The following is a 919,988-nucleotide window of genomic DNA, read 5'->3' on the forward strand; positions in this document are numbered from 1 at the left end:
TGCCAGCACCTCGAGCACCCGGCTATCGCGGATCCCCTCCGCCGCCAGACGTCTCACCATGCGGTCCCGGGTACGCTGGGAGGTCATCCCGATCCCCCTGACGTCCTGGCGACTGAACCGAGAGCTAGGACAGTGCATCCAGCCAGCCTTGCACGTCATCAAGTGCCGCATGCCGGGTCAGATCGGTCTGCAGCGGCGTGATCGAGACGTACCCCGCCTCGACGGCCGCGAAGTCGGTATCCGGGCCATCATCGGCGTTCTCGCCCGCCGCGGCAATCCAGTAGCGATCGCGCCCGCGCGGGTCCTGAATGCGAATCGGCCGGCTCGCCGGCCCACGATAGCCCATGCGTGTGACACGAAATCCCTTGAGCTGCTCCCAGGGCAGGTCCGGCACGTTGACGTTGAGCAGGCTGCGCGGCGGCAGTGACAGCGTATCGGCAGCGCCGATCAGGCTCGCCGCCACCCGCCCGGCCGTCTCGAAATGATGCGAGCCGCACAACGACATGGCGATGGCCGCCATCCCCAGGTTGCGCCCTTCCATCGCCGCGGCTACCGTGCCCGAATAGAGAACGTCGTCGCCCAGATTGCCGCCGTGGTTGATGCCCGAGATCACCAAGTCGGGTTTCTCATCCCACACCCCGTTGACACCGAGATAGACGCAATCGGCCGGCGTGCCGTCCACGCTGTAGAAGCCGTTGTCCAGCGCCGACAGCGCCAGTGGCCGTGTCAACGTCAGGGAATTGCTGGCTCCGCTCATGTCACGATCCGGCGCCACCACACGCAGGCGGGCGTGGCTGGTCAGGGCGTCATACAGGGCGCGCAGTCCCGGAGCATGAACACCGTCATCGTTGGACAACAACAGCTTGTGCATGCGCTCTCCTTACTATCGAACTCCGGCTCACAGGCTCGGATGCGTTATCAGTTCACGCAGCACCGAAGTGGCAAAGCCGCCCCTCGGCAACTGAAAAGAAAGATGCACTTCGCGGGTGCCCCGCTGCATGTCCGGCTCTCCCAGGCGCAGACGCAGCGCCCGACGCTCCATGCGCACGCCGGCACGCTCGAGCCCCTCGGCGAGCGCTGCATAGCGCCCGGCGACGTCACGCTCCATCTCGGCGACATCCGCCTCGCTTTCCAGCCGACCGGCCCCCCACAAGACACCGGTGGGATGGACATCGAGACGGAGCGCCCGTTCACGCAGCGTCGCATCGACCTCGGGTGCGACGAAGCGGCTCGCGCTGCCCTCGAGATTGAGCACCTCGCCGGGCAGCGGCGATGCCCAGGTGGTGTTGGCCACCCGGCAGGCCAGGAGTTCGTTGAACAGGAAGCTGCGTGCACTGGACAGCATCATGCCCTGCGGATCGTCGCGCTTGCGCCAGCCCTTGGCCAGGATGGCCGCTGCCCGCACGAGGTTGCGCCCCTGCGATCCGAAGCGCTGCGGACCGAAGTAGTTGGGCACGCCAGCCTCGCATAGATACTGCCAGTGCGCAGCGAATCGCGCGTCTTCGACGGCTTCGCCGGTGATACGCAGCCGGAAGCGGTTGGCGCGATGCACGCCGCGCTTGAGCTTGCGTGGATGACGCAACTGCTCGAGCACCCGCACCGGCGTATCCCCCAGCCGGGCGAGCAGATCTTCCGGCGCTTCGCGTCCCGGCAGATGAATCGACAGCCACTGGCGCGTCACCGCGCTGCGATCCTTGAGGCCCGAGTATCCCACGTCGCGGGAGGACACACCGCAGGCGCGCGCCAGGCGCTTGGCCAGTTCCATCGTGGTCAGGTCGCGCTTTTCCACCCACAGCCACAGATGCTCGCCCTGTCCTTCGGGCGTGAAATCCAGCACTTCCTCGACGACGAAGTCCTCGGGAGCGGCGCGATAATTCCCCGTCCCCAGCGGTCCGCCACCGGCCCGGGGCCACATCGGCGGCCAGCTCTCGGTGTTTGGCGCGCTCACCGTGATGAGTCCTGCTGCAGCACCACCACCGCCTCGGCGGCGATGCCCTCTCTGCGTCCGGTGAACCCCAGCGTCTCGGTGGTCGTGGCTTTGATATTGACCTGGCTTTCGTCGGCTTCGAGGTCCGCCGCGATACGTTCGCGCATCAGCGCGATATGCGGTGCCATCTTCGGCGCCTGGGCGATCAGCGTGGCATCGAGATTGCCCAGGCGGTATCCAGCCGCTTTCACCAGTTCATGGACATGGCGCAGCAGGTGGCGGCTATCGGCACCGGCCCAGGCGGCATCGGTATCCGGAAAGTGACGGCCGATGTCGCCCAGCCCGCAGGCCCCCAACAGGGCATCGCAGATGGCATGCAGCAACACATCGCCGTCGGAATGGGCGATGAAACCCTGCTCGAAGGCGATCCTGACGCCGCCGATCATGAGATGGTCGCCCTCACCGAAACGGTGAACGTCGAAGCCGTGGCCAATTCTCAGGGACATAAGTCGGACTCTTCGGTGGAACGGGAAAGATCGCCAGGCGTGCGCTGCGCGGCAAGGATACGCGCCGCCAGGGCCAGGTCTTCCGGATGGGTGATCTTGAGGTTGTCGCGACGCCCGGGCACCAGGCGCGGTGCCATGCCCAGCGCCTCGACGGCGGAAGCTTCATCGGTTATTTCGAGCCCCTGCCGGCGCGCCGCCTTCAGCGCATCGCGCAGCAGGCCGAAGCGGAACCCCTGAGGTGTCAGGGCATGCCACAGTCCGGCACGCGGTTCGGTGCACGCCACGCGCCCGTCAGCATCGGCACGTTTCATGGTGTCGGCCGCCGGCGCCGCCAGCAGCCCACCGACCGGGTCGGCCAGCAGCACGTCATGCAGGCGCAGCAGATCCTCGACATGGACGCAGGGGCGGGCCACGTCGTGAACCAGCACCAGATCTTCATCTGCCGCGACCGCCCCCAACGCTGCCAGTGCGTTGGCCACGGAATCGACGCGCTCGTCACCTCCGGCAACCCGCTGCCATTCGGCGAAGGGCACCCAGGCCGGATCGAAGTGACCGTCGTCAGGATCCAGACACAGATAGAGCGTGGCATGCGGAAAGGCGGCATAAAGCCGCGCCAGCGTATGCGCCAGTATCGGCTGCGCCTCGATGGGCAGGTACTGCTTGGGAAGCGAGGCGCCCATGCGCCGTCCCTGCCCCGCCGCCGGCACGATCAGCCAGAGGCCGCTCATGGCGCATCCCTCCCGGCCTTTCCGGCCGGGCCCTCGACCCCCGGCACCCAGAAGAACTGTTCGTCGCCACGCACCATGCCGATATCGCTGCGCGCGCGCTCCTCGATGGCGTCCAGTCCGTTCTTGAGGTCGACCACTTCCGCAGCCAGACGCTCGTTGCGTGCCCGCTGCTGGGCATTCTTTTCTTCCAGCGTGTCGGCCCGGGCCTGGATATGGCTGAGCTCGCCCAGCCCGCCTTCGCCGAACCACAGCCGGTACTGCAAGAGGCCGATGAGCACGATCAAGGCAACGAAAACCCACTTCAGCATCGAAGCATCCTGTCCGAGGGGTGGTTAATGACGGGCATTATGCCATCATCACTGCGCTTGCGCAGGCAACCCACGACCGCAACAAGAGGAGAAAAGCATGTTCAAACTGGCCTTTTTCGTTCCCCTCGCCGATGCCGAAACCGTCAAGGAAGCCGTCTTCGCCACCGGTGCAGGACGCATCGGCGCTTATGAGGCATGCTGCTTTCAGGTTCGCGGGCTCGGCCAGTTCCGCCCCCTGGCAGGCGCCGACCCGCACATCGGCCAGGTCGGAACTCTGGAACGCGTCCAGGAACTCAAGGTGGAACTGGTCTGCGACGAGGCACTGATTCACGAGGCCGTTGCCGCTCTCAAGCGGGCTCACCCCTACGAGGAACCCGCCTACGAGGTGTGGCGACTCGAGGATTTCTGAAGGCTTCCCTGGCGCCGGCCGGTCAGCCGAAGTAGCGGCGACGCTCCTCGAGGCCGATGTCGCTGACATGCAACGGGAACGTGGCGCTCGGCCGGTCGGCGAAGTAGTGGCGCAGGGTGCGCTCGATGGTGGGAAAGGCCAGCTCGTCCCAGGGGATCTCGCGCTCTTCGAAGAGCGCCACTTCGAGGCTCTCCGGGCCGGCCCCGAACTCGCCGTGCAGATCGGCGAGAAAGATCATGTAGACCTGATTGATATGCGGCAGGTTGATCAGCGTGTAGAGGCCCTGAACGTCGACCTTGGCCAATGCCTCTTCCCATGTCTCCCGGGCGGCTGCCTCGACGGTGGTTTCGGCGTTCTCCATGAATCCCGCCGGCAGCGTCCAGTAGCCGTGACGCGGCGCGATGGCCCGCCGGCACAGCAATACCCGGTCGCCGGCGACGGGCAGGGTTCCGGCGACTATGCGCGGATTCTGGTAGTGGATGGTGCCGCAGGCATCGCAGAGATAACGCGGACGATCGTCCCCCTCGGGGATGGCAAAGCGCACGCCGTGTCCACAGTGGCTACAGAAATTCATGGAAGTCCTCGCATGGCCTTGCGACGCTCGGTTGTCGGACAGGCTCCCGCTTGACGCCCTTCGCGGGGCTGTTTACAACGACAGGAAACCGACTGGAAATTGCATGTTAGAGAAACTCCACGAACGCCTGCAAGCCTATACCCCTCGCCGGCTCTCTTCGGCGCTGCCCCAGGCTGCGGTGTTGCTGGCGATCGTCGATCGCCCCGAACCTTCGCTGATCTTTACCCAGCGCGCCACCCATCTCAAGCAGCACAGCGGTCAGGTGGCCTTTCCCGGCGGCAAGGCGGAGCCCTCGGATGCCAGTCTCTACGACACTGCGCTGCGCGAGGCGCACGAGGAGATTGCTCTGCCGCCGGATCAGGTGACGCGCCTGGGCCAGCTCAGCGACGTCATCTCGTTGCACGGCATTCGCGTTACCCCCTTCGTCGCGCGCGTTCCGCCGGACTTGCCGCTCAGGCCCGATCACAACGAGCTCGATGCCATCTTCGAGGTGCCGCTGAAAGTGTTCTTCGAGGACCAGCGCAGCCACACCGACGTCATCGTCGTCGATGACCGCCCCCATTACGTGCCCAGCTACGCGGTGGAGGACTATGTCATCTGGGGCCTGTCGGCCATGATGCTGGTCGAACTGCTGGCGGTGGGATTCAGGCAGACCATCAGTCTGGACTACGCTCCCGAAGGCAGCCCGCTGCGCCACTTGCCGGTGCGCCGCAGCCGACCCGCTGACAACGACCGCCGATGATCGCGGAGTGACCATGTCCGACCTCTCTCCCCTGTTCGATACCGCTGCCCTGCCGTCCCTGGTGGATGGTCTGGTGGAGCATGGCTGGTATCTGGGCGAAGCGTTCATCGAAGCCGCCCTGTGTCGCGAGTTGCATGAAGAACTGCGACGGCTCGAATCCCATACCGCTCTGGAAGCCGCCGGCATCGGCCGTGGCGGGGACCACACCCTGCGCCGCGACATCCGTGGCGACGCCATCCGCTGGCTGGATCGCGAAAGCCAGGCTCAGCGTGACTATCTGGCGGTCATGGCCCGCCTGCAGCAGGAGATCAATCAGGCGCTGTACCTGGGCCTGTTCGAGTTCGAGGCGCACTTCGCCCATTACCCGCCGGGCGCCTTCTACAAGAAGCACCTCGACAGTTTCCGTGGCCGCTCCAACCGGGTGATATCCACGGTGCTCTATCTCAATCCCGACTGGCCGAAAGACGGCGGCGGCGAAATGGCGCTGTTCGATCCCGAGACGCCGGACGTCGAACGTGCCCGCGTACGCCCCGAGGCCGGCAACTTCGCCTGCTTCCTGTCCGAGCGCATTCCCCACGAGGTGCTGCCGACACGCCTGCCACGCGCCAGCATCGCCGGCTGGTTCCGGCGCAATGCCTCGCTCAACGGACACATCGATCCGGCACGATGAACCGCCCCGGCCGATACCCGACGCCTCAGGCGTTGCGCGCCTCCTCGTGCGCCGGCTCAGGGTCCATCTGCGGAAGTTCCTCGATCTGCTCGTGCTCGATGGCCCCCTGCACGAGCTCGTCGGTGACGTTAAGTTCGGCGCCCACCACCGACTGCGGTGGATTGGGAGTGAACGGTGCCATGGGGACCGGCGCGGGACGTACGCTGCGCCGCCAGCCGAAGAACACCACCAGCGCCGCTCCCAGACCCGCCAGCGCCAGAAACAATCCCTGATCGCCGGTCCAGCTCATCAGCGGGGTGATCAGCGGCGGGCTCAGCGTGGATCCGATGGCGTTGATCAATAACAGCCCCTGACTCATACGCACGAGCGCCCCGGCAGGCGCACGGTCGGCGGCGTGGCTGACGGCCACCGGATACAGCGCGAAGGAGCCGCCGCCAAGCAGAAACAACAGCACCGCCAGCCATACCGGCTGAGCAGGCAACAGCACGATTGCCAGGGACAGCGCGGACGTCGCTGCACCGATCAGGATCAGCACCAGTTGGCGATCGTGGCGATCCGACCAGCGCCCGATGGGATACTGCAGCAGCATGCCGCCCAGGACGACCACGGCCATCATCTGGCCAACACGCCCCACGTCCAACCCGCTGCGCTGCAGGTACAGCGGTAGCAGGCTGTAGACGGCAGCGATCACCAGTCCCGAACCGAAACAGCCCATCACGCCGGTGGGCGTGAGCGTGATCAGACGCAGCGGCGGCAGAGGCTCGGCATGCTCGATCAGCGGCGAAACGCGCGGTATCACCGCCAGCGGCAGCACCGACAGCGCTGCCAGCATGCCGATCAGCATGAACGGCAGCGTCGCTTCGGCGCCGTCGGTCGCCCCCAGCAATAGCTGGCCCAGCACTCCGGCGGCATATAGCGAGATCATGTACAACGCCAACAGCCGTCCCCGCACCTTGGTGTCCGCGGCGGTCAGCAGCCAGCTTTCGATGACCAGATACACCCCTACCGTGGCCCAGCCGCCGATCAGGCGCAGCACAAACCATAACGGCGCACTGAGCCACATGCCCTGCAGCAACACGGTGACCGCCACCAGTGTGGCGAAGCAGGCGTAGGCCCGGATATGGCCGATGCGCAGCAGCAAGCGGTCGTTGAACAGCGCGCCCAGCGCCAGCCCGATATAGTACGCCGCCGAGACCCAGCCGATGATCATCACCGGCTCGCCGGCCGCATCGAGACGCAGCGGGATCAGCGAAGCCAGGAAACCATTGCCGATTCCCAGAATAAACAGCCCCAGCAGCGGAGCCAGTGCCATGGCGAGCAGTTGCCGTGACATTGCGCAAAGCCTCAACAAGTCATGAAGATGGAAAACCCGCTGGCCATTGTCACACAAGCCGACGAGGCGAATACGCCGAAGAGGCGGGTTTTGCGTGGGTAAATAAGCCTTCCAGAACGGATTTCAACCCGGCACGAGCCGTCCGCCAGGCGCATACACCGATACCCGCGACACGCCCCGCCTTCTCGCCCGGCGAGCCTTAGCGATTGAAGCCTTTGCACATGCAGGCGAGGAGCGCGATCGCTCACACTCGCTGCATCAGTACCACGTCCGCCGCGGGGAACTCGACTGTCAGGTCATGACGATGCGCCAGAAAACGAAACGTCGATTCACTGAAAAAGCACACATGGGTCGGATCGAGAATGTAGTGCCAGTCGGCAAACGCCTCCCGACTCGAGACTCGCTTGGTCATCAGCCCCAGCCATCCCCCGGGATGCAGGCGGTCGATCAATTTCGCCAGCGTCTCGCCGGGGACGAACAGATGCTCCACGACCTCGGTGGCGGTGATGAAGTCGTACGTCGCATCCAGCACGTGCGGGGCGGGCGCATAGAACGGATCGTAGAGCGACATGGCATGACCCGCCTCCTCGAACATTACCGACAGTGTCGGCCCCGGTCCGCAGCCAAAATCGAGTCCCGCAGAACGAGGCGCCAGGCGCGCATCGAGAGGTTCGAACAGGCGCCCCAGAAAACGCCGATAGCCGGCATCCTCCGGAGAGTTCTCGTGTCGATCGTAGACGGCCTTCTCTTCCGTCGGCCCGATCCGCTGATGGGGCGGCACGAAGACCAGATCGCAAACGCCACACTGCCAGTAATCGCGCTGACGGCCTTGCGGGCGCCGGTCGCGATGATAATGCGCGACCCCGGCCGAGGCACATAACGGGCAAGCCAGTCGTTCGGACATTACGGGCTCCAGAAATACGAAATGGAAAGGGTAACGAATGCAGCCTCTGCATGGCACGTGCTGCCTGGCTGAATCCATGGCGACCTGTCGTTATACTGTCGCCGCCGTTCGTCAATTGCTGCGGAGCCATGACCCAGACTGCTATTTCTTCATCCTTCCAGGCTCGCGCCATCGCCATGCTGTGGCGCGCGCTGTCACGCTTACGTCCCTCGGCGCTATGGCGACTGGCCCGTATCATCGGTCCGCTGGTCAACCGTTTCAGCCGCCGCGAACGCGAGATCACCCGGGTCAATCTGACCGAGGTCTACCCCGCCCAGGATGATCGCCAGCGCCGGAGGCTGGCCCGCGACAGCCTCATCCACTCCACAGCCACCATGCTGGAACTGGGTTTCGCCTGGATGGGCGCTCCCCAACGGGTGCATGAGGCCATCCGCGATGTGCAGGGCCGCGAACTGCTCGACGAGGCGCGAGCCCAGGGGCGCGGCGTCATCGTTCTCGCGCCCCATTTCGGCAACTGGGAGATACTCAACTTCTGGCTGTCGAGCCATTTCCCTTTCACCGCCATGTACGAGCCGCCCAAGATCGCCGCGCTGGACCCGGTGATCCGCCATGGTCGCGAGCGCATGGGCGCCAGCCTGGTACCGACCAATCCGCGCGGCGTGGCGGCATTGCTCAAGGCACTCAAGCGCTGCGAGGCCGTGGGTATCCTGCCCGATCAGGTTCCCGACTGGGGCAGCGGAGTCTTCGCCGACTTCTACCGTCGCCCGGCCTACACTGCGACCCTGCTGCCCAAGCTGGTGGCCCGTACCCAGGCCCGGGTGGTGACCGGCGTGGCTCAGCGCCTGCCCGATGGCACCGGCTTCGTCATCCGTTTTCTGCCCGCCGATGAGCGCGTCTACGCCGAGGACGAGACCGTATCGGCACGTGGCGTCAACGTCTGCGTCGAAGCGGCCATCGCCCTCGAGCCGGCCCAGTACCAATGGGAGTACAAGCGCTACCGCAAGATCCCCGAAGAACTCGCCGGCGACCCCGATTTCCGGCGCTTTCGCCTCTACAAGCGCGATTGATCTCCTCGTGTCATGCCGGACCGTCGCGCTCGGATACGGTCGGGGTCGGATGCCTTCGCATGACCGAGCGTGGCCTCAGTCGAGCGTGCGCTCGCTGAGGCGCGCCCCGCCCCAGACGATCAGCGCTACCGCCATGAACCCCACGCCCAGGGCCATCACACCGCGCCAGCCTGCGACGCCGTAGAGCCAGGCCGAGCTGGCCGATCCCAGCGATCCGCCCAGAAAATAGCAGGTCATGTAGGCCGTGGTAATCCGGCTGCGCGCATCGGGGCGCAGGCTGTAGATACGGCTCTGGTTGAGAATCTGATTGCCCTGCACGCCGACGTCGAACAGGGCGATGCCGATCACCAGCACCAGCAGCGAGGCAGGCCACATGCCGAGCAGGATGAAGGTCACGGCGATCAGCGCCAGAAAGCCGCCCGTGGCGATCCCCGACCGCCCCGCGTCATGTAGCCTGCCGGCCTGAGAAGCGGCCAGCGCGCCGGCCGCCCCCAGCAGCCCGAAAGCGCCGATCACCGATTCGCGGTAGCCGAAAGGCGGCTCGGCAAGCAGAAACGGCAATGCCGTCCATAGCGCGGCAAAGGCGGCGAAGCCCATCGCCCCGTAGACGCAGCGCCGACGCAGTACCGGCTCCTCCAGTAGCAGTCGCAGACTGGTCACGACCAGCGCACCATAGGACTGCCGGGACTGGGGCGCGGTATCCGGCAATAGCCGACCCAGCGAAATGGCAACGGCCAGCATCGAGACGCAGGCCACCCAGAACACCGCCCGCCAGCCGACGAAGTCGGCCAGCGCGCCGGACACGGTACGTGCCAGCAGGATGCCCAGCAGCAGCCCGGTCATGACCTGGCCCACCACCCGGCCGCGCACCTCGTCCGCCGCGAGATGCGCAGCCAGCGGCACCAGAATCTGCGCCACCACCGACGCTCCCCCCATCGCCAGCGAAGCGACGATGAACACCGTGAAATTCGGTGCCATTGCCGCAGTGGCGGCTGCCAGTGCGGCCCCCAGGCTGACGGCAGGTACCAGACGCCGGCGGTCGAGCAGATCGCCCAGGGGCACGATCAGCAGAATGCCGAGCGCATAGCCTAGCTGGGTCAGGGTGACAATCAGCCCGGCCCGCCCATGTGCGATGCCGAAAGCCTCAGACAGCACATCGAGCAGAGGCTGTGCATAGTAGATGTTGGCGACCGACACGCCGGTCGCAATCGCCATCAGCCACACCATCGGCGTGCTGGGCAACAGGGCTTGGGAAGCGGGGCTCTGCCGGGAAGGCGATGGCATGCGTCGGGTTTCCTTTTTTGACCATGCAGCCTCGGCGGGTCAGTGCGCGCCGGGCCGAAGAGAGCCGACAAAGCTAGCATGCCAGGCGTTGGTTTGCCTGCTCATGTTTGCGCCCTTGCGCTCGTTCGTGGCAGTAAAAATGGCACTGCCATCTCATTCACATATTGCTAGACTGACTCCCGCAAGCTTGACGGGGTGCCGGTGGAACCGGCTGAGATGATGCATGCGACACGCGTTGCCAGCATCGATCCCGTTGAACCTGATCTGGCTAGGACCAGCGTAGGGATCAAGCGACACGCAGACACTACAGGCAAGAACCGCCCTGCCCCTGTCCCCCCCTTTCGCTTGTCCTCCCTGACGCTACCCCATGGGAGAACAACGATGGCAAAGACCGATCATTTCCTCGCCGAAACGGCCCGTGTCGACGAAGCGGCCATCCAGGCCCTGCCCGGCTCGCGCAAGATCCATGTCGAGGGCACACGAGCCGACATTCGCGTGCCGTTTCGCGAGATATCCCTCTCGCCGACCAGGACCTCGGGCGCCGACGAGGCCAACCCGCCGCTGCTGGTGTATGACACCTCCGGCCCCTACACCGACCCCGACGCGCGCATCGATCTGCGCCAGGGCCTGCCCGAGCTGCGTCGTGCCTGGATCGACGAGCGCGACGACACCGAGCTCCTCGACGGCCCGACCTCGGAATATGGCCGGCGCCGCGCCAACGACCCAATGCTCGCCCCGCTGCGCTTCGAGCTGAACCGCACGCCGCGACGTGCCAGGCCCGGAAAGAACGTCACGCAACTTCATTACGCCCGCCAGGGCATCGTCACGCCGGAGATGGAGTTCATCGCCATCCGCGAGAACCAACGCCGGCAGTCGCTGGGTAGCAACGAAGTCGAGCGCATCCTCGGCCACCAGCACCCCGGTCAGGGTTTCGGCGCTAGATTGCCCGAGGAGATCACCCCCGAGTTCGTGCGCCGCGAGGTCGCCGAAGGCCGTGCGATCATCCCCTGCAATATCAATCACCCCGAATCCGAGCCGATGATCATCGGCCGCAATTTCCTGGTGAAGATCAACGGCAACCTGGGCAACTCGGCGGTCACCTCCTCCATCGAGGACGAGGTCGACAAGATGACCTGGGGCATACGCTGGGGTGCCGACACCATCATGGACCTGTCCACCGGCGCCAATATCCACGAGACCCGCGAGTGGATCATCCGCAATGCGCCGGTGCCCATCGGCACCGTGCCGATCTATCAGGCACTGGAGAAGGTGGGCGGCGTGGCCGAGGACCTGACCTGGGAAATCTTCCGCGACACGCTGATCGAGCAGGCCGAACAGGGGGTGGATTATTTCACCATTCACGCCGGCGTACTGCTGCGCTACGTGCCGCTCACCGCCAGGCGTGTCACCGGTATCGTTTCGCGTGGCGGCTCGATCATGGCCAAGTGGTGCCTCTATCACCACCGGGAGAGCTTTCTCTATACCCACTTCGAAGAGATCTGCGAGATATGCAAGCAATACGACGTGGCGTTTTCGCTGGGCGACGGCCTGCGTCCAGGCTCGGTGGCCGACGCCAACGACGAGGCGCAGATGGCCGAACTCAAGACATTGGGCGAACTGACGCACATTGCCTGGAAGCACGACGTGCAAGTGATGATCGAGGGGCCCGGCCACGTGCCCATGCACCTGATCAAGGAGAACATGGACAAGCAGCTCGAGTATTGCGACGAGGCGCCTTTCTACACGCTCGGTCCGCTGGTCACCGACATCGCCCCCGGCTACGACCACATCACCTCCGGCATTGGCGCGGCGATGATCGGCTGGTACGGCTGCGCCATGCTCTGCTACGTCACTCCCAAGGAGCATCTCGGCCTGCCCAACAAGGATGACGTCAAGACCGGCATCATCACCTACAAGATCGCCGCTCACGCTGCCGACCTTGCCAAGGGCCATCCGGCCGCGCAGCGCCGCGACAATTCCCTGTCCAAGGCGCGTTTCGAGTTTCGCTGGGAAGATCAGTTCAACCTGGGGCTCGATCCCGATACGGCACGTGAATACCACGATGAGACGCTGCCCAAGGACTCGGCCAAGGTGGCGCACTTCTGCTCGATGTGCGGTCCCAAGTTCTGCTCGATGAAGATCACCCAGGAGGTGCGTGAACGCTTCGGTACTGGCTCGGGTTCCGTGAACCAAGGCCTCGAGGCGCTGGATGACGAGATACAGAACGGCATGCAGGAGCAGGCCGAGCGCTTCCGGGAGGAAGGCGGCGAACTGTACAGGGAAGTGTAAGCCCGACGCCCCGATGCATGGTCAACAGCGCGTCGGGGCGTTTCTCGTACATCCATTGTTGCCGCCCTGTTCAGGCACGCTGCGACAGGCTAAGCAATATGATGCCTCCCAGGACGATCGCACCGCCGGCCAACTGCATCGGACCAAGCATCTGCCCCAGCACCACATAGCCCAGTAATAGCGAAGCGACCGGCTCGATATTCATCACCGGCGCGTTGCGTGCCATGTTGAGACGAGGCAGCGACACGAACAGTATCGAGAAGGCGATGCCATAGAGCGACGCCAACGCAGCCAGACCGCTCCAGCCGCTGGTACTTTCCGGCAGTGTCAGCCCCCCCGGCACGATGCCCGTGAGCCCGATGATCACCATACAACCGAAGACCATGCTCATGGTCAAAAAGGTGCGCAACGAATTGTTCACCCCGGCCAGGCGGTGGTCGGTGATCCACAGCGCGCAGGAGAAGACCGTCGCCGCTCCGAGCCCGAAGGCGATGCCGGAAAGCCACTGGTTGCCCATGGCGTCCGGCGCTGCCAGCCAGGCCGGCACATCGAGTACCACGACCAGCCCCAGCAGAATGATCGTCATGATCAGGGTGGCGCGTGCGGTAGGCCGCGGCCCGCCCAGCGCCCAGGTCAACAGCGCCAGCAGAATCGGAAAGGTATTCATCAACAGCAGGGCCACCGCCACCGGTATGCGCGCCACCGCCGAGTAGAGAAACAGGCTCTGCAAGGTAATCAACAGCCCCACGCCGAGTTGCCAGATCCCACTCCCGGGGGGCAGGCGCAGAGGCTGGCGCTGGGCGGTCAGCAACACCGCCAGCACCCCCATGGCCAGTGCCGAACGCGCCATGATCGCCAGCAGCAAGCCGGTACCGTCATCAAAGGCCAGTCGTGCGGCGACATGGTTCGCCGCGAACATGCAGGCCACCCCCAGCAGCAGGGCCATGGCGAGATGGCGGGGAAAGGCGGTGGCGCTTGCGGCAGGAATGGGAGGTGTCTTCATAGAAGGTTCAGAAAAGGAATACTCGCCAGTGCAGTAGCATCCACTATATCAGTTGTGGCCCATTCACCCACGCCAGGCGAAAGAATCCAGGCCCAGGCTCACAGCAAACAACGTTCCTGCGTCGTTCCCACGCCCTTGACGCAGATCATTGAAGCACGCTTTCCCCGGATCGCGTCCTCAGCTTCGGGCGTTGCCGGTCGACATGTATTTAGAGAGCAGGACCGCAGCCCTACCGGTCATGGACGACTCGGCTCCTGCCGGAACCCGACGATACATCGCTAGGAAACGTCATGACACACCTCCTTCATCACATCTCCATCGGCAAGAAATTCATGCTGGCCCTGGCACTGCCCTTGCTGGCCATGGCGTACTTCGCCATCGACGGCATCGTGGAACGGCAACAGGTCGTCAGCGACATGCAGCGCCTTCAGGCACTGACCGTGCTGGCCCAGCAGGCAGGCGGACTGATTCACGAGATTCAGCGCGAGCGGGGTATGACAGCCGGCTTCCTGGGCAGCGAGGGGCGCACCTTCCGTAGCGAACTTTCCCAGCAGCGCACGGCCACCGACCGTCAGTTAACAGCCTTCCAGGACTACGCGGCCCGCCTCGACCACGCCTACCTGACCGCCGATCTGACGGCCCGTATGGAAACCGTGCGGTCGCAACTGGCCAGCCATGCCGCGCTGCGTCGGCGCGTCGATGAGCTGTCGATTCCCGCCTCTCAGGCCATCGCCCAGTACACCGCCTCCAACGCCGAACTGATGAATCTCGTCGGCGAACTGAGCCACGCCACTCGGCAGGCCGGCGTGTCAAGACGTCTTTCCGCTTACTACAACCTGCTGGAAGCCAAGGATCTCGCCGGAGTCGAGCGCGCCTTGCTCGCCAACGCCTTCAGCGCTGACCAGATTGCCCCGGCGTCATATCAGCGCTTCATGACCTTGATCGGCGAAGAGGCGGCCTTCCAGAAAAGTTTTCGTGCGTTGGGCACCGACACCATGCGCAAGCGTTTCGACGATGTCATGTCAGGTGCCGACATTGACCGGTTGGAGGCGCTGAGAGCACTGGTCATCGAAAAGGCCGACCAGGGCGGCTTTGGCGTCGACCCTCAGCAGTGGTTCGAATGGCAGACAGCCAAGATCGGGCATCTCAAGAGCGTGGAGGACGCTGTCGTCGCGGAGGTGCTGGCCACGGCGGAAGCGCTGGGTGACGAGGCGCGGCTCGACCTGCTTGTTTACGTGATCGTCGCGGCACTGGCCACGAGCCTGGCGATTCTGCTCGCCATCCTCATCGTGCGCGGCATCGTCCTGCCGCTCAAGCATACGCTGGAGGCGATCTCCCGCCGTGGCGGCGACCTGACCCAGCGACTGGCGGTGCCGGGCAGCGATGAGCTGTCACAGCTGTATCAGGTCTTCAATCTCTCTACGACCGATACCGAGCATCTGGTCGGCAACATTCGCCAGAGCGCCCTGTCGGTCGAGGTCGCCAGCGGTGAGATCGCACAGGGCAACCAGGACCTGGCCCAGCGCACCGAGGAGCAGTCCGCATCCCTGGTGGAAACCGCCTCGAGCATGGAGCAGATCACCTCGACCGTGCGCCAGACGGCGGACAACGCCCGTCAGGCACAGACCGTGTCCGAGCAGACCGTCACTCAGGCGCGCGAGGCCAATGAGGTCGCCGGCCAGGCGCGTGAGGCCATGCAACGTATCCTGGCCGACAATGAACGGGTCACGGCCATCATCGCCACCATCGACAGTATTGCCTTTCAGACCAACCTGCTGGCGCTGAATGCTTCGGTGGAAGCGGCGCGTGCCGGGGAAGAGGGCCGGGGCTTCGCCGTGGTCGCCACCGAGGTCCGCCAGCTGGCCAGCCGCAGCGCTGAAGAAGCCAAGCAGATCCGCGAGCTGATCGGCCACAACGTCCTCAGTGTCCAGGAGGGCAGCAAGCTGGTTTCCGCGACCAGCGACACCCTGGCCGCAATCTCCACGCACATCGATCAGGTCACCTCACTGGTCTCGGATATTGCCGCCGCCAGCCACGAACAGTCGGCCGGAATCGAGCAGATCAACCAGGCCGTGGCCCAGTTGGAGGAAGTCACCCAGCAGAACGCCGCCCTGGTCGAGCAGATCGCTGCCGCCAGCAAGTCGCTGGACGAGCAGGCCGTGGAAATGACGGGCATGATCGGCCAGTTCAAGGTCAGCGAGACTGCGGTGAGAGTGTCGGGCCCGGCATCCCGTTCGGATCGGGATGCCATGGCAGAGTCCGGGCCATCGTCGAGGCTTCGCTTGACCGGGGCGCTCTCCTGAGAGCAGGTCCTGTCCCGGCAACTGGCAGCATTCGTCATCACCTGCCGCAAAAGCCGGGATTCCTCTCTGGTCGCAGGGTCTGTCAGCGAATATCCTGAAGCCCTATATACGAACCTCACGGAGGCTGACATGCCTGGCTTACTGCCCAATGTGGACCCGGATGGGCTGCTTGAATACTCGGTGGTCTACACCGACCGCTCCCTGAACCATATGTCCCGCGCCTTTCAGGGCGTGATGCGAGACATTTCCAGCACGCTCAAGCGGGTCTACAACGCCGAAGCGGCGGTCATCGTGCCGGGCAGCGGTACCTTCGGCATGGAAGCCGTGGCACGGCAGTTCGCCACCGACAGAAAATGTCTGGTCATTCGCAACGGCTGGTTCAGCTATCGCTGGACGCAGATCTTCGACATGGGGCGCATTCCCGCCGAAGCCACCGTCCTGCAGGCACGTCCGGTCAGCGAAGAACGTCAGGCCCCCTTTGCGCCCGCCCCTATCGAAGACGTAGTGGCCACGATCCATGAGCAGCGCCCCGACCTGGTATTCGCCCCCCATGTCGAGACGGCTTCGGGCATGCTGTTGCCCGACAACTACCTGCGCCAGGTCGCCCAGGCGGTACATGACGTGGGCGGGATGTTCGTGCTCGACTGCATCGCCTCCGGCGCACTCTGGGTGGACATGCGCGACGTCGGGGTGGATATCCTGATCAGTGCGCCGCAGAAGGGATGGAGCGCCTCGCCCTGCTGCGCCATGGTGATGCTCAGTCCGTTGGCTCTGGAGCGTATCGAGTCCACCACCAGCACCAGCTTTGCCGCCGACCTGCGCAAATGGCTGGCGATCATGCAGGCCTATGAAAGTGGTGGCCATGCCTATCACGCCACCATGCCCACCGACGCATTGACCCGCCTGCGCGACATCATGCGGGAAACCGAGGCATACGGCTTCGCCGAGGTACGCGCCGAACAGCAACTGCTCGGTGACAAGGTGCGCGCCCTGCTCGAGGCCCAGGGGTTCAGGAGTGTCGCGGCGGTGGGCTATCAGGCACCGGGCGTGGTCGTCAGCTACACCGGCGACGATGCCATCGCCGCCAAATTCATGAATGTCGGTTTGCAGGTCGCCGCAGGCGTACCGCTCATGTGCGGCGAAGACGAGAACTTTCAGAGCTTTCGTATCGGACTGTTCGGACTGGACAAACTGAAGAACGTCGACCGCACGGTACAGAAGCTCGAGCAGGCGCTCAACGAGATAGGCTGAGCGTACCGGCTCTTCTCTCTGCTCCATGCAACGAAAGAAGCCCCGACAATCGTCGGGGCTTCTCGTATTGCACTGCCATGGGTGTTCTACAGAACGCGATCCCGTGGACCGTTACAGGCTCCAGGATGACTGCAGGAAGGCACCGACCTGCGGCTGTACGTCCGCCAGCAGCGCCATCGAAGAGGTCACCTGAAAGTCGACCGCCATCATCAGGCTCAGCGCCATGACCATGAGAATCGAGAAGCCGAACTGCTTCTTGGCCCAGACATTGTCATCCTGCATCTTCCAGGTGCCCGACAGAGCGCTGTAGAGCCAGTACAGACTCATCGAAGCGATGACGACGAAGTAGCCATAGCCGACATAGCCCGTCAGTGTCAGCGTCAGCGCCGTCACCATGAAGACCATGATATAGGCGACGATGGAACGCTTGGCCGCGGGAATGCCTTTCTTGACCGGCAACACCGGAATCGAGGCCGCCTGATAATCCTTGAAGCGGAAGATGGCGATGGCATAGGAGTGTGGCATCTGCCATAGACAGAACATCAACAGCAGGATCGCCCCTCCCATGTCGAACTGCCCGCTGGCGGCACAATAGCCAATGACCGGCGGCGTGGCACCGGACAGACTGCCCACCAGCGTGCCATAGACCGAACTACGCTTCAGATACAGGCTGTAGAGCACGACATAGACGAAGAACCCCAGTACCGCGAACTGGGCAGCCAACGGATTGGCTCCCCAATACAGCAGTGCGAAGCCCGCCAGGCCCAATACCGTGGCATAGACCAGGGCGACCCGTGGCGACACCAGGCCCTGAACCAGGGCCCGGTTACGGGTACGCTCCATCTTGACGTCGATATCGCGATCGATGACGTTGTTGAACACGCAGCCGGAAGCGATTACCAACGCGACCCCGGCCAGCGTGGCGAGAAACAGGGGGAGATCGAACTCCCCCCGGGCGGCCAGAAAGTAGCCGCCCGTCACGGAAATCAGATTACCGAAGATGATTCCCGGCTTGGTCAGGTTCAGATAGAGCTTGATCATCGCACCGCCCGCTTAGTCGAGCATCATAGTGTGGTTCAGGTTATGCATGATCCACAACGATCCGCCGATCACCAGAACCAGAATCTTCACCGTGAACACGAATGCAGTGAGATTCCAGCCTTCTTCGGCCTTGGTGTTCATGTGCAGGAACATGACCAGCTGCACGAGAAGCTGCAGCACGGCCGCGCCGACGATAGTGACCACCGTGGTCATCGGGCTGAACGCACCGCTCATGACCATGCCGAACGCAATCACGGTCAGGACGATGGATAGGACCAAGCCGACGACATAGGACTTGACGCTGCCGTGGCTGGCACCACCGTAGGTAGTATGTGAATCGCTCATGTCACATGGCCCCCATCAGGTAGACAAAGGTAAACACGCAGATCCAGACGATGTCCAGGAAGTGCCAGAACAGGCTCAGGCACATGATGCGCGGCCGGGTAATGTGATTCAGTCCCTTGGTCTGAAGCTGGATCAGCATTACCAGCATCCAGATCAGGCCGAAGGTCACGTGCAGACCGTGGGTACCCACCAGCGTGAAGAAGCCCGACAGGAAACCGCTGCGATCCGGTCCGAAGCCTTCCTCGATCAGGTGATGGAATTCATAGACTTCCATCCCCACGAAACCGGCACCAAGAACGAAGGTCAGGACCAGCCAGGCCTTGACCCGGCTGATGTGATTATCGTTCATGGCCAGCACGGCCAGACCATAGGTGAAACTACTGAAGAGTAGCAGGAAGGTTTCGACCAGGACGAACGGCAGTTCGAAGATATCTTCCGGCCCCGGGCCACCCGCCGTGCCATTGAGCATCACGGCATAGGTGGCGAACAGCGTCCCGAAGATAATCAGGTCGCTCATCAGATAGATCCAGAAGCCGAACACCTTCATGCTGCCGGGATCGTGATGGTCGTGCTGATGGGCCTGTATGTCGTGGTCACTGCCGTTGCCACGCCCCTCGCCCTGAACGATGCGGTTGCCAAGAGTATCTGTAGCCATTACGACTGCATCCCCATGTTGCTAGTCTGAGCGGTAACGTAACGGGAATCCGCCTCGATACGCTTGTTGCGGATGGCCGCCTCGATGCTTTCGTAGTGCTTGCGCTCGATACGCTCGACCTCGTCTGCCGGGACGTAGTAGTCCACGTCATCGTTGAAGATGCGCGCGAGGAAGCTGATGAATACACCTGCGGCACCGACGATCGCCAGCCACCAGATATGCCAGATCAGCGCGAAGCCCAGAACCGTTGCGAACAGGCTGATGATCGGCCCGGCCGCTGTATACCGGGGCATATGAATGTCCTGGTAAGGCGGTCTGGAGGTAATCACTTCACCGGCCTCCTTCATTTCCCAGAAGGCGTCGATCGACTTGACCTCAGGCAGGTGCGCGAAGTTGTAGAACGGCGCGGGAGATGAAGTCGACCATTCCAGCGTGCGGCCGTCCCACGGATCGCCGGTCACGTCACGCAGCGCTTCGCGATTGCGCAGACTGACCACGAACTGGACCACGGTGCAGATGATACCCAGCATGATGATGAAGGCGCCGATCAGCGACACGATCATCAACGGCTGCCATTCGGCATTCGCATAGGACTGCATGCGACGCACGGCGCCATAGAAGCTCAGTACATACAGCGGCGTGAACGTGACGAAGAAGCCGATGATCCAGCACCAGAAGGAGCGCTTGCCCCACTTCTCGTCCAGCTTGAAGCCGAACGCCTTGGGGAACCAGAAGGTCAGGCCCGCCAGCATGCCGAACACCACACCGCCGATGATGACGTTGTGGAAGTGCGCGATGACGAACAGGCTGTTATGCAGCACGAAGTTCGCCGCAGGCACCGCCAGCATCACACCCGTCATCCCACCGAGACTGAAGGTCACGATGAAACCCAGCGTCCACAGCACCGGCGAGGTGAACTGCACACGGCCACGGTACATGGTGAACAGCCAGTTGAAGATCTTCACCCCGGTGGGGATGGCGATGATCATCGTCGCGATGCCGAAGAAGGCATTGACGTTGGCCCCGGCCCCCATGGTGAAGAAGTGGTGCAGCCAGACGATGAAGGCCAAGAACGAGATCGCCATCGTCGCCCAGACCATGGTGTAGTAACCGAACAGACGCTTCTTGCTGAAGGTCGAGATGACTTCGGAGAACACACCGAACGCCGGCAGGATCAGGATGTACACCTCGGGATGGCCCCAGGCCCAGATGAGGTTGACGTACATCATCTGGTTGCCACCAAAGTCATTGGTGAAGAAGTGCATGCCGAAATAGCGATCCAGCGTCAGCAGGGCGATGGTCGCAGTCAGGATCGGGAAAGACGCGATGATCAGGATGTTGGCGCAGAACGACGTCCAGGTGAAGATCGGCATGCGGAACAGGGTCATGCCCTTGGTGCGCATCTTGAGGATCGTCACGAAGAAGTTGATACCGGTCAGGGTGGTACCTATCCCCGATATCTGCAGCGCCCATATCCAGTAATCGACCCCGACCCCGGGACTATACTCGATCCCCGAAAGTGGCGCGTAGGCCAGCCAGCCGGTCTTGGCGAACTCGCCGATGAACAGCGAGAGATTGACCAGAATCACGCCCGCCGCGAACAGCCAGAAGCTCAGGTTGTTCATGAACGGATACGCCACGTCGCGTGCGCCGATCTGCAGCGGCACGACCAGGTTCATCAGACCGATGACCATGGGCATGGCAACGAAGAAGATCATGATCACACCGTGCGCGGTGAAGATCTGGTCATAGTGCTCAGGCGGCAGATAGCCCTCCGCCCCGCCGGCCGCGATGGCCTGCTGCGAGCGCATCATGATGGCGTCGGCAAAGCCGCGGATCAGCATCACGAGGGAGACAAGGAAATACATGATGCCGAGTTTCTTGTGATCGACGGTGGTGATCCACTCCGTCCACAAGTAGCCCCAGCTCTTTTTATAGGTAATCCAACCGACGAGCCCGGCCATGATCACGGCCATGGCGGCGACCACCACCATGATGATCGGCTCGTGATAGGGGATGGAATCCCAACTAAGTTTTCCGAACATAGGTTACTCCGCTACCTCGGCGTTCATAGCCACGTTGTGTTCATCACCATGACCGCTTCCGTGCCCGTTGCCGGAACCGCTGTTCCGGAAACTCAGAATGATGTTCTGATAGAGGTCAGACGACACGTCCGAGAAATACTCGACCGGGTTGCCTTCGCTTGGCGCTGCGACCTGCTGGTATCCCTCATCGAAGGACAAGGATTTCGGTGACTGGCGGACCTTCTCCACCCAATCATCGAACCCCTCCTGAGAGGTCGCGTATGCCTTGAAGGTCATGTCCGCGAAGCCGGCACCACTATAGTTGGTGGAGCGCCCCGGATAGACACCCTCCTCCTCGGCAATCAGGTTCAGATCGTTGTCCATGCCCGCCATGGCATAGATCTGGCTGCCCAGGCGCGGAATCATGAGAGCATTCATGACCGAACCGGACGTCACATTGAAATGCACCGGCGTACCCGCGGGGAAAGCCACCTCGTTGATGGTAGCGATACCCTGCTCGGGATAGATGAACAGCCACTTCCAGTCGAGCGCGACAGCGTCGATCTCGATGGGCTCGGCATCGGACTCGATACGCTCCGCAGGATTGAGAGAGTGCGAGGTCTGCCAGGTGATGACGGCCAGGAAGGCGATAATCACCATGGGAACGAACCACACGATCGCTTCTATCAGGTTGGAATGCGCCCAGTTCGGCGTGTACTTGGCCTCGTAGTTGGAGTTGCGATAACGCCAGGCGAACACGAACGTCATCACGATGACCGGGATGACGACGATCATCATCAGCCAGAAGGAGGTTATTATCAGCGACTTTATCTCGCTACCGACTTCTCCCTTGGGATCCATCAGTGCCGCATCACAACCGCTCAGAAGCATGATCGATATCAAGGAAAAAAATCGGAGAAGAAAGGAATATTTCTTTCTCGGCATTTCACGTCCTCGTTGGGCATGGAGACAACCAGCGGCATGAACCCAAGCCAATAGTTCACAAGCTAATAGTTCACAAGCCAGAAAGAGCTATCGTTAACCCCGATAGCCCGATAGCTTTCTCAGGACGACAGAAGCGTCTCTTGGGAACTGTCGATGAGTGCTGGCATCAAACGACTACATTGCAGATATCAGGGCTGGTGGGCAGCACCTGAATCTTTGCCTTCCAGTAAGCCTGATTGCAAAGCGGGCAATTATTACCACTCGAATCAAAAATGCCGGAAGTGACGTTTTGCCGCAGGGGGGCGCGCACCGGCGACCCCATTGTGGCGACAATCCTTTTAAATCATAACATTGCAGAACTCCGTCTGTCGCTATGCGGCAATTGAAAATACGCGCACCGACGCCGACTTGTCGCTCCTCTCGAAGAACCCGACGTGAATGCCTCATGTCTTTCTGTCGGTCTACATTTCGCTACCGACCTCCTGCCCCGATCTGGCGCCCTTCAGCTAGAGTGACAAGCTACCCATGCATTGCCACAAGGAGGCAGGATCATGACGACACCTCTAGGCTGCGTATGCGACAACGCGACTCGTCTCGAGGGAGGTACAAGCGATTACGACCCGCTGCTGGAGCAGGTCGGCGAGCGCTCTCTGGTACTGCTCGGCGAGGCGTCACACGGTACCCGCGAATTCTACCGCATGCGTGGCGAAATCACTCGGCGGCTGATCGAGGAGAAGGGCTTCGAAGCGGTCATCGTCGAAGCCGACTGGCCTGACGCCCTGCGGCTGAATCGCTATGCCAGGAGTGAAAGCGACGACTCGCTGCTCCAGGCCTTCGAGGACTTCCAGCGCTTTCCCCAGTGGATGTGGCGCAACCACGAGGTTCGCGATTTCATCGCCTGGCTGTCGCAACACAACGCGCAGTGCGCACCCGAGCGGCAAGTGGGCTTTCACGGCCTGGACATCTATAGTCTGCATCGCTCGGCCGAAGCGGTCATCACTTATCTGGAGCGCATCGACCCCGAACAGGCCAGACTTGCCAGGGAAGGATACGCCTGCCTCGATCACCATGACGACCCGATCCAATATGGCCGCGAGGCCGCTTTCGGATTGCGCCCGCCCTGCGAGGATGCGGCGGTTTCACTGCTGGCCGACCTGATGAATCAAGCCGACCGCTATCTGCGGCAGGATGGTCAGCGTGCGGCCGATGAGCAGTTCTTTGCCGAACAGAACGCCCGCGTGGTGATCAATGCCGAATCCTACTATCGCGCCATGTTCGGCTCGCGGGTCGATACCTGGAATCTGCGCGACACCCACATGACTGACACGATTGCCGAACTGCGCCAGCACCTTCGCCGTCACGGCGGACAGGGCAAGGTCGTGGTATGGGCACACAACTCTCACCTGGGCGACGCCCGCAGCACCGAGATGGGCTGGGACCGTCACCAGCACAATATCGGTCAGTTGGTGCGTCAGCGTTTCGGGCATGACGAGACCCTACTGGTGGGCTTTACCACCCATACCGGCTATGTCTCCGCCGCTCACGACTGGGACGGCCCCGTCGAGCACCGCTGGGTACGCCCCTCCCTTCCGGGCAGTTACGAGCGGCTTTTTCATGACAGCGGCCTGGATCGCTTCTATTTACCGCTCGACAACGAACGCATGGCTCCCCTGGAGGAGCCCCTGCTGGAACGCGCCATCGGCGTGATCTACCGCCCCGACACGGAGCGCTGGAGCCATTACTTCCAGGCCTCGCTGCCCGGCCAGTTCGATGCCGTTTTTCACCTCGACGAAACGAGCGCTGTCGAGCCCTTCGATGCGGGAGAACTCTGGCGCCCGGAGAAGATCCCGGACACTTACCCATTCGGAGTCTAGAGGGCCATTCTCCCGTACCCCGCTCGGATGATCGTGGGCTCATCGATACGACCACAGCAAATCGCCCGCCGGATTCGGCGGGCGATTTGCCTCATGCGGTCAACACCGTTCGGGCTAGTTTGACGTGGCTTCATCCGCCTCGTTTGCTTCAGGCTGCCGGGCCTGCTGCGACTGGCCACTGCCTTGCTGACCACCGCTCTGCTGGCCGCCTTGTGAGTTGCCTTCGGTATTGCCACCCGCCGCGCTGGCGCCTTCCGCTCCACTCTGAGCCTGCGCACGTGCCGACTCGACGCTGTCGGAGAGTTCGGACAAGGCTTCCTGCATGGAGGCGATGCCAGAGAGTTCCTGCTGAACGTTCTCGATGCGGCTCTGCAATTCACCCAGTTGCTGCATGCGAGTCTGAATCCGACTCTCCAGTTCGCTTAGGCGCTGCTCAGCGGCCTGGATATCCGAGTTGATCGCGTCCTGGCGCTGCTGCGCGTCTTCCAGCGCCTGCTGGACCTGATCGAGATTCTCCTGGGCCGTTACCGTCTGGCCTTCAAGATCGGCAAGTTCCGACTGGCGCGACTGAACCTCCGACTCGAGCGTCTGGAGCTGCTGTTCCCGAATTCCGATTCTTTCCTGGAGCGCAGCATGTCGCCCTTCGGCTTCGGCAGCCCTGTCCTGGACGCTTTGCAATTCCTCCTCGGCGGCATTTAACTGCTCTCGGGCCGACTGGGCCTGGCCAGTGAGTTCCTCGAGCCTCGCTTCGGCATCGCTGATCTGGCTCTGTAGCGCCTGAAGGCGCTCGCCTCGCTCCTGGAGCTGGCTTTCCATATCGCCGAGCCGATTCTCGGCATCACTGATCTGGGCCTGCAGTTGGGAGAGATGTGCTTCTGCCTGCTTGATGTCGTCCTGAAGGGCGGCACTCGCCTGCTGCGCCTGTTCGACGCTGGAGTAGGCCTGCTCGAATGCGGCATTGCGATTGATCAATGCCTGGTTATCGCTTTCGAGCGTGGTGATCCGCTCCTGCAGCGTCGCCCGCTCGGCGTCCCACTCCTCCTGTCGTGAGCTGGAACTGGATTCCACGAAAATGGCGATGATCACGGCAATGACGGCAATGACGACGACTGCTCGTACCCGGTTGTCCTTGAATGGCTGGTTCGACGAGGATTCGGCCATGTATTTCTCCTTTGATTCCACTGCGTCTCGTGTCGTCGGTCCCGGCGCGCCACCGCGAGCAAGGCGAAACGGACAACAGGCGCAGGGAAGCGAGCGTCCCTCGTGTTTCAGCCTGCTGCCATCGGCTCGTTCGCTTTGTACGCCGTCGTTTCATCTCCCTGAACCGAGGCATGTCGATCTCGATATCGTGCGTGGCGCTTCGCTTTCCCTCTATTGACCATAGTGCGCCTGGGGCAGGGTTCAAGTTGAGCTATCTCACGCAATAGTCGGCATATCGGTGATCGCGGCGGCCTAGAAACGCCCATCGGGACGCAGGTAGCGCCATTCTCCAGGGGCCAGGCCCGCCAGCGGTACTCGCCCGATGCGAATACGCTTCATCGACAACACGTCAAGACCGACGCTTTCACACATATGCGTGATCTGCCCGGGGCGCGGCCCTACCAAGGCGAAACGCAGCCGATTATCACTCTGCCAGCTGACCTTGGCCGGTGGCAGAACGAGGCCCTTGAAACGCATCCCGTGGTGAAGACGTTCCAGCTCTTCTGCCGTCAGCGTCCCCTCGACCTCGACGATGATCTCCTGCTCGATACGTGCGATATCCTCCCGGAAGCGCCGCAGGATGCGGGGCTCCTGAGTGAAGACGGCCAGCCCGCTGATGCCTTCGTCCAACGGCGCCGCCAGACTCAGGCGGGAGAAGTGAGCCCTGAGTGGGCGTATGCCAGAGGAATCGTTTGCCTCATGGCTGTCAGGAGTGATCAACCGTCTGGCCAGGGCGGCATCGTCTTCGCCATCGTGCCCGGGAGGCTGATGCAACAGCAATGTCACCGGCCTGATCGGTTCCAGCCGCGCCTCAGCGGCGAGTTCGACTCGCTGCTCGTCAGCGACCTTGAACTGCGGCTCCTCCACGATCCGGCCCTCGACCTTCACCCAGCCGCCGGCAATGTACTGTTCGGCCTCGCGACGTGAACAAGGCAACTGCGCGGCCAGGCGCTTGGAAAGGCGAATGGGTTCCGACATGATGGGACTCGGGATAGAAGTGGGAAAGTAAAGAGAAAACCCGGCAGGCCTACCAGGCCAACCAGATCATGTGGCGGGCCCCCTTGCCGGGCCGGTGCGCTCGGACCTCTCTCTCTTCGACGCTGAAACCGACCCGGCGCAGGCGTTCGGTAAACGCCGGATCGCGCCCCGCCGACCAGAACGCCAGCATGCCATCCGGGCGCAGAGCCTTCTGCGCAGCCTCGAGACCGCGAGGCGAGTAGATCCAGTCGTTCTCCTTGCGGGTCAGCCCCTCGGGGCCATTGTCGACATCAAGCATGATGGCATCGAAGGCCTGCGTCTCGCTGCGCAGCAAGGCACCCACATCGTCTACCCGTACCGTCGTGCGGGCATCGTTGAGCGGATAACCGGATGCCATGCCCAGCGGCCCACGGTTCCACTCCACCACCTCGGGCACCAGCTCCGCTACCACTACCTCGGCATCGGCCCCCAGGCTCTTCAACGCCGCGGCCAGCGTGAATCCCATGCCGAGCCCGCCGATCAACACTCGCGCCTGCGAGCGGTCCTTGACCGCTTCGCAGGCCAGTTCGGCCAGGGCGTCTTCCGAACCATGCAAGCGGCTATTCATCAATTCGCCGGTTTTGCCGGCGATCTTGATCGAGAATTCATCGTTGCGCTGCAACAGACGCAACTCACTGCCCTGACCGGGAATGGTGGCAGTACCTATCAGTTCGAACTTCGCCATGGACGTCTCGGCCGGCAATCAGCGCACTTGAGAATGCAGGAAAACCGGCATGTTACGTGCTTGTACGTCGTTGCACCATGGTTATTGCCGCTCCGGATGCCTACCGCAGCGAGGGAAAATGGGCGCTGACGCAGGATTACCTGCTAGAAGGTATTCGGTGATGAACCTGGCATGCCGGACTCGGTGTGGATGGAACGGGAAGTCACCATCAGCGCGAAGGCTCGAACCGTCGGCGCAGATAACGATTGATGTCCTCGGACTCGTACATCCATTCCACATGACCGTCGTCATGGGTGATCTGCAGGCAAGGCACCATGCCACGCCCACCACCGTTGATCAGCTCGCGACGGTACTGAGGCTGCTGACCGAGATCGCGCAGTTCTATCGGCAGCTTCAGTCGCTCGATCTCTCGCCGAACCTTGATGCAGAATGGACAGAAGTTGGTCTGATACAACGCCAGCGACTGGCATTGCTTATCCACGTCAGCCTGCGCCTCGGGTGAACGCTTCACCGAATTCGAATTCGCAAACATATCCATCACCACGGTTGGTTTCAGTGAAGCCATACGCAAGGATACGCATTGCCCGACAGCTCGTGCCGGGCAATCGGCATAGGCTTATCGCCCCTGGCGGGTTAGCTGTCGTTTTTTCCCGACTTCAGCGTATCCTTGAGATCGCCCTTGGTCTGCTTGGCGTGGCCCTGAGTGTTCTGCGCCTTGCCTTCCGTCTCGGTATCCCGATCCTTGGTCGCTCTGCCGACGGCCTCCTTGGCCTTGCCCGCCGCCTTGTCGATCATGCCTTCGGACTTATCGGTCTTGGAATCTTTCATGATGCCTCCATGCTTCGGTTGATACGCTCTCGGTACATCGCGCGTGTTGGACAATCCATCGTTTGCTCCTTGAGCGTAGCAGCGATTCGGCCGAAGCAAAAAGCGTACCGGAACCCAGCATGATGTCTTGATGACTCTTACTTAACGCCCCCTTACATGACAGCCTCGACGTCGATGATGCGTGAGCGATTCATGACGATCTTCCAGCGCTGCAGGGTCTGCTGCTGATAGCCCCCCGTCTCTCTGGTGATGAGATTGACCAGATAGCGCTTCTCCACGGTCGTCTTCGATACCTCGTCATCCTCGCGCTGGTAGATATGGTGGGAGCCCTTCTCCATCAGCTTGGACAATACGCTCAGATCGAGCAGCAGCGTCTCGCGAACCTCTTCATAGCCGCTCAAGAAACGCGTCGGCGACATGCGCGAGCTGTTGCCGTAATGCAGCACGGTCTCCTCACGCTGGGTCACACTGGCCTTGCGGGCCCCACGGATATCGTCGTCGAGCTTGTGGACGCGTTGATAGTCGAACCACTCGAGCTGGCGCCCGACCAGTTCGCCGCTATGCACATCGTAGTACTGACGCCGCCACTTGGGCCTTCCCTTGCGCAGCCAGCGCCAGAGCGTGTTGCGCAAGTCATCCTTGAACACCTCGCGCAGGGCGTAGATGACTGCCAGCGTGAGCACGAACAGCGAAGTGATACCACTGAGCGCCTTATTGGCCTGCAGGACGGTCAGCGTGACGAAGATCATCACCACCGCCGTTGCGATACCCTTGACCAGCTTCTCCTCGCCGCTGCCCAGTTCCTGGGTCTTTTCCTTCAGCGTGACGGGATGCTCGATCAAGCGACGTAACAGCCGCATCTTGTTGGAGATCCGCTCCGGCTCCTGAGTGGCGCGGCTGGAGTTGTAGTTCTGTTCCAGACGGTAGACGTTTTCCGCATCACAGATTTCCAGCAGCCACGCCTTGATGGTGTCGTAGTCCTCGTTGCGTGGCAGTTCGGCGATCAGCGATAAAAGGCGCTGCTCGGTCGCCCAGGACAGGTAGTTGTCGATGTTGACGTAATATTTCAACAGGTTGTCATCGCTGGGAATGTTGCGCCGCAGGCGCTTCAGGATGCCGACCGCCAGCTCCAGCAGCTCCTCGATCTGGGCGAGCGAACTCTCCTCCCGGGTATCGATCAGTTCCCGCGTCGAGGTTTCCAGCGCCACCACGTACTGATAGGCGTACAGGCTCAGGCTGAGACGGTACTGCTCGCTCGACAGTTTGCCGCGACTGGCCAGGCGACTATGCACCAGCGGGAGGTGATGCTTGTCGCTGTAGTAGGTGCGCTTGAGGTGGATGGCGTTATGGTAGAACTCGTTTTCCGACACCACATCGGTGCTCAGATCCAGCTCACCGGGCACGAAAAGGTACAGATCCAACTTATGAGAGGTTGCCTCTCGGAGCACTCTAGATATCTTGATATTGAAATCATCCTTCCTCTCGACGGTAATCACGCTGCGGATGGACTCCCCTGAGCAACTGCGAAACCGCACGTTATATCACGTCGCCAGGCATTTTCGCTGGGCAAGGAGTGCGATGATGATGAGGCTTTTCATCGGATACGGCATTAACCGTACAATGAGCCGTACAAACGTTTGCCAGACGTCAAGCCGGAGGGCTTGCAACGCCTGCGGGAGTGGTGAACCATAACCGGCTGCTTGCCCGCTCCGTTACGCCAGGTGTGGGCAGATTCGCCACTTCGCCAGTGTCTACCCTCTCGGAGCCGGGCATGGTCAATACCCGCTTTTCACCTTTCGAGCTGCTGTTGCTCAAGAGCAGGAGCCAGACGGATACCGCCGCCCTGCTGCTGCTGGCCTGGGTCATGGCTCACCGGGCACCGGTCACCGAAAGCGGTGGACAACGCCTGACCGAACTGTCGCGGCAGTTCCGCCACGGCCATGAGCTACAGCCCGTCATCGATATCGCCAACGCCCAGGATCTCGAAGCCATCCAGCTGGCCGCGGAAGTGCTGCAGAAGGATCGTTATGGCGAAGCGGCGATGGCCTTTCTGCGTCAGGCCATCGGGCTGGCGCTGGACGAGGGGCGCCTGGCACCGACCAGCAATTACCTGCTGCGTTTCCTGGCCGATCTGCTGGGCGCATCCCCCCGTCAGTTCGAGCAGCTCTACAGCGAGGTGGCAGGTGGAAAGTTCGAGCTGCCGGACGATCTCAGCCGCGCCGATTATTGGCATGCGCGAGAGCAGGTCCGCCAGCGCACCCGGCAAGAGGAAGAGGCTTCGCGTCAGCGCGAGCATGCCCGGCAGTCGCACCACCGCTCCTCGCATCAGCAGAAGGAGTCCCACCATCAGCGCCAGGGTTCTTCCCGCCAGCAGGAAGGGGCTTCTCATCAACACCGGGAGTCGTCGCAGCAACACTCCTCGCACCAGCGATCGTCACGACACGGCGATGGCGACCAACGCAATCACGACCGTCCTCATGTCGATAGCCGAACCCTGAATGCGCTGATCGTGCTGGGCCTGGAAGCCGGCGCCTCACGCGAGGACATCAAGCGCGCCTACCGGCGCCTCGCCCAGAGCCACCATCCGGATCGGTTCTTTTCGCGCGGGGAGGCCGTCATGGCCAATGCGTCACGGCGCTTTCAGCGAATCAAGAACGCCTACGAATTTCTAATGCACGATGCGCGATCTCTATAAACGCCTGGGCATCGATGCCGATGCCCCCGCCCCCCGGATCACGGCGTCGCTCGACAGCTGCCCCAATGCCGCGCTGAAAGCGGACGCCATGGCCGTGCTGAGCGTTTCGTCCCGCCGGGACGACTACGATGCGCTGCATCGCACGCTGTACGACATCGGCCGTCTGCGGGCACGCCTGGGGCTGACCCATGGCGAATATTGGCAGGGCAGCGTGGCCAACGATTTCACTGCACCTGCGGATAGCCGGGTATCACGCTACGACGACCTGACGGTGAAAATCACCCGTGCCGTCAGGCTGCATAACGCCCTGTGCGGCTGGCGCCGTCGTCTTCCATGGCTGGCGGGTACGGGCGCACTCCTCGCCACGCTGGGTGCCGTCCTCGTCCAGATCTGGCCATGACACGGCCGGACGCGGTTACAGCGTATTCCAGATTCGCGTGGCGTATTCGTGTACCGCGCGATCCGACGAGAACCAGCCCATGTGCGCGGTGTTGAGGATCGCCGAGCGCCACCACCGTTCAGGCTGTTGCCAGTATTCGGCGACCTGGCGCTGCTCGGCCCAGTACGCCTCGAAATCGGCACACACCATGAACCGATCGCCATGCACCAACCCTTCCACCAGTTCGACGTAGCGCCCCGGTTCCTCCGGTGAAAACACCCCGCTGCGGATAGCATTCAGCGCCTCCGCCAGGCGAGGCGAAGCCGTGATCGCATCCTCGGCATTGGTACCGCACTGAACAATGCGCTGCTCGATCCCCTGTTCCGTGAGCCCGAAGATGAACATGTGTTCTCCGCCGATGTGCTCGCGCATCTCGACATTGGCGCCATCCAGCGTCCCGATCGTCAGAGCCCCGTTGAGCGCCAGCTTCATGTTGCCAGTACCTGACGCCTCCATGCCCGCCGTGGAAATCTGTTCGGACAGATCGGTGGCGGGAATGATGCGCTCGGCGAGGCTGACGTTGTAGTTGGGCAGGAAGACCACCTTCAGCAGCCCGCGCACCGTCGGATCGTGGTTGACGATGCGCGCGACGTCGTGGGCCAGCTTGATGATCAGTTTGGCCTGGCGATAGCTGGCAGCGGCCTTGCCGGCGAAGATCTTGACCCGCGGCACCCAGTCCCGGGTCGGGTCGGCACGAATCGCTTCGTAGAGCGCGACGATGGCCAGCAGATTGAGTAGTTGACGCTTGTACTCGTGAATACGCTTGATATGCACGTCGAACAGCGCTAGAGGATCGACGATGAGATCGCTCTGCTCCCTGATGAACGCGGCCAGCCTCTCCTTGTTGTGACGGCGCTGGGCGACGAAACGCTCGCGAAATGCACTATCGTCGGCATATTCGACCAGTTGCGACAGCGTCGACTCCGGCGTGTCGAGAATGTCCTGGCCGAGCGTGTCGATCAAAAGCCTCGTCAGTCCGGGATTGGCCTGCTGCAGCCAGCGCCGGAAGGTGATGCCGTTGGTCTTGTTGTTGATACGCTCCGGGTAGAGGCGATGGAACTCGGCGAAGACCGTCTCCCGCATCAGCTCGGTGTGCAACGCCGAGACACCGTTGACGCTGTGCGAGCCCAGAAAGGCCAGATGGCCCATGCGCACGCGCCGCCCGCTGCCCTCCTCGATCAGCGAGACCGCCGAGAGCCGGTCGTCGTCATCGCCTTCCCCGACGCGCAGTTCATCGAGATGACGGGCGTTGATCAGGTAGATGATCTGCATGTGACGCGGCAGGACCCGCTCCATCAACGAGGCGGGCCAGGTTTCCAGCGCTTCCGTCATCAGGGTGTGATTGGTGTAAGCGAAGATGTCGACCGTGATCTTCCAGGCGTCTTCCCAGCCGAGCCCCTGCTCATCGATCAGCAGGCGCATCAGCTCCGGAATGGCGATCGCCGGGTGGGTGTCGTTGAGCTGTATGGCCACTTCGTCGGGGAGCTGATGCAGGTCATCGTGATGCTTGAAATGACGGCGCAGGATGTCATGCAGCGAAGCGGCGACAAAGAAATACTCCTGACAGAGCCGCAGTACCTGCCCCGCCTCGTTGTCGTCAGCCGGATAGAGGATCTGCGACAGCGCCTCCGCGCGGGCTTCGTCGAGCACCGCACCGACGTGGTCGCCGGCGTTGAAGGTGTGCAGATTCAAGCCGACCTTGGCCCTCGCCCGCCACAACCGCAATGTGGTGACATGATGGCCACGCCAGCCGACGATGGGCAGATCGTATGCAACGGCACGCACCCGCTCCGCCGGCGTCCAGACATGCCGGGTACCGCTGGTGTCCGACTCGAGCGGCTCGACACGTCCGCCGAAGCCGACCTCGAACAGCACGTCCGGACGTTCGAACTCCCAAGGATTGCCGAAATCCAGCCAGTTCTCGGGCTGCTCGGTCTGCCAGCCGTCATCGATCACCTGACGAAACAGGCCATGTTCATAGCGGATACCGTAGCCATGCGCGGCGATGCCCAGCGTGGCCATGCTCTCCAGATAGCATGCCGCCAGGCGCCCCAACCCGCCGTTGCCCAACGCGGCATCGGGTTCGAGATGGCGGATGCGGTCGAGGTCGACCCCCAGCTCATGCAACGCGGCGCGGGCCGCGTCGAGCAGGCCGAGATTGCCGAGGCTGTCGAACAGCAGCTGGCCGATCAGAAATTCCAACGAAAAGTAATAGACACGCTTGCGGTCACGGCGATGCATCTCCCGTGCCTGGGGCATCCAGCGGTCGACGACGCGATCACGCACTGTCAGCGCCGTGGCGATCAACCAATCATGATCGTGGGCATAGGCCGGGTCCTTGCCCACCGTGTAGGTCATCTTGGCAAGGATCGAGGCACGCAGGGCAGCCACTTCGTTGGGCGAAACGAAAGGAAACATCGACATGGGAACCACCTCGATGGCAAGACACGCATTGTCAGGCAAGGGATATGACACCCGCCGTAGCTGTAAAAAGCGCAGCAAGCCTGCCGCGAGGCAAGTGCCGCCCTTCCATTATGGCTTATCGCTCGCCTGACGCTGCACAAGCCGTTGCAAGGCGCTGTCCGCCCGGCGCGGCGGATACGCCATTGGGCTAATGTTCCCCCGACAGGGCACTGCTATAGTCAAGTTACCTTGCCAGGCAAACCACAATCACAACCGATGAGGAGCCCCGCCATGCCCGAACTCGCAACGACGGAATTCTGGAAAGACCTCGCCCCGATCGCCAACTGCTTCAAACCCGACACCCTGCCCGAGGTGCATATCGCCAACGCCCCCACGGACGACGAGCGATTTTACGTGCCCTTCTCGGAAACGGTGTCCTCGCGTCCCCTGTGGATATCGCCGGCACAAAACCGCTGGTGCGATGTGCTGATGGCCAAGGGCGCCGGGCTGGTCAACCGGCACTATCATCCCAACGAGGTCTTCGCCTATACCATCTCGGGCAAGTGGGGCTACCTGGAACACGACTGGACGGCGACAGCCGGCGACTTCGTCTACGAAACGCCGGGCGAAGGTCATACGCTGGTCGCCTACGAGCATGACGATCCCATGCGGGTCTTCTTCATCGTCAAGGGCCCGCTGATCTGGCTGGACACCGAAGGCAATGCCGAGGGCTACTTCGACGTGCATGACTATATCGCCCTATGCCGCGCCCATTACGACAAGGTCGGCCTGGGTGCCGAATATGTCGACACGCTGTTCCGCTAGCCGGCGGTTCGCAATCTCGCATTACGCCTCGATCCAGATAGCCATGGCCGCGCACGCCTTGACCCTTGCTTAAGCCGACGATGATATCTCAGCCAACGATATCCCTTGACAGAACAGCGCGGCCCCTACCGGTACCGGTCGCCGGAATGCTATTGTCGGGCGCTTCCACAGCCGTCATCCGACCGGAGATTTCATGTCCCAGAAAATCTATTGTGTAGCCAGCTTCAAGCCCAAGCCCGGCAGGGAAGAGGCCGTCTTCAAAGCGCTGCAGGCCCTGGAACCCAACGCTCACCGCGAGGATGCCTGCCTGCACTACACCGTGACCCGCCATATCGACAACCCCTACGCCCAGGGCACCAGTTACCCCATCGTGTTCCATGAGATCTGGGCCAACCGCGAGGCGTTCGAAGCGCACTGCCAGCGGCGCGAGATTCGCGATTTCTTCGCCACGCACCTCGAATCACCCGAGGGCGATATCGAGGACGCCAATGTCTGCGTCTACACCGACGAGCCGCAGGGATTCGACGCTCCGCAACTCTGAACATCGCAAGCGGAGTTGGATTCCCGGACAGCACGGTACCCATAAAGACAACAGCGGAGCCTTGGCTCCGCTGTTGTGTACGGCTGTCACTTGGAGACGCTAGCGCGCGGGACGCAGCACCACTACCGCCAGCGGCGGCAGCGTCAGTCCCAGGCTGGCCGTCTGGCCATGCAACGGCGAATCCTGAGCCACGAGTTCGCCCATGTTGCCTACGTTCGAGCCGCCATAGAGCTCCGCGTCGCTGTTGAATATCTCCTCCCAGCGCCCCGGATTGGGCACCCCCATGCGATAGTCGTAACGCGGCACCGGCGTCATGTTGGCTACCACCAGCAGCGGCTCGCCCTGCGCGCTCCAGCGCAACCAGGCGAAGACACTGTTGGTGTTGTCATCGCCGACCACCCAAGCGAATCCCGAGGGCTCGCTGTCGCGCTCGTGCAGCGCAGGCTGGCTCGCATAGAGACGGTTGAGATCGCCGACCAGACGCTGCACACCGGCATGGCGCGGCTCACCGAGCAGCGACCAGTCGAGTTCGCGGTCATGGTTCCACTCGCGCCACTGGCCGATCTCGCAGCCCATGAACAGCAGCTTCTTGCCGGGCTGCGTCCACATAGTGGCGAGATAGGCTCGCAGATTGGCGAATTTCTGCCATTCGTCGCCGGGCATCTTGTTGATCAGCGAGCCCTTGCCGTGTACCACTTCGTCGTGGGAAATGGGCAGCACGTACTTCTCGGAGAAGGCATACACCATCGGAAAGGTCAGCTCGTTGTGAGCGTAGGAGCGATAGACCGGATCCTTCGAGATGTATTCCAGGGTGTCGTGCATCCAGCCCATGTTCCACTTATAGGCGAAACCCAACCCACCTTCCGAAGTGGGCTGCGTGACGCCGGGCCAGGCGGTGGACTCCTCGGCGATCACCACCGCGCCGGGTGCCTCTTCGGCGACCACGTCGTTGAGGTGACGCAGGAAGTCGATCGCCTCGAGATTCTCCTGGCCGCCGTACTGGTTGGGTATCCACTCGCCTTCGTTGCGCGAATAGTTGCGATAGAGCATCGAGGCGACGGCATCGACGCGCAGTGCGTCGATATGGTAATGGCGCAGCCAGTGCAACGCCGAGGCCAGCATGAAGCCGTGCACCTCGCGCCGTCCCAGATTGTAGATATAGGTGTTCCAGTCCTGGTGGAATCCCTCGTAAGGATGCTCGTACTCGTAGAGCGCCGTACCATCGAAGCGCGCCAGGCCATGCGGATCGGTGGGAAAGTGCGCCGGCACCCAATCGAGGATCACCCCCAGACCGGCCTGGTGGCAGGCATCGACGAAATAGGCGAAATCCTCAGGCTTGCCGAAGCGCCCGCTGGGTGCAAACTGCCCCAATGGCTGGTAGCCCCAGGAGCCGCCGAAGGGGTGCTCCATGATCGGCAGCAGTTCGAGGTGCGTGAAGCCCATGTCGCAGACATAGGGAATCAAGTGCTCGGCCAGATCCCGCCAACTGTAGAGCTCGCCGTCGTCGCCGCCGTGCTTGCGCCACGAGGCGGCATGCACCTCGTAGACGGAGATCGGCCGATCGGGCTCCTGATGCTCGCCGCGCCGGGCGATCCACTCGGCATCATGCCAAGTGAACGGTGTCGTGTCCGCCACCACCGAGGCAGTGCTCGGCGGCATCTCGGTGGCCAGCGCCACGGGGTCGGACTTGAGGGACAGCGCACCGTGCGCGTCGAGAATCTCGTACTTGTAGGGTTCACCCGGCCCGATCCTGGGTACGAAGAGTTCCCAGACCCCAGCAGGATGGCGCAGACGCATCACGTGCCGCCGCCCGTCCCAGCCGTTGAAATGGCCGACCACCGAGACGCGTCGTGCGTTGGGCGCCCAGACGGCAAAGCGTACCCCCGGTACCTCCTCTACCTCCATCGGCTGCGCTCCCAGGCAGTGGCCCAGGTTGCGATGGTTGCCCTCCCCGATCAGGTAGAGATCCATCTCGCCAAGCAGTAGATCGAAGGCGTAGGGATCCTCGGTCTCGTACTCGCCGCCGGGCCAGCGGATACGCAGCCGATAGGGTGCGGCGTGGGGAATCCGGGCCGCGAACAGGCCCGGAATCTGCACCGAGTTCAGGCTGCATCTCAACGTGCCGTCCTCGCGGTTCAGCACGTCCACGCCCAGCGCTCCGGGCAGATAGGCACGCAATACATACCCCGTCTCGGTCTCGTGCACACCGAGTACGGAAAACGGATTGCCGTGGGTACCGCGCGCCAGGGCTTCGGCATCGTCCGCAGGAAGCCACAGGGCACGATCCATGGCGGATTTGGCAGGCAGTTCAGTCATGCGGACCCCTCATGGTCAGTTGGCCGACAATCGTCACCAGGCCGCGCAGAGGCACACCCAACCAGGTGGGCCGGTTGGCTGCCTCGTAGGCGATCTCGTATGCCGTCTTCTCCAGGATGAACAGCTCCAGGGCGGCTTCGGCCCCGCCCTGTTCGCGCCAGCGGTGCGGCAGTGTCTCCGCGCTGGCCCGGTAGGCTTCCAGGAAGGCGCTGCGCCCCCGGAACAGATACTGCTCGGCAACGTCGTGGCCGGCATGGGTCACGGCTTCATCGCCCTCCTCACCGGGCAGCATCTCGTCGATCATCGCTCCGGCGTAGTCGAACGAGCGCAGCATGCCCGCCACGTCGCGCAGCGGGGTATCCTTGGCTCGACGCTCTTCCAGCGGGCGGGCGGGCTCGCCCTCGAAGTCGATGATGTAGGCGTCGTCGTGAGCGACCAGCACCTGCCCCAGGTGCAGATCACCGTGGATACGCGTGAGCAGGCTGCCTTCAGCCCGCCGCGCCAAGGGCTCGATGGCACTCAGCAGCGCGTCACGCTCGGCCAGCACCGTCTGGGCCATCTGCTGTTCGGCCTCGCCGGCGTTGTCCTTGTGGCGAGCCAGCAGATCCAGTGCCTCTTCGACCCGCTCGCGGACCCGCTGGGCCCACATTCCGACATGCGCCTGATCGGCGACCTCGGGAGTGAAGGCGGGATTCTCGCTCGGCGAAGCCAGCACCTGATGCAGCTCACCGAGTCGCTGTCCCAGCGTGGCGGCAAAGGCTTCCAGCTCGTCGAGTGCGCCATATCCCTCCTCGCGATTCTGGCCTTCGATGGAAGCCTCGCGGATCGCTCGTTCCAGGGTATTGCGCGTCCACGACCAGGCATCGCCCTGATTGTCGATGAACCCTTGGACGATCATCAGCGTCTGCGGCTCGTCCTGCTCATCGTAGCGAGTGACTTCACCATACAGGGGGGCGACATGGGCAAAGCCCCGCTCGCTCAGATAGCGGCCGATTTCGGCTTCGGGGTGCTGCCCCGGCTCGAGCCGCCGGAACAACTTGATGACGACCTGATGGTCGATGATCACCGAGGTATTCGACTGTTCGGCACCCTGCTGGGAGACATCGGGGTTCTCCGGCAGCTCGAGAGTATCCAGCGCCGATGTCGGCAAGAAGCGTACCTCGCCGGCAGTGCTGGGCAGCGTGGCAGACTTGCGCAGGCCCGCGATCACCGCGAGAGCAAAGCTGTCGAGCGTCGAGGCGTCGGTCAGCAGTCCCACCTGGCGGCCCCGGCGCACCCGGGCCAGTGCCAGTTGCTGAGCCACGGCACGGGCCTTGTCGTCCTCGCCGAGAAACGCCAATGGCAGCTGATAACGCTCGACACCCTGCGCATTGCGCACTTCGAACTCGCTGAGCAGCACGGGATTCTGGACATCCTCGAGACGCGTCACATAGAGCAGTCTGACCTGCTCGATACGCGATTGCTTGGCCGCGAACCAGCGCCGCTTGGGCAGATAGGTCGGCAGCGCCTCGCGCTCCAGCAGGCTGCGCGAGGAAACATCGAGGATCTCCTCGAGGCGCCGCTTGACGATCAGCGTGACATACTCCGGCATCGGCTCCGGTGTCGGCACATGCCAGGACGGCATGGCGCTTTGCGGCGCCAGCAGGAACCAGTAGAAGCCGTAAGGCGGTAACGTCAGCAGATACGGCAATTGGCCGATCGGCGGGAAGGCGCTACCGCCGACCATTTCCACCGGCACCTGGCCGGCGAAGGCCGACAGGTCGAGTTCCACCGCCTGGGCGTTGCGCGCCACGTTGGCCACGCACAACAGTACCTCGGACTCGCCGTTGTCGAGCGTCATCTCGCGCAGGTAGGCCAGAATATGGCGGTTGCTGGGATACAGCGGGCGCATGGTGCCGCGGCTGAAACCGCGATGCTGGCTGCGTACCGCCAGCAGACGGCGCATGCTGTTGAGCAGCGAATGCGGATCACGGATCTGGGCCTCGACGTTAACGGACTGATAGCCGTAAAGCGGGTCCATGATCGGCGGCAGCACGAGACTGGCCGGATCGGCCCGCGAGAAACCGCCGTTACGGTCCACCGACCACTGCATGGGGGTACGCACGCCGTCGCGATCGCCGAGATAGATGTTGTCGCCCATGCCGATCTCGTCACCGTAGTACAGCACCGGCGTGCCCGGCATCGACAGCAGCAGGCTGTTGAGCAGTTCGACGCGGCGCCGATCACGCTCGAGCAGCGGCGCCAGACGTCGCCGGATACCCAGATTGATGCGTGCCCGGCGGTCGGCGGCGTAATGGTTCCAGAGATAGTCGCGCTCCCTGTCGGTGACCATCTCCAGCGTCAGCTCGTCATGGTTGCGCAGGAAGATCGCCCACTGGCAGTTGGCGGGAATCTCGGGGGTCTGGCGCAGGATATCGGTGATCGGGAAACGATCCTCCTGAGCCAGCGCCATGTACATGCGCGGCATCAATGGGAAATGAAATGCCATGTGGCACTCATCGCCCTCACCGAAATAGGGGCGCGTATCCTCCGGCCACTGGTTGGCTTCGGCCAGCAGCATGCGGTCGGGGTAGCGCTCGTCGATTACCGCACGAATCTTCTTGAGCACATTGTGGGTTTCGGGAAGATTCTCGTTATTGGTGCCTTCGCGCTCGACCAGATAGGGAATGGCATCCAGGCGCAGGCCGTCGACCCCCAGGTCCAGCCAGTACTCCATGACCTTGAGCACTTCGTCGAGCACCTGCGGGTTGTCGAAGTTGAGATCCGGCTGGTGGGAGTAGAAGCGGTGCCAGAAATAGGCATTGGCGACCGGATCCCAAGTCCAGTTGGACGACTCGGTATCGAGAAAGATGATGCGCGTGCCCGGATATTTCTGGTCGCTATCCGACCACACATAGAAATCGCGTTCCGGCGAACCGGGAGGCGCACGACGCGCCCGCTGGAACCATTCGTGCTGATCGGAGGTGTGATTGATGACCAGCTCGGTGATCACGCGCAGCCCGCGCTTGTGGGCTTCACTGATGAAGCGCTGGGCGTCGTCGAGAGTTCCGTAGTCCGGGCTGACTCCGGTGTACTCGGCGATATCGTAGCCATCGTCGCGACGCGGCGAAGGATAGAACGGCAATATCCACAACGTGTTGACGCCGAGACTGACGATGTAGTCGAGTTTTTCGATCAGGCCGTTGAAATCCCCGATACCGTCATCGTTCGCGTCGAAGAACGACTTGACGTGCACCTGGTAGATCACGGCGTCCTTGTACCACAGCGGATCGTCGAGAAAGTTCATGGCCTCGACGGCGTGGGATTCGCTACTGGCATCCATCATAGGGTTGCCCTCCCTGTCATTGTTTCAGGTCCTGCCCGCAAGCGGCTGTCTGCCGACCTGCGGACATTCCCAGCGGCGTACCGGACGAAAATGCAAGCCAACGTTTAGCGCACCGGTCTGATACGCCAGATGCCGAACGGCAGATGCCACGGCTCGAGGCGCGTCCATTGCCACTTGCCGTGCCATGTCCAGCGATGCCCGGACATCAGGTCTTCACCGTGCAGCGCCGCATCATCCGGCAGGCCGAACTCCCACAGCGGCAGCTCGAAGGTGCCCTCCTGCGCCTCGAACGGATCGAGGTTGATCATCACCAGGATGAAGTTCTCCAGATCGGCGGTACGCTTGCCGAAGAACAGCAGCCTGTCGTTGTGCACGGGATAGATTTCCATGCCTAGATGCGTGTGCAGCGCAGGGTTCTCGTACCGGATACGGTTGAGTTGAGCGATTTCGTAGATGATGTTGCCGGGTGCGCCGTAATCGCGCGGTCTGATCTCGTACTTCTCCGAATCGAGATACTCTTCCTTGCCGGGGATCGGCTCGCCTTCGCACAGCTCGAATCCCGAATACATGCCCCACAGTCCCGATCCCATGGTCGCCAGCGCGGCACGGATCAGGAAACCGGGACGCCCCGAGGATTGCAGAAAGTAGGGATTGATATCCGGCGTATTGACGAAGAAATTGGGACGAAATCCCTCTTTCAAGGGCGATGTGTTGAGCTCGGTGAAATATTCCGACAGCTCCGCCTTGGAGTGGCGCCAGGTGAAGTAGGTGTAGCCTTGGGTGAAGCCGAGCTTGCCCAGGCGCGACATCATCGCCGGTCGGGTGAACGCCTCGGCGAGGAAGATCACCTCCGGGTCGCGCCCGCGAATATCGGCGATCAGCCACTCCCAGAACGGCAGCGGCTTGGTATGCGGATTGTCGACCCGGAATATCTTGACGCCCTCGTCCACCCAGCCCTGCACCACATCACGCAGCGCCAGCCACAACGATGGGATCGCATCCTCGGCATAGAAGTCGACATTGACGATGTCCTGATACTTCTTGGGCGGGTTCTCCGCATAGCGGATCGAACCGTCCGGCCGCCAGGAGAACCAGCCGGGATGCTGCTCGAGCCAGGGATGGTCCGGCGAGCACTGGATCGCGAAGTCCAGCGCGATCTCCATGCCATGGTCGGCGGCGGCGCGCACCAGTCGACGGAAATCCTCGCGCGTTCCCAGCTCGGGATGAATGGCTTCGTGCCCGCCCTCCGGGCTGCCGATGGCATAGGGGCTGCCCGGATCGTCCGGACCGGGAGTGAGCATATTGTTGCGCCCCTTGCGATGCGTGCGCCCGATGGGATGAATCGGCGGGAAATACAGCACGTCAAACCCCATGTCACGGATCATCGGCAGACGCTTGTGCACGTCGTCGAAAGTGCCGTGGCGATGCGGGTCGTCCGTCTCCGAGCGCGGGAACAGCTCGTACCAGCTGGCGAACCGCGCCTTGAGTCGCTCCACGTCGAGCGGATAGGCAGCGTCACTGCGCGTCAGATGCGGTCTCGCATCGGCTTCGTGCATTCGCGTAACGGTCTGGCTGTCCAGCATCAGCGTGACGCGCTCGGCATCACTGGTGCAGGCCTGGAAACGTTCGTGTATCGCCTCCAGCGCCTCGCGCAGCTCGCCCTCCGTACGCTCGATGGCCTCGACCACCAACCGCCGGCCCTCTTCCAGCTCGAGACCGACCGGCACGCCAGCGTGATGTTTCTTGAACAGCTCGTCACGGTAGGTACCGTAGACATCCCACCACGCCTCGATCACGAAGGTATGCCGGCCAACGCGCTGCGGAGTGAAGCTTGCTTCCCAGATATCCCGGCCCAACGGCCGCACCAGATGCATCGGCGCGCGCTGACAGTGGCCTTCGTCGTCGCACCAGCTCACGGCGGCTGACAACGCATCATGACCATCGGCGAAGATCACTGCCGTCACGGTCACCGGCTCACCGGCAGTGGCCTTGGCAGCAAAACGCCCATGATCGAGAGCAGGCTGCACCGACTCGATAGCGATGCGAGGCGCCCGTGCGGCGACGAGTACATTGCTCGGATCCTGCTCGTGGGTCGGTGTGGCGCCCGGCGTCGGACGCGCTGGAGAATTCATAGTCACTGGCGGCTCCTTCCGTCACTGAATCGGAATTCGTAAACGATCAGGCTGTGTCACCGTCTGGTGTCGCAGCCGCTTGCGGGACATCCAGCACCAACTCCAACAAGGCCAATGAACGTCCCTCCAGCTCATACTGCTCGCCGAATGCTCGCCGGCAATCCGCCATATCCGGGGCGCGTGCCGTATCCAGCCGACACACCCAACCGTTACCGCGAGGCACCTCAGGCAGATGAAAGGGCAGCGAATCGTGATGGGCGTTGAACAGCAGCAATAGCGTCACGTCCGCGCCTGCACGCCGAATCCCGGTGGGCTGGGCACGCCCGTCGAGCAATACGCCGAGGCTACGGGCCTCGGGATTTTCCCAACGCTCGACGTCCATCTCTTCACCATCGGGCGCCAGCCAGGTCACCTCCCTGAGGCCCAGTTCCTCGTTGTACTCGCCACTCAGGAAACGTCCGCGCCGCAGGATCGGGTAGCGCTGGCGCAGCGAAATCACATGGCGAAGATAGTCGATCATCACGTGAGCATCGCCGCTCAGGTTCCAGTCCAGCCAGCTGATTTCATTGTCCTGACAGTAGGCGTTGTTGTTGCCCTGCTGCGTGCGCAGCAACTCATCACCGGCCAGCATCATGGGCGTGCCCTGCGAAAACATCAGCGTCGCCAGGAAATTGCGAATCTGGCGCAGCCGCAGCTCCTGGATTCCGGGATCATCGGTGGGCCCTTCCACGCCATGATTCCAGGACAGGTTGTTGCTGTGTCCGTCGTTGTTGTCCTCGCCGTTGGCCTCGTTGTGCTTCTCGTCATAGGACACCGAGTCGTACAGTGTGAAGCCGTCATGTGCAGTGACGAAGTTGACCGAGGCAAAGGGCCGCCGGCCCCGCTGATCGAAGAGATCAGCCGAAGCCGTCAGGCGAGTCGCGAGTTCGGGCAGTTGACCTTCGTCGCCCTTCCAGTAGGCACGCACGGTATCGCGGAAGCGGTCGTTCCACTCCGCCCAGCCCGGCGGGAAGCCCCCCACCTGATAGCCGCCAGGCCCGCAGTCCCAAGGTTCGGCGATCAGCTTGACCTGGCTCAGGATAGGATCCTGGCGGCAGGAATCGAGAAATCCGCCCCCTTCGTCGAAGCCGTGTGGCTCACGCCCGAGAATGGTGGCCAGATCGAAGCGGAAGCCGTCGACACGCATCTCCTCGGCCCAGTAGCGCAGCGAATCGGTGACCATCTGCAGAACGCGCGGATGACTGAGGTTGAGCGTGTTGCCGGTCCCGGTATCGTCGATGTAGTAGCGTTCATAATCCGGCAGCAGCCGATAGTAGGAGGCGTTGTCGATACCCTTCAGCGACAGGGTCGGACCCAGCTCGTTGCCTTCCGCGGTGTGGTTGTAGACCACATCGAGAATGACTTCGAGGTCGGCGGCGTGGAAGCGCGCCACCATCTCCTTGAACTCGTTGACATTGTCGCCTGCCAGGTAGCTGGGATGCGGCGCGAAGAACCCCAGGGTGTTATAGCCCCAGTAGTTTCTCAGCCCCTTTTCCAGCAAATGCTGATCGTTGGCGAAGGCATGGATGGGCAGCAGCTCCACCGAGGACACGCCCAACGAGCGGATGTAATCGATGACCTCGTTTCCCATCAACCCCGAGAAGGTGCCGCGCAGCGGCTCGGGGACCGCCGGGTGGCGCATGGTGTAACCGCGCACGTGCGTCTCGTAGACGATGGTCTGGTCCCAGGGAATCTGGATCTTGCGCGACCGCCCCCAGGTGAAGGCCGAATCGACCACCCGACAGCGGGGCATGAAGGGGGCGCTGTCGCGCTCGTCGAAACTCAGGTCGCCATCGGGATGACCGATGGTGTAGCCGAACAGGGCATCGTTCCAGTCCAGCTCGCCGACAATCTGCTTGGCGTAGGGATCGAGCAGCAGCTTGTTGGGATTGAATCGGTGGCCCTGCTCAGGCTCGTAGGGACCATGAACCCGATAGCCATAGAGCAGGCCGGGCCGTGCATCCGGCAGGTAGCCATGCCACACCTCATCGGTGTATTCGGGCAGCTCGATACGCTCGAGTTCCTGCTTGCCGTCGGCATCGAACAGACAAAGCTCGACTTTGGTGGCATTGGCCGAGAACAGGGCGAAGTTCACACCCAGCCCGTCCCAGGTGGCCCCCAGCGGAAACGGCAGCCCTTCTCTCACCCGTGAGCGTTGCAGAACACCGGGTGATTCGACGGAGGCCGCAGCCATCTCCATCTCGCTGTTCTTCTGATCGTCGGCCAGCGCCTTGTCGGCGTTAGGAGTGTCCTTGCTCATGTCGTCTCTCATCCGTGGCGAAACGTTAGGCACCAGAACTCGGTCGGTACCTGGATAGATGCCAAGATGCTATGGAAGCACCATGCCGGGCGCTGTCATGCAGACCGCATCACCGGCACGGTCGGTATCCTCAGCCTTTGGGTTTGGTCTTGGGCTTCGTCGTCCGAGAGGATGCCTTGGTTGTCGACTTGCTGGAGGCAGTGGACTTGCTGCCGGAAGTCTTGCCCGGCGTCTTCTTGGCACCGCTCGTCTTCCTGGCGGTCTTGCCGGGCACCTGGGCGGTATCGGTCGCATCGGTCGGCGTCACGGTATCCTCGTCGCGCCGGGCCTCCTCCTCAGCACGTTTCACGACAGCGGAGCCTTCCGGTGATTCGGTGACGGGTGCCTGGGCAGGATGCGATGGCCCTTCGGGAGGGGCATAGTCAGACGCCATCCGGTCGTGAACCGGTACGTCGTCCTGAGCCGGCGCATCCTGATACGCCAGGTCCTCGAGCTCGGGGGCTTCGGCTTCGTCCAGCGGCAGCCGATTCTCGTCGATGCCCCGCTCGTCATCTTCCAGCGGCAGATCATCCTCCAGCATGTCCGGCTCGTCATGCCGCGGTTCCTCATCCTCCAGGCGAACCTCCTCACCTGAGGTCCGCTCGGCGGTAACGATCTTCAGGGCCATGTCCCAGTGACGTTGCTGCTGCCCCTCGGGGCGCCCCTCGGATTCCCAGATACGATATGCCAGCTGGCGTATACGCAGTTCGTCGTCTGCCATCCTCTCGCTCTCCCTTTAACCAATTGATACATTCCGTCGTCAGAACGAAGTGTCGTCGCGCATGAACACGCCAACGGGAAGGTCCGCCAGCAATTCACCCGGGGAAAGCTCGCCTTCCTCAAGGTGAAAAGAGACATCACTCGTGATCCCCCGCCAGGCTCCATGCATGGACGATGTCACCTGCAGGCGGGTGTCTTCCCAATTCTGCGGCGCTATACATGGCAGCGTAGCACTCTTGAGCAGGGGCATCGGCAGTCGCGGCACGACGATCAATGCCATTTGCTGTCCCTGCTGACGCAGGAAGGCCAGCACATGTTCGGCACGTTCGCCCTCCACCTGCACCGGCAGATAGTCGCCCTCGGCGAACAGCCGGGGATAGCGCTGACGAAGCGCCAGAAGACGGGCGATGACGGCCTGCTTGACCCGGCCATCCTGCCAATGCGCCAGCGCATCCACCGGCGAGGACGACTCCAGTAGTGCCGCCTGCCGTGCGGCATGATCGACCTCCCGGCGGTTGTCCGGGTCCACCAGGCTGTAATCCCAGAACTCGGTGCCCTGATAGAGATCCGGCACGCCGGGTACGGTCAGGCGCAGCACCACCTGCGCCAACCCATTGACTGCGCCCGGCAGATCCAGCGTGCGTGCGACTCCGGCGATGTCGATGCGCAGCGTCGGGTCCGCCAACAGCGCGTCCAGGAAGGCGCGACATGCCGCCTCGTAGTCGTTGTCCGGCCATAACCAGTGGCTACGCAGCTTGGCCTCACGCAGCGCCTTCTGCTGCCATTGGCCCAGGCGCTCGGTGAACTCCCGCATGGCCTCGGCATCGTCGGGGTCCAGATCGGGCGCCCAAGCCCCCAGCAGAATCTGATAGAGGATCAGCTCATCGCCCGGCGAAGGCGCCGGCCCGGCGGGATGCTCCTGACGCAGCGATGCCGCCAGCCCCCGCCAGCGCTGCACATGATGGGCGAAGTCATGGCCAAGCTCGCTGATCGCCGCCAGCCTCGCCCGCACATCCTCGCCCCGCTTGTGGTCGTGCGTCGCGGTCGTGATCAGGGCGTGGGGGAAATGCCGCAGCCGTTCGCGGCTCGCGGCATGAAAATCGTCCGGCGTCCGGCTGAAGCGCTGGGGATCGAAGCCGACATCGTTGCGTGAGATCAGTACCGCAGAGCGATAGCCGGCAGTGTCTTCCACGGCCTTGGCCGCCACCGGCGAGGTGAGCTGCTGAAACCGCGTGATCGCCCGCTGGCGCAGTGCCCGCACCCCATGATCGGCGCAGGCGCTCGGCGCCTCTGCACCCAACCAGCGGTCAAGTTGCTCGAGTACCGCCACGTCCGGCGGGCTCAACTCGCTGCGCGCTCCGGCCATGGCCTGCCGGAAGAAAGGCTCGTCCTGCTCGGGACGCCCCCCGTCATCGGCATAGGTCCGGTAGACCGGGAAATGCACGATCAGCGCCCTCAGGGCGCGTTTGATCGACCCAAGGGTGATGTCGCGTGTTGCCAGTTCGCAGCGGGCGACCTTGAGCAGGGCCCGGCCGCAGGCGTCGAATTCGCTCGCCAAGGCGGTGTCGAGCATCTCGCGCCGGGCCAGGCGCACCTCAGCGAGGAAGTCATCGGTGCGGCCACTGGTCTCACGCCACAGCGCTCCCAACGGCCCCGCTCCCTCGGGATCGTGCTGCAGTCCGGAAACTTCGTTCATGAATTCGTAGCCGGTCGTGCCGTCCACGTCCCAATCGTCGTGCAGCGCTTCGCCGTCGGCGAGAATCTTTTCGACGTAGAGTGCCACATGCCGCGGCACGTCGGCGGGGCGGCCCGCCTCCAACGCATCGAGGCGCTCGCGCAGGCGCCGACAGTAACCCCGCGGATCGGCAAGCCCATCGACATGATCGACCCGCAGTCCGTCTACCCAGCCTGCCTCGACAAGCTGAAATGCCAGGGCATGCGTCGCCTCGAACACTTCGGGCAGCTCGACCCGCAGCCCGCCCAGTTCGGTGATGTCAAAGAACCGTCGCCAGTTGATGTCATCGGAAGCCGTACGCCACCACGCCAGGCGATAGTTCTGGCGTTCCAGCAAGGCATGCAGACGCATGGCGCCCGCATCCGTCCCGGTATCGAACAGCGTGGACAGCTGCATCAGCGCCTCCCGGGCCGGGGCACACTCGAGCATCTGGCGCAGATGCCGGCACGGTTCGGCGGCAGCGGTATAGGCATCCTGACGCGTCTGCAGGTCGTCGAACTGGGCAGCGAGGTCGCGCAGACCATCGTGTTCGGCGTGACGCAGGATATCCCCATAGTGACGCGGATCGATGGGGAAGCGATGCTCGTGGTAGGCGACATGGAAAGCCGCCGCTTCGGGTACGTAGTGCAGCTCCAGCACGCCCGCGTGCAGCACCTCGTCGTAGGGCCCGCCCAGAAACGGTACCAGCAGCTTGCCGGTGAGCAGCGGATCGGGAGACTGCCAGTCGATATCGAAGAATTCGGCATAGGGGCTCTGCCGTCCCCAGGCCAGCACGTCCTGCCACCAGGGGTTTTCCGAGCCGCCAACCGCCACATGGTTGGGCACGATATCCAGGATCAGCCCCATGTCGTTGGCATGCAGCCGGGTCACCAGGCGCTCCAGCGCCTGCTCACCGCCCAGTTCGGGATCCAGGCGGGTTGGATCGATGCCGTCGTAACCATGGGTCGAGCCGGCCCGCGAGGCGAGCAGCGGCGAGGCATAGACATGGCTGATGCCCAGCGCGGCGTAGTAATCCACCCAATGGACGGCGTCGTCGAGGGTGAAACCACGATGAAACTGCAATCGTACGGTAGCGCGAATGTCGCTCATGAAGTGGGCTCCAGCGGCGTCTGCGCGGCCTGTCGTGAAATGTCTCGTGCTCGAGCCAGTTCCTCGAGACGGTGCCGGACTTCGGCTGGCGTCAGTAGACTCGACGCCTCCGCCATCCAGCGTCGGCGCCAGTTGGGATGTTCATCAAGCGTACCGGGCAGGTTGGCCTGCTCCTCCAGCCCCAGCACGTCCTCTACCGGCAGCAGTACCAGCGGGGCCGGAGTGAGGCCGATATGCCGGGCCGCGGCATCGAGAACCCGCGAGGCGGGAAAGTCGGCTGCATCCAGCGTCTCCGGGCCCTGACGGTTCCCGGTCAGCCCCAGCACATCGGCCAGCTTGGCTCTCGCCTCCCCGCGCGCCTGGCGTTCGTCCTCGGCGCTCTGATCCTCTCCCAGCAGCCCCAGACGGCTACGCCAGTCGATATCATTGCCCGCCCACCAACCGGCCACGGTTGGCAGATCATGGGTCGAGGTGGTCGCCATGGCGTCGTCCGTCCACGCCTTGGCCGGCAGGAAATCGCCTTGGGCATCCTGTTCGAACCACAACACCTGCATGCCCAGAATGCCGCGCGCCACGAGCTGCTCGCGGAAGCCGGGCGCCACGGTTCCCAGATCCTCGCCGATCACGATGCCGCGATGACGCCAGGATTCCAGCGCGACCAGCCGCAGCATATCCTCGAGCGGAAAGCGTACGTAGGCGCCCTCCCGAGGCGAGACGCCATGCGGTACCAGCCACAGCCTCATCAGTCCCAGGACGTGGTCGATACGCAGTCCCCCGGCATGCCGGAAGCTGGCGCGCAGCATGTCGATGAAACTGCGAAACCCCGAACGCATCAGCCCGTGCGGAGAGAATGCCGCCAGCCCCCAGTCCTGCCCGTACACGTTGAAGGTATCGGGGGGCGCCCCGACCGAGACGCCTTCGAGCATCTCCGCCTGGCGACTCCAGGACTGGCTGCCGGCATCGTCGGCTCCCACTGCCAAGTCGGCGATCAGCCCGACCGCCATGCCGGCATTGCGGGCCGCCGTCTGCGCGCGCGTCAGCCCCTGTGCGACCAGCCATTGCAGGAAGGCATAAAAGCCGACTTCCCGGGCGTTTTCCTCGGCAAAGCGCGCCACCTCGGGACTGCCGGGATCACGCAACGGCTCGGGCCAGTCGCGCCAGTACCCTTCGGGCCGCTGGGCCTGCAGGGCCTCGAAGCGGCAGTGATCCTCCAGCATGGAGCCCTCCGCCCGGCGGAACTGCGCCAGCTGCTCACGCAGCGTCTCGGCCGCCTCATCGGTACGCACCATGACATCGTCATACAGGGCCTTCATCCAGGTCAGCTTGGCGCGTCCCGCGGCAGGCCAGTCGAGATAGTCGTCCGCCTCCAGGCGACGCAGCTCGGCCTCGAGACCGCAGCGGTCAATGGCGTTCTTGACGGCGTCCTCCCCGACGAGGCCTTCGGGCGCAGCGTAGAGCACGTTGAGCAGCAGCCGGCTGGAGGGCGAGTAGGGGCTGTAACGCTCGGGATCGTTGCTGAACATGGCATGGGTCGGGCTGATTGCCAGCGCCGCCGCCCCCTGTTCGCCAGCCTTCTCTGCAAAGGTTTCCAGCGCCAGGGTGTCGCCGATACCGCCGTCGCCGGGACGACGCAGGGCATAGAGCTGCGCCGCCACCCCCCACAAGCGGGGCTGGGACTGTTCACAGGCATCCGCCGGCGAAAAACACTGTCGCGGTGCCACCGCCAGGGTCAGCTCCGTATCGCCGATGCGCAACCGATGGTAGCCCACCTCTTCGATGGCGGGCAGCTGGCCGTCGGCATTCGCCGTGACGGAGCGGGATGGCCCCGATTCGAGAGTCAGCGAGCACTCCGTACCCGCCGGCAGCCGACCGGGCAGGCTCACCGACGTCTCGCAATCGGCGGTGATCAACGGCGGCCACTGCGAGGGGTCTGCGGATTTCTGCTCGCGCTCGAGCCGCTGCAGGCTGTCGCGTACGGCCTTGTCGTCATCGGCGGGAAATCCCAGCACTGCCAGGAGCCTGCGCTGGGTCTCCTCCGAGAGCTGGCAGGGCTCGCTGTCGCTGTTCTCCCACTCCACGACCAGTCCCGCTGCCTCGGCGAGCTTCCTCAAGGTTGCGTCGCTCATGCGGTCACCTCCTCTTCACCGGGATTGGACCGCAGCCAGGCGACAGCGGAGCGCGGCGCCAATGTACCGCTCTCGGCATCAACCGCGATGCCTTCAGCCGTTTCGTAGAGGCACTGCCCCACCCCGAAACCGCGAGTGGTTGCCGGGGTGTCGCCAAGATTGAGGGCGATCACCAGTTGGCTGTCGTCGTTCATCCGCCAGCGTGCGACAACGGCCTTGTCGCCCAGGGCCTCGGCCCCCAGTGCAGCGCTGCCGTCCAGGCGTGGCACGATCTCCCCGTGACGCAGCGCCAGCAGGGTTTGGTAACGCGAGAGCCAGGCGTCGTGGGGCGCCTGTTCCCGACGTGCGAAATCGGGAACGGAATCCTCGAAGGTCTGCAACGCATTGGGGTCGGGAATCTTCTGCCGGGTCGCCTCGTCGCGAAAGGCGCTGAAGTCGGCGAACTCGGAGCGTCGCCCTTCGCGTACCGCATCGGCCAGCTCGTCGTGATGCTCGGTGAAGAACAGGAAGGGCCGGGTCGAGCCCCACTCCTCGCCCATGAACAGCAACGGCACCATGGGGGACAGCAGCAGCAGTACCGTGGCCGCGGCCAGCGCATCGGGGTCGGCGAGAACGCTCAGACGTTCTCCCAGCGCCCGGTTGCCGGTCTGGTCGTGGTTCTGCAGGAAGGCGACGAAGGCGCTGGGCGGCAGATGCGCGCTGGGTTCACCTCGGACATGGCCATGCCGGGAACGCTCGCCCTGATAGATGAAACCTTCGCTCAGGCAACGCACCAGCTTGGCCGTGGCGTCGTCGGTGAAGTCGGAGTAGTAGCCCTCGTGCTCGCCGGTAAGCAGCACATGCATGACGTTGTGCCAGTCGTCGCTCCACTGGGCACTGTAGTATTCGGGCTCGAGAAGACTGGCAGTGTTGCCCTCGTTCTCCAGCACCAGATGCACGTGGCGCTGCGGATCCACCTGGGCGCGGATCGTCTGGGCCATTTCGACCAGGAAGTCGCGTTCGCTGATGGCATGCACGGCATCGAAGCGCAGGCCGTCGAGACGGTACTCCTGAAGCCACATCAGCGCATTGTCGATGAAGTAGCGACGCACCGCGGGTTCGCGGAAGTCGATGGAGGGCCCCCAAGGCGTGGTGATGTCGTTACGGAAGAACGTCTCGGCGTAGCTGGCCAGATAATTGCCGTCCGGACCGAAGTGGTTGTAGACCACGTCGAGAAATACCATCAACCCATGGGCGTGCGCCTCGTCGATCAGTGCCTTCATCTCCTCGGGGCTGCCGTAAGCGGCTTCCACGGCATAGGGCAACACGCCGTCGTATCCCCAGTTGCGCCCTCCCGGAAACTCGGAGACCGGCATGAGTTCGATCGCCGTGACGCCGAGCGACGCGAGATAGCCGAGTTGCTGACGCACCCCGGCGAATCCTCCCAACGCACCGACGTGCAGCTCATAGAGCACCGTTTCGTGCCAGGGGCGTCCCCGCCAGTCGGGGTGTTTCCAGACGTAGCGCCGTGGATCGATGACCAAGCTGGGGCCATCGATATCACCCGCCTGGGCGCGTGATGCGGGATCCGGCACCAGGCTGCCCTGGTCGTCGCCATCACCGAATATCCGATAGCGATAGCGTGCGCCATGCCCGCAGTCTGCCTCGACCTCGAAACGCCCCTCGCCCGCTGGCGTCATCGGCAGGCTGGGACGACCTTCGATCTCGACACATACCTTGTGGATACTGGGCGCCCAGAGTACGAAGCGGGTTCTGTTCTCATCCAGCACCTGAGCGCCGAAGGTCGGCGTGAACGTGGCTTGTGCAAGCTCGTCATGCATCATGCCGGCCAGTCTCCTTGCCTCAACAACAATGTAGATAACGGCGGAAGCGTCAGCTCCACCGAGGCGGGATGTCCGTGGCTGGGAGAAAGCTGGGCCCGGACACCGTTAGCATTACCGACATTCGAGCCCGCATAGAATTCACTGTCGGTATTGAGGATTTCACGCCAGGTTCCTAGCGCCGGCACTCCCAGGCGATAGCGATGGAGCACGTTGGGGGTGAAGTTGGAGATGACCAGCAACGGTGCCGTGCCCTCCGCCCCGTAGCGCAGAAAGGCAATGACGCAGTTGGTCGAGTCATCGCCCACGACCCAGGCAAAGCTATCGGGACGGCAATCGCAGTAGTGCAGTGCCGGCTCGTTGCCGTAGACGCGATTGAGATCCGCCACCAGGCGCAACATGCCCGCGTGACAGGGATTGTCGAGCAGCCCCCAGTCGAGCTCACCCGCCTGCTGCCAGCCACGCCCCTGGGCGAATTCGGTGCCCATGCCCACCAGCTTCTTGCCTGGGTGGGCCCACATGAACCCCAGGCAGGCGCGCAGGTTGGCAAAACGCTGCCAGGTATCCCCCGGCATTCTGCCCAGCCAGGTGTTGGCGCCCTCGGCAGACTCTTCATCGACCAGAGGCAGCACGTAGTGAGCGTCGAAGGCATGAGCCAAGCCACCGATGAGCACGCCATGATGGGCGCCTCGCGCCTCGGGAGGCTGACTCAGGTAGGACAGAGTGGCCTGCGACCAGTGCGTGTTCCATGTCAGAGCGCGGGCCGGCGCCTGATCCTGGGACATGGCCGCCGGCAGATGATCGTCGGAAAACAGCAGTACATCCGGATGCCGTGCAGCGATCGACTCCATCAAGGACTTGAGCAGTGGCTCTGCAGTGTGATTCCCCAGTGGCGCGACCTGCATCAGGCGCAGCCCATCGAGATGAAAGCTTTCCAGCCAGTCGAGCGCCTGCTCGAGCCCCTCTTCATCCGAGAGCGGCGTTTCGGGCGGTGCCAGCGGCCATTCGATGATGACGCCGATGCCGCCTTCGTGACAGGCATCGACGAAACGGGCAAAGGCCACGCCGGCGCCCGGCTCGTCCAGACCCTTGAGCTCGACATGAGTGAAGCCGAGGTCCGCGACGTAAGGCACCAGCTGCGCCGCCAGTGCCTCCCACTGCAGCGGTTGTCCCTGCTCATCATGACGCCAGGCGGCGGCATAAAGCCGGTAGATCGACAACGGCGACAACACGGGATCGTCACGCCGGCGATGGCGCAGCCAGACGGCATCCTGCCAGCGATGGGCAGCTACCTTGGCTTGCTGGGGGCGACTCCCTGCGACTTGGGCGGCAGGTCCCGCGATATGCCCAACGGCACTGGGCCATGTATTACCGACCGCCTCGTACAACGGCCCGCTCGGCATGACCGCCGGCAGCCCGAGGGGAAAATGACTGGTCATAATCACCGTCCTTGCTCAAAAACTCCGTTCCCGTACCGGTCACCCCCAGGCGCCATCGGTGGCGCCAGCTTGCCGGTCACCCTGCCACTTGCACGCTGGTGTCCTCCTCCATTTCGAGCAGCACCTTGCGGTACAACTGGCTGTACGGCTCGATCGACTGACGCCAGTGATAACGCCCCGCCATGGCGGCACGGCGCATGGCATAGAACAGATCGGTGGCGTAAAAGACGGTGATGGCCCGCTGGATGGCGTGCATGTAACTCTCGAGGCTCATCTCATCGAACAGGAAACCGGTCACGCCATCCTCGATGGTATCCACCAGCCCACCGGTGCGATGCGCAATAGGCAGTGAGCCGAAGCGCTGGGCATACATCTGACTCAACCCGCACGGTTCGAATCGCGACGGCATCAGCAGGAAGTCACTGCCGGCATACATGCAGCGCGCCTCGCCTTCATCGAACCCGATGTTCACCCCGATGGCCCCGGGAAAGCGTGCCGCCAGATTGCGCAGGGCGTTTTCCATTGCCCGCTCGCCCCGCCCGATGAAGACGATCTGACCACCGGCTCGCACGATGGATTCCGCCACGCCGATGGTCAGATCCAGCCCTTTCTGATGGACCAGGCGAGACACCACGGCGAATAGCGGGCCATTGCTGATTGCCAAGCCGAACATGCGCCGCACGTGCTCGGCATTGGCACGTTTGCCGCGCCAGTCATTCATGGCGAAGGCCTGGGCAAGATGGCTATCGGTACGGGGATCCCAGGAGTCATCGATACCATTGGGAATACCGCTCAGCCGCCCTTCGGCCGCCTTGCAGCGCAACAGGCCATCGAGGCCGCAGCCGAATTCGGGTGTGGTGATTTCACGGGCATAGGTGGCACTGACAGTCGTGATGTGCGAGGCATACACGATCCCGGCCTTCATGAAGGAGATCTGGCCGAAATATTCCAGTCCCTCGATGCAGAAGGCCTGCTCGGGAATCCCCAGTACCTGGCAGCGCGAGACGTCGTAGACCCCTTGGTAGGCGAGGTTATGAATGGTGAAGACGCTCGGCATGGTGACGTCCTGCCAGCGAAGATATCCCGCGGCGAGTGCGCTCGGCCAGTCATTGAGGTGCAGCATTTGCGGCCGCCAGTCGAGCCCGGCATCGCCACAGGCAATATCCGCCGCTGCCCGGGCCAACCGGGCAAAACGGATATCGTTGTCTTCCCAGCCGATCCCCGTCTCGTCGCAATAGGGGCTTCCCACACGCTCGTAGAGTTCGGGACATAGCAGTACGTAGAGGATCAGACCGTCGGTACAGGTAATCTGGCCGATATCGCAGGCAGGCAGCCCGGCATAGGCCGGAAGATGGCCGATGAGATGAATGTCATGATCCGACTCGATCATCTCCCGGTAGGCCGGTATCAGGACACGCACGTCATGACGAGCTCTCAGTGCGCGCGGTAAAGCCGAAGAGACATCTCCCAAACCTCCGACCTTGACGAAGTCGGCGATCTCCGAAGTGACGAACAACACCCGATACTGGTCATCATCGCTGCGTTCCTTCCGGCCCACCGGAATATGCCGGCTGTACGCGACGATGGTCTCGGCATCCTGAACGGCGCTGATCGCCTGCCTCGCCACATTATTCTCCGATGAAGTAATACCGTGCAAAGCCACACTGCCCATGATCGACCTCCCTGCCCGATTTACATGGTCAACAAAGCCCTTCTGGGCATTCGCAAAACTTTTTTAAATAATCGATCCGCTTTCATGGTGGCTTCCTGTGTAGTGACATGGCCACTCTATTTGCGATGACTCTAGATTTTTATTGCAAACTTTAGTTCGGCATCTAATATTTCTTGTTGCTGCCCCGCCACCATACATTCCTGTTGAACCAGAACCTTTCCTCAGTTCGAACAGCGCGTTTTATGACGCAGAGCAAAGCAATGCTCTTCATGCCTTGACGTCACGCCCTTTCGCAAAGCCACTCCTGCCAAAAATTCTGCTGCAGAGCGCTCCTGCCCCGGAAAAGCCTCAGACAAGCTTCAGCTAGCGGGATGACTCATCGGATATGCCTACCCAGCATATCCTAAAACTTCAGTCAGAACCGGCATAACCTGTCATATCTCGCGAAAATTTCCATCTCCCATGGATATATAAGCTATCTCTACCGTCGAGGTCAAAGCGTCGCTTGGAATTGGATTGTTTGTAATAAAAAGATGCGAAATGTTTCAACGAGAATAATAGAACGCTTGTTTCATTACGTTTAACTTTGCACCACAATTGCACCTTCAAGGCTGTCATGGATTTAAACCATGAAGGTCAATTGATAAACATTAAAAACGTAATACTTTGGCCATGCCTCTCCTCTAGTATGTCTATCCTTAAGAAGTTGAGCGTGCCGACAAATGCCTTTCACGGGCATCCTGGATACCGTTGGCCTTGTAGGCACCCGCTTCGGAAGATGAGCTTTCATGTCCGGTATCGCCATTGTCGATATCCACACTCATCCGTGGCATCGCTACCGTCTGGCCACTGTCCTCGAGGCGCTGCTTGAGGCGTAGATTGAAGGCGCGCGCCACATCCCATTGCATGATCGGCGCAGTTCGCATGCGCACACGCATGATGGCCGTTCCCTGATCGAAGCTTTCGATGCCCTGCAGCTCCAGAGATGACCAGATATGATGACGCATCATCGGATCCTGGCGCAGCTCCTCGGCGACGTCGCGAGCGAGCGAGATGGCATCGTCGACCTTCATGTCGTGCGGCACACGGATACGGATCAGGGCGATACCGAACTCGCGAGAAAAGTTCTGAATGCCCTTGATCTGGCTGAATGGAATGATATGCACGATACCGTCCAGATCACGCAGGCGTACAGTACGCAGGCTGAGCCGCTCTACCGTCCCCATGTGCCCGCCCACGTCGACGAAATCGTCGATCGACAGCGAGTCCTCGATGAGAATGAAGACCCCGGTGATCAGATCCTGCACCAGTGTCTGGGCGCCGAAGCCGATGGCCAAGCCGATGACCCCCGCCCCCGCCAGCAGCGGCGTGACGTTGACGCCGAGGTTGGCCAGTCCGACGATCGCGGCAATGACCACGATAGTGACGAAGATGACGTTGCGGATCATCGGCGTAATGGTCTGTGCCCGGGTATTATGCACCCGACGCCCACGCGAGCGGGCCGAAGCATGCAGGGCGCGCTGGATGGCCGTATCGGCGAAGATCCAGGCCAGCCAGGCCAGCAATACCGTGGCGCCAATCCCCAGCAACGCCTGACCGATGCGGGCGCTGATGGTGCCCTCGCCACCGACGCCCATCAGCGAGAGTCCCCAGACACGCAGCGCCAGCTCGGCAAAGACGGCCCAGAACACGAAATAGGCCAGCGTGTAGCCGAACCTTTCGAGGCGGCGGCCGTACTCGGTCCGGCGCTTGCGTCGCGTCTTCTTCTCGCTGTGACGTTGGATCACGCCGTTGATGACCAGCGTCACTACCAACAGTGCCGCACAGATGATCGCCCGCGTGAAGGCCCGGTCGGCCTCGCCTGCGGAAAAGAAGATCGCCGCCAGCGACGCCCCGACGAGCAGCAGTGCCGGGATATGCCAGAGCCGACCGATGACACCGAGCACTTCGTTCTGGGTCGTCTTGTCACGGCGCTGCGGATAGGGACGATTGCGGATCAGATGCTTGACGGGACGCTTGATGCGTAGCACCAGAAAGCCGCCCAATAGCGCGGCCAGGGCATTGGAGGATACCGACAGCCAGCCGGCGAGATTCCCGCCCAACTGCTCCGCCAGTCGTTCACTGTCCGCCGCATCCCCCAAAGCGGCCAAGGCACCGATGATAAACAGACGGCTCAGTGCCTGGCGCCTCAGGATGGCCACCGCCACCCGCCGATGCCCGCGGGTGAACAGCGAAATCACCACTTCGAAGACCGCTGACAACAGGCGCCCGCACAGCGTGACGTAAGCCACCACCAGCACGCTGGCCCGCGCCGCGCTACGCGCATTCACCCACTGGAGGGCGGTCAGCATGACGGCAAATGCCAGAGCCCAGGGGAGTACCTTGCGCAGAAAATGCTCCGCGAGCATCCAGCCACGCGGCTCCGGCGGCAAGATACGCGGCCAACCATGGCGCTTGGCCAGTAGCCGTCCGAGCGCCATCGCCGTCGTCAGCAACCCGAACCAGATGGCCAGCAGTACTGCCGCCTCGGCCATGTCCCGTAGCAGGTCGGCCCGGCTTGTGGAAGTGAACAGTGATTCGATGTCCTCACCGGCACGTTGCGAGCGCTGCGCCCAGACATCCAGCGGAGCCTGACCGGCTTCCACCTGTTCACCATAGTCGGTGAACGAATCGGCCAGGGCGCCAAGCAACCCCTGGCGTTGCGTGGGCTCCTCAGCCTCGCTCGATGCTCCGGTGGCCGAGCGCAGCTCCTTGAGCTGGGAGAGCAGCTCCTCACGCTGGGCATCGTTCTCCAGTGTGGCGATGACCTTATCGAGAGAAGTTTGAAGCTCTTCGGGGCTCTGCTCGGTCTGCTGCGCTGCGGCCGCTCCGCCATCGCTGTTTCCGTCACCGCCCAGACTGGGAAGCGATAGCATCCCCTGCGCCTGAGCGACAGGCGCAGCCAGCATGACCAGGCTCAGCAGCGTGACGGCCAGCCCAGCGATGCGGATGTGAAGAAACGGCATGCCACCTCCTGCGGCGAAAGACTTCCGTGGTCACCAGACTGCCGCCTGGAAAGAACAACACCAAGCCTATCATGGTGAACGAAGTGTAGTGCCCCATGCCGAAAGGTGTGAAAACCCAGCCATGCATGACATGTCCATGCGAGACGAGCCAGACGCGCCACGCCGTGAACGTTATCCGACGGCATAAAAAAGCGCCGCAGCTTCGCTACGGCGCCTTCCTCTTCCGAGTTTCCTCATGAACGCCCCACAATGGGGCTTGGCTTAGCTACGCGACTGCTGTGCCTCTTCCGATTCCGCCTGATCGTCATCCCGCTTGCCCAGCCCAAGCTTGGCGGAAGCCCATTGCTGCGTCTGCATGATCAGCACATAGGCCGCCGGCACGAATACGGTGGCCAGAATCGTGATCGAGAGCATTCCTCCCACGACAGGCGTACCGATCTGATTGCGACTTGCCGCGCTGGCCCCCGTGGCGATGGCCAGAGGCAGAGTCCCGCCGATGAACGCCAGCGACGTCATCACGATGGGACGGAAACGCTGGCGGGCCGCGATCTGTGCCGCCTCGACAATCGACTTGCCGAAATGCGTACGCTGCTGCTCGGCGAACTCGACGATCAGAATGGCGTTCTTGGCCGCCAGACCGACCACCACCAGCAGGCCGATCTGCAGATAGACGCTCGTGCTCATGTCACGCAGGAACACCGCGAGAATGGCACCGATGAATGCGAAAGGCACCGCCGTGACTACCGCCAGCGGCAAGGTCCAGCTCTCGTACTGGGCGGCGAGGATCAGGAACATCATGAGAATGCCGAAGCTCAGCGCCAGCGTTGCCGCGGTTCCCACGTTGATCTGCTGGTAGGCCTCACCGGCCCAGCCCATGCCGTACTGGCTGCCCAGGGTTTCCTGAACCACCTCCTGCATCACCTCCACCGCCTGGCCGGAGCTGTAGCCCGGCGCCGGGCCGCCCTGGAACTGAGCCGCCGTGTAGACGTTGTAGCGATTGAGTACCGAGGGTGCATGGTCGCGCTCCACCGAGACCAGGGCAGAGAGCGGAACCCGCTGATTGTCGCCGCCACGCACGTACACATTGGCGAGATCCTCGGGAGAACGCCGGAAATCGCCTTCGGACTGGATATACACCTGGAAGTTACGATTGAAGCGGGTGAAGTAATTGACGAAGGCATTACCGAAGGTGCTCGACAACGTGGCGTTCAGATCGCTCAGGCTCACACCGAGACTGCGCGCCTTGTCCTGGTCGATGGTCATGCGGTACGTCGGCACGCTGACATCGAGCGTGGTGAAGACGCGTGACAGTTCGGGCCGCTGGCTTGCGGCCTGCATCACCTTGAGCGAAGCCTGATACAGCTCGTCAGGCGAGTCGCCGCCGAACGACTGCAGATACCCGGTGAACCCGCCCGTGGGCGATAATCCCTGGATGGGCGGCACATTGAAGGCCATGGTCTGCCCGCCGGGAATCTGCGCTCCCATCTGCATGATCCTGCCGGTCAGCTCGTCCACCGTGATGTCACGCTCCCCCCAAGGCTTCATGGTGATGAACATCGTCGCCCTGGCGGTATTCGCCCCTCCCGACAGCAGATCGAACCCGGTGATGCCCACGGCATAATTGACGCCGGGGATCTCCTGAACCCGCTCGGAGAGTTCGTGGACGTAGGCATCCGTGCGCGCCATCGAGGCCCCTGCCGGCAGACTGATCGAGGCAATCGCCACCCCTTGGTCGGTAGAGGGAATCAGCCCGCCGGGGAGCTGCTCGTAGATCCACCAGGACGCGACGCAGCAGCCCACGAACAGCGCCAGCATGATCAGGGTGTGCCGGATCAGGAAGTTGGCGATGGACATGAAGAAGTTGGTGACCTTCTCGAACCCCGCATTGAACCAATCGAAGGGCTTCTTGAGGGTGTGCACCAGGCGCGACTCCTTCATCTTGGCGTGATTCTTGAGGAAAATCGCGCTGATCGCCGGCGTGAAGGACAGTGCGACGACGGCGGAAATCGCCACCGAGATCGCGATGGTGATGGCGAACTGCTGATACATCTGCCCGGTCAGCCCCCCCATGAAACCGACCGGGATGAATACCGCCGACATGATCAGAGACGTGGCGATGACCGCTCCCGACACCTCCTTCATGGCTTCGAACGTCGCACTCAGCGGCGTGGCGTTCTCATCCTCGTCGAGGATACGCTCGACGTTCTCGATGACCACGATGGCATCGTCGACCACGATCCCGATGGCCAGGATCATCCCGAACAGCGACAGCAGGTTGATCGAGAAATCCAGCAGATACATCCCGGCAAACGTTCCGATCACGGAGATCGGCACCACCGACATCGCGACCAGGGTCGAGCGCCAGCTCTGCAGGAACAGGAAGACAATCACCGCCACCAGAATCAACGCTTCGATGAAGGTATGCTGCACCGACTCGATCGAGGCATCGATGAACAGCGTCGTATCATAGGGGATGGCGTAATCCAGACCCGCCGGGAAGCGCGCCTTGAGCTCCCGCATGGTCTGCTTGACCTCGGTGGCCACCTCCAGGGCATTGGCCCCGGGCTGCAGATAGATGGCGATCGGCGCGATCGGCGAGTTATTGACATATCCCTGGACGCCATAGGTGTTCTGGCCCAGCTCGACACGTGCGACATCGCTCAGGCGCAGCGAGGCGCCGTTTTCTTCGGTACGCAGCAGAATATTGCGGAACTGGTCGACACCCTCGAAGCGGCCCTGCGTGGTCAGCGTATAGGTATAGGGCGTCGGATCGTTCAGCGGCTCGGCCCCCAGCTTGCCTGCGGCGATCACGGTATTCTGGGACTGGATGGCTGCCCGCACTTCCGCCGGCGTCAAGTCATACAGCGCCAGCTTGTCCGGGTTGAGCCATACCCGCATGGCGAACTCCTGATTACCCAGCACCTGGGCATCGCCCACGCCGGGCAGCTGATTGAGTTCGTCGGTGATATTGAGGTTGGCGTAGTTGTTGAGAAACAGCGAGTCGTACTCGCCCCCCTCTGCCATCAGCGCAATGAACATCAGTACGCTGTTCGAGCGCTGCTCGACGGTGATGCCCTGGGCCTGCACCTCGCTGGGCAGGCGCGACAGCGCCCGCTGCACCCGGTTGTTGACGTTGATCGTGGCGGTCTGAGGGTCCGTGCCGATGTTGAAGTACACCTGCATCGACATGGTGCCGGCATCGGAACTGGTCGAGGTCATGTAGATCATGTCCTCGACGCCGTTGACCTCCTCGGAGAGCGTGGCCGCCACGGTGTCGGATATCGTCTGCGCATCGGCGCCCGGATAGGTTGCCGAGACGCTGACGCTGGGAGGCACCACCTGGGGATACTGCTCGATCGGCAACGTGCGTGCCGCCATCAGGCCGATCAGCGTGATGATGGCCGACAGAACCGTGGCGAATATCGGGCGCCTGATGAAAACGCTGGAAAAATTCATCCGTCTACTCCGCCGTTAGCCCTGCTCGTTCTGTGCCGGGGCCGTGCCCGATGAGGTGTCGCTCTTGGCGCCCGTCTCCTGATTGCCCCGAGGCTCGGCGTTTTCCGCCTGCGCGTTGTCGCCACCCGTGGTCTGAGCGTCTTCTTCCTGGATCACCTCGGGATCTCCGTCGAAGGGCTGTGGATCGATCTTGTCACCCGCACTGATGCTGCCGATCGCACTGACCACGACCCGCTCGCCGGGCTGCAGGTTGCCCATGATGATTTGCCAGTCGCCCGCCGGCTCGCCCAGATCGACGAAACGGCTCGTGGCCTTGTTATCGTCATCGAGTACAAAGAGCTGCGGTCCCTTGAGCCCCTCGGTAATCGCCACTTCTGGCACCGCCAGCACCTGGAAGCGCTGCAGACCTTCCAGTGCGACGCGCACGAACTGGCCGGGAAGGAAAAGCTGCTCTTCATTGTCGAAGACCGCCTCGGCCTGAACCGTGCTGGTCGATTCGTCGACACGCGAACCGAGGTACTCGATACGACCTTTCAGGCCCTCGCCTTGTAGGTCGGGCCCCAGCGAAGGGGCCTTCAGCCGTGCGCTAACTTCGGGGGCGTCGGGTATGCGCCGCTGACGACGCAAGGCGACGGCATCCTCCTCAGGCAATGAGAAGCGCGCCTCGAGGGTCTGCATCGGCGTGATCGTGGCCAGCTCCTGCTGCGGCTGCACCAGGTTGCCGACATCCACCTCGCTCAGGCTGATCTGGCCGGAAACCGGCGCCTCCACCGTGGTGTAGTCGAGATCGAGCTGGGCATCGTCAAGCGCTGCCTGGGCCTGCGCTACGGAAGCCTGGGCAGTCTGCAATGTGGCCCGCGCCTCGTCCAACTGCTGCTGGCTGACCGAGTTCTGCTTATAAAGGCTCTGATAACGTTCCCAGTTGCGCTGAGCCCGGGACTGCTCGGCCTTGGCGCTCTGCAGATCGGCCTCGCGCTGGCGTACCGCGGCCTCGTAGCGCGCCGGCTCGATGGTAAACAGCAACTCCCCCTTCTCGACCCGGGCGCCCTCGGTATAGTGTCGCTCCTCGAGCACGCCGGTGACACGGGCCACCACCGTGACTTGCTGCTCGCTGCGCAGCAGTGCCGGATAGCTCTTTTCCAGTTGCACGTCGCGGGGCTGAACCGTCATGACCTGTGCCGGCTGGGGGGGCTGGTTCTGCCCTTCTCCCTGCTGGGCCTGCTGCGAATCCTCTTCACTGCCGCCGCAACCTGACAGCAGTAACGCCAGCAGTACCACGCTCATGGTCGCGATACTCTTGTTCATCGTCGTCAGACGCATGTCTGCCCTCACCCTGGGAATGCTGATTAGAATCACGCGAGCTTACAAGCATACATACATGAATGTAAACTTCGATAAGGTTACGGTAGGATGTTTCATCGGATTCACAGAACGACTCTTGAAGAAGTCGACACCACGAAGGCCACGCCATGCCCAGACGAACGAAAGCCGAAGCCGAGGCGACCCGTGAAGCCCTGCTTGATGCCGCAGAGATCATCTTTCTCGAAAAAGGAGTCTCACAAACCTCGCTGGAACAGATTGCGCGACAGGCTGGCATGACCCGGGGTGCCGTCTATTGGCATTTCAAGAACAAGGCCGACCTGTTCAATGCCATGCTCGACCGGGTAAAGATGCCATTGCAACAACTGATGGATGACATCCACGCCGAGCATTGCCCCGAGACGCCACTCGAAACTCTGCGGCTGGCCACGCATCATGCCTTTACGATGCTTGAGCGCCCCCGATCAAAGCGGGTGCACACCATCTTGCTGCATCGCTGCGAGTTCGTCAGCGATATCAACCCCGTCGAGTTGCAGACCCGTCTGGCTCGTGAGTGTGAAGATGTCGTCCAGGATTGTTTCGAGCAGGCGGCGAAGCAGGACCAACTGATCGACGGTCTGAAGCCCGAAACCGCCGCCATGATGTGGCATTCCATGATAGGCGGGCTGTTTCACGACTGGCTGCGCGCCCCCGAGCGCTACGCCATCAGCGAGACCGGCGGTGAAGCCATCGATCAACTGCTGCGTATGATGCTGCGCCGACAAGCATGACAATCATGCGCAGCATAGCAGGAGTTCCGCCCTGCATTGTGACGATAATGTTTTTATAAGGTCTGTTGGCATTTCAGCGCGAGCCGCGTTGCTGCGCATGAAACGTCAACGGACCCTAGTGCTCGTTGAGCACGGCGATGGCGCGCTCGACACCCGAGCGGTAGATACCGCCGAACAGAAGAAGGTGATTGAGTAGCGGATAGAGCTGAAACAGCGTCTGCCGCCTCGGCCAGTCATCGGGACGACGCCCATTCCAGTAGGCTTCGAAGAAGGCCTCGCCGGGCGAGCCGAACAGGGTCAGCATGGCCACGTCGACCTCCGGATAGTGCGCATAGACGGCCGGATCGATGATCGCGGGTCCCTCACGCGTATGCAGTACGTTACCCGACCACAAATCGCCATGCAGCAAACTGGCGGGAGCATCGGGCAGCCACTCTTCGACTTCCCGGGCAGCCTGCTCCAATGCCTCGAGCGCCTGGCGCTCCAGCAGGGCCTTCTCGTGACAGGCCCGCCCCAGTGGCAGCAGACGCCGTTCCCGCTGAAACACGCGACCGTCCTCGCTGGGCGTGTTGGGCTGAGGCGTCAGGCCGCAGGCGTTGTCCCGCGGCCAGCCATGCGTCTCGTACGTGACGCCATGCAGGGCCCGCAGCCCTTCGCCCAGAGCCGCCTCGTTACCCTGCCCACGCTGGCGCTCCAGAAACTCCATTACCAGCAGATCCCGTTCCTGCGCCAGCACCTCAGGCACCCGCAGCGGCGTTCCCGCCTCATACAACGTACGCAGCCCGTCGGCTTCGCCACGCAGACGCGCCGGATCATCCCGCTTGATCACGATACGGCCCTGCGACGTCGTGCCCATCCAGACCTCACTGATATCGCCGCCGGATAACGGCTGTAGCGTACCCTGAACGACGAATCCCAGGCGCTCCAAGCGATCCAATAGTCCATGTCCTGTCATGAGACTCTCTCCCTGTCAGCGTGAGTTTTCCGCCTTCTCCTCTACAGGCGCCTCGGGGCGGCTCTCGGCTGGCGCCTCCTCTTCCCGGGCCTTCCTTTCCTGGCGCGCACTCGCAGCCTGCTCTCGGGCAATCCGCTCGACCTCCTCCCGGTCGCGACGGTCACTGAGCTCCTTCTGGAACAGGGATCTCAGCTCGGCCATGGCGGCTCGCTCGTTGGCTACCAGCGTCTCCTGATCATTGCGATATTCATAGGAAGCATTGAACAGCGTCGTATCGAAGTCACGGAACGTGCGCACGGCATCGAAGGCATTGGAACTGGGATAGCCCAGCCCCTTGAGAACTTCATGACTCATTTCCAGGCTCGAGGAGAAGGTCTCGCGAATCACGGCCTCGACGCCGACTTCCATCAACTGCCAGGCATGGTGCCGGTTGCGTGCGCGGGCGTAGACCTTCAGGTTCGGGAAATGCAAGCGTGCCAACCGGGCAATCTCCAGTGCCGCATGCTCGTCGTCCACTGCGATCACCAGCACCTTGGCCTGCTCGGCACCGGCGGCGCGCAGCAGATCATGGCGTGTCGCATCGGCGTAGTAGATGCGCGAGCCGAAGCGCCGGATGAACTCGACTTGCGTGATGTTGGGGTCCAAAGCGGTAAACGCGATGTCCTGGATCTTCAGGACACGCGCGACGATCTGGCCGAAGCGCCCCAGACCGGCGATCAGCACCGGCGGGGTATCATCGCCGAAGTCCGAGTCGAACGGCTGCGTCTGCTTGAGCCGCCGGCCGAGCCGGTCGCCGGCCCGATACAGGAACGGTGTCAGCGCCATGGTGATGGTCACCGCAGCGATACACAGACTGGCGATGCGCTGATCGAAGACCCCGGCGCTGACGGCCGCGGTCAGCAGCACGAAATCGAACTCGCCTCCTTGGGCAATGACCGTCGCCAGCCGGGGAATCTCGGTACGCGGTAGCCGGGATGCCCAGCCCACCAGGGCGATCACGAGCATTTTCGCGACCAGCAGCATCAGCGTGATGCCCGCCACCCAGGCGAGATTGTGAAACACCAGGAGCAGGTTCACCGACATGCCCACGGCGACGAAGAACAGCCCCAGCATGAGCCCCTTGAAGGGTTCGATATTAGCCTCCAACTCGTGCCGATAGACCGTGTCCGCCAGCATCACGCCGCCCAGGAAGGCACCCAGCGCCATGGATAGACCGGCCCACTCCATCACCAGCGCCATGCCCAGCACCATGAACAGCGCCGCAGCAGTGAACAACTCATGTACCTCGCTACGTGCCACGAAAGCCAGCACACGGGGAAAGACCAGTCGTCCGAAGACGATCGCGGCCATCACCAGACCGACACTACGGGCGATGCCCAGCCAGAGATCTTCCGCTGGCGTTTCGATGCCCCCGGTTCCGGCGAACAGCGGCAGTATCGCCAGCAGGGGGATCACGGCAAGATCCTGAAACAGCAGGATGGAGAAAGCGGACTGGCCGTGGGGAGTGGGCAGACTATGGTTCTCGTTGAGAACCTGCAGCGCAAAAGCCGTGGATGACAGTGCCAGGATCAGTCCCAGCAGGATGGAGACCTCGAGCGAAAGATCCAGCATCAGCCCGATGGTCGAAAGCAAGGCGCCGCAACCCAGCACCTGGGCGCTGCCCAGCCCCAGCAACCGCTTGCGCATACTCCACAGCCGCTTGGGCTCGAGTTCGAGGCCGATGATGAACAGCAGCATGACCACCCCGAATTCGGCGAAGTGCAGCACCGACTCCGGCTCACTGATGAACCCCGAGACCGAAGGGCCCAGCAGGACGCCGATGGCCAGATAACCCAGGATCGCCCCCAGCCCCAGCCACTGGAACAGGGGCACCGCGATGATGGCCGCACCCAGGATGATGGCCGCCTCGTAGAGAAAATTCATACAGCAGGTTCCTTCCGCAGAATAGTTCCCATGCTAACCCCTGCGCTGTGGGAGGAGCCACGGCATTTCGCATCAACGTTCGCTTCGCCATCGCCACTCAGTTCTCAAGGCGCAGTGCGCCTACTCCCGCCGAAACGGCAGACGCGTCAGGCATTCGCGATGATAAGCCGCCACATAGTCGCGCTCCTCGGCGCAGAAGCGCGCCACGGCGTCACGAAAATCGGGATGCGCAAGATAGTGCAGCGAGCGTGTACGCTGTGGCGCGAACCCACGGGTCAGCTTGTGCTCACCCTGCGTCCCTGGATCGAAGCGGGTCAGTCCATGGGCCAGGCAATATTCGACACCCTGGTAATAACATACCTCGAAGTGCAGGCAATCCGCTTCGACCTCACTGCCCCAGTAGCGTCCGTAAAGAGTTCTCTCGCCCTTGAGGCACAGCGCCGCAGCGACCGGCTCGCCCGCCTCACGCGCCTGCACCAGCAGCAGCGCCTCGGGCATCGTCTCGCGCAGCCGACGGAAGAATTCCAGCCCCAGATAGCCGCGCTGCCCTCTCTCCAGGTAAGTCATCTGATAACAGCGAAAGAAATGTCTCAGTGCCGCGTCATCGATCGCCTCTCCCGCAAGGCGATGCAACGTCAGGCCCTGTTCGGCGACCTTACGCCGCTCACGGCGGATTTCCTTGCGCCGACGCGAACTCATGGCGCCCAGAAAGCCCTCGAAATCACCGTAACCGTCATCCTGCCACTGAAACTGTACCGCCTGGCGTTCGAGCAATTCCGGGCAGGCGCTCCGCCAGGCCGTCACCTCTGCATCCCCGGCAAACAGCAAGTGCCAGCTCTGCATCGCTTCCCCGCGAATGGCCTCGACAAGCGTGCGACGCGCGACGTCAGGGTCGACACTCGGTGCCAACAACAGGCGCGGCCCGACCGAGGGAGTAAAAGGGATCGCTGTCACCTGCTTGGGGTAGTAGCGCCCTCCGGCTCGCTCCCAGGCATCCGCCCACGCCCAGTCGAAGACGTATTCGCCGTACGAGTGCGTCTTGAAATAGCGTGGCAGGATGCCGACCAGTTCACCTTCATCGCGCAGCAGCAGATGATGCGGCGTCCAGCCCGTGCCGGGGCCGACAGCGCCGGTCGCCTCGAGTGCCGACAAGAATTCGTGACGCAGGAAGGGGTAATCGGCATCCACCAGCGCATTCCACGCCTCTTGCGGCACCGAGTCGATGCTCGCCACTGCCTGTACTTCGCAACCCATCGCAAGTCCTCTGCCGTCGATTCCCGATATTTCCCACCCATGCTAGGGTGGCGCTATTTCCTTTCACGGAGCAAGTCATGGCCCAGGATATCTTTCGCCCTTCGCGTCAGGGCTCCTCGCCGGAGCCGGGCACCAATATCATGGCACTGGTGGGTTTTGGCCTGAGTGTCGTGGGACTCTTCTTCGCTCCGGCGGCACTGGGTGGCGTGGTGTGCGGCCACCTGGCACGACGCCAGATACGCGAACGCGGCGAGCAGGGCGACACCTGGGCGCTCGCCGCGCTGATCCTGGGCTATCTGCTGATACTGCTGTCGATTGCCGGACTGCTGATATTCGGCGGTTTCATGGTCGCCATGTTCGGCATCGCGGCGTTCATGTAGCCCTTCATGTCGCATGCCCTCTTCAGCCCACCATGACGCGAGGCGTTGGAGTGTGGCAGTTGCTTTGAGCTAAGCTAGATAAGTTTTTTACTACCGTTTGGGGACAGGATGCTGAATTCGCTGCTGGACAACGATTTCTACAAGATCACCATGCAGAATGCAGTGATCAAGCGCTTTCCCTACGCTCAGGCGCGCTATGCCTTCATCAACCGCGGCAAGCATGCCTTTCCTCGGGGGTTTGCCGAGCATCTGCGCGAAGCGGTGGATGCCATGGCCGATATCCGCCTCAGCGAGGCGGAGAAACACTTTCTCAAGGTCACCTGTCCCTATCTCGACCCGACCTACCTGGATTTCCTTGCCGGCTATCGCTATGACCCGGGCGAAGTGCGGATCGAACAGCATGGAGAAGACATCTCGGTCGAGATCGAAGGATTATGGTATCGCACCATCCTCTGGGAAGTGCCGCTGATGGCCATGATCAGCGAACTCTGGTACCAGCTGCGCGACGAGACACGCGACGACGATACGAAAGTCCTCGAGCGCACCCGCGAGAAGATCGAACATTATGAGCACCTCGGCCTGAAGGTGGCCGAATTCGGTACCCGACGTCGCTACAGCTATGACGTGCACGACTGTGTCGTGGCGGGACTCAAGCACCATAGCGGTGCCACGTTCACCGGCACGAGCAATGTCCATCTGGCAATGCGCCACGGAGTCAAGCCGATCGGCACTCATGCTCACGAGTGGTTCATGTTCCACGGTGCCCGTTTCGGCTTCCGCATGGCCAACAGTCTGGCGCTGGAGCATTGGGTGGATGTGTATCGTGGCGATCTGGGGATCGCCCTGACCGATACCTTCACGTCGCCGGCCTTCTTCGACAGCTTCGACAAGAAGTTCGCCAAGCTCTTCGACGGGGTTCGCCACGACAGTGGCGATCCGCTGGACTTCGCGGCAGCTACCATCGCGCATTACCAGCGGCTGGGCATCGATCCCCGCACCAAGACCATCATCTTCTCCGACGGGCTGACACCGGAGCGGGTCGAGCGCATCGAGGCCTACTGCCGGGGCCGCATCGGCATGGCTTTCGGCATCGGCACCAACTTCACCAACGATGTCGGCGTCACCCCGATGAACATGGTCATCAAGATGACCGAGACCCAGCCCGAGGGGCAACCCTGGATGCCGGTAGTCAAGCTCTCCGACGTTCCCGACAAGCACACTGGAGACCCGGAGATGATCGCCCTGGCCAAGCAGGTGTTGGCCATTTCCCGCCGCACTCGACCGGCAACGCTGCCTTCGGGTCATACCTGAGACCTGAAACGCTTCTCCAGGCGCCGCGGCGGACATACCGAAACGACAAGAGACGGCTCAAACGCCGTCGCCCCGGATAGAGCCGGGGCGACGTAGAGCGAAGAGGCGCTGCAAGCGGCATGCTGGCAGGTCTACTGGTTAAGCGTACGATCCAGGGTTAACAGTGCCGACTGCCAGGACGCGGCATCCGCAGCGGCATTGTAGCCCAGCGGCAGGTCGAACTCGGCGGCCAGTGCATCGGCGTGGGGGTTGGTGAAGCCATGCCGGGCCCCGGGATACTGCACCACGCTCACCTCGGCGCCCTGCGCTTTAAGCGTATCGACCATGGACTCGAGCGCTCCAGCGTCGACCAGCGTGTCGTCGGCACCGTTGTGGATTCTCACCACGCCATTGAAGGCCTGGGGCGTCGACACCGCCTGGGTGGGGCTGCCATGGAAGCTGATCGCGGCCTGCAGCGGCATGCCCGCCAGCGCCATGTTCATGACCACACCGCCCCCGAAGCAGTAACCGATGGCCGCCATGCGATCGCCGCGTACGGCCGGGTTCTGCCGGAGCGCCGCCATGGCGGCTTCGAGCCGGGCACGGGCTGCCGGCCAGTCCTCCATGACCTGTCGGGAAAACGCCTTGGCCTCATCGGGGTGCTGGGCCGTCCGACCATTGCCGTACATGTCGACTGCCAGTGCAACGAAGCCCAGCGCTGCCAGTTGGTCGGCCCGCACCTTGGCATAGTCGTCAAGCCCCCACCATTCATGAACGATCAGGACGGCGGGACGAGGTTCGCCATCGTTGGCGTTGTGTGCCAGATAGCCCTCGTAGGTCTGCCCACCGGTGCTGTAGGAGAGGGTTTCGCCCACTACCCGCGGCCCCTGCTCAGCGGCCACATCCGCCCAGGCATTCAGGCTGAAGGTGAACATCATTAAAGCCAGCAATGCACGTCCCAAGAGAACCTCCGTTAATGTGTCATGCTGTCATTCCAAAGGGCCGTCGCGGTTATCGCCCTGATAGGCAGGTGCCTGATGCACACGATTGCGCCCGTTGCGCTTGGCCGCATACAACCCCATGTCGGTACGATGCAGCAGCGATTCCATGCCTTCGTCGGTATGGCGCTCGGCAGCGCCGAAGCTGACGGTGAAATGCAACCAGTGGCCATGGAACTCGACCCGGACGCCTTCGAACTTCTTGCGTAGCCGCTCCGCCAGAATGACGGCTTCGTTGAGCGACTGGCCCGACAGTACCAGGGCGAACTCCTCTCCCCCGATACGTCCGAACACGTCCTGCCCGCGCAGAGTGGTACGGCATATCTCACCGACGCATGCCAGCACCAGGTCACCCGCCGCATGCCCCCAAGTATCGTTGATCTCCTTGAAATGATCGATATCGAAAATGATCAACGACAGGCGCGAAACCGTATGATCGGCCGCCTCGAGCGCGCTGCGCAGACAGCCTAGAAACGCGCCCCGATTGAGCGCTCCGGTCATGCTGTCGGTAGTGGAAAGTTCATGCAGCTTGAGTTCGCGATGCTTGCGGTCGGTAATGTCTCGCGATACCGCCAGTACCCACTCATAACGGCCATTGACCGGATTGGTATAGGGCGAGCAACTGGTCTCCAGCCACACATAATGGCCCTGCTGATGACGAATGCGCACCTCCATGCGCAGGGTGTCGCCACGACACGAAGCCTCATGGACCAGACGCTGCACGCGCGGCGCATCATCGGGTGGCAGGAATTCGAGCAGCGAGCGGGCCTCGAGGCGCTCGGGAGCATAGCCCAGCACGGCCTTCACCGACGGCGATACGAACCGGCACCGACCTTCGACGTCCATCAGCAGGATCAGATCACTGACATTTTCCACGATGAAGCGATAGCGACGTTCGCTTTCGACAAGCCCCATCTGGGCGGTCTTGCGTTCCGTCACGTCCTCGCAGAAACCGTGCCACAGGATCGAGCCGTCGGATTCCGGCTGCGGCGTGGCATGTCCGTACACCCATAGTACCTTCCCGTTGGGGTGACGATAGCGGAATTCCCAACGCCACACCTCCATGCGTCTTGCACTGCGATGGACACTGCGCCAGAGCCCCTCGACATCGTCGGCATGCACGCGCTCGAAAGCCAGGCGAGGATCCGCGCTGACCGTCTCGAAGGAGAGCCCGAACAGATGCTCGATGCCCGAGCTGATCAGCGGAAAGGACAGCGTTCCATCGGCCCCCATCCGGCACTGATAGAGCACGCCCGGCAGCTGATCGCTGAGCCTTTCGAACTGCTGGAGCAGGGCATGCCGCTCGGTGATATCGATCAGCGAGCCGACCAGTTCGACGACCACGCCACGCTCATCGCGGTGAATGGCGACATCGTCCTGAATGTAACGCTCACTGCCATCCTCGTGGCGTAACCAGTAATGCAGGTTGGCCTGGGTGCTGCCGGCCGCGATAGCGGCATGGAGACGTTCCACCAACACGCTCGCCGGCTCGATCACATGCGCCAGCCAATGTTGCGGCGCCTGCTCGAGAAGCTTGCGATCCATCCCCACCAGGGAGGCGATATTGCTGCTGGCATAGCGCAACTCCCCCTGCCACCACCCGTCATCGGTGGCATATACGACGGCCGGCGACGCACCAAGCAGTGCGTCGAGCAGCCGTGGGAGTACCGAAAGATCGTTAGCGGCCGGCATATTCATCTTCTTTGCTGCCCCTTCCTGGGCGTTCTGGGTTGGCGTCGAAGTGCTGCCCTACGCTCGACATCAACGCACGCCGGCCTGCTTTCGAGGCTCATAACGCAATGATGGCGCTGTCTGCGCTGGAGATTGTCGTGCTGCATTCTGCGACGATGCAGCCTTCTTCTTGTGCTGGGGCGCTTCGAGGAAGGCCTGCACCAGGCCGTGGAGCTCATCGACCTCCAGCGCCACACGCTCGCCTTTCGCCTGACCGGACCAGACGACGAAGATCGCCGGTGCATGGCGAGACTGATCCACGCCGACGATCCGTCCCTGACGGTCATGACGCGCATCACGAAGCGTAGAGCCTACCAGCAGATGGGCTTGTGGGACGTAATCGCGCATATTATTGGTAAAGCCTGACCATAACGTGACATTTCCGAGGAGTCTAACAGCACAACGGCTCCAGAGTGCACCCGGGCCGCGCTAATATTCCTGCAGCTTAGCATTGTCTGCGTCAGATACCTTAAGGGATCGGGATAACGTTTGCCCCTGCCTTTGGATGTAACGCCCAAATGCAACAAGGCGCCCGAAGGCGCCTTGCGAATTTCACACGATGAAGAGAGCGGGATTATTGCGCCGCTTGCATGGCCAGCGCCGTATCGAGCATGCGATTGGAGAATCCCCACTCATTGTCATACCAGGCCATGACCTTGACCAGACGACCGTTGACGCGAGTGTGATTGGCGTCAAAAGTGGAAGAGTGAGGATCATGGTTAAAATCGATGGACACCAGAGGCTGAGCATTAATGGCCAGCACTTCCGATTCGGCTGCCGCCTTCTCCATGATGGCGTTGACTTCATCCCGGGTGGTGTCACGGCTAGCGACGAATGCCAGATCCACCAGCGACACGTTGATCACCGGCACGCGTATCGCCAGCCCGTCGAACCGGCCGTTGAGTTCCGGCAGCACCTGACCGACCGCCGCTGCGGCCCCCGTCTTGGTCGGGATCATCGATTGTGTCGCACTGCGTGCACGATAAGGGTCCTGATGATAGACGTCGGAGAGATTCTGATCATTGGTGTAGGCATGCACCGTGGTCATCAGGCCATGCTCGATGCCCAGCGCGTCATTCAGCGCCTTGGCCACCGGCGCCAGGCAATTGGTCGTGCAGGAGGCGTTGGAGACCACACGATGTTCCGGCTTGAGGATATGCTCATTGACGCCATAGACCACCATGGCATCCGCATCGGAACTGGCCGTCGAGATCAGCACGCGTGCGGCACCGGCCTCGAGATGCTTGGCTGCGGCGTCACGCTTGGTGAACAGCCCGGTGCACTCCATGACCAGATCCACGCCCAACGACTCCCAGGGCAGAGAGGCGGGGTCGCGCTCGGAAAGCATGCGGATGCGGTCGCCGTCTACGATAAGGGATTCACTGTCATGCTCGACCGGGAACCCGAAGGGACCATGAACGCTGTCATGCTTGAGCAGATGGGCGTTGAGTGCGGGATCACCGAGATCGTTGATGGCGACCACTTCGACGCGGTCACGATAACCATTCTCGTAGAGAGCCCGCAGCACGTTGCGGCCGATACGGCCAAAACCGTTGATGGCGACACGCAGAGTCATAAGGGTTTCCTCTTCGTTGGCGTGAATCCCGTCACTGTGATAAAGCTCCGATATGGAATAATTTTACAACATTACTTCAATATCGTTCAAAGAATGACAGCTAGAAAGACAATATTTTGTTAAATTTAGCCACATTCCAATGACATCGATGAGGACGTCTCCATGCCCGTCAATGACACTGTCAAGCGCGTCACCCAGCGGATCGAGGAGCGCTCCCGCGCGCGCCGTGAGCGCTATGAACAACTGATGCAAGACCAGCACGGACGTGGCGTTCATCGCGGCACGCTCTCCTGCGGCAATCTGGCGCATGGCTTTGCCGCCTGCGGCGCCCAGGACAAGGATCAGCTCAAGCTGATGAACAGTGCCAATCTCGCCATCGTGTCGTCCTACAATGACATGCTCTCGGCCCATCAGCCGTTCAAGGACTTCCCCGAGATCATCAAGGACGCTGCACGTTCGATGGGCTCTACCGCCCAGTTCGCCGGAGGAGTTCCGGCCATGTGCGATGGTGTCACCCAAGGCCAGCCGGGCATGGAGCTGTCGCTGTTCTCCCGCGACGTGATCGCCATGGCCACGGCCGTGGCGCTGTCCCACAACATGTTCGATGCCGCACTCTACTTGGGAATATGTGACAAGATCGTGCCAGGCCTGTTCATCGGCGCCGCGCGTTTCGGGCACCTGCCGGCGGTCTTCGTGCCTGGCGGTCCGATGAAGAGCGGCCTGCCCAACGAAGAGAAGTCGCGCATCCGCCAGCTCTATGCCGAAGGCAAGGTGGGACGCGAGGAGCTGCTCGAGGCCGAATCGCAGTCCTACCACAGCCCCGGTACCTGCACCTTCTATGGCACGGCCAACTCCAACCAGCTGATGATGGAAATGATGGGGCTGCATCTGCCGGGCGCCTCCTTCGTCAATCCCGGCACGCCACTGCGCGACGCCCTGACCCGCTATGCCACCGAGCAGGCGGTACGCAACTCCGCCCAGGGCGGCGACTATCGGCCGTTCTGGCAGCAGATCAACGCCAAGGCCATCGTCAACGCGCTGGTCGGTCTGCTGGTCTCCGGCGGCTCCACCAACCACACCATGCACCTGATCGCCATGGCGGGCGCCGCCGGGCTGACGGTCACCTGGGACGATTTTGCCGACCTCTCACGTGTCGTCCCGAGCCTGACGCGCATCTACCCCAACGGCAAGGCCGACGTGAACCATTTCCAGGCCGCCGGGGGCATGAGCTTCCTGTTCCGCGAACTGCTGGGCGCCGGACTCATCCATGGCGACATCCCCACGGTCTTCGGCACCGACCTGACCGCCTATACCCAGGAACCCTTCCTCGAAGACGGCAAGCTGGTATGGCGCGAAGGCCCCGAGACCAGCCTCGACGAAGAGATTCTGAGCCCGGTCGCGCGCCCCTTCGCCCCTACCGGCGGGCTGACCGTGCTCGACGGCAACCTGGGACGCGGCGTGATCAAGACCTCGGCGGTCAAGCAGGAGCATCACTTCGTCGAAGCTCCGGTACGGCTGTTCGAGGATCAGAACCAGCTCAAGCATGCCTTCGAAGCCGGCGAGCTCGACCGCGATGTGGTGGTGGTGGTGCGCTTCCAGGGGCCGCGCGCCAACGGCATGCCCGAACTGCACAAGCTCACCCCCTTCCTCGGCGTATTGCAGGATCGCGGCTACCATGTCGCCCTCGTCACCGACGGGCGCATGTCCGGCGCCTCGGGCAAGGTACCCGCCGCGATTCACATGACCCCGGAAGCCGTGGACGGCGGCCCGCTCGCCAAGCTGCGTGAGGGCGACGTGATTCGCCTCGATGCCGACAATAACGAGCTGCGCGTACTGGTCGACGAGGCCGAGTGGAATGCTCGGGAAGCGGTCAGCGCCGATCTCGTCGGCTCGCACCAGGGCATGGGCCGCGAACTGTTCGCCGGCATGCGCGCCATGGTCGGCGGCGCCGAGGAAGGCGCCTCGACATTCAACGGCTTCGACATGAACGCTCTGGAGGAGGCTAAATGAGCCGTCCGGCACTGATCGGCGATATCGGCGGCACCAACGCCCGGTTCGCCCTGGTGACGCCGGGCGAACATGAGCCGCATGACATCCAGACGCTGCCCTGCGCCGCCTATGCCGGCCTGGAGGAAGCGATACGCGCCTATCTCGATCAGGTTGGCGCCGTCGCGCCCCGCGAGGCCTGCCTGGCGTTCGCCTGCCCGGTGCACGACGACACCGTGAAGATGACCAACAACGACTGGTGCTTTTCCAAGCGAGAGGTAAAAACCTCGTTGGGACTCGACCTGTTCAAGGTCATCAATGACTTCACCGCTCAGGCGCTCGGCGTTCCGCATGTCGCCGCCGACGAACTGGTCGCCATCGGCGGCGGCGAGGCGGAAGCCGAACGCACCCGACTGATCATGGGGCCCGGCACCGGCCTCGGCGTGGCCGGGCTGTTCCCCGGACAGCGCGCCTGGATCCCGCTGCCCACCGAGGGGGGACATATCACCTTTGCGCCGACCGATGAGCATGAACTGAGTCTGCTAGGCTATTTCCGTCACCGTTACGGGCGTGTCTCGGTGGAGCGCCTGTTGTGCGGTCAGGGCCTGCTGGATCTGTACATGGCCTACGCCTCCCTCAGAGGCGTACATCCCCGCTACAATACGCCGGCAGAGGTCACGGGCGCGGCGCGCGCCAGCGACCCGCTGGCCCGGGAAACCGTGATGCGATTTCTCAAGATTCTCGGTGACGTGACGGGAGACGCCGCCCTGATGCTGGGCGCACGCGGTGGTGTCTATCTCTGCGGCGGCATCCTGCCGCGGATGCTGGAATGGCTGCCGCGCAGTCGCTTCCGGGAGGCCTTTGCCGACAAGGGCCGCATGGGTGCCTTCAATACCGGGATACCGACCTGGGTGGTAACGGCGGCCTGGACGGGACTACTCGGTGCCGCCGAAGCGCTACACAACGAGGAGGTAGCATGATACCCGACGCGCTGCGTCAGTTGCTGAACGAGACTCATGGACGCCGTCAGGCACACTGGGAAGGCCGAACGCTGCTGCTGATCCGCGAGGCCTGGGGAGAACTCGCCGTCTCTCTGCAAGGGGCCCAGGTGCTGCACTTTCTTCCCGCCGCCGAAGCGGTTCCTCTGCCGGCCGCCGCCGTCTCACGCGGGGTCGCCGATATCGAGAGCATGCCGGATGCTCCAGCGGCCCTCACCCCGGACACCCTACCGGCTGCGACAGCTCCTGACGCAGCGTCCGCCTCCTCCGTGCGCAGCTTCGAGGCTGCGGAGAATGCACCGCAAGGCACCGAGGCCACTTCCCCCCCGCATCCCGAGGTGGCCTTCACCACACCCGATCCCGCCCCCGAATCGCTGCCCACCGATGCCGCCGTGCCGGCCGATGCCGGCTGGCTGTGGGTCACCCCGACGCCTCAGGCCGCTCCCGGCGCCATTCGCGGCGGCATTCCGCTGTGCTGGCCATGGTTCGCCAACGAGTCGCCGGACGGTCAGGGGCCGATGCACGGCCCGGCCCGCAAGGCCGACTGGCGTCTCGATGCAGTGGATGACCATGCCGAGGGCGTCGAGCTGCACCTGTCGCCCGAGTCCCGCTTGCATGAACAGCTGGTACCGCGCGTGGTCGTTCAGGCCAACGCCCGACGCCTGCATGTGGAGCTGATTACCGAACACCGCGGCGAAACGCCGGTAAAGCTGACCGGTGCCCTGCACACCTATTTCGCCGTCAGCCATGCTCATGCCTGCCGCGTGGAAGGTCTGGCCGGCGCCCGCTATCTCGACAAGCTCAAGGGATTCGCCGAGGCGGAACAACAGGGCGAGCTCGGCATACGCGGCGAGGTGGACCGCATCTATCAGTCCCACCGGCCCGTGGTGCTCGACGATGGCCAGCGCCGCCTGCGCATCACCAAGCAGGGCAGCGATTCCACCGTCGTCTGGCAGCCCGATACGGCGCGCCCCGAGGACACGCCGGCCGACGTCGTCCACCGATTCCTGTGTGTCGAAGCCGCCTGCACCCGGGTCGACCCGGTCTGGCTGGTCCCCGATGCTCAGCACCTGCTGTCCATGACCATCACCCGTGAGGACAACGTGGCATGAGCGACGATCTGCACTTCGACGTGCCCTTCGTACTCGGCATGATGCGCCTGCATGAACGCCCGGAACTGGCCGATCCCGAGCGCTTCGCCGACTGGATCGAGGCCCGCCTGGACGAGGGCCTGCACTGGTTCGATCACGCCGACATCTACGGTAATAGCGAGTGCGAACGGCTGTTCGGTGCAGCGCTCAGGGCGCGCCCCGCCTTGAAGCAGCGCGTTCGAGTCGTCACCAAGGCCGACATCATCCTGCCGAAGTGCGATGACTCGCCCTTCCGCGTCAAGCACTACGACACCTCTCCCGACTATCTGCATGCGTCGGTCGACAATGCACTGGCGCGACTGGGCGTGGATCGCCTGGATCATTTTCTGCTTCACCGCCCCGATCCATTGCTCGACGTCCACGCTACCGGCGCGGCGCTGGATGCCATCGTCGAATCCGGCAAGGTCGGTGCCGTCGGGGTCTCCAACTTCCTGCCCGAGCAGTGGCGTCGCCTGCAGGCCGCCATGCGGCACCGTCTTGGCGTGCATCAGTTCGAGCTTTCCCTGGCACGCCCCGAGCCGCTCTTCGATGGGCTTTACGACGCCATCCTTGCCGACGATCAGGTGCCCATGGCCTGGTCGCCGCTGGGAGGCGGGCTGGTCTTCGAGGATGTGCTCGGCTCGGCCCTGTCGCGCGTTGCAGACAAGCTCGGCGCCAGCACGGCGGGGCTGGCCCTGGCCTGGCTGCGCAGCCTGCCGGGCAAGCCGGCGCCGGTCATCGGCACGCTCAAGGAGGCGCGCATCCACGAACTGCTGCTCGGCGGCCACCTGGATCTGGATCGCCCCACCTGGTTCGCGCTGCTCGAAGAGGCTCGCAGCCACCGGGTCGCATGATGGCCTTCCATGTTTCCAGCGTTACAGGCCGTTCCGACATCACAAGGAACTGTGGACCCCGGAACGGCTCCATGAAGTGTTAGTCGATTTTCAAGGATGAATGCTATGCGCAAGTTGACCGCCCTATCGCTCGGCCTGCTTTTCACCGCTTCGGCGTGGGCCGCGGAGCCCCGTTTCATCACCTACCCCCAGGACTTCCTGGCTACCAGCAGGGAAGCCATCGAGCAACGGCAGATGTCGCTGATGCCGGCCTACCAGGCGTTGATCGACGAGGCCGACGAGGCCCTCTCTGCGCCGCTGTACTCGGTGACCGACAAGACCCAGATGCCCGCCAGCGGCGACCCCCACGACTATTTCAGCTTCGCTCCCTACTGGTGGCCCAATCCCGACACCGAAAGCGGTCTGCCCTATGTCCGGCGCGACGGCGAGTACAACATGGACACCAAGAGCGACGCCACGGACAAGCAGCGTATGATCGACTTCGCCAAGGATGTCCACGCCCTGGGCCTGGCGTACTACTTCAGTGGCGAGAGGAAATATGCGGACAAGGCAGCACGCCAGGTCGTCAACTGGTTCGTGAATGACGAGACGCGCATGAACCCCAACATGCGTCACGCCCAGGCAATCCCCGGCCGCGTCGATGGACGCGGTATCGGCATCATCGACAGTCGCCTGCTGATCGGCGTAATGGACGCCGTCGAGCTGATTCGTCCTTCCAACGCGCTGAGCGATGCGGATTACCGTGCCGTGAAGCAGTGGTACGGCCAGTTTCTCGACTGGCTGCTTACCAGTGACAACGGGATCGAGGAGGGCCGCGCAGATAACAACCACGGCACTTGGTACGATGCGCAGGTGGCCGCCTTCGCGCTGTTCACCGATCAGCCCGAGATTGCCGAAACCCAGTTGGACACTACCCGTCAGCGCATCGCTCACCAGCTCGACCGGGCCGGAAAGCAGCCCGAGGAACTCGAGCGCACGCGTCCCTGGCACTACGTCAACTTCAATCTGGAGGCCTATACGAAACTGGGCCGCTATGGCGACAAGGTGGGCGAGGACATCTGGCACTACCATACTGGCAAACAAGGCCTGAAGGATGGTTTCCAGTTCGTCGCCGCTCACGCCGTCAGCGATGAAGAGTGGCCTTACGAGGAGCTCAAGGGCTTCAAGGCACCTGCAGCGCTCGACAACATGCTGGCAGCGGCTCACGCCTATGAGGACCCCGAGTTCTTTCGCGTAGCCCGCCGCCTGGCAGCCAAGGATCCCGATGCGCTCGGCCTGCTGCTCTATCCGCTCCAGCCCATGAATTGAACCTGGCATGTCGCGTCGCGAACCGGCGCGGCCACTTGGGGCCAACACGGCGACTCCAGCCCGGCATGGCTTCTCAGTGAGAGTTTCCGGATAAAAAAAGACCCGCCAAGGCGGGTCGAACAACAGCGTAGGCTGTCGAGAGAGACGCAAAAACGGCTGTCAGAGGGGGAAACGCTCCACGGCCTGCCGGGCCAGTTCGCGAATGCCATCCCAGTCGCCCTTGTCGATAAGCGTCTTGGGCGCCATCCACGAGCCACCGACACACACCACGTTGGCCAGATTCAGATAGTCCTGGGCGTTGTCGAGCGAAACGCCGCCGGTGGGACAGAACTTCGCCTCGGGAATCGGCCCACCGAAGGCCTTGAGAGCTGGCGCACCGCCGCTGGCTTCCGCCGGAAAGAACTTGAAGCGACGATAGCCGAACTGCCAGCCCAGCATGAGTTCGGACACCGTGGCGACCCCCGGCAACATGGGAATGGCGCTGTCCACGCCATGCGCAAAGAGGGCCTCGGTCGCTCCCGGCGTGACGATGAAGTCGACGCCGGCGGCCTCGGCCAGACGATACTGCTCGGGGGAAAGTACCGTACCGGCCCCCAGGGCGACCTCGGGCAGCGCCTCGCGAATGCGCCCAATGGCCTCCAGGGCGCAGTCGGTGCGCAGGGTCACTTCGAGTACCGTCAGGCCGCCGTCGACCAGGGCACGCGCCAGCGGCACGGCGTCCTCGAGACGTTCGATCACGATGACCGGAATGATGTTGACCTTCCGGCAGAGTGCATCGAGTTCGGCCGTGCGGCTGGCGGGGAGTTGCTTATCGATTGTCATAAGTAATTCCTGCGGTTGCTGCGGCGCCCGGCAGGCCTAGGGCGCCCAGTAGATGGCTGTCGGACTGGTCAAGAACGCACGGATCGGTAGCTCGCGCACGTCGTCGCCGCTCAAGGCGCGTGCCAGCACGGCACGCTTGTCGTCACCATTGACGTGCAGGACATGACGTTGCGTCTGGTGCAGTCGAGTGGCACTCAGCGTGATACGCGGTTGCGGCACGCTGGGCGCACGCACGGCGACTGCCGGTGCGTCGGTACTCAGCGCCAGGCCCAGCTCGGGACTGTCGGGAAACAGCGAAGCCGTGTGACCGTCGCCGCCCATGCCGAGGATGACCACACTCGCCGGCCACGGCAGCGCCTCGATACGCCGGCTTACCGCATCCACGCCCTGCTCGGGCGTGGCATCGTCGGTGGTCAGGGAATGAAAGGCCGCCTCGGCGGCCGCATTCACCAGGAGGTGTTCACGTATCAGGCGGGCATTGCTGTCGGCATGGTCGGGTGCTACCCAGCGCTCGTCGGCCAGGGTGATGTCGATGCGCGCCCAGGGCAACGCCATGCGCGACAGCGCGGCGAAGAAAGGAACCGGCGTCGATCCGCCAGAGACCACGAGCAGGACCCGCTCGCGCTCGGCAAGATCCGCTTCCAGGGCGCGGGCAACGCTTTCCGCCAGCTGCCGGGCCAGCCTGTCGCGTGGGGAATCAGTAGTCTTCATACCAGGACCGTCCATCTTGGGTAATCATGGCAATCGAGGCGACCGGCCCCCAGGAGCCGGCCGGATAGCGCCGTGGCGGCGTATCGCGCTCCGCCCAGCCGGCTTCGAGGTGATCGACCCAGCGCCAGGCGAATTCCACCTCGTCGCGGCGCACGAAGAGGTACTGGTTGCCTTTCATGACTTCCAGCAGCAGTCGCTCGTAGGCATCGGGGATGCGCGCCTTGGGGAAGGCATGGTGGAAGTCCAGATGCAACGGACCGGGACGCAGACGCATGCCCCTGTCGAGGCCGCTATCCTTGGTCAGCACCTGCAGGGCGATGCCCTCCTCCGGCTGCAGACGGATGACCAGCTTGTTGGCGGCCAGGCCCCGCTGATCGGGATCGAAGATGTAGTGCGCCTGCTGACGGAAGTGGATGACGATCTGCGACAGTTTCTCGGGCATGCGCTTGCCGGTGCGCAGATAGAACGGCACGCCGGCCCAGCGCCAGTTGGAGACTTCCAGCTTCATGGCCACGAAGGTCTCGGTGCGACTCGAGGCGTTGGAGCCCTCCTCGTCGAGATAGCCGGGTACGCTCTCGCCCTTGATCGAGCCGCCGACATACTGGCCGCGCACCACGTTGCGGGTCAGCGACTCGCCTTCCAGAGGCTTGAGCGCCTTGAGCACCTTGACCTTCTCGTCGCGAATGGCGTCGGCATCCAGATTCGCCGGCGGGTCCATGGCGATCATGCACAACAGTTGCAGCAGGTGGTTCTGCACCATGTCGCGCAGCTGCCCTGCCTTGTCGAAATAGCCCCAGCGCCCTTCGATCCCCACCGTCTCGGCCACGGTGATCTCGACATGCGAGATCTGGCTCTGGTTCCACTGGTTGCCGAACAGGGGGTTGGCAAAACGCAGCGCAATGAGGTTCTGCACCGTCTCCTTGCCCAGATAATGATCGATACGGTAGATCCGCGACTCGGGAAAGACCTTGCCGATGGCGTCGTTGATGATGCACGAGGAGGCCAGATCGTAGCCGATCGGCTTTTCGACCACTACGCGGGTATCGCTGTCCAGGCTGCGGCTAAGCTCCAGATTGTGACAGATGTCACCATAGATGCTGGCCGGCACGGCGAGATACACCGTCATCGGTTGCCGGGCGCCCTCACGCCAGCGACGAATCGCGTCGTAACCCTCGACAGTGGTGAAATCCAGCCCGACATACTCCAGGCGGGAGAGAAAGCGCTGCAAGGCCTGATCGTCGAGCTCGTCCGCCTTGACACGCTTGCCGAGCATCTCGCGAACGCGCACCCGGAAACTGTCGTCGTCGTAGTCCTGTCGCGCCAGTCCCAAGATGCGCGTGTTGTCCCCCAGCAGGCCATCACGATCCAGATGATAGAGCGCCGGGTAGAGCTTGCGCAGGGCCAGGTCGCCAAGCGCTCCGAACAGGGCCACATCGACATCGGGCGTAATATCTCGACTCATGAAACAGCCCCCTTGAGACTGGTTAATTTACCTATAAAATATGCCATCAACACGCCTATCAAGCAATTTTTCGAGTAAACTTACTAAAAAATCGATCGCCCTGGCGGCGAATCGGGTCGGACTATTGGCGGTCGCCCCCCCTCACGCTAGGATGCTCCGTTAGCCGTAGTTAATTCACTACTATAAGAGAAAGACACGATCCGCATGGCCGCTCATGACCTTATCGACCGTATCCGCTCACGGCTGGAGGAGCTCAACCGCTCCGAACGCAAGGTAGCCGATGTCATTCTGCAGGATCCCGCCACGGCCACCGGCCTGAGCATTGCCACGCTGGCCCAGGCGGCTTCGGTCAGCGAGCCGACCGTCAATCGTTTCTGTCGCAACTTCAACACCAAGGGCTATCCCGATTTCAAGATCAAGCTAGCCCAGAGCCTAGCCGGGGGCACGCCCTATGTCAGCCGCAGCGTGGAGCGCGGCGATGACGCGGCACGCTACAGCGACAAGATCTTCGGCGCCACCATCGCCGCCCTGGACGATGCGCGCCGGGCGCTCGACGCCCGGTGCATCGAGCACGCCGTGGATTATCTCATTCAGGCCAAGCAGATCAGCTTCTTCGGCCTGGGCGCCTCCGGCCCGGTAGCGCAGGACGCCCAGCACAAGTTCTTCCGCTTCAACCTGCCGGTGATGGCCTACGAAGACGTCCTCATGCAGCGCATGGTGGCTGCGGCCGCCCATACCGGCGATGTGATCGTGATCATCTCCTACACCGGGCGCACCCGGGAACTGGTGGAGATCGCCCGACTCGCCCGCGACAACGGCGCGGTAGTGCTGGGCATCACCGCGCCCGGCTCACCCTTGGCGGCGGAGTGCACCGAAACGCTGGCAGTGCTTACCCCCGAGGATACCGACGTCTACATGCCGATGACGTCACGCATGATCCACCTAGCGCTGATCGATGTGCTGGCTACCGGCGTCACCCTGCGTCGTGGTGAAGCCTTTCTCGGCCACCTCAAGAAGATCAAGGACAGTCTGCAGGCGACGCGCTATCCGGCTCACGACGATTGATCCCCGCCGCTCGTTCGACCGTTTTCGCCCGAGAGAAGGATAAAGCGCAATATATGTCCGATTGGCGATGAGCGCCTTGCTCCGCCTCTCTCGAGCCATGACAATAGTCTTCTCTTCACCTCTCAGGAGACTCTCATGCGCTGGCTCACCGCTATCGCCCTGCTGCTCGCCGGCATGGCACCCCTGGCTCAGGCGGCCGACACCTTCCGCTTCACGGCAATTCCCGACGAGGACCAGTCCCGCCTGGTGGAGCGCTTCCAGAAGGTGGCCGACTATCTCGAGGAGCAGCTTGACGTGGAGGTCGAGTACGTCCCGGTCAAGTCCTATAGCGCCGCGGTGAGCGCCTTCCGCAACGATCAGGTGCAACTGGCCTGGTTCGGAGGACTTTCGGGCGTTCAGGCACGCCGCCTGGTGCCCGGCTCCCAGGCGTTGGCCCAGGGCATCGAGGACAGCGCCTTCGTTACCTACTTCATCGCCAACGAGTCGACCGGCATCGAGCCTGCCGAAGACAAACTGCCCGAGAGCATCGAGGGCAAGTCGTTCACCTTCGGCGCCAAGACGTCGACGTCCGGCCGTCTGATGCCGGAGCACTACCTGCGCCAGCAGTTCGACGAGCCACCCGAATCGATCTTCTCCCGTGTCGGCTTCTCCGGCGATCACACCCGCACCATCGCCCTGGTGGAGTCGGGCACCTACGATGTGGGCGCCGTCAACTTCACGGTCTGGGACGCCGCCGTCGAGGATGGCCGCGTGGATACCGACAAGGTGCAGGTCATCTGGGCCACCCCGCCCTATCCCGACTATCAGTGGACCTTGCGCGGCGACGCCGACGAGAAGTATGGCGAAGGCTTCACCGACAAGGTCCGTCAGGCGCTGCTCGACATGGACGACCCGGAACTGCTGGCCAGCTTTCCGCGCGACGGGTTCATTCCCGCCTCCAACGAGGACTACGCGCCCATCGAGGAAGTCGGCGAGTCGCTGGGGCTGCTTCGCTGACCGTGACGGCACCTCTCGTCTCCTTCGACGCGGCCGATCTCGGTCACGGCGAACAGGTCGTGCTGCCGGGTCTTTCGCTCGCCCTCCACGAGGGCGAGCGCGTCGCGCTGCTCGGCCAGAGCGGAGCCGGCAAATCCACGCTGCTCACTGCCCTGCGCGAGCGTCTCGCAGGTCAAGTCGCCTGGTGTCCGCAAAGTCACGGCCTGGTGACGCCACTCGCGGTCTACCACAACATCTATATGGGCCGTCTCGAGCGCCACTCGGCACTGGCCAATCTCTGCAATCTGGTACGTCCCAACCGCCGCGCCTGGCACGAGGTCGGCCAGTTGTGTCACACGCTAGGCCTGGATGGCCTGCTCAAGCGCCCGGTGGAGAGCCTCTCCGGCGGACAGCGCAGCCGGGTGGCCATTGCCCGCGCCCTCTATCAGCAACGCAGCATTTTCCTGGGTGACGAGCCCGTGGCCAGCGTCGACCCTCACCAGGCACGCCGCCTGCTCGACTTGATCCATTCGCGCCACACCACTACCGTCATGGCGCTCCACCAGCGTGAGCTGGCGCTGTCGCACTTCGACCGCGTCTGGGGGCTGCGCGATGGGGCACTGGTCCTTGATGCCGCCTCTCGTGAGCTGACCCTTGCCGATCTGGATACGCTGTATCCCGATGCCGAGCCCGACACCGAGCTCGACGCTTCCCACGGGGGGCGTGATGCGTCTTAACGGCCCTTGGGCAAGGCGACACCGACGCCCCTCCCGGGCTCATCCCGACGAAATCGCCCAGCACGAGGAAGCCCGCGCCTATCTGACCCCGGACGGCCAGATGGGACAGGAGAGCGTGGCCCCCGGCTGGCTCAAGGGACGTGGTGTCAACCTGCAGTTGGCACGGCGCTCGCTGATTCTCGTCGTGCTCTGCCTGGTTCTGCTGCCGCTGGCCGACCTGCAGATCCTCGCCCACGACCCCTGGGCGGAACTCGCACGCATGGGGCGTGGCCTGCTCGTCCCGGACTGGCTGGGAATCAGCTCGCCCTTCACCGCCATCGCCCTGACCATCGGTGTCGCCTTGTGGGGAACGCTACTGGGAATCGTCCTGGGCTTTCCGCTGGCGCTGCTGTTCTTCCGTTCGCGTCTGGTACGCTCGGGCTGCGCCTTCGTACGCGCCATTCACGAACTCTTCTGGGCATTGCTGTTCCTGCAGGTGTTCGGTCTGTCGGCCATCACCGCTGTTGCAGCCCTGGCGATTCCCTATGCGGGGATCTTCGCCAAGGTCTATGCCGAGATTCTCGGCCAGACGTCGCGCGCGCCCGCCGACGCCCTGTCGCCAGGCATCGATCGCGTTTCGCGCTTCTTCTACGCCGAGTTGCCGCTGGCCTGGGCGCGGCTGGCCGCCTATACCCGCTATCGCTTCGAATGCGCCATGCGCGCCAGCGTCCTGCTCGGGTTCGTGGGACTTCCCACACTGGGCTTCCATCTCGAGAGTGCCTTTCGGGAAGGCCGCTATCATGAAGCCGGCGCACTGCTGTGGTGCTTCTACCTGCTTATCGCCACCCTGCAGTGGTGGGGACATCGACGCCTGCTACCGGTGTGGTTGGCTGTCAGCGCCTTCCTGCTGGGGCCCTGGCCGTCGGTGAACGGCGACCTGTTGTGGCGTTTCGTGAGCGTCGACCTGTGGCCGGCACCGCTGCGCGAGGGCGACTGGCGAGGCCTGGCAAGCTGGCTTGCCAAACTGCCCGACCTGTTGCCCGCGATCGGCAATACCCTGCTGCTGGGGCTGATGGGGACGGCTGGCGCATTGGCGGTGGCTCTGCTGGCATGGCCCCTGGCCAGCCGCCATTTTGGTCACCCCCTGACACGCTGGGCGGGCAAGGGAGTGATGATCGGCCTGCGCTCGACACCTGAATTGATGCTGGCGTTCATCTTCCTGCTGCTGCTGGGGCCTTCGATGCTGCCGGCCTGGCTGGCGCTGGCCCTGCACAACGGTGCGCTGATCGCTTTTCTCGTCGCCCGTCACGCCGACGCCATCGAACCGGGCATGCCGGGCCTGCCGGCCAGCGGGCGTTATGCCTACGAGCTGCTGCCTCGTATCTATCCCGGCCTGCTGGCCCTGCTGTTCTATCGCGCCGAAGTGATCATTCGCGAAACCGCTCTGCTTGGCATGCTGGGCATCGCCACGCTGGGCTTTCACATCGACTCCAGCTTCGAATACATGATGTTCGACCAAGCCTTCGCACTGCTGTTGATCACCGCGGCGATCAATCTCGCCGTCGACGCCATCTCGCGGCGCGTCACGCCACAGACGCAATCGCTGGAAGACCCCTGCAGCCGCTGAGCGCCATGCCTGACGTCCAAGTCGCGCGCCTTCTCGCCATGCGATGCATGTGGACCATCCCATTACGAATCATTACTTTCTTATCGCCTTTACCCCTACAAAGTGCTTGAACGCTTTTCTATCTTGAAGAAGGCAATCGTGATTGCCGCTCGGAAATGACATCATCCACCCCATGCAAGCCTATCGGGAGGTTGTGTTATGGCAAACGATCCGATGAAAGATAAGAACTACGATATGGTCAGTGTGCTTTATCATGTTGCACAAGGCTCGGAAAACAGCCGCAAATATGCAGAAGATGCCCGCCAGGAAGGCGATAATGAAGCGGCGGAATTCTTCGAGGAAGCACAACGCGTCTATGTAGAACTGGGTACCAAAGGCAAGAAGCTGTTGAAAGACCGGCTCTGAATTTCATCTTGTCTGCCGGCTGAAGGTACCTTTCTCCACCTCACTTCATCGCAAGACAGCCCTACGCTCTGTCTGAAGAATCGGCGAGCAATACTCAGGCAAGGCAAAAATTAGCGATAAAGCGGAGTTTACGTGGTGTAAATGAGCATTTTGATCGGACTCGCGCCCGAGCTGATTTTTAACACTGCATGAGTGAGCACCGGCATTCTTCAGATAGAGCGTAGCGTATCGCTAGGGCTGTCTTATACATGGGTCGCCTCGAACCCTGGCCTTTCATCGCCTGACAAAGCCAGCCCACGTAAGGCTTCACTTGTCTCCCAAGCCTCGTTGTTTCTTGACGCTTCGCTGTATCCGCTAATGCTTATGGATTATGGAAAGCATCTTGAAGAGTTTTTATCAGGCCACGAAAATATTTATTAGAAGAGGTAACCTAGGTTAAACTCGACTCGGCTTGTAATATTATTTCTTTGTTTTTTCTTAAAGCGATACGTAAATTAAAATAAAAGCCGCATAACATAAAATAGCTTACGTTTTGCTTCGCTTTGCTTGCTTGTCCATCGGCTTCGATTTGCTAGATTCATAGTCAGGCAATGCACCAGGTCAATAGGAATGACAGCCGGACATTGCCCTCTCGGGGCCACGCCAGACATGCGCCATGCTGCCGTCGGAAACGCGTATCCATCATCGGTACGGTTCTGAAGGGTTTGAATCGGCGAAGCTTGTCCCGCCGATGCTCATCATGCGTTGTCCGGTAGGGTCCTGTCTGATGGCAGGCCTTCCACGTCGAAATGCCCCATCAGGCTCCCATGACATGACGGAGGTTGATGATGACAACACTTCAGAAAGGGTCCGGCACCTTCAAGGACGATCGCAAGCTAGCGTCCGAAGCCGGCAAGAAGGGCGGCAAGAGAAGTTCGGGGAACTTTGCCAACAATCCTGAGCGGGCCGCAGAAGCAGGCCGCAAAGGAGGCCGTGTCAGCCCCACCAACTTCAAGAACAACCCGGAACTTGCCGCCGAGGCGGGACGCAAGGGCGGACGCAAGAGTTCCGGCAATTTCAAGAACAATCCCCAGAAAGCCCAGGAAGCCGGCCGGAAGGGTGGCAAAAGCGCCGGCACTCGTTAAACGCGGTGTCCGCGGCCTTCGCCCGTCCTTGACGATTATTCAGAATATCGCGTAGCGCAAAAGGGAGATGGCATCGGCCATTTCCCTTTCTTTTTGTCTGCCCGGGCGGCAGGCACCGACATCCTTCCCCAGCCTTGTTAACCAAAAATTTCTTACAAGTTGACAGCGACCCATGACTCCTTTTTCATGGTCAACTCTGGATAATTTAAAAGTTAACTCGAGCTTGGTGGAGAGGCATTGCACAAGCCGACCAGCCACCGTAGGAAACGTGACGATGAATTCAATCAGCAGCCCGGCCCCGGCCCGCCACGACTGGTCAATCGACGAGATCGAAGCGCTCTTCGCTCTCCCCTTCAACGACCTGTTGTTTCACGCCCAGCAGATACATCGCCAGCACTTCGACGCCAACGCCGTGCAGATCTCCACCCTGCTGTCGATCAAGACCGGCGCCTGCCCCGAAGACTGCAAGTACTGCCCGCAATCCGGGCACTACAACACCGGTCTGGGCAAGGAAAAGCTGCTGGAGATCGACAAGGTGGTCGAACAGGCCCGGGCCGCCAAGGCTGCCGGCGCCAGTCGTTTCTGCATGGGCGCCGCCTGGCGCAGCCCCCGTGAACGCGACCTCGAGGTGGTCGAGGAAATGGTACGCCGCGTCAAGGGGCTGGGCCTTGAGACCTGCATGACGCTGGGCATGGTCGACGATGCACAGGCCAGACGCCTGGCCAGCGCAGGTCTCGATTACTACAACCATAACCTGGACACCTCGCCGGAATTCTATGGCGAGATCATCACCACGCGGACCTACGGCGAACGCCTCGACACCCTGGCCAACGTGCGAGAAGCGGGCATGAAGATCTGCAGCGGCGGCATTCTCGGCATGGGCGAGACTACCCGCGACCGCGCTGGTCTGCTCCAGCAGCTGGCCCGTCTGGACCCGCATCCCGAGTCGGTTCCCATCAACATGCTGGTCAAGGTCGCCGGGACACCACTGGCGCAGGCCGAGGATCTCGACCCCATCGAGTTCATCCGGGCCATCGCCGTGGCCCGTATCATGATGCCGACCAGCCACGTGCGACTCTCCGCCGGACGCGAGCAGATGAACGAGTCGACTCAGGCACTGGCCTTCATGGCCGGCGCCAACTCGATCTTCTATGGCGACAGGCTGCTGACGACCCAGAATCCCCAGGCAGAGCGCGACCGGGCAATGTTCGCCAAGCTCGGCCTGCACCCCGAGACCCGGGAAGCGGCAGCCTCCGACACGGTGCACGAGGCTGCACTCAATGACGCTATCACCCAGCAGGAGTTCGGCTACTACGACGCCACCCAGCGCAGCGCGCGCGAGACCAGGCCCTGCGGCCTGCGCGTCTGAACATGGCCTTCTCCCACCTCGCTGCGGCGCTGGAGGCACGCCGGGCCGCCGCCCTATGGCGTCAGCGCCAAACGCTCGCCACTGCTCAAGGGCCGCAGGTGATCCGCGACAGGCGCACGTTGCATAACTTCTCGAGTAACGACTACCTCGGCCTGGCCAATGATCGCCGCGTGATCGAGGCATTGGCGCAGGGGGCCCGGGAATTCGGTGCTGGCGGTGGCGCCTCGCCTCTGGTCAACGGCCATCTGCTCCCACATCACGCCCTGGAAGCGCGCCTGGCCGAGCTCACCGGGCGCCCCCGGACGCTGCTGTTTCCCAGTGGCTACATGGCCAATCTTGGTGTGCTGCAAGCGCTGCTGACTTCCCGCGACGACGTGTTTCAGGACCGTCTCAATCACGCCTCGCTGCTCGACGGCGCCCGGCTTGCCGGCGCCCGCCAGCGTCGTTTCCACCATCGAGACCTGCAGGACCTGGAACGCCTGCTGTCGCGCCGCCGGGGACGGGAAGCCCTGGTGGTCAGCGACGGCGTGTTCAGCATGGATGGCGACGTCGCCGACGTGGCGGGTCTCGCAGCGCTCGCCAAGCGCTTCGATGCCTGGCTGATGATCGATGACGCCCATGGCCTCGGCGTGCTGGGGACATACGGGGATGGCTGCGCGGGACAGCGCTTCCCGGTCGATGACGTCCCGGTGCTGGTCGGCACGCTGGGCAAGGCGCTGGGTACCTCGGGCGCCTTCGTCGCCGGCAGCGCAGTGCTGATCGACACGCTGATCCAGCAGGCGCGCCCCTACATCTACACGACCGCCGAATCGCCGGCCGTGGCCAGCGCCACCCTGACGGCCCTGGACATCGTCGCGCAGGAACCGCAGCGTCGCCAACGCCTGACGGATCATGTCGCTCGATTTCGCCAAGGCGCATCCCGGCTCGGGCTGCCGTTGCTGACGAGTCATACCCCCATCCAACCGCTGCTGCTCGGCAGTGCCGAACGCGCTCTGGCATGGAGTCGTGAGCTGGAACGCCGCGGCTTTCTGGTCAGCGCCATTCGCGAGCCAACCGTACCGCGCGGCAGCGCTCGGCTGCGCATTACCCTGAGCGCCACGCACGAGCCGGCCGCCATCGACGCCTTGCTGGAGGCGCTCGCGCGGATCGCGGCCGATGACGCTCTGGCGCCCACCGGCGGGGCCCAGGCATGACCCAACTGATCCTGCTGTCGGGCTGGGGCATCGATGCACGTATCTGGCGGCCACTCGCACCGTACTGGCCGGTTCACCTGCGGGTATCCACCCCCGACTGGCCGGGGTATAGCCGCCGCGAGGCCTTGGCCGCTCCGGACGACCTGGCGTCGCTAGCGGTGGCCATGCGCGATGAGCTGCCTGCCTCGAGCGTGTGGGTCGGCTGGTCGCTGGGCGCATTGCTGGCTGCCGCCCTGCTCGATCACCTGCCGGCCCCGCGCGGGCTGATCATGCTCGGCATGGGGCCATGCTTCACCGCTACCGGCGGCGGCGTCTCCGCAAGGGAACTGGCGCGCTTCCAGCAGGCCTTTCGCCGCGACCCCCTGCGCGCCTGGCATCACTTCCTGCGCTGGCAACTGCGCGGGGAACCGGCGCCCCGGGCGATGCTGCGCCGACTACACGACCTACTCGGACATCGCCCCGCTGCCGACAGCGCCACCCTCGCTGCCGGCCTCGCGCAGTTGACTCACCTCGACGTGAGCGGCGTCCTTTCACGCGCGCCCTGCCCGATCCAGCGGCTCGCCGGCAGCGCCGATCCGTTCCTGGCGGACGCCACCCAGGCGGCGAGCCTGCCGGCACGACAGGCGACGCTCGAGGGCGCGGGACATTGTCCCCATGTGTCCATGCCGGCGCACCTGGCGCAGACGCTGGCGACTCACGCGACCTCCCTACCCGCATCCTGTCAGGAGGCCATGCATGACTGAATCTCGCGCGCCGGCCTCACCCTCCGCGTACCTGGAACACGACCGGAAGCGGCGCGTGGCGCAGGCCTTCGGACGGGTCGCGCCCCACTACGTCGATCGCGCCAGCGCCCAGCACGCCATGGGCGAGAGGCTCTGGCGGCGGCTGCCGGCCCATGCCATGCGGATCGTCGACCTCGGCTGCGGCCCGGGACACTGGACCGCCCGGCTGGCGCGTCACTACGCACACGTTCGTGGCCTTCAGACATGGGGGCTCGACATCGCACCGGGCATGCTCGCCGAGGCGCGCCGTCGCCACGGCGAACGCTGCCACTGGCTGTGTGCCGATGCCGAAGCCCTCCCTCTGGCAGCGGACAGTATCGATCTCATGTTCTCCAACCTGGCGATCCAGTGGTGCCGCCATCCCGAGCGGTTGATGGCGGAACTCCGGCGCGTCATGACGCCCGGCGCCACGGCGCTGATCAATACGCTCGGCCCCGGCTCACTGCACGAGCTGCGCCATGCCTGGCAACGCGAGGCGGATCCCGATGCGATCGCCGCCAGCACCTTCGCCGATGTCGCCACGCTCGAGCGCGCCATGCGCCTCGCCGGCTTTCGCCGGGTCCGGGTGGAACGCGCTCACGAACGCTACTTCTACCCCGACCTGCAGGCGGTCAACGCCTCCGTCAAGGGGGTCGGCGCCCAGCTTCCACGTCCCGGCGCACGCTTGACCCGGCGCGATCTCGCCCTTGCCGGCGAACGTTACGAACGGCTGCGCACCCCCGAGGGGCTACCGGTGACGTACTGCCGCCTGACCCTGGAACTTGTCAAATGAACCGCTACTTCATTACCGGAACCGACACCGAAATCGGCAAGACCTACGGCGCCTGCGCGCTGCTGGCCCGGGCGCGCCGCCAAGGATTGACGACGCTGGGCCTCAAGCCGCTCGCCTCGGATTGCCGGTCCACCCCCGAGGGACTGCGTAATGCAGACGCCTTGGCTCTGCAGGCACTGAGCGAGCCCCGGCCCGATTACGAGCAGGTCAATCCGCTGCGCTTCGCCCCGGCCATTGCGCCGCATGTCGCCGCCCGGCAGGCCGGCGAGACACTCGACGTCCAGCGCCTGCTGGCGGGCTTGGCACCGGGCCTGGCACTCGAACGCGACCTGGTGCTGGTCGAAGGTGCAGGCGGCTGGCGGGTGCCGTTGAACGACGACGAGGATCTCAGCGATCTGGCCCATGCCCTGGGCCTTGCCGTCATCGTCGTGGTCGGCGTGAGACTGGGCTGTATCAACCACGCCCGCCTGACCTGCGAGGCGATCGAATGCGACGGCCTGACGGTGGCCGGCTGGATCGCCAACCGGGTCGACCCGGCCATGGCCAGTGCGCAGGACACCCTCGCCACGCTGCACCACACGCTGGCCGCCCCCTGTCTCGGCGTGCTGCCCTGGCAGGCGGACGCCGCCACGCTCGGCCCGGTGCAGGCCGCCGAATGCGCGGCCGCGCACCTACAGCTGCCGGTTCCCACCTCCTGATCACGAGCGACATCATGTCCGATACGCTTTGGCACCCCTACGCCCAGATGCAGACCCAGGCCCCACCGCTTGAGGTCGTCGGCGGACGCGGCCCCTGGCTGGAGCTAGCCGGCGGCGAGCGGCTGCTCGATGCCACCTGTTCCTGGTGGTGCATGATTCACGGCTACGGCCATCCGCGCCTAGTCGCCGCGCTCAAGTCGCAGGCCGACACCTTGTGTCACGTGATGCTCGGCGGCATGACGCATGCACCGGCCCAGGCACTGGCCGACGCCTTGGTCCGTGTCACCCCGCCGGGGCTCGACCATGTGTTCTATTCCGACAGCGGTTCAGTGGGCATGGAGGTAGCCATGAAGATGGCGGTGCAGTATCAGGCGCAGACCGGCCGCCCCCACCGTCACCGCATGCTCTCGCTGATGCGCGCCTATCACGGTGACACCGCGGGCTGCATGGCGGTATGCGATCCTGAGGAAGGCATGCATGCACTATTCTCGGGCTTTCTTCCTCAGCATCACTTCGCCCCGGCCCCCACCGCGGCCTTCGAGGCGCCCAGCGAGGCGGTCGAGGCCGATATCGCCGCCCTGCGCGACAGCTTCGAACGCCATCACGAGGAACTCGCGGCCCTGCTGGTCGAGCCGCTGCTGCAGGCCGCCGGCGGGCTCAACATGTACTCGCCCCACTACCTGCGCGCCGCCCGCAAGCTATGCGACGAATACGGGGTGCTGCTGATCTTCGACGAGGTGGCTACCGGTTTCGGGCGTACCGGCAAGCTGTTCGCCGCCGAGCATGCCGGTGTGACGCCGGACATCATGGTGCTTTCCAAGGGGCTGACGGGCGGTTATCTCGGTCACGCCGCGACCTTGGCCACCTCGCGGGTGTACGACGCCTTCTTGAGCGGCGATCCCGGCCGCGCCTTCATGCACGGCCCGACCTTCATGGGCAATCCGCTCGCCTGTCGGGTCGCCCTGGAGAGCCTGGCGATATTCGAGGAGGAAGACTATCTGGGCAGGATCGCACGGCTCCACGAGGGGCTGCAGGTCACCCTGTGCGCCGACGCTGCGCTGCGCGCCCATCCGGCGGTGGCGGCCGTACGCGCACTCGGCGCCGCCGCGGTGATCGAGGTTCACGACGCCCGGGTGCTGGACGGCGTACAGGCGTTCGCCCGCGCACAGGGCGTGTGGCTGCGCCCCTTCGGGCGCTGGCTTTACACCATGCCGGCCTACGTCACCTCGCCCGAGGAGATGCACCGCATCGGCGAGGTCATGAAGGGCTGGTTCCTGCGCTGAAGCACCGCCTCCCCCTGGCCGGGATTCCGGCCGAGACGGCTGGCGTCCCGGGCTCAAGCTTTCGCGATGCCGGCCGATAGCGAGGGAAAGCCCTTCAATCGACAGCCACTGCGCTGTCTCGCCGGGACGCCGATGGCCTCGAAAACCTCAATCACTACGATCGTACTGGCCACACTGGCATTCGGCTCACTGGGGCTGGCGGCCAGCGAGCTGACCTGGCCGCTGGCCGCTTCCATGCTGCCCTGGCTGGGGCTTTATGCCGTGGCCCTGGTCATCGTCATGGCGCTGCTGATCTTGCTGGTGGGCTTGGCCCAGGGGCTCGCCGCGCAGCAGCGTGCCCTGCATGCCAGTCTGGAGAACCAGATGCGCCAGCAGCGAACCATGGAAATGGCGCAACTGATGGAGCGCTTCGTGCATCAGGCCGAATCGCTGCTCGACAAGGACAGCCTCGATCCCAACAAGCGCAGCGTGCTGCGCTGCCTGGCCATCGATGCCCTGCGCGGCAACACCGGCCGAGGCGATCCCAACTACACACGCCTGGCCCGGCTGTTCGAATGGCTGGCCGACGAAGCCGGGCAAGCGAGAGACGACACCGCCCGTCTGCGCATCGCCACCCCCGTCCTGCGCCAGTATGCGGAAATCGCCGAACAGCTCTGTCAGGTCGGCGAGAGTGACCATCAGCGCCTCGCCCCCTTCCTGGCCCATCAGCCGCGATCGGAGGACCGCGATATCCCCGTCGCGCCGTGACCCCTGGCGATGCGTTGAGCGCACCGTCCTTCCCCTTCCTCGCCTCGCCCTGACCGTTTCCCCGCCTCCTTGCTTCAGGCTTCCGACTCCACGCCTCCTACTATGGTGGGGTATCAACCGGTGCGTATCCCGCTTGCCACTGCGTTCCCGCTTAAGGTACAACCAATCGATGCATATAAGCGAAATACAATTCCGAATAATAAAACAACGCTTCGATCGGGAGTAACAGTGCGTGAAAATCGTCAAGGATATCAACGAACTCAAGGACTTCATCGGCACCGAAATGGGCGTCAGCGACTGGGTCGAGATCACCCAGGAGCGCATCCAGCGGTTCGCGGATGCCACCGATGACCATCAGTGGATTCACATCGATGTCGAGCGCGCCAGGCGAGAATCCCCCATGGGAGCCCCCATTGCCCATGGTTTCCTCACCTTGTCGATGCTGCCGCAGTTGGGCCAGGGGCTCTTCGATGTTCAGGGAGTCAAGGCGCGTATCAACTATGGCCTCAACAAGGTCCGCTTCCCCGCCCCGGTACCGGCCGGCTCGCGTATCCGCCTACGGCTCAAGCTGAAGTCGGTGGAACCCAGCGGCGAGAACCGTTTCCTGGTCTGCAATGAAGCCACCATCGAACTCGAAGGCAGCGAGCGCCCCGCCTGCGTGGCGGAGTCGCTCACGCTCTATCTGACATCGTGAACGCCGGCCTGCCTGGCTTGGCCCGTCACACCGGCGAGAAACACCTGACGCCCTCCTCCGGCGCTTGCCGGATGCCCTGTCATCACAAACCGATTCCGGGAGCAGGACGATGAGCACCCCCCGTAACTACGGCGATTATCAACTCAAGATCTACCGCGACGGCCTCAGCGGCGAACGCCCACGTCTGCCCATGCGCATGGAAGACCTCGAAGCCGCCGCCCGGGCCATTCTGCCACCCGAGTCCTACTGGTACGTGGCCGGCGGTGCCGGTGAAGCCACCATGCGCGCCAACCGCGAAGCCTTCGAGCGCTACCCGATCCTGCCGCGCATGCTGACCGACGTCTCCCAGCGCGACATGCAGATCGACCTGTTCGGACATCACTACCCGACACCGCTGCTGCTCGCTCCCATCGGCGTGCAGAGCATCATCTGTCCCGAGGCGGAGCTGGCAGTGGCCCAGGCCGCCAGGCAACTCGGCGTGCCGCAGATTCTTTCCACTGTCTCCTCGCACCCGCTGGAGACGGTGGCCGAAACGCTGGGGGATTCACCTCGCTGGTTCCAGCTCTACTGGCCACGTAGCGATTCGCTCGCCATCAGCCTGATCAAGCGTGCCGAAGCGGCAGGTTACCAAGCCATCGTGGTGACGCTCGACACCAAGATGATGGCGTGGCGCGAACGGGACCTGAGCAACGCCTTTTTGCCCTTCATCAAAGGGCAGGGACTGGCCAATTACATTACCGACCCGGGATTCCGGGACGGTCTGGAAGCGGCACCGGAAGAGGACATGCTCCCGGCGATCCGGCGCTGGAGCCAGGAGTTCACCGACCCGAGCAAAACCTGGAAGGACCTCGAAACCCTGCGCGAGGCAACCGATCTGCCGATTCTGCTCAAGGGCGTGATGCACCCGGAGGATGCGCGCCAGGCCGTGGCTCATGGCGCCGACGGGCTCATCGTCTCCAACCACGGTGGACGTCAGGTCGATGGGGCCCTGGCCTCGCTGGACGCGCTGCCCATGGTGCGCGCCGCAGTGGGCGACGATCTGCCGGTGCTGTTCGACAGCGGCATCCGCAGCGGCTCCGACGTCCTCAAGGCCAAGGCACTGGGAGCCGACGCCGTACTGCTGGGCCGGCCCTACATCTGGGGGCTGGCACTGGCCGGCAGCCAGGGCGTGGCGGAAGTCGTGCAACGCCTGCTCGCCGATCTCGACCTCAGCATGGCTCTGGCCGGCAGCTCCTGTTTCCGTGACGTAGGGCGAGAATTGTTGCACCTGCCGGGACAGAGTTGAAAGCGCGAGCCAGGCTACACTTGCGTCATAGGAATGTCGCTTGGCCCGCGCCGTTGCCGGCCTCAGGCTTTTTCAATGCCAAACGAAAGGATTCTCTGACATGGTTGATCTGGTCGCCCCCGAAACCGTCGGCATGTCGCATGAGCGGCTGCAGCGCATTTACAACTGGATGCAGGGCCACGTCGAGCACGAGCGGCTCGCGGGGATCAGCGTCCTCGTCCACCGCCACGGGCAGAACGCCTTTTTCGGCAGCGCGGGTGGCCTGGCGACGGAGGGTGACACCTCCATCGGAATGGATAGCATCTTCCGCATCTACTCGATGACCAAGCCGATCGTCAGTGTCGCGGCGATGTCGCTCTACGAGGAGGGCCGCTTCCAGCTGGATGACCCGGTGGCGCGCTTTCTTCCCGAATTCGAAGACATGCAGGTGCTGGTCGGTGGCGACGCCGACAATCCGCGACTCGAACCGGCCCGAAGCCTCATTACCCTGCGTCATCTGTTCACCCATACCTCGGGGCTCACCTACGACTTCATGAGGAGCTCCCCGGTCGATGAACTCTATCACCGCAATGGCATCACCTTTGCCGCCGGCGACACCTCACTGGCGGAAGTGGTGACCCGGCTCGCGCGACAGCCGCTGTTATGCCATCCGGGTACCGAGTGGAACTACGGCGTTTCCACCGATGTGCTGGGGCGTGTCCTGGAAGTGATGGCCGGGCAGCCGCTGGATGAATTGCTGGAAGAACGCATCTTCAAGCCGCTGAGGATGGTCGACACCGCCTTCTCCGTCAGCCCCGACAAGCTGGGCCGGTTCGCGACCATGTACACGACCGCCAGCGACGCTCCTCCAGCCCCGCCATTAGGCGAGGAGATCACTCATGTGCTTCCCGAGCCAGCGGGCGGCCTGAAGCTGGCCGATCCCGCCGCTGGCGGGCGTTTTGCCGGATCGGTAAAGGTTCTTTCGGGCGGCGGCGGTCTCACCTCGACGACCGCCGATTACCTACGCTTCTGCAGGATGCTGAGCAACAAGGGAGAGCTGGACGGCCGCCAGGTGCTGGGACGCAAGACGGTGGAGTTCATGACGTGCAACCATCTGCCCGGCACCATGGCCGACATGGGGCAGGCGCGTTTCAACAATGGCCACATGGGCGCGGGCCTCGGCTTTGGCCTGGGATTCGCCGTGGTGCTCGATCCCGCTCTGGCGCAGACCCAGGGATCGGCGGGCGAGTATTTCTGGACAGGCATGGCGAACACCCAATTCTGGATCGATCCGGAGGAGGACATGATCGTCATCCAGATGGCTCAGCTCATGCCCTCTTCGCTTCTGCCCCTGCGTCGCGATCTGCGCTCGCTGGTGTATCAGGCGCTGGTAGAATAACGCCTCGCCAATCCAGCGTGACGAATTTCCGTGCGAATCAGGCCAGAAGCCGGACCCGCACGGGAATTCGTCGGAGAAGGTAACTTCAGCTGATGCGCTGATAACCGCCGAGCACGCCCCGCTTGGACAACACCCACTGCCAGAGCTGGATATCACGGGCACGAAACGCCGCGGCGCATGACAGCAGATAGTAGCGCCACATGCGGTAGAAGCGCTCGCCGAAACGCTCCTGGAACTCTGGCCATGCCTTTTCGAAGTTGGTATGCCAGGCCATCAGTGTCTTGTCGTAATCGGCACCGAAGTTGTGCAGATCCTCGGTGATGAACAGGCCGCCCGCTGCGTCGCCGATCTGACCGATGGAGGGCAGATCGCCATTGGGAAAGATGTATTTGTCGACCCAGGGATCGGGGGTACTCTCGCGAAGATTCTTGCCGATGGTGTGCAGCAAGAACAGACCGTCGTCCTTCAGGCAGCGATGGGCGACCTCCATGTATTCGCGATGATTCTTGCGCCCGACGTGTTCGAACATGCCGATGCTGATGATGGCGTCGAAGGTCTCGTCGACCTCGCGATAGTCCTGCAAGCGGAACTCGACCGGCAGCCCCTGCTTCATGAGCCGCTTGCCGTACTCCGCCTGCTCGCGGGAAATGGTCACCCCCACGCACTCCACGCCGTAATGCTCGGCGGCGTAGGCCATGAAGCTGCCCCAGCCGCAGCCGATGTCGAGGATCTTCATGCCCGGCTTGAGATCGAGCTTGCGACAGATCAGGTCGAGCTTGGCTTCCTGGGCTTCGTCCAGGGTGGTGGCGTCCTTCCAGTAGCCGCAGGTATAGGTCATGCGCCTGTCGAGCATCGCGGCGTAGAAGTCGTTGCCCAGATCGTAGTGGGCCTCACCGACCTGCCAGGCACGCTTGATGCTCTGCAGGTTGGTCAGCCTGGCGCGCAGTGCGTGGAAGATCAGCTTGCCGGGCTTGACTTCATCCTGCAGGCGCGCGCGCAGCAGATGAAAGAAGAACTCATCGAGCCGCTCGGCGTCCCAGTGCCCCTCCATGTAGGCCTCGCCCAACCCCAGGTTGCCTTCGGAAAGCGCACGTTCGATGACGCCGGGAGCCTTCAGCTGCATGTCCCAGGGCCGATCACCGTCGATGCGGATGTCGGCCTTGGCGAGCAGATCGGCAGCCAGGCGATGCAGGCTCGAATCTTCAGAAAAATAGCGGTCCTGTTCGCTGACTAGATGATTCAAGGCAGATGTCTCCTTCTCCTTCCCATTCCCTGGCGACCGATTCAGAGCAGCCGTCACTAATCATTATGTAAATTGCCGTTCTACGAATACTCTTCCGTAGAGATATTCAAAATAACTTAAAGATATCGCCTATTGGATGACAAGCAAGAATTCTTGATGAGTTTCATAGGCAGAGACTTTTGCTTCGTTTCGCTTTGCCTATCATGGCCGGCCGGTATCGTGCAGGCCGGCCGGACTGGCCTTCAGCGCAGCAGCAGGATGGGCAGGCGGGCGTTGCGGATCATCGCCGTGGTGGTACTGCCCACCAGCAGCTGACGAATCCGCGAATGACCGTAGGCGCCCATCACCAGCAGTCCGATGGCGTGCTCCTGCTCGTAGTCGCGCAGGGTCGCCTCCACCTCGCCGGCGCGAATCGCGCAGTGCACCTCGGCCCCCGCCTTCTCCAGCGTGCGCCGGGCCCATCCCAACTGCTCGCGGTGGTCGGCGGTATCGGCACCCACCATCACCACATGGCACTCCAACTCCGCCAGCAGGGGGCTCTCGGCCAGCAGCTCAATGCCCTTGCAGGTCGTCTGGCTGCCATCGAAGGCGAACATCACCCGCGTGGGCGCCGTGAATCGTTCCGGCGTGACCAGGATGGGCCGATGCATGGCGCGGATGACACGCTCGAGGTTGGAGCCGAGGTGCTCGCGCGCCGATTGCGCCGACTCGCCGCGCTTGCCCAGCACCAGCAGACGGGTTTCCTCCTCGAGCTCGGTCAGCGCCTCGACCAGTTCGCCGTTGCGCTGGCGCGTGGCCGGCTGGGCCACGCCTTCCTCGACGGCACGCTCACGGGCCGCCTCGAGCATCAGTCGGCCGTGCTCCTGGGCGATTCGGCCGCGCTGCTCGTCGAGCGTCGCCAGTTCCTCGAGCAGGTGCTCGCGGCTGCCCAGGCCGATATTGCCGGTGGGGTTCACCTCGTGGGGATTCTGCGACTTGTCCAGCACGTGCAGGAAGGTCAGCGGCGCTTCGAGACGTTGGCTGGCCCAGACGGCGGCGTCGCACACCGCCGGGGAGAAGCCGGAACCGTCGATACAGGCCATGATGCATTGTGTCATGTGGTTCTCCTCATGTGTCGCGTACTCAGTGCCCGCCCATCAGCTTGTCGACGGCCTCGGGCTTGTCATGGACGGCGAAGCGGTCGACGATGGTCGCGCTCGCCTCGTTGAGACCGATGACCTCGACCTCGGTCCCCTCGCGGCGGAACTTGATCACCACCTTGTCCAGCGCGCCCACGGCGGTGATGTCCCAGAAATGCGCGTGAGTCAGGTCTATACGCACCCGCTCGACGGTCTCCTTGAAATCGAAGGCGCTGATGAAGCGATCCGCCGAGGTGAAGAAGACCTGTCCCACGACACGATACTCCCGCGTCCTGCCGTCATCGAGCATGTCGCTGCCGATATACAGTACCTGACCCACCTTGTTGGCGAAGAACAGCGACGCCAGCAGCACGCCGACGAACACGCCGATGGCCAGGTTATGGGTCGCTACCACCACCGCGACGGTGGCCAGCATGACGATGTTGGTGCTCATGGGATGTTTCTTGAGATCGCGCAGCGATTCCCAACTGAAGGTACCGATGGAGACCATGATCATCACCGCCACCAGCGCGGCCATGGGGATCCGCGAGACCCAGTCGGACAGAAACACCACCATTAGCAGTAAGCAGACGCCGGCCACCAGCGTCGACAGACGGGTGCGTCCTCCGGATTTGATGTTGATCACCGACTGGCCGATCATCGCGCAACCGGCCATGCCGCCGAACAGCCCGGCGCCGATGTTGGCGATGCCCTGCCCCTTGCACTCGCGGTTCTTGTCGCTGGGGGTATCGGTCAGGTCATCAACGATGGTCGCAGTCATCATCGATTCCAGCAGACCGACAACGGTCAGCATCACGGCATAGGGGAAGATGATCATCAGTGTTTCGAGGTTCAGCGGTACCTCGGGCCACAGGAACACCGGCAGCGTGTCGGGCAATTCACCCATGTCGCCCACGGTACGGATATCCATGCCCGACATCATGTAAACGATGGTCAGCACCACGATGCACACCAGCGGCGACGGCACGCTCTTGCCGATGACCGGGATATAGGGAAACAGGTAGATGATCCCCAGGCCTGCGGCGGTCATGGCATAGACATGCCAGGTGACATCGGTCAGCTCGGGCAGTTGCGCCATGAAGATGAGGATGGCCAGGGCATTGACGAAGCCGGTGACCACCGAGCGCGATACGAAGCGCATCAGTTCACCGAGCCGGAGATAGCCGGCGACGATCTGCAGCACGCCGGTGAGCAGCGTGGCAGCGAGCAGATACTCCAGGCCATGCTCGCGCACCAGCGTGACCATCAGCAGCGCCATGGCGCCGGTGGCGGCGGAGATCATGCCCGGGCGGCCGCCGGTGAAGGCAATGATCACCGCGATGCAGAACGAAGCGTAGAGGCCGACCTTGGGGTCGACGCCGGCGATGATCGAGAAGGCGATGGCCTCGGGGATCAACGCCAGGGCGACGACGATGCCGGACAGCACGTCGGCCTTGATGTTGGAAAACCACTCTTGGCGTAGCGATCGAATCATTCGGGATTCCTGTCAGGAGTCTGTTATACCGCCTCATCCGCACCGCCGGAACATACCGGTAGCGAACGGCCTGACGTCAGAACTCAGCACGGAGATATCCGTTGGCTCGACGAGGGGCGGCGATGGTTTGTGGTGACCCATGCAGGGTCATGCAGGTTCGTGACAACGAGATTCGCACATGGAAGTTTCGCACATGGCGAACCGGCCTCCGGCAAGCCGGAAGCGCGAGCGGTGACAACAGGCTCCCGGCTTGTCGCCGAGTCAGCCTGTCACCGAGAAGGGGGCGTAACGCTAGGGTGGAGTGCAGCGCATCGGGCTGGGAATCATGCGGTTCATGACGAAGACGGCTTTCCGTGTCGGGTTCCAGGCTCGCTGACGGCACTGCCACCAGCGAGCGCCGGATTCTATCAATAATCGTTCAGCGCTGCATCCTTGCGCCGCTTGTTGCCCGTCGCACGGCGCTCGTAATGACGATCCACAAGGCCCTTGGCGAGCAGAGTGACGAGCACCAGGCCGCCGCCGACCAAGGCCAGCATCGAGGGCTGTTCGTCAAGCACCCACCATACCCACAAGGTGCCGGCAACGGTTTCCAGCAGCATCAGCAGGCTGACATCCGCTGCCGGCAGGTACAGCGGTCCGCGCTGGATCAGCGTGAAGCCCAGCGGCAGCAGAATCAGGCACAACAGCGCCAGATAAGCCGCCTGTATAGCGGAAGGCAGCAACAGCTCGGCCTCGCTGCTTACGGTCGCCATCAGCGACACTGCTGCCACAAGCAACCCTGAGAGCACCAGCATGGGGCTCATATCGATCGTCGGACGTGTACGGCACAGGGTGAAGTTGGCCGCCATGCACAGCGCGGACATCACGGCAAAGGCGTTGCCCTGCCAGGAGCCGGGTCCGGCCTCGTCGAAGACGATCAGCGAAGTTCCCAACAGACACAAGCCGATGGCCAGCCAGGTCCGGCGCGGCAAGCGTTCATGCAGGAACACCCGCGACAGCAGCGCGGCGATCAACGGCGTGCCGGCGAGAATCATCAGCACATTGCCGCCCTTGGTGTAGTGATTGCCGAGTACGAACCCGATGTTGGAGAGGCCGAACAACGTCGCGACACCCACCCCGGTCCAACCACAATCGCGAAAGGCCTGCCAGGCCCCCCTGCCCCGCCGCAGCATCAGGATGATCTGAAAGCCCAGCGCCGTCAGCAGGCCGCGCCACAACAGCGCCTGGCTGTCGGGCATGCCCACCAGTTTGACCAGCAAGGCGTCGGGGGAAATGATCAGCGGGCCGAGCGCGGTCAGCAGCAGTCCCTGCTGGCGAAGGCTTAGGGAAGAGAAGCGCAAGACTTACCTCGATGTACGGACAGGAATGATCGGCTTCGCCATCATTGGAACACCGGCTTCAACGCCACTGCAGTATCGGCCAGCCGCGCGCTTCGGCGATCTCGCGCAGCTGCGGATCGGCCTGGGTGGCGTGGGGATGATCGACATGCTCGAGTAGCGGCAGGTCGTTGTGCGAGTCGCTGTAGCCCCACAGCTCGGTGGGTCGGGCATGCTCGGCTTCTCGTGCCATCAACCACTCCTCCAGCGCCTGCAACTTGCCGTCGCGGTAGGTCACCGTCCCGGAGGGATGGCCGGTGAAGCAGTCCGCGTCATCGAAGGCCGGACGCGTCGCCAGGGCATCGTCGGCCCCGGTGAAACGTGCGATGGGCTCGACCAGGTGCCGCATCGAGGCGGATATGATCAACGTGGCATGGCCATCGCGGCGATGTCCGGCGAGCCGTTCGAGCCCCGGCTGCATCAGGCGGGGACAGATCTCGCTGGCCACGAAGCGTTCGACCTCGGCATTCACCTCGTCGCGATGGCGTCCGACCAGCGGCGACAGCACGAACCGCAGGTGAGCGTCCATGTCGAGTTCACCGCTGCGGTAATGGGTGTCCTGGCGTGCCACCTCGGCAAGAAAGCGTTCACCGTCCGCCACCCAGCCGCACTCGACCAGCCAGTGCAGCCACAGGCCAGTGCAGTCGCCGTCCAGCAGCGTGTCGTCGAGATCGAAGATGGCCAGATGACGACTGGCCGAAGGGCTGGCGGACATGCGAGATCCCTCTCATGACAGGAAAACGCTCAGTCTACCAGCCACCCGCCCATGACGGGAGCCGCCGTGGCTTCGCTCAGCTATCGCGCGGCGGCGTCTCGCTGCCGTTCGCGCCACGCCTCCCGGCGTTCATGTGCTTGAAAGCCTCCATGATGTCCATGGGCAGCGGGAAGACGATGGTCGAGGCATTCTTGTTGCTCATGTCGCTCAAGGTCTGCAGATAGCGCAGCTGCAGCGCCGCGGAGTTCGCCGACATCACGTCGGCGGCCTCGACCAGCTTCTGCGAGGCCTGCAGCTCGCCCTCGGCGTGGATGACCTTGGCACGACGCTCACGCTCGGCCTCGGCCTGGCGAGCGATGGCACGAATCATGGTCTCGTCGAGATCGACATGCTTGATCTCGACGTTGGCGACCTTGATGCCCCACTCCTCGGTCTGGGTGTCGATGATCTCCTGGATATCGTCGTTGAGCTTGTCGCGCTCGGAGAGCATCTCGTCGAGATCGTGCTTGCCAAGCACCGAGCGCAGCGTAGTCTGCGCCAGTTGACTGGTGGCGATGACGAAGTTCTCGACCTTGATGATCGCCCGCTCGGGGTCGACGACGCGAAAGTACAGCACCGCATTGACGCGCACGGTGACGTTGTCGCGGGAGATCACGTCCTGCTCGGGCACGTCGAGCGTGATTACGCGCAGGTCTACCACCTCCATCTTCTGCACCAGTGGAATCAGGAAGAACAGCCCCGGCCCCTTGACGCCCTGGAAGCGTCCGAGAAAGAACACTACCCCGCGCTTGTATTCGGGCAGGATGCGGATCGAGGCCGCCAACAGCAGTACGATCAGCACGATGGGAACGAGATAGGAAATCATCATGATCAACCTCCTGGGTGTTTCGGTTCCGGAGAGCGAAACCGGCGTCACTGGGACGGTGGCGCGGCATCGGCAGGCGCCACCTCGACGGTCAGGCCTTCGATGGCGACGACCCGCAGAGGCTGGCCGCGCTGGATCGATGCTTGACCTCGCGCATTCCAGCGCTCACCGTTCAAGCGCACATGGCCGGTACCGGCAGCGGAGAAGTCATCGAGCGCCACCGCGGCCGCTCCGACGATGTCCTCCGGACCCGAATGAGGCCGGCGCCCGCGCAACTGCAGGAAGCGCAGCGCAATCCACAGCATCAGGCCCGAGGCGACCAATGCCACACCGCCGATCAGCGGCAGCGACACGGCCATATAGCGATCGTCCATCAGAATCACCGAGCCGGTAACGAAAGCGACGATGCCGCCGATACCCAGAATGCCGAAACTGGGCATCAGCGCCTCGCCGACGATCAATCCCAATCCCAGCAGCACCAGCGCCAGCCCGGCGTAGTTGACCGGCAGCACCTGAAAGGCGAACAGGGCGAGCAGCAGACAGATGGCACCGATCACGCCCGGGAACAGCGTGCCAGGGCTGAGCAGCTCGAAGACGAGGCCGTAGAATCCGATGATCATCAGGAAATAGGCGATGTTGGGATCGGCGATGATCGACAGCAGCTCGGTTCGCCAGTCGGGATCGAAGCGCTCTATGGCGAGATCGGCCGTGGTCAGTTCACGCGTGCCGTCACTCATCACCACCTCGCGCCCCTCGAGCTGGCGCAACAGATCGTCGAGATCCGTCGCGACCACATCGATCACGTTGCGCTCGAGCGCCTCGCGGGCGCTGAGATTCACGGCATCGCGTACCGCGCGCTCGGCCCAGTCGGCGTTACGGTCGTGTCGCTCGGCCAGGCTGCGGATATAAGCCACGGCATCCTCGAGCACCTTACGCTCCATTGCCGTCTCGCCACGCCGACGATCGCCGCCGCCGACATCATCGCTATTCTCGCCGCCCTCGCCAGAGGCCGGCTCCCCGCTCGGGGACGAAGTGTCCTCGGGCCGGGGCGGGCTGTCGGAGCCGGGCAATCCGCCGCCACCGATCTGCACCGGCGTCGCCGATCCCAGGTGGGTCGATGGCGCCATGGCCGCCACATGGCTGGCATAGAGCAGATAGGTGCCGGCACTCGCGGCACGCGCCCCGTCAGGGGCGACGTAGACGACCACCGGCACGTCGGAGGCGAGCATCGCGCTGATCATGTCCCGCATCGAGGCGTCCAGCCCGCCGGGGGTATCGAGCCGCAGGATCAGCAGGGCGGCATTCCGAGCTTCGGCCATGCGCAGACCGCGCTGGAAGTAGTCGCTGGTCGCCGGGCTGATGCTGCCGTCTATCGTCAGCACCAGTGCGCTGCGGCGAGCGTCCTGCGCGAAGGCCAGCATGGCCAGCAGCAGGCCCAACAGTACGCTCATCCACACTGCGCCTTGTCGCATCCGAGTGTTCGTCCGCATGCTTCGCCATCCTTCCGGCCGCCCTTCTCCATTGAGCTTGGCAGCGGATCGCGCGACGGGCCAGTCACGTTTGAGAGCATGTTTCGTATCGCCCACCACATCCGCATAATGGCGCCATGACCATGACCCCGCGCCCCTCCCCGATCTGCCATCCTTTCGAGGATCGATGCCCGCTGCCCGTTCGCCTCGCGACCACGCAGTGGATTGCGACCCGCTTCGACGCCACCTGCATGACGCCGCAAGCATTTGCCGACTGCGCCATCGTCCCACCGGCGAAACTGTTGACGGCCGCGACCAAGCGGCAGGCCGAATTCCTCGCCGGCAGGTTGTGCGCGCGCGAGGCCATCCAGCGCCTGACCGGAGAACGACACGTGCCCGGTGTGGGCGAGGATCGCGCGCCCCGGTGGCCCGCAGGCGTGGTCGGTTCGATCACACATGGCGGCGCGCTTGCTGCGGCGATCGTCGGCGCGGCGTATCGATATCGGGGCCTGGGCATGGATGCGGAGTCGCACTTGTCGACGGAGCGTGCGCACCGGCTGGCGGTACAGATCCTCACACCACGCGAGCGCGAGCACATGGCGCATCTGCCCGAGGCGCAGCACGGCCCCTTCGTCACGCGGGTCTTCTCGTTCAAGGAGAGCCTGTTCAAGGCGCTGTATCCGCTGGTGAAGGTGCGCTTCTACTTCCAGGACGCCGAGCTCGACGATGAATGCCCGGATACGGCTCAGGTGCGGCTTCGCCTGCTGACATCACTGAGCCCGCAGTGGCCGGCGGGAACCCGGCTAGACGGCCAGTATGCCGACGATGGCGAACGTGTGCTGACCCTGGTGGCGATTGTCCACGAGCCGCGCTGAAAGCCGACCGGGAAGAAGCGGGGAGAATCGCAGGCCCCCGACGCGATATGACAAATGGCACAAATCTCCGCACAATAACCCTTGAGCAATCAATGCATACGCGCGGCAGATTGGCGGAGAGAGATTCCCATGGCATTCAAGGTTTACGTAGACGGACAGGAAGGAACCACCGGATTGCGGCTGCTCGATTATCTCGAGCCCCGCGACGATATCGAGCTGCTGCGTATCGACAGCGACAAGCGCAAGGACCCGGCCGAACGCGCCCGCCTGCTCAATGCCGCCGACGTCGCTTTCCTGTGCCTGCCCGACGACGCCTCGCGCGAGGCAGTGGCGCTGCTCGACAACCCCGATACTTGCCTCATCGACGCCAGCACCGCCTTTCGCACTGCCGACGATTGGGTCTACGGCCTGCCGGAACTGACGCCGCGCCAACGCGAACGCATCCGTACCGGCAAGCGCATCGCCAACCCCGGCTGCCATGCCAGCGCCTTCGTGATGCTGGTGCGCCCGCTGGTCGACGCGGGCCTGCTGCCGGCGGATTATCCGCTTTCAGCCTTCTCGCTGACCGGCTACAGCGGTGGCGGCAAGAAGCTGATCGCCGAATACGAAGCCGATACCGAGGGGCGCCTTGCCGCGCCGCGCCCCTACGCCCTGCCCCTGGCGCACAAGCACCTGCCGGAGATGCGCCAGCACGGTGGGCTGAGTCGCGCCCCGGCATTCAATCCGGTGGTCGGCCCCTTCCTCAAGGGCCTGGCCGTCACCGTTCCCCTGCACGTCTCCGACCTCGCCCCGCGTGCCACTGCCGAGACGATTCGCGACGCCTACCTGCGCCATTACGACGGCGAGCGCTTCGTGCAGATCATGCCACTCGACGACGCCGCAAACCTGGACAACGGCTTCTTCGATGTCCAGGGTGCCAACGACACCAACCGTGTGGATATCTTCGTCTTCGGCGGCGAGGAGCATCTGGCGCTGGTCGCCCGACTCGACAACCTCGGCAAGGGCGCGGCCGGTGCGGCGGTCCAGTCGATGAACATTCACCTGGGTCTCGACGAATCCACGGGGCTCACCGGGCTGTAGTCGCCGGCCCGCGCCGATCGGTGACCCGTGACGGATACCGATCCAAGGCAGACGCCACCTTACTTACCGTACCGGGTTGGGCGGCGATTATTTCTCGCTGTCCAAGTCTGCCATCTGGGCCTGCGGGTAGCGCTCACCGGCCGCTGCCCCCTTGGGCATGGCCTGCTCGATCGCCGCGAGGTCTTCACCGGTCAGCGCGACGTCGAACGCCTTGAGCGACTCCTCCAGGCGCTCGCGCTTGCGGGCGCCGACCAACGGCACGATATCCTCGCCCTGCGCCGCCACCCAGGCGATGGCCAACTGCGCGACGCTCGTCCCGCGCTTGTCGGCCACGCCCCGTAGTGCCTCGACCAGCTCGAGATTCCGCTCCACATTGCCGTCATGAAAGCGCGGACTGATGCTGCGGAAGTCGCCCGCCTGCCGCTCCTGTCCCGGTTGCCAGTGACCACTGATCAAGCCCCGCGAGAGCACGCCGTAGGCGGTAACGCCGATGCCCAGCTCCCGGCACACGGGGAGAATCTCGTCCTCGATGCTTCGCGAGATCAGCGAGTATTCGATCTGCAGGTCGCTGATCGGATGGACCGCCGCCGCCCGTCTAAGCGTCTCGGGGCCGACTTCCGACAATCCGATGTGACGCACGTAGCCGGCTTCGACGAGTTCGGCGATCGCCCCCACGGTCTCCTCGATCGGCACATTCTTGTCCAGCCGCGCCGGGCGGTAGATGTCGATGTGCTCGACACCCAGACGCTGCAGCGAATAGGCGGCAAAGCTCTTCACCGCCTGCGGACGGGCGTCGTACCCCAGCCAACTGCCGTCGGGACCGCGCTGGGCGCCGAACTTGACGCTGATCCGAGCCTGATCGCGCCGCCCCTTGAGCGCCTCGCCGAGCAGCATCTCGTTGTGTCCCATGCCGTAGAAATCACCGGTATCGAACAAGGTGACGCCGGCCTCCAGCGCGGCATGGATAGTGGCAATGCTCTCGGCACGATCCGCCGGGCCGTACATGCCGGACATTCCCATGCAACCCAGCCCCATGATCGATGTGCTCGGCCCGCTCGCTCCCAGCTTACGTGTTTGCATGCCCATTCCTCGCTATTTATTGGCTCATGGCTGTCGTTATCCCCTGACTATCGCAAGCATAGCGGCTTGTGAATTGTCCATCCGCTATGCACCAGTCAGCCGGCTCAGGGCATAATGGGCGATCGCCGTATCCTGCACACCGGTCCCGGTCAGGTCGCAGACGGTGATGCTGTCGTCCGAGGTGCGCGGCCTCTGTCCCTCGGCGATCACCTTGCCCAGCTCGTAGACGGCAAAGGGAATTTTCGCCGGGGCGTCGAGATCGCCCAGGCCATGGAACGCCTTGAGTTCCCCGTTGGTCTCGCTCTGGGCGCGCGTATCGCAGACGAAGGCGTCGGCCCGGGTCAGTACCGACTCGCCCAACTCACGTTTTTCGGGGCTGTCGGACCCCATGGCCGTGACATGCACACCCTCGGGAAGATCGTCGGCTTCGAGAATCGGCTCGCGGGATGGCGTGGTGGTGACCACGATGTCGGCCTGGGCGCAGGCGGCCGGGGCCCGGTCGTGCACGTTCACCGTGAAACCGCGTGCGCGCATCTTGTCGGCATAGGCTTCACCCGCATCGCGCCGGCGCGCCCAGACTTCCAGCGTGTCGATGTCACGCACCAGTCTCAGTGCCTCGACCTGCAATTCCGCCTGCTCGCCGGCCCCCAGCACCGCCACCCGGCGGCTGTTCTCGCGCGACAGATGCTTGGCCGCGATCGCCCCGGCCAGCGCCGTGCGCACGGCCGTGAGGTAGCCTTCGTCGAGAAGCACTGCGTCGACCAGCCCGGTCCTGGCCGAGAACACCATCATCAAGCCGTTGAGACTCGGCAAACCCTGCTTGGGATTGTCGAAGAAACCGGTACTGACCTTGATGGCGAAATGCTCGAAGCCACGAATATGGGCCGTCTTGACGTCCACTTCACCGCGGGTCTCCTCGAGGGCCATCGACAGGATCGGCGGCTGCGCCACCTCGCCACGGCCCAGCGCCGCGAATCCCGCCTCCACCGTGGCCAGGGCGTCGTGGTCGATCTTCACTGCCGCTTCGATGGCGTCGCGTTGATAGATCTGCATGAAGTCCTCTCGAGTTGAAGCGTTGCTCAATGTCGGTGCTACAAGGCTAGATACCCGCCAGCCGTCTTGCCCGGTCCAGCGTCTCCAGCGATACGCCGTTACCGGTCAGGATCAGCGCCACGCTCTGGCCGCGGACGTCCAGACCGTGCTCCTCGAGCGCCGCCAGGCCCACGGCGGCGGCACCTTCGACCAGTAGCTTCTCGTGCCGGAGGATCTCGACCATGGCCGACGCGATGGCGGCCTCCGAGACCTGGAAGTGATCGTCCATCACCTCTCTCACCAGCGCATAGGTACAGCGGTTGTCGAGACCGATACCGCCGCCCAGCGAGTCGCCCAGGCTCTCGACTTCCTCGACCGCCACCGGACGGCCGGCCTTGAGGCTCTCCCACATTGCCGCGCCGCGGGACAGGCTCACCCCGGTGACGCGTACCGCAGGTTTCAGGCCCTTGAGTGCCGCGCCGATGCCGCCGAGCAAGCCGCCGCCGGAGAGCCCGACGATCACCCGGTCGAGCTCGGGAACCTCCTCGATCAGTTCCACACCGATGGTGCCCTGGCCACTAGCGATCAGCGGATCGTCGAAAGGCGGAATCAATAGCATGCCCTCCTCGTCCACCAGCCGCGTCACCTCCTCGAAGGCCTGGTCCTGGCTACTGCCGATGCGTCGGGCCTCGGCCCCCAGCGCCTCGATGGCGCTCACCTTGTTGTCCGGTACCAGTCTCGATAGGCAGATCACCGCCGGCACGCCCAGACGTGCCGCAGCGTAGGCCACCGCCCGGCCGTGGTTACCGGTGGATGCCGTGGTCACTCCGCGTTGCAGCCGCTCGGGGCCGAGTTCCTCCATCAGCGTGGCGATCATGTTGGCCGCGCCTCTCAGCTTGAAGGCCCCGGTGGGCTGCAGCGTTTCCAGCTTGAGCAGGATCTCGGCCTCGAAACGCTCGGACAGCACCGCTGAACGCACCAGCGGCGTGCGCGCCACCTGTCCATGAATACGCTTGCGTGCCCGGTAGATCGATTCCAGCGTCACGCCGTGAGCGGGTCGGGTCATGGCGCCTCCAGATTCGGTTGGCCGGGAAAGTGGCGGCTCATCACCGCCAGGCGAACATTGGCGAATCAGCGGCGTTTACAGAACGTAAATGCGCATGACGAGCCAATGTTCAACGCCGTACAGTCAGGTGCAGCAAGTTCAAACCTTGAAATCGCCGGAGCGGACCAGCTCATCGGTTACCTTGTCCACCGCCCGCTTGGCCCGGGCCACGACCTCGTCGACCTCGTCGCGGTTGATCACCAGCGGCGGTGCAAACCCCAGGATGTCTCCCTGCGGCATGGCCCGTGCGATCAGATTTTCCCCCAGCGCAGCAGCGCTGATGCGCGCACCGACCTTGAGATTGGGGTCGAACAGCGCACGCTGAGCCCTGTCGGGCGAGAACTCCAGCGCGGCGAGCATGCCCACGCCACGCACGCTGCCCACCAGCGGGTGCTCACCGAAGGTCTGCTGCATGGCCTGCTGCAGATAGGCGCCGGTCTCGGCGGCGTTGCGGGTCAGCCCCTCGCGCTCGATGATCGCCAGGTTGGCGAGCGCCGCCGCGGCTCCCAGCGGATGGCCGGAATAGGTCCAGCCGTGACCGATCGGGCCGTACTCACCAGTGCCCTGCTCGAGCACCTGCCACACCTTGTCGCCGACGATCACGCCGGACAACGGTTGGTAGGCGCTGGTCAGGCCCTTGGCCACGGTAATCAGGTCCGGCTTGATATCGTAGAAATGCGAACCGAAGTCCGTGCCGATGCGCCCGAAGCCGCATACGACCTCATCGGCGATCAGCAGTACATCGTACTTGGTCAGGACTGCCTGGATCTCCTCCCAGTAGCCTTCCGGCGGCGGTACGATACCTCCGGTGCCCAGTACCGGCTCGCCGATGAACGCCGCCACGGTCTCGGGCCCCTCGGCGAGGATCATCTCTTCGAGCCTGGCGGCGCAGTGCTGCGAGAATTCACGCTCGCTCATGCCTGCCTGCTCGGCACTACGCCGGTAATAGTATGGCGCTTCGGTGTGCCGGATGGTGTCGATGGGCAGATCGAAATGGTCATGGAACGTGGCTAGCCCGGTCAGCGAGCCGGAGGCGATACCCGAACCGTGATACCCGCGGCTTCGCGAGATGACCTTCTTCTTCTGCGGGCGACCCAGCACGTTGTTGTAGTAACGCACGATCTTCAACTGGGTCTCGTTGGCGTCACTGCCGGACATCCCGTAGTAGACCTTTGACATGCCGGGGCCGGCGAGCCGGGTAATCTTCTCGGAGAGTTCGATAAGCGGCTCGTTGGAGTGCCCCACGTAGGTGTGGTAGTAGGCCAATTCCAGAGCCTGCTTGTAGATCGCCTCGGCCATCTCGGTGCGCCCGTAGCCGATATTGACGCAGTACAGCCCGGCGAAACCGTCGATCAGTTCGCGGCCATCCTTGTCACTGATGGTAATGCCACGCCCACCGGTGATGACCCGCCCCGGGGCGTCGCCATGCGCAAAGTCGCGCAGATGCGTGGAAGCATGAAAGGTGACCTTGCGGTCGCGGTCGATCAAATCCTGATGGGCGCTCATGGCGATCTCCTGAAATGTTCTTGACTGTACAGATGTTCATAAAACTCGAGAGCTCTACGAGCGATGACGAGACAAGGCGGAATTTGACGAGGGCAGCGAAGTTTACGGCTGTCAATGAGCATTGCCCGAACCAAAGTCCAACGCCGTATCGTCGAGCGCAGTTAGCTCCATGCCATCAGCTTCCAGAGACGGAGCCCAACCCACCCAGACAGTAATACTTCGTCTCCAGATACTCCTTGATGCCGGCGGTGCCGCCCTCGCGCCCCAGCCCGGACTGCTTGATGCCGCCGAAGGGAATGGGCGGACCGGTCATCTTCACCGAGTTGACGCTGACCATGCCGTACTCGAGCCCGCGCAGCAGTTTCCAGATGCGTCGTACGTCATGGGTGTAGACATAGGCCGCCAAGCCGTACTCGGTATCGTTGGCCATGGCGATCACCTCGTCGTCGTCGCGATAGGCGGTGATGCCCGCCACCGGGGCGAAGTTCTCCTCACGCCATACCTTCATCTCCGGCGTGACGCCGGTGAGCAGCGTCGGCATGAAGAAGTTCTCGCCCGGCGCCATGGCCTGGCTGCCATGGACCAGCGTGGCGCCCCGGGAGATGGCGTCATCGACGAGGCTTGCCGCCTTGTCCACCGCCGCGCCGTGAATCAGCGGGCCGATGTCGATCTCACTGATCAGGCCGTTGCCCACCTTGAGCCTCTTCATGATATCGGTGAACTCGTCAACGAAGGCGTCGTGCAGCGACTCGTGCACCAGGATGCGATTGGCCGCCAGGCAGTCCTGTCCCGCCGTCTGGAACTTGGCCGCCACCGCCGCCGCCGCGGCTTCCCTGGGGTCCATGTCCGGGCCGACGATGAACGGCGCATTGCCGCCCAGTTCCAGCGAGACTCGCTTGACGGTACTCGCGCTCTGCTCGAGCAGCAGCCGTCCCACTCGGGTCGAGCCGGTGAAAGACAGCGCCTTGACGCGCTCCTCCGCGCAGAGAATCTTCGAGACTTCGGACGCCTCGCCCAGCACCACATTGAAGACGCCGGCGGGAATGCCGGCACGCTCGGCCAGCTCGGCCAGTGCCAGGGCGGAAAACGGCGTCTCGCCGGCCGGCTTGACGATTACCGTACAGCCGGCGGCCAGGGCAGCGGCGGCCTTGCGGGTAATCATCGCCAGCGGAAAGTTCCATGGCGTGATCAGCGCCGCCACGCCGACCGGCTCCTTCAGGGTGCCCAGCGCGGCATTGGGGATGTGGCTGGGGATGGTCTGGCCGAAGGTGCGCTTGCCCTCCTCGGCGAACCACTTGATGAAGCTGGCGCCGTACTCGACCTCGCCACGGGCGTCGGGCAGCGGCTTGCCCTGCTCGAGGGTCATGATCGTCGCCAGATCCTCGCGGTGGGCGAGCAGCAGATCGAACCATGCCATCAGCCGCTCGCTGCGCTCGTCTGCGCGCAGCGCGCGCCACTGCACGAAAGCACTGTCTGCGGCTTCCACCGCGGCACGAACCTGATGGGCTTCCAGCCAGGGAATGTGGCCCAAGGTCTCGCCGGTGGCAGGGTCGATCACCGCTTCCTCGCGACCACCATCGCCGTGGGTCCATTTGCCGTCGATATAGGCGTACTGGCGAAACAGACGCGGATCACTGAGTTTCATGCTGTACCTCCCCTGACGCGCCGGCACGTCGGCGTGAATCGCTCGAATCGAGCCGGATTGACGAAATGGCGGCGAGCCTGCTCACCCCATGTCGACAGGCTAAGGGAGATCGACGGACGAGACTTTTTGTCCGCTGCATCGTCGGGGAGGATTTCTTTTGCAGTCGGTCCGGTGAGATGGTTTTTTTTCTGCCGCGTTCAGGACGATCGGGAAGACCGGAGCCATTCGAGCGTGCCGCATGCCGCCACCCGTCCGCTGGCGAAGCAGGCGGTGAGCAGGTAACCGCCGGTGGGCGCCTCCCAGTCGAGCATCTCCCCGGCGCAGAAGACGCCGGGCATTGCCTGCAGCATCAGATGCGGCGTCAGCGAGGCGAATGTTACCCCCCCGGCACTGCTGATGGCCTCCGCCAATGGGCGCGGCGTCACCAGCGTCAGCGGCAGCGTCTTGATGGTCCGGGCCAGCGCCCCGGGATCATCGAGACATTCGGGAGTGGCGAGCTCACGCAGCAGCGCCGCCTTGGCACCCTCGATACCGGCCCGCGCCTTGAGGTGCTTGGCCAGCGACTTCTTGCCTCGCGGCTTGGCCAGGCTAGCGGCCAGTGCGTCCCATGGACGCTGGGGAGCGAGATCGAGGAAAACGGTGCAGCGGCCGTGACGTGCGATACGTTCACGAATCTTCGCGGAGAAGGCGTAGATCAGCCCGCCCTCGACGCCCTGGGCGGTGAGGATCATCTCGCCGACACGCTCCGGCCCATGGCCAGCGGCCAGCGTCAGACCCACCGGCTTGAGAGGGGCACCGGCAAAGCGTTCCCGCAGCAACTCGCTCCAGCCGGCGACCTCGAAGCCGCAGTTGGCCGGACGCAGCGCGCTGACGGCGACCTTGCGATCTGCCAGCCAGGGCACCCAGGCACCATCGGAGCCCAATCGCGGCCAGCTGCCGCCGCCCAGCGCCAGTATCACGGCATCAAACCTTACCTTCCGCTCCTCTTCACCGTGCACGATGCGCAGGCTGCCGTCGGCGTTCCAGCCTCGCCAGCGGTGGCGGACATGCAGCGTCACGCCCTGCTCGCGCAGCCGCTTGAGCCACGCCCGCAACAGGGGAGCGGCCTTCATCTCGGTGGGAAACACGCGCCCCGAACTCCCCACGAAGGTGTCGATACCCAGCCCGTGGATCCACTCGCGCAGCGCCTCGGCATCGAACCCCTCCAGCCAGCTCGTCACTTCGCCGGCCCGCTCGCCATAGCGGGCGACGAATGCCGCATGGGGCTCGCTGTGGGTGATATTCATGCCCCCTACGCCGGCCATGAGGAACTTGCGACCGGCGGTGGGCATCGCCTCGAAGACCTCCACCATGACGCCATTTGCGCTCAGCACCTCGGCGGCCATGAGGCCAGCGGGGCCGGCACCGATGACGGCGACACGGGGAGCGGTTGGAGAAGGAGTGTCGGGCATGGCGATTACCGGTGTGTCGGAAAAAGTGGACGCCATTCTAACGACAGCACGCCGACAATGCCTCTTCGTCCCGGTGTCGCTCCTTGGCACTGCAGAAGATGCCTGGAGAGGAGCCCGCCCGATGACCGGGTCGTGTCGGAAAACGCCGCAGGTTTACCCGGCCCACACCCGGCCAAAGTATTGATACGTTCGATGCCTCATCCTGGATGCCGGGGCCTATCCTGTAGTGACTGCCTGTAGTGACTGCCTGTCAGTACCGCGACCCGCCGGAGACGATCATGAACAGACTGTTGGGTGCGTTTGTCGCAAGCCTCGCCCTGGCCGGCTGCAATTCGGGGAATTTTCGCGATGCGACAGCGGAATCCAACGCGCCCGCATGCCGATCCGCCCCCGACGATCTGGGCATCTTGGGAAGCGCCGCAGGCCACCACGCCGCGCAACAGGCGGCGCTGGCGGCCTCGGCGGACCTCGGCATGCATGAGGCAATGGATGCCGAAGCGAACCTTCAGGAACTGCGCGACACCATGGGCCGCCCCGACTGCAGCGATCAACACTGAACCTGCCGGTGAACCGCGGGCGTCTCCCCGGTCAGGACCAGTTTCCCGCGCAAGTCGAGATCCGTGGCCGCACGCAGCAGCAAGGCCCGCTCGATTCCCAGCTCCCGGGCCAGCGCGGGTAACGGCACCCCATCCAGCTGCTCGAGCAGCGCCAGCAGGGTGGCTTGAATCGGTGGCTCGCCATCATGTTGTTGGCGTTCGAGGGCCCGTTGCAGTTCCGCTTCGTCGAGTGCTGCCAGTCGCTCGCGCCAGCGCATCAGGCAATGCGCATGCTGCGCTCGAGACGCACCGCCACCGCCTTGGAGGTCGGCGTGTCGGTGCCCGCTCCCACGCTCTCCAGCGGTACCAGGGCATTGGTTTCCGGATAGTAGGCGGCGCAGCAGCCTGCCGGCGTGTCGTAGGCGACCAGCTTGAACGCCGGAGCGCGTCGCGGTGAGCCTTGATAATCCAGACCGACCAGATCGACCCACTGCCCCGCCTCGAACCCGAGGCGCTCAAGGTCCTGAGGGTTGACGAACAGCACCCGGCGCTGCCCCTTCACGCCCCGATAACGGTCGTCGTAGCCGTAGACGGTAGTGTTGTACTGATCGTGGCTGCGCAGGCTCTGCAGGGTCAGCCAGCCCTCCTCGCGACGCTCTTGCAGGCGCTGATGCAGTACCGCCTCGGGCAGCGCGGCGGCGGAAAATTCGGCACGCGCCGACGGCGTCGCGAAGCATCGCTCGCTGGCGGCATTGGTCAGCCAGAAGCCGCGCGGCTGCCGCAGGCGAGCGTTGTAGTTCTCGAAACCGGGAATCACCGCGGCGATCTCGTCACGGATACGATCGTAATCCGCCACCAGGCCGGCCCAGTCCACCACCTCGGGGTCGATGCCGCGCCGCGGCAGCACCCGGGCCAGAGTCGCCTCGGCGATCCCTGCGATGATCGCCGGCTCCGAGCGCAACCACTCGGAGGCGGGCGCATGCAGGCCGGCGCTGCCGTGGACCATCGACATGGAGTCCTCGACACTGATCTGTTGCGGCGTCTCGTTTCCTGCCGATCCTTGCCGATCGATCTCGGTGCGCCCCAGACACGGCAGAATCAGGGCTTCGCCACCGATGATCAGATGGCTGCGGTTGAGCTTGGTACTGATCTGCACATTGAGACGTGTACGCTTCATCGCAGCCTCGGTGCGTTCGCTGTCCGGCGTGGCACGGGTGAAATTGCCGCCCAGTGCAATGAACACCTCGGCACGCCCCGCCTCCAGGGCGCGGATGCTGCCCACGGTATTGAGCCCCGGTGTGCGCGGCATGACCACGCCGCTTTTTCCACCATAACGCGCTTCCAGCGCATCGAGCAGCCCGGTCGGGGCTTTCTCGTCGATGCCCATGGTGCGATCGCCCTGGACATTGGAATGCCCGCGTACCGGACAGGCCCCTGCGCCGGGACGGCCGATATGCCCACCCAGCAGCAGCAGATTGACCAGTTCACGCACGGTATCCACCGAGTGCGCATGCTGGGTAATGCCCATTGCCCAGGTGATGATCAACCGCTCGGCGCCGGCATAGATCTCGGCGGCCTGCTCGAGATCCGTCCGCGTCAGGCCCGCCTGATCCTCGATCGCTGTCCAGGCGGTAGCCTCGACCCGCTCGCGCCAAGCGTCGAAATCATGGGTGTGATGGGCGATGAAGTCACGGTCGGGGGTGAAACGCCCCTCGGCCTCGAGCGCGAACAGCGCCTTGGCGATACCGCGCGCCACCGCCATGTCGCCGCCCAGACGCGGTTGGAAATAGTGCGAAGAGATGCGCTGGCTGCCGCGAAGCAGCATCTCGCGCTTGTCCTGCGGGTCGGCGAAACGCTCCAGGCCGCGCTCCTTGAGCGGATTGAAGCTGACGATGCGTGCGCCGCGCTCGGCGGCGCGGCGTAGATCGCCGAGCATGCGCGGGTGGTTGGTGCCGGGGTTCTGGCCAAAGACGAAGATGGCATCCGCCTGCTCGAAATCCTCCAGACGTACCGTGCCCTTGCCCACGCCGAGGCTCGCTTTCATGCCCACGCCGCTGGCCTCGTGGCACATGTTGGAACAGTCGGGGAAATTGTTGGTGCCGTAGAGACGCACGAACAGTTGATAGAGATAGGCGGCCTCGTTGCTGGCACGTCCCGAGGTGTAGAACAGTGCCCGATCGGGGTCGTCGAGCGCCGCGAGATGTTCGGCGATGCGGGAGAACGCCTCGCTCCAGCCGATCGGCACGTAGCGGTCCTGCTCGGCATCATAGCGCATCGGCTCGGTCAACCGGCCCTGGTCCTCGAGGCGGAAGTCGTCCCATGTCAGCAATTCGCTCACCGTGTGGCGGGCGAAGAACTCGCGTGTCACACGCTTGGCGGTACTCTCCCAGGCCACGGCCTTGACGCCGTTCTCGCAGAACTCGAACGACGAGCCGTGCAGCGGATCGCCCCATGCGCATCCCGGACAGTCGAAGCCGGCCGGCTGATTGGCCAGGAGCAGCGAGCGCACGCCCTTGAGCGGTGCACCGCTGCGCTTGAGATGGCGGCTCACGCTCTTCAGTGCGCCCCAGCCGCCAGCGGGACCGGAATACGTCTCGATCCTGGCCGCGCGGGTCAGCGACGTGTCAGCCTGGGGAAGTTCGTCATGCACGGACGTAGCGCTATCGCGCTCGGACATGGTCATGCTCCGTCGAAGAGGGAAATTATTCTGGCCGTTACGACATCGCCAAGGCAGTGTCAGTTCTCTTGCATTTTCAAGGCAGGCGCCTGGTGCTTGACGGTCTTGGTGACGATGTAGGTGAAATAGCGCTCGATACCCAGCTCGGATACCAGCCAGGCATCGATCAGGCGCTGGTAGGCGTCGATGCTGTCGGCCTCGACCTTGACCAGATAATCCACGCCGCCGCCCACGGCAACGCACTCGGTGACCTCGGGCGTGTCACGCATGGCGCGCTCGAAGCGCGAGAAGCTTTCGGCATTGTGGGCCTTGAGCTCGATCTGCATCCATACCGGCGTGCGCTTGACCAGCAGGCGCGAATCGATGCGTGCCCCGTAGCCTTCGATGATACCGGCCTTTTCCAGCCGCCGGACCCGCTCCCAGCAAGGGCTGACCGAGAGATTGATCGCCTCGGCCAGCCGTGACTTGGTGATCCGTCCATCCTTGGCGAGGATTTCGAGTATCTTGAGATCGTAGCGATCGAGTTTCATGGCACGTCGCCCCCCGACGAGGCGGAAAGAGAGCCAAGCCGCTGCCTCCGGCCCATGTTCAGCGCCGCTCCAGCGTCTCGACCACCTCGGCGATCACCGCCAGGGTATCGCCCATGTGGATATGTGACGGAAATCGCCGGGCAACCAGGATGCCGTCGCGCCCGGCCCGGTATTCCACGGGTGGCGTGCCGGTACGGGTCATGTCGTGGATGCGTGCAATGACGTCGCCCTTGGTCACCTGGTCGCCGAGCGCGAACTCCAGCTCCAGAAGGCCGTCATGCTCGCTCTGCACGTAACAGCTGGCATCGGGCATGTCGACATAGACCTGCGGCGTGGCGGGCATCTCCACTTCTCCCGCCACTAGGCCGTAGTGGACGAGGAAGTTGCGCACGCCGCGCTCGGCGATGGCCATGCGCTCCGGTGTCGTCGACCCGCCGCCCCCGAGTTCGGTGGTGACGAAGGTCTTGCCCTGGCTCTCCACTGCCGTGTCATAGAGCCGTGCGGCATCGAGTTCGAACATCATCATCGCAAAAGGTGCGCCGAAGGCGCAGGCTCCGGCCAGGCTCGCGGCCTCCTGGGCATGGTCTTCAAGGCGATGCGCGGCGGCAAAGGGCACGATGTCGAGTGTCCGTCCCCCGGAGTGCAGGTCGAGCGCCACGTCGCACATCGGCACCAGCACCCGGGTGAAGTAATCGGCGATCTGCAGGGTGACGCCACCATCCGGGTCACCGGGAAAGCTGCGATTGAGATTGCCGCCATCCATCGGCGAGGTACGCCGGCCCGCCTGGGCCGCGGGCTGGTTCATCATCGGCACAATGATCACTCGCCCCTTGACTTCGGCGGCCGTGAGTTCGCTCGAAAGCTTGAGCAGCGCAGTGATACCCTCGTATTCGTCGCCGTGATTGCCTGCAGTGAGCAGTGCCGTGGGGCCGTCTCCGTTCTTGATCACGGTGACCGGAATCATCACCGCGCCCCAGGCCGACTCGTCGTGGGAAACCGGCAACTTGAGAAAACCGTGCTGTACGCCTTCGGCGTCAAAGTCCACGGTGGCGGAAATGGGGCTGGGCCGCATTCGGCTGGGGCGATTGCTCATGCGGGACGAACTCCTCTGACATTGGGGTGGGCGTTGACGCGACATTGACGGACAGGGCTCATTTGACGAACAACTGGCGCGGAAAGCTGGCCAACGGCTCGGCACCGGTCTCGGTGATCAGGATCGGTTCGGTGATTTCCAGTCCCCAGTCATCGACCCACAAGCCGGGCATGAAATGGAAGGTCATTCCCGGCTCCAGAATCGTTTCGTCGGAAGGGCGCAGGCTCATGGTGCGCTCGCCCCAGTCGGGGGGATAGCTGATTCCGATGGGGTAGCCGCAACGTGCCCCGCCGCGGTCGAACCCGTACTTGTCCATCGCCGCGCCCAGCGCCATGGCGATATCGCTGCAGCGATTGCCAGGCTTGGCGACCGCCAGGCCGTTCTCGATGCCTTCGAGCAGCGCCGACTCGCCACGGATGAAATCCCGTGGCGGCTTGCCCAGGTAGACGGTACGTGACATGGGCGCATGGTAGCGCTTGTAGCAGCCGGCAATCTCGAAGAAGGTGCCTTCGCCTTCGCGAAACGGCGTATCGTCCCAGGTCAGGTGCGGCGCCGCGGCGTCGCTACCGGTGGGCAGCATGGGGACGATGGCCGGGTAGTCGCCGCCATGGATGAGGCCCTGCCCGTCGGTCCAGCCTTCGATGCCCACACGATAGATTTCGGAGACCAGCTTGCTCTTGGCCAGCCCCGGCTCGATCACTTCCAGGATGCGGGAGTGCATGCACTCGACGATCCGTGCCGCCACACGCATGTAGGCGACCTCCTGAGGCGACTTGATGGCGCGGCACCAGTTGACCAGGGCATTGGCATCGACGATTTGCGCATGGGGCAGCTCTCTCACCAGGCTCTGATACGCTCTAGCGGAGAAGTAGTAGTTGTCCATCTCCACGCCGACGACACCTTCGTGCCAGCGGCGATCCGGCAGGATCGACTGCGCCAGGTAATCCATCGGATGCATGTCCGGATTCTGGACGTAGTGATCGGGATAGTAGGTGAGATTGTCGGGATCCATCCAGCAGGTGCGCAACGCACCGTTGGCATCCATACGCCGGCCGTACCACACCGGCTCGCCCTCCAGCCCAAGCAGCACGCACTGATGCACGTAGAAGGACCAACCGTCATAGCCGGTTAGCCACGCCATGTTGGAAGGATCGCTGACGATCAATACGTCGATACCCCGGCTTGCCATGGCCGTGCGCACTTTCCATAGGCGCTGCGCGTATTCGTCACGAGTGAAAGGCAGGGAAACCTGAATCATTGAGCCACTCGCCAGGAAGATGACCAAAAAAACGACCTGCCCCGCTCACTCGGGACGGTCGCATCGCCGTCGGTTACCACCGCGTGCCGTGTGAATTCAGCAGTGCTGCAGGTCCAGGAGGCATTGCGGTTGATTACCGATACTAGCACCACCGCCAAGCCCGGCGTCAAAGCCTTTATATGCGAATCCCTTCCCTCTCCAGCACGCAGCTGCGGATTGCGTTCGCTCAAGCAGAGGTCCGGGATCCGGGGCCGACCGGCGCATTACGCAACGTAACAAAAATGGACAACATTCGAGATTGACGACCAGCGTTCTGTTTCACACTTTTGCACCATTGTATCAATTTACAGGGGTAACCAATTTTTCTCTTTTTTAATCAACTAAGTATGCATAAGAGAAGTGTCCCGCTTCACTATAAGAAGGTAAACGTAATGTTATTCTTCTGTAAAAAAATACTAGATTTTTCACAAAAATGCCTCAGAATGCGGTTCCTATAAAGACATCGACAGCCTTCTGCGATGTCCGGCCCTAGGCGGTCTCTGGCCTGGGTCCTTACAACGAAATACTCGGGGATGACAATGCAAATCGACAGCCTTCTGGATGATATCCGCGACATCAATCTCTCCTACCTGCTGCTGGTGCAACGGCTGCTGAGCGAGGATCGTATTACCGCCATGTTTCGTTTGAAGATCAGCGAATCGATGGCAGATCTGCTGGCCTCGCTTTCCGTCAAGCAACTCAGCCAGCTGTCGCGGACCAATCAGCTGCTATGTCGGCTTTGCTTCGATGATGCCGATCAGCTTCAGCAACTGATCAACAATCCTCGCGAACAGGGCCTGGGCCAGACCCACGCTGCACTACTCATGGCAACCGACCGGGTCGTGCCGCTGAATGCAGCGCAGACTACACAGAGCGGAGCGTAAGATCGTGAGCGAGAAGAGCCTTGTCAGTGAGATGATGCAGGTCCAGCTGGCCATCGAATTGATCGAACTCGGTGCCCGCCTGCAGGTACTGGAGACCGAGACGGACCTGAGCCGTGGCCGCCTCATCAAGCTCTACAAGGAGGTACGCGGCATGTCACCGCCCAAGGGCATGCTGCCGTTCTCCACCGACTGGTACATGACCTGGCTGCCGAATATCCATTCGTCGCTGTTCTACAACATCTATCGCAGCCTGAATGAAGAGCTTGGTTGCGAGCGGATGGAAGCCTTCGTCAAGGCGTTCAAGCTCTATCTGGAGCAGGTGGCCCTGGACGATGCCGAGCCGGTATTGGGCCTGACTCGCGCCTGGACCCTGGTGCGCTTCTTCGAGAGCGACCTGCTGCAGCTGTCCCAGTGCAAGAGCTGCAAGGGCCATCTCGTTGCTCACGCCCATAGTCCCACGGCACACTTCGTCTGCGGCATCTGCCAGCCGCCGTCACGCGCCGGCAAGACGCGCAAGGCGCGTCTTGCCAAGGAAGAGGCGCAGTCGTGCAAGCGCAAAGACGCCCATGACAAGCCGCAGCGTCTGGTACGGACTGCCTGAAAAGGCCATAGCCGTCATACCGCAACCCCCTTCAGCCATGGCTGAAGGGGGTTTTTCAATGGTCGCAACTCACCATTCCATTACTTTCCGTTTCCAGTCATCTCAACAATTCTACCGCCCTTTACGTCACTGCCTCTGAACTGTCATCGGCCGCCCCCTAGGATACGCCTATCGCCAGGACGCTTTGTTTGTTCACCGAGCGATAGAATAACCGGGCGCAGGGACGCACCCAGACAAGAAGAACAGGGATATCAAACGATTGTGATCCACGGACCGGATACGCCCGCCGAGGGACCGGCGGGTTTTCTTTTCTTTAATGCCATCCTTCCCCTTTTTATTCTTTTCCACTTCACTCCTTTATAGCCCTCTCTCTGGGTATTTCTCCTTCTCCATTCGTCTCCGGCGAGGGTTTCGTCTCTTGCTATCATTGCGAAACTTCATTTGTCACCGAAAGTGGTGAGACGCACTTATAGATTCCAATTATGAATAAGAAAATCGCTATATATAATTTTTAATTCTTTTTGATACCCGCTAGCATGCTCACCTACTCTCAAGCGAGGTAAGGCTATCCTGATGCCACAAGGTTCCCTGTCCGACACTAACAGCCCCTTGAGCGCCGAGCAGGCCAACCGACTGAATGCGGCCCTTGACGGACTGAGCGCCGAACAGATGACATGGCTGAGCGGCTATATCGCCGGCCTGAATGCCCAGGGCAGTGCAGCCTTGTCGTCATCTCCGGCCCAGTCTGCCGAAACTGCGGCAGCTCCTGCGGAAATCGTCGTGCTCTATGGCAGCCAGACCGGCAATGCCGAAGGCGTCGCCGAGATGGCCGCCGACCGTGTCCGTGCACGCGGTTTCAATGTGCGCGTGGCCGACATGAGTGATTTCAGCAAGAAGGATTTCAAGGACGCGGCGAACTTCATCGTCGTGGTCAGCACCCAGGGCGAAGGCGATCCGCCCGATACCGCCGAAGGCTTTCATGAGCTGATGTTCGGCCGCAAGGCGCCGAAGCTGGACGGAGTGCGGTTCGCCGTACTCGGCCTGGGCGATTCGAGCTACGAGCACTTCTGCCAGATGGGCAAGGATTTCGATACCCGCTTCGCCGAACTCGGCGGTGAGCGCGTCCATGACCGTCAGGATTGCGACGTCGACTACGAAGAAGTCGCCGAAAGCTGGGTCGAGACCGTGCTCGATCGCTACGCCGAGCTTTCCGGTGCCGGCAGCAACGCCGCCGCCAACGCCGGCCTGGCAGTGCCCAGCGCCGGCGCGCCGGCTCAGGCCTCGCAGTATTCGAAGAAGAATCCCTTCCAGGCCGAGGTGCTCGAGTCACTGGTTCTCAACGGTCGCGGTTCGGCAAAGGAAACCCGCCATATCGAGCTGTCGCTCGAAGGCTCCGGGCTGATCTACGAACCGGGCGATGCGCTGGGCGTGGTGCCGCAGAACGACCCGGCCTATGTCGACAGCCTGCTCGAAACGCTGCGCATGGAGGGGGGACACGACCTCGGCGAAGGCAAGCGGCTACGCGATGCACTGCTTTCGGAGTTCGAGATCACCACGCTGACGCGACCGTTTCTCGAGCACTGGGCAGAAGTCTCCGACGCCGCCGAGTTGCGCCGTCTGCTCGGCGAGGATGCCCGTGCCGAGTTGCGCGAATGGCTCTATGGCCGGCACATCATCGATGTGCTCGAGCATTTCCCGGTGGAAGGTATCGACGCTCACGAATTCGTCCGCGCCCTGCGCAAGCTGCCGCCGCGACTCTATTCCATCGCCTCGAGCCTCAACGCCAACCCCGACGAGGTCCATCTCACCGTGGGGGCCGTCCGCTACCATGCCCATGGGCGCCTGCGCAACGGCGTGACCAGCACCTATCTCGCCGATCGTATCCAGCCCGGCGACAACGTGCCGGTCTACATCGATCACAACAAGAACTTCAAGCTGCCCCATGACCCCAACGCGCCGATCATCATGGTCGGCCCGGGCACCGGCGTCGCCCCTTTCCGCGCCTTCATGCAGGAGCGTGAGGAGACCGACGCCGAGGGCAGGAACTGGCTGTTCTTCGGTGACCGGCACTTCCGCACCGATTTCCTCTATCAGGCCGAATGGCTGCACTGGCGCGAGAGGGGACTGCTCAATCGCCTCGACGTGGCCTTCTCGCGCGATCAGCACGACAAGGTCTACGTGCAGGATCGGATGCGCGAAAACGCCCGGGACATCTATGCTTGGCTGGAAGAAGGCGCCCATTTCTATGTCTGCGGCGACGGCGAGCGCATGGCGGCGGACGTGCACAAGGCGCTGGTCGATGTCGTGCGTGACCAGGGCGGCCGCAGCGAAGACGCCGCCGCGGAGTACATCCGCGACTTGCAGAAAGCCAAGCGCTACCAGCGGGACGTGTATTAATCATGACCAATTACATTGAAAAGCTTCAGCAGGACAGCGCGTTTCTCGGTGAGCTTGCCGCTAACGAACGTCTGAAGGTGAATGCCGACTATCTGCGCGGCAAGTTGATGGAGAGCATGGCCGACCGCGCCACCGGCGCCGTTGCCGAGGACGACACCCAGCTGACCAAGTTTCACGGCTTCTATATGCAGGATGACCGTGACCTGCGCAGCGAGCGTCGCCATCAGAAGCTCGAGCCGCTCTACTCCTTCATGGTTCGCCTGCGCATGCCGGGCGGCACGATGACGGCCGATCAGTGGCTCAAGCTCGACGATGTCGCCCAGAAGTACGCCAACGGCACGCTGCGCATCACCACGCGCCAGACATTTCAGTACCACGGCGTGTTCAAGGATAACCTGCGCGCCCATCTCAAGGCGGTCAACGAGGCGATGCTCGACACCATCGCCGCCTGCGGCGACGTCAACCGTAACGTGATCGGCACCGCCAATCCGCATGTGTCACCGATTCATCGCCAGGTCTACGAGCTGGCCGGCGAGATCAGCGCGCATCTGTTGCCAAAGACCCGCGCCTACCACGAGATATTCCTCGGTGAGGAGCGCGTCCTTGGGGGGCCGTCGGAGGAAGAGCAGGCGCAGGAGCCGCTCTATACCAAGCATTACCTACCGCGCAAGTTCAAGGTTGCGCTGGCGATTCCGCCCGAGAACGATGTCGATGTCCTTGCTCATGATCTGGGCTTCATCGCTCACGTCGAGGATGGCGAACTCAAGGGTTTCAACGTCAGCATAGGCGGCGGCATGGGCATGACCCACGGCGAAACGGCCACCTACCCACGTCTCGGCGACGTGATCGGTTACTGTCCGGTGGATCAGGTGATCGACGTGGCCGAGAAGGTCATGCTGGTGCAGCGCGACTATGGCGATCGCCACAATCGTAAGCATGCGCGCCTGAAGTACACTGTCGATACCTACGGCGCCGAATGGTATCGCGAGGAAGTGGAGCGTCGTCTGGGCTATGCGCTCGAGGAAGCACGCGACTTCCACTTCGACAGCAACGGCGACCGTTACGGCTGGTATCAGGGCGAAGACGGCCAGTGGCACTACGGCATGTACGTCGAAAACGGCCGTATCGCCGATTTCGTCGACACCGACCGGCAACTGATGACCGGCATGCGCGAAATTGCCAGAATCCACGATGGCGATATCGTGCTGACCACCAATCAGAACCTGATCATCACCAACGTCGCGGAGGACAAGCGTGCCGCGATCGATGCGCTGATCGAGCAGTACAACATGGTGCGCACCACCACACCGCTTCGCCGTCAGTCGATGGCCTGCGTCGCCTTTCCGACCTGCGGCCTGGCCATGGCCGAGAGCGAACGCTACATGCCCTCGCTGCTCGACAAGCTCGACGCGGTGATGGCCGATGCCGGCTTGAGCGAAGATGCCATCGTGGTGCGCATGACGGGCTGCCCCAACGGCTGCGCACGCCCTTACCTGGCCGAGATCGGTTTCGTCGGCAAGGCGATCGGACGCTACAACCTCTACCTGGGCGGCAATTTTACCGGCGAGCGTCTCAACAAGCTCTATCGCGAGAATATCAATGAGTCCACCATTCTCGACGAGCTGACGCCGCTGATTCACCGCTACGCGCAGGAGCGTGACACCGGCGAGCACTTCGGTGATTTCATGGTCCGTACCGGAGTGATCAAGGCCACCACCGCAGGACGCAACTTCCACGAGCAGTAAGACGCACCCGAGCAGTAACCGGAATATCCAGACATCGATAGGAGGATTGAAAGATGGCATTGCAACTAGGCGATACCGCTCCCGACTTTACCGTCGAATCCACCGAAGGCACGATCAGCTTCCACGACTGGCTCGGCGACAGCTGGGTCGTGCTGTTCTCGCATCCGGCCGATTACACCCCGGTGTGCACCACCGAACTCGGCGCGTTCGCCAAGCGTAAAGCGGAATTCGACCAGCGCGGCGTCAAGCTGGTCGGTGTCTCGGTCGATCCGCTGGACTCCCACAACGGCTGGGCCGTGGATATCGAAGCGACTCAGGGTACCGCGCTCAACTACCCGCTGCTCGCCGACCCGGAGCAGGTCGTGGCCGATCTCTACGGCATGATCCATCCCAAGGCGGACCCCAAGGTCACCGTGCGCACCGTGTTCATCATCGACCCGGACAAGAAGATTCGTCTGACATTGACCTACCCGCCGAGCACCGGACGCAACGTCGATGAGATCCTGCGTGTCATCGACTCGCTGCAGCTGACCGGCAAGCACAAGGTGGCGACGCCGGTCGACTGGCAGAACGGTCAGGACGTGATCATTGCGCCCTCCGTCTCTGACGAAGAAGCCAAGGAGCGCTTTCCCCAGGGCTGGGAAGCCAAGACGCCCTATCTGCGTGTGACCCGCCAGCCGAGCTGATCGACACGTTGCAAAGCCGCAGCGCGACCTGCCGGTCTCATCCTTGAGGCCGGCCCAGTCGAGGGAGAAGACTTCATGGCATTCAGCACCACATTCGTAGACACCGAACCCTCACGTGAGGATGTCGACACGTGGCAGAAGCCCACCGTCATCGAGTTCGGCACGCCTTGGTGCGGCCATTGCCAGGCCGCCCAGCCATTGATCGCCTCGGCGTTTGCCGATCATCCCGAAGTAGACCATCTCAAGGTCGAGGATGGACGCGGACGCCCACTTGGGCGCAGTTTCCGGGTCAAGCTCTGGCCGACCCTGATCTTTCTCCGCCAGGGTCAGGAGGTGGCGCGCCTGGTCCGGCCGGGAGACGAAAACGCCATCCGCGAGGCACTGGAGCAGGTTTCGGCCAAGACATCGTAGAAGCGTCCGCCCTCTTTGTGCTCATGTTTTTTCTCTGAGCACCGCTTCCTTCCGACATGCTATCGACACAGGCCCGCCCCCCCGGCAGGCCTGAGTTCTTGTCGCATCCTCCGCAACCGGCGCCTCTGACTCTGCTCCGTCACGCTTGAATTATCCCTTGCGCTGATTATGTTGAAGTGACACTCCTGGCTTGGTGACACGGATCCGAGTCGATTGTTTTCCTTCGTACGAAAGGCACTACTAAAAGGCACTGCTAGTGAGTAGAGGCGTTAGTCGAAGCGTTCTAGCCAAGCGGTTTGGTCGGGAGTGCAGGAAGCACCGCCAACGCAACGGAAGGGGTAGACGATCATGATGATCAAGGAACTGACCAAGGCAATCGGTATCATCGGTGTCGCAGCGGGCCTGACGGCCAGCCCCTTGGTACTCGCCAACGAAGGCGACAAGGGCAAGGAACAATATCAGGAGGAGCAGCACAAGGGCGACACTCAGCAGCAAGGTAGCCACACGGGAGCCAACACTTCCGGCAACACGGCAGGCTCCACTTCCGGTACCGGCAGCACAGTCACGGGTAACGGCACCATGAGCGGCACCGGTCAGCCGGAAGAAACGACCGGCGGTAGCATGGGTGGCAGTACCGGCAGTGCGGGAGGAAGTACCGGCAGCATGGGTGGTGACAACAGCGGTTCCTAAGCTCAGCTGCCAGGGACGGTTATTATCGGTCCCGGTTTGGAAACCCTCGAACACGGCCTGCATGCGGGCCGTGTTTCATTTCCCGCATCATGGCACTTTCCCCGTCATGCACTGCTCCCTTCTTGGGGCCCGGACTTCCTGTACAGCCCACTCATTGCGGCAGTGCCCGCCTGAACCGGGTCCCGATGGGCCAATCCGGTCGTTTCTCCGCCAGAATGCGACATTCACACCTGCCTGCCGGAATTTCGCCGCGCTCTACTGCGATGCCGGCTGCAGACGCATGATCCGGCCATTCTCCTGATCGGTGAGTACGTAGACGTCCCCCTCCGGTCCCTGCTCGACGTCACGAATTCTCGTCCCCAGTGGGATGCGCTCCTGCTCGGAGGCCTGCTGCCCGTCGAGGGCGACACGCACGATGCCGCCAGCGGTCAAGCCACCGATCAGGACGCTGTCACGCCACTGAGGGAAGGCATCCCCGGTATAAAACGCCATGCCCGAAGGCGAGATTACCGGTGTCCAGTGCATGGCCGAAGTGGCGAAGCGAGGCTGGGTCGGCGGGTCCGGAATGTCACGGCCATCGTAATGCTGCCCCCAGCTGACCTCCGGCCAGCCGTAATTGCGTCCTGCTTCGGGCTGATTGAGTTCGTCGCCGCCCCGCGGCCCCATCTCGGCGATCCATAACGCGCCCGTCTGTGGATCGACGGCCGCACTCTCGATATTGCGGTGACCGTAGGACCAGATCTCGTCCCGGGCATCAGCCTGATCGACGAAGGGATTGTCCTGCACCGCCGAACCATCACGATCGAGACGTACGACCTTTCCCAGATGATTGAACAGTTCCTGGGCCGGATCGAACCTGAAGCGCTCACCCAGCGTCAGAAACAGCATGTCCTGCCCGGTGAACGCGATGCGTCCGCCAAAATGGTTGCCTCCCGGTACCTTCGGCTGCTGGCGGAAGATCACTTCGAAGTCGGCCAGTTGCCCTTCTTCCAGGCGCGCTCGCCCCAGTGCCGTGCCGGCGCCGTCCCCACCCGGTTCGGCAAAGGAGAGATAGACCAGACGATTCGAGGCGAAATCCGGGTCCAGAGCCACGTCGAGCAGACCGCCCTGGCCCTGGTTGAACACCTCGGGAACTCCGGCGATCGGCTCGGAAAGCGTATGGTCGGTGCCGAGAATGCGCAGGCGCCCTTCGCGCTCCGTCACCAGCAGGCGCCCATCGGGCAGGAAGGCCATGCCCCAGGGATGGACGAGCCCTTCGGCGAGCACATCGACACGCACGGCTCCCGCCTGTGTCTGTATAGTCTCGTCCGCCTGGGACAGCAGGGGGGACGACAGTATGGCGGCGGCCGCAACGGCGCTTGCGACCCGACAGGTAAAGCGCAACATGGCACGGTTCCTCGCGTGACTCTTGGAGTTCTGCACCTGCTCTTCCGAATTTCTCCGAACTTCATCTTCTGCAATGTAACTGCCGCCGCGTGTTTCACAAGCGAAGCGGGACTTGCGATACCCGCCTCTGGAAGGCTTGGCCTAGGCCTGGCCGGCTGACTATGCTAATCGTGCATATTTCGCCTGAAAGGCGCCGAGCCGGGAGACCACGATGGGCCATCGAGTCGATGAGATATGGAGCGCACTTCGCGATGAGGCCGAACAGGCCATCGCATCCGAGCCACTGCTCGGGAAGTTGATGACCACGCGAGTCCTGGCTCAGCCCTCGCTGCCGGCATGTCTTGCTGCCGTCCTGTCATACAAGCTGGCCGACGACGATCTACCGCAGACGGCGCTGGCCTCACTGTTTGACGCGCTGTACGCCGAGACCCCCGATCTGGCCCGCCAGGGCGCAGCGGATATCCAGGCCGTCTTCGAACGTGACGCTGCGACGGACGACTACCTGACCACGCTGCTCTATCAGAAGGGCTTCCAGGCGCTTCAGACTCACCGTCTTGCGCATCGGCTGTGGCGCAGCGCCCGCCACTTGATGGCCGCCACCCTGCAGAGCCGCAGTGCCGAGGTGTTCGGTGTGGATATTCACCCCGCCTGCCCGGTGGGCGAAGGCGTGATGTTCGATCATGCCACCGGCATCGTCGTCGGCGAAACAGCGGAAATCGGCGACAACGTGTCGATCCTGCAAGGCGTCACTCTAGGCGGTACCGGCAAGGTCAACGGTGACCGGCACCCCAAGGTGCGTCACGGCGTGCTGATCGGCGCGGGTGCCATTGTGCTGGGCAATATCGAGATCGGCTGCGGCGCGCAGATCGGCGCCGGAAGTGTGGTGCTCGATGGCGTGGCCCCGCACACCACGGTGGTCGGCGTGCCGGCCCGGCCGGTGGGTCGCCCTTCCTGCCCCAGCCCGTCGGTGACCATGGAACACGGCGCCTTCGAGCGCATCGCGCAACAGGAGCTGCTACGGGCAGAACGTACCGGCAGCAAGTAGCATGCCCGGCGCTGAAAACTCTTCATGATCGAAAATCCCATGAAGAGAGTTTCACATAAGGACGTGAATCGTTGATCAGGGAGGAAGCATGAATCGATACCTTGCCGGCGCCATCGGCGGCACGCTGGCCACCGTTCCCATGACGCTGGCGATGATGAAGCTGTTTCAGCATCTGCCGCGTGACGAGCAGTATCCCCTGCCACCGAGCCTGGTCACCCAGGGCGTTCTGGAGAAAGCGGGACAGGGCTATCGACTGACGCCCGGCCAGCATGCCGGACTGAGCCTGACCGCCCACTTCGCCTATGGCGCGCTATTTGGCGCCGTCTACCCGTTGACGTTCCATCACGTGAAGCATCCCGTGCTGTATGGCAGCGGCTACGGCGTGGCCGTATGGGCCGCAGGCTATCTGGGCTGGATTCCCGCTTTCAAGGTGCTACCGCCGGCGACCCGCCAGCCGGTGAATCGTCGCCGCATGATGATCGGCGTCCACCTGATCTGGGGGGCCGGTACCGTACTGATCGGCGAATATCTGGCAAGACGACGTGATACGGCCCACGCGCCGGAAGCGATCACCGACAACGATACGGCGCTCCGCTAGGCTGAACGCTCCTCGATCAGCACCTCCTCGGTGACCTGCTCGGCAAGCGGGTCGGCCTCGTCCAGACGCCCCCGCATCCAGTCCCCTTTCAGGAACCAGATCACGGTGACCACGGCGATCAGCACGTTGGTGACGGGAAAGGCCCACCACAATCCGTCGAGCCCCAGCACCGAGTCTCGCGACAGCACGAAGGCCAGCGGAAACTGCAGCATCCACTGCGACACCAGGGTCAGGATCATGGCGATAAGCGTATTGCCTGCTGCCCGGAATACCCCGGTCAGCGCCATCTGCAGCCCCATGAACCCGAAGGTCAGCGACACCGTACGCAGAAAGCTCGCCCCGGTCGCGACCACCGCCGCGTCTTCCGGCACGAAGAAACGCACCACGTCGGCGGCGAAGACGAATACCAGCAGCCCCACACCGCTGAGCACGACAAAGGCGATCGCGGCACTCAACCGGGCGATGCGGTTGGCCCGTGCCATCTGCCCGGCCCCGATGTTCTGCCCCACCAAGGCCGCCGTCGCCATCGACAGGCCCAGGGCGGGAATGACGATGAACCCCAGCACGTTGATCCCCACCCCGTAGGCCGCCGTAGTCACCGTGCCGAAGCCGGTGACCAGGAAGATCATCACATTCATGCTCAGGGCACGCGCCGAGAGCTCCACCGAGGCGGGAAAACCCAGACCGAAGGCGCGGCGCATGAAGGCCCAGTCGGGCGTGAAGTTGCTGATCTCGAGCTGGATTCCCCAGCGTCCACGCAGCAGGATGGCCAGGCCCACCATGAGCGCCAGCGCCTGGGTGATCAGCGTGGCCAGCGCCGCGCCGCCGACACCGAAGGCCGGTATCACGCCCCAGCCGAAGATCAACAGCGGGTCCAGTATCACATTGAGCAGCACCGTGCCGGTAACGATGTACAGCGGCACCTTGACGTCTCCCACCCCACGCATCAGCGACTGGAACATCGCAAATCCGAAGGTGAAGATCATCCCCGCCAGAGAGAAGCGCAGGAACGTCAGCGCACCGTCGTAGACCTCGGCATCGACCCGCAGCAGCGCCAGCAGTTTCGGCGCCGAGGCAAACCCCAGCGCCGAAAGCGCAAGCGAGACCACCGCCACCATCAGCAACGTCTGCGCCGCCACATGATTGACCATGCGCCTGTTGCGCGCGCCCATGTACTGCGCCACCAGCGTCGAGCCCGCCACCCCTAGCCCGGACCCCAGCGCCACCAGCAGAAAGGTGATCGGAAAGCTCACCGACACCGCCGCCACGGCGTGTCCTCCCAGCCGCCCCACCCAGAAGGCGTCGATCAACTGGTAGGCCGACTGCAAGACATTGGCCAACACAATGGGAACGGAAAGCTTGAGCAACGAGCCGAGAATCGGCCCCTCCAGCAGGGAAGTATTGGCCTTTCGCTCAGCCCTCACGCGTTTACCTGCCTCATAGCGGTTCTTTTCTCCTCGGGTGGCTCGAAGTCTACCGACGCCAGCGGCACGGCTCGATACGAAAGATGCCAAGGCGAACGACACATACGCCTACACGGCATGCGGGCACGCAGCCGAGCATTCAAGAACGCTTGGCCTGCCGCTTGTCGGCAAGGGGGATCGGTAGGTTCCGCAACATCGCCTATCAGGACAAGGCGGCCGGCACGACGCGGGCCGCCTCGAAAGCGCTCCTGCACATTGCCCAGGCAGGACGTCTTACGTAAGCAGCGCGTTGAACTGCCTGAGCCACTCCGGATGCGCCGGCCAGGCGGGCGCAGTGACCAGCTTGCCGCAGGTGATGGCCTGATCCACCTCGACATCGACGAAATCACCGCCGGCAAGACGCACTTCCGGGGCACAGGCCGGGTAGGCCGATACCCGCAATCCCTCCAGCGGCGAGGCCGCCGCCAACAGCTGGGCGCCATGACAGATCGCCGCGACCGGCTTCTCGTACTCCATGAAATGCCGGATCATCTCGAGTACCCGTTCATTCAGACGCAGATACTCCGGCGCCCGCCCGCCGGGCACCACCAGCGCGTCATACTCCGCAGGGTCGGTCTCGGCGAAAGTGGCGTTGAGGACGAATTGATGGCCGGGCTTCTCGGAGTAGGTCTGATCGCCTTCGAAATCGTGAATGGCGGTCCGGATCTTGTCGCCTTCACGCTTCTCGGGACAGACCGCATGCACGTTATGCCCCATCGCCTGCAGCGCCTGGAACGGCACCATGATCTCATAATCTTCGACGAAATCACCCGCAATCAGCAATATCTTGGCCATGGCAAGGCTCCTGTCTGGTAATGCTGGAGGAAGTGGCACGGACTGGCCTTCACAAGCGTAGCGGGCACCCCGAGACCCTGCACGTGAACGCACGCCGCATTTCGACGTCTCATGGTCAATTCTTGTCGTGGAGCCCTGCCATGTCTCTCGTCCGACTTCGCCTGCCTCTGGCGCCGTTCATGCGGGTCCTGCTTGCCGCCGCACTATTGGCCGCCCTGCCCGTGCAAGCCGCGCCGCCCACCCCCTTTACCGCGACGTATCACCTCGCCATCGCCGGCTGGCCCGATGCCGACGTCACGCACCGCCTGAGTCGCGAGGGCGACCTGTGGCAGAGCGACATGCGTACCAGCGTCAGGATCGCCAGCGGCGAGGAGAGCAGCCGCTTTCGTCTCGCCGACGGCCAGCCGGTGCCGGTGAGTTTCACCAGCGGCTACTCGCTGCTCGGTTACGGCAAGCAGTATCGGCTCTCGCAGAAAGACATGGCCGCCCTGCCCGATCGCCAGACCGCCCTGTTCCAGCTCTCCCGGCAGGCATCTCGAGCCACCTGTCGCCAAGCGCAGAACACGCCCTGCGAAATCGCCTATCTCGACCACAAGGGGCGTCGCGAGTCGCTGCACTACCGAGTTACCGCCCTTGGCGAATCCGTGACACCAGCCGGCACCTATCCCAGCGTTACGCTGGATGCCTGGGACCCGGAGGAACCGGATCGCCGGCTGTCTTTCACCTTCCACTCCGAGGTGCCCGGCCTGCTACTGGCAGTGGAGTACTACCGCGACGGTCAGCGCAAGAGCCACATGACCCTGGCCTCGCTCACGCTTGCCGCGCCGGTGGGCGACACCGGCCGCGGCCCTCAGCAGAAACGATAATGGGATATCAGCGAAAAGCGTTTCCCTTCTCTCACCTCGCTCCATAGAGTAGGCAGCCTTCCGGCGCGGTTCGTCCTCGTGCCGCTCGCATACATTGGAGTCGAGATGCTGTCTGGTCTACTGCTGGTTCTGCTGCCCCTGATCGTCGGTTATCTGGTGCCGGTCAGGCGGGCGAGCGTCATGGCACTGATCAACCGCGGCGTCAACCTCTCGGTGTACGCGATTCTGTTCCTGATGGGAGTGAGCCTGGCGGGACTCGAACAACTGGGACGGGAGCTGTCGCGCATGGGGGGTCAGGCGGCGGCGCTGTTCGCGATCATCGCGCCGTGTAACCTGCTGGCCTTGTGGGCACTGTCCCGCCGCAGTCACTTGCATGTTGGCGACTCCCCCATCGTCGCGGACGCGCCGATCCGCAAGATGACCGCCATGCTCGGCTCGCTCGCGCTGGCCGGCGTCGTCGCCTGCGGAGTGATCGTCGGTGCGCTTTTCGGCATCTGGGGCTGGAACACCCTTCATGGTGGCGCCGAACGGCTCGCCGAAGGAACGCTCTACGTCCTGCTGGGGCTGATCGGCTGTCAACTGCGCAATTCCGGCATGCCGCTGCGCCAGATCCTGCTCAATCGTCATGGTCTGTTCATCGCCCTGACCGTGGCGGCGAGTTCGCTGGTCGCCGGGCTGCTCGCTGCCCCGCTGCTCTCGCTGCGCTGGAATGAAGGACTGGCCATGGCAGCCGGCTTCGGCTGGTACTCGCTGTCAGGCATCCTGATCGGCGATCAGCTCGGCCCGGTGCTGGGCGGTGTGGCTTTCTTCAACGACTTGGCACGAGAGCTGGTCGCCTTCCTGCTGATTCCTCTGACCATCCGGCGTGCCACGCCACTGGCCATCGGCTATGGCGGAGCCACCGCCATGGATTTCACCCTGCCGGCAATCCAGCAGCACGGCGGCGTGGCCTGCGTGCCGGTCGCCATCGTCAGCGGCTTTCTGCTCTCGCTGATCTCGCCCCCGCTGATCCTGTTTCTGCTATCGCTCTGACGTGTCTGCCCGGCGAGCCGATGAGGGAGAGCATGCCATTCGTTCAAGGCCCGTCAGGCAGGCCGCCACGACCGCCTCTAGAGAGGCATCGATATCCACCGCCACGGCCTCGTCATGCCCGGGCGTTTCCAGAGTCGCCAACTGGTTGTCGAGCATCGCCTCCCCCTGGAAAAAGTGATCGGTACGGGTCTGCAGGCGCGACAACAGCAACTCACGGCTGCCGGTCAGATGCACGAAGCACAGCGCCTCGTCGCCCTGGCGCAGAAGGTCGCGGTAACGACGCTTGAGCGAGGAGCAGGCGATGATGACGGTCTCGTCGCGCAGACGATATTCGGCGATCAACTCGGCCAGGCGCATCAACCAGCCGGCACGATCCTCGTCGTCGAGCGGCTCACCGCGCGACATCTTGGCCACGCTCTCGGGCGCGTGATATTGATCGCCATCGATGAACACGCCGCCAAGTCGCGCCGCTAGCGCCGCGCCGATCGTCGACTTGCCGCATCCTGACACGCCCATGGCAATGATGCGCCGGGAAGTATCGCCAGACGCGTCGTGTCTCTGTTCTGGTTGCTGCTGATGCATTGCGGGCCTCGTCTGTTTCCGGCAACCCGGCATTCTGCCCAAGCATGTGCCGAGATACAACGTGCCGAAAACAGCGTGCCGAGAACTTGCCGTCCCGCCGGCCCGAGCGGATCAGAGAGCCTCGAACGCCTTTCTCAGACACGCCCGGGTAAAGGGCACCTCACGCAGGCGGATGCCCGAAGCGTCGAAGACGGCATTGCCGATAGCGGCGGCGATGGTCGCCGAGGTCGCCTCTCCGGCGCCGAGGGGCGGGTCGTCGGGGCGTTCGAGCAGCACGATGTCGACCTCGGGTATCTCGGCGAAGGTCAGCAGCGGATAGGCACCCCACTCGAGACTGGTGATGCCGGTGGGATCGAACAGGATCGCCTCCTTGAGCGTCCGGCTCGTCGCCTGCAGCACGTTGCCCTCGATCTGGTTTTTCAGCCCGTCGGGATTGATGATGCGCCCGCAATCGTGAGCCACGGTGACCCGGTTCACGCGGATACCGTCGCGAACGCTCACGTCCAGCTCGGCCACCGCCGCCACGTAGGCGTTCTCGTTCTCGTACTGGGCATAGGCCATGCCGCGCCCGCTGACGCGCCGGTCGTCATTCTGCAGATAGCGCTGCGGCGACGGTCGGGTCTGCCAGCCGGCCCGTTTCGCGGCCGCCTCGATGACGGCGATGGCACGCGGATCGTGCAGGTAACGCAGCCGCAACGCCACCGGGTCGGTCTTGGCGGCGAAGGCCAGTTCGTCGATGAACGACTCGTTGGCGAAGGTGTTCTGAATGGCGCCCAGCGTACGCAGCGCGGAGGGACGCAACAAGGATCGCTCGGTGGGAATCCAGTGGGTGGTGACACGGCAGGCGTCGAACCGGTAGCTCACCGGCGCATTGCGGTTGCCGCCGATCGCCGCGCCCTGGGGCACCAGACCGCGGGTCAGATTGCCGGCCAGCAGGTTGGCGGCGCCCGCCTCGCGACTCGGCCGCGTGGTGTGGGTGGGCGTCCAGTTATCGAAGGCCCAGGCAATGACATTGTCGGCCTTGTCGAGCCCGGCCTGCAGCGCCATGACCATCGCCGGCCCCTTGGGGCCCCAGCCATGCTCGTCCTCGCGTGACCACTGGACGCGCACCGGTCGGCCCAGCGCCAGGGAGATCAGTGCCGCATCCCCCGCCACGTCGTCGGCGCCGTTGTGCCCGTAGCAGCCCGACGCCTCGACATAGATGACATGCACGTCCTCCTCGGCCATCTCCAGCAAGTCGGCCAGCGAACTGCGCAGCGGATAGACACCCTGGGTGCCCGACCACACCGTGGCGCGACTTGCGGTTACCTCGGCCACGGCACAGGAAGGCCCGATGGAATCATGGGCCTGATAGGGCCAGCGATACTCCGCCTGCAGGGTGCGCCGGGCCCGGGCCAGGCCCGCCTCGATATCGCCGCGTTCGTCGACCGTCTGGTCACGCTCGCCGCGCGACTTGAGCGTATCGTGCAGCGCGTCCTGGCGCGGCAAACCGGCCTCGGTCCGCCAGGCGACCCGCAGGGCGTTCGCCGCGCGGATCGCCTGCCACTCCGTCTCGGCGGCAACGGCGAGGAAATTGCCGCGGCGCACGAGTTGCACGCCATCGAGCAGCGTCGCTTCATCCACGCTGTCGAGGGTGGCGTTGATCGTGGTGGTACCGACGGTCGGCGGGCGGATCACGCGGGCATGCCACATGCCGGGGCGGGTGACGTCCTGCACGTAGACGAACTGCCCGAAGACCTTGGGGGGAATGTCCACCCTTGCCACGGAGTGCCCCACCAGGGCGTAGTGTGCGGGATCGATGAATGCCGGCTCGTCGTCGATGCGGCTCTCGAATGTGCCGTCGCCGACCAGCGCCGCGTAGTCGAGCGTCCGCGAGGGGTCGCCCTCGACATGAATCCGGCCGCTTTCCGCCACCAGGCGGCGCGGCTCGACCTGGAGCGCCTCGGCGGCGCGCTGGATCAGCAATCGGCGTGCGGTCGCCGCGGCACGGCGCATCGGGTCGCTGCCGTTCTGGATCGTCTTGCTGCCCGCGGTGTAGCGCTGATCGGGCGTCAGCTCGGTGTCGCCCTGGATGAATCGTGTGGCGGAGAACGGGATGGCGAGCTCTTCGGCGACGATCTGGCGCAGCGCCGTCTCTATGCCGGTGCCCAGTTCCACCTTGCCGCTGTAGATCACCGCCTCGCCCTGGGCGGTGAGCGCCAGCCAGGCATCGATGCTCTCTTCGTCCTGCGGGGTTCTGTCGAGACCCTCCACCGAGTTGTCGACACCGGCAGCCCGGGCTGCCGAGGCCGGCAACAGCGTAAAGCCGACGACCAGCATCCCGGTCGTGGCCAGCCCGGCGAGAAAGGCACGGCGCGACAGTTCAGGTGACATGCTCTCTCCTTTCCCGGTCATGTCCGGGGCTCCGCCTCGCGCAGTGCCTGCGCGGCACGCCTGACGGCACGCACGATGCGCAGATGCGTGCCGCAGCCGCAGAGGTTGGCCGCCAGCGCCTGCTTGATCTCGGCATCGCTTGGCGCGGCATTGCGTTCCAGCAGCGCCTTGGCCGTCATGATCATGCCGTTGATGCAGTAGGCGCACTGCGCTGCCTGCTCGTCGATGAAAGCCTGCTGCAGCGGATGGGGGTGCTCGGGCGTCCCCAGTCCTTCCAGCGTGACGATCTCGCGTTCACGTACCGACCCCGCCGGGATCACGCAGGAGCGCAGAGGCCGCCCGTCGATCAGCACCGTGCAGGCGCCGCATTCTCCCAGCCCGCAGCCGAATTTCGGCCCGCGCAGCTCAAGATCATTGCGTAGCACGTACAGCAGCGGCGTCTCGGCATCGGCCTCGATCTCCCGCGCCTCGCCATTGACGCGTAACGTCATCGTGAGCATGGTGCAGCGTCCCCCGCGCAATCACTCGTAACGAATCTCTCTATGGGTTGTCTCCCCGGCGCCGTTCGGTGATGTCTTCGGCCTGGTAGTCGGCCTCGTAGCCGCCGAAACGCCGGCCGATATAGGTCGCCAGCGCGGCGAGTTGCTCATCGGTCAGCAGGTCGCGGTAGGCCGGCATGAATTTCACGCCGTCGCTGCCGTGGCGCTCGAGCCCTTGCAGCATCACGTTGATCAGGTTGGTTCCCTGCGGATCGCGTACCGCGCTGTGGTGAACGAAGAACGGGTAGGCGCCGCCGGGACCGCCGCCATCGGGATAGTGGCAACTGGCGCAGGCGGTATCGAACAGCCATTCGCCCTGCGCCATGGTCTCGGCGAGTGGCGTGCCATCCGGCGTCTTGACCCGGATGGACTGCGCCTTCTCGACCTCGGGAACGTCGCCGGCCTGCGCCGGGATATCCTGCAGGTAGACGGCCATGGCATGAATGTCCTCCCGACGCAGAAAGCGCAGACTGTTCGAAATCACTTCCGCCATGGGGCCCGCCGAGGCGATCTTGTCGGGAATATGGCCGGTGGCGAGATACATCTCGAGCTCCTCTCGGGACCAGCCGCCGATACCGCTCGGGTGCGAAGTGATGTTGTAGGCGCGCCAGCCCTGCTGCAGCGCCCCGGCGAATTGGCGGTCGTCGTCGAGCCCCTGGGTCAGGGTGCGTGGCGTGTGGCACTCGCCGCAGTGGCCCAGCGCCTCGACCAGATAGGCGCCGCGATTCCAGTCGTCGGGCCGCGATTCATCCAGCGTGAAACGGCCTGTGTCGAAGTTCAACAGCTTCCACAGGCCCAGCAGCGGCCGGTAGCCGAAGGGAAACGTCATATTGTTGTCCGGCGGGTCATCGGCGGCGGCCGGCTGGCTCATCAGATAAGCCTTGATCGCCAGCACATCGTCGCGCGACAACCGGGTATAGGCGGTGTAGGGGAATGCCGGATAGAGATGTTCGCCCTCGCGGCCCACCCCTTCGTGCATCGTGCGCACGAATTCGTCATCCGTCCATGCGCCGATACCGTGGTTCGCGTCGGGAGTGATATTGGTGGAGTAGAGCGTGCCCAGGGGAGTGTCGAAGGCGACCCCGCCGGCGAACGCCCGGCCCCGCTCGGTGGTGTGACAGCTCTTGCAGTTGCCGGCCCGGGCCAGGTAGCGGCCACGCTCGACGCGCGCCGGGTCCGCGTCATGGGACGAGGCCGCTTCGGTGACGGCGGCCTCGTCAGGTCCCGCAGCGAGGCCGGACAGCCCCAGGAGAAGGATCACGAGGTATCGAATGTGCTGCCGCAGACCTTGCATGCCATCGGCTTCCTTTCCCGGCACGTGACGACGCAGTCTTTCTGCGCTCCCTTGAGCTAAGCGTAGAGCAAAATGCCCGCGCTACACCGCTGCGTTCGACTTGCATTTGCACCGTTGTTGCACGTTTCATGAGCCGTTTCTGCATGAGTCCTTGTCATACTCTGGCACCAGCGGCTGCTTTCGCCCCGCTGACTGCACGGCACTGTCCGGCGACGGTTACCACTGCCGTCCCCGCGATGCACGGATGACCGCCGCCAGAATTCGCCCCGTAATCCTGTCATGAGATCAACGATGACCACATCCGAGGCCACTTCCCCCGACACTTCTTCCCGACCTCCGGCCGGCGATGCGCCCAAGGCATCGAAGCGTCGCCCCAACCGCTGGATGCTGGCGCTGGTATCGCTCGTCATGCTGGCCGTGGGAATCGGCCTGGCCATGTGGCTGCTGGAAAATCCGCCGCGCATGGAGCGGCGTGCACCGGCCCCCGCTCTGCCACCGCTGGTGGAGACGCAGCGTGTCACACCGGGAGAGGCGGCGCCGCCCATCGACGGTTACGGACGTGTCGTCGCCGACCGGGAAACCACCCTGTCGAGTCGCGTTGCCGGGCGCCTGATCGGCTTCGCCGAGGATGTCGATCCCGGGCGCATCGTGGAGGAGGGAGACGTGCTCGCCACGCTGGAGAACAACGACTACCAGCTCGACGTACGCAGCGCCCGTGCCGCCCTGGCACAGGCCGAAGCGGATCTGGCCATCGAACAGGCCGAACAGTTGCGGGCACGCAGCGAGTACAAGTCCTTTGGTCAGGAATTGTCGGCCGAACGTCGCGCCCTGGTGCTGCGCGAGCCCCAGCTCAAGGCCGCCCAGGCGGCGGTGGAGAGCGCTCAGGTGGCGCTGGAGCGCGCCGAGCTCGACCTCGCCCGCACCCAAGTCACCGCCCCCTACCGCGCCATGATCCAGGAGCGCCTGGCCGGTCCGGGCAGCGAACTCTCCGCCAACGCCGATATCATCAGTCTGGTCGATGTCGAGCAGTTCTGGGTACGGGTCACCCTGCCCACCGAAGCGCTCGACTGGCTGAGCATCGCGAGCCGCGACGGTCAGGGCAGCGCGGTGACACTGTCCAGCAATGCCTGGGCCAGCGGCGAGTCCCGCCAGGGCGAGCTCTATTCGGTCCTGCCGAGTCTCGAGGAGAGCGGGCTGATGGCGCAGGTCATGGTGCGCGTGCGTGATCCCCTTGCGCTGAAAAGCGAGCGGCCGGCACTGCGCCTGGGCGACGTGGTCCATGCCGCCTTCGAGGCCGTACCCCGCGAGGGGCTGGTGAGTCTGCCCACCCGAGCACTGCGCGACGACGATCAGGTCTGGCTGCTCGGCGCCGATGACACCCTGCAGCGACGCCAGGTCGACGTGCTCTACAGGGGCAAGAACCAGGTACTTATCGAGGATGGCCTCTCGGCGGGCGAGCGCGTGATCACCAGCTCGCTGGCCACCGCCCGTCAGGGCATGGCCCTGCGCGAACGTGGTACCAACGACCCGCAGGGTGAGGCGACAGCGCGGGCCTCTTCGGCCTCCCGAACGGAGACCGAGCCGGCCGCTCCCGCCATGGAGACCTCCTCATGATGCGTCGCGGCCCGATCAGTTGGATGCTCAATCATGGCGTCGCTCCCAACCTGCTGATGCTGGTGTTGGTGCTGGGCGGTCTCATGGCCAGCTTCGCCATCAAGAAGGAAGTCTTTCCCGAATTCGAGCTGGAGACCGTCCAGATCAGCGTGAGCTATCCCGGCGCCACCCCCGAGGAGATCGAGCAGAGCGTACTGCTGGCCATCGAGGCCGAGCTTTCCGATATCGAGGGCATCGACGAGATTACCGCCACCGCCAGCGAGGGTCAGGCTCAGGTGACCGCCGAACTGCTCGACGATGTCGAGACCATGCGCGTCTACCAGGACATCCAGCAGGCAGTGAACGCGATCACCACCTTCCCCGATGCTGCCGACCCGCCCCGTTTCTCGCTCGCCGGGCGTTCGCGGGGGGTGATCAGCCTGCAGGTGCACGGCAACGTCAGCGATCTGGTACTGCGCGACGCCGCCGAGGACGTTCGCGCCCGGCTGATGGACAGCAACGACATCACCAAGGTGGAACTCTCCGGCGCACGCGACCGGGAAATCCAGGTGCTGCTGGATGTCGAGGCCATGCGCCGTTACGGCGTCAGTCACGCCGATCTGGCCGCCACCATCGGCAACGAGGCGCTGGATCTCGCCGGCGGCAGCCTCGACACCCAGGATGGCGAATGGCTGATCCGCTACCAGGGACGCCGCGACACCGCCCGTGCCTTCGCCGATCTGCCGGTGCTGTCCACTGCCGATGGCGGAGTACGGCGCCTGCGTGACATCGCCACGGTGCGTGAAGGCTTCGCCGAGAGCGACAGTGAAGTGCTCTTCGATGGCGAGCCGTCATTGACGGTGCAGGTCTATCAGGTCGGCGACCAGACCCCTCTGTCGCTCTCCGAGGCCGTGCATGCCCGACTCGACGACCTGCGTGCCGTCTTGCCGGAGGGCGTATCGCTGTCCATGAGTCGTGACAGCTCCGAGATCTATCGCGATCGTCTCGATCTGCTGCTCAAGAACGCCTGGATGGGGCTGGCGCTGGTATTGGTGCTGCTCGGGCTGTTTCTCGACGCGCGCCTGGCGTTCTGGGTCACCCTGGGCATTCCCACGGCGTTTCTCGGCGCCATGCTGTTCCTGCCGTGGCTGGGCGTGTCGATCAACATGATGTCGATGTTCGCCTTCATCATCGCCCTGGGGATCGTCGTCGACGACGCCATCATGATCGGCGAGAACATCCATTCCTATCGCGAACAGGGCCACTCGCTGCGCGAGGCGGCAACCCGCGGTGCGAAGGAGATGGCCGGCCCCATTTCGTTTGCGGTGCTCTCCAACATGGTGGCCTTCCTGCCACTGCTCTATCTGCCCGGTTTTCTGGGCATGATCTTCGGCGTGGTGCCGCTGGTGGTGGTGACGATCTTTCTGATGTCATGGATCGAGGCACTGTTCATCCTGCCCGCGCATCTGGCTCACGGCGCCACACGGCGCACCCCGGGAGCCCTGGCCCCGCTGGAGCGCCTGCGTCGACGCATTCTCGACGCCATGGAGCACTTCACTCAGACGCGTTTTCGCGACGCACTGGAGTGGCTGCTCGATCACCGCAGCATCACCCTCGCGGCCGCAGTGGCGATTCTGTGCGTGGCGCTGGCCTGGTCGCTGAGCGGCCGGCTGGGCTTCTCGCTGATGCCGCGCGTCGAGTCGGACCAGGTCCAGGCCACGGTGACCCTGCCGGTCGGCAGCCCCATCGCCGCCGATCGCGAGGTGCGCGACCACCTGCTCGAGGCAGCGCTCGAGCTTGCCGAGCAGCACGATGATCTGACATACGAAAGCACTCGCACCACCCTCGAGGGTGACAGCCTCGAGGTACTGCTCAGCCTGGCGCCGCAGAGCCTGGAGGCCTGGTCGCCCTCCCGGCTGGCAAGTGCCTGGCGCGAGCAGGCCGGTGATGTGCCCAATACCCAGCGCGTGATGTTCCAGGCCGACGTGGGCGGCCCCGGCGCCGGTGCCGGGCTGACCATTCGCCTGTCGCATCCCGACAGCACCACGCTGGAGGCAGCAGCACGCACCCTCGCCGAGCGTCTTGCCGATTACCCGAGCCTGTCGGACATCGACAGCGGCATCAGCAACGGCAAGCCGCAGCTGGAGATGCGCCTGTCGCCGGAGGGCCGCGCGCTGGGCCTGAGCGGTGCCAATCTCGCCGCTCAACTGCGTGGCCCGCTGCAGGGCGCCACGGCGCTGGAACAGCAGGTCGGCCGTAACGAGGTCAGCGTCGAGGTACGCCTGCCACGCGAGCAGCGCGACAGCCTGGTGGACCTGCGTCAGCTGCCGATCATTACCCCCGACGGCGTCGAGGTACCGCTCTCTCGGGTCGCCGAGATCCGTCAGGGGCAGGCCTCCAACACCCTGACCCGCATCAATGGCCGACGCATCATCGAGGTCACCGCCAACGTCACGCCGCCCGATGCCGTCAACCAGCTCACCGGCAGCCTGCAGGACGAGACCTTCCCGGCACTACGCGATCAGTACGCCGGGCTCAACGTGGGCTACGGCGGGCGCCAGCAGGAGACCGCCGACAATCTGGCGAGCCTTAAAACCTCGCTGTGGCTGACGCTGGCGGCGATCTATGCCCTGCTGGCGATTCCGTTTCGCAGCTACCTGCAGCCGCTGCTGATCATGGTGTCGATTCCTTTCGGGGTGATCGGCGCCGTCTTCGGGCATATGCTGATGGGCTTCGGCCTGTCGATCATCAGCCTGCTGGGCATGCTGGCGCTGTCGGGAATCGTGATCAACGATGCCCTGGTGCTGATCGACTATGCCAACCGTCGGCGCCGCGAGGGCATGGGTGCCCGCGAGGCGATCGTCGCCGCGGCGACGCGACGCCTGCGCCCGATCATGATGACCACCTTGACCACCTTCCTGGGGTTGGCGCCGATGATCTTCGAAACCTCTCGCCAGGCGCGCTTCATGATTCCCATGGCGGTCTCGATCGGCTTCGGCATTCTTTTCGCCACCGTGATCATCCTGGTGCTGGTGCCGTGCCTCTACCTGACGCTTGAGAACCTGCGCGAACGGCTGAGCCCCGATACACACCACACGGAGGCGGAATCGTCGTGAGCCCGATCCGAGAGCCGCTGCCGCAGGCCGGGCGCGGGAATTCGCCACGTCTGTCGCGTCTGAGCGTCAAGCTGTTCGCCGCCATCCTGCTCACCAATGTGCTGATCGGCGGGCTGATCTTCCTGTTCGTGGCGCGCAGTCTCGACCAGGGCTTTCTCGATTATCTGGAACGCACCCAGGTCAATCGCGCGGAAACCCTGGCCACTGCTCTGGGCGAACGCTGGTCCCTTCATGGCAACTGGGACTGGCTGCGCGACGATCCCCGCGCCTGGCACCACCTGGTGCGCAATCTGCTATGGCCGGGCAATCAGCCGCCCGCCTCGGGGATCGACCGCGAGCTCGGCGATGCCCGCGACTTCGTGCTGCTCGACGCCCGGGGCCGCCCGGTGATCGGGCGGCCGCTGCTCGGCCCGCCGCCTCCCCGAGCCGATGGCCCATCCCGGCCGCCGCCGCCCGAGCCGCGCTTTTTGCCCATCGAAAGTGCAGGCCGGACCGTGGGCCAGTTGGGCTACCTGCCGCCGGAGCGTCTGATGGCGCGGATGGATCGCATCTTTCTGCAGCGTCAGCTGCGCAACCTGACTATCATCGTCGTCACGCTATCACTGGCCTCGCTACTGCTCGCCGGCGGGCTGGCCTGGTGGCTCGGCCGGCGCGCCCGGGGCATGGCCGAGGCGACCCGGCGGCTGACCCAGGGCGACTACAGCGTACGCCTGTCGGAGCAGGGCAAGGATGAACTGTCCCGGTTGTCGCAGGACTTCAACCTGCTGGCCGCCACGCTCGAATCCAATCGCCGCGCACGCCAGCAATGGGTGGCCGACATCGCCCACGAGCTGCGTACGCCACTGGCGGTGTTGCGCGGGGAAATCGAGGCGATGCAGGACGGCGTGCGGGCGCTGGATACGGGCAATCTCGGCTCACTGCATCAGGAGGTCGAGCAGCTGAGTCGTCTGGTCGAGGATCTGCGACTCCTGGCGCAGAGCGACGCGGGCGCTCTGGACATCCGCCTCGCCCCGCTGGATCTGGCCGCATCGCTGGGGACACGCCTGAGCGAGGCCAACGGCTGGCTCGAGGATGCTGGAATCACGCTCGAGACCCGGTTCATCGATTGCGCAATGATCCGTGGCGATCTGCAACGCCTGCGCCAGTTATGGAACAATCTGCTGGCCAATACACGGGCCTATACCGATGCACCCGGCCGATTGCGCGTCTGCCTGGAAACCCAAGAACGCGAGGCACGCGTGATCTGGGAGGACAGCGCGCCGGGTGTCGAGCCCCGGGATCTGCCGCACCTGACCGAGCGGCTCTATCGGGTCGAAAGTTCGCGCAACCGGCGCAGCGGCGGTAGCGGCCTGGGCCTGGCCATCAGCCAGGCGCTGGTCGAGGCTCATGGCGGCACGCTCACGCCCTCCCGTTCGGAGCTGGGAGGATTGCGCTGGACTCTGACCTTTCCCTTGCAGGATGCCTGATCGATGCACGAGCCCCTTCTGATCGTCGAGGATGAACCCAAGATCGCCCGTCTGGTGGCCGATTATCTCGCCCAGAGCGGCTATTCCACCCACCATCTGGATCACGGCGACGACGTCATGCCCTGGCTGGGCGAACATGCCGCGGGGCTGGTGCTGCTGGACCTCATGCTGCCCGGCGTGGATGGACTGACATTGTGCCGCCAGATCCGCGAGCGTCACCCGCGCCTGCCGGTGATCATGCTCACCGCGCGGGTCGAGGAGATCGATCGGCTGCTGGGGCTGGAACTCGGTGCTGACGACTATATCTGCAAGCCCTTCAGCCCTCGCGAGGTGGTGGCCCGGGTCAAGGCGGTACTGCGGCGCGCCACGGCCGCCCCCGCCCCAACGGAGCCTCAGGCGACGCCCGACGCCACTGAACTGGTGCTGGACGATGCCGGCTGGCGCGCCCTTGCCGGGGGCCAGGACCTGGGCTTGACCGCCGTCGAATTCCAGTTGCTCAAGGTGATGATGGGGGCGCCAGGTCGGATATTCTCCCGCGATCAGCTGATGGACCACATGTACCGCGATCACCGCATCGTCTCCGAACGCACCGTTGACAGTCACGTCAAGAAGCTACGGCGCAAGATCGATGACATCTGGCCGGAGCGCGACATCATTCGCTCGGTCTATGGCGTGGGCTACAAATATCAGCCCGAGGAGTGACGAAAATGCAGCCAGGCTCCGCTTGCGCATAAAAAAATCGCCGCCCCGAAGGGCGGCGATGGCGTGACATCCTGCTGGAGTCGGACTCGACGGCTTACCAGTCCTGACGGTGGCCAGCCTGCGGCGCGGTGCGCTGATCTTCCTGACTGAAAGAGGTGTGGCTTAGCTCCGCATTGGTCGACAGCAGTGCCTGAAGCATGGCATCGCTGTAGCCGAGCTTGTTGTGACTCGTGAAGTCCTGACGCGTCTGCGAGGTCGGCAGGTTCTGCTCACGCTCCTGCGAACCCGTCTGAACACTCCCATGGTTGACCTGCATGGCCTGCTCGGAAGCGATGCTGGCATGGGCAGCAACGGGCAGAGCGGCAACGGCGAGAGAAACAATCAATAGTTTGGCTTTCATGTGGCGTCTCCTTCAATGAATAAGTTCGCTCTCAAGCGATGTGTGCAGTATACGTTAGCATGCTAAAACTTAAAATGCTAAAAACAAATCTGCCTTATAAAAAGAGTCAATTGGCCTTTGGTCTTGTCCGATTCTTTCCTGCCCGACTCTTTAACGAAGAGGCACCGACGTTGCGCAATGCTTGCACGTTCCGTGCACGCTCCCTGCATCACGGCTCGCGATACTGAGCGAGAACTCATAGGGAGACCCGCTCATGACCCGTATCGCCAGACGCCACCTGTTGTCCTCCACCCTGCTGGCGGCCGCACTCGCGCCTCTGACCCTGTCATCCGCCTTCGCCGGCCCCGAAGCGGGTTCGCCCCAAGGCTCCGAAGCCGGCTCCTCTCAAGGCCCCGAAGCCGGCTCCTCTCATGGCCCCGAAGCCGGCCATAGAGAGACCAGGGCGCCGCGCCTCGACACGCTGTTGCAGAGTTGGGAACTCTCCGAGCAGGCGCGCAATGCCATCGATCAGGCCAATACCGATTTTCGCGACAAGGCGAGCGCTCTCGAGACGCAACAATTCGTCTCCCGTGACGCCCGACACGAGGCCTGGCAGCAGTTGCGTCAGGCGCACCGCGCAGCACTCGCCGAGGTTCTCGACGAACAGCAGTTGAAGGCGCTCGATGCCTATTTGCGCCTCGGCGCGCCGCACCCAGGCAAGGGACCGCAGACGGCTCATGCCGCCTCCCACCGGGAACTGATGCAGGCGCTATTCGACAGCTGGCAGCTGAATGAGGACGACCGTCAGGCACTGGCGCAGGCGCGCGAGACCCTGCGTGACGATCTGGCGTCTCTCAAGTCGCGCGACTTCGACAATCGCGATGAGCGACACGCCGCAGTCAAAGAGATCCGCGAGGCAATGCACGCCCGGCTGGCAGAGCTCCTGAGCGATGAACAGATTCGTGTCCTCGACCTGATGCGCCAGCAGGGCCGGCCGGGACTGCATCATGGTCCCCGGCACGCCGACCAGCGTCGTGAGGCGATTCAAGCGATCATCGACAGCTGGAACCTGGATGACGAAAAGAAGGCGGCGCTCGCCGATGCCCGCGAGGCGATGAGAGAGGATATGCGAGACCTGCATGGAGAGGATGCCGATAACCGCGAGGACAGGCGCAGCGCCTGGCTGGAGTTTCGTGAAGAGCAGCGCGAGCGGCTCGCCGACATCCTTTCTCCCGCGCAGCTCGACGTGCTGGAAGACGTCATGCCACGCCATGCTCCCCGTCCACCTCGGGATCGCGCGCATGGCGGCCCGGGCCATGCCATGAAACATGATTGTGCCCCGGGAGGGCCCGATCGGCACGCCCTTTCCGGTCTGCAACGCCCCGACGCGTAAGCCCTCACTTTCTCGACTCGCAAGGCTTGCCCGGCATTCGCCGGGCTTTTGTCATGTTTCTCCCAGTGTCGTCATGGCCCAGCCATGCCCCTATCGTGACAATGTTGCGCTCATGTCAGGGACGGGCGGCGAGGAACGTCTGCGCGCCCTGGGAAGAGAAGAACACCAGCGTCACCTCGAGCTCGGCGTGGCGAGGCAGCTCGGCGTCGATGACGTCCCACACGACACGTGCAGCTTCAGGCTCCGGATAGCCGTAGATGCCGGTGGAGATGGCGGGAAACGCCAGGCGATGAAGCTTTTCGCGCACCGCCAGGGCCAGGGCGTTGCGATAGCAGGCGGCCAATTGTTCGGAACGCTCCTGAGTCTTGGTATACACCGGCCCCACGGTATGAATGACATAGTCCGCCGGCAGACGAAACCCCGGGGTCAACGCCACCTCACCCACCGGCAATCCTTCCGGCCAGTCAGTCTCGCGTAATCGACGACAGGCCTCGAGCAGCTCGGGCCCCGCGGCGCGATGAATGGCGCCATCCACACCGCCGCCGCCCATCAGCGAACGGTTCGCCGCATTGACGACAGCGTCCCCCGTGAAGGTAGTAATGTCGCCTTGCACGACATGCAGCCTTTCCTGATTCCATATCGGGATCACGATGCATCCTCCTCGATCCGTTCCCAATCCGTCATGAATGCGCTGAGTCTGGCAAACCCTGTGAGCGGCCGCCAACAGGGCGGGTTGAAGTGCACGAGGGAATGACGTATTTTAATTGAACAGTCAATCAATAAAAATTGACTCCTTCACGGCAGTGACACAACCCTCTGCGAGGCTTCTCACGGCGCTGGGCTTGCCTCATGGGCCCGGCCACGCTGTAGCTTCAAGAGCCGTTGGATGAATTGACACTCTCATTCTTCCCACCGCGGCTCTCGCCACCGCTTGATCTGGTGGGGCCTACGGTGCCCATTGCGGCACACGGTTTCGGAAACGCGTGACATCGGCATATGGGCGGCAAGATATTCGACGAGCCACCCGGACCGTCATGTCAGAAGTCGTTTTACCGTCTGTTGATGTCACTGTCGTGTTCACCAACTTCGGGGACTTCTTATGAATCCGCAAACCCACGAGGATGTTCGCAACGATCGCCTCAACCCGGTCGTGTTCTACGGATCCGCGCTCGGGATTGTCGTGTTCGCATTGTGGACCATGCTTTTCACCGAATCCGCCAGCACCGTCATCTACGCCGTGCTCGGCTGGATCTCCGCCACCTTCGGCTGGTACTACTTCCTGGCCGTGGTGGTCTATCTGGTATTCGTGATCGGCGTTGGCCTGTCTCGCTTCGGCAGGATCAAGCTCGGCCCGGAACACTCCACGCCCGACTTCAACATGGCCTCCTGGGCGGCCATGCTGTTCTCGGCGGGGATCGGCATCGATCTGCTGTTCTTCTGCATCGCCGAGCCGGTGACCCAGTTTCTGGCCCCCCCCGAGGGGGAACCGGGTACGGTAGCCGCCGCCCGTCACGCCATGGAACTGACCTTTCTGCACTGGGGCCTTTCCGGCTGGGGCATCTATACCTTGGTGGGCATGTCGCTGGCCTTCTTCAGCTACCGTCACAATCTGCCGCTGACTATCCGCAGTGCGCTCTATCCGATCTTCGGCAAGCGTATCCATGGCCCCATCGGCCACACCGTGGACATTGCCGCAGTGCTCGGCACCGTATTCGGTATCGCCACCAGCCTGGGCATCGGCGTCATCCAGCTGAATTACGGTCTGAACTACATGTTCGCCGTACCGGAGAACACCCTGATCCAGGCCGCGCTGGTGATCATGATCGTGTTCTTCGCCACCGTTTCCGCCGTGACCGGTGTCGAGAAGGGTATCCGCCGGCTCTCCGAGTTCAACATGCTGCTGGCATTGCTGCTGATGCTGTTCGTGCTGTTTTCCGGCAAGACGCTGTTTCTGCTCAATGCCATGGTGATGAACGTCGGCGACTACTTCTCGCATTTCATCGACCTGTCGATGAATACCTACGCCTTCGACCCGCCCGTCGACTGGCTCAACGGCTGGACGCTGTTCTTCTGGGCCTGGTGGATCGCCTGGGGTCCGTTCGTCGGGCTTTTCCTGGCGCGCATTTCGCGTGGACGCACCATTCGTGAATTCGTCGCCGGCACGCTGCTCCTGCCGCTGGCCTTCATGATGGCGTGGATGTCGATCATGGGAAACAGCGCCATCGACATGGTCATGAGTGGCGCCGCCGAATTCGGCGAAGTCGCCATGAACACGCCCGAATCCTCGATCTATCTGTTCATGGAAAACCTGCCGTGGACCGGGCTGACCACGCTGGTGGTCACCCTCCTGGCAATCGTGTTCTTCGTCACCTCCGGCGACTCCGGCGCGCTGGTGCTGTCGAACTTCACCTCGATCCTCAGCGACGTCAATCACGACGCGCCGATCTGGATGCGCATCCTGTGGGCCACGGTGATCGGCGTGCTGACGCTGGCGCTGCTGATGGCCGGCGGCCTGGTCGCGCTGCAGAGCGCCGTGGTGATCACCGGGCTGCCCTTCTCCATCGTGCTGTTCTTCATGATGGCGGGGCTGTTCAAGGCGCTGAAAGTCGAAGCGATCAAGGAGGAGAGCCATCGCGCCAGCCTGGCCGGCAGCCTGTCAAGCCGCTCGACCAGTGTCGAGCGGGGCGCCAAGAGCTGGAGTCAGCGCCTGGCACGTGCCATGAGTTTCCCCAGCCATCGCCAGGCGCGACGCTTCCTCGACGAGGTGGGCAAGCCGGCCATGCAGGAAGTCTGCCGTGGTCTGGAACAACAGAACGTACAGGCCAGCATTGCCGAAGGTGAAGGCGACGACGAGCATCTGGCGCTCAACGTACCACTGGAAGATGAGCAGAACTTTACCTACCAGATCTGGCCGCGCCGCTTTGCCACGCCCTCATTCGCAATTCGTGCCCAGCAGTCCAACGCTCACTATTACCGTCTCGAGGTCTACCTGCTCGAGGGCAGCCAGGGATACGACCTGATGGGTTACACACGGGAGCAGGTGATCGAGGACATCCTCGACCAGTACGAACGTCACCTGAACTTCCTGCACATGAACCGCGAGGCACCCGGCAATACCCGCATGCCCGACGAGCAATCGCCGCTTGCCTAAGGGACCCAAGTGCCATGCACCTGACTGAAACGACGCCCTCGGGCGTCGTTTTTTTGCGCTGCAGGTGGCTTTACCAAAGCGCTCATATTCCTTGGCGCTATATTAATCACACTGATTATAAAATTCTGCTATCAGCCTCTTCGGCCAAACAAATTACCAAACAGATACAAAAAGTCGTTGAATAGAAACGATTATCGCGATGCTTCATCCGCTCATAACGACACCTACACGGAAGATGCCGAAGTGACCTCGACTATAGTCTTTCTCAAGAACATGAGCTTACGCGCCCGCCTCATGGCCGGCTTTTCCACCGTCATGGTGTTGATGATCGTGCTGACGCTCATCAGCATTCTCCAGGTCAATGCCATTGACCGCAGCCTGGCTACTGTCAACGACATCAACAGCGTCAAGCAACGCCATGCCATCGATTACCGCGGCAGCGTCCATGACCGGGCCATCGCCCTGCGTGATGTCACGCTGGTGACGGATGACGCCCGGCTCGAAGCGCTGATTGGCGAGATCGAGCGGCTCGCGGCCAACTATCGAAGTGCCGACGAGCAGATGCAGCAGCTCTTCACGAGACAGAGCGACGCCAGCACCGAGGAACGCCGGATCCTGACGGATATCGAAAGCATCCGTCAGCGCGCGCAACCGCTGATCCAGGCGGTTATCGAGCGGCGCCAGGCCGGCAACACCGAAGACGCGCGCCAGCTGCTGCTCGACGAGGCCGGTCCGGCCATGCGGCAGTGGCTGATCGACATCAACCGTTTCATCGATCTCGAGGAAGCGATGAACGAACGCGAAACGTCGACGGCGCGCGCAATGACCGGCGGTTTTGAAATCCTCATGATGGTGCTGTGTGGCATGGCCGTGGTCATCGGCCTGCTGGTCGCCACCCTGCTGACTCGCTGGCTGTTGCGCGAACTGGGCGCGGAACCCGGTGAAGTGCGCGTCTTCGCCGAGAAGATCGGGCGTGGCGAGTTGAGCGCTAGAGCCCGTCTGCGTCAAGGCGACCGACAGAGCATCATGTCCGCCCTGGTCGCCATGGCCCATCAACTCCAGAGCACCGTCTCGCATGTGCGGGCCTCGGCCGAGGCAGTGGCCAGCAATAGCGAGCAGATTGCCGAGGGCAACAACGAACTTGCCTCACGTACTGAGCAGCAGGCCAGCGCCCTGGCGGAAACCGCCTCCTCGATGGAGCAGCTCGGCAGTACCGTGCAGCAGAATGCCGACAATGCCCGCCAGGCCAGCGAGGAAGCCACCAATGCCTCCCGGGTGGCGATCCGAGGCGGTGCCGTCGTGGGTCAGGTGGTCGAGACCATGAATGATCTCAATCAGCGCTCCACGGAAATTGCCGAGATCATTGCGATGATCGACGAGATCGCCTTCCAGACCAATATCCTGGCTCTCAATGCCTCCGTGGAGGCGGCGCGTGCCGGCGAGCATGGACGTGGCTTTTCGGTAGTGGCCAGCGAGGTGCGCCAACTTGCCCAGCGCAGTGCCGAAGCTGCCAGGCAGATCAACACACTGATCAGCGGCAATCTGGAGCGCGTCGAACAGGGAGCCCGGCTGGTGGCCGAAGCCGGCCAGACGACCGATGAAATCGTCATGACCATCCAGCGCGTCACGCAGATCATGGGCGAGATCAGCCAGGCCAGTGCGGAGCAGAGCGAAGGGGTAAGGCAAGTCGGTGATGCGGTGATCCAGATGGACCGAGTCACTCAGCAGAACTCTGCCCTGGTGGAGGACAGCGCCATGGCCGCCAACAATCTTCGCCGCAATGCAGAGCAGTTGATGCAGGCCATGGGGGCTTTCCAGTTGAACGCCACGGCCCAGGGCCTGGACGGCTCCGATCCAGCGGCATCAACTGCACCTGCGTCTCGTCCGGCCCCGGCCGAACGGCTCCAGCTCGCATAGTCGCGATTCACATATCACCGATCTGCATGCCGGATCAGGACAGGACCACGCCGACAATCGGCGTGGTCCTGCACGATAGGCGCAGGAATCAGAGCCCTACTATTGAAGAGCTCTTGTGCAGGGCCCGTGCAGGGCTCGCTTCATGAAAGTGTTAAAACGTTATTACATTCAATTCCAGCGGTGCAATCACGCCTTGCAGGAACAGGCTTTTGAAATTTATTTCAGCCAAGGCTTACCGTTTTTTTCATGTTCTTCTCGCAGAGAAACATAATTATATTTTGGTCATAAGCGGCCATCCCTCCATGCTTACATTCCTCATCTCGCCCTTCTCAAGATAGTCAAATCAAGTAAACCCTCTCTTACATGAAGTTAACAATCCTCGCAAAATAATCGCAACTTACTGTTATGTATTAATTTTTCGCCAATCTATCTTATTGATAACAAATATTAATCGCAGTGTTTTTGAAATAACTGATACGAGTTTCTATGGTTTGAAGGGCATATCGCCATGATGTGTTTTAACTGCGATGTGTTTTAACCGTAGCAAGAGAGAGAAATGGCGGTTTGTAGCGCTGATTGTTCCTATCGGTGAGACGAGTTACCGCAACGGAACGCTTAGCTGTAAAAACAGGACTTTATCTCGACACTTATCGAAAACCAAAGGATCACGAACCATGTTCCATCACTCCTCAAAGCTCCAGTACAGAGTCAAGGTCGACAAGCCGGATCCGCAGTTCGCCAAGCTTCTGCAGCAGGCCATTGGCGGCGTGGAAGGCGAAATTCGCGTTGCCATGCAGTACTTCTTCCAGGCCATGGGCGCCCGCGGTGACGACCGCATACGCGATCTGCTGATGTCCACCGCTACCGAGGAGCTGTCACACATCGAGATTCTGGGTCATGCGGTCGCGCTGAACCTCGAAGGCGCTCCGGTTTCCCTGCAGGAAGAGTCCGCCCGGGATCCCGTGGTTAATGCCATTCTCGGCGGTGCCAACCCGCGTCACCTCCTCTCTTCCGGTCTGTCGGCCATGCCGGTCAATGCCAACGGCGTTCCCTTCGACATGAGCCACATCTACGCCACCGGTAACGTGGGCGCCGACATGTTGGCCAACGTCACCGCCGAAGCCAGCGGTCGTACTCTCGCGGCACGCCTTTACAACTGGACTGACGACAAGGGCATGAAGGACATGCTGTCCTTCCTGATCGCCCGCGACACCATGCACCAGCAGCAATGGCTGGCAGTGATCGAGGAAATGGGCGGTATGGAAGCGGCACTGCCGGTTCCCAACTCCGTACCTGAAGATCACGAAAACCTGCATCACTCCTACTATTATCTCAATACGAATCTGGATTCGCAGGCGCCGGAAGGCCGCTGGTCCAGCGGACCGGCTTTCGACGGTCGCGGCGAATTCTCGGTCAAGCAGCAGCCGGAGCCGGAAGGCGAGATTCCCACTCTCGGCAAGGCGCGCCCGGGTTCCGGAGCCCAGAAGGAACAGATGTAAGAGCAGCGGTACGACACAACGGCCGGCGGTGTTCCGCCGGCTTTTTCATGCCCGCGGATGTTTCGGCAATCATTGAACGGTTGCCGAAGCCCCGCTTGGCTGTTTGTCGAGAGTGTTCCACCCTGAGAGTTCAGGCTCAGGTGATAAACAGGACAGACTTCCGGAGGTGAACATGGCACAGCTTCCGTTTACCAATCGTGTCGAGGCCGGGCAGGCCTTGGCTCAGGAGATCCAGCATTTCCTCGATCTCGACAACCCGCTCGTGCTGGGGTTGCCACGCGGCGGTGTACCGGTGGCCGCCCAGATTGCCAAGGCGTTCGATGCACCGCTTGACGTGATGATCGTGCGCAAGCTGGGGGTTCCCGGCCAGGAAGAGGTGGCGATGGGTGCCATCGCCAGCGGTGGCGTCACTTTCATGAACCAACCGCTGATCACACGGCTGGGCATCGCCCCCGACGATGTACAACGCATTACCCTCAGCGAGACCCGCGAACTGGAGCGCCGCGAAACCGCCTATCGTGGCGAGCGACCCTATCCCGACCTGCGCGACCGTCAGGTCATTCTGGTCGACGACGGCATCGCTACTGGCGCCAGCATGCGGGCCGCGGTACAGGCGCTGCAGAAACTGGGAGCGCGCGAATGCATCATCGCCATCCCCGTCGCACCGCCCGATACGGCGGCAGAGCTGGAAAGCGAAGTCGATGCCCTGGTGTGTCTGGCGACCCCCGAGTCCTTCGGCGGCGTGGGACAGTGGTATGAAGATTTCAGCCAGACCAGCGACGAGGAAGTGATGGAGTGTCTCGCGACGTCACCCAGCCCGCAGTGACGGCAGCCACAAGCCATATCTGAAGAGAGTGCGGAGGATGGCGGAACGCCCCTCCGCGCCGGATCAAGCGGCTGTACGGCCCGGCGCTTGATCCGGCAGCGCTTGACCGGTCGAGGCGTTGCCGATCAGCGATTGGCCGATACGCCAGCCACTGCATCAGTGCGCCATGTCGAGTACCACACGTCCCTCGACCTGACCGCGATAGAGATGCTCGAGTACGGTATTGATGTTCTCCAGCCTGTCGGTGGAAACCGTGGCCTTGACCTTGCCTTCGCTGGCAAAGTCCAGCGCTTCCTGCAGGTCGCTGCGTGTCCCTACGATGGAGCCTCGCACCGTGATGCCGTTGAGCACCACATCGAAGATCGGCAGTGGAAAATCCCCGGGCGGCAGGCCATTGAGCGAAACGGTACCACCGCGGCGTACCATACCCAGCGCCTGCTCGAAGGCCTTGGGCGAGACCGCAGTGACGAGTACACCATGCGCCCCACCGATGGCTTTCTTCAGATAGGTGGCGGGGTCGGTGTGCAGCGCATTGACGGTGACGGTCGCACCGAGGCGCTCGGCCAGTGCCAGCTTGCCATCGTCGATGTCCACCGCCGCCACATTCAGCCCCATGGCCTTGGCGTACTGCACCGCCATGTGCCCCAATCCGCCGATGCCGGAAATCACTACCCACTGGCCGGGGCGGGTGTCGGTCATCTTCAGCCCCTTGTAGACGGTGACGCCAGCGCAGAGCACCGGCGCGATCTCGATGAAGCCGATATTGTCCGGCAGATGTCCCACGTAGTCGGCCTGCGCCAGGGTATAGTCGGCGAAACCGCCATTGACCGAATAGCCCGTGTTCTGCTGCGTTTCGCACAACGTCTCCCAACCTCCGAGACAGTGCTCGCAATGCCCGCAGGCCGAGTAAAGCCAGGGAACGCCGACCCGATCACCCTCCTTGACGTGGGTCACGCCTGCTCCCACCGCCGCTACATGGCCGACACCCTCGTGGCCGGGAATGAAGGGCGGCGAGGGTTTGACCGGCCAGTCACCGTGCGCGGCGTGCAGATCGGTATGGCACACGCCCGAGGCCGCGATCCTGACCAGCACCTCTCCCGGCCCGGGACGCGGCACCGCCACCTCCTCGATTGCCAGAGGCTGCTTGAAGGCCCGTACCACGGCGGCTCTCATTGTCTTGTCCATGTCGTATCTCCGCTCTGGCAGCCCGCCGGGCCGCCGTTGTCGCCAAGAACATCAAGCAGAGCATAGTGGCCCGGCACGGCAGACTATTGACCGGGATCAAGCGTGCCTCTTCCGATGAGAAAACTCATTAGCGAAACTCGTAGACGAAAAAGACCCACACCGATGGGCGATCAGACAGCGGGGATGCCGGCCGATGCCGCCTATTCGAGAATCTCGATGCCATCATTCAAGGCGAGGCGGCCGTCGTTCTCCGCGATCAGGTTCTGGCCGAAATAGACCTTGCCCTTCTCGCCACGGCGATACTTGGCCAGCGTCTTCAACGGTTCGCGACTGGTCTTGAACTGCCCGGTCGCGGGATCGACGGTGACCATCGCGCAGCGCGAACAGGGCGCATCGACGCGAAACACCACCTCGCCGATGCGGATCCGCTGCCATTGGTCCTCCTCGAAGGCCTGCGTGCCGCTCGCCACCAGATTGGGGCGAAACTGCGCCATGACATGCGTGTCCGCTGTGCGGGAGTTGAGATCTTCAAGCGAGGCTGCGGAGATCAGCATCAACGGATAACCGTCGGCGAAACTCACCCGCTTGTCGATCGCCTCGCGGTAGCGGGCGGAGCGTTCGCCCAGCCACAGCAGCCGCACCGGCTCGCCGGCGGCTTCGGAGAACCAGGCATCCAGCGCTGTGGTGGTCGTCAGCGCGGTAAAACAGTCGCCCCAAACCCCGGTCTCGAAAGGCTCGGCACTGAATTCAGCGGGAGCTGCCGTCATTTCGGGCAGGGTGTCGTGGTGCAGGCGAAGCCCGTCTGCCCGGAAAGTGGCCCGGACCCGCTGTAGTTGCGGGTGTGTGCGTGCGGTGATGAAGGTACCGTCCGGCTTGGCCAGCATATAGCGACGGTCGCCCACCAGCCCTTCCTCGCGGACCTGAGCGGCATCGACCGCAAGACCCGCGGTGGACTTGATGGGATAGAGATGAATGGCCGACAGGCTGGGCATGACAGACTCCGTAAGCGTGAGCGAGGTGAACAGAACGAGCGTACCGTACTGCTTGAGCATTCTCGCATACTTTACCTACGCTACTCCTTGCTACTACTGGCATGGCATACCCCGGCTACGCCTGACGGGCGACACGGCCTCTTTCTGGCATCTGCGGATCCTGCGCCAACAGTCCTGGCATCGCGTTGGGGCGGATACGGCCGGAGCAGACGACTAATTAGCTTGCAAATAAAAAAACCGCCCCCACTATCATGGATGCTTCACTTCACAACCGGATGACATCATGGCCCGACTGTTCGAACCGCTGACGCTGCGTCGGCTGACCCTGCCCAACCGCATCGCGGTCTCTCCCATGTGCCAGTATTCGGCCCGCGACGGCTTGGCCAACGACTGGCACCTGGTCCATCTCGGCAGCCGTGCCAGCGGCGGGGCGGGGCTCGTGATGGTGGAAGCGACCGCGGTAGTGCCCGAGGGCCGTATCAGTCCCCAGGATCTGGGCATCTGGTCGGACGATCACCTCGCCCCCTTGGCGCGAATCACCCGCTTCATCGAGAGCCAGGGAGCGGTACCGGCGATTCAGCTCGCCCACGCCGGGCGCAAGGCCAGCACCTGGCGGCCTTGGGAAGACAAGACCGGCAGCGTGCCCGAAAGCGAAGGCGGCTGGTCGACCGTGGCGCCCTCGGCGATTGCCTTCGACAGCAACCACACCACCCCGAAGGCACTCTCCCGCGAGGAGATTCAGGGCATCATCGATGCCTTCGTGCGTGCCGCCGAGCGCTCGCTCGAAGCCGGCTTCAAGATTGCCGAGATCCATGCCGCACATGGCTACCTGCTGCATCAGTTTCTCTCGCCGCTAAGCAACCAGCGTGAGGATGCTTATGGCGGCAGCTTCGACAACCGCGCCCGGCTGCTGCTCGAAGTCACCGCGGCGGTGCGTCGCGTATGGCCTGACGAATGGCCGCTGTTCGTGCGTCTGTCGGCCACCGATTGGGAAGAAGGCGGCTGGAACATCGAGGAGACTGTGCAGCTCGCCCAGCGTCTCAAGGCGCTGGGTGTCGACCTGATCGACGTTTCCTCCGGCGGCACCACGCCCACCGCGCGTATTCCCGTCGGGCCGGGTTATCAGACCGCCTTCGCCGAGCGGGTACATCGCGAGGCGGACATCGCCACCAGCGCAGTAGGCATGATCACCAGCGCCGAACAGGCCGAGCATATCCTGCATACCGGCCAGGCCGACATGATCATGCTGGCGCGCGAGCTGCTGCGTGATCCGTACTGGCCGTTGCACGCCGCCCAGGCACTGCGCCACGAGGTGCCCTGGCCCGCCCAGTATGCGCGTGCGGCACACCGCGATACGCCGATCCATGTCGCCAACGTCATCGATGATTAAGGCGTTCAATCGGGTTGGCGGTGCGGCGTGTCATTGAGCCCGGCCACTGTCAGAAGCGTCTATCTCTGGTAGATCGCCCTTGATGGCCCGGCCTGATGGCCGGGCCAGGAGTCAATGGGCATGGCTGCCGGATTCGTCGCTTTCTTGCTGATGCTTGCCGTCATTTGACGCTTCTTTCCGCTGCTTCTCCTGCTGGGCCTTATTCTTGGCGTCTTCATACGATTCGAGCGCCTTTTCGGCAGCCTCATGCGACTCAACATGCTCTTCAATAGCGTGTTTATCCTTGCCGTCTTCCTGCGCCCAGGCTGGCGCCATGACGAAGATGGTGAAAACAATACAAAAAATCCGTTTAAGCATGACAGGCTCCTGTTTGTGACTTTCTGATGCTAACACGCGTCGAGCTTGATTAGCTTCGTTGCCCTGCTTCGACAACTGACACGCCAGGCTGGGTTTTTAACCTGCCCAGACTCGAACAGGGTCTGATGAATCCGTCAGCATGACGGAGCGAACGATCGAGGTCGCCGCGTTCCAGAGCGCATCGACCATTGACGGAATAGCATCCATCGTAGCAAACCTTCTCCAGACATAACGAACAACGCCCGCCGGAATACTTGTCCCGGCGGGCGTTGTCCTACTGCTCGAGACGTTGTCAGGCCGCGGCCGGACGCGAAGACGCCTTGCGCCGGCGTTGCATCATCACGACAGCGGCGAAGACCAGCAGGCCGGGAATCCACATCCACTCCTTGGCCCAACGATCCACCGGGGCGCGTACCGCGACGATCTCCTGATCGAACTCGAAGCCCAGCTCCTCGGCCTGGCTGCCGAAATCGGTCATGTCGACGAGCGTGCGACCGTCCTCTTCCATCAACGTCAGGCCCAGGTTCGCCATGCGTTCTTCGCCGGTTTCGCCCTCGGGCACCGGTACCAGAATCACGAAACTGGTCGGGCTGCCATAGGCGTTCAGCCCCTCGATACGCACACGCAGGTTGCTGTCCTCGTCCACGTTACCCAGCGCCTGCTCGAACTGCGCGGGCGGCACGTCCCGGTAAGGATCGTGGATGATGTCCATCCAGAAGCCCGGCCGAAACAGGGTGAACGCCACCAGCAGCAGCAGCAGGCTTTCGTACCAGCGGTTCTTGACGATCATGAACCCTTGCGTACCCGCGGCAAAGATCAGCATGGCAATGGTCGCGATCACGAAGATCAGGATGCCCTGCAGGAAGTTCACATCGATCAGCAGCAGATCCGTGTTGAAAATGAACAGGAACGGCAGCGCCGCAGTACGCAGGCTGTAATAGAACGCCTGAAAACCGGTGCGGATCGGATCGGCGCCGGAGATCGCCGCGGCGGCAAAGGAGGCCAGCCCGACCGGCGGCGTGACGTCGGCCATGATACCGAAATAGAACACAAACAGATGCACGGCGATCAGCGGCACGATCAGACCGTTCTGCTGGCCCAGCGTGACGATCACCGGTGCCAGCAGCGCAGAGACCACGATGTAGTTGGCGGTCGTCGGCAGGCCCATGCCCAGAACCAGGCTGAGCACGGCGGTGAGAAGCAGCATCAAGAGCAGATTGCCCATCGACAGCGTCTCGACCAGATCCGCCAGCACCAGCCCCACGCCGGTCTGCGAGACGGCGCCGACGATGATCCCCGCCGTCGCCGTGGCAATGCCGATGCCGATCATGTTACGCGCACCGTTGATCAATCCATGCCACAGGTCCACGACACCTTCCTTGACATCCTCGGCAAACCGGCTCCTGCCGCGAAAGAAGGCGTTGAGCGGACGCTGGGTAAGAATGATGGCGATCATCAGTACCGTGGCCCAGAACGCGGAGAGCCCTGGAGACAGCCGCTCCACCATCAGGCACCATACCAGCACGACGACCGGCAGCAGATAATAGAGCCCGACCATCACCGTGGGCCGGGTTTGCGGCAAGGTGGTGACCTCCTGCGTCGGGTCATCCTCTTCCAACTCGGGATACTGCGACGCCACCTTGAGGAGTCCGACATAGACGACGGCCAGCACCGCGGTGATTACCCAGGGTGCAGCCTCCCCCATGACGGGCTTGAGCCAACCCAGGCCATAGTAGACGGCAAAGGCGAGCGCCATGATGCCGATCAGCCCGGTCAGGAAGCCCAGCACCTTGTTGAGCAGCGGACGCACGGGGTTGCTGCTCTGCAAACCCTGCATGCCCGCCTTGAGCGCTTCGAGATGCACGATGTAGATCAGCGCGATATAGGAGATGACCGCGGGCAGAAAGGCGTGCTTGATGACGTCGACGTAGGAAATGCCCACGTACTCGACCATCAGGAAGGCCGCCGCCCCCATGACCGGCGGCATGATCTGACCATTGACCGACGCCGCCACCTCCACCGCTCCGGCCTTCTCGGCGGGAAAGCCCACCCGCTTCATCATGGGAATGGTAAAGGTGCCGGTGGTCACGGTATTGGCAATCGATGACCCCGAAATCAGGCCGGTCATCCCCGAGGCGACCACCGCCGCCTTGGCGGGACCGCCCCGGTAATGGCCCAGCATGGAAAAGGCCACCTTGATGAAGTAGTTGCCTGCTCCGGCTTTTTCCAGCAGTGCGCCGAAGAGGACGAACAGAAACACGAAACTGGTGGAGACGCCCAGCGCAATGCCGAACACCCCCTGCGTGGTCAGCCACTGATGATTGATCAGCCCTTCGACGCTGACGCCACGGTGAGCCAGCATTCCCGGCATGTAAGGGCCGGCCAGCGAATAGACGATGAACACCAGCGCCACGATCATGAGTGGCGGGCCTAGCGCGCGCCGGGTCGCCTCCAGCAGCAACACGATCCCGATCACGCCGATGACGACATCCTGCAGGATCGGATTGCCGGGGCGCTGCGCCAGCTGTTCGTAGAAGAGGAAGATATAGGCGGCAGCAAATGCGGCCACGGCCGCCATCGCCCAGTCCGTCAGCGGAATCGTGTGCCGCGGTGAACGCTTGAATGCCGGACAGGCCATGAAGGCCAGAAACAGGGCAAAGGTCAGATGAATCGAACGCGCCTCGGTGGCGCTGAACACGCCGAAGCCAAGCACGAACGGCAAGGGTGAAGCGATCCACAACTGGAAAAGCGACCAGGCCGCCGCGATGCAGAGCAGCAATTTACCCTGCCAGCCGCTCGGCGTTCGCGCTCCCGTATCCGTGGCCTGCAGCTCCTCCAGATCCGCACGCTTGTCAGACCCTGTCGACTTGTCGTCACGCATACTCATGTCCTGGTGATGATGCATAGCCGGTGAACGATCCCCGGCGCGTCGTTGCATCGCTTGACGGTATTCCAGAATCAACGATGCGCGGCGCTGCTCAGCAACCGCGCATCGAGGTCAGACGTAGGCGTAGCCTTACAGCCAGCCGCGCTCCTTGTAATAGCGCTTGGCACCTTCATGCAGCGGTGCGGTCAGGCCCTGGCTGATCATGTCTTCCGGGTTGAGTGTGGAGAACGCCGGATGCAGACGCTTGAAGCGATCGAAATTCTCGAATACAGCCTTGACGGTCTGGTAGACCACCTCTTCATCCGTATCTTCGTCGGTGACGAAGGTCGCTGCCACGCCGAAAGTCTCGACGTCTTCCTCGTTGCCCTTGTACAGGCCGCCGGGAATCACCGACTTGGTGTAGTACGGATATTCCTCGACCAGCTTGTCGACTTCGGGACCATTGATCGGGATCAGCCTGGCGTCGACGGTGGTGGTGGCTTCCTGAATGGAGCCATTGGGGTGGCCGGCCACATAGACCATGGCGTCGATGTTGTTGTCCGCCAACGCGGAAGCCTGCTCGGCGGCGCTCAGCTCGGAAGCCAGCGAGTAGACGCTGGTATCCCAGCCCTTGGCATCCATCAGCACTTCCATGGTGGCGCGCTGGCCGGAGCCGGGATTGCCGATGTTGACGCGCTTGCCCTTGAGATCATCGACGCTCTCGATCCCCGAGTCGGCGCGCGCGACCAGAGTCAGCGGTTCGCCGTGCAGAGTGAAGACGGAACGCAGGTTCTCGTGGGGCTCGTCGAAGCTGCCCTCGCCCTTGTAGGCGCGATATTGCACGTCGGACTGGACGACACCCATGTCCAGCTCGCCCGACAGGATGCCATTCACGTTGGCCACGGAACCGCCCGTGGACGGCGCGTTGCAACGCAGATTCTCGGCACTGCGGTTCACCAGACGGCATACCGACTGACCGACCACATAGTAGACGCCCGTCTGACCACCGGTACCGATGGTAATGAACTGTTCCTGGGCGTAAGTCGGCGTGGACAGCGACGCAGCGCCGAACAGCGCGCCCGCAGACAGTGCAGCTGCGACAAAGTGGCGTTTCATGAATGACTCCTTTTCGACATTGTTGTGACAGACCGGGCATCAGGGTGACAGACCGGAAACCGGCGCTCTACCGATGCCATCCGGCAACCGCGCGGCATCGTGCAGTCTGCATGACATCGCTCTGTCTCCTTCAGCTTAGGCCAGACAGCGATACAACCGATAGCTTCCGTTGGCAATCGCCGGGATTGGCCGCCTCGCACGCCCCTACTTCGAGAGTGGACGCGGAAGGCGGCCAAAGCGTAACGGGAGTTGTCAGCGAATGCATCCTTTTGTGATGCAGTCCGCATGGTAATGCGCCTACGACGTTGATAGCACGTTTAATCGAAAACTGCTGCCGATACAGCGAAAGGATGGGTCTGAAACAAGACAGGATGGTTTCTGAAACAACGCGGGCAATGACTGCTAGACGCGGCCGACCGTAATGACCAGCGGTCTGCCGGATGCGTTCCGTTAGGCCTGATCCGGCGCCTTTCGACTACGTTATGAGTACTCATCTGGAATACTCGCTGCGGCATGGGACGCCGTAGACGAGCGTTGCTGGATACGGATCGGCCACGGCAGACAAGCCCGGCCTCATGTCAAACCATGCGAAGAGAGTCATCATGACGACACATGACCTGAACGGTGCCGTGGTAGTCATCACCGGCGCTTCCAGCGGCATCGGACGCGCCACCGCACTGGAATTCGCCCGCCAGGGAGCCTCGCTGATTCTGGCCTCGCGCGATGCGGACGCCCTGGACGAAGTGGCGCACGAATGCCAGCGATGTGGAACGAATGCCCGGCCGGTCGTCACCGACGTCACCCAGAGCCAGGCGCTGACGCATCTGGCTCAGTTCGCAGTGGATGTTGCCGGGCGCATCGACGTCTGGGTGAACAATGCCGGTACCGGCGCTCTCGGCGCTTTCGACAGCATACCGATCGAGGCGCACGAACAGGTCATCCAGACCGATCTGCTGGGTTACATGCGTGGTGCCTATGCGGTGCTGCCCCACTTCAAACGCCAGCAATCGGGCATCCTGATCAACAACATCTCGCTGGGCGCCTGGACGCCGCAACCCTATGCCGCCTCCTACAGTGCCGCCAAGTTCGGCCTGAAAGGCTTCGCCGAGAGTCTGCGCGGCGAACTGTACCGCTGGCCGCACATTCATGTCTGCAACCTCTATCCCGCGGTAATGGATACGCCCGGGTTCCGTGACGGGGCCAACTACACCGGACGCGACGTCAAACCGCTGCCCCCCATCTACGATGCCCGACGTACGGCGCGTGCCATGGTCCGGCTGGCCAGGCGCCCCCGGCATACCACCTATGTCGGCAGTGCCGCCGTGCTGTCCCGGGTAGCGACCGCTCTGATGCCCGGCTTCAGTCAAAGCTACGCCCGTTTCGTCGACTCCGCATTGGGCCGGGCCGCCCCCGATGCGACCTCCTCCGGCAATCTCTTCTCGCCCCCCAGCGGCGAACGGCGCGTCGATGGCGGCTTTCGCAATGCTTCCGAGGAGAGCGGGAACCGCAGGGTGGCAGTCGCCGCGACGGTCGCTACCGCCACGCTCGTGGGCCTTTACCTTTATCGACGCCGCCAGCGCCACTGATCGTCGCGCGGCCCGCCCGATTTTCACCTTGTCACGATCGGCACCAGAGCAGCGCCGATCGGCAAGCACCTACGGCCATGCGTGGGCTCGATAGTTTCGTCACTGCCAGACGGACACCGTTTGCAATGGATTGCATGAGGAATGGCCCCGATGGAGTCACACATCATTTTTCTCGGCGGGTTCGGCCTGCTGATTCTGTTGGTGGCCTGGGTGCCGCTCCTGGTCCGGAACCTGCCCCTTTCGCTGCCGATCATCTGCATTGCCATCGGGTTCGGCCTGTTCTCGCTGACCGAAGAGGGAGGGCTGCATCCCCGACACTACCCCAAGATGACGGAAGTCCTGACGGAACTGACGGTCATCATCTCGCTGGCCGGGGCGGGATTGCGCATCGACCGTCAGCTGAACTGGCGGGAATGGCTTAACACCTGGCGCCTTCTGGGCATCACCATGCCGCTGACGATTGCCGCCATCGCGGTACTGGGCGTTTATTTTCTTGGCCTGCCCTGGGAGACGGCACTGCTCATCGGGGCGGTGATCGCGCCTACCGACCCGGTGCTGGCTGCGGACGTTCAAGTCGGCCCGCCCCGCTCGGGCCCCGGCGACGAAGTGCGCTTCAGCCTGACCTCCGAAGCCGGGCTCAACGATGGTCTGGCCTTCCCGTTCACCTATCTGGCGATTGCCGTGGCCATCAACGGGCCAATGCCCGGCGACTGGACTTGGCACTGGCTGGGCATGGATGTGGTCTGGCGCATTGCAGCCGGTATCGGAGCTGGCTGGTTAGCCGGCTGGCTACTCGGTGTATTGATGTTCCGCGCCGGCAAGATATCGCTGGCCAGTACCGGCCAAGGGTTCGCCGCCCTGGGCGGCACCTTCGTCACCTACGCAGGTGCCGAGGCCATCCACGGCTATGGTTTCATTGCCGTGTTCGTCGGTGCGCTGGCGTTGCGCAGCACGCAGGAGGATAAGCATGACTACCAGTTGCGTCTGCACGACTTCACCGAGGAGATCGAGCGCCTGCTGATGATGGTACTGCTGGTACTCTTCGGTGGCAGCCTCGCCGGCCCCCTGCTCGACGGCCTGACCTGGAAGATGGCGATCGCCGGGCTCGCCATCCTCTTTCTCATTCGCCCCGTCACCGGGATGTTCGCTCTGCTCGGTTCACAGATGTGCCACAGCGAGCGGGCGATCGTCAGCCTGTTCGGCATTCGCGGCGTCGGCTCGTTCTACTATCTTGCCTACGCCGTCAACCAGGAGGACTTCGGTCGGATCGACGATGTGTGGACGTTGATCAGTTTCATCGTGCTCGTCTCCATCATCTTCCACGGCATGACTTCAGGGCCGCTGATGAGCTGGTTGGACCGGCGTCGGGAGGCCAGCGTGAAGCGCCAGCTCCACGAGCGCTAGGGCCAGCTCCACGAGCGCTAGAAGAGTCAGGCCAGCCAAACAGACAGCACAAGACAAGACAGGGCCGGTTTCCGGCCCTGTCACTCAGACCGCGTAGCCGAGCATGCGCGGCAGCCACAATGCCAGGGCCGGGAACAGCGCCACGAGCAACAGCGCCACACTCATGGCGACGACGAACAGCAACGCCCAGCCCAGCGTCTCCTCCAGCCGCACCCGGGCGACTTCGGTGGTCACCATCAGGTTCACCGCCACCGGCGGCGTGAACTGGCCGATGGCGATGTTCATCGCCAGCAGAATGCCGAACCACACCGGATTCCAGCCGAAGTGCTGCATCACCGGAACCAGAATCGGCATCATGATCAGATAGATCGACACGGCATCCAGCAGCATGCCGGCCAGCAGCACCGCGACCATCACCAGCAGCAACAGCATCGTGCCGTTGTCGGATAGGGCGATCAGCCACTCCGCCAGATGGCGGAACGTGCCCAGCATGGTGCCGGCCCAGGCGAAGATGCCGGCCAGGGCGATGATCAGCATGACCACGCCGGAAATCACCGCCGCCTCGCCGAACAGCCGCCAGAGGTCGCGCACGCTGAGTTCGCGGGTCACGAACAGCCCCACCAGCACGCCGTAGGCTACGGCCGCCACGGCGGCCTCGGTGGGCGTGAACAGCCCCGAACGCAGCCCGCCGAGAATCAGCACCGGGGCGAACAGCGCCGGCAGCGCCTGCTTGAACGCCTCGCCCAGGGGCGCTCGCTCGACCGCTTCCGGCGACTCCCAACGATAGCGCCGCGACAGCCACCAGGCCGGCAGCAGCAGGGCCAGACCCGCCAGAATGCCGGGTATCAGTCCGGCGGCGAATAGCGCACGCAGATCCACCCCGGGCACAACGATCGAGTACAGGATCAGCGCGATGGAAGGTGGAATCAGGATCGCCGTGGAGGCGGACGCCGCGATCAGCGTCGCCGAAAAGGGCCTGGGATAGCCCGCCCGGGTCATGCTGGGCAGCATGACCATCGCCACCGCCGCGGCGTCCGCCGGTCCCGAACCGCTCATGCCGCCCATGATCAGACATACCAGTACCGCGACCAGCGCCAGTCCGCCGTGGCGTGGCCCGATCAGCGCCTGGGCGAAGTACACCAGCCGCTGGGCGACGCCGGCACGTTCGAAGATCAGGCCGGTGAGAATGAACAGCGGAATCGCGATCAACGGGTACTTGGCCACGCTGTTGTAGGTATTGGTGCCCAGCGTGGCGAGCATGTCCGGCGACAGGCCGGCGGCGATGCCCACCGCCCCGGCCAGTCCCAGCGAGAAGGCCACCGGCACGCCGACGATCAGCAGGCCGATGAAACTGACGATCATCCACAGATCAGGACTCATCGACGAGTCTCCCGCGCAGCCGGTCGAGGCTCTGTTGCGTCAACCGCCAGGCCATCGACAGCGCCAGTGCCGGCAACCATATCACGTACCACCAGTTGGGCAGGCCCAACCCCGGCGACAGCGACTCCCACTGATATTCCTCCAGCACGAAGCGTCCGCCGTGCCAGACCATCAGGCCCAGCACGACGACACCCGCCAGCCATTGGACGACGATCAGCAACCGCGCCAAAGGGGTCGGCAGGTGGCGTTCCAGCAGGCTGATACGGATGTGCCGGTTGCGCCGCAACGCCACGGAGGCGCCGGCAAACGTCAGCACCACCAGCAGAAATACCGAGAATTCCTCGGTGAAGGCGAACGAGGCATCGGTGACATAACGCACCACGACGTTGGCGAGGCTGATCAGGGCGATGACAACCAGCGCCCCGGTCGCCAGCCAGCGCTCGAGGCGCGCATCAGGTTGAGGGTTCATGGCGTAAGTTCTTTCCTGGGAAAACCGCTCCCGGCGGCACGCCGGGAGCGTTCAGAACAACGCGGGATAGCCCGCGGGTCAGGCTTCAGCGCGCCTGCACGGCATCCTGGGCGCTTTGCACCAGCGCCTCGCCGATGCGAGACGTCCATTTGCCGTAGACGCTCTGAGTGGCATCGGCAAACGCCTGACGCTGCTCATCGCTCAACTCGATCACCTCGACACCGCGGGACTGGATATCGGCCAGACGCTGGTCGTTCTCGGCGCGAGTCTTCTCGATCTCCCACTGGCCCGCATCGACCGCCGCCTGACGCAGCAGCTCGCGATCCGCCTCGGACAGCGACTGCCATATCCGCTGATTGGCGGCAAAGATCAGCGGATCGTTCATATAGTGCCACAGCGTCAGATATTGTTGGCCAACCTGATCGATACGTGCCACGTCGAACACCGACAACGGGTTCTCCTGGCCATCCACCGCACCGGTGGTCAGGGCGGGCTTGGCATCGGCCCAGCTCATCTGGGTCGGGTTGGCGCCCAGCGCATTGAAGGTATCCTGGAACAGTGGCGAACCCACCACGCGAATCTTCAGCCCTTTCATGTCGTCGGGCGAATCGATCTCCAGCTTGGAGTTGGAGAGTTCGCGGAAGCCGTTCTCCCCCCAGGCCAGCGGCACGATGCCGCGCGACTCGATCGCCTCGAATACCGCCTGCCCGGCCTCACCCTGGGTGACGGCATCGACGGCCGCATAGTCGGGCATCAGAAACGGCAACGAGAACAGGTTGAGTTCCGGTACCTGCGGTGACCAGTTGATGGTCGAGCCCACGGCCAGATCGATCAGGCCCTGGCGCATGGCAGAAAACTCCTTGGTCTGGTCGCCGGCGACCAGTTGGGAGTTGGGATAGATGCGCAGCGTCAGGCGTCCATCAGAGCGTTCACGGACCAGGTCGGCCCACTTCTCGGCGGCCTGACCCCAGGGGAAATCGGCGGAAAGCACGGTAGAGACCGAGAGTTCACGCGCCTGGACGGCGAACGTCGAACAGAGTACGGCAGCTCCCGCCAAAGTGGCGAGCATACGGGATAAGCGGCGTGTCGGTTTCATGGGGGTCGTCCCTTGGTCGGGCATGCGGCGGGCCACGAGACAGGGCGTCGTTCAGCCGGATACCGCAAGCTATCGGTTATGCTTGTGAATGATGCTATGCCACGGGCGGACACGTCCGGCGTGGGCCGCCTCGAAATGATGGCCGTCGACGACACATCGCGCCCTTCGGATGGCGAGAGGACGGGAAGACTGCAGGGCCGGCTTTTGGCGGGCCAGGGACGCGGATAGGCGCCGGAGAGAGGCGTCGGCCGACAAGTACAGGTTCGGATGGGAACGTGGCGTACCGCCAGCGTCGATGACGCGATGCCGGGTAGGCAGCTCCGCATTGTAAAGGCATTGTCAGCGAAAGGAACCCCATCCCTTCGGCCAACCCCGCCGGATCCGGCGGCGATTCGCCTCATGGCCCGGTCGGCGGTGTGTCGAGAAACTTCTCGAGGGCGACGTGATCGCCCACTTCGATGTCATGAGCGTCGAAATAGCCCGCGTTGACTTCCAGGGCGGCGCGAAAGGGCACACCGGCGCGATAGGAGGGGCAGCGGGTGGAGACGTCGTTGCCGCAGGGCATCATGTGATCGATGGCGCGGATCTCACCGTCGGCGCCGATGAAGGCAATGTCCAGCGGAATGCGCGTGCGATGCATCCAGAATCCCGCCTGGGGCGGTTGTTCGCTGCGATAGAGAAACAGCATGCCGGCATCCTCGGGTAGATGATCGCGATCCATCAGACCATGCGCCCGCTGCACCGGATTGCGCGCCAGCTCCACATTCACGACATGTTCACCGGCGATGGTCAACGGTACGCGCTCGGCTGCCACCGGACCAGTGCCGACAGTCGCGAGCATGACGCCTGCCCCCGCCAGTGCCACGATCAGCCTCCCGGGCCATCGCGGTGACGCTTTCCTGCCTTGATGCCGCATCGCTTATCTCCGTCTGGCCTCGTACGCCCTGTCACATCTTCCGCCGGGGTCGGCTCGCTGCTGCAACCGGCAAGCTCTATACTCGGCGTGCCCGCTCGGGCACCAGCAGGATATTCGATACCACATTGCGCAAGGAACGCCATGCCACTTCGCGATCTGCTTCTCGGCCTGGGGGTTATCGCCCTATGGGGCCTGAACATCATTGTCATCAAGATCGGCGTGGCGGAGATTCCGCCGCTGTTGCTGATGACGCTACGCTTCCTGCTGGTGGCCATCATCCTGGTGCCGTTCACGCCGGTCCGCCGCGATCAGCTTCCGCACCTGCTGCTGCTCTCCTTCACCTTCGGCTCGTTGCATTTCGCCCTGCTGTTTCTGGGGCTCGAACAGGCCGAAGCCGGCACCGGGGCGATTCTCGTCCAGCTTGGCACACCCTTCGCGACTCTGCTCGCCGCGATCTTTCTCAAGGAGCGCCTGGGCCTGAAGCGCCTGGCGGGGCTGACGCTCTCCTTCGCCGGCGTGGTGGTATTGGCCGGCGGCCCCACCCTGCCCTCCCCCCTGCCTCTGACCATGCTGCTGGTCAGTGCGCTGGGCTGGGCAATTTCCAACCTGATCATCAAGACCGGCCCGAGCATTCCGCCGCTGACGCTGGCCGGCTGGATCGCGCTACTGGCGATTCCGCAGATGGCACTGGGCACCTACCTGTTCGAGGCGAACCAGTTCCAGGCGCTGGCCAACGCCAGCTGGGCAGCCTGGGGCGCGGTGTTCTACACCGCGGTGATGTCGTCCATCGTCGCCTACGGTCTGTGGTACACCCTGCTGCGCAAGCATCCGGTCAATCGCGTCGTCCCCCTGTCCCTGCTGACGCCGGTCTTCGCCGTGGTACTGGGCGTCATTCTTCTAGGCGACAGTCTGGGCTTCCACAAGCTCCTTGGCGGCGCTCTGGTCGTCGCCGGCATTGCCCTGATCACTCTGCGTTTTCGGCCACGCCGAAGCGAACCACGCCGGAGCGCGCGAGGATAACCATTCGTGTCAAAGAATCTGCGCCACGTCATCGAAGGCCAGACGCGGCCCACGGGGGTAATGCGTTGCGGGATCCGCTACACCGAGCGTGCAGAGGAAATTGACCCGGTAGCGCCCGTCGGGGAAGAACTCGCTGTTGACCCGTGCGGCGTCGAACCCCGACATGGGTCCGCATCCCAGCCCCAAGGCACGCGCCGCCAGGATGAAGTAACCGCCCTGTAGCGAGGCGTTGCGAAAGGCCGTGGCCTCGGCCAGTGCCGGATTGGCGTCATACGTCGGCTTGGCATCGTAGGCCGTGAACTGACTCGGCAGATGTTCCTGAAACTGCGTGTCGTAGGCCAGGATGACGGTGACCGGCGCCTTCATCACCTTGGCGAGATTGCCTCCCGACAGGGCCGGTGCCAGGCGTTCGCGGGCCGGATCGCTGGTCAGAAAGACGTAACGTCCGGGCTGACAATTCATCGAGGTGGGACCGAACTTCATTACATCGTAGAGTTCGCGCAGGGTCGTTTCCGATACCGGCACATCAGTGAAGTACTGCGCCGTGCGTGCGCCCAGAAACAGCTGATCCATTGCATCCGTATCGATGGCTGCCATTCGTCTCCCTCTTGGTCAGATAAGTTCGCCATGCAGTCGCCACGCCGGGGTGGCGTTCTCGGCAGGCTTGCCAGCGGTCCGCAGATGGCTCACGGGTCTCGGACCCCCGGGCCTGGAAAATCTCCGCGGCTTCCTCGCCCTCCAGCCACTTGCGCAAGCCACTTGCGAACGATGAGCGAAGCCGGGCCGGAATACACAGCTAAGCCTTTTTCAACATCCATTAGCAAGCGAAAATGTCTTATCAGGCGGATCGTCGTGACACAAGCAAGTGCCGATCTCCTGCGAGCCCGGCACACGTCGAGAAGCGCTCGGCTCAGACCTCGCGCTGCCACTCGACAGTCAACGACTCCTTGCTGGCAAAGCGCACCAGATGGTCCGCCATCACCTGCTCGAAGCGCGCAATGTCCTCGTCGCTGTCGGCGCGGCCTTGCATGACGAGCACCCCCTCCTCGGCAGTCAACGTCGCCGTGCCGAACGGGAAGTGGATCTCACCTCGCTCGTCGTCGAAAGTGGCCTCGACCTTGTGGCCGAAGTGCCGACACAACTTCTTCATGTTGAGCGACGGGTTCTCGGTAGTGACAGCAGCATAGGTAGTGGCCAAGATACGACTCCCAGGCGTGAAGATACGGCGATCAGGGATCGCCGTATCGGTTAGAGACGGAACCTGTTATCAGAATTCCACGGTAATACCGACATTGTAGCGGCGTCCATCCAGGACACTTTCATAGTCTTCGTAGTTCACGTCCTTGTCGAACAGGTTGTAGACGCCGCCGTAGATAGTGGCGCTCTGCGTCAGTTGGTAGGCGGTGCCGGCATCGACGAAGGTGTAGGACGGTAGCTCCTCGACCATGCTTGTGCGGCTCACGCCTTCGGTGGTGCGGCCACGGTAGTTAACCCTCGCCCAGCCCGAAAGCGCGCCTTCAGGCTCCCAGTTCAGCGTGGCGTTGGCCATGTGCTTGGGTAGCCGGTTCAGCGGCTCCCCCTCGAAGGGCCCGGTTTTCTGCTCGGAATCGGTGTAGGTGTAGTTGGTCGTCAGCGAGGTATCCAGTCCCAGCGGCAGCGTCAGTCGCGCCTCGACCCCCTGCATGGTGACCTCGTCGACATTGAAGCGCCGGCTGATGAAATGGTAGTCGGTGCCATTGAAAGTACAGGCAGCGTCGATATCAGTATTGCACACCTGCTCTTCGGTGATCTTGTCATCGAACTCGGTGTAGAACAGCGTCACGCCGGCCTGAATACCGCGTCGGTTGTCCCATAGCACGCCGAGTTCGTGGTTCAGACTCTCTTCCGGCTTGAGGTCCGGATTGCCGAGAATCACCGACGGCACCGCCGCGGAGCGTCCGCCAGTGATCTGTCCCCAGCCGGCTGACGCCTGACGCAGGTCCGGAGCGCGATAGCCGCTGGTCACGCCGCCCTTGACCGTCCACTGCGGCGCGGCTTGCCACACGCCGTAGAGTCTCGGCGACCAGTGACTTCCGTAGTTCTCGTCCTGGTTGAAACGTACGCCGCCGGTCAGCGCGAAATCCTCGGTCAGGTTCCACTCGTCCTCGGCGAACAGCGCCCACTGCCAGCGCGTCAGTTCGTCAGTATCTCCCGCTTGGTTACCCGCGTCCGTCAACTCCTGATCTTCGTACTGCCCTCCCAGGGTGAGGATGTGCATGCCCAGCGGCATGACGGTCTGCGTATTGAAGACGGTCGAGTCATACTCCATGTCCCGCGAAGGATTCTCGACCTCCTCGCGCTGCACATAGCTGTCCGACGTACCGAAACCCCAGCGCCCCTGGTGTGTCACGGCATAGTGGCGGCGAAGGTAGTCTGCCTCGCTGCGTGTATTGGGGCGGCCACCGCGTCCGGTCGCCGCTATCGACTTGCCGGGGGTGGAGGTGCGCACCTGCTTGTTGACGCCGGCCTCGAAGTCGAACGAATGGCGGTCCGTCGGCGTCCAACTGAGCTTGGCGGTGGCGTTCCTCACGTCATGATCGCTGTAGCCGTTCTCGATCTCGTCCTCGTCGCGCTGCGAATACTGGCCGTAAACCTGCAAGCCCAACACATCATCCTTGAGCGGCCCGCCGACGTAGAAACGGGACTGATTGATGTCGCCCGAGTCACTATCTTCCTGAATGGTGGTATCGGCGGTTACGCTGCCGCCCCACTCCTTGGCGACCTTGCGGGTGATGACGTTGATCACGCCCCCCAGCGCATCGGAGCCGTACAGCGAAGACATCGGCCCACGAATCACCTCGATGCGCTCGATGGCCGACAGCGGCGGCAGCCAGCCCTGCTCGATGCCTGGCCCATCGCTGTTGGGGCGCGTCTCCCGCGAGCCCTGACGCTTGCCATCGACCAGAATCAGCGTGTACTTGGCGCCCATGCCGCGCAGGCTGATATCCTGCGAAGAGCCGCCGCCGGTGATGACCACGCCCGGCACGTTGCGCAACGCATCGGTGATATCGCGATAATGGCGTCCTTCCAGCTCCTCCCGATTGACCACGCTGATCGTCGCCGGCGCGTTCTTGACCTGCTGGGCATAGCCTGCCGCGGTCACTACCACGTCATCGAGGTCGACCTCGTTCTGCGCCTGAGCCGTAGCACTGGCCAGGCCGGCAATTGCCAGAGCCAAAAACGTCTTGCGAGGATGATCGAACATCTGCACTTGCTCCCTTGAGTAGCATCGAGGGCTGTCGGTCCAGCCCACAAGTAAATACGAATTATTATTGTTTATATTTTTCCACATTTTATGCATAGTTTCCCGCTACGCGATGTTTCGTTTTATGCAACGAGGTACAAGCGCAAACGAAAACTATTTACAATCAAGCACTGGAATATGCGAGACTGAATCTTTACTAGCGATATCGGAAACGGAACCGGGTCAACCCGAACGCGCCATGCACGATCTCAACGAACTGGCTGCCTTCGCGGCCGTGATGCAATCGGGAAGCCTGACCGTCAGCGCACGGGAGCTGGGGCTGGCGAAATCGACACTCAGCCGCCGCATCAGCCAGCTGGAAACCCGTCTGGGCCAGCCCTTGCTACGTCGCCAGGCCAACCGGTTGATTCCCACCGAAGCGGGCACGCTTTTCTTGAACTATTGCCAGCAGATCCTGCGTCTCGCCGAACAGAGCCAGCAGGTACTCGAGGATCTGCGCGAGGAGGTGAGCGGCGAACTGGTAGTGCATGTGCACAGCATCTTCGCCCGGGGCTGGTTCGCTCGACAGATGGAGCACTTCCTCCAGCAGTATCCGGGCACGCGTCTGGACATTCGCACGCAGTGGCACGCGCCGCAGGCACCGGAAGAGACCTCGCTGTGCCTGTGGCTCGGCCCGACGAGGGAATGCGGCCTGCGCCAGGAGGTGATCGGAGGGCTTGAGCGCGGCGTCTATGCCCACCCCGACTATCTGGCGCGGCACGGAACGCCGCATCATCCTCGCGAACTCTCCGATCATGCCTGGGTCGATCTTCTCGGCGAGACGCATGATGGATTGATGTTGTGGCATCCTCGCGAAGGGGAGTTCCAGTTCACCCCGGCCCCTTCACGGCTGCGGGTCGATCAGATGGTAATGCATTCCGACGCCATCGCCCGCGGTCAGGGGCTGGGCCTGCTGCCATGCTGGCTGGCGGAACATCGTTTGGCTGCCCATCCGGGCTCGCTGCAGCCCTGTTTGACGGACTGGCGTCCCGCAGCTCATACCATCACGCTGCTCTACCCCTTCGGCCGCCTGCCGCGCAAGACCGGCGCCCTTCTCGAGCATCTGCGCCAATCCCTGCCGGAAGCCTGGCAGCCAAACCGCTCTCCCTCTCCTCCCGCCCTGTCCCTGAACTGAAGCGACACACGATGTGCCGACGTTGTGTCGGCCCTTGTGCGTTCCTCCTGGCCGAATAAGGAATCGGAAGATTGACCGGCCCCCGCCCTACGGCCAAGCTGGTCAATATGCTTCCGCTCTCACAATATTAGCATGCTAATATAAATCCCGGTCAGCGTATCGCGAGGAAATGCGTGGAACTCAAGGAAATCACCGTCGGCGGCGTCTATTTCAGTCCGCTGCTGCTGTATGCCCTGCTGGGCTTTGGCGTGGCGCTGGTGCTGCGCACGCTTCTCTACCGACTGCTACGTCACAACACGCCCTGGTTCGAGGCATGGTTCGATGTTTCCCTGTTCGTGATCGCCATGGCCGCCTGCGCCTTTCTCTCCTCCACCCTGACGTGACGACCTGCTATGCGTACATCGCTTCGAATCCTCATCACCCTGCTCATCGTGGCTGTCGCCATCGCGGCGGGCGTCTGGCTCTGGCACTACTATCTCTACACTCCTTGGACCCGCGACGGCCGTGTGCGTGCCGACGTCATCACCATCGCTCCGGATGTCTCGGGCTGGGTGGAAACACTTCCCGTTGCGGATAACCAGCACGTGGAAGCGGGCGAGGTGCTGTTCACCCTCAACGATGCCCGCTACCGCGCGGCGCTGGATGAAGCCCAGGCGGTAGTCGAGAATCGCCAGGCGACGCTGGAGCTGCGTCGCCACGAGGAGGGCCGGCGCAGCCGGTTGAGCCGCCAGTCGATCAGTGCCGAGGATCAGGAGATCGCGCGCATCGATACTCGCGTCGCCGCCGCCAACCTGGCCCAGGCCCAGGCCGATCTAGAGCGCGCCCGCTTGGATCTGGAACGCACCCGGGTGAGTGCTCCGGCGGACGGCACGGTGCTCAACCTGCGTCTGGAGGAGGGTAACTACGTCAACGCCGGCGAGGACGTGATGGCACTGATCGAGGAAGGGTCCTACTATGTCACCGGCTATTTCGAGGAAACCAAGATGCCGCGCATCCATGTCGGCGATCGCGCCGCCGTGATCCTGATGAGCGGCGATACCCGACTGCAAGGCCACGTGGCGAGCATCGGTCGCGCCATCGCCGACGCCAATACGGTGCCCAACAATCAGTTGCTGCCGCAGGTGCAGCCGACTTTCAGTTGGGTACGCCTGGCCCAGCGTATTCCGGTACGCATCGAGCTCGATGAGCAACCCGACGACGTGCTGCTCAGCGCCGGCATGACCGCCACGGTACGCGTCCTCGACGACGCTGATTCCGACACCGAGCGATGAGCCGCACCATGCCTCCCATCGCTCAGGCCTATCTGACGCCATCGTCCAGTGCAGTGAAGTTCGCCATCAAGGGCACGCTGGCGATGTTTCTGGCCTTGTACTTCGCGCTATGGGCAGATCTCGAACGTCCTTACTGGGCCCTGATTTCGGCAGCCTTCCTGCAGATCCGTCCCATGAGCGGCATGGTGGTCGAAAAGGGCATCTGTCAGATGGCCGGCACCTTCATCGGTGCCGTCGCCGGCCTGACCATCATGGCACTGTTCTCCCAGGCCCGGGTTCCGGCCCTGTACTCGCTGACGCTGTGGCTGATGCTGTGCGTCTACTGGGCGACGATGACACGCAACAACCTTTCCTATGGCTGCATAATGGCCGCGGTCACCGCACTGTTGATCGTGGTGCTCGCCGGCAGCAACCCCACCAGCGCTTTCGATGTCGCCGTGGCCCGCCTCTCGGAGCTCGGTCTCGGGGCGCTGTGTGCCACCTTCGTCAGCGCCCTGCTCTGGCCCACTCATGTACAGCAGCATCTCGCCACCCAGGCCGACAATGTCGTCAATCGTGCCTTCGTACATGCCGCCCAGCAGTTGGAAGGCAGCCGTGACGATGCGGCCCTGCAGAATTCGCTGGCTGCAAGCCTCGGTCCGCTGATGATGCTGGAAACGGATAGCCAGGCGGCACGCTACGAGGGCCCGGCGGGTCCCGGAAGGGTCCGCGCCGCTCATACCCTGACCCGCCATACCGTGGCGATGTTCGCCTCGCTGGCCGCGCTCAACCAGATGCTGCGCGATTCCCGCGACCGGCTCGGTGATGATCTCGCCCACTTCGCCGCCGAGATCGCCGCCGCGCTACGTCGCGCCGAGCAGGTTCGGGGCGTGCCCAAGGCACGCGAGACGCTCCAGCAACTCCGTCACCAGGCCCACCAGCGGGAAATCGATCAGCTTTCCGGGTTGCAGCAGCGCATGGTGCTCGGGCTGCGCGAGGTGCTGGGCCAGGCCATGATCCTGCTCGATGCCCGCGAGGCCATTACCCATCCCGGTTCAAAGCGACTGCGCAGCCCCTCACTGTCCTGGCACCGCGATCACCTGGTCGCCAGCATCAATGCCGCCCGGGCAGGACTGGTCTTTCTTTTGACGGCGCTGTTCTGGCTGGCGACCAACTGGAACAATGGCCCGGTCGCCATGATGCTGGCCACCCTGTTTTCGGCTTTCTTCGCCACCCGCGACAATCCGGCCGGTGTCAGCCTGGTATTCTTCAAGGGCATGCTGGCGGCGATTCCCAGCGCCTTCATCTTCGGCCACGTCCTGCTGTCCCAGGCCAGCGGCTTCCCCATGCTCGCCATGCTGTTCGGCACGCCGCTGTTTCTCGGCCTGCTGGGCGCCGGTCATCCCGCCATGATGGGCTACAGCCTGGCTTTCACCATCTTCAATATCCTGTTCACCATGCCCGGTAACGGCATGGATTTCGGTATCGACAGTTTCCTCAACCGCGCCGTGGCGGTCATCCTTGGCCTGACCATGGTCACGTTCGGCTTTCGGTTGATCCCCGGCCCCGGTCCGCGTCTTTTGCGTCGCCGGCTGGTCAATGCCATCGTCCGGGACCTGCATCGCCTCACCCGGCGGCGGCGTATCCACCAGGCCGATGCCTGGCTCAGTGGCCGCATGGCCGACCGCATGCTGCAACTGTCGCGCCACGATGAGGTACTGCCCGAGGATCAGCGCTATCTGTTCAGCCTGGGGCTGACGGGGCTGGACGTCGGCCGCGCCTGCCTGCGCCTGCGTCATCGCCTGGACGATATCGATGTCCCCGAGGTGAGAAGCGCGCTACAGCATATGCTGAACACCTTGGCACGCGCTTACGCCGATAGCGCCCGCGGTCATCTCCCGCAGGGCATGGAAGACGCCAGCCGAGCGTTGATAGCGGCCATCGCCAGGCACGACAGTCTCCCGTTGGAGCGCCGGGTGCTGCTCGAAGGCCTGCTCGAACGTGTCCATCTAACGCTCCAGCGCCAGGCCCGACTGATGAAGCAAGCGACGAACACGCATCCTCACCAGCCGGCAGCGGCCCAACCGGAATGAATGCCGCATGTGATGCACCATTTTCAGGCATCCATCGACACCCCGCTTCCTGCAAGTGCATGCCAGCTTTTCTCGATACTGCTCATCCGGATACATTCATTCGTAATAAATTGATAGAAAAGAATAACGCAGCAACTTGGCAAGACTCTTGTATGTACTAGAGGGATTAATGGGGTATCGGTAGCCGAGGCTGCCACACAATTCGGTTCCAATGGATGGCTAGGGTTCCGGTCGCATCACTGCAGTCCCGGTGCGATGACTGGTCCGAGAGCTATCGACCCGGCGCGAACATGGAGCGTTATCTGTCACGGATGACATTCACTTCGCGCAAGGTTACACGGCGGGATAAAAACCCGGGAGGACAAGGTGCAGCACGCTGCTACCGATGCCCCCGAGCCATCTGCCCACATTGGAGGCCGCCATGCCCATCCGCTCCTCGCTCTCCCGCGCCGTCTCATCCGCTGCGTCTCGTCCGCGTCAGTTGCTGCTGGCCTCGGCGACCTTGTCCGCCCTGCTGACTTCCCCCTTTGCTCTGGCTCAGCAACGTGATCATTTCAGCGTCTGCTGGTCGATCTATGCCGGCTGGATGCCCTGGAGCTATGCCGACACCCAGGGCATCGTCGACAAATGGGCCGACAAGTACGACATCGACATCGACGTCGTGCAGGTCAACGATTACGTGGAATCGGTCAATCAGTTCACCTCCGGCAATGTCGACGGCTGCGCCATGACCAATATGGACGCGCTGACCCTGCCCGCCGCCAGCGGTGTCGACTCCACCGCACTGATCATCAACGACTACTCCAACGGCAACGACGGCATCGTGCTCAAGGACAGCGACAACCTGGCCGACATCGAGGGTCGCAAGGTCAATCTCGTGCAGTTCAGCGTCTCGCACTACTTGCTGGCTCGAGCGCTGGAGAGCGTGGGTTTCACCGAACGCGACATCGAGACGGTCAATACCTCCGATGCCGATATCGTGGCGATCTACCCCAACGACGACGTCGAGGCAGTGGCCGCCTGGAACCCGCAGCTAAGCGCTATCGACGAGTTGCCCAACAGCCATGTGGTCTACACCTCCAAGCAGATCCCCGGCGAGATCCTCGACATGATGGTGGTCAACACCGACACCCTGGCCGCCAACCCGGATTTCGGCCACGCCCTGGTAGGCGCCTGGTACGAGGTCATGGAGAAGATGGAAGCCGGTGACGGACAGGCGCTCTCGCAGATGGCCGAAGCTGCCGGTACGGGCCTGGAAGGCTACAAGGCGCAGCTTGCCGCCACTCACCTCTACACCGATCCCGTCGAGGCAGCTTCGCTGATGCGCAGCAGTGATCTGCTCGCCACCATGCAGCGCGTCGCCGAGTTCAGCTTCAAGCACGGTCTGCTCGGTGAAATGGCGCCCAACCCGGGTTTCGTGGGCATCGAGACGCCTCAAGGCACATTCGGCGACGAGTCCAACGTCAAGCTGCGTTTCGATCCCAGCTATACCGACGCCTACATCGAGTCGCAGCAGTAACCGCCGCGTCTCGCGCCATCGCCGGCCCGCCTGAGCTGTTGCCGAGCAGGCAACGCCGGTGGCACGCCATCCACCCGACGGAGTCATGCCCATGAAGCGACTCATCAATCTCGCGCCGACCCGAGGCAGTCGCTGGCTGCTGGGCCTGGTGCCATTCGTGCTCGTGGGGATGGTCTACCTCGGCCTGTCCAACGCGCGCCTGGCGGAGAATCCCAACGACCGCCTGCTGCCCTCGCCCGCGACCATGGCCGAAACCTTCGGTCAGTTGGCGACCGAAGCCAGCGTGCGCACCGGCAGCATTCCGTTGTGGGACGACACCTTCGCCAGTCTCGAACGCCTGGGTCTGGGCATTGCCATCAGCGCCCTGCTCGGCCTGACGATCGGCCTGTTCACCGGAGGACTGCCGCTGATACGCGCCAAGCTCTCGCCGCTGATCACGGTGATCTCGCTGATTCCGCCGATGGCCATCCTGCCGATCCTGTTCATCGCCTTCGGCACCGGCGAGATGGCCAAGATCGCGCTGATCGTGATCGGCGTGGCGCCGTTTCTGATCCGCGACCTGCAGAACCATGCCCTGCGCCTGCCCGACGAACAATTGATCAAGGCGCAGACCCTGGGGGCGAGTTCCTGGCAGGTACTGACTCGTGTGCTGCTGCCGCAGCTCACCCCACGGCTGATCGCCTCGACCCGCCTGGCGCTGGGCAGCGCCTGGCTGTTCTTGATCGCCGCCGAGGCCATCGCCGCCCAGGAGGGCCTGGGCTATCGCATCTTCCTGGTGCGTCGTTATCTCTCCATGGACGTGATCCTGCCCTACGTGGCGTGGATCACCCTACTGGCCTTCCTCATCGACCGGGTGCTGGTGCTGATCTCGACGCGTGCCTTTCCCTGGTACCACGCCGAGGAGGGAGACCAGAAATGAGTCACTCAAGGAGCCTGCTCGAAGCCCGGCGCGTGGAGAAGGACTACGGCAATCAGGTGGTACTCGAGCGCCTATCGTTTCGTGTCGATGCCGGCGAGTTCATCACCCTGGTCGGCGCCTCCGGCTGCGGCAAGACCACCTTCCTGAAACTGCTGCTGGGCACCGAACGCATCACCCGCGGCAGCCTGACGCTGGACGGCCGGCCACTGCCCGACGAGCCCGGCCCGGATCGCGGCGTGGTGTTCCAGAAGTATTCGGTATTCCCGCATCTCACCGTACTCGGCAACGTGATGATGGCCGAGGAGCTGGCCCGCTCGCCATGGCTGGGCAAGCTGTTCGGCAGTGCGCGCCGCCGGGCGCGTGATGCCGCCGTGGCGCGCCTCGATGAGGTCGGCCTGCAGAATGCGCTGGGCAAGTATCCGCACGAACTGTCCGGCGGCATGCAGCAGCGTCTGGCCATCGCCCAGGCGCTGATGATGAAGCCGCGCATCCTGCTGCTCGACGAACCCTTCGGCGCGCTGGACCCCGGCATCCGTCAGGACATGCATGCCCTGATCACCCGGCTGTGGCGCGAGCAGCAGCTAACCATCTTCATGATCACCCACGACGTCAAGGAAGCCTTTGCCCTCGGCACCCGACTGTGGGTGTTCGACAAGGTCCGCCACGACCCGCAGGCCCCCCAGGCCTACGGCGCCACCATCACCTACGACCTGCCGGTCGGCGAGATGCAGCAGCCCCCCGATGGACTCGCCGCCCAGCTCGACGCCACGACCCGCTTCACGATGATCACCCAGGAGACGCTGACATGAGTACGCCCACGCGCCCCAACGACGATGCGCGCTACACCACGCATCTTCCCGGCGGCCAGCACTGGTCGCTGCGCCTGCGTCGCGGCACCACGCTGACATTGACGGCGAAGGAAGCCGACACCAACGTCGGCCTGCTGTGCTACAACCCCGAGAACCTGCTCGAGCGCCTCAACCTGCCGGATACGCTGAAGGCCCAGCACACCTTCAAGCTGACCCGCGGCCACTGCCTGTACTCCGACATGGGACGCATCTTCGCCTCCATCGTCGAGGACGATCTCGGCTGGCACGACAGCGTGGGCGGCAACCTCATGCCGCAGCATCTGGTGAAGAAAGGCTGGCAGCCGGTCAGCTATCAACAGGCGCACAACGAATGGACCCGCACCGGTTACGACAGCTTCCTGGTCGAGCTGGCCAAGTACGGCCTCGGCCGGCGCGATATGGCTGCCAACCTCAACCTGTTCTCGCGGGTGGAAAGCGACGACGATGGCCTCCTGCGCTACGTCCCCGGTCATTGCCAGCCCGGCGCGAGCGTCAAGCTGCGCTTCGAGATGGACACCCTGGTGATCCTGCACACCTGCCCGCATCCGCTCGATCCCAGCGCCGGCTATCCGCGCCGCGGCGTGGATCTCGCTCTCGGCACCGCGCCGGCACTCACCGAGGACGACGTCTGCTACGGCTCGCGTCCGGAAAACGCCCGCGGCTTCGAGAACAATCGCCTCTACCATCTCGGCCTGTAAGGGAGACCGCCCCATGATCATCGAGAGCACCCAGCGTCCCGAGAACGCAGTGAGTCGCACCATCGTCGACGCGGGCGATCACTACATCGGCATCGTCAAGACCGGCCAGACCCTGCGCATCCTCGACCTGGAAGGCAACCAGGCCGCCGACACGCTGTTCTTCAACGCTCACGACACCGCCGAGCGCTACAGCGCCATGGACACCATTCGCGAACAGGGTGCGGTCTACCTCACCGCCGGCTCGAAACTGTTGTCCAGCGAAGGCAACGTGATGCTGACCGTGACCGCCGATACCTGCGGCCGCCACGACACCTTGGGCGGCGCCTGCGCCAGCGAGAGCAATACCGTGCGCTACGATCTGGAAAAGCGCCACATGCATTCGTGCCGCGACAACTGGATGCAGGCCATCGCCAACCACCCCGAGTACGCCATCACCAAGCGCGACATCACTCACAACATCAACTTTTTCATGAACGTGCCGGTCACCGCCGAAGGCGGGCTGACCTTCGCGGACGGTATCTCGGCGCCGGGCAAGTACGTGGAAATGGTCGCCGAGATGGATGTGGTGGTGCTGGTTTCCAACTGCCCGCAGCTCAACAACCCGTGCAATGGCTATAACCCGACCCCCATTGAATTGCTGGTCTGGAACTAGCCACCCCCGCTGGACAAGGCGGCGCCAGGCATGGGGACACGCGAAGCTCTTTTTCAGGGATGAAAAAGTTGAGCGTCCAGGGAGGGATTTATAGCGTCTTCGCGTTCCCATGCCGGGGATAGCCGCCGATTGCCAGTTGCTGATCAGTCGTGTCTTGCCATGGGGACGGCCCCATGACGCAACAAGTTTCGGCGGGACGACCCGCCACCAGCTTTAGGCAACCTCCATGTTCAACAAGGTTCTGATTGCCAATCGCGGCGCCATCGCCGCACGCATCCAGCGTACGCTCAAACGCCTCGGTATCGGCTCGGTGGTAGTCTACGCCGAGGCCGACCGCGACGCGCCCTACGTGTTTGCCGCCGACGAGTCCTACTCGCTGGGCGAAGGCGCCGCCGCCAGTACCTACCTGGACATCGACAAGCTGATCACCCTTGCCAAGCAGAGCGGCGCCGAGGCGGTGCATCCCGGTTACGGCTTCCTCTCCGAGAACACGAAGTTCATCCAGGCCTGCGAGGAAGCTGGACTGGTGTTTCTCGGCCCGACGCCCGACCAGATCCGCGACTTCGGCTTGAAGCACGAGGCACGCGCCTTGGCCGAACGCGCCGGGGTGCCGCTGGTGCCCGGATCCGGGCTGCTCGACAGCGTCGAAGAGGCCATTCAAGAAGCCGCGCGCATCGGCTATCCGGTGATGCTCAAGTCCACTGCCGGCGGTGGCGGCATCGGCATGCAGATATGCGACGATGAAGCGGCATTACAGCGTGCCTTCGACTCGGTGCGTGGCCTCGGCGAGCGCAACTTCGGCGACGCCGGGGTATTCCTCGAAGCCTATATCGCCCGCGCACGCCACCTGGAAGTGCAGCTGTTCGGCGATGGCCAGGGCAACGTCGTGGCCCTCGGCGAGCGCGACTGCTCCACCCAACGCCGCCATCAGAAGGTGCTCGAGGAGTGCCCGGCCCCCAACCTGCCCGAGCGTGTGCGCCGCGAACTGCACGCCACCGCCGTGCGTCTGGGCGAGGCCGTCAGCTACCGCAATGCCGGTACCGTGGAATTCATCTACGACGCCGAGCGCGAGGCGTTCTACTTCCTCGAGGTCAACACCCGCCTGCAGGTCGAGCACGGCGTCACCGAGGAGGTCTGGGGCGTGGATATCGTCGAGTGGATGATTCGCCTCGGCGCGGGCGAGTTGCCTCCGCTCGACGAATTGACCCGCGATCTCGTCCCGAGGGGGCACGCCATCCAGGCGCGTCTCTACGCCGAGGACCCCAGCCACGATTTCCGCCCCAGCGCCGGGCTGCTCACCGAAGTCGAGTTTCCTGAAGCGCCCGGCCTGCGTGTCGATCACGCCATCGAGGCGGGCCTGGAAGTCTCGGCGCTGTTCGACCCCATGCTGGCCAAGGTGATCGTGCATGCCGAGGATCGCGCCAGTGCCGCCGATCAGCTCGCCCAGGTACTGGAGCAATCCAGCGTCTACGGCTTCGAAACCAACCGCACCTGGCTGTCGCGGGTGCTGCGCGACGACCGTTTCCGCAATGCGAATGTGCACACCCGCTGGCTGACCGAACTATACTGGGCACCGCCGGCCATCGAGGTGCTGAGTGCCGGCACGCTAACCTCCATTCAGGATTTCCCGGGGCGTCAGGGGCATTGGGACGTGGGCGTGCCGCCTTCCGGCCCGTTCGACGACTGGTCATTCCGCCTCGGCAATCGCCTGCTCGACAACCCGGCCGACGCTGCAGGGCTGGAGATCACGCTTACCGGCCCCACGCTGCGTTTTCACCGCGCCACCCAGATCGTGCTCGCCGGTAGCGAACTGCCCGCCGAGCTCGACGGCCAGAAGGCAGGTTTCTGGCGGGTGCTGGACGTTCCCGCCGGCGCCACGCTGACGCTGGGCAAGGCCAGTGCCGGGGCACGCGCCTATCTGCTGGTACGCGGTGGCATCGACTGCCCGCTGTATCTCGGATCCAGGGCCACCTTCACGCTGGGCCAGTTTGGCGGCCATGGCGGGCGGGCCCTGCGCACCGGCGATATGCTCGCGCTGCCCGAACTGGACGCCACGGCAACGCGCGCCCTGCCTGACGCGCTCAAGCCCCAGCTCGTCAGCAAGGAGAGCGGACATGTCCGGGAGATTGCGGTGCTCTACGGCCCGCATGGCGCCCCGGACTTCTTCACCGAAGGCGACATCGATACCTTCTTCGCCCACGAGTGGGAGGTGCACTACAACTCCAGCCGTACCGGTGTGCGTCTGATCGGACCGCGTCCCGAGTGGGCGCGTGCCGATGGCGGCGAGGCCGGCCTGCACCCGTCGAACATTCATGACAACGCCTACGCCTTCGGCACCATCGACTTTACCGGCGACATGCCGGTAATTCTCGGCCCCGATGGCCCCTCGCTGGGTGGCTTCGTATGCCCGGCCACGGTGGTGCGCGCCGAGCGCTGGAAACTCGGCCAGCTCACCGCCGGCGATCGCATTCGCTTCGTGCCGGTGGATCTCGCCACTGCCCGTCGACTGGAAGCGCGCCAGCAGGCCCAGCTCGAGTCGTTGCGCGAACAGCCCGCCGTGACGGTGACAGAAGCGCGCGGCACCCCGGTGCTGCGCGATGTGCCGGCCGAGACTGCCGGTGAGCGCATCGTCTACCGCCGCGCCGGCGACGACTTCCTGCTCGTCGAATTCGGCGCCATGGAACTCGACATCGCCCTGCGTTTTCGCGTCCATGCCTGGATGCTGTGGCTGCAGGACAATGTCCTGCCCGGCCTGCGTGAACTCACGCCGGGCATCCGTTCGCTGCAGATCCACTACGAACCCGACGCACTCGCCCTCGATGACCTGCTTGCGCTTCTCGAGCGCGCCGAGCGCGAACTGCGCGACGTCGAGTCGCTGGAGGTCGAGTCGCGTACCGTGCGCCTGCCACTTTCCTGGGACGACCCCGCCTGCCAGGAAGCCATCGACAAGTACCAGCGCTCGGTGCGACCGGACGCTCCTTGGTGCCCCAGCAATCTGGAGTTCATTCGCCGCATCAACGGGTTCGACGCCATCGAGCAGGTGCGCGACATCGTCTTCAATGCCCGCTATCTGGTGATGGGCCTGGGTGACGTCTACCTCGGCGCGCCGGTGGCCACGCCGCTCGACCCCGCCCAGCGCTTGGTCACCACCAAGTACAACCCGGCACGCACCTGGACCGCCGAGAATTCGGTGGGCATCGGCGGCGCCTATCTGTGCGTGTACGGCATGGAAGGCCCCGGCGGCTACCAGTTCGTCGGGCGCACCCTGCAGATGTGGAACCGCTATCGCCGCACCGAGTTCTTCGATAACCCCTGGCTGCTGCGCTTCTTCGATCAACTGCGCTTCTTCGAGGTCAGCCACGACGAGCTGTTGCGGATCCGTCGCGACTTTCCCCATGGACGCTACCCGCTCCAGGTCGAGACCACGCGCTTCCGACTCGCCGACTACCAGGCCGACATCGAGGCCCGTGCCGAACAGATCCGTGAGTTCCGCGAGCACCGCGAAGCCGCCTTCCAGCAGGAGATGGCCGACTGGCGCGCCAACGGCCAGTTCACCTTCGAGGATCAGGCCCCCCAAGCCGCCGAGGCCACGGAACTCGCCAGCGACGAACTGGGCATCGACAGCCCCGTCACCGGCAGCCTGTGGAAGCTGACGGTGGCCGAGGGCGAAACGGTCGAGACCGGACAGGTGGTGGCGCTGGTCGAGTCGATGAAGATGGAAGTCGAGATCCTCGCCCAGCAGGCGGGCCGGGTCACGCGCCTGCCTCTGGCCGAAGGCGCCGCCGTCGCTCCCGGCCAGCCGATCGTGATTCTCGAACAGACCTTGAACCTGGAGACGTCCGCATGAGCGCCATCGACATGACGATTACCCCCCTGCTGGCCCGCTATCGCGCCAATGAGCTGACCCCGCGCGAACTGATCGACACGCTGCTCACCGATGCCGAAGCGCGCGGCACCGATCCCGCCTGGATCACGCGGCTGTCTCGCGAACAGCTCGAGTCCTACCTGACAAGGCTCGAGGCCGCCGACCCGCAGGCGCTTCCACTCTACGGCATTCCGTTCGCCATCAAGGACAATATCGATCTGGCCGGCGTGCCGACCACGGCGGGCTGTCCGGCCTATGCCTACACGCCGGACGCGTCCGCCTTCGTGGTGCGCCAGTTGATCGAGGCCGGCGCCATTCCGCTGGGCAAGACCAACCTCGACCAGTTCGCCACCGGGCTGGTCGGCGAGCGCGCCCCGGACATCTACGGCGTGCCCGGCAACGCCTTCGACGACAAGCGCATCCCCGGCGGCTCGAGCAGCGGCTCGGCGGTCACCACCGCCCAGGGCCAGGTCAGCTTCGCGCTGGGCACCGATACCGCCGGCTCCGGGCGCGTGCCGGCGTGCTTCAACAACCTGTTCGGCGTCAAGCCAACGCTGGGCCTGCTGAGCACCGCCGGTGTGGTGCCGGCCTGTGCCACGCTGGACACCATCAGTATCTTCGCGCTGAGCGCCGACGATGCCCATGCAGTGCTGGCCATTGCCGGCCAGTACGATCCGGCGTGCGCCTGGTCGCGACGTCACGATTTCGCCGTGGCCGGAAAAGCCTACGGCGAGGCGCCGAAACGCTTTCGCTTCGGCGTGCCTCCCGAGTCGCAGTGGCATACCGATGCGTCCTACAGCGCCGGCATGCACCAGGCCATCGGCGAACTCGAAGCGCTGGGCGGCGTGAAGGTCGAGCTAGACTGCACGCCGCTACTGGCCGCGGCGCGCCTGCTCTACGAAGGACCATGGATCGCCGAACGCTACCACGCCGTGCATGACTTGCTCGAAAGCCAGCCCGAGGCGCTGCATCCGGTCACTTTCAAGGTCATCGAGGGCGGCGGCAAGCCACGTGCGGTGGACGCCTTCGATGCGCGCTACAAGCTCGCCGAGTACAAGCGCCAGGCCGATGCCCTGCTCGCCCAGGTCGACGTGATGCTGGCCCCGACCACGGTGGAACACCCCACCAGGGCCGAAGTGGCCGCGGAGCCCATTGCCGTCAATTCGCGGTTGGGCACTTGGACCAACTTCATGAACCTGCTCGATTACAGCGCCCTGGCCGTGCCCACCGGTTTCACCCAAGCCGGGCTGCCGTTCGGCGTCACCCTGTTCGGCCCGGCCTTTGCCGACCTGACGCTGTTGAGTCTGGGACGCGCGCTGGAGCGCCGCCTCGACTTGCCGCTGGGCGCCACCGGTATCGCCCGCTCACCGCTGCCGGCCCTGCCCGACGCCCGTGACGGCATGTTGGACCTGGTGGTATGCGGAGCGCACCTCGACGGCCTGCCGCTCAACCATCAGTTGACCCGCCGCGGCGCCACGAAGGTCGCCAGCACCCATAGCAGCCCGCATTACCGGCTCTATGCGCTGGCCGGGGGACCACCGGCGCGTCCGGCGATGGTACGCGACGATCAGGATGGCGCGGCCATCGAGCTGGAGGTGTGGCGCCTGCCCATCGACAGCGTCGGCAGCTTTCTTGACGGCATTCCCGCCCCGCTCGGGCTGGGGCAGGTCGAACTGGAAGGCGGCGAATGGAAGTGCGGCTTCATCTGCTCCGCCGGTGCCCTGGAAATGGATGGCCCGGCCGAGGACGTCACCCGTTTCGGCGGCTGGAGAGGCTGGATCGCCAGCCAGCAGTGATCGAACCAGGAGGCAGCCATGAGCCATGCACAACAGCAGCTCAGTGACTTTCAGTCACTGCCGGTAATCGAATATCGGCGGGCTCTTCGGTCCCCATGAAAACGAACGCCAGTCCGCGCCGAGCAGCTCGGTGACGCGGCGCGCAACGTGGGTTTCTTTCACATCGTCGGTCACGGCATCGGCGAGGAACTGCGCCAGGGGCTGCTGGCACAGGCCCAGCGCTTCTTCGCCCAGCCGGCAGCGGCCCAGCCGGAATGAATGCCGCATGTGATGCACCATTTCAATGCCGCTTCTTCCCGCTTCGTCCTGTTTAGTGCCACTTCGCCCTGAAACGGGCCTGTATCCCACCGCTCGGGTCCGGTTCATTGCAGGTCGGCGTAAAGGATTCGTATCTGTTCCGATCAGTCATTGTTGTCTTTTTACTTTATCGGTTTACGCAAGAAATTGTCGTGACTTGAAAATTCACTTACGACAACGACATACCCGATTCCTCCATAAAACATTGCTAAAACGTGCTTTGTGGAGCGGGCGGACGCTGCCTATGGTGTTAAGAGCCACTTCGCTCGGAGTGGTTTGACCGACCGTGAAAGCTTAAGGAGCAGCGCATGTTCTATCACGCCAAGGAACTGCAGTTTAACGCACGCGTCTCAAAGCCCGACCCCAAGTTCGCCAGCCTGCTTCTTGAGCAGTTCGGGGGCATGAACGGAGAATTGAAGGCTGCCATGCAGTACTTCACCCAAGCCTTTGCCGCGCGTCAGCCCTATCCCGAAAAGTATGACATGCTGATGGATATCGCCATCGAGGAATTCAGCCACCTCGAAATCGTGGGTGCCACCATTCAGATGCTGATGAATGGCGTCAATGGTGAGTTGAAAGACATTTCCGAAAAGTCGGAAATCATGCAGATGGTCGGGGGTGGAAAAGGCCAGAAGGAAAGTCTGATTCATGAGTCGATGGTCAACCCCATGTTTCTGGCGGTTAGCGGCGGCAGCCCGGCCGTGACCAACAGCCAGGGCGTCCCCTGGAGTGGTTACTATGTCGATGCCAATGGCGACATGACGGTGGACTTGCGCTCGGACATCGCAGCCGAATCACGGGCCAAGATCACCTACGAATACCTCATGCAATTCACCGATGATCCCGAGGTCAAGGAAACGCTCAAGTTCCTGATGACTCGCGAAGTGGCACACCATCAGATGTTCGAGGCGGCACTCGCCACGCTGGAGCCGAACTTCCCGCCAGGCGTCATGCAGGGCGACCCACGTTACTCAAACCTGTATTTCAACACCTCCAAGGGCGAGGATGCGAGAGGTCCCTGGAACGAAGGCAACAGCCCCATTCTGGGCGAACCCTGGCAGTATATCGATGACCCCCACCAGGCCGTCAGGGCTACCAACGGGCTTCGCGACCAGCAGCCCCAGGGCGCGGCCATGAGCATGGAGGAAGCGGACAAGATAAGCCACGAGGTCAGCGAGATGCGCAGTAAGGAGATCAAGAACGCGGTGCCCAAGGGGAGCAATCAATGGAGCCATTACGACAAGTAATGCGCTGCGTCAGCTAGCGGCACTGTTAAGCACCCTGCTTCGCCAGGGTGCTCTACTTTCCGCTCATCCATCGGTTCGCCCGTTACCTGGGGCTCTGCCCGCGGAGCCGCGTCGCGGTCGTGAAGCTCTACGTCAATCCGGCCCACAAACCGGCAGAGGCCTCTCATAACGCATGACGCCCGACAAGGTCGGGCGTCATGATAGGGGCCTTGTGTGACGAGAGATGGGCGCTACTTCTGACCGAACAGATGCTTGCGGGCCTGCTCGTCCATTTCCACGCCTCCCTGGGGGTTGATCTCCTCCGCCCGGGCGTAGGCGCGCTGCACCGCCTTGCGCTGACCAACCTGCTCGAACCAGCGCTGCAGGCTGGGAAAGTCCTCGATGTCCTGCCCCTGGTTGGCATAGGGCTTGATCCACGGCCAGATCGCCATGTCGGCGATCGAGTAGTCGTCACCGGCGACGTACTCGTGATCCGCCAGCTGCTTGTCGAGCACACCGTAGAGTCGTGTGGTTTCCTTGATGTAGCGCTCGATGGCGTACTCGATCTTCTTCGGCGCGTAGTTGCGAAAGTGGTGATTCTGCCCGGCCATCGGGCCCAGCCCACCCATCTGCCAGTAGAGCCACTGCAGCACTACGTAGCGCTCGCGTCCGGATCTGGGCAGGAACTTGCCAGTCTTGTCGGCAAGATATTCCAGAATCGCACCGGACTCGAACAGGGCAAGAGGCTGGCCCTCGTCCGCCGGTGTGCGGTCGACGATGGCGGGTATGCGGTTGTTGGGCGCGATCTCAAGGAACTCGGGACTGAACTGCTCGCCCTTGCCGATATTGATGGGATGAAGGCGATACTCCATCCCGGCCTCTTCGAGGAAGAGGGTGATCTTGTGGCCGTTCGGCGTAGTCCAGTAATACAGATCGATCATGCCAACCTCCTGTTGCGATGCATCACGACTCCAATACTGACAATACGGCAGGCACGGCATATCCCGCCAGCCTGCCGAAACCTGGTTCAGGAAGGATCATAGGCGCCTTCGATGTCCACGATACGTGTCGCGTTGCGCCCTACTCCGCCATGCAGCTCGAGCATGCGCTCCAGCCAGGCATAGACCGGGTCGGCGTTGGACACCAGGTCGGCGGTCGACACCGTACGCGCCCACATGAAGTGACCGAAAATCAGATAATCCGCCGCGGCCGGGGTATCGCCATCCAGAAAGTCGGCCTCGGAGAGGCGCCCGCGCATCGGCTCCAGCGCCTGATCGAGCATCGTCAGGCCCTTGCTCGGCGCATGTACCTCCTCAAGCGTACGTCCCAGCGCCTTCTCGCGGGTGCTGCGAAAATAGTCGCGATCCTGTGGATGGATAGCGTTGAGCAGATCCATCACCACGGTACGCAACATGCCGGGCGCCAGGCTGCGCTCGCCGTAGAACTTGAAGAAGCGCGCCCTGGCCTCGGCTTCCGGGCTGCCCAGCAGCGACTTCTCGGGGTAGGTACGGTCCAGGTAGCGAAAGATCTCGAAACTGTCCGTTACCGTCTGGTCGCCGTCGACGAATACCGGCACCTTGCCCTGCTCGGAAAAGGCGATGGCCTCCTTGTCGGTGAAGCGCCAGGGACGAAACTCGCATTCCAGTCCCTTGTGCGCCAGCGCCATGCGTACCCGCCAACAGTAGGGGGAAAACCGCAGACGCTCATCGCGACCGCACAGGTCATACATGATACGTGCCATTGAAAGCTCCTCTTTTTTCAGACCGGGCCACCCGCTCACATCCATCCGCGAGCGCGATAATCCTTTGCATGGTGCGCGCTTACCGCTAATGGATCACCTTCATGAGCTTATCTATTAGTCGAAGAAAAGACACGACTCGTGACACTGCAGACAGTTTTAAACGCTACTCGTTGTTAAATAAAGTCCTTTTTATTCAAAAGGATAAATCAAAAAATCCACCTCAAACAGATACTGGTCATACCAATTTGCCAGGATTGGCTAACGCCGGGTTCACGTTTATCTTTCGCTCGATGCCATCAACAAGGGGCCGGGCCCGCCAATAACGACCAGAACCGTTGATCGCCATCGGGCATCTTCCGCCAGGAGCTTGCTCCCCTTATCAGCAGGCTGGGTATTCCAGGCTGGACAAGAAAGACAAATCAGGGATCTATGATCATGAACCAAACGCTGCTTTCGCTACTCGCCTTCCTGCCGCTGGTGCTGGCGGGCGTGATGTTGATCGGGTTTCGAATACCCGCCAGAACGGCCATGCCCGTCGTGTTCCTGGTGGCCGCGCTGGTCGCGCTGTTCGCCTGGGACATGTCGTTCACTCGCGTCGTCGCCTCCACGCTCCAGGGTCTGATCCTTACGGTTTCCATCCTGTGGATCATCTTCGGCGCCATCCTGCTGCTCAACACGCTCAAGCACTCCGGCGGTATCACCGCGATCCGCAACGGCTTCTCCGGCATCAGCCCTGATCGCCGGGTACAGGCGCTGATCGTCGCCTGGCTGTTCGGCTGTTTCATCGAAGGCGCTTCGGGCTTCGGCACCCCCGCCGCCGTCGCCGCCCCGCTGATGGTGGCTCTGGGCTTCCCGGCGCTGGCCGCCGTGGTGGTGGGCATGATGATCCAGTCCACCCCTGTCTCCTTCGGCGCGGTGGGTACGCCCATCGTGGTCGGCGTCACCGGCGGTCTCAACCGGGCGCAGATTACCGAGCAGCTTGCTGCCGACGGCTCCAGCTGGGAAACCTTCTTCCGTCTGGTGACCTCCGAAGTGGCCATCCTTCACGGCATCGTCGGGATTCTGATGCCCCTGATCATGGTCATCATCATGGTGCGCTTCTTCGGCAAGAACCGCTCCTGGACAGAAGGTCTGTCCATCGCGCCCTTTGCCATCTTTACCGGCATCTGCTTCGTGGTGCCCTACATGCTCGCCGGCGTGCTGCTCGGGCCGGAGTTCCCGTCGATGATCGGCGCGCTGGTGGGTCTGGCCATCGTCGTCCCCGCGGCACGCAAGGGCTTCCTGCTGCCCAAGGACAGCTGGGACTTCCCGGAAAGCACTTCCTGGCCCGACGAGTGGATCGGCAAGATCCAGATTAAGCTCGATGAGGTCGCCGGCAAGACGCCCATCTCCGTATTCATGGGCTGGGTTCCCTACGTGCTGCTGGCCATCTTCCTGGTGATCTCGCGCACCGTGGCGCCGGTCAAGGATTTCCTGACCTCGATCAGCTTCGGCTGGAGCGATATCCTGGGCGAAGCTGGCGTCTCCGGCAGCATCCAGCCGCTCTATCTGCCCGGCGGTATCATCCTGTTCGTGGTCCTGATCACCATCTTCATGCACCGCATGCGTGGCGGCGAGGTCGCGGCGGCCTTCTCCGAATCCACCAAGACGATTCTCGGCGCCGGCTTCGTGCTGATCTTCACCATTCCCATGGTGCGCATCCTGATCAACTCCGGTGTCAACGGCTCCGATCTGGTCTCCATGCCGGTGGCCATGGCACGGCTGGTGGCCGACAGCGTGGGCAGCGTCTATCCCTTCTTCGCCCCGGCCGTCGGTGCACTCGGCGCGTTCATCGCCGGCTCCAACACCGTATCCAACCTGATGCTGGCCGACTTCCAGTTCAACGTCGCCCAGGCGCTGGGGCTGTCCACCGCGATGATGGTGGCGCTGCAGGCGGTGGGTGCCGCGGCGGGCAACATGATCGCCATCCACAATGTGGTAGCGGCATCGGCCACGGTCGGCCTGCTCGGGCGTGAGGGCACCACCCTGCGCAAGACCATCCTGCCGACGCTGTATTATCTGATCTTCACCGGCACCCTCGCCCTGCTGGCCTTCTACGTCTTCGACATCACCGACCCGCTGCTGGGCGGCTGATCCCGTCAGGCATGTAGCATGCGAAACCCCGGTCCAGTGGACCGGGGTTTTTCTTTGCCGCGCGTCTCAGGAACCGGCCGAAGGCACCAGCTCCGGCGCCTGGCGAGCCGCATAACGCCGCGCCAGGATAGCGCAAACGAATAGCTGAAGCTGATGAAACAGCATCAGCGGCAATACGATACTGCCGACATCCTGCGGCGCGAACAGCACGTTGGCCATCGGCACGCCACTGGCCAGGCTCTTCTTGGAACCGCAGAACACCAAGGTGATCTCGTCCTCGCGGGAGAACTTCATCAACCGGCTCGCCGCGGTGGTAATCGCCAGTACGGCGGCCAGCAGCAGGCAGTCGACCACGATCATCACGGCCAGTCCGGTCGCGGACAGCTGTCCCCACAGTCCCGCCACCCTGGCTTCGCTGAACGCCAGGTAAACCACCATCAGAATCGAGCCGCGATCCACCAGGCTCAGCCACGTCTTGTTGCGCCTGACCCAGTTGCCGATCCACGGCTGCAGCAACTGCCCCAGCATGAACGGTGCCAGCAGTTGCAGGAGAATCGCTCCCACCGCATCCAGCGAGACACTGCTCCCCTCACTCTGGGCGGTGAGCAGCAATCCGACCAGCAACGGGGTGATGAACATGCCCAGGATATTGGACGCCGATGCCGCGCAGACCGCTGCGGGGACATTGCCCCCCGCGATCGAGGTGAAGGCGATCGAGGATTGTACCGTCGAGGGCAGCACGCAAAGAAACAGCACGCCCATGTACAGCGCCGGTGGCAGCAGCGATGGCGAGATCAGGCCAATGACCAGCCCCAGCACGGGAAACAGCACGAAGGTGCTGGCGAAGATCACCAGATGCAGACGCCAGTGCAGAATCCCCTCCAGCACCGCCCTGGGCGACAGACGTGCACCATGCAGAAAGAACAGCAGCGCGATGGCCAGTGTCGTGGCCAGCGAGAACCCTTCGGCGAACTCGCCACGGGCAGGCAAGAGGGAGGCAACGATCACCGCGCCGATCAGTAGCAAGAGGAACTTGTCGATATTGAGCCGACGTAACAGATTCACGAGAACTCCTGGCAGCAAGCAAAACGTAACGAAACCGGGCTGATATGAGATGCCGGCCCGGCCGTCAATGCAAGCCCGGCCGCTCCGGCCCGGCTATGTCCACCCCTCGAGGCGCATGGCGGAGCGTTCCAGGCGCTCCTCCTCCGCCTCGATATCGCGCAAGTTGTCGCGCACGCTGTGCAGATGCTCCTGAGCGACACGCCAGGCCAGATCCGGCTGACGCCCGACGATGGCACGATGCAGGCGCTCATGCTGCTGGTTGATCTGCGCGCGCGGGCCGGGTCGGTGATAGAGATTGTTGACCGAGGCGAAAACCGAGCTCAGCCACAGATCGGTCAGCCCCTGAAGGGTATAGACCAACACCGGATTGTGTGACGCCTCGCAGATCGCCAGATGAAAGGCATGGTCGAGTCGCGCCAGGGTGGGCACATCCACGTCGTCGGCATTCTCGACCAGCGCCACCAGTTCCTCGTAGCGCCGGGTAATCAGCACGAAGTCCGCCGGCGTACCGCGTAGCGCCGCCAGCCGGGCGGACTCCCCTTCCAGCAGCGCGCGCACCTCGAGCAGATCGTAGAGGGTACGCGGATGGTCGCGAAACATGTGCATGAGAGGACTGTCGTCACGGGCCGGCAGCAACTGAGCCACGAAGGAGCCTCGGCCCTGCTGAGTATCGATGATGCCGCGCCCGCGCAGCACCCGCAGCCCTTCGCGCAACGACGCTCGCGATACCCCCAGCTTGTTGCACAAGCGACGCTCCGAGGGTAGCGCCTGGCCCGGCTTGATGATCCCGTCGAGGATCAGTTTTTCGATCTTGGTCGCCACCGTGTCCGGCATTCGCGACGGTGCTTGTGTAGGTGACATGCCGAACTCCTTTGCGGTTGGCATCGTATCAATCGGCAGTAAACGCACGCTCCCCAATGTCTGCCACCATACTGGTCAGACCAGAAACCGGACACCTAGCCTTTCGTCTTATCCTTTCGGCTAATAGGCATGTCGACAGCGTTCCAAGAGAATGCGGGGACAGGTTCCAAGTCGTTTGGAACAACTGGTCTGACCAGCAACGAACCATAGCGTGCGACAGACGCGCAGAGACGGGCGATGTCGGCCCAGGCACTATCGGCGCCACGGCAACCCGACGTGATGATGAGGGACAGCCATGAACATCCTCTTTGATGAACGCCTCGACGGCGAGCTGCCGGCGGTCGACAAGACCACGGTCCTGGCGCGACTCGAGCAGGCGATTCCCGACCTGACCCTGCTGCACCGCGAAGAGGACCTGCGCCCCTTCGAGTGCGACGGGCTTTCCGCCTACCGGGTGCTGCCGATGCTGGCCGCCCTGCCCGAGACGCTCGATCAGGTCGAGACACTGATGCGCACCTGCTTCGAGCTGGGCGTTCCGGTGGTGACCCGTGGCGCCGGTACCGGCCTGTCCGGCGGCGCCCTGCCACTGGAACGCGGCGTGCTGCTGGTGATGTCGCGCTTCAAGCGCATTCTCGAGGTCGATCCCGATGCGCGTATGGCCCGGGTCCAGCCCGGCGTGCGCAACTTGGCGATTTCCGAGGCCGCAGCCCCCTACGGGCTGTATTACGCGCCCGACCCCTCCTCGCAGATCGCCTGCTCGATCGGCGGCAACGTCGCCGAGAATGCCGGTGGCGTGCACTGCCTCAAGTACGGCCTGACCGTGCACAACGTGCTCAAGGTCGAGATCGTCACCATCGAGGGCGAGCGCATGACGCTGGGCGCCGAATCCCTTGATGCGCCAGGCTTCGATCTGCTGGCGCTGTTCACCGGTTCCGAAGGCATGCTCGGCGTGGTCACCGAAGTCACCGTCAAGCTGCTGCCCAAACCGGAGAGCGCCAAGGTGCTGATGGCCAGCTTCGACGACGTCGAAAAGGCCGGCAAGGCGGTGGGCGACATCATCGCCGCGGGCATCGTGCCCGGCGGCCTGGAGATGATGGACAAGCTGGCCATTCGTGCCGCCGAGGACTTCATTCGCGCCGGCTACCCGGTCGAGGCCGAGGCAATCCTGCTCTGCGAACTCGACGGCGTGGAGGCCGATGTCGACGACGACTGCCAGACGGTACGTCATGTGCTCGAAGCCGCCGGCGCCACCGACATCGCCCAGGCCCGTGACGACGCCGAACGCGCCAAGTTCTGGGCCGGGCGCAAGAATGCCTTCCCTGCCGTGGGACGCATGTCACCGGACTACTACTGCATGGACGGCACCATCCCGCGCCGCGAGCTGCCCCGCGTGCTGAAGGGCATCGCCGAGCTCTCCGAACAGCACGGCCTGCGGGTCGCCAACGTCTTCCATGCCGGCGACGGCAACATGCACCCGCTGATCCTGTTCGATGCCAACAAGCCCGGCGAGCTGGAACTGGCCGAAGAGGTCGGCGGCAAGATCCTCGAGCTATGCGTGGCGGCCGGCGGCAGCATCACCGGCGAACACGGCGTGGGCCGCGAGAAGATCAATCAGATGTGTTCGCAGTTCCAGTCCGACGAGCTGACCACGTTCCATGCCGTCAAGGCCGCCTTCGACGACAAGCGTCTGCTCAACCCGGGCAAGAACATTCCCACGCTGAACCGCTGTGCCGAATTCGGTGCCATGCACGTGCATAACAACGAACTGCCGCATCCCGAGCTGCCGCGATTCTGAGGTCCAAGATGGAATACCACGAACAGGACAACTACCCCGCCCACGCCGAGCGCGACATCCCGGCCGGTCGTGGACAGGACGACAGCGCGGCGCTCTGCGAGCAGGTCCGCCAGGCCAGTGCCGAAGGCACCCCGCTGAAGATCGTCGGCGGTGATACCAAGGCCTTCTATGGCCGGCCGGTGGAGGGCCGCCCACTATCGACGGTGGGCCACACCGGCATCGTGCACTACGATCCGGTGGAGCTGGTGATCAGCGTGCGCACTGGCACTCCGCTGCATGAATTCGAGGCGGCGCTGGCCGCCGAAGGTCAGCAGCTCGGCTGCGAGCCGCCGCACTTCGGCGACGCCGCCACCGTCGGCGGCATGATCGCCACCGGCCTTTCCGGACCGCGTCGGCCCTGGGCCGGCAGCGTACGCGATTTCGTGCTCGGCACCCGGGTGATCAACCACGAGGGCAAGCAGTTGCGCTTCGGCGGCGAGGTCATGAAGAACGTCGCCGGCTACGACCTCTCCCGGCTGATGGCTGGTGCCCAAGGCACACTCGGCGTGCTCACCGAGGTCTCGCTCAAGGTGCTGCCCAAGCCCGCCGCACGTCATAGCCTCGCGCTGCAGATGCCGCTTGACGAAGCACTCGCCAAGCTCGCCGAGTGGGGCCGTCAGCCGCTACCGATGACCGCCGCCGCCTACCACGACGGCACGCTGCGCTTGCGCCTGGAAGGCGGCAACAGCTCGGTGGCCGCGACCGCGGAACGCCTGGGCGGCGACACGCTCGACGACCGCTTCTGGACGGAATTGCGCGAACACCGGCTGGCCTTCTTCTCCGAGGACACCCGACCGCTGTGGCGCCTGTCGCTGCCCATGAACACGCCGGCTCTGACACTCGACGGCGACTGGCTGCTCGACTGGGGCGGTGCCCAGCGCTGGCTGAAGAGCGCGGATTCCGCCGACACCATCCGCGAGGCCGCGGCCCGCGCCGGTGGCCACGCCACCTGTTGCACGCCCGGTGCGGCCGAGCCGTTCACGCCGCTGTCGCCGGTACTGGCCAAGTATCACCGTAACCTCAAGGCCAGCCTCGATCCCAAGGGGATTTTCAACCCCGGCCGTCTCTACGGGGAGCTCTGACATGCAAACGCACTTTTCCGAAGAAGCCCTGGCCCAGCCGCACATTCGCGAGGCCGACCGCATCCTGCGCACCTGCGTGCATTGCGGCTTCTGCAACGCCACCTGCCCCACCTACCAGTTGTTGGGTGATGAGCGCGACGGGCCGCGTGGACGCATCTACCTGATGAAGGAACTGCTGGAGAGCCCGGAGGGTGACGATCAGGTCACTCAGGAGACCCAGCTGCACCTTGACCGCTGCCTGACCTGCCGCAACTGCGAAACCACCTGCCCGTCCGGCGTCGAGTACCACAAGCTGCTCGATATCGGCCGCGCCGAGGTGGAGCGTCGCGTGGGCCGCCCGGCCCGGGATCGGGCGCTGCGCTACGGCCTGCGCAAGGCCCTGGTCGATCCCAAGCGCTTCCAGGCGCTGCTGGCCATGGGGCAGACCTTCCGCCCGCTGGCGCCGGTCATGCTCAGGGACAAGATTCCGCCCAAGGCGGTGAACGTCGGCAAACGTCCCGCGCCTCAGCGCCACGCCCGGCAGATGCTGATCCTCGAAGGCTGCGTGCAGCCGGGCCTGGCGCCCAATACCAATGCCGCCACCGCCCGCGTGCTGGACCGGCTGGGCATCGGCCTGACGCCGGCACCTCAGGCCGGATGCTGCGGCGCCATCGACTTCCACCTCAACGCCCAGGATGACGGGCGTGCGCGCATGCGCGCCAATATCGACGCCTGGTGGCCAGCGATCGAGAGCGGCGCCGAGGCCATCGTACAGACCGCCAGCGGCTGCGGCGCCTTCGTCAAGGAATACGCCGAGATGCTCGCCGACGATCCGCAGTACGCCGACAAGGCCAAGCGCGTCAGCGCCCTGGCCAAGGATCTGGTGGAGATCCTGCGCGACGAGGATCTCGACGCCCTGCAGGCAAAGGAGAACCGCAAGCTGGCGTTCCACTGCCCCTGCACCCTGCAGCATGCCCAGAAGCTCGGCGGTTCGGTGGAAGGCGTGCTCGCGCGTCTGGGCTTCAGCCTGACGCCGGTCGCCGACGCCCACCTCTGCTGCGGCTCCGCCGGCACCTACTCGGTGACCCAGCCCGAGCTTTCGAAGCAGTTGCGCGACAACAAGCTCGACAATCTCGAAGCCGGCGATCCCGAACTGATCGTCACCGCCAACATCGGCTGCCAGACGCATCTCAACGGTGCCGGACGCACGCCGGTGAGGCACTGGATAGAAATCGTCGACGAGGCGCTGGAAAAACACTGAAAAGCTGCTGCGCTCCGCAGATCGCGACGCTTTACAGCGCTTTTCATTCCACAATCACTCTGATAATCAATTAATAGGACACCAAGGAGAGCAACCATGCAGACCAAATCCGTCCTCACCCTCACCGAAGTCAACGCCATTCTCGACGCGGCCCAGAAGGAAGCCGAGGCCAACAGTTGGGCGGTAACCATCGCCGTGGCCGATGATGGCGGTCATCTGCTCGGTCTGCGCCGCATGGATGGCGCCCCGCCGTTTTCCGCCGGCGTGGCCAGCGAGAAGGCGCGCAACGCCGCCATCGGTCGCCGTGAAACCCAGGCCTTCGAGGAGATGATCAACAACGGCCGCACCGCCTTCGTCACCGCGCCGATGCAGGCGCTGCTGTCGGGTGGCGTGCCGGTCATCGTCGACGGCCAGGTCATCGCCAGCGTCGGCATCTCCGGTGTCAAGCCGGAGCAGGACGTTCAGGTGGCCAAGGCCGGCGTCGCCGCCATCGGCTGAGGTCGGGCCACATGATGTCAGGCTGACAATGGGCCAGGCCGGGTTCTACACTCAGTGAATGACCCGAACCCGGCTCACCGAGCCCAAGGAGTGCATATCATGGCAGGCGGCTGGTCGAGAGATGGCGCCGTTCAGGATCAGATCGACGACACGATCGAGGATGCGGTGCGGCGTTCGCGCAGTCAGTTGCCGCGTGGGGAGAGCCTGCATCACTGCGAGGAGTGCGGCGAGCCGATTCCTCAGCCACGTCGCGAGGCGATCCCAGGCGTTCGCCTGTGCGTCGCCTGCCAGAGCGAGCACGACCGGCGGCGAGCGACGTTCAGCGGCTACAACCGCCGCGGCAGCAAGGATAGCCAACTGCGCTAGCACCAGGCCCCAGCCAAGCTCGCCGTTGCCCTACCTTTGTCGCAGCGCCTGGCGTATCGCCTGCGCGCAACATGATTCGTCATTGTGTTCGCCCCGCTGCCCAGCCCCGCCGACAGCGGGGCTTCGTCGTTATCCGAGGCCGCCATGCCGCTGTTGCTTTTTCTCGCTCCCTTGGGGGCCGTGCTGATCTGGTCAGGCAACATGACCATCAATCAGCTCACCGTGGGCTCGATCGCGCCCAGCACCATCGCCTTCGAGCGCTGGGTACTGGCGCTGGCCGTGCTCTCCCCTTTCGTGCTGCCCTCGGTGTGGCGCCTGCGCCATACGCTGCGTCCCGAACTGCCCAAGCTGGCCGCGCTGGGGCTGCTCGGCATGGCCATGTGGCAGGGGCTCGCCTACGTGGCCGCCGAAACCACCACGGCAACCAACATGGGCATCCTCGCGGCCACCGTGCCGCTGCTCACGGTGCTGCTCAGTGCGCTGATCCTGCGCGAGGCGCCCACGCTCGGCGGTATGGCGGGCGGCGCCGTGGCACTGTTCGGCGTACTGATCCTGATCGGCCGTGGCGATCCGCTCTCGCTGCTGACCCTCGACGTGGCGAAAGGCGACCTGCTGATGGTGATCGCCGCCACCTGTTATGCCGCCTACGGCGTCATGCTCAAGCGCTGGCAGATGTCCCTCCCGCCGTGGCTGATGCTCTACGTGCAGGCCTGTTTCGCCACGCTGTTCCTGCTGCCCGGCTTCTTGCTCGGTCCCAGAACGCCCATCGACGCGCATAATATCGGGCTGATCCTGTACGCCGGCATCCCCGCCTCGATCGTCACCACCTATTTGTGGATGCGCGCCGTAAGGCAGATCGGTGCCAGCAAGGCGAGCATCTTTCTCAACTTCATGCCGCTGTTCAGCGCCGTCATCGCCATGCTCTTTCTCGGCGAACGCCTGGCCAGCTGGCATCTGCTCGGTGGCGGCCTGACACTCGTGGGCGTGATCATGGCCCAGAAGCTTACGCAGCCCCTGGTTCGCCGCGCAGCGCCCACCGGCCAGTGACGCCTTCGCCCGACTCGAGACCATGACGCTTTGCCGGTCACGCCGGCCCATAGCGTCTCCCCACCCGAGGCCGCCATATCCGGCCTCACGACGAGGCCCTGGCGACCGCCGCTGGCACAAGTCCGGAATCGCCACCTAGAATGGGGCCACTGCCGTAATGAGCGTGGACGCGAGTCCCGCGCCTGTTCTCTTCAAGGAGTTTGCATGACTGCTCAATGGATCGATATCACCAGTCACGATGGCCAGACATTCAAGGGCTACCTGGCCCTGCCGCCAGGCGGCAAGGGGCCCGGCATCGTGCTGATTCAGGAAATCTTCGGCGTCAATGCCCACATTCGCAGTGTCGCCGAACAGTACGCGCTGGACGGCTACGTGGTGCTGGCGCCGGACGTGTTCTGGCGTCAGGAGCCGGGTGTCGAGCTCGGCTACGAGGGCGACGACATGCAGAAGGCCTTCGGCCTGATGAAACAGATCGACTTCGGAGTCGCCGTGAAGGACCTGACCAGCACGACTCAGGCCCTGCGCGAACGCCCCGAATGCGAAGGCCCGGTGGCATCGATGGGCTACTGCATGGGCGGCATCCTCTCCTATCTCTGCGCACTCGAGGCCGGCGTCGACGCCGCGGTGTGCTACTACCCGGGCGGTATCGCCAACCACCTCGACAAGGCGATTCATCTCCAGGTCCCGCTGCAGTTTCACTTTGCCGAGCAGGACAAGCACATCACCGGCGAGCACATCGAACAGGTCCGCCATGCCTTTGCCGATCGCAACGACATCGACATCCATGTCTACGCCGGCGCCGACCACGGCTTCAACTGCTGGGCCCGCGGCGCCTATCACCGCCACGCTTCGGCACTCGCCCATGGCCATACCCTGACCTTCCTGGAGACGCACTTCTGAGTCTCTTCACGAGGCCGGGGTTTCCGGCCTCGTCTGCTCCTACCGCTCTCCCGACCGCCCCTATTCGGGCTTAATCGCCCGGATAGAGGCAGCCTATTGAACGCCTGCGGCAGCCGACAGTCCATGAACGTCCGGAAGCGTTCCCTGTCCCACCGGACTCGCGCGGCAGCCGCAGTGGCGTGCCGTGATAGAATGCCCCCACTTTCCATTCGAGGACTCGCGAATTAATGTCCCTTGACGATCTGCATCTCAACCTGCGCAACCTGACACCGGAAGACTATCCGCAGCTCAAGACGCTGATGGATGCAGTCTACGACGACATCGGCGGGTGCTGGCCGAAGCACACCATCGACAAGCTGATCAGCGAGTTTCCCGACGGTCAGATCGTCATCGAGGATGGCGACCGGATCGTCGGCGTCGCACTGACCGCGCTGGTCGACTACGACGAGTTCTCCAACCCGCACAAGTACGACGACCTGATCGGCAATCGCGAGATCATTCTCAACGATCCCAAGGGCGACGCGCTGTATGGGCTCGACGTGCTGATCGATCCGACCTATCGCGGTTACCGTCTGGGCCGCCGCCTTTACGAGGCGCGCAAGGATCTGTGCCGTTCGATGAACCTGCGCGCGATTCTCGCCGGCGGGCGCATTCCCAACTATCACGCCCACGCCGACGAGATGTCGCCCACCGACTACATCGCCAAGGTCTCGCGCAAGGAGCTGCACGACCCGATCCTGTCGTTCCAGCTGGCCAATGACTTTCTGGTCAAGCGCCTGCTGCGCAAATATCTGCCCGAGGACGAGAAGTCCCAGGGCTACGCGACGCTGCTCGAATGGAACAACATCCTGTTCGAGCCCGCCAAGCGGGTCCTGGAGAGCCGCAAGACGCAGGTGCGCGTCGGTGCCGTGCAGTGGCAGATGCGCGAGTTCGCCTCGGTCGAGCAGGTGCTGCAGCAGGTGGAATACTTCGTCGACGCCGTCGCCGACTACCAGAGCGACTTCGTGGTGTTTCCGGAGTTGTTCAACACGCCGTTGATGAGCCTGACGGACCAGTCCAACCAGATCGAGGCGATCCGCTTCCTGGCCGGCTTCACCGAGCACTTCAAGGCCGAGATCTCGCGCATGGCGGTGGCTTACAACATCAACATCGTCGCCGGTTCGATGGTGGAGATCGGCGAGGATGACAAGCTCTACAACGTCTCCTATCTATGCCACCGTGACGGGGATATCGACCGGCAGGCCAAGCTGCACATCACGCCCCAGGAGCGTCGCGACTGGGTGGTCGAGGGCGGCGACAGCCTGTGCGTGTTCGACACCGACGCCGGGCGCGTCGGTATCCTGATCTGCTACGACGTGGAATTCCCGGAACTGCCGCGTCTGCTCGCCGATCAGGACATGGATATCCTGTTCGTGCCGTTCTGGACCGACACCAAGAACAGCTATCTGCGCGTGCGTCACTGCTCCCAGGCGCGGGCCATCGAGAACGAGTGCTACGTGGTGGTATGCGGCAGCGTGGGCAACGTGCCGTCGATCGAGAACCTCGACATCCAGTACGCCCAATCGGCAGTCTTCTCGCCCTCGGACTTCGCGTTCCCGCATGACGCCGTGCTCTCCGAAACCACGCCCAACACCGAGATGGTGATGTTCTCGGACCTCGACCTGACCCGTCTCAAGGTGGTGCGCAGCGAAGGCACGGTAACCAACCTCAAGGACCGTCGCCAGGATCTCTACGACCTGCGGCTGCGCGACTGGTCGTGGAAGTCCGGCAGCCGTCAGGACGACTGAGCGGCCGGCGATGGTGATGAAGTGGTGGCAACAGTGGAAGGAGACGCGCTTCGCGGCGCGTCATCCCTTTCCCGAGCCGGAATGGCGGCAGGTACGTGAGCGCCTGCCGCTGCTGCGTGCACTGTCGGAAGAGGAAGCGGGCCGCCTCGGCGAACGGGCCTGGCGCTTCATGCATCACAAGCGCCTGAGCAACCCTGCCCGGCTGGAACTCGAGCAGGCGGACTACCTGGCGCTGGCCGCGCAGGCCTGTCTGCTGACGCTGGGTTGGGAGAAGAGCGACGCCGAGGCGGCCTTTTCCAACGTGCACGAAGTGCTGCTGCTGCCGGAGGCCTTCCGTCGTCAGGTGGAGGAACTCGACGAGGCCGGGGTCATGCACGTCTACGAGGACGAGCGCGTCGGCGAGACCTGGTATCAGGGGCCGATCGTCATCACCCTGCCCGATCTTCGTGCCAGCGGCGACTTCGACGGCTTCAACGTGGTGATCCATGAATTCGCCCACAAGCTCGACATGGGCAATTCGATGGACGCCGACGGCTTCCCGCCGCTGCCCCGAGACATGAGCGCCGGCGAGTGGCACCGCGTCTTCACCGCCACGTGGGACGATCTGCAGTCGCGTCTCGCCACCGGACGGCCCACGCCCATCGACGATTACGCCGCCACCGATCCCGGCGAGTGCTTCACGGTGAGCTGCGAAGCCTTCTTCGCCGCCCCGGACGCGCTGCACGCCGCCTACCCCGAACTCTACGCCCTGCTCAAGCGCTACTTCCGTCAGGACCCGCTCGTGCGGCTGCCATCGTCTGCTTAGCGGTGACCTCTGGCGCCTCCCGGGCCGCGGACGCGAGGGCGAGCGAAGCGCCTCTCTTCACACTGCCACCACTGCCACCACTGCCACCACTGCCACCACTGCCACCAAGGTAGGTAACACCCCGTTCAGTGACATTCCCGGCAGACCCTCTACGACGCCAAGCCAGCGTAGAGGGCCTGCACACTCGCTGAAGCGTTCTTTCAGCTCGGCGTGGGCGCGTTCTCGGCGATCAGCCCTTCTTCCTTGAGCTTCTGCCAGAACTCGGCGGGGATCTTGGCATTCATCGACTCGCGATTCTCCTGCGCCTGGCCGGCGTTGCGTGCGCCGGGAATGGTGGCCACGACAACGTCCGGTGCGGCGGTGAACTGCAACGCCGCCGTGCGCAGGTCGGTGCCGTGATCGTGGGCGATCCGGTCCAGGCGATCGCGTTTTTCCCAGTAACCGTCGGGAATGCCGTCGCTATACAACCAGCGATCCACGCCGGCGAGGAAGCCGGCACCCAGCGGTGCGCCGACCACCACCGACACGTCATTGTCGCGGCACTTGGGAAACAGCCGGTTGAGCACGTCCTCGTGATCCATCAGGTTGTACTTGGTGGCCTGGAGCATCACGTCGGGATCGGAGGACTCTATGGCGGCGAGACAGGTTTCGATGTTGTTCACCCCCATGCCCCAATGACCGATGATGCCTTCCTCGCGCATGCGCGACAGCTCGGGCATGGCACCCTTGCGGGCTACCTCGAGATACTCCCTCCAGTCGTCGCCCAGCATGCCCGGCGTCAGGTCGTGGATGTAGACGATATCGATCTTGGGCACGCCCAGGCGCTGCAGGCTGTCCTCGATCGACCGACGGGTCCCGGCGGCGGTGTAGTCGAAGTGGTAGCTGAAGTTCAGATCGCCCTTCCAATTGCCCTGACTATCCACCGAGGCATCGGGCTTCAGCAGGCGTCCCATCTTGGTCGATAGCAGGTAGTCCTGCGGCGACTTGCCGTTGAGAAAGTGCCCCAGGCGACGCTCGGACAGTCCCATGCCGTAGAAGGGCGAGGTGTCGAAATAGCGCACCCCGTTCTCCCAGCAGGCCTCGAGCATGTTCTGCGCCTCGTCATCCGAGGTCACCTTGAAGATGTTGCCCAGTTGGGTGCCGCCCACGCCAAACTTGGCATCGGGTGGATACAGCTTCGAGGCCAGCGGGGGATTGTCGGGCAGTTGCGAGATGATGCCAGCGCTGTTGCCTCCGTTGGCTCCTGCGCCGGCATTGCTCAGCTCGGGGCCGTTCTGGGCGGCCAGCAGGCGCGGAGCTGCCGTGACGGCGGCAGCGGCAGCGGCGCCGGTCAGGAATTCTCGACGATTCGGCATGGTACTCTCCCTGTAGATAGCGTCCTGATACATGGCGCCGCGAGCCGGCCAGGCGAGACGATGCCTCCCCTTGCCGCTGGATTTCCTCACGACGGTAAGACGTACTTGCGTCAAGAAGTCTGGAACACTCTCGCCAGGGACTCCAGTTCACGTCCGTAACGTTAGGTGACCGGGAACCGGGGCGCTTAACGTGGGGAAGTGGAGTAGGTACGGGCACCTTGCGACGACGCGTCGCTCTCATCGCAACCCTGGCCGCGGGTCGACCAGGTTACGCCGCCGCTGTCATCGCGGCAGAGCGTGGCACCGGGCGGCGGCGAATCCTCGCCAGTGCGTCGCGAGGGGTCGACATCGGACGAAGGACGCGTTGAAAGGCCATTGACCTCGACCTCGACGCGCGGCGGTATCCGGGGCATGCTCTCGGGACGATGGCGACGCTCGTTGTAGTCGGGGCCGTGGCGGCGCACCTCAGGGTGCAGCCGCTTGCTGTCGCGAAGCTCGACCTGCGGGCGCTCGGCCAGCGCCTGGCCGGCCGTACCCAGTGTCGCCAGCATCAGCATGCCCAGCAGAGCGGTATGCAGCCGCCCGAGACGGCGTGGTTGACGGCTTTCGCAGAGCGGTTGAATGAAGCGTGACATAAGGCCTCCTGTCATTGGTGCGGAGCGGTTCGTGCGGCCCGGCGTCCTGCCCGGCACGTCGGCATGGAAGCCTGTCCTGTCAGACCTCTCGAACGCTGTCTTGTTGCAGCCACTCCCATAACAGTAACGCTTCCTGGTGCGGTTTGCGCCGTACCGGGCGCACCAGCCAGAAGCCCTCTTCGCTAGGCACGGCGAGATCGAACGGAGCGACCAGATCGTCACGCTGAGCCAGCAGGCTGCGATGCGTCAGCGCCACTCCACCGCCCTCGGCCGCCAGCAGCAGCGTGGTGACCTGATTGTCACAGGAAAATGCCGGGCAGTGCCTGTCGAGCCCCGCCACGCCCGCCTGTTCCAGCCAGGCCGGCCAGCCCACTGCAAAGCCGAGCGCGTGCAGCAGGGTCTTGCCGGCCAGGTCCGCGGGCATGCGTAGACGCTCCGCCATGGCCGGCGAGCAGACCGGCAGCATCGCCTCGTCTCCCAGCGGCAGGGCCTCGACACCCTCCCAGTCCCCGCGCCCATAGCGGATCTCGAGATCGGCGCCCTCGGGGCCGAAATCCTCGGTCCAGATCGCACTGACCAGATGAATCGCAATGTGCGGATGGCGGCGGTGAAACGCCAGCAGGCGCGGCGCCAGCCAGGTCTGCTGCATGACCGGCGTGGCCCGTAGCGTCACCGGCGCCTCCGGACGCGGCCCGAAGACTTCGGCGGTGCCTTCGGCCAGCCGGGTGAAAGCCTCCTGCACACTGGGCAGCCAGGCCTGGCCGGCCGGCGTAAGCGTCAGGCTGCGCGGGTGACGCACGAACAGTTTCTGGCCGAGCCGATCCTCGAGCAGACGAATGCGCTGGCTGACCGCCGACTGGGTCACGCCGAGTTCATGGCCGGCCTCGGTAAAGCTCAGCCGACGAGCCGCCGCCTCGAAGGCTTGCAGCCACAGGATAGGAGGAAGCGCGCTCATGGATAAGGTATGCATAAGTACAGCTTGGTCATAGCCCCCAGATTAATCGTTTGTCGAGCCGATTCACAGGCGGCATCCTCGTCGCACTCATCCACGTCGACATTGTCGCCCTCATCAGGAGACTCGATGACTACCGCCACTTCGCATCGCGCCGCATATCCCTTCGCCGCTCCCCGCATCGACATGGCCGAGCTGTCGCCCTATGCCGGCGGCGTCTCGCTGGTCGATGCCGTGGCGACCGGTGCCCGCGTCACGCTGTACTGGGACGATGACAGTGTCGCCCACTTTCCGCTGATGTGGTTGCGGGACCACTGCGCCTGCGCCGAGTGCCGTCACCCGCTGACCCGTGAGCGCCTGTTCGTGCCGCTCGATGACATCGAGGCCACACCGCGTGCCATACTGATTACCGGTGGCCTGCAACTGGACTGGGCGGGGGGTCACCAGAGTCGCTTCGATGCCACCTGGCTTCATCAGCGCCGTCCCGAGGGGGCCGGGTCGGCCTCGGCATCCTCCCTGCCCGCCCGTCAGCCCTGGCAGGAAAACTTTTGGCCGCGGCGCGTGCCCCATGCCGACTTCATTGCCGGCGAGGGCGAGCGGATCTGGCTCGAGGCTCTGCTGCGCGACGGTCTGGTACTGCTCGAGGACGGCCCGCTGGAAGAGGAGGAAGTCAGCCGCCTGGCAGGGCGCATCGGACCCATGCGGGCCACCAACTTCGGGGCACGTTTCGATGTACGCTCCAAGCCCAACCCCAACAACGCCGCTTACACGCCCATCGAACTGGCGCTGCATACCGACCTGCCCAACTGGCGCCAGCCGCCGGACATCCAACTGCTCTACTGCCTGCAGAACGAGGCCGCAGGGGGTGAGTCGACCTTCGCCGATGGCTTTGCCGTGGCCGAGGCCCTGCGCCAGGAAGCGCCCGAGGCATTTCGCATCCTGGCCGAGACCCCCATCGACTTCCGCTTCCAGGACGAGGAGCACGACATCGTCGTGCGGGCGCCGATCATCCAGCTCGACGCCAATGGCAGACCGCTGGAAATCCGTTTCAACAACTGGATTCGCGACACCCTGCGCCTGCCGCTTCAGGAAGTCGACGCCTGGTACACCGCCTACCGCCGCTTCTGGCAGCTGCTGCACGCCCCGCGTCATCTGATCGAATTCGCCCTGGCGCCGGGCCAGATGATTGCCTTCGACAACCGCCGGGTGCTCCACGGGCGTCGCGCCTTCGATCCCAACACCGGCAAGCGTCACCTGCAGGGCACTTATCTCGACCTGGACCTGCTGGAATCCCGGCTGCGGGTGCTGGCACGTCACGCATGAACGGTTTCATCACGCCGGACCCATACGATGAAAAACAAGCGTCCGGCTTTCTTCCACCTGATCATGAGATATCCATGTCCCACCCCCTGACCCCGACGCTACTCGCCCTTCCTCTTGCCGCAGCGATCGCCTTGCCGGTACAGGCCGACGATGCCACGCTCGACTTCGGTGTGCCGGCCTGGCCGGGCATCACCGTCAAGACCGCCATCGCCTCTCAGTTGCTCGAGCCGCTGGGCTACCAGACGCACCGCCAGGAACTCGGCCTGCAGGTGGTCTACCAGGCCATGGAAACGGGGGACGTCGACGTGTTCCTCGGTGGCTGGCTACCCGCCCAGCAGAACATGCTCGCCCCGCGCGAGGAACACGGCGACATCGTGCGCATCGCCAATAACGTCGACGGTGCCCGGATGACCCTGGCGGTGCCCGACTATGTCTACGAGGGCGGCGTGCAGAGCTTTGCCGACCTCGACGCCAACCGTGAGCGCTTCGATGGCGAGATCCATGGTTTCGGTGCCGGCTCCGCCGCCAGCGAGATACTCAATCAGGCTATCGACGACGATATCTGGGGTCTCGGCGACTGGCGCCTCGTCGATACCAGCACCGTGGGCATGCTCAGCGCCGCCCGGGATGCCATCTCCCGCGAGGAGCCCATCGTCTGGGTCGGCTGGACACCGCACTGGATGAACCTCGAGCTGCCGATGCGCTATCTCGACGATCCCGAGAACCTGTTCGGCAAGAACAATGGCGAAAGCGAGGTGCTGACGCTGATGCGCGGCGAGTACGCAAAAGCCCATCCCGATCTGGTGAGCTTCTTCGAGCAGTTTACCTTCAGCGCCGAGGAGCAGAGCTGGATGATTCAGGGCTATGGCCTCGAGGAGCGCCCGGCCGACGCGGTCGCCGAGGAGTGGATTCGCCGTCATCCCGAGCGCGTCGAGACCATGCTCGAGGGCATCACCACGCAGGCCGGCCAGCCGGCCTGGCCGGCGGTACGCGAGGCGCTGTCGCTGTAGACATTCCGCCTGTCGCCGGGCACGGCGGCTTGTCGTTGGTCAACGTGCCCGGCTCGCGTATCCTGTGTCGCGAGTTCCTCTCGTGAGACCCTGATGCCCCGCTCGCTTGGTATCCTGATCGTTCTGCTCACCGTCATGCTCGGTTGCGGCCTGCTCTGGCAGTGGCTGGCGCTGAATGATGTGCTGACGCCCCAGGGCCTGCTGTCCTGGCTCCAGCAGGCCCTGGCCTGGCGGGATTCGTGGTGGGCCTTTCCTGTCGTCCTGCTGGTCTACGTGCTGGCGTCGCTGGTGGTGTTTCCGCTGAGCATCCTGGTCGCCGTCACCGGATTGATCTTCGGCCCCTGGTGGGGATTCGGCTATGCCCTGGCGGGTACCGTATGTGCCTCGATCGCCTCCTACTGGGTGGGCCGTCGTCTGGGCCGCGAGGCGCTGATCCGCTACGGTGGAGCACGCCTGAACGGCCTGGCCAAGCTGCTGGCCGGGCGTGGCATCCGCACCATGGTGCTGGTCAATCTGTTGCCGCTGGCCCCCTTCACGCTGACCAACATGATGGCCGGTGCCTTCCATCTGCGTTTTCGCGACTACCTGATCGGCTCGGTGATCGGCATCGTTCCCGGTCTGATCGGCGTCTCGCTACTTGGCAGTCAGCTTGGCTCCCTGTTCACCGCCGAGGATTCCAGCGCGGTACTGCTATCGATACTCGGCATCGCATTGGGAGCGCTGGTGCTATGGGGACTGAAGCGCTACGCCGACAAGCGCGCTCGCAACCGTCCGTGAAATCCGGTCCGACAGGCTACTTTCCGGACACTTCCTTGCGGATATTACCCTCGATCAGCGGCGACTTGCGCTCGCTCAACGTTTGCGAGGCGCTCTGGAAGGTGGAGCGCAGCACGCGTCCGCGATGGCAGAGCAGCTGCCACTCCGCGCCCAGCCGCCCGTGTACGCGCACCCAGGCGTTGGCCTCCTCTTCGCCACGTGCCGTGGCATCAGGTTGCGTCACCTGACGATAGACATCGAGACAGCGCTCGGCGCAGAGCGCAGCGTCGAAGTCACGCGCCGAGGCCAGGGCACCGAGGCGCATGGCATCGTGCCGCACGACGTCGGTCAGATCGGTCAGGGCCTGGGCGAAACCGGCCAGGTCGTCCTCGGGCAGCATCAGACCATTCTCGCCATCAATCAGCACCTCCCGCACCCCGGTGGCATCGACGGCCACCACCGGTAGACCGGCGGCCATCGCCTCTGCGATCACCATGCCCTGCGTCTCGCTGTGCGAAGCGAAGGCGAAAACGTCCATGGCATGGTAGGCGTCGATCAGCGCCTGGTCGTGCAGCTTGCCGGCGAAGTGAAAGCGATCCGCGACACCTTCCCGGGCGGCCCGTTCATGCATGGCGGTTCGCGCCTCGCCATCGCCGACGATCAGGACCCGGGCGCGGGGATGGGTCGCCAGAAAGCGCGCCATGGCCTCGGCCAGAAAGGGCAGGTTCTTCTCCAGGGCGAGACGTCCGACATGTCCCACCACATGAGCATCGCCGGGGATACCCAGCCGCTGGCGCAGAGCGTTTCCATCGCCCTGGGCGAAGCGCGCCGTATCCACGCCGCTAGGCACGACGTGCACCGCCGGATTGGCGCCACGGCTTCTCAGCAGGTCGCGAATGCTCTCGCTGGGAGCGATGACGGCATTGCATAGATGGGTGTATTCGGTGGCCAGGGCCACGGCAAAGCGCTGCATGCGCGGCGAGTCGCCGGGGACATAGTGGGTATAGTGCTCGTAGAGGGTGTGGTGGGTGAAAACCAGCGGCAACCCGTAGGTCTGCGCGGCGCGGGCGGCGGTGTCCCCCAGCAGGAAGGGGTGATGCGAGTGGACGATGTCGGGTTCGAAGCGGTCGATGGCTTCATAGAGCTGTCCCGGAACGGGGACCGGCAGGGAGAAGTCGCTGCCGTTGAAGCGCGGCATGGCGGCGACTCGCACCACGTCGGTTTCGTGTTCGGGCTGGCCTTCCAGCTTGGGGGCGACTACCAGTACTTGATGGCCCTGTCGCTGCAGACAGCCTTTCAGGCGTTGTACCGACTCGCTCACCCCACCCACGATGGGGCGGTAGGTATTGGTGAACATCAGGATATTCAATCCATCCACTCCCTCTAGCCAACAAACCCGCAAGCGGCCTACCGACAGCCTCCACGGGGGTGGCATATGATACCAGCCCGCGGCGTCATTGCCCTGCCTGCCTTTGCAGCGTGGCACAAGGCCGTCAGCGCGGCGGATTTTTCTTTGCCGTGCAACGGCTAGAATGCAGACACCGTTCCCCTCCTCTCAGGAGAGTTTCATGGATACCCACAAGATCGCGGTGATCGCCGGAGACGGCATCGGCACCGAAGTCATTCCCGAAGGCATGCGTGTACTGAAAGCCGCCGCCGAGCGTTTCGATATCGCCCTGGAGTTCGAGCATTTCGACTTTGCCAGCTGCGACTACTATCTCGAGCATGGCAAGATGCTGCCCGACGACTGGTTCGACATCCTGTCAGGCTTCGACGCCATCTATTTCGGGGCGGTGGGCTGGCCCGAGAAGGTACCCGACCATGTCTCGCTATGGGGCTCGCTGCTGCAGTTCCGCCGCGCCTTCGACCAGTATATCAATCTGCGCCCCTGCCGACTGATGCCGGGTATCAGGAGTCCCCTGGCCGATCGCAAGCCGGGGGACATCGACTTCTATGTGGTGCGCGAGAATACCGAGGGCGAATACTCGAGCATCGGCGGCAAGATGTTCGAGGGCACCGACCGTGAAGTGGTGATGCAGGAGACCGTGATGACCCGCACCGGGGTCGATCGCGTGCTCAAGTACGCCTTCGAGCTGGCTTCGCGCCGCCCGCGTCGCTCGCTGACCTCGGCTACCAAGTCCAACGGCATCTCCATCACCATGCCCTACTGGGACGAGCGTTTTAAGGCCATGGCCCAGACCTACCCGGACGTCACCACCGACCAGTTCCACATTGACATCCTGACAGCCAATTTCGTTCTGCATCCCGACTGGTTCGACGTGGTCGTGGCCAGCAATCTGTTCGGCGACATCCTCTCCGACCTGGGCCCTGCCTGCACCGGCACCATCGGCATCGCGCCGTCGGCCAACATCAACCCCGAGGGGCGCTTCCCCAGTCTGTTCGAACCGGTGCACGGCAGCGCGCCGGATATCGCCGGACTCGGCATTGCCAATCCCATCGGCCAGATCTGGTGCGGCGCGATGATGCTGGAGCATCTAGGCTATCAGGAAGCCGGCCAGGCAATCGTCACGGCCATCGAGTCGGTGCTGGCCCGAGGACCGGAGGCAGCGCCGCTGACGCCGGACCTCAAGGGCAAGGGCACGACCCGGACGCTCGGCCAGGCGATTGCCGAGGCGCTATGAGCGAGACCCGATAATGCCGGTCTCCCCGCTGCCAGGCCGTTCGATGCGGCTTGGCACGTGACATCCAGGACGATTCACGCCAAGGAGAGAAGGATGACCATTTTCGAAGCCCTGCAGGCCGACCACGACAAATTACGCGCACTGCTCGACCGCCTGGTGAACACTGCAGCCGGCACGGAGCGTACCGACTGCTTCTGCGAACTCAAGATCCTGCTGATGAAGCACCTCAATGCCAAGGAGCGCGCGCTCTATGCGCCGATGCTGGAGTTCGACCTCACCCAGCGCAAGGCGCGCCAGTGCGTGGCGCAGCACAACGAGATCGACGAACTCGTCGAGGCGCTCGACAGCGCCAACCTGCACAGCGACGAATGGCTGGCCTCGGCCCAGCAGCTACGCCATTGGGTCATCCGCGACTTGGACGACGAGGCGCAGGAGGTATTCGCCCTCGCCGGCAGCAGCCTGAGCGAACAGCAGCAGACCTCCATGGCCAAGCGCTACCTGCGGGAGATGCAGGCCGAGGTCTGAGCGACGCCTGTCCTGCCTGCCACTGGCAGGCCAGGCACTTCCCTTCTCCATTTTCATTCAGGAGGTTTCATGAGCGATTCCGTCTTTCTCATCACTGGCGCATCCAGCGGTATCGGCGCGGCCACCGCCCGGCAGGCGGCCCGGGCCGGATATCGCGTCGCCCTGGCGGCACGTTCCGTGGACAAGCTGCAGGCGCTGGTCGACGAACTCGGCGGTGAGGAGCGCGCCCTCGCCGTGCCCTGCGACGTCATCGACATGGAGGCTCAGCAGGCGATGGTCCGCCAGGTGCTCGATCACTTCGGCCAGCTCGACGCGGTATTCGCCAACGCCGGCATGCCCGGTGCTCCCGGCGGCTTCAACGAGGCCGACCACACCGTCTGGCACAAGATGATCCTGACCAACGTCTACGGCGTGGGGCTGACCGTTCAGGCCACTCTGCCGGCGCTGAGGAAGAGCCGTGGCCACATCCTGCTCACCGGTTCCGCCGCGGGGCGCACCACCATTCCCGGCTCCATGTACGGCGCCACCAAGTGGGCGGTCTCGGGCATCGGTCACAACCTGCGCGAGGAACTGCGCGGTACCGGCATCCGCGTCACGCTGATCGAGCCGGGCATGGTCGATACCGCCTTCTTCGACTCGCCTCCGGAAAATGCCCTGGTCGACGAGGACATCGCCAGTGCGGTGATGTACGCCGTCTCCCAGCCGCGCCGGGTCGATGTCAACGAGATTCTGGTGCGTCCCACGCCCAAGGAAGCATGAAGCGACACGGCTTCGACCAACGCATGACAGGCAGGGAGACAGCATGCCCGCTACCTTGAGACATGGCGAAGCGATGCCTCTGTCTTCCATAACGTCTGCGAGATCCTTCCATGAAGCTCGAACGTCGTCAGTTTCTGACCGCCTCCACCGCTCTGGTCGCTACGGCGGCCGCGCCACGCCTGCTGGCCGCCGACCTTCCCGTTCGTCCCCAGCCCGAGCGTTACCCGGACAGTGCCTGGGAGATCATGGATGAGCGTTTCAGAGAGTTCTATATCTTCAACACGCCTCTCGAGCGGCAGTGGTCGGGCGGGCTGTGGGTAGAGGGTCCGGCGTGGAATGCCGTGGGCCGCTATGTCGTGTTCAGCGATATTCCACGCGCCCGCCAGATGCGCTGGGACGAGGCCAGCGGCGAGACGAGCGTACTGCGCGAGAAGGTCGGCCACTCCAACGGCAACGCCTTCGACTTTCGGGGCCGCCTGGTCGCCTGCGAACATTCACCGGCCCGGGTCGTTCGCTACGAGTGGGACGGCAGCGTCAGCGTTCTCGCCTCTCATTACCAGGGCAAGCAGTTGAATGCCCCCAACGACCTGATCACGCTGCCGAACGGCGGCATCATCTTCACCGACCCGGGTTATGGAGCGCACTCCGACTACGAGGGCAGGAAACGCCCGCTCGAGCTCGAACCCGCCGTGTACTATGTCGACGACACCCTGGATGAGCCGCTGCTGCTGACCCAGGAGATCTACAAGCCCAACGGCATTGCGCTGGGCCCGGACGGCAAGACGCTGTATGTCAGTGACACGGCGCCTTCGCACTACCCGCAGCAGCCCGCGCAGATCGTACGCTGGACCCTGGGCGACGAAGGGCGTTCGCTGACGGCGCGGCACGCACTCGTCTCGAGCAACGACACCACCTTCGACGGCCTGACCTGCGACGTTCAGGGCAACATCTGGAGCAGCGCCTCGGGAGGCGAGGGCATCGACGGCGTGGCGGTGTTTTCGCCCGAGGGAGAGCTTCTCGGACGCATCCTGCTGCCGGAAGTCTGCTCCAACCTGTGCTTCATCGGCGAGCAGCGCAACCGGCTGTTCATGACCGCCAGCCAGTCCGTCTATACGCTGTATACCGGCACGCGTGGCGTCTAAACCTGCCTCTCCGGCTCATCCTTCCCTGCCCCGTCCGGTTTTCATTCAGAGGCCGGACATTTTCACCAGCCCGACGCCGCCCCTTGCCGCCGCTGCCGACATTCGTAAGGTTGAGTCATTTCCGCGTGGCATCGCCCGGAACGCCTGCGATGTCGGCGCTTTCGACCACAACAGGCAGGTGTACGGCATGGATCGTCAGACCCTCTTCCAACCGCCGCGAGACGACTACATCACCATGAGGCGACACGCGCAGCGCATCCACGACGCCTTCGCCGACAAGGGCGGGAATCATCATCAACGACCCGCATGCGGAGCGTTGAGATGCTGAGCGACTGGCTGGCCTTAAGTCTGGAGAGCGCGGCGACTTCTCGTCAGGGCCGTGTCTCGGGGGGGAACTACGAGCTGCACGCGCCGGGCATTATCGAGCTGGTGCCCGACCGACCGGGTCGCGATGCGCGAGCCTGCGTGATCTCCGCCGGCATTCACGGCAACGAGACGGCACCCATCGAGCTTGTCGGCGAGCTGCTCGCGCGCCTCGAGGCGGGACTGATTCGTCTCGGCGCGCCCGTTCTGGTGATTCTCGGCAATCTGCCCGCCATCCGCGCTGGCCGGCGCTTCTGCAACACCAACCTCAACCGGCTGTTCCGTCGTGAGCCAAGCGACAGCCTGCCACCCCAGTCCGGTGAGCCGGCACGTGCCCGTGAACTGATGGCGGCGGTCGATGCCTTCTACGCCAGGCAGCGACTGCCACGCCTGCACTACGACCTGCACACCGCGATCCGCGACAGCCGTTATCCACGCTTTGTCGTGGAGCCCTTCGCCACTACCGCCACCGAAACAGAGCAGTGGCACTGGCTGGCCGCGGCCGGCATGCAGGCTGCGCTACATCAGCATCAGCACAGCTGGACATTCTCGCACTACTCGAAGCATTATCATGGCGCCCAGGCATTCACGCTGGAGCTGGGCAAGGTCCAGCCCTTCGGTGCCAACGAACTTGCGGCGCTACGTCCGCTGAGCCGGATGCTCGAAGCGCTCGTGGAAGGACGAAGACCCGCGACGGCCCCGCCCGCATCCATGGCCTTCTTTCGAGTCGCCGTCGAACTGATGCGCGAGTCGGAGGATTTCCGACTGTGCTTTCCCGATGACACGCCGAATTTCACCGAGTTTCCCGTCGGCACGCAGCTCGCCGAGGATGCCCAGGCCGGCAATTTCGTGGTCCGCGACGCCCCGCTCGCCGTGGTCTTTCCCAATGCCCGGGTGGAACTCGGTGCCCGTGCCGCCTTGCTGGCCCGGCCCAGCGAACCGCCCGACCAGCCACGCGAGACCTGACCGAACCCGGGCAAGCGTGATCTGTACCGGGCGGGAGGCCAGGCATAATGACAATGAAGTGACACGACAATAACGACACAACGACAATAATCGAGAGACCCTTGTATGCAACTTTCTGCACACGAATTAGACCAAAGTCGTATCATTGCGGGTCGTGCGGACTCTGATTGGCCTGTCCTGGCCTGATAGAATCGCCCCTTTTTCGCGCCAGCGACGTCAGGCTTGAGTGAGATGGGTAAGTGATCCCCCGTCTCGCCATGCCTTGTCCCAATCCACGCCTGGAGCCATTGCATGGCCGATACGCCTATTCCTCTCGAAGTGCGCGACCTCAAGAAGCGCTTCGGTGACAACGAGGTTCTCAAGGGTCTCTCACTCAAGGCCCACCAAGGTGATGTCATCACCCTGATCGGCGCCTCCGGGTCCGGCAAGAGTACCTTCCTGCGCTGCATGAACCTGCTCGAGCAGCCCAATGAGGGCGAACTGCTGGTGCACGGCGAGGCGATACGATTCAAGCAGACCCGGCACGGGCGTGAACCCGCCGACTGGAAACAGGTCGAACGCATCCGCGCCAAGCTGTCGATGGTGTTCCAGAACTTCAACCTCTGGGCGCACATGACGCTGATCGAAAACGTCATCGAAGCGCCCATTCATGTGCTCGGCAAGCCCCGCAGAGAGGCTATCGAGCATGGCCGCGCCCTGCTCGACCGGGTCGGCCTGCTCGAACGCGCCGACTACTACCCGATGCAGATGTCCGGTGGCCAGCAGCAGCGCGGTGCCATTGCCAGAGCCCTGGCCATGGAACCCGAAGTGATGCTGTTCGACGAGCCGACCTCGGCGCTCGACCCGGAACTGGTCGGTGATGTGCTGCGGGTCATGCGCGATCTCGCCGAGGAGGGCCGCACCATGGTGGTGGTCACCCATGAGATGGGCTTCGCCCGTGACGTCTCGAGCCAGGTGGTCTATCTCCACCAGGGCCGCATCGAGGAGATGGGGGCCCCCCGGGACGTTCTCCTCAATCCGCAATCGGATCGCCTCAAGCAGTTTCTGGCACCCAAGTACTGAGCCGTTCGGCAGGAGGAAAATCCCTATGATCGACCTGCATGGCTACGGCCCTCGCCTGCTCGAAGGCGCCTGGGTGACGCTCGAACTGGCGGTGCTCTCCCTGGCGGTGTCGCTGGTCCTCGGCCTGCTCACCGCCAGCGCCAAGATGTCGCGCAACTGGCTCTTGCATCGTATCGGCACGCTCTACACCACCATCATTCGCGGCGTGCCGGATCTGGTACTGATGCTGCTGTTGTTCTTCGGCGGCCAGATGGGCATCAATGCCATCACCGATATGCTCTACGACCAGTTCGATGTAGACATCTTCATCAACATCAACGAGTTCATTGCCGGCGTGGTGACTATCGGCCTGATCTTCGGCGCTTACATGGGCGAGACCTTCCGCGGCGCCTTTCTTGCCGTGGACAGCGGCCAGATCGAGGCCGGACGCGCCTATGGCATGTCCGACTGGCTGGTGTTCCGGCGCATCCGCTTCCCGCTGATGATGCGCCACGCCCTGCCGGGGCTTTCCAACAACTGGATGGTGCTGCTCAAGACCACGGCGCTGGTATCGGTGATCGGCCTGACTGACATGGTGCGGGTCGCGGCGGAGGCCTCCAAGGCCACTCATGAGCCTTTCACCTTTCTGATTCCGGTGGCAGTGATCTACCTGCTGATCGCCAGCGTATCGGAATGGGGCTTCTCGCGGCTGCAGAAACGCTACAACGTCGGTTTCGGGGAGGGCCAGCAATGGAACAATTGAACGCGCTGCAGGCCTGGTTCACCGATCTGCTCGCAGGCAACGTGATCTTTACCGCGCAGACGCTGGGTTATTACTGGGACGGCCTGGTCACCACGGTGCATCTGGTCTTCCTGTCGCTGGTCATCGGTCTGATACTGGCAGTGCCGCTGGCCATCGCCCGAGGCTCGCAGCACAAGTGGATCAAGTGGCCCATCTTCTTCTATACCTACGTTTTTCGCGGTACGCCGCTGCTGATCCAGCTCTATCTCATCTATTACGGTGTGGTGTTCATCGACGGCATTCAGGACACTTGGCTATGGCTGATCCTGGAGAAACCGTTTTATCCGGCGTTGATCGCCTTCACGCTGAACACCGCGGCCTATACCACGGAGATCTTCCATGGCGCAATCAAGGCCACGCCCAGAGGCGAGATCGAGGCGGCCCGCGCCTATGGCATGTCTCGGCGCCTGATGATGCGTCGCATCATTCTGCCCAGCGCGTTTCGCCGCGCCCTGCCGGCCTACGGCAACGAAGTGATCTTCATGTTGCATGCCAGCGCTATCGCCAGTGTGGTGACGATCATGGATCTGACCGGAGCGGCACGTTTCGTCTATGCACGCTACTATGCGCCCTTCGATGCGTTCCTGTTCGTCGCGCTCATCTATCTGTGCCTGACGTTCGCCATCCTCTACCTCTTCCGCTTTCTGGAAAAGCGTCTGCTGGCACACCTTGGAAGCGCCTGAGCGCACGCGGATCGGGGCATCTCCTCGAGAAAAGGACTTACCCCTTCCGGTAGCGCGCGCTCTGCGCTAACGTGTCCGGATCCACTTTCGCAGTACGGCGGCTGTCAATGCACACTTCGCCGCACCACAACCAGGGAAATCACCACAATGAAAAAACTGCTTTCCATCACTCTGCTCGGCGCGGCGATTCTCGCCGGTGGCGCTCAGGCTCAGGATTCGCTGCGCATCGGTGTCGATGTCCCCTACGAGCCGATGGAGTACCGTACCGCCGAGGGTGAGCTGACCGGCTTCGACATCGATCTGGGCAACGCTATCTGCGCCGAGATCGACGCCCAGTGCGAGTGGGTGGTGCAGGCCTGGGATGGCATCATTCCCGGCCTGATGGCACGCAAGTACGACGCCATCATGTCATCGATGACCATCAACGACGAACGCCGCCAGACGGTGCTGTTCTCCGATCCGTACTTCAGCCCGCCCTCCGCCTGGTTCGTGCCGGCCGACAGCGATATCGAGGCACCCTACAAGGAGACGCTCGAGGGCAAGACCATCGGCGTACAGCGCGGCACGCTGCAGGACAATTACGTGACCGACATGTTCGGTGACGTGGCCGACATCAGCCGCTACACCACGGCCGACGATCTGGTACTCGACATGGATTCCGGCCGCGTGGACCTCGCCTTCCTCGACTTTCCGGTAGGCAAGTCGACCCTGCTCGACAGCCAACAGGGCGACTACAAGACCGTCGGCGAGATGATCACCGAGCCGAAGAAGTATTTCGGTGAAGGCTTTGGCGTGGCCTTTCGCAAGCGCGACCAGGAGCTGGCCGAGAAATTCAACCAGGCCCTGGCGACGCTGAAGGAGAACGGCACCTACAACGAGATCTACCAGAAGTATTTCGGTCAGAACAACGGTCAGTAACTCTCTCCCGCCACGCACGCCCCCATCCGGGGGCGTGCTGCGTTCCACCTCGTCGAATGGCCGTACTCACGGCGCTTGTCTATCGTTATCTTATGTTTTCCAAGGAAAAAATCGACCGCCATGGGGGCGCCTTGCAAGCGCGGCTCCCGAGGATGGCAACGATGTCCTGTCGACAATCGGTCTCGGTACTTTTTGATGAATCATCTAAGATAACCCCCATTCCCATCTCCTGGGCAAGGCCGGCGAGCGCAAGACCCTCGATCAGCCAGAATCTGCACTTATCACTTCACGGAGTCGCTTATGATACGGACGTTTCAGTTCAGCGGTCATACCATTCAGGACGTCACGGACAAGACGGGAGCGCTCTCGGACCGCCTGGCCGAGGCGACATGGATCGACGCCAACGAGCCCAGCGCGGAGGAGCGCGAGCTGCTCAACGCCTTCCTCGCCGATGAGCTTCCGGCCTCCCACGATGTCGAGGAAATCGAGTCATCCGCACGTTATTTCGTCGACTCCGACGGCATCCACGTCCACTCGCTGTTTCTCTCCCAGAGCGAGGGCCGCCACGGCACCAGCACCGTGGCCTTCATTCTTCAACCCGAACGGCTGATCACCTTTCGCGACTGCGATCTGGCCGACTTCCGCCTGTTGCGCATGCGCGCGCGCAACGGTCAGGTCGAGGCCAGCTCGGCCCAGGAACTGCTGCTGACCATCTTCGATCAGAAAGTGGAAAATCTCGCCGACACCCTCGAGGACATTCATCGCAAGCTGGAGGATGTCAGCCACCTGGTACTGGAGGATGAGGATGCCGATCTGGAGGACGCAGTCGACCAGCTCGCCAAGCTGGAGGACAGCAACGGCAAGATCCGTCTGTGTCTGATGGACACCCAGCGCTCGGTCTCCTTCCTCATGCGCAACCTGCGTGGCAACAACGAGTTGCAGGAGATTGCCCGCGAGGTGATGCGCGACGTCGAAACGTTGATGACCCACACTACGTTCCTGTTCGACAAGATCAACTTCCTGATGGACTCCACCCAGGGTTTCATCAACATCCAGCAGAACCAGATCATCAAGATATTCTCGATTGCCGCCGTGGTCTTTCTGCCGCCGACTCTGGTGGCGAGCATCTACGGCATGAACTTCGAATACATGCCCGAACTCTCCTGGCCGCTGGGCTACCCCTTCGCCCTGGGGCTGATGGTGCTCGCCGGGGTCTCGCCGTATCTCTATTTCAAGCACAAGAATTGGCTGTAGCGCTGACGCGCTGCGGGAAGTGGAGCGTGATCAAGGGCCACGCCCTACGTCACAAGCGCTGGGGCTGGCTCGCTCGGTCGCGGCAGTCGCTGGTCCGGCGCTGCGCTGCGACCCGCCGCATGAAGTTGAGTGCCCAGCGCACCATCAGCTGGTCGTCGACGGGGGCGTGGAGCGAGGCGATACCTTCACGCATGCGATTGCCGGGAATGCTGCTCTGGCGCAGAGCGATCAGGTCCGCCGAGTAGGCCTTGGCGAACTCGGGGTGGCCCTGGATGCCGAGAAATGTTTCGCCGACCTGCATCAGATATACCGGGCAGAAGTCGCTTTCGGCGAGAACAGTGGCCTTCTCCGGCAATTGCACGACCTGATCCTGGTGACTGACCACCAGGTCTAGCCCCTCCTGCCAGGGTTCCATCCATTCGGCACGTGTCGTCAGACGGTTGAACGACATGCCCACGCCCCAACCGCGCTCGCACCGGTCGACCGCGCCTCCCAGGGCCTTGGCGATCAGTTGGTGGCCGAAGCAGACGCCAACCAGGGGCTTCCCGGCCTGCCAGAGTTCACGCACGAAACCGCAGAGCGACTCGATCCAGGCGTGGCCATCGTTGACACCGAACTTGGAACCGGTGATCAGCCAGGCATCCGTGGCCTCGACATCATCGGGAATGTCCCCGTCATGACAACGCCAGTGGCGAAATTCCAGCGTCGGGTCGATGGCGGCGAAGACCCGCTCGAACATCTCGGGATAATTGCCGTGGCGAGGCTGCAGTTCCTCGGCCACATCGTCGCACTGCAGCAGGCCGATTCGCATGTTCGGCGCCTCCTCAGTCTTGAAGAACGAATGTCGGGTAACGATCAGTGTGCGCTTCATTATCCGAATCTTGATGCGCCTTCGCCACCAGGGGGAAGCGACAGAACGCCGGGGGACGAAACGTGGCGGATTACAACATGGCTCAACGAAACACGACATAACGACACACTTTGACGCTACAGAGAGCCACGGGCGATTTTTATAATGGGTTAATGTCAGGGGACCAGGATGCTGATTCCAGAGGTATTGCAGAACGTGCGCCAGCGTGGCGGGCAAGAGCGTCATCCCAGTACCCATGCAGAGCCGGTTCATCACCGCCCTCTTTAAGAAAATCCTACATGAACTTAGGATCAGCATGAATCGGCCGATAACCAAAGAGTAAGAGACGTGTAAGAGAGAGCCTGCTTCGACGAAGCCTTGCACCTTGGTGTCAGGGGAATTATGGAAAGTATCAACACGATTTATGGCTGGGCGGTACTGGGTACCAGCTGTCTTGTCCTGGAATTTCTCATCAGGAAACACAATCTTCTCGTTCTGGGCCTCTGCGCCCTGCTGGGTGCCTTGCTCGCAGCCCAGAGCGTGGCCTTTCCGCTGCAGATTGCCAGCTTCGCCGGCAGTAGTCTGATATTGCTGACCGTACCCTGGATCCGGCGACGTCTTCTGCAGCAGCGCCCGTTACCGGCGCTTCCCGTACCACTGGAAGCGGGCGGCGAGAGCGTGACCGTCTCACGTCGCCAGAGCGATGGCACGCTGGGAATCATCCATCACGCCACCTGGCGCCCGATCTGGTTGATCGACCCTCAGGACCCACCCCTGCAACCCGGCGAAAGCGTCTACCTGGTCGAAGTCCGCAAGCGTGTCGCCCTCGTCAGCCGGGTCAAGTGCCGGCCATAGCGCGTGGCGCCCCAATGGCCGGCACATCCGCTACGCCTGACGCAGGCCCCGCGATGCGGCTGTCTCGAATCGCACGGCCTGGGTCGCCGGCATCAGGCATGTCCGCGTGACACGCCATAGTACGAACAGCATCAACAGCGGCAGCAGCAGCGTCTCCAGCACATAGACCACCAGCAGCTGGATGAAACGCTCCACCATCCCGTCGGAGAACTGACGCACGCTGAGCGCCATATCAGCGGTCTGGTCCTGCATGTCGCGCAACCAGGCGATCAGCCCGGCCTCGTCGTCTCCTTCGGTGGCGACATCCGCCGCCTGCAGTTCCGCCGTCGCCAGATTCAACTCTTGCTGAGCCGATTGCCGACGCTCTTCGAGTACCGCATCGGAAATGGCGCTGACGCCCAGAATCGCCAACGGCACGGCGACACGGACCATGATCAGCAGTACCAGCGCTGCGCGTGCCACCATGAACAGTCTCAGCGACCACGCTGAGGGAACGATCAGCGCCACCAGCAGTACCGCGACCGCCAGGCTTCCCAGCAGTGTCGCGCCAATCACCTGGCCGAGCTCCATCAGCACCGATTGAATGCCGATCGACGCCATGGCCATCACCATGACATCGGAGTAGCGCTCCGCCATGTCCTGCAGCGGTTTGAACACCTGCCCCGGCTTGACCGACACCCCTCCCACGAAGGGCAGGCTGATCTCGGCCTCCGATACCAGGGCGACACCGCGATCGATCAGCCTGGCCGACGCGTAGGAGGCCGATGCGAGTAGTAGCGAGCGCTTGAGCGTACCCTCTGCCACCTGCTCGGCAGGCGCCACCGCCGGCCCCACCACGCGCTGCTCGAGGAACCCGCTGCTACAGGCAACCAGCACCATGCCCAGCATGACGCCCAGAGCCACGCGCTTGCGAGCGCTCCATTCTCCCTGCTCGCGAGAAGGCGCCGGCTCCACCGCTCGCCCTGCATCCTGCATACCCGCAGGTGTCACGACCGGCTCTGCTCGCCATGCCGCCAGCCATGCCGTAGATGGCATGATCACGCTGCCGGCCAGCATCATTGCCTGCCAGAAGTTCTGCAGCGGCAAGCCAAGCCAGCGCAGTGCCGCCGCAATCCCCACGGCAATCCCCACCAATAGGGCGTAACTGATCCATGGCCAGGTAGAAACGAACAAAAAGCCTGTTAGGTAGGCGGCATCGAACAGCAGCGTCGGGGCGAAAAGGGCACGAGTAGGCATGATGGCTCTCGGAGAGGCGGTGGATGGGGCAGTCTGGCAAAACCGATCGGCAAAGGCGATACACGTTCCCTACCCACCGGCTCAAGCGATTTCTTACACATGATGACATCAAGCCGGACAGCGTCCATTTTTGGCAGCTAATAGCGCATGTGCTAGGTTTTTCAATTAGTGGTTGTTTATCTGCCTTTCGAAGTCGAAACAACAATAAACATACGCCCATACCGGCACTGGCGCCGGGCATGCCCAGCCGACACGAGATGAGGAGAAATGTCGTGAACGAAACACTGAAGGATTCCTCACGCCGAAAGTTCGTGAAGAGCTCGCTGCTGATCATCCCCTCGGTCACGCTGACGGCAAGAGCGGTTTTTGCTCAATCCAAGACACCCGACATTTCACTCGCCGACTACCAGCCGGAATTTTTCTCGCCGCAGGAGTGGCGGTTCATTCTCGCCGCCTGCGACCGATTGCTCCCCTCGGACGACACTGGTCCCGGAGCGCTGGAAACCAATGTCCCGATATTCATCGACAGGGAATTGCAGGGGGATTATGGCACGGGATCGGACTGGTACATGCAAGGCCCCTTCGAGCCCGATGCACCTGCATCACAGGGTTATCAATTGCCCTTCACTCCCGCCGAGCTCTATCAGCACGGCATCCGGGCCACCGAGCGCTATTGCCAGGCCGAGCATGGCCAGTCCTTCGCCGCCCTGGATACCGCTCAGCGTGACGCCATTCTGGCCGATCTGGAAAGCGACGACATTGACTTCACCCAGTACGACGAGCCCACCTTGCCCGCCGGCGTCTTCTTCGAGTTTCTGCTGACCAATACCAAGGAGGGGTACTTGGCGGACCCGATCCATGGCGGCAACAAGCACATGGCGGCCTGGAAGATGCTCGGCTTTCCCGGCGCCCGCGCCAGCTTCCTGGAGTGGGTTCCTCAACATGGCGTCGAGTATCCGCTGGGGCCGGTCAGTCTTTCCGGCGAGCGCGGTTAGCCCGACGGCTCGATGCTCCCTACCTACCCCCCCGGATGCCTTGCCGTGAGACCGCGTCAGACGGTTCCGGCTTCATGCTTTACAAGGAGAGAACCATGGCAGATCTGAAACGCGCCACGCGCAAGGAGCCTGTCGATGTCGTCATTATCGGGCTCGGGTGGACAGGTTCCATCATGGGCATGGAACTGACCGATGCCGGTCTTGACGTTCTCGCCCTGGAGCGGGGACCGGATCGTACCAATGAAGATTTTGCCTATCCCAAGCCCGCCGATGAACTGACCTACGGGGTACGTCTGAAGCTCCTGCAACGTCCCTCCCAATCGGCCCTGACCATTCGCAACGGCATGAACGACATGGCGCTTCCTCAACGCCGCTGGCAGTCGTTCCACCCGGGCGATGGGGTTGGCGGAGCAGGCGTGCACTGGACCGGCGTGCTGTATCGCGCAACACCGGTCGAGCTGGAGTTAAAGAGTTTCGCGAATGAGCGTTTCGAGCCGGGATTCCTGCCCGAAGACATGACCATCCAGGACTACGGGGTCAGCTACGACGAACTGGAGCCGCACTACGACTTTTTCGAGAAAGTCTGTGGCCTTTCGGGACAGGCCGGCAATCTGCGCGGTGAAATTCAGCCGGGCGGCAATCCCTTCGAGGGGCCGCGTCAGAATCCGTTTCCCTTGCCTCCGCTACCGCGCACGCATGCCGATGCGCTATTCACCGAGGCGACCCGCAACCTTGGCTGGCATCCGTATCCCTACCCTTCCGCCAACGTCTCTCAGGCCTGGACCAACCCCTACGGCATGCAGCTCGGGCCGTGCAATTTCTGCGGCTACTGCAGCAACTACGGCTGTCTCAACTACTCGAAGGCCTCGCCGCAGTGCTGCATCCTGGATCGCCTCAAGCAGCGCGAGAATTTCAGCTACCGTGCCAATTGCGAAGTCCGCCGCATCGTCACCGACTCGACGGGCAGGAAAGCCATTGGTGTGCTGTATGTCGACAAGGACGGCAACGAAATCCTTCAACCCACGGAGATGGTCGTGCTGGCCGCCTTCCCGCTGACCAATGTGTGGCTGCTGCTGATGTCGAAACTCGGCAAGCCCTACGATCCCGTCAGCAATACCGGCGTGGTGGGACGCAACTTCTCCTACCAGGTCACCGGCTCCATGGACATGTATTTCGAGGACAAGCACTTCAACCCCTTCGTCCATGCCGGCGGCAGCGGTCAGGTCATCGACGATTTCAGCCCGGACACCTTCGATACGGCAAAATACGGTTTCTTCGGCGGCTCCTACATTTATACGACTCAAGGCCCGGCCGGAGCCATCTCGGGTGTTCGGGTCCCCCCCGACACACCGGCGTGGGGAAGCGAGTGGAAGAAGCAGGCCAAGGCCCACTATGGTCATCACATGATGCTCGGCACCACCGGCACCAACATGGCGTACCGAGACTGCTATCTCGACCTGGACCCCAACTACACGGACCCGCATGGCGATCCGCTGCTGCGCATGACCTACGATTTCCACGACAACGATCTGCGCATGACGGCTTTCATGGGCGAGCGCATGCGCGAGATCGTCAAGGAGCTGAACCCGACCTATCACACCGAGAGTATCTATGGCGGTGGCGATCACTATGACGCCACCCGCTACCAGTCCACCCATCTGGTGGGTGGCGCAGTGATGGGAACCGACCCTTCGACTTCGGTGCTCAATCGTTATCTTCAGCACTGGGATGTCCCCAACCTGTTCGTGATGGGCGCCAGCGCCTTTCCCCAGAACATGCAGCACAACCCCACCGGTACCGTCGCGGCGCTGACCTACTGGTCGGCCAAGGCGATTCGCGAGCAATATCTCAAAGATCCGCGCCCATTGGTTCAGGCATAGGGAAACGATAATGAAACACACCATCGTGTCCGTGGGATTGCTGGGGATCGGGGCGGGGCTGATCCAGGCACCGAGCTGGGCGGCGGACCAGGCACTCATCGATCGGGGGGAATACCTGGCACGCGCAGGGGATTGCATCGCCTGCCACACGGCACCGGACGGCAAGCCCTATGCCGGAGGCCTGTCGCTGCTCAGCCCCTTCGGTAACATCTATTCCACCAACATTACGCCCGACAAGCAGGCGGGAATCGGCGACTATTCGCGAGAGGATTTCGCCAAGGCCCTGCGCCAAGGCAAGCGCAAGGATGGCGCCAATCTCTACCCGGCCATGCCCTACCCTTCCTATGCGAAGCTCAGCGACGAGGATGTCGATGCACTCTATGCCTATTTCATGGAGGGCGTCGAGCCGGTCAATGAACAGCCACCGCAGACGGACCTCAATTGGCCGTTCAGCATGCGTTGGGGGCTATCGATCTGGAACTGGGCCTTCGCACCGGATGCCGAACCCTTCACGCCGAGGGAGGAGTGGGACGAGGAGCTTAACCGAGGCGCGTATCTGGTACAGGGGCTGGGCCACTGCGGGAGCTGCCACACACCGCGAGGCATGCTCTACCAGCTCAAAGGCTTCAACGGTACGGACGAGGATTACCTGCGAGGTGCCGAGCTGGAAGGCTGGCTGGCGCCGAGCCTGCGCGGCGGGGTGGACGATACGGAAGGCCGAGAGGATATCCATGGCGTCGAAGACTGGTCGCTGGCGGAGCTGGTCGATTATCTCGGCACGGGACGTAACGCCTATACCGCCGCCACCGGCGAAATGGCACCCGTCATTGAGCACAGTCTCGCTTACCTCAGCGATGACGACCTGAATGCCATGGCACGCTACCTCAAGTCATTGGCTGCTGACAGCGTACAGCCTGTCACGGCATCCAACGCGCCCGGCGACTCGGCTCAGCCGCCGCCTATGACCGCCGTCGTGGACGACGCACCCAGCACACCGACCGAAAGGACCCTCGAAGCCGCCAAGGTGGCGGTGGACTCCGGAGAGCGGCTGTATCTGGACAACTGCAATGCCTGCCACTTCACCGATGGCCGGGGTGCCTCGCGGGTCTTCCCGCAACTCAATGGCAATCCCACGCTCAATGCCGCCAACCCCACGGCGCTGATTCATGTAATCCTGGCTGGCGCGAAGATGCCCTCCACCCAACGTGCCCCCATGGCCATCCCCATGCCCGGTTTCGCCTGGCGGCTCGATGATGACGAAGTGGCCCGTCTGGCAACCTTCCTGCGAGGTGCCTGGGATAACGATGCAGACGAAGTCAGTGCCGATCAGGTGGCGGAGGTCCGCAGCGGGCTGGAAGGTCCGGTGATTGGCGAGCCCAACTGGTAGATAACGCCAATGGCCCCGAAAGGGGCCATATGGCTCAGGCATTGAATGCGCTAACCGTGCGTTCCGCGCCCGGTCTTGTCCTGAAGCTCGTCGATGCGTTTGGAGGCTTCGGCCTTGGTCAGGTTCTCATCGAACTCGACCCCGGCCTCTTCGCAAAGGGTCTGCAGATAGGATTTCTGGGCGCCGGTCATGGCCTCGTCTCCAGTTGTCCAGTTTCCCGGATCCTTCCTCAGATTGCTGTTGTCCGTCTCGGGCTCGTTCTTGGGATGATCCGTCATCGTTACCTCCCGGGTTGCTCCTGGGGTATATCGAGTGCGCCACCAGAGTGATCGCACTGCATTGAAACTGGATAAAAATATAGACCACGCCACACCGGATGTCAGTGCGAGAGCGCTCACCTCACGACTCTGCCAGCGCGACCGACTCGAATATCGAGTTCCGGTTCCGGCTAGTCATTTCCCCCTGCGTCCTTACACTGAACCCAACTTCGCCACTGGGTATATCGTCGTGCTGGACCGAGACACTTGCCGTCAGGCCCGCCTGTCACGCGATGCGCGCTTCGATGGCCACTTCTTCACCGCCGTGACGACCACCGGCATTTACTGTCGCCCGGTGTGTCCGGCCACCCCGCCTCACGAACACAACGTGAAGTACTACCTTACGGCCGCTGAAGCAGCCCGGGCCGGCTATCGCCCTTGCCTGCGCTGCCGTCCGGAGAGCGCTCCCGGCTCGCCGGCCTGGAAAGGCGTGGATACGACACTGGAACGAGCGCTGCACTTGATCGATGCGGGAGCCCTTCAGGATGGCACCCTCTCCCGGCTCAGTGAGCGCCTGGGAATCAGCGATCGCTACCTGCGTCAGCTATTTCAGCGACGTTTCGGCGTATCCCCCAAAACGTATGCCCTCTATCGCCAATGCCTGTTCGCCAAGCAGTTGCTGCATCAGACTCACCTGTCGGTGACGGAGGTGGCCTATGCCAGCGGCTTTCGCAGCCTGCGACGCTTCAATGATGCCTTCAGGAAGCACATGGGGCTCAGTCCCAGCCAAGTGCGCCGTGACGCTACCGCGTCCTGCGGCAAGCAACTGGTGTTGCAGCTCGCCTATCGCCCGCCCTATCACTGGGAGGCGCTGCAGGATTTCCTGACCAGACGCCTGATCGGGGGCGTGGAGTGGATCGGGAGCGATCATTACGGTCGCAGCTTTGTCTGGCAGCAGTCCAAGGGACACTTCACTGCCAGTCACGACCCCCGGCACCACCGCTTTCTGGTCGCGCTGGAGATCGACGATCTCTCGGCCATGCAAGGCGTGGTGGCCAATATTCGTCGAATTCTCGACCTGGATGCGGATACCCGAACGATCGAAAGGCATCTGGCCCGGGCGATTCCTGGCTTGGCGTTGATCGAGGGGCTGCGCTTGCCGGGCATCTGGAGTCTTTTCGAAGCCGGCGTCCGGGCCATCCTCGGTCAGCAAGTATCGATCATGGCGGCACATCGCTTGGTACAGACGCTGGTTGACCAGTTGGGCGAACCGCTCGATGAGCGGCGACGGTGTTTTCCCGAACCCGCCTGTATTGCGGATAGCGATCTCACGTTCCTGAAGATGCCTGACGCACGCCGCGAAACGTTACGCCGCTTCGCCGCATGGTATCTGGCGAATGAAGCGCCGCAGGACGCCTCCCGATGGTTGACGTTGAAAGGCATCGGCCAATGGACGGTGGACTACGCCAGGATGCGTGGCGCCAGCGATCCGGACATCTGGCTGGGCGGCGACCTCGGCGTCAGGAAAGCGCTCGGCGAGCTGGGCGATGCCTCGCCAGACACGGCTTCCCCCTGGCGTAGTTATCTCACCTTCCAACTCTGGAATCGCTGACATGTACGTGGATTATCTCGCCCTACCTCTCGAGTCCTCCCTCGGCCTGCTGGAGATACGCGCCAGTGACGCGGGAATCACCCATATTTTATTCGTCGACGAACCGACGACAGAAAGCCGGGGGCACGCGCTGATCGAGCGCTGCAAGACGCAGCTTGCGGAGTACTTCCAGGGCAGGCGCCAAGGCTTCGATGTGCCGCTGACGCCTCAGGGCACTGCCTTCCAGCAGCGGGTATGGAGTCAGCTTCGCCAGGTGCCCTACGGACAGACATGTAGCTATGCGGCGATTTCGAACGCCATCGGTTGTCCGCAGAGCCATCGTGCCGTGGGCGCCGCCAACGGCCGCAATCCACTGTCGATCATCGTGCCTTGCCATCGTGTGATCGGCAGTAGTGGCAAGCTGACCGGCTATGCCGGCGGGCTGGAACGCAAGCAGTGGCTACTTCGCCATGAACGGCAGTGTCTGGAATACGAACCTGGTTCATGATCGCTTTAGCTCATGACAATTCCGGCTCATGACAACAGCGGGATGATCTCGCCACGCAGAGATCGCTCATTGACCCATAGTTTCCCCAGGGTGATCGGCAGCTTGAAGCGCCGCTTGCCGGCGCCACCGGGATTAAACAGTAGCCTACCCGCCTGCCACTCGTTGCGCGGTTTGTGCGAATGGCCATGAAGCACCGCATCGCAGGGCGTCGTAGAGATGAAATCGGCAATGTCGTGCACCAGATGCAGCCGCCAGCCGTTGACGATGAGATCCTGGGTGTCGGGCAACCGCTCGGCCCACGACCGGGTATCGATATTGCCACGCACGGTGAACAGCGGCGCCATCTCGGCCAGACGCGTCAGGATGGCCTGGTCCTCATCCTTGCCGCCCACATCGCCGAGATGCAGGATCAGCTCGCACCCCTGCAACGCCGAGACGGCCTCCTCACGCAGCAGTCCGTGAGTGTCGGCAATCACCCCGACAGGCGACTCGATCTCGATGTTCGACAGTTGCGGATTCTCTTCGGGCATCATTCTGCTTCCTTGCGTGGATTCCGACGGGGCGGCAGATTCGTCAGGGCTTAAGTTCTGTCTGAAAAGTCGGCGAGCGATACTCAGGCAAGGCAAAAATCAGCGATAAACGGACTGGGCCCGCATTCGGGTTTACGTGCTGTAAATGAGCATTTTGATCGGACTCGCGCCCGAGCTGGTTTTTAACACTGCATGAGTGAGCGCAGACATTTTTCAGACAGAGCGTAGCGTACCGACGGCCTGCATGGCCTCACCAGGATGGCGACTCGACCGCCTGGCGTTCAATCTCCTGAAGGTGGCGCTCGAGGGTGAACACATGCGTATCCTCGTGACCCATTTCGCGCAGTGCGACGGCAAGATGCAGCAGATAGTCACGATTGGGGCCGCTGGGTCCCGAGGAGCGGGCGATCTGCCGGGCGATGTCGCGCTCCGGGGCGGGTCCCAGCCACGCCTCGTTGTCCTCGGCGGCAATATAGACCAGCCCCTCGGCCCGGTTGCCGTCATCGAACGCGAGCGGCGTGACGACACGCAGGTAACCATTCTTCTCGCGGTGGTCGAGATGCGCGAAGACCTCGGGGGTGACGAGATACGCCATTCCGGCACACGTGCTGCCCGCCTCGGCGATCAGCGTGACCACGCGCCCCGGCGACTCCGGCGTGCCGCGATGATCGTGCGAGCCCTGCCAGAAGCGGCGAATCCAGCCGCGAATGCTGGCCGGACGACGCTCCAGATAGGGAAAGTCCGCCTTGTAGATCAACGAACCGTAACCGAACAGCCAGACCCGATCGTGCGCGTCGAAGTGCATCATCTGGCGATTGATATCGATGGTATTGGCGGACATGGAAAACGCTCGTCTCCTCGGCCTGTCTTGCCAGGTAAAAATGATGGAAATCTCACTATAACGCAGCGGCTACCTCGCGTATCGCGACAGAAACCGGTAAACCTGCCGTCATTTCCCTCGGCAGCCGGACATCGGCGGCCGAGAAAACAAAAGACCCCGCCATGTGGCGGGGTCCAGTTTCATCGCAGGCGGCCGATGCGAGTCGGTCGGCGCTATCGTTCAGGCAGTGGCCTCGGCCCGAGTCCCGGTGGACTGTTCGACGCCGCCGAGAGACTGGTCACTCAAGCGTTGCTGGCCTGCCTGGCCGTTGATCGGGATCTGACGCGGGCGCTGCTCTTCCGGCACCACGCGCAGCAGATCGACGACAAGCAGTCCATTCTCGAGACGAGCCCCCTGCACTTCGATGTTCTCGTCCAGACGGAACGAGAGCTTGAAGGCACGTTGGGCGATGCCGCGATGCAGGTAAGTCACCTGAGTATTGGTATTGTCGGGCTTGTCGGTCTTGATGCTGCTGATGGTCAGCACGCGGTTCTCGACATCGACGCTGAGCTCGTCTTCGGCAAAGCCCGCCGCGGCCACCACGATCTGATAATCGTTTTCGCCACGCTTCTCCACGTTGTAGGGAGGATAGCTCGGTGCGTCGCTCTGCATTGCATACTCGAACAGATCGTTGAGACGATCGAAGCCGATGCTGCGACGGAACAGCGGTGAAAGAGACATGGTGTTCATGACAAACCTCCTGATGATTCAGCGAAGCTCTATAGTTGGCAAACCCAATCAGTTGGCGTTTGCCGCCGCTTGGGCCCTGCTTTCGGCACGGGCCCTCTCGCGACATTATGTTAAATATAGGCAAGCCTGAAACTTTCAAGGGCCGTCTGAAAAATTATCCCTCCAGACGGCCAAAAGCCTGTTACCCCGCCACTCCCGGTAAATGAGTACTTACATCCTCGTTTCAAGAGGCACGAATCTGGCACCCCGCATAATGCCGAAGTCCCCTACTCCGGAAGGTCGGTCACCGCTCCCAGGGAGGCCGAACTGACCGTCCGCGCGTACTTGGCCAGCACACCCCGCCGGTAGCGTGGCGCCGGCTGCGTCCAGGCGGCACGACGGCGTTTCATTTCTTCCTCGCTGATGGCGACGCTGAGCGTATCGGCCTCGGCATCGATGGTGATCTCGTCACCGTCCTCGACCAGGGCGATCGGTCCGCCGTTGAACGCTTCCGGCGTGATATGGCCGACCACGAAGCCATGGCTGCCGCCGGAGAAGCGCCCGTCGGTGATCAGCGCCACGTCGTTGCCCAGGCCCCGGCCCATGATCGCCGAAGTGGGAGTGAGCATCTCGCGCATGCCGGGCCCGCCTCTCGGCCCTTCGTAGCGGATCACCAGCACATCGCCAGCGACTACCGTGCCGTCGTTGATGCGTGCCTGCGCTTCCTCCTCCGAGCCGAACACACGGGCGCGACCGGTGAAGCGCACTCCCTCCTTGCCGGTAATCTTGGCCACCGCGCCCTCGGGGGCAAGATTGCCGTAAAGAATGCGCAGGTGACTCTGCGCCTTGAGCGGCTTGTCGAGCGGCGCGATGATGGTCTGGTCATGCGGATACGGCGCGACGCCGTCGAGGTTTTCGGCCAGCGTTCTGCCGGTCACGGTCAGGCAGTCGCCATGCAGGAGCCCGGCATCGAGCAGGATCTTCATCAGCGGCTGGATGCCACCGATCGCCACCAGTTCGCTCATCATGTAGTGGCCGCTGGGACGCAGGTCGGCAACCACCGGCACGCGCCTGCCGATCTCGGTGAAATCACTCAGCGTCAGCTCGACACCGATGGTATTGGCCATGGCGATCAGGTGCAGCACCGCATTGGTCGAGCCGCCCAGCGCGATCACCACGGTAATGGCATTCTCGAATGCTTCACGCGTCATGATATCGGAGGGCTTGATATCGCGTTCGAGCAGTTGCAGGACCGCGGCCCCGGCAGCACGGCTGTCATCGAGCTTGTGCCGGGAGACAGCGTTCTGCGCCGAGCTTCCGGGCAGGCTCATGCCCAGCGCCTCGATCGCCGAGGCCATGGTGTTGGCGGTGTACATGCCGCCGCAGGAGCCGGGACCGGGAATCGCCGTCTCCTCGATTCTCTTGACGTCGATCAGCGACAGATCGCCGCGCGAGTGGGCGCCCATCGCTTCGAATACCGAAACGATATCGGTGTGCCCCTCGCCGGGCATGATGGTGCCGCCGTAGACGAACACGCTGGGGCGGTTGAGCCGAGCCAATCCCATCACGCAGCCGGGCATGTTCTTGTCGCAGCCGCCGATCGCCACCAGGCCGTCGAAGCCTTCGCAACCGGCCACCGTCTCGATCGAATCGCAGATCACCTCGCGCGAGACCATCGAGTACTTCATACCCTCCGTACCGTTGGCGATCCCGTCGCTGATGGTGATGGTATTGAATATCACGCCCTTGCCACCGGCCTCGTCGGCACCGGCGCAGGCTTCATCGGCCAGCAGGCCGATATGGCTGTTGCAGGGCGTGACACGGCTCCAGGTCGAGGCAATGCCGACCTGGGGCTTGCGGAAATCCTCGTCGCCGAAACCTACCGCGCGCAGCATGGCGCGGCTGGCGGCCTTGCCCGGCCCGTCGACGACGGGGCCCGAATAGCGCCGCCGATGATCCGGTGGCGAATGCTGCTCATCACTCATGGCATGACCTCGCTTGCATGTCTCTTTCCGATCCGTGGTTCCGGCCTGCCGTCTCTTTCAGCGGCTGATTGGCCTCAGACAACCTTAGTATCGTTCGCAGGCTTTCAACCAGTCCCTCAAACGACAAACCCGTGCCAAGGCACGGGTTTCGTTGAGCAGCCATTGCGCGCTGCGACGCTAACGCAGCAAGCGCGAGGGCCCTATCCCAGGGTGAATTGCGCGACCAACGTCAACGCTGCAGCGACGGAGGCCGCTATCATCGCGGCGACCAACAGACGGCCATCGCGGGGTTTGTCCTGAGTGAGCGGAATCGCCTTGATCTCAGGCTGCTGAAACTCAGACGGCTGGCGGCGAGCATGGTGCGGATGGCGTCGGGTCATGAGACGGCTCCTCGACAGATGGGCGGGCCGAACCGGATGAAGGCACCAAGGGCAACCCCCTGGCGATGAGATACCTCACACGGACTCGGGTCACTTTTTCATGCTTCTTACCAAACAGCATATACCAAGTCAGTCCGATTCACTGACTTTCCCATGCTCCGCAGGATAAGCCTCATCGCGGCGGTAAAGCACAAGGTTCAGCGCTCGCCCTGCCGCCACTGCGGTTGCAGTTCATGCTGCCCTCGTTCGTCGGTGACGAACAACGTGCCCTCGCTGATCATCAGGTTCCACTTGATGGAACGCGGCAGATCCCTCGCAAGCTCGGTCAGCGGCTCCTGGGGCAGCGTGGCGACATGCACGTTGTTCAGCGAGGCGACGCCGGGCAGCACCTTCGTTTCCCATACGCGCAGGTTGCCATAGGCCAGCAATGACACCCGCTCGGCACGCCGCGAACACCAGGTCAACCGTTCGGCGTCGGGCTGGCCGACCTCGATCCAGTGCAGGATTCGCCCATCCAGACTCTTTTCCCACAACGCGGGCTCGTCGACCTCGGACAGGCCGCGACCGAAGGCCAACTGCTCGGCGTACCACAGCGCATGCGCCAGCAGACGCACGACCAGACGCTCCTCGGTCTCCGAAGGGTGGCGGGCAACAGTGAAACGCTGATTCTCGTACACCCCACGATCTAGATCGGTAAGGCTGAGTTCGACTTTGTAGGGCGTGGAGGACAAGGCCATGGGTAGACGTTTCCAGACAGTTCGATGGGCCGCCAGTCTATCTGGAAACGTTCGGAAAGACGCGTCGCGGATGGCTTAACCCAACTGAAAGGGATAAACGTGGCCGATACCCAGAAGACGGGTCAGCTCGTCCAGCGCCGTCAGGGTCTCCTCGGCCAATTGCGGGTCGGCAAGATCCTCGTGTGTCAGCCGGTCGCGGTAGTGGCGCTCCACCCAGGCGACCAGTTCCTCATACAGCGCGTCGTCGAGCAATATCCGGCCCGTCAGGCATCGGCGCTCGGTACTGTTGAGCACCACCCGCAGGCGCAGGCAGGCCGGACCGCCCCCGTTGCGCATGCTCTGCTTGACATCCTTGACCACCACCTCGCCGATCGGATTGTGCCCGGCCAGCAGCAGATCCTGAATGGTTCGCCACACGGCCTCGTTCTCCTGACACTCGCCGGGCACCACCAGCGTCATGCTGCCATCGGAATTGCTGAGTAACTGCGAGTTGAACAGGTAAGTACTCACGGCATCGTCGAGGCTCACCGCCTCCGACGGGACACGCACCGGAATCAGCGGCGCTTCCATCTTCTCACGCAGGGCATCCAGCGTGGCCTGCTCATCGAGGAAGGCCATCTCGTGATAAAGCAGCACCGGCCCGTTGCCCACACTGATCACGTCGTTGTGAAACACACCGGCATCGATGGCACCAGGATGCTGCTGGGCGAATACCGTCTGCGAGGCTTGCAGTCCGTGCTGGCGCGCCACGGCCTGGCTGGCCTCGAGTGTCTGTCGGGCCGGATAGCGCTTGGGCACGACACGCTCATGCGCTTCGCTAACGAACGCCTGGCGTCCGTAGACGTAAAGATGCACGCCGGCCTCGCCGTGTGAAGCGGCCAGACGCGTGTGGTTGGCGGCCCCCTCGTCGGCAAATGCGGGCGTCGCCGGCAGCACCGGATGGTGCGCGAAATACCGTTCGTCGGCGAAGATCGCCTTCAGCACACGGGCGGTGGTCTGCGGTTCGAGGAAGCGATGGAAGCTCGATTGCAGGTTGGCCGGCGTGAAGTGCACGCGCCCGTCCCGGCTATCGCGACTCGGCGTGACGGTGGCGGCGTTTGCCGTCCACATGCTCGACGCCGAGCACACCGCGCGCAGCAACTGCGGTGCCTCGCGAGCGGCGCGTTCGAGCACCTCGGCGTTGCTGCCGGAAAAGCCGAGATCACGCAGTGCACCGAGGTCCGGGCGCTGCTGGGGCGGTAGCACGCCCTGGGCATAGCCGGCATCCTTCAGCGCCTTCATCTTGGCCAGCCCCTGCAGCGCAGCTTCGCGCGGATTGGCGGTCAGCCCGCCATGGCGCATCGAGGCGACATTACCGTGCGCCAGCCCCGAGTAGTTGTGGGTCGGCCCCACCAGGCCATCGAAATTGACCTCCAGGGTCTCGTGCAGCGGCGCGCTCATAGCGTCACTCCCGGCGGCAGGGAGTCGGGCAGGATCAGGGATTCCGCCTCCATGGAGGCCACCGGATAGGCGCAGTAATCGGCCGCGTAGTAGGCGCTGGGACGATGGTTGCCGCTGTCGCCGATGCCGCCGAAGGGGGCATCGCTCGACGCGCCGGTGGTCTGGCGGTTCCAGTTGACGATGCCGGCGCGGATACGCAGCAGGAAATCGTCCCAGTCGGCCTGCTCGCCACCGATCAGTCCCGCGGCAAGGCCGTAACGGGTCGCGTTGGCAAGCGCGATCGCCTCGTCCCAGTCCTGGTAGCGGTGCACCTTGAGCAACGGGCCGAAGTGCTCCTCGTCGGGAATCCGGAGTCCCGTGACATCGATCAGGGCCGGACTGATCAGGCTGGTGCCTTCCTGCAGGCGCCGCATGCGCGCCAGCACCGTGCCTCCCAGCTCCTCGAGATCCTCCTGGGCATGCAGCAGGCCGTCGGCTGCGGCGCGACTCACCAGCCCCCCGTAAAAAGGGGCCGGCTCGGCGAAGGGTTCGGCGATGTGCAGCTTGCCGATGGCCTCGACCAGCGCCTCCAGCAGGCGATCCCCCACCGGCCCCTGAGGCACGATCAGGCGGCGGGCACAGGTGCAGCGCTGGCCACCGGAAAGAAAGGCGGATTGCAGGATGGTGAGTACCGCGGCCTCCTGGTCGGGAACGTCCTTGACCACCAGGGGATTATTGCCGCCCAGCTCGAGAGCCAGGATCTTGCTCACTTGGCCGGCGAACTGCTTGTGCAGCAGCCCACCGATCTTCACGCTGCCGGTGAACAGCAGCCCATCGATGTCCACCGCACCGGCCAGGGCCTGCCCCACCGGCGCACCGCCCTGTACCAGATTGATCACCCCGTCGGGCAAGCCCGCCTCCAGCCAGCACTGCAGGGTCAGATCCGCCGTCATCGGCGTCTGCTCGCTGGGCTTGAACACTACCGTGTTGCCTGCCAGCAACGCCGGCACGATGTGTCCGTTGGGCAGATGGCCGGGGAAATTGTAGGGGCCGAATACCGCCAGCACGCCGTGCGGGCGGTGGCGCACCACGGCGCGTGCTCCACTGGTCTCGCCCAGCTCCCGGCTGCGCTCGCCGGTGCGTTCCTGATAGGCGGTGACGGAAATCGCCACCTTGGCGATCATCGCCCCGACTTCCGTGCGCGCCTCCCACAGCGGCTTGCCGGTCTCCTGGGCGATGCCCGAGGCCAGCGCTTCCCGGTTGGCTTCCAGGCGCTCGCGAAAGCGCTCGATGATCCGCTGGCGCTCGGCAAAGGGCTGACGCGCCCAGCCGGGGAAGGCTTGCCGAGCGGCCTTCACGGCCGCCTCGACCTGTGCCGGACTGGCCGCGGCGGCGGTCCACAAGGATTGTTGCGATATCGCATCGATCTTGACGAGACGGCCTGCTTCACCCTCGACCCAGGCCCCGCCGATCAACAGTTGCTGCTTGGCTTGCATGGCATTCTCCCGTTGCGCGCATCGTCCCGATGCGCTCGCCTCATTTGGATGTCGCTTCGGCCAGCGACCGCAGGCGCCGTGCACCCTTGTCGACCTCAGGCACGCTAGGCCTGCAGCACGCGCAAGCGATCGTCGGTCCCGATCTCGAGACGACGCGCCTCTTCGGGCGATAGCGTCACCACCCCGTCGGCATTCGGCCCGCGGGCGATCCAGGCGGCACGAAAATCGCGCATGCCGGTGGTACCCGCCAGCCAGACATGGCGCTCCTGCGCGGGTGCGGCGTGCGCAACGACTTCCACCGGGTAGCAGCGCGACTCACGTACCGCACGCACGTCATCGAGATAGGCCTCCACCGTGGGACCGCCGTCGAAGATGTCGATATAGCCTTCCCAGCGCAGCCCTTCCTTCTTGAGCATCTCCAGGGCCGGACGCGTGTGTTCGTGAACCTGACCGATACAGGCACGGGCCTCTGCGGAGAGAAACGGCGTATAGATGGGAAACTTGGGCATCAGCTCGCCGATGAAACTCTTCTGCCCCAGGCCGGTGAGCCGATCGGCCTCATGAAAATCCATGGGGAAGAAATGGCTGCCCAGACAGGTCCAGAACGGGCTGATGCCCTGAGCGTCGAATACCCCGCGCATCTCCGCCAACACTTTCTGCGGAAAGCGATCGCGGAACTCGGCCATGAACAGCCAACGCGCCTTGGACAGCAGCGCGCCGTTACGCTCGTGGCGACGATCGCTGCCACGATACTCGGGACGCAGAAACAACGAGCAGACCTCGGCGTCACCGGTATGATCGGAACTCAGAAACAGGGTATCGATGGTGCGATGCAGGTCGAGCTGTACCGAGGAGTGCGCCAGCGTCCCTACCCGGTAGTTGTAGAACGGCATGTCGCGGCCGACCTGGCCCTCGATGGCGCAGCAGCCCGCCAGCTCGCCGGTGGCCTCGTCCTCGAGCACAAAGAAGTACAGCCGATCGTCTAGCGGGGTGTGCTCCTCGAAGGCGCTCGCCGCCCGGGTGATCTTGGCCACCAGAAAATCGTGATTCTCGGGCAGCGAGGTGAAGCCCACCCCGGTCTGGCGCGCCAGTACCATCAGGCCGTCGATGTCGCGCTGGGCGATGGGACGAATACGCATCAAGGCTCTCCCTCGTCAAAACGCTCTTCGGCGGTCGGCAGACCCAGCGGGGCGGCCAGGACGGCACGCCCCTCCTCCACCCCGAGCAGCTCGGCATGTTCCGGCGACAGCATCAACTGACCGGTGGGCGACAGCGCGTAACGCGCCACCACGCAGCGGAAATCGCCGAGCTTCTGATTGGCCACCAGTGCCGGCTCGGCATCCGGCAGTGCGCCGGACGGACGGATGCGTACCGGATGCCAGCCGCAGTCGCGCAGGGTCCGCAGGCGGTCGCGCTCGCACCGGATCACCGGTCCCGCGTCGAAGATATCGACATGCCGCGAGCGTACAAAGCCCTCGGCAAGCATCTCTTCCATGGCGCTTTCATGGGCGGGATGCTCGCGTCCGATGGCGGCCCGCGCCTGGGGCGTGAGCAATGGCAGATAAAGAGGAAACTGCGGCATCACCTCGGCAATGAAGCTCTTCGAGCGCACTCCGGCGAGATGATTGATCTCCTCGTAACCGCGCACGAAGAAGTGCCGGCCCACGCTGTTCCAGAACGGCGACTCGCCCTCGGCATCCAGAAAGCCGGGAAAGGCCACCGCCAGCGTCTCGGCGAAGCGCTCCGGGTACTGGGCGATGAACATCAGCCGTGCACGACGCAGCAGACTCTCGGCGCTGGTGCCCTTGTAACGGGCGTCCAGCGACAGCGCGCACAACAGCGTCACTTCCGACATCTCGTGGGACAGCGACAGGGTCTGCACTTCGCGACGCACGTTGAGCTGTTGCGAGGCGTGAATCAGCGTCTCCTGACGATAGGTGTAGTAAGCGTCATGGGCGCCGGCCTGGGCTCGGATGCTGGCGGTGCCGACCACCTCGCCGCACTCGAGATCCTCGAGCACGAAGGTGTAGGTCTGCTCACCGGGAAAATCCACCTCGTGCGCCATGGCCCGCGCAGAACGGGCAATGCGCTCTTCCAGGCGATCGCGATGGGCCGGCAGGTTGGTCAGGCGCGGCGTGGCGGAACTCGCCAGATGCTCCAGCGCCGGCAGGTCACGCGGCTGAACGGGGCGAACGACAAGCATGACGGGACCTCTCGGCAATTCGCTCATGCGTCCGCGACGAGTCGGGCGATGGCCCGCTCGAGACGTACCATGCCTTCGGTGATATCCGCCTCGGGAATCACCAGCGACGGCGCCATGCGCAGCACGTTGGGGCCGGCAACCAGCGCCATCAGCCCCTCCTCCATGGCCAGCGGCAGGATGTCCCGCGCGCGGTCGTTATAGCGCTCGGCCATCTCGGCACCGATCAGCAGTCCCATCCCGCGGACTTCCTTGAATACTCCGTGCTGACGGTTGATCGTCTCCAGATGCTCCCGGAACAGGGCATGGCGATGCCGGACGCCCTGCAGTACCTCGGGCGTGTCGATGGTTTCCAGCGCCGCCAGGGCCACCGCGGATGCCAGGGCATTGCCGCCGTAGGTGGAACCGTGGGTGCCGACTGCCAGCGCCGGTGCGATACGGTCGGTGGTCAGCATCGCGCCCACCGGGAACCCGCCGCCCAGGGCCTTGGCGCTGGTCAGGATGTCCGGCGTGACGCCGTAAGCCATGTAGGCATAGAGATGCCCGCTGCGCCCGACGCCGGACTGGACCTCGTCGAAGATCAGCAGCGCATCGTGCGCGTCGCACAACTCGCGCAGGCCTTCGAGAAACGCCGGGGTCGCGGGCACGATGCCGCCCTCGCCCTGCATCGGCTCGACGATCACCGCGCAGGTATCGGCATCGATCAGTTCACGCACGCTGTCGAGGTTGTTGAACTCGCCGTGCACGATACCGCCCGGCACCGGTCCGAACCCCTGCGAATACTTGGGTTGTCCGCCGACACTGACGGTAAACAGCGTGCGTCCGTGAAACGACTGACGGAAGGAGATGATCTTGTGCTTGCGCTCGCCATGGGTATCGTGCGCCCAGCGCCGCGCCAGCTTCAGTGCGGCCTCGTTGGCCTCGCCTCCCGAGGAGCAGAGATACACCTTGTCGGCGAAGGTGCGCTCGACCAGCGCCCGGGCGAGCAGCAAAGCCGGCTCGTTGGTGTAGACGTTGGACAGATGCCAGAGCTTGTCGGCCTGGGTTTTGAGCGCCCCGACCAGCGCCGGATGGCAATGACCCAGAGAGTTGACGGCGATCCCTCCGGCGAAGTCGATGTACTCGCGGCCCTCCTGATCCCACAGGCGGCTGCCCTCGCCGCGCACGGGAAGGGTCTTCTGCGGTGCGTAATTGGGCACCATGTAGCGATCGAAATCCTCGCGAGTCGGGGACTGGGCCATGCTGTTTTCCCTCCGGTTGAGCCTATGGATAATACGAGTATAGGGACGCCCCTGCGCCAGGTCTTTCAGCGATGGGACGATAAATTATGAAAACGGGTGGGGTCGGCATGACGATTGTCATCGTGACATCATCAATAACCGTTACACTGCTCGAAGAGGAGTGCCGGGAGAGCCGTCATGTTCAATACCACCGCCTGGAATCGTCTGCGCTACACCCTCTATGCCCCAATCTACGATCTCGTCGCCGACCGGCTCTTTCGCCGGCCACGGCGCCTCGCACTGGAACAGGTGGATTGGGCCCCGGGACAGTGCGTGCTGATCGTCGGTGCCGGAACAGGACTCGATCTGCCCTTCCTGCCGCGCGACGTCGAGATTCAGGCAACCGACCTGTCACCGGCGATGGTGCGGCGTGCTGCGGTGCGTGCCGAACGCCTCGGGCTGGACGTGACGGCGAAGGTCATGGATGCCGAGCATCTCGATTATCCTGACGGGCATTTCGACGTGGTGATCATGCATCTGATTCTGGCCGTCATGCCCGACCCCGAGGCGGGGCTACGCGAGGCCTATCGCGTGCTGGCGCCGGGAGGGCAGCTCTGCGTGATGGACAAGTTCCAGGCCGATGACCGCTCTGCCGGGCCGGGACGGCGCTTGCTCAATCTACTGACCAGTCTCGTCGCCACCGATATCACGCGCCAGGCCAGCCCGCTGCTGAGCCGGGCAGGATTTCGTCTCGAGTACGATACGCCGGTCATGATGGGCTCGGTATTCCGGGCCCTGCTGGCCTGCAAGGAGTAGTCGGAGAAGAGTAGCTGGAGAGAAGTAGTTGGAGAAGAGAGTCGCCGGAGAACCTCCGTGCGACACGTCAGAGCATCCTGGTCAGCCTGACCCGCTCCAGACGCTCGCCGAAGCGCTCGACCCACTCCGTCCCCTGGCGCACCCAACCACGACGCTCCAGCCCCGGCGCAAGCACCAGACTGGCCTCGATGGTCAGGCAGGCCACTCCCCGCTCGCGCATGCCCGCTTCGGCGTGATCCAGCAGTTGCGAACCGATGCCGCGTCGTGACAGCGACGGCCATACGTAGAGCGTTTCGATGCGCGCACCATCGAGGTCGAGCTCGCAGAACCCCACACAGCGTCCATCGCGGGTCGCCACCAGCGTCGAGTACAGCACCTGACGCGCCGCCCACGCTTCTGCCTCGCGGGGCAGCGCGTTCGTCCAGGCCTGGCGTTGAGCCAGCGAGTAATGGGCGCAGGCTCCCTGCATCACCGCATGGTGAAAGACCTCGGCTTGATCGGCCCCGTCACGTGGCAACGCGGCACGAAAGATCACGCGCTCAAGCATCGCTCACATTGTCCTCATCGAAGCGACGTACTCTGAGTGATGTCCGTCTCATGCAGCCGCGTCCGTCAGCGCCTCGAAGCGCGGGAAGCGCGAGGCGATGCGACTTTCCGTCATCTGCGTCACCCAGCCCTGGGTATTGGTGAACATGCGGATGCACAGGAAATCGGGATTGGGCCCCATGTCGAACCAGCGCGGCGTATTGGCCGGCACCGACATGAGATCGCCCTGGGAACAACCGATGACGTAGACCCGGCTATCCATGTGCAGGTAATAAATGCCTTCGCCACGTACGAAGAAACGCGCCTCATCTTCAGCGTGGCGGTGCTCTTCGAGAAATTCCTGGCGCAGCGTTTCCTTGTCGGGATGATCGGGCGTCAGGCTGATGACGGCCGCCACGGCGAAGCCGAACTCCGCCTGCAGGCGCGCCACGCCATCGGCGAAGGCGGCGAGAACGCTTTCCTGATCGGCGTCCGGCGCCAATGTCACATCCGTGCTCCAGCGTTCGAAACGCACGCCATGAGCGTCCAGTTCGGCGGCGATGCGCTCGCCATCGTAGGTCGAGAGCAGCGGCTGTTCGCCGTCGGCCTCGTGATAGACATGCAGGAAGCTCATGACAGATCTCTCCTTAGATCCAGTTCACACTCGAACAGAAAGCCAGCGCCGTCACATGGCGCGGTCAGGCATACATACCACAGGCCCCAGTATAGAGGCCATGGCCGCGAATCCGGTAGGCGTGGTACGCCGTCCACGGCATAATGCCGCTCATGAACGAGATGTCTCCTCCTGACTTTCCGGACACCCTGAGCCTCGCGCCCATCGGGCGTATCGAGAGCGACTATCCCGACAAGTTCGGGATTCCCCGCCAGCCCGGCCTGGCGCCGGCCGCCCGGGGCGTGCTGCATCTGCTGCCACCGTATGACGACCCGCTCGGTGTACGCGGCCTGGAAGCCTTCAGCCACCTCTGGCTGACCTTCCTGTTTCATGCCAGTCCCGAGCGCTGGACGCCGCTGGTGCGTCCGCCGCGCCTGGGCGGCAATACCAAGGTCGGGGTATTCGCCACGCGCAGCACACACCGTCCCAACCGCCTGGGACTGTCGCTGGTGGAACTGGTGGATATCGACACGCGTCGTGGCGTGCGTCTGCATCTGCGCGGCCATGACCTGCTCGACGGAACGCCGGTGCTGGACATCAAGCCCTACCTGCCCTGGGCGGAAGCGCGCCCCGAGGCGCAAGCCGGCTTTGCCCCCGCACCGCCCACCTTGTATCCGGTCCACTTCAGCGCAGCGGCAGACGCCACGCTGGCACGTCGCCGTGATGGCGTCTCGCTGCGCGAACTGATCGTTCAGGTACTGGCTCAGGACCCGCGCCCGGCCTATCGCTCCGGGGCCGAGTCACGCCGCTATGGCGTTCCGCTGCGCGATGTCGACGTGCGTTTCCGGGCATGCGAAGACGGTGAAGGCGGGACTGTCATGGAAGTGGTCGAGATCGTGGCGCTCTAGGACCAAGCTGCTCCGTACAGCTTTACTCTGCACCATTTGAGTGGATGTCATGTCACGGCAGAAGCCAGACATCAGTCACTAGGCTGAACCTACGGTGACTTATACTACGGCAAGCAGTGCAAATCATAATATTTAGTTAAAACTTTTGTCGGTCTCAGTATTAGAAATCAATACTCAGCCACTACTTATAGCTATTATAATTAATATCTACAACATACTTAAAATTAAATTGGTAAAAAATTATTAATTTGTATAGACAGCACCTGTCGATGCCAATTGAATGTGCTATGCATTAATAGTGGTGCCGAAAAAAACAATCCTGCTAGGAGTTTCATCACATGCAAATTAATATTCAATCCATGCAGTGGAGCCGTCTGCAGTTTGTCGCTGACGTCCGTCCTATTGATGACTCTGACGCTCCCGTCTTGGCAGCCATCCGGGACATCCTTGATCAGTATAATTGCCTAGATCGATTCGGTGTTACTCTCCTACATAATCATTTCGACATTGGCGACGACGAAATAATGATGGAGTTTACCGACTTAAGAAAACGCGAGCACCGCGTTAGCCCCATGAAACGAGCAGAATTGGAGCGTGATGGCATAGATATTCTGACAACAGTAGTAGGATTCGACAAGAATGGTTACTTCCAAGGTTGTGGCTGTAACCCAAGAGCATCCGGACATCACCACCTTTGACACAAATCGTTAATAACCATCCTACTTTTTCTCAATTAGAGGTGGATTCTAGCGTTACAAACAAAGGCTTCACCTAAATATTTTTGAATCTTGGCATCACAGCATGCAATGGGGCATTGGCGTGTGTGATTGCGGTAATTTTTTACCTATCAAGATTTGCGGCGTGAAGCGAGGGAGAGCAAAGAGAGGGCAATACAATTGCCCTCTCTTTAAATTGCCACACGGCAGATCAATAGTTGAACAGCCGGCTGCATAACACCTGAGATTCGTCATCTAGACAAAACATTCTGCCGTAATTCAAGGCGATAAATAATTCAACCAAAGTCGACGCCGATACGTCGCCCTACCTCCTCGTAGGCCTCGATGACGCCTCCCAACCCCTGACGGAAGCGGTCCTTGTCCATCTTCTCGCGGGTCTTGGCGTCCCACAGACGACAGCCGTCGGGCGAGAATTCATCACCCAGCACGATCTCGCCATCGAACACGCCGAACTCGAGCTTGTAGTCGACCAGCAGCATGTCCCCATCGAGGAACAGCCGCTTGAGCACGTCGTTGACCTGGAAAGTGAGCGTCTTCATTCGCGCCAGCTGATCGGACGTCGCCCAGCCGAAGGTCTCGGCCAGCGACTCGTTGATCATCGGGTCGCCCTTCTCGTCGTTCTTCAGGAACAGTTCGAAGGTCGGCGGATTGAGCTCGACGCCCTCCTCCACGCCGAGCCGGCGCACCAGACTGCCCGCAGCGAGATTGCGCACCACACACTCGACGGGAATCATGTCGAGCTTCTTGACTACACACTCGTTGTCGGAGAGCAGCGACTCGAAATGGGTGGGAACCCCGGCAGCCTGCAGCTTCCCCATGATGAAGGCGTTGAACTTGTTGTTGACCATGCCCTTGCGCGCCAGAGCCTCCTTCTTCTTGCCGTCGAAGGCACTGGTGTCGTCGCGAAAATGCAGGATCAATCGCTGCGGATCGTCGGTGCGGTAGACTGACTTGGCCTTTCCCGCATACAGCTCGTCACGTTTTTCCATGGGACTCTCCACAACGGCCCTCACTGAATCGATGATCGCCCAGCCGAAGCCGAGCGTAGGATGTCTCTGAATTTGATACTTGATACAGCTAGTACGTCGGCCTACCAAGGCTAGGCGATCAGCTGCCAGTCCGCGCCCGCATCCTGTGCGGCCACCACCAACCGTGCCTCGTCGCCGTCGAGCAGGGGCACGAGGGCTTCCAGCACCAGCTCGGGGCGATTGTTCTGCTCCGAGAGGTGCGAACAGACGATGCGCTGCAGCCGATCCAGCCCCAGCCGGGTCAGCAGCTGTGCGGCCTGAACGTTGGCCAGGTGCCCCCAGTTGCCGCCCACGCGACGCTTGAGACTTGGCGGGTAGCGGCCTTCGGCCAGCATGCGCACGTCATGATTGCACTCCAGGGTCAGGGCATCGCAGCCGCGATAGGCCTCGATGACGTGATCGCTGGCGTGCCCCAGATCCGTCAGCACGCCGAGCCGCCGGCCATGGGCGGCGAAGCAGAACTGAATGGGTTCTCGGGCATCGTGGGGTACGGTGACCGGGTCGATCGTCAGCCCCTTGATGGCGAAGCGTGATTGCGGCGTGATCAGATGACGGCGTGGCACCTCGCCAAGGCGACTCGACAGCCAGGTTCCGGCACTGAGATAGACCGGCACATCGTGCCGACGCGCCAAGGCGCCCACCCCCTTGATATGATCGCCATGCTCATGGGTAACCAGAACGGCGTCGAGCTGACGGGGATGCACGCCGAGACGCGCCAAGCGACGTTCGGCCTCACGCAGGCCGAAGCCGCAGTCGACCAGCACGTGCGCCTGCCCGTCGCTGACCAGCGTCGCATTGCCCTTACTGCCGCTGCCCAGCGAGGCAAAGCGCAGTCCCTCTTGGCTATCGTTGCGTGCCATGCGTCGCTCAGCGCAGGGTCGAGGCGACGCTGTCGAGCAGTTCCCGCGCCTCGCCAGAAGCCACGCGGTCGCCATCGGCGCCGGCCACGCTGACCGTGGTCATGTTCTGGCCGGCAGCCGTGACCTGCAATCGATACTGCCGGGGCTCGGCACCACCGCCAAACAGCGAGCCGAAGAAGCCACTGCTGCGCGCTTCCCTTGGCACGTACTCGACAAGAAACTCACCTGCGCTGCGATTCTGATCGACCAGGCGCTGGTTGTCGCTGTCGAATGCGTTCTGCAACTGGTAGTAAAGCTCCGACCAGGCACGCTCGAAATCCAGCGCTATCTGCAATTGCCATTGGCCATCGTGATTTTCCAGCCGCACGCGGTCATTGCGGGAGAGTGTCTGAGCGGCCAGCGAGACGCCACTTTCGGCTTCATCATTGGCCGCCAGATAGCCCTTGAGAGCGTTCAGGCATTGCGTGGCGGCGTCAGTCGCGGTCTGGCAGCGGACCTCACTGGTACCGGCGCGCAGACCCTGTCTCACGCTGAGCGCACCTTGGGCCGTCTCGATACGCCCGTTGGCCGCATCCAGGCCTGTCACTTCCAGGCCGTGGTCGTTGACGAAACGCTGCAGCCGTGGCCAGACGCTGCCCGGTGCGGCATTGACCAGCAACCAGTGATCATCGCCGGCCTCACGCACTTCCACGAACGCCTCGCTCGTGTCGCGGCGAGCGGCGAGCGGTTCGGGGCGAGGTGCATCGAAGTCTTCCGCCGCCAGGTAATCGCTGTTTGCCTCGGGTACCGGCATGGCATCCTGGTAGCGAGTCGGGTCCCGCACATCAGGCAACTGAAGCGGCTCGACCATTTCGGCCTGGGTATATTCGGAGTTGCGGTCGTAGTAGTAGCCGGAACGGCCACAGCCGCCTAGCGCCAGAGAGACGCCCACGATCAGCGGCATCCATTTCAGCATGGGAGTCATGCATCTACCTTCTTTATGCTTTCGGGACAATCCATGAGGGTGAAATGCCTCGAAGTCAGCCGTCGATCACGCCGGCCAGTTGCAAGGCTTCGCTGACCGTGGCGTGGTACTTTTCGGACAGCCACGTCATCGGCAGGCGGATACCCTGTTCGGCATAGCCCATGCGATGCAGCGCCCACTTGACGGGAATGGGGTTGGCCTCGACGCCCAACGAGGCGTGCAATGGCAGCAGCCGGGCATTGATCTGGTGCGCCTTTTCGTAGTCGCCGGCAGTGGCGGCGACACACAGCTCGTGCATCGAGCGCGGCGCCACGTTGGCCGTCACCGAGATATCGCCATTCCCGCCCATCAGCATGAAATCGCAGGCGGTGCCGTCATCGCCGGAGTACAGGGCGAAGTCGCTGCCCTTGAGACGTTCGATGAGATCTTCGGCACGCTCGAGATTGCCGGTGGCATCCTTGAGCCCGACGATATTGTCGACTTCGGCCAGACGGAAAACGGTCTCGTTGTAGAGATCGGAACAGGTGCGCCCCGGCACGTTGTACAGAATCACCGGCAGGTTGGCGCCCTCGGCCACGGCCTTGAAGTGCTGGAACAGGCCTTCCTGGGTCGGCTTGTTGTAGTAGGGGCAGACGGACAGGCAATAGTCGGCACCCACTTCCTTGGCATAGCGGGCCAGCTCGACGGCCTCGGAGGTGGCATTGGCCCCGGTGCCGGCGATCACGGGAATGCGTCCGTTCACCTCTTCGACGACGGTACGGATGACGTCGAAGTGTTCGGCGAAGGACATGGTGGTGGGCTCGCCCGTGGTCCCCGCCGCAACGATGGCGTCGGTGCCGTTCTCGAGGTGGAAGTTCACCAGGCGACGCAGCGCCTCCCAGTCGATCTCGCCACTGATTTTCATTGGAGTCGCCAGCGCGACGATACTGCCTGTGATCATCCTACAGTGCTCTCCTGTAATGCGGACCAGAATCGGGCCGTTGAAACGCGTGTGGTCAAGAGGACGCAGATATGCGGGACTCCAAGTGACGCGGAAGCGGCTTATGCCGCGTCATGTCGACGACTACACCATAGCGGCCATCCGCGATGTAACGGTAGATGGTACTCAGGCAGCCAGAGCGTGTACAGGTGCCGAGGCACCTCAAGCGTGCATTCATGATGGCAGACGCGCTACCTCAGGCTACGAGGGCACCCCCACCGGGTGCGGCTATCGCTCGATCCGGCTTTACAGCCGCGCGATGCTTGCGTGTAATCGGGGCCTTTCGTCCACTGTCAAGGAAACCATCATGAGCGTCAGCGTCGGTCAGAACGTTCCCGATTTCACCGCCCAAGCGACCAGCGACACCACCGTCACGCTGTCCGACTTTCAAGGCCGGCAGGTCATACTCTATTTCTACCCCAAGGACAGCACGCCCGGCTGCACCACCGAGGGCGGCGACTTCCGCGACCACAAGGAGGCGTTCGACACCGTCAACACGGTGATATTCGGCGTATCCCGCGATGGCCTGCGTGCGCATGAAAACTTCAAGGCCAAGCAGAATTTTAACTTCGAACTGATTTCCGACAAGGACGAAACCCTATGTCGGCTCTTTGATGTCATCAAGCTCAAGAAACTGTATGGCAAGGAACATCTGGGCATCGAGCGCAGCACCTTCCTCATCGACAGTGACGGCACGCTGGCCGCCGAATGGCGCAAGGTCAAGGTCGCCGGCCACGTCGAAGAGGTGTTCGAAGCTGCCCGCGAACTGAACGCCCGCCAACAGCTTGGGTAGATCATTCCGTTGCCGTCTGGGGCAGGCGGGTCTGGCTGCGCACGCTGCGCGGCCAGGCTTGGGTCAGTGCCTTGAGCAGCGTGGCCAGCGGAATGGCGAAGAACACGCCCCAAAACCCCCAGATGCCGCCAAAGAACAGCACCGCCAGAATGATCGATACCGGGTGCAGATTGACGGCTTCCGAGAACAGGATCGGCACCAACACATTGCCGTCCAGTGCCTGCAGGACGGCATAGGCGATCAGCACATAGAGAAACTGGTCGCTGATGCCGAAGTAGAAACCGGCCACCGCCGCGACCGGCAGCGTGGCCACCGCCGCGCCGATATACGGCACCAGCACCGATAGCCCCACTACCAGCCCCAGCAGGGCCGAGTACGGCAGACCGAAGAACCAGAAGGTGATGAACGCGGCACTGCCGACGATAAAGATCTCGATCACCTTGCCCCGCACGTAGTTGGCGATCTGATCGTCCATCTCGTTCCAGATGCGCGTCATCAGGCTGCGCTTTCGGGGCAGCTTGGAGAGCATGAATTGCGTCAGCGGCTCACGATCCTTGAGCAGAAAGAACACCAGAATCGGCACCAGCACCAGATAGACGATCAAATCCATCAGCGTGCCCAGCGAGGCCAGTGACAGCGTCAGCGCCCGCTGGGTCATCTGGGTCGCCTGACGCCCGGCGGTCTCGATCCAGCTCTGGACCTGATCCGGCGTGATCAACGTGGGGTAGCGCGCCTGAAGCTCGTCGAGCCAGTGCTGAACACTGGCGAACATCTGCGGCGCCTCCTGCACCAGTTCCACCGTCTGGTTCCACACCAGCGGCATCACCACCAGCGCCAGTGCCAGCAGCGCACCGAGAAAGACCAGGAACACCAGCAGTACCGATGGCAGACGCGGCAGTCCCAGGCGTTCCAGCCAGCTCACCACGCCCTGCAGCAGAAAGGCCAGCACCAGGGCCGTGAAAAATGGCGCCAGCATGCTGCCCAGCCAGATCACCGCCGCGAACCCCAGGATCAGCACGACGAGCAGGACGACCGCCTCCTCGTCGGAGAAGTAACGGTTCACCCAACCTTCCAGCAAGGCCTTCATGGTCATGCGCATGATCCTCGCGCTCCCTTGCGGAGCCAGTAATAATAGATGCCGTCCCGCTCCTCGCGCGCTTCCAGCGCATGCGGGCTCTGCCCTGCAAAGGATTCAAAGTCGCGCCAGGAACCGGCATCCGTCGCCCGGACTTCCAGCAGGGCATTCTCGGCCAGGCCGGCCAGCGCCTGCTTGGCCTTGAGCAGGGGGAGCGGACAAGGCAGGCCGCAGGTGTCCAGCACTTCGTCAGGTTGGCGCGCCATGTGAACTCCGGTAGTTGAAAACGCCACGATTTAAAGGCACTTTGCCAGTCAATTCAATGTCAGAGACAAGACCCGGTCGCCCTGGCCTTCCACGCGCTACGATGCCCGGGTTCGCCACGCTGACGAGGACATCATGCCACGCTCCTGGACATCCTTCGCTGCTGCCGGCCTGCTGACCGCCGCCGTCATCGCTCCCCTGCACGCTGCCGACGAGTATGGCCTGCCCGACCTGGGCAGCAGCAGCGCAAGCGTCTCGAACAACGACGAGTACCGGATGGGCCGTGCCTGGCTACGTCAGTTCCGTGCCCAGACCCAGGAGTGGCAGGACCCCATCACTTGGGACTATGTCCAGTCGACTCTTCAGCGGCTGCTGCCCTACTACGATATTCGCGATCCCATTGTCATCACGCTGGTCGACAGCCGCCTGCTGAATGCCTTCGCCGTGCCCGGCGGCGTGGTGGGCGTCAATTCCGGCCTGTTTGCCTTCGCGCCGGATCGTGACGCCTTCGTCTCGGTACTCGCCCACGAACTGGGACACCTCGCCCAGCGCCACTACGCCCGCCGCATGGAGCGGGTCGAGGAGACGCAGCTGCCGACCATGGCCGCCATGCTCGCCGGTATGGTCATCGCCGCCGGTGGCGGCGGTAACGCCGGCCTGGCCGCCATGATGGGCACCCAGGCCGCTTTCATTCAGGATCAACTGGCCTACTCACGGCGTTTCGAGCAGGAAGCCGACCGAGTCGGCCTGCAGGCCATGGCCAAGGCCGGTTTCGACCCCGAAGCCATGCCCCGCATGTTCCGCGCCCTACAGCGCCTGTCCAGCCTGCAGGGCGGCAATCCACCGGAGTTTCTGCTTACTCACCCTGTCACCGAATCACGCATCAGCGACACTCAGGCGCGGGCCGACCAGCTCAGCCCGGCGGCACATCCAGCAGACAGCACACCGGTCTATGCCATGATTCGCGCCCGTGCGCTGCTCGAGCATAACAAGGACAATCCCGAGCAGGCCATGGTCCAGCTGCGCCAGGACGACCCGCCCGAACAGGCGATCCGCTATCTGCAGGCGCTGATCGCTGCCGAGAAGGGCCGGACGGATACCGCCCTGTCCCAGCTCGCCACACTGGCCGGAGAGCTTCCCGATCTGTCGATGATTCCCGCCAGCGCGGCCGAGATCGCCAACGACGCCGGTCGCCGCCAGGACGCCCTGTCCCGCGCAGAGCGGATACTGCGCCTTTCACCGGACTACTATCCCGCCCAGCGCGTGCGTGCCGAGGCCCTGCTGCAGATCGACGCTTCAAGAGCCTTCAATGTGCTGCGCGAGATGAGCGAACAGTACCGGGAGGATCCTCAGGTATTCGCGCTACTCGCCGAAGCAGCCGGCCGCAGCGGCCATGAAGCCTGGGGGCAGCTCGCCCGCGCCGAGCAGCTCCAGCTCACCGGACGCATCGATCAGGCCATCCGCCAGTTGGAGGTCGCCGAGAAGGTCGCCAAGCAGGAAGGGGATTTCGCCATGGCCAGCCGCATCCAGAACCGCCGCGAAGATTTCATCGACTACCGCAAGGCCCTGCAGCAGTTCTGACGCCCCCATGCCGGTATTCGACAACGGGCGCAAGACGAAGGCTGGCGGTAGCGTCACGCTGAGCATCCCGAGCATGCAGCGCTGCATGCTCGGGACAGACTATCGATGCCCGACAGACCTTGTGCTACTTGCCGAAGTTCAGCATGCGCTCGAGCGGCTTGAGCGCCCGCAGTCGCAGCGCATCGTCGACGAAGATCTCGCCTTCGCCCTCGCGTAGCGCGCCCGCCAGATTGTCCAGCGCGTTCATCGCCATCCACGGACAGTGTGCACAGCTCCTGCAAGTGGCGCCGTTCCCGGCCGTGGGCGCCTCGAACAGCAGCTTTTCCGGCACCGCCTGCTGCATCTTGAAGAAGATGCCGCGGTCGGTGGCGACGATCAGCTTCCGCTGGGGCAACTCGCGGGCCGCCTTGATCAGTTGTGAGGTGGAGCCGGCCACATCGGCGAGTTCCACCACGCTGCGTGGGGATTCGGGGTGCACCAGCACTGCAGCATCGGGATGCAGCTTCCTGAGGTCCAGGATCCCCTTGGCCTTGAACTCCTCGTGCACGATACAGGCGCCGTCCCACAACAGCATGTCGGCGCCGGTCTTCTGCTGGATATAGCCGCCCAGATGCTTGTCCGGTGCCCACAGGATCTTCTCGCCGCGCGCCTGCAGATGTTCGATCACGTCCACGGCGATGGAGGACGTCACCACCCAGTCGGCACGCGCCTTCACCGCCGCCGAGGTGTTGGCGTAGACCACCACGGTACGCTCGGGATGCTGATCGCAGAAGGCGCTGAACGCGTCGGCCGGACAGCCCACGTCGAGCGAACAGGTCGCTTCCAGCGTCGGCATCAGCACGCGCTTCTCCGGGGAGAGGATCTTGGCCGTCTCGCCCATGAAGCGCACCCCGGCCACCACCAGCGTGGATGCCGGATGGCGTGCCCCGAAGCGGGCCATTTCGAGAGAGTCCGCCACGCAACCGCCGGTCTCCTCGGCCAGTTGCTGGATGGCATCGTCGGTATAGTAATGGGCGACGAGCACGGCGTTACGCTCGGCGAGCAGCCGCTTGATCTCGTCGATACGCGCCTCGTCCTCGGCGGGAATGCGCGCCGGGCAGTAGGCGCGCGCCAGGTGCTCCTGCACCAGGGCTTGGGATGTCATGGTCGTCATCGTGTCTACCACTGTGACTGGCAGGGGCTCCCCCTGCGTTTTCAGGTACGCCCGCCCTCGATCATTTCGAGGTGAGACGCTCCGATGACCATGTTACTGCGCCCGGTCAACGATGCCCAGCCTTCCCCCGCCGACAAGGCCCGATCCCCGGGAGAACATATTGGCGCGCCCAAACGAAAACGCCCTCGCATCCGAAGATGCGAGGGCGGTATCTGGTGGGTCGTGTAGGATTCGAACCTACGACCAATTGGTTAAAAGCCAACTGCTCTACCAACTGAGCTAACGACCCGCAACTTGCCTTGCGGCAATTCGTCATGCAGTAAGCGCGGCGGTGATGGTGGGTCGTGTAGGATTCGAACCTACGACCAATTGGTTAAAAGCCAACTGCTCTACCAACTGAGCTAACGACCCGCCGCCGTCGGTTTTCCCACGTCTCATCACGGCCGTACCGCGAGAGGATGGTGGGTCGTGTAGGATTCGAACCTACGACCAATTGGTTAAAAGCCAACTGCTCTACCAACTGAGCTAACGACCCCCCGACAGGGCGCAAATATTACTGATAACGTTCGGAACTGACAAGTCTTTTTTCAACGACGCAGCGTTCGAAGCCGCTGCGCCTTGCGATACGCCCGGCGCTCAGCGTTCACGTCGCGGCGTGCGCGGCTTTTTCAGCGCGGTGACAGGGCGACGCTTATGCTTGTCGCGACTCCAGCGATTCTTCTCGTCGGGCGTCAGGTCCGGCACCTTGCGCTTCTCCAGCCCGGCCAGGGAAGCCAGCTCATCGATCTCATCCTGGGTGAGCTCGACCCATTCGCCGGCCTTGGCCCGCTTGTCGATGAAGATGTTGCCGTAGCGCACGCGCTTGAGGCGGCTCACTGTCAGCCCCTGCGACTCCCAGAGGCGACGCACTTCGCGGTTGCGCCCTTCCATGATCACTACGTGAAACCAGGTATTGACGCCCTCGCCGCCGAACTCCTGCACATCGGTGAAGCGTGCCGGGCCATCATCGAGCATCACGCCCTCGACCATGTTGACGACATGCTCGCGGCGCACCTCGCCCATCACGCGTACCGCGTACTCGCGCTCGACCTGGGTCGAAGGATGCATCAGGCGATTGGCCAGCTCGCCATCGGTGGTAAACAGCAGCAAACCGCTGGTATTGATGTCCAGGCGGCCGATGGCGATCCAGCGCTCACCCTTCAGGCGCGGCAGGCGTTCGAAGACGGTACGCCGGCCCTCGGGGTCCTTGCGCGTGCACAGCTCACCCTCGGGCTTGTTGTACATGATGACCCGGCGCGGCGTCTCTTCGCTGGAGCGTAGATTGATCGGTCGATCGTCGAAGGTGACCCGATCGCGCATCTCGATACGATCTCCCAGGCTCGCCACCTTGCCGTTGACCTTGATGCGCCCGGCGCTGATGGCGGTCTCCATTTCGCGGCGCGACCCGAGTCCGGCCCGGGCCAGGACCTTCTGCAGTTTTTCGGTGTTCGTGTTCATGACTCAGACGTATTCTCGTCAGATGGGTGTGCCGTATCCGCCGCTTCGTCGTCCGTCGAGACGATATCCTCGTGACGAACGGTCTGCTGGCGGGCACGTTCGGCCAGGCGGGCTTCAAGATCGGCGAAGCTCAGTCCCGACCGCTCGGACGCCGTCCCGGCGTGTGAATCCACGTCGGCCATCCCGGCCGTCGTGTCGCTTGTCGGCCCCGTATCGGCGCCGCTTTCCGTATCGCTTTCAGCCGACTGGTCCCGCAAGGTACGCGCAGGCTCAGGCAGGCTCTCGTCGAACTGGGCTTCGAGTGCTTCGAAGGCGTTAAGTTCATGCATCGGCGGCAGAGCATCGAGTGTCTTCAGTCCGAAATCGTCGAGAAACTGGCGAGTGGTGGCGTAGACCGCCGGTCGGCCGGGCACGTCGCGGTGGCCGACCACGCGGATCCAGCCACGCTCGCCGAGAGTGCGCATGATCGAGCTGCTCACCGCGACGCCGCGTACTTCCTCTATGTCTCCACGGGTCACCGGCTGGCGGTAGGCAATCAGCGCCAGCGTCTCGAGCAGGGCCCGCGAGTAGCGCTGCGGCCGCTCATCCCACAGCCGCGAGACCCAGGGCGACAGCCGCTGACGAATGCGCAGCTGATAACCCGATGCGGACTCGATCAGCTCCAGAGCGCTATTGCTCAGCCTCGCCTCGAGTGCTTCCAGCGCCTCGCGCAGCTCACGCCGAGGCGGGCATCGGCCCTCGTCGAACAGCGTCTCCAGCCGCTCCAGCGACACCGGCTCACCCGCCGCCAGCAGTGCCGCTTCGAGAATCTCGTCCAGGCCTGCGTCGCGCTCACTCACCACAGTTTTCTGTCCTGCATCGACGCCATCCGGTCATCCTCCGCCTCGGCAAAGGCGCTTTCTCCCGCGCTGTCCGTCTGTTCCTCTGCCACGCTCTCCTCGCCTGCCACCGCCGTGCGTGCACGCACGTGGATCGACGAGAACGGCGCGTTCTGCACGATTTCGATCATCGCCTCCTTGGCCAGCTCGAGAATCGCCATGAAGGTGACGATCACCCCGGCGCGCCCCTCTTCGAAGGTAAACAGGGTCTCGAAGGGGGTATAGTGCTCGGCGTTCAGGCGCTCCATGATCTTCAGCATGCGCTCGCGGGTCGACAGCACCTCGCGGCTGATCTGGTGCGCCTGGGTCAGCTCGGCGCGGCGCAGGATACCCGAAATCGCCCTCAGCAGCTCGTCGAGTTCGACTTCGGGATGCACCACCCGCGGCTCGAGCCGGGGCAGCCCGGCCTGGGCCGGGAACCAATCACGCCCAAGGCGCGGCAGCTCGTCGAGCCCTTCGGCGGCCAGCTTCAGTTGCTCATACTCCTGCAACCGGCGGATCAGCTCGGCGCGCGGATCCGTCTCGTCGTCCTCGGGGTCGCCCTTGGGCGGGCGTGGCAGCAACGAACGCGACTTGATCTCGGCAAGCATCGCCGCCATCAGCAGATATTCGCCGGCCAGATCGATCTCCAAGGCCTTCATCAGCTCGATGTACTCGATGTACTGATGAGTGATGAGCGCCACGTCGATGGCCAGAATGTCGAGATTCTGACGCCGGATCAGATAGAGCAGCAGGTCGAGCGGCCCCTCGAATGTCTCGAGAAAGACGCGCAACGCCTCCGGCGGGATGTAGAGATCCTCCGGAAACTCGGTGATCGGCTGATCGTGCAGGCGCGCCAGCACCGTCGCCGTGGACAGCGCGGCGACCCGTTCGGGCGACGTGACGCCGGTGGACGTCTCACTCATCGAATGACCTGCAGCACATGGCGATTCCACGCAGAGCAACCAAACGCGCAGTCTACCAAGCTCGGAGCGGGGACTGAATGCACCGGCGGTCGAAAACGCCAGCGCCATGCATGCCGCTGGCAGCCGGTAAAGACGTGCTTACGGGCCGGCCTCGTCAGCAGCTTGCCGAGACAGGGCAATTGCACAACGGGAAATTTTCCTTTACGCGATAGTTATTGTCCCTCGCTCACAAAAGCCTAAAGCAAACTCAATTTAAGATAATCAGGCCCAACCAAGTCCCGCTCGGCATGACAATAGATTGGAGAGCAACACGACTTGTGGACATATGGGTCAGCTCTACATGCCTGCCAACTTGCCATTGGCGGCCTATCAAGTGAGCGGGAAACACGCAGCCATCAAGTATGCCGCACTGGCGGGAGCGCTGGATGAAGAGTCTGCGATCGGAGAATCTCTGTTTGCATTCAAACGAGCAGGAGCGGATATTATTATCACTTACTATGCAAAAAATAGCGGAGATTATGCAAAAAGATCCATACCATGAACATTGACGAAACATCATGGTACATACACAAAGAATCTAATTGACAATTTGTCATGACAACCCAAGGCGATATCTCACGAATCAAGAGCACCAACCGAGAAGACTACCAGCGGACCAAGTGCTTGGGCGCGGTCATGGCTAAAGAATATTCTCTAGGCACCACGATCCCTACGCATCGACACGAACGAGGTCAGCTCGTATATGCTTGCTCAGGGCTTATGGAACTGCGTACGGACTCGGAGCTTTGGATTATTCCCCCAATGCGTGGTGTATGGCTACCTCCTGGTACAGGGCACTCCATGCACGCCCGCACCCCTGTCTCTCTACGCACACTATACTTGGACGTAAGTGATAAAGGACACACATTCCCCAGTTCACCTTTAGGCATTATCATCAGCCCACTCTTGAGAGAGCTATTGATACGCGCCTCAACCTTCCCTATCGAATATGAAGATGACAGCTATGAAAGTCGTGTGATACGACTAATCGTTGAAGAAATAAAATGGACAAGAGATACCTCTTTGCACATTTCCATTGCAGCCGATAGGAGAATACAAAAAATATGCAACAGCTTAATTGAAAAACCTTCGGATAACCGCCAACTGGAAGACTGGGGGCGTGAAGTCGGCGCAACCAAGCGTACATTGACTCGACTATTTACCAATGAATTTGGAACGACTTTCATTTATTGGCGCCAGCAGTTGAGAATCATGAATGCCCTGCCACGTCTGTTACAGGGTGAGTCCGTGACGGATGTCTCCCAATCCTTGGGATATAATACACCCAGCGCTTTTACGGTCATGTTCAAACGCATCACGGGACGCACCCCCAGACAATATATCAAAGAAGCCAAAGCCGACTAGGAATGTCCTCTCCTAAGGGATATATGTCATTCTGACATGCACTCCCAAAATCGAACTTCCATAGAATGCAGATAGCGCCCCTTGATGGAAGTTCACTTATGACCAGAGCCCTTAACAAAGCTTCGCCGAGCCAGCACACCTATTACCCTATCGTTTTATTATCGACCTTCCTCCAAGGTTCATCCTTTGTCGCTGCAAAAATCTCCTTACTTGACATGCCACCACTCTGGGTTGCAGCACTGAGGTTTTTTGTTGCGGCATTATCTTTACTTCCTGTTGCCATGACACATCATTTTCGATCCAATGCATCCTTACGCAGCCTCCCTTGGGGAAGGCTTTGTATATTAGGTTTATTACAAACCACAGGCGTCATGGCCTTCCTCAACATTGGACTGCTTTATACCACCTCGTCCACCGCTGCGATCCTGATGGCAAGCAATCCTTTACTCGTAGCCGCCTTGGCGGGCGTGGTATTGGGGGAGCAGGTATCTCGTCGAGGTATTGGCGGTATTCTGTTGGCATTTGTCGGCGTCGTCACTTGTATTGGAGGTGGCCAGCTGGGGCGCAACGGCATCGGCATTGGAGAAATATATGTCATGCTAGCCTCGACCTGCTGGGCCCTATCCACGCTTTTCAACAAGAAATCAGCACTCAGTGTATCTCCATGGATCATCACTTTCTGGCAAATGCTGATCGGATCAGTCTTGCTATGTGCAATAGCCTTTGTGGAAGGAACACCTCTAGCATTACCCAGCACACCATATCATTGGTTGGCTTTTTTATGGTTAGCCATTCCCGCTTCGACCGGCGCCATGGGCACATGGTTTGCGGCACTTAAAATAGGTGGAGCCGTTCATACCAGCGGCTTTCTTTTTTTATGCCCTTTATTTGCAGCTCTGATTTCCTTTTTCATCACTGGCAACGTCATACAAGCACATGAACTATTAGGAGGAGGCTTGATAGGAACAGGAATCTATTTAATCTCCAGGTCTGAACAATCAGCAAAAAGGAAAGCGTATTAAGGTTCCTTGTCAGGATCGGATCAGGGCTCCGACTCGGCACTGTCCGCCTTGCGGTAGCGCCCCACGTAATCGAAGAGTTTCTCGCGGATCTGCCAGTAGCGCCCCACCTTACGGCCGATGACGAAATCCGGTGCCCGCAGTCTCTGCTGCGCCTCGATCACCTCCCCGGGACTCGCCGGCTGCCAGGATGGGCCCGGCGCGCGCAGATGCCGGCGCAGGAACACCGCCGCAAAGGCACCGCGCTGGGCCGGGGTTTCCAGGGCGAACCACTCGTCGAGCGTGGCACCGTCTTCATCGTGGTAGGTCACCTTGAGGCGTGGCAAGCCCCGGCCATTGACACTGGCCGTCAGCTGCATGCCGCTGACTCGCAGCACCTTGGCGTCCTTGAGGCGCAGAGCATCCTTCAGCTTGTCGTCGGGGTCGACCAGCCGCTCGCCGCAACCGTGACAGGTCCGTGCCGCGATATCGTTCTCAGCACCGCACGCTTCGCAGGTCTTGAAGCGGAAGCGGAAGTCGCATTGCCGGGAGCGGCCGGACTCATCCTCCACCAGCCCCTGACAACGTCGGCCGTAGTGTTCGATGACCAGCTCGCCGTCGCGTTTGCCCCAGAACAGATTGGCGTGGCCGCAGTCGGGACACTCCACCTGCACCGGCTCGGCGTCCGATGCCGGCTTGGGCGTGCCCACCTCCGGCGCGTACAAGTCCCAGGGATTTCCAGCGTAATCGAGAATCAGGCAATCCTGCTTGCCCGGCGCCAGGCGCAGACCGCGGCCGACGATCTGCTGATAAAGCCCCACCGACTCGGTGGGGCGCAGAATGGCGATCAGATCGACATGCGGGGCGTCGAAGCCGGTAGTAAGCACGGCGACATTGACCAGGTACTTGAGCTCCTGCGCCTTGAACGCCGCGATCAAACGCTCACGCTCGGCGGATTTCGTCGCGCCGGTGATCAGCGCCGCCTCTGCCGCAGGCAGATAGCCCATGATCTCCTCTGCGTGGGCCACCGTGGCGGCGAAGATCATCACACCGCGGCGCTCGGCGGCCCGCGCGACGATCTCGCCAATGATCATCGGCGTGGCGCGATTGCCACGTACCACACGGTTCAGCTCCTCCTCGGCGAACAGCCCACGCGAGGTAGGCGAGAGCTGCGAGAAGTCGTAGCGTGCCTCTTTCCCATCAACAAAAAGGGCGGCATCCATGCGTACCGGTGGCGCCAGATAGCCCTGCTTGACCATCAGACGCAGCGGCTGTTCGAACACGCAATCCCGGAAGAAGCAGCCGGCCTCGCCGCGCACCATGCCGTGATAATGACGATGGTAGATGAACCCCTGTCCGAGCCGGAACGGCGTGGCGGTGAGGCCCAGCACCTTGAGGCGCGGATTGATATGCTGCAGATGCGCGATCACCTGACGATAGCCGGAATCGTCATCCAGCGAGACGCGGTGGCATTCATCGATTACCAGCAGGGTGAAGGTGTCCCCGTCGCTCCGGGTCGGCTCGAACGCCGCGAGATTGCGCACCACCGACTGCACCGAGCCGAACACCACCTGACGCTCCGTCTCCTTGCGCCCGAGCCCGGCACTGAAGATATCCGCCTCGAGACCGTAGGCCTGGTACTTGGCATGGTTCTGCTCGACCAGCTCGCGCACGTGAGCGAGCACCAGCACCCGACCACGGGCAAGGCGCGCCAGCTCGGCGATGACCAGCGATTTCCCGCTGCCGGTGGGCAGTACCACCACGGCCGGCTCGTCGGAACCGCGAAAATGCTCGACGACGCGCGTGACGGCTTGCTGCTGATAGGGACGTAGTGCGGGAGGCGTGGCGGACATGAAAGAGGTTATCGACATGAAAGGTCCATTCTACGCGCTCCGACGCCGCGACCCAAGACACGGCGGCGATGCGAGCCGGTTTCAATGTCCTGGTAAGCAATGCACTCGACCAAGCGCCGCCGTGTCTCCCGTTGGCTTATTCCTCCCTTGTCCTGGCGGTTCGTGTCCGTAGCCACTTGGCGCTTTCATCGACCACCAGCAACGTGGCGGCAATGCCCAGCAGGACGACCCAGGTCTGCAGGGATACCGGTGCGATGCCGAGCACGTCGCTGAGCCCGGGAATATACATCGCAGCGATATGGAGGCCGTGGGCGGCGAGAATCGAAACCAGCAGCAACGGGTTGCTGCGCAGCGGTACCGCGAACAGCGAGCGATTCTCGGAGCGACAGCTCAGCAGATGAATGTTCTCGAACAGCACCATCAGCAGCAGTGTGATATTGCGGGCCTGACCCTCGTCCATGCCCATCACCGAATACAGATAGAAATAGACGCCGAACGCCACCAGACCGATATAGAGCCCCGACACCAGCACGTTCTCGACCATGCGCCGGTTGAAGATCGGCTCGTCGGGCGAACGCGGCGGTCGTTTCAGCACGCCCGGCTCGGTCTTTTCGAAGCCCAGGGCGACGTCCTGTATGCCGTTGGTGACCATGTTCAACCACAACAGCTGCACCGCGGTCAGCGGAATCGGCATACCGAACCCCAGCGCCAGCAGGAACAACAGCACCTCGGCGGCACCGGTCGCCAGCAGCAGCCATACCACCTTGCGTACGTTGTCATAGGCGGTGCGCCCCCACTCGATGCCGGGTACGATCGAGGCAAAATTGTCATCGGCAAGAATCAGATCGCCGCTGCTGCGGGCCACATCCGTACCGCTGGCACCCATGGCGATGCCGATGTTGGCGCGATCCAGCGCCGGGGCATCGTTGACCCCATCGCCGGTCACCGCGACGAAGTGCCCGGCGCGCTGCAGCGATTCGACGATCTCGGTCTTCTGCAACGGCTCGACCCGGGCGAAGACCCGTGCGCGGCCGATGCACTCATCGGCCGTGTCGCCCGCCTCGGACAGCGCCTTGCCGGTGATCACCTGATCGCGATCCTCCGCCAGCTTGAGGCCATGACCGATGGCAAACGCCGTATCCGGATGGTCGCCGGTGACCATGCGCACGCCGACACCGGCGCCGTAGCACTGCTCGATGGACTCGGGCACCTCGTCGCGTACCGGGTCGATCATCGCCGCCAGGCCCAGGAACTCCAGGCCACGCAGGTCGCTTTCATCGGTCCCGTCCACCTGGCCGCCGGCAACCGCCAGCATGCGAAAGCCTTCGTCGGCCCACGCCTTCTGCTGCTCCTCGATGGCACGTCGCGTGTCGTCATCGAGGCTGCACATGTCCATGATCGCTTCGGGCGCGCCCTTGGCATGCGCCACCAACCGATCCTGCGAGGTGTTGAACACGGCGCTGAAGAACTTGGACGACTGGAACGGAATACGCTCCCGTTCGGGATAATCATTGGCCAGCGCCTGACGATCGATCCCCAGCTTCTCGGCGAGTACCAGAAAGGCGAGATCGGTACTGTCGCCTTCGGTACTTTCGATCTCGCCGTCATGAATCTCCAGTTCCCCCTCGCTGGCCAGGGCACCGGCCATGGCCAGCGTGCACAGGCGCTCCCGGATGGCGTCATCCGCGCGTTCTCCGTCGACCGTCACTTCGCCCTCGAGCGCACGCGCTTCACCGCCGATCTCGGCATGCTGCTGCGGGTCCAGCCATAGCCGCTGTACGGTCAACTTGTTGGCCGTGAGCGTCCCCGTCTTGTCACTGGCGATCAGCGTACAGGAGCCCAGCCCTTCGACGGCGGCCAGACGGCGCACGATCACGTTGCGCTTGGCCATGCGCGAGGAAGCCACCGACAGCGCCACGGTGATGGCCACCGGCAACCCGGCGGGAATGGCCGATACCGACAACGCCACGGCCAGGGTGAAGATATCGATGAGCGCCATGCCGCGGAAGAACTGGACCGCCGCGACCCCGGCCACCACGAGCAACGTGAACACTGCGATCCAGCGAGTCAGGCGCTTGAGCTTTTGCACCAGCGGCGGCGTACCGCTTTCGCCCTCTGCCAGTTCCTCGGCAATCTGACCGATCTCGGTGTCCTTGCCGGTGCGGATGACCACGCCCATGGCGCGCCCGCCCATCACCGAACTTCCCGAATGCAGCAGGGTCTGGCGCTGCGCCAGCGGCGTCTCTGCGTCGAGCTGCGCCTCGGCGTCCTTGTCGACCGGATTGGATTCACCGGTGAGCATGGATTCATCAGCCTGCAGGCTGGAGCTTTCGACCAGGCGCAGATCCGCCGGTACCTGACTGCCGGATTCGAGCAGCACGATGTCCCCCGGTACCAGCGCCGAGGCCTCGATCTCGCCCTGCCCGCCGTCACGCAGCACCTTGGGGCACATGCGCACCACCGACTGCAGCGCCTCGGCGCTGGACTCCGCCTGGCGCTCCTGAAAACAGCCGACCAGGGCATTGATGAGCAGGACGGCGCCGATGAACACGGCATTGGCTACGCTGCCGGCCGCCAGGGAGACCCCGGCGGCGATCAGCAGAATGTAGATCAGCGGATCGGTGAACTGGCGCAGGAAGATGCGCACCAGGCCGGCCCGTTTGTCCTCGGGCAGTTCGTTGGGGCCGTAGCGTTCGAGACGTCGCTTCGCCTCCTCGCTGCTCAGGCCGTTATCGGTATCGCTGTCGAAATGCTCGACGACTGCCTGCGCCGACTCGGCGTGAAACGCCATATCGGCTTGCCCGTCTCGTCCCTGATCCGTCACGCACACCTCCCGTCATGCTTGCCATACCGGAGCTGGATGCAAGCCTCCATCGTGAACCCAGCATAGCAAGGCTGTGCGGCTCTTAGGGGAAGACGAAAAAAACCGCGAGGGTGAAGTGACCCCCAATAGTTGGACGGTTCATTCAGTCGGCGCTCAAGGCCTGAGTCCTGTATTGCACGGGGCTCAGGCCTTTTAGTTTCATCTTGATTCGCTCGTGGTTGTAATAATGGATGTACCGGTCGAGGCCCTGCTGCAACTGCTCGACAGTGTCGAACCGGCTCAGATGGAAGTACTCGGCTTTCAGGGTGCCAAAGAAACTCTCCATCGCGGCATTGTCCAGGCAGTTGCCCTTGCGTGACATGCTTTGCGTCAGCGCCTGCCCTGCCACCAGGGCACGATAGGCGGGATGCTGGTAATGCCACCCCTGATCGGAGTGCAGCAGTGGCCGGTCCGAGTTCTTCAAGCGGCCAAACGCCTGATGCAGCATGCGCTTCACCAGTGAGAGGTCGGGACGCCTACCGGTCTGATAGGCCACGATTTCGCCGTTGTAGAGATCCATGATGGGGGAGAGATACAGCTTCTGCCCGTCGATGTTGAACTCCGTGATATCAGTGACCCACTTCTGGTTGGGACCGGGGGCCTGAAACTGGCGGTCGAGTACATTGGGAGCTACACGCCCTACCGATCCTCGGTAAGCGCGATACCGCTTTGGCCGAACCAGAGATTTCAAGCCCAGTTGCTGCATCAAGCGCTGGACAGTCTTATGATTGATCGTCTCGCCTGCCTGGCGGAGGACAGCAGTGATACGACGATAGCCATAGCGCCCTTGGTGACGTTCATAGGTTGCCTGGATACGCGCCTTCAGGGAGGCGTACCGATCGGCAGCGTCCTGCCCCTTGATCCGGGAGTAAAAGGTACTGCGCGGCAGCTCTGCCGCACGTAGCAGCAGAACCAGCGGATGCTCATTCCTTAACCCTTGGACGGCTTGGGCTTTTTGCCCCGCATCGCCGCCCGCTTCTCGCGGGTCAAGGCATCGAGCTTTTTTAGGTAGGCGTTCTCCGCCCGCAGGTACGCCAGTTCCTCGAGCAACTCCTCGTGGGAGCGTTCGCGATCAGGCGGGGGTGGCGATGAAGAAGGCTTCTTGGCCATCGGGCGTCGTCCCTTTCGCTTCGGCGCCAGCGCGCTCAATCCTCCACTATGATACTGCTGTTCCCATCTGCCAATAGCACCACACTCACGGATATCGAACAGGACAGCAGCCTGGCGCCGTGACAAGCCATCCCGCCACATCCTCTCAAGTACCGCCAGCTTGAATGCCGCACTGCGGCGGTGACGGTACTTCCTGCGCAGGCCCAGCGCGCCATGCTGCCGGTAGTTGTCCCGCCATTGCCGTAGGCTCGACTCGTCCAGGCCATGCTGGCGAGCCAACTCCCTTAGGCTGGTGTCCTCACGTAAACACTGCTGCACCACCCGCAGCTTGAACCTTTCGTCGTACTGCTTCTTCATAAAAACACCCCGAAGGTTGGCTTGGCTGTCCAACTTTCGGGGTGCAGTTCAGACCGGCTGCGGGTTCGTGACGCGACGCATGGCGGGAAGACTCAGTCCACCCACACCCTCGCGTTGCGGAAGATACGCATCCAGGCACCGTCGCGGGTCCACTCCTGAGGGCGCCAGGAGTTATTGATGGCGCGGGTGACGCGCTCGGGATGCGGCATCATGATGGTGACGCGCCCGTCCGGTGTGGTCAGCCCGGTGATGCCCGAAGGCGAGCCGTTGGGATTGGCCGGGTAGCGGGTGGTGGCCTGTCCGTAGTTATCCACGTATCGCAGGGCGATCTGTCCGTTGCCTTGCATGGTACGCAGGTGGGCGCTGTCGCGGAACTCGGCGCGCCCTTCGCCATGGGCCACGGCGATCGGCAGGTACGAGCCCTCCATGCCGGCCAGAAACAGCGACGGACTCCGCTCCACCTCGACCATGCACACCCGCGCCTCGAACTGCTCCGACTCGTTGCGCACGAAGCGTGGCCAGTTCTCCGCGCCGGGAATCAGCTCCTTGAGCTGGGAGAACATCTGGCAGCCATTGCACACACCCAGCGCGAAACTGTCGTCGCGGGTAAAGAACGCCGCGAACTGCTCACGGGCACGAGCGTTGAACAGCACCGACTTGGCCCAGCCGCCACCGGCGCCCAGCACGTCGCCATAGGAGAAGCCGCCACACCCTACGAGTCCCTTGAAAGTGTCGAGGCTCACCCGACCTTCGAGGATATCGCTCATGTGCACATCGATGGCCTCGAAACCGGCACGGTCGAACCCGGCCGCCATCTCGACGTGGCCATTGACGCCCTGTTCACGCAGGATCGCCACCCGCGGACGGCTGCCGGCATTGACGAAAGGCGCGGCGATGTCCTCGTCGACGTCGAAGGTGAGTGTCGCCGACAGCCCCGGATCCCGCAGGTCGAGAAGGGCATCGAACTCGGACTTGGCGCAATCGGGATTGTCGCGCAGCGCCTGCAGGCGGTAACTGGTCTCGGCCCAGGTGCGCTGAGTAATGGCGCGAGTGGTCTCGAGCAGCGGCTCCTCGAACAGCGTCACGCGGACCTGATCGTCGTAGCGCGGCCGGGCGATGACGCCACAGGTCTCGAGACCAGCAGCGGCAAACTGCGCAAGGACGAACTCGGTATCGCGGCGATTGACCTGGATCACCGCGCCGAGCTCCTCGGCAAACAGCGCATTGAAGGCTTCGTAGGCGTCGTCCACCAGCCAGTCGAGCTTGATCTCCAGCCCGCCGCGGCCGGCGAAGGCCATCTCCAGCAGAGTGACCAACAGACCGCCGTCACTGCGGTCGTGATAGGCCAGCAGCTTGTCGTCGGCATTGAGCCCCTGGATGACGGCGAAAAACGCCTTGAGATCCTCGGCGTCGTCGAGGTCGGGACACGCATTGCCGACCTGGCCATAGACCTGGGCCAGCGCTGAACCGCCCAGGCGGTTCTGGCCACGCCCCAGGTCGATGAGGATCAGGTCGCTCTCGTCCTGATCGAGGCGCAGTTGCGGGGTCAGCGTCTTCAGCGCGTCGCTCACCGGAGCGAAGCCGGTGGCGATCAGCGACAGCGGCGCGGTGACGCTCTTCTCCTCGCCTTCCGCGCCCTGCCAGGCGGTGCGCATGGACATGGAGTCCTTGCCCACCGGAATGGCGATGCCCAGTTGCGGACAAAGCGCCATGCCGACCGCATGCACGGCGTCATACAGCGCCTGGTTTTCACCGACATGGCTGGCCGCACTCATCCAGTTGGCGGAGAGTTTGATGTCGGAGAGCTTCTCGATGGGTGCCGCGGCCAGGTTGGTGATCGCCTCGGCGACTGCCAGACGCGCGCTGGCAGCGGGATCGATCAGCGCCACCGGCGGACGCTCGCCCATCGCCATCGCCTCGCCGGCGTGGGTGTCGTAGCTCGCCGTGGTCACCGCGCAGTCGGCCACCGGCACCTGCCAGGGGCCGACCATCTGGTCGCGGGCCACCAGCCCGGTGATCGAACGGTCGCCGATGGTGATCAGAAAGCTCTTGGAGGCCACCGCCGGTAGACGCAATACGCGATCGAGCGCCTCGCGCAGGTCGAGATTGTCCAGCCCGATGCCCGGCATCTCGCGACTTTCGCGGCTGAATTCGCGGCTCATCTTCGGTGGCTTGCCGAACAGCACGCTCATCGGCAGATCGATCGGCTGGCTGTCGAAATGGCCGTCATGCACGTTGAGATGGTGCGCCTCGGTCGCTTCGCCCACCACCGCGTAGGGACAGCGCTCACGCGCGCACAACGCATCGAAGGTGTCGAGATCCTCGGCGGCCACTGCCAGCACGTAGCGCTCCTGGGCCTCGTTGCACCAGATTTCCAGCGGGCTCATGCCCGGCTCGGCATTGGGCACCGCACGCAGTTCGAAGCGCCCGCCGCGATTGCCGTCCTTGACCAGCTCCGGCAACGCGTTGGAGAGGCCACCCGCCCCCACGTCGTGAATGAAACGAATCGGATTGGCATCCCCCAGCGCCCAGCAGCGGTCGATGACCTCCTGAGCACGGCGTTCCATCTCGGCATTGCCGCGCTGCACCGAGGCGAAATCGAGATCCTCGCTCGAGGCTCCCGAGGCCATGCTCGAGGCCGCGCCGCCGCCGAGACCGATCAGCATCGCCGGCCCGCCCATCACGATCAGCTTGCCGCCTACCGGAATCTCGCCCTTGGCCACGTGCGCCTCACGGATATTGCCGTAACCGCCGGCGAGCATGATCGGCTTGTGGTAGCCGCGGCGCTCGATGCCGCCGGCGCCGACCGCGTCCTGCTCGTAGGTCCGGAAGTAGCCAGTGAGATTGGGACGTCCGAACTCATTGTTGAAGCTTGCCCCGCCGACCGGCGCCTCGAGCATGATCTCCAGGGCGCTCTGGATGCGTTCGGGCCTGCCGTAGTCGAAGGCCTCCCAGGGCTGGACGAACTCGGGGATACGCAGGTTGGAAACCGTGAAGCCGGTCAGCCCCGCCTTGGGCTTGCCGCCGATCCCGGTGGCCCCTTCGTCGCGAATCTCGCCACCCGCCCCGGTGCCCGCGCCGGGATGCGGCGCAATGGCGGTGGGATGGTTGTGGGTCTCCACCTTCATCAGGATGTGGATCGGCTCGCGGCTCGCCACATAGCGCGCACCATGCTCGCCTGCGGCCCGTCCGGCTTCGGAAGCCTCAGCCGTTCGCGCAGCATCGGGCGCATTAACGCCTTGCGCGGCATCGGGCGCGTTGAAAAGCAGCGGGGCAGGATAGAAACGCGTCGCCGTACTGCCGCGAATCACCGCGGCATTGTCGCTGTAAGCGGAAAGAATGTCGTCGGGCGAGCATTCGTAGGTGTGCTTGATCATCTTGAACAGCGAGCGCGGCTGCGCTTCGCCATCGATGATCCAGTCGGCGTTGAATATCTTGTGACGGCAGTGCTCGGAGTTGGCCTGGGCGAACATCATCAGCTCGACGTCACTGGGATTGCGACCGAGCCCCTGAAACGCCTCGAGCAGATAGTCGATCTCATCGTCGGCGAGCGCCAGGCCCAGTTCCGCATTGGCGGTCTCGAGCGCCTCGCGACCGCCCTCGAGGACATTCACCTGGCCCAGCGGCGCGGGCGCGTGATGGGCGAAGAGCTTGGCGGCATCGCTGGTGTCGGCCAATACGGACTCGGTCATGCGGTCATGCAGCAAGGCGACGATGGAGGCGAAGGCCTCCTCGCTGGGTCCCCCGGCAATCACGACCCGGTAGGCCACGCCGCGCTCAATGCGCCGGACCTGGCCGAGGCCACAGTTGCGGGCGATGTCGGTGGCCTTGGACGACCAGGGCGACAACGTGCCCAGCCGCGGCACCACCAGCAGCAGATAACCGTCGGTCGGTGGCGCCTCGTCACGTGGCTGGCCCTCGCCACGTGAATGACCATAGTCGAGCAGGTTGTCGAGAACCTCTCGGGCAGTGGCGTCGAGTTCGCCGTCGTGGTCGATGAAATGCACATAGTCGGCATGCAGCGCCTCGACTTCGGGCACTGCCGCCCGCAGGGCGGCCAGCAGCTTGGCATGACGGAAAGCGGAAAGGGCAGGCGCTCCTCGCAGTTCGAGCATGTCGAAAGAAGCCTCTAGGACAACATGGAAAGGGTGCCGTGAGCGGCGAGCAATGCCCGCCATGATACTGGAAAGAGGAGAAAAGCGCGAAATCCGCAAGCTGCGACACGCCAGCGTGGAATCGCTGCGGATGACAGTTCGGCTCGCTACCGTTAAGGTGGGCTGCCGCCTTGTTACCGACACGACTGCATGCAAAATGCCCTCAGACGTCGCCTGCGACGCGTCGTCACCGCCCTGTTGATGCTCCTGTCCCTGCTGTTTCCGGCCCAAGCCTTTTTCCAAGTGGATCGCGGCCTGAAGGCGGTACGCAAGCACGACTTCATCCAGGTCTTTACACGCAACACGCCGACGACCTACTACGAAGGCCGACGCGGCCCCACCGGTTTCGAATACGAACTGGTACGGCGCTTCGCCGATCATCTGGGCGTCAGCCTGGCGATCAATAGCCAAAGCAACATCGAGGGCGTGCTGCAGGCCGTGCGCCAGGGCCAGGCCGACCTGGGCGCAGCCGCCCTGCCCCTGGACCCGACCCTCCCCGGCATTCGCTACAGCCGGGCCATCCTCGACCTGCAGCCACTGGTCGTCTACCGGCGCGGCCTGCCGCCCCCGCAATCGGTCGAAGATCTGCTCAAGCTCGATATCGGCGTGATCAGCGGCTCGGGAGCCAGTCTGGTACTACGCGAGGCGCAGGCGCAGTGGCCGGACCTGAGCTGGCGCGAAACCGCGAACCTGGAGGTCGCCGACCTGCTGGAGATGGTTGAAGCCGGCGATCTGGACGCCGCGGTGATCTACGCTCACCAGTTCAAGCTCAACCGGCTGTTCTTTCCCGGCGTGGAGAACGCCTTCGTACTCGGCGAGCCACTGAGCCTGGCCTGGGCATTCCCCGAGACAGTGGGGCTGGGGCTCTTGGAGGAGGCCAACCGCTTTCTCGATACCCTGCAGGCCAACGGCACCCTGGCGCAGTTGATCGAGCGCTACTTCGGTCACGACGATTATCTGGAATATGTCGGCGCCCGGCTGTTCATCCAGCATGTCCAGGGGCGGCTGCCGAAGTATGCGGAACTCTTTCGAGAGGCGGCACGCAACACTGGCTTCGACTGGAAGTTGCTGGCCGCGCTGGGCTACCAGGAGTCCCATTGGCGACCCAAGGCCACCTCGCCCACCGGCGTGCGCGGTTTGATGATGCTGACGCTGCCTACCGCCGAGCAGATGGGCGTGGACAACCGTCTCGATCCCAGGCAGAGCATTGATGGCGGCGCGCGCTACCTGCGCAGTATCGAGGAGCGCCTGCAGGCGGAGATTCCCGAGCCCGACCGCCTCTGGATGGCGCTAGCGGCCTACAACGTGGGGTTGGGACACCTGTACGACGCGCAGAAGATTGCCGAGATGCGCGGCGGCGATCCCTATGCCTGGGCCGACGTGAGAGAAGCCCTGCCCCTGTTGCAGAAGCGCGAATGGTACTCCAGGGTCCGCCACGGTTATGCACGCGGCGGCGAACCGGTCATCTACGTACGCAACATTCGCCGCTACTACGAAATCCTCAATTATGTCGACCGTAGCCAGCAACAGTTCCATCAGCTCGACGAGCGCCAGGAAAAAGCGGCGGAAGACATGCTCTTCGACACGGTTTCTCCGTTACTATAGGCAGCGCCCCGTAACAATTATTAACAAGAGGCGCGCTATTTCATGACGCTGCCCCGTATTGTGGTCCTGCTCGCCGTGCCCGCCACGCTGCTCGGCCTCTGGCCTGTCGGCGCCCACGAGAGCTGGCTGATCGCCCCCCTGATGGGGTTGTTGATCACCGGCCAGTTGGCCTGGCAGCAACGTTGGGTCAAGCTCAGCCGGTGGCTGCTGACGACCGCCATGGTCCTGATGATCCCGCTGGCGCTGAGCTACCTGCTGCCCGCCGCCTGGGTACCGCCGCCAGGCTGGGACCGGCTGTTCGGTCTGCTATCCGCGCAGTGGCCTTTCTTCCAGATGCGCCCGCCGGCGCTGGTGCTGTTACTGCTCTACGGCCTCGCCGCCAACACGCTCATTCAGCAGCGCCTGGGACTGGGTATTCCCATTCTGCTGGCTCTGGAGGGGGTGGAGCTGGGCGCGCTGTTCTACGAGTGCGCACTGCATCCCGATACAGGAATCTTCGATAGTCATCTCTATGCCACCTCTCCCGGCATCCTGCTGGCACTGGCGCTGTTATGGGGCGCCCACTGCCTCGAGCTGATGCCGCTTATGCGCCATCACTGGCGGCGTATCCGCCTGCCGCTGGCGCTCGGCCTGGTCATTGCTCTGCTGGGCATCGTCCACTGGATGCATCAGAAGCATGTCGAAGACAGCCTCATTTCGCGCAATATCGCCGCCACCGGCAACCAGCTCGGCCAGTTGCTGAAACTGGAGATCGATGCTCACCTCAAGGCCATGCGACGCTTCTCGAGCTTCTGGGGCATGCTCGGCCATGAGCCCAGCGCCACGCAGTGGGAGCAGCAGGCCAGCCGTTATCACGAGGATTTCGGCTATTTCCGCGCCATCGCCTTCATCGACCGCGACAGCCGTGTCACCCGCATCACGCCCTATCAGGGCAATGCCGAGGTGCTCGGCATGCGCCTGTACGATGCCCAGCCCAGGAGCCGCGAGGTCCTCGAACAAGCCCTGCGCCAAGGGCGCGAGGGCCAGACCGGCGTCATCGACCTGATTCAGGGCGGCAAGGGCATGATCAGTTATCTGCCGGTGCGCAATGCCGCCGATGGCGAGCTACTGGGAGCCACGGCCATGGTGGTCAGCCTGCAGACCCTGCTCGAAACGATCCTGCGACGCGTCGACATCCACCGCCTGGCGGTCAGCCTGGATTCCGGCCAGCAGCGCTACGTGCGTATCGGTCCCGCCCGACATCTGGCTGATTGGCAACACCAGGTGAACATCGATTTCGGCGCTCATGCGTTGACGCTGAGCATTCAGCCCAGCCTGCCGTTTCTGCTCACCTCCCGCCCGCGCCTGCCGGAGATCGCGCTTACCTTCAGCCTGGTATTCGCCTATCTGGTCTACTGGGTAATGTATATCTACCGTCGTCTGTCAGCCCAGCAGGGCGCGCTGCAACGAATCAATGTCTCGTTGCATGCGGAGATGGCGGAACGTTCGCGCCTGCAGCAGGAGGTCGAATGGCTGGCGCAGCACGACGAGCTGACCGGATTGCCGAATCGCCGCCGCCTGCTCGAGTGGGTGGAAGCGGCACGCACGCACCTGCCCCTTACGGTGATGCTCTGCGACATCGACCACTTCAAGGCGGTCAACGACAGCCTGGGGCACCTGGTCGGGGATCGCTATCTGCAGCGTCTGGCCCAGGCGGGGCGCGAACCCGTCGCGGCGGCGGGCGGCCTGCTGGCACGCTACGGCGGCGAGGAGTTCGTCGCCTGCATTCCCGCCTGCAGCCTGGAGCAGGCCCACGTCCTTGCCGAGCAGTTGCGCCACGCCATGCTCGCTACCGGCCTCAAGCAGCCCAACGGTGTCTCGCCGGTCACGGTCAGCGTGGGCATCGCCACCCTGACCCAGGCCCCGCTGGAACTCGACAGACTCCTGCAGGCCGCCGACGAGGCGCTCTACCGCGCCAAGGCCAACGGGCGCAACCGGATCGAGATCTCGCTATAGGCGCATGCCATGCGCAGAGCGCCGGGCAGGACGCGCATGTCAGACATCATCACCCCTGCGACAGGCGGCAAAAAACTCCCGCATCAGGCTTGCCGCGCGGCCGGCCAGCACCCCGCCCTCCACGGCGACCCGGTGATTGAACCACGGCTGGGCGAACAGATTGGCCTTGGACTCCACCATACCGGTCTTGGGCTCGGCCGCGGCATAGACCACGCGCGCGAGGCGCGCATGGAGAATCCCGCCGGTACACATCACGCAGGGCTCGAGCGTCACGAACAGCGTACAGCCGTCGAGACGATAGTTGCCGAGTCGCATGGCTGCGTCGCGCAGCGCGCGGATCTCGGCATGGGCGCTGGGGTCGTGGGTCGAGACGGGCGCGTTGAAGCCGGTGCCGACGATTTCCCCCTTCTCGTCCACCACCACCGCTCCGACCGGCACCTCCCCGGCCGCAAACGCCAGACGCGCCTGGTCCAGTGCGCGGTGCATGTAGTACGTGTCGCTGCGCAAGTTGTTACTCTCCGGTATGCTGCGGCCATAGACACCGCCAACTGCGGCATTCATGACGATTGTGAAGGACATGGCTTATGACACAAGCACTCGATGATCTGGTGGCCTTGCTGGGCCTGGAAATGCTCGAGGAGAACCTGTTTCGCGGCAATAGCCAGGATCTGGGCTTCCCCCAGCTATTCGGTGGCCAGGCGTTGGGACAGGCCCTGTCGGCGGCCAGTCAGACGGTCACCACCGAGCGCAAGGTGCATTCGCTGCATGGCTATTTCCTGCGCCCGGGAGATGCCAAGCGCCCCGTGGTCTATCAGGTCGATCGCGTGCGCGACGGGGGCAGCTTCACGACACGGCGCGTCACCGCCATTCAGGGCGGCAAGCCGATCTTCTTCTGCAGCGCCTCCTTCCATGGCGAGGAAGAGGGCTTTCAGCATCAGACCAACGCCCCCGACGTGCCGGAACCCGAATCGCTGATGGATCAGATGGTCACCGCTTCCAGCATCGGCAATGTCGCCGGGCACCCTATCGAGATGTTGCCGGTGAAGGGCTCCATCCACAGCGAGGGGATCACGCCACCGGCCAAGCGCCTGTGGTTCCGCCTGGCCGGCGACTTGCCCGACGACAGCGCGCTGAACCGTTACCTGCTTGCCTACAGCTCCGACTTCAACCTGCTGGGCACCGCCCTGCAGCCGCACGATGCGGATTTCAGCAATCCCCGCCTGCAGGCAGCCAGCCTCGACCACTCGCTGTGGTTCCACCGCGACGTGCAGGTCAACGACTGGCTGCTCTACGACATGGACAGCCCCTGGGCCGGCGGCGCCCGCGGCTTCGCCCGCGGCAGCATCTTCAACCGTGCCGGCCAGCTGGTCGCCTCCGTCGCTCAGGAAGGATTGATCCGCATGCGCTGAAGACGGCCCATCTGACGTGAGGCAGTGACGCCTGACTGCCAAACAGGCGTCACTGCCTCGTCACGAGAACTCGTTCCTGCCCAGCCAGGGTGTCGACAGGCACCGGGCGGACGTAATGCCGAGAAACGCGAGAATGGGCCATCCCGAAATTTTTGCCGTTTCTCAATGCAGGTTGTTAACACAAACTAACAATTAACTTATCCTCTCTTGGCGGCTGCGCAGCCAGCCTCTGTTGACGTTCGCTTGTCGGCTCGACAGGCGCTGGTCCAACGACACGCGCGACGGCCGATCGTCTCATGTCCGAAGCCAACGTCCAGCCCCTTCAGACTACGAGGCAGGCCATGACATCCCGGGACAGCCAGCTTCTCTCCACCCCCTTCGATGCCGTTGACGAGACGCCATCGGGTAGCCCCTCAGGGGATCTGTCCGACAAGGCGCTTGCCCGCCTGGGGCCCGAAATCGAGCGCAACCAGCGGCGCGGCCTGCACTGGTTGCGCTTTTCGTCCAACCTGGAGCAGCTGTTCGAACACGAAACCGGCTCGTCACGAGTGCGTCAGCTGCTGCTGGGTGGCGTCACTGCCGTGTTGCTCTACAACCTGTTCCTGCTGGCCGACCACTGGCTGGTACCCGACATCTTCGCGACCGCCGTGATCGTGCGTCTGGCCATCGTCACGCCGCTGGCACTGCTGACCCTGTACATCGTCGCGCGTCACCGCGCGCCGGTACTGCGCGAGACGGCGGTCACGACCCTGACCATCGCTACCGCCGCCAGCGTGGTCTACCTGCTGTTGCACAGCCAGTCGCCACTGTCCGACTACTATCATCCCGGCCTGATCCCGGTGATCCTCTTCGGCAACGTCGTGGTACAGCTGCGTTTCTGGTACGCGCTCTGGGCCTCGCTGACCATCATCGTGCTCTATGCCCTCGCCGAATGGCCGCCGAACTCCCTGCCCGCGGACGTGCTGGGCATCAACATCGCGCTGATGAGCAGTTGTGCCGTATTCACCCTGTTTGCCAACTACATGCTCGAGCGCAACCTGCGCCAGGGGTATCTGAGCAACCTGCGCGAACGCGTGCGGCGCGCGGAACTGTCCTTGAGCAACGCCGAGCTGACCCGCCTGTCCTATAGCGATCCGCTCACCGGTCTGCCCAACCGTCGCGAGTTCAATCGCTACCTGAGCGAGTTGGTAGAATGTCCCCTACACGACCGGATCGCCTTCGTCTTTCTCGATATCGATCATTTCAAGCGTTACAACGATACCTACGGCCATCCGGCGGGAGACGCCTGCCTGGCACACGTGGCGCAGATTCTGCAGGCCAGGCTCTATCGTCACGGGGACATGGTGGCACGCATCGGCGGCGAGGAATTCGCCGTCGTGCTGCCCGGCGCCAACCGTCAGACGGCGATGTTGATCGCCAACAGCCTATGCCAGGCGGTCGCGGAGGCCGACATCGCGCACGAGAGTTCTCCCGTCTCGACATACGTGACCATCAGTGGCGGTGTCGCGGAGGGGATGATCGGCGAGAAGATGCCCAAGGTGCTGGCCGCCGCCGATGCAGCGCTCTACCGCGCCAAGCAGGCCGGGCGCAACTGCGTGAGTGACTGAGCGCGGCCCATCGGCATGTCGGCGTCTATACCACCCGCACCTCGGGCCAGCGCCCTGGCATCGCCTGCAACCGCTCGTGCAGGGCCTGTCCCGCTTCGCCGCAGGTGAGCGCCGCATCGAATGCCTGCAGATCAGCGAAGAACGCCGGGCGGACAATATCCAGCTTGCTTTCGTCCACTACCAGAATGCGCCGCTCGGCACTGTCGATGGCGGCCTGCTTCGGCGTCACCTCATGGAAATGGAAGCAGCTCACGCCTTTCTCCACATGCACACCTGCCGCAGAGAAGAAGGCCTTGTTGATACCCAGCCGGCGAATGGCAACCGCCATATCCTGACCGCCGAACGATTGTGAGGCGGGATAGTAGAGTCCGCCGAGCATCACCAGCCTGACTTGAGGAAACTGGCGCTGGTTGAAGGCGTTGATGACATTGAGCCCATAGGTCACCACGGTCAGTGACATCTCGCGATCCAGGGTCGTCGCAAGTGCCGTCAGGGTCGTGCCGCAATCGATGAAGATCGTATCCCCCTCCTCGACGAGCGCCGCCGCCGCTTCGCACAAGCGCTGCTTGACCGGCGCATGGCGGCCTTTCTGGGCATCGAGGTTGTAGACCGGTGCAAACTGCGGATCGTCCCCCATGACCAGTCGTCCGCCGAGCGAGACGATGGATCCGTTGCTGGCGGCGATATCGCGGCGAATGGTCATCTCCGAGACGCCGCAGAGCCGGGCCGCTTCGGAAAGCGGAATCATCCCGCCCCCTCTCAATGCTTCACAAAGACGTTCCAGGCGTTCGGCGCTACGACCATTCATCACGTTCTCCCTGTCGGAATTGCCTTGCTCGTCAGGATGTTGCTTCCGGCGGACGCTATTATCCCCGGTGCCGGTCCGCGGCGCTAACACTTCCCTCAACGCAGCGTCGCAATTTCTCCCGGAACGCCAGTGACTTTTATCACAAAATGATGTTAAAAAAATAACATCACCTCGTGCCGCCCATGGGAAGGGCCGGCATAGGCACCAGGCAATGGCACAGGAACGCAATCGTATGACAACACTACAACAAGCCGCCCGTCAGGCGCTGTCCCTGATGGATCTCACCTCGCTCAACGACGATGACGACACCGCCCGCATCGCCGCTCTCTGTCGGCGGGCCCGCACCCCGGCAGGCACGCCGGCCGCCGTATGCATCTATCCGCGATTCATCACCGCCGCTCAGCGCGAGCTCGACGCCCTCGGCCTGTCCGGGCAAGTGCGTATCGCCACGGTAACCAACTTTCCCGATGGCAGCGACGATGTCGAACGTGCCGCGCGCGAAACCCGCGAGGCGATCGCCATGGGTGCCGACGAGATCGACGTGGTACTGCCCTACCGGGCGCTGCAGGCAGGTGACGCGGACGTGGCGCACCAACTGCTCGCCGCCTGTCGCGAAGCCTGCGGCCAGCATACGCTGAAGGTGATTCTCGAAAGCGGTGAACTCAAGACACCGGAACTCATCCGCCGGGCCTCGGACATCGCCCTGGCCGAAGGGGCCGATTTTCTCAAGACATCCACCGGCAAGGCCGATGTCAACGCCACACTGGATGCGGCCGACATCATGCTCACCGCCATCCGCGACAGCGGCCGCGATGTGGGTTTCAAGGCCGCCGGCGGTATTCGCACCACCGCGGATGCCAAGGCCTATCTCGACCTGGCGGCACAATTGATGGGCGAGGACTGGCTGACGCCGGCTCACTTCCGCTTTGGCGCTTCGGGACTGCTGAACGATCTGCTCGCCACGCTCGGCGTCGATGAAGCCGGCGCGCCAGCGACCTCGGGAGGATACTGAGCATGCTGGCCCAGGAGATCATCCGCCTGAAGCGCGACGGCCAGGCGCTACCGCCCGCGGCGATTCGCGCCTTCATGCAGGGCATCGCCTCGGGTGACATCGGCGACGCGCAGATCGGTGCCTTCGCCATGGCCGTCTACCTGCAGGACATGAACGTTGACGAACGCATCGCGCTGACCACGGCGATCCGCGACTCCGGCCACGTCATGCGCTGGGAGGATGCCGGCCTTCAAGGCCCGCTGGTCGACAAGCACTCCACCGGCGGCGTGGGCGATCTGGTATCGCTGGTGCTCGGACCGTGGATTGCCGCCTGCGGCGCTCACGTGCCGATGGTCTCGGGGCGCGGCCTGGGCCATACCGGCGGCACACTGGACAAGCTCGAATCGATTCCCGGCTACGATGTCACCCCTGATGACGCCACCTTCCGCCGCCTGGTGCGCGAGGTCGGCGTGGCGATCATCGGCCAGACGGCGAGTCTCGCCCCCGCCGACAAGCGGCTTTATGCAGTGCGTGACGTCACCGCCACCGTCGAGTCGCTGCCTTTGATCGTCGCCTCGATCCTCGGCAAGAAGCTCGCCTGCGGACTCGAGGCACTGGTCATGGACGTCAAGGTGGGCAGCGGCGCCTTCATGCCCACAATGGAGGCTTCCCGTGAACTCGCCGAGGCGATCGTGACCATCGCGGGCGGTGCCGGCACGCGCACCAGCGCACTGCTCACCGACATGAACCAACCGCTGGCGAGAAGCGCCGGTAACGCTCTCGAGATCCACCAGGCCCTGGCGCTGCTCACCGGCGATGACCGTAGCAGCCGGCTCTATCGCGTCACCCAGGCACTCGCCGTGGAGATGCTGCTGCAGTCGGGACTGGCCACGACGTCACAAGCGGCTGCCGCACGCCTCGCGCGGGCTCTGGACAGCGGCGATGCTGCGGAGCGTTTCGCACGCATGGTGGCCGGGCTTGGCGGGCCCGCCGACCTGATCGAGCGGCCCGAATCCCGTCTGCCTGCCGCTGAAACGGTGCTGTCCGTGCCGGCCCCGCACGCCGGCACCGTTACCGCCATCGATACCCGCGAGCTGGGCATGGCAGTGGTCTCGCTGGGCGGTGGGCGGCGCAATGCCGGCGACACCATCGACCACAGCGTGGGGCTCAGCGGGATCGCCGAGCTCGGCCAGCACGTCGAGGCCGGCGAACCGCTGGCGCGAATCCATGCCCGCAACACCACCGAGGCCGAACAGACCCGCCAACGGGTCCGACAGGCCTTCCAGCTCGGAGACGCCATCACCCCGCCCGCGCTGATTCACGCCGTCATCCATGAGGAGAGATCGTCATGACCCGTGCCATCGTTCTGGTTCTCGACTCCTTCGGCATCGGTGCCGCCCCGGATGCCGAAGCATTCGGCGATGCCGGCGCCGACACCCTCGGGCATATCGCCGAGCAACGTGCCGCCAGGGGCCAGCCCCTGGCGCTGCCCAACCTGGCGCGTCTCGGCCTGCTGCACGCCCATCGACTGAGTAGCGGAAACTGGGCGTCGGGCATGGCGCCCCCGGAGGAGGTGGTCGGCGCCTACGCCGCCGCCAGCGAAATATCCTCGGGCAAGGACACGCCCTCCGGCCACTGGGAGATCGCCGGCGTGCCGGTGCTCTTCGACTGGGGCTACTTCGACAAGCCCACCGACAGCTTCCCGCCCGAACTGCTCGACGAACTGGTCCGCCGTGCCGAACTGCCCGGCGTGCTGGGCAACTGTCACGCCTCGGGCACGGCGATCATCGAATCGCTGGGCGAAGCGCATCTCGCCAGCGGCAAACCGATCGTCTACACCTCTGCCGACTCGGTGTTCCAGATCGCCTGTCACGAATCTCACTTCGGCCTCGAACGGCTCTACCGGTTATGCGAGATCGCCCGCGAACTGCTGATGCCCTACAACATCGGCCGCGTCATCGCGCGCCCCTTCGTTGGCGAGAGCCGTCGGGAGTTCCTGCGCACCGGCAATCGTCGCGACTATGCCGTCGAGCCACCCTCCCCCACGCTGTTACAGAAACTGTGCGATGAGCGCGGCGGCCAAGTGGTGGCGATCGGCAAGATCGGCGATATCTACGCCCACTGCGGCATCAGCCGCCAGGTCAAGGCCAGCGGTTTCGAGGCACTGTTCGACGCCACGCTGACGGAAGTCGAGCGCGCCACCGACGGCGCGACCCTGATCATGACCAACTTCGTCGACTTCGATACGCTCTACGGTCACCGTCGCGACCCCCTCGGCTACGCCGCCGCCCTGGAGGCCTTCGATCGTCGTCTGCCCGAATTGCTCGAGCGGCTGCGCCCAGACGACCTGCTGCTGCTGACCGCCGACCACGGTTGCGACCCGACCTGGCAAGGCAGCGATCACACCCGCGAGCGGGTCCCGGTCCTGGCGCTGGGCAACGGCGTCTGCTCCGGCTCGCTGGGTCGGCTGGAGACCTTCGCCGACATCGGCCAGTCGCTAGCCGACTATTTCGGGGTGAGCACCATGGATTACGGCCAATCTTTCCTACGGTCTGCCTGAAGCGCGCTCTTCTTGGCACCTAAACCACAACAACAGGAGTCTTCCATGGCTACCGCCCATATCGAGGCCCGGCCCGGCGATTTCGCCGACACCGTGCTCATGCCCGGCGACCCGCTGCGGGCGCAGTTCATCGCCGAAACCTTTCTCGACGAAGTCAAGACGATCAACCGCGTACGCAACATGCTCGGCTTCACCGGATACTACAAGGATCGACGCATCTCGGTGATGGGCCACGGGATGGGCATTCCCTCGGTGTCGATCTACGCCAAGGAGCTGATCACCGACTACGACGTGAAGACGCTGATCCGCGTCGGCTCCTGCGGCGCGGTACGCGACGACGTGCAGGTCCATGACATCGTCGTCGGGATCGGCGCCTGTACCGACTCCAAGGTCAACCGCACGCGCTTTCTGGACCATGACTTCGCCGCCACCGCCGACTTCGAGCTGACGCGTCACGTCGTCGATGCCGCCGGCGCCCTCGGCAAGTCCGTCAAGGTCGGCAATCTGTTCTCGGCGGATCTGTTCTACTCGCCGCAGACGGCGCTGCTCGAACTGATGAAGCGCTACGGCATCGTCGGTGTCGAGATGGAAGCCGCCGGACTCTATGGCGTGGCCGCCGAATATGGCGCTCGGGCGTTGACCGTGTGCACGGTGTCCGACCATATCCTGCGCGGCGAAGCGCTCAGCGCCGAAAAGCGTCAGACCAGCTTCCACGACATGATGCAGCTCACCCTCGACGGCGTGCTGCGCGACGACCAGGCGAGGCAGACGTCATGAATGGCCTTCCCCTTGACGATACCCTGCGTCAGGCGCTGATCGAGGTACGCGATCATGCCTACGCCCCCTACTCAGAGCATCAAGTCGGGGCGTTGCTGATCAGCGAAAGCGGCACGCACTACCGGGGCTGCAACGTGGAGAGCGCCAATTACAAGGGGTTGTGCGCCGAGGCCGGCGCCATCGCCGCGATGGTCTCCGCCGGGGAGCGCGGAATCCGCACGCTCTACGTGATCGGTCCCGGCGAAGCGCTGTGCTCGCCCTGCGGCGATTGCCGGCAGCGCATCCGCGAATTCGCCGCGCCGCATACCGAGATCGTGGTACTCGACGGACAGGGAAACGTACTCAAGCGCTACACCATGGACGCCCTGCTCCCCGACTCCTTCGGCCCCGAGAACCTGGGCAAGCCGTCAGCGATGCAGCGGGACTAAGCATGCCTTCATGACGTTGAAATGGCGGGCTTTTATCCCGAGGGCAGGTCTTGGCGAAGAGCTTGGAAAATGCACTCTAAATGCGGCGAATCAACTAGCGAGGGGAAAGCCGGCCAGCCAGGCGGCTGGCCGGGGCAGGATCAGGCCGCGTTCTTGAGCGAGGCCATGTCGATGACGAAACGATAGCGCACGTCGCCCTTCTTCATGCGCTCCCAGGCCTCGTTGATGTTCTGGATGTCGATCATCTCGACGTCGCAGGTAATGCCTTTCTCGGCGCAGAAGTCGAGTACCTCCTGGGTCTCGGGAATGCCCCCGATCAGCGAACCGGCCAGCACACGACGCCGGAAGATCAGATTGCCCCCCAGCACGGCCGGATCGAGCGGCTGCAGTTGCCCGACCAGAATATGCGTGCCGTCGTACTTCAGGGCCGCCAGATAGGGGTTGACGTCGTGCTGCACCGGCACGGTATCGAGCATGAAGTCGAAGGTCTCGGCGACTCCGGCCATCTGCGCCTCGTCGGTGGAGACCACGACATGATCGGCGCCGTTGCTCTTGGCCTCCTCGACCTTGCTTTCCGAACGGGTGAACAGCGTCACTTCGGCGCCCAGCGCCTTGGCCAGCTTGACGCCCATGTGTCCAAGCCCGCCCATGCCGATCACGCCAACCTTGTCGCCGGGCTTGACGCCGTAGTGCTTGAGCGGTGAATAGGTGGTGATGCCGGCACACAGCAGCGGCGCAGCGGACTTGAGATCGATGCCCTCAGGCATGCGCAGCACGAAACGTTCACTGACCGTCACCTTGTCGGAATAGCCGCCCTGAGTCAGGGTGCCGTCGTGGCGGTCCGGGCTGCCATAGGTCATGACGAAGCCTTCGGCGCAGTACTGCTCCAGGCCGTCGTTACAGGCATGGCACTGGCGACAGGAATCGACCATGCAGCCCACCCCGACGATATCGCCTTCCTTGTAATGGCTCACTTCAGGCCCCACGGCAGTAACGCGGCCGACGATCTCGTGGCCGGGCACCACGGGATAGGCGGCCATCCCCCAGTCGTCCTTGGCGAAGTGCAGGTCGCTGTGACAGACACCGCAGTAGAGAATATCGATGGCGACATCGTCGGCGCGCAGTTCGCGGCGCTCGAACGACCAGGGCACCAGGGGCGATGTGGCATCGTGGGCAGCGTAACCTTTGGCTTCTGGCATGTCAGGCTCCTTGTGACAGGCTTGCAACGGTGAGCGAGCCGATCACGCCATTCGCCGCGGACAGGCGACAGACGTATCGGCACACACTAGACCAAAGTAGTGTGGCTCACGCTGGCGCGTCCCGGCCATGCCCGTTTCTGCTCGATTCCTGCCGGATTCTCTTGAATGACGCCGGTCAAGCCTCACGAAGCGGGAAATTCATGCACAATGTTATGCTGTACAACAGCTCTCCTTCTCTAGCGTGATGCCATGATCCAGACGCCCGACTCAACCGATATCGAACGCCGCGCCTCAGGCAGCCTCCCCGACCGCTTCGGTGCGCACATGGCTGCGCTCATCGCGCCTCTGGCGACCGGGGAAGGTTTCACCTCAACCGCCCTGCCCGGCGTACAGGTCATTGCCTCACACTGCAGCCAGCCACGTACCCCGCTGATCTACGAGCCCAGCCTGGTCATCATCGCCCAGGGCCGCAAGATCGGTTACCTACAGGAACGTGTCATTCACTATGGGGCCGGCAATTATCTGATCCAGGCCCTGCCGCTGCCCTTCGAATGTGAGACCCACGCTGAGCCGGAACAGCCCCTGCTGGGTGTTTCGGTAAGTATCGACCGCCTGATGCTCGACGAGCTGGTCCGGCCATTGCTCGCGCATCGTGCGTCGACCTCCACGACCTCGGCGCCGTCGCCCATGGCCGCGGTGCCCATGAATGAGTCCATGGGCCATAACGTGTTGCGCCTGCTCGAATGCCTGCACGATCCGCTGCTCTGCGAGGCCCTGGGCCCTGGGCGTGTCCGTGAAGTGCTGTTCGAAGCCCTGCGTGGCCCTCAGGGTGATTCGTTGTGTCAGCTGATCCAGAATACCGGGAAATATACCCAGATTGCCGAGGCGCTGGCCTACCTGCACCGCCACTATACACAGCCGATCGCCGTCGAGCAGTTGGCCAGCGAGGTCAATATGAGCGCCTCGCATTTCCATCACCATTTCAAGCGCACCACACGCTTGGCGCCGATGCAGTACCTGAAACGCCTGCGTCTGCTCAAGGCACGCGTGTTGCTGACCCAACAGGCCTGCAACGTCAACCGGGCCGCGACCGAGGTCGGCTATCAGAGCGCGTCGCAGTTCAGTCGCGACTACAAGCGCTACTTCGGCGTTCCTCCCAATGCCGACCGGCCATAGGTTTCGCGATACCGCCGTACGTCACGCCGAAAGCGCGGACAACGGGCGGCCACTCTCCGCCTCGTCATGCCGAAACATGCCCCGCCGCCCGAACGGCCCGGGCCGGACAGGCGATCGGGTGGGTCCATACGGCTGACAAACGCCTTTCGACGCGGCAGTACCGAATCCTTTGGCAATCCTCGAACGGCTTCTATGCTTAGTGGACACTTCGGCCATCCAGGCGGGCCGTGCTCGGCCAGGGATGAGGCAGACAAGGAGAGTGACATGGCGTTCAAGAAGCTTGAAGACCAGGTGCTCGTGATTACCGGCGCCACCACCGGTATTGGGCTCACGACAGCGCGCATGGCGGCCCGGCAGGGTGCTCGCCTGGTGCTGGCGGCCCGCGACGAGAACACCCTTCACCAACTCGTCGAGGAGATTCTCCAGGCAGGGGGCGAGGCGGTTTACGTGGTAGCGGATGTCGGCAAGGAACTCGAGGTCCAGGAGATTGCCCGCACCGCCATCGATCGCTTCGGCGGTTTCGATACCTGGATCAACAATGCCGGAGTCTCGATCTTCGGCCCGATGCTCGAGGTGGCCACGGACGATCACCGCCACCTGTTCGAGACCAATTTCTGGGGCGTGGTGTATGGCTCGCTGGAGGCCGCGCGCCACCTGAGTCAGCATGGCGGCGTGATCATCAATCTCGGCTCCGTCGCCTCGGACCGTGCCATTCCCATGCAGGGCATGTATTCCGCCTCGAAGCATGCCGTCAAGGGGTTCACCGATGCGCTGCGCATGGAACTCGAGGATATGGGTGTCCCCATCGCGGTCTCGCTCATCAAGCCGGCCAGTATCGCCACTCCCTTTGCGGAACACGCCAAGAACATCATGGACGAGGAGGCAACCCTGCCGCCGCCGCTCTACGCCCCCGAGGTGGTGGCTCGCAGCATCCTGCATTGTGCCGAGACTCCCAAGCGCGACGTCTACGTCGGCGGCGGCGGCAAGCTCATCACCATGCTGGGCCACTGCGCGCCGCGTCTGGCGGACAAGCTCATGGAATCGCAGATGATCGATCAGCAAAAGCTCGACCGCCCGGAGCACCGTTACCGTTTCTCCCTGCGTGAGCCGGCTACCGACATGCGCGAGCGCGCCGACTATCCCAACCGCGTTCACGAATCGAGCCTGTACACCAGCGCCGCGCTCCATCCGCTGGCGAAGACGGCCCTGTTTGCTGGTGCGGCACTAGGGATCGTCGCCCTCGCCCGCCGCGGCTCGCGCGACTGAGCCTCCGCCGGGCCGACGAGGCCCGGCGGACACCTGCCCATCGCGAATGCCAGCGCTGCCGTGCCTGGGTCGAGTCGAACGAGGGCAACGCCCCCTTCTTGCCGACCGCTACCTTTCACTTCTCCGATTGATGTCGGTCAACATGACCGGAGCGACTTTATTGCCTCATGAAGCGTGATTGCCTCATGAAACGTGTTCTATAAGTGAATGACGTTCATGCCCGCTCCGATCCGACGAGTTGCCCGACGATGGATAAACGCACGCAGTATTCGCTCTGGTATTTTCTGCTGTTGTTCCTGCTGTTTCTGGCCCTGTCCAACCTCTGGTCGCCCTCGGAGGAGACGATCCGCTACAGCACGTTCAAGACGTTGTTGCACGCGGGCGAGGTCCGGGACGTCACGGTCACCGACGACACCATCCGTGGCCGGGTATCACGTCAGGGCCTGATCGGCCACGTCGCCCCGGAACGCGCCGCGCAGCTGCGGGAAACGAACGAGGAAACCCTCGGCTTTCGCACGCTGCGCATCGACGATCCGCAGCTGGCCGCCGATCTCGAGGCGGCGGGCATCGACTACGGCGGGGAAGCCAGCAGCACCTGGCTGGCCACGGCCCTGGCCTGGACCCTGCCGATTCTTCTGCTGATGGTGTTCTGGGGCTTCATGTTCCGGCGCATGGGGATGGGCGGCGGCGGCATGATGGCCATCGGCAAGAGCAAAGCCAAGGTTTACATGGAAAAGGACACCAGGGTCACCTTCGACGACGTCGCCGGCGTCGACGAGGCCAAGACCGAGCTCATGGAAGTGGTGGATTTCCTCAAGGACGCCGGGCGCTACGGCCGACTCGGCGCTCACGTGCCCAAGGGCGTCCTGCTGGTCGGCCCACCGGGCACCGGCAAGACGCTGCTGGCCCGCGCCGTGGCGGGCCAGGCCGGGGTGCCGTTTCTGTCGATCAGCGGCTCCGAGTTCGTCGAGATGTTCGTCGGGGTGGGCGCCGCCCGGGTCCGCGATCTGTTCGAGCGCGCCCGGCAGATGGCGCCGGCGATCATCTTCGTCGACGAGCTCGATGCCCTGGGCCGTGCCCGGGGAGCGCATCCGATGATGAGCAACGACGAGAAGGAGCAGACGCTGAACCAGCTGCTGGTGGAGATGGACGGCTTCGACCCGAGCAGCGGCCTGGTCCTGCTGGCAGCCACCAACCGGCCCGAGATTCTCGACCCGGCCCTGCTGCGCGCGGGGCGCTTCGATCGCCAGATCCTGGTGGATCGTCCCGACAAGATCGGCCGCGCCCAGATCCTGCGCGTGCACATGAAGAAGGTGCGCGCCGCGCCCGACCTGGACGTCGAGCAGATCGCCGCCCTCACTCCCGGCTTCTCCGGCGCCGATCTCGCCAACCTGGTCAACGAAGCTGCCCTGCTGGCGACACGACGCGACAGCGAGGCCGTGTCCCTCGACGACTTCACCGCGGCGATCGAGCGGCTGATCGCCGGACTGGAGAAGCGCAACCGCATCCTCAACGCCCGTGAGCGCGAGACGGTGGCCTACCACGAACTGGGCCACGCGCTGGTCGCCATGGCACTGCCCGACGTCGACCCGGTGCAGAAGGTGTCCATCATTCCACGCGGCATCAGCGCGCTGGGCTACACCCTGCAGCGCCCCACCGAGGATCGCTTCCTGCTGTCCGAGGAGGAGCTTCGCCAGCGCATGACGGTGCTCCTCGGCGGCCGGGCCGCCGAACGCCTGGTGTTCGACGCCCTGTCGACCGGTGCCGCCGACGATCTGGACAAGGCCACCGACATCGCCCGCAGCATGGTCATGCGCTTCGGCATGGACCCCGATCTCGGCCAGGTGACCTACGAAAAGGCCTCGCCGAACCTGCTCCAGCAGCCATTTGCCGAGTCTCAGCGCCATTACAGCGAGGCGACGGCTCAGGCCATCGACCGGGCGGTCCGTGAGCTGGTCGATGCCGCCTTCCAGCGCGCCACCGCGCTCCTGCAGGCGCGTCGGCCGCTGCTGGAGCGCGGCGCCGAACTGCTGCTGCAGCGCGAAAGCCTCAGCGGCGAGGAGATCCGCCAGCTGCTGGAGGCAGATAGCGCCGCTGCGCCGGACGCCGCCGTGAAGGAGACCGCCACGTCACGCCAGCCTCACCTGGGCCGCTAGTCACGACACGCGTCAGGGTCGATTGCCGGCGGCCATTCATCCTACCGCCGGCCGGATGCCGCTGGCCGGCACCTCGCGAATCGGCCAGTGCAGCGCCATGGTCACCAGACTCAGGGCCACTCCGGCCCACCACACCACTTCATAGGTACCGGTGGTCTCGTACAGCCAGCCGCCCAGCCACACCCCCGTGAAGCTGCCGAGCTGATGGCTGAAAAACACCACACCATAGAGAGTCGCCATATAGCGAGTGCCGAACATCGTCGCCACCAGCCCGGTGGTCGGCGGCACCGTGGCCAGCCATAGAAATCCCATCACACAACTGAACGTCAGCACACTGGTCAAGGTCAGGGGCAGCAGCATGAACAGCGCAATGGCAATGGCGCGTCCGCCGTAGATCGCAATCAGTACCAGACGCATGGGCACCCTGCTGGAGACGATCCCGGATACGAAGGCGCCGGCCACATTGCATAGTCCGATCAGGCTGATCGACCAGGCGGCGACGGCCGGGTCGAAGCCGGCATCGGTCAGGAACGGCGGCATGTGCACGGTGATGAACGCCAGATGGAAGCCGCACACGAAAAAGCCGGCGGTCAGCAGCCAGTACGAGGCATGGCCACGCGCCAGCTTGAGCGTGTCGCGCAACGCCTGGGGCGAGACGATCCGGCCGGCGGCGGCGGGCCGGTCACTGGCCGCCAGCGGCATGGCCAGCAACGCCATGGATAGCGACATCAGCGCCATGACATTGAGCGCCCCGCTCCAACCGAGCCAGTCGATCAGCCCTTGGGCCACCGGCGCGAGCAGGAACTGCCCCATCGATCCGGCCGCCGTGCCCACTCCCAGCACCCACTGGCGCTGCGACTCATCCACGGCACGCGTCATCGCCGGCAGCACGATGCCGAAGGCCGTGCCCGCCACACCGGCCCCCACCAGCAGACCTGCTCCGACATGCAGTGCCCATATCTGGCTGACATCGGCGGTCATCCACAAGCCCAGCGCATAGAGCACGGCGCCACCGACAATGACACGCACCGTACCGAATCGGTCCGCCAGGCCACCGGCCAGTATGGCGATCGCTCCCCAGGCCAGGTTCTGAATGGCCAGTGCCAGACCGACGATATCCCGCCCCCAGCCATTGGCCTCATTGAGGGGCTGAACGAACAGCCCGAAGCTGGAACGGAAACCGAACGACAGCATCAGCAGCGTACAGGCGCTCAGAAGCAGCCACCAGGTGGCGGCAGGTAGACGGGAGATGGGCATGGACAGGGTCTCCAAGCAAGGTCAGGCGGCTGACGCCCTTTCATTCTTCTTACCAGGCGACAAGCATACTTTCCATTCCCCGCCATGGGGCTCTACCGATCTGAGCCGCCTCTACGCTGAAACATTCTTACGCTGAAAACCGCCTCCTCTGCGATGATCCGCGCGTTCAGCGGCTGTTGGGCGGCCCCATCGCCGTCGGCAAAGGCATGGACCTGCTGCCTGGATACGGCGGTCAGGCCCCGGGCACCGCCCCGAAGCGGCCGCTCTGATAGTCCTTCATGGCCTGGTGGATTTCCTCGCGCGTGTTCATCACGAAGGGGCCGTACGACACCACCGGTTCCTCGCAAGGCGCGGCATGGCCGAACAGCAATACCGTCTCGGAGCGCGCGGCGATACAGATCTCATCGCCGTCATCGTTCAGTTCCACGAGATGATGGGGCTCAAGGAGCGTATCATCGAGACTCGCCTCCCCGCGCACCACGTACAGGAACACGCTGCGACCGGCCGGGGCCGGCAGCGTGATCTGCCCTGCGCCATCCAGGGCGACAGTCATCATCGTGACGCCGGTCAGCGAGGCGATGGGGCCGGCATGTCCATCGAATTTGCCGGCTACCAGATGGACCGTGACCCGGCCGCCGTCCGCCGCAATCGCCGGGATCTGCTCAGCCTGCACGCCCACGTAGGCGGGGGGCGTCATCTTCAACCGCGCCGGCAGATTGACCCATAGCTGGAGGATCTCCAGCGGGCCGCCGCGCCGCTTGAACGACTCGGGCGAAAGCTCGGCGTGGACGAGCCCCGAACCCGCAGTCATCCACTGCACGCCGCCAGCGCCAATCACGCTCTCATGCCCCCCGCTGTCCCGGTGTGCCAGCTCCCCCTCGAGAATGAAGGTGACCGTCTCGAAGCCTCGATGCGGGTGCGGCCCAAAGGGCAGCCCGGCGTTGTCGGGCGGATAGACCTGCGGCCCGTGATGGTTGAGGAACAGAAACGGGTCGAGCAGCTCGATCGCAGGGCCCGGCAAGGGACGGCGGGTGACGAGATCGCCGATATCATCACGGTAGGCGGCGTGCTGGCGATGGATGGTGCGGTTAGGCATGTCAGGTCCCCCTCATGACACCATGGGCAGTTTGCCGGCGCGTTCAACGCCCGCCGAGAAAGGCATGGATGGCGGCGAAGTCATCCCGGCCGTGTCCCGCCGCCTTGGCGCTGGCATAGAGCTCCTTGGCCAGGTTGGCGAGAAACAGCGGCTGATCCTGTTCATAGGCGGTGAGCTCGAGCAGATGCAGATCCTTGTGCATCAGTTCCAGGGGGAACTGCGCCTCGTAGTCCCCCTTGCGGATAAGCTCAGCCTTCCCGGCGAGAAATGGCGCAGCCACCGGCAGCTGGGGCAGCGTATCCATCAGGAATTCCTTGGAGAAGCCGAGCTTCTCGCCTAGAACCGCCGCCTCGGAGTAGGCCAGCATGGCCTGCGCCAGCAGCGCATTGACCAGCATCTTGAAGGCGGTGCCCTGCCCGGTCTTGCCGACGTGCATCACCTTCTTGCCCATGCACTGCAAGAGCGGCTCGATGCGCTCGAAGTCGGCCGTCTCCCCACCGACCAGAAACGACAGCTCGCCGGCTTCGGCAGGCGGCTTGCTGCCGGCCACTGCGGCGTCGACGAAGCGCAGACCATGCGCATCGGCGCGCTCGGCCATCGCCACGCTGAAGGAGGGATTGACCGTGGAGCAGTCGACCCACAACGCCCCTTCGCGCATCGACGACACGAACCCCTCCTCGCCGAAGGCCACCGTCTCGACCACCTCGGGCGAGGCCAGCATGGTGAATACGATCTCGGCGTCGCGCACCGCCTGTGCGGCGGAATCCACCGCTGTCGCGCCCGCCTCGGCCAGCGCCTGTCTCGGCTGCGGCGAACGGTTGTACACGCTCAGCTCGACGTCGGGATGCTTCATCAGGTTGCGTGCCATCCGGCTGCCCATGATGCCAAGCCCGATAAAAGCCACGTTCATGTCTCTCTCCTTGTATGACTGCTGACAAAAAATTCACCCGCACAAGCTGGTGACTGGCCGCTTGGCCACTTCGAGCGATTGCGACTAGGCTTCAGCCTTCGCTAATAAAATTCGGGCGTGAACGTTCAAGATAGTCAAAACTCTTTCCGAAGATAAACCTCTTACCCTAGGAGTCGTCGCATGGAACTGCGCAATACCAAGGATAGCGTCGCCGTCATCACGGGAGCCTCAAGCGGGATCGGCCAGGCCACGGCCAGAGCCCTGGCCAATGAGGGCGTGCACGTCGTGCTGGTCGCACGCAGCGAGGACAAGCTGCGCGACCTGGCCGCAGAGATCGGCGAACGTGCCACGGTCAAGGCGGCGGACGTGGCGGATGAAGACGCGGTGGCCAGGTTGTTCGGCGAAATCAAGAACGAATTCGGCGGTGTCGACCTGCTGTTCAACAACGCCGGGGTCGGCTACAACAACATGTTCACGGACAGCACCCGGGAGGAGTGGCGTGCCACCATCGACGCCAACCTCTACGGCGTCCTCAACTGCACGTATCAGGCCATCCCGCTGATGCGCGGACGCGAAGGGGCGATGATCTCGAGTGTCTCCAGTGTCGGCGGCCGCTACGGTATCGCCGGCTGGTCGGTCTACAACGCCACCAAGTTCGCGGTGGTGGGTTTTCACGATGCCCTGCGCAAGGAACTCGGCGGAGAGGGTATTCGCGTCTCGCTGATCGAGCCCGGCGCGGTCTACACCAACTGGGGCCACAACGTGCCGGCGGAAAAGATGCAGGAGCGCCGCGACAAGGTGGAAGCGCTGCAGGCCGAGGACATCGCCAACGCCCTGACCTACGCCTTCGCTCAGCCGCCCCATGTCAATCTGCAGGAAGTGCTGATCATGCCGACGCGCCAGGTCTCCCCCTGACCGGATCGGTGTAGTGGGATCCGCCAGTCCCCAGCCCAGATCACAGGAGTTCGTCATGCGTTACAAGCAATTCGGCAATACCGGCCTGTTCGTCTCCGAGCTCTGTCTCGGCACCATGACCTTCGGCGGCGAAGGCGAGATGTGGAGCCAGATCGGCGATCTGCAACAGGCCGATGCCGACAAGCTGATCGGTCGCGCCTTCGAGGCCGGCATCAACTTCATCGATACCGCCGATGTCTACTCTCAGGGCCGCTCGGAGGTCATTACCGGCCAGGCCCTGAAGAACCTGAACATTGCGCGCGAGGAGGTGGTCGTCGCCACCAAGGTCTTCGGCGAAACCGGCCCGGGGGTCAACGCACGGGGCCTCTCGCGCTTCCACATCATGGAGGGCGTCAAGGCCAGCCTGAAGCGCTTGCAGCTCGATCATATCGACCTCTATCAGGTCCACGGCTTCGACGCGGCGACGCCGATCGAAGAGACCGTGCGGGCGCTCAGCACCCTCGTGGAACACGGTCATGTCCGCTATGTCGGCGTGTCGAACTGGGCGGCCTGGCAGATCATGAAGGCGCTGGGTATCGCCGAGCGTCACGGACTGGCTCGCTTCGAATCGCTGCAGGCGTATTACACCCTTGCCGGGCGCGATCTCGAACGCGAACTCATTCCCATGCTCGACAGCGAGAATCTCGGCCTGATGGTGTGGAGCCCGCTCGCCGGCGGGTTGTTGAGCGGCAAGTATGACCGCGACACCCAGGCCGAAGCCGGCAGTCGTCGCACCACTTTCGACTTCCCGCCGGTGGACGTCGAACGCGCCTACGACTGTATCGACGTGATGCGAAGAATCGCCAAGGATCGCGGCGTCTCCGTCGCCCAGGTCGCACTGGCCTGGCTGCTGCACCAGAAAACCGTGACCAGCGTGATCGTCGGCGCCAAGCGCATCGAGCAGCTTGACGACAATATCGGTGCCACCGAGGTGACATTGAGCGAGGACGAACTCGCCGCCCTCGACAAGGTCAGTGCGCTGCCGTCCGAATATCCCGGCTGGATGCTCGATCGCCAGGGCGACTACCGCCGCCAGCAACTGGCGCAGTCCCGGGAACGCTGAGTGGCGCGGAACGTGTCCACTCCATTCGGGACGAGATTCAGGACGGGGCGAAGCACTGAGGGAAGCACTGAGGAAAGGGGCTGAAAAGGACCGAAACAGAAGGGGCCGGTGATGTGCCGGCCCCTTTGCTCGTTCGTGACACTACAATGATCACCCGCTACGGACGGGAGTGTCCTCGTTTGCCGCCAGGATTCAGAACTCCAGGCAAATCTTGCCGAAGTGGCGTCCCGCTTCCTGATGGCGGAAGGCGTCGGCGATCTCGTCGAGTGCGAACGAGCGGTCGATCACCGGGCGCACGCCACCGGCCTCGATGCCACGCACCATTTCCTGCTGATGGATACGGCTGCCCACGATCAGCCCCTGCAGACGGGCCTGCTTGGCCATCAGGGCCGCGGTAGGTACCTCTCCGCCGCGTCCGGTGAGTACACCGATCAGCGAGATGTGGCCGCCGATACGCACCGCCTCGATGGACTGCGGCAGGGTACCCGGGCCGCCGACCTCGATGACGTGATCCACACCGCGCCCGCCGGTCAGCTCTTTCACTCGCTTGCCCCACTCCGACTCGGCCTTGTAGTTAAGCGTATGGTCGGCTCCCAACGCCTTGAGGCGCTCGATCTTTTCGTCCGACGAAGACGTGGCGATGACCCGCGCGCCCATCATCTTGGCGAACTGCAACGCAAAGATCGACACGCCGCCGGTACCCAGTGCCAGCACCGTGTCGCCGGCCTTGAGCCCGCCATCGACCACCAGCGCACGCCAGGCGGTGAGTCCCGCCGTGGTCAGCGTGGCCGCCTCGGCATGGCTATAGCCTTCAGGCGCATGGGTGAACCAGCTGACCGGGCGTATCACCTGCTCGCGGGCATAGCCATCGACGCCGTCGCCGGGCGTGGTGGTGAAATCTCCGACCCGCGCGGGACCATCCAGCCAGTGCGGGAAGAAGGTGGAGACGACCGCATCGCCCGTCTCGAACTCCTCGACACCCTCGCCGACCGCCTCGACCACGCCGGCACCGTCGGACATCGGAATGCGCCCGTCTGCGGTGAGCATGCCTCCCGAGACCACACCGTAGTCGTGGTAATTGAGCGAGCTGGCATGAATGCGCACCCGGATCTCGCCCGGCCCCGGCTCGCCGGGGGCCTCCTGCTCCCCGACCTCGAGATGATCCAGCCCACCGGGCTTGCGTAACGTGACGACCTTCATCGATTTCTCCTTGCATCCTGTCATGGTGACATTGACGAGCTCTCATTCTAGCTGGCTGTCGCCACATGCAACCGGATATCGATGACTTGTCATCGGGCGCGCTAGCAGCCATGGTCAATGGACCCTTGATTGTTCACGGAGAGAGCATGGCATCGCACAAGGCCCCGCATCGCAAGGATCGACACGCCCAGACGCCCCAGTGGTCGGGCCCGCAACAGTCCCCCCAGAACCGGCCCCGCCAGTGGCTGCTGTTCCTCTGGTTCACGCTGGCCATCCTGCTGTTCTTTTCCTATGCGGACACGCTGCGCCAACCGCAAAGCACCGAGATCACCTACAGCGAATTCCTCACGGCCGTCGACAATGGCCAGGTCGATCAGGTCACCCTGCGCGGACAGCGCGTGGAAGGCGCGCTCAGCGAGGAAGGCCGCGAAGCGCTGAATGCCGGCGAGGCGGAGACATTCGAGACCACGCGCCCCGAGGTGGAGGATTCACGCCTGTTGACGCGGCTCGAGAATCACGGCATCGATATCGTCGCCGAACCGACCGATCCGCCCTGGTGGCAGCGGGTGCTGATCGGCGCGCTGCCGTGGATCCTGATCATGGCCCTGCTGTTCTGGTTCTGGGGCCGCATGCAGCAACGGGCGATGTCGGGCGGCGGTCCGTTCGGCATGGGCCAGTCGAAGGCCAAGAAGATCCAGCGTGAGGACACCAGCACGCGCATGGACGACGTCGCCGGCTCGGAGAATGCCAAGCAGGAAGTCACCGAGGTCGTCGAATTTCTCAAGAATCCCGAGCGCTTTCGCCAGCTCGGCGCCCGCATTCCTCGCGGCATTCTGATGATGGGGCCGCCCGGCACCGGCAAAACGCTGATGGCTCGTGCCGTTGCCGGCGAGGCCGGGGTGCCCTTCTTCAGCATCAGCGGCTCGGACTTCATCGAGATGTTCGTCGGAGTCGGCGCCTCCAGGGTGCGTGACCTGTTCAAACAGGCCCGAGAGGAAGCACCCGCGGTCATCTTCATCGACGAGCTCGATGCCATCGGCCGCTCACGGGGCGCCGGCATGGGCGGCGGCAACGACGAGCGCGAACAGACCTTGAACCAGATCCTGGCGCAGATGGACGGCTTCGAGGCCGACGAGTCCGTGGTGGTGCTCGCCGCCACCAACCGCCCCGACGTCCTCGATACGGCGCTGATGCGCCCCGGGCGCTTCGACCGCAAGATCACCCTGGACCGGCCGCATCGTGAGGCAAGACGCGCGATTCTCGAGGTACATACCCGCAAGATGCCTCTGGCCGAGGACGTCGATCTTGCGCGCCTGGCCGAGGTCACCATCGGTTTCTCAGGTGCCGATCTCGCCAACCTGGCCAACGAGGCCGCGTTACTGGCCGGACGCCGCGAGCGCAGCGACGTGGACTGGGACTGCTTTGCCAACGCCCGCGACCGGCTGCTGCTCGGTGAGGAGCGTGAATCCGGCGTCTCCGAGCGCGAGCGGCACATCGTCGCCTACCATGAATCCGGGCATGCCCTGCTGGCGCACCTGCTGCCCCACACCGACCCACTGGAGAAGGTCACCATCATTCCGCGCGGTCGCGCGCTGGGAGTCACCGCCCAGGTTCCCGAAGAGGAGCGCTACAACTACGGCGAATCCTACCTGCGCGATCGTATCGCGGTGATGTTCGGCGGACGGTTGAGCGAATCCATCGTCTTCGGCGAGACCAGCAGCGGCGCGGAAGACGACCTGCGCCAGGCGACCCAGCTCGCCCGACGCATGATCGCCCACTGGGGCATGAACGAGCGCATCGGCCCGGTCTTCTTCCCCGAGAGCGAGCAGCATGGCTTCCTCGGCCAGCAGATGGGGCAGGAGCGCGAACACAGCGAGGCGACTGCGGCGATGATCGACGACGAGATCCGTCGGCTGCTGACCGACATCGAAGCCCACGCCCGCGACCTGCTCGAGCGCAACCGCGATCGCCTGGACGCTCTCGCCAGCACACTGGAGCAACGCGAGACCCTGGAAGCCGACGAGATCGGCCGCATTCTGCGTGCCGAGACCTGATCGCTGGCGGTGGCTGGACAGCTTTAACCTGACTGCCTCGGTTCTGTTGAACCGGGGCATCGTTCACCGGTCGGGAATCGGTGCGCAGGACGCGTTCGAGAGGCTTGTCGACCCTATGCAGGACAGTGCGGTCAATCCATGGCGGAAAACGACACGGCATCGTTGATGGTTCTCAGCCGGCGCATCGCTTCGTCCGGTGAGAAGGGCGCCTCGCGGGGCGGGTCATAGACCTCGCCGTTAGTGCCTTGCACGATCAGATCGATGGCGTAACAGGCGCCGTCGACAATGGCGCGGTAGCCCTCGACATGCTGAAAATGGTTCATGCCGGCATCTTCCAGCGTGAATCCGTGGAAGGGCTGACCTCCGATCGTGGTGTCGTGAGACATGGCTCGAGCATGGTCGGGGGGTGTCAGACAGTGCTTCACGGCCATGGGGTCACGGCTCGCCCCCAGACGCCAGAGCGCGCGGGTAATCTCGTCGGAACCGGGTAGGGAGAGGGTGAGGAGCCGATCGCCGGGAGAATTGCCGTCGAGCTGCCAGCCACCGTTGGCGAAATAACCCGACCTTGGAGTCTTTATCTGTTGCAACGAGTCGTCGTAATGCAGCTCGATGCGATAGTCGGCGGGCGCGAAGGTTGTCGTATTGCCCGCACCGGGCCCATGTCGGCGGGTCGCGTCCCACTGCCCGCAAGCCGCCAGGCTGATCAAGGACACAATGACCAGACCGGTTCGGTAAATCGTCATCTTTATCCCTCCCCTGTCTCCTTGGCGAACGCTGGGCCCCGCGAAGCCGTGGTTCGGGGCGGTTGGCCGAATAGCCTGACGGTGGCTGACGACGAACGTCCGGCGCCACTGACCGGCGGCGGTGTCGCCGCCTACTCCTCGTCGGCGTCGTCGCGGGCCCGTTCGCGCCGCTCGGCCTCCTCTTCGCGCGCATCGTCGATGACCGCCATCAGGCCATCGACGTCGACGGCCGTCGTGTCGTGCGCAAAGCGTCCGGTAAGCCGGCTGTCCGGGTGCAGTTCGCCAGCCTCGTACAGCGCCCAGATCTCTTTGCCGTAGTCGGTGGCCAGCAGTTCCGGGGCGAAGCGTCCGAAGTAGGCGCGCATGTTGTCGACGTCGCGCTCGAGCATTCTCGCCGCACTGTTGTTGCCCGCCGCGTCCACCGCCTGCGGCAGATCGATGATCACCGGACCGTCGGGCCCGAGCAGTACGTTGAACTCGGAGAGATCGCCATGCACCAGCCCGGCGGAGAGCATGCGCACCACGTCGGCGATCACCTTGGCGTGAAAGGCACGGGCCTGCGGCTCGGTCAACGTGACATCATCGAGCCTTGGCGCGGCGTAGCCCTCCGCGTCGGCGATCATCTCCATCAGCAGCACGCCATCGACGAAGCCATGGGGCTGGGGCACGCGCACCCCGGCCGCCGCCAGCCGATAGAGGGCATCGACTTCGGCGTTCAGCCAGGCGTTCTCCTGCTCCTTCTGGCCATAGCGGGTCTTCTTCGCCATCGCCCGGGCCCGCCGGCTGTTGCGCACCTTGCGGCCTTCCTGGTACTCGACGGCCTGCTTGAAGCTGCGCTGCTTGGCCTCCTTGAAGACCTTGGCACAGCGCAACTCGTCGCCGCAGCGCACCACATACACCTGCGCTTCCTTGCCGCTCATCAGCTGGCTGACGACTTCGTCGATCAAGCCATCGTCGATCAGCGGTTGCAATCTCTTGGGTACTTTCATAATTCCTTTCGTAGGTCATGCCTGCCAATAGCGCCCCCGCGGGTTACGCTCTATCTGAATCTAAGCTTAGCGCCCGATACGCCGTACACGAAACGACCGCCCCTTGAGCTTGCCCGCACCGAGTTTCGTCAGGGCCGCCCGCGCCGCGTCGCGGTTGACGGCCACGTAGGCACTGCGTTCCAGCACCTTGATCTTGCCCACGTCGTCGCCGCTGATGCCATCTTCGCCGGTCAACGCACCGAGAATGTCGCCGGGGCGGACCTTCTGCTTCTTGCCGCCATCGAGCTGCAACGTCGCCATGCGCGGCAGGAACGGGACACGCTCCAGTGCGCTGCGTGGCGGCAATGGCTCGGTCTCGGCAGGCTGACCGAGAAACTCGGCCAGGCGTGCGAGCCGGTGCTCTTCCCGGTCGGTGATCAGCGTAAAGGCCACGCCTCGACTTCCGGCCCGCCCGGTGCGCCCGATACGGTGCACGTGTACTTCGAGATCGCGGGCGATCTGATAGTTGAACACGGCGTCCAGCGACTCGATATCCAATCCGCGCGCGGCGACATCGGTGGCCACCAGGATCGAGGCGCTCTGGTTGGCGAACAGGATCAGCGTGCGGTCACGGTCGCGCTGCTCGAGATCGCCATGCAGAGCCAGCGCACTGAAGCCGACCTCTTCCAGGGCATCGGCGATTTCCTGCGTCTCGCGCTTGGTGTTGCAGAACACCACACTGGATTCGGGGCGATACTTGAGCAGCAGCAGGCGCAGCGCCTCGAAGCGCTCCGGTTCATCCGCCACCCGGTAAAAATGCTGGCGAATGCTCGTGCTGTCATGGGTCGAGGCGACCTCCACCGTGACCGGATCATTCATCAGACGCTCGGCGATGGGACGGATGCCTTCAGTGTAAGTGGCGCTGAACAGCAATGTCTGACGCGACGTCGGCGTGGCCGCGACGATCGTCTCCAGCGCCGCCTGAAAGCCCATGTCGAGCATGCGGTCGGCCTCGTCCAGTACCAGGACGCCGAGTTCACCCAGCGTCAGCGATCCCTTGCGCAGATGCTCCTCCACCCGGCCGGGCGTGCCGACGACGACATGCGCGCCATGCGCCAGCGAGTTCAGCTGCGGTCCCAGCGGTGTCCCGCCGCAGAGGGCCAGGACCTTGACGTTGGGCAGCGCACGCGCCAGACGACGGATCTCGCCGGCCACCTGATCCGCCAGTTCACGGGTCGGACACAGCACCAGCGACTGCACGCTGAACCGCGCCACATCGAGACGCGACAGCAGGCCGAGACCGAATGCCGCCGTCTTGCCGGAGCCGGTCTTGCCCTGGGCGATGACATCGCGCCCCTGCAGGATCGAGGGCAGGCTGTCAGCCTGGATCGGCGTCATGGCGTGATAGCCCAGCGAGTCCAGATTGCTCAGCAGTTCGGGGGCCAGCGGCAGGGAAGCGAAGGTGGCATCGGGGGTGGGATCAGACACGGTGACGGTCCTGTAGCAAACGCGAAAACGGTGAGAGACAAGGCAACGAGCGAAGGCAGGCGCGAGAGGGCGAGACCATGAAATCTGGCCGGCGGACAGCATAGCAGAGACCGGCGCGCCGTGCTGCCCAACATGACGCGAAAGCCGGACCCCGCCGACAATAAACCTGTCTTCACCTGCGCTTGTTGAGTAAAATCCGGGGCGTCGATGACAACGTAACAGGACGATGACATGGGTAGGGCCTTCCAGAACCGCAAGGAATCCATGGCCAAGACGGCCGCCGCCAAGACCAAGGTTTACAGCAAGTACGGTCGCGAGATTTACGTATGCGCCAAGTCGGGCGGTGTCGACCCCAACGGCAACCTGACGCTGCGCGGGCTGATCGATCGCGCCAAGAAGGACCAGGTCCCCTCGCACGTGATCGAGAAGGCCATCGACAAGGCCAAGGGCGGTGGCGGCGAAGACTACTCCGTTGCCCGCTACGAAGGTTTCGGCCCCGGCAACTGCATGGTGATCGTCGATTGCCTGACCGACAATCCCAACCGCACCTTCGGCGACGTGCGCGCCTGCTTCACCAAGACCAAGAGCAAGATCGGCACCCAGGGCAGCGTCAGCCACATGTTCGACCACAGCGCCATTTTCGCCTTCGCGGGAGATGATGAGGAAGCCGTGCTCGAGGCGCTGATGGAAGCAGATGTCGATGTCACCGACATCGAGAACGAAGACGGCCGTATCACCGTCTTCGCCCCGCATACCGAGTACGCCAAGGCCAAGCAGGCGCTGACCGATGCCTTCGGCGAGATCGACTTCGAGGTCGACGAGATCCAGTTCCTGCCCCAGACCGTTACCCCGGTCGAAGGCGACGACGTGGTCATGTTCGAAAAATTTCTCGACATGCTGAACGAGCTCGACGACGTGCAGAACGTCTACCACAACGCCGAGATTCAGGAGACGGCGTAAGGGCTGCCTGTCCGGCTCCAGCGCTGATACCCACCTCTCGCCGGCACCTGAAACGCCGGCGAGAGGTTTTTGGCTGCCACCATGCAAGAATGAATCCAGTAGAAGCGTTGCCTTCGCCTGGACGCCTCATTCCTTGGCTTCATGGATAGAGCTCTGCCCAGGAAAAGCTATCCTGCCTATACCGCTATAAGACCGGTCTATTTCAAGTACGGTGCTACTCATGCCATCGACAAAAAAAGCTGAGGCCAAGCGTCGGCACATTCTCGATACCGGGTATCGACTGGTCCTCAACAAGGGATTCGTCGCCGTGGGGCTGCAGGAAATCCTCAAGACGTGCGGCATCCCCAAGGGTTCGTTCTACCATTACTTTCCCTCCAAGGAAGCCTTCGGCTGTGAACTCCTGCAGGAATACATAGACGACTACGGATACAAACTCGATCAGTTGCTGTCAGCAGCCGAGAGCGGAAGAGACAGCCTGATGCGGTATTGGGATGCCTGGATCACCGATCCGGCCGCCCCCGAACGAGGCTGGGCGGAAGACTGCCTGGTGGTGAAATTAGCGGCCGAAGTTGCTGACATGTCCGAGAACATGCGTCGTGTGCTCGATGATGGCGTGCAGCAGTTGATGGTACGGATTGCCAACCTGATCGAGGAGGGCCGCGACGACGGCTCCCTGCCCGACGGCATGTCACCTCTTGCGCTAGCCCGGGTCCTCTACCAGATGTGGCTGGGTGCGGCATTGCTGGCCAAGCTCAGTCAGGACAAGACGCCACTACAGCAGGCACGGGACGCCACGCTGCACCTGCTGGCATGCAACGATGCCGCCGTTTGCCATTTCTCGCCACAAGCCGAGGGGACACCCTGAAGCAACTGTTCCTGTCGGCGCCACATGACCGGTGAACCATTCGCGGCCGGTAAGGCTGCAAGACGCCGTTACCGCCCCTTGAGGGTCATGAAGCTGTCGGTACGATCGACGCCACTGGCGAAGTTGCCGAAAGTACCGAAGGCCGGATACCCGATCAGCGTGTAGCAGCGGCATGGGCTGACCGTTGATCGATCACGGCCCGGCTTGTCCTCTCAGATCCTCTCTTTGGCAGCACAGCTAGTTTTCGACTACAGTGAATCCTGTCAAAAAATAGACCGGTCGTCTAATACAGCAAAACGTCAGGATGCATTGAAGTAACACATTGTTTTCATAAGCATCGATATAAAACGTTGCGCCATGGGAAGGAGATCCAATGAGCAGCCAGAGCCAAGTTACCACCATCAATCCCGCCACCGGCGAGCCGCTGGAAAGCTACTCGAGGATGGATGTTGCCCAGGCCACACGGATTATCGAGGAGAGCCACGACGCCTTTTTACGCTGGCGTCTGGAGTCGCTGGAACAACGGGCCAAGGTCATCAAGGCGATCGGCAAGGCCCTGCAGGAGTACAAGGAGACGTTTGCCGATCTCATGGTAAGGGAGATGGGCAAACTCCCCCAGCAGGCGCGCCAGGAAATCGACCTGTGCGTGGGCATCTGCGACTACACCGCCGAGCAGGGCCCCAAGGAGCTCGCCGATGAAGAACGCCAGCCCAGCAACGGCCAGCGCGGCATCATCACCTATTCGCCAATCGGTGTAATCTACGGCATTCAGCCCTGGAACTTCCCCGCCTACCAAGTGGTGCGCTACTCGATAGCCAACATCATGGCCGGCAATAGCGTACTGCTGAAACACGCCGACAACGTCACGGGCAGCGCCTTGTTGCTGGAAGAGATTTATCGCGAGGCGGGATTGCCCGAGAACGTGTTCCGCACGCTGGTCATCTCCCACGAGACCTCCGACGAAGTGATCGCCAACCCGCTGGTACGTGGCGTCACCCTCACCGGTAGCGATACCGCAGGGCGCAAGGTGGCGGCCCAGGCCGCTCAGTATCTGAAGAAGACCGTGCTGGAGCTCGGCTCCAATGATGCCTACCTGGTGCTCGATGATGCCGATCTCGACGTGGCGGTGGATACGTGCATCACGGGGCGCGTCTACAATACCGGGCAGACCTGCGTGGCTGCCAAGCGGTTTGTGGTCACCGAGGCCAACTACGAAGCGTTCAAGGAGCGCTTTGTCGAGAAGATGAACGCATTGAAAGTGGGCGATCCTACGCAAAGCGGAACCGACATAGGCCCCATGGCCCGCGTCGACCTGCGTGACGGTCTGCACAAGCAGGTCGAAGAGAGCGTGCGCAAAGGCGCCAAGATACTCTGTGGTGGCGAGAAGCCCGAGGGCAAAGGCGCCTTCTACCCGGTGACCGTGCTGGACAATGTCTCGCCGGGCCAGCCCGCTTATGACGACGAGCTGTTCGGCCCGGTCGCGGCGCTGATCCGCGCCAAGGACGACGAAGATGCCATGCGTATCGCCAATGACAGCCGCTACGGCCTTGGCGGCGGCATCATCTCGAAAGACGTGAAACGCGCCACGGAACTGGCTGGCAAGTACTTCGATACCGGCATGGTATTCATCAACGGCTTCGGCGTCGCCACACCGGAAATGCCTTTCGGTGGCGTCAAGGACTCCGGCTATGGCCGCGAGCACGGCGGCTTCGGCATGCACGAGTTCGTCAACGTCAAATCGATCATTGTGGTAAAGCAGTAGCCACACGCCCGACACTCCTCCGCAGCGGCGATACGGCGGCGAGAGTGTCATGGCGTTCGATCCACCGGCTCCCCGTCCCTGGGGGCCGGTGACAAGCCGGATATCCGGCCGACTTTGATCGTCGGAGGCTCCAGCGCCTCGGCGATATTTCCCTCCAGCTTCAAGGCGCCTGACCCGTAGCGGAAGACAGCATGGCCACATCGTCATCGCCTCTTGCATTTCGGCCGTGCCTGACGGGCTGGCTGGCGTGCACGCTTCGCACGCTCCGGTACCGCCACCGGCCAATAACCAATCCAGGCTCGAAGCAGTTGTCGGGCATTCATGTCCTGCCCTCCCCGCTTGGCTAACCGGCAGCGTGCTGACTAGTCTGGAAGAGACAGGCCGGTTTGCCCCGCCCTACCGCGATGGCACCGGAACGGCATTGATCAAACAGGAGGGTCAACGATGCCAGCCAAATCCCAGGCCCAGCAGATGGCTGCCGGCGCGGCGCTTTCCGCCAAGCGCGGCGAGAAGAAGGTCAGCGAGCTGGAAGGCGCCTCGAAGTCGATGTACGAGTCCATGAGCGAGGAAGAGCTGGAAAAGATGGCCTCGACCTCGCAGAAGGACAAGCCCGAGCACAACTCCAAGTCCTGACAATGGCCATGGCCAACCGAGCGTCACCGGCAATCCGGCGACGCTCTGGTCGAGTACGCGCTCTTGTCGTGACTGCGCGGATTTTCCGAAAGACGCTCGGGCTGAAGTGACCGCAGTTGCTCGTTTCGGCGAGCCCGTCACCGTCTCACCAGAGGAATGCAGCTTTTCCTCACATCTTCGCTGAACTAATGTGAAAGGAAGGCATTCATTTTCCACCAGGAAGAGTCACGCGCATGGAAGCTCACGAGCCCACGAAGGGCGGCGTCTCGAACGCCCTGTCCACCCGTCAGCAGTTCACCCTGTTCGCAAGGAACTTCTTCAAGCATCCCAAGATGCTCGGCTCGATCATTCCGAGTTCGCCTTATCTGGTCAGACGCATGCTGAGCGAAGTGGACTGGCAGCGGGCCCGGGTGCTGGTGGAATACGGCCCTGGTGTCGGCACCTTCACCAGGGAAATCCTGCGTCGGATGCATCCCGACGCCACACTGCTGGTGCTGGAAACCAACGAGGATTTCGTCGAATACGTCGGTCGCGCTTTTCCCGACCCCAGGCTACAGGTCGTTCACGGCTCGGCGGAGGATATCGCCCAGGTTCTGGAGGCGCGTGAGCTCGGTGCGGTCGATTACATAATCGCGGGCATTCCACTGAGCACCCTGTCCAACGACGTCAAGGACAGTATCCTGCGCGCTACGCAGCAGGTCATTGCGGCGAATGGCGCCTTCCTGCTCTATCAGTTCTCGCCCAATATCATGCCTCATCTGCAGAAGACCTTTTCCAAGGTCACCAAGAGCTTCGAGCCGATGAACTTTCTGCCCGCGCACTTCTATTACTGCATACCCTAGACCATTCCTGCATACCGGCCGGTCGGCCAGAGGGGCTGACCGGAATGCCGCCAGGGGCTAGAATAACGTCCCATTTACGGGCTGGCCGAGAAGTGCTTGCAGGATGCTGGGAAACGCCTCATCGCTCGCCGACTTTCGGATCTGGCCTAAACAAGGTGGCAGCAATGGTACTTATCGGGCGTTTCAACACACTACGGGTCACCAAGCACACGGAATTCGGGCTCTATCTCGATGGGGCGGAGTACGGCAACATTCTGCTGCCCAAGCGCTACATTCCCCGGGACCGGCCCAGCGAGGTGAATGACGAACTCGACGTCTTCGTCTATCTCGACAGCGACGATCGCGTCATCGCCACCACGCAGCGTCCCCGCGTACAGGTCGGCGAGTTCGCCAGCCTCAAGGTGGTGGCGCGCAACGATGTCGGCGTGTTCCTCGACTGGGGCCTGCCCAAGGATATACTGCTGCCACACTCGGAAGAGAAACGCCCTCTCAAGGTCGGCGACTTCTGTGTGGTTCACGTCTATCTGGACAAGCGCACCCATCGCATCACCGCCACCATGCGCCTCGACCGCCATCTCGATCCCGCTCCGCCGCGCTATCATGCGGGTCAGGCTGTGGAGCTGCTGATCACCGGCCCCAGCGACCTGGGCTTCAATGCCATCATCGACCACCGGCACCGCGGACTGATCCACAAGAACGAGGCCTTCAAGCCGCTGCGCAGCGGCATGCGCGAGCGCGGCTTCATCAAGCAGGTACGCGCGGACGGCAAGATCGACCTCAGTCTGCAGCCGGTGGGCGAACTTGCCTCCACGGATCTGAACGAGCGGATTCTCACCGAGCTGCGTACGCACGACGGCGTGCTGTTCATCAGCGACAAGAGCCCGCCGCCGCTGATCAGCAAGACGTTCGGGGTCAGCAAGGCGACCTTCAAGAAGGCGCTCGGCGGGCTTTACAAGCAGGGCCAGATCGTGATCCATCCCGATCGCATCGAGCTGTCGCGCTAGACGCCGGGATCCTCGAGACGCTGGCGCTGCGAAACGCCGATATGCGAAACGCCAGTCGTCGCTCATCACTCACTTCGTTTGGATGTGAAGTCAATGTCCCAGACACCGCAACGCCCCCTGTATATCGTCCATTCGGGCCCCACCCTGCTCGAGACGCCACTGCTCAACAAGGACAGCGCCTTCTCGCTGGAGGAGCGCGTCGCCTTCAACCTGGTCGGCTTGTTGCCCCAGACCGTCGAGACCATCGAGGAGCAGACCGAACGCGCCTATCAGCAGTACACGCTGCAATCCACCGATCTCGATCGCCACATCTACCTGCGCTCGATCCAGGACAGCAACGAGACCCTGTTCTTCCGCCTGCTGGAGAGCCATCTCGAGGAGATGCTGCCGATCATCTACACCCCGACGGTCGGCGAAGCCTGCCAGCTGTTCTCGCAGATCTACCGCTCGCACCGTGGCCTGTTCGTTTCCTACGCCGATCGCGAGCACCTCGACGACATTCTCAACAGCGCGACCAAGGACAACGTCAAGGTCATCGTCGTCACCGACAGCGAGCGCATCCTCGGCCTCGGCGATCAGGGCATCGGCGGCATGGGCATTCCTATCGGCAAGCTGTCGCTGTACACCGCCTGCGGCGGCATCAGTCCGGCCTATACATTGCCGATCGTGCTCGACGTGGGCACCAACAATCCCGACCTGCTCGCCGATCCGATGTACATGGGCTGGCGCCACGAGCGCATCAGCGGCGAGGAATACTACGCATTCGTCGACGAGTTCATCCAGGCGATGAGGCGCCGCTGGCCCAACGTACTGCTGCAGTTCGAGGACTTCGCTCAGGGCAATGCGCTGCCGCTGCTCGAGCGCTACCGCGACCAGCTGTGCTGCTTCAACGACGACATCCAGGGCACCGCCGCCGTGGCGCTGGGCACGCTGCTCGCCGCCTGCAAGGCCAAGGGCGAGAAGCTCTCCGACCAGCGCGTGACCTTCGTCGGTGCCGGTTCGGCCGGCTGCGGCATCGCCGAACAGATCGTCGCGGCGATGGTCGCCGAGGGGCTGGACGAGGCACAGGCCCGCGCCCGCATCTTCATGGTCGACCGCTACGGCCTGCTCACCGATGACATGAGCAACCTGCCTAACTTCCAGCGCAAGCTGACCCAGAAGCGTGGCGATCTCGCCGTCTGGGATACCGACAGCCGCGACCTGGCGCTGACCGATGTAGTGCGCAACGCCAGGCCGACGATCATGATCGGTGTCTCCGGCCAGCGCGGCCTGTTCACCGAAGAGGTGATCAAGACCATGCATGCGCACTGTCCGGCACCGTTGATCATGCCGCTCTCCAACCCCACCTCGCGCGTGGAAGCGACACCGCAGGAGATCCTCACCTGGACGGGCGGCGATGCGCTGGTGGCCACCGGCAGTCCGTTCCCGCCGGTCACCCTCGGCGAGAGGAAGATTCCCATCGCCCAGTGCAACAACTCCTACATCTTCCCCGGCGTCGGTCTCGGCGCGATCGCGGTCAAGGCGACACGCATCACTGACGGCATGCTGATGGATGCCGCCCGTGCGCTGGCCGAGCGCTCTCCGCTCGCTCTCGATGGCCAGGGTGCCGTGCTGCCGCCGCTCAACGACATCCAGGACGTCAGCAAGCGCATCGCCTTCGCCGTCGCCAAGCGCGCCCAGGAGGATGGCGTCGCGCTCAAGACCAGCGATGACGAGATCCACGAGGCGATCGAGCGCAACTTCTGGCTGCCGCGCTATCGCAACTACCGCCGCGCCTCCTACTGATCCGGCGACAGACCGGACGCCCGAGCCTTCCGCATGCGGAGGGCTCCCTTTTCCGTTCCTACCAAGATACCGCCATGCCGATTCTCGAAAGCGTCGTTCACCGACTCGACAAGACCGCAGACGATCAGCCCGCCACGCTGCACTGCGCCGATGCGGCGCTTGGCGCGTCGCCGGCACTGGACGATCTGCTGGCAAGCCTCAACAGCAGTTACCACGCCAAGACCAAGGCCTGGGGCTATTTCCACGACGAGGCCGCGCACGGCACGCTCGCCGCCGGCCTCACCGCCTTTCTTGCCGGTGCCACCGATTTCGTCGCCTTCACCCGTCAGGCGGCGGAAGGGCTCAAGGCGCTGATCGACGACAACCTCTCCGTGGGCGGGCATCTGCTGTTCGCGCATACCCGCCAGGGTGACAGCGAATACCTGACGCTCGCACTGCTGCATCACCGCGACGGCTTCGGCATCGACGATACGCTCCAGGTGGCGCCCGTGCGTCAGCTCAATCTGAGCCAGTTGACCCTGGCTGCACGCGTGGATCTCACCCAGATGCAGGCCGGCACTTCCCGGCAATACGTGTCCTACAACAAGGATCGCGGCGGCAAGAAGCTCGCCGAGGGTTTTCGCGACTGGCTGGGCTGCGAGGAAGGCGTCGACGCCACCAGCGAGACACGCACTCTGCTCAAGGCGTTTTCCGACTACGTGGAAAACGCGGACCTGCCCGAGGAGCAGAGCCGCGAGAAGACCGACGCCCTGATCGATTATGCCAACGCCCAGGCACGCAGCGGCGAACCGATCACGCTGGACGAACTCTCCGAAGTGGTCGACGAGCAGCAGCCCAAGGCCTTCTACGACTACATCCGCAATCAGGACTACGGCCTATCGCCGGAGATTCCCCCCGACAAGCGTACCCTGCAGCAGTTCAAGCGCTTCACCGGCCGCGCCAGCGGCGTCTCGATCAGCTTCGATTCGCATCTGCTCGGCAACAGCATCGAATACGATGCCGAACATGACCGTCTGATCATCAAGAAGGTCCCGGGACAGCTGAAGGAACAGATCAAGCAGCGCGGAGAGTGAGGCAGGCGCCCTTTCCGCCTGCCGGAGTGGCTCTCTGAGGGTGCGATTCCCGCTTCACCCGAACGCGAACGGCCCTCCAGGTGAAGCCCCCGCCTGAAGCCCTACATGAAATCCGCGTTTATCCTGCGGAACCATTCATCGAGCTCGTCGCGCGAGGCGCGCCGGCGCTCCTCGGAGCCCCCGTAGCCGACTTCCACCTCGCCATTGGCAATGCGCTGCATCACCGAATCGGCAAAATCGTCGACCGGTGCTCCTTCGGTATGGATGCCCACGCCGCCCAGGTCGGTGTTGACCGCCGGCGGAGCGATCTCGATCACCTCGACAGATGTGTTGGCCAGCTCGCCGCGCAGTGACAGCGAGAAGGAGTGCATGGCGGCCTTGGTGGCGGAATAGACCGGAGCGAACAGCCCCGGCACGAAGGCGAGCCCCGAGGAGACGTTGAGGATCGCTGCACGCGGCTGACGGCGCAGATGGCCGAGTATCAGCGAGCAGAGATGCACCGGCGCCTCGAAATTGATGGCGATCTCCTGCTGACGCTCCGCCCAAGGCGCGTCATCCTCCGCAAAGCGCTGGCGCCGCTGCAGGCCGGCATTGTTGACCAGTACATTGAGTGCCGGAAACTCCCGTGTCACCTGGCCGATCAACGCCTCGCGCCCGGCTTGGCTGGCCACGTCGGCGACGCGAACGTGCAACTCGGGATGCTGCGTCTGCGCCTCGCGCAGCTTGTCCTCGCGACGCCCGCAGATGATCACCTCGCTACCGGCATCGAGAAAGCGCTGGGCGATGGCCAGACCGATACCGCTGCCACCGCCGGTGATCAGTACCGTATTGTCCGAAAGATTCATGTGGCCTCTCTTCGCAGTATGAAAACCTCTGCAGTCTAGTCGCCGATCGGTTGCACGGCCGAACGCGACAATGCCCCCTCGTCCGTCAGGCAATAGCCAACTCGATCATCCCGGCCTATGCATGCGGCGTAAAACCGGTATGCTGGAAGCGCAACATCTTCAGATACGGAGCAGAAAGACACGATCGATCATTGATTCCAAGCCAGCGCAAGGAGATTCGCATGAAGGTCTACAAACCCGAATGGCGGTGTACGTTTCACGTGAACGAAGGCGCAGAAGACTCAGCCCGTTGGAAAGAACGCGTCGCCTGGCGGCTGCGGGAATTCGCCGACAGGCTGGACGGTGGCGGAAGAACCCTGAAGATCGACTGCAATGTCACCCCGGCCGTGAGCCGCGAAGAGGTGGATACCTGCCTCGGCAAGGGATTCGATCTCACGCAGCGCCTGCTCACCCAGCTTGCCCATCAGGCTGCCTGCGAGGATGTCATGCGCGATGCCAAGGCGGAGCTGTTCGAGAAAGAGCAGTAGGCGTGAGTGTCTGACGTACCTGTATAACCGTTTCAACACCCCATCCAGCCAAGGACTGATGGGGTGTCGTTCGTTCAGACAAGAAGATGCCGTCTCGGACATCCCGTGCCGGATCTTTTGCCTCTCAATCGCTGTAGATACCCGGTGCGCCGGATCGATGAAATTCCCAGCACTGGTGGATGTCCTCGGCCAGGGTGCGCCCTTCGGAGAGCGGCGGTAGGTCGTCGAGGGCGAAGAAATCGGCGGCATCGGTCTCGTTGTTGGCGACAAATTCGCCGCCTTGGTGATCGCACAGGTAGAACAGCTTGTAGATGTGATCCGGCGATACCGGCGTGTAGGGATGCAGGCTGCGATCCTTGAGCATCGCCAGGCGCGGATTGCTGGCGCGATGACCGGACTCCTCGATGATCTCGCGCAGCACGCAGTTCGACGGCCCCTCGTTGACGTCCGCCCAGCCGCCCGGCAATGCCCAGCGTCCATCCTTGATCTCGCGAACCAGCAACACCCGGTCGCGCTCGAACACCGCACCGCGCACATCCACCTTGGGCGTGGCGTAGCCGGCATCGGGAATGATGAAGTTCTCGACGCGCTCGATGGGCACATCGGCAAGCACCGCGAACATCTGGTTGGTCAGCACCTCGAGCTGCCGGTAGCGTTCGAGCTCGTACTTGTTATCGGTGTAGGTCTGTCCCGTCTGGGCAATCGAGCGAAGCTGTTTGGCGAAGGTAACCCAATCGTGTGGCATAGATTTCATCCCTGTCTGATAAATGCGCCATACGTCGGCTGCAGATCGGCCCTCTTGGCCGTATCCTGACACTATTGACTCGACCGACTCGAGTACAGGACACCGACGATAACCGAACGTACAACCGATTGCCGGCTCACCGACATGGATGGCGTACTGAGCCGCGACACCCATTTGTCACACGGCTGGCCCCCTTTCAATCACCGACACTCGGCGGCGATGTTTCTGCGCTCGCCGTATCGACGCGCTCGCCCTCACTGCGGCCGATGATCGCCGTGCCGACCAGATCGCCGGTGACATTGAGCGCCGTACAGCCCATGCCGACCAGCGCGTCGATGGCGGTGAGCAGCGCCACCGCCTCGATCGGCAACCCCACCTGGGAAAATACCGTGGCGATCATCACGATCCCCGCGCCGGGCACTCCGGCGGTGCCCACCGAGATCAACGTGCCCACCGCCACGATCTGCAGCATGCTCGTCCAGTCCAGGGGAGCCCCCACCACGTTGGCGGCGAACACTGCCGAGATGGCGATGCGGATCGCCGCCCCATCCATGTTCAGCGTCGCGCCCAGAGGCAGACTGAAGCCGTACAGGTTACGCGGCAGCCCCAGACGTTGCGCGGCGTCGAGCGTCAGCGGCAGCGTACCCGAGCTGCTCTGGGTGGCGAAGGCGGTCGCCATCGGGGTACGCGCCTCGCGGAAGAAAGCCCGCAGCGGCACGCCGAAAAGCCGCATCAGGCCGATATACACCAATAGATGGACACCCAGGGCCACGTACAGCACCACGACCATGTCGCCGAGCGACAGCAAGGTGTCGACGCCCTGATTCGCCACGGTACCGGCGACGATGGCGAATACTCCGATCGGCACGTAATGCAGGATGCCGCTCATCACCTTGAGGGTCACCGCATTGAGCGCCTCGAACACGCCATAGAGCCGCTCGCCCAGTTCGCCCTGCGACTCGGATCGGCGCAGCCGTGCCAGAGCCAGGCCGAAGACCAGCGCAGTGAAGAGGATACCCAGTAGATCCTGCCCGGCGAAAGCGGCGACGATGTTATCCGGTACGATGCCGAGCATCACCTGCAGAATGCCGGGATTGTCGGGTACCGACACCGAGGTTGCGCTATCCAGTGTCATGCCCTCCCCCGGCGAGAATAGTGTGGCAACCAACAGCCCCACGCCGATGGCCAGTGCAGACGTCGCCAGGTAATAAAGAAACACCTTGCGTCCGAGCCGCCCCAGGCTACCGGCCTTTCCCTGGTTGACGCCCACGATCAGGGTGAACAGCACAATAGGCAGGATGATGAACTTCAACAGTCGCATCAGCAGATCGCCGAGCGGTGACAGCACCTCGGCGACACTCGGCCCGCCGATCAGACCGACCACCACGCCGAGCACCAGGGCGATGGTTACCCGCATGATGAGTGAGCTGTCGCGGTAGCCCCGCCACAGGGGTGTTACAAACGATGTCATATATCAGGCCTCCGCCAGGAAAAGACACGGATGACCAACGGTCGCCGGCCTATCGAGTGAGCGTCCGAGGCTGTCGCCCCGAACTGCTTATCAGCGCAATATAGTTTGTTAACTATTAGATTTACAAAGATTTATCACCTTATCGCCAGCCGCAAAGGGCCACAAGCCGTAATACATCGAAGGCTCGCGCTCGCCAACACGCCGATGTCGGTCTGGCCGCATTCATCGCCGTGACAGCAAGGCCATCATATCGCGTCGCACGCAAAGCGCTTCAGGCGCACATCCACGGTGACCGACCGCCCGACCGCCTCCGCGATCGGCCGATAGTGCCCGGCATTGAGGAAGCGCTGACGCGCCGCCACCATCGCCTTGCTGTCGTCCGGATCACGCGAGCGCTTGTTCTGCACCGGCAACAGATGCGTGTATCCCTGACGGGCGATGTCGAAGCTGTGCCCGGCAGCACAGCACCAGCGGGAACCGTTGCGGTGCCGCGATCACCACGCTCTCCTTTCTGGTCATGGCGGCGGCCGACTGGCTACCACTCGCTGGTGCATTGGCGGTGCTGATGATCGGCGCGCTGGCGTTCAACTTCGGCCTGCAGTCGGCGTTGGTCGCGCACCAGTCGCTGATCTTTGGCCTCGATCCCGGAGTTCGTGGGAGGATCAACGCCATCATGTTCACCGTCGTGTTCGCCGGCATGGCGCTGGGCTCGGCGCTCGGTGGCGCCATCCTGGGTAAATGGGGCTGGCTCGGCGTGGTCGCACTCGCAACCGGCGTTTCCTTCATCGCCCTGCTGATTCGGCTCTTCGACGGACGCCGAGCGAGCGTCCCGCAGGGCATCTGAACCGGGCCGCGAGACGGTGTTCCGACAATACCAGGCCGGCGCCGAATCTCGGCACCGGCCTGGTAGTCGTCATTTCAGCAATGGCTCAGGCATCAACCGCTTTCGAGCGTTCCCTCTGCCCCCACCTGCGGCGAAAGCCCTCGGGAAACTTGTAGTTGGCAAATGGCATGCACCTCTCCTTGAAAGTTGGTTTCAGACCATACCGCCGTTGATGCGCAGGACCTGGCCATTGATCCAGCCGCCCTGCGGGCTGGCCAGAAACGCCACGACATCGGCGATCTCTTGGGGCTGGCCCAGGCGTTCGAACGGTGCCAAATTGGCGATCGACTGGACCTGCTCCTCGCTCTTGCCCTCCAGGAACAGCTCGGTCGCCACCGGCCCCGGCGCCACAGCGTTGACCGCAATGTTACGACCGCGCAGCTCGTTGGCGAGCACCTTCACCAGCCCTTCGACACCGGCCTTGCTGGCGATATACGCGCCATAGGCGGGAAACGACTTGCCTAATACCGAGGAAGAAAGCGCGATGATGCGGCCACCCTCGCCCAGGGTCTCGGCGGCTTTCGCCATCACCAACCAGCTGCCGCGCAGATTGGTCGCCAGCGTCTTGTCGAGGACTGCGACGTTGTCGGTGGTGAGCCTCGCCATCGGCATGATCCCGGCATTGTTGACCACCACGTCGAGCCGCCCGAACGTCTCCAGTGTCTGCGCGAACAAGCGCTTCACCGCATCCACATCGGCGATGTCAGCCTGAACCGCCAGCGCCCGGCCGCCCTGGGCCTCGATATCGGCCACGGTCTGTTCGGCAAGTGATGTATTACCCGCATAGTTGACCACCACGACGAAGCCGTCGGCGGCGAGTTTGAGCGCTATCTCGCGGCCGATACCGCGAGAGGCGCCGGTTACCAGAGCGACCTTCTGCATAGCGTCAGTCATGATTCGATTTCTCCATGAAGGGGATCGTTAGCGAGAATGGCGTTACGCATGCCGGATTGCATGGTGACAGTATTGGCATTCCTTCCAGGTGGATAAATCCGCTAAGCTGCCAACACTATTCAGTAGAGATAAACAATTCGCATGGAACGATTCGATGCGATGACGCTTTTCGTGCGTATTGTCGAACGCGGCAGCTTCACCAAGGCGGCCAATGCGCTGGACATTCCGCGCGCGACCGCCACGCTGGCGATTCAGCAACTGGAGGGCCGACTCGGCGTACGTCTGCTGGAGCGCACCACGCGTCAGGTTCGCCCGACACTGGAAGGCCAGGCGTACTACGAGCGTTGCGTGCAGTTGTTGGCGGAGCTGGAGGAGGCCGAAGCGATTCTGCAGCCGGTAGCGAGCAATCCGTCCGGCGTGTTGCGCGTCGAGTTGCAAGGCATTCATGCCAGCCGGATCGTGCTGCCGCGCATCGATGAATTTCACGCCCGCTATCCTCGCCTTGAGCTGATCGTCACCAGTGGCGACCGGCTCGTCGATCTGGTGGGCGAAGGGGTCGACTGCGCGGTCCGCTGCGGCATTCCCGGCGACTCCACGCTAGTCGCCCGAAAGCTAGCCGAGCTCCCCCAGGTCATCTGTGCCAGCCCCACCTATCTGGGCAGGATGGGCATGCCGGAAACGTCGGAAGCGCTGCGCGACCATCACGCGGTCCGCTTCGTGTCGGGAAGCGGCGCGCCAGATGCCGAGCTGGAACTGGTGATCGATGGGCAAACCCGCGCCTTCGCCGCCGGGGGCTGGATGACCGTCAACGATGCTGAGAACTACGTCGTCAGTGCGTTACGCGGCTGCGGGTTGATTCAGGTGCCTCGCTTCCATATCGAGAAGGCGCTGGCCAGCGGCGATCTGGTGGAAGTGTTACCGGAGTGGGAAAAACCAACGCTGCCGGTCCACCTGGTCTACCCGCACCGGCGTCAGTTGTCGCCCAGAGTGCAGGTATTCATCGATTGGCTGGCCGACCTCTACGCCGAACGTTTTGGCGCGTAGATCATAACAACCCGGCCCGGCCTCCAGGATCAATCACGTCGGCGCAGATTCAAGGTCACCAGTAAAACGCCGACGATTACCACGGCTGCACCGACGATCTGGTTAAGGGTGATGGGTGTGCCCAGCAACCCATAGCCCAGCCCCATCGTCACCACCGGCAGTAGATTGAGCGAGGTCGCGGTCCGGCTCGGGCCGACCAGCAACAGTGCGCGGTTGTAGCAGAGCAACGCGATAAACGATGGACCGAGGCCCAGATACAGCATTGCCGCCAGCGCCTGACCATCGAGGTGCCACGCAGTATCCAGCAGCAGATTCTCCAGTACCGCCAGCGGCGCGAGAAACGCCACCGCGATCCCCGTCATCGGGACCAGCGAAGCATAGAAGGGAATGCGGCCCAGCCATTGACGCACGGCCAGCGTGTAGAGCACCCAGGAAGCGATAGCCCCGGCCACGAAAGCATCGCCAACCTGAAGGCGCTGCAGGATGGCCAACGGGTTGCCATCCGCCACCACCCAGGCTGCGTGGTATTGAACAGCGCCATTCCCGTGATCGCCATCACCGTCAACGCTCGGACCTGCAGCCGCAAGGCATGACGCTGCCGCCATGCGGCATGACCGAAGCAGACAAGCGCCACGACAAAGACCACCAGCATCCGGCCCAGCGCTAGCGCAGCGGCGGCAAGCTGGCGGTTGCCAGCCTGCCGACCAGCAGATTGCCGGCAAACAGCAAGATCACCAAAAACAGGTAAATGACGGCACGAATGGACACGCAGGACCTACCTCAACCTGGGAAACCAACAATGACACCGTTCGGCAATACGAAGCCTATTGTACTGCCTCACGCGCAAAGCGCTTCAAGCGTACGTCCACGCTGACCGTCAACGACTCCAGCGCCGCCGCCCGCGTCCGGCCCTCATGACTGGCACGGTAGAGATGCGGAGTCATTGCCAGCAGATCGGCGATCCGTTCCGCACCGGTGAGCTCTAATGAATAGCTGACCGTCTCGGTGGCAAGCGGCGTAAAGCCTTCCGGTATTTGAGCGTCGTCTGCACGCTCCGGCTTCAGGGTCGGGTAGATGATCTCACGCAGTTCGCGCAGATGATCCGGCCCGGTATCGACCTGCAGCAGCATTCCACCCGGCTTCAGCACGCGGGCAAACTCGGGATACACCGGGAAGCCGAACATGCACAATATCCGATCGAGCGTGCCCGTCTGTACCGGGAGATTGGCGTTGCTGCCCACCACCCAACTGGCGTTCCCGCCCGGTTCCGGGCCAGCCCGCCTGTCCTGCTGCGCGGCGTCCTGTTTGGCAGCCGAGAGCACCGCCCACTTGGAGATATCCAGCCCCAGCAGCTCCAATGGCCTCTCGCCGGCAGCGCCGGCCAGCTCGCGCAGGTAATAACCCTCCCCGCAACCGGCATCCAGGCAGCTGGCCGTGGCATCGGCCGTGAGGTCTTCCAGCGCCGCCCGCCCGACCGCCTCCGCGATCGGCCGATAATGGCCGGCATTGAGGAAGCGCTGACGCGCCGCCACCATCGCCTTGCTGTCGCCCGGATCACGCGAGCGCTTGTTCTGCACCGGCAACAGATGCGTGTATCCCTGACGGGCGATGTCGAAGCTATGCCCGGCAGCACAGCACCAGCGGGAACCGTTGCGGTGCAGCGGATCGCCGTCCAGCGGACAGGCCAGCGCCTCAAAGGGAGTGATACTCATGATCTTTGCCACATCACCATAGGAATTTGACACATCATCGTAGGAGTTTGAAAAGTCTCGCTCGTTTGTCTCCGGCATCGCCATCCGAGTCAACGCCCCAAACCAGCGAACCCGCCATTTTGGCGGGTTCCCATTATCCAGCAACAGACGTCGCGACAGGAGACTTGACCCCGCATCATTGCTGCGGGCAGTCTGCCGTCGCTCATTGCGAAGCGTCGAGCTTGTCCTGGGTTCTCAGCTCGAAATCGCTGGCGTCATGGCGCTCGTGCAGCTGTTCCTCGGGGGCGCCGAAGCTGCGATTGACCATGCGCCCGCGCTTGACTGCCGGGCGGGCGTCGATCTCCCGGGCCCAGCGCTGCACATGTTCATACTCCTGTACCTGCAGGAATTCGGCCGCATCGTAGAGCCGCCCCAGCACCAGTTGGCCGTACCAGGCCCAGTTGGCGATATCGGCGATGGTGTACTCGTCACCGGCCAGGTAGCGGTTATCCGCCAGACGGCGGTTGAGTACATCCAACTGGCGCTTGACCTCCATGGTGTAACGATCGATGGGGTATGCAAGCTTCTCCGGTGCATAGGCGTAGAAATGGCCGAAACCGCCGCCCAGGAAGGGGGCGCTGCCCATCTGCCAGAACAGCCAGTTCATGGTCTCGGTGCGCATGACGTGCTCCTTGGGCAGGAACTCGCCGAACTTCTCGGCCAGATACAGCAGAATCGAGCCGGATTCGAACACCCGCACCGGCTTCGCGCCGCTGTAGTCCATCAGCGCCGGAATCTTGGAGTTGGGGTTGACCTCGACGAAGCCGCTACCGAACTGATCGCCCTCGCCGATATTGATCAGCCAGGCGTCGTACTCGGCCCCTTCATGACCCAGCGCCAGCAACTCCTCGAACATCACTCCGGCCTTCACCCCGTTGGGCGTGGCCAGCGAATAGAGCTGAAACGGATGCTTGCCGACCGGCAGTTCCTTGTCGTGGGTCGGCCCGGCGATGGGTCGGTTGATGCTGGCGAAATGGCCGCCGCTTTCTTTCTCCCAGGTCCATATCTTGGGGGGGATGTAATCGCTATCCTGGCTCATGAAACCTCCTGAAGGGTTCGATACTTGGCGGGCCGAGACGGTTATGTGTGCCTCCCCCGACAATACAGTTGTCAGGAGAAGATAGCGGGTTAAATATTAATCTTCGAGCCCAGCGACCTCTCGGCCTCTGCTACGGTTACCGGTATAGATCGAACTTACTCTCTGGTTGAGGAGGCCCCTCATGGCAAACGACTGGCATGCCGATCCGCTCGTATGGGGCGAAGGCCCACGTCTGCTCGAAGTGTTTCTGGAACCGACCTGCCCGTTTTCGGTGAAGACGTTCAACAAGCTGGATGACTTTCTGGCCCAGGCCGGGGCAACGAACGTACGCGTACGGATCTGGTTCAATTCCCAGCCCTGGCATCTCCTCTCCCCCATCATCACCCGCGCCATCGTCGCCGCCTCGACGCTGGAAGGCGGCAAGGAGACCGCCAAGAAAGTCATGGCCGCCGTGGCGGCCCATCGAGAGGAGTTCGTCTTCGAGCACCACTGCACGGGTCCCAACCGTGACGTCACGGCCAACGACGTCCTCAGGCGCCTGGAGGGTTACAGCGGCGTATCGCTCACTCGCGCCTTCGAGATTCCTGACCTCGACAGCGCCGTGAAGCGTCATGCCAAGTACGCCCGCCAGAACGGTATCCATACCACACCGACCTTCATGGTCGATGGCTTGGTGGATTCCGGCATGAGCAGCGGAGATGACGTGAGCGAGTGGGTAAAGCGGCTTCGGTGAGAGAACTGCTCGAGATGACAGCCTCCCTATGCCCGGCAACAATGCAAGAGGCATTGTTGCGGCTTATCAGTCGCTCCGTCAGCTGTCAGGAACAAGAGCGGTAAAATCAAAGCGCCTCACGGACAGGACGTCATGAGGCGCTTGAAGCATCTAGTCTTGTTGAGACACGGCCAGCCGGCAGCAATTCTGTACCCGGCTCATCCCATCCGTCTCGTCGATCATTTTCAGTCCCGCGCCGCCGACGAAGACGCCCATCTTCATGTACTGCTCGACAAAATAGTTCCTGCCGGCATCAGCCTCGAAGGAAAGATAATTGTCACCGAACTCGGACTCGGTGGACAGCGTATGCTTACCAGGCGTTACCACTTCGTAGAAGTAGACACCGTTGGCCGTTTCACCGAGGACACGCTCATCCAGGGAGACGGATTTCTTCAGGGCCTGCCCCATGAAACTGTCACGGTAGATATACACCCCTGCCATATCCTGCGGCGGTGCAGGGAACTGTTTCAAGGTCATGTCCTGCTCACTGGATCCCATCGGTACCGAAGCACATCCCGAGACGACCAATGTCGCCAATAGCATGACACCAGCCAACGCATTCCTGAACATCCCCGTGCTCCTCGTTCCGATTTTTCATTTTCAATAGTGGTATCTCGCGCCGTATCGGCACGCCATTAAGCATGTATCGGCCATGAGCAAGGGTTATTGAGAAATACCTGAATTACTGACAAAGCTGCTGCGTCATTTCGCTGACGAACTCGTGGCGGGAATCACTTGAAGCTACACGGTGTGGAACCCTCATGCCGAACCAAGTACGGGATAACATTTCCGAGTGGGTGGAGCGGTTTCAGTGAGCTATCTTCCTTGGCAGATCACGACGAAATGCTCAACCATCCGAAGAAAGGACGCTCTCCATGCCTGACCGCATTCTCGTATTTTACGGTTCCTACCGCTCCGACCGCGCCGGCATACGGCTGGCCAATTACGCCGTGCGGACCTTGCAAGCGCGCGGGTGTGACGTGGAGCTGATCGATGCCAGACAGATCGACCTGCCCATGCTGGATCGCATGTACAAGGAATATCCGCCGGGCGAGGCGCCGGAGGCGATGGAAACGCTGGCGGGCAAGATTCGCGAGGCGGACGGGTTCGTCTTCGTCACCGGCGAGTACAACTGGGGCATGCAGCCCGGTCTCAAGAACCTGACCGACCACTTTCTGGAAGAGTGGTTCTGGCGCCCGGCGGGTATCGTCAGTTACTCGGGCGGCCGCCTCGGTGGCGCCCACGCCAATCTCGCCTGGCACGGCACGCTCTCCGAGATGGGCATGGTGGTCATCTCGAGCTCGGTGAGCGTGGGCCAGATTGCCCAGACGTTGGATGAGAACGGCAACCCCATCGGTGATAGCGGCCAGTCGATGGAAAAGTCCTTTGCGCGCTTCGCCGACGATCTCGGCTGGTGGACGCAAGCGGCGAAGCGGCAGAAAGAACAGAAGGCACCTCCGTTCTGATCACGTCGCCCCTGGGGACAGCGTGAGGCGCTTTCGCGGAATCAGTCAAGCGATGATGGCACCGTCGCGAAGGCATCCATTGACGATTACCGTCTACCTCGCGATAGGGGGCGGCTCCTGATGCTCAAACGCCACGGTGACGATTCATCGTCACCAACGAAACGCCAAGGATCACGGCGGCCGCACCGAAAATCTGGTAGGAAGTGATGGGCGTCCCCAACAGCCAATAGCCCAGCACCATGGTCACGACCGGCAACAAATTAAGTGAAGTCGCGGTGCGGCTCGGGCCGATCAACAACAGCGCGCGGTTGTAGCAGACCAACGCTATCAGCGACGGCCCGACCCCCAGATAAAGCACCGCCATGACGGCTTCGCCATCGAGATGCCACACCGTTTCCGTCAGCGCATTCTCCAACAGGGCAAGCGGCGCGAGAAACATCACCGCAATCCCTGTCATGGGGACCAGTGAAGCGTAAAAAGGAATCCTGCCCAGCCATTGACGCACCGCCAGGGAATAGAGCACCCACGACGCAATGGCCCCGGCCACGAAGGCATCGCCGATGTGCAGACGATGCAGGATGCCGAACGGCTCGCCATCCGTCACGGTCCAGGCAGCTCCCAGTGCCGACAGCAACACGCCCAGCCACTTGATCGCACCGAGCCGCTCCCGGAAAAAAAGCGCCATGACCAACGCCGTCACCGCCGGGATTCCGCTCTCCAGCACCGCCACGTTGGTGGCCTCCGTGGTGCGCAAGGCGGAATAGAGCATTGCATTGAACAGGGCCATTCCGGTGACCGACATTGCCGCCAGCGCCTTGGCCTGCTTCATCAGGACGTGCCGTTGCCGCCAGGCGACATGCCCGAAACAGACGAGCACGACGATGAAGGCCACCACCATTCGCCCAAGGGCGAGCGTCAGTGGCGGCAGACTGCCCGTCGCCAGCTTCCCGACCAGCAGGTTGCCGGAAAACAGCAATACCACGACGAGTAGATAGCCCGCGGCTCGAAAGGGCACCGTCGCGCTACCCTGGCTCGCGAAGAGAATGAAGCGCCTCGGAAGTCGTCAAGATGCCCTCCAATAATCCGGCCTGCATGGCTGTGGGCTGGTCCAGTTGTCACACCGCTTCACGTCGAATGCATGTCCGCACGCGGCGAACGGGTGGAAGTGCTGTCCGACTGGGACAAACCGGTGCTGCCGCTGTGGGCGGTCTACCCGCAGCGGTCCCAGCCTACTGAATCCACCAGGCTCATGTCACGCCAATGAGCGTCGCGTTTCATCGACGCCATGAACCCTCGGGCACATCGATGTCGCGTTGCGCCTTCGCCAGTGCCTGCTGCAGCCCCTCCCGATCGAGCGGTATGCAATAGGCTGGCTTGGCGCGCTCGAAGCGCCAACTTTGCGCCAGTGAGCCAGCATCGACCACGTCGAAGCCGAACTGGCACACCAATCTTGCGACGCTCTCCTTGGCCGCGTCGTCATCCCCCGCTATCGGTAGGGCGCGCCGGTTTCCCGAAGGCAGGGTCTGCCCGCCTTTCTCCAGATCGGAGGCCAGAATCGCGTTGAATACCTTCACGATACGGGAACCGCTTAAATGCCGTGCCAGCAGTTCACTCGTCGTCACCTGGCGTTCATCCACTTCCGGGATAGGCCCATCCCGATCCGGATAATAGTTATTGGCGTCCAACACGATCTTGTCGCGTAGCGGCTCGACCGGAATGCTGGCGTACTGGTGCAAGGGAATGGCGATCAATACGATTTCACCGAAGCCGATAGCCTCATGCACGCTGCCGATCCGTGCGCCGATACCCGGCGGGATACTGCTGAGCGTGTGCGGTCCCCGCGAGTTGCTGATCATGACGTCATGGCCTGTCGCAATCGCGAGTCGTGCCACTGCTCGTCCGATAAAGCCCGCACCGATAATGCCGATTCGCATGTCTCTCTCCCGTAGGTTTTGAAAAGACGATTCAACGCCGTATTGCCGAGTTACAGCCCTTCTGTAGCTACCTCCAAGATATCCGGCACTTTATTCCTTCATCCGCACGTGATAAATCTGACCTCAGTGTTTTAACTATCCACTGAGAGTTGATAATGCTGGATCGGCTCACAAGCATGGCTATCTTCGTGCGGACTGCCGATCTCGGCTCCTTTACGGCCGCCGCGGCGGAATTCGGCCTATCGACGCAGATGGTGTCCAAACACGTCATGACCCTGGAACAGCGGCTTGGATCGCGGCTGTTGCACCGCACCACACGCAGGCAGAGCCTGACCGAGATCGGGCGTATCTACCACGAGCGCTGCCAGGCGATCCTCGCGGAGGTCGAGGCGGCCGAAGCGCTGACGGAACAGGCCCGGGCCGTTCCACGGGGCCGCCTGCGGATCAACGCGCCCGTCACGTTTGGCAGTCAAGCCCTGGTTCCTCTCATCACTCGCTACCTTCGTGATTATCCGGAGGTGGAGGTCGATCTTGCCTTGTCGGATCGTCTGGTCGACCCTATCGAGGAAGGTTACGAAGCCGTCATCCGTCTCGGCCCCATCAGCGACAGCACGACATTGGTGGCACGTCCGCTCGCGCCCTATCGACTCATCGCCTGTGCCTCGCCGGCCTATCTCGCGGAGCGAGGAGAGCCCCTGACCCCTGAAGACCTCGTCGAGCATGAGTGCCTGGGGTTCGCCTACTGGTCCGGCACACTGGGCAGGCAGTGGCGTTTCAGTCGCGGCAGTTGCAGCTATGACGCTCCCGTGAGTGGGCGCCTGTACATCAACGACTGGAAGGGCTTGCTTCGCGCTGCCCTGGAGGGATTCGGCATTACACTGGGCTACGAAGCCGCATTGGCCGAGGAGTTGGCCGCCGGACGCCTAGTGCGTCTGCTGCCCGGCTATGACGGGCCATCCCGCCCCATGCATCTCCTCTACGCCACCGATCAGCGCATGACGCCCAAGCTGCGTCATTTCATAGATGACGTCGTGACGGCATTCGCCTGAACGCTTAGGCATCTGTCGAGCTTGAGCGATTGTCCCTCCCCTCACGCCTCGTCCGTTTCACCATTCACCCAGCGAGCGAAAGCGGCGGCCTGCGGATCCGTCTCCTGGACGGCATAGATCACCCAGCGTAGATGACGCCCTTCGTCGACGATCAGGCTGGTATGGTCGAAGCCGACCGCGCCTAGCCCGTCAATGTCGAGCGCCCTGACACCCTGGCAGGGCGCGTGAACGTCGTGCTGATGCCACCACTGCCGGAATTCCGGCGCGACCTTCTTGAGCTCCTCGACCAGGGCGCCGATCGCCGGGTCGCCTTCGGCGCGGGCATAGTCGCGCCGGAAACTGGAGAGAATGCGCGGGGCCTGAACCGACCAATCGGCGATCACCCGGCGCAGCGCGGGTTCGGCGAACAGCATCCACAGCAGATTGCGATACGCCGCCGGTTGCACCGCGAAATCGAACACACGGTCCGCCGCAGCGTTCCAGGCCAGCACGTCCCAACGCAGGTTCAATACGTAGCTTGGCCGCATCGACAGATCGTCCATCAGGCGTTTCACCAGCGACGGCACCTGGCACCAGGTCTTGCCCGGTTCGACGGGCGGGCGCTGGTGGGTCAGCATGAACAGATGACGCCGCTCCGCCGCGTCCAGCTGCAACGCCTTGGCCAGGTTGTCCAGAAAAGCGGACGACACGCCAATCTCACGCCCCTGCTCCAGCCAGGTATACCAGGTCACGCCGACGCCCGCGAGCGCCGCGACCTCCTCGCGCCGCAGCCCCGGCGTGCGCCGGCGCGTGCCCATGGGGAGCCCTACCGCTTCCGGCGAGATCCGCTCACGCCGAGTTCGCAGGAATTCGCCAAGTTCGTGCCGCGTACGCGCAAGCGTCCGTTCAAGAGCCATGCCGTTGCCTTTAGTAATAGTATAAACGGTTAAATTGTAACCCCTTAAGACTAGCAACAAACTGCCCGTACTTTCCGCTCAACCGTGTCTCTTTCAAAAAGGAAACGTACGCATGGCACACGCATCACGCGGCACGACCTACCTCATCGCCATCGGCGCCTTCGCGCTGGGCATGGCGTCCTACGTGACCGCCGGCCTGATCCCGATGATCCAAGCCGAGTTTGCGGTCTCCGTCTCCGTGGCCGCACAACTCGTCACAGCATTCACTCTGGCCTACGGACTGGGATCGCCCCTGTGCGTCGCCCTGCTGCCCGCCCATCGCCAGCGTGGCGGACTGTTCGGCATGCTGGGCCTGTTCGTGGTCGCCAACGCGGCCAGCGCCATGGCGACGGACATCGTGACCCTGATGATCCTGCGCGTTTTCGCCGGGGTGGCAGCGGGCACCTATCTGGCGATAGGCATCGCGGCAGCCGTCGGCGTGTCACCGGAACGCCAACGCGGCAAGGCCATTTCGATCATCATGGGCGGCATGGCGAGCGGCACCGTACTCGGCGTACCGTTCAGCCTGCTGCTCGCGGAGCGTTGGGGGTGGCAAGCGGCCTTGTGGCTGATTGCGGCGATCGGGCTCATCGCGCTCGCCGGCCTGATGTACCGGCTCCCGCCGCTACCGGCAACGCCCCCGGTGCCGGTGCACAAGAAGTTCGCCATCCTGGCCGACCGTCACGTCATCGGCCTGCTTTCGATTTCGCTGCTGGCCGCCATTGCCAGCCTGGGCATGTACACCTTCATCGCCCCGCTGGTGACGGCTCATGGCGAGCAACCGGTGACCGCGTTCCTGTGGGTCTGGGGTGTCGGCGGCGTGTTCGGCAGCTTCCTGATCGGAACGTTGGTGGACCGTTTTCAGGGGCACACGTTGATCTTCGCCATCCTGCTACTGCTGGGCGCCTCGCTGATTGCCCTGCCGCTTCTCATCGGTCTCGATGTCTGGTTCGCGCTTTTGCCCATCGCGCTCTGGGGCGCCGTGGGGTGGGCGCTTCAGGTCCCGCAGAACAACGAACTGATGAAGGCGCGAGACCAGCATGGCGACGGCAACCTGGCGGTGGCGCTGAACGAATCGGCGCTTTATCTGGGCAGTGCCATGGGGGCTTCGATCGGCGGCCTGGCCCTGGCCTTGCAGGTGCCGGTCGACATGCTGTCGGTCGGCGCGGGGTGCGTCGCCCTGCTGGGAATCGGCGTGCAACTCGGCTATCTGCGCACCTCGGGACGGCGCACCGTATCTCATTGAGTGTGTGGGAATCGGCAATGCGCTCAGAGTCAGAGCGGGCCAGGCTGTCATTCCATCAAGCTGCGCTCGCCGTCGGCCGCACGATGATTTCACTGACGTCGACCTCGGCCGGCTGCGCAATAGCAAAGGCAATCGAGCGGGCGATGGCATCCGCGGGAATCGCCCCGGCACGGAAGGCCTGCATTGCATCGCGAGCGGTGGCATCGGTGATCGAGTCGGCCAACTCGGACTCGGTAACGCCGGGGCTGACGACCGTGACTCGGATGTCGCCACCTACCTCCTGCCGCAGGCCTTCGGAAATCGCCATGACCGCGAACTTGGTCGCGCAATAGACCGCCGCCGTTGGCGACACGCTGTGTCCGCCGATCGACGACAGATTGATGATCTGCCCGGAGCGCTGGTCCTGCATCACCGGCAGCGCTGCCGCAATGCCATGCAGAACGCCTCGCACATTGACGTCGATCATGCGGTTCCATTCATCGAGCTTGAGTGCCTCGAGCTTGGAAAGCGGCATCACACCGGCATTGTTGATGATGACATCGACACGGCCGTAGGTTTGCTGAGCGGCAGTGACGAACGTACGCATGGATTCGATCGACGTGACATCCAGCTCACGATAGTCGGCCGTACCGCCCGCTTCGCGAATCTCGTTGGCCAGGCGCTCGAGCCGGTCGGTGCGCCGCGCGCCCAGGAGCAGCTTGGCCCCCAGGTGAGCCAGGTGCCGTGCGGTCGCCTCGCCAATACCACTGCTGGCGCCTGTAATCAGTACGATCTTGTTGGAGAGATCCGACATGGGTGTTTCCTCTTTTCTGGTGATGGCCAGGCAAGTGCCCGATCGATGAGGAAGCAGTCTATTCATCCACGCGAGAGGGATAATCGGCGCAACACTTCATATTTCATGAAGCATTCGATACATGATCGGCGCTTCTCGACCGACGACCATGTCGCTTCAGAAAATCGATGAAGGCCCGCATGGCGGCCAGATGATGACGTTGGCGGGGATAGCAGAAGTGGAAGCCTTCGAAGGGGGCGCACCATGGCTCGAGCATGGTCACCAAGCGTCCTTCCCGGATCAGCGGCGCCGCCCAGTCCTCGACGGTGAAGGCGATACCGACCCCGTTGACGGCCGCGTCGAGCATGGCTCTCAGGTCGTTGACTATCAGTGGCCCGTGCACCGCGACACGGAACCAGCCGCCGTCGCGCGAGAACTCCCACTGATAGGGATGCATCTGACCCGGCCAGCGCCAATTGATGCAGCGATGCCGATGCAGGTCGGCGGGCGTCTGTGGCTGGCCATGGCGCCTCACGTATTCCGGCGAGGCCACTACACAGTGGCGCAGCGCGGGGCCCAACGGGATCGCCACCATGTCCTGCTCGAGCAACTCGCCCAGACGAATGGCACCATCGAAACTGGCTTCGATCATGTCCACCGGTTGATCGTCCAGGGTCAGATCGAGCTCGATCTCGGGATAGGCTTCGGCGAATGCCGCCAGCAGCGGCTCGAGATAGAGCTGGAACCCCACGCGGAAGGCATGAACCCGCAGCCGGCCGCGGGGCCGCTCGCCCAGTTCCACGGCATCGGTGACCGCAGCCTCGACCTCGCTCATCGCCGGGCCGAGCCGTTGCAGTAACCGCTCGCCGGCCTGGGTCAGCGCCACCCGGCGCGTCGTGCGGTTGAACAGCCGCACCCCCAGGCGGGTTTCCAGCCCCTTGATCGTCTGGCTCAGCGCCGAGGGGGATACTTGCAAGGCCTCCGCGGCGCGCACGAAACTGCCCTGCTCGGCCACGGCGAGAAAGGCTTGGAGCTCGGCGAACTCACTCCCGCGCATCGTTACCTCGATAGCTTCAATGGTTGGGGATAGCGCATCGTCAGCACTACCCGCCCAATGTCGTGCTGCCAGTCAGGATTCCCGGCCGGCGGCCAACGCCTGTCATCGCCGCAGTGTATTGCTTCGGCGTGGCCCCGAACGTACGCCGGAACAGCGCGATGAAGGCACTGACATTCTCATACCCCAGTTCCAGCGCCACCCGTGTCACCGCATGGCCTTCCGCCAGCATTTCCAGCGCACGCAGCAATCGCACCCGCTGCCGCCACTCGGTCAGGGTGAATCCCGTCTCGCTCACGAAGCGTCGCGACAGCGTGCGTGGCGCCATACCCGCCCAAGCGGCCCACTCCTGCAGTCGCCGAGCGTCGTCTGGCCGTTCCGATAGCGCCCGGGCTACCTTCAACACTCGCGGATCTGTCGGCATCGGCAGCCTCAGCGCTTCATGAGGCAACGTGCGGATTTCATCCAGGAGCACTTCGGCCAGTCGATGCTGCGCAGCATTCAGGCTTCCTGCCGGGACCTGCACCAGTCGTGCCACCACTTCGCGCAGCAGGCCCGAGACGGCAAGCGTACAGGGCCGGTCAGGCAAATCGGTGCATGCCAAAGGCAGAACATAGGCGCTCCATCCCGAAAACGCACCATGCGAACGCAGGCCATGCACGACACCGGGCGGCACCCACACGGCATGCGTTGCCGGGACCACCCACTGGCCGCTATCGGTATCGACCGACACCAGGCCATTCAAGGAGCCCAGGAGTTGACCACGGGCATGCCAGTGCCGCTGCGTCGTACGAAGCGTCTCGGAGTGCAGCGCGGCTGCGACGACCAGTGGCCCTTCGCTAGACGAGGCTACGGCATGGGCAACCAGAGGTGACGGCATAGTATGGCCTCATTGCGCTATCCATTGACCTTTATAGCGCAATACTGCCGATCTCATGAGCGTAGAGTGAACTTGCCATATCAACGAGGACCTACCCATGCGAGCCGAAGACATCCTTCCCGACCACATGAACCAGATCGAACGCGACGGCATCGTCATTCGCAAAGGCAACGTCGGCGCTTTTCTCATCAACGCCAAACGTTGGTGCGAGCCAGCGACACCGCCCAACGAGCGAGCAACGCTGGAACGCGACATACTCGAGGCGTTGCCCGCACTGCGCGCCCTGGGTCTGTTCGAGGTACTGGCCGTGCGCGACTCGGCACTGCAGCAACTGATCGAGTCGCACTAGGCTCGGCAGCGGGCCGTCGGCACAATGGTGCGGCGGCCCGCCATTGATCTCGCGTCTCAGCCAAAGCGCATGAGCCATTCCGGCTCACCGGTGTGGGTATCCTCGCTCTCGCCCACGATGACGAATCCATTCGCTTCATAGAAACGCACGGCCCCGACGTTCTTGCGATAGACATGCGCCTCGATCACGGGCCGCAGCGACTTGGCGTGATCCAGCAACGACCGGCCGATGCCCTGATTCTGACTCTTGGGCATCACGAACAGGGCAGCCAGCGTCGCCTCGTGCAACGAGACGAACCCTTTTATGTCTCCTTCTTGCTCGTAGATATAGTTTTCGGCAGACGGCAAATAGGCTTCCTGCATGGCCGACCGTTGGGAATGCCAGAACGAATCAGGCACGAAATCATGGGCCTCGCACGAGACCTCCAGCCAGAGGGAGGCCATGGCCGGTATGTCACGGGACGTGCCTAGCCGGATCCTGCAGCTACGATCAGTCATTTTTGCATTTTCTAATGGAGTGGAATCCGCACGATCTTGGCGGATCGGCGCAATGCGCACAAGCGAGGGAGACAAAACTCCCTCATAGCTGAGCCTCGATTGCCAGCTTATCGATAATCGATCATATAACTTAGCCTCAACGTGTCAGACCTAAGGAACAAGAAATGAACGAACTCCAAGAATTCGCCAATAAAATATTTGTCTCTCAACCCTTTAGCCAGTTTATCGGCGCGCAGCTTACCGAGGTGGGAGAACGTAACGCGGAAATCACATTGCCCGTTCACGACAATCTGAAGCAGCAGCACGGCTATATTCATGGTGGTGTTATCAGTTATCTTGCTGATAACGCTATCACTTTCGCGGGCGGCTTAGCCTTGGGCGGCAATGCGCTCACTTCTGAGTACAAGATAAATTATCTGAGGCCGGCAACGGGAACGAAGCTCATCGCTCGCGCTTCTGCTAAAGGGGTCGGCAAACGACAGGCCGTATGCGTATGTGAGATATATGCATTCGAAGATGGTGAGGAAAAATTATGTGCAATTGCACAAGAAACAGTCGTGCCATCTGCCTGATGCATGATCTTCTTCTTGATTGAGCTTGTCTTTCGGCCCGCCGAGACCTGGTGTGGCCTCCATCTCAGTCCAGGAGGCGTTTCCACCTCTCTGGCAAATGCATCATATGGCGGCTGCAGATCGATCCACTTCCCCGTACTCTAAGAGCTCTAGACTTACACACAGGAAATAGGCGATGACCGAACGCACGATCGATTGCTGGCTGACCGACATGGATGGCGTACTGATCCGCGAGGACCGGGCGCTGCCCGGCGCAGCCGAGCTGATCGGGCAGTGGCGCACGGCGGGGACTCCCTTCCTCGTGCTCACCAACAACTCCATTTATACGCCACGCGACCTGAGCGCGCGTCTCGCCCGCGTCGGCCTCGAGGTTCCCGAAGACCGCCTATGGACTTCGGCCCTGGCCACCGCCGCCTTCCTGCACGATCAGGCCCCCGGCGGTTCGGCGTTCGTGATCGGCGAGGCCGGGTTGACCACGGCAGTTCACGAGGCCGGATTCGTGATGACCGACGTCGCTCCCGACTTCGTGGTGCTCGGCGAGACGCGTACTTATTCCTTCGAGTCGATCACCCGGGCAATCCGGCTGATCAAGGGCGGTGCGCGCTTCATCGCCACCAACCCCGACGTTACCGGCCCCAGCCCGGAGGGACCGCTCCCCGCCACCGGCTCGGTGGCCGCGCTGATCACCGCCGCGACCAAACGCGAACCCTACTATATCGGCAAGCCCAACCCGATGATGTTCCGTTCGGCGATGAACAAGTTGGGCACGCATTCGGAGCGCACCGGCATGATTGGCGATCGCATGGACACCGACGTGATCGCGGGCATCGAGGCCGGTCTGCATACGGTACTCGTGCTGAGCGGCATTTCCACGCGGGAAGACGTCGAACACTACCCGTTCCGCCCACGAGAGATTCTCGACTCGGTGGCAGACCTGCTGGCCTAGCTGCTCGGCACTGGCGCCCGTGTCTTCGGGCCGTAGACACCGCCCGGCTCAGTCGCCGGCGCTCGATGGCGATGGCGCAGAAGACGTCGGCTGCGCATCGTTCAGCGATCGACCATCGTCATCATCTTCTCGCCGTAACGCGGCCCCGCGATCTTGTCCGGCGCCAGGGCCTCGTCGAGGATCTGCATCTGCTCGGGCTCGAGAGTGAGGGCGGCAGCGGCCACGTTCTCTTCGAGATACTTGCGACGCTTGGTGCCGGGAATCGGCACGATGTCGGGGCCCTTGTGCAACAACCAGGCGAGCGCGACCTGTCCGGGCTGTACACCCTTGGCCGCGGCGATGTCGCGTACCGTCTGGGCGGCCTGTACGTTGGCGTCGTAGTTGTGGCCCTGATAGCGCGGATCGTTATGCCGGAAATCGTCCTGCGGATACTCCTCCGCGCGCTTGACCTCGCCGGTCAGGAAACCCCGTCCAAGTGGCGAAAAAGGCACAAGGCCGATACCCAGCTCGCGCAACGCCGGGATCACGTCGTGTTCCAGGTTGCGTTCCCACAACGAATACTCGCTTTGCAGCGCGGACACCGGATGCACAGCGTGGGCACGACGGATGTTGGCGACGCCGGCCTCGGAGAGACCGAAAAAACGCACCTTGCCCTGCTGGACCAGATCCTTGACCGTGCCGGCCACATCCTCGATCGGCACCTGGCGGTCGATGCGGTGTTGGTAGAGCAGGTCGATGTGATCGGTGCGCAACCGCTTGAGCGAGCCCTCCACGGCCTCGCGGATGTGCTCGGGGCGGCTGTCGGTGCCGACGTTCCTGCCATCGCGAATGTCGAAGCCGAACTTGGTGGCGAGGATCACCTGGTCACGCTTGCCCGCGAGCGCGCGACCCAGCAGTTCCTCGTTGGCATAGGGGCCATAGACCTCGGCGGTATCGAAAAACGTGCAGCCCAGTTCGATGGCGCGATGCAGCGTCGCGATCGATTCCTGCTCATCTGCCGGACCATAAGACTGACTCATGCCCATGCAGCCCAGGCCGAGCGTCGATACCTCGAGTCCTTGATTGCCGAGCTTGCGTTTGTGCAATGCCATGGTGGCTGTCCTGAATGTCGGAAGGATGGATGGGGACTATCATCGTCAATCGACGGCGAGAGCGATAAATCACTCGAAGATAGAATATGCCATCCTCGGATACATGGCCCAACGCGAACATTCCCGTCTGCTAAGTTCTGTCTGAAAAATCGGCGAGCGATGCTCAGGTAAGGCAAAAATTAGCGATAAAGCGGAGTTTACAAGGGGTAAATGAGCATTTGAGCTAATTTTTAACGCTGCATGAGTGAGCGCAGGCATTTTTCAGACAGAACGTAATTTCCAACTACCATACAGTACAGCGCGAATCGATCCGGCCTCGAGGAGGAGTGACATGACCCAACGTATTCTGTTTACCGGCGGCAGCGGCAAGGCGGGCCGGCATGTCGTCCCCTACCTGCTGGAGTGCGGTCACCGAGTCGTCAATGTCGATCTGACGCCGCTGGACTACCCCGGCGTCGATAACCTCATCGCCGACGTGACCGACAGCGGCCAGATGTTCAACGCACTGAGCAGCTATGCCGGCTTCGACGAACTGGAGCCGGGCACCGGTGTGCCGCGCTTCGATGCCGTCGTGCATTTCGCTGCGGTGCCGCGCATTCTCATCAAGCCGGACAACGAGACGTTCCGCGTCAATACGATTGGCACCTATAACGTGATTGAAGCCGCGGTAAAGCTCGGCATTCGCAAGATTGTCTTTGCCTCGTCCGAGACCACCTATGGTGTCTGTTTTGCCGACGGTGTCGTCCAGCCGCAGGTGCTGCCGGTGGACGAGGAGCATCCGACCGAGCCGATGGACAGCTACGGCATGTCCAAGGTCGTCAACGAGCGCACCGCGCAAGCGTTCCAGAAGCGCTCGGGCTTCGACATCTACGGCCTGCGGATCGGCAATGTCATCGAGCCCCACGAGTACGCGGCGAACTTTCCCGCCTATTTCGCCGATCCGACGCTGCGGCGGCGCAATATCTTCTGCTATATCGATGCGCGTGATCTCGGCCAGATCGTCGATCGCTGTCTGGCGACCGACGGCCTGGGTTATCAGATATTCAATGCCGGCAACGACGAGAATTCCGTCAACCTGACGACGCGGGAGATCATCGAGCGCTTCTATCCCGAGGTGCCCCTGACCCGCGAACTGGACGAACACGAGGCGCTGTACTCGAATCGCAAGATCCGCGACATGCTCGGTTTTCGCGAAAGGCACGCGTGGCGGCAGTATGTTACCGATCCGCGAAGGGAATAGAGCGAGGAATCGTCTTGCGCCGTGTGGCCGGTTCACGCTTGTTCATTTGACACGAATGCTTCCCTGCATGACAATGAGAATAAGTATCATTAAAATCCAACACGGCACGCTATGAACGCAGAACGCTCTCAGCTGTACTACTCCTGTGTCTTTCTGCATGTCTCCTTTCAGGCGATCCAGTCCAAGGTAACGACCGCTGCCCAGAGAGACGACACGCCCTGCTGGCTGGATGCGCGGCTGCTCAAGATGCTTTCCAGAGAGCTGCAGCGCTGCCGCCAAGAGGCTGCTCCCTTCGCGGAGGTCTGCCAGGCGCTGGATACCGCCATCTACCACTGCGACCTGCTGATGGCGCAGTGCCCCGCCTCGGTCAATTCTCGGCTCTGCCAGCATCACCTCGAGGCGATCATGTCACCGCTCAAGCTCGCCGCGGCCCGGTTATCGGGCAACGCCAGCCGGGCCTCGTCCAGTCCCCACTCCTCTTCTCGTCAAAAGCTGCGTAGCTGGTTGGGGTGGTGAACGCTTCTCCCCGCATCAGATCCACTCGGATGGGGCGTTGGCGCCACGAACCGCCGCAACTGCCGTCGCTATCCCTGGCCAGGGCATCACGATGGGAGAGCGATAAGACCGCGCCGCTGGGTGGGAGGAAGACCACTTCGCTTCGGCTGTCTGGTCAACCTGCCAGCCCAGCTTCGTAGAACTGGCGCACTCGCACCAGATCGGCCACGCCCAGCGCAATCAGGCTCATGCGCTGCTCCACACGGCTCTCCTCTTCTGCTCAGTCCGGTACCCCGGCCTCGCGCCGATTGGGCGTCACCAACCCGTAGCGGCGCATGCGCCGGTAGACGGTGGGCCGTGAGACGCCGAGCCGGCGCGCCACCAGGCTGACGTTCCAGCGGGTTTCGCGCAGGAGCGCATGCAGTGTCTGCCCCTCGCCAACCTCGGCGAATGCAGTCGACTCGGCGGGCTGCGGCGGTCTGGCCAAGCCGCCCTGGCACTCCTCCGGTAGATCGTGGATGGTGATTTCCTCGTCTTCGACCGTGGCCAACGCAAAGCTCAGCGCATTTCTGAGCTGGCGGATATTGCCCGGCCAGACGTAGGCCAGCAGTGCGCTCATGGCATCGGCCCGCAGGCGCACATGGCTTTCGCGCTCCGCGACCAGCGAGTCGTAGACGTTACGGATCACATAATGTTTATCGGCACGCTCGCGCAGCGCCGGCAAGCGTAGCTGAGCACCATTCAAGCGATAGTAGAGATCTTCGCGAAACTGCCCGTTGGCGATCAGCTCGCTCATGTTGCGGTGAGTGGCGGTGATCACGCGGATATCGACGCGCACGGCCTTTTCGGCACCCAGCGGCATCACCTCGCACTCAGCCAGTACCCGCAGCAACCGGGTCTGTAGCGACAACGGCATGTCGCCGATCTCATCGAGAAACAGCGTGCCGCCGTCAGCCTGCTGGATCAGCCCGCGCATGCCCTTGCTGCGTCCGCCAGTGAAGGCCCCGGGCAGATAGCCGAAGAGTTCGCTCTCGATCAGCGATTCGGGGATGGCGGCACAGTTCACGGCCACGAATGCCCGCTTGGCGCGCCTGCCACTGTCATGCAGGGCGCGGGCCAGTACCTCCTTGCCGGTTCTCGTCTCACCGGTAATCAGTACGCTGACGTCCTCGTTGCGCAGACGCCTTGCCAGCTTGAGCACCCGGTGCATGGCGGGATCGTCCGAGGCCAGCCGATCCAGAGCCGGAACCGGCGTAGGGGAAGGCGGCACGGTACGCGTGGCAATGCGACGCCCCCGCGGCTCGATCAGGGTCATGAAGCATGTCGTTTCGCCGGCGCGCACGCGAAAGGCCCGGACCTGCTCGTCATTGGCCGCCAGGATACCGAGCAGATCGCCAATCTCACCGTCGAACAGCTGGGTCGCGGTAGGCATCTGCCCCGGGGACCACGGCGGCCAGCGCCGCAGGTGTGCTTCGATCAGGGCTCGGCCCTCGCCGTTGGCGGCGATCACGCTGCCATCCTCCTCGATGGCGATCAGCCCACGGCCGTTGAGACGGACGAACTCGCGGGCCGTGTCGAAGCGCAGAATCAGACGGTCGCGGTAGCGATGCAGAAAGTAGGCGTCCTCGATCATCCGCGAGTAGAGATTCACCAGCGGCAATCCAAAGTTCTGGCTCTCTTGGGCACGTGGCGACTGCAGTGCGGAAATGTCCAGCACCGCGATGACCTGCCCCTGCGGGTCGGTGATCGGCGCCGCCGTGCAGGTCAGCTGGATATGGGTCGCATCGAAGTGCTCGCTCTGGTGACAGGTGATGGCCCGGATATCGTGGATGCAGGTCCCGACGGCGCAGGTGCCTGCATAACGTTCGTCCCAGTCAGCGCCAAGATACAGTCCGGCCCGGCGCAGCGCCGGATCCTGCTCACGCTGGCCGCGAAACTCCACGGTAATGCCGCGCCGGTCGGTCAGCAGCAGGACATAGCCCAGAGGCGCGATCTGGACGAAGAGCTGGTCGACCCCCGCACGAGCCACGTGCAGCAACTCGTCCACCGGCTCCTGATGCTCCTTGAGCGCCTGCTGGGTCAACACGCGCACCGGACGCGGGCGACCCGGGTCAAGCCGGTATTCATCGACGCAGCGCGTCCAGGAACGGCGGATCACTTCGCGGCACCCGTCCAGGCCCGTCATCCGCCCCTCGCTGAGCCGCATCAGGGTCTCGATATGCTGGCGTTGTTCGTGTCGCAGCGTCATTGCGGCCTCTTCGTTGCTCCGTCACACCCTGCGTCAGCCTCGTCGCGTGGCCATAGAGCTCTTGTTGTTGTCCAACAGACCTGCTTCCAGCCTATGCCGCCCGGGCCGGGAGTCAATCGGTGGCGTCTTCGCCCTTGGTCGAGCGTTACAGATGTAACGCCCGCGCCCCGCCTGTCACGTGACACCTGTCACGGCGGGCACGCACCGATGCCTATCGCCGCCTTCCAGCCAATACCTCTGCACGCGGAGTTTTCGTGCCTCTTCAAACGTTTGCATGCGCTCTCGCTGCGATCATCGCAACTGGCACGCTTCCTGCCATGGAGAAGGGTGTGTCACCCACTGACCGAAAGCGGAGAACAACAATGACGACACGCACGCCAACCCAGGACGTCACGCAATGGCTGGATGACTTCGAGACCGCCCTCGAAAGCCGCGACATCGAACGGGTTACGGCCCTGTTCGATGAGGAGTGCTACTGGCGCGATCTGGTCGCCTTCACCTGGAACCTCAAGACGCTGGAAGGCAAGGACGCCATCCAGTCGATGCTCAACGATACTCTCAATGCGACCCGGCCCACGAACTGGCAGATCGATGGCGAGGCCACGCAAGCCGACGGCGTCACCGAGGCGTGGTTCACCTTCGAGACCGGTGTCGCCCACGGCAAGGGCTTCCTGCGCCTGAAGGACGGCAAGTGCTGGACATTACTGACCACTATGCAGGAACTCAAGGACCACCCCGAGCCGTGCGGCTTGAATCGTCCCAAGGGGGCCGAGCATGGCGCCAGCAAGAGCCGCGAGACTTGGCTCGAGACCCGTCAACGCGAGCAGGAGGAGCTCGGCTACAGCCATCAGCCCTACTGCGTGATCATCGGCGGTGGCCAGGGCGGTATCGGTCTTGCCGCCCGCCTGCGCCAATTGAACGTGCCGACCATCGTCATCGACAAGAACCCCCGGCCGGGCGACGCCTGGCGCAACCGCTACAAGTCGCTGTGCCTGCACGACCCGGTGTGGTACGACCACCTGCCCTACATTCCCTTCCCCGAGAACTGGCCGGTGTTCGCGCCCAAGGACAAGATTGGCGATTGGCTGGAGATGTACACCAAGGTGATGGAACTCAACTACTGGAGTGCCACCGAGTGCGAGAGCGCAAGCTTCGATGAAGCGAGCGGAGAATGGACGGTGAACGTCAACCGCGACGGCGAGCGGGTCACGCTCAGGCCCAGGCAGTTGATCCTGGCCACCGGCATGTCGGGCATGCCCAACGTGCCGCACTTCCCCGGCGCCGAGACCTTCGAGGGCGAGCAGCAGCACTCCAGCCAGCATCCCGGACCGGATGCCTACCGCGGCAAAAAGGTGGTCGTGGTGGGTGCCAACAACTCGGCCCATGACATCTGCGCGGCACTCTGGGAAAACGACGCCGACGTGACCATGTTGCAGCGCTCGTCGACCCATATCGTCAAGTCCGACTCGCTCATGGAACATGCCCTAGGCCCGCTCTACTCCGAGGAAGCGGTACGCAACGGCATCACCCACGACAAGGCCGACCTGATCTTCGCCTCGATTCCCTACAAGCTGCTGCCCGACTTCCAGCGCCCCGCCTTCGACCGGATCCGCGAGCGCGACGCCGAGTTCTACAAGAAACTCGAGAACGCCGGGTTCATGCTCGATTTCGGTGCCGACGACTCGGGGCTGTTCCTCAAGTACCTGCGGCGCGGCTCCGGCTACTACATCGACGTGGGCGCCTGCGACCTGGTCGCCAACGGCGAGATCAAACTGCGCAGCGGCGTGAGCATCGAGCGCATCAACCCGCGCTCGGTGACGCTCACCGACGGCTCCGAACTGCCCGCCGATCTGATCGTCTACGCCACCGGCTACGGCTCCATGAACGGCTGGGCAGCACACATCATTTCCCAGGAAGTGGCCGACAAGGTCGGCAAATGCTGGGGAATGGGCTCCGACACCCCCAAGGACCCGGGCCCGTGGGAAGGCGAACTGCGCAACATGTGGAAGCCCACCCAGCAGCAGGCGCTGTGGTTCCACGGTGGCAACCTGCACCAGTCGCGCCACTACTCCCGGTACCTGGCGCTGCAGCTCAAGGCGCGCATGGAGGGCATCCCTACCCCCGTCTACGGCCTGCAGGACGTGCACCACCTCGCTTGATAAGCATGGGCAAGAAGGGCTGGCACACCGCTGCCGGCCTGGTTGGCAACACGACAAGGAGCACATATCTCATGACATTGAACGACAAGACGGCACTGGTCACGGGTGGCGGACGCGGTATCGGCCAGGGCATTGCGCTGGCCCTGGCAGAGGCAGGCGCGCATGTGGTGATCGCCGACCGGGACACGGCCATCGCCGAAGAAACGGCGGAAAAGGTAAAAGCTTGCGGGGGCCGGAGCCTGGCCCTGCAGGTCGATGTCACCGATCCCGATTCGATCCAGCGAATGATCGGCGACATCGAATCCGATTTCGGCCCGCTGGATATCGCCGTCAACAATGCCGGCATCATCAGCATCCACTCGATAGATGCGCTGTCGGCCGAGGAGTGGGACCGCATCATGGCAGTGAACGCCAAGGGCGTTTTCCTGTGTACCCAGGCCGAGCTCAGGGTGATGCGCCCGCGACGCTTCGGACGCATCATCAATGTGGCGTCGATCGCCGGCAAGGTCGGCTTTCCCGACCTCTCGCACTACTCCGCATCGAAGTTTGCCGTCATCGGTTTTACCAATGCGGTCGCCAAGGAAGTGGCTACCGAAGGCGTAACGATTAACGCTCTTTGCCCCGGTATCGTTGGCACCGGCATGTGGCGGGGCGATGAAGGCCTGGCCGGGCGCTGGCGTCAGGACGGCGAGAGCGAAGCGGAGTCGTGGGAACGTCACCAGAAGACGCTGCTTCCCCAAGGCGAGGCGCAGACCCCTGAGGACATGGGGCAACTGGCAGTCTATCTCGCCAGCGCCGCCCATGTGACAGGGCAGGCCATCGCCGTGGATGGAGGCTTTTCGCTATGAGCCCATCTGAGCGTCACGATATCTTGTAACGCTGAAGGTCCCACTGTCATTGTCACCTAGCGGTCTTGTCCGAAAATCCGGCGAGGCTTTTTTCAACACCACGCTTCCCGCCCATGCCGACAGTGACCTGGCGGCATGGCGGCGCCGCGCCTCCCAGTGGCTGGCCTCATTCAGCGCGTCTTTCAGAGTCAGAGGGCCTTTCAGAATCGGCGGACCTTTCAGAATCAGAGGATCTTTGCTCGGCATCCTCCTCCGCGGGCTTCGAGCGGCTGCCGGATGCTTCGCCAAGCGCGATATCCTCCTGGCCGATAACCACCACCTCTCTCGGCCACCATTCTGGATGGTTGTCGCGGATGAAGGCCAGCAGCTTCTCCCGCACGTTCATTTCCGCCCCCCAGCCGGACATGGGGTCGGAGGTCATGAGGTAGCAGGTGATCGTCAGGACCGTACCGGTCTGCCCCGTCACGTAGCACAACAGCTTGTGGTGCTCGATGACGCTGTCTTCTTCCTTGGCGAACTCCAGGAATTTTTCCCGGATGCACTCGATGTCGGCGCTCAGGTGCAGGGGCATCTCCATGCTTTTATACTCTTTGGCGCTCTTGACCGACAGATTCTCGAAGGGCTTGGAGACGAAGTAGGTCACCGGCACGATCAAGCGCCGCTCATTCCAGACGCGCAGGCGGATGAAGGTATAGAAGATGCCCTCCACATAGCACCACTGACCTTCGAACAACACCAGATCGCCGATGCGGATGGGCTTGGCCAGCGACAGCTGAAACGAGGAGAGGATATTGCTGAGCACGGCCTGGCCCGCGATACCCACCAGTACCGCCAACACACTGGCCGACGCCAGCAGGGACAAGCCCAACGACTCGAAGAGCTGAATCTGGCCCAGCATGTACACCGAAACGGCGATAATCGTGATCAGGATGATGACCCGACGCAACGCATAGAGCGAGGTCAGCAACCTGCGTTCGTCCTTGGGTTTAGTGTCGTCGATCTCCCCCACCAGCCGCCGCGTCATCCGCAGCATGATGGTGTCCACCAGGCGCAGCGCGATCGTACCGACACCCCAGGCCAGGATGGCGATCAACATGATACGAAGCGACGTGGTGGCCACGGCCGAGAAGGACACCACATAGTCGAGCAGAATCTGAGTCACCGACGACATGACGATGAGCGCCATGGGGCCCTTGATCCGATGGACGAAGATGCTAGGTGAGCCCGAAGGCAACCAGTGACCCACCAGCCCGACCAGGCTGTAGACCCCCCACCCCACCAGGCCAACCGCCAGCAGGAAAAGCGGAATGGCGAGCCACTCCCACACCATGAGCACCCCGAACGAGACCTTGAGACGATCCGGGATGTATTCCTCCAGCAGTGACGGGCCGTACTGTTCATAAAGCAGCGGGATCGACGCCACACTGTCCGGCATGATCAACCACACCGGCTCCTCATCGTCCACCCGGTAGCGGCCCAGACGAATGTCATAGGTCTGGCCTTCGGCCTTGAGCGAGGCCAGCTCGAGATTGCGCCGCGGCTTTCCTGCCAGGGGATTCTGTCCCGTAGCGTCCTCGATGGCGGCATCGCGACGTCCGGAGAGGCTGGAGACATTGATCCATTCGCCACGCCGCAGCACCTCGGACAGTTGCCGGGCCAGCTCTCCCCCTCGCGCCTGCTGCTCCTCCCGGCTCAGCTCGGAAAGATTGAGCACATGCGCCGCAGCGGCAAAGTCTTCCTGTTTGGTCAGTTCCAGAAAGCTGCGGATCGACTCGCGCGGCGTCGCACGCTTGACCGTCTCGGGCACCTCGCCCAGCCCCTGATTGATCGCCTCGGCGGAGAACCACTGCTGCTGCTCGCTCTCTTCTTGCTGCGTCGACGGCGATTGCTGCATCTGCGCCACGCACAGACTGGAAAACGTGACGCTCATTGCCATTAACAGCAATAGGAGCCATGAGCCGTTTTTTTTCATACGCGCCGTTCCCTTTGAGGTGGATCGTCCATGTAGGCCACCCGGATCGCCCCCGATCCGGCCGGGCCTCGCCTGGCATCAGGCTACCCGAGTTAGTGACTGATCGCAGTACAGCTTAGCGGCTATGGGCTCGTCCAGCCTTGAGGATTAGCGCCTGGCTCCTTGCCCCGGCGTGACCGCCCCACTTTTCCGCCGCTTCCATTCTAGAGAACAGCAAGGCAAGAGCCGCTTTGGTGAAGAACTCATACACAAACTACACTCTGGCCGAATGCCCATGATTTTAGCGCCGAGAGAAGGCCCAGACCGCTCGGGCCAGGGTCTCGGCCCGATCAGCACAAGGAACTTGCCATGACAGCCACTGCCGAACGAACGTATCGAAGCGGGCTGAATCCGCTTCATAGCGTACTGCTCGCCGGAACTTTTCCACTCTTTCTCGGCGCGGCGTTGTGCGACTACGCCTACGCATCGACCTACGAGATAGAGTGGAGCATCTTCGCCTCCTGGCTGATCGCTGGCGGTCTCGTCTTCAACGGTCTCGCGCTCTTGTGCGCCCTGATCACGCTCTTTCGCGCCGCCGGCCATCGTCGCCCGGCCCTCGTTTACTTCGCGGTGCTGCTGGTCACCTGGATACTGGGCTTCGTCAATGCGCTGGTTCACGCCAGAGATGCCTGGGCCGCGATGCCCACCGGCTTCGTGCTTTCGATCGTGATTACCGTGCTGGCAGGCGCAGCGGCCTGGCTCGGATTCTCCCGTCTTGGCGCCGGAGGTCAGTCATGAGATTTTCCAGCATTCGTTTCGCCGCTTCCTGCTCGACTCTTTCGATTCTCCTGATTGCCGGCGGCGCCAGCGCGGCAGACACGGAACGCCAATACGGCCCCAACCCGAACCTGCCGGAACCGCAGCGCGGGCTGTTGCCCAACATGACGATCCCCGAGCCGGCGCCATGGGACGATCAATTACCGACGGTGCCCGACGGCTACACCATCACCGCCATCGCCACCGACTTGAAGGTGCCACGTCAGACACTGGTGCTGCCCAACGGCGACATTCTGGTGGCCGAGGGCAAGGGCGGCGGCAAGGCGCCAAAGTTGCGGCCGAAAGATTTCATCGCCGGTATGATTCAGTCGCAGGGCACCACCTCGGTCGAGAGCGGGGACCGGTTGACCCTGCTGCGCGATAGCGACGGTGACGGCACCTACGAGGAACAGACGGTCTTCGCCGAAGACCTCAACGCACCTTACGGCCTCGCTCTGATCGATGACGCCCTTTATGTCGCCAATCAGGATTCGCTGGTGCGCTTCGATTATGAGGAGAGCCAGACCCAGGCCAGCGGGCCGCCTGAACTGGTCACCGAGTTACCCTCGGAGATCAATCACCACTGGACCAAGGCGATGACCGCGAGTGCGGACGGACGCTTTCTTTACGTCGGCATCGGCTCCAACAGCAACATCACCGAGCGCGGCATGGAAGCGGAAGTTGACCGGGCCGAAATCTGGCAGATCGACGCCGAGACCGGCGCACATAAGGCCTACGCCACCGGCGTGCGCAACCCGACGGCACTGGCCATCCAACCGGGAACGGACCAGCTATGGGCCGTGGCAAACGAGCGTGACGAGCTCGGGCCGAACCTGGTGCCCGATTACCTCACCACCGTTCAGGAAGGCGCTTTCTACGGCTGGCCCTACAGCTACTGGGGGCAGCACGTCGATCCCCGCGTCAAACCGCAGGATCCGCAGAAGGTAGAGTCGGCGATCTCGCCGGATTACAGCCTGGGCTCGCACGTCGCCCCGCTCGGCCTTGCCTTCTCCACGCCCGCCGTGGGCGGCGAATTTGCGGAGGGTGTGTTCATCGGCGAGCATGGCAGCTGGAACCGCGCCAATCCCGTCGGCTACAAGGTGGTCTTCGTGCCGTTCGAGAATGGCCAACCCGCCGGCGATCCGGTCGATTTCGTGACCGGGTTTCTCAACGGAGACGACAGAACGCGCGGTCGGCCGGTCGGCGTAACCGTCGCCCCGGACGGTGCCGTGATCGTTGCCGATGACCTCACTAATGCCGTCTGGCGGGTGACGCGGGAAGGTGCCAACTCGCCGCAGAACGAACCCGCTGCAGTTGAAGACGAACCGGCTGCAGTCGTCGATGAACCCGCTGCAGTTGAAGACGAACCCGCTGCGCCTGAAGACGAACCCACTCCATCCACCTGAACGAATCATGAGTTCATGATGAAGTCACGCAATACCCCGACGGTTTTACCTTCGGGGTATTTTTCGGTGGGGCTGCGCAACGGCGTTGTCGATGTACGCGCATCAACGCCCCACCGACATCAAGCGCAGACGAGATAAGGAAGAGGTAACCATGGCCAAGGAATCGGAACCCACGCGCAAGGCGCTGTACGAGCAGGCCCAGCGCCAGAACATCGCGGGGCGTGCTTCGATGAGCAAGGCGGAACTGGCGGCCGCGCTCGAGCGTGAGTCGCGCGAGGAGAAAGGCCCGGTGATCGCCACGCGTGTCGAGACGTTTCGCCAGTTGGCGAAAGCGGTGGCTGCCGGGGAGTTCGTGCTGCGCCCACGGGTATTGACCGGCTTCGAGCGTCGCCAACACGTACGCCAGACGTTGCGCGAGGATCACCAGACCCGCATCGCGGCGGGGTCCGAGGAGGCCGGCATCAAGTTCGACCAGCTCTCGGATTCGCTATTTTCGTTCTTTCGCGGTACGGCGTTGCTGTTCTATCGCGACATGGCCGGCGACGACGCCTGGATGCCCACCGTGCTTGCGCTCGGCGACGTCCATCCCGAGAACTTCGGCGTCATGCCCAACGCCGACAACGTGCCGGTCTTCTCGGTCAACGACTTCGACGAGGCCTATTACGCCCCGTTTACCTGGGATATCAAGCGCGGTGCGGTCGGCTTCATGATCGCGGCGGAAACCGAAGGCGAGCTCAAGCGCAAGCAGCAGATCAAGGTCGTGCGCCATTTCGTGCAGGGCTATATCGAGGCGATGCAGCGACTGGCACGCGAAGGCACCGAGCAGGATGAGGAGATACGCTTCGACAATGCGCCGAAGCTGATTCGCAAGCTGTTCGAGAGTGCCGACGAGAATCGCGCCGAGTGGCTGATGGATGACTACCTCGACGAGACGAGAAGCGGCTTTCGCTCGACCGAAGAGCTGGTGCCGATCTCGTCGCGCCGCGACGAGTTCCAGGCGATCACCGAACGGCTGGTCAAGGAGAACGACATCGAGGTGCCGGCACGCGCCGAGGGCATGCGGGTCAAGGACGTGGCGATACGTCTTGGGCAGGGTACCGCCTCGCTGGGGCTCGACCGCTATTACGTTCTCATCGAAGGTCCCGAACGCGACGGCACGGATGATCTGATCATCGAATACAAGCAGGCACGGCGCTCGGCCCTGGCCGGTCTGGTGCCGCCCTCGCCCTACGAGATGGACACGCGCGGCGAGCGCATCAGCCACGCCCAGGCCGTGCACCTGGTACGTGGCGACGTGTTCTATGGCCATGTCGAGTTCGATGGCCTGAGCTACATGTCGCGCGAGCGCGCGCCGTTTCGCGACGACATCGACCTCGATGATCTCTCCAAGCGCGAGTGGAAGGAATATGCCGATATCTGCGGGCGCGTTCTCGCACGTGTCCATGCGCTATCCGACGAATCCGGCAAGCTCGATTACGACATCGAACCGGCAATCGTGAACGCCATCGGGCCAGCGGAACTGTTTGCCCAGGATATGGTGGAGTACGCCATCGAAGCCGCCGATCGCGTGCGCCGCGATCATAGGCTGTTCCGCGAAGACCACGCGCGGGGCGCGTTCAAGCAGCTGGATTTCGTGCACCGTTGAGCCGAGGGCGAGTAGCGTTCGGCCCTGATGGCCTGCCGCGTGTCGAGCGGGACAGCTACCCGTTCACGCCGCGGCTAGTCTGCTTCGCGGTGTGTCAGCCGCGCCGCCAGTGCGCACAGCGCAATGGCCAAGACCCCGCAGACGGCTATCGTCAAAGGCATCAGCCCGGGGTTCTGGGTGGCCAGACCGACCACGTAACCCACGCCGGCCGCCAGCAGATACTGCAGCGTGCCCATCAGCGCCGAGGCCACACCGGACTGCGCGCCACCGGCATTCATGGTCAGCGCCGTCAGATTGCCGAACACCAGTCCGAGCGCACCGATCGCTACCGCCAGTAGCGCCGCATAGACCGGCAGGTTCGCCATACCCGCCGTGACGGCCAGATATAAAAGCGCGCCGGCCAGGGCGTGCACACCAAGGCCGATATAGGCCACCCGTGCAGGCGTCGTGCCGCGCGCGGCCAGCCTGTTGGCCAGCATTCCGCCGACAATCAGCCCGACCGAATTGGCGGCGAACAGATAGCTGTAATGGGTCGGCGTCATGCCAAAATGCTCGGTAAACACGAAGGCGGAGGCACTGATGTAGGTAAACAGCGACCCCAGGACAAAGCCGCTGGCCGCCGTATAGGCCATGAAGACCCGGCGACGCGACTGGGCAAGGTAGCCCCGCACCACGCTGCCCACGCTCAGCGCCACGCGACGCTCGGGGTCGAGCGACTCGGGAATGGCCTTCAGACTCCACACCAGGCCGATGCCTCCGAACACCGCCAGCGTCCAGAAGATGCCGCGCCAGCCGCCGTGCTCGAGCAGAAAGCCGCCCATCATGGGAGCCACCACCGGGGCAATCATCATGACCTGCATCAGCAGCGAAAAGACTCGGGCAGAACTGTTCACATCGCAGAGATCGACCACGATGGCACGCGGGGCCACCAGCCCGGCCGCCGCGCCGATGGCCTGCAGAAAGCGTGCGGCCAGCAGCCACTCGAGCGTTGGCGCCAGCGCCGCGACCACCGATCCCGCCACGAAAATCGCAAGCCCCACCATGAGCGGCATGCGTCGGCCAAAACGATCCAGCAGCGGGCCATACAAGCACTGCCCCAGCGCCAACCCGGCCAGGAAGACGGAAAGCGTCTGCTGCACACTGCCGGCCGAGACGTCATAGGCCTGCGCAATCATCGGCATACCGGGCAGGTACATGTCGATGGACATGGCATCGAGAGCGGTCAGCAGGGCCAGCAAGATCACCAGCGCCATGCCCACGGAGCCTTGGTGGGTGCTCGTACGAGCCGTCTGTTCAACCATGGCGTTGCGCTCTCTTGATCAGGCGTTCGATACCATCGCTCATGAGGCGTTCGAGAGCATTGAGACGCGCCTCGAAACGCGCCTGGCCGACATAGATCAGCGCCACGTGCAGGCTGTCGACCATCCCCAGATAGGCATGTCCCATGACCTCGGCGTCATGTTCGGAGAGCGCGCCCCCGACGTGACGACGCAGCGCCGCCGTAAAATCCGCCAACAACTGCTGTATGTAAACTTCGTAGCCCTCCTGAGTCTCATGAAAGAGCGACTCGGGCGGGATATAGGCAGTGCGCAGCAGAAAGCGGAAGTGATCGGAGTCGGCGTAGCGGGCCTGTAGGGACTCGCAGTAGCGCTGTCCCGGCAGTGCCTGTTCAGGGGCCTCGAAGCACGCCCGCGCGAAGCGCGCCTCGACCTGCAGGGCGTCGTCGAAGACCGTCAGAAACAGCGCATCCTTGTTTTTGACATGCGAATAAAGCGACGCCTTGCGAATCCCGGCGTCGGCAGCGATGCCGGCCAGCGAAGCGCCCTCGTAGCCGTGCCGGGCAAACTGGACAACCGCGGCGTTCAGCACCCGTCGCAATGCGGGTGTCGTGGTGGATGACATCCTGTGTACTCCAGTATTGGCCCCCAGATGACCTCGGCCTCGGGCGTGTCGAACATCAGGCGGCGCATTCTAATCCAAAAAGCTACCGACCGGTAGGTAGCTTTTCATGGCAGGAAAAAATGGCCCTCACGGGCCACTTTCTTTTCAAACATCGGTTGTCGTTGGCAGAACTCCAGTATCAGTTGTACAGGTCAATAGCCGACGGTAAAGCGCTGGCGCACGTGCCTGGGCGTCTCGAGTTCATCCACCATGGCGATGGCGTAGTCTTCAAAGGAGATGCTGGAGCCTTCGTCATGGATCAGCAGTTGGTCCTGCCCAAGGCGAAACTGTCCGGTACGCTCGCCGGGCACGAACTCCGCCGATGGCGACAGAAACGTCCAATCGAGATCCTCTACACCGCGCAAAAAGTCCAGAAATTCACCACCGGCGCGTGCCTCGGGCTTGTAGGCCTCGGGAAAATCGGGCTGATCGATGACTTTCTCGCCGGGCGCCACCTCGAGGCTGCCTGCCCCACCGACGACCAGATAACGTGTTACTCCGGCGTCACGCACGGCCCCCACGAGCGTTCTTACATCGCTTGCCGTAAAGGGCAAGGCACTGATGACCGCGTCATGCCCCTTGAGCAATGCCCCGAGTGTCTGCCGGTCATTGGCATCGCCCTGCCTCGGCGTGACGCCAGGCAATGCGGCAATCCTGTCCGGATAACGGGCGATAGCGGTCACCCTATGCCCCCGATCGGACAGTTCGGCGAGAATGCGCGAGCCTGCATTGCCCGACGCCCCGATAAGCGCAACGTTTGCCATGAGCCACCTCCTTGAGTATGTGTTTTATACTTGGTCTACAAACAAGACCATGAGATGAATCTATGGAAGTTGCCGTGACGGCGCAAGAAGTCAACTTCAGCTGACATGGTCACGATGATGTGACCACTGGACGATCATTCATGGTGAAATGATGACCACGATCCCCGACGGTGAAGAGATGATGTTCGAACAACCCTGCCCGATCCGCGACGTGCTCGACCGGATCGGCGATCAGTGGAGCCTGCTGATTCTGGAGGCGTTGGCCCCCGGCACCCTGCGCTTCAATGCCCTGATGCGCGAGATCGGCGATATCTCGAAGCAGATGCTCTCCCGCACGCTCAAGCAGCTGGAGCAGGATGGCTTCATCACGCGTACGCTCTATCCCGAGGTCCCCCCGCGAGTGGAATACGCCCTGACCCCGCTGGGGCGTTCCTTTCTCGAGCCGATGCAGCAGCTGGTGGCCTGGGCGAACACGCATCACCGCACCATCGTGGCCGCCCGCGCCCGATATCAGGCTCTGCAGGAGCAGACCTGACACCCGGCTCGATCTTGCGTGGTGCGATGCAGTAGCTCGGCGCGCAACCGTGCCTATAAGTTCTGTCTGAAAAATCGGCGAGCGATGCTCGGCCGGGGCGCGTAGCCAAGGCAAAAATTAGCGATAAACGGACTGGGTCCGCATTCGGGGTGGAGTACGCCATCGAAGCCGCCGACCGCGTGCGCCGCGATCATGTACTGTTTCGCGAAGTCCATGCGCGAGGCGCGTTCAAGCAGTTGGATTTCGTGCACCGTTGAACCGAAGGCGAGTGATGGTCAGCTTTGACAGTTAGGTTTCAGAGCCCGTTCATGCAGGCTCTGATTCATTGCAGGCCAAGCATAGGCTTCTCTACCGTTACAGGTAACCAATTGGTGACGTGATCGGTACGTTGAGTACAGAAATCATGTTATCCGTAGGTCGAGCATTGACCGTTTTCCAAGGATAGCACGCTAAAGGCCTGGCTTTGCTGCCGCGCCGGTCATCACCATCATCCGCTGACTTGGCGCTGCAGGCCGAGCAATACGGGAACGCCATGACAACAATACGGGAACGCCATGACAACAATACGCAAGACCGTCCTGATTAGCGGCGCCAGCTCCGGGCTGGGCGCCGGCATGGCCCGGCAGTTCGCCGCTCGCGGCTACGACCTGGCACTCTGCGCCCGGCGTACCAAACGCCTGCTGGAGTTGCAGAACGAGCTGACTGACGCCCATGGCGTACGGGTCGAACTCGAAGCCCTGGACGTCAACGACCACGAGCAGGTCTTCAGCGTATTCGAGACCTTCGCCCAGCGCTTCGGCCGCCTCGACCGGATCATCGTCAACGCCGGCATCGGCGAGGGGCGACGCATCGGCACCGGACACTTCGACCTCAACAGGCGCACCGCCGAAACCAACTTCGTCGCCGCCCTGGCTCAGTGCGAGGCGGCCGTGGCGATCTTTCGCCGCCAGAACAGCGGGCACCTGGTGGTCATCTCCTCGATGAGCGCCAAGCGCGGCCTGCCCAAGCACCTGACCACCTATGCCGCCAGCAAGGCTGGCGTGGCCCACCTGGCCGAAGGTATCCGCGCCGAGCTGCTCCCGCTGCCGATCCGGGTCAGCACCCTGTATCCAGGCTATATCCGCACCGAGATCAACGCCGGAGCAAAAAGGCTGCCCTTCGAGATTTCCGAAGAACGCGGCTGCAAACTCATGGTCAAGGCCATCGAGCGTGAGCCCGAAGAAGCCTGCATTCCTGGCTGGCCCTGGGCCCCGATAGGCGTGCTGATGAAGTTGCTACCGCTACGCTGGGTGATCCGGCTCAGTTGAGCCCAGGTCATGCGGCACGATAGTCACCGCAGCCATGGGCCAGCCCTCTTCATACGCACCTTTCTTTGAAAGAGGCATCCATACGGGAACGCAGGCGAGGCACATGACAGCCCTTTACTCCTTGACGTCCATATAGCGCCGCGCCCACTCGCGATTCTCTTCCAGCGTCGAGTAGCGGGTGGAAAGCTCCGAGGCGTTGAGATTGCCTTCGGCGATACCGCGTTGCTCGCGCAGGCAGTCATAAGTTGCCTTGATGGCGGCAAAGTAGGCAGCATGACCGTTGACCACCACGCGTACCCCCGCCCGGGCCAGCCGTGTCCGGTCACGCAGCTCGGGATTGTCGTAGGTGACCAGCATCAGCGGTACGTTCAGGTGCTCGGCAATGCTTTCCAGATGGTCGAAATCGCGAATGCCCACCATGCAGATGCCGTCGGCGCCGGCCCGTTCATAGGCCTTGGCGCGCGTGATGGCATCCTCCGTACTCAACACGCCTGCATTGGTGCGGGCAAAGATGGCCATGGCGGGATCGATACGCGCCTCCAGTGCCGCCTCGATCTTGCCGATGCCCTCTTCCAGCGGCACCAGGTCGGTGGACTTGCGCCCGTACTTGGCCGGCAGCAAGGTATCCTCGATAGTCAGCGCCGCCACCCCGGCGCGCTCCAGCTCGACGATGGTGCGCATCACATTGAGCGCATTGCCATAACCGTGGTCGGCGTCGGCGATGATCGGCAGTCGCGCCACGCGACCGATGCGGGTGGCCTGCTCGACGAACTCGCTCAGCGTGATCAGGGCGAAATCGGGGGCAGCCAGCACCTGCAGCGAGGCCACCGAGCCGCCCAGGATGCCGACCTCGAAGCCCAGATCGGCGGCAATGCGCGCCGACATGGGGTCGAAGGTAGATGCGGTGAAAAAGCACTCGTCGCGTTCGAGCAGTTCGCGAAACTGATAGCGCAGATCGTGCTGGGAGGGGGTAGCCATGACAACTCCGAATCGCCCGGGCCGCATCCTGCAGGCCCGCTGAATTGAGATAAAAAGCTCACTATTTTATACGTTCGTCGTGGGCGGCACCAATATTGCCGAATGCGGCTGGCTCGGGGCGGCAGGCCGCATATCGCCCACTCGGCCTCCGGCGTGGCTGGGTTGCAACTGGCGCTCACCGCCGGGTTGGGGATCGGTTGCCTGAACGCTTCCAGCATAACCGGCCCCCTTCCCCATCTCGGCCAGGAAGACGGCCTACCGAACCTGCCTGAAGCCGCGTTTGCGTTAGTGCCGAAATCTCGACAGACGCCTTTCCTCCGCGATGCCTGTTCCATGCTATTCGATGGGCTGCGGCGCGCCTGATGATGACTAAGCGCCTGGAACTCATAGTCCGTTAGGTCATGGCCTGCCTATCCTCATATATACCTTAAGCTCCCCATCAAAGAGGTGGCTTCTGTATCCTGTGCCTCGCCCGGCGGCTTGGTCCTGGCGCTGCAGATGCCTGTCGCCGCGCTCTCCATCACCGCCGGGCTCGTGGCGCTCGGGCATGGGCGTGCAGGCATGGCTGCTGACGCAGGCCCGTGTGCGCGGTGTGGCCTGCCCCGATTCGTGAACTCGCCACACCCTGGCACAGAGCGTCGCCGGTCGGGCGGCGCTGGACGGCCGCAGACGGACGGAATGGCCGAACGGTTCAATGGCCGTATCAGCGACGTGCTAGCCACACGGTGCCACGCGTCAGGTGGAAACAAAGAACAGACGCTGACACGTACTGTACAACCACCACATCCCGCAGCAGGCACTGCTCCCTCAATCACCCATTGCGGTAATGAAGGAAATGGCAGACCAAACGTCCTGAGTGATTAACAAGAGGGTGTTTATTCAGGCAGGGCCCGATAGCTAATCAAGCATCAATTTATTCGATACCCTTAGACAAGAATTTTCGTTTCCAATAACACTTTCCGCTTTGTACGTTCTCCCCCTATCCCGGAAAAACACGCGGACACGACCATGACAAATATGACTAGCTCCCGACACACTAAAGAGGCGGATGAGCGGACAAAATCAGGTCTCTCGAAAATGCTCAGACCTGAATGCTATATCCATGAGAAATGGTTTGAACGTGAACTTAAAGTCATTCATTTGCCAGCATGGCATTTTGCCTGCCTGTCGACATCCATTGCTGAACCCGGAAGTTTTAAAACCCTCGACTTTTGGGGTATAACGTCATTGTTATTCGCAGTGAGGACGGCATAATCAGAGCCTTTCTAAATACCTGCCGGCATCGCGGGGCTCCATTGACGAATGAAAGCTGCGGGAATAACCCACATTTTAGATGCCCTTTTCACAAATGGTCGATACTCGGAGCCTATCTTAGCATTCAAGGCTTAGCCTGAGACTCAATAGGCAACCTAGGACGCAAATCAAGAAGGTGTACATGTATATAGGCTCCGCCTCCCAAAGCCTGTTGCACTCTGTCAGCCTCTGCAGTCAGCAGCGACAATAACTCATCCGCTTTGATCATGCGCTTTTCATCTGGATGTTGCCATTGACGGTCTTTTGCAAGAGTCACCAGCAAAGCTCCAGCTTTACTGTATTCTGCTGCCATGTATTTCCTAACAAGCTGATTTTCTATTGTATCTCGCAAGTCTGTCGCTGTGCGCCCATCACCAAGTTTTAGTTCAATCACAGCTTCATGCTTAGAAAGAACAGAGCGCAAACGTATATCAGTTTCCTTTTCGTCAGCTGTAACAGCCTCTTGGTCCACAGTGTAGATCGAGTTCGCGGCATAGCTCAGCTCGCGCGAAATTTCTCGACGCATGACCCTCTCATCTGATATCCCTGCCCAAGCCTCTCGCGGTGACGCGTCACGGAGAAGAAGGTCGTTTAGGTCAGACAGCCTATCCTTCAAAATCGCAAACATGGCTTCATTCGTTGAGGCAGGCGCTTCCCCGCTTCGATCAAGCGCTACTGCTTGAGCCTCATCAAATACCTCAGCATCAATCTCTTGCGCCCAACTCTCTTCTGACACAGCCAAAATGCGATCCTTGAAATGAGCGCACAAAGGATCTGCGGCCATCTCGAGCTTAGTAGCAAAGCCCTCCTCGCCTTTCGCGTTGAGTAATGCCGTTACAATGCTATTGCGTGCCTGTTCCGCGTTGTCTCGAGTATCCGGTGAATAGGACCCTTCGTGGTGCGCATCGTCTTGTATTCGAACGTGGCGATAGGCCAAACGAAGAAGCCTCAGCAGTAGTTGCGGCGTGAATCGTTCGTCACCCAAATCAATTCCGTCTTGGCGATCACCAAAGAGGCTGGCCAGCCATGTCACAGCGTCTGATCGCTCAGATGGTTCAACTATCTCAATCTGATCCGCCAGCTTTTCGACACTCGTCTGCGGATCAATTCGCATTAAGGTCGACAACCAAACAAAGCGCAGCGAAAACGGCAATTGTTGTTCCAATCTTTGTAGTGCCCGTTCTTGAAGTCTCTTAATTTCCGCAGCGTCGCCATGCTTCAAAATAACCCGTGTGACTTGCCGAACCCTTTCGGTCATTCCGGTCGTGTTATCGGCGCCATTAATCCAGTCCCCACCGTCATCTAGCCAGGATTCCAGTCGTGGTAAAAATAAACTGGCTACCCTCTCAGGCGCATAATCAATTCCTTGAAGTAGGCTCGAATGTCCACGCTCACCTGACGGCCGGTTCAGCTCCCACGACAATTCATTTCCAAGCGTTCGGTCCACAGCGTTTGGGTGCGTGTCTACGAGACCTTCTATCCACTGAGGCAGGCCGTTCAGTTCAATCAGAGCGTACCGCGCGGCTAGCTCGGCTTCGGCACCGCCGAGTTTAGCTGCCCAGTCGGGGGCCTCCGCTTCGGCGTAGATCGCGGCTAGACCAAGTTGCCAACGTACAAGAAATGTATTGCGCTCGCCTTCGGGCCTTTCGCTGGGAAAAGTTGGGTGGTCATCACGCCAGATCTTCATCAGCACCCGGCGAAGCTTGTCGGCCGTTTCTTGATTGAATTGCTCTTCAATGAATCGCCGGTTCCAGCCTGACGATCGACTGTCTTCACCATCATGACTCATGGCGCGCCACAAGTTCCAAGCAGTGTTCCAGCTTTGCTCCGTCGAAAATGCGTTTTCAGGCTGATTGGCAACTTCTCGCCAGAACTGAACCCAGCTCGCGCGGTTCTTGGCCTTTCGCCGCTCTTCTTGCTTCTTTCGTTCAGCCTGCTTCTTTTCCCAACGACGATGCTCGTTGTCGTGCTTCGATGGCTTCAGCGAGTCGTCAAGTCTTTGCACGAATGAAGGTTCATCCACTATTAGAGGCCTAAGTCCTTCAACGTGTTTTTTCCATGTATCACGATCCGGCGACAGACGGATGGCTGCCTCCAAGAGCATTGCGCGTTCACCCGCATCCCGGGTCGTGTCACCAAGCGCTTCGCTCACCCAAGTCAGATCCCGGTCCGGTCTTAGCTGAACTGGTCCATCGTGAATAGTGATCTCTGCGAGCCGTCTCCAAGGATCTTTGATTTCATGGAGCGACTGCAGCAAAGCGTCCTCAACCCAGAAAAGACGCTCATTGTCCACTGCTTTCAGATTGATCAGCCGTTCGCGAAGTGATTTGATCGGCTCATCGTCGCAATGGTCTCGGTGGTGTAATCGCAATGCGATTACACCACCATGCAGCCACTGGTCGTCTAGGCTTATATCGAGGCCGCGTTCACATGTTGCTGCGAGTGCTCCACTGAGATGTGGCCGATCACTCATAATATGCGGCCATTCTTTTCGCCATTTAAGCCCCTCTGATACTAGCGCGAGGAGACCATCACGAAGTTCCTCAAGGACAGGGAGATCAAGAGATGCTCCTGCTATCAGGCGTGGTAGTTGCCAACTAAGATCGCCTACATTGCGCTTCTCTCGCTTTATCCAACTAAGGGTCCGACAAAGCTGCTCAACCGACATGTATTTTGGGAAAAGGCGTAGTATGGCACCGCATACTACTCTGTCAGGCCAGAGATCATCAGCATCAGCTATTCTGGCAGAAACTATCCCTAATCTCTCGTCACCAAGGGCTACTAAAGCGTCAATAGCCATTATGCGCTCGACCGCAGTTGCCGCAATGTCCTGAGTGATATCGAATACGATGTCTGCACAAGCTTCTATGCGACCCGCCTCTATAAGGCTGATGAGGACTTCTCGTACATCCGGATTCTCTACTCCACTGCGCCAAATCCTGTCGATTTCTTCTGCCAACTCGTTCGATGCAAATCGGTGGACCTGAATGTGAGGCACCTGAAGGCCTCTCCACCCACCAGGGCCGTAGCGCTTAGCGTAGGCGTGAAGAGCTTGATTTCGCTGCGTCTGCGTTAGCGACTCTGGGTCGCCTTCATCCAGAAGCACAGCAGGCTCATTGTCCCGCAAGAGTTCAAATATCCCGTCTTCTTGCAAGGCTAGCCACCCCGCCACTGGTCGCTTGGACGGGCGAACGATTGTGTTACCTTTTGTCTCCGCGAAGAGAAGACGTTTGAGGGCTCGAAACGGCATGCCTTGTCTTCGAAAAGCTATTAGCCGCTCCGCAGCAAGGTACTCGGCAACAGAGCGATGATGGAAGCGCACTCGGCCATAAGAAGCGAAGCCAAATAACGGACGCTCCAGCAGTGCTTTTCGTTCGTTCGGCTGCCAATCGGATAGGATGATCGCGGGATCAAGAGCTGCCTCCTCGTCAACAGCGTCGGACGCTGCACTATGACGAATGGTTATACGACGTGTCATCTGAACTGCAAGCGCGAGTCGGCTAGCTCCTTCGATCGCCTTGTCGACAGATAATTCCGCCGGTTCAGGTCTGTCTTCGCGAGGAAGCAACTTCATGCGAACATTCGTGGCAACCTGATCGCGATGTGTTCGGATGCGTTTATGCTCACGCCAGTCCGCGCATAACTCAATGAGGTCCTGAGGCCTACGTGCAAACTCTAGGGCATTGCGACGTCGTAAGTCTTCAAAAAGAAGTTCAGGATCGCTCACTCCCTGGTGTCGACAAAAATCGACGATCTGTTCGTCCGACAATGGCATTAAAGCTACAGACCGCCAATCGGGCGATTGATTTTTGCTTCTGTTGTCGTGTGGCTCCCGATGCTCACGCATTGCGATCTTCGCAAATGCTTCTTCATCGGAGTCCGAAGACGGCACCATAGGAACAGGCAGTACGTTTCGGACCAGCTGTTCGTCGAAGGGGATCGGCCGTGTCGTGATGACAACGCGCGCCCGATGAAGCTGACCTCCGATACACTTTTTCAGTCGTTTGAGCGCGCGCTCAAACGACCCCATCGTCAATTTTAGCTCGTCAATCGAGTCCAGAAAAAATGTCGCCACCTCAGACTGTGAGGCAAGCCACCCATCCAGCCGGGCTTCTTCATCTGCATCTAACAGACTGCGAAGGTCTTCTGTTGCCAACGCGGCCAATTCAATGAAGAATGCAGGTTCTCCCGAGGCCCAAAGGCGCTCCGACTGTTTACGGCATTCGTAGGTTTTTCCTGCCCCTGCCTCGGAAATTATCAGTACACGTTTTGAATGTAGCAAATCATCCCATGTATATCCTCGCGACCAGCCCAGGCTGACCAAGAAAGACTGTTGGTCGGCATCATTAACCTTCCCATCAGGGATATCTTTAAAGGTCCGCTCTATTATTGTCACTAATGCCACCTATAAAATTTTTACCAATTAGACCCGAATCTAGTGGTGCGCTTCGTTACAGCCTCAACATATTTAAATACAGCACCATGAGACTCATTAGCGAAACTGGACTCCCCTTCAATGCTGAGGCACAACGACTCCAACATACTTATAAATCGTTGTGCGAGAGACTCCATAACGACGAGCTACGTCTGCAACACGCATATCAGGATTTCTTAGAAGTTCTTCAATCTCCCGAACTTGCTGATCATCAAGCTTAGGCTTCCGCCCTCCCGCCCGGCCCCTAGCACGTGCTGCAGCAAGACCAGGCTGCGTTTGTTTGCGAATCAAGCTACGTCGAAATTCAGCTAGTGCAGCAAATACATGAATAACTACTTTTCCTGCTGCACCGGTAGTTTCGATCTGCTCGGTAATGCTCTCAAACCCCACCCCTTGCTGCTCTAGACTTTCCACTGTCATTACTAAGTCGGACAAACTTCGCCCTAGATCATCCAACCGCCAAACTACTAGGGAATCCCCCGCACGCAACTCCCTAAGGCACTGTTCAAGCTTTGGGCGCTCTCTACTATTACCGCTGAAAGCTTCTTCATAGATCGCGCGACACCCTGCCTTCTTGAGGGCCTCACGCTGGAGGTCTAGGTGCTGGTTATCCGGCGATACTCGGATGTATCCTATGCGTTGATTCATTGACACAACCAGAACATTGAAAAGTTAACGGAAATATTAACAGCCTTCGCTAGCTCAGGCGAGCGGAAGTTGAGAGCATCGCTGAGTAACCTGCTCCTAATTCATAGGCGCTATGATTGATACATCAAGAGACGGATAGAGGAGCGAAGAATGAGCAAGAAGAGCCCAGAAGAATCAAGTAATTACACCAAGAATTCTTTGCCACTCGAAGCTGACGCCGCCAGCCGGGGCGTTCAGAGACTGACAGACCAGGAGAAATTGGAACTTCGGCGGGATATGATGGAGTCTTCAGCTTGGGCAAAGGAAGAGCTGGCCCGCCGACGTAAAAACAAGGGGAGCGATCATAGCCTTGTCATGGCTCAGACCTCGGCATAACAATCTTGGTCATGACCTTACCCATTTCCTCCTGCGTCACCTCGATCTTACTGAGAACAGCAAGGACTGTTGACTGGCCGAACTGGGCAGTTCGCACGTCATCGGTCAGCCATAGCTTCAATAGGCCACCCAAACGGCCAAGGTCGCCGTTGATTCGAGCCAACTCCCGAACCTGCTCACAATCGACCACACCCTTGATCTTGTAGCCCTGGCCAACCTCACGCAGATAACGCGCAGCGCTCATGCCTGCTCGCTTTGCTTGCACCTCGATATGTTCCTTTTCCTCGGGTAAGCAGTACACCTTGATAGGTGTACTGCTCTTCCTCGTTATTCGTTTTGCCTTATCGTTCATCATCTTTTGCCTTGGTTCCTTGTCACTTGGCGGATAGTGCCCAACGCCTGCTCGAAGTCATCCGGCGTCGCTCGACCAGTTTCAGCCTGGTAGTAAAGGATCGTGAACATATTGGCGACCGCCTCCGCGACGGGAGAAATCTGCTGGGCGGTTTCCTGGTCGATGAACTCCAGGGCGGCCAGCTTGGCCGCTGCCTGATGAATTGCTTGCTGAACTTCGATATTATGTGTGGCTGTCATGTGTCACCTCTCTGACAGGTGGTATGTGGAAATGCGGCCGGTGCTCCATCACCGGCCCGCATGCTTTCTATAGGCCGGTATTGGAAAACCCAGCCACTTCTGAAAACGGGGTTTTCCCGGTTCCAGCCCCTGCGTCATTGCTGATGCGTGTACTGCTCGATGCCTCCACCCGGCCAGTAGGGTCCGGGCGATTCACAAAGGCCGCAATTTCCGCTTCGGTGTCTTTCTCTTCCTCGGTCGATGGTTCGACAACCGGCACAAAATCGGCTCCTGTGCGGGGTTCCTGGTCTTTGTCGAGCATATCCAGGGCAGCCATGAAATTACGCTCTTTCATCGTCTTATCTCCTTACGTATCTTGCCGATCGCGGTTCACAAAGCTGGCAACCTCTTCATTACGTTCCTGCTGTCGTTCCTGGGCATACGAAACGTAGTCCCCGACGTCGAAGGTGTGCTTTTCCGGGTCGCGTGCTTGCCACTCAGCGTGTGATTGGCGGGCCTTGTCCTGGTCCTCGCTAGACAGAGCATCAAAGCCGCCTGTTTGGTTTACCCAGCCGCCACCGTTGCCACCGCTCAAGCTATCGCTGTCGAACGATGCGGTATCACTCACCTGATCAGCGCTACCAGCATCGTTATCTCTCTTTGACTCCATGCTTTCACGAATCGAGGATGCCAGGCGTCCGCCGGCGGTCTGATTCGCTTTGTCCTGAAAACTTCCGGCCATCTTGGACCCAGCCCCTTTAGCCAGCTCACCCGCCGTACCAGCCACCAAGGAAGCAGTCCGGCCAAAGCCACCACCTGAAGAGCCAGAGCCGCCAGACGGTGAAGAACTGGTAAAGCCCGCCGCCTGAGCAAACGGGGTGTCACCTGTGCTCACGTTATCGCTGCCAGTGTCGCTACCACCCCAGCCGCCGCCGGTATCACCGGAGCCACCGCCGCCGAAACTCGGCATGTCTCCCCCGGACATATTGGACTGCGCCTTGGTAAAGGCGGCTTTGATGGCACTCGCCCCACCAACGGTGTTCGCCGCACCTCCCAGCATCGCCGCACCGGCCATTTTGGCCCCGGCCACTCCCATACTGGCCGCTGTCATAGCAGCCCCCATGGCAGCACCGGCACCAAAGGAGCCAACCCCCATAGAGCCGACGCTACCGCCAGTCACTAGGCCGGAAATCATTGAGGGAATCTTGTTCACCAGGAACAGCAAGATCAGGGATATAACGAACATGACGGCCAGCTCCTGGCTTGCCATGTTCTCCGCCCGCATTTGGCTGTGGTAGTCCACGAGAAACTGCCTGCCGATAGCAACGATCAGCACCATTGCCAGCAGTTGTGCCGCCAAACCAAGAATGGCTTTGTAATAGTTGATTGCCATGTCCGAGGTCCAACGCGAGCCACCAAAGCCCAGGAAGAACACCCCGGCATAAAGAAGTATCCAACTGGCCGCCAAAAGCAGCAGCAGGTTAACGGCAATAAGAGCGAGAACCACCAACACGGCTAGAGCCATCAGTTCCATCACTAACGCGGTCGGAAACTGCCGCCAGCTTAGCTCTGAAGTGGCCTCGACAGTCTTATTGTAAAGTTCGAACCCCATATCCAGGATGCTCGATGGTCCAAGAGTGCTACTACCCAGCCCCCCGGCCTCGGCACCAAGTTGCTGCAATGAAGCAATGATGGTTCCGGCGATATTCATGCCATGGGTGGCATTGGAAAGCAGCCACCAGAAAAAGCCGGTGAACATGATGAAGCGGACGAACTCGGCAAAGAATTCGCCAATGTCGGCCTTGCGCAGTGCCATCATGCCGAACGTCCAGACCATCGAAATTACAACCAGCGTCCAGAACAGACGGGTGGCAGCAGCTTCAATGATGGGTCCCCATGTTGATGCAGCGGCGTGGAAGCGGTCTAGCACATCATCCATGATATTGCTGCTGGACAGCTCCTGAGCCATTGCCGTATCGGACAGCATGACGGCGGCCATCACACCCAATCCGCCAAAGACAAATCGTTTCATGATGCCCTCCCTCAATATCTGTCGGGGGAGCTGGGCTTGAACTCCCATTCACCCATCTGCTGAGCTTTGTGGAAAGATTCGCACTCGGCAGCAAACGCCTGGCGTTTCGCTTCACTGCTGATCTCGGAAAGGGCCTGTTCATAGGCATTGCCGGTGCAGGTCGCTTTATTGGGTTCCGGTGGTGTGTCCTCGCACCCGGTCAGCAAAACAGCAGCAACAGCCACAAGTGGGATAATCTTCTTCATTGCGGCTCTCCTTAGTAGCGGTCTGCTGAGCTGGGTTGGTATTCCCAAGTGCGAAGCTGCTTTTCCCGGGCCTCCCCTCTGGCACTGTCATCCAGTTCAGATGCCAGGCGTGTCGCTTCGGCATTCTGCTGGGCAATCAGCAAGCTACGGATTTGCAGGAGCTGGTTGGCCTGGTTGCTGGCGAGCTGGTTGGCGTAACCAATGGCGGCCAGTTGTCCGTCTGCACCCTGGGCGGCAGATTGCAGGCGGGTGAGCTGACGGGCATCAGCTTCCAAGTTGTCTTGCTGCTGTTCCAAACCCTTAAACAGTGCATCGTTGGCCTTCTTCTGCGATTCAGACGCCAGGCGGCGGTTCTCGGCCATCGCGGCCCGTTCGGCATCGCTGCACCCCGCCGACGAGAAGCAAGGCGAGCTGCGGTAATAGGCCACGTCCTGGAACTTGCCCAAGTAGGCATCGAGGCTGCCAAGCTGATTTTGGTAATAGGCGAGTGTGTTGGTCGCCTGGTTCAGATCGTTGATGGTGCGCTGTGCCTGGTCCCAAATATGGGCAGCCGGGGCCATCGTGTTTTGCAGTTGGTTTTCGTACTGCTGGAGTTGAGTTTGGTATTCCTGAATCTGCTTTAGCGTCTGCGCAACGGCTTCCATCGCGGACATGATGTTCTGCGATAGGTTGGTGCCATCAACTACTGGAATACCGGCGTAGACGGGCTGCAAAGTGCAGGTCGTCATAGCGACGGCCAGAGCAATTTTAGCGGCTAAATTTTTTCTTCTAACTTTTTGCATACGTTGATCTCCATTACCAATGAATGCTTTATCGTGCCTTTCAATGCATAACGTATAAGCTCAATAATTGGACATAAAAGTTGACATGGAGATATTTAAGTCAATAACTACTACGGCGGCAGCCGGTAGCCTCGCAGAACAAGATTCCCGTTAAGCACCTCCGGTGCGAATAAGGGGGAGTGAAATAGGAACCGCCGACTTGTCGGTGGGCCTACTTCACCTATCTTGCCCGCACCACAGCGTTGATTCTTGCGCGTACGGTATGTGCATTTCTGTGCTGTAACCTGTTTATTCCTGTGCAAACCGTGTTTTTCCGAGTAAACCGACATTTACAGCGGTATGACAGCGCACTTATAGCGATTCAACAGCGCTAAAATAGCGGTCTAGCAGCGTTTTGAGATGGCTACTTTCCTCGCCATTCACTACACACAAAAACACAGCTTTCCTGTGAGTTCCCTCATGTGGCTACCTTGCTTGAAATCCCGCCCCTCAAATGTCAATAAAACACGTGGACACCTGACACATTGCCTTGCTTTACAAAGACTTCCCTAACACTCCACCCACTTGGCGGCCATTTCATTGACTGTTTGGGGTCGGTATTAGTTGAGGCATTCTTGTTGCGCCGCGCGCCCACCTTCAGACAGGTTTCGAGCACATGTATATGCGAATAGGAAATGTAGCGTTGTAGTATGTTGTATGGTGCTACTACATACTACAAACTGCACACATTTACAGACTGCTACCGGCTTAAGTGGCCACTCATCTTGGCTCATGGGATACGGCTTCCTGAGCGCCCCAGAGAGGCGCTTCAGGCACTACCCTCCTCGATACCATGTCAGTCTCTGATCGACGTTCCTGGGGCTTGTGAGGCGGCTTTGACCGTCCTTCGGACGGATTGAACGCCAAGGAAAGGTGATAGTCCTTGGAGAGTAAGCAGAATCGGCCACCCTCTTGGCGTTAAAACATCGGCCGGAGGCCGATAGATATTCAACCTCCAGCACCCAGCTGGAGGTTGCTGGATATCCTGAGATATCCTGAATATCCTGCCAAAACAGCAAAAAATCGGGCGGGTGTGAGTCACGACCGGGCGGGTGTGAGTCGCCATCGGGCGGGTGTGGGACGCTATCGGGCGGGTGTGAGGCGCTTTATCCTATTCTCAGCATCTATCGTTATTCCAACTTCATGCAATTTTTCCGCATCTTCCCTAAGCCTGGAACGCCCATTTCGCATCTTCTTACTATTGATGTTTTCACCACAGACTGCGCGAATGAGAGTATCAACATGCCACCCTCCGGCTGGGTCATTCTTGTGGGTCAATATGTGTCGAGCGACCGCCTGACTAATCCCGTGCCGCAAGCGAGCAATGGGTGCGGGATCGTAGTACAGGCTAAGGTCATGCTCCAATAGCATGACCAAGGCGATACCAAGCCGAACTCTCCACAGATTTCGCTCTCCTCCCGTCAAGGGATCAGGGCGTGTCATAGGTGAAGGAATAACATGATCGATCAAGCCGCCGATTATCGGAAAATCGAACTGTGGTGTTTCAATGGTTACAGTTGCTGCTCGCAGCTCTGCCAGCAGCTTCTCAAGCTGGGAGGAACTATACCGGCTATCTGACAACGTTTTCCGCACTTTGGCAGGGTCTACCAAAAGCTCTACACCATCATCTGACACATCGCGTCGACGTTCGGCACAGTGCAAAATAGCCTCAACAACATCTGCGTGCCGCTGGCCAAGCCTTCCCTTTATGCGACAGCGGCCAAAGGATGTTTCCATCCAGTTGGCCTCCAGCAGGCTCGGGCGCTGGCTGGCCTGGTAAAGCATCACTCGTGCCTGTGCGCTGGTACTAGTTGGAGTGACCTTGTTACCAGTTGTCATCAGCGCCTTCCATAACAGCTTTCGATTTCTTGAACGGCAATACTCCTTTGGCCTTACGCTGCCTCTCCAGCACGGCAGGTTTCAGCACACCGCCTTCGTGACGTCTGAACCAACGCTCTGCGAAAGGAGAGCCATAATTCGCCTTGCTCACGCCATAGCGGACGAAGTACCCACGCTGACTATCATCAACACCCCATTCCTCAGCCTCGGTTTGCGTCATGCCAGACAGATACGATTGCCAGCGAATGTTATCGACCAGAACAGACGACCCACGGCTGGCCTGTTGCTGGTCACCCGCACCAATCATGGCGGCGCTCTTACTGGCATGGTGCAAAAACACGATAGAGCACCCCGTATCGGCGGCAATGGCCTCCATACGTCCGATCACTTGCGCCATTGGGCCGCTGGCGTTTTCATCTTCAATATGGAAACGGCGTAAGGTGTCCAGGATCATCAGGCGACGGCCTTCAGCCGCTCGCTTAAGGCCATCGAACCAATCGAGACACATGATGTTGGGGCACCTTCCTATCAGCGGCTCAATCAGCAAGCCTTCAGCAACGGCTTGCCGCTGCTCGGCAGTGAGATGTGCCCCAAGCGCATGTAATCGGTGATGGATAGCAGCAGGAGGATCTTCTGCGGGAAGATAGATAACTGGCCCAACAGTAAACTCTCCGACTTCCAGCAAGTCCGGGCCACCAGCGATCTGCATGGCAAGCTGTAAGGCCAGCATGGATTTTCCGGCACCACCTGGTGAAACCAAGGCCCCCACCGTACCGGCAACCATGTTAGGTAAAACATAATCAAGAGGCGGCAGCGTTTCCGAAAAGGCCGCCATAAGATCAAGGGCCATACTGTTAGGCCTCTATGGTGTTGCCAGGTCGAGCAGCCTGGATTCCTGACGACTTACGCTCTTCAATCCATTGCTCTACTTCCGATAAATCCCACGCGACGTTTCTGCTGGTAAGTGCAATTCGACGAGGGAACTCACCTCGCTTCTCCAAGTTGTAAATTGTCCGCGAGGAGAGCGGAATCATCTCCAAGAGCACTTTTCGATTGATCAGCGTCTTGTTTGCCATTGCCTGCATACTTGTGCCTCCACTTACTTATGAAAGCTCTATGGTGCCCAGCAATGCCACTTGATTAAGCCTATAAATTGGCTAAAATGGTTGACATGAAAAATGAGTCGAACATCGTCATCTGGGAAGGCTGTGCCCAAATCGTCACAGAAGCTATCCAGCGGTTTGAAGAACGCTGGCATCCTTACTCTGTGTCCTCAAGACGCTACCCGATAGTGCGCTTGATAGAGGAAGTCATCGATCCTGCCCTGGCAACGTACATGGATACCCTTCCAGGAAGCTACACTGGCCATGTTCCTGGAGCCGGAGCTGGAATAGGATTCAGCGCTATCATTCGAATGGTAGGACTTGAGGCCATGGTGCGAATGCAACGGCAGTTACTACGTCAATTCATTAAGACAGTAGAACAGAAGAGTCCGGCGGACGAGCGCTTCATAGCGACTCTCGAATCCTTGACCGGACTAGTTTGGGATTGTGCATGCAAGCGTCCCAAAAGGTCATCCTCCACAAAGGGAGTCAACCTAAACGCGCAACGTAAACACGATTTTTGCGAACTATGCGGAAACCAGACGGAGTTCGCAGCATTTATGACGACAGTGTCAGGTCAGCGTATCAATGACGTTGAATTAGAGGATCGTAAAAAACTCGAGCTAAGCCACCAGTACTGCGAAGAGCATAGACCCAAGCTGGCAAATGGTGACTGGAACCCTACTTATAGACAGGCAAAACGATCTCTAACGCAATTTAATATCGAACTCACACGACTGACCCATCAGTGTGCGAATCGGTCCAAGCCTCACGCCATGTCAGGCGATGACTTGATTGACAGCTACTTCTTCCAATTAATGCTACGTCTAACTTTTCAGTCAGCAGACAAAGCAGAATTACGTAACCTTGCTCGCAGGATGGTGGACTCTAAGCTATCGGATACCAAGAAAAAAATGCTGGTACTCAAGCAGTCTGTATTCAATCAAACCGAGATTGGGCGACGAATACGGAATGCCAAACAACAGCCAATGACCCGTCAAGCCGTATCTAAAGCGTTGGCTACAATACGTAAAGAATTCCTGTTGGGAGGCTAGAGGGATACCAACAGGAATTTTAGCCGCTAAAAAATCTGGACTCCTGAGCTGATTCTAGTCAGCCGTGAAAGCACATTTTACCGACCATGACACCTCTTGTATTTCATGCCACTGCCGCATGGACAAGGGACATTACGTCCAATTTTTTTGCTCTTGCGACTAGGGGAGAGTTGTTTTTCCCGGTTGAGATTGACTGTACGTGCAGGGTTAGACATTCTCGCCGCGTCTTCGTAAATGTGGGCGTTTTCTTCCGTACGTTCTGTCGGTATGTAGACTTCGAAAGACTGCGCCTGGAGATACGCGCCTTCAGCACTAACTTCAGCCACGACGCCAATGACGTTAGTAGCCTTGACACTCAACGCACCTGCGCTGGCCTTATTGTTCACCTTAGTCCAGTCAATTGGGTGGCCATGCCGTTGAAGCCAAACGAAGAGCGGCACACCATCCCCGCCCAGAACAAAGTAACGAGCGGGATGCTGAATCAGTGTTTTTCGAAGGTCGGACAGCATCTTGGCCAGATTATTCCGGCCTTCCTTTCCTAGGTCACGGATATGACTCTCCGCTGAAAGCCAGCCGCTAGCTCGGGTGCTATCGAGTGCTCCAAGCAGCTTCAGCACCTCCTCTGGGAACTCCTGACTTGGGAACGGTTTGCTTTCCCACTCTTCACCCTCGAAGCTCCTGTCGACGATGTCACTCATGCCATCCCAGATAAGTATGTTCGCTTTCTCTTCCTTCAGCTGCTCGACAATATCCTGATCGAAACGGTTCTTCTTCAGGTAAGCACCCAAGTGATCGAACTCGTCGAAGAGATGAGCCCCGCGTATCCCGGCCACAGCTTGCCGCACCTCCAAGTAATGGGCGAACTCCCCGGGTGTGGGCAAGAGTCGCTTGAGCACAAACAAATCGTCGATGGACAGTGAAATGAAAGCATGCTTTCCAAGTAAAGGCTCAACCTGCGGTAACTCTTTACAGTACGTGGAAAAGGGCGAGAACGACTCGACCGTCAACCCAATCGGCACCATCACCCGGTAGTCAGAGCGACGCACACGGCTACACTCTTCGTATTTGCCATCCACGAGGTGATAGAGGGACACTTCATCCGCCGAATTCACATAATTGAAGAAGCGCGCACATTGTTTATATGCCTTGAGTACCAAGTCCTGTACTGATTGAGCATGGCGGCCAAAATCAAGCGCTGGCGATGCGATGGTGGCAGCTGCACCAGCCTTGGCCTCAACTAGTAACAGCACATCATCGACCAGGATTAGAGTGTCGTTTTCGGACCACTGCTTGCTGTCAGGGTCCTTGTAGTAAACCTCCTGGAGAACTGTGGCTCCCGGAAGCTGGGCATCTAGAATGTCGGCAAAGGCTGCTTCGCTCATCATTTTCTGCCGATTTTTAAAGGCCTTCTTGTAATCCGGCTTTCGCTGAAGGAGGTTAAAGAGAAGCGCACGATACCCCGCATCGCGAGCAAAGCAGGGGTCGACGGCGTAGTAGTCCGACCCAAGCTGAATTAGAGGTTTCTTACGTGCTGGTAGTGTCCGAAAGGGTGTCCCCTTAAAATCGCCCGCAGCGAAGAACTCAGTATCTTCTCCACGCTGGTATGACAAGTCCGCTAGCAATGTCGGTGGCAACTTCGTGTGACGGCTTACATTGGCAATACCACCGCGAAACATATCCTCCATCGCCCCCCGGGCCGCTTTGGACTGCTCCGCATTTTCTGCAACCCATGCCTCCATGGCGTCTTCCATAGACTTACCTTGCTCTATAGAAAAGGCCTTTGCCGCCTCAAACTGCTTCATCATCTCAATGATTGCGTTGGCGTGCCCGGAACGAGTGGCGTCGGCCATAGCCTGAAAGCCTTCCGCAATATCGGTGGCACCAATGCCGTACACCTCCTCCAGAACATCATTGTGAGGCGCCAGAACGTAGCGATAGAACTCGCCCTCCAAAACTTGATAACGATTCCCGCGTATCATGACCCAAGTGGATTTCGCACGGAATTCAATGTCGGCCGTGTTAGGACCGAAGATGCCATCTTTGGTATCAGCGGAGGTGGCCATAGCAAAGAACATGGCCTGCTCTCTCAGTTTTCGGCCAAGTTCAAACAGCTCAGCGCACAGTGCTTCGTCGAATTCCATATCCGCAGGTGCGGCATCAGATGCCAGAACCGCGTGAACATACTCCAGTAAGAACTGGTTTTCATTAACCACGTCATCTGGGCCATCCTCTTGGCCTTGCTTTTCGCCCCCAATTTGGTTTCCCATTGTTTTCATCATGTGCTGAGCGTAGATGTACCCGAGCAAATCATGCGGAGGCATTTTGACAATCAACTCACGCATTCGGTCAGCAATGGATTCCATATCCTTCAATAAAGAAGCAGCAGCCTTCTTTCGTTCTTCTTCCATATTCATTCTTATCTCCCTCCCGTTTCGACCTACTGACCTTTCGAGCGCTATAATGTCCACTCGTCGATCATATCCGCCCAGTCCTGCAACATGCCTGTACGCTGCTCACGATATTCGGCTTTGTTATAGATTGCCCTTACGCCTTTTTGCTCATGTGCTAGGCATTTCTCTATCCAGTCGGTGTTGTAACCGGCTTCATGGAGCAAGGTACTGGCCGTGCGCCTCAGATCGTGGGGTCCAAACTTGGCAAGAGACTGCCCCTCTTTCTGAGCCAGCTTGTAAGTCATCGTCATCACCCGGTTCAGCGTGGCACTGCTCATGGGGACGTCAGAATCGTAGCGTGACGGCAGAACATACTCCGATCCACCGGAGAACGTCTTCAAAGCGATGAAGATGTCCATGGCCTGCCTGGATAGAAACACCAGGTGAGGGTTTCGCCGTTTCATCCGTTCCTTGGGAATCGTCCAGAGCGCTTCGCTGAAGTTGATCTCACTCCAGGTGGCATTCGTCAGCTCGCTTTTTCGCACCATCGTCAACAACAGCAGCTTGACCGCTGCCCGGATCGATGGCGATGTACCAATACGCCCCATGTACTGGTACATGATCCTGATTTCTTCGGGCGTCAGGGTTCGATCTCTCGGCTCAAATCTGGCAATGCTTGCTGGCCTCACCAGGTCTGCCGGGTTTTCGACCTTCTGACCCCGCTCAGTCGCCCAGCGGTATACCTGGAGTACAATCTCACGCGCATGAACCGCCGTAGCAGGCGCACCGCGCTCTACGATGGCGTCGGTTAGTGCTCGCAAGTCCTCGTGGGTAATTTCGGTCAGCTTCTGATTGCCGAATTTCGTTTCCAGCTCTCTCGTATAAACCGAGCGGCGCATATCACGGGTAGAGTCGGCCATCTGGTAGCCACGTAGCCACTTTTCCGCCCAGGCACCAAAGGTTTCAGCCCCTTTAACACGCGCCTTGTCTCGGGCCTTCTCCTTCGCTGGCGACTTTCCATCGGCGACCATCCGCTTGGCTTCACCAAGTCGCTCACGGGCTTCTGCCAGCGTGATCCCCCCAACGCCATAGCGGCCAAAGGTGATTGTCTCTTGCCTGCCATTGATCGAGTAGTTGTAACGGAATGAGATAGAACCGGCAGGAGTGACAGCCACATAGAGGCCATCCCGGTCATTCACCTTGTAGAGTTTATCCCTCGGCTTGAGGTTGCGCAGCTTGGTATCGGTCAGCAAGAGTCTTATCCTTCTTCGATTCCGATACCATGCTGAAAGACCACCCAAAAATCAGTCAGCAATCTCAATAAAAACAGTCAGTTAAATAATTCCGATACCATGAACACACAGGATCAAGCAGCATGGTATCGGCTATCACTCATGGCATCATGTCTTGATAATACCACCTTGGATACCACGCTCAAGCGGTGCTTCCCGCTGCCATCAGTTGCCAAACACTGCCAGACACAAAAACAAAAAAGCCCATGAAAACATGGGCTTAAGTGTCATTTAATGCCAGTTAGTACCAGCTAATGCCTAACGTGTGATCATTCCCACTCAATCGTAGCCGGCGGCTTGCTGCTGACGTCGTACGTCACGCGGGAGACGCCGCGGATCTCGTTGATGATGCGGTTGGAGACCTTCTCCAGCAGCTCGTACGGCAGGTGGGCCCAGCGGGCAGTCATGAAATCGATGGTCTCGACGGCGCGCAGGGCGATGACCCATTCGTAGCGGCGGCCGTCGCCGACCACGCCGACCGATCTCACCGGCAGAAACACGGCGAAGGCCTGGCTGGTCTTGTGATACCAGTCGGCGTTGTGCAGTTCCTCGATGAAGATGGCGTCGGCCTCGCGCAGGATGTCGGCGTACTCTTTCTTCACTTCGCCGAGGATACGCACGCCCAGGCCCGGCCCCGGGAAGGGGTGGCGGTAGACCATGTCGTAGGGCAGGCCGAGTTCCAGGCCGAGCTTGCGCACTTCATCTTTGAACAGCTCGCGCAGCGGTTCGACCAGCTTGAGCTTCATGGTCTCGGGCAGGCCGCCAACGTTGTGGTGCGACTTGATGACGTGGGCCTTGCCGGTCTTGCTGGCGGCGGATTCGATCACGTCGGGGTAGATGGTGCCCTGGGCGAGGAAGTCCACCCCTTCGATCTTGGCGGCCTCGCGGTCGAACACGTCGATGAAAGTGTTGCCGATCGCCTTGCGCTTGGCCTCGGGGTCGTCGACGCCCTTCAGCTTGTTGAGGAACTCGTCCTCGGCATCCACGCGGATGACCTTCACGCCCATGTGGTGGCCGAAGGTTTCCATCACTTGGTCGCCTTCGTTCTTGCGCAGCAGGCCGTTGTCGACGAATACGCAGGTGAGCTGGTCGCCGATGGCCTTGTGCAGCAGCGCCGCGACCACCGAGGAGTCCACCCCGCCGGAGAGGCCGAGCAGCACGTGGCGATCACCAACCTGGTCGCGCACGCGGACGGCGAGGTCTTCGATGATCCGCGCCGGGGTCCACAGCTGTTCGGCGCCACAGATACCCAGCACGAAACGCTCGAGCAGGCGCTGGCCCTGCAGGGTGTGGGTGACTTCGGGATGGAACTGGACGCCGTAGAAGCGCTTCTCGGCCCAGGTCATGGCGGCGATCGGGCAGCTCGGCGTGGAGGCGGTGACGGTGAAGGTGTCCGGCACCACCGCGACCTTGTCGCCGTGGCTCATCCACACGTCGAGCAGCGCACTGCCGTCGTGATCGACGTGATCCTTGATGCCGCCGAGCAGATCGTCGTCGCCATCGACCTTGACCTGCGCGTAGCCGAACTCGTGCTTGTTGGAGCCCTCGACCTTGCCGCCGAGCTGTTCGGCCATGGTCTGCATGCCGTAGCAGATGCCCAGTACCGGCAGGCCCAGTTCGAACACGCACGCCGGCGCACGCGGCGAGCCTTCGGCGACGGTGGATTCCGGGCCGCCGGAGAGGATGATGCCGTTGGGGTTGAACTCGCGGATCTCGTCTTCGGTGATATCGAAGGCGCGCACTTCGGAGTAGACGCCGATCTCACGCACGCGGCGGGCGATGAGCTGGGTGTACTGGGAACCGAAGTCGAGGATCAGGATCTTGTGGGCGTGAATGTCGGTCATCGGATGCTCTCTAAATAAGCAGCGGCGCTACTTGGCGCCGCTGACGAACTGGTTCCTTCGGGCGGTGCGATTCCGCCGGAGAATCTTTCGAGCGACGCTCAGGCAAGGCGAACCGCGGCGAGACAGCGGAGTTTACATGCCGGTAAATGAGCATGTTGAGCCGCGGTTCAACACAGCCTGAGCGAGCGCAGATGATTCTTAGCCCACCCGGTAGTTGGGGGCTTCCTTGGTGATCTGCACATCATGAACATGCGACTCGGCGAAGCCCGCGCCGGTGATCTGCACGAACTGCGGCTTGGTGCGCATCTCGTGGATATCGCGGCAGCCGGTGTAGCCCATCGAGGCGCGCAGGCCGCCCATCAGCTGATGGACGATGGCGCTCATCATGCCCTTGTAGGGCACGCGGCCTTCGATGCCTTCCGGCACCAGCTTCTCGACGCCTTCGGACTTGTCCTGGAAGTAGCGATCGGAAGAGCCCTGACTCTGCGACATGGCGCCCATCGAGCCCATGCCACGGTAGGCCTTGTAGGTGCGGCCCTGGTAGAGCTCGACCTCACCCGGCGCTTCCTCGGTACCGGCGAGCAGACCACCGATCATCACCGTGTTGGCGCCGGCGGCGATGGCCTTGGCCAGATCGCCGGAGAAGCGGATGCCACCGTCGGCGATCAGCGGGATGTCATAGGGCTTCAATGCCTCGGCGACGTTGGAGACGGCGGTGATCTGCGGCACGCCGACACCGGCGACGATGCGCGTGGTGCAGATCGAGCCGGGGCCGATGCCCACCTTGACGGCGTCGGCGCCGGCTTCGGCCAGCGCACGGGCGGCTTCGGCGGTGGCGATGTTGCCGCCGATCACCTGCACCTCGGGATAGTGCTCCTTGGCCCAGCGCACGCGGTCGATGACGCCCCTGGAGTGGCCGTGAGCGGTGTCGACGACGATGACGTCGACGCCGGCCTCGACCAGCGCGGCGATGCGATCGGGCGTCTCGGCGCCGGTACCCACCGCGGCACCCACCAGCAGGCGGCCGTCACTGTCCTTGGCGGCGAACGGATAGGTGCGCGCCTTCTCGATGTCGCGCACCGTGACCAGTCCGCGCAGGCGGAAGGCATCGTCGACGATGAGGATCTTCTCGATGCGGTTTTCCTGCAGCTTGGCCTTGATCGCGTCGAGCTTGGTGCCTTCCGGCACGGTGACCAGCTTCTCGCGGGGCGTCATGATCGCCTCGACGCTATCGCCGATATCCGGCTGGAAGCGCATGTCGCGGCCGGTGACGATGCCTACCAGGGTCTCGCCCTCGACGACCGGAAAGCCGGAATAGCCGTACTCGTCGGCCATCGCCAGCAGGTCCTTGAGCTTGGCCTTGGGGCTCACCGTCACCGGGTCCTTGACGATCACGCTCTCGTGCTTCTTGACCTTGCGCACTTCCGCGGCCTGGCCGGCGACGGTCATGTTCTTGTGGATGATGCCGATGCCGCCTTCCTGCGCCATGGCGATCGCCAGGCGGGCTTCGGTCACCGTATCCATGGCAGAGGACAACAGCGGGATGTTGAGGTCGATATTGCGGGTCAGGCGGGACTTGAGGCTGACATCCTTGGGCAGGACGTCGGAGTAACCGGGAACGAGTAATACGTCGTCGAACGTAAGAGCTTCTTGCGCCATACGTAGCATAACGGAAACACCCAATGAGCAGATGGTGGGAGACGGGGCGTTGGAGAGTTAATCGACCATTATAAACCTCGGCCGTTTTTCACTCAATGCAACTGTCACGCGACCGGGGCGAGCCGCTTACGGCGGCCAGACCCCGGCCGCGCCCTCAGCCTTGCCGGCTCTGCCCGGGAGCGACGATCAGCCCCTGCTCGCGGGCCATGGCATAGGCCGTCTGAGGACCGGTCCACAGCGATGGCAGCAACACCAGGGACACCGGGATCGCGGTGATCACGATGAACTGCTGCAGGACGCTGATCTGGCCTGCCCCCATGTACAGCAGGATGGCTGCCATCAATGCCATGACGATGCCCCAGAAGGCGCGGATCAGCGGATTGGGATCATCGTGACCGCTGCCGACCACCGCAATGGCATAGCTCATCGAGTCGCCGGTGGTGGCCACGAAGATGGTGGTCAACAGCAGGATCGCCAGCGCCATGAACGTGCCGCCCGGCAGTGCCTGGGCCACGGTCAGCGTGGCAACATCGAACTGGAAATTGTTGAGCGCCTCGGTGAGATCGATCGCCCCGGTCAATTGATAGTAGATGCCCGAGCCGCCCAGCAGGGTGAACCAGACCGTCGTGGCAACGGGAGCCATCACCGCCACGCTGAGGATCATCTGACGAATGGTGCGGCCGCGGGAAATGCGCGCCACGAAGATCGCCATCAACGGGCCATAGCCGATGAACCAGGCGAAGAAGAACACCGTCCACCACTGCATCCACCAGGCGGGAGCGGTCTCGGAAGTCATGGTCGCCATACGGAAGAACGACGACAGATATTCACCGAAGCCCTGGATATAGACATTAGTCAAGAACAGGGTCGGCCCGAAGACGAAGATCAAGGCGGCGATGGCCAGCGCCAGGAATACATTGAAGCGGCTGAGTATCTGGATGCCCCGCTCGATGCCGGTCACCGCCGAGGTCACATAGACGGCGCCCAATGCCGCCAGGATGACCAGTTGCGTGCCGTAGCCTTGCGAGAATCCGAACAGCTCATGCAGGCCGAAGCTGACCTGCGTGGCGAGAAAGCCGATCGGCCCGACGGTGCCAGCGACCACTGCGATCACGCACAGCGCGTCGACGACCCCGCCGAGCCAGCCGTGCATCAGCCGTTCTCCGAACACCGGCACCAGCAACGTACGCGGTCGCAGCGGCTGGCCCTTGTCATAGTGGGCATGCGCCAGCACCACGGCGGTCAACGAACCGAGAATCGCCCAGGCAAGAAAGCCCCAGTGCATGAACGACTGGGCCAGCGCCCCGGGCACGGCCTCGGGCGTGCCGGCTTCGGTGGAGAACGCCGGCGGCGTGACCACGAAGTGATATACCGGCTCGCCGGCGGCGAAGAACACGCCGCCGCCCGCCAGCAGGGTACACATGATGATCGACAACCACTTGAAGGTGCTCATCTCCGGACTATCGAGATTGCCGATCCGGGCATTCGCCGCCGGAGTGACAGCCAGCCCCATGCCGATGAAGAACGTCAGCAGCAACAGGAGCTGGAAATACGCGCCCAGCGTTCGCGCCGTCCAGGCGAAACCGGCGCCGATAGCGTCGGCGACCATGTCGACGTCATACAGCGACAGGGCCACGAACAGCAGGACAAAGCCGATGCTCAGGCCGAGCACGACCGGGTCGCCCAGTCGCGAGGTCGTGGTTCGGGAGGGAGAAGAAGGTGAGGTACTGTCGTCTGTCATGGGAGGGTCCGTGGCGGTTGGCGAGAGGCACGGCACGCATCTGCGCCCGTATTGAGGGCGGCAGATGCTGCCACAAATCAACGCCCGATGGCGACCTTCCACGATTATCGGGCCTATTGATCGTGAACGAGTTCGCTCCCACCGGTTCTTGCCGGTAGCTGGTCTGTGGAGCGGATTCTTGTGGGAGGCGTATTTGGAAAAGGCATTTCCGATGGTCCCGATGGCGGCGGCGCGGCGGTTTGGGCTCCATGATCTGCTTGTCACGCCATAAGTGTACACATACACTACCTATAGATAGTCTTGGTGTGTACTTAATGGATCAGACCACCGCTCGCGCCCGGCTCGACGACTGGGACCGCCAACATCGCTATGTATTTACCCTCTCGGACCTGGCCAAGATCTTTCCCGAAGACAGCCCGAAGACGCTACAGGAAGGGATCAATCGGCTACGTCGACATGGCGTGCTTGAGGCAGCCAGCCGTGGCGTATACGTTTACAAGCTGTCACGGCACCGCGACGCCGACCTACTCGAAAGAATCGCCAAGGCGATGCGCCGCGGCGAGTACAGTTATATCAGCCTCGAATCCGCGCTCTCGGAATATGGTGCGATCTCACAAATCCCTGTCGATCGGCTGACGGTCATGACCACAGGCCGCAAGGGAGAGTACCGAACTCCTTATGGCACCATTGAATTCACCCACACCAAACGGTCCATTCCCCAATTGCTCGACCGGATGCGCGATGTAGGGCGTCCCTTGCGGCTGGCAACACCCCAGGCTGCCTGGGCCGACCTCAAGCGTGTCGGGCGTAACACTCACCTTGACCAAGCGAACCTGCCGAATGAACACTGAACGCGCCGACTTCGACGAGCTGGTCGCCTCGCTCGAAGGCCCTGCGCCGGGATCGAACAGCCCGGAATTTATTCTATAGACCCCGAAAGCCGCCTTACCGTCAGGCGAGATACCCCAAACACAAATCGCCCCGGTCTTCTTCGGACCGGGGCGACGTCGTTGCTACAGCGCTATTGCCAGACAGTGTGGTTTCGGGCCGCCGTTATCGCGATGCCCGGCACTGGATCAGGCTTTCTCCTCGAGCATCTTCTCGCGCTCGCGCCGTGCCTGCTCTTCGGGATAGGTGGGAAAGTCCACGTAGCCGCGGGCATCGCCGCCGTAGAAGGTATTCGGATCGAAATCCGCCAGCGGCCAGCCGTTTTTCATGCGCTCCACCAGATCCGGATTGGACGTGAACGGACGACCGAATACCGGCAGGTCGATGGTGCCTTCATCGATCAGCTTTTGCGCCTCGGCCTGGTCCAGGTTGCCGGCGAGCAGCAGCGTGCCGTTGTAGACGTCGCGGAACTGGCGCAGATAATCGCGGGGCATCGGCGCCATGCCCTGGCCACCCTGGTCATGCAGGTGCACGTAGGCCAAGCCGCGTTTGTTGAACTCACGCGCCAGATAGAGGTAGGTCTCGCCGTTGTCGTCGTACTCCGGCATGTCGAACAGCGTGCCATGCGGCGAGAGACGCACCCCGACGCGGCGGGCGCCGATCATCTTGCTGACCTCGTCGACCACCTCCAGCAGCAGTCGGCAGCGGTTTTCACGCGAGCCGCCGTATTCGTCGTCGCGGTCGTTGACGCCGGGATTCAGGAACTGCTCGAACAGGTAGCCGTTGGCGCCATGGATCTCGACGCCGTCGAAGCCCACCTCGCGTGAATTGACCGCCGCCTGGGCGAAATCGCGCACGATCTCTTTGACTTCCCGGGTTTCGAGCCGGCGAGGCTGGCTTGCCTTCAGCATGTCCGGCTGGCCGTCCTCGTTGTAGCCAAAGGCCATGCCGCCCGGCTTGTCGCTGGGGCCGACCGGCGCGGCGCCGGCGATCTGCACGGAGGTGTGCGAGACGCGCCCGACGTGCCAGATCTGGGCAAAGAAGACGCCGCCGCGCTCATGCACCGCGCGGGTCGCCTTGGCCCAGCCAGCGATCTGGTCGGGGCCGAAGATCCCCGGGTTGTAGAGATACCCCTGCCCCTGGCGCGAGACCGGCGTGCCTTCGGAGATGATCAGCCCGGCACTGGCCCGCTGGCGATAGTAGAGCGCCCCCAGTTCCGTGGGGATATCCTCCAGGGCGCGGGAACGGGTCATCGGCGCCATGACGATGCGGTTGTCCAGGCGGGTGCCGGCGAGATCAAACGGTTCGAATAACGAAACCATATCGCGAACTCCTCTTGACGATGACGTCAGGCCAAAAAGCGAAAGCGAGCCATCGTGGCTCGCTGATGTAGACCAAAGTCTAGGAAACGATTAGCTAGTTAACAATGAATCTCGCCGGCTGCTCCGATATAGGGAAGCTATGACCAGGAAAGCTATGACCAGGAAAGCTATGGCCAGAAAAGCTATGGCCAGAAAAGCGATGGCCAGAGTACAGCCAAGCCAGCACGACTGGACTTACGCTATTGTTCTTGACACGGCATCCCTTCGACAGGCCATTCCGGTGACACGAATGACGCTTCTCAGAGACCAACGCCTGCGGGTCTTCCACACCGTGGCCCTGTACAAGAGTTTTTCGAAGGCGGCGAGGCATCTCTGCCTGACGCAGCAGGCGGTCTCTTCCCAGGTCCGCTCGCTCGAGCAGGAGGCCGGCTTACGCTTATTCACCCGCGGGCCTCGGGTTACGGAGCTGACAGCTGCCGGCCGGACGCTCTTCGCGCACGCCGACAGAATCCTGGCCCTGTACGCGGAGGCCAACGATTCACTCGGTGAGATCGCGCGCACCGCCCAATCGACGTTACGCATATCGTCCACCAACTCCATCGCCAAATACACCCTGCCCCGGGCAATTGGCGATTTCCGAGTGCATCGTCCTGACGTACGGGTGGTCCTGGAGGTCGGTAACAGCGCACGCGCTGTCGATTGGCTCATGAAGGGATCGGTGGACATCGCTATCACCAGCGAAGGGGCGCCAGGCTTGGAGAGTTGCCGAACGACGCCATTCTTCCGGGATGAGGTCCTGTTCGTCGCCTCGAAGCATCATCCCTGGGCGCAAAAAGAGCAGGTCACGATGCAGGACCTGCTGGAAACTCCCTTGATAATGCGTGAGGAAGGCTCCGCGACCCGCGCCCTTCTCCAACGCCATCTGTCGTCCGTGGGGTTATCGCTGGATTCGCTGAAGGTGGCGCTGGTCGTCGGCAGCCCCGAAGCGGCCAGGGAAGCGGCCGAAATGGGTATTGGGGTAGCCGTGATATCCAGGCTCTGCGCACGCTCGACGCTTCAGGCCGGCAAACTGGTTGCCAGGAACATCGAGCAACTCCCTGTCGCCAGAAGTTTTTATATCGCACGGCATAAGCACGGAACAGCGTCGCCTATCGCGGCCGAGTTCGTCGAACTCGCCAGACAATCGGCGGCCTGAGCGAGACCGGCCACAAGCGATTCTTGCATTAGCGACACTATTTCTTGTTGGCGCTGCAGCGCCGGACGAGGCAGTCTCGGGACGCGTCGGTTGCGGTTTTTCCGAGTTACTTCAATGGCGCTGAACGGCGGATCGATCTTGGCACACCCTCTCTTTCTGACATCGGGCGATATCGGCATCGCCCAGTATCTCGGCGTGGCGGCGATCGCCTTCGCGGCCTCGATGCTTGGAGGTATAAGCGGCTACGGCACCGGGCTGCTGCTGCCACCGGTGCTCATTCCGCTGATCGGCGCCGAGGCCGTGGTCCCCGTCGTCAGCCTGTCGGCGCTGCTCACCAATGCCAGCCGGGTGTGGGCCTTTCGTGCCCGGTTCGACAGGGAGAAGGCGGCACTGGTCGTCCTGTTTGCACTGCCCTTCTGCCTGCTGGGCGCCTACGGCTACACCCGGCTCTCCGGCTCCAGCGTCAGTATCGTCTTGGGTTTGATGCTGATTCTGATCGTACCGCTGAGACCCCTGCTGATCCGCAGGCGGGGTTATCTGGGCAGGCCGGGGCTCTCCTTGGGCGCGGCCGGCTACGGGCTGCTGATGGGCGGCACCTCGGGGTCCGGCGTTGTGCTGATATCCCTGCTGCTGTCGGTCGGCCTGGCCGGAACCAGCGTCATCGCCACCGATGCGGGGATTTCCCTGGTGCTGGGTATCGCCAAGGTCGCCCTGTTTCAGGCGTCGGGCGCGCTTGCCCCCTCGCTCTGGGCGATGGCGTTGCTCATCGGTATATGCGCCATTCCGGGCACCTTTCTCGCCAAGCGGTTGACGCGACACCTGCCCGCGCGGTCGCACTCCCGGATTCTCGATGCCGTGGTGATTCTCGGTGGCCTGATGCTGGTCATGGAAGGGCTGAAGGAGGCGTTCTGACGCTCTTGGCCAGTCACTGGCCAAGAAGGCCCGTCGTCGCGCCCCCTTCTCTCTCCCCCGGGACCCACTCCACGGTGTCCCAGCGATGGCGCCTTACCAGTTGTAGCTCACTCTGGCCACGACTTCGCGGCCCTGGTTGTAGTAGTTCGCCGTGCCGGAGCCGACCACGTGCTGCTCGTCGAGCAGGTTGCTGACGTTGACGGTCAGATCGGTGTTCTGGATGACCTGGTAGCGGAAGGCCGCATCGTAAATTGTTGTCGCATCGCTCTTGGCCGAGTTCTCGGCATCGAAGTAATAGGAACCGGTATAGCGGGCGCCAAGACCGACGCTCATGTCCATGTCCGGCAGTGTGTAGTAAGTCCAGAGCGACGCCGTATGTTTCGGTGTTTCGGTGAATTCGTTGCCTTCGATTGAGGTTCCATCCCGAAGCGTGCCGCGCTCCACGTCCGAATCCATGTAGGAATAGCCACCAATCAGGCTCAGGTTGTCGGTCAGTTCGGCTTTGACTTCCAGGTCCAGGCCACGCACGCGGGATTCGCCGATGGTTTCCCGATCAATACCCGTACCATCGTCCCGCGCGACCGCGATGGACACATTGTCCTTGGTCAGGTCATAGACCGCCGCCGAGAACAGCGCGTTCATGCCGAAAGGCGCATATTTCACGCCAAGTTCGTACTGCTCGCCGCGCTCGGGCTCAGTGCCGATCGCCGGCGGTGCGATCGATTCCACATAGCTGACATAGGTGGAAACTTCGTCGGTGACCTTATAGGTCAGCGCGCCGCGGACCGAGGTTTCCGAGAAGTCGTCGGAAGTGTCGGTGTTTGCGAGGAAGTCTTTCTCGGAGAGGTCCAGTTCGTCGTTGCGTACCCCCGCCGTGACGATAAAGCGATCGTAGAACGACAGATTCTGCGTCACGAAGAGCGACCGGGTCTTGTAGTCCTGTTCAGTGTCGTCGTAGGCAACCAGGCTGCTCGGGGGACCGCTGTAAACGGGGTTTGAAACATCGATCGACTCCGCCGGCGCATAGACCGATGTACCTTCGCTCGAGGCATCGCGATACTCGACACCCGCCAGTGTACTGCTGTCGATGTAGTCGAAGCTGGCATCGTATTGCAGGATGGCGTTGCCGATCAGCTCACTCGCTTCATTGTCTCCGCCGATATAGCTACGGCCGACTTCCGTGCCGGTTCGTGCCACGGAGTCGGTGATGTAAACGTAACCATAGTCGTCGGTCAGGTCGCTGTAGCGCAGGTTCCCCCGCAAGGTCAGCCCATTATCGAAGTCATGGGTGAGTAGCCCGGTAATGCTGGTACGCTCGACATCCTGGTAGTTGAAGTCAGGCTCACCGAAGAATTCGTCGCGGTCGTATTCCCGGTCGAACGGATAGCCGCCGCTGTTGGGGGTGTTGTCGTGGTTCAGATAATCAAAAAGCACCGTCGCCGAGGTGTAATCCGTCGGCTCCCAGGTCAGGCCGCCCATGATGAATTCGTCGTCATCCTTGGAATGATCGTATTCGCGATCGCTATCCTTGACCTTGCCGGTAATGCGATAGGCCAGCGTCTCGCTGGCGTTCAGGGTGTCGCCCACATCGAGCCCGACCTCTTTATGGTCGAATGAACCATAGCCCACGTAGCCTTCGCCAAACGACTCGAACCGGGGCCGTTTGCTCACGAAATTGACCGACCCGCCCGGGTCCGCCGGGCCGAACAGGGTGGAGTTGGCACCCCGCAGCACCTCGACACGCTCGTAGGCGTAGGGCTCCTCGCGAACACCGCGCATCGAACCCAGCGTCAGCCCGTCGCGGTAGGTGGTGGCCTGAAACCCACGGATCTTGAAATAGTCGTTACGGTCGTCGGTGGCGTAGTACTCGGTGACGACCCCGGGCGTGTACTGCAGCACTTCCTCGGTGGTGTTGGCGTCGCGCTGCTCGATCTCCTTTTCCGTGATGACCGATACGGAAGCGGGGGTATCGAGGAGGCTGGTCGCGACCTTGCCGCCTACCCAGAGCTCCTGGGCCACGACCGTATTCGCATTGTCATCGGCAACCGCCTGCGCGTTGACGATGATCGGCGCGAGGCGGTACGCCTCCTGGTCGTCGCCACCGTTATCGCTTGCCTCTTGTGCGTTGGCACTCATGGGAACGGCAATCAGCGGCACGCAACATACAAAAGCGGTAGTGGTCCCCTGCCACCGCGCCCATGTCGCGTTAGGCTTGTTCTTGCGGTCAGTCATGCTTGGTCCCCTTGATGGTTCGGCAGTCTCGGTGGACCGCCTTATGCTTTTAATTAAGAGAGCGTCATATTCTGTGAGGGCAATACCAGGGAGTCAATACGAATCTAGATGATAATATTTTTCATTTATCTTCATATTCACTCCCGTCTCTCTCAACGACCAGCAGCCACACCGTACCGTCAGCGCTACCAAGCTTGATTGCCGGCCCACTCCCCGGCCAACCGGTGGCGCCCGATCGGTAGCATCATCGGCTTGTTCGAGATCGGATCGCGAATGACCCGGCTGCGCAGGCCGAAGACCGACAGAATCACCTCCTCGCTCAGGACGTCCTCGGGTTGGCCGTGGGCGTATAGCTGTCCGCCCCGCATCGCCACTAGCCAGTCGGAGTAACGCGCGGCCAGGTTGAGGTCATGCAGTACCATGACGATGGTGATCCCCCGGCTGTGGTTCAGGTCGGTGAGCAGATCCAGCACCTCGACCTGATGACTGACGTCCAGGAAGGTGGTCGGCTCGTCCAGCAGCAGCAGGTCGGTTTCCTGGGCCAGCGCCATGGCGATCCAGACCCGCTGGCGCTGCCCGCCCGAGAGCGCGTCCACCTCCCGGTCGGCCAGTTCGGCAGTCCTGGTCACTTCCAGCGCGGTGGCGACGGCCTCGTCGTCATGCGGGTTCCAGCGCGACATCAGGCCGTGATGCGGGTGGCGCCCACGGCCGACCAGATCGGCGACGGTGATCCCTTCCGGGGCGATCGGCGATTGCGGCAGCAGCCCCAGCGTGCGGGCCAGCTCGCGGGTCGGGCGTCGGTGAACGGACTTGCCGTCGAGCAGGACCTGGCCCTGGCTGGGGGCCAGCAGGCGCGAAATGGTGCGCAGCAGCGTCGACTTGCCACAGGCGTTGGCCCCGACGATCGAGGTGATGCGGCCCGGGGCAATGGCCAGATTCAACCCCTCGAGAATGGTGCGCTCGCCATAGCCGGCGGACAGATCCTCGACAACGAGATGGTGCGCAGCGGTCACAACGAGCCTCCAGTGCGGTTCACGCGAATGATCAGATAGATGAGGTAAGGAGCTCCCAGGGCGCCGGTGACGACACCGACCGGATAGCGGCTCGGCAACAGGAATTGCCCGATGTAGTCGCCGACCAGCACCAGACAGGCGCCGACCAGCGCCGAGGGGATCAGGATCGAACCGTTCGTGCCGATGATGCGTGCCGCAATCGGCCCTGAAAGAAAGGCCACGAAGGCGATCGGACCGGTCACGGCGGTCGCGACGGCGATCATGCCCACGGCGCAGACCATCACCGTGATGCGGGTCGGGCCGACCCGCACGCCCAGCGCGGCGGCCGTGTCGTCGCCCATGCGCAGCGTCTCGAGATCACGCCTTCGGCTGAGCAGGATACCGCCGAAGACGAGCAGCGCTCCCAGCACCGGCAGCGCCTGGCTCAATTGCGCGGCGTTTAGGCTACCGGTCAGCCAGCGCATGGCCTCCTGCAACGCCCACTCAGGCGCCCGTGACAGGAGATAAGCGATGAAGCTTTCGATCATCGCCGCGATTCCGATGCCGATCAGGATCAACCGTGTCCCGGCGACCCCGTTGCCGGACGCCAGGCCGTAGACCAGCAACGCCACACCCAGCCCGGCAGCCACCGAGAAGACCGCCACGGCTGGGCCGCTCAGTTGCAAGACCACGATGGCGAAGACGGCGGCGGCGCTTGCGCCCAGGCTGATGCCGATGATGTCGGGGCTGGCCAGCGGGTTGCGCAGCATGATCTGGAAGGCCACACCGCCCAGTCCGAAGCACATGCCGACCAGCACCGACAATACCGCTCGTGGCAGGCGCAGGTGGCCGACCGTGAAGCTGGCGCCGGGTACGTCTTCACCCAACAGCACGCGCACTACGTCCTGGGGCGGGGTGAACGATTGGCCCAGCATCAGCGTCACGGCAATGGCTGCGAGCACGATCACCACGAGGACGGCCGTGACGCCGCGCCATCGCCGCGTTCGGCGCTGTCGCCCTGCCTTGACCCGGGTGCGCATGTGGGGTGTGTCGGCGATCATAGATCCCTCACCCGTTGCCGCCGGACGATCCAGATGAAGAAGGGAGCGCCGATGAAGGCGGTGACGACGCCGACCTCGAGTTCACCGGGCCGCGCGACGACTCGTCCGGCCACGTCGGCGAGCAGCAGCAGGCAAGCGCCGCTCAGCGCCGAAAACGGCAGCAGCCAGCGGTGATCCACGCCCGCCAGCAGGCGGCACAAGTGCGGCACCACCAGCCCGACGAACCCGATCGGGCCACATACCGCCGTCGTGGCACCGCACAGCAGGATGGCGCCCAGTCCCGCCGTGCCCCGCGCCAGCGCGACCTTCTCGCCCAGGCCGGCAGCCAGGTCATCGCCCAGCGCCAGCATGTTCAGCTTGCGGGCGGAGAGCAGGCTGATGAGGAAACCCACGACAAGAAACGGCAGCACGAGCTGGAGGGTGTCGAAAGTGGCGCCGCCGACCCCGCCGATCTGCCAGGATCGCACGCCGCCGGCGATGTCGTTGCGGGGCAGGACGACCGCGATAGTGAAGCAGGACAGGGCCACCGAGGTTGCCGCGCCAGCCAGCGCCAGTTTGAGCGGCGTTGCCCCGCCGCGCCCCAGCGAGCCGATGGCATAGACGAAGACCGCCGCCAGCCCCGCGCCGAGGATCGCCACCCCTATATAGGCATGCGCCATGCTCATCCCGAACCAGGCCAGCCCGATCGCCACGGCGAGCGAGGCCCCCATGTTGATGCCGAGAATCCCCGGATCGGCCAGCGGGTTGCGGGTCACGCCCTGCATGATCGCCCCGGCGAGGCCCAGCGCACTACCGGCAACGGCCGCCAGGAGGGTGCGCGGAATGCGCATCGCGACCGCCGCCTCGCCGACGCTGTCAACGTGCCCCCGCAGCGCGGCGACGATCTCGTGCCAGGCGACCTCGCGGGTGCCGACGGCGACGGAAAGGAGGCAAAGCGCTGCCAGGAGCGCGATCAGCGCCACGAGGCCGGCAGTTTTTACCAGACGGTCCCGGTTCCAAGACGATGATTCGACGACAGTCTCCACCCTGGCCGTCACTCCGACTTGCGGGCGGCTTCCGCCAGCATCCCGACATAGTCGTCCAGCACCCACGGGATCGACAGAGGTGTCGGGTTGGCGGCAGTGGCGACCGGGCCCCGGCCCAGCAGCACCACCGACTCGTTGGCAATGGCACGCATCCTGGAGGTCAGCGGATTGGCCTCCAGCGGCGCGAGCAATTGTTCGTCACCATAGGTCACGAAGATATCGACATCGTTGAAGGCATCGATCCGTTCGGCGCTGACCTCACCGGCAAACTGGCCCTCCCCGGTGGCCTGCGTCACGCTGTCCGGCGTGCGCAAGCCCAGATCCTCGAAGAATTTCACCCGGGTGTCGTTGGCAGTGTAGAAGCGCATGACACTCAGATCGGTGGGATCGAGGTGCGTGATGAACATGGCGGTCTTGCCCTCGAGTTCGGGGTGCGCCGCGACGCTTTCGGCGATCCGCGCCTCGAGCCTGGCGATCAAGGCATCGCCTTCAGCGGCCATGCCAATGGCTGCACTGTTTATGCGGATCATCTCGCGCCAGTCCGTCGACCACGGCGAATCGGGATAGGCGACGACAGGAGCGATCAGGCTGAGCGTGTCGTAATCCGCCTGGCTGAGTCCGGAGTAGGCGGCCAGGATGACGTCCGGCTGCGTCGCCGCCACCGCCTCGAAATCGATGCCGTCACCCTCATCGAACAGCACGGGCGTTGCCGCGTCGAGTTCCTCGAGCCGTGCGCTGACCCACGGCAGCAGACCATCGCCATCGTCGTCACCGAAACTGGCCGCGGCGAAGCCGACGGGGACGACCCCCAGCGCCAGGGGAACCTCATGATTGGCCCAGGCCACCGTCGCCACACGTTCCGGCCGGTGTTCGATGGTGGTGGTACCGAAGGCATGGTCGATGGTGACGGGGAAGGTCTCATCCGTTTGCTGCGACCATCCGGCAAGCGGGAAAACCAGTACTGCGACGGAAAGCAGAGTGACGGCGAAAGGTCGGGTGGCGCGGCGCATACCGAAGTTCCTATCCTGACTGATAATGCTACTAGTTTACATTAACAGTTAAGACATTTAACAAGCGATGTATGCCATCGTCGCCTGGGCCGGCCATCGGTTGCCCAAGCGCATTCCGGGCAAGCGCTGTCACTCGTTGGACCACCACACCAAGGCTTCGAGAGCCGCCGCCACCTCGATGCGCGCGTCCGCCAGGGGCCGGGGCAGCAGCTCCTCGGCCAACGCGAGGTGGCGCATGACGGTGTTGCGGTGCATCGACAGCGCCTGCGCCGTGCGACTGACGTTGCCGCCCTGGGCTAGATAGTGCCGCAGCGTATCGCGCAACGGCGCTGGCGCGTTGCTCAGGTCGCCCAGAACCTCGGAGACGAAAGCGCGAGCCCATGCCGGGTCCTGGCCGAGGATGGCGGCAAGGCGAACGTTCTCGTAATACGCGACACGTCGGTTTTCCGGAGCCTTGGCGAGTATCCGCTGCGCGATCTGTGCCCCCTCGTGGCTGCGCCGGAAACCGTCGAGCCCACGCAGCACGGGCCCCAGGGCCAGCCTGGCGTGGCCAGGGCATACTGCCTCGGCTTCGGCGGCGGAGAGCGGGCGCTGTATCCAGATCCAACGTCGGAGCGGGTCCTCCACGATGGAGAGCACCGCGGCGGCGGCGCAGCGCTCGGCGATCGTCTCGACCCATACGTCCATCTCGGCCGGCTCCACGGCCTGCGATGCGCTCCACAGGATCAGCGCCTGATGCTGGCGATCCAGGCGATAGCCCAGCCGGCGACCGACATGACTCGGATTGACCGTCTCGCCTTTCAGGAGGTGTTCGACCAGTGCCCGGCGCTTCGCCGGCGAGCCTTCAGCAAAGTCGGCCAACCCGCGGGCGTTTTCTTCGCGAATGGTGCGCGCCGCAGCCTCGACGAAGACCGAGATCGAGCGGTGCGAATACTCGAGAACGGCCCGGATCTCCTCGGCATCGTCGGTCAGGTCGAAGACGATCCGCATCCAGCTCGCCCAGGCGGCGGTCTCGCCTGCCCGAAATGCCTCCAGCGCGACCTCGCCCCAGCCGGTGCGGGCATTCTCGCGAAAGGCATTGAGAATTTCGGGGGACGGCTCATAGGCCGGCATGCGCCCCGGTTCAAGAATGGTGCGGGTAAGCCATTGTTCAAGGTTCAGGCGGTTGCCACGCCGGACCCGCGCGGCGAGTACCGGGTCATCCGCGAGGCCGATGGCACTCAAAACCGCCTTGTCGATGGCTTGGAAGACATCGTCTGCCTGGGTGGCGTGTGTCGCGGCCTCGCGCATCAGTTGGCTCAGCCGGCCGGGGGATATGGGCATGGTGCGTGCTTTTCGGAACGGACTGGGTGCAACATGCGGCTTCATGGACGCACTGGCAAGCGCTCAATCGAACAGCTCACGCATTTTCTCGGCGACGATTCCCACATAGCGCTCCGGCAGCATCCGGATCATCAGGTCGAGGCGTTTCGCCTTGTTCGTCAGTACGATGCGCCGGCGCCCCTTCGCCATGCCGTCGAGGATCTCGCGCGCCGCCGTCTCGGCCGGCATCGTCAGCAGCGTTTCCTGATAGATCCGCAGCCGCTTGCGGGCCGCCGTCTGTTTCTCGGGTGGCAAATCGTCGATCTCGGCGGCCTTGCGCGACGCGATCTGCGTCGCGACGCCGCCTGGATGCACCAGCGTCACCTCGACGGGATGGTGCTCGTATATCATTTCCATCCGGATCGCCTCGGTGAAACCGCGGACGGCGAACTTGCTGGTAACGTAGGAGGCCATGTGCGGCTGTGCCATCAGGCCGTTCAGGCTGGAGATGTTGACCAGATACCCATCGCCGCTGGCGATCATGTACGGCAGGAAGACCCGCGTGCCGGTCAGTACTCCATCGAGATTGATCGACAGGAGGCGGTCGAAATCCGCCGGATCGGTTTCGAGAAAGGTGTCGTTGCGGGGCGAGATGCCGGCGTTGTTGTAAAGCTGATTGACCCTGCCGAAGCGATCGAGCGTCTGCTGCGCATAGGCCGCGAAGGCTGCGCGATCGGCCACGTCGAGGACATCATGCGCTGCTTCCGCGCCCTTGGCCTCGGCCATTGCCGCGGTTTCCCGCACCGCGTCGGCCTCGACGTCACTGAGAGCGAGACGAGCGCCGCGGGAGGCTAGTTCCAGTGCCAAGGCGCGGCCGATCCCGCTGCCCGCCCCGGTGATGACGGCCACGCGGCCCTGGAAGATGTCGCTCATGTCGAGTGCCCTTGCGTGTGTTCGAGGATGAGCTCGGCGAGGTGCGGCGACAGTACAGGCGATATCTCATGACCCATGTCTGGAATCACCACGTGACGTGCGCCGGGGATGGCCTGCGCGGTGGCTTCGCCGCCCGAGGGCTTCACCAGGGGATCGCTGACGCCGTGGATCACCAGTGTTGGCGCCGAGATCGTCTTCACCTCGGCCGTGCGATCCCCGCTGCCGTAGATGGCGCCGATCTGCCGCGACGTGGCGTGATGCAGATCGGGCGCGCCACGATCCCAGGCCAGCCCGAAAATCTCACGGTTCACTGCCGGATCCGAAGGAAAGCCGGGCCCACCGATGAGGCCAAGCATCTGCAGGTTGCGTTCGATATATTCCTCGCGGGTCTTCGGCGCCGACTTGGTGAACTGCAGCATCACCCGCAGGCTCGGCTGGCCGACATCGCGCGCGCCGGTGGTGGAAAAGATCGAGGTCAGGCTCTTGATACGCTCCGGATGCCGCGCCGCCAGCACCTGGCCGATCATCCCGCCCATCGACATGCCGGCGACATGCGCCCGGTCGATCCCGAGATGATCCATGAGCCCCACCGTGTCGGTCGCCATGTCGCCCAGGTCGTAGCCGCCCTCGGGAGCCTTGCCACGCAGCTTCTGCCAGAGCGAAGGCTCGGGCCCGTCGATCCGCGACGAGCGGCCGGAATCGCGGTTGTCGAAGCGGATCACGCGGCGGCCGCTCTCGCGCAGCGCCGCGATCAGGGCCTCGGGCCAGTGGATCAGCTGATAGCCCAGCCCGATGATCAGAACGATCGGATCGCCCTCGCCCTCGTCGCGATAGCAGAGCCGGATTCCATTGGGCAACTCCATGAACCTGTCTTCGCTCATTTCACGGCCTCGGTATGTGGTACGGGCACGGGAGACAGATGCAGTTCGGGCTCGATGACCCGGCCGCGCGTCATCATCTTCTCGTCCTCGCGGTAGCTGAACGTCATCTGCCACGGGAAGGCATCCCCCTGCCGTGGCAGCGTGTCGACCGAGCGCTGCACATAGCCGGCCTTGAAGTCCAGCAGCGGACGCAGCGCCATGTCGCGCTCGGGCCGTTCCGGCACGCAGACCGCCATGCCGCGCTCGTCCATTTCGCGCAATAGACGGCAGAGATGCCGACAGAGCAGGCCCACCTTCAGCGTCCAGGAAGAGTTGGTGTAGCCGATCGACATGGCGAAATTGGGAATGCCGTCCAGCATCATGCCCTTGAAGATGATGTGATCGGGCCACGCGACCGCCTCGCCGTCGAGACTGTAGCGCGCTCCGCCCGCGAGCTTGAGGTTCAGCCCCGTGGCAGTGACGATGATATCGGCCTCCACGTGCGTGCCGTCCTGCATCTCGATGCCGGTTTCGGTGAAGCGCGCCATGTGTCCCGTCACGATCGAGCACGAGCCCTCGCCGAGGCAGCGGAACAGATCGCCCCCGGGCACGGCGCACAGACGCTGATCCCACGGCGCGTAGGGCGGGTTGAAATGGGTGTCGACCGCAAAGCCCTCGGGCAGACTCTTGACGTTCGCCTTGCGGATGAGCTTGCGCATGGTGCCGGGGAAGCGCTGGCAGAGCGTATAGAAGATGGCCTGCCGCCAGATGTTCTTGCGTCGCAGAATGCGGTGGGTGCGGCCTTTCGAAAAGAGTGGCCGGAGGTGCTTCAGCAGCGGATCCTCCTGCGGCAGCGGCATGACATAGGTCGGCGTGCGCTGGATCTGGGTCACATGTGCGGCGCTCTCGGCCAACGCGGGCAGCAGAGTGATGGCGGTCGCCCCCGACCCGATCACGGCGATCCGCTTGCCGGCATGGTCGAGATCCTCGGGCCAGGCCTGCGGATGGACGATACGTCCGCCGAAGGCGCCCTCCTCCGGAAAGTCGGGCCGGTAACCCTGCTCATAGTCGTAATAGCCGGTCGCCGAAAAGATCCAGCGTGCCCGCCAGGTCTCGCGTTCGCCGCTTCCGGTCCGCTCGGTGGTCACGGTCCACAACGCCTCGGCCGACGACCAGTCGCAGGCCAGCACCTTGCGCCCGAAGCTGATCCGCTCGCGGATGCCATAGTCATCCGCGGTCTCGGCAATGTAGGACTTTATCTCGGCGGCCTGCGCGATGGCGTTGCAGCTTTCCCACGGCTTGAACTCGTAGGCGAAGGTGTAGAGATCCGAGTCCGAGCGGATGCCCGGATAGCGGAACAGGTCCCAGGTGCCTCCCAGGTCGTCGCGCATCTCGAGCAGGTGAAAGCGCTTTTCCGGCAGTTCCCGTCGCAGGTAGGCGGCGCAGCCGATTCCGGAAAGTCCCGCCCCCAGAATCAGCACGTCAAAGACGACATCATCTTGCGCAAGGTCGAATGGCATTGGGTCCCCTCCCGTCAACGCGAAACATGATGATGCAGTATCCCGAGGAGAGGATGTCAGGGGCACAATGCCCCTGGATTCATATTTATTGGTGCATGTTGCTCAAGGCAGGCCCCAGCAGATCGTAGCCGACCGGTGCCAAGGGACACTTACTGGCGAACTGCCACGGACGCTCGAGCGTGCTCCCGAGGCCGCCCCGAATGCTACACTGCGCCTTTCTCCCCGACTCGAGACGGACCTCCATCATGCTCGACACTTCCGCCTCCCAGGCGCTCACGGTTAGCGAGCTCAACCGCCAGGCCCGGCTGATGCTGGAGCGCGGCTTCGGCGACTGCTGGGTGGAGGGCGAGATCTCGGGGCTGGCGCGACCGGCCTCGGGGCACATCTACTTCACCCTGAAGGACGAACGCGCCCAGCTGCGCTGCGCCTTCTTCCGCAACCGTGCCAGTCTCATGCGCACACCGCTCAAGGAGGGTGATCGGGTGCGTCTGCGCGGGCGGGTATCGGTGTTCGAGCCACGCGGCGACTACCAGATGATCGTCGACGCCGTGCAGCCCACCGGCATAGGCGAGCTGCTCGCCGCCTTCGAGCGCTTGAAGCGTCAGCTCGACGCCGAAGGCATGTTCGCCAATGCCCGACCGCTGCCCTACCCGCCCCGGCATCTGGGCATTCTCACCTCACCGAGCGGGGCGGCGATCCGTGACGTGCTGGCGGTACTGCGTCATCGCTGGCCGGCGCTGGAAGTCAGCCTGCTGCCGGTGCCGGTGCAGGGCCGCGAAGCGGTGCCAGCACTGATTCGCGCCCTGGGCCTGGCCAACCGGCACGGGCAATTCGACGCGCTGCTGATCACCCGTGGCGGCGGCAGCCTGGAGGATCTCTGGGCCTTCAACGATGAGCATCTGGCCCGCGCCATCTTCCATTCGCGGACGCCGGTGATGTCGGCGGTGGGCCATGAGGTGGACTTCACCCTGGCCGACTTTGCCGCCGACGTACGTGCACCGACGCCCTCGGCGGCCGCCGAGCGGCTGGTGCCGGATCGCCGCGACCTGCTCGACCGGCTGCAAACCCAGCACGCCTGCCTGGTGCGTGCCCTGCGCACACGCCTGGACCGCGAGGCGCAGCGCCTCGACCATGCCCGTGCCCGGCTGCGCCACCCCGGCGAGCGCCTCGCGGAGCAGCGTCGCCGGCTCGCTACCCTGCAGGCACGTCTGCAATTGGCGATGCGTCAGCGTCTGGCCAGCGAGCGCCAGCGCCACAAGACCGCGGCAGTGCATCTGCGCGCCTGCGAGCCCGGCCGCCGAATCGCAGCATCGCGCCAACGGCTCGCGCAACTGGAAAACGCCCTGGCGAACGCCCTGCCCCGACGGCTGGCGAACGACCGTCACCGCCTCGAGGCCCTGGCACGCGAACTCAACGCGGTGAGCCCGCTGGCGGTACTGGGTCGCGGCTACGCGATTCTCGAAGACGACAAGGGACAGGTCGTGCGTGGGTCACACGAGACGCAACCGGGCCAGTTGCTGACGGCCCGGTTGGGAGAGGGAAAGCTGAAGGTGGAAGTGAAGCGACGCTTCAAGAATCCCTGAAGATTTAGAGTGTTCTCTCGCCATCGCTAAAGGCAAGAATCATCCGATACGCAGTATCGGCTTGATGGTTGCACCGCTCTTCGAGTCTTCGAAAGCCTGATTGATCTGATCGAAATCATAGAATTTCACCAGCTTGTCGAAGGGAAACCTGCCGTCCTTATAGTAGGCGATGAGTTGAGGAATGAAGACGGCCGGAACGGCGTCGCCCTCGATCACGCCGATCATCGACTTTCCTTCCGCCATCAAATCGTTGTGGACATCCAGCGTCACCTCGGGCGTCACGCCGACGATGGCGACCTGCCCCAGGGGGCAAAGAGCCTGCAGGGACTGGCGGACCACCGAAGGCACCCCGGTCGTCTCCACCGCATAGAGCGCCCCGCCTTCGGTGATGGCCTTGATCTCGTCGACCACATCGACCTGACTGCCGTTCAAGGTATGGGTCGCGCCCAGTTCGCCGGCCAATTTCAGGCGACCTTCATGCCTGTCCACGGCAATGATTTGATGACATCCGGCAATCCTTGCGGCCATGATGGCGCTCATCCCCACCGCCCCGCAGCCATAGATGGCTATCGCCGAGCCGAAGGAGGGCTTGAGCCGGTTGAGTACCGTGCCGCTACCCGTCTGGATGCCGCAACCCAGCGGGCCAAGCAGCGACAGGTCCACCTCTTTATCCACTTTGACCACGTTGCGTGCGTTGGCTACGGCATGAGTGGCAAAGGAGGACTGGCCGAAGAAGGTCGCCAGCGGCTGCTCACCGCTGGACAGGCGGTACGTCTGGTCCGCCATCTGCCCGCCGAAGTTCAGCTGGTTGAGATCCCTGCAGACGGAAGGATGCCCCGTCAGGCAATTGCGGCACTGGCCGCAATGGGAGAAGGAGAGCACCACATGGTCACCTGCAACAAGCCCGGCGACACTCTCCCCAACCCGCTCGATAATGCCTGCCCCCTCGTGCCCCAGCACGATGGGATACGGCGAGATGCCCTGATCGCGGGCGACAGCATCGGTATGGCAGACACCGGTCGCCACGATCCTGACCAGAACCTCGTTGCCTTTCGGCTGTGCCAGCTCGACAGGCTGAATCTTGAACTCCTCGCCCTGCGCGGCCGTAACGGCAGCTTTGATCTGCATGAATATCCCTTCCCAGCGTTATGCGCTCGACTAGAACGCTTTGGTCAATTAATGCCGTAGCATCTCACCACGGGCCATTGGCCGGCCTCCCCAAGCGCGTTTCGGCGGCCTATTACGTCTTCCTGACGACATTTGCCTGAAAGCGCTGGAGGCGCTTTTCAAGTCCATTCGTCCTAGCTTAAATTAGCAGGTAAGATAATTCCGCGATAATAACGCTGCCTTCCCTTGCCTTGATGATGGTGACCGAACTTGGGTCACGACATCCACGATCCGGGAGTGCATGCGTGTGCCATCCGTTAATCCTGCGGGGAAAGATGATGAACAAACCTTCGTGGCGCGACTCCAGCCTTCTGACCCAATACTGGAACCCGCTACCCGCACTCATGCTGGCCGGGATCCTGAGTGCCATCTACTTCGGCCTGACCGGGACCGTATGGGCCGTGACCGGTGAGTTCACCCGGTTGGGAGGCCATGTTCTCCACCTCCTGGGTGTCGATACCTCGGACTGGGCCTACTTCGATATCGTCAAGCTGGAGGGGAGCACTTTAACGCGCACCGATGGCTGGATCGTCTGGGGCATGTTCATCGGCGCGCTGATGATGGTGCTGCTGAGTAACAGTTTCAAGATTCGGATGCCTCAGCAGAAAAGGCGTCTGGTTCAAGGACTGGTCGGCGGGGTTATCGCGGGTTTCGGCGCGCGCCTGGCGCTGGGCTGCAATCTGGCGGCGTTCTTCACCGGCGTTCCCCAGTTTTCCCTGCATGCCTGGATTTTCATCGTCGCTACCGGTGTAGGCACCTGGTGGGGGACCAAGGTCGTCAGAATGCGCTGGTGGAAGGGCCGGCCCAATCTGACCAAAGGCCAGACTGCGCCGAGTCGACCCGGTTCCACCCGCACTCAGCCACTGCTGGGCAGCCTGCTCGCCCTCTCGTATTTCGGGCTGATCGCTTATTTCTTCATTTCCGGGCAGGTCAGGCTGGGCATTGCGGCATTGTTCGGGATGCTGTTCGGTATCCTCATAGAACGTGGCCAGATCTGTTTTACCTCGGCGTTCCGCGACCTGTGGCTCATGGGGCGTGGCGTCATGGCCAAGGCCATCATTGCCGGCATGGCGATCAGCTCGGTCATGACGCTTGGCTTCATCATGCTCAACGGCCTCTCTCCCATTACCCAGATAGCGGCCCCGAGCACCTTCGTAGGAGGCGTACTATTCGGGTTGGGGATCGTGATGGCCTCCAGCTGCGAAACCGGCATGATGTATCGCCTCATGGAGGGCCAGGTGCTTTACCTGACCGTCTTCATCGGCAATGTCGCAGGCGCTACGCTGCTGGCCTATGCTTGGGATCATCTAGGCATCTACAGCATGCTCGTGGCCAGTGGCGGGAAGCTCAACCTGATCAATGCCGTCGGGCCGATCGCGGCGTTGACCATGACCCTGGCGATGCTGGGCCTGCTTTATGGCTTCACACGGCTGTATCAGAGAAGCCATCTCGGTGCTACGCCAGTCAAGGAGAAGAGCCTTGCAAACTGAACTGAAAGCGGACTTCACCCTGGACCTGCGGGGGGAGTCCTGCCCCTACCCGGTGATCTATACGCTCGAGACGCTGGCAGACATGCCCAAAGGCCAGTTGCTTCAGGTCATTACCGACTGTCCCGGCTCGTTCAGGAACGTGCCGGAGGAAGCCCTGCGCAGGGGATACAAGTTCGCCCAGGAACCGATCAGAAACGGTCAGGAGAACCTGTTCTTCATCATTTCCTAGCGAAGCGCGTAGCCTGTCGGGAAGTTGCATGAAACACAAGTCATTCAACCGGGCCGTCAGCAGCTGGCCCGGTTGGGAGAAGAAAAAGCTGAGGGTGGAAGTGAAAGCGAAGCGGCGTCTCAAGCCGGGTTAGACGTCACGACTCTTCGCCACTGTCGTCGCTCTGCACGCTGGGCAGGCCGTTCTGCTCGACCTCCTGATACGTCACGTTCCCCTGTTCATCCACGTGGCAGGTGACGTTGTGGAACGTGTTGCCGTGCCCCAGGAAACTCAGGCGCAGCTCGTACTCCTCGCCCGGCACGTAGTCCGGAAAGTTGCTGTCCTTCAGCTCCTTGTGGGCCAGCTCTTCCTTGGCCGGACTCTGCATCGCCTGCTGATGACACTCCCGGACCAGGGGCTGCTCTTCCTTGGGCTGCCGCTCTATGGCCGCGGCATTCGTCGCCGTGGCAAACAGCGCGAGACTCAGCGCGCCGATAACGTATCCTTTGTACTGTTGCATATCCTACCTCCCTGTTGACTGCAGCTCATCGAAAGCGGGCTGCTCGCAGGTCTTTTACAACCTTGATCCCCCCAGTATAGGAAAAAGACGCGGAGATGCCTGTGACATCCGCCGGGCGACTTCGCCACCGGAGGCATCTAGCCGGCGTCACCGGCATCCGGCTTGAAGGCCCCGGGCTCGAGCTCGTGACGGGCCAGCAGCTTGTAGAAATCGGTGCGGTTGCGCCCGGCAATACGCGCCGCCTGGGTGACATTGCCCTCGGTGATCTTGAGCACCTTGATGAGATAACTGCGCTCGAACCCGGCCCGCGCCTCGGCGAACGAGGGCAGCGCACTCTCCTCGGCCGCCAGGGCCTGGGCCACCAGCGCCTCGGGAATGATCGCCGAACTGGTCAGCGCCACGCACTGCTCCACCACGTTGACCAGTTGACGCACGTTGCCGGGCCAGGCACTGGTGGCCAGCAGATTCATCGCCTCCGGCGAGAACCCCTTGACGAAGGGCTTGTGGCGCGCGGCGGCCTGGGCGACCAGATGCTTGGCCAGCAACGGCACATCCTCGGCACGCTCCTTGAGCGGCGGCAGGCGCAGGTTGACGACGTTGAGGCGGTAGTAGAGATCCTCGCGAAAATCGCCGTCGTGCATGGCACGGTCGAGATCGCGATGAGTGGCCGAGATGATGCGCACGTCGATGGGTACCGAAGCGGTGCTCCCCAGCGGGCGGATCTGACGCTCCTGCAGGGCGCGCAGCAGCTTGACCTGCAGGGTGAGCGGCATATCGCCGATCTCGTCGAGAAACAGGCTGCCGCCGTTGGCGGCCAGGAACAGGCCCTCGTGCTGACTGACGGCGCCGGTGAAGGCGCCCTTGGCATGGCCGAACAGCTCGCTTTCCAGCAGCTGCTCGGGCAGTGCACCGCAGTTGATGGCGACGAAGGGCTTGTCGGCACGGCTGCTGGCCTGATGGAGCGCGTTGGCCAGCAACTCCTTGCCCGAGCCGCTGGGCCCGGTGATCAGCACGCTGACATCCGAGGCGGCGACCATGCGCGCCTGTTCGAGGATGCGCTCCATCTGCGGGCTGCGGGTGATGATGCTGGCCCGCCAGGCCTCGTCGGCCGCTCCACCGCCTCGCGGGGTCTGGGACAGGGCTTCCTCCAGGGCAAGGAAAAGCTCGTCGCGATCGACCGGCTTGGTCAGGAAGCTGAACACCCCCTGACGGGTGGCGCTCACCGCATCGGGAATCGAACCATGGGCCGTCATCAGGATCACCGGCAGACCCGGCGCACGACGCTGGATATCATGAAACAGCGCCAGACCGTCCATCTCGTCCATGCGCAGATCGGTCAGCACCAGGTCGGGACGACTCTCGGCCAGCGACTCCAGAGCCTGGCGGCCGCTGGTCGCCGTCGTCACCCGATATCCCTGGCTCTCGAGGCGCACGCTCAGCAATCGGAGCAGGCTGGTATCATCGTCGACCAGCAGGATCTGGGCAGCGGCGGCTTGCTTCACGTCATTCTCCTTGACGAAGACGCCAGCCGTCAGGGTGACTGGCGTGAATTGATGCTTTGCTCGATAGCCGTCAGAGCGTCGATCTTCTGCGCAAGTTCCGCATTTTCTCGTTGCAGCGCATGATATTGTGCCTGGCTCTGCGCCAGCTTCTCGTTCAGCTGTCGACGTGCCTCGAGCCCGTTGAGCCATTGCTGCAGCAGCGGCTGCAGGCGGCTCGGCGCTGCGGAGATGTCCGCCTTGAACAGCTCGGACGCCCGGTCCCGCCGCTCTGCGGTGTTGCCCCAGGACAGTACCACGGCGCGGGCCAGACGCTGTCCGGGATAGGCTCCGTCGAGGCGCGAGAGCATGCGCTCGCGCCACTCGTCATCGCCGCGCTGGGCCTGGAGCCCGAACCCGACCCAGGCATCCACCAGACAGATGTTGTCGGCCAGTGTCGGTATGTCTCCCAGGCAGGAAGACGGCACGGTATCGACGGGCTCTTCAGGCTGCGGGTTCAACCCTTGGCAACCGGCCAATAGCGAGCTGGCCAGAACCATGGCCAGCAGGATCTTGGTTTTCATCGGGCTCAGTTCCTCGCATCGTCGTCGATGCCTACGATACGGGCATCGCTTCTTGGGTAGGAGCCGGATCCTCTGCCTTTATCCAGGGCAGCGTCAGGCGAAAACAGACCGGCAGCTTATCATCCTCCACCAGGGCAAGTTCGCCATTTTGCACCTTGGCGCAATCGGCAGCGACCGACAGGCCGATGCCGGAGCCCTTGAGCGGCCCCTTGCGCTGGATCTTGCCCTGATAGAAAGCCTCGAAGAGACGCTCGCGATCCGATTCGGCAATCGGCTCGCCACTGTTGGCCACCTCGATGACCAGCGTCTCCGGCGAGCGCTGGGTACGGATCTCGAGCCGTCCGCCGTCCTCGCCGTAGGCAATGGCATTGGACACCAGGTTATCGAGGATGCGCAGGGTACGCGAACGATCCGCCTGCCACTGCAGCGGCGCCCGCGGCCATTCGACCTCCATGCCCTTCTTCTCCAGCGCCAGCTGGTGCTTGGACAACACTTCCTGGAAGACGCCGTACAGATCGAAACGCGACAGCTTGAGCCCCCGGTTGTGCTGAAGCAGATTGTAATCGAGCAACTGCTCGATCAGGGACTGGAGCTCCACGGCACTGTCGTCGATCAGGCCGACGATTTCCCGCTGGCGCGGCGTCATCTCGCCGACCACGCCATCCGCCAGCAGCGCCGTGCCTTCGATCACGCTGGCCAACGGCGTCTTGAGCTCATGCGACATGTGGCGCAGGAATTGCTGCTTCTGGGCCTCGAGTTCGGCGAGGCGCGCCGACAGCCAGGAGAGCCGCTTGCCCAGATCGACCAGCTCCGCCGGGCCCTGAATGCGCTTGGGAGCCTGCGCCTCCTGGCCGCTGCCCAGGCTCAGGATACGGCGTTCGAGCTGCCGGATCGGCCGGATGATCAGCCAGGTGAACAGCAGCATCAACGCCAGGCTGACGGAGACCAGCGCCGTGGTCTGCAGCCACAAGCGATCGCGCACCCCCTGGGCCCGTTCACGGATGCGCTCGATACGCTCATCGACAAGCTCGTTGGTCGCCCTGAGGACATCGTCGGTACGGCTGGCGAAATCATCGAACTCGTCGAGCTGCGCCCGGATCTCCTCGAGCGGCAGTGCGGGCAATTCCTGCAGCCGCTGAACCTGTTCCAGCAGCGCCTGCACATCCGGGTCGTCCGGCAGCAAGCTAGCGTGGCGTGCGAGCAGCTCCTCGTAGCGTTGCGCCTTCTCCGCGTAGATCTCGAGCAGCCCCTCCTGCTCGAGTACGGCATATTGGCGGGCGCTGCGCTCCATCTCCAGCGCCAGGCTGCTGAGCGTACGGGCACGACGGTTCTGCTCCACCGCCTGGCGCGCACTGACATCGGCGAGCTGGGAGAGTTCGGACAGGGCCTGCCCGGCCTGGAACATGAGCACGACGATCGGCAGCATGACCGCAATGAAGGCCAGGAGAACGAGTTGCAGCAGAGAGCGGGGACGCCAGCGGCGCGAGACCTGATTGGCCATGGACACGATTCTACGCAGAAAGACAGTGAGGATTACGAATCTGTCTACATAGAATAACAGAGTTATTGCCTATCCCTACCGTTTCCGGTCATTTGGAGGCAAAAAAATGAGAATGGCATGCACAAAAAAGAGGGCCGACAGGGCCGGCCCAAGGTACGCAGGGAACTGAAGGGTCAAAAGATCATTCCTGAAGCCCGCCTGGACAGACCGCCAGAAACGACCGGTTGGGCATTGCTGCCCCGAAGCCATGGGAGCGACTACAGTCTTCCAGGAAACGCCAACTCCCATGTCAGCGGCCGAGCCGCCATGCTTCGTACCGTGGCGCATCGCCTTGGCGCTGCGCCGTAAACTGCCCCCCGTGAAGGGGGGAGAGGCATCCTTGCCTAGGGCATCCTTGCCCTTTTGGTACCCATCCTTGCCCTAAGGCGGTACCCGTCTCATCGCAACCTAAGTCACACATCGCGTAGAGCAGACGCTGACTGGCCGGATCGGCTGATGGTATGCGGATGTCCGCCCTTTCAGCGGGGCCAGTCGAGAAGAAGATCAAGCCATGCTGAACCGCTTCCCGTTGCTCACTTTATATATAGCGATTCGCGTGCCAGGTTTTGGCATATTCATTTAAAAACAATGAGTTAAATCAACCCCCTTGATGCCAGGAAGGTGACGGACCGAGTATCGGCCCCTGTCACTCCTTATTTGACCGCAAAAATGTCGCCAATTGACGACGAAATTTACGCGGAATAACGAAAATCAATCACAATCAAGGCATTACTCTGTCTCAAAAAAGAGACAGATCTATCGCCAGGATGCATGACGCACGAGAGAATGGCGCATCAGAGCGCAGCGAAGCGGCGGGAAATACGGGCGCACGGCGCTCCCGCTCAGGAGAAGCCACCGTGCGACACCGGGCGCATCAGGTCAGAGACTTGATCAGCACCTTGGACTTGCGGGCGTGGTTGTAGGCTTCGCGCTTGAGCGGTGGCAGGGCCGAGAGATCGGAGAGAACGAACCCCCGCTCGAAAAACCAGTGCGCGGTATGAGTGGTCAAGGCGAACAGCGCCGTCAATCCCTGACGACGCGCGCTGCGCTCGATCTCGGCGAGCAGCAGCTCGCCGCGCGCCCCGCCCCGGTAGTCGCCATGCACGGCCACACAGGCCAACTCGCCCATACGGGCATCGGCGAAGGCGTGCAGTGCGGCGCAGCCGATCACCATACCGTCGCGCTCGATCACCCAGTAGTCGTCGATCTCGTGCTCGAGCCGCTCGCGGGAGCGCGCCACCAGCATGCCGCGCGTTTCCAGCGGGTGCAGCAGCTCCAGCAGTCCGCCGACATCGTCGAGCTCGGCCTTGCGCAGCTGCTCATAGCGGTTCTGGGTGATCATCGTACCCACCCCATCGCGGGTGAACAGCTCACCGAGCAGGGCGTCGTGATCGTGCCATGACAGCAGGTGGGTACGCGCCACCCCGTGGCGGGCCGCCTCGCAGGCCGCGCCCAGATGACGGGCCAGCTCGCTGCCGGGCGTGGCCTGCAGGCGCAATGGCTCGGCATCGTCGGGGGTCAACTGGCGCTGCAGCTGGCCGCTCTCATCGTGGAGTCCCGCCGATTCGCCGAGCAGGATCAGCTTGTCGGCCTTGAGTGCCATGGCGGTATGCTGCGCCACTTCGGCAGCCACGAGATCGAACACCTCGCCGGTGCTGGAGAAGCCCAGCGGCGGCAACACCACCAGGGCGTTACGCTCCAGCAGGCCTTCGATGGTCCGCGCCCGCACCCGCCGGACCTCGCCGCTGTGGCCGAAGTCGACCCCTCCTCGCACGCCCAGCGGCTTGGCCATGACCAGATTGCCCGAAACGGCCGTCAGCTCGACACCGTGCTGCGGCGTGTTGGGCAACCCCAGCGACAGACGCGCCTCGAGACGCAGGCGCAGATCCGCCGCTACCCGCTCCACATGCTGCATGATGTCGCGATCCGTCACCCAGCGGCCATCGACGCGCTGGGGCGTGATGCCCATCCCGGCCAATACATCGCCGACCTGGGGACGAATGCCGTAGACCACCACCAGGCGCACGCCCAGCGTGTGCAGCAGCGCCAGATCCTGGATCAACTGCTCCCAGCGTCCCGAGGCCATGGCCTCGCCTTCGATGAGAATCACGAAGGTACGCCCGCGATGTGCATTGATGTAGGGCGATGAATTGCGGAACCAGTCGACGAAGGGAAAGCGAGTATTCAAGGGCCCGCGCTCCAGCAGCAGGATGGGGAAAGGAGACTGACTATAGCAAAGCCAACGAAAAGGCGGGACCGCATGGCCCCGCCTTGTCAGCCTATATTAGCGGCATCCGGCTCAGCCGAACATGCCCTTGAACATGAAGAAGAACATGATGGCGAGCAGCGCACCGGCCGGCAGAGTGATCAGCCAGGACAGCACGATGGTACCCAGCACGCGCAGGTTGAGCGCCGCCATGCCGCGCGCCAGCCCCACGCCGAGTACCGCACCGACCAGGGTATGCGTGGTGGAGATCGGCAGGCCGGTACCCGAGGCCAGCACCACGGTGGTCGCCGCCGCCAGGGTGGCGGCAAAGCCGCGGCTCGGCGTCAGCTCGGTGATGCCGGTGCCCACGGTGGCGATGACCCGATGACCGTAGGTGACCAGGCCGACCACGATGCCGCCGCCGCCCAGCACCAGCACCCACCACGGCAGGGCAGCCGCGCCACCGATCTCGCCGTGCGACTGTACCACGCTGATGACCGCGGCCAGTGGGCCCACTGCGTTGGCCACGTCGTTGGAACCATGCGCAAATGCCATGGCACAGGCGGTGAACATCATCAGCACACCGAAGATGCGCTCGACGCCCGAGAAGTTGAAGCCATCGCCCTGCCCTTTCTTGCCGCGGCCGATGCGGCTCTCGAGCAGGATACCCAGCACCATGATCACCACCCCGATGGCAGCGGCGACCAGCAGGCTCTCGCCGAAACTGAGATCGAGCCCGACATGGGACAGTCCCTTGACCAGCGTGACCATCGAGACGATGAAGCCCACCAGGAACATATAGCCCGGCACGTAGCGCTTGGCCGATACGAAAGGGTCGCGGCTCTCGAAGATCAGCACCTGCACGGAGCGGAACAGCACGAAAGCGATCGTTCCTGCCAACAGCGGCGACACCACCCAACTGGCGGCAATCTGGCCGACCTTGCCCCAGCCGACGGAATCGACTCCGAGCCCCGCCACGGCGAAGCCGACGATCGCCCCGACGATGGAGTGCGTGGTGGAGACCGGCCAGCCCCGGATGGAGGCGATCAGCAGCCACAACCCCGCCGCCAGCAGCGAGGCGAGCATGCCGTAGACCAGCAGTTGGGGATCATCGGTGAGCAGCGCAGGATCGATGATGCCCTTGCGGATGGTTTCGGTGACCTGACCGCCCGCCAGCCAGGCGCCGAGGAACTCGAAGACCACGGCAATCAGGATGGCCTGCTTGATGGTGATGGCCCTGGAACCGACCGAGGTGCCCATGGCGTTGGCCACATCGTTGGCCCCGACCCCCCAGGCCATGAAGAAACCGAAGACACAGGCGAGAATGATGAAGACATCGCCGTATTGCGCAATGATGGACATAGGCAAGCGTTCTATGTGATTAGCGAATGATTGAGAGAGTGCCGAAGGCAAACGACCCGCTTCAGCGGGCCGTGAGTATCTGCAGGCGGCTACCGACGCGCTCGGCACGGTCGGCCAGCTCACCGATCCACTCGATGATCTGGTACAGGAACATCACATCCACCGGCGGCAGTTCCTTTTCCAGCTGGAACAGCTGACGGCGAATCTGGATTTCCTGGCCGTCGGCCTTGTGCTCGAGATCGTGAAGATCGCGAATCAGATTCTGCATCAGGTCGGAGACATTGCGTCCGAAACCCGACTCGAGCAGGTCCTCGAGCTCTTCCAGCGCCTTGCGGGCCTGGGCCACGGTGGCGATCGCCGTCTGCAGATAGTCGCGCATCGGCTGAGCAAGCGCGGGCGGCACCTGCATGCAGCGCCCGAGCATGATGCCGGTGATGTCGCGCGCCTTGTTGGCGATCTTGTCCTGTACACTGATCAGGTCCAGCAGGTCGGAGCGCGACACGGGCAGGAACATGGTGTTGGGCAGATTGAGGCGCAGTTGGGTCTTGAGCATGTCGGCGTCATGCTCGAGGCTGGTCACCTTCTCGCGATACTTGGTGGCCTCGTCCCAGTCTCCCGCCAGGGTGGCGTCGAAGAAGGGCAGCAACTGTTCCGCACATTCGCTGGTCTTGACGATGTGGGCCAGTAGCGGCTGAAAGGGCGAACGCCCGAACAGCGCCGAAAAAGGATTGGAAGTCACCATAATGTGGCTCGATCCGTTGAAATTGGCAGCGGCAAGTATAGTGATTGGGCCCTGCCGCGTCATGAAAAATTCATATTAGCTCTCGAGGCGATCCCCCATGTCCGAAGAAATCGAGCTCAAGCTGGCCCTCGGCCCGCAAGGTCCCGACATGCTCCGTCGTCATCCGGCACTGGCGGCCCTGCCCCCACATCGCCAGTGGCTGGCCAATACCTACTATGACACGCCCGATGGCGATCTCGAGGCGGCCCGGGTCGCGCTGCGCATCCGCGAGACCCCCGTTGGGCGTCTACAGACCCTCAAGACCGCAGGCAAGGGCTCGGGAGGCTTGCACTCCCGGGGGGAGTGGGAGTGGCCGATCGAGGGTGAAGGCCTCGACATGGAGGGGCTCAGGCAGCACGCGCCGCCATCGCTGGACGAGGCCACGCTGGCGCGGCTCGCCGCCCGCTTCACCACCGATTTCGTACGCGAGAGCTGGCAGTACGAGGAGGGTGACGATCGCATCGAGATTGCGCTGGATCAGGGCAAGGTGCTTGCGGCAGGCCGCGAGGTCGCCATCCGCGAGGTGGAACTGGAACTCAAGCACGGCGATCCCGAAGCGCTATGGCGACTCGCCGAGCGGCTCGCCGATCAGGTGGCCCTGCGTCCGGCCAATGCCAGCAAGGCCCAGCGCGGCGCGGCACTGCGCGAGGGACACTGGGCGTTGCCCGCCCTGCCCGCCGAGGATGCCGGCACATTGTGGAACGAGACCATCCTGGCGCTGGACTGGTGGCAGGACAGCCATGATACGCATGCCTGGCACCGCGCCCTGGAGGGGTTACAGCGGCTGAAAGGCGACGCGGGCCTGACGCCAGCCGCCGGCAAGGATCTCGATACGCTCAGCCGTGCACTGTCGACGGCAGAGCAGGCACCCGATAACGCCTGGCTGACACCAACGCTCGCCCAGAGCTGGCTGCGGCTGATGCGGGTCTTCACGTCCTGACCGGCAGTGCTACGCTTGGCGAGTGCCCTGCGAATTCCAGGAGAATAATTTGGTTCCGCCCTTAAAGCCCGCCAATTCACGTCTGCGCACGCGCCTGTTTCAGATCATCTTCGAATCCGATACCCGCATGGCCAAAGGATTCGATATCGTCCTGATCGCGCTGATCCTGACCAGTGTGCTGGTAGTCCTTCTCGACAGCGTGCCCAGCTACAACGAGCGCTTCGGCGAGGTGTTCTATACCTTGGAGTGGATATTCACCCTGCTGTTCACGCTGGAACTGGCGGCACGTCTGTACTGCCTGGAACGCCCGCTCAAGTATCTGACCTCGTTCTACGGCATGATCGATGTGCTATCGGTCATGCCCACCTGGCTCGCCCTGCTGCTCCCCGGCACCCAGTCGCTGCTGGTGGTGAGAATGCTGCGCGCACTGCGTATATTCCGCATATTGCGTCTGATGCAGTTCGTCGGTGAAAGCCGTCTGCTGCTCGACGCCTTGAAGCGCAGCATGCATCAGATCGTGCTGTTCCTGTTCAGCATCTTCTCGCTGGTCACCATCTTCGCCTCGGTGATGTACCTGATCGAGCCCGCCGAGGCGGGCTTCACCAGTATTCCTATCTCTATCTACTGGGCGATCGTCAGTCTGACCACCGTGGGGTACGGCGATATCGTGCCGGTCACGCCGATGGGCAAGACCATCACGGTCATGCTGATGCTGATCGGCTATTCGATTATCGCCGTGCCCACCGGGGTCTTCTCCGCCGAGGTCATCCGCTCGCTTCGCGAGGAGCGCTACTCCAACGAGGCCTGCCCCGGCTGCGGCCTCGACCGTCATGAGCGCGACGCCCGATACTGCAAGCGCTGCGGCACCTGGCTGGATGAAACCCACCCCGACCCCAAGGCCGTCAGGGCCGGCCTCGAGGAACCGGAGGATGGGGCCGGAAATGCCTGACGGCGTCCGCCCATGCGCAGCGAGCGTCACTTCTTCCAGAACATCGGAGTGAACAGGACCAGCACGGTAAGGATCTCAAGGCGCCCCATCAGCATGCCGATGCACAGCAACCACTTGGCGGCGTCGGGCAATGAAGAGAAGTTGCCCGCCGGCCCGATGATGTCGCCCAGGCCGGGGCCCACGTTGGCCACCGCGGTGGCCGCTCCCGACAGGGCGGTCACCAGATCCAGCCCCATCATCGCCAGGCCCAGCGCCAGCCCCGCCACGGTGAGAAAGAAGAAGAACGAGAAGGCGATGACGCCGCGCACCACCTCGTCGGGCAGACGCCGTCCGTTGTAGCGCTGGGAGAAGACGCCATTGGCGTGCACCAGGTAGCGCAACTGGTTGGCGAGCATGACCAGGCCGACCTGGAAGCGGAAGATCTTCATGCCGCCGCTGGTCGAGCCGCTGCATCCGCCCACGAAGGTCAGATAGAAGAAGGTGCCCACCACGAAGGGCCCCCACAAGGTGTAGTCTTCGGAGGCATAGCCCGTCGTGGTCACGACCGAGATGACGTTGAAGGTCACCTGGGTCAATGCCTCGAAGGGGTCGGCTCCGAGAAATATCCGATACAGCGTGAGCGAGGCAACGACGAACGCCAGCAGATTGAGCAACCCCCGCACCTGCTGGTCCTGCCACAGCGCGCTGCGCGTCTCTTGCAGGACGCGAATGTAGAGTACGAAGGGCAACGCCCCGCACAGCATGAAAAACGAGGCCAGCCAGAGAATCAGCGGGCTGTCGGCATAGGCGCCGAAGGAGGCATCGGAATTGGCGAAGCCGCCGGTGGAGACCGAGCTCATGGCGTGGACCGCCGCATCCAGCGGCAACATGCCGGCCCACCAGTAGCTGAGAAACGCCAGCAGGGAAAAGCCGAGATAGATCGCGCCGGTGGCCTTGGCGATCCCCCCTGCCCGGGGCAGCACCTTGTCCGACCAGTCGGAGGATTCGGTGTGGAACAGGCGCATGCCACCGACCTTGAGGAAAGGCAGAATGGCGATCGCCATGACGATGATACCGACGCCTCCCAGCCACTGCATCATGCCCCGCCACAGCTTGAGACCGTCGGAGAGCCCCTCGATGCCGACCATGATGGTCGAGCCGGTGGTGGTGATCGCCGATACCGACTCGAAGACCGCATTGGTGAACGAGAGGTAGGGGGCGCCCAGAATCAGCGGCAGGCTGGCAAAGCCGCACACCACCACCCAGCTCAGCGTAGTGAGAATGAACATCTGCCGGGGATGCAGCGCGACGTCGACATGCCGCGTGATGGCCAGCAGCGATAACGAGATGCCGAGCACGATGCTCAGCGACAGGGTAAACGCCCAGCTGTCGGCATCGTGCTCCAGCAGCAGCATGACCCAGGGTACGGCCATGAACGCCGCCAGCACCAGTAGCAGCGCGGCCAGCACCTTGATGACCGGCCCGACATCTTTGGCAACGCGCCCGGCGCGCCTGCGAACCACATTGATCAATGTCCCCACTCCTATCGTTCCCTGCCGATGATCTCCCCGACAGTGAATCCGGTTCGCTTCCCCGATTCCTGCCGGCAGAGCACCGACATGTTTTTATTCCGGGCCTGCCTTCACCTCGACCCGAGACAGCCCGGTTGACGCCTTACCAGTGCTTGACCTCGCGTCTGCTCCACACCAACGTTGGCTAGAAGAAGGTCAGCCCGACCTGGAACAGCCGCTCGATGTCGCGGATACGTCGCCTGTCGATCAGGAACAGAATCATGTGGTCGCCGCTCTCCACCACCACATCATGATGAGCGATCAGCACGTTCTTGCCGCGCACCAGGGCACCTACGGTAGTGCCCTCGGGAAGCGCAATCTCGTCGATGCGCCGCCCCACGATCTGCGAAGAGTGAACATCGCCGTGGACGATGGCCTCCACGGCCATCGCCGCGCCATGCCGCAGGGAGTGAACGTTGACGAAGTCACCACGGCGGATATGGGTCAGCAGCATACCGATGGTGGCCTGCTGCGGCGAGATGGCGATATCGATATCGCCGCCCTGGACGAGGTCGACATAGGAAGCGTCATTGATCAGCGTCATCACGCTTCTGGCTCCCAGACGCTTGGCCAGCATCGACGACATGATGTTGTCCTCGTCGTCGTTGGTGATGGCGCAGTACACATCGCAATCCTCGATGTTCTCCTCCTCGAGCAGGCGTGTGCTGGTGGCACTGCCATGCAGAACCACGCTACGGTCGAGTCGCTCGGCAAGCATCATGCAGCGCTCCAGGTTGTGCTCGATGAGCTTGACGTGATGATCGCGCTCCAGCTTGCGCGCCAGCCGCTCGCCGATGTTGCCGCCGCCGCCGATGAGAATGCGCCGATAGCCCCGCTCGGCCTTGCGCAGCTCGCTCATTACCGCACGGATGTCCTTACGCGCCGCGATGAAGAACACTTCATCGCCGGCTTCGATGACGGTGTCGCCGTGGGGAATGATTGGCCTGTCACGCCGATAGATGGCCGCCACTCGACTGTCGATGTTAGGCATATGACGGCGCAGAAAGCCGAGATCCTGCCCCACCAGCGGGCCGCCATAATACGCCTTGACGGCGACCAGCCGGACCAGACCGTCGGCGAAATCCACGACCTGAAGGGCACCGGGATACTCGATCAGGCGTTGGATATAGTCGGTGACGACCTGCTCGGGATTGATCAGCACATCGATAGGCATCGCATCGCTGGAAAACAGTCCCTTGCGATTCCAGTAGGCATTGGCCCGGACCCGAGCGATCTTGGTCGGGGTACGGTACAGGGTGTGGGCCACCTGACAGGCGATCATGTTGATCTCGTCGGAGTTGGTCACGGCGACCAGCAGGTCGGCATCCTCGGCTCCGGCCTGGAGCAGAATCGCCGGATAGGAAGCCTGGCCCTGCACGGTGCGGATATCCAGGCGTTCCTGAAGCTTCTGCAGACGCCCGGCATCGACATCCACCACGGTGATGTCATTGTTCTCATGAGACAGATGCTCGGCGAGGCTCCTGCCAATCTGGCCGGCTCCCAGGATGATGACCTTCATTTGGGGAACAACCCTATGCGCTGATAACCGGGCGTAGCATAGAGTGCCCTCGCGCCGATTAACAGAAGCGACCCGTCATCGACCGGCCTGCCTCCCCTTCGGGCCACCGCGCCCAACGCCTACCCTCTCCCTATCGGTACATTCGGGTGTTTCTTTACGAAAGTTTTTGTCAAACACCATTATTGACATTGTTAAAAATGGCAAGGGCGCCGCCACTGTCGCTTCCAATCCCGCCAGGACTATCTAGCTTGGATAGATGTGAGTCGCAATCACACATCGATCATGAGCAGCGAAAAGAAAGGAGGCTTCATGTTCAGGACGGTACTTCTTACTGCAGCCGTTTCGGCGGCCATGGCCACCGGCACGGCGGTTGCCCAGCAGAGAGACGACAATCAGGACAGTTCGCAATGGAATCAGGGCAGCCAGAGCAGCCAGCAGTGGAACCGCAACAGCCAGAGCGGTCAGCAAGGCAGCCAGAGCAATTACGGCAGCGGTTCGGATAACCAGTGGAACCGCAGCAGTCAGGGCAGCCAGAATTACGGCGGTGGCCAGAACTACGGCGGTGGTCAGAACTATGGCGGCAGCCCGTACGGGGGTGGCCAGAGTAGCCAGCAGTGGAATCAGGGTTACGGCGGCAGCCAGGGCGGCCAGCCATGGCATCAGCGCCAGGGGGGCAATCAGGGCTACGGTAACGGCCCGGGCAGCCAGAATTACGGCGGTGGCCAGAGCTACGGCGGTAACCAGGACAACCAGCAACAGTGGGGCCAGAGCGGCCAGCAGCAGAATCAGGGCAACGCCGGCAACCAGCAGCGTCAGCAGGCTTTCCAGTACATCTATCTGCACGGCTACATGGAAGGCAAGGAGGATGGCCTGCAACAGGGGTACATGCGCGGCTATCAGCAGGGTTACGCCCAGGCGATGCAGCAGGCCGCCAGTAGTCTGAGCGGTACCCAGCAGGGCTCGGGTTCCCAGGGCTCCAGCAGCCAGCAGGGTTCGGGCTCGCAGAACTCGGGTACTTCGGGCTCCGGGACTTCCAGTTCCACCACGTCGGGAACAGGCACTACCTCGGGAACAGGCACTACGTCAGGCAGCAGCTCGACCAGCCCATCCACCACCAGCGACTCGCAGAGCGACGAATAGAGCAGCCGCAGCTAGCGGCATCGCTGGATGTCTCAGGTGAAAAACCTTGCCTCAACCACACCCCTCGGGTCAGCGGTTGAGGCATTCTTTCTTGTGCGATACAGGCGCACGGTCACGGATTTTTCCGTCGCTCAGCCCGTGAACGGTGCGATGTCGCCGCGCCCCTCACGCACGATCACCGGCGGCAATTCGCGAAGATCGATCACGCTGGTGGGCTCCAGATGACAGGCGCCGCCGTCGATCACCAGATCGAGATGGGCGCCGAAACGCTCGCGAATCTCCTCGGCATCGGTCATTGGCAGCTCCTCGCCCTCGGGAATCAGCGTCACGCTCATCAGCGGCTCGCCAAGCGCCTCGAGCAGGGCGTGAGTGATGCGGTGATCGGGAACCCTTACGCCGATGGAGCGCCGCTTGGGATGCAGCAGCAGGCGCGGCACTTCGCTGGTGGCGTTGAGAATGAAGGTATAGGGGCCCGGTGTGTGGGTCTTGAGCAGGCGGAAGACGACGTTGTCGACCTTGGCGTAGGTGCCGATCTCGGAGAGATCCGAACACACCAGCGTGAAATTGTGCCGGTCATCCAGCGAGCGCAGCCACTTGATCTTCTCGATGGCCTTCTTCTCGCCCAGGCAACAACCCAAGGCATAGCCGGAATCGGTGGGATAGGCGATCACCCCACCCCGACGCAGGATATCGATGGACTGGTCGATCAGGCGTTTCTGCGGATTGTCGGGATGAATCTGGAAGAACTGGGGCATATGAAGCTCCTGGCCGGTGACGGAACAGCATCATCCATGACGAAACGTCACGGTATCGCTACGCTCCAGTCTAGGGCGACTGCCCTCTCCTCGCGAGCCCAGCGGCTTACGTCCCGATCAGGCGGCGAACTCCGCCAGGCGCGGATGCTTCCACACGGGCACCACCTGGCTGCGCGGCACCGCACTCATGCTGCCCGGCGCCAGCGGTCCACCGGGAAAATGGAAGTCGCTGCCCAGCGATCCCAGCAGATTGCGCTCCGTCAGCTGACGGGCGAGATCCCGCGTGACGTCGGCATTCTGAAAGCCACTGACCAGCTCGGCCGCCTCGCCTCCCGCCTCGCGGAAGGCATCGAGCAGCAGCCCCCGCTTGCGCCGGGTCATGCCATAACGCAGGGGATGGGCGAGCACTGCGACGCCGCCGGAGGCGTTGATCCACTCCACCACCTCGCTCAGATAGGGCCAGTGAGCCTTGACGTCTCCCGCCTTGCCGGCACCCAGATGCTTCTTAAAAGCGGTGGCCATGTCGGGTACCACGCCGGCGGCGACCAGCGCGCGGGCGAAATCCGGGCGCCCCAGCGGGCGCATGCTGCCGGCCTGCTCGCGAGCGCGCGCCAGGGCATCATCCAGCCCCACCTTCTCCATGCGCTGGGCGATGTCCTGCGCCCGTGCCTCGCGCGCCTCGGCCTGGGCCGCCAGCCCCTCGGCCAGGGCCCCCCGGGCTCCGCCGGGCAGCAAGGCAACCACATGCAGGGTGACACCACGCCACTGCGCCGAAATCTCGGCGCCGGGCAGCAGACGCATGCCCAGGGACTGGGCGTGCGTCTGGGCCTCGGCCACGCCCTCGACCGTGTCGTGATCGGTCAACGCCATTCGCGCGATACCGCGAGCGTGGCACAGCGCCACCAGTTCGGTGGGCGCAAGCGCTCCGTCCGAGGCAGTGGAGTGCATATGGAGATCGAGCCCGGTGACAGCGTCGAGACTGTCGGGCAACGGCAGCAGAGGCAATGAGATCATCAGCATGACGCCAGACGGCGACTTTGTCAGAATAGGCGCTCCATGGTGCGCGTCGCGACCGTTCCGGTCAATGCCGGACAGCGCGAAGCGCCCTGCTTGCCGGCCTGCCCCGCCAAGGGCGTGCAGGCCCGGCTGCTGTCGAGGATGTCATATGAAAATGCTGCTGGATTTCCTGCCCATCGCGATCTTCTTCGCGGTCTATCATTGGACGCAGGATATCGTGCTGGCCACGCTGATCCTGATTCCCGCCACGCTGGCTCAGGTCGCCTATGTCTGGTGGCGCTATCGCCGGGTCGAGAAGATGCAGCTGGTCACGCTGGCACTGGTCGTGATACTGGGCGGCGCGACGGTGGCATTCCACGACGCCACGTTCATCCAGTGGAAACCGACCATCGTCAACTGGCTGTTCGCCCTGGCGTTTCTACTCTCGCCACTGTTCGGCGGCAAGACGCTGGTGCAGCGCATGATGGAGAAGGCCATCCCGCTGCCGACGGCGGCCTGGACTCGCCTGAACCTCGCCTGGGTGGTGTTCTTCGCGGCCATGGGGGCGCTGAACATTTATGTCTTCAAGACATACGACGAAGCCACCTGGGTCAACTTCAAGCTGTTCGGCATGCTGGGCCTGACGCTCGTCTTCGTGCTGGGCCAATCGCTGTATCTGGCCCGGCATCTTCCGCGCGAGCAATCCTCGCGTGAACACTCCAAGTCCCGTGAAACCCGAAAGGATGAATCCTGATGCTCTACGCCATACTCAGTGAAGATATCAAGGACAGCCTGGAACGCCGCCAGAGTGCCCGTCCCGATCACCTCGCCCGCCTGGAGAAGCTCCGCGACGAGGGGCGCCTGGTCCTGGCCGGCCCGCATCCCGCCATCGACGCCGACAACCCCGGCGACGCCGGTTTCACCGGCAGCCTGGTGGTCGCCGAGTTCGACAGCCTGCAGGCGGCACGCGACTGGGCCGATGCCGACCCTTACGTGGCGGCCGGCGTCTACGCCAAGGTCGTGGTGAAGCCGTTCAAGAAAGTGCTGCCCTAGCCCTTGGCTCCTGGCTCCATGTTTTCCACAGGCGGTTACCCACACTGCCTGTGGAAAAGTCTGTTAACAGGCAGCGAACGCCTTTCCCGATCCTAGACTCCACGGCCTTCCGCCAGGACTGGCTATTTTTTGAGCAGCGCCGTCTCCGTCAGCGCCCGATATTCCTGGCAGCCTTCAAGAGAGATTTCCGTGCCGGACGACCATGCCCCTTCGCCGCTGCCTCCCCTGGCAGCGCTCGACACCGCCCGCCTCGACTGGCAGCGCGCCGACGACGACGATCCCTCGGCCTCGCCCTTCTCGAGTGATTACGGCGACGTGTATTTCTCTCGCCAGGACGGGCGCGCCGAAACGACACACGTGTTTCTCGCCCAGAATCGGCTGCCCGAACGCTTCAGCGCCTGGCGGGAATTCCGCCCCTTCGTCATCGGCGAGACCGGCTTCGGTACCGGTCTCAACATGCTCTGCGCCTGGGAGTGCTTCGACAGGCATGCTCCGCCCGGCGCCCGGCTGCACCTTGTCTCGACCGAGAAGCACCCTTTCGAGCGCGACGCGCTGGCCCGGGCACTGACCGCCTGGCCCGACCTGGCCGGCCGCGCCGAGGCCTTGATCGGTCAATGGCCGGCGCCGGTGACGGGCTTGCATCGCCTGGTGCTGAGCGAGCGTGTGACGCTGGACCTGCACTTCGGCGATGCGGCCGAACGGCTGTCGCGCCTCGACGGCAGGGTCGACGCCTGGTTCCTCGATGGCTTCGCGCCGTCGAAGAATCCCGACATGTGGACCCAGACGCTGTTCGACACCATGGCGGCACGCAGCCATCCCGATGCCACCTTCGCCACCTTCACCTGTGCCGGCTTCGTGCGTCGCGGCCTGACGAGTGCCGGCTTTCGCTGCGAGAAGGTCCCCGGATACGGGCGCAAGCGGGAAATGCTGCGCGGTGCCATCGGCACGCCCCCCGACGACACCCGCCGGCAGCGCACGCCCTGGTTCACGCCGCCGCAGACGCGCCCCGTCCGTCACGTGGCGGTGATCGGCGCAGGCATTGCCGGTAGCAGCGTGGCGTATGCCCTGGCGCGGCGCGGCGTGACCGTCACGCTCATCGATCGCCACACGCCCGGCAGCGGCGCCTCGGGCAATCGTCAGGGCGCGCTGTACGTCAAGCTGGCCGCCGAAACCAACCTGCAAAGCCGCTTCTACCTCGCCGGGCTGATGCTGACCCGGCGCTGGCTCGAACAGCTCGACCCGCAACACACGCTCTGGCAGGACTGCGGGGTTCTGCAACTGGCGGCACACGACAAGGAGAGCCGCCGCCAGTCGAGCTTTCTTGCGCGCCATCCCCTGCCCGACTCCATCGTCCATGGAGTCGATTCCGCCGCGGCATCGGCCGCCGCCGGCACGCCGCTGGCGCACGAGGCTCATGCCCACGCCGGCCTGGCCTATCCACAGGCGGGCTGGGTGCGGCCGGCGGCATTGTGCCAGCGCCTGGCCGCCACGCCGGGTATCCGCTTTCTCTGCCAGGAGGTGACGACGCTGACACCCGAGGCGTCGGGTTGGCGGTTGACGCTGGCGGACGGCACCGTGATCGATTGCGACCAGGCGGTGGTCGCCACGGCGCATGCCGCCTCCGGCTTCGCCCCCCTGGCGCACCTGCCGCTCAAGCCGATCCGCGGTCAGGTCAGCGAGCTGGCGCTGCCCGCCGGTGCACCGGCGCTCAAGCAGGTGGTCTGCGCCGGCGGCTACGTCTCGCCGGCCCTGAACGACGTGCTGTGTTTCGGCGCCACCTTCGCGCCCGGCGATACCGACATGGCGCTGCGCGAGGCCGACCACGCCGCCAACCTCGCCGAACTCGAGCAAACGCTTCCGGCCTTCGTCGCGGCCCTGCGCGAGGCGGGCGCCGAACTCTCCCCCGAGGCGCTCGACGGCCGTGTCGGCCTGCGCGCCGCCAGTCCCGACAAGTCCCCTTTCGCCGGCCCGGCACCGGATGCCTCGGCCTGGCAGCGCGATTACGCCGCACTGGGCCGCAATGCCCGCCGGGCCCCGGAGTTTCCCGGCGTGTACCATCCGGGATTGTGGGTCAGCGCCGCGCATGGCTCGCGAGGGCTCGCCAGTGCCCCGCTGTGTGCCGAAATCATCGCCTCTCGTCTCTGCGGCGAGCCCATGCCGCTGGAACGTGAACTCATCGATCATGTGCATCCCGGTCGTCGCCTGATCGCGGACCTGATCCAGGGCAAGGCGGGCCGTTCCGATTAAGCGCCGATAGGCCGAAAGCCGCATGTCGGGATCGGGGACGCGCCCGGCATGCGGCCGCTCACGCGATGCTGAACCCTAGGTGTGGAAACCTGGTTGTTGAACCATAGTTCTATGGCCTTTTGGCATCCACATGCTTACGTTGACGTAAAGTAGAACATCGCGATGCGGGCATACCGCAAGCCACACGACTGTCGACGAGGACATCATGCACGCTCCCTACTCGCTACTCGATTTCGGTCTTGGTGAGACGCTTGGCATGCTGCGCGACCAGGTGAACACCTTCGCCCGTGACGAGATCGCGCCCCGTGCGGCGCAGATCGACCATGACAACGCCTTCCCCAACGACCTGTGGCGCAAGTTCGGCGACATGGGCCTGCTCGGCATCACCGTTCCCGAGGAGGACGGCGGTAGCGGCATGGGCTACCTCGCCCACTGCATCGCCATGGAGGAAATCTCGCGGGCCAGCGCCTCGGTGGGCTTGTCCTATGGCGCGCACTCCAACCTGTGCGTCAACCAGATCAAGCTCAACGGCTCGGCCGCCCAGAAAGCCAGGTACCTGCCCGGACTGATCAGTGGCGAGCACGTCGGCGCGCTGGCGATGTCCGAGCCCGGCGCCGGCTCCGACGTGGTGTCGATGAAGCTGCGCGCCGAGAAGCGCGGCGACAAGTACGTGCTCAACGGCAACAAGATGTGGATCACCAACGGCCCCGATGCCCACGTGCTGGTGGTCTATGCCAAGACCGACCCGGACGCCGGCTCCAAGGGCATCACCGCATTCATCATCGAGAAGGACTTCCCGGGCTTCTCCACCGCCCAGAAGCTCGACAAGCTGGGCATGCGCGGCTCCAACACCTGCGAGCTGGTGTTCGAGGATTGCGAGGTGCCCGCCGAGAACATCCTCGGCGAGGAGAACCGCGGCGCCAGGGTATTGATGAGCGGGCTGGATTTCGAGCGCACCGTGCTGGCCGCCGGGCCCATCGGCATCATGCAGGCGGCCATGGACGTGGTGATGCCCTACATTCACGAGCGCAAGCAGTTCGACCAGGCCATCGGCGAGTTCCAGCTGGTGCAGGGCAAGGTCGCCGACATGTACACCACGCTGAACGCCTGTCGCGCCTACCTCTACGCAGTGGCCGGCGCCTGCGATCGCGGCCGGACCTCGCGCAAGGATGCCGCCGGGGTGATCCTCTACTGCGCCGAAAAGGCCACCCAGGTGGCGCTCGATGCCATCCAGCTGCTCGGCGGCAACGGCTATATCAACGAGTACCCCACCGGGCGGTTGCTGCGCGACGCCAAGCTGTACGAGATCGGCGCCGGCACCAGCGAGATTCGGCGGATGCTTATAGGGCGCGAACTCTTCAATGAATCGGCCTAATCAAGACGTAAGAGCGAAGAAGGAAGAAGGAAGAAGGAAGAAGGAAGAAGGAAGAGCAGGATTTCACTTTTTCTTCCCTCTTCCAGGCACGGAGTGCCGTCTTCCCTCTTATGACTTTTGTCACAGACCAGCAGCTCGCGTGCCGAGCCACGAGAGCCAGATCAGGAACCGAGACATGTCCATCCTGACCACCCAGATCAACCCGCGCAGCGAGACGTTCCAGGCCAACGCGGCGGCGATGCGCACCGAGGTCGAACGGCTGCATGCACTGACCGCGACCATCGCCCGGGGCGGCGGCGACAAGGCCCGCGAACGCCACGAATCGCGCGGCAAGCTGTTCGTGCGCGATCGCATCGACCACCTGCTCGATGAGGGCGCACCGTTTCTGGAAATCGGCGCCCTGGCCGCCCATGAGGTCTACGGCACCGACGTACCCGCTGCTGGCGTGGTCGCGGGAATCGGCCGGGTGAGCGGCGTCGAGTGCGTGATCGTCGCCAACGACGCTACGGTCAAGGGCGGCACCTACTTCCCGCTGACCGTGAAGAAGCACCTGCGCGCCCAGGAGATCGCCCGCAAGCACCGCCTGCCGTGCATCTACCTGGTCGACTCCGGCGGCGCGCACCTGCCCCACCAGGACGAGGTGTTCCCCGACCGCGACCACTTCGGGCGCATCTTCTACAACCAGGCCACGCTCTCCGCCGAGGGCATCCCGCAGATCGCCGTGGTGATGGGCTCGTGCACCGCCGGCGGCGCCTATGTACCGGCCATGGCCGATGAATCGATCATCGTGCGCCACCAGGGCACCATCTTCCTCGGCGGCCCGCCGCTGGTGAAGGCCGCCACCGGCGAAACGATCAGCGCCGAGGACCTGGGCGGCGCCGACGTGCATGCCAAGGTCAGCGGCGTGGTCGACCACTACGCCGACAACGACGCCCATGCCTTGCAACTGGCGCGGCGCGCCGTATCACGGCTGAACTGGCAGAAGCGCGGCCAGTTGGCGATGAAGCCCCCCAAGCCGCCGCGCCTCGACCCGCAGGAGCTATACGGCATCGTCGGTACCGATCTCAGGAAACCTTTCGACGTGCGCGAGGTGATCGCGCGTCTCGTCGACGACTCCGATTTCGACGAGTTCAAGCGCTACTACGGCGATACCCTGGTCACCGGCTTCGCGCACCTGCACGGCCACCCGGTGGGCATCGTCGCCAACAACGGCGTGCTGTTCTCGGAGTCGGCGCAGAAAGGCGCCCACTTCATCGAACTCTGCACCCAGCGCAAGATTCCGCTGGTGTTCCTGCAGAACATCACCGGCTTCATGGTCGGCTCGAAGTACGAACATGAAGGCATCGCCAAGCACGGCGCCAAACTGGTCACCGCCGTGGCCTGCGCCAGGGTACCCAAGTTCACGGTGCTGATCGGCGGCAGCTTCGGCGCCGGCAACTACGGCATGTGCGGCCGCGCCTATGAACCCAATCTGCTGTTCATGTGGCCCAACGCCCGCATCTCGGTAATGGGCGGCGACCAGGCCGCCAACGTGCTGGCCCAAGTCAAGCGCGATCAGCACGAACGCGACGGCAGCGAGTGGAGCGCCGACGAGGAGACCGCCTTCAAGGCGCCGATCCGCGAGCAGTACGAACGCCAGGGCCACCCATACTACGCCAGCGCCCGGCTGTGGGACGACGGCGTGATCGACCCGCTGCAGACCCGCGATGTGCTGGGGCTGGCATTGGAAGCGGCAATGAATGCGGAAGTGGAAGAGACGCGTTTCGGCGTGTTTCGGATGTGACCGGTCCATAAGGCTCCAATTCAAAGCCTGCATAGCGGCGCCGGGAATAGGAATAAGCGAAGCTCATTTTTCAGGGATGAAAAATGGAGCGTCCAAGGAAGGATTTACAGCGTCTTCGCGTTTCATGTTTCCCGGTAAGCCGCTCGCTGTGAACGGGACTAGCCCGAAGAGAGACAGACATGGCTGATGCACCAAGTTACTCCAAGCTGGACATCGACGCCCGCGGCGTCGCCTGGCTGATCCTGGCACGCCCCGACGTGCACAACGCCTTCGACGACGCCCTGATTGCCGAGTTCAACGGCCACCTGGATCGCCTGCACGACGCCGCCGAGCGTGGCGAGGTGCGCGTGGTGGTGCTGGGCTCGGAAGGCAAGCACTTCTCCGCCGGGGCAGATCTCGCCTGGATGAAGCGCATGGTCGATTACAGCGTCGATGCCAACCTCGCCGATTCGCGCGAACTGTCGCGCATGATGCATCGCCTCGACACCCTGCCCTGCCCGACCGTGTGTCGCGTCCAGGGTGCGGCCTATGGCGGCGCCGTCGGGCTCGCGGCGTGCTGCGATATCGTCGTCGCCTCAGAAGCGGCGCGCTTCTGTCTCTCCGAAGTGAAGATCGGCCTCTCTCCGGCGGTCATCAGCCCCTACGTGCAGCGTGCCATCGGCAGCCGCCAGATGCGCCGTTACGCGCTGACCGCCGAAGTCCTGGATGTGAGTACCGCACAGATGCTGGGGCTCGTGCACGAGGTGGCCGGCAGCGATAGCCTGGACAAGTCCCTCGACACCCTGATCGACACCCTGCTCGCCGCCTCGCCGCAGGCCAGCCGCGCCACCAAGGCCCTGCTCGCCACCGTCGCCCGCGAGCCCGATTCGGATGCTACCCGCGAGCGCTGCTGCCAGGTCATCAGCGAGCTGCGCGTCAGCGCGGAAGGCCAGGAAGGTCTGAGCGCGTTCCTCGACAAACGCCCGCCCGCCTGGAAGCCCCACCAAGACAACGACAAGGAGCCGGGTGCATGAGCCTCGCCAACGCCCCCAAGCCGCTTGCGACGGTCCTCGTCGCCAACCGCGGCGAGATCGCCTGCCGCGTGATCCGTACCGCCCGCCGCCTGGGCCTCAAGAGCGTGGCGGTGTATTCCGACGCCGATGCCGACGCCCGCCATGTACGCGAGGCCGACGAAGCCGTGCGCCTGGGCCCGGCCCCGGCACGCGAGAGCTACCTGAACATCGACGCGGTGATCGAGGCGGCCCGGCGCACCAACGCCGATGCCATTCACCCCGGCTACGGCTTCCTCTCCGAGAATGCCGAATTCGTTGCTGCCTGCGAGCAGGCCGGCATCGTCTTCATCGGCCCGCCGGCCAGCGCGATTGCCGCCATGGGCGACAAGTCCGCCGCCAAGGCGCGCATGGAATCCGCCGGCGTGCCGCTGGTGCCCGGCTACCACGGTGACGACCAGGCCGATGACCACCTGAAGACCGAGGCCGATCGCATCGGCTATCCAGCGCTGCTCAAGGCCAGTGCCGGCGGCGGCGGCAAGGGCATGCGCGTGGTCGAGCGCGGCGAGGACTTCCAGGCCGCCCTCGACGGCTGCCGCCGCGAGTCCCGCGCCGCGTTCGGTGATGACCGCATGCTGATCGAGAAATACCTGACCCAGCCGCGCCACGTCGAGGTGCAGGTGTTCTGCGATAGCCAGGGCAACGGCGTCTATCTGTTCGAGCGCGACTGCTCGGTGCAGCGCCGCCACCAGAAGGTCCTCGAAGAAGCCCCCGCCCCGGGCATGAGCGAGGCCCTGCGCCGCGAGATGGGCGAGGCCGCGGTACGCGCCGCCAAGGAGATCGGTTATGTGGGCGCCGGTACCGTCGAGTTTCTGTTGGACTCTTCACAAGGTCAGGACGGCCGTTTCTACTTCATGGAGATGAACACCCGCCTGCAGGTCGAGCACCCGGTCACCGAGATGATCACCGGCGAGGACCTGGTCGAGTGGCAACTGCGCGTGGCCGCCGGTCTGCCCTTGCCCAAGGCGCAGAATGAACTGACCATCAGCGGCCATGCCTTCGAGGCGCGCCTCTACGCAGAGGACCCCGAGCAGGACTTCCTGCCCGCCACGGGCACGCTCGAGCGTTTCGGGCTCGACCTGACCGGCGCGGGGCTGGGCGCCGAGCGCGTGCGGCTCGACAGCGGCGTCGAGGCTGGCGACGCCGTCTCGATGCACTACGACCCGATGCTCGCCAAGTTGATCGTGCATGGCGACGACCGCGACCAGGCGCTGGCCACCCTCAACCGTGCATTGAGCGCGCTCGACGTGGCCGGCGTAATCACCAACCGCGCCTTCCTGCAGCGCCTGGCCAGCCACTCCGCGTTCAAGCAGGCCGAGCTCGACACTCGCTTCATCGAGCATCACCACGACAGCCTGTTCGCCGCCCCACGGCTCGATGCCCAGGCCTATGCGGCAGCGGCACTGGTTGCCATCGACCGACTGCAGGACGAAGCCAGCGCCGACTCCCCCTGGGCACGCCGCGACGGCTGGCGGCTCAACGCCCCGGCAACCATCCGCATCGCCCTCACCGACCCGGCGCATGCCAGCGACGACGCCGACAGCGACGCCATCGTCACCGTGCTGGCCGAGCGGCTGATGACCGGCAACGACTGGCAGCTGCACATTGGCGGTGACACCTTGGCCGCCCGCCTGCAACGTCTGGACGGCGACGCCGTAGCGGTCACCCTGGACGGGCATCGCCGCCGCCTGTTGGCCCGCACCGAGCGTACCACCCATGGCGACATCCTCATCCTGGGCGATGCTCAGGGCGAGACCCGCCTGTTCTGGCGCCGCCTGGATGCCGTCGATCACGGCCATCACGAAGTCGACGCCACCCTCACCGCCCCCATGCACGGCACCGTGGTGGCCCTGCTCGTCGAGCCCGGCCAGACCGTCGAGAAAGGCACCCCGCTGATGGTCATGGAAGCGATGAAGATGGAGCACACCCTCAACGCCCCCGCCGATGGCCATGTGGAGAGCTTCCACTTCCAGGACGGCGATACCGTGGGGCAAGGGGATGTGCTGGTGGAGTTCGCTCCCTCTGAATAAGCTGAAGCGAAACTGAGAGCGCCAAGGTGAGCGGCGCCGGGGACAGGGCGAAGCGGAGGTCGTTTGCCAAGGAGGGCAAATGTAGCGTCCAAGGAAGGGTTTACAGCGCCTCCGCATAGCCCTGTCGATGGAGAAGCCGCGTTAACAGGATCAGTTGAGCGGAGACAACCGGAGTAACGGAATGGCATTTCCTAAAAAGGTTCGGCTAGTAGAAGTTGGCCCCCGCGACGGCCTGCAAAACGAACCCGAGCCGATCGGCACCACCACCAAACTGGAACTGATCGACCGACTCGGCGCAGCAGGCATCCGGCATATCGAGGCCGCCAGCTTCGTCTCGCCCAAGTGGGTGCCGCAGATGGCCGATCACCGCGAAGTGATGACCGGCCTCACCCGCCGCCCCGGCGTGGTGTACTCCGCCCTCACCCCCAATCTCAAGGGACTGGAAGCCGCGCTGGAATGCGGCGTCGAGGAAGTCGCCGTGTTCGGCGCCGCTTCCGAGGCCTTCTCGCAGAAGAACATCAACTGCTCGATTGCCGAATCGCTGCAACGCTTCGAACCGGTACTGGAACGCGCCAAGGCCGCCAACGTGCGCGTACGCGGCTATGTCTCCTGCGTGCTCGGCTGCCCCTACGAGGGCGAGATCGCCCCCGCCAAGGTGGCCGAGGTCTCGAAGGCGCTATATGACATGGGCTGCTATGAAGTCTCCCTCGGCGACACCATCGGCACCGGCACCCCGCTCAAGGCCAAGCGCATGATCGACGCCGTGAGCCGAGACATCCCCATGGACAAGCTCGCCGCCCACTTTCACGATACCTACGGCCAGGCGCTGGCCAACCTCTATGCCGTGCTGGAACAAGGTATCACGGTCATCGACAGTTCCGTCGCCGGCCTCGGCGGCTGCCCCTACGCCAAAGGCGCATCAGGCAACGTGGCCAGTGAGGATGTGGTTTATCTACTGGATGGGCTGGGTATCGAGACGGGAATCGAACTGAACAAGCTGGCGGGAACCGGCACCTGGATCACCCAAGCGATTGGGCGGCCAAACCGGTCGAAGGTAGGGGTGGCGCTGGCGGCGAAGTAAGCGCGCCTGAACAACCCCCCCCCGAGTCAGTAAGCTGGCTCGGGGGTTGCATTGTTATGTTCGTAAATTCTCGTTGATGGTGGTTAACGCCAGCCAACATGCGCGGCTACGAAATGGAGACGAAACCGCAATGCAGTAGGCGTCGCCATGCTTGGCCTTGTTAAGAAGCATTGGTAGGCAACTTCAGTATTAGCTGACAAAGCATGCTCTCTACTACCCAGGGGATACGGTCGGTAATTGTGTAGCTATTGTTTTGGATTTCTGAAATGTATTCAATGCTAGTCATGCCCTTATTTTTCACTCCTGACTTCAATCGATTTACCTTTTGACTAAGACCAGCCTCTAGCTCTGATGAAAAGTCGAAAGCAGAACTAACAAGATCTTTAGCCAAGTCATCAATATTGGGAGGGTCAAGAACGTGTGCGCATTTATTGCGCATTTTATTAAGCTTTAGTAGTGAAGCGTATAGGCTTGGCTCGAATTCCTCACCATAGAATGCTTGCAACACGTGAACTTTTTGAGAAAAACTTAGCTTGGCGTTATTTATAGATTTATTGGCTTTTGATTTATCGTATAACAGCGCCGTTAGTACCTCCTCAATGACCAAATGCGAAGAGAGGATATAGTTAAAGCTGTCTCCATGGGTTGGCAAATGCAAAAATACCTTTTCCGCAAACTCGGAGTGGCCTTTCTCGTGCAGAATTTTAAGTGACTGCCTTGCCATCTTTTGCCTCTTAACACCCGCAGCATGCGCGGCTTTGGAATGGAGACGAAGCCGCAATGGAAAAGACATTGAATGCTCTCGTCTTCCTTTATCGGCATGGGCTTTATACGCACCTTTACGACAAAGCTTCGTTAGGCAATTGCTGAGTCAAGCACGGATTTGGGAGACGCTACCGCCCCTACCTGTGCATGCGCTGATAGCCGGCTGCCATCCATGCGGTAGTCCCTGCGCGTGAGTCTTGTCGTGTGAGCCATCTTAAGTGGCCTTTGCCTTACGGTAACCAGCCGTTACGCAGAGGACAATGCCAACCAAAGCATTAGGCAACACTAATCGGCTTTTTTGATCTGAGCCCTGCAAAAGGAAAACCCCCGAAGGCTGAATCCAGCCTTCGGGGTTCGTTTCAAACAATGCCTAGCGGGCAGTCTCTCCCGCTACGGGACTAACCCTTAGCGGTGCAGGTCGAAGCGGTCGTTCTCCATCAGCTTGACCCAGCCCTTGACGAAGCGGTCAAGCATTCGCTCTTCGCCCCCGTCTGCGGCGTACTCCTCGGCGATGGCGCGTAGCTGCGAGTTGGAGCCGTAGATGAGGTCGACGCCCTGGCGACTGAACCGCGTACCTTAAAACCTTGGATTGATACTCAACGACAGCATGGCCGATAACTGACACAACGGCCTTCCTGAACTCTGTTGCAGCTCATTGAAAGCGCCCTGTACGACTCGCATATCGCGCTGACTGGTGGGGGTTTGGTCAACGATGTCTGCGGCCATCAGGCGTGCGACTACATCGCTGGTCAACAGGAAAGTATCCTTTCCGACCAGGCGCAAGAATCCGGCAGCCGAGCGTCCGCCCAGGCGAGCGCCGCGTTTGGCCAGCAAACGCCACAGGCCGATGATGTCGGTGCTCGGCCAGTTGGCAGTGAACTCGCCGAAACTGCTGCCCTGCTCCTGGCGAATATCCAGTATGAATTGGGCGTTCCTGGGAATGGTTTGCAGTTTGGTGCGGTGGCGGATGATTCGATCGTTTTTCATGTAGCCTTCGATTTGCTCCGGGCTGAGTAGCACCATTTTTTCAGGTACAAAACCCCAGAACGCTTCTTCAAAGTCAGGCCACTTGGCATCGACCACCGAGTGTTGCATACCGGCCCGAAAGACTCGCCGGCTCATGGCGGAAAGGTAACGATCATCGCCCTTCTGCTTCAACGCTTCGGCAGCAAGCGCTTTGGGCAGGAAAGCCTCCATGGCCTCGTCAGATTCAAAGCGCCTTCGCACGGTGTCGTAAAGCCAGTGGTAGTCAAGTGTCATGCGTGTCTCAATGTCAGTAGCGGAATCAGTCCAGTTGCATGCCTACGAAATTCAGGGCGATTCACTGAGCATGCTTTCCAGCTCGCTCTCGTTGACGCCGAGCATCTGCAGTATGGGGCGCTGAGCGGCGTTGAGGATGTGCTGACGCTCCTGCTCGCCGGGCAGGCTCTTGGCGACAACGTTGCTTTATTTCAGGCTGACCTACGAGAGGTTAACTTGGCAGATAAGGGTAGAAATTCGCAGCCGGTTCATGCACTAACGATGCTGCACTCTGCCCGCCATTGTGCAGCAGATATCTTTCGACCAGCGCATAACCGAGGCTGTAACCAACCCAATGAGGAAGGTCCCCTTGGCCAAAGAACCATTCCTCGTGCCGATAAGACCGTGCGGACCACTGTTGCTTTGCCTTTATGGCACACGCGACAATTTCCTTCTCGCTTAACGCAGATTCCCAAGGCTCGGGGGCTGATGCATAGAGCTGATGACAAAAATGACCCGCCAATCCCTCGGACACCAGAGCCTCTCCCAAAGTTCTCCCGTACCCAGGCCCTCGCCAACGCAGAACATGGTGAAGCTCATGTACCACCATTCGTTCAAATGCTTCCCCCATACAGTTGGCGAAGTTAGCATTCCCTGGGTCAAGGGTTAACTGCATCATGGTTCCAGTAGGCACGTAACCGACAAAACCTCTACAATCGATGACTTGTCCAGGCCAAACTTGGACCACCACATCCAAGCTGATGGCAGTCGACACTTGCTCAGCTCGGCAACGTGCTTCCTCGATCCCCTCGCTTATACGTTCGACCCAACCATCGAGCTGGCCACATGCATTGGCATAATGCACTATCCATTGTTCCATATGGCCTCCTGCTTGATTGATGATGTCCCCGGACTTGCACTACCCTACGCGGGGCTCGGCTCCTGCCCTGCGGCGCTGAGCATGCTTTCCAGCTCGCTCTCGTTGACACCGAGCATCTGCAGGATGTTGCGCTGCGCGGCATTGAGAATGTGCTGGCGCTCCTGCTCGCCGGGCAGGCTCTTGGCGATGGCCACGGCGCCGACCAGTGAGGCGAGGATGACGCGGGACTTGTCGGCGATGGCGTCGCGGTCGGGTTCGAAAGGCAGTTTCTTCAGGCGGCTCAGGGCGATGAGGCGGGTTTCCAGCATCTTCTTCATGCGCAGGTAGGACGCTTCGAACAGCGTGCGGATCTCGGCGTTCTCGTTACCGATCTCGTTGAACAGCACCGTCTCGGGGCCCGGCTTGTGCTTGCGTTCCAGCTCCTGGAGGTTGCAGCAGTTGGAGACCAGCTCCGTGAGGTGCTTCACCGACAAAGGGCCCTTGACCAGTCGGGCCGCACGGCTGCTCTCCAGGGTTTCCTGTACCGAGGCATGGTAGAGCGCCTCCTTCGAGGCAAAGTGTGCATAGAAAGCGCCATGGGTCATCTTGGCCAGTTTCATGATCTGGCCGATCGAGACCTTCTCGAAGCCTTGGCGACTGAACAGCTCGATCGCGGACTTGAGGATGCGCTCCCGCGATCTGGCCTTGTGGTGAGTCGAGTAGGGCATGGCAACCTCAGAGGGCGTTTACAAAAGGGCTGTACTCGGCAATTACGGCGTTGAAACTGCTCTCAAAAATGCTCATTTACTAGCTTGTAAACTCGTGTGCGAGCCCAGTGCGCTTTATCGTTCAATTTCGCCTTGTCTTGCCATCGTTCGCCTGTCTTGTAAACAGCCCTCTCATCTCCTGCGCTGAATATTACCTTGATCATATCAAGCCCGATGCTAGCGTGGCATAACCCAAACTGCTCAGGAAACCACCATGCAATCACCGCTCGTCATCACCGGCATGGGCGTGATCAGTCCGCTTGGTTGCGGCGTCGAGGCGAGCTGGGAGCGCCTGCTGGCCGGCCATTCGGGCATCTCCCCGATCACTCGGTTCGATACCGGTGAGCTGCCGATCAAGGTCGCCGGCACGGTGCCCGGTATCGCCGACGATGCGCATGCCGGCTTCGATCCGGACCGTGTGGCCGACGCCAAGGAGCGTCGCAAGCTCGAGCTGTTCAGTCTCTATGCGATGGCTGCTGCCGAAGAGGCTTTGACCCAGGCCGACTGGTTTCCGTCGAGCGACGCGGACCGCCTGGCCACTGCCACCCTCATAGGTTCCGGCATCGGCGGCTTCCCCACCATCACCCAGGCGCAGAACACCCTGTCGACGCGCGGCTACCGCCGGCTCTCGCCGTTCACCGTACCGGCCTTCCTGGCCAATCTGGCGGCGGGCAACGTGTCGATTCGCTATGGCTTGCGGGGGCCGCTGGGGTGCCCGGTGACGGCTTGTGCGGCGGGCGTGCAGGCCATCGGCGATGGCATGCGCCTGATCCGCAGCGGCGAAGCAGAGGTGGCCCTGGTGGGCGGCGCCGAGGCCTGCATCGACCCGCTCTCGCTGGCCGGGTTTCACGCCATGAAGGCGCTCTCCACCGAGCAGGACGATCCCACCCGGGCATCGCGCCCCTTCGACCGGGCGCGCAACGGCTTCGTCATGGGCGAAGGCGCGGGGTTACTGGTGATCGAGAGCCTGGCCCACGCCGAGGCACGCGGGGCCACGCCGCTGGCCATGCTCAGCGGTTACGGCACCAGCGCCGATGCCTACCACATCACCGCCGGACCGGAAGACGGCGCCGGAGCCGCGGCGGCTATTCGCGCAGCGCTGAAGATGGCGGGGCTGACTCCCGAGTCGATCGACCACATCAATGCCCACGCGACTTCGACGCCGGTCGGCGACCGGGCCGAGATCGCCGCCCTGCGCAATGCCTTCGGCGACGTTCTCCCCGGCATTCCGATCTCCGCGACCAAGTCGGCCACCGGCCATCTGCTCGGTGCCGCCGGCGGTGTGGAGAGCATCTTCTCCGCCCTGGCGGCCATGCACGACCGGCTGCCCCCGACCCTGAATCTGGAAAATGCCGACGAGGATCTGCAGGATCTGGACTTCGTCTCGGGGGCGGCGCGCGAGCATCGCAGTCAGCATGTGCTGTGCAACGGCCTGGGATTTGGCGGGGTGAATGCCGCGCTGATCGTCAGCAAGATGTAGGGGGCATTCCGCTATTCGGCTGCTTGCCGGGGGCACAACCGGGCCGCCACTGCCCGCGCCTTGCACACGGACAGCGACAACCTGCATCGGCTCGCGTCTGGGGCTGAAAGACGCCCCGGACTCGGCCTAGCGCGCCTGACGCTCGGCCAGCACGCGCCGGTAGAGGCCGGCGCAGACCGCGACAAACACCGCCAGCCCCAGCCACGGCGAAATGCCGGCGAAGCCGTCTCCCACCAGCGCCAGCGGTGCGTCACTACCGGTAAAGCCAATGATGCCGGCCATCAACACGCCCATCAGGCTCTCGCCGACGATCATGCCCGAGGCAATCAAGACACCACGGCGACGCGGCTGCTCCACGCTGATCTTGGGGTCCGTACCGCGCGCCACCGCACGCGCCTGCAGACGGCGCTGAATCACCCAACCCAGAATGGCGCCGATGATCAACGGCATGTTGACGCTGGCCGGCAGATAAATACCCAGCCCCACCGCCAGCACCGGCAAGCGGGCGACACCACCACGGCGCTTGAGCAGCTCGTCGATGCCAATCATCACCGCCCCCAGCACCAGGCCAATAATGATCATCGACCACTGCAGATCATGGGCAAAGATCCCCTTGACGATGGCGGTCATCAGCGAGGCCTGCGGCGCCCCCAGCGCCTGGCTGACGTCCATGTCGGCACGCGGCAGTGCCCCCACGAAGCCATAGGCGTTATAGAGCAGCGTCAGCACCGGCGGAATCACCAGCGCCCCCACCAGACAGCCGATGATCAGCGCTACCTGCTGACGCCACGGCGTCGCGCCGACCAGATAGCCGGTCTTGAGGTCCTGCAGGTTGTCGTTGGAAATCGCCGCTACGGCCACGATCACCGAGGTCGAGAACAGTGCCAGCGCCGTTGGCAGCATGTTGGCGACATCGTCGCCGAGCATGGTCAGCCCATCGCTTAGCTGATTGAAACCGAGAATCATCAGCGAGACCAGGATCACCGCAACGATGCCAATCCCCGAAATCGGGCTGCTGGATGAGCCCACCAGCCCGGCCATGTAGCCGCAGGCGGCAGCAATGATGAAGCCGAACAGCCCGGCAAACAGCACGCTACCCAGCGCGAGTGTCCAGAAAGTGCCGCTGGCCATGTCCGGCGCCGCCGCGTGCAGGAAGTAGGCAAATACCGCAAACAGCGCGACCAGCAGAATACCCGCCAGACCCAGCAGAATCGGCGCCGGCAGGTCGCGGTCGGTGCGCGGCATCTGGGTCATGCCGCCCTGGCCCTTGCCCAGTGCGCCAAAGGATGCCCGCACGCCTTCGATCATCGGCTTGAGCAGCGTCAACAGGGTCCAGATGGCCCCGACCCCGATCACCCCGGCCCCGATGAAGCGCACGTCTTCGGACCAGTGCTGCATCGCGACATCCGTCAACGACTGCCCGGCCGAGGCGGGATCCATGGCCGTCAACCAGGGCACCGCGATCCCCCAGGTAATCAGCGTACCGATCAATATCGCCACCCCAGCGACGATGCCGATCATATAGCCAGCCCCGACCAGCGCCAGCGAGAAACCGGTCGAGAACTGGAATGCGGTGCGCCCTGCCGTCAGCCAGAGCGTGATGCTGTCCGCCAGCACGCGAAAGCCACTGCTGGCCAGCGAGAACGCCGCCGCCACCAGTGCCCCCAGCGCAATATCGCGTGCACCGGGCTCATTGGCATCTTGTTCGCGTCTGTCGTTATCGCGACCGCGATCGCCGACTTCGAGAATCTCGGCAGCGGCGACGCCTTCCGGATAGGGAAGGTCGCTCTGCACGACCATCGCCCGGCGCAGCGGAATGGTATACAGCACTCCGAGAATCCCGCCGATGGCGCAAATCGCCGAGGTTTGCCAGAAGGGGAAGCCTTGCCAGTAACCCACCATCAACAGGCCGGGAAGGATAAAGATGATGGCCGACAGGGTCCCGGCCGCCGAGGCCTGGGTCTGCACCATGTTGTTTTCGAGTTTATTGGCACCGGCCAAGCGGCTCAGCAGCGCCATGGAGATCACCGCCGCGGGGATCGACGAGGCAAAGGTCAGCCCCACCTTCAGCCCCAGATAGACATTGGAGGCGGTAAACACCACCGTGATCAACGCACCGAGCACGACCCCGCGCAGGGTCAGCTCCGGTAGCGTCATCTCATCGGGAATTCGCTGTGACATGACAAGCTCTCGCTCAACATAATGCCCCCGGCCAGGACGGCACGGGGGCACTATTACCTGAAGTTTTCGCTGGGCGAGTCATTGCACTCACCCAATCATTAGCGGACGGTGATAATAGCATGAAGACCGCAAACGCCGAAGTGGGCATGCAGGCTGGCAGTAAGGTCATGCCAGGGAAACGACACTTTTCCCTGACCAACGGCAGTGCATTGCCGCGTCTGGCTATGTATGACTGCCGAAATACTTGGCCTTCTGGTATAGCCTTCCCAAAAGACCAGTACCCAAGACCATGAAGAGACTCATGGCAATCACCAGCAGAGATCCATAGGCGATATCACCCGAGAAGGAATATCGGCTTATCACGCTACCTATGTGCTGCACGAACAAGAAAACGCCGATCAGGAACGTTCCAGCACGTACTAGATCGGTGTCTTTAACATCGATATCAGCTTCCTCACCACCGTGAATCCTGTTGGCTATGGCACTCGCGGAAAACCAGAGCGCTACCCCGATTACGATAGGCACGACTGCCGTAGCAATAGCCATGGCAAGCCATTCGCCAGCCAAAACCTCTTGAGATTGGGGGTTAAACAGAACCGGCAATATCCAGAACAATGTTTTAAGGCCGAAATACAGGCCCAGAATTTTGATCAAAAGAATTGAAAAAGGCTTCATGTCCTATCCGTTCAAAGCACGCCGCCATCAGGCGCAGGGGGTAAAGGGGGCCGCATAGCTTTTTGCCTACGTGAGCGAAACCACCGTTCATCCAGTCGGCAGTGACTTTAGTGCGCGCCAGCCGGCCTGGCCACGGCAAGACACGACGCTCGGCTGCCATGGTGCGCCAGGAAGGTGAACTCTTCCAATTCCAGACCCGCGCCGTGGAGCTGGGATTTAAAGTCTTCCTCGTAAGTCACACGACCGAAATCGATGCTCGTGAAACGCTTCAATACCGGCTTTAACGTCTCCATCCAGCGCGATGGCCGCGTCTGAATGGTTTGCGTGAAGAATATCCGCCCGCCCGGGCGCAAAAGCTCGCAGCAATGCCGCAGCGCCCGGTCAGGCTCGGGCAGGAGCATGAAGCTGGCCGAGAAGTAGACGGCTTCATACGGCCCACCGCGGTGATCGTAGACCGATTCGAGACGCACCTCGGCACAATCGGCCAGTACGGACGCCGTAAGCCTTCGCCGGGCGCGCTTTATGTAGTCGGCGTCGATATCGATGCCGGTAACGCGCAGGCGCTTTCGCTTGATCCGTTCGGCATTGGCCAACAACGCGCCTGCCGTGCCAATACCGACATCCAGGACCGCGGCACCGTCGGGCACGCGCTTCAGCACCTCCGCGTACCATCGGGAAGTGAGCCTGAGGATAAAAGTGTCGTAGATGAAACTGCGCATCGCGGCTCCTTGGTTGACTCGATCAATCGTCAGAGCAAAAGCTTGCCAATGTCGAGAACTCGAAAAATCCGGCCATCCGGCTGTTCCCGGGCCAATCGCTGCCGATAAAGAGCAGAGATACATCGTGGTCTACCGTAACATCGCCCCCCATTCGACTCGATCGAGGATTTATTCCCATGACCCAAGAGACTCCCGTCGTAGTAGCCGACATCATGATCCGCAACATCGTGACGCTACGTCTCGAGCAGACGCTCAATGACGGTAACGAGGCCATGCGGGAGCACAAGATACGGCACCTGCCGGTGCTGGACGAACAAGGTCACTTGGCGGGCTTGCTCAATCAGAAAATCGTGCTGCGGGAAGCGCTGCGAATCACCGATAACTACGGCTCACATCGTTTGAGTCACCATCTGGGGCGGATACCGCTCGCCGAGGTCATTTCCAGGGACGTGCTCACGCTGTCGGTCGACACGCCGCTTGCCGATGCCGGGAGAAAGCTGCTGGCACATCGCCAGGGGGCCATGCCGGTGCTGGACGGCGACGAGCGCCTCGTCGGCATTCTCTCTTCCGCGGATTTCGTGCGCCTGGCCGTCGCGTTGCTCGACAACGGACAGGACTGAGCCAACAGCACTTTTTGACTCGCGTTCCCGCTGACCGCTTCAATCCAGAAGCCGCCCTATCGGACGGCTTCTGTCGAATGTTAGAGAAGTGAACCACGGTTACTTTAGAAGGCACACTAGAAAGGCACACTGGGACGTCAGGTTATTATTCGTAGTGACTCCATAAGCGGAGAACTTTGATTGTCCTCTCCTCGTCAAGCACTTGGTAAACGAGACGGTGCTGAATATTGATCCTGCGTGAATATGCCCCGAGCCGGGGGAACCGACTCGGGAGCGTTCTCCACTCGAAAGCCACGATCAGGCCGAGGCTGGGGTCGCTCTGGCGGCACGCGCCGCGTGCAGCTTTCTGTAGCTTTCGATCAGGCGCTGGTGGCGGTCGATGCCTTCCAGCTTCATGCTGGTGGGCGTCAGGCCGTAAAAGCGTACCTCGCCGGTCACCGAGCCGACCACGGCGTCCATGGTCTCCTCGCCGAACATGCGCTTGAGGTTGTGGAGGTAATCATCCAGTACCAGCTCGTCGTTCAGGGTGATTTCGAGCACCGCCTGCATCGCCTGATAGAACAACCCGCGCGCGACGGTGTTGTCATTGAACTGCAGGAACATCTCGACCCGCTCCAGCGCCTCTTCATGCTGCCCGAGCGCTAGGGCGATCAGCAGCTTCAGTTCCAGGATGGTGAGCTCGGACCAGATGGTGTTGTCGTCGAACTCGATGCCGATCAGGGTGACGATCTTCATCTGCTCGTCGAGCTCGCTCTCCTCCAGGCGCACGAGCAGGTCGGCCAGTTGCCCGTCGTCCAGCGAATGCAGGTTGAGGATGTCCTCGCGGAAGGCCAGCGCCATGTTGGTGTTGTCCCAGACCAGATCCTCCACGGGATACACCTCGGAATAGCCCGGCACCAGGATACGGCACACCGGCGCGCCCAGATCCTCGTGAACGGCCATGTAGGCTTCCAGGCCCATCTCTTCGAGAATGCCGAACAGCCGGGCCGCTTCCTCGTCGTTGTCGTTGGAACCGGCGCCCGAGAAATCCCACTCGCAGAACTCGACGTCGGCACGCGAGCTGAAGAAGCGCCAGGAGATCACGCCCGACGAGTCGATGAAATGCTCGACGAAGTTGTTCGGCTCGGCCACCGCCTGGGAGTTGAAGGTAGGTGGCGGCAGGTCGTTCAGCCCTTCGAAGCTGCGCCCTTGCAGCAACTCGGTGAGGCTGCGCTCCAGCGCCACCTGCAGGCTGGGATGCGCGCCGAACGAGGCGAACACGCCGCCGGTACGCGGGTTCATCAGCGTGACGCAGGCCACCGGGAACTGTCCGCCGAGGGAGGCGTCCTTGACCAGCACCGGGAAGCCCTGGGCCTCCAGCGCCTCGATGCCTTCGCGGATGCCGGGGTACTTCGCCAGCACCTCGTCGGGGACATCGGGCAGTACGATCTCGTCTTCGATGATCTGCTTCTTCACCGCCCGCTCGAAGATTTCCGACAGGCACTGCACCTGCGCCTCGGCCACCGTATTGCCGGCGCTCATACCGTTGCTGAGGTAGAGGTTCTCGATCAGGTTGGAGGGGAAGTAGACCGTTTCGCCGTCGGACTGACGCACGAAGGGCAAGGCAACGATGCCGCGATCCGTCCGACCGGAGTTCGTGTCGTAAAGGTGCGAGCCGCGCAGCTCGCCGTCCGGGTCGTAGATCGACCGGCAGTGATCGTCCAGGATGCCTTCCGGCAGTTCATCAAACGGCCCCGGCTGGAACCACCGCTCGTCGGGATAGTGAACGAACTCACTGCTGGCGATCTCCGTACCGAAGAACTGATCGTTGTAGAAGAAGTTGCAGGAGAGGCGCTCGATGAACTCGCCCAGCGCCGAGCACAGCGCGGCTGCCTTGGTGGAGCCCTTGCCGTTGGTGAAGCACATCGGCGAGGCGGCATCGCGAATGTGCAGCGACCAGACGTGCGGCACGATGTTGCGCCACGAGGCGATCTCGATCTTCATGCCGAGAGCCTCGAGGATGCCGGTCATGTTGGCGATGGTCTGCTCCAGCGGCAGATCCTTGCCCTCGATCCAGGTGTTCTCGCCCTCGGCACGGTTTTTTACATGCGCGCCCCCCATCAGCAGCGCCTGGGCGTCCTCGTCGATGTTGTCGACCACCTCGATCTGGAACTCGGGATTGTTCTGGATCACCCGCTTGACCGAGCAGCGCTCGATGGAGCGCAGGATGCCCTGGCGGTCCTTGTCGGACAGATCGTTGGGCAGCTCGATCTGGATGCGGAAGATCTGGTTGTAGCGGTTTTCCGGATCGACGATGTTGTTCTGCGACAGGCGGATGTTCTCGGTGGGGATGTCCCGCGCGTTGCAGTACACCCGCACGAAGTAGGCGGCGCAGAGTGCCGACGAGGCCAGGAAGTAGTCGAACGGGCCCGGGGCGGAGCCATCTCCCTTGTAGCGGATCGGCTGATCGGTGATGACGGTGAAGTCGTCGAACCTGGCTTCCTGACGCAGGTTCTCGAGATAGTTGACCTTGATTTCCATAAGCGGGAGCCGGGTTGATGGCTTTCGGGGAGTCTTGGGATATGGCCGGCCATTATCCCGATTTTGCCGCCCGGCGTCTTGGGGGTGGCGAAAAATCGGGCAACACCCGGTTCCGCGCCGGCCCAGGCCTCCCGCCCGGCCTACATCCCGTATTCCCGTTCTACCCGGGCGATGCGCACCCGAAAATCGCTGTACCACTGCCGGTGGCCCAAGCGCTGTGCTTGCAGATGTTCGGCGTGCCGCTTCCAGTTCCGGATGGCCTCCAGGCTCGCCCAGTACGACACGGTGATTCCCAGTTCCTCCCGGGCGGACTCGATGCCCAGAAAGCCTGGTTGCGTGGCGGCCAGCGCCACCATGCGTTCGGCCATGGCGGCATAGCCATGATCGCCCTCGGTTCGATGGCTGCTGAAGATGACGGCGTAGTATGGCGGTTCAGGCGTGTTGGCTGTTGTCATGGGTTCTATAAGTGCAGGATCGCAACATCAAGGGGAAGTGATTTGCCGGAATGATAACGGGAGTCGCTCGTGCACGGCGAGCGGCGGGCAAGGGTTTCAGCCCTTCGCCTTGGATTCCGTTTCCGCTGCCAACCCGCTTTCCCAGTTCCTCCCGGGCGGACTCGATGCCCAGAAAGCCTGGTTGCGTGGCAGCCAGCGCCACCATGCGTTCGGCCATGGCGGCATAGCCATGATCGCCCTCGGTTCGATGGCTGCTGAAGATGACGGCGTAATATGGCGGTTCAGGCGTGTTGGCTGTTGTCATGGGTTCTATAAGTGCAGGATCGCAACATCAAGGGGAAGTGATTCGCCGGAATGATAACGGGAGTCGCTCGTGCACGGCGAGCGGCGGGCAAGGGTTTCAGCCCTTCGCCTTGGATTCCGTTTCCGCTGCCAACCCGCTCAGGGCCTCCCGGCAGCGCCGTTCCACCTCGTCCAGCTCGCCCTGCATGATGCGAATGTCCTCGAGTTGGCGATGCAGGTTGGCACGCTTCTCCGCCAGGATGTCGAGCATGCGTTCGAGCTGTCGGGCGCTGCCGTTCTGCGCCGTGTCGTAGAGATCGATGACCTCGCGGATCTCGGCCAGCGAAAAGCCCAGGCGCTTGCCCCGCAACGTCAACTTGAGGCGCACGCGATCCTTGTCCCGGTAGATGCGGGTCTGCCCGTTTCGTTCAGGCGCCAGCAGCCCTTCCTGTTCGTAGAAGCGGATGGTGCGCGTGGTGATGTTGAAACGCTGTGCGAGTTCGCCAATCGTGTAGGTCGTGCTCACCGGGCGGCATCTCCTGGATTCATGGGGCCGAGTTCAGGCGCAGGGCATCTGCCCGGCCGGGGCGCGTCAGGGTAGCGCCTGTCTGACGTTGACGTAAAGCCTGCGCCCGGCATCCTCGCGCCATGCCCCGGCCATTGCGCCTTAGCTAGTTCAGCCCCAATTCGTGGATGGACGTCTCGCGCATCTTGAACTTCTGGATCTTGCCGGTGACGGTCATCGGGAAGGCGTCGACGAACTTCACGTAGCGCGGCACCTTGTAGTGGGCGATCCGCCCCTGGCAGAACTCGCGCAGCTCCGCCTCGTCGAGACTCTCGCCCTCGACCCGCTTGACCCAGGCCATCACCTCCTCGCCGTACTTCTCGTCCGGCACGCCGATCACCTGCACGTCGGAAATTGCCGGATGGGTGTACAGAAAGTCCTCGATCTCGCGCGGGTAGATGTTCTCGCCGCCGCGGATGATCATGTCCTTGATGCGTCCGACGATCGCCACGTACCCATCCTCGTCCATGGTGGCCAGGTCGCCGGTATGCATCCAGCCGGCGCCATCGATGGCCTTGTCGGTGGCGTCAGGGTTGTCCCAGTAGCCGAGCATGACGCTGTAGCCGCGCGTGCACAGTTCGCCTTTCTCGCCCCGCGCCACCAGCGCGCCCGTCGAAGGGTCGACCAGCTTGACCTCGGTATGGGGATGGATGGTCCCCACCGTCGTCACCCGCTTGTCGAGCGGCGCATCGGTCTGGGTCTGCAGGCTTACCGGACTGGTCTCGGTCATGCCGTAGCAGATGCTGACCTCGCGCATGTGCATCTTGTCGATGACCTGACGCATCACCTCGATGGGGCAGATCGATCCCGCCATGATACCGGTACGCAGCGAACTCAGGTCGAACTGGGCGAAATCGGGATGCTCGAGTTCGGCAATGAACATCGTCGGCACACCGTAGAGCGCCGTGCCACGCTCCTCGCTGACCGCCTGCAGGGTCGCCAGCGGATCGAAGCCGTCGCCTGGGTAGATCATCGCCGCGCCATGCGTCATGCAGCCCAGGTTGCCCATCACCATGCCGAAGCAGTGATAGAGCGGCACCGGAATCACCATGCGGTCCTCGCCGGTCAGACCGATGCGTTCACCGACGAAGAAGCCGTTGTTGAGAATGTTGTGATGGGAGAGCGTCGCCCCCTTGGGCGCGCCGGTGGTGCCCGAGGTGTACTGGATGTTGATGGGTTCGTCGAACTGCAGCGTGGCCTGGAGTGCCGCCAGTCGGCCGGCATCGACTTCATCGGCTCGTGATAGCAGCGCCTCCCAGGTCAGCATGCCCGAGCGGGTAAGGGCGGCGTCCAGGCAGACGACGCGCTTTAACGCGGGCAGGCGCGCGCTGTCGAGCTCCGCCGGGGATGCCGCGTCGAGCTCCGGAACAAGTTCGGCGAGCATGGCGACGTAATCCGAGGCCTTGAAGGCGCCCTGAAGCACCAGCGTGGAAGTCCCCGATTGCCTGAGGGCATAGTCGAGCTCGTGGGTGCGGTAGCTGGGATTGATATTGACCAGCACCGCGCCGATCTTGGCGGTGGCGAACTGGGTGATGGTCCACTCGGCGCAGTTGGGTGCCCAGATGCCCACCCGGTCGCCTTTTTCCACGCCGATGGCAAGCAGCGCACGGGCCGCGCGATCGACCACGTTCTGCAATTCCCGCCAGGTGTAGCGCAGCCCCTGATGGCGGCTGATCAGCGCCTCGCGGTCGGCATAGCGGGCGACAGTCTCGTCGAAGCAGTCGCCGATGGTCTGCCCCTTGAGAGGCAGATCGCTGATACCGCTGACATAGCTGGGGTGTTCGCGCCGCAGCGGCGCTTGCGGTGTTGTCGTGGCTTGGCGTGTCATGGGTTTACCTGTTTGTTGTTGTGGCAAATCGTTGGCTCGCCGGGCCCTCTCAGATCCGGATAACGCCGGACATCGAGCGTGGCCCTTCATGCTTGCGGGTGCCGGGTCCGGGCCCGACCGCTTCGCGGTTCCGTGAAAAGAGGCACTGCGCGACCCATCCCGTACGGCAGGACTCGCCGTGCCGTCCTCCCGGGAAAGATGGGGTTAGAATAGGCACCATTGACGTTTACGTAAAGATAAGCAGGCGCGCCGCTCTCGTAAACCTTTCTTCCAGCAAAAACGCCCCGTGACGCTTCCGGGCGGGATGCGTCACGGGGCGCTGCTGGCGTGAAGCGCGCAGGAGCCAATCCGGGAATTCAGTCCTCTTCGTCGTCGGCGATGTCACGGCCGAAGGCGCGCCACTGGGGCAGCGTCATCACCTCGGTGGATTCGGTCTGCAGGTCGTGGACGATAAGCAGCTCACCGCGTTCGAGCTGGCGGCGTAGCTGGCTAACCCAGCCACGCATGCCTTCTCCGATGTCGGTGGTGTCATAGCCCTGGCGAGTGACGAACGCCTCGAGCAGCGCCTCCAGCGTCTCTTCGGGCAGCATGCGGTAGGGTATTTCGACGAAGCGACCGCTCATGGTGCCTCCTCCTCGTTTTCGAGTTGAGCCAGACGCTCGAGAAACTGCGCCTCGTCGATCACCTCGACGCCAAGCTGGCCGGCTTTTTCCAGCTTGCTTCCCGCTCCGGGTCCCGCGACCACGCAGGCGGTCTTCTTCGACACGCTGCCCGACACCTTGGCGCCCAGCGCCTGCAGGCGCGCCTTGCCCTCGTCGCGGGTCATGCTTTCCAGCGTGCCGGTCAGCACCCAGGTCTGCCCCGCCAGCGGCTGGATGCGCTCGCCCCGCTCGACCTCTTCCCAATGCACGCCCACCGCAATCAGATCGTTGATGGTGTCGCGGTTGTGCGTCTCCTGAAAGAACGTGTGGATGTGGCTGGCCACGATCGGTCCGATATCGCTGACGGCGATCAGATCGTCAAGCGTCGCCGCCATCAGCGACTTCAACGAGCCGAAATGCTGCGCCAGTGCGATGGCGGTCGCCTCGCCGACCTCGGCGATGCCCAGCGCATAGATGAAACGCGCCAGCGTAGTATGCTTGGCTCGCTCGAGCGCGTTGACCAGATTGGTGGCCGACTTCTCGGCCAGGCGTGGCAGCTCGGCAAGCCGTGACACCTCGAGCCGGAACAGATCGGCGGGAGTGGCGACCCACTGACGCTCGACGAGCTGGTCGATCAGCTTGTCGCCGAGGCCATCGATATCCATGGCCCGCCGGCTGGCGAAGTGCTTGAAGGCCTCCTTGCGCTGTGCCGGGCAATACAGCCCCCCCGAACAGCGTGCGTCGACCTCCTCGCCGACCCGCTCCACCAGCGAGCCGCAGACCGGGCAGTGTTCGGGCAGCAGAATGGCGCGCACGTTCTCGGGCCGCTGGGTCTTGTCCACGCCGACGATCTGCGGAATCACGTCGCCGGCACGCCGGACGATGACGGTATCGCCGATGCACACGCCAAGGCGCGCGATCTCGTCCATGTTGTGCAGCGAGGCGTTGGATACCGTCACCCCGGCGACGGGCACCGGTTCCAGCTTGGCGACCGGGGTCAGCTTGCCGGTGCGCCCGACCTGGAAGACGACGTCATTGATTACCGTGGTCTGCTCCTGGGCGGGGAACTTGAAGGCGATCGCCCAGCGCGGCGCTCGCGAGACGAAGCCGAGTTCGCGCTGATCGCGCAGGTCGTCGACCTTGAGCACGGCACCGTCGATATCGTAGTCGAGCGTCTCGCGGCGCTCGCCGAGGCGTTGGCAGAAGCCGATCACGCCTTCGCTACCCTGCACCACATCCAGCTCGGGGCTGGTACGAAAGCCGAAGTCACGCAGCCGCGACATCAGCGCCGAGTGCGACGGCTGCTGAAAGGTCTCATCGATGCGCGCCACCTGGTAGGCGCAGAACTCCAGCGGACGCGTTGCGGTGATCTGCGGATCCAGCTGACGCAGGCTGCCTGCAGCCGCATTGCGCGGGTTGGCGAAGGGCTTCGCACCCTCTTCGCGGTTACGGGCATTCAACCGCTCGAACCCCGAGTGGTTCATGTAGACCTCACCGCGCACTTCGAGCAGCTCGGGTAAGGCCGTACCCCGCAGTCGCAGGGGCACCGAGGGCAGCGTGCGCAGGTTCGCGGTGATGCCTTCGCCGGTGCGGCCATCGCCGCGTGTCGCCCCCTGAATCAGTACGCCATTTTCATACACCAGCGAAACGGCCAGACCATCGAGCTTGGGCTCGCAGCAAAAGGCGATATCCTCGTCACGACTCTCCAGCTTGTCGCTGACACGCCTGACGAACGCGCAAAGCTCCTCATCATCGAAGGCGTTGTCCAGCGACAGCATGGGCACGGCGTGGCGGATTTCGGGAAAGCCTCCCACCAATGGCGCCCCGATACGCTGCGTTGGCGAGTCGGGCGTGACGATATCGGGATAGGCGGCCTCCAGCGCCTGCAGGCGACGCAGCCGACGATCGTAATCGATATCGGTCAGGGTCGGATCATCGAGGATATAGTAGCGATGATTGGCCTCCAGCAGCTCGGCGCGCAGCTTGGCGGTTTCATCAAGGACATCCTGGGGAATCTGGCTCATGGCGAGTCGGGGGCTCTGCATCGATGGGTTCGCTGGGCATGTCACGGAATGGCTCATTGTAGCCAAACCCACCGTCGCGCCATATCCCCGCCGTCCATCAACGACGACGGGGGCCGAAGCCCCCGTCCATGCTGCGCCGCTGTCTTGCTTGCCTGAAGCGTCCTGCTTGAAAGCGCTCAGTTGGCCTGATAGCGATGCAGGCGATGGCGACGCTCGAACTCCTGGACCCGCTGACGGGCGAACTCGATGGTCTGCGCCGTCATGACACTGCGGTTTTCATCCTTGAGTTCGCCGCCGAGATTGCGCACCAGCACCATCGCCGTCTCGATCATCGCCTCGAACGCCGCCGCCGTGTCATGGGCGCCGGGCAGGGGCATCAGGAAGGTCACGCCCGGTGTGGAGAACCCCTCGTCCATGGCGTCGAGATCGAAGACGCCCGGCTTGAGCACGTTGACCATCGAGAACTGCAGTTCGCTGTCTTCGGCTTCGGTCTCGTAACGGTGGAAAATCCCCATTTCACTGTAACGCAGCCCACACGCCAGCATCAGATGCAGCAGCGTTGGCCCGGGGAAGCCCTCCTCGTTGCGTGACAGCACGCTGATGACGATGACCTCTTCGGCATCGGCCAGCGTTTCGCGGGCGCGTGCCGCGCTGACGTGGTGGCGCTTGGCCCGCTCCACGGCGGGATGCTGGGTGACGACGTCATGGCGCGGTGCCGGCTCGAAGTCCTCCTCCAGCGCCGCCCCTTGCGTTTCATCATCCACCGCGTATTCCGTCTGCGGCTGGAATTCCGGCTCCGGTTCGGATTCACGCCGCACGCGAACGGGGGATTCGGCCATGTCATCACGCTCGGGAGACGTGTTCCGCTCCGCGCTCGCGGCAGAGGGACGTTGATACTCGCCTCTCTCCCTCTCTAGCTCTCGATCTCTCTCCCGAGCCGTCACGTCGGATCGCGTATCGCGCTCGGCGCGCAGCGGAGCCGGATTCGGCGAGGCGCTCGGCTCGGGTGACGCTGGCGCACTCGCGGCCTCCGCCGGCTTGGCATCGCGCAGGCTGCCGCTGCGCCATTGGGTGCGGGAGCGGATCGCATCCTTGAAGCCACGCCGCTTGATGACGCTCGGCTTGAGCTGGTCTTCGGGAATACGCTCGGTACGCCGTGGCGTCTCAGGCTGTGTCGGTTCCTTGCGCTCGTTCCGAGCGAAAGTTGCAGGCCTGACAACACGTGCCCCGCCATTGGGCAGCTCCCAATTGACTTCCGCCTCGCGAGCGGCTTCTTCGGGATCGTCCAGTGCCGCCGTCGGCTGCGCTTCGTCCGCTGCCATGTCGTCCGATACCTTGTCGTCCGATGCCAGATCGAGCCGCGGAACGCGTCGCTGACGCTGGAGGCGACGCACACCGTCAATGACGATGACCGTGACCAGAACCAGCCCCAGAATGATCAACCATTCTCGTAATTCCATGGGATGTGTTGCCTGTTCGCTATGGCGCCATGCCTGAAAACATGCTCATTGATAAGTAGCATAACGCGATTAACAAAAAATGAGCTACTTTTTTTAATTGTCAAGCAGTTCTCTTGGCTTAATCAGTGCGATGTTTTTCCCTGCTTTAATCCCATTTAACCTACCTCATTCTAACCCCGTTAACCCTGGCTCTCTTGGTTATATTGTGTTGGGTGTTGGTAACGGGATTATGAATCCTTGTCTTCCTCAGGCTTCGGCCAGTGCCGCGGCCTCCTCCACTCCCACCGATACGAGCCGGGAGACGCCGGGTTCCTGCATGGTCACGCCCATCAGCCTTTCGGCCGCCTCCATGGCGATCTTGTTGTGCGTGATATAGATGAACTGCACCGACTCCGACATGTCCTTGACGAGTCTGGCATAGCGTCCCACGTTGGCATCGTCGAGCGGTGCGTCGACCTCGTCGAGCATGCAGAATGGCGCCGGATTGAGCTGGAAGATGGCGAACACCAGCGACAGTGCAGTCAGCGCCTTCTCCCCGCCCGAGAGCAGATGGATGGTACTGTTCTTCTTGCCCGGTGGGCGCGCCATGATCGCGACGCCCGTCTCCAGCAGATCGTCGCCGGTAAGCGTCAGCCATGCCGTTCCGCCGCCGAACACCTTGGGGAACAACGCCTGGAGCCCGGCATCGACCTCATCGAAGGTCTGCTTGAAGCGCGTGCGCGTTTCCTGATCGATCTTGCGGATCGCCCGTTCGAGCGTCTCGAGCGCTTCGCTGAGTTCGGCGTGCTGCGCCTCGAGATAGTTGCGCCGCTCGGCCTGCTGATCGTACTCCTCGATGGCCGCGAGGTTGATGGCCCCCAGGCGGCGGATCCTGTCGGCGGTCTCCTCCAGACGCGTCTGCCAGGCCGACTCGGTGGCGTTGGGGTCGAGCGCCTCGAGCAGGGCCTCGACATCATGGCCCTGCTCGCCATAGCCGAGCTCGGCGAGCTGCTCGTCCTGGGCCTCGGCCTTGAGCCTGAGCGCCTGGGCCTGCATGCGGCCCTCCTCCAGCTGGCCCCGGACGGCTTCGATATTGCGCTCGTGCGCCTGCCGGCTCTGCTCCGTCTCGCGCAGCGTCTCGGCGAGGCGCTGAGCCTGATCCCGACAGGCGTTCAGCCTGGCTTCCTCGTGACTGCGCCGATGCAGGAGTTCATCGAGCTGTTCTCGGCTCTCGTCTTCCGGTTCACGCAGCGTCTCGCGCTGCTCCTCGAGTAGCGCACATTTCTCTTCCAGGCGGGCGCGCTGATCGTCGCTGCGCGAGCGCTGCTGCTCGAGGCCCGAGCGCTCGGTAGCCAGACGCTGATGTTCCAGGGCCAGACGCTGCTGATGCTCGCGCGCCGGCAACAGCCGCGTGCGCAGATGGGCCAGGCTCTCCTGCGCCTCGCGACGGTGGCGCTCCAGCGTCTCGCGTTCCTGACTGTTGGCCTCGACATCGCTCATGGCGGCCTGCCAGCGCTCCCGGGCCGCTTCCAGCTCGAGCACCTGCGTTGCGTGCCGCTCGGCCAGTTGCGCCAGTTCCTCGTCGATGTCGCGGGCACGACTGTCGACGTGCTCGAGCCGGCTGGCGAGGCTGGCCTCCTGGGTGGCCGACTGCTGGCGACGCTGAGCCAGTTCGCGCTCTTCCAGGCGCAGCCGTTCCAGCCCCGCCTCCGCATGGGTCATGACATCACGGGCCCGCACCAGCGCCTCCTCATGCCGGGCCAGGCGCTCATCGAAGCCGGCCAGCTCCCGCTCGGCCTGTTCATGCCGCTGGCGTTGGGCAATGATGCTGTCAGCCGTCTCGCCTGCGCCACGCCGGCGCGCCCAGCCCGCCCCCAGCCACAAGCCGTCAGGCGTGATGACGCTCTCCCCCGGCGCCAGCGACGCCAGGCGCTCCCAGGCCTGCTGCTGCGTATCGGCACACTGGATATGTCCCAGCAGATGGGACGCGGCACCGGCGCCCCTGACCTGCTCGGCCAGGCTCCCCGGCGGCGGCGGCGGCGCCATTTCGTCAAGCAGCGGCAGCTCGCCGCGCGGTAGCGTGGTCAGCGCCTGCTGCGCCGCTTGCGGAGAGACCAGACGCGCCTTGAGCCAAGGGGCAAGCACCCAGGCCGTCGCACCGTCCCATGGCGCGTTCGCTTCGAGGGTCTCGGCCAGACGTGGCAGCCGCGACAGGCCATGCGTCTCGAGGTGAGACTCCAGCTGCTCGTCGCCCTCCGCCAGGGCCGCCTCGAGCAGCGCCTGCAGCGAGGCCAGCTCACCCTGCAGACGGTGCTGACGCTGGCGATCCGCGTCACGGGCCGCCTCGGCGGCGTCGATCTCCGCCTGCGCCCGTTCGCGCGCCTGCTGGTATTCGAGGCGGCGGGCCTCCAGCGCTTCCTGGTCGAGATCGCACACCTCGAGCGCTTCGCGCAGTTCGTCGCGGCGGGCGCGCAGCTCATCCATCTCGGGCAGCTCTTGCTTCTGCTGGCGGCGGCGCTGCATCTGGGCAGTCAGCTCCGACAACGCCCGTTCGAGGCGCTGGATCTCACCCTGATCGCGTTCGGCGGCATGGGTCAGGCTACGGTCCTGCTCGCTGAAGCGATCCCACGCCTGGCGGGTCGCCTCGGTATGCTGTTCGGCCTCTTCGAGAGCGGCCTCGAGCAATTCCAGGGCTTCGGCGGCCTCCTCGAGTTCGGGCTCCAGCGTCGCCAGGCGCTCGTCGAGTGCCGCGCGCCGCTCCCCGTCCTCGTCGAGCAGACGATCGAGATCGAGCAGATCGCGCCGCGCCGCCTCGAGATCCTGGGCAAGCTGGCGGTCCCGTGCGCGGGCATGCTCCAGCGCCTGCTCGAGTCGTGCGATGGCCGCGCCCGTCTCGTAGAAGCGGGCCTGATGCGCCTCAAGCTGCTCGCTGATCTCGTCGTGTTCGAGGCGCGCCTGCTCGAGCCGCGACTCGCACTGTCGGCTGCCGAGAATCTCGCGCTCGACCTGAGTCTCGAACTCGCGCACCCGGGATTCCTGTTCGCGCTGCTGGGCGCGCAAGGCCCGGCCACGCAGCAGCGCCAGCTCTCCCTTCAGACGAAACTCCTGCTGCTTGAGCGTCTGATAGCGCCGTGCCGCCTCGGCCTGGCGCTTCAAGCGCTCGAGCTGCTTGTCGAGCTCCTCGCGGATGTCGTCGAGGCGCTCCAGATTCTCCTGGGTGCGGCGCATGCGGTTCTCGGTCTCGCGACGCCGTTCCTTGTATTTGGAAATCCCGGCGGCTTCCTCGAGGGTCGAGCGCAGCTCCTCGGGGCGCGCCTCGATCAGCCGCGAGATCATGCCCTGGCCGATGATGGCGTAGGAGCGTGGCCCCAGGCCCGTCCCCATGAACAGATCGGCGATATCGCGGCGCCGGCATTTCTGGCCGTTGAAGAAGTAACTGGACTGGCTGTCCCGGGTGACCACGCGCTTGACGGCAATCTCGGCGTACTGGGCATAGGGCCCGCCGAGACCGCCGTCACGGTTGTCGAAGATGAGTTCGATGGAAGCCTGACCGACCGGCTGACGACCGGTGGAGCCGTTGAAGATGACGTCGGTCATCGACTCGCCGCGCAGCGTCTTGGCCGAGGACTCGCCCATCACCCAGCGCACGGCATCGATGACGTTGGACTTGCCGCACCCGTTGGGCCCGACGATGGCGGTCATGTTGCTGTCGAACGGCACCGTGACGGCATCGACGAAGGACTTGAAACCGACCAGTTTGATGGATTTGAGACGCATGTCGGGGATGGAATTCCTCTGAACGACCGGTTCCGCGCCTGACCGGCGACCCGGCAGACGCGAAAGGTTAGCGCAGAGGAGTCTACCGAAGCCGTCCGCGTTCCCCAAGGTGCGCGGGCGGCCGAAAGCTCAGCGCCCCCGGGAGCGGACGACAGGAATGGCTATTCGTAGATGCGGTCTATCTTGACATCGACCGGGGCGTCGCCACCCGCACCCACCGCAACCGGTGCATGCTCACCGTAGAGATCTCCCGGCCGCGGCGTGGCCTGGCCGGATGCCGATACCCGTGCCACCAGACGTACCTGCTCGACCTGGGACAGCCGCGCCATGGGCGCCATGGCATCGTCATCATCAAGCGTCACCTCGAGCGGCAACTCCGATACCGGCACCTGGGTGATGGCCAGCGGCGGCAGCTTGCCCTCGACATCACGGGCGACGATGAAGACCGTCGCGTCGTCGGGCACCTGATCACGCAGCGACTCGGCCAGCGAGACATGAACCCTCACGCGAGCATCGGTTACCGCCTGTTCGCCCTCGCCCTCCGCACTCCGGGGCGCGATGCCAAGCCGGGTCTGCGCCTCGGCGATGCCCTCACGCAGCGCCGAGGCTGCACCCTCGTCCTCGAACCCGGCCACGGCACGGCGCCAGTAGTCGATGGCCTGTTCGTAACGGCCATGATCGAAGGCCTCGATGCCCAGCATGCTGAGTACCGTGGGCTGGCGCGGATCCTTGGCCAGCGCCTCGTCGACCAGCGCCTTGACGTCATCGGTCAGCGTCCGCCTCGCGTCGAAGAAGCGGACCTGCGCCAGCTGCGCCAGCAGTTCGGCATGGCGACCTTCCAGCGCAATCAGATGCTCGAGTGCCTCGCCGGCCTTGCCCAGCGCACCGGTATCGCGATACAGCGGGAACAGGGCCAGCCATACCTTGGGATTGTCGGGCTGGCGCTCGGCTTCCTGCTCGAAACGCGCGATGAGCATCTTGAGCGAGCCCTGCGGTGACTGAATGACCTCCTGCTGCGCGGCGTACAGTGCCAGATCGCCTTCGGCACCCAGGCGCTGGTAGGCGTACAGGCTACCGATTGCCAGCACCAGCAGAAGCAGCGGCACCAGTACACGTCCGGCCCTGGCCGGCTTGAGCGGCTTGCGCCGGGCGGCCTCGGTATCCTCGAGCAGGCTGCGATCGAGTTCGAGCCGGTCCTCGTCGAAGCGGGCCTGATCGATCTGCCCGTCGGCCAGTGCCGCCTCCAGCGCAGCGAGGCGCTGACGATAGACGGCCACGTTGTCCGCGTCGTTCAGCTCCCGGCTCTCGAAGGCCTGAATCTCGTCACGCACGTGCCCGGCACGCCGCAGGGGCAGCAACACCAGCCACAGGGCCGGCAATAACAACAGGGCGATACCCAACCAGAGCAGATTCATTCGGTCCTCTCGCGATGCTGATCGATAAGGGCATCGAGGCGGGCGCGCTCTTCGTCGGAAAGGGCGCGCACATGCGCGTTGCGGCGCAGGCGCACGATGAAGGCGATGAGCAGCGCTCCCAGCAGAACCAGCCCGGCGGGCAGGCCCCACAATAGCCAGGTACGCTCGCTGAGACGCGGGTTGTAGAGCACATAGTCGCCGAAGCGCTGGATCATGTAGTCCTGGATCTCGCGATCGGAGCGACCTTCCTGCAGCTGCGCCGCCACCCGTTCACGCATGTCGGCGGCGATCGGCGAGTTGGAATCGCCGATCGCCTGGTTCTCGCATTTCGGGCAACGCAGCGACTCGGTGAGATCCTCGTAGCGCTGCGCGAGCACGGGGTCGTCGAACTGGCGCACCTCGATGGCCGCCAGGGCCGGACACGTGACCAGCAGCGTCAGCAGAAGCAGGCCGATACGGGACATCATTGCCATTTGCGTACCTCGGGGAGAATCACTTGCTCGACGTCCTCGGGCGCGATGTAGCCGGTGTGGTGATAGCGGATGATGCCCTCGGCATCGACCAGGAAGGTTTCCGGTGCACCGTACACGCCAAGATCGAAGCCCAGCGACCCGTCGGGATCGAAGACGTTGAGTTCGAAGGGGTTGCCGAACTCCTCGAGGAACTCACGCCCCTTCTCGCGTGTGTCCTTGTAGTCCACGCCGACCAGGCGCACGCCGCGCCCGGCAAGCTCGAGCAGCTGGGGCATCTCCTGCTTACAGGTCGGACACCACTCCCCCCAGACATTGACCAGGGTGACCTGCCCTTCAAGCAGCGATTCGTCGACACGCGCCTCGGGATCCGCGAGGGTGGACAGGGTGAAGGCCGGGAACTCACGCGCCAGCAACGCCGAGTCGCGGGCGCTGGGGTCCAGCGCCAGGCCACGGTAGAGAAATATCCCCAGGATCACGAAAAGCAGCAGAGGGATGAGCAGCAACAGTCGGCGCTTCATGCGTGCACCTCCCGCGTCGCCTGCAGGGTGGCCGGCGACGTCGCCTCGCGACGCTGGCGCCGGTAGCGGCGATCGAGCACGGCCAGAATGCCGCCCGCGGCCATGAACAGCGCCCCCAGCCATAGCCAGCGTACGAACGGCTTGACCTGGATGCGCATGGCCCAGGCGCCATTGCCCAGATCCTCCCCCATCGCCACGTAGAGGTCCCGCAGCAACCCCGGACGCAGCGCCACATCGGTCATCGGCATGCCGCGCGCCAGATAGAGACGCTTCTCGGGATGCATGGTGGTGACGGCCCGGCCGTCGCGCGAGACTTCCACCGTCGCCGTGTCGGCAACGAAGTTAGGGCCGCGTCGCTCGCCGAGACCCGTCATGGTGAAGGTGAAGCCTCCCACCTCGACCTGCTCGCCCGGCGCCAGACGCACGTTACGCTCGAGAGCATAGTTCGACACCATGGTCACCCCGACGATGGTCACGGCGAGACCCAGATGGCCGACGACCATACCCCAGTACGACAGCGAGAGTCTGCCCAGCCCAGCCCGCCGCGACTTGGCGGTGCGCGTCTTGTCGAAAAGATCGCGCAGCAATGGCAGCACGATCCACAGCGCAGCCACGAAGCCCAGGGTCACGGCCAGGTTCCAGGCCCCGTCGTAGAGCAGCGGGAACGACACGGCAATGACCAGCGCCACGACGCCGGCACCCCACAGCCGGCGCAACAGCTCGCGCCCGGCCATCTGCTTCCAGCGGGCGACCGGTCCCAGGCCCATGAACAGACACAGCAGAGTGGTCAGCGGCACGAACAGAGCATTGAAGTACGGCGGGCCGACACTAATCTTGCCCAGATCCAGTGCGTCGAGCAGCAGCGGATAGATCGTTCCCAGCAGTACGGTCACGGTCATGATGACCAGAATGATGTTGTTGATCAGCAGCAGGGCATCGCGAGACAGCCAGCCGAAGCCGACGACGCTGCTGACACGTGGCGCGCGCAGGGCGAAGATCAACAGCGAGACGCCTACGGTCAGCCCCAGCAGCACCAGAATGAAAGTACCGCGCGAGGGATCGTTGGCAAAGGCGTGCACCGAGGTCAGCACGCCGGAACGCACCAGGAAGGTTCCCAGCAACGACAGCGAGAAAGTGAAGATCGCCAGCAGCACCGTCCAGCTCTTGAAGCTACCGCGCTTTTCGGTGACCGCCAGCGAATGGATCAGCGCCGTGCCGCACAGCCAGGGTAGCAGCGAGGCGTTTTCCACCGGGTCCCAGAACCACCAGCCGCCCCAGCCCAGTTCGTAGTAGGCCCACCAGCTGCCGAGCGCGATGCCCACGGTCAGGAAGGCCCAGGCGATATTGGTCCAGGGACGCGCCCAGCGCGTCCAGGCAGCATCGAGGCGTCCACCGAGCAGCGCCGCCATGGCAAAGGCGAAGACCACCGAGAAGCCTACATAGCCCATGTAGAGCATCGGCGGGTGAATCACCAGGCCGAAGTCCTGCAGCAGCGGATTGAGATCGCCGCCATCCTGGGGCATGTCCGGCAGCAGACGCTCGAAGGGGTTGGAGGTCATGATGATGAACAGCAGGAAACCGGCGCTGACCACCCCCATCACGCCCAGCACCCTGGCCAGCATGTCACGCGGCAGATTGCGCGAGTACAGGCTCACCGCGAACCCCCAGCCGCCGAGCATCAGGCTCCACAGCAGCACCGACCCTTCATGGCTGCCCCACACGGCACTGAACTTGTAGTACCAGGGCAGCATCGAGTTGGAGTTGTTGGCGACATAGGCCACGCTGAAATCGTCGAGCAGGAAACTGCCCGTCAGGCATAGGTAAGCCACCAGCAGGAAGGCGAACTGCCCCCATGCCATGGGCTGGGCGAAGGCGATCCACAACGGTCGACGCGTGGCGGCACCGGCAAGGGGCACGACGGCCTGCAGACAGGCCAGGCCCAGCGCGATGATCAGCGCGAAATGGCCGAGTTCGGGGAGAATTCTCGTCAGCATGGCGGTTCCACGTTTCGTTTGGCGACCATCTCAGCGATGGCCGTCGGCTGGCCTCGAGTTATTCGACGGCATCGTGCGGCATCTTGCCCTTCATGGCCTCGGCCACCTCGGGCGGCATGTAATTCTCGTCGTGCTTGGCCAGCACCTGATCCGCGCGCAGCAGATCATGCTCGAGCCGCCCGACCACGACGACGCCCTGCCCTTCGCGGAACAGGTCCGGCAGAATGCCGCTGTAGCGTACCGTGAGATCGTTGTGATAATCCGTCACCACGAACGAGACGTCGAGGCTCTCGGCGTCACGCTGCACGCTGCCTTCCTTGACCATACCGCCCGCCCGTAGCGTGCGTCCCTGGGGCGCCTCGCCAGCGGCGATCTGTTCTGGCGTGAAGAACAGGTTGATGTTCGAGCGCAGGGCGTAAAGGGTCAGCCCCACGGCGATGGCCGCCAGAGCAATCAGCCCCAGCAGGATATACAGGCGTTGCTTGCGTTTGGGCTTCATCATGTCTTCTCGTTCAGGCTGTGCTCGCGACGATTGCGCCGCTGCAGGTCACGGATCAGGCGACGGCGCTCGAGACGGGCATGGACCACGCTGGCAACCAGCAGGCCTGCACTCAGTCCCCAGGCGCTCCAGACATAGGAAGCATGCCCCCCCATCGCCACCAGTTGGGAAAACGACTCGAAAGCCATCACTGCGCCCTCTTGTCAGCCGATCCGTCGGCCAGTTCACGCACCCAGCGAGCCCGGGATTCGCGCTTGAGAATTTCATTGCGTGTACGCATCAGGGTCAGCGCCACGAAGAAGCAATAGAACCCCACGACCATGACCAGCAGCGGCAGCCACATCTCGCTGGGCATGCCCGGGCGCTCGGTCAGGGTAAAGGTGGCCGGCTGATGGAGCGTATTCCACCATTCGACCGAGTACTTGATGATCGGAATGTTGACCACGCCGACGATGGCCAGGATGGAAGCGGCACGCGCGCCGCTGTCGCGGCTGGCAAAGGCGCCACGCAGCGCGATCACCCCCAGATACAGGAACAGCTGGATCAGCATCGAGGTCAGGCGTGCGTCCCAGACCCACCAGGTTCCCCAGGTGGGCACGCCCCACACGGCCCCGGAAAACAGCGCGATGAAGGTCATCACCGCCCCGAACGGTGCCACAACCGTCGCGACCATGTCGGCCAGCTTGATCTTCCATACCAGATGGATGACACCGGCCACGGCCAGCAGCATGAAGCACGACTGGGCCAGGATCGCCGCCGGTACGTGAACGTAAATGATGCGGAAACTGTTGCCCTGCTGGTAGTCGGCGGGTGCGAAGGCAAGGCTCCAGACGCTGCCGACCGTCAGCAGCAGCACCGCTGCCGTCCAGAACCAGGGCTGCCAGCGTCCGCTGATCGCGTAAAACCACTTGGGGGATCCCAGCTTATGGAAAAAGGCCCACACCGTTATGTCCTCAACCGTTGATACTGATGCGCAGCGCCGCGGCAATGGCCCAGGGCGAAAGCGCAAGTGCGACAGCCAGCAGCGCACCGAGAATGGCCAGATAAGGCGCGACGCTCATGCCGAGAATCGCTGCCTGCACCGCACCGGCACCGAAGATCAGCACCGGAATGTACAGCGGCAGCACCAGCAGCGACAGCAGTACCCCGCCCCGGGTGAGGCCCACCGTCAGCGCCGCGCCGATCGCCCCGATCAGGCTCAGGGTGGCGCTGCCCAGGGCCAGCGAGACGGCCAGTGCCACGTAGCTTCCCGTCGGCAGCGACAGCAGGATACCCAACAGCGGCGCCATCAGGGCCAGCGGCAGTCCGGTCAGCAGCCAGTGCACCGCGACCTTGGCCAGTGCCAGTACCGCCAGCGGCTGCGGCGAAAGCAGCATCTGTTCCAGACTGCCATCATCGAAGTCGGCACGAAACAGGGAATCCAGCGACAGTAATGTGGCCAGCAGCGCCGCAACCCACAGCAACCCCGGCGCGATGGTCGCCAGCAATTGCGGTTCCGGCGCGATGCCCAGCGGGAACAGCGTGATCACCAGGGCGAAAAAGACCAGCGGATTCATGACCTCGCTGCGGCGGCGCAGCATCAGCGTCAGATCGCGCTTCACGGTTGCCGCCAATGCGACCGCCAGGCCGTCCTTTGGTTCACTCGATGGCATCGGCGACCTCGTCCCGATCCACACGCGGCCCCTTGCCCTGGCGGCCCAGGCCTACGCGGCGGATATCGCCCAGCGGCGCCAGGTCATGATGCGTGGTCAGCAGAACACTACCTCCCTCACGGGCGTGGCGCAGCAGACGCTGCTCCAGTGCAGCGACGCCATCCTTGTCGATAGCGGTGAACGGCTCATCGAGTATCCACAGCGGACGGGGAATCAGATCGAGCCGGGCCAGCGCCACGCGACGCTGCTGACCGGCGGACAGCTGCTGGACGGGCATGTCCTCGAAACCACGCAGGCCGACGCCGGCCAGCGCCGCGAAACGTGCGGCCTCATCGCCTCGCTCGCCGGCCAGGGCCTGGTACCAGGCGAGATTCTCCAGAGGCGTCAGCGCCGCCTTGATGCCCGGTGCGTGCCCCAGATACAGCAGATTACCCAGAAAATCACCACGCGCCTTGCGCATCGGCCGGCCCTGCCAGAACAGCTCGCCTTCGTGGTCGCCGAGCTGTCCGGAAAGGATCTTCAGCAGCGTGGTCTTGCCACTGCCGTTGGGACCTTCGATACGGACGATTTCGCCACCGCCGACCGTGATGTCCAGGTCGCGAAAGAGCCAGCGATCGTCGCGCTCGCACCCCAGCTTTCGTGTCTCCAGGCTGACCGTCACCGCACCATCCATACCGCTTTTCACCCCTGTCAATCAGGCCGGAACTCTACACGCAAAGCCATCCCCTGCCAATTTCGCCTGCTGCGTCTACCCGTCGCAGGCCACGGCTGGCGGACATTTCACGCCACTGGACGAAACCAGACTTGCCGCCACAGGAAGGCTTGATATGATGCCCAGTGTCGCGCCAGAGCTCGCGTCTCATCCCGAGGAGAGATCCATGCTGCAAGACACGCCGCACTATCTGCATCGCCTGCCGAACCTGCCACTATCCGAAAGTGCCTGGGAGGAAGTCGACGCCACGGACCTGGTCGAGGTCCCCCTGCTCGGTCAGGTGGCGGCGGGCTTGCCGATGGAAGCCTGCCCCGACAATGTCACCGTACGTATTCCATCACGAATGGTACGTCGTAACACCTACGCCTTGCGCGTACGTGGCGATTCCATGATCGACAGCAACATTTTCGATGGCGACATCATCATTATCGAGCGCTACGAGTCCGCCGAGAACGGCGAGACGGCGGTGGTCCTGATCAACAATCAGGAAGTCACGCTGAAGAAACTCTACATCGAGAAGTCGGGGGTGCGCCTGCAGCCCGCCAACGAGACGATGCCGCCGATCTATCTCAAGAACGACGATGTTCAGGTGCTCGGGCTGGTCATGGGCGTGATGCGCCACGCCCCCAACGCCGCCGCCTGATGCGCTATCCCGTTCCCGACCTCTCTGCGGGCGTCAGGCACGAAGCCGAGCTGAGCATCGACAGAAGCCGCTTCATCACCTGGTTTTGCCACGCTCCCCATCCCGAGGACTTCGAGACCCTCCTCGCCCAGGCACGTAAGACGCATCCCGGCGCCAGCCATCACTGCTCGGCCTTCATCGCCGGGGCGCCCGGCGAGCAGATCGCCATCGGGTTCTCCGATGACGGCGAGCCTGGCGGCACCGCTGGTCGTCCCATGTATCAGGCACTGGAAGGATCCGGTATCGGCCAGATCGGCTGCGTGGTGATCCGCTATTTCGGTGGCATCAAGCTCGGCACCGGGGGGCTGGTACGCGCCTATACCCAGGCGGTCCTGCAGGCGCTCGAGACGCTGCCCCGGCGCGATCACCTCGAACGCCGCCCGCTGCGTGTGCGTGTCGATTTCGCCGGCGAAGCCCAGGCCCGCACCTGGTTCGAGACCCAGGAAGCGCGTGTCGAACACGTCGAGTACGCCGGCGACGGCGTCACACTGCACATCGCCTGGCCCCGCGAACGCGATATCGACCTGAGCGGCCTGGAAGCACGTCTCAAGGGGCGCATCACTCTGCTGGAAGAGTGACGCCTCTCCCGGCAAAGTCCCTACCGGCAAAAGATCTTTATCGGCAAAAAGGTCTTCACCGGAAAAGACCGTCAACGGAAAAGACCCCACGCGACGTCACGAGCGACGGCAACGCCAGGCGAAACGTGTCCTTACCCCAGATATTTGATCATCACCCCCGCTGCGACCGCCGAGCCGATGACCCCGGCCACGTTGGGGCCCATGGCATGCATGAGCAGGAAATTGTGCGGATTGTATTCCAGCCCGATCTTGTTCGACACGCGAGCCGCCATGGGCACCGCCGAGACGCCGGCGGAGCCGATCAGCGGATTGATCGGCTCCTTCGTCATGCGGTTCATCAGCTTGGCCATCAGCACACCACACGCCGTGCCGATACCGAACGCCACCACGCCCAGCCCGAGAATCCCTAGCGTTTCCACGGCCAAAAAACGATCGGCAACCAGCTTGGAGCCCACCGACAGGCCGAGGAAGATGGTGGTGATATTGATCAGGGCGTTCTGCGTGGTGTCGGAGAGCCGTTCGACCACACCGCACTCGCGCATCAGGTTGCCGAAGCAGAACATGCCGAGCAGCGGCGCGGCATCGGGCAGGAACAGTACCACCAGAATCAACAGCACCAGCGGGAAGAGAATCTTCTCGAGCCTGGAGACGGGCCGCAGTTGGGTCATGACGATGCGACGCTCGGCCTTGCTGGTCAGGACGCGCATGATCGGCGGCTGAATCAGCGGCACCAGTGCCATGTAGGAGTAGGAGGCCACGGCGATCGCCCCCAGGAGCTCCGGCGCCAGCAGGCTGGAAACATAGATCGAGGTCGGCCCGTCCGCTCCACCGATGATGCCGATCGCTGCGGACTGCTGCAGCGTGAAATCCATGACACCGGCAGCGGACAGTCCCACGGCGCCGAGCAGCGTGGCGAAGATGCCGAACTGGGCCGCGGCACCCAGAAATAGGGTCTTGGGATTGGCCAGCAACGGGCCGAAGTCGGTCATCGCCCCGACGCCCATGAAGATCACCAGCGGCGCGATACCCGAGGCGATCGCCACGCTGTAGAAGTTGTAGAGCATGCCATTGGCATAACCGGCGTCCATCGCCACATCGCTCGCCGCCCGCAGCAGCGCCGGTGAGGTGTCGCCATGCAGCACCTCGGCCAGGGTATGCCGCCAGGCCTCGAGGGGCGCCCCGGACTCCAGCGTCACGTGCAGTGCCGCGGCCATCTGTTCGAGCACCGCGGGCCGCGCCAGATGGGCAGCCTGTTCGGCGGCCGACAGCGCCAGCCCGGCCTCCGGAATGTTGGCCAGGATGCCGCCGAAGCCGATCGGTACCAGCAGCAGCGGTTCGAACCCCTTGCGGATCGCGAGATAGAGCAGGAGAAGACCGACGACGATCATCACCGCCTGCCCCCACGTCAGGTTATAGAGCCCCGATCCCTGCCAGAGGCTGAGCAACTTATCCATGAGCGCGCCTCAGAGCAGAACCAGTTCGTCGCCGACAGCTACGCTATCGCCTTCCTTGACCTTGATCTCGGAGACCGTACCGGCGACGCTGGTGCGCACCTCTGTCTCCATCTTCATGGCCTCGAGGATGATCACCACGTCGCCCTCGGCAACGCTGTCGCCCGGTTTGACGTTGACCTTGAAGATGTTGCCCGCCAGCGGGGCAGTGACCGCTTCTCCCGCCGAGGGTGCCGAGGTCTCGTCGCGGGCAACCGCCGATGTGTTGCTGGAAGGTGCGGAACTGCCGGCCTGGATTCGACCGATATCGCCGCCTTCACTGACTTCGACGATATATTCCTTGCCGTTGACCTTGACGGTGTAGGTTTCCGGCCCGCCGTTCGGCGCAGCACTGACGGCCGCGTCCGGCTTGTTCCTGACCGCTGGTGTCTGGGCCTGGGCCTGGGCCTGGGCCGCCTGGGGTACGGGCTCGAAAGCCTCGGGATTGTCGCGGTTCCTGAGAAATTTCTGGCCGATCTGCGGAAACAGGGCATAGGTCAACACGTCGTCGACTTCCCGTTCGCCGTCTTCGAGACGAATCCCCTCCTCCCGGGCCTTGCCGCGCAACTCCTTGGTCAGGCGCTCCATTTCCGGCTCGAGATTGTCTGCGGGGCGGCAGGTGATCGGCTCGCGCCCCTCCAGCACCCGTTTCTGGAGCCCGGTATCGAAGGGGGCCGGAGCTGCGCCATATTCTCCCTTGAGCAGTGCCTGGACCTCCTTGGAGATGGACTTGTAACGTTCACCCATCATCACGTTCATCACCGCCTGCGTCCCGACGATCTGCGACGTCGGCGTCACCAGCGGAATGAAGCCCAGGTCCTCGCGCACCTTGGGAATCTCGGCCAGCACGTCGTCGAGCTTGTCACCGGCGCCCTGCTCCTTGAGCTGGCTCTCCATGTTGGTCAGCATGCCGCCCGGCACCTGGGCCAGCAGAATGCGCGAGTCGATGCCCCTGAGCGACCCCTCGAAAGCCGCATATTTCTTGCGCACCTCGCGGAAGTAGGCGGCGATATCCTCGAGCAGCGCCAGATCGAGCCCGGTATCACGGTCGGTTTCCTGCATGATCGCCACCACCGATTCGGTGGGGCTGTGCCCGTAGGTCATCGACATCGAGGAGATGGCGGTGTCGACGTTGTCGATACCGGCCTCCACGGCCTTGACGATGGTGGCAGTCGACAACCCGGTCGTGGCATGGCAGTGCAGCTGGACAGGAATCGACAGACTGGCCTTGAGCCGGGAGACCAGCTCGAACGCGGTATAGGGCGTGAGCAGCCCGGCCATGTCCTTGATGGCAATGGAGTGAGCGCCCATGTCCTCGATGCGCCGGGCCAGGTCGACCCACCCCTCGAGGGTGTGGACCGGGCTCACGGTATAGGAGATGGTTCCCTGGGCATGGCCATTCTGCTTGAGTACCGCCTGGATCGGCCGCTCGAGGTTGCGTGGATCGTTCATGGCATCGAAGACACGGAACACATCGATACCGTTGGTGCGCGCCCGCTCGACGAACCTGTCGACCACGTCGTCGGCGTAGTGCCGGTAGCCGAGCAGGTTCTGACCGCGCAGCAGCATCTGCTGAGGCGTGTTGGGCATGGCCTCCTTGAGCGCCCGGATGCGTGCCCAGGGATCCTCGCCGAGGTAGCGGATGCAGGCATCGAAGGTCGCACCTCCCCAGGACTCCACCGACCAGAAACCGACCCGGTCGAGCTTCTCGGCGATAGGCAGCATGTCGTCCAGGCGCATGCGGGTGGCAAACAGCGATTGGTGCGCGTCGCGCAGCACCACGTCGGTAATGCCCAGGGGGCGTTTGCTCTCGCTCATGAAGGTATCCTGCTCGTGATTTCAATCATGTTAAACTCTGCCGGCCGCTTCCTGCGGCCTGGGCGGTATCAATGGCGGTCCCGCCTCTGGCGGTGGCGCTGAATGGCGGCACTGATCACCGCCACCAGTTCGCCATCCTCGTGTGCGGGCACCGCGGTGCTGGACTTGCGTGAGGCCGGTGCCGCTTGCGGTGCAAAACGCATGACCAGACGCGACATGGCACTCATGGCGATTACCAGCACACTCAGGAACACGAAGACGAAGCCCATGCCGAACAGCATCAGGCTGAAGCCTTCCTGTACCAGTTGTGATCCTTCCATCTCGATTGCTCCCTGGTCATGGCTACCCGGCATGCAGGCCTGCAGCACGTTAAACGGGCATCAAGCCAATCTGCCTGATCCATAATTTTTTGCAATGGCACCATTGTTGAGTATTCGCTGTTGATTTCATCCACTTATGGCCGCCTCGGCCTCGCCCCCATGGAAGGCGTGATCGATGCCGCGACCCGGGCCCTGCTGACCGCCGATGGCGCTCTGGACTGGACCGTCACGGAATTCGTGCGTGTCGTCGACGCCCGGCTCCCTCCGCGCGTCTTTCTACGCCACTGTCCCGAACTGGCTGATACCGAGGTCGCGACACCCAGCGGGATCCCGGTTCACCTTCAGTTGCTGGGCTCCGCGCCTGCCGCGCTGGCCGAGAACGCGCTGCAGGCGCAATCCCTGGGCGCTCCGAGCCTGGATCTCAACTTCGGCTGTCCGGCCAAGACCGTCAACCGGCACGATGGCGGCGCCTCGCTGCTACGCGATGCGCGACGCGTCTATCTCGCCGTACGCGCCGTTCACGACGCCCTGGCGCCAAGCGGCACTCCGGTCACCGCCAAGATTCGCCTGGGATTCGATGATCGCCGCCTGGCGCTGGCCTGTGCTCAGGCGGCCGAAGATGCAGGCGCGAGCCAACTGGTCGTGCACGCACGCACACGTCGTGAAGGGTATCGCCCCCCCGCCCATTGGGAGTGGATCGGCCGTATCCGCGCCAGACTGACGATTCCGGTCGTCGCCAACGGCGATATCTGGTCGCTCGAAGATTACTGGAAGGCACGTACGCTGTCGGGATGCCGCGACGTCATGCTCGGACGCGGCATGCTCGTCGATCCTTGGCTGGCTCGGCGTATTCGTCACTGGCAACGTACCGGCGAGCGCCTGCCATCAACCCCCTGGTCCGCCAAGGCCGGCATTCTGCTGGCCTACGCCGACAGGCAGCGCGCCGCACTGCCCGAGAAGATCGTCCTGTCGCTTCTCAAGCAGTGGTTGAGCCAGATGCGTACGCGAGATGCCGAGGCAGCGCAGCATTTCTCGCATCTCAAGCGCCAGGTCGAGCTCGAGTCCTTTCTCGCCGCCCTTCGTCACTCTAGCGCACCGACATCCCATGCAGTCACCGTCTTGGCAGGCAAATGACCCCCAGCATTGACGACGCGCCGGTATCCAGTTCCGATACCGTCTAGATGCCAGACACAAAAAAGGCACGCCGATGCGTGCCTACAATGGCGGCCTCCTGCATGTGACGCGTCAGGTCTGGCTGCCAGGGAAAATGCAATGAATAAAAACGAAAGCCCCGTCCTCTGACGAGGACGGGGCTTGAATCTGGCGCGCCCGGGAGGATTCGAACCTCCGACCACCTGATTCGTAGTCAGGTACTCTATCCAGCTGAGCTACGGGCGCTAATCGAAACACGGGGCGCAACCTCTGCCCCTATTCTTCAACAGCGGCAGACCTCGTTTCTTGCTGTCTGCTTGAAGAAGATGGCGCGCCCGGGAGGATTCGAACCTCCGACCACCTGATTCGTAGTCAGGTACTCTATCCAGCTGAGCTACGGGCGCGTGCCTTCATTATGTTGATGTCAACCCATCAGACTTGAATGGCGGAGAGGGAGGGATTCGAACCCTCGATGGGGCTATAAACCCCATACTCCCTTAGCAGGGGAGCGCCTTCAGCCACTCGGCCACCTCTCCTCATCAACACGGCGCGTATGTTACCGATTCTGAAGCAAGTTGTCCAGAGACTAGGCAAAAACTTTTAAGCCTTAAGTGACAATCTGCCGGAATCCGCCGCTCGTGCGCCAACCGAAACCTAAACGCTACGCTGTCAGACACGCATAAGCCAGAAAAAACGGCTCTTATTCCCGGGCGACACCGTTTCAGACGAGCGAACCACTCCCATCCTCATTTTCCGTCTTCTCACGCTGGATGCGCTGATAAATTTCTTCACGATGGACGGCGACATCCTTCGGTGCATTGACACCGATACGCACTTGATTACCTTTGACGCCCAGCACGGTGACGGTAATCTCGTCACCGATCATAAGCGTTTCACCGACACGTCGGGTCAGGATGAGCATGACTGATCTCCTTTCAGGGCTTCTCCTATGGAATGCACACATCGTCACGCGACGGCGCGGGCGCCGATTATGCGTCATCCCCTACCGCGAGGCCAACGACATCCCTTGACGTCGCCGAGCCTCGTCATGAGGAAAGGCCAAGCCGGCCTTTCCAGCGTTCCTTCACCATAAGCGTAGAACGTCAGGACACAATGCAAGTTTCAGTTGCCCTGAATACTGTCGCTATCGAGACCGAAAGCACTATGCAGGGCACGTACCGCCAGCTCCATGGTCTTCTGATCAATAACGACCGAAATCTTGATTTCTGAAGTCGACACCATGCGGATATTGATATTTTCCTGCGCCAGGACACGGAACATCTTCGATGCCACCCCGGCATGGGAGCGCATGCCGACACCCACCAGCGACACCTTGGCAATGTTGTCGTCACCTCGCAGCTCACCGCCCCCCAGGTCAGGAATCACCTGCTCCTTGAGGATCTTCATGGTCTGCTTGTAGTCGCCCTTGGCCACCGTGAAGGTGAAATCGGTATAGTCGCCGGCCGGCGCCACGTTCTGCACGATCATGTCGACTTCGATGTTGGCATCGGCAATGGGCCCCAGAATGCGCGAGGCGACGCCCGGCACGTCCGGTGTATTGAGCAGAGTCAGCTTGGCCTCGTTGGAGGTGAAGGCAATGCCCGAAATCAGCGGTTCTTCCATGGAATCCTCTTCTTCTTCAGCGTCTGCGACGATCAGTGTCCCCGGGCCATCCTCGAAGCTGGACAGTACGCGCAGGGGAACATTGTACTTGCCGGCGAACTCCACGGCGCGGATCTGCAGCACCTTGGAGCCTAGACTGGCCAGTTCGAGCATTTCCTCGACAGTAATGGTTTCGAGGCGCTGCGCCTTGGAGCAGACACGCGGGTCAGTGGTGTAGACACCGTCGACATCCGTATAGATCTGGCACTCGTCGGCTTTCAGTGCCGCCGCCAATGCCACGCCGGTGGTATCCGAGCCACCGCGCCCCAGCGTGGTGATATTGCCTTCCTCGTCGACTCCCTGAAAACCGGCAACGACCACGACCTGCCCCTCGGCGAGATCCTGGCGCAGATCATCGGTCTCGATACGCTGGATACGTGCCTTGGTGTGAGCGCTGTCAGTGCGAATGCCGACCTGCGCCCCAGTATAAGAGGTCGCCGGCACGCCCAGCTTCTGCAGCGCCATGGCAAGCAGTGAAATGGTGACCTGTTCGCCGGTGGACACCAGCATATCCATCTCGCGCGGCGTAGGCTCGTCATTGATCTGGCCGGCCAGCTCGATGAGGCGGTTGGTCTCGCCGCTCATGGCGGATACCACCACCACGATCTGATGCCCCTCGTCGCGGAATCGCTTGACCTTCTCGGCCACTGCCTTGATGCGCTCCACCGAGCCCACCGAGGTACCGCCGAACTTCTGAACGTATAGCGCCATATGCGTATCCGTAGTTGCGAATGTTATGTCCGTATCATCAACGCGAAAAGGGCCGATGCGGCGCCCGGCCCTTCAGAGAACCTTAGTGTAGCTGAGACTCGACCCAGCCCGGCACGCTCTCGAGCGCCGCCGGCAGGGCGGCAGCATCGCTGCCGCCGGCCTGGGCCATGTCCGCCCGGCCGCCGCCCTTGCCACCGACCTGAGCGGCCACATGATTGACCAGATCTCCCGCCCTGACACGGCCGGTGAGATCCTGGGTGACGCCGGCGATCAGGCTGACCTTGTCGCCGTCGCTCACGCCGAGCACCAGCACTCCGGAGCCAAGCTTCTGCTTGAGCTGGTCCAGCAGGTTGCGCAGCTCCTTGCCGGACACACCCTCGACCTGCCTGGCCAGCACCTTGATGCCCGCCACGTCACGTGCCTCGGCGAGCATGTCACTGCCCGCGGCGCTGGCCAGCTTGGCCTTCAGCCGTTCCAGTTCCTTCTCGAGACCGCGATTGCGTTCCAGCAGCGATTCGACGCGCTCCTCGACCTGCTCCGGCTTGGCCCTGAGGCGTTCGCCGATGCGTGCCACACGCGCTTCCTGGTCGCGGAAGTACGCCAGCGCTCCCTCACCGGTAACCGCCTCGATGCGCCGCACACCGGCGGCGATACCGGTTTCGGCCAGGATGTGGAAGCAGCCGATGTCCCCACTGCGCGCCACGTGGGTACCGCCACACAGCTCGATGGAGAAGTCACCGGCCCCGATGGTCAGCACCCGAACCTCATCGGCGTACTTGGCCTCGAACAGCGCCTTGGCCCCCCGGGCCTTGGCCTCGTCGAGCGACATGCGCTCGACCGTGGTCGCGGCATTGAGCAGGATCTGCTCATTGACGATACGCTCGACCTCGTCGAGCTGCGCCGGCGTCATGGCCTCGAAATGGCTGAAATCGAAGCGCAGACGCTCGGCGGTGACCAGCGAGCCCTTCTGCTGAACGTGATCGCCCAGCACGCGCTTCAGCGCCTCGTGCATCAGGTGCGTGGCGGAGTGGTTGCGCATGGTGGCGGCGCGCAGACCGGCGTCCACCCGAGGCGTGACGGCGCTGCCGACATTCAGGCTGCCGGCCGCCATCACCCCGTGATGCAGGTGATGGCCGCCCTGCTTCTGGGTATCGGTGACCTGGAAACGGCCGGATTCGCTCTCGAGATAGCCGGTGTCACCCGCCTGGCCACCGGACTCGCCATAGAACGGTGTACGATCGAGCACGACGATGCCTTTCTGGCCTTCCTCGAGGGCGGCCAGGGCATTCCCTTCGCCATCCACCAGAGCCGTGATGTGTGCATCTTCCTCGAGCTTGTCATAGCCGGTAAAGGCCGTCTCGCCCTCCAGCTCCAGCCCCGCGGTATAGTCGGCCCCGAACTGGCTGGCCGCCCGGGCGCGCTGCCGCTGCGCCTCGAGCTCGCGCTGGAAACCCACCTCATCCAGCGTCACGCCGCGTTCGCGACAGACGTCGGCGGTAAGATCATAGGGGAAGCCGTAGGTGTCATAGAGCTTGAACACCGTCTCGCCCGGCAGCACGTCGCCGTCGAGCTCCGCCAGCGCCGCATCGAGCAGTCCCATGCCGTGATCGAGCGTCCGCGCGAACTGCTCCTCCTCCTTGAGCAGCACTCTCTCGATCTGGCTGCGTGCCTTGTGCAACTCCGGATAGGCCTCGCCCATCTCGGTATCCAGCGCTGCCACTAACGTATGGAAGAACGGTTCACTGGCGCCCAGCTTGTGGCCGTGGCGCACGGCACGCCGAATGATCCGGCGCAGCACGTAACCGCGGCCCTCGTTGGAGGGCAATACGCCGTCGGCGATCAGGAACGCACAGGAGCGGATATGATCGGCAATGACCCGCAGCGACGGGTTGGCCATGTCGTCGTGGCCGGTGGCGTGGGCTGCCGCCCTGAGCAGGTTCTGGAACAGATCGATCTCGTAATTGGAGTGCACGCCCTGCATCACTGCAGCCATGCGCTCCAGCCCCATACCGGTGTCGATCGACGGCTTGGGCAGCGGGTTGAGGTTACCGGCGCCGTCGCGATCGAACTGCATGAAGACCAGATTCCAGATCTCGATATAGCGGTCGCCATCTTCATCGGGGCTGCCGGGAGGCCCACCGAAGACATCGGGCCCATGGTCGTAGAAAATCTCGGAGGAGGGCCCGCAGGGGCCGGTGTCGCCCATCTGCCAGAAGTTGTCCTCGTCAAGCCGCGAGAAGCGTGTCGGGTCGGCGCCGATCTCCTCGATCCAGATCTTCTCCGCCTCATCGTCACTGACATGCACGGTGACCCACAGCTTCTCCTTGGGCAGCCCCAGCACCTCGGTCAGGAACGTCCAGGCAAAGCGGATCGCATCGCGCTTGAAGTAGTCACCGAAGCTGAAATTGCCCAGCATCTCGAAGAAGGTATGGTGGCGCGCGGTATAGCCGACGTTGTCCAGATCGTTGTGCTTGCCGCCGGCCCGCACGCAGCGCTGCGCCGAGGTGGCGCGCACGTAGGGGCGCGGATCGCGACCGAGGAAGACGTCCTTGAACGGCACCATGCCGGCATTGGTGAACAGCAGCGTCGGATCGTTGCCCGGCACCAGCGAGCTCGACGGCACGATGGTGTGCCCCTGCTCCTCGAAGAAGGTTAGAAAGGCCTGTCTGATATCTGCGCTTTTCATAGAAGATCCGTGGCGATGTTGGGCACTGCGGGCACGCAGCTCTTCCCTGCGGCTTGTGGACGGAAACGCGGGCAAATGACGGCAAACGTGCGCCCTGAGCCGTCACAAAGCGCATTAGTATAACGCGTTCGGCGCGGGACTAAAGAGGAGGTGAGACGCGAAACGCCACAGAAAGGGCGCGATAGCAGGTGAAACCCGGCACCAGGCGCAAGGTGTCGCACTTCACTGCGAGGCTTCGGATGGGCTCATGACCAGGCATGGCCAAGAGCGTAACGGACCTGGGAAAAATCGAAACCGCGCCCGGCGAGAAAACGCTCTCGCCGGGCACGTTCACGCGGCCCCTGGCCGGGGCCGTCGAAGCGGCGTGCCAGAGTCTCGCAAGCCAATTGTTGCCAATCGACTTCCACCGCTTCCAGAGACATGGCAATCAGGGAGGAGTCGATACCGCGCGCCCCCAGCTCGGCACGAATCTTGACCGGACCCTGGCCGCGCATGATACGCGAGCGCACGAAGACCTCGGCAAACCGGGTATCCGACTGCAACCCCTGCTCGGCCAGCGCATCGAGCGCCTCGTTGATGGCAACGCTCTCGTGACCGCGAGCCCGCAACCGGGTCATCAGCTCGGCGCGAGAATACTCGCGCCGACCCAGCAGACGGATCGCATCGTCTCGTGGCGTGGACTCGCCCGGCGTGGACTCGCTCGGTGTCGAAGACCGAAGCATGGCTTACAGCAACGTGTCGTCGCCGAGATCGTCCACTTCCGCCGCCTCGGGCTCTTCCTTCTCCTTGGGCGTCGGCGTGGAAAGCAGCTGACCACGGATCTGGGTCTCGATCTCGTCCATGATTGCCGGGTTGTCCTCGAGGAACTGCGCGGCGTTGGCCTTGCCCTGGCCGATCTTGTTGCCCTGATAGCTGTACCAGGCACCGGCCTTGTCGACCAGCTTGCACTGCACGCCAAGATCGACCACTTCGCCGGCATGGTAGATGCCCTTGCCGTAGAGAATCTGGAACTCGGCCTGACGGAACGGTGGCGCCACCTTGTTCTTGACCACCTTGACACGGGTTTCGTTGCCCGTGACTTCATCGCCCTGCTTGACCGATCCGGTACGTCGGATATCGAGGCGCACGCTGGAATAGAACTTCAGCGCGTTGCCCCCGGTGGTGGTTTCCGGGTTGCCGAACATCACCCCGATCTTCATGCGGATCTGGTTGATGAACACCACCATGCAGTTGGCATTCTTGATGTTGCCGGTAATCTTGCGCAACGCCTGGGACATCAGGCGCGCCTGCAGCCCGACGTGGGAATCGCCCATCTCGCCTTCGATTTCGGCACGCGGGGTGAGCGCCGCTACCGAGTCGATGATGATCACGTCGACACCGCCGGAGCGCACCAGCATGTCGCAAATCTCCAGCGCCTGCTCGCCGGTGTCCGGCTGCGAGACCAGCAGATCGTCGAGATTGACGCCCAGTTTCTCGGCGTAGCTCGGATCCAGCGCATGCTCGGCATCGATGAAGGCGCAGGTCTTGCCCTGCTTCTGGGCCTGGGCGATGACCGACAGGGTCAGCGTGGTCTTGCCCGAGGACTCCGGCCCGAAGATCTCGACGACGCGACCGAAAGGCAAGCCACCGATCCCCAGCGCGATATCCAGGCCCAGCGATCCGGTGGATACCGAAGGCATCACGACCCGCGGCGTGTCGCCCAGGCGCATGACGGTGCCCTTGCCGAACTGGCGCTCGATCTGGGACAGCGCCGCATTGAGAGCTTTGGAACGGTTGTCGTCCTGTGCCATGAACGTCTCCTGTTAGGACGTGAAAAGAGAGACGCAGCGCACCGGCCGGTCTCGATACTGCATAAAACACTGTATGACTAGACAGTATTATGACGAAAAAATTCCGTGCCGCCTATAGAAAAAGCGCGCCAATTCGTCCTGAATCGCGACACCCAGCGCCAAGCCGTTGAAGTGGCGTAGACATCCGTGTCACGCAGCCTCCAGGCGAGCCACCAGAGCCGCCAGCGCCACGCGTACCGCCTGTTCGCGTACCGCTCGGCGATCTCCCGCAAGGCACTGGCAGAGCGCCTCCTGCGACCGCTCGTCCCCCCAGGCAAACCACACCGTCCCCACCGGCTTCTCGGCGCTGCCCCCACCCGGCCCGGCAATGCCGCTGATCGCCACGCCCAGCGCCGCACCGCTCTCCCGGCAGGCACCCGCCACCATGGCCGCCACCGTCTCGCGACTCACGGCGCCATGCGTGGCCAGGGTCGACTCGCTCACGCCCAGCAGACGCGCCTTGGCGCCGTTGGAGTAGGTCACGTAACCGGTCTCGAAGTAGCCCGAGCTGCCGGCAATGGCGGTGATGGCGCTGGCGACGCCGCCTCCGGTGCAGGACTCGGCAGTCGTGACCGACACGCCACGCGCCAGGCAAGCCCGCCCGAGCCGCTCACTCAAAGCGTCGCTGTCGAGGCGCATCAGGGCATCAGGAATCGAAGGCATGTGCAACTCCACGGGGCAGATAGGCGAAATTGGCATCCGGCGTCGACAGCCTCCTGACGATGGACACCTGAGCGCGTAGAATAGTGCCATTTGATCCCGATTGCAGACCCCAGCAACAAGGACCCGCATGGCACAGGCCACCGCGACTCAGCATACGCCGATGATGGCGCAGTATCTCAAGATCAAGCGCGAACACCCCGATGTGCTGCTTTTCTATCGCATGGGGGATTTCTACGAGCTGTTCTTCGACGATGCCAAGCGTGCCGCCCAGTTACTCGACATCACCCTGACCGCCCGCGGGCAGTCGTCAGGCAAGCCGATTCCCATGGCCGGCGTGCCCTACCATAGCGCCGAAGGCTATCTGGCACGACTGGTCAGGGCCGGCGAATCCGTGGCGATCTGTGAGCAGATGGGCGACCCGGCCGCAGCCAAGGGCCCGGTCGAACGTCAGGTGGTACGCATCGTGACCCCGGGCACCCTTCACGACGAGGCCCTGCTCGATGCACGCCGCGACAACCTGCTGGTCGCCCTGCATGCTCACGAGGATCACTGGGGCCTGGCCTGGCTGGAACTCTCGAGCGGCCATTTCTGCGTGCTGGAAGTCGACAGTGATGCCGACATGCTGGCCGAGATCCATCGCCTCTCCCCTGCGGAGCTGCTGGCGGCGGAGAGTCTCGACCTGCCGCCGGCGCTGGCCGAGCGTGCCGGCCTCAAGCGTCAGAGTGACTGGCTGTTCGACGGCGAAACCGCCGAGCGGCTGTTGTGCGACCAGTTCGGCGTCGCCGATCTGCGCGGTTTCGGCTGCGCGCATCTGTCGCGAGCCATCACGGCGGCCGGCGTGCTGCTCGACTATGCCCGCGACACCCAGCGCTCGCGCCTGCCTCACGTCACGGCACTCGCCGTGGAAGCCCGCGACGAGTCGGTGGTCATCGATGCCGCCAGCCGCCGCAATCTGGAGATCGACATCAATCTCGGCGGCGGCAGCGACAACACCCTGGCCAGCGTGCTCGACACCACGGCCACGGCGATGGGTTCGCGCCTGCTCAAGCGCTGGCTGAACCGGCCGCTGCGCGACCGGACGCAGGTCACCGGCCGTCAGGCCGCCGTGCAGCAGCTGATAGACGGCGACCATTACCTGGACATCCGCGACGGTCTCAAGCCGATCGGCGATATCGAGCGCATCCTGGCTCGCATCGCCCTGTGCAGCGCCCGTCCCCGCGATCTGGCGCGGCTGCGCGATGCACTCCTTGCCTTGCCCGATCTGCAGCGGCATCTGGCGGACCTGGAAGAGGGCTCCGCGCTGGACGAGATGCGCCGACACATCCGCCCCTATCCCGAGCTGGCCGACACTCTGTCACGCGCCCTGATCGACAGCCCGCCCGTGGTGATCCGCGACGGCGGCGTGATCGCCGACGGTTTCGACGCCGAACTCGACGAGTACCGCGGCCTGGCCGAACATGCCGGAGACTACCTGGTCGAGCTCGAAAGCCGCGAGCGCACGCGCACGGGCCTTGCCGGACTCAAGGTCGGCTACAACCGGGTGCATGGCTACTTCATCGAGATTCCCCGCGCCCAGGCCCGCGAGGTGCCTGCCGACTATATCCGTCGCCAGACGCTCAAGAACGCCGAACGCTTCATCATTCCCGAGCTCAAGGAGTTCGAGGATAAGGCGCTGTCCGCCAAGTCTCGTGCGCTGGCGCGTGAAAAGCTGCTTTATGAAGGCCTGATCGACACCCTGAACGCCGAGCTGCAGCCCCTGCAGGGCACCGGCCGGGCCCTGGCGGCACTCGACGTGCTGGCGACCTTCGCCGAGCGCGCGCTAGCCCTGGACCTGACCCGTCCGCTGCTTCAGGAGACTCCGGGGCTGAGCATACGCGGCGGCCGCCATCCGGTGGTCGAGCAAGTCAGCACCCACCCGTTCGTACCCAACGACCTGCGGCTCGACGACCATCGGCGCATGCTGGTGATCACCGGCCCCAACATGGGCGGTAAATCCACCTACATGCGGCAGGCGGCCCTGATCGTGCTGCTCGCCTACACCGGCAGCTTCGTGCCCGCCGATAGTGCCGAGATCGGCCCGGTGGATCGCATCTTCACCCGTATCGGCTCCTCGGACGATCTGGCCGGGGGACGTTCCACCTTCATGGTGGAGATGACCGAGACCGCCAGCATCCTGCACAACGCCACGCATGAAAGTCTGGTACTGATGGACGAAATCGGTCGCGGCACCAGCACCTTCGACGGGCTGTCGCTGGCCTGGGCCAGTGCCGAGCATCTGACCCGCACGCGAGCCTATACCCTGTTCGCCACGCACTACTTCGAGATGACGGCACTGGCCGAACAGGCCAGTGGCGTGGCCAACGTGCACCTGACCGCCGCCGAGCATCAGGATGGCATCGTCTTCATGCATCGCGTCGAGGAGGGGCCCGCCAGCCAGAGTTACGGATTGCAGGTCGCCCAACTGGCCGGGGTGCCACAAAGCGTTATCCAGCGGGCTCGTGAAAAGCTGGCGGGGCTCGAGCAGCAGGAAGTGCACCAGGCCGCGCAGTCGAAGCCCATGGCGGGCATGCCCCAGCAGGCCGACCTGTTCGCCGCCACGCCGCACCCTGTCGTGGATGCCTTGGTACAACTCGATCTGGATAGCCTGGCGCCGCGCGAGGCGCTGAATCTGTTGTACAAGTGGCGCGCTCAGTGCTGAATACTGCGTCCCCGATGAGCGCCACCGCTTGCCGTGCATGGAAAGAGGCGACTAGAATGGGTCGCCATTAGAATGGCTGCTTATAAAACAGCCCATCTTTATAACCTTATTACCCGCCAGGCAGACCCAGCCCAGGCGCGGGCGTTACCGTGATTCCGGGAGGCTCCATGACATTCGTCGTCACCGAAAACTGTATCCGCTGCAAGTACACCGACTGCGTCGAGGTCTGCCCGGTAGATTGCTTCTATGAAGGTCCCAATTTCCTGGTGATTCACCCCGACGAGTGTATCGACTGCGCCCTTTGCGAGCCGGAGTGTCCCGCCGAAGCGATTTTCTCGGAAGACGAGTTGCCGGACGGCCAGAAGGATTTCATCGAGATCAATGCCGACCTCTCCGAGGTGTGGCCCAACATTACCGAGAAGAAGGATCCGCTGCCCGAGGCCGAGGAGTGGGACGGCAAGCCGGACAAGAAGCAGTTTCTGGAGCGATAAACCTCCCTGCATCGCTTGCAGCGGGCAAGCGATGCATCCCGCCATGGACCCAACATGCTCTAGAAAAAGCGTTGGATAGAAAAAACTCTAGAAAGAAAAAGGGGCTGCCCGAAGGCAGCCCCTTTTTGTTACCGCGCGCCTAACATGAAGACGGCCCAGCAGGACCGTCCGGCTCCCAGCCTCTCCTCGGGCAACTCCCTTCGCCCATACTCCTGAGGTACGTTCCCTGCCTGGAAGCGACACCCTGTTGCACCAAGCGCACCGTCATCGAACCGTCGCATTCCGCTGCATGTTGCAGGAAAGTTCTCCTGCTTTTCCTGGATGCGATTGTTACGAAACCTCCCGATATCGGCAAGATGGTTATCTTGCCCCGCCAAGGTGAGTTTCTTAATTCAATATGCTCAGCCCTGGGTACCCGGCGCCGCTGCAACGCCAAGGGCCGCCATGCGGCGGCCCTTTTGTCCATCGACTGTTCAGCCACGACCGGCCGAGAAGGTTTCTCGGCCTTCGCGAGACTCAGCCTTGGCCCTTGATGGCCTGACGTCCCGGATAGCGTGCCTTGTCGCCCAGTTCCTGCTCGATGACCAGCAAGCGGTTGTACTTGGCCACACGATCGCTGCGGCACAGTGAGCCGGTCTTGATCTGTCCGGCGGATGTGGCCACGGCCAGATCGGCGATAGTGGTGTCCTCGGTCTCGCCGGAGCGATGCGAGATCACCGCGGTGAAGCCGGCGTCCTGAGCCATCTTGATCGCATCCAGGGTCTCGGAGAGCGACCCGATCTGGTTGAACTTGATCAGGATGGAGTTGCCGATGGACTCGTCGATGCCGCGCTTGAGGATACGCGTATTGGTGACGAACAGATCGTCGCCCACCAACTGCACCTTGTCGCCCAGCTTATCGGTCAGTGCCTTCCAGCCGTCCCAGTCGGATTCGTCCATGCCGTCCTCGATGGAGACGATCGGGTACTCCTCGACCAACTCCGCAAGATAGTCGGCGAACCCGGCTGAATCGAAGCTCTTGCTTTCACCGGCCAGCGTGTACTGTCCGTCCTGATAGAACTCCGAGGAGGCGCAGTCCAGTGCCAGGGTCACATCCTGCCCCAAGGTATAGCCGGCCTCGGACACCGCCTGCTTGATCACCGCCAGCGCTTCGGCATTGGAGGAAAGATTGGGCGCGAAACCGCCTTCGTCGCCGACCGACGTCGACAGTCCCTTGGCCGAGAGCACCTTCTTCAGGGCATGAAAGATCTCCGCGCCCATGCGCAGCGCTTCGCGGAAGTTCGGTGCGCCGACCGGCTGCACCATGAACTCCTGGATATCGACGTTGTTGTCGGCATGCTCGCCGCCATTGAGGATGTTCATCATCGGCACCGGCATGCTGTACTGGCCCGGCTGACCGTAGAGCGCAGCCATGTGGGCGTAGAGGGGAATGCCCTGCTCGACCGCAGCCGCCTTGGCGGCCGCCAGGGAGACGGCAAGAATGGCGTTGGCGCCGAGATTCGCCTTGTTGTCGGTCCCGTCGAGTTCGAGCATGGCACTGTCCAGGCCACGCTGGTCCAGCGCATCCATGCCCAGCAGACGTTCACGGATCCTGCCGTTCACGGCATCGACCGCCTTCAGCACGCCCTTGCCCAGATAGCGCGACTTGTCGCCGTCACGCAGCTCGAGCGCCTCGCGTGAGCCGGTGGATGCGCCGCTCGGGGCACAGGCGCTGCCCTTGACACCGCTCTTGAGCACCACCTCGGCGTACACGGTAGGATTGCCCCGTGAATCGAGCACTTCAAGGCCGCGGATATCGACGATCTCTGCCATGTTCAATCTTCCTTAATGTCGTGGTTCAGCGTGGTCGGGAATCGAATTATTGCACCTGGACCTCGGGGAGTCCCTTGACCCAGTCATCGAGGGCCTTGAGCTGGCCCAAGAACGGCTCCAGCTTGTCCAGCGGCAAGGCACTGGGGCCATCGCAGCGCGCCTTGTCCGGGTCCGGGTGCGCCTCCAGAAACAGGCCTGCCAGGCCGACGGCGACACCGGCCCTGGCCAGCTCGAAGACCTGGGCGCGTCGCCCCCCCGCGCTGTCACTGCGCCCGCCGGGACGCTGCAGGGAGTGGGTGACGTCGAAGACCAGCGGATAACCGGTCTGCTTCATCTCACCGAAGCCGAGCATGTCGACGACCAGATTATTGTAGCCGAAGCTCGAGCCGCGCTCGCAGAGGAGCAGCCTGTCGTTGCCGGCTTCCTGGCACTTGCTGATGATATGGCGCATCTCGTGCGGGGCGAGGAACTGCGGCTTCTTGATGTTGATCACCGCGCCGGTCTGGGCCATGGCCACCACCAGATCCGTCTGGCGCGCCAGAAAGGCCGGCAGCTGGATGACATCCGCTACCTGAGCTGCCGGTTGCGCCTGCCAGGGCTCATGCACATCGGTGATGATGGGCACGTCAAAGCGTGCCTTGATATCGGCCAGCCACTCCAACCCCTTCTCGAGGCCCGGTCCGCGAAAGGAGTGAATCGAGCTGCGGTTGGCCTTGTCGAAGCTGGCCTTGAACACGTAGGGAATCCCGAGCCTGCGGGTGACTTCCACATAGGTCTCTGCCACCTCGAAGGCCAGCTCGCGAGACTCCAGCACGTTCATGCCGCCAAACAACATCATCGGCAATGAATTGCCGGCCCTGAGGCCGGCGAATTCAATGGTTTTCTGCATGTCTTCCATGGCGTGTCCTCAGTTCTGTACCTGAGCATGCATACGGTTGCGTGCCGCCTTGTGTTCCACCGCCGCATTGACGAAGCCGGTGAACAGCGGGTGGCCGTCACGAGGCGTGGAGGTGAACTCCGGATGGAACTGGCAGGCCACGTACCAGGGGTGATCCGGCAATTCGATCATCTCCACCAGGGAATTGTCGACGCTCTTGCCGGAGATCACCAAGCCCGCACGCTCGATTTCATCGATGAACTGGTTGTTGACCTCGAAGCGATGACGATGGCGCTCGGTGATATCTTCCAGACCGTAGGCCTGATGCGCCCGGGTGCCCGTCTTGAGATGGCAGACCTGACCGCCGAGTCGCATGGTGCCCCCCAGATCGGAGGCCTCGTCACGCAGCTCGATCTCGCCCTCGGCATTGATCCATTCGGTGATCAGGCCGACCACGGGATGCTTGGTATCGCGGGTGAACTCGGTGGAGTTGGCATCCTCCCAGCCCACCACGTGACGCGCGTACTCGATGACCGCCACCTGCATGCCCAGACAGATCCCCAGATAGGGGATGCCGTTCTCGCGGGCGTAGCGGGCGGTCAGGATCTTGCCTTCCACGCCGCGCTCGCCGAAGCCGCCCGGGACCAGGATCGCATCCTTGCCGGACAGCCGATCGGTGCCGTGACGCTCGATATCCTCGGAGTCGATGTAGTCGATGTTGACCTTGACCCGCGTCTGGATGCCGGCGTGGATCAGCGCTTCGTTGAGCGACTTGTAGGCATCGAGCAGCTCCATGTACTTGCCGACCATGGCGATATTGATCGACTTGAGCGGATTGAGCTTGGCGTCGAGCACATGCACCCACTCGGTGAGATCGGCCTCGGGCGCCTCGAGCCGCAGCTTGTCGCAGACGATCTCGTCGAGCCCGTGCTCGTGAAGCATCAGCGGAATGCGATAGATGGTATCCGCATCCTGCAGCGGGATGACGGCACGCTCCTCGACGTTGGTGAACAGCGCGATCTTGCGCCGCTCGCTCTCCTCGAGCTCGACCTCGCTGCGACAGATCAGGATATCCGGCTGGATACCGATCGAGCGCAGCTCCTTGACGCTGTGCTGGGTCGGCTTGGTCTTGGTCTCGCCGGCGGTCTTGATGTAGGGCACCAGGGTCAGATGCATGAACAGCGCCCGGTTGGCGCCCACCTCGCTGCGCAGCTGGCGGATCGACTCCAGGAACGGCAGCGACTCGATGTCGCCCACCGTGCCGCCGATCTCCACCAATGCCACGTCGAAGCCCTCGCCCCCGGCGATCACCCGGCGCTTGATCTCGTCGGTGATATGCGGAATGACCTGCACGGTACCGCCAAGATAGTCACCGCGGCGCTCCTTGCGCAGCACATGTTCGTAGACGCGTCCGGTGGTGAAGTTGTTGGCCTGGGTCATCTTCGAGCGGATAAAGCGCTCGTAGTGGCCCAGATCCAGGTCGGTTTCCGCGCCGTCTTCGGTAACGAACACCTCGCCATGCTGGAACGGGCTCATGGTGCCCGGGTCCACGTTGATGTACGGATCCAGCTTGAGGATCGTGACCCTGAGGCCACGCGCCTCGAGAATCGCCGCGAGGGAAGCCGACGCGATGCCCTTGCCGAGAGAGGACACAACGCCGCCGGTCACGAAGATATATCGTGTCATGGAGAACCTGTTAATCGTGATCAGAAGGCCCGGGGAGGAAGTCAGGCCTGGATGGGACGCCAGAATAGCAGATCCGGCCCGAGCGCTCAATTTTGCCGCCCGGTACCGTTGTCACCTTCACAGTATCACGACCACCAGTGGGACATGGCACTGCCCAGCGGATCGCGCTCAGGCTGCGAAAGGCGCTGAATGCGTGCGACCGACGCATCGTGCTCGGCGGGGTCGGCGCGGATCAGATCCACCTCGGGCTGATCCTGGGGGTAAGCCGCGGTGACCTGAAAATCCTCGCTGGCCGACAAGCGGCAATGGCCGGTTCCGGCGGGCAGCACCAGCAGGTCACCGGATCGCACGTCGAAATCCCGCCCCGCCTCGCCGCCCAGACGCAGCCTGGCGTTGCCTGCGATGACCGCCAGCGCTTCGTGGGCGGTGGAGTGGTAGTGATGATAGTCGTAGACACCGCCGCGCCAGCTCGGCGGCCAGCCGTGGGCGGAATACAGACGCTCGAAGCGCATTGCCAGCGCCTCATCTTCGAGATCGGTGCCCTGCGAGCGAAACAGCAATGCAGGCAGCGAAGTGTTGGGAGTGGCCCCGTCATCCTCGAATGTCGCCGTCTCGGGAACGACGGAGGTGCCCGAGCCGGCGGCCAAACCCAGCTCGCTCAGCATGGTTGCCACGTCATGTTCCGCCATATCGTTCTCCCTGTCGGATCGTCACTGTCTCCAGACTAGTCCCGATTGGGGATAGGGAAAACCAGAACCCCGGTCCTTGAACCGGGGTTGCGAGAGCAGCGAAACGACACCTTGCCGCGTTATACCTCGAGCTTGCCGTGTTATATCTCGAGATAGTCGAGGATACCCTCGGCCGCCTTGCGCCCCTCGTAAACGGCGGTGACCACCAGATCGGAGCCGCGCACCATGTCGCCACCGGCAAAGACCTTCTCGTTCGACGTCTGGAAGGCGAACTTGTCCTTGATCAGCTGACCCTGTTCCTTGGCCGCCACGCGACCCCGCGAGTCGATCTCGATGTTGTGGGTCTCGAACCAGGCGATCTCGCTGGGCTGAAAACCGAAGGCAATGATCACCTCATCGGCGGGAACGACCTCCTCGGAGCCCGGCACCACCTCGGCACTGCGACGCCCCTTCTCGTCGGGCTCGCCCATGCGCGTGCGCACCAGCTTGACGCCTTCCACCCGTTCTTCGCCGACGATGGCCACCGGCTGACGATTGAACAGGAAGTCGACGCCCTCCTCGCGGGCGCTGGCCACCTCGCGCTTGGAACCGGGCATGTTGGCTTCGTCGCGCCGGTAGGCACAGGTCACGCTGGTCGCGCCCTGACGGATGGAAGTCCGGTTGCAGTCCATCGCCGTATCGCCACCCCCGAGCACCACCACGCGCTTTCCCTTCATCGACACGTGCTCGGAAGTTTCGACATTGAAGCCCAGGTTGTGGTTGATATTGTCGATCAGGAAGTCGAGCGCCTTGTGCACGCCGGGCATGTCCTCACCGGGGAAACCGCCTTCCATGTACTTGTAGGTGCCCATACCCATGAACACCGCATCGTACTCGTCGAGCAGCTGCTGGAACTCGATATCACGGCCGATTTCCACGTTCAGACGAAATTCGATGCCCATCTCCTCGAATATCGCCCGGCGACGCTTCATGACGTGCTTTTCGAGCTTGAATTCGGGAATGCCGAAGGTAACCAGTCCGCCGATTTCCGGGTAGCGGTCGAATACCACCGGCTTGACGCCGTTGCGTACCAGGATGTCGGCGCAGCCCAGTCCCGCCGGACCGGCACCGATCACCGCCACGCGCTTGTCGGTCCACTCGACCTTGGACATGTCCGGTCGCCAGCCCATGGCGAAGGCGGTCTCGGCGATGTACTTCTCGATCGAGCCGATGGTGATCGCCCCGAAGCCGTCGTTCAGGGTGCAGGCCCCTTCGCAAAGCCGCTCCTGGGGACAGACGCGACCGCACACCTCGGGCAGCGTGTTGGTGCGATGCGACAGCTCGGCAGCTTCCATGATGTTCCCCTCGGCGACCAGCTTCAGCCAGTTGGGGATGTAGTTGTGTACCGGACACTTCCACTCGCAGTAGGGATTGCCGCAGTGCAGGCAGCGATGCGCCTGGCTGGCGGCTTCCTGGGGGCGGAAGGGTTCGTAGATTTCCGCGAACTCCTTCACGCGCAGCCGCGCATCCTTCTTGGTACGGTCCTTGCGAGCAACGTCAATGAACTGAAAATCATTGGATAAACGGTTAGCCATGTCTGCTTCTCCTCTCACTCAGGCCGACGACGGGACTCGGCGAGCAGGCCGTTGAGGCTTGCCGCCTTGGGCTTGACCAGCCAGAAATGGCGGATGTAATCGGAGAAATTGCTCAGAATCTCCTGCCCGCGCACGGAGTGGGTCTCGGCGACGTATTCCTGGATGACTTCACGCAGATGGCGCCGATACGCCTCCATGGCCTCAGTGTTGATACGATGAATCTCGACCAGCTCATGGTTGTAGCGGTCGACGAAGGTGCGATCCTGGTCGATGACGTAGGCAAAGCCGCCGGTCATGCCCGCGCCGAAGTTGAGGCCGGTATCACCGAGCACACAGACCAACCCGCCGGTCATGTACTCGCAGCAGTGGTCGCCCGCCCCCTCGATGACGGCATGGGCGCCTGAGTTGCGCACCGCGAAGCGCTCCCCGGCCGTCCCCGCAGCAAACAGCTTGCCACCGGTGGCGCCGTACAGGCAGGTATTGCCGATGATCGCGGTCTTGTGACTCTCGAAACGGCTGCCCTTGGGCGGCGTGATCACCAGCTTGCCGCCATTCATGCCCTTGCCGACATAGTCGTTGGCATCGCCCTCGAGATAGAGGTTCAGGCCGCGGGCGTTCCACACCCCGAAGCTCTGCCCCGCCACGCCGGTCAGGCGCAGGGTCACCGGCGCATCCTCCAGGCCGACCTCGCCATAGCGCTTGGCGACTTCGCCGGAGACGCGCGCCGGCACCGAACGGTCGCAGTTGCTGATGGTGAAGGTGAACTCACCGCCCTTCTTGTGCTCGATGGTGTCCCTGAGTGCGTCGAGGATCTCCTCGTTCTTGCTCGCCAGGTCGTGCGGCATGTTGCGCTGCACTTCGCAATGGCGCGGCGCATCCTCGGGTACCCAGTCGTTGGAGAGCAACGAATCGAGCACCAGCTTCTTCTGCGAGCGTGTCTGCCCCTCGATCTTCTCGAGCAGGTCCGTGCGCCCGATCAGATCGGTGAGCTGACGCACGCCGAGCATGGCCATGATCTCGCGCGCCTCCTCGGCAACGAAGCGGAAGTAGTTCTTGACCATGTCCACCGTGCCGCGAAAGTGCTCGCCGCGCAGATAGTCGTTCTGCGTCGCGACGCCGGTGGCGCAGTTGTTCAAGTGACAGATGCGCAGGTAGATGCAGCCCAGCGAGACCATCGGCGCAGTGCCGAAGCCGAAGCTCTCGGCACCGAGGATCGCCGCCTTGACCACGTCGAGCCCGGTCTTCAGGCCGCCATCGGTCTGCAGGCGGATCTTGTCGCGCAGGCCATTGATGCGCAGCGCCTGGTGCACCTCGGGCAGGCCCAGCTCCCAGGGACTGCCGGCATGCTTGATCGAGGTCAGCGGGCTTGCCGCGGTGCCGCCATCGTAGCCGGAGACGGTGATCAGATCCGCATAGGCCTTGGCCACACCGGTGGCGATGGTCCCGATGCCCGGCTCGGAGACCAGCTTGACCGAGACCAGCGCCTCCTGATTGACCTGCTTCAGGTCGAAGATCAGCTGGGCCAGATCCTCGATCGAGTAGATGTCATGGTGCGGGGGCGGCGAAATCAGCGTCACGCCAGGTACCGCGTAACGCAGCCGCGCGATCAGCTCGTTGACCTTGCCGCCGGGCAGCTGGCCGCCTTCGCCGGGCTTGGCTCCCTGCGCCACCTTGATCTGCAGCACCTCGGCGTTGGCCAGATAGGCCGGCGTCACGCCGAAGCGGCCCGAGGCGACCTGCTTGATCTTCGAGCTGCGGATGGTGCCGTAGCGTGCCGGATCCTCGCCGCCCTCACCGGAGTTGGAGCGTCCACCGGACTCGTTCATGGCCTGGGCCAGTGCCTCGTGGGCCTCCGGTGACAGGGCACCGAGACTCATGCCGGCACTATCGAAACGCGGCAGCAACGCCTCGACCGGCTCGACTTCATCGAGCGGCAGCGGCTGGTCCGCGGGCTTGAGCTTCAACAGATCGCGGATGGTCGCCACCGGACGCTCGTTGACCAACTGCGCGAACTGCTTCCACTTGCCGTAGTCGCCCTGTTGCACCGCGGCCTGCAGCGCCTTGATCACGTCGGGGTTGAAGGCGTGGTATTCATAACCGTAGACGAACTTGTAGAGCCCCCCCTGGCGCGCCGCCTTGCGGGGAATCCACGCCTCGCGCGCCAGCAGTTCCTGCTGCAACTGCAGTTCGGCGAAGCCGGTCCCCTCGATGCGTGACGCCATGCCCGGAAAGCACAGCTCCATGACCTCGGAGGACAACCCCACTGCCTCGAACAGCTGGGCGCCGCGGTAGGAGGCGATGTGCGATATCCCCATTTTGGAGAGGATCTTGAACAGCCCTTTCTGCATGCCCTTGCGGTAGTTCTCGCGCGACTCGGCCGGATCACCGATCAGATCACCGGTGCGGTGCATGTCGGCCATCACCTGATAGGCGAGATAGGGATAGACCGCCGTGGCCCCGACACCGAACAGCACGGCCAACTGATGCGAGTCGCGAGCGAAGCCGGTCTCGACCACCAGATTGATGTGAGTACGCAACCCCAGGCGGCCCAGGGAGTGATGTACCGCACCGACGGCCAGCGCCGGATGGATCGGCAGCCGGCCTTTCTCCAGGCCGCAATCGGAGAGCACCAGTACTACCTTGCCGTTGCGCGCGGCCTCTTCGGCTGACTGACACAGCGCCTTGATCGCCTGCTTGAGGCCGAACGCCTCGGGATCGTAGCCCAGCGACAGCGTTTCGCTGGCAAAGGCGGGATCCTCATGGGTGGTCAGCGCGGTGAACTTGCGCGGCGACAGCACCGGCGTGGTCAGGATCAGGCGGTGGGCGTGCTCGGGCGTGGCCTCGAAGACGTTACGCTCGGCGCCCAGACAGGTCTCCAGCGACATGACGATCGCTTCACGCAGCGGGTCGATCGGCGGGTTGGTGACCTGAGCGAATTTCTGGCGGAAATAATCGCTCAGCATCCGCGGCTGGCTTGAAAGGACCGCCATGGGGGTATCGTCACCCATCGAACCGACCGCCTCCTGGCCGGATTCGGCGAGCGGGCGCAGGATCTGGTCGCGTTCCTCGTTGGTGACCAGGAACATCTTCTGGTAGACGCCCAGCTGGTCGGTATCCATCGGCTGGAAGCGCGCCAGCTCGGTCAAGGACGACTCGAGGTAGCTGGCATTCTCGTTGAGCCAGCGCTTGTAAGGATAGGCGGATTTCAGCTGCTCATCGATATCGGCGGTATGCAGCACCTCGCCGGTATGCGTATCGACGGAGAGAATCTGTCCCGGTCCGACACGCCCCTTGGCCACGACGCTCTCGGGCGAGTAGCTCCATACGCCGATCTCCGAGGACAGGGTGATATAACCGTTGTCCGTGATCACCCAGCGCGCCGGACGCAGGCCGTTGCGATCGAGCATGCACACCGCATGGCGCCCGTCGGTGACCACGATGCCGGCCGGACCGTCCCAGGCCTCCATGTGCATGGAGTTGTACTCATAGAAGGCGCGCAGGTCGCCATCCATGGTCTCGACGTTCTGCCAGGCCGGCGGCACCATCAGACGCACGGCACGATAGAGTTCCATGCCACCGGTCATCAGCACCTCGAGCATGTTATCCATGCTCGAGGAGTCGGAACCCACGGTATTGACCACCTGATCGAGCTCGGTGATCTCGGGCAGCAACTCGGAGATGAAGTTCTCCTTGCGCGCGTTGGCCCAATTGCGGTTCGCCTCGATGGTATTGATCTCGCCGTTGTGGGCGAGAAAGCGGAACGGTTGAGCCAGGGGCCAGCGCGGCGCGGTATTGGTCGAGAAACGCTGGTGGAAAACGCAGATCGAGATTTCCATACGCTCGTCGCCGAAGTCCAGATAGAACGTCGGCAGGTCCTCCGGCATCATCAGGCCTTTATAGGAGATGACCTTGGATGACAGCGAACTGACGTAGAAATCCTCCTCGCGGGCCAGCTTCTGCTCGGCGTAACGCCGCGCCATGAACAGGTCGACATTGAAGAGCTTGTCGTCGCGGCGCTCGGCATGGGGCTCAACGAAGATCTGACGGATACGCGGCTGGCACGCCAGGGCGATCGGCCCGCAGACGCTGGAATCGTGAGGCACCGCGCGCCAGCCCTTGACGCTCAAGCCGCGCTCGGCGAGCTCGCCTTCCAGCACCTCGCGGGCATGCGACTCGCGCACGTCATCGTCGGGAAGGAACACGCTGCCGACGGCGTACTGCCCGCCCAATTCGACGTTCAGTTCCTCACGCGCCACGGCCCGCATGAAGGCGTCGGGCATGGTGAACAGCAGACCGCAGCCATCGCCGGTCCGGCCGTCGGAGTTGATGCCGCCGCGATGGGTCATGCAGGTCAGGGATTCGATGGCCGTCTTCAACAGGTCGTGGCTGGCCTTGCCTTCCATATGGGCAATCAGGCCAAAGCCACAGTTGTCGCGGAACTCGCCAGGCTGGTGGAGACCTCTCATCATGGGCGTGCCTCACAATCGTAGAAACTTGTATCCAGGACAGATGCGCTATATAGTGTTCGGTTTTCTTTTATTTATGCCGATGTCACGGAGGGCAAAATGTCGACGCAAAAAGGCTGCCTAGCATAGCCGCACTCCCCTAGGCGCGCAAATCCCCGCCTCGCCATTCGGCACAAAATATTCGCAAAATCGCGACCTTAGCCGAAAATCCCTGCAAAAACCTTGCGCTTTCAGCGACTTAGGAATTAATTTCCAGAAATGACCTCTATATAAACTTTGGTCTAATTTCCTCAACCCACCCCATGCCAATCATGCATGAGGCATGCGGATTGTTTTGCCGAATCACCATAATACGCTTGAAACAGACAGGCGAAAACGACGACGCCTGCCGGATTGGCAGGCGTCGTCGCATCGGGCAGGCAAGGTCAGGCGCGAGGGAATGTCGTCAGCAGATCGCGCAGCAGTTCCGGCGGGGTTTCATCGAATATGCACCCCTCGCCCAGGCGGCGCAGCAGAACCAGACGCAACCGGCTATCGATGTTCTTCTTGTCGAGCCGCATCAGGCGCAGGAAGTCGTCGGCATCCATCGACCGGGGCGCGGCTTGGGGCAGGCCTGCCGAAGCGACAAGCGCCGCGACCCGCTCGGTTTCGGCCGGACTCAGCCAGCCCAGCCGCCGCGACAGCTCGGCCGCCATCAGCATGCCGGTTCCAACAGCTTCACCATGCAACCAGGCACCATAGCCTTGGGCCGTCTCGATGGCATGACCGAAGGTGTGGCCGAGATTGAGCAAGGCACGTACGCCCTGCTCGGTCTCGTCCTCGGCGACCACCTCGGCCTTGGCGGCACAGCTTTTCAGAATCGCTTCGGTCAGCGCCGCGTCGTCGAGGGAGCGCAGATCCGCCATGCGGGCTTCGAGCCAGTCGAGAAATGCCGCATCGCGAATCAGGCCATACTTGATCACCTCCGCCAGACCGGCCGAGAGTTCCCGCGACGGCAGGCTGTGCAGGGTCGTGGTATCGATGATCACTGCGCGCGGCTGCCAGAAGGCGCCGATCATGTTCTTGCCGCGCGGATGGTTGACGCCGGTCTTGCCGCCGACCGAAGAATCGACCTGGGCCAACAGCGTGGTCGGCACCTGAACGAAAGCCACGCCACGCTGGTAACAGGCCGCGGCATAGCCTGCCATGTCGCCGATCACGCCGCCGCCCAGCGCCACCAGGGTACAGCGCCGGTTGAAACCGGCCTCCAGCAGGGCATCCCAGATACGCTCCACGGAGGCCAGGGTCTTGGTGTGCTCGCCATCGGGAAGAATGACTTCGCGCACGTCGAGGTCGTCATCCAGCCCCTGCTTGAAGGTCTCGAGATACAACGGCGCCACCACCTCGTTGGTGACGATCATGACCTGACGCCCGGCCAGGTGGGGACGCAGCCAGGCGGCATCCCCGAGCAGCCCCGGGCCGATGTGGATGGGATAGCGGCGCTCGCCGAGATCGACGGTCAGGGTCTGCGGGGAATCGGAAGCAACGGTCATGACTCAAGCCTTGATGTGCAGGGGATCGGTGAGACGCTTGACCCGACGGATGATCTCGCCGACCACCGCGCGCGGACTGCGCCGGTCAGTACGCACGATGAGATCCGCCGTGGCCCGATAGAGCGGATCGCGCTTGGCGAACATCTCGCGCAGGATCTTTTCGCGATCGACGTTTCGTAGCAGGGGGCGGTTCTGGTCGCGGGCGGTACGCTTGAGCTGCTGTTCGATGGTGGTGGCAAGATAGATCACCGTGCCGCGCTCGCGCATGACCTGGCGATTCTCCTCGCGCAGTATCGCCCCACCGCCACTGGACAGCACGATGCCCTCGCGCTGGCTGAGCTCCTGCAGTATGGCGCTCTCGCGACAACGAAAGCCCTCTTCGCCCTCAACGTCGAATATCCATGGGATGTTGGCCCCGCAGCGTGCCTCGATCTCATGGTCGCTGTCGAGGAATTCACGCTGCAACTCGGCCGCCAGAAGGCGGCCGATGGTGCTTTTTCCGGCCCCCATGGGACCGATGAGAAAGAGGTTGGGAAGACCCTGCATCAGCGAATCGCCAGTTTGTCCTCAATGATCTTGGGAGTGATGAATACCAGCAATTCTACCTTCTCATTGGCCTCCTCGGTATAGCGAAAAAGGTTACCCATCAGCGGCAGGTCGCCAAAAAAGGGTGTCTTGTACAGAGTGTGCAGCTGTTCGGAGGTCAGAATACCGCCCAATACCACGGTCTCGCCATTGTTGACCAGCACCTGGGTCTGTATCTCGTTGGTATCGATGGCCGGCTCCCCACCGTAGCTGTCGTCGGAGACGGCGTCGTTGTTGATCACCAGATCCATGATGATGCGATTGTCCGGCGTGATCTGCGGCGTGACCTCGAGCGACAGTACCGCTTCCTTGAAGGAGATGCTGGTGGCTCCGTCCCCCGCAGACTCCTCGTAGGGAATCTCCTTGCCCTGCTTGATCAGCGCCGCCTGCTGGTTGGCCGTGATGATCTTGGGCTGGGAGATGGTCTGGCTCTTGCCTTCGCTTTCTAGGGCGCGCAATTCGAGATCGATCAGCACGTCGCCGGAAAGATAGCCGAAACTGAAAGCGTTCGAAGGGCTGACCGCATCGCCAAGATCCACCGACAGCCCGCCGTTGCTCACCGAACCGCTGGCCGCGCCCGAAAGATCCAGCCGGCCGCCGCCATCCGCCGCCGAGGCGCCCCAGCTCACGCCCAGCTCCCGAGCCGCACTGTCGCGGGCGATGACGATGCGCGCCTCGATCTGCACCTGCCGCACCGGCACGTCCAGATAGTCGATGGTGCGGCGGATGGCCTCGATCTGCTCCCGGGTATCCTGAATCAGCAGCGTATTGGTGCGTGCGTCCACCGTCACTCTGCCGCGCTCCGACATCAGGCCCACGCCTTCCATGCCGCGCAGCAGGGTGGCCAGCGCCTCGGCCTTGGCATAGCGCACCTGGAGAAATTCGGTGGTCAGAGGCGACAGTTGGCGACTCTGCGCCTGGGCCTCCAGCGCTTGACGCTCCATGGCGGCCAACTCATCGGCCGGGGCCACGACCAGCACGTCGCCGGTACGCCGACTGGCCAGGCCACGGCTCTTGAGGATCAGATCGAGCGCCTGATCCCAGGGCACCTCCTGCAGGTTCAGCGTCACGCTACCCTCCACGCTGTCACTGGCCACCAGATTCAGCCCGGTGAAATCGGCGATGATCGCCAGCACCGAGCGCACGTCGATGTCCTGGAAATTGAGCGTGATGCGCTCCCCGGTGTAGGGAAAGCGCTTTTCCAGACGCTCGGCCTGTTCGCGATCGCTCAGCGGCTTGACCTCGATGATCAGCTCGCGTCCGGACTGGGTCGTCATCTGCAGATAGTTGCCGGTGTTCTCGAGTTCCAGCGTGGTGCCATCACGCCCGGCCCGCGGCACGATGCGCTGGACCGGCGTGCCGAAATCGCTGACATCGAGCACCTGATCGAGCTTGGCGGGCAGTTGTACGCCCTCCAGCTCCACGAGCACCGACTTTCCCTGCTCGCGTACGCGCGATTCGAGACCGCTGCGATCGAGCGTCACCACGACCCGGCCCTCGCCATCGGGGCCGCGGCGGAAATCCAGATCCTCGATACTGGGCCGCCCCTGGCGTGCGGATGTCGTCGCCCCCGTATCGCTCCGGGACGTCACCGGGGTGACCTGCCCCTCCTCGCTGCCCAGTGTGAGAATGACCCGGTTCCCCTCCTGATGCGTGGAGTACGCCAGCGCCTCGTCCAAGCTGAAGACCAGACGCGTGCGCCCCCCCGCTTCGAGCACCACGGCCTGCTGGACCCCGGCAACGCCGGGAGTGAACTGCTGACGCTCGAGCTGGCTGCGCGTGCCCATGAGATCCAGCGCCAAACGCGGCGGCGAGTCGATCCGGTAGCCCTTGACCTCCGGCACACCGCCCTCGAAGGTCATCGCCACGCGTAGCTGCCCCCCGGAAAGCTGCGTGAAATCCAGCGCCGTCAGCGCCGGTGCCGCCAGCGCCTGGCCGGATATCAGCCAGGCCAGCGTCAACAAGCCGCCCAGGACGTTGCGAAGGTGTCGCCTCATATTGCCTCTCTTGTCGCGGCCCATGGTGTCAGCCCGCACGCTCATCTTGTTCATTCAAGGCCAGCGTCCGCTGGCGCTCGGTCCAACCGTTCTGACCATCCTGTACCACTTCGACGATGTCGATGGCCGTACCGTGTATCTCGCGAATGCGCCCGAAGTCGGTCCCCAGGTAGGCCCCTTCGAAAAGGCGATGCACCTGCCCATCCGGCGCTCGCACCAATGCCGAGGGGCGCCCGCCCACCGTCAGGATGCCGACCAGACTCAACGATTCCAGGGCATAACGCTCCAGCGGTTCGCGCGGACGCGTCAGGTCGGGCGCCAGCTCGTCCTGTACCGGAGCCTGCGCTACCCGGGGCTGTATCTTCTCAGGCTCGAAGGGGCTGCGCGTGCCGGCCTGGTCATAGACCGCGGCCTGGTAGGTCGGGGTTTCCGGCAGCGCCTCGATGTGCCCCTGCGGTTTGTCACGCAGATCGCTCAGTTGCCGCTCGAGCTCGCCGAGTCCGGCATCCTGACAGCCGACAAGCCCCAACATCAGCCCCAGCATGGCAAGGCGACACGCTTTCATGACGCATCTCCCGCCGGGGTATCTTCGCGATAGCTATAAGTCTTGGCCAACATGGAGAGTCGCAGCTTGCCATCACTCACCGGCGTCAGCGTGAAATCATGCAGAGTCACGATGCGTGGCAGCCCGGCGACCGAGGACACGAAGGCGGCAATACGGTGGTAGTCGCCCTGCACTTGAATGTCGAAAGGCTGCTCGACATAGAACTCCTGCGTCACCGGCGCCTTCAGACGGATGAAATCAATGGTCAGATGCTGTTCGAGTGCAGCGCCGCTGATGTCGTCGAGCAGCGCCGGCACCTCGGCCCCCGTGGGCAGCATTTCCAGCAACGATCCCATGCGCGCCTCGAGCTCCGCCATCTGGGTGTGCATCTGGGGCAGGTTAGCGGCCTGGAACGCCTTTATCTCGAACTGGGAAATCAACTGCTGCTGCTCGTTTCGCAACCGCTCCAGCGTCTCGTGCTTGGGTGTCGCCAAATACCACTGCGCCCCCCAGAACATCAGCAGGAACGTGAGCAGGGCACAGATCGTCTGCAGCGACACCGGCCAGGTTCCCGCTTCCTTGAGGTCGAGTTCGCGCCACTCCAGTTCACGCAGCGCTCGCCATTCGGCTTGCAGATTCATGGCGACTCCTTCGGATCGCTGACGTCGGGAATTTGCGCCACGCTCATGTTGAAGCGCTTGAAGGCATCACGGCCTTCGCCGGACTGAACGTCGGACAACACCGGCACGCCAAACACGGCAGTGGAAGCCAGCGCACGCATCTGATCGGATACCTGCCGATTGGAACGGGCCAGCCCGCTCAGGCTCAACAGATCGCCCTGCCGCGTCAGGCGTTCGTAATACACGCCATCGACCAGGCTGGCGGCCAGTTGGTCGAGTACACGCACCGTCTGCGGCCGGCTGAACTGCAGCTCGCGAATCAGGCCCATCTGCGCCAGCATGCGCTCGCGCAGGCGCTGATAATCCCGCACCGCCTGGATATCGTTGTCGAGTTGCTGCGTATGCTGCTTGATCAGCGCCAGACGCTGACGCTCGGCATCGATGCTGGCCTGATACCATTGACTGATGCCCCAGCCGCCCAGGATGCCGAGCAGCGCCAGCGCAATCAGCGCATGCTGGAAACGCCTTGAACGGCGCTCGCGCTGCGCCTCGCGCCACGGCAGCAGATTGATGTCGACATTCATCTCCGCTTCCTCATGGCCAGTCCACAGGCGGTGAGCATGGCAGGCGCATCGCCGGCCAGCGCCTGAACGTTGATACGCGGATGGATACGCATGCGGGCGAAGGGGTTGGCGATGACCACCGGCAGCCTGCTCTCCTCGGCGAGACGCTCCTGCAGTCCCGGGATCGCGCTCGAGCCTCCGGCAAGCACCAGGTGATCGATCTCGTACTGCTTGCCGGAAGTGTGATAGAGCTGCAGCGAACGGCCGACCTGCTGCATGATGGTATCGATGAACGGCGCCAGTACCCGGCTTTCGTAGTCTTCCGGCAGACCACCGCGCTTCTTGGCCAGACCCGCCTCCTCCAGGCTCAGATCATAATGGCGGCGGATCTCGTCGGTGAGCTGGCGGCCGCCAAAGGCAGTATCGCGGCTATAGATGGTGCGTCCGTCGTGAATCACGTGGAAGGCGTTCATGTAGGCCCCGACGTCCACCAGCGCGACGCACTTCTCCTCGCCGCCCGTCAGCCGCTGCTGCTGCAGTTCGAGAAAGGCCCGCTCGAGAGCAAACGTCTCGACGTCGACGGCCTCCGGCTCCAAGCCGGCCTGCCCCAGCGCATCGATGAGCTGCTCGACGTCCTGCAGGCGACAGGCCACCAGCAGCACGTCCTGCTGGTCGGCGTGGCGAGCGTTGGGGCCCAGACGCTGGAAGTCGAAGGCCACCTCGTTGAGAGGAAAGGGAATATGCTTTTCCGACTCCATCTGGATGCGGGTCTCGATCTCCTCGTCGTTGAGCGAGGCGGGCAGGGTCAGCTTCTTGACGATGGCAGCGCCGGCGGGTATCGCCACGACGGCACGACGGGAGTGGGGCCGAGCGTGGTCGACCGCTCGCCGGATCGTCTGGACCACTTCATCCATGTTGCGGATGCGCCGCTCGATGACGGCCCCTTCGCTCAAGGGGCGCACGGCGTAACTGTCGATCTGGAAGCCACTGCCGACAGGCTTCAGCTCGAGCAGTTTGACTGTCGCCGAGGTGATATCGACACCCACCAGTCCCTTACCGGACCTTTTAAACCCCAACAATGTCTCACCTCTGTCTCATTGCAACGAACCGACCGAACCGAATCCGAGCTGGATCACCTGTCATGTCCTGGCGAGATTACATTAAGTATCACAAAATAACACTTCACAATTACGCCTCCGGCATCAACGCTGGCCCACGCTCATCCGCATTCATATAATGCGCTGGGCTAGGGATTGCGCCATCCATCGCGGCCAGACCGCCACCTGCTATCGGGATCTTATTTTTTCATGAAGCTTTTCAGTCGCTTGCTCTCTTCAGCGCTATGGTTGCTGCTGTCCTTGTGTGCAGGCAGCGTGCTCGCCATCGTGGGTGCCGCCCTGTATTTTGCCCCTGGCCTTCCCGACGTCCGCCAATTGCAGGGCTTCGAATTGCAGACTCCCCTGCGTATCACCACCCGTGATGGCAAGCTGATCGGGGAGTACGGGGAAGAACGACGCATGCCGGTGAAGTTCGAGGAGATTCCCGAAACGCTCGTCGATGCCCTGATGGCTGCCGAGGACGACAGCTTCATGGAGCATCCCGGCATCGATCCCAAGGGCCTGGCCCGTGCCGCGCTGGAACTCGCCTCGAGCGGCAACATCCAGTCGGGCGGCAGCACCATCACCATGCAGGTGGCGCGCAACTATCTGCTCACGCTGGACCGCACCTTCACTCGCAAGATCCGCGAGATCCTGCTGTCGTTGCAGATGGAGCAGATCCTCACCAAGCAGGAAATCTTCGAGCTCTACGTCAACAAGATCTTCCTGGGCAATCGCTCCTACGGCATCGCGGCGGCGGCCGAAACCTACTACGACAAGCCGCTTGCCGAACTGACCCTGGCCCAGCAGGCGATGCTGGCCGGCCTGCCCAAGGCACCCTCACGCTTCAACCCGCTGGTCAATCCGGAGCGTTCGCTGATTCGCCGCAACTGGATTCTCTTCCGCATGCGTGAACTGGGCTACATCGATCAGGCGGCCTACGAGGAGGCCGTAAAGGCACCGATCACTGCACGCCGACATGTCGCCCGGGTCGAGGTCGAGGCCCCCTACGTGGCGGAGATGGCCCGCCACTATGCCTACGAACGCTTTGGCGATGCGGCCTATACCGGCAATTATCAGATCACCACGACCGTGGACAGCCGTCTCCAGCCCCAGGCGCGTCAGGCCCTGATCCAGGGACTGATCGAGTACGACACGCGTCATGGCTGGCGCGGCGCCGAGGAGCAGGCCATTCCGGCGAGTCTGGTCGAAGCCCAGGAGCGCACCGAACGCCAGGGCCTCGAGGAGGAGCTGTCGGAGTCTCCGGAAGTCATGGAAACGGCACGCAAGGCCGCGCAGAGCAGCCAGGCCAGCATCGAAGGCATCAGCGGCGATGTCAGCAACTGGCTCAAGGTACTGGAGCGCACTGCCGACTACGGCCCGCTGCAGCCGGCAATCGTCGTCGATACCGACGGGCGCGAGATGCGCGTGCTGACTCAGGAGGGCGAAGTCGTGACGCTCGACTGGAGCGGGCTGAAGTGGGCCCGCCGCTACCGTAGCGCTTCCTGGCGCGAGGCGGAGCCGGCCAATGCCGCCGCAATCGCCAGTCGCGGCGACATGGTGCGCATCCTGCAGACCGCAGACGGTCAGTGGCGCCTCTCCCAGTTGCCCGATGCCCAGGGCGCCATCGTGGTGCTCGACCCCGATACCGGTGCGATTCGCGCCCTGCAGGGCGGTTTCAGCTTCGAGGCCAGCAAATTCAACCGCGCCATTCAGGCCCAGCGCCAGGCCGGCTCGATCTTCAAGCCCTTCATCTACCTGGCCGCCCTTCAGCAAGGCGGCATGACTGCAGCGACAGTGATCAACGACGCGCCTATCGTCATGCCCGACATGGGCAGCGCCTGGCGGCCGGAGAATTCCGAAGGCGAGTTCAACGGCCCGACCCGGCTGCGGGTCGGCCTCTACCAGTCGCGCAACCTGGTCACCATTCGCGTCCTGCAGTCGCTGGGGCTCGACAATACGCTGGCCTTCCTGGAGAACTTCGGCTTCACTCAGGAGCGTCTGCCGCATGGCCTGTCGCTGGCGCTGGGCAGCGCCTCGCTGACACCGCTGGAAATGGCTCATGCCTATGCCGTGCTTGCCAACGGCGGATTCCGCGTAGAGCCCTGGTACATCGAGAAGGTCACCCAGGGCAGCGACAATACCGTCATCGAAGAGGCCGACCCGATGGTCGCCTGTCGCGAGTGTGCCGAGACCGCAACGCAGGTCGAGGTCGACGGCAAGGCGCGACGCATCGCGCCGCGCGTCGTGGACCCCGACGCACTCTACATCCTGCGCGACATGATGCGCGACGTCATCGAACGCGGTACGGGACGCGCCGCCATGGCGCTCGACCGTGGCGATATCGTGGGCAAGACCGGAACGACCAATGACCAGCGCGATGCCTGGTTCTCCGGTTTCAATACCGATCTGGTGGCGACGGTGTGGGTGGGCAAGGACGACAATTCCTCCACCAGCGAATACGGCTCCCAGGCGGCGTTGCCGATCTGGATGGCCTTCATGAAACAGGCACTCGACGGGCAGCCGGAGCGTATCCCGGAAATGCCGGAGGGGATTGTCGAAGTCCGTATCGACCCCGATACCGGCCGCCGCCTGCATGACGACCAGCCAGGCGGCATAACGGAAATCTTCCGTGAAGCCAACCTGCCGGATTACCAGCCGCGGACCATTCGTCCGGAGCTGGAAGATCGTAGCGGCTCCCAGGGTACCGGGACCTACGAAGCTATCTTCTGATACGACTGCGAGGCGGCACTGCCGCCTCGATTCGCTTATACCTGGCTGTCGTCGTATCTTCGAAATGCCAAAGACGCATGCAAGAGCCTCTACTATGCCCCGATCCCCCTGTCGGACATGGATCTTCTTGACGCTTGCCAGCCTGCCGTTGCCGGCGGGTGCCGATGTCTTCTACGCACCGCCGGCACCTGCCGAGGATGCGCCTGTCTTCAGCGGCGAGGCCGAACTCGGCTTCACCGAGCTGTCCGGCAACAGCGACAGCCGAACCCTGATCGCCCGGGGTCGCCTGACCTGGCTGACCGGGCGCCTGACCCACACGCTGCGTGGCGAGGTCCTGCGCATCGAAACCAATGACGAGACCAGTACCGAGCAGTACCTGGTCGGTGGCCGTGAGCGTTATGAGCTTCAGGGGCCGCACTATCTGTTCGGTTTCGCCCGCTGGGAGAAGGATCGCTTCAGCGGTTACGAATACCTGTTCACGACGATTGCCGGCTATGGAAGACAGGTCCTGGATGGTCCGACCCATGTGCTGTCGCTGGAGACCGGCCCGGGCTATCGACATGAGGAAGGCCACGATGGGACGAGTCAGGACCTGGGGATCGGCTATGGCGCGCTGGACTATCGCTGGAACGTCTCCCAGGGCGCCTATTTCGAGCAGGAGATGTCGGTGGAGGGCTCCAGCAGCAACGTGACGGCACGTGCCCTGTCGACCATCTCCGCGAAACTCAACTCGAGCCTGGCGTTGAAGTTCTCCCATGAGCTGCGGCACAACACCAACCCGCCGGAAGATGACAAGGCCCATACGGACCGGATCACCGCCATGTCGATCCTCTACAGCTGGTAGCCGGCCGAGGCCGGATCATCTCGTCGGCCTTCGCCTCACTCGAGCGCCCTCACCCTCTTGAAACAAGCAAGCCGGCCACCAGGGCCGGCTCCTTTATGCGGTCACGTTGTCTGGTCACGGCCTGATCACGCGACCCGAGGGCGGTGCACCGCGTTACTGCCCGTAGATATCCTTGACGCTCTTCAGCGGATAATGCGCAGGATAGGGCTTGCGCGACACGCCGGTATCCACAGCCGCCTGGGCGACTGCCGACGAGATGCGGTCCAGCAGGCGCGAGTCCATCGGCGTGGGAATGATGTAACCGCGCCCGAACTCGAGGCTGTCGATTTCGTAGGCGTCGAGGACTTCCTGGCTGACCGGCTCGCGGGCCAGGTCCTTCAAGGCATGCACCGCCGCCACTTTCATCTCTTCGTTGATACGGGTGGCACGCACATCGAGCGCCCCGCGGAAGATGAAGGGGAACCCCAGCACATTGTTGACCTGGTTGGGATAGTCGGAGCGGCCGGTGGCCATGATCACGTCATCGCGCGCGGCATTGGCATCGTCGGGATGGATCTCGGGATCCGGATTGGAGCAGGCGAAGACGATCGGGTTCGCTGCCATCTTCTTGAGCTGCTCTGGCTTGAGCAGATTGGGCCCGGACAGGCCGACGAAGACGTCGGCCCCATCGATGACGTCATCCAGGGTACGCATCGACGTCTCGGAGGCGAACATCGCCTTGTACTGGTTGAGGTCGTCACGCCCGCTGTGGATCACTCCCCGGCGGTCGATCATGAAGATGTTCTCTGCCTTGGCACCACACGCGACCAGCAGTTTCATGCAGGCGATGGCCGCGGCCCCGCCGCCCAGGCACACGATGCGCGCGTCCTCGAGCCGCTTGCCGGCAATGTCCAGCGCGTTGAGCATGCCCGCCGCGGTGACGATTGCCGTGCCGTGCTGATCGTCATGAAAGACGGGAATATTGCACTGATCGATCAGGGCGCGCTCGATTTCGAAGCACTCCGGCGCCTTGATGTCCTCGAGATTGATACCGCCCCAGGTATCGGCGATCCGCGCCACGGTATCGATGAAGGCCTGCGGACTCTCCGCATTGACTTCGACGTCTACCGAGTTGATGCCCGCAAAGCGCTTGAACAGGACGCCCTTGCCCTCCATGACCGGCTTGCTGGCCAGCGGACCGAGATTGCCCAGCCCGAGAATGGCGCTGCCGTCGGAGATTACCGCGACCAGATTACCCTTGCCGGTATACAGATAGGCATTCTCCGGGTCCTTGGCGATCTCGCGGCACGGCTCGGCAACTCCCGGACTGTAGGCCAGCGCCAGATGCTTGGCCGTCTCGGTAGGTTTGGTGAGCTCAACGGACAACTTGCCGGGAATCGGCTGGGAGTGATAGTCCAGCGCCGCCTGTTTTTTTGCGTCAGTCATGCTCGTAAATTCCGCTCAAGTCATGGAGATGTTCCGCCAGAATATAGAAAAACCTTCTGCCCCACAACTTTCTGCAACTTACTGACACTTATCGCTTTTTAAGCGCCCGTTTGAATCCTTTTCCAGCTATTTGGCGTAACTTATGCCTGCGACTTCAGCCATAAAACAAACCTTATCCTTACGACTTTTTCGCGGTTTTCAGGCATAAAAAAAACCCGCCTGTAGGCGGGTTTTTTCGTAACCGACTGCAGCATCAGTTGCGCTTGAGGGCAGCACCGAAACGCTTGTTGAAACGCTCGACGCGGCCACCGGTGGTCGCCTGCTTCTGCTTGCCCGTGTAGAACGGGTGGCACTGGGAGCACACGTCCACGCTGAAATCGTTACCGGCCGTGGTGCCGACACCGAACGTGGCACCGCAGGAGCAGGTCGCGGTGACTTGCTTGTAATCCGGGTGAATACCTTGTTTCATCTTGGAGCCTCATGAAGCGGTGTGCCGCCACCTGATCACCGCCAGGCACCGCACACGGGTTGAAAAACCGGTTATGTTCCACGCATCCCGACGCATGGAGGCCGGGCATTCTAGCAGAGCCAACGTCGGAGGCCAATTGCCAGCCACATTCCCCGCTCGCCCCTCTCCGCAAGTTCTCGTCGTTGCCGTACCCACGCCCCTGCGCCGCCTCTTCGACTATCGCGCGGGCAGCCGCAGCCCGGATTGCGGCTGGCAAGCCGGGCTGCGTGTGCGGGTGCCCTTCGGCCGTCGCGAGGTGGTCGGCATCGTCGTGGCCTGTCGCGACGATAGCGAGGTTCCCGCCGCGCAGCTCAAGCCGATCTCGGCCTGTCTCGACGAAACGCCGCTGCCCGCGGACTGGCTATGGCTGTGCCGCTTCACCGCGCGTTACTACCAGCACGCACTGGGCGATACACTGCATCAAGCGCTGCCGGCGCCACTGCGCCAGGGCCGCCCGCTGGAAGCGCGTACCCGCGAACGCTGGCAGACGACCGCCGAGGGCCAGCGAACGCCACCCGAACAGATCGGCCGGGCCAGGCGTCAGGCCGAGCTACTGGCCCTGCTGCACCAGCACCCCCGGGGCCTGGTCACCTCCGCGGTCACCGCCCAGGGCTTTACCCGCGCCCAATTGCTCGGTCTGCGTGACAAGGGACTCGTCGCCCACAGCGAGGAACCCCTGACCGCCACACCCGCGGCACGGGGTCCGGTACTCGCCGAACCGGCGCTAACGCTCAACCGCGAGCAGGCCACGGCATTGGCCGAGCTCCATGAGGGTCTCGATCGCTACCATCCCTGTCTGCTGCATGGGGTAACCGGCAGCGGCAAGACCGAGGTCTACCTGCAACTGATCGAGGCCGTGCTGACCCACGGACGCCAGGCGCTGGTGCTGGTGCCCGAGATCGGCCTCACGCCCCAGACCCTGGCACGCTTTCGCAAGCGCTTCCGGGCTCCGGTAGTGGCACTTCACTCGGGGCTCACCGACCTGGAGCGCCTCGATGCCTGGGAAGCGGCCCGCTCCGGACGCGCAGCCATCGTCATCGGTACACGCTCGGCCATATTCACGCCCATGGCCCGCCCCGGCGTGATCATCGTCGACGAGGAGCACGACGGCTCGTTCAAGCAGCAGGACAGCCTGCGCTACCATGCCCGCGATCTGGCCCTGGTCAGGGCGCACCGCGAGAAGATCCCCATCGTGCTGGGCAGTGCCACGCCGTCGCTGGAGAGTCTGGCCCAGGCCAGGGCGGGAAAATACCGTCACCTGCAGTTGACCCGCCGTGCCAGCCGTCACGCCCCGGCCAGGCTCGAACTGGTCGATCTGCGCGGTCGCCCGCGCCAGGGCGGACTGATCGCCCCGACGATCGACGCCATCCGTCAAGCGCTCGCCGCCCGCGGCCAGGTACTGGTGTTCATCAACCGTCGCGGCTTCGCCCCGACCTTGGCCTGCCACAGCTGCGGCTGGCTTGCAGAGTGCCCGCATTGCGACGCGCGTATGACGCTGCACCGTCAGCCGCCGCAACTGGCCTGCCACCACTGCGACACACTGCAGAGCCTGCCCGATGCCTGTCCTGCCTGTGCCGGTGCCGATCTGCGTCCCCTGGGAGCCGGCACCGAGCGTAGCGAGGAAACGCTGGCCGCGCTGTTTCCCGAGGTGCCGGTGCATCGCATCGACCGGGACAGCACCCGGCGCAAGGATGCCCTGAGCCAGATTCTCGCCGACGTGCAGCGGGGCGAGCCCTGCCTGCTGGTGGGAACGCAGATGCTGGCCAAGGGCCACCACTTGCCCCACGTCACGCTGGTCGTGGTGGTCAATGCCGACGCCGGCCTCTACGCCAGCGACTTCCGCGCCCTGGAACAGAGCGCCCAGCTGCTGATTCAGGTGGCCGGGCGCGCCGGGCGCGCCGAACATCCCGGCCGGGTGCTGGTGCAGACGCTGCACCCCGACGATCCCAACCTCCGCCTGCTGGCCGACAGCGGCTACGACGCGCTGGCCACCCAACTGCTAGAGGAGCGCCGTCTGGCCGGCCTGCCCCCCTATCGGCATCTGGCCCTGCTGCGCATGGAAGCGGCTCGCGAAGAGGTCGTCACCATGCTGGCGCAGCGCGCCGGCGAGGCGCTGCGGGAGTGGCTGACGGTGCAGTTCGCGCAGCGCCCCTCGGAGGTCCACTGTCTGGGCCCCGTGCCGGCGCCGATGGAGCGCCGCCAGAACCGCTATCACGTCCAGCTGATGCTCTCCGGCAGCCGCCGCGGGGCGCTTCACGAGGCCTGCGCCTGGCTGATCGGTTGGCTGGAGGAGACGGCCGAAGCGAGACGGATCCGCTGGTCGCTGGATGTCGATCCACAGACGCTGAGCTGACAGCGCCTGCCGGGCGGCCGTGCCGGGGGACGATTTCATCCCGCTTTGCCAGCCGGCTCATGGCTACGGGTTTAAAGCGTGGCCGCAATTGCCGATAATGGCCCCCCATGCGAGGGTCAGCGACGGGAGGCAACCGCGCCCCGGCCACCCCGCGACCCGCTGTCGCCCTATTTGGAATGCGAACATCACGACATGAAAGACACCATCATCGAACTGCTTGACGCTGCCATCGCCACGTTGAAGCAGCAGGGGGTGCTGCCCCAGGACGTCACGCCACCGATCAAGGTCGACCCGACCAAGGACAAGGCCCACGGCGACTACGCCACCAATTTGGCCCTGGTACTGGCCAAACCGGCGGGCCGCAAGCCCCGCGAGCTGGCCACGGTTCTGGTGGAAGCTCTGCCGGAGAGCGACGCAGTACGGCGCACCGAGATCGCCGGCCCCGGCTTCATCAACTTCTTCGCCGCCACCGATGCCGTGGCTCAGGTCATTCCCGCCATTCTCGACAATGGCGACACCTACGGGCGCAGCCTGATCGGCGTAGGCACTCGGGTGCAGGTGGAGTTCGTCTCCGCCAACCCCACCGGCCCGCTGCACGTAGGGCACGGCCGCGGCGCCGCCATCGGCGACTGCTTGTGCCGGCTGCTCGAGGCCACCGGATACGATGTCACCCGCGAGTTCTACTACAACGATGCCGGCGCGCAGATCGACAACCTGACCCTGTCGGTGCAGGCCCGCGCCAAGCGGCTGGGTCCCGATGACGAAAGCTGGCCGGCCGATGGCTATCGCGGTGACTACATCACCGACGTCGCCAACGCCTACCTGGCCGGCGAGACGGTGATCGCCGACGACCGTGAGGTGACCGGCGCCGCCGATACCGATAATCTCGAGGCAATTCGCGCCTTCGCCGTAGCCTACCTGCGTCGCGAGCAGGACCTCGACCTCAAGGCCTTCGGCGTCGAGTTCGACGTCTATTTTCTGGAATCCTCGCTGTATGCCGAAGGCAAGGTCGAGGCCACCGTCGAACGTCTGGTGGCCAATGGCTACACCTACGAGGACGACGGCGCGCTGTGGCTGCGCACCACCGAGTTCGGCGACGACAAGGACCGGGTGATGCGCAAGAAGGACGGCGGCTACACCTACTTCGTGCCCGATGTCGCCTACCATCTCGACAAGTGGCAGCGCGGCTTCAAGGAAGTGATCAACGAACAGGGTGCCGATCACCATTCGACCATCACCCGTGTACGCGCCGGCCTGCAGGCGCTCGAGGTCGAGATCCCCCAGGGCTGGCCCGACTACGTGCTGCATCAGATGGTTACCGTCATGCGCAGCGGCGAGGAGGTGAAGATCTCCAAGCGCGCCGGCAGCTACGTCACCCTGCGCGATCTGATCGACGAGGTCGGGCGTGACGCTACCCGCTATTTCCTGGCCGCGCGGCGTGCGGATTCGCAGCTCACCTTCGATATCGATCTGGCCCGCTCGCAGTCCAACGACAATCCCGTGTACTACATCCAGTACGCCCATGCCCGGATCTGCAGCGTGCTGCGCAAGGCCGAGGCGGAGAACCAGGGCTTCGATCTCGGCGTGGCCGTCGCGCATCTTGCCCGGCTCGATGCCGATCAGGAAAAGGCGCTGATGAACCGTCTGGCGCGTTACCCCGAGGTGGTCGAGCATGCCGCCAAATCCCGCGAACCGCAGCAGATCGCCCAGTACCTGACCGATCTCGCCGCCGACTTCCATACCTGCTACAACGCCGTCAAGGTCATGGTCGAGGACGATGCCCTGCGCAACGCACGCCTGGCATTGGGTCTGGCGACCCGTCAGGTGATCAAGAACGGTCTGTCCCTGCTCGGGGTCAGCGCTCCCGAGGAGATGTGACGTATGGCTCGTCGGCCCGCTCAACGAGGACAAGGCAACCGCCGTAGCGCGCCCAAGGGCGCCACCACGCGTCGCCAACCATCCGGTGGCGGCGGGCGCGGCGGTCTGCCGGGATGGCTGTGGGGCGTGCTCGGCCTGGTGGCCGGTTTCGCGTTGTCCCAGTACCTGCAACAGTCCGCGCCGGCCCCCATCGCCACGGTGCTTCCCAAGCCGGCCAGCCAGGTGTCGGCACCGCGCAATGGCGAAACCTCCGCCCGCCAGGAAAACGAGGCGCCCGAAGCGCCACGCATGCCGACCTTCGAGTTCTACACGCTGCTGCCGGAATCCGAGGTCGTCGCGCCTCAGGTGGAGGCTTACCACGCCACGCCCCGCCCGGCGGAGAAGACGACCAGCGCCCCGGCCGATCACAAGGCCGCGGCTGACACGCCAGCGCCCGCGGCGGGACGGTACATGCTCCAGGCAGCCTCCTTCAAGGAAACCGCCGATGCCGAACGGCTGGCCGGGCGTCTGCGCGATTTCGGCCTGCTGGCCAAGATTACCGCCGTCCGCACCTCCGATGATCAACTCTGGCATCGCGTCCAGGTCGGTCCCTACGAGGATACCCGGGAGATCTCCCGCGCCCAGGATCTGATGACCACCCAAGGCATCGAGCCGCTGCTGATCAAGCTGCAGAACTAGCGCGGCTCCCGCACGCCTTGATTTCGGCGCTCCGCGCCCGCATCTCCCTTTTCATTCGCGATACCGGCCGGCGATGGCCGGCATCGCCGGGTGAACCCACCCGGATGCAGCCATGCTGCGATACGGGCACCGCCGCACGAAGGCGCCCCGTCAGTCACCAGATCAAAGTCACCGGGTGCCCCGTCACCCCCAACGGAGTTTCTCTTACATGACCACAATCGTGTCCGTGCGCCGCGGCGATCAGGTCGCCCTGGCCGGTGATGGTCAGGTGTCGCTTGGCAACACGGTAATGAAGGGCAACGCCAGCAAGGTACGGCGTTTCTACCGTGGCCAGGTATTGGCCGGGTTCGCCGGCGGCACCGCCGACGCCTTCACGCTGTTCGAACGCTTCGAAGCCCAGCTCGAGAAGCATCAGGGCCATCTCACCAAGGCCGCCGTGGAGCTGGCCAAGGAGTGGCGTACCGATCGCGCCCTGCGACGCCTCGAAGCGATGCTCGCCATCGCCGACAAGAAGGCCTCGCTGATCATCACCGGTACCGGCGATGTCCTCGAGCCCGAGCACGGCATCATCACCATCGGCTCCGGTGGGCATTTCGCCAATGCCGCCGCCCGCGCCCTGCTCGAGAACACCGACCTGTCGGCTCGCGAGATCACCGAGAAGAGCCTGAACATCGCCGCCGATATCTGCGTGTTCACCAACCACAACATCGTTCTCGAAGCGTTGGATTGATCCCATGTCCCAGATGACTCCCCGCGAAATCGTCCATGCGCTGGACCAGTACATCGTCGGTCAGGCCGACGCCAAACGAGCCGTGTCCATTGCGCTGCGCAATCGCTGGCGGCGCATGCAGCTCGACGACGCCCTGCGCCCCGAAATCACCCCCAAGAACATCCTGATGATCGGCCCTACGGGGGTTGGCAAGACCGAGATCGCCCGACGTCTGGCCAAGCTGGCCGGCGCGCCGTTCATCAAGGTCGAGGCGACCAAGTTCACCGAGGTCGGCTATGTCGGCCGTGACGTCGAATCGATCATTCGCGACCTGGTCGAGATGGCCATGAAGCTGGTGCGCGAGCAGGCCAAGGCGGAAGTCCGCGGCAAGGCCGAGGACGCCGCCGAGGAGCGTATCCTCGATGCGCTGCTGCCGCCGGCCCGTAGCAGCGAATACGACACCACCCGCAACGACTCCTCGACCCGTCAGCTGTTCCGCAAGAAGCTGCGTGAAGGCCAGCTCGACGACAAGGAGATCGATATCGAGATCACGCCCCAGGCGCAGGGCGTCGACATCATGACACCGCCGGGCATGGAGGAGATGACCAGCCAGCTGCAGAGCCTGTTCTCCAACATGGGCAAGCAGAAGACCGAGACCCGCCGGGTCGCGGTCAAGGATGCCTGGAAACTGCTGCAGGAAGAGGAAGCCGCCAAGCTGGTCAACGACGAGGATCTCAAGCGTCGCGCCGTCGAGGCGGTGGAGCAGAACGGCATCGTGTTCATTGACGAGATCGACAAGGTGGCCAAGCGCGGCGAATCCGGCGGTACCGATGTCTCCCGCGAGGGCGTGCAGCGAGACCTGCTGCCGCTGATCGAGGGCTCGACGGTCTCGACCAAGCACGGCATGGTCAAGACCGACCATATCCTGTTCATCGCCTCGGGGGCTTTCCACCTCTCCAAGCCTTCGGACATGATCCCCGAGCTGCAGGGGCGCCTGCCGATCCGCGTCGAGCTCTCCGCCCTGACGCCGGAGGACTTCAAGCGCATCCTCACCGAGCCCTCCGCGGCACTGACCAAGCAGTACCAGGCGCTGCTCGCCACCGAGGGTCTCGATATCCAGTTCACCGACGACGGCATCGCGCGCATCGCCGAGATCGCCTTCCAGGTCAACGAGGGCACCGAGAACATCGGCGCGCGCCGTCTACACACGGTGATGGAGCGTCTGCTCGAGGAAGCCTCCTTCCAGGGCGGCGACTTCGCCGGTCCGTTGACCATCGATGCCGAGTACGTCAATTCCCAGCTAGGGGAATTGGCCATGGACGAAGACCTGTCACGCTATATTCTGTAGGTTCGTCGTTCTCGCGATGTCCGGCGTCCCCGGACATCGCTCTAGTCAGGGAAAGCCTCATGACCGCTCCGATTCCTACCCACGTGCATTATCACAAGCACGCCCGCGAACTCGAACTGGGTTACGCCAGCGGCGAGACGTACCGTCTGCCGGCCGAGCTGCTGCGCGTCTACTCCCCTTCCGCCGAGGTGCAGGGTCATAGCCCCGCCACCGCCGTGCTCCAGGTCGGCAAGAAGGACGTGGGTCTGCAGAACATCACCCCCACTGGGCGCTATGCGCTGAAGCTGCATTTCGACGACGGCCACGACAGCGGGCTGTTCACCTGGGAGTATCTCTACCGGATGGCGACCCAGCAGGCAGAGTGGTGGGCAGACTACGAACGACGTCTGAAAGACGCCGGTGCCTCGCGCGAACCGCTGGGCATTCCGGTGCGTCAACTGTAGTCTCGTCACCTATCTACACCGACGCCTCCCCTGCGGTCGATCAAAGACAACGACCGGGGTGGGCGTTACAATGCCGCTCGACGCAGCAAACTCCCCCTGGCAGGCATGGCCTGCTCTCTCACCAAGGGAAGGTCATGGACAAGCGCACGACTCACTTCGGTTACCAGGAAGTTCCCATCGATGAGAAGGCCGCCCGGGTGGCGGACGTCTTCCATTCGGTGGCAGCCCGTTACGACGTGATGAACGACCTCATGTCGTTCGGCATTCACCGCTTGTGGAAGCGCCTCACGCTTGAGCGTGCCGGTGTACGTCCCGGTCATCATGTCCTCGACATCGCCGGAGGCACCGGGGACCTGACGTTGAAGTTCTCGCGCCTGGTAGGACCCCGGGGACGCGTGGTGCTGGCCGACATCAATGCTTCCATGCTGCGCGTGGGACGTGACAAGCTGCTCGACGAAGGAGTGGGCGACAATGTCGAGTACGTGCAGGCCAATGCCGAATCACTGCCGTTTCCCGACAATACCTTCGATTGCATCACCATCGCCTTCGGGCTGCGCAACGTCACCGACAAGGACGCCGCGCTGCGCTCCATGACCCGCGTTCTCAAGCCCGGCGGGCGGCTGCTGGTACTGGAATTCTCCAAGCCGCGCAATCCCCTGCTGTCGCGCGCCTATGACGATTACTCCTTCAAGGTGCTGCCCAAGATGGGCGAATGGGTGGCCAACGATGCCGACAGCTATCGCTACCTGGCGGAATCGATCCGCATGCACCCCGATCAGGAAACGCTCAAGTCGATGATGGAAGCCGCCGGTCTGGAACGCGTCGAGTACACCAACATGACCGGCGGCATCGTCGCCCTGCACCGCGGCATCAAGCTGTGAGGTCACGATGTCCCTGATGTTTCCCCTGCTGCTGGCCAGCGCGGAGAAGGTGCTCAACGGCCTGCTCGCACGCGATCCCGCCGCGCCTTCGCGCCTGGCCCGCCTCGCCGGTCGGCGTCTGTCGCTGCGCCTCGAGCGTCCTCGTTTCAACCTGCTGGTGCACTTCGACGCCCACGGCCTGCATCTCCTGCGCCAGCCCGACCCGCAGGAGAGCGACAGCGACGTGGTGGTCGAACTCGATGCCGAGTCGCTCGGGGCGCTGCTGGGCGGCGAGAGCGTCGAGCGCCTGATGTTCTCGGGGCGCCTGTCGGTCCGCGGCCGCATTCCGGTACTCGAGGAAGCGCGTACGCTGCTCATGGATCTCGACCTGGACTGGGAGGGCGCCATCTCGCAGTGGCTGGGCGACGTTCCCGCCCACCAGCTGGCCGAGGGCCTGCGCCATTTCGGGCGCTGGGGTCTGCGTTCGCACCGCGAGCTGACCGCCGACCTGCGCGAGTATCTCTTCGAAGAGGCCCGCGTGCTGCCGGGACGCCAGCAACTGGCCGTGCTGCGCGATCACCTGACCGAACTCGAGGTCGCCACCGATCGTCTGGAAGCGCGCCTGACACGTCTGGTGCGTCTGGCGGAGCAGTCCCGCAAGCGGGCGACACCGCCCCGTGAGGAGACGCCTACGTGAACCTGCGGCTCATACGCATCGGCTGGGTCGTCCTGCGCTACCGGCTCGACACCCTGATTCCGGTCGAGCGCCTTCCCCCGCTGCTGCGTGTGCTGTTTCGCCTCTCGCCGTTGCGCCTGATTCCGACCGGTGCGCATAGCCGAGGACGGCGCCTGCGCCTGGCGCTCGAGTCGCTGGGCCCGATCTTCGTCAAATTCGGCCAGATGCTTTCCACGCGCCGGGATCTGCTGCCTCCCGATATCGCCGACGAGCTCAAGCGCCTCCAGGATCAGGTTCCGCCCTTTCCCGGCAAGGTCGCTCGCGAGCTGGTGGAGGAGGAACTCGGCATGAGCATCGAGCTGGCCTTCGCCGAATTCAGCACCGAACCGCTGGCCTCGGCATCCATCGCTCAAGTGCATGTCGCCCGCCTCCATAGCGGTGAGGATGTGGTGGTCAAGATCATCCGTCCGGGCATCGAGCGGGTGATGCGCAAGGACATCGAGTTGATGTATGTCTTCGCCCGGCTGCTGCGGCGCGTTCCCGAGGCGCGCCGCCTGCGCCCCGTCGAGGTGGTTGCCGATTACGAGTCGACCCTGTTCGATGAGCTCGATCTGCACAAGGAGGCTGCCAGCACCTCCCAGCTCAAGCGCAATTTCCGCGGCTCGCCGCTGCTCTACGTGCCCGCCATTCATTGGGAGCTGACCCGCAAGCGCGTCATGGTGCAGGAGCGCATCCACGGTGTCCCGGTCGCCGACGTCGAGGCCCTGCGCGCGCAGGGAACGGACCTCAGGAAGCTCGCCGAGCGCGGCGTGGAGATCTTCTTCACCCAGGTGTTCCGCGACAACTTCTTTCACGCCGACATGCATCCGGGCAATATCTTCGTCTCCCGCGAGCATCCTCAGGATCCGCGCTACATCGCCATCGACTGCGGTATCGTCGGCAGTCTCACCCGCGAGGATCAGGACTATCTCGCCCGCAACCTGCTGGCCTTCTTCCACCAGGATTATTACCAGGTGGCGGTGCTGCACATCGAGTCCGGCTGGGTCGGTGAAGGCACCCGCGCCAACGAGTTTGCCGCCGCCATCCGTGCCGTCTGCGAGCCGATTCTCGAGAAGCCGCTCAAGGATATTTCTTTCGGCCAGGTGCTTCTTGGCTTGTTTCAGACCGCCCGGCGCTTCAACATGGAGGTTCAGCCCCAACTGGTGTTGCTGCAGAAGACACTGCTCAATATCGAGGGGCTGGGCCGCCAGCTGTATCCGGATCTGGATCTCTGGAGCACGGCCAAGCCCTATCTGGAGCGCTGGATGAAGGAGCGTGCCGGACCGGTCGGCTTCTGGCAATCTCTGAAGCAGCAGGCACCCGAGCTGTCGCACCAGCTTCCCGAGCTGCCGGTACTGGCCCATCAGGCGCTGTCCCATCTGGATGTCGAGCGCAAGCAGCGCCATCTCCAGGCCCAGGCCCTGACCGCCATGCAGGAGCGTCTCGATCGCGCCGGCGCCGGTACACGGCGGCTGCGCTTCGGCCTGCTGCTGCTGGGGCTCGCTCTGGCTTGGCAGCCACTGATGGGATGGGCCGAAGAACAGCCGCTGCCGGTACTTGTCGCGGCCGCCCTGGGCATCGTGCTGCTTGCCTGGCGCTAGGCAGGCGGGTCGCGTCCCGGTCCATGGTCTTAACGCAAGGTATTCGAACTGTCATCCATGAACGATATTCTACAGCAGCTGACCGCCGTCCTCTCGGAGCGACGCCATGGCGATCCCGAGAACTCTTACGTGGCCCAACTGCACCACAAGGGACTCAACAAGATTCTCGAGAAGGTCGGCGAGGAGGCTACCGAAACCATTCTGGCAGCCAAGGATTTCGATTCCCGCGATGCGACAAGTCGTCAGGCCCTAGTCGCCGAAACCGCCGACTTGTGGTTCCATAGTCTGGTGATGCTGTCGCATCTGGATATCGATCATCAGGAAGTGCTCGATGAACTGGCACGCCGTTTCGGCATGTCCGGGCTCGAGGAGAAGGCGGCACGACAACCACGTTAAGCGCCTGCGCCGCTCATGGCCCAGGCTTAAAGGAGAGACTCCATGTTAGGTGGCATCAGTATCTGGCAATTGCTGATCGTACTCGGCATCATCATCCTGATCTTCGGCACCAAGAAGCTGCGCAACGTGGGCAGTGACCTGGGCGGCGCCGTGAAGGGCTTCAAGTCGGCCATGGGCGAGGAGGAGAAAGACAAGGACAGCGCCCAGCAGCGCGTCCGGCATGAGGAATCCGGCGAGACCTATGACGTCAAGGCGGAGAATGCTCAGCGAACCGAAGACCACACCGAGCGGAAATAAGCGCCCCTATGTTCGATATCGGTTTTCTCGAACTGATGCTGATCGGCATCGTCGGGCTATTGGTGCTGGGCCCCGAACGGCTGCCCAAGGCCGCCCGCACCACCGGGATGTGGATCGGCAAGATCAAGCGTAGCGTCGCCGGCATCCAGCGCGAGATCAACGCCCAGCTCGAGGCCGAGGAGCTGCGTCAGAAGCTTGCCGAGCAGCAGAAGAAACTCGATGCCGGACTCGCCAAGGCACGTGCCGAGGTGGAGCGTCAGGTTGAAGCTCCGCCTCGCTCCTCGGCTGTCGACAAGCCGGTCCAGGCTTCGGGCACGGTATCCCGCGAGGCCGACGCATCTCCCGATACCCCTGCGCCACCGCGCGGATACGGCGCCCCCGTCGAAACCGCGGCCCTGACCGGCCAGCAGAAGCGGAGCAGGGCTTTTGAAGAGAGTCCGGTTCCTGAAGAGAGCCCGGCTTCCGACGACAACCGGATGTCCGGAGACGACCGAGCGCCAGAGCCCAGCGAACGTCCCAGGTCGCCTGAGAACGCTTCCGCCGACGACAAGGACGCCTCATCCCGATGAGTGACACCTCTTCGCCCCACACGCCCCAGGAGCCCCCCCAGGCCCCGTTGATCGAACACCTGATCGAACTGCGTTCGCGGTTGATGAAGGCGGTCATCGTGGTGCTGGTGATCTTCGTGGGGCTATATGCCTTTTCCAATGACATCTACCGCTTCGTGGCGGACCCGCTGATGGCGCTGCTGCCGGCAGGCTCGCAGATGATCGCCACCGAAGTGGCATCGCCCTTTCTCGCGCCCTTCAAGCTGACGCTGGTGGTGGCGGTGTTCGCCTCGATCCCCTTCATCCTGCACCAGGCCTGGGCATTCATCGCGCCGGGACTCTATGAACACGAGAAGCTGCTCGCCCTGCCGTTACTGGCCTCCAGCATCGCGCTCTTCTACGGCGGGGCCGCCTTCGCCTATTTCGTGGTATTTCCGTTGCTGTTCGACTTCTTCGTGCATACCGGCCCGGAGAACATCGCCATCATGACGGACATCAACCAGTACCTGAATTTCGTGCTCAAGCTGTTCTTCGCCTTCGGTGTGGCCTTCGAGATCCCCATCGCCACCTTCCTGCTGATCTGGACCGGCGCAAGCAGCGTCGAGAGCCTGTCCAAGAAGCGCCCCTACGTGATCCTCGGCTGCTTCGTGATCGGCATGCTGCTGACCCCGCCGGACGTCATCTCGCAGAGTCTGCTGGCCGTGCCCATGTGGCTACTGTTCGAGGTGGGTATCCTGTTCGCGCGTCTGGTGCGGCGCCGAAAGCACACAGACGGTACCGACGAGACGGCTCCGGACTGAGCCCGCGATCTGTTCTCCAAGCTCTTCCCCTTACGACAAAGCCCTGCGAATGCAGGGCTTTGTGCTCTCTCATGCCCGGTTTTGGCGGGCGGTCACTCCGCGCCGATCATGTCATCGAGGCGATCGACCAGCTTGAAGATACCGGCGGCCGCCTCGCTGAGGCGTCCGGCGAGCATGTAGGCCGGCGTGGTGACGACCTTGTGTTCGCGATCCACCACGATATCATCCACCGCACAGCTCTTGTGCAGTCCCCCCATGGCACTGATCGCCCCCGAGACGGCGGCATCCTGGCCCACGGTGACCGGGACGACCTCGTCGAACAGCCGGGGCACCATGACCGGTGCGATGCACATCAGCCCGATGGGCTTGCCCGCCTGACGAAAGGCGCCAAGCTTCTCCTTGAGCAGCGGCAGCACTTGCATCTCGGCACCGGCCATTGCGAAATCGGACAGTGTCTTGGCGGCGCCGAAGCCCCCCGGCAGCACCACGCCATCGAAGGCGTCGGGGTCGAGACTGTCCAGTGCATCGATCTCGCCGCGTGCCAGACGCGCAGCCTCGGTGAGAGCGTTGCGGCTTTCGCCTTCAGCGACCTCGCCCGTACGGTGGTCGACGACATGGTACTGCGCGATATCCGGAGCAAAGCAGCGATAGGAGATATTGCGCTGGTCCAGACGCAGCAGTGTCAGCGTCGTTTCGTAGATCTCCGAGCCGTCATAAACGCCACACCCGGAAAGAATCACCGCTACCGTCTTCTTCATGCTTCCTGTCTCCTGGCGTCGGCCCTGATGCCGGGCGCTTCACCGTCAATGGCGGAAACCTCATACTCTAGAGAGTCACGACCCAAGCGACAACCAAGGCATGCGACAAGCGCCCGCAGTTAACCTTCGGCACTCCCTGATATACTGGAGGTTTCGCAAGCTCGTTGTCACATCCAAGCCAGCTGTCACATCTTTGTCATGTCGCCGCTGCATACTCTTTCGCAGCGGTCGAGTCTGGCACGACCGGAGAAATATCGTGAGCTATTCCCCCTCTCGTCAGTATCCCAACACCCGTCTGCGTCGCATGCGCAAGGACGATTTCTCGCGCCGCCTGATGCGCGAGTCAACGTTGACGCCCGCAGACCTGATCCTGCCGGTCTTCGTGCTCGATGGCGAGAACCGCCGCGAAAGCGTGCCTTCCATGCCGGACGTGGAGCGGCTCTCCATCGATCTGCTGATCGAGGAGGCCCGCGAGGTGGCGGCGTTGGGCATTCCCGCCCTGGCCCTGTTCCCGGTCGTGGATGCCAGCCTGAAGACGGAGTTTGCCGAAGAGGCCTACAACGCCTCGGGCCTGGTGCAGCGCAGCGTGCGCGCCCTGAAGGACGCCCTTCCCGAGCTCGGCATCATCACCGACGTGGCGCTGGACCCCTACACCGTTCACGGCCAGGACGGCATTCTCGACGAGCGCGGCTACGTACTCAACGACCGCACCGTCGATACCCTGATCAAACAGGCGCTGTCACATGCCGAAGCGGGTGCCGACATCGTCGCGCCCTCCGACATGATGGATGGCCGCATCGGCGCGATCCGCCAGGTACTCGAGCAGGAACGTCTGCACAACACGCGGATCATGGCGTACTCGGCCAAGTATGCCTCGCGCTACTACGGCCCGTTCCGTGACGCGGTCGGCTCGAGCGGCAATCTGGGCAAGGCCGACAAGACCACCTACCAGATGGATCCCGCCAACAGCGACGAAGCGCTCCACGAGGTGGCGATGGATCTTGCCGAGGGTGCCGACATGGTGATGGTCAAGCCGGGCATGCCCTATCTGGACGTGGTGCGACGCGTCAAGGACGAACTGCGGGTGCCGACCTTCGCCTACCAGGTCAGCGGCGAGTACGCCATGCATATGGCGGCGTTCGAGAAAGGCTGGCTGGACGCCGACGGCATCGTTCTAGAATCACTGATGTGCTTCAAGCGGGCCGGCGCCGACGGAGTGCTGACCTATTTCGCCAAGCGTGCAGCCCGGCTGCTCAATCAATAACGGGCGGGAGAACGACGCTTCCCGCCAGACAAGGAGTCTTGTATGGAAGAGTCGCGTGGACAAGCGTCGTCACCGGAGCAGGATGACGGTACGGAATCCCTGAATACGGAATCCGTCAACGATACCCCTCCCCTGCGGGTCAACCGGACCCGCACGGGAGTCCGGGCCAAGACGGCGCCCTCGGAAGCCGATCTGGATGCGCCCGGGCTCTACTTCAATCGCGAGCTCTCGACCCTGCAGTTTCACATCCGCGTGCTCGAGCAGGCGCTGGACACCTCGCATCCCCTGCTCAACCGCCTGATGTTCCTGCTGATCTTCTCGTCCAACCTCGACGAGTTCTTCGAGATCCGGGTCGCCGGGCTCAAGCATCGCATCGCCTTCCATCATGAGGAAGCGGGAATCGATGGAATGCGCCCGACCCAGGTGCTCGATGAGATCTCCCGCATCGTCCACGAGCAGGTCGAGCGCCAGTACCGCATCCTCAACGAGGTGCTGATTCCCGAACTCACCCGGGAAGGCATCCATTTTCTGCGTCGGGATGTCTGGAACGATGCGCAGAAGACCTGGGTCCGGGAGTACTTCGAAGAGGAAATCATGCCGGTCATCAGCCCGATCGGCCTCGATCCCTCCCACCCGTTTCCACGGCTGGTCAACAAGAGCCTGAACTTCATCGTCGAACTCGAGGGCAAGGACGCCTTCGGTCGCGAGGGCGGGCTGGCGATCCTGCCGGCACCGCGTTCGCTGCCGCGCCTGATCCGAGTGCCGGAGCACCTCGGGCAGGCGGGGCGCGATGAGTTCATCTTCCTCTCCTCGATGATTCATGCCCATGCTGGCGAACTCTTCCCGGGCATGGTCATCAAGGGTTGCTACCAGTTCCGCCTGACGCGCAACGCCGACCTGACGGTCGATACCGAGGAGATTTCCGATCTCGCCTCGGCCCTGCGAGGCGAACTGCTGGCGCGGCGCTACGGCGACGGGGTACGCCTCGAGGTGGCCAGCAACTGTCCGGCTCACCTGACCGACTTCCTGCTTCAGCAGTTCAAGCTCGATAGCCGCGATCTCTATCAGGTCGACGGCCCGGTCAATCTCAGCCGGCTGATGGAGATGATCGGCGATTCGGGGCGTGCCGACCTGCTCTATCAGCCATTCACACCGGGCCTGCCCAAGGCGCTGCGCAGCGGTAACGACAGCCTCTTCGACCTGATCCGTCAGGAAGATATCCTGCTTCATCACCCGTTCCAGTCGTTCTCTCCCGTCGAGGGCCTGCTGACCGAAGCGGCCTGCGACCCGCACGTCCTCGCCATCAAACAGACGCTGTACCGCACCGGCGCCGACTCACCGATCGTCAGCGCTCTGGTCGATGCCGCGCGCAACGGCAAGGAGGTGACGGTGGTGATCGAGCTGCGCGCCCGCTTCGATGAAGCCGACAACCTGGCCCTGGCCTCGCGGCTGCAGGAAGCCGGCGCCATCGTCATTTACGGGGTGATGGCCTACAAGACGCACGCCAAGATGCTGCATATCGTCCGTCGCGAGAAGGGCGAACTGTGCTATTACGCCCATCTGGGCACCGGGAACTACCACTCCAAGACCGCCAAGCTCTATACCGACTACAGTCTGCTTACCGCCAACGAGACCCTGTGCGAAGACGTGCACCGGGTCTTCCAGCAGCTCTCGGGGATGGGCAGGCCCCGCGATATCACGATGCTGCTGCATGCCCCCTTCGTGCTCCATGGCAGACTCATGGACATGATCGCCCGCGAGGCCAAGTTCGCCGAGAAGGGCAGGAAGGCGCACCTGATCATCAAATGCAATTCGCTGACCGAGCCCCGACTGATTCGGGCCCTCTATCGGGCCTCGCAGGCCGGCGTGCAATGCGACTTGATCATTCGCGGCATGTGCTGCCTGCGTCCCGGCGTGCCGGGGGTGTCAGACAACATTCGCGTACGCTCGATCGTCGGCCGCTTCCTCGAGCACACCCGGGTCTTTCATTTTCACAACGACGGCAAGCCGGAAATCTGGGCCTCCAGCGCCGATTTCATGGAACGCAACATGTTCCACCGTGTGGAGACCTGCTTTCCGGTTCTCGACAGGAAACTCGCCCAGCGGGTACGCAAGGACCTGGAAACCTACCTCGTCGACAACTGCCAGAGCTGGCTGCTGCAGGAAGATGGCAGTTATCACCGGCCGTCCTGCGGCGATGCGGCACCGATCAGCGCTCAGGAGACCCTGCTCTACGCCTATGCCACGACCTAATCTGGACCTGATGGACCTGCGCGCCATGTAGCGTCACCGGATAGATAGCCCCCTGTGAGATGACGCTCCACGAAAAAGGCCCTTACCTTGGTAAGGGCCTTTGGGTTTCATGACACCGCAAGCGGCGCCGTGGCGTCAGACTACACGCCGACCTGGCCGCCATCGGCCTTCTGGATGACCACGGTAGAAGCCCGCGGGCGCACATCGCCGCTGGTCGCGACGGTGGCGTCCTGCACGGAGGCATCCGGATTGGCCGGCCAGTTGCCGGGATGCTGAATGTTGATGAACAGCGCGGTCCTGTCCGGCGTGGCAAAGATCCCGGTGACCTCGCAGCCGTTCGGTCCCACCGCGAAGCGCTTGAGCTGCGCCTGATCGCTGGGGTCGATCACCGCAGCATCACCTTCGCTCAGGCTGACCGAGCTGGGCACCACGGCCAGGAGCTGATCATTGGTGTAGTCGGCCACCGCATTGCCGCTGTTGTCGGTCTCGATCCACAGAATGCCCTCGCCGTCGCCACGGTCGTCATACCACAGGCCGTCGGGGCTGGCGAACTGATTGAGCTCGGTCAGACCGGACAGGTTGTCGGTGGCGGATGCCGCGGCACCGAAGACGAACACCTCCCATTCGAACGACGTGGCACTGGCACTGCCCTCGCGCCAGCGGATGACCTGCCCTCCCTCGTTGTCGGGACGCGGGTTGGGGCCATTGACCGGCGCGGTGGCGTAGCCCACGCCCAGCGCCTCGATGCTGCTGCCGTCCTCGGTGAAGGTCGGCTGCGTGCCTTCCTCGGTACGCTTACTGTTGTTGGTCAGGGTCATGTAGACATCACCGGAGACGGGATCCACGGTCCCCCACTCGGGGCGGTCCATGGGCGTCGCGCCCATCAGATCGGCAGCATCGCAAGTGTGAATGATCACTCCGGCCTGATCGCCTGCCGCCAGACCCAGCGCCTGGGCCAGGGTCCGGCCATCGGGTGTCTGAGCGTCGGGGGTCAGCGGCAGCCATTCGCCGCTGCCGTCGGCATTGAACCTGGCCACATACAGCGTGCCTTCGTCCATGTACTTGGCACCGATTGCCAGACGGTCGTAGTTGCCACCGGCCCGGTTGGCATCACTCGGGTCCCAGGTCGCGTCGGAAACGAACTTGTAGATGTATTCGTTGCGTGAGTCATGACCGGAATAGAACACCACCGGCTCGCCCTCGACCAGCTTGCCCGGCCAGCAGCCCTCGTGGCGGAAACGCCCCAGGGCGGTACGCTTGACGGCACGGGTGTTGGTATAGGGATCGATCTCGACGATGTAGCCGAAGGTGCGGGGCTCGTTGCGGTAATCGTCGCTGGCGCTGGCGCCTGTCGGCGTGTTGTTGAAGCGCGCGAATTCGCCATTGACTTCGCTGGCATCGCCCGCCGCCGTTTCCCAGCCGTAGCGTCCCCGTCCTTCCTCGATGCCCAGGCGGTCGTCATCGATGTTACGCCCGGAATCCTTGACGAAGTATCCCGGCCAGTTCTCCTCGCAGGTCAGGTAGGTTCCCCAGGGCGTGTAGCCGCTGGCGCAGTTGTTGTTGGTGCCGCGCGTCAGGGTACCGTCAGGCGAATAGGCGGTCACCACGTACTCGCTGGCGCGAACGGGACCTGCCAGTTCCATCTCGGTGGCGCTGGTGTAGCGGCGGTTGTAGGGCGAATTGGGGACATGCGTCCAGGTACCGTCGGCCTGTCTCTGCACGCGCACCACGGTGACGCCGTGGGCATTGATCTCGGTGCGCACCTCGTCGGCAGGACGACTGCCCTGACTGGCGTTGGTCGGGCCGCCCTGCGGTGCCCATAGCGCTTTCTGGTCGATGTATTCGTTGTTCAGGACCAGCAGGAAGTCCGTCGAGGCATTCGCCTCGTCCAGCGGAAAATGGTACATGCCGTCATGGTGCATGCCGACGCTGTTGGCCTGAAACTCGGGAGTGACGGCCAGGTTCTCGTTCCAGTCGGCGGCCATGTTGTTGAGCGGCGTGCCCCAGGGAACCAGCACCTGCGCCGTGTAACCTTCCGGCACCACGATGGCATCGGTACGCGAGCCGCGCACGGCTTCGAAGGCCAGCGCCAGCGGAGTCTTCTCCGGTGTGTCGCCGACGTTTCCGGATCCGCCATCCTTATCGTTGTCACTGCAACCACTCAGCCCGAAGCCGCCCAGGACGGTCAGCGCCGCGAGGCCCAGGCCGCCCTGCATGATGTGACGACGCGAGACGTACTTGTCGAGAACGGAAGAAAAGGGCTCGTTGCCACTGCCGTTCAGGATGCGATGGTCTTCTATTTCCTTGCTCATGGTTCCCTCGGTATGTGCCGGTTGAAGTAACGGTCGAATCACGGATCAGCTAGCCGAGGCAAACATTAGGGGCGATAAATGACAGCTTTATTAACGAATTAATTTACCCAGGCCGTTTCGTTGCCATCACGAAACCGTCACATTCCGGTCACTAAAATGCCCCCCCAGTGTCATCGATGCCCGGCAGGTGCGCTCAAGCCGCAGCGCCTCGATCGATATCACAAGGCAAAGGCCGGCATGACAAGACAACGGTAACAGGGGCGACCGACGGTATGGCGTGGTGCACTTCCCGACGCAATCTTCCGACACATTCAGCCGCCGCGGGCAAGGTATCGTCCCCTGCCCGGCGTCGTGCCCTGCAGCTCACGGGGTTGGGCATGCTGACACCCTGGTTCGTCGGTTGCGCCGCTACGCCTGGCGGCTTCGGTCCACGCCCCCGAGCCGACGCGTCCCGGGTCGAGCTGCTCTATTATGCCGACACCCTGGATACGCGTGACCCCGCCTACCCCGTGGTGCCTGCCACTCGCCTGGGTCCGGTGCAGTGCCTGGGACAAGCGCCCTGGGCGACCGCCGCCAGCGTAACAGCGCTGACCGGTCCACTGGACGCCGCCACTCAGGCCCTGACCGATCCTCACCTGGCCACCCGGCAACGCTTCGGCGGTTATGCCGTGCTGGCCTCATGCCTGACGGGCCTGCGCGAATCGCTTGGCGCGTCAAACACATTGACGCTGGAAAATGGCCAGTGCTGGAACGGCAGCGGCATGGCACATCTCACCCAGGGGCGTGCCGGCGTGGCCGGCAGTCATTTGCTGGGAGCCGAGGCGCGGGTGAGCAGTGACGAGCGGATCATCTGGCCACAGGCGTGCGACGCTCTCTATCGCGAGTTCGCCGCGCCGGTGCTTGGCGCATTGAGCGAGACGCAGCATTCATCCGGCAGCGTCGAGCCGATCGCGTACTTCGAGCGTGGCGGCGCGCGTGTCGCCGTGGTCGGCATCACCGACCCCTACGCGCACGACGAGACGCGTGCGCTGGACATGTGGTACGCCGCCGCCGCCGAACAGGTCGGCCAGGCCCGCGAACAGGCCGACCTGGTGGTGGTCCTCGCCGATGTCGGTACCGGGGCAGGCCTGTGGCTGGCCGAGCGCCTGGACGGTGCCGATGTACTGCTGTGCGCACGGGGCCAGGACTTCTGGCCACAACTGATTCCGGTGATGCAGGCCGATGGGCGGCAGCTACCGGTCTGCCTGCCGGGAACCCGCGGCGTAGGCGTGTTCCAGCTGAGCTGCACGGTACGCAGCGGACAGTGGCAGATCGAGGCCCGCTTCCATCCCGCCCTGCGGGAAACGTTGAGTGCACCGGCACGCCAGCAGGCCGTTCAATTGCAACGGCAGCTCGACGCGGCGCGCGCGCCCTACGCCGACTGGCTCGATCGGCCGCTGGCCGTGGCGCCGGACTGGTTATGGCGCCGTGACGTAGTCGGCGGCAGCTGGGATGGCCTGATCAGCGCGGCATTGCGACAGGGCGGTCCGGATCAGCCGTCTTCGGCCCCGAACACCTCGATACCGACACTGTCGCCGGGGCTGCGCTACGACGTGATCGTTGCCCCAGGCGAGCCGATTACCCGCAATCATCTGATTGCTCTGAGTGGCGGCCATGCCGCACCGGTCTTTGCGCTCGACACCACCAGCGCTGACATCCAGGCGTTGCTCGAGCGCGCCAGCGACCAATCCTTCGGCCAGCCGTTGCTGCTCGACACCGCTCAGGACCTGCCCAGGCTCGACGGCATCGCCTGGCGCTGCCGTTACAGTGCCGAGACCGGGCAGCGCATCTCCATGGCCGAGACCGGCGCGAGCCGGCTGATGACCTGGAGCATTCGCCCCGACGCTACCGCCGGTGAGCCGCTCTGGCAACGTATGGAGCGCTACCTGAGCGGCCGGGACGCACACTGGACCCTGCCACCGCGTCCCGAGGCTTCGCTAAGCTTCGTCGACGGCCATCCCGGCTGGCATCCCGAAGCCCGTCTCGGCTCATGAATACGCTACGCTCCCTGTTCGCGCCCCCTGTACGGCTGAACCCGATAGGGCACTGGCTGGCCTGGTGCCTGCTGGCCTGGCTGAGCGCTCGGGTGATCGCCGATGGCGCCAGCCTGGCCTGGCGCCTTACCCACCCTTCATCAGTGACAACACCGGTCTATGTCCCGCCCGCAGCAGCGTTACCGGTCACGGGCGACACGCTATGGCAGAGCGATCTTCCTGCCCAGGGGCCAGCGTTACCGCTGACCCGCCTGCCGCTGACCATCGTCGGCGTGGCGCGCGGCATGCCTCTGGACCGTTCGGTGCTCATTCTCGGTACGCCAAAAGGCCAGCAGGTGGTGACGCTGGGCGAGCGCATCGACGATCAGGTGCGCCTCGTCGATATCACCTCCGAAGGCTTGATCCTCGATAACCGTGGGCGCCAGGAGCGCCTGCCATGGCCGCAAACCCAACCTGCCAGCCAGGATGCCATCGTCGCCGAGGCATCGCAGCCTGTGGCCTCTCCGAGTTCCTCGGGTAATGTCGAGACGACGCCAGTCGACTGGCCAGACAAGGCGTTCACGGCCCGCTTCGGCGAAGACTACCGACAGTCGCTGTTCAACGACCCCACGCCGCTGCTGCGCTATTTCCAGGCGGCTCCGGTGCTCGAGGGTCAGCGGCTCAGGGGATATCGCTTGCGCCCCGGTGCCGATCCCTCATTGTTCGAGGCCCTGCGGCTGGAGAGCGGCGACGTACTCACGGCTATCGAAGGGCACGCCATCCGCGAAGGCGACGCCCTCGCCCTGTTTCAGGAACACCTGCTCCAGACCCGTTCGTTACACGTCCAGTTGCAGCGCGACGGACACCCGATCACGTTGAAAGTGGAGTTCTCCTCATGACGATCCGACACGCGTTCGCCGCCTTCCTGCTGACGGCGGCCGTTTCGTCGGCGCTCGCCCAGTCAATCGATCCCGCCATCAACGAGAGCGCCGCGCCGCGCTACGAGATCGATTACAACGATGTCAGCCTGCAGGAATTCATCGACAGCGTGGGGCGCATCACCGGCAAGCATTTCATCGTCGACCCCCGGGTGCGCGGCAACATCAGCCTGGAAAGCCAGCGCGGCCTGAGCGCCGACGAACTCTATCGCGTGTTCCAGAACCAGCTGCAGATCAACGGCTACGCCACGGTCGAACTCGGCGACGGACAGGTGCGCATCGTACCCGACCAGGTGGCCCGCACCCAGCCGCTGCCACTGGGCAGTGAAACCGACAGTGGCAACGTCATGGCCACCCAGGTGATCGAGACCCAACACCTGGATGCCGCGACCCTGGCCAGCATTCTTCAACCCCTGGTCGACTCTCGCGTCGGCACGCTTACGCCGTACCCGGACAGCAACATGGTGGTCGTCACCGACTGGCGCGACAACCTGCAACGCCTGACCCGCCTGGCCACACTGCTCGACAGCAACCGCGATACCGGCGCCGAGGTGGTGTCGCTCGACTTCGCCGATGCCGAGGAACTCGCCGAGACCGTCGGCAGCGCCATCCAGGACGAAGGCGGCAATACTCGCGTGATCGCTGCGCCCCGCGCCAATGCTCTGGTGGTATTCGGTACCCAGCGCGATCGACAGCGCGCCCAACGCCTGATCGCCGCCCTCGACAAGCCCAGCGAGAGCCAAAGCACCAATACTCGGGTCATCTATCTCAATCACGCCAGCGCCGAGACCGTCATCGAGGTGCTGCGTAGCCTGCGCGACGGGGGCGGCTATGTCTCCAGCATCGAAACGACCGAGTCCGACACCCGCAACGTGATGGGCATCCCGGTCGGTGCCGAGAACGTCTCGCCGGGTGACACGGCCTCGGCGCTGGGCAACGGTGGCCTCACTGCCCGAACCCTGCGCGTGTCCGGTAACGACAACGTGGCCTTCGCCGTGCACCCCTCGACCAACGCCCTGGTGCTGACCGGCCCGCCCTCGCAGCTCGACGCCTACGAAAGCATCATCGAGCGCCTCGACATTCGCCGCGCTCAGGTCGCCGTGGAGGCGATCATCGCCGAGATCAGCGAATCGCGGGCGCGCGAGCTTGGCGTGCAATGGCTGTTCGCCGATACCAGCGGCAGTGGCACCTTTCCCGTCGGCGGCGTCAATTACTCCACGTCATCGTCACCAGGCATCAACCAGCTCGCCGCCGCCGTGGCCTCCGACGACACCAGCGCGCTGGGATCGCTGCTCGGCAGCCTCAACGGCGTCACGCTGGGTGTCGGCAGACTCAGCGATAGCGGTATCAGCTTCGCGGCCCTGCTCAACGCCCTGCGCAGCGACTCCGATACCAATCTGCTGTCCACGCCGTCGCTGACCACCCTCGACAATGCCGAGGCCTACATCCTGGTCGGTCAGGAAGTGCCTTTCGTGACCGGCTCGACCACCGTCGACAACGCCAACCCCTACCAGACCATCCAGCGCGAGGACGTGGGCATCAGTCTGCACATCCGCCCCTCCATCAGCGCCGACAACACCATTCGCATGGAGATCACTCAGGAGGTCTCATCGATTGCCGACAACGTCGCCGCCAGCGATGTGGTCACCAACAAGCGCGAGATCGAGACCACCGTGCTCGCCCAGGACGGCGGCATCATCGTGCTGGGCGGCCTGATCAGCAACCAGAGCAGCAATACCCGCCAGCAGGTGCCGCTACTCGGCGACATCCCGCTGCTCGGCAACCTGTTCCGCTATTCGGCCCGTTCCAACGAGAAGCAGAACCTGATGGTGTTCATCCGCGCCCGCGTGCTGCGCGACGCCCAGACTCTCAATGCCGCCACGGCGGAGAAGTACCGCTTCATGCGGGCCCAGCAACTGCTCAACGATTTCGATACCGACCAAACCCTGCCGGAACTGGACGTTCAGGGCACCAGCCTGTCCCTGAACAGCCTCTATCCGTCGGCGCGCAACCGACTGGGAGCCCTGGCCCCATGAACGCATTGCTAGACAGCCTCCCAGTGGCTTCACCAGTCCCGGAGCTGAAGGATCCTCGCAGCGAGAAGCTGTTGCCTTATCGTCTGGCGAGGCGTGCCGGGGCCGCCATCGAATGGCGCGACGCGGGGTACCATCTGTTCTGCCGCGAGGAGGTGGATATCGTCACCTTGCAGGAGATCCAGCGCGTGCATGGCGACCCGTTGAGCTGCGAGTGGCTGAGTGACGACGCCTTCGACAGCCGGCTCGGGCGTCTCTACGATGCCAGCCGCGCCAGCACCGAAGCCCTGATGGAGGGACTCGCCGAGCATGTCGACCTCGACCATCTGCTGCAGGAACTGCCGCGCACCGAGGACCTGCTCGACGCCGAGAACGAGGCGCCGGTCATCCGCCTGATCAACGGCATCTTCTCCGAGGCCCTGCGCCTGGAAGCCTCGGACATTCACGTCGAACCCTTCGAACACGAACTGTCGGTGCGGCTACGTGTGGACGGGGCGCTACGCGTCGCGCTGCGCCCGCCACGCGTGCTGGCGCCGATGCTGATCTCGCGCATCAAGGTCATGGCCAAGCTGGATATCGCCGAGAAACGCCAGCCCCAGGACGGGCGCATCACCGTACGCACCGCCGGGCGCCATGTGGACATTCGCGTCTCGACGCTACCCGGCATTCACGGCGAGCGCGTCGTCATGCGCCTGCTCGACAAACAGGCCTCGATGCTCGACCTGAACGCCATCGGCATGCCCGAGCGCATGCTCGCGGCCTACCGGGCGACCCTGGCCCGCCCCAACGGCATCCTGCTCAACACCGGTCCCACCGGTTCGGGCAAGACCACCACACTCTACGCCAGCCTGGCGCATCTCAACGACAGCCAGCGCAATATCCTCACCGTCGAAGACCCGGTGGAATACGCCATTCCCGGTATCGGCCAGACCCCGGTCAATCCGCACGCCGGGCTGACCTTCGCCCGCGGGCTGCGCGCCATCCTGCGCCAGGACCCCGACGTGATCATGATCGGCGAGATCCGCGACGTGGAAACCGCGGCGATCGCCGTTCAGGCCAGCCTCACCGGTCATCTGGTGCTCTCCACCCTGCACACCAACAGCGCGCTGGGGGCCGTGACCCGCTTGCGCGACATGGGCATCGAGCCGTTCCTGCTCGCCACCAGCCTCAAAGGCGTGATGGCTCAGCGTCTCGTCCGGCGGCTTTGCCCGGACTGCCGACGCTGGCGGGACGTTACCACGGCCGACACGGGACGGCTCGATGGCCTGGACAGGCTCGAGCGCATCGCCGAGCCGGCCGGTTGCCAGACATGCGACCACACCGGGTTTCGTGGCCGCCTGGGCATCTACGAGTTCATTGCCATCGACGACACGCTGGCGAGCATGATCCATGACGGCGCCGCCGAATCGGACATGGCCCGGCATGCCTTCGCCACACACATGACGCTGATCCAGAGTGCCGTGAATCGGCTGCAGGCGGGGGAGACCAGCGTCGACGAGGTCCTGCGGGCGATTCATCAGTAACCGACCGAAAACTGCAACATGACTCTGGCACGCTGACGCGTGGAAAGGAAACCCAGCCTGGAAAGCCGATGCCGACCTACCGTTATCTTGCCCTGACCGCCGAGGGTACCCGCCGACGAGACGTTCTGCAGGCCGATAGCGAGCGTCAGGCGCGCCAGTTGCTGCGCGACCAGGGATTGTTCCCGCGCCAGCTGGTCCCGGTCCGCGACAAGGCAAAGAACGTCTCCCGACGCGGCCGGGTGGACAACGAAACGCTGGCGCTACTGACCCGCCAGCTGGCGACACTGATCGACGCCGGCATCCCGATCGGCGATGCCCTCGATGCGCTATCGCGGCAGACCCAGAAGGAGCGCCCTCGCGCGATGCTGCTGGACATCGTGGCCCGCGTGCGCGAGGGCTACAGCCTGGCGGACAGCCTGGGCACGCACCCGGCCACCTTCGATACGCTCTACCGCTCGCTGGTCGCCGCCGGCGAGCGGGCCGGGCGTCTTGCCCAGGTGCTGGAGCGCCTGGCCGACCACCTGGAACGGGTCCAGCAACAGCGTCAGAAGGCACGCACGGCGCTGATCTATCCGCTGGTCCTGGTGGGCGTGTCGATCGCCGTCGTCGTGGGGTTGATGACCTACGTCGTGCCCCGCCTGGCCGAACAGTTCGAGCGCTCGGACATGGCATTGCCCTGGCTGACGCGGGCATTGATTGCCTTTTCCGAATTCCTTCAGTTCGCCGGTCCGGGGCTACTGGTCGCCGGCGTACTCGGCGTCTTGGTCACGCAACGGCTATTGCGACGGCGCGCCGTGCGCCAGCGCTGGCACGCCTGGCTGCTGCGCCTGCCCCGCCTGGGCGAGCTGATCGTGCTGTTGGATACCGCCCGCCTGACGCGCACGCTGGCCATCCTCACCCGCAGCGGCATCCCCCTGCTCGATGCACTCAAGGTCAGCCGCGACACGCTCGGCAACCTGGTGATGCGAAATGCCGTCGACCTGCTGAGCGAGCGTGTTGCCGCCGGGGTCAGCCTCAATCGCGCCATGACCGAAAGCGGCCGCTTTCCGCCGACCATGCTGCACATGATCGCCAGCGGCGAGTCCAGCGGCACGCTCGACCGCATGCTGGAACGCGTGGCCGACACTCAGGAAACCACCTTCAACCGGCGCGTCGACATGGCCCTGGCGCTGTTCGAACCCGTGATGATCCTGACCATGGGCGGTGTCGTGCTGACCATCGTCCTGGCCATCCTGCTCCCGATCATGCGCCTCAATGGCGCCATGCAATATTGAACTGCCGAGGAAAGCCCATGACACGCTCTCGCCCTTCCCGCTCCTCCCGCCGTCAACGCGGCTTCACTCTGCTGGAGATCATGGTGGTGATCTTCATCATCGGCCTGCTGGTCGCCATCGTCGCGCCCAATGTGCTCAGCAACCAGGACGACGCCATGCAGCAGAAGGCGCGCGCCGACCTGTCGACGCTGGAGCAGGCCTTGGACATGTACCGCATGGACAACTATCGCTACCCCTCCACCCGCCAGGGCCTGCTGGCGCTGGTCGAGGCGCCGAGCCAGGAGCCGCTGCCCAAGAACTACCGCGAAGAGGGTTACATTCGCCGCCTGCCCAGCGACCCCTGGGGCAACGAGTATCAGTATCGCAGCCCGGGCGAGAACGGCAGCGTGGACATTTACAGTCTGGGGGCCGACGGGGCGCCGGGCGGAGAAGGCCTCGATGCCGACATCGGCAACTGGATGCTATGACACCCAGGCATACCCGCGGCTTCACGCTGCTCGAGCTCCTGGTCGTCGTCGTGATCGTCTCGCTGGCGACGACGCTCAGCGTCGCCTGGCTGGGCGGCGATGATCACCGACGTCTGGACGCCGCCACCGAGCGGTTGCGCAGTGATCTGGGTCTGGCGCGTGACGTGGCCTTTCTCGACCAGCGGATCATCGGCTGGCAGGCGGACGATCAGGGTTATCGCTTCGTCACCTGGCGTTATGAACCGGACGCCGGCGTATGGCGCTGGGTGCCGCTGGAAAGCCGGCGTCTGTCGCCGCAGGCCTGGCCGATGTCACTCTCGGTGATGTCCTTCTCGGAAGAGAGCGTCTCCGCCGGCGCAGCGTCACCAGACGCCGCCGACATGCCCCGGTTGGTGTGGTGGCCCAATGGCGAAGTGATCGGCGGGCGGCTGGTCATCGGCCATGACGGCGCGCAGCGTGCCCTCGAAGTCGACGCGTTGGGCGTCTATCGGGTCAAGGAAACGGGCCGCCCATGATACGTCCCATCGGTAAACACTCAGACAACGGCTTCACCTTGCTCGAGGTCATGGTCGCGCTGTTCATCCTGGCCATCGTCGCCGTGGCGGTCAGCCAGGGCGTGCACCAGCGCACCCGAGCCAGTCTTGCCGAAGCGCAACGCGTGCCGCTGATCCTGTGCGCCCGCGCGCTGGGCAATGAGTTCACGCTGACCCGCTACTGGCCCAGCACCGGTCGCCACGAGGGGGAGTTCGATCAGGCCGGTCAGTCCTGCTTCTGGCGTTTGGACGTCGAGTCCACACCGGTGCGCAACATGCGTCGTGGCACGCTGAGCCTGTTCGAAGAGGCCGCTCGCGAACACGCCGGCCTGAGCTTCACCCTGTTCTTTTCGCCATGACTCGGCTCTTTTCGACATGACGCGCCACCCTCTGCAACGCGGTTTCACCCTGCTCGAAGTCATTGTCGCCATCGCCCTGACCGCGTTGATCGGTGTCACCGTGGCTGCGTTGGTCAACGGCGTCGTAACGACGCGTGAGCGCTTCAACGAACCACCGGCCCTACGTCAGGACGTGCGCCTCGTCCAGCTGCTCGAGCGGCGTCTGGAGGCGCTGGTCGTGCGTCCCGTACATGTTCAGGGGCAGCCGCTGCTCAACGCACCGCTCGACTACCTGCCCGACAGTCAGACGCTCGAATGGGTGGCCCAAGGGGACTGGCCGCTGCCCATCGACGACCACTACACCCGCCTGCGCCGCCAGCGGCTGGTATGGGATAGCGACAGGCATCGCCTGTGGCTGGGGTCGACGGGGCTGCTCGACGATGCCGCCACGCCGCAATGGCAGATCTCGGCCCGCCTCGATGACGTCGAGCGGGTGCAGTTCGAGTTTTATGACGGTACCCGCTGGATGGCGGCCCCTCCCGACAGGACGCTGCCGACGGGCATCCGCCTGCAGTGGTGGCGTAACGGCGCCCGCTTTCAGATGAGCGCGTTGTTGCCGTACTGGGAGGCCCCGTGATGTCGCGACAGCGTGGTGTCGCCCTGCTCATGGTACTGCTGTGCCTGGCGCTGGTCGGTATGGTCCTGGCCTCGCTGGCCGAGGATGGCCGCAACGACATCCATCGCCTGGGCTTGCTGCAGGCCGAGACTCAGGCCCGCTTCCACATTCAGGGTGCCGAGATCATCGCCCGGCGCGCCCTCACCGATGCCGCCGTGCGCCAGGCCAGCCTGTGGTGGCAGAGCCTGGCCGGCAAGCCGCTGGACTACCCCACCGACGAGGGCCGCATCCGCCTGGTGGTGCGCGACATGCGCACCTGCTTCAACCTCAACGCCCTGGCCGGTAGCCAGGCGGCGCTGGCCAGCGAGCAACTGGCCCGACTACTCGCGGATCGCCCGCCCTCGGCGCTCGGCGGCCTGACGCCGACAGCTTTCGTCGCCCGGCTCGCGGACTGGATCGATGCCGACACCCAGCCACGCGAGAACGGCCTGGATGGCGTCGATTACGCCCGTGGCTCGCCGCCGCGGGTCAGTGCCGACACGCTGTTGGCGGATCTCAGCGAACTCAATTGGCTGGAGCCGCTCGACACCGCCCGCTTCCAGACCCTGCAAGACTTATGCGTGCTGCCCGACACGGGCGCCTGGCGCCTCAATCTCAACAGCGTGCAACTGGCTCAGCTCCCCTTGCTCGAAGCGCTATTCGAAGGCCAGGTCGCGCGCGGCGATCTGATCCGCCTGATCAATGCCCGCCCGGCCATCGGCTATTCGGGAATCGACGCCGTACGCGCGCAACTGGGCGGCGACAGCGAATGGCTCGACCGCTACGGCGATCGCCTGACGCTGACCCCCGATTATGTCGAACTGGCCATCAGCGTCGAGGTCGGCGGCTATCGCTTCAATGCCCGACGCCTGCTCAAGGCGGAGGGCGTCAGTAGCTGGTCGCCCTACGCACCTGCCTCGCAGGTGCGCATCCTTTCCCGTAGCGACGACCTGAGTGCCTGGATGATGCCGCCCACTTCTTCACCCCAAGGGTCTGCCCCATGAATGCCTTGCTTCGTCCCCTGCCTCTCGGCCGGCTATGGTTGCCGTCCTCCCGGCGCGGCGCCGCCGGCTCTTCTCGCCCCAGACTCCTGTTGCTCTGCGAATCGCCCCAGCCTCCCTCGACGGAGGACGCGCCCGTCGCGGTCCACTGGATCGCGACGGGCCTGCCTGGCCACGACGAGACGGGGCGGATCGTCGACAGCGATACCGCAACGCTCGCTCGACTGGCGCAGCTCAGCCAGCAATACGACAGCGTGCTGCTGCTGAGCCCCACCGCCACCAGTCATTTCCACCGGGCGGCGCCCAAGGGGCTGCGTCAGCGCGAATGGCCGCTGCTCATCGAGGATCAGCTATGCACCGAGGGCGAGGCGCTGGAGCTGGCGGCCCTGCAACAGGGACGTGGCCACCTCGCACTGCTCGTGACCGGCCGTGAGCGACTCTTGGCATGGCAGCGCTGGCTGGCGGCGCGCGGCATCCGTACGACACACTGGGCCTCGGTCTTCATGGCCCAGCCCTCTCCGGCATCGGCCGACGAGGCCAGCGTGGTCGCCGACACCCACCACCTGATGATCAAGACCTTGGCGGCGCCACCGGCCCCGCACGCGCCCCCCGCGGAACATTGGCTGGCCTGGCCCCGCGAGTGGCAAGAACGTCTGCCCGCGGCGCTACGCGAGAAAACCTGGCATTGGCCATGGCATGACGTCGCCGACCACGTGTCCGGCACGGACTGCGTCGAACTTTTACCGCACTACGCTCGGCACTTGCCGACAACGCTGCCATCCATGCCGGGCATAAAGCCGGCCTCCCGCTCCCTGCGACACGCTCGCCTGCCTTTTTCTCGCAGCACACGCCGCCTGGCCGCGGCTATCGCGGGTTTGGCGCTGCTGCATCTCGGTGCCGTCGGCTGGCAAGGGTATCTCGACCAGCGTGCCTCGGCGGACGAGACACGGGCCCGCCTCGCAAGCCTGTTTCCCGAGGACGCCGCCTTGCCCTCTCTACAGCGGGTTCAGGATCGCCACGTCGCCCTGCAATCCCTCCAGCAACGCAATCAGTGGCTGACGGCAGCGCTCGTGCGCGTCGACCAGCAGACCCGCCCCCTGCCACTGGAGCTGACTTACCTCAATGTCACCGGTACGCAGTTGAGCCTGCGCTGGCAAGTCGACGAGGACGCTAGCCGCGACGGCTCCGAACTCGCCGAGCGTCTCGCCGGCCTGGGCGAGACCGAGTGGCAAGCCGAGACGCAGCGCCTGTCGCTGCAGATGGCAATGAATATGGAGCCGACCCCATGATGCCCGCCAAGCCTCTATTCACGACTGCACGCCAGGCCTGGCAGCGTCGTCCTGCATCGGAGCGACTGCGCCTGAGTCTCGGTGCCGGCATCAGTCTGATCCTGGCCGGCTACTTACTGATTCAGCAGGTCGATTTCGCCGGAATGGCAGGTCCGGGATCGGATGAACCACCCTCCCTGCACGACGCACGCCTGCTCGCCGCCCTTCCTCCTGTCACGACGATGACTGCCGATACCTGGCGCCAGGGAGCGCTGCATCACTCCCTGGTTCTGGATCACCTGGAGGCGAGCGACGATGGCTGGCGCCTGAATGGCCGTGCCGACAGCCTCGAGGCGTTTGAACGCTTCAGTACCTGGGCGGCCCAGCAGGGCTGGTGGACGCTCGACTGGGCGCTTGCGCGAGACGATGAGGCCGGCCTGGCGTTCGAGATTCGCTTTGCTGCCCAACTCGAACGCGAACCGGCCATGCCCGAGGAGGCGACGCCATGACACGCTGGTTATTACGTGGCCTTGTGGCAACGTCCGTCGCGCTGGTCTTTCTCGTCACGCTGACGCTCTACTGGCCACTGCCCGTACTGGCAAACTGGATGAAAGGCGGCCTGGGAAGCGGGGTCGGCTGGCAGAGCGTCGAAGGACACCTGCTGGCGGGTCGCATCGAGAAACTTTCCTTCGCCCGGCAAGGCGCCTTTCCCCTCGCGGCAGGCCCCATGACCTGGCAGGTGACGTGGCCGGGACGCCTCGACCTCACGCTGGGCGAGCCCGCACGGGCCTGGACGCTGACAGCGGCGCTCGATGGCCTGGCCATCGATTGGCGACTGGAGGGAGGGTCGTTGAGCGCAGTCGACACTTCGCAACTGCCGCTCGCCCCGACCGGCGACTGGCTGGGCAGGCTCGCGGTGACCACCCGGGGTCAACGCTGTATCAGTACACGGGGAGCCCTGACCAGCGATGATCTGGCGCTGCTGACACCGGATCCCATCGCGCTGGGTCAGGCACGCCTGAGCCTGACCTGTAGCGACAGCGGTGGCTATCACTGGCAACTGGCCATGCAAGACCCGCCGGGACTCGACCTGACGGCCGACGTCATGATGGCCGCGAACGGCGGGGGCGAAGGTGAACTCAACGGCCGCCTGGCCGAAGATCATCCCTTGAGGGCCTGGTGGCGAATCCTGCAACCCGATTCGACAGGCGGAGAGATTCAGCACCGCTTCGGCTGGTAAGCGCGACATCCTGCCTAACGAAAGGCATCCAGCGCCTCGAGATCAACCTCGTTGACCTGTTCCGGCAGTTGGCATTCCCTGCGAGCCTGGCGCACACGCAAGCGCTCGGCCAGGCGCTCGCTGTCATCGTCGACGGTGCGTCCGTTGAGATCGGCCAGTTGCTGCATACCTTGATGATAGAACGCCAGCAGGTCCAAGGCTTGCGGGTCGCATCGCTCGAGTCCCGCCTGACGCAATGCCGGGAGATGGGCACTGATCCGCGCCAAGTGCCGTTTGAGCTCCCAGACGTAGCGCTGGTCCCGCATCCATGGCCGATCGCGCAGTACGGCAACCACGACACTGGTCGCCAGCAACCCGAGCAGTACACCGAGAGCATTCATGCCCAGGCTGGAGCCGAAGCGGGACGTCAGCAGCTGGGAAAACAGCAACCCCAGGATAATGAACTGCCCGGCCACGATGACCGCCATGAATTTCGCCTTGCGGCGATACAGCCGGGAATCGTGGCTCTCGAAACGAATATGCATGCTCGGTAGCGTCTCCTGTTCGGCCAGAATTATCGGTCACGCAGGCGGGCTGCCGCCTCTTCCAGGAGTTCCTCGGTCATTTCCCAGCCCAGGCAGGCATCGGTGATGGAGACGCCGTAGCGACTGGCGCCAAGCGCCTGACGCCCCTCGGCGAGATGACTCTCGAGCATGACGCCGACCAGCGAGGTCTCCCCCGCCAGGCGCTGCGCGAGCACCTCGCGCATCACCTCCGGCTGGCGGCGATGATCCTTGCGCGAGTTGGCATGGCTGCAGTCGACCATGATACGCGGTGCGATACCGGCAGCCTCGAGCGCCTGGCGACAGGCCTGTACCGACGCGCTGTCGTAGTTGGGCCGACCGTGCCCTCCCCGCAGCACGACATGCGTCTGGGGGTTGCCCGGAGTTTCGATCATCTGGGGCCGGCCGTCCGCCGCCATGCCGAAGTGGCGATGAGGATGCGCCGCCGCATGCATCGCCTCGATGGCCACATCGAAGCTACCGTCCGTGCCATTCTTGAAGCCCACTGCCGCCGCAAGACCGCTGGCCAGCTCGCGATGGACCTGCGACTCGGTGGTGCGCGCACCGATGGCCGCCCAGGCCAGCAGATCCTCGAAATAGCTCGCTACCATGGGATGCAGCAACTCGGTGGATACCGGCAACCCCAGACGCATGACGTCGCGCATCAATGAACGCGACAGGGCCAGCCCCGTCGCCATGTCGTGACTGCCGTCGAGATGGGGATCGTAGACCAGGCCTTTCCAGCCGACCGTGGTGCGTGGCTTCTCCACATAGGTGCGCATTACCAGCAGCAGCCGATCCTCGACACGCCGGGAGAGTGCCGCCAGACGTTCGGCATACTCCAGCGCTGCCAACGGGTCGTGGATCGAACAGGGGCCGACCACGACCAGCAGGCGATCGTCGTGTCCCTCGAGGATGGCGCGTACGGCATTGCGCTGGCTCTGGATTCGCTGGCGCAGGACGTCGTCCAGCGGTAGATCCCGCCGCAGCTCCTCCAAGGTAGGTAGGGCGCATGAGGTACGCATCGGAGCGGTCTCGCTGGCAGCAGTCCGGGTCAGGCTCAATGGGGCGTTCATGGCGATTCTCTTCGTTCGCTTGGGCCTCTAGGGCCGGGTCGACAAACTTCGTTGCAAGGGCGTGCCGCCCGACATGCCCCGACCGGAGGCGGCGGACTGAACCGGCCGGGTGACGCTAAATCGCCAGGGGCGATAGCCATAAGCGATAGCCTGGCAATAACGCATTCCGGTCGGCAGATTCATCATTTCGACTCCTTATCGACGTTCGGTCACACCGGGTGAAAGCCCCGGCCGATATCCAAAAAACAAAACCCCCGGTCGGGTTGCCGACCGGGGGTTTCGAAACTGACGGAGGCAACCCTGGTTCAGGGCGCGCCTCGCGGGTTCAGGACCGCATCGCTGGCGCGCCGGCGCTAAACCAATACCAATAACCAAAGCCGTGATAGCCAGAACGCACCACAGCACCGCTGACTGCCGGGAAGGCAGCGTCGTGGGTGATGAGATGAGTCGATGGCTGAGGCATGAAGTATCTCCTGAAGTTATCCTCATCCTACACGGCCCGAGGTATTTGGCAACCCCGAAACGCCTCCCGGCCCCGCCGGCATGATCGCGGACACGCTTCGACGCCCGGCGCCTGCGTCACCGGTGGAGGCGCCTTGCGGATGCCAGCCTCAAGTAAAGTATTCCACCCATACGATGGTGGCCGGCAGACAGGACATGCCAACCAGCACGATCAGCCCCATTAACAGGGGAAGAAAACCGCTCTTGTCTTTGAAATTGGGATCGTATTCGGACATGGCGTCCTCCTCGGTTGTCGTGGGGATGATAGGAAACTTCGCTTCGTGCACTATTCTAGCGCGCGCTCCATGGCCTTGCAGCTCACCGTTCAGCGCAGGTGCCGACCGCCATCGACAGGGAGGACGGTCCCGGTCACATACGCATTGTCGAGCAGATAGCGCAGACTCTGATAGATGACGCCCGGCCCGGGAATCGTCTTCATCGCCGAGCGAGCCCGGACATTTTCGGCATAGGCGTCGTCATCGCCCTCGTTAAGCATGATCATCGCCGGAGCGATCGAATTGACCTGGATCGAGGGAGCGTACATCGCGGCAAAGGAGAGCGTGAGATTGTCCAGTCCGGCCTTGGTGGCGGCATAGGCGGCATACCTGCGCGAGCCCCGCTGCGCCATGTAGTCGGTCATGTGCACGATGTCGCGCTGAGGCTCCCGACAGGCCTCGAGCAGCTCACGGCAATGCAGGTTGATCAGATAGGGGGCCTGCATGTGGAGGCGAAACAGCCGCTCGAAGTCGGCGCCAGCCCCCTCGCCGCCATCGTTCGCGCTCCAGTCGCCGGCATTGTGGACGATGGCCCGCAGCGAGGACGTCTCGGCCCTGAGCCGCGCAATGAAGTCGACGATGCCGTGCTCGGTGGAAAAGTCGGCCTGCAGCGTTACCACCCCTCGCGCACGCAGAGCCGCCAATTCATCGCGTTCACGGCGATAGCTGATGATCACCGGATGGCCGTCGTCACGCAGACGCTCGGCGCAGTGGCGCCCCAGACGCTGGGCCCCGCCGGTAATCAGGATCGGCGACTGGCTCATGAATGCTTCTCCTCGTTCTCGCCCGGCGACAGCGGCGCCTGATCGGGATCGCCACCGGGCAGCGGCAGGAACGGCACACGCGGCGCATAGGCGAACACGTCGGAGAATATCCGCGTTTCATCCAACCCCATCGGCGCCAGGGTGTCGACACAGGCATAAACCATTCCCGGCGATCCGGAGATGTAGATATCGTGTCCGGAGACATCGTGCAGCCGTCGCGCCAAGGCCTCGTCCACCCGGCCATGGTGCACGTCGACACCGGGCGAGGCTTCGACCTCCTCCGGTGTCTCGATCACCAGATGCAGGTGGAAATGAGCATGCCGCGACGCCCAGCTCCGGGCCAGATCCTCGAGATAGAGATCGCGTCGCTCGCGCGCCGCCCACCACAGCTCGATGGAACGCACATGCTCGGCGGCCAGCGCAGCCTCGAGCATGGCCTTCATCTGCGCAAATCCGGTCCCCGCCGCGATCAGCAGCAACGGTCGCGGGCTGTCGAGATCCAGCACGCAATCGCCGCCGGGCATGCGCACGGTAATGGTCGTCGTCTCGTGCAGCATCTGGCGCAGCCGCACGGAGTTGGCCCGTTGCGGCCAGTGCTGGATGTGCAGTTCGATCATGCCGTCGCCCTCGTGGGCATTGGCGATCGAGAACGGCACCCAGGTCTCTTCGTCGAGCTTGAGTTCCAGATACTGTCCCGGTGCGTGGGCGAGTTCGTCCGTACGCTTGTCCAGGCGCACCCGGAAGACGTCGTCGGTCAGATCTTCCACCGCTTCGACATGGCAGGTCAGAATCCGTGCCGTCATCATGTCCTCGTCGTCAGTCGGGCGTATTGTCGTCGACTCGTTCAGCCGGGTTTGCAGAAGGGGAAGGCAGCCGGATACCGAGCGCGTCCCAGCGCGCATCGACCCGGGCTTTCACCGCCTCGCTCATGACGATGGGTGTGCCCCACTCCCGGTCGCTCTCTCCCGGCCACTTGTTGGTGGCATCCAGCCCCATCTTGGAGCCGAGCCCGGCCACCGGCGAAGCGAAATCGAGATAGTCGATCGGCGTATTCTCCACCATCACCGTATCACGTGCCGGATCCATGCGCGTGGTGATGGCCCAGATCACGTCCTCCCAGCGTCGCGCATCGACATCGTCGTCGAGCACGATCACGAACTTGGTGTACATGAACTGGCGCAGGAAACTCCACACGCCCATCATCACGCGCTTGGCATGGCCCGGATACTGCTTCTTCATGGTCACCACGGCCATGCGATAGGAGCAGCCCTCGGGCGGCAGATAGAAGTCCGTGATCTCGGGAAACTGCTTCTGCAGGATCGGCACGAACACTTCGTTGAGTGCCAGCCCCAGCACCGCCGGCTCGTCCGGCGGACGCCCCGTGTAGGTCGAATGATAGATGGGATCTCGGCGATGCGTGACGCGCTCGACGGTAAAGACCGGAAAGGTCTCGACTTCGTTGTAGTAACCGGTGTGATCGCCGTAGGGGCCTTCCGGGGCGGTGTCGTCGGGGTGGATGAAGCCCTCCAGCACGATCTCGCTCGAGGCCGGCACCTCGAGATCGGCGTGACCGCACTTGACCAGCTCGGTGCGCGACCCTCGCAGCAGCCCGGCAAAGGCATACTCGGAAAGCGTATCCGGTACCGGTGTCACCGCACCGAGAATCGTTGCCGGATCGGCGCCCAGCGCCACGGCCACCGGAAACGGCTCACCGGGGTGGGCGCGCTGCCACTCCTGGAAGTCCAGCGCCCCGCCGCGGTGGCTCAGCCAGCGCATGATCAGACGATTCCTGCCGATCTTCTGCTGGCGATAGATGCCCAGGTTCTGGCGCGTCTTGTGCGGTCCCTTGGTGACCACCAACGGCCAGGTCACCAGTGGCGCGGCATCCCCCGGCCAGCAGTGCTGGATGGGAATCCGGTCGAGATCGACGTCGTCGCCCTCGAGCACCACCTCCTGAACCGGCGCCTTGCGCACCGTCTTCGGCCCCATGCTCATGACCTGCTTGAAGATGGGCAGCTTGTCCCAGGCATCGCGAAACCCCTTGGGCGGGTCCGGCTCCTTGAGGAACGCCAACAGCTTGCCCACCTCGCGCAGTGCGCTCACCGAGTCCTGCCCCATGCCCAGCGCCACGCGCCGGGGCGTGCCGAACAGGTTGGCCAGCACCGGCATGTCGTGGCCCTTGACGTTCTCGAAGAGCAGCGCCGGTCCGCCAGCGCGCAGGGTACGGTCGCAAATCTCGGTGATCTCGAGATAAGGATCGACCTCGGCGGTGATCCGCTGGAGCTCGCCCTGCGTCTCGAGGGCGGCGATAAACTCGCGCAGATCCTTATATTTCATATGGCTTTTCCTGCCGATTCGAATGCCTTCAGGGTACCACCGAATGCCCCGAGTGGCTGCCGGTTGTACGTCACGAAGCCGTCATGCTCCGTTCCTACCATCGGGATTCCCCAATTTGCTCAAGACTCCATCATGCCTAAACTGACTCGACGTGAGTTTTTCAAGATCTCGGCGTTGACAGCGGGTGCGCTGTCGATCTCCTTCGGCCTGACCGGCTGCAGCGGAAGTGATACGAGTGACGCCAACGCGCGGACGGTGGCCTTCCAGCATGGCGTCGCCAGTGGCGATCCGCTCAGTGACAGCGTCATGCTGTGGACGCGTGTCACACCGCTCGACGACGGTGGAGACGTCAATGTGGTGTGGGAAGTGGCGCGTGACGCGGCGTTCACCAACTTGACCCACAATGGCCAGATGATTGCCAGCGACGCGCATGACTATACCGTCAAGATCGATGTTCGCAACCTGCTACCGGATACCCGCTACTATTACCGGTTCCGTGCCGCCGGCGTCAGTTCCCCCACCGGCATCACGAACACTCTGCCACTGACCACCGACCGGGTGAGCCTGGCGGTGGTCAGTTGCTCCAACTATCCGGCCGGGTACTTCCACGCCTATGCCGAGATTGCCCATCAGGCCGACACTCGCGGCCTCGATGCCGTCGTTCATCTCGGTGACTATCTCTATGAATACGGCATGGGCGGATACGCCACCGGCAACGCCGCGTCCCTGGGGCGCGCCCTCCCTGCAGACAACGACACCGAGTTGCTGACCCTGGCCGACTATCGTAAGCGCTACGCTCTCTATCGCACCGATGCCGATCTGCAGGTACTGCATGCCCGCCTGCCCTGGATCGTCGTCTGGGACGACCATGAAGTGGCCAACGACGCTTGGGAGGATGGGGCCGAGAACCACGACGAGGGGGAAGGCGACTACGCGACCCGCAAGGAACAGGCTCTGCAGGCCTATTTCGAATGGCTGCCAATCCGTCCGGCCAGTGAAGACGACGAGCAGATCATTTATCGAAGCTTCCGGTTCGGCGATCTGGTCGCCTTGCAGATGCTCGACACGCGGCTCATCGCCCGCGACGAACAGCTCGATTACGCTCGCTACCTCGGTAGTGACGGTCAGTTCGATACCGCCACGCTCGCCGCCGATCTGGCCGATCCCATGCGCGAGCTGATCGGCGAAACGCAGCAACTATGGCTGGCGGCGGCGGTCGCCGACAGCCTCTCGCTACGCTGGCAGGTGCTCGGTCAGCAGGTACTGATGGCGCGCATGACGCTACCCGCCGAGCTGCTACTGCAGCTGCAGGCCGTCTATGCCGGCAGCGCCGAGGCTAGTTCGCTGCAGGCGCTGGTCAGCGAATACGTCCGGCTCAAGCAACGCCAGTCCCGGGGCGACACCCTCAGCGTCCGCGAACAGGCGCGCCTCACAACCGTTCTGCCCTATAACCTGGATGCCTGGGATGGCTACGCCGCCGCCCGGGAGCGGGTCCTGGCGATCTTCCAGCAGACCGGCAGCAGCCTGGTGGCACTCGCCGGCGATACCCACAACGCCTGGGCATCGCTCCTGACGCGTGAGGACGGCACGGCAGTGGGCGTGGAATTCGCCGTGACGTCGGTCACGTCGCCCGGCCTGGAGAGCTACCTTGCCGGCATCGACGCCGAGGCCTTGGCCCAAGCGCTGACGGTGCTGGTCGACGACCTGCGCTACGCCAACCTCTCGCAGCGAGGCTACATGCTCGTTGACTTCACCCACGACGATGCCCGCGCCGAGTGGTTCTTTCTCGATACCGTCAAGTCCCGTGACTACCGCGTCATCAAGGGGCCGGTCTGGCGCACGCCGGCCGGCAGCGCGACGCTCGAGAAAGTGACGGCCTGAACCAGCCGGACATGCCAAACGACAGCGGGCGGGGAATGTCCCCGCCCGCTGTCGTGATGTGCCGATCGTGAGCACCGCGGCACTCAACGCCGCTTCATGGCCTCGAAGAACTCGAGGTTGGTCTTGGTGTCCTTCAGGCGGTCGATCAGGAACTCGGTGGCCGCCACGTCCTCCATGGGGTTGAGCAGCTTGCGCAGAATCCACATGCGCTGCATTTCGTCCTCAGAGGCAATCAGGTCCTCGCGGCGCGTGCCGGAGCGGCGGATATTGATCGCCGGGTAGACCCGCTTCTCGGCCAGCTTGCGATCGAGATGAGCCTCCATGTTACCGGTGCCCTTGAACTCCTCGAAAATGACCTCGTCCATCTTGGAACCGGTGTCGACCAGTGCGGTGGCGAGGATGGTCAGACTACCGCCCTCCTCGATGTTGCGCGCCGCGCCGAAGAAACGCTTGGGCTTCTCGAGCGCATGCGCATCGACACCACCGGTCAGCACCTTGCCCGAGGACGGCACCACGGTATTGTAGGCACGCGCCAGGCGGGTGATGGAGTCGAGCAGAATCACCACGTCCTTCTTGTGCTCGACCAGACGCTTGGCCTTCTCGATGACCATTTCGGCGACCTGCACGTGGCGCGCCGGCGGCTCATCGAAGGTCGAGGCCACCACCTCGCCGCGCACGGTGCGCGACATTTCGGTCACTTCCTCCGGACGCTCATCGATCAACAGCACGATCATGTGGCATTCGGGATTATTGCGCGTGATCGAGGTGGCGATGTTCTGCAGCATCAAGGTCTTGCCGGCCTTGGGCGGCGAGACGATCAGGCCACGCTGGCCCTTGCCGATGGGCGCGGTGAGGTCGATGATGCGCGAGGTGAGATCCTCGGTGGAGCCGTTGCCGATCTCCATGACCAGCCGCTCCTGAGGGAACAGCGGCGTGAGGTTCTCGAACAGGATCTTGTGCTTGGCGTTCTCCGGCTTGTCGAAGTTGATCTGGTTGACCTTCAACAATGCGAAATAACGCTCGCCCTCCTTGGGGGGGCGAATCTTGCCGGAGATGGAATCGCCCTTGCGCAAGTTGAAGCGGCGAATCTGCGAAGGAGAGACATAGATGTCATCGGGGCCGGCGAGATAGGAGCTGTCGGCGCTGCGCAGAAAGCCGAAGCCATCCTGCAGGATTTCCAGAACGCCATCGCCATAGATGTCTTCGCCGCTTTTCGCATGTTTCTTGAGAATGGCGAAGATGATGTCCTGCTTCCGCGAGCGTGCCAGGTTGTCAATACCCATTTCCTGGGCGATTTCCAGCAGTTCGGGAACGGTTTTTTGCTTGAGTTCGGTAAGGTTCATCGGTTCGTTCAGAAGTTGCTCGTGTCGGCGTGGCAATGGACATTGCCGGAAAATGAGACAGGAGGCGGTGACGTTGCGCCGCGCGGTGCGTTCAGGGCCGTGGCGTTCTTCCTCTCGGTAGACATGCTCGGTCAAGGGTCACTTCCGGAACGGGTGACGGGGAAAGGCCGAGGACAATAGAGAGGTCTGTAGGTCGCCTGACACTTACCAAAACCGCTTCAGCAGAAGGCTTTGGCCAGAAAAAGAACGTTAGGGCTAACTGACGGCTTGGGGGACCGCGAGGCGGTCAAGAAGCATTCGGAACAGGCGAACGACTCGATGGTAGTCAAGCTGAAGACCGAAAGCAAGTCCTCGCAGGGCTCCCCGCTCAGGAAAGATGGCTGTCGAGGAAGGCCCTGAGCTGGTCATCCGTCAACGCCCCGACCCGGGTCGCCTCGAAGTCGCCGTCGACAAACAGTACCAGCGTGGGAAATCCACGAATGGCATATTTGACCGCCACCTCGTCCGCTCGTTCAATGTCGAGGCGAAATATCCTCACATCGGGACGCGCCACGGCCAGCCGCTCGAGACCCGGCTCGAGTTGCCGACAGGGTGTACACCATGCGGCCATGAAAGCCACCAGCACGGGGCCCTCCGAATCCAGCACCGCAGCGTCGAAATCGTTACCGTTCAGCTCGTTGACCATGGCGCTCATCTCGTCTCCTGGCCCTTTCATCATGGAAATGGATCACGCTTTCCTGCAGGACTATTGGACGGCGTGTCTCGACGATTGACAAGCCCTCTGGGGCCCCGCAACCTTTGCAGCAACTCTGAGTGAAGGAACCACCCATGAGCGGGACTGACACAGCGGCAATTTCGCCCCGGCGCCTGGCCGCGATTGACCTGGGCTCGAACAGTTTTCACCTGCTGGTGGCCAACTACCATGAAGGACAGCTGCAGGTCGTGGCCAAGCTGGGAGAAAAGGTGCAATTGGCCGCGGGACTGGACGAGAACAGCTTCCTGACCGAAGCGGCCATGCAGCGCGCCTTGACCTGCCTGAGCCAGTTCGCGCCTTTTCTCGATGGCATCGATGCCGCCGATATTCGTGTCGTTGGCACCAACGCTCTGCGCAGCGCCCACAACAGCCAGGAGCTGATCGACCGCGCCGAAGCCATCATCGGCCGTCCCATCGAGATCATCGCCGGGCGTGAGGAGGCTCGCCTGATCTACCTGGGCGCTGCCCACGCCTTGGCCGATGTCCATGGCAGACGATTGATCGTCGATATCGGAGGCGGCTCGACAGAATTCATCATCGGCGAGCGCTTCGAGCCTCGGGCGCTGGAAAGCCTCGACATGGGCTGCGTCGCGTTCACGCGGCGCTTCTTCGCCGATGGCGAAATCAGCGAGAAGCGCTTCCGTCAGGCGGAGCTGGCCGCATTGTCCGAGCTGGCCAACATTGCCCGCCCCTATCTTGCGCTGGGCTGGCAGGACCCGGTTGGCTCCAGCGGCACCATCAAGGCCGTGGCCAGCGTACTGGAAGCCGATGGCCAGAGCAGTGACGGCACGATACGTCATGAGGCCCTGATGGCGCTTCGCAAGCGGCTAATCAAGTTCAAGCAGCTCGACAAGGTGGTCGCCGAGGGACTCAAGCCGGATCGCGCCAAGGTCTTCCCGGCGGGCGTAGCCATTCTCTGCGCCATCTTCGAGACTTTCGGTCTCGAATACATGCGTTATTCCGACGGGGCTCTGCGCGAAGGCGTCCTTTACGATCTGGTGGGCCGCAACACGCCGGAGGATTCGCGTCATCCGGCATTGGCTACACTGCGTCGGCGCTATGACGTCGATACCCGCCAGGCGGAGAATGTCGCCGCCTCGGCCAAGCATCTGTTTTCCCAGGTCAGCGATGCCTGGACATTGGGCCAGGAACAGCGCCAGTTTCTGGTCTGGGGCGCCGAGCTGCACGAGATCGGCCTGGCCATTTCCCATAGCCAGTTTCATCGTCACGGTGCCTATCTGCTGGAGCACTCCGATCTGTCGGGCTTCTCGCGCCCCGAGCAGCAGGCCTTGGCATTCCTGGTCCGCGCCCACCGGCGCAAGTTTCCCCTCAAGGAACTCGACGCCCTGCCGGTTGCGGTCCGTTCACGCTATGTGCGTCTGGCGCGCCTGCTGCGACTGGCCGTGATTCTCAACCATTCGCGTCCCGAGCAGGCCGTCACGAATGTCGGGTTGACCGCGGCAGGGGAAAGGCTGAGCCTGACCCTGCCCGAGGCGCTGCATCATCCGCTGTTGCTGAGCGAACTCGAACAGGAAGTGGAGAACCAGAAAGCGGCAGGCTTCGAGCTGGTCATCGCCTAATCGTGGCGCACGGCGACGTCATGTTCGGCCGGAAACGGCATGCATGTCATCCGCCATCCCTCGGCCACTGCGACGCCCAGTACCGCCACCAGCGTCTCGCGCTCCCAGACCAGCAGCAGACGCTCACGCTGCCAGGGCGGCACCCCCTGTTCCTGCAGCAGACGCTTGAGATCGCGCGAGCCCCGTCCGGCCAGCCGTATCCTTTCGCCACCCCGGCGCATGCCCAGCGTCAGCCGGGACGGACAACCGTCGGCCCGGCTGATCCGCCAGCCTGGCGGTCCCAGCGGAGTCACGATCGGCGTCGCCCCATCCCACTCTTCACGCCAGTCTTCAGCTATCGGCGACAACGGCGATAGCAGGTAAAGCGCCTGGCGCCAGCATCGCGCCTCGCCTCCGGGCCAGGTCACGCGCACCTCGGCATCCGTGGCGGCATCGAGCTGCTCAAGCAACGTCTCGAGCCGGGCGGCAGGCGGCAAGGCCAGGCCGAGCCGAACCAGGGCATGGCGGATCAGCAGGCGCCGACGCGGCAGAGATAATCTGCGCAGCGCCGCCAAGGCAAGCCGGCCAGGATGATCTCCCGCCTCGGCCAGATCCTGTGCGGCCAGCTCGCCAAGCAGCGTGTCGCTCTCCCCCATCAGTTCTGCCGAGCGCGCCAGTGCTCTGGCGGCGTGAGGCCAGCGCGCCTCGAGCAGTGGCAACACACGTCGGCGCAGATAATTACGATCCAGGCCTTCGTCGGTATTGCTGGGATCCTCGACCCAAGCGAATCCGCACCTCTGCGCCACACGAAGCAACTCGGCACGTGGCATGGTCAGCAGCGGGCGTTCCAGCCGCCGCCCCTGCCAGTGACGAAGCGACGGCATACCCGCCAGTCCCCGTGTCCCGCTGCTGCGCAACGCCGCCAGCAGAAACGTTTCGGCTTGGTCGTCGCAGTGCTGAGCCAGCCACAACGTATCACCCGGGGCTACCCGACGGGCAAAGGCGTCGTAACGCGCCTCACGGGCCGCCGCCTCGAGGCCGCGTCCAGCCAGCTCGATCTGGACGCGTTCGACGAACAGTGGCACACCGAGCCGTGAGCACAGGAAACGACAGTGGCGCTCGAAGTCGCTCGCGACAGCTTGAAGGCCATGATGGACATGCAGGGCATAGACGGAACGCGGATCGCGTCGTGCCGCCTGCACGGCCAGGTAGAGAAGGGTCGAGGAGTCCAGGCCGCCGGACAGCGCGATCCACACCGGACGATCCGAAGGCGTGCGCGCCAGGGCATCGTCGATCAAGGCTTGCAGGGACATAGGCGCGTGCTTCGAGCTTCGTTGGAATCACTGTCGACAGCGTTGCCACCGCCACGGGTTGCCACTTGGCGATTCGAAACGGACTGGCTGGCTCGAGGGCGGTAGCATCAGGATCGCAGCAGAGACGTCTCGAACGATGCCAGGGCAAGGCGAAAAAGACCCCAGGAGCGGCAGGACTCGCAAGCGAGCCTGCAAGCGCCTGAACGAGCCTCCCGGGGTCTTTTTCAGTACCGACTTGTTCAACACCGGCTTGGCGAGCGCAGCAGGTCCTGACCGGCCATGGCCGATCAGGCGGGGGCGCCGTAGCTCATCAGGCGTTCATACCGTCGGGCCAGCAGCGCCTCGGTATCCATGCCCTCGAGCCGCGCCAGGCTCGCGCGCAAGGCCTCCCGGACACGCTCGGCAGTGTCATGGGGATGGCGATGGGCGCCGCCCAGCGGTTCCTCGATCAGGGTATCGACGAAGCCGAGTTCCTGCAGCCGTTCGGCGGTAATCCCCATGGCCTGCGCCGCCTCGGGGGCCTTTTCGGCGCTTTTCCACAGGATCGAGGCGCACCCCTCCGGTGAAATCACCGAATAGGTGGAATACTGCAGCATCTGCAGCTCGTCGCAGACGCCGATCGCCAGCGCCCCGCCGGAACCGCCCTCGCCGATCACCGTGGCGATAATGGGCGTCTTGAGTCGCGACATGACCGCCAGGTTGTAGGCAATGGCTTCGGACTGGCCACGCTCCTCGGCATCGATGCCGGGATAGGCCCCGGGAGTATCGATGAAGGTCAGCACTGGCATTCTGAAGCGCTCGGCCATCTCCATCAGGCGGCAGGCCTTGCGGTAACCCTCCGGACGGGGCATACCGAAATTGCGGCGTACCTTCTCCCGGACATCGCGGCCTTTCTGATGGCCGATGATCATGACCGGCTGGTCGTCGAGGCGCGCCACGCCCCCGACGATAGCCGCATCGTCGGCGAAATTGCGATCGCCGTGCAACTCGTCGAAGTCGGTGAATACATGCTGAAGGTAATCCAGCGTGTAGGGACGTTGCGGATGACGAGATAGCTGCGATACCTGCCAAGCGGACAGATCGCGGAATATCGACTCGGTGAGCTTGCGGCTCTTCTCTTCGAGCCGGGCAATTTCGTCGCTCAGACTGATCTTGCTGTCGTTACCGACCAGCCGCAGCTCCTCTATTTTCGCCTGCAGCTCGGCAATTGGCTGTTCAAAGTCCAAATAGTTGGGATTCATAGGGTTTCTGCTTATTTGAAAGTGAGCAGCCTGGAGGCCACAGCTGCAAAGCGGTCATCAGAAGTTCTTAAAATACACTCGTTTATAACGCGTATTATCTCACCCTGACAGCGTCACGCAAGGCATGTCGCCACGGCATCAACCACGATAGCGAAGCCGAACGCCATCCTGTCCTTCCACCTCGCGCAGCGCGATCATCAGCTCGTCGGAAGGGGCTACCTTCCATTGCTCGTCGAGTTCGAGCCAGCCGCAGGCGTGAGTGTTGCGATACTTGACGCGCACCGGCAACCCCTGGGCATCGAGCCAAGGCGTCAGGCTATCACGCAGACTACGCGAGAAGCGACCGTTGAGCCGCGCCCCATCCACCGACACCTCCACCGCCTCGCCGTAACGGGCCCGGGCATCGACCATCAGCGTGATCTCCTTGCCGCGCAGACGCAGTCCGCCGGAATAGTCGTCACTGGACACTTCGCCTTCGACGATCAGGACCTGATCCGCACCGAGCCGGCTGCGCACCTGATCGAACAGTTCGCCGAACAGCGAGGCCTCGATGCGGCCGGTACGATCATCAAGGGTCACGAAGGCCATGGTGTCGCCGCGCTTGGATTTCATGGTGCGCATGGCCACCACCAGTCCCGCCACGCGCTGCGGTTCGCGTGAGGGCTTGAGATCGGAAATGCGAGCACCGACGAAGCGCTTGAGTTCATGCTCGTACTCGTCGATGGGATGGCCGGTGAGGTACAGCCCGAGCGTCTCCTTCTCGCCGGCCAGGCGCTCCTTGTCGGTCCATTCCCGGCTATCCAGATAATCGGCATAGACATCGCCGCTTTCGGGTTCGACAAAGGCCTCGCCGAACATGTCCATCATGCCCAGGCTGACGTTGGCGTGGCTTTGCGAAGCGGCCTTGAGCGCTGCCTCCAGCGAGGCCATCAGTACCGCGCGTGACGGCCCCAGCGTGTCCAGTGCCCCGGAGCGGATCAATGCCTCCAGGGTGCGCTTGTTCATGCGCTTGGCGTCCACCCGTCGGCAGAAGTCGAACAGGTCGGTGAACGGTCCGTCCGCACCGCGCGCCTCGACGATGGCGCCGATCGGCCCCTCACCGACGCCGCGAATCGCTCCCAATCCATAGACTACGCGTCCGTCCTCATCGACGGTGAACTTGTAGGCGCCGATGTTGACGTCGGGCGGCGTGACCGTCAGCCCGAGATGGCGACACTCCTCGATCAGCGGCACCACCTTGTCGATGTTCTGCATCTCGGTGGAGAGTACCGCGGCCATGAACGGCGCAGGATAGTGAGCCTTCAGCCAGGCGGTCTGATAGGAGACCAGACCGTAGGCCGCCGAGTGCGACTTGTTGAAGCCATACCCCGCGAATTTCTCTACCAGATCGAAGATGTTGCCCGCCAGGTCCTTGTCGATGCCATTGGCCGCGCAGCCCTCCATGAAACCGCTGCGCTGCTTGGCCATCTCCTCGGGCTTCTTCTTGCCCATCGCGCGGCGCAGCATGTCGGCCTGGCCAAGCGAATAGCCTGCCAGCACCTGAGCGATCTGCATGACCTGTTCCTGATACAGGATAATGCCGTACGTGGGCTCGAGCACCGGCTTGAGCCACTCGTGCTGGTAGTCCGGGTGCGGATAGGAGATATCCGCACGGCCATGCTTGCGGTTGATGAAATCGTCGACCATGCCCGACTGCAAGGGCCCCGGGCGGAACAGCGCGACCAGGGCGATCATGTCTTCAAGCGAGTCCGGCTGCAGACGCTTGATCAACTCTTTCATGCCGCGCGATTCGAGCTGGAATACTGCGGTGGTTTCGGCCTTCTTGAGCATGTCGAAGGTCGGCGCGTCATCGAGCGGGATGCTCGAGATATCGAGCGGTGCCTGCCCCTCGCGTTCGCGCACCGTATCGACCATCTCCAGCGCCCAGTCGATGATCGTCAGCGTGCGCAGGCCGAGGAAGTCGAACTTGACCAGCCCGGCCTCCTCGACGTCGTTCTTGTCGAACTGTACCACCAGGCCGGCACCGTTCTCGTCGCACAACAGCGGCGAGAAGTCGGTGAGCTTGGTCGGCGCGATCACCACGCCCCCCGCATGCTTGCCGGTGCCGCGGGTGATGCCCTCGAGCCTGAGCGCCATGTCCCAGATCTCCTGGGCTTCCTCGTCGTTATCGAGGAACTCCTTCAAGGCCGGCTCCTGCTCGATCGCCTTGGCCAGCGTCATGCCGACCTCGAAGGGAATCAGCTTGGAGAGCTTGTCGCCCAGCGAGTAGGGCTTGCCCTGGGCACGTGCCACGTCACGGACGACGGCCTTGGCGGCCATGGTGCCGAAGGTGACGATCTGCGAGACGGCATTGCGCCCGTAGCGGCTGGCTACGTAGTCGATCACGCTGTCGCGCTTCTCCATGCAGAAGTCGACGTCGAAGTCGGGCATGGAGACACGCTCGGGATTGAGGAAGCGCTCGAACAGCAGGTCGTACTCGAGCGGATCGAGATCGGTGATCTTCTGCGCATAGGCGACCAGCGAGCCGGCCCCGGACCCGCGCCCCGGCCCTACCGGCACGTCGTTGTCCTTGGCCCACTGGATGAAGTCCATGACGATCAGGAAGTAACCCGGAAAGCCCATCTGGATGATGATGTCGAGCTCGAAGTCGAGCCGCTGACGATATGTCGGCTCGTGCTCGGCGCGAGAGCGCCCGGCGTAGATGGCGTTGGGCCCGTCGAAAAGCTGGTCGAGTCGCTCCGTCAGGCCGTCATGGGAGACCTTGCGGAAGTATTCGTTGAGAGTCATGCCCGCGGGGATCGGGAACTCCGGCAGAAAGTACTCGCCGAGGCGCACGTCGACGTTGCAGCGTGCAGCGATCATCACGCTGTTCTCGAGCGCCTCGGGAATGTCGGCGAACAGCTCGGCCATCTCGTCCGGGCTCTTCAGGTACTGCTCCTCGCTATAGCGCCGCTCGCGGCGGGGGTCGTCGAGTGCCTTGCCCTCGCCGATCGATACCCGCGTCTCGTGGGCCCAGAAATCCTCTCGGGACAGAAAACGCACGTCGTTGGTGGCGACTACCGGCGTGCCGGTCTCGGCGGCAAGCGCCACCGAGAGATGCACGCACTCCTCGTCGTTCTCACGCCCGGTGCGCTGCAGTTCGAGATAGAAGCGCCCGGGGAAGTGCCGTTGCCATTCGTTGAGCAGTTCACGTGCCGCCTCGCCATGCTCGGATAGCAGAAAGCGACCGATCTCGCCCTCGCGCGCGCCGGAGAGCGCGATCAGACCCGCGCTCTGTTCGAAGAGCCACGCCTTCTTGAGAATCGCCAATCCTTGATGCTGGCCGTCGGTCCAGCCGCGCGAGATCAGCTCGGTGAGATTGCGGTAGCCCTCGTTGTTCATGGCGAACAGCGTCAGTCGGTAGGGGTGCGTCTCGTCGTTGGGATTTTCCAGCCACAGATCGGCCCCGATGACCGGCTTGAGCCCCGCCCCCTGAGCCGCCTTGTAGGTCTTGACCAGGCCGAAGAGATTGCTCTCGTCGGTGACCGTCACCGCCGGCATGCCGGCTTCCGCAGTCGCCTTGATCAACGGCTTCAGGCGTACCAGACCGTCGACGAGGGAATATTCGCTGTGCACGCGTAAATGGACGAATGGCGTTGTCATGACGGGCTCGCGGGTAATGTCGGAGCGTAGCGCTCCCAGGAAAATTAAAGCGGCAAAAATCAGGACAGCAGGACGTTACGATCAGGATGTGCCGGCGACATCGCATCGAAAAGGCCCAACTGTTTTTTCACCGGCGCGAAGGAGCGCCGGTGCTCGGGCAGTGGCCCGAAACGCTCGAGCGCCTCGCAGTGCTCGGGCGTGGGATACCCCTTGTGGCGTGCGAAGCCGTACTCGGGATGGCGCAGATGGAGCGCGACCATCTGAGCGTCACGGGCCACCTTGGCCAGGATCGAGGCGGCACTTATCGCCGGATGACGCAGATCGCCCTTGACCACCGCCTGACCGGGAACATGATGCCCCGGTAGACGATTGCCGTCCACCAGCAGATAGCCGGCGGGTACGTTCAGCGCATCGATGGCGCGACGCATGGCCAGATGCGTGGCGTGATAGATGTTGAGCGCATCGATCTCCTCCGGCGAGGCTTCGGCCACGGCGAAGGCCAGCGCCTGGTCGCGGATCATGCCATCCAGCGCCTGGCGGCGCTTTTCGGAGAGCTTCTTGGAGTCGGTCAGCCCCTCGATGGGGCGTGCGGGATCAAGAATCACCGCGGCGGCCACCACGGCCCCGACCAGAGGCCCGCGCCCGACCTCGTCGACACCCGCCAGGTGCGGCCCGTCATAATCGATCACCAGCGGCGGCCAGTCGCTCATCGCGTTTCCCCCTCCTCGGCGGGCAGTGGCTCGCCCTGCGCCAGGGCGCTGACGGCACTGGCGGCGCGCTCGCTGGCATCGCGCTGCAGGCTGGCATGCATGGTCGCGAAGCGCCGTTCCATGGCCTGGCGGGCGCTCATATCACCCAGCCAAGTGGCGAGGGGCGCGGCGATCGCCTCGGGATTCGCGTCATCCTGGATCAATTCCGGCACCAGCGCCTCCTGCGCGATCAGGTTGGGCAGCGAGATCCATGGCGTCTTGACCATGCGCCGGGCCAGCCAATGCGTAGCCGGCGCCATCTTGTAGGCTACCACCATCGGACGATGACAGAGCATGGCCTCCAGGGCCGCCGTACCCGAGGCCAGCAACACGGCATCCGCGGCGACCATCGCTTCGCGCGACTGGCCATCGAGCAGATGCATGCGTGGCGCCAGATCGGGGAATGACGCCAGCAGCGCCTCGAGCTCCTCGCGCCGCTTGGGCGTGGCGGCAGGCATCACCACCTGCAGATCGGTCACGTGGCTGGCAAGCCGTTGTACCGTCTCGAGAAAGGTCGCGCCGAGAAAGCGTATCTCGTTGGCTCGCGACCCCGGCAGTACCGCCAGTATCGGCACATCGGGCAGCCCCAGCTCGGCACGTGCCGCGCTCCGGTCGTTGGCCAGCGGCAGCTCATCGGCCAGTGGATGACCCACGAAAGCGACCGGTACACCATGGGCCGCATAGAACGACGCTTCGAAGGGCAGCAGCGTCAGCATCAGGTCCACGGACTGCGCGATGCCTTTCACGCGTCCCTGACGCCAGGCCCACACCGACGGACTGACATAATGCGCCGTCGTGACACCCTGCATGCGCAGCTGGCGCGCGAGGCCGAGATTGAAGTCGGGCGCGTCGATGCCGACCATCACGTCGGGCCGCCAGGCCAGCGCGTCGCGTCGCAGGTGACGGCGCACCCGTACCAGCTCGGGCAGGTGCCTGACGACCTCGACCAGCCCCATCACCGACAGCGTTTCCAACGGATAGAGGCTGTCGAGCCCTTCGGCCAGCATGCGCGGCCCGCCGATGCCGCGAAACTCGGCATCGGGATGGCGCGCCTTGAGCGCACGCATCAATCCGGCACCCAGGATATCGCCGGAGAGTTCCCCCGCGACCAGATAGACGCGCATGGTTAACGCGTGATGCCGCGAGTGGATGTTCTCAGGGAGGCGACGAAAGCATCCACTTCGGGCATCGAGTAGCGCGACTCGATCTCCTCGATCGCCTGCTCCAGGGTCAGTCCCTGACGGTAAACGAGGCGGTACGCCTCGCCCAGCGCCTTGAGCGCCTCGCGGGAAAAGCCGCGGCGCTTGAGGCCCACCAGGTTCAGTCCGTGCGCCCTGGCCGGGTTGCCGTTGACGATCAGATAGGCGGGAATGTCCTTGGTGATGATCGAGCCACCGCCACACATGGCATGCGCCCCGATGTGACAGAACTGATGCACTGCAGAGAGGCCGCCCAGAATGGCATGACTTTCCATGACGACATGACCGCCCAGCGTCGCCTGGTTGGCCATGATGCAGTCGTCACCGATCACGCAATCGTGCCCGACATGCGAGTAGGCCATGAACAGGTTGCGGCTGCCGATGCTCGTCACGCCACGGTCCTGAACGGTACCGCGGTGCAGCGTCACGCTTTCGCGGATCACGTTGTCGTCACCGATCTCGAGCCGGGTCGGCTCGCCGGCATACTTCTTGTCCTGGCAATCCTCACCCACCGACGCGAACTGGAAGACGCGGTTGCGCTTGCCCAGGCGGCTTGGCCCCTTGAGCACCACGTGCGGTCCGATCACACTGCCGGCCCCGATCTCGACATCGGGTCCGATCACGCTAAAAGGGCCGACCTCGACGTCATCGGCCAGACGGGCGGCGGGATCGACGATGGCGGTAGGATGAATCAAGCGACTTTCCTCTCGGCACAGATGATCTCGGCTTCACAAGCCAGCTCACCGTCGACGGTCCCGCGGCAGGCGAATTTCCAGATGCCACGTTTGCCGCGGATGACCCGCGCCTCCAGACGCAGCTGGTCTCCAGGCATGACGGGGCGCTTGAAGCGTACATTGTCGCTACCCACCAAGTAGTAGACATAGCCGTCGCGGGGCAGCTTGTTGACGGTCTTGAAGCCCAGGATACCGCACGCTTGAGCCATCGCTTCGATAATCAGGACACCAGGCATGATCGGGTGGTGAGGGAAGTGCCCATTGAAGAACGGCTCGTTGATGCTGACGTTCTTGTAGGCGACGATGCATTCCCCCAGCGTGATATCCACCACCCGATCCACCAGCAGGAAAGGATAGCGGTGAGGCAGATATTCACGAATCTCGTTGATGTCCATTACCATCGGTACAACCTCTGAAATAGCGAAATGCCTGTCGTGCAGACAGGCATGAGTCGGCGGAGTGTCCGCTCCTGGCTTGGCCGTGGATTATACAGGCCCGATAGTCCGCTGGCAGCAGGTCAATCGGCCTTTGCCCTGCGCTCCAGGCGCGTCAGACGCTTGGCCATTTCATCGAGCTGCTTGAATCGCACGGCGTTCTTGCGCCACAGGCTGTTACTCATGGCGCCGGTCCCCGAGGAGTAGACGCCGGGATCTCGGATGGAATTGGTGATCAGGCTCATGCCGGTGATCTGCACGTTATCGCAGATCGTCAGATGGCCGGCCAGACCGACACCACCTCCCAGCATGCAGTTGCGCCCTACCCGAGTGGATCCGGCAATCCCCACACAGCCCGCCAGGGCGGTGTGATCGCCGATCTGCACGTTGTGAGCCACCTGCACCTGGCTGTCGATCTTGACGTCGTTGCCGATGAGCGTATCGCCCAACGCGCCACGGTCGATGCTGGTGCAGCTTCCCACCTCCACATCGTCGCCAAGTACGACACCGCCCAGTTGGGCAATCTTGTGCCAGCGACTCCCGTCATGCGCGAAGCCGAATCCATCGCCGCCGATCACGCAGCTGCTGTGCAGAATGGCACGTCGCCCGACAATCACCCCCGGATACAGGGTGACGTTGGCGTACAGTCGCGTCCCCTCGCCGATCCGGCAGTCGCTTCCCACGACGCAGCCCGGCCCGATGAAAACGTCGTCACCGATCTCGGCTCCCGACTCGATGACCGCCTGGGCGCCGATCTCGACATCCCGGCCCAGACGCACATCGTCGGCGACCACGGCAGAGGCGTGAACGCCTCCCGCTACGCGTGCAGTCATGGGATCGAACAGCCGCGACAGTTCGGCATAGGCGAGATAGGGATTGGCGAGTTCAAGTCGCGCAGTGGGCGCCTGCTCAGCGAATTCGGGATGCAGCAGCACGGCGCCGGCCCGCGTCGCGGCAAGATGCTTGAGGTAGGCCCGATTGGCCAGGAAGCTGATATCTTCCGGACCGGCCTCGGTCAGCGTTGCCAGTCCGCTGACCTGACGGTCGGCATCACCGACCAGGCGGGCCCCCAGCCGCTCGGCCAATTCGCCGAGCGTGCAGGAGATACGGTTACGAGTCATCATGGACGATACCGGGCGCGCTGGGCCCTCGGACTCCGTTGTCATCGGGGTGAATCATGTCGCGGCAACTGGGCTCACCGATAGCCAACACCACGATTCAGCATATCACCTGATCGGCCATGGCGCGTAACGACCCGCGGCACCGCCGGTTTCGGAAACTGCTCGTGATCTGAAGAGCCGGCACCCGCGTCGCGAAGCCACCGGCCCTGATCCACACTCAGCAACAGATGCGTCGCCATTCGTGAACCGCTTCAGGCTCAGTTGAGCGAATTGAAGATCTGGGTGACCTCTTCGGTAAGATCCAGCCCTTCCTTGCTGTAGACGACGGCATCGCGATCGACCAGAACCTGAACGCCATGCTCGGCCACGACGCGCTCGATAGCCTTATCGAGCTTGGGCTTGGCGCTCTTCAGGAAGGTCTGCTCCTTTTCCTGCTGAGCACGCTGAACCTGAGTGCGCAGCTGCTGGAACTGACGCCCCTTGTCCCTGATCTGCTGCTGCAGGTTGCTGCGCTCGGACTCGGACATCACCGCCCCGTCCTTTTGCATGCGCTGCTGGAGTTGCTGGATCTCCTGACCGAGCGACTGCGCCTGCTGCTGCTGCGAGCCGGTCTGATTCTGCAACTCGTTCATGGAGCGCTTTGCCGCATCGGACTGCAGCAGGGCCTGACGCCAGTCCAGAACCGCCACATCAGCCGCCTGAGCCGGCAGCGACAGGACACCCAGCAGGCCCAGACACAGGGCTCCGGTCAACTTGCGCATTCCATTTCTCCTATTCATGAATCGTTATCTCCCGCTTAGAACGTCTGTCCCAGCGAGAACTGGAAGACCTGAGTATCGTCATCGCTTTCGGCATTGAGAGGTTCCGCCACACTGAAGGTCAGCGGCCCCACCGGCGTCAGCCAGGACAGCCCCAGCCCAACGCTGTAGCGCAGATCCCCCGCATCCACCCCGCTTGTGCAGCTGGAGGTGTACCCTTCGGGCACGTCGTAACAGTCGGTGAGGAAGGTGTTGCCGGCATCGAAGAAGATGCTGGTCTGGAGCGAGCGGCGATCCTCGATCCAGGGGAAGGGATAGATCAGCTCCACCGAGCCCTCGACCAGCACGTTGCCGCCCAGCGTATCGTTGTCGCCTTCATGGCGCTCCGTGGTCTTCGGCCCCAGGGTATTGCCCGTATAGCCACGCACCGATCCCAGGCCGCCGGAATAGAAGTTCTCGTAGAACGGATACGGATCCCCGCCACCCAACGTGTCGGCATAACCCAACTCGGTACTGAATTTCACCGACCAGTCAGGATTGAGCTCGAAAAGTTTCTGGCCGCGATAGCGCAGCTTGTAGTACTCGGCATCGGAACCGGGCACGGCGGTCTCCAGCGATACGCGCTGATAGCTGCCGTCGGTGGGCATGATGCCGCGGTTGAGATTGTTGCGCGTCCAGCTCGCCGTCAGCTTGTAGGTCAGGAAATCCTCGCCCTGAGCGTCGGTGTATTCGACGATCTCGGCGGGCGTGTCGTAGTAGGTCTTCAGCGACAGGTTCTCGAGACCCACACCGAAATTCAGCCGCGACAGCTCGTTGATGGGATAGCCGAAGTTGATTCCCCCGCCGAAGGCATCGGTGGAGTAGGTGGAGATATCGGAATCTTCATAATCCGTCTCGCGGTAGAAGAAGTTGTATCCCCGCGAGATGCCGTCGAGCGTCCAGTACGGATCGGTGAAGCCGAAGTTCAGGCTGGTATAGGTATCGCTTCGCTGCGCACCGACATTGACCTGGTTGCCGGTCCCCAGAAAGTTGTTCTGCGACAGCGAGGCGCCATAGATCACTCCGGCGGTCTGCGAATACCCGACGCTGGCAGAGATCGAGCCCGACGGCTGCTCCTCGACGTTGTAGGTCACGTCCAGCTGGTCGGGCTCTCCCGCGACCGGCCGCGTCTCGACATCCACCTGGCGGAAGAAGCCCAGCCGCTCCAGACGCTGGCGCGACTGGCTGATCTGGTCAGTGGAAGCCGGCGCCCCTTCCATCTGGGTCATCTCGCGGCGCAGCACCTCATCCTGGGTCGTGGTGTTGCCCACGAAATTGATGCGCCGCACATAGGCGCGCCGCCCCGGGTCGACGGCGAAGGTCACATCCACGGTGCCCTCGCTTTCGTTAACCTCAGGCACGCTTTCGACATTGGCGAAGGCGAACCCTTCGGCACCCAGCTTCAGGCGAAGCGCTTCGGCAGCCTCCGTCAGCGTGCTGCGCGAATAGTATTCGCCGGGCTGAGCCTTGACCAGATCGCGCGCCTCCTGCTCGTCGATCATCAGATCCCCGGCGAAGCGAATCTCATCGAGACGATAGCGCTTGCCTTCGTCGACGTTGATGGTCACGAAGATCTGCGACTTGTCGGGGCTGATCGAGACTTGAGTCGAGGTGATGGCAAAATTCACGTAACCGCGATCGAGATAGTAGGAGCGCAAGGTCTCCAGATCGCCCGAGAGCTTGTCCCGCGAATAATCGTCCCCCGAGAACCAGCCAAAGAACCAGCCCGGCTTGTCTTCCAGCTCGAACAGGTCGCGCAGCGTCTCGTTGTCGAATGCCTCGTTGCCTACGATGTTGATCTGGCGAATCTTGGCGACCGCCCCTTCGTGGACATCGATGTTGACCTGCACGCGGTTGCGCTCGAGCTGCTCGACCGCGGTGTCGATACGCGCGCTGTAACGCCCCTGGGACTGATAGAGGCGCTCGAGCTCACGCTGCATCTCATCGAGGGTCGAGCGCTGCAGCACCTGCCCCTCGGCCAGACCGGATTCACGCAGCCCCTTGCGCAGGTCCTCTTCGGGAATCTGCGTATTGCCCTCGATCTCGATCTTGGAAATGGAGGGGCGCTCGACTACGTTGATGATCAGGACATCGCCGTCACGGGCCAGCTGAACGTCATCGAACAGACCCGTTTCGAACAGCTGCTTCGCCGCTTCGGCCAGTTCGCGCTCATCGACCGTATCGTGGGTACTGACCGGAAATGCATTGAACACCGAGGCCGCCGAGACACGCTGCAGTCCTTCCACGCGAATATCGGAGATTTCAAAAGGAGCCGCCAGCACCGTTGCCGGCATACTGGTCAGCAGCAACGCCGCCAATCCGAGGGTCTTGAGTTTCATGCAATCGATTCGCTTCTCTGGAGTCCGCCCGCTGGTAGACAGGCACCTTATACATTTCACTGGGTCACTGACAAGGCTGCGCCTTGCTCACCGAGTGCTCACCGCATCGGCCTGTCCTGCATGACATCGGTCCCGCTTACGTCGCAAGACCTCGCCACAACGAGCAGGCTATAGGCGCATCAGATCGAAATACAACGCCATTACCATCAACGAGCCGACCAGCGCCACGCCGATACGCAATCCGAAGGCCTGGGCCGCCTCGGAGACCGGCTTGCCGCGCACCGCCTCGATCAGGTAGTAGACCAGGTGCCCTCCGTCGAGCACCGGGATCGGCAGTAGATTCAACACTCCCAGACTGATCGACAGGTACGCGAGGAAACTGACGAAGCTCTCCAAGCCGCTGCGCGCCGATTCACCCGCGATACGCGCGATAGTGATCGGCCCCGACAGATTGGAAGGCGAAATCAGCCCTACCAGCATCTTGCGGATCGAGTCCAGCGTCAGCACGGTCATCTCGCCAGTCTTGTCCAGCGACTGGCCGATGGCCGCCAACGGGCCGTAACTGATGTTGCGTCGATACTCCTCGGGCCAACTGACCTCCTGGGTGCCGGCACCGATATAGCCGACCGTCTCGCCGCTTTCCAGCTCACGTGCGGCGGGTGTCAATTCTATCGTGTGGCGCTCACCACCGCGCAACAGCGTGACGTCGAGCGGTGTTTCGGGATGCTGACGCACCTGTTCGACGAAATCCATCCAGTCCGCCATCGCCACGCCATTGACCGACTGGATGCGATCCCCCGGTTGCAGGCCCGCCTGCGAAGCACGGCCCTCCTCAAGCACCTGTCCCAGCACGGCCGGGATCTCCGGACGCCACGGCGTCACGCCCAGGCTGGACAGCGGCTGTGGCGGATCCTGACGCACCATCCAGTTTTCGATCGGCAGACGCCGCTCGAGCATGTCGCCCTGCGGGTCACGCACCGTCACTTCCAGCTCGCCATCGGCTCCGATCAGGGCGACCAGCTTGAGGCTGACCTCCTCCCAGGATGGCGTGGATTCCCCCGCGACCGCCACGATCTCCTGCCCAGGCGCCAGACCGCCACGTGCAGCCGGGGAGTCCGGCGCCACCGCGCCGATGACCGGCGCCACCGTGAGCGTACCGTGCACGAACAGTACCCAATAAGCGACCAATGCCAGCAGAAAATTGGCCAGAGGGCCGGCCGAGACGATGGCGATGCGCTGCCACACGCCCTTGCGATTGAAGGCTTGATCAAGCTCCTCGGAGGCCACGGGCCCTTCACGCTCATCGAGCATCTTCACGTAGCCGCCCAACGGGATCGCGGCCAGCGCATACTCGGTGCCATGGCGGTCGACACGCGACCAGAAGGGCTTGCCGAAGCCGACCGAAAAGCGCAGCACCTTGACGCCACAACGCCGCGCCACCCAGAAATGGCCGAATTCGTGGAAGGTGATCAGCAGGCCAAGGACCACGATGACCGCCAGCAGATTCTGGATCGCGTCCATAATGTCAGCCTCCTAGGCGAAACGAGTACGCAGCAAATATTCGGCATCGCTCCGGGCGGCCGCGTCCTCGGACAGTATCGTGTCCAGCGCCCCGGCAGCGCAGACTTCACGGCGCTCGAGTACCGTTTCCACGAGCGTGGCGATATCGGTAAAAGCCAGCCGCTCCTTCAGAAAAGCGTCCACGGCGACCTCGTTGGCGGCATTGAGCACGGCGGGCGCCGTTCCGCCTGCGGCCATGGCATCCCGGGCCAGGCGCAGGCACGGGAAGCAGGCTTCGTCGGGCGCCTCGAAATCGAGACGCGCCACGGCAAACAGGTCGAGACTCTCGACACCGGCATCGATACGTTCCGGCCAGGCCAGGCCGTAGGCGATGGGAGTGCGCATGTCGGGATTGCCCAACTGGGCGATCACCGAGCCATCGTGATAGGCCGCCATCGAATGGATGACACTCTGCGGATGCACCACCACCTGGATCTGCTCGGGGCGGGCATCGAACAGCCAGCAGGCCTCGATAAGCTCCAGCCCCTTGTTCATCAGGGTTGCACTGTCGACCGAGATCTTGCGCCCCATCGACCAGTTGGGGTGCGCACAGGCCTGTGTCGGCGTTACCTCGCGCAGTCGAGCAGTATCCCAGCCGCGAAAGGGCCCACCGGAGGCCGTCAGCAACAGCTGCGATACCCCATGCCCCTCCAATCCGCCACGATGTCCCGGAGGTAGACACTGATAGATGGCGTTATGTTCCGAGTCGATGGGCAACAGCACGGCTCCATGCCGCTCGACCGCCTCCATGAACAGGGCGCCGGACATGACCAGCGCTTCCTTGTTGGCCAGCAGCACCCGCTTGCCGGCCTGTACCGCGGCCAGGGTCGGCAGCAGACCGGCCGCCCCCACAATCGCCGCCATCACGATATCGGCATCGCCGGCCCCGGCGACTTCCTGCAACGCCGTCTCGCCCGCTCGCACCTCGGTGGACAGCCCCGCCGCAGCCAGCTGGCTGCGCAGCCAGGCAGCATCGGTTTCGCCGCCCAGCACCGCCACCTCGGGGCGATACTGCAGGCATTGGTCCCGCAGCCGTTCACGGGAGCGATGCGCGGTCAGGGCATGCACTCGATAACGCGAAGGATGACGGGCGATCACATCGAGGGTGCTGGTGCCGATGGAGCCGGTGGCCCCCAGCACGGTGACGGCCTGGGCATGTTCAGGTATGGAAGTGTCCCGCATGGTTACCTCATCCCAGCCAGGGGCGCAGCAGCGCAAACAAGGGAATGGCCGCTGTCAGGCTGTCGATTCGATCGAGGACGCCACCATGACCCGGCAGCAGACGGCTGGAATCCTTGAGCCCGCGAAAGCGCTTGAGCATGCTTTCCAGAAGATCGCCCAGCACCGAGATCAACGCCACCAGTGCCGTGATGACCAGCAGCAGCAATAGCTGTCCCAATCCCTGCCAGGCAGCAAAGATCAATGCCAGCACCTCGGCACCGCACAGCCCTCCCACCACGCCGGCCCAGGACTTGCCGGGGCTGACCCGCGGGGCCAGCTTGCGCTTGCCAAAGGCCCGTCCGGCGAAGTAGGCCCCGATATCGGCGACCCATACCAGCATCAGCACGAACAGCAGCCAGGCGATGCCGTCCTGCCGCAGTTGAATGAAACCGACCCAGCAGGGCAGCAGAACCCACAGTCCGATCAACAGGCGCGGAAACCGTCCATTCCACTGCTGCTGACGGTCGGGATAAGCGACGACCCAGTACAGGTTCGCCAGCCAGCCCAGCACTCCCAGCCACAGCGGCCAAGCCTGCTGCACGGCGCCACTTCGCCAGGCCATCCACATCAGCAGCATACAAAACAGTACATACCCCAGCCGCGCCAAGCGTTGCGCAAAACCGGCAAGATTGGCCCATTCCCAGGCGCCGAACAACAGCACGACCCCGGTAAAAACCGCAAATGGCGCCTCGATGAGTCCGAACAGGCCAGCCAGCGCCAGCGGCGCCAGTACCAGTGCCGTGATGATCCGTTGTTTAAGCACCTTGCGCCTCGATCTGCTCCTGGGTCATGCCGAACCGGCGCTGACGTTGGCAGAAAGCCTCCAACGCCGCATCGAAGGCTCCAGCCTTGAAGTCCGGCCACAATTCGGGAGCGAAGTAGAACTCCGCGTAGGCCAGTTGCCAGAGCATGAAATTGGAAATGCGCTGCTCGCCGCTGGTGCGAATGCATAGATCCACCGGCGGGCAATCCGCCAGGCAGACCTCGGCATCGAGGGCCTGCTCGTCAATGGCCGACGCCGGCATTTCTCCCGCCTCGACACGCGCTGCCAGGCGCCGCGCCGCCTCGGCGATATCCCAGCGTCCGCCGTAGTTGGCGGCGATCACCAGGTGAAGCCGTCGGTTGTGACGGGTCATCTCTTCGGCACGCTCGATATGGCGCTGGATCGAGTCCGAAAAGCGCGAGCGCTCGCCAATGATCGTCAGGCGAATGTCGTGCTCATGCAGCTTCCTGACTTCACGCTTGAGCGCCAGCAGAAACAGTTCCATCAGGGCATTGACTTCGGCACTGGGGCGCTTCCAGTTTTCGCTGGAAAACGCAAACAGCGTCAGCGTCTCGATGCCACGCTCGGCAGCACGCTGAATCACCGCGCGCACCGCCTCGATGCCGGCGCGATGGCCACGCACGCCAGACAGGCCCTTGGCCTGGGCCCAGCGGTTATTGCCATCCATGATGATCGCCACATGGCGCGGCGATATAGGGGACTGCGGTGACGTCATGGAGTCTCGCATGCGGAAAAGAGAACGGGCGGCATCCCGCCCGCTTTCGCTAGTCGTTAACGAAGCCTAGACCTGCATCAGATCATGTTCCTTGGCTTCCAGCAATTTGTCGATGTCGGCGATGAACTTGTCGGTCAGCTTCTGGATTGCCTCGGTGGCACCGCGCTCCTCGTCCTCGGTGATATCCTTGTCCTTGAGGAGCGTCTTGAGGTCGCCATTGGCATCACGCCGCACGTTGCGGACCGCTACCCGGGCATTCTCGGCCTCGGCGCGCGCCTGCTTGATGTAGTTCTTGCGGGTTTCCTCGGTCAACGGCGGCATGGGTACGCGGATCACGTTGCCGGCAGTCGACGGATTGAGCCCCAGATCGGAAGTCATGATGGCCTTCTCGATCTTGGGCACCATGGGCCGCTCCCAGGGGGTCACCGTCAGGGTCCGCGCATCCTCCACGTTGACGTTGGCCACCTGATTCAGTGGCATCTGCGCGCCGTAGTACTCGACCATCACGGCATCCAGAATGCTGGGGTGGGCACGCCCGGTACGAATCTTGTGGAAGTTGGTCTGCAGCGATTCCACGCTTTTGCTCATGCGGGATTCGGCGTCTTTCTTGATGTCGTTGATCACGATTTCAACCTCTATCTATCAGCGTGCCTTCCGTACCGCCCACTACCAGATTGAGCAGTGCGCCCGGCTTGGTCATGTCGAACACGCGTACCGGCATGCCATGGTCACGCACCAGGCAGATGGCGGTCAAATCCATCACTTCCAGCTTCTGATCGAGTACGTCATCGTACCCGAGACGCTCGTACTTGACCGCTTCCGCATATTTGACCGGATCCTTGTCGTAGACTCCATCGACCTTGGTGGCCTTGATGACCACATCGGCATCGATCTCGATGCCGCGCAGGCAGGCGGCGGAGTCGGTGGTGAAGAACGGATTGCCGGTACCCGCGGAAAAGATCACCACGTCACCGGAGGTCAGATAGCGGATCCCGGTACGCCGGTCATAATGCTCGACGACGCCACTCATGGGAATCGCCGACATCACCCGCGAGCGAATGTTGGAGCGCTCCAGGGCGTCACGCATCGCCAGTGCATTCATGACCGTCGCCAGCATGCCCATGTGATCGCCGGTGACACGATCCATGCCCGCCGCGTGCAGCGCGGCGCCACGGAACAGGTTGCCGCCACCGATGACGATGCCGACCTGAACCCCGATCCCCACCAACTGGCCGATCTCCAGGGCCATGCGGTCGAGCACCTTGGGGTCGATACCAAACTCCCCATCGCCCATCAGGGCCTCACCGGACAGTTTTAGCAGGATGCGCTTGTACTTCGACTTGGCGCTGCGATCGTTGGGAGCCGGCATGCGAATTCTCCTGGGTCGGCGGATGGTGGCGTAAAGCGGTGGCCCATGGGCCGGATACGCGATGGCGTGCACCTGAGCGCACGCCATCAAGACTTCACAAGTCGGACCTTAGCTCCGGCGAGCCTGTTCCATGACTTCCTTGGCAAAGTCGACTTCTTCCTTCTCGATGCCTTCACCCACTTCGAAACGGGTGAAACCCAGCACCTCGCCACCGGCTGCCTTGACGTAGCTGGCAACGGTCGTGTTGGGGTCCTTGACGAACGGCTGCTCGGTGAGGCTGTTCTCGGCCAGATACTTCTTGAGACGCCCCTGGACCATCTTCTCGGCGATTTCCGACGGCTTGCCCGCCATGTCGGGCTGCGCCAGGATAATGGCCTTCTCCTTGTCCAGCACTTCCTGCGGCATGTCGTCCGGACGTGCCACGGTCGGGTTGATCGCTGCCACGTGCATGGCGACATCCTTGGCAACCTCGGCATTGCCACCGGTCAGTTGCGTCAGCACGCCGATGCGGTCACCGTGGACGTAAGCGCCGACCAGGCCGCCCGCCGGCGCATCGACGACCGCGGCACGACGCACGGTGATGTTCTCGCCGATCTTCTGCACCAGCTGGTTGCGAGCTTCCTCGAGTTCCCCGTCCATCACCTCGGCAATGCTTTCGGACTTGGTCTCGAAGACCTTGGCCAGCACCTTGTCGGCAAAGCTCCTGAGGTTCTCGTCACGGGCGACGAAGTCGGTCTCGGAGTTGACTTCGAGCATGACCCCGTAGCTGCCGTCTTCGGCCACGCGCGTCATGATAATACCTTCGGCGGCGACGCGACCGGCCTTCTTGGCCGATTTCAGGCCTGCGTTCTTGCGCAGATCCTCGATCGCCTTCTCGATATCGCCGTCGGCTTCGGTGAGTGCCTTCTTGCACTCCATCATGCCGAGTCCGGTACGTTCGCGCAGTTCCTTGACCAGAGATGCGCTGATAGCTGCCATGATATTACCTCTGAATGGTTCGACGTCTTGATTCGTATTCCAGGCGAACATTCGCCCAACGGTCGAGCGGTGAAAAAAGGGGGCCGTAGCCCCCTCCGTTGTCTGCTCCAGACCATGACCAAAAGCGCGTTGTCAGTCTAGCGCGGCCATGTGACGGATCAGCAGGCATGACGCAATCACTCGGCGACTTCGCTGTTCGTTTCGGTGACTTCGACGAACTCGTCGGGACGACCTTCCTTCGCCTTGGCGCAGGCATCGGCGATGGCCTGCACGTAGATCTGGATCGCGCGGATGGAGTCATCATTACCCGGGATCACGTAATCCACGCCGTCCGGATCGGAGTTGGTATCGACCACGCCGATGACCGGAATACCCAGCTTGTTGGCTTCGTTGATCGCGATGCGCTCGTGATCGACGTCGATCACGAACAGTGCATCGGGCAGACCGCCCATGTCCTTGATACCGCCGATGGAGCGCTCGAGCTTGTCCTGCTCGCGGGTCGCCATCAGGACTTCCTTCTTGGTCAGCTTCTCGAAGGTACCGTCCTCACGCATGGTTTCCAGCTCGCGCAGACGCTTGATGGACTGACGGATGGTCTTGTAGTTGGTCAGCATGCCGCCGAGCCAGCGGTGGTTGACGAACGGCTGACCGGCCCGACTGGCCTCTTCCTTGATGATCTTGCTGGCGGAACGCTTGGTGCCGACGAACAGGATCTTGTTATTGGAAGCAGCCATCTTCTCGACCACGCCGATCGCTTCATTCAGTGCCGGCAGGGTGTGCTCGAGGTTGATGATATGGATCTTGTTGCGCGCGCCAAAGATGAATTTGCTCATCTTCGGGTTCCAGTACTTGGTCTGGTGACCGAAGTGGGCGCCTGCCTTGAGCAGGTCACGCATATTGACTTGTGCCATGGATGACTCCTGAGAATCGGGTTGGGCCTCCACACACCCCATGGATCCGACCGCTGCGCATCGCGAGACGCTGCCGCGGCACCCGGGACCATGTGACGGTGCATGTGTGTTTTTCAGGCGTTAAGCTGTTTTCGCGCCTTATCGCAAACTCGCCCTGCCTGAGCAGAACCAGTGTAGAAGATTGCAGTAAAGCGCGCGGCTTTATACCATAGAACGATTCCAAGATGAAGTCGTCGCCTGCCGCACTCGCGGTTCGCCAGCGTCATTCAGGCCAGAGCCACCTGCGAGCCATGCCGACAGGCCCGAACCCTTCCGACCCGAGATCGCATGAACATTCCCATCAAGACACCCGATGAAATCGAAAAGATGCGCGAAGCCGGTCGCCAGGCCGCCAGCGTAATGGAAATGATCACCCCTCACGTTCAGGCCGGGGTCAGTACCGGTGAAATCGATCGTCTGTGTTACGACTACATTGTCAACGAGTTGGGCTCGACACCCGCGTCGCTCAATTACCACGGCTTCCCCAAATCGGTCTGTACCTCGATCAACCACGTGGTCTGCCATGGCATTCCCGATTTCGACAAGAAGTTGAAGAAGGGTGACATCATGAACCTGGACATCACCGTGAAGACCCCCGAGGGCTATCACGGCGACACCAGCATGATGTTCATCATCGGCGAAACCATCCAGGGCGAACGGCTGTGCCGAGTGACACAGGAATGCCTGTACAAGAGCATGGCGCTGGTACGCCCCGGCGTACGCCTTTCGGAGCTGGGCCGCGTCATCCAGAGCCATGCCGAGGCCAACGGCTACTCGGTGGTGCGTGACTTCTGCGGCCACGGCATCGGCGCAGGCTTTCACGAGGAGCCCCAGATTCTGCACTACGATGGCTACGATCCCGCGGCCGACGCCGAGCTCGCCGAAGGCATGTGCCTGACCATCGAGCCGATGATCAACGTCGGCGGTTTCCAGACCAAGGTGCTCAGGGACGGCTGGACGGCGGTGACCAAGGACAAGAGTCTGAGTGCACAGTGGGAACACACCCTGCTGGTCACGGCCGACGGCGTCGAGGTGCTGACAGCGCGCGCCGACGAGGACCTGTCCTTCCTGAACGCCTGAGCCCGCCTCCTTCCTGGCAGTATGACAGCCTACTGCCGGGACCCGCGCTTTGCCGTTATCATGGCTCGAGGCGGCCTGCCGTCGCTCTTTCGCACGTAATGGTTCGCGCATACTCTTATTCTTGCTGCAAAGCCCGTTGCTGTTCGCACTACAGAGTCCGTTGTTCGTATCGTATACAGTCGCGCCACGCTCGAACGCATCATGCAGAAGTTCCGCGTTTCCCACGCTCGTCCGGAGACTCACGCCGAATGCTGCTTCACCACTACCGCTTCACCCCCGACGAGACGCTGTTCGACGTATCGGCCTTCAGCGCCGAGCTTCAGGCCAGCCGCACGCCTATTGCCGTGTTCAAGCAGGCGCTGCGCGCCATTCAGACGCGCCTCGACGAACGCTTCCGGGCCGGTGCCGATATCCGCGACCTGATACACGGTCGCGCCTGGTGCCTGGATCAGCTGCTTGGCGTTGTCTGGTCGCGCCACGCCTGGCCCGATGACGGCGTGGCACTGCTCGCCGTAGGCGGCTATGGCCGGGGAGAGTTGCACCCGCACTCGGATATCGACCTGCTATTGCTGCTCGAGCACGACGATGACACACCCTATCGAGAGCCACTGACCGCCTTCATCACCTTCTTGTGGGATATCGGTCTCGAGATCGGCCAGAGCGTGCGTTCGTTGTCCGACTGCGAGCGCGAGGCCCGCGCCGACGTCACGGTGATCACGAACCTGCTCGAGACCCGTACGCTGGCGGGCCCGGAGAGCTTGCGCGATGCCATGCGCAATCGCCTGGCCACCACCGCCATGTGGCCCTCGGATGCCTTCTTCAAAGCCAAGTGGCAGGAGCAGATCACCCGCCACTACCGCTTCAACAACTCGGAGTATCATCTCGAGCCCAACATCAAGAGCTCCCCCGGCGGGCTGCGCGATATCCAGATGATCGGCTGGGTCGCCAAGCGTCACTTCGGGCCACTGCGCTACGAGGATGTCGTCGCCCAGGGCTTCATGAACGATGCCGAGCTGCGCATCCTCAGTCAGGGCCAGGCTTTTCTCTGGCAGGTCCGCTATGCCCTGCACATGCTCACCGGGCGCGCCGAGGATCGCCTGCTGTTCGACCATCAGCGCGCCATCGCCGGACTGTTCGGCTACGTGGACACTCCGGAGCGCCTGGCCGTCGAACAGTTCATGAAGCGCTACTACCGGCATGTCACTACCCTGGCGGGCCTCAACGATATGCTGTTGCAGCATTTCGACGAGGTCATCCTGCATGCCGACGAGAAACTCGAGGCCCGCGCCCTCAACAAGCGCTTCGAGATCAAGGGCAACTATATCCAGGCTCGCCATTCCAACGTATTCAAGCGCCGCCCGGGAGCCCTGCTCGAGCTGTTCCTGCTCATGGCCCAGCATCCCGAGATCGAGGGCGTACGCGCTTCCACCATTCGCCTGATCCGTGATCACCGCCACCAGATCGACGACGCCTTCCGCGACGACGTTCGTCACCACAGCCTGTTCATGGAACTGCTGCGCTCGGGCGGCAACGTCGCCCGTCAGTTGCGGCGCATGTCGCGCTACGGCGTGCTCGGCAAGTACCTGCCGGAATTCGGTCAGGCCGTCGGCCTGATGCAGCACGACCTGTTCCACATCTATACCGTCGATGCCCATACGCTGAGGCTGCTGAAGTTCGTGCAGCGCTTTCGCGAGCCGGAAGGGCGCCATGACTTCCCGGTTGCCGCCACCCTCGTTCACCAGTTACCCAAGCTCGAGCTGCTGTGGATCGCCGGGCTGTATCATGACATCGGCAAGGGTCGCGGCGGCGATCACTCGCTGCTCGGCGCTCAGGACGCCGCGGATTTCTGCGAACGTCACGGCCTGTCGGCACGGGACACGCGACTGGTGGCATGGCTGGTCGAGCAGCACCTGCTCATGTCGATGACGGCGCAGAAACGCGACATCTCCGACCCCGACGTGATCCGCGAATTCGCCGAGCAGATGCGCGACGAGGTGCGGCTGAACTATCTCTATGTGCTCACCGTTGCCGACATCAACGCCACCAATCCCTCGCTGTGGAACGGCTGGCGCGCCTCGCTGCTGCGTCAGCTGTATACCGAGACCAAGCGCGTGCTGCGCCGCGGCCTCGACAACGCCCTCGATCGCGGTGAATGGGCCCAGGAGTCCCGCGAGGAGGCGCTGGGCCTGCTCAGGAGCCTCGGCGCCGATGCCGCCCGGGTCGAGCAGCTATGGACGTCCTTCGGCGAGGACTACTTCCTGCAGTATTCGCCCAGCGAGATCGTCTGGCAGACCCAGGGCATCCTGGCACACGAGCCTTCCCCGCTGCCGCTGGTGCTGGTCAACGCCCCCACCGAGGACATGACGGAGGGGGGCACCAAGGTCTTCATCCACACCCGTTCGGTGGATGACCTGTTCGCCGCCACTGCAGCAGCCATGGAACAGCTGGGGCTATCGATCCACGACGCTCGAATCGCGACTTCAAGCAACGACTGGACGCTGAACACCTTCATCGTGCTCGACGACAACGACGAGCCCATCCGCGATCCCGCCCGTCTGGCGGACATCCGCCAGTATCTGGTCGAGGAGCTCGACGACCCCGAGGACTACCCGCGGATCGTCAGCCGCCACACGCCGCGCCAGCTCAAGCATTTCAAGGTGCCGACCCAGGTCATCATCGAGCAGGATGCCGCCAACCATCGCACTGCGCTCGAGCTGATCGCGCCGGACCGCCCCGGCCTGCTGGCCCGGGTCGGCCGCATCTTCATGGAGCAGGACATCGCCCTGTCCGCGGCCAAGATCGCCACCCTGGGGGAGCGCGTCGAGGACGTGTTCTTCATTACCGACAAGACCGGACAGCCGCTGACCGACCCCGAACGCCAGGCCCGCTTGCGCAAGCGCTTGTGCGAGATGCTCGATGTCTGAGACGCATCGCTGAGCCATACGCCGCTCCGATTTGAGGCACCCCGCCGGCTTGCCTATAATCGGGGGCTTCGTGCAAGCCGGAGCATTCCGCCGCCGGACGGCACGCCTCCATAACGACATGTCGTCCGGCCTCCGGACCACGCTGGAATTTCGATGAATCCGGATCTCGACGCTCTCAAACCCTACCCCTTCGAGAGGCTGGCCACCCTGAAGGCCGGCGTGACAGCGCCGGCCACGCTCACGCCCATTCCGCTGTCGATCGGTGAGCCTCAGCATGCGCCGCCCGCCGCAGTGCTCGAGGCGCTCAACCGCCACGCCAGCGACGTGGCGCGCTACCCGGCCACTGCCGGCCTGCCCGAATTGCGCCAGGCCATGGCCGACTGGGCCGCGCGGCGCTTCGCCCTGCCGCCGGGCAGTCTCGACCCCGAGCATCATGTACTGCCGGTCAACGGCACGCGTGAGGCCATCTTCGCCTTTGTGCAGGCTGCACTCGACCGTTCGCGCCCCGCAAAGGTCGCCGTGCCCAACCCCTTCTACCAGATCTACGAAGGTGCCGCCCTGCTCGCCGGGGGCCAGCCGCTGTATCTCGACTGCCGGGCCGAGCACGGCTTTCGCCCCGACTTCGACGCCGTGCCCGCGGACACCTGGCGCGAGGTACAGATCGTCTTCGTCTGCTCCCCGGGCAATCCCACCGGCGCGGTGACACCACTGGCCGAGTTCCAGCGCCTGCTGGAACTCGCCGACGAGTTCGATTTCATCGTCGCTTCCGACGAGTGCTATTCGGAGCTGTATCTCGACGAAGCCGCGCCGCCGCCCGGCCTGCTGCAGGCCTGCGCCGCACTCGGCCGCGACGACTACCGGCGCTGCGTCGTCTTCCACTCGCTTTCCAAGCGCTCCAACCTGCCCGGACTGCGCTCGGGATTCGTCGCCGGCGACGCTGCGCTGATCGCCCCCTTCAAGCGTTATCGCACCTATCATGGCTGCGCCATGCCGCTACAGGTGCAGCAGGCCTCGATCGTTGCCTGGAACGATGAAGCTCACGTTCTGGCCAACCGCGACGCCTATCGTGCCAAGTTCGCCGCCGTCACCGAGATTCTCGCGCCAGTGATGGAGTTCGCCGCGCCCGAGGCGAGCTTCTATCTATGGCCGGCGGTTCCCGATGGCGATGACGAGGCCTTTGCCCGCGGGCTGTTCGCCGAGCAGCATGTGACGGTGCTGCCCGGGCGTTACATGTCCCGCGCGACGCCGGGCGGCAACCCCGGCGCAGGGCGCGTGCGCCTGGCCCTGGTGGCCGGGACCGAGGCAACCGTGGAAGCCGCCGGCCGGATCCGCCGCTTCATCGAGCGTCGCTACTAGCCACTCACGCATGACGGGCCAGGAGATTGCATGGTTATCCTGTATGGCATCAAGACCTGCGACACCTGTCGCAAGGCGCGCAAGGCGCTCGAGACTCACGGTGTCCCGTACCGTTATCACGATCTGCGTGAAGACGGCCTGGACGCAGCGCGGCTCGATGGTTTCCTGACGCGCGCCGACTGGCAAAGTCTGCTCAATACGCGCAGCCAGACCTGGCGCGGCCTCCCCGACGAAGAGCGTCAAGCCCTCGACGCCGAGCGGGCCCGCGCGCTGCTGCTGGCACACCCCACCTTGATCAAGCGGCCGGTGCTCGACACCGGTGACGCCCTGATCGTGGGCTTCAAGAACGAGACGTACGCGGCTCTGAAGGACACGACGCCGGCACACACGACGCCGGCACAATAACCGCGCCGCCCGACCGGAGGCGGCCCGCATACCGGCCCGAATCAACCATCACTGAACACGACGAGGACACTGTCATGCTGAGCTTCGCCCTTGGAATCGGCTCCCAGAACACCCAAGGCGACTGGCTGGAAGTCTATTATCCCGCCCCGCTGCACCATCCCGATACCGCGCTGATCGATGCCGCCCGTCAGGCGCTGGAAGCCCCCGCCGGCAACGCCGTGGTCAGCTTCCTGCCCGAGCACTGCGCCGCGTTGGCCACGGCCCTGCGCAGCGCCGGCGATGATGCCCAGGCCGAGCTCGCCGAGACCCTGTTCATGAGCCAGCGACCGCTGGTCGCGGTATTTCTCGAGACTGACGAGGCGCCGAGCAGCATTCCCGAGGTCTATCTCAAGCTGCACCTGCTGTCGCATCGGCTGGTCAAGCCCCATGGCATCGACCTGAGCGGCATGTTCGGCCTGTTGAAGAACATTGCCTGGACCAATGAAGGCGCCATCGACGTCGAGGAACTGCCGGCGCGACGCCTCAAGGCGCGTCTGGAAGGCCGGACGCTGTCGGTGGACTGCGTCGACAAGTTCCCCAAGATGACCGATTACGTGGTGCCCCAGGGCATCCGCGTCGCCGACACCGCCCGCGTGCGCCTGGGTGCCTATCTCGGCGAGGGCACCACCGTCATGCATGAAGGCTTTGTCAACTTCAACGCCGGCACTGAAGGGCCGGGCATGATCGAGGGCCGCATCTCGGCCGGCGTCATGGTCGGCAAGGGATCCGATCTGGGCGGTGGCTGCTCGACCATGGGCACGCTGTCCGGAGGTGGCAATATCGTCATTTCCGTCGGTGAAGGCTGCCTGATCGGTGCTAACGCCGGCATCGGCATTCCGTTGGGCGATCGCTGCACCGTCGAAGCCGGCCTGTATCTTACGGCCGGCGCCAAGGTGGCGGTGCTCGACGACAAGGGTGAGCTGGTCGAGACCGTCGCCGGGCGCGATCTGGCCGGGCAGAGCGATCTGCTGTTGCGTCGCAACTCGCTCAACGGGCGTATCGAGTGCCTGACCAACAAGAGCGCCATCGAGCTCAACGAAGCGCTACACGCGCATAACTGATCCTGACCCTTGCGCCCGCTTCGGCGGGCGCGCTTCTTCATCATCCGAGACTCCCATGCCACTGTCTGATACCGCCGAGTCCTCACGGACTTCATCGCCCCTCTCACCGACGCTCGAGCTGGCCTTCGACCTGATGCGCCGCCCGTCGGTAACGCCCGACGATGCCGGCTGCCAGGAGGTGATGATCGAGCGTCTGGCCCGTCTCGGCTTCGAGATCGAGCGATTGCGCTTCGGAGAGGTCGAAAACTTCTGGGCGATACGCGGTCATCGCGGGCCGGTCCTGGCATTCGCCGGGCACACCGACGTAGTGCCCAGCGGCCCCGAAGCCAACTGGGAGTCGCCCCCCTTCGCCCCCTGCATCAATGACGCCGGCGAGCTCTGCGGTCGGGGCGCCGCCGACATGAAAGGCAGCCTGGCCGCCATGGTGACTGCCGTGGAGCGCTTCGTCGAAGCCACCCCCGAGCACGACGGTCGGATCGCTTTCGTGATCACCGCCGATGAGGAGGGGCCGGCCGTCGATGGCACGCGCGCCGTGGTCGAGCATCTGCGCGAGGCGCAGCAGCGTCTCGACTACTGCATCGTCGGCGAGCCCTCCTCCACCGATCGCCTGGGTGACATGGTCAAGAATGGCCGGCGCGGCTCCCTGGGGGGCGTGCTGCACGTCAAAGGTGTGCAGGGCCACGTTGCCTACCCGCACCTGGCGCGCAATCCCATTCATGACGCGGCACCGGCGCTCGATGCCTTGGCCCGCGAATGCTGGGATAACGGCAATGCCTTCTTCCCCGCCACCAGCTTCCAGATTTCCAACATCCGGGCCGGAACCGGTGCCACCAACGTGATTCCCGGCGAACTGGAAGTGGTATTCAACTTCCGCTACTCCACCGAGGTCACTTTCGACGAGCTCAAGGCCCGCACCCGAGCGATCCTCGATGCCCACGGGCTCGACTACCGGCTCGACTGGACGCTGAACGGCGAGCCGTTTCTGACCGCCGAAGGCGCACTGATCGATGCCACACTGGCTGGCGTCGAGAGCGTGCAGGGCGTACGACCGCAGCTGTCCACCGCGGGCGGCACCTCGGATGGCCGTTTCATCGCCACGCTGGGGACACAGGTCGTGGAACTGGGGCCGGTCAACGCCACCATCCACAAGGTCAACGAGCGCGTTCGCGCCGCGGACCTGGATACCCTGAGCCACATCTACGAAGCGATTCTCAAGCGACTCTTCACCTGAGGCAGCCCATGCAGCGCTATCCCGACATTGAGGTTTATCTGGCATCCGTGGATATCGGCTCTCTCGAGGCCTGGCTCAGCGATGCGCTGGACGAGATGCCGAGCCTTGTCCGGGCCGGCAAGCGGCAGTGGCGTGCCCGCGGCCGGCATGATGGGAGCAGCGTTCCCGTTCTGCTGGTCGAGAACGCCGCCGACGGCTACGCCAGCTTGTGGTTCGACAGCGCCGAGACGCCCTGGCTACGCGACGTGGATTGCGCCCGGGCAGCGGCCACGCAACTGGGCTGCGAGGTGCGCTGCTCACTGGGCGGCTGGCAGCCGGGGGACGATCCCGACCGTTTCTGGCAAGTGCTACCCGATGGCACCGAAGGGGCCATCACCTGGCCCGATTCCGGCAAGTAGCCGGCGCACGCCTCGATACGGCAAGCCCTTCGGACTTGTCCGATACTCTATCGGGGTTCGTCAACTTCAAGGAAGAAGGAAAGTTCATGGCATCTGAATCGAAGGCGGTCATCTATGCCGCCATGGCAGGCAACACGTTAATTGCCGTTACCAAGTTCATCGCGGCCGCGATGACCGGCAGTTCCGCCATGCTCTCCGAGGGCATCCACTCGGTCGTGGATACCGGCAATCAGGTCCTGTTGCTGCTGGGCATGCATCGGGCCAAGAAGCCGCCCGATGCCCAGTTTCCCTTTGGTCACGGCAAGGAAATATATTTCTGGAGCTTTGTGGTAGCGCTGCTGATTTTCGCCATCGGCTCGGGGATATCGCTTTACGAAGGCATCATCCACATTCTCGATCCCGAACCGATGGAGTCGCCGCTTATCAACTATGCGGTGCTGGGGCTGGGCATTCTCTTCGAAGGGGCTTCCTGGGCCTTCGCGCTCAACGAGTTTCGCAAGACCAAGGGCAAATGGGGCTATCTCGAAGCCGTTCATCGCGGCAAGGATCCCTCGATGTTCGTGGTGGTGTTCGAGGACTCCGCCGCGCTGCTCGGCCTGCTGGCGGCACTGGCGGGCGTGGCCTTGAGCCAGTGGACTGGCAATCCCGTCTTTGACGGTATTGCCTCGGTCATCATCGGCCTGATCCTGGGTGGGACGGCTATCTGGCTGGCGGTCGAGACCAAGGGGCTGTTGATAGGCGAAAGCGCCAACCGGTCGGTCGTCGATAACATTCGCCGGCTTGCCGGACAGGCCGAGGGAGTCGAGACTGTCCACGAAGTGCTGACCATGCATATGGGACCCGACTACATTCTGGTCAATCTCAGTGTGCATTTCGCCCGTGGTACGCCGGCGGAAAGTATCGAGCGTTCCATCGTCACCCTGGATCGGGCCATCAAGCAGGCACATCCACACGTGAAACGCATATTCGTCGAATCCGAGTCGCGTGCCGAGGCCGCCCACAACGGTGCTCTCCAGGACACGGCGAAGCCCGCATCGCCATAACGTAAAACGCCCGCTCGATCCGAGCGGGCGTTGCGGGCTGGCGCGGCCGATCAGGTGATGACGGTGACGTCATCGGCCTGCAGGCCGCGCTCATTCTGCACGACGTGATAGCGAACCTTCTGACCCTCGGCCAGGGTCCGGTGCCCCTTGCCCCGGATGGCGCGAAAATGCACGAAGACGTCTTCGCCGCTGTCGCGGGTGATGAAGCCATATCCCTTGTTGACGTTGAACCACTTCACCTCGCCGATTTCGCGGTCGTCGTCTTCGACCTCGGCCAGGCTCGCCCGCTGTGGCGCAAGGGCTTGGACGGCCAGTGTCGCGGCCAGCGATACCAGGAATACCGCCAGCAACGTGGCGATGTAGACCCGAGTCATGCCGGCCGCTTCCAGCCTGTCGTTCATTTCGCTGGCCAGGCCCCCCTCCGCCAGCATGATAAAGAACAGGATCAACAACGGAGATAGCGCGGCAATCACGAGACTGGTGAAAATACAACGAAGAATGACCTTGCGATTCATGGACCTCGATTTCTCTTTTTGTGATGACAGAAAGACCCGGCAGCACGTTATGCCTGGGCGGAAAACCATGGCGGTGTCATGATGGGGTGACACACAGCCGGAGGATTCTAGCATGACCCATGCCGACCCGCTTGCCCTGCTGGAACAGCGCCTCGAAGCACTGGAAAGCCGCCTGGCCTATCAGGAAGACTGGCTGGACACGCTCGATCGGGCGATCGCCCAGCAGGACCAGCGACTCGAACGCCTGGAGAGGATGGGAGAACTGATGCAGGAGCGCCTCAGAGCCCAACGTCAGGCACTTGAAGCGAGAGACGACGAGCCCTTTCGTGCCCAGGATGAAATCCCGCCTCACTACTGAGAACACCGCCAGGACCATCGGGAAGTGTCCGAATGCTTCGGGAAATGCAAAAACGACAAGGGCCCGGAAACCGGGCCTTGAGAGATTAGGGCACTTATTCGATAGTGGCGGATTCGATACCGTCGAGGTAGCGCTCGACATCGAGTGCCGCCATGCAGCCTGTTCCCGCGGAAGTGATGGCCTGACGATAGACGTGATCGATGACGTCACCAGCCGCAAAGACTCCCGGCACGCTGGTGGCCGTGGCATTGCCCTCCAGGCCTGAGCGCACCTTGATGTAGCCGCTGTTCATTTCCAGCTGGCCTTCGAAAATAGCCGTGTTCGGCGTATGACCAATGGCGATGAACACACCCGTTACCGCCAGTTCCTTGGTGCTGTCGTTGAGTGTCGAACGCAGGCGGACGCCCGTGACGCCGGAAGCATCGCCCAGCACTTCATCCAGTGCCTGGTGCCATTCGACCGCCATGTTGCCGTTGGTCACTTTCTCGAAGAGCTTGTCTTGCAGAATCTTCTCGGCACGCAGACTGTCGCGGCGATGCACCAGGGTCACCTTGGAAGCGATATTGGACAGGTACAGCGCCTCCTCCACGGCGGTATTGCCACCGCCGACCACCACCACTTCCTGGCCACGATAGAAGAAGCCGTCACAAGTGGCGCAGGCGGACACGCCCTGCCCCATGTACTGCTGCTCGGAGGGCAGCCCCAGATAGCGGGCACTGGCACCGGTGGAGATAATCAACGCGTCACAAGTATAGGTGCCATTGTCACCCTTGAGCGTGAAGGGCTTCTGACGCAGCTCCACTTCATGAATGTGGTCGAAGAGGATTTCGGTATCGAAGCGCTCGGCATGGCGACGCATACGCTCCATCAACTCGGGCCCCTGCACGCCGGCATCGTCGCCCGGCCAGTTGTCGACGTCAGTGGTGGTCGTCAGCTGCCCGCCCATCTGCATGCCGGTAATCAGCAGCGGCTTGAGATTGGCGCGGGCGGCATAGACGGCAGCCGAATAACCGGCCGGCCCGGAGCCGAGAATGATCAAGCGTTCATGGCGCGCAACACTCATAGGGTCCTCGCTTCACTGAGGTGAAAAATAGGAAGATGGCACGGGAAACCATCGCAAAACGGCCTGAGGAATGAACTGCCGAAACAGTCCATGCCACAAGCCGCTGGAAATATACGCCAATTCTGCCACAACCGAAAAACACCACGCCTCCGGCACGCCAGGCCGCATAAGCGAAGGGCGGCCGAAGGCCGCCCCAAAAACCGCCTTACAGCGTTGTGGAATGCGTGCCCAGATACTTAGCGACGCCTTCCGCCGTATCCTTCATGCCTTCCTGGCCTTCTTCCCAGCCAGCCGGGCAAACTTCACCGTGCTTCTGATGGTGCTGCAGCGCCTTGACCATGCGCAGCATCTCATCGACGTTACGGCCCAGCGGCAGATTATTGACGACCTGGTGCTGAACGACGCCGTTCTCGTCGATCAGGAAAGACGCCCGCATCGCGACGCCCGCATCCGGGTGCTCGATGCCGTAGGCCTGGGTCACTTCATGCTTGACGTCAGCCACGATCGGGAAGCCGACTTCACCGATACCGCCCTTCTCGGGAGAAGTCTTGCGCCAGGCATGGTGAGTGAACTGAGAGTCGATGGACACGCCGATCACTTCCACGCCCAGTTCCTTGAACTTCGCCAGACGATTGTCGTGAGCGATGATTTCCGACGGGCAGACGAAAGTGAAGTCCAGCGGCCAGAAGAACAGCACGCGCAGCTTGCCGTTGCTATCGGACAGCTTGAAGCTGTCGACGATGGTGCCGTCGCCCAATACTGCGGCAGTGTCGAAATCGGGTGCTTGACGTCCAACCAATACGCTCATTTAGCTCTCCTTGGAACATGAATGGATCATGTGAGTAAATTCGTAACGTAGACTAAAGCCGTGGCTGCCATGATCCAATTTGATTGGCCTTATGACCGGTATAAAAATTAACTATCAGGCAGATTGATGTTGCCACGTCACGTATCGTAGCGCCGCTCAGAACACATCGTCGTCATCGCGCCAGAGCGTGACGCCTTCGAGGTCGCTCGTCAACCGCCCGTCAACCCTGCTACCGTCACCTGTACCGGATTGGCGCACAACCGTGCGGACGGTCTTCCCAGGCCGCACGGCTGCCCGCTCCGAGCTCGGCCAGCAACGCGAAAGCAAGGCCACAATACGGACAGTGAAGCCGGCACGGCACCGACCCACCCTCGTTCATCTGCTCTCCAATCCAGCAAGCTGCGACCTGATGAAGATATGAGGGCCCTCCCTCGGACATGCAAGCCCTTGCGCCACCTCGTTTGGCCACCGCTGGCGTGCAGGGCGAACGCTCTGTCATGATGTGGCATTGGGTGATAGTTGAAATAACGGCCTATCATGACCATGTAATTAATAATGGCGGTACCGGCAGGTATCGCTGCAAAGGAACCTGACATTGGGTGAGCCCGCCGTATTGGCGGTGTACCTTAATCGAAGACATTGTCACTGGAAGACATCCTGTCTCTCGCTCCGGTATCTCGCCCCAAGCATGAGGAGGAGGCCCATGAGCACCGACGCTTCACCGAAGACGCTTTCCACGCTCGAGGTAGGTGAGCGAACCTACCACTACTACAGCCTGCCCAAGGCGGCCGAAGCATTGGGCGACTTCAAGCGGCTGCCCATGACGCTCAAGGTGCTGCTCGAAAACCAGCTACGTTTCACCGATGAGCCGAGCGTGTCCCTTGAGGACATGCAGGCCCTGGTCGATTGGCAGAAGGAAGCCCGTTCGACGCGGGAAATCGGCTATCGTCCGGCACGGGTCCTGATGCAGGATTTCACCGGCGTTCCCGGCGTGGTGGATCTGGCCTCCATGCGTGATGCCGTGAAGCGCCTCGGGGAAGACCCGGCGCGAATCAACCCGCTTTCGCCGGTGGATCTGGTCATCGACCATTCGGTGATGGTCGATCATTTCGGTGACGCTTCCGCCTTCAAGGACAATGTCGCCATCGAGATGGAGCGCAACAAGGAGCGCTACGAGTTTCTGCGCTGGGGGCAGGATGCCTTCGACAACTTCCGCGTGGTACCGCCGGGCACGGGGATCTGCCACCAGGTCAACCTGGAATATCTGGGCAAGGCGGTGTGGACCAAGGAGGAAGACGGCAAGACATTCGCCTATCCCGACACACTGGTGGGAACCGACTCGCACACCACCATGATCAACGGCCTGGGCGTGCTCGGCTGGGGCGTGGGCGGCATCGAAGCCGAAGCGGCCATGCTGGGTCAGCCGGTTTCGATGCTGATTCCCGAAGTCATCGGCTTCAAGCTCACCGGCAAACTGCGCGAAGGGATTACCGCCACCGACCTGGTACTCACCGTTACCCAGATGCTGCGCAAGAAGGGGGTGGTGGGCAAGTTCGTCGAGTTCTACGGCGACGGCCTCAAGGATCTGCCGCTGGCCGACCGTGCCACCATCGGCAACATGGCGCCCGAGTATGGCGCGACCTGCGGCTTCTTCCCGGTCGACGAGGAGACGCTTAACTACATGCGCCTGACCGGTCGCGACGAGGAACAGATCGCCCTGGTCGAAGCCTACACCAAGGCACAAGGCCTATGGCGCGAGCCCGGTCACGAGCCGATCTTCACCGATACGCTGCACCTCGACATGGATGAGGTCGAAGCCAGCCTGGCCGGTCCCAAGCGTCCTCAGGACCGCGTTGCGCTGTCCGACATGAAGTCCACCTTCGAAACGCTGATGAACGGCCAACTGCCGGATGCCTCCGGAAACGACCCGGCAGCCGACGTGGACGAACGCTACGCCACGCCTGACAGCCAGACGTGTCACTGGAAGGGCGAGGATTTCAAGCTCAACCACGGTGCCGTGGTAATCGCCGCCATCACTTCCTGCACCAACACCTCCAACCCCAGCGTGATGCTCGCCGCCGGCCTGCTGGCGCGCAAGGCTGCCGAGAAAGGGCTGACGACCAAGCCGTGGGTCAAGACCTCGCTGGCACCGGGCTCCAAGGTCGTCACCGACTACCTCAAGGCGGGCGGCGTGCAGGACGACCTCGACAAGCTGGGCTTCCAGCTGGTGGGTTACGGCTGCACCACCTGCATCGGCAACTCCGGACCGCTGCCCGAGCCCATCGAACAGGCCATCGATGCCGGCGACCTGACCGTTGCCTCGGTGCTTTCCGGCAACCGCAACTTCGAGGGACGCGTGCATCCGCTGGTGCGTACCAACTGGCTGGCGTCTCCGCCCCTGGTGGTCGCCTATGCACTGGCCGGTAACGTGCGCCTGGACCTTTCCAAGGAGCCGCTGGGTCAGGGCAAGGATGGACAGCCCGTCTACCTCAAGGATATCTGGCCGAGCCAGGCGGAAATCGCCACGGCGGTCGAGCAGGTCAAGACCGACATGTTCCGCAAGGAGTACGCCGAGGTCTTCAACGGCGACGAGATCTGGCAGTCGCTCGAAGTCCCCCAGAGTCAGGTATACGCCTGGTCCAATGACTCCACCTATATCCAGCACCCGCCGTTCTTCGAAGGCATGGGCAAGCAGCCGGAGCCGGTCGATGACGTCAAGAGCGCCCGCGTGCTGGCCATGCTCGGCGACTCGGTGACCACGGACCACATCTCTCCGGCCGGGGCCATCAAGCCGGACAGCCCGGCGGGGCGTTACCTGCAGGAGCACGGTGTCGAGCCCAAGGATTTCAACTCCTACGGCTCGCGGCGCGGCAACCACGAGGTGATGATGCGTGGCACCTTCGCCAACGTGCGCATCCGCAACGAGATGCTTGAAGGTGTGGAGGGCGGCTACACCCGCCATGTTCCTTCCGGCGAGCAGATGGCGATCTACGATGCGGCGATGAAATATGCCGAGGACGACACGCCGCTGGTCGTCGTGGCCGGCAAGGAGTACGGCACCGGCTCGAGCCGTGACTGGGCCGCCAAGGGCACGCGACTGCTCGGCGTACGCGCGGTGCTGGCGGAGTCCTACGAGCGCATCCACCGCTCCAACCTGATCGGCATGGGCGTACTGCCGCTGCAGTTCCCGCAGGGCGAGGATCGCAAGTCACTCGGACTGACCGGTGACGAGACGATCTCCATCTCGGGCATGAACGATCTCACGCCGGGCGGTAGCGTCAAGGTGACAATCAGTTCCGACAAGGGCGAGAAGAACATCGAAGCGCTCTGCCGCATCGATACCGCCAACGAAATGGAGTACTACCGCCACGGCGGTATCCTCCACTACGTGTTGCGCAGCATGCTGTAACTTCGTCCTGGGCCTCGCCGAACGCGGGCCCATACGACACAGCCCCCCGCCAGGCTGGCGGGGGGCTGCTTGCCCAGGACTCAGATTTCCGCTTCAGCAGCCTCTTGCCACCGGCCCTTTCTGCTCTGGAAAAAACAGCGAGCGCATGCGCACCCCTGCCATGTTGCCGACAAAGGCCGCCACCAGCCACAGCCAACCATGCAGGCTACCGGAAGCGATGCCGCCGAAGTAAGCGCCGATATTGCAGCCGAAGGCCAGCCGCGCACCATAGCCAAGCAGCAGTCCACCGATCATCGCGGCGACGGCCGAGCGCAGCGGAATCCTGAAGTTCGGCGCGAAACGTTTCGCCAGCGCTGCAGCCATCATGGCGCCCAGAATGATGCCGATGTTCATCACCGTAGTGATGTCGCTCCACACGCTGCCTTGCAGTGCCGCAGCATTACCTGGCGCCTGCCAGTAGCCCCAGTTGCTGACATCACCGCCCAGCGCCTCGAATCCCTTGGCTCCCCACAATGCGAATGCCGAGGTAATGCCCCATGGACGGCCCGCCAGCGCCAGGGTGATGAAGTTGAGCAGCGCTAGTGCCACGGCACCGAACATGAGCGGCCATGGACCCTGCAGCCAGCGGGCGCTACCTGCATCGGTCCGTGGGGCAGGCTCAAGACGACCGTGACGACGCCTTTCCATGAGGATGGTGAAAGCCGCAATGGCGGCGAACAGCGCCAGACTTACGGCAATGCCCCCACCGACACCGAACAACTGATACAACGACGTCGGCTCATAGGCAGGTAGACGCTGCCACCAGGCGAAGTGGGCCGTACCGATCAACGACCCGATCACGAAAAACAGCAGCGTGATCACCATACGCACGCTACCGCCACCGACAGTGAATAGCGTGCCCGAGGCGCAGCCTCCACCCAGCTGCATGCCGAGGCCGAACATGAAAGCCCCTGCCAGCACGGAGATACCGATCGGCGCAATATAGCCATGTACCGGCGTACCGAAAAGAGTGCCGTTGCCCAGCGCGGGGAAGAACAGCAAGACGGCAATCGCCAGCATCACCATCTGAGCACGCAGACCGCGCCCACGCTGTTCGGTGATGAAGACCCGCCATGCCGACGTGAAGCCGAACGCCGCATGATAGAGCACCATGCCCAGCGCACCGCCGACCACCATCAGTACACCGTGATCCACGCCGGCAAAGGTTCCCACCGCTGACGCCCCAATCAACAATACCGCGCCAGCCAGCAGTGCCAGCGGCGACATCGTGAGACGGGGTGCGGTAGGCGCATAAGAAATGTCACTCATCGCCACTCTCCTCAATGAGTTATTGGTAATGCAGATGGGCCGCTATCTTACTCCTTGGATGGATAAAACTTAAATATATAAGCTTCATCGGAATAATAACCAATAGGCATAACAGCTCGATTGAAGAGGCTGTTACGCGGACATGAAGAAACCTGGAAGAGAAACATCCAACGGATGCAAGAAGGCCCGCTCGAAACGAGCGGGCCGATCTGGTGTAAACCCTCAGGTCAGGGTCAGCTCCAGCAGGAACGCCGACTGACGTCGGTACGCCACGCCGGCAGCGCGACGAATGCTATCAGCTGAAGCGTCCCAGCCCGGCGGCCTGGCGTAGCCGATCCATGAATGGCGCCGCCTCGGCGCGGGCACGCTCGGCCCCCTTCTGCAACACGCTTTCGATATGATCGGGGTCCTCAAGCAGCGAATTGTAGCGCTCTCGGGCATCCTTCAGATGGGCATTGAGATACTCGAACAGTTCGTTCTTGGCCTCGCCCCAGCCGATACCCTCTGCGTAGCGCACCCGCATCGCCTCGACCTCCTCAGCGCTGGCGAAGGCGGAATAGATCTGGAACAGCGTGCAGCCCTCCGGATCCTTGGGCTCGCCCGGCTCCAGGGAGTTGGTCTTGATCTTGCGCACCAGCTTGAGCAGCTTCTTCTCGGAGGCGAACAGCGGGATGGTATTGTTGTAACTCTTGGACATCTTGCGTCCATCGAGTCCTCCCAACACCTCGACCTTCTCGTCGACCACTGCCTCGGGCAGGGTGAAATATTCACCCTTGTAGAGATGATTGAAGCGTCCGGCCATGTCGCGCGCCATTTCCAGATGCTGGATCTGATCGCGCCCCACCGGCACCTTGTGGGCGTTGAACATCAGGATATCGGCGCCCATCAGTACCGGATAGCTGAACAGCCCCATGGTGATGCCCTTGTCCGGGTCCTGATTGCCGGCCGCCTCATTCTCCGCCACCGCCGCCTTGTAGGCATGCGCGCGGTTCATCAATCCCTTGGCGCAGACGCAGGAGAGCATCCAGGTCAGCTCAGGAATCTCGGGAATGTCCGACTGCCGATAGAAGATGGCATTGTCGGTGTCCAGCCCCAGCGCCAGCCAGGTGGCGGCGATCTCCAGACGCGACTCCTGGACGCGCCCGGGGTCCTGACACTTGATCAGGGCATGCAGGTCGGCCAGAAAGTAGAAGGATTGGACATTGGGGTCCTGACTGGCGGCAATGGCGGGCTTGATGGCGCCGACATAGTTGCCGAGATGGGGAGTCCCCGACGTGGTGATCCCGGTGAGAACGCGTGTCTTGTTCATGAACTCGAAAGGTCTGCATTGGCCTGGACGAAAGCGCTACCGCCCGACGGAGCGGCAGCCTGAATCGTCCCAGTGTACAACGCGGCGGCTTTTCAAAGCGACCGTACCTGCCCGAAAGCGGACAGCACGACGTCGGCCGCTCTCGAGATCAGACACCTGTCTCTGCGCATCAGGCTCAGCGCATCAGACTCAGCGGCTCGACCGCCTCCAGGCCGAAGGCCTCGGCCACCGCCGGATGCGTGACCCTGCCATCGTGCACGTTCAGTCCAGGCAGGAAGTGTGCATCGTCCGCCAGCGCCTGCTGCCAGCCCTTCCCCGCCAGGGCGGTGACGAACGGCAAGGTGGCGTTGGTCAGCGCCTGGGTCGAGGTGCGCGCCACGGCACCCGGCATGTTGGCCACGCAGTAGTGCACGATACCATCCACCACATAGGTGGGCTGGGCATGGGTGGTCGCCTTGCTGGTTTCGAAACAGCCGCCCTGATCGATTGCCACGTCGACCAGGACGCTGCCCGGCTTCATGTCGGCGAGTTGCTTGCGTGCGATCAGCTTGGGCGCGGCCGCTCCGGGTACCAGCACCGCGCCGACGATCAGATCCGACTCGCGTATGGCCTCTTCCAGCGCATCGACGGTGGAATACACCGTATGCAGCCGGCCCTGATAGCGGTGATCGAGCACCTCCAGACGCGCCAGGGACTTGTCGAGCACTGTCACCTCCGCCCCCAGCCCCAACGCCATGCGCGCGGCATTCTCGCCGACCACGCCGCCGCCGATCACGGTCACCTTGGCCGGGGCGACACCGGGCACACCAGGCAACAGGATGCCGGCGCCGCCCTGGGCCTTCTCCAGGCTGTGTGCCCCGGCCTGGATCGCCATGCGCCCCGCCACGCGACTCATCGGCGCCAGCAAGGGCAGCCCACCCTGGCTATCGGTAATGGTTTCATAGGCGATACATGTCGCACCGCTGGACATCAGGCCACGCGTCAGCGATTCCTCGGCCGCCAGATGCAGATAGGTGAACAGTACCTGCCCCTTGTGCAGACGTTCGACCTCGTCGGGCTGAGGCTCCTTGACCTTGACGATCAGCTCGGCCGCCTCCCATAGCTTGGCGACATCCCCCTCGAGCCGCGCCCCGGCCGACTGGTAATCGGCATCAGGAAAGCCCGAGCCTTCCCCCGCGCCCGTCTGGACGATGACCGTGTGACCACGGTCGACCAACTCTCGCACCCCGGTCGGCGTCAGGGCGACGCGATATTCGTGATTCTTGATTTCCTTGGGAACGGCGATATCCATAGCACCTCCGGATGACGAGCGATGAACCCTCACCGGCATTACAGCACACCAGCAGGAATGTCATGAGGTCTTGGATGAAAACACGACAACCTTACGGTAATCCCCGCTCTTTCCGAGGATCTTCTGGTTCTACCCCAAAGAAACGAATATTTTTCTACCCCTGCTAGCTAGGCCACGGGCTCCTCGACACGGGCACGCCCGTAGACAGCGACATACTCGTCCGGCATGCGTCGAGCGCGGCCACTGGAGAGCTCGATACAGGCAAAGCGTGTGCGGGCCCGCAACAGCGTTCTGCCATCGGCGGGCCTCACCAGTTGAAAGCGGCGGGTCAGCGTCAGGCGTCCATCACAGGCCACGATCCACGTCGCCAGTTGCAACCGTTCGCCGGCAAAGGCCGGGGCCAGATAATCGAGCTCGTGGCGATGCACGGCCATGGCTCGGTCGTATTCGCGGTAGGTGGCAAGATCGAGCCCCAGATGCTGCGAGTGCGTCCAGCTGACGCGCTCGATCCAGCGCAGGTACTCGACATTGTTGACGTGACCGAAATCGTCGATGGCGGCATCGTCGACCTGCAGCTCGAGCACGAAAGGCGTCTCGGCCAGATCCCAGGGTGTAGCGGCTTGCGTCATGATTGGCTCTCCTTGCGTTTCACATCGGCAGATATCACTCGCGCGGCGTGCTGCAGCGCCAGCAGGCCGCGAACACATCCTCCAGCGTTTCGCCACAGGTGCGACAGGACCAGTCAGGACGGGTATCGCCGGGGCCCTCAAGCGCTTGCCTGACCAGTGACTGAGCACGCGAGACATCGCGAACCGCGACCCAGACTTCCGGCTCGCACTCTCCCAGCGGCAACTCGCCGGCCCCTCCGCCCAGTACCATGTTGCGTAGCTTGCAGGGAATGTCCGCGCTGGTCAGCACGTTGCGGACGTGGCTGACCAACAGGGTATTGGAGTGACGGAACACACGTACCCAGCCCGACATGATGCTCAGTCCCTGAACACGCGCACGCCCAGCGCCTTCAGGTAGGCAGTCTCGGGAATCGACGGGTGGACGGGGTGATCCGGCCCCTGTCCGCCCTGATAAATCACCTGCCCATGTCGGTCCTGGTGGCGTACCGCGCCACGCACGCTTTCCACCAGGCGCTCCGGTGTCAGGTGCATGGAGCAGGACGCCGTCATCAACAGACCGTCGCGCCCCAGCAGACGCATCGCCTCACGGTTGAGGCGTGCATAGGCACGCTCGCCGTTGGGGATGTCCTTGCGCTTCTTGATGAAGGCCGGCGGATCGAGGATGACCACGTCGAACTGTTCGCCCTCCGCCTTCAGTGCAGCCAGAACCTCGAAGGCGTCGCCCTCGCCGATGGCGACCTGCTCAGCCACGCCATTGAGCGCGGCGTTCTCGGCGACGCGCTCCAATGCCTCGCCGGAGGCATCCACGCACAGCACTTCAGTCGCGCCATGGGCGGCCGCCTGCACGCCCCAGCCACCGATATAGCTGAACACGTCGAGCACCCGCTTGCCGGCGACCAGCCCGTTGAGCCAGGCCCGGTTGGCCCGGTGGTCGAAGAACCAGCCGGTTTTCTGCCCTTCGAGCACCGGCGCCACGAAGCGTACCCCGTTCTCCTCCAGAAGCACCTGATCGGGAAGCTCGCCGTGGACCACCGCCACCTCGCGCTCGAGCTGCTCCTGACGCCGCCCCGAGGAGTCGTTCTTGAACACGATGGCGCGCGGCGACAGGACACGGTCCAGCGCGGCGATCACTTCATCACGGGCATGTTCCATCCCCAGGGTATTGAGCTGGACCACGAGCACGTCATCGAAGCGGTCGACGATCAGCCCCGGCAACAGGTCGCCCTCGCCGTGCACCAGCCGATAGAACGGCTTGGCGAACAACCGCGAACGCAGCGACAGAGCCTGGTTGAAGCGGTGCACCAGCAGTGAACGATCGAGACGCACGTTAGCATCGCGTGAAACGATGCGTGCGCAGATCAGCGAGTGTGGATTGACGTAGGCCACCCCGAGCGGCTTGCCGTTGGCGGCTTCGATCACCGCCTGGGTGCCGGGCTCGAAGGTCTTCAGCGGTGTCTCGTCAGTATCGATCTCGTTGGAGTACAGCCACAGGTGGCCGGCCTTCAAGCGTCGATCGGCATTTTTCTTCAGGCGCAGGCGTTCGGTCACGGGAATCTCCGACGAAGTGAAAGGATATGCGCGTATTCTAACGCCTCGACATGAAGGCGTGGTGAAAAGCCTCGATGCAGCCGTTCAGGCGTCGCAGGCGCTTGCAGGCAGGCTGCGGCGCCTCACGACTGGCACACGGGACAGTAGACGCTGGCACGCTGGCCCAGGGTGACCAGCCGCAGCATGTCACCGCATTGCCGGCAGGGTTCACCCGTGCGGCCGTAGACATTGAGCCGTTGGGCGAAATAGCCCGGCTCGCCGGTGCCGCTGACAAAGTCGCGCAGTGTGGTCCCGCCCTGGGTGATCGCCGCAGCCAGTACCGCGCGTACCGCCTCGGCAAGCCGGTCATAGCGCTCCCGGGAGATTCTGCCGGCCGCACGCCGAGGGTCGATGCCGGCCAGAAACAGCGCTTCGGAGGCATAGATGTTGCCGACCCCAACGACCACGGCGTTATCCATCAGAAACGGCTTCACGGCGATGCGCCGCCCACGCGAGAGCTGATAGAGACGCTCGCCGTCGAAATCAGGCGACAACGGTTCGGGCCCCAGCCGGGACAGGCGCGGATCATGCTGCACCGACTCCAGCAACCAGTCGACGAAGCCGAAACGGCGCGGATCGTGATAGCGCAGGATCGCCCCGCTATCGAGCACCAGGTCGACATGGTCGTGCTTTCTTGGCAAGTCGCCGACCTGTGCGATGCGCAGGCTACCCGACATGCCCAGATGCCAAAGCAGGGAACGGGATGCGCCATGGCTGTCCACCAGAGGTATGATCAGATACTTGGCACGCCGCCCCAGCTCGCCGATACGCGCCCCGATCAGCGAATCGATGAAATCCTCCGGCACCGGCACGCGCATGCGACGCTCGCGCACGATGACTTCGCGAATCTCGCGTCCCTCGACATGAGGAGCGAGCCCGCGGCGTGTCGTCTCGACTTCGGGAAGTTCAGGCATCGCAGTCAACTCGATGAAAGCTCAAACGGGGATATGACAGGGCGCAGCCAGCGACACGACTGCGGCCGATCGCAGAACCGGCACAGACGAAAAGACCCGGCAGCGGCCGGGTCTTTCGGACAGGCGAGAACTCACCTGCAGTGGAAGGCCAGGATCACTTGATCTTGGCTTCCTTGTACATTACGTGCTGACGGACCACCGGATCATACTTCTTGAATTCGAGCTTGTCCGGAGTGTTCCGCTTGTTCTTGTTGGTGGTGTAGAAGTGGCCGGTACCGGCGCTGGACACCATCTTGATCTTGTCGCGCATGATCAATACTCCCCTTAGATGCGCTCGCCGCGCTTACGGATGTCAATGAGCACCTCTTCGATGCCCTTCTTGTCGATGATGCGCATGCCCTTGGAGGAGACGCGCAGCTTGACGAAGCGCTTCTCGGACTCCACCCAGAAACGGTGGGTGTGCAGATTGGGCACGAAACGACGACGCGTCTTGCGCTGGGAGTGTGATACGTTGTTACCAGTCACCGGACGCTTGCCGGTAACCTGACATACTTTGGACATGAGAGCCTCCAACCGCTGGGCGAGTTGTTCAAAACCTGTCGGGCAAACCGGGAAGAGAGAATGGCAGGGTGACCGCCTTCCGCCCCTTAATTAACCCAAGGAAGTCAAAGGGCGTACTTTATACCAGAGGACCGGTGCCACGGCAAGATCTTCTATGCGCAACCTGCCGCCCCGCGGGCAAGCGCCGCTATAGCCAGCCGCGCTCGGCGAAGGAGACCACTTCGGCATCCCCCACGACGAAGTGATCCAGCACGCGGATCTCGAATAGCGCCAGTGCCTCCTTCAGCCGTGCGGTGATGCGCCGGTCGGCGTCACTGGGCTCGGCCACGCCGGAAGGGTGATTGTGCGCAAAAATGACTGCACCGGCCCCCAGCTCCAAGGCACGCCTGGCCACTTCACGCGGATAGACGGAGGCGCTGTCCAGCGTGCCGCGAAACAGAACCTCGAAGCGGATCACCCGGTGCTGGGTGTCGAGAAACAGTACGGCGAACTCCTCGTGCCCCAGGTGACGCATGTGCGATGACAGAAAGGCGTTGACCAGAGCCGGCGAGGTCAACGCCCCGCCCCGCTCGAGCAGGCTGCCCAGATGACGCCGGGAGAGCTCCAGCGATGCCTGCAACTGCACGAACTTGGCCTCGCCCAGGCCGTGTTCGGCACAGAAACGCACCTTGTCGGCTTCCAGCAGTTGGCGCAACCCACCGAAGGCGGACAGCAGATCCCGCGCCAGATCCACCGCCGAACGCCCCTTGACGCCGACCCGCAGGAAGATCGCCAACAATTCGGCATCCGAGAGCGCCCCGGCCCCCAGCGACAACAGTTTCTCTCGGGGGCGCTCCCCCTCCGGCCAGTCGCGTATGCCCATGCCGCTCCACTCCAGTTACTTAACCGAATACTGAAGTAACAATAAGCGACAATGGCATCTAACCAAAGTCGAATCGCACCTGCCTAACCATACTACCATACTAGTCATACAACACAGGACAGATACGCACCATGACCACTACTTCACTGCATACGCTCTGGGAAGAAGCGCCGCATGACGGAAATGTTCGTCAACGTCTCTATCAGACGTTGCGTCAAGCGATCATCCGCATGGTGCTTGCTCCCGGCAAGGCATTGTCCGAGAAGGAAATTGCCGACACTTTCGATGTCAGCCGGCAACCGGTTCGCGAGGCGTTCATTCGGCTTTCCGAATCGGGCCTGCTGGAGGTGAAACCCCAGCGTGGGACCTATGTCGTGCGTATTTCCGAGAGCGCGGTCATGGAGGCTCGCTTCGTCAGGGAAGCCATCGAGGTTGCCGTGGCCAAATCCGCCGCAGAACGCGGGCTTAGCGACGAGCAGTTGAGAGAACTCAATGACCTGATCGAACGCCAGCGTCGCTGTGCGGCGCCTGGAGACTACGACCGGTTCTTTCAACTCGATGAGACGTTTCACCGGACACTGTCGCTAGGGGTAGGCCATACCACCGCCTGGAGCGTGACCGAGGAGGTCAAGGCCCAGTTGGACCGGGTCCGCTACCTCAGCATCCCGGAGTCGACACCGATCACCAAACTGGCCGACCAGCATCAGGCGATCGTCGACGCGATCGCCAGGCAGAACCCTGAAGCGGCGGAGCAGGCCATGGGCATTCATCAGCGTGAGATCCTCCGCTCCCTGCCGGAACTGATGCGACGCTTCCCCGAGATGTTCGATGCCCCCGTTTCGCTTCACCGCAAAAAGAACGCACTGGCATGACTCTTTCTGTCTATCGCATCACGGGATATCCGCCCTTTAACGGATGAGCACGCATCAACAATCACAAGATGTCATCAGGAGAAAATCATGAAACCGCGCCTGCTGTTATCCGCCCTCGCTCTCATCCTGGCCAGCAATTCGGCCAGCGCCGCCTATGAGCTGAACCTGTCGTCGGCACTCAACACCCAAGACCCCATCGTTCAGGCCATGGAGAGAGCCAAGCAGTCGATCGAAGAACGCAGCGACGGTGAACTGACCCTGAACATATTTCCCAACAGCCAGTTGGGTTCCGATGAAGATGTCGTGGAACAGATCCGCAGCGGCGCCAACATCGCCATTCTCATTGATGCCGGCCGGCTTTCAGAGTACCAACCCGAACTAGGCATTCTCAGCGCTCCGTATCTCGTCGACGACCATACCCAGTACGACGCCATCACCGCGTCCGACCTCTACCAGCAGTGGGTCGAAAGCCTGGCCGACAACAGTGGCCTGCGCCTGTTGAATTACAACTGGTTCCAGGGCGCTCGCGAGATGCTGACCGAGGAGCCAGTCGAAACCCCCGAAGATCTGCAGGGCATGCGCGTTCGCACCATCAACTCGCCGGTCTGGCTCAAGACCATCGAGGCCATGGGCGCCACTCCGACGCCGCTGCCTTGGTCGGAGGTCTATTCCGCCCTGCAGCTGGGATCGATCGACGGTGCCGAAGCCCAGCTGACGGCTGCCGACGGACAACGTCTGCAGGAGGTCATCGACCATGTCGCGCTGACCCATCACATCCAGCTGATGAGCGGTATCGTCACCTCGGACCGCTGGTATCAGTCCCTGCCCGAGAATCTTCGCACCATCCTCGATGAGGAGCTCAGGAAAGCCGGCACCGAGGCCAGCCAGGCCACCGAGGCGGCGCTGGACGAGACACGCCGGCGCATGGAAGAGGACGGAGTGACGTTCACCGAAGTCGATATCGATCTGTTCCGTCAGCGTGTCGATAGCGTCTACAAGGAACTCGGTTACGACAAGTACCGCGACCAGCTGGTCTCCGGCTCGTCCGAATGATGCCTTCCCGTCAGGCCGACACCAGGCCGGCAGATGCCGGCCTGCACGCTTCAAGCCCAAGACAAGCCTTGCGAACGGCTCGAGGAACCTCTATGTGGCGCTGGTTCGACAAGCTCGAAGACATCCTGGCCATCGTGCTGCTGGGGTGCACCTCACTCACCATCCTGGCCAGCTCGACCATGCGTGCGATAGGTCATCCCTTCGCCGGCGGTGCCGAGCTGGCCCAGTTCTTTTTCATCTGGACCGCCGTATTGGGTGCCGACATCACCTTGCGCCGCGGCGGCCAGGTGCGTATCGATGCCCTGATCACACGTATGCCGGCCACGATGCTGCGCTTGGTTACCGCTGTCATCCTGCTGATGATGCTGGTGTTTCTCGCTCTGCTGGTGTGGTACGGCCTCCCCCTCGCCCTGTCCAACTGGCAGCGCCCGATGGGAGTGGCCGGGATGAGCTACGGCTACGTCACCCTCGCGCTGCCGGTGGGGGCCGCCCTGATGTTCCTCTCCTTGATCCGGCGCACTCTCGCCAAGGGCATCGTACGCAGTCTGGATCCCGACGATGATATCGTGGAGGAGACGCTATGATCACCGCCCTGCTGTTGACGCTCGGCCTGCTGCTGATGGCCATCGGCATGCCGGTCGCCTTCGCGATCGGTATCGCCGGCTTTCTCTACTTCCTGCTGCCGGGAACGTTTCTGCCGGTCGGTATCGGCGCTCAGCGGATCGTCTCCGCCACTCAATCCTTTCCCCTGCTGGCGGTGCCATTGTTCATCTTCATCGGCCATCTGATGAATGCCAGCGGCATCACCCCCCGACTGCTACGGCTATCGACGCTGTTGGCGGGCTGGATGAGTGGCGGCCTGGCCCAGGCCAGCCTGGTGCTCAGCACCCTGATGGGCGGCGTGTCGGGTTCGGCGGTGGCGGATGCTGCCATGCAGTCACGCGTGCTGGGCAAGGGGATGGTCGGCGAGGGTTACTCGCCCGGCTTTGCCGGTGCGGTGCTCTCCATCGGCGGGCTGATCACCGCCACCATTCCTCCCAGCATCGGCCTGATCCTGTATGGCTACCTGGGCGAGGTCTCGATCGGCCGCCTGTTCATTGCTGGCGTCGTGCCCGGCGTGCTGTTGATGGTGGCGCTGATGATCACGACCTGGCTCGTCGCCAAGCGGCGGGGCTATACGCCGGTACGCGAAAGCCTGCCCAACCTGGGCGAGATCCTGTCCGCCACGCGCAGCAGCATCTGGGCATTGCTGTTCCCGCTGTGGCTGCTGGTGGGGATTCGCTACGGCCTGTTCACGCCCTCCGAGGCTGGCGCCTTCGCCGTGGTCTATGCCCTCCTGGTGGGCTGCTTCATCCATCGCGAAATGGGCATCCGCGAGATCATCGAGGCCATGCGCGCCAGTGTCCGGGATATCGGCATGATCATGCTGATCATCATGTTCTCGGGCATCATCGGTTACGTCGTGTCCTTCGAGCGCGTGCCGCAGACCATTGCCGAGCTCACGCTGGGCGTGTTCTCCAGTCAGACGACCCTGCTGCTCACCCTGGCGGTGCTGCTGGTGTTCCTCGGCATGCTGCTCGAGGCAACCGTGGTGGTGATGCTGCTCGCTCCGATCCTGGTGCCGGTCATCAAGGCGGCGGGAATCGATCCCGTACACTTCGGCCTGCTGATGATGACACTGGTGACTTTCGGCGGCATGACGCCTCCGGTGGGCATTTCCATGTACACGGTATGCGGCATCCTGCGCTGTCCGTTCACGGCCTACAGTCGCGAACTCGTGCCTTTCGCCCTTGCCGTCTTTGCCGTGGTGCTCGGCATCATCTTCTTCCCCAATATCGTGCTTTTCCTGCCCAACATGCTCATGGGTTAAGTGCCAAATGAAAGCCATCCAAGGGTGAGTGACATGACCTTCAACGACAAGATCGACTTCATGGGGCCGGACTTCCTGCTGGAAACCGATGCGGCCCGGCACCTCTACCACGACCATGCCGCACCGATGCCGATCTGCGATTACCACTCGCACCTGAATCCGGAGGAAATCGCCGACAACCGCCGCTTCAACAACCTCACCGAGCTGTGGCTGCATGGCGATCACTACAAGTGGCGCGCGATGCGCTTCGCCGGCATCGACGAGCGGCGCATCACCGGCGATGCCGATGCGCGCGAGCGCTTCCAGGCCTGGGCCGAGACCGTGCCCGACTGCCTCGGCAACCCGCTCTATCACTGGACCCATCTGGAGCTGCGCTTTCCGCTGGGCATCGAGAACACGCTGCTCTCGCCGGCGACCGCCGAGGAGATCTGGACGTCGTCACGCCAACGCCTGGCGACGCCCGAGCTTCATGCCCAGGGCATTCTGGACAGCTTTCAGGTGCGCACCGTGTGTACCACCGACGACCCGGTCGATCCGCTGGAAGCCCACCGTCGCCATGCCCGGAACGGCGCCGGCCCCGAGATGCTGCCCACCTTCCGTGCCGATGCCGTGCTCAAGATCGAGCAGCCCGGTTTCATTGACTACCTGAGCGATCTCGAATCGGCCAGTGGCGTCACCATCCGACGCTTCGACGACCTGCTCGCCGCGCTGCATCAGCGTCTCGACTATTTTGCGGCCCATGGCTGTTGTCTGTCGGATCACAGCCTCGAGAAGCCGGCTTTCGTCGCCCCCCCGTCGAGTGCCGCGCTGGATCGCCTGCTCGACCGCCGCAGAAGCGGCGAGTCTCTCAGCGAGGAAGAGAACACCGGCTTTACCACGGCGCTGTTGCTGTGGCTCGGCCGGCAATACGCCGCACGCGGCTGGGTCATGCAGTTGCATCTGGGCGCGGCGCGCAGCGTCAGCCAGCGCGGTCTGGCAGAGATCGGCCCCAATAGCGGCTTCGATGCCATCGGCGACGTGGTGTATGGCGACCCCCTGGCCAGGATTCTCGATGCGCTCGACCAGGACCGGGCCCTGCCGCGCACCGTGCTCTACAACCTCAACCCGCGCGACAACGAGATGCTCGCCAGCCTGGTGGGCAGCTTCCAGGGCGATGGCATTCCCGGCAAGGTGCAGTTCGGGGCCGCCTGGTGGTTCAACGATCAGCGCGACGGCATCGAACGCCAGCTCACCACGCAGATGCAGTTCGGACTCTTGCGTCACTTCGTCGGCATGCTCACCGACTCGCGCAGCCTGCTGTCGTTCTCGCGACACGATTATTTCCGACGCATCTTCTGCAACATGCTCGGCCAGCAGATGGGGCGTGGCGAACTGCCCGACGACATCGACCGCATCGGTCATCTGGTACGAGCTGTCTGCTACGACAATGTCCAGCGCTACCTCTTCGAGCGTTGAGCGACGCGCCTTTTTCTTTTCACTGCAAGAGACCCGCCATGAAAATCAGCGATGCCTATCTCATCGTCACCTCTCCCGGGCGCAATTTCGTCACGCTGAAGATCGTGACCGAGTCGGGCGTTTACGGTATCGGCGACGCCACGCTCAACGGTCGCGAGATGGCCGTGGTCGCCTATCTCGAGGAGCACGTCGTGCCGGCGCTGATCGGCCGCGACGCCAGCCGTATCGAGGATATCTGGCAATATCTCTATCGTGGCGCCTACTGGCGCCGCGGGCCGGTGACCATGTCGGCCATCGGGGCCGTGGACATGGCACTATGGGATATCAAGGCCAAGGCGGCCGGCATGCCGCTCTATCAGCTGCTGGGCGGCAAGAGCCGCGAGCGAGTGATGACCTATGCCCACTGCACCGGCAAGGACATCGATGCCTGCCTGGACGAGGTGGACAAGCATATCAAGCTCGGCTATCGCGCCGTCAGGGTCCAGACCGGCGTTCCCGGCATCGCCACCACCTACGGCGTCGCCAAGCGCGAGGGCGAGCGCTACGAACCGGCGGATTCCGACCTGCCGGCCGAGCACGTCTGGAGCACGGAGAAATATCTCAATCACGTGCCCAAGCTGTTCGCTGCGGTCCGCGAACGCTTCGGGCATGACATCCACGTCCTGCACGACGTCCATCACCGCCTGACCCCCATCGAGGCCGCCCGGCTGGGCAAGATGGTCGAACCCTATCATCTGTTCTGGCTGGAGGACTGCGTCCCGGCCGAGAACCAGCAGAGCCTGAAGCTGATCCGCGAGCACACGACGACACCGCTGGCCATCGGCGAAGTCTTCAACTCGATCCACGATTACCGCGAGATGATCGAGAACCAGTGGATCGACTATATCCGCACCCCGCTGACCCACGGCGGCGGCATTACCCACCTGCGCCGGATCGCCGATCTGGCGGCGCTCTACCACATTCGCACCGGCTTCCACGGCCCCACCGACCTGTCGCCGGTGTGCCTGGGCGCCGCGGTTCACTTCGACACCTGGGTGCCCAACTTCGGCGTGCAGGAGCACATGCCCCACGAATCCGCCACCGACGAGGTGTTCCCCCACGACTACCGCTTCGAGGACGGTCACTTCATCGTCGGCGAAACGCCGGGGCACGGTGTCGACATCGACGAGGACCTGGCCAAACAGTATCCCTACAAGCGCGCCAGCCTACCGGTCAATCGGCTGGAAGACGGCACGCTGTGGCATTGGTAGGAGGCAACGCGATGACCCAAGTGACAACCCTGGCCAGCGAGTACGCCGATGCCCCGGTCGGCATCGTTCACCTTGGCCTGGGCGCGTTCCACCGCGCCCATCAGGCGGTCTTCGTCGAGCGCAACCTGGCCCGTCACGGTGGCGGCCCCTGGGGAATCAGTAGTGCCAACATCCGCTCCAACCGGCGCCTGATCGATCTGCTGCGCGAGCGGGGCCAGCGCTATCACGTCGCCGAGTATGCCGACAGCCGCACACTGACGCTGCGTGAGATCGCCTCGATTCGCGAGGCCCTGTATGCCGGTGAGGACGGCGCCGATCGCGAGGCGCTTCTGACGCGCATGAGCGCTCCGGAAGTGCGCATCGTCACCCTGACCGTCACCGAGAAGGGCTACTACCTGAACCCCGCCGAAGGCACGTTGATAACCGATGCGCCGGCCATCGTTCACGATATCGCCCAGCCGCATGCCCCCCGCACCGCGCCGGGCATGCTGGTCGAGGCGCTGGCCCGACGCCAGGCGGCGGGCATTGCGCCGTTCACGGTATTGTCCTGCGACAACATGCCGGACAACGGTCGGCGAACCCGAAAGGCCGTGGTCGACCTGGCCCGGGAACGCGACCCGGCATTGGCTGCCTGGATCGAAGAGAACGTCGCCTTCCCCTGCAGCATGGTGGACCGTATCGTGCCGGCCATGACCGAGACCGACTTCAAACGCCTGCACGAAGTGGGGGTCGATGACGCGGCCGCCGTGGCCTGCGAAGCCTTCACGCAGTGGGTCATCGAGGACGATTTCCCGCAGGGGCGTCCCGACTGGGAGCACGAAGGCGTCGAGATGGTCGCCGATGTCGCGCCCTTCGAGACCATGAAGCTGCGCATGCTCAATGGCAGTCATTCGCTGCTGGCCTACCTGGGTGCGCTGGATGGCGTCGAGACCGTCTTCGATGCCGTCAGTCGAGAGGATTTCACTGCCCTGCTCAAGCGCTACATGCGCCAGGAGGCGGCACCAACGTTAGCCATGCCCGAAGGTACCGACCTCGATGCCTACGCCGACAGCCTGCTGGCGCGCTTTGCCAACGATAGCCTGCGCCATCGCCTGCAGCAGATCGCCATGGACGGTTCGCAGAAGATCCCGCAGCGCTGGCTCCAGGGAGCGCAGGTCCTGCTCGAAGCGGACGGCGACATCGCCTGCACGGCACTGGGTATCGCGGCGTGGATCCGTTACACGGCAGGCAACGATCTGCACGGCAATGCCTATCCTGTCGACGATCCCATGGCCGGGACCTTCGCCGAACTGCACGCTCGCCATGGCGAGTCGCCCCAGGCCTTGGTCAACGCCTTTCTGGCTCAGGAGGCCGTGTTCCCCCCGGCGCTGGTACAGGATGAGTGTTTCTCCCAGGCAGTACAGACGGCGTATCGCTCGATATCGGATCAGGGCGTCAAGCAAACGCTGCTGGCCATGCTCGAAAACTGACGCTTTCACCTCGCGTGCAAGCTGCGCTGCCCCGCCCCGGAGGTACGCAAAACCCCAAGCCGATGGTAAGGTGACAGACGAATTATCGAGGATCGTTTGACCATGCCCCAGCTTGCAGGTACACGCGTGCTTCTCGGCGTCAGCGCCGGAATCGCCGCCTATAAGAGTGCCCATCTGGCGCGTCTGTTAAAGAAGGCCGGAGCCGAAGTCCATGTCGTGATGACCGAAGGCGCTCAGGCCTTCATCACCCCGCTGACGTTCCAGGCGCTGACCGGCGAAGCCGTACGCACGTCGCTGCTCGATCCCGAGGCCGAAGCCGGCATGGGCCACATTGAACTGGCCAAGTGGGCCGACCTCGTGCTCATCGCTCCCGCCACGGCTGATCTCATGGTGCGCCTGGCTCATGGCCACGCCGATGATCTGCTGACCACCCTGTGTCTGGCCACCGAGGCGCAGTGTTTGATGGCGCCCGCCATGAACCAGGCCATGTGGCGCCACCCCGCGACCCAGCGCAATGCGCAGCGTTTGAGGGAGGATGGCTGGCAGCTGCTGGGACCCGCCGGGGGCGAGCAGGCTTGCGGCGACGTCGGCCCCGGACGGATGCAGGAGCCGGAAGAGATCCTCGACGCGCTCCAGGCGTTGGGGGCCATGTCAGCGTCCGGGAGCCTGGCACAAGGAGTAAGGGTGACGCTGACGGCCGGCCCGACCCGCGAGGCAATCGACCCGGTGCGTTATCTGACCAATCACAGCTCCGGCAAGATGGGCTATGCCCTGGCCTCCGCCTTCGCCCGTCAAGGAGCCCGGGTACGCCTGATCAGCGGACCGGTTACGCTACCCACGCCTGCCGACGTCGAGCGCATCGATGTGGTCTCGACTCAGGACATGCTCGAGGCAGCCAGCCAGGCGGTGCCCGACACCGATATCTTCATCGGCTGCGCGGCCGTGGCCGACTACCGTGCCGAGCAGATCAGCGAACACAAGCTGAAGAAGACGGCAGATGACGACACCCTGTCCCTACGCCTGGTCAAGAATCCCGACATCATCGCCGAACTCGCTTCGCGCCCCGATCGGCCTTTCATGGTCGGCTTTGCCGCCGAAACCCGCGACCTCGAAACCTATGCCCGCGACAAGCTGGCCCGCAAGGGTCTCGATCTGATCGTCGCCAACGACGTCAGCCAGCAGGGTCTGGGGTTTGGCTCCGACGACAACGCTGCGCTGCTGATGTGGCCCGGCGATGACGCGCCCGGCCGTGAGTCCCTGCCGGCCCAGGCCAAGACAGCCCTGGCGGAGGCGATTCTCCACCGCGTCATCGATCGCTATCGCCAGACGCGTAGCACTTTTACAGGAAAATGAATGATGGACACGCTCCCGGCTTCGACGACCGCGCTCCGCCACGCTAGACTTTGTGTGAAGATCCTCGACGAGAGGGTGCGCGAATTTCCGATGCCGCACTATGCCACCGAAGGCAGCGCAGGCATGGATCTGCGTGCCCTGCTTGATGCCCCGCTGACCCTGGCACCCGGGGATAGCCAACTGGTGCGTACCGGACTCGCCATTCATATCGGCGACCCGGGACTCGCCGGCATGATCCTGCCGCGCTCGGGTCTGGGGCACAAGCATGGCATCGTGCTGGGCAACCTGGTGGGACTGATCGACTCCGACTACCAGGGCGAGTTGATGATCTCGGTATGGAACCGAGGACAGGACTCCTTCGTTCTCGAGCCCGGCGAGCGTCTGGCCCAGTACGTGCTGGTACCGGTGGTCCAGGCCGAACTCGATGTCGTCGAGGATTTCACCGCCAGCCGCCGCGGAACCGGTGGCTTCGGCCACTCAGGCCGTCATTGATCCGACAGCCATTGACACACACGGCCTCTCGGCCATTGCATGAAGGGACGCATCATGAGCCAGACCTCTAACGCCAACATTCCGGCCTCCATCTTTCGCGCCTATGACATACGCGGCGTGGTCGGCAAGGATCTCACCGTCGAGCGCGTTCGCCTGATCGGTCGCGCCATCGGCAGCGAAGCCGCCAAACGCGGCGAGTCGAGCGTGATCGTTGCCCGTGACGGGCGCAAGTCCGGCCCCGACATGGTCGGCGCGCTCACCGAGGGGCTGCGTGCCGCAGGACGCGACGTCATCGACATCGGCATGGTGCCGACACCGGTACTCTACTTTGCCGCCAACACCATCGACGGCGTCAGCTCCGGCGTCGCCGTGACCGGCAGCCACAACCCGCCCGACTACAACGGCTTCAAGATCATGATCGGTGGCGCCACGCTGTCGGGTGACGATATCACCGACCTGTACCGTCGCATCGAGGAAGAGGATTTCACCAGCGGCGAAGGCAGCTATCGAGAACAGGACGTCCGAAACGACTACCTCGAACGCATCCTCGGCGACATCGAGCTGGCCCGTCCGATCAAGGCCGTGGTCGACTGCGGCAACGGCGTCACCGGCGAACTCGGCCCGCAGCTGATCAAGCGCCTCGGGGCCGATATCACCACCCTGTTCGACGACATCGACGGCAATTTCCCCAACCACCACCCCGATCCGGGCAAGCTCGAGAACCTGCAGGACCTGATTGCCAAGGTCAAGGAGACCGGCGCCGATGTCGGCCTGGCCTTCGACGGCGACGGCGACCGTGTCGGCGTGGTCACGCCCAAGGGTGAGGTGATCTATCCCGATCGGCTGATGATGGCCTTCGCCGAGGACCTGCTGAAGCGTCAACCGGGCGCGCGCATCATCTTCGACGTCAAGTGCACCGGCAACCTGGCCCAGGTGATCGAGAAGGCCGGTGGCGAGCCGGAAATGTGGCGTACCGGTCACTCGCTGATCAAGGGCCGCATGAAGGAGACCGGCGCGGCGCTGGCCGGTGAGATGAGCGGCCACATCTTTTTCAAGGAGCGCTGGTACGGCTTCGATGACGGTCTCTACGCCGCCGCCCGACTGCTCGAGATACTGGCCGGCCAGGGCGAGGACGCCGACACCTATTTCTCGCGCTTCCCGCAGGACCTGGGCACTGCCGAGATCAACGTCGAAGTCACCGACGAGAACAAGTTCGATATCGTCAAGCGCCTGGCCACCGAGACCGACTTCGGCGAGAACGGCGTCAAGACCACCCTCGACGGTATCCGAGTCGACTACCCCGACAGCTGGGGCCTGTGCCGCGCCTCCAATACCACGCCGATGCTGGTGTTCCGCTTCGAGGGCAAGTCACAAGAGGCCCTCGACAAGGTCAAGGCACGCTTTCGTGACGCCCTCAAGAAGGTCGCGCCGGAGTCCGAACCGACGTTCTGACGGCCCCTGCGGCAGACGTTCTTGTCAAAAGCGCATGGGGATGCTGACAAAGGTCACGAGCGATGGCCAGTCAAGGCGAAATTCGCCGAAAAAGCGCAGTTTACGGGAGTAAATGAGCATTTTGAGACGGATTTCAACGCCGAATGGACGAGCGCAGCAGTTGTCAGCATTCTCCATCTTGCTATGATCGATCAGGCCGCCTGCGGGCGGCTTTTTTGCGCTCATGAGCACTTCTCGAGACGCTCAGGCACCACACATGCGCATCTGACCCATAACGATTCTGGACATCAAGGAAATTAATCATGAGCCAGCAGGAACGCGATCCGCGTCAGGTCGTGGAGATTCTGTCCGAGGCGCTGCCCTACATTCAGCGCTTCTCGGGCAAGACGGTAGTGGTCAAGTACGGCGGTAACGCCATGACCGAGGATACGCTGATCGACTCCTTCGCTCGCGACATGGTGCTGATGAAGGAGGTAGGCATCAATCCAGTGGTCGTGCACGGCGGCGGCCCGCAGATCGGCGAACTCCTGGCCAAGCTCAATATCGAGTCGCGCTTCGTCAACGGCATGCGCGTGACCGACGCCGAGACCATGGACGTGGTCGAGATGGTCCTCGGCGGGCTGGTCAACAAGGGGATCGTCAATCTGATCAATCAGAGCGGCGGCAAGGCCATCGGCCTGACCGGGAAGGACGGCGCGCAGATTCTCGCCCGCCAGCTCAAGGTCAGCCGTCAGACGCCGGAGATGACGGCCCCCGAAATCATCGATATCGGTCACGTCGGAGAAGTGGCGCACGTATCCACCGATCTAATCGAGATGCTCGCGGCACGGGACTTCATTCCAGTGATTGCGCCGATCGGCGTCGACGAGCAGGGGCACAGCTATAACATCAATGCCGATCTGGTCGCCGGCAAGGTAGCCGAGGCGCTGGGTGCCGAGAAGCTAATGCTGCTGACCAACGTCGCCGGCCTGATGAACGCCGAAGGTGAAGTGCTTACCGGACTTTCCACCGCCCAGGTCGATGCACTGATCAGCGACGGCACCATTCATGGAGGCATGTTGCCCAAGATCCGCTGTGCCCTTGAAGCCGTGAAAGGCGGCGTCAGAAGCGCCCATATCGTCGACGGTCGGGTTGCTCACGCCACGCTGCTGGAGATATTCACCAATGCCGGCGTCGGCACACTGATCACCGACGTGGCAAACGAGACATCGGAGGCCGACGCATAAAGAGGCCGGTAGAAAGCCATTTCAGGGCCATTCGTTAATTTCCCGTTTCGCAAAGAAACGCTCAGATAATTGCCGATAACCCAACGAAACATTAGGATGGGGTGACGCCAACATCGTAGAAGACCATCAATGACGCAGGCCAAACCCAAGCGCAACCGCCGCGAAGAGATTCTTCAGGCTTTGGCGCTCATGCTCGAGGAAGACAGCGGCAAGCGCATCACCACGGCCGCTCTGGCACGCCAGGTCGGCGTTTCGGAAGCCGCCTTGTATCGGCACTTCCCCAGCAAGGCGCGCATGTTCGAGGGTCTGATCGAATTCATTGAAGAGACGCTTTTCGAACGGATCCGGCGCATTCTCGACGAGACACCCTCCGCCGAGGCACGCTGTCACCACATCCTCACGCTGATTCTCGGTTTCTCCGAGAAGAATCCCGGCTTGTGCCGGCTGCTTGGTGGCGATGCCCTTACCGGTGAAACGGCGCGCCTGCGCATCCGCATGACCCAACTGTTCGACCGGCTGGAAACCCAGCTCAAGCAGATCCTTCGCGAAGCGGAACTGCGCGAAGGCCTACGCACCACGATCCCGGTATCGGCAGCCGCCAATCTACTGCTGGCCTGCGCGGATGGTCGCATCAGTCAGTACGTACGCAGCGATTTCAAGCATCCCCCCACCCAGCATTGGGACGAGCAGTGGAAAACCCTGTCCGCCTCCCTGCTGGTGACAGTGCCACAGGCTGCCGGTGCCTGATTGCACCGCACGAGCCCTTCGATTCACGTACGACTCGATCGACATACCATCCGATCTACCATGCAAAAAACCCGGCTCATCTGAGCCGGGTTTTCGTTCACGCATATGATTCGCTTCATCGGACCACCAGGCGGCAACCGCTTCCCGCCCTGCTTGCGGCTCAAGCCGCCAGCGTGTCCTCGCCGAGCGCCTGCTTGAGCTTCTTCATGGCGTTCTTTTCCAACTGCCGGATACGCTCGGCAGAGACGCCGTAGACATCGGCCAGCTCATGCAGGGTCGATTTCTCCTCGGAGAGCCAGCGCTGCTGCAGGATGTCACGTGAGCGATCATCCAGATTGGCCAGGGCATCCTGCAAGCGCCGTGTAGAATCCTCTTCCCAATCGGACTCCTCGAGCTGAGAGGCCGGATCGTAGCGACCGTCTTCGAGATAATGGACCGGCGCCTGATAGCCCTGCTCCTCCTCGTCCGCTGGCGAAGCATCGAACCCCGCGTCAAAGGCCGACAGGCGGCCTTCCATGTCACGCACCACTTCAGGCTTGACGTCGAGATCCTTGGCGATCGCCTCGATCTCGTCATTGTTCAGCCATGCCAGACGTTTCTTGGCACTGCGCAGGTTGAAGAACAGCTTACGCTGCGCCTTGGTGGTGGCGATCTTGACGATACGCCAGTTGCGCAGCACGAACTCATGGATCTCGGCCTTGATCCAGTGCACGGCAAAGGAGACCAAGCGGACGCCCTGGTTGGGGTCGAAACGCTTGACGGCCTTCATCAGACCCACGTTGCCCTCCTGGATCAGATCAGCCTGAGGCAGGCCGTAGCCGGAGTAGCTCCGCGCGATATGCACGACGAAACGCAGATGCGACATGACCATGCGGCGTGCCGCCTCCAGGTCATTGTGATCATGCAGGCGAAAGGCCAACTCGCGTTCTTCTTCAGCGGTCAGCACGGGAATACTGTTAACCGCCTGGATGTAACCATTCAGGTCGTGGCCCGGCGAAAGATGACCGACAGGCAGAAGACTGGTGCTCATGCAGATGTCTCCATTGTTGCCCAGCGTGCCGTCATCGGGTCGCGCCTTCCCGGCGCATGTCCGTACAACCACGACGGCACAGCAAGTAAGATGCCTAACAAACGCATGCGGCTCTATGACCGCACCACGATACCAAAGTTCAACATTGCCCCCGGGTGCCGAGGGGCATTCTCAACGGGGCTGGCTCAACGGGGCCGGGTATCGGCAAGATGCCGCCCGACGGCGAGCCAGGCGCCCAGCCAGCCCAGTAGTGTACTCGAAAAGAGTAGTAAGGCCGAGCCATTGAAGCCTAACCGAGGGAACGAAAAAACCGCCCCATAGCTTTGCGCCAGTGCCGTGGCGGGCGCCATCAGCCAGTGGCTCCCCAGGGTCAGCAGCCCCCAGGCCAGCAGGCCTCCACCCAGCCCGTACCAGGCTCCGCTATAGAGGAACGGTCGGCGGACGAAGGCGTGCGTGGCACCGATCAGCGTGACTACCTCGATCTCCTGGCGGCGGCTCTCCACCGCCAGTCGGATGGTGTTGCCCACGATCAGCAATACCCCCAGACCGAACAATATGCCGAGCGCCAGCGCCAGGCGTTGACCCAGATCAGCGAGATTGCGCAGGCGCTCCAGCCAGGCCAGATCCAGTCGCGCCTCCTCGACGCCCGGCAATCCTTGCAGCCGATCGGCCAGTTGACGCACCGCCTGGGGGTGCGTGTCATCGGGAACGATGATCACGCTGGCCGGCAATGGGTTGGTTTCCAGCGAGCCCAGCGCATCATCCAGCCCCAATGCCGCCTGGAATTCGGCCAAGCCTTCGGCGGCAGTCACCAGACGGGCGCTATCGACACCGGGCTGCCCGCGTAGCGACGTGGTGACATCGAGGGCCCGGGACTCATCGACATCGTCAGCCAGATATACCGTGACCGTGGCGCTGGCATCGAGCTCCGCGTCCAGCAGTCGCGCCCCGTCAAGCGCCAGCCACAGACCCACCGGCAGAATCAGGGCGATGGCGATGGCCAGCATGGTCAGCAAACTGCCCAGCGGATGCCGCGCCAGGCGTCGCAGACTGTCGACACACATGGCTCGCTGATGGCGCAACCAGGCGCGGGTGCGGCTATCCATTCCCGGACGGCTCGACCGGGCGCCACGCCGCATCGCGGCCGGCTCTTCACGCCGACTCATGCCGCCTCCTGATCATTGACCAGGCGGCCGTCACGCAACTTCAGTACCCGATGATGCAGATGGGCAATCAACGCCAGATCGTGGCTGGCAACGACGACCGTCGTCCCGATACGGTTGAAATCTTCGAACAGGCGCATGATCTCGGCGGACAGCTGTGGATCGAGATTGCCGGTCGGCTCGTCGGCGAGCAGGAGCGCCGGCTTGTTGACCACGGCCCGGGCGATGCCGACGCGCTGCTGTTCCCCTCCCGAGAGTTCGATGGGCAGGGCTTTCTCGCGATGCAGCAGTCCCACCTTGTCGAGCGCCGCGCGCACGCGACGCGACGCCTCGCGCGGCTCCATCCCCTGAATCTCCAACGGCAGCGCCACATTGGCGAAGATGCTGCGGTCGAACAGCAATTGGTGATCCTGGAAGACCACGCCGATCTGGCGCCGATAGAACGGCACCTGGCTATCATGCAGACGATCGATGTCGTGTCCCGCCACCAGAATACGTCCACGCGAGGGACGCTCGAGACGCATGATCAGACGCAGCAGCGAACTCTTGCCCGCCCCCGAGTGCCCGGTCAGGAACAGCATCTCGCCGCGCCGGACACGGAAGTTGATGTCGGCGAGCGCCTCGAAGCGCCCGCCGTAGCGCTTGCCTACGTGTTCGAACGCGATCATCTCTTAGGATTCAGCCGTGTCCCGTTCGAATAACGCCTTGACGAAATCCTGTGCCGCGAAGGGGCGCAGATCGTCCAGCGATTCACCTACCCCGATATAGCGAAGGGGTGTATTGAGCTGCTTGGCCAGCGCGAAGATGATGCCCCCCTTGGCGGTGCCGTCGAGCTTGGTCAGGGTGATGCCGGTGACAGGAATCGCTTCATTGAACGTCGCCGCCTGGGCCAGCGCGTTCTGGCCGGTACCGGCATCCAGCACCAGCATGACTTCATGGGGAGCGCTTTCGTCGAGCTTGGCCATCACCCGGCGCACCTTCTTGAGCTCCTCCATGAGCGGTCCCTTGTTGTGCAGCCGCCCGGCGGTATCGGCGATCAGTACATCGACCTTGCGCGCCTTGGCGGCGGCCAGAGCGTCGTAGATCACCGAGGCGCTGTCGGCGCCGGTGTGCTGCGCCACCACGGGAACCTGATTGCGCTCCCCCCAGACCTTGAGCTGCTCGACGGCGGCGGCACGGAAGGTATCGCCGGCGGCCAGCATCACGCTACGCCCCTCGGCCTGGAAGCGCTTGGTCAGCTTGCCGATGGTGGTGGTCTTGCCGACGCCGTTGACCCCGACCATCAGGATGACGAACGGCCCTTCTCCCTTGGGCGGCAGGGCCAGCGGAACCGTCACCGGCTCGAGCAGCGCGGTCAGTTCCTCCTGCAACGCCCGATACAGGGCCTCGGAGTCGTTGAGTTCCTTGCGGCTCACGCGTGCCGCCAGCCGGTCGATGATCTCGGTGGTCGCCTCGATGCCCACGTCCGCCATCAGCAGTTGGGTCTCGAGATCCTCCATCAATTCGTCGTCGATCTGCTTCTTGCCCAGGAACAGATTCGCGACACCCTCCGTCAGGTTGGCGCGCGTCTTGCCCAGTCCGGCCCTGATGCGCGAGAACCAGCCTCCCTTGGGCTTTTCCTGCGGCGCGGCAGGCGTCGAGACAGCTTCCGGCAGCGGCTCGTCGGCGTTATCGCCCTCTTCCTCGAGCTGCTCGCGAGTTTCCTGGTGGGCCTGTTCGGCAGCCTCCCTGAGCACCGCGGACTTGTCGGTCTCCTCCGGCAACTCATCGCGTGCCACCTCGTCGCTGACCGCCGCCTCCACTGGCTCGGACCCGGGTTGAGGCACGGATTCAGTCGCATCCGTGGCCAGCGCCTGCGCTGTCGGATCGACCGGCCGCTCTTTCAGTGCCGACTGCCCCGGCTCGGACTCGTCCGGCACTTCGAGCGCCTCGCGGGCCGCTTCGCGCTCGCGAGGCTCGGGCTTCATCTCGACCGGGGGCTGCGTCTCGGGATCCACCTCGTGAACGTCCCCCTCGGGCGCGGTCGCATCCGTAGCCAACGCTTCCGCTGCCGGATCGACTGGCCGCTCGTCAAGCGCCGACAGGCCCTCTCCGGTTTCGGGCGTCTCACGCAGCGACTCGCGGGCCGCTTCACGCTCGCGCGTGTCGGGCTCCACTTCGACAGGCGGCAACGTCTCGGGGGACACCGCATGCACCTCACCCTCGGTGACGGGGGGCTCGACCGCCGCGGCCGCCTGCGCAGCGTCTGCATTTTCCTCGATAGAGGCCTCCCTTTCGGCGGAGGCTTCCTCTTCCTCGCGACGCAGCGCTTCCTGCTCCTGCGCCTGGGACTCTTCCTGCTGCTTCTTCTTACGCTTGAAAAAACCGAACATGGGCGAGAACTGTCCTGGTGTGAATACGGTTGGACAATGCGGCCGGCGACTGGCGCTGCCCACCGTCATGAACACGGCTGCCGTTTCGCGACGTAGGGAGCACCAGCGCGATGCCGAGGGAAGACCGTGCGCCCGGGCGACTCCGCTCTTCCCGAAAGGATGCGCATCATCCTATCACTCCTGCCTGGGTGGGGGTACAATCCGCCGATCATGAGTCGACGTCATTCTGCCCCCCGCTCCCGTCACGCCAAACGCGCCACTTCCCCGCCCCAGGGCCGGGGGACAGGCAAGCTGCGCATCATCGGCGGTGAATATCGCCGACGGCTGCTACCGGTCCCCGACAGCCCCGGGCTGCGCCCCACTCCCGACCGGGTGCGCGAGACCCTGTTCAACTGGCTGAATGCGGTGACCTCGGGACGCCGGGTACTGGATCTTTATGCCGGCACCGGGGCGCTGGGCATCGAGGCGCTGTCACGCGGCGCACGGGAGGCGCTATTCGTCGAGCGCGTCAGCGACGTTGCCCGGCGCCTGCGGGACAATCTCGATATGCTGGGTGCAGCAGGCCAGGTAGTGACGCAGGATGCCGCAGCGTTTCTTGCCGGTTCCGCCACGCCCTTCGGGCTGGTCTTTCTCGACCCGCCGTTTCGCCAGGGGCTGGCGGCCGAGGCGTGTGCACGGCTGGATCAGGATGGCTGGCTGGAGCACGACGCCTTCGTATATGTCGAGACCGAGCATGAACTCGCCCTGACGGTACCTTCGACCTGGATCGTGCATCGCGAGGTGCGTGCCGGAGACGGCATCGGGCGGCTGTATCGCGTGACGTCATGAAATGTTCGCAGTGCCTGCCCCTTGCCGCCGTCGCAGGGGCTGCGTACGCTGACCGCCACCACGCCAATTCAGGAGAATGCCATGAGTATCGAACTCTTCAACCAGCTTGAGCAGAAGGTCCAGAACGCGGTCGACACCATCGAGATGCTGAAGATGGAGGCCGAGGAGTTGCGCGAGGAAAACGGCCGCCTCAAGCAGGAGCGTGACGACTGGGAGCGCCGTCTGGGAGATCTGCTGGGCAAGTTCCAGGGACTGGAGGGCGACACCTCCTCCTGAGACCCGACGCTCCGGTCCGGCCTCACGTCAGGGGGCGAGATCTCGCGACATCAGCACGGCATCTTCGCGTGAGCCATCGGCATGGGAATAATACCCTCGCCGGTGGCCGTCGACCTGAAACCCCGCCGTCTCGTAAAGCTTCAGCGCCGGCGCATTGCTCTGGCGAACCTCCAGCAACAAGCGCTCGCTCCCCCGCTGCATCGCCAGCTCGATCAGTTTCGTCAGCAGATGCCGCCCCACGCCCTGCCGGCGTGAATCGGGCGATACGGTGATCGCCTGCAATTCGGCTTCGAAGGGTAACCAGTGGAGCACGGCAAAGCCGGCCAGCCCGGCATCGCCGGTCACCGCCTGCCGACACGCGCCCCATATCTCGCTACGCTCGTCGGCAAGTGCCGCCTCGAGCAGTGCCGCCGACCAGGGGGATGCCTGCCCGGCCTGTTCGATGGCGACGAGGGCCGCGAGATGCCCGTGAGTCAGGCGCTCAATGTGCACCGCTCGGCTCCGAGGCGTCGCTCCAGGAGGTGTCGGCCCAAGCGGCCTGCCAGCGGGCCAGTTCCGGCCATAATCCGCGCTTGGCATCGGCGGAATTCGCCAGAGTGTGCAGTGACGGAAGCTGCCAGCACGGCAGATCCAAGGTCAGGCACCGGGCCTTTTCGACCTGCAGCACCGACAAAAGCGTTTTCTCTTCGCCGAAGATCAGTAACCGTTCGGGGCGCCAGCCGCGCCGCGCCTGCCCCATGACGAAGGCTCGCATTCCGTCGCGCGCCTCCTCGAGCGGGTCGGAAATCGCGCTCATCCCCGCCATCAGCGGCCAGCGGAACGTCTCGAACGCCGGCTCATCCTCGAGCGCGATGCCTGCGGCACGCAGAAGATTACCCAGCAGCTGCTGCTCGGTGCCGCCCATTTCGGTCTGCTCCGGTACCAGTACCAGCCAACGCTGCTGCAAGACGCCAATCTGCAGCACGAAGCGCAACGGCTCGGCCGTGACTTCCGGGGCAGGCTCTGGCGCGGGGGGGTGACGAGGCTCGGCGTGTTCGCCACGGGCCACGGAGGCCGGCGCCTCCTGCCCGGCATCTTCGTCCTGCAGCAGTGCCCGGGCACGGGCCAGCGAGGGCCGCGGCGCCGCGGGAGGCTCCGCTGGCGCCTCGGTCTTGCCGGCGGCGTCGAGCAGGGCATGCAGGCGCGCGCCAGGCGGCTCGACAGGCGGAGCATCCGCCTGGGGCCATTCGCATGATGGCGTAGGTGCCGCATTGGGCAAGCGATAGCGACTGCTCCAGGCGGTGAGGCCCATCGCCTCGAGATACTGCAGCCGCTGCGGCTCAGTGACCATCTAGTGGCGGCCGCCGCCCCGGCAGTTCGGCGACGCGGGACTCAGGTTGCCGCGCACACGCCACTCGTCGGGAGTGTATAGGTGCAGGGCGAGGGCATGCACCGGGCCCGAGAGCTCATCGGCCAGCACCGAGTAGATCTGTTGATGGCGCTTGACCGGCATCAGCCCCTGGAAGCCGGATGACACCAGCGTCACCTTGAAATGCGTCTCGGAATTGGGGGGAACGTGATGCATGTGACTCTCGTTCTCGACCGTCAGGTAGACCGGCTCGAGAGTCTGCAGCTTGTCTTCGATACGCGCCTGGACGCTCATGGGCGAAGCCTCCTTTGTCGAAAGACCTGATTGTCGAAGGATCGGGTTGATCTAAAGATCGGATTGCCGAAGGGCCCCATTGTAGCGTGTTGCCGCCGCCTGAGCGATGCACTACGGTCAGACTGCAAAATGTCTGCGCTCGGTCATGCGGCGTTAACAATGGGCTAAAGGCACGTTCCGCCTTGCCTGATCGTCGCTCGACGACTTTCGAACATCCCTCAGCGCTTTGCCGCCAGCGGAATCCGCCGTACGCTGAGCAGCAGCGCGAGCACCACCGAGCCACACCCCAGCCACAACGCCAGGGCGATCGAACCGAAGGACAACGCCAGCACCAGACCGACCAGCGCCGTCCCCAGCGACTGGCCGAAGGTGCGCACCGAGGCCAGGATGCCTGAAGCGTTGGCACTCAACTCGAGCGGCACGCTACCGATCATCTCGCGATTGTTGGGGGCCTGGAACAACCCGTAGCCGAGACCGCAGAGCGTGGCACGCCAGACGATATCGAAAGTGGTCGCCGCCGTTCCCATCAGGGCGAACGCCAGCATGCCCAGCAGGAAGATCCCCAGGCCCAGCGACGACAACAGCGTCGGGTTGACGCGATCCGCCAGGCGTCCGGCCAAGGGCCCGGAAAACATCAGCGCCAGCGGCCATGGCGTGAACAGCCACGCCGCCTGCAAGGGGGAAAGATCCATCTGCGTCTGGTACAGGAACGGCAACCCGACGAAAGCCGCGCCCTGGGCCACGAAGGCCAGCAGGGACACCGCGGCAGCCAGCGCGAAGCGCGGCTCCTCGAACATGACCAGCGGTACCAGCGGCCGCGGTGCGCGACGCTGCCGCCACACGAAGAGCCCGGTACACACCCCGCTCGCCACCAGCGGTACCATGACGATAATTCCGCGCTCGCCGTGACCGAAGCGATCGATGGCAAGGACGAAGCCGCCCAGCATGACGGCCGACAGCAGCGCTCCCGCCCAGTCGAACGCTCCGGGCCGGGCCGGCTCTCGCGGCAAGGCACGCCAGGCGAGCCATAGCGCCAGTACGCCGATGGGTACATTGATGGCGAACAGCCACGGCCAGCTGGCGAGATACAGGATGCCGCCCCCCAGCGACGGCCCGAAAGCGATCCCGAAGGCGACGACGAAAGTGCTCAGACCGATGGCCGAGCCCAGCAGACGCGGCGGAAAGATGACCCGGTACAGCGAAGGACCAATGCTGAGCATGGCAGCCGCGCCGATGGCCTGCAGGGCGCGGGAGAGCAGCAGCAGCTCCAGCGAGCGGGACAGGGCACAGCCCAGTGAGGCCAGCGTGAACACCACCAGACCGCCGATGTAGAGGCGGTAACGTCCGACAAGGTGGCTGAGCGCAGCAAAGGACAGCAGCGACGCGGCGCAGACGAGCTGGTAGATGTTGGTTATCCACACGGCGTGGGAGCCCGCGACTTCGAACTCCTGCGCCAGGGTCGGCAGCGCGATGTTGACGATGCCGCTGTCAAGCACGGCCATGAGGGTGCCCATGATCAATGTCAGCACCGCCAGCCGGCGTTGCGGACCCGGCAGGCCGCTGTCGCCGGGCTGCGTTTCGAACAGCCGACCTAACAGCACGCGACGGGCAGGCTCGTCCTTCCGCGCCCATTCCGTAGCGGAGAGCGCAGAGAGTCCGTCGCGAAAAGGCAGAGTACCCTGGAAACCACCTTACTCCTCATCGGTTTCCAGCAGCAGTTCGTCATCGACTTCGGAAACTTCCAGCGGCGCCTCGTCGTCGAGGTCGATGGCCAGATAGCTGTGCTCGACGCTGAGGAACTGCTTGAACAGTGCCCAGTTCAGCTCCGCCGGCCACTGGCGCTCATCCTCCTCCCAGGCACGCAGCTCGCTCTCCAGAATATCGGCAAAGCGATCGTGCACGAAGGCCTCCAGCGCCTCGGGCGTATCCATCTCGGGAATCAGGTAGACGGTATTTTCCCGATCGATATCCTGAAGCGTCAGGTCATCATCGCCTACCGTGGGCTCCAGCGAGTTGATCCAGTCCACGAATGCCTGGGTCGGCTTGACGCTCAGAGCAGAGCGATTGAGCAATTTCATCCTTCGGCCTCCACGACTCGAAACGACGCTCATTATGGTCGTTCGCCACGTCTCTTACCAACACTATCCCGTGCAATGACGCAGATTCGCGCCATGACCCGGCTTTGCGCCGGCCTGGAAGCGCCGACGACGAGACACGAGGAGCATATCCCCACTCCCTCGCGTCTCGCCGGAAGCCGTGGATAGCGCCTCAATCGGCCTGGGGACGCATCGCGGGGAACAGCAGCACGTCGCGAATCGACGGGCTGTCGGTGAACAGCATCACCAGACGATCGATCCCGATCCCCTCGCCCGCCGTCGGCGGCAGGCCGTACTCCAATGCCCGTACGTAATCGGCATCAAAATACATCGCCTCGAGATCGCCGGCCTCCTTCTCGGCCACCTGCGCGGCGAAACGTTCGGCCTGATCCTCGGCATCGTTGAGCTCCGAGAATCCGTTGGCGATCTCGCGGCCGCCGACGAAGAACTCGAAACGGTCGGTGACGAACGGGTTGGCATCGTTGCGCCGCGCCAGCGGGCTGACCTCGGCCGGGTACTCGATGATGAAGGTCGGCTGGTCGAGCTGGTGCTCGGCGACCTCCTCGAATATCTCGGTCTGCAGCTTGCCGAGCCCCCAGCCTTCCTTGACCTGCAGCCCCAGTTTCATGGCCGTGTCGCGGGCCGCCTCGAGGGTGTCGATATCGGCATCGGCGATGCCGTCGCCATACTCGAGGATAGCCTTGCGCAGCGTCAGCCGACGGAACGGCTGCCCCAGGTCGTACTCGGTACCCTGATAGTTGAGTACGGCGGTTCCCAGCACTTCCTCGGCGGCATTGCGGATCATCGCCTCGGTCAGGTCGAGCAGGTCCCGGTAATCCGCATAGGCCCAGTAGAACTCGAGCATGGTGAACTCGGGGTTGTGACGCGTCGACAACCCCTCGTTGCGGAAGTTGCGGTTGATCTCGAAGACCCGCTCGAAGCCGCCCACCACCAGGCGCTTGAGATACAGTTCGGGCGCGATGCGCAGGTACATGTCGATGTCCAGCGCATTGTGATGGGTGATGAACGGTCTCGCCGTAGCCCCGCCGGGAATCGGCTGCAGCATCGGCGTCTCGACTTCCATGAAGCCGCGCGCCTCGAAGAAGCGCCGGATCGAAGCGATGACTCCGGCACGCACCTCGAAGGCCCGCCGCGACTCGGGGTTCATGATCAGATCGACATAGCGCTGGCGGTAGCGCGCCTCGGTGTCGGTCAGGCCGTGGAACTTGTCGGGCAGCGGGCGCAGGCTCTTGGTCAGCAGTCTGGCCTCGACCATCATCACGTAGAGATCGCCCTTGCCGGACTTGTGCACCGGGCCGCGTGCAGCGACGATATCGCCAATGTCCCAGCCCTTGACGTCCTCCAGCACGTCTTCCGGCAACCCTTTCTTGTCGACGTAAAGCTGGATCTGACCGGAGACGTCCTGAATGACGATGAACGGGCCGCGCTTGCGCATGATGCGCCCGGCCACGGCCGCCTGGCGGTCGAGCGCCTCCAGTTCGGCCTTGTCCTTGTCGCCCAGCTCATCGATCAGCTCTGCCGCCAGACTGTCGCGGCGAAAGTCGTTGGGGAAGGCACTGGTGCCGGTGGCAGCCGCATGCTCGCGCCGCGCGGCCAGCTTGGCACGACGCTCCGTTATCAGGTGGTTTTCGTCGTGCTGGGGAGAATCCTGGTTCGCCATGGTTCTGCCTGTCTATGGAAGGTCGCTATCGATTTGTGGCGCGATTGGTGTGCCACCCAGGTCGAGACGCGTCATGAGCGACGACGAGGCCAGGCGCGGCGATGCGAATCAGCGCAGTGGACGTGGTTGTCCATGAGCATGATGAGCAGCGCCGCAACACCGCCTCGTCGAGCGCAACAGCGTCGCTCAAAGGCCCTGTTTGAGGCTGGCCACGATAAACTGATCCAGATCCCCGTCGAGCACCCGGTCGCAGTTGCTGGTCTGCACCCCGGTACGCAGATCCTTGATGCGCTGATCGTCGAGTACATAGGAGCGGATCTGACTGCCCCAGCCGATATCGGACTTGCTGTCCTCGGCCTGCTGCTTGGCGGCGTTACGCTTCTGCATTTCCAGCTCATAGAGCTTGGCCTTGAGCTGCTTCATGGCGAAGTCGCGGTTGGCATGCTGGCTGCGCTGGGTCTGACATGACACCACCACCCCGGTCGGCTCGTGGGTGATGCGCACCGCCGAATCGGTGGTATTGACGTGCTGGCCGCCGGCACCGGACGAGCGATAGGTGTCGACACGCAGATCGGCGGGGTTGATATCCACCTCGAAGCTGTCATCGACTTCCGGCGACAGGAACACCGAGGCGAACGAGGTATGTCGACGGCCGCCGGAATCGAACGGGCTCTTGCGCACCAGGCGATGCACGCCGGTTTCGGTACGCAGCCAGCCGAAGGCGTACTCGCCCTGGACGTGGATCGTCGCCGACTTGATACCCGCCACCTCGCCGGCGCTGACTTCGACGATCTCGACCTTGAAGCCGTGATGCTCGGACCAGCGCAGATACATGCGCAGCAGCATGTTGGCCCAGTCCTGGGCCTCGGTGCCGCCGGAGCCGGCCTGAATGTCGAGATAGGCGTTGTTGGCATCCATCTCGCCTGCGAACATGCGCCGGAACTCGAGCTTCTCGAGCGCTTTCTCGAGGCGTCCGAGCTCTTTCTCGACCTCTTCGACGGTACCCTCGTCGTCCTCCATCACCGCCAGCTCGAGCAGTTCGCTGCTGTCGGCGAGCCCGCGGTCGAGTTCGTCGATGGTTTCCACCACCAGCTCCAGCGCGGCGCGCTCCTTGCCCAACTTCTGGGCATAGTCCGGATCGTTCCAGACGTCGGGGTTCTCGAGTTCGCGGGAAACTTCCTCTAGCCGGTCCTTCTTTTCGGCATAGTCAAAGATACCCCCTCAGGATATCTGTCCGCTCGGACAGCTCCTTGATGAGGTTGTTGATCGGATTGATCTCTTGCATGGGAATCCTGTTCTGGCGTACGTAAACAAGACGTGGGCCCCTCAATGTCTCGAGCAGGCCGCGAAAGGGAAAAGACGCCTATTGTAGCCAAACGCCGATCAGGCGTCATCCTGCGCCGGCAGTGGGCGGCTTTACCCATCTCCCCGATGCGCTATCATCCGAAACATGCCTTTACATTGATTGTTCACGCTACCCACTGAAGGGATCTCACATGTTCGCGCCCACCTCGTGCGCCCGGGCCATCGGCCTGGCCATCGCCCTGTCGTCGCTCCCCCTCTCCGCCGCCACGCTGGATGTCGGTATTTCCGGTGACCCCGCGTCGCTCAGTCCGGCCAAGCTTACCGGCGGGGTCTGGGAGGAGGACGTGATGCGCGACATCTTCGAGGGACCGATCGCCATCGACGCCGAGGGCCAGATCATTCCCGGCGCCGCGAGTGACTGGGAGGTATCGGAGGACGGCCTCACCTACCGCTTTCATCTGCGCGATGGCCTCACCTGGTCCGACGGCACGCCCCTGACCGCCAACGACTTCGTCTTTGCCTACCGCCATCAGGTCGACCCGGCCACGGCGTCCAACTACGCTCACCGTCTCTACCCGATCGTCAACGCCCAGGCGATCAATGCCGGCGATAAACCGCTGGAAAGCCTTGGCGTCGAGTCCGTGGATGGCGGCAAGACGCTGCAGATCACCCTGACCGAGCCCACCGTCTACTTCCTCAAGACCCTGGTGCTGCCATTCGCCTACCCCATCCCGCAGCACGCTTACGAACAGTACGGCGAGGCCTGGAGCCGTCCCGAGAACATCGTGGTCAATGGCGCTTTCAAGCCAGTCGAGTGGGTCTCGCATTCGCAGCTCAAGACGCTCAAGAACCCGCGCTATCATGACGCCGCCAACGTCTCGCTCGACGGCGTCACCTTTTATCCCCTGGAGGACAAGAGCGCCGGCATCCAGCGCTTTCGCGCCGGCGAGCTCGACGTGCTGCGCGACTACCCGGCTGCGCAGTACTCACATCTCACCGAGATCCTGCCCGACGCCACCCACCTGTTCCCGTCGCTGGGCACTTACTACTACGTCTTCAATACCCGCGAGGGCTCGCCGGTGGCCGACCCGCGCATCCGCGAGGCGCTGAGCCTGGCGATTCGTCGCGACGTGATCGCCGACAAGCTACTTCAAGGAGCGGTGGAGCCGGCAACGTCGCTGGTACCGCCGGGCACCAGCGACTACCAGGCGCAGTCGCAGCCGGGGCTGGAGGCGCCGATGGAGGATCGCATGGCCCGTGCCCGCCAGCTGATGCAGGATGCCGGTTACGGCCCCGACCATCCGCTCGCCCTGACCCTGCGCTTCAACAGTGGCGACGAGCATCGCCGCATCGCCGTAGCCGTCGCCGCGATGTGGAAGCCGCTAGGCGTGGACGTCGAACTGCGCAACAGCGAGGCCAACGTGCATTATGCCGATCTGATGGAAGGCGATTTCCAGGTTGCCCGCGCCGCCTGGATCTCCAGCTACGACGATGCCCAGAATTTCCTGCAGTTACTGTCCGCCGAGACCAACAACTACGGCGCCTATCACAACGACAAATACGATGCCCTGCTGGCCGAGTCCGACAACGAGCGGGATGCCGGCAAGCGCGCCGACCTGATGCAGCGCGCCGAGTCGCTGGGGCTCGGCGACTACCCGTTGACACCGATCTATACCTACAGCTCGCGCAACCTGGTGGCGCCTTCGCTCAGCGGCTGGCACGACAACGCCCTGGACATGCATCCCTCGCGCTGGATTCACCTGAGCGAAGGACATGACGGATAAGAGCACGATGAACGTCGAGCGGTACTGGACTAAAGTTTCAATGTTAAATTTTTAACATCGAAAGTGCGGTCTTGTGCGCTTTTTGCCCAGCATCATGCAAAAAATCTAACGCTCTATCGAGCATTTGCATTAGACGACACTGTGTTGAACGGGGGAAGGTAAGGCATTCGGGGCACAATGTGCGTTCGTTTTCACCTTTGTGAATGCATTCACACGCCGCGCCACAACAACAAGTCGGAGCCTGTATCCTATGTTCAAGCCGTCCTCCTCTCATGTATTGAGCGCACTGGCCCTGTCCGGCGCGCTGTTCGCTTCGCCGGTATTTGCCCAGACGCTGAACATCGGCGAGATGGGTGAACTCGCCTCCTTCGATACCTCGCAGGTTTCCGGCGGGGTCTGGGAGTCCGACATCCTCATGGATGTCTACGAGGGGCTGGTCAAGGAAAGCGCCGAGGGCGAAGTCCTGCCCGGCATGGCCACCGACTGGGACGTCTCCGAGGATGGCCTGACCTACACCTTCCATCTGCGCGACGACGCCAGGTGGTCCGACGGCGAGCCGGTCACCGCCGAGGACTTCGTGTTCGGCTGGCGGCACCTGCTCGATCCCAAGAGCGCCTCGAAGTACGCCTATAATCTCTACCCGGTCAAGAACGCCAAGGCGGTCAACACCGGCAAGCAGCCGCTCGACGCCCTGGGCGTCGAGTCGTTGGACGAGGGCCGTACCTTCCGCGTGACCCTCGAGCAGGCAACCCCCTACTTCGTCCAGTTGCTGACCCACTACACCGCCTATCCCCAACCCAAGCACGTGGTCGACGAATACGGCAGGGACTGGACGGACATGGGCCATATCGTGACCAACGGCGCCTTCCATCCTGTGCAGTGGGTTTCGCAGTCGCGTATCACGGCCGAGAAGAACCCCGAGTACTACGACGCCGACCAGGTCAGCCTCGACAAGGTCAACTATTTCACCACCGAGGATCGCAACGCCGGCATCTCGCGCTTCCGTGCCGGCGAACTGGACGTGCTGCGCGAGTATCCCTCCAGCCGCTACCAGTGGCTCAAGGAACACCTGCCCGAGGCCACCCACATGGGCCCCTACCTGGGCAACTACTATTACGTGCTCAATCAGCGGGAAGGGGCGCCGACCGCCGACCCCAAGGTCCGCGAAGCGCTCAACCTGGTGGTCCGTCGCAATGTCCTGGCCAAGCAGATCATGGCGGGCACCTTCCTGCCGGCCTATGCCTTCGTGCCGCCGGGGGTGAACCACTATCAGCGCCAGCCGGTCCCGTTCAAGGACATGTCCATGGACGAACGCCTGGCCAAGGCCCAGCAACTGATGAAAGAAGCCGGCTACGGTCCCGGTCATCCGTTGACACTGACACTGCGCTACAACTCCAGTGACGAGCACAAGAAGATCGCCATTGCCGTGGCGGCGATGTGGAAACCGCTCGGCGTTGAGGTGCAGATGCAGCAGTCGGAGGCGACCGTTCACTATCAGGCCCTTCAGGAGGGTGATTTCGACGTCGCCCGCGCCGCCTGGGTCGCCGACTACAACGACGCCGAGAACTTCCTCAATCTGCTTCACAGTGGGGTCGGCAACAATTACGGCGCCTATGACGACGAGCGGTTCGACGAACTGATGGACAAGGCTGCCAAGACCCTCGATGCCGACGAGCGTGAAACGCTCATGCAGCAGGCCGAACAGACGGCGATGAATGACAATGCCGTAATCCCCCTGCTGTTCTACGTGACGCGCAACCTGGTCAATCCCGAGCTCGAGGGCTGGCAGGACAACGCCATGGATCGCCACCCCTCACGCTGGGTGACGTTCGCGCCCTAAGCTCTGTCTGAAAAATCGACGAGCGATAGCCTCCGGAGTCCTGCCATGTCCCACTACCGCCTATTGCCGGCTGCGCTCCTGTCCCTAGCTCTGGCCGTGTCGCCGCTGGGTCACGCCGCCACGCTGCATATCGGCAACAATGCCGAACCCGGCACGCTGGACCCGCAGAAGACCAGCGGTGTCTGGGAAACGCGCATCACCCGCTCGTTGTTCGAGCGGCTGGTCAGCTACGCCGAGGATGGCACGCTGGTGCCGGGGTTGGCGCAGTCATGGCAGATCAGCGACGACGGCAGGGTCTACACGTTTCGTCTGCGCGATGCGCAGTGGTCCGATGGTCGACCGATCACCGCGGGGGACGCCGTGTTCGCGCTGCGCCGACTCCTCGCGCCCGCGACCGCCAGCCACAATGCCAACCTGTATTACGCCATCAGGAACGCGCGCGAGGTGAATACCGGCCAGGCAGCGCCGCAGGCCCTGGGGGTCTCGGCCGTGGATGCGAGGACATTGGTCATCGAGCTTCGCGAACCCACCGCCTATTTCCTCCAGGCCTTGGCGATGGGCGAGGCCTCGCCGCTGCCGGAGCATGCACTCGAGGCCGCGGGCGATGACTGGACCGCGCCCGGCAGGATGGTCTCGAGCGGCGCCTTCACACTGCACTCCTGGCAACCGCAGGCGCGAATCGAAGTCGTCAGGAATCCGCGCTTCTATGCCGCCGACACGGTCGCGCTCGATGGCGCCGTGTTCTATCCCATCGACGACCCCACCGCGGCGCTCAATCGCTTTCGCACCGGCGCGTTGGACATCGCCTATTCCGGCGTCCCTGCCTCGCGATTCGCGTGGGTTACACGCAACCTGCCCGAGGCCCTGCGCGTCGGGCCGCTGGTCGCCGAATATTTCTACATGTTCAATCTTCGCGACGGCCAGCCGCTGGCGGATGCCCGCATACGCGAAGCGCTCAATCTCGCCGTGCGCCGTGAGGTGATCACAGACCGGCTGCTGGGCATGGGCCAGACGCCCTCCTACGGGTACGTGCCCCGCGCCACCGCCGGCGGCACCGCAGGACGGATGACGTTCGCCGACATGCCGATGGAGGAGCGTCTGCAACGCGCCAGAACCCTGCTGCAGGCCGCCGGCTATGGCCCGGGGCACCCGTTTGAACTCGAACTACGCTATAACACGCTGGAGGATCACAAGAAGATTGCCGTGGCAGTGGCGGCGATGTGGAAGCCGCTGGGCGTCGAGGTCAAACTGGTCAACGCCGAGGCCGCGGTACATTACTCGACGATCGGCCAGGGACAGTTTCAGGTCGCCCGCTACGGTATGGTCGCCACCGTCAACGATCCCTACGATTTTCTCGATGCCTATGCCGAAGGCGGCTCGGCGTATCGCAGCAGCGGTTATCGCAATGCCGAGTTTGACACACTGGTGAAACAGAGCACTCATGAGCTCGACCCCGGGCGTCGAGCCGCGTTGATGACCCGGGCCGAGCAGCTGCTGCTCGACGATTACGCCCTGCTGCCGCTCTACGATTACGTGAGCGCCCATCTGGTCTCGCCCAAGGTGAGCGGCTGGCAAAGCACGCCGATGGACGTTCACCCCTTACGCTACATCCGTCTCGAGGATTAAGAACTTGCTCCACCGCCATCCTGAGCGAGGCAGCGCCGCATGCTGAGCTATACGCTGAAACGGCTATTGCAGGCCATTCCCACGCTGCTGATCGTCATCACCATCTCGTTCTTCCTGATGCGCATCGCCCCGGGGGGCCCCTTCGACGGCGAGCGCCAGCTGCCGCCGGAGATCGAGGCCAATCTCAAGGCGGCCTACCATCTCGACGAGCCATTGCCCATGCAGTATCTGCGCTATATGGGCAACCTGCTCCACGGCGACTTCGGCCCGTCATTCAAGTACAAGGACTTCTCGGTCACCGAGTTGATCCTGCAAGGCTTCCCGGTGAGCCTGGAGATCGGCGGCCTGGCCATCGCGCTGGCGCTGCTGATCGGCCTGCCGTTGGGGGTGATCGCCGCCTTGAAACGCAATTCGGCGGCCGATTATGCAGTGATGGGTACGGCCCTGGCCGGCATCGCGGTGCCCAACTTCGTCATCGCCCCGATCCTTGCCCTGGTGTTCGGCGTGCTGCTCGGCTGGCTGCCGGCCGGCGGCTGGAACGGCGGCGCGCTCCCCAACCTGGTGCTGCCGGTGATCGCCCTGTCGATCCAGCAGATCGCCTACATCGCCCGCATGATGCGCGCCAGCATGATCGAGGTGCTCGGCAGCCATTACATCCGCACCGCCCGCGCCAAGGGGCTTTCCGAGCGCGAGGTGATCCTGCGCCACGCCCTGCGCCCGGCGCTGTTGCCGGTGACCTCCTATCTGGGGCCGGCGGTCGCCGGAATCATCACCGGCTCGGTGGTGATCGAGCAGATCTTCGGCATCCCCGGCATCGGACGCTATTTCGTGCAGGGCGCGCTGAACCGCGACTATACCCTGGTGATGGGCACGGTGGTGTTCTACGGCGCGCTGATCGTGCTGATGAACCTGATCGTCGACCTGATCTATTCCGCTCTCGACCCGCAAATCCGCTATGACGACTGAGCGCCATGACTGATACCACACCTTACAGCGGTCGCAACATGCCGGCCGGCGGCCCCAATCCGCCCGCCGAGCCCGATCCCATAGCCGGCGAGAGCCTCAGCCGAGACGCCTGGCGGCGTCTCAAGCAGAACCGGGCGGCGATGGTCAGCCTGGTGCTGCTGGTCGTCATCGCGGTGGTCTGTGTCGCCGGCCCCTATTTTCTGCCCTGGGACCTGGCCGAGGTCGACTGGGAGGCCTTCACCGCACCGCCGAGCATCGAGAGCGCCCACCTGCTGGGCACCGATGCCAACGGCCGCGATCTGCTCACGCGCACGCTCTACGGCGGCCGGGTGTCGCTGTCGGTGGCGCTGGTCGCCACCCTCGTCAGCCTGGTGATCGGCGTGCTCTACGGCGCCATTTCCGGGTACGTCGGCGGCCGTGTCGACAATGCCATGATGCGTTTCGTCGATATCATGTACTCGCTGCCGTTCATGTTCCTGGTGATCCTGCTGATGGTGGTGTTCGGGCGCAACATCTTCCTGATCTACGCGGCGATCGGCGCGGTGGAGTGGCTCGACATGGCGCGTATCGTGCGTGGCCAGACACTGTCCCTGAAACAGCGTGAGTTCATCGAGGCCGCACATGCCCTGGGTGTCAAGGACAGCGCCATCGTCACCCGCCATCTGATTCCCAACGCTCTCGGCCCGGTGATCGTCTACGTCACCCTCACCGTGCCCAAGGTCATCCTGCTCGAGAGCTTCCTGTCGTTTCTGGGCCTCGGGGTGCAGGAGCCGCTGACCAGCTGGGGGGTACTGATCTCGGAGGGCAAGGACATGATGGAAACCGCACCGTGGATGCTGCTGGTGCCATCGGCGTTTCTCGCCGTGACGCTGTTCTGTCTCAACTTTCTGGGCGACGGGCTTCGCGACGCCCTGGATCCCAAGACCCGTTAGGAAACGACATGTCTGACACGCTACTCGAAATCGACAACCTGACGGTCGACTTTCACCTGCCCGCCGGTCGGGTCTCCGCGGTCAAGGGCGTGAGCTTCGACATCCGAGCCGGCGAGACCGTGGCCCTGGTCGGCGAGTCGGGCTCGGGCAAATCGGTTTCCTCGACCGCCGCCATGCGTCTTCTGCCCGAGCTGGCCACCACTTCGGGCGCGATCCGCTTCAAGGGGGAGGACCTGCTGCAGGCCACCTCCCAGCGCATGCGCCAGATTCGTGGCAATGCCATCTCGATGATCTTTCAGGAGCCGATGACCTCGCTCAACCCGCTGCACCGGATCGGCCGCCAGATCGCCGAGGTGCTGGGCAAGCACAAGGGCCTCAAGGGCCGCGCGGCACGTACCCGTGTCATCGAGCTGCTGGAGCAGGTCGGCATCCCCGAACCGGCCCGACGTGTCGACAGCTACCCCTACGAACTCTCCGGTGGCCAGCGCCAGCGCGTGATGATCGCCATGGCCCTGGCCGGCGAGCCCGAACTGCTGATTGCCGACGAGCCCACCACGGCGCTCGACGTCACCGTCCAGGCGCAGATCCTCGCGCTGCTCAAGGCGCTTCAGGCGCGCTACGGCATGGCGATCCTGTTCATCACCCATGATCTGGGGATCGTGCGCCACTTCGCCGACCGGGTCTGTGTGATGCGCCGGGGCGAACTGGTCGAAAGCGGTATCACCGGCGAGGTGTTCGCCACCCCCCGCCACGACTACACGCGTATGCTCATCGACGCCGATCCGCATGGCAGCAAGGCGCCGGTGCCCGACGGCGTGCCGGTACTGCTCGAGGCGCGTGACGTGCACGTACGTTTCCCGCTCAAGAAGCGCCTGTTCGAGAAAGACGAGTACTTCGAGGCGGTACGCGGCATCGACCTGACCATCCGCCGCGGCCAGACGGTCGGCATCGTCGGCGAATCCGGCTCGGGCAAATCGACGTTGGGCCGGGCGCTACTGCGCCTGCTCAAGAGCCAGGGCGAGATCCGCTTCGAAGACATCGACCTCACCCGGCTCGACAAGGCCGGCATGCGTCCACTGCGCTCGAAACTCCAGGTGGTGTTTCAGGATCCCTACGGCTCGCTGTCGCCACGTCTAACGGTGGGCGAGGTGATCAGCGAGGGCCTGCGCGTCCATCATCCGGCGCTCAATCGCCGCCAGCGAGAGGCGCAGGTGATCGCCGCGCTCGAGGAAGTTTCACTCGATCCGGCCATGCGCAACCGCTATCCGCACGAGTTCTCCGGCGGCCAGCGCCAACGTATCGCCATCGCCCGCGCTCTGGTGCTCAAGCCGGAATTCCTGCTGCTCGACGAGCCCACCTCGGCGCTCGACCGTTCGGTCCAGGTCACGGTGATCGACCTGCTACGTGAGCTGCAGCGCAAGCACGACCTGACCTACCTGTTCATCAGCCACGATCTGGCGGTGGTGCGTGCGCTCGCCGATACCGTGCTGGTGATGAAGGAGGGGCAAGTCGTCGAACAGGGCACGACGCAGGAGATCTTCGCCAACCCCAGACAGCGCTACACTCAGGAACTGATGCGGGCGGCCTTCGTCAACGACGCCGCTTGAGCAACACGCTGCAAGCAGCATCCCAAAAACACTCCGAAAGTTGGCTTGGCTGACCAATTTCCGGAGTGCAGATCAAGTGCAGCTCGATAGCGGAGGCTTTCTTCGGCGGTCTGCTTTCAGCTCCCAAGTTCCTTGAGCATCGTCTCAATCAGGTCAAGGCCTTCATTCAGCACGTCATCGCCGATGGTCACCGGCATCAAAAAGCGGATCGTGTTGCCGTAGAGCCCGCAGGAAAGCAGGATCAATCCGCGCTCACGTGCCGTGCTGCACAGTTTGCCGACCAGCTCGGCGTTCGGCTCGCCCTGGGCATCGACCAGATCGAAGGCGGCCATGGCGCCCAGATGACGGGCGTTGCGCACGCAGGAGAACGACTGCTGCCACTGTTCGAAGCGCGCGGCAAGCTTCTCGCCCAACGCCTGGCTCTTGCCGAGGATATCCTCCTCCTCGAATACTTCCAGCACCGCCAGTACCGCCGCACAGGAGACCGGGCTACCGGTGTAGGTGCCCCCAAGAGAATTGGGGCCCGAGGCGTCCATGAGGTGATCGGTGCCAACAACCGCCGAAATCGGCATGCCATCGCCCATGCTCTTGGCCATGGTCATGATGTCAGGCTCGACGCCGGTGTGCTCGATGGCAAACATCTTGCCGGTACGGCCAAAACCGGACTGCACTTCGTCGACGATCAACAGCATGCCGTGCTCATCGCAGATCGCACGCAGCGCTTTCATGAAGCTCGGGGAGGCGGCGTGAAAACCACCCTCGCCCAGTACCGGCTCGATGACGATCGCTGCCGTATCCTTCGGGTTGGCATCGGTCTTGAGCGTCATCCTCAGCCCGCGCAGCGCATCCTCCTCGCTGACGCCGATCGCCTCGACCGGATACGGCGCACGATAGACCTGCCCCGGCATGGGGCCGAAGTCCGTCCGATAGGGCGCGACCTTGCCATTCATGGCCATGGTCATGAAGGTACGACCGTGATAGCCGCCGGTGAAGCAGATGACGTTGGCACGTCCAGTGGCGGCACGTGCCACCTTGACCGCATTCTCAAGCGCCTCGGCGCCGGAGTTGGCCAGCATAACCTTGGCGTGACCGCGCACCGGCGTGATCTGGCTGAGCTTCTCCGCCACCTTCACATAGCCCTCATAGGGCATGACGGTCTGGCAGGTATGCATCACCTTGTCGAGCTGGGCCTTGACCGCCCCGACCACCTTCGGATGGCGGTGCCCGATATTAAGCACCCCGATGCCGCCGGCGAAATCGATAAAGCGCTTGCCGTCGGCGTCCCACAATTCGGCGTTCTCGGCGCGGTCGGCAAAATGCCCATCGGGGCTTGCCGCACCGTTGGCGACATAGCGTTTTTTTAGATCATTCAACTCGTTATTGTTCATGCGCAATCTCCTTCGATGTACAACGAGTCACAGTCCGCCAAGGCAGACATACTTGAGTTCGGTAAACTCCTCGAGACCGTGGTGCGAACCCTCCCGCCCCAGCCCCGACTCCTTGATACCGCCAAAGGGCGCCAGTTCGGTCGACAACAGCCCTTCGTTGATCGCGACCATGCCGTACTCCAGCGCTTCCATGACGTGCCAGATGCGCTTGTAGTCGCGGGCATAGAAATAGGCCGCCAGCCCAAATGGCGTATCGTTGGCCATGGCGATGGCCTCTTCATCCCGTTCAAAACGAAACACTGCCGCCAGGGGGCCGAAGGTCTCTTCATGGGCCACCGCCATCTCCGGCGTGACATCAGCCAGTACCGTCGGTGCGTAAAAGCTGTGCCCCAGTGCATGAGGCTTGCCGCCCTCGATCAGCCGGGCGCCCTTGCCCAGCGCGTCACTGACGTGGGCACTGACCTTGTCGACCGCCGCCTGGTTGATCAGCGGCCCGATCAGAGTCCCGCTCTCGAGACCGTTACCCACCTTCATCTCGCGGACCCGCGCGGCAAGCTTTTCGATGAAGGCGTCATACACACCGGACTGCACCAGAAAACGGTTGGTGCACACGCAGGTCTGGCCGGCGTTGCGATACTTGGAAGCGATGGCGCCCTCGACGGCGGCGTCGATATCGGCATCGTCAAAGACGATAAAGGGTGCGTTGCCGCCCAGCTCCATGGCGGTCTTCTTGACCGTCGAGGCGCACTGCGCCAGCAACTTCTTGCCCACCGGCGTGGAGCCGGTAAAGGAGACCTTGCGCACCCGCGGATCGGTGGTCAACACTTCGCCCACGGCGACCGGGCTTTTGGCGGTGACCACGTTAATGGCGCCTGCGGGAATACCGGCCTCCAGCGCGAGTGCCGCCAGCGCCAGCGCGGTGAGCGGTGTTGATTCGGCCGGCTTGATCACCACTGTACAGCCGGCGGCCAGCGCCGGCGCGCACTTGCGCGTGATCATCGCCAGCGGGAAGTTCCACGGCGTGATTGCCGCGACGACACCGATGGGCTCACGAACCACCAGAATGCGTTTGTCGGCACCATGACTCGGCAGTGTTTCACCGGCAATGCGCTTGGCCTCTTCGGCGTAAAACTCGATAAACGAGGCGCCATAGCCAACCTCACCGCGCGCCTCCGCCAGTGGCTTGCCCTGCTCACATGTCATCAGCCGCGCTAGCTTCTCGGTATTGTCGACCACCAGGTCAAACCAGCGGCGCAGCAGGCGTGAACGCTCCTTGGCCGGTGTCTTGCGCCATGCGCCGAGTGCTGCTTCAGCCGCAGCTACCGCCTCGCGCGTCTCGCCGGCGCCCAGATCGGCCACTTCCGCCACCCGTTCTCCAGTGGCCGGATTGTTCACGACAAAACGCTGAGCGCCTTCGATCCAGCGCTCACCAATCAAGGCAGCGGCGCGCTGATCGTTGAATTCAATATCCTGCATGTCGACAACCTCGCTTGTATCAGATGTCAGCGCTGCAAAACGCCCTGCATGATCTCGTCACTGAACGCTCGCCCGTAGCGATTGAGCGCGAAGAAATACATCGCCAGCCCCAGCATCATCCAGCCACCGAACACCCCCCATTCAATACTGGTCAGCGCAGATGGGCTGCCGGGGAGATATAGGCATACCATGGCCAGCGACAGCAGTACCGCAAGAGCCCCCACCAGCCGGCCCCTGCCAACACGGAAAGGCCGTTCCATCTCGGGTTCCCGCTTGCGCAGCACCATGAAGGACAGCGCCACAAACAGGTAGGCGATCACGATGCCCAGCCCGCCGGCATCCACCAGCCACACCATGGCCGGACGGCCCAAAAAGGGCGCAATGGTCGACAGCAGCCCGATCATCACGATGGCATTGGCAGGCGTCTTGTACTTCGGATGCAACCGGCCCAGAAAGGCCGGCAGCATGCCCGAATGCGCCAGCGCATAGATCGCTCGTGACCCTCCAATATAGAAGGCGTTCCAGCTGGTAATGATGCCGGCGATACCGGCCAGTACCATCAGCTTGCTGCCCCAGACGCTGCCCACCACCGCCGCCATGGCATCCGGCACCGACAGCGAGCTGGCCGCCAGCGCGTCGTGGTTGAGCATCAGGCTGGTGCCCAGAATGATCAGCGCGTACCAGGCCACCGCCATCAGCACCGAAGTGATCAGTACCTTGCCGATATCGCGAAACGGCAGGTCGATCTCCTCGGCGGCCTGCGGAATGACGTCAAAGCCCACGAACAGAAAGGGCACCATCACCAGTACCGCCATGATGCCGCCAGCAAGGCCTCCACTACTCTCATGATTGAAAAGCGGGGCCATGTTGGCCGCCTCGCCGGTGAAGAGCGCACCGGTAATGAACAGCACACCCACCACCAGAATCAGGCCGGTCACCAGCTTCTGGATCAACGCCGCGGTGGTGATCCCCACATAGTTGATCGCCATCATGATCAGCGAACCGATGACGCCCACCGCCACCCAACTGGCCTTGACGTCCCAGCCGGCGACGGTCCACAGATGTCCCACGTCGTAGCCGGGCAGCAGTTGCTCGACCACCGTGGGCAGCGCGACGGCTTCAAACGACACGACGCTGACGTAGCCCAGCACGATGCTCCAGGTACAGATAAAGGAGGCAAAGTGCCCCAGGGCGCGGTAGCTATAAACGTGTTCGCCGCCGACCTTGGGCATGGCGGCCGCCAGTTCGGCATAGGTCAATCCGACCAGCAGCACGGCGATACCGCCGACGATGAAGGCGATAATGGCGCCGAGACTGCCAGCATTGAGAATGGCGCTGCCGGTCAGGACGATCCAGCCCCAGCCGATCATGGCGCCAAAGGCGAGTGCCAGCACATCGACCCGTGCCAGTACGCGTACCAGTTCACGCGGTTTGGTTGAGCTCTGCATAGGTTTATCCATAATTATTGTGATCATTCAGGGCCTGGGAGGGGTGTTGTTGCGTGTGTTGTGTCTCCCTGCCCTCACGCTACCACTCCCACAGGACGGGCACATGGACCACTGATGCGTTCAAGTGGACCACTTGCCGCCGCCAAGCTCATAATGACGCTTCTGCGCTCTGCTTTTCTCACGCCCGGATGGTGTCATGCTGCGATCTGCCGAAGAGGCCCTGACGGATATTGAAGCCGCCTGGCAGTGCCAGCCCGGCCGGTTGAATAAGCGGGTACGTCTGGAGCAGGCGCTGGTGACGCTGATCGAGACACAGTGGGCCGATGGCCAGCGCCTGCCGGCGCATCGCCATATCTGCGTACGGCTGGGGCTTGCACGCAACACGCTGGCCAGCGTCATGGAGAATCTGCAACTGCAAGGCCTGCTGGTCACCCAGCATGGACGCGGCAGTTGGAGCCATCGCTCCGTCAGCCCCGATAGCGCCCCTGATGCCCCGGCCGCGCCCCTGTCACAGCGGGCACAACGTATCCTGGAAGGCGCGGCTGCCAGCGTCATACAAAGCGGCGCCTTTGTGCCCGGCATTCCCGATATTGCCCGCTTTCCCATGCGCCGCTGGCGTGAGCTCTACTCCACCCTGACCGTGCCTCACAACGCGCTGCTGCTCTCTTACTCCAGCGGCGGCTACGGTCCACTCAAGCGCGCCATTGCCGAATTTATCAAGCGTTGGCGAGGCATAGAATGTGCGCTGGAACAGATCATCATCACCGACGGCACCCACCATGGTCTGGAGCTGTGCACGTTGGCGTTGGCCGATCACGGCGATCGCGCGGTGATGGATTCCCCCTGCTACTGGGGGGCGCGCAATGTCTTTCGCGCCGCGGGCCTTGAAATCGAACAGTGCCACTGGCAGCCCGGCCGGGGCTATCGTCACGATTCTGCCCAGCAGACGGCGCCACGCTTTCTCTACCTGACCGGGGCACGCCACTATCCCTTGAGCGTGCCCATGCCGGTGGCTGACAAGCGCGAGCTGGTGAAAAGGCTCGCCCCCGAGGTGATCATCGAGGATGACTACGAATTCTTCGACGCCCGCCATCGCGACCTGCTGTTTGATCCCGGAGCCGGCCACCACATTCTGGCCGGCTCGTTTTCCAAGCTGATGTTCCCGGGTTTGCGACTGGGATATCTGGTCGTCCCCCGGGCACTCAGTGGCGCCATCAATAGGGTGCGCAGCGAAGTCTTCCGCGAAGGCAGGATGTTGGATCAGGCGGTGCTGGCGCAATTCATGGCCGATGGTGATCTGGACCGCTGGTGTCGACGCATCAATCGTGACTATCTACTGCGCCAGCAGGCCCTGCACGCAATGCTGAAGGACCTGCCAGGCGTTATCGACGTGTCATCCCCGGCGGGCACCATCAGCTTGTGCGTCACGCTCACGCCCGGTATCGATGACGTTCGACTCACGCGCCATCTGCTCAATCACTACCGGCTGGTGGTCAAGCCTCTCAGCCCAGTATGCGCCGAGGATGACCCGCGTCGCGGGCTGGTGTTGGGCATCGGCATGGTCGAGGGCGAGACGCTGGCGCGCCTGGGCCGGCAGTTGGCCGACGGTATCCGGGCTTTCGTGAGCGTGCGCTGATATTAACGACGCCGCTTGAGCAATGCTGCTGCAAACCGTTCGCCAGAACCCGAAAAACCCGGCACCAGGCCGGGTTTTCTTGATACGCAACAGCGTGCGGCAGGGTCAGAAGCGATAGGTCATCTGCGCGCCGAAGCCGTGAGCGGAGTTCTCGTAGTCGGCCTGGTAGTGATAGCCGTTCTCTTCGTCCGTCTGGCTCACCGGTGCGGTGTCTTCCCAGAGATAGGTGTAGGCCAGATCGATGGTCATGTCCGGCATGGGAGTCCAGCCGGCACCGAAGGAGACGGCGGTACGGTCAGTGGACGGCACACGGACGGTACGGGCGTCATCCGGAATCGGTGATTCGTCGACGGCCAGACCGGTGCGTAGCACCCACTGCGGATTGAGCTGATAGGCGGCACCCACGGCGAACTGCCAGGCGTTCTCGTAGCTTTGCGCCTCTTCGATCGGCCTAACCTCGTTCTCGACGACGATCTTGTCGAAGCGGCTCCAGCGGACGAAGGCAGCCCCGGCCATCACCGTCCAGCGATCGTCCAGTTTATGAGTGATCGAGAAGTCGACGGTTTCCGGCAATGTCAGGTCAAGCGAGCCCGACGTCGAGTAAGCCGCCGGCATACCGTAGACATTGCTGAAGTCGATGTCACCCGACAACTCGTACTCGACCTTGGAACGATAGGTCAGGCCCAGCGTGGTCGACTCGATAGGCCGATAGATCAAGCCGATGTTGTAGCCCCATGCCTCGTCGTCACCATCGATCTTGACGCTACCGTCGCCGGCAGTCGTCGGGTTCAAGGGATTGGGTGTACGTGAATCGAGCTGGCCCTCCATCCTGTTGTAGGTGACACCGACGCCGACGGAGAACTGATCATTGAAACGGTAGGAGAGCGTCGGCTGGGCGGTGATGACTTCGATTTCGGTCCTGTTGCCGAAGTAACGGCCCTGGAAGCCGCTCTCATAGTCGGTGATCTGACCGAACGGGGCGTAGACGCCAAAGCCGAACGTCATGCGATCATTGAGAGGCTGGACGTAGTAGCCGAATGGAACCGCCGTTCCGGGAACCATATCGCCGTCATTGGAGCCTCGGGTCTGCACGAGGCCGATCGTTGGGCCGTTCGCGCCGATTCCCGTTACTGCCGGCTGCGCTCCCGAAGCATTCTTGATATCGGTGTTGACGTCGAGATACGTCGCCCCTGCGCTCAGCTGTGCACGGTCGAGAAACGACATGCCCGCCGGGTTGCCGAACACGATCGTGGCATCGGTCACGTTGGAAGTTCGCCCCGCAAAGGCAGAGCCCTGCCCACTGACGCTCTGCTCGTTGAGCTGGAAGGCACCGGCCAGCGCCTGCCCCGCGAACCCGCTGCTGACCAGCGCAACCGCCAAGGTAAGCTTGTTGATTTTATTATGCATGATTGTCATGTCCCCTCATCCAGATAGGTAAGCTGGAAGCTTGTACTCGCTTGCCCGGGATGGGGCAAGAACGTGCTTTCGTTTTGGCCGATGGCCCGAATCAAGTCAAGAGCAAACGTTTGTTTTAATCCTAAAATCGTAACCATCTTTAGTCTTAGAGAAAGCATGCTCTGACATGAACTCTGACCTGCATTGCGCCATCGCAGCCGCCATGTAGCAATTAGACGTTCCTGTAACCCTGCGTTTACTTTTCAGGGCTCCTCGGGACAGATCCTCTTGACCCATGGGTTACCCAAAGGTTCTAAACTGTTCATACGGGTTATCAGGAGGCGCCCATGAAGGTTAGCGAACTGGCTCGAAGAGCAGGAGTGACGGCGGAAACCGTACGCCATTACACGCGCGAAGGTCTGCTGCAGCCTCGCCGCGATCCTCACAATGGCTACCAACTCTACGACGGCACGGCCCTCAACCGCCTGCAGTTCATCCAACGCGCGCGGACGCTGGGTTTCAGCGTGCGGGAAATCAGCGACATCCTCGAGCATGCCGACCATGGGGACTCCCCCTGCCCGATGGTGCGAGACCTGCTGGCTCAGCGGCTGCCGCTCATTCATGCCCGCATTCAGGAGCTTCAGGCATTGGCCAACCGCATGGAACAGGCCATGGCGAATTGGCAGAACATGCCCGACGGCACGCCGGATGGCCACAGTCTCTGTCGGCTGATCGAAAGCTTTCCGGCAGACGCCTGTTGCACGCCGCCTCCCGAAACTTCTTCCCAACCGTAACGGGATCTACTATGAGCCTCTATCATCAGCGCCACGTGCCGGGCATGACCTGCCAGGGGTGTGTGGCCAACATGCGCCGTGCCATCCAGTCCGAGGACGAGACGGCCACGGTCGAGGGCATTCCCGCCGAGAAGCGTCTGCTCGTCGACACCACGCTCGATGGCGATGCACTCGATCGCGTGCTGCGCGAAGCCGGCTATCCTCCCGAGGCCGAAAAGCTACCTGCCTTGCACCGCCACGAGCGCCATGTTCCCAGCATGAACTGCCAGGGGTGCGTGGCCAAGATGCGCCGCGCCATCCAGGCACGGGACGAGACGGCCACGGTCGAGGGCATCCCCGCCGAGAAGCGTCTGCTCGTCGACACCACGCTCGATGGCGACGCGCTCGATGACGTGCTCCGCGAGGCCGGGCATCCTCCCGAGGCCGAAAAGCTACCAGCCTTGAACCGCCACGAGCGCCATGTTCCCAGCATGAACTGCCAGGGGTGCGTCTCCAAGATGCGCCGCGCCATCCAGGCACGGGACGAGACGGCCACGGTCGAGGGTATCCCCGCCGAGAAGCGTCTGCTCGTCGACACCACGCTCGATGGCGACGCGCTCGATGACGTGCTCCGCGAGGCCGGCCATCCTCCCGAAAGCGAAGCATCCGGCGCTAACGCTGGCGACCCTCATTTGGACAGCGCTCCGGCCGATAATATTGCCCCGGCGGCCGCCTCGCCGGTGGGGGCCTCATCGACGTCGCCTCAGGACCCGCCGATACGCCTGGCCCTGTCGGGCATCACCTGCGCCGGTTGCGTGCGCACCATCCAGCAGGCGCTCGATGCAACCCCCGGCGTACAACAGGCCGAGGTCAATTTCGGCACACGCACGGCGCAGGTTCGCGGTGAAGTCTCCGCCACACAGCTCATCCGTGCCGTGGAAGAGGCCGGCTACGGCGCCGAAGTCATCGAGGACCTGCGCACGGCGGAGGAGACCCGCGAGGCCAACGAAGCCCGGGAATACCGCCTGCGACTGCGCGATACCGCCCTGGGTCTGGGCATCGGCGTGCCGCTGATGATCTCGATGCTGTTTCGCCATCCCATGCTCGATGGCGGGGAGCGCTGGTTGTGGCTGTTGGTGGGGCTGGTCACCTTCGGTGTGCTGGCCACGGCGGGACGCCGTTTCTTCGTCAACGCCTGGCGGACCTTTCGCCATCATCAGGCCAACATGGACACGCTGATTGCCGTAGGCACCGGCGCCGCCTGGCTCTACTCCATGGTGGTGATCCTGTTCCCCGAACTGATTCCGCAGGCGGCCCGTGGCCTCTACTTCGAGGCGTCAGCCATGATCATCGGCCTGATCAGCTTCGGCCAAGCGCTGGAGCTCAGGGCTCGCGGACGCACCAGCCAGGCGCTCAAGCGACTGCTGGACCTGCAGTCGCGCAGCGCCCGGGTGATCCGCGACGGCGAGGAGCGCGAGATTCCCACCGATGAGGTCAAAGAAGGGGATCGGCTGCGCGTACGCCCCGGCGAACGGCTACCGGTGGATGGGATCATCGAGGAGGGCCAGAGCCATATCGACGAGTCGATGCTCACCGGTGAGCCCATTCCCGTAGCCAAGCGCGCTGATGACGAGGTCTCCGCCGGCACCGTCAACGGCCGCGGTTCGCTGGTCTACCGCGCCACCCGGGTCGGTGCCGAGACTCGCCTGGGCCGCATCATCGAACAGGTCTCCCAGGCGCAGAACTCGCGCCCTCCGATCGGCGAACTGGCCGACAAGGTCTCTTCGATCTTCGTGCCCAGCGTGATGATCATTGCCGTACTCACGGCGCTCATATGGTTCAACGTCGGCCCCGAGCCGCGCGTGATCCATATGCTGGTGGCGGCCACCACGGTACTGATCATCGCCTGCCCCTGCGCGCTGGGCCTGGCCACGCCCATTTCCACCATGATCGGCGTCGGCAAGGCCGCCGAGTACGGCGTGCTGATCCGCAACGGACAGGCCCTGCAGACCGCCAGCCGCCTGACCACACTGATCGTCGACAAGACCGGTACGCTGACCGAGGGCAAACCGCAGGTCACCGAGGCGGAGCTCCTCGTCGCCGACGAAGCCACTGTCCTGGGTCAGGTGGCGGCGCTGGAGCGCAGCTCCGAACATCCCCTGGCCCTGGCCCTGCTGTCCTATGCCGAGACACGTGGCGCAGCCCCCGTCAGCATCCGCGACTTCGACTCGATTACCGGCCGCGGTGTCATCGCCCGCACGGACCGGGGTGAAACGCTGCGCCTGGGCAATGCCGCCCTGCTCGAGGATGCCGGTATCGATCTGTCGCCGGGACAGGCCGCGATCCGCCATCTCGAGGCGCAGGCACGCACCGTGATCCATTTCAGCGTGGATGATCATTTGGCCGCCGTGTTCGGTGTCAGCGACCCGCTCAGAAGCGATAGCGTCGCCGCCATCCGCCGCCTGCAGGACGACGGTCTCAAGGTGGTGATGCTGACCGGTGACAATGCACACACGGCAGCGGCGGTTGCCCGCGCGACCGGCATCGATGAGTATCGCGCCGGCCTGCTGCCGGAAGACAAGCTGGCCGAGGTGAAGCGCCTGCAGAGTACCGGGGAAGTGGTGGGTATGACCGGCGACGGCATCAACGATGCCCCGGCACTGGCCCAGGCCGATGTCGGCTTCGCCATCGGCCAGGGGACGGACGTGGCCATCGAGAGCGCCGGCATCACGCTGATGCGCAACTCCCTGCATGGCATCGTCGATGCCATCGAGATCAGTCGCGCCACGCTTGCCAACATCAAGCAGAACCTGTGGGGAGCTTTCGGTTACAACAGCCTGGGCATCCCCATCGCTGCCGGCGTGCTGTATCCGTTTACCGGCCTGCTGCTGTCACCGGTCATTGCCGGCATCGCCATGTCGCTATCGTCGGTGACGGTCGTCACCAACGCCAACCGGCTGCGGCTGTTCAAGCCGAGCCAGGCAACGCACTCAGCCACACCGACACTCTCCACCACCTCCCGGGAGGCGACGACATGACCTGGTTGATCAACATGGGCGGCCTGGTGCTGATCGGCCTGATCATCTGGTGGTTCTGGGGGCCGTCCAGGTAGATCCCGCCCAGGACGGCGCGCTGAGGCTTCCGGCGTGCATCACGCTGGACACCGATCCTGCTCGGACAGCTGCTATGCTGTTCGACAGGATCAGCCCATCATCGCCAGCCCTGGCGGAAGGAGACCTCAATGCCGGCACTCGACGGTGTCATCGAAACGGCCCTTTATGTCGACGACATGACGCGGGCGCAAGAATTCTATGAGAACGTCATGGGTCTCGAGGCCTTCACCGCCGATCACCGCTTCACTGCCTACGACGTGGGCGGGCGCAGCGTGCTGTTGTTGTTCCAGCGCGGCTCCACGCTGGAGACCGTCACCCTGCCCCGCGACATGGGCACCATCCCGCCTCATGATGGTCACGGCCCGCTGCATATCGCCCTGGCCATATCCCGCGAAGCGCTGCCCGAATGGGAGCGGCATTTCGCAGCCCACGACATCGCCATCGAAGGCCGAACCCACTGGCCCAAGGGTGGAGAAAGCCTCTATTTTCGTGATCCGGACGGTCACCTGCTGGAACTGGCCACGCCGGGCGTCTGGCCCAACTATTGAGCCCACCTAGCGGTTTCCCGCCTAGCTGAACCCGATGTAGCGTCCCGGCTTGTGGTTGATGGCGATGATCATGTTGATGACCAGGGCACCGAGCACGGACAGGGCCACCTGCTCGACGCTCACCACAAAGAAGGAGGCGATCAGGATCAGCGTGTCGACGCCGAGCTGGAAATAGCCGGCGCGAATGGCGTAGCGGTCCTGCAGGTAGAGCGCCAGGATATTGATGCCCCCCAGACTGGCGCGATGGCGAAACAGCACCAGCATACCGATGCCGATCAGCCCACCACCCAGTAGCGCAGCGTAGACCGGGTTGAGGTGCTCGAACCTCACCCAGGAGGCGGTCAACTGCGAGAACAGCGCCACCAGCGCGATCGCCACAAACGTCTTGAGCGTGAACTGCCAGCCCATGCGCTTGATGGCCAGATAGTAAAACGGCAGGTTGATGACGAAGAACAGCCCCCCGAAACTCAACCCGGTAAGATACTGGAGTAGCAGCGCCAGGCCGGCGGTGCTGCCGGTCAACAGCACGGCTTCGCTGTAGAAGGTGATACCCAGCGACACGAACAGCGTACCCAGCAGCATCGCCAGGATATCCTCGTGCCAGCGGTGGGGCACGCCCGAGATCGGCTCCATGCGTTTTTCCTTGTATTCTTGTCTTGCGTTCTTGTCTTGTGTTCGCGTCCCACTCGCGGCCGGCCTACAACGGCTCGGCGTGCTCGATCATCAACTGCAGCGACTCCCGTCCCTTCCAGCGGTTGCGCGACAGCTTATAGGCGCAATGCAGCCGAGCCCCCAGGCCGAACGGCGGAACCTCGCCGGGCGTCAGAGCGCGAAACCAGATGGCCCGCAGAGCGACACCGCCTCGGGAGAGTTCCAGCATCAGATGGTTGCCGTCGGCGCCGACGATACGCAAATTCTCCACGATGAACTCGCCCTCGAACAGCGGCGCGTCGAACTCGCGACCGAACGGTGCCAGGCGCTCCAGCTCGTCCAGCGTGGCCAGCGACAGCTGCGCGGCCTCGAGCTCGCCATCGGTGAACACGCACGGATAAAGCTCGCGCTCACCCAGTTGCTCACGCACCGCAAGCAGGAAAGCGCGGCGGAACTCATCGAGACGCTCACGGGGCAGACCGATGCCTGCCGCACCGCGATGCCCACCGAAACGCGGCAGTGCCTCGGGCGCCAGATCATGGGCCCGCTGCAGCGCCTCGCGCAGATGCAGCCCCTCGATGGAGCGCCCCGAGCCGGTCAGCATGCCGGGCGCCGCCGCTGGCGTCAGTACGATGGCCGGACGACCGAAAGCCTGTACCAGACGCGAGGCGACGATGCCCTGCACGCCGGCGTGTCCATCGTCCAGAAACACCACGATGGCCGGCTCGTCCGCCGCCAGCGCGGGCATGGCCAACGCCCGGGCGGACTCGACCATGTCCGCCTCGATGGCCTTGCGCGACTGATTGTCGGCATCGAGCACCTCGAGATGACGCCGCGCGCTGATATCGTCGGCCGCGAGCATGAAATGCAGCGCTGCGTAGGGGTCGTCGAGCCGCGAGCGGGCATTGATGCGCGGCCCCATCTGGAAGGCCAGGGTCTCGGCATCGAAGGGCACGCTGTCGACACCGAGCCGCTCGGCCATGGCCCGCCAGCAGGCCGCCTCCATGCGATTGATCAGGCTCAGACCATGGGTCACTACGGCGCGGTTGGCCGCGCTGCCGCCCAGCGAGACGCAGTCGGCGACGGTGCCCAGTGCCACGTAGGAGAGCCACGGCGACAGCTTGGGCGTGGAAGCCGGCACGACGCCCTGCTCGATCAGCACCGCCCGGGTCAGCGACATGATCAGCCAGGCGACCATGCAGCCGGCGATGGTCGTGTCGGGATAGTCGCAATCCTCGCGGGTCGGATTGACCACCGCGTAAGCGGACGCCGGCGGGCCGGACAACGGCAGGGCGTGATGGTCGGTGACGACGACCTCGATCCCCGCCGCCTGGAGGCGCGCGATACGTGGTTCGTCGGAGGAGCCGCAATCGGCGGTGATCACCAGCGTTGGCCGCGGCGAGAGGGAGAGCGTCCTTTCGACCAGCGGCAGGCTGATGCCGTAACCGTCATGAATGCGATGACCGATCAGGCTGTGCAGCCGCGAGGCCGGAACGCCGAACAGTTCGGTCAGGGTTCGCAGGATCACCACATGCGAGGTGATGCCATCCACGTCGTAATCGGTCAGGATTCCGATGTGCTCGCCCTCGCTGACGGCCCGGGCGATGCGTTCGGCGGCACGGCGCGCGTCGCGAAGCTTTTCGGGATGCGCCAGGTAGCGCAGGCTGGGCTCGACCAGAGCCGCGAGAGGCCCCTCGTGTCCCGGCAGGCGCCCCGCCACGACCCGTGCCTGCAGCTCGGTCAATCCTTCGGCCTGGGCACGCCGATACAGCGCCTCATCCCGGACACGCGGCTGGATGCGCCGGAACAGAAAAGCCTGAGCCGGGGTGGGGGCAGCATCAGAGATCATGCGTACTCCAAATTACAGCGCCCGGCTGACCGGGCGCTGGGTGATGTCGATACGAAAGGTGTCGTTCAGGTCAGCGCGATCATGACGTGCTCGCGAAAGGCGTCGCGCGTGGCCAGGCGCCGATACCAGGCCTCCAGAGACGGCAGTGCCGGGCGCTCGATGGGCATCTCGAACCAGGCATAAGCGAAGCACCCCAGCGGGATATCGCCCATTCCCAGTTGCTGTCCTGACAGAAAGGGCCGTGTTTCCAATACCCGGTCCGCCATGCCCAGCAGGGTGCCGCAGGACTGCAGTCCCTTCTCGACGGCCTCGACATCCCGCCGTTCGGCGGGCAGGCGCACCGTGTTCCAGAATACATCCTTGAAGGGCGGCGCCAGCGACGAGGTCGCCCAGTCCATCCATTTATCGGCCTCGGCGCGCGCCGTCAGTTCCTGGGCATACAGCGAGCCCTGACCATGCTTGGCGCAGAGGTAGCGCACGATGGCATTGGATTCCCACAAGATGAAATCGTCATCCTGAATGCAGGGAACCAGGCCATTGGGATTCATCGCCCGATAGGCGGACTCGTCGACCACCCCGTAGGCACCCCCCGCATCGAGGCGCTCGAACGGCACGCCCAACTCGGCGGCACACCACAGCACTTTCTTGACGTTGGTGGAATTCGTCCGTCCCCAGATCTTCAACATACCCTGCCCTCTCGATAACCGCGCCTGCTCGACGCTGCGCAGCTGACGTCTAGCGACGATGCTCGGCGACGAATCCCTGGACCGCCCCGAGCTCCGCCGGCAGCACGCTGTAGCGCTCCTCGCGCTCCATCAGGTCGGCCATGTGCACCGGCAGCGGCACGCCCGGAAAACCGGCCTTGACCACCGCATCGGCGAACTTGGCCGGATGCGCGGTCGCCAGGGTGATCATCGGCGTGGCCTCGTCGCGCCGGCAGCGCTCGGCAGCGCGGAACCCGGTGGCGGTGTGCGGATCGAGCAGTTCCTTGGTGCGATGGTGCGCCTCGCGAATCACCTCGAGAATTGTCGTATCGTCAACGCTATGGCTGGAGAAGAGCTCGCGCAGCCGGGCCAGCGGCGCCTCGGCGAGCGCCGTCGGCTCATGCTGGAAACGCTCGAGCAGTTCGCGTACGGCGTCACCGTCACGCTCGTAGGCATCGAACAGCAGGCGCTCGAAGTTCGACGACACCACGATATCCATCGACGGCGCGAGCGTTGCCTCGAGGTCGCGCTTGGAGAAGTCGTTGTCGGCAAGCGTGCGATGCAGGATGTCGTTGGCGTTGGTGGCGATCACGAACTGCTTCACCGGCAGGCCCATGCTGTAGGCCATGTAGCCGGCGAAGAGATTGCCGAAGTTGGCCGAGGGTACGGTGAAGCTGACCGGACGATGCGGCGCGCCCAGCGCCACGCCGGCGGCGACGTAGTAGACGATCTGCGCCATGATGCGCGCCCAGTTGATCGAGTTCACCGCCACCAGCCGGGTGCCGCTCAGGAATTTCTGATCGGCGAAGCTGGCCTTGACCATCGCCTGGGCATCGTCGAAGTTGCCCTCGATGGCGATATTGAACACGTTATCGGCCAGCACCGAGGTCATCTGGCGGCGCTGCACCTCGGAGACGCGGTTGTGCGGATGCAGAATGAAGATGTCGAGATTGTCGCAGTGCCGACACCCCTCGATGGCCGCGGAGCCGGTATCGCCCGAGGTTGCGCCCATGATCACCGCACGCTCGTCGCGCTTCTTGAGGAAATGATCGAGCAACCGGCCCAGCAATTGCAATGCCACGTCCTTGAAGGCCAGCGTCGGGCCGTGGAAGAGCTCGAGCAGGAAATGGCTGGGGCCGAGCTGCTTGAGCGGTATCACCGCCTCGTGGCTGAAGGTGGCGTAGGCCTCCGTCACGATGCCGCGAAAGGTGTCGTCATCGATGGCACCGGCGACGAACGGCTTCATCACCCGGAAGGCGATCTCGGCATAGGACAGACCGGCCATGGCCGCGAGTTCGTCATGCGAAAACCGAGGCACGCTCTCCGGCACGTACAGACCGCCGTCGCTGGCCATACCGGTCAGCACCACATCCTCGAACCCCAATACGGGCGCCTGCCCGCGAGTACTGATATAGCGCATGGCCTACTCCTGCTCGTTCAGGCATTCCACCCGGATGCGGGTCACCGGTCCGGCGATGTCCGCCAGTGATTCCAACTGCCGTATGGCCTCGTTCATCTGCTTCTCGCGGGTACGATGCGTCATCAGAATGATCGGCACCAGCTCGCCTTCGGTGGCTTCCTTCTGGATCAGCGCTTCGATGGAGATGCCCTGCTCGGAAAGAATCGTCGCCACCCGTGCCAGCACGCCGGGCCGGTCGACCGCCAGCAGGCGCAGGTAATAGGCGGTGACGATGTCCTCCATGGGCAGGATCGGCAGGCTTTCGTCGCCCTCGATGATGCCGCTGAAGGCCAGGTAGGGCACGCGGTAGTGATGATCGGTGGCGATGTCGCGCGCCACGTCGAGCAGATCGGCAACGACCGCCGAGGCGGTCGGCTCCGCTCCCGCGCCCGCGCCGTAGTAGAGCGTCGGGCCGACGGCGTCGCCCATGATGGCGATGGCGTTCTTCACGCCGTGTACGCTGGCCAGCAGGCGTTCCTTGGGAATCAGTGTGGGATGCACGCGAAGCTCGAGTCCGGCTTCGGTACGCCGCGAGATGCCCAGGTGCTTGATGATGTAGCCCAGATTGTCAGCCTGCTCGACATCCTCCGCAGTAATGCGCGAGATGCCCTCGGTGTAGGCTTTCTCGAACTGCAGTGGCACGCCGTAGGCGATCGAGGCCAGGATGGTCAGCTTGTGCGCGGCATCGATTCCTTCGACGTCGAAGGTCGGGTCGCTTTCGGCGTAGCCCAGTGCCTGCGCCTCGGCCAGCACATCCTCGAACGCCCGACCCTCGTCGCGCATATGCGTGAGAATATAGTTGCCGGTGCCGTTGATGATCCCCGCCAGCCACTGGATGCGGTTGGCCCCAAGCCCCTCGCGCAGCGACTTGATCACCGGAATGCCGCCGGCAACGGCCGCCTCGAAGGCCACGATCACGCCCTTCTCATGCGCGGCGCGAAAGATCTCGTTGCCGTGCACGGCGATCAGCGCCTTGTTGGCGGTCACCACGTGCTTGCCATTGTCGATGGCGGTCATGACCAGTTCGCGAGCCGTCTCGTAACCGCCGATCAGCTCGACCACCACATCCACATCGGGATTGCTGGCCACCTCGAAGATGTCACGGGTCACCTTGACGCCGGCGATGTCGCACTCGGGATTATCGCTGCGCGCCGCGACCTGTTCGATGACGATGGGCCGTCCTGCGCGGCGCGCGATTTCATCGGCGTTGCGCGTCAGCACATTGAAGGTTCCGCCACCTACGGTTCCCAGCCCACAGATACCCACTCTCACCGGTTTCAACGTCTGCTCCCCTCTTGAATCGTCTCTGGTGCGCCAAGACAGCGGCGCACGAACACGCGCCAGGCCGCCAAAGTAGAAATCCCCTTGCGGGGTGTCAATCCTCAAGTCCCAGCATTGTCGCCAGGCGCTCTGCCGGGACGTAGCCGGGGACCATCTGTCCATCGGGCAGCACGATCGCCGGCGTACCCTGAATGCCCGTCGCGAGTCCCAGGGCATAATGCTCGTCGACCGGATTGTCGCAGTCGGCGGCGGCCTGCAGCGTCTCACCACGCATCGCCGCGGTTACCGCCTCGCTGGGGTTCTCCGCACACCAGGCCTGGCGCAATACTCGGGCCCCTTCCGACTTCAGCCCCATCCGCGGGAAGGCCAGATAGTCTACCTCGATTCCCATCCGATTGAGACGGGGGACTTCCTGATGAAACTTCTGACAATAGGGACAGGAGGCGTCGGTGAAGACCGTGACCTTGGCCCGCACCTCGCCGGCAGGCTTGAAAATGATCCGCTCGGAGGCGGGGATTTCCGCGAGCTGCGTCACGCGGCGATCGTTGGCGGCCTGCTCGGTCAGATTGACCATGCCGCTCTCGGCATTGTGATAGAGATCGCCGGCCAGCAGATAGTCCCCCTTGGCGTCGGCATAGAGGGTATTGCCCCCTTGCAGCCGTACTTCGTAGATACCCGGCAAGGGGGTCTCGCGGACCGCTTCCACCGGTACCGAATGACCATTCAGTTGCAACTCCCCTCGCAGCGCCTCGGGCGGCTCGGGCGGCTCGGCCATGGCCAGCGCAACGGAGGAGGCCATGAACAGGCCAAGAGCAAGGGACAACAGGACGCTTTTCATCATCAGCCTCGTGGGTGGTGTTGAGCATGCAGCGCTTCCAGGCGAGCCTGGGCGACATGGGTATAGATCTGGGTCGTCGACAGATCGCTGTGACCCAGCAACAGCTGTACGACACGCAGATTGGCGCCATGATTCAGCAAGTGGGTCGCAAATGCGTGCCGCAGCGTATGGGGGGACAGTGGCTTGTCGATTCCCGCGACCCTGGCATGCGCCTTGATACGATGCCAGAACGTCTGACGCGTCATGAAACCGTCGCGACGCCCCGGAAACAGCGGGGGACGGGTAATATCGTCCATCAGGGCGCCTCGCGCCTCGCGCTGGTAACGCGCCAGCCATACCAGGGCTTCCTCCCCGACCGGCACCAGCCGCTCCTTGTCGCCCTTGCCAAGGATGCGCACCACGCCCTGGCGAAGGTTGACAGCCTCGACCGTCAATCCCACCAGCTCCGACACCCGCAGGCCACAGCCATACAGCACCTCGAGCATGGCCCTATCGCGCAGCCCCAGCGGCATGGAAACGTCAGGTGCCGCCAGCAGTCGCTCGACATCCTCCTCGTCCAGGGTGTCCGGCATCGGCGGGCGTATTCGGGGAGCGCGTACTTCGGCTAGCGGATCATGCTCCAGATGCCCCTCGGCCAATGCCCAGCGGTAGAAGCGTCGCAGGCACGACAGCAACCGTGCCGTGGAGCGGGCATGATAACTGTCGGCCCGGTCGTCGAGGAACTGCCCCAGCGACTCGTGCCCCGGCGACAGCAGTTCTTCTCCCCGCCCCACCAGAAACGTCCGCCAGGTCTCGAGATCGTGGCGATAAGCGCTCAGCGTATGTTCGCTGGCGCCGCGCTCGAGCCACAGCGTATCCAGGAAGGTATCACGGAGCGCGGCATCCTTCATGGTATCTCCTCAGTATGGCCGAATGTCAGGCCAGATACGCAAGAACCCTGCGGCCTTGCGGCCAGCAGGGTTCTTGTAAGGGCAGCGATACGAATGTCACCGTCGGACACGCGCCGTCGGGTCCATTCGCCAGCGCCGTATCAGGACAGCTTTTCCTTGATACGTGCAGACTTGCCGCTGCGCTCGCGCAGGTAGTACAGCTTGGCCTGGCGTACGTCACCGCGACGCTTGACGTCAATGGAAGCCACCAGCGGGCTGTAGGTCTGGAACGTCCGCTCGACGCCGACACCGTGGGAGACCTTGCGCACGGTGAAAGCGGAGTTCAGGCCGCGGTTGCGCTTGCCGATCACCACACCTTCGAACGCCTGCAGACGCTCACGGTTGCCTTCGACGACCTTGACCTGGACGACGATGGTGTCGCCCGGAGCGAAGGCCGGCACTTCCTTGGACATCTGCTCGGCTTCGATCGCCTGGATCACCTTGTTCTTGCTGCTCATCGTTCAACTCCTCAACATGTCAGAGCCTTGCGGCGAAGTCCCGCTTGCCGAAGGCATGTGATCCCGGCGCCGAAGACGCGGGAATCGACTGGATATGGGTGACGCAACACAAGCCGCTTACTCGCTGCGGACTTGCCGATGCACCTCCGTCTTTTCGACGTATTCCTCGATGAATTCGTCGAGCAGCGCCTGCTGCTCGCGATCCAGCGAGTGGCTCTCGAGTAGATCAGGACGCCTGAGCCAGGTACGCCCCAACGATTGCTTCAACCGCCAACGTCTGATCGCGGCATGATTGCCGCTGAGCAGGACTTCCGGCACCTGCCGCCCGTCGATGCTTTCAGGGCGGGTATAGTGCGGACAGTCCAGCAATCCGCTGGCGAAGGAGTCCTCCTGCGCCGAATCCTGATGACCCAGCACACCGGGAACCAGGCGTGCCACGGCATCGATCATGACCATCGCCGGCAACTCGCCACCGGATAGGACATAGTCGCCGATCGACCACTCCTCGTCGATGTCGGCTTCCACGACGCGCTCGTCGACCCCCTCATAACGTCCAGCGACCACGATCAGGGAATCGAGCGAAGCCAGTTCCCGGACCCCTTGCTGATCGAGCGGCCGCCCCTGGGGCGACAGGTAGATCACCCGGGTGCGTTCCGGATTCTCCCGCCCCCGGGCCGCTCCATCACGCGCGGCAGCGATGGCCTGACGCAGGGTCTCCACCTTCATCAACATGCCCGGACCGCCACCGTAGGGGCGGTCGTCCACCGTCCGGTGCCTGTCTGTGGCGTAATCCCGGGGATTCCAGAATTCCACATCCAGCAGACCCTGCTTGACCGCACGCCCGGTTACGCCATAGCGGGTCACCGCCTCGAACATCTCCGGAAACAGGGAAACAACACCAATCCACACGGCCAGCCATCCACTGGATACGCCCCACGTCAGACGTGGTCCGTCATGTCAGAATTCGGGGTCCCAATCCACCGTCAGTGTGGCGGCGTTCAGGTCCACGTCGCGGATCACCTCATCGGGCAGAAACGGCAGCAGCCTTTCCCGCGCGTCGAAGCTGTCACCGGTCGCCTTGACGACCAGCACATCGTTGGCTCCGGTCTCGAACAGGTAGCTGACCCGTCCCAGGTACACCCCCTCGAGCGTGACGACCTTGAGACCTTCCAACTGATGCCAGTAATAGTCACCCTCATCGAGCTCCGGCAGCACACCCTTGGGAAGCAGAATCTCCGCTCCGCTCAGTTGCTCGGCCTGCTCGCGTGAGGTGACTCCCTCGAGACTCGCCACCAGACCTCTGCCCTGGCGACGCCCCTGGGCGAGACGATACGTCGTCCGCTCGCCATGATGCCGTAGCACCCATTCAGGATAATCGAGGATGCCCTCCATGGGGCTGGTGTAGGAATACACCTTCAGCCACCCTTTCACGCCGTAGGAACTGGTCAGCTTGCCCAGAACCACATGCTCGTCGCCGTCATCGCGCACGGCTCTCTGCTCTTCGCTCGGCATGTCAGGGAACGGCCTCACGCCTGCTGCTTGCGGGCTTCTTTGAGCAGCTCGGCAACACGATCGGAAACCTGCGCACCCAGGCCCTGCCAGTGTGCAGCACGCTCCAGATCAACGCGCAGACGCTCTTCCTGACCACGGGCAACCGGGTTGAAGAAGCCGATACGCTCGATGAAACGACCATCACGAGACTTGCGAGAATCGCTTACAGTCAGGTGGTAGAAGGGACGCTTCTTGGCGCCACCACGTGCCAGACGAATGGTAACCATTGCGTTAAAAATCCTTCGGTTAAGTTCAAAATTACGCCACAGACTTGCCGTGACGGGCAAGAGCCCGCCACGAAGACGCAGCATTCTACGGAAAACGGCCCGGCTTGGAAACCTTTTTCCTTGACACCCGGCCGGAATGCTCCGGCCTGAGCTCAGCGGCGCGGGAAGCCGCCGCCGCCAAAGCCGCCCGGTCCTCCGGGGCCCCCGGGGCCTCCCGGACCTCCCATTCCCGGCGGCAGCATGCCGGACATACCACGCATCATCTTCTGCATGCCGCCTTTCTTGCCGACCTTCTTCATCATCTTCTGCATCTGCTTGTGCTGCTTGAGCAGACGATTGAGATCGGGCACCTGCAGCCCCGCCCCCGCAGCGATACGCCGCTTGCGCGAGCCGTTGATGATTTCGGGCTTGCGGCGTTCCTTGGGCGTCATGGAATTGATCAACGCCTCGAGCTTGCCCAGCTCCTTCTCGCTGGCCTGGCTCTGCGCCATCTCGGCCATCTGCCCCATGCCCGGCAGCTTGGACATCAGGCTGCCCATGCCGCCCATGCTCTTGAGCTGCTGGAGCTGGTCGCGGAAGTCCTCGAGATCGAAGCCTTCTCCTTTCTTGACCTTCTTGGCGAGCTTGTCGGCCTTGTCGCGATCGACACTGCGCTCCGCCTCCTCGATCAGCGACAGCATGTCGCCCATGCCGAGAATGCGGGACGCCACGCGATCGGGGTGGAACGCCTCCAGGGCATCGGTCTTTTCACCCACCCCCAGGAACTTGATCGGCTTGCCGGTGATGTGGCGTACCGACAGTGCCGCCCCGCCCCGTGCATCACCGTCCGCCTTGGACAGGATCACGCCGGTCAGCGGCAACGCCTCGTGAAAGGCCTTGGCGGTATTGGCGGCATCCTGACCGGTCATGGCATCGACGACGAACAGCGTCTCCTGCGGTGCGACGGCGCGATGCAGGGCCTGAATCTCGTCCATCATCGCCGCATCGACGTGCAGGCGACCGGCGGTGTCCACGATCACCACGTCATGGAACTGGATCTTGGCGTGCCTGATCGCCGCCTCGGCGATGGCTACCGGCTGCTGGTCGCTCGATGAGGGAAAAAAGTCGACATCGACCTCCCTGGCCAGCGTTTCGAGCTGATCGATAGCCGCCGGACGATAGATATCGGCCGAGACCACCAGCACCTTCTTCTTTTCGCGCTCACGCAGGTAGCGGGCCAGCTTGGCCACCGAGGTGGTCTTACCCGCCCCCTGCAGACCGGCCATCAGGATTACCGCCGGCGATCCCTTGAGCGCCAGACCCTCGCTGGTCTCGCCCATGATCGCCTCGAGTTCCTGCTGGACGATCTTGACGAACTGCTGGCCCGGCGACAGGCTGCGGGAGACTTCCTGGCCGACGGCACGTTCACGCACGCGCTCGATGAACGCCTTGACCACTGGCAACGCCACATCGGCTTCCAGCAGAGCACGACGCACCTCGCGCAGGGTATCCTTGATGTTGTCTTCGGTCAGCTTGGCCTGTCCGGTGATCGACTTAAGCGTCCGCGACAGGCGATCGGTCAAACTTTCAAACATGGGCCTCTCCGGCAGGGGTGCCTTGGCATAGACGAGGGATTATACGCCTTCCCCCCGTGAGTCTCCATGCACCGCCCGGGTGTCTTTTGTTGTCGCGCATCACCGCCGATCGCTGGGCGGCAATGCGTCGATTGGGTATAGTAGCAACCGGATTGATTCTCTTTGGCTTCTTCGCCGCCATGCGGCATGGATTTGACACCGATGCAGGCGCTTCCCTTCGCCCTTCTCGCAATCGTCTTCTATCTTGGCGCCGGCTCCTGGCAAGGACTGGCTCTGGCCCGCCGTGCGCCGCCTCGCCCTGCCCTGGTCCGCGGGATCGGACTGTTGGCGGTAGCCTGCCACGCGGTGGTCGTCGCCATCAGCGTACTGGGTACTGCGGGATTGCATCTGGGCCTGTTCGAGAGCGCCTCGCTGATCGGATGGTTGATCGCGGTATTGTTGCTGGTCGTCAGCCTGATCAAACCGGTGCTCAACGCCGCCGTCGGACTCTTTCCCCTCGCCGCGGCAACCGTACTGGCGGTGGTCGGGCTGCCCAGCCCGGCCGTCGAATCGGGCCTGTCGGCAGGCATCATCTTTCACATCCTGACCTCAATCGTGGCCTTCTCGCTGTTTGCCATCGCGGCCGTCCAGGCCGTGCTGCTGGCTTTCCAGAACCAGGCACTCAAGCGTCGCCATACCCGCGGCATCGTCCAGGTTCTCCCGCCCCTGACAAGCATGGAGCGGTTGCTGTTCGAGCTGATCTGGAGCGGCATGCTGCTGTTGAGCGCCTCCATCATTAGCGGCTTCATCTTTCTCGATAATCTGTTTGCCCAGCACCTGGTACATAAGACGGTGCTGTCCCTCATTGCCTGGCTGATCTTTGCCGGTCTGCTGGCGGGACGCCACTGGCTGGGCTGGCGCGGCATGCGTGCCGTACGCTGGACGCTGGGCGGCTGCGCGGCACTGCTACTGGCCTTTTTCGGCAGCAAATTCGCGCTGCAGATCATCTTTCAGCAAGGCTGAGCCCGCCGAGGGCAATACTTGAGGATGCCTTGACACACCCTTGGGGAATCCCTACAAACGAACCTGATATGCCATCGAGGATTCCTTCACATTGAACGACGACATCCCCTTGGGGCTGCTGTTCGGCCTGCTTTTCCTGCTTATCTGCCTGTCTGCGTTCTTTTCCAGCTCGGAAACCGGCATGATGTCGCTGAACCGCTATCGTCTGAGCCATCGGGCCAACAGCGGTGAGAGCGCCGCCAAACGGGTCATGAAGCTCCTCGCCCGGCCGGATCGCTTGATCGGCGTCATCCTGATCGGCAACAACTTCGTCAACAACCTCGCCGCCTCCATTGCCACCATCATCGCCATCCACTTCTTCGGCGAGGTCTCCGGCCCTGCGATCTCGACGCTGGTACTGACCATCGTCGTGCTGATCTTCGCCGAAGTCACCCCCAAGACCTATGCCGCCATCAAGCCCGAGCGCATCGCCTATCCCACCTCGATCATACTCGACCCTCTGCTGAAGGTGCTCTACCCGCTGGTGTGGCTGGTCAACGCCATCTCCAACGGTCTGTTGCGCCTGATGGGCGTCAGGGATATTGAGGGCGGCGCCGACAACCTGACTCGCGACGAGCTGCGTACCGTGGTCCACGAGGCCGGCACACTGATTCCACGCCGTCACCAGACCATGCTGCTGTCGATTCTCGACCTGGAAAACGTCACCGTGAACGATATCATGGTGCCGCGCCATGAAATCGTCGGCCTCGATCTGGACAACGATCTCGACACTCTGTTGACCCAGATCCGCGCCAGCCAGCATACGCGCCTGCCGGTCTACAAAGGGGATATCAACAACATCATCGGCATCCTGCACCTGCGTAACGCTTCACGCTTTCTGTCCAAGCCGGAGCTGACCAAGGTCGCCATCGTTCAGGAGGCCCGCGAGCCCTACTTCATTCCCGAGTCCACCCCGCTGCACACCCAACTGCTCAATTTCCAGCAGCAGAAGCGGCGAATTGCCATCGTGGTGGATGAGTACGGCGACGTGCAGGGGCTGGCCACACTGGAGGACATCCTCGAGGAGATAGTCGGCGAATTCACCACCGACGTGGCCGGCAACCATCGCGAGATCCACCTGCAGGACGACGGCAGCTACGTGATCGAGGGTACGACCAACATCCGCGACATCAACAAGGTCCTCGGCTGGCAGTTGCCTACCGACGGCCCCAAGACGCTCAACGGGTTGATCCTCGAGCACCTCGAGTCCTTCCCCGATGCACCGGCCTGCCTGCAGGTGGGCGCGACGCGGATGGAGATCCTCACCATCAAGGACAACCTGATCACTTCGGCGCGCTGCTGGCACCAGGCCCGACGCGCCCGCATGATCAACGCCTAGCGACGCGACCTCCACCCCGCTGCTGTACGCGACTGCGAGCACACGCGCGACGATGGCGGGTATATCGCGGCCAAGGAGTCAGTGAGCGATGTCGGCTTCGGCTTGTTGCTTGAGCTCGCGCACGCTGGCTTCCAGGCATTCCCGCGTGACCTCCTGCGGCGCTAACGGCGCACCGAAGTAGAGCGCCACCCGCGGCCGGAAGCGCCGCGGGCACTTGGTGAAGGCCCGTCCGCCGCAGTGCGACGTCCAGGAGCCCCATAATCCCGCCAGTGCGGCCGGTACCACCGGCACCGGGTCGCGCATCAGGATGATGTCGATGCCACGCCGGAAACGATGCACCTCACCATCGGGCGTCAGCCGTCCCTCGGGGAACAGCATCACCACCTCTCCCTGGCGTAACGCCCGGCTTACCTCATCCAGCGCTCGCCTGACTCCGCCCGGATCGCGACGTTCGGAATCCACCGGGATCGCCCCGGCGATACGGAAGAACCAGTTCAGCCAGGGCGACTCGTAGATGGGACGATCCATCAGAAAGCGCAGAGGACGCGGACAGGCCCCGCCAAGAATCAGCGCATCCATGAAGCTGACATGATTGCACACCACCAACGCCGCCCCGCTCGCCGGGATCTCGGCACGACTGCGAAAGCGCACCCGATAGAGTATCCGCATCAGAACAAAGATCATCAGGCGCAGCGCCGGCCGGGGGTTGGCTGCCAGAATGCCCGCGCTCAACACCAGGGCAATCAGCCCCAGACAGCCGAAGAACACATGCAGCGAGGCACCGGCGAGGCTCAGCACGACGATGCCGAACAGCGCTGCGGCCACCATGAACAACGCATTGAGAATATTGTTGGCAGCGATCATCCTGGCGCGGTGTCCTTCGTCGCTAGCCGTCTGAATCAGGGTGTACAACGGCACGATATAGAGCCCGCCGCCAACACCGATCATGGCCAGCGCCAGTGCCATGATCCAGAAGCCGGGCTGAACCAGCAGCGCGCTCAGCGATGATGTCCCACCTGCCAAGGCCTCGCCGGGCAAGGCGGGCTGCGAAGCAAGTCCGAGTCCCGCCAGGCCGATAATCAGTGCACCGATCGGTACGACCCCGAGCTCGAGTCTTCCTGCCGACAGCCGCGCGCACAACAGGGCGCCCCCGCCGACGCCCAGCGCAAAGGCGCCCAGCAGGGTACTGACAGCGGCTTCGCTGCCCTGCACCACATCCCGTGTCCAGGCGGGTAGCTGCGTCAGGTAGCAGGCGCCCAGGAACCAGAACACACTGATCCCCAGCAGGGCGCTGAAGACGCGTCGGTTGCGCCAGCTGTCACGCAGCACCACCAGCGTGCCGGTGAAAGGACGCCAGGATACCGGCCCCGGCGCGAGCGAAGGAGCGCTGGGCACGCCCAGGCTCGCCAGGTAGCCGAGCAGTGCCAGTCCCACCAGCGTGGCGGCAATCGTCGCGCGTGCCCAGCCGCCACCCAGCGACGCCAGCACGCCGGCCAGCAACGTTCCCAGAAGAATCGAGATGAAGGTTCCCAGATTCACCCAGGCGTTACCCTTGACCAGCTCGGTGGGGGCGAGATGCTGGGGCAGGATCGCGTACTTGACCGGTCCGAACAGCGCCGACTGGGTGCCCATCATGAACAGCAGCCCGAGCAGTACCATAAAGGCCTCGTACCATACCGCCAGTGCCGCCACACACATGGTGGCCAGTTCCAGCAGTTTCAGTCGGCGTATCAGGGTCCGCTTGTCGAGCCGGTCGGCCAGGGTCCCTCCCCAGGCGGAGAACAGCAAGAACGGCAGGATGAACAATCCCGCTGCCAGATTGTTGAGCAGCCCCGTGTCCCAGCCATGACGTGGCACGGCGACGAAGGTCAGCAGCAGCAGCAGGACATTCTTGAAGACATTGTCATTGAAGGCCCCCAGTGCCTGGGTCCAGAAAAAGGGCGCAAAGCGGCGCTGGGTGAGCAGGGTCGACGTCACGAGGCACTCGGTGGGGACTTGAGCCCGACCAGGATGGTCGACAGCAACTGGTCGAGCAGCTCGGGCACCTCGAGCGCCTGCCCCTGCCAGTACCCCAGACGCTCGTTGAGCCCCAGCTGCACCAGGCCATGCACGCTTCCCCACAGGGTGCGCGCCATGCGCCGAGCCTCGAGGTCGCTCAGTGCCGGCTGGTACTCCTTCAGCGTCGCCTCGACTCGGGCAAACAGCCCCTCGATCATGTCATTCTGCCGTTGGTCCAGCTCGCCCTCCTGGGCCAGCGGATAGTCGAAAAGCATCTGCCAGCGGTAGGGGTCATGCTGGGCGAACTGCCAGTAGGCCATGGCCAGCGATTTCAGCCGGGGCTCGGGCCGATCCCCATCCAGTCCGCCCACGGCATGGCGCAGCCGGTCGAGCGTTTCGACGTTGACGTACTGCAGCAGATTGCTGAAGCTGCCATAAAGCTTGAGCAAGGTGCTCGGTGCACAACCGACCTCTCTTGCCAGGGCACGCAGCGACAAGGCATGCACGGGATTTTCCCGCAGCCAGGCATCACATGCCGCCATGACCTGGGCATGCAACGCCTCGGGCGCATGCTGTCTGGGACGAGCCATTGAGTTCCTCGCGTAATCGATGTCTGGCCGCCGAAGCCGGGCCGACTGGGCACTGGCGCGACCCATGAGCGAACAGTGTTTCCAACAGCATATCGAGACAGCGCGCAAACGCAAGTGGCAACATCCTCCTGGAAACGGCTTATGACCTTGGATAGGCTGTCATTGCTACCGTTCAGGAGTCTTCATGGCAGGCCGTCTGCATATTGTCTCGTGGGAGCCGTCACGCCTGATGCCCGGCCTGACGTCCGACCACTCCCCCATCATCAGCCCCAACCTGGCGCCGCGGCGTCCGCTGTCGATGATACGCCTCGAGCGTGGGTCGCCACGCCTCGTCAAGGCCTTCTGGGGATTGACACCGCCTTGGCTCAAGGTGCTCGATCATGCGCCCCACTGCGCACGCGCCGAATCCCTGCAGGAGCGCGCCATGTTCCGCGAGGCATTCGCGGCCCGGCGCTGCCTGATCCCGGTGAGTGGCGTTTACGTGTGGAAACCCCAGCCGCGCATGAAGCAACCCTTCCTGGTGACCCGAGCCGATCGCGGCCCGCTGCTGCTGGCCGGGCTGTGGTGCCGTTACCACACCACCCTGACCGCCTTTACGGATTCCGCCGCCCTGATCACCGTGGCGGCCAATCCGCTGATCGCGCCCTTGAGCGACCGTTTTCCGGCCGTGGTCGACCCCGCCCGAGCCTCTGCCTGGCTCGATCCGCAAACCTCTCCCGAGGTGGCGAGGACACAACTCGTTCCGGCCCCCTTGGAACTGTTGGGCTTATTTCCGGTATCAAGACAGGTGAACGACCCGTCTCACCAGGACTGGGCCTGCGGCCACCCCACCGGGCCGATGGCCGTCTGGCAACTGAATAAGGAGTAACCATGCTTCATCTGTCCTCGCGCCCGGCAGTGGGCGCCTGGCTTGTCGTCTGCATGCTGCTGGGGCTTGCGGGCTGCCAGCAGGTGGCGACATCCGACCCCGTGGCAGAGGTCGTCGACCCCATCCAGAGTCCCAACGACAATCGCGATTACCGCGCCCTGACGCTCGAGAACGGTCTGGAAGTGCTGCTGATCAGCGACCCCGAGGCCGACAAGGCGGCCGCGGCCATGAACGTGGCCGTGGGCAGCGACAACGATCCCGAGGACATTCCCGGCCTCGCTCACTTCCTCGAGCACATGCTGTTTCTGGGAACCGACCGCTATCCGCAGGCCGAGGGCTACCAGCGTTTCATCAGCCAGCACGGCGGCAATCACAACGCCTTCACGGCCGACCGGGATACCAATTACTTCTTCGACATCGAGCCTCAGGCGCTTCCCGAAGCTCTGGATCGTTTCAGTCGCTTCTTCATCGCTCCGCAGTTCAACCCCGACTACGTGGACCGTGAGCGCAACGCCGTCGACTCCGAATACCAGGCTCGTCGGCGCGACGACAGCCGGCGGATCAACGAAGCATTGGGTCAAGCTCTCAATCCCGAGCATCCCGCCACCCGCTTCTCGGTGGGTAGCCTGGAGACCCTGACCGACGGCAAGCAACCGCTGCGCCAGGCATTGATCGATTTCTATCGTCACCACTACGGCGCCAACGTCATGCACCTGGCCGTGCTGGGCCCGCAGCCCCTGGACACGCTGGAAAGGCTGGTGCGCGAGCGCTTCGCCAACGTGCCTGACCGAGACCTCTCTCGCCCCGAAATTCCCGAGGCTCTGGTCACCGACAGCGAACTGCCCGCCCGTCTGCAGGTCCAGGCGCTACAGCAGGAACGCCTGGTACGCTTTCTGTTTCCGGTTCCCGACCCCATCGATGACTACCGCAACAAGCCATCGGAATATATTGCCAATCTACTCGGTCACGAAGGCGAAGGCAGCCTGCTGGAAGCGCTGCGCGAAGCCGGCTGGGCGGATGGCCTGTCGGCGGGCACCGCCCAGACCGACGGCGACGATGCGCTGTTTGCCGTCTCCATCAGCCTGACGCCGGAGGGCGCGCACCACCTCGATCGCATCCAGGCCAGCCTGTTCGATCAGATCGCGCGGCTGCGCCAGCAGGGTGTCGAGCAGTGGCGCTATGCCGAACAGGCCCGTCTTGCCGAGCAGGAGTTCCGCTTTCAGCAGCGCGGCGAGCCCATCCATACCGTCAGTTCTCTGGCCATGAGTCTGGCCTACTATCCCCTCGAGGATGTGCAGTACGCCCCCTACCGGATGGACGCCTTCGACGCCGAACGCATCCATGCCTATCTCGACGAGATGACCCCGCAACAGTTGTTGCGTGTCTACAGTGGCCCCGATGTCGAAGGTCAGCAGACCACCGCCTACTTCGATGCACCCTATACCCTGACTCGGGTCGAGCAGTGGCCCGAGGCCGAGCCGTTGCCGGGCCTCGCCCTGCCGAGCCCCAACCCCTTCATTGCCGAGGATCTGACGCTCGAGGATGTCGATGCCGACACACCGGTCACGATCGTCGACTCTTCCAGCGTCGAGCTCTGGCACCTGCCGGACAGCGATTTCGGCACTCCGCGCGTGGAGTGGCGCTTCAGCCTGCAGAATCCGGGCGCGGCGGCCAGCGCCCGCGATGCGGCCCTGACGCGCCTGCTGGCCGGCTGGCTAAACGACAGTCTTAACGCCCGCTTCTACCCGGCGAGACTCGCGGGACAGGAATTCGGCGCCTATGCCCATGCCCGCGGCATGACACTGACATTCTCGGGCTGGAGGGATCGTCAGGATCGGCTGATGCATGACGTCGTCGACCAGTTGCTGCATGGCGACATCGACGACGCCAGCGTTGCCCGGGCCAAGCTCGGCCTGCAGAGAAAGTGGCGCAACGCCCCTCAGGACGCGCTCTATCAGCAGATGTATCGTACGCTCGGCGAGGCACTGATCCGCCCGCAATGGCCGAACCAGGCCCTTCTCGAAGCCATCGAGCCGCTCAACGCTGCCGATGTCCGCGCCTACCGCGAGCGCTTCCTGCGCCAGCTCCACGTACAGGCCATGGCGGTCGGCAACCTCGACGCCGAACTGGCGCGCCGAGAGGGCCTGAATGTCGCCAACGCCCTCGCCCCCGACCTGAGTGAGGCGGCGATTCCCGAACTCGTGCCATTGAAGGTGCCCGAGTCGCCCCCCGAGCTGCATCCGCAGACCGGACGCAACGAATATGCCGTGCTGCGCTACCTGCAGGGCCCCGACCGCTCGCTAGCGGCTCAGGCCCGCCTGGCCGTGATCGGCCAACTGATCGATGCGCCGTTCTACACGCAACTGCGCACCGAGGAGCAGCTCGGCTATGTCGTGCGTGCCGGCTATCAGCCGCTGCTTGACGCGCCAGGCCTGAACCTGCTGGTGCAATCGCCCGATACCTCCAGCGAGGTCATCCAGTCGCGGCTCGATGCCTTCCTCAAGGGTTTCGATCAGCGCATTGCCGCGCTCGACGAGGAGAGACTGGCTCCGTATCGCCAGGCGGTACACGACCGGTTGCTGGAGCGCGACCAGTCCCTGGGCGGGCTGACCGACCGGTTGTGGCAGACACTGGCCTATGACGATATCACCTTCGACCGCCGCGAACGCCTGGCGGAGCAGGTGGCTTCGCTGCAGGTCGAGGATATCCGCCAGGCCTGGCAGTACCTGCGCCAGGCACCGGCACTCAACATCACCGCCGCGCCCGGAGCGTCGCCCAGCGATATCCTGGCAGTGACGCAGAACTTCACGCCCCTGCCGGCTGCCCCCTGACGTCCTCCGATAGGCACCTGAAGAAAGGCACCTGAAGAAAGGCGCCTGAAGAAAGGCCCGGTACCGTAAGGTACCGGGCCTCTTTCATGGATGCCGCAGCGCCGCGCGCCTAGCCGAAGGCCTGAGCCGGCACAATCGATTCCACGTACATGACCAGCTCCTCGAGTACCTGTCGGGACCGATCATCGAGCGCCGCCTGATTGAACTGCTCGATCTCGCGGGCGAAGCCTTGCAGCGTCAGGCCGCCCAAGGCGGCATCATTCATGCGTGCCCAGCGATAGTTCTCCCACTGCCCCTGCTCCTCGCTGGACAGGGTGTCGGGATAACTGCGGGCGCGATAGCGGAACAGCATCTCCTCCAGGCGCGGATCCTGGAAAGCGAATGCGGTATCTCCCAGCGCCTCCGGCGGAGTGTCCCGCACACGCTGCATCTCCTGGCGGTCCGCCGGCGAAAAGAACCCACCGGAGTAGAGCATGAGGTCCGGATCCCGAGGCTCGTTCGCGACGCCGGGCGCCGCGAACACCGTCGCCACCTTGTGCGCGGCATCGGGATGCGTGGTCAACGCTCGCCAATGCGCCTCGCAGCGCTCGCGATCCAGCTGCAGGCGCTGCGCCACCTCGGCCGTCACCGCGCTGATGGGCATGAGCACCGGACTGCGGTTGATATGCACGACCTTGAGTGGAATGCGTGACTCGCCCTCGGCCAGCTCGTCGGCGCTGACGAACACCCGCTCGCGAATCGCTTCGGCGGAGAGTTCGAACAGCGGTGCCGGGTCCATGGACAGATCGTAGACGATCACGCCGTTGGGGTTGCTCGGGTGCTGGGCCAGGGGCACCACCAGAGCGCTGCATCCCCGGCTGGCGGGGTAACGGCGCGAGACGTGCAGCATGGGCTTGCGTGAGGCGATGTCGAGCAGTTTCGCGACTTCGCGCTTCTGGCGCAGGCGCAGCAGGTAATCGAACAGGCGTGCGTTGCGCGAGCGCAGCAGGCGCGCCAGGGCGATCGTCGCCCGCACGTCGGCCAGGGCATCGTGAGCCCCGGCATGGGCGATGCCGTTGGCTGCCGTGAGATGCTCCAGCTTGAAGCTTGGCGCACCATCCTCTCGCTGCGGCCACTCGATTCCTTCGGGACGCAGAGCGTGAAAGGCCCGCACCACGTCGATCAGATCCCAGCGGGAGTTGTCGTTCTGCCATTCGCGCGCGTAGGGGTCGAGAAAATTCCGATAGAAGAGATGCCGGCTGACCTCGTCGTCGAAGCGCAGGGTGTTGTAGCCCAGCGAGCAGGTCCCGGCGCGGCTCATCTCGGCATTGATACGCGCGGCAAACTCCGCCTCGGGAAGACCGCGTCGCCGCGCCGTCTGCGGCGTGATTCCGGTGATCAGACAGGCCTGGGGATGTGGCAGATAGTCGTCGGCGGGCTTGCAGTAGAGCGTCAGCGGCTCGCCGAGTTCGTTGAGATCGGCATCGGTACGGATAGCGGCGAACTGCGCGGGCCGATCCCGGCGGGGATCGGCGCCGAAAGTCTCATAGTCGTGCCAGAGGAAGGTGGGCTGTCGTGATGCAGGCTGCGCCATGCCGGTCTCCACACATGCCGGGAAAACGCCCAGCCTAGCATGGAACGGCTCTCGCCTCAGCTCTGCCGGCCGAAGTTCTCGCCGCGTGTCGTCAGCGCCTTATCCGCTGCGTGGCAGCGTGACGTTGAGCTCCAGGACCGAGCAATCCTCCTCGCTGTCGAGGGTGATGTTGATGGCGTCCTGGTCGACCTGGACATAGCGGCGGATCACCTCGAGCAGCTCCTTCTGTAGCATCGGCATGTAGTCGGGCTGCCCTCGCTGGCCACGCTGATGGGCCACGATGATCTGCAATCGCTCCTTGGCGACCGAGGCCGACTTCTTGCGTTCGCCCCTGAGGAATTCGAGAAGTTTCACCGACGACCTCCTCCGAACATTCGGCTTAGCAGGCCCTTCTTCTGGACCGCATGAAAGCGCAGCGGCACATCTTCGCCCAGCAGACGCGACACGGTATCGGCGTAGGCCTGGCCGGCATCGCTACTCTGATCGTGCGTCACCGGAATCCCCTGGTTGGACGCGCGCAGCACCGCCTCGGATTCGGGAATCAGGCCAATCAGATGGATCGCCAGAATCTCGCGCACGTCCTCCAGATTAAGCATGTCGCCGCTGTCTACGCGCTCCGGGTCATAGCGGGTGACCAGCAGATGTTCCTTGACCGGGTCGAGGTTCCGTTCGGCGCGGCGCGTCTTGGAAGCCAGCAGCCCGAGGATCCGGTCGGAGTCGCGTACCGAAGAGACTTCGGGGTTGGTCACCACGATCGCCTCGTCGGCGTAGTACATCGCCAGTTGCGCGCCGCGCTCGATACCCGCCGGCGAGTCGCAGATGATGAAGTCGAAGCTTTCGGCTAGCGACTCGAACACCTTCTCCACGCCTTCCGCCGTCAGGGCATCCTTGTCACGCGTCTGCGACGCCGGGAGGATATGCAGGTTCTCGACCCGCTTGTCACGGATCAGCGCCTGGTTCAGCCCCGCCTCGCCCTGAATGACATTGATCAGATCGTAGACCACGCGACGCTCGCACCCCATGATCAGATCCAGGTTGCGCAGCCCCACGTCAAAGTCGATCACCACGGTCTTGTTGCCGCGCAGCGCCAGCCCGGTGGCGATGGCTGCCGCACTGGTCGTCTTGCCGACCCCGCCCTTGCCGGAGGTCACTACAATGATCTTGGCCAAGATTAAGCTTCCTGTTGCATATGGGATGATCGATAACGTTTAGGTCAGCGTCGAAATGCTGAGCTGATCGTCGCTGAGTTGTACCTGCACGGCCCGGCCCAGAAGGTGCGGGTCGATGTCCTCGAGCCGCTTGTAATTGCCCGCCAGCGACAACAGCTCGGCATGCAGCTCATGGCAGAAGATGCCCACTTCGCGCTTGCCATGAATACCCGCCAGCGCTCTTCCACGTAACGGACCGTAAACATGCACGCTCCCTGCCGCCAGTACTTCGGCACCGGCATTGACGGCCCCGACTACGATCAGGTCACCGTCCGGAGCACTGACCTGCTGTCCCGAGCGTACCGTGCCCCGATGGATACGGTTGCCCGCTGCGCTGATGGCTGCGGCGGGCGGCTCGTCGCGAGTCTCCGCGGGCGTCTCGACGGCGCGTGGTCGGGCCTCCTGAGGCGGGAACCACCCCAGGCCCAGCGCCCAGGCCGACTGGCGGACCGGATCTCCGCCGCCGCGCACGGCAACCGGCAACAGCTTGTGGGCTCGGCACACGGCACAGATGCGTTCCAGCGCCAGGTGCGGCTCATCCAGACGTTCGACGCTGAGCACGACCGGGGTATGCTCGAAGAAGGCCGGCGACTGGCGCATCTTGCCTGCCAGCTGCGCCTGGATGCGCTCCGGGTCGGCGCTGGCAAGCTCCAGCACCGTCATGGGCAGCATCCCCCCCTTGAAAGTAAAGGCAGCGTTTGCCCTGTCCACGTTGAGGCTCATGGCCGAACTCCACGTCGATAATCAGAATAAAGCTAAGCGAGCGTCAGCATTGCTGCAACTGATGATATGCCCAGCATTCTCGCGTTGATAGGTGTCGCCGCTTGCCGACGGAGTTTCCCTTTCCCCGGTCAGCGGCTCATGCTTAGATAACATGTTCAGATAATATGCTGGCGGGCCACCAGCAGGCGCCTCTGCCGTGGTCATCATCGTCACGCCTTTAGCCACACTATGCATAGGATGCACGCCGGGTCATGTCAGGATTCTTTCGCCGCTTCTTCCCCCCCCGCTGGCAACATCGCGATCCCGAAGTTCGCTGCCAGGCCGTGGCCCGTCTCGATCCGCAGCAAGATGAGGACATGACGCGTCTGGAGCAGCTCGCCAGTGATCCCGATGCCCGGGTACGCCGCGCCGCCCTGGCCCGTATCGAGGACCCCGAACGCCTGCTGGCGCTGCTGCCATCACATGGCTCCCAGGAGTTGCGCGAACGTTTGCTGCAGCTGCTGTGCGGAGGCATTGAAACACCCTCGCTCGCGCTGCGCCAATCCCTGATTGCTCATCTCGACGATCAGGAACTGCTGAATACGGTCGCCCTGAAGGGAGACAACCTGCAGTTGCGCCTGGCGGCGCTGGAGCGGCTCGAGAGCGAAACGGACCTGATCCGCCAAGCCAGCGATAACGGTATCGCAGCCGTACGCCACGCGGCGGCCGAACGCATCACCAGCGAAACCGGCCTGGCGCAGCTGGCTCGCGAGGCGCGACGGGACAAGCAGGTAGCCCGGCTGGCCCGGGAGCGCCTGAACCGGATGCGCGCCGACGAGGCGGATGCCGAGGCGATGCGTGTCGAGCGCCAGCGCATTCTCGAAGCCATGGAGGCCCAGGCGCGGCAACCCTGGGAGCCGCTCTACGCCGCCCGCTACCGTCACCTGCTCCGCGCCTGGGAGACGCTGGCCGATGCGCCCAGCGCCGAACAGGAGCAGCGTTTCTACGCAGCCAGCCAGCGTTGCCACAAGATCATGAGCGATCACGAGACCGAGGGCCATGCCCTGGCGGAGCAGCAACGCCAGCGAGATGATGCCGCACAGGCGCGCCAGGCCCTGATCGAGACGCTGGAAGACACACTGGAAGGGCTGCGCCGGTCTCGGCAGCTTTCCGCTCAGGACGTCGACACCCTGCGGGCCCAGCGTCGCCTCCATAGCGAGCGCTGGCAGACGCTTTCCGATCGCCACCCGCCGGATGCCGAAATCGCCGAGCGTTACACCCGAGCGCTGCACGACATCGCCACCATCATCGATGCCTGGGACCGTGCAGATGCCCATGCCGAAGAGCTGCGCCAAGCGCTGGAAGGTCCGAGAGAGGAACTCGAAGCCAGCCTTGCCCGCCTGGCCTGGCCGGAAGAGTTGCCGCCGCCATCCGGTATTGCCCGGGCGCGGGAACGGCTGCAACAGCAGCAGTCACCGGCCGCGACGCCCGCTACCGATACACAAGCCCTGCGCGACGATCTCGAGCAGCTCGAGGCCCAGCTGGATCGCGGCGCCTTCAAGGACGCCAGTCGGCTCTACCGCTCCCTTCGTCAGCGGTTCGACCATCTCGACGCCGCGAGCCGTCAAGCTCACGAGGCGACTCTCAAGCGCCAGGGGGCGCGCTTGGCCGAGTTGCGCGACTGGCGCGGTTTCGTTGCCGGTCCCAAGCGCACCCAACTGATCGAGGCGATCGAGGCCTTGGCGGCAGACACCGGCACGCCCGAGGCAGAGCGTGACCGTCGCCACCGCCAGCTGGTCAAGGAGTGGAAGTCCCTGGGTGACGCCGCCACCACGGCCGAACTCGCCACCCAGTTCCGGGCTGCCTCGGATCGCATCCATGCCCAGCTCGCCCCGTGGCGCGAGGCACTCGACGCCAAGCGCCAGCAGCATCTCGAGGCCCGCGAGGCCCTGTGCGAGCAACTCGAGGCCCTGCTCTCCCAGCCCAACCCCGAAGCCGACCCTGACGCACTGCGCCAGATCCGCGACAGGGCCCGTGAACAGTGGCAGCGCCTGACTCCGGTCCCCCGGGACCAGGCCCGCGCTATCGGTCAGCGCTTCGGCAAGATCCGTCATGAGCTGCAACGGCTTATCGATCAGCGTGCCGGCGAGATCGCCGCGGCCAAGCGTGAGCTGATCGAGCAGGCCCGAGAGCTGCTCGCAAGCGACTCTCCCGCAGCGCGTCGTGCCGAACAGGCCAAGACGCTACAGAACCGTTGGCGCACCCTCGGACGCGCTCCCAAGGGTGAAGAACAGCTGTTGTGGCGCGAATTCCGCAGCCTATGCGACCACATCTTTGCCGCACGCGACGCCGAGCGTGAAGATCGCACTCAGCGGGCCCAGCAACGCCTCGACGCCATGCAGGCCCTGATTGAGCGACTCGATGCCTGGCAGCCGACCCGCAGCGATGAGCATGCCGTCCTAGACACGGCCATCGCTGAAGCCGAGGCGCTGGAGCCCCTACCGGGCCGACGCAGTATCGGGATGCGTCGCCGCTGGCAGGGCATCATACGCACCCGACGTGAACGCCTCGAACGGCTGGCCCTAGCCGAGCAGGCGCAACACTGGGGCTCATGGAGAGAGCTGATCGAGTCTCACGTCGACGCGGATACCCAGGCACTGGCCGGCCATTCCGCGGCCGACGTCGCGCTCGGGGCCAGCCTGCCCGACGATGCCCGCCGCGCCCACGCTCTGCGCAATGCGGCGCGGACTCAACGGGACCAAGAAACCGCGCTGGAGCGTCTCGCCCAGTTGCGCGTCTATCTTGCCCTGCTGGCCGGCGATCCCATCGAGCCGAGCGAGGAGCCGCTGCGCCTGCAGGTGCAAGTCTCGAGACTCAATGATGGTTGGGGGCAGCCGCAGCGTCAGGCCGAGGAGTTGCGCGGGGTCCTGCTCGAGATTCTTGCCACCGGCCCGATCGACCGGCCGAGCTGGGATGCGCAACTGCCGCGCATGGCCTCCCTGCTGCAATCGCTCGCTCTGCACGAGCCGGGACAGGCCTCTGCGGATGCGGGCAATTAAATGACAGGGAAGCATCGACACACTTGACTTAATCCCGAGAATGAGTAGAATACGCCCCACGATCTGATGCGGGGTGGAGCAGCCTGGTAGCTCGTCGGGCTCATAACCCGAAGGTCGTCGGTTCAAATCCGGCCCCCGCTACCAACACCAGAAGAACCGATACCGAAAGGTGTCGGTTTTTTTGTGCCTGTCGGGAAAGTCCCGGTCGTCGATTCCCTCTCGTTTCAACTTCAGCGGCCCCGCTACCTACCCCGGAAGAACCGATGCCGAAGAGTGGCGGTTTTTTGTGCCCGCAGGGAAGGCCCCGATCGTCGGTTCCCTCTCGTTTCAACTTCGGCGGCCCCGCTACCCACCCCGGAAGAAACCGATACCGAAAGGTGTCGGTTTTTTTTGTGCCCGCAGGGAAGGCCCCGGTCGTCGGTTCCCTCTCGTTTCAACTTCGGCGGCCCCCGCTACCAACACCAGAAGAGCCGATACCGAAAGATGTCGGTTTTTTTGTGTCCGCAGGGAAGGCCCCGGTCGTCGGTTCCCTCTCGTTTCAACTTCGGCGGCCCCGCTACCCACCCCGGAAGAAACCGATACCGAAAGGTGAACTGCACCCCGAAAGTTGGACAGCCAAGCCAACCTTCGGGGTGTTTTTATGAAGAAGCAGTACGACGAAAGGTTCAAGCTGCGGGTGGTGCAGCAGTGTTTACGTGAGGACACCAGCCTAAGGGAGTTGGCTCGCCAGCATGGCCTGGACGAGTCGAGCCTACGGCAATGGCGGGACAACTACCGGCAGCATGGCGCGCTGGGCCTGCGCAGGAAGTACCGTCACCGCAGTGCGGCATTCAAGCTGGCGGTACTTGAGAGGATGTGGCGGGATGGCTTGTCACGGCGCCAGGCTGCTGTCCTGTTCGATATCCGTGAGTGTGGTGCTATTGGCAGATGGGAACAGCAGTATCATAGTGGAGGATTGAGCGCGCTGGCGCCGAAGCGAAAGGGACGACGCCCGATGGCCAAGAAGCCTTCTTCATCGCCACCCCCGCCTGATCGCGAACGCTCCCACGAGGAGTTGCTCGAGGAACTGGCGTACCTGCGGGCGGAGAACGCCTACCTAAAAAAGCTCGATGCCTTGACCCGCGAGAAGCGGGCGGCGATGCGGGGCAAAAAGCCCAAGCCGTCCAAGGGTTAAGGAATGAGCATCCGCTGGTTCTGCTGCTACGTGCGGCAGAGCTGCCGCGCAGTACGTTTTACTTCCGGATCAAGGGGCAGGACGCTGTCGATCGGTACGCCTCCCTGAAGGCGCGTATCCAGGCAACCTATGAACGTCACCAAGGGCGCTATGGCTATCGTCGTATCACTGCTGTCCTCCGCCAGGCAGGCGAGACGATCAATCATAAGACTGTCCAGCGCTTGATGCAGCAACTGGGCTTGAAATCTCTGGTTCGGCCAAAGCGGTATCGCGCTTACCGAGGATCGGTAGGGCGTGTAGCTCCCAATGTACTCGACCGCCAGTTTCAGGCCCCCGGTCCCAACCAGAAGTGGGTCACTGATATCACGGAGTTCAACATCGACGGGCAGAAGCTGTATCTCTCCCCCATCATGGATCTCTACAACGGCGAAATCGTGGCCTATCAGACCGGTAGGCGTCCCGACCTCTCACTGGTGAAGCGCATGCTGCATCAGGCGTTTGGCCGCTTGAAGAACTCGGACCGGCCACTGCTGCACTCCGATCAGGGGTGGCATTACCAGCATCCCGCCTATCGTGCCCTGGTGGCAGGGCAGGCGCTGACGCAAAGCATGTCACGCAAGGGCAACTGCCTGGACAATGCCGCGATGGAGAGTTTCTTTGGCACCCTGAAAGCCGAGTACTTCCATCTGAGCCGGTTCGACACTGTCGAGCAGTTGCAGCAGGGCCTCGACCGGTACATCCATTATTACAACCACGAGCGAATCAAGATGAAACTAAAAGGCCTGAGCCCCGTGCAATACAGGACTCAGGCCTTGAGCGCCGACTGAATGAACCGTCCAACTATTGGGGGTCACTTCAAAGGTGTCGGTTTTTTTTGTGCCCGCAGGGAAGGCCCCGGTCGTCGGTTCCCTCTCGTTTCAACTTCGGCGGCCCCCGCTACCAACACCAGAAGAGCCGATACCGAAAGATGTCGGTTTTTTGTGTCCGCAGGGAAGGCCCCGGTCGTCGGTTCCCTCTCGTTTCAACTTCAGCGGCCCCCGCTACCCACACCGGAAGAACCGATACCGAAGGGGGGCGGTTTTTTTGTGCCTGTCGGGAAAGGCTCCGGTCGTCGGTTCCCTCTTGTTTCAACTTCGGCGGCCCCCGCTACCAACACCAGAAGAGCCGATACCGAAAGATGTCGGTTTTTTGTGTCCGCAGGGAAGGCCCCGGTCGTCGGTTCCCTCTCGTTTCAACTTCGGTGGCCCCGCTACCCACACCGGAAGAACCGATACCGAAGGGTGGCGGTTTCTTTGTGCCTGTCGGCAAGGCTCCTTGGTGACAGTCCCCGGGTGACGATAAAGCCTCGCTTTCTCGAGCGCAGGCTTGAATCTTGGCCTCGCCACCCGCATAACCCCAGCATTCGTTCATTTTCAGCCAAGGGTCACTACTATGCCGATCGTCGATCCCCGTACCGGCGCCCCACTCAGCACACCGGAGACCGCCGAGTCCCAGCCTACCCCGGGTCAGGATCCGGCGTCCTACATCGTCGAGGTCGACATGAGCAACTTCCAGCAGGTCGTGCTGGAGGGCTCCATGCAGGGACCGGTCCTGCTCGACAGTTGGGCGCCCTGGTGCGAGCCCTGCAAGAGTCTGACGCCGATACTCGAGAAACTGGCCCGCGAGTATCAGGGCGCTTTCGTTCTCGCCAAGCTCAATATCGAGGAAAACCAGGAGATCGCCGCCCAACTCGGCATCCGCTCGGTACCTGACGTCAAACTGATCGTCCAGGGGCAGCTCTACGACCAGTTCCAGGGCGCCCTGCCGGAGAAACAGATCCGCGAATGGCTGGCCCAGTACCTGCAGGCGCCGGCAGAGACCGGTCAGAGTCCCGAGGAACAGGCCGAAGCGGCACTCGCCGCCGGAGACGCCGCCGGCGCCCGGGCGATCTACCAGCAACTGGTGCAGGAAAACCCCGAGCACTACGACTACCAGATCGGCCTGGCGAGCGCCGTCCTGGCCGATGGCCAGCCCGAGGAGGCCCGCGCCCTGCTCGACAACCTTCCGCCCGAGCATCGTGACTCCGCCAAGGCCCGCGGCGTCAAGGCCCGCATCGAATTCGGCGAGGAGGCACCCAGCGACGAGGAACTGGCCGCCCTGGAAGGGCGCGATGACAGCGAGGCCCGGTTCAAGCGCGCGCTGCGCCACGTGGCCGACGGCCATTACGAAGCGGGGCTGGATGCGCTGCTGGCACTGATGAAGAGTGATCGCGCCTATGGCGAGGACGCCGCCCGGCTGACGCTGCTGCGGGTCTTCGATGCCCTGGGGGCCGAGCATCCCCTTACCGTCGCCTACCGCCGCAAGCTGTTCGCCCTGCTCTACTGAGCCACGAGCCGTCCCGTCGGCCGTCGCCCCTGTCAGCGGGACGGCGGCCCTACGCCGAATGCTGCCCGTCTAACGCCGCCGCCACCCGTGCAGGGCGCGATGCAATGCCTGACGCACTTCATCGGGCACCGGCCCGTCAGCGCCTGAGCGCGCTGCACAAGGTCGTGCCAGACGCAGGCAGCCGCCCTGCTGCTGCCATGCGTGCTGCTGGGCCAGTATCGTCAAGCGCTGCCAATCCCGTGTCACCATGACCGCCACCATGAATGAGAAACATTCTCCATAAATTAATGGAGCGGGTCGCTGGCGTCGATTGATTTACGTCATGATCGGCTCAGATAGGGATCGAGCCGCTCGAGCGCCTCATGCAAGACCCCACGAGGCGTACCGAAGTTCAACCGCACGAATCCCGGCCAACCGAAGTCGGCGCCATCCGACAGGGCCACTCGCGCCTCCTTCAGCAGCGCTTGCTGGGGCGAATCCCCGAGCCCGGTACGGCGCAGATCCAGCCAGGCCAGATAGGTGGATTGCGGCGGGGAGAAATGCACGCCGGGCCAACGCGCCACGAAGGTTTCCAGCAGAGTGAGATTGTCGCGCAAGGTGGCCAGCAATGCCTGGCGCCAGGGTTCGCCCTGGGTGTACGCCGCCTCGGCCGCCGCCAGCCCCAGGACGTTGACGTCAGGCAGCAGGCCCAGCCCCGCCTCCCGAAAGCGCCGGCGCAGTCCGGCATCGGCAATCACGGCGCAGGCGCAGGTCAGGCCGGCCACGTTGAAGGTTTTCGAGGCTGCCCAGAGCGTGATGGTGCGCTTGGCCAAGCGCGGATCCAACGAGGCCAGGGGCTGATGTCTCCGGCCGGAGTCGAGGACTAGATCGCAGTGCAGCTCATCGGAGACGATCAGCAGATCGTGACGCTCGGCGATGTCGGCCAGGCCGACCAGCTCCTCACGCGACCAGACGCGTCCGGTGGGGTTGTGTGGATGACACCACAGCAGCAGGCGGGTCTCGGGAGTGAGCGCCGCCTCGAGCGCTTCGAGATCGAGGCGCCAGGGGGCTCCCGCCGACTCGGGCTCGCCAAGCGGCACGGTCTGCTTGAGGCGCCCGGTACGCTCGGCGACCTTGAGAAAGGGCGGATAGATGGGCGTGACGCTCAGTACCCCCTCACCCGGCGCCGTCAACGCCAGGCTGGCCAGATGCAGGGCGGGCACGACACCCGGCAACCAGACCTGCCAGGCGGGTTCGATATTCCACTCATAATGGCTTGCACTCCAGGAACAGAGTGCTTCGCGCAACGTCGCGGGCGTATGGCCGTAGCCATAGACAGGATGGGCGGCGCGGGCCTGGACGGCCTCGACCACCGCCGGGGGCGAGGCGAAATCCATGTCCGCGACCCACAACGGCAGTACATCCTCATCATAGCGATGCCATTTCTGGGCAGGGTGCTGGCGACGATCGATTCGCGTGGCAAAATCAAAGCTCATGGTGCGCCTTATTCGGAAAACAGGAGAGTGCTTGAACATGCCTGAAAGCCCCTTTTATGCCAAGGCCATGCGTGGCTGCTCACGGCTGGTCGGTCATTGGCTGCTGATCGGCCAGGCTCGTCCCGACCAGCTCGCAGCGATCCTGGCCGACACGGCCCGTATCGCCAAGCTCGGCGAGCCTGACCGGACGCCTGACGGCGCCACCCTGACCGCGTGGAGCGGCGATACGCACCCGCCCTTGTGGGCAGCGCGAAGCGCCCTGTTCCTGCTGGTGCAGCTCCCATCATGTCCGGTGCCGCAAGGTGAGGAAGAAGCCTGCGCCTGGGCCTATTGCTGGCTTCGCAACCGCGATTTCGATTCGCTGGACGCAGCGCAGAATGCATTGCCGGAACACCTCAGGCAGCCGCTCGACGCCGCTCTCGTGGCGGCCTGGCAGGATCAGGGCGCGCGTCGTCTGATCTGATCAGCGTCGACGTGCGCGCTTCTTGGGCTTGAAGCCTGCGGGCTTGGGTGCCAGCCAGTCGACGAATGCCCGAATGTCGGGATGCTCGAGCAGGGCCTCGCGGCTGGCGTAATGATCCGCCAGCGTCCGCTCGTCGAGCACGGCGTGAAGATGACTATGACAGGGCCGACACACCCATAGAATGCGCTTGAGCATGGCATCGCGCGAGTAGCGCCTGCGATAACGCGGTTTGCGATGCATGGTTCTGGGAATCAGGTGATGCTGAGTCAGCGGCGTGGCTCGCCCGCATAGCGCGCAGCACTCGGGCCTTGAGGGTGACGGCATTTCGGGTGGCTCGGTCATGGCTCATCCTCCGATAGGCGGCCCGTATGCGACCAAGGAGGGGATTGTGGCGCCCTGGTTGCACGGCTAGGGTGGCTTTCATTAACCTTTCATGACATACCCGAGCTTTTCGGGTTCCCGACGAGATTCACGCATGGATGTTCCTCTCTCCTGGCAACTGGCCAAGCTCGCCGTCTCGGTGGGCGTTGTTCTAGGGTTGTCATTGATTGCCGAACGCGTCAGCACCCGGGTCGCCGGCCTGTTGTCCGGCTATCCGCTGGGCACGGCGATCGCCCTGTTCTTCATCGGCCTGGAGATTTCGCCCGACTTTGCCGCACAAGGCGCCATTCACACCCTGGCCGGCTTCACCTCGACCTTGATGCTAGGCGTCGGCTACTGGCTCTGCGGCCGCGCACCAGGCCTCAAGGGTGTGCTGCTGGGCACGCTGGGCGGCATGGCGGGATGGCTGGCGATGAGCGCCCTGCTGGCAACATTCGACTTCAACCGTATCAACGGCACGCTCACCACCCTGGCAGCCATTGCATTCTTCACTTGGCTGTATCGCCGGATTCCGGAAGTCCGCGCCCAGCCGCGGGGAGGATTCTCCTGGGGTGCCTTGGGCCTGCGCGCCACGCTCGCCGCCGGCATCATCTTCGCCATCACGGCGCTGGCGCATGTGCTGCCCCCCGCATGGGCGGGTCTGTTGGCAGCGTTCCCGGTGACCATGTACCCCTTCCTGGTGATACTGCACTTCAGCCATGGACCACGCCCCGTGGCGACGGTAATCAAGCATTATCCGGCCGGACTGGGCTCGCTGCTGGCCTATGCACTATGTGTGTCGCTCAGCTATCCGGTCATAGGACTGGCGTGGGGCACCCTGGCGGGATTTGCCGTCGCAACGCTGGTGCTGGTGGTCTACACCCGACTGCAGCCGTTGCTGCAGCGCCGAACTGGCGGTCAATCGCCGCTTGACCCGGTCCAGCCTTGCGGAGAGGCCAGCCAGCCGGCAAAGGAGATTTCGTGATGTTCACCCGCACCCTGGAGCCTGCGTTCTATGACACCGACGCCCTGGGCCACATCAACAACACCCGCCTGCCCGCCTGGTTCGAGCTGGCCCGCAACGATCTTTTCCGCCTGTTCGTGCCCGATCTCGATCTGCGCCGCTGGCCGCTGATCCTGGCCAAGCTCGAGGTCGAGTTTCTCGCCGAGCTCCATTATGGACAGGATGTGGAGATTCGCACCTGGCTCTCGCGCCTGGGCAACAGCTCCTTCGAGGTGACTCAGGAAGCCTGGCAGAGCGGACGCTGCGCGGCGCGTGGTCGTACCGTCATGGTGCATTACGATCATCAGGCAGGCGGCGCCCATCCTCTCTCTCCCGCTCTGCGCGAGGTGCTGTCGGAGCACCTCGAGACGAACATCGAGACAGGCGCATGACACCCGCCATTCGCCTGCTGGAGCAGAGCGCGACGCCACATGAAGTCCTGGAATATCATCACGATCCCGCGGCTCCCGCCTACGGCGAGGAGGCTGCACGCATGTTGGCGCTCGACCCGACCTGCGTGTACAAGACCCTGCTCGCCAAGCTCGACAGCGGCCAGTTGGTCGTCGCGCTGGTCCCGGTGACCGGCACGCTCGATCTCAAAGCGCTGGCTCGGGCCGCCGGTGCCAAGAAGGCGACCATGGCCGAGGCCGCGCTGGCCGAGAGGACGACAGGATACGTGGTGGGCGGCATCAGCCCGCTGGGACAGAAGAAGCGCCTGCCCACTTATCTCGACGCCAGTGCGGCCGGACTCGAGAAGCTGCATGTCAGTGGGGGCCGCCGCGGCCTGGAAGTCGGCTTGGCCCCCCAGGCTCTTGTCGCCCTCACCGATGCCAGGCTGGTGCCTCTGGCGAAGCGCTGAACTTGCCGAATATCGGCGCCGGCCTACACTTTCAGCCTATCCAGCCGGAGGGCTACCGATGATTCGCTATGATCTCTGGTTCGATCCGGACGATGCCGGCCGACATCGTGCAGTGGAAGCGGATCTGGAGCGTTACTTCCTTGAGCGCTTCGCCGATTACCCCCACTTCCGGTTGCCGGGAGCCGACCCCTACGATTATGATGCGCCGTTCAATCGCCTCTACACTGCGCTACTGGCCCGCGCCCGGGACTATTGCCAGCGGCAATGGCATTACGTGCCCACCCCGCTGCAGCTCAACCAGGCCTTTTACCGGGCCATCGCGCACTCGACGAAATTCATATTGGACCCTCCCCATGGTGATCCGCACTGACCAGGCCCCGACACCCCGCCAGTTGAGCATCATCACCGAGCAGCTCGGGCGCGCACCGCGCGGCATTCAGGCAGTGAGCGCGACCGACCGCGACGGTACACCGCTGGTGCTGCGCATGGAGTCGATCATCGACGACAAGCCCTTCCCCACGCTTTACTGGTTGTGTTCGGAGCGTCTCAAGATCGAGCTTTCGCATATCGAAGCTCGTGGCGTGATCAAGGAGCTCGAGGCGCGCCTGCAGCGCGAACCCGACTTCCTGGCCGCTTACCATCGTAGCCACGAGGATTACGTGGCCCAGCGCTGGCAGCACATGAGCCCGGCCCAGCGAGACCAGGCGGAGGCGCTGGGTTATGCCGAGCTGTTCCGTCAACGCGGTATCGGCGGTATCGGCAACTGGGATCAGGTACGCTGCCTGCACACCCAGTACGCTCACCATCTATGCGGCGACAATGTCATCGGCCAATGGCTGGATGCCGAACATGGCGTCCGTGATCACCTGGCTTGATCCCCTACCGCCCCTGCAATGTTTGACCAACGACACTTGAGAGAACAGCACGATGTATCTGGATAGCTCCGTCATTGCCAGTCTGGCGCTGGTAGGTTTCATGATCGTCGTCGCCGGTGTCAGCATAAAAATGCTGCGCAGTGCCATACGCCGGGACGCTGAGCGCGCTCGGCGCTAAAACTCCGGCGCGGTGCGGTTCCAAAGGCGCCTCAGAGCGCCTTTTTTTGTTCCGCTGCGCCGCCGGTGATGCGCTAGGATAGTTACTTTTCCAAGGGAGATCCGTGGTGCGTATCTGCGTTTATCTAGGTTCACGGGAAGGGAGCCATTCCCAGTTTCGTCACGCCGCAGAGGCCTTGGGACGAGAGGTCGCCCGGCGCGGCTGGGGGCTGGTCTACGGTGGAGCCCGTATAGGCCTCATGGGCGCGGTAGCCGATGCCGCTCTCGCTGAAGGTGGCGAGGTCATCGGGGTCATGCCGGATCACCTGGTCGAGCGGGAGATGGCTCACCAAGGCCTCACCGAGCTGGTTCATGTCGCCAACATGCATGAGCGCAAGGCGGGCATGGCAGCCCGCGCCGACGCTTTCGTTGCCCTGCCTGGCGGCATCGGCACGCTGGAGGAGCTCTTCGAAATGTGGACATGGCAATATCTCGGGCTGCATGACAAGCCCATCGGGGTACTCAATGTGGCGGGCTTCTATACGCCGTTGCTTACCTTTCTCGACACCACCGTCGAACATGGCTTCCTCAATTTGGCAACCCGCACCAAGCTGTTTGCCGAGGAGGAACCCGATGCCCTGCTGAATCGCCTAACGCCCCCGACAAGAGTCGCGTGACATCCTTTTCGTCCTTTGGATAGAGTGGCATGACACTCATGGAGGACGCATCTTATGTACGCGATCGCAATCGACGCTAAGGAACTGGTGTGGCGGGAGCACGAGACACCGCGCGGTATCGGCCCCGACGAGGTCCGCATCGAGGTCGCCTGGGCCGGCATGAATCGTGCCGACCTGATGCAGCGCGGCGGCAGCTACCCACCCCCGCCTGGAGCCTCGGAAATCCCTGGCCTGGAAGTCAGCGGCGTGGTCATCGAAGCCGGTCAGTCCGTGGAGCGCTTCAAGACCGGCGATCAGGTCTGCGCTCTGCTGGCCGGTGGCGGCTACGCCGAGCAGGTCGTGGTGTCGGAAACTCAGGTGCTGCCGATCCCCCAAGGGCTGGGACTGCGCGAAGCCGCCGCGCTGCCCGAGGTTTTCGCCACTGCCTGGCTCAACCTGTACATGGAAGGGGCGGCCCAGCCGGGCGAGCGGGTGCTGTTGCATGCTGGCGCCAGCGGCGTGGGCACTGCAGCAATCCAGCTCTGCCGGACCCAGGGCAACCCCTGCTTCGTGACCGTAGGCAGTCAGGAGAAGCTCGATGCATGCCGGCAATTAGGCGCTGATGCCGGCTGGAACCGGCACGACGGCAGCTTCGTCGAGGCTGTCAAGGCATGGGGTGGGGCTGACATGATCCTCGACCCGGTCGGCGGCGATTATATCGCCCAGGATCAGGAAGTGCTGAACGTCAATGGCCGGCTGGTGCTGATCGGCCTGATGGGAGGCCGCGAGGCTCAGGTAGACCTGGGACGCCTGCTGATGAAGCGCCAACGTCTGATCGGTTCGACGCTGCGCACCAAGACACCCCGAGCCAAGGGCGCTATTCTCGATGCCCTCTGCGCTCACGTCTGGCCATGCCTGAGCAGTGGCGAAATCAAGCCGCTCATCGATCGGGAATGGCCCATCCAGGAGGCCGAGCAAGCCATGCGCTGTCTAAGCGAAAACAGCACGACCGGCAAGATACTGTTGCGTGTCAGCGGTGCCTGAGAGGTGAGGGGCAGCGTCTCGCGAGGCTAGGCGGGGCGCCCGCCCCGGCCAATGTCGGAGGGCTTGTGCGTCTTTAGGTAGGTCAACTGCAACAGGCGGGCATCGTCACCCGCCCGGTGACGCCGAATATGGTACTCATCGATGACCGCCGCCTTGGTGGCACTCCAATCCTTCAGTTGGGCATCGTCGAGTAGTCGGCGCAAGGACTCCAGACGAAAGCGCGGCAGCATGCCAGCATGATGAAACAGCAGCGAGAGCCACGTGTTGTCATATCCCCAGCTGTCACTGTAGGCGATGCCGGGCTCACAGAGCTCATCATTGAGCCAGCGCGCGACCTCCACTACGGGATAGCCTTCGCGGTGCAGGCGTCCTCGCGAGATGCCGTGCAGGAGTTCTGCCTTGGGATCCCAGTGCGTCCACTCCTCGAGCGGCTGGATAAGAAAGGCGCAAGTACTGCCGTCGGCCCTCGCCAAGCCAACCTCGATCGGATAGCTGCCACGTCCGAAACCGGACGCCTCGATATCTAGCAGGATAGGCAGCATAACGTTGTCCGTAGTCGGGTTGGGCGCGGGTCATGGCAGCAAAGCCAACCACACCATTATCGGCAATCTAACGAAAAAACTGAGACAATCTGACGTACAAGCCAATACAGCGCGGTCTCCAAGGCACCGACTGAACTCGTGCTGCAGGGGTGCAAGACGGACCAAGGTCCATCGCGGGGCGCCCCGCGATGGGATCATAATCTCAGTGAGTCAGATTGAGGCGGGGATCATTCTCGTCCAGAAGCCCCGCATGCCGCTCCGCCAAGGCCTGCCATTCACCGGCGCGTTGCGCTTCTACCGGCAAGCCCAGTTGCCCTAGACGATAGGCTTGCGCCAGGCGCTCGGCCGCCAGGGCGTGCCCGGACTCCCCGGCACGTGCATACCACGTCACGGCGTGATCGTCCCGGCGGGTATACTGAGCGCAACCATGCTCATAGATACGCCCCATCTGGTACTGGGCATGCAGGTCACCCGCCTGGGCGGCCTGCAGAACGTAACGCGCCCCCTTGGCCTTGTCCTGCGGTGAGGCGCCGCGATGAAACAGCATGTGACCGTAAAGCGACAGTGCGGCAGTATGCCCCGCATTCGCACAGCGCTTGAACAGACGCATCGTCAGGCGATGCTTGCTGGCTGATCGGGTGAGCCAACGGGTATGGAAAAGCTGTTCCGCCAACCGATACTCAAGCTGGATGAACAGAGAAGATGCCTGTTGCATGGCAATAACCCTGATTCCACAGACCTGATTGCTGAATAAGTAGACCGTCGTTGCGTCGAACCTGGCTCCCCTGAGTCATCGACGCCTATTCCATCCTGCTGCATCCGGCGCCTGCCGGGGCAACGGGCCGCCAAGCATACGCCCCCAATTTCGCCGACTCAACCCCCGATTTGCCGCTTTCTGCGCCCCCCGCTACCATGCTGATTCCACCCTCTTTTTCGCGGAGTACACGATGCAGACACGCCCCCTCGGCAACAGCGGTATCGAGGTCAGTCGTCTATGTCTCGGCACCATGACGTTCGGCGAGCAGAACAGTGAAGCCGAAGCCCACGCCCAGCTCGACCGTGCCGTGGAATTCGGCATCAATTTCATCGATACCGCCGAGATGTACCCCGTTCCACCCAAGGCCGAAACCCAGGGTCGGACCGAGGCTTATGTCGGCAGTTGGCTACAGCGTAGTGGAAAGCGCCAGGATGTGGTAATCGCCACCAAAGTCGCCGGCCCTGGACTCGAGCATATCCGTGGAGGGCCACGCCTGACCCGGCAGCACATCCATCAGGCCATCGATACCAGCCTTGCGCGCCTCGGTACCGATTATGTCGACCTTTATCAGTTGCATTGGCCGGACCGCAACGCCAACTTCTTCGGCAAACTGGGATACACGCCAGACGAGGACGAGGATGCTGTCCCGCTGGAGGAGACTCTCGGCGCACTCAAGGAACTCGTCGATGCCGGCAAGGTCCGCGCCATTGGTCTGTCCAACGAAACGCCTTGGGGCGTGATGCACTCCCTGCGCCTGGCCGAAACTCAGGGAATTCCGCGCGTGGTGAGTGTGCAGAACCCCTACAATCTGCTAAACCGCAGCTTCGAAGTCGGCTTGGCGGAAATCGCCCACCGCGAGCATGTGGGGCTGCTGGCCTATTCGCCGCTGGCCTTCGGCGCCCTGTCCGGCAAGTACCTCAATGGTGCCCGCCCCCCTCAGGGACGGCTGACGCTCTTCGAACGTTTCAAGCGCTACACGTCCGATGTCGCCGACGAGGCCATCCACGCCTATGTCGATATTGCGCACGAACATGGCCTGGACCCGGCCCAGATGGCATTGGCCTTTGTCAATTCACGCCCGTTTCTGACCAGCAATATCATCGGCGCGACCACCATGGAGCAGCTCGAGTCCAACCTGGCCAGCGAAGCGCTGGTGCTCGACAAGACGGTCATCGAGGCTATCGAAGCGGTACATCGCCGCCTGCCCAATCCGTGCCCCTAAAACCTGCCGCTTTCGCTTCTCGACGCACTACGAGAAGCGAAAACTCGCTCAAGCGGACTATCGCTGTCATAGGAGGTTCGCATCAGCCTCTTCTGCTCCGCTTGGTACAATAGGTCTTCTTAAAGACTTTTCTGGAAACGGCCATGTTGAGCATCATTTCTCCAGCCAAGACGCTGGATTTCGAGACACCCGCCACCACGACCACTCATACGCAGCCGGATTATCTGGAAAGAAGCGCCCAGTTGGTCGACATCCTGCGGGACTACTCGCCGCAACGTCTCTCCGAGCTGATGGGCATCAGCGATAAGCTAGCGGGCCTCAACGCTGCACGCTTTACGGAATGGGCGCCTCCTTTCACTTTGCAGAATGCCAAACCGGCCATCCAGGCGTTTCAGGGCGATGTCTATACCGGACTGGAAGCCGCAACGTTCAGCGAAGAGGACAACGCCTTCGCGCAGCGACATTTGCGCATTCTGTCCGGACTCTATGGCCTGTTGCGCCCACTGGACCTGATCCAGCCCTATCGCCTGGAAATGGGCACGCGATTGGCCAATGCCAAGGGCAAGGACCTATATGCCTTCTGGCGGGAAACGTTAACGGAAGAGCTCGATAAGGCCGTAGCGCATAGTGGTACTCCGGCATTGATCAACTTGGCATCGAATGAATATTTCAAGGCCATCGATACCCGCCGCCTCTCTGCCCCTATCATTACCCCCGTCTTCAAGGATGAAAAAAACGGTCAATTCAAGATTATCAGCTTCTATGCCAAGAAAGCCCGAGGCCTGATGAGCGCTTGGCTGATCCGCGAAAGAATCGATACTCCCGAAGCGCTCACTGAATTCACCGCTGCCGGTTACCGGCACAATGCCGCCATGTCCCAGGGCAACACGCTGGTTTTCACACGTAGCGCCGATGCGATCTCATAAGCGGGGCAGTATGGCTCGTGTTCAATTGGGACTCGCAGTCAAAGTATCAGTATGAGGCGACAGCGAATCCCCCCGCACGTCAGGATGAGCGCGGACCTATGCAACATGGAAGACGCTGCGAGCTACATATGCACTATTTATGATGCGACCATAAACCCAATAGTTCTAATCAAGAAGGGAACAATTAACGTCAATTATGCGATTAAATTGGCTCTTGGAGTATGCGTGCAGGCGATGAATTATCGGTAGAATGAAGTGTCAAATTATAAACGCATCCTTTCAGGAGACACTCATGCGCCACTTGTTCATCATGGTATTGGTCGGGCTGCTTGGTTTTGGCCTTGCAGTGGATCATGCCGAAGCGCGCCGTCTAGGCGGTGGCAAGAGCTTCGGCAGTTATTCCCGCTCTACCGATGGCCCGGCGGCAACGCCATCACGCAATACCGCTACAAACAACGCAACGAACAGCGCCTCTCAGCCAAGCCGCGGACTGTCACGCTTCGCGGGTCCCTTTGCAGGACTGCTCGCTGGCGGGCTGCTGGCCTCACTGTTTTTCGGTGGCGCTTTCGACAATATCCGCTTCCTCGATATCCTGCTGGTTGCGGGTGCGATCTGGCTCGCCTTCCGGCTGTTTCGCTCTTTCAGGCGTCAACAGCCGGCGACAGCAACGGGCCTTGGCTCTCAGCCTCAATCGCGTACGACAAGTACAAGAGATGCTCAGCCACAGTCGGGCTCTAGCGTACCCACACGCGCTCTGGGCGGTACGCCAGGCTGGTTCGACAAGGAACGCTTCCTGACCGGTGCCAAGGAGCATTTCATGACGTTGCAGCGTGCATGGGATAACAACGACCTCAGTGGAATTCAGGAGTACGTCTCTCCGGAACTCTACAATCTGCTGCGTCAGGAACGCGCCAATCAGCCAGCCAACAACCGCACCGAGATTGTCCGCCTGTTCGCAGAGCTAGGTAGCGTTCAGGAATATGATAAACAGGCCGAGGCAACGGTCATTTTCCATGGCATCATTGACGAGAATGGTGAGCAGAACGAGTTCAACGAAACCTGGCACCTGACCCGGGAGCTTCGCGAAGGCGCCCCCTGGTATGTTCAGGGTATCGAACAGAACCCTAGCGTTTAACGCTTAGCCTATGAAAAACCGGACCTTAGTAGGTCCGGTTTTTTATTTGCCGTTTAGAACTCGCTCAGACCCAATCAGTTCTGCGCGTCTTCTGCAGCATCCTGAATGTCTTCGCCGGCATTCTCCATGCTGTCGCCCGCGTTATCCATGGCGTTGTCTACGTTCTCGCCTGCCTCTTCCGCCGGGCCATCGTTGTCGCACCCCACCATACCGAAGGTCATCAGAGCGACTACCAACGCCAAGGCAAACTTCTTCAGCAAATCTGTATGCATCGATCCCTCCTCCTGAGATTAAAAGCTCCATAGAGTGCTCGTAACGATTGCCGTCTACAGCCATTCATATCATCGCTAAAGGCAATCGTATTAACACTGTGCCGGTTCTCGCAGTGGCACAGCTACAAGATAGCAATAAAAAGCAATCTCTTCTCCTACAGGCACGCACGGCGAGGCAATATCGGCGGGAACCAACGCAAAAACCCCCTGTCCGTGGGGACAGGGGGTTCGAAGAGGTGCCTGACGATGACTCGGCCGGCGTTCCGGGACTCTCCATGAGGAGACCCCTTGCTTTCATCCGCACCAATAAAATACCCCAGCTTCTTTCGAAGCTGGGGTACGGTATAAGTGCCTGACGATGACCTACTCTCGCATGGGGAGACCCCACACTACCATCGGCGCTGAGCGGTTTCACTGCTGAGTTCGGCATGGAGTCAGGTGGTTCCCGCACGCTATGGTCGTCAGGCGTAACTGGTGTCGTCCCGCGAGGCCTTCCGGCCCGCCGCGCGACGACGCAACATGGATCTGCTGACCGCGATACGTCTCTGGTATCCGGCAATTGTCGAGGTGACCTCAGACCCCTTGGGGTTATATGGTCAAGCCTCACGGGCCATTAGTACACGTTAGCTCAACGCATTGCTGCGCTTCCACACCGTGCCTATCAACCAGCTGGTCTTGCTGGGCCCTTCAGGGGGCGCAAGGCCCCAGGGAAGTCTCATCTTGAAGGGGGCTTCCCGCTTAGATGCTTTCAGCGGTTATCCCGTCCGTACATAGCTACCCGGCAATGCGATTGGCATCACAACCGGAACACCAGAGGTACGTCCACTCCGGTCCTCTCGTACTAGGAGCAGCGCTTCTCAAACTTCCGACGCCCACGGCAGATAGGGACCGAACTGTCTCACGACGTTCTAAACCCAGCTCGCGTACCACTTTAAATGGCGAACAGCCATACCCTTGGGACCGACTTCAGCCCCAGGATGTGATGAGCCGACATCGAGGTGCCAAACACCGCCGTCGATGTGAACTCTTGGGCGGTATCAGCCTGTTATCCCCGGAGTACCTTTTATCCGTTGAGCGATGGCCCTTCCATACAGAACCACCGGATCACTAGAACCTACTTTCGTACCTGCTCGACGTGTCTGTCTCGCAGTCAAGCACCCTTATGCTCTTGCACTCAGTGCACGATTTCCAACCGTGCTGAGGGTACCTTCGTGCTCCTCCGTTACGCTTTGGGAGGAGACCGCCCCAGTCAAACTACCCACCACACACTGTCCTCGACCCGGATGACGGGTCTGAGTTAGAACGCCAATGATGCCAGGCTGGTATTTCAAGGTTGGCTCCACCCGAACTGGCGTCCGGGTTTCCAAGCCTCCCAGCTATCCTACACAAGCAACATCAGCATCCAGTGTGAAGCTATAGTAAAGGTTCACGGGGTCTTTCCGTCTAGCCGCGGGTACACAGCATCTTCACTGCGATTTCAATTTCACTGAGTCTCGGGTGGAGACAGCGTGGCCATCATTACGCCATTCGTGCAGGTCGGAACTTACCCGACAAGGAATTTCGCTACCTTAGGACCGTTATAGTTACGGCCGCCGTTTACCGGGGCTTCGATCAGGAGCTTCGCGTGAGCTAACACCATCAATTAACCTTCCGGCACCGGGCAGGCGTCACACCCTATACGTCCGCTTGCGCGTTTGCAGAGTGCTGTGTTTTTAATAAACAGTTGCAGCCACCTGGTATCTTCGACCGGCGTCGGCTTCACCCGCAGGGGCTTCACCTAATGCCGGCGTGCCTTCTCCCGAAGTTACGGCACCATTTTGCCTAGTTCCTTCACCCGAGTTCTCTCAAGCGCCTGGGTATTCTCTACCTGACCACCTGTGTCGGTTTGGGGTACGGTCGCATGTGATCTGAAGCTTAGAGGCTTTTCCTGGAAGCGTGGCATCAATGACTTCCAGACCGTAGTCTGTTCGTCTCGTGTCTCGGCCTTGGGATTCCGGATTTGCCTGAAATCCCAGCCTACTCACTTTCACCCGGACAACCAACGCCGGGCTCACCTAGCCTTCTTCGTCCCCCCATCGCAATCACATCCGGTACGGGAATATTGACCCGTTTCCCATCGACTACGCCTTTCGGCCTCGCCTTAGGGGCCGACTCACTCTGCTCCGATTAACGTAGAACAGAAACCCTTGGTCTTCCGGCGGGGGAGTTTTTCACTCCCCTTGTCGTTACTCATGTCAGCATTCGCACTCGTGATACCTCCAGCCTGCTTTTCAACAGACCTTCACCGGCGTACACGACGCTCCTCTACCGCTCATCCAGAGGATGAACCCGTAGCTTCGGCACCTGGTTTGAGCCCCGTTACATCTTCCGCGCAGGCCGACTCGACTAGTGAGCTATTACGCTTTCTTTAAAGGATGGCTGCTTCTAAGCCAACCTCCTAGCTGTCTAAGCCTTCCCACATCGTTTCCCACTTAACCAGGATTTTGGGGCCTTAGCTGACGGTCTGGGTTGTTTCCCTTTTCACGACGGACGTTAGCACCCGCCGTGTGTCTCCCACGCTGTACTCACCGGTATTCGGAGTTTGCCTCGGGTTGGTAACCCGGGATGGGCCCCTAGCCGAAACAGTGCTCTACCCCCGGCGGTAATACGTGAGGCGCTACCTAAATAGCTTTCGAGGAGAACCAGCTATCTCCGAGCTTGATTAGCCTTTCACTCCGATCCACAAGTCATCCGAATCTTTTTCAACAGATCCCGGTTCGGGCCTCCAGTTGATGTTACTCAACCTTCACCCTGCTCATGGATAGATCGCCCGGTTTCGGGTCTATTCCCAGCGACTGGTCGCCCAGTTAAGACTCGGTTTCCCTACGCCTCCCCTATTCGGTTAAGCTCGCCACTGAAAATAAGTCGCTGACCCATTATACAAAAGGTACGCGGTCACCCAACAAGTGGGCTCCCACTGCTTGTACGCATACGGTTTCAGGATCTATTTCACTCCCCTCGCCGGGGTTCTTTTCGCCTTTCCCTCACGGTACTGGTTCACTATCGGTCAGCCAGGAGTATTTAGCCTTGGAGGATGGTCCCCCCGTCTTCAGTCAAGGTTTCACGTGCCCCGACCTACTCGATTTCACGTTGGTTGGATTTCGGCTACGGGACTATCACCCGCTATGGTCAGGTTTCCCACCCTGTTCGCCTATCGGCCCCAACGCTTAAGGGCTGGTCCCCGTTCGCTCGCCGCTACTGGGGGAATCTCGGTTGATTTCTTTTCCTCGGGGTACTTAGATGTTTCAGTTCCCCCGGTTCGCCTCGCTGCACTATGTATTCATGCAGCGATACTCACCTGATGGTGAGTGGGTTTCCCCATTCGGAAATGCCCGGGTCGCAGGTTGTTTGCCACCTCGCCGAGCCTTATCGCAGGCTTCCACGTCCTTCATCGCCTCTGGCTGCCAAGGCATCCACCGTATGCGCTTAATCGCTTGACCATATAACCCGAAGGGGTCTGGTCTACGATCACTACGACAATTGCCGGATACGCTTGAGACGTATCTTGCTCTCTTATGCCTAAGAGAGACTTTTGTCAGCATGATCCATATTGTTAAAGAGCGACTGTTCAGAGAACAGTGATAAGCGCTCAGCCAGGCCGGAGGGCCTGTTCAGCGTTTATCACTGGTCACGAAACGAGGACTGTCGGGAAGGAGGATGGTGGAGCCAAGCGGGATCGAACCGCTGACCTCCTGCGTGCAAGGCAGGCGCTCTCCCAGCTGAGCTATGGCCCCTAATACAAGAAAGAAGAGTGAAGAAGAAAGAACGAAGAAGACCCCTTCTTATCTCTTGTTTCTTCTGACTTGGCATGGTGGGTCTGGGCAGACTCGAACTGCCGACCTCACCCTTATCAGGGGTGCGCTCTAACCAACTGAGCTACAGACCCGGCTTCAAACCACTGGGTCCGCGACCCAAACAGTCTTTTGCTCTGGCCGATCAGGTAATTCATTGTGGACACTTGCCGGGAAGAGGCGAGTCGTCGATTAAGGAGGTGATCCAGCCGCAGGTTCCCCTACGGCTACCTTGTTACGACTTCACCCCAGTCATGAACCACACCGTGGTGATCGCCCTCCCGAAGGTTAGGCTAACCACTTCTGGTGCAGTCCACTCCCATGGTGTGACGGGCGGTGTGTACAAGGCCCGGGAACGTATTCACCGTGACATTCTGATTCACGATTACTAGCGATTCCGACTTCACGGAGTCGAGTTGCAGACTCCGATCCGGACTGAGGCAGGCTTTCTGGGATTCGCTCCACGTCGCCGTCTTGCAACCCTTTGTACCTGCCATTGTAGCACGTGTGTAGCCCTACCCGTAAGGGCCATGATGACTTGACGTCGTCCCCACCTTCCTCCGGTTTGTCACCGGCAGTCTCCCTAGAGTTCCCGGCCGAACCGCTGGCAAATAGGGATAGGGGTTGCGCTCGTTACGGGACTTAACCCAACATTTCACAACACGAGCTGACGACAGCCATGCAGCACCTGTCTCTGCGCTCCCGAAGGCACCCCGGAATCTCTTCCGGGTTCGCAGGATGTCAAGGGTAGGTAAGGTTCTTCGCGTTGCATCGAATTAAACCACATGCTCCACCGCTTGTGCGGGCCCCCGTCAATTCATTTGAGTTTTAACCTTGCGGCCGTACTCCCCAGGCGGTCGACTTATCGCGTTAACTGCGCCACTAAGTCCTCAAGGGACCCAACGGCTGGTCGACATCGTTTACGGCGTGGACTACCAGGGTATCTAATCCTGTTTGCTACCCACGCTTTCGCACCTCAGTGTCAGTGTCAGTCCAGAAGGCCGCCTTCGCCACTGGTATTCCTCCCGATCTCTACGCATTTCACCGCTACACCGGGAATTCTACCTTCCTCTCCTGCACTCTAGCGTGACAGTTCCGGATGCCGTTCCCAGGTTGAGCCCGGGGCTTTCACAACCGGCTTATCATGCCACCTACGCGCGCTTTACGCCCAGTAATTCCGATTAACGCTCGCACCCTCCGTATTACCGCGGCTGCTGGCACGGAGTTAGCCGGTGCTTCTTCTGCGGGTGATGTCGTTCCTGAGGGGTATTGACCCCCAGGCCTTCTTCCCCGCTGAAAGTGCTTTACAACCCGAAGGCCTTCTTCACACACGCGGCATGGCTGGATCAGGCTTGCGCCCATTGTCCAATATTCCCCACTGCTGCCTCCCGTAGGAGTCTGGGCCGTGTCTCAGTCCCAGTGTGGCTGATCATCCTCTCAGACCAGCTACGGATCGTTGCCTTGGTGAGCCGTTACCTCACCAACCAGCTAATCCGACATAGGCTCATCCGATAGCGCAAGGTCCGAAGATCCCCTGCTTTCTCCCGTAGGACGTATGCGGTATTAGCCTGGGTTTCCCCAGGTTATCCCCCACTACCGGGCAGATTCCTATGCATTACTCACCCGTCCGCCGCTCGCCGGCGAGGTGCAAGCACCTCCCGCTGCCGCTCGACTTGCATGTGTTAGGCCTGCCGCCAGCGTTCAATCTGAGCCATGATCAAACTCTTCAGTTTAAAGTCTGATAGTCCGTTAAGCGGACCAAACTTGGCTCAAGGTCAAAGCTTCTCTTGACGAGTCGCTTGCCTTGAAGGTCTTGGTGACTGTTCACCCCTTCGCCGGCAAGCGCCCACATGAATTACCTGATCGATTGTTAAAGAGCGTCTCGCTAAACGCGCCAAGCCATCGCCTGGCGTCGCTTCCGGCCCGAGGGCCCCGCCGCGAGAGAGGCGTATTCTACTGAGCCGGCCGGATTTGTCAACCCCGGATGGCCTGGCGATCGCTGCGGATCGTCGGGCCCGCCCTGGGATGGCGGCCGTCTCGAGTGGGGCGCATTCTACCGTTTCCGGTGGCCTCGTCAAGCGATTTCGGCGCGCCCTGAACTCACGGCGCCATCGAAAAACCCAACAACAACAATGCCTTGCCCCACTTCCCACCGCCGGCGACGTCTGGGCGTCGGCAGCAGCGGAGGCGTACTTTACGGCCCCCGGCGTTAAGACGCAAGCCCCTGGCGAAGAAAAACTTCGCCTTGCGATGCGCAGCGGCCAAGGCGGCGCTGAAGCGAGAACTGCCAGGCAAGGGAGGGGAAAAGCCGGAGGACGATAGCGCGACGCCCGCGCAGGGCGGGCGTCAGAAGCGAGTCAGCAGTGGACCCTACGCCTTTTTGGGCTTACGCGTCTTGCGCATCAGCGCCATGACCGGTCCCGAGACGACATAACTGCCGAAAAGAATAAGCAGCATGACCGAAGGCTCCAGAGAGATCACCACGAACCCCAGCACAATCGCCAACAGGGCCACGAAGGGTACCGGCCCCTTGAGGTCGATCTCCTTGAAGCTGTAGTAGCGGATATTGCTGACCATTAGCACCCCAGCAGCCGCAACGACCAGCGTCATGAGCAGCTTGAAGCCGAACGCTTCTGCATCGAAGTTGTGAAAGACCCAGACGCACCCGGCCACGACCGCTGCCGCTGAGGGGCTCGGAAGGCCGATGAACCACTTCTTGTCGGTCGACCCGATCTGGACATTGAAGCGCGCCAGGCGTAGTGCAGCACATGCGACGAAGATGAACGCCGCAATCCAGCCGATCTTGCCCACATCCTGCAGAATCCAGGTAAACGCGACCAGCGCAGGCGCCACGCCGAACGACACCATGTCCGCCAGACTGTCGTACTCTGCGCCGAAGGCGCTCTGGGTATTGGTCATGCGCGCCACGCGCCCGTCGAGACCGTCGAGTACCATGGCCACGAACACTGCGATAGCCGCAGCCGCAAAGTCGCCGTTCAGGGCTGCCACCACCGAGAAGAAGCCGGAGAACAGGGCGGATGTGGTGAACAGGTTGGGCAGCAGATAGATGCCCCGCCGCCGCACCCGACGACCGTTCTCGACGGTCTCTTCGATGACTTCGACATCCTGCTGGTATGAATGACTCTCAGCAGCCTCATCTTGATTCCGCCCATTAGCTTCAACGGAGTCGGGCCCAGCATTAGCGCTGACATCTGGCTCGGTATTGCGGGAGTTTTCGTTCATAGGTCTCGTCCATTGCGCGGGAGAAGCGTGCTTATCATGTCTCAATTCTACACACTCGAAGCATGGACGACAGCGCGCCCCCAATGCCAGCCAACGCACCTTGAAACAAAAAAGGGCGCGGAATCCGCGCCCTTTTCCTGCTTCGAAGTGCTCAGTTCTTGCTCTTGTCGACCAATTGGTTGGCGGCGATCCACGGCATCATGGAGCGCAGCTTCTCACCGACCTGCTCGATCGGATGCTCGGCATTGAGACGGCGCCGCGCGGTCATCGACGGATAGTTGGTGTTGCCTTCCTGGATGAACATCTTGGCGTATTCCCCGGTCTGGATGCGCTTCAAGGCATTGCGCATCGCGGCACGGGACTGGTCATTGATGACTTCCTGACCGGTGACGTACTCACCGTACTCCGCATTGTTGGAGATCGAGTAGTTCATGTTGGCGATGCCGCCCTCGTACATCAGGTCGACGATCAGCTTGAGCTCGTGCAGACACTCGAAATACGCCATCTCCGGCGCGTAGCCCGCCTCGGTCAGGGTCTCGAAGCCGGCCTTGACCAACTCGACAGCGCCGCCGCAAAGCACGGCCTGCTCACCGAACAGATCGGTCTCGGTCTCGTCCTTGAAAGTGGTCTCGATGATACCGGTACGACCGCCGCCGACACCCGCTGCATAGGACAGGGCGATCTCCTTGGCCTGGCCGGAAGCATTCTGATGGATGGCGATCAGGTCGGGAATGCCGCCCCCCTTGACGAACTCGGAGCGCACGGTGTGCCCCGGCGCCTTGGGTGCGATCATGATCACGTCGAGGTCGGTGCGCGGCACGATCTGGTTATAGTGGATATTGAAACCATGCGCGAAGGCCAGTGTCGCCCCCTCTTTCAGGTTCGGCTCGATCTCCTGCTCGTAGATCGCCTTCTGATTCTCGTCGGGGGCGAGAATCATCACGACATCGGCGGTCTTGCAGGCTTCGGGCACGGAAGCCACCTTCAGGCCCGCCGCCTCGGCCTTGGCCGCGGAGGAGGAACCCTGGCGCAGGGCAACGGTGACGTCGACGCCAGATTCCTTGAGGTTGTTGGCATGGGCGTGACCCTGGGAGCCATAGCCTACGATAGTGACCTTCTTGGCCTGAATCAGGGAAAGGTCGCAATCCTTGTCGTAATAAACGCGCATGTCGAACTCCGCAGCAAAACGTAATGGTAAGGGGTGTCAGCGTTGATGGCGTGCGCCGTCTGTCGCGGCGCTGATGCAGCTCACCTTACGCCAGCCCACGCATTGCGTAAAATGCTATATTTGCAACATTATATTTCATGAGAAGAAATATTCCGCATGGATCTTCGCGCCCTGAAACAGTTCCTTAATCTGGCCGACACCCTGCACTTCGGCCGGGCCAGTGAAGCCAGCCACATAAGCCCCTCGACACTCAGCCGCACGATACGCCAATTCGAAGAGACGCTTGGCGTCACACTGTTCGAGCGCGACAATCGTACCGTCACGCTGACCGCCGAGGGGCGTCTGTTCCAACAGTACGCCAGAGAGACCCTGGAGCATTGGGAGATGTTCCGCCATTCACTGATGGAGGAGACACGAGAGCTGACCGGGGAAATCAGCATCTACTGCTCGGTCACTGCCAGCTATAGTTTCCTCTACGAACTGCTCAGCGAGTTCCGCTTACGCCATCCCAGAATCGAGCTCAAGCTACACACCGGCGATCCGGCGGATGCCATCGTGCGCGTCATGAGCGGCGAGGAAGACATGGCGATCACCGCCCGCCCCGAGCATCTGCCCACGCAACTTGCCTTCAAGCCCATCGCCGTCTCGCCCCTGGTATTCATCGCCCCGGGCGAGAAGGCCGACTGGTTGCCTGCCACGCTGGCCATGCCGCGTGCCGAAGAGTGGGCAGAGACGCCCATGATCCTGTCGGAATCGGGGCTGGCGCGCGAGCGTGCCGACCGTTGGTTTCGCCGGCTCGGCATCAAGCCGCGCATCTATGCCCAGGTGGCCGGCAACGAGGCGATCGTCAGCATGGTAGGGCTAGGCTTCGGTGTGGGCGTGGTCCCCAAGATCGTCCTGGACAACAGCCCCCTGGCCGATCGCGTGCGTGTCCTCGAGGTCCAGCCGAGCCTTCCTCCCTACGATGTCGGCCTGTGCGTGCTGGAAAAGAAGCTGCGCAACCCGCTGATCCACGCCTTATGGGCTCAGGTGCGCTGAGCCCGGGTCTCCGGGCATTTCGTCCATAGGCACAAAAAAGCCGCTCCGAAGAGCGGCTCGATCGTGAGGATGCCATCAGAGGCTCAGCACCTTGTCGCCACGGGCAATGCCCGAGACCCCGGTACGTGCCACCTCGAGAATTCCCACCGGGCCCATCGCCTGCAGGAAGGCGTCGAGCTTGGTACCGTCACCGGTAATCTGCACGGTGTACAGACTCGAGGTGACATCGACGATCTGCGCGCGGAAGATATCCGCCGTGCGCTTGACCTCATCGCGGGCGGCCCCCATCGCCTTGACCTTGACCAGCATCAGCTCACGCTCGATGTGGGTCCCCTCGGTCAGGTCGACCAGCTTGACCACGTCGATCAGCTTGTTGAGCTGCTTGGTGATCTGCTCGATTACCCGATCATCACCCTGCGTGGTGACGGTCAGACGCGACAGCGTCGGATCCTCGGTGGGCGCGACGTTGAGCGTTTCGATGTTGAAGTTGCGCTGGGAGAACAGCCCCACCACACGGGACAGGGCGCCAGGTTCGTTTTCCAGCAGTATCGAGATGATGTGGCGCATCAGGTCCGCTCCGTCTTCGAAAGCAGCATGTCACGCATGGAGCCGAGAGGCACATGCATCGGATAGACGTGTTCGCGCGGGTCGACGTAGATGTCGAGGAACACCAGCTCGTTCTTGTCGGCAAAGGCCCGCTCGAGTGCCGGCTCGAGATCCTCGTGACGCTCGACGGTGATCGCGGTGAACCCGTACGCCTCGATCAGCTTCTGGAAATCGGGGAGCGACTCCATGTAGGAATGCGCATGACGGGACTTGTAGTTCAAGTCCTGCCACTGGCGCACCATCCCCAGCGAGCCGTTGTTGAGATTGACGATCTTGACCCCGACGGCGAACTGCTTACAGGTCGACAGTTCCTGCATCATCATCTGAAAGCTGCCTTCCCCGGTGAAGCACACCACATCGTCCTCGGGGTAGTTGAGCTTGACGCCCATCGCCGCCGGGAAGCCGAAGCCCATGGTGCCCAGGCCACCGGAGGTGATGAAGCGGTTGGGCTTGTCGAACTTGTAGTACTGGGCGGCGAACATCTGATGCTGGCCGACGTCGGTGGTGACGAAGGCTTCGCCACGGGTCAGGCGGCACACCGCCTCGACGACCTGCTGCGGCTTGAGTCGCTCGCCGTCTTCGGCCGGCTCGTAGAGCTTGCCCACACGCTCGGCGCGCCAGCCCTCGATCTTCTCCCACCACTCCTGCAGCGCCTCGCCGTTGGTTACCTCGCGGCCCTGCAACAGGCTGATCATCTCGTTGATGACACTTCCGGCCGGTCCCACGATGGGAATATCGGCGCGTACGGTCTTGGAGATCGAGCTGGGGTCGATATCGACATGGATGATCTTGGCGGTAGGGCAGAACTTCGAGGTGTTGTTGGTCACCCGGTCGTCGAAGCGCGCACCGATGGCGATGATCAGATCGGCATGGTGCATGGCCATGTTCGACTCGAACGAGCCGTGCATGCCCAGCCACCCCAGCGACTGACGGTCGCTCTGCGGATAGGCGCCAATGCCCATCAGCGTGGTGGTGATCGGATAGCCGAGACGGCGCACCAGATCTGTCAGTCCCTCGCTGGCATCGCCGGTCACCACGCCGCCGCCGGTATAGAACACCGGGCGTCGCGCCTTGAGCATCATGTCGACGGCTTTCTTGATCTGACCGGTATGGCCACGCGTCACGGGATTGTACGAGCGCAGCTTGACCTTCTTGGGATAGCTGTACTCGTAGCGCTCGGTGGGGGCGGTCATGTCCTTGGGAATGTCCACGACCACCGGTCCGGGACGGCCGCTCGCGGCGAGATAGAACGCCTTCTTGAGGACCGTGGGAATTTCCGCAGGATGCTTGATCGAGAAGCTGTGCTTCACGATCGGCCGGGTCACGCCGATGATGTCGGTTTCTTGGAAGGCGTCCTCGCCGATCAGGTGACTGGCGACCTGGCCGCACAGCACCACCATCGGAATCGAATCCATGTAGGCGGTGGCGATGCCGGTGACCGCATTGGTCGCGCCGGGGCCGGAGGTGACCAGTACCACGCCCGGCTTGCCCGAGGCACGGGCGTAGCCGTCGGCGGCATGGGTCGCGGCCTGTTCGTGACGTACGAGAATGTGTTTGACGTCGTCCTGACGGAATAGCGCATCATAGATATGCAGCGCCGCGCCGCCCGGATAACCATAGATATATTCCACGCCCTCATCCTTAAGGAAGCGAGCGATCATATCCGCGCCGGATAAAAGTTCCACTGGTGAGTCTCCCCTGGAGGTCTCGAGTACGTTCACGGTGCAGTGCGCACCGGAGTTCGAGGGCGACAGCGTCGCCTGCCGCGGCCCGAGGCCAACGACACCCTGATGCCAGACCCTGGCGTTCTTCAGTCCGGTTAGGACCTGCACTCTTCGCGCATCAGATCGATGCGTCGGGGCAATGATCGGGCAGGACGGATGACGCCCTGACCCGGTAAGTCTTCGACAGGCGGGCCGACTTTCATCGACCCTTCGCGCGAATGCCGGGGGTCGCCCAGCCAATCCGCACTCGAAATCAGGAACGTTAAGATTCCATTAGCCTCCATAGAGTGTCAACCGTGAATGCACCGTCTAGGTACCAAAACAGCGCCTTTTCCGGGCATCGATTGGCCGGCGCGGCGTCATGATGCTTGAACGGGAGGCCATCTCCCCCTAGGTTCCTAGACTAAAGTTGCAACAACCCGAACGGAGGTACGTGATGCGGGGTCTGATGCACTACCAGCAGTGGCCGCTTCTGTCGCCGGCCCTCTCCTACGCCGGTGTCGCCTGTGAGCCAGGGTATGCTCAAGACGAAAGTGCCTGCGTAAAACCGCTGTCGTACCTGATGACGCCCTTGGAGAATCAGATCACGCTGCCGCCGAATCTGCTCTGGGGCGATCTTTTCTATGCCGTGCAGAGCCGTCGGATATTCACCGACAGCAAGACCTTCGTGGACCTGGTGCCCAAGGAGTTGCCCGACACCATTCTTCACGAGTATCAGCGTCTCAAGACTCAGCCAGGCTTTGACGATGCCGCGCTGCTCGCCTTCGTCGAGAATCATTTCCAGTGCGAGACGCCGCCTCGCGAGGCGTATTACGCCACGCCCGGCCGCGATGTCGCGACACATATCGACGCCCTGTGGCGGGAGCTCACGCGCCAGCCGCTGCTCGAGGCGCCGCCGCTGACGTCGCGCCTGCGTCTGCGCTACCCCTACCTGATTCCCGGCGGACGCTTCAACGAGATCTACTACTGGGACTCCTATTTCATCATGCTCGGGCTCGAGGAGAGCGGCCGCCACGATCTGGCCTGCCATCTGGTGCACAACCTCGCCCACCTGATACGGGAATATGGCCATGTCCCCAACGGCAACCGCACCTATTACCTGACTCGCTCGCAGCCGCCGATGTTCTCCAGCATGGTCAAGCGTCTGGCCGAGCAGCACGATCGCCACGCCTATCAGCGCTTTCTGCCTGAGCTGGAGCAGGAGTACGCCTACTGGATGAACGGCGAGCACACTCTCGAGCCCGGTCAGGCACATCGGCGGCTGGTCAGGCTTGCTGACGGCACCCTGCTCAACCGCTACTGGGATGACGTCTGCACGCCACGCCAGGAGTCCTACCACGAAGACGTACACACCGCCGAGGCCGACTCGCGCCCCAACGTCGAGGTCTGGCGCAGCCTGCGAGCCGCCACCGAAAGCGGCTGGGACTACTCCTCACGCTGGTTCGCCGACGACGCGACGCTATGCACCATTCGCACGGTCGACATTCTCCCGGTGGATCTCAACACGCTGCTCTTTCATCTCGAAACCACGCTGGCCCACGCCCATGAACTCAACGCCGCTCCGGAGCGGGCCCAGTTCTACCGTGACCGGGCCAACGCCCGCCGCAAGGCGATCCTGGCATTGTTCTGGGACGAGGAGCGCGGCCTGTTCGGCGACTATCTCTGGCGCGAGGACAAGCTGACCAACAGCATTCACGGCGCCATGGCGTTTCCGCTGTATTACGGCATCGCCACGCCCGCCCAGGCCGCGCGCGTGGCGCAAACGCTCGAGCGTGAGCTGCTCAAGGCTGGTGGCCTCGCCGCCACTAATCGCGAGACCGGCCAGCAATGGGACGCTCCCAACGGCTGGGCACCGCTGCAGTGGATCGCCATCATGGGGCTGCGTGACTATGGTGAATTCGACCTCGCCCGCACCATCGCCGAGCGCTGGATCCGCACCAACCTGCAGCGCTACGAGCTGGAGAGCAAGCTGATCGAGAAGTACGACGTGATCACCAACAAGCACGCCGGTGGCGGCGAATATCCCGCCCAGGATGGCTTCGGATGGACCAACGGCGTGCTGCGCAGGCTCATGGCGCTCTACCCTTCCTCGCAGCCTGCGTAACCGATACGCCAGCGGCGCTACCCAGCACCTCCCAGCAGCGGGCCAACGTACGGCCCGCTCGCCTTTTTCACATTGCCTTCTCGTATCGCCTGACGCAGTGCTGCCGTGATCGCGCCTTGCAAGGGCTCAGCCCGTTACCTTTACTGAAACGAGGCTGAGCGCCGGCAAGCGCGGCCACGGGCAGGAATCGTTAACGTGGGAGGAATGGCGATGAAAGGTTTCGGATGGCGGCAGTGCTGCGGTCTCGTGCTGCTGGGGGCAGCCTGGCTCGGTCCACTGCCAACCCTTGGACAGGCGGCAACCCTTGATGCGGCGACGATCGATGCGCCCTACAGGGATCATGGGGAAGGAACGGCTCCCGAAGCGTACGTGTTCTCCCCGGCTACCGAGTCCCGACAGATTCCACCACCACCCGACCTGCTGTGGGGCGACCTCTTCTTCGATGTCCAGACCCAGCCGGTTTTCGAGGACAGCAAGACCTTCGTCGATCTGATCCCCCTCGAACCGCCGCCCGTCATCCTGAGCGACTACGCGCAAGCCCGCCAAGCCCCAGGCTTCGATACCCAGGCGCTGCGCGATTTCGTCGATGCCCACTTCACCTCGGAACAGGCCGGCAATCGGCATTACGAGCCGGAGCCGGGCCAGGGAGTTCGCGCCCATATCGATGCGCTATGGCCGGTGCTCACCCGCTCGCCAGATGACCGGGAGAGCCCCTATTCTTCGCGCTTGCCCCTTCCCCATGCCTACGTCGTTCCCGGCGGGCGTTTCAACGAGATCTACTACTGGGATTCCTACTTCACCATGCTGGGACTGCTGGAAAGCGGTCGCGAGGAGAGCGTGCGAGACATGGTGCATAACTTCGCCCACCTCCTCGAGACTTTCGGGCACATTCCCAACGGCAATCGCACCTATTACCTGACCCGCTCGCAGCCGCCCTTCTTCGCCAGCATGGTCGACCTGCTCGCCACACTCGACGGCAATGTCGCCTATACGCGCTTGCTGCCGGCGTTGGAAACGGAATACGCCTACTGGATGGATGGCGCCGACTCGCTCGCTCCGGGCACTGCCTACCGCCGCGTGGTCAGACTCGAGGACGGCACCCTGCTCAATCGCTACTGGGACGATGCCAATACCCCGCGCCAGGAGTCGTTTCGCGAAGATCTCGAGACGGCGGAGCACGCCGATCGTCCCAAAACCGAAGTGTGGCGCGATCTGCGTGCCGGCGCGGAGAGCGGCTGGGATTTCTCCTCGCGCTGGCTGGCCGATGGCGAGACATTGGCGACGATTCGCACCACCGCTATCGTCCCAGTGGACCTCAACAGCCTGCTTTATCATCTCGAGACCACCCTGGCCAGAGCGCATGCCCTGGCAGGTCACGAGACCCGGGCCCAGGCATATCGCGAGCGGGCCGACAACCGCCGCCATGCGATCCAGACGCGATTATGGAACCCGCATCAGAGCGCTTTTGGCGATTATCTATGGCAGGAAGGAGCACTGACCGACAGCCTCAGCACGGCCACGGTCTATCCGCTGTTCTACGGCATCGCCACCCCCCAGCAGGCGGCGCAGACCTCGCTCACCCTGGAGCATGAACTGCTCAAGACCGGTGGCCTCGTCACCACGACACGTAACACCGGGGAGCAGTGGGACGCCCCCAACGGCTGGGCGCCGCAGCAGTGGCTGGCGATCAAGGGCCTGCGTGACTACGGCAACACCCGTCTGGCCCGGATGATCGCCGAGCGCTGGATCGCCACCAACGTGACGCACTATCGCCAGGAGAACAAGCTGGTCGAGAAGTACAACGTGCTGGCCGGCTCTCGCGGCGGTGGTGGGGAATACCCCGCTCAGGACGGCTTCGGCTGGACCAATGGCGTGCTGCGCAAACTGCTGAGTCTCTACCCGCAAGCCGAGACAACGCCATAGTCCTGACATGCCAAGGCCCGCACGAGGCGGGCCTTGGCACACTTACCGACCGGGCATCTTGTCGGCTCGGCGCTTCGATTATGCCGTTTCGACGACCTGCTTGTTGAAGACCAGATGGCCATTCTCGGTGGTGACCCGAATGGTGTCGCCCGGCAGGAAGCGTCCGGCTAGCAGGTCCTGTGCCAGCGGATTTTCCAGCCGGCTCTGGATGGCGCGCTTGAGCGGACGCGCCCCGTAGACCGGGTCGAAGCCGACCACCGCAAGCTGCGCCATGGCATCGTCGCTGACTTCCAGGGCGAGCTCGCGCTCGGCCAGACGGCTGCGCAGACGATCGAGCTGAATGGCGGCAATCGCCTGGATCTGCTCCTGGCCAAGCGCATGGAAGACCACCACTTCATCGATGCGGTTGATCAGTTCAGGGCGGAAATGATTGCCCACTACCGCCATCACCGCTTCCTTCATCGCCTCGTAGTCGCTCTCATCCCCTCCCATGCGCTGAATGACGTCGGAGCCCATGTTGGAGGTCATCACGATCACGGTATTACGGAAGTCCACCGTACGCCCCTGGCCGTCGGTCAGACGACCGTCCTCAAGGACCTGCAGCAGAATGTTGAAGACGTCCGGGTGCGCCTTCTCGACCTCGTCGAGCAGCAGCACCGAATAGGGCTTGCGACGTACCGCCTCGGTCAGATAGCCGCCTTCCTCGTAGCCGACGTAGCCGGGAGGCGCACCGATCAGCCGCGCCACGGAATGCTTCTCCATGAACTCCGACATGTCGATGCGCACCATCGCCTCTTCGGTATCGAAGAGGAAGTTGGCCAGCGACTTGCACAATTCGGTCTTGCCCACGCCGGTGGGGCCGAGGAACAGGAACGAACCGTTGGGCCGGTTGGGGTCGGCGAGTCCAGCCCGCGAACGCCGCACGGCATTGGCCACCGCGGTGACCGCCTCGTCCTGACCGATGACCCGCTCATGCAACGCCTCTTCCATGCGCAGCAGCTTGTCGCGCTCCCCTTCGAGCATCTTGGACACCGGAATGCCGGTCCAGCGCGACACGACCTCGGCGATCTCCTCTTCGGTGACGTTGGAGCGCAGCAGCTGATGGCGTGAGGTATCGGCTTCATCGCCCTCCCCGGCCTCGGCAATCCTCTTCTCGAGATTGGGAATCACGCCGTACTGCAGCTCGGACATGCGGCCCAGGTCGCCCTGGCGCCGCGCCGCCTCGAGGTCGATACGCGCCTGCTCGAGATCGGCCTTGTATTGCGCCGCGCCCTGGATACTGGCCTTTTCCGACTTCCACACTTCCTCGAGATCGGCATATTCACGGGAGAGTTCGTCAATCTGCTCCTCGAGGCTCTCCAGGCGCTTTCGCGAAGCCTCGTCGGTCTCTTTCTTGAGCGCCTCGCGCTCCATCTTGAGCTGAATCAGGCGCCGATCGAGACGATCCATCTCCTCGGGCTTGGAATCCAGCTCCATGCGAATGCGCGACGCCGCCTCGTCGATCAGATCGATGGCCTTGTCGGGCAACTGGCGATCGGTGATATAGCGGCTCGACAGCTTGGCCGCAGCGATGATCGCGCCGTCGGTGATGTCGACACCGTGGTGAACCTCGTAACGCTCCTTCAGGCCACGCAGGATGGCGATGGTATCCTCTTCGCTCGGCTCGTCGACCAGTACCTTCTGGAAGCGGCGCTCCAGTGCGGCATCCTTCTCGATGTACTGGCGGTACTCGTCGAGAGTAGTGGCACCCACGCAATGCAGTTCCCCACGGGCCAGAGCGGGCTTGAGCATATTACCGGCATCCATCGCCCCCTCGGCCTTGCCGGCGCCGACCATGGTATGCAGTTCATCGATGAACAGGATCACCCGCCCCTCTTCCTTGGCCAGCTCGTTCAGGACCGCCTTCAGGCGCTCCTCGAACTCCCCGCGGAACTTGGCACCGGCGAGCAGCGAGCCCATGTCGAGCGCCAGCACGCGCTTGTCCTTCAAACCCTCCGGCACCTCGCCGTTGATGATGCGCTGGGCGAGCCCTTCGACGATGGCGGTCTTGCCCACACCGGGCTCCCCGATCAGCACCGGGTTGTTCTTGGTGCGCCGCTGCAGCACCTGGATCGTACGACGGATCTCGTCATCGCGGCCGATCACCGGATCGAGCTTGCCATCGGCGGCCCGCGCGGTCAGATCGGTGGTGTACTTGTCGAGCGCCTCGCGGCTCTCTTCGGCGCCGGCGTCATTGACGGCCTGGCCACCGCGCAGACTGTCGATGGCCGAGACCACGGCCTTGCGGGTCAGCCCGGCCTGGGTCAGCACCTTGGTCACGGCATGGTTCATCTCCAGCGCAGCCAGTAGCACCAGCTCACTGGCGATGTACTGGTCACCACGCGCCTGCGCCTCGCGATCGGCGAGATTGAACAGCCGCGCCAGATCCTGAGACATCTGCACGTTACCGTCGAACTGTCCCATCACCGGCAGGTTGTTCAGATACTGGTCCAGGCCGCTGCGCAGCTTACCGAAGTCGCCGCCGGCCTTCTGGATCAGCCCCTTGAGACCGCTGTCGCGGGCATCGAGCAACGCCAGCAGTACGTGGCCGGGGTCCAGCTGACCATGGCTTCGTCCCACCGCCAGCGACTGCGCATCGGCGATGGCGTTCTGCAACTTGCTGGTCATTCTATCGATTCGCATCGAGTTCCTCCCTTGGGCACGGCGACGCTAGGATGCGCCGGCCCTGTCATTTAGCGTTGACATGAAAATGGAGGTGTGGTGGGGGACTTTCAAGGCGGGGCGGCAGGAAAACTCGCGCCCCTTGATACAGGACAGGTAATTAATCACTTACCCAAGGTGACGGGCGAACCGGCACGGACAAGGCCGATCAGGGCCAGGCAGGCATCAGCGCAGCCAGATCACACTGGCCATCCTTCCGGTTTTGCCATCATCACGCCGATGGGAGTAGAAGCGCGACTCGCTGGCGGTACAGAAGTGTCCGCCACTGATGTATCCCACCCCCAAGCGCTCCAGACGCAGGCGCGCCAGGCGGTAAAGATCGGCCATGTAGTGCCCAAGCCGATAGGGGCTGGGCTCGAAGCCACTGGCCGCCTCCTTCTGTACCGCGACGAAGGCGTCATAGACCTCGGCGCCGACTTCGAACTGAGCATTGGAAATGGCCGGTCCCAGCCAGGCCATGATCTGATCCGGCTCACAGCCCAAGGCCGCCACACTGGCCTCGATCACTCCGCTGGCGAGGCCGCGCCAGCCGGCATGGGCGATCCCCACCCGCGTTCCACGGCGGTCGCAGAGAAACACCGGCAGGCAGTCGGCAGTTAGGATCACGCAGGCATACTGCTTGTCGAAGGCCACCGCCGCGTCGGCCTGAGGCGTCGTCAGCTGATAACTCTGCTGCACGCTGGCGCCATGCACCTGATCGAGCCACAGCAGTGGCCGGTGATCGTCGAGTTGCCGGGATAAAAGTTCCCGACAGCGCGCCACGCATTCGGGATCGTCTCCCACATGAGTCGCCGGGTTGAAGGCGGCATAAGCTCCCTGGCTGGGCCCCGTTTCTCGAGTGGTGACAAAGGCGCCCACCGTGCTCGGTGCCGGCCAGTCGGGCAGGATCAGGGTCGGTTGCTCATTCATGTACGCGCCTCGCTATCGTCACGCAGGTAGTCGAGCAGCATCAGCAGATCATCGGGCAACCCCGCCTGGAACTCCACCCGCTCACCGTTCGCTGGATGCAGGAAGGCCAGCTTGCGCGCGTGCAGGGCCTGGCGTGGAAACTCGCGCAGGATTTCCTTCAAGGTCTGCGAAGCCCCCGCCGGCACCTTGAGCCGCCCGGCATATAGCGCATCGCCGACCAGCGGGAAACGCTTGTGGGCCAGGTGCACGCGGATCTGGTGGGTGCGTCCCGTCTCCAGCCGGCAGCGCACATGCGTGTGCCCTCGAAAGCGCTCCACCACCCGATAGTGCGTCACGGCGGGCTTGCCCGAAGGGGTGACCGCCTGGCGCTTACGATCCTTGGGGTGGCGGCCAATCGGCGCATCGACGGTACCGCCCGAGGTCATCACGCCAATGACCACGGCATCGTATTCGCGCGACACCGTGCGGGCCTGAAGCTGCTCGACCAGAGCGGTCTGCGCCGCCAGCGTCTTGGCCACCACCATCAGCCCCGAGGTATCCTTGTCGAGCCGGTGCACGATGCCGGCCCGCGGCACCGCAGCGAGCCGGGGACAATGATGCAGCACGGCATTGAGCAGCGTCCCGTCGGGGTTGCCCGCCGCCGGATGCACCACCAGCCCTACCGGCTTGTTGATGACCAGCACGTCATCGTCTTCGAAGACGATATCGAGCCCGATGGCCTGCGGCTCCCAGCGCTCGGTCTCCTCCAGCACCGTCTCGAGGGTCAACTGCTCACCGCCAAAAACCTTGTCCTTGGGACGGGCCTGCTCGCCGTCGAGTGTCAGCACCCCCTGCTTGATCCAGCTCTTGAGGCGCTCGCGGGAGAACTCCGCGAACAGTTCGGCCGCGGCCTGGTCCAGACGCATGCCGATCATGGTGTCGGGGATGCGCTCGGTGCGGTGTATGATGTCTGGCATAGGAGAGAATCTGTCCCATTTCGCCGGCGCGGGCGTTTGCTTTATAGTGGGTCGAATTTGGCGGATTGTAGCAGCCTGCCGCCCGCGGTGCTGCAACCCGAGACGACGGGACTGCGGCCGATGCCCGAAGTCGGTGCGACGGTGTGCTTCACGTTCGCTACGTCCGCCCATGTCGGAAAAGCTGCCGGTATGGCCGCCCTGGATTGTTTGATACGAGGATGATGATGCGACTCCCTTCCCTTGGCGCGCTTGTGCTCGCCAGCGCCCTGCTTGCCGGTTGCGCCAGCAACGAACCCGCCCCCGACCTGCAGGAGCAGGATCTCTATCAGCAGGCACAATCCTCGCTGGATGCCGGACGCTACACGACCGCCGTGGAACAGCTCGAGGCGCTCGATACTCGGTTTCCGTTCGGCCGCTATGCCGAGCAGGCTCAACTGGAACTCATCTACGCCTACTATCAGGTCGAGAACTGGGAAGCCGCACGGGCCGCTGCCAGCCGCTTCATCCGCCTGCAACCGGATCATCCTCAGGTGGACTACGCCTATTACATGCGGGGCCTGGCCGCCTATCAGGCCGGACGCTTCAGCCTCGAGGGGCTCAAGCTGATCGACATCTCCAAACGCGATCTCGGCGCGACCCGCGACGCCTATGTGGACTTCGGCGAGCTGGTGCGCCGCTTCCCGGACAGCCGCTATGCGCCGGACGCCCGCCAGCGCATTATCTATCTGCGCAACGTGCTGGCCCGCCACGAGCTGCAGGTCGCCGACTTCTATCTGCGCAAGGGTGCCTATGTCGCCGCCGTGGAACGCGGCCGCTGGGTGATCGAGCACTATCCGCAGTCGCCGGCGACGCGTGACGCGCTGGCGGTCATGGTGGAAGGCTACCTGGGACTCGATATGCGCGACCGTGCTCGGGAGGTACTGGCCACGTTGATCGAGAACGACCCCGACAACGATCGCCTGCGCGGTGATACCTTCCGCCCTCTGCATGTCGATGCCAAGCCGCTGCGCCTGAACGGCTAGACACTCCGCAAGCGTCCCAGACCCGCGCACCGGGCCCCGTCAAGCGAGGCCCGGTGCACCTGGCGGCTCAGTCGCCCGGCTGCCAGCCATTGACGATGGGATAACGCCGATCACGGCCGAAGCCACGCTGCGATACCCTGACACCGACCGGCGCCTGACGGCGCTTGTATTCGGTACGGTCCACCAGTTTCACGACCCGATAGACATCCTCGGCAGAGAAACCGGCCTCGATGATCGCCTCGGCACTCATGTCGCCTTCGATGTAGCGCTCGAGAATCGCGTCCAGGGTGTCATAGTCGGGCAGGGAGTCGCTGTCCTGCTGATCGGCCGCCAGCTCGGCGGAGGGCGGGCGGGTAATGACCCGCTCGGGGATTGCCGGTTCCTGGGCATTGCGCCACCGCGCCAGCCGATAGACCCATGTCTTGTAGACATCCTTCAACGCATTGTAGCCACCCACCATGTCACCGTAGAGCGTGGCATAACCTACCGCCATCTCGCTCTTGTTGCCGGTGGTCAGCACCATCAGGCCTTTCTTGTTGGAGATTGCCATCAGCAGCACACCGCGACAGCGTGACTGCAGATTCTCCTCGGTGGTGTCGCGCTCGGTGCCGGCGAAGCTCTCCGCCAGTGTCTCGGTGAAGGCCTCGACCATCGGCGCGATCGGCATCACCTCGTAATGCACGCCGAGCAGCCGGGCCTGCTCGGCGGCATCCTCCTTCGAAATCTCCGCCGTGTAGTGGTACGGCATCATCACCGCGTGCACACGGTCCGCGCCCAGAGCGTCCACGGCGATGGCCAGTGACAGCGAGGAGTCGATCCCCCCCGAGAGCCCCAGCACCACACCCTGAAAGCCGCTTTTGTTGACATAATCGCGCAGTCCCGTAACCAAGGCGCAGTACAGACTCTCCTCGACATCCAGCAGCGGCTCGCGCTCGCCGGTCTGGGGCTGCCATAGCCCCGCGTTGTTGACGAAGTGCACCGGCATCAGCCCCACCTGCCAGGACGGTGCACGTACGCAGACTTCGCCCCGATTGTCGAGGGCCAGCGAGCCGCCATCGAAGACCAGTTCGTCCTGACCGCCGATCTGGTTGACGTACACCAGAGGCCGACCCACCTCACGGACGCGCTCGGCAAACAGCCTTTCTCGCTCGGCCGATTTGTCCTGGTGATAAGGCGAGGCGTTGAGCGTGATCAGAATATCGGCTCCCGCTTCGGCAACCTGGCGTACCGGAGCGCCATCCCAGAGATCCTCGCAGACCAGCACCCCGAGCCGGGCCCCCTTGTGCTCGACAACCAGCGGCGCATTGCCGGCAGTGAAGTAGCGGCGTTCGTCGAAGACCAGATAGTTGGGCAGCGCCTGCTTGGCATATTCGCCGATCCACTTGCCGTTGTGCAGGACACCGGCAAGGTTGTAGAGCGCTCCGTCACGGCGGCCGGGATAGCCGACGATGACCATCACCTCGCGATTGATCTTCTGTGCCAGGCGTTCGCGAGCCGCAGCCAGGCGAGACTCCATCGACTCGCGCAGCAGCAGGTCCTCGGGCGGATAGCCGGTCAGGAACAGTTCGGGCAGCACGACGACATCGGCCTTGTGCTCGATGCACGCCTCACGCACCACTTCGATGGCACGTTCGGTATTGCCGGGAATGTCCCCGACCAGCGGGTCGAGCTGGGCCATTACCAGAGTCAGGTCTTGCATGGGCGGGAATTCTCTCGATTGGCTGAGCGACACGGGGCCTATACACTGCCCCTTTAATCTCATTGTCCCGCAAGGTCGCGATCGAGGCAAAATGCCGCCGACCGCCACCGGGAGTCGAAAGGATGAACCTCTTGATCATTCGCCTGATCATTTTCGTGCTGCTGTTCTGGGCTGGGCTCAAGCTCTATCGCATGTACCGCGAATGGCAAGCCGACCGCGAAGGGCTCGACCGCGATTCGCCGCCGACCAGCGAGCGCATGGTTCGCTGCGCCTACTGTCGCCTGCACCTACCCGAGAGTGAGTCGATCCACCATGAGGCACTGACCTTCTGCTGCCGCGAGCATCGGGCCCGCTTCCTGGAGCACGGCCCGGCGCGCGAGAACGATAGCGAGCGCTGAATCATGTTCCATGAAATTTCAGAGCCGGTAAGGCGCCGGATCGAGAATCGGCTCGCGCCCCAGTAGCTGGTCGACCAGCAACCGGGTCGAGGCCGGCGCCAACACCAAGCCGTTGCGATAATGCCCTGCATTGACGTACAGCCCATCGATGCCGGTCACGGCGCCGATCATCGGCACGCCATCCGGTGAGCCAGGGCGCAGCCCCGCCCAGTGATGCTCCACCTCGCAGTCGGCCAGAGCCGGCACGATACGGATCGCGCTTTCGTACAGCGACGTCCTGGCCTCATCGGTAGTGGCCTTGTCGAAACCCACTTCCTCGAGGGTCGAGCCCGCCACGACCCGCCCGTCACTCCGCGGAATCACGTAGCGTCCATCCATCAACACGACGCGCTCCACCAGCCCCGGGGGAGCCTTGAACAGAATCATCTGACCGCGTACCGGCCGTACCGGCAACTCCACCTCGACACTTGCCAGCAGCTCACGCGCCCAGGCCCCTCCGCAGACGATGATGCGCTCCGCCGCGACCGGGCCCTCCCGTGTCTCGACACCTTCGATGCGCCCGTTGGCGGCGCGCAGCCCCGTCACCTCGACCCCTTCGCGCAATTCGACTTGCGGCATGGCCTGCAAGCGGGCCCGCAACGCCTTGCCCAGGCGTGGGTTACGGATGCTACCCAGCGTCGGCATCCACAGGGCAGTGTCGAAGCCCGGCGCCGCGTTGGGCTCCTTGGTATACAGGAAATCGGCGTCGACCCGCTCCAGCGGCTTGCCCACCTTGCGGGCCCACTCAAGCGCTAACGCCTCGTCGTCGACGCGCAGATACAACAACCCTTTCTGACGGTACTCCGGATCGATGCCCGTCTCCTCCAGCAGCCGTAGCGCCAGCTCCGGATAGAACCCCTCCGACCAGGAGGAGAGTGCCGAGATCGGCGCGCTGTAGCGCCACGGGTAGAGTGGCGACACGATGCCACCGCCCGCCCAGGACGCCTCTCGCCCGCACTGGCCACGCTCCAGCAGCGTCACCTTGTGGCCGGCATCGGCCAGTTGCAGCGCCGTCATCATACCGATGACGCCGCCGCCGATAATCAGGAAGTCGTTCACAGCATATTCCATCTTTTCACTTGAGGAATGGTATGTTACTAAAAGTAAATTAGAAAATATTGATTTAACCCAGCTCAGGAGCCTCTGGTGTGAAAGATTACGGGAATTCTTGCCAGATACGTAACGTCAAAGGCTTCACCCTGATCGAGCTCCTAGTGGCGATTAGTCTGGTTGCGGTCATGGCGACCTGGGCGGTGCCCGGTTTTCAGTCCTTCACTGCCCGCAACCGAGTGGCGGCCGAGATGATGCGGATCAGAACAGCATTGGCTATGGCACGAAATGCTGCCATTACAAGACACATGATAATAACTGTCTGCCCAAGCTCTAATCAAAAAAGTTGCACTATCAATGACAATGCAGCGGGAGATGATTGGCTTGCGCCATTGACCTTGTTTGAAGGGAAGGGCGAGGTCGGAGATGTTTTATTACGTACTTTTGGTTCTAGCCTTGCTAGCAAGCTAACCTACCGCAACGATAACCAACCAGTCAGCTATAATGTTTTGGGACGTGCATCAGGGCACAACGGCACTTTTCGTATCTGCGGCCCGCATGGAGAGGGAGCGAAGATCATCGTGAGCAACTTTGGCCGGGTGCGCTCTATAGATAAAGGCCCAAACGATTGTTAAAAAACTAAAAGATAAATATTGACCAATTAATTTGACCGTAAAACCCGGCCATCTATAAAGATTCATCACTCAATCCGGCACACTCATGATCATATTCAGGATAACAATAACCAGCAATACTTACTTCAACGCCTCTATCTTTACCACCCCCATCAACCTTATCCTCCAACAAAGCTTCATCAAAATGCGCACCACCTCCTCCGGAAACATTTAAGCTTTTAGCATGCATAGCGCCATAAAACCCACCTCCCGCCTGAACCCTTACCTCTGAGTAAGGCGCATATATAGCCCCATAAAATTTTGCATCACCAGAAATATCAACATCCTTGGTGGTATAAAGAGAAAGAACTGGGGAATTGCTATCATCTACTACATTGGAGCCCGAACTTGTAGAAACATCTATAATAAACTTATTCCTGTCCAGACTTTGTTTAAACCTGCCATTCGTAACAATCTTAAGGCTAGTACCCTTTCCGCTCACTTTAAAAGTAGCACCATCACCTATATCTACATCACCATCAATGAACAACACTATTGGCTTACCACCGTTCACTTCGAAATACGCCCCTCCCCCTACACTCAGAGAACTAAGCCGTATTACGGAGCTTTCTTCGCCCATGAATACAAAATTATCATTTGAGACCACACTACCATTCATGCCAGGGTGTATCTTATACTCTTTGCCGTTATTTACTATCAAATCATTAGAAGATTGAACCGTACTTAAGCCTAGCATAGCTTCTTTTAAATTAACAAAATCACAATCTTGTGACTCCAACTTATCAACATCCACAGGACTGATTGAAGCTAATTCCCTGTTAGGAACTTGCCTGTCTACCCCCCCACCCCCTGCACTTATAAACTCTTTAGCCTGAGCCAACCCGTATATACGCTTATCCCATCCTGCTGTATTAACGCTACCTGCAACTGCAGCATTACCTTTTACTAAGCCGCCTTCACCTGTATATAAATTTTCTCCCGATGTTACATTTCCGTTTACTGTTGCCCCCCAACCTTCCATTGTGATATCACCTACCGAAACGATATCTCCACCTACATTAGATTGGTTTAGTCTCACACTTCCACCCGAAACAATGTTTCCTGAGATAGAACTAGACCCCGATACACTCACGTTTCCATTGGCTTGCACATTACCGGTAATACTGGATCCTCCGCCAGTAATTGCTATATCGCTTCTAGAAACAAGATTTCCATAAATCTGCGTTCCTCCTCGAGTGATATTTACGTTAGTACCTTTGGGTGATGTTACGCCAATATCTGCCAAGCTATGCCTAGCATTACTTCCCCCATAGCTTCCCACTCTAGAATCATAACTATCTATTAGATCAATATTAAGGTTCAAATTTTCACAAGCAGTATATCCAGAAAGCCCCCCCTCATCTCGGGCTCTCACATTATAGTACGCAACAGCTACTCTCTTTGTCTCTCTCTTACCTTGTTTATAAGCTCCGCTCCTTCCTTCGCTCTCTACAAAAAATTGATGATCATTTACCTTCATAACTCTTAGTATTTCAAGGCTCGAATGCTTATCCAAAAGCTTATTATAATGAAAACCATCTAAAGAAAACTCATTATCACTGCCCTCATGGGCCCAAGATGCAAGGTTCTCTTTTAGCACAGAGTTTTGCTGCAACACATCATTAAAAACAGATAGACCTGCCTCGGCAGCCATCTGTGCTTGTGTACTTTCCCGATAATTCCCCGCCATGCGCTCATCAATCAAAGATGACTGCATGCTGGAAATCCCCAGCATTATAGAAACCGTTAGCAGTACCAGTACGATTATTAGCGCTGCACCTCGCTGTCTTTCCATTAAGATATCCTAATAATTACTTGAGTCGCTGCCCCGCGTTACTGCCAACGTCCGATTAACAGCATGAAATGAAAATTCTTCTATGTCTTGACCGTTACCAGCACTAGTTTGCAGCCGCAATACTATCTTCCAGACTCCTTTTTTTAACTCCTCAGGCTCCGGAAAACCATTACTAGAAAGCCCAACTATAACTGGGCTCCAATTTATACTATAGCCATTCCCGCACTGCTCCCCGTAATCAAAACTCCATCCCTCTCCCTTGATTTCTTTCCCGAGCCTATAATATAAAAACAAATCATCCGAGCATATATTATCATCATGTCTAATTATCTCTAATTTCAAGGCTCTTTTTTCATTATCATAACTAACGCTCTTAGCACGCCTAATATCTCGAAGCAGTGCATCAGTGACAAACGTCAATATTGCCTGCTTATCTCCCAGCGCCTCAGTCTGCCGAAAGTTATGCCATCCCACCAGAAAAACCTTTCCTGCGCCAAGGGTGATAGTCAGCCCAACTACTAGGGCAACCATTAACTCCACCAGCGTGAAGCCTTTTTGTTTATTAACTTTCATCAAACTCCACCTTTAGGAAGATGGGCGACATATTTAAAGCTAGTAGATTCGCCCTCTCCAAAGCGCCCCTCATCCCACTTAACCTCTATTGTGTAAATACAACTCTCATCGCTAGCAGGAGGGTTGGGTATCGGATTCGGATTAAGCCCCGGCAAAAACTTTTCCCACGTATTCACCCATATCTTACCATCAGTAATAATAGATGCTTCAGGGCATATATCTTTGGAAAAGTCGACCTTTGACCATAACAACTCAACTGCATCTTGGGCCGCCAACGAGGCTATCGAACGCTGGTAACCTGCATGCGCACTCTGCAGTGCCTTTAGCTGCATGCCCGCAATACCTAACAGTCCAACCGATAATACAAGCAGCGCGACTAGTGCTTCTATCAATGTGAAGCCTTGTACCGCTACATGCCAGGAAATCTTGATATAACGATGATTACCCATCACAGGCACCCATTTTTTGAACAGTCAGACCACCCGCTTGGGAGAGTTCGAACCGCAGACCGTTTCCATCCTCAAATGCCGCACAGATTTTATTTCCGGAACCCACAGCCAAGCGGCCTAAAGAAGTGAAGATGATAGCTCCGTCAGGAAGCGTAAGTGCAACCTGTCTGACGAGATTGATCTGCCGCAGAATTTCACTCTGTGTCTGCACTTGTAGTGCAGCATCTTTATTCATTATTAATAATGCTGTGGTACGGCGCTTGATAGCTTCGCTGCGGGCAATATTCAATCCACTTCGGATAGCAATTTCCGTGGATGTTTCACGATTGCTTTTCATTAGATGCTGGAAGCCCGGCACGACAATCATGACCAGAACGGCCACCATAGTCAGCATTACAAGCGTCTCTATTAAAGTAAAACCAGACTGCCAAGCGCGATTACCAGCACTCATCTTCACTACCATCCCTACCTGTAAACCCACGGGCACCCTTATTATCCAGCGTAAAATTACTGCAAATATCGTCTTTCTGAGCACCTTGAGGTATTGCTAGCAATTTATAGGTAGAAACCGTGGATTCTGTATCGGAAGAAATAATTTGATAAAATCCCTCTTCCGATGTTATTGGAAAGTCGATATTACATGCTTGATAATCATTTAATGACGTATAACACCGTTCCAATCGTCCGGCGACTTCCATCAGCATGGCTTGGGCATCCGTCCGCCGAGATTCCTGCACGTAGCGGGTATAATTGGGATAGGCGATGGTGGCCAAGATGGCGATAATCACCACGACGATCATCAGCTCGATCAAGGTAAAACCCGTTTGGCGCACAACAACCTCCACCATCGAATGGTTTTGTTTCAGTATGTATCAGTAAACAACTTTTCTATAGAGCCAAGACGCAAAAAAGCCGGGGTCTTCCCGGCTTTTTTGCGTCTTGCTCGCCCACCGCCTCGCTCACTCGCTCACTCGCTCGCGATGACACGCTCCCGCAGTTCCTTGGGCATGGAGAAGGTAATGGTTTCCTCGCGTCCGGCGAGTTCCTCGGGAGCCTTGGCGCCGAGACTCTGCAGCCGCTCGATGACGCCCTTGACCAGAACCTCGGGAGCGCTGGCGCCCGCGGTGATGCCGATCGCGCTGATACCTTCTAGCCATTCGGGGCGCAGCTGGGCAGCATCATCGATCAGATAGGCCGGAGTGCCCATGCGCTCGGCCAGTTCACGCAGACGATTGGAGTTGGAGCTGTTGACACTGCCGACCACCAGCAGCAGATCGCTCTCACTGGCCAGCTGGCGCACCGCATCCTGACGGTTCTGGGTGGCATAGCAGATATCGTCCTTGCGCGGTCCGTTGATGGCGGGAAACTTGTCGCGCAAGGCATCGATGACCTTAGCGGTATCGTCCATGGACAGCGTGGTCTGAGTGACGAAGGCGAGCTGCTCCGGGTTGTTCACCTCGAGTCGCGCCACGTCATCCTCATTCTCGACGAGATAGATTCTGCCACCATGAGATGTGTCATAGCGCCCCATGGTACCTTCCACCTCGGGATGACCGGCATGACCGATCAGGATGCACTCCTGACCCCGCCGGGCGTACCGCAGCACTTCCATATGCACCTTGGTGACCAGCGGACAGGTGGCGTCGAACACCTTCAGGCCGCGCCGTTCGGCCTCCTGCTGCACGGCACGCGACACGCCATGCGCGGAGAAGATGACGATAACGTCATCGGGCACCTCGTGAAGCTCCTCGACGAAGATCGCTCCCCGACTGCGCAGAGTGTCGACCACGAAACGGTTGTGGACGACCTCGTGACGTACGTAGATAGGAGGACCGAACACGTCCAGCGCCCGGTTGACGATTTCGATGGCGCGGTCGACACCGGCGCAGAAGCCGCGCGGGTTGGCCAGCTTGATTTGCATGACTCACCTCGGTCAATGCGAAATGGATACCGGATCGGCAGGCGTGGAAGCAAGGCCCTGCCGCCTAGTGCGTGGTGGCGGGACGCACCTCGATGATTTCGACCTCGAAGATCAGGGTACGCCCTGCCAGCGGATGGTTGAAGTCCACCTCGACGTTGCGTTCATCGAATGACTTGATCACGCCGGGCAGCTCGCCACCGGCTGGATCGGCGAACGACATCACCATGCCCTCTTCGAGTGTCTCGTCACCGAAATTCTCGCGGCCCAATATCTGCATGTTCTGCGGATTGTGCTGGCCGAAACCATGCTCGGGGCTGATGGTGTAGGTGCCACTGTCGCCGTCGGTCAGCCCCTTGAGCGGGGCCTCGAAACCCGGCGGCAGATTGCCGTCACCGACCTGAAACGTCGCGGGCGCCTTGTCGCGGGTCGAATCAACCACGGTGCCGTCCTCGAGCTTGACGGTGAAATGCAGGGTCACCTCCATGCCATCGTCGATACGGTAATCGCTCATGTCTTGTCTCCTTGGAGGCGATGAATGTCTGTTTACACCCTAGCGTTCACGGCGACGAACGGCGAGCATCGCGCAGCGACTCGAGGATCAGGCCGATCGCACCCAGGGTGATCGCGGCATCCGCCAAATTGAAGGCGGCAAAGTAATATCCGCTCCAGTGAAACGACAGGAAGTCGATGACGTAGCCGTGCATCAGCCGGTCGTAGAGATTGCCCAACGCACCGCCGATGACCAGCGCCAGGGAGACTGCCGTCAGCCGCTGATCGGCCTTGAGCCGCGACAACCACACCGTCAGGCCGATACTCGCCCCTATCGCGATGATGGCGAACAGCCAGCGCTGCCAGCCGGCATGCTCGGCCAGGAAACTGAACGCCGCGCCGGTATTGTGCAGCAGCGTCAGGTTGAACACCGGCAGGACCTCGAGCGGACGGCCGTAAGTCAGTTGGGTACTCGCCAAGGCCTTGGCGCCGAGATCGAGCGCGATCACCAGCGCCGAGAGCCAAAGCCAGCGCAGCGGATGGGGCATCGGTTTGGCCTGCGACTCAGGCATAGCGACGCTCTTCACCCGGGCCATCCGGCAGGTTGGCGATCGACCGCGCCGACAGGGTCGGATGCTCGGGATGCGTACCCACGTCGGGGCGGCGCTCCCAGCTGCGTTCATCCTTCTCGTAGGGGCTCATGCGCACCGCGACCTTGAGGCCGTCGAGGTCGGTGGCGTTGGCATCGGCCGCTTCCTCCAGCGGCTTGAGCGTCGCCTCGGAAGTGATCAGCACGAAGCGCAGCTCGTCCTCGAGACGCGTCAGCAGGTCATGCAGCTCCTCATTGACGAAGAGCGTCACCTCACTGTCCAGCGCTCCCTTGATGATACCGGCGTTGCGCGCATCCTCGAGCTGCTTGTTGACTGCCTGCTTGACCGTCATCACCCGCTCCCAGAACTGACGCCCCATCGGTTCCGTCTCCGGCAGGGTGGCGAGCCGCTGGTAATAGGTTTCCAGCAACACGCTCTCGCCACGCTCACCCGGAATGTGCTCGTAGATCTCCTCGGCGGTGAACGAGAGAATCGGCGCCACCCAGCGCGCCAGCGCCTCGACGATGTGGTAGAGGGCGGTCTGGCAGCTGCGCCGCGCCAGGGAGTCGGCCTGGGTGGTGTACTGGCGGTCCTTGATGATGTCGAGGTAGAACCCGCCCATGTCCCGTGCGCAGAAGTCGTGGACCTGCTGATAGACATCGCGGAAACGGTAGTCGGCATAAGCCGCCTCGATGCGCTCCTGGAGCACCGCGGCACGATCCACTGCCCAGCGGTCGAGTGCCAGCATGTCGTCGAAGGCGACAGCGTGGCTGGCCGGGTCGAAGCCGGTCAGGTTGGCCAGCAGGAAGCGCGAGGTATTGCGAATGCGCCGGTAGACGTCGGCGGTACGCTTGAGGATCTCGTCGGAGACCGCCATCTCGCCGGAATAGTCGGTGGAGGCGACCCACAGGCGCAGGATGTCGGCACCCAGCTTGTCCATGACCTCTTGTGGCGCAACCACGTTCCCCATCGACTTGGACATCTTGCGTCCCTGGGCATCGACGGTAAAACCGTGGGTCAGCAGCCCCTTGTACGGCGGGTGGCCATCAATGGCACAGCCGGTCAGGAGCGAGGAGTGGAACCATCCGCGATGCTGGTCGGAGCCTTCCAGATAGAGATCGGCAGCCGGCCCTTCGCCCTGCCCGGGAAGGTCGAAGACAGCCGCATGCGAGCCGCGCAGCACATGCCAGTGAGTGGTACCGGAATCGAACCACACATCGAGCGTGTCGGTGACCTTCTCGTAGTCGACGGCCTCGTCGCCCAGCAGCTCGGCGGGTTCCAGACGAAACCAGGCATCGATGCCTTCCTGCTCGATACGGCTTGCCACCGCCTCCATCAACTCCACGGTGCGCGGATGCAGCTCGCCTGTCGCCCGGTGCAGGAAGAAGGGAATCGGCACGCCCCAGTTGCGCTGGCGCGAGATGCACCAGTCGGGACGATTGGCGATCATCGAATGCAGGCGCGCCTTGCCCCAGGCGGGGATGAACTGGGTCGCCTCGATGCCCTCCAGGGCGATCTCGCGCAGGGTTCGGCCATCCTCGCGCTGACGATCCATGCCCACGAACCACTGCGCCGTGGCGCGATAGATCAACGGCGTCTTGTGGCGCCAGCAGTGCATGTAACTGTGCGTGATGGTCTCGTGGGCCATCAAGGCGCCAGCCTCGTCGAGTTCGCGTATGATCGCCGCGCCGGCCTTCCAGATCATCTGTCCGCCGAACAGCGGCAGGTCGTCGGCGTAGACGCCATTGCTCTGTACCGGGCTGAGGATCTCCTCGAAATCCATGCCGTAGGCCCGGCAGGTGACGAAGTCATCCACGCCATAGGCCGGTGCCGAGTGCACCACGCCGGTACCGGCATCGGTCTCGACGTAATCGGCGAGGTAGACCGGTGACACTCGGTCATAAAGCGGGTGACGAAAACGGATACGCTCAAGGCTTGCCCCCGGCGCCGTCGCCACGGCCTCACCCTCCAGGCCGAAGCGCTGCAGGCTGCTCTCCACCAGCTCCTCGGCCAGGACCAGCAGACGCTCACCCACGTCGACCAGCGCGTACCTGACCTCGGGATGCACGTTCAGCGCCTGGTTGGCGGGAATCGTCCACGGCGTGGTGGTCCAGATCACGATGGCGGCCGGCTTGGCCAGGCCATCCAGGCCGAAGGCCTCGGCCAGCGACCGAGGCTCGTCGACGGGAAAGGCCACGTCGATGGCATCGGACTTCTTGTCGGCATACTCGACTTCGGCCTCGGCCAGCGCCGAGCCGCAGTCGAAGCACCAGTTCACCGGCTTGAGCCCCTTGAACACGAAGCCGCCCTTGACCATCTCCGCCAGCGCCCGCACCTCACCCGCCTCGTTGGCGTAATCCATGGTCCGGTAGGGGTGCTCCCAGTCGCCGACCACGCCCAGGCGGATGAACTCCTGACGCTGCCCGTCGACCTGCTCGGCGGCATACTCCCGGCACAGCGCGCGCGCCTTGTCGGCCGGCAGGTGCTTGCCGTAGGTGGTTTCCACCTTGTGCTCGATGGGCAGACCGTGGCAGTCCCAGCCCGGCACATAGGGCGCATCGAAACCTGCCAGAGTCTTCGACTTGACGATGATGTCCTTGAGAATCTTGTTGACCGCGTGCCCGATGTGGATATTGCCGTTGGCGTAGGGAGGGCCGTCGTGCAGCACAAAGGTCTGGCGCCCCCGCCCCGCTTCGCGCAGGCGCTGATAGAGGTCGAGTTCGTTCCAGCGGGCGATACGAGCAGGTTCCCGCTTGGGCAGGTTGCCGCGCATGGGAAAGTCGGTTTCGGGCAGGTTGAGAGTATGCTTGTAGTCGCTCATTGGGATCCGTCATCATCGCGCCCGGCGGCCTGGCGGCCTGCCGAGGAGTCGGTGTTCATCGGCTCGGGTGCCAGAGGCGCCGAGGCCAGCGGGAGGGTGGAGCAAAAGAGTACGGTGCCGCTGCACCGTATCGGGCCTTCGTTGGAGGCGGACCGAAAATAGCGACGCGCCTGCGCCAGATCGGCATGGATCTGGCGCTTCAGCGCCTCGATGCCGTCGAAGGCGATCTCGCCGCGCAATCGGGCACAGGGCATCACGTCGAGACGCTGACCATAGAGATCCTCGTCGAAGTCGAAGAGATGCACTTCGAGTACCGGGCGTGACGATCCCACCGTGGGACGCCAGCCGATATTGGCCACGCCCTGGCATTCGCGGCCGTCAGGCAGGCCCACCATCACGGCATAGACACCGCGCAGCGCCAGGGGGCGCGGCGGCAGCGGAAGATTGGCGGTGGGTACGCCGATAGTTCGTCCGAGCTGGCGATCCGGCACGACCCGCCCGCTCAGGCGATAGGGTCGGCCCAGCATGCGCGCCGCCTGGGCGAAGTTGCCGCTGGCAAGCAGCGTGCGCACGCGGGTGCTGGACACACGCTCGTCATCAAGCGTGAAGGTCCGGGTATGCTCCACGCCGAAACCGCACTCGGCCCCGACCTGTCGCAGCAATGTAAAGTCGCCGGCACGATCGCAGCCGAAGCGGAAATCGTCACCGACCACCAGATGCCGCACGCCCAGCCCCTCGACCAGCACCCGATCAATGAACTCGCGTGCCGTGAGGCCACGCAGTGCCTCATTGAAAGGCAGACACAGGATGCGTTCGGCCCCATGGGCGGCCAGCAGTTCGACCTTGTCGCGCAGCCGCGTCAGGCGGGGCGGCGCCTGATCACCGGCAAAGAACTCCCGGGGCTGTGGCTCGAAGACCACCACCGTCACCGGTAGCCCGAGCGCCGCAGCGCGGCCCTTGAGCTGGTCCAGGATCGCCTGGTGACCACGATGCACTCCATCGAAATTGCCGATGGTGGCGACGCAGCCCCGGTCCGTCCGGTGCAGATTGTGCAGTCCCCTGATCAGTTCCATGCGCGATTCACGGCTCGTTAAAAGGTCCGATTATAACCAAGGGGACTGGTGCTGACAGCCGCCCCGGGGTCGTCATCAACTCTGCATGCGGAAATGGCGCAGCCGCACGCCACATGCCGCCAGCCAGGCAAAGTACGCCGCCGCTCCCCCCAGCACCAGGCTGCCCAGCATCAGTGCGCGCTTGCCCGCCCCCCATGCCAGCCAGGTATGCCAGTCCGGCGATGCCCATGACAGCACCAGCGCCAGCACGACACAGCCGCTTACCAGTTGCCAGGCAAAGCGCCCCCAGCCCGGCTGGAAATGCAGCACGTTCTGTTTGCGCAGGCCCCGCCCCAGCAAGCCGGCATTGAGATAAGCCGACAGCGCCGTGGCCAAAGCCAGCCCGGCATGCGCCAGCGGCCAGATCAGCAGCAGATTGAAGACCATGTTGGCCACCATCGCCACCATGCCGATGATCACTGGTGTGCGCGTGTCCTGGCGCGCGAAGTACCCCGGTGCCAGCACCTTGATCAACATGAAGGCGAGCAGCCCCGAAGCATAGGCCCGCAGGCTCATGGCCGCCATGGTGATGTCCCGATCGGTCATCGCGCCATAATGGAACAGACTGATCAGCAGCGGCTCGGCCAGCAGCTCCAGCGCCAGGGTCGCCGGCAGCCCGATGATCAGCACGGCCCGCAGCGACCAGTCGAGCATGCGCGCGAAGTGCTCGGGCGACTTGTCGGCGTGGCGCTTCGACAGGGCCGGCAGGATCACGGTCGCAATCGCGATGCCGAACACGCCCAGCGGCAGTTCCACCAGACGATCCGAATAGTACAGCCAGGACACGCTCCCGGCGGCCAGGAACGAGGCCAGCACCGTGTCGAGCAGCAGGTTGATCTGCGATACCGACACGCCGAACAGTGCCGGCGTCATCAGCTTCAGGATGCGACGCACCCCGGCATGCCGAAAGTTCGGCCAGGGACGCGGCAACAGCCCCAGCCGGGCCAGAAACGGCACCTGAAACGCCAACTGCGCCGCCCCGGCGATCAGCACGCCCCAGGCCAGTGCCAGCGAGGGCGTTTCCATCCATGGCGTCAGCCACAGCGCCGCCCCGATCAGGGAAATGTTGAGCAGCACCGGGGTGAAGGCCGGGACGGCAAAGCGGCTCCAGGTGTTGAGCACACTGCCCGAGAAGGCCGTGAGCGAAATCAACAGCAGATAGGGGAAGGTCAACTGCAGCATTTCAGCCGTCAGCGCCAGCTTGCCCGCGTCGTCGCCAAAGCCCGGCGCGAATAGCCAAGCGAGCCAGGGCGCCATGACGATCGCCAACGCGGTGATCAACGCCAGAACCAACGCCAGGCTGCCGGAGACCGCATCCAGCAATTCACGGACTTCGGCCCGGGTACGACGTGTGGCGTATTCGGAGAGCACCGGCACGAATGCCTGGTTGAAGGCCCCCTCGGCAAACAGCCGACGCATGAAATTGGGGATCTTGAAGGCCACAAAGAAGGCGTCGGCACCGCTGCCCGCGCCGAATAGCGCGGCAATCACCATGTCTCGTGCCAAACCCAGCACCCGGGACACCAGCGTCATGGCACTCACGATCAGCCCCGAGCGCAACAGACCGCTGCGCTGCGGCTCGGGAGTCCGGCTGGCACGGGCCGCAACCAGATCGTCCTGCGTCTCTTGCGCCACATTCCCGACTGGTTCTTTCGCCACCCTGCCTCTCCTTGTCACGGCTACCGTCCTGTACGGCTACTGCCCCGTCCCGTCACGCCCATCTGCCACACATCACCAGACCACGGCCACAAAAAAACCGGCCGAAGCCGGTTTTTTCACACGCAGCGACCGGCTTAGGCAGCCAGCGCTTTAATTCGCTTGTTCAGACGGCTCTTGATGCGTGCCGCCTTTTTCTTGGACAGCGCATCCTTGTCGGCAATGCGGTCGATGACCGGCTGGGCCGCCTGGAACTCGCTCATCGCCGCGGCGTGATCGCCACCCTGAATGGCCTTGATCACACGCTTGATGTGGGTGCGCACCATGGAACGCTGACTTGCGTTGTGCTTGCGGCGCTGTTCCGCCTGACGTGCGCGCTTCTGAGCCTGCTTGGTATTCGCCACCGTCTACTCCCTGGAGTGTTTGACAGTCATATTCGATAAAAGATTGATTTCACCGGGCTTTGACCTACCGCCCGATCAATCGGCCATGATCGCTGCTCGCTTTTCAGCAACAGCTTCAACGGGCCATGTCTGAGAGGATGCGGCATTCTATCATGCTGTCCCGCCCCTTTCTACAGCTCACATCCGCTACAGCCTACAGCCCACGCGGTCGCCAGAAGCCCGCCGCCGATTAGAGCACTACCAGATTGTCACGATGGATCAGCTCGGGCGCCTCCATGTAACCCAGCAGGGCCTCGATCTGATGGCTGGGTTTGCCGAGAATGCGCTGCGTATCGCTGCTGTCGTAGTTCACCAGCCCTTTGGCGACCCGCTCGCCGCTTTCGTCGACACAGACCACCATGTCGCCACGCCTGAAGGTGCCGCTGGCCGCCTTCACGCCGACGGGCAGCAGACTCGAGCCATGGCTGCGCAGCACGTTCACCGCGCCGGCATCCAGTGTCAGGGTGCCGCGGACCTGGAGCTGCCCGGCCAGCCAGCGCTTACGCGCCGCCAGCGGCTCATGCTCAGGACTCAGCAGCGTGCCCAGGCGCTCCCCTTCGGCCAGACGCAGCAACACATCCGGCTGGCGCCCGCTGGCAATCGCGGTGACGGCACCCGAGCGCGCCGCCAGCCGGGCGGCACGCATCTTGGTGGCCATCCCGCCGCGCCCCAGCACTCCCCCACCGCCCGCCATGGCGGACAGCGCCGGGTCGTCGGCCCGTCCCTCATGGATCAGGTGCGCGTGGGGATTGTGGCGCGGATCGGCATCGAACAGGCCTTCCTGATCGGTCAGGATGACCAGCGCATCCGCCTCGAGCAGATTGGCCACCAAGGCCCCGAGCGTGTCGTTGTCGCCGAAACGAATCTCGTCGGTCACCACGGTGTCGTTTTCGTTGATCACCGGGATGACACGCAGGTCGACGAGCGTACGCAGCGCCGAGCGCGCGTTGAGATAGCGCTTGCGGTCAGACAGGTCGTCATGGGTCAGCAGGACTTGCGCGGTGCGCAGGCCATGTCGGGCGAAGAACTGTTCGTAGCACTGCGAGAGCCCAGTCTGCCCCACCGCGGCAGCGGCCTGCAGCTCATGCACCGCCGACGGCCGCACGCGCCAGCCCAGGCGTACCATGCCTTCGGCCACGGCGCCCGACGACACCAGCACCGCCTCCACGCCACGCGCATGCAGCGCGGCAAGCTGCTCGACCCAGCCCGCAATCGCCGCCTCGTCGAGCCCGCGACCGTCATTGGTCAACAGCGCACTGCCGATCTTCACCACTATACGCCGGGCCTGTTTCAGCGCCTCGCGCCCCGGCGCCCGTGTATCGCTAGCCATGACTCTTTCTGACTCCTTGATGACAATCGACGCCCACTTTCAAGCCCTGAGTGAGCATTGCCAATTCAGTGCATCTCAGGGGGCGTACTCGACTTCAACATCATAATCATCATCATCGAAATCATCGTCGTCGTCATCCTTGCGCCGCCGTCCCAGGCGCGCCTCGGCGCGCGCCACTGCCTCGGCCTCCATGCGCTCACGCATGTCGCGCTCGCGCTCGGCAGCCGCTTCATCCTCGCTCTCCAACTGGCGCTGCTCGGTCAGCCAGCGATAGGCAGCCTGCACCAGCGCGTCGGTTCCCTCGCCGCTGATCGCCGCGATGCGGAACACCGGCCCCTCCCAGCCCAGGCGCTCGACGATGGCGTCGGCCCGCGCCTCGCGCTCATCCTCGGGGAGCAGGTCCAGCTTGTTGAGCACCAGCCAGCGTGGCCGCTCGGCCAAGGTGTGCGAAAACTGCTCGAGCTCATAGGTGATCGCTTGGGCCACATCGACGGGGTCGGACTCATCGAACGGCGCCACATCGACGACGTGCAGCAGCAGGCGGGTCCGAGTCAGATGCTTGAGGAAACGCAACCCCAGGCCGGCGCCTTCCGAAGCCCCCTCAATCAGCCCCGGCACGTCAGCCATCACGAAGTGCTGGTGCGTGCCCAGCTTGACCACGCCGAGATTGGGCACCAGCGTGGTGAAGGGGTAATTAGCCACCTTGGGCTTGGCAGCCGACACGGCACGAATCAGCGTCGACTTGCCGGCATTGGGCATTCCCAGCAGCCCCACGTCGGCCATGACCTTCATCTCCAGACGCAGGTTGCGGCGCTCACCGGGCGTGCCCGACGTGGTACGCCGTGGCGCCCGATTGGTCGAGGATTTGAAGTGCACGTTGCCCAGCCCGCGACGTCCGCCTTGGGCGACCAGCACGACCTGACCAGACTCGGTGACGTCAGCGATCACCTCCAGCGTGTCCTCATCGATGACGGTGGTGCCCACCGGCACCTTGACGTGCAGGTCCTCTCCCGCCTTGCCGCTCATCTGGCGGCCCTGGCCCGGCTGACCGTTCTGCGCCTTGTAGAAGCGCTGATACTTGAAATCGATCAGCGTATTGAGCGATTCGTCACCGATCAGGTAGACGCTCCCGCCATGGCCACCGTCACCACCGTCGGGGCCGCCCTTGGGCACGAATTTCTCACGCCGAAAACTCAGGCAACCACTGCCGCCATTGCCGGCTTCCACGATGATCGAAGATTCGTCGACGAACTGCATGTGTCATTCTCCCGACGGCTAGAGCCGCCATGATACGAGAAAGCCCCGCCTGGGCGGGGCTTTCCGGGTTAGCCTTCTCGGCTGACCTTCACCGCTGTCGTGCGTACGCCTCAGGCAGAGACGACACTCACGAATTTGCGGTTCTTGGGACCCTTGGTCTCGAACTTGATGACACCGTCATTCAGAGCGAACAGGGTGTGATCCTTGCCGATGCCCACGCCGGTACCGGCATGGAAGCGGGTGCCGCGCTGGCGGACGATGATGTTGCCAGCAGTCGCGGCCTGGCCGCCGAACAACTTGACACCCAGACGCTTGGATTCTGAATCGCGACCGTTACGGGAACTACCGGCTGCCTTCTTATGAGCCATTGCAAATACCTCGCTCTTTCAGGGGATGGTTCCGCTTAGGCGGAAATCCCGGTGATCTTGACTTCGGTGAACCACTGACGGTGGCCCTGACGACGCATGGAGTGCTTACGGCGACGGAACTTGATGATCGTCACCTTCTCACCGCGACCGTGGGACACCACTTCGGCGGCAACCTTGGCACCGTCGACGAGCGGTGCGCCGACCTTGACGTCATCGCCATCGGCGACCAGCAGGACCTGGTCGAATTCCAGCGCTTCGCCCGTGGCCACTTCGAGCTTCTCGAGCTTCAGGGTCTGGCCTTCCTGGACGCGGTACTGCTTGCCGCCACTCTTGATTACTGCGTACATATGACTCTCCAGACACTCATCGGGGGTGGGCTCTTCATCGACCTGCTGCGAGTGGCGCCCCTTCCGGCACCATCTGACAGGGAGCGTGATGAGTTGGGTCGCGGATTATAACCGCGCCCCGTGTTGCGGGGCAAGCGGCAACCCACTCAATATTCTGGTAACAGGTTTAGTCTTCTCTCATACTGCGGTGCTGCCTTGACGCCCTCCGGAGCGCCCCCTAGCATAGCTGCTGCCCAAGGCCCGCCACCGCGCAGCCCAACCCTTTCGTGACAAGCCGACTCATGCAGCCTGACGCATCGCCCATCCATGCGGCGGTGGCAGAGGATTTCGCCGCCGTCGATCGCACCGTCCTCGCCCAGCTTGCCTCTCGGGTACCGCTCGTCGAGACCATAGGTCGCTACATCATCGAAAGCGGCGGCAAGCGGCTGCGTCCGCTTCTGGTCCTGCTCGCCGCTCGTGCGCTGGGCTATCAGGGTGACAAGCACATCACCCTGGCCACGCTGATCGAATTCATGCATACCTCGACGTTACTGCACGACGATGTCGTCGACGAGTCGAGCATGCGCCGCGGCAAGGCTACCGCCAATGATGCCTGGGGCAATGCCCCCTCGGTCCTGGTCGGTGATTTCCTCTATTCGCGCTCGTTCCAGATGATGGTCAATGTCGGCTCGATGCGGGTCATGGAAATTCTCTCCGCCGCCACCTGCACCATTGCCGAAGGCGAAGTCCTGCAGCTGACCAATGTCGGCAACCCGGACGTCGACGAAGCCGCCTACTTCGAAACCATCCAGGGCAAGACCGCAATGCTCTTCGAGGCAGCGTCGCACAGCGGCGCAGTGCTGGCCGGTGCCTCCCCCCGCGAGGAAGAGGCGCTCAAGCTCTATGGCCGCTACCTGGGCCTTGCCTTCCAGCTGGTGGACGACCTGCTCGACTATCAGGGCGACGCGACGACCATGGGCAAGAACGTCGGCGACGATCTCGCCGAGGGCAAACCCACCCTGCCACTCATCCAGGCCATGGCGACCGGCACCGCCGAGCAGGCCCGCCTCATACGTCAAGCGATTCGCCAAGGCGGCCTGGAGCAGCTCGGCGAGGTACTTGCCATCGTGCAGGAAACGGGGGCGCTGAATTATACTCGCGCCCGGGCCGAAGAGATGGCCGGCAAGGCCCTGGCTCAACTCGATGCCCTACCCGACAGTCCCTATCGCGACAGCATGGTTCGGCTCGCCCATCTGGCGGTAGAGCGCCAGGCCTGAGCCGGAACAGAGGATTTGCTTCGAAGTGGGCCGTCAAGGGTTGCATGACCGGACGGGATGCGTATAATTCACCCCCGTCGAGCCAAGCGCCCGACAATATCGGAGTGTAGCTCAGCTTGGTAGAGCACTGTCTTCGGGAGGCAGGGGTCGTAGGTTCAAATCCTATCACTCCGACCAGAATTTCCCGCGAAACCGCCACTTACGGAAATAACCGAGTGGCGGTTTTTGTTTTTCGGCTTCGGCTCCCCAACGACGCCTTCTCGTATTCGTATCGTCTACCCCACCTCGTCATAGCCGTACGCGATTGACCGTATCGATAAAATCTTCCGGCGTCCCCCGTCAGGCCACTTCATACTGATGTCATGTCTTGCGACGGGGACCTCCCATGCAGCGTCTTTCTCTAGGCGCGTCCGTGCTACGCGTGCTGGATCTCGACGGCATGCAGCGCGTCTTCAGCGACACACTGGGGCTTGAGCTGCTGCTGCAGACGCCAACAGCGACCTGCTATGAGCTGGGGCGGCACGCCAATGGCAACTCGCAGGTATTGATGCTGATTGCCGACACCCTGCCTGCCCCCGCACAACATGTGACCCTCGAGGTCGCTGTAGACGAGTTCGACATGCTCAGCCCCCGCTTGCTTGCGAGCGGCGCCCACCTCTTCGAGGGGCTCCACAGCGCCTCACGCAGCTGCGCCTGGCGAGTGCTGCGCTGCACGCTGCCCGAAGGGCACAGCCTCGCGGTGGCGAGTATCGATCCGCGACGCTGCTCGCCTTCGGTCGCAGGCACTGCCCGGATGTTCTGAGACGCCTTCCCGATCACGGGCTCCTTTAGCGCCAGGCCATCAGATGCGCCTGGCCGGCTGCCCCGTCACTTCCCGGCACGCTCCTCAGCGGCCTTGCGCCTCTTGTTGCGACGATAGTGACGCATCAGGGCCACCCCCAGCGCAGCGACCAGCATGAAGGCGAGCGTCACGCCCTGCCATTTGCGGGCCGCGTCTCCCAGCCAAGTTTCGAGCACGATGATCAGGATGAAACCGACGGCCTGGCTGGTGATTGCCGTGGCGCGAAGACGATCCGGCCGACGACCGGGCGATGAGGCCATAGCGGACTCCGGTATGAAATCTGCGAGAAGATGGGACACGGCTGACACCGCGGCGCGATGCCATTAGGCTGGGCATTGTATCCTGACCGTTGCTCAGAACCGACCCCTGACCACTCCCTGCACAAGAGCCAAGCCCCCGCAATGGACGCCCTCGCCCTCGGCCCCCTGCTCATCTCGCTGCCTCGCCTCTACGCTTTCGCGGCCGCTCTCGCCCTGCTGATGGCCAGTGCCGTCCTCATGCGCCTGCCTCGCCCGCTCCATGCTCGCTGGTACAGCGGCCTGCTGCTTACCGGCATTGCAGGGGCCCGCCTCGGACATGCCCTGATCCATCCCGACGCCTACCTGACGTCGCCCCTGGACATTCTCAAGTTCTGGCAGCCCGGCTACAGCCCGGCCGGCGGCCTGCTGGCCGCGGCACTATGGACAGCCTGGGCGCTGCGCCATCGTCTCGTCGCCCTGCTCAAGGGGCTATTGCTGCTGCTGAGCAGTGCCGTGCTGTGGATGCTGCTGATGCTATGGCATCCCCTGTCGGGGGACATGTCCATGACCGAGCTGCCGCAACTGACGCTGACGCGGCTCGACGGCACCCCGGTCGACCTGCAGCAACTCGCGGGGCAGCGCCTGATGGTCAATCTCTGGGCCACCTGGTGCCCTCCTTGCCTGCGTGAGATGCCACTGCTCGCCGAGGTGGATGCTCGCGACGACGTCACTGTCGTCATGGTCAACCAGGGTGAGTCACTGCTGCAGGTGGTGCGCTTTCTCGATGACCGGGAACTGGACTTCCAGCAGGTCCTGCTCGACCCCCGCCAGCGGCTCATGGCGCTGGCCGAATCCCCCGGCCTGCCCACCTCCCTGCTGTTCGATACCCGCGGACAATTGCAGCGACAGCATGTCGGCGAGCTTTCACGCAGTCAGCTACAGGCCTGGCTCAGCCCTTGACTGCCGGCCTCCCGAGGCAGCCAAGGTTCTGACGCGCTTCGACAAAAGCTCGCGACCGCCCTCTTAAGCAGGGCCGCGCTTTCCGGTAAGATACCGCGCCCTATTGTCGGGGCGCCCGGCATCGGCACCGCCGGGCAGCGACCGTCATGCATCGTTTCACGACATCCCGAGGCACAATGAGCGAATTCATCCCCGGCCAGCGCTGGATCAGCGATGGCGAGGCCGAACTGGGCCTGGGCACTATCCTGAGCTGCGACTTCCGTACCGTTACCGTCCTGTTCGCCGCCAGCCAGGAAACTCGCACCTACAGCATTCGTCAGGCGCCGCTCACCCGCGTCGCCTTCGGCAGCGGTGACCGCATCGAAGCGGCGGACGGCTCGATGCTGATTGTCGAAGACACCAAGGAGGTCGATGGCCTCATCGTTTATATCGGCGAAGACGCTGAAGGCACGCTCCGCGAGCTTCCCGAAGCCCGGCTCTCCGACAACATGCGCTTTCATCAGGCGCGCGATCGCCTGCTGACCGGCCAGGTCGATCGCAACGACTGGTATAACCTGCGTTTTCGCACCCTGCATCATCATCACCGCATCGAGCAGCATCCCGCTCTCGGGCTGGCCGGCCCACGCATCGACTTGATCGCGCATCAGCTCTACATTGCCGATGAAGTGTCTCGCCGCCATGCGCCGCGGGTTCTGCTCGCCGACGAGGTCGGGCTGGGCAAGACCATCGAAGCCGGACTGGTCCTGCATCGGCTGCTGCTCAACGGCCGCGCCGAGCGGGCGCTGATCCTTGTGCCCGACAGCCTCACCCATCAATGGCTGGTGGAGCTGCTGCGGCGCTTCTCGCTGGAAGTGACCCTGCTCGACGAGCAGCAGAGCCAGGCCCACGGCAGCGCCAATCCCTTCGAGGCGGGGCAGCTGATCCTGGCCAGCCAGCAGTGGCTGTTCGCCAATCCGCACCGTCAGGAGCAAGCCGAGCAGAGCCGCTGGGACCTGCTGATCGTCGACGAGGCGCACCACCTGGAGTGGACGCCGGAGGCCAGCGGCCAAGGCTATGCCTGTGTGGAGCGCCTGGCTGCCTCCATTCCCGGCGTACTGCTGCTAACCGCCACTCCGGAGCAGATGGGGCTGGAGAGCCACTTCGCCCGCCTGCGCCTGCTCGACCCGGATCGTTATTACGATATGGAGCGCTTCCGCGCCGAGGAGCACGGCTATGCGCAGGTAGCTGAGGCGATCGATGCCCTGGAGCGCCTGCCGGGCAGCGCCACCGACCGCGACAGTGTGGGTGCCGTCATCGACGACGGCGACAGTCAGGCTCTGCTGGATACGCTCACCGATCCCGAAAGCGGCGATGCTCAACGTGATGCAGCCCGCCGCCAGTTGCGCGAGCAGCTTCTCGACCGTCACGGCACCGGCCGCGTGATGTTCCGCAACAGTCGGCGCCATGTGGGCGGCTTCCCTGAGCGCCATCTGCACGTCAGCCCGCTCGAGCTGCCCTCATCCTATCGCCGCGTGCTGCGCCGCCTGAGCCGTGACGAGGACTACCTCGACGAACTGCTGATCGAGACGGGCCTCGATCACCCGGATGTCGTGCTCTATCTCGATGCCATGTATCGCGCGCTGCCCGACGACCCGCTCAATACCGAGCCCTGGTGGCAATTCGATCCACGCGTGACCTGGCTGCTGGAACGGCTCACCGAGGTGGGCCGCGACAAGATGCTGGTGATCGCTCACGATCGCGAAACGGCCATCGGCCTGGCCGAAGGATTGCGGGTCCTTGGCGGCGTGCACGCCCCGGTATTCCACGAGGGCTTGAGCCTGATCGAACGCGACCGTGCGGCGGCCGCCTTCGCCGACGAGGAAGAGGGCAGCCAGTTGCTGATCTGCTCCGAGATCGGTTCCGAGGGGCGCAATTTCCAGTTCTGCCGCCATCTGGTGATGTTCGACCTGCCGGTGCACCCCGATCAGCTCGAACAACGTATCGGCCGCCTCGACCGCATCGGCCAACGGCATGCCATCGAAATCCACGTGCCGGTATTTGCCGACACCCCTGTCGAGCACCTGCTGCGCTGGTATCGCGAAGGTATGGATGCCTTCAGCGCGCCGCATGGCGTGGGCAGCGACCTGTACGACGCCTTCGGTGACGCGCTGGCTGACGCCCTGCTCGATCCGGAGTCGCTCGAAGAGATCATCAGGGAGACCCGCGAACTGTTCGAGGCACGCCTGACCGAGCGCGATGCCGGACGCAATCGCCTGCTGGAACTCAACGCCTGCCGCCCGCAACGCGCCGAGGCCGTCATCGAAGCGATCCGTGAACTCGACGAGGATGCCGCCCTGCCCCGCTACGTGGAACAGGCATTGGACATCTTCGGCGTCGAAAGCCAGGAGCTGGGCGGCGATCTCATCCATCTGCTGCCCGGCTCGCACATGCTCGACGGCCTGCCGGGTCTGGCCAAGGGGGAGGAGGGATTCAGCGCCACCTATTCCCGGGCCCGGGCGCTGGCCCGCGACGACGTGCAGCGGCTCTCCTGGGAACATCCGCTGGTACGCGAGATGATGGGGCGTATCCTCGAGGGCGCCATGGGCAACACGGCGCTGGCGCTGCTTGCGCACCCGGCGATTCCCGGAGGACGCCTGATGGTGGAGCTGGTGTTTCGCACCTACTGCCCGGCCCCGTCGCGCCTGCACGTCAATCGCTTCCTGCCGGCGACCGCAGTGCGCGTGCTGCTCGACGAGTCCGGCACCAACCTCTCCGCCAAGGTCTCCTTCACCGGCCTGGCCAAGAACCTGCAGAAGGTCAAGAAAGCCATGGCACGGGATCTCATCAAGTCGCGCCACGACCAGTTGCGGGAACTCATGACCCAAGGGGAGAGCGAAGCCGAGCGTGAACTGCCGAGCATCATCGAAGCCGCTCAGCAGCGCATGCGCGACACGCTCGATACCGAACTGGCCCGTCTGCGGGCGCTGGCCCAGCACAACCCGGCCGTGCGCGACGCCGAGATTGCAGCTCTCGAACAGGAGCGTCAGGCGCTGGACATCGCCATCGACGGTACCCGCCTGCGCCTCGATGCCGTGCGGGTAGTCGTCACGGTCGACCCCGAGCGTTGACGCAGGGAGTGCCGCCTGACGGCTAGGGCGCGATGGGCTCCATGAGGCGCGCCTCGACGTCGGCGGCACTTTCGGGACGGGCGTACAGGAAGCCCTGAACGAGCGGGCAGCCCTGGGCGATCAGGAAATCCCGCTGCGCCGGGGTTTCCACGCCTTCCGCGACGACCTCGAGCTTGAGCCCCCTCGCCATGGCCAGCACCGCCGAGGTAATCGCAGCATCGGCGCGATCGTCGGGTAGCGCGCGGATGAATGCGCGGTCCAGCTTCAGCTTATCCACCGGCAGACGCTTGAGATAGGCCAACGAAGAGTAGCCGGTACCGAAATCGTCGATGGCGATCGGGTGCCCCTTGGCGCGCAACGCGCTTAGCCGGGGCGAGATGTCACCCGCCCGCTCGTCCAGCAGCACCGATTCCGTCAGTTCCAGCCCCAACAGCGAGGCCGATACGTGATGCTGTGCCAGGCCCGCTGCGAGACGCGATTCCAGATCGCCCTGGATCAGTTGCAGTGCGGAGATGTTGATCCACAGCGGCACCTGGGGCATGCCGCTGCCGCGCCATGCCGCCAATTGAGCCACGGCCTGGTCGATGACCCAGTTGCCCAGGGCGGGCATCAGGCCGTGACGTTCGGCCAGGGGAATGAAGTCCGCGGGCGAGACCATGCCATGCTGAGGATGCTTCCAGCGTAGCAACGCCTCCATCCCCACCAGTCCTCCGTCGACGAGCCGATGCTGGGTCTGGTAATGCAACTCCAGCTGACTGCCATGGGCCAGGGCACGACGCAGTTCGTTGAGCAGGGCCAGCTGGCGATCCCCTTCCATGTCGAGCGAGGGGCGAAAGCGCCGATCGTGGTTACGGCCATGACGCTTGGCGGTATACAGCGCGGACTCCAGACGCTGGAACAGCACACCCGAGTCCGTGCCATCTTCGGGGGCACGGCAGCTGCCGATGGTCAGCCCCAGACGCAACGACGCCTCGTTGATCTCGAACGGTTCGCTCAAATGTGCACGCAGTCCAGCAACCCACTGCTCATGATCGTCGAAGGTCGTGGTACGAATCACCATGAACTCGTCGCCGCCCAGGCGCCCGACGACGCCGCCGGCCACATGCGATGCCAAACGCTGACCGAAGCGTGCCAGCAGGCGATCACCGCTGTCGACTCCGAGACCGTCATTGACCGACTTGAATCCATCGATGTCGATCAATGCCATGTCGAGGACTTCGCCGGCACGCAGCCGGCGCAGACGCGAAGCGAGCAGGTCGTGCAGCCTGCGCCGGTTGGGTAGCCCGGTCAGGGGATCCTCGAAGCCGATACGCCGCAGGTCCTGCTCACGTGCCTTGTGCCGACTGATGTCAGTGAACAGCGCGACATAGTGCGTCACGCGCCCCTTGGGGTCCTGGTAGGCCTGGACCCGCAGCCATTCGGGATACTGGTCGCCATGCTTGCGCTGGTTCCATATCTCCCCCTCCCAGCGCCCCGTGGCCTGCAACGACTGCCAGTAACGATCGTAGAACGCCTTGTCGTGGCGCCCGGACGACAATACCGAGGGGTCGAGCCCGCGCACTTCCTCGTGCGTGTAACCGGTGATTTGGGTAAAGGCGGGATTGACGGTCACGATACGATTATCGGCATCGGAGATCACGACCCCGTCATGCGACAATCGGAGCGCCTCTTCGGTCAGGCGCAGGCGGCGACTCTCGAGACGCACCTGGCGCCAGGCGTCGTACAGCCCGATCGCCACCATCGTCAGTGCGGCCAGGCGCAGCATCACGCTGGGTAGCCAGATCAGCGACACCAGCGCCGCCAGGCCCATCCAGACGAAAGGGCGGTTAAGCGAAAATGGAGGCCACATGGCATTTCATCGGCAACAGATCTCTGATAAACAAAACTTTTCGCATCATGCCCCGCCTGTTACGGACAACGCAAGCCATGGTCCCGATCCTGACACGATCATGCCCGCCGCTTTGTCCCGTTAGGCTGGGCCTCGCGTGCATTAACCGAGTTCAGCCAGTAGACTACTGCATGTGTTGCGCTTTGCGCGGCACATTATAATTTCGACTCTCGGAACGACTCAGTGACCAAGCAACACTCCTTTAGTCATGAAGAACTGCTCGCCTGCAGTCAGGGCGAACTGTTTGGCCCAGGCAATGCCCAGCTGCCGGCACCCAATATGCTGATGCTCGATCGCATCGTGCATATCCACGAAGAGGGCGGAAGATACGGCAAAGGCGAACTGGTCGCCGAGCTGGACATCCATCCCGACCTCTGGTTCTTCCAGTGCCATTTCCCGGGCGACCCGGTCATGCCTGGCTGCCTGGGACTCGACGCCATGTGGCAACTGGTCGGCTTCTATCTAGGCTGGCTCGGCAATCCGGGACGCGGCCGGGCGCTGGGATGTGGCGAAGTCAAGTTCTCCGGCCAGATCCTGCCGGATGCAGGCAAGGTTACCTATCATATTCATATGAAAAAGGTCATTGCCCGCCGCCTGATTCTCGGTATTGCCGATGGCACCGTGGCCGTGGACGGCCAGGAAATCTATCAGGCCAAAGACCTCCGTGTCGGCCTGTTTACCTCCACTGCGAACTTCTGATCGGGAGGCTCCCATGCGACGAGTGGTGGTCACCGGCCTGGGTATCGTTTCTTGCCTGGGCAATGACGCGCAACAAGTTCTCGACGCGCTCAAGGCTGGGCGCTCCGGCATCCGCTTCAAGGAAGAGTATGCCGAACGAGGTTTCCGTAGCCATGTCGCCGGTGTGGTCGATGTCGACCTCGAGGCGCTGATCGACCGCAAGCAACTTCGCTTCATGGGCGATGCCGCCGCTTATGCCTACATCGCCATGGCTCAGGCCATCGAAGATGCCGGCCTGAGCGAAGCGCAGGTGTCGCATGAGCGGACTGGCTTGATCGCCGGTTCGGGCGGCGCATCCAGCGCCAACCAGGTGGAGGCCGCCGATGTACTGCGGGACAAGGGGCTGCGCCGTGTCGGTCCGTATCGCGTGACACGGACGATGGGCAGCACTGTCTCTGCCTGTCTGGCTACGCCATTCAAGATCAAGGGCATCAACTACTCCATCTCATCGGCCTGTGCAACGTCGGCTCACTGCATCGGCAATGCCGTCGAGCAGATCCAGCTGGGCAAGCAGGACGTCGTCTTCGCTGGCGGCGGCGAGGAAGAGCACTGGACGCTATCGTGCCTTTTCGATGCCATGGGCGCACTGTCCACCAGCTACAATGACACGCCGGAAAAGGCGTCGCGCCCTTACGACACGGCCCGTGACGGCTTTGTCATCGCTGGCGGCGGCGGTATGGTCGTGCTCGAGGAGCTGGAGCACGCCAAGGCGCGCGGCGCCAAGATCTACGCTGAAGTGGTCGGCTACGGCGCTACCTCCGACGGTTTCGACATGGTGGCACCGTCCGGTGAAGGTGCGGCACGCTGCATGAAGCAGGCACTGCACAACGTCGAAGGCGGTATCGATTACATCAACACCCATGGCACCTCGACGCCTGTAGGCGACGTCGCCGAACTCAAGGCCATCCGCGAGGTCTTCGGCAGCAAGACGCCGGCCATGAGTTCCACCAAGTCGCTGACCGGCCACTCGCTGGGTGCGACCGGCGTGCAGGAAGCCATCTACTCCCTGTTGATGATGGAGCACGACTTCATTGCCGCCTCGGCCAACGTTACTCAGCTCGATGAGCAAGCCGATGGCTTCGACATTGTGCTCGAGCGTCGCGACAACGTGAAACTCGACCGTGTGCTGTCCAACAGCTTCGGCTTCGGTGGCACGAATGCCTGTCTGGTACTGGAGCGTTATCGGGACTGACGGAGCGATTGCTCAGCCTCAAGGGCGCCTCGCAGGAGGCGCCCTTTTTCTATCCTGTAATCCTGTAGCCTCGGGACCGATCAGACCGGCAGCTTGGCTGGCGCCGTCTCGGTAGCCGTGGCGGGACGCGGCACTTCGGATATCTCTTCCAGACGCGCCTCGATCCAGCTTTCGACATCCACCAGCACGTCTTCTGCCGTACGCCCCTGTGTGGCAATGGGGGGCCCCACGACGACGGTCAACCGCCCCGGGTTCTTGACCCAGTGGCGCCCGGGCCAGCGTTCGCCCGCATTGTGCGCCACCGGCAGCACCGGCACCCCGGCGCGGCAGGCGATGACGGCACCGCTCTTGTTGTAACGGCGACGCTGGCCCGGCTCGACCCGGGTGCCTTCGGGGAATATCAGCACTGAAAGACCGTTCTGCAGGCGCTGAGTGCCGACCTGCAGCACCTGGCGCATGGCGCGGGCGGGTTTGGAGCGATCCAGGGGGATCGGTTCGAGCAGGCGCAATCCCCAGCCGAAGATGGGAATGCGCAGCAGTTCACGCTTGAGTACCGTGCAGATCGGAGACTTGAGCAGCTGGAGATAGACGGTCTCCCACTCGCTCTGATGATTGGCGAGCACCACGCAGGGTCCTTCCGGCACATTTTCACGGCCGATGATCCGATAGCGCACGCCGCAGGTCCAGGTCAGCCAGCGGAGGATGAAACGGTTGTAGAGATTGAACAGGCCATAGCGGGAACGCAGCGGAAGAAACACGCCCAGTGGCAGGAACAGCACACCGGAAACGATCAGCGCCAGAAAGTACCCCAGATAGAACAGCAGGCTGCGTATGACGTTCATGGCTTGCACTCTCCCCGGTAGGCCTCGCACCAAGCATCCAGCATGCGCCCCAGTTCCAGCCGCCAAGGCTTCTGGTGGACGCCGAAGGCCTCCAGCACACGCCGACAGTTGAGTACCCGGCGCAGCGGTTGATCATGATGATGATTGAGCGCCTTGAGCTCCCCCAGCGTCACGGCATGCCCGAGCCCCTCGAGCCGGGTCAGCAACTGGGTCCGCACCATCGAGGCGAAGGCGTAGGGGCTGACCGGCTCGGTACCGGCCAAATGGTAAGCCCCCCAGGCACCGGCGCCGCTGGCCTGCTGCTGCAGCATGCCGATCAGCGCCATCGCCACGGCATCCACCGATGTCGGACACAGAATGATGTCCTCTGCAACACGCACCTCCTGACCGCTCACCAGCGTGTCGATCAGCTCTGACAGCCAGGCGTGGGCACCTTCCAGCGCGAACAGCGGCCCCAGACGGATGATGAAATGCTCGCCATGACTTTGGCGAATGCGATCTCCCGTAAGGATGAGACGCTGGAGACTCTCGTCACGCGGGGTGGGGATCACATGCTCGTCGATGGGAATGTCCGCGCCATCCTCGTAAAGCTGATCGGCCACGCACCAGACTAGCGGGACCCCCGCCTGGCGGCAGGCTTCAAGATTCGTTTCGACATTTTCGGCATGGGCGACAACGGCAGCCGGCTCGGCCTGGGCCGGCTCGCTCAGTGGCGGGATGATCAGTGCGTCGGGCGCCAGCTCTTCCAACTGGGCAGGCGTGGCCTGTGCGGTTTCCATGATCAGCAGCTCGGTATCGCTGCGTCGGTTGGCCTCGCGCGCGAGCGCCAGGTTAAGGCAGTGTCCCGCATCAACCAGCAACAGCTTCACAGATTTCCCTCGATGTTATGCAGTCGTTCGGTCACGGATCTCGCCGGGGCGACCATACTTACACTTCCCTCGGCTTCTGTCATCCGTTCGTCGTGCCTCGCGGCATTCTCAGGTGCTTCCATTTGCGGCACCATAAGGAACATTCGACCGCTATCCCAAGGATTAGTCATGAGGATCACCGCCACCCCGGTCTGGACAGGACGGGCTCAACTTGGAGAAGGCCCCCTCTGGTCGCCAGAGCATCAGGCCCTGTTATTCGTCGACATCCGCGGCAGTCGCTTGATGGCTCATTTCCCCGGCCGCAACGAGACATGCGTCTGGTCGCTGGAGGAAGCCTGCTGCTGGCTGGTGCCGCGCACCAGCGGCCCGGGCTTCATCGCCGGGCTACGCTCGCGTGTCGTGCATCTCACTCTCGATGACGAAGGGCCGCATGTGGAAAGGGAGATCGCCCGACCGGAGGCGGAACATCTCGGCAACCGTTTCAACGACGGCAAGGCGGATCCGACAGGGCGTCTCTGGTTCGGCTCGATGAACGATGCCGAAACGGCAGATACGGGCAATCTCTACCGTCTGGATGAGCGTGGCCTGCTGAAAGCTGACACTGGCTATACCGTCGCCAACGGTCCCGCCGTCAGCCCTGACGGCACGACGCTCTACCATACCGATAGCCCGGCCCGCACGGTATACGCCTTCGACCTGGATCGTCACGGCAAACTCGCCAACAAGCGCGTTCATCTCCGATTCGCCGAGTCTGACGGCTATCCCGACGGCATGACCTGCGATGCACAGGGCGGCTTGTGGGTCGCCCATTGGGATGGTGGACGTGTCACCCGCTTCCTGCCGGACGGCTCCCCCGAACGCATCGTCGAGGTGCCTGCCTCCCGAGTCACCTCGTGCGCCTTCGGCGGTGACGATTACCGTGAATTATACATTACCACTGCTGCGGTGGGCTGCGACGAGGCCCCCCAGGCCGGAAGGCTGTTCCGGGCCATGCCCGGCGTTACCGGCCTGCCCGCCGACCGATTCGCTGGATAGGGGCAGGCATGGCCAATGCCGACCGGCGCATATCGTATTGATCGTCAGAGCGCGGGCTATGTTGAGGGGGAGTGATTCATCGCCGCCTTGACTTGGGGCCTGAGGTAAGCAGCAAGCGTACGCATGTAGGACGTCGTGATGTGATGGGAGTCGCGATAGATCAGCACGTTGCCCGCCTCGGGAAAGCAATTATCCGCATCGCAGAAGAACCGTGAAAAATCGATGAAGGAGACATTGCCCAGGCTATCCCTGACGGAATCGGCCGGATCGGTTCTCGACAGCATGGCATCTCGCGACACTCGACATTGGTTCGAAGCCACGCCATGCAGCTCGACGCATGTCGAAGGCTCGAAGGGCATCCAGGGGTTGTCGCGTACGGCAAGCACACGAATCCCATGCTCTGCCAGGCGATGAAACCAGTCGAGATAACCTTGCGGTACATGCTCCTTCTCCCCACTGTCACGCGAATAAAGGGTGAAGACCAGATCCGGTTGCGTGGCGATCAATTCATCCATCAATCGCGCATTCCACTCGGTACAGGAGGGATATTCGTATATTTTGCCAAAGCCCTCTGGCGAAGAGAAAAGACAGAAGCTCTTGGTATAGTTGACGATTTTATAACCTTCCGCTTCCGCAAACACCTCGAAGGCCGGCACCCACTGCACTGAGTGCGAGCCGCCGACGATGGCAATCACCGTATCGGCATCCCGCTTGCCATATGCGCAGCGTAGCAGTTCCGGCCGCATCGACTGCTGCTGACACTGGTCGGCATACGGTTTCGGTCGATCCCGCCGCGCGTTGACGGGGCTGGGATGAAGCTTGGTCTCCCCGAGCGGCACATACCCGACGCCGGAAAGCGCTCGAGCTCCCGGGTAGTTCGGGTCATCGAGGTTCAGCGGCGTCATGTCCGAAAGCAGGACCTCCTTGGTATAGCCCGCCCAGCCTCCCACCGCGGCGGCAGCCGGCAGGCACAGTAGCGCCATGACGGCAAAAGTCTTGATGGGACGGGCCTTTCCCAGCGCCGAGGTTCTAACCGGGTTCTCCAGCAGGCGTGTCGAGACAATGGCCATCATCAACGCAACCGCGAGGATGGCACTTCCTTCCAGCAGGGATATCTCGGGATCACGTGTCAGATGGCGGAAGAAGATCAGCACCGGCCAATGCCATAGATAGAAAGCGTAGGAAATGCCCCCCAGGCTGACGAAAGGCCGTTTCGATAACCACGCCGCCGCACTTCCCCTGGTGGAACGGTTCCCCGAGATCAACAGACATACGGCGCTCAGAGTCGGCAGCAGCGCAACGTAGCCGGGAAACCGATTGGATACATCCAGAATGAATCCGCATGCCAGCAACCCTACCAGCCCCATCCAGCCGAGGATAAAGCTGACAATGCGCGAGAAATGCAGATCGCGTATCCATACGGCCAGCAAGCCTCCTAACGCGAACTCCCATACTCGCGCCAGCGTATCGTAATAGGCGAACTGCTGGTTATGCCGCGTTGCAATGACGGAGTAGCACAAGGAGGCCAGGAACACCGCCACGAAAGCCCCGCTGAGGCGCCGCCGGATGGATGAAGCGCGACGTGCCGATCCCCACAGCACCATCAGCATCAGTAGCGGCCATAACACGTAGAACTGTCCCTGTACCGCGAGGGCCCAATAGTGTTGATAAGGCGTGGCCTCCATGCCCTGGGCCAGGTAATTCACCGCATCGAACGCCAACTGCCAGTTTTCCAGATAGACCAACGAGGCCGCCGCATGGCGAATGGTGTCGACCCACAACACTTGGGGCAGGACGAGAATCCCCACGACCGCAGTCACGAATATGACGAGAAACGCACTGGGGAACAGCCGCTTGGCCAAGTTCGCCCAGAAGGCTAACGGCACGACCCGGCCATGCGTCTGATGCTGGGAAACCAGGGTGGTCGTGACAAGAAAACCGGATACGACGAAAAAGACGTCAACGCCACCCGACACGCCGCCCAGCCACACATGAAACACCGCCACCAGGCCAGCCGCCAATGCCCTCAGCCCTTCGATTTCGGGCCGGTAGGCTTTTTTTGCAGCGACGACACTCATAAGGCACCCAGGCAGTGAAATTTACCTCCTTGATACCCCAGGCCTGCTGGCGTCTCAATAATCAAAATCCTGGATGGCGTGACCAAAAACCCCATCATTTCGCGGTGACGGCTTGCCATGCCCTTCTAACGTCGGATGGCTGGCTTGCCGGCTTGGCCCGAGGACACAATGGCTTACTCGTGGAAATGCCCGAAGGGCGGGTGCCCAACCTTCGGAGGCATCGAACGCACGAAGCGGTGTCAGCCGGACCGCCGATCTGCTTCGCGCAACTAATCCACCGCTTCGATGGTTCCGCAGGCGACCGGCAGAGTGACATGTGCCGGCACGTCGGGCAGAGATTGCGCCGTATCGGGGAGCGAGACGTTCGGGCCGACGCCGTGCAGGAAGACCACACGATCCTCCAGCGCAAGCTCCGAAACACCGAATTTCTCCTGAAGCGCCTTTTCCAGGTCGTCCACCGAGACGGTTTGCTCGTAGTGCAACGAACCGTCCTGGCCGACTTCAGGATAGGTGTCGTTGGCGATCGTCAGACTCGCGGGGTTGGCGTGGAACGGGACCATGGTCGTTCCAGCCATCGGCTCGGTCTCGATCAGGTCAATGAGGCCGTCGCCATTGGTGTCGGCATCCGCCGCTGGACAGGTCGCGTCACGTCCCTCGGGAAAGCCGTGATAATGTTGCAGATGCATGCCCGGTGTCAGCCCCTCGGCGTCGACCGTGATCGTCAGCTGACCCTCGGCGATGTCGAAGGTCGCCGTACCTTTCGCGGACGTTCCTACCTTCTCCGTGTTAAGAGGCGCGACCTGTGCGACGAAGTGCTGCGACGGCTGGGCCGCGGCGACAGTGCCGGGCCCTATCGCCGCAACGGCGGAAATTCCAAGGAAAAAGGCGGTATGTATCGGGTTCATAATGCTGCTCCGTCTGTTCAGGAATGTCATCATGCCCTGTCAGACGCGGCCGAACGCAGGGCGCCGCGGCGGCTTCTATTCGGCGGCGATCCGAATCGGCTCTGGCGTCTGCTCGGCGTCCCGGGCAACAGCGGCCCGCGACGCGAAGATCATCGGCTATCGATTGACAGCCCAGAAGGCTGGACGGCAGCTCGCCGGCGCGGCGATCTGCCTATAAAAGCCGATGCTTAAGCATAGTCCATCTCCGAGAAGATGAGCGCTGCCGGTGTACCTGTACCGCATACGAACGTCCATCTGATCCTGTTCCACGGCCTGCTTCGCCACATGATCGAACAGCCGCGGTACGATAGCCATCACGAACCGCCAGCGCCGGTGCTGACGGAAGGCCGAGGCGTCCGGTTACCTTGTCGATCAAGCGCAAGCCCAGGAGCCGGCGATAGGCCACGTTCACCTGTAACGCCGGACGAGCTGGCGCTCGCTGCGAATGTCGGCCGAACAGGTAGCCGCTGACCCGGGCCTCGAATAAGGGAGCGGGGCCCAGCGCGGGCGGCCGTTGTCTTGCAGCACCACTGGAAGGGCTCGTCGCGGATGAAGGGGAGATCGATAACAGCATCGATGCACCGAGCGGATGATCGAAGGTACCAGCCGCCGGCGCATGGCCACCTTCGGCTCATGCGGGGGGGAGGGTCGGGATATCCAGCATTCCCCAAAGACAACAAGTCCCGACCGAAGAACCAAGGTTTTGTCAGCAGTCAAGAGCCCGCATTTTGCGGGCTTTTGACTCATCTTCAGCGTTTACTCTCCGTTAAGCTCAGAACGGGATTTCATCATCGAAATCATCGAAGCTTCCCGGATTCGGCGCTCCATAATTGCCACCCTGCTGGCCGCCCTGGGCAGGAGGCTGCTGAGTCGGGCGCGGCTGGCCACCTCCCTGCGCCGGCTGTCCATAGCCACCACCTTGGGCACCACCGCTTTGAGCACCGCCATAACCCCCGCTCTGTTGTGGCGCACCCGCTGCATAACCTCCCTGCTGTGGAGCCCCGCCGTAGCCGGCCTGCTGGCCATAATCGGCGCCGCCCTGGCCGCTGCGGGAGTCGAGCATCTGCATATCGTTGGCGACGATCTCGGTGCTGTAGCGATCCTGACCATCCTGCCCCTGCCACTTGCGGGTCTGCAGGCGCCCTTCGATATAGATTCGCGAACCTTTCTTCACATACTGCTGGGCGATTTCCGCCAACTTGTTGAACATCACCACCGAGTGCCACTCGGTACGCTCCTGACGCTGCCCGCTCTGGCGGTCAGTCCAGGTATCGGTGGTGGCAATGCGCAGGTTGCACACCGGGTTACCGGAGGGAAGAAAACGCACTTCCGGATCCTGACCGAGATTGCCGATCAGAATGACCTTGTTCACACCACGTGCCATCGTTGTCTCCTTGCGCTACCAGTCGGTGCAGCCGTTTGCTATCGCTATGTCTTTGAAGTCTTGGGCCCTCAGGCGCAAGTTTGATCCCGTTTCGCTCCCACCACCCGGGCCAGGGCCTCATTGTCCAGAAGCTGCCGGTCCACCTTGAGATAGACTACCCGTTCCTCCGGAACGACCATGACATCCTCTACCCCTTTCACCGATGCGACACGATCGAGCAGGACGTCGAGCCCGCTCATGGCCTGCTCATCGAGTGCCACGATCTCGCTCGACAGATGGCGTGGCGCCGGCATGCTCCAGACCACCAGCAGCCACACCGCCGCCAGCAGCGCCGCACCGAGAAAGACGGCATCGCGCCCGACATGCTGGGCGAGCGCCCCACCCAGCACACCGCCCAGGAAGGCACCCAGAAACTGGCTGGTCGAATAGATGCCCATCGCCGTACCCTTGGCTCCCGCCGGTGCCAGCTTGCTGATCATCGATGGCAGGGTCGCTTCGAGCAGATTGAACACCACGAAAAAGCCCCACAGCAGCCCGAACAGGGTCCAGCGCTGCTCCGCCAGTTCTCCCAGCCCCAGCAGGATCAAGGTCATGGCCGCTACTGCGCCCACGAATATCGATTTCATCTTGCGGTACTTCTCGGCGATGATCACCAGCGGCACCATGCCCAGAAAGGCCAGCCCCATCACCGGCAGATAGACCCATCCGTGATGTGCGGCCGGGATTCCCAGCGCCTCCAGCCGGAAGGGAAGTGCCACAAAGCACGCCGTCAGGATCAGATGCAACGAGAAGATGGAAAAGTCGAGACGCAACAGATCGGCACGCCCCAAGGTTGCGCGCAATTGGGAGCGATCCAGCCCCACATCACGATGCGCACGGCGTGGCGCGGAAGGTACCAGGCGCCAGAGCACCACCATGCTGACCACCGCCAGCAGCGCGGTAAACCAGAAGACGCCCGCCAGCCCGAAGGGATCGGCGATCAGCGGTCCGAGCACCATGGCGATGGCAAAAGCCACGCCGATGGATAGCCCGATGGTGGCCATGGCCGCCGTGCGCACCTCCTCCCGGGTCTGATCGGCCAGCAGCGCCATGATGGCACCGGCCACGGCGCCGCTACCTTGCAGGCAGCGGCCGATTATCACACCGGTAATGGTGGTCGCCTGTGCCGCCACGACACTGCCGATCAGGAACAGGAGCAGGCCCGCACCGATGACCGCCTTGCGCCCCAGGCGATCGGATAGCAGGCCGAAGGGAATTTGCAGGATGGCCTGGGTCAGGCCATAACCGCCCAAGGCCAGGCCGACCAGCAAGGGAGTGGAATCGGCCAGATCAGCGGCATAAAGCGCCAACACCGGCAGCACCATGAACAGGCCCAGCATGCGAGAAGCATAAAGGCTCGCTAGACCAATGATGGCACGGCGCTCGGTAGTCAATAGGTGAGACTTCATCATGGGAATCGCGTCGTCGTTGCTCGCGTGTCGCCTGGACAGAAAGTCCAAGCGCGGACCCTACATTCTACCCACACGGCTTGTTCAGGGAAAGTCGCCCTTCCTTTGCCCGGGGTTCATTCGAACCCTTATAATTGAAGTTTTGACCACGACACGAGGTGGGAATGGACAGGATTCTGGTCAGGGGTGCCCGCACCCACAACCTCAAGGACATCGACGTCGAGCTGCCGCGCGACAAGCTGATCGTGGTCACAGGACTGTCGGGATCCGGCAAGTCCTCGCTGGCGTTCGATACGCTCTATGCCGAGGGACAACGCCGCTACGTGGAGTCGCTCTCCACCTATGCCCGGCAGTTCCTGTCGATGATGGAAAAGCCCGACGTCGATCATATCGAAGGATTGTCGCCTGCCATTTCCATCGAGCAGAAATCCACTTCGCACAACCCGCGCTCCACCGTCGGCACCATCACCGAGATCTACGACTATCTGCGCTTGCTGTTTGCCCGTGCCGGCACTCCGCGCTGCCCTGAGCACGACACCGAGCTGGAGGCGCAGACGGTTTCACAGATGGTCGATCAGGTCCTGGCCCTCCCGGAGGGCAGCCGGATCATGCTGCTGGCGCCGGTGGTCAAGGGCCGCAAGGGCGAACATCTGCAGTTGCTTGCCGAACTGCAGGCGCAGGGCTTCGTCCGCGTCATGGTCGACGGACTGCTGGTCGAGCTCGATGACATGGCACCGCTGGACAAGAACAAGAAGCACGACATCAGTGTGGTGGTGGATCGCATCAAGGTCCGTGCCGATCTGCAGCAGCGCCTGGCCGAGTCCTTCGAGACCGCGCTCAATCTTGCCGACGGCATCGCCATGGCGCACTTCATGGATGGCGAGGCCGAAGACATCGTCTTCTCGGCACGCTTCGCCTGCCCGATCTGCGGCTACTCCATCGCCGAGCTCGAGCCGCGGATGTTCTCGTTCAACAATCCCGCCGGCGCCTGCCCTACCTGTGATGGCCTGGGAGTTCGCCAGTACTTCGATCCCGAGAAGCTGATCAGCCACCCCGAGCTCTCCCTGGCCGAAGGGGTCATCAAGGGCTGGGACCGGCGTAGCGTGTACTACTTCAGCCAGCTCCAGGCAGTGGCCGCCCACTACCGTTTCAAGCTGGAGACCGCCTGGCAGGACCTCGCCCGACATGAGCGTGACATCATTCTCAACGGCAGCGGACAGGACGCCATCGCCTTCGACTATGTCAACGACCGGGGGCGCAAGGTGACTCGCGAACATGCCTTCGAGGGCGTGCTGCCCAACATGGAGCGGCGCTATCGCGAAACCGAATCGAGCATGGTGCGCGAGGATCTGGCCAAATATCTGGCAGTGCAGCCCTGCCCCACCTGCCATGGCTCACGGCTGCGCCGCGAGGCTCGCCACGTCTACATCGACAAGTGCACCCTGCCCGACATGGTCCGCCTGCCGATCGGCGAAGCCTGGGAATATTTCCGCAAGCTCACCCTGCCCGGCCGCAAGGGCGAGATTGCCGTCAAGATCATTCAGGAGATCCATGCCCGTCTGGAGTTCCTGGTCAACGTCGGGCTCGACTACCTCAATCTCGAACGCAGCGCCGAAACGCTCTCGGGAGGGGAAGCTCAGCGCATCCGCCTGGCCAGTCAGATTGGCGCTGGTCTTGTCGGTGTGATGTACATCCTCGATGAGCCCTCCATCGGCCTTCATCAGCGCGACAATGATCGCCTGCTCAAGACGCTCGAGCATCTGCGTGACCTGGGCAACACCGTGATCGTCGTCGAGCATGACGAGGATGCCATTCGTGCCGCCGACCACGTGCTCGACATCGGACCCGGTGCCGGCGTTCATGGCGGCACGATCGTGGCTCAGGGCACACCGCAGGATATCCAGCGTAACGATGCCTCCCTGACCGGGCAGTATCTGTCCGGGGCCCGGCGTATCGAGATTCCCGCACAACGCATTCCGGTCAACCCCGAAAAACGCCTGCGCCTGACGGGGGCCAGCGGCAACAACCTGCATGATGTCACCCTGGAATTGCCGCTGGGTCTGCTGGTGTGCGTCACCGGCGTTTCCGGTTCCGGCAAGTCGACGCTGATCAATTCCACGCTGATGCCGATCGCCGCACGTGAACTCAACAACGCCACCACTCTCAAGCCGGCGCCGTACCAGAGCATTGAAGGCCTTGATCAGCTCGACAAGATCATCGACATCGACCAGAGCCCCATCGGCCGTACCCCGCGCTCCAATCCGGCGACCTACACCGGCATTTTCACCCCGATTCGCGAACTCTTTTCCGGCACCCAGGAGGCCCGCTCACGCGGCTACAAGCCGGGACGGTTCAGCTTCAACGTCAAGGGCGGGCGTTGCGAGGCCTGTCAGGGCGAGGGACTCATCAAGGTCGAGATGCACTTTCTACCGGATATCTACGTACCCTGCGACGTATGCAAGGGAAAGCGTTACAACCGGGAGACACTGGAAATCCAGTACAAGGACAAGAACATCAATGAGGTTCTGGAGATGACGGTGGAAGAGGCACTGGAATTCTTCAGTCCAGTGCCGGCGATCGCTCGACGCCTGCAGACGCTGATCGATGTGGGGCTCTCCTATGTACGTCTTGGACAGAGCGCCACAACGTTGTCCGGCGGCGAGGCTCAGCGCGTCAAGCTGGCTCGCGAGCTGGCCAAGCGCGACACGGGCAAGACGCTTTACATTCTCGACGAACCCACCACCGGACTGCACTTCGAGGACATCCGACAGCTGCTGACGGTGCTCCACCGACTGCGTGATCATGGCAACAGTATCGTAGTCATCGAGCATAACCTCGACGTGATCAAGACAGCCGACTGGCTGATCGATCTCGGTCCGGAGGGCGGCGCCGGTGGCGGGCGCATCATTGCCGAGGGCACGCCGGAGAAGGTGGCATCGCTTGAGCACTCCCACACCGGACGCTTTTTGAAACCGCTGCTCGATCCGTCCCGTTCGACTTGATACAGGAAACCCATCAGTCGGGCATAAAAAAACCGGCCCTAAAGGCCGGTTTTCTACAATCTACGCCTGCCTGCAGGATCACTCCTCGGCAGCAGCCTCCTGAGCGACCGGACGGTCGACCAGCTCGACATAGGCCATGGGCGCATTGTCGCCAGCGCGGAAACCGCACTTGAGGATACGGACGTAGCCGCCCGGACGCTCGGCGTAGCGCGGACCCAGCTCGTTAAAGAGCTTGCCGACCGCTTCTTTGGAGCGGGTACGGCTGAAGGCCAGGCGACGGTTGGCGACGCTGTCCTGCTTGGACAAGGTGATCAGCGGCTCGACGTGACGACGCAGCTCCTTGGCCTTGGGCAGGGTAGTCTTGATGACTTCGTGCTCGACCAGCGAAACGCACATGTTCTTGAACATGGCGTGCCGATGCGAGCTCGTACGATTGAGGTGACGACCACTCTTACGATGACGCATGGTTGTGATTCCTTACCAAACTGGGACTCGAGTCAGCCTCACGCAGAAGCCTTGTCGTCCTTCAGGCTAGAGGGCGGCCAATTTTCCAGCCGCATGCCGAGGGACAGACCGCGCGCTGCCAGAACGTCCTTGATTTCATTCAGGGACTTCTTGCCGAGGTTCGGGGTCTTCAACAGCTCCACTTCCGTGCGCTGAATCAGATCGCCGATGTAATAGATATTTTCGGCCTTCAAGCAGTTAGCACTGCGAACGGTCAACTCGAGATCGTCTACGGGACGCAGCAGAATCGGATCGATGTGATCCTCCTCCTGCTCGACTTCCTGTTCTTTGTCGGCTTCCAGATCGACGAACGCGCCCAGCTGCTCCTGCAGGATGGTCGCGCTACGACGGATCGCCTCTTCCGGATCCAGCGTACCGTCGGTTTCCAGGTCGATGACCAGCTTGTCGAGGTCGGTGCGCTGTTCGACACGCGCCGCTTCGACAGAGTAGGAAACACGACGAACCGGACTGAAGGTCGCATCCAGCTGAAGGCGACCGATAGCCCGGAACTCGTCATCCGAAGAGACACGAGTATCCGCCGGCTCGTAGCCACGGCCACGAACGACCTTGAGCTGCATCTTCAGCTCGCCACCATCGTTGAGGTGGGCGATGACATGATCCGGATTAACGATCTCAATGCTGTGATCTCCGGCGATATCGCCAGCGGTCACGACACCGGGGCCCTGCTTGTTCAGCGTCAGTACAGCCTCGTCGCGGCCATGCATTCGAATGGCCACGTCCTTGAGGTTGAGCAGGATTTCGATAACATCCTCCTGCACCCCCTCGATTGCGCTGTACTCATGCAAAACGCCTTCGATCTCTGCTTCCACCACGGCACAGCCGGGCATGGAAGACAGCAGGATGCGGCGCAGAGCATTCCCCAGGGTATGACCGAAGCCGCGCTCGAACGGTTCGAGCACGATCTTCGCGTGATGCGCGCTGATCTCTTCGACCTTGATGTCGCGAGGACGGAGAAACTCTGTCACTGAACGCTGCATAAGAACACCTTTCAAGCTGCCAAACGGATACTCGGTACTCCAACCGGAGCCTGCAACTGCAGGCCCGGCATCGCGAGGATTACTTGGAGTACAGCTCGACGATCAGGTTTTCGTTGATGTCGGCAGTCAGGTCGCCGCGCTCAGGCAGAGCCTTGAAAGTGCCTTCCATCTTCTTGGAGTCGATATCGATCCAGGCCACATCGCCACGCTGAGCGGAAAGCTGCAGCGCACTCTGGATACGAGCCTGATTCTTGGACTTTTCACGAACGGAAACCACGTCACCGGGCTTGACCTGATAGGACGCCACATTGACGCTACGACCGTTGACAGCGATGGCCTTGTGGCTCACCAGCTGACGTGCTTCCGCACGTGTCGCGCCAAAGCCCATGCGGTAGACGACATTGTCCAGTCGGGATTCGAGCAGCTGCAGCAATACTTCGCCGGTCGCGCCCTTCAGACGGGCCGCTTCCTTGTAGTAGTTGCGGAACTGCTTCTCGAGTACGCCATAGATACGACGTACTTTCTGCTTCTCGCGAAGCTGCAAGCCGTAGTCGGAAAGACGCTGACGGCGCTGGCCGTGCACACCCGGAATCTGCTCGGATTTGCACTTCTTCTCGAAGGGAGTGACACCGCTCTTGAGGAAGAGATCGGTACCCTCGCGACGAGACAGTTTGCACTTCGGTCCAATATAACGTGCCATGAGTCTGTCTCCTTAAACGCGGCGTTTCTTCGGCGGACGGCAGCCGTTATGGGGAACGGGCGTCGCGTCGGTGATGCTTTGCACGCGGAAACCGGCGGCATTCAGTGCGCGCACGGCGGACTCACGGCCAGGACCGGGGCCCTTGACCAGTACGTCGACGTTTTTCACACCATACTCGGCTGCAGCAGTCGCTGCACGTTCACTTGCCACTTGGGCAGCGAACGGGGTGCTCTTGCGAGAACCACGAAAACCCGAACCACCGGCAGTCGCCCAAGAAAGTGCGTTGCCCTGGCGGTCTGTGATCGTCACGATCGTGTTGTTAAAAGAGGCGTGGATATGCGCAACCGCATCCACCACCTGCTTTTTAACCTTTTTACGGTTACTGCGCGGGTTAGCCATGTTGATGTTTCTTCCTGTCTAAACGCCAGAACGTGCGTGTTATTTGCGAATCGGCTTGCGCGGGCCCTTACGGGTACGCGCATTGGTCTTGGTACGCTGACCACGCAGCGGAAGACCACGACGATGGCGCAGACCACGATAGGCGCCTAGGTCCATGAGACGCTTGATATTCAGCGTCACATCACGACGAAGGTCGCCTTCTACGGTGTACTTGCCGACTTCTGTACGCAGGGTATCCAGCTCTTCAGCGGACAGTTCCTGAATTTTAGTAGTCGGCGCGATGCCGGTAGCGGCACAGATTTCCTGCGCACGTGTACGGCCAATCCCGAAGATGTAGGTCAGCGAGATCGCCGCATGCTTGTTGTCCGGGATATTGACGCCTGCAATACGGGCCATCAGCTTACTCCGAAGGTTGAGCGGCTTGCTCGTTTAATCATCCACAAAAGGCGCAATAGCATACTCCTTTCCCATCTAGAGGGCAAGGAGTATGCTGCGCCCGCTTATACAGCGTCAGGTTAACCCTGGCGCTGCTTATGCCGCGGTTCGGTGCAAATGACGCGGACTGCGCCACGGCGCCGAATAATCTTGCAATTACGGCAAATTTTCTTGACGGAAGCTCGAACTTTCATCGTTCTCTCCAAATGCTAGCAGGGCCGCGCCTAGCGCATGATGCCGCCGCTACCGTAGCCTTTCAGGTTGGACTTCTTCATTACTGACTCATACTGATTTGACATCAGATGCGACTGGACCTGAGCCATGAAGTCCATGACGACCACCACGACGATGAGCAGCGAGGTGCCACCGAAGTAGAAGGGCACTTGCCAAGCCACGACAAGGAACTGAGGCATCAGGGAAACGGCAGTAATGTAGAGAGCGCCGAACAGGGTCAGGCGAGTCATCACCTTGTCGACGTAGCGGGCCGTCTGCTCGCCCGGGCGGATCCCCGGCAGAAATGCACCTGACTTCTTGAGATTGTCAGCCACATCCTTGGGATTGAAGACCAGCGCCGTGTAAAAGAAGCAGAAGAATACCACCGCCGCGGCAAAAAGCAAGATATACAGAGGCTGTCCCGGACCCAGTGCCTGGGAGGCCGTCTGCAACCATTCCATGCTGCCGCCCTGGCCGACCCACTGACCGATCGACGCGGGGAAGAGCAGAATGCTCGACGCAAAGATCGGCGGAATGACACCCGCCATATTGACCTTCAGCGGCAAGTAGCTGCTTTGTCCGGCATACATCTTGTTGCCCACCTGGCGACGCGGATAGTTCACCGTGATGCGGCGCTGGCCGCGCTCGATGAAGACCACGAAGGCCACGGTGGTGATGCCCAGCACGGAAAGCGCCAGCAGCGGCAGGATATTCCATGCGCCATCGTTACGGGCAAGTTCAAAGGACTGGCCAATCGCGCTCGGCAGTCCCGCCACGATTCCCGAAAAGATGATCAGCGAAATGCCGTTGCCGATACCTTTTTCGGTGATCTGCTCACCCAGCCACATCAGGAACACGGCGCCCGCCACAAAGGTGGTAATGGCCGTGAAATAGAAGCTGAAGTCGCCGGCATAGGCTACGCCCTGCCCGACCAGACCGACTGCCATGCCGGTTGCCTGGATCAAGGCCAGCACCACCGTACCGTAGCGTGTGTACTGGCTGATCTTGCGTCGGCCGGCCTCACCTTCCTTCTTCAGCTGTTCGAGCTGTGGCGAGACCGCCGTCAGGAGCTGCATGATAATCGACGCGGAAATATAGGGCATGATACCCAGTGCGAAGATACTCATCCGCTGCAGTGCACCACCCGAGAACATGTTGAACATGCCCAGAATGGTGCCCTGATTTTCCCTGAACAAGGCAGCGAGCTGGTCAGGATTGATACCGGGAACCGGGATGTGGGCACCGATGCGGTACACCACGATGGCGATGAACACGAAACGCAGGCGCGCCCACAGTTCGCTCAAACCACTTCCCATGTTCGCCGGCATTTTTCCTGACTTAGCCATTAGTCCTCTACCTTGCCACCGGCAGCTTCGATCGCGGCACGGGCACCTTTGGTGACCTTGAGACCACGAACGGTAACCGCCTTGTTCAATTCGCCGGACAGGATAACCTTCGCGTACTGCGTGGCATCCTTGAGCACGTTGGCTTTCTTCAGCGCATCCAGGTCAGCGACGTCGCCGTCAACCTTGGCCAGCTCGGCCAGGCGGACTTCTTCGGACACCAGCGACTTCATCGAGGTGAAACCGAACTTCGGCAGGCGGCGCTGCAACGGCATCTGCCCGCCTTCGAAACCGGGCTTCACGGTGCCGCCGGAGCGTGAGGTCTGACCCTTGTGACCACGGCCACCGGTCTTGCCCAGACCGGAGCCGATGCCACGGCCGACACGCTTCTCGGCATGCTTGGAGCCCGGTGCCGGGCTCAGGCTATTGAGTTTCATGGATTACTCTCCCTCAACACGTACAAGGTAGTTAACCTTGTTGATCATACCGCGTACGGCAGGGGTATCTTCCAGTTCAACCGAATGACCGATACGACGCAGTCCAAGCCCACGCATGGTGGCCTTGTGCTTTTCCAGTACGCCGATGGTGCTACGGATCTGGGTAACCTTGATCGAAGCTGCCATGATGCCTTACCCCGCGATCTCTTCGACAGACAGGCCACGCTTGGCGGCGATGTCTTCCGGAGCCTGCATGGTGGAGAGACCATTAATGGTCGCACGCACCACGTTCACCGGGTTGGTGGAGCCGTAACACTTGGCCAGGACGTCGTGGACGCCGGCCAGCTCGAGTACGGAGCGCATGGCACCGCCGGCAATGATCCCGGTACCTTCGGAAGCCGGCTGCATGTAGACCTTGGAGGCACCGTGACGGGCCTTGACCGGGTACTGCAGCGTGTGACCACTGAGGCTGACCTTGACCATGTTGCGGCGCGCCTGATCCATCGCCTTCTGGATCGCAACCGGCACTTCACGCGCCTTGCCGCGACCGAAGCCGACACGACCATTGCCGTCACCAACGACGGTCAGAGCGGTAAAGCCGAAAATACGGCCGCCCTTGACCACCTTGGCGACGCGGTTGACCTGCACGAGTTTCTCTTGCAGATCTCCGCTGTTCTGTTCGTTCTTCGCCATCGTAAAACCCTTTAGAATTCCAGACCGCCTTCACGTGCGGCATCGGCCAGAGCCTTGACACGCCCGTGATACTTGAATCCGGCGCGGTCGAAAGCGACCTGAGTGATGCCCGCTTCCTTTGCGCGTTCAGCAATCAGCGCGCCCACCTTGGCAGCCGCATCGGCGTTGCCGGTCGCACCTTCGCGCAGGCTCTTGTCGAGCGTGGAGGCGCTGGCCAGGACCTTGCCTCCGTCCGGCGAGATGATCTGCGCGTAGATGTGGCGCGGGGTACGGTTGACGCTCAGGCGATACACGCCCAGCTCGCGAATCTTGGCGCGAGCACGGCGGGCACGACGGAGACGAGATTCTTTCTTCGCGTTCATAACCCTGCCTTACTTCTTCTTGGCTTCTTTACGGCGGACCTGCTCGTCGCCATACCGGATACCCTTGCCCTTGTAGGGCTCGGGCGGACGGAAGGCGCGGATTTCCGCAGCGACCTGGCCGAGCTTCTGCTTGTCTGAGCTCTTCAGCACGATAGTGGTGTTCTTCGGCGTTTCCGCCGTGACACCCTCAGGCAATGCATATTCGACCGGGTGGGAGAAGCCGAGTGTCAGGTTGAGCGTCTTGCCACTTGCCTGGGCACGATAGCCGACGCCATTGATCTCGAGCGACTTGGTAAAGCCCTCGGACGCACCAGTGACCATATTCTGGGCCAGTGCGCGGGTAGTGCCGACCATCGCCCAACTCTTGGCGGACTCGCTCGGCGTGAAGGTCAGCTGACCTTCTTCCTGACCGATCACCACATCGGGGTGAACCGTCATTTCGAGCGTGCCCTGACCACCTTTGACGGTCAGCTTATCGCCGTCGAGCTTGACCTCGACGCCGCTGGGCAGTTTAACCGGATATTTGGCTACGCGGGACATTCCAAACTCCTAGAATACGGTGCAGATGACTTCACCACCGACACCGGCTTGACGCGCCGCACGGTCGGTCATAACGCCCTGGGAGGTGGAGACGATCGCGACACCCAGACCATCCGCGACTTTCGGCAATTCGTCCTTGCCCTTGTAGATGCGCAGGGACGGCTTGGAAACGCGCTGGATGTGCTCGATGACCGCCTTGCCCTCGAAATACTTGAGGGTCACGGTCAGTTCGGGCTTGGTGCCTTCAGCGACCGCGAAGTCGTTGATGTAGCCCTCTTGCTTCAATACGCGGGCCACCTCGACCTTGAGCTTGGAAGACGGCATGGTAACCGTCTCCTTGGTGGCCATCTGCGCATTGCGGATACGGGTAAACATATCCGCCAGAGTATCTTGCATGCTCATTACGTTGCGCTCCTGATGTTTCGACGTGGCTTACCAGCTGGACTTCTTGAGTCCAGGGACATCGCCACGCATGGCGGCTTCACGCAGCTTGTTACGGGCCAGCCCGAACTTGTTGTAGAAGCCGTGCGGACGGCCAGTCATGCGGCAGCGGTTACGCTGACGGACCGGGCTGGCGTCGCGCGGCAGCTTCTGCAGTTGCAGCTGTGCGTCGAAGCGCTCTTCGTCAGAAGCGTTCACGTTGTAAATGATGGTCTTGAGCTCTGCACGCTTGGCGGCATACTTCTCGACCAGCTTCGCGCGCTTGAGCTCACGCTCCATCATGCTTTTCTTTGCCATGATCCCACCCTTATTTCTTGAACGGGAAGTTCAGCGCGCTCAGCAGCGCACGGCCTTCGTCATCGGTGTTGGCGCTGGTGGTGATTGTGACATCCAATCCACGGATTCGATCGATCTTATCATATTCGATCTCCGGGAAGATGATCTGCTCACGCACGCCCATGGAATAGTTGCCGCGTCCATCGAAGGACTTCGGGTTCAGACCACGGAAATCGCGCACACGCGGAATCGCGATATTCACCAGACGGTCAAGGAACTCCCACATCCGCTCGCGGCGCAGAGTCACCTTGATACCGATCGGCCAGCCTTCACGCACCTTGAAGCCCGCGATGGACTTGCGCGCCTTGGTGATGATCGGCTTCTGACCGGAGAGTTTCTCCAAGTCACCGATGGCGTTTTCGATCAGCTTCTTGTCGCTGGTCGCTTCACCGATGCCCATGTTCAGAGTCACCTTGGTGATCCGGGGCACCTGCATAACGTTGGCGTAGCTGAACTGCTCTTGGAGTTGAGCTACCACCTCGTTCTGATAACGTTCTTTCAAGTTCGCCATTTTGCTACCCGACTCGCGTTAGGCGTCGATCTGCTTCTGCGTCGACTTGTAGATACGTACCTTGGTACCGTCTTCCTTAACCTGGAAGCCGACGCGATCCGCCTTGCCGGTCTCCTGATTGAAGATGGCAACGTTGGACGCGTGAATCGGGGCCTCACGCTCGACGATACCCCCCTGGTTGCCCAGCATGGGGTTGGGCTTGGTGTGACGCTTGATCATGTTCACACCAGACACGACATAACGGTCGCCCTGGAGGACGCGCTTGATCGTGCCACGCTTGCCCTTGTCCTTGCCGGCAATGACGATCACTTCGTCGTCACGTTTGATCTTGTGCATATCCGCCTCGCTCCTTACAGCACTTCAGGCGCCAAGGAAATGATCTTCATGAACTTCTCGTTGCGAAGTTCACGGGTTACCGGCCCAAAGATACGGGTACCGATCGGCTGTTCGTTGGTGTTGTTCAACAGAACCGCCGCATTTCCGTCGAAGCGGATCAGCGAGCCATCGGGACGACGGACACCACTGCGGGTACGCACAACCACCGCCTTGAGCACCTGGCCTTTCTTGACCTTGCCTCGCGGAATGGCTTCCTTGACCGTCACTTTGATGATGTCGCCAACGCGGGCATAGCGACGGTGTGAACCGCCCAGCACCTTGATGCACTGCACCCGGCGCGCGCCGCTGTTGTCGGCGACATCCAGCATTGTCTGAGTCTGAATCATCGGTTTTCTCCAAACCTAATCTGACTGCACTGGTTTAGAAGACGCTTGTCGGGCTCAGCCCTTGGCTTGCTCGACCACTTCAACCAGCGTCCAGGCCTTCTTCTTGGACAGCGGACGGCATTCCTGAATGGATACCGTGTCACCTGTCCGCGCCTGGTTGGACTCGTCATGGGCGTGCAGCTTGGTGGAGCGCTTCACGTACTTGCCGTAGATCGGATGGCGCTCACGGCGCTCGATCATCACGACAATCGATTTTTCCATCTTGTCGCTCACCACCTTGCCGGTGAGCGTACGGGCTTTCTTTTCTTCGGCCATCTCAGTCACCTGCCTTCTCGTTGAGCACAGTCTTCACGCGGGCGATATCCCGGCGTACCTGCTTGAGCAGATGGCTCTGGTTCAGCTGGCCGGTGGCCTTCTGCATGCGCAGGTTGAACTGCTCACGAAGGAGTTCGAACAGCTGCTCCTGCAGTGCCTCGACTGACTTCTCACGAATTTCCTGGGCTTTCATCACATCACCGTCCGTTTCACAAAGGTGGTGGACACGGGCATCTTCTGCGCCGCCAGGGAGAACGCTTCACGCGCCAGCTCCTCGGATACGCCTTCGATCTCGTAGAGCACCTTGCCCGGCTGAATCTGGGCGACCCAGTACTCGACGGAGCCCTTGCCCTTACCCATACGGACTTCCAGCGGCTTGTTGGTAATCGGCTTATCCGGGAAGACGCGAATCCAGATCTTACCGCCACGCTTGACGTGACGGGTGATGGCGCGACGACCGGCTTCGATCTGGCGAGCGGTGATCCGCCCGCGACCGGTGGCTTTCAGACCGTACTCGCCGAAGCTCACCTTGCTTCCGCGGTGTGCCAGGCCACGATTGCGGCCCTTCATCACCTTGCGGAATTTTGTACGCTTGGGTTGCAACATCGACTACATCTCCCCTTACTTGGAACCTTTCTTCTTGGGTGCGTTCTGCGGCTGTTGCGGCTGCTTGGCCTTGGCCCGCACCTCTTCGATGCCCCCGAGGATTTCACCCTTGAAGACCCACACCTTGACGCCGATGACGCCGTAGGTGGTGTGCGCTTCGTAGGTCGCGTAGTCGATGTCCGCACGCAGGGTGTGCAGCGGCACGCGCCCCTCGCGATACCACTCGGTCCGCGCGATTTCCGCGCCGCCGAGACGACCGGACAGCTGGACCTTGATACCGCCGGCGCCCAGGCGCATGGCGTTCTGTACTGCACGCTTCATGGCACGACGGAACATGACACGGCGCTCGAGCTGGCCGGCGATATTCTGCGCAACCAATGCGGCGTCGAGTTCCGGCTTGCGGACTTCCTCGATGTTGACGTGCACGGGCACGCCCATCATCTCGGTCACTTCACGGCGCAGACGATCGACGTCTTCACCCTTCTTGCCAATCACGATGCCCGGACGGGCAGTATGAATGGTAATACGGGCGTTGTTCGCCGGACGCTCGATGTGGATACGGCTCACGGAGGCGTTCTTCAGACGCTGCTCCAGGAAACGGCGCACTTCGAGATCGTTGTTCAGCTTATCGGCATAGGCACCGCGCTCGGCGTACCAGACCGAAGTGTGGTCCTTGACGATACCCAGCCGAATGCCTGTCGGATTTACTTTCTGACCCATCTGGTCGACTCCTACTTCTCGGCTACCTTGACGGTGATGTGGCAGGTGCGCTTCAAAATGCGATCCGCGCGGCCCTTGGCGCGCGGCTGGATGCGCTTGAGCGTCATGCCCTCATCGACGCAGATGGTCGAGACACGCAGCTCGTCGATGTCCATGCCGTTATTTTCTTCTGCGTTCGCGATGGCGGACTGCAGCACCTTCTTGACCAGCTTGGCGGCCTTCTTCGGGGAGAAGGTCAGCAGGTTCAGCGCCTCGGCGACCGGTTTACCGCGCACCTGGTCAGCCACCAAACGGGCCTTCTGGGCGGATAAACGAGCGCCACGCAACTTAGCAGCGACTTCCATCTCTCAATCCTCTCTGGCTTACCGTTTGGCTTTCTTGTCCGCCGCATGCCCGCGATAGGTGCGGGTGGCAGCGAATTCGCCCAGCTTGTGGCCAACCATTTCCTCGGAGACATGCACCGGGACGTGTTGGCGACCGTTATGGACAGCAATGGTGAGTCCCACCATGTTCGGCAGGATCATGGAACGACGCGACCAGGTCTTGATCGGTTTGCGGTCGTTCTTCTCCACTGCAGCCTCAACCTTCTTCAACAGATGAAGGTCAATGAAGGGACCTTTCTTCAGTGAACGTGGCACAGCCGTTACCCCTTAATGTCTGTTACTTGGCCTTGCGGCGACGAACGATCAGCTTGTCGGTGCGCTTGTTCTTGCGGGTCTTGTGGCCCTTGGTGGGAACGCCCCACGGGGTCACCGGGTGACGACCACCGCTGGTGCGGCCTTCACCGCCACCGTGCGGGTGATCCACCGGGTTCATGGCCACACCGCGAACAGTCGGACGCACACCGCGCCAGCGCTTGGCACCGGCCTTGCCGAGTTGACGGAGGCTATGCTCGGAATTGCCCACTTCACCGAGGGTCGCGCGACACTCTGCGAGAATCCTGCGCATTTCACCGGAACGCAGACGCACGGTGGCATAGTTGCCTTCGCGAGCCACGAGCTGGGCACTGGTGCCGGCGCTGCGAGCGATCTGCGCGCCCTTGCCGGGCTTCAGCTCGATGCAGTGCACGGTGGAGCCCACCGGGATATTGCGCAGCGGCAGAGCATTGCCCTTCTTGATCGCTGCGTTGACACCGGACTCCAGCGTCTCGCCCACGCTCACACCCTTGGGTGCGATGATGTAGCGGCGCTCGCCGTCCAGGTATTTCAGCAGCGCAATGTTGGCACTGCGATTCGGATCGTACTCCAGGCGCTCGACGATAGCGGGAACGCCATCCTTGTTGCGCTTGAAATCGACCAGACGGTAATGATGACGGTGCCCACCGCCAACGTGGCGAGTGGTGATGCGACCGTGGTTGTTGCGTCCACCGGACTTGGAGTTCTTCTCCAACAGTGCGGCGTGCGGTCGGCCTTTGTAGATCTCGTCGTTGACGACCTTGACTACATGACGACGACCGGCGGACGTGGGTTTGGTCTTAACTACTGCCATGATCCGTACTCCTGCCTTACTCGGCGCCAGTGAAGTCTTCGAGCGTCTCGCCCGCAGCCAGAGTCACATAGGCCTTGCGATAACCCTTGCGCTGGCCGATGCCATGCTGGGTACGCTTGGTCTTGCCCTTGATGTTCAGGACCTGAACGCCAGTGACCTTCTTGCCGAACAGCGTCTCGACAGCCTTCTTGATCTCGGGCTTGGTCGCATCGCTGGCCACCTTGAACACGTACTGGTTGTTCTCGGCAGCGAAAGCGGCTTTTTCGGTCACGTGCGGCCCAAGCAGAACCTTGAATACGCGCTCCTGGTTCATGCCAGCTTCTCCTCGAATTTACGCAGGGCAGAAACGGTCACCAGCACCTTGTCGAAGGCAACCAAGCTGACCGGATCGGCAGCCGCGACATCCACCACGTCCACATTGGGAATATTGCGCGCGGCGAGATATAGCTTCTCGTCGATTTCCTCGGTGACGATCAGCACCTTCTCCAGGTTCAGCTCCCTGAGCTTGGACACGAGCTGCTTGGTCTTGGGGGATTCGACAGCAAAGGCATCCACTGCCACCAGGCGTTCCTGACGTACCAGCTCGGACAGGATCGAACGCATGGCCGCACGATACATCTTGCGGTTGACCTTCTGGGAATGGTCCTGCGGGCGTGCCGCAAAGGTGACGCCGCCGCTACGCCAGATCGGAGAGCGAATGCTACCGGCGCGGGCACGACCAGTCCCTTTCTGACGCCACGGCTTCTTACCGCCGCCGCTGACTTCGGAACGGGTCTTCTGGGCACGAGTTCCCTGACGACCACCGGCCAGATAGGCAGTGACCACCTGGTGAACAAGCGCTTCGTTGAATTCTTTGCCAAAGGTTGCGTCGGATACTTCGACAGTACCGGCGCCTGCACCTGCAAGATTCAGATTCATCGGTCTCATACCCCTCAGCGAGCTTTCACGGCACTGCGAACGATCACATCGCTGCCCGGCGCGCCAGGAATGGCACCCTTGATCAGCAGAAGATTGCGTTCGGCGTCGACACGCACGATTTCCAGGCTCTGGACGGTGGTGCGGGCGTTACCCAGCTGACCGGCCATCTTCTTGCCCTTGAACACGCGACCCGGCGTTTGGCACTGGCCAATGGAACCCGGCGCGCGGTGGGACAGAGAGTTGCCGTGAGTCATGTCCTGGGTACGGAAGTTCCAGCGCTTGACGGCACCCTGGAAGCCCTTGCCCTTGGAGGTGCCGGTCACGTCGACCAACTGACCTGCTTCGAAGAGGGATACGGTGATTTCGCCGCCCACTTCCGGAGCTTCCTCGCCTTCGGACAGACGGAACTCCATCAGTGAACGACCAGCCTCGACACCTGCCTTGGCGTACTGGCCTGCGGCCGCCTTGGACAGATGCTTGGCCTTGCGGGAGCCGGTTGTGACCTGTACCGCGCTGTAGCCGTCGGCATCGACGCTCTTGACGCGAGTCACGCGGTTAGGCTCAACCTCGATAACGGTTACGGGCACGGATGCGCCATCTTCGGTGAAGACACGGGTCATACCGCTCTTCTTACCGACTAAACCGATAGTCATGTTCAGTCTCCTATAGTGTACGGGGCTATCACCCGCTATGGCTGCCCTTTCCAGAGCATTCCACTAGCACATTGTGTAACGCCATCCCGGCGTGGCGGCTGCTGCTTGGCTCTATGCCAGGCGCTGGGCCGCGAGTGTCTAGTGTGGGTTAGTCGAGCTTGATCTGTACGTCTACGCCAGCGGCGAGATCAAGCTTCATCAAGGCATCAACGGTCTTTTCCGTCGGCTCGACGATGTCGAGCACCCGCTTGTGCGTGCGAATCTCATACTGGTCACGCGCGTCCTTGTTGACGTGCGGCGAGATCAGGATGGTATAACGCTCACGATTGGTCGGCAGCGGAATCGGTCCACGAACCTGAGCCCCAGTACGCTTCGCGGTATCCACGATTTCTTGTGCGGACTGATCGATCAGGCGATGGTCGAAGGCTTTCAACCGAATGCGAATCTTCTGGTTCTGCATTTGCCCTAAACTCCAATGGATGTCGACGGCATAACCGCCTACCCACGCATTTAAAGGATGCGCATTATAGGCACGCTGACAGCTGGTGTCAAACATGCGCAGAAAGGGGGCTCCTTGCGGAGCCCCCTTCGATCACCGGGAGTCTAAGACTTACTCGACGATCTTGGCGACAACACCGGCGCCAACGGTACGACCACCTTCGCGGATCGCGAAGCGCAGGCCGTCTTCCATGGCGATCGGCGCGATCAGAGTGACAACCATCTTGACGTTGTCGCCCGGCATGACCATCTCGACGCCTTCCGGCAGTTCACAGGTACCGGTAACGTCAGTGGTACGGAAGTAGAACTGCGGACGATAGCCCTTGAAGAACGGCGTGTGACGACCGCCTTCTTCTTTGGACAGGACGTAGACTTCCGCCTCGAACTTGGTGTGCGGAGTGATGGAGCCCGGCTTGGCCAGAACCTGACCACGCTCGACGTCGTCACGCTTGGTGCCACGCAGCAGCGCACCAATGTTCTCGCCCGCGCGACCTTCGTCGAGCAGCTTGCGGAACATCTCGACACCGGTAACGGTGGTCTTGGTGGTGTCACGCAGACCCACGATCTCGACTTCGTCGCCGGTCTTGACGATGCCGCGCTCGACACGGCCGGTCACGACGGTACCGCGGCCCGAGATGGAGAACACGTCCTCGATCGGCATCAGGAACGGACGGTCGATCGCACGCTCCGGCTCCGGGATGTACTCGTCCAGGGACTTGATCAGGTTGGCAACGGCGGTGGTACCCATACCGTTGTCATCCTTGCCTTCCAGCGCCATCAGCGCAGAACCGACAATGATCGGGGTGTCGTCACCCGGGAAGTCGTACTCGTTGAGGAGTTCGCGGACTTCCATCTCGACCAGCTCGAGCAGCTCTTCGTCATCGACCATGTCGGCCTTGTTCAGGAACACGACGATGTACGGAACGCCAACCTGGCGGGACAGCAGGATGTGCTCGCGAGTCTGCGGCATGGGGCCGTCAGCTGCGGAACAGACCAGGATCGCGCCGTCCATCTGGGCAGCACCGGTGATCATGTTCTTGACGTAGTCAGCGTGCCCCGGGCAGTCGACGTGCGCGTAGTGACGGGTCTCGGACTGGTACTCGACGTGAGCCGTCGCGATGGTGATACCACGCTCACGCTCTTCGGGAGCGTTGTCGATGGTATCGAATGCACGCCAGTCACCACCGAAAACCTCGGCAGATACGCGGGTCAGCGCCGCAGTCAGAGTGGTCTTGCCGTGGTCGACGTGACCGATGGTGCCGACGTTAACGTGCGGTTTGGAACGCTCAAATTTTGCCTTAGCCACTGCTATAACCTCTTTACGTTAGCTAACGGTTAACCGTTCTGGTTGATGACAGCTTCAACGACGCTGGACGGCGCCTCATCGTACTTAGCAAACTCCATGGAGTAGCTTGCACGGCCCTGGGTCTGAGAACGCAGATCGGTCGCGTAACCGAACATCTCGCCCAGCGGCACCAACGCGCGGATGATCTTGCCGGAGGAAGAATCATCCATGCCCTGCACCAGACCACGCCGGCGGTTCAGGTCGCCCATCACATCGCCCATGGACTCCTCGGGAGTGACGACCTCGACCCGCATTACCGGCTCCAGCAGAACGGCCTTGGCCTTTCTGGCGCCTTCCTTGATCGCCATGGAAGAGGCGATCCTGAACGCAGTCTCGTTGGAGTCCACATCGTGGTAGGAACCGTCGAACAGCGTGACCTTGACGTCAATCATCGGATAGCCGGCGATGACACCATTCTGCAGCTGCTCATAGGCTCCTTTCTCGACGGCCGGCACGTATTCCTTGGGCACCGTGCCACCTACGATCTCGGACGCAAACTTGAAGCTGAGCTCCTCGTCTTCGCCCTTGTCTTCGGCCGTCAACGGCTCGATACGCAACCAGACGTGGCCGTACTGGCCGCGACCGCCGGACTGACGTACGAACTTGCCTTCCTGCTCGACCTTGCCGCGAATGGTTTCGCGATATGCCACCTGCGGCTTGCCGATATTGGCCTCGACCTTGAACTCGCGACGCATGCGGTCAACGATGATGTCGAGGTGCAGCTCACCCATACCGGAAATGATGGTCTGTCCGGTCTCGACATCAGTCTTGACGCGGAAGGACGGGTCTTCCTGGGCGAGCTTGCCCAGCGCGACGCCCATCTTTTCCTGATCGGCCTTGGACTTCGGCTCGACGGCAACCGAAATGACCGGATCGGGGAACTCCATGCGCTCAAGAACGATCTTGGCATTCGGATCGCACAGGGTGTCGCCGGTCGTGACATCCTTGAGCCCGACACACGCGGCGATATCGCCGGCATAGAGCTCTTTGATCTCTTCACGCGAGTTGGCGTGCATCTGCACGATACGGCCGACACGCTCCTTCTTGTCCTTCACGGAGTTGTAGACGCCATCGCCCGATTTCAGGACGCCGGAGTAGACACGAATGAAGGTCAGGGTACCGACGAAAGGATCGGTGGCGATCTTGAACGCCAGCGCTGCGAAGGGAGCCGTATCGTCCGCTTCACGCGTCTCGATAGTGCCTTCCTTGTCGTCCAGCTCACCCTCGATGGCCTTGACCTCGGTGGGCGACGGCAGATATTCGATAACGCCGTCAAGCACCGCCTGTACGCCCTTGTTCTTGAACGCGGAGCCACAGGTGACCAGGACGATTTCGTTGTCCAGCGTGCGGCGACGCAGAGCGGACTTGATCTCTTCCTTGGAGAGGTCGCCCTCTTCAAGGTATTTGTCCATCAGCTCTTCGGAGGCCTCGGCGGCAGCTTCGAGCATCTGCTCGCGCCACTCGTCGGCAGTATCCTTCAGCTCGGCCGGAATATCGACCAGCTCGTAGGACATGCCCTGATCGGCCTCGTTCCAGACGATGGCCTTCATCTCGATCAGGTCGATGACGCCCTTGAACTCGTCTTCCGCGCCCCAGTTGATCTGGATCGGCACGGCGTTGGCGCCCAGGCGGCTCTTGAGCTGATCGACGACCATGAAGAAGTCGGCACCGGCACGGTCCATCTTGTTGACGAACACCATGCGCGGGACTTCGTACTTGTTGGCCTGGCGCCAGACGGTCTCGGTCTGCGGCTGTACGCCGGAGGAGCCGCACAGCACCACGACGGCACCGTCGAGCACACGCAGAGAACGCTCGACCTCGATGGTGAAGTCGACGTGCCCAGGTGTGTCGATGATATTGATGCGATGCTCATCGAACTGCTTGTTCATGCCCTGCCAGAAACAGGTGGTCGCCGCGGAGGTGATGGTGATACCACGCTCCTGCTCCTGCTCCATCCAGTCCATGGTGGCGGCGCCATCATGGACCTCACCGATCTTGTGCGACAGACCGGTATAGAACAGGACACGCTCGGTAGTCGTCGTCTTACCAGCGTCGACGTGGGCCACGATACCGATATTGCGGTAACGCTTAAGTGGTGTCTTGCGTGCCACGATGGGATTCCCCGTTGGTTAGAAGCGGTAGTGAGAGAAGGCCTTGTTGGCATCTGCCATGCGATGCACGTCTTCACGCTTCTTCACAGCAGCACCCTTGCCTTCGGCGGCGTCCAGCATTTCGCCGGCGAGACGCTGCACCATGGTCTTCTCACCACGGTTGCGGGCAGCGTCGACCAGCCAGCGCATCGCCAGCGCCTGGCGGCGTGAAGGGCGAACCTCCACCGGCACCTGATAGGTGGCACCACCGACACGGCGTGACTTGACCTCCACCATCGGCTGGATGGCTTCCAGCGCTCTGTCGAAGATGTCCAGCGGCGCATCTTTACCACGCTCGGCAACCCTGTCCAACGCACCATAGACGATGCGCTCAGCTACGGACTTTTTGCCGCTGACCATCAGGTGGTTCATGAACTTCGCCAGGCGCTCACTTCCGAATTTCGGATCCGGCAGGATCTCGCGCTTTGCAGCAACTCTTCTTCTAGGCATGATAAGCCCTCAGGTAGAAGGGTCTTTCAGGTAAACTCGAGACGACCCGGACGGGGCTCGACCTTACTCTTATCAGACCGACAATGTCTGGTTTATCCGAGAAGCCCGAATCACTTCGGACGCTTGGTGCCGTACTTGGAACGGCCTTGCTTACGGTTCTGGACACCGGAGGTGTCGAGAGCGCCGCGTACGGTGTGGTAACGCACACCCGGCAAGTCCTTGACACGACCGCCACGAATCAGGACCACGGAGTGCTCCTGCAGGTTGTGACCTTCACCACCGATATAGGAAGTGACTTCGTAGCCGTTGGTCAGACGAACACGGCATACTTTACGCAGTGCTGAGTTCGGCTTCTTCGGGGTAGTGGTGTAGACGCGGGTGCAAACCCCACGCTTTTGCGGGCAAGACTGCAGCGCCGGCACGTCGCTCTTGGCGACGGGACGCTTGCGCGGCTTGCGCACGAGCTGATTGATGGTTGCCATGGTTTGTAGCTGACTCCAATGGTTGCCTTGGCCTTATCAATGGCACAGGGCACACCTGCCCATTGATAAAGGCTGCGAATTCTACTGGCTGGTCGCAAGGGTCGTCAAGACCGGCCGCCGTTTCGCGGCCGGTCTTGGCATTTCCTTACAATTCGTCGTCGTCCGAATCGAGCGCAGTGAGCTGAGCACCCAACTCCTGCTCGACATCGAAGGCCGACGGGTGGAGCGTACGCTCGACGTCTTCACGCTTGCGACGGCGCTCCGCATGGTGGGTCAGGCCGGTACCGGCCGGGATCAGGCGTCCCACCACCACGTTCTCCTTCAGTCCCCGCAAATAGTCACGCTTGCCGGTGACTGCCGCTTCGGTCAGCACGCGGGTCGTCTCCTGGAACGAGGCCGCCGAAATGAACGACTCCGTCGCCAGCGAGGCCTTGGTGATGCCCAGGAGCAGGCGATCGAACTTGGCCGGGAACTTGTCTTCCTGCTGCAGGCGTGCATTCTCTTCCGCCACGCGCACATACTCGACCTGATCGCCGGGGATGAAGCTCGAGTCGCCGGCATCGGTGATCTCGACCTTGCGCAGCATCTGACGCACGATCACCTCGATGTGCTTGTCATTGATGCCGACCCCCTGCAGACGATAGACGTCCTGGATCTCGGTGGTGATGTACTTGGCCAGTTCCGCCACGCCCAGCAGACGCAGGATATCGTGCGGGTTGCTCGGCCCGTCGGAGATGACTTCGCCCTTCTCGACGGTCTCGCCCTCGAACACTGCGATCTGGCGCCACTTGGGAATCAGCATCTCGAACGGATCGCCACCTTCCGGTGTGATCGTCAGACGCCGCTTGCCCTTGGTCTCCTTGCCGAAGGTCACGGTACCGCTGATCTCGGCGAGAATGGCCGGCTCCTTCGGCTTGCGCGCCTCGAACAGATCCGCGACACGCGGCAGACCCCCGGTGATGTCCTTGTTGCCCGACGCCTCCACGGGAATACGCGCAATGACTTCACCGACACCGATGCCCGCGCCATTCTCTACCGAGACGATGGCATTGCCCGGCAGCAGGTACTGAACCGGCGTATTGGAGCCCGGCAATGTCACGTGCTCACCCGTTTCGTCCTGCAGCATGATCATCGGACGCTTGTCGCGTCCTGCTGCCGGGCGTGCCGCGGATTCGATCACCTCGATGGAAGACAGCCCGGTCATCTCATCGACCGTGCGGTGAATCGAGATGCCTTCCTCCATGTCGATGAACTGCACCTTGCCCTCGACCTCGGCGACGATCGGATGCGTGTGCGGGTCCCACTTGGCCACCAGTGCACCCGGCTCGACATTGTCGCCGTCCTTGACCGACAGCTCGGCACCGTAAGGCAGCTTGTAGTACTCGCGTTCGCGCCCGTGGTCGTCGGCCACCGCCAGGGCGCTGGAGCGGGATACCACCACCAGTCGGCCGTTGGCACGCTCGACGGACTTGATATTGTGCAGACGCACCGTACCGCCGTGCTTGACCTGCACGCTATCGGCCGCCGAGGCACGCGATGCGGCCCCGCCGATGTGGAAGGTACGCATGGTCAGCTGGGTACCCGGCTCGCCGATCGACTGCGCGGCAATGACACCCACCGCCTCGCCGATATTGACCTGATGGCCGCGCGCCAGATCGCGCCCGTAGCAGCCGGAGCACACCCCGTGAGCCGTGTCACAGGCGATGGCGCTGCGCACCACGATCTCATCGACGCCCATGGTGTCGAGCCGCTCGCACCACGCCTCATCGAGCAGCGTACCGCGCGGAATCAGCACTTCATCGCTAGCCGGATCGACGACATCCTGAGCCACCACGCGGCCCAGCACGCGCTGCGCCAGCGAGACGATGACGTCGCCGCCCTCGATGACCGGATGCAGCGTCAGGCCTTCCTCGGTGCCGCAATCCTGCTCGGTGATCACCAGGTCCTGGGCGACGTCGACCAGACGACGCGTCAGATAACCGGAGTTGGCGGTCTTGAGTGCCGTATCCGCCAGCCCCTTACGCGCCCCGTGGGTGGAGATGAAGTACTGAAGTACATTCAACCCCTCACGGAAGTTGGCGGTAATCGGCGTCTCGATGATCGAGCCATCCGGCTTGGCCATCAGGCCACGCATCCCCGCAAGCTGACGAATCTGCGCCGCGCTACCACGGGCACCGGAGTCGGCCATGATGAACACGCTGTTGAACGAGTCCTGCTCGACCTGGTTACCTTCGCGGTCAGTGACGGTCTCCTTGGAGATGCCCGCCATCATCGCCTTGGCGACTTTGTCGTTGGCCTTGGACCAGATGTCGATGACCTTGTTGTACTTCTCGCCCGCGGTCACCAGACCGGAGGAGAACTGGTCCTCGATCTCCTTGACCTCATCCTCGGCCGCATCGACGATCGCCTTCTTCTCGTCGGGAATGACGAAGTCATTGACGCCGATCGACGCTCCGGACCAAGTCGCCAGACGGAAGCCGGTATACATCAGCTGGTCGGCGAAGATGACCGCATCCTTGAGGCCGGCACGGCGGTAGACCTCATTGATCAGCCCCGAAATGGCCTTCTTCTTCATCGGCTGGTCGACCAGCTCGAAGGGCATGCCCTTGGGCAGAATGCGGAACAGCAGCGCACGACCCACGGTAGTATCGAACAGCGAGGTCCGGGCAACCGGCTCACTGCCCTCCTCTTCGGGCAGATACTCGGTCAGACGCACCTTGACCCGGGCGTGCAGCGACACGCTCTGGGTACCGAAGGCACGCTCGACCTCGTTGAGGTTGGCGAATGCCATGCCCTCGCCCTTGGCGCCGATCTTCTCGCGCGTCATGTAGTACAGCCCCAGCACCACGTCCTGGGACGGTACGATGATCGGCTCGCCGTTGGCCGGTGACAGCACGTTGTTGGTTGCCATCATCAGCGCACGGGCTTCGAGCTGGGCTTCCAGCGTCAGCGGTACGTGAACCGCCATCTGGTCGCCATCGAAGTCGGCGTTGTAGGCGGCACACACCAGCGGATGCAGCTGGATGGCCTTGCCCTCGATCAGCAGCGGCTCGAACGCCTGGATGCCCAGACGGTGCAGGGTCGGTGCGCGGTTGAGCAGCACCGGATGCTCGCGAATGACGTCGGCGAGGATATCCCACACTTCCGGCAGCTCGCGCTCGACCATCTTCTTGGCTGCCTTGATCGTGGACGCCTGTCCCGACAGCTGCAGCTTGGAGTAGATGAACGGCTTGAACAGCTCGAGCGCCATTTTCTTGGGCAGACCGCACTGGTGCAGACGCAGGGTCGGGCCCACGGTGATGACCGAGCGGCCGGAATAGTCGACGCGCTTGCCCAGCAGGTTCTGACGGAAGCGCCCCTGCTTGCCCTTGATCATGTCGGCCAGCGACTTCAGCGGACGCTTATTGGAACCGGTAATGGCACGACCGCGACGCCCGTTGTCGAGCAGTGCGTCGACCGACTCCTGCAGCATGCGCTTCTCGTTACGCACGATGATGTCCGGCGCATTGAGATCGAGCAGACGCTTCAGGCGGTTGTTGCGGTTGATCACACGGCGATACAGATCGTTGAGATCCGAGGTCGCGAAGCGACCGCCGTCCAGCGGTACCAGCGGACGCAGGTCCGGCGGCAGCACGGGCAGCACTTCCATGATCATCCACGCCGGCGCATTGCCGGACTTGTAGAAGGCTTCCAGCAGCTTCAGGCGCTTGGAGAGCTTCTTGATCTTGGTTTCGGAGTTGGTCTGCGGAATCTCCTCACGCAGGCGGTCGATCTCCTCGGCCAGATCGATGTCCTTGAGCAGTGCCTGGATCGCCTCGGCGCCCATGCGCGCGTCGAAGTCGTCACCGAACTCCTCGAGCGCCTCGAAATACTGCTCGTCATTAAGCAGCTGACCACGCTCGAGTGTGGTCATGCCCGGATCGATGACCACGAACGATTCGAAATACAGCACGCGCTCGATGTCGCGCAGGGTCATGTCGAGGAACATGCCGATGCGTGACGGCAGCGATTTCAAGAACCAGATGTGCGCGACCGGGCTGGCCAGTTCGATATGGCCCATACGCTCGCGACGCACCGCGGCCTTGGTGACCTCGACGCCGCACTTCTCGCAGATGATGCCGCGATGCTTCATGCGCTTGTACTTGCCGCACAAGCACTCGTAATCCTTTACCGGCCCGAAAATCTTGGCGCAGAACAGGCCGTCACGCTCAGGCTTGAACGTACGGTAATTGATGGTTTCCGGCTTCTTGACCTCGCCATAGGACCAGGAGCGGATCATGTCCGGCGACGCGAGCGTGATCTTGATCGCGTCGAACTCTTCGGACTGTGCCTGCGATTTGAGGACTTTCACCAAATCTTTCATGGGGTCGGCTCCGTTGCGGAGTTGTCATGAGCGGGGCCCGAAACTTCCGGGACCCCGCGGACCGTCATTCTCGACAGCGTCAGGCCTTCAGCCTTCCAGCTCGATATCGATGCCCAGCGAGCGAATTTCCTTCACCAATACGTTGAAGGACTCCGGCATGCCGGCCTGCATGGTGTGGTCACCATCGACGATGCTCTTGTACATCTTGGTACGCCCTTCGACATCGTCGGACTTGACCGTGAGCATTTCCTGCAAGGTGTAGGCCGCGCCGTAGGCCTCCAGGGCCCAGACCTCCATCTCACCGAAGCGCTGCCCGCCGAATTGCGCCTTGCCGCCCAGCGGCTGCTGGGTGACCAGCGAGTAGGAGCCGGTGGAGCGCGCATGCATCTTGTCATCCACCAGGTGGTTGAGCTTGAGCATGTACATGTAACCCACGGTCACCGGGCGATCGAACTTCTCGCCGGTACGTCCGTCGGACAGCTCCATCTGGCCCGACTCGGGCAGATCGGCCAGCTTGAGCAGATGCTTGATCTCGTGCTCCTTGGCCCCGTCGAATACCGGCGTGGCGATCGGCACACCGCCGCGCAGGTTGCGCGCCAGAGTGATGACCTCCTCGTCGGAGAGCGAGTCGATATCTTCCTGACGGGTGCCCGGGGTGTTGTACACCTGCCCCAGGAACTCGCGAATCTCGTTCACCTGCTGCTCGCGGGCGTCACGCAGCATACGCTCGAGCTTGACGCCCAGCCCGCGGGCCGCCAGGCCCAGGTGGGTCTCGAGAATCTGCCCGACGTTCATGCGCGACGGCACGCCCAACGGGTTCAGCACGATATCGACGGGCTCGCCAGTCTTGTCGAAGGGCATGTCCTCGATCGGCATGATCGCGGAGATGACACCCTTGTTACCGTGACGGCCGGCCATCTTGTCGCCCGGCTGGATGCGACGCTTGACCGCCAGGTAGACCTTGACGATCTTGAGCACGCCCGGCGCCAGATCGTCGCCCTGGGTGAGCTTGCGCTTCTTGTCTTCGAAACGCTCGTCCATCTCCTTGCGACGGTTCTCCAGCTGCTCGTCGGCCTGCGCCAGCAACTCGTTGAGCGTCTCGTCCTGCAGGCGCAGCTTGAACCACTGCTGACGCGGCAGCTCGTCGAGATACTCCTCGGAGAGCACGTCGCCCTTCTTGAGCTTGGGCCCGCCGTTGACCGGCTGATCGAGCAGCGTGCGCTTGAGGCGCTCGAAGGTGGCATCCTCGGCGATGCGGTAGGTCTCCTGGAGATCCTTGCGCACCTCGTCGAGCTGCATCTGCTCGATGGACAGCGCGCGGGAGTCCTTCTCGACGCCGTCGCGGGTAAAGACCTGCACGTCGATGACCGTTCCCTTCATGCCGGTCGGTGCACGCAGCGAGGTGTCCTTAACATCGCTGGCCTTCTCACCGAAGATCGCGCGCAGCAGCTTCTCTTCCGGGGTCAGCTGGGTCTCGCCCTTGGGCGTGACCTTGCCGACCAGGATGTCGCCGGGGCCGACCTCGGCGCCGATGTAGACAACGCCCGCTTCGTCGAGCTTGCCCAGCGCCGATTCCCCGACATTGGGAATATCCGAGGTGATCTCTTCCGCACCCAGCTTAGTGTCGCGGGATACGCAGGTCAGCTCCTGGATATGGATCGTGGTGAAACGATCCTCCTGCACCACCCGCTCGGAGACGAGAATGGAGTCCTCGAAGTTGTAGCCGTTCCAGGGCATGAAGGCGATGCGCATGTTCTGCCCCAGTGCCAGGTCGCCCATGTCGACGGACGGGCCATCGGCCAGGATGTCGCCACGGGCAATCACGTCACCCGGGCGCACGATGGGACGCTGGTTCTGACAGGTGTTCTGGTTGGAGCGCACGTACTTGGTCAGGTTGTAGATATCGACGCCCGCTTCGCCGCCGATGATCTCCTCCTCGTTGACCCGCACCACGATGCGCTTGGCATCGACCGAGTCGATCACCCCGCCGCGGCGCGCCACGGCGCATACGCCGGAGTCACGCGCCACGAAACGCTCCATTCCGGTGCCCACCAGCGGCTTGTCGGCACGCAGGGTCGGCACCGCCTGACGCTGCATGTTCGACCCCATCAGAGCGCGGTTGGCGTCGTCGTGCTCGAGGAACGGAATCAGCGCCGCGGCGACGGAGACCACCTGACGCGGCGACACGTCCATCAAGGTCACCTTGTCGGGTGCCATGAAGGTGGTCTCGCCCTTGTGGCGGACCTGAACCAGATCGTCGACCAGCTTGTTGCCTTCATCGACGGTGGCCGAGGCCTGAGCGATGATGAAATCGCCCTCCTCGATCGCCGAGAGATGCACCACCTCGTCGGTGACCTGACGATCCACGACCTTGCGGTACGGCGTCTCGAGGAAGCCGTAGCTGTTGGTGTGGCTGTAGGTGGCCAGCGAGTTGATCAGACCGATGTTCGGACCTTCCGGCGTCTCGATCGGGCACAGACGGCCGTAGTGCGTGGCGTGAACGTCGCGCACCTCGAAGCCGGCGCGCTCACGGGTCAGACCACCCGGGCCGAGGGCGGAGACACGACGCTTGTGCGTCACCTCGGAAAGCGGGTTGTTCTGGTCCATGAACTGCGACAGCTGGCTCGAGCCGAAGAATTCCTTGACCGCCGCCGCGACCGGCTTGGCATTGATCAGGTCCTGCGGCATCAGGCCTTCGCTCTCGGCCATGGATAGACGTTCCTTGACCGCACGCTCGACACGCACCAGCCCTACGCGGAACTGGTTTTCGGCCATCTCGCCGACACAACGGATGCGACGGTTGCCCAGGTGGTCGATATCGTCGACGTCGCCGAAGCCGTTACGAATGGCGATCAGCTCCTTGAGCACGTCGAGGATGTCATCGTTGCCCAGCACACCCGGCCCCTCGTCGCTATCGCGACGCAGGCGGCGGTTGAACTTCATGCGACCGACGCCGGAAAGGTCGTAGCGGTCCTCGGTGAAGAACAGGTTGTGAAACAGCGTCTCGGCCGCTTCCTTGGTGGGCGGCTCGCCCGGACGCATCATGCGATAGATCTCGACCAGCGACTCGAGCTGCGAGCGCGTGGTATCGATCCTCAGCGTGTCGGACATGAACGACCCGCAGTCGAGCTCATTGGTGTAGAGCGTCTCGAGCGAGGTGATGCCCGCACGGCCCAGCTTCTCGAGCAGCTCCGGCGTGATCTCGGTGTTGCATTCGCAGATCAGCTCGCCGGTGTTGGGATCGACCTGATCCTTGGCCAGCGTCTTGCCAAACAGGTACTCCATCGGCACCTCGAGACGCTCGAGACCCGATTTTTCCATCTGCTTGATATGCTTCTGGGTGATGCGACGGCCCTCTTCGACGATCACGCTGCCATCGACATCCTTGATGTCGAAGGTGGCGGTTTCACCGCGCAGGCGCGACGGCACCAGATCCACCGAGAAGCCCGCTTCCTCGATGTGATAGGTGCTGGTGACGAAGAAGGTCTCGAGGATCTCCTCGGCGCTCATGCCCAGCGCACGCAGCAGCACGGTCGCCGGCAGCTTGCGGCGACGGTCGATACGTACGAAGACGTTGTCCTTGGGGTCGAACTCGAAGTCCAGCCAGGAGCCACGGTAAGGGATGATCCGCGCAGAATAGAGCAGCTTGCCCGAGGAGTGGCTCTTGCCCTTGTCGTGATCGAAGAACACCCCCGGCGAACGGTGCAGCTGGGAGACGATGACACGCTCGGTACCGTTGACGACAAAGGTCCCGTTCTCGGTCATCAGGGGGATTTCCCCCATATAGACTTCCTGCTCCTTGATGTCCTTGATCGCCCGGTTGGATGACTCCTTGTCATAAATGATCAAGCGCACCTTGACCCGCAACGGTGCCGAGTAGGTCACTCCGCGAAGCTGACACTCCTTGACGTCGAACGCCGGGGTACCGAAACGATAACTGACGTACTCGAGAGCGGCACTTCCTGAGAAACTCTCGATGGGGAACACGGACTTGAAGGCTGCGTTCAGGCCGACATCAAGACGCGCCTCGGGTGCCCGGTCCTGCTGGAGGAAGTCGTAATAGGAATCAAGCTGGATGGCCAGCAGGTAGGGCACATCCATTACTTGTGGCAGTTTGCCGAAATCCTTGCGGATGCGTTTTTTCTCAGTGTATGAGTAAGCCATCTGTATTCCCCAGCTTGTTCACCATGGGTGACCGATGCGTGGTCGGCGCCACCTGACGGGGCGGACCCACCCCGTCAGGCGCTGACGGCAAGCCCCCATCGAGAGGCTCGCCGTCGGAATTCGTCTAGCGGTAGTCTGACAACGCCAGGCTAGTCACAACAGAAAAAGGCCGGCAGCGGGAAGCCCGCCACCAGCCGTGGAAGCTTACGCAGCGCGTGAAGCCATGAGCACGAAGTTACTTGAGCTCCACGCTTGCGCCGGCTTCTTCCAGCTTCTTCTTGGCCGCTTCGGCATCGTCCTTGGACATGCCTTCCTTGACGGTCGCCGGAGCGCCGTCTACGGCTGCCTTGGCTTCTTTCAGGCCGAGACCGGTGATCTCGCGAACCACCTTGATGACGTTGACCTTCTTGTCACCGGCGCCAGTCAGCACCAGATCGAATTCAGTCTGCTCTTCAGCGGCTTCGCCAGCAGCAGCCGGGCCAGCAACAACGGCCGCAGCAGCGGAAACGCCGAACTTCTCTTCCATTGCGGAAACCAGTTCAGCGACTTCCATAACGGACATTTCGGCGACGGCGTTGATGATGTCTTCTTGAGTCAGTGCCATGATATGTTTCCTAAACTTTGCGGAGCGCCCCGCATCGCGGTTCAGCGCTCAATAAACCCATTCACGTTTCAGACAATTCAGGAGGACGCGCTTAAGCGGCTTCTTCCTGCTTCTTGTCACGCAATGCTGCGAGGGTACGAACCAGCTTGCCGGCAGAAGCTTCCTTCATGACGGACATCAGCTTGGCAATCGCCTCGTCGTATGTCGGCAACGTGGCCAGACGATCGATGTCAGCAGCCGGAATCAGCTCGCCTTCGTAAGCCAGCGCCTTGACTTCAAAGTCCTTCTGTCCCTTCAGGAACTCCTTGAACAGACGAGCGGCAGCGCCCGGGTGCTCATAGGAGAAGGCCAGCAGGGTCGGGCCTGAGAAAGTCTCGTCCAGAATCTCCCAAGGAGTTCCGGCTAGTGCGCGGCGTGCCAGAGTGTTGCGGACAACACGAATCTGGACGCCATTCTCGCGGGCCTGTTTGCGCAGATCGGTCATTGCGCTGACAGTGACGCCGCGGGAATCGGCAACAACGACGGAGAGAGCGTCCTTAGCGGCTTCACTGACCTCAGCAACGATTGCTTTCTTGCCTTCGAGACCTAGTGGCACGGTGTTCACTCCTTCGTGCCGGGACACTCATGACGAACGTCCCGGTGGTTACCATCTCTCCCACTGTCTGACTGACAACAGGGGAGTCTTGGGTGATGGTGCTCACCAGCGAACTGGCGGGGCACACCATCTGCGCAGGCTACTCTTCATGCAAACCGGCCCTACGAACCGGCTGCATGTCGAGCGATTAAGCCGCCCTCAGGCGTCACCTGCGGTCTTTGACGGTGCCCCGCCCGCTTGGCACGGGGACCGCAAAGTTACTGCTACCATCATCGATCACGCGAATGCGCTGTGGTCGACGGTCAGACCCGGGCCCATGGTGGTGGACAGGGTCAGCTTCTTGAAATAGATACCCTTGGAGGTGCTGGGCTTCAGACGCTTGAGGTCGTTAACCAGAGCTTCCAGGTTGCCGCGAATGGCGTCGGAGGAGAAATCCACCTTGCCCAGGCTGGTATGGATGATACCGTTCTTGTCGGTACGGAAACGCACCTGACCCGCCTTGGCATTCTTGACTGCCGTCGCTACATCGGGCGTTACGGTGCCGACCTTGGGGTTCGGCATCAGACCGCGCGGACCGAGGATCTGGCCCAGCTGGCCCACGACACGCATCGCATCGGGGGAGGCAATGACGACGTCGAAGTCGAGGTTACCTTTCTTGACCTGGTCTGCCAGATCGTCCATGCCGACGATGTCGGCACCGGCTTCCTTGGCAGCGTCAGCAGCGGCACCCTGGGTAAAGACGGCTACACGTACGTCTTTGCCCGTACCGTTGGGCATGACGGTAGCACCACGTACTACCTGGTCGGATTTACGCGGATCGACACCCAGGTTGATGGCAACCTCGACGGACTCCTTGAACTTGACCGTAGAAACCTCGGCAAGCAGGGCAACCGCCTCTTCCAGGCTATAAACCTTGGAGGCGTCGACTTTCTCGCGGATCATCTGAGCGCGCTTGGACAGTTTCGCCATGATCAAAGGCCCTCCACGTTGAGACCCATGCTACGGGCACTGCCGGCAATGGTACGAACCGCAGCGTCAAGATCAGCAGCCGTCAGATCGGGCTCCTTGGTCTTGGCGATCTCTTCGAGCTGTTCACGCGTGACGGTGCCGACCTTGGTCTTGTTCGGCACACCGGAACCCGACTTGATACCGGCGGCTTTCTTCAGCAGCACGGCAGCAGGCGGCGTCTTGGTAACGAAGGTGAAACTGCGGTCGGAATAGACCGTGATCACCACCGGTGTCGGCAGACCCGGCTCGATTTCCTGCGTTGCGGCGTTGAAGGCCTTGCAGAATTCCATGATATTCACACCGTGCTGACCCAGCGCGGGGCCGACGGGGGGACTCGGGTTCGCCTTACCCGCTGCAACCTGCAGCTTGATATAGGCTTGGACTTTCTTCGCCATGATGAACTCCAGTTGGGTGATAGCGCCTTGCGGCTCCCCGGGTTAAGGCCGGATTTCGGCCCAAAGTACAGCAGAGATTCGGACTATTCTTTCTCGACCTGCGAGAATTCCAGCTCTACAGGCGTGGCGCGACCGAAGATGAGCACACTGACCTGGAGGCGGCTCTTTTCGTAATTGACCTCTTCGACGGCGCCATTGAAGTCGGCAAACGGACCATCAATGACACGCACCATCTCGCCCGGCTCGAAAAGCGTCTTGGGGCGCGGCTTGTCGCTGCCGTCCTGGACACGGCGCAGGATGGCATCGGCCTCTTTCTTGGTGATGGGCGCAGGCTTCTCCGGCGTACCACCGATAAAGCCCATGACGCGAGGCGTCTCATTGACCAGGTGCCATGTCTCGTCATTCATTTCCATTTCGACGAGCACGTAGCCGGGATAGAATTTGCGCTCGCTCTTGCGGCGTTTGCCATCGCGCATTTCCACGACTTCTTCCGTCGGGACCAGGATCTCGCCGAACTGATCTTCCATGCCATACAGCTTGACACGCTCGATCAGCGAGCGCATGACATGCTTCTCGAAACCGGAATAGGCGTGAACGACGTACCAACGCTTGGACATGGAGTCTCCTAACCAATGATGCCGGACATCGCCCAGCCAAGAACGGTGTCAATCACCCACAGCATCAAACCCACCAGCAGCACGGCTGCCAGCACGATCAGAGTGGTTTGCAGGGTTTCCTGACGCGTCGGCCATACCACGCGCTGAATCTCTTTACGCGAATTGCGCGCCAGATCCATCAGCGCCTGCCCCTTTGCCGTCGTCAGCGCGACTGCCGCAGCGGCGACACCCAGGACGACTACGCCCAGCACGCGATATAGCAAGGCTTGTTCAGCAAAGTAAGCGTTACCGACGACAGCGAGCCCAACGAGGATGACGACGACCGCCCACTTGGCCACGTCGTGGCGCGACCCCTGCACCTCGGCGCTGTGTTTCATGGAAAGGAACTCCTCAAAGTCAGGGCGCGGCAATCGAGAACAAGAAATTATATCAGAAATAGCCAGCCTGGGGAAGACTGGCAGGCCAGGAGGGAATCGAACCCCCAACCTGCGGTTTTGGAGACCGCTGCTCTGCCAATTGAGCTACTGGCCTGTAACTTTTGTCATCCGCGACGCTGCGGCTATCTAGACTAGCGTCCAAATGACAGCGGGCGCAATGATAACGAACACGCCCACACTTGGCAACTCTCGCAGATAAAGAAAAAGACGAGCATCTTGCTCGCCTCTTCTAACTGGAGCTCATGGACGGATTTGAACCGTCGACCTCACCCTTACCAAGGGTGTGCTCTACCCCTGAGCTACATGAGCGAAACTGGAGCGGGCAGCGGGAATCGAACCCGCATCATCAGCTTGGAAGGCTGAGGTTCTACCATTAAACTATGCCCGCTACCTACTCTTGCACCAACTCGCAACGCCAGTCGGCAAAATCTGGTGGAGGGGGAAGGATTCGAACCTTCGAAGCTTTCGCGGCAGATTTACAGTCTGCTCCCTTTGGCCACTCGGGAACCCCTCCAACGTGGCGGCAAATTCTACCACCTCCGGCTGATTTGTCAAGCACTTACCAACTATTGTGTTGCGAATCTGCCAGCGCCCGAGCCGTGTATCTCGGAACGCGGCGTAGTGTGTCAAAGCAGCATTGAGAATGCAAGTCCTGCGCGAATTTTTTCTAGCGGTGCTGGAGTGGGCACGACGGGCGCTCCCGAAAGGCGCCCGGCACGTTCGGCTCCCGTCAACGGGAAGCGGGCCTCCAGACCGGCATATACCATATCCGGCCAGACAGCATGAGGCATCCTGATACCTCGCGACACGACTCGGGCATCACCACCGGTCAGCAACAGCGGCAGGCTGACGCCCTCTCGGTCACAGACTTCGCTATAGATGCGATTGACGGCACTCACTGCAGCCATGTAGATCCCGTGATTAACGGCCTCGATGGTGTTGCGTCCCGGAGCGAGCAGCTCGTCCGCCTCACTGTCGGGATCGATCGCCACATTGCGCGTTCCCAGCTTGAGGCTCTCCTTCATCAAGCGTAGCCCAGGGAGTATGTATCCCCCGAGGTGGCGCCCGCCGGAGAGCACGAAGTCCATGGTGATCGCACTGCCGCAATCGACACTACAGCAGCCCCCCGTCAACTGATAACCGGCCAGGACCCCCATCCAGCGATCCACGCCAAGCCGCGAGGGTTCTTCATAGCCGCACGTTACACCAACCGCCTCGGGGACCGAACGAGCCACATGCACCGAGCCGACACGATGGCGCAGCAAGGCTACCGTCTCTCGCAGCACCGCCTCACGCGCCACACTGGAAATACGCACCGCCTCGACCACATCGAGATCCGGAATATCCGCGCCCGGACGCCACTCTTCCCGCGTCCAGACCGCACCCCGCGAACGTATCTCGCTACTATTGATATCCTTGAGGCGCCACTTGGATAGCGTATTGCCAATGTCGAGATCCAGTATCATGTCAGTCCGCGCAAGCTGATTTCTCCTCCGGCTAACGTCTGGAGCCGGCCTTCGGTCTGTACGAGCAGATTACCCGACGCATCCACTCCCTGAGCCATCGCTTGATAAGCTGTCCGCCCCTGCTGGACCTCGATGACTTCGCCGGCATGGGCATTACGCCGGTTCCATGCTTCCTGCCACGGAGCGAACCCCTCTCGCTCGAAACGCGGCAGCATCTCGAACATGGCATTGATCATGCCGGCCGCCAGGCCGTTGCGTGAAACGTCAGGGATGACGTCACGCAACCCAGCGGCAGGCTGCCCGATACTTCCTTGCAACGAGGCGGGCAGAGCCACATTCACTCCGATACCGATGACCACCTCGCAGGGGCCTGCAACATCACCGCTGACTTCAAGCAGGATTCCGGCCAGCTTGTAGCGCTGCCCAGCCTGGATCAGCAGCACGTCATTGGGCCACTTGAGCGCCACACACGCTCCCAAATCTTCCAGCACCTGGGCAAGCGCCACGCCAACAGCCAGGCTCAGCCCCTCGAGCGTTGCCACTCCGCCTTCGAAACGCCACCCCATGGAGAAAAGAATGCTTCCTCCCCAGGAGGTGACCCAATTGCGGCCACGCCGACCTCGGCCGGCAGTCTGGCTTTCTGCCAGGCAGACCTCGGCATGTCCTGCCCCCAATTGAAAGCGTTCCCGCAGGAACGTATTCGTCGAAGGCAAGTCATCCTTGATGAACAGCGCCTTCATGCAGCGTCGGGAGTGTGCCGCCAGATCATGGTCGATGAGCGTGCCATCCAAAAGGTCAAGCGGCTGCGCAAGACGATATCCCCGCCCTTTGACCGCTTCGAGCGGCAGAGCCATCGCCTCGAGTTTCTTGAGCTGCTTCCATACGGCCGTGCGCGACACGCCCAGCGCTTCGCCCAACTGCTCGCCGGAGTGATAGCCTCCGTCGCTCAGCAGGCGGATCAGATCGCCGATGGTCATCCGAGGTGCCCCAGTCGGGAAAAACCCCCATTCTAGCGGAACCCTACCACCCACGGGGAGTATCAACGACCAAAGTGGACCCTACCGATACAAAACAGGGCGCTCCTCATCGATAGGAGCGCCCTGCCTGTGCTGCGAAGAGTAAAAATCAAAACTTTGCCGACCAGGCCAAGGTATAAGTGCGGCCTCGTCCTTGGTAGTCGTAGAGGTATGCCGGACCATATCCCGGAGAATAGAAGCCGACGGCACGCTGGCCCCAAGGGGTGGAATACTGCTCATCGAATAGATTAGCCACGCCCAGGCTGAACCTGCCATAGTCGGTCTGCTGGCTACCTAGCAGGTCGAACGTCGTGAAGCCTTCGATTTCAGCGTTCTGATAGTCCTCATAATCCCAGGCATGGTTGGCCTGCAGGCGGACCGACCGCTCGAAATCGGACCAGCCGACATGCAAGGTCGCCGTATCTTGGGAGGGATACGGCGCTACCGTAATTCCGCGATCCACCCATTCATCATCGATCTTCTGTTCCGAGGTCAGGACATGCAGGGTTCCGCCCACTTCCCAGTGGTTGCCGAAGAAACGGGTTGCCGAAGCTTCCAGGCCGTAATCGCGACGATCATCCTCGATTTGAGCGATGTTCAGATCCCCGTCCAACTCGATGGCCTTTTTTGACCACGCATAGTAGAGCGCTGCCTGAGTCAGCCAGTCGTTACCGCGATAACGCCACCCCAACTCCACCTGACGCGTCTTGATGCCATCCAGGGGATTGTCGCTGACCGTCTGCCCCGCCCGGCCATAATATTTGGACGGGTCGGGCAACTCGAAGCCTTCGCTGTAACTGGTCCAGACCTGATGGCCATTATAGAATTCATACAGCACACCTGCATTGAACAGTGTGACGTCGTAATCGTTCTCACCGCCCGGCACACTGTTGAAGTCGTCGATCTCCACATCCATATGTTGCTGGCGAGCACCGGCAGACAACTGCAGCGAGTCAGTCACCCACCAGGCGCTTTGAGCAAACGCCGCCATGCTGTCGACCTCAAACCCGGGATAGCGCGGAGTTACACGGCTTGCCTCCTGCACCAAACCACCCGTGGCATCGGTAATGGCCTTGTTGAAATACATCTGGCTGGCATCGAACTCCTCGCGATCAAAATCCAGGCCATAAGTCACGTTCAGGTTATCGGTCGGATCCGCAGAGAACAGCCCCTTGATGCCACTGAGCTTGGTATTCTGCTTGGACGCAGCGAAATAGTAGCCTCCATTGGCACGGTCGGCGTAAGGGAATGGGTGAAAAGCGGCTTCTTCCTCGCGATGAAAGGCCTGAAGGTAGAAATCCTGGCCTAGCAGATCGGCATGATGGTAATTGACGTTGACCAGCTTGCGCTCTGTACGGGGCTCACGATCGGCCGAAAACCCGTCGCTGATCTCGGCATCGTTCAAGTTCGGGGTCGCCGCGGTGAGGTTGGGATAATAGACACCACGATCATCCTCGTAGCCCGAATCATAGAGCTGCGCTGTCACATCCAGGGTCTGCTGCGCATCAATGGCAAATGATAGATTGCCCATGATGTCGATACTGCGGTTTCCCTGCAGGTCGCTCTGGGCGATATCGGGAAATATCTCGTCACCACTTGCGTCGTATTGACGCCCATTGTCCTGATAAGCGACACCAAGACGCCCCTGCAGCCGGTCATTGCCTCCCGCGACTGCCACCGCAGCACGTCGGTCAAGGTCCTCGCTATCATTGAAGCCTGACGTCAGGCTGAGCTCTGTCTCGAGAGTGGGCGCACCTGCGTGTCCCTTCTTGGTGACGATATTGATAATGCCGCCCGTGGCGCCGCCTCCGTATAGACTGCTGGCGCCGGACAGCACTTCGACCCGGGCAATATTGAAAGGATCGATGGCATCGAACTGGCGTGAAAGCCCACGAGAGCTATTGAGCGACACACCGTCGATCAATACCTGAACGCTGCGCCCCCTCAGATTCTGCCCCGCATTGGTGCGCCCCTGGGGTCCGAAATCCAACCCCGGTACCAGTTTTCCCAGTGCCGTCTTGAGATCGACGCCACTGTGGATCTGCTGTTGGATCTCTTCCGCCTCCACGACCCATACCGTTCCCGGAATCTCGCTTATCTGCGATGGGGTGCGTGATCCGACAACCACCATGGTGTCTTGCTGCTCCTCGGCGGCCCGAAGCCCCATGGAGGCGAGTCCGACCGTCATACCCACGACGAATGTACTTGTTTTCATTAGAATTTCCTTGACCTTGCGGATCAACTTCATGTCGAGGCGTATAGTAGGGAACTCGTCTTTCCCATTCAATGATAATCATTGTATTTTACGTCCAGCGCTTGAGACGCACGCTAGGAATGCACGGCGAGACAATATTGGCGAGCACCAACGCAAAAACCCCCTGTCCGTGGGGACAGGGGGTTCGAAGAGGTGCCTGACGATGACTCGGCCGGCGTTCCGGGACTCTCCATGAGGAGACCCCTGGCTTTCCTCCACACCAATAAAATACCCCAGCTTCTTTCGAAGCTGGGGTACGGTATAGGTGCCTGACGATGACCTACTCTCGCATGGGGAGACCCCACACTACCATCGGCGCTGAGCGGTTTCACTGCTGAGTTCGGCATGGGGTCAGGTGGTTCCCGCACGCTATGGTCGTCAGGCGTAACTGGTGTCGTCCCGCGAGGCCTTCCGGCCCGCCGCGCGACGACGCAACATGGATCTGCTGACCGCGATACGTCTCTGGTATCCGGCAATTGTCGAGGTGACCTCAGACCCCTTGGGGTTATATGGTCAAGCCTCACGGGCCATTAGTACACGTTAGCTCAACGCATTGCTGCGCTTCCACACCGTGCCTATCAACCAGCTGGTCTTGCTGGGCCCTTCAGGGGGCGCAAGGCCCCAGGGAAGTCTCATCTTGAAGGGGGCTTCCCGCTTAGATGCTTTCAGCGGTTATCCCGTCCGTACATAGCTACCCGGCAATGCGATTGGCATCACAACCGGAACACCAGAGGTACGTCCACTCCGGTCCTCTCGTACTAGGAGCAGCGCTTCTCAAACTTCCGACGCCCACGGCAGATAGGGACCGAACTGTCTCACGACGTTCTAAACCCAGCTCGCGTACCACTTTAAATGGCGAACAGCCATACCCTTGGGACCGACTTCAGCCCCAGGATGTGATGAGCCGACATCGAGGTGCCAAACACCGCCGTCGATGTGAACTCTTGGGCGGTATCAGCCTGTTATCCCCGGAGTACCTTTTATCCGTTGAGCGATGGCCCTTCCATACAGAACCACCGGATCACTAGAACCTACTTTCGTACCTGCTCGACGTGTCTGTCTCGCAGTCAAGCACCCTTATGCTCTTGCACTCAGTGCACGATTTCCAACCGTGCTGAGGGTACCTTCGTGCTCCTCCGTTACGCTTTGGGAGGAGACCGCCCCAGTCAAACTACCCACCACACACTGTCCTCGACCCGGATGACGGGTCTGAGTTAGAACGCCAATGATGCCAGGCTGGTATTTCAAGGTTGGCTCCACCCGAACTGGCGTCCGGGTTTCCAAGCCTCCCAGCTATCCTACACAAGCAACATCAGCATCCAGTGTGAAGCTATAGTAAAGGTTCACGGGGTCTTTCCGTCTAGCCGCGGGTACACAGCATCTTCACTGCGATTTCAATTTCACTGAGTCTCGGGTGGAGACAGCGTGGCCATCATTACGCCATTCGTGCAGGTCGGAACTTACCCGACAAGGAATTTCGCTACCTTAGGACCGTTATAGTTACGGCCGCCGTTTACCGGGGCTTCGATCAGGAGCTTCGCGTGAGCTAACACCATCAATTAACCTTCCGGCACCGGGCAGGCGTCACACCCTATACGTCCGCTTGCGCGTTTGCAGAGTGCTGTGTTTTTAATAAACAGTTGCAGCCACCTGGTATCTTCGACCGGCGTCGGCTTCACCCGCAGGGGCTTCACCTAATGCCGGCGTGCCTTCTCCCGAAGTTACGGCACCATTTTGCCTAGTTCCTTCACCCGAGTTCTCTCAAGCGCCTGGGTATTCTCTACCTGACCACCTGTGTCGGTTTGGGGTACGGTCGCATGTGATCTGAAGCTTAGAGGCTTTTCCTGGAAGCGTGGCATCAATGACTTCCAGACCGTAGTCTGTTCGTCTCGTGTCTCGGCCTGGGGATTCCGGATTTGCCTGAAATCCCAGCCTACTCACTTTCACCCGGACAACCAACGCCGGGCTCACCTAGCCTTCTTCGTCCCCCCATCGCAATCACATCCGGTACGGGAATATTGACCCGTTTCCCATCGACTACGCCTTTCGGCCTCGCCTTAGGGGCCGACTCACTCTGCTCCGATTAGCGTAGAACAGAAACCCTTGGTCTTCCGGCGGGGGAGTTTTTCACTCCCCTTGTCGTTACTCATGTCAGCATTCGCACTCGTGATATCTCCAGCAAGCTTCTCAACTCACCTTCACCGATTTACACGACGCTCCTCTACCGCTCATCCAGAGGATGAACCCGTAGCTTCGGCACCTGGTTTGAGCCCCGTTACATCTTCCGCGCAGGCCGACTCGACTAGTGAGCTATTACGCTTTCTTTAAAGGATGGCTGCTTCTAAGCCAACCTCCTAGCTGTCTAAGCCTTCCCACATCGTTTCCCACTTAACCAGGATTTTGGGGCCTTAGCTGACGGTCTGGGTTGTTTCCCTTTTCACGACGGACGTTAGCACCCGCCGTGTGTCTCCCACGCTGTACTCACCGGTATTCGGAGTTTGCCTCGGGTTGGTAACCCGGGATGGGCCCCTAGCCGAAACAGTGCTCTACCCCCGGCGGTAATACGTGAGGCGCTACCTAAATAGCTTTCGAGGAGAACCAGCTATCTCCGAGCTTGATTAGCCTTTCACTCCGATCCACAAGTCATCCGAATCTTTTTCAACAGATCCCGGTTCGGGCCTCCAGTTGATGTTACTCAACCTTCACCCTGCTCATGGATAGATCGCCCGGTTTCGGGTCTATTCCCAGCGACTGGTCGCCCAGTTAAGACTCGGTTTCCCTACGCCTCCCCTATTCGGTTAAGCTCGCCACTGAAAATAAGTCGCTGACCCATTATACAAAAGGTACGCGGTCACCCAACAAGTGGGCTCCCACTGCTTGTACGCATACGGTTTCAGGATCTATTTCACTCCCCTCGCCGGGGTTCTTTTCGCCTTTCCCTCACGGTACTGGTTCACTATCGGTCAGCCAGGAGTATTTAGCCTTGGAGGATGGTCCCCCCGTCTTCAGTCAAGGTTTCACGTGCCCCGACCTACTCGATTTCACGTTGGTTGGATTTCGGCTACGGGACTGTCACCCGCTATGGTCAGGTTTCCCACCCTGTTCGCCTATCGGCCCCAACGCTTAAGGGCTGGTCCCCGTTCGCTCGCCGCTACTGGGGGAATCTCGGTTGATTTCTTTTCCTCGGGGTACTTAGATGTTTCAGTTCCCCCGGTTCGCCTCGCTGCACTATGTATTCATGCAGCGATACTCACCTGATGGTGAGTGGGTTTCCCCATTCGGAAATGCCCGGGTCGCAGGTTGTTTGCCACCTCGCCGAGCCTTATCGCAGGCTTCCACGTCCTTCATCGCCTCTGGCTGCCAAGGCATCCACCGTATGCGCTTAATCGCTTGACCATATAACCCGAAGGGGTCTGGTCTGCGATCACTACGACAATTGCCGGATACGCTTGAGACGTATCTTGCTCTCTTATGCCTAAGAGAGACTTTTGTCAGCATGATCCATATTGTTAAAGAGCGACTGTTCAGAGAACAGTGATAAGCGCTCAGCCAGGCCGGAGGGCCTGTTCAGCGTTTATCACTGGTCACGAAACGAGGACTGTCGGGAAGTGAGGATGGTGGAGCCAAGCGGGATCGAACCGCTGACCTCCTGCGTGCAAGGCAGGCGCTCTCCCAGCTGAGCTATGGCCCCTCTGATGTCCCTTGATGGGATAATTTTAGTCAGGGCGAGGCATTTCGTGGCGCCGCCTAGCCTGCTAGGCAAGTCACGAAATAACGAAGCACTGGATAAAATTTGGTGGGTCTGGGCAGACTCGAACTGCCGACCTCACCCTTATCAGGGGTGCGCTCTAACCAACTGAGCTACAGACCCAGCACCATACTAACTGCTAAGCCTGTTGCAGTTCGGTCGGCCGACCTCACCCTCCTTCCCATTTAAGGTCAGGGGGTGCGCTCTAACCCACTGAGCTACAGACCCGGCTTCAAACCACTGGGTCCGCGACCCAAACAGTCTTTTGCTCTGGCCGATCAGGTAATTCATTGTGGACACTTGCCGGGAAGAGGCGAGTCGTCGATTAAGGAGGTGATCCAGCCGCAGGTTCCCCTACGGCTACCTTGTTACGACTTCACCCCAGTCATGAACCACACCGTGGTGATCGCCCTCCCGAAGGTTAGGCTAACCACTTCTGGTGCAGTCCACTCCCATGGTGTGACGGGCGGTGTGTACAAGGCCCGGGAACGTATTCACCGTGACATTCTGATTCACGATTACTAGCGATTCCGACTTCACGGAGTCGAGTTGCAGACTCCGATCCGGACTGAGGCAGGCTTTCTGGGATTCGCTCCACGTCGCCGTCTTGCAACCCTTTGTACCTGCCATTGTAGCACGTGTGTAGCCCTACCCGTAAGGGCCATGATGACTTGACGTCGTCCCCACCTTCCTCCGGTTTGTCACCGGCAGTCTCCCTAGAGTTCCCGGCCGGACCGCTGGCAAATAGGGATAGGGGTTGCGCTCGTTACGGGACTTAACCCAACATTTCACAACACGAGCTGACGACAGCCATGCAGCACCTGTCTCTGCGCTCCCGAAGGCACCCCGGAATCTCTTCCGGGTTCGCAGGATGTCAAGGGTAGGTAAGGTTCTTCGCGTTGCATCGAATTAAACCACATGCTCCACCGCTTGTGCGGGCCCCCGTCAATTCATTTGAGTTTTAACCTTGCGGCCGTACTCCCCAGGCGGTCGACTTATCGCGTTAACTGCGCCACTAAGTCCTCAAGGGACCCAACGGCTGGTCGACATCGTTTACGGCGTGGACTACCAGGGTATCTAATCCTGTTTGCTACCCACGCTTTCGCACCTCAGTGTCAGTGTCAGTCCAGAAGGCCGCCTTCGCCACTGGTATTCCTCCCGATCTCTACGCATTTCACCGCTACACCGGGAATTCTACCTTCCTCTCCTGCACTCTAGCGTGACAGTTCCGGATGCCGTTCCCAGGTTGAGCCCGGGGCTTTCACAACCGGCTTATCATGCCACCTACGCGCGCTTTACGCCCAGTAATTCCGATTAACGCTCGCACCCTCCGTATTACCGCGGCTGCTGGCACGGAGTTAGCCGGTGCTTCTTCTGCGGGTGATGTCGTTCCTGAGGGGTATTGACCCCCAGGCCTTCTTCCCCGCTGAAAGTGCTTTACAACCCGAAGGCCTTCTTCACACACGCGGCATGGCTGGATCAGGCTTGCGCCCATTGTCCAATATTCCCCACTGCTGCCTCCCGTAGGAGTCTGGGCCGTGTCTCAGTCCCAGTGTGGCTGATCATCCTCTCAGACCAGCTACGGATCGTTGCCTTGGTGAGCCGTTACCTCACCAACCAGCTAATCCGACATAGGCTCATCCGATAGCGCAAGGTCCGAAGATCCCCTGCTTTCTCCCGTAGGACGTATGCGGTATTAGCCTGGGTTTCCCCAGGTTATCCCCCACTACCGGGCAGATTCCTATGCATTACTCACCCGTCCGCCGCTCGCCGGCGAGGTGCAAGCACCTCCCGCTGCCGCTCGACTTGCATGTGTTAGGCCTGCCGCCAGCGTTCAATCTGAGCCATGATCAAACTCTTCAGTTTAAAATCATATGGTCCGTTAAGCGGACCAAACTTGGCTCAAGGTCAAAGCTTCTCTTGACGAGTCGCTTGCCTTGAAGGTCTTGGTGACTGTTCACCCCTTCGCCGGCAAGCGCCCACATGAATTACCTGATCGATTGTTAAAGAGCGTCTCGCTAAACGCACCAGACCATCGCCTGGCGTCGCTTCCGGCCCGAGGGCCCCGCCGCGAGAGAGGCGTATTCTACTGAGCCGGCCGGATTTGTCAACCCCGGATGGCCTGGCGATCCGCTGCGGATCGTCGGGCCCGCCCTGGGATGGCGGCCGTCTCGAGTGGGGCGCATTCTACCGTTTCCGATGGCGTCGTCAAGCGATTTTCGGCGCGCCTTAAACTCACGGCGCCGTCGAAAAACCCAACGACAACAATGCGTTGCCTCACTTCCCACCGCCGGCGACGTCTGGGCGTCGGCAGCAGCGGAGGCGTACTTTACGACACCGAAAGGTGGGGCGCAATCCCCCGAGTGGAAAAATTTTAGTGGCTATGATCACTCGAATAATAGCTACATACGCATGAGTTAAGTCATCCGGCAGTGCCTCTCCTGCATCTGATCTCTTGTCTTGTGGCCGTCTATTGGGCTCGGTATCGATACACCCGTAATGAAGGAAGGAAAACTTCCTCCTCGAGACGCTCATCTGAACGCTTTGCGCGCATTCGCTTCTCGGGCGGAAAAGGTGGCGGTCTGTTGTAATCAGGCAACCGACCATCCGGGGAGGGGATAAATAAAGGCAGCGCAACATTCATTGCTCTGCGTAACCTCCCATCTACCAAGGGTTCCCGAAAAAAGAGGTTGGCTCTCATGAGCGGCGCTTGCTTTTGCACGCGGGCCAGAGGCTCTCCACTGGGAATACTTGCAAGCTTTCCAAGTTGGATACGAATGTGTGGCGCATCGGCATCCAAGGACAACAACATCTTTTCCACTTGGCTGACCGTCAGTCGACGAATAGAGCGCCCGCTACTATACCACGCCAAGCGTACCCTGCTTAGCTCCGCATCGGCAGTAGGGATATGCCGCCAAGACTGCTTTAAGTGTAAACGTGCCAAGCCCTGCTGCTTCAAATGGTCATTTAACATGGGGTGACGAAACGGAAGCGTTGCCTTGATCTCTGCAATCATCCCAGGCTTTTCTTTCTGAACTTGACTGATAAGCTCAGAAAATTCCGACTTGGCCAAGTTTACTCGCTCAACCGCATGCATTAGGGGGGGATCGGCTGCAATCAGTCCTACGTAAGTGCGCGTCACCCGCCCATCCTGCCCATCTAAATACCAGAAGTCGAAAAGCGCCCGGCGCAACCATTCTGCATCTGGTGTTGAATGGTCCAGTGCCCATGCAGCACGTTGGCTGGTCTGGTACTGCTTCACCAACTCCTCGGTGGCCTCTGTAATATGGTCAAAAGCTGCTTCAAGTCCTGCAAGCAACCGGTATTGGACATCCGCCATGCCCCCTCCCCAGCCTCGATGGTTACCCCCGACGGGGCAGTTGCGCTATGCGCTATAGTAATTTGTATGGCTTGGCCTATGCACCGGAAAGGCATCTGACTCAGACTGACTCGGAAGAGCAATGATAAGTTCGACGTGATCGATCAAGGCCAGGCCGCTCCAAGCCAAACGGCAGCGAACAACAGCTCACTTTGAGTGAGACCAGCCAAGCTTACATCCAAGTGCAGCCGGGCAACCACTCACTTCTTGCCCCGCTTCACTCCATATACTTGCTTACTTAGGCGCTGTAACTTTCCCTATCGCTCTTGCCGACTTGAAGCTTTTCTATTAAGCACGTTTATTCACTCCATGCTAAACATACGAACCGAACCTCTTGAGCAGAGCCAAAAGCTTGCATTGCTATTTTAATACGTTAAAGTATGCGTCAGGCAAATATTTTACGGCTAGACTAGCGTAAGCCACTTAACTGGAGCAGAAATGTCTAAACTTTTTCAATCCTATCAAGAAAAGCAACGCCTGATGCAACAGCTCTCTGAAGAGCTGAAGCAGATGGAGGACGACAATCGCCTCAAACAGGAGATTGAATTCAAGGAAAAGCTTGAACAGCTGATGACGGAGTTCAACAAGAGCGCCAAGGATGTTCTCGATATACTGAACCCCAGTTCCGAAGCTGCTTCTTTCGAGAAGCCAGCAGGGCGTCGCAAGCGTAAGCTGAAGGTATATGAAAACCCCAACACCAAGGAAGTCGTGAAAACACGGGGGGGCAATCATAAGACGCTCAAGACGTGGAAGGATGAGCATGGTGCCGAAACTGTAGAAAGCTGGCTGGTGAGAGAAGAAGGCTGAAAAGCGGCTGGTGACAAGGAACCCAAACCTGCAAGTTCATCAAGACGGGCCTGAGACCACTCGCCTATCGCTTTGATCCAGTTGGAGCAGGTATTGCAGAGCGGCGAATAGCTCTCTAGGGATTCTGCCGTCATGCATTATGTTCTTTAAGCCGAATCCAAGCAAAGAACGCTTTGCATGGCGCTTGGTCAAGCTCTTTACTGCTAGCCCGGTGTTGCATTCAACACCGGGCTGATTCTAGGTTCATCGTAGATTAGCGTGAAAAAGGAAGGAGACGGCAGCTAGATCAAGGTTGTGTTCTTCAAAGCATACCCCTCCCCCTAACCGCTGCCCTCACGATGGAGCGCTAGTTTGCTTGCCCTCTTCTGGGAAGGCTTCGAGCTGGGTCGATATGAACTGCTCGATACCCCAGCCTACTCGTTACTCTCACGCCAGACCCCGCCCGACTTTCTCGATATCATCGCTGCGGATAGGCGTTTTCCCTCATCCACGACATTCATCGCCGACACGTTCGTGAGCGAGATCTGCTTCAGTGCCGCGTCTGGTTGGACGTGCCTGTCCGCCGGGTTTGTTGTCTCCAGTACAGCCCTCGGTATCGACTGGATGATTGGTCGCCAGTCACTGACAAGCGCTATGGTGAGCTAGGTTGAAGCGTTGGTTCACTTGGCGCCGATCAAGCAAGTGGCCGAACTACTGGGAAAGCGGTCTGGCACCCCTGGTAAGGTTTACCCGAATTCTGAGGCCCTATGCCAAGGGTATCATTGCCAGCGCCACGTATCGTCTCGATATGAATAGGCCACTATGCATAGACAGCCCAGATGGAGTTGTGCTCCTTCTCGGTTATCCCTTGCACCCCCTTCAAGTAGAACGGAGCCCTATGCTATGGGCGCTCCGGGTACCTATGCCTCGTTTGATCATTCGCTGTCCTATGGCTAGGCTTGAGAAATCAAGAAAATTTTCATACTTATCCTAACGGGACAGGAGGTTAATGCAATGTCGAGCCCTGAACATAAGCAGAAAATCTGGAAAATGATTAAAGACATTAGAGTAGGCATGCTGGTCACGATAGACGGCGAGACCCCAAGAGCAAGACCCATGCATCTTGTGCAGGACGAGTATGATGGCAAGCTTTGGTTTTACACTCGTCGCAGTGCAGAGAAAGTATTTGAATCTCAGAAAGATAGCGATGTTTGTGTTAGCTTCTCCGACCAGGAGGAAGGCGTTTATGTATCGCTTTCCGGCAAGGCCAATCTGACCGACAATCGAGAGTTGATCGAGAAATATTGGAATCCGTTTATCGGTGCTTGGTTTCCCGAGGGCAAAAACGATCCTGATGTCGCTCTGCTAGAGGTAAAAGTGGAGCTTGGCGAACACTGGAAAGCCAAGGAAAGCAAAGCATTTCAGCTTTACGAGATTGCCAAGGCAAATGTAAAGAAGGATTCTCCCAACATGGGAGAGAATGAGAAATTCGGATAACATTCGACTGGAGCATTTGTTAAGCCATAGGTACCGCTTGCTTGCTGTCGAGCAGGTTCTTTGCCCGAGCAGATCCCCTGCCATAGCAGAGCGCATAGTATAAGTAAGCGGTACCTACGCCGAGGTCAAACAAAGAAGACTCAGGAGCAAACCTCGAGTAAAGATGAGGCCGTCGCCACCTTGATGGCCTGCAGCGGTTGCATACTTCCTTCCAAATCCTCAAGCGTGAACGGATCGAGCGGCGATTCTATCCGACCCGGAAGCTGCCAGAAGCGGTGCGTTCAATTATTACAACGAGATGTCCTACAATCCAAGGCGCCGCCATGGGACGCGCAATGATCTGCCCCCGTTTGAGAGAGGCGTTACTTCCAGAGCCTGACGGATGTCTAGAAGACGCGGGGCGATTCACCCCACTGCCTGCCATTTCCCCGCTGAAACCGCTACAATCGCGCCCCTTTCCCTATTCTCATCGCTGACACTGCTAGTCGCTGACACCGCTAGCCGTGCTCAGCCGATGCACTGGAGACCAGCGTTGATCGCCACTGCCAATATCACCATGCAATTCGGGCCTAAGCCCCTCTTCGAGAATGTCTCCGTCAAATTCGGTAACGGCAATCGCTACGGCCTGATTGGTGCCAATGGCTGCGGCAAATCCACCTTCATGAAGATCCTTGGCAGTGACCTTGAACCTTCCAGTGGTCAGGTGATGCTCGAGCAGAATCTGCGCCTTGGCAAGCTGCGCCAGGACCAGTTCGCCTACGAGAACGAGCGTGTCATCGACACCGTGATCATGGGCCATGCTGAGCTGTGGCGTATCGCTGCTGAACGCGAGCGCATCTATGCCCAAGCCGAGATGAGCGAGGAGGATGGCATGGCGGTAGCCGAGCTAGAGACCCTATTTGCCGAGATGGACGGTTACACCGCCGAGTCCCGTGCCGGCGAATTGCTACTCGGGCTGGGCATTCCTCTCGAGCAGCACTTCGGTCCCATGAGTGCCGTCGCCCCGGGCTGGAAGTTACGTGTACTGCTCGCCCAGGCGCTGTTTGCCGATCCCGACATACTGCTGCTCGACGAGCCAACCAACCACCTTGATATCAATACCATCCGCTGGCTTGAGGGTATGCTCAAGGCACGTAGCTCGACGATGATCATCATCTCCCACGATCGTCATTTCCTGAACAGCGTATGTACCCACATGGCGGACCTTGACTATGGCGAGCTACGGCTGTTCCCGGGCAACTACGATGAATACATGATCGCCGCCACCCAAGCCCGCGAGCGCCTGTACGCTGACAATGCCAAGAAGAAAGCCGAAATTGCCGAATTGCAAACCTTCGTCAGTCGTTTCTCGGCCAATGCCTCCAAGGCCAAGCAGGCTACTTCACGTCAGCGCAAGATGGATAAAATCCAGCTTGAAGAAATCAAGCCGTCGAGCCGCGTCAGTCCGTTCATCCGCTTCGAGCAGAACAAGAAGATTCATCGCCATGCGCTGAGCGTCGATAACCTTGCCAAGGCCTATGACGACAACGTATTGCTCGATCGCTTCAGCATGCAGATCGAAGCGGGCGAGCGGGTGGCGATCATCGGCCCCAACGGGATTGGCAAGACCACCCTGCTCAACTGCCTGGTAGGCTCAACGACTGCAGACAGTGGCGAAGTAAAATGGACTGACAGCGCCGAGATCGGCTACTTCGCCCAGGATCACGCCGATGACTTTGAAGGTGGCGAGACGCTGTTCGAATGGATGAGTCAGTGGACTCCTGCCGGCGAGCAGGCGATCCGTGCCGCGCTGGGGCGCATGCTGTTTTCCCACGATGATATCGGCAAGTCGGTCAAGGTGATTTCCGGTGGCGAACAGGGCCGCATGCTATTCGGCAAGCTGACGCTGCAAAAGCCCAACGTGCTGGTGATGGACGAACCGACCAACCATCTCGATATGGAATCGATCGAAGCCCTCAATCTGGCGCTGGACAACTACCCCGGCACCCTGATTTTCGTCAGCCATGATCGTGAGTTCGTCGGCTCACTGGCTACACGCATCATCGAGATGAAGGAGAACGGCATCACCGACTTCAGCGGTAGTTATGACGATTATCTACGCAGCCAAGGGATCAATGGGTAACCTCGTGTAGACAAGAAGCTGTAATGAATGAAGCTGCGCTAAGCGCGGCTTCATGCTTCCAGTGCTTCATCCGTCGAGTTCGACACGGGCGAAACGACAAGCATAAGCGAGCCAACAGGCAAGACGAACGAGGAACGCCTCTTTCGATAGCTAACGCAAAAACCCCCTGCCCGTATGGACAGGGGGGTCGAAGAGGTGCCTGACGATGGCTCGGCCGGCGTTCCGGAACTCTCCATGAGAAGATCCCTTGCTTTCCTCCACACCAACAAAATACCCCAGCTTCTTTCGAAGCTGAGGTACGGTATAGGTGCCTGACGATGGCTCGGCCGGCGTTCCGGGACTCTCCATGAGGAGACCCCTGGCTTTCCTCCACACCAATAAAATACCCCAGCTTCTTTCGAAGCCGGGGTACGGTATAGGTGCCTGACGATGACCTACTCTCGCATGGGGAGACCCCACACTACCATCGGCGCTGAGCGGTTTCACTGCTGAGTTCGGCATGGGGTCAGGTGGTTCCCGCACGCTATGGTCGTCAGGCGTAACTGGTGTCGTCCCGCGAGGCCTTCCGGCCCGCCGCGCGACGACGCAACATGGATCTGCTGACCGCGATACGTCTCTGGTATCCGGCAATTGTCGAGGTGACCTCAGACCCCTTGGGGTTATATGGTCAAGCCTCACGGGCCATTAGTACACGTTAGCTCAACGCATTGCTGCGCTTCCACACCGTGCCTATCAACCAGCTGGTCTTGCTGGGCCCTTCAGGGGGCGCAAGGCCCCAGGGAAGTCTCATCTTGAAGGGGGCTTCCCGCTTAGATGCTTTCAGCGGTTATCCCGTCCGTACATAGCTACCCGGCAATGCGATTGGCATCACAACCGGAACACCAGAGGTACGTCCACTCCGGTCCTCTCGTACTAGGAGCAGCGCTTCTCAAACTTCCGACGCCCACGGCAGATAGGGACCGAACTGTCTCACGACGTTCTAAACCCAGCTCGCGTACCACTTTAAATGGCGAACAGCCATACCCTTGGGACCGACTTCAGCCCCAGGATGTGATGAGCCGACATCGAGGTGCCAAACACCGCCGTCGATGTGAACTCTTGGGCGGTATCAGCCTGTTATCCCCGGAGTACCTTTTATCCGTTGAGCGATGGCCCTTCCATACAGAACCACCGGATCACTAGAACCTACTTTCGTACCTGCTCGACGTGTCTGTCTCGCAGTCAAGCACCCTTATGCTCTTGCACTCAGTGCACGATTTCCAACCGTGCTGAGGGTACCTTCGTGCTCCTCCGTTACGCTTTGGGAGGAGACCGCCCCAGTCAAACTACCCACCACACACTGTCCTCGACCCGGATGACGGGTCTGAGTTAGAACGCCAATGATGCCAGGCTGGTATTTCAAGGTTGGCTCCACCCGAACTGGCGTCCGGGTTTCCAAGCCTCCCAGCTATCCTACACAAGCAACATCAGCATCCAGTGTGAAGCTATAGTAAAGGTTCACGGGGTCTTTCCGTCTAGCCGCGGGTACACAGCATCTTCACTGCGATTTCAATTTCACTGAGTCTCGGGTGGAGACAGCGTGGCCATCATTACGCCATTCGTGCAGGTCGGAACTTACCCGACAAGGAATTTCGCTACCTTAGGACCGTTATAGTTACGGCCGCCGTTTACCGGGGCTTCGATCAGGAGCTTCGCGTGAGCTAACACCATCAATTAACCTTCCGGCACCGGGCAGGCGTCACACCCTATACGTCCGCTTGCGCGTTTGCAGAGTGCTGTGTTTTTAATAAACAGTTGCAGCCACCTGGTATCTTCGACCGGCGTCGGCTTCACCCGCAGGGGCTTCACCTAATGCCGGCGTGCCTTCTCCCGAAGTTACGGCACCATTTTGCCTAGTTCCTTCACCCGAGTTCTCTCAAGCGCCTGGGTATTCTCTACCTGACCACCTGTGTCGGTTTGGGGTACGGTCGCATGTGATCTGAAGCTTAGAGGCTTTTCCTGGAAGCGTGGCATCAATGACTTCCAGACCGTAGTCTGTTCGTCTCGTGTCTCGGCCTGGGGATTCCGGATTTGCCTGAAATCCCAGCCTACTCACTTTCACCCGGACAACCAACGCCGGGCTCACCTAGCCTTCTTCGTCCCCCCATCGCAATCACATCCGGTACGGGAATATTGACCCGTTTCCCATCGACTACGCCTTTCGGCCTCGCCTTAGGGGCCGACTCACTCTGCTCCGATTAGCGTAGAACAGAAACCCTTGGTCTTCCGGCGGGGGAGTTTTTCACTCCCCTTGTCGTTACTCATGTCAGCATTCGCACTCGTGATATCTCCAGCAAGCTTCTCAACTCACCTTCACCGATTTACACGACGCTCCTCTACCGCTCATCCAGAGGATGAACCCGTAGCTTCGGCACCTGGTTTGAGCCCCGTTACATCTTCCGCGCAGGCCGACTCGACTAGTGAGCTATTACGCTTTCTTTAAAGGATGGCTGCTTCTAAGCCAACCTCCTAGCTGTCTAAGCCTTCCCACATCGTTTCCCACTTAACCAGGATTTTGGGGCCTTAGCTGACGGTCTGGGTTGTTTCCCTTTTCACGACGGACGTTAGCACCCGCCGTGTGTCTCCCACGCTGTACTCACCGGTATTCGGAGTTTGCCTCGGGTTGGTAACCCGGGATGGGCCCCTAGCCGAAACAGTGCTCTACCCCCGGCGGTAATACGTGAGGCGCTACCTAAATAGCTTTCGAGGAGAACCAGCTATCTCCGAGCTTGATTAGCCTTTCACTCCGATCCACAAGTCATCCGAATCTTTTTCAACAGATCCCGGTTCGGGCCTCCAGTTGATGTTACTCAACCTTCACCCTGCTCATGGATAGATCGCCCGGTTTCGGGTCTATTCCCAGCGACTGGTCGCCCAGTTAAGACTCGGTTTCCCTACGCCTCCCCTATTCGGTTAAGCTCGCCACTGAAAATAAGTCGCTGACCCATTATACAAAAGGTACGCGGTCACCCAACAAGTGGGCTCCCACTGCTTGTACGCATACGGTTTCAGGATCTATTTCACTCCCCTCGCCGGGGTTCTTTTCGCCTTTCCCTCACGGTACTGGTTCACTATCGGTCAGCCAGGAGTATTTAGCCTTGGAGGATGGTCCCCCCGTCTTCAGTCAAGGTTTCACGTGCCCCGACCTACTCGATTTCACGTTGGTTGGATTTCGGCTACGGGACTGTCACCCGCTATGGTCAGGTTTCCCACCCTGTTCGCCTATCGGCCCCAACGCTTAAGGGCTGGTCCCCGTTCGCTCGCCGCTACTGGGGGAATCTCGGTTGATTTCTTTTCCTCGGGGTACTTAGATGTTTCAGTTCCCCCGGTTCGCCTCGCTGCACTATGTATTCATGCAGCGATACTCACCTGATGGTGAGTGGGTTTCCCCATTCGGAAATGCCCGGGTCGCAGGTTGTTTGCCACCTCGCCGAGCCTTATCGCAGGCTTCCACGTCCTTCATCGCCTCTGGCTGCCAAGGCATCCACCGTATGCGCTTAATCGCTTGACCATATAACCCGAAGGGGTCTGGTCTGCGATCACTACGACAATTGCCGGATACGCTTGAGACGTATCTTGCTCTCTTATGCCTAAGAGAGACTTTTGTCAGCATGATCCATATTGTTAAAGAGCGACTGTTCAGAGAACAGTGATAAGCGCTCAGCCAGGCCGGAGGGCCTGTTCAGCGTTTATCACTGGTCACGAAACGAGGACTGTCGGGAAGTGAGGATGGTGGAGCCAAGCGGGATCGAACCGCTGACCTCCTGCGTGCAAGGCAGGCGCTCTCCCAGCTGAGCTATGGCCCCTCTGATGTCCCTTGATGGGATAATTTTAGTCAGGGCGAGGCATTTCGTGGCGCCGCCTAGCCTGCTAGGCAAGTCACGAAATAACGAAGCACTGGATAAAATTTGGTGGGTCTGGGCAGACTCGAACTGCCGACCTCACCCTTATCAGGGGTGCGCTCTAACCAACTGAGCTACAGACCCAGCACCATACTAACTGCTAAGCCTGTTGCAGTTCGGTCGGCCGACCTCACCCTCCTTCCCATTTAAGGTCAGGGGGTGCGCTCTAACCCACTGAGCTACAGACCCGGCTTCAAACCACTGGGTCCGCGACCCAAACAGTCTTTTGCTCTGGCCGATCAGGTAATTCATTGTGGACACTTGCCGGGAAGAGGCGAGTCGTCGATTAAGGAGGTGATCCAGCCGCAGGTTCCCCTACGGCTACCTTGTTACGACTTCACCCCAGTCATGAACCACACCGTGGTGATCGCCCTCCCGAAGGTTAGGCTAACCACTTCTGGTGCAGTCCACTCCCATGGTGTGACGGGCGGTGTGTACAAGGCCCGGGAACGTATTCACCGTGACATTCTGATTCACGATTACTAGCGATTCCGACTTCACGGAGTCGAGTTGCAGACTCCGATCCGGACTGAGGCAGGCTTTCTGGGATTCGCTCCACGTCGCCGTCTTGCAACCCTTTGTACCTGCCATTGTAGCACGTGTGTAGCCCTACCCGTAAGGGCCATGATGACTTGACGTCGTCCCCACCTTCCTCCGGTTTGTCACCGGCAGTCTCCCTAGAGTTCCCGGCCGGACCGCTGGCAAATAGGGATAGGGGTTGCGCTCGTTACGGGACTTAACCCAACATTTCACAACACGAGCTGACGACAGCCATGCAGCACCTGTCTCTGCGCTCCCGAAGGCACCCCGGAATCTCTTCCGGGTTCGCAGGATGTCAAGGGTAGGTAAGGTTCTTCGCGTTGCATCGAATTAAACCACATGCTCCACCGCTTGTGCGGGCCCCCGTCAATTCATTTGAGTTTTAACCTTGCGGCCGTACTCCCCAGGCGGTCGACTTATCGCGTTAACTGCGCCACTAAGTCCTCAAGGGACCCAACGGCTGGTCGACATCGTTTACGGCGTGGACTACCAGGGTATCTAATCCTGTTTGCTACCCACGCTTTCGCACCTCAGTGTCAGTGTCAGTCCAGAAGGCCGCCTTCGCCACTGGTATTCCTCCCGATCTCTACGCATTTCACCGCTACACCGGGAATTCTACCTTCCTCTCCTGCACTCTAGCGTGACAGTTCCGGATGCCGTTCCCAGGTTGAGCCCGGGGCTTTCACAACCGGCTTATCATGCCACCTACGCGCGCTTTACGCCCAGTAATTCCGATTAACGCTCGCACCCTCCGTATTACCGCGGCTGCTGGCACGGAGTTAGCCGGTGCTTCTTCTGCGGGTGATGTCGTTCCTGAGGGGTATTGACCCCCAGGCCTTCTTCCCCGCTGAAAGTGCTTTACAACCCGAAGGCCTTCTTCACACACGCGGCATGGCTGGATCAGGCTTGCGCCCATTGTCCAATATTCCCCACTGCTGCCTCCCGTAGGAGTCTGGGCCGTGTCTCAGTCCCAGTGTGGCTGATCATCCTCTCAGACCAGCTACGGATCGTTGCCTTGGTGAGCCGTTACCTCACCAACCAGCTAATCCGACATAGGCTCATCCGATAGCGCAAGGTCCGAAGATCCCCTGCTTTCTCCCGTAGGACGTATGCGGTATTAGCCTGGGTTTCCCCAGGTTATCCCCCACTACCGGGCAGATTCCTATGCATTACTCACCCGTCCGCCGCTCGCCGGCGAGGTGCAAGCACCTCCCGCTGCCGCTCGACTTGCATGTGTTAGGCCTGCCGCCAGCGTTCAATCTGAGCCATGATCAAACTCTTCAGTTTAAAATCATATGGTCCGTTAAGCGGACCAAACTTGGCTCAAGGTCAAAGCTTCTCTTGACGAGTCGCTTGCCTTGAAGGTCTTGGTGACTGTTCACCCCTTCGCCGGCAAGCGCCCACATGAATTACCTGATCGATTGTTAAAGAGCGTCTCGCTAAACGCACCAGACCATCGCCTGGCGTCGCTTCCGGCCCGAGGCCCCCGCCGCGAGAGAGGCGTATTCTACTGAGCCGGCCGGATTTGTCAACCCCGGATGGCCTGGCGATCGCTGCAGATCGTCGGGCCCGCCCTAGGATGGCGGCCGTCTCGAGTGGGGCGCATTCTACCGTTTCCGGCGGCGTCGTCAAGCGATTTTCGGCGTGCCCTGAACTCACGGCGCCATCGAAAAACCCAACGACAACAATACCTTGCCTCACTTCCCACCGCCGGCGACGTCTGGGCGTCGGCAGCAGCGGAGGCGTACTTTACGGCCCCCGGCGTTAAGACGCAAGCCCCTGGCGAAGAAAAACTTCGCCTTGCGATGCGCAGCGGCCAAGGCGGCGCTGAAGCGAGAACTGCCAGGCAAGGGAGGGAAAAAGCCGGAAGACGATAGCGCGACGCCCGCGCAGGGCGGGCGTCGTCAGCTCAGGCTCAATGGAACAGCAAGGGGATCTTAGCCTTGCTTGCTAGCTCCCCATCAGGGGGTCCCAGTGGTTGACCGCTCCCATGACCAGCAGCGCAATAATGCCCGAGGCCAGCAGATAATAGGCTGTAGGAATAATGGTCATCCGCAGGGTACGTCCCTCGCGCCCCAACAACCCGACCGTGGCCGATGCTGCCACCACGTTATGGATGGCGATCATGTTGCCGGCTGCCGCCCCCACCGCCTGCATGGTGACCGTGAGGATGCTGGAGATACCCAGCAGCTCGCCGACGCTGAACTGGAACTGCGACAACATCAGGTTGGAAATGGTGTTGGAGCCGGCAATGAAGGCACCAAGCGCGCCGACAGTGGATGCGAACAAGGGATAGACGCCCCCCACTGCACCGGCTACCAACTGCGCCATGGCGACCGGCATCGAAGCCAGATCGGCTTCATTAACACCGGAATTGATCAGAATGCGCACCATGGGAATGGTGAAGATGAGCACGAAGCCTGCGCCCAGCAAGGTACGCGAGGATTCGGCGACCGCGGCCTTGAGTGCGCTCAGGCGCATGCGATGCAGAAAGTACGTCGCCAACACCACGATCACCATGACACCGCCAGGCAGATACAGGGGCTGGATACTGCCGGAAACTCCCGTCTCTCCGAGGATATCGCTCCAGCCGAAGACCAGAAAGCCGGTAAAGAAGTCCTTCACCTCGGGAATGACTCGCGAGATGACGAGAATGACCGCCAGCAGCAGGTAGGGGACCCAGGCCAGCGTTACCGGCATCGGAGCCCGACCACTCACCTCGTCGAGTTTGATCTGCAGATTGCCCAGCCACTCGGCGGGCCATTCCGATGCCGGAGCGAAATCCCAGCTCTGCCGAGGGAGCAGGAAGCCCTTGCGTGCCGCCGGAACGACGATCGCCATGCCCACCAGTGCGCCGAACAGCGACGGAAACTCGGGTCCCAGGAAGATCCCGGCCAGTGCGTAGGGAATGACGAACGCCAGGCCGGCGAACAGCGCGAAAGGCGCCATTGCCAGACCCTCCGTCCAAGAGCGCCGGCGTCCGAAGAAACGGGTCAGCATCACGCACATGAACAGCGGCATGACCACACCGACCACGGCATGCGTCAGCGCCACGCCGGAGGTGATCAGATGATAGAACGTCTCCCAACTGGAGCCATTGGCCGCGAGCTGTTCACTGATCGCGGCACGATCGAGACCGCCGCTAACGCCGACCACGATCGGTGTGCCCACCGCACCGAAGGAGACCGGTACGGACTGAATCATCATGCCGATCACCACTGCCGCCAGCGCCGGAAATCCCAGCGCCACCAGCAATGGCGCAGCAACGGCAGCGGGCGTACCGAAGCCGGAAGCGCCTTCGATGAAACAGCCGAACAGCCAGGCGACAATGATCGCCTGGACGCGGCGGTCCGGGCTGACACCGGAAAAGCCGCCACGAATCGCGGTAATGGCCCCGGAGTGTTTAAGCGTATTGAGCAGCAGGATCGCCCCAAAGATGATCCATAGCACGGCGGCGGTGAGGATCAGCCCCTGCAGGGCCGAAGCCACGACCCGGGTCACACTCATCTGCCAGGCGAACAGGGCAATGAGTACCGTGACCAGCAGGACCAGCGGCATGGCGCGCCTTGCCGGCCAGTTGAGCCCTACCAGCAGCACCCCAGCCAGTATCAGCGGCACGAAGGCAAGGAATGAAAGCAACGCGTCAGGCATCGTGTTCTCCATCGTTTTTGGATTGCGCTTTTTTCGGGACGAAGCACGCCGCGACACCGCCCGTGAAAATCAGGCGGTACCGGAATCGGCAAATAGAAATTGCACAACGGTCAGGCGCGGCCGTGCCGCACCTGTCTCAGGGGGCTAGCAACGCCTCACCAGCACCACCAGTTCACGAGGACCGTGGACGCCATACGCCAGCGTCTGCTCGATATCGGCAGTCTTGCTGGGGCCGGATACCAGAAGCGCATTGGTAGGCATGCCCTGCGACCAACGCTGGGTTTCGAGCACATCGAAAAAAGTGTCCTGCAAGGTGTCGGCATCGAGCACGGCGATGTGCAGCGGAGGCACCAGGCTCAGGCGGCGCGGTTCATCGGGGGTCGGCCATAGCCAGAGGCTGCCGGTTTCGGCGATGCCGCCACGTGTCGAGGTCAACCCGGCATCCAGCGTCTCGAACTGCTCACGGTGCCACTGCTCGATATCGCGATCGGCATCGACCAGTTCGATAGCACTATGCGCCAACGCTGCTCGTGCCTCGGCAGCGACAGGGTGCTCACGCCCCAGCCCCAAGCGCTTCACTCCCTTGTCGGCCAGGACGGTGGCGAGTACGGCGGCCCAGTTGGCGCGGTCAGTATGGATCACCTCGCCATGCACCGAGGCGATCTTCTCCTCGAAACGCTGCAGGCGCTCCTCAGGCGTCCAGCCACGCCCGGTGACCACGGCAAAATCGCTTTCGGGAGGCGTCAGTGCGCCATCGGTGCGCTCACGCAGACGCTTGAGAATCGAATCCCGCGCACTCATGACCGATCTCCCTTGTCATCCTTCCCCGGTGAGGCGGCGCGATGCTGCTTGACCAGCGCATGCAGCGTCTTCGCCGCGGGCTTCGGTGCAGTGCGGTAATCGGTCCAGACCCCGAGCTTCGCCGGCGCCAGGGCGCGCAGCCGCCCCGCCACGCCCGTGCCCGCACGCCAGGCGCCGGGGTGGGTCGCCAGCCACTGCCAGCTCTTCCATGCCAGCAACTCCTTGCGGTCACGCTTGGCGCCAGCCCCCTCGACATTGCCGCGTCCTTCTCCCACGGCCTCCTTGCGCAAGCGCACGAGCAGATCGGGAATCGGAATCTTCACCGGACACACCTCACCGCAGGCACCGCATAGACTCGAGGCCGTCGGCAGGTCCTTGGTGGTTTCCAGACCCTGCAGGTGAGGCATGAGAATGCTGCCGATGGGGCCGGGATAGGTGGTGCCGTAGGTATGGCCGCCGACCCGGGTATACACCGGGCAGTGATTCATGCACGCGCCGCAGCGGATGCAGCGCAGGGTGTCGAGCAGTTCGTCGTCCTGATAGATATTGGAGCGTCCGTTGTCGACCAGTACCAGGTGCACCTCCTCGGGACCGTCATGCTCGCCGGGCTTGCGCGGGCTCGAGATCATGTTGAAGTAGGTGGTGACATGCTGCCCCGTTGCCGAGCGCGTCAGCAGCGCATACAGCGGCGGAACGTCACGCAGGTGCTCGACGACCTTCTCTATGCCGGTCACCGCGATATGCATCGGCGGTACCGTCGTGGTCAGGCGCCCATTGCCTTCGTTCTCCACCAGACATAGGGTACCGGTTTCGGCGACGGCGAAGTTGACCCCGGAGAGCCCCACATCGGCCGCCATGAAGCGCTCGCGCAGTTGATGGCGCGCTGCAGCAGTCAGATAGTCGACATCGCGGGTGCGCTGGGTGCCGGTCTTGTCGTGCAGCAGATCCGAAATCTCGTCGGTGTTCTTGTGGATCGCCGGCATGATGATGTGGGAGGGCGTCTCTTCGGCGAGTTGCACGATATACTCGCCCAGATCCGATTCCAGCGCCTCGATGCCCGCCGCCTCGAGATGCGCGTTCAAGTGCATCTCCTCGGAAACCATCGACTTGCCCTTGATCATGCGCTTGGCGCCACGCGCCTCGCACAACTCGCGAATGATGCGACACGCCTGCTCGCCATCCTCCGCCCAATGCACCTGAATGCCGTTGGCCTGGCAGTTGGCCTCGAGCTGCTCGAGCAGATCGGGCAGCTTGGCCAGGGCACGCAAGCGAATGTTGGCACCGAGTTCGCGCAGCGTCTCCAGATCCCAGTCGCCGAATGCATCGCGGCGCTTGACCATCAGACCATCCATCGCCTTGCGGAAGTTGGCGCGAATCTGCGGATTGTTCAGCGCATTGTGCGCCTGGGCGTGAAAGTCCTGGGGGACGAACGTCTGTACCACCGGCTTGGCAGGACGTGCGCCCTGCTCGATTGCGGACTGGCTCATGAGGTACGCCTCCACAGGTAGCTGGCAATATGCTCGCCGCGCAGGGGCCGCTGTTCATGTTCGAAGCGCCCGCCGATGTTCATCAGGCAGCCGCAGTCGGAAGTCACGAAATGCTCCGCCCCCGCCGCCTCGATGGCCTGCGTCTTGTCGTCCACCATCGCTGCCGACACTTCGGGATGGCGCACCGCGAAGGTGCCGCCGAAGCCGCAGCACTCCGCCGCGCGAGCCTGCTCGACCAGCGTCACCTGACCGAGCTGTTTGAGCAGCATCGGCCCGGTATCGGCCAGGCCCATCTCGCGCCGGGCACTGCAGGAAGTATGCATGGCCACGCGCTGCGGCGTGCCGGTGTCGTTGAGCTTGACGTGGCAGACATGCACCAGAAATTCGGTGAGCTCGTAAACGCGTGATGCCAACTCCCGGGCCTGCTGCTCGCGCGGGGTGCCGGCAAACAGCTGCGGATAGTGGGTGCGCATCATGCCGCCGCAGGACCCCGACGGCACGATGACCGGCCAGGGTTCGGCGAACAGGTCGAGCTGGGCCGCCGCCACGGCGCGGGCCTCGTCGTGGTAGCCCGAGGTATACGCCGGCTGGCCGCAGCAGGTCTGATCGTCGGGAAAGACCACTTCGATGCCTTCGCGTTCAAGCAGGCGGATGCCATCGAGCCCGGCCTCGGGATAGAACATGTCGATCAGGCAGGTGCCGAAGAAATACACCTTGTCGGGCTTCGGCGGGTACATTTTCACGGATGTCATGTCAGGTTCTCCTCATTCCGGGCCAACCGCCCCTGGCGAGCCGGTCTCCCGAAGCGGCATCGGAGCGGACCAATCTCCGCCGCTCGGTAAATTGGTAAAACCAATTTACGTTTGTTATCGAAGCACCTTATGAGCAACGTGGACAGGGAGTCAAACTCGCGCCGCCATTTTCGCGTCAAAACGACTTATACTTTGGTATTGAGCGCAACTGCCCAATATTAAGTCATTGTTTGCAAAAGACGTTTGAAAAGAACCCGACAATGGCCGGCCAGGCATGAACCGCTTAATATTGGTAATACCAATTGGTCGGTAGGCGATATGGACAGCCTTTGACACAATGCGACGCATCAAGAACGCGACGTCCGGCCAACCGGCCCACGATTCATGGAAAACACGCATGGTTTATCATCCCGTCCGACAGCCCCGTATCGCCGACGTCATCACCGAGCGACTTGAAGCCATGATTCTCGAGGGCAGCCTAAAGCCGGGACAGAAGCTGCCGCCCGAGCGGGAGCTGGCCGAGCGCTTCGGCGTGTCACGCCCCTCCCTGCGCGAGGCGATCCAGAAGCTGGCCGCCCGCGGTCTGTTGACCAGCCGCCAGGGAGGTGGAACCTACGTCAATGAGGAGCTCAACAGCGGTTACAGCGACCCGTTGCTGGAACTGCTGTCACGCCACGGCGAGTTCAATCTCGATCTGCTCGAGTTCCGAGACGCGCTGGAAGGCATCTCCGCCTACTACGCAGCGCTGCGCTCGACGCCCGCCGACAGAGCCATGCTGGTTCAGCGCTTCGAGGAACTCGACAGCAGCTACGCCTCGCCGGCGCACAAGGACGACCCGTTCCACCAGGCCCGGGCCGATGCCACCTTCCATCTGGCCATTGCCGAGGCGGCACACAACGTACTGTTGCTGCACACCATTCGAGGCATCTTCCATTTACTGGAAAAGAGCATCGTCGCCAACCTCGCCCACCTGTTCGAGAAGCCCGATTCCCGCTCGCGCCTGATGAGCCAGCATCGCGCCCTGCTCGATGCCATCCTCGCAGGACGCGCCGAGGAAGCCCGGCAGAAGGCTCACGAGCATCTGGTTTTCGTCGAGGAGGGACTGCTCGAGATGGAGCGTGCCGAGACCCGGGCCCAGCGCGCCCTGCGCCGCGCCCAGAGCCTGCCATTCTCTTAGGTATCAGGGATTCAGCGCCACAACCCCGCTCCCTGAGAGAACAGTTGCATCAGGGTCGGCCAGGGCGGCAGCCAGGGCGACAGGCCCAGCACCATCAACAACATCAGTACGGAATTGCCCGGTTCACGATAGTCGAACAGCTTGAAGGCAGTACCGAAGGAGCGCTTGAGCCGTGAACCGACCAGATCGACGCTGTACATCTCGTCAAGCAGCAGATGGATCAATGCCCCCAGCGTCAGCGCCAGCCCCTGGGCCCAGGCCATTTCGGCGCGCTGACCGAGCCACTGGAAGCTCACCGCCGCCGTCACCGCACCGCACATCGCACTGGCCAGCAGCGAGTGCCAGATGCCCCGGTGCACGGTGAAACGCTTGAACACCTCGCCGGACACATAGCGCACGCCCACGTACAGCGCACCGCAGCTCACTACCAGCGCGCCGTTGGTCAGACGTGTCTGCAGCAACAGGGCACCGGCGATCACCGCCAGTACGGCCAGCAGGGTGAAGATCAGACGGATCGCCCGGGAATGATCGGAATCGATATCGGGAAGAATGCCCCCGAAGGCCACCAGCAATGCCAGCGGCAGCGCCTCGGTGAAGGACCACATCCCGATCTGCCAGCCACCATAGGCAGCCGCGGCTCCGCCAGCGGCGGCAACACTGAAATGTGTACGGAAATCGGCCATAACCCGCCTATGCGAAGAATCTCGAAGCAATACTGGATGAAAAACCAGATTATCGCTTGGCGGGGTTCGGGAAAACAACGAGTTGCAGAAGAAAAAGCCGCGACTGGAGAGCCGCGGCAGACGCAAGGTCAGAGGTCCGGCATCACTGCCCTTCCGCCAGATGCTGATCCTTGAGCTTGACGTAGTTGCCGGCCGAGTAGGTGAAAAAGGCGCGCTCGCTATCCTTGAGCGCGCGCAGCGGCTTGGCCGGATTGCCGGCATAGACATGCCCGCTGTCCAGAGTCTTGCCCGGCGTGACCACGGCACCGGCAGCGATGATCACCTCGTCCTCGACCACCACACCATCCATCACCGTCGCCCCCATGCCCACCAGCACGCGGTTGCCGATCGTGCAGCCATGCAGCAAGGCCTTGTGCCCGATGGTCACGTCCTCGCCGATGGTCAGCGGATGCCCGCCGGGGTTGAAGTCGCTGGCGTGGGTGATGTGCAGCACGCAGCCATCCTGCACGCTGGTACGTGCCCCGATGCGGATACGGTGCATGTCGCCGCGGATCACCGCCATCGGCCATACCGAGCAGTCATCGCCCAGCGCCACGTCGCCCAGCACCACGCTGGTGGAGTCGACGAAGACCCGTTCGCCGAGACGCGGCGTCAGGCCCTGAAAAGTGCGAATCGTCATGTTCGTGCCCTCCGATATTCTTGCGACCGTCACGCAGTCGGTTCTTCATACTCTTACAGCAGGCCGGAAGCCAGCACCACTACCACCAGCGGAATCGACACGTAGCGCACCAGCATCCGCCAGGTCCTGAAGCCACGCGACCCCGTATCCAGTGCCCGCATGGTCACGTCACGCGGCAGCACCCAGGCGGCGAAGATGGCGATGAACAGCCCGCCGACGGGCAGGAAGACATCCGGCGGCACCGTGGTCACCAGATCGAAGAAGGTCATCTCGCCGATCCAGTGCACCTCGGCCATGCTGGAGAACGACAGCACCGACAACAGCCCCACCGCCCACACCAGCACGCCCACGATGGCTGCCGCATGACCGCGCTTCAGACCGGCCGCGGAGAGCATCGCCACCATGGGTTCGGCCAGGTTGATCGACGAGGTCCAGGTCGCCAGCAACAGCAGCAGGAAGAACGACCCCAGCCACCAGGTGCCGCCCGGCAACTCGGAAAAGGCGATGGGCAGGGTGACGAACATCAGGCCCGGCCCCTCGGCTGGATCCATGCCTTGGGTGAACACCACCGAGAAGATGGCGATGCCGGCCAGCAATGCCACCGCCACATCGAGTACCGCCACCGCCGTCACGGCACGCGGCAGGCTCTGATGATCGGGCATGTAGGCACCGTAGGCCATCAGCGCGCAAGCCCCTACCGCGAGGGTGAAGAAGGCGTGTCCCATGGCATTGATGACCACGCTCAGCGTGATGGCCTCGGGATTGGGCGTGAACAGCCAGGCCAGTGCAGTGCCGAAACCCTCGGTGGTGCCGGCATAGACCGCCAGTACCACGAGAATCAGATAGAGCAGCGGCATGAGCAGGTTGTTGAGCTTTTCCAGCCCGCCCGAAACCCCCGCGGCCACTACCGACATGGTCAGCAGCATGAACAGGGTATGGTTGAAGATCATGCGCAGCGGGTCGGCGAGAAAGGCGTCGAAACTGCCGCCGATCTCGGCCGGCGTGCGCCCGGCGAAGTCGCCCTTGAAGGCATCGATCAGGTACTCGATCGACCAGCCCGACACCACCGCATAGAATGACAGAATGAAGAATACCGTGATGGCACCGAACAGCCCCAGCCAGCGCCAGTGCGGTGTGGCACCGGCCTGATGGGCCAGATAGGCGAGCGCCTGCATGGGGCTGCGCCGCCCGGCACGCCCGATGAGGATTTCCGCCATCATTACCGGCAGCCCCAGTACCACCACGAAGAAGACGTACAGCAGCAGGAAGGCGGAACCGCCGTTCTCGCCCGTCATGTAGGGAAAGCGCCAGATATTGCCCAGGCCGACAGCGGCCCCGGTTACCGCCAGGATGAAGGCACGCCGCGAACTCCAGCGCTCCACCGTTTGACTCATGTTCCTGCCTCTTGTCATGTCGCATCATCGATAACCCACGCGCGGCGCAAGCCTAGCAGGCAGGCTGCCCCCGGCCAATCGGCGCAGGCGTGCTACGTTGAAACCAACGGCACAGGCCCCCATCTAACCGCTATACAACCGTGATCCAACGAGGTGCCCATGTCCCGTAATCCCCTGCTCGAACAGCATACCCTGCCGCCGTTCGGCGAGATCCAGCCGGAGCATGTGGTTCCGGCCATCGAAAGGATCCTCGACGACAACCGCCGGGCCATCGAGGCCTTGGCCAAGCAGGATGACATCCGCTGGGACACGCTGGCCGCGCCGCTGGAAGCGCTCAATGATCGCCTGTCGCAGGCCTGGTCGCCAGTCTCGCACCTCAACGCGACGATGAACTCCGACGCTCTGCGCGAGGCTTACCAGGCCTGCCTGGCCAAACTCTCCGAGTACAGCACCTGGCTGGGCCAGAACAGCGCCCTGTTCGAGGCCTTTCAGCGCCTCAAGGAGGGTCCCGGGTACGCGACGCTCAGCGAGGCCCAGCAGCGCTCCATCGACAACACGCTGCGCGATTTCCGCCTGGCCGGCGTCGATCTGCCGGAAGAGAAGAAGCGCCGTTACGGCGAGATTCAGGCACGCCTGTCGGAGCTTTCCAACACCTTCTCCAATCACATCCTCGACGCCACCCAGGCGTGGCACAAGGATATTGCCGACGAGGCCGAGCTCACCGGACTGCCCGACAGCGCGCTGGATGCACTCAGGGCCAATGCCGAGGCCAAGGGTATCGACGGCTACCGCATCACCCTGGATTTCCCGAGCTTCTTCCCGGTGATGTCCTATGCCCAGAATCGCGAGCTGCGTCGCGAGGTGTACACCGCCTTCGTCACCCGCGCCTCCGACCAGGGGCCCAACGCTGGACAGCACGACAACGCCCCGGTGATCGAGGAGATTCTCAAGCTGCGTCGCGAACTGGCCGAGCTGCTGGGCTTTGCCACCTATGCCGACTATTCGCTGTCGACCAAGATGGCCGATTCGCCCGATCAGGTGCTGGGCTTCCTGACCGACCTGGCCCAGCGCGCTCATCCGCAGGCCCAGAAGGAGTTCAACGAGCTGCAGGCCTTCGCCAAGGAGACGCTGGGGATCGAGACGCTCGAGCCCTGGGATGTGGGCTACGCCAGCGAGAAGCTGCGCGAGGCACGTTACGCCATTTCCCAGGAGCAGCTACGCCCCTACTTTCCTGCCCCCAAGGCCATCGAGGGGCTGTTCCAGGTAGTCAAGCGCCTCTACGGCGTGGACTTCGCCGAGGATGACAGCGCGCCGCGCTACCACCCCGACGTGCGCTACTTCAATATCCTCGAGAACGACACGCCCATTGCCGGCTTCTATCTCGACCTGTATGCCCGCGAAGGCAAGCGCGGCGGTGCATGGATGGACGAATGCCGGGTGCGTCGTCGCCGCGAGGATGGCAGCCTGCAGCTGCCTGTCGCCTATCTTACCTGCAACTTCACCCGCCCGGTGGGAGGCAAGCCGGCACTGCTGACCCATGATGAGGTGCTGACGCTGTTCCACGAGTTCGGTCACGGACTGCATCACATGCTGACCCGACAGGACGTCGCCGATGTCTCCGGCATCAATGGGGTGGCCTGGGACGCCGTGGAACTGCCCAGCCAGTTCATGGAGAACTTCTGCTGGGAGCGCGAGGGGCTGGACCTGATCGCCTCTCACGTCGATACCGGCGACAAGCTGCCCGACGAACTGCTCGAGAAACTCCAGGCGGCGCGCAACTTCCAGTCGGCGATGGGCATGCTGCGCCAGGTCGAGTTCTCGCTGTTCGATTTCCGTCTGCATCATGAGTTGGCGGCTCCCAGCGCGACAGACGTCCAGGCGTTGCTCGACGGGATCCGTGATCAGACCTCAGTGGTGCCGCGCGCTGAGTTCAATCGCTTCCAGAACGGTTTCAGCCATATCTTCGCCGGCGGCTATGCCGCGGGGTACTATAGCTACAAGTGGGCCGAGGTACTCTCCGCCGATGCCTATAGCGCCTTCGAGGAGGCCGGAGTCTTCGATGCCGCGACCGGAAAACGCTTTCGCCAGGAAATTCTCGAACGCGGCGGTTCCCGAGATGCCGCCGAGCTGTTCAAGGCCTTCCGTGGCCGCGAGCCCAGCGTCGAATCGCTGCTGCGCCATTCCGGCATCGAGGATAACGCCGCCGCCTGACGCTGATCCGCCCACCCTCTATCACGCGCCGGGGCAGCACGCCCCGGTATGCGTCTTGTCAGGAGTTCGCCATGGCGACTACCAAACGTTTCATTGCCGGTGCCATCTGTCCGCGCTGCGCAGCCATGGACCGTATCCGGTCCTGGGAGCAGAACGGCGTTCGCTACCGCGATTGCGTGTCCTGCGACTTCTTCGAGCAACTGCCCATCGAGAACGACGCGACGCTGCAGGAACCGGAAACCCGCATCAGCCGCACGCGCGAGCCCTCGCGCGACAACAGTGACTTCCAGGCGGTGAAGATTCTCGATCCCAAGGGTCCGGGCAAACCGCGTTAATCCTCTCGTCCCGCCAGCCTCCTGCGGGAGGCGTTTGTATCGCCGTTGTCTATCCGCAGTGGTCTCGCGGTCCGCCACACTCTTCGCTCCCTTTCTCTTTTGATCCAGGTCATGGCCGGTACGGACATGCCTGGCGGGGCCATCCTCGCGACGGTAATAATCGCGCCGAACCCGCCAGTACCACCTTGTTTCTACAGGTGCTCAGGGTAGAGACGGAGAACGGAACATGATGACAGCTCGTGTCCTGGCGCTGACGGCAGGTCTGTTGAGTGGCATGACAGCGCTGGGGGCCACGGCACAGCCGTCAGCGGATGATCGGGAGCTGCTCACGCGGGGCGAATACCTGGCCCGCGCCTCAGACTGCATCGCCTGTCATATTACCGAGGGCGGCAAGCCTTTTGCCGGCGGGCTCGCCTTCGAGCTACCGTTCGGCACGCTCTATTCGCCCAACATCACTCCCGACAGGGAGACCGGCATCGGTGACTGGAGCGACGATGACTTCGTCAACGCCATGCAGAAGGGCGTCGGCAAGGATGGCAGACACTACTATCCGGCCTTTCCTTACACCTCCTATACGCTGATGTCCCGCGATGACATTCTCGCCATCAAGGCCTACCTGTTCAGCCTCGCGCCGGTTCACCAACCCAACCGGGAAAACGATATCGCCTTTCCCTTCAACCAACGCTGGGGCATGGCGCTGTGGAACTGGCTGTTTCTCGATGACGAGCGCTTTCAACCGGACCCGGCCCGCTCCGATACGTGGAATCGTGGCGCCTACCTGGTCCAGGGGCCGGGACATTGCGGTGAGTGCCATACGCCGCGCAACCTGTTTCAGGCGCGTGATGAATCGCAGTATCTGGCGGGAGCGATCGTTGACGGCTGGCATGCCTGGAACATCACCTCCGACCCGGAAGGCGGTATCGGCGCCTGGCCGGACGAGCAACTGGTGTCGTATCTCTCCATCGGCCGTGCCTGGCGCTACGGTGTGGCCGCCGGTCCCATGGCCGAGGTGGTCAGCCACAGCCTGAACCACCTGAGCGAGGCCGATATCCAGGCCATCGTCACCTACCTCAAGAGTGTCCCGGCGCAACCGGCCGAGGTGACACGCCCGCCCGAAAAGGCACTGTCCAGCCACATGCCGGCCGACAGCGAACATCCGCTGGGTGTGCAGGTCTTCGCCAAGGCCTGTGCCAATTGTCACACCTGGGATGGACGCGGCACGCGTTCGGCCTACGCCGCCCTGATCGGCCTGCGTACGGTGCATGACCCCGATGCGGTGAACCTGGTACAGGTCCTGCTCGAGGGTGCCGATCTGCATATTCGCCAGGGAGCCGCCTACATGCCCGGCTTCGACACCGGCTACTCCGATGAGGAGCTTGCGGCGGTGAGCCGCTTCGTACTCTCACACTTCGGCTCGGTCGAAAGCCCGCTAGACGCCGCGACGATCGCCGAACGGCGCGAGCCCTGAGACACGCAGCCCGGCTTTTCCGTATTTCTCCCCCGTACGCCTTCGCCTTATGGCGGAGGCGTTTCGTCAGGCCTCGCAAGACACGAGCACGTACACTGGATATCGGAACCGATACGCCAGCGTGACGCACCGCTGTTTCATCCGGGCGAAATGCTCCCCCGCTTATCCGATTGAAGCATCAACCGCTTCAGTACGTTACGATAAGGACAAATCGTTAGGCGGCAAACTGACGCCTGACAATCAACAAAGGATGTTTCCCCAATGCTGACGCTGAATGTGAATGGCGAGTCCCACCAGGTCGACGTGCCTGAGGACATGCCGCTGTTGTGGGTGCTGCGCGACGTGCTGGGAATGACCGGCACCAAGTACGGCTGCGGTATCGCCCAGTGCGGTGCCTGTACCGTGCATGTGAACGGAGAGGCCGTGCGCTCCTGCGTACTGCCGGTGGCCGGGCTCGGCGACAAGCCCATCACCACCATCGAAGCGGTCGGCCAGTCGGACCTGGGCAAGCAGGTGCAGGAAGCCTGGCTCGCGCACGAGGTCGTACAGTGCGGCTACTGCCAGTCGGGACAGATCATGTCGGCGGTCGCCCTGCTCAACGACACGCCGCAGCCCAGCGACAAGGAGATCGACATGGGGATGGCCGGCAACATCTGCCGCTGCTGTACCTATACCCGCATTCGTGGCGCCATCAAGAGCGTGGCCACGCGCTGATGACAAGGACGACATACATGCATAAGGATGACGCCAAGCTGCAATCCCCCGAGCGTCGCCGACTGATCAAGGTCAGCGGCCTCGCCCTGGGCGGTCTGATGATCGCCACTTGGCTGCCACCGGCGATACGCAAGAGTGCCGCCACGGAGATCCTCGAGGAGGAGCCGGGCGACGACGTGCCGCCGCCGCCCACGGCGCTGGGGGCGTTCGTGCGCATCGATCGCGCAGGAAACGTCACGCTGATCACGCCCAAGATCGAGATGGGCCAGGGCGTGCAATCCTCGCTGGCCGCGATGCTCGCCGAGGAACTCGAGGTGGGGCTGGACCGGGTGACGCTACAGGAGGCTCCGCCGAACGAGGAGTTGTACGTCGATCCGATCCTCCACTTCCAGGCCACCGGTGGCTCGACATCGACGCGCAGCTTCTGGGAGCCGCTGCGCACCGCCGGCGCGGCCGGGCGTCTCATGCTGATTCAGGCGGCAGCCAGTCAGTGGAACGTCGCCGCCGATACCTGCCAGGCGCGCAACGGCATCGTCTACGGCCCCGACGATCAGCAACTGGGCTACGGCGAGCTGGTCGAGGCCGCCGCCGAGCTGCCGGTCCCCGAGCAGATACCGCTGAAGACGCCGGACCAGTTCCGCCTGATCGGCAAGCCGCTCCCGCGCCTGGACACGCCGGCCAAGGTCGATGGCTCGGCCAGGTTCACCATCGACCTGCAATTACCGAACATGAAGATTGCCACCTCGCTGACCTGCCCGGTGCAGGGTGGCCGACTGGCCTCGCTGGACGATCGTGCCGCTCTCCAGGTTCGCGGGGTACGCCAGGTGGTCAGGCTCGACGATGCCGTGGCGGTGATCGGCGATCACATGTGGGCGGCGATTCAGGGCATCCGGGCACTGGACGTGGAGTGGGATCTGGGTGACAACGCCCGGCTCGATTCCGCCCGGATCGAACAGGCGCTGCGCGACGCCGCCTCACGCGACGGAGCGCTGGCCACCAATACGGGCGATATCGACACCGCGTTGGAAAACGCCGCCAGCCGGATCGAGGCGGAGTACGAAATGCCGTTTCTCGCCCACTCCGCGCTGGAGCCGATGAGTTGCGTGGCCGAGGTGCGTGGCGATACCTGCGAGCTGTGGGTCGGCACCCAGGTCCCGGTGATGGCCCAGGCGGCGGCGGCCGAAGCCGCGGGTGTGGCGCAGGAAAACGTCATCGTCAACAACCAGTTGATCGGCGGTGCCTTCGGCCGGCGCCTGGAGAGCGATTTCGTCGCCCAGGCCGCGGCCATCGCCCGGCAGGTCGATTATCCGGTCAAGCTGGTGTGGACCCGCGAAGAAGACACCACCCACGATCTGTACCGTCCGCACTATCTCGACCGTTTCACCGCCGCGGTGGACGAACAGGGCATGCCGACCGGCTGGAGACACACCATAATCGGCGGCTCGGTCATGGCGCGCTTCAGTCCGCAGGCCCTGGGGGAAAACGGCCTCGACCCCGACGCCATCGAGATTTCCGCCGAGCCGCTGTATCGCCTGCCCAACCTGCACGTGCGCTACGTTCCCGAGAACCCGCGGGCCGTCCGCGTCTCCTGGTGGCGCGGCGTGGGGCAGCTGCACGGCGTCTATGTGGTGGAGAGTTTCATCGACGAACTGGCGCACGCCGCCGGACAGGATCCGGTCGATTACCGCATGGCCTTGCTGGAAGCGCATCCCCGCGCCCAGGCGGTGCTCAGACGTGCCACGCAGGAAGCCGGCTGGGGCCAACCGCTGCCGGAAGGACGCGGACGTGGCGTGGCCGTGCACGGCGTGTTCGGCAGTTACGTCGCCACGGTGGTGGAGCTGACCACCGATGCCCAGGGCGGCCTGCGCATCGAACGCCTGGTGTGTGCCGTCGACTGCGGTCTGGCCACCAACCCCACCTCGGTCAAGTCGCAGATCGAGGGAGGCACGCTGTTCGGGCTTTCCGCCGCCCTGTTCAATGAAGTCACCGTCAAGGAAGGCCGTGTGGAGCAGAGCAACTTTCACGATTACCGGCAGATACGCATGAGCGATGCGCCCCCGGTGGAAGTCCACCTTATCGCGAGCCAGGCCTCGCCCGGCGGTATCGGCGAAGCCGGCACCGCCCTCATCGCACCGGCGCTGGTCAACGCGCTGCATGCCGCGGCCGGCCGGCGCATTCGCCGCCTGCCACTGTCGCGTGCCGGTTACCATGTCGTGGCAAGGGAGGCCTGAACATGAAGACAGCAAGACGTCTCGCCCTGATCGCCGGCCTGCTGGGCTGCGCTTCCGGCGTTGCCAGCGCGCAGCAGTCCCAGGAGAATGGACGGAGTCTGATCGAACGTGGCGAGTACCTGACCCGCGCCGCCGATTGCCTGGCCTGTCACGTCACCGAGGAGGGCAAGCCCTATGCCGGTGGAGTGGCGTTCGAGCTGCCCTTCGGCACGCTCTACTCGCCCAACATCACTCCCGACGAGGAGACCGGTATCGGCACCTGGAGCGATGACGACTTCGTCAACGCCATGCAGAAGGGCGTCGGCAAAGGCGGCAAGCACTACTATCCGGCGTTCCCCTACACCTCCTATACCCTGATGTCGCGCGACGAGATCCTCGCCATCAAGGCCTATCTGTTCAGCCTCGAGCCGGTCCACCAGCCCAACCGGGAAAACGACATCGACTTTCCCTTCAATCAGCGCTGGGGAATGATGTTCTGGAACTGGCTGTTCAATGATGACGAGCGTTTTGAGCCCGACCCCGACCAATCCGATGAATGGAATCGCGGAGCCTATCTGGTTCAGGGACCGGGGCACTGCGGCGAGTGTCACACGCCACGCAACCTGTTCCAGGCCACCGATGATTCCAAGGCTCTGGCCGGAACAACCATCCAGGGCTGGCGGGCCTGGAACATCACCGGCGATCCCGAAAGCGGCATCGGCGCCTGGCCGGACGAGGCGCTGGCCGCCTATCTCGCCACGGGGCATGCCGAAGGTTATGGACTGGCCGGCGGCCCGATGGCCGAAGCGGTCAATCACAGCCTGCGCCACCTGAGCGAGTCCGATATCCAGGCCATCGTCACCTATCTCAAGAGCGTTCCGGCGCAACCTTCCGACGTGACGCGCCCGCCTGAACAGGCACTGGCCAGTGGCGCTCCGGCAGACACCGCGCATCCGCTGGGGCTCAAGGTGTTCGCCGATGCGTGCGCCAGTTGCCATCTCTGGGACGGCAGCGGTCGTCAGGGCCCCTACGCTGCATTGCGAGGCCTGCGTACGGTCAACGATCCACAAGGTACCAACCTGGTGCAGGTCCTGATCGAAGGAGGCGAGCTGCACACCGCACAGGGCGACGCGTCCATGCCCAGCTTCGACGAGGGCTACTCCGACGAGGAACTCGCGGCGGTGAGCAACTTCGTGCTTTCCCACTTCGGCTCGGTCGAAGGCAAGCTCGATGCCGAGACATTTGCCGAACGCCGTCAGGAGTGATACGCAGCACCAGGGCGTAATTCACCTCGCAAAAAAAGCCTCCCGATGGGAGGCTTTTCTGATTCCGGCGGTGCTCCGGTTTCTGCGGGCCGGCTGCGCCCGGTCAGAAGAGGCGAGCCGCTCTATTGCTGGACGACACCGCAGGCGACACGGCTGCCACCACCGCCCAGCGCGGGCTGGTCGGAGTAGTTGTCGCCCCCCTCGTGTACCATCAGCGCATGGCCCTCGAGATCGGACACCTTCAATCGCGGGGCCACGACCGGCGTGGAGGCGTTGCCCTGCTCGTCGACCATCAGTACCGGCAGGTCGCCCAGATGGCCATCGCCATAAGGCCCGGCATGAGTGCCGGTATTCTGCGGGTCGAAGTGTCCGCCGGCGGCCGCCGCAGCCGTCATCTCGCCATCCTTCTCCTGAGGCTCGCAGCTCGCGTTCTGGTGGACGTGAAAGCCATGCATGCCCGGTTCGAGCCCGGACAGATCCGGGGTCAGCTTCAAGCCATATTCACTGTCTTCGACATGAACGGTGCCGATACTGTTGCCGACACCATCCTTGCTGACCTTGTGCATTTCGATGTCCTGAGCCGCTTGTGCGGTACCCGCCAGCAGCAAGGACGTTCCCAGCCCTGCCATCAGATGTGCTAAGCGTGCCATGTCTCTCTCCTTCATGGGTTCGACGTGCAACGCTATCAGGCTAGTCAAGGCAACGAAGGTGAGCCAATCCTTGCGTTCAGTTCAGATTATCGAGAATGCGCAGCACCGGTGCGGACTGGTTGAGGGTGTAGAAATGCAGTCCCGGCGCGCCGCCCTCGAGCAGGCGCTGGCACAGCCGGGAGACCACCTCCTCACCGAAGGCGCGGATACTCTCGTTGTCGTCACCATAGGCCTCGAGCTGCTTGCGGACCCAGCGGGGAATGTCGGCACCGCAGGCATCGGAGAAGCGCGCCAGCTTGGTATAATTGGTGATCGGCATGATTCCCGGGATGATGGGAATCTCGACACCCAACGACCGGGCCCGGTCGACGAAATGAAAATAGGCATCGGCGTTGAAGAAGTATTGGGTGATGGCCAGGTTGGCGCCGGCTTCGGCCTTGCGGACGAAGTTTTGCAGGTCGTGCTGGAAACTGGCGGCCTGGGGATGCGCCTCGGGGTAGGCCGCCACGGCAAGCTGGAAATGCTCGCCGGTCTCCTCGCGGATGAATGTCACCAGTTCGTTGGCGTAGCGCAGTTCGCCGATTCCCCCCATGCCGGAGGGCAGATCGCCACGCAGCGCCACCAGGCTATCGATTCCCTCTTCGCGGTAGCCGTCGAGCAGCTCGCGCAGCTCGCTCCTGCTGCTGCCGACACACGACAGGTGTGGCGCAGTGTTCACACCGCTTTTGCGGACGTCGCGTACCGTACGGGTCGTGCGCGCCTGCGTCGAGCCACCGGCACCGTAGGTCACGGAAAAGAACTTGGGCCGACGAGCGGCAAGAGCATCGCGCACGGCGGTCAGCTTTTCCTGCCCCGCCTCGGTGTTGGGCGGAAAGAACTCGAAGCTGATGCCCAGCGGATGTTCACGTGTCGCCATCGATATAACCCTCTTTTTCTCTACCTGCCCGAACTCGCGAGCAGCCTGACCTGAACGTTCGATCGCTCGATGTACGCAAGGCGCGGCGATCAAAAACGCATTGTGCCGTCTGCCGCTCGCCTCTGACCAATGAAAGTTTCGCGCCCTGTTCATTAGCCGCGGTCATACAGAGGGCGACCGCTCAGCCGTGACGGCCGGCTCTGTCATCGCAGTCGCCTCCCGTCAGGCAGTCGCGTCCTTCCAGTTGCAGCGTGACATGCGTGATCCCGAAGCGCTCGCTGAGCAGCGTATAGGCACGTCGCGTGACGGTTTCGTGTTCGGCTTCGTCGTCTACCACCAGATGCAGGCTGAGCAGCGGCTGCTGGGGAGTCAGCCCCCAGAGATGCAGGTCGTGCAGGCTCTCGACGCCCTCGAGGTCTTCGAGTTCACGGCGGATCTGCACGGTGTCCAGCCCCTCGGGCGTGCCTTCCAGCAGGGTATGGCCGGAGCGACGCAGGATCTTCCAGGCGGCACGCAGGATCAGCGCCGCGGCAAGCATCGACAGGAGCGGATCGGCGGCATTCCAGCCGGTGGTCATGATGATCAGCGAGGCAGCGATTGCCGCCACCGAGCCGAGCAGATCGCCGATCACATGCAGTACCGCGCCGCGCAGGTTGAGATTCTCCTGATCACCGCCGTGAAGGATCTTGAACACTATAAGATTCACCAGCAAGCCGAGTATCGCAATGGCCATCATCGGCCCGGCCAGCACGTCCACCGGCTGTGTGAAACGCTGGACAGCGGCGATGAATATCCATACCGCAATGCCCAATAGCGTCAATCCGTTAATGAAGGCTGCCAATACCTGGAAGCGTTGGTAACCGAAGGTGCGCCGCTTGTCCGGCGCCTTGTTGCCCATGTAGAAGGCGAATAGGGCCAGCCCCAGCGAAAAGCTGTCGCTGAACATGTGACCGGCGTCGGCCAGTAGCGCCAGCGATCCCGCCATCCAGCCACCGATCACCTCGGCGAGCATGAATCCCGCCGTGATCAGCATTGCCCAGCGTACACGCCTCTCGCTGTCGGACGTCACCGTGGGGGCATGCTCGTGATCATGATCGTGGGCGTGCTCGTGATCGTGGGCCGGACCCGACGTGTGGCTGGAGCCGGCCGGTGAAGAATCATGATGTGCCATGAAGACTCCCGGGCAGAGAATAGACTTCCAGTCTATCTGGCTGAAGTGGCTTCAGGGTCAAACCGTGGCCCGTTTTCCGCGCAACCGGCCGCTGCCCACCAGCATGCCCAGCGTGATCAGCACGGCGGCCACCGCCAGCAGTGGCGTCGGCTCGGCATAGCCGGTCACGATCAATACCAGTGTCGACAGCAACGGCGTGAAGTAGGACAGCAGGCCCAGCAGACGCAGATCCCCATGCTTGACGCCCACGTCCCAGGTGAAGAAGGCGCTGCCCACCGGTCCCAGGCCCAGCCCAATCACACCCAGCCAGCCCAGCCCCTCGGGCCAGCGTGCAGGTTCGAACAGCATGTGGCATGCCCCCGCAAGCAATGCCGTCGCCAGACAGAAGCCGCCCACCGCCGCCGTCGGCACGTCCTTCACCGCACGCGACAGCACCGAATAGCCGCTCCACACGAAGGCGCAGGCAAAGGCTGCGCCATAGCCCAGCGTGCTGCCGCCGCCGCCAACGTCTCCCCCGACCAGCAGTGCCGCACCGACGAACCCCAGCAAGCCCCCGACTACATGGATGCTCTTGAGCCGCTCTCCGGGCAGCAGGGCGACGAAGATCACGATCAAAAGCGGCCAGAGATAGCTGATCAGCCCGGCGTTGGCCGGCGGCGCGTTCTGCTGGGCGACGAAATACAACGCGTGGTAGCCGAACAGCCCGCCGACTCCCAGTGCCCAGACGCGAGGCGGCTGCTTGAGCGGTGCCAACAGGGATTCGCCGCGCACACGCAACCACACGGCAAAGCAGGCGAAGGCAATGGCAAACGCCAGCGCGGTGAGCAGAAACGGCGGCACCGGTCCGGCGAGCTGGGTCAGCGCCGCCAGTAGTGCCCAGTTGAGCACGGTAGTGGCGCCGATGGCGGTGGCACGGGAGTCGGCGACGAGGCGAGTGGACGTGTCGGTCATGAGTCGGTCTCCTTGATCTGCCCCCAGCCTGCCAGCACGACACCGGTAAAACTTGTCGAATCCTGATGTTTCTCGCTCCGCTGGCAGGCATCATGGTCCTTGCTCGCGCTTCTTTGCTCGTGAAAGTGCCCCTTGCCTGCGGAAAACACCATGCCTACCGCCGATCTCACACAACCGCTATGGATGCTGCTGGCCTTCGTCGCTCTCGGCTGGGCATGCGCCCGCCGCCTGGCCGTCGATCCGCGCCCCATCGCCACTCTGCTGATCTACATCATCGCCCCGCTGACCTTCTTTCGCGGCCTGGTGCTGGGCGGACCGACACCGGATCTCCTTTGGCTCACCCTGGGACTGTTCCTGCTCGCCAGCCTGATCAGCCTGATCGTCAGCCAGCTGGCGAAACGTGTCTTTGCGCCGCAGGAAGCGGCCCTGCTGGCCTTCTCGGCGGGCACCGGCAATACCGGCTATTTCGGCTTGCCCCTCGCCATGGTGCTATTGCCACCGGAGGGCGTGACCCAATACCTGTTCTGCCTGCTGGGCATCACGCTCTATGAATTTACCGTCGGCTTCTATATCAGTGCCCGCGGGCAATTCTCGGCGCGCCAGAGCCTGGCCCGAATCCTGCGCTTGCCGCTGATCTACGCATTTGCTGGCGCCCTGCTGGTCAGCGGGCTGAGCCTGTCGGTGCCCGGTGCCGTGATGGAGGGACTCGACTACTTCAAGTATTGCTATACGGTGCTCGGCATGATGATCATCGGCATGACGCTGGGCCGGGTGACGATGCGCGAGGTCGATGTCCGCTTCATCGGCGCCTGTGTCGCGGCACGCTTCGTCATGTGGCCGCTGGTCAGCCTGGGGGCCGTGCTCCTGCTGCAGGCCGGTGTGGGTATTTCACCGACGCTGGCCACGGTATTGCTGCTGCTCGGCGTGGTGCCGATGGCCGCCAACGTGGTCGTGATCGCCATGGAGCTCAGCATTCGCCCCGAGAAAGGCGCCATCGCCGTACTGCTGACCACTCTGGCCGCGCCACTGTTGATCCCGTTCTATCTCCACGTGCTGCTGGCGCTGGCCGGACTGGCGTGAATGCCTCGCCACTCCCGCGGCGAACAGCCGTGACGACGGCGAAAGACCCGCGAGAAGTGCGCGCCATCGCCGAAGCCACAGGCCAGCGCGATTTCGGTCAGCGAGGCGCGGGAATCGCCCATCAGCCGGCAGGCCTGCTCCAGGCGCCGGTCGGTCAACCAGGCATGCGGCGTCTGGCCGGTCAGCGCCAGGAACTGGCGAGCGAAGGCCGCCTCGGCGAGATGACAGTGCGAGGCCATCTCGCCGACCCGCCAGGGGTGGGCCAGATCGGCCATCACCCTGGGCAGCAACCGGATCAGACGCAGGCGCGGCGACGACTCCCGCGAGGCCGGCGCGCCAAATGCGGACTGGAGCCAGCCGAATAGAACGGCAGAAGACGCTTCGGTCAGGCGGCGCGCCTGGCTCAGCAGATCCGGCGGCACTCGTCGTGGCATCTGCATTCGGCCGATATCCAGCTCCAGCACCTCGCACCAGGCCACCGGCAGATCGAGTGCCAGACAGCCGTTGCCGCCGAGGGCCAGATAATGATGCTCGTCACCGGCGGCGATCGGTGCCAGCACACCGGCGGCGACATGCGTTCCGCGTCCGGCCACCTCGAGTTCGACGTTGCCCTCGAGACCCAACAACAGCTGATGAAACTCGTGGCGGTCGGTGAGGACGCGGCGTGGATAACGGCGCATCTCGATGACAGGAACGGACATGGCACGACTCGTATCATGAAAAAGCGCCACACGCTGACAGTGCGGTCGCTACCGATGGAAACTCACGCCTCGGGCCAGACGATGCTGACTTCCAGGCCGTGGGGCTCGCGATTGTGCAGCGTCATCCGCGCCCCCTGGCGCTGAACCAGCTCCAGCACGATGGACAGGCCAAGGCCGCTTCCGGTGGTGCGCTGATCGGAAGCGCGGCGAAAGCGCTCGGTGACCTTGTCGAGCAGAGCATCGGGAATGCCGGGGCCCGTATCCCGCACCACCAGACATGGCGATGCGCCGGCCCGGCTCAGTTCGACCTCGACACGACCGCCCGGCGGAGTATAGCGCAGCGCATTGTCGAGCAGGTTACGCAGCAGGATGCCCACCTCGACCCCATCGGCACGCATGTCCAGTCGGGTCGCCCCCTTCAGCGCCAGCCGCTGTTGGCGCTCGTTGGCCAAGGGCCAGAGATCCGCCATGAGTTCGACGACGATGGGATAGATGTCGAGGGTCGCAACCGCGCCGGTCTCGGAGCGGTCCAGTCGCGCCAAGATCAAGAGCTGCTCCACCACCCGCTGCAGCCGCTCCACACCGACATAGGCCTTTTGCAATGACTGCGCTTCGCCCGCCTGGGCATTATCCAGATGAATGCGCAACGCGGCCAGCGGCGTACGCAACTCATGCGCGGCATCGGCGGTGAAGCGCCGCTCCCGTTCCAGGGTTTCCGCCAGCCTGACGATGAAGTCGTTCAAGGAGTGCTGCAGACCTTCCAGCTCCCGGGGCGGGCGGGTGTCGATGCGGCGCAGGTCCTGGGCGTCGCGCCCCTGAACCTGGCGGGACAACCCGTCGATGGGCGCGAGTCCGCGGCGGATGATGCGGCTCATCAGCCACAGCAGCAAGGGCAGGAGAAGCACCATCGGAATCATGTTGTTCCACGTGATGCGCTCGACGATCTCCCTATGAAAGGCCTGACGTTGCCCCATGCTGATCCAGGCACCGCTGGTCTCGTCGAACATGCTGAACACCCGCCAGCGCTCGCCATCGTACTCTTCCCAGCGATAGCCCTCCTCTCGCGGCGCGGGAAAGGGGCCGGCATCGCTCCATTCGGCGCCCAGCAGCCGCGGGGAACCGTCACGGTTCCAGACGCCCAGCGTCAGCTTGCGCTCCTCTTCATGATAGAGCTTCTCCGGAATGGCACCGGCATCCACGGGCACCGGCTCACCGTCACGGTAGGCCAGCGCCGGATGGCCCGGGATGCTCAGATGCTGCGCGAGGCGCGCATACCCCTCATGGGACATGTCCGGCGTGATCTGCCCGGCCACGATTCGGCCATGCAGACTGAGTTGCGTATCGAGAATCTCTTCCAGTTCGTGATCGGTGATCAGGTAGGCAGCCGTCACCGCCACGCCTGCCGCGATGGCCAGCACCAGCGCCATGGTGCGGACCAGGTAGCGCCGAATCGAAGTCATGCCGCGCTACTGTCCAGCCGATAACCGATACCGCGCACGGTCGTGATCAGCCGCCGGTCGAGCTTCTTGCGCAGATGATGCACGTGCACCTCCAGAGCGTTGGATTCCACCTCTTCTCCCCAGCCGTACAGCAGGCTCTCGAGTCGCGGCCGCGAGAACACCTTGTCGGGCTGCCGGGCCAGCTCCAGCAATAGCGCATATTCGCGCCGGCTAAGCTTGATCTCCTCGCCCCGCCAGATGACGTAGTGGCGAGCCTCATCGATACTCAGCGCGCCCAGGGTCAGCAACTGCGAGGCCCGACCCTCGGCCCGGCGCGTCACCACACGCAGGCGGGCCAGCAGTTCCTGCAGGTCGAAGGGCTTGAGCACGTAATCATCGGCGCCGGCATCCAATCCCCGTATTCGCTCCTCCACGGCGTCTCGGGCCGTCAGGATCAGTATCGGCAGCGAGGCGTGCTGCCTGACGCGATTCAGTACCTGCATACCGTCCAGGTCAGGCAGTCCCAGATCGAGAATCATCACCGAGAATGTCTCGTTGCTGACGGCGCTGATCGCCTCACGCCCTTGAGTCAGCCAGTCAACCGTATAACCTTCGCGCTCCAGGGCGACCTTGATCCCATCGCCCAGCAGCGGGTCGTCCTCTATCAACAGTACGCGCATGGTGTCCTCCCCTCAGCCCGGCTCGGCATCATCGCCATTTCTCCTTAAGCTTTCCTTAAACATTCACTTGTCTGGCCCCACCTGAATCCGGCGGCAACGGGCTAAAGGGCTAGTGACATGTCTTCGTTCTTAAGCTGTTCTTAAGGTTCGCGGTGCAGGCTACGCGAGATTTTATCGGGAGTGTCCATGAACGTACTCATTACCGGCATGGCGGGGTTCATCGGTCATGCTCTGGCGCGTCGCTTGGCGAAAAGTCCTAGCTGGCACATCGTGGGAGTCGACAATCTCAGCGATTACTACGACGTGTCGCTCAAGCGGGCCAGACTCGCCGATCTGGCCGGCTTTGACAACGTGCATTTCGAGGCATGCGACGTGGCCGACAGCGCGGCCATGCAGCGCATCTTCGCCATGCGGCATTTCGATTGCGTCGTGCACTTGGCGGCACAGGCCGGTGTGCGCCATTCGCTCGCCCATCCACTGGATTATGGTCAGGCCAACATGATCGGGCACCTCAACGTGCTCGAGGGTTGCCGACATCGGGGCGTCGGGCATCTGGTCTATGCCTCGTCGAGCTCCGTCTACGGCCTGAATGCCGCCGCCCCCTTCTCGGTCCATCACAACGTTGATCATCCCGTCAGTCTCTATGCGGCCAGCAAGAAGGCCAACGAGTTGATGGCCCACTCCTACTCCCATCTTTATGACCTCCCCACCACCGGCCTGCGCTTCTTCACGGTCTATGGCCCCTGGGGACGCCCCGACATGGCGATCTTCAAGTTCACCCGCCGCATCCTCGAGGGGCTCCCCATCGAAGTCTACAACCGGGGCGACATGTCACGTGACTTCACTTACATCGACGATGTGATCGAGAGCATCGTTCGGGTCATGGCGCATGTGCCGCAGCGAAATGCCCAATGGGACCCCAATCAGGGCAGCCCCGCCGACAGCAGCGCTCCTTACGCACTCTACAATATCGGCCACGGCAGCCCGGTCGACTTGATGAGCGTCATCCATGCCATCGAGCAGGCGACCGGCTGCGTCGCGCACTACGACTACCGACCCATGCAACCGGGCGACGTGCAGCACACCTGGGCGGATACCGCCCCCCTGCTGGCGGCGACGGGATACTGTCCGCACGTCGATGTCGTCGACGGCATCCAGCGTTTCGTGGACTGGTACCGCCGTTATTACCATATCGATTTTCCTCTGCACTCGAGCCCTTGCTATCTTTAGCGATTCGCAAGGAACCCGGCGCAGAGTAGCGAAGGGCTTTCCGCCAGCAGGCGCATCGCGCCCTTTCTTGTCAAAGATCAAGGATTCCACGCATGCAGCACCCCTTAGTGTCGGTCATCATTCCCGCCAAGGATGAGGCGGATAATCTTCCCGGCCTGTTGGACGAAGTCGCCACGGCGCTGGCCGGTACCGATTATGAAGTTCTGGTGGTCGACGATGGTTCGCGCGATGCGACCTGGACGCTGCTGAGTGCCCGCGCCGCGCAGGATTCTCGCCTGCGCCCCTTGCGTCATGCACAGAGCGCGGGGCAGAGCACCTCGGTGTGGCAGGCATCCCACGCCGCCCGGGGTGTCTGGCTGGCCACGCTGGACGGCGACGGCCAGAACGATCCCGCCGATATCCCGCGCCTGCTCGAACGGGCCCGTCAGGGCGATGCCGCGCTGATTGCCGGGCATCGCGTGTCGCGTCGCGACGACTGGCTCAAGCTGGCCTCGTCGCGACTCGCCAATCGGGTCCGGGCGGCGCTGCTCAAGGACGGCACGCCGGATACAGGCTGCGGCCTCAAGGTCATCTCCCGCGCGGCATTCGTGACCCTGCCCTACTTCAACCACATGCATCGCTTTCTGCCGGCGCTGATACAGTCCCAGGGAGGGCGCTGCGTTTCCATGCCCGTCAATCATCGCACGCGCCATGCCGGCAAGTCCCATTACGGCGTCAACAACCGGCTCTGGGCCGGCCTGCTGGACATGCTCGGCGTCATGTGGCTGCAACACCGCTCGCGGCTGCCGGCCCCCATCATGCTGGAGGAGCCCATCCCGACGACGGACGCACCGCGGGATGCCAACACCGGTGCCGCCAGCGGCACGACGGATGGCGCACCGCTCGACGGCATGCGAGGCGATGCATGAACGAATCATGGCTATGGCTGAGCGTCGGCTTTCTCGGCCAGGCCCTGTTCTCGGCACGCTTTCTGGTGCAGTGGCTGGTCAGTGAACGCGCCAAGAAGAGCATCGTGCCCAAGGCCTTCTGGTTTTTCAGCCTGGCCGGCGGGGCCACACTGCTGGCCTATGCGATCTACCGGCGCGACCCGGTATTCATCGTCGGGCAGGCCACGGGGCTGTTCATCTACATCCGTAACCTGATGCTGATCCGCCGTGAGAATCGCGCCGACGAGTAGTGCCCCTGCTTCCCCAGTCCTCTTTCCAACGAGTCCTCTTTCCAACGAGCCGCCCGTTATGCGTCGACCCGCCTTCCTTCGTCACCCCATGTCCCTGGCTTGGCTCGCCATCTTCCTGTTTGCCCTGGTCCTGCTGGGCCTGGGCATCGGATTGCGCGACCCCTGGCCGGCGGACGAACCCCGCTTCGCCCTGAACGCCCTGGAGATGCTCGACACCGGCCAGTTCTGGTTCCCCCACCGTGGCGGCGAACTCTATCCCGATAAACCGCCGGTCTTCATGTGGCTGAGCGCGCTGGCGATCGCCCTGACCGGCTCGGTACGCCTGGGATTCCTGCTGCCGTCGCTGTTCGCCGCCCTCGGCACACTGGCGCTGGTCATGGACCTTACCCGCCGCCTGTACGATGCGCGCATCGCCAGCCTGGCGGGCCTGGCCCTGCTTGCTACCCTGCAGTTCGTGCTGCAGGCCAAGGCGGCGCAGATCGACATGTTGCTGACCTTCTTCACCACGCTGGGGGCTTACGGCATGTTGCGCCATGCGCTGCTGGGCCCGGCCAGAGGCTGGTGGTACGCCGGCTGCGCCTCGATGGGGCTGGGCATCATTACCAAGGGAGTGGGCTTTCTGCCCCTGCTGTTGCTGCCCGCCTGGGGATGGCTGGCCTGGCGCGGACGGGCGCAGCGCCTGGCCTGGAAGGATCTGGGGCTGGGGCTGGCGACGCTGCTCGGCGTCATCGCGCTATGGGGCGTGCCGATGATTCTCGTCGCCACGTTCGGTGACGATCCCGCACTCGCCGCCTACCGTGACAATATCCTCTTCAAGCAGACCGGCGAGCGCTACGCCAACGCCTGGCATCATTACAAGCCGTGGTACTACTATCTCGTTCAGGTGCTGCCCTGGGCCTGGATGCCGCTGGTGCTGGCATTGCCCTGGGCGGTTCCCGCCTGGTGGCGAGGCGTGCGGCGCGGAGACGCCCGTCTGCTCCTGCCGCTGAGCGGCGTGGTACTGATCGTGGCATTCTTCTCCTTCTCCGACGGCAAGCGCGGCGTATACATGCTGCCCACGATCCCGCTGCTGGTAGTGGCGTTGGCGCCGCTGCTGCCCGATCTGTTGCGAAAGCGCGGTCTCAACTGGCTGGGGGCGGGCGTGCTGGCGCTATGCGGCAGCCTCTTTCTGATTGCCGGCCTGCTCGGCGCACTGGGGTTGCCGGCCCTGCAGAAGCTCGCCGAGCGTTACGACATCGTCCCTTGGGCCTGGTGGATTCTGCTGGGGCTGACCGCAGCGGGACTGCTGGCCTGGCTACGTCCGCGGCGTGGCATCCTGGCGTTGCCGCTGTGGTTTGCCGTGTTCTGGATATCCTGGTCGACCTGGGGCTATATCCTGCAGGACCATGCCCGCTCGCCGCGTGACATGATGCAACAGGTCGCGGCCATTACCGGGCCGGATGCCTGGCTGGCTCTGCCCGTGTTCGGTGAGGAGTTCCTGCTGCAGGCCCGTCAGCCCAGCGTGCACTTCGGTGAACGGACGCCGCTCGACGCTCAGATGTCACGTGCCTATGCGTGGTTGCAGGAAGCGTCGGCCGAGCGCTGGATGCTCATCGACAAGAGCCGTGCGCAACACTTCAGCTGCATCGATGCCGCTCAGGCCGTGGACATGGGCCACCAGAACAGCGACGACTGGTGGTTGATTCCCGGTACGGCCGTCTCCGCCTGTGAAGGCCAGGAAGATGCCGCGCCTCTCTTCGTGGCACCCACCACCATCGAGCCCTCCCCGTGAAGCGGATGGGTGTCCGGCCCGTCACCGGCTGGACACCCGCCATTCTTCAGCAAGCGCTAAGGAAACGTTAAGCCGGCTGCGCCATGATGCTTCCATACTTGGAGACCTGGGGAGCACTTCATGCAGATGTCATGGCTCGATCGTCTGAGCTCACGCTCTTTCCATGCCGTCACTCATCGGTGCAACCGGCCATACGTTGCGGGCGGCAGACGGACATCTCATTCGTCACTTTTCCGCATGCCGGCGCTTGCCCTGGTTACGGGACTCTTCTGGCTCGCCACCTCCCAAGCCATTGCCGAAACACTGGGGCTCCTTGCACTTTTCACCGGTTGCGTGGCGCTGACGCTCACGCCTGGGGAGGTGAGCATGAGGTTTCATGTGCCGGTGGATGGCAACTCTGCTCTGGCCGAGAAGGGTGATGATTTCGTATCGGGAGTTTATACTCTTTGTGCAGCAATCGTCGGCACCTTGGTCATGCTTTTTCTGCTGAATTGATACCGCTTCGCGCCGCCTGTCACCATGCATGCCAGGAATCCGACCAGCATCTGCCAGGTATCGGTAACGTCTCAATAACCTTATCTCTTCCACACCACTCCGCTCATCCACATCCCACTCCGCTTGCTGTTATCTCCTGCCTTAATCCGGTGATAATTCACCGATTATCGTGCAATGCTTATCGCAGTTAATTCCGATGCAAACATGCGAAAAAAGCGTATCGTTTTTACGACTTCATTCCGCCATTCCCTTGAACAGATAATCAACTCTTAAGCATGGCCTCTCATAATGTGACGAAATCCCTGCGATAGACATCATATGATGAAGGCTCTCTCGAATTTTCCTCTTTCCACCTTTCCTCTCCTCCTCATCGGCAAACACTCAAAGGAGCTGAAAAGGCTGTACAAGGCCTTGGCGAACTCCTGCGCCGGTTTCTCTTCTGCCTGGAAACATGAAGCGGCCTTTCGTCAGGAAATCATTATCGGCATCCTGCTCATTCCGCTGATTTTCCTTTCCGATACCAGCGCGATAGAGCGGGCCCTGATGTGGATGACATTGCTGCTGGTGCCTCTGGTGGAGCTGATCAACTCGGCGATCGAAGCCACGGTGGATCGTATCGGCCTGGAGCATCACCCTCTTAGCGGCCGCGCCAAGGACGTCGCTTCCGCTGCCGTATTACTCAGCCTGTTACTGATGACGAGCGTCTGGCTATGCATACTCATTGGATGAAGTCTCCGGTGGGGATAGTGTGCCTGTCCTGGAGTGCCTTCACGATGCTGATAGTGCTGCTGGACACGTTCAATGTCGATTTCCGGGTGGCGGACCAGCTCTATCACTTACAGCATGATAGCTGGTCATTGAAGGACAATTTCATCACGCAACAGCTGATTCATCAGGGCGGACGGGATCTGAGCGCCGTGCTGGGAGTCGTGACCCTCGCCGGCATAGTCTTGAGCCACTGCCGACGGGAACTCGCGTCGTGGCGTCGTCCAATGACCTACCTGTTCGCATCGGCAGCCCTTTCGATGCTAGGTGTGTCCTTTCTCAAGCACACCATCAGCATGGAGTGCCCCTGGGACCTGGCCCGCTATGGCGGCAGCGCCCCGTTCATCGGGCTGTTCGAGCCTCGTCCTCCTGCGATGTCCGACACCGCCTGTTTTCCCGCCGGCCATGCCAGTGCCGGCTATGCCTGGATCGCGCTGTATTTCTTCTTCGCCGCAACATGGGCGCGCTGGCGCTGGGCGGGGCTTGGCGTGGGTCTCGCCATGGGCCTGACATTCGGCGTGGCGCAGCAATTAAGAGGGGCGCACTTCCTGTCGCATGACCTGTGGACCCTGATGGTGTGCTGGACGACCAGCTTCGCCCTGGCCCATCTGATGCTTCCGTCGCGGAGCCGTCATCTTCCGGCATTCCCTTTTGGAGCCATATCATCATGAATCGACTGAAAGCCTCGCTCCGGCAGGCCGTTCACTATCGGCCGCGCATGGGCGGCGAGCGTCTTATCCTGTGGGTCACTCTCGGCTTTACTCTGTTCTACAACTTCGCCTTCTGGCAACAGACCCTGGCCAGTCTCCCCTTCGATAGCCTGCATGACGGGGCGATGCTACTGGGGTTGCTGATCGTCATGACCAGCCTGCAGTTCGTTGTCTTTCTCCTGTTTGCCAACCGCCGAATCGTCAGGCCGGTACTCTCGGTGCTGATTCTGGTGGCCGCCTGCGTCAGTTACTTCACCGCGCATTACGGCACCTACTTCGACACTTCCATGATCGACAACCTGCTGCAGACCGACACCCGTGAAGCAGGTGAACTCGTCACCACGGGGCTACTGCTGCATCTGCTGCTGTTTGCCGCCATTCCCATAGCGCTGATCTGGCGCGTGCGCATCGCGGCCTCTTCCTGGCAGAAGGCCCTACTCCGGCGCCTGGCGTATCTGTCCGGCGGCATCCTCGTCCTGGTGGCCTCCATCATGCTGACCTACCCCAGCCTGTCGCCGCTGATGCGCAACGACAAGGAGCTACGCTATCTGGTGACGCCGGGCAATTATCTGGTTTCCATGGGTCAGGCTCTTGCCGCCGGCGACCAGACGGCCGTCAAGCAGCGCCAGCCGATAGGCCTGGATGCTACACGTACGGCGCCCCAGCGGGAGCGCCCGTCTCTGCTGGTCATCGTGGTGGGCGAGACTCTGCGGGCGGCCAACTGGGGCCTCGATGGGTATGCGCGCCAGACGACGCCACAACTGGCACGCCGAAACGACGTGATCAATTACCCCCACGTGACCTCCTGTGGCACCAGCACCGCGGTCTCCCTGCCCTGCATGTTTTCACCGGTGGGCCATGACGATTACGACAAGGCTTACATCGAGCAGCATGAATCGCTGCTCGACGTGCTGAAACATGCCGGCGTGGACGTGATATGGCTGGACAACCAGTCGGGATGCAAGGGCGTATGCGACGGGGTGGCCTCGCATGTCGTCACGGCAACGGACGCCCCGGCCCTGTGCCAGGGCGAGCACTGCATGGACGAAGCCCTCGTCGAGGCCCTCAAGTCACGCCTCGACACCCGCCACGCCGATACCGTCATCGTTCTGCACCAGCTGGGCAACCACGGCCCCAGCTATTACCAGCGCTATCCGCAGGCCCTGCGGAAATTCACACCGACTTGCGACACTGCCGAGCTGAGCCGGTGCTCCCGGGAGGCGATCGTCAACAGCTACGACAATGCCGCCCTGTACACCGATCAGATGCTCAACCGTCTCATCGACTACCTGGCTCACCAGCAGAGTCATGAGGCCGCGATGATCTACGTTTCCGATCATGGCGAATCCCTGGGCGAACACGGCCTCTATCTGCATGGCGTACCTTATGCCATTGCCCCTCAGGAGCAGACTCACGTGCCCATGATCTGGTGGCTATCGCCCGAATTCGCTCGCGATCAGGGCATCGATACAGCGTGTCTGGGCCAGGCCGCCGGCCAGCCCGTCTCGCACGACAACCTCTTTCATAGTGTTCTCGGCATGCTCGATGTCTCGACGTCGCTCTACGACCCCGAGCTCGATATCAGCCGCCCCTGCCGCTGACAGGGGCCTCGCATAGCCATTCTGACCCTTTCATGCAACTCCGGAGCCAGGTGCATGCCTGGCTCCGGAACAGATAGTGGCCAACCGGCCATCGATATTCCGGCCGCGTCTCACGCCATGGCGGCGCATTCGTCCGCGCAGCGATAGCAGGCCTTGGCACACTCCTGGCAGTGTTCCATGTCGTGCTTGGCACACTCGTCGCCGCACTTCTTGCAGATATCCGCGCAGACCCGGCAGATATCGCGGGCATACTCGCTGCGTTGTGTCATGAAGGATGCGGCCAGACGACAGATCTGGGCGCACTGCATATCCAGGCGGATGCACTCCGCCATCATCTTCACATCGTCTTCCTGCAGGCAGGACGTTGCACAATAATCGCAGTAGGTGGCGCAGGTATTACATGCCTCGATACAGGACTTGAACTTTTCGAAATCCATCTCGTCTCTCCCTTGCGTTCATGCTTATTGCTGGCTGATATACCAGAAGTACTCTCTCCATGTTTAGTCCCGCCTCCCTGGCCGGACAAGTAACCGTTACCCTTTTTTACGTCATTCATCCCACCTGCCGAATGTAAAACATGCAGGTTTTCCTGAAAGTATTTAAAGAAAAGTCGGACACTTCCGCCCCTAATCTTTTAATGAAAGTGCAAGAGGATGCGCGGCCATTTTCGGCGCTTCAGCCTGGGCGGACTGGACCAGAAACCTGCCAGCATTCAATGAGCGCTGGCAGGTCCGAGCTTGTGTTCAGCACTACTAGACCCTCACCCGCCGTAAACGGAGTGCATTAGCGACTACCGACAACGAGGAAGCACTCATCGCGAAGGCGGCGAACATGGGTGAAAGCAGAATGCCGAAGAAGGGGAACAGAACTCCCGCCGCGATCGGCACCCCCACCCCGTTGTATATCAGTGCGAAGAACAGGTTCTGTTTGATGTTGCGCATGGTGGCCAGCGACAGCTTGCGGGCCCGCACGATGCCGTCGAGATCCCCCTTGACCAGCGTGAAGCCCGCGCTTTCAATGGCTACGTCCGCCCCGGTGCCCATGGCGATACCCACATCGGCCTGGGCCAGCGCAGGGGCATCGTTTACGCCGTCCCCCGCCATGGCCACTTGACGTCCCTGCTCCTGAAGCTCGCGAATGATGCGAGCCTTGTCCTCGGGCATGACATCGGCGCGAATCTCATCGATGCCCAGCCGCCCGGCCACGGCGCGCGCGGTGCGTTCATTGTCGCCCGTCGCCATGATGATGCGGAATCCCAGCTCGTGCAGCGCCTTCAGCGCCTCGGGCGTGGTGGCCTTCACGGGATCGGCGACACTGACCAGCCCGGCAATTGCCCCATCGAGTACGACAAACATCACCGTCTCGCCCTCATCCCGGCGCGCATTGGCCGTATCCGTCAGCCTATCCCCATCGAGGCCCAGCTCGGCTATCAGCTTGGCATTGCCCAGCGCGACCGGCTTGCCATCGACCACGCCCTTCACGCCCATGCCGGTCAATGCCTCGAAATCCTCGGTCTTGCCAACTGCGACGCCACGCGCCTCGGCCCCTGCCACGATAGCTTCGGCCAACGGATGCTCGGAGCCCTTTTCGAGACTGGCCGCCAGCCGCAGCACCTCGGTCTCGTCATGCCCCGGCTCGGGCAGCACCGCCACCAGTTTTGGCTTGCCTTCGGTCAATGTACCAGTCTTGTCGACGATCAGTGTGTCGACCTTGGCGAAACGCTCCAGCGCCTCGGCATTCTTGATCAACACCCCCATCTGCGCGCCGCGTCCGGTGCCCGTCATGATCGACAGTGGCGTGGCCAGCCCCAGTGCGCAGGGACAGGCAATAATCAGCACCGAGACCGCCGAGACTAATGCATAAGCCAGGGCTGGCGTCGGCCCCCAGATCGCCCAGACGATGAAAGCCAGCACCGCGGACCCGATGACCGCTGGCACGAATTTTCCGGCCACCGTATCAGCGAATTTCTGGATCGGTGCACGGGAGCGCTGGGCACTGGCCACCATCTCGACAATCTGGCTGAGCATGGTGTCGGCGCCCACCCGGGCCGCCTCCATGACCAGACTGCCGGTGCCGTTGATCGTGGCTCCGGTCACTCTGTCGCCCTCGACCTTCTCCACCGGTACCGGCTCGCCCGTGATCATCGACTCGTCGACCGAGGAGCGCCCCTCGACCACCACGCCGTCCACCGGCACCTTGTCACCCGGCCGCACCCGCAGACGATCGCCGGCCTGCACGTCTTCCAGCGCGATTTCTTCTTCGCTGCCGTCGGGGCGGATCACTCGCGCCGTCTTGGCCGCCATGTCCAGCAGCGCGCGAATGGCCTTGCCAGTCCCCTCCCGCGCCCTCAGTTCCATCACCTGGCCCAGCAGGATCAGCGTGACGATCACCGCCGCCGCTTCGAAATAGACACCGACATTGCCATCGGCATCGCGAAAGCCGGCGGGAAAGATGCCCGGCGCCAACACCGCCACGATGCTGAACAGGTAGGCCGCCCCGACACCCATACCGATCAGACTGAACATGTTGAGATTCAGGGTACGGAAGGAGTGGTAGCCGCGTATCAGAAACGGCCAGCCCGCCCACAGCACCACCGGCGTGCTGAGCCCCAGCTCGATCCACTGCGCGGTCCGCTCGCCAAAAAATTCTCGGATTCCGCCAAAACCCAGCATAGGCCCCATCGTCAGAATCAGCAGCGGGACCGTCAGGATGGCGGCGATGCGCAAGCGCTTCGAAAAATCGACCAGTTCGGGGTTGGGGCCCTCCTCACCCACCACGGCAGACTCGAGTTCCAGCCCCATGCCACACAGCGGGCAGGCGCCGGGGTCGGGCTGGCGCACCTCGGGGTGCATCGGGCAGGTATACACGGCGCCTGTGTAGCCGTCGGGTACCTGGTCATACTTGTCGCCGGGAACCGGCTTGTCCATGCCCTGGCCGACATGGTGTCCATGGCCGAGGCCAGAGGCCGACGCTTCATCGCTCCCTGCCGGGACAAGATGCATGCCACATTTCGGACAATCGCCCGGCTCCTCGGACACGACCTCGGGGTGCATGGGACAGACATACTGCGACGAGTCCCGAGCATCGGGAAATGAGGGCTGGGCACGGGAGCTGTCGTTTGCATTGGCCATAGTCGATTATCCTTTTGGCTGTTCTTGTCGCTTGTCGGCAATCGGCGCAAGGCTTCGATTACAGGGTCATGAAGGGCGACGCCTGCTGATCATCAAAGCGGATGATCTCGAACGGCGCCAGTTGGGGTCCCGGCATGCCCGGCGAGCCCTGAGGCATACCGGCAAGGGCGATACCGGCGACTTCCAGGCGCGTCTCGAAAAGTTTTTCCACGGCCTCGAAGGGAACATGCCCTTCGATCACGTAATCGCCCAGCATGACCGTATGGCACGACCCGTAGCCATAGGGAACTCCGGCGTCCAGCTTGATATCGCTAAGATCGCGGCGCTCGATGATATCGACATCGATGCCTTTGGCTTTCAGATGTCTGGCGTATTCATCGCAGCAGCCACAGGAGGGGTTCTTGTACAGTCGGGCAGTGTCAGGTACCGCAGCCTGTATGGCTGCGGAGCCCAACAGCAGGAAACTGGTAGCAAACGTGACGGCAAATCCTGTTTTCATGATAAATCTCCAGCTACCTGCTTACGAACAAGTATTTAGTCAGGGAGGCGATTCCCAGACCAAGCAATAACAGCAAACCACCGCTTACCAGAAACATCATCCAACCCATAGGGCCGGCCATCGTCATGCAATCGGCGAACATAAATCCTCCTATCTCGAACAGGCTGGTGACGAAGCGTCGACGCCTGCTTGAACAGCACCAGACCACTCCTGAAACTGTAAGACCTGCATGTTGCTCACAGGTCAAGTGAAATGGCGCGAGTCCGCAGCAACCTGACCGGGCAGCACGATGCGTACCTGCAACCCACCCTCGCGGGAAGCCGAAAACACCACCTCGCCGCGGTACTGCTCGACGAGCTGTTTCAGGATGGCCAGCCCCAGGCCGTGGCCGGGAGTGAGTTCGTCAAGACGCCGGCCGCGCTGGCCAAGCAGCGACAATTCGGAAACCACCACACCCGGGCCGTCATCCTCGATCTCGATCACCAAGCCATTCTCCCGATATAGACGGCACCACACCTGGCAGCGCGCCCATTTGCCGCCGTTGTCGAGCACGATGCCCAACATCTCGCTCAGATCCTGGCGCTCGACGGCAATGCTGTGCCCCTCCGGCAGCCGGTTTTCGAGAATAAAGCGATTGGCGGGATACAGCGTACGCATCATGTCGACGAGGATTCGCGCCTCGTCGGCGACGACGGCCCGCTGCGCACTGCCCGGCCCTGCGAAGCGCGCCCGACGCAGTTCGGAGCTCAACTGCGCCTGCATGGCTTCCAGACGCTCGAGCATGCGCTGGCGACGCTGGTCGTCGATGGGCCGCCTGCCACGCAGTACCTGAGTCACCGCTGCCAGTGGGGTCTGCAGGGTATGCGAGAGGTTGGCCATCGCCTCGCGCGAACGCAGCAGCCGCTGCTGCAACTCATGCATGAAGTGGTTCAGCTGGGTGAGCAGGCCGTCGAGTTCGGATGGATTGTCGAGGTCGAGCCGGTCGCGCTGGCCCGCCTGAAACTCGGCCAACTGACGCTGCAACTGCGACAGCGGACGCAGACTGCGATTGACCGCTACCAGGTTGAGCCCGATCAGCAGCGCCAGCAGCAGGACGGAAATCCCGCCAACCCACCAGTGCAGAGTCTCCAGACCTGCCTCGACCCGGGCGAAGTCCTCGCCGATGAGCAGCACGCCGGAGCGGCCATCCAGCATCAGAGCCTGCCGATAGACAAGCAGGTGCCGCCCCTGCCAGCGCACATCGAAGACGCTCGCGTCGGTGTCATCGAGAAACGGCCCCAGCGGAATCACCCAGTTCGGGTTCGAGGCAAAGACATCATTGCCGATCTGCAGTACATAAAGATGATGAAAAACGTCCGCGGCCAGCGTGCCCGGCTCGAGCCACTGACCGGGCGGCCCGTCGATCTGCTTCAACCGCTCGACGGTGTAGCGGGCCTCCTGACGCAGCCGATCTCCCAGAAAGTCACGCGCGAGATCGCGCAGCAGAATGCCGTGCAGCAGCCACGTCACACCGACCGCGACCAGCGCGACCACGCCCAGTCGGGTCAGCAGCCGAACGCGCAGGCTGCGCCGATCAATGCGAGGGAAAGACATAGCCCTGCCCGCGCCGGGTCTGGATGCATTCTCGGCCCAGCCGCCGCCGGAGCCGACCGATGTAGACCTCAACCAGGTTGGGGGCCGCCGCATCCTGTTCGAGAGCATAGAGCTGCTCCAGTAGGCTGGCCTTGGAGAGCACCCGGTCGGGACGCCGCATCAGGTAGCGCAGCAGACAGAACTCCGTGGCGGTCAGCGCCTGCCAGGCACCTGCGTCCCGACAGGCCTGGCGGGTCTGCTCGTCGAGGGTGATGCCGTTCACGCACAGGCTGGCTCCGACATTGCCTGAGCCCCGGCGCAGCAGGGCATGCAGCCTGGCCAGCAGCTCCGCCTCGTGATAGGGCTTGGTGAGATAGTCGTCCGCCCCGCGACGCAGGCCCACGACCTTGTCTTCCCAGCTGTCGCGGGCGGTCAGGGCTAGGATCGGCAGGTGATGGCCATCGCGCCGCCAGCGTTCCAGCAGGTCGAGCCCCGAGCCGTCGGGCAGGCCCAGATCGAGAATCGCCAGGCTGTAAGCTTCGCTGACCATCAGGGCGTCCGCCTCGCGTATCCGCGCGGTGATGTCCACCCGGTAGCCCTCGTCCTCCAGCGTTTCCGCCAGACTTTCGGCGAGCAGGTCATCGTCCTCGACGAGCAACAGGCGCATGCGTTTCCTGTCTCCTTAATGAGTATGGCCATCGGCGAAATGATCATCGCCGCCATGCTCTGCCGGCTCGGCTTCCGCATGCCCACGTCCACCATGGGCGGCCTCGCCATTAGCGTGGCCCGACGCTCCCATCATGCCGCTCATGTCGTCATGCTCATGGTCATGGCCGTCATCGGCCGGACCATTCGCGGAGCCGCCATCCGCCTGGGTAAGCGCTGCGTACTGCTGCTCTGAGAGCTCAGGCAATCGCTGCAGGAAGGCGACGATCGGCCAGAGCGCCTCGTCATTATGGGTGGCGCCCCAGGCCGGCATTCCGGTCATCCTGATGCCATGCTTGACGATCCAGAACTGTTCGGCCGGTCCCCAGTGAGCCTGACCGGCCAGTTCAGGTGGCTGCGGATTGAGCCCCGCGTAGAGCAGCGTCGTCTCGAGGCCGGGCCGCAGATGGCAGCTTACGCACATGGCGTCATAGGCGCGCGCACCCTGACGGACCATGGTGTCGTCGCTTAGATCCGGCACCGCGACGCCTTCGGCCCGGGCTTCGACAGAGTTGTGCATCGTGGTATGGAAGGCCCATCGGGTCAGTGCCGCATGGGGGCGGCTGGCGGCGATGTCATACACCCCGCTGTAGCTAAAGATCACGGTGCCGATTATCAGCACGATCAGTGTCAGCACAATGCCGGCAAATATGCGCATCCTGTTCTCCTCTGCCTGTCTCTGTCTGTCAGAACCACAGCCTGACACCGGCCACGACGCCCGATCCCTCCGGCTCGCCGAACGCCTCGCGCGTCATGTCGGCCGTGTTGCCGTACTGTTTCTCCCAGTAGGCCCCGACGTAGGGCGCGAACTTGCGGGTGATCTCGTAGCGCAGCCGCAAGCCCAGCCGAGTGGAGTTGAGCCCTTCGCCGACCCCGAATTCCTCCACGTCACTGGCCGCCACGGCGAGTTCGGCACGAGGCTGGAGAATGGCGCGCTGGGTGAGGCGGATATCGTATTCGGCTTCCAGATCCGCAGAAACGTCCCCATCGTCACTGACACGCAGCGTGGCGTCCATCTCCAGCCGGTAGGGTAGCGTCCCGTACAGGCTCAGCACTGCAAAGGTCCGTTCGGGATGATCGTTCGAGGCAATACCGCCCTGATAGCCGATCCCGCCCTGCAGCTCCCAGAAGTCGGCGATCAGATGGCTGTAAAGCAGGTCGAGGGACTCGAACTCTCCATCTTCGCCATCACCCTGTTCATTCTCGCCTTCCCCCTTGAGATAGATACGCTGCACGTCGCCGCCGTACCAGCCCTGGAAATCCCAGGCCAGGGCCTCTTCATTCTCGTCCGTCCAGGTGTATTCGAGCCGGTCGACCAAAAAGCGGCCGTAGTTGTGCTCGGTCATCGGCAGGCCCCAGCCGGGCGGCACATCATAACCGGCGTTCTCCCCGGCCAGAGCCGTCGAAACCGCCACGCAGGCCCCCAGACCCGCCAGACCCCATACAGAGTTACGCATCATTCGTCTCCTCAAGCGACCTTGACGACCCGGAACATGCCGGCGTCCATGTGGTAGAGCAGATGGCAATGGAACGCCCAACTGCCCGGCGCATCGGCACTGACCAGTGCAGAGACCCGCTCGCCGGGCTTGACGTTGAGGGTGTGCTTGCGCGGGATCAGCTCACCGGCACCGTTTTCCAGCTCCATCCACATGCCGTGCAGGTGAATGGGGTGTTCCATCATGGTGGTGTTGACGAAAATCAGCCGCAGGCGCTCGCCATGCTCGAAATGAATAGGGCCATTGACCTCGCTGAACTTCTTGCCGTCGAACGACCACATGTAACGCTGCATATTGCCGGTCAGGTGCAGTTCGAGCTCGCGGCGCGGCGGTCGCCGATCCGGCCAGGGGGCGCGCGCCTTGAGGTCGCCATAGACCAGTACGCGTCGTGCGTCGGGATCGATACCGATGCCCGGCTGGTCGTAGCGCGAGCCCGGCTGGGCCGCGCCTGCCGGCAGCAGAGCGCCGGTGCGGCTTTCGGGGGTCGGATCCTTTTCGCCGGGATACGTCATGTCCTGCATGCCGGAATGGTCCATGCCCTGCAGGGTGGAATGATCCATATCCATCATTTCGGAATGATCCATATCCGGCATGTCGGCATGACTCATGCCCGTATGGTCCATACCCGCCATGCCGGAGTGCTCCATACTCTGCATATCGGCGTGATCCATACCCGCATGGTTCATGCCCTGCATGTCGCCATGCCCACCCATGGCTTCCATGCCGCGATCCATGACGCGTCTGCGCTCGGGCATCGGCGCCACCAGTCCTAGACGCGGCGCCAAGGTGCCACGCACGTAGCCGCTGCGATCCAGGGATTCGGCGAACAGTGTATAGGGGCGGTCTTGGGGCGTGACGAGCACATCGTAGGTTTCCGCCACGGCAAGGCGGATCTCGTCCACCGGTACCGGTTGCACCGGCTGACCGTCGGCGGCGACCACGGTCATCGTCAGTCCGGGAATACGCAGGTCGAAATAGCTCATCGCCGAGCCGTTGATCAGGCGCAGGCGCACCTTCTCGCCCGGCCTGAACAGCGCCGTCCAGTTGTCCGCCGCAGCGTGGCCATTCATCAGGTAGGTATAGGTGCTGCCGGTGACATCGGCGATATCACGCGAGCTCATGCGCATCTGCGCCCACATCGAGCGCTGCTGCCACGTATCGGCAAAGCCGTTTTTCGCCACATCGGCAAAAAAGTCGCCCAAGGTGCGCTCCTGGGCGTTGTAGTAACCTTCCGCCACTTTCAGATGGCGAAAGACATCGTGCGGCTCCTCGAAGGTCCAGTCGCCCAACAGCACCACATGCTCACGGTCGTAGGTGAACGGCTCGGGCTCGGCGGGGTCGATGATCAGCGGGCCGGCATGGCCGAGCTGCTCCTGCAGTCCCGAATGGCTGTGGTACCAGTAGGTCCCGCTCTGGGTGACGGGAAAACGTGCGGTGAAGGTCTCGCCCGGCGCAATACCCGCGAAACTGAGCCCGGGGACACCATCCATTGCCGCCGGCAGGATGATGCCATGCCAGTGCACGGAGGTGTCCTCCTCGAGCAGGTTGGTGACCTTGAGTACGGCATCCTGCCCTTCGCGCAGGCGGATCAAAGGGCCGGGACTGGTGCCGTTGAGGGTGATGGGCCGCCCCGTGCCGCCGGCGATGGCACGCGACTCGCGCCTTACCGTCAGGGAGATATCGTCTCCCTGTTCCACCCCGTGAGGATAGAGATTGCCGAGGCCCGTGGCGCTGGCCCAGGCGGGGCGCAGCCCTGAAGTCGCCGTTGACAGCCCGAGCGCGGAAGCGACCTTGAGCAGTTGACGCCGGGATAGCGTATGCGTGGTTGCCATGACACGGCTCCCTGATCCTTGAAGAGGAACGTAGTGTGCCGCAGCAAGCTGAAACGAAACTGAATCGCGCTAGAGCAGATGTTCGATCGGCAACAGGCGCAGGCCCCAGGCCTTGAGGCGACGCCAGAAACCACCCGGCTCCTCGCGGAGCATGGCCTGGTGACCATCCATCTCGGTCAGCCATGCCAGGTGGCCGTCCTGCGTCAGTCGCACCTCGTAACCGTGTCGGGGGTCCGCCCCCCTTGCCGCCAGTGCCCAGAGCTGGCGCGCCAATGTCGGACTGTCGATCAGCAGGCCGACCTCGCTGTTCCACCATACCGAGCGCGGGTCCGTATTCAGCGAGCCGATGAAGACCCGCTCGTCGTCGAAGGCCATGGCCTTGGTATGCAGGCTCGAAATGTCATGCCTGCCACGTGACGCGCCGGCTGCCGGATTCGCTCGCAGCTCGTGGAGTCTGGCGCCATTGGCCAGCAGTTCAGGGCGCCACGGCGCGTAGGCACCATGCAGCGCGGGCAGATCGGTCGCTTCCAGGGAGTTGGTCAGGATAGTCACCTCGATGCCCCGCGCCTCCAGGGACTGCAGGTAACGAATGCCGGCCCGGGTCGGTATGACATAGGGCGAGATGATCAGCAGGCGCTGACGAAGGTTGGCAAACGCCCCGCTCAATTGGGCAAGCAGCGTCAGCCCCAGCGGCGGGTAGTCCTCGCTTTCGAGCTTTTCCGGCAAATCCCACAGCGCCACGGCGGGCGCCCACGTCAGCGACTCCCGCAGTGCCTGCCCCGTGGTGCCGGCGAGCAGGCTCGCCGCCTCGGGCGCAGGCAGGGCATCGTCCTGACGCACCTCGGCACCGAGCTCGGCAAGCAGCCCGAGCCAGGCATCTGACGCAGCCTGGGTGAATTGCCGCAGCGGCACCGCGAGCCGGTGGTTCCAGTAGGCGTCGAAGCTTCCCGACAGCGCATCCACCACCGGGCCGACGGCCAGGACGTCGAGGTCATCGAAGTTGATCTCCTCGGCCACGTCGAAATACTCATCGCCCAGGTTGCGCCCCCCGGTAATGGCCACCGACCCATCCGTCAGCCACAGCTTGTTGTGCATACGCCGGTGGCGATGGTCGAAGTCGCTGGCCAGTGCCAGATAGTAGGCAAGCCAGTTGCCACGTCCGACAGGCACTGGATTGAACACCCGCACCTCGACGTTGGGGTGGCTGTCGAGCGCCGCCAGCAGGGGCTGCTTGCCCAGGCTCGCCGTATCGTCGAGAAGCAGGCGCACCCGCACGCCGCGCTGCGCGGCGAGCAAGAGCTGGTGCAGCAGCGCGTGGCTGGTGCTGTCCTCCTCGAGGATATAGGTCTGCACGTCGAGGCTCTTCTGGGCATTCGCCGCCAGCGCTGCGCGCAGGGCAAACGCCTCGCGGCCCTGGGTCAGCAGACGCAGCCCGCTCAGCTCGTCATGGTGTTGCGTCGCCTGCCGTGTCCAGCTGCCCAGGTAGGTAGACCGGGCCACATCGTGCGCCACGGCGGTCGAGGGTGTCCGGACCATCTCGGGTGTGGCGCAGCCTCCCAGCAATAACGCCGCGGTCAGTGCCAGCAGGGGTCGCTTGGCTGTTATCACGTCGAAGCCTTGTGTCGGGGTGATGTTGCATTATGTCAAACAATGCAACGTCATGGGGCCGATGCGACGACGGACACGAACGCTTCGCCGCCAGTAGTGCGGCGAAGACAAGGTGGGTATCAGTAGCGGTAGCTGTCCGGCTTGAAGGGGCCCTCCGCCGGCACGCCGATGTAGCGGGCCTGATCGTCGGTCATGCGGGTCACGACACCGCCGAACCCCTCGACCATATAGCGCGCGACTTCCTCGTCGAGGGACTTGGGCAGCACCTTGACGGTGACGTTGGCGCTTTTCTCGGCGGTAGGCAGCTCGGCGAACCGGCCCTCATAAAGGTAAATCTGGGCCAGCACCTGATTGGCGAAGGAGCCATCCATGACTCGTGACGGATGACCGGTGGCGTTGCCCAGATTCACCAGTCGTCCTTCGGAGAGCAGGATCAGGTAGTCGCCGCTGTCCGGATCGAACTCGCCGGGGTCGCTGTCGCGGTAGATCTTGTGCACCTGCGGCTTGACCTCCTCCCAGTGCCATTGGCGGCGCATGTAGGCGGTGTCGATCTCGCTGTCGAAGTGGCCGATGTTGCACACTACCGCGCCTTTCTTGAGCGCCTTGAGCATCGGCGCGTCGCAGGCGTTGATGTTGCCGGTGCAGGTGACCACCAGGTCGATCCTGCCCAGCAGGGCGCGATCGATACTCTCGACGCCGTCATTGATACCGCCGCGGTAGGGCGAGACCACTTCAAAACCATCCATGCATGCCTGCATGGCGCAGATCGGGTCGATCTCGCTGATCTTGACGATCATGCCCTCCTGGCGCAGCGAGGCTGCCGAGCCCTTGCCCACGTCGCCGTAACCGATCACCAGCGCCTGCTTGCCGGCCATGAGATGGTCGAGCCCGCGCTTGATGGCGTCGTTGAGGCTGTGGCGGCAGCCGTACTTGTTGTCGTTCTTGGACTTGGTCACCGCATCATTGACGTTGATCGCCGGCACCTTGAGCGTACTGTCGCGCAGCATCTCCTGCAGGCGATGCACGCCGGTGGTGGTCTCCTCGGAAATGCCGTGGATGGCGTCGAGCAGGTCGGGGCGCCTGTCATGCAGCAGCGCGGTCAGATCGCCGCCGTCGTCGAGTATCATGTTGGGCGTCCACCCGTCGGGGCCTGCCACGGTCTGCTCGATGCACCACCAGAACTCCTCCTCGTTCTCGCCCTTCCAGGCGAACACCGGAATATCGGCGGCGGCGATCGCCGCCGCAGCGTGATCCTGCGTCGAGAAGATGTTGCAGGAAGACCAGCGCACCGAGGCGCCGAGCGCCACCAGCGTCTCGATCAGCACCGCGGTCTGGATGGTCATGTGGATGCAGCCGGCAATGCGCGCGCCGGCGAGCGGCTGGGCATCGCGATACTTGGCGCGAATCTTCATCAGCGCCGGCATTTCGGTCTCGGCGATGCGGATCTCGCGCCGTCCCCAGTCGGCCAATGTCATGTCGGCGACCTTGAAATCGTGGGCGAGCGCGGCGGATGCGGCGGGCTGGTTCATGCGGGCACCTCGTGAGCGAGAGGAAGGCAGCCGCCGGTCACGACGGCATGCTTTCACTATAGGCAGGGCCCGTTACCGCCACCAATCGGGCTGCCCTTCTGCGCCGCCCGGCCTCAGTGATGCGTGTTGTCGGAACGCTCCTGCGTGCCGTCGCCCGAGGACGTGCCCAGCAGCCAGGTGACCACGCGGCCGATCGACAGCCCCTGCACCAGGATCGAGAACAGCACGATCAGGTAGGTTACGGTCAGCAGCACATCGCGGGTCTCGCCCTCCGGCAAGGCGAGCGCCAGCGCGACCGAGATGCCGCCACGCAGGCCGCCCCAGGTCAGGATGCGCACCGCGCCGCGCCGAAACCCCATGTGGTGGCGAAGCGTCATCACCGGCACGCCGATGGTCACGAAACGCACCACCAGGATGGCCACGATCAATCCGGCACAGACCCACAGGTGCGCCAGTTCGAAGGGGATCAGCAGCACCTCGAGGCCGATGATCACGAACAGCAGCGTGTTGAGAATCTCGTCGATCAGCTCCCAGAAGGCATCGAGGTGTTCGCGGGTGGTATCCGACATCGCGCTCTGACGCGCCTTGTTGCCCACCAGCAGCCCCGCCACCACCATCGCGATGGGGCCGGAAACGTGCAGGTGCAGGGCCAGGGAGTAGCCGCCCAGCACCACGGCCAGCGAGATCAGCACCTCGATGCGGTACTCGTCGATGCTGCGCATCAGCACGTATGCCAGGCTGCCGACGGCCAGCCCCAGCGCAATGCCACCGCCCGCCTCGAGCAGGAACAGTTCACCGGCATGGGAAACCGTCAATGCCTCGCCGCCTGCCGCCGCCCCCAGCAGCAGAGTGAACACCACCACTGCGACCCCGTCGTTGAACAGCGACTCGCCGACGATACGCAGCTCAAGATCCACCGGGGCGTTGGCCTGGCGCAGGATGCCCAGCACGGCGATAGGATCGGTGGGCGAGATCAGCGCGCCGAACACCAGGCAGTACATGAAGGGCACCGCAAAGTCGAAATAGCCGAGCAGGAAATAGGCGATCGACCCGATGGCCAGCGTCGAGATCACCACGCCGAATGTGGCCAGAAAACCGATCGACCAGCGATAGCGCCGTAGCCGATCGAGATCGATATGCAGGGCCCCGGCGAACAGCAGGAACGACAGCATGCCCTCCATCAGCAACTCGTTGAAATCGATGCGGGCGAGCAGGGCCTCGGCTTGATCCTCGATGGCGGTGAACCCCAGCGATGCCAGGCCGTGCAATCCCCAGGACAGCGCCAGGGCGATGGCCATGACCCCGATGGTGGTGGGCAGGCGAATGAATTGATGATTGATCCAGGCGAGCAGCGCCGTGAGCGAAACGATGATCGCAACGAGTTCCAGCATGAACTTTCCTTAGCAGCAGTGTCCGTGAACGGTCGAGGCGCAAGGCCACCGGCCTATCCCTGTTGAATCGCCATGTCGCCGGGTCTGATCCAGCCCCGAGCGCGCATGAACTCCGAAACCGCCAGGCTCACCAGGGCCGGTCCGACGATCTGCAGCAGCAGCACGCCCAGCAGCGCCTGGAAGGTGAAGCCCATGGTCTGGAAGGTCATGATCGGTCCTACCAGCCCGCTGGTGCCCATGCCCGCCCCCGCCGGGTTGTTCTCCATGGCCAGCAGCATGGTGGCCAGCGGCCCCAGCAGCGCGCCGGCCAACGTGGGCGGCAGCAGGATCAGCGGATTCTTGACGATGTTGGCGATCTGCAGCATCGAGGTTCCCAGTCCCAGTGCCAGCAGGCCGGATACGCCATTTTCACGGTAGCTGCTGGCGGCGAATCCCACCATCTGCGCCGCGCAGCCCACCGTGGCCGCACCGGCCGCCACGCCCTTGAGTTCGAGCATGATGGCGATGGCCGCACTCGAGATGGGCGCGGTCAGCGCCAGGCCCATGACCACGGCCACCACCACGCCCATTACCAGCGGCTGCTGAGCGGTAGCCCACATGATGGTTTCGCCCAGTCCCACCAGTAGCGACTGGATCAGCGGCCCGAGCCCGGCAGCGATGGCATAGCCGATGGCGATGGTGATCAGCGGCGTGATCAGGATGTCCACCGGCGTCTCCTTGGAGACCAGCTTGCCGAGCTCGGTGCTGACCAATGCCGCCACGAAGGCCCCCGCCGGGCCACCCAGCGTGGCCCCCGCCGCCCCCGAGACCAATGCCGAGAACAATACCAGCGGCGGCGCCTGCAGGGCGTAGGCCACCCCCACGCCGATCGCCGGTCCCATCAGCGTGATCGCCAGTTGCCCCATCTCGACCAGGAAATCGATGCCCAACTGGTTGCCCAGCGTACGGATGATCAGCCCGATGATCAGCGAGGCAAAGAGCCCCAGCGCCATGTAGCTCAGACAGGTAATGAAGTAGAGCCTGAGCGATGGCGTGACGTTCTTGCGGACGAGAAAGGCCTGCATGGCGACTCCCCTGAGTGTCTCGAGAGTCTCCCAGTGTAGCGAGGCAGCGACATTACTTCAGCCGCGTGCCGCCATGAGTGACAAACAAACGACCGTATAAGCGGTTGGTCTAGACGCTAGACGCCTTGCGATGCGTTATCGTCGGACAACCGGTAAACGAAGGGATTCCTGCATGACCCGATCCGCGACCTACACGCTCTACGGCACCGAGTTCTCGCTGTATACCGGCAAAGTGCGGGCCTACCTGCGCTACAAGGGCATTCCCTACCGGGAGATCCTCTCCACGCTTCGCGTCTACCGGCGCATCATCGTGCCCAAGACCGGCGTACGCTTCATTCCGGTACTCGAGACGCCCGAAGGCGACGCCATCCAGGACACCACCGCCATCATCGATTTCCTGGAAACGCGCTTTGCGCAACGGCCCATCTATCCCCCCACGCCGCGCCAGCGCCTGGTCGCGCTGCTGCTCGAACTCTACGCCGACGAGTGGCTGGTGATTCCCGCCATGCACTACCGCTGGAGTTTCCCCGAGCAGAACGAGCGTTTCATCATGGGCGAATTCGGCAAGGTGGTGGCGCCTTGGGCGCCGGCCTTCGTGCGTCGTCGGCTGGCGCGCTCAAGGGCCGGCCACTTTGCCGGAATGCTGCCGACACTGGGCGTCTCGCCGACCACCGCTCCGGCCATCGAGCAATGGTACCTGACCCTGCTGGACACGCTGGAAGCGCACTTTCGCGAACATCGCTACCTCCTGGGTGAGCGGGCCAGCATGGCCGACTTCGGCCTGATCGCCCCGCTCTATGCCCACCTCTACCGAGACCCGGCCCCCGGCGCGCTCATGCGCCGTCATGCCCCGCATGTGGCGCAGTGGGTCGAGCGCATGTTCGCATCCCAGCCGGAAATCGGCGACTGGCTCCCCGATGATGCGATCCCCGACACCTTGCTGCCGTTGCTGCGCCACCAGTTCGAGGAGCAGTTCCCCGTGTTGCGCGACACCGTCGAGGCCGTGACCCGCTGGGTCGAGACGCACCCCGGGGAACGCTTGCCGCGGCGTATCGGGCAGCATCGCTTTCGCATCGGCGAGACGGAGGGCGAGCGCGCATTGATGGCGTTTCCGCAATGGATGCTGCAGCGTCCGCTGGACTATTACCGCGGTCTGACCGGCCCCGAGCGCGAGTCGGTCGACGCGCTGCTGGCGCGCTGCGCCGGTCTCAAGGCGATGCAGCTCGACATTCCCTGCCGGCTCGAGCGGCGCGACAACCGTCTGGTGCCGGCGAGTTGAACGCCGTCACTGCCATCATGAACCCATCGATAACCAGGAGGACGACAATGAGCCGTGAAACTAATACCCAGGTGCGCCTGGCCCAGCGCCCGGTCGGCGAACCCAAGCGCAGCGACTTCGATATCACCCAGGAGCCCACGGGCCAGCCCCAGGACGGTCAGGTGCTGGTCGAGACCCGCTACCTGTCGCTGGACCCGGCGATGCGCGGCTGGATGAACGAGGGCAAGTCCTACGTGCCGCCGGTGGGCCTGGGCGAGGTGATGCGCGCTTTGGGTGTGGGCCGGGTCGTCGAGTCCCGTCATCCCGATTTCCAGCCGGGCGACCACGTCTCGGGCACGCTCGGCGTGCAGCGGTACGCGGTGGTCGCCGGCAAGGAGCTGCACAAGGTCGATCCCGATCTCGCGCCGCTGCCCACCTACCTCAATGTGCTGGGCATGACCGGCATGACCGCCTATTTCGGCATTCTGGAAGTGGGCGAGCTCAAGGAGGGTGAGACCGTGCTGGTCTCAGGTGCCGCCGGTGCGGTGGGCTCCACCGTGGGCCAGATCGCCAAGATCAAGGGCTGCCGGGTGGTGGGCATCGCCGGCGGTCAGGAGAAGTGCGACTACCTGATCAGAGAGCTCGGCTTCGACGATGTCGTCGACTACAAGGCCGAGGAACTGCGCCAGGGCCTCAAGCGCACCTGCCCCGACGGCGTCGACGTGTATTTCGACAACGTCGGCGGCGACATCCTCAACGAGGCGCTGACGCGCCTGCGCCTGCACGCCCGGGTGGTGATCTGCGGGGCGATTTCCCAATACAACAATACCGAGGCGGTGAAGGGGCCGAGCAACTACATGTCGCTGCTGGTCAACCGGGCGCGCATGCAGGGCATGGTGGTGTTCGATTACGCCAAGCAGTACGGTCAGGCCGCCCAGGAGATGGCCGGCTGGATGCAGGCCGGCAAGCTCAAGCACCGCGAGCATGTCGTCGAGGGCATCGAGCAGTTCCCCGAGCACCTGATGATGCTGTTTCGCGGCGACAACGTCGGCAAGCTGGTACTTGAGGTCAAGTAAAGCATGAGGCGGCATGCCACTCGGCGTGCCGCCTCTTTTCACTTGCTGTATCGCGCAGAGCCTGCACGCAAGGTGCCACTCTGCGAAAGGCCTCGGCGCGGGAAGCGCAATCGGCGTTACGACAACGGTGGCAGCAGGCGAGCCTCGGTGACCGCTTGCACGTCTTCCAGGCTGTTGCCGTTGTAGAGCTCGCGTACCCGCAGGCCTTCCGGCGTGACATCGAGACAGGCCAGGTCGGTGTAGATACGGTTGACGATGCCCTGCCCGGTCAGCGGGTAGGTGCACGCCTCGAGTATCTTCGGCGCCCCCTCGTTGGTAGTGTGCTTCATCAGTACGTAGACCTGCTTGGCGCCTACGGCCAGATCCATCGCTCCGCCCACCGCCGGCGGCAGCGTATCGCTGTCCGTCGCCCAGTTGGCGAGATTGCCGTCGGCGGAGACCTGGAAGGCCCCGAGCACGGCGATGTCGAGATGACCGCCACGCATCATGGCGAACGACTGCGACACGTCGAAGTAGGACCCGCCGGGCAGAATCGTCACCAGCTGCTTGCCGGCATTGATCAGGTTGGGGTTCTCCTGTCCCTCGGCGGGAGCCGGCCCGACCCCCAGAATTCCGTTCTCGCTGTGGTAGATGACGGTACGGCCTTCGGGCACGTAATTGGCCACGGCAGTGGGCAGGCCGATGCCCAGGTTGACGTAGGCGCCATCGGGAATGTCCTGCGCCACGCGTTGGGCCATTTCCTTTGAGCTCAGCTTGTTCATTCCCCTTCTCCTCCACTGCTGACGCGATCCACGAAGATCCCTGGCGTGACTACATGCTCGGGTTCGAGCTCGCCCACCTCGACGACGGACGCGACCTCGGCGATGGTAACGCCCGCCGCCATGGCCATGATGGGATTGAAGTTGCGTCCCGCCGTATCGTAGGTGAGGTTGCCCCACGCATCGGCACGTTCGGCCTTGATCAGCGCGAAGTCCGCCGACAGCGGCATCTCCAGCACGTAGCCCTTGCCGTCGATGATGCGCGTCTCCTTGCCCTCGGCCAGCTTGGTACCGTAAGCGGTGGGCGTGAAGAAACCGCCGAGCCCGGCACCGGCGGTGCGAATGCGCTCGGCCAGGGTGCCCTGGGGCACCAGCTCCAGCTCCAGTTCACCCTTTTCATAGAGGCGCTCGAACCAGATGGAGCCGGCGGAACGCGGAAAGGAGCAGACCACCTTGCGCACCAGGCCATCGCGCAGCAGGGAAGCAATGCCCTCCTCGGCCACGCCGGAATTGTTGGAAATGACGCACAGGTCGGCGGCGCCGTGCTGGCGCAGCGCCTCGATCAGCTTGAAGGGCGTGCCGGAGTTGCCGAATCCGCCGATCATGATGGTGGCGCCGTCCGGAATGTCGGCCACTGCCTCGGCAAAGGTCGCTAGGGTCTTGTCGATCATGGGATGTGTTCCATCACCTGGGGTTCGTGAACATCACTGACGAAACCGATGACTATGCCTGAAAAGCGCGCAGGGGACGATAAGACCAATAGCGAGCTAATCAGGCCATAAGCCAATCGGCTCCAAAAAAAGCCCGGCGATCGCCGGGTCGGATATCCTGCCACGCCGGTATCCGGCCGGCGTGGCAGGTCATGCGAAGAACCTCAGGCGGCAGCGGGCTTGTCGCGCTGTTTGGCGAGCAGGAACAGGATCACGGTGATCACCGCGCCGATCGCATCACTGAGCAGGCCGGGGAAGATCAGCGCCAGGGCACCCACCAGCCCCAGCAGGCGCCAGAAGGGATTGAGCGGCCGGCGCAGGTAGCCCTCGACCGCCACCGCCAGCAGCAACACGCCGACCACCCCGGTAACGATCACCCACAACGTGTTCAGCAGCGTGGCGTCGATCATCAACATGCTGTGGGCGAACACGAACATGTAGGGCACCACGAAACCGGCGATCGCCAGTTTCATCGCCTGGAAACCGGTAGCGTTGGGCGAACCGCCGCTGATTCCGGCACCGGCGTAGGCCGCCAGTGCCACCGGTGGGGTGAGGTTGGCGAACAGGCCGAAATAGAACACGAACATGTGCGCGACGAAGATCGCCGTCTCGTTGCTCCCGGCCAGCTCCCGGAACAGCGGCAGGTTGAGCAGGATCGGCGCGGCCATGGTGCTGGTGATGATGTAGGTCGGGATGCTCGGCAGCCCCATGCCCAGTACGATCGAGGCGATCATGGTCAGAAACAGCGTGACCAAAAGCTGGATCATGGGAATCGGGATCTGCTGGCCCAGCGTCACTACCGCATCGGCGGCTTCCAGGGCGACACCGGTCAGAGTGGCGACCCCCACGATGATGCCCACCGCACCGCAGGCGATCGCCACCGGAATGGCGTTGCGCACGCCGTCGCTCATTGCGTCGCGGCAGTCGGCGACATCCATCTTCTCGGCCACCAGGCCCAGTCGGGCGCGGAGCGCGTTGATCGCTACCGGCACCGCGATGATCGCGAACAGCGCCCAGCGGCTCGTCGGCATGCCGGGCAGCGCACGGCCATCGAACAGCGCTCGCAGTTGCGGTTCGAAGATCAGCAGCGTCAGGATCACGCTGAGCCCGAGGGTCACGCGCCGCGTGCCGCAGATCAGCACGGTCGCGGCGATCGACCAGAACGCCGCGAAGAACGGCGCCCGTCCCTCGAACAGCAGCCACATCAGCACCACCATCGGCACCAGCAGGTGGCCGCGCTTGAGCATGACTTCCTTGAGCGGGGTCAGCTGCGACCGGGGAATGCCCTCGAGACCGTTGCGCATCGCGCGCAGATGCACCTGGAACAGCACGCCCAGATAGAAAAGCAGTGCCGGAATGATGCCCGCCAGAATCACCTGGGTATAGGGCACCGCCAGTACCTCGGCCATGATGAATGCCGCCGCACCCATGATCGGCGGCAGGATCTGTCCGCCGACACTCGCCGCCGCCTCCACCGCACCGGCGAAGTTGGCACGGTAGCCGGTCTTCTTCATCAGCGGAATGGTGAAGGCCCCGGTGGTCACCACGTTGGCGATCGCCGAGCCGTTGATGGAGCCGAGGAAGCCGCTGGCGATGACCGCCACCTTGGCCGGACCGCCGCGGGTATGGCCGGCGATGGCCAGCGCCAGGTCGTTGAACAGCTGCCCGAGCCCGGACTTGCCGAGGAAGGCGCCGAACAGGATGAACAGGATGATATAGCTGGCCGACACACCGATCGCCGTGCCCAGCAGCCCCTCGGTGATGAACACCAGATGCGACATGATCTGCCGGCAGGTGGCCAGAATGATCGTCTCGTTGAGCTGCGGATAGAACGACAGCTTGGCGTAGAAGCCGTAGAGCAGAAACAGCGTGGCCAGGATCGTCAGTCCCCACCCCGTGACCCGGCGCGTGGCGTCGAGCACCAGCAGGACGGCCAGGCAGCCGACGATCAGGTCGATATCGTTGATGCGCCCGGCGGAGGCGATGACCCGATCGGACACCACCAGCATGTAGATACCGACACCGAACGCCAGCAGTGCCAGCAGCGCGTCGCCCCACGGTACGCGGTCGCGCGCGCCCTTGCGAGTCAGCGGATAGAGGATGTACGCCAGCCCCAGCAGGGTGTAGAGGTGAATGCTGCGCTGTGCCACGTCGACCAGCGGGCCCGAAAAGGACGTGTAGAGATGGAACAGCGCCAGCAGCACCGCCACCGCAGTAACGAACTTGATCACGGCAGCCGGTAGCGCGTCGCGTACCAGACTCTCGCGATCATACTTCTCTAGCGCTTCCTTGACCGACTTGCCCTCGGAGTCGCTCAGGGGCGCTATCTCTTTATCAGACATGGAGTTTATCCTCGCCAAGCGAGACCTAGGTGAACCAGGGCCGCGCCAGCGCCGGCAAGGCGCGCCAGAGCGGTGCCCTGAGAATGGAAAAGGTCAGAATCGGTGGCGGATCGGCGCGGGAGAGCGCGACCGTATGACCGGCATAGACCAGGCGGTAGTGCTCTTTGGCCGCCGCCTGCACCGCGAGCGGGTCGACGATACGATCGATCCCGGTCATTACCACCCAGCCGTTGTCGAGATGCGTCTCCTTTCCGGCATGGGTGGGGACACCGGCGCCGAAGGTCTTGAAACGTGTCCCGGTGAGTTCGATGGCGCCGGCATCGGTCACCTCGAACCACTCCTCCCAGTCCTCCTTCTCGACCGAGTGCATCCAGCGCAGGGTGAAGCGGGTTCCCTCGCCGCCCGGAAACGCGAAGCGCCATTGCGCGCCATCGCGCACCACCAGCCAGGGGAAAGGGTAGGCGACGATGGCGATCATCAGGATCGCCATCGTCATCGTGATCGACCACGTCTTGCGTGTCATGCCCTCTCGGACCCGCAAGGGGCGATCGTTCCCTTATTGCGCATTGCCGCTGGTGGCCTGTTCGCCATCCACCGCGGCATCGCCGGACTGCGACTCGTAGTAGGTCTCTGCACCGGGGTGCAGCGGCACGACGAGGTTCTGGTCCATGGTGCTGGGATCGAACTGATTGAGCGCACCCACCGAGACGTTGCCGGACTCAAGATAGTCGTGGAAACGCTGCGTCAGCTCCTTGGCGACATCGTCACGCATCGATTCCGGCACGATCAGCATGTTGCGAATCGCCACGGTATCCACCGCCTCGCCCAGATCATAGCGTTCGGGAGCGCCCGCCGGGATGGTGTAGGTCTCGTAGTACGGATAGGCCTCGAGCAGCTTGTCCGCCACCTCGCCCGTTACCGGCACGAAGGTGATATCGGTGCTCTGCATCAGTCCGGTGATGCTCGAGTTGGGCACGCCGGAGGTAAAGAAGGCGGCGTCCAGGTTGCCGTTGCCCATTTCGGTGACGCTGTCGGCATAGCCGGTGTGGCTCACCTGGGCCAGGTCGTCATAGCTCAGCCCAGCGGATTCCAGCACCTTGGCGGCACTCTGCTCGACACCGGAACCGACCTTGCCGACCCCGACGCGTTTGCCGGCCATATCCTCGATGCTGTGAATACCGCTGTCGGCCGTGGCCACGACCTGCACCACGTTGGGATAAAGCCCCGCCAGCGCCCGAATGCCGACGTCCTGCCCCTCGAACTGGTTCTGTCCATTGACGGCGTCGTAAGCCACGTCACTCATGACGATGGCGATCTGGTTGAGACCGTCGTTGATGTTGTTGATGTTCTGTACGGAAGCGCCGGTGGAGACCACCTGGACGTTATCGATCAGATCGCTCTGCTCGAAGACGCCCTTCAGCGCCCCGCCGATGGGATAGTAGGACCCGCCGGTGCCGCCGGTGCCGAAGATCAGGTTGACCGGCTCGCCACTGCCAGCGTTACCGGCATCGGCCGTCGCCGGCTGCTGGGTCGCGCTTTCGTTCTGCGCCGCATCGTTGGAGGCCGTCTCCTCGCTGTCGTCACCGCAGCCGACCAGCAGCGTGCCAGAAAGACCGAGAGCGGCCGCGAGCATCAAAGTACGATTCGCCATGCATTCCATCCTTTGTTGTCTATCGCTTTCCGAGAGTGCGTCATTGCCATAGCTTACGAAACCTAACCCCGGAGATACCATGCCAGTCCCGGGGCTGCAACCGGCCCGCGCCATGCGGGTGCCAACGTTTCATCCTGGCAGGCCATGGCGCGGCATTGCGGCAGCGCCCACCATCCTGCCATAAACGACGAAGCCCCGGCGAACCGGGGCTTCATGCATGGCCAGCGGCCATCGACGGCTCAGAGGCCTGCCGCCTGGCGCAGCGCATCGGCGCGATCGACCTTCTCCCACGGAAAGGCAGTGAAGGTTTCGGTATGCTGCTCGCCGCTGACGTCCTTCCAGGTGTAGGTGTGCTCGAACGGACTGCGCCCGAAGTGCCCGTAGGCCGCGGTCAACTGATACATCGGATGCAGTAGGTCGAGCATCCTGGTGATCGCGAAGGGACGCAGATCGAAGTGCTCACGGACCAGCTCGATGATCTTGTCATCGCCGATCCTGCCGGTACCGAAGGTGTTGATCGAGACCGAGGTCGGCTCGGCGACGCCGATGGCATAGGAAACCTGAATCTCGCAGCGATCGGCCAGTCCCGCGGCGACGATGTTCTTGGCCACGTAGCGTCCGGCATACGCAGCACTACGGTCGACCTTGGACGGATCCTTGCCCGAGAAGGCGCCGCCACCGTGACGGGCCATGCCGCCATAGGTGTCGACGATGATCTTGCGTCCGGTCAGACCGCAGTCGCCCACCGGGCCACCGATGACGAACTTGCCGGTAGGATTGATATGGAACTGGGTCTTGTCGGTCAGCCATTCGGCGGGCAGCACCTGCTCGATGATCTCGCGCTTGACCATCTTGCGCAGATCGTCCTGATCGATGTCGGGGTCGTGCTGAGTCGACAGGACCACGGCCTCCACCGCCACCGGCTTGCCATCCTCGCCGTAGCGAAAGGTCAACTGGCTCTTGGCGTCCGGGCGCAGCCACGGCAGCAGGCCGTGCTTGCGCAACTCGGCCTGACGTTCGACCAGGCGGTGCGAGTAGTGGATCGGCGCCGGCATGTAGGACTCGGTCTCATTGGTCGCGTAGCCGAACATCAGCCCCTGGTCGCCAGCGCCCTGATCCTCCGGCTTGCTGCGATCGACGCCCTGGGCGATATCCACACTCTGCTTGCCGATCAGGTTGAGCACGCCACAGGTCTCGCCGTCGAAACCGACTTCCGAGGAGTTGTAGCCGATATCCAGAATCACCCGACGCACCAGTTCCTCGAGATCGATCCAGGCGCTGGTGGTGACCTCACCGGCGACGATCGCCACCCCCGTCTTGACCATCGTCTCGCAGGCCACGCGGGCCTGTTTGTCGCGTGCGATGATGGCATCGAGCACCGCATCGGAAATCTGGTCGGCGATCTTGTCCGGGTGCCCTTCGGAGACGGACTCGGAAGTAAACAGGGAATATTCGCTCATTGGCGTCCTCGACCCTCTCTTATGCTTTTTCACGACCACGGCAGGTGAACGGCCGCGATAAAAGGGGGAAAAACCGCGCCGCATACCGGATGACAGGAAAGACGCGACGCACGACAGGCCCGGCGCTGCGACGCCGGCCCCCGGGAGAATGAGTCTACACGCTGGCCGTCAGGCTGCCTAGCGATGGCACGGACGGCGCCCGATTTGCCGGGAAAGCGCTTCTCGGCGACAATATGCGCCCGAATCCCGAAGCGCCCTGCACGCTGGCACGGCGCATCCCCAGCCAGGCCGTGCTGAAAATATCATCGAATCTCTCATTTTCGGCGCCTTATTGTTTTGCCTCAGGCAAGGAGCGACACAATGCCGTCCCGTTTCGAGTTGGCGAATGCGATCCGCGCGCTGTCCATGGACGCAGTGCAAAAGGCCAAGTCCGGCCATCCCGGCGCCCCCATGGGCATGGCCGACATCGCCGAAGTCCTGTGGAACGACTATCTCAAGCACAACCCGGCCAACCCCAAGTGGGCCGACCGCGACCGCTTCGTGCTCTCCAACGGCCACGGCTCGATGCTGCAGTACTCGCTGCTGCACCTGACCGGCTATGCCCTGAGCCTGGAAGACCTGCAGAGCTTCCGCCAGCTGCACTCCAAGACGCCGGGGCATCCCGAACTCGGCTACACGCCGGGCGTCGAGACGACCACCGGGCCATTGGGCCAAGGCCTGGCCAATGCCGTAGGCATGGCCATCGCCGAGCGCGCCCTGGCGGCACAATTCAACCGGCCGGGCCACGAGATCATCGATCACAACACCTACGTGTTCGTCGGTGACGGCTGCCTGATGGAAGGTATCTCCCATGAGGTCTGCTCGCTGGCCGGCACCCAGGGGCTGGGCAAGCTGATCGCGTTCTACGACGCCAACGGCATCTCCATCGACGGCGAGATTCACGGCTGGTTCACCGACGACACCGCCAAGCGTTTCGAGGCCTACGGCTGGCACGTGGTCTCCGTCGTCGACGGGCACAACCCCGACGAGATCAAGGCCGCCATCGAGCTGGCCCGCCAGAACGACGATCGCCCCAGCCTGATCATCTGCAAGACCATCATCGGCTTCGGTGCCCCCAACAAGCAGGGCAAGGAGGAGAGCCACGGCGCCCCGCTGGGTGATGATGAGATCGCCGCCGCGCGCCAGCAGCTCGGCTGGCCCCACGCCCCCTTCCACATTCCCGAAGAGATCTATCAGGGCTGGGACGCCACCGCCCGCGGCCAGCAGGCCGAGTCCGACTGGAACGCCCGTTTCGAGCGTTACGCACAGGCGCACCCGGAACTCGCCAGGGAGCTCAAGCGGCGTCTCTCCGGCGAGCTGCCGGTCGATCTCAAAAGCGAGAAGCTGATCGAGGATGCCCAGGCGCGCGCCGAGAGCATCGCCACCCGCAAGGCGTCACTGATGTGCCTCAACGCTCTCGGCCCCCAGCTCCCCGAGCTGCTCGGCGGCAGCGCCGACCTGGCGCCCTCCAACCTGACGTTCTGGCAGGGCGCGCGCCCCATCACCCAGACCTCGCCCGAGGGCAACTACCTGCACTACGGCGTGCGCGAGTTCGGTATGGGCGCGATCATGAACGGTCTCAGCGCGCATGGCGGATTCATCCCCTATGGCGCGACCTTCCTGACCTTCATGGAGTACATGCACAACGCCGTGCGCCTGACCGCACTGATGAACCGCCAAGCCATCTACGTGTTCACTCACGACTCCATCGGTCTCGGCGAAGACGGCCCGACCCACCAGCCGGTCGAGCAGATGGGCGCGCTGCGCTCGACGCCCAATCTCTCCACCTGGCGCCCGGCCGATGCGGTGGAAACCGCCGTGGCCTGGCATGCCGCTCTCAAGCGCCGCGGCGCTCCCACGGCACTCGTGCTGTCGCGCCAGAACCTGGCTCATCAGCAGCGTGACAAGCATCAGCTGGCCGCTATCGAACGCGGCGGCTATGTGCTCAAGGACTGCGCTGGCACCCCCGAGCTGATCCTGATCGCCACCGGCTCCGAGGTCGGCCTGGCGATGGACGCTGCCGACACGCTGGAATCCAAGGGCCGTGCGGTGCGCGTGGTGTCGATGCCTTCGACCAGCACCTTCGATACTCAGCCCGCCGACTACCGCGAAGCCGTTCTGCCGGCGAGCGTGAAGGCACGCATCGCCATCGAAGCCAGCCACTACGCCTACTGGTACAAGTATGTGGGCCTCGATGGCCGGATCATCGCCATGGACAGCTTCGGCGAGTCCGCCCCCGCCGCGGATCTGTTCAAGTACTACGGCTTCACCGTCGAGAATGTTCTCGAGAAGGCCGAGGAACTGCTCGCCAAGTAACCGGCGGCCACGCAGCTCACATAGTGGCAAAACAAAAAAAGCACGGCGCTGGCCGTGCTTTTTTGTGGTCGGAAGCGAGGCGGCTTCACGAACTCAGAACGCCCAGTCCTCATCCTCGGTACGCTCGCTACGCCCGATCACGTAGGACGAGCCGGAGCCGGAGAAGAAGTCATGGTTCTCATCGGCCCCCGGCGAGAGCGCAGCCAGAATTGCCGGGCTCACCGCCTCGGTCGCCCCGGGGAACAGGGCTTCGTAGCCGAGATTCATCAGCGCCTTGTTGGCGTTGTAGTGCAAAAACGCCTTGACCTCCTCGGTGAGTCCCACCTCGTCGTAGAGCGACTCGGTGTAGTGCACCTCGTTGTCGTAGAGGTCGAGCAGCAGATCGAAGGTCTCGTCCTTGATCTGTTGCTGGCGTTCGGCGGATTCGCGCTCCAGGGCGCGCTGGAACTTGTAGCCGATATAATAGCCGTGTACCGCCTCGTCACGGATGATCAGGCGGATCAGGTCGGCGGTATTGGTCAGCTTGCCACGGCTCGACCAGTACATCGGCAGATAGAAGCCCGAGTAGAACAGGAACGACTCGAGGAACACGCTGGCGACCTTGCGCATCAGCGGGTCGTCGGTGCGGTACCGCTCGAGGATAAGCTCGGCCTTGTTCTGCAGGTGGACGTTTTCTTCACTCCAGCGATAGGCATCGTCGACGTCGCGGGTGGCGCACAGCGTCGAGAAGATCGAGCTGTAGGAGCGCGCATGCACCGACTCCATGAAGCTGATGTTGGTGAATACCGCTTCCTCGTGGGGCGTCACGGCATCCTTGATCAGCGTCGGCGCACCGATCGTGCCCTGAATGGTGTCGAGCAGCGTGAGTCCGGTGAACACGCGGATGGTCAACTGCTGCTCGGCCTGGTTCAAGGTGTTCCAGGCCGGCAGGTCGTTGGACAACGGAATCTTCTCCGGCAGCCAGAAGTTGCTGGTGAGGCGATTCCACACCTCCAGGTCCTTGTCGTCCTGCAGACGATTCCAGTTGATGGCATCGACCCGGCTTAGGCGGCGGGCAGCGGTAGCGGGCATATTCATGTCGAATGTCTCATTCGGTTGACATGGCAGTCGTACTGTCACGTTTCCAGGATTCGCGAGCGAATGTCGTTCTCTTACAGGGTGCAGGAAACGCAGCCCTCGACCTCCGTTCCCGTTAGCGCCGCCTGGCGCAGGCGCACGTAGTAGATCGTCTTGATACCCTTCTTCCAGGCATAGATCTGCGCACGGTTGATGTCGCGAGTGGTGGCGGTATCGCGGAAGAACAGCGTCAGCGACAGCCCCTGATCGACGTGCTGGGTCGCCTCGGCATAGGTGTCGATGATCTTCTCGGGACCGACTTCGTAGGCGTCGCGGTAGTAATCCTGGTTGTCGTCGCTCAGGTACGGCGCCGGATAGTAGACGCGGCCCAGCTTGCCCTCCTTGCGGATCTCGATCTTCGCTGCCACCGGATGGATGCTCGAGGTAGCATGGTTGATGTAGGAGATCGAGCCGGTCGGCGGAATCGCCTGCAGATTGCGGTTGAAGAGGCCATGTTCCATCACCGAGGCCTTGAGCTCGCGCCAGTCGGCCTGGGTCGGAATGTGGATACCGGCGGCGTCGAACAATTCACGCACCCGGACGGTTCGCGGCGCCCATTCGCGCTCGGTGTACTTGTCGAAGAAACTGCCGCTGGCGTAGGCGGACTCCTCGAAACCGGCGAAACGTGCGCCACGCTCGATGGCCAACTGGTTCGAGGCGCGCAGGGCGTGGTAGGTCACCGAGTAGAAGTAGATGTTGGTGAAGTCCAGCCCTTCGTCGGAGCCATAGTGGATACGCTCGCGGGCCAGATAGCCGTGCAGGTTCATCTGGCCCAGGCCGATGGCATGCGAACGGGCGTTGGCTTCGGCGATCGACGGCACCGAGCGAATGTCGCTCATCTCGGAAACGGCGGTCAGGCCGCGAATCGCCGTTTCGACACTGGCGCCGAAATCCGGCGAATCCATCACCCGCGCAATGTTCAGCGACCCCAGGTTGCAGGAGATATCCTCGCCGATACGCCGGTAGCCCAAGTCATCGTCATACTCGGTGGGCGTATTGACCTGCAGGATCTCCGAACACAGGTTGCTCATGTTGATGCGCCCGGCGATCGGATTGGCGCGGTTCACCGTATCCTCGAACATCACGTAGGGGTAACCGGACTCGAACTGCAGTTCGGCCAGCGTCTGGAACAGCTCGCGCGCATTGGTCTTGGTCTTGCGGATACGCGGGTCGTCGACCATTTCCTGGTACTTCTCGGTGATGCTGATGTCACCGAAGGGCACGCCGTAGACACGCTCGACATCGTAGGGCGAGAACAGGTACATCGCCTCGTTGCGCTTGGCCAGCTCGAAAGTGATGTCGGGAATCACCACGCCCAGCGACAGGGTCTTGATGCGGATCTTCTCGTCGGCGTTCTCGCGCTTGGTGTCGAGAAAACGCAGGATATCGGGATGGTGCACGTTGAGATACACCGCCCCGGCCCCCTGACGCGCGCCCAGTTGGTTAGCGTAGGAGAAGGCGTCCTCGAGCAGCTTCATGATCGGAATGATGCCGGAGGACTGGTTCTCGATGCGCTTGATCGGTGCACCCAGCTCACGGATGTTGCTGAGCAGGAACGCCACGCCACCGCCGCGCTTGGAGAGTTGCAGAGCGGAGTTGATGGCGCGGCCGATCGACTCCATGTTGTCCTCGATGCGCAACAGGAAGCACGACACCAGTTCGCCGCGCTGCTGCTTGCCACAGTTGAGGAAGGTCGGCGTGGCCGGCTGGAAACGGCCATGGATGATCTCGTCGAGCAGTGACGTCGCCAGGGCCTCGTCGCCACGCGCCAGGCTCAGCGCGACCATGCACACGCGGTCCTCGTAACGCTCCAGATAACGCCGACCGTCGAAGGTCTTGAGGGTGTAGCTGGTGTAGTACTTGAAGGCGCCGAGGAAACTCTGGAAACGGAATTTCACCGCATAGGCCCGTTCGAAGAGCCGCTTCACGAAGGCGAAATCGTACTGCTCGAGCACCTCGCGCTCGTAATAGCCTTCCGTCACCAGATAGTCGAGCTTCTCCTCGAGCGAGTGGAAGAATACCGTGTTCTGATTGACGTGCTGCAGGAAGTACTGACGCGCCGCCTCGCGATCGGCGCCGAGTTGCAGCCGCCCGTCGGCATCGTAGAGGTTGAGCATGGCATTGAGCGCATGGTAATCCAGCGTCTTTGCCGAGCGGGAGGTCTCGGTCGCCGACATTCCTTCGGCGCGTTCCAGCGTGTCATTCAACATCGGCAGTCTCCAGCGTCAGGCACTCGCGCACCTTGACGACGTCTTCAGGGGTTCCCATGAGTTCGAAGCGGTGCAGCAACGGCACTTGGCACTTGTGAGCGATGACGTATCCCGCCAACCCGAAGGCGCTGCCGAAATTGGTATTGCCACCGGCGACCACGCCGCGAATCAAGTGGCGATTGTGCACATCGTTGAGAAAGCGGATCACCGGCCCCGGCACCGCGGTGCGCGGGTCGCCATCTCCATAGGTGGGCACCACCAGTACGTAGGGACGCTCCACCCGCAGCGACTCCTGACGGTTCGACGGGATCCGCTGGGCAGGCAGCCCCAGCTTCTCCACGAAACGGCGGGTATTGCCCGACCGGGTCGAGAAATAGACCAGTTCGCTCACAAGGCCTCCCGCTCAGGCCAGCTGGCGGATACGTTCGGGCCGGAATCCGGACCAGTGCTCTTCACCCACGACAACGACCGGAAGCTGGCGATAGCCCAGCGACTCGACGGTGCGCACCGCCTCTGTCTCCACGCTGATATCGATCACGCTGTAATCGAGCCCTTGCTTGTCGAGGGCGCGATAGGTGGCATGGCACTGCATGCAGTCCGGCTTGCTGTAAATGGTAATACTCATGATAATCGTTCCCGTAAATGACAGCGGTGCGCAAGAAAATGGTGTCGGACCCGTTCAGGTCACAAGCACCACATATGGTAGCCGATCATGGGAAAGATTCAATATCTGGTAATTGATCGAGATCAGCGTCTCGCCAATGCCGGGTCAACGCACGTCTCGCAGCAGATAGCTCTCCAGCCCCCAGCGCAGCGGCCCCACCTGCCTGGCCAGTCTCAGCGCGGCCTGGCGAAGCATCCTGGCCGGAGGACGCGCATCGCCATACAGCGACACCACCGCCTGCGACGCCAGCCACAAGGGACGGATGGCGCGCCGATGGGCATGATCGTAGGCGGAGAGGACGGCGGGCGCACCGATATCGTGTCCTCGCCGATGTGCCACGGCGATTTCGCGTACCAGCCGGTGCACGCTCGCCAGCCCGACATTGAAGCCGTGCGCCGTGGCGGGATGCAGGCCGATCGCCGCATCGCCGATCAGCGCGAGGCGCTCCGCGACCAGCCGCTGCGCGTAGCCGACCCATAGCGGATAGCCGTGAACCTTTCCGACACGCTGCATGTCGCCCAGGCAGTGACGATAGAAACCGCTGACCGTTGCCGAGAATTCGGCGGCATCGAGCGACTCCAGCCGTTCGGCCTCCGTCGGCGTCAGCGTCATCACCACCGATGAGGTCTGGTCGTTCAATGGCAGGAGCGCCAGGGCCCGTTGGTAACCGAACCAGGACCAGGTCAGCTCGCCGTGCGGACGCTCGTGCGCCATGCGGCAGACCAGTACCTTGCGGCCGGTGTCCTCGAGGTGGGCAGGCAGCCCCGCCATGCGGCGTGTAGCGGACATGCGCCCGTCGGCGGCCACGACCAGTCGAGCGGCAAGCCGGTTGCCGTCCTCGAGACGCAGGATCCGCGCCCCGGGCGAGGTCTCGAGCGCGCTGACGCCCTGGCCGGCAATCAGCCTGATGCGTGAGTCGGCCAGGGCGGCTTCGAAGGCGGCACGCCGGATCACCCGGTTGGGAACGAGCTGACCGATGGTGCGTGATGCCGAGCGTCCGGCGTCGGCCAGCGTCATGGCTTGTGGCGTGTCGCCATTGTAGAGCCGCGCCTCGCGAATCGGCGCCACGCTCTGCATGTCGATGCGCTGCCAGATGCCGGCCCAGGCGAGTTGACGCCGCGAGGTGTGGGTCAGCGCGATCTCGCGGCCGTCGTCGCCCGCTTCCGCCAGGGCACGATAGGGCGCGCGGTCGACCACGCTCACCGACAGTCCCAAGGCCGCCAGCTGGACTGCCAAGCAAAGTCCCGCCGGACCGGCGCCAACGATCGCCACGTCCGTTACCGAATCTTCCAGCATCTCGCTCCCCCTGCTTGCGATAACCATGCCCGTGCCAGGCAGTGTGCCTCATGATACGCAGTGCCCGGCGAGTTCGGCCATGACGAGTGACAATCCACCGCGTCACGCTCAAGTAGAACGGCCCGGCAAAGCCGGGCCGTTCTACTTGAGCGATGAAAACTTCCGCTTGGTCGATGAGGACTCAGGCGATTGTGATGTCGTTCGAGAGATAGACGTCCTGAATGGCGTTGAGCAACTCGACCCCTTCCTTGAACGGTTTCTGGAACGCCTTGCGTCCGGAGATCAGGCCCATGCCGCCGGCACGCTTGTTGATCACCGCCGTACGCACGGCTTCACCGAGGTCCGAATGGCCCTTGGAGCCGCCACCCGAGTTGATCAGCCCGGCACGCCCCATGAAGCAGTTGGCGACCTGATAGCGGGCCAGGTCGATGGGACTGTCCGAGGTCAGCTCGTCGTAGACCTTGTCATGGGTATGACCGAAGCCGACCGCCTTGTAGCCGCCGTTGTTCTCGGGCAGCTTCTGCTTGACGATATCGGCCTTGATGGTTGCCGCCATGTGGATCGCCTGCCCCGTGAGGTCCGAGGCGACGTGGTAGTCGGTGCCGTCCTTCTTGAATTCGGGGTTGCGCAGGTACGACCACAGCACGGTGACCATACCCAGCTCATGAGCGTGCTCGAAGGCCTCGCTGATCTCCTGGATCTGGCGGCGGCAGTCGGGTGAGCCGTAGTAGATGGTCGCGCCGACCGCGATGCAGCCCATGTTGTGCGCCTGCTCGACCTGGGCGAACATCGTCTGGTCGTAGATCGCCGGATAGGTCAGCGTCTCGTTGTGGTTGAGCTTGAGCATCATCGGAATCTTGTGGGCATAGCGCCGCGCCACGGAGGACAGCACGCCCAGCGTCGAGGCCACGCAGTTGCAGCCGCCTTCGAGGGCCAGTTCGACGATGTTCTTGGGATCGAAGTACATCGGATTGGGGGCAAACGAGGCGCCGGCGGAGTGCTCGATGCCCTGATCCACCGGCAGGATGCCGACGTAGCCGGTACCGGCCAGGCGGCCATGATTGAACAGGGTCTGCATGTTGCGCAGCACGTGCGGGCTGCGATCGTTATCCATCATCACCCGGTCGACATAGTCGGGGCCGGGCAGGTAGAGATCCTCTTTCTTGAATCCCGTACAGGTATGGTTGAGCAGGCTCTCGGCTTCCTCGCCCAACAGTTTGGCTATGTCGGTCATGGGTACTCGCTCCTTGTCCTTGAATGAATCATGCTTCCCGCAAACGACCCGTGGCCCAAGGCCACCGCTCTCACGTCCTAAAGATAAACGACGCCGTCCGTCGCTTCACGCCCGGCTTCGCTATCCCGGCGCCCAGACTATGCCTGAGCCGACGGTTTAAACACTATCAGGCAGAAGCGCCAAATCCCACACTCTCGGGCCGCTTTGCTATCATGGTCGCTCGCCACCGCCCCGTTAACCGGAACTGACCTCATGCCCCTGCTGCGCGGCTTTCTATGGCTCATCGCCTTCCAACTGCTGGGAGACACGCTGGTGTGGCTGTTCGCCTGGCCGATCAGCGCCAGCGTCGCCGGTTTGCTGCTGCTCACTGCCTGGCTGATGTGGCGCGGTCAGGTCAGCGCCGATCTCACCGCCGCCAGCCAGCCTCTGATCACCTTCCTGACCATGCTGATCATGCCCGGCGTGGTGGGCATATTCTTCATGGGCGAGCAGCTTGCCGCCGAGTGGCTGCCCATCGCCGGCGCTCTGGTCGCTGGCACCCTGCTCAGCGTGCTGACCACGCTGCTGCTGCTGAAGGCGTTCACCGGAGCCGCGCGTGACTGATTTCCTGAACCGCTGGCATGCCCTGCCGGAACATCTGATGGCCTCACCGCTGCCGGCCATCGGCCTGACCCTGGTCACCTTTCTGATCGGCATGCGCCTGTTCGTGACCATGGGGCGTCCCGTCTGGTGTCCGCCGGTACTCATCGCAAGTGTGCTGCTGGCCGCCGCGCTTGCGGCGCTCGGCATCGACATCGAGGACTATCAGCACGGCGCCGCCTGGCTGATGCTGCTGCTCGGCCCGGCCACCGTGGCGCTCGGGGTGCCGCTCTATCAGCAGATTCACCACGTGCGCGCGATGTGGAAGCCGATCCTCATCTGTCTACCGTTGGCGGCAAGCCTGGCCGCGCTCTATGCCGTGGCGATCGCCTGGGCGCTGGGCGGCTCCCACGATACCGTCGCCTCGCTGGCCCCCAAGTCGGTCACCGCCCCGATCGCCCTGGGCATCATCGCCCAGATCGGCGGCTCGGCAGGGCTGCTGCTGGGCGCGCTGCTGGTGACCGGCGTACTGGCGACGCTGTCGGTGAGCCTGCTGGTGCGCGGACTGGGGATCGATGACGAACGGCTGATCGGCTTCACGCTGGGCCTCAACGGCCATGCCATCGGCACGGTACGCGCTTTCGAGATCAGCCCGTTGGCGGGTGCCTTCGCGTCGCTGGGCATGAGCCTGACCGGCCTCTTTACCGCCATCGTGCTGCCGATCGTCTGGCGGCTGGCGTTCTAGCGAACGCCAGCCTCTTGGCGCAAGCCATGGGCCTGGAGCCGCCTGGCAATCGCCGTTGCCGTGGCGTCAGCGCCGGCATCCATGCGGGCTCGCCGACTCGACACAAGCAAGGAGGAGAGGATGACCCACGAGACTCTGGTACTGGGCGCCGGCATGGTCGGTGTGAGCGTGGCCTACCATCTGGCCCGGCGTGGACGTCGCGTGTGCATGGTCGACCGGCGCGCACCGGGAAGCGAGACTTCGTTCGGCAATGCCGGCATCATCCAGCGTGAGGCGGTGGCTCCCCACGCGTTTCCGCGCGAGGCGGCGATGCTGTTTCGACTGATAGGCAACCGTCGCGTGGATGTCCGCTACACACCGGGCGGCGTGCTCAATGCCGCCCAGGCGTTGTTCGGCTACTGGCGTCACTCCGCCCCGCGGGCCTATGCACGCATCGTGCCCGAATACGCTTCGCTGATCGCGCTATCGGTCGACACCCATGCGCAGATGATCGAGGCGGCCGGTGCCGAGGCGCTGATTCACCGCGATGGCTGGATGGAAGTATTTCGTACCCCGACGGCACTGGCGAGGCGGGAGAACGAAGCGAGAGAGTACCGGGCGCGCTTCGGTATCGGCTTCGAGACGCTCGATACCGTGGCCCTGCGCCGGTGCGAGCCGGATCTTGCCGCGCCCGCCATCGGTGCGGTGCACTGGCAGGACCCGTGGACCGTGGCCGATCCCGGCGCACTGGTCGCTGCCTATGCCAAGGCATTCGAGGCCGAAGGCGGTGAGATCCAGCGTAGCGGGATTCGCTCGGTCGAGCCGCATGGCGGCGGTTGGCGGGTCACGACCGATCAGGGCGCGCTCGAGGCGCAAGAGGTCGTTCTGGCGTTGGGTCCCTGGAGTGACGATTGGCTCGCGACGCTGGGTTATCGGCTGCCGCTGTTCGTCAAGCGCGGCTATCACATGCATTACGCCCTCACCGGCGAGGCCCGGCTGCAGCATTGCCTGCTCGATGCCGAAACCGGCTACCTGCTCGCCCCGATGCGGGCCGGTATCCGCCTGACCACCGGGGCGGAACTCGCACCGCGCGAGGCGCCCGCCCGCCATCGTCAGCTCGAGGCGGCGGAAGCGGCGGCGCGGGAACTGCTGCCGCTTGGCGAGCGACTCGATCCCGTACCCTGGAAGGGCGCACGCCCCTGCACGCCGGACATGAAACCGGTGATCGGCCCGGCGCCGCGTCATCGCGGATTGTGGTTCGCCTTCGGCCACGCCCATCAGGGCTTCACGCTGGGGCCGGCCACCGGACAGCTGCTGGCGTCGATGATGCATGGCGAGCCCCCGGCCATCGACATGACGCCGTTTCGCGCCGAGCGATTCTGAGCGCGCCTCGGGCAAGGTTGCTGCCAGTGTCCCAAGGCCGCCCCGTACGATAGGCGCATCCTCACCGGACTCCGGCGAGGTTATGCTTGGCCGACGTTTGCAGACGCCCGTTACCACCACAGGGACGACCCACATGAGCGACACGCAGCCTCTCACGCCTCTCTCCGACGTTCTCGACGGCCTTTCACCCATCAGTGAAGGCTTTTCCGCCACGGTTCCCGAAGACTGGCTGCAGGGGCGGGCCATCTATGGCGGCCTGTCGGCGGCGCTATGCCTCGATGCCACGCTGAAGACCTTCACCACCCTGCCGCCGCTGCGCTCGGCGCAGCTCTCCTTCATCGGTCCGGCGTCGAGTACCGTCGAGCTCAGGCCGGTTCTGGTACGTCAGGGCAAGTCGACGGCTTTCGTCACCACCGATCTGATCAGCGACGGCAAGTTGACGGTGCGCGCCACCTTCTGCTTCGGTGCGGCTCGCGAGTCGACCCTATCGGACCTGCAGATATCCGTTCCCCACGTGCAGGGACCGGAGGCTTACGAGCCGTTCTTCGGGCAGAGCCGCATGGCGCCGAACTTTGCCCAGCATTTCAACAGTCGCCACGCCGCCGGCAGCATGCCGATCAGCACGGCGGATGTCGGCGACGTCACCGCCTGGCTGCAGCACAAGGACGAAGCCGTCAGGCCGACGATCGTCGGCCTGGTGGCGCTGGCCGACGCGCTGCCGCCTGCCGCCATGTGCCTGTTCTCCGAGCCGGCGCCGGTCAGCACCATGACCTGGATGTTCGACGTGTTGAGCGAGGCGCCGCGGACCGACGACGGCTGGTGGCTGTCGCGCAGCGTCGCCGAAGCCACTTGCGACGGCTATTCGAGTCAGGCGATGACGGTGTGGAACCGCCACGGCGAGCCGGTCATCGTGGGGCGCCAGAACGTGGCCGTGTTCGCCTGAGCTGCGCTAGAATCGTTGCCTTACCCACTTCCGAGCCCGCTTCATGGCCTATCGCATCGCCATCAACGGCTACGGCCGCATCGGCCAGAGCGTGCTGCGCGCGCTCGTCGAGAAAGCCGCACGCCACGCCACGGAGCTGCCGTTTCAGGTGGTGGCGATCAACGAGCTTTCCGATCTCGCCACCATCGCCTATCTGACCCGCTATGACACCACCCACGGTCGCTTTCCCGGCCAGGTGGAAACCCGCGACGGACAGTTGATCGTCAATGGCCAGGCGATCACCGTGCTCTCCGAGCCCGACCCGGATCGGCTGCCGTGGCGTTCGCTCGACATCGACCTGGTACTGGAATGCTCCGGCAGCTTCAAGGACCGCGCCACCGCCGAGCGCCACCTGGCCGCCGGCGCCAAGCGACTGCTGTTCTCCCAGCCTGCCGAGAGCGATGTCGACGCCACCATCGTCTGCGGCATCAACGACGCCCAGCTCACGCCCGAGATGCGCATCGTTTCCACCGCCTCTTGCACCACCAACTGCCTGGTACCGGTGCTCACCGTTCTCGACGAGGCGCTGGGGCTCGATCACGGCGTCACCACCACCATCCACTCGGCCATGAACGATCAGCCGGTGATCGATGCCTACCACAAGACCGACCTGCGCCTGACACGCTCGGCGATGCAGTCGATCATCCCGGTGGATACCGGGCTGGCACGTGGCATCGAGCGGCTGATGCCGCATCTGGCCGGACGCTTCGAGTGTCTGCACGTGCGCGTGCCGACCATCAATGTCTCGGCCATGGACATGGCGCTGTCGGTGCGCACCGCCACGACCGCCGCCGAGGTCAACGCCCTGCTCTACGACGCCAGTCGAACCCGGCTCGCCGCTCGGTTAGGCTACACTGAAGAGCCCATGGCCTCGGTCGATTTCAACCACGACCCGCGCTCGGGTATCGTGGACGCCACCCAGACCCGCGTGGCAGGGGGGCATCTGATCAAGCTGCTGTGCTGGTTCGATAATGAGTGGGGCTTCGCCAATCGCATGCTCGACGTCGCCGAACATTGGCTGGTACCGGACATGCGGCGGGCCGCGGCCCCGGACAAGAGTCAATTCCCGGAGAAGTGAGGAACACGCTCCATGAACGTACGCACGATGAACGACCTGGATCTCGCCGGTAAACGGGTGCTGATCCGTGAAGATCTCAACGTTCCGGTCAAGGATGGCCGCGTCACCAGCGACGCCCGTATCCGGGCCAGTCTGCCGACCATCAAGGCGGCCCGCGACGCCGGTGCCAAGGTACTGCTGATGAGCCATCTTGGCCGCCCCACCGAGGGCGAACCGGCCGCGGAGTTCTCCCTGGCTCCGGTCGCCCGGCATCTCGGTGAACTGCTGGGGCAGGAGGTGAGGCTCGTCAGCGACTATCTCGATAGCCAGGTCGATCTCGATGCCGGGGAGGTGGTGCTGCTCGAGAATGTGCGCTTCAACCGGGGCGAGAAGAAGGACGACGAGGCCCTGTCGCGCGCTTACGCCAACCTCTGCGACGTGTTCGTGATGGACGCCTTCGGCACCGCCCACCGCGCCCAGGCCTCCACGCATGGCGTGGCCCGCTACGCGCCCACCGCCTGCGCCGGCCCGCTGCTCGCCCAGGAACTCGAGGCGCTGGAGAAGGCGCTGGCCACGCCCAAGCGTCCCATGGTCGCCATCGTCGGCGGCTCCAAGGTGTCCACCAAACTGGACGTGCTCAACGCTCTGTCCGAGAAATGCGATCAGTTGATCGTCGGCGGTGGCATCGCCAATACCTTCATCGCCGCGGCCGGCTACAACGTCGGCAAGTCCCTGCACGAAGCCGACCTGATCGACCAGGCCAAGAGCCTGATGGCCAAGGTCGAGATCCCGCTGCCCACCGATGTCGTCGTGGCCACGGAGTTCTCCGAGTCCGCCGATGCCGTGGCCAAGCCGGTCGATCAGGTGCAGGATGATGAGATGATTCTGGATATCGGTCCCGAAACGGCTGCACGCCTGGGCGGCCTCCTCAAGGATGCCGGCACCATCCTGTGGAACGGCCCGGTCGGCGTGTTCGAGATCGACCAGTTCGGCAAGGGCACCGAGGCGCTGTCCAAGGCCATCGCGGAAAGCAGCGGCTTCTCCATCGCCGGCGGTGGCGACACCCTCGCCGCCATCGACAAGTACGGTATCGAGGACAAGGTCTCGTACATCTCCACCGGCGGCGGCGCGTTCCTCGAATACGTGGAAGGCAAGACGCTCCCCGCTGTCGCGGCCTTGGAAGACGCCGCCAAATAACGCCGTTTTTGTGGCACTATAGGCGCCGCTTCGCAACGCTCCCATGCCCACGGGCATGGGAGCGTTGCATCGTCAGCATGATGGATGTTTCCGAGAAACCAGACAGGTAAATCATGGCCCTGATCAGCATGCGCCAGTTGCTGGACCACGCCGCCGAGTACGGCTACGGCGTGCCGGCGTTCAACGTCAACAACCTGGAACAGATGCGCGCCATCATGGAGGCCGCAGACCGGACCGACTCGCCGGTCATCGTCCAGGCCTCCGCCGGTGCCCGCAAGTACGCCGGTGCGCCCTTCCTGCGCCACCTGATTCTCGCCGCGGTCGAGGAATTCCCGCACATCCCGGTGGTCATGCATCAGGACCACGGCACCAGCCCCGCCGTGTGCCAGCGCTCCATCCAGCTCGGCTTCTCCTCGGTGATGATGGACGGCTCGCTGGGCGAGGACGGCAAGACCCCGACCGACTACGCCTACAACGTCGACGTGACCCGTCGCGCCGTGGAAATGGCGCATGCCTGCGGCGTCTCGGTGGAAGGCGAACTGGGCTGCCTGGGCAGTCTGGAGACCGGCATGGCTGGCGAGGAAGACGGCATCGGCGCCGAGGGCAAGCTTTCGCACGAGCAGATGCTCACCGACCCGGAAGAGGCCGCCGACTTCGTCAAGGCGACCCACGTCGATGCGCTGGCCATCGCCATCGGCACCAGCCACGGCGCCTACAAGTTCACCCAGCCGCCTACCGGCGACACGCTGTCGATCTCACGCATCAAGGCGATCCACGCGCGCATTCCCAATACCCACCTGGTGATGCACGGCTCCTCCTCGGTACCGCAGGAGTGGCTGGAAATCATCAACGAATTCGGCGGCAGGATCCCCGAGACCTACGGCGTACCGGTCGAGGAGATCGTCGAGGGCATCAAACACGGCGTGCGCAAGGTCAACATCGATACCGACCTGCGCCTGGCCTCCACCGGCGCCATTCGCCGCTTCCTGGCCCATAACCCGGCCGAATTCGATCCGCGCAAGTACCTCAAGGAATCGGTCGGCGCGATGCGCGAACTGTGTATCGCCCGCTACGAGGCCTTCGGCACTGCCGGCAACGCCAGCAGGATCAAGCCGCTCAGCCTGGATGCGATGTTCGAGCGCTATGCGCGCGGCGAGCTGGACCCGCAGGTGAACTGAGACAGCCTCGCTCCAGAAGGGCCTTCCCCGGGAAGGCCTTTTTTATGGCGATCCTTGCGGTTTCATGACATGGCCCAGGGAGGAATGCATGACAGGAAGCCCATGGATCATGGCTGCCGCCTTTCTCTGGGGATTGCGGAGCGAGGTGGCGTTCATCCTGCCGAGGGCAAGTTCCTGAGCGATCGGCTAGGGGCTGTCGAGATAGCGGCTGAACCACTGCTCGGCGCGCGCCTGCACCGTCTCCAGCGTGCCGGGTTCCTCGAAAAGGTGGGTGGCGCCGGGAATCACCGCCACCTCGCAGGGGGCATGCATCCATTCACGGGCACGTTCGTTGAGTGCGATCACCTGTTCGTCGTGCTCACCGATCAGCAGCAGCGTCGGTGCCTTGACCTTGGGCAGGGTGTCACCGGCGAGATCCGGGCGACCTCCCCGCGAGACCACGGCACGCACCGCATCGGGACGTTCGGCGGCAGCGATCAACGCGGCGGCGGCCCCGGTGCTGGCACCGAACAGGCCGATGTTCAGTCCCCGCGTCTCCGATGCCTGGGCGATCCAGTCCACGGCGCCGACCATGCGCTTGCCGATCAGGTCGATATCGAAACGCAGCTCCCGGGTGCGGATGTCGAGCACGTTTTCCTGGGGCGTGAGCAGATCGAACAGCAGCGTGGCCCATCCTCTGCCGCTGAGATAATGTGCCACCTGCTGGTTACGCGGGCTGAACCGGCTGCTGCCGCTGCCATGGGCGAACGCCACGATACCGGAGGGATTATCCGGCATGATCAGATCGCCTTCGAGCCCGACGCCACCGGCCTGCAACGCGACGCTTAAGGAAGAGGCCATGTTGAAGTTCACTTTATCAAGAATGTCCTGACAGTGTAGATCGCAACCTGCAGCGCTCCAGACAGCCGATGCTTTCAGGTAGAAGTCGTTCTGTCAGGCAGAGTCACTCTGCGCTGCGCCGCAGTACCAGTAGCGGGTCGATACGCACGTCGAACCAGTTCATGCCCCAGTGCAGATGTGGCCCCGTGGCACGCCCGGTCGCCCCGACCGCGCCGATGACCTCGCCCTGCTTGACGTGGTCGCCGATCTTCACGTCGAGCCTCGAGAGATGCAGGAAGTTGGAGCTGATGCCGAAGCCGTGATCGAGCAGCAGCGTGCCGCCGGTGAGATAGAGGTCGGGGTCGGCAAAGGTCACCACGCCATCCGCTGGGGCCTTGACCGGCGTCCCCTTGGGCACGGCGATGTCCATGCCCGAATGGGCCGAACCCGGCGTACCGTTATAGACGCGCTGATTGCCGAAGCGGCCGCTGATGCGCCCTTCCACCGGCCAGATGAAATGCTGGGCGAAACCGACCCGATCGTCGTCACGTGCGCGGGCCTCGCTGACCCGAGCCTGTTCACGGCGGATCCGCTCGGCAATCTCGGGAGGCGGCGATACCGTCTTGGGCGGTACCCCATTGATGCGCTCGATCGGCCAGTCGCGCGGCGTGACGGCAATGGATGCAGTCTGCCTTGTCCCGCCGGGAGGTGTCACCTGTAGCGTCCGATGCCCCGAGGCATCCCGAGCCACGCCGAACACCACCGTGCCGTAGTCCGTCACGCGCAGTTTCCGCCCGCTGTATTCGACCCGGCTTCCCGGAGGCACCTTGCCGATCACCATGGCGCCCTGTTGCACGCTGGCGGGGAACACGATGTGCGTATCGCCCGCCGTTGCCGGTGCGATCGTTACGGCCAGCAGCAGCAACGCACCGAGGGCGGTACTTAACAGCATGAACGGCCCCAACCGCAGAGGGCGAGTGGAAAACGATCTGAACTTCATGGCCGAGCATCCTTGTCGGGAATCGATTCTCGAGACTGTACTGCAGTGCAGCCTCGCATGCATGTCGCTCCCCGGCTTCGTGACGTGGCGCTCGGGTGCGGCTTGTCGCTGCCTACATCCTTATCTACATTGAAAGTCGATACATGAGCCAGTGATGCAATCCGGCCTTTTAAGCGCATGGAGGCTTATCACAGACAAGGAGCGTAAACATGCTGAAATTTCTCGCCAGTACTGCAGGCATCATCTTTCTCATCGGCCTGCTCGTGGTCATCGGCCTGTTGATGCTGATCTTCTAAACAGCGAGATCGCACTTAGCGGAGCCGGTGTGGACTCTCCAGGCCGGGATTCCCTTGGAGAGAGAATTCTGGCCTCAAGCCAAGCCCGCCTGTCATGGTTTCTTTTCTTCGGAACGGTAAGTATTGGCAGGCGGCGTGGCCACATCCTTCTCTATCTTATCGATGCCATGCACGCTGTGGTGATCGGCCATGTCGGCACGCAGCATTCGAACCTCCTCGGTCAGCGTGATTAACTGCGCATGGAGATGGCGAATCATTTCGCGATCCGCCTTGTGCTGGCGTGACTCCTGCTCTCCCTGGTCGTGCACGAACATCGAACTCACGTAGGCGGCGAAACTGCCGAACAGTCCGACTCCGCCGATCATCAGCAGCGCAGCCACCAAACGCCCCAGCGAAGTCACCGGATAGTAGTCGCCGTAGCCGACCGTGGTGATGGTGACGAAGGCCCACCACAACGCCTCCTCGGCGGTATCGATGGAGCTTTCGGGGTTGGGCCCCTCGATCAGCAGCATGGTCAATGCGCCAAAGGCCACCAGCAGGATGGTCATCGTGGCTACCGAGGCGAATATGCCCTTGGCACGATTGCGGAACAGTATCCGCCAGATCATCTTGAAAGACTTCAAGGCCCGCAGCAGACGGATAATCTGAACGACGCGAAAGGCGCGTCCCCCCAGCAGCACCCCGGCGGGAATGCTTGCCAGAAGGTCGATCCAGCCCCAGCGCATGAAGCGCCACTTGTCCTTCGCCGCACGAAAGCGGATACAGAAATCGGTAAAGAAGAACACACAGACGATCACGTCCATGTAGTAGAGCAGTCGCGACACTTCGGGCGAGAGATTAAAAAAGGTGTCGGCGATCAGCGCGCCCAGGACGTAGAAGGACAACACCAGAATGAATAGCTGAAACGGCGTAATGCGGTCTTCCATCGGCAGCCTGTCATCAAGGTCAACGGCGTTATGACCATACGCCAAGCGTACAAGGAGAGGAAGCGGCCGAGCCGTTCAGCCTCGCATCATCCGCTCAAGGCGATCCAGCAAGCGCATGGTGGGCAGACAGTCGCCGAAAGAGGCCTCGGGACTGCGCCCCTGGCGGATCGCGGCGACAAACTCGCTGTCCTGTTGCACGAACCCCTGGCCCTGCAGGGCAATGGGGGCGTTTTCGTGATCCCTGAGCTCATCGCGAAAGGCGTGCAGGGTGGTTTCTTCGCCGATGTAGCGGTAGAACCCGCCGAACGGCCCGCGATTGTTGAACGACAGCGCCAGGGTGGCAAGCACGCCGCTGCGCGAACGCAGCCCGATGTTCATGTCCATGGCAATGCCCAGCTCGGGATGCCGGGGCCCGGCAGCGCCCCACACCTCGAGGTCGAAATCGTCGAGCAGCCAGGCGAACAGGTCCACCGTGTGGCAGGCGTGATGCCACAGCAGGTGGTCCGTCCAGCTGCGCGGCCTGCCGTGCATATTGAGATTCTCGCGGCGCAGGAAGTAGGTTTCGGCAACGAGATGCTGAAGATGGAACTCGCCGGTCTGCAGGCGACGCTTGAGCTCACGGTGCGGGGCGTTGAAGCGTCGGGTGTGAGCGACCATGCAGATGCGATCCGAGCCCTCGGCCAGCGCGGCGAGACGCTCGGCATCCTCCAGGTTCAGACTCATGGGAATCTCGGCAAGCACGTGCTTGCCGGCCTCGATCGCCTGCTCGGCCTGGCGGGCATGCAGCGGACTGGGCGAGGCCAGGATCACCGCATCGATATCCTCGCGCGCGAGACAGGCGGCATAATCCAGCGACATTTCGGCGATCTCCCACTGTCCGGCGAACTCGCGGGTGTCCGCCTCGACACCGCCGGCAACACAGGCGACCTCGACGTTGTCGAGCGTTCTCAGTGCTTGCATGTGAATGCCGGCAATGGCGCCTTCGCCCACCATCAGGATACGCAGGGTGTCATCGTGGCTCATGGGACACTTTCCTTATAAGCAATGATGATGTCCATGCTTCGGCCGGCGCAAAAAGGTATCGAAACACCGCTGGCCGAACCTCTACTCATCGAAGGCATTCAGCCAGGCTTCCATGACTGCGCTTGGCGCGGTCTTGCTCGCCATCCTGGTGAAAAAAGCCGGACGATCATCGTCCAGCTTTCATAGTGATACACGACCTTCATCCACACGCTGGGTCGAGTTGCATATTGATCACTTGGCGCTGGGTAAATTCCTCTAGTCCTTCTTGCCCATACTCGGTGCCGATACCGGATTGCTTGGCACCGCTGAAGGGGATCCCGGCCTGTAGGTTCAAGTGCCGGTTGACCCATACCGTCCCTGCCTCAAATCGCTGAGCGAGGGCATAAGCACGATCCAGGTCCTGCCCCCACACGGTGCCGCCCAGTCCCCATTGACTGTCGTTGATCCGCGTCAGGGCCTCCTCCACATCACGATAGGAAAGCACCGGTAAAATAGGGCCGAATTGCTCCTCTCTCACCAGAGGCGAGGAGTCGTCGATATCACGTACGATGGTAGGCGGCACGAAATAGCCGGGGCCGGCGGGGAGCGCGCCCCCGGCGATGACATTGCCATCGCGCTTGGCAATGTCGAGGTAGCCTTTCACCTTCTCATATTGCGTTTGGTTCTGGATCGGCCCCATCTGCGAGGCGGGATCCCGCCCATCGCCCACCACCATGGCCCTGGCACGTCGTGCGAGCACCTCACACACCTCGTCATAGAGCGACTCGTGGACGTACGCTCGCTTGATCGCCAAACAAATCTGGCCACAATTTAGCGTCGCGCCACGCAGCAAGTGTTCCGCCACGTCCGCTGGGTCGCAATCCTCCAGCACTAATGCGGCATCGTTACCCCCGAGTTCCAACGTCAACCGCTTCAACGTACTTGCGGCACTTTCCATCACCCTCCGGCCCGTCTCGGTGGACCCCGTGAAGGCAATCTTGGCGATGCCCGGATGGCGGGTCATCACAGCGCCCAGATCGTTATCATCGACAATGACATTAACTACCCCCGGCGGGAATAGCGTGGCGCAGATCCCGCCTACCAGGAGGGTCGTCAACGGCGTTGTCGGCGCGGGCTTGGCCACGACGGTATTACCCGCGAGCAAGGCCGGGGCAAGTTTGATGGCCAGCAGAATGAGCGGCATGTTCCAAGGGGTGATCGCCCCCACGACCCCAAGCGGGGCGCGATGTTGCACGATGCGTTCGGCGTCGTTCTCCTTAAGCACCTTCGGAGATAAATCGAGCGTCGCGATATAGCGGATATAGCCAACGGTACCCGCAATCTCTCCCTTGGCATCCCCCAGGGGTTTCCCCTGCTCCTGCGTTAGCACCAGTGCAATTTCATCGCTGCGTGCCTCCAGCGAATCCGCCAAACGCTCCAATATCTTGGCCCGTTCAGCCAAGGGACGGCCCGCCCACGCAGGAAACGCCTTCCGTGCCGACGCCACCGCATTATTGAGTATCGACTCATCCGCTTGAGGACATTGTGCGAATGTTTCTCCGGTGGCCGGATTGATAACGCCCCGAGTGGTATAACCGTCAATCAACTCTCCATTGACAAGTAGCTTATATACCTGCATGACGTACCCCCACTATTAATCAATGCCACGCTGCCACTGGCTCAGCGGTTCTTTTTTGCACTTGTATAAAGATGAGCATTACGACTGCAATTAGTAGCGGCCCACATGCCATCAAAGGGCCACACCCTGCAAAGCGACTCCACCCTCAAGCCTTGTTCCGGCCACCATCGGGAAAGCACTTGAACGAGAATTACCGATGACAGAATTAGGAGTGCTCATTATGACGCTTGCCTGACCACTAGCACCGCTCCAATCCTGGGAATATTGTAAATCTGTCAATATTGAGCCTGGACGCGCCAGCCGAATAACGCTTAAACATTGCATGACTGACTCCCCTCGTTAAAAGGGAGTCAGCCCGGTGTTTAATCAAGCCGCACCCAGCAGTCCATGCGGATCGAGCACGAATTTGCTGGCCACACCGGAGTCGAACTGCTGGTAACCCTGCGGCGCGTCTTCCAGGGAGATCACCTGAGCGTTGACGATCTCGGCAATGTTGAGTCGTCCGTGCAGGATCGCCTGCATCAGTTGTCGGTTGTACTGCACCACCGGGGTCTGTCCGGTGTGGAAGGAGTGGGCCTTGGCCCAGCCCAGCCCGAAGCGCAGGCTGAGGTTGCCGCTCTGGGCCGCCTTCTCGGTGGCTCCCGGGTCCTCGGTGACGTACAGGCCGGGGATACCGATGGAGCCGGCTTCGCGAGTCACTTCCATCATCTGGTTCAAGACCACCGCCGGCTGCTCCTTGCCGCCATGACCCACCGCCTCGAAGCCGACCGCGTCGATGGCGCTGTCCACCTGGGGCTCGCCGACGATCGCCGCGATCATCTCGCCGAGTCGATCATGCCGGCTGAGATCCACCGGCTCGAAGCCCATCTTGCGGGCATGTTCCAGGCGCTGCGGGTTGAAATCGCCGATCATGACCACCGCGGCGCCCAGCAGGCGGGCCGAAGCCGCAGCGGCCAGGCCTACCGGGCCGGCACCCGCCACATACACCGTCGAACCTACGCCGACCTTGGCATTCAGGGCGCCATGGAAGCCGGTCGGCAGGATGTCGCTCAACATGGTCAGGTCGCGAATCTGGGACATGGCCTGGTCGCGATCGGGAAACTTGAGCAGGTTGAAGTCGGCATACGGCACCATGACATAGCGTGCCTGGCCACCGACCCAGCCGCCCATGTCGACATAGCCGTAGGCACCGCCGGCCCGATCGTCGTTGACGTGCAGACACACGCCGGTATGGCCTTCCTTGCAGGTGCGACAGCGGCCGCAGGCCACGTTGAAGGGCACCGAGACGAGATCGCCGATATCGAGAAACTCGACGTCCTTGCCCTTTTCGATCACTTCACCGGTGATTTCATGTCCCAGCACCATGCCGGACGGCGCCGTGGTACGGCCACGCACCATGTGCTGATCGGAGCCACAGATGTTGGTGGAAACGACTTTCAGAATGACCCCATGCTCGATGGGCCGGCCCTGGGGCGTTTCCATTTTCGGGTAGGCAATGTCCTGTACTTCGACCTTGCCGGGCCCGATATAAACGACGCCGCGATTACTTGTCATGTTCGGCTCCTTTATCCTCGGATATTGTTGATTGTAGTGATGTCCTTCTAACAGCCTTCGTGAGGCCTCCTTCCCTAACCCATCATTGCGTTGGGCAGCACCAGCACAATGCTGGGGAAAACGATCATCAACAGTATGGCGACGATCATGACCAGCCAGAACGGCATGACGCCGATGAAGATATCCTTTAACGGCACCTGTGGAGCGACCGATTTGACGATGAAGACGTTCACGCCAACCGGCGGGCTGATCAACCCCATCTCGAGCGTCAAGACCACCAGTACGCCGAACCAGATAGGGTCGAAACCCAGCGCGGTGATGACGGGAAAGAAGATGGGCATGGTCAACACCAGCATGGCGAAGCCCTCCAGGAAGCAGCCCAGCACCAGGTAGCAGGCCAGGATCAGCAGCAGCACGCCATAAGGGCCGATAGCCAGCGAGGCGAGGTAGTCGCCCAGCGCCTGGGGAATGTGGCTGAGCGCCAGGAAGGGGTTGAGCATGTGGGCGGCAATGAGGATCAGCATGACCGTGGCGGTCGTCGAGATCGATCCCTGGGCAGCGCGCCAGAACGAAGCCAGCGTCAGTTTGCGCATCACCGCGCCGAACAGGACCATGAGCCCTGCCCCTACCGCCGCCGCCTCCACCGGCGAAAAGAGCCCGGTGTAGATACCGCCGATGGTCAGCAGAATGACGAAGAGAATCGGTGTCGCCCCCAGCACGCCATCTATCTTCTCCCGCCGCGAGGTCTTCGGCCCGGCGGGGGCAAGCGCAGGCTTCAGGGTCGCCATGATCGTGATGGTGATGACGAAAAGCAGGCACAGCATCAGCCCCGGCAGCACCCCTGCCAGAAATAGCCGCCCAATGGACTGCTGCGTCAAGATGGCGTAGATGACGAAGCCCGTCGAAGGCGGAATGAGGATGCCCAGCGTGCCTCCGGCAGCGACGGCGCCGGTCGATAGCTTGGCGTTGTACTCATAACGCTTCATCTCATCCAGCGACACGCGCCCCATGGTGAGAGCAGACGCCACTGAGGAGCCGCAGAGCGCGGCAAAACCGGCACAGCCTACGACAGTGGCCGACGCCAGCCCGCCACGAATGGAGCCGATCAAGGCATAGGCAGCATCGTAAAGCTTGCGACTCATGCCCGCTTCCGTCGCGACGTTCCCCATCAGGATGAACAGGGGGATCACGATCAGTTCGGCATTGGAGGAGAGCGTAAACGTTTCGCTGGCCAACAGACTGAGCGCCGAGCTTGGGCTATCCAGAATGGCCACGCCTCCCAGACCCACGACGAAGATGGAAAAGGCCACCGGAATTCTCAGGACAAGCAGAACGAAAAGGACAAGGATGCCCAGGGCGCCGATCAGCTCGGTACTCATAACTCTTCCTCATGGGCTTTCCTGTATCCGGCCTCGGGCGACAGGATATAGACGATCGCTCTCACCAGCATGGAGAGCGCCGTCAACGCCGCGAAGCCTGCAAGAATGTACTGAAAAGGCGCCTTGGGCAGCCCGATGGTGTTCGTGCTCAGATTGAGCATTCTGGCCAGTGCAGCCGCTTCCACCATGGTGTAAGCGATGGCGAAAAAGATCGCCGCCCCGACCAGCCAGCCGATGATATCCAGCCAGTGGTTCATCTTTCGCGGAAACTTGTCCTCGAATATGTCCACGGCGATGTTGCCTCCCAACTTGTCGCAAAGCGCCATACCGCCGAATACGATGATCACCATCGACATCTGGGAGAGGTCCTGTGCGCCAGTCAGCGGAAAGCCGACGAGTCGGCCGACGACATCGACCAGCGTGACGACGACCGCAAAAATCAGTGACAGGGTGCCAATGATGCTGGACAGGCCTATCAGCCTGTCCACGATTTGATTGATGTGTCGGGAAGAGACCATACGTTTCACCTGACCTGGTTGCCTGTCACTGGCCCTGCATGGCATTCAGCACGTCAGTGGCGTCGATCTCTTTGAGCTTCCTTTCGCGGAAAGGATTGGAGATTGCCTCGAACTTGGCGATTTCGGCATCACTCAGCTCGATCACGGTATTTTCAGGGCTGGCGGCCACGGCCTCCAGGGTCTCCTGGGCGCGCTGATTCCACCCCTGCTCGCCGCTGCGCGACAGCTCGACGCCGCTGTTGGCATCGATTGCGGCTTTCTGGTCGTCGGAGAGTCCGTCGTATTTCTTCTGGTTCATGACCAGGTAGAACATGATGTGGCCCAGCGGAGCCCCTACGGTATAGGAGCTGGCGACTTCGTCGAGCTTGAAATCCTGAATGGCACTGGCACCGGTCACGAGTCCATCGATCAGGCCGGTCTGCAGGGCGTTGTAGACCTCGCCGGCACTCATCTGGACCGGGGTGCCGCCATAGGCATTGATCAGCTCGGCCGTCATCCAGCCGGAGACGCGAATCTTGAGGCCCTTGAGATCCTCAGGCGAACGGATCTGCTTGTCCTTCATGATGAAGACGTTGGGTTCGCTTGCCCACAGCGCCAGTGGCTTGGTGCCCGGAAACTCGCTTTTCAGATGGTCATCGTAGGCGTTCCACAGCATTTCATAGCCGCTCATGCCCTCCGGAATCGCCCCTGGAAGTTCCACGACCATCGACTTGGTAAACTGGGATGAAGTGTATCCGGGAAGCCCCCAGGCAATATCCGCCACGCCCTGGAGGACACGGACATATTGCTCGGTAGGACCGGAGCCCAGCTCACCGCCGGGATAGACCTTGATCTGCAGATCGCCGTTGGTATCGGCTTCCACACCCTGCTTCAAAGGGTCGGCAACCGAACTGTTGACGATATGGGCAGGCGAAACGAAGTGGGCCAGTTTAAGCGTTTCGGCTGAGCTCATGCCGGCATGCAGGGTAAAGACGGCGCCTGCCGCAAGGGAAAGGAGGGCGCGACTCATCTTTTTGTGCATTCCGATGTTTTTATTCATCCTGGCAGCTCCTGATTTATAATTTTGTAATGTTCCTGATACCGTCACCGGGCACAAAAAGAGCCTGCGCCCGACAGTTCTTCAGGCACCCTATCTTTTCGCCACTATCGGCAACAAATTCAAAACTGGCGCTTTGGTATACGTTTTTGCTATTCGCCTTTCAGCTGCTTCCGCCTAACTGCCGGCCAATGCTGAACAGAATACGACGCAGCACCTGTAGCGCCTGGGTGGGGGATTCGTCCGCCCGAATCGTGATCCCGATGGGACGAAGCGTTCCCTTCAACTGAATGGGAAGCAGGGCCAACTGCCCGCCTTCGATTTCGAAATGGACCTGATGCGGAGACACCAGCGTCACCCGATCGCTGTCCAGCAGCAGGGTGCGAATCGTGCTCAGATTGCCCGCCTCGACAATGACCTCGGGCGGCTCCAGTCCCGCGGAGCGGAATTCATGCTCGAAGCTTCGCCGCGCCGGAGTCCCCTGGCGCGGTGCCACCCACTGGGCATCGAGCAGATCGCGAAGTGTCAGCGATCCCTGGCGAGTCAGGGGATGATCATGGCGCGCCACCACCGCCAGGCGGTCATTGAAGAGCCGCTCCTGAACGGTGTCTTCGCTCACACCGGCCTGCCGCAGCGCTCCGACGAGAATGTCGATTTCGCCGCTACGCAGAGACTCGAACAGGGCATCGTAGGTCCCGTCGAGAATGGTGACATGCAGGCCGGGCAACTCCTTGAGCAGGATATCGACCGCCTGAGGGACCAGCAGAGAACTCGATAGCGGCAGTGTGCCGATGACGACACGCCCCCTGACCTGCCCCTGCCAGGCCGACAGATCATCGCTGACCAGGGCGATCTCCCGCAGGGCCACCTTGATATGGCGAATCAGCACGGCGCCACAGTCCGTCGCCAGCATGCCGCGCTGGGTGCGCAGAAACAGGGCGACGCCCAACTGGCGCTCCAGGTCACGCAGATTGCCGCTGATGGCGGGCTGGGTCAGCCCCAGCTCCTTGGCCGCCAGCGGTTCATTGTGAAAATCGGCGATGGCGGCGAGAACCGCCAGCTGTCGGTACGACAGGCGCTGCGTCAGGCGCTCGAAACACCCCTCCGGCTGTAATGCCGCCAAGGCTTTCTCGGCATTGGCGAGCTGCCGAAGCGCCCGCCGGAAACGGTGCAGGACGATCTTCCCCGCCGTGGTACACAGCATGCCACTGCGATGACGTTCGAAGAGTTCCAGCCCCAGTTCCTTCTCCAGATCGCGCACCGCCCGGGTCACGGCGGGCTGGGAGAGATGCAGCACCTCGGCCGCCCGCAAGACGCCTCCCGCGTCGGCGACCGCAACCACCGCACGCAGACGGCGCATGTTGGGCTCGAAAGCGAAGGAGTCGTTACGCGTCTCGAACATGATTCTGCCTCAATGTCTGCAACCGAGCGTAGCATGCCGGATATGCAACGTTACCGGTATGCCTATATCGGAGCATGGCGCGCACCGGACAGACATAAGCAAAACGCATATCCGCACAGAAGAAAGGCATTATTCGTCGATGCCGGGGAGTGACAGGATAGCTTCATCCGTCACCCACACAGGTTTTCCACGATGAATACTGAACGAGAAGCACGTACAGGTCTGGTCGTCAGCGCTCACTCTGCGGACTTCGTATGGCGAGCCGGTGGTGCTATCGCCCTGCATGCCAGGCAGGGCTACGACATGCATATCGTTTGCCTGTCCTTTGGCGAGCGCGGCGAGTCGGCCAAACTCTGGCGCCAAGGCAACATGACCGAAGAGAAGGTCAAGGCGGCACGCCGGGAAGAGGCCGAAGCCGCCGCACGCGAGCTGGGCGCCAGCGTGGAATTCTTCGATATCGGCGATTATCCCATGCGCACCGACAAGGACACCCTGTTCCGCCTGGCCGATGTCTATCGCCGTGTACAGCCGAGCTTCGTGCTCACCCATTCGCTGAAGGACCCTTATAACTACGACCATCCCCTGGCCACGAACCTGGCGCAGGAGGCGCGCATCATCGCCCAGGCGGAAGGCTACAACCCCGGCGAGAAGATCGTCGGTGCGCCGCCGGTATATTGCTTCGAACCGCACCAGCCGGAGCAGTGCGAGTGGCGCCCGGACGTGCTGCTGGATATCACCGAGGTCTGGGAGGACAAGTACCGCGCCATCCAGTGCATGGCCGGCCAGGAACACCTCTGGGAATACTACACCCGTGTCGCCCTGCAGCGCGGCGTCCAGGCCAAGCGCAACATCGGCATCACCTCGAACAAGAACATCCAGTATGCCGAGGGTTATCAGAGCATCTTCCCCCGCGTCACGGAGAATCTGTCATGAGCCATCTCCTGGAACGAACCGGCGTGGTCGTGCGCGACTTTCCGCGTGCCGACAGCGCCTTGATCGATGAACTGAACGACTACGGCGTCGCCACGGTGCACGAGGCCCAGGGCCGCAAGGGCCTGCTCGACCCCGCCCTGCGCCCCATTCAGCAGGACAAGGGCATCAGCGGTTCGGCGGTGACTGTCCTGGTCGCTCCCGGAGACAACTGGATGTTCCATGTGGCCGTGGAGCAGTGCCGGCCCGGTGACATTCTCGTCGTCGCGACACGCTCGCCCTGCATCGATGGCTATTTCGGCGACCTGCTCGCCACCTCGCTGCAGGCGCGTGGCGTGCGCGGCCTGGTCATCGACGCCGGCGTGCGCGACACGCGCACCCTGCGCGAGATGGGATTCTGCGTGTGGTCGCGTGCCGTCCACGCCCAGGGCACGGTCAAGGAGACGCTCGGCTCGGTCAACGTTCCGGTGATCTGTGCCGGCCAGTGGGTCAATCCCGGCGATATCGTCATCGCCGACGACGATGGCGTGGTCGTGGTACAGCGCGAGGAAGCCGCTTCCGTCATCGAGGCCAGCCGCAAGCGGGCCGATGCCGAGGAGCAGAAGCGCGTGCGCATGGCCAACGGCGAGCTGGGCCTGGACATCTACAACATGCGTCCGCGCCTGGCCGAGAAGGGACTGAAGTATTTCGATACCCTGAAGGATCTGGAGGACGGCAAGGAGGGCTCGGCATGAAACAGACCCGTGTCCCCTGCCTGCAGATGCGTGGCGGCACCTCCAAGGGGCTGTACTTTCTCGCCGACGACCTGCCGGCGGATCCGCAGCAGCGGGATGCGGTGCTGCTGGCCGCCATGGGCTCGCCCGACACGCGCCAGATCGACGGCCTCGGCGGCGCCACGTCACTGACCAGCAAGGTCGCCATCATCGACCGCCCCTCGCGGGACGATGCCGATCTCGACTATCTGTTCGCCCAGGTCGTCGTCGATCAGCCGCGCGTCGATTACGGTCAGAACTGCGGCAACATTCTCGCCGGAGTCGGTCCCTTCGCCATCGAGCGTGGCCTGATCTCGCCCCGCGGCGAGCTGACGCCGGTACGCGTGCACATGGTCAACACCGGGCAGATCGCCACTATCCATGTACCGACGCCCGACGGCCAGGTGGAATATCTGGGCCATGCCGCCATCTCGGGCGTGCCGGGCGAGGCCGCCCCGCTGATCATCGAGTTCCAGGATACCGCGGGTTCCAGCTGCGGCGCCCTGCTGCCCACCGGGCAGGCGCGCGACGTGTTCGATGGCGTCGAGGTCACCTGCATCGACAATGGCATGCCGGTGGTGATGCTGCGCGCCGCGGACCTGGGCATCAGCGGCAGAGAGAGTTGTGCCGAACTGGATGCCAACCAGGCGCTCAAGTCCCGGCTCGAGCGTATCCGTCTCGAGGCGGGTCCCCGGATGAATCTCGGCGATGTCAGCCAGCGTACCGTACCCAAGATGACGCTGATTTCCGAACCGCAAGGCAACGCCGCGCTGATGACACGGACCTTCATTCCGCATCGCTGCCACGAGGCCATCGGCGTACTGGGCGCCGTCAGCGTGGCCACCGCCTGCCTGCTGCCCGGCTCCGTGGCCGCGGACATGGCGCACACGCCCGAAGGCACGCGCAAGCGCCTGCCCATCGAGCATCCCACCGGCGAGTTCACCGTCGAGCTGACCCTCGGTGCCGACGGCCACGTCGAGCGGGCCGGCCTGCTGCGAACCGCGCGCCTGCTGTTCGATGGCAACGTACTGATTCCCCGGACCACCTGGGACGGCAAGCCGACGCCGGCCCCTCACGCAACGGAGTCTTCGCATGACCCTTCCTGATACGGACATGTTGCTACTGCCCGGCCTGCTCTGCGACGACGCCGTATGGGCCGGTCAGGTAGAGCGCCTGACCTCGCTGCGCTGTCGGATTTCCGATTACGGCGAAGCCGATTCCATCGAAGCCATGGCGGAACTCGTGCTTCGCCAGGCGCCATCCCGTTTCGTGCTCGCCGGCCACTCCATGGGCGGACGCGTTGCGCTCGAGATTTACCGTCGGGCGCCGCAACGGGTCACCCATTTGATTCTTCTGGATACCGGCTTCCGTTCACGCCCGGATGACGAGACCGGGACGCGTGAGGAACAGGCGCGCATGGCCCTGCTGGCACAGGCGCGCGAGCACGGCATGCGCACCATGGGCGAAGCATGGCTGCAGGGCATGGTGCATCCCGATCGGCTGAAGGATGAAGCGCTCCTCGGGTCGGTCCTGAAGATGATCGAATGCAAGACGCCTGCCGTCTTTGCCGCCCAGATCCAGGCATTGCTGGGCCGCCCGGACGCCACCCCCGTACTCGAGAGCATTCGCTGTCCCACGCTGCTGATCTGCGGCCGCCAGGATACCTGGAGTCCCCTCTCCCGCCACGAGGAGATGGCCGAGCTGATTCCGAACAGCCGTCTCGTGGTTATCGAAGAGGCGGGACACATGAGCCCCATGGAGCGACCGGAGGCGGTTGCCTCGGCCATTCATCACTGGCTGGAGGAGCAATGACAATGTCGTCACTGACCCGCGAAGAGCAGGCCTACATCGAGCACGCCTGCACGCGCCTGGTTCTGGATGCAGCCGACTTCACCGATCGCCAGGACTATGCCGGTCTCGCCGCGCTCTTTCAGGCGGATGGCCGGCTCTATCGTCCTACAGCGCCCGACACCCCTCTTGAGGGCCGCGAGGCGATTCTTGCCGCTTACCAGGCGCGTCCGAGCCAACGCATCACCCGGCACTTCTGCAGCAATATCCGCGTCACGGTGGCGTCCCCCGAGCGCGCCCGCGTGTGCTGTTATGTCCAGGTGTTCGCAGCCAACACCGAGCATGCCGCCGACGGCCATTTCGGTCTGCCGCTCGAGGGTCGCGTGATGATCGGCGAATTCGATGATGTCTGCAGCCTCGATCGGGGCGACTGGCGCTTCGCCGAACGTCATGCACGTTTCGTCATGTACCAGGGAGACTGACAATGTCGCACACGCTATCCATTGCCCTGATCGGCTTTGGCGAGGCCGGGGGTATTCTCGGCGCGGATCTCGCCGCTCGGCCGGATGTCACGCTGCAATGCTACGATCTGAAGCTCGACGATCCCCAGTACGCCGACGCCATGCGGCACAAGGCCCGGGAAGCCGGTGTCCTTTCCGCCGACACGCTGGCCCAGGCCCTGGACGGTGCCGAGCTGATCATTTCCGCGGTAACGGCCGAGTCGTCGCTGGAGGTTGCACAAGCCTGTAGTGCACAGCTGCGTCCCGGGCAGGTGTTTCTGGACATCAACTCCGTATCGCCGCAAACCAAACAGCACGCCCGTGACGCAGTGGAGCGCAGCGGTGCCGACTACCTCGATGTCGCCGTGATGGCCCCGGTGCCGCCGGCGCGCCTCAAGGTTCCCCTGCTGCTGGGCGGCAAGCGGGCCGACGAGTTTGCCGCAAGGCTCAACGCGCTCGGCCTGAACGCCAAGGCCGTCAGCGGCGAGGTCGGCGTCGCCTCGGCGATCAAGATGTGCCGCAGCGTCATGATCAAGGGGCTCGAGGCACTGACGCTGGAATGTCTGAGCACCGCCCGCCGTCACGGCGCCGAGGAGGCCGTGCTCGCCTCGCTGCATGGCAGCTTTCCTCACATGGGTTGGGATGCCGACCTGCCGGACTACCTGATCAGCCGCATCGCCGAGCATGGTGCACGGCGAAGCGCCGAGCTGCAGGAAGTGGCCAAGACCGTCGAGGAGGTCGGCGTCGAGCCGCGCATGTGCCTGGCCAGCGCCACCGTGCAACGCGGGCTCGTCGAGGCCATGCAGGCACAGGCCGTCACCTACGAGAATCTGAAGCCCTTTTCCTGGAGAGAGTTGGCCGACGCCCTGACGGCACCGCACATTCACAAGGAGTCACGCCATGACCGCCGATAATCAGGAGCGCTGGGGCATTCCCGGCACCTATGTGTTCGATCTGGCTCTGTCCCGTCAGGGATATCCCATCAACAAGATGTGCAATTCGCTCAAGGAGCCGGAAAACCGCGAAGCGTTCAAGGCCGACGAAGAAGCCTACATGACCCGTTACGGCCTGTCGGAGGAGCAGAAGCAGGCCGTTCGCGACCGCGACTGGCTGCGCCTGACGCAGCTCGGCGGCAATCTGTTCTTCTTTCTCAAGCTCGGCGCCACGCTGGGCTACGGCCTGTACACCATCGGCGCGCAGATGCGCGGCGAGAGTTACGAGCAGTTCATGGCCACCCGCAAGGTCCCAGGAGCAGTCTAATGGCAAAGATCGTCGCCGGTATCGGCTCTTCCCACGTGCCCTCCATCGGGCGCGCCTACGATCAGAAAAAACAGGCCGACCCGGCCTGGCAGCCGCTCTTCGAGGGCTACGAGCCGGTCAAGCGCTGGCTGGCCGAAGAGGTCAAGGCGGATATCGTCATTCTGGTCTACAACGACCACGGCACCGAGTTCTTTCTCGACCGTTATCCCACCTTCGCTCTCGGCGTCGCCGACACTTACAAGGTCGCCGATGAGGGCTACGGCAGACGTCCCCTGCCCGACTTCCCCGGCGACGCGGCGTTCTCGGAACATCTCGCCAACTCCTTGGTGGCGGACGAGTTCGACCTGACGCTGTGTCAGGAGATGGCGCTGGACCACGGCTTTCTGACCGCGATGCCGCTGCTCTGGGCGCACGACGAGAACGAGTGGCCGGTCAAGGTCGTGCCGCTGCTGGTCAACGTCATCCAACACCCGCTGCCGACCGGAAAGCGCTGCCACAAGCTGGGTCAGGCGATCCGCCGCGCCGTCGAAGCGTACCCCGAGGATCTGCGCGTCGTCGTGGTCGGCACCGGAGGGCTGTCGCACCAGCTCAACGGCGAACGCTTCGGCCATATCAACGAAGAGTGGGACCGCCAGTGGCTGCAGCGCATCCAGAGCGAGCCGGAGGCCCTGGCGTCGCTCTCTCACAAGGAGGTCATGACGGCTGCCGGCGCCGAGGGGGGCGAAGTGATCATGTGGTTCGTGATGCGCGGCGCCATGACGAAAGAGGTCAGGGAGATCCACCGCTTCTACTATGCCCCGATGACCACCGGCATGGCGCTCCTGGCCCTGGAAAACGCCGCAGAAGAGTCCACGGCCGACGAGTAACACGCCGGTCGGCCATGCGCGCACGAGAATGATTACGGCAATTGGCCGCCGTAATCATTTGCCGCCGCATCCAGATGGGCTTGCTGTACCCGATACGACGCGCGTCCGTGCCTGTCCTGTCGAACGGCACTATTTAACGTCCGAGGGCTCCAGGGACTCGTAGGGCAGGCCGACGTAATTCTCGGCGATAGTGCGTCGCCCGGCGTCGGAGCCGGTGTAGTAGTCGAGTTCGGCCTGCTGGATGCGGCGTTCGAAGTCCTCTTCAGCGGAGAACTTGTGCAGGATCGAGGTCATCCACCAGGAGAAACGCTCGGCTTTCCACACGCGGCGCAGGCAGGTTTCGGAGTAGCGCTCGATCAGGTCGGTACGATCTTCCTGATAGACCTTGACCATCAACCGGTAGAGCGTGTTGACGTCGCTGGCGGCGAGGTTGAGTCCCTTGGCACCGGTGGGCGGCACGATGTGGGCGGCGTCGCCGACCAGAAACAGGCGCCCGTACTGCATGGGCTCGGCGACGAAACTGCGCAGCGGGGCGATGCTCTTCTCGATGGACGGGCCGGTGACCAGCTTGGCGGCCACATCGTCGGGAATGCGCCGCTTGAGCTCCTCCCAGAAGCGCTCGTCGGACCAGTCCTCGACCTTCTCGCCTTCCGCCACCTGCACGTAGTAGCGGCTGCGGGTCTCGGAGCGCATGCTGCACAGCGCGAAGCCGCGCTCGTGATTGGCATAGATCAGCTCGTCGGACACCGGCGGGGTATCGGAGAGGATGCCCAGCCAGCCGAACGGGTAGACGCGTTCGAAAGTCTTCAGGCGATCAGCGGGAATGCAGGTACGCGAAACGCCATGGTAGCCGTCGCAGCCGGCCACATAGTCGCAGTCGAGCCGGTGCGTCTGGCCATCCTTCTCGTAGGTGACGTAAGGGGCCTCGCTGTCCAGGTCATGGGGCTGGACATTCTCGGCCTCATAGATCGTCGTCGCGCCAGCGGCTTCGCGGGCCTCCATCAGGTCACGGGTAACCTCGGTCTGGCCGTAGACCATGACCGTCTTGCCGCCGGTCAGGCCCTTGAGATCGATGCGTACGCGGCGATTGGCGAAGGCCAGTTCGAAGCCGTCGTGAGGCAGCCCTTCCTGCTCCATGCGGGTATCGACCCCCGCCTCGCGCAGCAGGTCGACCATGCCCTGCTCGAGCACGCCGGCGCGAATGCGCCCCAGCACGTACTCGCCGGAGCGACGCTCGACAATCACGTTGTCGATGCCCTGGCGGTGCAACAACTGTCCGAGCAGCAGGCCCGAGGGGCCGGCACCGATAATGGCGACTTGGGTCTTCATGAGGTTGGCCTCGTTCAGGGCGCCGCGTCATGCTCAGCTTGCCATTGGCGCGGCGTCGTCAGGGTATACTTGTATTTTTCGACGATCAGGACGCAACCAGAAGGCACTTTCCTCGCCAAAACCTGGATTTTCACAAGATCCACCATTAACTTTCGTCGTAGCCGCATTCGTCATCGCTGCAAAGGACAGGGCCATGTTGCATTCCCCCACACCGGAGACGATTCCCGTCTTCAAGCTGTATGGCGAAACCCACCACTGGCCCACGCCGGATCTGCTGCACTGCGAATCGATCGCCGAGCGCAGCCGCCTGCACGACTGGCATATCAGACCCCACCGCCATGGGGATCTGGTGCATCTGCTGCACATTCAGTCCGGCAAGGTGGAGCTGCACCTGGAGGGCGCCCAATTGCAGCGCGAAGGGCCGCTTCTCATCGTCATTCCCGAGCTGGCCATTCACGGATTTCGTTTCTCGCGCAACGTCGATGGTCATATCATCACCCTGGCCCGGCCTCTGGCCACCGAGCTGATCGATCGTCTCGATCATCAGGGCGATGCATTGCGCAAGCCCGCCTGCTATCGGTTGGATGACATCGAACAGGCAAATGTCGCGGCACTGGTCATGGCACTACGACAGGAATATCTGCGCCAGGCACCGGGGCGCGACATGCTGCTGCATTCGCTGATCGGCGCACTGAGCGTGTACGCGGCCCGCCAGCGCCAGGGCAGTACTCGCCGGCGCCCGCGTCTGGATCCCGGGCTGGGGCATCTGACGCGGTTCCAGGCGCTGGTCGACGAACGTTTCAGTCAACAGCCCAGCATCGAGACGCTGGCCGCGCAGCTCGGCATCACCTCGGCGCATCTCAACACGCTCTGCCGACGCCTCGCGGGACGCAGCGCCCTGCAACTGCTGCACGAACGCCTCCTGCTCGAAGCCAAGCGACACCTCACCTATACCAACATGACCATCAGCGAGGTGGCCGAGCGACTGGGATTCTCCGAGCCGGCCTACTTCAGTCGCTTTCTCAAGCGACACACCGGGCTCTCGCCTCGACAGTTCCGCCAGCGGCAGTAGCCCGCCGAGGACATGGCGCCGACGCTAGGCCCCGCCTCGCCCCTGCGTCGGGATATTGGTGGCATCGCCGAGACCGAACAGCTTGCCGTAGCGCAGACCGATATAAGCATGCTCGCGCATCAGCATCTCCGCCCGAGCGCTTTCACCGTTGGCCAGCGCCTCGAATACCAGCTGGTGCTGCAGGTGAGCCAACCGCAGCTTCTCGTATTCCCGCCCCAGCGCCTGGGTATCCATGATGATCGAGTCCGACGAGGCGAACGGCAGGTGATTGTTGCGGGTGATGGCGTCGCCGATCGCCATGCTGTGGGTCGCCTCGATGATGGTGGTATGGAAGCGGCCGTTGAGCGAACTCCAGCAGGCGATATCCTCCTCGGTAAGGTAGCCCTTGCTCAGTAAGGCGGCACTCTCCTCCAGGCACCTCAGCAACTGAGCACGGATCTCTTCCGACATGCCCCGTTCGGCCAGGCGACGCGCCGCCAGACCTTCCAGCACGCCCCGCACCTCCAATGCGCAGAGCACATCCTCTTCGGTGAACTCACGGACAAAGAAGCCGCGCTTGCCCGCCTTCTGCAACAGGCCTTCCTGCTCCAGCGTGCGGAAAGCCAGGCGAATCGGCGTGCGTGACACGCCAAAGCGCTCCGCCACGGGGATCTCGGCGAGTCGCTCGCCGGGGGCATAGTCGCCCTCGACAATCAGCCTGCGCAGGCTGGCAATGACACTGGCGGTATCTTTACTCACATCATCTTCCTGTCTCGATAGGAGAAAAAGAGGGGCGGTCTGACACCGCGATTGGATCCAAAACAGCCCATCGATGCTGTGGCGAATAGCCCGAAACCTTGACGAACATCATGCCAGCGATGCGTTTAGACCAATGTCTAATCAAGACGCATCGTGTCATTTCGAGAAACCCTCCTCCAGGGTGTAAACAGCAAGTAGCTGAAAAAAAATGAATTTTCATCGACTCAACAGCAAGAAACATCAGGACCTGTTTAGCCTTCACCAAAAGTCTAAATAGTCACCACCCTGTTTCGTGTCCACCATGAAGGCAATCGGCTTGACAATCAAAATGCCGACATACAACAAGCTTGGATCCAATAAGCACTTAATACCTACATGACACCTGACCACCGTGATGACAGCCTCAGCGAGGAGAAAAACAATGTTCCCCAAGAATACCTGGTACGTTGCCTGCACCCCTGATGAAGTCGTGGACAAGCCGCTGGGCCGTACGATCTGCAACGAACAGATCGTCTTCTTTCGTGCCGAACAAGGCAAGATCGCGGCCGTCGAGGACTTCTGTCCGCACCGTGGCGCCCCGCTATCGCTCGGCTTCGTGCGTGACGGCCAACTGGTGTGCGGCTACCACGGCCTGGAGATGGGCTGCGACGGCAAGTGCTCGAGCATGCCGGGGCAACGCGTGCGCGGCTTTCCTGCCATTCGCAGCTATCCGGTCGTCGAGCGTCACGGCTTCATCTGGGTCTGGACCGGCGATGCCGAGCTGGCCGACCCCGACAAGATCCCCGAACTGATCTGGGCCGACAATCCCGACTGGGCGTACGGTGGCGGCCTGTACCATATCAACTGCGACTACCGTCTGATGATCGACAATCTCATGGACCTGACCCATGAGACCTATGTGCACGCCACCAGCATCGGTCAGCCGGAAATCGAGGAAGCCTCTCCGGAAACCAAGGTCAACGGTGAAGAAGTTCTCACCATCCGTCACATGGAGAACATTCCGGCACCGCCCTTCTGGCACACTGCGCTGAAGGCGGCCCTGGGCGACGACAACCTGCCCGAGGATGTCGCCGTGGATCGCTGGCAGATCTGTCACTTCACCCCCCCCAGCCACATCCTGATCGAAGTCGGCGTCGCGCTGGCCGGCAAGGGCGGCTACGACGCCCCCAACGACGCCAAGGCCTCGAGCGTCGTGGTCGACTTCATCACGCCCGAGACGGACACCTCGATCTGGTACTTCTGGGGCATGGCGCGCAACTTCAACCCGCAGGACGAAGCGCTCACCGCCAAGATCCGCGAGGGACAGGGCAAGATCTTCGCCGAGGACCTGGAGATGCTCGAGTCCCAGCAGAAGAACCTGCTCAAGTATCCGGATCGTCGCTTGCTCATGCTGAATATCGATGGCGGCGGCGTTCAGGCCCGACGCATCATCGACCGCATCCTGACGGCGGAACGGGAGCAGTCATCCAGCGCCGCCGTCGCCAGCTAAGCGCTCTTCTTCCCATCATCTCACAATGCATGGTCCGGGCTCATGGCGCCCGGACCATGCATAGCTTGCCGGCCCCTACCGACAAGAGGTACCGATCATGAGCAGCAACGATACGCTTTCCCTGTTCGTCCAGGTCACGAAAAAGCACAAGGAAGCCGAGGACATCTACAGTTACGAGCTGGCCGATCCGCACGGACGCCCCCTGCCCGCCTTCAGTGCCGGCGCGCACGTGGATGTCCGCATCAAGGAAGGGCTGGTCCGCCAATACTCGCTGTGCGGTCATCCCCAAGAGCGTGACCGCTATCTGATCGGCGTGCTGCGGGAGCCCGCGTCGCGCGGCGGCTCCGAGGCCATGCACGACGAGGTCCATGAGGGCGATCTCCTGCAGATCAGCGCCCCCAAGAATCACTTCCCGCTGGAGCCCGCCAAGCGCACGCTACTGTTTGCCGGCGGTATCGGCGTCACCCCCATCCTGTGCATGGCCGAACGACTGTCGCACACCGATGCCCAGTTCGAAATGCACTACTGCTCACGCTCCCGGGGGCGCATGGCCTTTGTCGATCGCATCGAACAGTCCTCCTATGCCGAGCATGCCCATCTTTACCATGACGACACGCCCGACGCCGGCAAGCTCGACGTCGCCGCGCTGGTCGCCGAGCCCGATGCCGATACGCACATCTACGTCTGCGGTCCCAGCGGCTTCATCGATCACGTGATGGCGACCTGCAAGGCCCAGGGCTGGCCGAGCGAGCAGTTGCATACCGAGTACTTTGCCGGTGCCGTGCAGGACACTTCCGACGATGAAAGCTTCGAGGTCAAGATTGCCAGCAGCGGTGCCTCATTCACCGTGCCCAAGGACAAGAGCGTCTATGAAGTACTGAGCGAGAACGGCATCGAGATCATGGTCTCCTGCGAACAAGGGGTCTGCGGCACCTGCCTGACCCGCGTGCTCGAGGGCGAGCCCGATCATCGCGATCTGTACCTGGACGACGACGAGCATGCCGCGAACGATCAGTTCACCCCCTGCTGCTCGCGCGCCAAGAGCAAGACTCTCGTGCTCGATTTGTAATTCTGGTTCCATACTCCCCGACTCATCACTGGACGTCACGCCGATTCCCCGCGGCTGGCGTCTCACGCTCCCTTTCTCTAGCAGAGGTTCCGAAATGACGACATCGGATCCCCGTGACCTGATCAAGACGAGGGCCATGACGCCCTATCAGGTCTGGATAGTCGCGCTGTGTACCCTGATCGCCGCGCTGGACGGCTTCGACGTGCTGGTCATGGCTTTCACCGCCCCGGCGATTGCCGCGGACTGGGGCGTAAGCGGTGCATCGCTGGGCATCCTGTTCAGTGCCGGCCTGCTCGGCATGGGCATTGGCGCCTTCCTGGTCGCTCCGCTGGGCGACCGTCTCGGACGTCGCCCCACGGTACTGCTGTGCCTGTTTCTGCTGCTCGCCTCGATGCTGCTGTCGGCAGTCACCACCAGCGTCTATCAGCTATTTACGGCCCGCCTGGTTACCGGAGTCGGTGTCGGCGCGATCCTGGCAACCGTCAATATCGCTGTCACCGAATATGCCAACGACCGCCGCCGCAGCCTGTGCAACGCCATCATCTCGCTGGGCTATCCGGTCGGTGCGACGCTGGGCGGGCTGATTTCGGTCTTCCTGATCGATGCCTATGGCTGGCGTGCCCCCTTCGTCTTCGGCGGAGCCGTGGCCCTGGTGCTGTTTCCGCTGATCTGGGCGAGCTTTCCGGAGTCGCTCGACTTCCTGCTCGAACGCCAGCCCGGCAATGCACTGAGCAAGGCCAACCGCATCCTGCCCAAGCTCGGGCTGGAAACGCTGCGTGAACTGCCACCCAAGCGCGAGATCAGGGTGGAGAAGTCGCGCCCGCTCGAGCTGCTCAGCGGCGCGTGCCGGGTGCCGTTTCTGGCCGCCTGCGGCATCTATTTCTGCGTGATGATGACGTTCTACTTCATGGTCAGCTGGACACCCAAGATCCTCACCGATGCCGGCCTGAGCCTGAGCGGCGGGATTTCCGGTTCGATGCTGCTGAGCATCGGTGGCGCCATCGGCTGCCTGCTCTACGGGTTGCTGGCTGCCCGTCTCGGCGCCAAGCGCCTGGCCGCCGGAGTGCTGGTGGCGCTGTTCGCCATGATGATGCTCTTTGCCAACATTCCCTACGAACCGCTGCTGCTGGTCAGCGTCGCACTGGTGCTGGGCTTCTTCCTGTACAGTGCCATCGCCGTGCTCTACGTGGTGATTCCCACCACCTTCCCGGCCACGCTGCGCAGCACCGGCACGGGGCTGGCAATGGGCATGGGCCGTGTCGGCTCGGTGGTTGGCCCGGCCATGGCGGGTCTGCTGATCGATGCCGGCTGGGAGCGTCCGATGTACTTCATGGTACTCGCCGCACCGCTGATTCTCGCCGCCCTGCTGCTGCAGGCACTGAGCACGCGGACCGCGACCGACGCCCCCGCGCAGGTGCCGACGGCCGAGGCGGGCTGAGCGTCCACGTCAGACACACCGCCACAAAAAAGAGCCGCTGCCCATTAGGGCAGCGGCTCTTTGCACTGCTCGACGAGATGTATCCTTAGGCTACCTTGCCGGCTTTCGTTTCCGACTCCTGCTTTTTCCGCTCTTGCTCCCGCTCGATCAGTTTGCCGAGCACCTTTCTGACCTTCACCGGGGCGACATCATTACTCATCAGCACGGGGTTGAGGCTGAAGAAATCCGTCGTCTTCATCTCCTTGTGCACCGCCTCGATGATCGGCACGTCCTCATCCTCGAAAGCAGCATGCATGGCCTTGATCTTCTGCGCGTTGTATTCGGCGTCTTCTTCACGGTGGTTGCGTCGTGTGGCGAAGAAGTAATGAGTACGGTCCTGCGTTTCCGGCGTAGTGGTATGCAGATCGTACTGACCGATACAGCCGTCGAGATCCAGCTTATCCTCGGGATTCTGAGTCGCTCCGACCGATAGCTGTATGTTGGCCGGTGGTGTCCAGATAATTTCGAAGAAATGTCGAGCCTCTCCTTCCGGATCGGGCAGGAACTGATTGATGATCAGCATGGCTGGCGTCTGCCGCCATTCCCAGCGAGCCGTTACGCCGTGGTCGCTATCCTTGACTTGCGGCACCAGCGGCGTGAGCTGGCCGCGGGTGGTGATGATCTCGCCATGCACGTGATCGATATGGCTCAAGTCCATCACGTTGTCGATGATGAGCTGGTAGTTGCCATTAACGGGCATATAAGTATAGCCAACGCTGTTCGGGTGGCCGCTGACCAGTTCACTGTAGTCGGGGACTTGGTCGAAGTCGGCAGGCTCGTCCCCCATCCAGATCCAGATGAAACCGTCACGCTCCACCAACGGGAAACTACGCACCTGAGCGGCCTTGGGAATATGACCGTTGCCATGCGGATTGCGGGTACATTGGCCAGAACAGTCGAAGCGCAGTGCATGGTAAAGGCAGACGACCTCATCGCCTTCGCGCCATCCCATATGCAGGGGCGCAAAACGATGCGGACAGCGGTCGTGGATGGCGACGGGAGTACCGTCCTGCTTGCGATAGAACAGTACCGGAGTGTCGAGCAGCGTGCGGGGAAACAGTTGTTCGGCATCGATCTCCTGGGACAGGGCGGCAACGTACCAGGTATTCATCAGATAAGAGTTGTGGCGTTCCGTTTGCATCTCGTGACTCCTCGTTTCGCTTTTTGGACTATTTGTGACGCGAGACGCTGACCCTCGGGCCAGCGAAGACGCTCGGTTGCGAGCCTGGCTGCGGACTCGGACTGACTAGAATGCGAGTACTAGGCGCGGGGACTTGGCACGCGAGCAACAGGGAGTGAACCCCTTGCCGGCGGCATGCTCCTCATCGCTGAAGATCATGTCGCGATGGTCCGGCTCGCCTTCCACGACCTGCATGGCACAGGTGCCGCAAATGCCCTGCTCACAGGACAGCGGCACATCGACACCGCCGGCCAGGAGTGCCTCGGCCACCGTCTGGTCCGCCGCGACTCGGATGACTTGACCGGTGCCGGCCAGCTCGACCTCGAACGAGCCGTCCTCGGCCATGTCGGCTGTGGTGCCTGCAAAGTACTCCAGGTGAATGCAGTCATCCGACCAGCCCAGCCGTTTCGCACTGGCAATGACGTAGCTCATGAAACCTTGCGGGCCACACACGTAAAGGTGCGTCTCTTCGTCGGCATCGGCGAGCGCCGCATCAATGTCGAGGTGCTGCGTCGCGTCGCCGTCATCGAAATGAACATGCACCCGATCGGCAAAAGCGGATGCCTCGATTCGCTTCAGGAAGGCAGTGCGCGTAGGCGAGCGCGAGCAGTAGTGCATCGTGAAATCCGCACCGCTGCGTGTCAGTGCATCCGCCATCGACAGAATCGGCGTCACACCGATACCACCTGCAAACAGCAACGTGCGCTGTGCAGGCACCAGGGCGAAGTGATTGCGCGGCGAGCCAATGCACAGAGCGTCGCCTTCATGAATGTCGCGGTGGGCACATTCAGAGCCGCCCCGACCCGCCGGATCAAGCAGAACGGCGATCTCGTATACGACGGATTGCGAAGCATTGTTCAATAGCGAGTACTGGCGGACCAGGCCATTCGGCAATTCGACGTCGATATGCGCGCCAGGCGTGAACGCCGGCAGTGGCTCTGCCGTGACCGACACGAGCTCCAGCCCCATGATGGCCTCTGCAACGAGTGACTTGCGACGTACCCGGACAGTCAGTTTCCCTTCCATCTTTCCTCTCCGTTCCATAACGTTTCCGGACATGACCGTCAGAATGGCTTGGTCAACGTCAGGCGCAGCATGTCGCCCTGGGACCGGTCGCGAGCTTCGTACTCATTCAGGTAGGCGGCGTTCAGTCCCAGGCCCAGCCCGGGCCAGAAATAGCCGGCTTCGGCTCCGATGGCGTGCTGCTCGGCCTTGTCGTCGGGCTGGCCGGTGGGCACATCCTCGTCGCGCTCCAGTTGCCAGGCGTCATAGCCGATCAGCCCCAGCTCCAGACCATTGTCGAGGCGTCGGCCCAGCCCCCACTCGATGCTCAAGCTGTCGCCCGGGGTAATGCCGGTATCGTCCTGCTCGCCATTGATCTCGTAGCGCGACAACGCCGAGAACGACCATCGCCTGGCATCGTCGAAATAGACGGTACCGCCCAGGGTCAGCATGGTGGTACGAAAACCCTTGCCGGTGGAGACGGTATCTTCGACATCGTAATCGGAGGTGTCGAACCACTCGCCGGCGGCAAACACGGCATCCCAACGCGTGCCGTGCCAGCCCAGCACCAGCGGACTCAGGAAGATGTCGCCGACACCGCTATCGTCGTCCTTGATACCGACGGCGTCGAAATCCAGCGAAGTGCGTTGCAGCGGGACGATGGCCTCGGCGCCGTAATCGGCCCCGAGAAACTGCTGGTCGCTGATCCACACCAGGCGGCTGACCAAGGCAGTGACTGAGCCGTCATTGTCGCCCGGCAGATCGTGGCCGTCGGCATCGTTCAGCGAGTCGATCCGGTAATGCAGCAGATAGGCTCGGTAATAGAGACCGGGAGAAGGTACGGTCGCGGCACGTAGCCCCTCGACCCCGGGCACATAGTGGCCATTGACGGCCAGGGCGTTGTCGACGAGCAGACAGCTGCCCAAGGCCATCGCGGCGGCCGACAGAGAGAGTCGCATAAGAACGTCCTTTGACTTTTATTATTGTTGCTTGCCCGGCACCGGCATTCCGGTACCGGCCGGCTGGCGTTCCGGCAAGGCTTACTTGACCGCGGTAGCGCCCGGCTCGGATTGGCCTTGCGCCTGGGCCTCCAGGGCACGCAGCCGCTGATGACGCTGTTCCTGCTCCGGCGCCGTGGCGGGCTTGAGTTCGAAGTCGAAACGCACTTCGGCGAAAGGCCCCTCCAGACCTCGCACTCTGGCTTCGGCCGGATCCTCGACATGCCTGACCTCGGCGATCAATTCGTCGCGCGTGGCGTAGGCGAAGTCATCGTGCAGATAGGCATCGCCGGCCAAGTTGATCTGGGTGGTCAGGTGCGTGTAGCCCGGTGCCGAGACGAAGAAGTGGATATGCGCCGGACGCTGGCCATGTCGGCCGAGGCGGTCGAGCAACTGCTGTGTGGCGCCGTCGGGCGGGCAACCGTAGCCGGAAGGCACGATGCTGCGTACCCGGTAGCGGCCTTCGGCGTCGGTCTTGACGCGCCGCCGAAGGTTGTACTCCGATTGCGAGCTGTCGAAATAGGAGTAGTTGCCCTTGCTGTCGGCATGCCAGATGTCGACGATTGCCCCCGCGATCGGCTGCCCCTGGACGTCGCGGATCTGGCCTTCCAGCCACATGAGCTCCCCCTTGTCGACACCATCGTCCATGCGCGCGAAACCTTCATGCAACGGGGCGCCGGCCACGTACAGTGGGCCTTCGATGGTGCGCGGCGTGCCGCCCAGACGTCCGGTCCGTTCGTCTTCGGCATCCATACGCATGTCCAGATAGTGCTCGATGCCCAGGCCGGCGGCCAGCAGTGCGGTTTCCTTGCGGGTGCCGAGCTCGTTGAGGTAGTTCACCGCGGTCCAGAACTCCTCGGGGCGTACATCGAAGTCCTCGATCAGGCGGAACAGATCGCCGCACATACGATGCATGATCTGCTTGAAGCGCTCGTCGCCCGCATGGCTTTCGAAACCGCTGACCCGTTTCAGGAACGCTTGCGTTTCAGGTGAGTTGACGAGTTGTACGGTCATGGAGTGTTACCTCGGGTTGTGGTGGCTTGTTGTTATTGGCTGCTTCAGTGAGTTGGCGTGTTTCTATCAACTATCGTCGTCGCGAATCGACGACGGATGCCGACACAGGGGACTAACGCTGAGCTCCATGTAGGGAAACAGCGGCAGCCCGCTGATGAGTTCCTGCAGCTCGGCGTTGTCCGCCACGTCGAAGACGCTGACGTTGGCGTAGCTGCCGGCGACTCGCCACAGATGTCGCCACTTGCCCTGACGTTGCAGCTGCTGGGAGTAGTCCTTCTCGGTAGCCTTGATCCGACTGGCCTGCTCGGCCGACATGTCGGGTGGCAACTTGACGGTCATCTCGACCTTGAACAGCATCGGCTTTCCTCCTTTCTCCAGAGTGCTCGTGATGGTGACGGCCGGCTCAGGCATCCTGGCGGCGATAGAAGGCCAGCTTGTCCTCGTCGAGGGCGACGCCGAGCCCCGGCCCGCCGGGCAGATCGACACCAAACTCGTGGTAATGCAGCGGTTCGGCGACGATATCGTCCTTGAGCAACAGCGGGCCGAACATCTCGGTGCCCCACGTCATGGGCGGCAGGGTGGCCCAGGCGTGCAGGGCGGCGGCGGTGCCGATGGTGCCCTCCAGCATGGTGCCGCCATAGAGGCCGATACCGGCGGCCTGGGCAACGCTGGCGAGTTCCAGCGCCCCAAGCGGACCGCCGGCCTTGGCGATCTTCAGCGCAAAGGCTCCACTAAAGCCGGCCGCGGCCAGATTGAACCCGTCACTGGCGTCGGCCACCGCCTCGTCGGCGAGCATGGGCACGACGAAGCGTTCGGCCAGGCGCACCAGGCCGGTATGCTGTCGGGCGGGAATCGGTTGTTCGACGAGCGCGATGCCGGCATCTTCCAGCGCGGCAATGCCGCGCACTGCCGTGGCTTCGTCCCAGGCCTGGTTGATGTCGACGCGGATGCCGGCACGCTCGCCCACGGCCGCCTTGATGGCACTGACGTGGCGCACATCGTCATCCACGTCGTTGGCGCCAATCTTGAGCTTGAAGTCGCAGTGGCGGCGGTCGTCGAGACGCTGAAACGCCTCGTCGATGTCGCGCTGTGTGTCGCCGCTGGCCAGGGTCCACAGCACCGGCAGGTGCGTCTGGCGGGCGCCGCCCAGCAGCTCGGCCACCGATAGTCCGAGGCGCTTGCCCTGCAGGTCGAGCAGCGCCGTTTCCAGCGCCGACTTGGCGAAACCGTTGCCCTTGACGTGACGCTGCATGCGCGCCCGCAGGACGTTGAGGTTGGCTGTCGGCTGGCCGACCAGCAGCGGCGCCAGGTAGGCGTCGATGTTGCGCTTGATGCTTTCAGGACTCTCCGGGCCGTAACTCAGGCCGCCGATGGTGGTCGCCTCGCCAAGCCCCTCGAGGCCGTCGGAGTCACGCAGGCGAACGAGCATCAGGGTCTGGCAGGCCATGGTGGCCATCGATAGCTTGTGCGGCCGAATCGTCGGCAGGTCGACCAGCAGGGTTTCGATAGAAGCGATGATGGCGGGCATGGTGATTCCGGCAAGGCAGTGAACGATTGACGACAGTTTGATTGCCGGCCACTACGGAAACCAATATCGTTTAGGTGCCTTGCCATACCCTGGAGGTATCATGGAACTGCGCCACCTACGCTACTTCTGCGCGGTCGCCGAGGAACTCAACCTGACTCGTGCGGCCCAGCGAATGCACATGGCACAGCCACCTCTGACCCGGCAGATCAAGCAGTTGGAAGCGGAGCTGGGCACAGCACTGTTCCGGCGCCACACCCGCGGCCTGGCCCTGACTCCCACCGGGCAGTTCTTCTACGAACACGCCCTGCAGATTCTCGAGAAGATGGACACTACCATCGCCGCGACCCGACGCCTGGCGCGCAGCGGCAAGCAGTTGCTCGGCATCGGCTTCGTCCCCTCGATCTTCTACAGCGAGCTGCCGGTGCTGATCCGCCAGTTGCGACAAAAGGAGGACATTGAACTGACGCTGAGCGAGCTGACCACGATCCAGCAGGTGCAGGCGCTGAAGGCCGGGCGCATCGACATCGGCTTCGGTCGGCTGCGCATCGATGACCCCGAGGTCGAACAAGAAGTGCTCTTCGACGAGCCAATCATCGCCGCCCTGCCCCGCTCGCACCCGTTGAGCGGTACCACGCCGACCCTGGCCGACCTCGCCGGATATCCGCTGATCGTCTATCCGGCCACGCCCCGTCCGAGCTACGCCGATGTCGTTCTGGGCCTGTTTCGCCGCCGCGGGCTCAAGGTGACGGTCATTCAGGAAGCCAACGAGCTCCAGACGGCCATCGGCCTGGTAGCATCGGAGATGGGCTTCACCCTGGTTCCCGAGCAGGTCAAGCGCCTGCAGCGCGACGATATCGCCTACGTGCCCCTGGCCGAGCAGCACATCACCTCGCCGATCTTGTGCAGCCGGCGCAAGGAACCCCCCTCGGCGCTTTTACGCCACGTCGATGTCCTGTTGCAGGCCCTGGTCGTTCACCATCGACAAGGTTGAGGCCGGTCATCTACAACAACGCCGCGCCCCAGCGGGGCGCGGCGTGATACGACAAGTGGCGTCAGCTCGAGCGTTCAGAAATCGAAGAACACCGTTTCGCCTTCGCCGCGCAGACGAATGTCGAAGCGATAGCGCACCTTGCCGCCCTCGCTCTCCTCGCGCCTGGCGATCAGCGTCTTGCGCCGCGACTCGGACTCCACCGCATTGAGAATTGGGCAGGCGGCGTTGGCCTCGGCCTCGTCCTCGAAATACAGCCGCGTGTTCAGCTGCATGTTGATGCCCCGGGCGAAGACCGCCAGGTTGATGTGCGGTGCCTGTGGCTTGCCTTTGCAGCCCGCGACGACGCCCGGCTTGACGGTGACCAGCGACCACTCGCCGCCGGACTCCACGGTGGTGGCGGTACGCCCGAAGCTGTTGAACGGCTTCTCGAGATCATAGTCGCACTGGTACTCGCCGTTGGCATCGGCCTGCCAGGCTTCGATGAAGGTATCGCGGACCAGATCGCCGCTGCCGTCGATCACCGTACCGACGATCTCGATGAGCTGGCCCTCGGCCTCCGACGTGGCCATGCGGTTCCAGATCTCTTCCTGGCGGGGCGGCAGACCGGCGATGTTCAGCGCCAGGCCGATGTGCACGTACGGACCGGCGGTCTGCGAGGCGGTTTCACGCAGCATGAGCTCGGTGGTCGGCGTTGAGTTCGGCTGTTTCATGACATTCCCCTCACACGTTCTCGAAGTAGGTCTGCAGTTCGCCACGCGTCACGATATCGAAGCGATAGGCCAGGCAATCCATGGGCCGGCTGTGGGCCATGTCGAGGCGGCCGACCATGGTCTGCACGGCTTCCGGGTCGTTGAGGGTGCGCACGATGGGGCAGATCGGGATCAGCGGATCGCCCTCGAAGTACATCTGGGTAATCAGCCGCGTGGAGATCGACGGTCCCATCACCGAGACGTGGATATGCGACGGGCGCCAGGTGTTGATGCCGTTCGGCCACGGGTACGGGCCGGGTTTGATGGTGCGGAAACGATACCAGCCATCCTCGTCGGTCAGACAGCGGCCCACCCCGCCGAAGCTGGGATCGAGCGGCGCCAGGTACTGGTCCTTCTTGTGACGGTAGCGGCCGCCGGCATTGGCCTGCCACATTTCGACCAGCGTATGCGGCACCGGCTTGCCGAACTGGTCGGTGATACGGCCGAACATGATGATGCGTTCACCGACCGGCAGGCTGCTGCTGAGGCTGCCTTGATGCTCGGGATTCTCGCGGAAGTTGAGCAGCAGGTCGTTGTCGTGCGGTCCCATGCGCAGATGCCGGAAGTCGGGACCGCTGGTCTCCGACACCGACGGCGACTGCAAGCTGACCAGCGGCAGGCTGGGCGAGCGAGCCACGGCGGTCTTGTAGCCGGGCGTATAGGCGACGGGATGCCAGGTACGGTCGCGCTCGACGAAGCGCTTGCCTTCGTTCAGGGGCATGGTTATCTCCTTTGAGTGCCTTTGTTATGCGGCATATTGTCGCCCACTGGAAAGATTAACCAAGTGAAAATTCGCCCACCCTGCATAACCCACAGGTTATGTCACGATCCAGGTCATGCTTTGCGGCTCGCCTGCCCAACGCAACTATTTCATAGCATCACGGTCAGTACCGCGTACACGGTCCTATCCCGGAGTCCTGCCATGCTGATCCGCTCACGCCACCGTCTTTCCCTTGGCGAGAACGACGTTACCCCCGAGTCGATCTATCTGTCGCGCCGCAAGTTTCTGGGCGGTGTCGCCGGGCTAGGGCTGGCAGCAGGCCTGCCGCGTGCCGCGCTGGCCGGCCCCGGCTACGAAGACGTAACCAAGGCGAAAGGCCCCGAATGGTTCGAGGCCCGGTTGGCCGACACCCGCTGGAACGCGATCACGACAGAGGACAAGGTCACGCCGTTCGACGATGCGACCCACTACAACAACTTCTACGAGTTCGGCAGCGACAAGAGCGACCCGGCGCGTTATGCCGGCCAGCTCAAGACCGTGCCGTGGACGGTGACCGTCGACGGCGAGGTGGGCAAACCTGGCCAGTATGCGCTCGAGGATCTGATTACGCCGAGTCGCTTCGAGGAGCGGGTCTATCGGCTGCGCTGCGTCGAGGCCTGGTCGATGGTGATCCCCTGGTTGGGCATTCCACTGGCCGACGTGATCCAGCGTGCCGAGCCTACCGGCAAGGCCAAGTACGTGCGCTTCGAGACGCTGGAGGACCCCAAGCAGATGCCCGGTCAGGCATCGCGTTTCGGGCTGATCGATTGGCCTTATCGCGAAGGCCTGCGCATGGATGAGGCCATGCATCCGCTCGCCTTCCTCGCCGTCGGCATGTACGGACGCGTGCTGCCCAACCAGAACGGGGCGCCGCTCCGCCTGGTAGTGCCCTGGAAGTACGGCTTCAAGAGCATCAAATCGATCGTACGCGTCTCGCTGGTCGAGTCCCGGCCCGAGACGTCGTGGCACATGCTGGCCCCCAGCGAATACGGTTTCTATGCCAACGTCAATCCCGACGTCGACCACCCACGCTGGAGCCAGGCTACCGAACGCCGCCTGCCCAACAGCCTGTTCAGTCCCAACGTCATCGACACCCTGCCTTTCAACGGCTATGCCGACGACGTCGCGAGTCTCTATCAGGGCATGGATCTACGGAAGTTCTATTGATGGCAGGACAACCCCGGCACATTCTCGCTTGGCGCCTGCTGGTCTTCGTGGCTGCACTAGCGCCGATCTGCTGGTGGGCCTACCACGTGGCGATCGGCGCCGCAGGCCCAGAGCCAGGACGCTACCTGCTGCTCAATCTGGGCCAGGGTGCACTGATCCTGCTGCTGTGCACGTTGAGCCTGACGCCGCTGACGCGGTTGACACGCTGGAAGGGCTTCAGCGTGATCCGCCGTCAGTTGGGGTTGTGGACGTTCGGCTACGGCGTGCTGCACTTGCTCTGCTACCTGCTGTTCATCCTCGGACTCAACTGGACGGCACTCGGCGAGGACCTGCAGAAGCGCCCCTATATCATCGTCGGCGCCCTGGCACTGCTGATCCTGCTGGCCCTGGCGGTAACCTCCAACCGCTACGCCATGCGCAAATTGGGCAAGCGCTGGAAGCCACTGCACAAGGCGGTCTATCTGGTGTTGGCCCTGGTGCTACTGCATTTCCTGTGGATCGTACGCGCGGACCTGACGGAGTGGAGCGTTTACGCCGCGGTGGCCTTGGCGCTGATGCTACTGCGCATCCCCACGGTCGCCCGGCGCCTGTCGCGGCTAGGTGGACGCATGAGGCACGTCCGCGCCTGATCTGACCCGTTCCTACCAAGTTTAGGGGTCGCGCTTGCCGGCCAGATCGCGCAACTGCTCGATCAGGCGCTCGGCGGCCGGCGACAGGGCCCGGGTCGCATTGATGCACAACCCGACCGAGCCGCCATGTGCCTCGATATCGATAGGCAAGCGGACCAGTCGTCCCTCGGCCAGATCGCTATGCACGGCATCCAGCGGCGCGACCCACAGCGCGTCGGTGCGCTGCACATAACGCCGGCTCAAGGTCAGCGACAGCGTTTCCAGTGCGACGGGCGGCGGCGGGCCACCCTGCTCGACCCAGAAACGTTCGACCTGTTCGCGCAGCGTGGTCGGCGCCGGTGGCACTACCCAAGGATAGTCGCCCAGCAGGTCGACACTCAACTGCGCACGCGGCAGGCGCTCCAGGGCGTGCCCGGCGCGAGCCATCAGCACCAGCGGTTCGTGGTAGAGATGCTCGAAGCTGAACCCCCGGCTCTCCCGCGCCTCGCTCATGCGCCCGACGACCAGATCCAGCTCCCCCAACCCGAGCTGCGAGAGCAGATAGGCACTCGGTCCGGAATGCACCTGCAGGCGGATCTCGGGAAATTGCGCATGCAGGGCCTGGGCCGCCTGCGGCAACAACCCCTGCTCCACCGTCGACAGGGCGCCGATCCGCACAACGGCTTCGTTGCTCGCCGGCTGGCGTACCGCGGCCAGTCCCTCCTGGAGCAGATTGATCGCTGGCCCGGCGTAACGCAGCAGAGCCATGCCCGAGGGGGTCAGCGTTACGCCACGTGGCCCGCGCTCGAACAATGATGCGGCAACCGCCTCTTCCAGTTCACGGATGGTCTTGGACATGGCCGGCTGGGTAATGGCCAGGGTATCGGCCGCCCGGGCGAAACTGCGCTGCCTAGCGACTTCCAGAAAGGCCTGCAAATGACGTAGCTTGATGCGAGGGCTGAGCATAGTCAGCTCGCCAACAGGCGACGCGTACCCAGCATCGCCACGACGCTCACCGCCAGCGTGGGCAAGAATGCCAGCGCCACATCACCACTGACATCGTTGAACCAGCCAGCCAGCACAGTAATCGCGAAGACCAGCAGATAACCGAAGCACAGCAGATCGCTCATCAGACGCGTACCTGCTCGACACTGACCAGCCAGGCAGGCAGCGCCGGTACGAACATGGACAGCGCGCTGGGTAGTCATGCTCAGCGGCCAGCGCTTGCCCAGTAGGCGGCCGGCCCGGATCACCTGCAGCGTTGAAGACAACATCTGCGCGGCGTTGGGCGACGCCAAGCCGGGGTCGAGCCGCACCATGGGCGCTGTCAGGGAGTCAGACATGGCGTCATCTTTTGTCAATTAGCGGCAGTAGCCAGGCGACAGGCGCCCAACGTAGGGCCGATCACCATCTCCGTCCCGCGCATCGCTGTCAATTGGCCTTACGTCTGCGCAGGGTCAGCGCAGAACCAGCCGGGACGTCTCGTCCAGCACATCGTGGATCTCATTGGCAATGAGTTCGGGGTGATCCTCGGGATTGAAATGACGAGCACCGGGAATGCGGCGCACTGGCGGCGCAAAGAGCAGCATGGCCAGGCGTTCGGCCGACTCGAGGCTCAGCGGATCCTGCTCGCCCCATACGATGCGCACGGGAATATCGAGCTTGTCAGGCAGACGCGTGGCAATGTCCAGCGTGTCCTGAGCGTTCATGTGACGGACCTGATTGGCGAAGCCGGCCGGCCCGGTGGGGCGATTGTAGGGCTCCCACAGCAGCGTGGCCGACTCCAGCGCCAGCTGCGGGTCGTCGTGCCCCAGATTGCGGATACCGGTATGAAACAACTGCATTACCACTACGGGCGGAAGATGCTCGATCACGCCGTTCATCTTCTTGGCGGCCTTCATCATCGCCACTGGCCAGTTGTCGAAGGCGACCACATCACTCAGCACCAGACCCGCGAAGCGTTCGGGATGCGACGCCAGCAGCGCCTGCAATACGCCGCCCCCGACGTCATGACCGACGAAAACGGCACGCTCGATGCCCTGCGCTTCCAACCAGGCCTGCAGATATTCGGCCTGCCGGGGAATGGAGATATCGCGCCCCAATCCCTCGTCGATCGAGTGGCCGAAGCCCACCATTTCCCATGCCAGACAACGGGTACCCGCCTCTTCCAGTTGCGGGATGACGTAGCGCCAGATGCGCGGATTGGTGGGAATACCGTGCACCATGACCACCGGCGGTCGCTCGGTATCACGTTCAAACCGCTGAGGATGATACTCGGTCCCTTGTGTGCCGTGCTCTTCCCAGCGCATGACGATGCCATCGATCAGGGCACTGCGCGACAGCTCCGGCGCTACGGGCAACCGACCGTTATCGCGACGCGCGTTGAGCGCCTGTTTCTTCTGAAAGGCGCTGTAGGCGATCCAGGCCGCCGCTCCGAAAAGAGCCAACCGACCCAGCGATGGCGTCTTGCGCTTATGCTTGCTATCCATGATCAACTCCCTAGTCGTCAAGGCCACTGCGCATGGCTCGCTGGAAACGACAAGCCGCGCACCGGGCGGCGCACGACACCATGTTTGTCGTCAGCATAGTTGCCGGTTATTGGTACGCAACAGGCGTCATCGGCGCCAACCGGTTGGGTACTCTTACCGGTTCGGCCAGGACATGGAGTTCAAGGGGAGTATCGCGGTGCAGTCTGCATCGTGATCCAGCGCAGATCGATAATTTCGGCGATGGTGCTTAATCCTCACGGATTGAACCCATACCCGAAACGAGAAGCGCCGCACCGGGGATTCCGATGCGACGCTGTTTATCGCCCAATCATGAACCTGCCCAGGCCGTGAAGCGGCCTAGCTCTCGCAGGATGCCTTCAGCGACAGGACCTTATCATACGTCTCGGTGCCGGGCAGGCCCTGGGCCTGCAGCGTGGAAATGTAGCTGTCGATGGTGTCCTTGAGCACCGGCCCCCACTGCTCGTGCTCCAGCGGATTGTCGATGGTGACGATCTCGCCCCCGGCGTCCACGGCTTCCTGGCGTCCTTGGGCGATCAGCTCATCGTAGACCTGCGCCGCCTTCATCGACCACTCCATGCCGCTGTGTGCATCGACGATGGCCTTGAGGTCATCAGGAAGGCGATCGTAGGTGCGCTGGTTCATGGTGGCGATCAGCGACAGATCGTAGAGCGGAATTTCGGTGTGATAGTTCACCAGCTCGTTGACGCGGAAGGTCTTGGCCCCTTCCCAACTGATACTCAGGCCATCCACCACACCGCGCTGCAGCGAGGTGAAGATATCCGGTGCGGGCATCCCCACCGACTGCGCTCCCAGCTTGGTCATCATCTCACCGACCAGCGGCGTGGGGCGACGCATGCGCATGCCCTCGAGATCGCTGGGCTCGTCGAGCTGCTTGTTCTTGGCATGCAGGTATCCCGGCCCGGTGGTGAACATGAACAGCACGTGCGAATCGCGGTATTCGCGGTCCAGATCGCCCTGGTCGTAGAGCTTCTGCAGGATGCACGAGCCTTCATGACTGCTGTTCGACACGCCGGGCAGCTCGACCACCTGAGTCAGCGGAAAGCGTCCCGCGCTGTAGCCCTGGGCGGTGGCCCCGATATCGGCGATGCCCTTGACCGCCCCTTCGTAGGTGCTGTCGGCCTTGGCCAGGGTCTGACTGGGGAAGACCTGAACCTTCAGGCGGCCATCGGAAGCCTCTTCCACGCTCTTGGCCCAGGCCTGAAAGATTTCCGTATCGATCTTGGAACCGCCCGGCCAGACGTGTGCCAGGCGTAACGTAGTGGCGGCATCGGCGTAGGCGGGAAAAACAACGGATGCTAGCGTACCGGCAATCAGGGCGCGGAATTTATTCTTGTGCATTGTCTGCCTCATTAGGATGAATACTGTATCGAAACAACACCACTGGAATGGCAGGCGCCTCTTCGCCTGCCCTCGGGTGAAAGGCCGGGGCTCAACAAGCCCCGGCCCGCTGCGTCATACCAGGAAAGTGACGATGGCGGGGAAGGCCAGCAACATGCCCAGACGCACGAAGTCGGAGATGATGAACGGAGTGACGCCCCGGAATATCTCCCCTAGCCCGACATGCGGCGCGGTGGCCTTGATGACGAAGACGTTCATGCCCACCGGTGGCGTGATCAACCCCAGCTCCACGGTCAGCACGGTGATGATGCCGAACCAGATCGGATCTACCCCCAGCGACGAGATGATGGGGTAGACCACCGGCACCGTGAGCAGCAGCATGGCGATGGAGTCCATGAAGCAGCCCAGTACGAAGTACAGCACCAGGATGCACAGCAGCACGCCGAAGGTGGACAGCCCCAGCCCCATCACGTAGTTGGTCACCTCGAACGAGATGCGCGACGCCGAAATGAAATACCCCAGGGTTTCCGCGCCGACGATCATGAAGAACACCACCGCAGAGAGCGCCAGGGTCTCGAATACCGCATCGCGCAGCCCCTTGAGACGCACGCCCTTGGCCACCGCATAGAGCATGGTCACGAAGGCGCCGATCGAGGCCGCTTCGGTCGGCGTGAAGAAGCCGCCATAGATGCCCACCACGATGACCAGGAACACGCCCAGAAACGGCAGCAGACCCAGTCCCGCGAGCAGCTTGTCCTTGAGGCTGTTGGGCTCGGAGGCCGAGGCCAGCGAAGGCTTGATGCGCACCACGATGGCCACTGTCAGCGCATAGAACAGCAACCCCATCAGCCCGGGAAGCAGCCCCGCCATGAACATGTCCCCCACCGACTGCTCGGTCAGGATGGCGTAGAGCAGCAGCGCGATGCTTGGCGGAATCATGATCCCCAGCGTGCCGCCTGCCGCCAGCACGCCAGTGGCCAGCGAACGGGCATAACCGTTGCGCTCCATCTCCGGCAGCGCTACCCGGCTCATGGTACTGGCCGTGGCCAGCGACGAGCCGGAGATCGATGAAAAGGCCCCGCAGGAGCTGACCGCGGCCAGCGCCATGCCGCCCCGCCAGCCGCCGAACATGGTCTGGGCCGCGACGAAAAGCTTGCTCGCCATGCCCGAGTAGGACGCCAGCACCCCCATGAAGATGAACATGGGAATGGCGCTGAAGCTGTAATTCGACAACACTTCAACGGGAACCGACTTGACCATGGCCACGGCCGCATCCCAGGTAATGACCTGGGCGAAACCCACCACCCCCACGGCCAGCATGCTGAGCGCCACCGGTACTCGCAGGACCATCAGGACCAGCAGCAGCAGCAAGCCGGCACCACCTATCACTTCAGAGCTCATCAGCCGGCTCCCCTCCTACGGCATAGATCATTCCCAGGAACGCATGGATCAGACAGCGCAGGGCCAGCAGCACGCAGAGCCCCGCCGCCACCTGATAGATGGGCCCCATGGGAAGACTCAGGTCCTGCGTCACTTCACCGAACTCGGCGGCGCTCGCGCCCTCCTCCCACAAGCCGTTGGCCAGCACGAACCCCAGCACCATGAAGGCCAGCAGATAGAAGCCGGCGATACGCTGCTTGATGCTCTCCTTGAGGCCATGGGAGAACGCCTCGACCACCACCTGACTCTTCTCGACATTGGCGGCCATCGCCGCCAGCAGGGCGAACAGCATCAGATAGCTGACCAGCTCGACACTGCCGGTCACGGTCATGTTCATGACCCCCGACGTGGCACGGAACAGGTAGCGCGTCACGACATCGATCACCGTGACCGCCAGGACGCCCATCAGGGCGATGCCCGAGAAGTAGCGGCAGAACTGCGCGATCCAGTTGCTAAGCGTCATCAGCCCTTGCATGCGGACTCCTCACTCGGCCTGCGTCTGGCAGGACTTGGCGGCCTCCAGCGCGGCGTAATAGATTTCGTGGGCATTCTCGACCCCACGCGATTCCAGGCCGCTGAGGTAATGCTCGATGCCGGCCTTGAGCGGCTTGGACCACTGCGGATCCTGCAACGGATTGTCGATGACACGGATGGTATCGCCCATCTCCTCGGCCTGCTGCTTGCCGGCCTTGTCCATCTCGGCGAATACCTGTCCCGCTTTCTCGGCCCACTTCATGCCGCTGTTGTTATCGATCACCTGCTGCATTTCCGGCGACAGGCGCTGATAGGTACGCTCGTTCATGGTGGCGACGAAGATCAGCGTGTAGAACGGCACCTGGGTGTGATAGTTGGCCAGTTCGTTGAGACCGAAGACCTTCATGCCCTCCCACGGGAAGCTCAGGCCATCGATGACGCCGCGCTGCATGGAGGTGTAGATGTCCGGCGCCGGCATGCCCACCGGTTGTGCGCCCATGTTCTCGAGCATTTCTCCGGCCACCGCCGTGGGACGCCGGATGCGCAACCCTTCCAGATCGCTGGGCGTCTGTACGTCGGTGTTCTGGGTATGGATGTACCCGGGGCCGGTGGTGAACATGAACAGCACGTGGGAGTCGTCGTACTCCTTGGCGATCTGGCCATCGTCGTAGAGCGTCTGCAGAACGCAGGCCCCTTGCGGCGCGCTGGTCGCCACACCGGGCAGCTCGACGATCTGCGAGATCGGGAAACGACCGGCGGTATAGCCCTGGGCGGTAATGGCGATGTCGGAGATGCCCCGCACCGTGCCCTGATAGGAGGAATCCGCCTTGCTCAGTGTCTGCGAGGGGAAGTTCTGTACCTTGAGCTCGCCGCCGGACTCCTCTTCGATAGCCTGTGCCCAGGCATCGAAGATCTCCTTGTTGATCTTCGATTCCGCGGGCCAGAAGTGCGACATGCGCAGCGTAGTCTCGGCGCTGGCCGCGACAGACATGCCCGCCACGGACAGGGCGAGCAGGCATTTAGAGAGTGCGTGTTTCATGAGAGGGATTCCTTGTTATCCTTATGGTGCAGGACGGCGGCGCCAAGCCGCGATGTCGCTACACGATAAGGTCGTCATCGCGAAGCGATGACGACCGTTTCCTGCGAAAGCATCAGCCTGACGGGTTACTCGCCCCATCCCAGGCGCTTGGCCATGGCAAAGGCATGGTTGGCCGCCGGTACGCCGGCATAGATTGCCACATGCATCAGCGCCTGGCGCAGTTGGGCTTCGCTCAGGCCGATGCGCTTGGCGGTCTTGAGGTGCAACTCCAGCTCGCCGTCACGTCCCAGTGCCGCCAGTACCGCCAGAGTGATCATGCTGCGCTCGGTGCGGGACAGATCGGCGTTACCCCACAGTTCGCCCCAGGCCAGACGAGTGATCATCTGCTGGAACGGCGCATCCAGCGAGGTGGCGTTGGCACTGGCGCGCTCGACATGCTCGGCACCCAGTACCTGCTTGCGGGTCTCGAGTCCCTCGGCGTAGCTCACGCCCTGCTCGCCCACCTCTCCGCGTTCGGACGGGAGCCACAACAGTAGCCGCTTGGCAAATGCGCCCGGGCACTCCACGGAAGGGACATGCCCCACGGACTCGAGAATCTCCAGCGAGCAGTCCGCCAACTGGGCGGCCAGCGCCTCCAGGGTTTCCGGCGGCGTGGAGAGATCGTCGCTGCCCCCCAGCAGGCGCACCTTGACGGAGGCGCTGCGCAGCTTGCCGCGGTTGTCCACAGTGGCAAGCAGTTCGCAGAGCCGCGCGTAGCTCTCGGTGTCGGTGCGTGACAGCTGGGTCTCCCAGCCCGGCCGGGTAGCCGTGTGCTGCTCGAGACAACTCGGTGAAAACCAGCGCGGCACGATTTCACCGGCCAGCTGTGCCCAACCTTCCTCACGCACCCGCTGGGCTCGCGCATGCCAGTTCTCCGGCGTGCCGATCACCGCCCCGGTATTGGTCAGAACCGCCGAACACAAGCGCCCGGGGTTCTGAACCAACAGCTGCTGGCCGATGACGCCTCCGATCGAGGTACCGACGAAGTGGAAGCGGCTGGCCCCGGCATGATCGGCCAGCGCCAGCACCTCGCGCGCCAGGTCCGCAGCATGGATCTCGCCCGGGCAGGGCGCGCTGGCGCCGTGGCCGGGCAGGTCCCAGGTCAGGACCCGATAGCGCCCCAGCAGGGCCGGGATCAGGTCGTCCCACACCGCCTGGGTCATCCCCAGCGGATGCGCCAGGACGACCAGCGGTAGGGCCTCGGCTCCCAGCAGACGGTAGCTGACGCTGCGTCCTGCGATGTCGATGAATGCCATGCTGCCTCCTCAGTCCCTAGACGCGTTCGATTACGGTGGCGATGCCCTGGCCCACGCCGATGCACATGGTGCACAGCGCGTAACGTCCGCCGGTCTGCTGCAGCTCGTGCATGGCGCTGGTGACGATGCGCGCCCCGGACATGCCCAGCGGGTGTCCCAGTGCGATGGCGCCACCGTTGGGGTTGACGCGCGGATCGTCGTCGGCAATGCCCAGCTCGCGCAGGCAGGCCAGCGATTGCGAGGCGAAGGCTTCGTTGAGCTCGATGTGATCGAGCTGATCGAGGCTCATGCCCAAGCGCTTCAGAAGTTTCTGCGAGGCCGGCACCGGGCCGATGCCCATGATGCGCGGTTCGACGCCAGCGGTGGCCATGCCGTGGATGCGTGCCATCGGGGTGAGGTTGTAACGCTTCACGGCGGCTTCGCTGGCGACGATCACCGCCGCGGCACCATCGTTGACACCCGAGGCGTTGCCCGCGGTCACCGAACCCATCACGCTGGAACCGGCGGCACGAAACGGCGTGGGCAGCGTGGCGAGCTTCTCCAGCGTCGTCTCGCGCGGATGCTCATCCTTGTCGAAGATCAGCGGGTCCTGCTTGCGCCGCGGAATCTCGATGGGCACGATCTCCTTCGCCAGGCGGCCGTTGTCCTGAGCCTTCTTGGTCTTGAGCTGGGAGTTGTAGGCGAACTGATCCTGATCCTCACGGGAGATGTTGAACTGTTCGGCTACGTTCTCCGCGGTTTCGGGCATCGAGTCGACACCATACTGCTTCTTCAACAGCGGGTTGATGAAGCGCCAGCCGATGGTGGTATCTTCCATCATCTGATTGCGCGCGAAGGCGGTGCCCGCCTTGCTTACCACGTAAGGGGCGCGGGACATCGACTCGACACCGCCGGCGATCATCAGCTCGGCCTCGCCGGAGCGGACCGCCCGCGCGGCGGTGCCGATGGCATCCATGCTCGAACCGCAAAGACGGTTGATGGTGCTGCCGGGAACCGCAGTGGGCATTCCGGCCAGCAGCAGCGCCATGCGCGCCACGTTGCGGTTGTCTTCCCCCGCCTGGTTGGCACAGCCCATGATCACGTCATCGATGGCACTCGGATCGAGGCCCGGCGCACGTGCGAGCAGTGCCTCGAAGATTCGTGCGGCGAGATCGTCGGGACGGATGGTGGACAGGGCACCGCCGAACTTGCCGACAGCCGAACGTACCGGGTGACATAGATATACATCGTTCATGAAGCTTCTCCAGAATGGTGGCGATCGGTACGCGCCTTGAGGTCGCGCAGGACGTCGAGCTCGTGATCCTCCGGCTCGGGCGTGGTCTCGAGCTGATCGGCGAAACGAATCTCCCAGCCGGTGGCGTCCTGCACCTGCTCGCGGGTCACGCCCGGGTGCAGCGAAGTGACGACCAGCTCGCGCGTCTCGGGATCGGGGCGCATCACGCAGAGATCGGTGATCACGCGGGTCGGCCCCTTGCCGATATTGGACACGCCTTCGCGCCCTTTGCCATCACGACCAAAGCCCAAGGTAGTGATGAAATCCACCGCCTCGACGAAGGTCCGCTTGGAGTGCTTGAGAGTGATGAAGACCTCGCCGGTATTGGTGGCGATCTCCGGCGCACCGCCGCCGCCCGGCAGACGCACCTTGGGCGACTGGTAGTCGCCGATCAGCGTGGTGTTGAGGTTGGCGAAGCGGTCGACCTGGGCGGCACCGAGAAAGCCCACGTCGATGTGACCGCCCTGCAGCCAGTAGCGGAACATCTCGGGCACCGAGACGGTGGTCAGTGCGGTCTCGCACAGCTCGCCGTCGCCGATCGACAGCGGCAACACGTCCGGCTTGGTCTGCAGGGTGCCGGACTCGTAGATCAGCACCACGTCGGGGGCATGGGTCAGACGCGCCAGATTGGCCGCCTCGCTGGGCAGGCCGATACCGACGAAGCAGGTCATGCCGTTCTCGAGTGCGCGGGCGGCGGTAACGGTCATGATCTCCGAAGAGGTGTAACGCTCGCTCATCAGACCGCTCCTCCTGCGTTGGGTACGTTGAGCACATGCTCATTGAGCCAGGTCTCGAAGGCCTCACGATCCCGGGCGATGGCGTCCCACTCCTTGTAGAAGCGGTTGTGGCGTGGATAGTAGCCATGCGCGTAGGACGGGTAGGCGCCCTTCTCGGCGACTGCCACGGCACTGATCGCCCAGCCCGGAATGACGCAGGCATTGGGACCGGCGCCGAGGTCGTCGACCACTTCCTCGACGGTGACGATGCTGTGCCTGGCGGCCAGCACCGCCTCCTTCTGCACGCCGACGATACCTTCCACCAGCACATTACCGGCACGATCGGCGCGCTGGGCGTGGATCACGCTGACGTCGGGACGGATCGAGGGGATGGCGGCCAGCTTCTCGCCGGTGAAGGGACATTCGATGGACTTGATCTGGTCGTTGACCTTGGGCAGGTCGCTGCCGATGTAGCCGCGCAGGATTGCCAGCGGCAGCCCCGCAGCGCCTGCCTCATAGGCGCAGGCCATTGCCGCATGACTGTGCTCGAGGATCTCGAGCTTGTGCGGATAGCCGCGCTCCACGGCATCGCGCAGGCGATGCAGCGAACCGACACCGGGATTGCCGCCCCAGGAGAAGATCAGCTTCTTCGCGCAGCCGGCACCGATCAACTGATCGTAGATCAGGTCGGGCGTCATGCGGATCAGCGTCAGGTCACGCTTGCCCTGGCGGATGATTTCATGTCCTGCCGCGAAGGGAATCAGGTGGGTAAAGCCCTCCATGGCCACGGTGGCGCCGTCCTCGACGTAGCGCGCCACCGCGTCATGCAGGCTGAGAAATTCGGCCATAGATTGTTTCGCCTCTAATTCGTATAGCGAACTTATATTTGCAATACGAACACGCTAGCGGCAGCACCACTTTCCGTCAATTGACCGCGATAGCGGCCGCTATCGCGCCCTGGCGCTGAAAAATATCAACAACCTATTGATAATCTGAGCCTTTCAGGTAATCCATGACGCGGTCGGCCTGCATAGGGCTACTACCAATGTCTAAATCACCACCGGCCTTGGCCTGGGACAGCTGCTCGCGCATGGCATCGGGAAAGACTTCCAGTCCCTGCAGCAGCGTCGTCAGTTGTGTCAGCATTCCTTCGCTGAGTAGAGCCATCTCCACCAACGGGGCCCATTCGGCATGCCACTCGCCCAGCGCCCGTTCCAGCGGCTGGGCCTGAGCATTGGCAATGACCGACAGGTGCCCATGGGTCTGGCGGGCCGCGGTGCGGATCAGGGCGCAGCGTACCGGGTTGCGCTTGTGGGGCATGGAAGAGGAGACGCCCATCCCCGGTGCGGCGGGTTCGTTGACTTCCGCCACCTCGTTCTGTGCCAGCAGAGCGATATCGGTGGCGATCTTCTCGCCCGCGCCGGCCAAGGCGTCGAAGGCCGATGCCAGCGCGTGAATCGGCTGCCGGTTGGTATGCCAGGGCAACAGCGGCGCCTGGAGTCCGAGACGCTCGGCCAGTTGCGCCATCACGCTCAGCCCCAGGTTGTTGCCCTCGGCATCCTGCAATCCGGCATGAGTGCCCACGGCACCGCCGAACTGTACCGGCAACCGCTCGCGGCGCAGGGTTGCCAGACGCCGTGCCGCCTGATCGAAGTTCAGCGCCCACTGCGCCGCGCGCAGGCCGAACGTCGTCGGCAGGGCCTGCTGAAGCAGGGAACGGCCGATCATCGGCGTGTCGCGGTAGCGTTCGATCAACCTCATCAGGGCCTCACGCACCGCGTCCATCTGAGCGCATAGCTCGGCGAGGCGATCCTGCATAAGGAGCATCAGGGCACTGTCGAGCACGTCCTGGCTGGTGGCCCCCTTGTGAAACGACTTTTTCAGCGCTTCCGGCAAGGCCGCCTTGGCCTGGGCCACGAAGGGAATGGCCACGTTGCCGCCCTCACCCACGCCCCCGGCAAGCCCCGCCATGTCGAATGCGTGCGTGGCCAAGTGATCGTCCAGCGCCTTGTGGGTGCCCGACGGCAGCAACCCAAGCGACTCCTCGGACTCGGCCAGCGCCAGCTCGAAGCTCAACATGGCCTGGACCAGCGCCTCGGCATGGAAGGCCTTCAGCCCGTTCTGGCCCATGAAGGGGAAACTGACTAACTCTGCGTACATAGCGCGACAGCCTCATACTAAAGGTTCATATTGCGTACTTTTGTTCGCTTAGCGAACCCATTATAGTAGGATAAATGACGACTATCAGGATAGGGGCGGTTGCTGATGGAACAGACATCACAAGAGGACAGGCTGTCGCCCGACAGCCGGGACTTCGTCACCGCGCTGGCCACGGGGCTGGAGGTCATTCAGGCTTTCGACCACGACCATCCGCGCATGACATTGACCGAGGTCGCCGCGAAGACCGGAATGAATCGCGCCAAGGCGCGCCGCTTTCTGCTGACGCTGCACGCCCTGGGCTACGTGCGCAAACGGCAGCGGCAGTTCGAACTCTCCCCTCATGTACTGCGCCTGGGTTATGCCTTTCTTTCCGCCAACGGGTACCACTCCATCCTGCAGCAGACACTGGAGGAGATCACCGAGACGCTGGACGAATCCTCATCGCTGGGCATCCTCGACGGTGACGACGTGGTGTACGTGGCTCGCTCGGCCGCAAGGCACCGGTTGATGGCCATTGCCCTGTCGGTCGGAACCCGGCTGCCCGCCGGTTACACCTCGATGGGAAGAGTGCTGGTGGCCAACCTCAATGAGCAAGAGCGCCGAAGCTTTCTCGAGCGCGTCGAGCTCAAGGCGCACACGCCCCATAGTCTGGTGGATCGTCAGGCGCTGGGTGAGCGCATCGAGCAGGTACGACGCGATCAGTACTGCATTCTGGATCAGGAACTGGACCTGGGGCTTCGTTCCGTCGCCGTGCCGGTTCATACCCGGGGCGGGCGCCTGGTGGGGGCGATGAACGTCTCGACCAATGCCAACCGGATCACCCTCGAACACATTCACCAGACTATCCTGCCCACACTGCAACGCAAGGCCAGAGAACTTCGCGATCTGCTTTCATAAGTAACGCCGACAAGCGCTGCGGCCCCCCCCTCATTCTTATAGATAGATGTTGCACTCCAGCCCGCCTGGGCTTACCTGACCGAATGAAACGGTAGCCGATTACAGCTGCCGTTTTTTTGTATCCACCATATGAGTGTCTATCGGACGTCCGCCTATAACGCACTCATGCCCGATGCCAGGCCAGCCACAAAAAAACCTTAAAGGCAAATAAAATAATGGCCATCAAGTATAAAATTGAGGCTATATATAAAACATCTTTTCTTAATCTACTGGCAGCACCGGTGTTCGCAGTACGCACACAAGCTTGAATAACGTTGAAACAATTAATAATCAATAATTTTATATTCAACCATCGATAGCCAAGTCGCCCTCTTCTTATACCTTTGGTTAAAATACGGCTAAAAAATATTGCCTTAATTTTATGTCGCCATTAGTGTCCCGCTTGTTGTTTTACTTACCGTTCAGCAAACGGTCTAGCATCTAGGCCCAGCTCGTGACAAAAATAGCAAGCTAAAAAAGGGAACGTAATTAATGCGTCAATATAACAACCTGGCAGTGGGTTCCATCTTTTCTGTCTCCGTGATGGCACTGGCAATCGCTGGCTCCGCCAATGCCTTTGAACTGAAGGCGGGCGACACCGATGTCCGGATCGGCGGTTATGCCAAGCTCGACATGATTTATGACGTCGATGACGACATGGGCAATGCGGTCAAACATTCGGCCATTAGCCTGGATGGCGAGAATCATTCCGAAGGTCATACCAACCTGCATGCCTACCAGAGCCGTATCGGCTTTCAGACCGCCACGCCGGTGGGCGACAGCGTACTCAAGACCAACATCGAGGGTGACTTTTACGGCAGCGGCAATAACTTCCGTCTGCGTCATGCCTATGGCGAGTGGAACGGGCTTCTCGCCGGTCAGACCTGGACCAACTTCAGCGGCGCTGTCGGCCTGACTCCAACCGTGGACTTCACGGGCGTTGGCGGTACCGCCCATACGGCGCGTCAACCCCAGCTGCGCTATACCACTGGCGGATTCTCGGTGGCGCTGGAAGATCCGGACACCCTGGGAAGAACGCTGTCAGTCAACGACAGCAGCAGCGAAGAAGCGAAAAGCGGACTCCCTGACTTGACCCTGCGCTATGGCGCCAGCACCGGTATGCTGAAATACAGCGCCTCAGCGGTACTGCGCCAGCTCGAATACTACAATCAGGTCACCGATGACGAGGAAAGCGCCTTCGGATGGGGGGCGTCACTGGCAGCCGAAGCGCAGTTGACCGATATCTTCACCCTGCGCGGTGTCGTCACCCATGGTGACGGAATCGGCGGCTACCTCAATGTCAGCGCCTATGACACTCAGCCTGGCGCACCCGCGTATATCGATGCTTCAGGCGATCTGGAAACCGTCAAGGGAACGGGCGGAACCGTGGGCATGAGCCTGAAGGCGGGCCCCGGTGCGGTCAACCTCAGTTACAGCATCGCGGCTGTCGACCTGGATGATCTCTATGACACGGGCGGCATCGATCCCCATACGGACGAGACCTACGAGAGCATCTACCTCAACTACATCTGGTCACCGGTCGAACGCATCACTTACGGTATCGAAGCCGGACTGCACAGCCGTGAAGTCGTGAATGGCGAAGAAGGCGATGCCGTACGCCTGCAGGGAATGGTGATGTACAGCTTCTAATTCGAAGTGCTCGCAATTCGCAACAGGTTCCATTGCCCCGGAGTATTCCGGGGCTTTTTGCTTAGGCTTTGTACGAAAACTGCCTACACTCGACCATACGGCGTTAAAAATCAGCTCAAAGTGCTCATTTACCTCTCGTAAACTCCGCCTTTTCGCTGTTTTTTGCCTTGCCTGTTCATCGCTCGCCGACTTTTCGTACATAGCCTAACGCTTCCCGAGTAGCCATGGCGTGTTGCAGAGTATCATGACGATATGCTTATTAGCATATTAATAGACCTCCAAGCTTCATCTGAAACCGACATGCAATACGGATCCAAGCAGGGCGAAAGAGCAGAGCCCACACAAGAACGCATGTATCTCTTGGCATTTTTCTAATTCAGTGACAACAAATACTATTCCGGAGAAGCCGTAATCGGATCACGTTGGAGACAAGGCGACCCTTGCCTCATGATTGCGGCAACAATCAGGTTGCTGGATTAATCTTTTAACGCTGAAAATTAGCGCTTATATGCTTCTTCAGAAGCCAGCATTATCGACAATCACGTTGAAACCAAAGAATCCCCGCAATCTCGAAGTTCTGTCTTCGCCGACTCCTGGACGGACTCGTGGGTCTCGCAGGCACTACAACTAAGGAAAGCCCCGGGACCTGGGCGCCAACAGTTGGCATCACTGCGAATAAGCATCGCCCCGCTCTTCCCATCCGACCGGAAGCGTGGCCCACGCTAGCGGTATCGTCATGACGGGGATAGCCTAGCCGATATCAGTGCCAAGCACGTGGACGCACATGCCGACAGCAGCAAGCCGAACCCTCGATATCATGAAGTATCAATAATCGGCTCCGACTCGGTACTTGATCGCCTGGCGCTCTCCACCGGCCTTTTTTCATCGCCTTCGCCGCACCTTCCAGCGCTGATGCCTTCAACCGCGCTCATCTTCCTTAAATTGCTTATAGAACACTGTTCAAAAAAATCGTCTCGATCACCTTTAATTGCGGGCGCGTCGTGCCGATATCTGTAAGACTTATGTCATAAAGCCATTCGAGCCCCGAGCGGGAAGGAAGCTGGTGATGTCACACGCGCTGTGTCTACTTTTCGACTGCGACGGTACGCTGGTGGACAGCGAGCCGCTGCTGGCGGAGGTCATGACGGATACACTGACCCGGGTGGGGCTGCCCTTCGCGCCGCACGTCTACATGCAGGAGTTCCGCGGCATCCGCTTTGCCCAGATCGTCGCCGAACTCGAATGTCGTCATGGCGCACTGGATCCGGTGATCAGGGCGGAGGCCGAAGCGCAGATGCGCCAGACCATGCAGGAGCGCATGGCCTCGGATCTGCTGCCGATTCCGGGCATTCACGCCACCCTGGAAGCGCTCGGGCGATACCCGCGCTGTGTCGCTTCCAACGGTCCCGAGTACAAGATCCAGCGCGCCCTGGACAGCACCGGCCTGCGCCGCTATTTCGAAGATCGCCTGTTCAGTGCCTATACGGTCAACTCCTGGAAGCCCGAGCCGGGCCTGTTCCTGCATGCCGCCGAGGCGATGGGCTATGCACCCGAGCAGTGCGTGGTGATCGACGATGCCGCAGTGGGCGTTGCCGCTGGTCTGGCCGCAGGCATGCATGTGGTACATATCAATCGCTTCGCCGACTCCGAGGCGACGCCCGAAGGCGCCATGAGCCTGCATGACATGGCGCAATTGCCGGCCCTGGTCGAGCGCCTCGTCCAGCGGGAGCGCGCACTGCCCTGACCGCAAGTTATCCACACCTCAACGCGGATGACCCCATGTGGATAACCTGGCATCCCGGCCTTGGCGCCAGCCGGCATGAGACGCGACAATGAGGGTTCCAGTGCATTTTCAGGAGTCGATATGGCCTCCCTCAAGGATCAGCTCAGCGGTCTCGTCTATTCCACCGAGCATGGCGAGACCTGTCCCGAATGCCGCCGGCCCGTCGCCGACTGTACCTGCGCCGAACAGGCCGAAGCCGAACGTCTGGCAGGCCTCGACGGTATCGTGCGCATTCGCCGCGAGACCAGCGGGCGCAAGGGCAAGGGGGTGACGACCGTGAGCGGCGTGCCGCTGGCCGAGAATGAACTCAAGGCCTTGGCCAAGGCGCTCAAGAAACGCTGCGGTACCGGTGGCGCCGTCAAGGACGGGATCATCGAAATCCAGGGCGATCACCGCCAGGTACTCAAGAGCGAACTGGAAACCCGCGGCTATACCGTCAGGCTGGCCGGCGGTTAGAGACGTTCCGTTTCGGGTGAATGCTATGCTGGCGACTCGATCGGAAGCTACGAAGGAAACAGGCATGTCATCACTTTACCCGCTGACTCGTCGCTGGCGACTGGCGTTGCTGTTGCTCCTGCCGCTGAGCCTGAGCGCCTGCGTCACCGGCCCCCGATTCGCCAACCTCGAGGCGCGGATCGTCCCGCCCGAAGCGCTCGATCTGCCTGCCGATGCCGAACTTACCGTACGCCTCGAACGGCTGACACGAAGCGGCCCGGAACCGATCGCCGAAGGTCATTATATCCGGCTGGGCCAGGGGCCGATTCCAGTCACGCTGCGCTATGATGACAATGCCATCGATTCCGGCCGGACCTATGGGCTGGAAGCGGAAATCCGCCATGCGGGACAGCGTCTCTACGCCACCGACAAGCCCGTGCCGGTGTTTACCGGCGCAGCGCCACCGGGCGAGATCAGCGTGCCCGTCGAGCCGGTGAATCGCTAGTCTCGCGCTCCGTCCCGTGCTCTGTCCTTTGTCAGGATTACTTGTCAGGAACCATCCCTGCAACCACGCTATGAACGTTATCCGACCACGTCATGGAGTGCAGCATGCAGACATTGGAGATCGCCGGGACCGGCATTCACGCCTCTCGAATCGGCCTCGGCACCTGGGCCATGGGCGGCAAGCAGTGGGGCGGCACCGACGATGCGCAGGCCATCCGTACCATCCACGCCGCCCTGGATCGCGGCATTACCCTGATCGACACCGCTCCGGCTTACGGCTTCGGCCACTCCGAGGAAGTCGTCGGCAAGGCAATCGCCGAATACGGCCAGCGCGACCGACTGGCCATCGCCACCAAGGTGGCACTGGAATGGGGTGAAGGCTTCGAGGGTGTGGTGCGCAATGCCACCGCGGCGCGTATCGAGCAGGAAGTCGAGGATTCGCTGCGCCGGCTGGGCACCGACGTCATCGATCTCTATCAGGTTCACTGGCCCGACCCCAAGGTGCCGATGGAGGAGACCGCTCGCGCCATGGAGCGGCTCTACCGTGACGGCAAGATCCGCGCCATCGGGGTCAGCAATTTCACTCCCGAGCAGTGCGATGCCTTTCGCGAGGTGGCCCCGCTGCACAGCATCCAGCCACCGCTCAACCTGTTCGAACGCGATGCCGAGCGCGACATCATTCCCTACGCCGAGCGCGAAGGCCTGGCCATGCTGACCTACGGCGCCCTGTGTCGCGGCCTGCTCTCGGGCAAGATGCGCCGCGACTCGCAGTTCAACGGCGACGATCTGCGTAATGTCGATCCCAAATTCCAGTCGCCACGCTTCGAGCAGTATCTCGACGCCGTCGCGGCCCTGGATCGCTTCGCCGAACAACGTCACGGCAAGCACGTGCTGGAGCTGGCGGTACGCTGGTTGCTCGACCGCCACGCCAACTCCATCGCGCTGTGGGGCGCGCGCAAGCCTGAACAGGTGGAGCCCATCGAGAGGATCACCGACTGGCAACTCAGCCGCGACGACATGGAGGAGATCGAGCGTCTGGTCAATGAGCATGTCACGGACCCGGTGGGTCCCGATTTCATGGCACCGCCGACGCGCGACGTCTAGCCGCCTCGGGCCTGAGGCAGACACGCCAGTGCCCGGCCGATCGTTCGTGGCCGGACGCTGGCATCCCGAGAGGCAGGACCGGACGACCGATTCCGTCTCAGAACGTGTATTCGATACCCACCACCGCAACCGGATAGACGCTCAGCTTGTCGACGTCATCCCGCAGGTCGTCCTCTTCACGTTGTAAATCCTGGCGCAGACGCGGATCGTTGGCCGCACCGGTGGCGCTGAGGTTGACCTCGGCATCGGTAAGGAACACGCCCACCTGGCTGAACACGCCCAGTCCGCTCCTGTGGCTGCCGCGCCAGCCCAGCCCCAGATAGGGCTGCACCGAATCGCCCAGGCTCACGTCACCCTGCAGGTTGCCGACATCTTCACTGGTGTACGTCGTGCCATTGAACTCGTAGGTCTGACCGGCCTTGGGCCGTCCCACCACCTGCATGGCAATATCCGGGCGCACCGCGCCAGCGGAGAGGAAAAAGCGTCCGCCGAAGGGGAAGTAGTCCAGCGTCAGTCCATAGACATCGATATCGAAGTCGCCCTCGTAGTCGGCATCGTCGCTCTCGTAATCCATGCCGTCATAGGTAAAGCCGCTATATCCGGCCGTCAGGGCGAGATTGTCATGAAAGCGATAGCTCACGCTGCCGCCGTAACCGGTGGTGCCGATACCGGCACCCACCGACCAATGGTTGGTCACGTCAGCGGAGACGGGAAACGCCAATGCCGTCAAGGCACCGGTCAGAAGCAGTTTGTGAAGGATGCGCATGTCAGGTTCCTGGCCAGTCGTAATCGTTATCATCGGCTTCAAGGGATAACGGCCACGCCTGGGGAAACTTGAATCGTCTCGTCTCACCCGCGCCCGACAAGCGCCTGCAATGCCTCACCTATCGGCGCCTCGAGCTTGAGCGTATAGAGATCGTCGGCGCGCGTACGCCCGAGGTTGATGCAGGCAATCGGCTTGCCGGCTCGGGCAGCCTGGCGAACAAAGCGGAACCCCGAATAGACCATCAGCGACGACCCCGCCACCAGCACCGCATCGGCACGCTCAAGCGCCGCGAAGGCTGCCTCCACACGCATGCGGGGAACGCTGTCGCCGAAGAACACCACGTCCGGCTTGAGAATCCCCTCCCCGCAACGATGGCAACGCGGCAGGCGGAAGCGGGAAAAGTCGTAGCCCTCGAGATCGGCGTCGCCATCCGGCCCGACGCTGGCGGCAAGCCCCGTCCAGTCGGGGTTGGACTCGGTCAGTTCGGCATGTACCGCATGGCGCATGCGCATCGCGGCACATGTCATGCAGCGGACCATTTCGGCCCGGCCGTGCAGGTCAATGACACGCCGCGAGCCGGCGCGCTGATGCAGGCCATCGACATTCTGCGTGACCAGTTGCTCGACATGCCCCAGCGCCTCCAGGCGTGACAGGGCGAAGTGCGCCGCACCGGGATGAGCATCGGCCAGAGCACGAAATCCCACCAGACTGCGCGCCCAGTAGCGTTGGCGTGCCAGCCGGCTGGTCATGAACGTCTGATGCTGCACGGGCGGTGGACGCTTCCAGTCGCCGCACGCATCGCGATAGTCGGGGATACCGCAATCGGTGCTGACGCCGGCGCCGGTCAACACGAACAGGCGGGAGTGGCGAGCGAGGAAGGTCTGCAGGTCATGCTGCACATCGCTCTTTCGTGTGTCGGTCGTCGCCCCGGCAGATGGCAGGGTTGACGCCTCGTTCAGACATGATGCCATGGAAGCGGATCCGCTCATGTGAAGAATGTTCTCGCGCTGCGGCCGGCATCGCATACTGCGAACGGCGGTGCCGGCGTCTTGTTTCCTGGGCCCGCTTCGACCCTAGCCAGCACAAGAGGTTCGCGGGCGACGATACAAACCATTGGAACATGGTTCCTTCCCGGCTCCTTGGCTAGAATGGGCCTTTCCGCTCTGGCGAAGGCAAGGAACTTCCCATGGTCTGGCTGGAATATGTGCTGCCGTTGATCTTTCTGGCTCCCCTGGGCGCCATGGCGCTGGTAGTGATCGGACTGCGCAATCTTCAGGATAGCCACCTCAACTCGCCTTATGACGATCGCCCGCTGCGCGAGCCGGGACAGGGCCTGCGAGACCGGCTCGACCGGGCCTTTTCCAGCCTGTTTCTCAATGGTGCGCTGGGCCCGATCGTGACCCTGATGCCGCTGGTCTACGGCATGGGGCGCATGCTTTTCGCCAACCGGCACAGTTGGCTGGAGTGGGCGCTCTATGGCTTGCTGAGCACGCTACTCGCCATGACCTTCTGTTTCGTGCTGATTCGCAACGCTCAACACATTCGCCGCCTCAAGCTGGGTCTGGCATGCGATCTGGCGGTAGGTCAGGAGCTCGAGCGACTGATCCGCCCCGAGGCGCATCCCTTCTTCGTTTTCCACGACGTGCCCGCGGACAGCTATGCCATCGATCATGTGGTGGTCACCCCCCGCGGACTGTTCGTCATTCAGTCCCATGCCCGCTCCTTCCCCTACGATCCGTCCGGCACGGTACAGACCCGTGTCGTCGTGGAGAGCCAGCGTCTGCGCTTTCCGGGCTGGAGCGAGCGTGTGCCGCTGCGCAGGACCCGGCTTGCCGCGGCTTGGCTACGCCAGTGGCTGGCCCGGGAGTGCGGCATCGACGTTCCGGTACGTGGGGTGCTGGTGCTGCCGGGCTGGGAAATCGAAGTGGAAGCCGCGCCGGCCGATATTCTGGTGGTCGACGGCGTGGGCCTGGCCGACAGGCTCAATGCCCTCTCCCTGCGGCCTCTGGACGGTGACTGCCATCAGCGCGCGGTACGCGCACTGAGCGAGCGAGTCAGGCGCTTCGCCACACGGCCCACCGCGGCCAAATGAGTGAGCCGCGGTCCGTCAGCCCCTCCTCGAGGAATCAACCCGCCGGCGGCGCCAGTGCCGTCAGCCCTGCAAGCACCGCCGGTTTCAGCGCGGGAAGCGGCTCGCCCCCCACGCCACTGATCAGCAGTACCTGCATGCCGCTTCGACCGGGCCGGTAACCGATCCACACCGGCAGGCTGACAGGATGTGTCGCGGCACTTCGGTCAAGTTTCAGCGACCAGCGTCGCGGTAGCGTCAGGCGTTCCCACAGCCAGGCCCGCATCACCCATTCAGGCGACGGAGCCTCGGCCTCCGGAAGCGGCGTGACCGCCACCTGCCAGGCCGCGTCGTCGGGCAGCGCATGCGGCCACAGCAAAACCCTGTCGGCCGAATGACAAGCCAGCAGAAACGCGGGTGTCCGACCGCGGGGATCCCGCAGGGCAAAAGCCCATAGTGGCAAGGCGACGAGCTCCATGGAGCGCGCGCCCAGACGGGCCATGCGCCGCTTCGCCCGGTCCTGGTCGACCTTGAGCGGCAGACGACAGGACCTGGGGGTGATGTCGCTCATCCCAGCCGTGTCGTCCATTGCAGTGCACCCAGCGCCATCATCACGAGCACGAAATAGATCACCAACCCCACGCACCAGCGCCGGGTCCGGCGTGCCTCCCGAGTCACCGGCGCGGCGCGGTGGGCTCGCTCGGTCAGCACCGCCTCCATGTCGTCGGCCATGTCATACCACAGGATGCCCTTGAGCTTGTCGGGATGCGGCGAGGGTGCGCTCAGGCTGACGAGATAGCCCACCGCGCCGGAGACCGCCACCCCGATGACATTGTTATAGAGCCAGGAGATATCGGCGAAACGCGTCGTCGCCCAAACCGCCAGCATGCCGACCACCAGTCCGCTCAGCGCGCCGCGCGCGTTGGCTCGGCGTACCAGCAGGGCGAGCAGGAAGGTGCCCAGCAGCGCCCCGTTGAACCAGGAGCCGATGCGGTTGACCGCCTCGATGACCGGGCCGAGGTTGGCGGCGAAAAAGGCGAACAGCGTGGCGTAAACGCCCCAGAAGACCGTGGCGACCCGCGACACCTTGAGGTAGTGCGCATCGCTTGCCTCGTTGCGCACGTAGCGCGCATAGAAATCGCGCACCGTGACCGCCGACAGCGAGTTGAGCGCCGAGTCCAGGCTCGACATCGCTGCGGCGAAGACACCGGCGATCACCAGCCCTGACAGCCCTGCCGGAAAATGCTCGACCACGAAGCGCGGGAACAGCTCATTGAGATTGTCGGGCGTCGCCAGGTCATGCTGTTGATAGTAGGCACTCAACATCACGCCGATGAACAGGAACAGCAGCATCTGCGGGATCAACAGATAGCCGCCCAGCGTCAATGAGCGCTGGCCCTCGCCGATGGAGGGGCTGGTCAAGACGCGCTGGATCTGGCTCTGGTCGGTGCCGAAATACGCCACGTGCAGGAAGAACCCGCCAATCAATCCGGCCCAGACGCTGTAGGTCACTGCGGGCGAAAGGGAGAAATCCAGCGAGCCCAGCATGTCGTTGGCGGTGCCGTGAGTGATGATGTCACTCCAGCCGCCGTCGAGATTGGCGACTATGATGCCCATGCTGACCAGCGCGCCCATCCACAACACGCCCATCTGGATCACGTCGGTCCAGATCACCGCACGGATACCGCCAAGCACGGTATAGCTGACGGCAATCACCGCCATGAGGATGATGGTGAGGTTCTCGTTCCAGCCGGTGACCACGGAGAGCACCAGCGCGGGCGCATAAAGCACCACACCGGTCGCCAGGCCCCGGGCGATCAAAAACAGAAGCGCGCTCAGGGTGCGTGTCGCGGGGCCGAATCGTCTCTCGAGCAACTCGTAGATGCTATAGATGCCGGCCCGATGAAAGACGGGCACGATCACCAGGATCAGGAAGGCCATGGCCAGCGGGACGTTGAGGAACATGATCAGCCGCTCGAGGCCGCCCTCGTAGCCCCACCCGGGCGCCCCGATGAAGGTGATGGCACTGGCCTGCGTCGCCATTACCGAGAGCCCGATGGCCCACGCCGGCACGCTGCGCCCGCCGAGGAAGTAGTCCTGAGTGCTGTGCTGCCCACGCCCGAAACCGGCACCAATGGCAGCGATCAGCAGAACATAGCCCACCATGACCACCGTATCCAGTAAGGTAAAGCTGCTCACGCCCGCCCTCCATCCATGAATGCTGATGCAATTGTCAGATTAGCAGGCTCTCCTCAGACGGCCTCCGATCCGCCCGGTTTCGCGCGGGCGGGCCGTTGGACGAAGAAAAAGCCAGCGAAATCATCCGCTGGCTCCGGGGGCGTCACGCTCTCGATCCAATGTGATCCATCACCGCTGTCTCTCGTTCTCAGCCATTATGACGCGGTGTGTTTTCGTCGCGTGCGGCCTTGTTGATCTCGTCTTTCTGCAGCGACTCGTCGCGGGTCTTCTTGCCCGGCACGGGCGCCTTGTCCAGCGATGTATTGTGTCCGGGCTCTGTCGTGTCGTGCTTCTGATTGTCGACGTTCTCATCGGGGCGATACACGTCGTTGCGATCGTCCGCCGTCCTC

Annotated in this window: 812 protein-coding genes, 18 tRNA genes, 9 rRNA genes, 5 pseudogenes and 2 riboswitches (2 of these 846 running past the window's edge); of the genes and pseudogenes, 338 read left to right on the forward strand and 506 right to left on the reverse strand. The window is 62.8% G+C overall.

Annotation, left to right across the window (positions count from 1 at the left end):
• The 6 genes in view from ACYQ12_RS13895 to ftsB are tightly spaced (at most 29 nt apart) and all read right to left on the reverse strand, a layout consistent with a single transcriptional unit that may run on beyond the window.
• Window positions 1–138: the start of a protein-L-isoaspartate(D-aspartate) O-methyltransferase gene (locus ACYQ12_RS13895; protein WP_459874527.1), read on the reverse strand. It extends 549 nt beyond the left edge of the window; only the first 138 of its 687 coding nucleotides appear in the window; it begins with the start codon at window positions 136–138; the stop codon falls past the left edge of the window.
• A complete protein-coding gene (surE, locus tag ACYQ12_RS13900) occupies window positions 125–871 on the reverse strand; it encodes a 5'/3'-nucleotidase SurE (RefSeq protein ID WP_459872833.1) in 747 nt (248 codons plus the stop codon). Before surE ends, ACYQ12_RS13895 begins: the two co-directional genes overlap by 14 nt.
• A 27-nt stretch (window positions 872–898) precedes the next feature.
• Window positions 899–1,915: a tRNA pseudouridine(13) synthase TruD gene (gene truD, locus ACYQ12_RS13905; protein ID WP_459874528.1), complete on the reverse strand. Its 1,017-nt coding sequence runs from the start codon at window positions 1,913–1,915 to the stop codon at window positions 899–901.
• A gap of 29 nt (window positions 1,916–1,944) precedes the next feature.
• On the reverse strand, window positions 1,945–2,427 hold the full coding sequence (gene ispF, locus ACYQ12_RS13910) for a 2-C-methyl-D-erythritol 2,4-cyclodiphosphate synthase (RefSeq protein ID WP_459874530.1): 483 nt from the start codon (window positions 2,425–2,427) through the stop codon (window positions 1,945–1,947).
• Window positions 2,424–3,161: a 2-C-methyl-D-erythritol 4-phosphate cytidylyltransferase gene (ispD, locus tag ACYQ12_RS13915; protein ID WP_459872835.1), complete on the reverse strand. Its 738-nt coding sequence runs from the start codon at window positions 3,159–3,161 to the stop codon at window positions 2,424–2,426. The genes ispF and ispD overlap by 4 nt, the downstream gene beginning before the upstream one ends.
• The gene (gene ftsB, locus ACYQ12_RS13920; RefSeq protein WP_459872837.1) at window positions 3,158–3,469 is read right to left on the reverse strand and encodes a cell division protein FtsB; all 312 of its coding nucleotides are present in this window, start codon (window positions 3,467–3,469) and stop codon (window positions 3,158–3,160) included. Before ftsB ends, ispD begins: the two co-directional genes overlap by 4 nt.
• Before the next feature lie 97 nt (window positions 3,470–3,566).
• Here ftsB and ACYQ12_RS13925 point away from each other — a divergent pair, with 97 nt between their 5' ends.
• Window positions 3,567–3,878, forward strand: a complete 312-nt coding sequence (locus ACYQ12_RS13925; RefSeq protein WP_459872839.1) for a YqfO family protein — start codon at window positions 3,567–3,569, stop codon at window positions 3,876–3,878.
• A gap of 22 nt (window positions 3,879–3,900) precedes the next feature.
• On the opposite strand, the gene ACYQ12_RS13930 is transcribed toward ACYQ12_RS13925, so the two are convergent.
• Window positions 3,901–4,452 (reverse strand): NUDIX hydrolase, encoded by a 552-nt coding sequence (locus tag ACYQ12_RS13930; protein WP_459872841.1) that lies wholly within the window; start codon window positions 4,450–4,452, stop codon window positions 3,901–3,903.
• Window positions 4,453–4,555: 103 nt separating this feature from the next.
• On the opposite strand from ACYQ12_RS13930, the gene ACYQ12_RS13935 reads away from it, so the two are divergent.
• Window positions 4,556–5,194, forward strand: coding sequence for a CoA pyrophosphatase (locus ACYQ12_RS13935; protein WP_459872843.1), 639 nt, complete (start codon window positions 4,556–4,558; stop codon window positions 5,192–5,194).
• A 13-nt stretch (window positions 5,195–5,207) separates the two neighbouring features.
• Window positions 5,208–5,864 (forward strand): 2OG-Fe(II) oxygenase, encoded by a 657-nt coding sequence (locus tag ACYQ12_RS13940; protein ID WP_459872845.1) that lies wholly within the window; start codon window positions 5,208–5,210, stop codon window positions 5,862–5,864.
• A gap of 25 nt (window positions 5,865–5,889) precedes the next feature.
• On the opposite strand, the gene ACYQ12_RS13945 is transcribed toward ACYQ12_RS13940, so the two are convergent.
• A complete protein-coding gene (locus ACYQ12_RS13945) occupies window positions 5,890–7,197 on the reverse strand; it encodes an MFS transporter (protein ID WP_459872847.1) in 1,308 nt (435 codons plus the stop codon).
• A gap of 244 nt (window positions 7,198–7,441) precedes the next feature.
• Entirely contained in the window at window positions 7,442–8,101 is a 660-nt protein-coding gene (locus ACYQ12_RS13950; protein WP_459872849.1) for a class I SAM-dependent methyltransferase, read from the reverse strand.
• A gap of 128 nt (window positions 8,102–8,229) precedes the next feature.
• Here ACYQ12_RS13950 and ACYQ12_RS13955 point away from each other — a divergent pair, with 128 nt between their 5' ends.
• Complete coding sequence (locus tag ACYQ12_RS13955) at window positions 8,230–9,168, forward strand: lysophospholipid acyltransferase family protein (RefSeq protein WP_459872851.1); 939 nt, start codon at window positions 8,230–8,232, stop codon at window positions 9,166–9,168.
• Window positions 9,169–9,243: 75 nt separating this feature from the next.
• On the opposite strand, the gene ACYQ12_RS13960 is transcribed toward ACYQ12_RS13955, so the two are convergent.
• Window positions 9,244–10,452 carry an MFS transporter gene (locus ACYQ12_RS13960; RefSeq protein WP_459872853.1) on the reverse strand — a complete coding sequence of 403 codons (1,209 nt, stop codon included), beginning with the start codon at window positions 10,450–10,452 and terminating at the stop codon, window positions 9,244–9,246.
• A 181-nt stretch (window positions 10,453–10,633) separates the two neighbouring features.
• Window positions 10,634–10,755: riboswitch (TPP riboswitch) on the forward strand.
• Window positions 10,756–10,833: 78 nt separating this feature from the next.
• Here ACYQ12_RS13960 and thiC point away from each other — a divergent pair.
• Complete coding sequence (thiC, locus tag ACYQ12_RS13965) at window positions 10,834–12,741, forward strand: phosphomethylpyrimidine synthase ThiC (protein ID WP_459872855.1); 1,908 nt, start codon at window positions 10,834–10,836, stop codon at window positions 12,739–12,741.
• 70 nt (window positions 12,742–12,811) lie between these two features.
• Here the strand turns inward: thiC and ACYQ12_RS13970 are convergent, their stop codons facing one another.
• A complete protein-coding gene (locus ACYQ12_RS13970) occupies window positions 12,812–13,744 on the reverse strand; it encodes an EamA family transporter (RefSeq protein ID WP_459872857.1) in 933 nt (310 codons plus the stop codon).
• 290 nt (window positions 13,745–14,034) lie between these two features.
• Between ACYQ12_RS13970 and ACYQ12_RS13975 the strand changes: the two genes are divergently transcribed.
• Together ACYQ12_RS13975 and ACYQ12_RS13980 are read left to right on the forward strand one after the other, a co-directional pair.
• The gene (locus ACYQ12_RS13975; protein ID WP_459872859.1) at window positions 14,035–16,047 is read left to right on the forward strand and encodes a methyl-accepting chemotaxis protein; all 2,013 of its coding nucleotides are present in this window, start codon (window positions 14,035–14,037) and stop codon (window positions 16,045–16,047) included.
• Window positions 16,048–16,176: 129 nt separating this feature from the next.
• A complete protein-coding gene (locus tag ACYQ12_RS13980; RefSeq protein WP_459872861.1) occupies window positions 16,177–17,298 on the forward strand; it encodes an aminotransferase class V-fold PLP-dependent enzyme in 1,122 nt (373 codons plus the stop codon).
• Window positions 17,299–17,409: 111 nt separating this feature from the next.
• Here ACYQ12_RS13980 and cyoE read toward each other — a convergent pair whose 3' ends face one another.
• Genes cyoE through cyoA form a run of 5 tightly spaced genes read right to left on the reverse strand, consistent with a single transcriptional unit; the run spans window position 17,410 to window position 22,254 of the window.
• A complete protein-coding gene (gene cyoE, locus ACYQ12_RS13985) occupies window positions 17,410–18,339 on the reverse strand; it encodes a heme o synthase (RefSeq protein ID WP_459872863.1) in 930 nt (309 codons plus the stop codon).
• A 12-nt stretch (window positions 18,340–18,351) separates the two neighbouring features.
• Window positions 18,352–18,684 (reverse strand): cytochrome o ubiquinol oxidase subunit IV, encoded by a 333-nt coding sequence (locus ACYQ12_RS13990; RefSeq protein ID WP_459872865.1) that lies wholly within the window; start codon window positions 18,682–18,684, stop codon window positions 18,352–18,354.
• A gap of 1 nt (window position 18,685) precedes the next feature.
• On the reverse strand, window positions 18,686–19,339 hold the full coding sequence (locus ACYQ12_RS13995; protein ID WP_459872867.1) for a cytochrome o ubiquinol oxidase subunit III: 654 nt from the start codon (window positions 19,337–19,339) through the stop codon (window positions 18,686–18,688).
• Entirely contained in the window at window positions 19,339–21,384 is a 2,046-nt protein-coding gene (cyoB, locus tag ACYQ12_RS14000; protein WP_459872869.1) for a cytochrome o ubiquinol oxidase subunit I, read from the reverse strand. Before cyoB ends, ACYQ12_RS13995 begins: the two co-directional genes overlap by 1 nt.
• A 3-nt stretch (window positions 21,385–21,387) precedes the next feature.
• Window positions 21,388–22,254 carry a ubiquinol oxidase subunit II gene (cyoA, locus tag ACYQ12_RS14005; RefSeq protein WP_459872871.1) on the reverse strand — a complete coding sequence of 289 codons (867 nt, stop codon included), beginning with the start codon at window positions 22,252–22,254 and terminating at the stop codon, window positions 21,388–21,390.
• Between the two features lie 605 nt (window positions 22,255–22,859).
• On the opposite strand from cyoA, the gene ACYQ12_RS14010 reads away from it, so the two are divergent.
• On the forward strand, window positions 22,860–24,182 hold the full coding sequence (locus ACYQ12_RS14010) for an erythromycin esterase family protein (RefSeq protein ID WP_459872873.1): 1,323 nt from the start codon (window positions 22,860–22,862) through the stop codon (window positions 24,180–24,182).
• A gap of 114 nt (window positions 24,183–24,296) precedes the next feature.
• On the opposite strand, the gene ACYQ12_RS14015 is transcribed toward ACYQ12_RS14010, so the two are convergent.
• The 6 genes from ACYQ12_RS14015 to ACYQ12_RS14040 form a co-directional block, all read right to left on the reverse strand.
• A complete protein-coding gene (locus tag ACYQ12_RS14015; protein WP_459872875.1) occupies window positions 24,297–25,343 on the reverse strand; it encodes a coiled-coil domain-containing protein in 1,047 nt (348 codons plus the stop codon).
• A gap of 291 nt (window positions 25,344–25,634) precedes the next feature.
• Window positions 25,635–26,360: an RNA pseudouridine synthase gene (locus ACYQ12_RS14020; protein WP_459872877.1), complete on the reverse strand. Its 726-nt coding sequence runs from the start codon at window positions 26,358–26,360 to the stop codon at window positions 25,635–25,637.
• Between the two features lie 49 nt (window positions 26,361–26,409).
• Window positions 26,410–27,084, reverse strand: coding sequence for a spermidine synthase (locus tag ACYQ12_RS14025; RefSeq protein WP_459872879.1), 675 nt, complete (start codon window positions 27,082–27,084; stop codon window positions 26,410–26,412).
• Window positions 27,085–27,292: 208 nt separating this feature from the next.
• Window positions 27,293–27,616 (reverse strand): glutaredoxin family protein, encoded by a 324-nt coding sequence (locus tag ACYQ12_RS14030; RefSeq protein ID WP_459872881.1) that lies wholly within the window; start codon window positions 27,614–27,616, stop codon window positions 27,293–27,295.
• Between the two features lie 101 nt (window positions 27,617–27,717).
• Entirely contained in the window at window positions 27,718–27,912 is a 195-nt protein-coding gene (locus ACYQ12_RS14035) for a CsbD family protein (protein WP_459872883.1), read from the reverse strand.
• 152 nt (window positions 27,913–28,064) lie between these two features.
• Complete coding sequence (locus ACYQ12_RS14040; RefSeq protein WP_459874532.1) at window positions 28,065–29,408, reverse strand: hypothetical protein; 1,344 nt, start codon at window positions 29,406–29,408, stop codon at window positions 28,065–28,067.
• A gap of 275 nt (window positions 29,409–29,683) precedes the next feature.
• Between ACYQ12_RS14040 and ACYQ12_RS14045 the strand changes: the two genes are divergently transcribed.
• Together ACYQ12_RS14045 and ACYQ12_RS14050 are read left to right on the forward strand one after the other, a co-directional pair.
• A complete protein-coding gene (locus ACYQ12_RS14045) occupies window positions 29,684–30,607 on the forward strand; it encodes a J domain-containing protein (protein ID WP_459872885.1) in 924 nt (307 codons plus the stop codon).
• Complete coding sequence (locus ACYQ12_RS14050) at window positions 30,591–31,007, forward strand: hypothetical protein (RefSeq protein WP_459872887.1); 417 nt, start codon at window positions 30,591–30,593, stop codon at window positions 31,005–31,007. Before ACYQ12_RS14045 ends, ACYQ12_RS14050 begins: the two co-directional genes overlap by 17 nt.
• A gap of 15 nt (window positions 31,008–31,022) precedes the next feature.
• Here ACYQ12_RS14050 and ACYQ12_RS14055 read toward each other — a convergent pair whose 3' ends face one another.
• Window positions 31,023–33,470 carry a glycogen/starch/alpha-glucan phosphorylase gene (locus tag ACYQ12_RS14055; protein WP_459872889.1) on the reverse strand — a complete coding sequence of 816 codons (2,448 nt, stop codon included), beginning with the start codon at window positions 33,468–33,470 and terminating at the stop codon, window positions 31,023–31,025.
• Window positions 33,471–33,740: 270 nt separating this feature from the next.
• Here ACYQ12_RS14055 and ACYQ12_RS14060 point away from each other — a divergent pair, with 270 nt between their 5' ends.
• Window positions 33,741–34,274, forward strand: coding sequence for a 2,4'-dihydroxyacetophenone dioxygenase family protein (locus ACYQ12_RS14060; RefSeq protein ID WP_459872891.1), 534 nt, complete (start codon window positions 33,741–33,743; stop codon window positions 34,272–34,274).
• A 193-nt stretch (window positions 34,275–34,467) separates the two neighbouring features.
• Entirely contained in the window at window positions 34,468–34,815 is a 348-nt protein-coding gene (locus ACYQ12_RS14065) for a putative quinol monooxygenase (RefSeq protein ID WP_459872893.1), read from the forward strand.
• Between the two features lie 99 nt (window positions 34,816–34,914).
• Here ACYQ12_RS14065 and glgB read toward each other — a convergent pair whose 3' ends face one another.
• From glgB to ACYQ12_RS14130, 13 genes are all read right to left on the reverse strand, one after another.
• Window positions 34,915–37,131, reverse strand: coding sequence for a 1,4-alpha-glucan branching protein GlgB (gene glgB / locus ACYQ12_RS14070; protein ID WP_459872895.1), 2,217 nt, complete (start codon window positions 37,129–37,131; stop codon window positions 34,915–34,917).
• Window positions 37,124–40,456, reverse strand: coding sequence for a maltose alpha-D-glucosyltransferase (gene treS / locus ACYQ12_RS14075; RefSeq protein WP_459872897.1), 3,333 nt, complete (start codon window positions 40,454–40,456; stop codon window positions 37,124–37,126). The genes glgB and treS overlap by 8 nt, the downstream gene beginning before the upstream one ends.
• Window positions 40,457–40,560: 104 nt before the next feature.
• Window positions 40,561–42,588 (reverse strand): alpha-1,4-glucan--maltose-1-phosphate maltosyltransferase, encoded by a 2,028-nt coding sequence (locus ACYQ12_RS14080; protein WP_459874533.1) that lies wholly within the window; start codon window positions 42,586–42,588, stop codon window positions 40,561–40,563.
• A 46-nt stretch (window positions 42,589–42,634) separates the two neighbouring features.
• Entirely contained in the window at window positions 42,635–44,887 is a 2,253-nt protein-coding gene (gene glgX / locus ACYQ12_RS14085; RefSeq protein WP_459872899.1) for a glycogen debranching protein GlgX, read from the reverse strand.
• A gap of 130 nt (window positions 44,888–45,017) precedes the next feature.
• On the reverse strand, window positions 45,018–45,647 hold the full coding sequence (locus ACYQ12_RS14090) for a DUF2934 domain-containing protein (RefSeq protein WP_459872901.1): 630 nt from the start codon (window positions 45,645–45,647) through the stop codon (window positions 45,018–45,020).
• Between the two features lie 39 nt (window positions 45,648–45,686).
• Entirely contained in the window at window positions 45,687–48,470 is a 2,784-nt protein-coding gene (gene treY, locus ACYQ12_RS14095; protein ID WP_459872903.1) for a malto-oligosyltrehalose synthase, read from the reverse strand.
• Window positions 48,467–50,596 (reverse strand): 4-alpha-glucanotransferase, encoded by a 2,130-nt coding sequence (gene malQ, locus ACYQ12_RS14100; RefSeq protein ID WP_459872905.1) that lies wholly within the window; start codon window positions 50,594–50,596, stop codon window positions 48,467–48,469. The genes treY and malQ overlap by 4 nt, the downstream gene beginning before the upstream one ends.
• Complete coding sequence (gene treZ, locus ACYQ12_RS14105) at window positions 50,593–52,419, reverse strand: malto-oligosyltrehalose trehalohydrolase (RefSeq protein WP_459872907.1); 1,827 nt, start codon at window positions 52,417–52,419, stop codon at window positions 50,593–50,595. The genes malQ and treZ overlap by 4 nt, the downstream gene beginning before the upstream one ends.
• Complete coding sequence (locus ACYQ12_RS14110; RefSeq protein ID WP_459872909.1) at window positions 52,416–53,855, reverse strand: alpha amylase C-terminal domain-containing protein; 1,440 nt, start codon at window positions 53,853–53,855, stop codon at window positions 52,416–52,418. Before ACYQ12_RS14110 ends, treZ begins: the two co-directional genes overlap by 4 nt.
• Window positions 53,856–53,931: 76 nt before the next feature.
• On the reverse strand, window positions 53,932–55,527 hold the full coding sequence (glgA, locus tag ACYQ12_RS14115) for a glycogen synthase GlgA (protein WP_459872911.1): 1,596 nt from the start codon (window positions 55,525–55,527) through the stop codon (window positions 53,932–53,934).
• A 698-nt stretch (window positions 55,528–56,225) separates the two neighbouring features.
• A complete protein-coding gene (locus tag ACYQ12_RS14120; protein ID WP_459872913.1) occupies window positions 56,226–58,532 on the reverse strand; it encodes a mechanosensitive ion channel domain-containing protein in 2,307 nt (768 codons plus the stop codon).
• Window positions 58,533–58,793: 261 nt separating this feature from the next.
• Complete coding sequence (locus ACYQ12_RS14125) at window positions 58,794–61,988, reverse strand: efflux RND transporter permease subunit (protein WP_459872915.1); 3,195 nt, start codon at window positions 61,986–61,988, stop codon at window positions 58,794–58,796.
• A gap of 15 nt (window positions 61,989–62,003) precedes the next feature.
• Window positions 62,004–63,308 carry an efflux RND transporter periplasmic adaptor subunit gene (locus ACYQ12_RS14130; protein ID WP_459872917.1) on the reverse strand — a complete coding sequence of 435 codons (1,305 nt, stop codon included), beginning with the start codon at window positions 63,306–63,308 and terminating at the stop codon, window positions 62,004–62,006.
• A 149-nt stretch (window positions 63,309–63,457) separates the two neighbouring features.
• Between ACYQ12_RS14130 and ACYQ12_RS14135 the strand changes: the two genes are divergently transcribed.
• Entirely contained in the window at window positions 63,458–64,078 is a 621-nt protein-coding gene (locus ACYQ12_RS14135; protein WP_459872919.1) for a TetR family transcriptional regulator, read from the forward strand.
• 115 nt (window positions 64,079–64,193) lie between these two features.
• On the opposite strand, the gene ACYQ12_RS14140 is transcribed toward ACYQ12_RS14135, so the two are convergent.
• The 3 genes from ACYQ12_RS14140 to ACYQ12_RS14150 form a co-directional block, all read right to left on the reverse strand.
• Window positions 64,194–65,033: a fructosamine kinase family protein gene (locus ACYQ12_RS14140; RefSeq protein ID WP_459872921.1), complete on the reverse strand. Its 840-nt coding sequence runs from the start codon at window positions 65,031–65,033 to the stop codon at window positions 64,194–64,196.
• Window positions 65,034–65,048: 15 nt separating this feature from the next.
• A complete protein-coding gene (locus ACYQ12_RS14145) occupies window positions 65,049–66,956 on the reverse strand; it encodes a monovalent cation:proton antiporter-2 (CPA2) family protein (RefSeq protein ID WP_459872923.1) in 1,908 nt (635 codons plus the stop codon).
• Window positions 66,957–67,076: 120 nt separating this feature from the next.
• On the reverse strand, window positions 67,077–68,210 hold the full coding sequence (locus ACYQ12_RS14150) for a GNAT family N-acetyltransferase (RefSeq protein WP_459872925.1): 1,134 nt from the start codon (window positions 68,208–68,210) through the stop codon (window positions 67,077–67,079).
• A gap of 77 nt (window positions 68,211–68,287) precedes the next feature.
• Here ACYQ12_RS14150 and ACYQ12_RS14155 point away from each other — a divergent pair, with 77 nt between their 5' ends.
• On the forward strand, window positions 68,288–68,590 hold the full coding sequence (locus tag ACYQ12_RS14155; protein ID WP_459872927.1) for a DUF4190 domain-containing protein: 303 nt from the start codon (window positions 68,288–68,290) through the stop codon (window positions 68,588–68,590).
• 108 nt (window positions 68,591–68,698) lie between these two features.
• Entirely contained in the window at window positions 68,699–69,901 is a 1,203-nt protein-coding gene (pncB, locus tag ACYQ12_RS14160; RefSeq protein WP_459872929.1) for a nicotinate phosphoribosyltransferase, read from the forward strand.
• 131 nt (window positions 69,902–70,032) lie between these two features.
• Here pncB and ACYQ12_RS14165 read toward each other — a convergent pair whose 3' ends face one another.
• The 4 genes from ACYQ12_RS14165 to gap all read right to left on the reverse strand — a co-directional run bounded on the left by ACYQ12_RS14165 (window position 70,033) and on the right by gap (window position 74,185).
• Complete coding sequence (locus ACYQ12_RS14165) at window positions 70,033–70,842, reverse strand: dienelactone hydrolase family protein (RefSeq protein WP_459872931.1); 810 nt, start codon at window positions 70,840–70,842, stop codon at window positions 70,033–70,035.
• 27 nt (window positions 70,843–70,869) lie between these two features.
• Window positions 70,870–72,570 carry a sensor domain-containing diguanylate cyclase gene (locus ACYQ12_RS14170; protein WP_459872933.1) on the reverse strand — a complete coding sequence of 567 codons (1,701 nt, stop codon included), beginning with the start codon at window positions 72,568–72,570 and terminating at the stop codon, window positions 70,870–70,872.
• A gap of 69 nt (window positions 72,571–72,639) precedes the next feature.
• On the reverse strand, window positions 72,640–72,957 hold the full coding sequence (locus tag ACYQ12_RS14175) for a hypothetical protein (protein WP_459872935.1): 318 nt from the start codon (window positions 72,955–72,957) through the stop codon (window positions 72,640–72,642).
• 226 nt (window positions 72,958–73,183) lie between these two features.
• On the reverse strand, window positions 73,184–74,185 hold the full coding sequence (gene gap / locus ACYQ12_RS14180; RefSeq protein ID WP_459872937.1) for a type I glyceraldehyde-3-phosphate dehydrogenase: 1,002 nt from the start codon (window positions 74,183–74,185) through the stop codon (window positions 73,184–73,186).
• A gap of 162 nt (window positions 74,186–74,347) precedes the next feature.
• Between gap and edd the strand changes: the two genes are divergently transcribed.
• The 5 genes from edd (at window position 74,348) to ACYQ12_RS14205 (ending at window position 80,461) form a co-directional block, all read left to right on the forward strand.
• Complete coding sequence (gene edd / locus ACYQ12_RS14185; RefSeq protein WP_459872939.1) at window positions 74,348–76,195, forward strand: phosphogluconate dehydratase; 1,848 nt, start codon at window positions 74,348–74,350, stop codon at window positions 76,193–76,195.
• A complete protein-coding gene (glk, locus tag ACYQ12_RS14190) occupies window positions 76,192–77,151 on the forward strand; it encodes a glucokinase (RefSeq protein WP_459872941.1) in 960 nt (319 codons plus the stop codon). The genes edd and glk overlap by 4 nt, the downstream gene beginning before the upstream one ends.
• Window positions 77,148–78,281: a D-hexose-6-phosphate mutarotase gene (locus ACYQ12_RS14195; RefSeq protein ID WP_459872943.1), complete on the forward strand. Its 1,134-nt coding sequence runs from the start codon at window positions 77,148–77,150 to the stop codon at window positions 78,279–78,281. The genes glk and ACYQ12_RS14195 overlap by 4 nt, the downstream gene beginning before the upstream one ends.
• Complete coding sequence (locus tag ACYQ12_RS14200; protein WP_459872945.1) at window positions 78,278–79,153, forward strand: aldo/keto reductase; 876 nt, start codon at window positions 78,278–78,280, stop codon at window positions 79,151–79,153. Before ACYQ12_RS14195 ends, ACYQ12_RS14200 begins: the two co-directional genes overlap by 4 nt.
• Window positions 79,154–79,258: 105 nt before the next feature.
• Window positions 79,259–80,461 (forward strand): alginate lyase family protein, encoded by a 1,203-nt coding sequence (locus ACYQ12_RS14205; RefSeq protein ID WP_459872947.1) that lies wholly within the window; start codon window positions 79,259–79,261, stop codon window positions 80,459–80,461.
• A 159-nt stretch (window positions 80,462–80,620) separates the two neighbouring features.
• Here ACYQ12_RS14205 and ACYQ12_RS14210 read toward each other — a convergent pair whose 3' ends face one another.
• Genes ACYQ12_RS14210 through zwf form a run of 3 tightly spaced genes read right to left on the reverse strand, consistent with a single transcriptional unit; the run spans window position 80,621 to window position 83,456 of the window.
• Window positions 80,621–81,283, reverse strand: a complete 663-nt coding sequence (locus tag ACYQ12_RS14210) for a bifunctional 4-hydroxy-2-oxoglutarate aldolase/2-dehydro-3-deoxy-phosphogluconate aldolase (protein WP_459872949.1) — start codon at window positions 81,281–81,283, stop codon at window positions 80,621–80,623.
• A 36-nt stretch (window positions 81,284–81,319) separates the two neighbouring features.
• A complete protein-coding gene (gene pgl, locus ACYQ12_RS14215) occupies window positions 81,320–81,994 on the reverse strand; it encodes a 6-phosphogluconolactonase (RefSeq protein ID WP_459872951.1) in 675 nt (224 codons plus the stop codon).
• Window positions 81,981–83,456 carry a glucose-6-phosphate dehydrogenase gene (gene zwf, locus ACYQ12_RS14220; protein WP_459872953.1) on the reverse strand — a complete coding sequence of 492 codons (1,476 nt, stop codon included), beginning with the start codon at window positions 83,454–83,456 and terminating at the stop codon, window positions 81,981–81,983. The genes pgl and zwf overlap by 14 nt, the downstream gene beginning before the upstream one ends.
• A gap of 204 nt (window positions 83,457–83,660) precedes the next feature.
• On the opposite strand from zwf, the gene ACYQ12_RS14225 reads away from it, so the two are divergent.
• The 16 genes from ACYQ12_RS14225 (at window position 83,661) to ACYQ12_RS14300 (ending at window position 99,569) form a co-directional block, all read left to right on the forward strand.
• Window positions 83,661–84,521 carry a MurR/RpiR family transcriptional regulator gene (locus tag ACYQ12_RS14225; RefSeq protein WP_459872955.1) on the forward strand — a complete coding sequence of 287 codons (861 nt, stop codon included), beginning with the start codon at window positions 83,661–83,663 and terminating at the stop codon, window positions 84,519–84,521.
• 135 nt (window positions 84,522–84,656) lie between these two features.
• A complete protein-coding gene (locus tag ACYQ12_RS14230; RefSeq protein WP_459872957.1) occupies window positions 84,657–85,517 on the forward strand; it encodes a putative selenate ABC transporter substrate-binding protein in 861 nt (286 codons plus the stop codon).
• Window positions 85,518–85,519: 2 nt separating this feature from the next.
• On the forward strand, window positions 85,520–86,233 hold the full coding sequence (locus tag ACYQ12_RS14235; protein ID WP_459872959.1) for an ATP-binding cassette domain-containing protein: 714 nt from the start codon (window positions 85,520–85,522) through the stop codon (window positions 86,231–86,233).
• On the forward strand, window positions 86,223–87,839 hold the full coding sequence (locus tag ACYQ12_RS14240) for a PhnE/PtxC family ABC transporter permease (protein WP_459872961.1): 1,617 nt from the start codon (window positions 86,223–86,225) through the stop codon (window positions 87,837–87,839). The genes ACYQ12_RS14235 and ACYQ12_RS14240 overlap by 11 nt, the downstream gene beginning before the upstream one ends.
• Before the next feature lie 198 nt (window positions 87,840–88,037).
• Complete coding sequence (locus tag ACYQ12_RS14245) at window positions 88,038–88,244, forward strand: hypothetical protein (protein ID WP_459872963.1); 207 nt, start codon at window positions 88,038–88,040, stop codon at window positions 88,242–88,244.
• A gap of 824 nt (window positions 88,245–89,068) precedes the next feature.
• Window positions 89,069–89,368 (forward strand): con-10 family general stress protein, encoded by a 300-nt coding sequence (locus tag ACYQ12_RS14250; RefSeq protein ID WP_459872965.1) that lies wholly within the window; start codon window positions 89,069–89,071, stop codon window positions 89,366–89,368.
• A 274-nt stretch (window positions 89,369–89,642) separates the two neighbouring features.
• Window positions 89,643–90,737 carry a biotin synthase BioB gene (bioB, locus tag ACYQ12_RS14255; protein ID WP_459872967.1) on the forward strand — a complete coding sequence of 365 codons (1,095 nt, stop codon included), beginning with the start codon at window positions 89,643–89,645 and terminating at the stop codon, window positions 90,735–90,737.
• A gap of 2 nt (window positions 90,738–90,739) precedes the next feature.
• Window positions 90,740–91,930, forward strand: a complete 1,191-nt coding sequence (gene bioF, locus ACYQ12_RS14260) for an 8-amino-7-oxononanoate synthase (protein WP_459872969.1) — start codon at window positions 90,740–90,742, stop codon at window positions 91,928–91,930.
• On the forward strand, window positions 91,927–92,673 hold the full coding sequence (locus tag ACYQ12_RS14265; RefSeq protein WP_459872971.1) for an alpha/beta fold hydrolase: 747 nt from the start codon (window positions 91,927–91,929) through the stop codon (window positions 92,671–92,673). The genes bioF and ACYQ12_RS14265 overlap by 4 nt, the downstream gene beginning before the upstream one ends.
• Window positions 92,666–93,484: a methyltransferase domain-containing protein gene (locus ACYQ12_RS14270; RefSeq protein WP_459872973.1), complete on the forward strand. Its 819-nt coding sequence runs from the start codon at window positions 92,666–92,668 to the stop codon at window positions 93,482–93,484. Before ACYQ12_RS14265 ends, ACYQ12_RS14270 begins: the two co-directional genes overlap by 8 nt.
• Complete coding sequence (bioD, locus tag ACYQ12_RS14275) at window positions 93,481–94,182, forward strand: dethiobiotin synthase (RefSeq protein ID WP_459872975.1); 702 nt, start codon at window positions 93,481–93,483, stop codon at window positions 94,180–94,182. The genes ACYQ12_RS14270 and bioD overlap by 4 nt, the downstream gene beginning before the upstream one ends.
• A gap of 14 nt (window positions 94,183–94,196) precedes the next feature.
• The gene (gene bioA / locus ACYQ12_RS14280) at window positions 94,197–95,465 is read left to right on the forward strand and encodes an adenosylmethionine--8-amino-7-oxononanoate transaminase (RefSeq protein WP_459872977.1); all 1,269 of its coding nucleotides are present in this window, start codon (window positions 94,197–94,199) and stop codon (window positions 95,463–95,465) included.
• Between the two features lie 132 nt (window positions 95,466–95,597).
• Window positions 95,598–96,212: a hypothetical protein gene (locus ACYQ12_RS14285; protein WP_459872979.1), complete on the forward strand. Its 615-nt coding sequence runs from the start codon at window positions 95,598–95,600 to the stop codon at window positions 96,210–96,212.
• Window positions 96,213–96,444: 232 nt separating this feature from the next.
• Window positions 96,445–96,906, forward strand: coding sequence for a MaoC family dehydratase (locus ACYQ12_RS14290; protein WP_459872981.1), 462 nt, complete (start codon window positions 96,445–96,447; stop codon window positions 96,904–96,906).
• A 109-nt stretch (window positions 96,907–97,015) separates the two neighbouring features.
• Window positions 97,016–98,191 carry a lactate 2-monooxygenase gene (locus ACYQ12_RS14295; RefSeq protein ID WP_459872983.1) on the forward strand — a complete coding sequence of 392 codons (1,176 nt, stop codon included), beginning with the start codon at window positions 97,016–97,018 and terminating at the stop codon, window positions 98,189–98,191.
• 100 nt (window positions 98,192–98,291) lie between these two features.
• Complete coding sequence (locus ACYQ12_RS14300; RefSeq protein WP_459872985.1) at window positions 98,292–99,569, forward strand: serine hydrolase domain-containing protein; 1,278 nt, start codon at window positions 98,292–98,294, stop codon at window positions 99,567–99,569.
• 85 nt (window positions 99,570–99,654) lie between these two features.
• Here the strand turns inward: ACYQ12_RS14300 and cfa are convergent, their stop codons facing one another.
• The 7 genes from cfa to ACYQ12_RS14335 form a co-directional block, all read right to left on the reverse strand.
• Window positions 99,655–100,812: a cyclopropane fatty acyl phospholipid synthase gene (gene cfa, locus ACYQ12_RS14305; RefSeq protein ID WP_459872987.1), complete on the reverse strand. Its 1,158-nt coding sequence runs from the start codon at window positions 100,810–100,812 to the stop codon at window positions 99,655–99,657.
• Between the two features lie 242 nt (window positions 100,813–101,054).
• Window positions 101,055–101,909 (reverse strand): universal stress protein, encoded by an 855-nt coding sequence (locus ACYQ12_RS14310; protein WP_459872989.1) that lies wholly within the window; start codon window positions 101,907–101,909, stop codon window positions 101,055–101,057.
• Between the two features lie 25 nt (window positions 101,910–101,934).
• Entirely contained in the window at window positions 101,935–103,425 is a 1,491-nt protein-coding gene (locus tag ACYQ12_RS14315) for a SulP family inorganic anion transporter (protein ID WP_459872991.1), read from the reverse strand.
• Window positions 103,426–103,832: 407 nt separating this feature from the next.
• The gene (locus ACYQ12_RS14320) at window positions 103,833–104,765 is read right to left on the reverse strand and encodes a DMT family transporter (protein WP_459872993.1); all 933 of its coding nucleotides are present in this window, start codon (window positions 104,763–104,765) and stop codon (window positions 103,833–103,835) included.
• 58 nt (window positions 104,766–104,823) lie between these two features.
• Window positions 104,824–105,516, reverse strand: coding sequence for an HAD family hydrolase (locus ACYQ12_RS14325; protein ID WP_459872995.1), 693 nt, complete (start codon window positions 105,514–105,516; stop codon window positions 104,824–104,826).
• A gap of 76 nt (window positions 105,517–105,592) precedes the next feature.
• A complete protein-coding gene (locus tag ACYQ12_RS14330; protein WP_459872997.1) occupies window positions 105,593–106,384 on the reverse strand; it encodes a slipin family protein in 792 nt (263 codons plus the stop codon).
• Window positions 106,385–106,428: 44 nt separating this feature from the next.
• A complete protein-coding gene (locus ACYQ12_RS14335; RefSeq protein WP_459872998.1) occupies window positions 106,429–107,832 on the reverse strand; it encodes an NfeD family protein in 1,404 nt (467 codons plus the stop codon).
• Window positions 107,833–107,993: 161 nt separating this feature from the next.
• Here ACYQ12_RS14335 and ACYQ12_RS14340 point away from each other — a divergent pair, with 161 nt between their 5' ends.
• The gene (locus ACYQ12_RS14340) at window positions 107,994–108,725 is read left to right on the forward strand and encodes a 4'-phosphopantetheinyl transferase family protein (RefSeq protein ID WP_459873000.1); all 732 of its coding nucleotides are present in this window, start codon (window positions 107,994–107,996) and stop codon (window positions 108,723–108,725) included.
• 129 nt (window positions 108,726–108,854) lie between these two features.
• Window positions 108,855–109,805, forward strand: a complete 951-nt coding sequence (gene argC, locus ACYQ12_RS14345) for an N-acetyl-gamma-glutamyl-phosphate reductase (RefSeq protein WP_459873002.1) — start codon at window positions 108,855–108,857, stop codon at window positions 109,803–109,805.
• Between the two features lie 87 nt (window positions 109,806–109,892).
• On the opposite strand, the gene ACYQ12_RS14350 is transcribed toward argC, so the two are convergent.
• The 6 genes from ACYQ12_RS14350 to ACYQ12_RS14375 all read right to left on the reverse strand — a co-directional run bounded on the left by ACYQ12_RS14350 (window position 109,893) and on the right by ACYQ12_RS14375 (window position 117,624).
• Window positions 109,893–110,885 carry an aldo/keto reductase gene (locus ACYQ12_RS14350; protein WP_459873004.1) on the reverse strand — a complete coding sequence of 331 codons (993 nt, stop codon included), beginning with the start codon at window positions 110,883–110,885 and terminating at the stop codon, window positions 109,893–109,895.
• Window positions 110,886–110,969: 84 nt separating this feature from the next.
• Window positions 110,970–111,938 (reverse strand): cyclodeaminase, encoded by a 969-nt coding sequence (locus ACYQ12_RS14355; RefSeq protein ID WP_459873006.1) that lies wholly within the window; start codon window positions 111,936–111,938, stop codon window positions 110,970–110,972.
• A gap of 46 nt (window positions 111,939–111,984) precedes the next feature.
• Entirely contained in the window at window positions 111,985–112,983 is a 999-nt protein-coding gene (gene eutB / locus ACYQ12_RS14360) for a hydroxyectoine utilization dehydratase EutB (protein WP_459873008.1), read from the reverse strand.
• 138 nt (window positions 112,984–113,121) lie between these two features.
• Window positions 113,122–114,528 carry an aminotransferase gene (locus ACYQ12_RS14365; RefSeq protein WP_459873010.1) on the reverse strand — a complete coding sequence of 469 codons (1,407 nt, stop codon included), beginning with the start codon at window positions 114,526–114,528 and terminating at the stop codon, window positions 113,122–113,124.
• 175 nt (window positions 114,529–114,703) lie between these two features.
• Window positions 114,704–116,173: an NAD-dependent succinate-semialdehyde dehydrogenase gene (locus ACYQ12_RS14370; protein WP_459873012.1), complete on the reverse strand. Its 1,470-nt coding sequence runs from the start codon at window positions 116,171–116,173 to the stop codon at window positions 114,704–114,706.
• 197 nt (window positions 116,174–116,370) lie between these two features.
• Window positions 116,371–117,624: a TIGR03862 family flavoprotein gene (locus tag ACYQ12_RS14375; RefSeq protein WP_459873014.1), complete on the reverse strand. Its 1,254-nt coding sequence runs from the start codon at window positions 117,622–117,624 to the stop codon at window positions 116,371–116,373.
• A gap of 278 nt (window positions 117,625–117,902) precedes the next feature.
• On the opposite strand from ACYQ12_RS14375, the gene ACYQ12_RS14380 reads away from it, so the two are divergent.
• A complete protein-coding gene (locus ACYQ12_RS14380; RefSeq protein WP_459873016.1) occupies window positions 117,903–118,181 on the forward strand; it encodes a hypothetical protein in 279 nt (92 codons plus the stop codon).
• Here ACYQ12_RS14380 and ACYQ12_RS14385 read toward each other — a convergent pair.
• From ACYQ12_RS14385 to doeA, 5 genes are read right to left on the reverse strand one after another with little or no spacing between them, the layout of a single operon-like run.
• Entirely contained in the window at window positions 118,172–118,438 is a 267-nt protein-coding gene (locus tag ACYQ12_RS14385; protein WP_459873018.1) for a hypothetical protein, read from the reverse strand. The two genes, ACYQ12_RS14380 and ACYQ12_RS14385, sit on opposite strands and share 10 nt — an antisense overlap.
• Window positions 118,438–120,837, reverse strand: a complete 2,400-nt coding sequence (locus tag ACYQ12_RS14390) for an FdhF/YdeP family oxidoreductase (RefSeq protein ID WP_459873020.1) — start codon at window positions 120,835–120,837, stop codon at window positions 118,438–118,440. Before ACYQ12_RS14390 ends, ACYQ12_RS14385 begins: the two co-directional genes overlap by 1 nt.
• Window positions 120,838–120,896: 59 nt before the next feature.
• Complete coding sequence (locus ACYQ12_RS14395; protein ID WP_459873022.1) at window positions 120,897–121,367, reverse strand: Lrp/AsnC family transcriptional regulator; 471 nt, start codon at window positions 121,365–121,367, stop codon at window positions 120,897–120,899.
• Between the two features lie 58 nt (window positions 121,368–121,425).
• Window positions 121,426–122,460: a N(2)-acetyl-L-2,4-diaminobutanoate deacetylase DoeB gene (gene doeB / locus ACYQ12_RS14400; RefSeq protein WP_459873024.1), complete on the reverse strand. Its 1,035-nt coding sequence runs from the start codon at window positions 122,458–122,460 to the stop codon at window positions 121,426–121,428.
• A 58-nt stretch (window positions 122,461–122,518) separates the two neighbouring features.
• Window positions 122,519–123,718, reverse strand: coding sequence for an ectoine hydrolase DoeA (gene doeA, locus ACYQ12_RS14405; protein WP_459873026.1), 1,200 nt, complete (start codon window positions 123,716–123,718; stop codon window positions 122,519–122,521).
• A 578-nt stretch (window positions 123,719–124,296) separates the two neighbouring features.
• On the opposite strand from doeA, the gene flhD reads away from it, so the two are divergent.
• The 7 genes from flhD to ACYQ12_RS14440 all read left to right on the forward strand — a co-directional run bounded on the left by flhD (window position 124,297) and on the right by ACYQ12_RS14440 (window position 131,171).
• A complete protein-coding gene (flhD, locus tag ACYQ12_RS14410) occupies window positions 124,297–124,641 on the forward strand; it encodes a flagellar transcriptional regulator FlhD (protein WP_459873028.1) in 345 nt (114 codons plus the stop codon).
• A 4-nt stretch (window positions 124,642–124,645) separates the two neighbouring features.
• On the forward strand, window positions 124,646–125,242 hold the full coding sequence (flhC, locus tag ACYQ12_RS14415) for a flagellar transcriptional regulator FlhC (RefSeq protein ID WP_459873030.1): 597 nt from the start codon (window positions 124,646–124,648) through the stop codon (window positions 125,240–125,242).
• A 573-nt stretch (window positions 125,243–125,815) separates the two neighbouring features.
• Window positions 125,816–127,639, forward strand: coding sequence for an assimilatory sulfite reductase (NADPH) flavoprotein subunit (locus ACYQ12_RS14420; protein WP_459873032.1), 1,824 nt, complete (start codon window positions 125,816–125,818; stop codon window positions 127,637–127,639).
• Between the two features lie 2 nt (window positions 127,640–127,641).
• A complete protein-coding gene (cysI, locus tag ACYQ12_RS14425; protein ID WP_459873034.1) occupies window positions 127,642–129,384 on the forward strand; it encodes an assimilatory sulfite reductase (NADPH) hemoprotein subunit in 1,743 nt (580 codons plus the stop codon).
• Window positions 129,385–129,437: 53 nt separating this feature from the next.
• Window positions 129,438–130,070: a peroxiredoxin gene (locus ACYQ12_RS14430; protein ID WP_459873036.1), complete on the forward strand. Its 633-nt coding sequence runs from the start codon at window positions 129,438–129,440 to the stop codon at window positions 130,068–130,070.
• 75 nt (window positions 130,071–130,145) lie between these two features.
• On the forward strand, window positions 130,146–130,481 hold the full coding sequence (locus ACYQ12_RS14435) for a thioredoxin family protein (RefSeq protein ID WP_459873038.1): 336 nt from the start codon (window positions 130,146–130,148) through the stop codon (window positions 130,479–130,481).
• A 348-nt stretch (window positions 130,482–130,829) separates the two neighbouring features.
• The gene (locus ACYQ12_RS14440; RefSeq protein ID WP_459873040.1) at window positions 130,830–131,171 is read left to right on the forward strand and encodes a hypothetical protein; all 342 of its coding nucleotides are present in this window, start codon (window positions 130,830–130,832) and stop codon (window positions 131,169–131,171) included.
• A 255-nt stretch (window positions 131,172–131,426) separates the two neighbouring features.
• Here ACYQ12_RS14440 and ACYQ12_RS14445 read toward each other — a convergent pair whose 3' ends face one another.
• A complete protein-coding gene (locus ACYQ12_RS14445) occupies window positions 131,427–132,557 on the reverse strand; it encodes a PQQ-dependent sugar dehydrogenase (protein WP_459873042.1) in 1,131 nt (376 codons plus the stop codon).
• Between the two features lie 211 nt (window positions 132,558–132,768).
• Between ACYQ12_RS14445 and cysE the strand changes: the two genes are divergently transcribed.
• The gene (gene cysE / locus ACYQ12_RS14450) at window positions 132,769–133,602 is read left to right on the forward strand and encodes a serine O-acetyltransferase (RefSeq protein WP_459873044.1); all 834 of its coding nucleotides are present in this window, start codon (window positions 132,769–132,771) and stop codon (window positions 133,600–133,602) included.
• Between the two features lie 88 nt (window positions 133,603–133,690).
• Entirely contained in the window at window positions 133,691–134,200 is a 510-nt protein-coding gene (locus ACYQ12_RS14455; protein WP_459873046.1) for a hypothetical protein, read from the forward strand.
• Here the strand turns inward: ACYQ12_RS14455 and ACYQ12_RS14460 are convergent.
• Both ACYQ12_RS14460 and ACYQ12_RS14465 read right to left on the reverse strand, forming a co-directional pair.
• Entirely contained in the window at window positions 134,197–135,624 is a 1,428-nt protein-coding gene (locus tag ACYQ12_RS14460; RefSeq protein ID WP_459873047.1) for an MATE family efflux transporter, read from the reverse strand. The two genes, ACYQ12_RS14455 and ACYQ12_RS14460, sit on opposite strands and share 4 nt — an antisense overlap.
• A gap of 273 nt (window positions 135,625–135,897) precedes the next feature.
• Window positions 135,898–136,458, reverse strand: a complete 561-nt coding sequence (locus tag ACYQ12_RS14465) for a DJ-1/PfpI family protein (protein WP_459873049.1) — start codon at window positions 136,456–136,458, stop codon at window positions 135,898–135,900.
• A gap of 140 nt (window positions 136,459–136,598) precedes the next feature.
• Here ACYQ12_RS14465 and ACYQ12_RS14470 point away from each other — a divergent pair, with 140 nt between their 5' ends.
• Complete coding sequence (locus ACYQ12_RS14470) at window positions 136,599–137,324, forward strand: hypothetical protein (protein ID WP_459873051.1); 726 nt, start codon at window positions 136,599–136,601, stop codon at window positions 137,322–137,324.
• Window positions 137,325–137,429: 105 nt separating this feature from the next.
• Complete coding sequence (locus ACYQ12_RS14475; protein WP_459873053.1) at window positions 137,430–138,356, forward strand: LysO family transporter; 927 nt, start codon at window positions 137,430–137,432, stop codon at window positions 138,354–138,356.
• Here ACYQ12_RS14475 and ACYQ12_RS14480 read toward each other — a convergent pair.
• The 4 genes from ACYQ12_RS14480 to ACYQ12_RS14495 form a co-directional block, all read right to left on the reverse strand.
• On the reverse strand, window positions 138,345–138,938 hold the full coding sequence (locus ACYQ12_RS14480) for a gluconokinase (RefSeq protein WP_459873055.1): 594 nt from the start codon (window positions 138,936–138,938) through the stop codon (window positions 138,345–138,347). The two genes, ACYQ12_RS14475 and ACYQ12_RS14480, sit on opposite strands and share 12 nt — an antisense overlap.
• A 111-nt stretch (window positions 138,939–139,049) precedes the next feature.
• Complete coding sequence (locus tag ACYQ12_RS14485) at window positions 139,050–141,311, reverse strand: xanthine dehydrogenase family protein molybdopterin-binding subunit (RefSeq protein WP_459873057.1); 2,262 nt, start codon at window positions 141,309–141,311, stop codon at window positions 139,050–139,052.
• A gap of 17 nt (window positions 141,312–141,328) precedes the next feature.
• Window positions 141,329–141,811, reverse strand: coding sequence for a (2Fe-2S)-binding protein (locus ACYQ12_RS14490; protein ID WP_459873059.1), 483 nt, complete (start codon window positions 141,809–141,811; stop codon window positions 141,329–141,331).
• Window positions 141,812–141,851: 40 nt separating this feature from the next.
• On the reverse strand, window positions 141,852–143,144 hold the full coding sequence (locus ACYQ12_RS14495) for a c-type cytochrome (protein ID WP_459873061.1): 1,293 nt from the start codon (window positions 143,142–143,144) through the stop codon (window positions 141,852–141,854).
• Window positions 143,145–143,435: 291 nt separating this feature from the next.
• Here ACYQ12_RS14495 and ACYQ12_RS14500 point away from each other — a divergent pair, with 291 nt between their 5' ends.
• The 4 genes from ACYQ12_RS14500 to ACYQ12_RS14515 are packed head-to-tail and all read left to right on the forward strand — an operon-like array spanning window position 143,436 to window position 150,021.
• Window positions 143,436–144,758 carry an efflux RND transporter periplasmic adaptor subunit gene (locus ACYQ12_RS14500; protein ID WP_459873063.1) on the forward strand — a complete coding sequence of 441 codons (1,323 nt, stop codon included), beginning with the start codon at window positions 143,436–143,438 and terminating at the stop codon, window positions 144,756–144,758.
• Window positions 144,755–147,853 carry an efflux RND transporter permease subunit gene (locus ACYQ12_RS14505; protein WP_459873065.1) on the forward strand — a complete coding sequence of 1,033 codons (3,099 nt, stop codon included), beginning with the start codon at window positions 144,755–144,757 and terminating at the stop codon, window positions 147,851–147,853. Before ACYQ12_RS14500 ends, ACYQ12_RS14505 begins: the two co-directional genes overlap by 4 nt.
• On the forward strand, window positions 147,850–149,319 hold the full coding sequence (locus ACYQ12_RS14510; RefSeq protein WP_459873067.1) for an ATP-binding protein: 1,470 nt from the start codon (window positions 147,850–147,852) through the stop codon (window positions 149,317–149,319). Before ACYQ12_RS14505 ends, ACYQ12_RS14510 begins: the two co-directional genes overlap by 4 nt.
• A 3-nt stretch (window positions 149,320–149,322) precedes the next feature.
• Window positions 149,323–150,021 (forward strand): response regulator, encoded by a 699-nt coding sequence (locus tag ACYQ12_RS14515; RefSeq protein ID WP_459873069.1) that lies wholly within the window; start codon window positions 149,323–149,325, stop codon window positions 150,019–150,021.
• Window positions 150,022–150,115: 94 nt separating this feature from the next.
• Here ACYQ12_RS14515 and ACYQ12_RS14520 read toward each other — a convergent pair whose 3' ends face one another.
• Window positions 150,116–150,421: a hypothetical protein gene (locus ACYQ12_RS14520; RefSeq protein ID WP_459873071.1), complete on the reverse strand. Its 306-nt coding sequence runs from the start codon at window positions 150,419–150,421 to the stop codon at window positions 150,116–150,118.
• A 253-nt stretch (window positions 150,422–150,674) separates the two neighbouring features.
• On the opposite strand from ACYQ12_RS14520, the gene ACYQ12_RS14525 reads away from it, so the two are divergent.
• Window positions 150,675–151,793: a hypothetical protein gene (locus tag ACYQ12_RS14525; protein WP_459873073.1), complete on the forward strand. Its 1,119-nt coding sequence runs from the start codon at window positions 150,675–150,677 to the stop codon at window positions 151,791–151,793.
• A 115-nt stretch (window positions 151,794–151,908) separates the two neighbouring features.
• Here the strand turns inward: ACYQ12_RS14525 and ACYQ12_RS14530 are convergent, their stop codons facing one another.
• A complete protein-coding gene (locus ACYQ12_RS14530; protein WP_459873075.1) occupies window positions 151,909–152,442 on the reverse strand; it encodes an O-acetyl-ADP-ribose deacetylase in 534 nt (177 codons plus the stop codon).
• Between the two features lie 450 nt (window positions 152,443–152,892).
• On the opposite strand from ACYQ12_RS14530, the gene ACYQ12_RS14535 reads away from it, so the two are divergent.
• The 4 genes from ACYQ12_RS14535 to ACYQ12_RS14550 all read left to right on the forward strand — a co-directional run bounded on the left by ACYQ12_RS14535 (window position 152,893) and on the right by ACYQ12_RS14550 (window position 159,186).
• On the forward strand, window positions 152,893–154,944 hold the full coding sequence (locus ACYQ12_RS14535; RefSeq protein ID WP_459873077.1) for a choline transporter: 2,052 nt from the start codon (window positions 152,893–152,895) through the stop codon (window positions 154,942–154,944).
• 243 nt (window positions 154,945–155,187) lie between these two features.
• The gene (locus ACYQ12_RS14540; protein ID WP_459873079.1) at window positions 155,188–156,861 is read left to right on the forward strand and encodes a methyl-accepting chemotaxis protein; all 1,674 of its coding nucleotides are present in this window, start codon (window positions 155,188–155,190) and stop codon (window positions 156,859–156,861) included.
• A gap of 674 nt (window positions 156,862–157,535) precedes the next feature.
• Window positions 157,536–158,360: a manganese catalase family protein gene (locus tag ACYQ12_RS14545; RefSeq protein WP_459873081.1), complete on the forward strand. Its 825-nt coding sequence runs from the start codon at window positions 157,536–157,538 to the stop codon at window positions 158,358–158,360.
• Between the two features lie 172 nt (window positions 158,361–158,532).
• Complete coding sequence (locus ACYQ12_RS14550) at window positions 158,533–159,186, forward strand: phosphoribosyltransferase (protein WP_459873083.1); 654 nt, start codon at window positions 158,533–158,535, stop codon at window positions 159,184–159,186.
• 156 nt (window positions 159,187–159,342) lie between these two features.
• Here ACYQ12_RS14550 and adhP read toward each other — a convergent pair whose 3' ends face one another.
• A complete protein-coding gene (adhP, locus tag ACYQ12_RS14555) occupies window positions 159,343–160,371 on the reverse strand; it encodes an alcohol dehydrogenase AdhP (protein ID WP_459873085.1) in 1,029 nt (342 codons plus the stop codon).
• Window positions 160,372–160,571: 200 nt separating this feature from the next.
• Entirely contained in the window at window positions 160,572–161,363 is a 792-nt protein-coding gene (locus ACYQ12_RS14560; protein WP_459873087.1) for an MOSC domain-containing protein, read from the reverse strand.
• A gap of 283 nt (window positions 161,364–161,646) precedes the next feature.
• Here ACYQ12_RS14560 and ACYQ12_RS14565 point away from each other — a divergent pair, with 283 nt between their 5' ends.
• Window positions 161,647–162,753 (forward strand): NADH:flavin oxidoreductase/NADH oxidase, encoded by a 1,107-nt coding sequence (locus ACYQ12_RS14565; RefSeq protein ID WP_459873089.1) that lies wholly within the window; start codon window positions 161,647–161,649, stop codon window positions 162,751–162,753.
• A gap of 111 nt (window positions 162,754–162,864) precedes the next feature.
• On the opposite strand, the gene ACYQ12_RS14570 is transcribed toward ACYQ12_RS14565, so the two are convergent.
• From ACYQ12_RS14570 to ACYQ12_RS14580, 3 genes are all read right to left on the reverse strand, one after another.
• Window positions 162,865–163,110, reverse strand: coding sequence for a hypothetical protein (locus tag ACYQ12_RS14570; RefSeq protein ID WP_459873091.1), 246 nt, complete (start codon window positions 163,108–163,110; stop codon window positions 162,865–162,867).
• A gap of 292 nt (window positions 163,111–163,402) precedes the next feature.
• On the reverse strand, window positions 163,403–165,991 hold the full coding sequence (locus tag ACYQ12_RS14575) for a TRAP transporter permease (protein WP_459873093.1): 2,589 nt from the start codon (window positions 165,989–165,991) through the stop codon (window positions 163,403–163,405).
• Between the two features lie 135 nt (window positions 165,992–166,126).
• Entirely contained in the window at window positions 166,127–167,092 is a 966-nt protein-coding gene (locus ACYQ12_RS14580; RefSeq protein ID WP_459873095.1) for a TAXI family TRAP transporter solute-binding subunit, read from the reverse strand.
• A 602-nt stretch (window positions 167,093–167,694) separates the two neighbouring features.
• Here ACYQ12_RS14580 and ACYQ12_RS14585 point away from each other — a divergent pair.
• Window positions 167,695–168,678, forward strand: a complete 984-nt coding sequence (locus ACYQ12_RS14585; protein ID WP_459873097.1) for an SDR family oxidoreductase — start codon at window positions 167,695–167,697, stop codon at window positions 168,676–168,678.
• Window positions 168,679–168,828: 150 nt separating this feature from the next.
• Window positions 168,829–170,082, forward strand: a complete 1,254-nt coding sequence (locus tag ACYQ12_RS14590) for a cation:proton antiporter (RefSeq protein WP_459873099.1) — start codon at window positions 168,829–168,831, stop codon at window positions 170,080–170,082.
• 84 nt (window positions 170,083–170,166) lie between these two features.
• Here the strand turns inward: ACYQ12_RS14590 and ACYQ12_RS14595 are convergent, their stop codons facing one another.
• From ACYQ12_RS14595 to ACYQ12_RS14610, 4 genes are all read right to left on the reverse strand, one after another.
• Window positions 170,167–171,462 (reverse strand): TRAP transporter large permease, encoded by a 1,296-nt coding sequence (locus tag ACYQ12_RS14595; protein ID WP_459873101.1) that lies wholly within the window; start codon window positions 171,460–171,462, stop codon window positions 170,167–170,169.
• Window positions 171,452–171,931 (reverse strand): TRAP transporter small permease, encoded by a 480-nt coding sequence (locus tag ACYQ12_RS14600; protein ID WP_459873103.1) that lies wholly within the window; start codon window positions 171,929–171,931, stop codon window positions 171,452–171,454. Before ACYQ12_RS14600 ends, ACYQ12_RS14595 begins: the two co-directional genes overlap by 11 nt.
• Window positions 171,932–172,016: 85 nt before the next feature.
• Window positions 172,017–173,027: a DctP family TRAP transporter solute-binding subunit gene (locus ACYQ12_RS14605; protein WP_459873105.1), complete on the reverse strand. Its 1,011-nt coding sequence runs from the start codon at window positions 173,025–173,027 to the stop codon at window positions 172,017–172,019.
• A gap of 397 nt (window positions 173,028–173,424) precedes the next feature.
• The gene (locus ACYQ12_RS14610; RefSeq protein ID WP_459873107.1) at window positions 173,425–173,892 is read right to left on the reverse strand and encodes a DUF192 domain-containing protein; all 468 of its coding nucleotides are present in this window, start codon (window positions 173,890–173,892) and stop codon (window positions 173,425–173,427) included.
• Between the two features lie 192 nt (window positions 173,893–174,084).
• Between ACYQ12_RS14610 and ACYQ12_RS14615 the strand changes: the two genes are divergently transcribed.
• Window positions 174,085–174,963, forward strand: coding sequence for a DMT family transporter (locus ACYQ12_RS14615; protein ID WP_459873109.1), 879 nt, complete (start codon window positions 174,085–174,087; stop codon window positions 174,961–174,963).
• 9 nt (window positions 174,964–174,972) lie between these two features.
• On the opposite strand, the gene ACYQ12_RS14620 is transcribed toward ACYQ12_RS14615, so the two are convergent.
• The 3 genes from ACYQ12_RS14620 to ACYQ12_RS14630 form a co-directional block, all read right to left on the reverse strand.
• Window positions 174,973–175,560, reverse strand: a complete 588-nt coding sequence (locus tag ACYQ12_RS14620) for a malonic semialdehyde reductase (RefSeq protein WP_459873111.1) — start codon at window positions 175,558–175,560, stop codon at window positions 174,973–174,975.
• 313 nt (window positions 175,561–175,873) lie between these two features.
• Window positions 175,874–176,161, reverse strand: a complete 288-nt coding sequence (locus ACYQ12_RS14625; RefSeq protein ID WP_459873113.1) for a DUF2218 domain-containing protein — start codon at window positions 176,159–176,161, stop codon at window positions 175,874–175,876.
• A gap of 69 nt (window positions 176,162–176,230) precedes the next feature.
• A complete protein-coding gene (locus ACYQ12_RS14630; RefSeq protein WP_459873115.1) occupies window positions 176,231–178,207 on the reverse strand; it encodes a ligand-gated channel protein in 1,977 nt (658 codons plus the stop codon).
• Window positions 178,208–178,445: 238 nt separating this feature from the next.
• Between ACYQ12_RS14630 and ACYQ12_RS14635 the strand changes: the two genes are divergently transcribed.
• The 11 genes from ACYQ12_RS14635 (at window position 178,446) to atzF (ending at window position 193,021) form a co-directional block, all read left to right on the forward strand.
• On the forward strand, window positions 178,446–179,381 hold the full coding sequence (locus tag ACYQ12_RS14635; protein WP_459873117.1) for a LysR family transcriptional regulator: 936 nt from the start codon (window positions 178,446–178,448) through the stop codon (window positions 179,379–179,381).
• A gap of 173 nt (window positions 179,382–179,554) precedes the next feature.
• Window positions 179,555–179,764 carry a DUF1656 domain-containing protein gene (locus tag ACYQ12_RS14640; protein ID WP_459873119.1) on the forward strand — a complete coding sequence of 70 codons (210 nt, stop codon included), beginning with the start codon at window positions 179,555–179,557 and terminating at the stop codon, window positions 179,762–179,764.
• 9 nt (window positions 179,765–179,773) lie between these two features.
• A complete protein-coding gene (locus tag ACYQ12_RS14645; protein WP_459873121.1) occupies window positions 179,774–180,652 on the forward strand; it encodes an efflux RND transporter periplasmic adaptor subunit in 879 nt (292 codons plus the stop codon).
• An 8-nt stretch (window positions 180,653–180,660) separates the two neighbouring features.
• Window positions 180,661–182,724 carry an FUSC family protein gene (locus ACYQ12_RS14650; protein ID WP_459873123.1) on the forward strand — a complete coding sequence of 688 codons (2,064 nt, stop codon included), beginning with the start codon at window positions 180,661–180,663 and terminating at the stop codon, window positions 182,722–182,724.
• 208 nt (window positions 182,725–182,932) lie between these two features.
• Window positions 182,933–183,086: riboswitch (guanidine-I (ykkC/yxkD leader) on the forward strand.
• A gap of 59 nt (window positions 183,087–183,145) precedes the next feature.
• Window positions 183,146–184,243 (forward strand): putative urea ABC transporter substrate-binding protein, encoded by a 1,098-nt coding sequence (locus ACYQ12_RS14655; protein ID WP_459873125.1) that lies wholly within the window; start codon window positions 183,146–183,148, stop codon window positions 184,241–184,243.
• A 91-nt stretch (window positions 184,244–184,334) separates the two neighbouring features.
• Entirely contained in the window at window positions 184,335–185,162 is an 828-nt protein-coding gene (locus ACYQ12_RS14660; RefSeq protein ID WP_459873127.1) for an ABC transporter permease, read from the forward strand.
• Window positions 185,159–185,971 (forward strand): ABC transporter ATP-binding protein, encoded by an 813-nt coding sequence (locus tag ACYQ12_RS14665; protein WP_459873129.1) that lies wholly within the window; start codon window positions 185,159–185,161, stop codon window positions 185,969–185,971. Before ACYQ12_RS14660 ends, ACYQ12_RS14665 begins: the two co-directional genes overlap by 4 nt.
• A complete protein-coding gene (locus tag ACYQ12_RS14670; RefSeq protein WP_459873131.1) occupies window positions 185,968–186,708 on the forward strand; it encodes an urea amidolyase associated protein UAAP1 in 741 nt (246 codons plus the stop codon). Before ACYQ12_RS14665 ends, ACYQ12_RS14670 begins: the two co-directional genes overlap by 4 nt.
• Before the next feature lie 13 nt (window positions 186,709–186,721).
• A complete protein-coding gene (locus ACYQ12_RS14675) occupies window positions 186,722–187,360 on the forward strand; it encodes an urea amidolyase associated protein UAAP2 (RefSeq protein WP_459873133.1) in 639 nt (212 codons plus the stop codon).
• A 226-nt stretch (window positions 187,361–187,586) separates the two neighbouring features.
• Window positions 187,587–191,207 (forward strand): urea carboxylase, encoded by a 3,621-nt coding sequence (uca, locus tag ACYQ12_RS14680; RefSeq protein WP_459873135.1) that lies wholly within the window; start codon window positions 187,587–187,589, stop codon window positions 191,205–191,207.
• Window positions 191,204–193,021 carry an allophanate hydrolase gene (gene atzF, locus ACYQ12_RS14685; RefSeq protein WP_459873137.1) on the forward strand — a complete coding sequence of 606 codons (1,818 nt, stop codon included), beginning with the start codon at window positions 191,204–191,206 and terminating at the stop codon, window positions 193,019–193,021. The genes uca and atzF overlap by 4 nt, the downstream gene beginning before the upstream one ends.
• Before the next feature lie 54 nt (window positions 193,022–193,075).
• Here atzF and ACYQ12_RS14690 read toward each other — a convergent pair whose 3' ends face one another.
• Window positions 193,076–193,288, reverse strand: coding sequence for a hypothetical protein (locus tag ACYQ12_RS14690; RefSeq protein ID WP_459873139.1), 213 nt, complete (start codon window positions 193,286–193,288; stop codon window positions 193,076–193,078).
• Window positions 193,289–193,626: 338 nt separating this feature from the next.
• Between ACYQ12_RS14690 and ACYQ12_RS14695 the strand changes: the two genes are divergently transcribed.
• Window positions 193,627–194,565 (forward strand): manganese catalase family protein, encoded by a 939-nt coding sequence (locus ACYQ12_RS14695; protein WP_459873141.1) that lies wholly within the window; start codon window positions 193,627–193,629, stop codon window positions 194,563–194,565.
• A 230-nt stretch (window positions 194,566–194,795) separates the two neighbouring features.
• Here the strand turns inward: ACYQ12_RS14695 and ACYQ12_RS14700 are convergent, their stop codons facing one another.
• Both ACYQ12_RS14700 and ACYQ12_RS14705 read right to left on the reverse strand, forming a co-directional pair.
• The gene (locus ACYQ12_RS14700; protein ID WP_459873143.1) at window positions 194,796–195,485 is read right to left on the reverse strand and encodes a glutathione binding-like protein; all 690 of its coding nucleotides are present in this window, start codon (window positions 195,483–195,485) and stop codon (window positions 194,796–194,798) included.
• Window positions 195,486–195,571: 86 nt separating this feature from the next.
• Window positions 195,572–196,285, reverse strand: coding sequence for a glutathione S-transferase N-terminal domain-containing protein (locus ACYQ12_RS14705; RefSeq protein ID WP_459873145.1), 714 nt, complete (start codon window positions 196,283–196,285; stop codon window positions 195,572–195,574).
• Window positions 196,286–196,720: 435 nt separating this feature from the next.
• Between ACYQ12_RS14705 and ACYQ12_RS14710 the strand changes: the two genes are divergently transcribed.
• Window positions 196,721–198,418 (forward strand): L-lactate permease, encoded by a 1,698-nt coding sequence (locus ACYQ12_RS14710; protein ID WP_459873147.1) that lies wholly within the window; start codon window positions 196,721–196,723, stop codon window positions 198,416–198,418.
• 66 nt (window positions 198,419–198,484) lie between these two features.
• On the opposite strand, the gene ACYQ12_RS14715 is transcribed toward ACYQ12_RS14710, so the two are convergent.
• Both ACYQ12_RS14715 and glcC read right to left on the reverse strand, forming a co-directional pair.
• On the reverse strand, window positions 198,485–199,483 hold the full coding sequence (locus tag ACYQ12_RS14715; RefSeq protein WP_459873149.1) for a bile acid:sodium symporter family protein: 999 nt from the start codon (window positions 199,481–199,483) through the stop codon (window positions 198,485–198,487).
• 93 nt (window positions 199,484–199,576) lie between these two features.
• Window positions 199,577–200,344 carry a transcriptional regulator GlcC gene (glcC, locus tag ACYQ12_RS14720; RefSeq protein ID WP_459873151.1) on the reverse strand — a complete coding sequence of 256 codons (768 nt, stop codon included), beginning with the start codon at window positions 200,342–200,344 and terminating at the stop codon, window positions 199,577–199,579.
• Between the two features lie 295 nt (window positions 200,345–200,639).
• On the opposite strand from glcC, the gene glcD reads away from it, so the two are divergent.
• From glcD to ACYQ12_RS14765, 9 genes are all read left to right on the forward strand, one after another.
• Entirely contained in the window at window positions 200,640–202,139 is a 1,500-nt protein-coding gene (gene glcD, locus ACYQ12_RS14725; RefSeq protein WP_459873153.1) for a glycolate oxidase subunit GlcD, read from the forward strand.
• A gap of 8 nt (window positions 202,140–202,147) precedes the next feature.
• Window positions 202,148–203,260, forward strand: coding sequence for a glycolate oxidase subunit GlcE (glcE, locus tag ACYQ12_RS14730; RefSeq protein ID WP_459873155.1), 1,113 nt, complete (start codon window positions 202,148–202,150; stop codon window positions 203,258–203,260).
• A 1-nt stretch (window position 203,261) separates the two neighbouring features.
• Complete coding sequence (gene glcF / locus ACYQ12_RS14735) at window positions 203,262–204,500, forward strand: glycolate oxidase subunit GlcF (RefSeq protein WP_459873157.1); 1,239 nt, start codon at window positions 203,262–203,264, stop codon at window positions 204,498–204,500.
• 96 nt (window positions 204,501–204,596) lie between these two features.
• The gene (locus ACYQ12_RS14740) at window positions 204,597–204,998 is read left to right on the forward strand and encodes a heme-binding protein (protein ID WP_459873159.1); all 402 of its coding nucleotides are present in this window, start codon (window positions 204,597–204,599) and stop codon (window positions 204,996–204,998) included.
• Window positions 204,999–205,097: 99 nt separating this feature from the next.
• Entirely contained in the window at window positions 205,098–205,364 is a 267-nt protein-coding gene (locus ACYQ12_RS14745; protein ID WP_459873161.1) for a DksA/TraR family C4-type zinc finger protein, read from the forward strand.
• Window positions 205,365–205,508: 144 nt separating this feature from the next.
• A complete protein-coding gene (locus ACYQ12_RS14750) occupies window positions 205,509–206,411 on the forward strand; it encodes a DMT family transporter (protein ID WP_459873163.1) in 903 nt (300 codons plus the stop codon).
• Between the two features lie 204 nt (window positions 206,412–206,615).
• On the forward strand, window positions 206,616–207,311 hold the full coding sequence (locus ACYQ12_RS14755) for a dienelactone hydrolase family protein (protein ID WP_459873165.1): 696 nt from the start codon (window positions 206,616–206,618) through the stop codon (window positions 207,309–207,311).
• Between the two features lie 227 nt (window positions 207,312–207,538).
• Complete coding sequence (locus tag ACYQ12_RS14760) at window positions 207,539–209,098, forward strand: GNAT family N-acetyltransferase (RefSeq protein ID WP_459873167.1); 1,560 nt, start codon at window positions 207,539–207,541, stop codon at window positions 209,096–209,098.
• Window positions 209,099–209,114: 16 nt separating this feature from the next.
• On the forward strand, window positions 209,115–209,903 hold the full coding sequence (locus tag ACYQ12_RS14765; protein ID WP_459873169.1) for a M90 family metallopeptidase: 789 nt from the start codon (window positions 209,115–209,117) through the stop codon (window positions 209,901–209,903).
• 200 nt (window positions 209,904–210,103) lie between these two features.
• On the opposite strand, the gene ACYQ12_RS14770 is transcribed toward ACYQ12_RS14765, so the two are convergent.
• From ACYQ12_RS14770 to ACYQ12_RS14780, 3 genes are all read right to left on the reverse strand, one after another.
• Window positions 210,104–211,258, reverse strand: coding sequence for an aldo/keto reductase (locus ACYQ12_RS14770; RefSeq protein ID WP_459873171.1), 1,155 nt, complete (start codon window positions 211,256–211,258; stop codon window positions 210,104–210,106).
• 185 nt (window positions 211,259–211,443) lie between these two features.
• A complete protein-coding gene (locus ACYQ12_RS14775) occupies window positions 211,444–211,893 on the reverse strand; it encodes a hypothetical protein (protein ID WP_459873173.1) in 450 nt (149 codons plus the stop codon).
• A 79-nt stretch (window positions 211,894–211,972) separates the two neighbouring features.
• Complete coding sequence (locus ACYQ12_RS14780; RefSeq protein WP_459873175.1) at window positions 211,973–212,848, reverse strand: LysR substrate-binding domain-containing protein; 876 nt, start codon at window positions 212,846–212,848, stop codon at window positions 211,973–211,975.
• 126 nt (window positions 212,849–212,974) lie between these two features.
• On the opposite strand from ACYQ12_RS14780, the gene ACYQ12_RS14785 reads away from it, so the two are divergent.
• From ACYQ12_RS14785 to ACYQ12_RS14795, 3 genes are all read left to right on the forward strand, one after another.
• On the forward strand, window positions 212,975–214,168 hold the full coding sequence (locus ACYQ12_RS14785) for a TauD/TfdA family dioxygenase (protein ID WP_459873177.1): 1,194 nt from the start codon (window positions 212,975–212,977) through the stop codon (window positions 214,166–214,168).
• Between the two features lie 74 nt (window positions 214,169–214,242).
• Window positions 214,243–215,178: an ABC transporter substrate-binding protein gene (locus ACYQ12_RS14790; RefSeq protein ID WP_459873179.1), complete on the forward strand. Its 936-nt coding sequence runs from the start codon at window positions 214,243–214,245 to the stop codon at window positions 215,176–215,178.
• A gap of 93 nt (window positions 215,179–215,271) precedes the next feature.
• Window positions 215,272–215,955 carry a TVP38/TMEM64 family protein gene (locus ACYQ12_RS14795; RefSeq protein WP_459873181.1) on the forward strand — a complete coding sequence of 228 codons (684 nt, stop codon included), beginning with the start codon at window positions 215,272–215,274 and terminating at the stop codon, window positions 215,953–215,955.
• A gap of 16 nt (window positions 215,956–215,971) precedes the next feature.
• Here the strand turns inward: ACYQ12_RS14795 and ACYQ12_RS14800 are convergent, their stop codons facing one another.
• Window positions 215,972–217,303, reverse strand: coding sequence for a glycosyltransferase (locus tag ACYQ12_RS14800; RefSeq protein WP_459873183.1), 1,332 nt, complete (start codon window positions 217,301–217,303; stop codon window positions 215,972–215,974).
• Window positions 217,304–217,502: 199 nt separating this feature from the next.
• On the opposite strand from ACYQ12_RS14800, the gene ACYQ12_RS14805 reads away from it, so the two are divergent.
• From ACYQ12_RS14805 to ACYQ12_RS14820, 4 genes are all read left to right on the forward strand, one after another.
• The gene (locus ACYQ12_RS14805; RefSeq protein WP_459873184.1) at window positions 217,503–218,576 is read left to right on the forward strand and encodes a tartrate dehydrogenase; all 1,074 of its coding nucleotides are present in this window, start codon (window positions 217,503–217,505) and stop codon (window positions 218,574–218,576) included.
• 93 nt (window positions 218,577–218,669) lie between these two features.
• Window positions 218,670–219,101, forward strand: coding sequence for a hemerythrin domain-containing protein (locus tag ACYQ12_RS14810; protein ID WP_459873186.1), 432 nt, complete (start codon window positions 218,670–218,672; stop codon window positions 219,099–219,101).
• Between the two features lie 69 nt (window positions 219,102–219,170).
• Complete coding sequence (locus tag ACYQ12_RS14815; protein WP_459873189.1) at window positions 219,171–219,860, forward strand: SDR family oxidoreductase; 690 nt, start codon at window positions 219,171–219,173, stop codon at window positions 219,858–219,860.
• 110 nt (window positions 219,861–219,970) lie between these two features.
• Window positions 219,971–221,002: an SMP-30/gluconolactonase/LRE family protein gene (locus ACYQ12_RS14820; RefSeq protein ID WP_459873192.1), complete on the forward strand. Its 1,032-nt coding sequence runs from the start codon at window positions 219,971–219,973 to the stop codon at window positions 221,000–221,002.
• Window positions 221,003–221,117: 115 nt separating this feature from the next.
• On the opposite strand, the gene ACYQ12_RS14825 is transcribed toward ACYQ12_RS14820, so the two are convergent.
• Window positions 221,118–221,297, reverse strand: coding sequence for a hypothetical protein (locus ACYQ12_RS14825; protein WP_459873194.1), 180 nt, complete (start codon window positions 221,295–221,297; stop codon window positions 221,118–221,120).
• 26 nt (window positions 221,298–221,323) lie between these two features.
• Between ACYQ12_RS14825 and ACYQ12_RS14830 the strand changes: the two genes are divergently transcribed.
• The 6 genes from ACYQ12_RS14830 to corA all read left to right on the forward strand — a co-directional run bounded on the left by ACYQ12_RS14830 (window position 221,324) and on the right by corA (window position 227,029).
• Complete coding sequence (locus ACYQ12_RS14830; protein WP_459873196.1) at window positions 221,324–222,331, forward strand: succinylglutamate desuccinylase; 1,008 nt, start codon at window positions 221,324–221,326, stop codon at window positions 222,329–222,331.
• A gap of 291 nt (window positions 222,332–222,622) precedes the next feature.
• The gene (locus ACYQ12_RS14835) at window positions 222,623–223,393 is read left to right on the forward strand and encodes an ABC transporter ATP-binding protein (RefSeq protein ID WP_459873198.1); all 771 of its coding nucleotides are present in this window, start codon (window positions 222,623–222,625) and stop codon (window positions 223,391–223,393) included.
• Window positions 223,394–223,418: 25 nt separating this feature from the next.
• Window positions 223,419–224,135, forward strand: a complete 717-nt coding sequence (locus tag ACYQ12_RS14840; RefSeq protein ID WP_459873200.1) for an ABC transporter permease — start codon at window positions 223,419–223,421, stop codon at window positions 224,133–224,135.
• Complete coding sequence (locus tag ACYQ12_RS14845) at window positions 224,123–224,857, forward strand: ABC transporter permease (RefSeq protein ID WP_459873202.1); 735 nt, start codon at window positions 224,123–224,125, stop codon at window positions 224,855–224,857. The genes ACYQ12_RS14840 and ACYQ12_RS14845 overlap by 13 nt, the downstream gene beginning before the upstream one ends.
• A 147-nt stretch (window positions 224,858–225,004) precedes the next feature.
• Window positions 225,005–225,775 carry an ABC transporter substrate-binding protein gene (locus ACYQ12_RS14850; protein WP_459873204.1) on the forward strand — a complete coding sequence of 257 codons (771 nt, stop codon included), beginning with the start codon at window positions 225,005–225,007 and terminating at the stop codon, window positions 225,773–225,775.
• Window positions 225,776–226,075: 300 nt separating this feature from the next.
• Window positions 226,076–227,029, forward strand: coding sequence for a magnesium/cobalt transporter CorA (gene corA / locus ACYQ12_RS14855; RefSeq protein ID WP_459873206.1), 954 nt, complete (start codon window positions 226,076–226,078; stop codon window positions 227,027–227,029).
• Window positions 227,030–227,078: 49 nt separating this feature from the next.
• Here corA and ACYQ12_RS14860 read toward each other — a convergent pair whose 3' ends face one another.
• Complete coding sequence (locus ACYQ12_RS14860; RefSeq protein ID WP_459873208.1) at window positions 227,079–227,900, reverse strand: glutamine amidotransferase-related protein; 822 nt, start codon at window positions 227,898–227,900, stop codon at window positions 227,079–227,081.
• 381 nt (window positions 227,901–228,281) lie between these two features.
• Between ACYQ12_RS14860 and ACYQ12_RS14865 the strand changes: the two genes are divergently transcribed.
• Window positions 228,282–228,734 (forward strand): NfeD family protein, encoded by a 453-nt coding sequence (locus tag ACYQ12_RS14865; protein ID WP_459873210.1) that lies wholly within the window; start codon window positions 228,282–228,284, stop codon window positions 228,732–228,734.
• A 30-nt stretch (window positions 228,735–228,764) separates the two neighbouring features.
• Here ACYQ12_RS14865 and ACYQ12_RS14870 read toward each other — a convergent pair whose 3' ends face one another.
• Window positions 228,765–229,970 (reverse strand): hypothetical protein, encoded by a 1,206-nt coding sequence (locus ACYQ12_RS14870; protein WP_459873212.1) that lies wholly within the window; start codon window positions 229,968–229,970, stop codon window positions 228,765–228,767.
• Window positions 229,971–230,242: 272 nt separating this feature from the next.
• On the opposite strand from ACYQ12_RS14870, the gene ACYQ12_RS14875 reads away from it, so the two are divergent.
• The 3 genes from ACYQ12_RS14875 (at window position 230,243) to ACYQ12_RS14885 (ending at window position 234,232) form a co-directional block, all read left to right on the forward strand.
• Window positions 230,243–230,965 (forward strand): gluconate 2-dehydrogenase subunit 3 family protein, encoded by a 723-nt coding sequence (locus ACYQ12_RS14875; RefSeq protein ID WP_459873214.1) that lies wholly within the window; start codon window positions 230,243–230,245, stop codon window positions 230,963–230,965.
• Between the two features lie 95 nt (window positions 230,966–231,060).
• The gene (locus tag ACYQ12_RS14880) at window positions 231,061–232,845 is read left to right on the forward strand and encodes a GMC family oxidoreductase (RefSeq protein WP_459873216.1); all 1,785 of its coding nucleotides are present in this window, start codon (window positions 231,061–231,063) and stop codon (window positions 232,843–232,845) included.
• 10 nt (window positions 232,846–232,855) lie between these two features.
• Complete coding sequence (locus ACYQ12_RS14885; RefSeq protein WP_459873219.1) at window positions 232,856–234,232, forward strand: cytochrome c; 1,377 nt, start codon at window positions 232,856–232,858, stop codon at window positions 234,230–234,232.
• Window positions 234,233–234,282: 50 nt separating this feature from the next.
• Here the strand turns inward: ACYQ12_RS14885 and ACYQ12_RS14890 are convergent, their stop codons facing one another.
• The gene (locus tag ACYQ12_RS14890) at window positions 234,283–234,510 is read right to left on the reverse strand and encodes a DUF3072 domain-containing protein (protein WP_459873222.1); all 228 of its coding nucleotides are present in this window, start codon (window positions 234,508–234,510) and stop codon (window positions 234,283–234,285) included.
• 229 nt (window positions 234,511–234,739) lie between these two features.
• Between ACYQ12_RS14890 and ACYQ12_RS14895 the strand changes: the two genes are divergently transcribed.
• Together ACYQ12_RS14895 and ACYQ12_RS14900 are read left to right on the forward strand one after the other, a co-directional pair.
• On the forward strand, window positions 234,740–236,101 hold the full coding sequence (locus ACYQ12_RS14895; protein WP_459873224.1) for a DNA-3-methyladenine glycosylase 2 family protein: 1,362 nt from the start codon (window positions 234,740–234,742) through the stop codon (window positions 236,099–236,101).
• Between the two features lies 1 nt (window position 236,102).
• Window positions 236,103–236,588, forward strand: coding sequence for a methylated-DNA--[protein]-cysteine S-methyltransferase (locus tag ACYQ12_RS14900; protein WP_459873226.1), 486 nt, complete (start codon window positions 236,103–236,105; stop codon window positions 236,586–236,588).
• Between the two features lie 26 nt (window positions 236,589–236,614).
• Here ACYQ12_RS14900 and ACYQ12_RS14905 read toward each other — a convergent pair whose 3' ends face one another.
• The 11 genes from ACYQ12_RS14905 to ACYQ12_RS14955 form a co-directional block, all read right to left on the reverse strand.
• Window positions 236,615–237,121: a metallophosphoesterase family protein gene (locus ACYQ12_RS14905; protein ID WP_459873228.1), complete on the reverse strand. Its 507-nt coding sequence runs from the start codon at window positions 237,119–237,121 to the stop codon at window positions 236,615–236,617.
• Window positions 237,122–237,368: 247 nt separating this feature from the next.
• Entirely contained in the window at window positions 237,369–237,959 is a 591-nt protein-coding gene (locus ACYQ12_RS14910) for a gamma-glutamylcyclotransferase (protein WP_459873230.1), read from the reverse strand.
• 219 nt (window positions 237,960–238,178) lie between these two features.
• Complete coding sequence (locus ACYQ12_RS14915) at window positions 238,179–238,688, reverse strand: Hsp20 family protein (RefSeq protein ID WP_459873232.1); 510 nt, start codon at window positions 238,686–238,688, stop codon at window positions 238,179–238,181.
• Window positions 238,689–238,954: 266 nt separating this feature from the next.
• Window positions 238,955–240,652, reverse strand: a complete 1,698-nt coding sequence (gene ilvD, locus ACYQ12_RS14920) for a dihydroxy-acid dehydratase (protein WP_459873234.1) — start codon at window positions 240,650–240,652, stop codon at window positions 238,955–238,957.
• Between the two features lie 200 nt (window positions 240,653–240,852).
• Entirely contained in the window at window positions 240,853–241,032 is a 180-nt protein-coding gene (locus tag ACYQ12_RS14925; RefSeq protein WP_459873236.1) for a hypothetical protein, read from the reverse strand.
• Window positions 241,033–241,229: 197 nt separating this feature from the next.
• Entirely contained in the window at window positions 241,230–241,769 is a 540-nt protein-coding gene (locus ACYQ12_RS14930) for a YaeQ family protein (protein ID WP_459873238.1), read from the reverse strand.
• Between the two features lie 75 nt (window positions 241,770–241,844).
• The gene (gene astB / locus ACYQ12_RS14935; RefSeq protein WP_459873240.1) at window positions 241,845–243,209 is read right to left on the reverse strand and encodes an N-succinylarginine dihydrolase; all 1,365 of its coding nucleotides are present in this window, start codon (window positions 243,207–243,209) and stop codon (window positions 241,845–241,847) included.
• Window positions 243,206–244,684 (reverse strand): succinylglutamate-semialdehyde dehydrogenase, encoded by a 1,479-nt coding sequence (gene astD / locus ACYQ12_RS14940; protein WP_459873242.1) that lies wholly within the window; start codon window positions 244,682–244,684, stop codon window positions 243,206–243,208. Before astD ends, astB begins: the two co-directional genes overlap by 4 nt.
• 104 nt (window positions 244,685–244,788) lie before the next feature.
• The gene (gene astA, locus ACYQ12_RS14945; RefSeq protein ID WP_459873244.1) at window positions 244,789–245,823 is read right to left on the reverse strand and encodes an arginine N-succinyltransferase; all 1,035 of its coding nucleotides are present in this window, start codon (window positions 245,821–245,823) and stop codon (window positions 244,789–244,791) included.
• On the reverse strand, window positions 245,823–246,887 hold the full coding sequence (locus ACYQ12_RS14950; protein ID WP_459873246.1) for an arginine N-succinyltransferase: 1,065 nt from the start codon (window positions 246,885–246,887) through the stop codon (window positions 245,823–245,825). Before ACYQ12_RS14950 ends, astA begins: the two co-directional genes overlap by 1 nt.
• Before the next feature lie 23 nt (window positions 246,888–246,910).
• On the reverse strand, window positions 246,911–248,125 hold the full coding sequence (locus tag ACYQ12_RS14955; protein WP_459873248.1) for an aspartate aminotransferase family protein: 1,215 nt from the start codon (window positions 248,123–248,125) through the stop codon (window positions 246,911–246,913).
• A gap of 177 nt (window positions 248,126–248,302) precedes the next feature.
• Here ACYQ12_RS14955 and ACYQ12_RS14960 point away from each other — a divergent pair, with 177 nt between their 5' ends.
• On the forward strand, window positions 248,303–248,920 hold the full coding sequence (locus ACYQ12_RS14960; RefSeq protein WP_459873250.1) for a class I SAM-dependent methyltransferase: 618 nt from the start codon (window positions 248,303–248,305) through the stop codon (window positions 248,918–248,920).
• A gap of 67 nt (window positions 248,921–248,987) precedes the next feature.
• Here ACYQ12_RS14960 and ACYQ12_RS14965 read toward each other — a convergent pair whose 3' ends face one another.
• Together ACYQ12_RS14965 and ACYQ12_RS14970 are read right to left on the reverse strand one after the other, a co-directional pair.
• Window positions 248,988–249,467: a GNAT family N-acetyltransferase gene (locus ACYQ12_RS14965; RefSeq protein ID WP_459873252.1), complete on the reverse strand. Its 480-nt coding sequence runs from the start codon at window positions 249,465–249,467 to the stop codon at window positions 248,988–248,990.
• Window positions 249,468–249,515: 48 nt separating this feature from the next.
• Window positions 249,516–250,079, reverse strand: a complete 564-nt coding sequence (locus ACYQ12_RS14970) for a 1,2-dihydroxy-3-keto-5-methylthiopentene dioxygenase (protein WP_459873254.1) — start codon at window positions 250,077–250,079, stop codon at window positions 249,516–249,518.
• A 152-nt stretch (window positions 250,080–250,231) separates the two neighbouring features.
• On the opposite strand from ACYQ12_RS14970, the gene tsaA reads away from it, so the two are divergent.
• Window positions 250,232–250,966 carry a tRNA (N6-threonylcarbamoyladenosine(37)-N6)-methyltransferase TrmO gene (gene tsaA / locus ACYQ12_RS14975; protein ID WP_459873256.1) on the forward strand — a complete coding sequence of 245 codons (735 nt, stop codon included), beginning with the start codon at window positions 250,232–250,234 and terminating at the stop codon, window positions 250,964–250,966.
• A gap of 338 nt (window positions 250,967–251,304) precedes the next feature.
• Entirely contained in the window at window positions 251,305–251,664 is a 360-nt protein-coding gene (locus tag ACYQ12_RS14980; RefSeq protein ID WP_459873258.1) for a hypothetical protein, read from the forward strand.
• 314 nt (window positions 251,665–251,978) lie between these two features.
• Here the strand turns inward: ACYQ12_RS14980 and purC are convergent, their stop codons facing one another.
• The 4 genes from purC to dapA all read right to left on the reverse strand — a co-directional run bounded on the left by purC (window position 251,979) and on the right by dapA (window position 255,495).
• Window positions 251,979–252,692 (reverse strand): phosphoribosylaminoimidazolesuccinocarboxamide synthase, encoded by a 714-nt coding sequence (gene purC / locus ACYQ12_RS14985; protein WP_459873260.1) that lies wholly within the window; start codon window positions 252,690–252,692, stop codon window positions 251,979–251,981.
• 110 nt (window positions 252,693–252,802) lie between these two features.
• The gene (locus ACYQ12_RS14990; protein WP_459873262.1) at window positions 252,803–253,591 is read right to left on the reverse strand and encodes an MBL fold metallo-hydrolase; all 789 of its coding nucleotides are present in this window, start codon (window positions 253,589–253,591) and stop codon (window positions 252,803–252,805) included.
• Window positions 253,592–253,598: 7 nt separating this feature from the next.
• A complete protein-coding gene (bamC, locus tag ACYQ12_RS14995; RefSeq protein WP_459873264.1) occupies window positions 253,599–254,555 on the reverse strand; it encodes an NlpB/DapX family lipoprotein in 957 nt (318 codons plus the stop codon).
• A 55-nt stretch (window positions 254,556–254,610) separates the two neighbouring features.
• Window positions 254,611–255,495: a 4-hydroxy-tetrahydrodipicolinate synthase gene (dapA, locus tag ACYQ12_RS15000; RefSeq protein WP_459873266.1), complete on the reverse strand. Its 885-nt coding sequence runs from the start codon at window positions 255,493–255,495 to the stop codon at window positions 254,611–254,613.
• A 346-nt stretch (window positions 255,496–255,841) separates the two neighbouring features.
• On the opposite strand from dapA, the gene ACYQ12_RS15005 reads away from it, so the two are divergent.
• A complete protein-coding gene (locus ACYQ12_RS15005; RefSeq protein WP_459873268.1) occupies window positions 255,842–256,327 on the forward strand; it encodes a peroxiredoxin in 486 nt (161 codons plus the stop codon).
• Between the two features lies 1 nt (window position 256,328).
• Here ACYQ12_RS15005 and ACYQ12_RS15010 read toward each other — a convergent pair whose 3' ends face one another.
• Both ACYQ12_RS15010 and ACYQ12_RS15015 read right to left on the reverse strand, forming a co-directional pair.
• Complete coding sequence (locus ACYQ12_RS15010; RefSeq protein ID WP_459873270.1) at window positions 256,329–257,420, reverse strand: AI-2E family transporter; 1,092 nt, start codon at window positions 257,418–257,420, stop codon at window positions 256,329–256,331.
• Entirely contained in the window at window positions 257,417–257,668 is a 252-nt protein-coding gene (locus ACYQ12_RS15015; RefSeq protein ID WP_459873272.1) for a sulfurtransferase TusA family protein, read from the reverse strand. Before ACYQ12_RS15015 ends, ACYQ12_RS15010 begins: the two co-directional genes overlap by 4 nt.
• A gap of 133 nt (window positions 257,669–257,801) precedes the next feature.
• Here ACYQ12_RS15015 and ACYQ12_RS15020 point away from each other — a divergent pair, with 133 nt between their 5' ends.
• Window positions 257,802–259,247 carry a M48 family metalloprotease gene (locus ACYQ12_RS15020; RefSeq protein WP_459873274.1) on the forward strand — a complete coding sequence of 482 codons (1,446 nt, stop codon included), beginning with the start codon at window positions 257,802–257,804 and terminating at the stop codon, window positions 259,245–259,247.
• Between the two features lie 124 nt (window positions 259,248–259,371).
• On the opposite strand, the gene nadA is transcribed toward ACYQ12_RS15020, so the two are convergent.
• The 7 genes from nadA to ACYQ12_RS15055 all read right to left on the reverse strand — a co-directional run bounded on the left by nadA (window position 259,372) and on the right by ACYQ12_RS15055 (window position 263,680).
• The gene (gene nadA / locus ACYQ12_RS15025) at window positions 259,372–260,400 is read right to left on the reverse strand and encodes a quinolinate synthase NadA (protein ID WP_459873277.1); all 1,029 of its coding nucleotides are present in this window, start codon (window positions 260,398–260,400) and stop codon (window positions 259,372–259,374) included.
• A 213-nt stretch (window positions 260,401–260,613) separates the two neighbouring features.
• Window positions 260,614–260,689, reverse strand: a tRNA-Lys gene (locus ACYQ12_RS15030).
• A 46-nt stretch (window positions 260,690–260,735) separates the two neighbouring features.
• Window positions 260,736–260,811, reverse strand: a tRNA-Lys gene (locus ACYQ12_RS15035).
• A 48-nt stretch (window positions 260,812–260,859) separates the two neighbouring features.
• A tRNA-Lys gene (locus ACYQ12_RS15040) sits at window positions 260,860–260,935 on the reverse strand.
• Window positions 260,936–261,036: 101 nt separating this feature from the next.
• Window positions 261,037–261,897 carry a 23S rRNA pseudouridine(2605) synthase RluB gene (gene rluB / locus ACYQ12_RS15045; protein WP_459873279.1) on the reverse strand — a complete coding sequence of 287 codons (861 nt, stop codon included), beginning with the start codon at window positions 261,895–261,897 and terminating at the stop codon, window positions 261,037–261,039.
• Window positions 261,894–262,736: an SMC-Scp complex subunit ScpB gene (scpB, locus tag ACYQ12_RS15050; protein WP_459873281.1), complete on the reverse strand. Its 843-nt coding sequence runs from the start codon at window positions 262,734–262,736 to the stop codon at window positions 261,894–261,896. Before scpB ends, rluB begins: the two co-directional genes overlap by 4 nt.
• The gene (locus ACYQ12_RS15055; RefSeq protein WP_459873284.1) at window positions 262,733–263,680 is read right to left on the reverse strand and encodes a segregation and condensation protein A; all 948 of its coding nucleotides are present in this window, start codon (window positions 263,678–263,680) and stop codon (window positions 262,733–262,735) included. Before ACYQ12_RS15055 ends, scpB begins: the two co-directional genes overlap by 4 nt.
• A gap of 340 nt (window positions 263,681–264,020) precedes the next feature.
• Here ACYQ12_RS15055 and ACYQ12_RS15060 point away from each other — a divergent pair, with 340 nt between their 5' ends.
• The 3 genes from ACYQ12_RS15060 to ACYQ12_RS15070 all read left to right on the forward strand — a co-directional run bounded on the left by ACYQ12_RS15060 (window position 264,021) and on the right by ACYQ12_RS15070 (window position 266,106).
• Window positions 264,021–264,221, forward strand: coding sequence for a hypothetical protein (locus ACYQ12_RS15060; protein ID WP_459873286.1), 201 nt, complete (start codon window positions 264,021–264,023; stop codon window positions 264,219–264,221).
• Window positions 264,222–264,355: 134 nt separating this feature from the next.
• On the forward strand, window positions 264,356–265,084 hold the full coding sequence (locus ACYQ12_RS15065; protein ID WP_459873288.1) for an AraC family transcriptional regulator: 729 nt from the start codon (window positions 264,356–264,358) through the stop codon (window positions 265,082–265,084).
• Window positions 265,085–265,182: 98 nt separating this feature from the next.
• The gene (locus tag ACYQ12_RS15070) at window positions 265,183–266,106 is read left to right on the forward strand and encodes a DMT family transporter (protein WP_459873290.1); all 924 of its coding nucleotides are present in this window, start codon (window positions 265,183–265,185) and stop codon (window positions 266,104–266,106) included.
• 20 nt (window positions 266,107–266,126) lie between these two features.
• Here the strand turns inward: ACYQ12_RS15070 and radD are convergent, their stop codons facing one another.
• The 4 genes from radD to purL all read right to left on the reverse strand — a co-directional run bounded on the left by radD (window position 266,127) and on the right by purL (window position 276,380).
• Window positions 266,127–267,953: a DNA repair helicase RadD gene (gene radD / locus ACYQ12_RS15075; RefSeq protein ID WP_459873292.1), complete on the reverse strand. Its 1,827-nt coding sequence runs from the start codon at window positions 267,951–267,953 to the stop codon at window positions 266,127–266,129.
• A gap of 118 nt (window positions 267,954–268,071) precedes the next feature.
• Window positions 268,072–270,759 carry a cation-translocating P-type ATPase gene (locus tag ACYQ12_RS15080; protein ID WP_459873294.1) on the reverse strand — a complete coding sequence of 896 codons (2,688 nt, stop codon included), beginning with the start codon at window positions 270,757–270,759 and terminating at the stop codon, window positions 268,072–268,074.
• 142 nt (window positions 270,760–270,901) lie between these two features.
• Window positions 270,902–272,265, reverse strand: a protein-coding gene (locus ACYQ12_RS15085) for an IS3 family transposase (protein ID WP_459873296.1) whose coding sequence is annotated in 2 segments (ribosomal slippage) — window positions 270,902–271,806 and window positions 271,806–272,265 — 1,365 coding nt in all. Because the reading frame shifts where the segments join, the coding sequence is not laid out codon by codon here.
• Between the two features lie 92 nt (window positions 272,266–272,357).
• Window positions 272,358–276,380: a phosphoribosylformylglycinamidine synthase gene (gene purL / locus ACYQ12_RS15090; protein ID WP_459873298.1), complete on the reverse strand. Its 4,023-nt coding sequence runs from the start codon at window positions 276,378–276,380 to the stop codon at window positions 272,358–272,360.
• Between the two features lie 189 nt (window positions 276,381–276,569).
• Between purL and mltF the strand changes: the two genes are divergently transcribed.
• Together mltF and ACYQ12_RS15100 are read left to right on the forward strand one after the other, a co-directional pair.
• Window positions 276,570–278,024, forward strand: a complete 1,455-nt coding sequence (gene mltF / locus ACYQ12_RS15095; RefSeq protein ID WP_459873300.1) for a membrane-bound lytic murein transglycosylase MltF — start codon at window positions 276,570–276,572, stop codon at window positions 278,022–278,024.
• A 42-nt stretch (window positions 278,025–278,066) separates the two neighbouring features.
• Entirely contained in the window at window positions 278,067–280,019 is a 1,953-nt protein-coding gene (locus ACYQ12_RS15100; RefSeq protein ID WP_459873302.1) for a sensor domain-containing diguanylate cyclase, read from the forward strand.
• Between the two features lie 39 nt (window positions 280,020–280,058).
• On the opposite strand, the gene tadA is transcribed toward ACYQ12_RS15100, so the two are convergent.
• Window positions 280,059–280,526 carry a tRNA adenosine(34) deaminase TadA gene (tadA, locus tag ACYQ12_RS15105; RefSeq protein ID WP_459873304.1) on the reverse strand — a complete coding sequence of 156 codons (468 nt, stop codon included), beginning with the start codon at window positions 280,524–280,526 and terminating at the stop codon, window positions 280,059–280,061.
• A 77-nt stretch (window positions 280,527–280,603) separates the two neighbouring features.
• Here tadA and ACYQ12_RS15110 point away from each other — a divergent pair, with 77 nt between their 5' ends.
• Both ACYQ12_RS15110 and ACYQ12_RS15115 read left to right on the forward strand, forming a co-directional pair.
• Window positions 280,604–281,428, forward strand: coding sequence for an acyl-CoA thioesterase (locus ACYQ12_RS15110; RefSeq protein ID WP_459873307.1), 825 nt, complete (start codon window positions 280,604–280,606; stop codon window positions 281,426–281,428).
• Between the two features lie 341 nt (window positions 281,429–281,769).
• Window positions 281,770–283,035, forward strand: coding sequence for a GGDEF domain-containing protein (locus ACYQ12_RS15115; RefSeq protein WP_459873309.1), 1,266 nt, complete (start codon window positions 281,770–281,772; stop codon window positions 283,033–283,035).
• Window positions 283,036–283,060: 25 nt separating this feature from the next.
• On the opposite strand, the gene ACYQ12_RS15120 is transcribed toward ACYQ12_RS15115, so the two are convergent.
• Window positions 283,061–283,843: a DeoR family transcriptional regulator gene (locus tag ACYQ12_RS15120; protein ID WP_459873311.1), complete on the reverse strand. Its 783-nt coding sequence runs from the start codon at window positions 283,841–283,843 to the stop codon at window positions 283,061–283,063.
• 232 nt (window positions 283,844–284,075) lie between these two features.
• Between ACYQ12_RS15120 and deoC the strand changes: the two genes are divergently transcribed.
• Genes deoC through cdd form a run of 5 tightly spaced genes read left to right on the forward strand, consistent with a single transcriptional unit; the run spans window position 284,076 to window position 288,599 of the window.
• Window positions 284,076–284,855, forward strand: a complete 780-nt coding sequence (gene deoC / locus ACYQ12_RS15125; RefSeq protein ID WP_459873313.1) for a deoxyribose-phosphate aldolase — start codon at window positions 284,076–284,078, stop codon at window positions 284,853–284,855.
• 2 nt (window positions 284,856–284,857) lie between these two features.
• Entirely contained in the window at window positions 284,858–286,186 is a 1,329-nt protein-coding gene (gene deoA / locus ACYQ12_RS15130; RefSeq protein ID WP_459873315.1) for a thymidine phosphorylase, read from the forward strand.
• Window positions 286,183–287,394, forward strand: a complete 1,212-nt coding sequence (locus tag ACYQ12_RS15135; RefSeq protein WP_459873318.1) for a phosphopentomutase — start codon at window positions 286,183–286,185, stop codon at window positions 287,392–287,394. Before deoA ends, ACYQ12_RS15135 begins: the two co-directional genes overlap by 4 nt.
• Before the next feature lie 45 nt (window positions 287,395–287,439).
• A complete protein-coding gene (deoD, locus tag ACYQ12_RS15140) occupies window positions 287,440–288,171 on the forward strand; it encodes a purine-nucleoside phosphorylase (protein WP_459873320.1) in 732 nt (243 codons plus the stop codon).
• Entirely contained in the window at window positions 288,168–288,599 is a 432-nt protein-coding gene (cdd, locus tag ACYQ12_RS15145) for a cytidine deaminase (RefSeq protein WP_459873322.1), read from the forward strand. Before deoD ends, cdd begins: the two co-directional genes overlap by 4 nt.
• Window positions 288,600–288,739: 140 nt before the next feature.
• Here the strand turns inward: cdd and ACYQ12_RS15150 are convergent, their stop codons facing one another.
• Window positions 288,740–289,798, reverse strand: a complete 1,059-nt coding sequence (locus tag ACYQ12_RS15150; protein WP_459873324.1) for an NAD(P)-dependent alcohol dehydrogenase — start codon at window positions 289,796–289,798, stop codon at window positions 288,740–288,742.
• A 249-nt stretch (window positions 289,799–290,047) separates the two neighbouring features.
• Here ACYQ12_RS15150 and ACYQ12_RS15155 point away from each other — a divergent pair, with 249 nt between their 5' ends.
• The 3 genes from ACYQ12_RS15155 (at window position 290,048) to ftsH (ACYQ12_RS15165) (ending at window position 294,396) form a co-directional block, all read left to right on the forward strand.
• Window positions 290,048–290,974 carry an AraC family transcriptional regulator gene (locus ACYQ12_RS15155; protein ID WP_459873326.1) on the forward strand — a complete coding sequence of 309 codons (927 nt, stop codon included), beginning with the start codon at window positions 290,048–290,050 and terminating at the stop codon, window positions 290,972–290,974.
• A gap of 264 nt (window positions 290,975–291,238) precedes the next feature.
• A complete protein-coding gene (locus tag ACYQ12_RS15160; RefSeq protein ID WP_459873328.1) occupies window positions 291,239–292,240 on the forward strand; it encodes an SDR family oxidoreductase in 1,002 nt (333 codons plus the stop codon).
• Between the two features lie 248 nt (window positions 292,241–292,488).
• A complete protein-coding gene (gene ftsH, locus ACYQ12_RS15165; protein WP_459873330.1) occupies window positions 292,489–294,396 on the forward strand; it encodes an ATP-dependent zinc metalloprotease FtsH in 1,908 nt (635 codons plus the stop codon).
• A 36-nt stretch (window positions 294,397–294,432) separates the two neighbouring features.
• Here the strand turns inward: ftsH (ACYQ12_RS15165) and ACYQ12_RS15170 are convergent, their stop codons facing one another.
• The 3 genes from ACYQ12_RS15170 to ACYQ12_RS15180 form a co-directional block, all read right to left on the reverse strand.
• The gene (locus ACYQ12_RS15170; RefSeq protein ID WP_459873332.1) at window positions 294,433–295,653 is read right to left on the reverse strand and encodes an MFS transporter; all 1,221 of its coding nucleotides are present in this window, start codon (window positions 295,651–295,653) and stop codon (window positions 294,433–294,435) included.
• A 232-nt stretch (window positions 295,654–295,885) separates the two neighbouring features.
• On the reverse strand, window positions 295,886–296,749 hold the full coding sequence (locus ACYQ12_RS15175) for a pirin family protein (protein WP_459873335.1): 864 nt from the start codon (window positions 296,747–296,749) through the stop codon (window positions 295,886–295,888).
• 43 nt (window positions 296,750–296,792) lie between these two features.
• Window positions 296,793–297,659, reverse strand: a complete 867-nt coding sequence (locus ACYQ12_RS15180) for an NAD(P)-dependent oxidoreductase (protein WP_459873337.1) — start codon at window positions 297,657–297,659, stop codon at window positions 296,793–296,795.
• Between the two features lie 180 nt (window positions 297,660–297,839).
• On the opposite strand from ACYQ12_RS15180, the gene ACYQ12_RS15185 reads away from it, so the two are divergent.
• Together ACYQ12_RS15185 and ACYQ12_RS15190 are read left to right on the forward strand one after the other, a co-directional pair.
• A complete protein-coding gene (locus tag ACYQ12_RS15185) occupies window positions 297,840–298,574 on the forward strand; it encodes an SDR family oxidoreductase (RefSeq protein ID WP_459873339.1) in 735 nt (244 codons plus the stop codon).
• A 55-nt stretch (window positions 298,575–298,629) separates the two neighbouring features.
• Window positions 298,630–299,676 carry an aldo/keto reductase gene (locus ACYQ12_RS15190; RefSeq protein WP_459873341.1) on the forward strand — a complete coding sequence of 349 codons (1,047 nt, stop codon included), beginning with the start codon at window positions 298,630–298,632 and terminating at the stop codon, window positions 299,674–299,676.
• A 192-nt stretch (window positions 299,677–299,868) separates the two neighbouring features.
• On the opposite strand, the gene ACYQ12_RS15195 is transcribed toward ACYQ12_RS15190, so the two are convergent.
• Window positions 299,869–300,876 carry a zinc-dependent alcohol dehydrogenase family protein gene (locus ACYQ12_RS15195; protein ID WP_459873343.1) on the reverse strand — a complete coding sequence of 336 codons (1,008 nt, stop codon included), beginning with the start codon at window positions 300,874–300,876 and terminating at the stop codon, window positions 299,869–299,871.
• 146 nt (window positions 300,877–301,022) lie between these two features.
• Between ACYQ12_RS15195 and ftsH (ACYQ12_RS15200) the strand changes: the two genes are divergently transcribed.
• On the forward strand, window positions 301,023–302,930 hold the full coding sequence (ftsH, locus tag ACYQ12_RS15200; RefSeq protein ID WP_459873345.1) for an ATP-dependent zinc metalloprotease FtsH: 1,908 nt from the start codon (window positions 301,023–301,025) through the stop codon (window positions 302,928–302,930).
• A 131-nt stretch (window positions 302,931–303,061) separates the two neighbouring features.
• Here the strand turns inward: ftsH (ACYQ12_RS15200) and ACYQ12_RS15205 are convergent, their stop codons facing one another.
• The 3 genes from ACYQ12_RS15205 to dbpA all read right to left on the reverse strand — a co-directional run bounded on the left by ACYQ12_RS15205 (window position 303,062) and on the right by dbpA (window position 306,129).
• Window positions 303,062–303,673 carry a hypothetical protein gene (locus tag ACYQ12_RS15205; protein ID WP_459873347.1) on the reverse strand — a complete coding sequence of 204 codons (612 nt, stop codon included), beginning with the start codon at window positions 303,671–303,673 and terminating at the stop codon, window positions 303,062–303,064.
• A 131-nt stretch (window positions 303,674–303,804) separates the two neighbouring features.
• Window positions 303,805–304,662, reverse strand: coding sequence for a PA4780 family RIO1-like protein kinase (locus tag ACYQ12_RS15210; RefSeq protein ID WP_459873349.1), 858 nt, complete (start codon window positions 304,660–304,662; stop codon window positions 303,805–303,807).
• 66 nt (window positions 304,663–304,728) lie between these two features.
• Window positions 304,729–306,129 (reverse strand): ATP-dependent RNA helicase DbpA, encoded by a 1,401-nt coding sequence (gene dbpA / locus ACYQ12_RS15215; protein WP_459873351.1) that lies wholly within the window; start codon window positions 306,127–306,129, stop codon window positions 304,729–304,731.
• 231 nt (window positions 306,130–306,360) lie between these two features.
• Here dbpA and ACYQ12_RS15220 point away from each other — a divergent pair, with 231 nt between their 5' ends.
• The 8 genes from ACYQ12_RS15220 (at window position 306,361) to yejK (ending at window position 315,053) form a co-directional block, all read left to right on the forward strand.
• Window positions 306,361–307,089: a YebC/PmpR family DNA-binding transcriptional regulator gene (locus ACYQ12_RS15220; RefSeq protein ID WP_459873353.1), complete on the forward strand. Its 729-nt coding sequence runs from the start codon at window positions 306,361–306,363 to the stop codon at window positions 307,087–307,089.
• A gap of 220 nt (window positions 307,090–307,309) precedes the next feature.
• Window positions 307,310–307,954 (forward strand): TetR/AcrR family transcriptional regulator, encoded by a 645-nt coding sequence (locus tag ACYQ12_RS15225; protein WP_459873355.1) that lies wholly within the window; start codon window positions 307,310–307,312, stop codon window positions 307,952–307,954.
• 373 nt (window positions 307,955–308,327) lie between these two features.
• A complete protein-coding gene (locus tag ACYQ12_RS15230; RefSeq protein WP_459873357.1) occupies window positions 308,328–309,716 on the forward strand; it encodes an NAD-dependent succinate-semialdehyde dehydrogenase in 1,389 nt (462 codons plus the stop codon).
• Window positions 309,717–310,160: 444 nt separating this feature from the next.
• Entirely contained in the window at window positions 310,161–310,349 is a 189-nt protein-coding gene (locus ACYQ12_RS15235) for a DUF3008 family protein (protein WP_459873359.1), read from the forward strand.
• A 233-nt stretch (window positions 310,350–310,582) separates the two neighbouring features.
• Window positions 310,583–311,191: a class I SAM-dependent methyltransferase gene (locus ACYQ12_RS15240; protein ID WP_459873361.1), complete on the forward strand. Its 609-nt coding sequence runs from the start codon at window positions 310,583–310,585 to the stop codon at window positions 311,189–311,191.
• 164 nt (window positions 311,192–311,355) lie between these two features.
• On the forward strand, window positions 311,356–312,195 hold the full coding sequence (locus tag ACYQ12_RS15245) for a CvfB family protein (protein WP_459873363.1): 840 nt from the start codon (window positions 311,356–311,358) through the stop codon (window positions 312,193–312,195).
• 93 nt (window positions 312,196–312,288) lie between these two features.
• A complete protein-coding gene (locus ACYQ12_RS15250; protein WP_459873365.1) occupies window positions 312,289–313,980 on the forward strand; it encodes an NAD-dependent malic enzyme in 1,692 nt (563 codons plus the stop codon).
• A 74-nt stretch (window positions 313,981–314,054) separates the two neighbouring features.
• Complete coding sequence (gene yejK / locus ACYQ12_RS15255; RefSeq protein WP_459873367.1) at window positions 314,055–315,053, forward strand: nucleoid-associated protein YejK; 999 nt, start codon at window positions 314,055–314,057, stop codon at window positions 315,051–315,053.
• Between the two features lie 101 nt (window positions 315,054–315,154).
• Here yejK and ACYQ12_RS15260 read toward each other — a convergent pair whose 3' ends face one another.
• On the reverse strand, window positions 315,155–315,898 hold the full coding sequence (locus tag ACYQ12_RS15260) for an SDR family oxidoreductase (RefSeq protein ID WP_459873369.1): 744 nt from the start codon (window positions 315,896–315,898) through the stop codon (window positions 315,155–315,157).
• Between the two features lie 221 nt (window positions 315,899–316,119).
• On the opposite strand from ACYQ12_RS15260, the gene ACYQ12_RS15265 reads away from it, so the two are divergent.
• Window positions 316,120–316,425: a hypothetical protein gene (locus ACYQ12_RS15265; protein WP_459873371.1), complete on the forward strand. Its 306-nt coding sequence runs from the start codon at window positions 316,120–316,122 to the stop codon at window positions 316,423–316,425.
• Between the two features lie 124 nt (window positions 316,426–316,549).
• Here the strand turns inward: ACYQ12_RS15265 and ACYQ12_RS15270 are convergent, their stop codons facing one another.
• The 3 genes and pseudogenes from ACYQ12_RS15270 to ACYQ12_RS15280 form a co-directional block, all read right to left on the reverse strand.
• Window positions 316,550–317,170, reverse strand: a complete 621-nt coding sequence (locus tag ACYQ12_RS15270; RefSeq protein ID WP_459873374.1) for an NUDIX hydrolase — start codon at window positions 317,168–317,170, stop codon at window positions 316,550–316,552.
• A 196-nt stretch (window positions 317,171–317,366) separates the two neighbouring features.
• On the reverse strand, window positions 317,367–318,641 hold the full coding sequence (locus ACYQ12_RS15275) for a dicarboxylate/amino acid:cation symporter (protein ID WP_459873376.1): 1,275 nt from the start codon (window positions 318,639–318,641) through the stop codon (window positions 317,367–317,369).
• Between the two features lie 290 nt (window positions 318,642–318,931).
• Window positions 318,932–319,120, reverse strand: a pseudogene (locus tag ACYQ12_RS15280) (putative RNA methyltransferase); the annotation flags it as partial.
• A gap of 86 nt (window positions 319,121–319,206) precedes the next feature.
• Here ACYQ12_RS15280 and ACYQ12_RS15285 point away from each other — a divergent pair.
• On the forward strand, window positions 319,207–319,485 hold the full coding sequence (locus tag ACYQ12_RS15285; RefSeq protein WP_459873378.1) for an MFS transporter: 279 nt from the start codon (window positions 319,207–319,209) through the stop codon (window positions 319,483–319,485).
• A gap of 192 nt (window positions 319,486–319,677) precedes the next feature.
• Here the strand turns inward: ACYQ12_RS15285 and ACYQ12_RS15290 are convergent, their stop codons facing one another.
• The gene (locus tag ACYQ12_RS15290; protein ID WP_459873380.1) at window positions 319,678–320,418 is read right to left on the reverse strand and encodes an SDR family oxidoreductase; all 741 of its coding nucleotides are present in this window, start codon (window positions 320,416–320,418) and stop codon (window positions 319,678–319,680) included.
• 141 nt (window positions 320,419–320,559) lie between these two features.
• Between ACYQ12_RS15290 and ACYQ12_RS15295 the strand changes: the two genes are divergently transcribed.
• Window positions 320,560–321,462, forward strand: a complete 903-nt coding sequence (locus ACYQ12_RS15295; RefSeq protein WP_459873383.1) for a LysR family transcriptional regulator — start codon at window positions 320,560–320,562, stop codon at window positions 321,460–321,462.
• A gap of 29 nt (window positions 321,463–321,491) precedes the next feature.
• On the opposite strand, the gene ACYQ12_RS15300 is transcribed toward ACYQ12_RS15295, so the two are convergent.
• The 3 genes from ACYQ12_RS15300 to yghU all read right to left on the reverse strand — a co-directional run bounded on the left by ACYQ12_RS15300 (window position 321,492) and on the right by yghU (window position 324,252).
• Complete coding sequence (locus tag ACYQ12_RS15300; RefSeq protein WP_459873385.1) at window positions 321,492–321,953, reverse strand: EamA family transporter; 462 nt, start codon at window positions 321,951–321,953, stop codon at window positions 321,492–321,494.
• 333 nt (window positions 321,954–322,286) lie between these two features.
• Window positions 322,287–323,174 (reverse strand): putative RNA methyltransferase, encoded by an 888-nt coding sequence (locus ACYQ12_RS15305; protein WP_459873387.1) that lies wholly within the window; start codon window positions 323,172–323,174, stop codon window positions 322,287–322,289.
• 202 nt (window positions 323,175–323,376) lie between these two features.
• A complete protein-coding gene (gene yghU, locus ACYQ12_RS15310) occupies window positions 323,377–324,252 on the reverse strand; it encodes a glutathione-dependent disulfide-bond oxidoreductase (RefSeq protein ID WP_459873389.1) in 876 nt (291 codons plus the stop codon).
• 181 nt (window positions 324,253–324,433) lie between these two features.
• Between yghU and ACYQ12_RS15315 the strand changes: the two genes are divergently transcribed.
• A complete protein-coding gene (locus ACYQ12_RS15315; protein WP_459873391.1) occupies window positions 324,434–324,985 on the forward strand; it encodes a DsbA family protein in 552 nt (183 codons plus the stop codon).
• Window positions 324,986–325,135: 150 nt separating this feature from the next.
• Here the strand turns inward: ACYQ12_RS15315 and ACYQ12_RS15320 are convergent, their stop codons facing one another.
• Window positions 325,136–325,495 (reverse strand): DUF2846 domain-containing protein, encoded by a 360-nt coding sequence (locus ACYQ12_RS15320; protein ID WP_459873393.1) that lies wholly within the window; start codon window positions 325,493–325,495, stop codon window positions 325,136–325,138.
• A gap of 404 nt (window positions 325,496–325,899) precedes the next feature.
• Here ACYQ12_RS15320 and ACYQ12_RS15325 point away from each other — a divergent pair, with 404 nt between their 5' ends.
• On the forward strand, window positions 325,900–326,490 hold the full coding sequence (locus ACYQ12_RS15325) for an NADPH-dependent FMN reductase (protein ID WP_459873395.1): 591 nt from the start codon (window positions 325,900–325,902) through the stop codon (window positions 326,488–326,490).
• 124 nt (window positions 326,491–326,614) lie between these two features.
• On the opposite strand, the gene ACYQ12_RS15330 is transcribed toward ACYQ12_RS15325, so the two are convergent.
• Together ACYQ12_RS15330 and ACYQ12_RS15335 are read right to left on the reverse strand one after the other, a co-directional pair.
• Window positions 326,615–327,505: a DMT family transporter gene (locus ACYQ12_RS15330; protein ID WP_459873397.1), complete on the reverse strand. Its 891-nt coding sequence runs from the start codon at window positions 327,503–327,505 to the stop codon at window positions 326,615–326,617.
• A 259-nt stretch (window positions 327,506–327,764) separates the two neighbouring features.
• Window positions 327,765–328,448: pseudogene (locus tag ACYQ12_RS15335) on the reverse strand (NADPH-dependent F420 reductase); the annotation flags it as partial.
• 152 nt (window positions 328,449–328,600) lie between these two features.
• On the opposite strand from ACYQ12_RS15335, the gene ACYQ12_RS15340 reads away from it, so the two are divergent.
• Window positions 328,601–329,473, forward strand: coding sequence for a LysR substrate-binding domain-containing protein (locus tag ACYQ12_RS15340; protein WP_459873402.1), 873 nt, complete (start codon window positions 328,601–328,603; stop codon window positions 329,471–329,473).
• A 41-nt stretch (window positions 329,474–329,514) separates the two neighbouring features.
• Here ACYQ12_RS15340 and ACYQ12_RS15345 read toward each other — a convergent pair whose 3' ends face one another.
• Entirely contained in the window at window positions 329,515–330,369 is an 855-nt protein-coding gene (locus tag ACYQ12_RS15345) for a helix-turn-helix transcriptional regulator (RefSeq protein ID WP_459873404.1), read from the reverse strand.
• 112 nt (window positions 330,370–330,481) lie between these two features.
• Here ACYQ12_RS15345 and ACYQ12_RS15350 point away from each other — a divergent pair, with 112 nt between their 5' ends.
• A complete protein-coding gene (locus ACYQ12_RS15350; protein WP_459873406.1) occupies window positions 330,482–331,654 on the forward strand; it encodes an MFS transporter in 1,173 nt (390 codons plus the stop codon).
• Window positions 331,655–331,709: 55 nt separating this feature from the next.
• Here the strand turns inward: ACYQ12_RS15350 and ACYQ12_RS15355 are convergent, their stop codons facing one another.
• The 3 genes from ACYQ12_RS15355 to ACYQ12_RS15365 all read right to left on the reverse strand — a co-directional run bounded on the left by ACYQ12_RS15355 (window position 331,710) and on the right by ACYQ12_RS15365 (window position 334,360).
• Entirely contained in the window at window positions 331,710–332,447 is a 738-nt protein-coding gene (locus tag ACYQ12_RS15355; RefSeq protein ID WP_459873408.1) for an SDR family oxidoreductase, read from the reverse strand.
• A 103-nt stretch (window positions 332,448–332,550) separates the two neighbouring features.
• A complete protein-coding gene (locus ACYQ12_RS15360; RefSeq protein ID WP_459873410.1) occupies window positions 332,551–333,483 on the reverse strand; it encodes a LysR family transcriptional regulator in 933 nt (310 codons plus the stop codon).
• A gap of 46 nt (window positions 333,484–333,529) precedes the next feature.
• Window positions 333,530–334,360, reverse strand: a complete 831-nt coding sequence (locus ACYQ12_RS15365; protein WP_459873412.1) for an AraC family transcriptional regulator — start codon at window positions 334,358–334,360, stop codon at window positions 333,530–333,532.
• 97 nt (window positions 334,361–334,457) lie between these two features.
• Here ACYQ12_RS15365 and ACYQ12_RS15370 point away from each other — a divergent pair, with 97 nt between their 5' ends.
• Window positions 334,458–334,709 carry a hypothetical protein gene (locus ACYQ12_RS15370; RefSeq protein WP_459873414.1) on the forward strand — a complete coding sequence of 84 codons (252 nt, stop codon included), beginning with the start codon at window positions 334,458–334,460 and terminating at the stop codon, window positions 334,707–334,709.
• A gap of 56 nt (window positions 334,710–334,765) precedes the next feature.
• On the opposite strand, the gene ACYQ12_RS15375 is transcribed toward ACYQ12_RS15370, so the two are convergent.
• Window positions 334,766–335,206 carry an N-acetyltransferase gene (locus tag ACYQ12_RS15375; RefSeq protein WP_459873416.1) on the reverse strand — a complete coding sequence of 147 codons (441 nt, stop codon included), beginning with the start codon at window positions 335,204–335,206 and terminating at the stop codon, window positions 334,766–334,768.
• Window positions 335,207–335,370: 164 nt separating this feature from the next.
• On the opposite strand from ACYQ12_RS15375, the gene ACYQ12_RS15380 reads away from it, so the two are divergent.
• The gene (locus ACYQ12_RS15380) at window positions 335,371–335,778 is read left to right on the forward strand and encodes a PaaI family thioesterase (RefSeq protein WP_459873418.1); all 408 of its coding nucleotides are present in this window, start codon (window positions 335,371–335,373) and stop codon (window positions 335,776–335,778) included.
• 175 nt (window positions 335,779–335,953) lie between these two features.
• Window positions 335,954–336,724, forward strand: coding sequence for an HAD-IIA family hydrolase (locus ACYQ12_RS15385; RefSeq protein ID WP_459873420.1), 771 nt, complete (start codon window positions 335,954–335,956; stop codon window positions 336,722–336,724).
• Window positions 336,725–336,825: 101 nt separating this feature from the next.
• Here the strand turns inward: ACYQ12_RS15385 and ACYQ12_RS15390 are convergent, their stop codons facing one another.
• Window positions 336,826–337,815, reverse strand: coding sequence for an aldo/keto reductase (locus ACYQ12_RS15390; protein ID WP_459873422.1), 990 nt, complete (start codon window positions 337,813–337,815; stop codon window positions 336,826–336,828).
• Between the two features lie 331 nt (window positions 337,816–338,146).
• Between ACYQ12_RS15390 and ACYQ12_RS15395 the strand changes: the two genes are divergently transcribed.
• Together ACYQ12_RS15395 and ACYQ12_RS15400 are read left to right on the forward strand one after the other, a co-directional pair.
• The gene (locus ACYQ12_RS15395) at window positions 338,147–339,055 is read left to right on the forward strand and encodes an NAD-dependent epimerase/dehydratase family protein (RefSeq protein ID WP_459873424.1); all 909 of its coding nucleotides are present in this window, start codon (window positions 338,147–338,149) and stop codon (window positions 339,053–339,055) included.
• Between the two features lie 111 nt (window positions 339,056–339,166).
• Window positions 339,167–339,571: a hypothetical protein gene (locus tag ACYQ12_RS15400; RefSeq protein WP_459873426.1), complete on the forward strand. Its 405-nt coding sequence runs from the start codon at window positions 339,167–339,169 to the stop codon at window positions 339,569–339,571.
• A 259-nt stretch (window positions 339,572–339,830) separates the two neighbouring features.
• Here the strand turns inward: ACYQ12_RS15400 and ACYQ12_RS15405 are convergent, their stop codons facing one another.
• The gene (locus tag ACYQ12_RS15405) at window positions 339,831–341,798 is read right to left on the reverse strand and encodes a sigma-54-dependent Fis family transcriptional regulator (RefSeq protein WP_459873428.1); all 1,968 of its coding nucleotides are present in this window, start codon (window positions 341,796–341,798) and stop codon (window positions 339,831–339,833) included.
• A gap of 362 nt (window positions 341,799–342,160) precedes the next feature.
• Between ACYQ12_RS15405 and ACYQ12_RS15410 the strand changes: the two genes are divergently transcribed.
• On the forward strand, window positions 342,161–343,957 hold the full coding sequence (locus tag ACYQ12_RS15410; protein ID WP_459873430.1) for an NAD(P)/FAD-dependent oxidoreductase: 1,797 nt from the start codon (window positions 342,161–342,163) through the stop codon (window positions 343,955–343,957).
• A gap of 71 nt (window positions 343,958–344,028) precedes the next feature.
• Window positions 344,029–344,805 (forward strand): SDR family NAD(P)-dependent oxidoreductase, encoded by a 777-nt coding sequence (locus ACYQ12_RS15415; RefSeq protein WP_459873432.1) that lies wholly within the window; start codon window positions 344,029–344,031, stop codon window positions 344,803–344,805.
• A gap of 166 nt (window positions 344,806–344,971) precedes the next feature.
• Here the strand turns inward: ACYQ12_RS15415 and ACYQ12_RS15420 are convergent, their stop codons facing one another.
• The gene (locus ACYQ12_RS15420) at window positions 344,972–346,777 is read right to left on the reverse strand and encodes a mechanosensitive ion channel family protein (RefSeq protein WP_459873435.1); all 1,806 of its coding nucleotides are present in this window, start codon (window positions 346,775–346,777) and stop codon (window positions 344,972–344,974) included.
• A 348-nt stretch (window positions 346,778–347,125) separates the two neighbouring features.
• On the opposite strand from ACYQ12_RS15420, the gene ACYQ12_RS15425 reads away from it, so the two are divergent.
• The 3 genes from ACYQ12_RS15425 to ACYQ12_RS15435 all read left to right on the forward strand — a co-directional run bounded on the left by ACYQ12_RS15425 (window position 347,126) and on the right by ACYQ12_RS15435 (window position 350,623).
• Window positions 347,126–347,554 carry a DUF2231 domain-containing protein gene (locus ACYQ12_RS15425; protein WP_459873437.1) on the forward strand — a complete coding sequence of 143 codons (429 nt, stop codon included), beginning with the start codon at window positions 347,126–347,128 and terminating at the stop codon, window positions 347,552–347,554.
• Entirely contained in the window at window positions 347,551–348,978 is a 1,428-nt protein-coding gene (locus ACYQ12_RS15430; protein WP_459873439.1) for a PQQ-dependent sugar dehydrogenase, read from the forward strand. The genes ACYQ12_RS15425 and ACYQ12_RS15430 overlap by 4 nt, the downstream gene beginning before the upstream one ends.
• A gap of 151 nt (window positions 348,979–349,129) precedes the next feature.
• Window positions 349,130–350,623 carry a DUF2252 domain-containing protein gene (locus ACYQ12_RS15435; RefSeq protein WP_459873441.1) on the forward strand — a complete coding sequence of 498 codons (1,494 nt, stop codon included), beginning with the start codon at window positions 349,130–349,132 and terminating at the stop codon, window positions 350,621–350,623.
• 74 nt (window positions 350,624–350,697) lie between these two features.
• Here ACYQ12_RS15435 and ACYQ12_RS15440 read toward each other — a convergent pair whose 3' ends face one another.
• The 3 genes from ACYQ12_RS15440 to ACYQ12_RS15450 form a co-directional block, all read right to left on the reverse strand.
• Window positions 350,698–351,924 carry a multidrug effflux MFS transporter gene (locus ACYQ12_RS15440; protein WP_459873443.1) on the reverse strand — a complete coding sequence of 409 codons (1,227 nt, stop codon included), beginning with the start codon at window positions 351,922–351,924 and terminating at the stop codon, window positions 350,698–350,700.
• Entirely contained in the window at window positions 351,917–352,525 is a 609-nt protein-coding gene (locus tag ACYQ12_RS15445; protein WP_459873445.1) for a TetR/AcrR family transcriptional regulator, read from the reverse strand. The genes ACYQ12_RS15440 and ACYQ12_RS15445 overlap by 8 nt, the downstream gene beginning before the upstream one ends.
• A 191-nt stretch (window positions 352,526–352,716) precedes the next feature.
• The gene (locus tag ACYQ12_RS15450; protein WP_459873447.1) at window positions 352,717–353,328 is read right to left on the reverse strand and encodes an NAD(P)-dependent oxidoreductase; all 612 of its coding nucleotides are present in this window, start codon (window positions 353,326–353,328) and stop codon (window positions 352,717–352,719) included.
• Window positions 353,329–353,479: 151 nt separating this feature from the next.
• Here ACYQ12_RS15450 and ACYQ12_RS15455 point away from each other — a divergent pair, with 151 nt between their 5' ends.
• Window positions 353,480–353,863: a winged helix-turn-helix transcriptional regulator gene (locus tag ACYQ12_RS15455; protein WP_459873449.1), complete on the forward strand. Its 384-nt coding sequence runs from the start codon at window positions 353,480–353,482 to the stop codon at window positions 353,861–353,863.
• Between the two features lie 554 nt (window positions 353,864–354,417).
• Window positions 354,418–355,170: an SDR family oxidoreductase gene (locus ACYQ12_RS15460; protein WP_459873451.1), complete on the forward strand. Its 753-nt coding sequence runs from the start codon at window positions 354,418–354,420 to the stop codon at window positions 355,168–355,170.
• A 114-nt stretch (window positions 355,171–355,284) separates the two neighbouring features.
• Here the strand turns inward: ACYQ12_RS15460 and ACYQ12_RS15465 are convergent, their stop codons facing one another.
• Entirely contained in the window at window positions 355,285–356,148 is an 864-nt protein-coding gene (locus ACYQ12_RS15465) for an isocitrate lyase/PEP mutase family protein (protein WP_459873453.1), read from the reverse strand.
• A gap of 657 nt (window positions 356,149–356,805) precedes the next feature.
• Here ACYQ12_RS15465 and ACYQ12_RS15470 point away from each other — a divergent pair.
• Together ACYQ12_RS15470 and ACYQ12_RS15475 are read left to right on the forward strand one after the other, a co-directional pair.
• Window positions 356,806–357,049: pseudogene (locus tag ACYQ12_RS15470) on the forward strand (IS481 family transposase); the annotation flags it as partial.
• Between the two features lie 310 nt (window positions 357,050–357,359).
• Window positions 357,360–357,542 carry a Rieske 2Fe-2S domain-containing protein gene (locus ACYQ12_RS15475; RefSeq protein WP_459873456.1) on the forward strand — a complete coding sequence of 61 codons (183 nt, stop codon included), beginning with the start codon at window positions 357,360–357,362 and terminating at the stop codon, window positions 357,540–357,542.
• Here the strand turns inward: ACYQ12_RS15475 and hyoA are convergent.
• Window positions 357,527–361,837, reverse strand: coding sequence for an NACHT domain-containing antiphage protein HyoA (gene hyoA, locus ACYQ12_RS15480; protein WP_459873458.1), 4,311 nt, complete (start codon window positions 361,835–361,837; stop codon window positions 357,527–357,529). The two genes, ACYQ12_RS15475 and hyoA, sit on opposite strands and share 16 nt — an antisense overlap.
• A gap of 117 nt (window positions 361,838–361,954) precedes the next feature.
• A complete protein-coding gene (locus ACYQ12_RS15485) occupies window positions 361,955–362,524 on the reverse strand; it encodes a recombinase family protein (RefSeq protein ID WP_459873460.1) in 570 nt (189 codons plus the stop codon).
• Window positions 362,525–362,674: 150 nt separating this feature from the next.
• On the opposite strand from ACYQ12_RS15485, the gene ACYQ12_RS15490 reads away from it, so the two are divergent.
• Window positions 362,675–362,899: a hypothetical protein gene (locus ACYQ12_RS15490; protein WP_459873462.1), complete on the forward strand. Its 225-nt coding sequence runs from the start codon at window positions 362,675–362,677 to the stop codon at window positions 362,897–362,899.
• On the opposite strand, the gene traJ is transcribed toward ACYQ12_RS15490, so the two are convergent.
• The 9 genes from traJ to ACYQ12_RS15535 form a co-directional block, all read right to left on the reverse strand.
• Window positions 362,877–363,254: a conjugal transfer transcriptional regulator TraJ gene (gene traJ, locus ACYQ12_RS15495; RefSeq protein WP_459873464.1), complete on the reverse strand. Its 378-nt coding sequence runs from the start codon at window positions 363,252–363,254 to the stop codon at window positions 362,877–362,879. The genes ACYQ12_RS15490 and traJ overlap by 23 nt on opposite strands.
• The gene (locus ACYQ12_RS15500; RefSeq protein ID WP_459873466.1) at window positions 363,251–363,490 is read right to left on the reverse strand and encodes a type I toxin-antitoxin system ptaRNA1 family toxin; all 240 of its coding nucleotides are present in this window, start codon (window positions 363,488–363,490) and stop codon (window positions 363,251–363,253) included. The genes traJ and ACYQ12_RS15500 overlap by 4 nt, the downstream gene beginning before the upstream one ends.
• 67 nt (window positions 363,491–363,557) lie before the next feature.
• Window positions 363,558–363,824: a hypothetical protein gene (locus ACYQ12_RS15505; protein ID WP_459873469.1), complete on the reverse strand. Its 267-nt coding sequence runs from the start codon at window positions 363,822–363,824 to the stop codon at window positions 363,558–363,560.
• Between the two features lie 12 nt (window positions 363,825–363,836).
• Window positions 363,837–365,501, reverse strand: a complete 1,665-nt coding sequence (gene trbL, locus ACYQ12_RS15510; RefSeq protein ID WP_459873471.1) for a P-type conjugative transfer protein TrbL — start codon at window positions 365,499–365,501, stop codon at window positions 363,837–363,839.
• Window positions 365,502–365,512: 11 nt separating this feature from the next.
• A complete protein-coding gene (gene trbK, locus ACYQ12_RS15515; RefSeq protein ID WP_459873473.1) occupies window positions 365,513–365,746 on the reverse strand; it encodes an entry exclusion lipoprotein TrbK in 234 nt (77 codons plus the stop codon).
• 11 nt (window positions 365,747–365,757) lie between these two features.
• Window positions 365,758–366,528 carry a P-type conjugative transfer protein TrbJ gene (trbJ, locus tag ACYQ12_RS15520; RefSeq protein WP_459873475.1) on the reverse strand — a complete coding sequence of 257 codons (771 nt, stop codon included), beginning with the start codon at window positions 366,526–366,528 and terminating at the stop codon, window positions 365,758–365,760.
• Between the two features lie 1,122 nt (window positions 366,529–367,650).
• Entirely contained in the window at window positions 367,651–368,406 is a 756-nt protein-coding gene (locus tag ACYQ12_RS15525) for an ABC transporter ATPase (RefSeq protein WP_459873477.1), read from the reverse strand.
• Complete coding sequence (locus tag ACYQ12_RS15530) at window positions 368,393–369,256, reverse strand: helicase RepA family protein (RefSeq protein ID WP_459873479.1); 864 nt, start codon at window positions 369,254–369,256, stop codon at window positions 368,393–368,395. Before ACYQ12_RS15530 ends, ACYQ12_RS15525 begins: the two co-directional genes overlap by 14 nt.
• Before the next feature lie 4 nt (window positions 369,257–369,260).
• The gene (locus tag ACYQ12_RS15535) at window positions 369,261–369,491 is read right to left on the reverse strand and encodes a helix-turn-helix transcriptional regulator (RefSeq protein ID WP_412917501.1); all 231 of its coding nucleotides are present in this window, start codon (window positions 369,489–369,491) and stop codon (window positions 369,261–369,263) included.
• Window positions 369,492–369,577: 86 nt separating this feature from the next.
• Between ACYQ12_RS15535 and ACYQ12_RS15540 the strand changes: the two genes are divergently transcribed.
• On the forward strand, window positions 369,578–370,564 hold the full coding sequence (locus tag ACYQ12_RS15540) for a hypothetical protein (RefSeq protein WP_459873481.1): 987 nt from the start codon (window positions 369,578–369,580) through the stop codon (window positions 370,562–370,564).
• Between the two features lie 77 nt (window positions 370,565–370,641).
• On the opposite strand, the gene ACYQ12_RS15545 is transcribed toward ACYQ12_RS15540, so the two are convergent.
• From ACYQ12_RS15545 to ACYQ12_RS15565, 5 genes are all read right to left on the reverse strand, one after another.
• Entirely contained in the window at window positions 370,642–372,978 is a 2,337-nt protein-coding gene (locus ACYQ12_RS15545) for a YecA family protein (RefSeq protein ID WP_459873484.1), read from the reverse strand.
• Window positions 372,979–373,019: 41 nt separating this feature from the next.
• Window positions 373,020–374,207: a tyrosine-type recombinase/integrase gene (locus ACYQ12_RS15550; RefSeq protein WP_459873487.1), complete on the reverse strand. Its 1,188-nt coding sequence runs from the start codon at window positions 374,205–374,207 to the stop codon at window positions 373,020–373,022.
• Window positions 374,208–374,515: 308 nt separating this feature from the next.
• Complete coding sequence (guaA, locus tag ACYQ12_RS15555) at window positions 374,516–376,090, reverse strand: glutamine-hydrolyzing GMP synthase (protein WP_459873490.1); 1,575 nt, start codon at window positions 376,088–376,090, stop codon at window positions 374,516–374,518.
• Window positions 376,091–376,288: 198 nt separating this feature from the next.
• On the reverse strand, window positions 376,289–377,758 hold the full coding sequence (gene guaB / locus ACYQ12_RS15560; RefSeq protein WP_459873492.1) for an IMP dehydrogenase: 1,470 nt from the start codon (window positions 377,756–377,758) through the stop codon (window positions 376,289–376,291).
• 145 nt (window positions 377,759–377,903) lie between these two features.
• Window positions 377,904–379,490 (reverse strand): BCCT family transporter, encoded by a 1,587-nt coding sequence (locus tag ACYQ12_RS15565; protein ID WP_459873494.1) that lies wholly within the window; start codon window positions 379,488–379,490, stop codon window positions 377,904–377,906.
• Between the two features lie 314 nt (window positions 379,491–379,804).
• Between ACYQ12_RS15565 and abiEi the strand changes: the two genes are divergently transcribed.
• The gene (gene abiEi / locus ACYQ12_RS15570) at window positions 379,805–380,341 is read left to right on the forward strand and encodes a type IV toxin-antitoxin system AbiEi family antitoxin (protein ID WP_459873497.1); all 537 of its coding nucleotides are present in this window, start codon (window positions 379,805–379,807) and stop codon (window positions 380,339–380,341) included.
• Between the two features lie 225 nt (window positions 380,342–380,566).
• Here the strand turns inward: abiEi and ACYQ12_RS15575 are convergent, their stop codons facing one another.
• Window positions 380,567–381,700 (reverse strand): alkene reductase, encoded by a 1,134-nt coding sequence (locus ACYQ12_RS15575; protein WP_459873498.1) that lies wholly within the window; start codon window positions 381,698–381,700, stop codon window positions 380,567–380,569.
• Window positions 381,701–381,869: 169 nt separating this feature from the next.
• Between ACYQ12_RS15575 and ACYQ12_RS15580 the strand changes: the two genes are divergently transcribed.
• Together ACYQ12_RS15580 and ACYQ12_RS15585 are read left to right on the forward strand one after the other, a co-directional pair.
• Window positions 381,870–382,895 (forward strand): LysR substrate-binding domain-containing protein, encoded by a 1,026-nt coding sequence (locus tag ACYQ12_RS15580; RefSeq protein WP_459873500.1) that lies wholly within the window; start codon window positions 381,870–381,872, stop codon window positions 382,893–382,895.
• Between the two features lie 138 nt (window positions 382,896–383,033).
• The gene (locus ACYQ12_RS15585) at window positions 383,034–383,807 is read left to right on the forward strand and encodes a TSUP family transporter (RefSeq protein ID WP_459873502.1); all 774 of its coding nucleotides are present in this window, start codon (window positions 383,034–383,036) and stop codon (window positions 383,805–383,807) included.
• Between the two features lie 93 nt (window positions 383,808–383,900).
• On the opposite strand, the gene ACYQ12_RS15590 is transcribed toward ACYQ12_RS15585, so the two are convergent.
• From ACYQ12_RS15590 to ACYQ12_RS15630, 9 genes are all read right to left on the reverse strand, one after another.
• Window positions 383,901–386,039 carry a TonB-dependent siderophore receptor gene (locus ACYQ12_RS15590; RefSeq protein WP_459873505.1) on the reverse strand — a complete coding sequence of 713 codons (2,139 nt, stop codon included), beginning with the start codon at window positions 386,037–386,039 and terminating at the stop codon, window positions 383,901–383,903.
• 185 nt (window positions 386,040–386,224) lie between these two features.
• Window positions 386,225–387,052, reverse strand: coding sequence for an ABC transporter ATP-binding protein (locus ACYQ12_RS15595; protein WP_459873507.1), 828 nt, complete (start codon window positions 387,050–387,052; stop codon window positions 386,225–386,227).
• Window positions 387,049–388,092, reverse strand: coding sequence for a FecCD family ABC transporter permease (locus tag ACYQ12_RS15600; RefSeq protein WP_459873509.1), 1,044 nt, complete (start codon window positions 388,090–388,092; stop codon window positions 387,049–387,051). Before ACYQ12_RS15600 ends, ACYQ12_RS15595 begins: the two co-directional genes overlap by 4 nt.
• Window positions 388,089–389,117 carry a FecCD family ABC transporter permease gene (locus ACYQ12_RS15605; protein ID WP_459873511.1) on the reverse strand — a complete coding sequence of 343 codons (1,029 nt, stop codon included), beginning with the start codon at window positions 389,115–389,117 and terminating at the stop codon, window positions 388,089–388,091. The genes ACYQ12_RS15600 and ACYQ12_RS15605 overlap by 4 nt, the downstream gene beginning before the upstream one ends.
• A gap of 8 nt (window positions 389,118–389,125) precedes the next feature.
• Entirely contained in the window at window positions 389,126–390,127 is a 1,002-nt protein-coding gene (locus tag ACYQ12_RS15610; RefSeq protein WP_459873513.1) for an iron-siderophore ABC transporter substrate-binding protein, read from the reverse strand.
• A 129-nt stretch (window positions 390,128–390,256) separates the two neighbouring features.
• Window positions 390,257–391,450 carry a PucR family transcriptional regulator gene (locus ACYQ12_RS15615; protein WP_459873516.1) on the reverse strand — a complete coding sequence of 398 codons (1,194 nt, stop codon included), beginning with the start codon at window positions 391,448–391,450 and terminating at the stop codon, window positions 390,257–390,259.
• A 63-nt stretch (window positions 391,451–391,513) separates the two neighbouring features.
• Complete coding sequence (locus ACYQ12_RS15620) at window positions 391,514–392,362, reverse strand: SDR family NAD(P)-dependent oxidoreductase (protein WP_459873518.1); 849 nt, start codon at window positions 392,360–392,362, stop codon at window positions 391,514–391,516.
• Window positions 392,359–393,225, reverse strand: coding sequence for an alpha/beta fold hydrolase (locus ACYQ12_RS15625; RefSeq protein WP_459873520.1), 867 nt, complete (start codon window positions 393,223–393,225; stop codon window positions 392,359–392,361). Before ACYQ12_RS15625 ends, ACYQ12_RS15620 begins: the two co-directional genes overlap by 4 nt.
• A gap of 14 nt (window positions 393,226–393,239) precedes the next feature.
• Window positions 393,240–394,742, reverse strand: coding sequence for a flavin-containing monooxygenase (locus ACYQ12_RS15630; RefSeq protein ID WP_459873522.1), 1,503 nt, complete (start codon window positions 394,740–394,742; stop codon window positions 393,240–393,242).
• A gap of 245 nt (window positions 394,743–394,987) precedes the next feature.
• Between ACYQ12_RS15630 and xseA the strand changes: the two genes are divergently transcribed.
• The gene (gene xseA, locus ACYQ12_RS15635; protein ID WP_459873524.1) at window positions 394,988–396,325 is read left to right on the forward strand and encodes an exodeoxyribonuclease VII large subunit; all 1,338 of its coding nucleotides are present in this window, start codon (window positions 394,988–394,990) and stop codon (window positions 396,323–396,325) included.
• A 39-nt stretch (window positions 396,326–396,364) separates the two neighbouring features.
• Here the strand turns inward: xseA and ACYQ12_RS15640 are convergent, their stop codons facing one another.
• Window positions 396,365–397,453, reverse strand: a complete 1,089-nt coding sequence (locus ACYQ12_RS15640; protein WP_459873526.1) for an NAD(P)-dependent alcohol dehydrogenase — start codon at window positions 397,451–397,453, stop codon at window positions 396,365–396,367.
• A gap of 317 nt (window positions 397,454–397,770) precedes the next feature.
• Between ACYQ12_RS15640 and yedE the strand changes: the two genes are divergently transcribed.
• Both yedE and yedF read left to right on the forward strand, forming a co-directional pair.
• Entirely contained in the window at window positions 397,771–398,982 is a 1,212-nt protein-coding gene (gene yedE, locus ACYQ12_RS15645) for a selenium metabolism membrane protein YedE/FdhT (protein WP_459873528.1), read from the forward strand.
• Window positions 398,972–399,211: a sulfurtransferase-like selenium metabolism protein YedF gene (yedF, locus tag ACYQ12_RS15650; RefSeq protein ID WP_459636934.1), complete on the forward strand. Its 240-nt coding sequence runs from the start codon at window positions 398,972–398,974 to the stop codon at window positions 399,209–399,211. The genes yedE and yedF overlap by 11 nt, the downstream gene beginning before the upstream one ends.
• A gap of 136 nt (window positions 399,212–399,347) precedes the next feature.
• On the opposite strand, the gene ACYQ12_RS15655 is transcribed toward yedF, so the two are convergent.
• The 7 genes from ACYQ12_RS15655 to ACYQ12_RS15685 form a co-directional block, all read right to left on the reverse strand.
• Window positions 399,348–399,710, reverse strand: coding sequence for a hypothetical protein (locus ACYQ12_RS15655; RefSeq protein WP_459873530.1), 363 nt, complete (start codon window positions 399,708–399,710; stop codon window positions 399,348–399,350).
• Between the two features lie 137 nt (window positions 399,711–399,847).
• Window positions 399,848–401,212: a two-component system response regulator GlrR gene (glrR, locus tag ACYQ12_RS15660; RefSeq protein ID WP_459873532.1), complete on the reverse strand. Its 1,365-nt coding sequence runs from the start codon at window positions 401,210–401,212 to the stop codon at window positions 399,848–399,850.
• A gap of 29 nt (window positions 401,213–401,241) precedes the next feature.
• Complete coding sequence (locus tag ACYQ12_RS15665; RefSeq protein WP_459873535.1) at window positions 401,242–401,772, reverse strand: hypothetical protein; 531 nt, start codon at window positions 401,770–401,772, stop codon at window positions 401,242–401,244.
• A 31-nt stretch (window positions 401,773–401,803) separates the two neighbouring features.
• Complete coding sequence (locus ACYQ12_RS15670; RefSeq protein ID WP_459873538.1) at window positions 401,804–403,273, reverse strand: sensor histidine kinase; 1,470 nt, start codon at window positions 403,271–403,273, stop codon at window positions 401,804–401,806.
• Window positions 403,274–404,186: 913 nt separating this feature from the next.
• Complete coding sequence (argA, locus tag ACYQ12_RS15675; protein WP_459873540.1) at window positions 404,187–405,500, reverse strand: amino-acid N-acetyltransferase; 1,314 nt, start codon at window positions 405,498–405,500, stop codon at window positions 404,187–404,189.
• Between the two features lie 111 nt (window positions 405,501–405,611).
• Entirely contained in the window at window positions 405,612–406,880 is a 1,269-nt protein-coding gene (locus ACYQ12_RS15680; RefSeq protein ID WP_459873542.1) for an inorganic phosphate transporter, read from the reverse strand.
• Between the two features lie 61 nt (window positions 406,881–406,941).
• On the reverse strand, window positions 406,942–407,622 hold the full coding sequence (locus ACYQ12_RS15685) for a TIGR00153 family protein (protein WP_459873544.1): 681 nt from the start codon (window positions 407,620–407,622) through the stop codon (window positions 406,942–406,944).
• A gap of 97 nt (window positions 407,623–407,719) precedes the next feature.
• On the opposite strand from ACYQ12_RS15685, the gene ACYQ12_RS15690 reads away from it, so the two are divergent.
• Both ACYQ12_RS15690 and ACYQ12_RS15695 read left to right on the forward strand, forming a co-directional pair.
• Complete coding sequence (locus tag ACYQ12_RS15690; protein WP_459873546.1) at window positions 407,720–408,601, forward strand: CYTH domain-containing protein; 882 nt, start codon at window positions 407,720–407,722, stop codon at window positions 408,599–408,601.
• 49 nt (window positions 408,602–408,650) lie between these two features.
• On the forward strand, window positions 408,651–409,550 hold the full coding sequence (locus tag ACYQ12_RS15695) for an ion transporter (protein WP_459873548.1): 900 nt from the start codon (window positions 408,651–408,653) through the stop codon (window positions 409,548–409,550).
• Window positions 409,551–409,576: 26 nt separating this feature from the next.
• On the opposite strand, the gene ACYQ12_RS15700 is transcribed toward ACYQ12_RS15695, so the two are convergent.
• Both ACYQ12_RS15700 and trkA read right to left on the reverse strand, forming a co-directional pair.
• Window positions 409,577–411,052, reverse strand: coding sequence for a TrkH family potassium uptake protein (locus tag ACYQ12_RS15700; protein ID WP_459874534.1), 1,476 nt, complete (start codon window positions 411,050–411,052; stop codon window positions 409,577–409,579).
• Window positions 411,053–411,245: 193 nt separating this feature from the next.
• Window positions 411,246–412,619, reverse strand: a complete 1,374-nt coding sequence (trkA, locus tag ACYQ12_RS15705) for a Trk system potassium transporter TrkA (RefSeq protein ID WP_459873550.1) — start codon at window positions 412,617–412,619, stop codon at window positions 411,246–411,248.
• 309 nt (window positions 412,620–412,928) lie between these two features.
• On the opposite strand from trkA, the gene ACYQ12_RS15710 reads away from it, so the two are divergent.
• On the forward strand, window positions 412,929–413,759 hold the full coding sequence (locus ACYQ12_RS15710) for a hypothetical protein (protein WP_459873552.1): 831 nt from the start codon (window positions 412,929–412,931) through the stop codon (window positions 413,757–413,759).
• Window positions 413,760–413,890: 131 nt separating this feature from the next.
• Here the strand turns inward: ACYQ12_RS15710 and ACYQ12_RS15715 are convergent, their stop codons facing one another.
• Window positions 413,891–414,514, reverse strand: coding sequence for an L-threonylcarbamoyladenylate synthase (locus tag ACYQ12_RS15715; protein ID WP_459873554.1), 624 nt, complete (start codon window positions 414,512–414,514; stop codon window positions 413,891–413,893).
• Between the two features lie 117 nt (window positions 414,515–414,631).
• Window positions 414,632–415,528: a PHP domain-containing protein gene (locus ACYQ12_RS15720; RefSeq protein ID WP_459873556.1), complete on the reverse strand. Its 897-nt coding sequence runs from the start codon at window positions 415,526–415,528 to the stop codon at window positions 414,632–414,634.
• A gap of 151 nt (window positions 415,529–415,679) precedes the next feature.
• Between ACYQ12_RS15720 and ACYQ12_RS15725 the strand changes: the two genes are divergently transcribed.
• The 8 genes from ACYQ12_RS15725 to ACYQ12_RS15760 all read left to right on the forward strand — a co-directional run bounded on the left by ACYQ12_RS15725 (window position 415,680) and on the right by ACYQ12_RS15760 (window position 426,128).
• Complete coding sequence (locus tag ACYQ12_RS15725; protein ID WP_459873559.1) at window positions 415,680–416,264, forward strand: septation protein A; 585 nt, start codon at window positions 415,680–415,682, stop codon at window positions 416,262–416,264.
• The gene (locus ACYQ12_RS15730; RefSeq protein ID WP_459873562.1) at window positions 416,264–416,563 is read left to right on the forward strand and encodes a YciI family protein; all 300 of its coding nucleotides are present in this window, start codon (window positions 416,264–416,266) and stop codon (window positions 416,561–416,563) included. The genes ACYQ12_RS15725 and ACYQ12_RS15730 overlap by 1 nt, the downstream gene beginning before the upstream one ends.
• 189 nt (window positions 416,564–416,752) lie before the next feature.
• Entirely contained in the window at window positions 416,753–418,810 is a 2,058-nt protein-coding gene (mnmC, locus tag ACYQ12_RS15735) for a bifunctional tRNA (5-methylaminomethyl-2-thiouridine)(34)-methyltransferase MnmC2/FAD-dependent 5-carboxymethylaminomethyl-2-thiouridine(34) oxidoreductase MnmC1 (protein ID WP_459873564.1), read from the forward strand.
• A 205-nt stretch (window positions 418,811–419,015) separates the two neighbouring features.
• A complete protein-coding gene (locus ACYQ12_RS15740) occupies window positions 419,016–420,185 on the forward strand; it encodes an isovaleryl-CoA dehydrogenase (RefSeq protein WP_459873566.1) in 1,170 nt (389 codons plus the stop codon).
• Between the two features lie 175 nt (window positions 420,186–420,360).
• Window positions 420,361–421,968, forward strand: a complete 1,608-nt coding sequence (locus ACYQ12_RS15745) for a carboxyl transferase domain-containing protein (RefSeq protein WP_459873568.1) — start codon at window positions 420,361–420,363, stop codon at window positions 421,966–421,968.
• Between the two features lie 179 nt (window positions 421,969–422,147).
• A complete protein-coding gene (locus ACYQ12_RS15750) occupies window positions 422,148–422,981 on the forward strand; it encodes an enoyl-CoA hydratase-related protein (protein WP_459873570.1) in 834 nt (277 codons plus the stop codon).
• On the forward strand, window positions 422,978–425,047 hold the full coding sequence (locus tag ACYQ12_RS15755) for an acetyl/propionyl/methylcrotonyl-CoA carboxylase subunit alpha (protein ID WP_459873572.1): 2,070 nt from the start codon (window positions 422,978–422,980) through the stop codon (window positions 425,045–425,047). The genes ACYQ12_RS15750 and ACYQ12_RS15755 overlap by 4 nt, the downstream gene beginning before the upstream one ends.
• Window positions 425,048–425,228: 181 nt before the next feature.
• Entirely contained in the window at window positions 425,229–426,128 is a 900-nt protein-coding gene (locus ACYQ12_RS15760; protein WP_459873574.1) for a hydroxymethylglutaryl-CoA lyase, read from the forward strand.
• A 160-nt stretch (window positions 426,129–426,288) separates the two neighbouring features.
• Here the strand turns inward: ACYQ12_RS15760 and ACYQ12_RS15765 are convergent, their stop codons facing one another.
• From ACYQ12_RS15765 to ACYQ12_RS15780, 4 genes are all read right to left on the reverse strand, one after another.
• Complete coding sequence (locus tag ACYQ12_RS15765) at window positions 426,289–426,921, reverse strand: hypothetical protein (protein ID WP_459873576.1); 633 nt, start codon at window positions 426,919–426,921, stop codon at window positions 426,289–426,291.
• 548 nt (window positions 426,922–427,469) lie between these two features.
• Entirely contained in the window at window positions 427,470–428,153 is a 684-nt protein-coding gene (locus ACYQ12_RS15770; protein WP_459873578.1) for a DNA-3-methyladenine glycosylase I, read from the reverse strand.
• Between the two features lie 211 nt (window positions 428,154–428,364).
• Window positions 428,365–429,012, reverse strand: coding sequence for a DUF2268 domain-containing putative Zn-dependent protease (locus tag ACYQ12_RS15775; protein WP_459873580.1), 648 nt, complete (start codon window positions 429,010–429,012; stop codon window positions 428,365–428,367).
• Between the two features lie 44 nt (window positions 429,013–429,056).
• Complete coding sequence (locus tag ACYQ12_RS15780; RefSeq protein WP_459873582.1) at window positions 429,057–429,719, reverse strand: TetR/AcrR family transcriptional regulator; 663 nt, start codon at window positions 429,717–429,719, stop codon at window positions 429,057–429,059.
• A gap of 253 nt (window positions 429,720–429,972) precedes the next feature.
• On the opposite strand from ACYQ12_RS15780, the gene fabF reads away from it, so the two are divergent.
• Complete coding sequence (gene fabF / locus ACYQ12_RS15785) at window positions 429,973–431,238, forward strand: beta-ketoacyl-ACP synthase II (RefSeq protein ID WP_459873584.1); 1,266 nt, start codon at window positions 429,973–429,975, stop codon at window positions 431,236–431,238.
• Between the two features lie 126 nt (window positions 431,239–431,364).
• On the opposite strand, the gene ACYQ12_RS15790 is transcribed toward fabF, so the two are convergent.
• From ACYQ12_RS15790 to ACYQ12_RS15800, 3 genes are all read right to left on the reverse strand, one after another.
• Entirely contained in the window at window positions 431,365–433,419 is a 2,055-nt protein-coding gene (locus tag ACYQ12_RS15790; protein WP_459873586.1) for an OPT family oligopeptide transporter, read from the reverse strand.
• Between the two features lie 222 nt (window positions 433,420–433,641).
• Window positions 433,642–434,094 carry a hypothetical protein gene (locus tag ACYQ12_RS15795; protein WP_459873588.1) on the reverse strand — a complete coding sequence of 151 codons (453 nt, stop codon included), beginning with the start codon at window positions 434,092–434,094 and terminating at the stop codon, window positions 433,642–433,644.
• A 107-nt stretch (window positions 434,095–434,201) separates the two neighbouring features.
• Window positions 434,202–434,813: a class I SAM-dependent methyltransferase gene (locus tag ACYQ12_RS15800; RefSeq protein WP_459873590.1), complete on the reverse strand. Its 612-nt coding sequence runs from the start codon at window positions 434,811–434,813 to the stop codon at window positions 434,202–434,204.
• A 176-nt stretch (window positions 434,814–434,989) separates the two neighbouring features.
• Between ACYQ12_RS15800 and ACYQ12_RS15805 the strand changes: the two genes are divergently transcribed.
• A complete protein-coding gene (locus tag ACYQ12_RS15805) occupies window positions 434,990–435,433 on the forward strand; it encodes a CBS domain-containing protein (protein WP_459873592.1) in 444 nt (147 codons plus the stop codon).
• 145 nt (window positions 435,434–435,578) lie between these two features.
• Here the strand turns inward: ACYQ12_RS15805 and ACYQ12_RS15810 are convergent.
• The 19 genes and pseudogenes from ACYQ12_RS15810 to ccmA form a co-directional block, all read right to left on the reverse strand.
• Window positions 435,579–435,683: pseudogene (locus tag ACYQ12_RS15810) on the reverse strand (type II toxin-antitoxin system YoeB family toxin); the annotation flags it as partial.
• A 47-nt stretch (window positions 435,684–435,730) separates the two neighbouring features.
• Window positions 435,731–437,953 (reverse strand): OsmC domain/YcaO domain-containing protein, encoded by a 2,223-nt coding sequence (locus tag ACYQ12_RS15815; RefSeq protein WP_459873594.1) that lies wholly within the window; start codon window positions 437,951–437,953, stop codon window positions 435,731–435,733.
• Window positions 437,954–438,093: 140 nt separating this feature from the next.
• Window positions 438,094–438,408 (reverse strand): antibiotic biosynthesis monooxygenase family protein, encoded by a 315-nt coding sequence (locus ACYQ12_RS15820; RefSeq protein ID WP_459873596.1) that lies wholly within the window; start codon window positions 438,406–438,408, stop codon window positions 438,094–438,096.
• Entirely contained in the window at window positions 438,386–438,712 is a 327-nt protein-coding gene (locus tag ACYQ12_RS15825) for an antibiotic biosynthesis monooxygenase family protein (protein ID WP_459873598.1), read from the reverse strand. The genes ACYQ12_RS15820 and ACYQ12_RS15825 overlap by 23 nt, the downstream gene beginning before the upstream one ends.
• Window positions 438,713–438,808: 96 nt before the next feature.
• Window positions 438,809–439,216 carry a MerR family transcriptional regulator gene (locus ACYQ12_RS15830; protein ID WP_459873600.1) on the reverse strand — a complete coding sequence of 136 codons (408 nt, stop codon included), beginning with the start codon at window positions 439,214–439,216 and terminating at the stop codon, window positions 438,809–438,811.
• A gap of 145 nt (window positions 439,217–439,361) precedes the next feature.
• Window positions 439,362–441,083, reverse strand: a complete 1,722-nt coding sequence (locus ACYQ12_RS15835) for an AMP-binding protein (protein WP_459873602.1) — start codon at window positions 441,081–441,083, stop codon at window positions 439,362–439,364.
• Between the two features lie 356 nt (window positions 441,084–441,439).
• The gene (locus ACYQ12_RS15840) at window positions 441,440–441,706 is read right to left on the reverse strand and encodes a YheU family protein (RefSeq protein ID WP_459873604.1); all 267 of its coding nucleotides are present in this window, start codon (window positions 441,704–441,706) and stop codon (window positions 441,440–441,442) included.
• Complete coding sequence (gene ligA, locus ACYQ12_RS15845; RefSeq protein WP_459873606.1) at window positions 441,703–443,748, reverse strand: NAD-dependent DNA ligase LigA; 2,046 nt, start codon at window positions 443,746–443,748, stop codon at window positions 441,703–441,705. Before ligA ends, ACYQ12_RS15840 begins: the two co-directional genes overlap by 4 nt.
• A 176-nt stretch (window positions 443,749–443,924) precedes the next feature.
• A complete protein-coding gene (gene zipA / locus ACYQ12_RS15850) occupies window positions 443,925–445,208 on the reverse strand; it encodes a cell division protein ZipA (RefSeq protein WP_459873608.1) in 1,284 nt (427 codons plus the stop codon).
• Window positions 445,209–445,454: 246 nt separating this feature from the next.
• Window positions 445,455–448,964: a chromosome segregation protein SMC gene (gene smc, locus ACYQ12_RS15855; protein ID WP_459873613.1), complete on the reverse strand. Its 3,510-nt coding sequence runs from the start codon at window positions 448,962–448,964 to the stop codon at window positions 445,455–445,457.
• A 161-nt stretch (window positions 448,965–449,125) separates the two neighbouring features.
• The gene (ccmI, locus tag ACYQ12_RS15860; RefSeq protein ID WP_459873615.1) at window positions 449,126–450,379 is read right to left on the reverse strand and encodes a c-type cytochrome biogenesis protein CcmI; all 1,254 of its coding nucleotides are present in this window, start codon (window positions 450,377–450,379) and stop codon (window positions 449,126–449,128) included.
• Window positions 450,376–450,852 carry a cytochrome c-type biogenesis protein gene (locus ACYQ12_RS15865; protein ID WP_459873617.1) on the reverse strand — a complete coding sequence of 159 codons (477 nt, stop codon included), beginning with the start codon at window positions 450,850–450,852 and terminating at the stop codon, window positions 450,376–450,378. Before ACYQ12_RS15865 ends, ccmI begins: the two co-directional genes overlap by 4 nt.
• Complete coding sequence (locus tag ACYQ12_RS15870) at window positions 450,843–451,370, reverse strand: DsbE family thiol:disulfide interchange protein (protein ID WP_459873619.1); 528 nt, start codon at window positions 451,368–451,370, stop codon at window positions 450,843–450,845. The genes ACYQ12_RS15865 and ACYQ12_RS15870 overlap by 10 nt, the downstream gene beginning before the upstream one ends.
• Window positions 451,367–453,364, reverse strand: coding sequence for a heme lyase CcmF/NrfE family subunit (locus tag ACYQ12_RS15875; protein WP_459873621.1), 1,998 nt, complete (start codon window positions 453,362–453,364; stop codon window positions 451,367–451,369). The genes ACYQ12_RS15870 and ACYQ12_RS15875 overlap by 4 nt, the downstream gene beginning before the upstream one ends.
• A 58-nt stretch (window positions 453,365–453,422) precedes the next feature.
• Window positions 453,423–453,863, reverse strand: a complete 441-nt coding sequence (gene ccmE, locus ACYQ12_RS15880) for a cytochrome c maturation protein CcmE (RefSeq protein WP_459874535.1) — start codon at window positions 453,861–453,863, stop codon at window positions 453,423–453,425.
• On the reverse strand, window positions 453,863–454,051 hold the full coding sequence (gene ccmD, locus ACYQ12_RS15885; RefSeq protein WP_459873623.1) for a heme exporter protein CcmD: 189 nt from the start codon (window positions 454,049–454,051) through the stop codon (window positions 453,863–453,865). Before ccmD ends, ccmE begins: the two co-directional genes overlap by 1 nt.
• Window positions 454,051–454,806: a heme ABC transporter permease gene (locus tag ACYQ12_RS15890; protein WP_459873625.1), complete on the reverse strand. Its 756-nt coding sequence runs from the start codon at window positions 454,804–454,806 to the stop codon at window positions 454,051–454,053. The genes ccmD and ACYQ12_RS15890 overlap by 1 nt, the downstream gene beginning before the upstream one ends.
• A gap of 10 nt (window positions 454,807–454,816) precedes the next feature.
• On the reverse strand, window positions 454,817–455,515 hold the full coding sequence (gene ccmB, locus ACYQ12_RS15895) for a heme exporter protein CcmB (protein ID WP_459873627.1): 699 nt from the start codon (window positions 455,513–455,515) through the stop codon (window positions 454,817–454,819).
• A complete protein-coding gene (gene ccmA / locus ACYQ12_RS15900) occupies window positions 455,502–456,188 on the reverse strand; it encodes a cytochrome c biogenesis heme-transporting ATPase CcmA (RefSeq protein ID WP_459873629.1) in 687 nt (228 codons plus the stop codon). The genes ccmB and ccmA overlap by 14 nt, the downstream gene beginning before the upstream one ends.
• Window positions 456,189–456,393: 205 nt before the next feature.
• On the opposite strand from ccmA, the gene ACYQ12_RS15905 reads away from it, so the two are divergent.
• Together ACYQ12_RS15905 and ACYQ12_RS15910 are read left to right on the forward strand one after the other, a co-directional pair.
• Complete coding sequence (locus ACYQ12_RS15905; RefSeq protein ID WP_459873631.1) at window positions 456,394–456,870, forward strand: LexA family protein; 477 nt, start codon at window positions 456,394–456,396, stop codon at window positions 456,868–456,870.
• Entirely contained in the window at window positions 456,870–457,487 is a 618-nt protein-coding gene (locus ACYQ12_RS15910; protein WP_459873633.1) for an IMPACT family protein, read from the forward strand. Before ACYQ12_RS15905 ends, ACYQ12_RS15910 begins: the two co-directional genes overlap by 1 nt.
• A gap of 131 nt (window positions 457,488–457,618) precedes the next feature.
• On the opposite strand, the gene ACYQ12_RS15915 is transcribed toward ACYQ12_RS15910, so the two are convergent.
• The 3 genes from ACYQ12_RS15915 to ACYQ12_RS15925 all read right to left on the reverse strand — a co-directional run bounded on the left by ACYQ12_RS15915 (window position 457,619) and on the right by ACYQ12_RS15925 (window position 461,115).
• Window positions 457,619–458,941, reverse strand: coding sequence for a sodium ion-translocating decarboxylase subunit beta (locus tag ACYQ12_RS15915; RefSeq protein ID WP_459873635.1), 1,323 nt, complete (start codon window positions 458,939–458,941; stop codon window positions 457,619–457,621).
• 9 nt (window positions 458,942–458,950) lie between these two features.
• Window positions 458,951–460,795 (reverse strand): sodium-extruding oxaloacetate decarboxylase subunit alpha, encoded by a 1,845-nt coding sequence (gene oadA, locus ACYQ12_RS15920; RefSeq protein ID WP_459873637.1) that lies wholly within the window; start codon window positions 460,793–460,795, stop codon window positions 458,951–458,953.
• A 68-nt stretch (window positions 460,796–460,863) separates the two neighbouring features.
• The gene (locus tag ACYQ12_RS15925) at window positions 460,864–461,115 is read right to left on the reverse strand and encodes an OadG family protein (protein WP_459873639.1); all 252 of its coding nucleotides are present in this window, start codon (window positions 461,113–461,115) and stop codon (window positions 460,864–460,866) included.
• A gap of 159 nt (window positions 461,116–461,274) precedes the next feature.
• Between ACYQ12_RS15925 and ACYQ12_RS15930 the strand changes: the two genes are divergently transcribed.
• On the forward strand, window positions 461,275–462,249 hold the full coding sequence (locus tag ACYQ12_RS15930; RefSeq protein WP_459874536.1) for a tRNA dihydrouridine synthase: 975 nt from the start codon (window positions 461,275–461,277) through the stop codon (window positions 462,247–462,249).
• 187 nt (window positions 462,250–462,436) lie between these two features.
• Here the strand turns inward: ACYQ12_RS15930 and ACYQ12_RS15935 are convergent.
• From ACYQ12_RS15935 to ACYQ12_RS15975, 9 genes are all read right to left on the reverse strand, one after another.
• Window positions 462,437–462,513: transfer RNA gene (locus ACYQ12_RS15935), tRNA-Arg, on the reverse strand.
• An 81-nt stretch (window positions 462,514–462,594) separates the two neighbouring features.
• Window positions 462,595–462,671 (reverse strand) — tRNA-Arg (locus ACYQ12_RS15940).
• 39 nt (window positions 462,672–462,710) lie between these two features.
• A tRNA-Ser gene (locus tag ACYQ12_RS15945) sits at window positions 462,711–462,803 on the reverse strand.
• Window positions 462,804–462,988: 185 nt separating this feature from the next.
• On the reverse strand, window positions 462,989–463,189 hold the full coding sequence (csrA, locus tag ACYQ12_RS15950) for a carbon storage regulator CsrA (RefSeq protein WP_459873641.1): 201 nt from the start codon (window positions 463,187–463,189) through the stop codon (window positions 462,989–462,991).
• A 200-nt stretch (window positions 463,190–463,389) separates the two neighbouring features.
• Entirely contained in the window at window positions 463,390–464,640 is a 1,251-nt protein-coding gene (locus ACYQ12_RS15955; RefSeq protein ID WP_459873643.1) for an aspartate kinase, read from the reverse strand.
• Between the two features lie 82 nt (window positions 464,641–464,722).
• Entirely contained in the window at window positions 464,723–467,326 is a 2,604-nt protein-coding gene (gene alaS, locus ACYQ12_RS15960; protein ID WP_459873645.1) for an alanine--tRNA ligase, read from the reverse strand.
• A 245-nt stretch (window positions 467,327–467,571) separates the two neighbouring features.
• Complete coding sequence (locus tag ACYQ12_RS15965) at window positions 467,572–468,048, reverse strand: regulatory protein RecX (protein WP_459873648.1); 477 nt, start codon at window positions 468,046–468,048, stop codon at window positions 467,572–467,574.
• A gap of 3 nt (window positions 468,049–468,051) precedes the next feature.
• Entirely contained in the window at window positions 468,052–469,116 is a 1,065-nt protein-coding gene (recA, locus tag ACYQ12_RS15970) for a recombinase RecA (protein ID WP_459873650.1), read from the reverse strand.
• A gap of 189 nt (window positions 469,117–469,305) precedes the next feature.
• Window positions 469,306–469,818 (reverse strand): CinA family protein, encoded by a 513-nt coding sequence (locus tag ACYQ12_RS15975; protein ID WP_459873652.1) that lies wholly within the window; start codon window positions 469,816–469,818, stop codon window positions 469,306–469,308.
• Window positions 469,819–469,945: 127 nt separating this feature from the next.
• On the opposite strand from ACYQ12_RS15975, the gene mutS reads away from it, so the two are divergent.
• Window positions 469,946–472,516 (forward strand): DNA mismatch repair protein MutS, encoded by a 2,571-nt coding sequence (gene mutS / locus ACYQ12_RS15980; protein ID WP_459873654.1) that lies wholly within the window; start codon window positions 469,946–469,948, stop codon window positions 472,514–472,516.
• A gap of 167 nt (window positions 472,517–472,683) precedes the next feature.
• Complete coding sequence (gene fdxA, locus ACYQ12_RS15985; RefSeq protein WP_459873656.1) at window positions 472,684–473,007, forward strand: ferredoxin FdxA; 324 nt, start codon at window positions 472,684–472,686, stop codon at window positions 473,005–473,007.
• Window positions 473,008–473,523: 516 nt separating this feature from the next.
• Here fdxA and eno read toward each other — a convergent pair.
• The 13 genes from eno to ACYQ12_RS16050 form a co-directional block, all read right to left on the reverse strand.
• A complete protein-coding gene (eno, locus tag ACYQ12_RS15990) occupies window positions 473,524–474,819 on the reverse strand; it encodes a phosphopyruvate hydratase (protein WP_459873658.1) in 1,296 nt (431 codons plus the stop codon).
• A 46-nt stretch (window positions 474,820–474,865) separates the two neighbouring features.
• Window positions 474,866–475,717: a 3-deoxy-8-phosphooctulonate synthase gene (gene kdsA / locus ACYQ12_RS15995; RefSeq protein ID WP_459873660.1), complete on the reverse strand. Its 852-nt coding sequence runs from the start codon at window positions 475,715–475,717 to the stop codon at window positions 474,866–474,868.
• A 9-nt stretch (window positions 475,718–475,726) separates the two neighbouring features.
• Window positions 475,727–477,382, reverse strand: a complete 1,656-nt coding sequence (gene pyrG / locus ACYQ12_RS16000; protein WP_459873662.1) for a CTP synthase — start codon at window positions 477,380–477,382, stop codon at window positions 475,727–475,729.
• A gap of 125 nt (window positions 477,383–477,507) precedes the next feature.
• Window positions 477,508–478,071: a cupin domain-containing protein gene (locus ACYQ12_RS16005; RefSeq protein WP_459873664.1), complete on the reverse strand. Its 564-nt coding sequence runs from the start codon at window positions 478,069–478,071 to the stop codon at window positions 477,508–477,510.
• A gap of 140 nt (window positions 478,072–478,211) precedes the next feature.
• Window positions 478,212–479,645, reverse strand: coding sequence for an FAD-dependent oxidoreductase (locus ACYQ12_RS16010; RefSeq protein ID WP_459873666.1), 1,434 nt, complete (start codon window positions 479,643–479,645; stop codon window positions 478,212–478,214).
• Window positions 479,646–479,659: 14 nt separating this feature from the next.
• Window positions 479,660–484,114, reverse strand: a complete 4,455-nt coding sequence (gene gltB / locus ACYQ12_RS16015) for a glutamate synthase large subunit (protein WP_459873669.1) — start codon at window positions 484,112–484,114, stop codon at window positions 479,660–479,662.
• A gap of 422 nt (window positions 484,115–484,536) precedes the next feature.
• A complete protein-coding gene (aroB, locus tag ACYQ12_RS16020; protein WP_459873672.1) occupies window positions 484,537–485,643 on the reverse strand; it encodes a 3-dehydroquinate synthase in 1,107 nt (368 codons plus the stop codon).
• A gap of 3 nt (window positions 485,644–485,646) precedes the next feature.
• Entirely contained in the window at window positions 485,647–486,189 is a 543-nt protein-coding gene (aroK, locus tag ACYQ12_RS16025) for a shikimate kinase AroK (RefSeq protein WP_459873674.1), read from the reverse strand.
• A complete protein-coding gene (locus ACYQ12_RS16030; RefSeq protein WP_459873676.1) occupies window positions 486,189–488,225 on the reverse strand; it encodes a type IV pilus secretin PilQ in 2,037 nt (678 codons plus the stop codon). The genes aroK and ACYQ12_RS16030 overlap by 1 nt, the downstream gene beginning before the upstream one ends.
• Window positions 488,226–488,253: 28 nt before the next feature.
• The gene (locus tag ACYQ12_RS16035; protein ID WP_459873679.1) at window positions 488,254–488,790 is read right to left on the reverse strand and encodes a pilus assembly protein PilP; all 537 of its coding nucleotides are present in this window, start codon (window positions 488,788–488,790) and stop codon (window positions 488,254–488,256) included.
• Window positions 488,787–489,410: a type IV pilus inner membrane component PilO gene (locus ACYQ12_RS16040; protein WP_459873681.1), complete on the reverse strand. Its 624-nt coding sequence runs from the start codon at window positions 489,408–489,410 to the stop codon at window positions 488,787–488,789. Before ACYQ12_RS16040 ends, ACYQ12_RS16035 begins: the two co-directional genes overlap by 4 nt.
• Window positions 489,407–489,973 carry a PilN domain-containing protein gene (locus ACYQ12_RS16045; protein ID WP_459873683.1) on the reverse strand — a complete coding sequence of 189 codons (567 nt, stop codon included), beginning with the start codon at window positions 489,971–489,973 and terminating at the stop codon, window positions 489,407–489,409. The genes ACYQ12_RS16040 and ACYQ12_RS16045 overlap by 4 nt, the downstream gene beginning before the upstream one ends.
• Entirely contained in the window at window positions 489,970–491,028 is a 1,059-nt protein-coding gene (locus ACYQ12_RS16050; RefSeq protein ID WP_459874537.1) for a pilus assembly protein PilM, read from the reverse strand. Before ACYQ12_RS16050 ends, ACYQ12_RS16045 begins: the two co-directional genes overlap by 4 nt.
• Window positions 491,029–491,259: 231 nt before the next feature.
• Here ACYQ12_RS16050 and ACYQ12_RS16055 point away from each other — a divergent pair, with 231 nt between their 5' ends.
• Both ACYQ12_RS16055 and ACYQ12_RS16060 read left to right on the forward strand, forming a co-directional pair.
• Entirely contained in the window at window positions 491,260–493,782 is a 2,523-nt protein-coding gene (locus ACYQ12_RS16055) for a penicillin-binding protein 1A (RefSeq protein WP_459873685.1), read from the forward strand.
• A 94-nt stretch (window positions 493,783–493,876) separates the two neighbouring features.
• Window positions 493,877–494,626, forward strand: a complete 750-nt coding sequence (locus ACYQ12_RS16060; RefSeq protein WP_459873687.1) for a DUF481 domain-containing protein — start codon at window positions 493,877–493,879, stop codon at window positions 494,624–494,626.
• 153 nt (window positions 494,627–494,779) lie between these two features.
• On the opposite strand, the gene ACYQ12_RS16065 is transcribed toward ACYQ12_RS16060, so the two are convergent.
• Together ACYQ12_RS16065 and rpmE are read right to left on the reverse strand one after the other, a co-directional pair.
• Window positions 494,780–496,051, reverse strand: a complete 1,272-nt coding sequence (locus ACYQ12_RS16065) for a malic enzyme-like NAD(P)-binding protein (RefSeq protein ID WP_459873689.1) — start codon at window positions 496,049–496,051, stop codon at window positions 494,780–494,782.
• Between the two features lie 253 nt (window positions 496,052–496,304).
• Window positions 496,305–496,520 (reverse strand): 50S ribosomal protein L31, encoded by a 216-nt coding sequence (gene rpmE, locus ACYQ12_RS16070; RefSeq protein ID WP_459873691.1) that lies wholly within the window; start codon window positions 496,518–496,520, stop codon window positions 496,305–496,307.
• Window positions 496,521–496,614: 94 nt separating this feature from the next.
• Between rpmE and ACYQ12_RS16075 the strand changes: the two genes are divergently transcribed.
• From ACYQ12_RS16075 to tatC, 13 genes are all read left to right on the forward strand, one after another.
• Window positions 496,615–498,912: a primosomal protein N' gene (locus tag ACYQ12_RS16075; RefSeq protein ID WP_459874538.1), complete on the forward strand. Its 2,298-nt coding sequence runs from the start codon at window positions 496,615–496,617 to the stop codon at window positions 498,910–498,912.
• A 192-nt stretch (window positions 498,913–499,104) separates the two neighbouring features.
• Window positions 499,105–500,790 carry an arginine--tRNA ligase gene (gene argS / locus ACYQ12_RS16080; RefSeq protein ID WP_459873693.1) on the forward strand — a complete coding sequence of 562 codons (1,686 nt, stop codon included), beginning with the start codon at window positions 499,105–499,107 and terminating at the stop codon, window positions 500,788–500,790.
• A gap of 3 nt (window positions 500,791–500,793) precedes the next feature.
• The gene (locus ACYQ12_RS16085; RefSeq protein ID WP_459873695.1) at window positions 500,794–501,468 is read left to right on the forward strand and encodes an SPOR domain-containing protein; all 675 of its coding nucleotides are present in this window, start codon (window positions 500,794–500,796) and stop codon (window positions 501,466–501,468) included.
• 208 nt (window positions 501,469–501,676) lie between these two features.
• Window positions 501,677–502,198 carry an ATP-dependent protease subunit HslV gene (hslV, locus tag ACYQ12_RS16090; protein WP_459873697.1) on the forward strand — a complete coding sequence of 174 codons (522 nt, stop codon included), beginning with the start codon at window positions 501,677–501,679 and terminating at the stop codon, window positions 502,196–502,198.
• 4 nt (window positions 502,199–502,202) lie between these two features.
• On the forward strand, window positions 502,203–503,525 hold the full coding sequence (gene hslU / locus ACYQ12_RS16095; RefSeq protein WP_459873699.1) for an ATP-dependent protease ATPase subunit HslU: 1,323 nt from the start codon (window positions 502,203–502,205) through the stop codon (window positions 503,523–503,525).
• A 59-nt stretch (window positions 503,526–503,584) separates the two neighbouring features.
• Window positions 503,585–503,968 (forward strand): gamma-butyrobetaine hydroxylase family protein, encoded by a 384-nt coding sequence (locus ACYQ12_RS16100; RefSeq protein WP_459873701.1) that lies wholly within the window; start codon window positions 503,585–503,587, stop codon window positions 503,966–503,968.
• A 134-nt stretch (window positions 503,969–504,102) separates the two neighbouring features.
• Window positions 504,103–504,849 carry a bifunctional demethylmenaquinone methyltransferase/2-methoxy-6-polyprenyl-1,4-benzoquinol methylase UbiE gene (gene ubiE, locus ACYQ12_RS16105; protein ID WP_459873703.1) on the forward strand — a complete coding sequence of 249 codons (747 nt, stop codon included), beginning with the start codon at window positions 504,103–504,105 and terminating at the stop codon, window positions 504,847–504,849.
• A gap of 7 nt (window positions 504,850–504,856) precedes the next feature.
• Entirely contained in the window at window positions 504,857–505,525 is a 669-nt protein-coding gene (locus ACYQ12_RS16110) for a ubiquinone biosynthesis accessory factor UbiJ (RefSeq protein ID WP_459873705.1), read from the forward strand.
• Window positions 505,522–507,144 carry a ubiquinone biosynthesis regulatory protein kinase UbiB gene (gene ubiB / locus ACYQ12_RS16115; RefSeq protein WP_459873707.1) on the forward strand — a complete coding sequence of 541 codons (1,623 nt, stop codon included), beginning with the start codon at window positions 505,522–505,524 and terminating at the stop codon, window positions 507,142–507,144. The genes ACYQ12_RS16110 and ubiB overlap by 4 nt, the downstream gene beginning before the upstream one ends.
• Before the next feature lie 57 nt (window positions 507,145–507,201).
• The gene (locus ACYQ12_RS16120; RefSeq protein ID WP_459873710.1) at window positions 507,202–507,540 is read left to right on the forward strand and encodes a phosphoribosyl-ATP diphosphatase; all 339 of its coding nucleotides are present in this window, start codon (window positions 507,202–507,204) and stop codon (window positions 507,538–507,540) included.
• A gap of 42 nt (window positions 507,541–507,582) precedes the next feature.
• A complete protein-coding gene (gene tatA / locus ACYQ12_RS16125; RefSeq protein WP_459873712.1) occupies window positions 507,583–507,837 on the forward strand; it encodes a Sec-independent protein translocase subunit TatA in 255 nt (84 codons plus the stop codon).
• Between the two features lie 8 nt (window positions 507,838–507,845).
• Entirely contained in the window at window positions 507,846–508,406 is a 561-nt protein-coding gene (gene tatB, locus ACYQ12_RS16130; RefSeq protein WP_459873714.1) for a Sec-independent protein translocase protein TatB, read from the forward strand.
• On the forward strand, window positions 508,403–509,185 hold the full coding sequence (gene tatC, locus ACYQ12_RS16135) for a twin-arginine translocase subunit TatC (RefSeq protein ID WP_459873716.1): 783 nt from the start codon (window positions 508,403–508,405) through the stop codon (window positions 509,183–509,185). The genes tatB and tatC overlap by 4 nt, the downstream gene beginning before the upstream one ends.
• A gap of 92 nt (window positions 509,186–509,277) precedes the next feature.
• Here the strand turns inward: tatC and elbB are convergent, their stop codons facing one another.
• Complete coding sequence (gene elbB / locus ACYQ12_RS16140) at window positions 509,278–509,943, reverse strand: isoprenoid biosynthesis glyoxalase ElbB (RefSeq protein WP_459873718.1); 666 nt, start codon at window positions 509,941–509,943, stop codon at window positions 509,278–509,280.
• 256 nt (window positions 509,944–510,199) lie between these two features.
• Here elbB and hemB point away from each other — a divergent pair, with 256 nt between their 5' ends.
• Complete coding sequence (gene hemB, locus ACYQ12_RS16145) at window positions 510,200–511,207, forward strand: porphobilinogen synthase (RefSeq protein WP_459873720.1); 1,008 nt, start codon at window positions 510,200–510,202, stop codon at window positions 511,205–511,207.
• 42 nt (window positions 511,208–511,249) lie between these two features.
• Complete coding sequence (gene ppk1 / locus ACYQ12_RS16150; RefSeq protein WP_459873722.1) at window positions 511,250–513,460, forward strand: polyphosphate kinase 1; 2,211 nt, start codon at window positions 511,250–511,252, stop codon at window positions 513,458–513,460.
• Between the two features lie 140 nt (window positions 513,461–513,600).
• Here ppk1 and ACYQ12_RS16155 read toward each other — a convergent pair whose 3' ends face one another.
• Window positions 513,601–515,772: a PhoX family protein gene (locus ACYQ12_RS16155; protein ID WP_459873724.1), complete on the reverse strand. Its 2,172-nt coding sequence runs from the start codon at window positions 515,770–515,772 to the stop codon at window positions 513,601–513,603.
• A gap of 377 nt (window positions 515,773–516,149) precedes the next feature.
• Between ACYQ12_RS16155 and ACYQ12_RS16160 the strand changes: the two genes are divergently transcribed.
• From ACYQ12_RS16160 to ACYQ12_RS16220, 13 genes are all read left to right on the forward strand, one after another.
• Entirely contained in the window at window positions 516,150–517,805 is a 1,656-nt protein-coding gene (locus ACYQ12_RS16160; protein WP_459873726.1) for a bifunctional UDP-sugar hydrolase/5'-nucleotidase, read from the forward strand.
• Window positions 517,802–518,683: a type II secretion system protein N gene (locus ACYQ12_RS16165; RefSeq protein ID WP_459873728.1), complete on the forward strand. Its 882-nt coding sequence runs from the start codon at window positions 517,802–517,804 to the stop codon at window positions 518,681–518,683. The genes ACYQ12_RS16160 and ACYQ12_RS16165 overlap by 4 nt, the downstream gene beginning before the upstream one ends.
• Window positions 518,680–520,758: a type II secretion system secretin GspD gene (gspD, locus tag ACYQ12_RS16170; protein WP_459873731.1), complete on the forward strand. Its 2,079-nt coding sequence runs from the start codon at window positions 518,680–518,682 to the stop codon at window positions 520,756–520,758. The genes ACYQ12_RS16165 and gspD overlap by 4 nt, the downstream gene beginning before the upstream one ends.
• Entirely contained in the window at window positions 520,755–522,278 is a 1,524-nt protein-coding gene (gene gspE, locus ACYQ12_RS16175) for a type II secretion system ATPase GspE (protein WP_459873733.1), read from the forward strand. Before gspD ends, gspE begins: the two co-directional genes overlap by 4 nt.
• Window positions 522,279–522,346: 68 nt before the next feature.
• Window positions 522,347–523,552, forward strand: a complete 1,206-nt coding sequence (gspF, locus tag ACYQ12_RS16180; protein ID WP_459873735.1) for a type II secretion system inner membrane protein GspF — start codon at window positions 522,347–522,349, stop codon at window positions 523,550–523,552.
• Between the two features lie 17 nt (window positions 523,553–523,569).
• Window positions 523,570–524,019 carry a type II secretion system major pseudopilin GspG gene (gene gspG, locus ACYQ12_RS16185; RefSeq protein WP_459873737.1) on the forward strand — a complete coding sequence of 150 codons (450 nt, stop codon included), beginning with the start codon at window positions 523,570–523,572 and terminating at the stop codon, window positions 524,017–524,019.
• Window positions 524,016–524,534, forward strand: a complete 519-nt coding sequence (locus ACYQ12_RS16190) for a GspH/FimT family pseudopilin (protein WP_459873739.1) — start codon at window positions 524,016–524,018, stop codon at window positions 524,532–524,534. The genes gspG and ACYQ12_RS16190 overlap by 4 nt, the downstream gene beginning before the upstream one ends.
• Window positions 524,531–524,911: a type II secretion system protein gene (locus tag ACYQ12_RS16195; RefSeq protein ID WP_459873741.1), complete on the forward strand. Its 381-nt coding sequence runs from the start codon at window positions 524,531–524,533 to the stop codon at window positions 524,909–524,911. Before ACYQ12_RS16190 ends, ACYQ12_RS16195 begins: the two co-directional genes overlap by 4 nt.
• Before the next feature lie 16 nt (window positions 524,912–524,927).
• Window positions 524,928–525,527, forward strand: a complete 600-nt coding sequence (locus ACYQ12_RS16200) for a type II secretion system protein GspJ (RefSeq protein ID WP_459873743.1) — start codon at window positions 524,928–524,930, stop codon at window positions 525,525–525,527.
• The gene (gene gspK, locus ACYQ12_RS16205) at window positions 525,527–526,549 is read left to right on the forward strand and encodes a type II secretion system minor pseudopilin GspK (RefSeq protein WP_459873745.1); all 1,023 of its coding nucleotides are present in this window, start codon (window positions 525,527–525,529) and stop codon (window positions 526,547–526,549) included. The genes ACYQ12_RS16200 and gspK overlap by 1 nt, the downstream gene beginning before the upstream one ends.
• Complete coding sequence (locus tag ACYQ12_RS16210; RefSeq protein ID WP_459873747.1) at window positions 526,546–527,835, forward strand: hypothetical protein; 1,290 nt, start codon at window positions 526,546–526,548, stop codon at window positions 527,833–527,835. Before gspK ends, ACYQ12_RS16210 begins: the two co-directional genes overlap by 4 nt.
• Window positions 527,832–528,323 (forward strand): hypothetical protein, encoded by a 492-nt coding sequence (locus tag ACYQ12_RS16215; RefSeq protein ID WP_459873749.1) that lies wholly within the window; start codon window positions 527,832–527,834, stop codon window positions 528,321–528,323. The genes ACYQ12_RS16210 and ACYQ12_RS16215 overlap by 4 nt, the downstream gene beginning before the upstream one ends.
• Entirely contained in the window at window positions 528,320–529,054 is a 735-nt protein-coding gene (locus ACYQ12_RS16220) for a hypothetical protein (protein WP_459873751.1), read from the forward strand. The genes ACYQ12_RS16215 and ACYQ12_RS16220 overlap by 4 nt, the downstream gene beginning before the upstream one ends.
• A gap of 14 nt (window positions 529,055–529,068) precedes the next feature.
• On the opposite strand, the gene ACYQ12_RS16225 is transcribed toward ACYQ12_RS16220, so the two are convergent.
• From ACYQ12_RS16225 to ubiD, 6 genes are all read right to left on the reverse strand, one after another.
• Window positions 529,069–529,578 carry a DUF3087 family protein gene (locus tag ACYQ12_RS16225; protein ID WP_459873754.1) on the reverse strand — a complete coding sequence of 170 codons (510 nt, stop codon included), beginning with the start codon at window positions 529,576–529,578 and terminating at the stop codon, window positions 529,069–529,071.
• Window positions 529,579–529,607: 29 nt separating this feature from the next.
• A complete protein-coding gene (locus ACYQ12_RS16230) occupies window positions 529,608–530,672 on the reverse strand; it encodes a 3-deoxy-7-phosphoheptulonate synthase (protein ID WP_459873756.1) in 1,065 nt (354 codons plus the stop codon).
• A gap of 611 nt (window positions 530,673–531,283) precedes the next feature.
• A complete protein-coding gene (locus ACYQ12_RS16235) occupies window positions 531,284–531,409 on the reverse strand; it encodes a hypothetical protein (RefSeq protein WP_459873758.1) in 126 nt (41 codons plus the stop codon).
• Between the two features lie 89 nt (window positions 531,410–531,498).
• On the reverse strand, window positions 531,499–532,212 hold the full coding sequence (folM, locus tag ACYQ12_RS16240; RefSeq protein ID WP_459873760.1) for a dihydromonapterin reductase: 714 nt from the start codon (window positions 532,210–532,212) through the stop codon (window positions 531,499–531,501).
• Entirely contained in the window at window positions 532,209–533,015 is an 807-nt protein-coding gene (locus ACYQ12_RS16245; RefSeq protein WP_459873762.1) for an NAD(P)H-flavin reductase, read from the reverse strand. The genes folM and ACYQ12_RS16245 overlap by 4 nt, the downstream gene beginning before the upstream one ends.
• A gap of 13 nt (window positions 533,016–533,028) precedes the next feature.
• Window positions 533,029–534,549 carry a 4-hydroxy-3-polyprenylbenzoate decarboxylase gene (ubiD, locus tag ACYQ12_RS16250; protein ID WP_459873764.1) on the reverse strand — a complete coding sequence of 507 codons (1,521 nt, stop codon included), beginning with the start codon at window positions 534,547–534,549 and terminating at the stop codon, window positions 533,029–533,031.
• A gap of 132 nt (window positions 534,550–534,681) precedes the next feature.
• Between ubiD and ACYQ12_RS16255 the strand changes: the two genes are divergently transcribed.
• Entirely contained in the window at window positions 534,682–536,430 is a 1,749-nt protein-coding gene (locus tag ACYQ12_RS16255; RefSeq protein ID WP_459873767.1) for an alkaline phosphatase D family protein, read from the forward strand.
• Between the two features lie 83 nt (window positions 536,431–536,513).
• Here ACYQ12_RS16255 and rho read toward each other — a convergent pair whose 3' ends face one another.
• Both rho and ACYQ12_RS16265 read right to left on the reverse strand, forming a co-directional pair.
• A complete protein-coding gene (gene rho / locus ACYQ12_RS16260; RefSeq protein WP_459874539.1) occupies window positions 536,514–537,773 on the reverse strand; it encodes a transcription termination factor Rho in 1,260 nt (419 codons plus the stop codon).
• 367 nt (window positions 537,774–538,140) lie between these two features.
• Window positions 538,141–538,467 carry a thioredoxin family protein gene (locus ACYQ12_RS16265; protein ID WP_459873769.1) on the reverse strand — a complete coding sequence of 109 codons (327 nt, stop codon included), beginning with the start codon at window positions 538,465–538,467 and terminating at the stop codon, window positions 538,141–538,143.
• 134 nt (window positions 538,468–538,601) lie between these two features.
• Here ACYQ12_RS16265 and ppx point away from each other — a divergent pair, with 134 nt between their 5' ends.
• Window positions 538,602–540,107, forward strand: a complete 1,506-nt coding sequence (gene ppx, locus ACYQ12_RS16270) for an exopolyphosphatase (protein ID WP_459873771.1) — start codon at window positions 538,602–538,604, stop codon at window positions 540,105–540,107.
• On the opposite strand, the gene tilS is transcribed toward ppx, so the two are convergent.
• The 18 genes from tilS to rpsB all read right to left on the reverse strand — a co-directional run bounded on the left by tilS (window position 540,104) and on the right by rpsB (window position 561,193).
• Window positions 540,104–541,399, reverse strand: a complete 1,296-nt coding sequence (gene tilS / locus ACYQ12_RS16275; RefSeq protein WP_459873773.1) for a tRNA lysidine(34) synthetase TilS — start codon at window positions 541,397–541,399, stop codon at window positions 540,104–540,106. The two genes, ppx and tilS, sit on opposite strands and share 4 nt — an antisense overlap.
• A 287-nt stretch (window positions 541,400–541,686) precedes the next feature.
• Window positions 541,687–542,640, reverse strand: a complete 954-nt coding sequence (locus ACYQ12_RS16280; protein ID WP_459873775.1) for an acetyl-CoA carboxylase carboxyltransferase subunit alpha — start codon at window positions 542,638–542,640, stop codon at window positions 541,687–541,689.
• Window positions 542,641–542,778: 138 nt separating this feature from the next.
• Window positions 542,779–546,282, reverse strand: a complete 3,504-nt coding sequence (gene dnaE / locus ACYQ12_RS16285; protein WP_459873777.1) for a DNA polymerase III subunit alpha — start codon at window positions 546,280–546,282, stop codon at window positions 542,779–542,781.
• A 59-nt stretch (window positions 546,283–546,341) separates the two neighbouring features.
• Window positions 546,342–546,992, reverse strand: a complete 651-nt coding sequence (gene rnhB / locus ACYQ12_RS16290; RefSeq protein ID WP_459873779.1) for a ribonuclease HII — start codon at window positions 546,990–546,992, stop codon at window positions 546,342–546,344.
• A complete protein-coding gene (gene lpxB, locus ACYQ12_RS16295; protein WP_459873781.1) occupies window positions 546,989–548,155 on the reverse strand; it encodes a lipid-A-disaccharide synthase in 1,167 nt (388 codons plus the stop codon). Before lpxB ends, rnhB begins: the two co-directional genes overlap by 4 nt.
• A 2-nt stretch (window positions 548,156–548,157) precedes the next feature.
• On the reverse strand, window positions 548,158–548,925 hold the full coding sequence (gene lpxA, locus ACYQ12_RS16300; RefSeq protein WP_459873783.1) for an acyl-ACP--UDP-N-acetylglucosamine O-acyltransferase: 768 nt from the start codon (window positions 548,923–548,925) through the stop codon (window positions 548,158–548,160).
• Window positions 548,922–549,365 carry a 3-hydroxyacyl-ACP dehydratase FabZ gene (gene fabZ, locus ACYQ12_RS16305; protein WP_459873785.1) on the reverse strand — a complete coding sequence of 148 codons (444 nt, stop codon included), beginning with the start codon at window positions 549,363–549,365 and terminating at the stop codon, window positions 548,922–548,924. The genes lpxA and fabZ overlap by 4 nt, the downstream gene beginning before the upstream one ends.
• 116 nt (window positions 549,366–549,481) lie before the next feature.
• Window positions 549,482–550,519, reverse strand: coding sequence for a UDP-3-O-(3-hydroxymyristoyl)glucosamine N-acyltransferase (lpxD, locus tag ACYQ12_RS16310; protein WP_459874541.1), 1,038 nt, complete (start codon window positions 550,517–550,519; stop codon window positions 549,482–549,484).
• Between the two features lie 257 nt (window positions 550,520–550,776).
• Complete coding sequence (locus tag ACYQ12_RS16315; RefSeq protein ID WP_459873787.1) at window positions 550,777–551,280, reverse strand: OmpH/Skp family outer membrane protein; 504 nt, start codon at window positions 551,278–551,280, stop codon at window positions 550,777–550,779.
• A gap of 35 nt (window positions 551,281–551,315) precedes the next feature.
• On the reverse strand, window positions 551,316–553,655 hold the full coding sequence (gene bamA, locus ACYQ12_RS16320) for an outer membrane protein assembly factor BamA (protein ID WP_459873789.1): 2,340 nt from the start codon (window positions 553,653–553,655) through the stop codon (window positions 551,316–551,318).
• 168 nt (window positions 553,656–553,823) lie between these two features.
• A complete protein-coding gene (rseP, locus tag ACYQ12_RS16325) occupies window positions 553,824–555,176 on the reverse strand; it encodes a sigma E protease regulator RseP (protein ID WP_459873791.1) in 1,353 nt (450 codons plus the stop codon).
• A gap of 12 nt (window positions 555,177–555,188) precedes the next feature.
• Complete coding sequence (ispC, locus tag ACYQ12_RS16330) at window positions 555,189–556,397, reverse strand: 1-deoxy-D-xylulose-5-phosphate reductoisomerase (protein ID WP_459873793.1); 1,209 nt, start codon at window positions 556,395–556,397, stop codon at window positions 555,189–555,191.
• Between the two features lie 7 nt (window positions 556,398–556,404).
• Window positions 556,405–557,199, reverse strand: a complete 795-nt coding sequence (locus ACYQ12_RS16335; RefSeq protein ID WP_459873795.1) for a phosphatidate cytidylyltransferase — start codon at window positions 557,197–557,199, stop codon at window positions 556,405–556,407.
• Window positions 557,192–557,935 carry a polyprenyl diphosphate synthase gene (gene uppS / locus ACYQ12_RS16340; RefSeq protein ID WP_459873796.1) on the reverse strand — a complete coding sequence of 248 codons (744 nt, stop codon included), beginning with the start codon at window positions 557,933–557,935 and terminating at the stop codon, window positions 557,192–557,194. The genes ACYQ12_RS16335 and uppS overlap by 8 nt, the downstream gene beginning before the upstream one ends.
• 66 nt (window positions 557,936–558,001) lie before the next feature.
• Complete coding sequence (gene frr / locus ACYQ12_RS16345) at window positions 558,002–558,559, reverse strand: ribosome recycling factor (RefSeq protein ID WP_459873798.1); 558 nt, start codon at window positions 558,557–558,559, stop codon at window positions 558,002–558,004.
• Window positions 558,560–558,563: 4 nt separating this feature from the next.
• Window positions 558,564–559,304 carry a UMP kinase gene (pyrH, locus tag ACYQ12_RS16350; protein WP_459873801.1) on the reverse strand — a complete coding sequence of 247 codons (741 nt, stop codon included), beginning with the start codon at window positions 559,302–559,304 and terminating at the stop codon, window positions 558,564–558,566.
• A 108-nt stretch (window positions 559,305–559,412) separates the two neighbouring features.
• Complete coding sequence (gene tsf, locus ACYQ12_RS16355) at window positions 559,413–560,282, reverse strand: translation elongation factor Ts (RefSeq protein WP_459873803.1); 870 nt, start codon at window positions 560,280–560,282, stop codon at window positions 559,413–559,415.
• 176 nt (window positions 560,283–560,458) lie between these two features.
• Window positions 560,459–561,193 carry a 30S ribosomal protein S2 gene (gene rpsB, locus ACYQ12_RS16360; RefSeq protein ID WP_459873805.1) on the reverse strand — a complete coding sequence of 245 codons (735 nt, stop codon included), beginning with the start codon at window positions 561,191–561,193 and terminating at the stop codon, window positions 560,459–560,461.
• A gap of 327 nt (window positions 561,194–561,520) precedes the next feature.
• Here rpsB and map point away from each other — a divergent pair, with 327 nt between their 5' ends.
• The 8 genes from map (at window position 561,521) to ACYQ12_RS16400 (ending at window position 570,769) form a co-directional block, all read left to right on the forward strand.
• Window positions 561,521–562,312 carry a type I methionyl aminopeptidase gene (gene map, locus ACYQ12_RS16365; RefSeq protein ID WP_459873807.1) on the forward strand — a complete coding sequence of 264 codons (792 nt, stop codon included), beginning with the start codon at window positions 561,521–561,523 and terminating at the stop codon, window positions 562,310–562,312.
• Window positions 562,313–562,560: 248 nt separating this feature from the next.
• Window positions 562,561–565,236 carry a [protein-PII] uridylyltransferase gene (locus ACYQ12_RS16370; RefSeq protein WP_459873809.1) on the forward strand — a complete coding sequence of 892 codons (2,676 nt, stop codon included), beginning with the start codon at window positions 562,561–562,563 and terminating at the stop codon, window positions 565,234–565,236.
• A gap of 153 nt (window positions 565,237–565,389) precedes the next feature.
• Complete coding sequence (dapC, locus tag ACYQ12_RS16375; RefSeq protein WP_459873811.1) at window positions 565,390–566,592, forward strand: succinyldiaminopimelate transaminase; 1,203 nt, start codon at window positions 565,390–565,392, stop codon at window positions 566,590–566,592.
• A 30-nt stretch (window positions 566,593–566,622) separates the two neighbouring features.
• Entirely contained in the window at window positions 566,623–566,997 is a 375-nt protein-coding gene (locus tag ACYQ12_RS16380) for an ArsC family reductase (RefSeq protein ID WP_459873813.1), read from the forward strand.
• Between the two features lie 74 nt (window positions 566,998–567,071).
• Window positions 567,072–568,097: a 2,3,4,5-tetrahydropyridine-2,6-dicarboxylate N-succinyltransferase gene (dapD, locus tag ACYQ12_RS16385; RefSeq protein ID WP_459873815.1), complete on the forward strand. Its 1,026-nt coding sequence runs from the start codon at window positions 567,072–567,074 to the stop codon at window positions 568,095–568,097.
• 55 nt (window positions 568,098–568,152) lie between these two features.
• On the forward strand, window positions 568,153–569,328 hold the full coding sequence (gene dapE / locus ACYQ12_RS16390; RefSeq protein ID WP_459873817.1) for a succinyl-diaminopimelate desuccinylase: 1,176 nt from the start codon (window positions 568,153–568,155) through the stop codon (window positions 569,326–569,328).
• 8 nt (window positions 569,329–569,336) lie between these two features.
• Window positions 569,337–569,726, forward strand: a complete 390-nt coding sequence (locus tag ACYQ12_RS16395; protein WP_459873819.1) for a hypothetical protein — start codon at window positions 569,337–569,339, stop codon at window positions 569,724–569,726.
• A gap of 86 nt (window positions 569,727–569,812) precedes the next feature.
• Window positions 569,813–570,769 (forward strand): cation diffusion facilitator family transporter, encoded by a 957-nt coding sequence (locus ACYQ12_RS16400; protein ID WP_459873821.1) that lies wholly within the window; start codon window positions 569,813–569,815, stop codon window positions 570,767–570,769.
• Between the two features lie 50 nt (window positions 570,770–570,819).
• On the opposite strand, the gene ACYQ12_RS16405 is transcribed toward ACYQ12_RS16400, so the two are convergent.
• Complete coding sequence (locus ACYQ12_RS16405) at window positions 570,820–571,284, reverse strand: cold-shock protein (protein WP_459873823.1); 465 nt, start codon at window positions 571,282–571,284, stop codon at window positions 570,820–570,822.
• A gap of 112 nt (window positions 571,285–571,396) precedes the next feature.
• Here ACYQ12_RS16405 and ACYQ12_RS16410 point away from each other — a divergent pair, with 112 nt between their 5' ends.
• Window positions 571,397–571,642, forward strand: coding sequence for a SlyX family protein (locus tag ACYQ12_RS16410; protein ID WP_459873825.1), 246 nt, complete (start codon window positions 571,397–571,399; stop codon window positions 571,640–571,642).
• A 94-nt stretch (window positions 571,643–571,736) separates the two neighbouring features.
• On the opposite strand, the gene trxB is transcribed toward ACYQ12_RS16410, so the two are convergent.
• Together trxB and ACYQ12_RS16420 are read right to left on the reverse strand one after the other, a co-directional pair.
• Window positions 571,737–572,705 (reverse strand): thioredoxin-disulfide reductase, encoded by a 969-nt coding sequence (gene trxB, locus ACYQ12_RS16415; protein ID WP_459873827.1) that lies wholly within the window; start codon window positions 572,703–572,705, stop codon window positions 571,737–571,739.
• Window positions 572,706–572,910: 205 nt separating this feature from the next.
• Window positions 572,911–573,513: a peroxiredoxin gene (locus ACYQ12_RS16420; RefSeq protein WP_459873829.1), complete on the reverse strand. Its 603-nt coding sequence runs from the start codon at window positions 573,511–573,513 to the stop codon at window positions 572,911–572,913.
• Between the two features lie 703 nt (window positions 573,514–574,216).
• On the opposite strand from ACYQ12_RS16420, the gene acnA reads away from it, so the two are divergent.
• The gene (gene acnA / locus ACYQ12_RS16425) at window positions 574,217–576,922 is read left to right on the forward strand and encodes an aconitate hydratase AcnA (protein WP_459873831.1); all 2,706 of its coding nucleotides are present in this window, start codon (window positions 574,217–574,219) and stop codon (window positions 576,920–576,922) included.
• Between the two features lie 93 nt (window positions 576,923–577,015).
• On the opposite strand, the gene ACYQ12_RS16430 is transcribed toward acnA, so the two are convergent.
• From ACYQ12_RS16430 to radC, 10 genes are all read right to left on the reverse strand, one after another.
• Window positions 577,016–578,230 (reverse strand): YeeE/YedE family protein, encoded by a 1,215-nt coding sequence (locus ACYQ12_RS16430; protein WP_459873833.1) that lies wholly within the window; start codon window positions 578,228–578,230, stop codon window positions 577,016–577,018.
• A gap of 295 nt (window positions 578,231–578,525) precedes the next feature.
• The gene (locus tag ACYQ12_RS16435) at window positions 578,526–579,539 is read right to left on the reverse strand and encodes a tryptophan--tRNA ligase (protein ID WP_459873835.1); all 1,014 of its coding nucleotides are present in this window, start codon (window positions 579,537–579,539) and stop codon (window positions 578,526–578,528) included.
• Between the two features lie 175 nt (window positions 579,540–579,714).
• Window positions 579,715–580,830 carry an alanine dehydrogenase gene (ald, locus tag ACYQ12_RS16440; protein WP_459873837.1) on the reverse strand — a complete coding sequence of 372 codons (1,116 nt, stop codon included), beginning with the start codon at window positions 580,828–580,830 and terminating at the stop codon, window positions 579,715–579,717.
• Between the two features lie 167 nt (window positions 580,831–580,997).
• A complete protein-coding gene (locus ACYQ12_RS16445) occupies window positions 580,998–581,459 on the reverse strand; it encodes an acyl-CoA thioesterase (RefSeq protein WP_459873839.1) in 462 nt (153 codons plus the stop codon).
• A gap of 34 nt (window positions 581,460–581,493) precedes the next feature.
• Window positions 581,494–581,811, reverse strand: coding sequence for a putative signal transducing protein (locus tag ACYQ12_RS16450; protein WP_459873841.1), 318 nt, complete (start codon window positions 581,809–581,811; stop codon window positions 581,494–581,496).
• Between the two features lie 5 nt (window positions 581,812–581,816).
• The gene (locus ACYQ12_RS16455; RefSeq protein WP_459873843.1) at window positions 581,817–583,007 is read right to left on the reverse strand and encodes a class I SAM-dependent rRNA methyltransferase; all 1,191 of its coding nucleotides are present in this window, start codon (window positions 583,005–583,007) and stop codon (window positions 581,817–581,819) included.
• 122 nt (window positions 583,008–583,129) lie between these two features.
• Entirely contained in the window at window positions 583,130–583,960 is an 831-nt protein-coding gene (gene mutM, locus ACYQ12_RS16460; RefSeq protein ID WP_459873845.1) for a bifunctional DNA-formamidopyrimidine glycosylase/DNA-(apurinic or apyrimidinic site) lyase, read from the reverse strand.
• Between the two features lie 154 nt (window positions 583,961–584,114).
• Window positions 584,115–584,270 carry a 50S ribosomal protein L33 gene (rpmG, locus tag ACYQ12_RS16465; protein ID WP_459637110.1) on the reverse strand — a complete coding sequence of 52 codons (156 nt, stop codon included), beginning with the start codon at window positions 584,268–584,270 and terminating at the stop codon, window positions 584,115–584,117.
• Between the two features lie 14 nt (window positions 584,271–584,284).
• Window positions 584,285–584,521, reverse strand: a complete 237-nt coding sequence (gene rpmB / locus ACYQ12_RS16470; RefSeq protein ID WP_459873847.1) for a 50S ribosomal protein L28 — start codon at window positions 584,519–584,521, stop codon at window positions 584,285–584,287.
• A 187-nt stretch (window positions 584,522–584,708) separates the two neighbouring features.
• Entirely contained in the window at window positions 584,709–585,383 is a 675-nt protein-coding gene (radC, locus tag ACYQ12_RS16475; protein WP_459873849.1) for a RadC family protein, read from the reverse strand.
• A 131-nt stretch (window positions 585,384–585,514) separates the two neighbouring features.
• Between radC and ACYQ12_RS16480 the strand changes: the two genes are divergently transcribed.
• From ACYQ12_RS16480 to ACYQ12_RS16525, 10 genes are all read left to right on the forward strand, one after another.
• Window positions 585,515–586,255 carry a GntR family transcriptional regulator gene (locus ACYQ12_RS16480; RefSeq protein ID WP_459873852.1) on the forward strand — a complete coding sequence of 247 codons (741 nt, stop codon included), beginning with the start codon at window positions 585,515–585,517 and terminating at the stop codon, window positions 586,253–586,255.
• An 87-nt stretch (window positions 586,256–586,342) separates the two neighbouring features.
• Window positions 586,343–587,308: a C4-dicarboxylate TRAP transporter substrate-binding protein gene (locus ACYQ12_RS16485; RefSeq protein ID WP_459873854.1), complete on the forward strand. Its 966-nt coding sequence runs from the start codon at window positions 586,343–586,345 to the stop codon at window positions 587,306–587,308.
• Between the two features lie 92 nt (window positions 587,309–587,400).
• Entirely contained in the window at window positions 587,401–587,892 is a 492-nt protein-coding gene (locus ACYQ12_RS16490) for a TRAP transporter small permease (protein ID WP_459873856.1), read from the forward strand.
• Window positions 587,889–589,178 carry a TRAP transporter large permease gene (locus tag ACYQ12_RS16495; RefSeq protein ID WP_459873859.1) on the forward strand — a complete coding sequence of 430 codons (1,290 nt, stop codon included), beginning with the start codon at window positions 587,889–587,891 and terminating at the stop codon, window positions 589,176–589,178. The genes ACYQ12_RS16490 and ACYQ12_RS16495 overlap by 4 nt, the downstream gene beginning before the upstream one ends.
• A 33-nt stretch (window positions 589,179–589,211) precedes the next feature.
• Window positions 589,212–590,633 (forward strand): glucuronate isomerase, encoded by a 1,422-nt coding sequence (gene uxaC, locus ACYQ12_RS16500; protein WP_459873861.1) that lies wholly within the window; start codon window positions 589,212–589,214, stop codon window positions 590,631–590,633.
• A 38-nt stretch (window positions 590,634–590,671) separates the two neighbouring features.
• Entirely contained in the window at window positions 590,672–591,883 is a 1,212-nt protein-coding gene (manD, locus tag ACYQ12_RS16505) for a D-mannonate dehydratase ManD (protein ID WP_459873863.1), read from the forward strand.
• An 11-nt stretch (window positions 591,884–591,894) separates the two neighbouring features.
• Window positions 591,895–593,352 (forward strand): mannitol dehydrogenase family protein, encoded by a 1,458-nt coding sequence (locus tag ACYQ12_RS16510; protein WP_459873865.1) that lies wholly within the window; start codon window positions 591,895–591,897, stop codon window positions 593,350–593,352.
• Between the two features lie 102 nt (window positions 593,353–593,454).
• Window positions 593,455–594,705 carry a bifunctional phosphopantothenoylcysteine decarboxylase/phosphopantothenate--cysteine ligase CoaBC gene (gene coaBC, locus ACYQ12_RS16515; protein ID WP_459873867.1) on the forward strand — a complete coding sequence of 417 codons (1,251 nt, stop codon included), beginning with the start codon at window positions 593,455–593,457 and terminating at the stop codon, window positions 594,703–594,705.
• 3 nt (window positions 594,706–594,708) lie between these two features.
• A complete protein-coding gene (gene dut / locus ACYQ12_RS16520; protein WP_459874542.1) occupies window positions 594,709–595,197 on the forward strand; it encodes a dUTP diphosphatase in 489 nt (162 codons plus the stop codon).
• Window positions 595,198–595,251: 54 nt separating this feature from the next.
• Window positions 595,252–596,649, forward strand: a complete 1,398-nt coding sequence (locus ACYQ12_RS16525; protein ID WP_459873869.1) for a phosphomannomutase/phosphoglucomutase — start codon at window positions 595,252–595,254, stop codon at window positions 596,647–596,649.
• A gap of 24 nt (window positions 596,650–596,673) precedes the next feature.
• On the opposite strand, the gene ACYQ12_RS16530 is transcribed toward ACYQ12_RS16525, so the two are convergent.
• Window positions 596,674–596,874, reverse strand: coding sequence for a hypothetical protein (locus ACYQ12_RS16530; RefSeq protein ID WP_459873871.1), 201 nt, complete (start codon window positions 596,872–596,874; stop codon window positions 596,674–596,676).
• 77 nt (window positions 596,875–596,951) lie between these two features.
• On the opposite strand from ACYQ12_RS16530, the gene argB reads away from it, so the two are divergent.
• Together argB and slmA are read left to right on the forward strand one after the other, a co-directional pair.
• Window positions 596,952–597,875: an acetylglutamate kinase gene (argB, locus tag ACYQ12_RS16535; RefSeq protein ID WP_459873873.1), complete on the forward strand. Its 924-nt coding sequence runs from the start codon at window positions 596,952–596,954 to the stop codon at window positions 597,873–597,875.
• Between the two features lie 129 nt (window positions 597,876–598,004).
• On the forward strand, window positions 598,005–598,622 hold the full coding sequence (gene slmA / locus ACYQ12_RS16540) for a nucleoid occlusion factor SlmA (protein WP_459873875.1): 618 nt from the start codon (window positions 598,005–598,007) through the stop codon (window positions 598,620–598,622).
• A gap of 160 nt (window positions 598,623–598,782) precedes the next feature.
• Here slmA and rpoH read toward each other — a convergent pair whose 3' ends face one another.
• From rpoH to ftsY, 4 genes are all read right to left on the reverse strand, one after another.
• On the reverse strand, window positions 598,783–599,652 hold the full coding sequence (gene rpoH, locus ACYQ12_RS16545; protein WP_459873877.1) for an RNA polymerase sigma factor RpoH: 870 nt from the start codon (window positions 599,650–599,652) through the stop codon (window positions 598,783–598,785).
• A gap of 185 nt (window positions 599,653–599,837) precedes the next feature.
• Window positions 599,838–600,818, reverse strand: coding sequence for a permease-like cell division protein FtsX (ftsX, locus tag ACYQ12_RS16550; RefSeq protein WP_459873879.1), 981 nt, complete (start codon window positions 600,816–600,818; stop codon window positions 599,838–599,840).
• Complete coding sequence (ftsE, locus tag ACYQ12_RS16555) at window positions 600,815–601,483, reverse strand: cell division ATP-binding protein FtsE (RefSeq protein WP_459873881.1); 669 nt, start codon at window positions 601,481–601,483, stop codon at window positions 600,815–600,817. The genes ftsX and ftsE overlap by 4 nt, the downstream gene beginning before the upstream one ends.
• Before the next feature lie 3 nt (window positions 601,484–601,486).
• Window positions 601,487–602,782, reverse strand: coding sequence for a signal recognition particle-docking protein FtsY (ftsY, locus tag ACYQ12_RS16560; protein WP_488193316.1), 1,296 nt, complete (start codon window positions 602,780–602,782; stop codon window positions 601,487–601,489).
• A gap of 615 nt (window positions 602,783–603,397) precedes the next feature.
• On the opposite strand from ftsY, the gene rsmD reads away from it, so the two are divergent.
• Complete coding sequence (gene rsmD / locus ACYQ12_RS16565) at window positions 603,398–604,015, forward strand: 16S rRNA (guanine(966)-N(2))-methyltransferase RsmD (protein WP_459873886.1); 618 nt, start codon at window positions 603,398–603,400, stop codon at window positions 604,013–604,015.
• Between the two features lie 81 nt (window positions 604,016–604,096).
• Complete coding sequence (locus ACYQ12_RS16570) at window positions 604,097–604,291, forward strand: cell division protein ZapB (protein WP_459873888.1); 195 nt, start codon at window positions 604,097–604,099, stop codon at window positions 604,289–604,291.
• 27 nt (window positions 604,292–604,318) lie between these two features.
• Here the strand turns inward: ACYQ12_RS16570 and rimI are convergent, their stop codons facing one another.
• The 7 genes from rimI to prfB form a co-directional block, all read right to left on the reverse strand.
• Window positions 604,319–604,783, reverse strand: a complete 465-nt coding sequence (gene rimI, locus ACYQ12_RS16575; RefSeq protein WP_459873890.1) for a ribosomal protein S18-alanine N-acetyltransferase — start codon at window positions 604,781–604,783, stop codon at window positions 604,319–604,321.
• Window positions 604,773–605,621, reverse strand: coding sequence for a hypothetical protein (locus ACYQ12_RS16580; protein ID WP_459873892.1), 849 nt, complete (start codon window positions 605,619–605,621; stop codon window positions 604,773–604,775). The genes rimI and ACYQ12_RS16580 overlap by 11 nt, the downstream gene beginning before the upstream one ends.
• Window positions 605,622–605,933 carry a BolA family protein gene (locus ACYQ12_RS16585; protein WP_459873894.1) on the reverse strand — a complete coding sequence of 104 codons (312 nt, stop codon included), beginning with the start codon at window positions 605,931–605,933 and terminating at the stop codon, window positions 605,622–605,624.
• A gap of 218 nt (window positions 605,934–606,151) precedes the next feature.
• Window positions 606,152–607,534, reverse strand: a complete 1,383-nt coding sequence (locus tag ACYQ12_RS16590; RefSeq protein WP_459873896.1) for an MFS transporter — start codon at window positions 607,532–607,534, stop codon at window positions 606,152–606,154.
• Between the two features lie 90 nt (window positions 607,535–607,624).
• Window positions 607,625–608,011, reverse strand: coding sequence for a hypothetical protein (locus tag ACYQ12_RS16595; protein WP_459873898.1), 387 nt, complete (start codon window positions 608,009–608,011; stop codon window positions 607,625–607,627).
• Between the two features lie 190 nt (window positions 608,012–608,201).
• A complete protein-coding gene (lysS, locus tag ACYQ12_RS16600) occupies window positions 608,202–609,710 on the reverse strand; it encodes a lysine--tRNA ligase (RefSeq protein ID WP_459873900.1) in 1,509 nt (502 codons plus the stop codon).
• 186 nt (window positions 609,711–609,896) lie between these two features.
• Window positions 609,897–610,995 (reverse strand): peptide chain release factor 2 gene (gene prfB, locus ACYQ12_RS16605; protein WP_459873902.1). Its coding sequence is split into 2 segments (ribosomal slippage): window positions 609,897–610,919 and window positions 610,921–610,995, totalling 1,098 coding nucleotides; the frame shifts between segments, so codons are not numbered across the junction.
• Window positions 610,996–611,206: 211 nt separating this feature from the next.
• Between prfB and ACYQ12_RS16610 the strand changes: the two genes are divergently transcribed.
• The 6 genes from ACYQ12_RS16610 (at window position 611,207) to ACYQ12_RS16635 (ending at window position 619,770) form a co-directional block, all read left to right on the forward strand.
• Entirely contained in the window at window positions 611,207–612,799 is a 1,593-nt protein-coding gene (locus ACYQ12_RS16610; RefSeq protein WP_459873904.1) for a peptide ABC transporter substrate-binding protein, read from the forward strand.
• A 250-nt stretch (window positions 612,800–613,049) separates the two neighbouring features.
• Complete coding sequence (locus tag ACYQ12_RS16615) at window positions 613,050–614,639, forward strand: peptide ABC transporter substrate-binding protein (protein WP_459873906.1); 1,590 nt, start codon at window positions 613,050–613,052, stop codon at window positions 614,637–614,639.
• Between the two features lie 45 nt (window positions 614,640–614,684).
• Complete coding sequence (locus ACYQ12_RS16620; RefSeq protein ID WP_459873908.1) at window positions 614,685–616,265, forward strand: peptide ABC transporter substrate-binding protein; 1,581 nt, start codon at window positions 614,685–614,687, stop codon at window positions 616,263–616,265.
• A 39-nt stretch (window positions 616,266–616,304) separates the two neighbouring features.
• Window positions 616,305–617,231: an oligopeptide ABC transporter permease OppB gene (oppB, locus tag ACYQ12_RS16625; RefSeq protein WP_459873910.1), complete on the forward strand. Its 927-nt coding sequence runs from the start codon at window positions 616,305–616,307 to the stop codon at window positions 617,229–617,231.
• 38 nt (window positions 617,232–617,269) lie between these two features.
• Window positions 617,270–618,163, forward strand: a complete 894-nt coding sequence (locus ACYQ12_RS16630) for an ABC transporter permease (protein ID WP_459874543.1) — start codon at window positions 617,270–617,272, stop codon at window positions 618,161–618,163.
• 8 nt (window positions 618,164–618,171) lie between these two features.
• Window positions 618,172–619,770, forward strand: coding sequence for an ABC transporter ATP-binding protein (locus tag ACYQ12_RS16635; protein WP_459873912.1), 1,599 nt, complete (start codon window positions 618,172–618,174; stop codon window positions 619,768–619,770).
• Between the two features lie 116 nt (window positions 619,771–619,886).
• Here the strand turns inward: ACYQ12_RS16635 and gabT are convergent, their stop codons facing one another.
• Genes gabT through ACYQ12_RS16650 form a run of 3 tightly spaced genes read right to left on the reverse strand, consistent with a single transcriptional unit; the run spans window position 619,887 to window position 624,082 of the window.
• A complete protein-coding gene (gene gabT / locus ACYQ12_RS16640) occupies window positions 619,887–621,158 on the reverse strand; it encodes a 4-aminobutyrate--2-oxoglutarate transaminase (protein WP_459873914.1) in 1,272 nt (423 codons plus the stop codon).
• Window positions 621,159–621,185: 27 nt separating this feature from the next.
• On the reverse strand, window positions 621,186–622,634 hold the full coding sequence (locus ACYQ12_RS16645; protein WP_459873916.1) for an NAD-dependent succinate-semialdehyde dehydrogenase: 1,449 nt from the start codon (window positions 622,632–622,634) through the stop codon (window positions 621,186–621,188).
• A 26-nt stretch (window positions 622,635–622,660) separates the two neighbouring features.
• Window positions 622,661–624,082, reverse strand: a complete 1,422-nt coding sequence (locus ACYQ12_RS16650) for an APC family permease (protein ID WP_459873918.1) — start codon at window positions 624,080–624,082, stop codon at window positions 622,661–622,663.
• A gap of 196 nt (window positions 624,083–624,278) precedes the next feature.
• Here ACYQ12_RS16650 and ACYQ12_RS16655 point away from each other — a divergent pair, with 196 nt between their 5' ends.
• Entirely contained in the window at window positions 624,279–625,718 is a 1,440-nt protein-coding gene (locus ACYQ12_RS16655) for an aminotransferase-like domain-containing protein (protein WP_459873920.1), read from the forward strand.
• A gap of 105 nt (window positions 625,719–625,823) precedes the next feature.
• On the opposite strand, the gene ACYQ12_RS16660 is transcribed toward ACYQ12_RS16655, so the two are convergent.
• Entirely contained in the window at window positions 625,824–627,125 is a 1,302-nt protein-coding gene (locus ACYQ12_RS16660; RefSeq protein ID WP_459873922.1) for an OmpP1/FadL family transporter, read from the reverse strand.
• A 335-nt stretch (window positions 627,126–627,460) separates the two neighbouring features.
• Here ACYQ12_RS16660 and ACYQ12_RS16665 point away from each other — a divergent pair, with 335 nt between their 5' ends.
• The 3 genes from ACYQ12_RS16665 to ACYQ12_RS16675 all read left to right on the forward strand — a co-directional run bounded on the left by ACYQ12_RS16665 (window position 627,461) and on the right by ACYQ12_RS16675 (window position 631,547).
• On the forward strand, window positions 627,461–627,907 hold the full coding sequence (locus ACYQ12_RS16665) for a MerR family transcriptional regulator (RefSeq protein ID WP_459873924.1): 447 nt from the start codon (window positions 627,461–627,463) through the stop codon (window positions 627,905–627,907).
• Window positions 627,908–628,377: 470 nt separating this feature from the next.
• On the forward strand, window positions 628,378–630,924 hold the full coding sequence (locus tag ACYQ12_RS16670) for a heavy metal translocating P-type ATPase (RefSeq protein WP_488193317.1): 2,547 nt from the start codon (window positions 628,378–628,380) through the stop codon (window positions 630,922–630,924).
• A 203-nt stretch (window positions 630,925–631,127) separates the two neighbouring features.
• Window positions 631,128–631,547, forward strand: a complete 420-nt coding sequence (locus ACYQ12_RS16675) for a VOC family protein (protein ID WP_459873928.1) — start codon at window positions 631,128–631,130, stop codon at window positions 631,545–631,547.
• A 21-nt stretch (window positions 631,548–631,568) separates the two neighbouring features.
• On the opposite strand, the gene ACYQ12_RS16680 is transcribed toward ACYQ12_RS16675, so the two are convergent.
• From ACYQ12_RS16680 to ffh, 12 genes are all read right to left on the reverse strand, one after another.
• Window positions 631,569–632,180 (reverse strand): YitT family protein, encoded by a 612-nt coding sequence (locus tag ACYQ12_RS16680; RefSeq protein ID WP_459873930.1) that lies wholly within the window; start codon window positions 632,178–632,180, stop codon window positions 631,569–631,571.
• Window positions 632,181–632,244: 64 nt separating this feature from the next.
• Window positions 632,245–634,047: a single-stranded-DNA-specific exonuclease RecJ gene (gene recJ / locus ACYQ12_RS16685; protein WP_459873932.1), complete on the reverse strand. Its 1,803-nt coding sequence runs from the start codon at window positions 634,045–634,047 to the stop codon at window positions 632,245–632,247.
• Window positions 634,048–634,112: 65 nt separating this feature from the next.
• Window positions 634,113–634,733 carry a glutathione S-transferase family protein gene (locus tag ACYQ12_RS16690; RefSeq protein ID WP_459873934.1) on the reverse strand — a complete coding sequence of 207 codons (621 nt, stop codon included), beginning with the start codon at window positions 634,731–634,733 and terminating at the stop codon, window positions 634,113–634,115.
• Between the two features lie 49 nt (window positions 634,734–634,782).
• Window positions 634,783–636,171: a threonine synthase gene (gene thrC, locus ACYQ12_RS16695; protein ID WP_459873936.1), complete on the reverse strand. Its 1,389-nt coding sequence runs from the start codon at window positions 636,169–636,171 to the stop codon at window positions 634,783–634,785.
• 3 nt (window positions 636,172–636,174) lie between these two features.
• Complete coding sequence (locus ACYQ12_RS16700) at window positions 636,175–637,491, reverse strand: homoserine dehydrogenase (protein ID WP_459873938.1); 1,317 nt, start codon at window positions 637,489–637,491, stop codon at window positions 636,175–636,177.
• A 94-nt stretch (window positions 637,492–637,585) separates the two neighbouring features.
• On the reverse strand, window positions 637,586–638,329 hold the full coding sequence (locus ACYQ12_RS16705; protein WP_459873940.1) for a DsbC family protein: 744 nt from the start codon (window positions 638,327–638,329) through the stop codon (window positions 637,586–637,588).
• A 2-nt stretch (window positions 638,330–638,331) separates the two neighbouring features.
• Entirely contained in the window at window positions 638,332–639,219 is an 888-nt protein-coding gene (gene xerD, locus ACYQ12_RS16710) for a site-specific tyrosine recombinase XerD (RefSeq protein ID WP_459873942.1), read from the reverse strand.
• Between the two features lie 140 nt (window positions 639,220–639,359).
• The gene (gene rplS / locus ACYQ12_RS16715) at window positions 639,360–639,716 is read right to left on the reverse strand and encodes a 50S ribosomal protein L19 (protein WP_459873944.1); all 357 of its coding nucleotides are present in this window, start codon (window positions 639,714–639,716) and stop codon (window positions 639,360–639,362) included.
• Window positions 639,717–639,833: 117 nt separating this feature from the next.
• Window positions 639,834–640,625 carry a tRNA (guanosine(37)-N1)-methyltransferase TrmD gene (gene trmD, locus ACYQ12_RS16720; RefSeq protein ID WP_459873946.1) on the reverse strand — a complete coding sequence of 264 codons (792 nt, stop codon included), beginning with the start codon at window positions 640,623–640,625 and terminating at the stop codon, window positions 639,834–639,836.
• Between the two features lie 48 nt (window positions 640,626–640,673).
• Complete coding sequence (rimM, locus tag ACYQ12_RS16725; protein ID WP_459873948.1) at window positions 640,674–641,228, reverse strand: ribosome maturation factor RimM; 555 nt, start codon at window positions 641,226–641,228, stop codon at window positions 640,674–640,676.
• A 14-nt stretch (window positions 641,229–641,242) separates the two neighbouring features.
• Window positions 641,243–641,494 carry a 30S ribosomal protein S16 gene (rpsP, locus tag ACYQ12_RS16730; RefSeq protein ID WP_459873950.1) on the reverse strand — a complete coding sequence of 84 codons (252 nt, stop codon included), beginning with the start codon at window positions 641,492–641,494 and terminating at the stop codon, window positions 641,243–641,245.
• 152 nt (window positions 641,495–641,646) lie between these two features.
• Window positions 641,647–643,068, reverse strand: coding sequence for a signal recognition particle protein (ffh, locus tag ACYQ12_RS16735; RefSeq protein ID WP_459873952.1), 1,422 nt, complete (start codon window positions 643,066–643,068; stop codon window positions 641,647–641,649).
• A gap of 201 nt (window positions 643,069–643,269) precedes the next feature.
• On the opposite strand from ffh, the gene ACYQ12_RS16740 reads away from it, so the two are divergent.
• On the forward strand, window positions 643,270–644,070 hold the full coding sequence (locus tag ACYQ12_RS16740; protein ID WP_459874545.1) for a cytochrome C assembly family protein: 801 nt from the start codon (window positions 643,270–643,272) through the stop codon (window positions 644,068–644,070).
• Between the two features lie 91 nt (window positions 644,071–644,161).
• Complete coding sequence (locus ACYQ12_RS16745; RefSeq protein ID WP_459873954.1) at window positions 644,162–645,448, forward strand: HlyC/CorC family transporter; 1,287 nt, start codon at window positions 644,162–644,164, stop codon at window positions 645,446–645,448.
• Between the two features lie 78 nt (window positions 645,449–645,526).
• Here ACYQ12_RS16745 and ACYQ12_RS16750 read toward each other — a convergent pair whose 3' ends face one another.
• Window positions 645,527–647,425 (reverse strand): MFS transporter, encoded by a 1,899-nt coding sequence (locus ACYQ12_RS16750; RefSeq protein ID WP_459873956.1) that lies wholly within the window; start codon window positions 647,423–647,425, stop codon window positions 645,527–645,529.
• Window positions 647,422–648,036, reverse strand: a complete 615-nt coding sequence (locus ACYQ12_RS16755; protein WP_459873958.1) for a TetR/AcrR family transcriptional regulator — start codon at window positions 648,034–648,036, stop codon at window positions 647,422–647,424. Before ACYQ12_RS16755 ends, ACYQ12_RS16750 begins: the two co-directional genes overlap by 4 nt.
• Window positions 648,037–648,220: 184 nt before the next feature.
• Between ACYQ12_RS16755 and ACYQ12_RS16760 the strand changes: the two genes are divergently transcribed.
• Together ACYQ12_RS16760 and ACYQ12_RS16765 are read left to right on the forward strand one after the other, a co-directional pair.
• Window positions 648,221–648,904: an SOS response-associated peptidase gene (locus ACYQ12_RS16760; RefSeq protein WP_459873960.1), complete on the forward strand. Its 684-nt coding sequence runs from the start codon at window positions 648,221–648,223 to the stop codon at window positions 648,902–648,904.
• 2 nt (window positions 648,905–648,906) lie between these two features.
• Entirely contained in the window at window positions 648,907–651,735 is a 2,829-nt protein-coding gene (locus ACYQ12_RS16765) for an insulinase family protein (protein WP_459873962.1), read from the forward strand.
• Between the two features lie 109 nt (window positions 651,736–651,844).
• On the opposite strand, the gene sbcB is transcribed toward ACYQ12_RS16765, so the two are convergent.
• From sbcB to minC, 4 genes are all read right to left on the reverse strand, one after another.
• A complete protein-coding gene (gene sbcB, locus ACYQ12_RS16770; RefSeq protein WP_459873964.1) occupies window positions 651,845–653,308 on the reverse strand; it encodes an exodeoxyribonuclease I in 1,464 nt (487 codons plus the stop codon).
• Window positions 653,309–653,407: 99 nt separating this feature from the next.
• Window positions 653,408–653,662: a cell division topological specificity factor MinE gene (gene minE, locus ACYQ12_RS16775; RefSeq protein WP_459873966.1), complete on the reverse strand. Its 255-nt coding sequence runs from the start codon at window positions 653,660–653,662 to the stop codon at window positions 653,408–653,410.
• Complete coding sequence (minD, locus tag ACYQ12_RS16780) at window positions 653,659–654,477, reverse strand: septum site-determining protein MinD (protein WP_459873969.1); 819 nt, start codon at window positions 654,475–654,477, stop codon at window positions 653,659–653,661. Before minD ends, minE begins: the two co-directional genes overlap by 4 nt.
• Window positions 654,478–654,516: 39 nt before the next feature.
• The gene (gene minC / locus ACYQ12_RS16785; RefSeq protein ID WP_459873971.1) at window positions 654,517–655,239 is read right to left on the reverse strand and encodes a septum site-determining protein MinC; all 723 of its coding nucleotides are present in this window, start codon (window positions 655,237–655,239) and stop codon (window positions 654,517–654,519) included.
• A 251-nt stretch (window positions 655,240–655,490) separates the two neighbouring features.
• Between minC and ACYQ12_RS16790 the strand changes: the two genes are divergently transcribed.
• The 4 genes from ACYQ12_RS16790 (at window position 655,491) to ACYQ12_RS16805 (ending at window position 661,815) form a co-directional block, all read left to right on the forward strand.
• Window positions 655,491–658,277 carry a DUF349 domain-containing protein gene (locus ACYQ12_RS16790; RefSeq protein WP_459873973.1) on the forward strand — a complete coding sequence of 929 codons (2,787 nt, stop codon included), beginning with the start codon at window positions 655,491–655,493 and terminating at the stop codon, window positions 658,275–658,277.
• A 67-nt stretch (window positions 658,278–658,344) separates the two neighbouring features.
• Window positions 658,345–658,421, forward strand: a tRNA-Met gene (locus ACYQ12_RS16795).
• 496 nt (window positions 658,422–658,917) lie between these two features.
• Window positions 658,918–660,278, forward strand: a protein-coding gene (locus tag ACYQ12_RS16800) for an IS3 family transposase (protein ID WP_459871939.1) whose coding sequence is annotated in 2 segments (ribosomal slippage) — window positions 658,918–659,374 and window positions 659,374–660,278 — 1,362 coding nt in all. Because the reading frame shifts where the segments join, the coding sequence is not laid out codon by codon here.
• Between the two features lie 604 nt (window positions 660,279–660,882).
• Window positions 660,883–661,815, forward strand: coding sequence for a tetratricopeptide repeat protein (locus tag ACYQ12_RS16805; RefSeq protein ID WP_459873975.1), 933 nt, complete (start codon window positions 660,883–660,885; stop codon window positions 661,813–661,815).
• 69 nt (window positions 661,816–661,884) lie between these two features.
• Here the strand turns inward: ACYQ12_RS16805 and ACYQ12_RS16810 are convergent, their stop codons facing one another.
• The gene (locus ACYQ12_RS16810; RefSeq protein ID WP_459873977.1) at window positions 661,885–662,064 is read right to left on the reverse strand and encodes a hypothetical protein; all 180 of its coding nucleotides are present in this window, start codon (window positions 662,062–662,064) and stop codon (window positions 661,885–661,887) included.
• Between the two features lie 71 nt (window positions 662,065–662,135).
• Entirely contained in the window at window positions 662,136–663,290 is a 1,155-nt protein-coding gene (locus ACYQ12_RS16815; RefSeq protein WP_459873979.1) for a MalY/PatB family protein, read from the reverse strand.
• A gap of 37 nt (window positions 663,291–663,327) precedes the next feature.
• Here ACYQ12_RS16815 and ACYQ12_RS16820 point away from each other — a divergent pair, with 37 nt between their 5' ends.
• Entirely contained in the window at window positions 663,328–663,753 is a 426-nt protein-coding gene (locus ACYQ12_RS16820) for a hypothetical protein (RefSeq protein ID WP_459874546.1), read from the forward strand.
• Here the strand turns inward: ACYQ12_RS16820 and ACYQ12_RS16825 are convergent, their stop codons facing one another.
• Window positions 663,754–664,095 carry a hypothetical protein gene (locus ACYQ12_RS16825; protein WP_459873981.1) on the reverse strand — a complete coding sequence of 114 codons (342 nt, stop codon included), beginning with the start codon at window positions 664,093–664,095 and terminating at the stop codon, window positions 663,754–663,756.
• 133 nt (window positions 664,096–664,228) lie between these two features.
• Here ACYQ12_RS16825 and ACYQ12_RS16830 point away from each other — a divergent pair, with 133 nt between their 5' ends.
• From ACYQ12_RS16830 to ACYQ12_RS16865, 8 genes are all read left to right on the forward strand, one after another.
• A complete protein-coding gene (locus ACYQ12_RS16830; RefSeq protein WP_459873983.1) occupies window positions 664,229–665,098 on the forward strand; it encodes a hypothetical protein in 870 nt (289 codons plus the stop codon).
• A complete protein-coding gene (locus ACYQ12_RS16835; RefSeq protein WP_459873985.1) occupies window positions 665,098–665,508 on the forward strand; it encodes an acyl-CoA thioesterase in 411 nt (136 codons plus the stop codon). Before ACYQ12_RS16830 ends, ACYQ12_RS16835 begins: the two co-directional genes overlap by 1 nt.
• A complete protein-coding gene (ybaK, locus tag ACYQ12_RS16840; RefSeq protein ID WP_459873987.1) occupies window positions 665,505–665,975 on the forward strand; it encodes a Cys-tRNA(Pro) deacylase in 471 nt (156 codons plus the stop codon). Before ACYQ12_RS16835 ends, ybaK begins: the two co-directional genes overlap by 4 nt.
• A 58-nt stretch (window positions 665,976–666,033) precedes the next feature.
• Window positions 666,034–666,345, forward strand: coding sequence for a hypothetical protein (locus ACYQ12_RS16845; protein ID WP_459873989.1), 312 nt, complete (start codon window positions 666,034–666,036; stop codon window positions 666,343–666,345).
• On the forward strand, window positions 666,329–666,850 hold the full coding sequence (locus ACYQ12_RS16850) for a DUF501 domain-containing protein (RefSeq protein ID WP_459873991.1): 522 nt from the start codon (window positions 666,329–666,331) through the stop codon (window positions 666,848–666,850). Before ACYQ12_RS16845 ends, ACYQ12_RS16850 begins: the two co-directional genes overlap by 17 nt.
• Window positions 666,851–666,902: 52 nt before the next feature.
• A complete protein-coding gene (locus ACYQ12_RS16855; RefSeq protein WP_459873993.1) occupies window positions 666,903–667,028 on the forward strand; it encodes a hypothetical protein in 126 nt (41 codons plus the stop codon).
• A 103-nt stretch (window positions 667,029–667,131) separates the two neighbouring features.
• A complete protein-coding gene (locus tag ACYQ12_RS16860; protein ID WP_459873995.1) occupies window positions 667,132–667,683 on the forward strand; it encodes an LOG family protein in 552 nt (183 codons plus the stop codon).
• Window positions 667,684–667,737: 54 nt separating this feature from the next.
• Window positions 667,738–668,706, forward strand: coding sequence for an NAD(P)H-quinone oxidoreductase (locus ACYQ12_RS16865; protein WP_459873997.1), 969 nt, complete (start codon window positions 667,738–667,740; stop codon window positions 668,704–668,706).
• A gap of 26 nt (window positions 668,707–668,732) precedes the next feature.
• On the opposite strand, the gene ACYQ12_RS16870 is transcribed toward ACYQ12_RS16865, so the two are convergent.
• Window positions 668,733–669,248, reverse strand: a complete 516-nt coding sequence (locus ACYQ12_RS16870; protein ID WP_459873999.1) for a hypothetical protein — start codon at window positions 669,246–669,248, stop codon at window positions 668,733–668,735.
• A gap of 202 nt (window positions 669,249–669,450) precedes the next feature.
• Window positions 669,451–669,963, reverse strand: coding sequence for a tetratricopeptide repeat protein (locus ACYQ12_RS16875; protein ID WP_459874001.1), 513 nt, complete (start codon window positions 669,961–669,963; stop codon window positions 669,451–669,453).
• Window positions 669,964–670,195: 232 nt separating this feature from the next.
• Between ACYQ12_RS16875 and ACYQ12_RS16880 the strand changes: the two genes are divergently transcribed.
• From ACYQ12_RS16880 to ACYQ12_RS16890, 3 genes are all read left to right on the forward strand, one after another.
• A complete protein-coding gene (locus tag ACYQ12_RS16880; protein WP_459874003.1) occupies window positions 670,196–671,227 on the forward strand; it encodes an NADP(H)-dependent aldo-keto reductase in 1,032 nt (343 codons plus the stop codon).
• A gap of 143 nt (window positions 671,228–671,370) precedes the next feature.
• Window positions 671,371–672,153 (forward strand): peroxide stress protein YaaA, encoded by a 783-nt coding sequence (gene yaaA / locus ACYQ12_RS16885; RefSeq protein WP_459874005.1) that lies wholly within the window; start codon window positions 671,371–671,373, stop codon window positions 672,151–672,153.
• A gap of 292 nt (window positions 672,154–672,445) precedes the next feature.
• Window positions 672,446–673,288 (forward strand): Tim44 domain-containing protein, encoded by an 843-nt coding sequence (locus tag ACYQ12_RS16890; protein ID WP_459874007.1) that lies wholly within the window; start codon window positions 672,446–672,448, stop codon window positions 673,286–673,288.
• 74 nt (window positions 673,289–673,362) lie between these two features.
• Here the strand turns inward: ACYQ12_RS16890 and ACYQ12_RS16895 are convergent, their stop codons facing one another.
• From ACYQ12_RS16895 to ilvC, 8 genes are all read right to left on the reverse strand, one after another.
• Window positions 673,363–673,560 (reverse strand): hypothetical protein, encoded by a 198-nt coding sequence (locus ACYQ12_RS16895; RefSeq protein ID WP_459874009.1) that lies wholly within the window; start codon window positions 673,558–673,560, stop codon window positions 673,363–673,365.
• Window positions 673,561–673,910: 350 nt separating this feature from the next.
• Window positions 673,911–674,026, reverse strand: a 5S ribosomal RNA gene (rrf, locus tag ACYQ12_RS16900).
• A gap of 126 nt (window positions 674,027–674,152) precedes the next feature.
• Window positions 674,153–677,039: ribosomal RNA gene (locus ACYQ12_RS16905) — 23S ribosomal RNA — on the reverse strand.
• 218 nt (window positions 677,040–677,257) lie between these two features.
• Window positions 677,258–677,333, reverse strand: a tRNA-Ala gene (locus ACYQ12_RS16910).
• Between the two features lie 75 nt (window positions 677,334–677,408).
• A tRNA-Ile gene (locus ACYQ12_RS16915) sits at window positions 677,409–677,485 on the reverse strand.
• Window positions 677,486–677,583: 98 nt separating this feature from the next.
• Window positions 677,584–679,123 (reverse strand): 16S ribosomal RNA (locus tag ACYQ12_RS16920).
• The 16S, 23S and 5S rRNA genes sit together here with 2 tRNA genes alongside, the layout of an rRNA operon.
• A 637-nt stretch (window positions 679,124–679,760) precedes the next feature.
• Entirely contained in the window at window positions 679,761–680,633 is an 873-nt protein-coding gene (gene pssA / locus ACYQ12_RS16925; protein ID WP_459874011.1) for a CDP-diacylglycerol--serine O-phosphatidyltransferase, read from the reverse strand.
• A 151-nt stretch (window positions 680,634–680,784) separates the two neighbouring features.
• Window positions 680,785–681,801 (reverse strand): ketol-acid reductoisomerase, encoded by a 1,017-nt coding sequence (gene ilvC, locus ACYQ12_RS16930; RefSeq protein WP_459874013.1) that lies wholly within the window; start codon window positions 681,799–681,801, stop codon window positions 680,785–680,787.
• A gap of 156 nt (window positions 681,802–681,957) precedes the next feature.
• Here ilvC and ilvY point away from each other — a divergent pair, with 156 nt between their 5' ends.
• Window positions 681,958–682,839, forward strand: a complete 882-nt coding sequence (gene ilvY, locus ACYQ12_RS16935) for an HTH-type transcriptional activator IlvY (RefSeq protein ID WP_459874016.1) — start codon at window positions 681,958–681,960, stop codon at window positions 682,837–682,839.
• Between the two features lie 75 nt (window positions 682,840–682,914).
• Here the strand turns inward: ilvY and ilvN are convergent, their stop codons facing one another.
• Complete coding sequence (gene ilvN, locus ACYQ12_RS16940) at window positions 682,915–683,406, reverse strand: acetolactate synthase small subunit (RefSeq protein WP_459874020.1); 492 nt, start codon at window positions 683,404–683,406, stop codon at window positions 682,915–682,917.
• Entirely contained in the window at window positions 683,406–685,130 is a 1,725-nt protein-coding gene (locus ACYQ12_RS16945; RefSeq protein WP_459874022.1) for an acetolactate synthase 3 large subunit, read from the reverse strand. The genes ilvN and ACYQ12_RS16945 overlap by 1 nt, the downstream gene beginning before the upstream one ends.
• 475 nt (window positions 685,131–685,605) lie before the next feature.
• Here ACYQ12_RS16945 and treF (ACYQ12_RS16950) point away from each other — a divergent pair, with 475 nt between their 5' ends.
• Window positions 685,606–687,273 carry an alpha,alpha-trehalase TreF gene (gene treF, locus ACYQ12_RS16950; protein WP_459874024.1) on the forward strand — a complete coding sequence of 556 codons (1,668 nt, stop codon included), beginning with the start codon at window positions 685,606–685,608 and terminating at the stop codon, window positions 687,271–687,273.
• A 210-nt stretch (window positions 687,274–687,483) separates the two neighbouring features.
• Complete coding sequence (gene treF / locus ACYQ12_RS16955) at window positions 687,484–689,196, forward strand: alpha,alpha-trehalase TreF (protein WP_459874026.1); 1,713 nt, start codon at window positions 687,484–687,486, stop codon at window positions 689,194–689,196.
• A 78-nt stretch (window positions 689,197–689,274) separates the two neighbouring features.
• Here the strand turns inward: treF (ACYQ12_RS16955) and clpB are convergent, their stop codons facing one another.
• The 3 genes from clpB to rluD all read right to left on the reverse strand — a co-directional run bounded on the left by clpB (window position 689,275) and on the right by rluD (window position 693,782).
• Window positions 689,275–691,878: an ATP-dependent chaperone ClpB gene (gene clpB / locus ACYQ12_RS16960; RefSeq protein ID WP_459874028.1), complete on the reverse strand. Its 2,604-nt coding sequence runs from the start codon at window positions 691,876–691,878 to the stop codon at window positions 689,275–689,277.
• Between the two features lie 204 nt (window positions 691,879–692,082).
• Entirely contained in the window at window positions 692,083–692,826 is a 744-nt protein-coding gene (gene pgeF / locus ACYQ12_RS16965; RefSeq protein ID WP_459874030.1) for a peptidoglycan editing factor PgeF, read from the reverse strand.
• Entirely contained in the window at window positions 692,823–693,782 is a 960-nt protein-coding gene (gene rluD, locus ACYQ12_RS16970; protein ID WP_459874032.1) for a 23S rRNA pseudouridine(1911/1915/1917) synthase RluD, read from the reverse strand. The genes pgeF and rluD overlap by 4 nt, the downstream gene beginning before the upstream one ends.
• Window positions 693,783–694,006: 224 nt before the next feature.
• On the opposite strand from rluD, the gene ACYQ12_RS16975 reads away from it, so the two are divergent.
• On the forward strand, window positions 694,007–694,804 hold the full coding sequence (locus tag ACYQ12_RS16975; RefSeq protein WP_459874034.1) for an outer membrane protein assembly factor BamD: 798 nt from the start codon (window positions 694,007–694,009) through the stop codon (window positions 694,802–694,804).
• Window positions 694,805–694,871: 67 nt separating this feature from the next.
• On the opposite strand, the gene ACYQ12_RS16980 is transcribed toward ACYQ12_RS16975, so the two are convergent.
• Entirely contained in the window at window positions 694,872–696,503 is a 1,632-nt protein-coding gene (locus ACYQ12_RS16980; RefSeq protein ID WP_459874036.1) for an NAD+ synthase, read from the reverse strand.
• Between the two features lie 122 nt (window positions 696,504–696,625).
• On the opposite strand from ACYQ12_RS16980, the gene ACYQ12_RS16985 reads away from it, so the two are divergent.
• Complete coding sequence (locus tag ACYQ12_RS16985; RefSeq protein WP_459874038.1) at window positions 696,626–696,901, forward strand: PP0621 family protein; 276 nt, start codon at window positions 696,626–696,628, stop codon at window positions 696,899–696,901.
• A gap of 18 nt (window positions 696,902–696,919) precedes the next feature.
• On the opposite strand, the gene thiO is transcribed toward ACYQ12_RS16985, so the two are convergent.
• Window positions 696,920–697,999, reverse strand: a complete 1,080-nt coding sequence (gene thiO / locus ACYQ12_RS16990) for a glycine oxidase ThiO (protein WP_459874547.1) — start codon at window positions 697,997–697,999, stop codon at window positions 696,920–696,922.
• A gap of 89 nt (window positions 698,000–698,088) precedes the next feature.
• Here thiO and ACYQ12_RS16995 point away from each other — a divergent pair, with 89 nt between their 5' ends.
• The gene (locus ACYQ12_RS16995; protein WP_459874040.1) at window positions 698,089–698,625 is read left to right on the forward strand and encodes a GspH/FimT family pseudopilin; all 537 of its coding nucleotides are present in this window, start codon (window positions 698,089–698,091) and stop codon (window positions 698,623–698,625) included.
• Between the two features lie 52 nt (window positions 698,626–698,677).
• On the opposite strand, the gene ACYQ12_RS17000 is transcribed toward ACYQ12_RS16995, so the two are convergent.
• The 16 genes from ACYQ12_RS17000 to rplU all read right to left on the reverse strand — a co-directional run bounded on the left by ACYQ12_RS17000 (window position 698,678) and on the right by rplU (window position 713,815).
• Window positions 698,678–700,459, reverse strand: a complete 1,782-nt coding sequence (locus tag ACYQ12_RS17000; protein WP_459874042.1) for a DUF7305 domain-containing protein — start codon at window positions 700,457–700,459, stop codon at window positions 698,678–698,680.
• Window positions 700,460–700,468: 9 nt separating this feature from the next.
• Window positions 700,469–701,032, reverse strand: coding sequence for a PilW family protein (locus tag ACYQ12_RS17005; RefSeq protein ID WP_459874044.1), 564 nt, complete (start codon window positions 701,030–701,032; stop codon window positions 700,469–700,471).
• Complete coding sequence (pilV, locus tag ACYQ12_RS17010; RefSeq protein ID WP_459874046.1) at window positions 701,032–701,481, reverse strand: type IV pilus modification protein PilV; 450 nt, start codon at window positions 701,479–701,481, stop codon at window positions 701,032–701,034. Before pilV ends, ACYQ12_RS17005 begins: the two co-directional genes overlap by 1 nt.
• Window positions 701,474–701,932 (reverse strand): pilus assembly FimT family protein, encoded by a 459-nt coding sequence (locus ACYQ12_RS17015; RefSeq protein ID WP_459874048.1) that lies wholly within the window; start codon window positions 701,930–701,932, stop codon window positions 701,474–701,476. Before ACYQ12_RS17015 ends, pilV begins: the two co-directional genes overlap by 8 nt.
• Window positions 701,919–702,314 (reverse strand): type IV pilin protein, encoded by a 396-nt coding sequence (locus ACYQ12_RS17020; protein ID WP_459874050.1) that lies wholly within the window; start codon window positions 702,312–702,314, stop codon window positions 701,919–701,921. The genes ACYQ12_RS17015 and ACYQ12_RS17020 overlap by 14 nt, the downstream gene beginning before the upstream one ends.
• A 134-nt stretch (window positions 702,315–702,448) precedes the next feature.
• A complete protein-coding gene (gene ispH / locus ACYQ12_RS17025; protein WP_459874052.1) occupies window positions 702,449–703,402 on the reverse strand; it encodes a 4-hydroxy-3-methylbut-2-enyl diphosphate reductase in 954 nt (317 codons plus the stop codon).
• Window positions 703,403–703,466: 64 nt separating this feature from the next.
• The gene (fkpB, locus tag ACYQ12_RS17030) at window positions 703,467–703,913 is read right to left on the reverse strand and encodes an FKBP-type peptidyl-prolyl cis-trans isomerase (RefSeq protein ID WP_459874054.1); all 447 of its coding nucleotides are present in this window, start codon (window positions 703,911–703,913) and stop codon (window positions 703,467–703,469) included.
• Window positions 703,914–703,959: 46 nt separating this feature from the next.
• Entirely contained in the window at window positions 703,960–704,463 is a 504-nt protein-coding gene (gene lspA, locus ACYQ12_RS17035; protein ID WP_459874056.1) for a signal peptidase II, read from the reverse strand.
• Window positions 704,456–707,302, reverse strand: coding sequence for an isoleucine--tRNA ligase (gene ileS, locus ACYQ12_RS17040; RefSeq protein ID WP_459874058.1), 2,847 nt, complete (start codon window positions 707,300–707,302; stop codon window positions 704,456–704,458). The genes lspA and ileS overlap by 8 nt, the downstream gene beginning before the upstream one ends.
• Window positions 707,299–708,375, reverse strand: a complete 1,077-nt coding sequence (ribF, locus tag ACYQ12_RS17045) for a bifunctional riboflavin kinase/FAD synthetase (RefSeq protein ID WP_459874060.1) — start codon at window positions 708,373–708,375, stop codon at window positions 707,299–707,301. Before ribF ends, ileS begins: the two co-directional genes overlap by 4 nt.
• A 75-nt stretch (window positions 708,376–708,450) precedes the next feature.
• Complete coding sequence (gene murJ / locus ACYQ12_RS17050) at window positions 708,451–709,947, reverse strand: murein biosynthesis integral membrane protein MurJ (RefSeq protein ID WP_459874548.1); 1,497 nt, start codon at window positions 709,945–709,947, stop codon at window positions 708,451–708,453.
• A gap of 260 nt (window positions 709,948–710,207) precedes the next feature.
• Window positions 710,208–710,474, reverse strand: a complete 267-nt coding sequence (gene rpsT, locus ACYQ12_RS17055) for a 30S ribosomal protein S20 (protein WP_459874062.1) — start codon at window positions 710,472–710,474, stop codon at window positions 710,208–710,210.
• Between the two features lie 229 nt (window positions 710,475–710,703).
• Complete coding sequence (proB, locus tag ACYQ12_RS17060) at window positions 710,704–711,843, reverse strand: glutamate 5-kinase (protein ID WP_459874064.1); 1,140 nt, start codon at window positions 711,841–711,843, stop codon at window positions 710,704–710,706.
• A gap of 75 nt (window positions 711,844–711,918) precedes the next feature.
• Window positions 711,919–713,100, reverse strand: coding sequence for an Obg family GTPase CgtA (gene cgtA, locus ACYQ12_RS17065; RefSeq protein WP_459874066.1), 1,182 nt, complete (start codon window positions 713,098–713,100; stop codon window positions 711,919–711,921).
• Window positions 713,101–713,210: 110 nt separating this feature from the next.
• Window positions 713,211–713,468: a 50S ribosomal protein L27 gene (gene rpmA, locus ACYQ12_RS17070; protein ID WP_459874068.1), complete on the reverse strand. Its 258-nt coding sequence runs from the start codon at window positions 713,466–713,468 to the stop codon at window positions 713,211–713,213.
• Between the two features lie 35 nt (window positions 713,469–713,503).
• The gene (rplU, locus tag ACYQ12_RS17075; protein ID WP_459874070.1) at window positions 713,504–713,815 is read right to left on the reverse strand and encodes a 50S ribosomal protein L21; all 312 of its coding nucleotides are present in this window, start codon (window positions 713,813–713,815) and stop codon (window positions 713,504–713,506) included.
• A 281-nt stretch (window positions 713,816–714,096) separates the two neighbouring features.
• On the opposite strand from rplU, the gene ispB reads away from it, so the two are divergent.
• From ispB to ACYQ12_RS17090, 3 genes are all read left to right on the forward strand, one after another.
• Window positions 714,097–715,071 (forward strand): octaprenyl diphosphate synthase, encoded by a 975-nt coding sequence (gene ispB / locus ACYQ12_RS17080; RefSeq protein WP_459874072.1) that lies wholly within the window; start codon window positions 714,097–714,099, stop codon window positions 715,069–715,071.
• 100 nt (window positions 715,072–715,171) lie between these two features.
• Window positions 715,172–715,248, forward strand: a tRNA-Pro gene (locus ACYQ12_RS17085).
• Between the two features lie 208 nt (window positions 715,249–715,456).
• Window positions 715,457–715,873, forward strand: a complete 417-nt coding sequence (locus tag ACYQ12_RS17090; protein WP_459874074.1) for a VOC family protein — start codon at window positions 715,457–715,459, stop codon at window positions 715,871–715,873.
• A gap of 65 nt (window positions 715,874–715,938) precedes the next feature.
• On the opposite strand, the gene ACYQ12_RS17095 is transcribed toward ACYQ12_RS17090, so the two are convergent.
• Window positions 715,939–716,172 (reverse strand): hypothetical protein, encoded by a 234-nt coding sequence (locus tag ACYQ12_RS17095; protein WP_459874076.1) that lies wholly within the window; start codon window positions 716,170–716,172, stop codon window positions 715,939–715,941.
• A 141-nt stretch (window positions 716,173–716,313) separates the two neighbouring features.
• Here ACYQ12_RS17095 and ACYQ12_RS17100 point away from each other — a divergent pair, with 141 nt between their 5' ends.
• The gene (locus ACYQ12_RS17100; protein ID WP_459874078.1) at window positions 716,314–717,111 is read left to right on the forward strand and encodes a TlpA family protein disulfide reductase; all 798 of its coding nucleotides are present in this window, start codon (window positions 716,314–716,316) and stop codon (window positions 717,109–717,111) included.
• A 176-nt stretch (window positions 717,112–717,287) separates the two neighbouring features.
• Window positions 717,288–720,218, forward strand: a complete 2,931-nt coding sequence (gene rapA, locus ACYQ12_RS17105) for an RNA polymerase-associated protein RapA (protein WP_459874080.1) — start codon at window positions 717,288–717,290, stop codon at window positions 720,216–720,218.
• A 22-nt stretch (window positions 720,219–720,240) separates the two neighbouring features.
• On the opposite strand, the gene ACYQ12_RS17110 is transcribed toward rapA, so the two are convergent.
• On the reverse strand, window positions 720,241–722,067 hold the full coding sequence (locus tag ACYQ12_RS17110; protein WP_459874082.1) for a putative bifunctional diguanylate cyclase/phosphodiesterase: 1,827 nt from the start codon (window positions 722,065–722,067) through the stop codon (window positions 720,241–720,243).
• Window positions 722,068–722,289: 222 nt separating this feature from the next.
• Here ACYQ12_RS17110 and fabA point away from each other — a divergent pair, with 222 nt between their 5' ends.
• Together fabA and fabB are read left to right on the forward strand one after the other, a co-directional pair.
• Window positions 722,290–722,805, forward strand: a complete 516-nt coding sequence (gene fabA / locus ACYQ12_RS17115; RefSeq protein ID WP_459874084.1) for a 3-hydroxyacyl-[acyl-carrier-protein] dehydratase FabA — start codon at window positions 722,290–722,292, stop codon at window positions 722,803–722,805.
• A 13-nt stretch (window positions 722,806–722,818) separates the two neighbouring features.
• Window positions 722,819–724,036, forward strand: a complete 1,218-nt coding sequence (gene fabB / locus ACYQ12_RS17120; protein ID WP_459874086.1) for a beta-ketoacyl-ACP synthase I — start codon at window positions 722,819–722,821, stop codon at window positions 724,034–724,036.
• Window positions 724,037–724,116: 80 nt separating this feature from the next.
• On the opposite strand, the gene ACYQ12_RS17125 is transcribed toward fabB, so the two are convergent.
• The gene (locus ACYQ12_RS17125; RefSeq protein ID WP_459874088.1) at window positions 724,117–724,878 is read right to left on the reverse strand and encodes a lysophospholipid acyltransferase family protein; all 762 of its coding nucleotides are present in this window, start codon (window positions 724,876–724,878) and stop codon (window positions 724,117–724,119) included.
• Window positions 724,875–725,747, reverse strand: a complete 873-nt coding sequence (locus ACYQ12_RS17130) for a sugar nucleotide-binding protein (RefSeq protein WP_459874090.1) — start codon at window positions 725,745–725,747, stop codon at window positions 724,875–724,877. Before ACYQ12_RS17130 ends, ACYQ12_RS17125 begins: the two co-directional genes overlap by 4 nt.
• Before the next feature lie 168 nt (window positions 725,748–725,915).
• Here ACYQ12_RS17130 and ACYQ12_RS17135 point away from each other — a divergent pair, with 168 nt between their 5' ends.
• Window positions 725,916–726,782: an SMP-30/gluconolactonase/LRE family protein gene (locus ACYQ12_RS17135; RefSeq protein ID WP_459874092.1), complete on the forward strand. Its 867-nt coding sequence runs from the start codon at window positions 725,916–725,918 to the stop codon at window positions 726,780–726,782.
• 56 nt (window positions 726,783–726,838) lie between these two features.
• On the opposite strand, the gene ACYQ12_RS17140 is transcribed toward ACYQ12_RS17135, so the two are convergent.
• Both ACYQ12_RS17140 and ACYQ12_RS17145 read right to left on the reverse strand, forming a co-directional pair.
• Window positions 726,839–728,860 carry an acyltransferase family protein gene (locus ACYQ12_RS17140; protein ID WP_459874094.1) on the reverse strand — a complete coding sequence of 674 codons (2,022 nt, stop codon included), beginning with the start codon at window positions 728,858–728,860 and terminating at the stop codon, window positions 726,839–726,841.
• Between the two features lie 269 nt (window positions 728,861–729,129).
• Entirely contained in the window at window positions 729,130–729,765 is a 636-nt protein-coding gene (locus ACYQ12_RS17145) for a hypothetical protein (protein ID WP_459874096.1), read from the reverse strand.
• A 1-nt stretch (window position 729,766) separates the two neighbouring features.
• Here ACYQ12_RS17145 and ACYQ12_RS17150 point away from each other — a divergent pair, with 1 nt between their 5' ends.
• Window positions 729,767–729,982: a hypothetical protein gene (locus ACYQ12_RS17150; RefSeq protein WP_459874098.1), complete on the forward strand. Its 216-nt coding sequence runs from the start codon at window positions 729,767–729,769 to the stop codon at window positions 729,980–729,982.
• A 594-nt stretch (window positions 729,983–730,576) separates the two neighbouring features.
• On the opposite strand, the gene ACYQ12_RS17155 is transcribed toward ACYQ12_RS17150, so the two are convergent.
• Both ACYQ12_RS17155 and ACYQ12_RS17160 read right to left on the reverse strand, forming a co-directional pair.
• Window positions 730,577–731,188 carry a single-stranded DNA-binding protein gene (locus ACYQ12_RS17155; RefSeq protein ID WP_459874101.1) on the reverse strand — a complete coding sequence of 204 codons (612 nt, stop codon included), beginning with the start codon at window positions 731,186–731,188 and terminating at the stop codon, window positions 730,577–730,579.
• A 68-nt stretch (window positions 731,189–731,256) separates the two neighbouring features.
• Complete coding sequence (locus ACYQ12_RS17160) at window positions 731,257–732,636, reverse strand: MFS transporter (protein ID WP_459874549.1); 1,380 nt, start codon at window positions 732,634–732,636, stop codon at window positions 731,257–731,259.
• Window positions 732,637–732,800: 164 nt separating this feature from the next.
• On the opposite strand from ACYQ12_RS17160, the gene uvrA reads away from it, so the two are divergent.
• A complete protein-coding gene (uvrA, locus tag ACYQ12_RS17165; protein WP_459874103.1) occupies window positions 732,801–735,638 on the forward strand; it encodes an excinuclease ABC subunit UvrA in 2,838 nt (945 codons plus the stop codon).
• A gap of 78 nt (window positions 735,639–735,716) precedes the next feature.
• On the opposite strand, the gene rplQ is transcribed toward uvrA, so the two are convergent.
• The 53 genes from rplQ to ACYQ12_RS17430 form a co-directional block, all read right to left on the reverse strand.
• Window positions 735,717–736,103, reverse strand: a complete 387-nt coding sequence (gene rplQ / locus ACYQ12_RS17170) for a 50S ribosomal protein L17 (protein WP_459874105.1) — start codon at window positions 736,101–736,103, stop codon at window positions 735,717–735,719.
• A gap of 38 nt (window positions 736,104–736,141) precedes the next feature.
• Window positions 736,142–737,140: a DNA-directed RNA polymerase subunit alpha gene (locus ACYQ12_RS17175; RefSeq protein WP_459874107.1), complete on the reverse strand. Its 999-nt coding sequence runs from the start codon at window positions 737,138–737,140 to the stop codon at window positions 736,142–736,144.
• 79 nt (window positions 737,141–737,219) lie between these two features.
• Window positions 737,220–737,840, reverse strand: coding sequence for a 30S ribosomal protein S4 (gene rpsD, locus ACYQ12_RS17180; RefSeq protein WP_459874109.1), 621 nt, complete (start codon window positions 737,838–737,840; stop codon window positions 737,220–737,222).
• A gap of 12 nt (window positions 737,841–737,852) precedes the next feature.
• The gene (gene rpsK / locus ACYQ12_RS17185; protein ID WP_011505752.1) at window positions 737,853–738,239 is read right to left on the reverse strand and encodes a 30S ribosomal protein S11; all 387 of its coding nucleotides are present in this window, start codon (window positions 738,237–738,239) and stop codon (window positions 737,853–737,855) included.
• A gap of 39 nt (window positions 738,240–738,278) precedes the next feature.
• Window positions 738,279–738,635 carry a 30S ribosomal protein S13 gene (gene rpsM / locus ACYQ12_RS17190; RefSeq protein ID WP_459874112.1) on the reverse strand — a complete coding sequence of 119 codons (357 nt, stop codon included), beginning with the start codon at window positions 738,633–738,635 and terminating at the stop codon, window positions 738,279–738,281.
• Window positions 738,636–738,754: 119 nt separating this feature from the next.
• Entirely contained in the window at window positions 738,755–738,868 is a 114-nt protein-coding gene (gene rpmJ, locus ACYQ12_RS17195) for a 50S ribosomal protein L36 (protein ID WP_077373351.1), read from the reverse strand.
• 30 nt (window positions 738,869–738,898) lie between these two features.
• The gene (gene secY, locus ACYQ12_RS17200) at window positions 738,899–740,233 is read right to left on the reverse strand and encodes a preprotein translocase subunit SecY (RefSeq protein ID WP_459874115.1); all 1,335 of its coding nucleotides are present in this window, start codon (window positions 740,231–740,233) and stop codon (window positions 738,899–738,901) included.
• Complete coding sequence (gene rplO, locus ACYQ12_RS17205) at window positions 740,233–740,667, reverse strand: 50S ribosomal protein L15 (RefSeq protein ID WP_459874117.1); 435 nt, start codon at window positions 740,665–740,667, stop codon at window positions 740,233–740,235. Before rplO ends, secY begins: the two co-directional genes overlap by 1 nt.
• Before the next feature lie 3 nt (window positions 740,668–740,670).
• Entirely contained in the window at window positions 740,671–740,853 is a 183-nt protein-coding gene (gene rpmD / locus ACYQ12_RS17210) for a 50S ribosomal protein L30 (protein WP_459874119.1), read from the reverse strand.
• Window positions 740,854–740,859: 6 nt separating this feature from the next.
• A complete protein-coding gene (gene rpsE, locus ACYQ12_RS17215) occupies window positions 740,860–741,360 on the reverse strand; it encodes a 30S ribosomal protein S5 (protein ID WP_459874121.1) in 501 nt (166 codons plus the stop codon).
• Between the two features lie 11 nt (window positions 741,361–741,371).
• A complete protein-coding gene (rplR, locus tag ACYQ12_RS17220) occupies window positions 741,372–741,722 on the reverse strand; it encodes a 50S ribosomal protein L18 (RefSeq protein WP_459874123.1) in 351 nt (116 codons plus the stop codon).
• A gap of 9 nt (window positions 741,723–741,731) precedes the next feature.
• A complete protein-coding gene (gene rplF, locus ACYQ12_RS17225) occupies window positions 741,732–742,262 on the reverse strand; it encodes a 50S ribosomal protein L6 (RefSeq protein WP_459874125.1) in 531 nt (176 codons plus the stop codon).
• Between the two features lie 9 nt (window positions 742,263–742,271).
• Window positions 742,272–742,664 (reverse strand): 30S ribosomal protein S8, encoded by a 393-nt coding sequence (gene rpsH, locus ACYQ12_RS17230; RefSeq protein WP_459874127.1) that lies wholly within the window; start codon window positions 742,662–742,664, stop codon window positions 742,272–742,274.
• Window positions 742,665–742,694: 30 nt separating this feature from the next.
• Complete coding sequence (rpsN, locus tag ACYQ12_RS17235) at window positions 742,695–743,000, reverse strand: 30S ribosomal protein S14 (protein WP_459874129.1); 306 nt, start codon at window positions 742,998–743,000, stop codon at window positions 742,695–742,697.
• 10 nt (window positions 743,001–743,010) lie between these two features.
• Window positions 743,011–743,550 carry a 50S ribosomal protein L5 gene (gene rplE / locus ACYQ12_RS17240; protein ID WP_459874131.1) on the reverse strand — a complete coding sequence of 180 codons (540 nt, stop codon included), beginning with the start codon at window positions 743,548–743,550 and terminating at the stop codon, window positions 743,011–743,013.
• A gap of 18 nt (window positions 743,551–743,568) precedes the next feature.
• A complete protein-coding gene (gene rplX / locus ACYQ12_RS17245) occupies window positions 743,569–743,886 on the reverse strand; it encodes a 50S ribosomal protein L24 (RefSeq protein ID WP_459874134.1) in 318 nt (105 codons plus the stop codon).
• 14 nt (window positions 743,887–743,900) lie between these two features.
• Window positions 743,901–744,272 (reverse strand): 50S ribosomal protein L14, encoded by a 372-nt coding sequence (gene rplN / locus ACYQ12_RS17250; protein ID WP_008959163.1) that lies wholly within the window; start codon window positions 744,270–744,272, stop codon window positions 743,901–743,903.
• A 54-nt stretch (window positions 744,273–744,326) separates the two neighbouring features.
• Entirely contained in the window at window positions 744,327–744,587 is a 261-nt protein-coding gene (rpsQ, locus tag ACYQ12_RS17255; RefSeq protein WP_459874137.1) for a 30S ribosomal protein S17, read from the reverse strand.
• A 1-nt stretch (window position 744,588) separates the two neighbouring features.
• Window positions 744,589–744,780, reverse strand: coding sequence for a 50S ribosomal protein L29 (rpmC, locus tag ACYQ12_RS17260; protein WP_459637566.1), 192 nt, complete (start codon window positions 744,778–744,780; stop codon window positions 744,589–744,591).
• Entirely contained in the window at window positions 744,780–745,193 is a 414-nt protein-coding gene (gene rplP / locus ACYQ12_RS17265; RefSeq protein WP_459874140.1) for a 50S ribosomal protein L16, read from the reverse strand. The genes rpmC and rplP overlap by 1 nt, the downstream gene beginning before the upstream one ends.
• Window positions 745,194–745,208: 15 nt before the next feature.
• The gene (gene rpsC, locus ACYQ12_RS17270) at window positions 745,209–745,913 is read right to left on the reverse strand and encodes a 30S ribosomal protein S3 (protein WP_459874142.1); all 705 of its coding nucleotides are present in this window, start codon (window positions 745,911–745,913) and stop codon (window positions 745,209–745,211) included.
• Window positions 745,914–745,924: 11 nt separating this feature from the next.
• On the reverse strand, window positions 745,925–746,257 hold the full coding sequence (gene rplV / locus ACYQ12_RS17275; RefSeq protein ID WP_459874144.1) for a 50S ribosomal protein L22: 333 nt from the start codon (window positions 746,255–746,257) through the stop codon (window positions 745,925–745,927).
• 18 nt (window positions 746,258–746,275) lie between these two features.
• Complete coding sequence (gene rpsS / locus ACYQ12_RS17280; RefSeq protein ID WP_009098993.1) at window positions 746,276–746,551, reverse strand: 30S ribosomal protein S19; 276 nt, start codon at window positions 746,549–746,551, stop codon at window positions 746,276–746,278.
• A 22-nt stretch (window positions 746,552–746,573) separates the two neighbouring features.
• The gene (gene rplB / locus ACYQ12_RS17285) at window positions 746,574–747,401 is read right to left on the reverse strand and encodes a 50S ribosomal protein L2 (RefSeq protein WP_459874148.1); all 828 of its coding nucleotides are present in this window, start codon (window positions 747,399–747,401) and stop codon (window positions 746,574–746,576) included.
• A gap of 16 nt (window positions 747,402–747,417) precedes the next feature.
• A complete protein-coding gene (rplW, locus tag ACYQ12_RS17290; protein WP_459874150.1) occupies window positions 747,418–747,714 on the reverse strand; it encodes a 50S ribosomal protein L23 in 297 nt (98 codons plus the stop codon).
• On the reverse strand, window positions 747,711–748,319 hold the full coding sequence (gene rplD, locus ACYQ12_RS17295; RefSeq protein ID WP_459874152.1) for a 50S ribosomal protein L4: 609 nt from the start codon (window positions 748,317–748,319) through the stop codon (window positions 747,711–747,713). The genes rplW and rplD overlap by 4 nt, the downstream gene beginning before the upstream one ends.
• A 14-nt stretch (window positions 748,320–748,333) precedes the next feature.
• Window positions 748,334–748,972, reverse strand: coding sequence for a 50S ribosomal protein L3 (gene rplC / locus ACYQ12_RS17300; RefSeq protein WP_459874154.1), 639 nt, complete (start codon window positions 748,970–748,972; stop codon window positions 748,334–748,336).
• A 148-nt stretch (window positions 748,973–749,120) separates the two neighbouring features.
• On the reverse strand, window positions 749,121–749,432 hold the full coding sequence (rpsJ, locus tag ACYQ12_RS17305) for a 30S ribosomal protein S10 (RefSeq protein ID WP_035470365.1): 312 nt from the start codon (window positions 749,430–749,432) through the stop codon (window positions 749,121–749,123).
• A 150-nt stretch (window positions 749,433–749,582) separates the two neighbouring features.
• Window positions 749,583–750,776: an elongation factor Tu gene (tuf, locus tag ACYQ12_RS17310; RefSeq protein ID WP_459874156.1), complete on the reverse strand. Its 1,194-nt coding sequence runs from the start codon at window positions 750,774–750,776 to the stop codon at window positions 749,583–749,585.
• Between the two features lie 29 nt (window positions 750,777–750,805).
• A complete protein-coding gene (gene fusA / locus ACYQ12_RS17315) occupies window positions 750,806–752,926 on the reverse strand; it encodes an elongation factor G (RefSeq protein ID WP_459874158.1) in 2,121 nt (706 codons plus the stop codon).
• An 18-nt stretch (window positions 752,927–752,944) separates the two neighbouring features.
• Window positions 752,945–753,415, reverse strand: coding sequence for a 30S ribosomal protein S7 (rpsG, locus tag ACYQ12_RS17320; protein WP_459874160.1), 471 nt, complete (start codon window positions 753,413–753,415; stop codon window positions 752,945–752,947).
• 110 nt (window positions 753,416–753,525) lie between these two features.
• Window positions 753,526–753,897 (reverse strand): 30S ribosomal protein S12, encoded by a 372-nt coding sequence (rpsL, locus tag ACYQ12_RS17325; RefSeq protein WP_459637555.1) that lies wholly within the window; start codon window positions 753,895–753,897, stop codon window positions 753,526–753,528.
• A gap of 145 nt (window positions 753,898–754,042) precedes the next feature.
• Window positions 754,043–758,260, reverse strand: a complete 4,218-nt coding sequence (gene rpoC, locus ACYQ12_RS17330; RefSeq protein WP_459874163.1) for a DNA-directed RNA polymerase subunit beta' — start codon at window positions 758,258–758,260, stop codon at window positions 754,043–754,045.
• 87 nt (window positions 758,261–758,347) lie between these two features.
• A complete protein-coding gene (gene rpoB / locus ACYQ12_RS17335) occupies window positions 758,348–762,424 on the reverse strand; it encodes a DNA-directed RNA polymerase subunit beta (RefSeq protein ID WP_459874165.1) in 4,077 nt (1,358 codons plus the stop codon).
• Between the two features lie 235 nt (window positions 762,425–762,659).
• On the reverse strand, window positions 762,660–763,028 hold the full coding sequence (gene rplL / locus ACYQ12_RS17340; protein ID WP_459874167.1) for a 50S ribosomal protein L7/L12: 369 nt from the start codon (window positions 763,026–763,028) through the stop codon (window positions 762,660–762,662).
• Window positions 763,029–763,119: 91 nt separating this feature from the next.
• Entirely contained in the window at window positions 763,120–763,623 is a 504-nt protein-coding gene (rplJ, locus tag ACYQ12_RS17345) for a 50S ribosomal protein L10 (protein WP_459874550.1), read from the reverse strand.
• Window positions 763,624–763,899: 276 nt separating this feature from the next.
• Window positions 763,900–764,592, reverse strand: coding sequence for a 50S ribosomal protein L1 (gene rplA, locus ACYQ12_RS17350; RefSeq protein ID WP_459874169.1), 693 nt, complete (start codon window positions 764,590–764,592; stop codon window positions 763,900–763,902).
• Between the two features lie 2 nt (window positions 764,593–764,594).
• Complete coding sequence (rplK, locus tag ACYQ12_RS17355; RefSeq protein WP_459874171.1) at window positions 764,595–765,026, reverse strand: 50S ribosomal protein L11; 432 nt, start codon at window positions 765,024–765,026, stop codon at window positions 764,595–764,597.
• Window positions 765,027–765,109: 83 nt separating this feature from the next.
• Window positions 765,110–765,643, reverse strand: coding sequence for a transcription termination/antitermination protein NusG (gene nusG / locus ACYQ12_RS17360; protein WP_459874173.1), 534 nt, complete (start codon window positions 765,641–765,643; stop codon window positions 765,110–765,112).
• Window positions 765,644–765,651: 8 nt separating this feature from the next.
• Window positions 765,652–766,020 (reverse strand): preprotein translocase subunit SecE, encoded by a 369-nt coding sequence (gene secE / locus ACYQ12_RS17365; protein ID WP_459874175.1) that lies wholly within the window; start codon window positions 766,018–766,020, stop codon window positions 765,652–765,654.
• Window positions 766,021–766,098: 78 nt separating this feature from the next.
• Window positions 766,099–766,174, reverse strand: a tRNA-Trp gene (locus tag ACYQ12_RS17370).
• Window positions 766,175–766,314: 140 nt separating this feature from the next.
• Window positions 766,315–766,389 (reverse strand) — tRNA-Thr (locus ACYQ12_RS17375).
• Between the two features lie 5 nt (window positions 766,390–766,394).
• Window positions 766,395–766,468: transfer RNA gene (locus ACYQ12_RS17380), tRNA-Gly, on the reverse strand.
• 42 nt (window positions 766,469–766,510) lie between these two features.
• Window positions 766,511–766,594 (reverse strand) — tRNA-Tyr (locus tag ACYQ12_RS17385).
• A 112-nt stretch (window positions 766,595–766,706) separates the two neighbouring features.
• Complete coding sequence (locus ACYQ12_RS17390) at window positions 766,707–767,546, reverse strand: type III pantothenate kinase (protein WP_459874177.1); 840 nt, start codon at window positions 767,544–767,546, stop codon at window positions 766,707–766,709.
• Window positions 767,543–768,523: a biotin--[acetyl-CoA-carboxylase] ligase gene (locus tag ACYQ12_RS17395; RefSeq protein ID WP_459874179.1), complete on the reverse strand. Its 981-nt coding sequence runs from the start codon at window positions 768,521–768,523 to the stop codon at window positions 767,543–767,545. Before ACYQ12_RS17395 ends, ACYQ12_RS17390 begins: the two co-directional genes overlap by 4 nt.
• Window positions 768,524–768,671: 148 nt before the next feature.
• Window positions 768,672–770,810: a TonB-dependent receptor gene (locus tag ACYQ12_RS17400; RefSeq protein ID WP_459874181.1), complete on the reverse strand. Its 2,139-nt coding sequence runs from the start codon at window positions 770,808–770,810 to the stop codon at window positions 768,672–768,674.
• A 273-nt stretch (window positions 770,811–771,083) separates the two neighbouring features.
• Window positions 771,084–771,199: ribosomal RNA gene (gene rrf, locus ACYQ12_RS17405) — 5S ribosomal RNA — on the reverse strand.
• 126 nt (window positions 771,200–771,325) lie between these two features.
• Window positions 771,326–774,212 (reverse strand): 23S ribosomal RNA (locus ACYQ12_RS17410).
• A 219-nt stretch (window positions 774,213–774,431) separates the two neighbouring features.
• Window positions 774,432–774,507: transfer RNA gene (locus tag ACYQ12_RS17415), tRNA-Ala, on the reverse strand.
• A gap of 103 nt (window positions 774,508–774,610) precedes the next feature.
• Window positions 774,611–774,687: transfer RNA gene (locus ACYQ12_RS17420), tRNA-Ile, on the reverse strand.
• Window positions 774,688–774,890: 203 nt separating this feature from the next.
• Window positions 774,891–776,430 (reverse strand): 16S ribosomal RNA (locus ACYQ12_RS17425).
• A gap of 604 nt (window positions 776,431–777,034) precedes the next feature.
• Window positions 777,035–777,904, reverse strand: coding sequence for a DNA replication terminus site-binding protein (locus ACYQ12_RS17430; protein WP_459874183.1), 870 nt, complete (start codon window positions 777,902–777,904; stop codon window positions 777,035–777,037).
• A gap of 477 nt (window positions 777,905–778,381) precedes the next feature.
• Here ACYQ12_RS17430 and ACYQ12_RS17435 point away from each other — a divergent pair, with 477 nt between their 5' ends.
• The 5 genes and pseudogenes from ACYQ12_RS17435 (at window position 778,382) to ACYQ12_RS17455 (ending at window position 782,348) form a co-directional block, all read left to right on the forward strand.
• Window positions 778,382–778,750, forward strand: coding sequence for a histone-like nucleoid-structuring protein, MvaT/MvaU family (locus ACYQ12_RS17435; RefSeq protein WP_459874185.1), 369 nt, complete (start codon window positions 778,382–778,384; stop codon window positions 778,748–778,750).
• Window positions 778,751–779,101: 351 nt separating this feature from the next.
• Window positions 779,102–779,395 (forward strand): hypothetical protein, encoded by a 294-nt coding sequence (locus ACYQ12_RS17440; RefSeq protein ID WP_459874187.1) that lies wholly within the window; start codon window positions 779,102–779,104, stop codon window positions 779,393–779,395.
• Between the two features lie 348 nt (window positions 779,396–779,743).
• Window positions 779,744–780,226: a pyridoxamine 5'-phosphate oxidase family protein gene (locus tag ACYQ12_RS17445; RefSeq protein ID WP_459874189.1), complete on the forward strand. Its 483-nt coding sequence runs from the start codon at window positions 779,744–779,746 to the stop codon at window positions 780,224–780,226.
• Between the two features lie 209 nt (window positions 780,227–780,435).
• Window positions 780,436–780,605 (forward strand): annotated as a pseudogene (locus ACYQ12_RS17450) (IS3 family transposase); the annotation flags it as partial.
• A gap of 153 nt (window positions 780,606–780,758) precedes the next feature.
• Window positions 780,759–782,348: an ABC-F family ATPase gene (locus ACYQ12_RS17455; RefSeq protein ID WP_459874191.1), complete on the forward strand. Its 1,590-nt coding sequence runs from the start codon at window positions 780,759–780,761 to the stop codon at window positions 782,346–782,348.
• A gap of 421 nt (window positions 782,349–782,769) precedes the next feature.
• Here ACYQ12_RS17455 and rrf (ACYQ12_RS17460) read toward each other — a convergent pair.
• From rrf (ACYQ12_RS17460) to ACYQ12_RS17500, 9 genes are all read right to left on the reverse strand, one after another.
• Window positions 782,770–782,885, reverse strand: a 5S ribosomal RNA gene (rrf, locus tag ACYQ12_RS17460).
• 126 nt (window positions 782,886–783,011) lie between these two features.
• Window positions 783,012–785,898, reverse strand: a 23S ribosomal RNA gene (locus tag ACYQ12_RS17465).
• A gap of 219 nt (window positions 785,899–786,117) precedes the next feature.
• Window positions 786,118–786,193 (reverse strand) — tRNA-Ala (locus ACYQ12_RS17470).
• A 103-nt stretch (window positions 786,194–786,296) separates the two neighbouring features.
• Window positions 786,297–786,373: transfer RNA gene (locus ACYQ12_RS17475), tRNA-Ile, on the reverse strand.
• Between the two features lie 203 nt (window positions 786,374–786,576).
• Window positions 786,577–788,116, reverse strand: a 16S ribosomal RNA gene (locus ACYQ12_RS17480).
• A 663-nt stretch (window positions 788,117–788,779) separates the two neighbouring features.
• Entirely contained in the window at window positions 788,780–790,480 is a 1,701-nt protein-coding gene (locus tag ACYQ12_RS17485) for an L-lactate permease (RefSeq protein WP_459874193.1), read from the reverse strand.
• A 144-nt stretch (window positions 790,481–790,624) separates the two neighbouring features.
• Window positions 790,625–791,281: a LutC/YkgG family protein gene (locus tag ACYQ12_RS17490; RefSeq protein ID WP_459874195.1), complete on the reverse strand. Its 657-nt coding sequence runs from the start codon at window positions 791,279–791,281 to the stop codon at window positions 790,625–790,627.
• Window positions 791,278–792,768: a LutB/LldF family L-lactate oxidation iron-sulfur protein gene (locus tag ACYQ12_RS17495; RefSeq protein WP_459874197.1), complete on the reverse strand. Its 1,491-nt coding sequence runs from the start codon at window positions 792,766–792,768 to the stop codon at window positions 791,278–791,280. The genes ACYQ12_RS17490 and ACYQ12_RS17495 overlap by 4 nt, the downstream gene beginning before the upstream one ends.
• Window positions 792,765–793,520 (reverse strand): (Fe-S)-binding protein, encoded by a 756-nt coding sequence (locus ACYQ12_RS17500; protein ID WP_459874199.1) that lies wholly within the window; start codon window positions 793,518–793,520, stop codon window positions 792,765–792,767. The genes ACYQ12_RS17495 and ACYQ12_RS17500 overlap by 4 nt, the downstream gene beginning before the upstream one ends.
• A 397-nt stretch (window positions 793,521–793,917) precedes the next feature.
• On the opposite strand from ACYQ12_RS17500, the gene ACYQ12_RS17505 reads away from it, so the two are divergent.
• Window positions 793,918–794,697: a GntR family transcriptional regulator gene (locus ACYQ12_RS17505; protein WP_459874201.1), complete on the forward strand. Its 780-nt coding sequence runs from the start codon at window positions 793,918–793,920 to the stop codon at window positions 794,695–794,697.
• Window positions 794,698–794,708: 11 nt separating this feature from the next.
• Here the strand turns inward: ACYQ12_RS17505 and ACYQ12_RS17510 are convergent, their stop codons facing one another.
• From ACYQ12_RS17510 to ACYQ12_RS17520, 3 genes are all read right to left on the reverse strand, one after another.
• Window positions 794,709–795,380: a metal-dependent hydrolase gene (locus ACYQ12_RS17510; RefSeq protein WP_459874203.1), complete on the reverse strand. Its 672-nt coding sequence runs from the start codon at window positions 795,378–795,380 to the stop codon at window positions 794,709–794,711.
• Window positions 795,381–795,522: 142 nt separating this feature from the next.
• A complete protein-coding gene (locus ACYQ12_RS17515; protein WP_459874205.1) occupies window positions 795,523–796,059 on the reverse strand; it encodes a gamma carbonic anhydrase family protein in 537 nt (178 codons plus the stop codon).
• Window positions 796,060–796,112: 53 nt separating this feature from the next.
• Window positions 796,113–797,453, reverse strand: coding sequence for a sodium-dependent transporter (locus ACYQ12_RS17520; RefSeq protein ID WP_459874207.1), 1,341 nt, complete (start codon window positions 797,451–797,453; stop codon window positions 796,113–796,115).
• Window positions 797,454–797,612: 159 nt separating this feature from the next.
• Here ACYQ12_RS17520 and prlC point away from each other — a divergent pair, with 159 nt between their 5' ends.
• The 6 genes from prlC (at window position 797,613) to ACYQ12_RS17550 (ending at window position 805,656) form a co-directional block, all read left to right on the forward strand.
• A complete protein-coding gene (prlC, locus tag ACYQ12_RS17525; protein ID WP_459874209.1) occupies window positions 797,613–799,664 on the forward strand; it encodes an oligopeptidase A in 2,052 nt (683 codons plus the stop codon).
• A gap of 71 nt (window positions 799,665–799,735) precedes the next feature.
• On the forward strand, window positions 799,736–799,999 hold the full coding sequence (locus tag ACYQ12_RS17530; RefSeq protein WP_459874211.1) for a YheV family putative zinc ribbon protein: 264 nt from the start codon (window positions 799,736–799,738) through the stop codon (window positions 799,997–799,999).
• A 226-nt stretch (window positions 800,000–800,225) separates the two neighbouring features.
• Complete coding sequence (locus ACYQ12_RS17535; protein WP_459874214.1) at window positions 800,226–801,467, forward strand: c-type cytochrome; 1,242 nt, start codon at window positions 800,226–800,228, stop codon at window positions 801,465–801,467.
• A 261-nt stretch (window positions 801,468–801,728) separates the two neighbouring features.
• Complete coding sequence (locus tag ACYQ12_RS17540) at window positions 801,729–802,181, forward strand: (2Fe-2S)-binding protein (protein WP_459874216.1); 453 nt, start codon at window positions 801,729–801,731, stop codon at window positions 802,179–802,181.
• Window positions 802,182–802,198: 17 nt separating this feature from the next.
• Complete coding sequence (locus ACYQ12_RS17545; protein WP_459874218.1) at window positions 802,199–804,412, forward strand: xanthine dehydrogenase family protein molybdopterin-binding subunit; 2,214 nt, start codon at window positions 802,199–802,201, stop codon at window positions 804,410–804,412.
• Between the two features lie 2 nt (window positions 804,413–804,414).
• Window positions 804,415–805,656 carry a cytochrome c gene (locus tag ACYQ12_RS17550; protein ID WP_459874220.1) on the forward strand — a complete coding sequence of 414 codons (1,242 nt, stop codon included), beginning with the start codon at window positions 804,415–804,417 and terminating at the stop codon, window positions 805,654–805,656.
• A 122-nt stretch (window positions 805,657–805,778) separates the two neighbouring features.
• Here ACYQ12_RS17550 and sodC read toward each other — a convergent pair whose 3' ends face one another.
• From sodC to ACYQ12_RS17575, 5 genes are all read right to left on the reverse strand, one after another.
• On the reverse strand, window positions 805,779–806,306 hold the full coding sequence (gene sodC / locus ACYQ12_RS17555; RefSeq protein WP_459874222.1) for a superoxide dismutase [Cu-Zn] SodC: 528 nt from the start codon (window positions 806,304–806,306) through the stop codon (window positions 805,779–805,781).
• A 76-nt stretch (window positions 806,307–806,382) separates the two neighbouring features.
• Window positions 806,383–807,222: a methylenetetrahydrofolate reductase [NAD(P)H] gene (metF, locus tag ACYQ12_RS17560; protein ID WP_459874224.1), complete on the reverse strand. Its 840-nt coding sequence runs from the start codon at window positions 807,220–807,222 to the stop codon at window positions 806,383–806,385.
• Between the two features lie 181 nt (window positions 807,223–807,403).
• Complete coding sequence (locus ACYQ12_RS17565) at window positions 807,404–808,393, reverse strand: cation diffusion facilitator family transporter (RefSeq protein ID WP_459874226.1); 990 nt, start codon at window positions 808,391–808,393, stop codon at window positions 807,404–807,406.
• Window positions 808,394–808,450: 57 nt separating this feature from the next.
• Complete coding sequence (gene yddG / locus ACYQ12_RS17570; RefSeq protein ID WP_459874228.1) at window positions 808,451–809,344, reverse strand: aromatic amino acid exporter YddG; 894 nt, start codon at window positions 809,342–809,344, stop codon at window positions 808,451–808,453.
• Window positions 809,341–809,496, reverse strand: coding sequence for a hypothetical protein (locus ACYQ12_RS17575; protein ID WP_459874231.1), 156 nt, complete (start codon window positions 809,494–809,496; stop codon window positions 809,341–809,343). Before ACYQ12_RS17575 ends, yddG begins: the two co-directional genes overlap by 4 nt.
• On the opposite strand from ACYQ12_RS17575, the gene ACYQ12_RS17580 reads away from it, so the two are divergent.
• Complete coding sequence (locus tag ACYQ12_RS17580; protein WP_459874233.1) at window positions 809,495–810,424, forward strand: AEC family transporter; 930 nt, start codon at window positions 809,495–809,497, stop codon at window positions 810,422–810,424. The genes ACYQ12_RS17575 and ACYQ12_RS17580 overlap by 2 nt on opposite strands.
• On the opposite strand, the gene ACYQ12_RS17585 is transcribed toward ACYQ12_RS17580, so the two are convergent.
• From ACYQ12_RS17585 to ACYQ12_RS17595, 3 genes are all read right to left on the reverse strand, one after another.
• Window positions 810,385–811,125, reverse strand: coding sequence for a helix-turn-helix transcriptional regulator (locus ACYQ12_RS17585; RefSeq protein ID WP_459874235.1), 741 nt, complete (start codon window positions 811,123–811,125; stop codon window positions 810,385–810,387). The two genes, ACYQ12_RS17580 and ACYQ12_RS17585, sit on opposite strands and share 40 nt — an antisense overlap.
• A gap of 62 nt (window positions 811,126–811,187) precedes the next feature.
• Window positions 811,188–812,585 (reverse strand): ATP-binding protein, encoded by a 1,398-nt coding sequence (locus ACYQ12_RS17590; RefSeq protein ID WP_459874237.1) that lies wholly within the window; start codon window positions 812,583–812,585, stop codon window positions 811,188–811,190.
• Complete coding sequence (locus ACYQ12_RS17595; protein WP_459874239.1) at window positions 812,582–813,244, reverse strand: response regulator; 663 nt, start codon at window positions 813,242–813,244, stop codon at window positions 812,582–812,584. Before ACYQ12_RS17595 ends, ACYQ12_RS17590 begins: the two co-directional genes overlap by 4 nt.
• Window positions 813,245–813,430: 186 nt before the next feature.
• Between ACYQ12_RS17595 and ACYQ12_RS17600 the strand changes: the two genes are divergently transcribed.
• From ACYQ12_RS17600 to ACYQ12_RS17635, 8 genes are all read left to right on the forward strand, one after another.
• Window positions 813,431–814,474, forward strand: coding sequence for an NAD-dependent epimerase/dehydratase family protein (locus ACYQ12_RS17600; RefSeq protein ID WP_459874242.1), 1,044 nt, complete (start codon window positions 813,431–813,433; stop codon window positions 814,472–814,474).
• Window positions 814,475–814,566: 92 nt separating this feature from the next.
• A complete protein-coding gene (locus tag ACYQ12_RS17605; protein ID WP_459874245.1) occupies window positions 814,567–815,382 on the forward strand; it encodes a glycosyltransferase in 816 nt (271 codons plus the stop codon).
• Window positions 815,379–815,651 carry a lipid-A-disaccharide synthase N-terminal domain-containing protein gene (locus ACYQ12_RS17610; RefSeq protein WP_459874247.1) on the forward strand — a complete coding sequence of 91 codons (273 nt, stop codon included), beginning with the start codon at window positions 815,379–815,381 and terminating at the stop codon, window positions 815,649–815,651. Before ACYQ12_RS17605 ends, ACYQ12_RS17610 begins: the two co-directional genes overlap by 4 nt.
• A 58-nt stretch (window positions 815,652–815,709) precedes the next feature.
• A complete protein-coding gene (locus tag ACYQ12_RS17615) occupies window positions 815,710–817,422 on the forward strand; it encodes an ArnT family glycosyltransferase (protein ID WP_459874249.1) in 1,713 nt (570 codons plus the stop codon).
• A 120-nt stretch (window positions 817,423–817,542) separates the two neighbouring features.
• Complete coding sequence (locus tag ACYQ12_RS17620; RefSeq protein WP_459874251.1) at window positions 817,543–817,917, forward strand: hypothetical protein; 375 nt, start codon at window positions 817,543–817,545, stop codon at window positions 817,915–817,917.
• A 318-nt stretch (window positions 817,918–818,235) separates the two neighbouring features.
• On the forward strand, window positions 818,236–818,646 hold the full coding sequence (locus ACYQ12_RS17625; protein WP_459874253.1) for a diacylglycerol kinase: 411 nt from the start codon (window positions 818,236–818,238) through the stop codon (window positions 818,644–818,646).
• Between the two features lie 44 nt (window positions 818,647–818,690).
• Window positions 818,691–819,353, forward strand: coding sequence for a phosphatase PAP2 family protein (locus ACYQ12_RS17630; protein WP_459874551.1), 663 nt, complete (start codon window positions 818,691–818,693; stop codon window positions 819,351–819,353).
• On the forward strand, window positions 819,350–820,993 hold the full coding sequence (locus ACYQ12_RS17635; RefSeq protein WP_459874255.1) for a phosphoethanolamine transferase: 1,644 nt from the start codon (window positions 819,350–819,352) through the stop codon (window positions 820,991–820,993). Before ACYQ12_RS17630 ends, ACYQ12_RS17635 begins: the two co-directional genes overlap by 4 nt.
• Before the next feature lie 110 nt (window positions 820,994–821,103).
• Here ACYQ12_RS17635 and ACYQ12_RS17640 read toward each other — a convergent pair whose 3' ends face one another.
• The 12 genes from ACYQ12_RS17640 to ACYQ12_RS17695 form a co-directional block, all read right to left on the reverse strand.
• Window positions 821,104–821,430 (reverse strand): four-helix bundle copper-binding protein, encoded by a 327-nt coding sequence (locus ACYQ12_RS17640; protein ID WP_459874257.1) that lies wholly within the window; start codon window positions 821,428–821,430, stop codon window positions 821,104–821,106.
• A 315-nt stretch (window positions 821,431–821,745) separates the two neighbouring features.
• Window positions 821,746–824,124: a copper-transporting P-type ATPase gene (locus tag ACYQ12_RS17645; protein ID WP_459874259.1), complete on the reverse strand. Its 2,379-nt coding sequence runs from the start codon at window positions 824,122–824,124 to the stop codon at window positions 821,746–821,748.
• A 58-nt stretch (window positions 824,125–824,182) separates the two neighbouring features.
• Window positions 824,183–824,623 carry a DUF411 domain-containing protein gene (locus tag ACYQ12_RS17650; RefSeq protein ID WP_459874260.1) on the reverse strand — a complete coding sequence of 147 codons (441 nt, stop codon included), beginning with the start codon at window positions 824,621–824,623 and terminating at the stop codon, window positions 824,183–824,185.
• 243 nt (window positions 824,624–824,866) lie between these two features.
• Window positions 824,867–826,216, reverse strand: a complete 1,350-nt coding sequence (locus ACYQ12_RS17655; RefSeq protein ID WP_459874261.1) for a sensor histidine kinase — start codon at window positions 826,214–826,216, stop codon at window positions 824,867–824,869.
• Window positions 826,197–826,862, reverse strand: a complete 666-nt coding sequence (locus ACYQ12_RS17660; RefSeq protein ID WP_459874262.1) for a response regulator transcription factor — start codon at window positions 826,860–826,862, stop codon at window positions 826,197–826,199. Before ACYQ12_RS17660 ends, ACYQ12_RS17655 begins: the two co-directional genes overlap by 20 nt.
• A 15-nt stretch (window positions 826,863–826,877) precedes the next feature.
• Entirely contained in the window at window positions 826,878–827,558 is a 681-nt protein-coding gene (locus ACYQ12_RS17665) for a c-type cytochrome (RefSeq protein WP_459874264.1), read from the reverse strand.
• Between the two features lie 28 nt (window positions 827,559–827,586).
• Window positions 827,587–828,360: a copper resistance protein B gene (locus tag ACYQ12_RS17670; RefSeq protein ID WP_459874265.1), complete on the reverse strand. Its 774-nt coding sequence runs from the start codon at window positions 828,358–828,360 to the stop codon at window positions 827,587–827,589.
• Between the two features lie 8 nt (window positions 828,361–828,368).
• On the reverse strand, window positions 828,369–830,228 hold the full coding sequence (locus tag ACYQ12_RS17675) for a copper resistance system multicopper oxidase (protein WP_459874266.1): 1,860 nt from the start codon (window positions 830,226–830,228) through the stop codon (window positions 828,369–828,371).
• A 69-nt stretch (window positions 830,229–830,297) separates the two neighbouring features.
• Window positions 830,298–831,836 carry a phospholipase D family protein gene (locus ACYQ12_RS17680; RefSeq protein ID WP_459874267.1) on the reverse strand — a complete coding sequence of 513 codons (1,539 nt, stop codon included), beginning with the start codon at window positions 831,834–831,836 and terminating at the stop codon, window positions 830,298–830,300.
• 119 nt (window positions 831,837–831,955) lie between these two features.
• Window positions 831,956–833,365 carry an adenosylhomocysteinase gene (gene ahcY / locus ACYQ12_RS17685; protein ID WP_459874268.1) on the reverse strand — a complete coding sequence of 470 codons (1,410 nt, stop codon included), beginning with the start codon at window positions 833,363–833,365 and terminating at the stop codon, window positions 831,956–831,958.
• 113 nt (window positions 833,366–833,478) lie between these two features.
• Window positions 833,479–834,756 carry a cation:proton antiporter gene (locus tag ACYQ12_RS17690; RefSeq protein ID WP_459874269.1) on the reverse strand — a complete coding sequence of 426 codons (1,278 nt, stop codon included), beginning with the start codon at window positions 834,754–834,756 and terminating at the stop codon, window positions 833,479–833,481.
• Window positions 834,757–834,809: 53 nt separating this feature from the next.
• Window positions 834,810–835,820, reverse strand: coding sequence for a PTS sugar transporter subunit IIC (locus ACYQ12_RS17695; protein WP_459874270.1), 1,011 nt, complete (start codon window positions 835,818–835,820; stop codon window positions 834,810–834,812).
• Between the two features lie 172 nt (window positions 835,821–835,992).
• Between ACYQ12_RS17695 and ACYQ12_RS17700 the strand changes: the two genes are divergently transcribed.
• Both ACYQ12_RS17700 and ACYQ12_RS17705 read left to right on the forward strand, forming a co-directional pair.
• Complete coding sequence (locus ACYQ12_RS17700) at window positions 835,993–837,099, forward strand: glutathione S-transferase family protein (protein ID WP_459874271.1); 1,107 nt, start codon at window positions 835,993–835,995, stop codon at window positions 837,097–837,099.
• A 47-nt stretch (window positions 837,100–837,146) separates the two neighbouring features.
• Window positions 837,147–838,154: an NADP-dependent oxidoreductase gene (locus ACYQ12_RS17705; RefSeq protein ID WP_459874272.1), complete on the forward strand. Its 1,008-nt coding sequence runs from the start codon at window positions 837,147–837,149 to the stop codon at window positions 838,152–838,154.
• Between the two features lie 116 nt (window positions 838,155–838,270).
• On the opposite strand, the gene ACYQ12_RS17710 is transcribed toward ACYQ12_RS17705, so the two are convergent.
• From ACYQ12_RS17710 to metK, 6 genes are all read right to left on the reverse strand, one after another.
• On the reverse strand, window positions 838,271–838,915 hold the full coding sequence (locus ACYQ12_RS17710) for a 3-oxoacid CoA-transferase subunit B (protein WP_459874273.1): 645 nt from the start codon (window positions 838,913–838,915) through the stop codon (window positions 838,271–838,273).
• A complete protein-coding gene (locus ACYQ12_RS17715) occupies window positions 838,912–839,583 on the reverse strand; it encodes a 3-oxoacid CoA-transferase subunit A (protein ID WP_459874274.1) in 672 nt (223 codons plus the stop codon). The genes ACYQ12_RS17710 and ACYQ12_RS17715 overlap by 4 nt, the downstream gene beginning before the upstream one ends.
• Window positions 839,584–839,786: 203 nt before the next feature.
• Window positions 839,787–841,964 (reverse strand): TRAP transporter permease, encoded by a 2,178-nt coding sequence (locus ACYQ12_RS17720; RefSeq protein ID WP_459874275.1) that lies wholly within the window; start codon window positions 841,962–841,964, stop codon window positions 839,787–839,789.
• A gap of 25 nt (window positions 841,965–841,989) precedes the next feature.
• Complete coding sequence (locus ACYQ12_RS17725) at window positions 841,990–842,487, reverse strand: DUF1850 domain-containing protein (RefSeq protein ID WP_459874277.1); 498 nt, start codon at window positions 842,485–842,487, stop codon at window positions 841,990–841,992.
• 33 nt (window positions 842,488–842,520) lie between these two features.
• Complete coding sequence (locus tag ACYQ12_RS17730) at window positions 842,521–843,615, reverse strand: TAXI family TRAP transporter solute-binding subunit (protein WP_459874278.1); 1,095 nt, start codon at window positions 843,613–843,615, stop codon at window positions 842,521–842,523.
• 239 nt (window positions 843,616–843,854) lie between these two features.
• The gene (metK, locus tag ACYQ12_RS17735; RefSeq protein ID WP_459874279.1) at window positions 843,855–845,075 is read right to left on the reverse strand and encodes a methionine adenosyltransferase; all 1,221 of its coding nucleotides are present in this window, start codon (window positions 845,073–845,075) and stop codon (window positions 843,855–843,857) included.
• 360 nt (window positions 845,076–845,435) lie between these two features.
• Here metK and tkt point away from each other — a divergent pair, with 360 nt between their 5' ends.
• Complete coding sequence (gene tkt, locus ACYQ12_RS17740; RefSeq protein WP_459874281.1) at window positions 845,436–847,430, forward strand: transketolase; 1,995 nt, start codon at window positions 845,436–845,438, stop codon at window positions 847,428–847,430.
• A 93-nt stretch (window positions 847,431–847,523) separates the two neighbouring features.
• Here tkt and nrdF read toward each other — a convergent pair whose 3' ends face one another.
• The 6 genes from nrdF to ACYQ12_RS17770 all read right to left on the reverse strand — a co-directional run bounded on the left by nrdF (window position 847,524) and on the right by ACYQ12_RS17770 (window position 853,950).
• Entirely contained in the window at window positions 847,524–848,501 is a 978-nt protein-coding gene (nrdF, locus tag ACYQ12_RS17745) for a class 1b ribonucleoside-diphosphate reductase subunit beta (protein ID WP_459874552.1), read from the reverse strand.
• 80 nt (window positions 848,502–848,581) lie between these two features.
• Window positions 848,582–850,756: a class 1b ribonucleoside-diphosphate reductase subunit alpha gene (nrdE, locus tag ACYQ12_RS17750; protein ID WP_459874282.1), complete on the reverse strand. Its 2,175-nt coding sequence runs from the start codon at window positions 850,754–850,756 to the stop codon at window positions 848,582–848,584.
• Window positions 850,746–851,147, reverse strand: coding sequence for a class Ib ribonucleoside-diphosphate reductase assembly flavoprotein NrdI (gene nrdI / locus ACYQ12_RS17755; RefSeq protein WP_459874283.1), 402 nt, complete (start codon window positions 851,145–851,147; stop codon window positions 850,746–850,748). The genes nrdE and nrdI overlap by 11 nt, the downstream gene beginning before the upstream one ends.
• Before the next feature lie 12 nt (window positions 851,148–851,159).
• The gene (gene nrdH / locus ACYQ12_RS17760) at window positions 851,160–851,381 is read right to left on the reverse strand and encodes a glutaredoxin-like protein NrdH (RefSeq protein WP_459874285.1); all 222 of its coding nucleotides are present in this window, start codon (window positions 851,379–851,381) and stop codon (window positions 851,160–851,162) included.
• 144 nt (window positions 851,382–851,525) lie between these two features.
• Window positions 851,526–852,716 (reverse strand): 5-demethoxyubiquinol-8 5-hydroxylase UbiM, encoded by a 1,191-nt coding sequence (gene ubiM, locus ACYQ12_RS17765; RefSeq protein ID WP_459874286.1) that lies wholly within the window; start codon window positions 852,714–852,716, stop codon window positions 851,526–851,528.
• A gap of 181 nt (window positions 852,717–852,897) precedes the next feature.
• Entirely contained in the window at window positions 852,898–853,950 is a 1,053-nt protein-coding gene (locus ACYQ12_RS17770) for a class I fructose-bisphosphate aldolase (RefSeq protein WP_459874288.1), read from the reverse strand.
• A gap of 252 nt (window positions 853,951–854,202) precedes the next feature.
• Between ACYQ12_RS17770 and ACYQ12_RS17775 the strand changes: the two genes are divergently transcribed.
• The 7 genes from ACYQ12_RS17775 to fba all read left to right on the forward strand — a co-directional run bounded on the left by ACYQ12_RS17775 (window position 854,203) and on the right by fba (window position 861,050).
• Window positions 854,203–854,553 carry a CidA/LrgA family protein gene (locus ACYQ12_RS17775; RefSeq protein WP_459874289.1) on the forward strand — a complete coding sequence of 117 codons (351 nt, stop codon included), beginning with the start codon at window positions 854,203–854,205 and terminating at the stop codon, window positions 854,551–854,553.
• Window positions 854,546–855,274, forward strand: a complete 729-nt coding sequence (locus ACYQ12_RS17780; RefSeq protein WP_459874290.1) for an LrgB family protein — start codon at window positions 854,546–854,548, stop codon at window positions 855,272–855,274. The genes ACYQ12_RS17775 and ACYQ12_RS17780 overlap by 8 nt, the downstream gene beginning before the upstream one ends.
• Before the next feature lie 120 nt (window positions 855,275–855,394).
• Window positions 855,395–856,636 carry an NAD(P)/FAD-dependent oxidoreductase gene (locus ACYQ12_RS17785; RefSeq protein WP_459874291.1) on the forward strand — a complete coding sequence of 414 codons (1,242 nt, stop codon included), beginning with the start codon at window positions 855,395–855,397 and terminating at the stop codon, window positions 856,634–856,636.
• A 133-nt stretch (window positions 856,637–856,769) separates the two neighbouring features.
• Entirely contained in the window at window positions 856,770–857,579 is an 810-nt protein-coding gene (locus ACYQ12_RS17790; RefSeq protein WP_459874292.1) for an acyl-CoA thioesterase, read from the forward strand.
• A 43-nt stretch (window positions 857,580–857,622) separates the two neighbouring features.
• Window positions 857,623–858,696 carry a type I glyceraldehyde-3-phosphate dehydrogenase gene (locus ACYQ12_RS17795; RefSeq protein ID WP_459874293.1) on the forward strand — a complete coding sequence of 358 codons (1,074 nt, stop codon included), beginning with the start codon at window positions 857,623–857,625 and terminating at the stop codon, window positions 858,694–858,696.
• 12 nt (window positions 858,697–858,708) lie between these two features.
• On the forward strand, window positions 858,709–859,872 hold the full coding sequence (locus tag ACYQ12_RS17800) for a phosphoglycerate kinase (RefSeq protein ID WP_459874294.1): 1,164 nt from the start codon (window positions 858,709–858,711) through the stop codon (window positions 859,870–859,872).
• 113 nt (window positions 859,873–859,985) lie between these two features.
• Window positions 859,986–861,050: a class II fructose-bisphosphate aldolase gene (gene fba / locus ACYQ12_RS17805; protein WP_459874295.1), complete on the forward strand. Its 1,065-nt coding sequence runs from the start codon at window positions 859,986–859,988 to the stop codon at window positions 861,048–861,050.
• A 186-nt stretch (window positions 861,051–861,236) separates the two neighbouring features.
• On the opposite strand, the gene ACYQ12_RS17810 is transcribed toward fba, so the two are convergent.
• The gene (locus ACYQ12_RS17810) at window positions 861,237–861,890 is read right to left on the reverse strand and encodes a dienelactone hydrolase family protein (RefSeq protein ID WP_459874296.1); all 654 of its coding nucleotides are present in this window, start codon (window positions 861,888–861,890) and stop codon (window positions 861,237–861,239) included.
• A 103-nt stretch (window positions 861,891–861,993) separates the two neighbouring features.
• A complete protein-coding gene (locus ACYQ12_RS17815) occupies window positions 861,994–862,869 on the reverse strand; it encodes a M23 family metallopeptidase (RefSeq protein WP_459874297.1) in 876 nt (291 codons plus the stop codon).
• 209 nt (window positions 862,870–863,078) lie between these two features.
• Here ACYQ12_RS17815 and ACYQ12_RS17820 point away from each other — a divergent pair, with 209 nt between their 5' ends.
• On the forward strand, window positions 863,079–863,165 hold the full coding sequence (locus tag ACYQ12_RS17820; RefSeq protein WP_442861953.1) for a small membrane protein YohP: 87 nt from the start codon (window positions 863,079–863,081) through the stop codon (window positions 863,163–863,165).
• A gap of 92 nt (window positions 863,166–863,257) precedes the next feature.
• Here the strand turns inward: ACYQ12_RS17820 and ACYQ12_RS17825 are convergent, their stop codons facing one another.
• The 8 genes from ACYQ12_RS17825 to ACYQ12_RS17860 all read right to left on the reverse strand — a co-directional run bounded on the left by ACYQ12_RS17825 (window position 863,258) and on the right by ACYQ12_RS17860 (window position 872,621).
• Window positions 863,258–864,091, reverse strand: coding sequence for an ion transporter (locus tag ACYQ12_RS17825; RefSeq protein ID WP_459874298.1), 834 nt, complete (start codon window positions 864,089–864,091; stop codon window positions 863,258–863,260).
• 75 nt (window positions 864,092–864,166) lie between these two features.
• The gene (locus tag ACYQ12_RS17830; protein ID WP_459874299.1) at window positions 864,167–865,114 is read right to left on the reverse strand and encodes a Gfo/Idh/MocA family oxidoreductase; all 948 of its coding nucleotides are present in this window, start codon (window positions 865,112–865,114) and stop codon (window positions 864,167–864,169) included.
• 199 nt (window positions 865,115–865,313) lie between these two features.
• Window positions 865,314–866,732 carry an aldehyde dehydrogenase family protein gene (locus ACYQ12_RS17835; RefSeq protein WP_459874300.1) on the reverse strand — a complete coding sequence of 473 codons (1,419 nt, stop codon included), beginning with the start codon at window positions 866,730–866,732 and terminating at the stop codon, window positions 865,314–865,316.
• A 366-nt stretch (window positions 866,733–867,098) separates the two neighbouring features.
• Window positions 867,099–868,286: a formaldehyde dehydrogenase, glutathione-independent gene (gene fdhA / locus ACYQ12_RS17840; RefSeq protein WP_459874301.1), complete on the reverse strand. Its 1,188-nt coding sequence runs from the start codon at window positions 868,284–868,286 to the stop codon at window positions 867,099–867,101.
• Between the two features lie 74 nt (window positions 868,287–868,360).
• Window positions 868,361–869,665 carry a TRAP transporter large permease gene (locus tag ACYQ12_RS17845; RefSeq protein WP_459874302.1) on the reverse strand — a complete coding sequence of 435 codons (1,305 nt, stop codon included), beginning with the start codon at window positions 869,663–869,665 and terminating at the stop codon, window positions 868,361–868,363.
• The gene (locus tag ACYQ12_RS17850) at window positions 869,662–870,183 is read right to left on the reverse strand and encodes a TRAP transporter small permease (RefSeq protein WP_459874303.1); all 522 of its coding nucleotides are present in this window, start codon (window positions 870,181–870,183) and stop codon (window positions 869,662–869,664) included. Before ACYQ12_RS17850 ends, ACYQ12_RS17845 begins: the two co-directional genes overlap by 4 nt.
• A 25-nt stretch (window positions 870,184–870,208) precedes the next feature.
• Entirely contained in the window at window positions 870,209–871,192 is a 984-nt protein-coding gene (locus ACYQ12_RS17855) for a TRAP transporter substrate-binding protein (protein WP_459874304.1), read from the reverse strand.
• A 190-nt stretch (window positions 871,193–871,382) separates the two neighbouring features.
• Window positions 871,383–872,621 (reverse strand): LysR family transcriptional regulator, encoded by a 1,239-nt coding sequence (locus tag ACYQ12_RS17860; RefSeq protein ID WP_459874305.1) that lies wholly within the window; start codon window positions 872,619–872,621, stop codon window positions 871,383–871,385.
• Between the two features lie 192 nt (window positions 872,622–872,813).
• On the opposite strand from ACYQ12_RS17860, the gene galB reads away from it, so the two are divergent.
• From galB to ACYQ12_RS17900, 8 genes are read left to right on the forward strand one after another with little or no spacing between them, the layout of a single operon-like run.
• The gene (gene galB, locus ACYQ12_RS17865) at window positions 872,814–873,554 is read left to right on the forward strand and encodes a 4-oxalmesaconate hydratase (RefSeq protein WP_459874306.1); all 741 of its coding nucleotides are present in this window, start codon (window positions 872,814–872,816) and stop codon (window positions 873,552–873,554) included.
• Entirely contained in the window at window positions 873,551–874,285 is a 735-nt protein-coding gene (locus ACYQ12_RS17870) for a 4-carboxy-4-hydroxy-2-oxoadipate aldolase/oxaloacetate decarboxylase (protein ID WP_459874308.1), read from the forward strand. Before galB ends, ACYQ12_RS17870 begins: the two co-directional genes overlap by 4 nt.
• Window positions 874,282–875,409 (forward strand): 4-oxalomesaconate tautomerase, encoded by a 1,128-nt coding sequence (locus ACYQ12_RS17875; protein ID WP_459874309.1) that lies wholly within the window; start codon window positions 874,282–874,284, stop codon window positions 875,407–875,409. Before ACYQ12_RS17870 ends, ACYQ12_RS17875 begins: the two co-directional genes overlap by 4 nt.
• The gene (locus ACYQ12_RS17880) at window positions 875,396–876,115 is read left to right on the forward strand and encodes an alpha/beta fold hydrolase (RefSeq protein ID WP_459874310.1); all 720 of its coding nucleotides are present in this window, start codon (window positions 875,396–875,398) and stop codon (window positions 876,113–876,115) included. Before ACYQ12_RS17875 ends, ACYQ12_RS17880 begins: the two co-directional genes overlap by 14 nt.
• Before the next feature lie 2 nt (window positions 876,116–876,117).
• Complete coding sequence (locus ACYQ12_RS17885) at window positions 876,118–876,573, forward strand: nuclear transport factor 2 family protein (protein ID WP_459874311.1); 456 nt, start codon at window positions 876,118–876,120, stop codon at window positions 876,571–876,573.
• A 2-nt stretch (window positions 876,574–876,575) separates the two neighbouring features.
• Window positions 876,576–877,505 (forward strand): NAD(P)-dependent oxidoreductase, encoded by a 930-nt coding sequence (locus tag ACYQ12_RS17890; protein ID WP_459874312.1) that lies wholly within the window; start codon window positions 876,576–876,578, stop codon window positions 877,503–877,505.
• Window positions 877,492–877,851 (forward strand): protocatechuate 3,4-dioxygenase, encoded by a 360-nt coding sequence (locus ACYQ12_RS17895; protein ID WP_459874313.1) that lies wholly within the window; start codon window positions 877,492–877,494, stop codon window positions 877,849–877,851. The genes ACYQ12_RS17890 and ACYQ12_RS17895 overlap by 14 nt, the downstream gene beginning before the upstream one ends.
• Entirely contained in the window at window positions 877,851–878,717 is an 867-nt protein-coding gene (locus ACYQ12_RS17900; RefSeq protein WP_459874314.1) for a class III extradiol dioxygenase family protein, read from the forward strand. Before ACYQ12_RS17895 ends, ACYQ12_RS17900 begins: the two co-directional genes overlap by 1 nt.
• 129 nt (window positions 878,718–878,846) lie before the next feature.
• Here the strand turns inward: ACYQ12_RS17900 and pobA are convergent, their stop codons facing one another.
• A complete protein-coding gene (gene pobA, locus ACYQ12_RS17905; RefSeq protein ID WP_459874315.1) occupies window positions 878,847–880,046 on the reverse strand; it encodes a 4-hydroxybenzoate 3-monooxygenase in 1,200 nt (399 codons plus the stop codon).
• 33 nt (window positions 880,047–880,079) lie between these two features.
• Complete coding sequence (locus ACYQ12_RS17910) at window positions 880,080–880,241, reverse strand: hypothetical protein (RefSeq protein ID WP_459874316.1); 162 nt, start codon at window positions 880,239–880,241, stop codon at window positions 880,080–880,082.
• Here ACYQ12_RS17910 and ACYQ12_RS17915 point away from each other — a divergent pair.
• On the forward strand, window positions 880,240–881,118 hold the full coding sequence (locus tag ACYQ12_RS17915; RefSeq protein WP_459874317.1) for a helix-turn-helix domain-containing protein: 879 nt from the start codon (window positions 880,240–880,242) through the stop codon (window positions 881,116–881,118). The two genes, ACYQ12_RS17910 and ACYQ12_RS17915, sit on opposite strands and share 2 nt — an antisense overlap.
• Window positions 881,119–881,142: 24 nt before the next feature.
• Here ACYQ12_RS17915 and ACYQ12_RS17920 read toward each other — a convergent pair whose 3' ends face one another.
• The gene (locus ACYQ12_RS17920) at window positions 881,143–881,856 is read right to left on the reverse strand and encodes a GntR family transcriptional regulator (protein ID WP_459874318.1); all 714 of its coding nucleotides are present in this window, start codon (window positions 881,854–881,856) and stop codon (window positions 881,143–881,145) included.
• 421 nt (window positions 881,857–882,277) lie between these two features.
• Between ACYQ12_RS17920 and ACYQ12_RS17925 the strand changes: the two genes are divergently transcribed.
• The 3 genes from ACYQ12_RS17925 (at window position 882,278) to ACYQ12_RS17935 (ending at window position 885,852) form a co-directional block, all read left to right on the forward strand.
• Complete coding sequence (locus ACYQ12_RS17925) at window positions 882,278–883,345, forward strand: aromatic ring-hydroxylating dioxygenase subunit alpha (RefSeq protein WP_459874319.1); 1,068 nt, start codon at window positions 882,278–882,280, stop codon at window positions 883,343–883,345.
• Between the two features lie 97 nt (window positions 883,346–883,442).
• A complete protein-coding gene (locus tag ACYQ12_RS17930) occupies window positions 883,443–884,414 on the forward strand; it encodes a PDR/VanB family oxidoreductase (protein WP_459874320.1) in 972 nt (323 codons plus the stop codon).
• Window positions 884,415–884,508: 94 nt separating this feature from the next.
• Window positions 884,509–885,852: an MFS transporter gene (locus ACYQ12_RS17935; RefSeq protein ID WP_459874321.1), complete on the forward strand. Its 1,344-nt coding sequence runs from the start codon at window positions 884,509–884,511 to the stop codon at window positions 885,850–885,852.
• An 85-nt stretch (window positions 885,853–885,937) separates the two neighbouring features.
• On the opposite strand, the gene ACYQ12_RS17940 is transcribed toward ACYQ12_RS17935, so the two are convergent.
• The 6 genes from ACYQ12_RS17940 to ACYQ12_RS17965 all read right to left on the reverse strand — a co-directional run bounded on the left by ACYQ12_RS17940 (window position 885,938) and on the right by ACYQ12_RS17965 (window position 891,613).
• Window positions 885,938–887,032, reverse strand: coding sequence for a Rieske 2Fe-2S domain-containing protein (locus ACYQ12_RS17940; RefSeq protein ID WP_459874322.1), 1,095 nt, complete (start codon window positions 887,030–887,032; stop codon window positions 885,938–885,940).
• Window positions 887,033–887,137: 105 nt separating this feature from the next.
• Window positions 887,138–888,097, reverse strand: coding sequence for a PDR/VanB family oxidoreductase (locus ACYQ12_RS17945; RefSeq protein ID WP_459874323.1), 960 nt, complete (start codon window positions 888,095–888,097; stop codon window positions 887,138–887,140).
• 38 nt (window positions 888,098–888,135) lie between these two features.
• Window positions 888,136–889,032: a SphA family protein gene (locus tag ACYQ12_RS17950; protein ID WP_459874324.1), complete on the reverse strand. Its 897-nt coding sequence runs from the start codon at window positions 889,030–889,032 to the stop codon at window positions 888,136–888,138.
• A gap of 81 nt (window positions 889,033–889,113) precedes the next feature.
• On the reverse strand, window positions 889,114–890,085 hold the full coding sequence (gene catA / locus ACYQ12_RS17955; protein WP_459874325.1) for a catechol 1,2-dioxygenase: 972 nt from the start codon (window positions 890,083–890,085) through the stop codon (window positions 889,114–889,116).
• Window positions 890,086–890,151: 66 nt separating this feature from the next.
• On the reverse strand, window positions 890,152–890,442 hold the full coding sequence (catC, locus tag ACYQ12_RS17960) for a muconolactone Delta-isomerase (RefSeq protein WP_459874326.1): 291 nt from the start codon (window positions 890,440–890,442) through the stop codon (window positions 890,152–890,154).
• A gap of 46 nt (window positions 890,443–890,488) precedes the next feature.
• Window positions 890,489–891,613, reverse strand: coding sequence for a muconate/chloromuconate family cycloisomerase (locus ACYQ12_RS17965; protein ID WP_459874327.1), 1,125 nt, complete (start codon window positions 891,611–891,613; stop codon window positions 890,489–890,491).
• Between the two features lie 100 nt (window positions 891,614–891,713).
• On the opposite strand from ACYQ12_RS17965, the gene ACYQ12_RS17970 reads away from it, so the two are divergent.
• Window positions 891,714–892,604, forward strand: coding sequence for a LysR family transcriptional regulator (locus ACYQ12_RS17970; protein ID WP_459874328.1), 891 nt, complete (start codon window positions 891,714–891,716; stop codon window positions 892,602–892,604).
• Window positions 892,605–892,678: 74 nt separating this feature from the next.
• Here ACYQ12_RS17970 and pcaG read toward each other — a convergent pair whose 3' ends face one another.
• Together pcaG and pcaH are read right to left on the reverse strand one after the other, a co-directional pair.
• Complete coding sequence (gene pcaG, locus ACYQ12_RS17975; RefSeq protein WP_459874329.1) at window positions 892,679–893,314, reverse strand: protocatechuate 3,4-dioxygenase subunit alpha; 636 nt, start codon at window positions 893,312–893,314, stop codon at window positions 892,679–892,681.
• A 10-nt stretch (window positions 893,315–893,324) separates the two neighbouring features.
• A complete protein-coding gene (pcaH, locus tag ACYQ12_RS17980) occupies window positions 893,325–894,074 on the reverse strand; it encodes a protocatechuate 3,4-dioxygenase subunit beta (RefSeq protein ID WP_459874330.1) in 750 nt (249 codons plus the stop codon).
• Window positions 894,075–894,275: 201 nt separating this feature from the next.
• Here pcaH and msrP point away from each other — a divergent pair, with 201 nt between their 5' ends.
• Both msrP and msrQ read left to right on the forward strand, forming a co-directional pair.
• On the forward strand, window positions 894,276–895,280 hold the full coding sequence (gene msrP / locus ACYQ12_RS17985; protein ID WP_459874331.1) for a protein-methionine-sulfoxide reductase catalytic subunit MsrP: 1,005 nt from the start codon (window positions 894,276–894,278) through the stop codon (window positions 895,278–895,280).
• On the forward strand, window positions 895,280–895,909 hold the full coding sequence (gene msrQ / locus ACYQ12_RS17990) for a protein-methionine-sulfoxide reductase heme-binding subunit MsrQ (RefSeq protein WP_459874333.1): 630 nt from the start codon (window positions 895,280–895,282) through the stop codon (window positions 895,907–895,909). The genes msrP and msrQ overlap by 1 nt, the downstream gene beginning before the upstream one ends.
• A gap of 21 nt (window positions 895,910–895,930) precedes the next feature.
• Here msrQ and pcaQ read toward each other — a convergent pair whose 3' ends face one another.
• From pcaQ to ACYQ12_RS18050, 12 genes are all read right to left on the reverse strand, one after another.
• A complete protein-coding gene (gene pcaQ, locus ACYQ12_RS17995; protein WP_459874334.1) occupies window positions 895,931–896,854 on the reverse strand; it encodes a pca operon transcription factor PcaQ in 924 nt (307 codons plus the stop codon).
• A gap of 2 nt (window positions 896,855–896,856) precedes the next feature.
• Complete coding sequence (locus ACYQ12_RS18000; RefSeq protein ID WP_459874335.1) at window positions 896,857–897,231, reverse strand: hypothetical protein; 375 nt, start codon at window positions 897,229–897,231, stop codon at window positions 896,857–896,859.
• 114 nt (window positions 897,232–897,345) lie between these two features.
• Complete coding sequence (locus ACYQ12_RS18005) at window positions 897,346–898,377, reverse strand: alpha/beta fold hydrolase (RefSeq protein ID WP_459874336.1); 1,032 nt, start codon at window positions 898,375–898,377, stop codon at window positions 897,346–897,348.
• Between the two features lie 357 nt (window positions 898,378–898,734).
• Window positions 898,735–899,757, reverse strand: a complete 1,023-nt coding sequence (locus tag ACYQ12_RS18010) for a TRAP transporter substrate-binding protein (RefSeq protein ID WP_459874337.1) — start codon at window positions 899,755–899,757, stop codon at window positions 898,735–898,737.
• A gap of 114 nt (window positions 899,758–899,871) precedes the next feature.
• On the reverse strand, window positions 899,872–901,158 hold the full coding sequence (locus ACYQ12_RS18015; protein ID WP_459874338.1) for a TRAP transporter large permease: 1,287 nt from the start codon (window positions 901,156–901,158) through the stop codon (window positions 899,872–899,874).
• The gene (locus ACYQ12_RS18020; RefSeq protein WP_459874339.1) at window positions 901,148–901,672 is read right to left on the reverse strand and encodes a TRAP transporter small permease; all 525 of its coding nucleotides are present in this window, start codon (window positions 901,670–901,672) and stop codon (window positions 901,148–901,150) included. The genes ACYQ12_RS18015 and ACYQ12_RS18020 overlap by 11 nt, the downstream gene beginning before the upstream one ends.
• A 9-nt stretch (window positions 901,673–901,681) precedes the next feature.
• Entirely contained in the window at window positions 901,682–902,710 is a 1,029-nt protein-coding gene (locus tag ACYQ12_RS18025) for a TRAP transporter substrate-binding protein (protein WP_459874340.1), read from the reverse strand.
• Window positions 902,711–902,835: 125 nt separating this feature from the next.
• Complete coding sequence (pcaDC, locus tag ACYQ12_RS18030; RefSeq protein ID WP_459874341.1) at window positions 902,836–904,005, reverse strand: bifunctional 3-oxoadipate enol-lactonase/4-carboxymuconolactone decarboxylase PcaDC; 1,170 nt, start codon at window positions 904,003–904,005, stop codon at window positions 902,836–902,838.
• Window positions 904,006–904,021: 16 nt separating this feature from the next.
• Window positions 904,022–905,239 (reverse strand): 3-oxoadipyl-CoA thiolase, encoded by a 1,218-nt coding sequence (gene pcaF / locus ACYQ12_RS18035; RefSeq protein WP_459874342.1) that lies wholly within the window; start codon window positions 905,237–905,239, stop codon window positions 904,022–904,024.
• On the reverse strand, window positions 905,236–906,015 hold the full coding sequence (locus ACYQ12_RS18040; RefSeq protein ID WP_459874343.1) for a CoA-transferase subunit beta: 780 nt from the start codon (window positions 906,013–906,015) through the stop codon (window positions 905,236–905,238). Before ACYQ12_RS18040 ends, pcaF begins: the two co-directional genes overlap by 4 nt.
• Window positions 906,015–906,842: a CoA transferase subunit A gene (locus ACYQ12_RS18045; RefSeq protein ID WP_459874344.1), complete on the reverse strand. Its 828-nt coding sequence runs from the start codon at window positions 906,840–906,842 to the stop codon at window positions 906,015–906,017. The genes ACYQ12_RS18040 and ACYQ12_RS18045 overlap by 1 nt, the downstream gene beginning before the upstream one ends.
• Before the next feature lie 133 nt (window positions 906,843–906,975).
• Complete coding sequence (locus tag ACYQ12_RS18050; protein ID WP_459874345.1) at window positions 906,976–908,154, reverse strand: lyase family protein; 1,179 nt, start codon at window positions 908,152–908,154, stop codon at window positions 906,976–906,978.
• Window positions 908,155–908,259: 105 nt separating this feature from the next.
• On the opposite strand from ACYQ12_RS18050, the gene ACYQ12_RS18055 reads away from it, so the two are divergent.
• The 6 genes from ACYQ12_RS18055 to ACYQ12_RS18080 all read left to right on the forward strand — a co-directional run bounded on the left by ACYQ12_RS18055 (window position 908,260) and on the right by ACYQ12_RS18080 (window position 914,566).
• Window positions 908,260–909,051, forward strand: coding sequence for an IclR family transcriptional regulator domain-containing protein (locus ACYQ12_RS18055; protein ID WP_459874346.1), 792 nt, complete (start codon window positions 908,260–908,262; stop codon window positions 909,049–909,051).
• 531 nt (window positions 909,052–909,582) lie between these two features.
• Complete coding sequence (locus ACYQ12_RS18060; RefSeq protein ID WP_459874347.1) at window positions 909,583–910,740, forward strand: DcaP family trimeric outer membrane transporter; 1,158 nt, start codon at window positions 909,583–909,585, stop codon at window positions 910,738–910,740.
• Window positions 910,741–911,806: 1,066 nt separating this feature from the next.
• Complete coding sequence (locus tag ACYQ12_RS18065; RefSeq protein WP_459874348.1) at window positions 911,807–912,484, forward strand: HAD-IA family hydrolase; 678 nt, start codon at window positions 911,807–911,809, stop codon at window positions 912,482–912,484.
• A 120-nt stretch (window positions 912,485–912,604) separates the two neighbouring features.
• Entirely contained in the window at window positions 912,605–912,979 is a 375-nt protein-coding gene (locus ACYQ12_RS18070; RefSeq protein ID WP_459874349.1) for a translation initiation factor Sui1, read from the forward strand.
• Window positions 912,980–913,043: 64 nt separating this feature from the next.
• Window positions 913,044–913,463: a YbaY family lipoprotein gene (locus ACYQ12_RS18075; RefSeq protein ID WP_459874350.1), complete on the forward strand. Its 420-nt coding sequence runs from the start codon at window positions 913,044–913,046 to the stop codon at window positions 913,461–913,463.
• A gap of 104 nt (window positions 913,464–913,567) precedes the next feature.
• Complete coding sequence (locus ACYQ12_RS18080; RefSeq protein WP_459874351.1) at window positions 913,568–914,566, forward strand: aldo/keto reductase; 999 nt, start codon at window positions 913,568–913,570, stop codon at window positions 914,564–914,566.
• Window positions 914,567–914,663: 97 nt separating this feature from the next.
• Here ACYQ12_RS18080 and ACYQ12_RS18085 read toward each other — a convergent pair whose 3' ends face one another.
• Both ACYQ12_RS18085 and ACYQ12_RS18090 read right to left on the reverse strand, forming a co-directional pair.
• Window positions 914,664–915,332: a hypothetical protein gene (locus ACYQ12_RS18085; RefSeq protein ID WP_459874352.1), complete on the reverse strand. Its 669-nt coding sequence runs from the start codon at window positions 915,330–915,332 to the stop codon at window positions 914,664–914,666.
• A gap of 83 nt (window positions 915,333–915,415) precedes the next feature.
• A complete protein-coding gene (locus ACYQ12_RS18090) occupies window positions 915,416–916,303 on the reverse strand; it encodes an NAD-dependent protein deacetylase (protein WP_459874354.1) in 888 nt (295 codons plus the stop codon).
• A 215-nt stretch (window positions 916,304–916,518) separates the two neighbouring features.
• Here ACYQ12_RS18090 and ACYQ12_RS18095 point away from each other — a divergent pair, with 215 nt between their 5' ends.
• Window positions 916,519–917,424, forward strand: a complete 906-nt coding sequence (locus ACYQ12_RS18095) for a nuclease-related domain-containing protein (RefSeq protein WP_459874355.1) — start codon at window positions 916,519–916,521, stop codon at window positions 917,422–917,424.
• A gap of 34 nt (window positions 917,425–917,458) precedes the next feature.
• Here the strand turns inward: ACYQ12_RS18095 and ACYQ12_RS18100 are convergent, their stop codons facing one another.
• The 3 genes from ACYQ12_RS18100 to ACYQ12_RS18110 all read right to left on the reverse strand — a co-directional run.
• A complete protein-coding gene (locus tag ACYQ12_RS18100; protein WP_459874356.1) occupies window positions 917,459–917,971 on the reverse strand; it encodes a hypothetical protein in 513 nt (170 codons plus the stop codon).
• Window positions 917,968–919,599 (reverse strand): sodium:solute symporter family protein, encoded by a 1,632-nt coding sequence (locus tag ACYQ12_RS18105; protein ID WP_459874357.1) that lies wholly within the window; start codon window positions 919,597–919,599, stop codon window positions 917,968–917,970. The genes ACYQ12_RS18100 and ACYQ12_RS18105 overlap by 4 nt, the downstream gene beginning before the upstream one ends.
• Before the next feature lie 187 nt (window positions 919,600–919,786).
• Window positions 919,787–919,988: the 3' portion of a hypothetical protein gene (locus ACYQ12_RS18110; protein ID WP_459874358.1), read on the reverse strand. The gene runs 128 nt beyond the window's last position; 202 of the gene's 330 nt are visible here — the last part of the coding sequence; its start codon lies off the right edge, out of view; its stop codon occupies window positions 919,787–919,789.

The organism is Halomonas shantousis (assembly GCF_054654615.1).

Excerpts from the sequence above, each read along its gene's own strand:
- rapA (WP_459874080.1), top strand. The coding sequence starts at position 717,288 with ATGAGCGAATTCATCCCCGGCCAGCGCTGGATCAGCGATGGCGAGGCC.
- recJ (WP_459873932.1), bottom strand. The coding sequence starts at position 634,047 with ATGATCTCTGATGCTGCCCCCACCCCGGCTCAGGCTTTTCTGTTCCGG.
- ACYQ12_RS16435 (WP_459873835.1), bottom strand. The coding sequence starts at position 579,539 with ATGAACAAGACACGCGTTCTCACCGGGATCACCACGTCGGGGACTCCC.
- ACYQ12_RS14535 (WP_459873077.1), top strand. The coding sequence starts at position 152,893 with ATGAATCCGCAAACCCACGAGGATGTTCGCAACGATCGCCTCAACCCG.
- tatC (WP_459873716.1), top strand. The coding sequence starts at position 508,403 with ATGAGTGACACCTCTTCGCCCCACACGCCCCAGGAGCCCCCCCAGGCC.
- pyrG (WP_459873662.1), bottom strand. The coding sequence starts at position 477,382 with ATGACACGATATATCTTCGTGACCGGCGGCGTTGTGTCCTCTCTCGGC.
- ACYQ12_RS18000 (WP_459874335.1), bottom strand. The coding sequence starts at position 897,231 with ATGTCTGACTCCCTGACAGCGCCCATGGTGCGGCTCGACCCCGGCTTG.
- ACYQ12_RS16265 (WP_459873769.1), bottom strand. The coding sequence starts at position 538,467 with ATGAGCGCCATGGTCAACGAGCTGAACGGTAACGATTTCGACGCTGCG.
- rpsM (WP_459874112.1), bottom strand. The coding sequence starts at position 738,635 with ATGGCCCGTATTGCAGGCGTCAATATCCCGGACAACAAGCATGCGGCG.
- ACYQ12_RS17545 (WP_459874218.1), top strand. The coding sequence starts at position 802,199 with ATGCATAAGGATGACGCCAAGCTGCAATCCCCCGAGCGTCGCCGACTG.
- ACYQ12_RS16485 (WP_459873854.1), top strand. The coding sequence starts at position 586,343 with ATGAAACCGCGCCTGCTGTTATCCGCCCTCGCTCTCATCCTGGCCAGC.
- ilvC (WP_459874013.1), bottom strand. The coding sequence starts at position 681,801 with ATGCGCGTTTATTACGACAAGGATTGCGACCTTTCCCTGATTCAGGCC.
- ACYQ12_RS15060 (WP_459873286.1), top strand. The coding sequence starts at position 264,021 with ATGCCTGCCAACTTGCCATTGGCGGCCTATCAAGTGAGCGGGAAACAC.
- ACYQ12_RS14065 (WP_459872893.1), top strand. The coding sequence starts at position 34,468 with ATGTCCCAGAAAATCTATTGTGTAGCCAGCTTCAAGCCCAAGCCCGGC.
- ACYQ12_RS18015 (WP_459874338.1), bottom strand. The coding sequence starts at position 901,158 with ATGAGCTCTGAAGTGATAGGTGGTGCCGGCTTGCTGCTGCTGCTGGTC.
- ACYQ12_RS14745 (WP_459873161.1), top strand. The coding sequence starts at position 205,098 with ATGGCAGGCGGCTGGTCGAGAGATGGCGCCGTTCAGGATCAGATCGAC.
- rplB (WP_459874148.1), bottom strand. The coding sequence starts at position 747,401 with ATGGCAGTAGTTAAGACCAAACCCACGTCCGCCGGTCGTCGTCATGTA.
- ACYQ12_RS14325 (WP_459872995.1), bottom strand. The coding sequence starts at position 105,516 with ATGTCCGCCAGCCCTTCGGCCAGTCGTCATCTGGCCATCTTCGATCTC.
- ACYQ12_RS17945 (WP_459874323.1), bottom strand. The coding sequence starts at position 888,097 with ATGGAAGGGAAACTGACTGTCCGGGTACGTCGCAAGTCACTCGTTGCA.
- ACYQ12_RS14615 (WP_459873109.1), top strand. The coding sequence starts at position 174,085 with ATGCCACTTCGCGATCTGCTTCTCGGCCTGGGGGTTATCGCCCTATGG.
- uxaC (WP_459873861.1), top strand. The coding sequence starts at position 589,212 with ATGACCTTCAACGACAAGATCGACTTCATGGGGCCGGACTTCCTGCTG.
- treY (WP_459872903.1), bottom strand. The coding sequence starts at position 48,470 with ATGAGCGACATTCGCGCTACCGTACGATTGCAGTTTCATCGTGGTTTC.
- ACYQ12_RS14585 (WP_459873097.1), top strand. The coding sequence starts at position 167,695 with ATGACGACACATGACCTGAACGGTGCCGTGGTAGTCATCACCGGCGCT.
- ACYQ12_RS14835 (WP_459873198.1), top strand. The coding sequence starts at position 222,623 with ATGGCCGATACGCCTATTCCTCTCGAAGTGCGCGACCTCAAGAAGCGC.
- gspD (WP_459873731.1), top strand. The coding sequence starts at position 518,680 with ATGACGATCCGACACGCGTTCGCCGCCTTCCTGCTGACGGCGGCCGTT.
- treZ (WP_459872907.1), bottom strand. The coding sequence starts at position 52,419 with ATGATGCATGACGAGCTTGCACAAGCCACGTTCACGCCGACCTTCGGC.
- yedE (WP_459873528.1), top strand. The coding sequence starts at position 397,771 with ATGAACAAACCTTCGTGGCGCGACTCCAGCCTTCTGACCCAATACTGG.
- ACYQ12_RS16100 (WP_459873701.1), top strand. The coding sequence starts at position 503,585 with ATGACCGCTCCGATTCCTACCCACGTGCATTATCACAAGCACGCCCGC.
- ispB (WP_459874072.1), top strand. The coding sequence starts at position 714,097 with ATGCAGCCTGACGCATCGCCCATCCATGCGGCGGTGGCAGAGGATTTC.
- metF (WP_459874224.1), bottom strand. The coding sequence starts at position 807,222 with ATGGCGACACGTGAACATCCGCTGGGCATCAGCTTCGAGTTCTTTCCG.
- xseA (WP_459873524.1), top strand. The coding sequence starts at position 394,988 with ATGCTCGACACTTCCGCCTCCCAGGCGCTCACGGTTAGCGAGCTCAAC.
- ACYQ12_RS14815 (WP_459873189.1), top strand. The coding sequence starts at position 219,171 with ATGAGCGATTCCGTCTTTCTCATCACTGGCGCATCCAGCGGTATCGGC.
- elbB (WP_459873718.1), bottom strand. The coding sequence starts at position 509,943 with ATGAAGAAGACGGTAGCGGTGATTCTTTCCGGGTGTGGCGTTTATGAC.
- hslU (WP_459873699.1), top strand. The coding sequence starts at position 502,203 with ATGTCCCAGATGACTCCCCGCGAAATCGTCCATGCGCTGGACCAGTAC.
- ACYQ12_RS17870 (WP_459874308.1), top strand. The coding sequence starts at position 873,551 with ATGAGCCATCTCCTGGAACGAACCGGCGTGGTCGTGCGCGACTTTCCG.
- ileS (WP_459874058.1), bottom strand. The coding sequence starts at position 707,302 with ATGAGCGACTACAAGCATACTCTCAACCTGCCCGAAACCGACTTTCCC.
- ACYQ12_RS14890 (WP_459873222.1), bottom strand. The coding sequence starts at position 234,510 with ATGACGGATCATCCCAAGAACGAGCCCGAGACGGACAACAGCAATCTG.
- rluD (WP_459874032.1), bottom strand. The coding sequence starts at position 693,782 with ATGCCAGACATCATACACCGCACCGAGCGCATCCCCGACACCATGATC.
- ACYQ12_RS14145 (WP_459872923.1), bottom strand. The coding sequence starts at position 66,956 with ATGAATTTTCTCTACGAGGCGGCCATCATCCTGGGTGCGGCCATCATC.
- ACYQ12_RS14740 (WP_459873159.1), top strand. The coding sequence starts at position 204,597 with ATGCAGACCAAATCCGTCCTCACCCTCACCGAAGTCAACGCCATTCTC.
- ACYQ12_RS16870 (WP_459873999.1), bottom strand. The coding sequence starts at position 669,248 with ATGCTGCCTATCCTGCTAGATATCGAGGCGTCCGGTTTCGGACGTGGC.
- ACYQ12_RS14135 (WP_459872919.1), top strand. The coding sequence starts at position 63,458 with ATGCCCAGACGAACGAAAGCCGAAGCCGAGGCGACCCGTGAAGCCCTG.
- rho (WP_459874539.1), bottom strand. The coding sequence starts at position 537,773 with ATGAACCTTACCGAACTCAAGCAAAAAACCGTTCCCGAACTGCTGGAA.
- cysE (WP_459873044.1), top strand. The coding sequence starts at position 132,769 with ATGGGCCATCGAGTCGATGAGATATGGAGCGCACTTCGCGATGAGGCC.
- pncB (WP_459872929.1), top strand. The coding sequence starts at position 68,699 with ATGCTGAATTCGCTGCTGGACAACGATTTCTACAAGATCACCATGCAG.
- ACYQ12_RS14880 (WP_459873216.1), top strand. The coding sequence starts at position 231,061 with ATGGCAGATCTGAAACGCGCCACGCGCAAGGAGCCTGTCGATGTCGTC.
- ACYQ12_RS14010 (WP_459872873.1), top strand. The coding sequence starts at position 22,860 with ATGACGACACCTCTAGGCTGCGTATGCGACAACGCGACTCGTCTCGAG.
- ACYQ12_RS14630 (WP_459873115.1), bottom strand. The coding sequence starts at position 178,207 with ATGTTCGATCATCCTCGCAAGACGTTTTTGGCTCTGGCAATTGCCGGC.
- ACYQ12_RS14110 (WP_459872909.1), bottom strand. The coding sequence starts at position 53,855 with ATGACCAGTCATTTTCCCCTCGGGCTGCCGGCGGTCATGCCGAGCGGG.
- lspA (WP_459874056.1), bottom strand. The coding sequence starts at position 704,463 with ATGCCTGAGTCGCAGGCCAAACCGATGCCCCATCCGCTGCGCTGGCTT.
- glcC (WP_459873151.1), bottom strand. The coding sequence starts at position 200,344 with ATGTCACCTACACAAGCACCGTCGCGAATGCCGGACACGGTGGCGACC.
- ACYQ12_RS17515 (WP_459874205.1), bottom strand. The coding sequence starts at position 796,059 with ATGACGATTCGCACTTTTCAGGGCCTGACGCCGCGTCTCGGCGAACGG.
- rpsH (WP_459874127.1), bottom strand. The coding sequence starts at position 742,664 with ATGAGCATGCAAGATACTCTGGCGGATATGTTTACCCGTATCCGCAAT.
- ACYQ12_RS16395 (WP_459873819.1), top strand. The coding sequence starts at position 569,337 with ATGCAGCGCTATCCCGACATTGAGGTTTATCTGGCATCCGTGGATATC.
- ACYQ12_RS16405 (WP_459873823.1), bottom strand. The coding sequence starts at position 571,284 with ATGAATCGCAAGGTCATTCTTCGTTGTATTTTCACCAGTCTCGTGATT.
- ACYQ12_RS16400 (WP_459873821.1), top strand. The coding sequence starts at position 569,813 with ATGGCATCTGAATCGAAGGCGGTCATCTATGCCGCCATGGCAGGCAAC.
- ACYQ12_RS15740 (WP_459873566.1), top strand. The coding sequence starts at position 419,016 with ATGCACGCTCCCTACTCGCTACTCGATTTCGGTCTTGGTGAGACGCTT.
- ald (WP_459873837.1), bottom strand. The coding sequence starts at position 580,830 with ATGGATATCGCCGTTCCCAAGGAAATCAAGAATCACGAATATCGCGTC.
- ACYQ12_RS16570 (WP_459873888.1), top strand. The coding sequence starts at position 604,097 with ATGAGTATCGAACTCTTCAACCAGCTTGAGCAGAAGGTCCAGAACGCG.
- cysI (WP_459873034.1), top strand. The coding sequence starts at position 127,642 with ATGACCAATTACATTGAAAAGCTTCAGCAGGACAGCGCGTTTCTCGGT.
- treS (WP_459872897.1), bottom strand. The coding sequence starts at position 40,456 with ATGATGGATGCCAGTAGCGAATCCCACGCCGTCGAGGCCATGAACTTT.
- ACYQ12_RS17595 (WP_459874239.1), bottom strand. The coding sequence starts at position 813,244 with ATGCGCGTACTGTTGATAGAGGACGACCCGCTGCTGGGCGATGGGATC.
- ACYQ12_RS16195 (WP_459873741.1), top strand. The coding sequence starts at position 524,531 with ATGATACGTCCCATCGGTAAACACTCAGACAACGGCTTCACCTTGCTC.
- nrdF (WP_459874552.1), bottom strand. The coding sequence starts at position 848,501 with ATGCCCGCTACCGCTGCCCGCCGCCTAAGCCGGGTCGATGCCATCAAC.
- ACYQ12_RS15915 (WP_459873635.1), bottom strand. The coding sequence starts at position 458,941 with ATGGATAAGTTGCTCAGCCTCTGGCAGGGATCGGGGCTCTATAACCTG.
- catA (WP_459874325.1), bottom strand. The coding sequence starts at position 890,085 with ATGACCGTACAACTCGTCAACTCACCTGAAACGCAAGCGTTCCTGAAA.
- cdd (WP_459873322.1), top strand. The coding sequence starts at position 288,168 with ATGAATGGCCTTCCCCTTGACGATACCCTGCGTCAGGCGCTGATCGAG.
- ACYQ12_RS16120 (WP_459873710.1), top strand. The coding sequence starts at position 507,202 with ATGAACGATATTCTACAGCAGCTGACCGCCGTCCTCTCGGAGCGACGC.
- glcD (WP_459873153.1), top strand. The coding sequence starts at position 200,640 with ATGAACATCCTCTTTGATGAACGCCTCGACGGCGAGCTGCCGGCGGTC.
- ACYQ12_RS14355 (WP_459873006.1), bottom strand. The coding sequence starts at position 111,938 with ATGCAGATCTATCAACGCGACGCCATCGAAGCGGCAGTGAAGATCGAC.
- rpsQ (WP_459874137.1), bottom strand. The coding sequence starts at position 744,587 with ATGGCCGAAGAAAAGAAAGCCCGTACGCTCACCGGCAAGGTGGTGAGC.
- ACYQ12_RS14545 (WP_459873081.1), top strand. The coding sequence starts at position 157,536 with ATGTTCCATCACTCCTCAAAGCTCCAGTACAGAGTCAAGGTCGACAAG.
- rplK (WP_459874171.1), bottom strand. The coding sequence starts at position 765,026 with ATGGCGAAGAAAGTCCAAGCCTATATCAAGCTGCAGGTTGCAGCGGGT.
- ACYQ12_RS15615 (WP_459873516.1), bottom strand. The coding sequence starts at position 391,450 with ATGCCCATATCCCCCGGCCGGCTGAGCCAACTGATGCGCGAGGCCGCG.
- ACYQ12_RS13960 (WP_459872853.1), bottom strand. The coding sequence starts at position 10,452 with ATGCCATCGCCTTCCCGGCAGAGCCCCGCTTCCCAAGCCCTGTTGCCC.
- ACYQ12_RS15925 (WP_459873639.1), bottom strand. The coding sequence starts at position 461,115 with ATGGAAGGATCACAACTGGTACAGGAAGGCTTCAGCCTGATGCTGTTC.
- glk (WP_459872941.1), top strand. The coding sequence starts at position 76,192 with ATGAGCCGTCCGGCACTGATCGGCGATATCGGCGGCACCAACGCCCGG.
- dnaE (WP_459873777.1), bottom strand. The coding sequence starts at position 546,282 with ATGACAACGCCATTCGTCCATTTACGCGTGCACAGCGAATATTCCCTC.
- ACYQ12_RS15230 (WP_459873357.1), top strand. The coding sequence starts at position 308,328 with ATGAGCAGCCAGAGCCAAGTTACCACCATCAATCCCGCCACCGGCGAG.
- ACYQ12_RS16755 (WP_459873958.1), bottom strand. The coding sequence starts at position 648,036 with ATGGCTCGTCCCAGACAGCATGCGCCCGAGGCGTTGCATGCCCAGGTC.
- ACYQ12_RS16705 (WP_459873940.1), bottom strand. The coding sequence starts at position 638,329 with ATGAAAAGCGTCCTGTTGTCCCTTGCTCTTGGCCTGTTCATGGCCTCC.
- ACYQ12_RS15690 (WP_459873546.1), top strand. The coding sequence starts at position 407,720 with ATGTCCGAAGAAATCGAGCTCAAGCTGGCCCTCGGCCCGCAAGGTCCC.
- ACYQ12_RS15825 (WP_459873598.1), bottom strand. The coding sequence starts at position 438,712 with ATGACAACAGCCAACACGCCTGAACCGCCATATTACGCCGTCATCTTC.
- ACYQ12_RS14370 (WP_459873012.1), bottom strand. The coding sequence starts at position 116,173 with ATGAAACTCAGTGATCCGCGTCTGTTTCGCCAGTACGCCTATATCGAC.
- ACYQ12_RS14795 (WP_459873181.1), top strand. The coding sequence starts at position 215,272 with ATGCCCCGCTCGCTTGGTATCCTGATCGTTCTGCTCACCGTCATGCTC.
- ACYQ12_RS15400 (WP_459873426.1), top strand. The coding sequence starts at position 339,167 with ATGAACGCAGAACGCTCTCAGCTGTACTACTCCTGTGTCTTTCTGCAT.
- ACYQ12_RS14130 (WP_459872917.1), bottom strand. The coding sequence starts at position 63,308 with ATGCGTCTGACGACGATGAACAAGAGTATCGCGACCATGAGCGTGGTA.
- ACYQ12_RS14840 (WP_459873200.1), top strand. The coding sequence starts at position 223,419 with ATGATCGACCTGCATGGCTACGGCCCTCGCCTGCTCGAAGGCGCCTGG.
- ACYQ12_RS15575 (WP_459873498.1), bottom strand. The coding sequence starts at position 381,700 with ATGGTTTCGTTATTCGAACCGTTTGATCTCGCCGGCACCCGCCTGGAC.
- acnA (WP_459873831.1), top strand. The coding sequence starts at position 574,217 with ATGAGCACCGACGCTTCACCGAAGACGCTTTCCACGCTCGAGGTAGGT.
- ccmA (WP_459873629.1), bottom strand. The coding sequence starts at position 456,188 with ATGGATGGTGCGGTGACGGTCAGCCTGGAGACACGAAAGCTGGGGTGC.
- ACYQ12_RS15365 (WP_459873412.1), bottom strand. The coding sequence starts at position 334,360 with ATGCCGTCACCTCTGGTTGCCCATGCCGTAGCCTCGTCTAGCGAAGGG.
- pgeF (WP_459874030.1), bottom strand. The coding sequence starts at position 692,826 with ATGAATGAGCAACCGACCCTGATCCTGCCCGACTGGCCGGCACCGAGC.
- ACYQ12_RS15490 (WP_459873462.1), top strand. The coding sequence starts at position 362,675 with ATGAGCAAGAAGAGCCCAGAAGAATCAAGTAATTACACCAAGAATTCT.
- uvrA (WP_459874103.1), top strand. The coding sequence starts at position 732,801 with ATGGACAGGATTCTGGTCAGGGGTGCCCGCACCCACAACCTCAAGGAC.
- astD (WP_459873242.1), bottom strand. The coding sequence starts at position 244,684 with ATGCAAGCCAAGCAGCAACTGTTGATCGGCGGGGCCTGGGTCGAGGGT.
- ACYQ12_RS14525 (WP_459873073.1), top strand. The coding sequence starts at position 150,675 with ATGACCCGTATCGCCAGACGCCACCTGTTGTCCTCCACCCTGCTGGCG.
- ftsH (WP_459873330.1), top strand. The coding sequence starts at position 292,489 with ATGGATAAACGCACGCAGTATTCGCTCTGGTATTTTCTGCTGTTGTTC.
- ACYQ12_RS16895 (WP_459874009.1), bottom strand. The coding sequence starts at position 673,560 with ATGCATACAGATTTGCTGAAGAAGTTTGCCTTGGCGTTGGTAGTCGCT.
- ACYQ12_RS14125 (WP_459872915.1), bottom strand. The coding sequence starts at position 61,988 with ATGAATTTTTCCAGCGTTTTCATCAGGCGCCCGATATTCGCCACGGTT.
- thrC (WP_459873936.1), bottom strand. The coding sequence starts at position 636,171 with ATGCGCTATATCAGTACTCGCGGGCAGGCGCCCGTATTGGGGTTCGAG.
- ACYQ12_RS16580 (WP_459873892.1), bottom strand. The coding sequence starts at position 605,621 with ATGGTCACTGAGCCGCAGCGGCTGCAGTATCTCGAGGCGATGGGCCTC.
- ACYQ12_RS18010 (WP_459874337.1), bottom strand. The coding sequence starts at position 899,757 with ATGCACAAGAATAAATTCCGCGCCCTGATTGCCGGTACGCTAGCATCC.
- ACYQ12_RS16085 (WP_459873695.1), top strand. The coding sequence starts at position 500,794 with ATGGCTCGTCGGCCCGCTCAACGAGGACAAGGCAACCGCCGTAGCGCG.
- ACYQ12_RS15930 (WP_459874536.1), top strand. The coding sequence starts at position 461,275 with ATGGAAGGCGTGATCGATGCCGCGACCCGGGCCCTGCTGACCGCCGAT.
- ACYQ12_RS14695 (WP_459873141.1), top strand. The coding sequence starts at position 193,627 with ATGTTCTATCACGCCAAGGAACTGCAGTTTAACGCACGCGTCTCAAAG.
- ACYQ12_RS16635 (WP_459873912.1), top strand. The coding sequence starts at position 618,172 with ATGTCTGACACGCTACTCGAAATCGACAACCTGACGGTCGACTTTCAC.
- ACYQ12_RS14205 (WP_459872947.1), top strand. The coding sequence starts at position 79,259 with ATGCGCAAGTTGACCGCCCTATCGCTCGGCCTGCTTTTCACCGCTTCG.
- ACYQ12_RS15010 (WP_459873270.1), bottom strand. The coding sequence starts at position 257,420 with ATGACCATGAAGGCCTTGCTGGAAGGTTGGGTGAACCGTTACTTCTCC.
- ACYQ12_RS15220 (WP_459873353.1), top strand. The coding sequence starts at position 306,361 with ATGGGTAGGGCCTTCCAGAACCGCAAGGAATCCATGGCCAAGACGGCC.
- ACYQ12_RS14710 (WP_459873147.1), top strand. The coding sequence starts at position 196,721 with ATGAACCAAACGCTGCTTTCGCTACTCGCCTTCCTGCCGCTGGTGCTG.
- ACYQ12_RS17110 (WP_459874082.1), bottom strand. The coding sequence starts at position 722,067 with ATGTGGCCTCCATTTTCGCTTAACCGCCCTTTCGTCTGGATGGGCCTG.
- lpxD (WP_459874541.1), bottom strand. The coding sequence starts at position 550,519 with ATGACTCGTAACCGTATCTCCTGCACGCTCGGCGAATTGGCCGAGCGG.
- ACYQ12_RS17775 (WP_459874289.1), top strand. The coding sequence starts at position 854,203 with ATGCCCCTGCTGCGCGGCTTTCTATGGCTCATCGCCTTCCAACTGCTG.
- ACYQ12_RS17825 (WP_459874298.1), bottom strand. The coding sequence starts at position 864,091 with ATGGAAGACCGCATTACGCCGTTTCAGCTATTCATTCTGGTGTTGTCC.
- tsf (WP_459873803.1), bottom strand. The coding sequence starts at position 560,282 with ATGGCAGCTATCAGCGCATCTCTGGTCAAGGAACTGCGCGAACGTACC.
- ACYQ12_RS14550 (WP_459873083.1), top strand. The coding sequence starts at position 158,533 with ATGGCACAGCTTCCGTTTACCAATCGTGTCGAGGCCGGGCAGGCCTTG.
- mltF (WP_459873300.1), top strand. The coding sequence starts at position 276,570 with ATGCAAAATGCCCTCAGACGTCGCCTGCGACGCGTCGTCACCGCCCTG.
- rnhB (WP_459873779.1), bottom strand. The coding sequence starts at position 546,992 with ATGAGCGACTGGCCGCCGCTGGTGATCGATTATGACGGGCCGCACCTG.
- ACYQ12_RS14045 (WP_459872885.1), top strand. The coding sequence starts at position 29,684 with ATGGTCAATACCCGCTTTTCACCTTTCGAGCTGCTGTTGCTCAAGAGC.
- rplW (WP_459874150.1), bottom strand. The coding sequence starts at position 747,714 with ATGAACCAGGAGCGCGTATTCAAGGTTCTGCTTGGGCCGCACGTGACC.
- ACYQ12_RS14340 (WP_459873000.1), top strand. The coding sequence starts at position 107,994 with ATGACCCCGCGCCCCTCCCCGATCTGCCATCCTTTCGAGGATCGATGC.
- ppx (WP_459873771.1), top strand. The coding sequence starts at position 538,602 with ATGAGCGGGACTGACACAGCGGCAATTTCGCCCCGGCGCCTGGCCGCG.
- ACYQ12_RS16045 (WP_459873683.1), bottom strand. The coding sequence starts at position 489,973 with ATGAATGTCGACATCAATCTGCTGCCGTGGCGCGAGGCGCAGCGCGAG.
- ACYQ12_RS15820 (WP_459873596.1), bottom strand. The coding sequence starts at position 438,408 with ATGACAACAGCCAACACGCCTGAACCGCCATACTACGCCGTCATCTTC.
- ACYQ12_RS14390 (WP_459873020.1), bottom strand. The coding sequence starts at position 120,837 with ATGTCCGAGCGCGATAGCGCTACGTCCGTGCATGACGAACTTCCCCAG.
- ACYQ12_RS15630 (WP_459873522.1), bottom strand. The coding sequence starts at position 394,742 with ATGCCATTCGACCTTGCGCAAGATGATGTCGTCTTTGACGTGCTGATT.
- ACYQ12_RS17855 (WP_459874304.1), bottom strand. The coding sequence starts at position 871,192 with ATGAGTCGCGCCCTCCTTTCCCTTGCGGCAGGCGCCGTCTTTACCCTG.
- rsmD (WP_459873886.1), top strand. The coding sequence starts at position 603,398 with ATGAGTCGACGTCATTCTGCCCCCCGCTCCCGTCACGCCAAACGCGCC.
- ACYQ12_RS17015 (WP_459874048.1), bottom strand. The coding sequence starts at position 701,932 with ATGAGTGCTGGTAATCGCGCTTGGCAGTCTGGTTTTACTTTAATAGAG.
- rpmD (WP_459874119.1), bottom strand. The coding sequence starts at position 740,853 with ATGGCAGCTTCGATCAAGGTTACCCAGATCCGTAGCACCATCGGCGTA.
- ACYQ12_RS14315 (WP_459872991.1), bottom strand. The coding sequence starts at position 103,425 with ATGATTCGATCGCTACGCCAAGAGTGGTTTTCCAACATCAAGGCCGAC.
- ACYQ12_RS14420 (WP_459873032.1), top strand. The coding sequence starts at position 125,816 with ATGCCACAAGGTTCCCTGTCCGACACTAACAGCCCCTTGAGCGCCGAG.
- rpsC (WP_459874142.1), bottom strand. The coding sequence starts at position 745,913 with ATGGGTCAGAAAGTAAATCCGACAGGCATTCGGCTGGGTATCGTCAAG.
- bioA (WP_459872977.1), top strand. The coding sequence starts at position 94,197 with ATGTCCGATACGCTTTGGCACCCCTACGCCCAGATGCAGACCCAGGCC.
- ACYQ12_RS14805 (WP_459873184.1), top strand. The coding sequence starts at position 217,503 with ATGGATACCCACAAGATCGCGGTGATCGCCGGAGACGGCATCGGCACC.
- ACYQ12_RS18045 (WP_459874344.1), bottom strand. The coding sequence starts at position 906,842 with ATGGCCGAATTTCTCAGCCTGCATGACGCGGTGGCGCGCTACGTCGAG.
- ccmB (WP_459873627.1), bottom strand. The coding sequence starts at position 455,515 with ATGCCATCGAGTGAACCAAAGGACGGCCTGGCGGTCGCATTGGCGGCA.
- guaA (WP_459873490.1), bottom strand. The coding sequence starts at position 376,090 with ATGACCGACATTCACGCCCACAAGATCCTGATCCTCGACTTCGGTTCC.
- ACYQ12_RS16410 (WP_459873825.1), top strand. The coding sequence starts at position 571,397 with ATGACCCATGCCGACCCGCTTGCCCTGCTGGAACAGCGCCTCGAAGCA.
- ACYQ12_RS14650 (WP_459873123.1), top strand. The coding sequence starts at position 180,661 with ATGCCTCCCATCGCTCAGGCCTATCTGACGCCATCGTCCAGTGCAGTG.
- ACYQ12_RS18060 (WP_459874347.1), top strand. The coding sequence starts at position 909,583 with ATGCGTCAATATAACAACCTGGCAGTGGGTTCCATCTTTTCTGTCTCC.
- ACYQ12_RS17860 (WP_459874305.1), bottom strand. The coding sequence starts at position 872,621 with ATGTTCGAGACGCGTAACGACTCCTTCGCTTTCGAGCCCAACATGCGC.
- tilS (WP_459873773.1), bottom strand. The coding sequence starts at position 541,399 with ATGTCCCTGCAAGCCTTGATCGACGATGCCCTGGCGCGCACGCCTTCG.
- ACYQ12_RS17665 (WP_459874264.1), bottom strand. The coding sequence starts at position 827,558 with ATGCGCATATTTGCCGGCATTGTGCTGACACTGATCGTGCTGATAATC.
- ACYQ12_RS17580 (WP_459874233.1), top strand. The coding sequence starts at position 809,495 with ATGCCTACCGCCGATCTCACACAACCGCTATGGATGCTGCTGGCCTTC.
- ftsX (WP_459873879.1), bottom strand. The coding sequence starts at position 600,818 with ATGAGTCGGCGTGAAGAGCCGGCCGCGATGCGGCGTGGCGCCCGGTCG.
- oadA (WP_459873637.1), bottom strand. The coding sequence starts at position 460,795 with ATGAGCGAGAGCAAACGCCCCCTGGGCATTACCGACGTGGTGCTGCGC.
- ACYQ12_RS14270 (WP_459872973.1), top strand. The coding sequence starts at position 92,666 with ATGACTGAATCTCGCGCGCCGGCCTCACCCTCCGCGTACCTGGAACAC.
- pcaG (WP_459874329.1), bottom strand. The coding sequence starts at position 893,314 with ATGAAACAGCCGAACTCAACGCCGACCACCGAGCTCATGCTGCGTGAA.
- ACYQ12_RS14570 (WP_459873091.1), bottom strand. The coding sequence starts at position 163,110 with ATGCTTAAACGGATTTTTTGTATTGTTTTCACCATCTTCGTCATGGCG.
- trbK (WP_459873473.1), bottom strand. The coding sequence starts at position 365,746 with ATGAAGAAGATTATCCCACTTGTGGCTGTTGCTGCTGTTTTGCTGACC.
- clpB (WP_459874028.1), bottom strand. The coding sequence starts at position 691,878 with ATGCGAATCGATAGAATGACCAGCAAGTTGCAGAACGCCATCGCCGAT.
- ACYQ12_RS17670 (WP_459874265.1), bottom strand. The coding sequence starts at position 828,360 with ATGATGCGTAACTCTGTATGGGGTCTGGCGGGTCTGGGGGCCTGCGTG.
- ACYQ12_RS17175 (WP_459874107.1), bottom strand. The coding sequence starts at position 737,140 with ATGCAGCGTTCAGTGACAGAGTTTCTCCGTCCTCGCGACATCAAGGTC.
- ACYQ12_RS13995 (WP_459872867.1), bottom strand. The coding sequence starts at position 19,339 with ATGGCTACAGATACTCTTGGCAACCGCATCGTTCAGGGCGAGGGGCGT.
- ACYQ12_RS15540 (WP_459873481.1), top strand. The coding sequence starts at position 369,578 with ATGAAAAATGAGTCGAACATCGTCATCTGGGAAGGCTGTGCCCAAATC.
- ACYQ12_RS18025 (WP_459874340.1), bottom strand. The coding sequence starts at position 902,710 with ATGAAACACGCACTCTCTAAATGCCTGCTCGCCCTGTCCGTGGCGGGC.
- ACYQ12_RS16680 (WP_459873930.1), bottom strand. The coding sequence starts at position 632,180 with ATGGAGCCGATCTCGGGCGTGCCCCACCGCTGGCACGAGGATATCCTG.
- ACYQ12_RS17505 (WP_459874201.1), top strand. The coding sequence starts at position 793,918 with ATGGTTTATCATCCCGTCCGACAGCCCCGTATCGCCGACGTCATCACC.
- ACYQ12_RS14195 (WP_459872943.1), top strand. The coding sequence starts at position 77,148 with ATGATACCCGACGCGCTGCGTCAGTTGCTGAACGAGACTCATGGACGC.
- ACYQ12_RS16630 (WP_459874543.1), top strand. The coding sequence starts at position 617,270 with ATGCCGGCCGGCGGCCCCAATCCGCCCGCCGAGCCCGATCCCATAGCC.
- catC (WP_459874326.1), bottom strand. The coding sequence starts at position 890,442 with ATGCTGTTCAAGGTCGAGATGACCGTCAAGTTGCCACCCGACATGTCG.
- ACYQ12_RS14645 (WP_459873121.1), top strand. The coding sequence starts at position 179,774 with ATGCGTACATCGCTTCGAATCCTCATCACCCTGCTCATCGTGGCTGTC.
- ACYQ12_RS17810 (WP_459874296.1), bottom strand. The coding sequence starts at position 861,890 with ATGGCCTCTTCCTTAAGCGTCGCGTTGCAGGCCGGTGGCGTCGGGCTC.
- ACYQ12_RS14495 (WP_459873061.1), bottom strand. The coding sequence starts at position 143,144 with ATGCAAGGTCTGCGGCAGCACATTCGATACCTCGTGATCCTTCTCCTG.
- nusG (WP_459874173.1), bottom strand. The coding sequence starts at position 765,643 with ATGTCCAAGCGTTGGTACGTCGTTCACGCCTATTCCGGTTTCGAGAAG.
- ACYQ12_RS14825 (WP_459873194.1), bottom strand. The coding sequence starts at position 221,297 with ATGATGATTCCCGCCCTTGTCGGCGAAGGCGTCGTGGATGCGCTGCGC.
- glgA (WP_459872911.1), bottom strand. The coding sequence starts at position 55,527 with ATGGGCAGTGTGGCTTTGCACGGTATTACTTCATCGGAGAATAATGTG.
- ACYQ12_RS17140 (WP_459874094.1), bottom strand. The coding sequence starts at position 728,860 with ATGAGTGTCGTCGCTGCAAAAAAAGCCTACCGGCCCGAAATCGAAGGG.
- ACYQ12_RS18090 (WP_459874354.1), bottom strand. The coding sequence starts at position 916,303 with ATGGCATCATGTCTGAACGAGGCGTCAACCCTGCCATCTGCCGGGGCG.
- ACYQ12_RS14090 (WP_459872901.1), bottom strand. The coding sequence starts at position 45,647 with ATGGCAGACGACGAACTGCGTATACGCCAGCTGGCATATCGTATCTGG.
- ACYQ12_RS17695 (WP_459874270.1), bottom strand. The coding sequence starts at position 835,820 with ATGCAGGCCTTTCTCGTCCGCAAGAACGTCACGCCATCGCTCAGGCTC.
- ACYQ12_RS17610 (WP_459874247.1), top strand. The coding sequence starts at position 815,379 with ATGAACGAATCATGGCTATGGCTGAGCGTCGGCTTTCTCGGCCAGGCC.
- ACYQ12_RS16200 (WP_459873743.1), top strand. The coding sequence starts at position 524,928 with ATGACGCGCCACCCTCTGCAACGCGGTTTCACCCTGCTCGAAGTCATT.
- uppS (WP_459873796.1), bottom strand. The coding sequence starts at position 557,935 with ATGACGTCACCGCAGTCCCCTATATCGCCGCGCCATGTGGCGATCATC.
- ACYQ12_RS14785 (WP_459873177.1), top strand. The coding sequence starts at position 212,975 with ATGACTACCGCCACTTCGCATCGCGCCGCATATCCCTTCGCCGCTCCC.
- ACYQ12_RS13930 (WP_459872841.1), bottom strand. The coding sequence starts at position 4,452 with ATGAATTTCTGTAGCCACTGTGGACACGGCGTGCGCTTTGCCATCCCC.
- ACYQ12_RS14915 (WP_459873232.1), bottom strand. The coding sequence starts at position 238,688 with ATGAACACCATGTCTCTTTCACCGCTGTTCCGTCGCAGCATCGGCTTC.
- ACYQ12_RS14025 (WP_459872879.1), bottom strand. The coding sequence starts at position 27,084 with ATGGCGAAGTTCGAACTGATAGGTACTGCCACCATTCCCGGTCAGGGC.
- ACYQ12_RS14050 (WP_459872887.1), top strand. The coding sequence starts at position 30,591 with ATGCGCGATCTCTATAAACGCCTGGGCATCGATGCCGATGCCCCCGCC.
- ACYQ12_RS17495 (WP_459874197.1), bottom strand. The coding sequence starts at position 792,768 with ATGAGCCAGTCCGCAATCGAGCAGGGCGCACGTCCTGCCAAGCCGGTG.
- ACYQ12_RS15445 (WP_459873445.1), bottom strand. The coding sequence starts at position 352,525 with ATGTCATCCACCACGACACCCGCATTGCGACGGGTGCTGAACGCCGCG.
- ACYQ12_RS16655 (WP_459873920.1), top strand. The coding sequence starts at position 624,279 with ATGCTGCGATCTGCCGAAGAGGCCCTGACGGATATTGAAGCCGCCTGG.
- ACYQ12_RS16220 (WP_459873751.1), top strand. The coding sequence starts at position 528,320 with ATGACACGCTGGTTATTACGTGGCCTTGTGGCAACGTCCGTCGCGCTG.
- ACYQ12_RS16670 (WP_488193317.1), top strand. The coding sequence starts at position 628,378 with ATGAACTGCCAGGGGTGCGTCTCCAAGATGCGCCGCGCCATCCAGGCA.
- ACYQ12_RS14385 (WP_459873018.1), bottom strand. The coding sequence starts at position 118,438 with ATGCGCTGGCGCGAGCGACTGGCAGCACTCGACGAAGCGGAACTGCAA.
- gspK (WP_459873745.1), top strand. The coding sequence starts at position 525,527 with ATGTCGCGACAGCGTGGTGTCGCCCTGCTCATGGTACTGCTGTGCCTG.
- prlC (WP_459874209.1), top strand. The coding sequence starts at position 797,613 with ATGTCCCGTAATCCCCTGCTCGAACAGCATACCCTGCCGCCGTTCGGC.
- fdhA (WP_459874301.1), bottom strand. The coding sequence starts at position 868,286 with ATGACAAGTAATCGCGGCGTCGTTTATATCGGGCCCGGCAAGGTCGAA.
- ACYQ12_RS17830 (WP_459874299.1), bottom strand. The coding sequence starts at position 865,114 with ATGAGCCACGATGACACCCTGCGTATCCTGATGGTGGGCGAAGGCGCC.
- rplF (WP_459874125.1), bottom strand. The coding sequence starts at position 742,262 with ATGTCCCGCGTAGCCAAATATCCGGTTAAACTGCCCAGCGGCGTCGAG.
- ACYQ12_RS14905 (WP_459873228.1), bottom strand. The coding sequence starts at position 237,121 with ATGATGCCCGAAGAGAATCCGCAACTGTCGAACATCGAGATCGAGTCG.
- ACYQ12_RS16225 (WP_459873754.1), bottom strand. The coding sequence starts at position 529,578 with ATGCATATTCGTTTCGAGAGCCACGATTCCCGGCTGTATCGCCGCAAG.
- ACYQ12_RS14150 (WP_459872925.1), bottom strand. The coding sequence starts at position 68,210 with ATGGGTTGCGAAGTACAGGCAGTGGCGAGCATCGACTCGGTGCCGCAA.
- ACYQ12_RS15765 (WP_459873576.1), bottom strand. The coding sequence starts at position 426,921 with ATGTCTTTTCCATTGCGGCTTCGTCTCCATTCCAAAGCCGCGCATGCT.
- ACYQ12_RS15070 (WP_459873290.1), top strand. The coding sequence starts at position 265,183 with ATGACCAGAGCCCTTAACAAAGCTTCGCCGAGCCAGCACACCTATTAC.
- ACYQ12_RS14200 (WP_459872945.1), top strand. The coding sequence starts at position 78,278 with ATGAGCGACGATCTGCACTTCGACGTGCCCTTCGTACTCGGCATGATG.
- ACYQ12_RS17550 (WP_459874220.1), top strand. The coding sequence starts at position 804,415 with ATGAAGACAGCAAGACGTCTCGCCCTGATCGCCGGCCTGCTGGGCTGC.
- ACYQ12_RS15410 (WP_459873430.1), top strand. The coding sequence starts at position 342,161 with ATGACGACACGCACGCCAACCCAGGACGTCACGCAATGGCTGGATGAC.
- rplO (WP_459874117.1), bottom strand. The coding sequence starts at position 740,667 with ATGAAACTCAATAGCCTGAGCCCGGCACCGGGCTCCAAGCATGCCGAG.
- ACYQ12_RS15020 (WP_459873274.1), top strand. The coding sequence starts at position 257,802 with ATGCCACGCTCCTGGACATCCTTCGCTGCTGCCGGCCTGCTGACCGCC.
- ACYQ12_RS17895 (WP_459874313.1), top strand. The coding sequence starts at position 877,492 with ATGACCGCCGATAATCAGGAGCGCTGGGGCATTCCCGGCACCTATGTG.
- ACYQ12_RS17700 (WP_459874271.1), top strand. The coding sequence starts at position 835,993 with ATGACCCGATCCGCGACCTACACGCTCTACGGCACCGAGTTCTCGCTG.
- ACYQ12_RS15325 (WP_459873395.1), top strand. The coding sequence starts at position 325,900 with ATGCCTGACCGCATTCTCGTATTTTACGGTTCCTACCGCTCCGACCGC.
- ACYQ12_RS15135 (WP_459873318.1), top strand. The coding sequence starts at position 286,183 with ATGACCCGTGCCATCGTTCTGGTTCTCGACTCCTTCGGCATCGGTGCC.
- ACYQ12_RS16850 (WP_459873991.1), top strand. The coding sequence starts at position 666,329 with ATGGTGATCCGCACTGACCAGGCCCCGACACCCCGCCAGTTGAGCATC.
- ACYQ12_RS14955 (WP_459873248.1), bottom strand. The coding sequence starts at position 248,125 with ATGGCCCAGTCCCCGACTCGCGAGGATTTCGATCGCTACATGGTGCCC.
- yghU (WP_459873389.1), bottom strand. The coding sequence starts at position 324,252 with ATGAGCCAGGATAGCGATTACATCCCCCCCAAGATATGGACCTGGGAG.
- ACYQ12_RS14845 (WP_459873202.1), top strand. The coding sequence starts at position 224,123 with ATGGAACAATTGAACGCGCTGCAGGCCTGGTTCACCGATCTGCTCGCA.
- bamA (WP_459873789.1), bottom strand. The coding sequence starts at position 553,655 with ATGAAACTCAAGACCCTCGGATTGGCGGCGTTGCTGCTGACCAGTATG.
- ACYQ12_RS17910 (WP_459874316.1), bottom strand. The coding sequence starts at position 880,241 with ATGGCCCTGTCCTTTGCAGCGATGACGAATGCGGCTACGACGAAAGTT.
- ACYQ12_RS17005 (WP_459874044.1), bottom strand. The coding sequence starts at position 701,032 with ATGAAAGTTAATAAACAAAAAGGCTTCACGCTGGTGGAGTTAATGGTT.
- ACYQ12_RS15760 (WP_459873574.1), top strand. The coding sequence starts at position 425,229 with ATGGCATTTCCTAAAAAGGTTCGGCTAGTAGAAGTTGGCCCCCGCGAC.
- ACYQ12_RS15055 (WP_459873284.1), bottom strand. The coding sequence starts at position 263,680 with ATGAGTGAGACGTCCACCGGCGTCACGTCGCCCGAACGGGTCGCCGCG.
- ACYQ12_RS18080 (WP_459874351.1), top strand. The coding sequence starts at position 913,568 with ATGCAGACATTGGAGATCGCCGGGACCGGCATTCACGCCTCTCGAATC.
- atzF (WP_459873137.1), top strand. The coding sequence starts at position 191,204 with ATGAGCGCCATCGACATGACGATTACCCCCCTGCTGGCCCGCTATCGC.
- ACYQ12_RS15240 (WP_459873361.1), top strand. The coding sequence starts at position 310,583 with ATGGAAGCTCACGAGCCCACGAAGGGCGGCGTCTCGAACGCCCTGTCC.
- ACYQ12_RS15120 (WP_459873311.1), bottom strand. The coding sequence starts at position 283,843 with ATGAATGGTCGTAGCGCCGAACGCCTGGAACGTCTTTGTGAAGCATTG.
- ffh (WP_459873952.1), bottom strand. The coding sequence starts at position 643,068 with ATGTTTGAAAGTTTGACCGATCGCCTGTCGCGGACGCTTAAGTCGATC.
- dapE (WP_459873817.1), top strand. The coding sequence starts at position 568,153 with ATGCCACTGTCTGATACCGCCGAGTCCTCACGGACTTCATCGCCCCTC.
- ACYQ12_RS17785 (WP_459874291.1), top strand. The coding sequence starts at position 855,395 with ATGACCCACGAGACTCTGGTACTGGGCGCCGGCATGGTCGGTGTGAGC.
- ACYQ12_RS17395 (WP_459874179.1), bottom strand. The coding sequence starts at position 768,523 with ATGACCATCGGCGATCTGATCCGCCTGCTGAGCGACGGAGGCTATCAC.
- ACYQ12_RS14500 (WP_459873063.1), top strand. The coding sequence starts at position 143,436 with ATGACCACATCCGAGGCCACTTCCCCCGACACTTCTTCCCGACCTCCG.
- ACYQ12_RS14635 (WP_459873117.1), top strand. The coding sequence starts at position 178,446 with ATGCACGATCTCAACGAACTGGCTGCCTTCGCGGCCGTGATGCAATCG.
- ybaK (WP_459873987.1), top strand. The coding sequence starts at position 665,505 with ATGACACCCGCCATTCGCCTGCTGGAGCAGAGCGCGACGCCACATGAA.
- ACYQ12_RS15535 (WP_412917501.1), bottom strand. The coding sequence starts at position 369,491 with ATGCAGGCAATGGCAAACAAGACGCTGATCAATCGAAAAGTGCTCTTG.
- ACYQ12_RS17095 (WP_459874076.1), bottom strand. The coding sequence starts at position 716,172 with ATGGCCTCATCGCCCGGTCGTCGGCCGGATCGTCTTCGCGCCACGGCA.
- dut (WP_459874542.1), top strand. The coding sequence starts at position 594,709 with ATGGACACGCTCCCGGCTTCGACGACCGCGCTCCGCCACGCTAGACTT.
- ACYQ12_RS16445 (WP_459873839.1), bottom strand. The coding sequence starts at position 581,459 with ATGACGCAAGCCGCTACACCCTGGGATCTGGCCGAGACGCCTTTCGTG.
- bioF (WP_459872969.1), top strand. The coding sequence starts at position 90,740 with ATGGCCTTCTCCCACCTCGCTGCGGCGCTGGAGGCACGCCGGGCCGCC.
- ACYQ12_RS15415 (WP_459873432.1), top strand. The coding sequence starts at position 344,029 with ATGACATTGAACGACAAGACGGCACTGGTCACGGGTGGCGGACGCGGT.
- ACYQ12_RS16370 (WP_459873809.1), top strand. The coding sequence starts at position 562,561 with ATGCTGCTTCACCACTACCGCTTCACCCCCGACGAGACGCTGTTCGAC.
- ACYQ12_RS17815 (WP_459874297.1), bottom strand. The coding sequence starts at position 862,869 with ATGAAGTTCAGATCGTTTTCCACTCGCCCTCTGCGGTTGGGGCCGTTC.
- ACYQ12_RS15225 (WP_459873355.1), top strand. The coding sequence starts at position 307,310 with ATGCCATCGACAAAAAAAGCTGAGGCCAAGCGTCGGCACATTCTCGAT.
- ACYQ12_RS16055 (WP_459873685.1), top strand. The coding sequence starts at position 491,260 with ATGAAGCTTTTCAGTCGCTTGCTCTCTTCAGCGCTATGGTTGCTGCTG.
- ACYQ12_RS17900 (WP_459874314.1), top strand. The coding sequence starts at position 877,851 with ATGGCAAAGATCGTCGCCGGTATCGGCTCTTCCCACGTGCCCTCCATC.
- minC (WP_459873971.1), bottom strand. The coding sequence starts at position 655,239 with ATGAGCCTCAACGTGGACAGGGCAAACGCTGCCTTTACTTTCAAGGGG.
- ACYQ12_RS15315 (WP_459873391.1), top strand. The coding sequence starts at position 324,434 with ATGGCAAACGACTGGCATGCCGATCCGCTCGTATGGGGCGAAGGCCCA.
- ACYQ12_RS15450 (WP_459873447.1), bottom strand. The coding sequence starts at position 353,328 with ATGGCAAACGTTGCGCTTATCGGGGCGTCGGGCAATGCAGGCTCGCGC.
- aroB (WP_459873672.1), bottom strand. The coding sequence starts at position 485,643 with ATGACCGTTGCTTCCGATTCCCCGCAGACCCTGACCGTCGATCTCGGC.
- ACYQ12_RS15235 (WP_459873359.1), top strand. The coding sequence starts at position 310,161 with ATGCCAGCCAAATCCCAGGCCCAGCAGATGGCTGCCGGCGCGGCGCTT.
- ACYQ12_RS14665 (WP_459873129.1), top strand. The coding sequence starts at position 185,159 with ATGAGTCACTCAAGGAGCCTGCTCGAAGCCCGGCGCGTGGAGAAGGAC.
- ACYQ12_RS16980 (WP_459874036.1), bottom strand. The coding sequence starts at position 696,503 with ATGCAAGACCTGACTCTGGTAATGGCCCAGCTCGACCCGCTGGTCGGG.
- ACYQ12_RS15345 (WP_459873404.1), bottom strand. The coding sequence starts at position 330,369 with ATGGCTCTTGAACGGACGCTTGCGCGTACGCGGCACGAACTTGGCGAA.
- proB (WP_459874064.1), bottom strand. The coding sequence starts at position 711,843 with ATGGCTAGCGATACACGGGCGCCGGGGCGCGAGGCGCTGAAACAGGCC.
- ACYQ12_RS17655 (WP_459874261.1), bottom strand. The coding sequence starts at position 826,216 with ATGTCTTTCCCTCGCATTGATCGGCGCAGCCTGCGCGTTCGGCTGCTG.
- ACYQ12_RS17630 (WP_459874551.1), top strand. The coding sequence starts at position 818,691 with ATGCTGATAGTGCTGCTGGACACGTTCAATGTCGATTTCCGGGTGGCG.
- ACYQ12_RS15015 (WP_459873272.1), bottom strand. The coding sequence starts at position 257,668 with ATGGCGCGCCAACCTGACGAAGTGCTGGACACCTGCGGCCTGCCTTGT.
- dapC (WP_459873811.1), top strand. The coding sequence starts at position 565,390 with ATGAATCCGGATCTCGACGCTCTCAAACCCTACCCCTTCGAGAGGCTG.
- deoA (WP_459873315.1), top strand. The coding sequence starts at position 284,858 with ATGCTGGCCCAGGAGATCATCCGCCTGAAGCGCGACGGCCAGGCGCTA.
- ACYQ12_RS15350 (WP_459873406.1), top strand. The coding sequence starts at position 330,482 with ATGGCACACGCATCACGCGGCACGACCTACCTCATCGCCATCGGCGCC.
- ACYQ12_RS14950 (WP_459873246.1), bottom strand. The coding sequence starts at position 246,887 with ATGCTTGTCGTTCGCCCCGTTCAGCCGCGTGACCTGCCGGCGCTGGAG.
- ACYQ12_RS14970 (WP_459873254.1), bottom strand. The coding sequence starts at position 250,079 with ATGAGCTTCCTGCATGTCTATCACGAGGCCGACGGCGAACAGCCGCTG.
- ACYQ12_RS15390 (WP_459873422.1), bottom strand. The coding sequence starts at position 337,815 with ATGGCATTGCACAAACGCAAGCTCGGCAATCAAGGACTCGAGGTATCG.
- ACYQ12_RS14175 (WP_459872935.1), bottom strand. The coding sequence starts at position 72,957 with ATGCGCGATTACGTCCCACAAGCCCATCTGCTGGTAGGCTCTACGCTT.
- ACYQ12_RS14580 (WP_459873095.1), bottom strand. The coding sequence starts at position 167,092 with ATGAAACGCCACTTTGTCGCAGCTGCACTGTCTGCGGGCGCGCTGTTC.
- ACYQ12_RS14440 (WP_459873040.1), top strand. The coding sequence starts at position 130,830 with ATGATGATCAAGGAACTGACCAAGGCAATCGGTATCATCGGTGTCGCA.
- ftsB (WP_459872837.1), bottom strand. The coding sequence starts at position 3,469 with ATGCTGAAGTGGGTTTTCGTTGCCTTGATCGTGCTCATCGGCCTCTTG.
- mutM (WP_459873845.1), bottom strand. The coding sequence starts at position 583,960 with ATGCCTGAACTTCCCGAAGTCGAGACGACACGCCGCGGGCTCGCTCCT.
- kdsA (WP_459873660.1), bottom strand. The coding sequence starts at position 475,717 with ATGGAAGACATGCAGAAAACCATTGAATTCGCCGGCCTCAGGGCCGGC.
- ACYQ12_RS15770 (WP_459873578.1), bottom strand. The coding sequence starts at position 428,153 with ATGACACTTGACTACCACTGGCTTTACGACACCGTGCGAAGGCGCTTT.
- csrA (WP_459873641.1), bottom strand. The coding sequence starts at position 463,189 with ATGCTCATCCTGACCCGACGTGTCGGTGAAACGCTTATGATCGGTGAC.
- ACYQ12_RS17935 (WP_459874321.1), top strand. The coding sequence starts at position 884,509 with ATGACGACATCGGATCCCCGTGACCTGATCAAGACGAGGGCCATGACG.
- ACYQ12_RS17800 (WP_459874294.1), top strand. The coding sequence starts at position 858,709 with ATGAACGTACGCACGATGAACGACCTGGATCTCGCCGGTAAACGGGTG.
- ACYQ12_RS15460 (WP_459873451.1), top strand. The coding sequence starts at position 354,418 with ATGACAACAATACGCAAGACCGTCCTGATTAGCGGCGCCAGCTCCGGG.
- ACYQ12_RS15610 (WP_459873513.1), bottom strand. The coding sequence starts at position 390,127 with ATGCGCCGCGCCACCCGACCTTTCGCCGTCACTCTGCTTTCCGTCGCA.
- rpsP (WP_459873950.1), bottom strand. The coding sequence starts at position 641,494 with ATGGTTACCATTCGTCTGGCACGTGGTGGCGCCAAGAAGCGTCCCTTC.
- ACYQ12_RS17890 (WP_459874312.1), top strand. The coding sequence starts at position 876,576 with ATGTCGCACACGCTATCCATTGCCCTGATCGGCTTTGGCGAGGCCGGG.
- ACYQ12_RS14655 (WP_459873125.1), top strand. The coding sequence starts at position 183,146 with ATGCCCATCCGCTCCTCGCTCTCCCGCGCCGTCTCATCCGCTGCGTCT.
- ACYQ12_RS16835 (WP_459873985.1), top strand. The coding sequence starts at position 665,098 with ATGTTCACCCGCACCCTGGAGCCTGCGTTCTATGACACCGACGCCCTG.
- ACYQ12_RS13935 (WP_459872843.1), top strand. The coding sequence starts at position 4,556 with ATGTTAGAGAAACTCCACGAACGCCTGCAAGCCTATACCCCTCGCCGG.
- radC (WP_459873849.1), bottom strand. The coding sequence starts at position 585,383 with ATGGGCATACGCGACTGGCCGGAGGGGGAGCGCCCCCGAGAGAAACTG.
- ACYQ12_RS17835 (WP_459874300.1), bottom strand. The coding sequence starts at position 866,732 with ATGCAGGTATATAAGCTACTTGTCAATGGAGAGTTGATTGACGGTTAT.
- ACYQ12_RS14990 (WP_459873262.1), bottom strand. The coding sequence starts at position 253,591 with ATGGCACGCAACGATAGCCAAGAGGGACTGCGCTTTGCCTCGCTGGGC.
- msrQ (WP_459874333.1), top strand. The coding sequence starts at position 895,280 with ATGGCAGGACAACCCCGGCACATTCTCGCTTGGCGCCTGCTGGTCTTC.
- ACYQ12_RS16845 (WP_459873989.1), top strand. The coding sequence starts at position 666,034 with ATGATTCGCTATGATCTCTGGTTCGATCCGGACGATGCCGGCCGACAT.
- ACYQ12_RS17645 (WP_459874259.1), bottom strand. The coding sequence starts at position 824,124 with ATGGCCAATGCAAACGACAGCTCCCGTGCCCAGCCCTCATTTCCCGAT.
- ACYQ12_RS16595 (WP_459873898.1), bottom strand. The coding sequence starts at position 608,011 with ATGAAATTGCTCAATCGCTCTGCTCTGAGCGTCAAGCCGACCCAGGCA.
- ACYQ12_RS14455 (WP_459873046.1), top strand. The coding sequence starts at position 133,691 with ATGAATCGATACCTTGCCGGCGCCATCGGCGGCACGCTGGCCACCGTT.
- ACYQ12_RS17435 (WP_459874185.1), top strand. The coding sequence starts at position 778,382 with ATGTCTAAACTTTTTCAATCCTATCAAGAAAAGCAACGCCTGATGCAA.
- ACYQ12_RS14885 (WP_459873219.1), top strand. The coding sequence starts at position 232,856 with ATGAAACACACCATCGTGTCCGTGGGATTGCTGGGGATCGGGGCGGGG.
- ACYQ12_RS17690 (WP_459874269.1), bottom strand. The coding sequence starts at position 834,756 with ATGCTGGAACTCGTTGCGATCATCGTTTCGCTCACGGCGCTGCTCGCC.
- ACYQ12_RS16420 (WP_459873829.1), bottom strand. The coding sequence starts at position 573,513 with ATGAGCGTATTGGTTGGACGTCAAGCACCCGATTTCGACACTGCCGCA.
- ACYQ12_RS14380 (WP_459873016.1), top strand. The coding sequence starts at position 117,903 with ATGAACAGACTGTTGGGTGCGTTTGTCGCAAGCCTCGCCCTGGCCGGC.
- rplQ (WP_459874105.1), bottom strand. The coding sequence starts at position 736,103 with ATGCGTCATCGTAAGAGTGGTCGTCACCTCAATCGTACGAGCTCGCAT.
- ACYQ12_RS18070 (WP_459874349.1), top strand. The coding sequence starts at position 912,605 with ATGGCCTCCCTCAAGGATCAGCTCAGCGGTCTCGTCTATTCCACCGAG.
- ACYQ12_RS15665 (WP_459873535.1), bottom strand. The coding sequence starts at position 401,772 with ATGAAAACCAAGATCCTGCTGGCCATGGTTCTGGCCAGCTCGCTATTG.
- ligA (WP_459873606.1), bottom strand. The coding sequence starts at position 443,748 with ATGAGCCAGATTCCCCAGGATGTCCTTGATGAAACCGCCAAGCTGCGC.
- pobA (WP_459874315.1), bottom strand. The coding sequence starts at position 880,046 with ATGAAGACCCAAGTCGCCATTATCGGTGCCGGCCCCTCGGGCCTGCTG.
- ACYQ12_RS17720 (WP_459874275.1), bottom strand. The coding sequence starts at position 841,964 with ATGTCTGATAAAGAGATAGCGCCCCTGAGCGACTCCGAGGGCAAGTCG.
- rplE (WP_459874131.1), bottom strand. The coding sequence starts at position 743,550 with ATGGCGAACTTGAAAGAACGTTATCAGAACGAGGTGGTAGCTCAACTC.
- gltB (WP_459873669.1), bottom strand. The coding sequence starts at position 484,114 with ATGATGAGAGGTCTCCACCAGCCTGGCGAGTTCCGCGACAACTGTGGC.
- ACYQ12_RS14120 (WP_459872913.1), bottom strand. The coding sequence starts at position 58,532 with ATGCCGTTTCTTCACATCCGCATCGCTGGGCTGGCCGTCACGCTGCTG.
- rpmG (WP_459637110.1), bottom strand. The coding sequence starts at position 584,270 with ATGCGCGACAAGATCAAGATGGTGTCCAGCGCCGGTACCGGCCACTTC.
- ACYQ12_RS15420 (WP_459873435.1), bottom strand. The coding sequence starts at position 346,777 with ATGAAAAAAAACGGCTCATGGCTCCTATTGCTGTTAATGGCAATGAGC.
- ACYQ12_RS15110 (WP_459873307.1), top strand. The coding sequence starts at position 280,604 with ATGACACAAGCACTCGATGATCTGGTGGCCTTGCTGGGCCTGGAAATG.
- gap (WP_459872937.1), bottom strand. The coding sequence starts at position 74,185 with ATGACTCTGCGTGTCGCCATCAACGGTTTTGGCCGTATCGGCCGCAAC.
- ACYQ12_RS14365 (WP_459873010.1), bottom strand. The coding sequence starts at position 114,528 with ATGAGCGCCCATCAGGATTTGATCGACCGCGACCGCAAGGTCACCTTT.
- ACYQ12_RS15195 (WP_459873343.1), bottom strand. The coding sequence starts at position 300,876 with ATGAAGGTCGTCACGTTACGCAAGCCCGGTGGGCTGGATCATCTCGAG.
- ACYQ12_RS15750 (WP_459873570.1), top strand. The coding sequence starts at position 422,148 with ATGGCTGATGCACCAAGTTACTCCAAGCTGGACATCGACGCCCGCGGC.
- ACYQ12_RS14285 (WP_459872979.1), top strand. The coding sequence starts at position 95,598 with ATGGCCTCGAAAACCTCAATCACTACGATCGTACTGGCCACACTGGCA.
- ACYQ12_RS13970 (WP_459872857.1), bottom strand. The coding sequence starts at position 13,744 with ATGAAGACACCTCCCATTCCTGCCGCAAGCGCCACCGCCTTTCCCCGC.
- ACYQ12_RS18055 (WP_459874346.1), top strand. The coding sequence starts at position 908,260 with ATGGAACAGACATCACAAGAGGACAGGCTGTCGCCCGACAGCCGGGAC.
- ACYQ12_RS17500 (WP_459874199.1), bottom strand. The coding sequence starts at position 793,520 with ATGACATCCGTGAAAATGTACCCGCCGAAGCCCGACAAGGTGTATTTC.
- ACYQ12_RS15115 (WP_459873309.1), top strand. The coding sequence starts at position 281,770 with ATGACATCCCGGGACAGCCAGCTTCTCTCCACCCCCTTCGATGCCGTT.
- map (WP_459873807.1), top strand. The coding sequence starts at position 561,521 with ATGAACATTCCCATCAAGACACCCGATGAAATCGAAAAGATGCGCGAA.
- ACYQ12_RS16815 (WP_459873979.1), bottom strand. The coding sequence starts at position 663,290 with ATGAGCTTTGATTTTGCCACGCGAATCGATCGTCGCCAGCACCCTGCC.
- ftsY (WP_488193316.1), bottom strand. The coding sequence starts at position 602,782 with ATGAAGCCCGAGCCTCGCGAGCGCGAAGCGGCCCGCGAGGCGCTCGAA.
- ACYQ12_RS15780 (WP_459873582.1), bottom strand. The coding sequence starts at position 429,719 with ATGCCCTACTCGACTCACCACAAGGCCAGATCGCGGGAGCGCATCCTC.
- rplP (WP_459874140.1), bottom strand. The coding sequence starts at position 745,193 with ATGTTGCAACCCAAGCGTACAAAATTCCGCAAGGTGATGAAGGGCCGC.
- ACYQ12_RS17675 (WP_459874266.1), bottom strand. The coding sequence starts at position 830,228 with ATGGCAACCACGCATACGCTATCCCGGCGTCAACTGCTCAAGGTCGCT.
- ftsE (WP_459873881.1), bottom strand. The coding sequence starts at position 601,483 with ATGATCGCGTTCGAACACGTAGGCAAGCGCTACGGCGGGCGCTTCGAG.
- ahcY (WP_459874268.1), bottom strand. The coding sequence starts at position 833,365 with ATGAACCAGCCCGCCGCATCCGCCGCGCTCGCCCACGATTTCAAGGTC.
- ACYQ12_RS14310 (WP_459872989.1), bottom strand. The coding sequence starts at position 101,909 with ATGACACAATGCATCATGGCCTGTATCGACGGTTCCGGCTTCTCCCCG.
- ACYQ12_RS16585 (WP_459873894.1), bottom strand. The coding sequence starts at position 605,933 with ATGAGCGTCCAGGCGCGTATCGAAGACAAGCTGCAGACTCTCGAGCCG.
- astB (WP_459873240.1), bottom strand. The coding sequence starts at position 243,209 with ATGAGCGCGCCGCTGCACGAGACCCTGGAGGTCAATTTCGATGGCCTG.
- fdxA (WP_459873656.1), top strand. The coding sequence starts at position 472,684 with ATGACATTCGTCGTCACCGAAAACTGTATCCGCTGCAAGTACACCGAC.
- dapD (WP_459873815.1), top strand. The coding sequence starts at position 567,072 with ATGCTGAGCTTCGCCCTTGGAATCGGCTCCCAGAACACCCAAGGCGAC.
- ACYQ12_RS16315 (WP_459873787.1), bottom strand. The coding sequence starts at position 551,280 with ATGCGCAAGTTGACCGGAGCCCTGTGTCTGGGCCTGCTGGGTGTCCTG.
- ACYQ12_RS16645 (WP_459873916.1), bottom strand. The coding sequence starts at position 622,634 with ATGCAGGATATTGAATTCAACGATCAGCGCGCCGCTGCCTTGATTGGT.
- ACYQ12_RS16975 (WP_459874034.1), top strand. The coding sequence starts at position 694,007 with ATGCGACTCCCTTCCCTTGGCGCGCTTGTGCTCGCCAGCGCCCTGCTT.
- rpsK (WP_011505752.1), bottom strand. The coding sequence starts at position 738,239 with ATGGCTAACCCGCGCAGTAACCGTAAAAAGGTTAAAAAGCAGGTGGTG.
- ACYQ12_RS16765 (WP_459873962.1), top strand. The coding sequence starts at position 648,907 with ATGCTTCATCTGTCCTCGCGCCCGGCAGTGGGCGCCTGGCTTGTCGTC.
- ACYQ12_RS15975 (WP_459873652.1), bottom strand. The coding sequence starts at position 469,818 with ATGCCTTCGATTCCTGATGCCCTGATGCGCCTCGACAGCGACGCTTTG.
- eno (WP_459873658.1), bottom strand. The coding sequence starts at position 474,819 with ATGGCAGAGATCGTCGATATCCGCGGCCTTGAAGTGCTCGATTCACGG.
- ACYQ12_RS16790 (WP_459873973.1), top strand. The coding sequence starts at position 655,491 with ATGTCAGGATTCTTTCGCCGCTTCTTCCCCCCCCGCTGGCAACATCGC.
- ACYQ12_RS15670 (WP_459873538.1), bottom strand. The coding sequence starts at position 403,273 with ATGGCCAATCAGGTCTCGCGCCGCTGGCGTCCCCGCTCTCTGCTGCAA.
- ccmI (WP_459873615.1), bottom strand. The coding sequence starts at position 450,379 with ATGAATCTGCTCTGGTTGGGTATCGCCCTGTTGTTATTGCCGGCCCTG.
- ACYQ12_RS16245 (WP_459873762.1), bottom strand. The coding sequence starts at position 533,015 with ATGACGGCACGGATTCTGACCTGCCATGTCGAAGCGGTGGAAGATCTG.
- ACYQ12_RS14430 (WP_459873036.1), top strand. The coding sequence starts at position 129,438 with ATGGCATTGCAACTAGGCGATACCGCTCCCGACTTTACCGTCGAATCC.
- ACYQ12_RS18020 (WP_459874339.1), bottom strand. The coding sequence starts at position 901,672 with ATGCAAGGGCTGATGACGCTTAGCAACTGGATCGCGCAGTTCTGCCGC.
- malQ (WP_459872905.1), bottom strand. The coding sequence starts at position 50,596 with ATGAGCGACGCAACCTTGAGGAAGCTCGCCGAGGCAGCGGGACTGGTC.
- ubiM (WP_459874286.1), bottom strand. The coding sequence starts at position 852,716 with ATGCTGGAAGATTCGGTAACGGACGTGGCGATCGTTGGCGCCGGTCCG.
- ACYQ12_RS14465 (WP_459873049.1), bottom strand. The coding sequence starts at position 136,458 with ATGGCCAAGATATTGCTGATTGCGGGTGATTTCGTCGAAGATTATGAG.
- ACYQ12_RS14445 (WP_459873042.1), bottom strand. The coding sequence starts at position 132,557 with ATGTTGCGCTTTACCTGTCGGGTCGCAAGCGCCGTTGCGGCCGCCGCC.
- ACYQ12_RS15170 (WP_459873332.1), bottom strand. The coding sequence starts at position 295,653 with ATGCCCATCTCCCGTCTACCTGCCGCCACCTGGTGGCTGCTTCTGAGC.
- ACYQ12_RS14155 (WP_459872927.1), top strand. The coding sequence starts at position 68,288 with ATGGCCCAGGATATCTTTCGCCCTTCGCGTCAGGGCTCCTCGCCGGAG.
- traJ (WP_459873464.1), bottom strand. The coding sequence starts at position 363,254 with ATGATGAACGATAAGGCAAAACGAATAACGAGGAAGAGCAGTACACCT.
- rpmE (WP_459873691.1), bottom strand. The coding sequence starts at position 496,520 with ATGAAACAAGGTATTCACCCGGATTACAAGCAAGTCACCGCGACCTGC.
- pcaH (WP_459874330.1), bottom strand. The coding sequence starts at position 894,074 with ATGCCCCTGAACGAAGGCAAGCGCTTCGTCGAGCGCGACCGTACCTGG.
- galB (WP_459874306.1), top strand. The coding sequence starts at position 872,814 with ATGAATACTGAACGAGAAGCACGTACAGGTCTGGTCGTCAGCGCTCAC.
- ACYQ12_RS14605 (WP_459873105.1), bottom strand. The coding sequence starts at position 173,027 with ATGAAACCGACACGCCGCTTATCCCGTATGCTCGCCACTTTGGCGGGA.
- corA (WP_459873206.1), top strand. The coding sequence starts at position 226,076 with ATGATACGGACGTTTCAGTTCAGCGGTCATACCATTCAGGACGTCACG.
- ACYQ12_RS15455 (WP_459873449.1), top strand. The coding sequence starts at position 353,480 with ATGACCACGATCCCCGACGGTGAAGAGATGATGTTCGAACAACCCTGC.
- ACYQ12_RS15340 (WP_459873402.1), top strand. The coding sequence starts at position 328,601 with ATGGCTATCTTCGTGCGGACTGCCGATCTCGGCTCCTTTACGGCCGCC.
- ACYQ12_RS16610 (WP_459873904.1), top strand. The coding sequence starts at position 611,207 with ATGTTCGCGCCCACCTCGTGCGCCCGGGCCATCGGCCTGGCCATCGCC.
- ACYQ12_RS15355 (WP_459873408.1), bottom strand. The coding sequence starts at position 332,447 with ATGTCGGATCTCTCCAACAAGATCGTACTGATTACAGGCGCCAGCAGT.
- ACYQ12_RS15580 (WP_459873500.1), top strand. The coding sequence starts at position 381,870 with ATGGCCAGAAAAGCTATGGCCAGAAAAGCGATGGCCAGAGTACAGCCA.
- rpsG (WP_459874160.1), bottom strand. The coding sequence starts at position 753,415 with ATGCCTAGAAGAAGAGTTGCTGCAAAGCGCGAGATCCTGCCGGATCCG.
- ACYQ12_RS15270 (WP_459873374.1), bottom strand. The coding sequence starts at position 317,170 with ATGCCACACGATTGGGTTACCTTCGCCAAACAGCTTCGCTCGATTGCC.
- ACYQ12_RS15380 (WP_459873418.1), top strand. The coding sequence starts at position 335,371 with ATGAACGAACTCCAAGAATTCGCCAATAAAATATTTGTCTCTCAACCC.
- ACYQ12_RS16690 (WP_459873934.1), bottom strand. The coding sequence starts at position 634,733 with ATGTTGAAGATCTGGGGACGGACGAATTCCACCAACGTCAAGAAAGTG.
- ACYQ12_RS13945 (WP_459872847.1), bottom strand. The coding sequence starts at position 7,197 with ATGTCACGGCAACTGCTCGCCATGGCACTGGCTCCGCTGCTGGGGCTG.
- ACYQ12_RS17520 (WP_459874207.1), bottom strand. The coding sequence starts at position 797,453 with ATGAGTCAAACGGTGGAGCGCTGGAGTTCGCGGCGTGCCTTCATCCTG.
- ACYQ12_RS14960 (WP_459873250.1), top strand. The coding sequence starts at position 248,303 with ATGTTCAATACCACCGCCTGGAATCGTCTGCGCTACACCCTCTATGCC.
- uca (WP_459873135.1), top strand. The coding sequence starts at position 187,587 with ATGTTCAACAAGGTTCTGATTGCCAATCGCGGCGCCATCGCCGCACGC.
- ACYQ12_RS17490 (WP_459874195.1), bottom strand. The coding sequence starts at position 791,281 with ATGAGTGCGCGGGATTCGATTCTCAAGCGTCTGCGTGAGCGCACCGAT.
- ACYQ12_RS14820 (WP_459873192.1), top strand. The coding sequence starts at position 219,971 with ATGAAGCTCGAACGTCGTCAGTTTCTGACCGCCTCCACCGCTCTGGTC.
- ACYQ12_RS17445 (WP_459874189.1), top strand. The coding sequence starts at position 779,744 with ATGTCGAGCCCTGAACATAAGCAGAAAATCTGGAAAATGATTAAAGAC.
- ilvD (WP_459873234.1), bottom strand. The coding sequence starts at position 240,652 with ATGAGTGATGAGCAGCATTCGCCACCGGATCATCGGCGGCGCTATTCG.
- rplA (WP_459874169.1), bottom strand. The coding sequence starts at position 764,592 with ATGGCGAAACTGTCCAAGCGCGCTCAGATGATCCGCGAGAAAGTCGAC.
- ACYQ12_RS16865 (WP_459873997.1), top strand. The coding sequence starts at position 667,738 with ATGTACGCGATCGCAATCGACGCTAAGGAACTGGTGTGGCGGGAGCAC.
- ACYQ12_RS16065 (WP_459873689.1), bottom strand. The coding sequence starts at position 496,051 with ATGACTGACGCAAAAAAACAGGCGGCGCTGGACTATCACTCCCAGCCG.
- ACYQ12_RS14395 (WP_459873022.1), bottom strand. The coding sequence starts at position 121,367 with ATGAAACTCGATCGCTACGATCTCAAGATACTCGAAATCCTCGCCAAG.
- folM (WP_459873760.1), bottom strand. The coding sequence starts at position 532,212 with ATGAGCCAGTCGCCGATCCTGATTACCGGCGGGGCCCAGCGTCTGGGG.
- adhP (WP_459873085.1), bottom strand. The coding sequence starts at position 160,371 with ATGGACAAGACAATGAGAGCCGCCGTGGTACGGGCCTTCAAGCAGCCT.
- ACYQ12_RS18040 (WP_459874343.1), bottom strand. The coding sequence starts at position 906,015 with ATGAGCGAGCGTTACACCTCTTCGGAGATCATGACCGTTACCGCCGCC.
- ACYQ12_RS15440 (WP_459873443.1), bottom strand. The coding sequence starts at position 351,924 with ATGGTTGAACAGACGGCTCGTACGAGCACCCACCAAGGCTCCGTGGGC.
- rpsJ (WP_035470365.1), bottom strand. The coding sequence starts at position 749,432 with ATGCAGAACCAGAAGATTCGCATTCGGTTGAAAGCCTTCGACCATCGC.
- rseP (WP_459873791.1), bottom strand. The coding sequence starts at position 555,176 with ATGGACGCGATCCAGAATCTGCTGGCGGTCATCGTGGTCCTTGGCCTG.
- doeB (WP_459873024.1), bottom strand. The coding sequence starts at position 122,460 with ATGAGCAATCGCCCCAGCCGAATGCGGCCCAGCCCCATTTCCGCCACC.
- ACYQ12_RS14485 (WP_459873057.1), bottom strand. The coding sequence starts at position 141,311 with ATGTCACCTGAACTGTCGCGCCGTGCCTTTCTCGCCGGGCTGGCCACG.
- cgtA (WP_459874066.1), bottom strand. The coding sequence starts at position 713,100 with ATGCAGTTCGTCGACGAATCTTCGATCATCGTGGAAGCCGGCAATGGC.
- guaB (WP_459873492.1), bottom strand. The coding sequence starts at position 377,758 with ATGCTACGTATGGCGCAAGAAGCTCTTACGTTCGACGACGTATTACTC.
- ACYQ12_RS15285 (WP_459873378.1), top strand. The coding sequence starts at position 319,207 with ATGATCGGCGCGCTGGCGTTCAACTTCGGCCTGCAGTCGGCGTTGGTC.
- ACYQ12_RS15720 (WP_459873556.1), bottom strand. The coding sequence starts at position 415,528 with ATGATCTCATTGCCTCTGCTGCCGTTGCCCGACAGTCTCGACGCTGTC.
- ACYQ12_RS14865 (WP_459873210.1), top strand. The coding sequence starts at position 228,282 with ATGGAAAGTATCAACACGATTTATGGCTGGGCGGTACTGGGTACCAGC.
- ACYQ12_RS17640 (WP_459874257.1), bottom strand. The coding sequence starts at position 821,430 with ATGGATTTCGAAAAGTTCAAGTCCTGTATCGAGGCATGTAATACCTGC.
- bioB (WP_459872967.1), top strand. The coding sequence starts at position 89,643 with ATGAATTCAATCAGCAGCCCGGCCCCGGCCCGCCACGACTGGTCAATC.
- ACYQ12_RS16235 (WP_459873758.1), bottom strand. The coding sequence starts at position 531,409 with ATGTCCGAATACGATCCCAATTTCAAAGACAAGAGCGGTTTTCTTCCC.
- bamC (WP_459873264.1), bottom strand. The coding sequence starts at position 254,555 with ATGACTCCCATGCTGAAATGGATGCCGCTGATCGTGGGCGTCTCTCTG.
- ACYQ12_RS16230 (WP_459873756.1), bottom strand. The coding sequence starts at position 530,672 with ATGAACGCCCCATTGAGCCTGACCCGGACTGCTGCCAGCGAGACCGCT.
- gspF (WP_459873735.1), top strand. The coding sequence starts at position 522,347 with ATGCCGACCTACCGTTATCTTGCCCTGACCGCCGAGGGTACCCGCCGA.
- ACYQ12_RS16160 (WP_459873726.1), top strand. The coding sequence starts at position 516,150 with ATGCTGACACCCTGGTTCGTCGGTTGCGCCGCTACGCCTGGCGGCTTC.
- ACYQ12_RS16190 (WP_459873739.1), top strand. The coding sequence starts at position 524,016 with ATGACACCCAGGCATACCCGCGGCTTCACGCTGCTCGAGCTCCTGGTC.
- ACYQ12_RS16450 (WP_459873841.1), bottom strand. The coding sequence starts at position 581,811 with ATGTCGGGCTGGGTACGTGTGTTCCGTCACTCCAATACCCTGTTGGTC.
- ACYQ12_RS15180 (WP_459873337.1), bottom strand. The coding sequence starts at position 297,659 with ATGAACGTGGCTTTTATCGGGCTTGGCATCATGGGCAGCCGGATGGCA.
- ACYQ12_RS18050 (WP_459874345.1), bottom strand. The coding sequence starts at position 908,154 with ATGTACGCAGAGTTAGTCAGTTTCCCCTTCATGGGCCAGAACGGGCTG.
- deoD (WP_459873320.1), top strand. The coding sequence starts at position 287,440 with ATGGCTACCGCCCATATCGAGGCCCGGCCCGGCGATTTCGCCGACACC.
- ACYQ12_RS17650 (WP_459874260.1), bottom strand. The coding sequence starts at position 824,623 with ATGAAAACAGGATTTGCCGTCACGTTTGCTACCAGTTTCCTGCTGTTG.
- ACYQ12_RS15680 (WP_459873542.1), bottom strand. The coding sequence starts at position 406,880 with ATGTCCATCATTGCGCAATACGGCGATGTCTTCATCATTCTCGCCTGT.
- ACYQ12_RS17635 (WP_459874255.1), top strand. The coding sequence starts at position 819,350 with ATGAATCGACTGAAAGCCTCGCTCCGGCAGGCCGTTCACTATCGGCCG.
- ACYQ12_RS15265 (WP_459873371.1), top strand. The coding sequence starts at position 316,120 with ATGAAGGTCTACAAACCCGAATGGCGGTGTACGTTTCACGTGAACGAA.
- ACYQ12_RS15710 (WP_459873552.1), top strand. The coding sequence starts at position 412,929 with ATGTTCAGGACGGTACTTCTTACTGCAGCCGTTTCGGCGGCCATGGCC.
- ACYQ12_RS14520 (WP_459873071.1), bottom strand. The coding sequence starts at position 150,421 with ATGAAAGCCAAACTATTGATTGTTTCTCTCGCCGTTGCCGCTCTGCCC.
- pilV (WP_459874046.1), bottom strand. The coding sequence starts at position 701,481 with ATGGGTAATCATCGTTATATCAAGATTTCCTGGCATGTAGCGGTACAA.
- ACYQ12_RS17540 (WP_459874216.1), top strand. The coding sequence starts at position 801,729 with ATGCTGACGCTGAATGTGAATGGCGAGTCCCACCAGGTCGACGTGCCT.
- ACYQ12_RS13975 (WP_459872859.1), top strand. The coding sequence starts at position 14,035 with ATGACACACCTCCTTCATCACATCTCCATCGGCAAGAAATTCATGCTG.
- ACYQ12_RS15155 (WP_459873326.1), top strand. The coding sequence starts at position 290,048 with ATGATCCAGACGCCCGACTCAACCGATATCGAACGCCGCGCCTCAGGC.
- ACYQ12_RS17710 (WP_459874273.1), bottom strand. The coding sequence starts at position 838,915 with ATGAACAAGCTGAGCTCAAAGGAAATGGCCCAACGCGTGGCGCAGGAC.
- rpmA (WP_459874068.1), bottom strand. The coding sequence starts at position 713,468 with ATGGCTCATAAGAAGGCAGCCGGTAGTTCCCGTAACGGTCGCGATTCA.
- rpsN (WP_459874129.1), bottom strand. The coding sequence starts at position 743,000 with ATGGCAAAGAAAAGCATGATGGAGCGTGAGCTCAAGCGCGCGAAGCTG.
- ACYQ12_RS15290 (WP_459873380.1), bottom strand. The coding sequence starts at position 320,418 with ATGACTGACGCTATGCAGAAGGTCGCTCTGGTAACCGGCGCCTCTCGC.
- ACYQ12_RS17145 (WP_459874096.1), bottom strand. The coding sequence starts at position 729,765 with ATGAACCCGATACATACCGCCTTTTTCCTTGGAATTTCCGCCGTTGCG.
- ACYQ12_RS14350 (WP_459873004.1), bottom strand. The coding sequence starts at position 110,885 with ATGCAAACACGTAAGCTGGGAGCGAGCGGGCCGAGCACATCGATCATG.
- rplS (WP_459873944.1), bottom strand. The coding sequence starts at position 639,716 with ATGAGCAGCAAGAACAAGGTGATCCAGGCGATCGAAGCCGAGCAGATG.
- ACYQ12_RS14015 (WP_459872875.1), bottom strand. The coding sequence starts at position 25,343 with ATGGCCGAATCCTCGTCGAACCAGCCATTCAAGGACAACCGGGTACGA.
- ACYQ12_RS16075 (WP_459874538.1), top strand. The coding sequence starts at position 496,615 with ATGGAGGCCGGGCATTCTAGCAGAGCCAACGTCGGAGGCCAATTGCCA.
- ACYQ12_RS15815 (WP_459873594.1), bottom strand. The coding sequence starts at position 437,953 with ATGGAAATCAAGGTCAACTATCTCGAGAACCTGCGTCAGGAAGCCAGG.
- ACYQ12_RS13980 (WP_459872861.1), top strand. The coding sequence starts at position 16,177 with ATGCCTGGCTTACTGCCCAATGTGGACCCGGATGGGCTGCTTGAATAC.
- ACYQ12_RS17390 (WP_459874177.1), bottom strand. The coding sequence starts at position 767,546 with ATGATACTGGATCTCGACATTGGCAATACGCTATCCAAGTGGCGCCTC.
- fba (WP_459874295.1), top strand. The coding sequence starts at position 859,986 with ATGGCCCTGATCAGCATGCGCCAGTTGCTGGACCACGCCGCCGAGTAC.
- ACYQ12_RS16525 (WP_459873869.1), top strand. The coding sequence starts at position 595,252 with ATGAGCCAGACCTCTAACGCCAACATTCCGGCCTCCATCTTTCGCGCC.
- ACYQ12_RS17930 (WP_459874320.1), top strand. The coding sequence starts at position 883,443 with ATGAGCAGCAACGATACGCTTTCCCTGTTCGTCCAGGTCACGAAAAAG.
- treF (WP_459874024.1), top strand. The coding sequence starts at position 685,606 with ATGCGGGGTCTGATGCACTACCAGCAGTGGCCGCTTCTGTCGCCGGCC.
- ACYQ12_RS14760 (WP_459873167.1), top strand. The coding sequence starts at position 207,539 with ATGTCCCTTGACGATCTGCATCTCAACCTGCGCAACCTGACACCGGAA.
- ACYQ12_RS14020 (WP_459872877.1), bottom strand. The coding sequence starts at position 26,360 with ATGTCGGAACCCATTCGCCTTTCCAAGCGCCTGGCCGCGCAGTTGCCT.
- ACYQ12_RS17590 (WP_459874237.1), bottom strand. The coding sequence starts at position 812,585 with ATGACTTCGATTCGGCGCTACCTGGTCCGCACCATGGCGCTGGTGCTG.
- fkpB (WP_459874054.1), bottom strand. The coding sequence starts at position 703,913 with ATGAGCGATTACCGTATCGACGATGGCATGGAGGTGACCCTGCATTTC.
- slmA (WP_459873875.1), top strand. The coding sequence starts at position 598,005 with ATGACGCAGGCCAAACCCAAGCGCAACCGCCGCGAAGAGATTCTTCAG.
- ACYQ12_RS17620 (WP_459874251.1), top strand. The coding sequence starts at position 817,543 with ATGCAGATGTCATGGCTCGATCGTCTGAGCTCACGCTCTTTCCATGCC.
- ACYQ12_RS17790 (WP_459874292.1), top strand. The coding sequence starts at position 856,770 with ATGAGCGACACGCAGCCTCTCACGCCTCTCTCCGACGTTCTCGACGGC.
- ACYQ12_RS16805 (WP_459873975.1), top strand. The coding sequence starts at position 660,883 with ATGCCGATCGTCGATCCCCGTACCGGCGCCCCACTCAGCACACCGGAG.
- ccmD (WP_459873623.1), bottom strand. The coding sequence starts at position 454,051 with ATGGCTTTCGAGTCGTTTTCCCAACTGGTGGCGATGGGGGGGCATGCT.
- rpoB (WP_459874165.1), bottom strand. The coding sequence starts at position 762,424 with ATGGCTTACTCATACACTGAGAAAAAACGCATCCGCAAGGATTTCGGC.
- argB (WP_459873873.1), top strand. The coding sequence starts at position 596,952 with ATGAGCCAGCAGGAACGCGATCCGCGTCAGGTCGTGGAGATTCTGTCC.
- ACYQ12_RS14790 (WP_459873179.1), top strand. The coding sequence starts at position 214,243 with ATGTCCCACCCCCTGACCCCGACGCTACTCGCCCTTCCTCTTGCCGCA.
- ccmE (WP_459874535.1), bottom strand. The coding sequence starts at position 453,863 with ATGAAGCCCAAACGCAAGCAACGCCTGTATATCCTGCTGGGGCTGATT.
- ACYQ12_RS14965 (WP_459873252.1), bottom strand. The coding sequence starts at position 249,467 with ATGCTTGAGCGCGTGATCTTTCGTGCCGCGTTGCCACGTGACGGGGCC.
- ilvY (WP_459874016.1), top strand. The coding sequence starts at position 681,958 with ATGGATCTTCGCGCCCTGAAACAGTTCCTTAATCTGGCCGACACCCTG.
- ACYQ12_RS15625 (WP_459873520.1), bottom strand. The coding sequence starts at position 393,225 with ATGGAGTTGCCCAATGGAATCCGGCTCTGCTATCGCGACGAGGGCGAG.
- ACYQ12_RS13955 (WP_459872851.1), top strand. The coding sequence starts at position 8,230 with ATGACCCAGACTGCTATTTCTTCATCCTTCCAGGCTCGCGCCATCGCC.
- ACYQ12_RS15500 (WP_459873466.1), bottom strand. The coding sequence starts at position 363,490 with ATGACAGCCACACATAATATCGAAGTTCAGCAAGCAATTCATCAGGCA.
- pcaQ (WP_459874334.1), bottom strand. The coding sequence starts at position 896,854 with ATGCTCAGCCCTCGCATCAAGCTACGTCATTTGCAGGCCTTTCTGGAA.
- ACYQ12_RS17615 (WP_459874249.1), top strand. The coding sequence starts at position 815,710 with ATGCGTCGACCCGCCTTCCTTCGTCACCCCATGTCCCTGGCTTGGCTC.
- ACYQ12_RS15640 (WP_459873526.1), bottom strand. The coding sequence starts at position 397,453 with ATGCAGATCAAAGCTGCCGTTACGGCCGCGCAGGGCGAGGAGTTCAAG.
- thiC (WP_459872855.1), top strand. The coding sequence starts at position 10,834 with ATGGCAAAGACCGATCATTTCCTCGCCGAAACGGCCCGTGTCGACGAA.
- ACYQ12_RS14870 (WP_459873212.1), bottom strand. The coding sequence starts at position 229,970 with ATGCCTACTCGTGCCCTTTTCGCCCCGACGCTGCTGTTCGATGCCGCC.
- ACYQ12_RS15160 (WP_459873328.1), top strand. The coding sequence starts at position 291,239 with ATGGCGTTCAAGAAGCTTGAAGACCAGGTGCTCGTGATTACCGGCGCC.
- nrdH (WP_459874285.1), bottom strand. The coding sequence starts at position 851,381 with ATGAGTATTACCATTTACAGCAAGCCGGACTGCATGCAGTGCCATGCC.
- ACYQ12_RS14080 (WP_459874533.1), bottom strand. The coding sequence starts at position 42,588 with ATGAATTCTCCAGCGCGTCCGACGCCGGGCGCCACACCGACCCACGAG.
- ACYQ12_RS17575 (WP_459874231.1), bottom strand. The coding sequence starts at position 809,496 with ATGGTGTTTTCCGCAGGCAAGGGGCACTTTCACGAGCAAAGAAGCGCG.
- ACYQ12_RS16035 (WP_459873679.1), bottom strand. The coding sequence starts at position 488,790 with ATGAAAGCGTGTCGCCTTGCCATGCTGGGGCTGATGTTGGGGCTTGTC.
- ACYQ12_RS14505 (WP_459873065.1), top strand. The coding sequence starts at position 144,755 with ATGATGCGTCGCGGCCCGATCAGTTGGATGCTCAATCATGGCGTCGCT.
- rpoH (WP_459873877.1), bottom strand. The coding sequence starts at position 599,652 with ATGAGCACCAGTCTTCTGCCTGTCGGTCATCTTTCGCCGGGCCACGAC.
- ubiE (WP_459873703.1), top strand. The coding sequence starts at position 504,103 with ATGGACAAGCGCACGACTCACTTCGGTTACCAGGAAGTTCCCATCGAT.
- ACYQ12_RS14770 (WP_459873171.1), bottom strand. The coding sequence starts at position 211,258 with ATGCCGAATCGTCGAGAATTCCTGACCGGCGCCGCTGCCGCTGCCGCC.
- ACYQ12_RS16155 (WP_459873724.1), bottom strand. The coding sequence starts at position 515,772 with ATGAGCAAGGAAATAGAAGACCATCGCATCCTGAACGGCAGTGGCAAC.
- yaaA (WP_459874005.1), top strand. The coding sequence starts at position 671,371 with ATGTTGAGCATCATTTCTCCAGCCAAGACGCTGGATTTCGAGACACCC.
- treF (WP_459874026.1), top strand. The coding sequence starts at position 687,484 with ATGAAAGGTTTCGGATGGCGGCAGTGCTGCGGTCTCGTGCTGCTGGGG.
- ACYQ12_RS15435 (WP_459873441.1), top strand. The coding sequence starts at position 349,130 with ATGGCCAAGGAATCGGAACCCACGCGCAAGGCGCTGTACGAGCAGGCC.
- glcF (WP_459873157.1), top strand. The coding sequence starts at position 203,262 with ATGCAAACGCACTTTTCCGAAGAAGCCCTGGCCCAGCCGCACATTCGC.
- ACYQ12_RS15530 (WP_459873479.1), bottom strand. The coding sequence starts at position 369,256 with ATGGCCCTTGATCTTATGGCGGCCTTTTCGGAAACGCTGCCGCCTCTT.
- ACYQ12_RS15190 (WP_459873341.1), top strand. The coding sequence starts at position 298,630 with ATGCGTTACAAGCAATTCGGCAATACCGGCCTGTTCGTCTCCGAGCTC.
- ACYQ12_RS15175 (WP_459873335.1), bottom strand. The coding sequence starts at position 296,749 with ATGCCTAACCGCACCATCCATCGCCAGCACGCCGCCTACCGTGATGAT.
- doeA (WP_459873026.1), bottom strand. The coding sequence starts at position 123,718 with ATGATTCAGGTTTCCCTGCCTTTCACTCGTGACGAATACGCGCAGCGC.
- ACYQ12_RS14435 (WP_459873038.1), top strand. The coding sequence starts at position 130,146 with ATGGCATTCAGCACCACATTCGTAGACACCGAACCCTCACGTGAGGAT.
- ACYQ12_RS15395 (WP_459873424.1), top strand. The coding sequence starts at position 338,147 with ATGACCCAACGTATTCTGTTTACCGGCGGCAGCGGCAAGGCGGGCCGG.
- ACYQ12_RS14830 (WP_459873196.1), top strand. The coding sequence starts at position 221,324 with ATGCTGAGCGACTGGCTGGCCTTAAGTCTGGAGAGCGCGGCGACTTCT.
- nrdE (WP_459874282.1), bottom strand. The coding sequence starts at position 850,756 with ATGTTGAATGACACGCTGGAACGCGCCGAAGGAATGTCGGCGACCGAG.
- ACYQ12_RS16060 (WP_459873687.1), top strand. The coding sequence starts at position 493,877 with ATGCCCCGATCCCCCTGTCGGACATGGATCTTCTTGACGCTTGCCAGC.
- ACYQ12_RS16215 (WP_459873749.1), top strand. The coding sequence starts at position 527,832 with ATGATGCCCGCCAAGCCTCTATTCACGACTGCACGCCAGGCCTGGCAG.
- ACYQ12_RS17605 (WP_459874245.1), top strand. The coding sequence starts at position 814,567 with ATGCAGCACCCCTTAGTGTCGGTCATCATTCCCGCCAAGGATGAGGCG.
- ACYQ12_RS16830 (WP_459873983.1), top strand. The coding sequence starts at position 664,229 with ATGGATGTTCCTCTCTCCTGGCAACTGGCCAAGCTCGCCGTCTCGGTG.
- argS (WP_459873693.1), top strand. The coding sequence starts at position 499,105 with ATGAAAGACACCATCATCGAACTGCTTGACGCTGCCATCGCCACGTTG.
- ACYQ12_RS15840 (WP_459873604.1), bottom strand. The coding sequence starts at position 441,706 with ATGAGCGGTCGCTTCGTCGAAATACCCTACCGCATGCTGCCCGAAGAG.
- cyoA (WP_459872871.1), bottom strand. The coding sequence starts at position 22,254 with ATGCTTCTGAGCGGTTGTGATGCGGCACTGATGGATCCCAAGGGAGAA.
- ACYQ12_RS14140 (WP_459872921.1), bottom strand. The coding sequence starts at position 65,033 with ATGACAGGACATGGACTATTGGATCGCTTGGAGCGCCTGGGATTCGTC.
- ACYQ12_RS16010 (WP_459873666.1), bottom strand. The coding sequence starts at position 479,645 with ATGGCTAACCGTTTATCCAATGATTTTCAGTTCATTGACGTTGCTCGC.
- ACYQ12_RS17100 (WP_459874078.1), top strand. The coding sequence starts at position 716,314 with ATGGACGCCCTCGCCCTCGGCCCCCTGCTCATCTCGCTGCCTCGCCTC.
- ACYQ12_RS14230 (WP_459872957.1), top strand. The coding sequence starts at position 84,657 with ATGCGCTGGCTCACCGCTATCGCCCTGCTGCTCGCCGGCATGGCACCC.
- tatB (WP_459873714.1), top strand. The coding sequence starts at position 507,846 with ATGTTCGATATCGGTTTTCTCGAACTGATGCTGATCGGCATCGTCGGG.
- ACYQ12_RS17430 (WP_459874183.1), bottom strand. The coding sequence starts at position 777,904 with ATGGCGGATGTCCAATACCGGTTGCTTGCAGGACTTGAAGCAGCTTTT.
- secY (WP_459874115.1), bottom strand. The coding sequence starts at position 740,233 with ATGGCTAAGTCAGGAAAAATGCCGGCGAACATGGGAAGTGGTTTGAGC.
- ACYQ12_RS14595 (WP_459873101.1), bottom strand. The coding sequence starts at position 171,462 with ATGAGTCCTGATCTGTGGATGATCGTCAGTTTCATCGGCCTGCTGATC.
- rplV (WP_459874144.1), bottom strand. The coding sequence starts at position 746,257 with ATGGAAGTCGCTGCTAAGTTGCGTGGCGCTCGTTTATCCGCCCAGAAG.
- lpxB (WP_459873781.1), bottom strand. The coding sequence starts at position 548,155 with ATGCGCGTCTATCTGGTCGCGGGGGAACTCTCCGGCGATATCCTGGGT.
- rpsE (WP_459874121.1), bottom strand. The coding sequence starts at position 741,360 with ATGGCGAAGAACGAACAGAACAGCGGAGATCTGCAAGAGAAACTCGTG.
- ACYQ12_RS15385 (WP_459873420.1), top strand. The coding sequence starts at position 335,954 with ATGACCGAACGCACGATCGATTGCTGGCTGACCGACATGGATGGCGTA.
- ACYQ12_RS15150 (WP_459873324.1), bottom strand. The coding sequence starts at position 289,798 with ATGCCAGAAGCCAAAGGTTACGCTGCCCACGATGCCACATCGCCCCTG.
- aroK (WP_459873674.1), bottom strand. The coding sequence starts at position 486,189 with ATGCAGGGTCTTCCCAACCTCTTTCTCATCGGTCCCATGGGGGCCGGA.
- ACYQ12_RS16760 (WP_459873960.1), top strand. The coding sequence starts at position 648,221 with ATGGCAGGCCGTCTGCATATTGTCTCGTGGGAGCCGTCACGCCTGATG.
- rpsB (WP_459873805.1), bottom strand. The coding sequence starts at position 561,193 with ATGGCACAAGTCAATATGCGTGACCTGCTCAAGGCAGGCGCCCACTTC.
- ACYQ12_RS15505 (WP_459873469.1), bottom strand. The coding sequence starts at position 363,824 with ATGAAAGAGCGTAATTTCATGGCTGCCCTGGATATGCTCGACAAAGAC.
- ACYQ12_RS15430 (WP_459873439.1), top strand. The coding sequence starts at position 347,551 with ATGAGATTTTCCAGCATTCGTTTCGCCGCTTCCTGCTCGACTCTTTCG.
- ACYQ12_RS15715 (WP_459873554.1), bottom strand. The coding sequence starts at position 414,514 with ATGCCCCAGTTCTTCCAGATTCATCCCGACAATCCGCAGAAACGCCTG.
- hslV (WP_459873697.1), top strand. The coding sequence starts at position 501,677 with ATGACCACAATCGTGTCCGTGCGCCGCGGCGATCAGGTCGCCCTGGCC.
- rplN (WP_008959163.1), bottom strand. The coding sequence starts at position 744,272 with ATGATTCAGACTCAGACAATGCTGGATGTCGCCGACAACAGCGGCGCG.
- ACYQ12_RS17155 (WP_459874101.1), bottom strand. The coding sequence starts at position 731,188 with ATGGCACGTGGTGTGAACAAGGTCATTCTGATCGGCAATCTCGGTCAG.
- edd (WP_459872939.1), top strand. The coding sequence starts at position 74,348 with ATGCCCGTCAATGACACTGTCAAGCGCGTCACCCAGCGGATCGAGGAG.
- ACYQ12_RS15205 (WP_459873347.1), bottom strand. The coding sequence starts at position 303,673 with ATGACGATTTACCGAACCGGTCTGGTCATTGTGTCCTTGATCAGCCTG.
- ACYQ12_RS16620 (WP_459873908.1), top strand. The coding sequence starts at position 614,685 with ATGTCCCACTACCGCCTATTGCCGGCTGCGCTCCTGTCCCTAGCTCTG.
- ACYQ12_RS17940 (WP_459874322.1), bottom strand. The coding sequence starts at position 887,032 with ATGCAAACGGAACGCCACAACTCTTATCTGATGAATACCTGGTACGTT.
- ACYQ12_RS14225 (WP_459872955.1), top strand. The coding sequence starts at position 83,661 with ATGGCCGCTCATGACCTTATCGACCGTATCCGCTCACGGCTGGAGGAG.
- ACYQ12_RS17795 (WP_459874293.1), top strand. The coding sequence starts at position 857,623 with ATGGCCTATCGCATCGCCATCAACGGCTACGGCCGCATCGGCCAGAGC.
- ACYQ12_RS14850 (WP_459873204.1), top strand. The coding sequence starts at position 225,005 with ATGAAAAAACTGCTTTCCATCACTCTGCTCGGCGCGGCGATTCTCGCC.
- ACYQ12_RS17600 (WP_459874242.1), top strand. The coding sequence starts at position 813,431 with ATGAACGTACTCATTACCGGCATGGCGGGGTTCATCGGTCATGCTCTG.
- zipA (WP_459873608.1), bottom strand. The coding sequence starts at position 445,208 with ATGGAATTACGAGAATGGTTGATCATTCTGGGGCTGGTTCTGGTCACG.
- ACYQ12_RS15375 (WP_459873416.1), bottom strand. The coding sequence starts at position 335,206 with ATGACTGATCGTAGCTGCAGGATCCGGCTAGGCACGTCCCGTGACATA.
- ACYQ12_RS14330 (WP_459872997.1), bottom strand. The coding sequence starts at position 106,384 with ATGATGATTTCCTATCTCGTTCCCATCGTGCTGATCGTACTGCTGTTG.
- ACYQ12_RS18065 (WP_459874348.1), top strand. The coding sequence starts at position 911,807 with ATGTCACACGCGCTGTGTCTACTTTTCGACTGCGACGGTACGCTGGTG.
- rluB (WP_459873279.1), bottom strand. The coding sequence starts at position 261,897 with ATGAACACGAACACCGAAAAACTGCAGAAGGTCCTGGCCCGGGCCGGA.
- ACYQ12_RS16030 (WP_459873676.1), bottom strand. The coding sequence starts at position 488,225 with ATGAGGCGACACCTTCGCAACGTCCTGGGCGGCTTGTTGACGCTGGCC.
- ACYQ12_RS15590 (WP_459873505.1), bottom strand. The coding sequence starts at position 386,039 with ATGACTGACCGCAAGAACAAGCCTAACGCGACATGGGCGCGGTGGCAG.
- ACYQ12_RS16825 (WP_459873981.1), bottom strand. The coding sequence starts at position 664,095 with ATGACCGAGCCACCCGAAATGCCGTCACCCTCAAGGCCCGAGTGCTGC.
- ACYQ12_RS15405 (WP_459873428.1), bottom strand. The coding sequence starts at position 341,798 with ATGACGCTGCGACACGAACAACGCCAGCATATCGAGACCCTGATGCGG.
- gspE (WP_459873733.1), top strand. The coding sequence starts at position 520,755 with ATGAACGCATTGCTAGACAGCCTCCCAGTGGCTTCACCAGTCCCGGAG.
- ACYQ12_RS15250 (WP_459873365.1), top strand. The coding sequence starts at position 312,289 with ATGTCCCAGACACCGCAACGCCCCCTGTATATCGTCCATTCGGGCCCC.
- eutB (WP_459873008.1), bottom strand. The coding sequence starts at position 112,983 with ATGACCCGACCCGCTCACGGCGTGACGCTGGAATCGATCTACCGGGCA.
- ACYQ12_RS18075 (WP_459874350.1), top strand. The coding sequence starts at position 913,044 with ATGTCATCACTTTACCCGCTGACTCGTCGCTGGCGACTGGCGTTGCTG.
- ACYQ12_RS15210 (WP_459873349.1), bottom strand. The coding sequence starts at position 304,662 with ATGAAAGTACCCAAGAGATTGCAACCGCTGATCGACGATGGCTTGATC.
- ACYQ12_RS15965 (WP_459873648.1), bottom strand. The coding sequence starts at position 468,048 with ATGCTTCGGTCTTCGACACCGAGCGAGTCCACGCCGGGCGAGTCCACG.
- dapA (WP_459873266.1), bottom strand. The coding sequence starts at position 255,495 with ATGATCACAGGCAGTATCGTCGCGCTGGCGACTCCAATGAAAATCAGT.
- trbJ (WP_459873475.1), bottom strand. The coding sequence starts at position 366,528 with ATGCAAAAAGTTAGAAGAAAAAATTTAGCCGCTAAAATTGCTCTGGCC.
- ACYQ12_RS14750 (WP_459873163.1), top strand. The coding sequence starts at position 205,509 with ATGCCGCTGTTGCTTTTTCTCGCTCCCTTGGGGGCCGTGCTGATCTGG.
- ACYQ12_RS14060 (WP_459872891.1), top strand. The coding sequence starts at position 33,741 with ATGCCCGAACTCGCAACGACGGAATTCTGGAAAGACCTCGCCCCGATC.
- ACYQ12_RS16650 (WP_459873918.1), bottom strand. The coding sequence starts at position 624,082 with ATGCAGAGCTCAACCAAACCGCGTGAACTGGTACGCGTACTGGCACGG.
- manD (WP_459873863.1), top strand. The coding sequence starts at position 590,672 with ATGAAAATCAGCGATGCCTATCTCATCGTCACCTCTCCCGGGCGCAAT.
- ACYQ12_RS14035 (WP_459872883.1), bottom strand. The coding sequence starts at position 27,912 with ATGAAAGATTCCAAGACCGATAAGTCCGAAGGCATGATCGACAAGGCG.
- pgl (WP_459872951.1), bottom strand. The coding sequence starts at position 81,994 with ATGAAGACTACTGATTCCCCACGCGACAGGCTGGCCCGGCAGCTGGCG.
- tatA (WP_459873712.1), top strand. The coding sequence starts at position 507,583 with ATGTTAGGTGGCATCAGTATCTGGCAATTGCTGATCGTACTCGGCATC.
- ACYQ12_RS15795 (WP_459873588.1), bottom strand. The coding sequence starts at position 434,094 with ATGAAGCCTTTTTCAATTCTTTTGATCAAAATTCTGGGCCTGTATTTC.
- ACYQ12_RS14295 (WP_459872983.1), top strand. The coding sequence starts at position 97,016 with ATGAGCACCCCCCGTAACTACGGCGATTATCAACTCAAGATCTACCGC.
- ACYQ12_RS13990 (WP_459872865.1), bottom strand. The coding sequence starts at position 18,684 with ATGAGCGATTCACATACTACCTACGGTGGTGCCAGCCACGGCAGCGTC.
- ACYQ12_RS15185 (WP_459873339.1), top strand. The coding sequence starts at position 297,840 with ATGGAACTGCGCAATACCAAGGATAGCGTCGCCGTCATCACGGGAGCC.
- ACYQ12_RS18085 (WP_459874352.1), bottom strand. The coding sequence starts at position 915,332 with ATGCGCATCCTTCACAAACTGCTTCTGACCGGTGCCTTGACGGCATTG.
- ACYQ12_RS16660 (WP_459873922.1), bottom strand. The coding sequence starts at position 627,125 with ATGCATAATAAAATCAACAAGCTTACCTTGGCGGTTGCGCTGGTCAGC.
- ACYQ12_RS14265 (WP_459872971.1), top strand. The coding sequence starts at position 91,927 with ATGACCCAACTGATCCTGCTGTCGGGCTGGGGCATCGATGCACGTATC.
- ACYQ12_RS14810 (WP_459873186.1), top strand. The coding sequence starts at position 218,670 with ATGACCATTTTCGAAGCCCTGCAGGCCGACCACGACAAATTACGCGCA.
- rpsL (WP_459637555.1), bottom strand. The coding sequence starts at position 753,897 with ATGGCAACCATCAATCAGCTCGTGCGCAAGCCGCGCAAGCGTCCCGTC.
- gspG (WP_459873737.1), top strand. The coding sequence starts at position 523,570 with ATGACACGCTCTCGCCCTTCCCGCTCCTCCCGCCGTCAACGCGGCTTC.
- fabB (WP_459874086.1), top strand. The coding sequence starts at position 722,819 with ATGCGACGAGTGGTGGTCACCGGCCTGGGTATCGTTTCTTGCCTGGGC.
- ACYQ12_RS14705 (WP_459873145.1), bottom strand. The coding sequence starts at position 196,285 with ATGGCACGTATCATGTATGACCTGTGCGGTCGCGATGAGCGTCTGCGG.
- ACYQ12_RS14660 (WP_459873127.1), top strand. The coding sequence starts at position 184,335 with ATGAAGCGACTCATCAATCTCGCGCCGACCCGAGGCAGTCGCTGGCTG.
- ACYQ12_RS16810 (WP_459873977.1), bottom strand. The coding sequence starts at position 662,064 with ATGGTGACACGGGATTGGCAGCGCTTGACGATACTGGCCCAGCAGCAC.
- argC (WP_459873002.1), top strand. The coding sequence starts at position 108,855 with ATGGCATTCAAGGTTTACGTAGACGGACAGGAAGGAACCACCGGATTG.
- ACYQ12_RS17715 (WP_459874274.1), bottom strand. The coding sequence starts at position 839,583 with ATGATCGACAAGACCCTAGCGACCTTTGCCGAGGCAGTGGCCGACATT.
- rpmJ (WP_077373351.1), bottom strand. The coding sequence starts at position 738,868 with ATGAAAGTTCGAGCTTCCGTCAAGAAAATTTGCCGTAATTGCAAGATT.
- ACYQ12_RS14925 (WP_459873236.1), bottom strand. The coding sequence starts at position 241,032 with ATGACCCGACGCCATCCGCACCATGCTCGCCGCCAGCCGTCTGAGTTT.
- trkA (WP_459873550.1), bottom strand. The coding sequence starts at position 412,619 with ATGAAGGTCATCATCCTGGGAGCCGGCCAGATTGGCAGGAGCCTCGCC.
- ACYQ12_RS14675 (WP_459873133.1), top strand. The coding sequence starts at position 186,722 with ATGATCATCGAGAGCACCCAGCGTCCCGAGAACGCAGTGAGTCGCACC.
- ACYQ12_RS16005 (WP_459873664.1), bottom strand. The coding sequence starts at position 478,071 with ATGGCGGAACATGACGTGGCAACCATGCTGAGCGAGCTGGGTTTGGCC.
- ACYQ12_RS17885 (WP_459874311.1), top strand. The coding sequence starts at position 876,118 with ATGTCGTCACTGACCCGCGAAGAGCAGGCCTACATCGAGCACGCCTGC.
- ACYQ12_RS15600 (WP_459873509.1), bottom strand. The coding sequence starts at position 388,092 with ATGATCGCCGACACACCCCACATGCGCACCCGGGTCAAGGCAGGGCGA.
- ACYQ12_RS15745 (WP_459873568.1), top strand. The coding sequence starts at position 420,361 with ATGTCCATCCTGACCACCCAGATCAACCCGCGCAGCGAGACGTTCCAG.
- abiEi (WP_459873497.1), top strand. The coding sequence starts at position 379,805 with ATGGATCAGACCACCGCTCGCGCCCGGCTCGACGACTGGGACCGCCAA.
- ACYQ12_RS17950 (WP_459874324.1), bottom strand. The coding sequence starts at position 889,032 with ATGCGACTCTCTCTGTCGGCCGCCGCGATGGCCTTGGGCAGCTGTCTG.
- ACYQ12_RS16110 (WP_459873705.1), top strand. The coding sequence starts at position 504,857 with ATGTCCCTGATGTTTCCCCTGCTGCTGGCCAGCGCGGAGAAGGTGCTC.
- yejK (WP_459873367.1), top strand. The coding sequence starts at position 314,055 with ATGCCGATTCTCGAAAGCGTCGTTCACCGACTCGACAAGACCGCAGAC.
- ACYQ12_RS15260 (WP_459873369.1), bottom strand. The coding sequence starts at position 315,898 with ATGAATCTTTCGGACAATACGGTACTGATCACCGGCGGTGGCAGCGGT.
- ACYQ12_RS16820 (WP_459874546.1), top strand. The coding sequence starts at position 663,328 with ATGCCTGAAAGCCCCTTTTATGCCAAGGCCATGCGTGGCTGCTCACGG.
- fabF (WP_459873584.1), top strand. The coding sequence starts at position 429,973 with ATGCAATCACCGCTCGTCATCACCGGCATGGGCGTGATCAGTCCGCTT.
- ACYQ12_RS14980 (WP_459873258.1), top strand. The coding sequence starts at position 251,305 with ATGCAAATTAATATTCAATCCATGCAGTGGAGCCGTCTGCAGTTTGTC.
- ACYQ12_RS15905 (WP_459873631.1), top strand. The coding sequence starts at position 456,394 with ATGCTGCAAGACACGCCGCACTATCTGCATCGCCTGCCGAACCTGCCA.
- ispH (WP_459874052.1), bottom strand. The coding sequence starts at position 703,402 with ATGCAAATCAAGCTGGCCAACCCGCGCGGCTTCTGCGCCGGTGTCGAC.
- ACYQ12_RS15755 (WP_459873572.1), top strand. The coding sequence starts at position 422,978 with ATGAGCCTCGCCAACGCCCCCAAGCCGCTTGCGACGGTCCTCGTCGCC.
- smc (WP_459873613.1), bottom strand. The coding sequence starts at position 448,964 with ATGCGTCTCAAATCCATCAAACTGGTCGGTTTCAAGTCCTTCGTCGAT.
- ACYQ12_RS17400 (WP_459874181.1), bottom strand. The coding sequence starts at position 770,810 with ATGAAGTTGATCCGCAAGGTCAAGGAAATTCTAATGAAAACAAGTACA.
- ACYQ12_RS15005 (WP_459873268.1), top strand. The coding sequence starts at position 255,842 with ATGAGCGTCAGCGTCGGTCAGAACGTTCCCGATTTCACCGCCCAAGCG.
- ACYQ12_RS15620 (WP_459873518.1), bottom strand. The coding sequence starts at position 392,362 with ATGAGCGACATCTTCCAGGGCCGCGTGGCCGTCATCACCGGGGCGGGC.
- ACYQ12_RS18005 (WP_459874336.1), bottom strand. The coding sequence starts at position 898,377 with ATGGATAGCAAGCATAAGCGCAAGACGCCATCGCTGGGTCGGTTGGCT.
- ACYQ12_RS16740 (WP_459874545.1), top strand. The coding sequence starts at position 643,270 with ATGCAGGCGCTTCCCTTCGCCCTTCTCGCAATCGTCTTCTATCTTGGC.
- ACYQ12_RS15955 (WP_459873643.1), bottom strand. The coding sequence starts at position 464,640 with ATGGCGCTATACGTTCAGAAGTTCGGCGGTACCTCGGTGGGCTCGGTG.
- ACYQ12_RS16430 (WP_459873833.1), bottom strand. The coding sequence starts at position 578,230 with ATGAGTGACATTTCTTATGCGCCTACCGCACCCCGTCTCACGATGTCG.
- deoC (WP_459873313.1), top strand. The coding sequence starts at position 284,076 with ATGACAACACTACAACAAGCCGCCCGTCAGGCGCTGTCCCTGATGGAT.
- rplR (WP_459874123.1), bottom strand. The coding sequence starts at position 741,722 with ATGAACGCGAAGAAAGAATCTCGTCTCCGTCGTGCCCGCCGTGCTCGC.
- rimM (WP_459873948.1), bottom strand. The coding sequence starts at position 641,228 with ATGCCGAGCGAAGAGCAGAGAGCCGTGCGCGATGACGGCGACGAGCAT.
- ACYQ12_RS16490 (WP_459873856.1), top strand. The coding sequence starts at position 587,401 with ATGTGGCGCTGGTTCGACAAGCTCGAAGACATCCTGGCCATCGTGCTG.
- ACYQ12_RS15805 (WP_459873592.1), top strand. The coding sequence starts at position 434,990 with ATGACCCAAGAGACTCCCGTCGTAGTAGCCGACATCATGATCCGCAAC.
- rplC (WP_459874154.1), bottom strand. The coding sequence starts at position 748,972 with ATGACTATCGGTTTAGTCGGTAAGAAGAGCGGTATGACCCGTGTCTTC.
- ACYQ12_RS16255 (WP_459873767.1), top strand. The coding sequence starts at position 534,682 with ATGCCTAAACTGACTCGACGTGAGTTTTTCAAGATCTCGGCGTTGACA.
- ilvN (WP_459874020.1), bottom strand. The coding sequence starts at position 683,406 with ATGCGCCACATCATCTCGATACTGCTGGAAAACGAACCTGGCGCCCTG.
- ACYQ12_RS17730 (WP_459874278.1), bottom strand. The coding sequence starts at position 843,615 with ATGGCGAATCGTACTTTGATGCTCGCGGCCGCTCTCGGTCTTTCTGGC.
- ACYQ12_RS17875 (WP_459874309.1), top strand. The coding sequence starts at position 874,282 with ATGAAACAGACCCGTGTCCCCTGCCTGCAGATGCGTGGCGGCACCTCC.
- pcaF (WP_459874342.1), bottom strand. The coding sequence starts at position 905,239 with ATGAACGATGTATATCTATGTCACCCGGTACGTTCGGCTGTCGGCAAG.
- ACYQ12_RS15275 (WP_459873376.1), bottom strand. The coding sequence starts at position 318,641 with ATGACATCGTTTGTAACACCCCTGTGGCGGGGCTACCGCGACAGCTCA.
- pcaDC (WP_459874341.1), bottom strand. The coding sequence starts at position 904,005 with ATGGCATTCATCGACATCGCAGGACGCAGCGTCAGCTACCGTCTGCTG.
- ACYQ12_RS13950 (WP_459872849.1), bottom strand. The coding sequence starts at position 8,101 with ATGTCCGAACGACTGGCTTGCCCGTTATGTGCCTCGGCCGGGGTCGCG.
- rpmB (WP_459873847.1), bottom strand. The coding sequence starts at position 584,521 with ATGTCCAAAGTATGTCAGGTTACCGGCAAGCGTCCGGTGACTGGTAAC.
- ACYQ12_RS15835 (WP_459873602.1), bottom strand. The coding sequence starts at position 441,083 with ATGACACGCCAAGCCACGACAACACCGCAAGCGCCGCTGCGGCGCGAA.
- ACYQ12_RS15305 (WP_459873387.1), bottom strand. The coding sequence starts at position 323,174 with ATGAGTATCACTCCCTTTGAGGCGCTGGCCTGTCCGCTGGACGGCGAT.
- oppB (WP_459873910.1), top strand. The coding sequence starts at position 616,305 with ATGCTGAGCTATACGCTGAAACGGCTATTGCAGGCCATTCCCACGCTG.
- ACYQ12_RS16675 (WP_459873928.1), top strand. The coding sequence starts at position 631,128 with ATGCCGGCACTCGACGGTGTCATCGAAACGGCCCTTTATGTCGACGAC.
- ACYQ12_RS14480 (WP_459873055.1), bottom strand. The coding sequence starts at position 138,938 with ATGCATCAGCAGCAACCAGAACAGAGACACGACGCGTCTGGCGATACT.
- ACYQ12_RS16615 (WP_459873906.1), top strand. The coding sequence starts at position 613,050 with ATGTTCAAGCCGTCCTCCTCTCATGTATTGAGCGCACTGGCCCTGTCC.
- ACYQ12_RS16380 (WP_459873813.1), top strand. The coding sequence starts at position 566,623 with ATGGTTATCCTGTATGGCATCAAGACCTGCGACACCTGTCGCAAGGCG.
- ACYQ12_RS14170 (WP_459872933.1), bottom strand. The coding sequence starts at position 72,570 with ATGCCGGCCGCTAACGATCTTTCGGTACTCCCACGGCTGCTCGACGCA.
- ACYQ12_RS15245 (WP_459873363.1), top strand. The coding sequence starts at position 311,356 with ATGGTACTTATCGGGCGTTTCAACACACTACGGGTCACCAAGCACACG.
- ACYQ12_RS14700 (WP_459873143.1), bottom strand. The coding sequence starts at position 195,485 with ATGATCGATCTGTATTACTGGACTACGCCGAACGGCCACAAGATCACC.
- ACYQ12_RS17135 (WP_459874092.1), top strand. The coding sequence starts at position 725,916 with ATGAGGATCACCGCCACCCCGGTCTGGACAGGACGGGCTCAACTTGGA.
- ACYQ12_RS14560 (WP_459873087.1), bottom strand. The coding sequence starts at position 161,363 with ATGCCCAGCCTGTCGGCCATTCATCTCTATCCCATCAAGTCCACCGCG.
- ACYQ12_RS15295 (WP_459873383.1), top strand. The coding sequence starts at position 320,560 with ATGGAACGATTCGATGCGATGACGCTTTTCGTGCGTATTGTCGAACGC.
- ACYQ12_RS14575 (WP_459873093.1), bottom strand. The coding sequence starts at position 165,991 with ATGCGTGACGACAAGTCGACAGGGTCTGACAAGCGTGCGGATCTGGAG.
- ACYQ12_RS17125 (WP_459874088.1), bottom strand. The coding sequence starts at position 724,878 with ATGAACGTCATACGCAGCCTGCTGTTCTATCTGGGGTACTTTCTGGCG.
- ACYQ12_RS14245 (WP_459872963.1), top strand. The coding sequence starts at position 88,038 with ATGGCAAACGATCCGATGAAAGATAAGAACTACGATATGGTCAGTGTG.
- ACYQ12_RS13925 (WP_459872839.1), top strand. The coding sequence starts at position 3,567 with ATGTTCAAACTGGCCTTTTTCGTTCCCCTCGCCGATGCCGAAACCGTC.
- tsaA (WP_459873256.1), top strand. The coding sequence starts at position 250,232 with ATGAACGAGATGTCTCCTCCTGACTTTCCGGACACCCTGAGCCTCGCG.
- purL (WP_459873298.1), bottom strand. The coding sequence starts at position 276,380 with ATGCTCGAACTGCGAGGAGCGCCTGCCCTTTCCGCTTTCCGTCATGCC.
- murJ (WP_459874548.1), bottom strand. The coding sequence starts at position 709,947 with ATGACGCTGGTGTCCCGGGTGCTGGGTTTGGCACGAGACATGGTGATT.
- xerD (WP_459873942.1), bottom strand. The coding sequence starts at position 639,219 with ATGAAGGATGCCGCGCTCCGTGATACCTTCCTGGATACGCTGTGGCTC.
- ACYQ12_RS14210 (WP_459872949.1), bottom strand. The coding sequence starts at position 81,283 with ATGACAATCGATAAGCAACTCCCCGCCAGCCGCACGGCCGAACTCGAT.
- ACYQ12_RS15800 (WP_459873590.1), bottom strand. The coding sequence starts at position 434,813 with ATGCGCAGTTTCATCTACGACACTTTTATCCTCAGGCTCACTTCCCGA.
- truD (WP_459874528.1), bottom strand. The coding sequence starts at position 1,915 with ATGTGGCCCCGGGCCGGTGGCGGACCGCTGGGGACGGGGAATTATCGC.
- rplU (WP_459874070.1), bottom strand. The coding sequence starts at position 713,815 with ATGTACGCAGTAATCAAGAGTGGCGGCAAGCAGTACCGCGTCCAGGAA.
- ACYQ12_RS14775 (WP_459873173.1), bottom strand. The coding sequence starts at position 211,893 with ATGTCACGCTTCATTCAACCGCTCTGCGAAAGCCGTCAACCACGCCGT.
- ACYQ12_RS17925 (WP_459874319.1), top strand. The coding sequence starts at position 882,278 with ATGTTCCCCAAGAATACCTGGTACGTTGCCTGCACCCCTGATGAAGTC.
- ACYQ12_RS16530 (WP_459873871.1), bottom strand. The coding sequence starts at position 596,874 with ATGAGCGCAAAAAAGCCGCCCGCAGGCGGCCTGATCGATCATAGCAAG.
- ACYQ12_RS16280 (WP_459873775.1), bottom strand. The coding sequence starts at position 542,640 with ATGAATCCCAACTATTTGGACTTTGAACAGCCAATTGCCGAGCTGCAG.
- ACYQ12_RS17625 (WP_459874253.1), top strand. The coding sequence starts at position 818,236 with ATGATGAAGGCTCTCTCGAATTTTCCTCTTTCCACCTTTCCTCTCCTC.
- ACYQ12_RS15775 (WP_459873580.1), bottom strand. The coding sequence starts at position 429,012 with ATGGAACAATGGATAGTGCATTATGCCAATGCATGTGGCCAGCTCGAT.
- mutS (WP_459873654.1), top strand. The coding sequence starts at position 469,946 with ATGGCACAGGCCACCGCGACTCAGCATACGCCGATGATGGCGCAGTAT.
- trxB (WP_459873827.1), bottom strand. The coding sequence starts at position 572,705 with ATGAGTGTTGCGCGCCATGAACGCTTGATCATTCTCGGCTCCGGGCCG.
- ACYQ12_RS14250 (WP_459872965.1), top strand. The coding sequence starts at position 89,069 with ATGATGACAACACTTCAGAAAGGGTCCGGCACCTTCAAGGACGATCGC.
- ACYQ12_RS15870 (WP_459873619.1), bottom strand. The coding sequence starts at position 451,370 with ATGAAGCGCCGACTGTTGCTGCTCATCCCTCTGCTGCTTTTCGTGATC.
- sbcB (WP_459873964.1), bottom strand. The coding sequence starts at position 653,308 with ATGGCGCAGCCTGCATCACGACAGCCCACCTTCCTCTGGCACGACTAT.
- flhD (WP_459873028.1), top strand. The coding sequence starts at position 124,297 with ATGCAAATCGACAGCCTTCTGGATGATATCCGCGACATCAATCTCTCC.
- ACYQ12_RS16165 (WP_459873728.1), top strand. The coding sequence starts at position 517,802 with ATGAATACGCTACGCTCCCTGTTCGCGCCCCCTGTACGGCTGAACCCG.
- ACYQ12_RS17485 (WP_459874193.1), bottom strand. The coding sequence starts at position 790,480 with ATGCCTGACGCGTTGCTTTCATTCCTTGCCTTCGTGCCGCTGATACTG.
- cyoB (WP_459872869.1), bottom strand. The coding sequence starts at position 21,384 with ATGTTCGGAAAACTTAGTTGGGATTCCATCCCCTATCACGAGCCGATC.
- ACYQ12_RS17970 (WP_459874328.1), top strand. The coding sequence starts at position 891,714 with ATGGAACTGCGCCACCTACGCTACTTCTGCGCGGTCGCCGAGGAACTC.
- ACYQ12_RS15465 (WP_459873453.1), bottom strand. The coding sequence starts at position 356,148 with ATGGCTACCCCCTCCCAGCACGATCTGCGCTATCAGTTTCGCGAACTG.
- ACYQ12_RS15360 (WP_459873410.1), bottom strand. The coding sequence starts at position 333,483 with ATGCGCGGGAGTGAGTTCGCCGAGCTCCAAGCCTTTCTCGCCGTGGCC.
- ACYQ12_RS14300 (WP_459872985.1), top strand. The coding sequence starts at position 98,292 with ATGGTTGATCTGGTCGCCCCCGAAACCGTCGGCATGTCGCATGAGCGG.
- ACYQ12_RS14910 (WP_459873230.1), bottom strand. The coding sequence starts at position 237,959 with ATGTCCGCCAATACCATCGATATCAATCGCCAGATGATGCACTTCGAC.
- ACYQ12_RS17585 (WP_459874235.1), bottom strand. The coding sequence starts at position 811,125 with ATGTCCGTTCCTGTCATCGAGATGCGCCGTTATCCACGCCGCGTCCTC.
- ACYQ12_RS13940 (WP_459872845.1), top strand. The coding sequence starts at position 5,208 with ATGTCCGACCTCTCTCCCCTGTTCGATACCGCTGCCCTGCCGTCCCTG.
- ACYQ12_RS16880 (WP_459874003.1), top strand. The coding sequence starts at position 670,196 with ATGCAGACACGCCCCCTCGGCAACAGCGGTATCGAGGTCAGTCGTCTA.
- recA (WP_459873650.1), bottom strand. The coding sequence starts at position 469,116 with ATGGCACAGGACGACAACCGTTCCAAAGCTCTCAATGCGGCGCTGTCC.
- ACYQ12_RS17565 (WP_459874226.1), bottom strand. The coding sequence starts at position 808,393 with ATGGCACATCATGATTCTTCACCGGCCGGCTCCAGCCACACGTCGGGT.
- ACYQ12_RS16985 (WP_459874038.1), top strand. The coding sequence starts at position 696,626 with ATGAACCTCTTGATCATTCGCCTGATCATTTTCGTGCTGCTGTTCTGG.
- ACYQ12_RS15685 (WP_459873544.1), bottom strand. The coding sequence starts at position 407,622 with ATGGTGACTTCCAATCCTTTTTCGGCGCTGTTCGGGCGTTCGCCCTTT.
- ACYQ12_RS17880 (WP_459874310.1), top strand. The coding sequence starts at position 875,396 with ATGACCCTTCCTGATACGGACATGTTGCTACTGCCCGGCCTGCTCTGC.
- gabT (WP_459873914.1), bottom strand. The coding sequence starts at position 621,158 with ATGAACAATAACGAGTTGAATGATCTAAAAAAACGCTATGTCGCCAAC.
- ACYQ12_RS17000 (WP_459874042.1), bottom strand. The coding sequence starts at position 700,459 with ATGGAAAGACAGCGAGGTGCAGCGCTAATAATCGTACTGGTACTGCTA.
- ACYQ12_RS14515 (WP_459873069.1), top strand. The coding sequence starts at position 149,323 with ATGCACGAGCCCCTTCTGATCGTCGAGGATGAACCCAAGATCGCCCGT.
- ACYQ12_RS16855 (WP_459873993.1), top strand. The coding sequence starts at position 666,903 with ATGTATCTGGATAGCTCCGTCATTGCCAGTCTGGCGCTGGTAGGTTTC.
- ACYQ12_RS17850 (WP_459874303.1), bottom strand. The coding sequence starts at position 870,183 with ATGGTCTCTTCCCGACACATCAATCAAATCGTGGACAGGCTGATAGGC.
- ACYQ12_RS15370 (WP_459873414.1), top strand. The coding sequence starts at position 334,458 with ATGCGAGCCGAAGACATCCTTCCCGACCACATGAACCAGATCGAACGC.
- ACYQ12_RS16510 (WP_459873865.1), top strand. The coding sequence starts at position 591,895 with ATGACCCAAGTGACAACCCTGGCCAGCGAGTACGCCGATGCCCCGGTC.
- ubiD (WP_459873764.1), bottom strand. The coding sequence starts at position 534,549 with ATGAAATATAAGGATCTGCGCGAGTTTATCGCCGCCCTCGAGACGCAG.
- ACYQ12_RS16495 (WP_459873859.1), top strand. The coding sequence starts at position 587,889 with ATGATCACCGCCCTGCTGTTGACGCTCGGCCTGCTGCTGATGGCCATC.
- ACYQ12_RS14765 (WP_459873169.1), top strand. The coding sequence starts at position 209,115 with ATGAAGTGGTGGCAACAGTGGAAGGAGACGCGCTTCGCGGCGCGTCAT.
- ppk1 (WP_459873722.1), top strand. The coding sequence starts at position 511,250 with ATGGAAGAGTCGCGTGGACAAGCGTCGTCACCGGAGCAGGATGACGGT.
- ACYQ12_RS15910 (WP_459873633.1), top strand. The coding sequence starts at position 456,870 with ATGCGCTATCCCGTTCCCGACCTCTCTGCGGGCGTCAGGCACGAAGCC.
- ACYQ12_RS15875 (WP_459873621.1), bottom strand. The coding sequence starts at position 453,364 with ATGCTGACGAGAATTCTCCCCGAACTCGGCCATTTCGCGCTGATCATC.
- ACYQ12_RS17535 (WP_459874214.1), top strand. The coding sequence starts at position 800,226 with ATGATGACAGCTCGTGTCCTGGCGCTGACGGCAGGTCTGTTGAGTGGC.
- rpoC (WP_459874163.1), bottom strand. The coding sequence starts at position 758,260 with ATGAAAGATTTGGTGAAAGTCCTCAAATCGCAGGCACAGTCCGAAGAG.
- coaBC (WP_459873867.1), top strand. The coding sequence starts at position 593,455 with ATGCCCCAGCTTGCAGGTACACGCGTGCTTCTCGGCGTCAGCGCCGGA.
- ACYQ12_RS18095 (WP_459874355.1), top strand. The coding sequence starts at position 916,519 with ATGGTCTGGCTGGAATATGTGCTGCCGTTGATCTTTCTGGCTCCCCTG.
- ACYQ12_RS15485 (WP_459873460.1), bottom strand. The coding sequence starts at position 362,524 with ATGAATCAACGCATAGGATACATCCGAGTATCGCCGGATAACCAGCAC.
- ACYQ12_RS17160 (WP_459874549.1), bottom strand. The coding sequence starts at position 732,636 with ATGAAGTCTCACCTATTGACTACCGAGCGCCGTGCCATCATTGGTCTA.
- purC (WP_459873260.1), bottom strand. The coding sequence starts at position 252,692 with ATGGAAAAACGTGACGAGCTGTATGCGGGAAAGGCCAAGTCAGTCTAC.
- radD (WP_459873292.1), bottom strand. The coding sequence starts at position 267,953 with ATGTCGATAACCTCTTTCATGTCCGCCACGCCTCCCGCACTACGTCCC.
- pyrH (WP_459873801.1), bottom strand. The coding sequence starts at position 559,304 with ATGCCGGCTCCCAACGATCGCAGCGCCAAGTCGAAGTACAAGCGCATC.
- ACYQ12_RS15100 (WP_459873302.1), top strand. The coding sequence starts at position 278,067 with ATGACGCTGCCCCGTATTGTGGTCCTGCTCGCCGTGCCCGCCACGCTG.
- rpsD (WP_459874109.1), bottom strand. The coding sequence starts at position 737,840 with ATGGCACGTTATATTGGACCGAAGTGCAAACTGTCTCGTCGCGAGGGT.
- ACYQ12_RS14670 (WP_459873131.1), top strand. The coding sequence starts at position 185,968 with ATGAGTACGCCCACGCGCCCCAACGACGATGCGCGCTACACCACGCAT.
- surE (WP_459872833.1), bottom strand. The coding sequence starts at position 871 with ATGCACAAGCTGTTGTTGTCCAACGATGACGGTGTTCATGCTCCGGGA.
- secE (WP_459874175.1), bottom strand. The coding sequence starts at position 766,020 with ATGAAACACAGCGCCGAGGTGCAGGGGTCGCGCCACGACGTGGCCAAG.
- alaS (WP_459873645.1), bottom strand. The coding sequence starts at position 467,326 with ATGAAAAGCGCAGATATCAGACAGGCCTTTCTAACCTTCTTCGAGGAG.
- sodC (WP_459874222.1), bottom strand. The coding sequence starts at position 806,306 with ATGGCACGCTTAGCACATCTGATGGCAGGGCTGGGAACGTCCTTGCTG.
- msrP (WP_459874331.1), top strand. The coding sequence starts at position 894,276 with ATGCTGATCCGCTCACGCCACCGTCTTTCCCTTGGCGAGAACGACGTT.
- ACYQ12_RS14055 (WP_459872889.1), bottom strand. The coding sequence starts at position 33,470 with ATGTCGATGTTTCCTTTCGTTTCGCCCAACGAAGTGGCTGCCCTGCGT.
- ACYQ12_RS17510 (WP_459874203.1), bottom strand. The coding sequence starts at position 795,380 with ATGGCCGATTTCCGTACACATTTCAGTGTTGCCGCCGCTGGCGGAGCC.
- ACYQ12_RS14375 (WP_459873014.1), bottom strand. The coding sequence starts at position 117,624 with ATGCCCGACACTCCTTCTCCAACCGCTCCCCGTGTCGCCGTCATCGGT.
- glcE (WP_459873155.1), top strand. The coding sequence starts at position 202,148 with ATGGAATACCACGAACAGGACAACTACCCCGCCCACGCCGAGCGCGAC.
- ACYQ12_RS14600 (WP_459873103.1), bottom strand. The coding sequence starts at position 171,931 with ATGAACCCTCAACCTGATGCGCGCCTCGAGCGCTGGCTGGCGACCGGG.
- ACYQ12_RS16875 (WP_459874001.1), bottom strand. The coding sequence starts at position 669,963 with ATGCAACAGGCATCTTCTCTGTTCATCCAGCTTGAGTATCGGTTGGCG.
- metK (WP_459874279.1), bottom strand. The coding sequence starts at position 845,075 with ATGAGCGAATATTCCCTGTTTACTTCCGAGTCCGTCTCCGAAGGGCAC.
- ACYQ12_RS17090 (WP_459874074.1), top strand. The coding sequence starts at position 715,457 with ATGCAGCGTCTTTCTCTAGGCGCGTCCGTGCTACGCGTGCTGGATCTC.
- ACYQ12_RS14780 (WP_459873175.1), bottom strand. The coding sequence starts at position 212,848 with ATGAGCGCGCTTCCTCCTATCCTGTGGCTGCAAGCCTTCGAGGCGGCG.
- rpmC (WP_459637566.1), bottom strand. The coding sequence starts at position 744,780 with ATGAAAGCCCAGGAAATTCGTGAGAAGTCAGTCGAGGCACTGCAGGAG.
- ispD (WP_459872835.1), bottom strand. The coding sequence starts at position 3,161 with ATGAGCGGCCTCTGGCTGATCGTGCCGGCGGCGGGGCAGGGACGGCGC.
- ACYQ12_RS14590 (WP_459873099.1), top strand. The coding sequence starts at position 168,829 with ATGGAGTCACACATCATTTTTCTCGGCGGGTTCGGCCTGCTGATTCTG.
- ACYQ12_RS15655 (WP_459873530.1), bottom strand. The coding sequence starts at position 399,710 with ATGCAACAGTACAAAGGATACGTTATCGGCGCGCTGAGTCTCGCGCTG.
- ACYQ12_RS16480 (WP_459873852.1), top strand. The coding sequence starts at position 585,515 with ATGACCACTACTTCACTGCATACGCTCTGGGAAGAAGCGCCGCATGAC.
- cyoE (WP_459872863.1), bottom strand. The coding sequence starts at position 18,339 with ATGATCAAGCTCTATCTGAACCTGACCAAGCCGGGAATCATCTTCGGT.
- ACYQ12_RS14900 (WP_459873226.1), top strand. The coding sequence starts at position 236,103 with ATGTACGTGGATTATCTCGCCCTACCTCTCGAGTCCTCCCTCGGCCTG.
- ACYQ12_RS17660 (WP_459874262.1), bottom strand. The coding sequence starts at position 826,862 with ATGCGCCTGTTGCTCGTCGAGGACGATGACCTGCTCGCCGAAAGTCTG.
- ACYQ12_RS17725 (WP_459874277.1), bottom strand. The coding sequence starts at position 842,487 with ATGACACGCAAGACGTGGTCGATCACGATGACGATGGCGATCCTGATG.
- rplD (WP_459874152.1), bottom strand. The coding sequence starts at position 748,319 with ATGAATCTGAATCTTGCAGGTGCAGGCGCCGGTACTGTCGAAGTATCC.
- nadA (WP_459873277.1), bottom strand. The coding sequence starts at position 260,400 with ATGACGACCATGACATCCCAAGCCCTGGTGCAGGAGCACCTGGCGCGC.
- ACYQ12_RS14490 (WP_459873059.1), bottom strand. The coding sequence starts at position 141,811 with ATGCTCACGATGACGTTACGCGTCAATGGCGAGGCGCGGGAGATCGAG.
- ribF (WP_459874060.1), bottom strand. The coding sequence starts at position 708,375 with ATGGAACTGATCAGGGGACTGCACAATCTGCACCGGACGGACCGGGGC.
- ACYQ12_RS15865 (WP_459873617.1), bottom strand. The coding sequence starts at position 450,852 with ATGGCAATGATGTCCCGTATCGGCCTGCTTCTGCTGACGCTGCTGGTC.
- ACYQ12_RS17530 (WP_459874211.1), top strand. The coding sequence starts at position 799,736 with ATGGCGACTACCAAACGTTTCATTGCCGGTGCCATCTGTCCGCGCTGC.
- ACYQ12_RS18100 (WP_459874356.1), bottom strand. The coding sequence starts at position 917,971 with ATGAGCGACATCACCCCCAGGTCCTGTCGTCTGCCGCTCAAGGTCGAC.
- zwf (WP_459872953.1), bottom strand. The coding sequence starts at position 83,456 with ATGAGTCGAGATATTACGCCCGATGTCGATGTGGCCCTGTTCGGAGCG.
- ACYQ12_RS14470 (WP_459873051.1), top strand. The coding sequence starts at position 136,599 with ATGTCTCTCGTCCGACTTCGCCTGCCTCTGGCGCCGTTCATGCGGGTC.
- ACYQ12_RS15545 (WP_459873484.1), bottom strand. The coding sequence starts at position 372,978 with ATGAATATGGAAGAAGAACGAAAGAAGGCTGCTGCTTCTTTATTGAAG.
- ACYQ12_RS16890 (WP_459874007.1), top strand. The coding sequence starts at position 672,446 with ATGCGCCACTTGTTCATCATGGTATTGGTCGGGCTGCTTGGTTTTGGC.
- fabZ (WP_459873785.1), bottom strand. The coding sequence starts at position 549,365 with ATGGTAATGGACATCAACGAGATTCGTGAATATCTGCCTCACCGCTAT.
- glgX (WP_459872899.1), bottom strand. The coding sequence starts at position 44,887 with ATGAGCAAGGACACTCCTAACGCCGACAAGGCGCTGGCCGACGATCAG.
- ACYQ12_RS17150 (WP_459874098.1), top strand. The coding sequence starts at position 729,767 with ATGCTGCTCCGTCTGTTCAGGAATGTCATCATGCCCTGTCAGACGCGG.
- lysS (WP_459873900.1), bottom strand. The coding sequence starts at position 609,710 with ATGGCGAACCAGGATTCTCCCCAGCACGACGAAAACCACCTGATAACG.
- ACYQ12_RS14755 (WP_459873165.1), top strand. The coding sequence starts at position 206,616 with ATGACTGCTCAATGGATCGATATCACCAGTCACGATGGCCAGACATTC.
- astA (WP_459873244.1), bottom strand. The coding sequence starts at position 245,823 with ATGCGTATTCGTCCCATCGCCCAGCGCGACATCGACGGCCTGATGGTA.
- bioD (WP_459872975.1), top strand. The coding sequence starts at position 93,481 with ATGAACCGCTACTTCATTACCGGAACCGACACCGAAATCGGCAAGACC.
- ACYQ12_RS17845 (WP_459874302.1), bottom strand. The coding sequence starts at position 869,665 with ATGAGTACCGAGCTGATCGGCGCCCTGGGCATCCTTGTCCTTTTCGTT.
- ACYQ12_RS15725 (WP_459873559.1), top strand. The coding sequence starts at position 415,680 with ATGAAAATGCTGCTGGATTTCCTGCCCATCGCGATCTTCTTCGCGGTC.
- ACYQ12_RS15525 (WP_459873477.1), bottom strand. The coding sequence starts at position 368,406 with ATGACAACTGGTAACAAGGTCACTCCAACTAGTACCAGCGCACAGGCA.
- ACYQ12_RS14565 (WP_459873089.1), top strand. The coding sequence starts at position 161,647 with ATGGCCCGACTGTTCGAACCGCTGACGCTGCGTCGGCTGACCCTGCCC.
- ACYQ12_RS14030 (WP_459872881.1), bottom strand. The coding sequence starts at position 27,616 with ATGTTTGCGAATTCGAATTCGGTGAAGCGTTCACCCGAGGCGCAGGCT.
- tkt (WP_459874281.1), top strand. The coding sequence starts at position 845,436 with ATGCCGTCCCGTTTCGAGTTGGCGAATGCGATCCGCGCGCTGTCCATG.
- ACYQ12_RS16210 (WP_459873747.1), top strand. The coding sequence starts at position 526,546 with ATGAATGCCTTGCTTCGTCCCCTGCCTCTCGGCCGGCTATGGTTGCCG.
- ACYQ12_RS17770 (WP_459874288.1), bottom strand. The coding sequence starts at position 853,950 with ATGACCGACATAGCCAAACTGTTGGGCGAGGAAGCCGAGAGCCTGCTC.
- ftsH (WP_459873345.1), top strand. The coding sequence starts at position 301,023 with ATGGCATCGCACAAGGCCCCGCATCGCAAGGATCGACACGCCCAGACG.
- ACYQ12_RS14240 (WP_459872961.1), top strand. The coding sequence starts at position 86,223 with ATGCGTCTTAACGGCCCTTGGGCAAGGCGACACCGACGCCCCTCCCGG.
- ACYQ12_RS14620 (WP_459873111.1), bottom strand. The coding sequence starts at position 175,560 with ATGGCAGCCATCGATACGGATGCAATGGATCAGCTGTTTCTGGGCGCA.
- ACYQ12_RS14930 (WP_459873238.1), bottom strand. The coding sequence starts at position 241,769 with ATGGCCTTGTCCTCCACGCCCTACAAAGTCGAACTCAGCCTTACCGAT.
- trbL (WP_459873471.1), bottom strand. The coding sequence starts at position 365,501 with ATGAAACGATTTGTCTTTGGCGGATTGGGTGTGATGGCCGCCGTCATG.
- ispC (WP_459873793.1), bottom strand. The coding sequence starts at position 556,397 with ATGCGGGACACTTCCATACCTGAACATGCCCAGGCCGTCACCGTGCTG.
- ACYQ12_RS17705 (WP_459874272.1), top strand. The coding sequence starts at position 837,147 with ATGAGCCGTGAAACTAATACCCAGGTGCGCCTGGCCCAGCGCCCGGTC.
- ACYQ12_RS14860 (WP_459873208.1), bottom strand. The coding sequence starts at position 227,900 with ATGAAGCGCACACTGATCGTTACCCGACATTCGTTCTTCAAGACTGAG.
- ACYQ12_RS16665 (WP_459873924.1), top strand. The coding sequence starts at position 627,461 with ATGAAGGTTAGCGAACTGGCTCGAAGAGCAGGAGTGACGGCGGAAACC.
- glgB (WP_459872895.1), bottom strand. The coding sequence starts at position 37,131 with ATGACTGAACTGCCTGCCAAATCCGCCATGGATCGTGCCCTGTGGCTT.
- ACYQ12_RS15790 (WP_459873586.1), bottom strand. The coding sequence starts at position 433,419 with ATGTCACAGCGAATTCCCGATGAGATGACGCTACCGGAGCTGACCCTG.
- ACYQ12_RS15425 (WP_459873437.1), top strand. The coding sequence starts at position 347,126 with ATGACAGCCACTGCCGAACGAACGTATCGAAGCGGGCTGAATCCGCTT.
- ACYQ12_RS15565 (WP_459873494.1), bottom strand. The coding sequence starts at position 379,490 with ATGACAGACGACAGTACCTCACCTTCTTCTCCCTCCCGAACCACGACC.
- ACYQ12_RS17820 (WP_442861953.1), top strand. The coding sequence starts at position 863,079 with ATGCTGAAATTTCTCGCCAGTACTGCAGGCATCATCTTTCTCATCGGC.
- pssA (WP_459874011.1), bottom strand. The coding sequence starts at position 680,633 with ATGAACGAAAACTCCCGCAATACCGAGCCAGATGTCAGCGCTAATGCT.
- ACYQ12_RS15065 (WP_459873288.1), top strand. The coding sequence starts at position 264,356 with ATGGCTAAAGAATATTCTCTAGGCACCACGATCCCTACGCATCGACAC.
- ACYQ12_RS17915 (WP_459874317.1), top strand. The coding sequence starts at position 880,240 with ATGTTGCATTCCCCCACACCGGAGACGATTCCCGTCTTCAAGCTGTAT.
- ACYQ12_RS16040 (WP_459873681.1), bottom strand. The coding sequence starts at position 489,410 with ATGAATCTGCAAGCCGAATGGCGAGCGCTGCGTGAACTGGAGTGGCGC.
- ACYQ12_RS14690 (WP_459873139.1), bottom strand. The coding sequence starts at position 193,288 with ATGCGGCATTCATTCCGGCTGGGCCGCTGCCGGCTGGGCGAAGAAGCG.
- ACYQ12_RS15730 (WP_459873562.1), top strand. The coding sequence starts at position 416,264 with ATGCTCTACGCCATACTCAGTGAAGATATCAAGGACAGCCTGGAACGC.
- ACYQ12_RS17965 (WP_459874327.1), bottom strand. The coding sequence starts at position 891,613 with ATGCCCGCCATCATCGCTTCTATCGAAACCCTGCTGGTCGACCTGCCG.
- yddG (WP_459874228.1), bottom strand. The coding sequence starts at position 809,344 with ATGACCGACACGTCCACTCGCCTCGTCGCCGACTCCCGTGCCACCGCC.
- rplX (WP_459874134.1), bottom strand. The coding sequence starts at position 743,886 with ATGCACAAGATCAAACGTGACGACGAAGTGATCGTCATTGCCGGCAAG.
- ACYQ12_RS14475 (WP_459873053.1), top strand. The coding sequence starts at position 137,430 with ATGCTGTCTGGTCTACTGCTGGTTCTGCTGCCCCTGATCGTCGGTTAT.
- ACYQ12_RS14335 (WP_459872998.1), bottom strand. The coding sequence starts at position 107,832 with ATGAGCGTACTGTTGGGCCTGCTGCTGGCCATGCTGGCCTTCGCGCAG.
- rplL (WP_459874167.1), bottom strand. The coding sequence starts at position 763,028 with ATGGCACTGACTCAAGAAGACATCATCAACGCCGTCGCCGAAATGTCC.